This window comes from Shewanella sp. 433, from assembly GCF_059338565.1.
Map to the genome: position 1 here is coordinate 2,825,900 of NZ_CM181703.1, position 922,746 is coordinate 3,748,645.

Consider the following 922,746-nt stretch of genomic DNA (forward strand, 5'->3'; position numbering starts at 1 on the left):
ACACTATTGAGTAACGAAATTCGCTGAAAACAAGCCACCACTAACACCCCAACTAAGGTGGAAGCACAGGTCGCTAATAATATGGGTAAAAAGATATCTGCAGGAGCCGCAGCCCCTTGCTGGGCACGATACAGAAAGACCGTCACTGGCACCAAGGTGACCGAGGAGGTATTAAGCACTAAAAACAGGATCTGAGCATTAGTCGCTACCGCTTTATCAGGATTAAGTGTTTGCAGATCTTGCATCGCTTTGAGACCCAGAGGGGTTGCTGCGTTATCCAGCCCAAGTACATTAGCAGTCAGGTTCATGGTTACGCTACCGAAAGCCGGATGCCCCTTAGGCACCTCAGGCATTAAGCGCCGTAATAATGGCTCGAATAATGAGGAGAGCGCAGCCACAACCCCCGCCTTTTCTCCAACACGCATCAAGCCCATCCAGAGTGATAATACCCCAATTAACCCTAATGCGATTTCCGCCGCCAATTTTGCACTGGCAAACAGTGCATCAACTGCGTTTGATAATAGATGCCAGTCCCCTTGAAATAAGCCGATGACGATCGCCAGTAATGAGGTAGCAAAGAAAACAAACCAGATGCGATTAAGCACAAAAACTCCTTTTTGGCCTAGGTTTAACTAAGGCCTAACTAGCGATGTGATATACTGCCTGACAACAATATCTGCTTTTTCTTTCTTATGGTTCAACTAAATCAAAATTTTATCAATAGCATAGCTAAAGATATGCCCGAACATCTATCGATGGATGATTTTATCGCTTACAGCGATAAGCCATTAAGACCATCGATACGGGTTAATACCTTAAAAATATCCGCGAGTCACTTTGTCGCCTTAATGCAGCCTAAAGGCTGGCAGTTTGAACCTATCCCTTGGTGTGATGCCGGCTTTTGGATCACGGTGAATGATGATGTGCAATTGGGCAATACCATCGAACATATTCAGGGACTATTTTATATTCAAGAAGCTAGTTCGATGTTGCCTCCCCACGCGTTATTTCCAATGCCCATCGATGCGCCTCAAGACTTAACCTTGCTCGATATGGCATCAGCCCCTGGTTCTAAAACCACCCAGCTTGCCACCATGATGCACAATCAAGGCTTACTGGTTGCCAATGAATACTCATCGAGCCGAGTAAAAGTCCTGCACGCCAATGTGCTACGCATGGGCGTAAAAAACACCGCCCTCACCCATTTTGATGCACGGGTATTTGGCGAATACCTCTATGACACATTCGATGCTATTTTACTCGACGCGCCATGCAGCGGTGAAGGTACGGTACGAAAAGATCCAGAGGCTTTAAAACATTGGGATTTTGCCGAGATTGAAGCCATCGCCAACACTCAGATTGATCTAATCGAATCCGCTTTTTTAGCATTAAAAACAGGTGGGTCACTTGTCTACTCAACTTGTACACTCAATCGCACCGAAAATCAGCAGGTGTGTTTACATCTGCAGCAGCGTTATCCTGACTCCGTACAGTTTGAATCACTCGCCAACCTGTTTCCTGATGCGCATAAGGCGTGTACCGAAGAGGGTTTTTTACATGTTTGGCCGCAGATTTATGACAGCGAAGGTTTCTTTATCGCTAAAATTAATAAAATTGCCGATATTGAACGCGCAGTAGAGCAGCCTAAACCACAGAAGAATTTTCCGTTTACGCAGGCTACGAATAAACCGCTTAAGGCCCTTGAAGATTACTTTCAATCGACGTTCGACATTAACCTATCCGAACATGGCGTTGTGATGCAGCGTGACGATGAATATTGGTTATTCCCGCGCAATATCATGCCACTTATTGGCAAGATCCGCTTTCAGCGCATCGGTTTAAAGTTGGCAGATGCACTAAAAAAAGGCTTTAAGGTTCGTCATGAAGCCATAGTGGCATTAGCTGATACCCGTAAGAGTATCCCCTTAGATGAAAGCCAAGCCAGCAGTTATCTTATGGGGCGAGACATTATGTTACCCACCAAAGCCACACCACAAGGTGAGCAACTCGTCAGTTATCATCAGGCCAATTTAGGTCTCGTTAAACACCTGGGCAATAAATTGAAAAACAGCTTACCGCGAGACTTGGTCAAAGATAAGATTTGCCCGTCATTAAGCGCTAAATAGACCACTTAATGCTTAATTAAGCTCACGGCAATTTCGTAACTTAGTCATGAATTTACATTTTGTTACATTTTAATTAACGCTTAATGTAGACAAACCCAGCAACACGCTCAGCCTTGACTACACTAAAAGCCTGAGAGCATTAAGAGGCCACCTCAAACAGTAGCGCACGGCTCTGCAAAGAGCCATTCCCCTAGACCCAGAACAATTGGAATAGTTTTGGGTCTTTTTTTATCTGTAATTTGAAACAGCCTGTGATGATTGTCACCGGCCCGGTGCATTACATTCCTAAAGCTAGAAGTGACGTGCCACAGATGTGCCACAATCACTGTCATACTCATCACAGCCATCACATTGAATCTAAGCATTAAAGGATATTCTGAGTATGATTGACCTTAGGATATTAAGGCCAATCATACTAACGATTGGCTAATTTAGCCGCGTCTCTAAATAAATTGAAGAAGTTGGTCGTTGTATAATCGGCTAACTCCTCAAAAGATTCGCCTCGAAGTTCAGCCACAAATTCGGCCACATCACGAACATAAGCGGGTTGATTTTCTTGCCCACGATGAGGCACCGGCGCCAAATAAGGGGCATCGGTCTCAACCAATAAACGGTCTTTGGGGACTTTGCGGATAACCGTCCGTAAATCGCCAGCATTTTTAAAGGTCACTATGCCAGATACTGAAATATAAAAGCCTAAATCGATCGCCGCTTTAGCCATTTCCCAATTTTCAGTAAAACAATGTAATACCCCACCAACCTTATCGGCTTGGCCCGCTTTAAGTAAGGCAATGGTATCTTCTCTGGCATCACGAGTATGCACAATCAGCGGTTTATCCACTTCAACTGCAAGTGCAATTTGTTGTTCAAAACATGATAACTGCAGCGCTTTCGTGTCATCGGCATAAAAATAATCTAGCCCTGTTTCACCGATCGCCACTACTTTAGGATCGTTAATATATTCATATAACTGTGCAGTATCCAGCCCCTCTTTTACATCTAAGGGATGCACCCCAGCAGACAAGAAGATTTGCTCAAAATCGGCCATTTTGGCTTGCATCTGGGTGAAGCCTTGTTGGCGAACATTGACGCACAAAAAGTAGTCAACACCACGCGCTTTAGCCTGCGCGATAATATGTTGTAAGGAAGCTTGATCGGGAGCAGCCTTGAGACGATCGAGATGACAGTGAGAATCGATGAGCACGCTTATAATCCAAGTAAACAACGAAAAGGACGCAAAGGATACCGAGCTACATGGTGCAGGTCAAATCACTCGAGGAGAGTTCTCGGGCAAGCAAGTTCTCGATATGATGCTTATGAGTGGAAGCATCTGAGATGATTTTTAGCCCAATACCCGCAGGCCTGCCGCCAGAAGCGCCTAGGGGATTGATCCACACAACAATACCTTGAAACTCCATCTTAGTCGTCGACCCAGGAAGTTGGTAGGCCACAGACAACTCTTGGCCTAAATAGTGGCTCTCTGTTGTAGCAACAAACAAACCTGCTGGCTGAATAAACGGCATGTAGGCACGATATAGCTGATGTAAGGTATCAAAATTAACCACGAGGTCGACCATAATTATTACTCTTGTGTTAGTGATTGATACTCTAAAATAAACGATTGAAAAATAGCCATAAAATTCACGTTGGGCATCATATTAAGTTCATGATATGTCGCCATCACCTGAGCCGCTAAACGGCTTACTTTAACATTAACCAGCGCGTCTGCATTTTTCTGTTTAACTAACTTTTGCCTTAAAACTAGATATAAAACCTTAAGCGCATCAGAAACTTGCTTTTGTTCTATATGAGTGAAACTAGCACACAGATGACCGGACGACAAACTTTGTATCCAGTCTTTGCGCAGTTGCAGTAACTCGGTAAACCGTTGTGATTGCAACGCCGCTAACAACTCAATTGGTCCGCCCATGACAGGCAAACACCAGATGACATCACCGCTCAGTTCATATTGCTGAGACAACCATGCTTGAACCTCTTGCGCTGTAGGCAACTTAAAATGCAAGCGTTGACAACGACTACTTATGGTCGCCATCAAGCGACTCGGCGTATCGCTTTGTAATAACAGCAAAGTTTGCTGACCAGGTTCTTCGAGGGTCTTTAGTAGTGCGTTGGCAGCGGCAACATTGAGGCGCTCGCAATGTTTAATCACGGCTACACGTTTACCGCCTTGCTGCGCAGTTGATGTCAGGCGATGACATAAGTCTCTTATCTGATCCACCTTAATCTGGTTGCCATCCGCTTCTATTTGGTAAAGGTCTGGATGATTTCCGGCGAGTGTCAGTTGGCAGGGCTTGCAATGACCGCAGGGTCCCTGTGAACTCGGTTGCTGACAAAGCGCGGTGTGCGCTAACGCTAGGGCTAACTCGACGCCCCCGTATCCTTGATGCATCCCCACTAAATACGCGTGACCTTGCAACCCCGTCGTTAATTGCTGACTAAACTGGGCTATCACAGGCATGAGCCAAGGAATGTTCACCATCATTACCAACCTTGCTGCTGCAGTACAGCCACAATATCGCTATGGACCTTTGCCATGGGTTGACTGGCATCGACAATCACAATGGCATCATCTTGCTCTGCGAGCGATAAATAGGTATATCTGGCGCGCTCAAAAAAGCTCACCGCTTGTTGTTCTATCCTATCCAACGCGCCACGGTCTGCGGCTCGTTGTAACCCCTGCACAGGATCGATATCCAGATAAATAGTCAAATCGGGTTTAAAGCCCTTTAAAGTGGCTTCACTTACCGAAGATACTAACGGCATTAATCCTCGCCCTCCTCCTTGGTATGCTAAAGAGGACAGATTATGCCTATCGCCTAATACCCACTGCCCATTAGCTAAAGCCGGCTTGATGACATTGGCAATCAGCTGAGCCCTCGCGGCGTAAATCAATAAACACTCAGCCTCATCGCATAAAGGATCACTAGGGTCCGCCACTTTAACGAGGTCGCGAATACGCTCAGCCAGCGGCGTACCGCCGGGCTCACGAGTACAGACTGGAATGGCTCCGGTATGCTGCGCAATAAAGTCTCTGACTAAAGCGATAGCACTCGACTTACCGGCTCCCTCTAATCCTTCAATAACAATAAATTTTGCATGGGTATTGTTCATCGATTTCTCTGGTATTTATCTACAGCCCGATTATGTTCGGCTAATGTTTTAGAAAAGATATGGCTGCCATCGTTTTTCGACACAAAGTAGAGGTAATCTACATCGGCTGGATGAGCTGCGGCGTAAAGCGATGCGCCACTTGGCGCCGCGATAGGCGTTGGTGTTAAGCCATTAATTCGGTATGTGTTATACGGCGTTCGTTCACGTAAGTCTTTGCGAGTAATATTGCCATTAAACCTGTCACCCATGCCGTAAATAACGGTAGGGTCGGTTTGCAAGCGCATATTTTTACGCAGTCGATTAGTAAAGACGGCCGATATTAAAGTGCGCTCACTGGCTTTACCCGTCTCTTTTTCAATAATCGACGCTAAGATCAATAACTCATAAGGCGACGTTAACGGGATCCGAGTGTCTCTTCCTTGCCATGCCTGTTGCAGCTCTTGCTGCATTTTAAGGTAGCTTTGTTCGATAATCTCCTTTATGTCATCGCCAGCGACATAGTGGTAGGTATCGGGATAAAATTTCCCCTCGGGTTGGCCCGACATATCGCCATGCTCAATCAACACCCGATTAAATATTCCGTCTTGCCATTGCACTTTGGGTAATTGCATCAAAATTGCGCGCCACTCTTTTATGGTGAGCCCTTCAACTAGAGTGACACTAAAGACCTTTTCGCGCCCTTGGGTTAATTTTTCCAGCAGGCTAATGACGTTATCCTGCGGCGTTAGCTCATATAACCCTGCGCGGATCTGGGTTAAATCAGGGCGAACCTTGGCCAATACTCTCAGCTTCCAACTGTCTTGTATGACGCCGCGCTGCTCTAAGACTTGTGCCATTTGAATAAAAGACGTGCCTCGCTTGAGCTCAAATTCTTGAGCGGATGTCAGCGTCAGCGGCGTTTGACTGTAACTCATCAACGACTGGTAACCCCAATAGAGGCCAACCGATGCTAAGGTGAGTAACGCAAAGAGTGCAATCATCACTCTACTAATGATTTTTTTCATAATGATAATGTGAGGGCTTGGTTTATTTGAAGGGGCAAGGCACTGGGGGCAAAGCGGCACTGTTCGATACGATTGACCCCAACCACACCAAACAGGCTATTGGACAGTAACACATGATCAAACTGACTTAATTCACTCGGGATAACAGGTCTAATCGCAACATTAAACCCCGCCTCAATAAACCAGTAAATCAGCTGTTCTCGCATCACACCGGCAACGCCCGCTAGGTGCATACTTGGCGTCACTACCTGTTTATCTTTGATTAGAAACAGATTCGCCATCGAAGACTCAATCACTTGCTCTTGAGTGTCGAGCACCAACCAATCATCAAAGCCCTTGTCTAACACTTGGGCTTTAATCAAGACTTGCTCTAAACGATTAAGGTGCTTCATTCCCGCTAAACGAGTTTGCCCGCCTAGGCGCATAGGGCTGAGCTGTAAGGCTATGCCATTCGTCTGCCAGTGACGATAGTGACCTGGCATCGGGTGCACCGACACCACCTCTGTGACCGACACATGTTCAGGTAGCTGATAACCTCGTCCGCCCACGCCGCGGCTGAGCAAAAGTTTAATGCAAAAATCGGTACCTAACTCTTGCTGTTGCTCTATCGCAATTGAACTTAATAAACCAATAAGTTGCGCAGACGCTTGCCAAGGCATACCAAGGCGTTGACTGGTTTGTACTGCGCGGCCTAGGTGCGCATCTAAAAACAGCACGCGTCCTTTTGAACAGCGCATCGTAGCAAAAAGGCCATCACCATAGGCGAGGCCTCTATCAACAGCAGATACGGTATCTTGGCGAACGCCATTGACCCATAATAATGCAGACATTATTGGTCCTGACTGATCCGGCTAGCGACAGTGTCTTGCTGATCTCGGTATTTAGCACTGGCCCGCTTATTATAAGGACGCGCCACTGGTGAGCTAAGCCGCTCAAAGTTTAGCGCGCCAATAGTCATCATTGGACGCAATGCCAAAGGTAGTTTTCCACTGTTGTAAAATTCAAGCACTATCTTACCTTGCCAACCAGGATCGATACGATGCGCTGTCACGTGCACCATTAACCCCAATCGCGCTAACGAAGAGCGTCCATCCAACCAACCAACAATATCAGACGGCAAGGTGACGATTTCATGAGTGATAGCTAATGCCAGTTCTCCCGGGTGAAGGAAAAATGCGCCTCCTTCTGGGATCACAATTTTATCACTCATCACACTATCGAGCGCCGCCTGCATTTCGGCACTTGGGCCACTAAGGTCAATAAAAGGAGCGGTATGATCTTGAAATACGCGAAACTGATCACCAAGCTTAACATCGACGCTCACACCACTAATGGCATCAGCATCGGGACGCGGTTCAATCACAATCGAGCCATCATCTAAGCAAGCTTCAATCTCTAAATCCGTTAAACGCATCTCAACGTCACTCCTACATTAATCTTATTATTTTACTAACAGGTGTTGGATTCTGGTTTTCAATATATCGGTGGCGATACGATTTTTACCGCCTCGAGGCACAATAATATCAGCGTATTGCTTCGACGGATCAATAAATTGCAAAAACATCGGCCTTACCGTTTGAGTGTATTGTTGCATCACAGATTCCATCGTACGCCCGCGCTCTGCAACATCACGGCTTAAACGGCGCATGAAGCAGATATCGAGCGGGGTGTCCATAAACACACTGGCATCCATTTTTTCACGCAATGTGGGATCGGTTAACAGTAATATGCCTTCAAGAATGATCACCTTTTTGGGCGTCATAGTGATGGTCTCAGCCATACGCGTGTGTTCGGTATAACTGTATTTAGGAATATCAACCGCTTGGCCATTTTTAAGCGCTTCAAGGTGTTCACACAATAAAGGGTGATCGAGCGCCTTGGGGTGATCATAATTAGTTAATACCCGCTGCTCCATCGACAGATGGCTCTGGTCTTTGTAATAAGCATCTTCGGCTATCACACCTATTTGATCTGTGCCTAAATCACGGCATAGCTCTTCATAAATGGTCTTAGCGATTAGGCTTTTACCCGACGCTGACGCACCAGCGATACCAATAATGACACATTGCGAATTCATGCTTTTAAACCTTACTCATCATCTGAAATTGAAATTGAAACAACACTCTGCGTTTGGGTTAACGCAAGTTGTGCCCCGACTTTACGGGCAATCGCTAGGTACAGCTGCGCCACTTGTCCTTCACTATCGGCCACTACGGTCGGCACACCATTATCAACATCTTCACGAATATTGAGTTTTAGCGGTAACTGGCCCAGTAATGGCACATTGTAACGCTGCGCCATTTTAGCGCCGCCATCTTGCCCAAAAGGATGCTCTTTATGGCCACATTCGCTGCACATATGGAAGCTCATGTTTTCCACAATACCCAATACTGGAATATTGACTTTTTGGAACATGCTGACGCCTTTCTTCGCATCGGCAAGCGCAATATCTTGTGGCGTTGTCACGATAACCGCACCGCTTACCGGTACTTTTTGCGACAAGGTCAATTGAATATCACCGGTGCCTGGTGGCATATCAATCACCAGATAATCAAGCTCAGGCCATAAGGTTTCATTGAGCAGCTGGGCTAATGCGCCAGCAGCCATAGGGCCACGCCACACTGCGGCTTCATCGCCGCCTAACATAAACCCTATTGATTGAGCTGCGATGCCATGGGCACTCGCCGCCGTCATCATCTTGCCATCGGGTGACACCGGATTAAAATCGGGCACACCGAGCATAATGGGGATGGATGGGCCGTAAATATCGGCATCGAGAATGCCGACTTTGGCGCCTTCGGCAGCAAGTGCCAATGCGAGGTTAACGGCCGTAGTTGATTTACCCACGCCGCCCTTACCTGAGGCAACGGCAATGACTTGCTTAACGTTTGGCAATGGCGCTACAGCACCAGATGCAATCGTTGCAGGTTGGAAATCGATTTCACATTCTACTTCATCGATGGCATCGAGTACCGCTAACTTATTGGTAATGGCCATGACCGTATCGCGATACTGACTCTGACACGGATAGGGGTAACACAAGCCCAACAATAGGCGTTTACCTTCGATGTCAAGTTTAGTCACACACCCTGCGGTCACTAAACCTTGCTGTAAATTGGGATCTTGATATGCATCTAAAATGGCCAATACTGGCGCGAGAAGATCATCGCTAAGATGATAATGATGAGAAGCTGAAGACAAAACGACTACCCCCTAAAATTAATTTGGCTAAGTGTATCAGAAAATCTGACAATATTCGGATAGATTTAGCTCAGTTAAAGCAGCTTTTGGTGAAACTTAGGTGATGATCGGTTAGTATCTATGCCATTCTTTTGGGCACTTACTGATTTTGAGACAAGATGGCAACTTCACAACGTAAAATTCTCGTGACCAGCGCACTTCCGTACGCTAACGGACCTATCCATTTAGGCCACATGCTGGAATATATTCAAACCGATATTTGGGCACGCTTCCAAAAGCTGCGTGGTCACGAATGTCACTATATTTGTGCCGATGATGCCCACGGCACTCCGATTATGTTGAAGGCGCAGCAATTAGGGTTAGCTCCTGAAGAGATGATTGCTCAGGTGCAAAAAGAGCATGAGCAAGATTTTGCCGACTTTAATATCGCATTTGATAATTTTCACAGCACACATAGCGATGAAAACCGCGCATTAGCCAGCGATATTTACCTTAAACTGCGCGATGGGGGTTACATCAAGTCGCGCACTATTTCGCAGCTTTTCGATCCTGAAAAATCGATGTTCCTACCCGACCGTTTTGTGAAAGGCACTTGCCCTAAATGTAAATCTGTCGATCAATACGGTGATAACTGCGACAGCTGTGGTGCTACTTATAGCCCGACCGATTTAATCGACCCTAAATCGGCGGTATCGGGTGCGACCCCAGTAATGAAAGACAGTGAGCACTTCTTTTTTGACCTGCCAGCATTTGAAGAGATGTTAAAAGAGTGGACTCGATCCGGTTCTCTACAACAAGAGATGGCCAACAAGCTTGGTGAATGGTTCGACCAAGGTCTGCAACAGTGGGATATCAGCCGTGATGCCCCCTACTTTGGTTTCGAGATCCCCGATGCGCCAGGTAAGTTTTTCTACGTGTGGCTAGATGCGCCTATCGGCTATATGGGTTCATTTAAAAACCTGTGTGACAAACGTGACGACCTTAACTTTGATGATTTCTGGGCTAAAGACTCTACCGCAGAGGTGTATCACTTTATCGGTAAAGATATTGTCTACTTCCACAGCCTATTTTGGCCAGCGATGTTAGAAGGTGCGGGTTACCGTAAACCTAACAGCGTCTATGCTCATGGTTATGTCACAGTCAATGGCGCCAAAATGTCTAAATCAAAGGGCACCTTTATTAAGGCGCGCACCTATTTAGACAACTTGAACCCTGAATACCTACGTTATTACTATGCCGCGAAGCTCAGCAGCCGGATTGATGATTTAGACCTTAACCTAGAAGATTTCGCCCAGCGGGTGAACTCTGATCTTGTGGGTAAATTAGTCAACTTAGCATCACGCACCGCAGGCTTCATTAGCAAACGTTTTGACGGCAAATTAGCCCAAGTGGAAGATCAATCACTCACTGAGCTCTTCTTGGCTAAGCAAGAAACCATTGCCCAGTTCTACGAAACCCGTGAATTTGGCAAAGCGATGCGCGAAATCATGGCGCTGGCAGACATCGCCAATGGCTATGTCGCCGATGCAGCCCCTTGGCAATTGATCAAGCAAGACGATAAACAGCAAGAAGCGCATCAGGTTTGTAGCAATGCATTGAACCTGTTCCGCATCCTAGTGACTTATCTAAAACCCGTGTTACCGCAACTGGCAAAGGATGTTGAAGGCTTCTTGCAGCTCACGCTGACATGGGATGACCTAGGCCGTGACCTCTCTGGGCATGAAATTGCTCCGTTTAAGGCGCTAATGCAACGTGTTGAGATGAAAGATATCGAAGCGATCATCGAAGCATCGACCGAAAATTTGCAGGTGACTGAAGCGCCTAAGAGTCAGCTAGAGCTTGACCCGATTAGCGAAGAGATAAGCTTCGACGATTTTGCTAAGCTTGATTTGCGTATTGCCCGTATCGCAAAAGCGGAACATGTTCCTGAAGCCAACAAATTACTCAAACTGCAACTTGATCTGGGCGGCGAAACCAAGCAAGTGTTCGCTGGCATTAAATCAGCTTATGCCCCCGAAGATCTTGAAGGTAAACTGACCGTAATGGTGGCTAACTTAGCACCGCGTAAGATGCGCTTTGGCATGTCTGAAGGCATGGTGCTAGCGGCAGGTCCAGGTAAAAAAGATTTATGGATCTTAGAGCCTCACGAAGGCGCACAACCTGGCATGCGAGTGAAGTAAATCCACTGTGCTAACCTAGCTACACTCATAAACACATAATAAAAAGGCCGCTTAGCGGCCTTTTTTGTGACTCAAACTCTTGCAACAAGGCTAACTTGCAACCGCGATAATTTGCAGCACGAGTAAAACTACACTGGATTGGTGATATCCACAAAATGATGAGTTAGCTCAAACTCACTGGCCAAATGCTCGCCCAAGGCTTTAATACCAAAACGTTCAGTGGCATGATGGCCCGCGGCAAAATAGTGGATCCCAAGTTCTTGCGCGCTATGATACGTACGCTCAGACACTTCGCCGCTAATAAAGGCATCCATTCCCTGCTCTGCAGCAATATCGATATAATCCTGAGCACCACCACTGCACCACGCTACATGATGAATGGGTTTATCCTTATCCCCCAGATGTAATGGCTGACGCTGTAATACACCGCCAAGCAAGGTAGAAAAGTCATTAACCGACATCGGATTATCCAAACGCCCCTGCCAGACTAAACCTTGGGCAACGCCCTCAATCGACTCTGCATCGACAATGCCCAATGCCCTGCCCAACTCGGCGTTATTCCCCAGCATCGGATGGCCATCAAGTGGTAAGTGATATCCGTATAAATTGATGTCATTTTTTATCAATGCCTTAATGCGTCGATATTTCATGCCCGTTATCACCTCGCTCTCGCCTTTCCAGAAAAAGCCGTGGTGAACCAATATGGCATCCGCATTAAGTTCTATGGCGCGATCGATCAAGGCTTGGCACGCCGTCACGCCAGTCACTATGGTATTGATCTGCGCCTTACCTTCTACCTGTAAGCCATTTGGCGCATAATCTTTATAATTGGATACCTGCAAAAACTCATTAAGGTATCGCGTCAGTTCTAAGCGCGTCATTAAAACTCCTTATCAATTGAATATATGGATAGCCAAAGTCTGGTGAACCCACTATTTGGACATTCTACTTAACAGATTTCGCCTGCCATTATTGCGCTTAGTTTAGCCATATCTGCGCCGCAGTTCATAGAAATCGGTCGAATCTTGGTGAAAATTGGACTTTTTAACCGTTTAAACGATAAAATTACCGCAAACCTTCAATTACACATTAAAAAATAGGTTAAGACTATGTCAAAGTTGACTAAAGAAGAGGTGATTAGCGCGCTGGAATCTGCGCTAAGCAAAACGCAAGGTCATGCGGTTTCTATTGAGCAAAAAGGAAGCTGGTATAAGATCGATGGCGGAAAATCTCTTCGTTTTAGCGAGCTTGAAGCAATGCTAGCAGAGCAAGGCGACAACACTCCGGTGCAAGCTGCTGTAAAAAAAGAAAAAACCAAAACCGTTGCCAAAAAGACAGCGCCAGCTAAAACAGCAAACGCAGCGTCAGACAGTTCAGCCAATGGTATGACCCCTAAAGCGTTATGGCGTGCTAAGTTAGCCGGTAAAGGCCAATTACCACGCGGGTTTTAGTTTTTCTCGCGACCACCAACTCGCGACCATAAACACAAAAAAGGAGCCTTGAGCTCCTTTTTTGTTACCAAGCTTTAACCACCCTACTGGGCAATATCGACTCTCACGCCGCCCTGTAAATAGACAACGCGCACTTCATCATCGACGTTAAACACCATACCGGGATCAAAATCTTGCAACACCATCACCTGCTCGCCATCTTCGAAGGTGATCATCAGCTCAACCAATTTGAGCTGTTGGTAATCATCGCGCTGATAACGATTACCGGCTCTGGCACCAATTAACGCTCCAAGCACAGTGGCAACATCTTGCCCCGAGCCACCACCAAACTGATGCCCAATCACCCCGCCTAATAAGGCTCCGCCAAAGGTCTTCCATCCTTGATTACGATCGCTGATTAACTGGGTTTGGGTAATGTTACGTACCGAATAGACATGGCCATAAACCACTTTCTCTACTGGCACCGCTTTATTGCGCTCATAGCCCGCATTAGCGCAAGGCGATAGCACAACAGGAGACAAGCTGAACAATGCTAAACAAACTATACGAAAGAAGCTCAACTGAGGTTTCAACATAACTGTTTTTCCGCTAACTTATAGAGAGACGCTTACTTAATTTTACTCAATTGTGAACTCACTGTCCTATTTAAATCATGAACTCGTCAAGTTCCCCTCGCCAGAGCACGCATTGACTGACCCCAATGGACTATTGGCCATTGGGGGCGACCTGCAGCCGCAGCGATTACTCAATGCCTATTATGAGGGGATTTTTCCTTGGTTTAACGAAAATGATCCTATTTTATGGTGGTCACCCGATCCTCGCGCAGTATTTGTCCCCGGCAGCATGAAAGTCAGCCGACGCTTAATTCGTGATATCAAAAAGCGTGACTGGCAGTTCAGCGTCAACCTCGCGTTTAAGCAAGTGATCCATTATTGCGCTCAAACCCGAATGGAAAACGAAGGCACCTGGATCACTGCAGACATAGAGCAGGCCTATACTCGCTTACATACTCAAGGTAAAGCTCATTCAATTGAGGTCTGGGATCAGGGCAGCTTGATCGGCGGCTTGTATGGCTTGGCTATCGGCCAAGTCTTTTGTGGCGAGTCGATGTTTCATCTGCAAAGCAATGCTTCCAAGGCGGGTATGATGATGTTACATCAACACCTTTTAGCCCACCAGTTTAAGCTCATCGACGCCCAAGTTGTCAACCCTCACTTGATGTCACTTGGTGCTAAAGCTCTCAAACGCAGTGATTTTATCAACTTATTAACACGCTTTCGGGATGCCGAAGTCGACCCACTTACTTGGCAACCGAGACAGGTGCACCTTGACCTCTAAATCCGATACGATTCAAGTGGGGCTGACCAATACATTTGCCTGCAGTTATTTACCTGAGCGGCAAGAGCAATTAATGGTGCTGCAAGAAGATCGCTTTAATATCGACCTATTTGAGCAACTGCTTGGACTGGGATTTCGCCGCAGTGGCGATACTTTGTATAAACCCCACTGCCCACATTGCTCAGCCTGCATGCCAATTCGCGTTCCAGTTAAATTGTTTTCCCTATCGAGACGGCAAAAACGCACCCTTAAAAATAACCGCGATCTCAGTTGGTCAATCGTCACCACTACCACTGACGAACACTACCAGCTATATCACGATTACATAGCGCAGCGCCACAGCGACGGCCCCATGTACCCGCCTTCGAGGGAGCAATATCATCACTTTATTCATTGCGCTTGGCATCAGCCATTATTGATTGAGCTGCGCCATGAACGCAAGCTGATCGGCGTTGCGGTCACCGATGCCCTGCCCAACAGCCTATCGGCAATTTACAGTTTTTTCTCCCCCGATGAAGATAAACGTTCAATGGGGGCCCTAATGATCTTAATTCAATGCCGCCTGGCGAAGTTAATGAATAAAGAGTTTGTCTATTTAGGTTATCAAATAGATGAATCACGTAAGATGAATTATAAAAAAGCTTACCGACCCTACGAAATATTGACCCCAAGCGGTTGGCAACAAAGTGAGACTTGCCATAAGGAACCATAAAATAGTGGCCCTTTGTTATTTACTAGGATAACGAAGCACCTCTTTACAGCAGAGCGATTTTGCGGCATGATACGCCCGTTTTTAATATTTGAAGGCTAACAGGATAACTGATTAATGGCGAAAGAAGACAACATTGAAATGCAGGGCACTATTCTTGAAACCTTGCCAAATACAATGTTTCGAGTAGAGCTAGAGAATGGTCACGTAGTAACGGCCCATATCTCAGGCAAAATGCGTAAAAACTACATTCGTATTCTTACGGGTGACAAGGTCACAGTTCAGCTGACCCCTTATGATTTGAGCAAAGGGCGCATCGTCTTCCGTTCACGCTAAAGTTAGCTAACGAGTTATTAAAAGCCGGCAAAGCCGGTTTTTTGGTTTACTAGATTTAGTTTCATATTGTAGTTTTTACACAACTAAAGTCAGTGGACTCTGCATTATCTATGCATATTTTACCGAACGATAGATAGCAAAAAGGCTGCAATTGCAGCCTTTTTTAATGGGTGATAAATCCATTTTAGTGGGTCACTTTTTCCAGTCGTTCCACCTCAATAGTCAACTTATCACCATCGACATCTACCCGAGCAGTACCGCCCTTCTCTAGCTGGCCGAATAATATTTCATCGGCAAGTGGTCGCTTGATAAGTTCTGTAACGACACGTGCCATTGGGCGTGCCCCCATCGATTTATCATAACCTTTTTCGGCGAGTAAGGTCCTGGCTTCATCGCTTACTTCCAGTGTGACGGCTTTATCATCTAACTGAGCTTGCAGTTCAACCAAGAACTTATCGACCACTTTGGCGATAACTGTCATATCTAAGTGATTAAACCAGATGATCTCATCTAAGCGGTTTCTAAACTCAGGCGAGAACACACGGTTGATTTCTGACAGTGCATCTTGGCTATGATCTTGCTGTTTAAAGCCGATGGACTTACGCACCGTCTCCTGCACACCGGCGTTGGTGGTCATCACCAAGGTCACATGCCTAAAATCGGCTTTGCGGCCATTGTTATCGGTTAGGGTGCCGTGATCCATCACCTGTAACAGCAAGTTATAGACATCGGGATGCGCTTTTTCTATCTCATCAAGCAAAACTACGCAGTGAGGGTTTTTAATCACAGCATCAGTTAACAAGCCGCCTTGATCATAGCCCACGTATCCTGGAGGCGCACCGATGAGGCGCGATACAGTATGGCTTTCCATATATTCCGACATATCAAAGCGCACTAGGTTAAGCCCTAAACATGCCGCAAGTTGACTGGTCACCTCGGTTTTACCCACCCCGGTCGGGCCAGCAAACAAGAAGCTACCAACAGGTTTACCTTCGCCACTAAGACCACTTCGAGACAGGCGGATAGCAGCACTCAGGGCTTCAATGGCCTTGTCTTGACCAAACACCACCATCTTCAGGTTGCGTTCAAGGTTCTTGAGCATATCCTTGTCTGTGGCCGATACGGACTTCTCAGGGATACGTGCAATTTTAGCGATGATCGCCTCAATCTCACTTTGACCTATGGTTTTTTTACGTTTGCTGGCAGGCAACATCGCCATTCTGGCGCCCGCTTCATCGATCACATCAATGGCTTTATCGGGTAGGTGTCTGTCGTTAATGTGCTTATCAGACAAACGCGCCGCCACACTCAGCGCCGCTAAAGTATAGCGCACCCCATGATGCTCTTCATATTTAGACTTAAGCCCTTGCAAAATCTTAGTGGTTTCTGCCACTGAAGGCTCATTAATATCCACTTTTTGGAAACGTCTAGCCAGCGCGCGATCTTTCTCAAAAATACTCTGATATTCTTGAAACGTGGTTGATCCCATACAACGTAAGTTACCGCTCGAGAGCAGAGGTTTAAGTAAGTTAGAGGCATCCATCACGCCGCCTGACGCGGCGCCGGCACCTATGATGGTATGAATTTCATCGATAAACAAAATCGCATGTTCATCTTGCGTCAGCTCTTTTAGCAATCCTTTGAATCGCTTTTCGAAATCACCACGATATTTTGTGCCCGCCAGCAGCGCGCCTAAATCGAGCGAGTACACCGTCGCATTCGCCATCACCTCTGGCACCTGCTCATTGACGATACGGTAAGCTAACCCTTCAGCAATCGCCGTTTTACCAACGCCCGCCTCGCCAACCAATAACGGGTTATTTTTACGGCGACGACATAGAATCTGAATCGAGCGCTCTATCTCTTCGGTACGCCCAATCAGGGGATCGATATTACCTTTGCGAGCTTCTTCGTTAAGATTGGTGGTAAATTGCGCTAACTTACTGCGCTCTTCTGCTTCTGCATGTTCTGCTGCCTGCTCAGGCTCTTGTGCGCTGTCCATATCATCTCTACCGACCCCATGAGAGATGTAATTAACCACATCTAAGCGGGTAACTTCGCTGTTGCGCAGCAGATAAACGGCTTGTGACTCTTGCTCACTAAAGATGGCCACCAGCACATTGGCACCAGTAACTTCATTGCGACCAGATGATTGCACATGAAACACCGCACGCTGCAGTACGCGCTGAAAACCAAGCGTAGGTTGAGTTTCTCGCTCATCAGCAGGATCGGAGATGACCGGCGTGGTTTGTTCGATGAAGCTAGACACTTCTTCTCTGAGTTTATCGAGGTTGGCGCCACAGGCCAGTAAAGCCTCTTGTGCAGCCGGATTATCGATTAAAGCCAGTAGCAGATGCTCTACGGTCATATATTCGTGACGTGCGTCTCTGGCTTGTTGAAAAGCCAGGTTCAGTGTCACCTCAAGATCTTTATTTAGCATAAGCACCCCCTAAATTAATCACACACTTCGAGATTCAGGCTTTCTCTAATGAACACAGTAACGGATGTTGGTTTTGTCTTGCAAACTGATTTACTTGTGCAACCTTAGTTTCTGCAATACCAAACGGAAAAATGCCACATATTCCCTTACCTTGGTGATGTATCGCTAACATGATATCTGTGGCTTCTTGTTCGTTCTTTTTAAAAAAGAGCTGTAATACCTCAATCACAAAATCCATTGGGGTGTAATCATCATTATTTAAAATCACTTTATACATTGAAGGCGGTGCAATCTCTGCTTCGACACGCTCTTCAATGTGTTCGATATTTCCTGCTTTACCCATCTTTAAATATTAGCCTCTAGTTTTGGCTTCTACCAAATGTTGATATTTTACTTTCAATCACCATAACAGTCATCCGACCAATAACCCAGTCGTTCGCAGTTTTTGCCAAATTGTTACTTTATTGTTAATTTAACCTTGACATCCGCTTTTACTGGTTACATTCTGTTCATTGAGCGGTGAATTCTCCCCGCATCATTAGTTTTACTATCTAACTGGTCAGTAAACAACAGAAGGAAGTGGAAGTATGGCAAACGGAACTGTTAAATGGTTCAACAACGCCAAAGGATTCGGGTTTATCTGCCCTGAAGCTGGTGGTGAAGACGTTTTCGCACACTATTCTACCATCGAAATGGAAGGCTATCGAACTCTAAAAGCAGGCCAACCAGTCCAATTCGAGGTAGAACAAGGGCCAAAAGGGATGCACGCATCGGCGATATCACCGACTAAATAAGCGGTTGATAAAAACAAAAAAGGCAGGAATATCCTGCCTTTTTTATTGGCCAATTTGGGCGACAAAAAGGGAAGCCTACAGGCTTCCCTTCGATCACCACTGTGACCGTCTTAGCTTAATAAACTATTTAAAGTCGCACTTGGGCGCATGGCGGCTTCAGCCTTGGCAGCATCTAAGCGGTAATAGCCGCCTAAATCCACTGGCGCGCCTTGAGCCGCATTTAACTCGGCAACAATTTTAGCTTCGTTGTCGCTTAATGCTTGAGCCAATGGAGTAAAGTAAGCCTTAATTTCAGCATCGTTATCTTGAGTTGCTAACGCCTTAGCCCAATACAGCGCAAGATAGAAATGGCTGCCACGGTTATCTAACTCACCAACACGGCGTGAAGGCGAGCGATTTTCATCTAAGAATTGACCGATAGCAATATCGAGTGCATCGGCTAACACTTGCGCCTTAGGGTTATTGTAGTTCTGGCTTAGGTGCTCTAATGATGCTGCTAATGCCAAAAACTCGCCTAATGAGTCCCAGCGCAGATGACCCTCTTTTTCGACCTGTTGCACATGCTTAGGCGCACTACCGCCCGCGCCCGTCTCAAACAGTCCACCGCCGCTCATAAGCGGTACGATAGATAACATCTTAGCGCTGGTGCCAAGTTCTAAAATGGGGAACAGATCGGTGAGGTAATCACGCAGTACGTTACCCGTCACCGAGATGGTATCTAGGCCAGCTTTAATACGTTTGAGTGAAAAACGGGTCGCTTCAATAGGCGACATAATGTGGATATCAAGCCCATCGGTATCATGTTCAGCAAGATATTTGTTCACCTTAGCAATAAGCTGCGCATCATGGGCACGCTCAGCGTCCAACCAAAATACCGCAGGAGTCGCTGATAAACGGGCACGGTTAACAGCCAGTTTCACCCAATCGCGAATAGGCGCATCTTTAACCTGACACATTCTCCACACATCACCGGCTTCAACTGTATGCGCCAGTAATACATGACCGTCGGTATCAATCACCTTAACCACACCATCGGCTTGGATTTCGAAAGTTTTATCGTGGCTACCATACTCTTCAGCTTTTTGAGCCATCAAGCCAACATTCGGGACACTGCCCATAGTGGTAGGATCGAATGCGCCATGTTCTTTACAAAATTGAATGGTCTCTTGATACACGCCAGCGTAACAACGATCTGGGATCAGCGCCTTGGTATCTTTAAGCTTGCCATCGGGGCCCCACATTTGACCAGATGAACGAATAGCAGCAGGCATAGATGCATCGATAATCACATCACTTGGCACATGTAAGTTAGTAATACCACGATCAGAATCAACCATAGCCAATGCTGGACGCTGGGCATAAATTGCGGCGATATCTGCCTCTATTTCAGCTTGTTTTTCAGCTGGGAGTGTCGCGATTTTGGCATACACATCACCAAAACCGTTATTCACATCAACCCCAATCTCTTCAAACAGCTCACCGTATTTAGCAAACAGCTCTTTGTAGTAAACCTTGACTGCATGACCGAATAAAATTGGATCAGACACTTTCATCATGGTGGCTTTGAGGTGCAATGATAGAAGTACGTCTTCTTCTTTTGCCGCCTCAATTTCACGTTCAAGATAAGTGACCAATGCTTTCTTGTTCATGGTTGACGCATCAACCACTTCACCAGCCTGCAAGGCTAAACCTGACTTAAGAACCTTGTGCGAGCCATCGGCACCTTCAAACACGATATCCACAGAAGTAGCAGCTTCAAGGGTCACCGACTGCTCTGTACCATAAAAATCGCCCCCCTCCATATGGGCAACGTGTGACTTAGAGTCACGGCTCCATGCGCCCATTGAATGAGGATTTTTCTTGGCATAATTTTTGACCGATGTGGGTGCGCGGCGATCTGAGTTGCCTTCACGTAGCACAGGGTTTACGGCACTGCCCTTAATTTTGTCGTAGCGGGTTTTGATGTCGACTTCGGTGTCGTTTTTAGGTTCATCAGGGTAATTAGGTAAAGCGTAGCCTTTATCTTGTAGCTCTTTGATACAGGCTTTTAACTGCGGGATCGAGGCACTGATGTTAGGCAATTTAATGATATTGGCTTCAGGCTTAGTGGCTAATTCACCCAGCTCGGCTAACGCATCGGCTATCTGTTGCTCAGGCGTCAAATAATCAGAGAAGTTAGCAATGATACGGCCAGATAATGAAATATCACGGGTTTCAACACCGACACCCGCCGCAGCGGTAAAGTTTTTAATAATAGGTAGTAGAGATAAGGTGGCTAACGCCGGGGCTTCATCGGTCTCGGTATAGATAATCGTTGGATTGTCGTTCATGTTATGTCCTACGTTTGGGTAAAATAAAGCATTAATGAATCAAGTAACTGTTCTATTACTATTTTCTATCTTTTTATCATATGACGAGCATCAAACTCATCAAGAATGCGCAGATAATCTAGGTGGAGGAGTCAATCTACTTAACCACTTAAACCCCTATGGAGCATGGGCTTTCAAGGCAAGCCAAATCAATGCAACATCACTAGAGCCTATCTCTCAAAAACCACCTACGTTTTGCTATCGATCACATTTTAATGGCCGACATCATAAATCATTCACCGCAATATTCAAATTCCACTAATGGCGAATGCACAGTACAATGTCACGAATCGAATACACTACGCCAGAAGTTTTCCTTGTGAGTTCATCAAAGCCAGTAAAAGCCAAACCTTATTCACGTCGCGGCCAATCAGCGCCATCAAAAACCAAGATGGCAGCGGATAAATCAGCGGCTATCTCTCAATTTAAAAGAGCCAAAAAGCCCAGTAAGCCGCGGGCAGAAAACCCAGTTATCGTGCTGTTTAATAAGCCTTTCGACGTATTGTGCCAGTTTACAGATGAGCAAGGCCGCCAAACCCTCAAAGATTTTATTCCCATAAAAGAGGTCTACGCCGCAGGTCGATTAGATAGAGACAGTGAAGGGCTATTGTTACTGACTAATGACGGCAAACTGCAGGCGAGCATCACCGAGCCTAAAAAGCAAACTTACAAAACCTATTGGGTGCAAGTAGAAGGTGCCCCTACCGCTGAGGCATTACAAGCACTGCGTCAAGGGGTGGAATTAAAAGATGGCTTTACCCTACCCGCTAAGGTTGAAGTTATGACTGCGCCAGATGTCTGGCCTCGGCATCCCCCCATTAGAGAGCGGCAAAACATCCCGACGACTTGGCTCAGTATTGAGATCTGCGAGGGGCGTAATCGGCAAGTCAGGCGCATGACTGCCCATGTAGGCTTCCCGACACTCAGATTAATTCGTTATAAAATAGGCCAATGGAGCCTAGATGGGATTGCTAACGGTGAATATAAAATACTGCCACAAACCTAAACCTAAGTCTGTTGATAGCCACTAAAGGACTGCAATGCATCGCTATAAACCTAATGTCACCGTTGCCTGCATCATAAAGTGCAAGGATAAGTATTTGATGGTCGAAGAGTCTATCGATGGCCAGCTGCGATACAACCAACCGGCTGGCCACCTTGAAGCTCATGAAAGCCTGCTCGAAGCTTGCCAACGAGAGGTACAAGAGGAAACCGGGCTCAATATTACCCCGCAATCTTTAATTGGGGTTTATCAATTGCAGGCAAATCCTGAACTCGCCTTCCTGCGTTTTACCTATTTCTGCCAACTCGATAGCCAACGTACGCCGCATCCACAAGATAGCGCCATCAACCGCGCCTTATGGCTGAGCCTCGCAGAGATCCAAGCCCTTAATCACCAGCTGCGCAGCCCATTAGTGCTCCAATGTATTGAAGATCAGCTACAGGGAAAACAATTTTCGACTGACGTGGTTAATTGTCAGTTTCTCTAGTTAGCTACCACGCATAATGCGTGATAGAATATGCCCCCGCATATACGGCGTTAAGCGTGCGTTGGTGGCTCCTGATCTGTTATTTATCAAGATGCAGTTGAGCGCAACGACACTCGGCAGCAGAGCTGCATTAACTGTGGCGCCGTAGCAACACAATTTTTAAACGGTTTTTAGGATCTATGGCACTAATCGAACCCAATCCAAACGCAAAAAAAGTCATCGTCGGCATGTCTGGTGGTGTTGATTCATCTGTTTCAGCTTATTTGCTGCTTAAACAGGGCTATCAAGTTGAAGGCCTGTTTATGAAAAACTGGGAAGAGGACGATACCGACGAGTATTGCGCCGCCGCCGATGACCTAAAAGATGCACAAGCTGTATGCGATAAGCTGGGTATCACCCTGCATACCGTTAACTTTGCAGCCGAATATTGGGACAATGTTTTTGAGTATTTTTTAGCCGAATATAAAGCTGGCCGTACTCCAAACCCAGATATCATGTGCAATAAAGAGATTAAATTCAAAGCGTTTTTAGAATTCGCCGATGAAATTTTAGACGCCGACTATATCGCCATGGGGCACTATGTGCGCCGCAGCGATGCCTCTGGCCAAAGCCAAATGCTACGTGGTGTCGACAGCAATAAAGATCAAAGCTACTTCCTCTACACCTTAAGCCATGAGCAAATTGCTCGCTCGCTGTTCCCAGTCGGTGAGCTGCAAAAAAGTGAAGTACGCGACATCGCTAAAGAGATGGGGCTTATCACCCATGATAAAAAAGACAGCACTGGCATCTGCTTTATTGGCGAGCGCAAATTTACCGACTTCTTGCAAACCTTCCTACCGGCACAGCCCGGTAAAATCGAGACCGCTGAAGGTGAAGTGATTGGCGAGCACCAAGGCTTGATGTACCACACCTTAGGCCAGCGTAAAGGCTTGGGCATTGGCGGCATGAAAAACAGTGGCGACGACCCTTGGTATGTGGTTGATAAAGATCTCGAGCGTAATGTGTTAATTGTCGGTCAAGGCGGTCAACACCCAAGATTGATGTCGGTTGGCTTCTATGCCGATCAGCTGCATTGGGTTGATAGAAAAGGCCCACAAGATGGTGCCAAGATCACCGTCAAAACCCGCTATCGTCAGCACGACGTCGCTTGCACCCTCACCTATGAAGGTGAAGATCGCATTAAAGTGATTTTTGATGAACCCGTTGCTGCAGTTACCCCAGGTCAGTCGGCCGTATTTTATGACGGTGAAGTCTGCCTCGGCGGCGGTATCATAGATTCGTTAATAAGAGAGTAAAACGTGAGTGAGCCTATTTTCGATCGGACCATGGCTTTTGCCGGCATTTTGCAAGCCATTTCGCTAGTTCAGCGAGTGGCTCGCCATGGTCAAGCAGACAATGACGCCATCGCGGCCAGCCTTAATAGTATTTTGGTCACCAATCCTGACAGTACTAGTGAGGTCTATGCCGATAAAGTGGCTCTCAACCAAGGCTATCAGTTGATCCTCAATCAACTGGGTGATGACAAGCAAAAAGATGTCGAGATCACCCGTTATTTAATCGGCATTTTGGCCCTTGAGCGCAAACTGGCACGCTCATCGAATGCCATGGGCATGCTGGCTGAGCGCATCAATCAGGTGCACCGCCAGCTACACCACTTTTCGATAACAGACGATCAAGTGATTGGTAACTTTGCCGGTATTTATAGCGATATTATCAGTGATTTGGGGCCAAAAATTCAGATCTCCGGCAATCCCGAGTTTCTGAAACAGCCACTGGTTCAGCAAAAAATTCGCGCCCTACTGCTCGCCGCCATTCGCAGCGCAGTATTATGGCGCCAACTGGGAGGCAAGCGCAGACACCTTGTCTTCTCACGTAAAGCAATAGTTGATACAGCAAAGAAAAGCCTCACCCTATAAATAATAAGCTAAGTTCATTAAAGGAGCTTCTAATGGAACTTTCCGCACTAACTGCTATCTCTCCGGTAGACGGTCGTTATGGTAGTAAAACCGCCTCATTACGAGGGATTTTCAGCGAGTACGGCCTGACCAAATACCGTGTTCAAGTCGAAATAAACTGGCTAAAGCTGCTTTCTAGCTGTCCAGAAATTGAAGAAGTTCCACCTTTTAGCGAAGCGGCATTAGCACTGCTCGATCAAATCAAAGATAACTTCAGTGAAGAGGACGCCCTGCGTGTCAAGGCCATTGAAGCCACCACCAACCATGACGTCAAAGCGGTTGAGTACTTTATCAAAGAGAAAATCGCCGATAACGCCGAATTAGTCGCTATCGATGAGTTTGTACACTTTGCCTGTACCTCTGAAGATATTAACAATCTGTCTCATGGTTTAATGTTAACCGATGCTCGCGAGCAGGTGCTTGTACCTTACTGTCAGCAAATCGTTGATAGCATCAAAAAGCTAGCAGCTGAATATCGCTCAGTCCCATTGATGTCACGTACCCACGGTCAACCTGCGTCACCTTCGACTCTGGGGAAAGAGATGGCTAACGTTGCCGTACGTCTTGAACGCCAACTTAAACAAATTCAAGCCGTTGAGATCATGGGTAAAATCAATGGCGCTGTGGGTAACTATAACGCCCACCTATCGGCTTACCCCGAAGTGGATTGGCACACACTGTCACAGCGCTTTGTGACCAGCCTTGGTCTTAACTGGAACCCATACACCACCCAGATTGAGCCACACGATTATATCGCTGAACTGTTCGATGCTGTTGCGCGTTTCAACACGGTACTGATTGACTTTGACCGCGACATTTGGGGTTATATTGCCTTAGGTCACTTTAAGCAAAAAACTATTGCTGGCGAAATTGGTTCATCAACCATGCCGCATAAAGTTAACCCTATCGACTTTGAAAACTCAGAGGGTAACTTAGGTATTGCTAATGCAATTATGCAGCACTTAGCAGCAAAGCTACCGGTATCAAGATGGCAACGTGATCTGACGGACTCTACGGTTCTACGTAACCTAGGTGTCGGCATGGCGCATGCGCTGATTGCTTACCAAGCAACCTTAAAAGGGATCAGCAAGCTTGAAGTTAACGAAACGCACCTGCGTGACGAGCTTAATCAAAACTGGGAAGTACTAGCAGAGCCGGTACAAACCGTGATGCGTCGCTACGGTATCGAAAAGCCATACGAAAAGCTCAAAGAGCTAACCCGTGGTAAACGTATCGATGGCGAGCAACTTGCACAATTTATCGATAATCTCGAGCTACCAGCAGACGTTAAAGTTGAGCTGAAAAAAATGACGCCAGCTAACTACATTGGCCGCGCCGAAGCCTTTGTCGACGAACTAAAGTAAGCGACTAACATTAGCGTTTATAAAGGCGGTAGGCTAATGCTTACCGCCTTTATTGTTTTAAGCCCTTTCGATGCCAAATAGTCGCTATAATGCACTGTTATTGAATAGGCTTTTTTGACTGACTCCCCCTTCTAACTAAGGTTATCACGCCATGTATACTCTCAATTTTAACCTGCAAGATTTTCTCAACCACTACTGGCAGAAACAACCATTAGTGATTAAAGCTGCCTTTAAAGATTTTAACGATCCTATTTCGGCTGATGAGCTGGCTGGACTGGCCTGTGAAGAGGAGATTGCCTCTCGCATTATTTTAACTAAACCCGATAATTGGGAAATCATCCAAGGCCCTATCGAAGATTACGCCCCCTTTGGCGAAGATAACTGGCAGTTGTTGGTACAGGCAGTTAACCACTGGTATCCAGACGCTCAGCCGTTAGTTGAGGCATTTCGATTCATTCCAGACTGGCGCTTTGATGACTTAATGGTGTCATTTGCTACCCCAGGTGGTGGCGTTGGTCCACATATTGATAATTATGATGTGTTCTTATTGCAGGGTGAAGGCAAGCGCCGCTGGAAAGTGGGCCCGCAAGGCACTTATTCCCCTAGAGGTGGCGATACTCATACGGCACTTATCGATGATTTTGAGCCCATGATTGATGTGGTTCTTGAAGCGGGAGATATGCTCTATATTCCACCTGGTTTTCCGCATCGGGGAGAAACGCTTGAAACCGCACTGAGTTACTCTATCGGTTTTCGTGCCCCGAGCCAGCAAGAGTTAATCAGTGGTATTGCCGATCACCTTATCGACACCAATAGTGGTAATAAACGCTTTACCTCGAACCAAGAGCCTAACAGCCCAGGATTATTGCCCGCAGCACAACAAACTCAAATGCTGGCACTGTTAACCGAACTCTTAACCCAGCCAGAACATTATCAGCAAGTGTTAGGACAACTGCTGAGCCAAAATCGCTTTGAGCTGGATATATGTGATCCCGATGGCCAGCATACTAATGATGAGCTGATCGAAGCCTTACAAGATGGCGCTGAGATCCAGCGCATCGGTGGGCTAAAAGTGATCCGTGTAGAAGATGATAGCCAGGCAAGGTTATTCATTAATGGTGAGATCTATCGATTCGATAACATCGAACTTAGCACCCTTGATGCCCTAGCCAACCAGTTTAGCTTTGATAGTGACACCGCATTAGCCTTATGTAAGCAAACTGCTGTAGCCGATTATTTTATCTGGTTACTGGATCAGGGTTACGCTTATCTCGCCTAGTCGGCACAAATAAGGCCCGATATGCTCGGTACAAAAAAGCCGTTTCCCTTTATTAAGGTAAACGGCTTTTTATCGCTTGGCGTTTAAAACGCTACGCACCTTGCCATAACTTTTCATCATTATGGATCTGATACAGACTCTCAGCACGGGAGATCAATAGCTGAGCAAACTTAGCTTGAGTTGGATCGTTTGTCGCACCGGAATTTTTCAAGTTTTCCGCTTTTAACTGCCATATCATTGAAAAATGCCGAATCGCATCACGCGCAGATGCCGCCACTTTCACATCCACATAATCTGACGGTAAATCGCCTGACATCACCCAAAAAGTTTGTGGCTTAGGTTGCTTAGATTCCATCTTCCACACCGCTAAATAAGGCGCTAAATAGCGACTTTCTGCGGCAATCACTTTACTGGGTATCACCCCTTTTTCGGCTAAAAAACGGTTGGCTTTTTGAAAGTGTTCCCTGATCCATTGCTGGGTAAGCGCTTCTCGCTCTTGGTCACTCAAAGGTTGAGTTTGATCGACTGCTTGTTCCGTCATACTGCTTCCTATTGTTGTTATAATTATGGCGTCATTATCCGCGCATCGACTATCTACACCTACGGGCTAAAACCTATAGCCATAAGCGATAACCAAAAATGTTGTCAGTCATTATCGTCATTTTGATGCAAAAAATAACCACCAAGCTTACGTTAACGTAAAGTGGAAAGCTAAATTGCCACCTATATCACGATAATTACACATCTTTGCTTTGTTGAGAGTATCGCTAAATGTTATCGTTCTGCAATAAATATAACAAGCCGTCGAAGTCGCCTATTTTTGCAGCTCGGCGTTTTAATTCCCAAGTGGAGAACACCTAAAGTGGCAGTATTCAATCATATCTCATTTGACGATCATGAACAGGTCGTATTTTGTCATGACAAAGAAAGTGGCTTACGCGCCATTATTGCAATTCATAACACTAATCTAGGCCCTGCTGTCGGTGGCTGTAGAATGTGGAATTATGAGTCAGACGATGAAGCCCTAACTGACGTTTTGCGTCTATCACGCGGTATGACTTATAAAAATGCATTGGCAGGATTAGCCATGGGTGGCGGTAAAGCGGTTATCATCGCCGATCCAAAAATGGAAAATCGTGAAGCCCTTTTCAGAGCCTTTGGTCGTTGTGTTCACAGCTTAGGCGGCAAATACTACTCGGCTGAAGATGTCGGTGTATCGACAGCCGATATTATGATTGCCCATCAAGAAACGCCTTTTGTGGCTGGTTTAGAAGGCCAAAGTGGCGATCCATCGCCCCACACGGCGTTAGGCACCTATTTAGGCATTAAAGCTGCGGTTAAGCATCAGCGTGGTATCGACAGTCTTAAAGGGCTTAAAATTGCGGTACAAGGCGTTGGACACGTTGGCTATTACCTATGTCGTCATCTGCATCAAGAAGGCGCTGAACTTATCGTTACCGACATTCATCAGTCATCATTGGATAAAGTGGCCACTGAGTTTGGTGCAACGGTTGTGGCTCCACAAGATATCTATCACCAAGATGTTGATGTTTATGCCCCATGCGCCCTTGGCGCAACCATTAACGACACTACTATCCCGTTGTTAAAAGCCAGCATCGTTGCCGGTTGTGCCAATAATCAACTTGCAGAAACTCGTCATGGTGAGAAGTTGAAAGAGTTAGGCATTCTCTATGCACCTGATTATGTCATTAATGCCGGTGGCATCATCAACGTATCGTTTGAGAAAAATTACGATCAGGTACAATCGACCGCTAAAGTAGAAGAGATTTACAACACCCTACTTAAGGTCTTTGAGTTATCTGATGCGCAAAATCGCACCACCGCAGACGTGGCTGACGAACTAGCACGCGCGATTATCAATGGTAATAACATTAGCTAATATATTGTTAATATTAGCAATAGCATAATAAGCATTATCATTAAGCCACCGGCGATATCGGTGGCTTTTTATCGTTTATGTCATCCCACCTTAATAACTGTAATTGAGCTTCGATAGATTTTGACATTGAGAGCCCTTTACGATCATGATCCGCTTATCCCAAATACCTTGCACAAGATTTATCTTTACCAGCAACGAGATAAGCTTTATCCACCGAATATTCACATAAGCGTACTGGAAAATGTCATAGTCCTCTGCTTGAATTAATAGCTCATTATTAGTGTCGGGAGAGCACTATGATCAGTTTCAAATACGACTTTACTCAAGATGTTGTGGAGTTACAGGCCAGCGATTGGTGTGGCCTAGAGCAGGTATTTGTGAACGGTAAGCGTGTGTCTCGCAAGCTTAATTTTGGCCCAAAAAGCGAACACCAAATAAAACTACACGATGGCAACCCCTGTAAATTTCAACTTTTTATTGACCCAAATAGCGAACAGATGATCTGCCGTATCTACAAAAAAAACCGACTCATCACCAGTATCAAGCAAGGAAAGCAGAACTTGTTGCAAAGTCGGCAACTGCTTCACAGCGTAGTCTTTTTAACTGCTCTTTGTTGTGTAGGAGGGTTACTACTTGTATGAAACACACTATTTCGATTTAATATTGATTCGGGGGTGTTGAATCATTTAGCACAATGATAATTGCTCACCATTGACGCACACATATTGACGAGTTTGGTAATCACCACTGCCAACAGTGACCATGGTCACCGACAGTTTTTGCTTCTGAATCCCATTTTCAATCAAGAGTGAATTAAGCACAATACCATCTCGAGTAAATGAAACCGAAGTAACGAAATCTCCTACTTCAAGATTGCGATACAAGGCGACATTTACGCTGCCGATAGAGCGAGGCTCTAACGCACCTTCGGCGACCACCAAGCTATAGCCATTAGCCAAAGAGAATGACTCTGCGTAGGCTGTGGGCATAGAGGTATCTGATGCCTGCGGTTGTGCATCTTGCATTGGCTGAAGTACTGACGTATTACTGTTGGTGCTAACAGAGCATCCAGACATAACAACAACCAACAGGACAATAAGCGGGAATTTGGTACGCATAACCATTATCCTCGATCACTTGATGGGTAAATAGACGTAAAAAAGAGGTGTTCGATTTTAAGTGCACTCTTATGGCAGATGGTTAATTTTATTCAATAAATAAATAAATTGCGTTGACTCTGCCTCGCTTAGACAAGCTAAAAAACGCTCATTTATCCATTCAGCTTCACGGGTCAAATCTTGCTCTAATGCTTTAGCACTGTCGGTAAGAAATATTTGGAATGCACGTCGATTGTCGGCTTCTTGATGACGGGTGATTAAACCTTGTACCTGCAGTTGATCGAGCAGTCGAGTCATAGTGTAATTAGCCACATCGCAACGTTTTGACAATTCAGTCTGAGTAATCCCCTCTTCTTGCCATAAGGCAAACAGCACTGGCCAGAGTTTAATCTCTAGATCATAGCGCTTGAGACGCTCATCAAACGCCTTTTGCAGACTGATATTAAGGTGAGATATCAAGTATCCCAAACTCTCATAATGTTTCAATCAGCACCTCCTGCCTCAATAGCCTTATATTAATATTACCATCTGGCTTTAAAGAAACTAGCTTTAGGTACAACTAAATAAGTAAGTAAAACCATTCACGTTATCAAATAACCACTTAGCTAACTTAATAATGCCGTTCCATTAGTCTAGTTCGGTATCATCAAGTAAATACTGTTCAACAAAGCGGTAATAGCAAGCCCGTCCCAGTTTTGCCGATAGTCCTTTAGGGAGTAATACGAAGATATCTTGCTCTTGGATCTCAAAACAATGGCAACTGTCGAGCATAAACTGAGTATCTATAGAGGTGGTGATCTGCAGTTGACCCGCTTCAACCTCTTGATAATCAACAATCAGTAGTGGATAAGCCTCAACCTCGACACGCACTTTTTCCACTGGCGTTATTAAAAAGTAATCACCATCAAGCCGCTGCAAGATGCTGCTAAATAAACGGCTAAACTTATCTGGTAATAAGCCTTGTTGATAAAACCATTTACCTTGGGCATTGATAAAAAACAGCGGTTTGTCATCGCACAAGCTCACCCCCTGAGTCAGCTGGTGTAATTGGCTATCCGCTGCATTAATATCACTCATGACTAAGCAAGGTTAATAAAGCCTGCAGCGGATGTTTAGGTTTAAAGCCGCCAAATCGCTTCACTTGGCTGCGACACGAATAACCAGAGACCAGCACCTGCTCTGGCAGTAACTGTTTAATGGCGCCGTCCCAAGACATATCAAATAAGGCTTTAGAGCGTGAGTAATTCTCGCTTTCATGGCCATAAGTCCCTGCCATGCCACAACAGCCTAAATTAACGGTATTGAGTGTGGCGCCAAAGTGTTTAAAAATCGCCAGCCATTCATTGGCGGTATTGGGTTTAGCTGTCGATTCGGTGCAGTGACTAAACCAGATGAACACCTTGTCGGTGGGCTCCAACTGAGGAAGCGTCTGGACAATATCCAGTAACCACTCATTGACCAGTTGCACATTGAAATCGCCGCGATTATCACCGAGTACCTCTTTATATTCATCCCGATAACAGAGCACCATCGCCGGATCGACACCAATCATCGGCATCCCCAGTGCAAAAATGTCATTTAAGAAATCTGCACTCGATTGCGCCGTTTTAGCAAACTTATCCAAAAAGCCCTTAATATGGATTGGCTTACCATTAGGTTTAAAGGGTAATAATATCGGCTTAAATCCAAGCTTTTCGATAAGTTTCACTAAGTGATAAACGGTATCGGCTTCGTAAAAGCTGTTAAAAGGGTCTTGTACCACCAGCACATAGCGGTTGCGCTCATCTTGAGGGATCTGCTGTAGCGCCTCAAGATCGTAACCTCGGCAGCTGTGATTCTCTAATTTTTGCTTCAGAGTGGGGACCGATAACGCCGGCGCATCGACATAGCCAAGGGACTTTTTAATCACCCATTGGCTAACCGGGTTTTGTGATACGGCGTTGGTGACTCTTGGCATCATGGCCATTAGCGGCAGTGAGTCTTCTATCCCAGCGACTAAATAATCCTTAGCAGGGCGCAGGTAACGCTGATAATAGATATTGAAAAATTGTGCTCGAAACTTGGGCACATCGACTTTAACCGGGCACTGCGAGGAGCAGGCTTTACAGGCTAAACAGCCTTTTAATGACTCCATCACCTCATGAGAATAATCATATTCTCTATCTATCTTTATGGTGTTTTGGGTGCGCTGCAGCCACCCTAACGGCTTGGCCTTTGCTAAGGCTTCGACATCGACGCCCTCAACTTCTAACAAACGTAGCCACTCACGCATCAGCCCTGCGCGACCTTTAGGCGATTGTACGCGATCGCCAGTCACTTTAAACGAGGGGCACATAGGTGAATAGACACTGTAATTAAAGCACAAGCCATTACCGTTACAGTTCATTACATCGGGAAAAGCTTCCCGGGTAGTCACCGGAATTTGCCTGTCGAACGTGCCACGTTTGGTACTGTCGACATTGTATCGCAGCGGCCCACTGTTTTTAGGCGCCACCAGCTTACCGGGATTGAGCTTATTAAGTGGATCGAATAAGCCCTTCACCTCCTCTAACAGATCAAACAAGGTCTCGCCAAATACCGCTGGGCCATATTCACCGCGCACCCCTTTACCATGTTCGCCCCACATCAAGCCGCCATACTTAAGGGTAAGCGCGGCAACGTCATCAGACACGGTTTTCAGTAAACGCTCGTCATTGGGATCGCACATATCGAGCGCTGGACGCACATGCAGCACTCCAGCATCTACATGACCAAACATACCATATTGTAGTTGGTGGCTATCAAGTAGCGCCCTAAACTCCATAATGTAATCGGCGAGTTTTTCTGGTGGCACCGCAGTATCTTCGGCAAAGGCAATAGGCTTGCGACTGCCTTTGGTGGCCCCAAGCAAACCCACCGCTTTCTTGCGCATGGCATAAATGGTGTTGATGGACCCTTTGTCTGCCGTCACTTGATAACCTAGCAAGCCATCTTTTTGCTGAGCTATCTGAGTGTCAAGCATCTCACATAGCAAGTTCACTTTATGCTCGACCTCATCGGTTTCGCCAGCAAATTCCACCATATTTAAACCGTCGATAATCTTACCTGGAATATCGTCAATTAATGATGAGACCGAATGCCAGATAATGTCTTGCTTAGCTAAATTAAGTACTTTTGAGTCGACCGTTTCAACCACAGTGGCATTGGCTTTGACTAAGTCGGGAGCATGACGCAACGCCGATTGAAACGAATCATATTTAATATTGACCATCATGCGGGTAGTCGGTAGCGGCGTGATATCCAATTTAGCTTCGGTTACCACAGCCAGCGTCCCTTCTGAGCCGGTCAAGATGCGCGATAAGTTGAACTCATCTAGGGCGTCATTCCAGACATTTTTTAAATCATAACCGGTTAAAAAACGATTAAGCTTGGGAAAACGCGCCTCCACTTCAGCACGATGATCGCGGGTCATCTTAGCAATATCACGTTGCAGCACTTGGCCTAAATCAGGGGATCCCTCTTGCTCAAGTGCCTGCAGTTGAGCGTAAGTCAATGGGCCCGTGTCCAACACGCTACCATCATATAGCACGCTTGAAAGCGCCAATACATGATCAGAGGTTTTACCATAAACCAGCGAGCCAGCACCTGATGCATCGGTATTGATCATACCGCCCAAAGTAGCGCGATTTGAGGTTGAAAGATCGGGGCTGAAAAAATAACCATGGGGACGCAGCGCATCATTTAGCGCATCTTTTACCACACCCGCCTCAACTCTCACCCAGCCTTGCTCGGCATTCACTTCGAGCACTCGGTTCATATATCGCGATAAGTCTAGAATTAAACCATGGGTTAATGACTGTCCATTGGTACCTGTTCCGCCGCCACGGGCACTGAACACCACCTTGGTAAAAGTAGGCTTAGTGGCCAACTTTAATGCGATACGCACGTCGGTTTGATTGCGTGGATAGAGCACCGCTTGGGGCAAAAATTGGTAGACAGAGTTATCTGTAGCCTGAGCGAGTCGCGCGCTGTAACGCTTATCAATATCGCCAGTAAAACCGCTTTCGGCTAACGCATCGAGAAAATCGCAATATACGGGCTCTAGCGTTTGTTGATGAGATAACTTAGGTAGCATGCTGGTTTCTGCTTTGTCGTTATTAAAATAGTGCTGCCATTATAAACAAAAAAAAGCCGCTAAAAAGCGGCTTTTATCGAATTAGCTTATTCTATTTTAAGAATAATTAAGCGTGAGCTTCAGCTAGGTATAACCAAGTGTCTATAACGGTATCTGGGTTGAGTGATACGGTATCGATGCCCTGCTCAACTAACCATGCAGCAAAATCTGCGTGATCTGATGGTCCTTGACCACAAATCCCCACATAAGCGCCTTTGGCTTTAGCCGACTTAATTGCCATCGCCAGTAAGGCTTTCACCGCTGGATTACGCTCATCAAACAGATGGCTGATGATGCCTGAATCTCGGTCAAGACCTAGTGTTAGCTGAGTCAAATCGTTAGAGCCAATTGAGAAGCCATCGAAGTACTCAAGGAACTGATCGGCCAACAAGGCATTAGAAGGTAGTTCACACATCATAATGACACGTAGACCATCTTTACCGCGCTCAAGGCCCTGCTCTTTAAGTAGCTCAATCACTTGCGCCGCTTCTTCAAGGGTACGTACGAATGGGATCATGATCTCAACGTTAGTCAGACCCATCTCACCCCGCACACGCTTAATGGCTTCACACTCAAGGGCGAAACAATCACGGAACGACTCAGAGATATAACGGCTTGCACCGCGGAAGCCCAGCATTGGGTTCTCTTCTTCTGGCTCGTAACGTTCACCACCGACCAAGTTTGCGTACTCGTTAGACTTAAAGTCTGACATACGTACAATCACTTTCTTCGGATGGAAAGCCGATGCGATAGTCGCAATACCTTCAACCAGACGTGCCACATAATATTCAACAGGTGATTCATAACCTGCGATCATCTCGTGGATCTCTTGTTGCAGCTCAGCAGTTTGGTCATTGAACTCAAGCAAGGCTTTCGGGTGAATGCCGATCATACGGTTAATGATGAACTCTAGACGCGCAAGACCCACACCTTCGTTAGGCAGACGAGCAAAGTCGAACGCTCTATCAGGGTTACCCACGTTCATAGTGATCTTCATTGGCAGTTCAGGCATTGAATCGACGCGTGATGACATCACTTCGAAATCTTGAATACCTTGATAAATAAAGCCGGTATCGCCTTCGGCGCAAGATACAGTGACTTCTTGACCATGCTTAATCTTGTCAGTGATGTCGCCACAGCCCACTACCGCAGGAACACCAAGTTCACGTGCGATAATCGCCGCATGACACGTACGGCCGCCGCGGTTAGTCACGATAGCACTTGCGCGCTTCATGATAGGTTCCCAATCTGGGTCTGTCATGTCGGTAACCAGTACATCACCTTCTTGGATTTGGTCCATATCTTCGATAGAAGACAGTACCTTAGCAATACCATTACCAATCTTATGGCCAATGGCACGACCTTCACCAATCACATCACCATGGGTTTTAAGGTGGTAGCGCTCGATAAGCTGCACATCTTCACGTGAGCGTACAGTTTCAGGACGCGCCTGAACGATATAAAGCTTGCCATCATTGCCATCTTTTGCCCACTCAATGTCCATTGGACGACCGTAGTGCTGCTCGATAACCATGGCTTGTTTAGCCAGTTCCATCACTTCTTCGTCATTGATAGAGAATTGACGACGCTTGTCAGCGGCCACATCTTCAATCTTAACTTGCTTACCGTGATTTAAATCATCTGAGTAAACCATCTGGATAAGCTTGCTACCAATATTACGACGAACAACCGCTTTGTGACCGGCGGTTAAACTTGGCTTGTGTACATAAAACTCATCAGGGTTCACCGCACCTTGTACGACCATTTCACCAAGGCCAAATGATGAAGTGATAAATACCACGTCGTTGTTACCTGACTCAGTATCCATGGTGAACATCACACCTGATGCTGCAGTATCAGAGCGAACCATACGCTGTACACCGGCAGAAAGTGCTACGCCTTTATGATCGTAACCTTGGTGCACACGGTATGAGATAGCTCGGTCGTTAAACAGTGAAGCAAAAACGTGCTTAATCGCTACCAATACTGATTCATATCCCTTAACGTTAAGGAACGTTTCTTGTTGGCCGGCAAATGAAGCATCTGGCATATCTTCGGCTGTCGCAGAAGAGCGAACGGCAAAAGATGCGTCTTGGGTTTCTGAGGAAAGCTTGTCGTACGATTCACGTACAACCTGCTCAAATTCGCTATGGAATGGGGTGTCGATAACCCACTGTCTGATCTGTGCACCGGCTGTAGCGAGTGCATTCACGTCATCTACATCTAGAGAATCTAGAGTGTCGTATATCTTCTGGTTAAGTCCGCTTTGTTCAAGAAATTCATTGAACGCAAAAGAGGTGGTCGCAAAGCCACCAGGCACTTGAACACCTGCATTTGCTAGATTGCTGATCATCTCTCCAAGTGAGGCGTTTTTACCGCCAACCTTGTTGACATCACCCATGCCTAATTCTTGATACCAGAGTACATATTGCTGCACAGTTCTATCTCCGCAAGTTTATTTCAGTGTGGCCCTTTCACACGAGGGCAGCGGCAGTTTACACTCCACAGCAAGCATCGTAAATCTATAATTTTATTTGTAATTTTATTACTACAAGAGGTCGAAATGTCACGTAAAGTCTTTTATATCTCAGATGGGACGGCGATCACAGCCGAAGTGTTTGGCCATGCGGTCCTCTCGCAATTTCCAGTGTCTTTTGAAGCGCTTACCATTCCATTTGTGGAGACAACCAAAAAAGCTCAGGCGGTTAAGAAGCAAATAAATGATTGTTTTATTACAACAGGTGAACGACCATTAGTTTTCCATTCTATCGTCAAGCCAGAAATTCGTGACATCATCTACAGCAGTGAATGCATCGATTATGACTTTTTGAATACCTTCGTCGCCCCGTTAGAAGAACAGCTAGGCATCAAGGCAAGCCCTGTGCTGCATCGCACTCACGGTAAAGCCAACCACAGTTATGAAGCGCGCATCGACGCCATTAATTTCGCTATGGAGAACGATGACGGTCAAACCCTGAAACATATCGACAAAGCCGACATTGTCTTGCTGGGCGTATCACGCTGCGGCAAGACACCCAGTAGCCTCTATTTATCGATGCAGTTTGGTATTAAAGCCGCTAACTATCCTTTTATCGAAGATGATATGGATAACCTCAAGCTGCCAGAGACCCTCAAAAAGAATAAGCACAAACTATTTGGTCTAACCATAGATCCTGTGCGTTTACATGAGATCCGCCAAAGCCGTATGGAAAATAGTCGTTACTCCTCGTTAAGGCAGTGCCGTATCGAAGTTAAAGAGGTAGAGATGATGTACAAACGCGAGCGCATCCCCTTTGTTAACACCACAAATCATTCGGTCGAAGAGATCGCCACCAAGATTTTAGAACTCACCGGACTGGAGCGTCATATGTTTTAAATAAGGGCTATCAGGCAAGATATGACCCAGTAAAAAGGGCAAATTTTGTCAATTGCACTGCACACTTGCCGACAATTAGCGAATATTTTCATGATTTAGGCACTGTGCAGCCTGCAACTATTAGTTATAATCCGAGACAATACGGCGAAATGCCAAGACAAACGCTCGGTATATTGAATGACCACTAAAACAGACGAACTACGCACCACATTATTATGTAAAGCCATTTCACCTGCTAAACTCGCATCTGAATATCCGCTGACTCAAGACGCTGCCGACTACCTTGTACAACAACGACGTGAAGTCGAAGCGATCCTCACCGGTGAAGATCAACGACTGCTGGTGATCATCGGTCCTTGCTCTATTCACGATACTGATGCCGCGATCGACTACGCTAAACGTCTCGCCGTGATGCATCAAGAGTTAAAAGATGATCTGTGCATCCTTATGCGCGTTTATTTTGAAAAACCGCGCACCACAGTCGGTTGGAAAGGGTTAATTTCAGACCCCGATCTCGACGGTAGCTTTAATGCCAATAAAGGGCTTCGCTTAGCACGACATCTATTACAACAGATAACGGAACTCAAGTTACCTATTGCGACCGAATTCCTTGATATGGTTAACGGCCAATACATAGCCGACCTTATCACTTGGGGCGCTGTGGGGGCTCGCACCACCGAAAGCCAAATCCATCGCGAAATGGCCTCGGCACTCTCTTGCCCTGTCGGCTTTAAAAACGGTACTGACGGTAACATCAATATCGCAATCGACGCGGTGCGAGCCGCAAAAGAGCCACATATCTTCTATTCACCTGATAAAGATGGCGCCATGGCGGTATACCGTACTAGTGGTAACCCATTTGGACACATCATTTTACGCGGTGGTAAGCAGCCAAACTACCATGCCGAAGACGTTAATGCCGCAGCTAAGCAGCTGGCGAGCGTTGGGTTATCGCACCGTATGGTTATTGACTTCAGCCACGGCAACAGTCAAAAGCAACATTTACAACAATTAGTTGTTGCCAAAGACATTATCGCGCAACTGGAGCAAGGCTCTACCGCCATTGCCGGCATTATGGCTGAAAGCTTTATTGAGGAAGGCAGCCAAAAAGTGATCCCAGGCCAGCCGCTGAGTTACGGCAAAAGCATCACAGATGCGTGCCTTAACTGGCAAGACTCCGAGCAGTTGCTACGCGACCTAGCAAAAGCGGCCCGTGCACGGATGAACAAATTAGCGGGTGCCTAATCACCCTACTTCTTAACAAGAATGCCCCAGTTTTACCCCGATAAAGGCTTCAAGCATGAAGCCTTTTTATCTTCATTGGATGAACTTAAACACCAACAACCACTCGCCACGTAACTCGATTACGTGTTGGTGGATTTTTTCTGCATAACCTCAAGGTTGCCTTATGCCCCTAACTCACACTCAATCGCCTTATTCTGAGGCGATGTTATCCCGGATTGAACAATCTGAAGCCCGCGTTATTAAAGCGATTTTCCCGTCAATTACCAACCATCACAACACTCTGTTTGGTGGTGAAGCCTTAGCGTGGATGGATGAAACTGCATTTATCGCGGCGACACGTTTTTGCCGCAAACCTCTGGTCACGGTCAGCTCTGACAGAATCGACTTTAATAAAGCGATCCCCGCTGGCACCTTAGCCGAGATCATTGCCAAGGTGATCCATGTGGGTAACACCTCATTAAAGGTGGAGGTGAATATTTTTGTCGAAGATATGTATCAAGATCTGCGTGAGCACGCGATCCGTGGCGTATTTACGTTCGTCGCGGTCGATGATGACAGAAAACCCACCCAAGTTTGGCCACTACACACTTAAACTATTGCAGCTTGTAGAGGTGTAAATAAGTAGCACCTCTATCATATATTGCCTCTATTCTGGCATTAATACAGCCACATCATACTAGACAAAAGTCTTGCAAATAGAACAATTAAACAAAAAATCAACATTATCGGCATAAAATCCATAGAATAATACGCAGGTTATCTGTTACATTGAATCCACCTTCAAATGCAACAAAGATAACCAAAAAGCAATGAAGCTAGAAAATTTGAATATTATCATCGCCGATGATCACCCCTTATTTCGTAATGCCTTGCGACAAGCATTGAGTGGCGCCTTTGCGCAAACCAATTGGTTTGAAGCCGACAGCGCTGACGCCTTACAAAAGCTATTAGAAAACAGTACTAGAGACTACGACATTGTACTGCTGGACCTACAAATGCCAGGCTCCCATGGTTACTCGACCCTTATCCACCTGCGCACTCACTTCCCAGAGCTGCCCGTGGTAGTGATTTCAGCCCATGAAGATGCCATGACGATTAGCCGCGCAGTGCATTACGGTAGCGCGGGATTTATCCCTAAATCAGCCTCGATGGAAACCCTAGCCGAGGCCCTCACTACAGTGTTGTATGGTGATATATGGCTGCCCGATAATATTGAACTGCAACAAATTAATGAAGATGCGACCGATCAAATGGCTGCCAAATTGGCTGACTTAACACCGCAGCAATATAAGGTATTGCAGATGTTTGCCGAAGGGCTGTTAAATAAGCAAATTGCCTATGATTTAGGGGTATCAGAAGCGACCATTAAAGCGCATGCCACCGCCATTTTCAGAAAACTCGGTGTCAGAAATCGCACCCAAGCGGTAATTTCGTTGCAACAGCTAGAGATGGACCGAGTCGAGATTTAGTGTAACAAAGCAGCGGTGAAACGAGCGCTAATGCTGACTCTTGGTTTACGCAGCACTGGCCTCAAATCGACTGTTCTCACTCTCTGCCTGAGCTTAATAGCCACCCTGTGAAGTAGTGGCGATTCATAGCTTTTGGCTAATAACACTATGCCAATTCAACAAATAAGCCGAACTGATGTTCGGCTTATTTGTTGAACGACTACTCACGCTTTAACACTATAAGCTTATACGGTAGTGCTAGAGTTAAAATGTAAACAGCTTAAGCCGTTAAGTGTTCAAAATGAAACTTCAAATGCGCTTCAATAAAGCTGGCAATAAAGTAATAGCTATGATCATAACCAGCTTGCATACGCAAGGTTAACGGATATTGCTTGGTGCTGGCCACATCGATGAGCGCCTGAGGCTTTAATTGCTCATCAAGGAAACTGTCACACGTCCCCTGCTCAACCAGAATCGGTAACCTTGCCGTAGCATTTTTTAGCAGTTCACACGCATCATATTGCAACCACTCATCGCGATTTTTACCCAAATAGTGCTCAAAAGCTTTTTGTCCCCACGGACAATTCATTGGATTGACTATCGGACTAAATGCCGAAATCGACTGATAACGCTGCGGATTACGCAATCCTATAGTCAAGGCGCCATGTCCGCCCATCGAGTGACCCGCAATTGCGCGTTTGTCATTAACCGGGAAATGCTGCTCGATTAACTCAGGTAACTCATTCACCACATAATCATACATCTGATAATGCGACTTCCACGGCGCCTGTGTAGCATTAAGGTAAAAACCTGCCCCTAGACCTAAGTCATAACTGCCATCCGGAGCATCGGCAACCCCTTCACCCCGAGGGCTGGTATCTGGCGCGACAATCGCCACCCCAAGCTCTGCAGCCATGCGCATTGCACCAGCCTTTTGCATGAAGTTTTCATCAGTGCAGGTCAAGCCTGATAGCCAATAAAGTACTGGCACTTTTTGTTCACTGGCCTGAGGCGGCAAGTAAATCGCAAAACGCATCGTGCAATTAAGGCTAGAGGATTGATGTTTATACTGTTTATGCCAACCCTCAAAACTCTTATTACTGCTGATATTTTCTATGGTCATCATTTATCCTCACCCTGTGTGGCGCAGGCAACAGCGCTCACCTGCGCCACACAGTAGATTGATGCTAATTGGTTTTTGCTAATCCGTTTATGCTTTGCCACTATTTATCGAAGTGCACCACAGAGCGGATGCTCTTACCTTCATGCATCAAATCAAAGGCATTGTTAATCTCTTCAAGTGGCATAGTGTGAGTAATAAAATCGCTTAACTTGAACTCTCCACGTAGGTATTTTTCAACGATTTCTGGTAATTCAGAGCGTCCTTTAACACCGCCAAACGCGCTGCCACGCCATACTCGGCCGGTCACTAATTGGAACGGACGAGTCGAGATCTCTTGCCCTGCACCAGCAACGCCAATAATGACAGATTCGCCCCACCCCTTATGGCAACACTCTAACGCTGAGCGCATCACATCGACATTACCGATACACTCAAAAGAGTAGTCGACGCCGCCATCGGTTAGCTCAACAATCACCTCTTGGATAGGCTTGCCATATTCCTTAGGATTAATGCAATCTGTCGCGCCAAGTTGACGCGCCAACTCAAACTTACTGTCATTAATATCGATAGCGATAATACGTGAAGCGCCAGCCATGGTTGCGCCGATAATCGCCGACAGACCAATGCCACCAATGCCAAATATCGCCACGCTCGCACCCGGCTCTACTTTGGCAGTGTTAAGTACTGCACCCATACCGGTTGTCACACCACAGCCCAGTAAACACACCTCTTCAAGCGGCGCTTCAGGGTTCACTTTAGCCAATGAGATCTCTGGCAATACGGTATATTCAGAGAAAGTAGAACAACCCATATAATGGAAAATAGGCTCGCCATCTTTATAAAAACGCGTGGTGCCATCTGGCATTAAGCCTTTACCTTGGGTTTCACGGATTTTTTGACACAGGTTAGTTTTGCCCGACTTACAGAACTTACATTCACCACACTCTGGGGTATAAAGCGGAATAACATGGTCGCCTACTTTAACGCTGGTGACACCTTCGCCAACCATCTCAACGATGCCGCCACCTTCATGGCCTAAAATCGCCGGAAATACCCCTTCAGGATCATCCCCCGATAGCGTAAATGCATCGGTATGACACACGCCAGTCGCCACAATCTTAACTAATACTTCGCCCGCCTTAGGTAACATTACATCCACTTCTTCAACCGACAAAGGTTGACCCGGTCCCCAAGCAATGGCCGCTTTCGACTTAATAAACTTATCTGACATAGTAATAACTCCCTTGGATGATGTGGATGCGCCACATACAATTTAGTCGCTTTCTTCGCAACAGGTATGACAATCGAACCAGTTTATTACTGGCCTCCTCATGGCAGCCATTGTATTTGTTTCTTGAGGAATGATAATCTAGCAAATCAGCAAATGATTTTTACGAGATAGTAATAATGCAACCTTGGGAAGGGGTCAGCGAATTTGTCGCCGTGGCCGAAACGGAAAGCTTTACCGCCGCAGCCAAACGGCTGGGGATCTCTACCGCCCAAGTCAGCAGGCAGATCAGCGCCATCGAGCACAGACTCGACACCAAATTGCTGTACCGCACCACCCGTAAAGTGTCTCTGACCGAAGAAGGGATGCTCTACTATCAACATTGCCGTCAAGTACTCGACGGATTAGATGAAGCCGAACGCGCACTAAGCAGCTTAAAAGGCACGCCCCAAGGTTGCCTTAAACTGACCGCTCCAGTCGCTTATGGAGAGAAATATATTCTGCCTATTGTTAATGACTTTATGCTCAACTATCCCAGTGTCGAGATGGATGTTGAGCTGACCAATCGCCAGGTTAACTTAATCGATGCCGGTATCGATTTAGCCATTCGTATCGGCAAGTTGGCCGACTCAAGTTTAATGGCCAAACGTATCAGTCAGCGAAAAAACTTTGTTTGCGCTTCTCCAGCTTACTTAAAACGCTATGGCGAACCCCATACACTTTCTGAGCTGAGTCAGCATAACTGTTTAATCGGCAACTATGATTACTGGCGCTTTATCGACCAAGGCCGGGAGAGACAGATAAAGATTAATGGCCGGTTGCGATGCAATACAGGTCACGGCCTGCGTGATGCCGCACTTAAGGGAATAGGCATAGCGCAACTCCCCAACTATTACATCAGCCAAGATCTCGAAGCTGGCACCCTAATACCCCTGTTAACCGCCTATCAAGAGCCCAACGAAGGTGTGTGGGCGCTCTACCCGCAAAACCGCCACCTTTCGCCTAAAGTGCGGTTAATGGTAGATTTTTTGGCAGAGCAACTCCCCTGACAGAGTGCCTTTTTAAACATTTTGGGGTGGTTTTTTTTCACAGCCCTATGAATAGCTCATGCGCTCAAAGCGAAGCAGATTATGTGGTATATCTTGGTTTATGCGTTGTCTACATTAACCCATAAGTCGCATGTTTGAGCTTAGTATGAATGTCTTGATTGTCACACGGATTAAAGATGACACATCACTGATACAAGTATGCCCAATAACCTGAGTGATTGGGCATAGGTATTTCTAGTTAAACTGAGAACAGACAATTGGTCCTTAGTCACTGCACTTAGGATAAGTACATAGAAGAAGTAAGAGTTAGAGATTGTACTTAGCTTTAACCTGTTCGATTAGCTCAGCCCATTGAGAATACTTTTGCAAACTTTGCTGCAGATCGCCCCATTCCACCATAGTGTCCTCCATAGATACCTTATTACCAATACGTAACTGATCCAGATAGGCAAAAGCTGAGGCACGATAATTAGCCATACAGTGGATAATGATCTCTTTATCACGGTGCTTATCCATCACCTCGAAGAAAGCTTCTACCGCCTCAACCTTGGGGTTCATCCAATCGACGGGAATGTAGACATATTCCATACCAGCATCGGTGACCAGTTTGGCTTCATTCGCGTGAGCATCCTTTTGTCCATCAGGCATCAAGTTAATCACCAACTGGACACCGGCTTTACTCAGAGTATTAAATTGTGATTCTGTCGGTAAACCCGCGGTTAAGATCTTAGAGTTGAGCTGCTGATAATCTTTGATCTCATTTAACTCGGGTAGCGGGGTAATGTCAGCATGGGTAAAGCCCGTAAACAATAATAGAGAGAGTAACGCTAATTTTTTCATTTTTTATTCCTGGATTTAATTTGCTAAATAAGGCATTCAATCAAGGGAATTAGTTCACTAAGGTTTTGAAATAGTTGAGCTAACCCCCAATAAAAAGGATATTTGCATTCAAGATCACCATTAAATCCTTACCGTTAAACTTTTATTACAACTCGCTCGCTAAAAAATATTCCTCCATCATGCGCTAATAAAACATACCACTGACCACTAGGGGGATTGATCGCATCCAAGCCAGTAACTGAAAGCCAGCTATAAGTTTGGGTTATTCACCTTTTAGCAAAATTAGTATAGCCACGTTATTGCATAAAATGACCTATCGTCACCTATCAAGCAAAAATCTAATTAATGAAACACGTTAGTAATCCCTGATATAAAAGATATATTTCCCCACTCTCCATGGAAAATTGCTGAGTATCACCTATACATAATAGTGGCTCACTTGGATGTACTTACCTTGATATGGAGATTAATATGCTCACACTACACAAAATACTCATTGCACTGGTATGCGTCATGCTGATCAGCGCCTGTGGAGACGGTGAAGATAACGCTGAACCAGTTTGCCCCAACAATGTACCGTGTGATTTGCTCGAGGGTAACAATGACAGCATAACGAATCCTCAGGCGACATATGAAGTATCCTTGACAATAGTCGATGGCGCCGGCAATCCACTTTCATCGATCACCTCAGTCTCTTCAGCAAAATTAATCGCAACAATAACTGGCAACACCGAACCTATTATCGTGTCATTTAACAGCACTATAGGCGAGCTCCCCATTAAAACAGCGGTGACCAATGATATCCATCAGGCCAGCGTTGACATATTTGCAGGTACAGATCTTGGAGCGGGTACAGTTACCGCATCGCTTGTCACTGGCGAAGAAGATACGGCAATTATCGTTATCGGCGCCACCAACCTCACCATGGGCAGCGGCGACCCACTACAAGCTGGAATTGCAGCATTAGGCACTAATACCCTTTCTGCTGGCGGGACAACCAATGTCTCAGTCATGGTGCTCAATGAAGATGGACAACTTTTTAACGAACCCGCTGAAGTATTATTCACATCAAATTGTAGCAACGCATCGACGCCATTAGCACAATTAGACTCCCCAGTGACACTGGTTAATGGACAGGCTAATAGTACCTACACTGCAGACGGCTGCTCAGGCCAAGATCAAATCAATGTGTCAGTCAATGTAGGTAGTCAGATCCTCACTGCTTCAGCAACTCTTACCATTCAACCTGCCGCAGCAGGCAGTATCCGCTTTATTGATGCGCAACCCGAGTTAATCGCAATCAAGACCACTGGTGGGCAGGAAGCCTCAATAGTGACCTTTCAGGTATTCGATATAACAGGTAAACCTGTCGCTAATAAGCTAGTGCGTTTTAGGTTAAATACTGAAATGGGTAATACTTTTTTAAGTGATAATGAGGCCCTTAGTGATGCAAACGGTTTCGTCAAAACCGTTGTTAACGCAGGCACTGTAGCTACATCGGTGAGGGTGTTTGCACAGGCCGACAGTGAAATCGATAATAGTGAACTTATCACACAATCTAGCAAGCTGGTGATTTCTACCGGGATACCGGATCAAGATAGTTTTACCCTACTCCCTGATATTTTTAACCCCGGCAGCTGTCAGAATGTCCAAATCACTGCAGCACTGGCCGATGCCTTTAATAATTTCCCCGCCGATGGTACGGCGGTAATGTTTACCACGGAAGGAGGTGCTATCGATGGAACTTGCTTTACAGTTGATGGACGCTGTAGCGTCGAGTGGCGCAACCAAAACCCTATCCCAAGCGAAGGACGCTCAACCATTACCGCCACAGCCATAGGTGAAGAGTCCTTTACCGATACCAATGGTAATGGCCGCTTTGATCTTGCTGAATTTAATGCCTATTGGACAACCGGCATCGATAATCGCATCTTCGACATGGATGAGGCTTTCACCGACTATAACGAAAATGGCAAATATGATCCCGATGCGTCAGAGAAGTTATTTGACTTTAACAATGATGGCGAACATACCAAACGTGATGGCGTTTATAACGGGGTATTATGCTCGCTGCCACCCCATATAGGCTGCGCAGATGGCGTGAATGCATCAAAGTCTATCAACATCAGAGATGAAGTCGTCATCGTAATACCGACCGATGAAGCACAATATAATAGCCTTACCATCACCGACAGCGATGGAATTGATGATGACAATCAAATATTGGATATAGTCGATGATGGTTCTGGACAAATCACAGTACACATTACAGACAGTTTAGGTAATCAAATGCCTGCAGGCACTATCGTTAAGTTTACTAGCACCATAGGAAAATTCGTTAGCCAAAATAGTTTTATTTGGCCTAATACATCTGATTTAGGCGGTCAAACCTATGGGATCATCATACAGGGCGAGAAAACGGAGGCTACAGGTTACATAACTGTGACGTTATCCAACGCTTGTGGTTTCGATGCAACATTACTCAATATCCCAGTCGTTACTACTATCAGCAACTGATGATAAAAACGAATCAAGCCATCGATTTAAAGATGGCTTGATGTCATCGCTACAACTTAATTGGTATCTATTTATTCATGACAGAGCAACGCCATTAACTAATATAAATTGAGTATAGGAATCGAATTCGCCACATCAAGTACGTGACATAGTTCACATTAAACGAACTTCAAATGGAACTTCATCATAATTGAACAAAGCTAGTATTTGAGTTTAAACATTTTCTAGGATGATAAAAAATGAATATACATAATGGATATAAAACACTGCTGCTTTCTCTCGCCTGCTTAACAGCCCAGTTAGCCCATGCTAACGACGATTACATTCAACGTGGCTATATTGGTTTAGGGTATGCCTATGTCGATACCAATGTTGATGTAGTCGGTGTCGGTTCAGACTCGTTCGACAATGGATTACTAGGCGGGATCGTGGGCTATCAATTTCATCGCAATTTTGGCGTTGAATTTAGAGGCTACGCCAATATTGATGACTATGAATTTATGGGAGTTAGCGTTGAAGTCGAAAACAGTTTAAGCCTATTAGCAAAAGGAACGTTACCGGTACATGAGCACTTTAATATATATGGACTCGTGGGCTATGGCAGTGTCAAAGGCGCTATTGCTGATGCCTCACAAACAGAAAGTGTCTTACAGTTTGGTGTAGGTATGGGCATTAATAATGGCTCGCCATTAGAACTGCAAATTGAGTGGTTAAGATTATTCGATGACAGTTTTACTTTTGACGGTGTTAATTTTGAAGGTGATAGTATTAATATTAATCTTATTTATCACATGTAATGGTTTTTAACACGACACCTTATGCAAGAAGCTTTACAAGAGTCATGGTGTATTAATGATAAAGCATGTTATGACCTATTAGGTTAATGTACACCTAAACCATAACATGCTTTAGCCACAGGACGATAAACCAACATTCTAAGGAGTGAAATTCGCACTGAGTTAGCGGAAATTCTCCATCATGCGATAGTAAAGCATACCAATTGCCATGCCTTGATTTCCCAACCATTCGCCGACGGGCAAACGGATCTGTTTCATGTTGGCAAATAGATCAAACTCTTTGTGTTGACCAATCACAGCAGCGGCCATGATCTCACCCATGATGTGCGAGGTCGCCACGCCGTGACCAGAATAACCTTGGCAGTAAAATACATTGTTAGATACTTTACCTAGCTGGGGAATACGGTTGACCACAATACCCGCCATACCGGTCCAATCAAACTCGATTTCAATCCCCTTAAGCTGCGGGAAGGTGCGCTCAAGCGCCGGACGAAGTTCTGCCGCGACATCTTTTGAATCGCGGCCAGAATAATTGGTACCACCACCAAACATTAAGCGATTATCGGCGGTCATGCGGTAATAGTCGAGTACAAAACGGCTGTCATACACGGCGACATCATGAGGATTGAGCTGCTTAGCAAGTGCGGGATCAAGCTTAATCGTGGCGCAGTTACCTAGGGAGGCAGGAAACAACAAGCCACTTAATTTTTTACGCGCCAATTTATGGTAAGCATTACCCGCCAAGACCACGCTATTGGCTGTAATTTGCCCTTGTGCGGTTTTCACCACGGGCCGATCGCCGTCAATAATATCCAGCACAGCTGAGTGCTCAAAGATCAGCGCGCCATTGGCCTCGGCCGCCCTCGCCTCACCAATACACAAATTAACTGAGTGCAGATGCATATTGCGCTTATTAAGTAAGCCCCCATGATACAGCGGCGTATCGAGGTACTCGGGAATATCGTCTTTTGATAACAGTTTAAGCTCATCCCCCATGCCCCGGCGCACACCTTCATCAAAGGTCGCCTGCATCTCGCTCATATGAGCAGGTTTATAGGCGGTATGCAGATGACCCAGTTTTAGATCGCAATGGATATTGTATTTTGCCACCCGTTTTTTGATGATCTCATGACCGCGCCAGCGCAGATTCCACACGAAATCCTCTGCTTCACTGCCGATTTGATTACGCAGTTGCTTCGTCATCGCCGCGTCGCCAGATAGACTGCCAGTGACCTGGCCGCCATTACGTCCAGTTGCGCCCCAACCGATTTTATTTGCCTCAACAATGGCGACTTTGTAGCCTTGCTCCGACAACTCAACGGCAGTGGCAACGCCAGTAAAACCGCCACCAATAATGACGACATCAACATCAAGCTCGCCTTGTAAAGGTTGATAGTCGGTTTCTTGGTTTATGGTGGCGTTATAATAGGAATTGCAGCGCGGTAATGACATGAAGGCTCCCTAAGTTGCTCGGCTAAAGCTTTGTTTTATATTTTTTACAAAGGTGTGTGTTATTTGAGTATATAGAAGTTCAAACGCGGGTCAACAACAAAGCCATGGTTAGAACGCATCGTCAAAATGAGATGCGTTATCTAAGATAAGAGTTAGAAAATCATCTAGCTAAGGCTGAAACTAAAAAGGCTATTGAGCCTGCCAACGACACTCAATACTGGTACAGCCTTCGTATTGCAGCTGTAGCGTGAACACCTCTTCAGCGTTAATCACCCCAACCCCTTTAGGCGTACCTGTCATCACAATATCGCCATCATTGAGGGTCATAAACTCGCTGATTTCTCGATAGATAATATCGGGTTTATGGATCATCAAACCAATATCACCTTGTTGACGCAGAGTCCCATCCACATGCAGGGTAAAGGCTAGTTGCTGGCTATCTTGGGCAATACTCACGAACTCGCTAAATAGCGCCGAGCCATCGAATCCCTTAGCACGCTCCCAAGGTAAGCCTTTTGCTTTTAACTCACTTTGCAATTGCCTTTTAGTGAGATCAAGCCCCAGCCCCACGGCGGAAAAACGGCCAGCTGCCACCATAAAACAGAGTTCGGCTTCATAGTGCAGCGGTTCTTGGTGATAACTCTTCAGCACTGAGGATATAGCCGAATTGGGTTTAACAAATAACACCATCTGCTCGGGAACCTCATTATTAAGTTCGGCGATATGCTCGGCATAATTACGACCCACACAAACAATCTTACTAGGGATGATGGACTTGCCATCACATATTACGTGATTCAAACGAGGCTCCTAAATATGAACTATTTATTTGACTAAACTCGAGATCAGCGCACGCAGCGCTGCGGGTTTTATCATCTTCGCCATGTAGTGATAGCCACGCAGACGCACGTCGTCAACGATCTCTTTGCGAGTATTGGCGGTGATCAAAATCCCCGGCAAGTGCTCACCATACAAGGCGCGGATCCCATCCATGGCATCGACCCCATTTTGGTCGTTATCTAGATGATAATCCGCTAAGACGATATCCGGGGCGACCCCCTTGAGACCCAGCTTAATCCGGGCATCAGCCAGATCGCTGGCGCAAATGACTTCACATTGCCAACGACTCAGTAAACTTTCTAGCCCAGCTAAAATCGCCTCTTCGTTATCGATACACAGCACTTTGACCCCAGCTAATGGCTGCATGATTAAATTAGAACGTTTAGGGGCGGCCACATGGCTCGCATCACCTAACGGCACGGTTATCGAAAACATTGAGCCTTGGCCCAAAGTCGATACTACCTTGATATCATGTTCGAGCACTCGCGCAATTCTATCGGCAATCGCAAGGCCTAAACCTAAGCCACTGACGCTGTTACTCTGTGGATTATCGAGTCGTTTAAATTCCTGAAAAATTTCGCTCAGCTCATTGTCGTCAATACCGCAGCCAGTATCGATCACTTGGATCTCGAGTCCGCCGGGTCGATGACGACAACCGAACAACACTCGATTCCCCTTGGCGTAACGGTAAGCATTGGTTAAAAAGTTTTGTAACACACGACGTAATAGGCTTAAATCTGAATGAATGATGACGCTACTGGGCACCATGGCAAACTGTATCGAATAATCTTTGGCCATGGCGTCAAACTCCACCGCCAAGCCTTCGAGTAATTCAGCCACCGAAAAGTCGCGTAACTTGACATCAACCGTGCCCGAATCCAACTTGGAGATATCCAGTAGATCGGTAAGCAACTCACCCGCAATTTTAAGCGAGCTATTCACATGTGACAGTGTGGTGCGCCCCTCATGATCTAAATTAGGATACTGAGCCAGCGAAGCGGTAAACAAGCGCGCCGCATTTAATGGCTGCATGAGATCATGACCCACCGCCGCTAAAAAGCGGCTTTTCGATGCATTGGCGTTTTCCTCTTGCGCCTTAGCCTCGAGCAACTGGCTATTCAGCAGCGCCAGTTCGTAAGTGCGCTCGTTGACCCGGGCTTCGAGCGTTTCGTTCACCTCTTGCAGCGCCTTGGCCTGCGCTCGGTATTGGGTAATATCGGTAAAGGTCATGACAAAGCCGCCGCTGGGCATAGGGTTGCCCTGAATTTTAATGACTTTGCCATCTTTGCGCTCGCGCTCAGACACATGCGCTGTCCCATTGCGCATATGTTGTACCCGTTTTGCCACTTGCGACTCAATATCGCCCTCGCCGCAAAAACCTCGCTCGGCATTAAAGCGCACCACATCGGCTATTGGCATACCTTGCTGTAAAAAGTCTTCGGGGTAGTCATACAACTCGGCATATTTGTAGTTCCATGCCACTAAATTAAGCTCTTTATCAACCACACTCATCCCTTCATAGGCATGTTCGATGGCGCCGCGTAACATATCTTGGCTTAAGATAATTTTTGACGAAGCTTCATCGACAAGATTAAACACCTCATCAAGGGCCAAGTCACGCCCTTGCAGCACCGAATCCATCACCAATGAAGCACTCGAGCCGCCCAAGACGCCCGCTAACATATGCTCGGTATGGGCAATTAACTCCGGAGAGGCGACCTTATGCCAACTGTCGCTGCGCACCGCCGTTTCAGAAAAGCGCGAAAAACTCTCATACGCACGAGTGGGACTGACAAAACGACTGGCCAAAATCAGTAAGTCTTGCTGTGAGATAGGAGACGCTTTGCGCCCCGTACTATTTTTAAGTTGACCGGGAGTCACAAATGCACTGGCCTGAATACGCTCAGCGACGCCGGCCCTAAACCAGATAGAGCCAAGCACATAACAAGCTAAGTTGGCCAGTAAGGCGGTCAGAACATCGCGGACATTAGGATTAATCGATTCGAGTAGGGTAAAGTCGCCACTAAAGACCCCATCAACCCCGCCCATACCTTGCAGCAAAATATAGCACCACAGGCCAAAGCCGACGATTAAGCCTAAGTAAACCCCGCTGCGATTACCGTGCTTCCAATACATCCCCCCAATCAGCGCAGGGCCGAGCTGAGCAAAGGCGCCAAAGGACAACATGCCAAGCGCCGATAATGAGTCACTGTCCATTAAGGCTAAAAAACTAAAATAGCCGAGCAATAAGATAAAGATGATGGCGATACGCCGTGCATTGAGTAAAAACTGGGAAAATTGACTGAAGTTTTTTTGTCGAATTTTACCCGAACGTAATAATAGCGGTACGAGCCATTCGTTACTGACCATTACGCTGATGGTCACCACTGCCACAATTAGCATGCCAGTGGCTGCCGATAAAGTGCCTAGTAGCGCAATGACTGCGACAACGGGTTGATCGAGCACCAGTGGTAAATTAATCACATAAGTGTCGGCAGAGACACTGTCGCCCAACACTAACTTTCCAGCCAACGCCAGCGGGGCTACAAACAGGCCAAATAACACTAAATATAATGGAAACAACCAACGCGCTTTGAGCAAGGTTTTTTCATCGGCGCACTCGACCATCATCACGTGAAATTGGCGCGGCATACATAAAAATGCCGCCATCCCAACCAAGAGCTGCGGCATCACCTGCTCGATACGCAGGTTGGGATGATTGATCAACTCGGCTGTTTTAGCTTGTTGCCAAATATCGGTAAAGCCATCAAAAAAACCAAAGCTAATCACAGCTCCCACTAACAAAAAGGCACCAAGTTTTACCAGCGATTCAAAGGCAATGGCCACCATGAGCCCAGGGTTATGTTCGGTAGCGTCCAGCTTACGTGTACCAAATAAAATGGCAAAGATAGCCAACAGCGCGGTGACAATTAACGACACCCCGGCGCCATCGTATGGAGCATCTTCTGGTTGAAACAGGTTTAAGCTAAACACCATTGCTTTTAACTGTAGCGCGATATAGGGCATGATACCGAACAAGGCGATCAGGGTAACGATAGCGGCAATGGTTTGCGACTTGCCATACCGGGCAGCAATAAAATCGGCCACTGAGGTAATATTTTGTGCCTTGGAGACAATCACCATCTTACGCAGTAGGCCAAAGCCTAAGGTAAACACCAAAATCGGCCCTAAAAAAATAGGCAAGAAAGACCACATATCTTGCGCTGCCTGCCCAACAGTGCCCAAAAAACTCCATGAGGAACAATAGACCCCTAGGCTGAGGCCGTAAATCCAGTTCTGCATTTTTTTGGTGATACGACCAAACCACCGCTCTGCCGCCCAAGCCAATAAAAACAGCAATGACACGTATAAAATGGCGATAACACCGACAATTAGGGTCAGATTCATCGATTTTCCAGTTCTTTTAATTATTCTGCAGCAAATACTAGCGTAAATATGGCGAGAATATAATCACAACAGATTAAAATTAAAGGATATTTTTTTACTAGACCAAGGTCTAATGGAGTGAAAGTGCCGAAGCAATCCATACTTTGCCCACGCACAATAAGATACTAAAGGAAGTCAGATGAGCAACCAGTCTCTCTACAAAGTTCCAAGCGAAATCGCTAACCACGCCAACATTAACGAAGAACAATATAAAAAAATGTATCAGGAATCAGTAGTTAATCCTGAAGGTTTTTGGAGAGAGCATGGTCAACGTATCGATTGGATAAAGCCATACACTAAAATTAAGAAAACCTCTTTTGACGATCATAACCTGTCAATTAACTGGTTTTATGACGGTACATTAAACGCATCAGCCAACTGCCTGGACCGCCATCTAGCCCAAAATGCCGATAAAGTGGCCATCATCTGGGAAGGTGATGACGCCGCCGACCAACGCCAAGTAACCTATGGCGAACTGCATAAAGAAGTGTGTAAATTTGCTAACGCACTGCGCGGCCAAGGCGTGCGTCGTGGCGATGTGGTCACGGTTTATATGCCTATGGTGCCAGAAGCGGCAGTGGTCATGCTGGCCTGTGCACGTATCGGTGCGGTGCACTCTGTGGTATTTGGCGGGTTCTCGCCCGACTCAATCGCATCTCGTGTCATTGATGGTAAATCCAAAGTGATTGTCACCGCCGATGAAGGACTTCGCGGCGGACGAGCCATTCCACTTAAAGCCAACATAGATGAAGCCCTATCTCATCCTGATGTGACCTGCGTTGAAAAAGTGATTGTCTATGAGCGCACTGGCAGTGATATTAACTGGGTTGAAGGCCGAGATATTAAATGGCAAGCCGTGATGGAAACAGCGTCTGAGCATTGTCTTCCTGAAGAGATGGGCGCTGAAGATCCGTTATTTTTACTCTATACCTCTGGCTCGACCGGTAACCCCAAAGGTGTGTTACACACCACTGGTGGGTATATGGTTTATTCCTCGATGACACACGAGTATATATTTGATTATAAAGACGGTGAAGTCTATTGGTGTACAGCCGATGTGGGTTGGATCACGGGTCATTCCTATATGGTCTATGGTCCGTTAGCTAACTGCGCCACAGTGCTTATTCATGAAGGGATCCCAAATTACCCAAGCCCTGCTCGACTCGGTGAGATGATTGACCGCCATAAGGTCAATATTCTTTACACTGCACCGACGCTCATTCGTGCCTTGATGGCCGAAGGTAAAGAGCAATTTGCCGCATTTGATGGCAGCTCATTGCGCATTATGGGATCTGTGGGTGAGCCGATTAACCCAGAGGCATGGCGCTGGTACCATGAAGTCATTGGTCATGAGCGCTGCCCTATTGTCGATACTTGGTGGCAAACCGAAACTGGCGGGATTTTAATCAGCCCGCTGCCCGGCGCGACCGACACTAAACCGGGTTCGGCAACCCGACCTTTTTTTGGCGTGCAACCGGCACTAGTGGATAACATGGGTAATATTATCGACGGTGCTGCCGAAGGCAACTTAGTGATACTCGATTCATGGCCAGGACAGATGCGTACCGTCTATGGCGACCACGATCGCTTTGCCTTGACCTATTTTAAAACGTTCCGCGGCATGTACTTTACCGGTGACGGTGCCCGCCGTGACGAAGATGGCTACTACTGGATAACGGGTCGCGTCGATGATGTGATCAACGTATCGGGTCATCGCTTAGGCACAGCGGAAGTCGAGAGTGCGCTCGTGGCACACGAGTTAGTCGCCGAAGCCGCAGTGGTGGGTTACCCGCACGACATTAAAGGCCAAGGGATTTATGCCTATGTGACGCTCACTAAAGGCTCGACGCCCAGTGAAGAATTACGTCAGGCCTTACGTCAGTGGGTTCGTAAAGAAATTGGTGCCTTAGCCACTCCAGACTTAATTCAATGGGCTGACGGCTTACCTAAGACACGTTCGGGTAAGATCATGCGCCGCTTCTTGCGCAAAATTGCGGCCAACGAAGTGACCAACTTAGGTGATTCATCTACCTTGGCCGATCCAGCGGTTATCGACACCTTGATTGAAAGCCGCTTAAATCGCAGTGAATAACCATAGCTTAGCTGTCTGCTATGGCGTATTTCATGCTAAGCCATGATTGACCTGACTAGCCCCTCTTGAGGGGCTTTTTTTATCTGATATAGAGCGTCGCGGGTCGACTCAACCTTGGCACATTGCTATCCTGTTAGCTTTGTAGCCTCAGCGATAGCGACATAAGCACAGCGTGAAATTACGAGATTATCAACAGCAAGCCGTCGACGCCGCGGTGAGCCATTTTAGGCGCAGCCAAGACACTGCAGTGTTAGTCCTCCCAACTGGTGCTGGCAAAAGTATTGTAATAGCCGAACTAGCGCGCATTGCTCGCGGGCGCATTCTTATCCTCACCCATGTTAAAGAGTTAGTGGCCCAAAATGCTGAGAAAGTTGGCCTATTAACCCAAGAGGCCAGCATCTACTCCGCCGGATTAAAACAAAAATCAACGGCCAATAAGACCGTTGTCGCCAGCATTCAATCTGCCGTGAAAAATCCGGCGCAGTTTAATGAGCCCTATTCACTGGTGATCATCGACGAATGTCACCGCGTCACTGCCGATAAAGATAGCCAATATCAACAGTTGCTAACGCACCTGAGAGCACAAAATGCTCAACTGAAACTGCTAGGCCTAACCGCGACCCCCTATCGGCTCGACTCCGGCTGGATCTATCGTCACCATTATCACGGTAAAATGGGAAATGATGATAAGCCCGCTTTTGAGCAGTGTATTTTTGAACTGCCAATGCGTCCCTTAATCAAACAAGGATTTTTAACCCCCCCTAAACTGTTTGATGGTTTATCCGCTCAATATGACTTTAGCGAACTACAAGCCAGCGATAGTGGTGAGTATCGTGAAAAAGAGGTCAATGCTTTACTCCATGTATCAGGGCGAGCGACTCAAGCAATCGTGACTCAGATAATGCAGTTATCACAACATAAGCAAGGCACCATTATTTTCGCAGCAACGATTAGGCATGCGGAGGAGATAATGACATTGTTAGCCGATGAACCCGCAGGACTCATCACGGCAACGACAACAGCACAAGATCGCGATAAAATCATCGAGCACTTCAAACTGCGGCAGTTAAAATACTTAGTTAATGTTGCGGTACTTACCACAGGCTTTGACGCCCCCCATGTTGATCTCATTGCCATTTTACGGCCTACCGCATCGGTGAGCTTATTTCAGCAAATGGTTGGGCGTGGGCTGCGAATTTGTGAGGGAAAAACAGATTGCTTGGTGATTGACTATGCTGCTAACGGTTTCGACCTCTTTTTCCCTGAGGTTGGTCAAGTCAAACCCAACAGCAAAAGCGTCCCTGTACAGGTGCACTGCCCTGTGTGTCACTTTGCCAATATCTTCTGGGGCCTAGTCGACGATGAGGGTGATTTAGTTGAGCATTTTGGTCGTCGATGCCAAGCCGTAGTCGAAACTGAACAAGGCAAGGTGCAATGTGATTTTCGTTTTCGATCAAAATCTTGTCCTAACTGCGGCGAAGAAAACGATATTGCAGCCAAAATCTGCCAACATTGCGATCACATGCTAGTGGATCCAGATAAACGCTTAAAAGAGGTGTTACAACAAAAGCATCACCACCTGTTTCGCTGCCAAGAGATGCTATTAGAGTCGCACAACAATAAGCTCAGGGTGCGTTACCTGGATATTGACGGCAATGACTTTAATTGCTATTTCAAGTTCGACACTCCCGCACAAATTAGGGCCTTTTACGCCATATTTGTGCACCAACATACTCGTACACCTGGTTGTAAACCACCTAAGTTCACTACCATTGAGCAGGTTATTGCTGCCAGAGACACCTTTAGAGCGCCAGATCTATTACTGCTCAAAAAAAGTAAAAAAGGCTGGGACTTACTGGAACGATTTTTCGACTACCAAGGACGATTTCACACCGAAAAACGCTTTGCTTGATACAGAATATGCAATCGAATCTTAGCTATGGTATAAAGTCTCGAATTATTTTTTCAGGAGTTTATATGTTTGTTGTAATTTTTGGCCGCCCAGGCTGTCCATACTGCGTTAGAGCCGTTCAGTTATCAGAGCAACTTGTTGAAGCTCGTGATGATTTTAAATTCAAGTATGTAGATATCCATGCAGAAGGGATCAGCAAAGCCGATCTTGAAAAAACCGTTGGAAAGCCAGTTGAAACAGTGCCGCAGATCTTTGTTGATCAGGTTCACGTTGGTGGTTGCACTGAATTTGAACAGTACGTACGTGATAACAAATTACTCTAATTTGTTTATTCTTAATCGATTAAGTAATAATTGAGGAGGCTTAGGCCTCCTTAGTTATTTAATTCGCCAGTTATGAATTCAACATGTAATTCAACATGTAATTCAACATGTAATTCAACCATCAAAAATACCATCTTCTTTTTCTACTTATGAATTATCACGTCTCTAACCGTGAGCTGTATGTACCATCAACATTTAAGCAATCATGCTGATTAAATATTGCGTATTGATGTAATTTGACTTAATTGGGAGTTACAGTTGATAAATGGGGGCATACTAAGCTAAGTGGTTTATTCTAAGACTTTGGCGATATTGATCCATTTCATAAATTTACAAAAATTGGATTAGAATATAGAGGAAAAGTGAATATAGAAAGATTGGTGGGTCGTGAAGGATTCGAACCTTCGACCAATTGGTTAAAAGCCAACTGCTCTACCGACTGAGCTAACGACCCATCTGGTGTCTACTTGTTTAACCACCTGCAGAGAAAGTGGTGGGTCGTGAAGGATTCGAACCTTCGACCAATTGGTTAAAAGCCAACTGCTCTACCGACTGAGCTAACGACCCATCTGGTGTCTACTTGTTTAACCACCTGCAGAGAAAGTGGTGGGTCGTGAAGGATTCGAACCTTCGACCAATTGGTTAAAAGCCAACTGCTCTACCGACTGAGCTAACGACCCATCTGAAGTCTACTTATTTAACCACCTGCAGAGAAAGTGGTGGGTCGTGAAGGATTCGAACCTTCGACCAATTGGTTAAAAGCCAACTGCTCTACCGACTGAGCTAACGACCCATCTGGTGTCTACTTATTTAACCACCTGCAGAGAAAGTGGTGGGTCGTGAAGGATTCGAACCTTCGACCAATTGGTTAAAAGCCAACTGCTCTACCGACTGAGCTAACGACCCATCTGGTATCTACTTGTTTAACCACCTGCAGAGAAAGTGGTGGGTCGTGAAGGATTCGAACCTTCGACCAATTGGTTAAAAGCCAACTGCTCTACCGACTGAGCTAACGACCCATCTGGTATCTACTTGTTTAACCACCTGCAGAAAAAGTGGTGGGTCGTGAAGGATTCGAACCTTCGACCAATTGGTTAAAAGCCAACTGCTCTACCGACTGAGCTAACGACCCATCTAAGTGATGATAATGTGAATTAACCGTCATCAATGGTTAAAAGCCAACTGCCCTGTTCTCTATCAAAAATAGCGACTGAGCTAACGACCCATCTGGCGTCTACTTGTTTAACCACCTGCAGAAAAAGTGGTGGGTCGTGAAGGATTCGAACCTTCGACCAATTGGTTAAAAGCCAACTGCTCTACCGACTGAGCTAACGACCCATTTTTACAACTAAACCTTTTTGATTTAGCGCCCTTGCGACTACGCCGCTTTGAGGGCGCCTATAATACCTTTTTCATCTTCTCATGCAAGTGCAAATTTCTCATTTCTTTTCGTTTGCATGAAAAACAAACTAAGGGTATGTTTTTTAGTTAAATAGAGATTAAAGACCCGCCAGTTGCTGTGTAGCGATTCTAGCCGCAGCACTATTAGCATATTCATTGATCACTTGCTGATAGTAACGCTTGGCAGTTGCATTGTCTGACTGCTTTTGTGCAATCATCCCCAGCTTAACCAAGCTATCACCACGCTTGTTTGAATCTTTAAACTGTTTAACTACGGTATCAAATGCTTGAGTCGCTTCTGCAAATTCACCTTTATTATATAACAATTGGCCGAGCCAGTAGTTCGCGTTAGCTGCGTACGTAGAACTCGGATACTGCTTTATAAAACTTCTAAATGCAGGGATAGCTTCATCATATTGACGCTGTTTAAGCACCAAATTAACCGCCTGCTCGTAAGAAGCGGTTTCGCCTAACGACGAGCTAGTTTCTGATGCGACTGGACTAGCCGTATTTACCACCGATTTAGCACTGCTGAGCTTTGCAATATCATCATAAAGCTGACGTTGACGCTGTAATATCTGATTTATCTGATAATTTTGCTGTTCAGTCAACCCGCGTAAATCTAATACTTCTTGTTGCAAGGTATCGAGTCGTTGCTGTGTTTCAAACTCAGCAGCCTGTTTTGCCTTGAGCATACGCTCTAGACGAGCCACCCTATCATTAGAAGCACCACCAGCAATATCTTCAACCGGCGCTGGTGCGGCAGTCGCCACACCAACACTCATCAGAATTGCCGCGGTAAGTACGGCATTTTTCATATGTATCCCTGTTAACATCCGTTATTAGTAAACTAATACTGCGCGACGGTTTTTGCCAAATCCCGCATCTGTACGAGAGAAATCAAGTGGCTTTTCTTCACCGTAACTTACAATACTCATTTGACTAGGTGAAACACCCATGCTTTGTAAGTACTTAGCAACTGCTTTAGCGCGACGCTCACCTAGGGCGATATTGTACTCAGGCGTACCACGCTCATCGGCATGGCCTTCAATCATGACGCGCACATTAGGATGTTCAACTAAGTATTCGCCGTGGGCATTAAGCACTTCAGAAAACTCTGAAGAAACCGAGCTTCTATCAAAATCGAAATAGATGATGTGCTCTTTACGCAACTCTTGATACTTAAGACGTTGCTGCTCTTCAGGGGTTAAAATAGGTGCCACACCGCCGGTTTCAACACCACCAGTCGTCATTTCGCTACCGTTATTACCACCCATTGAGCTGCTCGCATCTGTTTCTGACTCAGATGTAGTACTACACGCACTCATTGCCATAACGGGAACGGCAACCAACATCGCCTTAAAAAGCTTATTCAAATTCATTTTACATCCTTAATCTTTTTCGAGATTGATATTATAAAAAAGGTGACCAAGCTGGAGATTTCACTTCCCCTTGACCAACTGGCAGTCGAGCCTTAAATCGGCCATCCATAGAGACCGCCGCTAAAACTTGTTTTCCTTGATAAGTTGTGCCGTAAATGACCATAGTGCCATTAGGGGCAACACTGGGTGACTCATCTAAACGCGTCGAAGTCAGCACTTGCATAAAGCGTGTTTCTAAATCCATGCGCGCAATATTAAACTTACCGTTAGTACGGTTAACAAAGACCATACTGCGGCCATCAGGAGAAATAGAGCCACCTAAATTCCATTCACCTTCAAAGGTTAATCTTGAAACTTTACCCGAAGCCAGCGTCACTTGATAGAGCTGCGGACGCCCACCTCGTTCAGAGGTGAAAATTATCGACTCCCCATCAGGCGTCCATGACGCTTCAGTATCTATAGCGTAATGGTTAGTGACACGCTTAATGGCTTTTGAAGTGATATCAACTACATAAATTTCAGGCTGACCATCTTTAGACAAGGTAACTGCTAATTTTTTGCCGTCAGGCGAAAATGAAGGGGCACCATTAATCCCAGGAAAACTCGTCACCTTAGTACGTGACTGAGAATAAATGTCTTGCACAAATATTTCAGCTTTCTTGTTTTCAAAGCTGACATAAGCCAACCTGCGTCCATCAGAAGACCAGGAAGGCGACATTAAGGGCTCAGGTGAGCGCAATAACATCTGTTCGTTATAACCATCATAATCGGCAATCATCAGTTTGTAGGGCGATTTATCTTGATGATCAACTACCACGTAGGCGATACGGGTTAAAAACGCGCCACGGATCCCGGTCAGTTTCTCATAAACAATGTCGCTGATCCTGTGACCATATTGTCTAAACTGAGCGGCACTTATGACCGTTTCACGGCTATCGATCACGTAGTCAACTGCCGATGAAGGGCCGCCTGACTGCATTTGCGCCTTAACCAAATCGATGAGTTCAAAGTTCACTAAATATTGGTCTGGCCCATAAGGCTTTATTGAACCCAGCACCACAGCCTCTGCGCCAACACCCGACCAAGCCCTAGAATTAAAATCTGCTGCAGAACTGATATTACGCTGCGGTAGACCAAGTTCGTCCAAGGGTTTGAATGTGCCACTGCGGGTCAGATCCGACATCACCACATCCGATATTTGTGAAGGCATAGGCGTCGTTCCTTGCCAAACAAACGGCACGACTGCTATAGGACGCGCCGCATCAACCCCTTCGGTGATAACAATATCCAGTGCAGCCTTGACAGGCGCTGTACATATCAACAGCCCTAAAATTAGCCATTTTGTCAAAATCTTCATGAAGCCCCTTTAATTAAATTCCGGTTGAACGGTCAAATTAATCTCTTTTAACTTATTATAAACGTCAGCCTCAGGCGATACAGGTAAACGCCCCGCCTTATTAATAGCCGCTTTAGTGGCGCGGCAAACTACAGGGTCACCCGATAAAATCTCATTGGCGGTAACAAAACCATCCTTTGCTAGTCGAATAAATATGCGACAACTTTTGCCGCGCATCGACTCATCCACCACTAAGTTGCGCTGAATAGTCGCTCGGATCATCGAAGTATAACGCTGCACTTCTGTCGTCACCTGTTTATTACGAGTCTGCGATAATGCCGCTTGCTCGGCCGCTAAAGCCTCTTGCATCATGCGTTCTTGCTCTAAACGTGCTTGTTCTTCAGCTTTACGTTTACGCTCAGCTTCCTCTTTACGCTTACGTTCGTCTGCCGCTTTCTTCGCCGCGGCTTCCTCCTGTTTACGCTTAGCCTCAGCCTTCGCTGCCGCATCTTCAGCGGCTTTTCGCTCTGCTTCTTTCTGTTTACGCTGCGCTTCTGCTTGCGCCGCTTTCTCTTTTTCTTGCTGCTCTTTTAACTTGGCAGCCTTCGCCGCCGCAGCTGCATTTTGAGTTTCTATCTCTTTCTGTTTACGTTGTTGTTCAAGTTTCTTTATTTGTGCCTGCTCACGCTCTCGAGCTTGTTTAGCCTCACGAGCTCTGCGTTCAAGTTCTTCCTGACGTGCTTGCTCTTTACGCTCAGCTTCTCTCTTGTCTGCCTTAAGCTTTTCAACGTGTTGTGCCACCTTTTGTTGGTCGACCACCACAGCTTGCACTGCCGGGGCACTGACTTGAGGAACCACTTTAGGTTTCTCGTCAAAATTAACCCCCATCGCTACAACGATAAGCACGCCAATATGAATACTGGCCGAAATAACAAGAGGTAAAGTAAAATCTGATTTAGCTGCCACCCATTACTCCTCTGGTGAATCTGTCATCAGGCCAACAGATGGTACGCCAGCCTGTTGCAAGGACACCATTAGCTGAATCACTTTTTCATAGGCAATACTGCGATCGGCTTTAACCACCACCGGACGCTCTGGCTCTAGCTGAATAATGGCACCGACCCTTACCGCCAGCTCCTCCAAATCTAATACTTCCTTCGAGCTACTCGAACCCACATCAAGGTAATAATCACCATTAGCATCGATAGAGGCGACCACGGGAGGCTTACTGTCTGCAGGCAAAGTCTCAGCTTGTCCTTGTGGTAAGTCAACTTTTACCCCTTGAGTAACGATGGGCGCCGTGACCATAAAAATAATCAACAAGACCAACATCACGTCGATATAAGGCACAACGTTGATCTCAGCGACAGGCCGGCGTCGTTTACGCTGATAACCTTGTTGCATTAGACCACTTCCTTCTCGCTATAAGCTTGGCGATGTAAAATACTGGAAAACTCTTCCATAAAATTGGCATAAGACATCTCTATCTTATCCACTTGAGTCGAAAATCGGTTGTAGGCGATCACAGCAGGAATGGCAGAAAATAGACCCATTGCGGTCGCAATCAATGCCTCAGCAATCCCAGGAGCAACCATAGCAAGCGTGGCGTTTTCAACCGCACCTAGCGCGATAAAAGAGTTCATGATCCCCCACACGGTACCAAATAGGCCAATATAGGGGCTGGTTGAGCCTATGGTAGCCAATAAGGGTAAATGGGTCTCTAGCTTTTCAAGTTCGCGCGACAATGCCACGCGCATGGCACGATAGCTGCCGTCCATCACCGCACTAGGGACTTTACCATTAAGGTTATTCAGTCGAGCATACTCTTTAAAACCACTGTAAAACAGGGCTTCTAAGCCGCTATTGCTGTCTTGACGCGCTGAGAGTTCTTTATAGAGTTTATTTAAATCGACACCAGACCAAAATTTATCTTCAAACTTGAGTGCGCGTTCTCTAGCCGTGGTCAGTAAACGCCGACGCTGAATAATCACTGCCCAGGAAACAATTGATAACGCTAATAGCGTCAACATCACAAACTTGACTAACAAACTGGCTTGTAAAAACAGCCCAATAAAGGAAATATCAGCTTCCACTCTTAAACTCCTGAACAATGTTTTGCGGAATCGCTCTTGGTCTCATGCGAGACAAAGCTATGCAGGCAACCAGAATATGACCTTCGCAGTACAACTTGCCTGAAGCATCAAGCAACCGTTGACGAAATAATAACGAAGCCTTTTTCAACTCTATAACTTCGGTTTCAACCACAAGGTCCTGCTCAAATCGAGCGGCTACTTTAAAGTCCAACTCCGCCTTTTTAACCACAAAGGCAATATCATCGGCAAGTAATTGAGTCTGTTTCACGCCGATGTGTTTAAGCCACTCGGTGCGAGCGCGCTCGAAAAAGTTGAGGTAATTGGAGTGGTAAACCACTCCCCCTGCATCAGTATCTTCGTAATAAACAGAAATAGGCCATCGAAACATAAATAATGATCGCCAAACATTAGCTAAAATAGAGGCCTACTATACCTACAGCGTAGGCAATTGTGAATGGTTCAGGCACTATCAGTAAGCAGTTACTTCATAAAATTTTGTTAATAAAAAAGGGAAGTTATTCACTTCCCTTTTAAAGTTTCTATCATAGCGAGTCAGTTATCAGCCAATCTTAGCTGGAACAGTTAAACCAAAACTGTGCCAAAGGAAACTGTAGATATCGGCAAATTCATCGATCTTCATTGCTGTGGGTTTACCCGCCCCATGACCAGCTTTAGATTCGATACGCATAATAATTGGCGCATCGCCTGTTTGACGGTCTTGCAGCAGTGCACCAAATTTAAAGCTATGCAGTGGCACTACACGATCGTCATGATCGGCTGTCATCACCATTGTGGCCGGATATTCACGCTCGGTAATATTATGGTAAGGCGAATAAGCGAGTAGCGCGGGGAATTGCTCAGCGACATCGGCGCTGCCATATTCACTGGTCCACGCCCAACCGATAGTAAATTTGTGGAATCTCAGCATGTCTAAAACGCCGACTGCAGGTAACACTGCGGCAAACAGATCAGGACGTTGAGTTAACGCGGCCCCCATCAACAAACCACCGTTACTGCGACCATAAGCGCCTAATTTAGTACTATTGGTGTAATTGTTGTCAATAAGGTACTGCGCCGCAGCATAGTAATCGTCAAACACATTTTGTTTCTTATCAAACATGCCTGCTTGATGCCAACTTTCACCGTATTCGGCACCGCCACGAAGATTAGGCACAGCATAAATACCGCCCATATCCATCCAAGCGATATTCGCTGGGCTAAAACGCGGTGTTAATGAAATAGCAAATCCGCCATAGGCATACAATAAGGTGGGGTTATTACCATCGAGTGTTAATCCCTTCTTATGAGAAACCATCATAGGGACACGGGTGCCATCTTTACTGGTGTAGAACACTTGCTCTGACACATAGTCATCGGGGTTAAACGAGACCTCTGGTTTAGCGAACAGACTAGATTGACCCGTTTTAAAATCAAACTTGTAAGTGGTCTGTGGCTGCACGTAACTATTAAAGGTGTAATAGAAATAGTCTTTGCTTCGCTTGCCATAAGGGCCGGCAATTTTCCCTTTACCGGGCAAGTCTACATCCTGACGCTTGGCACCCTCCATACTGAAAATAGATAACTGACCTAATACATCATGTAAGTAGCTGACCACTAAATGATCGTTAATGATTGCTACGCTCGCAATAGGATCGCTTGATTCAGCAATCACCGTCTTCCAATTTGCTTTGGCCGGACGCTTCACATCAATGGCAATCACTTTGCCATTAGGCGCGTCTAAATCGGTCTTAAAATAGAACACAGATTTATCATTGCCCAAGAAGCTATATTCGGCTTCAAGCTCAACAATCAATTCAACCACCGGAGCATTGTGTTCGGTTAACGACTTATAGAAGAAACGATTGCGACTGTCGGTACCTTGTGAAATCGAGATCAACAGGTAATCGCCCTGCTCCGATACTTCGGCGCCAAATCCCCAATCTTTATTCTGGGGACGCTCATAGATCAACACATCTTGAGATTGATCTGTACCTAATTTGTGATAGTAGACTTTTTGGTTAAAGTTTACATCGGCAAGTAAGTTGCCGCCCGCTGGCGCATCATAACGAGAGTAATACACCCCTTGGTTATCTTTACTCCATTGCGCACTAGAAAATTTAATCCAATTGAGTTCATCAACCAGCTTTTTGCCACTGACGACATCAACAAACTGCCACTGTTGCCAGTCCGAACCTGATTTTGACACGCCATAGGCAATCGTTTTACCGTCACCACTAACAGACACACCGCTTAATGCCACGGTACCATCGGTTGAAAAACTATTGGGATCGAGAGCAACCTTTTCTTGACCATGCTTATCTTTAACATACAACACCGACTGCGCCTGCAGGCCATCGTTACGGTAATAATAAGTGTAATCGCCATGCTCAGCTGGCGCGGTCACTTTTTCATAATTCCACAGCTCAGTGATACGATCGACAATGGCCTGTTTATTTTCGAGTTGAGCAAGATAGTCATGACCAGCCTGTTGCTGCTGTTTTACCCAAGCTTGGGTCGCTTCACTGTCTTCTTCAAGGTAACGATAGGGGTCGGCTACTTCGACACCATGAAGTGTCTCGACCACGCCTTGGGTTGTCGTTGGCGTGTTATCAGTTTGAGATGCATTATACTGACAGCCGCTGAGCACTAGCCCAAACCCCGCTATCAACAGAAGGTGTTGCTTTGACAAAATCGTTTTAAGACTCATCTGTTGCCATCCTGAATATCTAGTTATTATTTATAATAAATTTGTGAGCAAAAGCTCATAACCACGTACTATACAAGTAAAATTAAACAGCGCAATAATATTAAAACAATCAACGATAGCGATACTCCAGTTAATTGTTAATAAAAAACCAACATGGATAAGTTAATTAAAACGTAAAATTATGCACATATTGTGCTTAATCAATCGCAGAAAGGCCAAATGAGTGCATCTAGTGCAATAACCATCACTACCAAGCATTAGAAATACTAATTCAAATTAGCAATTTTTCTCGCTTGCTGCTTTAGAGGGCTAATCCTATAATTCGCCTCGTTTTCAGGAAGTGTCTACCTACGTAGATTTGAAAACAAGAACTCTAAGCTTGTGTGTTGATACACGTAAGTTTTTCCCTGGTTCTTATGCTTGACTTCCTTCCTTCAATTTGTTGATTGCAATCTATTATTTGCGGCCCACTTAACTATATTAAGTGGGCTTTTTTTTTACCTGTAATAATGCCAATACAAATTTGCGGCAATAAAAAACCCAGCATTAGCTGGGTTTATCTGAATATTAGCCGCTACGCCTATAGTGGCTTACTCAACCTTATCACCACCCGGCGGTTACGCGCACGTTCTTCAATGGTGTCATTCGAGGCCACATGACGACGCTCACCATGGCCTTCGGTATGAATACGATCTTGTGGTATACCTGCCGATAAAAACAGATCTTTAAGTGAATTAGCCCGTGTTTCAGATACCTTAGCATTGATAGAACGACCGCCATAGCTATCGGTATAGGCATCGATAAGTACTAACTCTACATCTTGATCGTAAGACAGGTATTGCTGCACTTTAGCAATTTGAGCCTTAGAGTACCTTGTTAACTCATTACCACCAAACTCATAGGTGAGTACAGTAAAGGCAATATCTTCAAAGCTATAGGGTAATAAATTAGCGAGACATGCACGAAAATCGGTATAGTTACGCGCAAAATTAGCGGCGGAAAGCCCTACAGCTACTTTACTAGAACGGTTATACCAATCTGCATAGTAAAATGTAGGCTGCATGCCGCGCTCTAATTCATTCAACATCGACCAAGCCGCATGTTTAGGCACTTCACCGCTAAAGTACTTCTGATAAGTCAGATCGGTTATCGGTTTTGACTGTACACCAGGACGCCATGCGGGGGCTGTGCTCATCAATTTTGCGTGCGTTACCTCATCAGGTTTTACCCACATATTAAGCGTAAAATTCAAATCATGATGTTTACCCGCGTAACTAGTAAAGATGGCCTTACCGTATGAAGGGATCTCATGTTCCAGTCGGCAGACAATCGGCGTGTTATCACTAATTCGCCACTGTGACTGCTCTAATGATGCCACATAATGGCGTAACTCAGCCTGAACTGTCAGTGACATCCCTAAGCTCAACCATAATGTAAAAATCAACGGCACCCTACTCAACATAGACAATCGCTCTCATTCATTGTGTTACTTAGGGCTATCGGCATGTTTTACTATTCCTTTAGCCTAGATATTAACCAATCAAACATGACAAGCTCAGGCTAGATACTTCATAATAGCGCTTGGCTAATTATTTGGATAATTTGATGAGCGATATGTGCGACGCTAATAAACTCAACCACCGTTTTCGGGGCTATTTCCCTGTGGTTATCGATGTAGAGACTGCTGGGTTCAATGCCCAGACCGATGCGTTGCTTGAAATTGCAGTGACTATGCTGAAAATGGACGATCAAGGTGTGTTAATGCTAGATAAAACGTTGCATTATCATATTGAGCCGTTTGAAGGCGCTAATCTTGAACCTGAAGCACTGGCATTTAACGGTATTGACCCATCTAACCCATTACGCGGTGCAGTATCAGAAAAAGAAGCCTTCTTAGAAATATTTAAAGAAGTAAAAAAAGCACAAAAAGCGTCCGGCTGCCACCGCAGCATCATAGTGGCTCACAATGCCGCCTTTGATCATGGTTTTGTCACCAAAGCAATTGAACGCAATGGGTTGAAACGCACGCCGTTTCATCCATTTGCCACCTTTGACACAGCAGCCTTATCGGGCCTTGCACTCGGACATACCGTGCTCGCTAGAGCCTGCGCTATCGCTGGAATTGATTTTGATAATAAAGAAGCGCACTCGGCACTGTATGACACAGAACGTACCGCCGAGCTTTTTTGCCATATCGTCAATAAATGGAAAGCCCTAGGCGGCTGGCCCTTGGAGTCTGCTGAAAATTCAGCACAGCAAGACAGTAGCAAGCAAAGTGAAGGGCAAACTGGTTGATAAGCTCACAGGCAAAATAGGTGAGCTGACGATGGAGTATACCTAAGACCAAGATAGCCTAAGGTCAAAATAGCATTAAAGCTAATAAAGCCGCATCTGTGGGGGATAACATAGCCCCATCACTTGCTAAAAACGTTTACTTTAGCAAGTCGCGAGAGAATAAAATACCATCAAGGTTATTTATCACGCCTTCAATTGGCTTAAGTGACAGAACCTATTTTGAACACAAAAAAGCCGCGATAATCGCGGCTTTTTGACTTACATACTATGACCCGAAAATTATAGTGAGTCAGCGTTGTCAGTCAGGTAAGAAGCTACGCCTTCTGGGCTTGCATTCATACCTTTGTCGCCTTTTTCCCAACCAGCAGGACAAACGTCACCGTGCTCTTCGTGGAACTGAAGTGCATCAACCATACGGATCATTTCGTCTACATTACGACCTAATGGAAGATCGTTAACCACTTGGTGACGTACTTGACCTTCTTTATCGATAAGGAAAGAACCACGGAAAGCCACGCCCGCTTCTGGATGCTCAACATCATATGCTTTACAGATCTCGTGCTTAACGTCAGCAACAAGTGTGTATTGAACTTGGCCAATACCACCTTTGTCTACCGGAGTGTTACGCCACGCGTTGTGAGTGAACTGAGAATCGATAGAAACACCGATAACTTCAACGCCACGCTTCTTGAACTCATCCATACGGTGATCGAAAGCGATCAGTTCAGATGGGCAAACGAAAGTGAAATCAAGTGGGTAGAAGAATACTACAGCTGTCTTACCTTTGATCGCTTCGCTTAGGTTAAAGCTATCTACGATTTCGCCATTACCAAGAACCGCTGCAGCAGTAAAATCAGGAGCCGGACGGCCTACTAATACACTCATTTTATATCTCCATCTATGGATTGAAAAAAGCTTTAGAACTATGAACTAAAAAGCATTATAGGCAGTCACCAGCGGGACACAAGCTATTTGGGATCATTGTCACCTTTTTTGAACAATTTGATTTCAGTTGCCCAATAACTGTCCGAGTCTAACACCAATGCCCACCTAGGGTTTACACTTACGCAGTAAACCTAGATACAGTTACATTACATCTCATTTTTTTTACAGATAAAATGCCGTTCGGCTGGACAAATAGCATGCTTGCGGTCGAAAATAGTCCCCACTTAAAACACAAAAGCCAGAAAATATATGAATGCAGTAGTTATTGCAGTTTGCTTGATGCTGGGGCTCAGCCTTGCAAGAGTACACGTTGTTATCGCGCTCACCATCAGTGCGCTTGTTGCAGGCTTAGTGGGTGGTATGGATTTACAGCATACGGTCGATGCGTTTAATACCGGACTTGGCGGTGGTGCTCAAATCGCACTCAGTTATGCCTTATTAGGTGCCTTTGCCGTCGCCCTCTCGCATTCGGGTCTGACGACGCTAATTTCAACAAAAGTGATTACCCTACTGGATCAAGAGCAAAATAGTCTTAATATCAATCGTGTACGCTGGTTACTGCTGCTTGCTCTATTAGCTATGGCCGTTTCTTCGCAAAATATTTTGCCAATCCATATTGCCTTTATTCCCATTTTGATCCCGCCACTACTGCACGTGATGTCTAAATTACGTTTAGATCGCCGTTTAGTGGCATGTGTATTGACCTTTGGGTTAGTCACCACTTATATGATCTTACCTATTGGCTTTGGCGGCATTTTTCTCAATGATATTTTGCTGTCTAACCTTAATAGCAATAATCTTGATGCTGTACGTGAACAGATCCCAACGGCCATGTTGATACCTGCGCTAGGGATGATTGTCGGCCTATTAGTCGCCACATTTATTAGCTACCGTAAGCCGCGTGAATACAAGCAAGAATTAGCATTAGTTGCCGAGCCAGAAGCCAACATTAATCGCCACAATATTTTGATTGCCCTTAGCGCCATATTGGCCACACTACTGGTGCAACTCTACACTGGCTCGATGATTTTTGGCGCACTCGTTGGCTTTATCATCTTCAGTTTTTCTGGGGCGCTTAAGCATGTCGCCGATCAAGATATCTTTAACCAAGGTGTGCGCATGATGGCCAACATAGGCTTTATCATGATATCGGCTGCAGGGTTCGCCGCGGTAGTCAAAGAGACGGGTGATGTGAGTACGTTAGTTGAATCACTTTCTTATTTGATTGGCGATAATAAGGCATTGGCGGCCTTCTTAATGTTAGTGGTTGGCTTATTGATCACCATGGGCATTGGCTCATCATTTTCAACCATCCCTATTATCGCTACCATTTATGTGCCACTGGCCATGAGCTTTGGCTTTTCGGTTGCCGCAACGATTGCACTGGTAGGTACCGCTGCAGCATTAGGCGACGCGGGCTCACCAGCCTCAGACTCAACCTTAGGCCCCACTGCGGGTCTTAATGCCGATGGTCAACACGACCATATTCGCGACAGCGTCATTCCAACGTTCATTCACTATAATATCCCGTTACTGGTCTTCGGTTGGATTGCCGCCATGGTGTTGTGATCTTAATGTCATCACTCCGATACAAAAAGGCAGCCACTTGGCTAATGCCAGTCAGTTAAGCTGATTGGCATTTTTCTTTTTATGGGGATATTTGCTTGGTTTTGACTTTATAGCCCTTGGGTACACCCTATCTTCTCGTTTCGTTGGTAGCTCGAAGTTACCTAGCATTTCTATCAGTTGCTCGTAATGATTGGGTAAATTTCCTGGGCTCATCAGTGGTAATCTTGCTAGGTAACTTAGTATCGTACTCGCGCAGTTACTGAAGCTGAGGCGATTGGCCCATATTCCTTTTCTTGACGCGGCCTCAGTCATTGCTTGACGCATCAGGTTGTAGCCAAGTAGTAAGCCCCAAAGTTCCTGTTCTACCATCTCTGATTTTTTACTTCTTAGCGTATACTCGCTGTTTAGTAGGGTCTGTTTCATCTCTCGGTAGCCAAGCTCTATTTCCCATCGATGATTATATAACTCAACGATGTCAGCACTTGGAAAGCGTAATGGGTCGACCATTGAGGTTAATACCTGATGCGTCTTACCTTTTATTGATTTTGTCACCAGCCTCGCTTCTATATGCGTCGGTAGCGCTGGGTTTTGTTGTCTGGCTTGGGCGGTTATTGCCAATTTCACCTGTTTATCTAACCGGCCATTTGAGTGTAAAACCTCGTACTGAAGCCCCTTTCTCGCAGGGATTAACCAGTGCCGCTCTTCACCACCTAGTTGCCATTGATGTAGCAAGTTTAAGGAGTAAAAACCTTTATCGAACATCGTGAGACTATGGTCTGGAGTTGACTGTATGAGCGCTTCTGCTAGCTTCATTTCACTCGTTTTATAACCATCAAACGCGCTATTTATCAGTTGATGGCTAGTGAGCTCCATATGACACACCATACGAACCTGAGGAAATGAGGTGTCACCATGTTGATTTGATGGTGAGCCAAAAGCATTACGATTATCAGCGGTGTCCTGAGTGCGCCAGACTACACCATCAACGGCTAATAAATTCAGTCCACACCACGTCTCAAATTGAGTGTTGCTATAGTAATGTTTTGCCATCATTTGAAAGGCATTTTTCATACTCTGCACACCTAACCTCTGGCGCCCTTGAACAAGAGCACTGGGGGCAATGAGCTTCTTTTTACCTGGTAGCATCAACTCCATATGAGTCGCAAGCTCCCATACAGACTGTTGTCGGTAAAAACTCATACCAATGACAGACCACATAACTGCATCAAGGGGTAAGCGACGTTTTCTTACTGTGGCGACCCCAGCAGTTTCAAAGGCTTGCTGGATGATGTTTTCATCCAATAAGTGATTAAGATTGGTAAAGGCTGTGGCTTCTTGGTGGTATTCAAAAGCGGTGCAGAAAGCTTGTTCTAAAGACATAAAAAAATCCAATATCATTTCTGATATTGGATTTTGAAGCCTTTTAAAGATCGGTCAACTGATCGTTTATATGCTTAACTGATCGGCATTAGCCACTTGGCTGCCTTTTCGCTAACTAAGATACACCCATACCAATGGCGCTTAGAAAGTGTAACCCACACTGACCATATAAACCCATGGATCGATATCTGTTTCAATCGTCACAGGAGCATCACCTAGATTAAATTTAACATCTGTGCTGATTTGTGCATACCAAACAGAGGCGTTTACCAGCCAGTTTTTATTCACTTGATAATCAAGACCTACCTGAGCTGCTAAGCCCCATGAGTTACTAAGGCTTAGATCAGTCAAAGCACCATCCAAATCATTGGTAAAATCATTGTCGAAGAAGTTGGTGAAGTTAACACCTGCACCAATGTATGGACGTAACTTTGATTGAGCCGAACCGAAATAGTACTGTGCGACTAAAGTTGGTGGAAGATGCTTGGTCTCGGCAATTTTACCGACACCATCTAAAGAAACATCATGACTAAAGGGTGTTGCCGCTAACAACTCAACCCCAATATTATCGGTCAGCATGTAACCAAAATTAAGCCCCAACTGGGTATCATCGCTTACTTTAAACTCACCAAAGCCTGCCACATCCTGACTAGATTCATTTGGTGCAACCATAACCGCACCAGCACGCACAATAATATCACCAGCTTGGTGAGCAGAAACCGCAGCACTAAATCCGCCTGTAAGTAGGGTGGCGGCAACAAGACCTGAAACGAGAGACTTTTTCATCATACTACTCCATTAATACAATTGTATATTGAGATTGTTATTAGCAATTTGCTTACATTTGCAGCCATCCTGCCAGCTGCAACCTTGCTACATATTGATCTATGTCAACAAAATAAATAACACCGTCATTTCAAGTGCGCACCAGTGACACGGATCACACTCACGAAACAAACATTGATAATACCCCTTTAAAATGAGTGACCTAGATCAAACAGGCGAATTAACCTCACCTCAAAGTGAAATAAAAAATGGGCTTAACCCAACAGATTGAAAGTAACTTGGCGTTAACATTTCGTGTTGCCAATTGGTTCGTATCCGATAGTAAAAGGGCGCATGTCAAATTAACTAAAATGCACTGAGAAACGATTAAGCAACTTGTCAAAGACTTATCAACATTTTTAATAAGCGCTCATTAAGCCAACCTAATTTATTGAGCTAATTTTTAGGAATAAAAAAGGAGCCGAAGCTCCGTTTTTGATTACATATATGTTAAGACAACATGCCTAGCATGAGTTAACGGCCGCTCACTGGCTTCATAATCACTTCCGTGGTGTATTTACCATTATTGATCACCGGAAACTTATCGTATGTTTGAAAGATCACCATACCGTTATAACGGATCATAGCAACGACCCCATAATTGATGCTGCTATCAATAGTATCCGCAGCAAAGGTAAATTTAAATGGCACAGGTACCTTAGCAATATTAAATGACTTCTGCGCCACAATAACCCCTGGTGTATCAAGATCGATAACAGCAATGGTAATAGCACTGCCTTGAGGCAACGCAATGCGCTCTAGATAACCTGCAGCCCCATTAACAATCACTGGCGGCTCGGGCTCAACGGTAACGCAAGCACTAAGTAACAATAAACAAAACAGTGCAATAAACCCTTTTACTTTACCTTTCATGATGTGCATCCCATTAACTCACTATAAAAACTATCTCAAACCACGTCACTCAAAACTATATGCTCAAGTTTGCTTGCAGCAATTCATTCCATTTAAGTTCATCGCTGCGTTAAACGAATTAACCCTTCCTGAGTCGCAGATGCTACCAAGGTGCCATCTTCACTGTAAAACTCACCTCTGACAAATCCTCGACCACCCGACGCATTGGGACTATCGATGCTGTAAAGCAACCACTGACTTAAATCGACAGGACGATGAAACCACATGGCATGATCTATCGTCGCCATGCGCATACCTGGGGTTAAAAACGACACGCCATGGGGCTGCGCTGCGGTCACCAAAAAATTAAAGTCAGAGGCATAAGCCAACAGATATTCATGTACCGACAGCTCATTGGGTACATTGCCGTTGGCACGGATCCACACGTAACGTTTAGGATCTGATGCCGCTGGCGCTATCGGGCTGCTAGGGTTGACTAGGCGCATTTCTAGGGGGGAGTCGGCCATAAACTTTTCAAGCACACGGGCAGGCACTTTATCACGCAACGTCATCGCCAACTCTTGTTGGTTCATTAATCCTTCAGGTCCTGGCACATCTGGCATCTGACTCTGGTGCTCAAAACCTTGCTCATGAGATTGAAACGAGCAGGTCATATAAAAGATCGGCCGCCCTTTTTGAATCGCTTTCACTTTTCGCGCACTAAAGCTGCCACCGTCGCGAACCACTTCCACATCGTACACTATCGGTAGTTTTTCATCGCCAGCGCGCAAGAAATAGGAATGAAACGAGTGAACTTGCCTTAAAGGATCAACGGTTTGTGCCGCCGCGCTTAGGGCTTGGCCCATCACTTGGCCACCAAATACGTGACCGAAGCCCAAATCTTGGCTTTGACCTCGATAAAGGCCAACCTCTATCTGCTCAAGCGACAGCAGCGATAATAGATCATCTAATACTTGACTCATTACACCTTACCGACAATATCTACTAAATTAAACGACAAGCTTACCTTAGAAGACGTTCATATGACTAGAGTATAACGGGGGATAAGGTGTTTAATTACACCGCTAATTATTCAATCACGATATGGTGTTCGCTAGCACTTCTTTTAGCCCAAGCGGTTATTTGAGCTTCACCACTGCGATGTACTCGATAAGGGCGCGCATACTTAAGCTCATGCCAACGCGCATGTATCACATTTGGATTACACTCGGCATCAGTAATACGCATGTGTGGAGATTCAGTGAATTTGCCATGGCTCACACTACCGGCTGCGACCAACAAATGCTGACCGCTAGGAGCTAAGGAGGAGGTCAAAAATAACATCACCGCATTTACCGATGAGGTCGAGAACAGCGGCTTAACTAAGGGTGACAAATGATGTTCGGTCATTTGAGTCAATGCGTGAGGGGTAATCGAGTTGACACAAATATTGCTATCAACACCTTCGATCGCCAGACTATTCACTAAGCCAATTAAGGCCATTTTACTGGTGGAAAAACAACTTTCATGTCGATCGCCATATAAGGCACTGGCGCCACAGCTCATGAGAATGCGCCCATAACCTTGGCGCTTCATCTGAGGCCAAACGAGTTTAGTCAGTATAAAACTGCCATTGACATCGATATCGAGCTGTTGCTGCCACTGAGCATAAGAAAGCTCCTCGAACGCACAAGGATGATGAATACTGGCATTATTAATGACAATATCAATATGGCCCCAACGGCCAAGAATTGCTGTAACCGCATCATTTAAACCATCACTATCACGAACATCTAACTTAAAGCTCATGGTCTGTGCGCCCAGTTCTGACAGGGTTTGTGAGGTTTTTGCCAGACCAGAGTCTTGGTCAAGCACTGCATCGGGATCGGCAATGCCAGCATCAATGAGCACAACATGCGCGCCCCGCTCGGCAAGCGCGATAGCATAAGCTCGCCCTAAGCCGGCTCCGGCTCCAGTGATCACAGCCACCTGTTCATCAAAACGCATAAGCTATTTCCCTTATGTCATTGCCTTGTTGACGCTTCCCAACATCAAGCTACTACAATCATAAAATTCCATATTAATTAATTAGATAATGATTAACTTAGCCATCAACCGACCTTACTAAATAGTCTTATAACAGCATATATGATGGTGATATTCTTTGAGGCTATCGACAAATATGAGTCAGGATAGGTAAGGCATTGTGCGCTCGCTCAAACTTTGACAATTTATCTTCACAAAATAATAACAAAATGACATTCAAGTAGAACAGCTGAACAATTATGCGCCATTTGAGCAAAAATAGAACGAAGCAGTTCACATAACGCTAATGCAAGCACTGCAAGGCGTCACCGTTTTTTGCTATGCTATTGATTGACCGTCTTGAGCGAATACCGCTCCCACTCCTATATTGCTAACGTAAGTACAAATACAACAATGAATCCTTGGATCCTGGCGACACGCCCACGCACTCTTCCTGCAGCTATTGGCCCGTTATTAGTGGGCAATATTTTAGCGATTAACCTAGAACAATTCAGTTGGTTCATCGCTGCTATTTCCATGTTATGCGGGGTTTTACTGCAAGTGGCGGTTAACTTAGCTAACGACTACTTTGACTTTAAAAGCGGTATCGACACCCATGAACGCTTAGGCCCAATACGAGTAACGCAAAGCGGCTTACTGGCGCCAGAAAAAGTGCGTAATGCCATGGTTGGCTGTCTGGCTCTGGCTTTAGTGGTTGGGTCAATACTCATTTATCATGGCGGCTGGCCCATCGCACTATTAGCGGCCCTGTCAATTTTAGGGGCACTTGGTTACAGCGGCGGCCCCTATCCATTGGCATCTCATGCATTGGGAGAAGTGGCGGCGTTTATCTTTTTTGGTTTAGTGGCTGTCGTGGGTAGCTTCTATCTTCAGGCTGGCACGACCAACACAGCAGCTTGGTTGCTTGGCAGCGCCATAGGCCTGTTTAATGCAGCTATCATGTTAGTGAATAACACCCGTGATATCCCAACCGATGCCAAAGCGGGTAAATTAACCTTGGCGGTCAAAATCGGCGAAGGCCAAGCAAGAGTGCTCTATCAGGCATTGGTTTATCTGCCTTTCGCCCTCATTATTGGCGGCTTTTTTCTGGGGTTATTACCAGGTTTACCTGTGCTCTTAGGCGGGCTATCACTGATTTTGGCACGTAAGTTAAACAGTGAGTTTAGCCACACTTCAGGCCAAGCCTTAAACCCTTTATTGGGTAAAACGGCCAAGTTAACGATTATTTTTAGTGCCTTATTCAGTCTAGGCTTAGCTTTTAGCTTTTAGCTTTTAGCTTACATCACATATAAATAAGGCCAGTGAATTCACTGGCCTTATTTATATTATTCGGTAGATAAATTTAGCGATAACCCCAAATTATTGCGCTTTTATACCTCGTATTCAGCGCCATCTTTCGACGTAAATTGCTTGTTGCGACTTCCGGCCTGTCCGCTAACTAGGCTCGTCCAGCTGCGCTGTGATGGCGCCTGTTGACTGTTAACTATGGTCATTAATGTCGCTTCAACTTGCACATCATCAATGCCAGCTAAGTCATTACAACCATGCTCACCCCGACGATTAATAGACACTTCAACGTGAAAACCATTGTTTTTCAAAACCAATGACGTCGGCTCACATTTATGGCCTGTTAAGGCGACAAATTGTTTAGGCTCAGCCAACCCACTTTGACTACCATCAGCAAAGAATGCCAATAACTGCTTATAATAAACGACATAACTGCAGACATCCTGATGCGACCCATTACTCAACGGAAAGTGTTGATCCAGCACTTGCTTGGCATAGGCTGTCGCTTCACTGTGGTTGTGCTGCTCTAATGCGGTGTTTCCGTTTGTATGTGTCATAGGCATTACCTGCTTGATGAAGTTGTAAATACTGTGGTCGATAAGATTAGATTGCTGTGTGTGAATATTCATAGCTTCATCCTCATATATAATTTGGTACGTTTATCGCGTTTGGGGCATCTCAAAGCTGACTGACTAATGGGTATCGACTTTGCCGAAATACACTGCAACTGACTTATCTCGATTGCTTGATTTGTAGTCTAGTCTTTTTTTCTTTACAATTTCACAATAGAAATTTCACAATGTGAATTTTACAAAATGAAAAACAATACAAGCTTAATGAGAAAGTCGCATTTTTTGGGAACCAAAATACGTAACCTCAGAAAACGTAACAACCTCACCATGGAAGATTTGTCAGCCCGCTGTATCCGTGTGGATGCCGATTCGGCGCCCTCGGTCTCTTATCTATCTATGATAGAGCGAGGTAAACGTGTGCCCAGCGCCGGCATGCTAGCTGTGATAGCGGCGGTGTTTCAAAAAGAGGTCGACTGGTTTCTTGACGATGCGCCCGAGCAACAAGCCATCACTCCAGTTAAAGGTTCTCGCGGCGGCATCTGTGGCATGGCGCTAGAGCCAAGCTTTTTGTTTTCTAGTGAAATTTTACAAATTGCCATCCCTGAAATGTTGTCACAAACTGGCATCAGCGGCCGCCAATTTGCCCATCTGTTAATTCGTGCTCATCAAGAGCATCATCAAAATCATTTTCCCGATCTTGAGCGCGCCGCAGAAGAAGTGGGCTTAAAACGCATGCCGCTCAGCCTAGATGATCTGCTGGAAATTGTCGCCAAGTTAGGATTAACAGTGAAATGGTTTACCCGCGCCCCTAAACAAATCCGTCTTGAAGCAGGTGCTAGCGAGCAGCATATCATCACCTCCTATTTTGAAATGCCCAATAAGCTGTGCCTCAACAAATTACTCAACAATCACACTAATCGACTCAAATACGATTTAGCCGTCCACATAGGCCATTGTGTTTTACACAACAAAGATGGCTTAAAAAGCATTATGGTCGCGGGTCGAAGCCACGGCACTAGCCTAAGTGAAGACAGCTTTACCGCGCCGCAATCCTCCACTGTCGATGCGCAAGATATTTTGCATGCTTGGCGTGATTTTGAGTCGAGTTTTTTTGCTGGCGCCCTGCTGTGTCCCAAGGTGCCCTTTAGGCAATTGCTCGACAGACACGGTTACGAAATTGATGTGGCTAAACGTGTTGGCGTGTCGGCTTCGGTGGCGATGCGCCGCATGACGGCCGTGTCACCTTATAGCCATTGGCACTATTTTGATGCCTACTCACCAGGAAAACTCAAAGCCGTCTACCGAGGCAATGGCATTCCGCTACCTTGGGGCAATATGCGCCAAGTTGAAGATCCCTGCCAGCACTGGGCGGTATTTAGAATGATCAATGCCACTTCGACGGGGTCTTCGGCACAGATCTCGATTTTAGATGTGGCTCAAGAGCCAAAAATTTATTGCTGTGAATCGATTAGGGTTAACGATCTGGCAGGCACGCCCCATGTGCTATGCGCCGGTATTGACCTCAACCCCGCCATCGAAGCTCAGGGCGGCGATGCAAAAGCTATCGCCCATGAGCTGAAACAGGTCTGTGTCGATAACGGCGGCTCAGCTCACCTGCCCACCAGCATTAAAACGGATATTAAGCGCGTGGCGAGAATACTTAATATCAATTGGATTGAGCGCGGCATAGACAACGAAGCCAGATTGATCTGTTCGCGGGGCTCAACCTGCCCACGTAAACCTAGCTGTTACGCCAGCGGCACTTGCGGCGGATAGATAATCCTATCAGCGCCATCATAAGGTAAAAGGCCACAGGGGAACCCGTGGCCTTTTGCTTATCCCTACCTCAACGGTTAGATGTCATAACTATTGGCTATAACTTTACTAACGTACGTGGCTTGTGGCTCCAATTAAGGTGATATTTTTCCCCTGCTGGAGTATCAATTCGCTCAAAACTGTGGGCACCGAAGAAGTCACGCTGACCTTGTAATAGGTTTGCAGGCAAGGTGTCGCAGCGAGAACTGTCATAATATGCCAATGCCGAGCCGATACAGGGTACAGGCACACCGCTTAACACGGCTTGGGACACCGCCCTGCGCCAATCGAACTGCTTGGTTGACAATGCTGCACTAAAGCTCTCGGCCATCAACAAGTTGCTCAGTTCCACCCCTTGTGTCTGCGCCGCTTGATAAGCCTCACTGATCGACTGTAAAAACTTGGCACGAATAATACAGCCCGCGCGCCATATCTTCGCAATTTCAGCAAAGTCCAATAGCCAACCTCTCTCGGTAGCCATCATCGCCATCAACTGAAACCCTTGGGCATAACAAGCAATCTTGGCGCAATATAAGGCGTTTTCTAACTGTTCGATAAACGTCGAACGCTCACTGCCGGTAAGCGCCGCCTTGCTTGGCCCCGCTAGACACTGGCTTAATTGTTGACGCTGTGTTTTTTGAGTGCTCATTGCGCGGGCATAAACGGCTTCTGCAATAGTTGGCGCGGGAGTCCCCAGCTGTAAACTGCTTACCGCGGTCCACAAGCCGGTGCCCTTTTGTCCCGCTTTATCGAGGATCATCTCCACTAATGGCTTGTCTGTTAAAGGATCGACCTGAGCCAGCACCTCGGCACTTATCTCCATCAAATAGCTATTGAGACTGCCTTGGTTCCAACGCGAAAAGACCTCACTCACCTCTAAGGCACTCATGCCACAGGTATCTGACAGCAACTGATAAGCTTCACAAATCAGCTGCATATCGGCATATTCGATACCGTTATGTACCATTTTGACATAATGCCCTGCGCCAGCAGGGCCAATATAGGTGGTACAGGGCTCGCCCTCTGTCACCGGGTTACCTGGCTCTTGTCGCTCTATCGGTAAGCCCGTTGCCGCATCCACTTTAGCGGCTATCGCTTGCCAAATCGGTTTAATATGCTCCCAGGCATTGATATCACCGCTGGGCATCAATGATGGACCAAAACGTGCGCCCATTTCACCACCCGATACAGCGCAGCTAAAAAAGATAAATTGACCCCCATAATGGGCTTCACGGGCGACGGTATCGGTCCATAGGCTGTTACCGGTATCAATGACAATATCATCGGCTTCAATGCCCGCATCAATCAGGGCACCGCAGACGCCATCGACAGGCTCCCCGGCAGGTACAGATAACACCACAATACGGGGTTTAGTGAGATTGGATAACATTTCAGAAAGATTATTACAGCCTTTAATACGCTGAGGCTGGCCGGCTAAGCGCTCTTGTTGTTCTTGTGCCAGTAAGCCATTAACTTTGTCATTATCTAGATCGAACGCAGCCACACGATAGTGGTTGTCGGCAATATTAAGTGCGAGGTTTTTTCCCATCACACCTAAGCCTATCATGCCAATATCGAGCAGTTCTGAATGATTTTGCATTACATGTGTCCCACAAAAAAAGCGATGAAAGAGGCCTGCCAATGATGGTGTTCACGCGATTTAAATCACATCTCAGGCCAAAAAGAGGAAAACACTAACAAGCCGATTGCTCATATTAAGCAAGCAATAAATTGATAATGATTATACAAAAATGAGTAACTTAATGACTAGGTATTATCCAATATCACTGGCCGCTGAAGAAAACACTGTATTTCAGTAAATCGCCAGCGTGCCCGTTACTGATTGAGCTCCGCCGTCAATGTGAGGCACAGATCGCGCATTTCATCGAGCTTGGCACCTGAAATGCTCACCTTATCCAATAATTGCTGCGTTAACGCCAAGGCAGCTTGTTTCAACGCCGCGCCCGCTAATGTCACATTAATCACTTTTTTACGCTCGTCGCGACTGTCGATCGTCCGCGCCACCAATCCCTTACCTTCCAGACGCTTAACTATGGGGGTCAAGGTGCCTAAATCGAGACGTGTCGATTGTGAAAGATCGGTCAAACTGGCGCCATCGTGTAACCACAATGCTTGCATTACTAGGTATTGAGGATAAGTTAAATCACACTGTTCTAGCAGTGGGCGATAGGCCCGCACTAGGGCGTTCGCGGCAGTATATAAGGCAAAACAGACATTATCTGACAATGCAGGTTTCACTGTTGAGGTCGTTGCCATCGCAGTGTTTTCAGCAGCGCTAGGGGATAGGTTATCTGATGTGCTTGTCACTGATTTGCTCGCCACTGGGTTGCCCTTAAACTCGTTATTCACTGAAAAAGTAATTATAAAAATGGAGGATCAAAATGCGCCAGAAAAACTCAACCCATTCATGTTAGGTATTCAATACCCATAAAACGGTATAAATGCATGCCTACAATAGCAAACCTTATATAGGTTTCTGTTAACACCGACATTTAGTTTGCGCGCAAAGCATTTGCATTACTCAGGCTTTGAGAGTAGAGTTTACCACAATTAGTTAGCGCACAAAGCAAAATGAGGATTTTCATGCAAGCACAACACATTTTACTCCAATCTCGCCCAGAGGGTATGCCAACGGCAGCCAATTTCGCCTTAACTCAAGTCACCCTACCTGAGTTACAGCAAGGTCAATTTTTAGTCAAAAACCTGTGGATGTCAGTTGACCCATACATGCGCGGCCGCATGATTGACAGAGAAAGTTATATCGCACCGTTCGCCTTAGGCGAAGTGCTTGAAGGTGGTGCCATCGGCGAAGTCATAGCATCAAAGCACGCCGACTTCCCTGTTGGCAGCAAAGTGAGCAGTATGAATGGTTGGCGTACTCACTATGTCACCGACGGCAGCGACCACACGATTTTACCTACAACCCCTTTATGTGAGTCTCACTTTCTTGGCGTGTTAGGCATGCCAGGCATGACAGCATGGACAGGTTTAAACCGTATCGCCGAGCTCAAAGCAGGTGAAACCCTGTTTGTATCGGCCGCTTCTGGCGCTGTGGGTAGCGTGGCTTGTCAACTCGGTTTGTTAATGGGGGCCAAAGTGATCGCCTCGGTCGGCTCTGACGAAAAAGTCGCGAGCCTCAAAGCCATGGGCGTTGAGCAGGTGATTAATTACAAAACCACAACGGACTTAAGCGCCGCACTGCGCGCCGCTGCGCCTCAAGGTGTCGATGTGTATTTTGAAAATGTCGGTGGTGAGCACTTAGCCGCCGCGCTGGATAATATGAACGATCATGGCCGTATCGCCGTGTGCGGCATGATTGCCCAGTACAATGATACCGCGCCAACACCTGGGCCGAATAACCTTGCTTATATTATTATGAAAAAGCTAAAAATTCAGGGCTTTATCGTATTTGAGCACTGGGAACATTATCCAGAGTTTACCCAGCAGATGGGTCAATGGTTAGCTAATGGCCAAGTGAAAGCCGAGCAAACTATCTATGACGGTATCGAGCAAGCCCCTGCGGCATTTATCGGCCTGTTCGAAGGTAAAAACCGCGGTAAGATGGTGGTTAAACTCGCTTAAACGGCTGAATAAAAAGTCGTAAACTAACAAGCCGACTAGTTAAAAGTCGGCTTTTTGAGTTTTGGTTATCAGACAACAAAGCCTAAAACAGGCTTTAATCTACCAGCTGTCAGGGATTATTTTACCTTTAATAATCCGACAAAGACGCATAACCCGCCGCCCACCATACCTGCCCACGCTTCTAGTGGGGTATCGCCGCTGAACGCTCGGCTGATCTGCGAGCTTGCCGAATCATAAATGTTATAACCCCACACTGCCAACGCGACGCCAACAAGAATAAGCGCAATACCAATGACTTTATTGATCATCATGAATCTGTATCCTTTATTTTCAACCTTCGATATTGGCGACAACACATAAAAACTGACTCGCGTGTAAAGACAGTTAACTCGACGCAATGTGTTGACCCCAACGGACAAGCAGTAGACTGCCGCCAACAAATACCATGTTAAAACAAGCCCTAACCATCCAATGATAACTGGCGTATGACAATTTAAACTGCTTAGACACTATCACCATAATCCCCATCAATGTAAACCATGGGGTAAAAAAGAAAATCAACTGCCACGTGACCAACATAACGGCTACATCATGCAGTGTACCACTGACGCTAAACGTCACAACCGAAGCCAATCCTTTGGGGATAAATTGGCTTAAAGGCTTCATCACGTATCGAGATAAGTAATAGCCCCATATCGGATTCCAATAGTGCCAAAAGAGATGAAAGCCGCCTGCCCCCAATGAACGTTGCAACATATTGCGCATCAAACCTGACGCGCCAAGTGGTACCCGTGGCGCTTTTTGACATACGCAGATAAAGATATCGATTTACACACTGGGCTTGTGTCGCCAACTACTGAAGGGCTAGGGCTAAAAAGGAAAAGGGCCAGATGGCCCTTTTCATACAAGCTTAATCACCAGCCTTATACATGGGCATCGGCATAGCCCATCCGGGTTAATACATTACGAACTAGCTCTAATGTATAAGGATCTTCAATGGTCGCTGGCATATTAAAGGTCTGATTATCGGCAATTTTACGCATAGTACCGCGTAAAATCTTGCCCGAGCGTGTCTTAGGTAATTTAGGCACGGCACTGACTAACCTAAACGCGGCCACAGGGCCAATCTGCTCGCGCACAAGGGCTGTCAGCTCTTTATGCAGTTGCTCATCACTTAAGGTGCAGCCTTTTTTAAGTACCACTAACCCCAGCGGCACCTGCCCTTTAAGCTTATCGTCAACGCCGATAACCGCCGCTTCAGCCACGGCTTCGTGTTGACACAATACCTCTTCAAAACGGCCGGTCGATAAACGGTGCCCGGCAACATTAATGATGTCGTCGATACGACTCATAATGTATAAGTATCCCTCTTCATCCATATAACCCGCATCGCCAGTAAGATAGAAACCAGGGTACATGGACAAGTAACTTTCCTTATATCGCGCCTCATTTTGCCAAAGGGTCGCCAAGGTGCCTGGTGGTAGTGGCAGTTTGATCACCACATTGCCAGTTTGATTAGCAGCAACGCGCTCGCCCATCTCGTCAACCACTTGCACATCATAACCCGGTACCGCTAATGCAGGGGAGCCCGCCTTAACCGGCACAGGCGCAGTGCCCATCATGTTGGCGGCCACTGGCCAGCCCGTCTCGGTTTGCCACCAATGATCGATAACGGGTTTGTTCAGCTTCTGCTCAGCCCAATGTAAAGTATCGGGATCGCAGCGTTCACCAGCTAAAAACACCGTCTGTAGACAACTTAAATCAACATCTTTTAAGAAGTCACCATCAGGATCGTCGCGCTTAATGGCACGAATGGCGGTCGGTGCAGTAAAGAAGCTCTTCACCTGATATTTAGCAATGGTACGCCAGAAAATCCCCGGATCTGGGGTGCCCACTGGCTTGCCTTCAAATAATAGCGTTGTCGCCCCCACCAGCAATGGACCATACACTATGTAGGAGTGCCCCACCACCCAACCGACATCCGATGCCGCCCAAAACACATCACCAGCATGTATGTCATAAATATTTTTCATCGACCACGCGAGCGCCACAGCATGGCCGCCGTTGTCGCGTACTACGCCTTTAGGCTGACCTGTGGTTCCAGAGGTATAAAGCACATATAAAGGATCGGTCGCCTCCACTGGTTGACAATCGATATTGGGCGCATCCACCATGGCCGATTGCCAATCCACATCGCGGCCATCAACTAAATCAGCATGCAATTGATGGCGGTTGAGAATAAGGCATTGCTCCACATGATGGGTCGCTTGAGCCAGTGCGTCGTCAAGTAACGGCTTATACGCCACCACACCAGAGGGCTCGATACCACACGATGCCGATAAGATCATTTTCGGCTTGGCATCATTAATACGCGTCGCCAGCTCATTGGCGGCAAAACCACCAAACACCACCGAATGGATGGCACCGAGTCGTGCACAAGCCAACATGGCATAGGCGGTTTCGGGGATCATCGGCATATAGATGATCACTCTATCGCCCTTAGTCACACCTTGGTTTGCCATGTAACCTGCAAGGCGACTCACTTGAGCTTGCAGCTCATTGTACGTAACGCCATATTCGGTATCGGTGATCGGGCTGACATATTGAATCGCCACCTGCTCACCACGCCCTGCCTCTACATGGCGGTCAACGGCGTTGTAACAGGTATTGATTTCGCCACCACTGAACCAGCGATACATGGGTGCATTTACGTCATCGAGTACGGTGTCGAATGGTTTAACCCAATTGATTGCTTGGGCGGCATCGGCCCAAAACTCATTTGGGTTTTCAATAGATTGTTGATGTAATTGGTTATGTAACGCCTTCATTTGCCTCTCTCCGAATGACATGGGTAGCGCCCATATCGGTTACTGATCACTCCGTTTTGCCCCCTAAAGCGACGAGGGCCAGTAAAAGCATTATGAGACACGGCGCGCCTTTGCCCATTAGACCTTTGCATAATGGCCACTCAATTAACAAGCTAAATGATTGTTAATATTTAACTTATTAGTATAGGCATGCGTACTTCGTACATTTTACCGCCTAAAATCTTTACCTTTACGTAAACTTCATATATCGTTCTAGCAATGTTAATTGTTATGGTATTTTTTTGATGAGCGACAAACACACCACCCAGATGACTTATTCCATTAGCGATCTGTCAAAAGAGTTCGATATAACCACCCGTAGTATCCGTTTTTATGAAGATCAGGGGCTGCTAAAACCTAAGCGTCGTGGGCAAACCCGCATCTATGGTCTCAAGGACAGAGTACGCCTAAAACTGATTTTACGCGGTAAGCGACTTGGCTTTTCTCTAGCCGAAACCCGCCGTTTATTTGAGCTTTATGACGCCGACAAAAACAGCAGCACCCAGCTACACACCATGCTCGATCTTGTCGAAGAGAAAAAGACCGCTCTTCAGCAGCAGATGGACGACATCAAGGTGGTATTGATGGAGCTCAATTCTGCCGAGCAGCAATGCCGCGCGGCACTTGAACTACAACAACAGTAATCCTGGATACATAACCATACAGAATTAACACAAGCAGTTGATAAGCCATAAAGTATTACAAAAAACAACACTAACATACTAAAATAATTATAAAAAAATCAGACCTGTAGGATATAACAATGACTCAACTCTACTCCTCTCTTAATTTTGGTCTCGGTGAAGATGTCGATATGCTGCGTGATGCAGTGCAGAGTTTCGCCGCCAATGAAATTGCTCCTATCGCCGCTAAAGTCGATCAGGAAAACGCCTTCCCTAACGAGCTCTGGCCCGTGCTGGGTGACATGGGCTTGTTAGGCGTCACTGTGCCTGAAGAATACGGCGGCGCCGACATGGGTTATCTCGCCCACGTAGTGGCGATGGAAGAGATTTCGCGTGCATCGGCGTCTATTGGCCTTAGCTATGGCGCGCACTCTAACCTGTGTGTTAACCAAATTAATCGCAACGGCAACGCCGAGCAGAAGGCTAAGTATCTGCCGAAACTGGTGAGCGGCGAGCATATTGGTGCCTTGGCCATGAGTGAACCTAATGCTGGTTCTGATGTGGTTTCAATGAAACTGCACGCACGCAAAGAGGGTGACCGCTATATCCTCAACGGCAACAAGATGTGGATCACCAATGGGCCCGACGCCCACACCTATGTGATCTACGCTAAAACTGACCTAGATAAAGGCCCCCACGGGATCACCGCATTTATCGTCGAGCGCGGTTCCAAAGGCTTTAGCCAGGCACAGAAGCTGGACAAACTGGGCATGCGCGGTTCAAACACCTGTGAATTGGTCTTTGAAGATTGTGAAGTCCCAGAAGAAAACATCTTAGGCGGACTCAACAACGGCGTAAAAGTTCTGATGAGCGGCCTAGACTACGAGCGCGTGGTCTTGTCTGGTGGCCCACTTGGGATCATGACAGCCTGTATGGATATCGTGGTGCCATACATCCACGAGCGTGAGCAGTTTGGTAAATCTATCGGCCAGTTCCAGCTAGTTCAGGGCAAGTTGGCCGACATGTATACCGGCATGAACGCGGCAAAATCTTATATCTATAACGTCGCTAAATCTTGCGACCGTGGTGAGACGACTCGCAAAGACGCCGCAGGCGCGATTCTCTACTCTGCCGAACTCGCTACCAAAATGGCACTCGATGCGATTCAACTGCTCGGCGGTAACGGCTATGTCAACGAATATGCTGCGGGTCGCCTACTGCGTGATGCTAAGTTGTATGAAATTGGCGCTGGCACCTCAGAAATTCGCCGCATGCTAATTGGCCGCGAGCTATTTAACGAATCTAAATAGTTAATCGCTTATTGATGGCCGAGAGATCGCTCGGCCTTTGATGAGTGCCAACGCCTCATCAGACACCATCACAGTTTACAAAAGGAACATTGACGTGACGCAACTGAGTAGTCGAATCAATCCTCGCAGCGATGAGTTCAAAACCAAACATCAACAGATGGCCAGTGTCGTGGCCGATCTCAAGCTCAAACTCGCTGAAATTGAACAAGGTGGCGGCGCCGTCGCTATGGAACGTCATCTTGCTCGCGGCAAATTGTCGCCTCGCCAGCGCGTCGAGAAGCTACTCGACTCTGGCTCGCCGTTTTTAGAGATATCCCAATTTGCCGCCTATGAGGTGTATGACGAAGTGGTGCCCGCAGCAGGGATCATCGCCGGTATAGGCAGAGTCAGTGGCGTCGAGTGTATGGTGATCGCCAACGATGCCACGGTTAAAGGCGGCACCTACTATCCGCTGACCGTCAAAAAGCATCTGCGCGCGCAAGATATTGCTAAGCGTTGCCACCTGCCCTGTATCTACTTAGTCGATTCGGGTGGCGCTAACCTGCCACGTCAAGATGAGGTGTTCCCCGATCGCGATCATTTTGGGCGTATCTTCTATAACCAAGCACAGATGTCAGCATTAGGCATTCCTCAAATTGCGGTGGTCATGGGCTTGTGCACCGCAGGTGGCGCTTACGTGCCAGCCATGGCCGATGAGTCCATTATCGTTAAAGAGCAAGGCACTATCTTCTTGGCTGGCCCACCATTAGTTAAGGCGGCAACCGGTGAAGAGGTGTCGGCAGAAGAGCTTGGCGGCGCCGAAGTACACACCAAAATATCTGGCGTTGCCGATCACTTGGCCCAAAACGATGAGCACGCCCTCGAACTTGCCCGTAAAGCCATGACACGTCTCAATCACAACAAACAGATTGAAAGCTTATTAAGCCCAGCCAAACCACCTAAATTTGATATTAATGAGCTCTACGGCATTGTCGGCACAGATCTGAAGAAGCCATTCGATGTCAAAGAGGTGATCGCCCGTATCGTCGATGACTCAGATTTCGATGAGTTCAAGGCGAACTATGGCGCGACACTCGTGTGCGGTTTTGCCCGTATTCATGGCTATCCCGTGGGTATTGTGGCCAACAACGGCATCTTATTCTCTGAGTCGGCGCAAAAAGGGGCTCACTTTATCGAGCTTTGTTGTCAGCGCAAGATCCCGCTGCTGTTCCTGCAAAATATCACCGGCTTTATGGTGGGTAAAAAATACGAACATGAAGGCATAGCCAAACACGGCGCTAAGATGGTCACCGCGGTCTCTTGTGCCAACGTGCCTAAATTTACCGTGATTATTGGCGGCAGCTACGGCGCGGGTAACTACGGTATGTGCGGTCGAGCCTTTGAACCCACCATGATGTGGATGTGGCCAAATGCGCGCATCTCTGTGATGGGCGGTGAACAAGCCGCTGGCGTATTGGCTACCGTTCGCCGTGATGGACTCACGCGTAAAGGCCTTGAGTGGTCAAGCGAGGATGAAGCGGCGTTTCGCGCGCCAATCGTCGAGCAATATGACAAAGAGGGTCACCCTTACCATGCCAGCGCTCGCCTTTGGGATGATGGCATTATCGATCCAGCCCAAACACGCGATGTTGTCGGCTTAGCCTTGTCTGCCGCCCTAAATGCCCCAGTTCAAGAAACCAAGTTTGGTGTGTTCCGCATGTAAGCGGCCATCAACTTCGATTTCTTAACTTAGGCAGAGGATGCAAACATGACCGACAAGACAACACTAGACACTCAATTTCAATACCTCAGCTGCGCCCTAAACAATGGCGTCGGCGAGATGGTGCTTAACCGCGCCGACAAACATAACGCCTTCGATGAGGTGATGATTAGCGAGATGATCGCAGCACTGGATAGTTTTGCTAGCAATGACGATTGCCAAGTCTTAGTGCTCAAGGCCAATGGCAAAAACTTTAGCGCTGGCGCCGATCTTAACTGGATGCGCAAACAAGCCATGATGGATTTTGAGCAAAACTTGGCCGATGCCAATGAGCTCGCCACCTTGATGCATACATTGGATAAGTTCCCTAAACCGACTATTGCGCTGGTACAAGGAGCTGCCTTTGGTGGCGCACTAGGCCTTATCTGCGCAAGCGATATCGCGATCGCCAACGAGCGCGCCAGCTTTTGCCTAAGCGAAGTCAAGCTTGGATTAATTCCCGCAGTGATCAGCCCTTACGTGGTACGCGCCATGGGGCAACGCGCCTCACGCCGCTACATGCTCACCGCCGAGCGTTTTAATGCAGAAACAGCGTTAAAGCTCAATGTTATCCATGAGATAGCTGATGATCTCGACGCTGCAGCAGCACCCATTATCGCCGCCCTGTTAAGCAATAGCCCACAAGGTATGGCATGGGTAAAAACCTTGTTGTCACGCTTAGAAGATGGCGTTATCGATGACGATACATTGAGCTACACCAGTGAGCGCATCGCCCGTATTCGTGTATCTGATGAAGGTCAAGAGGGGCTAAATGCCTTTTTCGATAAACGTAGCCCAGATTGGAAAGCGATATGAACACCACAATGAATAATGACCCTATTGCCAAGCCAAGCGCGGGAGTTCGCTAACATGTTTACTAAACTACTGATTGCCAACCGCGGCGAAATTGCTTGTCGCATTATCAAGACCGCCAATGCCATGGGGGTAAAAACTGTCGCCCTCTATTCCGATGCCGATAAAGACGCGCGTCATGTGGCGATGGCCGATGAGTCTTTCTACTTAGGCGGTAGCGCACCGAGTGAGTCATACCTAAAAGGCGATCTGATCCTAGAGATCGCAAAGCGCAGCGGCGCTCAGGCCGTTCATCCGGGTTATGGCTTTCTATCTGAAAATGCCTACTTTGCACGCCAGTGTGAACAAGCTGGCATCGCCTTCATTGGCCCAGGCGCCGACGCCATCGATGCCATGGGCAGCAAAAGTGCGGCTAAGATCATCATGGAAAAAGCCAATGTGCCATTAGTACCGGGCTACCACGGTGACGACCAAAGTGATGCAACCTTACTTCAAGCCTCGAAAGAGATAGGCTTTCCGCAACTGATCAAAGCGGCCTATGGCGGCGGTGGTAAAGGGATGCGAATCGTCGAGTCTGAAAAGGAAGCGCTGGGCGCGATTAACTCAGCCCGCCGTGAAGCGGCATCTTCGTTTGGTAACGATAAATTATTGATTGAGCGCTACTTAAGACAGCCTCGTCATGTCGAAGTGCAAGTGTTTGCCGACACTCAAGGCAACTGTATCTACCTCTCCGACCGTGACTGCTCCATTCAACGTCGCCACCAAAAAGTGGTCGAGGAGGCTCCAGCACCGGGTTTAACGGACAGCCTTCGTCGTGCCATGGGTGAAGCAGCCGTTGCTGCCGCTAAAGCGATTGATTATGTCGGCGCCGGTACGGTCGAGTTTCTACTCGACACCCATGCTACCGACGAGGCAAGTAGCTTCTATTTTATGGAGATGAATACCCGCTTACAGGTTGAGCATCCCGTCACCGAGATGGTTACAGGCCAAGACTTAGTCAAATGGCAGCTAATGGTGGCCAGTGGCAGTGAGTTACCACTGAAGCAAGATGAAGTGCGTATTCACGGTCACTCGTTTGAAGCGCGTATTTACGCCGAAGATCCGCAAAATGCGTTTTTACCTGCTAGCGGTAAGCTGAACTTCTTGCGCGAGCCCGAGCAAAGCCGCTATGTGCGTATCGACTCAGGCATTCGTGAAAACGATGTGATCAGTAACTTTTACGACCCCATGATCGCGAAATTAATTGTATGGGACGAGTCTCGCCCACGGGCACTGCAACGCTTAGTGCACGCGCTTGAGTCTTATCAAATTAGCGGTCTGAAACACAACATAGAGTTCTTAGCGAATATCGCCGAACATCAAGCCTTTAGCGACGCCAACTTTAGCACCGATTTTATTGAGCGTTACGGCGACACCTTAATTGGTACTAACTTAGATGCTGAGAGCAGCAAAGAGCAAAATAGCGCCCTCGCCTTCGCCACCCTATATCACCTTTGCGCGCAAAAAGAGCTGGCGAAACTCACCGCCACCAATAGCAATGATCCCTACTCTCCTTGGGGCCAAGTGAGTGGTTTTAGGCTCAACCGCAGCGGCGTTCACCAGCTCACCTTGCTAGACGACCAACATCAAATACAGCACTTAACCCTCAGCCAAATCGGCGATAGCTATTATTTAAATCTTAACGATCAAACGCTGACACTCAGCGGTGAGTTAAAACAAGATCTGCTACACGCCGAAATTAACGGCCATAAGAGCAAGATCCCAGTGAGCCGAGAAGGTGATGATTTTACGCTGTTTTTACCCTCTGGCAGCTATCATTACCGCGCGATTCAAACTGAAATTGTTGAAGACCAAGGTAGCATCGAAGATAAACTTAAAGCCCCCATGAATGGCACTATCGTGACCCATCTTGTTGCAGTAGGCGATAAGGTTGAACAAGGCCAAGGCTTAATGGTGATGGAAGCGATGAAGATGGAATACACCATAGAAGCACCGTTTAATGGCACAGTTACCGCCTTCTTCTTTGAGCCTGGCGAGCTGGTCAGCGATGGCGCAGTGCTTGCCGATGTCAGCGCTAGTGAGGAGGCTTAATCATGTCCACTAGCCTTGGCAGATACCCAAGTAAGGTAAGCCTTTTTGAGGTTGGCGCCCGCGATGGCCTGCAAAACGAGCAAGCAGTCACTACGGCTGACAAGCTTATCCTTATCGACCAGTTAGCCGTGGCTGGGCTAAAACGCATCGAGGCGGGCAGCTTTGTGTCACCGAAATGGGTGCCGCAAATGGCCGATTCAGCGGATATTTTTAAGCGGCTCAATAAACGCAGTGGCGTAGTCTACAGCGCGCTTACACCCAATTTAAAAGGGCTGGAACTTGCGCTTGACGCTGGCGCAGACGAAGTGGCCATCTTTGGCGCCGCTTCACAGAGCTTCAGCCAGCGTAATATCAACTGTTCAATTGAAGAGTCTATCGAGCGTTTTATCCCAGTGATAGAGGCTGCTAAAGCCAAAAACATCGCCGTACGCGGCTATGTATCTTGTGTTCTAGGCTGTCCCTATGAAGGTGATATTGCCGTAAGTGAAGTCGCGAGAGTGGCAGAACTTCTTTACAAAATGGGCTGCTATGAGATCTCACTCGGCGACACTATCGGTGTTGGCACGCCAGTTAACGCCCGTAAAATGGTGGAGGCGGTAGCGCAGAAAGTCCCCATAGATAAACTGGCGCTGCATTTTCATGATACTTATGGCCAAGCACTGGCTAATATTCTCGCCTGTTTAGAAACGGGCGTAAGCGTTATCGACAGCTCGGTCGCAGGTCTGGGGGGATGCCCTTATGCCAAAGGCGCATCGGGTAACTTGGCGACAGAAGATCTGGTTTACATGCTGCACGGTTTAGGCATAGAAACAGGCGTTGATTTACCAAGCTTAATAGAGGCGGGCAATACGATTAGCCGAGCGCTGGGCAGAACCAGTGGCGCAAAAGTAGCCCTCGCGCTGACCGAATAACTTAAGGCGCGACTAGAAGAAAAGATGCTCGGCGCCTAGCCTAGCACCTCTCACAGGAGATAATAATAATGGCAGGACTCAATAAGCTGGTTAGCAGCTACGAAGCAGCATTACACGGCCTTGAAGACAACATGACCGTCATGGTCGGTGGATTTGGATTGTGTGGTATTCCTGAAGGACTCATTGCTCAAATGGTTAAAATGGGCACGACTGGACTCACTGCGATTTCAAACAACGCTGGCGTCGATGACTTTGGTTTAGGCTTGCTACTCAAGAGCCGTCAGATCAGCACCATGATCGCCTCTTATGTGGGTGAAAACGCCACTTTTGAGCAGCAGATGCTCTCTGGCGAACTCAATGTTATCTTGACGCCTCAAGGTACATTAGCGGAAAAAATCCGCGCGGGCGGCGCAGGTATCCCCGCATTCTTTACCGCCACAGGTTATGGCACCCCCGTCGCTGAAGGCAAAGAAACACGCGAAATCGATGGTCGTCACTATGTATTAGAACCAGCACTGAAAGCAGATTTTGCCTTAGTCCGCGCCTGGAAAGCCGATACCATGGGTAACTTGGTGTTCCGTAAAACCGCCGCTAACTTCAACCCTATGATGGCCACCGCGGGTAAGATTACCGTGGTAGAAGCCGAGCATATCGTTGAGCCGGGGGAACTCGACCCAGATCATATTCATACCCCAGGTATCTATGTCGATCGCGTGATCCAAGGCACGTTCGAGAAGCGCATCGAGCAACGTACCGTCAAAGCAGCCACTAAATAGGAGGAAACACCATGGCGTTATCAAGAGAACAACTAGCACAACGTGTTTCCCAAGAGCTACAAGATGGCTTTTACGTCAATTTAGGCATTGGTATTCCCACCTTAGTCGCTAACTATATTCCCGATGGGATGGCAGTGATGCTGCAATCGGAAAACGGCCTGCTTGGCATGGGCGAATTCCCAACGGAAGAGACCATAGATGCGGATCTAATTAATGCGGGTAAACAAACGGTAACGGCAGTACCGGGCGCATCTTTTTTCTCATCGGCCGAGAGTTTTGCGATGATCCGTGGCGGTCATGTGGATCTAACCGTGCTTGGCGCTTTTGAAGTCGATGTTAATGGCTCAATCGCCTCTTGGATGATCCCAGGCAAACTAATCAAAGGCATGGGCGGTGCCATGGATTTAGTAGCTGGCGCGGACAATATCATCGTCACCATGATGCATGCCGACAAATACGGTAACTCAAAGTTACTGCCTAAATGCGAGCTACCGCTCACAGGTTATGGCTGTATTAAACGGGTATTGACCGATTTGGCTTTTGTCGAGATTAAAGATGGCGCCTTCCATCTACTGGAGCGCGCACCAGGGGTGAGTGTCGAAGAGATCATTGAGAAAACGGCGGGTAAGCTAATCGTGCCAGAGCATGTACCTGAGATGGTGTTTTAGGATCTAAATGCCTACTCTAATAGTTACAGGTCTAAGAGTTACAGCTTAAAATCCCCTACAAAAAAGGTTACCTCGCGAGGTAACCTTTTTATGAGTGCTGGATCAGTGAAACTGATTAGTCCCACAAAAACTCGCGAAAGTGTTTACGGCATACAGACTCATAACTTTCGTTACCACCAATAGCCACCTGTTCACCCTCTTTCATTGGTTTACCTTCACCATCTAGGCGCACCACCATATTGGCCTTACGACCACAATGACAAATGGTTTTTAACTCGACTAACTTATCGGCCCAGGCAAGCAAATATTGGCTACCACTAAATAACTCACCTTGGAAATCGGTTTTCAGGCCATAACACAGAACGGGAATATCTAAAATATCCACCACATAGGTTAACTGCTTTACCTGCTCTTTACTGAGAAACTGTGATTCGTCGATTAAGATACAGTGTAAATGTTGTTCTTGATGGGCGCTCATTATCATCGAGGATAAATTATCGCTAGCACTGAACACTTGAGCGTCAGTTTCAATCCCGATACGTGACGCCACTTTACCAATGCCATAGCGATCGTCAATCGACGCTGTCATCACCAAAGTGTGCATACCGCGCTCGCGATAATTATAAGATGACTGAAGTAAAGAGGTCGACTTACCTGCGTTCATCGCAGAGTAGTAAAAATAGAGCTGCGCCAACTGAGTTATTCCTATGATTATTTTGAGCGCAGATTTTAACACTAATTAATCGTGTTTCGTAGCTATAAACTAACCCAATTTGCGCTCTTGTGAGCTAGAAAACATCCCAGACTCTTCCCTCGCAAAGCCAAATAATGGTATTGTTGCCCATTACATTTGAGTAAAACAACTTAGCAAACTTATCGTCATTTCAGACAATTTTAACCCAGCTTTGCTACGTTGGACGTGTATAAATAATAACAAAACAACAATTGAAGGTTTTTATAAACATGCGCAAAACATTACTTGCTGCGTCAATCGCGGCCACCATTGCCCTTACAGGCTGCTCACTCAATGAAACTCAAGCGCCTGCTGCCGCAGCGGTGCAAACTCAAAACCCATTAATGCAAGCCAGTTCGCTGCAATACCAAGCGCCCGATTTTAACATCATCAAAGATGAACATTTTCAGCCCGCACTAGATCAAGGTATCAAAGAGCATTATCAACAAGTACTCACGATTGCCAATAATAGCGCGGCGCCGACATTTGAAAACACCATAGTTGCATTAGAAACCAGTGGCGAACTGCTGAACCGTGCTTCAAAGGTGTTCTATAACTTAGCGGGTACAGATAGCAACCCAACACTGCGCAAAATCCAAGGTGAAATGGCGCCTAAAATGGCCGCTCATTCCGATAATATTCACCTTAACGCGCCATTATTTGCCCGTATCGACAGCCTCTATCAACAGCGCAATAGCTTAGGTTTGACGAATGAAGAAGTGCGTCTTATCGAGGTTTATCACCAACGCTTTGTGATGGCTGGTGCCAAATTGACCGATGAGCAAAAAGCAAAAATTCGCGTCTTAAATGAAGAACAATCGACACTGACCAATGAATTTAGCCAGCGCCTAATGCGCCTGACCAAAGAGATTGCGGTGGTTATTGATGATGTCAATCAATTAGCGGGCTTGTCTGACAGTGAAATTCGCGCTGCTAAAGCCGATGCAGCGGCTCAAGGCCATGAAGGCAAATACCTGCTTAGTATCACCAATACTACGCGCCAACCTGTATTAGCTAAACTTGAAAACCGTCAGTTACGCCAACGAGTATGGCAAGCCTCATCAACTCGAGGGATGAGTGGTGAAAACGAAACCGCTTCACTTGTTGCTCGCCTCGCACAACTTCGCGCCGAACGCGCTGAGTTGCTAGGTTACAAGAGCTGGGCTGACTATCGCCTAGCACCGCAAATGGCTAAAAATCCCGAAGCGGTTTACCAAATGTTTGGCTCTATGGTGCCAGCTGTTGTCGCTAACACTCAAAAAGAAGCCGACGATATTCAGGCGATGATCAATAAAACCGGTGGCGATTTTACTCTAGCGCCATGGGATTGGGCCTTTTACGCCGAAAAGGTACGTCAAGAAAAGTTTAATCTTGATGAAAGCTCCATCAAGCCTTATTTCGAGTTCAATCGAGTATTGACTGACGGCGTATTTTTCACGCTTGAATCGCTTTACGGCGTCACCTTTAAGCCGCGCCCCGATCTTCCTGTGTATCATGAAGATGTAAAAGCCTATGAGATGTTTGATGCAGATGGGACTTCGATGGCTATTTTCTACGGCGATTACTTTGCCCGTGAAGGTAAGCGTGGCGGTGCATGGATGAGCTCATTTGTAGCGCAATCAAAACTGCTCAACAGTAAGCCGGTTGTCGTTAACGTGATGAACATCAAAAAGGCACCAGAGGGTGAAGCCACTTTTGTGAGCTACGATGAAGTGACCACTATGTTCCACGAATTGGGCCATGGTACTCACGGCATGTTCTCTAAGGTCACCTACCCTAGCCTTTCAGGCACTGCGGTCTCGCGTGATTTTGTCGAGTTCCCATCAACCTTCGAAGAAGATTGGGCTGCCCATCCAAAAGTGTTAGCTAACTATGCTAAACACTATGAGACAGGTGAAGTGATCCCTGATGAACTGCTGCAGAAATTACTTAAATCACGCAGCTTCAATCAAGGTTTCGATACGCTGGAGTATATGGCAGCCGCATTAGTAGATTTAGAGTGGCATTCACTACCTGCAGACGCACCATTACAAGATGTAGCGAGTTTCGAAGCTAAAGCGCTGGAAAAACATGGCATCAATATCGCTGCCGTTCCACCACGTTACAAATCCACTTATTTTGCTCATGCCTTCCCAGGTGGATATTCAGCTAGCTATTATGCCTACATGTGGAGTGAGATCTTAGCGGCAGATGCTTTTGCTTATGTACAGACCCAAGGTGGTCTAAATCGCGACATTGGCATGAAGTACCGCAAGACGATACGCGAAGTGGGCAACAGCGTGCCACCGATGGAAGCCTACAAAGCATTCCGAGGGCAAGCGCCTACAACAGAAGCGCTACTTAAGCGACGCGGTTTAAACTAAAGCAACTCATGCAACGCCCATAAAAATGCCGCTATGATTAGCGGCATTTTTTATCACTGATTTCGCCTTAGCGGCTCATGATTATATCGTTGGTTTAGCAGCTTGATAGCGAAGTACAACCACACTTATCACAAACAGCACACTACTGGCACCTAAGCCTGCAGCCAGCGATTCGGTAAAGCCGAGCACCACATAGCCACCTAAGCTTATCCCTGCCACAATAAGCGCGTAAGGTAGCTGAGTTAATACATGGTCAATGTGATGACAATTAGCGCCTGTTGACGACAAAATAGTGGTATCGGAGATCGGTGAGCAATGATCGCCAAATACCGCACCCGCTAATACTGCAGCCAGCATGGGAAGCATCATATTGGTGTGCGTGCCCATGGCCATATCGGCGGCAATCGGCAACATGATGCCGAACGTGCCCCAGCTAGTCCCCGTTGAAAACGCGGTCAATCCGGCCAGAATAAATAATACCGCAGGCAGTAACGCAAAGGGGATATTACCTGTGGCTAGGCTGGCCATATATTTACCCGTTTCCATCTGACCAATCACACCGGCAATGGTCCAAGCAAACAGTAAGATATAGATAGCAGGTAACATAGAACGTGCACCTGCTATCATCCCTTTAAGGATTAATGATTTATCTAAACCTTGACTGAGAACTAACAGCAATGTGGCCACTAGGCCAATGATCGCCCCAAAAAACAGTGATGAAGCCACATCGGTTTTTTCAAAGGCGCCAATTAAGGTAAATGGCAAGTTATCCGCGGCTAACGCGTCTGCTCCGCTGCTGACCATATAATAGATAGTGGCGCCAACGAGTACTGTGATGGGTAAAAATAGCCCTGATATTTTACCCGAATCGGCCTCAGGCAGATCGCTATTGGCTCCAGGTGGTAATCCTTTAGACTCATCATAAAGATGACCTTTTTGGGCGTTAAGCTCATGCTGACGCATCGGGCCAACATCGAGCCCCATAAAGGCGACACACAATAGGAGTAACAGCGCAAAGATAGCGTAGAAGTTCATCGGGATCATCTGAATGAACACGCTTAGATGCCCTGTATCAGCAAAACCATGTGCCGTTAAAATGCCGCCAATCAGCGCAATAATATATGCCCCCCAACTCGACACGGGTGAGATAACACAGATAGGCGCTGCGGTCGAATCCAGCAGGTAGGCCAATTTACTGCGTGAAATGTAATAGCGATCGGTTAACGGCCTTGCCACGCTGCCGACAACTAAGCTATTAAAATAATCGTCAATAAATACCACGCAACCTAAAAACATGGTCAATAGCTTAGCATCACGTTTATTGCGAATATGCTGACGTGCCCAATTGGCAAACGCCTTAGCAGCGCCGCTGACAGTGATCAATGCGGTGATCATCCCCAACAAGATAAGGAACCCAAGCAGATAGACATTCCAACTATTGAGGGCGCCATCGGCCCAAAATAACCCCGTCACCTGCTTAGCGAGATATTGTCCCGTGTCACCGAAGGAATAATCGGTGATAAGCACAGCCCCAAGTAGGATCCCCACCCCAAGCGAAAGTAATACTCGACGAGTAAAAATCGCCAGCAAAATAGCCACCACAGGGGGCAGCAAGGAAAGCGCCGAATCGGCGTAACTCAAAGTCGTCATTGTTTTATATTGTCTTCGTTAAATTACGAATGGAGGGCAACTGAACTGGTGGGATATAGCAAAAGATATTACACCTGTCCTATCAGTAGCGCTCCATAGTGATACCAGTTGTCGGTATACCTTCTTTTTATCATTCCGGATAAAAAGCACTATGGCAGTGCTGCCTCTATTCGATGACAGCCCCAGCAGTGAGCTTTGATGAACTCGACCACTTCGGCATTAAATCCTTTCCTATTCGCTGTACGGCATCACCCTAACGAATACTACTAATATTTAATGCACCTCTACGTCTCAGGACGCCTGACCAATTTCACTATCGGCAGGCGTGACGCACATAGAAACACAAGCGGCTTTAAGGATGCTACCTCAAAGCCGGCCAACGTGATCTATATCACACTAAGTTTTAAATGAACACCAAGATATTCACCAAGTGTTTACAACTTACTAAAGAAGCTCTACTAACTTAGGTACTGCATCAAACAGATCCGCTTCTAAACCATAATCGGCCACTTGGAAAATAGGCGCCTCTGGATCCTTGTTGATGGCCACAATCACCTTAGAGTCTTTCATCCCTGCCAAGTGTTGAATCGCGCCCGAAATACCAACAGCAATGTACAGATCTGGGGCAACAATCTTACCGGTTTGCCCAACTTGCAGATCGTTAGGCACATAGCCCGCATCTACTGCTGCACGAGATGCCCCTAAAGCCCCCCCCAGTTTATCGGCAAGTTGCTCTAACATTGCAAAATTCTCAGCACTGCCCATTGCACGACCGCCCGACACCACAACCGATGCCGCGCCTAAATCTGGGCGCTCTGATTCGGTCAATGTTTGTGAAACAAATTCAACATTACTGGTAAAAACACCACCAAGGGTCTGCTCGGCTGCCGCGCCATCATTACTCACAGCGTCAAATGCACTCACGCGCACCGTCATCACTTTGATGGCATCTACACTCTGCACGGTAGCCATGGCACTGCCTGCATAGATTGGCCGAACAAAGGTATCTTCACTGACAACTTCAACCACTTCAGACAGTTGCGACACATCAAGTAAGGCTGCTACGCGCGGTAAAACATCTTTACCTAAACTCGATGCTGAAGCCAAAATATGTTGATAATCGTTGGCGATAGAGACCACTAGTGCCCCTAAGTTCTCGGCGATACCGTGGGCATAAGCCGCATTGTCTGCCACTAATACACTGCGCACACCGCTCAATTGCTTAGCAGCCTCGACCACTGGTGCACAGTTTTCACCTGCGACTAATAAGTCTACATCGCGACCAATTTGTTGTGCACACGAAACCACTTTAGCCGTGTCTAGTTTTAAACTCGCGTTATCATGTTCTGCTATTACTAGAATCGCCATTAGATCACCTTCGCTTCATTTTTTAGCTTTTCAACCAGCTCCTCAACAGAAGCCACCATCACGCCCGCCTTACGCTGTGCAGGTGGAGTGACTTTTAGTACGGTTTGATGTGACTTTAGCTCAACACCAAGACTCTCGACCGTTATTGTCTCTAGTGGTTTACGTTTCGCTTTCATGATATTGGGTAATTTGGCGTAACGAGGCTCATTTAAACGTAGATCTGTCGTAATGATGGCTGGCAGTGGCATTTTCAGCGATTGTAGTCCGCCGTCAATTTCACGTGTCACCAAGACAGTTTCTCCCTCAACCTTCACCTCAGAAGCAAAAGTCGCTTGTGGCATGCCTGCCAATGCTGCCAGCATCTGACCTGTCTGATTGTTATCGCCATCAATAGATTGCTTGCCCAGTAAAATAAGCTGTGCTTGCTCTTGAGTCTGAATCGCATTGAGTAACTTGGCAATCGACAGCGGTTCAAGTGCTTCGTCGGTTTCCACATGCACACCACGATCAGCGCCTAACGCCATAGCGGTGCGCAATTGCTCTTGTGCAGCCTTAGGGCCTATGGTTGCCACGACGATTTCAGTGACAATACCCGCTTCTTTTAACCGAACCGCTTCTTCTACAGCAATTTCACAAAATGGGTTAATCGCCATTTTAAGATTTGCGGTATCGACATTGCTATTGTCAGCATTCACCCTGACTTTCACATTGGCATCGACGACGCGTTTAACTGGCACCAATACTTTCATAAGGCTTCCTTCTTACCATCTTTTTATGTTGAATAAAAAAGTGCATAGCAAAACTATCACAAACTTAAGCCACTTTACGTGCTGTTGACGTTAACGTCAACAAGAACGCAACGAGAAATCTACAAACAGAAAATGACAACAAAACACCAATATAAAAGTGATTACGTTCACTTTTTCATATCAATTTTAATGCAATTTGGCTCTGCATTAATAAAATTACAATATATAGCAAAATAATTATTTAATTCGTTTGATTAAGCGGATATTAGTTTCTATTATTATCAGTGATAAGCCTATTTACAATTATATTTAAGCAGGACACCAATAATATGAGCGAATTTCTAGATATATTGACACACGGCCGTCGTTTTAAAGCTGCGGTAAAAGAGTTATCTGTAGAAGATTTAAAAGATGTCGCTAGCAAACTAGAAAAGATTATTACCGAAAAAGAGAAGCAGGCAGAAGAAGAAAGCGCTGCGATGGCTGAGCGTAATGCCAAAATTGAAGAGATCCGTCTTCAGATGGAAGCCGTCGGTTTATCGGTTGATGATTTAGGCGCTGTTGCGGTTAAAACTGCTCCTAAAAAACGCGCACCACGTCCGCCTAAATATAAAATCGAAGTCGATGGTGAAACCATCACTTGGACTGGACAAGGCCGCACGCCAACCGTATTTAAAAACGAACTAGAAAAAGGCCGCAGCTTAGAAGAGTTTCTGATCTAGTAAGTTGCGATATCGCCAGAATAGATACCTATATTGACTCTGGCAATACATAACAAAGCCAACACTTGATGTGTTGGCTTTGTTGTAATCAGGGTCAACTTTAAGTGAAAGCTAATATTAATCTCTCCTCTATGATATCTAGACTAGATAGATTAACTCTACTTAGTATCTCCTGATTGACTCGTTAACGATTTAACTGGCCCATTTAGTCTTACATCTTATCGCCCTATCTCCATATCAATACCACTGCGACAAAAATGACTTTGAGTCGCGGTAATATAGTGTTCCCCACTTAACAAGAAAAGATAAGCAATTGATAAGTAGAGGTAAAACACTTAAGCGATGACGACTAAAGCTCCGTTAAACTTATGCTGCGTTCTACACAACTGAATATGCCGAATACAAATACAGCAAGAGCAAATTACATTGCTAACGGCATTGTGCAAGTTCAATTAACTGATAACTTCCACATTTAACTTAGGTTAAGGACAGACTACATATCCTTGTTATCGATACCGTAGTAAAGACGGTTTATCTTTAATATGAATAGCCTAAATTCATTATACTTTGATGACTGAAATACTGAACATAAGTCACTCTCTGCAAGTATTTCACAGCAAATAGCTATCCACTATAATGACCCGCGATAACGATCCCCAAATGCCGATTCATCAGTCCTTAGCCCCAACAACAACTCTCCATTGATGAAGTATCATCTAATTGCGAAAGTACAAGCGTTTTAATACACGCATAAAAATGAGGGGGATATCGTTAATTATGATTTGTAGTCATTATGGTTAGTATAGTTACTTGAGTGCCAGTGCATCGCGTCTAACACTCGCGACATGTCACTCAACAACAAGGTCGTATTGTTTACCAATATTCACCCCTAAACAAAGAGCTTTAAGCAGTAAATCAAACTTATTTTTCACCCCAGAGATACAGTGACTAGGTTATTGGTGATGCTCATAGCCATTAGTTTATTTCCTGCTTTCAAAGCCAATGACTCCCTATTTCATTCAACTCAATGATGATGGTTCAAGTATTGACTAAAACTGCAGCTGTTAATCTTGTTTACCCATGACTAAGACTACAAGGTAGCATCGTTCCTCGTAGGCCAAAACCGTTTACTCCTGCCAATATTAAACTATCACCAATAACCGTTTTAACGAATATTCAACCAGAGCCAACATCAAAGAAACATGTACACTTGGGAACGAAGAGCACTATTATAATGGTATTTATAGTCAACTCATTTATCCCGTTCATAAAAGACACCTGCGATGCTCGATGCTGAAAAAACGGATTATGGTGTTTACTGTCGCTACACAGTACGCTGGTGCATCATTAGGCATAAAACCTAACCACCCTAAGCACAGATTGACTCGTTAAGGATATTTACCACACTCATTTATGCCAGTGTATTTCCCTTATCGTTAAATAGATGGCAACAATCACCAACTACAACTTTATCAAGCGTCACTAAAGCGGTAGTATTTCCCTCTTAAACAGTACAGTGTGAATGGCGAATTTACACTGTACAGCCTCAACATAAACAGGCCTTTAGCATGAAAAAGATGACCCTTACCCTATTTGCTTTGCTCCTTGCTGGTTGCGCCAGTGAATACACTTTTAATAGCAATTTAGATGGCCAAGCCATTAACGACTATTTTAAAGTGGGAGAGGTTACCCTCTATCAAGAGGGAACTGAGCCAACAGTGCCTTATGAACTTAAAGGTATGGTCGAGGGCGAGTCTTGCCAAGAACGTTCAAATGATGCGCCTGCATCATTAAGTGCAGCACGCACCGCAGCGCGCTACGCCGCCGCCGATAAAGGTGCCAATGGTCTGATCATTAAACGGTGTGTGATGTTTGACCAACCCAGCAAAACCTGCGTAACTCAAACCCTGTGCGTAGGCCAAGCAATTCTGACTCAAACCAACACAGACAAATAAAACCAAGGCATGAACCAACGTAAGCTTAAGCCTATTGCATCAGGCTTAAGCTCCCCTAACCGATGAAGCCAAGCTTCATATTATCTTACGCTTAACCGAGCGAGTAGAATGACTTTTAGCAGCAAAATTCAGGCTGTGGCCATCTGCCACACCCCTTATAAACAAAAATTTGGCATTCCAAGACAACCAGGATTGGTGAGTGCCGCTAGAGGGTTTGTCGAACTACAACCTCCATTTAATCATATCGATACCGTGCGTGGATTAGAGCAATACTCGCATATTTGGCTGCTATTTAGCTTTCATGAAAACTTAGCTCAAGGCTGGAAAACCACAGTTAGACCGCCAAGATTAGGCGGCAATGAAAAGCTAGGGGTGTTTGCCACCCGCTCCACGTTTCGCCCTAACGGCATCGGGCAATCAGTAGTGAAACTGCATGGGATCCACCAGCAAAAAGGCAAAGTGATGCTTGAGATCTCGGCGATGGATCTGCTCGATGGAACTCCTATCATAGACATTAAGCCTTACATCCCTTTTTCAGATGCGATTGATGATGCCCAAGGCGGGATCGCCCATGATGCGCCAGTGTTAGCCAAGGTGCATTTTACCGATACCGTGCAGCAGCAACTGAGCCATTACCAACAAAGCCAGTATCCTAACCTGCAAGCCATTATTGAAGGAGTACTAGCCCAAGATCCACGCCCAGCTTATAAAAAAGCCAAGGCCGATCCCAAGCAATATCAGGTGGCGCTCTACGATTTAGATATTCTATGGCGAGTGATAGATGGTTCTATTCACGTGGAGGCGATCCGCCCTTCAAATGCGCAAAAAATCCGTTTAGATGACTAACCATGACTGACGCTATCGATTATCAAGCCCAGCACAAACAGCGTCTCGCTTACATGCCTTGGCTCTATTTTTCACTTAAGCCGAAACATTTAAGCTGGGCTCAACCCTGGCAAGCAGCCATTCAACAGCACCTGATGGCGGTTGAAACCGTTAGCATAGGTGAGCACTGCTTTATTGCGCCACAGGCGCAGCTGTTTGCTGAGCCGGGACGCGATATTATTATTGGCGATCAATGCATGATAGCCGCCGATTGTTTTTTACATGGGCCGATCATTTTAGGTCGCGAGGTGGCGATCAATCACGGCTGCTCGCTCGATGGTGGACGTGGCAAAATTATTATTGGCGACCAAACCCGCATCGCCAATAACGTCACCATTTACGCCTTTAATCATGGCATGTCGCCCACCATGCCCATCTACCAGCAAAATGCCCACTCAAAGGGCATCGTTATCGGCAAAGATGTATGGATAGGTGCTCAAGCCGGCATCGTCGATGGTGTCACGATTGGCAACTGCGCCGTGGTCGGCATGGGCTGTATCGTCACTAAAGATGTGCCTGATTATGCAATTGTGGCGGGTAATCCGGCTAAGGTCATTGGCGACAGAAGAGATAAAGCCTAATCGCGCAATCATTACGGCTCAATAGCACACAATAAAATAAAAAAAATCCGATGACCAATGGCATCGGATTTTTTATTGCCAAACGGTTTACACCGTCCGCATGTTATTTAGTGCCGAAAATTTTATCACCAGCATCACCCAAACCTGGCAAGATATAACCTTGCTCGTTGAGGCAATCATCGATAGATGCAGTAAATAGCTCGATATCAGGGTGGGCTTTCTCTAGTGCTGCAACACCTTCTGGTGCAGCGACTAACACTAGGGCCTTAATTGAAGTGCAACCACGGGCTTTTAACAAGTCGATAGTGGCGATCATTGATCCGCCCGTTGCCAACATAGGGTCGACCACAAGCGCGATACGCTCATGCATGTTGCTGGCTAATTTTTCAAAGTAAGTCACAGGTTGCAAGGTTTCTTCGTCGCGGTAAAGACCCACTACTGAGATACGCGCACTCGGTACGTGCTCAAGTACACCATCCATCATGCCTAAGCCTGCACGTAAAATAGGTACTACAGTGACTTTTTTACCTTTGATTTGATCGATTTCAACTGGACCATTCCAACCGTCGATAGTCACTTTTTCAGTTTCAAAGTCTGCGGTCGCTTCATAGGTTAATAAGCTTCCTACTTCTGCTGCTAACTCGCGAAAACGCTTAGTACTAATATCCCCTTCACGCATTAATCCAATTTTATGACGGACCAAAGGGTGTTTAACTTCGACTACTTTCATCGTTTTCTCCTGATGCATATTTGTGTTTTTTGAGCAAATTGCACCGATTTTAGTAGATTTGTCCAAATTGGAAAACATAAAGTTTTATAAACACGGTAAATCGTGAGCTAAGTCCGTTTCAATATTCAAAATCATCACTTTCGAGCGCCTCCACAAACTGATAGAATGCGGCGCATAAAAATCCAATAACGATGTACCCGAGAGGATCCTCCGTGAGCACTCCTACCCAACTAAGCTATAAAGACGCAGGTGTTGATATCGACGCAGGCAACGCCCTGGTAGACAATATCAAATCTGCTGTAAAACGTACCCACCGCCCAGAAGTTATGGGCAACCTTGGTGGCTTTGGTGCCCTTTGCGAGCTACCAACTAAGTACAAACATCCAGTTCTTGTTTCTGGCACCGATGGTGTAGGTACCAAGCTTAGACTGGCCATCGATTACAAAAAACACGACAGTGTCGGCGTTGATTTAGTTGCCATGTGTGTAAACGATTTAATCGTTGCTGGCGCAGAGCCACTTTTCTTCCTCGACTACTACGCCACTGGCAAACTGGATGTTGCAACGGCAACCTCAGTCGTCAATGGTATTGCCGAAGGTTGTGCTCAATCAGGTTGTGCCTTGATCGGTGGTGAAACCGCCGAAATGCCTGGCATGTATGAAGGCGAAGATTACGATCTTGCTGGATTCTGTGTCGGTGTAGTTGAAAAAGAAGACGTGCTAGATGGCTCTAAAGTGGTCGCCGGTGATGCACTTATCGCTTTAGGTTCGAGCGGTCCGCACTCAAATGGTTACTCGCTTATTCGTAAGGTGCTTGAAGTAAGCCAAGCCGATCCTCAGCAAGACCTTGATGGTAAGCCGCTTATCGATCACCTACTCGAGCCGACCAAAATTTACGTTAAGCCGCTGCTTAAGCTGCTTGAGCAAAATGACATCCACGCTATGGCACACATTACTGGCGGCGGATTCTGGGAAAATATCCCACGCGTACTGCCTAATGATGCCAAAGCTGTGGTTAAAGGTGATTCTTGGCAGTGGCCAACCGTGTTCAACTGGTTAATGGACAATGGCAACATCGCTGAATTTGAGATGTACCGTACCTTTAACTGTGGCGTGGGCATGATTATCGCCTTGCCACAAGATCAAGTAGACAGTGCTTTACGTTTGCTAAAAGCTGAAGGTGAAAACGCTTGGCTTATCGGTGACATTGCTAGCCGCAATGGCGACGAAGAGCAAGTGGAGATCATCTAATGCCCCAGTGCTGTCGCGTATTAGTTTTAATCTCAGGTAGTGGCAGTAATTTACAAGCCGTTATCGATGGTTGTGATGACAATGTACATGCTGAAGTCGTTGGTGTTATCAGTAATAAACCTGATGCTTATGGCCTTGTGCGTGCCCATCACAGTGAGATAGATACCAGTTGTGTGATAGCGCACCAAGGTGAAACCCGCAGCGATTATGATGCACGCTTGAAGCAAGCCATCGATAAGTATCAACCCGATCTTATTGTGCTCGCAGGCTTTATGCGGATATTAAGTGACAATTTTGTGCAGCAATTTGAGGGGCGGATGATCAATATTCATCCCTCTTTACTCCCAAAATACACCGGGCTACACACTCACCAGCGGGCAATTGACGCTGGTGACAGTGAGCACGGTGCCAGCGTGCATTTTGTCACTCCGGAGCTCGATGCTGGGCCGGTTATTTTGCAAGCCAAAGTACCCGTTTACCCAGAAGATGATGCCGCAACGCTCGCCGCACGCGTTCACGAGCAAGAGCATGCTATTTATCCTCTCGTGGTTAAATGGTTTAGTCAAAACCGTTTAACCATGAAAAATGGCACCGCCTATCTCGACAGTAAACCGCTAGATGTTATGGGCTATGCCGCCGATTAAAGCGCCATAGCTAACAGCATAAATAACAAAGAGACCTCAGGGTCTCTTTTTTTACTTGCACGTAATCCCAGGCAATCTTTGCTAGACCACTTAAAGAATTGGCCTGTGAGTATTGTTTTTACAGCCTAATTAGTTTTAGATGGAAAGCAGTTAATTTCTGCTAGCCACATGGAAGCAAAGATGAAAAATATAATTTGCGATATCGATGGTGTATTACTGCATAACAACAAGCTTATCCCGGGAAGTGATACCTTTATTGAGCGGATCTTAGAGCAAGGCAATCCACTGGTTATCCTCACCAACTACCCCGTACAAACCGGCAAAGATCTGCAAAACCGTCTTGGCGCAGCAGGCATTAATATCCCTGAAGCCTGTTTTTACACCTCGGCCATGGCCACAGCCGACTTTCTTAAACATCAATCGGGTGATAAAGCCTATGTCATTGGTGAAGGCGCCTTAACTCACGAGTTATACAAAGCCGGCTTTACCATCACCGACATTAATCCTGACTTTGTGATTGTGGGTGAAACTCGCTCATACAACTGGGATATGATCCATAAAGCCGCACAGTTTGTGGCTGGCGGAGCCCGTTTTATTGCCACTAATCCAGACACCCATGGCCCAGCCTATAGCCCAGCCTGTGGTGCTTTGTGTGCGCCTATTGAGCGCATCAGTGGCCGTAAACCCTTTTGCGTTGGTAAACCCAGTTCGTGGATCATCCGTAGTGCACTCAACCATATCAATGGCCACTCTGAAAACACGGTTATCATTGGCGATAACATGCGCACCGATATCTTAGCTGGGTTCCAAGCAGGTCTCGAAACCATCTTAGTGACCAGCGGTGTCAGTCAGCTCAAAGATATCGAAAAAGAGCCTTTTAGGCCTAACCATATTTTTGACTGTGCCGGTGACATCGACGTTATCTAATCAATCCGCTTATAGTCATAAAGCGTAACATTTTAATCAGATGGCTCACTTGCTAAAGTGAACCATCTTCACCATCATGTCCCAGCGGCAATAATGTTGAGTTTCACAGACATTACCCTCGTCAGCCAACACCATAATAATAGCGCTTAACAAAACCCAGATTAGCGCCATAAATAACAATAAAAATAGGATATTAGATGCGATTACTCCTACCCGCATGCGCGTTGATAATACTCAGCGCCTGTAGTCAAAACTCAACTGCGGTTCGCACTGCTGTGAACGTGCCAGAGTTTAACGAAGCACGATTTCGTCAAGATATTCAAACCCTGTCATCAGACGCCTTCGAAGGCCGAGCGCCAACCACGCGTGGCGAGCAACTCACACTGGACTATCTCAGTAACGCCTTTGCCTCGGCTGGACTCATTGGCGCGAACGATGGCAGTTATCTGCAATCTGTACCTATGGTGAGCTATACCGCCAGCGAACAGCAGCAAGTTAACCTTGCGGGTATTACAATGCGTTATCGTCAAGATATCGTGCTGAGCAGTCGCCACGATAATCAACAGATCAATATCCATGATGCCCCACTGGTGTTTGTCGGCTATGGTATCAACGCACCAGAATACCAATGGAACGATTATCAAGGGGTCGATATGCGCGGTAAAATTGCGCTGATCTTAATCAACGACCCTGGTTTTGCCCTACCCGATTCGGGTAAATTTACTGGTAAAGCTATGACCTACTATGGTCGCTGGACCTATAAATTTGAAGAAGCTAGCCGCCAAGGTGCACTGGGCGCAATTATTGTGCACGATACCCAGCCCGCGGCTTATCCCTGGTCTGTGGTAGAAAATAGCTGGACCGGCGCTCAACAAGATTTAGTATTAGACAACGCCACTCAAGCACAGCGCGTACAAGTTGAAGGCTGGATAACCCAAACTAAAGCCAAGGCACTGTTTGACGCCGCTGGTTTATCGCTAGCCACATTAACTGACCGCGCCGCAAGCGGGCCCATCAATGTGGCACTGGACAAAACTGCCGATATCGCCTTTGCCAATCAAGCCACATACGCTAACAGCTATAACGTAGTCGCCACCCTTCCGGGCAGCCAGGCTAAGGCAGAGCAGATCCTCTTCACTGCTCACTGGGATCATATCGGCGTCGATACGAGTAAAGAGGGTGACCAAATATACAATGGCGCCTTAGATAACGCTTCAGGCATTGCTGGCATATTGGAAATTGCCCGCCAGTTTGCCAAACAAGCGAGTGAGGGCAACCCCTTGCAGCGTTCGTTAACCTTTGTCGCCACCACAGGTGAAGAGCAAGGCCTGCTTGGTTCTCGTTATTATGCCGCTAATCCGCTCTACCCTTTAACAAACACTGTGGCGGTATTTAACTTAGATAGCACCAACATTTATGGCCGCACCAGCGACTTTACCATTGTCGGTAAAGGCAAATCCGAACTTGAGCGCTACTTAAGCGATGCCGCCAGTCATCAACAACGGGTCAGCGTAAGTGAGTCGCGGCCTGAATCTGGTGGCTTTTTCCGTTCAGATCACTTCAGCTTCGCCCAATATGGTGTACCAGCCGTCTTTGCCGGTGGAGGTAATGAACCGGCCGATGAAGCGTCTAAAGCCTACCGTGCATCAATGAAAGAAAAGATGAAAGGCTGTTATCACAATGTGTGCGATGAATACCGTGCCGATTGGGATCTTTCTGGGGCGCTGCAAGATTTAGGCGTCTACTATCAGGCAGCACAAACTCTTGCTAATAGTGACGACAGGCCCGGTTACTACCCAGGCACTGAGTTTCACCATTTACGCCCAGCCAAAACCCCGGCAGCCAACACGCCGCAAAGGCCAGAGAATATAACAGCCCAAGGCATGCAGTAATGCTAGTGGCCTAGGCCACAGACAGACTCACTCGCGCTTACTGACATGTTTCAACTCACTAGATTGGCAAAGGCTTCTCATTGAAGCCTTTGCTGTATAGATAATCATCACACCATGTAAATAGCTCATTTACCCACCAACATTGGCCATAACATCATAAATTGCGAGTCAATTTAAGATTGTCAAAATCTCGGCATCAAAAACCCAACCAAAATAGTGATTAACCACAAAAATCGCCATTAAAATAAACAATCATCATTTTACAACCCGAATAACCATACAAATAGTCACTCAAAAACCTATAAAACCGCCGTTTTATCAAAAAACAGGTTTGGCAAATCGATAAAATGCTGTCAAAGTGATTGGCAATTGAGATTAAGTGAGTTTTTGGGAGTTTTTGTTATGTGTTCAATATTCGCCATTTTAGATATTCAGTCCGATGCGACTCCACTGCGTCAAGTGGCACTAGAGATGTCCAAACTACTGCGCCATCGTGGCCCTGATTGGTCAGGGATCTACAGCAGTGATAAGGCCATTTTAGCCCATGAGCGTTTAGCCATTGTCGATATCGAACATGGCGCACAGCCACTGTTATCTGATGATGAAACGCTGATTCTTGCCGTCAACGGTGAGATCTATAACCACAAAGAACTCAAAGCTGAATTAGGCGATAAGTACAGCTATCAAACCAACTCAGATTGCGAAGTGATTTTGGCGTTATATCAAGAATATGGCAGCGCATTTTTAGATAAATTAAACGGCATTTTTGCTTTCGTGCTGTATGACAAAACCCAAGATACCTATTTAATTGGTCGTGACCATATGGGGATCATTCCGCTTTATACGGGTCATGATGCAGAAGGTAACTTCTATATCGCATCTGAAATGAAAGCACTAATGCCTGTGTGTAAAACCGTGGAAGAATTTAAGCCGGGCCACTTACTGACCCCTGCAGGTTACGAGCAGTACTATCAGCGTGATTGGCAATCTTTTAGCGCAGTAGAGCACAACGACGCCAGCGTCGATGAGCTGCGTGACGCCCTCGAAGCTGCAGTAAAGCGTCAGCTGATGTCTGATGTGCCCTATGGCGTATTGCTATCGGGTGGATTAGATTCATCAATCATCTCAGCTATCACCCAAACCTTTGCTAAACGCCGCATCGAAGATGATGGTGCTAGCGATGCATGGTGGCCACAGTTGCATTCATTTGCTGTTGGGCTCGAAGGCGCGCCGGATCTCGTCGCGGCTAAAAAAGTGGCCGATGCCATTGGCACCATACATCATGAGATCACCTTTACCTTCCAAGATGGCTTAGATGCGATTAAAGATGTGATCTACCACCTTGAAACCTATGATGTCACCACCATTCGCGCAGCCACGCCAATGTACCTTATGGCACGTAAAATTAAAGCGATGGGCATAAAAATGGTATTGTCAGGTGAAGGCGCCGATGAGCTATTTGGCGGTTATCTTTATTTCCATAAAGCGCCTAATGCCCAAGCCTTCCATGAAGAGCTAGTACGAAAATTGGACAAGCTACACCTATTTGACTGCCTACGCGCCAACAAAGCCATGGCAGCCTGGGGGCTCGAGGCTCGCGTGCCGTTTCTTGATAAAGAGTTTATCGATACCGCCATGCGCATCAACCCTGAAGCAAAAATGTCAAAAGATGGCCGCATCGAGAAACATATTTTACGCCAGGCATTTGAGCACAAACTGCCTAAAGAGGTGGCATGGCGTCAAAAAGAGCAGTTCAGTGATGGTGTCGGTTACTCTTGGATCGATGGTCTTAAAGATCATGCGGCGCAGCAGGTTGACGATCTACAACTGGCTAACGCCAAATTTAGATTCCCTTACAACACGCCCGAAACGAAGGAAGCTTACTTCTATCGTTGTTTCTTCGAAGAACACTTCCCACTGCCATCAGCAGCAGAAACAGTGCCTGGCGGCAAGTCTGTGGCCTGTTCGACGCCTGAAGCGCTGGCTTGGGATGAGAGCTTACAAGGCATCATAGACCCTTCTGGCCGTGCAGTGCAGTCGGTACATGAAAGCGCGTATGCTTAAGCGATAAGTATCACATCGCAAACTAAAAAAGAGACCTTAAGGTTAATGCCGATCAGTTAAGCATATAAACGATCAGTTGACCGATCTTTAAAAGGCTTCAAAATCCAATATCAGAAATGATATTGGATTTTTTTATGTCTTTAGAACAAGCTTTCTGCACCGCTTTTGAATACCACCAAGAAGCCACAGCCTTTACCAATCTTAATCACTTATTGGATGAAAACATCATCCAGCAAGCCTTTGAAACTGCTGGGGTCGCCACAGTAAGAAAACGTCGCTTACCCCTTGATGCAGTTATGTGGTCTGTCATTGGTATGAGTTTTTACCGACAACAGTCTGTATGGGAGCTTGCGACTCATATGGAGTTGATGCTACCAGGTAAAAAGAAGCTCATTGCCCCCAGTGCTCTTGTTCAAGGGCGCCAGAGGTTAGGTGTGCAGAGTATGAATAATGCCTTTCAAATGATGGCAAAACATTACTATAGCAACACTCAATTTGAGACGTGGTGTGGACTGAATTTATTAGCCGTTGATGGTGTAGTCTGGCGCACTCAGGACACCGCTGATAATCGTAATGCTTTTGGCTCACCATCAAATCAACATGGTGACACCTCATTTCCTCAGGTTCGTATGGTGTGTCATATGGAGCTCACTAGCCATCAACTGATAAATAGCGCGTTTGATGGTTATAAAACGAGTGAAATGAAGCTAGCAGAAGCGCTCATACAGTCAACTCCAGACCATAGTCTCACGATGTTCGATAAAGGTTTTTACTCCTTAAACTTGCTACATCAATGGCAACTAGGTGGTGAAGAGCGGCACTGGTTAATCCCTGCGAGAAAGGGGCTTCAGTACGAGGTTTTACACTCAAATGGCCGGTTAGATAAACAGGTGAAATTGGCAATAACCGCCCAAGCCAGACAACAAAACCCAGCGCTACCGACGCATATAGAAGCGAGGCTGGTGACAAAATCAATAAAAGGTAAGACGCATCAGGTATTAACCTCAATGGTCGACCCATTACGCTTTCCAAGTGCTGACATCGTTGAGTTATATAATCATCGATGGGAAATAGAGCTTGGCTACCGAGAGATGAAACAGACCCTACTAAACAGCGAGTATACGCTAAGAAGTAAAAAATCAGAGATGGTAGAACAGGAACTTTGGGGCTTACTACTTGGCTACAACCTGATGCGTCAAGCAATGACTGAGGCCGCGTCAAGAAAAGGAATATGGGCCAATCGCCTCAGCTTCAGTAACTGCGCGAGTACGATACTAAGTTACCTAGCAAGATTACCACTGATGAGCCCAGGAAATTTACCCAATCATTACGAGCAACTGATAGAAATGCTAGGTAACTTCGAGCTACCAACGAAACGAGAAGATAGGGTGTACCCAAGGGCTATAAAGTCAAAACCAAGCAAATATCCCCATAAAAAGAAAAATGCCAATCAGCTTAACTGACTGGCATTAACCGTTTATGCCTGCATTAATAAAGCAGCTATAGCTGTCACCATAGTCGACAAATTGCCACCCAAAGACGTCACTAAAAAACGCTTTAGTGGGTGCCATGGCTAATACCGGAATTTCTAAATAATTAATGCTTAAGGGAGCGTCCATAATCGCCTCATATTGTCGATAGCAGCACATAAAACAGTAGCATAGATAACAAGTTCATGACTAAACAAAAAAGAGAGCCTAAGCTCTCTTTTTTGTTTATCGGCACCAACACGCTCGCTTAGGCAAGTAAGGCAGCGACCAAACCAATCAAACCACCAAACACCCCTCCCCACACAACGAGCCACCCTAAGTGTTTTTTGATCATCTCTTGAACAATCTGTTTCACCAATTGTGGAGTTAACTCTTCAAGACGCTGATGCACTATCGCGGTGATTTTAGCTTTCAATTCGGCCAATACGTCTGGCTGCTCAATCTCTTGCTTAAGTAGCGCATAAAAATCATCACTTTGAGTGATCTCTATCAGTGAGCTTTTCATCTTCTCAATAAAAGGTGCCTTTAACGGTTCAATGGCATCGGTGCCACCAAACATGGCGAGCATGCCACCCAAAGATGACTGTTCAACCGTGGTCACTAGCGCGTCAAATGCGGGGGTCATGTCCACGCGTTCAATGATAGGGGTTAAGTTAATGTGTGATGCACCGTCACCCTGCTGAGACAGAAATTTATCAATATTCTCATCGGTAAAAAACTGTTCCATCATCAAATGGGCAATGCCCGCTTTAAACTCTTCAAACCGTGTGGGTATCACCCCACTGCCGTATAAACCGGGGACCTTTTCAAACAGCATATGGATAGCAAGCCAGTTGGTTAAGGCGCCCGACAGGGCAAATAATCCGACATTGAGCATCACAGGAGAAGCCAATAAGTAGCCAGTTGCCATCACTGCGCCAGCCAATAAATTTGTAATAAAACTCTTATTCAACGTATCTTCTCTCCAACTACCAAGGTGACGACAACTTGTCGATAACCTGTTTTGATGCATAAAAAACCGCGCGTATCTTACCATAAGCCACTCCATAAGCCATTGAGTAACAAACGGCCTTTACTCCACCACAACGCATGGAGATAACATGGGGATTAGGCTTTTAAGATCAAGTCACGTTGACCTTTGTTCCGCCATTATCGGCATGCCTTAATGATTAGCGCATCAACAAGTGCTGCAAACCCAAAACAAGTGTTATTTCAAGGCCCCGATAACACAGCCAGATCAATCATCACTTTGATCCGGGTCACACTTAGGTTAAAATCACGCCCATCAAATTACATGAGGATGTTGTCAATGTTTATCGTTCGTTGGGTATTAGGTCGTATTATTCTGTTTTTTAATTTCATTTTTGCCCCAAAGAAGCGTCAGCGCCCGATAGCAGAACAAACCAAAATTGATGAGCAGACTCGCCAAATTCAGTTATATCAATATCCTGCGTGTCCATTTTGTGTCAAAGTGCGCCGTACTATTCGTCGTCAAGGCCTTAATATCGCGACTGTCGATGCCAAACAAACCGAGCATCAACAAACACTGGTAAAGCAAGGCGGCAAAGCCATGGTGCCCTGTTTACGCATAGAGGAAAACGGTCAAGTACAATGGATGTATGAATCTTCAGACATCATTAACTATCTTAACCAACGCTTCGCATAATGATTGACCAGCGCGTTAATCAGTAATGACTAACGCGCATGATTTTTACCATCAACTTATAGGGCGCCTGCCTGTGTTAATGGTATTCCCTCCACCTAAGTGCGCTAATCACCTTACCTCGCCAGAGACTTTAGCCATAGGTGCTAAGCAGCCCAATTTACGTTATCCTCGAGCCATACTTTAATACCATGCATATAAAGACAATAAAAATCATGCAAATAAAAAATACGCTTGTTTTATTCGGATTATTAATACTGTCCGCATGCACCGCTAGTCAGCGCAGCGTTGATGACTTTGATATCAAAGTGGAAGACAAATTTCAGACCCAAATTACAGGCGATGGCATTAAACTATTCACCTATAAAATAAAATACGCCACATTGCCGACCATAGAGCGACCGTATCTGCAGACAAGGCAAATAGAGCGCCAGCAAAGCAGAAAAAAGAACACACCTCCCGATCTGTCTGATTGGACACAGCAAATTGAATTAGGGCTCGACAAAACCATTGCGATGACTGGATATTGCCGCGAGGGTTATATTGAATTAAGCCGCATTATCGAACTAGGTCGAGGCGAGATCCGTGGTGAGTGTAATGAAGGCGCTACGGCTCAAGATATCGATATATTTACCCCATAAAGCCACCTGTTTTATGGCTCAATATTTTCCTCTTGAGCTTCTAGCAAACGCTCTTATTCCTAGCGTCAATACGCTCCAATAACGAAAATTAACGCCAAAACGAACCAAACCGTTCGTTTTACATGTTAAGCTCTCATCTTTATCACAACTTATCTGCAGCAGAACAACTATATTCTACTATGAACAAACTAAGTCGAAATGAAAGGCTAGCTGTTATTCTCAAGCTACTTAGCATGCATAAACAGCTATCTAACCAACAACTCTCCAGGTTACTCGCAGTGACAGCCAAAACGGTTCGCTGTGATCTCGTCCAACTGGAACAAGACGGCCTAGTAAAACGAATTCACGGCGGCGTCTGTCAGTCTGAAGGGGTGGATATCAAAAAGTACAGCTTGGATGCCATGCTGGCACAACTGATAGAACACAACTTGCTGAGCGACACCTTAGGACTCGATTCAACCCAAGGTAGATTAAAAAAAATGAAACAGAATGTATTTGTACTTGGCTCATTCAATGTCGATATCGTTGCGAACCTAGAACGCTTCCCTCAACCCGGTGAAACGCTGCATTCAAGTAGTAGCAGTATTGGCGCCGGTGGCAAAGGTGCCAATCAAGCTTATGCTGCTGCTAAAAATGGCGCTAACATTACCTTTATGACCAAAATTGGTACCGACCAATTTAGTCAATTTGCCCGCCAACACCTGAGCAGTACAGGCATAGACAACACCATTATTGTCGAGTCATCCACCAGCCCTACAGGAACCGCGCTCATTTATGTTAGCGAGCAAGCCGGCGAAAATATGATTGCGGTGAATGAAGGCGCAAATATGACCCTAACTGCCGATGAAGTGCAAACTGCCAAGCATCATATTATTAATGCTGAGCTGTTTCTTACCCAACTTGAAACCAATTTTGATGCTATCAAGTTGGCAATGAGCATCGCCAAAGAGAGTGGCGCTAAAGTGATCCTCAACCCCGCGCCATACCATGACAGAACCCCTGAGTTACTGCCTTTGGTGGATATGATAACCCCCAATGAAACCGAAGCCTCATTAATGACTGGCATTGAAGTCACAGATTTAGAGAGCGCTAAACAAGCCGCTATCGCGATACATGCTTTAGGAGTCACCTCGGTGGTGATCACCCGTGGTGCTGATGGGGTATTGCTCTATGAAAATGGCCAATTTACCCAAGTTGATGTGTTAAAAAGCGCGGTGGTAGATACCACTGGCGCTGGAGATGCCTTTAATGGCGCGTTAGTGGCCGAGCTTGCCAAGGGCAGTACGCTACATGATGCGGCTAAATACGCCAACGCCTATGCCTCCTTAGCGGTTGAGCGCCTTGGTGCGGCAAACATGCCTGACGCCTCTCTGGTCGCGGCAAGGCTTAACGCTTAGTATTCCATCAAAACGTTATGGTCTCAATCAACCTTAATGGCTCAGCCTAGCGCTAACTTAGCTATTAATTTACATTAAAAAGTAATAAAAAAAGCGCAGTAGTAACTGCGCTTTTTTAACGGTCAACCCTTTAAAATATCAAGCGACCGATAATAAATTTAACGACTTATTTTAAACTAGCAGCATAATCAATAATGCTACTACGATATAAGGCTAATAATTCACTATCATTGACCGCAACGCCCACCTTTTGTGGCGCGTGATCCATCCAATCATCGTGTAGATAAGTGCGACCATCAAACTTCTGAATGGTCATGCCTTCTGCAACGCCGTCGGTAACCACCCGAATAGGACCTTCTCTTAAGGTAAATAGCTCAGGATTAATCACGTAGGCGATCGCCGAAGGATCATGCACATGGCACGCCTCTAAACCCACTTTTTCACTGTAAAACTTTAAGTAGTAACGGCTGACGTCCCAGATAAACTGGCCAACTTCACCCGCATCGTCACGTAACTGATCAAGATAATCGCGGGTGAAAAAGCTTTGCTCTGTTACATCTAAACCAATCACGACTACTGGCCATGAAGCGGTAAATACCATATCGGCTGCATGAGGATCGTCATGTACATTGGCTTCGGCAAATGGCGTCACATTACCGCGGTGATCATTTTCACCAAAGGCGCCGCCCATAACGACCACTTCTTTGACCAAATCAACGATCGTAGGGTCAGCCTGTAGCGCTAACGCGAGGTTCGTTAACGGACCGATAGCCACTAGGGTTATTTCACCAGGCTCGGCTTTAACCGCATCGATAATGTACTGATAGGCTGGGCGTGGATCCGCTTGGCCTTCTACCTCAGCGGGTACTTTAACATCGCCAAACCCCCCTTCGCCATGAACCACCACAGTTGGGCCGACTGGAGGACGTACAATAGGCTTGCTCGCACCAGTCACTATATCGGCTTGGAGTTTATATTTTTGCTTAAGATATAAAGCGTTATGTGTCGCATTTTCGATAGTGACGTTGCCATAAACCGTAGTGATGGCTTTAAGTTCAATGTCAGGATGCGCTTGGGCAAACAGAATCGCCATTACATCATCAATACCGGGATCTGTGTCTAATATAATTTTAGTTGTCATGGGGATCACTGTCCTACTAATTAGATAAATCGATACTATTACTATAGGGTGTTATATCAATCGCATTACGTCAGTGAATCACTGGTTTAATGTGCTCGATATGGCTGAATGTTCTGCGACTGAGTTAACAAAGACTTCGAGGAAAACAACATGAAATTCGAAGTCTATTTCAGGCGGATACAGACAAATTACGACGTTTAAACGCACCGAGCACTATACAAAAATAATCATGGCTTAAGTGTGATAGGCCATCAAACTTGTACTTGAAAGTGAACATATTGGTTCACTTAAGTGCATGCTAACATATTCGCGCCTTTGCGCTGGATAAAAAATCCATCCGTTAACCTTCCTCTACAGCACCCTTAATCACTAACATTATCAACGTAAAGTTTTATCACCACCTCCCACGTTTAACACCCTAGATATTGCAGACTTATCGCCGCTGCACCAAAACAAAAGTGTCAGTATGCAAGGTGCCGCTTAAACTAAGCGGCACCTTGCATGAGCCGGCTCATGCTACTAGGCATCTTATTGTCATAGCAGTTATCCGTCATAAATTAAATGAGTTGAGCCGTCTAAGTCGTACTTTTTGTACAATAAATACTAACGTAAATCGAAACGATCTAGCTCCATCACCTTATGCCACACCGCAACAAAATCATCGATAAACTTATCTTGTGCATCGTCGCTGCCATAAACTTCTGCTAAGGCTCTGAGCACTGAATTTGAACCAAATACTAAATCCACTCGGGTGGCTGTCCACTTAAGATCACCCGTTGCACGATCAAAGCCTTCAAATAAGGTTTCATCGCTGGATGTGGGTTTCCATTCGGTGTCCATACTCAGCAAGTTGGTGAAAAAGTCATTGGTTAAAATTTCAGGCCTGTCGGTCAACATCCCATGCGGTGATCCATCCACATTGGTAGACAACACTCGCATACCACCCAGTAGTACCGTCATTTCTGGTGCCGTTAGGTCCATTAACTGCGCTTTATCAACTAATAAAGCCTCAGCGGGTACCTTGAGATTATCATCAAGATAATTCCTAAACCCATCGGCAACGGGTTCGAGTACCGCAAATGAGTCTATATCAGTCTGTTCGGCTAAGGCGTCTGTGCGTCCTGGAGTAAAGGGCACACTGATAGAACGCCCAGCATGACGCGCAGCAAGTTCAATACCGACACCACCACCTAGCACAATAAGATCGGCCAAGGAGACCTGTTTACCTATTTGTGCCTGATTAAAGTCGGCTTGAATTTGGCTATAAGTTGCCAAAACCTTCGACAACTGTTGGGGTTGATTGACAGGCCAGCCATTTTGCGGCGCTAATTGAATTCTTGCGCCATTGGCGCCACCCCGCTTATCTGAGCCTCGAAACGTAGCTGCCGATGCCCATGCCGTTGACACCATCTCAGATATCTTCAGTCCGCTGGCTGCAATGACCTGTTTTAAATCGCTGATATCTTGCCTATCGATGCTCTCATAATCGGCTTGAGGAATAGGATCTTGCCAAATCATCTCTGCTGATGGAACGTCTTCGCCCAAATAACGAGCACGTGGCCCCATATCGCGATGCGTCAACTTAAACCAAGCACGAGCAAATGCTTGGGCAAATTCATCGGGATGGGCTAAGAAACGTCGTGATATTTTCTCATAGGCCGGATCAAAGCGTAACGATAAGTCAGTGGTCAACATTGATGGCGCGTGGCGTTTACCGGCATCGTGTGCATCGGGGATCTCATCAGCCCCCGCACCACCTATAGGGCGCCATTGGTGTGCGCCAGCCGGGCTCTTGGTTAATTCCCATTCGTAACCGAATAGGTTTTCAAAAAAGTGATGGCTCCAACGAGTCGGTGATTGAGTCCAGGTCACTTCAAGTCCACTGGTTATAGCGTCGGCCCCTTTGCCGCTTCCGAAACGATTGTGCCAACCGAGTCCTTGTAACTCAATGGGGGCCTCTTCTGGCGCAGGACCAACTAAGGCCGCATCTCCGGCGCCATGAGTTTTACCGAAGGTGTGCCCACCGGCAATCAAGGCTACAGTTTCTTCATCATTCATTGCCATTCTGGCAAAGGTTTCACGAATATCATGGGCTGCAGCAAGGGGATCGGGATTGCCATCAGGCCCTTCAGGATTGACATAAATTAACCCCATTTGCACTGCAGCAAGAGGGTTGTCGAGTTCTCGATTACCAGAGTAACGTTTGTCTCCGGCCAACCAAGTGGTTTCTGCGCCCCAATTGACATGGATTTCTGGCTCCCACACATCTTCGCGACCACCGGCAAAACCTAAGGTTTCAAACCCCATTGACTCCAATGCCACATTACCCGCTAAGATCATTAAATCAGCCCATGAGATCTTACGGCCATATTTTTGTTTAACCGGCCACAATAGGCGGCGCGCCTTATCGAGGTTACCATTATCTGGCCAGCTATTTAACGGCGCAAATCGCTGCTGACCTCGGCCGCCGCCACCGCGTCCATCACTAATTCGATAGGTACCGGCACTATGCCATGCCATACGAATAAACAGCGGCCCATAGTGGCCAAAATCTGCCGGCCACCAGTCTTGAGAATCTCCCATCAGGGTGTGTAAGTCTTGCTTAACTTGTTTAAGATCTAGGCTTTTAAACTCACTGGCATAATCGAACCCCTCCTCCATGGGGTTAGACTTGGATGAGTGTTGAGTCAACATCTCAAGCCGTAATTGGTTTGGCCACCAATCCTTATTTGCTGTGCCACTTCCTGCAACATGATGCATCGGACATTTACTGTTAGACATGAGCACTATCTCCTTCCCTGCTTTACAACAGGTTAGTTATAAAGGTCTATTATTTATAGTACCTTAGCCCCACTTTTGGCCAGTAAAGTCTATCAATCGTTGCGATAGACTTTACCGATTAGATAAGTGCTGTACTCCTTACTCTTTGGAGAGCGGCAGTCCTCTTTAAACCGCAGCAAAACCACAGCGGATTATTGGCGTTTAATCACTTCAAAACCAATTAAATACAATTGATCAATATTGCCATATATTGCTCTTATCACCTGCTTTAGCTCATCTAGTGTCATGTTTTCTTGCGCTGCATGCTCAAGGTTTAGTGCATCAAACGCGACCGTCTCGACACGATTAACCTTAATGTCGCAAAACCAACGGTTATCTTCAAAGGTCGCAACATGCAGCACTTGGCCAACCTTAAAATGGGACTCTGATTCATCTCTTAAGGTAATATTTTTCGCCCCAGAGAGAATATCGGCCTCAAAGCGTTCAAAAAAAGTGATCTCACTTACAGGATTAATTGTCATAAATTGTCTCGATTAGAATGTTTGCCTATAGCCGCCTGCTTGAGATTGAGTTAAAATCCGCCCCCGGTTTACGCTCTCTCGAAGCTAAGCCCTATTTTGAGTTAATTAAGGTGGAGCCAATGAACAGAAAACAGAAGATAATCAAAAAGACCGCAAAACGTGCTAAAGCGCGTCTCAACAAGCATACGGCTCCTACGATCAAGAAGTATATATCTAAAGGCGATCGCGCCAAAGAGCTCGCTCGTGAACAAGCTGAATTAGCTGCCAAAGCCAATGCTACCAAAAATGGAACAGAAGCGAGCGACAACGAGCAGGCCAGTGACCAACCTACAGAGCCAACCAGCACTGAAAGTGAAACTCAAGCTTAATCGCCTCACCTTGCTAGGCGTCGGTCTTTTACCACCTCAGACTCGGACGCCTTGAACTTACCCCCTCCAACGTTCTATCACACTAGTCTCTAACCACTGGTTTACCCGTAATGAGCTCTGAGACCCGATTACTGGCTTCGCAATCTTGCTCTTCACTCAGCTGCGCCATTTGAGCACAAGATGATGATAATGGATTAGGACTCGATGGGCTCAGTTCGTCATCGAGAGGCCTTGACTCGGTATTTACCTCAAAACCCACTAACAGAATTTGCTGCTGTTGCACCTTATCAACGAGTCGGTATGCGGTCCACACGCCGAGGACACCAAACACAATCGCGCCCAACACTTGGCCAATTAAGACCCCTTCAACCCCACCCCACTGCGCACCATAATAAACAAATGGAATCGTCCCCAGCGTCGCTTTCCCCACGTTAAACACAGTTGAGTATTTGGCTTTACCCAAATTATTAAATGACGCATTAGCCACAAACAGCGCCCCGGAAAACACGAAGAACACCGCAATATAACTACAGAAAAAACGGATCAGTTCGGCGCTATCACCCTGCATGGCAAAAATCACAATGATCTGTTCTTTAAGTCCAAATAATAATAGCGATATCGAGATCACATAAACGCTGCAAAACAGCAGCGCCTTGGTTAAGATCTCTTTCACCCTATCGAACTCTCTCGCGCCAAAATTTTGTCCCACAATAGGGCCGACCGCGCCGGACAACGCAAATATCATCCCAAAGGCCACTGGCGTGAGTCTACCTAATACCGCCCAAGCGGCGACATAACTGTCACCAAAATCGGCAATAGCACGGGTAACGACCGCATTGCCGATAGGGGTTGCAATATTGGTCATCATTGCCGGCCCGGCAATAGCAAAAATGGGGCGAAGATCTTGCTTAAAGGCGGTTAAATCAAACTTGCCGACCAACTGGTGCTTAACCATGACGCCGCGCGCGGCAATAATGAGAACAGCCACACGCGCCAGCACCGACGCCAGCGCGGCACCTTCTATTCCCATGGCAAATAAGAAGATAAAGATAGGGTCAAAAATCAGGTTGACGCCACCACCGGCCAGTGTCGATATCATGGATAACTTAGCATCCCCCACGGCGCGCAGCGCGGCGCCAAGTGCCATCGCTAGGCAAATTAGTGGCATCGAAGGCACCAAGATATATAGGTAATCAGCAGCTAACTGCGCGGTGCGACCACTGGCACCGACTAACGCAATAAGCTCGGGAATAAAATAGGTCACCACCATAGCGACCACTATGGCCACGAGTAATGTTACCACCGCGCTATTGAGCAGCAATCGCTTAGCTTGGGCAAACTGTTTGGCGCCTATGGCTCTTGACACTAACGCGCCTAATGCGATGGACAATCCGATACCGATAGAGGTAGTAAAAAATGAGATGGTACCCGCGTACCCAACTGCTGCAGCTAGCTCTTGCTCTCCCAATAAGCTGAGAAAAAAGATGTCGATAAGGTCGACCACAAATAACGCCGAGATCCCGATAGCGGCGGTGGAACTCATCACCAAGATGTGGCGCATTATCGGGCCTTCGACAAACTTTGCGTTAGTCATGTGTATCCTTTATAGAGGGTAAAATAGACAATATTGCAGATTAAAGATCGGTCTCAAGCTCACTGCCGCACTTATCACAATATAGGGCGTTTAACTCATGGCCCGACTTTAAACAGTTACTACAGCGGCGGAGATCTTTTCTACGCACCACCTCTTGAGAGATCTCGGAGGTTAAGATCCCCGTTGGAATGGCAATAATGGAATAGCCTATCAACATAGTAAAAGCGGCAATACCTTGACCAAGCGGCGTTTGCGGGGTGATATCACCATAGCCCACCGTCGTAATGGTCACTATGGTCCAATAGATGGATTGAGGCATAGAGGAGAAACCATTTTCCGGCCCTTCAACCACATACATAACCGCACTCAACACCATCACAATCAGGCTGACCGAAAAGAAAAACAGGAATACTTTACGGCTCGATTGCATCATCGCCCGCAGTAAAACATTTCCCTCACTTAAATACCGCAGTAGCTTAAGCACTCGGAAGATACGGAACAAGCGCAGCACTCGGATCACTAAGGTGAAGTTAGCACCAGGGAAAAATAGCGCCAAGTAACTGGGTAATATGGATAACAAGTCAACAACCCCGTAAAAACTGCGAGCATATTGCCAAGGTTTCGCCGAGCAGTATAAGCGCAGTAGATACTCGAGGGTGAAAATGCCAGTAAAGCCCCATTCGGCAATACGGATCCATGTGCCGTAGCGGCTATTAACACTTTCGATAGTATCAAGGAAAACCAACGCCACACTAAGGACAATACAAACGATTAAGACCAAGTCAAAATAGCGGCCAGCCTTAGTATCGGTACCAAAAATGATATCGCGTAATTTTTCGCGGCGAGACAACTCAGGGGTGGCGTTCATCAGAAATTAACATCCTTTTATATGTATCAGCAGCGGAGAATATGTGCATAATAATGGGTTCAACAAACTGATCCAGCTTAATCTAAAATAAGGTATGATGAACACCCAAACGGCGGTTTTATTTATCAATCAATGACCATGCAAACACTTTTTAAACAGCTCTTACTGTGCGCCTTACTGCTCAATACTAGTTCAACTTGGGCCACCTCGAGCCAGCAATCTGCCAGCTTTCATGGCTCTAACCACAGTACTGACCAGATTGGTAAAGTCGATTTAGTCATTGTGAATAAATCACAAGCCAGTATGCAATTAATGCGCGATGGCAAAGTACTGCGCCGCTATACGATTGCCATGGGCGATCGCCCCACGGGACATAAGCTTCAAGAAGGCGATCAGCGCACCCCTGAAGGACGCTACCTTCTCGACTACAAAAAAGCCGACAGTGCCTACTACCGTGCGATTCATATCTCATATCCCAATGAAGAAGATAGATTACGCGCCGCCGCCTTAGGGATAGACCCTGGTGGACAAATCATGATCCACGGCCAGAACCCCAATTCGTCATTAACCCCAGATGAAGCCCAGCGACTCAACTGGACCGATGGTTGTATCGCCTTGAAAAACCATGAAATCGATGAGTTATGGCAGGCGATAGAAACAGGAACGCCCATAGAGATCTGGCCGTAACGTTAGTCACACACTAGCACTATGATGTTTATGGTGTTAATGCCATTTGACACTAGCAGGAGGATTTTAATAGCTCATCCTGCACTCACCACTATCTTTTTATGTCAGTAAAAGAGTCCAATGCGATGACAAAACCCCACATTACCCTAGACGAACTTGAACATAGCTGGCCGCATTTTAGCCATGGTATTCAAGAGTTTTTACAAGAATTACAACTCGATACCCTAGGGCTTGCTTGCGATCATGTCGCCGTACGTGTTAACTCAGAGACTGGCGCCGAGCTGCTTAAAGACTATTTTGGCCAACAAGGCCATATTATCTCTAACAACATGATTAATGGCCGGCCGATATTAATCATCGCGCTTAATACGCCACTGCAACTGGGTGATATGCTTATCGACTGCGTCGAACTGCCCTACCCAAGTAATAAGCATTATCCCTGTGAAGGGTGGGAGCACATCGAGGTGGTTTTGCCAGGCGAAGCACAAAACATTGAGCAACTCAGCCAGCAACTACTTAATGCTGTCCCCACTCTGGCGCCAGTGTTAGCAGGTACAACAGATATCAAGGTAAAATGCAGCTCCCCCCAAGGAGAGCATGAACGCTTAGCCAATCCGACCATCGCCTTTAAGCGCGCTAACCTCTGTATCAAAGTGCATGCCCATGGTATTAAAACCATTATCGCATCAGAGGCCAAAGAGTAACGCTTAATAATGTTGGACGCATGAGCTCATGGGTTATGCAAGGTAACCCTGCATCATCAGCAACAAAAACGCATCGGCAAACGTGCTATCGCCGATGCGATTATCAATGTCATTGACTAGATTTTTTCAATATAAAGAATTACTTCACCCACTTTAAAACCAAACTTACTCATGTCTGTCTTGTTAAATAGACGGTTCTCATCGAGTAGGAACATCCAATCATCTAGGGTCACTTGGTAGGTCTCGCCATCGACTACAATATCTAAATCATACTGCCAAAATAACGCCGAGCCTTGGGTCCTACCCTTGGCAATACCAATCACATCACCGGCTTGACCTTCATATTGACTCTCAGCCACTTTCTTTAGCTGCCAAATTCGAGTCGACTTTTCACCATCGTCAAACTCAAACCATTCTTTGATTTCGCCGTTAGCGCCTTGCCAATTAGCGACTAAATCGACCTCAAAGCGACGTAATAAATTGCCCGAACGATCTAACACAATGCCATAAGCCTTTAACTTGCCATCAAAAAATTGTTCTAACTTTAATTCAGGTTGAGTGCCTCTATGCTCCTCTAAACTGGCTGAACCACAGGCCGTAACCAGTAACAACAATAACAGTGACATCAAATATTTCATTGGCTTAACCCCAGAAGTTGTCGCCTAAGCTTGGGCTCAGACGTATTTTTAGACAACCATATCGCTAAAAAAGCCTCACCAAAGCGGGGATCATCTATTTTCCCTATTAATTGATCTGCCATATAAAACTGACTCTCACCACTTTGATTAACCAGCAAAGTTAATCTATCGCCTGGGGCCACATTGGGCCAAATACGCTGCAGTGGCGCGACCCATTGGGCAATATCGGCGGGGCTATAGCCTAGGTGTTGCCACTGCTCTGCCGTGGCCTCGACTAATGCCTGTTTATCTATGGTTTTGTAATATTCGATACGCAGCGCTTTGATTTTTTTGTCATCTGTACCTGCCTCTATTGAGAATGGCCGCTCACTGGCAAACAGTTCGGCGCGATATAAGGTCCAAAATAGATAGGTCATCTCTCCGGCGCCAATCTTTTCAAGCTGGCTAATGGGAGAGGCATAAACACTGCTACTGAGTAGCATCACAGCTAACCATTTAAACATAAGTCACCTCGTTATATTGGCAAGCGCTGGCGGCTGTAACAACCGATAGCCAGTGATCAGTAGCGGCATTAGCAGCGACCACACCAGCATGAGTGATCCCACCAGCATGAGTTCATTCCAACGGGCCTGTAATACACCAAACTGAATGCCAGCCCAGTAACTGCTGGCACCACCAATGGCGCCAAACAAGACAACAACCCAACTCTTCTGCCGAGTTAACCAATGTAAACTGTGATTAAAACTGATGATAAAGATGCACCAGAGTAAAGCGAGCCAGAGGGGAAAGCCCACATCGACTGTGCTAAAACCACCAAATTCAAGCTGTAGCTTATCCACCGCGATACCAATTGGCACCAACAAGAGTAACTTAGCATCGGCTTTGCGAGTGGGCGACAGTAAAAAATGCAGTGCGATAAGCAAAATCATAGCCAGCGCTGCATTGTCGCCAAGCAAGGCGGCGCTAAACCAACATAGCTGAAATAACAGTAAGTTAATAATCCAAAATCGCTTCATCGGCTTTTCCCACATAACGGGGTTTTCTGGCAACCAGATGATGCGTGCTGATCACCCGCTCTTTGAAGGCACCTTCGCAATAACAAAAGTAGAATAACCACAAACGTTTAAATTCATCGCTGTAGCCAAGTTTAACTAACTCATCCCAACGCTGCTCGAAAGCTTGGCGCCAATCATTGAGGGTTCTGGCGTAATGTAAGCCGATATCATTTATCTCACTCACCACCAAGTCGGTGCGCGACGCCATATGCGATGTCATCACGGCTACCGAAGGTAAACAGCCGCCAGGGAAGATATATTTTTGAATAAAATCAATTCCTTTACGGTATTTATCATAACGGCTATCGGCAATGGTAATGGCTTGGATCAGCATTTTGCCATCGGCTTTGAGTAACCCTGAGCAGGTTTCAAAGAAAGTGCCTAGGTACTCATGGCCCACGGCCTCAATCATTTCAATGGAGACTAGCTTGTCATATTGCCCTTCGAGTAAGCGATAATCTTGCTTGAGTAAGGTGATCTTCTCGCTTAAGCCCGCTTGCTCGATACGCTGCTTAGCAAAGGCATATTGGGCATCTGAAATCGTGGTGGTGGTCACCTTGCAGCCATAATGCTGCGCCATATAGATGGCAAGTCCCCCCCAACCTGTACCAATTTCAACAACATGATCAGTTGAGCGTAATTCAAGCCCTTGGCAGATGGTGTGCATTTTATTGAGCTGTGCGGCACTTAAGCTGGTGGCTTCACTACTATATACCGCACACGAGTAGAGCATACTCGAATCTAAAAAGCGCTCATACAGGTCGTTACCAATATCATAATGGGCCAAAATATTACGCTTAGAGCCCTGCTCGGTATTGAGGTTTTTGCGACGTAAAAAGAGGTTTTTCACCTTTGTGACCCAAGCCATCTTGCTTTCGATAGCATCAAGCTTAGCTTGGTTTCTCGCCATGACTTGAATGAGATGGGTTAAATCTGGGCTGGTCCATTTGGCATCTAAATAGGCCTCTGCTGCACCTATGCTGCCGCCTTGGATAATGTCTTTATAAAAACTACTGTCATGCACCACAATTTGCGCACTCAGTTGGGCCTCTCTATCACCCAGTATTTGATGCTTGTCGCCTTCGATAAGCTCGATGCTGGCATCCTGCAGCTGCGCTAAAAGCTTGACAATCAACGCTCTATATTTTTGGTTAGCCCCAGTATTCACTAAAGCATGACGAGGGTTAAGCGTTTGATTTTGTTTTACAAGCTGTTCCATTTCAACCTCGCTAATCGGACATTACTGTCGTATTTATGTTTTTTCATCTGATCCCGGGTGAGCAATAAACGGCACCCGTTTAATAAATAGTTTCAATGCTTGCCAATATATCCCTAGCACCATTTTGAGTGTCATCGAAGGCGCTGCAAGCAAGGTTTTAGTGAGCTCACCTTGGCTCACTGGGAATTTTGTTAAAGCCAAAGTCGCATCAAAAACTTTACTATGTTGGTGATTCTCAATATGCACTAGCGCCTTGTTTGCTGGCGGAGTAATGCGCCAATGATAAGTCATATTCATTTCCATAAATGGCGACACATGAAAGGCTTTTTTCACTTTCAGCTCTTGCCCCAGCGCCAGTAAATAATAGTGTCGCTGTTGCCATGGGGTGTTGCTCACTTCCGCTAGCATATAACGACACTCACCCGCTCCGTCATAACAAAAGTAGCAATTTATCGGACTAAAATAGATACCCATGCAGCGACATTGTGCCAACATCAGTACCCGCCAATCATCATTCCATTCACCACCTAACGCCCTGACTTTGTCACCAATACGCTGCTTAAGGCTGCCAGGTTCATTCTTAAGATAATCTTTTTCTAAAAACCGAATTGGATTAAACCAATCCCTGCCAAACAGCCTGCTGCGTTGCATAAGTTGTGGCAACTCATCTAAATCGATCCCCATCATGTACATCTTGTAGTTGAAGGCGTGAGTGATATCGCCATAGCGACGATGGCGCACCTCTCCTTTGTAAATACCACTGTGCTCTATATTAGCATCTTGGCTCATAAGGTCAGGCCAAAACGTTTAGTGACATCCAGCGCGCTGCGCACGCCATCTTCATGGAAGCCGTTATACCAATATGCGCCAACAAAATGGGTACCACGTTGGCCACATATCTGTGAGCGCTGTTGTTGAGCTCTGACGCTAGCATCATTAAGCACGGGGTGATGATAGACAAACCGACGTAATACCTTATTGGGGTCAATTTCGTCACTCTGATTGAGGGTGACACAAAAAGTACTGTCGCTATCAATGCCCTGTAAGATATTCATATTATAGGTGACACAGGAAGGTCGATTAAGATTGTCATCGAGCATGTAATTCCAGCTGGCCCAGGCCAGTGGCCTTTTGGGCAACAGTGCAATGTCGGTATGTAACACCACTTCGTTTCGGCTATAAGGAATGGCACCTAATACCGACTGTTCTTCATCGCTGGCATCGCCTAGCAGGGCTAATGCCTGATCTGAGTGACAGGCAAAAATCACCTCATCAAACACTAAAGCATCATTATTAACCAGCTTAATCACGATGCCATCAGATGTTCTGCGGACCGACTCGATGTGGGACTCAGTCAATACCGGTTTAGACAATTCAGCCAAGATGGCCTCGACATAGACCCGCGAGCCACCGGGCACCACTGACCATTGTGGCCTGTCAGAGATATTAAGTAGGCCGTGATTATAAAAAAACTGGATAAAAAACTTCAGTTCAAATTGCTTCATCTCGGCCAAACTAGTCGACCAAATGGCAGCACCCATGGGTAAAATATAATGTTGGCTAAAAAAGTCAGAAAAACCATGTTGCTGTAAAAAATCACCTAAGGTGGCGTTAGGTGCAATCGCTTGCTCACTATAGGCTTGCTTACACAATTTATTGAATTTCAAAATTTGGCTGATGAGACGCCAAAATTGAGGACGAAAGATATTTCTGCGCTGCGCAAACAATGAATTGAGACCATGACCGTTATATTCAAACCCAGTTTGACGATTATGTACGCTAAAACTCATTTCGGTAGGCTGACCAGCAATACCTAACATCTCAAGTAAACGATTAAAGTAGGGATAAGTTCTGTCGTTAAATACGATAAAACCGGTATCGATAGCATATTGCTTATCTTGATGGGTAATATCAACCGTGGCAGTGTGGCCACCAACATAATCGTTTTTCTCAAACACAGTCACGTCGTACTGCTTATCGAGCAAATAGGCACAGGTTAATCCTGAAATGCCAGAGCCAATCACGGCGATCCTTTTCATTATTTATTTATCCTTATCGCTAAGCGACGCCAAATGGAAAATGGCAGTAACTGTAAGCATCTCATTGTAAATATAAATAACCCCGGAAAACGAATATCACGCTTACCTTTAGCCACACCAGTAATAATCTTAGTGGCGGCTTGCTCTGTGGTCATCAACATAGGCATGGCAAAAGTGTTTCGCTCGGTTAATGGCGTATCGACAAAACCAGGATGGACACAGCTAACCTCAATATCATGCTGAGCCAAATCTATCGATAACACCTTAGCCAGATAAGTTAACGCCGCTTTTGATGTGCCATAAGCTTCGGCTCGGGGTAAGGCTAACATCTCAGCGCTAGAACTAACCATCACCAATCGACCACCGGGCCTTACCAAATTAAGCCAAGACTGTAAGCCGTAAGCAACTGAAATTAAATTGATGTTAATAACTCTCTCAAACCGCTTGGCATCAAAATGCAAAGCATCGTCGATGTATTCGCAATCTCCCGCATTAAAAATCAATAGATCTAACGGCCAATCGACCTTATCAATTACTGGATATTGCTGATATTGAGTTAAATCGAAACACAGTGGGGTGATGTTGGGATATTCCTTAACCAAACCATCCAGTTTTTGCTGATTGCGGCCGCAAGCTAAAATGTGATGACCGGCCTTAGCATAAGATACGGCTAAGGCCCGACCAATGCCAGAAGTAGCTCCCGTTATCATAATACGCATCTTATCCTCCTGCTTTGCTGGCATCGACATTATTTAGCCGCGCGCTGTTTGATGGCGCGAATGACACGGCCAAGTAATGGAATGTGTTCATATAACATCGCCCCCACATCTAAATAGTCGCGGTGATAAATTACCTTATTGTCCTGCGCCTTTAGATGAGAATGGCCTTGAACAGAAATAGGGCTAGCGCCACGCAGCTGTTTATGACGAAAGGTCATAGTCCAATAAATCGCAGCCTCACGCTCCCCTTCGAGCACATGCTCAATCTCAAAATCACAACTGATCAGATGCTGATATAACCCTGTAAAATAGCTAAGCAGAGCCGGTAGCCCGAACACTTGATGCATTGGGTCGACAAATTCAATATCAGGATGATAGATCTTTTCCAGCGATACTAAATTATCGGTCGAAAGCTCAGTGTAAACCGCGATAAAATTCTGTAACCATAAAGATTGCGCCATCATCCATAAGTCCTAATAAGATTTGTAGAATGCCAAGGCCCTTAAGCGTGCTTGTTTATGATCAACAATCGGTTGCCAATATTCGCTAACCACGCCATTTTTCTCGATATATTCATGGGGAAAATGAATATATTTATCGGGCACATTTTTAAGTTCTGGCAAATACTTACGAATGAACTCACCTTGGGGATCAAATTTTTGACTCTGAGTGATAGGATTAAAAATACGAAAATAGGGTTGAGCATCACAGCCCGTGCTTGCCGCCCATTGCCAACCGCCATTATTGGCACTGAAATCACCATCGATAAGGTGCTGCATAAAGAAACGCTCACCTTTGTGCCAGTCGACTAACAGATGTTTGGTTAAAAAGCTGGCAACTATCATACGCAGACGGTTATGCATCCAGCCGGTGTGAAGCAGCTGTTTCATTGCCGCATCGACAATGGGGTAACCGGTTCGACCTTGCGCCCAAGCGTTAAACGCCTCATCACTGCCCGGCCACTGCGCTAACTGATATTTAGTTTGAAAATTATCCCCTTTGACTAAATTGGGGAAGTGGAATAGCAGGTGGCGATAAAAATCACGCCAGATAAGCTCATTTAACCAAGTAAAAGCGCCATGCTGTTGATCGTAAATCACCTCAGGTTGAGCTTGAATTAACTGCAACGCCAGCCAACGCGGGCTTATGGCGCCTATAGCTAAATAGGGGGATATACCGGATGTACCTTTAATACTGGGGAAATCGCGAGTCGCGGCGTAATTTAATAACTTATATTGCCAAAATCGCGGTAGCACCTCGGCCATCACGGCATCGCTGCACGGCCAAGCACTGGAGTCGAGCTGCGGATAATCAAACGTCACTGGTGCGATAGAGACATCGCTTGGTAATACTGTTGAGGCGGCAGGCGATGGCACACATTCAATCCCCACCTGCTGCACTCTTTTTAACCACGCATTTTTAAACGGCGTAAACACCTTAAACATGTCGCCCTGTTTATTGAGCACACTGCCAGGGGACAAAATGGTATCACATTGCCATAACCTAAGGTGTAAGCCAGACTGGGCAATGTGACGATCGCGAACCACCTCATCGTCTTCCGGCTCAGTATTGGCCAGCACAGTATCACAGCCCTTAGCCTGACAAAATTGCAGCAACACTTGTTGTTGATGAGCAAAATCTGTGGCCGACAAATGGACAAACTCGATGCCATAAGCACCGAGTTGCTGAGCAAATCCATCTAGATGTCGCCGTATAAAGTCAGCTTTAATGGGGGCTAAATCATGTTGTTGCCACTGCTTTGGCGTCGAGATAAATACGGCGGTGTTAACGCCTTGAGCAATGGCTTCACTCAAGGCGGGGTTGTCATGGATTCTTAAATCACGACGGATCCATAAGATACTGCTCAATATCCGTACCTCAAACGCAACTCTTTAGGATGGGGATTTAAATACACTTGCTCTTGCAGGTACTCATTTGGGTACTCAATCAAGTAGTGTTTGATTAAAGTCAGAGGCACTAATAAAGGCTGTAATCCTTGATGGTAAGCGGCAATCTCATCGGTGAGTTCTTTGCGCTTTGCCTCATCTAAATCACGTTTAAAATATCCCTGCAAATGTTGTAGCGTATTGGTGTGGCTTCGACGTGAAGCTTTGTTCTTTAACGCTTCCATCAAGCCAGCAATATAACGCTCGGCGAGTTCGTCCAGTTCGATATCCGCGCGGCCCAACAAACGGCCCAGCTCGCGATAGCTCTCAACATGGTGACTCATCACTAAGTATTTGTGCACGCTATGGAAATTAATCAACTTATGTTTGCTTATCCCACTGGCTTTAAGATCGAGCCACTTTTGATAAGTAAATATGCGGGTAATGAAATTCTCGCGAATAACCGGATCGTTAAGGCGACCATTTTCTTCGCAGGGCAATAACGGATTAAGTCGCATAACTTGCTGAGCAAACAAGCCTACGCCCGTTGATTCAGAACCTTTGCCGTGATGATGGTACACTTTAACCCGCTCCATACCGCAACTCGGGCTTTTAGCGCAGAACACAAACCCAGCGAGATCGCCATAGTGCTGTGCCGCCCTTTGACCAAACTCGGTGAGCTGTTCAGTAACATCACCGCTGCCATCGGGACGCGATACCGTAATAATATTGTCACGAATGATCTGTCTAATGGTCGGTCTTGGTACCGGGAGACCTATCGCCATTTCAGGGCAGACAGGCTTAAAATCAGCAAAGTCACTGAGCTGCTCTACACAGAAATTGGATTTTTTATGGCCTCTATCATAGCGGACAGGCTCCCCCATCACACAAGCACTAATGCCAATTTTAAGTTTTTTGTCCATCATCTCACCCTCATACTCTACTCAATTTTAGTAGATGAATCGTCCTATTGGATTAAGCAACTGGCTCATACCTTGGGTAAAGTGAATTGCATCGCTCGATACCGTTAAACAGACACAGCCTTCTTGCGTTATCGGTTGATGGGTATGGTCACCGTCAAGCCAGATAAAGTCCCCTGCTGTGTAATGGCCCATTTCATCATCGAAACTACCCTGTAATAATAACGTTATTTCAAACCCTTTATGAGTATGGCACGGCACACTGCCACCCTTATCTATATGCAATAAGCTGGCTCTAATGTCATCATCATCAAGGCTCAGTCTTGCACGAGACAACTTGCCAAGTCCTTGCCATTCTCGCAGGCCAATTGACTTCATCGCCCGAGGCAACGAAATACGCTGACCTGCCACTTCAATTTCAGTGACGGTTTGTGCCACAGCAGATTTTACCTCTGCAGGTGATGCCGTAATCGCATCAATCATTGAGGCACTGTCCCAATCAACCTCTATCTCACTGATTGACTGCCACTGAGTCGCTCGATGCTCATCACTGAATGATGCTTGATTGATAAATTGCTCTTCAGATAACTGCTCATTGAGCCAATCATCCTCTTCATTTATATCAAATGCCTTCATGGCTGCCTGTTCTGTTAGCTGCTGTACTTGTTTGGCACATTCACGGCAAAGTTCAACATGACTGGCAATAATGACAGAAACAGAAGCAGGTAAATCACCAGCAACAAAACCGTTTAATACATTTAATGTTGGATGATGTTTAATCATTGTACTGTTCTCCCATTTGTTGCTTGAGCTTGGCTAACGCTAACCTTAATCTCGACTTAACAGTGCCGATTGGCACACCCAATTGCTGTGCCAATTGCTCTTGAGACAACTCTTGATAATAAACCCCTTTGACCACTGCTTGCTGCGCTGGCGGCAGAGTGTTGACATAATTCAACATCTGCTTCTCCATTAAGTGGTCGCCAAAGTTAGACTCTTCACTTTGTGCTTCATCTTGAGCCTGATCGATAGGCCAAATATCATCGCCAAGGTTTTGTTCGTTTTTTGCTTTGATACGCCTTAACATGTCAAATGATGCATTACGCATCACGGTGTACACCCAAGTGGTTGCAGCACCCTTGTCTACATTATACAAATGGGCCTTACGCCACACATTCGTCATGGTTTCTTGCACCAACTCATTAGCTTGTGCCTCGCTACCTAACTGTTTTATGCCAAACCGTTTAATTTTGGGCGCAAAAAACTGAAACAGTTCAGTAAATGCCTGCTTGTCGCGTTGCACAGCAACCGAGTCAAGCCAATGAGACAACTCCGTTGGAACCTGAGTCTCAATATTATTGGCGTTAATGTTGCTCTCCCTCTTTGGGTAGCTTTTGCTTACTGTTTGTTGCATCTTAACCAACCATTGCTGAAGTATTAAAGTGCATTACGCGAGCAAAAACTAAATGGATCAATTAATATTTTCGTTACCAAAAATCAGACTGTGGAGAAATACTGTCAACTGTTCAAAACTCGATGGGTGAATGAACTTCTCCTTTTCATTCAAAGATAAAGGTAATATTTCTAAAAAGCGAGCACAGACCCAGTCTAGACGATCAAAATGGGTTGTTCCATATAATTGCCCCAGAGCATCATTGTCTTCAAATAGCTGTTCAAGCAAGCGCCCTAGTGCCATTGACGAGCTGTCAATACTCAACCGATCCCAGTGCGGTTTATAACAAGTATCGGCTAACAACAAATTATCGTCTCTATACACCATGTTATTCAAACTTACTAGGTGCATGGCCTTAACATCAACTACTAATATGCCATCCTTGCCCGCATGAAAGTCAATCACTTCCACGCGAGTCCCCCAATTAGGAACATTAAATGCTAATTCGTTATCAAAACGAGCAATCACAAATCCACCTCGCTCACCAGCCTGCGCTATCATAGATAAGTAGCGAGGCTCATAAATGCGTAGGCGCTGAATGCCATTGGGTAAAATAAATAACGGCAAGGGAATGACTGCCAATTGCCTTGGGCATTTAGGCACAGTCGTCGCAAAATCATCGTTTACATGAATGTCTATCACAGTATTTCTCTTTGTGGAGCAATAACCGTGATACGTAGAGGCAAAAACATGGGATCACAACCATTGGCATAGCCTATATACTGGCTACTTTTGAGATTCAGCCAATAAAACTGCATATCCTGCCTTAATAATGAGATTTTAAACTTGTATAAATGACGGCTAATAAGGTGCAATACTGAAAAGCTACTTGGAAATATCAAGCACAATGAAGACTATCATCGATCCTTAAGCATCTAATGCTATCATCTCCCAACCCACAATTTAGATTATCAATCACCGACAATCATGGCGCTTCCCCGTCGCCAAGCAGGTTTCGCAGGTGCGAACCTTCCCCTCACCTCTATCGAGAAACTCACTGATCATCAACACCATGTCGCGCATCATCTCTTGTGTGATCGGCGTCTTCCAAGAATAACGATTCATTAAGCGGCTAATATGGCGAAAACCCGTCTCATCATCGGGAGTAAAGTAGTATTCATCCATCAGCCGACTTTCGTAAGAGGAGGTAGCCCCCGCTAAAAAGAAGTACAAAGATTGCACTAACTCCTTAACATCCATCTCTGTGGCGACTAATTCACCTTGAGCAACAGCCTCTTCAATGGGCGATCGAATACAACTCCAAAACAGGTTCACTCGATGACGTAATATCTCTATTTTTTCCGAACTCGCTAGTTGCCAAAACATACTATTTATGGATACAACTCGCAAAATATTAAAAATCGGGCTTCTTTTTACAACTTGAAAAGTAAATAAAATAGGTAGTACTGACAATTGCTGGATATTAAATTGAGGGTTCTCTGAAATAAATACCGGGATCCGACTAGAAGTGGTATTTCTTAAAAAAAGACAAACTAAAACATCTTCTTTAGACTCAAAGTATTTATATAAGGTATTAGTTGAACACTCCGCCTGCTTGGCTATCTGCGCAAACCTAAAAGAAACAACTCCTTGATTATCAATTAGTTGCTCAGCCTCATCCAGAAGTTGGTTACACCTTAATGCTTCACAGCTATCTTTGGGACACCGCATAGTCATACCAATTAACATTAAAAACTTATGCTATTTTATGGCCCCAGTACTAATTAGATACTTAAAAGAAAAGTTTTCTTAATCATCATCACATAAAACTTTCTCCCCCAATTCAAAGTGTGATTTGGCGCATAAAGAGCTTAACTCACAAACCATATTCTTACCCCAAGTTAATTGGAGGTAACAAATGCAAACAAGACGTTCATTTTTAAAACTAGGCGCTGGTGCCGCTGCTGGCGCACTAGTCCCCTTCAGCTCAGATGCTAGTCCATCGGATATCAAATGGGATGAAGAACACGAAATTGTTATTGTAGGATCAGGCTTTGCAGGCCTGGCGGCTGCGGTAGAAGCCGGTAAACTCGGCGCGAAAGATATTGTGGTATTTGAAAAGCTAGGTGTTTATGGCGGCAACAGCACACTCAACGCAGGCCAAGCCTGTTTTGCTAATACCGACTTACAAAAGAAGCTGGGTATTGAAGACAGCGCTGAGTTGATGGTGCAAGACCAACTAAAATCTGGCCGCGGCTACGCAAGCGAAGAACTCCTGCGTCATAGTGCCGAGCTTGGCCCCTATATCTACCAACTCACCAAAGATTGCGGCTGCGTTTACCGCGATCACATCATCAATACTGGCGGTACAAGCGCCACTCGCAGTCACCAAGTGATTGAGCGCAGTGGTTCTGGCTTTATTCGTCCTATGTTAAAAACCGCACGTAGCTACGGTGTAAAAACTAAAATCCGTCATAAATTCGAAGGCTTAATTACAGCCGAAGATGGCAAAGTTCTTGGCATCAAAGTGCGTCGCGGCTACCATTTTGGTCACGAAGACTCAGGCGAACTGATCAATGTAAAAGCCGATAAAGGGGTGCTTATTGCCACTGGTGGCTTTGGTGCCAACGTCAATTTCCGCCAAGCACTCGATCCAAATCTTGGTGCTGAAGTGGGTTGCACCAATGCGCGTGGCGCAACCGGCGATGGCCTTATCGCCATGCTCGCAGAGGGTGCTATGCCCGTGCACTTGAGCTTTATTCAATCTGGCCCCTGGGCATCACCAGATGAAGGCGGATTTGGCTATGGTGCTGGCTTCTCACTGTATAACTTCCCTCATTCAGTCGCCATTGACCGCTCAACTGGTCAACGTTTCATGAACGAAACCGCTGACCGAAAAACCCGTGCCGACTTAGAGGTTCAGCGCCGAGATAAAGACGGCAAACCAAACCCAGCACTGCTGATCGCACCTAAGCACGAAGCACAAAAAGATCCCTCTATGGAAAATGTGCTGCGCTACAAGGTCGCGTGGGAATTTGACTCAGTAGAAGCTATCGCCAAGCACTTTAATGTGCCCCTCAAGCCGCTTAAAAAACAGATTGACGATTGGAACACATATGTAAAAGCTGGCGAAGACCCTCAATTTGGCAAACGTATGAACATGAGTACCGGCATCTATCTCACCGCACCATTCATCGTGCAGCGTCTGTGGCCTAAAGTGCACTACTGCCAAGGTGGCATTCAAATCAATACTAAAGCAGAAGTCATTGCAGCGAAAACCGGCGCAAAAATTCCAGGTCTATACGCGGCGGGCGAAGTCTCTGGTGGCGTCCATGGCGTCAGCCGACTAGGTGGATGCTCAACCCCTGAATGCATGGCGTTTGGCGTTACCGCCGCTCGCTCAATCATGGAAGCGTAAGGATTTAACATGAATAAACTCAACCTATTACTTGTGCTGGCCTTGACTAGCTGTATTGCACTATCTGTACAAGCTCGAGATAAACGCGACTACCACGACATGGTCTATGACTCAGGTTGCAAAACCTGTCATGACCAAGGCACTAAGCGGTTTCCAACAGATGAAGCCTGCCTGCAATGTCACGACATGGGTGAACTCGCAGAGCAAACCAAACGCGAAGGCCACGACGCCAAACAGAATCCCCATGACAGCATGCATTACGGCCAAGAAGCCCCATGTATGGAGTGCCACGGAGAGCACAAACCAAAGCAAGCAATCTGTATGGATTGCCACAACTTTGCTTACCCAAAATTTAAATAATTCAATATTACTTTGAATCCATAACTAACCTAAACTGCCTAGTTTGGGTTAGTTAAATCGCTTTGTTGCAATCTTATCTAAAACTGAAATAAGAAAAATCATCATCTTAGGCTCAATTTATGCCATTGCCTCACCAGCTCACACTAGTTTTGAACTCCAATGAGATATTAGTATTCACATCTAAGCTTACGACTCCTTTCAAGCAAGGCAGAACAGATATATGCTAACCATCACATCCAAAAGCGGTTTTTGAACCACTAAATTGAACTCGACTTTGATAATCGACACTAGTTGGATCAATTGGGTCATGCAGCTTTAAATATTCAAGTAAGATATCGGCATCAACAATCCCAGTGTCAATGGCATGTTCTAATACTGGGTATCCATTACCACCAGCAGCATTATAACTAGGCAAGCTAAAGCGATAATATCGCTTAGGGTCAAACGGCTTACCATCAATGCTGTTAATGGATACTTTTTTTAGACCGCAATCAACCGTCATATCTATGCCACTAAAATGGGCGAAACCACCCGAGCCTCTTGTCTGAGTGGCGACACTTGCCAGATAGTGCTGTAGATCCACCCCTTTCATTTTCGTGACGCTAACGGTGTTGGCGAAAGGCTGTACAGTTAACACATCTCGATAACTAATAGCACCTTTATCAATAGATGAACGAATACCACCCGAATTAATGATGCCAAAATCTGCATTGAATTCACCGCTACTTTGAGCAGTGGCAAGTAATACTCCCATTGCATTTATTTGATTACGCACTATCTTGCGGTTGCCGACTAATTCAGCCTTTGTATAGCCAATCACCTCATTGAGTATGGCTTCACCTTGTTGTTGAAAGGGGGTTAATAACTCCAGCATCTTGGGGTCTGCTGAAATTCGGGCGACTTCTGTTTCGCTATCTGAATCAAAATTAACGGGTATCAGCTGATAATGAGCAAGGTGCAACTTACCATTATAATATTCGAAATCTGCTCGACCGACATACTTGCCCCACTCATGGGCCTGCATGATCCAAGTACCTTTTTGATTGTCGGGGCGACATTCATCTCCAGGCTTAAAATCAGCGTATTGATTTGATTTAGCCATACAGACTGGATTTTGCGAGTGACCGCCAATAATACCATCAAGCTGCCCTCGATTTAGGCTTCTAGCTAATAACACATCCCCAGGGGTATTACTGCCATGCTTTCCATCTTGATAATGCCCCATGTGTGTCAGAGCAAAAACCAAATCGGGTTTTGGCCCGTGCTGCAAAATGGTTAAGGTGTTTTTGAGCGCGGTTTGCGGCGAAGTAAAACGCAATGATTTTACATATTCAGGATTCCCTATTTCTGCGGTTTGTTCTGTAGTTAACCCCACGATTGCAAGTGTTAGATGGCCTAAATTAAATAATTTATATGGCTCAAAATAAGGTTTCCATTCACCTTCATATTCACGATAAATATTGGCCGATAACATAGGAAATTTAGCCCACTTTCGCTGTTCATCAAGCACACTAAGTGGGTTATCAAACTCATGATTCCCTACTGCCATTGCATCGTATTTAAGTAAATTCATTCCCATGAAGTCGGGTTTGGCATCTTGTAAATCAGACTCAGGTACGCCTGTATTGATATCTCCACCAGACAGTAGTAATACTTGCCCTCCTTGTGCATTGACCTCTGCTCTTATCTGGTCAATCAAGGTTTTTCGAGCAGCCATGCCATACTCACCTTTGGAATTTGACCAAAATCGACCATGGTGATCATTGGTGTGTAGTAAAGTAAATTTAACGCATTGTTCACCAGCTTCGCTACAACTTTGCACTTGTGTTGAGTTATCAGAGCAGCCGGTTATTAGCAATATAGTGCATAGAAATGCGGTAGTAATAGGATTAAGAAACGGTTTCATAAAAATCCCTATCGTTAAGTATTATTTACCTGCTATTGCCAACACTAATTAACCAGCTTAATTTACTTATTTGAATTTACAAACAAGATGAAAAATAGCTAATTTAATATTAAATAGCACACAAAGTATTGAGTTAGCAGATAATCAGTAAAACAAAAAAACCAGCAGTACAAAGTAAACTTCGTACTGCTGGTTTTAATGTGACTTAACTTTGATTTAAAAAATTAAGATTCACAAGATTAAGATTGACGGCGACGCCATAAAAGTGGAAGTAGTAATAGAAGTCCAGTCCCAAAACTACCTGCACCATCAGGTTTAACCCAACCCTCTTCTTGCTGGTTTTTCACATTGACGCTGACGCTGGTGCTATATTGCTCTTGGCCATCACTCACAACAAGAGTGAACACCAACGTTTGATCTACAGATACTTCAGGAGCTGTAACATTAAGCACTAAGCCATCAGCAGTAAAATCTGCCAGTGCACCGCCAACTTGTTTCCAGCTGTATTGTAAACCTGCTGGCTCATTAGCTATCGCTGCAGTAATTGTTGTGCTTTCATTTTCATTGAGCTTAGTGTTACCAGTAAAACTGATATCAAGAGAAAATGGAACATTTACAACTTTAACAGCAACCACTTGGCTAGTTTCTAGTGCGCCATCACTTACCGTTAAGGTAAATTGCAGCTGTGTATCAGCGGCAACCTCTGGTGAAGTTAGCATTAACACTGCGCTTGTAGCGTCAAAGTCTAACGCTGGACCTGCAGTTTGCTCCCATTTAAAGGTCAGTTCAGCACCGTCTTTAGAAACTGTTGCAGAAGCATCAAGCGTTAACGCTTCATCTTCATTAACCGTTTCTGGCGAAGCAATAATCACATCAACATCTAACTTTGGCGTTACTGGATCACCACATTGATCGCCATAAACTTGTTGTACCCATTCAGGGTAATCTATATATGGGTTGCGGTTACCTTGATAGGTATAAGCGGCGTTATTACGCTGCATATCGGTAGCGTCAACAGGATCTTGCTGGTGCCAAGAGTAAAGAGTACATAGCTTACCAATAAGTGGCGCATTATTAGCTACTTCATCAGCGGTTGTAATGCGATCGACAGCCACTAAATCAAGCATGTTACTATCGTTACCTTGATAACGAGTATCCATATACATGATCATACGTGCGATATCACCTTTGACGAGATCTCTAGGCTCAAAACAACGCTTGGCTGCATCTAAATAATTACCTGGTGCATCGGTTAACTCTGTACCTGTGTCACTACACTCATCAAAATCATAATTACTGCGTGTTGAGTTAACCTTCACATTAGTCGGACGTAAATGATGCGCGTCGGTATAACCTAGCTGAGACTCACTTGGGAAGCCGTGGCTTTTAGCCCAAACGTGTTCACGGTTCCAATCAGTCGTGTTGCCACCATTACTTTGCTTTGACACTGATTGACCAGTGTATAATTCAAGCACATTACTGCTATTACTTGGATCTTCATCAGTAAAGGTCAAAGCTGTCCAGACTTGTTTGTAAGTTAGCTGCTTGTGTCCAGTTGCAATGACAACCGAAAGTGCATTTTTCATCGATTCAGGTGAATCAAAATCACCATTAATCACACTTGAATAATACACATCACGATTAAAAGTATTAGGATCAGCAACTGGGGTTAGTGTTTCACAACCGGTACAGGGATCTGGGTCGATAGGTACCTGAGAGCACACAGCTTCACCGGAACAACCTAGACCATCTGCAGTATCTTTATCAAATACTGCCCATTGGTTAATATCACCAGGGAATGCAGCTGATGCATCAGTATCGCCAGTTGTAATACCATCTTTACGACGAAGGGTTTTATCTTTCGTCGAAAAATTAACATCATTGACATCTAACCATTCAGAGCCTGGGTCTTCGCCCATTTTACCAAAACGGTCGATGACGACACCGTCTTTGAAGAGCACTAATGCGTCATCGCCATTAAAATAGGTAACTGTTGAAACAGTTCCTAATTTAAATGCCTCATCGGCACTTGCATTGTGAAATACGATGCTATCACCAACGGCTAATGAGCCAGACAGGATTTCAGTATTGCCAGGCTCCGTTGTACCGTTAGTAAACAAAGATAACTTGTATTCAGCTGCGTCAAGGTCAATAGCACTACCACCTACATTCGATAATTCAACCGCTTTGTTGCTTCCACCACCCTCAATGTATTCTGTAATCAATAACACACCCGGTTGTATTGGGCATGCACCTTCACCAGGGCAACCAAGACCATCGCTAGTGTCTTTGTCAAACACAACCCACTGGTTATCGGTACCCGGAAAGTCAGCTTCAGCATTGGTCTCACCTACTGCAATGCTTTCTTTTCTTCTAAGGGTTTTGTCTTTAGTCGAAAAATTAACATTATTGGGGTCAGTCCATTCTGCACCTGGATCTTCACCACGTTTACCAAAGCGGTCAATAACAACACCATCTTTGGTTAATACCAGGGCGTCATCACCATTAAAGAAAGTAACATCAGACTCGATACCTACTTTAAACGCTTCGTCGGCGCCACCATTATGGTACACAAGACTGCGACCAGCAGCGAGCTGGCCAGTCAATGTCACCGTGTTACCCGGATCTGTGGCACCATTTGAGAGTAAAGAAAGTACATATAGAGCACTATCAAGATCGATGTTGCTATCACTCACATTTGAAATTTCGACTGCTTTATTACTTCCACCACCTTCTACATATTCGGTAATAACCAAATTTGCATGAGCAGCAGATGAAGCCGTGGCTAGTAGTAGAGCGACGGCTTTGGCGACTGAACTGATTTTATTATTCATAGTCGTATCTTTTTTTATTTGTTAATGAGAGGCGCACTACCCAGTTAGCTGGGCAGGCGCTTAGTCAGTTAATACAATTTACTTACGATTTTGGCGACGAAGTACCGATAAACCAAATAAGGAAAGTAGACCTAAAAATCCTACACTCCCACCCGTGTTATCTTTTTCTTCTTGCGTAATTTCAGCAACGAGGGCATCACGACTGGCAATCTCAAGATCAAATGACACCCCAGAACCTTGGATAACGCTACCATCACGTAGTAGTTCAACCTTAGCGGTATAATGTGCAGAAGGAGCGCCAAAGACTTCGAAGTTTATTAAGCTACTACCGTCTTTACTCAAGACAATATTAGGTTCAACTAATTGAGTTAAATCAAGCTTGGCTTCATCATCTTTAGGGGTCAGTTTGATGGTGGCGACGTCACCAGCAAGTGCACCGATATCTTCAGGTATCTGGTAAGGCACCTTAATCAATTTATTTAGCTTGGTCAGATACATTGAACGACCTGGATCTGTTTCACCTGGAAGGTAGCTCAAGGACACTAAAGCGGGATCATGATCAGATGAGCGGAAATGATCTTCAGCATAGAATTTATTAACTAGATTGTTGTAATCACCTTTGTATTCAACGTTATAGTCATATAGGCTCGACTCAGCAGCATTAATGTGCCAGTCTGCCGCATCGATCACTCGGTTTTCTAAAGATGGCGAAATTAGAATATGGTCAAGAGAACCAACTTCATCATTATATGAATAGCTCCACGCCGTTTTCCCTTTCTTTTCAAATACCTTAGAAACAATGTCCACATAACCATAACTCGTTGTGATCTCAACGGGAGAACCATCAAGATTAAATTGTGGTTTGGTACCAACAAACGTATGACTTGCCGTGATTAACGTTTTGTTGCGTGGATTTTGAGTCAATACTAATAAGGGATCTTCTTTAGCATAGGCATTAAGATCACCTAAAATGATTTTATCGCCTGGAACACTTTTTAACTCTTCTGCTAATTGCACCGCACCAGAAATACGGAACTCAGCACATGACCCTTGGAAATCAAGATCTGGCGCGTCTTTGGTCCAAACCGTTGCGTCACCAAACTCTACTCCCTGCCAATCTTCCCAACACGTCGAACCTTTAGACTTAAAATGATTAACAGCTAAGGTTAGGCGTTTACCTGTTTGATTAACAAGGAAAGTGGCAACTAACGCATCACGATGATAGTTTTGACCGCTTTCTAAGATTTCATCTCTTCCATCTTTAATGACTTCGTTATTGTCATTAACAATCGTAGGCGCTTTTTGCTGCGGCATAGTCACCACGCGCGTACGCTCAATACTTAGCTTACTCGGGCGGTAAATAATCCCCGTTGCAATTGCGTCCGAACCTAAGGCATCTAATTCATCAAGGATCTGATTACCATTATGGTCAAAACCAACAAATACATAGCGGTTTTCTGTTGAGTATGGCTTGTCATGGTTATTCGCATATTCATCGTTGTAATATACGTTCACTTCATTGACTAAATCAGCAATGGCACTTTTCAATCCAAAACCATTGTTTTCCATTTCCATTAACGCAACGACATCAGCATCTAGTGCACGAATTGCCTCTACCAATTTAGTTTTTTGTTGAATGAATTCATTATAGGTGTCAGCACCACGGCTTTGGCCGAATTGGTTTTGATCTCCACCAAATGGCGAATTAAAATAGTTAAATAAGTTTTGACTAGCAACACGTACTGCAAAATGGTTTTCTTCGGTGGTTTCGTCAAGCTCAGGACTATCTGTTCTGGGATAATTATGAACAAAGTTATGGCCTTTTAATTCATTTGTCACCGTCAGACTATAATCACCATAGCTATAGCTAATCACCCCTTCCATGCCTATGACACTATCGTTAATACGAATATAGTTTTGCTCAGGTGTGATACCGAAGTCTGGGTAATACGGGATATCACCATTGCCAGCTTTAATTGAACTTTCAACAATTAAACGGTAATCGTCATTTTGAGCCGCTGCCGCGATAGATTCAGGAGAACCCGCAATATTCTGTTGATTAGGTTGCAAATTGGGGCGCTGATAAGCCAAGGTAATATTGTTACGATAACTGTCATAATTAAAACTGAAACTGCGAGAAACCCGCATATTTTGCTCACCATGGACAAGCGGATTCATGTCTTCAGGTAAATTGACTAACATACCTTCATAGCGTTCAAGTGTACTTTCAAATGATTCACCATCTGACTCTAGCACTTCAATATTTGTTGGTATTGTCGCGGTATAGTTATTGTCAATAACGTCCCACTGTTCTGTAGAAATCTGAGTTTGCCCGAAGCTTTCCGCGACTTCTCCTCCTAAACACAGTGTATGGCCGACCATTTGAGGGTCCGCATTACCTGTTTCGACAAAAAGACCATCAGAGGTTAGTGGATCACCATCAGCAACGATATCGCGGAGGAAAAAACCTTTTGTAGGTAAGCTAACAACCGCAGTCACAACACCTTGCAGCGCAACGTCCTGGCCAACCAAAGGCGATGCACTACCATTACCTTGAATCTGACTAATTGTGGTTAAATTAGCACAAACAAAAGGCACATAAGCTTCAGCAAGATTTGGCGTACCTACTGTCGAAATATCAATAGGATTAATAACTTCCCACTGTGAAGCATCAAAAGTAGCGGATGCTGCTGGTGCATTACCTTCACTATCTTGACGACGACGTAAAGTGGTATCCTGAGCCCAAACGCTGGTATCATCTTTTGCCCCTACTCTATCAAGAATAGCGCTGCCATTCTTGATATAGAAACCATCATTACCGGTTAAATAAAAGTCCGTATAGCTAGTATCGGGGTGACCTGTTCCCACTACATAGGTGCCACCATTATCATTAATAGTTTTCTTATATTCCTCACTGGCATCTTTATTTATCACAACCAGTGATGAATTAGGGGCAATAGTCAGCCCAGTCAATAGTGGCTGGCCATCGGCATTTAACAGTTGGTTTTCGTATTTGCCATTACTCCATATAAATACAGCGGTATCATCTGTAAACGTAAAGGATTCTGTATCATGCGTATTGGTGATTTCGACTGAGCCATATTCGGCACCATAATCTTTTTGCACCATTTCAGTAATCAAGAGATCGTTAGCACCAGCGTAAGCGCCAGAACTGATAAGACTGGCTATTGCCAGTGAGAGAAAACTTTTCTTCATAGTAAACTCGATATGTAATTAACTTAGAATGGAACTAGAAGTACATGCGCATATAGGCATAACCAGCTTCAGGAGCTTCACCAACTCGACCTTCAACAGACAAGATAATGTCTTTCGCTGGACGATAGTTAAACCCTAAGCTTCCCCAACGACGATCTTTTCCGTACGCAAAAGGGAGCTCGGTATAGTCATAATTAGGGCTTTCAATATCCCAACTTTCATATTGTTCGTGGTTAGCTGAGGCAATAATTTCCCAAGATTCATTAAGATCGTATTTACTGCTTAAGGTCACGCCATAATTACGGTAAGTTTCATAGGCAAGGTAGACATCGCCACTTTTACGAGTTGCAATATCTTCATCTTCTAAGAAGGCATTTATACCAATTGCCAGTTCCGGTATCACACTGACTCTGAACCCCAGACCGACTAATTGTTGTTCACCATATTTAGATAAACCATCTGAGCCAGCGCGAGCTTCAACACCAACAACGGCTGAAACTACACCAGACATCCACCCGACATATCCATTAACAATGTCACCTTGCGGTGAACCATTCTTGTGTTTACCATCGTAAGAATAGGACAGGCCATATACTAAATGTTCAAACTTAGCTTCATATTTGACAGTATTCTCTTGGTCACCACCTTCTCCAGTTTCAACGGACTTGTTGAACGTAAAGTCGCCGAAGTGGTCGTATTCATCAAAAGCCGTATCGGTTAAGCCAGCCTCAATCCAATGATGGTCATCAAACTTATAGCCTACATACATTTTGTCTATTGCAAGTTCAAACTCACCGTCACCACCAAGCCAATTTCGGCGCTGGTAATCCAACTCTAAACGATAAATAAAGTTACTCCGCTCGCCCCTGACTCCCATGGTGGCAAAACTGTCATCTACGTAACCCTTAGTATCGTAAAACTCATCGTGGTTGTATTTTGAACTAGTTGCAAAATGACCACCGACACCCACTTCGCCGTACAGGCTGATATAATCTCCATTATCACTTTCTTGTAGTGTTAATGCGTTAGCGGCATGAGCACAAAACAAAGAAGCCAAGGCGATTGCAACGGTTTTTTTTCTAAGCATCGCATATATTTCCATTTGATAAACTTCAGCCCCATCGTAGTACGGGCCTAAATTTGATTAGATAATTATTTATGTATGATTAATTTGGGGAGGAAGAATGTTTTTCAATGTTAAGCAATTCCGACATACACGAAAAAAACACTCTTAAATGTCTAAGAAATGGCCATTGAAATTTTGAAGCGATATGTACACTCAGGTTAACAATATTAAAAGTTGAGCGTCTAACATCAACATGACAAATAACGCAAAACAAATATGCTTTAAATATGAGTGTTAAAACAACACATCAACCCCTCGCAACTAAGTTACAGCGAAATTACAACCAGACCGCTATCGAACAACATTTTTTTACAATCGACCATATAAATCAACATAACCATATTAGGTAAGCTGTAAGTCTAAGGCAAGAGAAAAAGTGTGATGTTAGTTCAAAAAAGTATATTTACTTCAGGCTATTAAGACGAAGCACAAATTTTAAAAAATTAAAATTTAGAAACTGAACCAATTATTACGCTTAAAATACAACGAAATCACTAACCGGTGAATGCTTACAAATCTGGGGCAAGGAAAGGGGCTTATTGATGGGATTGATGTTAAAACACACCAGCACAGTTTCTGGTGCTTCTGATGGGGAAAATCAAACTGTAGCACTAGGCCATGGTGCTAAATATAAGCAACATCCACCTCATTGCAAACAACAATGGTTTCCCAAGTAAGTCATTGTGGCTAGAGGAGAAGTCCATGATAACAAAGCCGCTAATTGAGCTATTACTACAAAGTGATTTTATTATCTTTGACAAAGATTACAACAGTGAAGCAATGAGAGATACTGTGCGCTAATGTGGCGCGATAGCAACTCATTATGACAAGTAGATCGTTCATTTCAAAAGCATGTTAACTTACTCGATAATTGGACTGCCAATGTGAAAAACCACCGCCACTAGAAATAATATGTTCGCACAGTAAATCATCTAGCTTCCATACTTACTTAAACTTAATAAATATAAAAATAGTTATCAAAAGATATAATTTAATATAAAACCCAAATAAACGGCAGCCACTGTTTATATCACGAAACAGTAAAAATAGAAAAAATAAACTACAAAACCCTATTTAACAGCAAAATCAAATCAAGAATGAAGATGAAAACAGACAACAACACAAGGCAAGTTCTCAAATGAGAACAATGTTGAATTGAAAAATCTGGCAATAGATATTTAGATAAAAGTATTTAATAGTACTCTTCGACGAAATAAAACCAGCGTTTTCCGTTAGCTCTACCTCCGAACCATAAAACTTACTCTGCATGTATCGATAGGAAATTGACATACCAACGTAAAAATATGATGTTATATCATCGACAGTCCATTCATTGGCAGCTTCAATAAATAAAGTTATGTGCCGCCATTTTTCATAAATGTCAGTAATGGCTTAGCGTCGAACTTGTCCATGACCCTCATAGCTTAATTTTATATGATTTTGACAGCATGAAATAACCCGGACGGGTTCAACTTGGTGCTGTATGCTTCATCGGCTAACACCAGCTAGATGATGTGACAAAATTGAGATTCGACCTAAGCTCACTTTTTTATCATTTAGATGAGTCATTGCTCGTGGCTAATGCACTGGCCATTGATGGTACCACCGTCACCGGATCGAGTCGCATCTGGAACCAGTTGATGCGCCAATCCAGATGTGGGCCCGTCACTCTGCCCGTAGCCCCCACCTCTGCAATGGCTTGTCCCTGTTTGATTATCTCGCCAGGCTTCACATACAACTTACTAAGATGAAGAAAACTTGAACTGACGCCATAGCCATGATCTAAGATAACTGTGCCGCCAGAATAAAACATATCTGGCACAGCGAGAGTGATCACCCCATCGGCAGGGGCCACTACTACGGTTCCCGTTTTCGCTGCCACATCGACACCAAAATGGGGATTACCAGGCTTACCGTTATAGACTCGTTGACTGCCATAGACTCCAGATATTCTGCCCGTTAACGGCCAAATAAAATCTTGAGCGAAGGCCTCTTGAGTTGAGAATTGACTTCTGGCCGCCTTTACCTGTTTGCTATCTTGAGCCGCTCTGGCTTGTGCTTTGGGATCGGGCTTCATGATTTTTTTCGCGATACCCGTCAGGCTATCGATCTGGTACTGTTTCTCACTAATAGTTAGCGGTTTTATTTGCGTCAGCCCATCGGGATAAACTAAGGTTAACTTTTGCGAAAGCGCTGCATCCCGTTCAAAACCAAAGACAAAGCTCCCCTTAGGAGTCACCTTTATTTCGCTGCCGTTAAGGTACACTGAGGTACCTGGCGTGGTTTGAGCACGGATTAACGCCCCTTGCTCTAACGTGCCATTGAGGGTCACTTGCGCCATTGCCAAACCACTAAAACCTAGCGATATGGCGCCGAGCAATACAGCCAAATAGTTCAAATATACCTCCTTAAACGACAACGATAACCATGGATAAAGCCGCGATTACGCCGCGCCGCCTTTGACCGAAATAGCCCCTTTACCCACACCTTCATAAGCGATCACTTTAAATTCGCTATCGGGTGCTTCAGCGGCCATAGTATTGGCGATAAACTCGGCTAGCAGTTCTACCGTTGTATCATGGGGGATGATTTCACAGCGTTTTTTCGGCATAGCCAACTGGAAGTCGCCCTGTGGGGCCACGTAATGAAAACCATAATGGGTCTCATCGTTAACCTCAGTTTGTGGTGATAAATCAAGTTCATCAACCTCTACTACATCATCGGCTGAACCTAAATAGATATCTTTCCAGCGGCGACTCCAATATTCGTCCCATTGCGGTGCAGCGATGCTATTTTCGAACACATTAATGGGGCTGCGATGACCGTGAGCGATACGCTGACAGTTACCGTCGTGTTTTTTTAACCCATGGGAATAATGATAAAACGGCGTGTCGTGTATTTCATTACGGAGCGTCAATGCGATACCATTGACATTATCCGGTAACACCTCGGCAAGGGCCTTTTGTAAGAAGGTGTTAACGCTATCAAAATCGATAATTTCGGTCGGAATAAGCGCGAAGGCTTGCGCGGGACAAGCTAGATGAATATCGCCTTGCAGACTATCAAAATCCATCCATACACGGTTACCCTGTTGCTGCCAACGCACCTCTGAGCAGGCGGTGGGGATCAATAAGCGATGATCCGCGACATCATCAATGGTGTTTTTGATAGTGCGCTTCACCTTAGCAAAGTCCAGCACCATGTTTTGCTCATCTAACCCACCATCAAGTAAAACATCAACAATCCAGCTCTCGCCTACCATGCCTCGGATTGGACACAGGTAAGAAAAGTCGATAACAGTTAAATCTCTAACAAAAAGTTGCATTTAATCTCCTGGCAGAAAAACAGTCTGCCTGTATTTATCCCATTAGCGAACTGCCAACGGATATAGTCATAAGCCATGATTTCACCTTATCAGTGACATTTTAGCAAGTCATGGTGAAAAGGTTGCGCAATAAAAACCCACCAATCCACTATCTGTCATCACAAAAAAGCGCCCATATTTAGGGCGCTTTTGCGAGCTATTTCGCGAACTTAAGCTTTTAGGTTCGCTCAAAAAACTATTGTCCGCCCTTTAGACGTCGATCTAACTGATCCTTAAGATTAGCTGGCACGCCTTTGATCAGAATAGAATCAGAAATAGGATCATAAATCACTCGCTCGCCTAAGTGTTGCCCATCAAAACTTAGGGTCACACCGCCGCCAGTGCCTGAAAACTTTTTCAGTTGACGCAGTGTCGGCTTATCACCGGGAAACTCATCTTCAAGCTCGTAGTCGCCACCTTGGGCAAAATCGTAAAACGAGTCCATGCCCGAATCGGCTAATTCATCGGCCAAATCTTTTAATTGAATATCAGCGCCGGTATCACAACGCTCGCTGCAGTAATCAAACACCTTTTCACGGCACTGCTGGCGCTCATCTTTAGTGAGTTCGCTGCTGGCGACAAAATCTTCAACTGCGTTCATCAGTTGCTTATTTTGTACCTTAGTATTAACCCCTTCGACACAGCCCATAAAGTCGAGGAAAAAATCGGCCACTTTGCGGCCCGCACGACCACGAATAAAGGAGATATATTTAACCGAGTCAGGATCGGCTTGCCATTCGGTTAAATCGATACGGGCAGCCAGCTGTACATTATTTAAATCCAGATGGGTATTTTGCGACAGTTCCATATCGTCGAGCACAGTCATTGATGACTTGGCATTAAGCAGTGACACATAAAGGTAGTCACTGGTCATATGGGTATAGCAAGACAGTAGCAAGAAACCGCCTTGACTGAAGTCATATTTAGCCAGCTCTTCTTGCAGTAACTTACCCGCCAAACTCGAAAACTCAACAAAGCCTAAATCGCCATTACGGTATGCTGTTAACGCTTCTTTAAACTTAGGATTAGCCTCTCCGTCTTCACCGTGAGTACCAAAATGACCAAAGCCTTTACCCGCCTTGGTGGTATAAGTTTGATGCAGCTCTTCGAGCATAGTTTCTACGGCTTGGCTGTTTAAAAGCGGTTGGGGACGCAATCTGCAGCTCAGTTGGCCTTCGCCATCTTGGGAAATAGCGTGAATAATTGCTTGTTCGACGTTAATACTCATAAGCCTCGATAGTGATAATGGTAGAAATCCGTTATTATATGCTGCTATTTCAAATTAAAGTGAACAATTTTTCAATTATGGCTATTCAATCTAAATATTCGAACGCACAAGTTGAGTCTATTCTTGCTGAAATGCTAGCAGTACTCGACAAACATCAAGCCCCAACCGACCTGAGTTTGATGGTGCTGGGTAACTGTGTCACCGATCTACTGATGCGCAAGGTGCCTCAAGAGGCTCGCGGCCAAGTTGCACAGCAATTTGCTAACGCCTTAACTCAATCAGTTAAAGGCTAAAGTTTGGCTTAGTTATTTTACGAGTGAAAATCTTGTTTTTATTCGTAAAAAACTAGTAAAGTCGAACAATAGATAATTAAGATAGATTTTTATTTCAACTGATTAGCGGATCCCTATGATCGAGCGAAAGAAAGAGATGAGTCGTGACCGCGTGTCACGCTTAGTGAGCTGGGGCCATTGGTTTGCCTTTTTTAATGGCTTCCTAGGGATGATTATTGGTGTCCGCTATATCGAAACCGTCGGCGCACCAGAGTCTTGGATTGGCTGGAGCTACTTAATTATCAGTACGTTAGGCCATTTTAGCTTTTTAGCCTTTATCGTTTACTTGGTGGTGCTATTTCCTATCACCCTACTATTACCCTATTCCAAAATACTCAGAGGGTTAGCCGCCGTAGCGGCAACCCTTAGTCTATGTATTTTACTCTATGACACCATTATCTATGATGATTATGGCTTACACCTCAGCCCCTTTGTATTTGATATCGCCTGGGCCGATCTGAATGCATTACTTCAAGGCACCTCTTATATTGTCACACCACTGGGCATAATAATCCTCGAACTGACCGCCGCAAATTACTTATGGAAACGCATCGAAAGCATTCGTAAATCAAATTATGGTTATAAAGTGGTGATATTTATTGGCTGTTGTTTTGTCAGCAGTCACCTAATCCACATCTGGGCCGATGCAGCCGACATTCAAGAAATCACCCGATTAGATGATGCCTACCCATTATCCTACCCGGCAACGGCGCGCTCATTTATGGAGAGTCATGGCATCGAAAAAAGCAGCATAAACGCAGCGGAGCCTCATATCCAACCGTCGCTCAACTACCCAATATCCGCACTTCAATGCCAGGCAAACCATCACACCAATATGCTGGTTATCGCCATTGACGGTTTTAGAGCAGACCTACTCGATCCAGAAACCATGCCGTTTATGTACCAATACGCACAGCAAAATCATTATTTCAGCCAACATTTAAGTGGTGGGAATATGCATCGCAGTGGCATGTTTTCACTGTTATATGGCTTACAAGGCAGTTACATGAGCGCCTATGACTTAAATTATCGCTCACCCGTGTTAACCCAACAACTCAAACAACAAAACTATGCTTTAGTCCATTTTGCGCCGCAAATGGCGTTATCCACCCCATACGCCATGTATCAGGATTTTGAAAGCCATCTCCAAGACACCGACAGGGGTATGGCGGCAGCGGATATGGGAACAATCGAAACTTTTAAACAGTGGCAACAGCAACAGAGTGCCGCTTGGTTTGCGTTAATCAATTTACAAAGTCCAGACAGCTATGACACGCCTATCGGCTTTCTTGGCATTGAAACAGTAAAACCACTATATGACTTAAAACCTGCACAAAAAGTGCTGTTTAATCAATATCGTCAATCATTAAACTTTATTGATAAACAACTGGCTAAGCTGTTAAGTGAAATACCCGATGACACCTTAGTAATCATCACTGGGGTGAGTGGTAAAGTCTTTACCAGTAATAACGATGAACCACGCTCAAATTTTTCACCAGCGAATGTCAATGTGCCACTCATCATCAACTGGTCTGGAAATCAGTACGCGAAAACTGTCGATTACCCCACCAGCCATAATGGTATCGTGCCCACATTAATGACACAGATGCTAAATTGTAACAATAAGGCCTCTGACTATAGTTCAGGTGAAAGCCTGCTACAGCCAAGCTCAGCAAGCTGGACTTACATAGGCGATGATCAAGTATTCGGTATCTATCAAGAAGATGAGATCACTGTTATCGATCGCCATGGTAAATATCGTATCTACAACAAAGACTACAGTCAGCAGTTACGTAAAAAAATCAGCGCTCCAGAATTGATAGAGGTGATGCGCGAGGGGCGAAGATTCTATCATCATTAGGGTATCTAAGCAGTTAGCGCCTATAAACTAAGCAATTAACCATTATTGGCGCGCTTAATACTTGCAGAACCCAAGTTGGCTTGATAAAGTTCTGCCTGTCTTAAACAGACCCCAATGTTTTTCTGTTTTGGATATAATCGGTATGTAGCGCAGCCCGGTAGCGCACTGTCATGGGGTGTCAGGGGTCGGAGGTTCGAATCCTCTCATACCGACCAAATTCTAAGAAGCCAGCTTAATCGCTGGCTTTTTTTATGCCAGTTTGTAACCTTGCTATCCATCACCTGGTAAGCGCGCCTTTTAGCTATCGATTTGTTTCCCCTCAAAGCACTTGCAATCGTAGTGGATAAAACTTAAGAGATGGCAAATTTAGAAAACCCTTTCTTATAAGGCGTCACTCGTCTCTCTAGCCATTTTCAATAATTTAATAAATTACTATAAAAATGAGACCTTTAGTTGGTAATCTATCATATAAATCACTTAAACTAGGCCAATACATAAAGATAACGTTTACCTGCGACGACAAAAATCAATTTCACATAGGGATTTATGCAGTTGATAAATAAGCGCCATCTGGCATTTGCATTTGTTTTAGGTTTGCTGGGCCTAATGCTTAATTTAGTGCCAATACCATTATTCGGTAATCAACAGCTTATTATCGGCAACCTGTTTTTTGTCATTGTCGCGGTATTCTTAGGCCCTTGGTATGCCTTGCTCACTGCATTGATGTGCGCAAGCGGTTTATATCTGGCCTGGGGTAGTTGGCACACTTTCATCTTATTTCCGCTCGAAGCCATATGGCTGGGTTACGCGCGGCGTAAAGAATATTATTCTCTATATGCCGATGTGGTTTTTTGGCTCATAGTTGGTATGCCGCTATTTTATATTGTAGTACGCTTTGTGCTAGAGATGCCTGAAAGCTATATGTTTTTCATTACACTGAAACAAGGGATCAACGGCATATTCTACACATCGCTAGGCACAATAATCATCATTATGTTGCCACGACAATTTCATATTTCCGGAAAGCTCAAAAATCAACGCCGTAAGAGCTTTAATCAGCAACTCACTTATACCTTTACTCAATTATTGACATTAGCCTTGCTGGTTTCGGCATTGATCTTTAATAATCTCTCAATTAACCATCAGCAGTTAGATGTTAAACGCCAACTCGAAGATACCGCGCTGCATTTAGGTAAGGCAACCGACACATTTATCGATACCCATGTAAGCGCCGTCGATACCATCGCTCGTTGGTTAAGTCTCTCTGAATATGATCCTGAACAATGGCAAATGCTATTGTTAAAACTACATAAAAACTATCCTGATTTTATATCCATGCTTATCGCTAATGAGCAGGGACATATCGTAATTTCGAGCCCCGTTATCAACATTGAAACCTCGCGAAATAATGCTCCTGCAAGTATTGTGGACCGCCATTATTTCCAACAGGCGTTTTTCAACCAACTAACCTATACCTCACCGATTTTTTTAGGAAGAGGATCCGGCACCGACCCCATTGTCGCGATCAGTGCACCACTTTATAACACCAAAAGCCCGCTGGAACCGGTAGGAATAATAGAAGGCTCGTTAGAGCTTGCAAACTTTGCACAAATTTATCAACGCCTTCCAGATGAGACGCAGCACAATATTGTGCTCACCGACGAAAATAATCTTGTGATCTATGCATCACCAGCTCTCAATAAGCAGCCCTTAAGTGAATTTATTTTCTCTCATAGTGGCTTTAGCTATAAAACCAACTTGGCCATGCTCAATATTAAACAACGAGACAATAAAAGCCCCGAGTTTGCCTATGCCAAACACATAGTAAAAAATGGTTGGACACTCTATGTCCTCACACCATTCCTCCCTTTGGTAGAGCAAATTGAAAGTCAATATTTCACTACTTTTAGTATCTTATTATTATCATTTATAGTGACCATTGCGATCATACAAGTGGTCAGTTTACGTCTAACCAAGCCGCTTGAAGCAATCGCTAAAAAATTCAATCACTGGAATAAACTGGAGCAAGATGACGCCATCTTCAATGACTCTACACCACAAGAGATCTTTACCTTATCCAGCAGCATTTTGAAGAGTAAGCAGGAGCTAATCAGCTACCAACTCGAACTAGAGGAAAAAGTAGCTCTGAGAACCAAAGAGCTACAAGCGGCTAACACAAAACTACGTTTACTCGCCGAAAAAGATGAGTTGACTCAGCTCTACAATCGACGCTACACCGAAACTCACTTCTCTCAATTAAACGATATGTGTCAACGCAGCTGCGCTGACATGGCATTTTGCATCGTTGATATTGATCATTTCAAAAGTATTAATGATACCTACGGCCATCAAGCTGGAGATAACGCCTTAATCCACTTAGCCCAGATCATGCAGCAATTTTTTAAACGAGATACAGACCTTATTTCTCGCTATGGTGGTGAAGAATTTCTGATTATTTTACCCCTATGCAATCCGCAAGAAGTAGAACAACATCTTAATGAATTTAGGCAGCAGGTATTTGATGCTCTGATCCCAATAAGTTCTGAAAATAGTATCCAACTGACCATCAGTATTGGCGCAGTAATAAGTAGTAATCATTACCAAAGCGATATAGATTGTTGGTTTAAGCAAGCCGATATTAATCTCTATCAAGCAAAAAAAGAGGGACGCAATCGCGTCATCTGCAGCCAACTTATTACTCAAACGCACGAGTAACAATTCATCACCTTATTGCAGAGTCAGTATTGGTTTTAAGCGGGGAAGTTAACGCATTAGGGTTGTTTGCCAGTTGCTGTTGCCCGCTGATATATTCATCTATGCATTCAATCATATACGGAAAGAATGGATTCCACTTCTGGCGTAATATCTCTGACGCTGGTACGCCGAGCACTCCACGCTCTCCCTTGGTCGATACGGCACCAATTTGTACTCTCGGCTGGGTAGTCGCCCTTTTTATTGGTCCATACAAATCATCAGATGCCGGAAAAGGCAATGCGACATGAGATAAAGAGTAAATTGCTCTTGGCCAACTAACCTCCAGTGGCTCATGCAAAATATCGCCATCTTGATAACGCACCACTTCAACTTGCTCGCTGGTTTGCCATTGATCAAGGCTGTCTTTATACCGTTGATTTTGAACTATATTTAACTGATATGGTAATCGACTAGAACCAATTAAAGGCTTAATGGCATCTATTGGGTCATTGACTACCAAAGCTAAATTGACATCAATACGGTTAATATCAAACAAAAACAACTGATGCTCTTTGGCCGGTAAACCTTGATATAATTTCGCTATGACATCGACCGTTGATACCGTACTGTCCGCTATTGACTGAAAGGTAAGCACACGAGTTAATTGCGTTTTTTGTAATTCAGTCATCTGATTAAGCAACACTTGATTACGCGCCGCAACCTGATACACCACATCGCCAGCATTAACCGCAAACGAGTTATATTTAAACGGATCATATTCAGCTTGTACCGCATTCCAACTGAGTTTCTCTAACCCCAACCATTGACCCAACCTTGATTGCCACTTTGCTGCGGCGGCAACAGGTGATAACCCTATGGCAGGGGAAAGAAAGATTAACCCTGAGTAACTAGAAGGTTTATCTTGATTTAAGGCTTCTAACTCATGATTGAGTGCTAATGCTGCTCCAGTAGAAAAACCAACCACATACAGCGGCTTACCATTAAGCTGTTGCTCTAGGTGACGCGTTGCCAAACTAACCGCTTGCGCCATATCTTGCCAGCGTAAATCAACAAGCCCAGAAGGTAATGTGCCATGACCAGGTAAACGTAACCCTAGAACATGTGCTTTAGCGCGAAAGTGATTAGCAAAATGCGATAATGAATAGGGGGAATCTGACATACCGTGCAGTAATAACACGCCATATTGTGCCGTCGAACTTGGCCATTCAAAGCTGCGATTCCAATCCTGTGGCCACTGTTTAGGATCGGATAGGCTATGGCGTACATAACGGTTAAGCGGTTGACGAACAAGGTGTTCGGTGCGCTGATATACTTTTGTGTCTACCTCTTTAAACAACTTATCCTCTAGGGCAAGGTACTGCTTAAAATCTGTCAGCTGCATGCTCTGGTTAAATTGAGATGACAGCTTTATCGTGTGCCATAGCGACAGATCAGCTTGAGTATTGAGTACATACACTCCTACTACTAATAGTCCAAGTATTGTTCCCAATATGCCATAAGTTAACGCTAATAAGAGGTGTTTGGTCGATGTAAGTAGTATTCTCATCTATGTATCATCCCTTACTTGTCCTGCCCACTTAACGGATCATTTGAGCTGAGCCTATTTTATAATCGCGTGACGGGCTAATTAATCCCTTTTGACACAACCCCACTTAACATAGCCGATATGACTCGGTAGACTCTATGAGATATACGTCTAACAAATAAAACAATGACCAACAACATCTTCAGTATTGGCTCTACAAGTGCAGATACCTGCTTTTACCTGCCTACAGCGCCAATCATTCCCAGTAAGTGGCACTACACTCAGCTAGACGCTATTGAACAACTGATAAGTCTCAATGGTAATCACTGGCGTAAAATACTGGTTATTATGGCGAAAATAACTGCACCCGATACTGATTGGCGTCACCATATGCCACAACTCTTAACACAAGGTAACCATATTATGTTTGGTGCTACAGCGCTTAAGCGTAATGCACAACACCATTTTGTCTGTGGTCAGCAAAGCGCAAAAAGTCTCAACCTACCAATATTAGACCAAAACCCAAAAATTAAAGTACTAAACCATGATAAGCATATGATTTATCTACTGCCCTATCTTGATTATAGGCAGTGCCCTAACCATGTTATTGCCGATTTACGCAGTAAATTGGATAAATAAATCATTAAGCGCAACAAAAAAAGCGCCCAAGGCGCTTTTTTGTCATAGTCCAAATCTCATCACGCTATTTATTAATCATAAATAGTTGGAATTGGTTTACGCTTGTGCTGCGTCGCCTTATAGATTGCAATAAGACGTGCCTCGACCTTAGCATCCACCGCTTTCCCCTCTAAAAAATCATCGATTTGATCATAGGTCAGCCCTAAGGCAACTTCATCTTCGAGCTGTGGTTTATCACACTCAAGATCTGCCGTTGGCACTTTATTCACTAAAATATCAGGGGCACCTAACACTGCAGCTAATTGCCTCACCTGGCGTTTATTCAAACCAAATAAAGGAGCTAGGTCGCAGGCTCCGTCGCCCCATTTAGTGTAAAAACCAGTAATATTTTCGGCGCTGTGGTCAGTGCCAACCACTAAACCGCCCGTTAAACCGGCTATCTCATATTGCGCAATCATACGCATTCTGGCTTTCACATTGCCTTTAACAAATTCGACATCTCCATGAGAGTGAGACATGATATCAGCTTGCTCTAGCCCCAAAAGCGTTTGATGATGGATCCCTTCGACCCCCTCGCCAATGTTGACTGTAACCAATCTACTCGGCTGAATAAACTGACAAGCTAACTGAGCTTCATCTTCATCTTTTTGCACCTTATAGGGCAGCCTCACTGCGATAAATTGATAACTCCCTTCGCACTCACCTTCACGGTTGAGTTCGTCTACAGCCATTTGACATAGACGCCCAGCAAGAGATGAATCGACACCACCACTGATCCCAAGCACTAAACTAGTCGCATTGGCTTCCTTGAGCTTAGATTTGATAAAGGCAATACGTCGTTGTACTTCGTACTCAACCTCAATAACAGGTTGTACCTTCATTTCACGAATGATCTGTCCTTTCACAATTCCGACTCCGATTAAATTAGCTGACAGCTGAAATTTGCGTGCTCATTATGAGCTAATTCAACATAAATTTCACGACTCAAACTTTCTAAGCAGATTATTTATGCTGGATTTACTGCCAACTGACGATTAACCTATGGCAGCGCAGTAATAAGGCATTACCTAACTGGTGCTCCCATTCATAATTGTGCAGCATTAATGTCTTAAGATTATTAAATTAAGGTGTCTGTTTAAATGGGATTAGAGTATCACTTGTTGTTATCATTGGCCGTTATTCATACCGTTGCGCTAGCTAGCCCAGGTCCTGATTTTGCTCTAGTGGTAAAACTTGCGACCCAACAGCAGCGACTGACAGCATTAGCCTGCTCATTGGGGTTAGCTGTAGCAATCACCTTACATACCCTTTTAAGCCTCACAGGCGTTAGCCTACTTATCAAAAGCTCAACCACTATCTATTTGGCAGTACAACTTGTTGGTGCTAGCTATTTAGCTTGGATGGGACTGGGGGCAATAAGAGCCGCGATTACTCACTGGCGCAATAAAACAGTATTGGCTACAAAAGGTAAAATCTGCAACAGCTTAACGATTAGACAAGGTTTTATTCAGGGCCTGTCTACAAACTTACTTAATCCTAAAGCCATGGTGTTTTTTATCACGCTGTTTTCAACATTAATCTCGCCCACCGTAAACATAGAAACCAAAGTTGCTGTCACACTATTGATGTTCATATTGTCATTAATCTGGTTTAGCTTAATCGCATTAGTATTATCAAAGCCCATTATTCAGCAAAAGATGCAACGCGCAACACCAGTGATCAACTTGATCACTGGGTTGCTGTTTGTCAGCGTTAGCTTAGTGATAATTAACGGCCTGTTTTAAGCTGGTTCAAAATATAATCGAGTGCGCTGGTTACCGCTACAACTTGAGCCAAAATACAATTTTCCGCATCGGCTTGTGGACTGTCTGGGTAGACCTCAGTGGTGGTGTTAAAACGTGCATCACTAAAACCTGTACATAAACCTAATGATTTAGTGGGGTAATTGATCACCCCAAATTGGCTAATAGGCGCTCCAATCAAACGACCTTGCTCGTCGGCAGGAGCAATATGCGTCACCTTAGCCACGGCTTCAATAATCGCTTTTTGCATCTCATCACAAGGGTTTTCACTATCGCCGACCAGATAAAAGCCGTCGGGAATATTCCAATTGGTGTGTTCAACAGCATCCCTTGCAGCTAAAGCGGGGCGAAACTCACTATTATCTGTGTCAGTTGTTTCATGCAAGTCAATATGGGCCATAAGCTTGACGCCTAAGCCCGCAACCAAGGCCATTAACGCCGCAGACTCGCCAGCAGGACTATTGGGATAAAATGAACGATTTGGGTCAATCGCTAAAGGATTCCAACGGTTAATGGTTTCATAGCCCCAAGGACTCACGCAGGGAGCAATCAACAGGTTAAAATATTTAGCGCATTGTTTCGCTTGAGTGGCGGCAAATCTCAACGCGCCTTGCACACCTGAGGTTTCGTAACCATGAACCCCACCAGTGACTAAGACAGTCGGTTTATCATCAGACCAAGACTGGCTTTTAAGGGCAAATAAGGGGTATAGCCCTTCGAGATAGTCTAACTCGCCATACTGCAGCACCTCAAAACCTGAAGAAAGCGCGTTAATTTTAGACACCACCTCATCATGATATGAACGTTTAATCTGTTGATTTTGACGCCATAACGCCTTTTCTGCCTCACCCCATGCCTGCCCAGGAGTGCCGATTGAATATTTTTGCGCCATCTTATTGAGCATCCTCTTTGCTTATTGTTAGTTGCAAACCCACTGCTTATAAATGATAAAACGTTAATAACTTAACATTAAACTGCCAACTATATCATACTGTTAGGAAAGTTTGAGGCTAAGGTGAATCGTTTAAAATGTTAACGACAGCAAAAATGTTATAGCTTATAAGTGATTATGTTCATCACATCTAACGCGCTTGCGTCACGTGATAACGTTGTAAGATTTCTTGGTATTGCCCCGAGGATTGGATTTTAGTTAACCCTTGCTCGTATACCTCAAGTAAGCCTTTTGCCACAGCATGCTGACTAAAGCCAACATAAAGTGTCACCGGCAACCCTTCACTGCCCGCATATTGAATATCTGCATCAAGATGATCTCGTTGCGCCACGTAATCAATAACCAAACGATTCCCCAAGACCACGTTCACTCGCCCTTTAGTCAAGCGCTTTAAATTCATCTTCAGGGGCGATGAGCCAGACGCGCGATAAACGCCAGTCAATAAAGGTAAAAAATTATCTAATACCTCGCCGTAGCTATACCCATGGATAATGGCAAGCTGTTTACCATAAAGATCTCGTGGGCGCTCGTATTGCCATTGGTCATTTATTGCAACATAAAAATCATTACTATATTGCCCAATTGGCTGATTAGAAGCCTGTAACTGGTAACGTTGAAGATGTTCATTATTGACCGCTAATACGATATCTATTTTATTTTGTTGCGCACTTTTCAATGCTCGAGAAAAGGGCTGGATCTCAAATTCGGATGGCTGCGCCATCGCCGCAAAAGCGGCCTGCACCACTTCAACCACATATCCCTTATCTTGCTGACCCGGTTTGCATATGTAAGGGCACCATTCATCAGAAGCCATCACGACGGGATTTGCCAGTGCTAACACGCTAAACATGTTTAAAAAAAACCCAATAATAAGCTTAATGCGAAGTGACTGTAACAGGTACTGCAACATAGTTTCCTTAAATGTTAACCCGAGACCATCACGCTAACAGAAGGCTAGACTGAGTGCTAGGGCAAGTGTCACTAAACAGAGCAAGAGCCCGTTACCACTACACAGCAAGGCCGTTGTTTGGTAGGATCGCGCCCGAGGAGAACCAATGAAAATTTTTAATTACCAGCCCCCAGCAATCCCGTGGCTCGATATCCGTTACCAAGACCGTGATATTGTTGTGCTCAATAAGCCCGCAGGCTTGCTCTCTAATCCTGGCCGAGCAGAAAATACCTTTGACTGTGCGATTAACCGCTTATTACAGCGATTTCCCGACGCCATTTTGGTGCACCGCCTCGATTGTGCGACGTCTGGTATCATGGTGTTCGCACTCAATAAAAAAGCGGAATCTAATATTAAGACTCAATTTCAAAACCGGATGACTGAAAAATATTATGTGGCAGAAGTTGACGGTATTATGATCCAAGATACGGGGAAAATTGAGCTGGCCATGAAGGCCGATACGACTCAGCCACCATTGCAGATGATTGCCGCAGATGGCAAAGCTGCGACCACCTATTTTGAGGTGTTAGCACGCAGAGAAAACAGTACATTAGTTAAGTTAAAACCAATCACCGGCAGAACCCATCAACTCCGGCTACATATGAAAGCCATAGGACATACGATTTTAGGTGATGACTTTTACGGTAACGCAGCGGTCATTAACGCGTCACCCCGCTTATGTTTGCATGCTGAGCATTTAAAAATTACTCACCCGTTTCATCAAGGTGACATGCAATTTTACAGTAAGCATCCGTTTTAGCGGTGCGTCTGTTACTGCGGTGAACCTAATGATATTCACCGCGTTTATAGCATAGGGGTTGACGCTAAAAATTAAGCCGCAATGCGCTTAGCAGTATAAAAACACTCTGCACTATTACAAAACTGTAAATTATTATCGCCTGATAATAAGAAATATTCACCAAACAAGTTTCCGCCGAGATCTTCGAGTTTTAAGCCTTCATCTATTTCAGTCGCTTTCATCTCATCTAAACTATGGCAACCGTCTGTGTACCAAGTTTCCAAAAACAGCTTACCATCTTGGCGATAGAGGGTAATTTTATCCCCTAATGATGGGCGCTCATCAATCCACTGCCCTATTACTTGCCGGGTATCCATATCTTGCTCCTGCCAACTTAGACGTTTACGCTTTTCAATCACAGGCATTTCTATGATCTGGAGTAACGCTGAGAGGTCATTACTACCAAACTCATCCAACATTACTCTACGTTTTTTATCCATAATCCTTTAACCTCGTTATTCATAATAACAATACCGCAAATAAATAGTTAAATTAACACTATTTTTTAATGCTTTAGTTAAAATTGTATCTTACAGTTAAAATAAAGATGCGAGCTGAATCACTATTAATACAATCTCATACCTTTGCAATACGAATAATGCGTCATTGAGATCAGTCTCCTTATCATCAACACTGCCCATTTATAGTCTCGTGCTAAGCCTGATATAAAGCCGTTTTAACTTGTTGACGACAGAAAATATGATATAGCTTTGTATTCTTGCAAAAAAAAAGAGCCTAAGGCTCTTTTTTACTGTGACGCGATTTAAGCTTACTAGGCAAGTTCGGTACGCTCTGCGGCTTCACATGCCGATGCAGTAAAGACCACATCCGTAGAACTATTTAATGCTGTTTCGGCAGAATCTTGGATCACACCGATAATAAAGCCAACCGACACCACTTGCATCGCAACATCATTAGAGATACCAAACAGGCTACAAGCGAGCGGGATCAGTAACAATGAGCCACCCGCAACACCCGATGCCCCACAGGCTGATACCGCAGCAACAACACTGAGTAATATCGCAGTCAAGATATCGACTTGAATGCCTAGGGTATGTACCGCAGCCAGAGTTAACACTGTAATGGTGATCGCCGCGCCGCCCATATTAATGGTTGCGCCTAGGGGAATAGAGACTGAATAGGTATCTTCATGCAGCTCAAGCTTTTCACATAGTGCCATATTAACAGGAATATTAGCTGCGCTTGAACGAGTGAAGAAAGCGGTAACACCACTCTCACGTAAACAGGTAAATATTAATGGATATGGATTACGTCTAATCTTGAACCATACGATAAGTGGATTGACCACTAGCGCAATAATCAACATTGAACTGAGTAATACAGCCAGTAATTGAGCATACCCTGCCAGCGCCTCGAAACCTGTCGCCGCAAACGTATTTGCTACTAAACCAAAAATACCTATAGGGGCAAGGCGAATAATGAAACGTACCATTTGCGACACGCCATGGCTGATGTCGGCAAACACGGTTTTAGTGGTTTCACTCGCATGATGTAAGGCTAATCCTAAGCCCACGCCCCAAGCTAAAATACCGATGTAATTACCTGTCATAAGTGCGTTAACAGGGTTATCCACCAGCTTGAACATTAAGGTGTACATCACCTCTGCAATGCCTTCGGGTGGATTAGCACCTTCAGCACCAGTAACCAAGACAAGTGTCGTTGGAAAAAGAAAACTTAATGTGACTGCGGTGATCGCCGCAGCAAACGTACCAAAAAGATAGAGGGTCACAATAGGACGCATATTGGTTTTAGCGTTTTTCTTTTGATTAGCAATGGATGATGCCACCAAAACAAACACTAAAATGGGTGCTATCGCTTTTAACGCACCAACAAAGAGCTCGCCAAGAAAGGCCACACTGTGCGCAGCCGATGTCGAAAACAATGCTAACGATACACCGGCAACAATTCCCAACATAATTTGCAGTACAAGACTGCCATTTGCTAACTTAGCAAACAAAGACCGATTTTGATTCATTGATTGACCTGTTATTTTAATTTGTTAGATTCGAACACTTCACGTGTCACGCCCGACTTTCTTGCGCTGTCTCACTTTCTTGTTATATTGATTATTAGCCATCTTATTTAACCAGCAGTTTATTACGACTTACACTGTGACTTAGCGGCTATAAGTACGAAAGGAAAACAACACAGAACGCCAATCGATTCAAGATTAAACTTCCTTCACCTTGAGGTTTTATAGAATCTGACTGGCGTTGTCTAGCAATCGGTTTAAATTAACTGCATATATTACTCATCCGCAGCATAAACATAACAAGACGCTAATGTTTTACCCCTCGATGGGATTCAGCCCCCCGCAACATGGCTTCTATCAGCTCATGTGCATCAAACTTGGTTAGTGCTTCATTAGCCCCTACTTGATGGGCTTGGCTAACACTGATTTCACTCGATAACGAGGTATGCAAAATGATATAAGCATTGGCTAACGCAGGTGTGTTTTTGACCTCAAAGGCCAACTCATACCCATCAAGGCCAGGCATTTCAATATCACTGACCAGTAAATCAACCGGATGACCCGCTTGATGTGCCCGCTCCATAATTGCCAGCGCCTCACGGCCATCAGAGGTCACCTGATAAGGAATATTGATGCTATCGAGGGCATCCGAAAGCTGTTTTCGCGCCACCAGAGAATCGTCGACTAACAAGATATTGAGCGGCTTTAAGATCTCACGTTGTACGTCTGTCAATATGGCGCGCTTGCTGGCTAGGCTAGGTGGAAACACTTTAGACAATAGCAATTCAACATCGAGCAACTGCACTAACTTATCGTCGACCCGAGTCACGCCTGTGAGGTAAGCGTTTTTACCTAAGTTTGCCGGAGGTGGCTCAATATCACGCCAATTACAATCTATGATTTTATCGATAGAACGCACTAAAAATCCCATCACCATTCGCTGACAATCGGTAATAATGATATAAGCATTTTCACGTTCGTCTTCACCGATAGGCGCATAGCCAACAGCGGCTGCCATATCGATTATTGGAATGGTAGTACCTCTTACCGTCGCCGCGCCAATAATAGTGTGGTGTGATTTGGGAATAGCACTCAGCTTGGTATAGGGCACTAACTCACGGATCTTAAGCGTGCCAAGGGCAAACAGTTGACTGTGTGACAGTCTAAACAACAATAAGCCTTGAGATTGGCTTGCCTTACTTTTCATAATTTACCGACATCTAAATATAAGCCATTTTATGGGCGATACACTACCACACCCACCCACTATTGACGATCTCCAATCAATAATAATTTGACCTCTACAACTGTGACTCTATCGGCAGTAGCCCAATTAAATCGGCCATAAATTTTCGCCAAAAGCTGGCATTGGGCTCGCTGTAATAAGTAGTGGATTGACTATCATCAAACCAAACTAACTCCCCCTGTTCGAGCTCAACACGGTAAGCATTTTCACGTAAACTACTGTCGATACCAGATAATATTAACGAGGCAAAAACTTCATTGTTAACAATAAGCCCCAGTTCGGTATTGATCCACGCCGAACGAGGATCAAAATTAAATGACCCCACAAACACGGCATTGTTATCGAGTACAAAGGTCTTAGCATGTAAACTTGAGCGCGAACTGCCTTTCCACGCAGTCGGTCGGTGATTAACATCCACCTTCATCTCATAAATATTAACCCCATTTTCCAGCAGTAATTCTCGGTAGCGCTGATAACCTGCATGAACAGCCAATACATCGGTTGCAGCAAGGCTATTAGTCACAACGGTGACTTTTATCCCCTTTTTCACCGCCGCGATTATGGCTTCTGAGCCTGACTTTGTGGGGACAAAATAGGGAGAAACTAACAGTACTTGCTGTTTAGCTTGGGCGAGAAAACGTCCCAAGTCGGATAATAACCATTGATCTTGTTGGGCGCCTACCGCTTTTTCTGGTGGATCATAAATTACTTCAGCATCGCCCCAAAACCAAGCTATTTGCGTTTTACGGATCTGGCGCAGCAACTGGCTAAACTCAAGACGTTGCATAAATTCATCATTTTCAAATTGCGCTTGCTGCTGCGCCATATTCGCTTGCGCCTTCGCCACCATAGCCGGCGTCGCAGGCTTAGTTAAACTACTGATATCATGCACCACAGGTGCGTTCCAATATAAGTCGAACTGATCCGAGACCTTGTCGACCGCCTCACCTATGGTCAGCAAGTCAAAATCGCCAAAATCCACCTCTTTATTTTTTGAAAAGTATTCGTTACCAATGTTACGCCCACCCACAATGGTAATGAGATTATCAACCGTCAATGACTTATTGTGCATACGATGATTAAGACGACTGAAGCCAGTTATCATGGCTAAATTACGAAATGTTCTATCGTAACTCGGGTTAAACAAGCGCACTTCTATATTGGGATGACTGGCCAAGATCATCAAGCCTTCATCAAGGGTTTTAGTAGTCAAATCATCGAGCAACAATCGAATACGAACACCTCTATCGGCGGCATCGATGAGATACCATACCAGCATACGGCCCGTCTCATCGGCGCGATAGATATAGTATTGTAAATCAATGCTGCGACTCGCTGCATGGACTATGGCTAAACGCGCAATAAACGCATCGATACCAGAAGCTAACGGAAGCACCCCAGTCTGCTCAGGATGCTGCGTTAATGTATCTTGTAGATATTGATAGAGGGATGAGTCTGTTGGGGTAGGTAATTTATAACTCGGCGTCTTAGCCACTTCAGGTAGGCTAGATGAACAAGCGGCCAATAGAAAACTACTGAGTGCTAGTAGTGCTTGAAGCAAAATCTTGTTCAATATAAGCCGCCGTAATATCAGATAATCAGTTCAATAGCCTACTGATTAACATAGGCTATGAGTATCAATCTTGTAAAGCGTATAGTACGTCATACGCGAACTGATCCCAGCCCTCTGCGCTAAAAGCAATATCACGAATAGCACGTACTTGACTCACCGCATGCAGCGGCGCAGCTCCATTGCTCATCAAATAATAGGCCATCAACAACGCTGTACGGTCTTTTCCTGAGCGACAATGGATAAGCAGGGCAATATCATCAGCTTCACACTGCTTAATAAACGCCAGCGCTTTAGGTAACTGTTCGGCACATATTTCAACATCCCCCGCTAGAGGAGGAACATTACTAGAAAAAGGAATACAGGCGTAACGAAGCCCGTGACCTTCAAGCACCTCAGGCTCACACATCTCGCCACCATTAACCGATAACACGGCGCCGATACCGCCTTGTTTTAACTCGTTAATGTCCCAGTCTTCCTTATTGGGTCCACATCGACCCGCGATTCGTCCTTCTACCAACCAAAAAAGGTGCTGCATAACCCTTCCTTTTATCTATTCATTAACAGAAAACGAAAACTTACTATGGCTTATTACTCCATAGTTGTTCATTGATCTTAGGTAACTTTTTACGCTTTTTCTTGCCCGTTCCAGCAGGTTTTGCCATTGGCTTGTCCATACGAGAGAGGCTCTCCTCTGGCACTTGCTCATCGGCTTCGAAACCTGGATATTGCTCTCTTGGTAGACGAATCTTGTTCTTTTTCTCTATGACTGAAAAGTGATGATAGTCTTCATGGCTTATCAGCGAAATCGCTTCACCGGCCTCGCCTGCTCGACCACTGCGCCCAATACGATGCATATAATCGGCTGGACTTCTCGGCAGTTCGTAGTTGATCACCACAGGTAGTTTTTCGATATCGATACCACGGGCGGCAATATCGGTCGCGATAAGTACCGTCACTTCTGCACGCTTAAAAGCCTCCAGCAGACGGGTTCGGGTCCCTTGCGCTTTATCGCTATGAAAAACCTCGGCCGTAATACCTTGTTTAGCCAACTTCTGCGCTACACGATTACAGCTATTTTTGGCACTGGCAAATACCAGCACCTGTGACCAGGCATGGCTCTTAATTAATTCAGCCAGTAACGCGGTTTTACGCTCACGATTGACAGTAAATACTCGTTGACTGATGGTTTGCGGCTCATCATCTTGCAGCTGGATCTCAACCGGTTTTTCTAATAGCGCCGAGGTAAGCTCGCGTACCTCTTCAGGAAACGTCGCCGAAAACAGCAAAGTCTGCTTACGCTTGGGTAACAGGGCTAAGATCTGCTGAAGTTCGTCGTCAAACCCAAGGTTTAACATGCGATCGGCTTCATCGAGTACTAAAGTCTGTACCTTGCTTAGCTTTATTGCGTTGCTAGACACTAAATCGAGTAGTCGCCCTGGCGTTGCAACTAATACGTCAGCGCCACCACGTAGGGCTAACATCTGGGTATTAACCGATACGCCGCCATAGACAGCCAATACTTTCGCCTTAGGCTCGAGCCCAGCGCCATAACGGATAAAGCTGTCGGCAACCTGCTGGGCCAGCTCACGCGTGGGCACTAAGACTAATGCGCTGACATAGTTCCCACCACTGACACGTTGACCGCTCAGTTTTTGTAGCAAAGGCAGCGCAAAAGCGGCCGTCTTACCCGATCCAGTATTGGCACCTGCTAAGAGATCGCCCCCCGCTAGCACTACAGGAATAGCCTGCTGCTGCACCGCTGTAGGTTGGACATAACCCAAGGTTTGCAAGCGCGCTAGCAATGTGTCATTAAGATTAAGCTGGCTAAAAGTGATAGGACTGGGGGTGCCAGTAACGGAACGGTTTTCTGAGGTCATAACTAAACAGGGTGCCAAAATATTATATAGCCCAATATTGTACTGTAAAAGCATCCAGAAAGCTTACAATTTACCAGCAACACCACCGCACTCTAAGGTCAATAGTTGCTGTTTTATCTCAAGCCCATAGGCATACCCCGTTAAGGTACCGCTTTTACCTATGATTCGATGACAGGGGATAATAATCGCAATGTGATTCGCGCCGTTAGCACGACCCACTGCCCTCACCGCGTTGGGATTATCAATAAAGTTGGCTATATCGCTATAACTACAGGATTTTCCGTAAGGCTGGGCTAACAAGGCCTGCCACACTTGATGTTGGAATACCGTGCCAACGGGAGCTAACGGCACCGTGAATTCTGTCAGTTGCCCTAAGAGGTATTGTTCTATCTCGCTCTTGGCTTGATTTAAATACACTTCGGCTAGCTGCTTGTCTGCATCTGTTGCAGCGATTAAGGCAACACTCCTTGATACCCAGTTGTCGGTCTCATTTGGCGCAAAGGTCAAATGAGAAATACCAAATCGATTGGCAGCGATAACAATCGTGCCAATGTTTGTCGCCAACACCTGCTTTACTATTGGCATAAAGCTCGCTTCACCATCGCTTCTCGACATCGCTCGATAGTGTTTGACACAAACTAGACTCATTGCAGACTCCAAAACTAACAAGTTAGATATTTCCCCAAAAAAAATACCCCATCATATGAGCTAACGAGTGATGAACCAGCCATCGCTAGAACACCCAGTGACTCCAGAAGATGCTTTTAATAAGACTGACTCATATCCGATACCGTTTTAATGCTAGGTTCTCAACAACCCAATACAAACCAGATAAAGATGCCACCAGCGTTAATATTGCAAATAGCCAGCTAAACGGATTATTAAAACTGCCTTGATTTAGGTAATCCATAAAGTGAAGTTTAAACATCAAATCTGCAATTTGAGTTTGCTGATTCTTATGCCCGACTAAATCACCATTAACAGCATTGATGTAGATCCGGGTCGACAAATCATCATCCATGCTAATTTTCCACATTGGGTTGCACTGTTTAGGCCATTCGTTGTGCGCGGCGGATACCTTTTCTATACTGGTCACTTGCCCCGGCCCCATATAACTGTTTAGTGCCAAAAGCTCCGCTATGGTGCTATTTATAATGAATTGTGTGCCTGTGTAAGCATCGACCATTATCTGTTCTTGGCACTGATATTGATAACGTTGCAACTTACCATTAAGTAAATATATGGGTTGTTCTGCAATCGTGATGAGCTTAACTCTTTGGGTTTGCGGTTGTAATTCAAGTACACTAGTGACATCTAACAACTGCTCTGGGTCAAGGTTGAGTGATTGCGCTTCACTATGATGACTGTGGTTATATATCATACCTCTTAGTTCATCATGAGGTGTAAGATTGAAATACACGCCTGTTATTAGCCATATAATAAGCTGCACACACACCAAAGTGCTAAGCCAATAATGACAAATCTTTATCCAGCGTTTAAATGGCTTCCGGCGCCGGGGCTTAATTTTTTCTGGAGTAGAATAAACCGCCATTACATATACTTCCGGCGACGTTGCCATATCAGCAGTGTTCCGGCACTTACGGCAACAATTGCCGTAAGCGAAGTGAACAGTAACAGTTTGTTATCAATAGCTTCACCATCATCGTAATCCATGATATGCCATTTCCAGAATAGATCGAATACACGCCAATAATCATGTCTATGAGCGACAACATCGCCTGTGATGGATGATAAGTAAATGGTACTGGCTGCATTATCATCAAAATCCAACCGCCAAACAGGTAAGTGACGTTTAGCAAGCTCTGTTGGCGCAAGGTCTTTAATGAGCTCTACATTGATTAACTTAGCGTAAACAGGTATTGATTGTTGATGCTGAAACTCTTGTGCTATCCCGATTGCTTGCTGCTTGGAGATCTCGGTTACTAACTCACCATGATTAGCATCAAGTAAAATCGACTCGCCATCCACTTGGACTTGATAGTAATGAGTATTGGCCATTACTTTGAGTAAAATTTCATCGGCATTTGCATAACGTTGATAAACCTCAGATATCGGATATGTCACTTTACTAGGTACAATATTACTCATGTACTGTGCACGCACATGATCACTACGAATAAAACTAAGATCCATTAACACAAAGTAACTGCCAGTGAGCGCCCAAATTGTGATTGGTAACGCTAAAATAAGCATCAGCCAACGGTGTAGAAAATGAGCACAAAACACCCTTGTGTACCTGATATTTGATAAATTCAATTTTATAACCGACCTTTAATATTAACGCTATAGAAACCATTTCAGAGCAATATAATAACGGCGCCCCATTAAGTCGTAAGTCATGGTATTCGTATTGCCGTCAGTATAACTCTGACTATAGGGCGCGGCTTTATCGAACAGGTTATCTATACCACCAGTTAATGCAATATCATCATTTAACTGATAGCGCACTTGAAGGTTATGGTAAGCCGTAGCATCAACACTATCACCTATATCGCCTTCATTAGCATATTGATCATCTGCCGCACCAATATACTGAATGTTATAGCTATAGCGCCACTTGGCATCAACAAGGTCCACATAAAGATTAGAGCGCCATTGTGTATAACTACCATCATAACCTATTGTACCAGCACGTGAATCAACAGGTGCGCCAACATAAGTCTGCAGGTCATATTGATGTAAGTAGCTGACTTCCCATGTGGTATTAGTTGAAAAACCCCAGATATCTTTTTGGTAGAATACAGCCATATCCACCCCTGATACTTCTTCATTGGCGGCATTACCTAACAGGGTTTGTAAGTAAGTTATTTCACCGGTTAATGGGTCACGAACAAAGTGTTGGTCACTGCAAAATGGATGTGACATACCAGCACTATCGTAACAAGCAGCTAGCTTACTTGAACCGTTAACAGAGTTGATAGCGTTTTCAATTTTTATTTTGAAATAATCAAGTGTGATGTTTAACTCCTCTATCTGGCCCACATTCCAGACAATACCGGCCGTAAAGGTGTTCGCCTCTTCAGGCTCTAATTCCGAATTACCGCCACGATCGGTTAAAATCGTGCCCTCTTGCTTGTGATCCGCCGGTACACCAGCAGCCATACAGTTAGCATAACGGTTTGAGCTGGTATCGAGTTGGCTCCACTCACTACAAGGATCAGTGGTATTCATATTGCCTTGATCTATACCACCAAACAACTCAGGAATATTTGGCACTCTAAATGCGGAAGATTGGGTCGCTCGCAGCGTTACTTCGTTATTAATCGCCCATTGCAAGCCAAATTTATAATTGGTATCGCCGCCAAATGTGTCGAAATATGAATAACGCAATGCAGCAGTCAGATCGACTTGCTTAGCAAAGGCAAAATCACTTAGTAAGGGAATAAATGCTTCAAAATAGAGCTCATCAGCAGTGTAACTACCATTGATGGGATCCTGTTGTGCAGTGTTTGCCTCGCCACTGATTTTCAATGGCGAGGGATCATTCCAGCCTTTCTCTTTACGGTGTTCAATACCTGCAGCAAAACTAACCGAGCCCGCAGGTAACTCTCCTAAATCACCAGTAACATTGGCGGCGATACTAAATTGTTCGTTACCCCCCTCGTCACGCATATCAAATAGAAAATAGTCCAACATATGTGGAGTAAGAGAACCCTCTCCCCACAAATCGGCACAGGGTATATTTGAGTTACGGCTACACAGGTTATAATCAGTAACTTCTGCAAGTCGGGCATTATTAATGACATTAGTGACTTCAAAAGCGCCACGATTACTGCCGTAATTAACGCTCATATCCCACTGTAAATGGTGATCAAGCTCCCCTCGCAAACCGGTGACGAGTCGCCAAGTGTCGGAACGAATATTAAACTCTCTGGGCGCTTCGGCAAGCCTGCGACTCTTAAGGAGAAAGTCACTGTCGGTCGGATTCGATTGATGCCAAGCAGGGATCTCGATACCCGATACGCTTTGAGGAGTGGCGGGAAGTTGGGAGGTTCTGTGGGTATACATGGCCTCAGTAAAAAACTGCACACTCCCTGCTACGTCATATTCACCGTAAGCAAATAAATTAATACGTTCAACCGGCTGCACTGCATTAAAGTATTGGTAGTAGTTATCTTTATCATTGCCTTTATAAGGTAATGAGCCATCAGGTAACAGTTTAACCTCTTCACCTATGAGATGACCATTTTCGTCAATAAAGTAGCCCCTACCACCAGGCATAGCCGTACTCCCGCCACAAACAAGCTCACTATCTTGCTCCTCAAGCGGGCAAGGAGCACGGCTTAACATATCGACTGCTTGGGTTTTGTCATAACTCATCGCTATGTAGGCACTACTGCTATGACCAACATGCCCTAAGGCAACATCAAATTGATACTGTTCTCCATCGCCTTGTTCAGTGATGCCTGTTCGGCCTTGTAACTCTACCCCATCAATTTGTTGCTTAGTGATAATATTAACTACGCCAGCAACGGCATCGGCTCCATAAACTGCGGATGCACCATCTTTCAACACTTCAATGCGTTGTATCACACTCACTGGAATAGTATTGAGATCCACGGACGAGTTTGCACCTGTACCACTGTTGACCATGCGACGGCCATTTAACAAGACAAGCGTCCGATTAACCCCTAATCCACGCAGATTAACTTGAGTTGAGCCATAACCCCCTTCAGTCCAATAAGCATTGGTTTGGTTACCAGCGAAACCTGCAGAGGCTGACATTCTTTGTAGTACAACATCAACTGAAGTCGCTCCGGTTTTTTCAATATCATCTGCGGTAAATACCGTGATTGGCGCCGTAGAAGCGATCTCCTCTCGGGAGATCCGACTGCCTGTAATAGAGACACGTTCCATATCAGGGGTTAGCGTAATCTGTGCATTACTCAATAATCGTTCAGCACTGGGATCGGCACTATAAACATAAAAAGCGGGCGTCAAACCCAAAGAAATAGTAAGTGAAGTCATCAAAAAACGACGGTACATAAACAGTCCTAACCAATTTATTTAACCTACTGTCGTTTATATCTTATTGAATTTTAAGTTCAATTATAGCTTGGATAACTGCGGCAAAATGTCACACCTTCTAGGGTAAACCTCACAAATACGCTTTCAAAGTAGAAATTAAGCTACCATAAATAAAAATATATTAGGCAATGCAAATTAGAGGCGCTGCTCAATGAAAACAGGTTTAGAGCGATAACAAATTAGCTCCAATCTACAGTGGCAGACGCCATCAGACTGGCGGTGCTCAGAGCAGTGCAATTACACTTCATATAAGCCCTGAAGTGATCCTAAATCTTAACCCACCTTGGCCTATTGGGTACTTTTGCATAAATTTGCTTTAGTTAACGCTTAATAGGCATTAATCATTAAGCTTCTGGTAATATGTGATATTCACAAAAATTTATCACTCATTCTCAGTCTCTAAGCCATAAGGACATTAATGTTTAAGTTATTTGAATCTTGGGTTAACGCCTTACCCGATGATGAGCCCCAACAACCGCCAAGGGGTATTTACGCTTTTTGTCGGCATTACACCAAAGGGTTTGAAATACCCCTCGTATTAATGTCAATTTTAACTGCCGCCTTAGCCATATTAGAGGTCTCACTCTTCGCCTTTATGGGGGATTTAGTGGATTTATTGGCAAACCACGATCCCGAGACCTTGTTTGAACAACAAGGTGGCAAACTACTGATGATGTCAGTACTCGTTTTGGTGGTCATTCCGCTCTTAGTGTTGCTGCATGCGTTAGTGGTATATCAAGGCTTGCTGGGTAACTACCCGATGTCAATTCGTTGGTTAGCCCATCGATATCTACTCAAACAAAGCGTATCCTTTTATCAAAATGACTTTGCCGGTCGTATCGCCACTAAAGTGATGCAAACGTCACTGGCCGTGCGTGAAACCGTCACCAAATTACTGGATGTTCTGGTGTATATCTTGGTTTATTTTTTGTCGATGTTGGTGATCATCGCCGATGCCGACTTTCGCTTGATGCTCCCCATGTTAATCTGGTTAGGCTTATATATTGGTCTGCAGATCTATTTCTTGCCAAAACTAAAAAAAGTGTCGACAGAACAAGCTGATGCACGTTCATCCATGACAGGACGTATTGTCGATAGCTATACCAATATCGCCACGGTGAAACTGTTTTCTCATACGCAGCAAGAAGCACAATATGCCAAAGAGAGCATGACAGGTTTCCTTGACACAGTTTATCGACAAATGCGCTTGGTTACAGGCATTAACGTGAGCGTGCAGGTGATAAACTACCTGCTGGCCTTTACCATTGCCGCGGTCTCTATTTGGCTATGGCGTGACAGTGCCATCACCATTGGCGCGATAGCAGTAGCGGTGAGTTTATCCTTACGTTTAAACGGCATGTCGCAGTGGATCATGTGGGAAATTAGCTCACTGTTTGAAAATATCGGTACCGTTACCGATGGCATGAACACCCTGGCCAAACCCACAGACATTGAAGACAGTGAGCAAGCCAGCGAATTAGCGGTGCGCGAAGGCAAAATCGATTTTCACAACGTCAGTTTTCATTATGGCGAAAAGAGCGGCGTTATCGATGCGCTAAACCTCAATATCAAAGCCGGTGAAAAAGTTGGACTGGTGGGCCGTTCTGGTGCGGGTAAATCAACCCTAGTTAACCTATTGATGCGTTTTCATGATGTCGAAAAAGGCACAATTGCCATTGACAATCAGGACATCAGACTGGTGACACAAGACTCGCTGCGTTCAAATATTGGTATGGTGACTCAAGACACCTCCCTGCTGCATCGCTCCATCCGTGACAACATTCGCTACGGTAAGCCAGATGCTACAGAAGAGGAGTTAGAAAATGCCATCAGACAAGCGCAGGCCTATGACTTTATTAATGAGTTAAGCGATCCTGAAGGTAATCATGGATTAGATGCTCAGGTCGGCGAGCGCGGCGTCAAACTCTCCGGCGGTCAACGCCAACGCATCGCCATTGCAAGAGTATTACTCAAAAATGCGCCTATCTTACTGCTTGACGAGGCCACATCGGCATTAGACTCTGAAATTGAAGCGGCGATTCAGGAGAGTTTATATCAGCTGATGGAAGGCAAAACCGTGATCGCCATCGCTCATCGCCTGTCAACGATTGCAGCCATGGACCGACTTATCGTCCTGGATCAAGGCAAAATTGTTGAACAAGGCACACACCAAGCATTGATCGCACAAGGCGGCATTTATGCTCAGCTTTGGGCACATCAAACTGGCGGCTTCTTAGGCATTGAGTAAGCCTGCACCTTAATCTCAATATCAGCCTCTTTGCCCACATTCCCAGCAAAGAGGCTTTTTTTATGCCTTAAGATTAAGTAGCTAACCTTACCTGCACAGTCCGCTTTCTACAGGCAGAAAACCGCTTGGCACTTGGGTTATCATCGCCACTATCTGAATCATTACGATCTGAATCCTGAATTGCCACCATCTGATTAGACGAGAGCTCTGTAGACACTATCTCAATAGGCTCATTAGCTATCAATAGGTGACGCGCACCAGAGATCAGCGCTGGTCGCTAACAAGCTGATATGGCCAATGGTTTAGCTGAAATTAGGAGAGTGTCATCACGGACATTAGCTGAAGACATAAAAATGCCAGAGAATCAGTCAAGACGTCGGAGAGCCAGAGAGTCGAGTCAGGCAAAGGCATAGTGGCCCATGAAGTCTGAATCAAAAATTTAGGCGAAAAAAAACCACCAATTAAGGTGGTTTCTTCCAACGTACAAGACGTTGATTTGGTGGAGCCTAGCGGGATCGAACCGCTGACCTCAACACTGCCAGTGTTGCGCTCTCCCAGCTGAGCTAAGGCCCCAAATTCACGTTACTATAAATGAAAACCATAGATAACACAAAAGGTTAAATAGTGGTATCCCATAGGGGATTCGAACCCCTGTTACCGCCGTGAAAGGGCGGTGTCCTAGGCCTCTAGACGAATGGGACACTGTTGGTACGTTATACTCTGTACCGAGTGAATACTCATTGAAGCCAGTAGGCTATCGCTTCAACGCTATCGAATCGTCAACTTGTCAGTCAACCACTCAAAAAGTGGTATCCCATAGGGGATTCGAACCCCTGTTACCGCCGTGAAAGGGCGGTGTCCTAGGCCTCTAGACGAATGGGACACTGTTGGTACGTTATACTCTGTACCGAGTGAATACTCATTGAAGCCAGTAGGCTATCGCTTCAACGCTATCGAATCGTCAACTTGTCAGTCAACCACTCAAAAAGTGGTATCCCATAGGGGATTCGAACCCCTGTTACCGCCGTGAAAGGGCGGTGTCCTAGGCCTCTAGACGAATGGGACACTGTTGGTACGTTATACTCTGTACCGAGTGAATACTCATTGAAGCCAGTAGGCTATCGCTTCAACGCTATCGAATCGTCAACTTGTCAGTCAACCACTCAAAAAGTGGTATCCCATAGGGGATTCGAACCCCTGTTACCGCCGTGAAAGGGCGGTGTCCTAGGCCTCTAGACGAATGGGACACTGTTGGTACGTTATACTCTGTACCGAGTGAATACTCATTGAAGCCAGTAGGCTATCGCTTCAACGCTATCGAATCGTCAACTTGTCAGTCAACCACTCAAAAAGTGGTATCCCATAGGGGATTCGAACCCCTGTTACCGCCGTGAAAGGGCGGTGTCCTAGGCCTCTAGACGAATGGGACACTGTTGGTACGTTATACTCTGTACCGAGTGAATACTCATTGAAGCCAGTAGGCTATCGCTTCAACGCTATCGAATCGTCAACTTGTCAGTCAACCACTCAAAAAGTGGTATCCCATAGGGGATTCGAACCCCTGTTACCGCCGTGAAAGGGCGGTGTCCTAGGCCTCTAGACGAATGGGACACTGTTGGTACGTTATACTCTGTACCGAGTGAATACTCATTGAAGCCAGTAGGCTATCGCTTCAACGCTATCGAATCGTCAACTTGTCAGTCAACCACTCAAAAAGTGGTATCCCATAGGGGATTCGAACCCCTGTTACCGCCGTGAAAGGGCGGTGTCCTAGGCCTCTAGACGAATGGGACACTGTTGGCACGTTATACTCTGTACCGAGTGAATACTCATTAATGCCTGTAGGCTAAACATCAATGCTAGGTGATACGTTATACTCTGTATCGAGTGAATACTCATTGATGCCTGTAGGCGCTCTTGTTAACCAAGAATATCAATGCTTAGACAAAGTAGATGGTGGAGCCTAGCGGGATCGAACCGCTGACCTCAACACTGCCAGTGTTGCGCTCTCCCAGCTGAGCTAAGGCCCCTTACCTAACTTATCACCTTTGAGTGCACTGCAAGCATTTGCTACGCTGTGTCCCAACTGCGAGGCGCATTCTATGCAGCACACCCAAAAGTGTCAACTCGTTTTTTAGGAATTTATTCTATTTGCTACAAATTCAATCGCTTTGGAGATTCTTTGCTCACAACGAGCCTTTCCAACGAGGAATAAGGTTAAATCAACAGCAGGTGACATACCCGCACCAGTTACGGCAACGCGCAGTGGCATACCGACCTTACCCATACCAACGTCTAATTCAGTCGCGGTATCTTCAATCGCTTGGTGAATTCCTTCCAATGTCCACTCTGGTAATGCGGCTAATTTTTGCTGAACCAGTTGTAATGGCTCCAGCGCTACACCACGAAGATGCTTTTTAGCGGCAGTTTCATCGAACTCAGCAAAGTCTTCATAGAAGTAACGACTAGACGCCGCCAACTCTTTAAGAGTCTTCGCACGCTCAGCCAATGCGGTAACCACTTCAGCTAGCGCTGGGCCATTACTGGTATCGATGTTTTGATCGGCCATATGCCATTCAAGATGCTTAGCCACGTATTCAGGTGCTAGCTCTTTCATATAATGCTGGTTCAACCATATAAGCTTATCGGTATTAAAAGCCGAGGCGGCTTTATTGATATCATCGAGCTTAAATAGTTGTTTCATCTCATCGATAGAAAACACTTCTTGGTCGCCATGAGACCAACCTAGACGCACGAGATAGTTCAGTAGCGCTTCAGGTAAGAAACCATCATCACGATACTGCATCACCCCTACTGCACCATGGCGCTTAGATAGCTTGGCACCATCATCGCCCAAGATCATCGCCACATGGGCGTATTCTGGAATTGGTGCACCTAGCGCTTTAAGAATGTTGATTTGACGAGGGGTGTTATTAATGTGGTCTTCACCACGCACAACACAAGTGATCCCCATATCCCAGTCATCAACCACAACACAGAAGTTATAAGTCGGTGTGCCGTCAGTACGGGCAATAATCAGATCATCGAGCAGCTCATTAGAGATTTCGATACGACCACGAACATGATCATCAAATACTACGCTGCCTTCTGTCGGGTTTTTAAAACGAATAACGAACGGCTCGTCAGTGTCTCGTGGTGCTTTATCACGACAGTAACCGTCATATTTTTGTTGCTCACCCTTGGCCGCTTGCTCTTCACGCATAGATTCGATGCGTTCACGGGTACAGTAACACTTATACGCAGTGCCCTGCTCTAGCATCTGAGCAATGATTTCGTTGTAACGATCAAAACGCTTGGTTTGGTAGTATGGACCTTCATCCCAATTGAGTCCCAACCACTGCATGCCTTCTAATATGGCTTCGCATGCTTCAGGTGTTGAACGCTCTATATCGGTATCTTCGATACGTAAAACAAATTCACCTTGGTTAGCACGGGCATATAGCCATGAATAAAGTGCAGTACGAGCACCACCTACATGTAAAAAGCCGGTAGGACTTGGAGCAAAACGCGTCTTAGTCGTCATAATGGGACATAAACCTATTGTCGAAAGTCTAGAGTAGACTGAACTATTAAATGTGGTGGCTATTCTAACAGCCAAACCCACTAAGAGAAAATACTCTGCATCATATCATCGCGATAAGCCATCATCGACAGCCACCACAAGGCTGCCACAAACTAAATGTACACTTGGTGCCTTTAATCATTAATATTGGAGCCACTCATTTAAGGTAAGCGTAAGGTAAGCGCATTTATACTTTATACAGGACATTAATCTAATGAGTATTGAAACAGACTAATAGATTCGCTTTGATACCCAAAAAGCAATTATTGAGCAGTATCGGTCAATGACCTCTCGAATCTAGCAATTAAAAACGCTAACTCGACTTACCTTAAACTGGACTATGGTAACGGCTCCCAATAAAGAACCTCAGTAGCACAAGGTTATGCTGCCTCTAAAAGCCAGGCTTTATCTTTAGCAAGTTGAATTGCTCCCAGTGATTCAATGAGATCCCCTAACACAACAGACAATATTTAATCGCTTCAAGCTGATGTAAGCCCCCTCTCTGTTTAACATTAACGCAGTCCGCACAAATTTGAACCGGACTAACGTTTTTATCGAAAAAAGCGTTGACACTCGATCAACGCTCCCTATAATACGGCCCCACACAGCGAGGTCGATTAGCTCAGCTGGGAGAGCACCTCCCTTACAAGGAGGGGGTCACTGGTTCGAGCCCAGTATCGACCACCATTCTTTTCATAAAGAATTAAAACATTATGAAATCCCAGGTCGATTAGCTCAGCTGGGAGAGCACCTCCCTTACAAGGAGGGGGTCACTGGTTCGAGCCCAGTATCGACCACCATTCTTTTCATAGAGAATTAAAACATTATGAAATCCCAGGTCGATTAGCTCAGCTGGGAGAGCACCTCCCTTACAAGGAGGGGGTCACTGGTTCGAGCCCAGTATCGACCACCATTCTTTTCATAGAGAATTAAAACATTATGAAATCCCAGGTCGATTAGCTCAGCTGGGAGAGCACCTCCCTTACAAGGAGGGGGTCACTGGTTCGAGCCCAGTATCGACCACCATTCTTTTCATAGAGAATTAAAACATTATGAAATCCCAGGTCGATTAGCTCAGCTGGGAGAGCACCTCCCTTACAAGGAGGGGGTCACTGGTTCGAGCCCAGTATCGACCACCATTCTTCTCATAAAGAATTAAAACATTATGAAATCCCAGGTCGATTAGCTCAGCTGGGAGAGCACCTCCCTTACAAGGAGGGGGTCACTGGTTCGAGCCCAGTATCGACCACCATTCTTTTCATAAAGAATTAAAACATTATGAAATCCCAGGTCGATTAGCTCAGCTGGGAGAGCACCTCCCTTACAAGGAGGGGGTCACTGGTTCGAGCCCAGTATCGACCACCATATTTCCTCTTTTGCATTACAATTCCCTATTTAGAATTAATCAGCCTATTAGCCATAAGTTTTGGTTCAAATTTGTCATTGCTAAACGACTCGCCTCGACTATTCTTCAATAATATTGAATTCAACAACCGATGAGTATTGGTGGTTATTATGGCCGAAGTCACACAATCTGCCTCACTGGCAAGTATTGCAGCCTATTTAAAGCTCACTCATGAATGTGATGAGCAGCAAGCTATGGTTGAAGCTAAAGAAGTCATGCAGAATTTAGTGGCTATGCGGCAAAAAGGCTTTATTACAGGCTGGTATTTTGATGCTCACGGCCATTTAGAATTATTACCTAGCGACGCTATTATGAAACGAATTGACCCAATAAAATAACGCTACCAACAAGAGTTACAGTAACTTAGCGAGTGAGTAGGTGCTGTTTCTCTCAAGATACTCTCTCTTGTACGCTACAGCATAAAAAACTAAGGATTTGATAAACCCTATTCCCACTCTTCTTATTCCCTCCGCCCGCTATTCTACCTAATCTGACATTACGTCACTCGATGCTTACTCCATTTATTTAGTCGTGATGTTGACCATAACACTCAGAACTCGCTCACTTTCTCGCACAACGTCAAACTCCTTACCAACATGAGTACTAACTAAATGAGTACTCAAATCCTGCTGCTGGATAAGGCTTGCGACCTAAATGGGTCATTTCCCACCCATTTAGGTTAATTTAACTGGCGAGATCTGCCCCATTAGTCAACTCGCTGAAACACAGCACTAAATGCAACCTATTGAGATCTTTGGTTTTACATAAAAATAACATTTATGGCCCACTCCTTGCCTATACTTCCCTATTAAGTTCATCAGTAAACTCAGCCTTTGTGGCCCATAAAGCCAAAAGGATTAATAACATAAGGGAAAAAATATGAGCATATCAAACACCAATTTCACTCTGCACTCACTTAAACGGCTGGCTAAGCTAACCTCGGTAGTAACCTTATTAACTGCCAGCCTGTCGGTGTTTGCCGCCCCAGTAGAAATTAAGTTCTCTCACGTGGTTGCAGAGAATACGCCAAAAGGCCAAATGGCCCTTAAATTTAAAGCCTTAGTCGAAGAGCGACTCCCTGGCGAATATCAGGTAAACGTCTTTCCTAATTCTCAGTTGTTTGGTGACAATAACGAATTGTCAGCATTACTGCTCAATGATGTGCAATTTGTAGCACCGTCGCTGTCTAAATTTGAACGTTACACCAAGAAACTACAAATTTTTGATTTACCTTTCCTATTTCAAGATATGGAAGCGGTTAATCGTTTTCAACAAAGCGAGTCAGGACAAAAATTATTAAACTCGATGAAGCGAAAAGGCCTTGTCGGGCTTGGTTATCTTCACAATGGCATGAAGCAGTTTTCCGCCAGTAGCCCACTGATCTTGCCGGAAGATGCTGGCGGCAAAAAGTTTCGCATTATGGCATCTGACGTTTTGGCTGCCCAATTTCAAGCAGTCGATGCGATACCGGTGAAAAAACCCTTCTCAGAAGTGTTCACGCTACTGCAAACACGTGCTATCGATGGTCAAGAAAATACCTGGTCAAATATCTACTCGAAGAAATTTTTCGAAGTGCAAAGCCATATTACCGAGAGTAATCACGGCGTTTTAGATTACATGGTGGTGACCTCTGATGAATTCTGGACATCACTCCCAAATGATAAGCGTAAAGTGATCAAAGCTGCCTTAGATGAAGCGGTTGCTTATGGTAACGAGATTGCGGCGGCCAAAGTCGATAAAGATAAGCAAGCCATTATCGACTCTAAGCGCTCAGAAATTACCTATTTGACTCCAGAACAACGCGCCGCTTGGGTCACTGCCATGAAGCCAGTATGGGCACAGTTTGAAGATAAAATTGGTAAAGATCTTATCGAAGCCGCCGTCGCTGCAAACAAATAACAACAATAACGATTCGCTAAGCTAATAGGGATGTATTGAGGCCGAGCTCACGGCTGGCGGCCTCTTTCCTATTTAAGGAGCAACAGAGATGATATCTCGTGTATTTTCATATTTTGAAGAAGGTGTGCTCAATGCGTTAATCACCACCATGACGGTGTTGGTGTTCGCTGAAGTGATTGCGCGCTTTTTCTTTAACACAGGTTTTCTGTGGATCCAGGAACTGACACTCACCCTGTGTGGTTGGTTTGTATTATTTGGTATGTCTTATGGTGTGAAGGTCGGCGCCCACATCGGCGTCGATGCCTTTGTCAAAAAACTACCCAAAAAAGGCCGTAAAGTCACCGCTATTATTGCCGTCATTGTCTGCTTAATTTACTGCGCTATGTTTTTACAAGGCAGCTGGGATTACCTTGCAAAAATGTACCAAGTGGGCGTACCGATGGAAGACATCGACTTACCGCACTTTTTAATTAGCCAGCTTGACCCAGACAATGCCTGGGAATATTTACGCATCGATGTTGAAGAGCCCGCCGTACCACTGTGGATGTCACAAAGTATCTTATTAATTGGCTTTGCATTACTCACATGGCGTTTTATCGAATTAGCTATCGCTATTTTACAAAATAAAACTGATGGTTTTAGTTTTGCCGATGAAGCCAAGGAAAGCATGCATCTTGCTGAAAATAACAGTGATAAGCCTGATGTTGGCACCAAGGGAGATAAGTAATGACGATTGCCATCCTGTTTATTAGTCTGTTTCTGTGCATGCTCATCGGTATGCCTATTGCCATTGCGCTAGGTTTTTCTAGCATGCTCACCATCTTATTGTTTTCTGATGACTCACTGGCCTCAATCGCCCTTAAACTGTATGAGTCGACCTCTGAGCATTATACCCTGCTGGCGATCCCCTTTTTTATTCTCTCCTCAGCCTTCTTATCAACCGGTGGTGTGGCGCGGCGGATCATCGACTTTGCCATGGACAGTGTTGGTCATATTCGTGGCGGATTAGCCATGGCCTCTGTCATGGCCTGTATGCTCTTTGCTGCGGTCTCTGGTTCATCGCCTGCAACCGTTGCCGCCATTGGCTCTATCGTCATCGTGGGTATGGTGCGCGCGGGCTATCCGGAAAAATTTGCCGCGGGCGTTATTACCACCTCAGGGACATTAGGCATATTGATCCCCCCTTCCATCGTCATGCTGGTTTACGCCGCCGCTACCGAAGTGTCTGCAGCCAGAATGTTTATGGCAGGGTTAATACCGGGATTAATGATGGGGCTTTTACTCATGCTCGCCATCTACATTGTTGCGCGTATTAAGAAACTCCCCTCTCGCCCTTTCCCAGGGGTAAAAGTACTGGCCATATCGAGCGCTAAAGCCATGGGCGGCCTAGCGCTAATTTTTATCGTACTAGGTTCCATCTATGGTGGTATTGCCAGCCCTACTGAAGCTGCTGCGGTAGCGTGTGTTTACGCTTACTTTATTGCCGTATTTGGCTATCGCGATATTGGGCCACTAAAAAATGTCAGCTGGCGAGAGCGCGGCGAGTCCCTTCTAAAGGCTTGTGCACGTAATATCGGTTTTATCTTGCTTGCCGTGCTTAAAACCCCGGTGGACAAAGAGATCCGCCACGTGGTCAGAGATGGCGCTAAAGTCAGTATTATGCTGCTGTTTATCATCGCTAATGCGATGTTATTTGCCCACGTGCTCACCACTGAGCGCATCCCGCACCTGATTGCCGAAACCATAGTTGGCATGGGGCTTCCCGTATGGGGCTTCCTCATCATAGTTAACTTACTGCTACTGGCCGCCGGTAACTTTATGGAACCCTCGGCGATTTTGCTCATCATGGCACCGATTTTATTCCCAATCGCGACGCAGTTGGGTATTGATCCTATCCATTTAGGCATCATCATGGTGGTCAATATGGAGATTGGTATGCTCACCCCGCCGGTGGGGCTCAACTTGTTTGTGACCGCGGGGATCACGGGGCGCAGCATGGGATGGGTGATTCAATCCTGTTTACCTTGGTTGGTGTTACTGCTGTTCTTCTTAGCGCTGATCACTTACGTCCCACAGATCTCGTTATTCCTGCCTGAATATATTGATAAGTTAAATGGTTATTAAACAACTTGATTTTACTTAACAATTGAGTGAGTCTGGCAAAGGTAACTTACCCTTGCCAGACTCACTATTGCTGATGTGGACATGCATTTTATGTCAATGAAAATAAAAACAAAAAAATACCTCAGCGTCACTTTGATTATCGCATTAGGCCTGGTACTGGTGCTAAATATTGCCTATTGGTTTCATCTAGATCACGGCTACCAGCAGACTCAACGTCAATCTGGCGCTCAAATGAAAGAGTTGGTCAGTTTTCTAGCGGGTGCCCTATCTCGCTATCAAAGCATCCCACACGTACTGTCGAAAAACCCATTATTAGTCAACGCACTGCAACAACAAGGTGACACAGAAACCCTCACCGCGTTAAATCAGTATTTACAAGAGATCCAGAGCATCACCGAAGCGCTCGATATCTATCTGGTCAATGCCAACGGTGATGCCATTGCCGCCAGTAATTGGCAACAAAGTTACTCATTTATCGGACAGAACTTTGCCTTTCGCCCCTATTTCCAACAAGCGATAAAGGGTCAGCTAGGACGTTATTTTGCCGTGGGTACCAGCTCCAATAAACGCGGCTATTATTTCTCTTATCCCATCTATGCTAGCGGACAACGTCAATCCGCAGAGCAAGTGCAACCAGAAATTCTTGGTGTGATAGTGGTAAAGGTCGATGTTACCGAGATAGAACAGCACGGTACCGGTATGGCCAGAGCCAGCAATTATGAATTTGCCATTAGCGATCCCGATGACATCATCTTTATCTCGAGCGCCCCACAATGGCGCCTGGCCGCTTTCAATCCGGTAACACCCGAACGGCAACAGCAGATTAAGCAGTCACGCCGCTATGCCGATAGAACGATCCACGAATTAACCATTGAGCCGCCATACACAGATCCAGCGGGTAAGCGTTACCCTATCTACCGTATTAACCACAGCAATAACAACGCCATTGACTACATGGACAGCCAAACAGTAATGGCAGATGCAGGTTGGAAACTGCACATCCTCACGCCTATGGCGCCAACATATCAGGCTATGCCACCTTTATTGCTGCTTTATGGCGCCTTGTACCTGCTTATGGCCCTAGCCTTGCTGTACGCCGTTGAGCGACGTAAAAACAGCCAACGAATGCGTCACGCACACGAACAGTTAGAGCAAAGAGTACAAGAGCGTACTCAGGCTTTAGAGAGCAGCCATCGACAACTCAAAGAGACTCAAGATGAATTAATCCAAGCCGCTAAACTCACCGTGATAGGCAGTTTATCAGCCAGCATAAATCATGAGATCAATCAACCCTTGGCGGCTATCCGCAGTTACGCCCAGAACACCCAAACCTTACTGGCCAGAGCCAAGTGGGATGATGTGGGGCGTAATATCATCACTATCATAGAGTTAACCGATAGGCTGGCCGCTATCGTGTCGCAATTTAAAAGCTTCACCCGAAAAAGTGCTGGCAATGAGAAAGCCACCAACGTAGCCCAGTGCATCAACGATGCCTTAACCATTATTCAGCCAGAAGTCGATAAACAGGGGGTTGAGCTGCAACTTAATGTCGCCGATAACCAGACCCATATTTGGTGCGATCCTATCCGGCTACAGCAGGTACTGGTGAATTTAATGAGCAATGCCATTAAAGCCATGCAACACAGTTCACCTAAACAGTTGATTATCGGCGTAATGGTGACGGATAGAGTCAACATTAGCATCGAAGATAGTGGTTCTGGGATTGAAGAGAGCCAAATGAAAAAAATCTTCGACCCCTATTACACTAATTCTCGCCATGGGCTCGGACTTGGTTTGTCTATTTCGCGGCGGATCATCGAAACCATGCAAGGGCAAATAAACGTGGCTAACCGCATCGAAGGCGGCGCCATTTTTAACATTACCTTGGCCACATATACACCAGGAACGCCATGATGCTAACCGATGAACTTACACAGTACGACATTATTATTGTCGATGATGAACCCCTGATCGGCTGCGCATTGGTCCAGTTATTTGAGCTGGAATCTTATCGAGCACTCGCCCTTACCGAGCCACAACAGCTAATGAACGCCTTGCCTCCAAACTGGCCTGGAGTGGTGATCTCCGACGTAAACATGCCACATATCGACGGCTTAACACTGATGGCGAATCTCTTAAGCCAAGATAAAGATATGCCTATTATCTTACTCACGGGGCACGGTGATATCGCCATGGCGGTGCAGGCGCTAAAACAAGGGGCGTACGACTTTATTGAAAAGCCGTTTAATAACGAACATATGCTCGACATTGCTAAACGCGCCCTTGAAAAACGCAGCCTGACACTGGAAAATCGCAGCCTCAAAAAGGAGCTCGAATCACACAGTACGCCAGGGCCACGCATACTGGGTCACAGCCCTGGCATAAAACAGATGCGCCATATTATCGAGCAAGTACTCGACATGCCTGCCGACATCTTAATCGAGGGGGAAACCGGCACTGGCAAGGAGTTAGTGGCGCGCTACTTACACGATCATAGTGTCCGCAGCGCCGCCAATTTTGTTGCCATCAATTGTGGTGCGATCCCTGAAACCATTATCGAAAGTGAACTATTTGGCGCAGAGGCCGGTGCCTTTACTGGAGCCGACAAAACCCGCATAGGTAAGTTCGAATACGCTAACGGTGGCACCCTGTTTCTAGATGAGATTGAAAGCACCCCGCTGGCGTTACAAGTAAAACTACTGCGCGTGCTTGAAGATAGAAAAGTAGAACGACTGGGGTCAAACAAGAGTATAGTCTTAGATATTCGCATCATTGCCGCGACTAAGGTGGACCTTAAATCCCTGTGCGATACTGGCGAGTTTCGCCAAGATCTCTTGTATCGCCTTAACCTCGTCACCATACCTATCCCTGCGCTGCGTGAACGCCGGGAAGATATTCCGCTGTTATTTTTACACTTTGCCCGTGTCGCATCGGCGCGTTACCACAAAGCACTTATTCCACTGTCGACAGAAAATACCGCTCAGCTGATCTCTCATGATTGGCCGGGTAATGTCAGGGAGTTAAGAAACCTTGCCGAACGCTATGTCCTGCTTGGCGGCGAAGCGGCCTTTGCCACATCGATGACCCCAAGTCATCAACTCAATGCCAATATGTCACTACAGCAACGGGTAGAGTTTTTTGAGCGCCTGCTGATTGAGGAGGCGCTCAATGTCAATAAAGGCAGTATCAAATTAACCATGCAGCAGCTCGAATTACCGCGCAAAACCCTGTATGACAAGATGCAAAAATTTGGTCTCAATCGTAAAACCTTTATTCAATAAGGCATTGGCAGTCACTGTAGATAAACCGCCGAGGTATTTCGCCTAACCGGCCACATCAATCAAAGATGCGGGGGCGCGCCGCTGGGCGCGTGCCAAATACAATACCAACACGGCCACCAGCAATAACACCACTAAACTGCCGCCCACTACACCATTCCAGCCCCAATGCTGCCAAAAGGGTAATAGATAAGGGCCACCTATCGCCGCACCAAGATAGTAACTGCACAGATACAAGGCTGTGGCTTTTGCTCTATGTTGCTGCGCGCGCTGGGCCACCCAGGCATTACAGACACTATGAAAAGTGAAAAAACCAAAACAGGACAAGATAAAGCCAACCACAATCGCCTCACTACTATCGAATAAGGTCACCATGCTTCCCAGACACATCATTAATGTCGACAACACAAATAAGGGTTGGCGACCTAATTTATTCACCCACTTAGCCGAGCGAAAAGAGGCATAAGTGCCACTCAAATAGCAGAGAAAAATCAAGGTCACCTCAAAACGCCCCCAGTTGAAGGGCGCTTGCATCAGGTGCAGCTGAATATAACTAAATTGATTGACCATCACCATAAATGCCATAGCACCCAGTAAATACAATTTAATCATGGTGCTATCGCTAAGGTGTAGCCAAAATCCTTGGGCGTCGCTGCGCTGAAAACGTAATTTAATCTCACCACGCTCGGCGCGAATTTTATCGCGATTAGGCAACAGCCCTATCACAACTAAGGTGCCAAGGGCGGTAATGCTTATCAGTAATAACATCGATTGTTGCCAATTAAGGTATTGCGTCATGACACCGCCGAGTAATCGCCCAGCAATACCGCCCAAACTGTTGGCCGCAATGTAAACCGCTCCTGCTTTCAGTAAAACCGACTTATCGAGCATATCTTTAAAATAGGCCATCGAAATGGCGGGCACCGCCGCCAATAGAGCCCCTTGGATCAACCGCAGTGCAATCAAATCACTAAACTCTGTCACGAACAGCAACATGACATCGGCAAGTACTAGCAGCCCTAAACTCCACAACAGTGGCTTTCTGCGACCAATTTTGTCCGACAAGGTGGCATAAAACAGCAATGAAAAGGCTAACGAGAAGCTGGTCACCGACAGCAGTAATGTGGCGTGCGCGGGTAACACATGAAAACTACTAGCAATGAGTGGCAGCATGCCTTGCACCAAATACAAATTGATATACACAACCACAGAGGCTAAGGACAGCCCCCATATTAACCGGGTTTGTAGTTGTTGATGACTCATGGGTGACACACTTCTCTATTAACTCAATAGACACAGGCTAGCATTAGCCCTAACATAACAAAAATAGATTATTTTGATTAAGTCCATATTATTTTATTATGGACATATTTAAACTCAATCATCTTAGTTGACATAGCCTTGAGTAACATAAACTGGGCTACGGGTGATAAATGGGTCGATGCTATAGATTAGATTCAAGAGATTAGATTCAAGCGCTTTGGCTCGGGCGGCTTAGCTCCAAAGCACTATGTTCCAAGAGCGCTTAGATCCAAGAGTGCTTAGTGGTAAACCCATAGATTCAGAAGCACTTAAATTCAAAAGTACTTTGGTATTCAAAGATTCTAGTTCCACTGACCAAGATCCAAGTGACCTTTAATAATGAGCCAAGCTATAACGAGCCTAGCGATGACAACACTAGCAGCTAACCAACTCAGTGAGCAATGATGTGGATATCAAACAACTTAAACATTTCGATGCCTTAGCCACCAAAGGCAGTTTTACCTTGGCTGCCAAACAACTCAATATTGCCCAGCCGGCACTGAGTCAAAGCATCAAACGACTGGAAACCGATTTAGGCGTCACCTTGATCAATCGTAATAAACATTACCGTGGCCAAGATGGCAGTCGTTTGACCCTCACCGCCGAGGGTAACGCCCTGCATCAGCACGCTTGTCTGATCATCAAACAACTTAAACAGGCTGAGGCTCACATCAAATCGATGGCGAACCTGACTAAGGGAGAAGTGCGCATTGCGGTGCCCGGCATGCTGGGTTCTTACTATTTACCCTCGCGCTTAATGGCCTTTCGCCATCGTTATCCCGATTTGAAACTATCATTATTTGAGGGCGGTACCCGCGACAGTTTGCGCATGTTGCAAAATGAAGAGGTCGATATTGCCATCATCACAGGCCAAGATCTGCAAGCCAACTTCGACAGTCACCTACTACTGAGAGAACAAATGGTGGTCGCCCTAGGTGAAGATCACCCACTGGCAGAGCAAAGCAGCATCAATCTTACGCAATTTTTCCAACATGAATTGGTGATGTTTAAACCCGGATACTTTCATCGAGAGTGGATGCTGTCTCAAGCCAAACAGTTAGGATTGGAGGCCAACATTGCCTTTGAAACCAACTTGATCAACTTGATTAAACAGGTGGTGGCACAAGGCTATGCCATCACGAGTGTGTTAGAGATGGTGATAGAGCAGCGCGATAATATTTTGGCGCGGCCCTTTTCACCTGCAGTCTACCTAGATTTGCATATTGCTTGGAACAAAGAGCGCCCCGTCGGGCTGGCTGACCGAGCCTTTGTCGACTTTCTGATGACCCATCGCTAATACAGACTAGACGAAGATTAAGCCATATCGACTCATTGAGGCGAGCTTACACTAACCTTACTGCGCATCGGCTTGCTGCTCTGGAGAGGCCTGAATAAACGCATCAAGTTGCAGGCAATTGTCATAAATGCGCTCAATATGCGGATAAGCACTCAATGCAACGTTAAAGCGCTTGGCGTTATATACCTGAGGGATTAAACACAGATCCGCCAAGGTAACAGTATCGCCAAAACAGTAACGCCCGGCATAGGTTGCCAATTGGGTTTCAAGCGCGCTAAAACCACTGTGGATCCAGTGGTGATACCATGCCGATTTAGCCGCTTCATCAAGTCCAGCCGGGCCACTTAAATATTGCAGCACTCTGAGATTATTAAGCGGGTGGATTTCACAGGCGATAGCCAGTGCCATGGCGCGCACTATGGCCTTATCTTTCACATCATGGGGCAAGAGTGGTGGCTCGGGATAAACCTCATCGAGGTATTCGATTATCGCCAGCGATTGTGATAACGCCAGCTCATCATCTCCCTCAATTAAGGTTGGCACTAACTCCTGAGGATTCAATGCGGCGTAATCGGCTTGATGTTGCTCACCGCCCGCTTTAACTAAATGTATCGATTGATGCTCAACATCGACACCTTTTATATTCAGTGCAATGCGCACGCGATAAGCGGCGCTCGAGCGCCAATAACCTAATAATTTCATGCTCCACTCCCTAAGCCGATAAACCCTGGCGACAAAAACGGGGCGCATTGTTGTCGCCCCGTATTACACGTGCTGGTCAACTTACCCTTGGTATTTCACTACCTGCTGATCGATAGCACCAAATATCGATTGCTCATGCTCATCAAGCATTTCAATACGCACTCTATCGCCAAAACGCATAAACTCGGTCGATGGTTTACCATCGGCAATGGTTTCTAACATACGGGTTTCCGCTAGGCAGCTCGAACCGGCGCTGCGATCGTAATTAGAGATAGTACCTGAGCCAATAATGGCACCAGCCCCTAAGGGACGCGTCTTGGTAAAGTGGGCAATCAACTGACTAAAATTGAACGTCATATCCACACCACAATTAGGTCGGCCGAAGAGTTGATTATTGAGATGGGTGATTAAGGGTAAATGCACCTTAGCATCTTGCCACTTATCACCAAGCTCATCTGGGGTGACCGCCACTGGCGAGAAACTGCTTGAGGGTTTTGATTGGAAAAAGCCAAAGCCTTTGGCCAATTCAGCCGGAATTAAGTTACGCAGTGAGACATCGTTCACCAGCATGATCAGCTTGATGTGCTTTGCGGCAGAATCCACATCTGTGCCCATAGGCACATCGTCGGTGATAATCGCCACTTCTGATTCAAAATCGATGCCCCACTCTTCACTTGCAAGCTCAATATCAGCCTTAGGCGCAATAAAGCTGTCTGAGCCACCTTGATACACTAAGGGATCGGTCCAAAAGCTTTCAGGCATCTCGGCGCCGCGGGCTTTACGCACTAATTCCACATGATTGACATAGGCACTGGCATCGGCCCATTGATAGGCGCGAGGCAGGGGTGACAGACATTTGGCTTCATCAAAATCAATAGCATTATCAAGCATGCCACTGTTGAGCGCTTCATAAAGTTCTTGCAGCTGAGGCTGCAGTAAGTCCCAAGCATCAAGCAGCTGCTGCAGGGTATGTGCGATGGCTGGCACGGCAACGGTTTTGGTTAAATCCTGACTCACCAGCATTAACTGGCCGTCACGGCGACCATTGTTGTAACTCGCTAACTTCATAGCTACTCCTCAATATTCTTATTGGCGATGGCACCGCACTGGCCGCGCATCGTTCTCTGGCGTACTTAATTATTCGGTATGGGCATACAAATACCCTATGCCCACTCAGATAGAAATAGCGTGACCTAAATCACACTAAAACAGCCCTGATTGCTTGTTGTAAACCCAGCGTTACAATCGGTGCCACACTTGCATGACAGACTCCCGTCTTAACTGCCTTTGGGTTTACTGATCTTATATTCGCGTAGCTTGTTGGCGATAGCGGTATGGGACATACCCAGCTTTTTAGCCAATTGGCGCGTACTGGGGTAAGCCGGATAAAGGCGCCTCAAGATATTGGCCTCAAACTGTTTCATGGCATCATCTAAGCAGCCTTCAAACTCGTGATCAAAATAGCCAAACCCTTCCGCATAGGAGGGCAACTTAAGCTGCTCTACCGTTAACTCGGCCGATCCGTCCCACATAGACACTGCGCGGAAAATCGCATTCTTTAGTTGACGCACATTGCCCGGCCACGCATAACTGAGCAGGTGCTCACGACACGGCGCCGAGATACGGCGAATGGGAATAGATAACTGCTGACTATAATGCTCTAAAAACATCTCGGTGAGCGGGATCACATCCACCTTACGATCGCGCAGGTTCGGCAGATGAAAGCTGAGCACATGAATTCGATAATAGAGATCTTCGCGAAATTCACCGCTCTGACACAATTCAGCAAGGTTTTTCTGAGTCGAGCAGATAATACGCACATCGGAGCGTACCTCTACATCACCGCCCACGCGTCTGAAAGTGCCATCTTGCAGTAGGCGCAGCAACTTCACCTGCGCCGCCTTGGACATTTCGGCCACTTCATCTAAAAATACCGTGCCGCCTTTGGCTTCTTCAAAAAAGCCGCGCTTGACCACTTGGCCGCCACTGACATAACCAAACAACTCCTCTTCGGCGGCACTATCAGGCATAGCAGCACAGTTAATGGCAATAAAAGGATGTTCGCGGCGCATACTGGCATCGTGACAGGCGCGCGCCATTAACTCTTTCCCCGTGCCGGTTTCGCCAGTGATCAACAAAGGTGCATCCAGCTGCGCCATCCTTCTGGCTTGCACCAACACCTCTTTCATTTTATCGCTGACCGCAAGCACGTTTTCAAAGCCCGTAGTCTGATTTTGCAGCGCGTTAAATTGCTTACCTAAACGGGCCGGAGACTTGAGTGATACCACGGCGCCCGCAAGAATACTTTTGTCCTGCTCATCGGGTAGATAAATCGGCAGCATCTCGGCGAGGTACTCACTTTGACCTATGTTGACCCGTGTCGCCTGCGCAAGCACCTGTGGTTCGCTAAGCCAACGGGAAAAATTAAACCCTTGTACCCAATGGTTAAGTGACTCGTCGACGACCTCATGCTCGCCCATGTTCAGTGTCATCAATGCTGACTCATTAACGATGCGGATGCGCCCTTTTACATCGAGAGAGAACACCGAATCGGGCAGGGTTTTAAGTAGGGTTTTAAGCGCGTAATGTTCTTGTTCTGACGGCATAAAGGAGACAGTTCGCACATCACTGACCCCTTCTATCTTGCGGATTAAAGGCAGTAATTCACTGAGCACATCAAACTTCACCTCAGCAAATTGGAGATAGAGAAACCCTTGATTGCTGGCGTCAATGGCAAACAGGTTAATCCCATAGCCCTCTAACACCACCAAAATATCTTTTGCTAGACCCACACGGTCAATACAACTTACCGCTAAGCGCATACTATTATCGTCCCTTTGTTGTTCTTATTACTGCGTTATTATTGGGAATATCCTTTGCAACCGCCCCGCATCACCCAGGTAAAATAAGGGTGGCGATGTCGGTGCCGATAAAACGCCTATACGTTAGAATGTTCTGCGATAAGTGGCAAGACTTGTTTACAGCGGAAAATAAACTCATAAAATAAAACAGCGCCATAAAAAACTTATAACGCTGATTCTCAATAACTTTTAACTTAATCGAGCAACTGGTCGGTCTTGGCTGCCATAATGAAATCGTTACGGTGCAAGCCCTTAATAGAATGTGACCACCAGGTAACGGTCACCTTGCCCCACTCGGTTAAGATCCCCGGATGATGAAACTCCGCCTCGGCAAGCTCCCCCACCTTATTGGTAAAGGCCAGTGCCAATTTAAAGTTCTTAAACTTATACACGCGCTCCAGCTGCATAATACCGTCACGCACCTGTACACCCCAATCTGGGATCATCTTGAGTAACTCTCCTAGCTCGGCCTCACTCACCTTAGGGGCATCGGCCTGACAGGCTTCACACTTCATTTGTGCTAATTCAGACATATATCATCCTTAAATCTTGATAGTAGGGTTAATCCACAGCCTAGCTGACGTTAGCTTTGGGCTCAAATAATGGCGCATGTAAACCGAGTTGGCGTGCCTGAGTGACCGCCGACATCACATCCATCTTCACAATTTCATCGAGATAGTCTATTGATTCAATGGTGTAATATATCGGCTGCATAATATCGATACGGTACGGAGTTCTCATTATATCAATGAGATCGAAAGGCCTTACCAACGGCTTATCGCTCATGGCGTACAAGGTTTCACCGGGGGAACTTAAAATCCCGCCCCCATAAATTTTTAACTGATCATCAGCCTGCCTAATTAAGCCAAACTCCACCGTAAACCAATATAAACGCGCCAGAAAAACCCGCTCCTCTTTCGAGGCCGCCAAGCCTAACTTGCCGTATTGATGGGAGAAACGAGCAAACGAGGGATTGGTTAACAGCGGGCAATGACCAAAGATCTCATGAAAGATATCGGGCTCTTGCAGGTAATCAAACTCCTCTTTAGAGCGAATAAAGGTCGCCACAGGAAACGCTTTATTAGCCAGCAACTGAAAAAACCGCTCGAAAGAGATTAATGCTGGCACCGCCGCGGTTTTCCAACCTGTCGTGCGGTGCAAGACGATATCTATCTCACTCAATTGCGGAATTCGCTCACTTGGCAAAGCCAGTTCACTTAATCCATGTAAATAAGCATCACACGCATATCGCGGCACATTGTCTTGCTGACGTTGATACAAGGCTTGCCATGTTTCATGCTCGTAAGAGGTGTAATCGATATGACCGTGACTGTCGGGATACTTGGCTTGATATGCTGTCGCTTTGCTCATGATAAATACACCCCTTAACTGCGCTTGCCTCCATAGTTGACGAAAACCGATGATTTGTTAACCGGATCACACTTTAAAATTCCCCAATACTCGCGTCATTTTTGTAACCTAAGATTTACAACACTGCGAGTCGTTGCATTAAAACCACAGATTTTCAATAAGCTAACAGATGTAACGAAATCGGCGCATTTGTGTGAGAAAATGGCAATAATTACCTTTTTACTGCAGTTTAAAATGGCTTTTCAAAGGTTTTTTATTAGAATAAGGCCAATCTCGCCCCACATCTAGGAATAGGATGAAACAGCACAAAGTCCGTAAGGCAGTGATCCCCGTGGCTGGTCTTGGCACCCGCATGCTTCCGGCCACTAAAGCTATCCCCAAAGAGATGTTGCCAGTGGTCGACAGGCCGCTGATACAATATGTCGTTAACGAAGCGATTGCCGCCGGCATTAATGAAATTGTGCTGGTCACCCATGCCAGTAAAAACTCGATTGAGAACCACTTTGACTCCAGCTTTGAGCTAGAAGCTCAGCTTGAACGCCGGGTAAAAAGACAATTATTAGCCGAGGTGCAGGCCATTTGCCCAGCGGCGGTGACAGTCATCAGTGTGCGTCAGTCTCAAGCAAAGGGGCTGGGGCATGCTATTCTCTGCGCACAAAAAGTGGTAGGGGATGAGCCTTTTGCCGTGCTGCTGCCCGATGTGATCATCGATGAGTTTAGCTGCGATTTACGCCGTGATAATCTCGCCGACATGGTTAACTTATTCGACGACACCGAAACTGGGCAAATCATGGTTGAGGGCGTACCAGCGCACTGCGTCGACCAATACGGTATCGCCGATGTCAATGGCCACGCCTTAACCCCTGGCCAATCTGAACCCATCAGCGCCTTGGTTGAGAAACCCGATGTGACAGAGGCGCCGTCAAACCTAGCCGTGGTCGGCCGCTATATTCTGCCGCGCGAGATCTGGCCGTTACTGTCGAAAACCCCCGCTGGCGCTGGCGATGAGATCCAACTCACTGATGCCATTGCCATGCTGATGGAAAAACAAACTGTTAATGCCTATTACATGAAAGGCAAAAGCCACGATTGCGGTAACAAACAGGGTTATATGCAAGCGTGTGTCGAACATGCGCTGCGCCATCGAGAAATAGGTCCAGAGTTTACCCAATACCTTAAGACGCTGGTTGCAGCATTACCACAGGACAATGATTAATGACCATTTTAGTAACGGGTGGTGCAGGCTATATTGGCAGCCACACCCTTGTTGAATTACTCAATGATAATCAAGACGTTGTCGTTATCGACAATCTGTCTAATTCCAGTGTCGAAGCCTTAGCACGTGTCGAACACATTACCCAAAAGAAGATCACCTTTTATCAAGGCGATGTACTCAATAAAGCGTTTTTACAAAAAGTGTTTACCGACCACCAAATCACGGCGGTGATCCATTTTGCTGGATTAAAAGCGGTCGGAGAATCGGTGGCGCAACCACTGCGTTACTATGAAAACAATGTCACCGGCACCTTAGTGTTATGTGAGGTGATGGCTGATTTTAATGTTAAAAAGTTAGTCTTTAGCTCATCGGCAACCGTCTATGGCGACCCCGCTTCACTGCCGATCACCGAAGACTTTCCGACAGGGGCAACCAACCCTTATGGGCAATCTAAGCTCATGGTGGAACATATCTTAAACGATCTGTATAACTCTGATCCTAATTGGAATATTGCTCGGTTGCGTTATTTCAACCCAGTAGGCGCCCATGCTAGCGGGCTAATAGGGGAAGATCCTAACGATATCCCGAACAATTTAATGCCCTTTATCGCTCAGGTTGCTGTGGGTAAGCGGGCATTTTTAAGTGTATTTGGCAATGATTACGACACCCATGACGGCACTGGGGTGCGTGATTATATTCATGTCGTCGACTTGGCCTTAGGCCATTTGAAAGCACTAGAGAAACTCAATAGCGGCTGCGGCTTAGTCACCTATAACTTGGGCACAGGCCAAGGCTATAGCGTACTGGACATGGTGAAAGCCTTTGAAACAGCCTGCGGAAACAAGATCAAGTATCAAATTGCGCCGCGTCGACCTGGTGATATAGCCGCCTGCTATGCCGATCCTAACAAGGCACAAACCGAGCTCAACTGGCAAGCGACGCACAGCATCGAAGATATGGCCAACAGCAGTTGGCACTGGCAATCGAGCAATCCAAACGGATACCATGACTAACCCTAGGTATCCTCAAAACCTACCCACATTGTTGAGCGCCTCGGCGCTCTACATCATCAGCTTTTGGACCTAACAGCATGAGCAACGCAATTAATCAGAGCCGCCGTAGGCTGTTTAACCGTCGCCAGCAGCAGGCGATACGCCCACCGTGGAGCCGAACTGATGTTGAATTTACCGATATCTGTACGCGCTGTAACCTGTGTATTGAGGCGTGCGAAACAGCCATTATATTTCGCGGTGACGGGGGCTTCCCTGAAGTGAATTTTAGTCAGGCTGAGTGCACCTTTTGCACTAAATGCGTAAGAGCCTGCAAAGAACCTCTCTTTAATGATACTACGCACGAACCTTGGCAACTAAGAGCCTCAATAGACAACAGCTGCTTAGCAAACAGTGGCATCTGGTGCCAAGCCTGCAAAGATGCCTGTGACGCCAGCGCGATTAACTTTACACCGTCGATTGGCGGCGCCCCGCAACCTTCCATCATGCTTGATAGCTGCACAGGCTGCGGCGCATGCGTCTCACCTTGCCCCAACCAGTCAATATCCATCACCACAAAAGAGGCGGTATGCTTGCCAAAAAACTGACAGGCGCGCCAAATATTAGTGGTTTTACTAGGCAGGTTTTACGGGTAGTATCTACCTAGAATCGTAACAACAGTGACTATTATGTTTAAAAGAAAAAACAATAACACAGGCCTGACTTTTATTGCACAAGGCACTAAGGTGTGCGGTGAAAGCCACTTTTCTGGAGAAGCCTTGATCGGTGGGGAGCTGCAAGGCAAGATCAGCGCGCTGAATAAAATCACTATTGAAACCGATGGTTATATTAATGGCGAGCTGCGATGTAAAGAGCTCAAAGTCTCTGGCCTGTTTAAGGGCAAGCTCAAGTGTGAAAAGCTGATTATTACCGGCACCGGAACGGTAGAAGGCGAGATAGCCTGTAACTCAATGGAGATATTTTCCGGTGGCCAGTTTATCGGCGTGCGGGTAAAAGAAGAGGTAGCTTTGCTGTCAAATGAGCAAATGCACCAAGAAACACCTGAACAACATTCACCCCATCATGCTAACGCAGAGCTGGTTAACTAACGGCAGTATGTATCAAATCTAGGCGCTGAGTGCACTCCACCGCGCCTAAACTGCTCTAAAGCCCGCACACTACTGAGCTAACTCGGCAGCTTGTTTATAGTCTCTAATTAAGGTTAAAAAGTCGCGCGGCGCTCTATCTAAACAATCCACCGGAATATAAACATGGTAGCCAAACTGGCCATTGAGCTGCTCACAACGGCGGGAAAACATCGCCTGCACGCCTTTATAGGCTTTACCCTCTAGCGTCAGAGGCGAAAATTCTGAATTAAGATAACGCTCTAGATCCGCCAACTCACCATCTAAGGTTAGCGATGACATCAATAATGGCCGCTGCTCCGTGAGCAAACCGGTCGCCAAACGCGGCGGAATATCATCGATAAGCGGCGCCAATCGCTTTAGTTTGATTCCTATATAAGGCAGCTCATGATTGTCAAAGCCCTGTATATTTCGCGGCATATCGGCACGCTGAATGTTGTCCCATTCTAAATAAATACTGCCACGATGATGATGGTAGACCAAACCTTGCGGACGTAGTTCCACACTCACCTCTGGCTGCATTAATTTCGCGGCGCCAAGCACAGTAAAAAGCGCGCCAAATACAAAACAGGCAAGCCCCAGCCCCATTAGCGAACTCGATGCAATAAACATCACTACCGCACTTACTAACGCGATAGAGCCTATCAGGGTAAAACTCCAGCCGTTGCGTTTTGATACCGCACGAATAACGATTGATTCTTGCACCTATAACTCTCACTACAACTCAGTAGGCCCTCAAGGCCACTGATAATTAAAACGATTTATGCTAAATCAGCGGCTCATCTGCCACTGCAAATTTAATCTTAAGCCACAGTGATCCCACATATTCATGAATGGCCTGCTGAGAGGTCAGCAGATTTCTGGCATCAAACTGCCACCAGTAACCTCGGCGGGCAATAAAATTTGCGGGTGCAGGCTGTGGCTGAGTTCCCGCTTGAGTAAATATCTGCATTGCACGTGGCAAATGAGTCGCCGATGTCACCAAGCGAAATGGCACATCGCCAATTTCCCACTGAAGATGCTGCGCCTCTTCGAGCGTGTCTTTAGCCAATGGCAAGCGAATAATACGCGCAGCATCGACCCCAAGTTCAATCGCGGCCTGCGCCATCACTTGAGCCTGGGGCAACTTATCACCTCCGCCCCAACCACTCACAACTAACTGACAATTGGGCCCTAATGTTAATTGACGCACCGCTTCGGTTAAGCGCGCTAAAGCGATGTCTGACAACTGCTGACTCGCGCTGGCATTAATGGCTGAGTCATGACCACTGCCAAGCACCATCACCACGCAGCCTGAGCCCATGGGTTGATTATTCACTGCATATTGCGATTCAAGCGATGAAGCCAGCCAATAGCTGCCCCATTGACTACTGCAAAATAACAGAAGTAAGCACGCGCTTACGATTAAGGACTTAACCAGTTTACGCCGCCTTAATATCATAATCGCGAGAAGCAATAAGATAATGGTTAACGGCACTGGCATCAGCAGTTGCGATATGATTTTTTTTACCCAGAACATGGCTATCCTTGCCTCTTAATATTAGCGTTGCGCAAGTTTAACGTAAGCGATATGCAATACCAAGCGAGTGCGGTTTATTCACTATCACCACAGCCACGCCGCGCCGCGTACACCTGATGAACAACCATATAAATTCGGCACCACTGCTGTGCGACACTCGCCCCCTAGTACATAGCGAGATAATAAAGCCGGTAGCCGAGGATAGATGGCAGTGACATTAGACATGCCGCCGCCTAATACGATGATATCCGGGTCAAGAACATTGATCACATGGGCCAAACTGCGGGCAAGCCTATCAATATAGCGCTCAAAACAGGCCATCGCCTGGGCATCACCTTGATTGACTAGCGCCATCACTTCGACTCCGCTAGACACCTTACCTTGCTGATGCGGCTCGAGGTTATGGTGATAGTCACGCACAAAACCGGTGCCTGAAATAAAGGTTTCGATACAATCTTTATTTCCGCAAAAACACGCGGTGGAATTAAATTCATCCGCCGTCATCCAAGGCAAAGGATTATGACCCCACTCGCCGCCGATGCCGTTTCCGCCACCATGAACCTTGCCATTGATGGCGATACCAGCACCACAACCGGTACCAATAATCACTCCAAACACCATCGCCTTACCCGCGGCCGCGCCATCGATGGCCTCTGAAATAGCAAAGCAGTTGGCATCATTAGCTATCCGCACTTCACGATCCAAACGCTCACACAGGTCAAGGTCTAACGGGTGGCCATTGAGCCAGGTCGAATTGGCATTTTTAACTAAGCCTGAAAAAGGAGAAATGACCCCAGGGATCCCAACTCCAACTGTCGCCGTTTGCCCCAATTGTGCCTCGGCCTCATTGACTAACGAGACAATGGTATTGAGTGTCGCGGCATAATTTGCAGGCGTCGCGACTCGCTTTCTAAATTGCTCCATGCCCTGCTCATCTAAGGCCACCAGCTCAATTTTAGTGCCGCCTAAATCAACCCCAATCCGCAACATGTTTACACTCCACTGGATAACGTAATGGATCAGTTTATCGGCCAATGTTTAGCCGTGGCAATAAAATAAGGATTTAATATCGTCTCTTTTTGGTTATAGGCCAAGCGTAAGCCTGTAGCATGATTGATCACCGCGCCGCCCGCGCTTTCAAGTACCGCCTGAGCCGCCGCGGTGTCCCATTCGCTAGTTAACCCTAAGCGGGGATAGATCTCTGCCGCGCCCTCGGCCAACATGCAAAATTTCAATGAACTACCGATGCTTAACAGGCTATGTGGTCCAAGCGTGGCGAGATAATCTGCCAGCCCAGGGCTCACATGTGAACGGCTTCCCACCACCCGAGGCACCTTGAGTACAGGTACAGCTAGCGAGGTTAAATCAATCAGCTCGCCGCCATCGGTTAACCAAGCACCAAGGCCTGCGGCGCCGTAATAGCACTTTGCTAATGCTGGGGCATAGACCACCCCCGCTACAGCTTGATGATGGTCGATAAAGGCGATATTAACGGTAAACTCACCATTTCGCTTAATAAACTCTTTTGTGCCATCGAGAGGATCAATCAACCAGTATTGCGACCATTGGCGGCGCGTGGCCCATGGGATATCGGCAGCCTCTTCAGACATCACCGGAATATCGGGCGTTAACTTGGCAAGCGCATCGGCAATCACATGGTGGCTCGCCATATCGGCCGCCGTCACAGGGCTGTCATCTGATTTTGCCGCGACAGCAAACGTCTCTTGCGCGTAAATCGCCATAATCGCTTCGCCTGCCTGCTCGGCAATGGCGACAATTTGGGCTAACCAAGTGGGATTAAAGGGGGCTGTCAATTTACTTTACCTCTGCGCAGGAGCGCAAAATAAGATGAGTATGCCATAAAATTGGCATCTCTAACGTGCACCAATGAGCTGTTGCGCGATTAAATAATTAATGACTTGATGAGCACATTGCTGCACATTGTGGCGCGCGGTATCGAGGCGAACATCAGGTGCACTCGGCGCTTCATAAGCCGAGTCGATACCGGTAAAGTGTTTAATCTCGCCAGCGCGCGCCTGCTTGTATAACCCTTTAGGGTCTCGCTGCTCACAGACCTCTAGCGGGGTATCAACAAATACCTCAATAAATTGCTTGTCGCTAAGTAAACTTCGCACCATGGCTCTGTCAGTAGCAAACGGCGAAATAAATGCCGTCGACACTAATAACCCCGCATCGACAAACAGCTTGGCAACTTCACCAATGCGGCGGATATTCTCCACTCTGTCGCTATCTGAAAAACCTAAATCACCATTGAGACCATGGCGAACATTATCACCGTCAAGCACATAGGTACTGACGCCTCGCTCATGCAGCATCTTATCGACTGCATTGGCCAGCGTAGATTTACCTGAGCCACTGAGGCCTGTAAACCATAATACCGCCGCCTGATGCCCTTTGGCTGCCACGCGGTCTTGATGCGACACACTGGCCTGATGCCATACTACATCGGAGGATTTATCTTCTGTTACCACGGTTTTATAAGGTGACATTTGCAGTCCTTAAAATCACACACTTGAGTATTAAATTACGCTTACAGGCTCAACACTGATCTTCACAGCTTCTGGAGCACTCGATCATCACGCATCCCACCAGCATCCTTTTAGCTAAAAGGGGAAAAACAGCGGCACTGTCGTCAGCACAATCGCGCCGTAGGTCAGGCTAACGGGCACACCGACTTTAACAAAATCACTTAAGCGATAGCGCCCCGCATTATAAACCATCAAATTAGTTTGGTAGCCATAAGGGCTGATAAAGCTGGCGCTAGCAGCAAAGGCGACCGTCATAACAAAAGGTAAAAAATCCACCCCAAAACCCAAGGCGATGCTGTAAGCAATAGGAAACATCAAGGCCGCCGCCGCATTATTGGTAATAAGCTCGGTCATCAACCAGGTCACCACGTACACTAAAACGAGCGCCAACATTAGATGCTGTTTATCGGCGATGCTGGCAACCCAAGTGGCAACCCCTTCTGCGACACCACTATTGACTAAGGCGTGGGCCAATAAAATTGCTGATGCCACAATAAGCCAAATATCGACCGGAAAACGGCGTACCACTTCGTTGACATTAAGGCATTGACTTAAGAGCAGCACCCCGAGCAGTAATAGCATGCCTTGCAGCATCTCGATAACACCGATAGCCGCTAACATGATGGTGACCATAAAGCCGCCAATGGCAATCCATGCCTTAACCCCACTAATACGAGTCTCAGGCTCGACGCCACTGATCACAATAAAGTTTTTACTTACCGTGCGCCGCGTTAAGAAGCACTTACCTACCGCCAGCACTAAAAAATCACCGGCTTTAATGGTCACCTCGCCTAACTTACCGGAGATCTCTTCACCGTCACGGCGAATGGCCACAGCAGCGGCATCGAACAAGGCCCTAAAACCAGCACGCTTCATGGTACGTCCCACCAGCACACTTTCTTGTTTGACCACCACCTCGGTGAGGTTAGAGTCGAGTAAACCATTTTTCTCGGCAAACATCTCCAGCCCAGAGAACTGCCCTAACTGCATCACCTTAGTGATATCACCACTGAAGATGAGCCTATCCCCTTGTTGCAATACTTCTGTTGGTGTCACCGGGCTGATTAAGCGGTTATTGCGCACCACTTCAACCAAAAACAGTGACTCGAGATGCCGAAGGCCATTGCCTTCTACCGAACGGCCAATGAGCTCAGAGCCCTTAATGACCTTAGCATCGATAAAATAACCCTTAGAACTGGTTTCTTGTTGAGCAATACTGGGCAGCCAGCCCGACACCAATCTCAACACAACACCACAACCCAACACCAGTAAAGTACCAATGGCGGTGAACGAGAAAAACGATAATGACTGGCCCGATACATCAATATACATACTGTTGATGATCAAGTTAGTCGAGGTGCCCACTAAGGTGAGCGTGCCGCCAAGGATCGCCGCATAAGAGAGTGGCAACAACAACTTACTGGCCATATGATGGGGGTTGTTACGAATGGGCGACAGCAATGTCGCCACCACTGCCGTGTTATTAAGTAAAGCCGAGCTCAGCGCCGTCATACTAAAGAGCCTAAGCCAAGTACTTTGGTAACCACTGACGATCACTTTGGATGCTATCACACGCAGTAAACGGGTTTTGTCTAGAGCAAAGGAGCATAAGATCAACAACACCAAGGTCACCAGACCGGGATTAGACATGCTCGCTAACAGCTGCTCTTTGGTGACCAAATTAAAGGCCACTAGCACCAGCAGGGTGACACCAAATACCTGTGCGGGTCGGTTTTGAAATCGCACCAAACCGACAATGGTCGCAACAAAAATGGCAATAGTGAGGTAGGCGTTTAGTGTCATAGTGTCCTATCTTTATGCGGCTCAAAGCGGCTGGCGATAAGCGGTAAGCTGACTTACTCGCTTACCGCTTCCACTTACGACTTAGCTTTCTCTTAAAGGCGTCTTAAGCCTTAGCGATATCTTTAACGCCCCAATGGGGAAAGTGCTTGCGCACTAAGGCATTCATCTCAAGTTCAAACTCGGAGATCGCACGCTTTTTACCCTTAGCGGCATCAATCGCCTTGCGGATCATTCCGGCGCCAACCGTCACATTGGTTAATCGGTCGATAATGATAAACGCCCCGGTATCGCGATTAACGTCATAGGCATCAAATTGCACCGGCTCTGTCAGTGAAAAATGGCAATTCCCCATCTCATTAAGTGCTAACTGCTGCGCCGGATGTTGGGTTAAATTATTAATATCAACCTTATAATTAATCGCATCTGCAAAGCCATAAACCGACTTACTGCCTAATTTGATAGCATATTCACGGTCCACACACAGTGGCTCTTCGGTCATCCACACCACATCGGCTTCAAAATGCGCGCTAGAGTTGGGTTTATCATGTGGACGCACCAACATATCGCCGCGGCTGACATCTATTTCATCGGTTAAGGTTAAGGTTACCGCCTGACCCGCCACGGCTTTCTCAAGCTCTCCCTCAAAGGTCACAATCGATTTAATGCGACTCTCTTTACCAGAGGGCAAGGCGGCAATGGTGTCACCCACACGAATGTCGCCCGACGCCAAGGTGCCGCAAAAACCTCTAAAGTTCAGATTAGGCCGATTAACATACTGCACTTGGAAACGAAATGAGTCGCTCTTATCCTGCTCAACTGACACCGTATTAAGCAATTTGAGTAAGGTAGAGCCTGGATACCAAGTCATATGGCTACTTTCATTAACCACGTTATCGCCTTTTAATGCCGAAATCGGCACAAAACGTACATCCGTAAACGCCAAGTCTTGGGTAAATTCACGGTAGGCTTTTTTAATGCTTTGATACACACCTTGGTCGTACCCCACCGCGTCCATCTTATTGATCGCGATGATCACGTGTTTAATGCCAAGCTGCGAGCAAATATAACTGTGACGCCGCGTCTGTACCTGCACCCCGTGGCGTGCATCGATAAGAATAATGGCTAAGTCCGAAGTCGAGGCCCCGGTCGCCATATTGCGGGTGTATTGTTCATGGCCTGGGGTGTCGGCAATGATGAACTTACGTTGCTCAGTAGCAAAATAACGATAAGCCACGTCAATGGTGATCCCCTGCTCACGCTCAGATTGCAAGCCATCGACCAGCAACGCCAGATCAAACGCATCATCCGTAGTATTAAAACGTTTAGAGTCTTTCTCTATGGCCGCCATCTGATCTTCAAAAATCATCTTGCTATCAAACAACAGGCGACCAATGAGGGTCGACTTACCATCATCCACACTGCCACAAGTCAAGATACGCAACATATCTTTGTTTTCATGCAGCTTAAGATAGGATTCGATATCGGTTTGCAATAACGTCTGTTCTGTTGTCATGATCTTTCTCATATTCTGTAGGTGAACGGCACACTTAAGGCATTTTTACGCTTGCGGAGCGGCGGCCTAAAAGTAGCCTTCCATCTTTTTCTTTTCCATCGAGCCGGCTGAGTCGTTATCGATCACTCGTCCTTGGCGCTCCGAGGTGGTGCACAGCAACATCTCTTGAATAATTTCAGGCAAGGTGGTCGCATTCGACTCCACTGCGCCGGTGAGTGGATAACAGCCCAAGGTCCTAAAACGCACCATCTTGTGCTCCACCGTTTCACCGGGCTCAAGTGCCATACGCTCATCATCAACCATGATCAACGTGCCATCGCGCTTCACCACAGGGCGAGGCTCGGCTAAATAAAGAGACGGGATATCAATACCTTCAAGATAGATGTATTGCCAGATATCTAACTCAGTCCAATTCGATAGGGGGAACACGCGAATACTCTCGCCTTTATCGACCTTGCCATTGTAGATATTCCATAATTCGGGGCGTTGATTCTTAGGATCCCAGCGATGCTTACTGTCACGAAACGAATAGACTCGCTCTTTAGCACGTGATTTCTCTTCATCACGACGGGCACCGCCAAAGGCGGCATCAAAGCCATGCATATCAAGTGCTTGTTTAAGCCCTTCTGTCTTCATGATATCGGTATGCTTGGCACTACCGTGGGTAAAGGGCGAGATGTCCATGGCTAATCCGCGCGGATTTTTATGCACAATCAAATCGAAACCATACTTTTCCGCCATCAGATCACGAAACGCAATCATCTCTTTAAACTTCCAATTGGTATCGATGTGCATTAAAGGAAACGGGATCTTACCGGGATAAAAGGCTTTGCGGGCCAAATGCAGCAATACTGAGGAGTCTTTACCGACAGAATATAGCATCACTGGGTTATCAAATTCTGCGGCAACTTCACGCATGATCTGAATCGATTCCGCTTCGAGTTGTTTCAAATGAGTTTGCGCTGTAGACATATAGGCTTCCGTATAATATCAATTATATCAATTGGATAATCGGCAAGCTTACCTATTAATAGACTCGTTTATGCGCAAGCAAAAACATTGATAGGCTCACCAAGTGATGGCATTGAAAGAATAATAACAGTACCAATACGATTTAGAAGTTATAAATATTAATTTATTTATACTAAAAAGAAATAAGAAGTAATGAAAGTAAAAACGGTGAATTTAAACAGTATCAAAAAGCAGCAATGAATGAATACCATCTTGGGTGATCAGGGGACATAGACAATTGTCGGCTTGTAAAAGTAACATCCCCTGAAGGCGTCAGGCTGAATAATCCCCTTGATTTATCGCACTTACATCAAGTTAGGCTAACGGGATCAAGTTTAATAGCCACCCCATTACAGTGAAAGACACTAATAAAATAAAAAATAATAGTACTAGCAAACGCCACTGCATCACTTGTTTCAACATCACAAACTCAGGAAAACTGGCAGCAACTGTGCTCATACAAAATGCTAATGTGGTTCCCAATGGCACACCTTGTAATAACAAGCTTTCTATTACAGGGATCACTCCAGTTGCGTTTGCATACAGTGGAACTCCCATCAGCACAGCAAGCGGAACAGACCACCACTGCCCATCACCTAAGTTGGCTTCAAGCCAACCCGCTGGCACAAAACCGTGCAAGGCTGCACCTAAACCAACACCAATAATGACCCACTTCCATACTCTGCCAAATATCTCAACAGTTTCAGATTTGGCAAACTGATGGCGCTGCTGCCAACTGACAGCAGATGCTGTTGTTAACGATGCTGCTTGGCCTTTTATTCCACTAGATTGCTCTTGTCCCATTGCATAAGCCTTAGCGGCTAGAGGTTGCAGCCAACGCTCGGCTTTGAGCAGATCCAGTAATGCACCGCCTAATATACCAATGCAGATGCCGATCACGGTATAGAGCAAGGTGACTTTGAATCCGAGCAGACTAAATAGTAATAGAATAGCGACTTCATTAATCAACGGTGATGTGAGCAAAAACGCCATAGTAATGCCAATGGGGATCCCTGCAGAGGTAAACCCCAAAAAAACGGGAATACTAGAGCAAGAACAAAACGGGGTTATCGCACCAAATCCAGCCCCTAATCCATAGCCAACCATTCTTGGTTGACTGGATAAATAACCGCGAACGCGTTCAATATTTAGTGAGGCTCGCAACCAACCAATGGCATAAATCATGATAATCAGCAGAGCGAAAATCTTAGTGGTGTCTTCAATAAAAAAGTGTACCGCCTGACCAAGTTGAGTTTGATTCGACAACCCGACTACATCGTAAACGAGCCAATCTGCAAATACAGTAAACCACACTAACATCTTCTACCCCATAAAAGAGACTTAGCAAACCAGCAGTAATATGGCGTCGATGAGCACCTGAGTTGCAAAACCATAAATTGCGAGCCATTCAAACTTGAGTGTTCAGCCACAATCTGCAGCATAGAAACCTTTGGCCGCTTGAAACGGCGCTAGGCCAAGCTATGTAGCAACTCGTTGTATTCACGTAAGCACTTAAACTTACAACAAAAGCCTTTGTGATTTTCATTAACGAACATGATCAGCCCTATTGGCTAGGATCTTGCGTTAACAGCTGCTCAATCTCTTGATGAGACGGTACTTTTCCTGCCGACACCACTGCACCATCAATAACGATAGCCGGTGTCGACATGACACCATAATCGAGTATGGCAGCCATATCAGTGACTTTGCTTAACTCAATGTTGATGGCTAAGTCCTTTGCAACTTGTTGAATATCTGTCGCTAAATTGGTGCACTTTTTACACCCACTCCCTAATACTTCTATTTTCATATCACGTCTCTTCTAAGTGTTTCTAGCTAAAACTAAGACTTAACCTGTGCAGCCAAATCTTGAGCGTTTTTCGCTATTACGGCTTCTACACAACCCAGCATTTTTAATAAGCATGGGGTTTCTAGACGGTAATAAATCTGTTTCCCGTCACGGCGGCTACTAATAATCCCCGCCAGCTTTAATACTGATAGGTGTTTGGATACTGTTGAGATATCTGCTTTAACACCATCAGTAAGATCGCAAACACAATATTCTTGCTGTTGCAATTGTTCCAATAACCACAAACGCGTCGGATGGGCTAATGCCTTAAGTACCGCAGCACGAGCATTGAGTTTCAATTGCTCTTGTTCTGTCATGGCTATGTCTCTTTTTACTTTCTCATTTGGCATAATCGCCAAGTGTTATTTGAAAGGCAAGAATTACTGAATGATTTTGCTAGGAAATATGATCAAGCTCATAGGTAGGCTCTTAAACAGAGCCGTAAGAAAAGCGTATTACGGTGAGGTATCAGCACGCGTTAATTAAACATTAAGCCCTTAATGTTTAAGCACTTGGTTTGAAACAACATAGTGAATAAACCCAAAGTTTATGTAACTCAACTCACGTCGAATCAAACCTAAGCGCTACGATATGTCATTCGATTAAAACAGCGTATTCATCAAGCGATGTATGCCCTCTTGCAGAGAGAAAATGCAACAAGGCTTCAGGACTACGGTTGAGTAAACGTTCCATTGGAAAACCCACCGCCTCAATAATCTCTTCCGACTTATCAAAACCTGCCAAGTCAAAAGCGACATGGGAATCAGAGCCCATCACCAGTAACCCACCGGCTTCTTTGGCTGCACTAGCAATGGCGGTGCAATTATCCACACTGCCTTTTCTTGATGTTAAAAAAGAGGAATTGTTTATTTCAAGCGCTACGTTATGTTTAGCTGCAGCCGCTGCGACACGCATAATATCAATGGGATAAGCTGGGTTGCCAGGGTGAGAAATAATATCGACATTGCCACTTTCAATCGCGTTAATGAGCGCCAGAGTGTGGGCCTCTTTAGTAGAAGGCGGAAAAACCGGCTCATGAAAACCGGCCAGTACAATATCGAGAGCTTGCAAATATTCACCAAAAAAATCAATTTCGCCGAGTTCATTTTTGATGTTGGCTTCGATACCACGCAATACACCAATACCATCAACGACCCTAGGTAGTACTCGCATATTCACAAAGTGCCAAAAGTGCGGGGCATCGGCCATATCGGGACCATGATCGGTAATAGCAAACAGCTTAACCCCCTTCTCTTTCGCCACACTAAGGTAATCATGTATGGTGCTATAAGCGTGAGTGGAAGCAATGGTATGCGCATGAACATCAACAAGAAATTTCATGATAAGTCTTATTTCCTGAATCAAAAAGTTGCGTTCTAGTCTACTATATTTGACCAGCTTTTCACCATGCCCTCTTAGAGCCAAAATTAAAACCAAAATCAACAGTTACAAAATGCTCATCACAAAATTACCATCGTGTCATATAGGCCTCTCACTCTTTTAGCAGCGTCCAAACCCAGCAACTTATAACTAGTTAGCATACTTGGGAGGTAGCATACTTTATTAACTGACAGGTACTTTTAGGCTAAAGAAGGATCAGATCGAGCATGTTATGCTAATCACCTGTACCCAGTGTCACTTTTAGACCATGTTCACACATCAACCTAGACCAGATTTAGTCGATGTTATGGCGTCACTGATATGCGCAGTCGATAGATAGTTTGAGCAAAACGAATTGCAGCTAGTACCTTGTAATGAGCATCTGTCTGTTTGTTTTCTGTAGTTGCCAATACAATAAATTGAAGATTTTGCAATGGGGGTCATCTACCGAACTGAGTACTGAAAAGAAAAATGCCTGAAAATATTCAGGCATTTTGACTACTTCGTATCATGATTAAACGCTAAATGTGCAGGTTAAAATTTATGCGACTCAGCAAGTTTTGCAGGAGTGTGACAAACTGAGCATGATTCTGTGATTGGAGCGGGGTCAAACACAGCATGACCAGCTTTTTCACCAGCATGAGTTCCAACGGGAACAACAGGCACATCGAATTCACCACCTTGAGTTTTCATGTGGGCAATCGCTGGGTCAGCGGTATGACAAGTTGAACAGTTAGCTGAGATAGCCGTGATACCGTAAACACTTGCCTCATCAAGACCATTTAACACAACAGCTGGTGCTACATCTTTAAGGTCAATCATACCAGTGTGACATGCTTGACAGTCAACAGGCATGCCTGTGTCTGTTGTAGGCATATCATTTAGCCCACGCTCAACTTTGTACGCGCCAAAGTGCATGTTATGAACCAATGGTCCCCACGCCATAGCGTAGTTTTCACCTTGCTTACCTGGTGCCCAGTTGTAGGCTGAGTGACATTGTACACAAGCGTCACCACCTAAATCAAAGCCACCACGCTTACTACCATGTCCATCTAAACCTTCAGTGTGGCAAGATAGGCACTTTAAACCATCAGAGCTAGTACGACGTACGTCTTTGACGTTTGATACAGAGATCGGTGCCTTAGTTGGGTATCCCCATCGGTGAGTATAATTTACACTACCATCTACACCACCTAGCAATACTTCACCTTCAACGAATGGCATTGCATGTTCAATGGTATAAACAACTTCACCTGCATTGTTGCCAGCCATTACACTCATAGAACGTGCAACATGACCTTCGTCACGACCAGGCAGCATGGCTTCACCGTGCTTAACTACGGTTGCCCAACCTCGTGGAGATGCATCGGTAATCGCTAAAATATCAACAGGCTTACCTTCACTATCCGTCGCAGTTGCAGTGACTTCAATTGCTGTCTTATCTTGGCTACGAACTACAGAAACCACTTCAAAATTGTAACGGTTTAATGCTTCATCACGCGACTTACCGTTCTCGTGATCATGTTGGAACGCAGTATGACAGCTAGCGCAATCAAGATCGGTGAAGTTAGTGTGTTTAACAGCTAAATCTTTATCTGCATCTTGCAAATCACCATGACAGGTAGTACAGCCATTCAGTGATGCAGTAAATACCACATCGTCAATGTGACAGGTTGAGCAGCGGTACTTATCCATGGAGTAATTTTCAGCCAATGCCGCGTGGCCTGATTTTTGTTTTACACCATCAATATATTTTAAACCATGACCAAGCATAGCCATCGTATTCTTAGCCCAACCGCCATCTACTTGTTCAGTTTGAGTGTGACAAGTTAAACATGAATCAACAATCACAATTTCTTGGTCATTGTTTAATGCGTGGTGATGTTGATGCCAGCCCCACGTTGATTTGCCAGTGCCATCTTCAAAATCACCGTGGCATGAAACACACTTAGCATCATCAGTGGAGCTAACTTGGGCATATTGGTCATTTTTGGTAAACATCACACGCTTGGTACGCGGCATGCCATTTGCGCCATTACCAGGACGGATATAACCAATACCAATAGACTCAGGTGTTGCAGCATCATGTGGTATTGATAAGTTGTAAACACCTTCGCCGGCATAAGTTAAACTGCCAGGAGCATTTTCATCACCAGCAATCCAAGTCACATCAACGGTATCTGCGAGCAAGCCAGCCTCATTTTTAATCGTTGACATTAACTGTACTTTATCTAAATCTTCTATTGGGTAGCCATCTTGGTTTTCGATATAAAACTCAACATTGACTAAACCATCGTCATATTGCCAAGTCATCACTTTAGCAACTGCAGAAGTTGTCACTACTGGTGGAACCCAAGGCTCACCTGGTTTACCCGGTTCACCCGGAAGACCATCTACACCATCTTTACCGTCGTCGCCGCTACAGGCAGCCATGCCAATTGCCGCCGCAACAAGAAATACCAACTTATATTGACTCGCTCGTTTCATTATCATTTCCCTTTAATATGAGTACCTCTTAATGGGTACCACTTAATAGTAAAGAAAAAATAGATTAATTAATGCCCACCCGATCACACTAAACTAACAACTCGCATTAAAACTCTTTACATTCAAGGTTCTAGGCATGACTACACCACCAAGCTGAAAAATAACTTAAAACATACTGCTTTTTTAATTTATCGTACACGACTGAAAAAAACCGTGATCAGAGCGAAGCGATGTCGCTGGGTAGTCACTCTCAGATATTTACCAAATTGACGTTACCTTTTGAGAAGAGAGCTAAAAAATGGTGGCCGAGAAAACGCGAAGAAGATGGCGCTATTCCGTCGTATCGTGCTGAACCTTTTACAGCAGCAGCCAGCAAACCAACTAAGATGAGAAAGGCTGGATGGAATGGCGATTTTAGGAGTGAGATTTTCTTTGATTAAAGGGTTTAATAAAGCTTAATCCCGCCCTGGTCCAATTAAAAGTGTCCAGTTTGGCTTGACCAGTACACTGCCCCCCGAGTCAGATACTCAAAAGGCATTTTTGGCATGTTCCCCCTCAGTAGCCTGAACCTAATCAATTGTAAATTTAGGAAATGTTCATTAGTACCTCATTCGCCATTGTTGATTGAACGTTCTCAAGTTCAAAAAATAAACAGATATCCTCAGCAAAACAACTAAGCTAACTGATTGATTAAAATAGGTTAAAACTTTACCCGCATTTGTAATAAAAATATTGCAAAGCGGAAAAATGTCCGTTTTTTTTGTAAAAAATTGAGGAATAATTTAAAGACAATAAAAAAATGGACTCACTACTTATGTCGACCTTAATGAGCTGTATCGGAGTTACTGTACTAATACTTATTGGTATATTATTTTCTGAAAATAGAAAAAGTATTCATTTTCGAACCATTGCAGGAGCGTTAATACTTCAAATATTACTTGGTGCTTTCGTTATGTATGTGCCAATAGGAGTATCGATTCTAGAAAGCATGAGCAATGGGGTTAATAATGTCATAGCATTTTCTAATGCCGGTTTAACCTTTGTTTTTGGTGATTTAGCGAGTTATAAAGTAGGCTTTATATTCGTTATCAATGTATTGTGTGTTGTTGTATTTATTTCAGCTTTAATATCTGTGCTTTACCATCTGAAAATAATGCAATTTATAATTAATATTTTTGGTGGAGCCCTATCAAAGTTACTCGGAACAAGTAAGGCTGAATCGTTATCTGCCACCGCTAATATTTTCGTTGGCCCAATCGAAGCACCTTCTATGGTCCGTCCATTAGTTAAAAATATGACTCGCTCAGAGTTGTTTGCAGTGATGACTGGTGGCTTAGCTAGTGTCGCTGGGGGAACTATGGTCGGCTATATTAACCTAGGGATTGACCCCAAATATATTTTAACTGCATGTTTTATGACGGCTCCTGCTGGTTTATTGTTTGCCAAATTGTTGTGTCCTCAAACAGATCCTGATTTAGTCAAAAATAAAATTGAAATAGAAGATGCCGATAAATCGAAAGGGCTACTCGATGCTATCTCAAGCGGCTCCTTAATGGGGATGAATCAGGTCATCACTGTCACAGCACTATTAATATCCTTTGTAGCATTAATTGCGTTACTTAATGGTATTGTCGGCTCTGTTGGAGACTTGTTTAGTATAGATAATCTCACATTAGAAATGATAATCGGCTATTTACTCTCACCATTAACGTTTCTAATGGGTGTGCCTTGGTCTGAAGCCATACAAGCAGGATCCATTATAGGGCAGAAGATTGTCGTCAATGAATTTGTTGCTTATATCAACTTTCTAGAAGTATCGACTTCATTATCAGAAAAGACACAGGCAATTGTGATCTTCAGTTTATGTGGATTCGCAAATATGGGCTCACTCGCCATGGTCGTAGGTGGAATAGGTGCAATGTGCCCAGATCAAAGAGAGCTTATTTCACAAATTGGTCCGAGAGTGCTTTTAGCCTCTATTCTAGCAAACTTAATGTCTGGAACCATTGCTGGCGGGTTAATCTCATTAATGTAATATTCGAGGTAAAAAAATGTCTACTCCACATATAAATGCTGAGCTCGGGGATTTTGCTAAAACAATCATTATGTCTGGTGATCCTTTACGAGCCAAGTTAATAGCAGAAACTTACTTAGACAATGTAAAGGAAGTCACCAACGTTAGAGGCATGCTCGGTTTTACTGGTATGTATCAATCGAAACAAATTTCGGTTATGGGCCATGGTATGGGAGCACCATCCGCAGCGATATATTTCAATGAGTTAATGACGACTTATCAAGTAAAAAACTTCATTAGAGTCGGCAGTTGTGGTGCCATATCAGATGATGTCAAATTGAAAGATTTAATCGTCGCAATCGGCGCATCTACCGATTCAAAAATGAATCGAACTCGGTTCTTAGATCATGATTTTGCTGCAGTCGCCAGCTTTGATTTATTGCAGGCGTGCCATGAGCAACTACAAAAAACAGCAATTGAGTATAAAGTCGGTAGTGTATTTTCATCTGATTTATTTTATCGACCGAATGCAAGCGATTACCAACTGATGGCAAAAAATGGAGTGCTTGGTGTTGAAATGGAGATAAACGCGCTTTATTCACTTGCAACCGAACATCAATGTCATGCCCTTGGCCTGTGTACTGTAACCGATCATATTACACGTCAAGAACACCTGAGTGCCGACGAACGTAGAACGGACCTACATGAAATGGTTAAAGTGGCTTTAGACACCGCAGTAACGCTCTAACCCTCCCTCTTGGTTCATTATAAAGTGGCTCATAAATAGAGCCACTTTATAAAAATTGATTTGACTAAAGCAAAAGCGTAGTATTGATGCAACACTAATGTACAGTTAGATTAAAGTAACATGAACATTGTTGATATGGTTAAGTCAATAGGTTTGACTGCAATTAACTATGAAAAAAACGTTTACTTACTCAGACAAAAAAGTCAGGTTTCAAACTTGATATTTTGTACAAATGCCAGCTTAACGATATCTTACGTCAATGTATGTGGAAATGAATTCATCCTCAAGGTTGAGGATAATTACACCGGATTTCTTGGTGAAATGGAATTCTTTCAAGAAAACAACAATTCATTATTTAGTGTTAGAGCAAATAGGCCTGGCAGCCTATATAAAATCTCAAAATCCAACTTTTTAACCATACTCGGCGATAATCCTGACGTGTTTATATACATTACATCTTTGATCACTAAAAGATATAATAGAAATATGCACGAACTCATTAAAAACATCACGCAATCAACTAGGGTGAGTATCATTAATCAAATACTCGATGCTAAAAGTCGCGCTAATGATGATTTTTTTAAACTGTCGACAACCCTTGGCGCTAAAAAGCTCGGAATAACCACAAGGACTTATAGACGAATACTTAATGACCTACTACAAGAAGGACGCATCGAAAAATCAAAACCTTACTACAAAATCATAAACCTCTGATCTCACTTCACTCACAATCCCTAGACCGAGCTTAATTGATAAAATCTGGATTAAGTTACTCTTTCTTTCGACCACCACCTATTCTAATAAATACATAAAAAAAGAGGGATTATCTCTAAAAATTTGTCCTGTGGCCGCACTTTTTAAAATGGTTCGTAACGTCTCTTTGGTATAGTCCGATACTGAATAACTTATCATATTAGTACCCGAATTAACTACAAAGTTCGACACTCTTACTTACCAATTGCTTTTACACAATTTCTTCCAGCTTCTTTAGCTAAATACAAACTTCTATCGGCTTCCTTAATTAACTCTTGGTAGAATTCCATATACGGTTGTTTACTTGCGACACCAATACTAATACTGCCATGCCAAGGGTCACCACCAGTAGCGACTCTAAGTTCAGAAACCGCTTTACAAATCAATTCGGCAATATGAACTCCACCAGAATGGCTTGTATTAGGCAGAATAATAAAAAATTCATCACCACCAAGCCGACAAACAATATCATCATTTCTTAAAGAATTACGAAGCTTATGAGCTAAGTCTATTAGCACCTTATCCCCAACATCATGCCCATAAATATCATTGACCTCTTTAAAACGATCAGCATCAATCATCATACAAACAACGGGGTATTTTTTACTAATTGAATCATTCCAAATTTTAGAAAGAAAACGCATCGCATGACGACGATTAGGTAAACCAGTAAGGCCATCCGTTAAAGCTAATTCTTGAAGATGCAGGTTCGCCACATGTAGCTCTTTAGTACGTAATAAGACTTTTTCTTCAAGCGAATTATTAAGTTGTATTAAATCTTTATTTTGTATCGCTACCTGTTCAAGTAATCCACTCAAAGCTTCTAGAAGTGGTGCTGTAGAGCTATCTCTTTTTTGTTCTAGTTTTTCATATGCATCAGCTGGTGATAACCCTGATTGTATTGCCTTTATCTGTTTGGCCATATCTTGGTCTTGCCCAAGAATGTGATAGATAAGCCAGTGTATAAGAAATTTTAATATATTATTTGTTTGTTCAATTTTCTCTGGATTGATACAGGAATACATTAATGAAACATCATTTAAAAACCCATCATGTTGATATACATGATTTTCTATATGACGCAAGTCAACTTTCATATCTTTCATTAATAGCTCTTCTTCCTGAAAATGAAGAATCGCATAATCAACTAGTTTCTTATATATCTCATCAATATAATATATGTCTATTGAGTTTTCGTATTGCAACCTACCAAATTCATTAATAATTTCTACTAAGTGATAGTGTTGACCATCGACTTTCGGTATTCCTGTAATGAAGTTTTCGCTCCAACGAAATGCTTCCATAATTAACAACCTTAACTTTTAAAAACAATGAAATCAATATTCAACACACTGTAAATTACTATCCTGATCTACATTTTCGACCATCAATAGCCTGGACTCCATATCTTTCACCGACACGGGCTTACTATAAAAATAGCCTTGATAAAACTTACATCCATACTTCTTCAAATAATTAAGCTCTTGCTCATTTTCAACGCCTTCTGCAACAACATCTAATCCCATAGTTTCTGCAATAGCTAAGATAGCAGATACGATACCTTGATTTTTCTTATCTATATGTACATCACTAATAAATGCACGATCAATCTTAAGAGTATCGATCGGAAAGTCACGTAAATAGGCCAAACTCGAATATCCTGTACCAAAATCATCAATTGAGATATTAACACCAAGATGTTTAAGTGAATTCAATGTGCGCATTGTATATTCAAAGTCTACCATGGCAACTCTTTCAGTTAATTCCAAATCAATTAAATTAGCGGCAACATCATATTCATCAAGAATATCGCCTAAAAAATCAATGAATTTTGAATCTGTAAAAATTGATAATGATAAGTTCAATGATATCGGGAAAAGAGGAAGTTTAAACTTTTTCCATTCATTAATTTGAATGATGACGGCTTCAAGAACCCAACGGTCAATTGAAATTATTTGTCCAGATTCCTCAGCCATTGAGATAAACTCCCCAGGTGCAAGCAATCCTCTTTGAGGATGTTGCCACCGAACTAAGGCTTCAAACCCTATTACCTCATTAGTGTTAACGTTAACTTTTGGTTGGTAAAATAATACAAACTGATTGTAACGAACGGCGTCTTCCAGTTCATGTTTTAATTTGACTTTTTCTATCGCACGGGTACGCATATAAGGTAAGTAAAATGAAAAGGTTGATCGTCCAATCGATTTTGATTCGTACATCGCAGCATCAGCAAAACCTATCAACTCGTTTAATGAATTGCTGTCTGTAGGTGATATTGAAATACCTATACTACAACTAATACTCACTTTTTGCCCGGAAATATGATAAGGCTTGCTCACAACATCGATTAATTCATCGGAAAAATGGCCTATTGAGTGACCAACACCTTCGTATAATAATACAAATTCATCACCTCCAAAACGAGATAATATATCTCCACTGCTGATGAAACTACGTATACGTTCTGCCACAGCAACGAGAAGTAAATCCCCGAACTGATGACCATAGGCATCGTTGATATGTTTGAACTCATCTAAGTCAATAAACAAAACGGCTAACTTATTTTTTTTCTGTACTTTACTTAATTTCCATTCAAACTGACTTTGCAGCATTTTACGATTAGATAAACCGGTTAATATATCAAAATTTGCTAAACGTAAAATTTGTTGTTCATATTGTTTTTGTTCCGTCACATCTTCCATAATGCTAATGAGGTGTTTTACTTGCCCATCATGACTCTTAACTGATGAAATGGTGCCTCTTTGAACACATAATTCACCGTCTTTTTTCTTATTCCTAAGCTCTCCAGTCCAATGACCCTTGCTGATTATCGTCTCCCACAACTCTTTATAGAATTCTCGACTTTCTCTTCCAGATTTAAGTATTCGAGCGTTTTTACCCACGATTTCTTCAGCAGAGAAGCCAGTAATAGCAGTAAAAGATGGATTAACTTTAATTACCTCTCCATCTTTATGGGTGATAACGATAGCTTCTTTAGAATATTCAAATGCCTCAGAAATAATTTGAAGTTGCATTCGGCCTGCAAGAACATCTAAAGCAAAACTAATATCTTTAGCCATATTACCAAACAACTGACGCATGTCGTCATCAAGATAATGAATATCAGAATAAAACATTGATAATACAGCAAAATTTTTCCCTTGTTTATATAAATTATAGTTTTCTACTGTTTTAAAATCATGTCCAAGCTTGAGACAGGCGCAACCACTCACATCAACATCAGAATTTTCGATATTATTTATAATACAATTTTTGTCTTTATTTGAAACAATACAGAAAGAACCTTCTACATTACAGCCTTTAATATTCTTGATACTGCAATTAGAGCAATCTACAGATCTAAAACTTCTAGAACAACTATCATTATCGACTAAAGATATGCATGCCTGAGATACATCACTTTCTCGAGTAATTATATTGCATAAATCTTTAAATAATTCAATTTCACTAGATTTCATACTAACAAGCATCTGATTAACATTGCTAATCATCTCATACATCTGGCTCATCTTTTGAGCTCGAACAAGTGCATTTTTTCTTTCTGACATTACTGCAGACACCAGTAAAAGCATACATTGGTTAGCAAATACAAATACGGATAAAGTAAAAATATCAGTCCACTTGTACTCAAAGCTATTAAAACTTACATTATAATCAAAACACCACAAGATAATTAGACCAACAGAAAGAGAGACAAAAGAATTAAAAACCAAGCTATAACGAACTGCACATAAGGCAAATATGGGGATCAATAAAAAACCATAAGTTGTTAATTCATGACCATCAGGGTTCGCTATCAAGAATGTGAAAATGGTAGCAAAACAAATCGCGGCATAAACAAAGTAAGCGCTTATACTTATATCGAGCTTATTGTCATGCTTTATAAACTCTGAGAAGAATAAAAGGAAAGGTGTAATCAACACAATTGACAATGCTCGATGGGAGGTCCAGATCAACCACTGTCCGATATAATCCCCACCATCTAGCCAATATATAAATGCAGATATATTATTAGTACACAATGTAGGAATTAAACAGCCCAACAGTAAAAACCCAAATACCCCCTTATATGTATTTGGGATTATTGAACCCTGTGAGTATTTATATAAAAGATAAGCCCCGAGCCAAGCTTGTAACAAAAAAGCTAGAGCTAACCAAATTGCCGTGGCAATTTCATATTGCTGGATATATATTTTTATTATGAAATCTATAGAGAATAACCCTAAGAATAACTTAATATCGTATAAGTAGCATTTTGGTAGAATAAGTAATGCAGCTAATACGAGTCCGCTACCAGGATAAAATAGAACATCTCTTTGGGGGGAGTATAGGAAAAATTCAAAAACTAAAGCCATAAGAGCATAAAGAAAAAGCCAAGTAGAACGTTTCTCTAGCAACTCCCTCAGGGTATAGTCTTTTTCAACTTTTAATATTTGACTATACATAATTATAGGCTCTCCGTAGTTACAGAATACACTGTTTTAATAACTATCTTAATCAGTTGTGACATCACCTTCGTACCATTCCTGTAAGCATAAAGCCCAAAAGTGACAGATAATTTCTATTTGTCAGAGCAAAAAATTAAAACATTTAGCCAAGCCACCAACAACACCAGATACAACTGAACAGCAAAGGCGCAACCTAATTAACATAAAGCAGTATTTGTAAAAACTCAAAATTATTAAAGTTATGTTGTGCTCTAGTTCACAACATACTGTACTGGCTAACACTTATCGCCACTATAAAAATAGGCACCTAATAATTAGAACTCAATCTCAGTATTAATACACACTTTGTGCTTTAAGGAAAAGTAAACATAAGGCATTGACAATCCAGTTATCTGTTTAAACCATCATTGTTAACTCTTTCATCATAAACAGCTTAGCGGCAACGAGAAGACTTCCTAAAACAAAATCGAAGCGAACAACATGTATTGCACGAACAAGATTAAACACCACATAAACAGATCATAGATATACCTGTCGTATCGAGAAGAATTCATGATTGAGTCAACATGCTTGAGCGATAATCCCACTGTACCACTGCAAAAATATAAACTGCTATTGCGTGCAGAGTCCCTCCCACAAAACAACAATAAAAATCAACCAGCACAACACACCATTAACGCTTTCATCTTTTTTTTGTGACCAAGTATCTACTTTCTCCCCTTCTCAAGTAATTCAACTTGTATACATATAAACTATTGACTTACAATGCGTCAATTTTTTGGCATGGAGGAATACCTACGATGAAGAAGTTAGCATTGTTTTTAATATTCGCGCCGTTTTGGTCATATGGAATGGCACCATTTGGTTTAGAATGGGGAGAAGATGTCACGCAATACGGTGAGCTCAGGCAAGAAGGAGAAGAGAGTCGTGTTATCACTTCTGTTTTGCCAAAATCATTATCAGTTGCCGATCATTATATTCTCTATGCTGATAGTGAGCAGCGTTTAGCCAAGGTAGAAATGCAGAGTCATCACTATAGCTTGCATAAGAATAAATTGAATGAAGACTTCAACTTTATCAAACAATCACTCATCGATGTTGGCTATAACATGAGCAGTTTTGTTGCCAGTGAAATTTACTCGTATAAATGTGTGCTGCAAGGCTCCTGTAAAGGGGAGAGCTGGTATGGTTTGGTCGATGGAGGCACATATGTGGCGTTAGAACAGATCGCAACAACTCGGGATTCAGCCTTTATTAGATTGGAGTTTAAATCGCCTCAGCTATTACACGAAGAAGCTCAAAAAAAGCTCCTTAAAACTCAGCAGCAGATCAATGTAAAGAACAAAGACAGATTAGCATTTGACTAGATGGGTTTTCACAAGCTAATCCAATGATGATGTTTCTCATTAATATGAAAGTGAGCAATCAGAGCGATTGAACAAAAACAAGAACTAAACTCGAGGCCGTTCAAAATTCTGTGTCAGGCTAAGTTTAAATCTCTAGCACGCTGTCTAAACGTCCTTCAAAATAAATCGCTAATTGAGATAAACAAAGGCTCCAATTGTGAATGGGCATTGTCCATTTATTCGATGCGTTCAATATGCCAGTATAAAGTAGCTTCAATAAGCTATTTTCATTAGGAAAAACGCCTTTGGTTTTGGTTAATTTCCTAAATTGACGATGCACTGCTTCCACCGCATTGGTGGTGTAAATCACTTTTCTGATGTGCTCAGGATACTTAAAGTAGTGCGATAAATTTTGCCACTTTCGGCGCCATGATTTGACAACTAATGGGTAAGCATCCCCCGGTAATCCCCCCGAAAAACCACGGTGTTCATAAGTAGAATTTTCTCGTAATCTGTAACTAGGAGATTCTCAATGAAAAAATCAAGATTTAGCGACAGCCAAATACTATCAATTCTTAAGCAAGCTGATGCAGGCTCACCTGTTCCTGAGCTTTGCCGTGAGCACGGTATGAGCAGCGCCTCTTTTTACAAATGGCGCTCCAAATATGGCGGTATGGACGCCTCGTTAATGGGACGACTTAAAGAGCTAGAAGATGAAAACCGTCGCCTTAAAAAGATGTATGCAGAAGAGCGACTCAAAGCCGAGCTGATCCAGGAAGCAATGGCAAAAAAGTGGTAAAGCCGTCTCTGCGGTGCGAGATGGCAAGGAACGCCGTAAGCTCTAGGGAAGTGAGTATCCGTTTGGCCTGTAGCACCTTCCACGTCAGCGAAAGTTGCTATCGCTACCAGCCTAAAAACTCAGACGAAAACGCTGTCATAGCTGACTGGCTAATTCGATTGACGAACAGCCAACGTAACTGGGGTTTTGGCCTGTGCTTTCTTCATCTACGTAACGTCAAAGGCTTTGGTTGGAACCATAAACGTGTTTATCGAATTTATCGTGAGCTTGAGTTAAACCTTCGTATTAAACCTAAGAAGCGATTGGTTCGTGAAAAACCACAGCCACTAGCCGTACCTGAAAAAGCCAACGAATGTTGGTCAATGGACTTTATGCATGATCAACTTGCAGACGGCCGTTCAGTCAGATTATTTAATGTGATCGATGACTTTAATCGCGAAGGGTTAGCTATCGAAGTGGATTTTTCTTTGCCAGCAATCCGTGTGCAAAGAACACTTGAGCAGATCATTGAGTGGCGTGGAAAACCGAAGTCTATACGGTGTGATAATGGGCCTGAGTATATCAGCAGTTTACTTGTAGCTTGGGCTGAGAAGCATCAAATAGCGCTTTGCTATATCCAACCAGGCAACCCTCAGCAAAACGCCTATATCGAGCGCTACAATAGAACTGTACGTTATGATTGGCTATGTCATTACCTGTTTGACTCTGTGACCGAGCTACAAAACTTTGCAACTGAATGGCTTTGGGTTTATAACAATGAACGACCAAACATGGCATTGGGAGGAATAACCCCCATGCAGCGTTTAGCCCAAATTAACAAGTCTACTTCTGAACTCCATTAAAAATGGGGGGATTACCCCCCCATTTAACCTCCAGCTCATCTAACGCTAACTCCGCCGCTTCCTTGCTCACAGCGCGATAAACACACTTTAAATCGGCCATGAACGCCTTCTGATTTTTCGAGGCGACATACTTCATTGAGTTGCGTATTTGATGAATAACGCACAGCTGCGTCTCTGTGTTGGGGAAGATACTGGCGATGGCTTCAGGAAACCCTGTCAGACCATCAACACAGGCGATAAGGATATCTTTTACACCGCGATTATTAAGATCGGTCAGCACAGATAACCAGTAATTAGCCCCTTCATTTTCAGATAAATGCAGGCCGAGTATTTCTTTTTTACCTTACATGTTAAGGGCTAGCAAGGTGTACACCGCCTTGCTTATATAACGCCCGTCCTCTTTGACTTTGTAATGTATCGCATCGAGCCAGACAATCGGATAATGGCTGTCTAGTGGGCGCTGTTGCCAAGCCTTAAGTTCAGGAATGAGTTTGTCTGTGATAGCGTTAATGGTCGCGTTAGAGACATTAATGCCGTACATCTCTTCGACGTGCTGATTGATGTCACGGTAGCTCATCCCCATGCTGAACATCGACAGCACTTTGCGATCGATTTCATCGGTGAGCGTGGTTTGATTCTTTTTAATCAACTGAGGCTCAAAAGAGCCATTTCTATCGCGAGGTGTGTCTAACTCAAAGCTGCCAGAGGGATGCTTAATCGTTTTAGCCATCTTACCATTCTTGCGATTAGGCTGTTCATCCTAGGCCAAATGCTGCTCAAGTTCGGCTTGCAAGGCGGCTTCGGTAAGTTGTTTAATCAATGGGCCAAGAATACTGTCTTTGCCTGTGAGGCTTTTACCGGCTTGAAGATCTTTAAGGGCTTGTTCAAAGTTAAAAGGTTGAGTCATGTGTCATTCCTGTTTTTGTACAGTTTACTGAAATGACACAGAATTATGAACACTACCCTAAACTCGCTATTTGTCAATACGGTCACATTGGCCATGCTAAAGCATTGCAAATGCTGCTCTCTACTGCCTATTCTCCCGTTTAAACACAACCTTTATTTTGCTATACCAATCAGTGCTTTACAGCAAGCAACCATTTTACCTGAGACAGCCCCCCAATATGCCTCGCTTTGAGACACTTTTGTCTGAGCTCAGTAGTTGAATAAATTGACTTTTGAGACGTCATAAATGATGCTTTACAGCCATTCATTTCGAATGGCAATGCCTCACAAACTCCCACCATTAATTATGGTGTCAACGCCAACTTATTTTGCTCCACTTATCAACATTATCGCCGAAGTAAAAATGGCTAATTGGAGCTGAACTGTCTACCCCGCTATGTCCGTTTCTGAGGTACTATTGCAGACAGGGCGGGATCATACTTTGTTAACAGTAGGGAACTTCTTCGTATCTGCATGATCTGATCGGGCATGTTATTCTACTGAGCCTAATCCATGTCCTTATTTGAACACTTGAAACTCATCGAAGACCCTCGCTCCCACATCAACCTAAACCATGATTTAGTTGATATTATTTTTCTCGTTTTAGCCGCTATCGCTTCAGGTTGTGATGGCTGGCAAGCTATCGAAGAATTCGGCCAAGAGAACCTATCTTGGCTGCGTAAACATCGAGATTTTGATAGCGGGATCCCTACTCGGCATTCCATTGCTCGCATCATTAAAGTGATCGATACCGAAATACTGGTTATGACACTTTTTAGTTGGGCAAATCGTTTAAGAGAAGCTTCATCCAAGCCATTGATCGCTATTGACGGCAAAACCTTGCGTGGGGCAGTTAATCAACATGGCGCTAACAATGCGCTTCACTTGGTTTCGGCCTTTGATACCGAACAAGGAATTGTGCTGTATCAGCAAGATACACAGACTAAAGGCAGTGAAATCGCAACGGTTCAGGCGTTGTTGCACATGTTAGACATTAAAGACGCTGTTGTAACCTTTGATGCACTTCACTGCCAGCGGGAAACGCTTCAACAAATCATCAAAGCTAAAGGCGACTATATTGTTCAGGTAAAAGGCAACCAACCGCTACTGAGGCAGGCCATAGAGGAGCAGTTTCAACCTCACTGGGATAACGACGGCGTCGACACATTGAGTATCGAAGAGGATGACAAGGGGCATGGGCGTAAGGAGCGTCGCACGACGTTTCAAATTCCAGCAAAGCTGCCGCAGGCGCTCGCGAAAAAGTGGCCGTCAGCAAAGTCGCTCATTGCCATTGAACGTCAACGAACATGCAAAGGCATTACAACCATAAGTACGGATTATTTCTTAAGTTCTTTGTCTCTAGACGTCGAACTTGCAGCCAAAGCAGTGCGTCAGCATTGGCACGTCGAGAACCAGCAACATTGGGTTCTTGACGTCACCTTTAGGGAAGACAGTTCAAGGATTGGTGACCATGAAAACGCGAAGAAGATGGCGCTATTTCGGCGTATCGTGCTGAACCTTTTAGAGCAGCATCCGCTAAAAGCCAGTAAACCAACCAAGATAAGAAAAGCAGCATGGAATGGCGATTTTAGAAGCGAGATTTTCTTTGGTTAAATGATTTAACAAAGTTTAATCCCGCCCTGCTATTGCAGATAGTTGCTCCGCCATACTGACTCATTTACCGTCATGAAACAGAATGGTTAACACAGTCTGACAATGAGCTATAAAAAGGTAAGGTGTATCTTTTAGTAACCATGCAACTAAAAAGTGAAAATTTCAGCGGTGTTAATAGCTGTTTATAGGTATTTCTTCATTACGAGCTTCGAGTGACTAATTAAAAACGTTATATTAAATTAAGCATCATAAAACACGATGCCGACGCATTAACCCACATTATTATATTTTATATACTCCACAAAACTCTATTTTTACAATCAAAATTAGAAAAACATACATTAGAATAACCTTTGGGAATAAAATCTATGTGATCTATCTTCAAAAACAATAATTTTAAAAATTAAAAAAAATAGAAATATTGTGAGTAATGTCAATACATCTAACAATATCCTCACACATCCAACTGCAATCCAAAAAAAATTTTAATGATTACCATTAAAAAAAATAACTACCACCAACCTTTAGAATCATAAAATCAAACCTCTAATGACGATTTACAGCATTTATTCACTACTTTAAGTTAGAGGTTTATATGAACAAAAATGAGATTACTAGGCGTAAATTTATACAAGCTGGGTTAGCAACTGCTGGTGCAGTTTCATTTCCAGGCATTGCAAATGCGCAGCAAGCAGATAATTCCATTCAGTGGGAAAAAACATTTGATGTAATTGTTGTAGGCTCAGGTTTAGCTGGGTTGTCAGCAGGAATTAGTGCTGCTGAAGCCGGTTCGAAGACTGTAATTCTTGATAAAATGCCTGCATACGGTGGGTCATCAGTCATTAGTGGCGGTACTTTTGCTGCTGCAAATTCACGTTTACAGAAAAAACAAAAAATTGAAGATAGCGTAGAACAATTTACTAAAGATTTATTAGTGTCTGGCAAGCGTTTAAATAATGTAAAACTGGCTGAACTACTTGCAAAAAACAGTGCAGATGCACATCAATTTTTAGTAGATCGTGGCGCAAGATATAGCGAAAAATTAAGGAAGGTTGCAGGTCATACAAATACGCGTTGTTATCAACCAGCAGAGAATATGGGGGTAGCAGTCATAGCCCCACTGTATGAACACTACTTGACATTATCTAAGGCTACATTTGAATTAAAGGTCAAAGTCATTGACTTAATCAAGGATGAAAACAATCGCATTATAGGCGTTAAAGTTAAGCAAGGTTACCTTTTTGATCAGTTTGCAAAAAATGATGACAGGGAAAATAAAACAGGAATAGTCAAATATTACAAAGCGAATAAAGCTGTAATTATGGCTACAGGGGGATTCAGTCGAGATTACGATTTTAGAGAAAAAGAGTTCCCTCAATATACAAAGGTTCCGTCGACTGTTAGGCCTTCAGCTACAGCAGGAAGCTTAAAGATGATGCAAAAATGCGGAATTAGAGCCATACAATTATCACTCGTTAGATTTGGTATCTCTATTGGGTATGAAGACATAGAAAAAGGTTTATTACTTGACCAAATAAAAGGAGAGCGATTCATTTCTGAAGCCGAATCTAGAATGAGTCTTTCCTATAAAATTATTGACCAGGTCAACAGTACTGGAGGTGGCTTCCCGGTTCTTATTTATGACGCTATTGGTTTTGAAAATATTTACGATAGAGAAAAACTTCATATTATTTTAAACAATGGCGAAATGCAAAAATTTGATGATATCGAGTCATTAGCTAAATACTTTGATACACCTAAAGAAAAAGCACTTCAATCTATTGAAAGGTACAATGAATTAATTAAAAACAACCTTGATGAAGACTTTGAAAAAGACTTTATTAAAACAATGTCATCTTCAATCAGTAAAGCACCATTTTATGCTTGTTCAGTGTACCCTAAATTTAATTACACAATGGGTGGCATGGCAATAAATGAAAACAGCCAAGCTTATTATACTGAAACAGATGAAGTTGTTGATGGACTCTATGTTTGTGGTGAAGCGTCATGTGGTATTCATGGTGCAGTTAGAATGACTGGATGTTCAACAGTAGACTGTACTGTATTTGGAATTATTGCTGGAAATCATGCACATCAATTAACACCTGTTAAATAAGGATAATATTATGAAGCTTAAGAAGATCACATTGATTTTGTTTTTGTCTGTAGCCACTTTAAGTTTTGGCAATGCAAAAACTGGTGACTTAAAACCTCACCACATAAATAATGAATGTTCGGACTGCCATGTGTCAAAAGATAGAGAATATAACATATCAAATGTAAGTTGTGATAATTGCCATGATAAAGACGAGGTTGCCGTAAGGTTAGAGGGGAAATATAAGAAATACTACAACCCTCATGATTCAATTCATTTTAAAAGAAACGCAAGTTGTATAGCCTGTCATAGAGAACACTCAAAAAGTCGATTAAGTTGTAATTCATCTCAATGTCACTCAGAGTTTAAATATGAAGTTAAATAACTAAATATTTTTTGTATTTTAATTTGGAAGCATCATGAAAAAATATTGTGCCAACCTTCTAGCAATATCATTATTTACTTGCGGAGCTAATGCAGGTGAACTATATGGTAGATTAGATTTATCTCTAACCTATTCTGATATAGGAATAGGTAATCAAACATATGAAGATGGTTTTTTACTTGAAAACTTTTTTTCAAGAATAGGATATAAGGATAATATAATTATCGATAATGATAATAAATTTATCTATCAAGTTGAAATAGGAATAAATGGTGAAGATAACGAAAAAGGGAGCTCTCCTTTTAGTTCGCGAGTCACTTACATTGGCTTTAATAACAGAGACTTTGGACAAGTAACTTTTGGAAGAATGGAACCTTCACTAAAAGCTATCAAAGCTGGAGTTGATCCATTTGATCCGTATAACTTTAAGTTCGGCCGCATTATGAAAGGTGATGCAAGAATGGGCGATCTAATTAAATATAGGTATTCAAATTTTGATGATATCAATATTGAACTAAGTTATCAGTTAAAAGACGATTTAAATAATCAAAAATCAGAATCTAATATAGATCAACGATACCAAATCAGTTTTAACTATGGCGATGCAAAATTTAGAAATAAAAACTACTATATTGGTTTAGCTTATGGTGATGGTATTGACGACATTATCGCTTCACGAGTAGTTGGTAAGTTAAAAATAAATAACTTTATATTTGGCACCTTACTGCAGCATACTGAAATGATTAATGAGAAAACTGTTGCCTATGATAGACGTAATGGTTTTGGCTTTATTGCAAATGCTAGCTGGAACGTTGAAGACATGAAGTACAAGATCCAGTATGGAAGTGATAAATCTGGTTCTGGTTTGATTGCAGAACGTATTTATAATGACAAAGCCGCGCTTGATAACATGCCTATCCCCAAATTAAAAATGTTAGCAATTGGAGCTGAAAAAAAGTTAAACCCAAAATTAAAGCTACATGCAGAAATGGGTAGATACATGATTAACGGCTACAGTAATTATAATGATACATTATTTAGTTTTGGAGTAAGATACGATCTTTAGGTGAATGAAGCAGCCATTTTATATGATACAAGGTGGCTGCTTCATTATAAACAAACAATTTTTACAACAAGAAGATATTAAAAATACAATCTAAATCAAGAAACTACAATTTTAAATATTAGTCTTTTAAACGTATAAACAATAAGTTCAACTGAGGGATAACATTACTGATAAAATTGTTGCAACTCGATTAATGTATAGATTATCTTTGTCTCTAACAAATAAGTTTGTGAATATTTTTGGAGGTGGTGCTGAATGTTGCAACTCCTCAATAATCGATAAACTCCCATGCTTCTTTAGTTCTTCAAGGGAAGTAATTGCTAACCCAAACCCTGATGCTGCCGCATTTGCAATTTGAGAATCATTAAACTCACTAGAACTAATATAATAATTTATAGATAAATTTCTGATATTTTCTTCTAGATGCTGACGAGTTATACCATGTTCTTTATATGTAACAACACCAAAAGGCTCATTGGACTTTAAAATATCTTTATCTCTTGCCACCCAAAAATATTGTGACTCTTTTGATGAAAATGAACCTTTAGGTTTCAACTGTTTTACAATAGCTATATCTAACTTATCTTGAGAAAAAGATTTATATATATCTTTACTTAAGCCCTTTTCGATCAAAAACTTTATGGACAATGTATTACCAAGAGATTGAATAACTTCTTTTACTACTGAATCAAACTCATAAGATATACCAATAACTAAATACTCACTACTCATCTCTCGATTAAACGTTTGAATTTCACTTTCAATATTTTTTATAATTCGAGTTCCTATGACTAAAAACTCTTCTCCTTTTTCAGTCAGTACTAATTTCTTACTTTTACTCTTTCGATCAATTAATGGTGTCGAAAGAATTTTTTCCAACTTTATAATTTGTTGACTAAGGGCTGACTGCGTGATCCCTAAATCTAATGATGAAAGGGTAAAACTTCGACTTTCACACAATGAAACATATGATGCAATCAATTTAAATTCTGGGATCTTCCTAGGCAAATCTCAATACCCTTACGTTTATTTAACATATAAAAATATAAACATATAAACATATAAACATATAAACATATTATGGTGAGACAAGTAAATTTATGATAATTTAATTTGTGACTTAAAACAGCTTTATTTTTTAAAGTTAACTATGAAAAATATACCTTATCTTGTTGCAATAGCGAATTAAATCAATACTGATTTCCTAGCTACTGTAAGGCCCAGGGCGGGCCAGGGCGGGATCATACTTTGTTAATAGTAGGGAACTTCTTCGTATCTGCATGATCTGATCGGGCATGTTATTCTACTGAGCCTAATCCATGTCCTTACTTTGAACACTTGAAACTCATCGAAGACCCTCGCTCTCACATCAACCTAAACCATGATTTAGTTGATATTATTTTTCTCGTTTTAGCCGCTATCGCTTCAGGTTGTGATGGCTGGCAAGCTATCGAAGAATTCGGCCAAGAGAACCTATCTTGGCTGCGTAAACATCGAGATTTTGATAACGGAATCCCTACTCGACATTCCATTGCTCGGATCATTAAAGTGATCGATACCGAAATACTGGTTATGACACTCTTTAGTTGGGCAAATCGCTTAAGAGAAGCCTCAACCAAGCCATTGATCGCTATTGACGGCAAAACCTTGCGTGGAACTGTTAATCAACATGGCGCTAACAATGCGCTTCACTTAGTTTCGGCCTTTGATACTGAACAAGGAATTGTGCTGTATCAGCAAGATACACAGACTAAAGGCAATGAAATCGCAACGGTTCAGACGTTATTGCACATGTTAGACATTAAAGACGCTGTTGTAACCTTTGATGCACTTCACTGCCAGCGGGAAACGCTTCAACAAATTATCAAAGCTAAAGGCGACTATGTTGTTCAGGTAAAAGGCAATCAACCGCTACTGAGGCAGGCCATAGAGATGGAGTTTCAACCTCACTGGGATAACGACGGCGTCGACATCTTGAGTATCGAAGAGGATGATAAGGGGCATGGCCGTAAAGAGCGTCGCACGACATTTCAAATTTCAGCAAAGCTGCCGCAGGCGCTCGCGAAAAAGTGGCCGTCAGCAAAGTCGCTCATTGCCGTTGAACGTCAACGAACATGCAAAGGCATTACCACCATAAGTACGGATTATTACTTAAGTTCTTTGCCTCTAGACATCGAACTTGCAGCCAAAGCGGTGCGTCAGCATTGGCACATCGAGAACCAGCAACACTGGGTGCTTGACGTCACCTTTAGGGAAGACTGTTCAAGGATTGGTGACCATGAAAACGCGAAGAAGATGGCGCTATTTCGGCGTATCGTGCTGAACCTTTTAGAGCAGCATCCGCTAAAAGCCAGTAAACCAACCAAGATAAGAAAAGCAGCATGGAATGGCGATTTTAGAAGCGAGATTTTCTTTGGTTAAATGATTTAACAAAGTTTAATCCCGCCCTGGCCACTAGATGGATCGGTTTAATATATAAAATGTAACACATCAACAAATACCTAAATTAGTTAATCAACAACTTACAACTATAATCTCGACAAAGCGCCCTTTCACCAATTAAAAACTGTCAATGATCAATTTTTTGACTTTCATCCTGCGCTATCTATTAACCTTCCACAATTAAGTTGTTATAATCCGTTAAAGCAAACCCAAATAAAACAAAATATTAACAATATGAAATCGATATTTTATGGAAGAAATAGGTCTTTTCTGCTCAAGACTGCACTATTGCTCGTGGCAGGGAGTCTTAGTGGCTGCCAAACCAACCCAACATACACTGTCACCCCCTCTGAATTGAGTCACTATTGGGTAATAAAAGACAAAGCTATCAATTGGGATTTGATTACTCATCAATCCAACAGCTTACAAAAATTTGATATTCAGTTTGATATTGATCGGCAAGGTAATATGACTAACCTTGAAATTAATGGTCAGGATAAAGAGCAAAATCCTGTCATTGCAGAATTTGAATCACATCAATTTACTGCAACTGCAGAAAACACCACGGCAAAACCAGTGCGTGTCCACGCAACACTATAGCCACAACTCAGGTTAAAGTAACACAGAGTCAACCTCCTCATACTTAACAAGGAGCTAGCTACTGATCTTGCTATTGTTTTTAATAAGGCGTATTTACGCCTTATTTTATCTCACTTTGTAGTCTGCCAAGACAACCACTGATAGCAGCCTAACTTCTACTTTTAACTGCGGTTAAAAATGGGAGGATTACCGGTGGGGATTGATTTCAGTTATGAGACTTTTTTGGCCCCTGCATAAACTTTTTATTAAAATAGTGACAAAACCCACAAAATAGAAAGTATTTATGAAACTACAATAACTTTGCCCGTAAGTATTACATAGTATCTACACCTATAAAAACCATACAAAACCATACAAAACCATACAAAACCATACAAAACCATACAAAACCAATTTTCACGATAACCCCATATAAATAAAAACCTACTCATTAACCCAACCAATATCCAACTGAATTTATTGTCATACGTATATTCGCTGTTTTTAACCAGAAATTCATTACGCCTTTTGGTGTGTAGTGGCTAAACTAAATTTAGCCACCTAATTAGAAGTAATATCATCACCTCTGTATTTAAGTAAGCAGTTAATTAACCGTTTACAATTAAAAGCAACATGACATAAGCAACAACGAGAGTCCTGACCGCATATTTGCCATTAACGATGGCCTATAAAGTTGATTAGATGACAGCCCGACTCGAACGCTCACGCGGCGGGTACAGGTAAACAAGCTCTTTCTGCATAGCTCGCTCAGGAAGAGGGGCGTGATCGCTTGACGCAAGAATCGTTGGTAGAAATAGACCAGTAAAGCGCTATCTGATTTGGTGCGCTCGTATGAATGTCTGGCGCTGACTACGTGGAAGCTAGGACAGTTCAGGCGTTAATACAGCCCCTGTTAGGTACATTAACTATATTCTATATCTATTTTTATAATACAAAACACGGTAAAACTCATCACGCCGGTCGTGATATAGGTTTCAACTCAATGATACAGCCATTGAAAGGGCACTGATGCTTAAAGGGATCTTTAAATCGTCACTGCGAGCAACTGAAGGCTTGATTAATTCGCTGTTTCAACTGATGGGTATGCCATTAACTTCACCGGATCACACCTGTATAAGCAAACGGGCAAAGATCGTTGAGATTAAGTATCGAAATCGCAGCATAGGTCCCGTTTCTCACCTTGTCGTTGATTCAATTAGATTGAAGGTTTACGGTGAAGGCGAATGGAAACCCGCAAGCACGCTATGAAACGGTGTCGCACGTGTCGTAAGTTACAACACATCACTGCCCATGTTGTCATTAACTGATACGCTTCATGGACGTTAACCGAGCTAGTATAGAGGACTGCCGACCGACAAGCTTGTTGATCACTGCTGAGCGATGGAAGTATAAGAATAATGGCATTAACCAAAGCAAGGTAACCATTGAAAACATGAGATAGAAGTCATTATTTTATTGGTTACGTGTAAATAAGTTATTGACGTTATAGTCGTTTGTTAGCTGTGTATTACGTGTAGTAGCTCAAATTTAAGCTGACGGATACCTTCGAAACGGGTAACTGTCAGATCAAGTCAGAGCTACTACAGTTGACATAGCTGGTAATTACATCGACACGCATAACTCCAGTGACTCAAATGATTAACCATCAATCTCAGGGTTAATACACATTTTTTGCCTTAATTTGGGATCAGCAAAGAACTGCAGCATTAGGGCATCGATAACGCGGTTATCTGTTTTAAATCGATAGTGAAATAAGCCATTGTTAACCCTTTCGTCATAAACGGCTTGGCTGCAGCGAGGATCTTTTTTTGAGACAAAATCGAAGCGATCAACATGTGCTGTGCGGTCGGGATTATAACCAACACACAAACGCACCATCACATCATCAACATATCTGTCGTATCTATGAGTATTCATGATGGAGTTAATATGCTTTTGACCAACAAATACCCCTGCACCACTGCAAATATAAACGTTATTTCGTAGACCCGTACTGCTCACAATATTTTTAAGCGTCTGATTAGCATAAAAATACTCAGAAATAAGATTGGCTTTACTCGTTAAGCCTAGATAAGCAGTTTCAGGCTCTCGTATGTTATCCAGTACCGATAAAAAGACAGGCACATCAATAAAGGAAGAGAGATTCGTTCGGTAGAGGATTTGAGTTTCGCCCAGTTCTTGATGGACAAACTGCAGCGCAAGACGTAATTTTTCGGCGCAGTGAGGTAAGGTATCGGGACACGGAAGCTTAATAGTATCCTTATCTAAATGTGCACTATCTGCCCCGCCCTCGTAGAAAAAGCAAGGTACACCCGCCTCCTTCAGATCTTGCATCCATGTGTTTCGAATTGCGACTTTGAATTCATTAAAAACAGAGTGAGTAGTAGATAAGATTAATACAACAACTTTTTTATTCATTAAAAGACCAAAAAACAATTAAAACAAAAGGATAGATAACTTAAAGTTAAGCCATAAGACTTGTCATTTGAATGTAGAAAATGGCTGAAACTCGAAAGTTAACTTCATAACATAACGCAAAAAACATAACTAATGACACCCACCTACAACTCACCTTTAAACGATTAGCTATGATGGCTGTCATTCAAATAAGCTGCTCTAGCTCATATTGCTTACCCGATTAACAATGCGCTTTGATGTATGCTTGCAGGCTCATTGCCGTTGAATCTTTATTCGAGAGTATGGGTGATTCAGCACTCATAGGCCACGCTATGCCAATGTCAGCATCATTCCAGGCGATCGAAATTTCACTCTCAGGATGATAGAAGTTAGTGCATTTATAGACAAACTCCGCCTCGTCACTGGTGACATAAAAGCCGTGGGCGAATCCTTCTGGCACCCATAGTTGGCGTTTATTGTCAGCCGATAGATATTCCCCTACCCATTGGCCAAACGTTGGTGAGCCTTTACGAATATCAACCGCGACATCGAACACCTCACCTGATACGACACGTACTAACTTTCCTTGAGTATTTTCAGTTTGGTAATGCAGACCACGCAAAATCCCTTTTTTAGATTTAGAATGGTTATCTTGCACAAAAGCGGTAGGTTGACCTGTGACTAGCTGCTCAAATTTCTGTTGATGCCAAGTTTCCATAAAGAAACCACGTTCATCACCAAATACCGTCGGCTCAATAATTTTTACATCTGGGATCGCTGTATCAATAACCTTCATAACGTAACTATCAACCTTTATATGCGTGTATATTGGTATTAAGCGCCTGTTTCCAGTCGCTCGCCTCGATACCGAAGTGCTGGGTAATTTTAGCCGTATCTAACATTGAATTAGCTGGGCGCTTGGCTGGTGTGGGGTATTCTTGAGTGGGGATCGAAGTTAAGTTGGGCTTGTTAGAGATAGCCGACTCATTAACCGCAATATCAAATATAGCGTCGGCAAACTCATACCAACTCACATGCGGTAAACCTGAATAATGATAAACACCATATTCAACCTGCTCTTGCGTAGCAATCGCATCGGCGATGGTGATCAGCGCACTTGCGATATCGCCGGCATACGTTGGGCCGCCAAACTGATCGCCCACTATGCTCAAACTGTCGCGCATGTCGGCTAGGCGAAGCATGGTTTTGACAAAGTTATTACCATGCTCACTAAACACCCAAGCGGTTCTCATAATGATATGTTTATCACACGACTGCATGACGGCACGCTCACCAGCAAGTTTACTCTTGCCATAAACACTTTGCGGGGCTGGGCTGTCACTTTCTTGATAAAGCCCCTGTTTATCACCAGCAAAGACATAATCGGTGGAAATATGCAATAACGCCGCACCTATCTGTTGTGCAGCTAACGCTAAAAACTTAGGGCCATCACTATTGATGGCAAACGCTAACTCAACCTCACCTTCCGCTTTATCGACCGCGGTGTACGCCGCGGCATTAATAATAATATCGGGGACATTAGCCAATACAAACGCCTCTACCGCGCTGTTATCGGTAATATCTAAGGTATCTCTATCGGCAGCAATCACCACCACATCGTCACGTTGAGCAAGCAACCTTGTTAAACTGCGACCGACTTGGCCATTACAGCCAGTAACCAGTATTTTCATCTATAAAATTACCTGTTTTTCTCTGTAACGAGCCGAGTAAGATATTGGCCATATTCATTTTTCATCATAGGCTTAGCAATGTTTAACACCTGCTCACTCGTCAGCCAGCCATTACGCCAAGCTATCTCTTCTAAACACGCCACTTTAAGCCCCTGCACATTTTCAATGGTTTGAACAAAAGAAGAGGCTTCATGCAGGCTTTCGTGAGTCCCGGTATCAAGCCAAGCAAATCCACGACCGAGTAACTCAACATTGAGTGAGCCGTCGTTAAGGTACATCTCATTGATAGCGGTAATTTCAAGTTCTCCGCGCTCAGAGGGCATAACCTGTTTTGCCATGTCTACCACGCGATTATCAAAGAAATACAGACCTGTTACCGCATAGTTAGATTTGGGATTGAGAGGCTTTTCTTCAATCGACACCGCTTTCATCTCATCATCAAACTCAACCACACCAAAGCGCTCAGGATCTTTCACTTGATAGCCAAATACTGTGGCTCCAACGTCACGTTTTGCCGCACTCTGCAACGTTTTAGAAAAGGACTGTCCATAGAAAACATTGTCACCTAACACTAAACACACCGAGTCATCGCCAATAAAGTCTTCACCTATGATAAACGCTTGCGCCAGTCCATCAGGGCTAGGTTGTACGGCATACTCAAACTGGACACCAAAGTCAGCCCCATCACCCAATAAACGCTTAAAGCTATCACAATCTTCTGGTGTCGAGATGATTAATATCTCGCGAATACCGGCCAACATGAGGATTGAAATAGGATAAAACACCATGGGTTTATCATAAATGGGCAGTAATTGTTTAGAGACGCCGCGCGTCAGTGGATATAAACGCGTCCCTGAACCACCAGCTAATACTATGCCTTTCATTTATCGACTCCAGCTAACGTACCCAAACGCTCACCCGCGTATGAGCCGTCTAGCACTCGCGACCACCATTGTTTATTAGCTAAATACCACTCAACGGTTTTACGCATGCCCGACTCAAACGTCTCTTGCGGTGTCCAGCCAAGCTCGCGTTCGATCTTCGACGCGTCTATAGCATAGCGAACATCATGGCCTGGGCGATCTGCGACCTTAGTAATTAAATCAGCATACAAAGCTACACCTTGAGGTTTATGGGGGACTAACTCTTCAAGTAAACTGCAAATGGTATTAACCACCTCAATATTAGCCTTCTCATTGTGACCGCCAATATTATAGGTTTCACCCACAACGCCCTCTGTGACCACTTTATAGAGTGCACGAGCATGGTCTTCGACATAGAGCCAATCTCGAATTTGCATACCATCACCATAAACCGGTAACGACTTGCCCTCTAAGGCATTGAGGATCATCAATGGGATGAGTTTTTCAGGAAAATGATAAGGACCATAATTATTAGAACAATTAGTCACAATCGCCGGGAAACCATAGGTTCTTGTCCAAGCACGAACAAGATGATCGCTAGAGGCTTTAGACGCTGAATAAGGGCTTGAAGGTTGATAAGGCGTGGTTTCGATAAATAAGTCATCGGTGCCCTCTAGATCGCCATATACTTCGTCGGTCGAGATATGATGAAAACGGAAAACTTGCTTGGCCGTATCTGGTAACTGTTGCCAATATGCTCGTGCTACTTCGAGCAAAGTAAAGGTTCCGAAAATATTGGTCTGAATAAAAGCAGCAGGCCCTGTGATTGAGCGATCAACATGAGATTCAGCCGCGAGGTGCATAACTGCATCCGGCTTATGTTCGGTAAAAACTCGTTCAAGCTCGGCGCGATCACAAATATTAACGAGTTCAAATGCATAGCGCTCGTCTTGATCAATATCAATTAGGGATTCTAAGTTACCAGCATAAGTTAAACAGTCGACATTAACTACTGAGTTATCAGTATTTTTTAAAATATGCCGAATAACTGCAGAGCCAATAAAACCCGCCCCCCCAGTAATTAAAAATTTCATTTACGTACTTCCTTACAGCCCATTAAGGTAAAGTTTTACTTAAATCAATATCAATGCTCTAACGAGATTTACATCAGAAAGAGCATTATGAATCGAAACATTTGAGTAGTGCTGACTATTCTCGCATCGCTAGACAGTTTTGTGTATTGCTCGATAGTAAACGTCCAGCGAAGTGCGCCTTCAGTTAACTGAGCCCGCACTTTATGCACTCGCTGTTGAATATGCAAGGCCAGTTAACCCGTAACTTAATACCGCAGCTTCAATAATCTTGCAAAATAACAATGGAGCATGGGCTTTCCCAGCTACTTTACCCACCAGCTATGTAGTTGAAGTCATACAATGGCTTCAGTCATGTTTGGTAGACTCAATTAATAGTTAAAGCTGAGTAGTTTCACTGAAGATAGCCGACTTCATCTCAACAACCCTGCAAAACGTGCCGTAAAACCGTTTGTGATAGGGCGAAAAAATTGATTGTTCGATCACAATCATCATGGGACTGAAGCGAGTGCAGTTTTATGCAGCATGATAGAAACCGCAAAAGTCAACGGGCTAAATCAGTTCGATTACATCGAACACTGCTTGGTGGAGCAATTACTGTGAGCTCAATAAGCTCACACCTTACCAGTCAATTGCTAAAATGTGAAAAGAGCATCACATCAAACAGATGTAATGCCCTTAAGATCATGCGAGCGCTCCCATGTGTATTCCAACTAGGGGCGACGAATTGACCATATTATTGAAATAAAGGTTTAAACATCGGTGTCAGAAATTTATTACCGTATTCACTCAAGTGGTTAGTATCATAATAAAGCGATCGCCCCCTCTTACTTCCCATACACTCCCCATTGACACAAAGATAAGGCAATGGATTAAGTACCTTAGCACCACAAGCTTCCGCTGCTTTATCTTGCGCTTGCCAAATAAGTGCATGACGCTGCATATACGCTTGCTCGGTAATAACAATATCTCGGTGAGACTTAGCAAACATTAAATTTCGGGCGAGAGCCTTAGGTACATCAACATCCATTTCTGGAAAAGGGCGCACCAGATACACTGGACGAAATTGGCTTAATTGACACACTGTTTCGGTCTGTTTAATCACGAAATCTCGGTAAACCTCTTCGCGAGTTTGTTCTGGATTATCACCAAAGTAGATCACTGGCGTGTTACGAAACTCTTGCGTTTCGTTATAGCCATAAATACTCCCCGTTACTCGAGAGATTAATATCACGGGGATCTTGTAACCCTCCCTTATATCGATCATATTTTGAGAGAGTTTTCCTCAATTAATCGCTCATATAATTTAGGCGGTAAATCATTCAGTGATTCATGTGGCCGATCATAATTATATTCTTCAATCCAACTATCTGTGATTTCCCTTACTTCAGTCAAGCTATTGAACAAGTAACAGTCTAATACTTCATTTCGATAAGTGCGGTTGAATCGCTCAATATACGCATTTTGCGTTGGTTTTCCTGGCTTAATAAAATCTAACTTGATGCCATGTTCTTCAGCCCATATCTCAAGTGCATGTGAGATAAATTCTGGCCCATTATCTTGCCTTAATCGCTTTGGGTAACCACGGTAGGCTGCGATTCTATCCAGCACGCGTATAACCCTCTGTGCAGGTAAGCTCGAGTCCACTTCGATGGCTAACGCTTCACGATGATAATCATCAATGACATTAAATGTTCTGAAAGACTTGCCTGAAAATAAGTTATCACTCATAAAATCCATAGACCAGCATTCATTAGCCTTTGCTGGAACGGCCAGTGGCTCAGGCTCTCGAGAAGGTAAGCGCTTTTTACCTTTACGCCGTAAGTTAAGCTTCAAACCACAATAAATACGGTACACACGTTTATGGTTCCATTTATGGCCTAGGAGCCGTAGCCGCTTAAATATCTTCCGAAACCCATAGGCCTTATGTTTTTCAGCAATGTCTGATACTGCCTCAATAATATCATTATCATCTATACGTTTAAGTTGATAATAATATGTGCAACGACTGATGTTTAACGCATCACAAGCCAGCACAACACCTAGGCCAAATTCATTAATGGCATAGTGGGCTAATACCTTTCGTTCTGCTGGCCTTATAGCTTTTTTTCAACAATATCTTTGAGTGCCATATTTTGTAAGCTGACATCAGCAAACATCTTTTTAAGTTTGGCGTTCTCGGCTTCTAATTCCCGCATACGGGTTAAGTCAGAGGCTTGCATCCCACCGTACTTAGATTTCCATTTGTAATAGGTACTTTGACCTACATTATGTTTGCGACATAACTCAGGCACAGTCTGTGCACCAGACTCGCCTTCTTTGAGGATGTTGATAATTTGGCTTTCAGTAAAACGTGTCTTTTTCATGTGATTCTCCATTTGGTTTAGTGTAAATGGAAAACTCTATTTAAAACATTCTGATTTTAAGGGAGGGTTACAGCAGCAAGCCAAATCAGACAAGGCAGAAATAAAATCCCTGCAACGAGAATTACGTTATAAGGAGAAGGCACTCGCTGAAGCTGCAGCTTTACTGGTGCTTAGAAAAAAGCTCAATGCGCTTTGGGAGGACGACAGCGAGGAGAGTTAACGCCTTTGCCTAAGCGCATAACACTGGTGGATTTAATACAAGAAGCTTATGCCCACGGTGCGCGTCTTTACAAAGCTTGCGCTGAAGCAGAGTTAAGTAAACGGACGTATCGCCGCTGGTATCGAGCAGGAAAAGTGCAGGCTGATTTAAGGCCTACGGCAGTAAGACGGGCGCCTGCTAACAAGCTTAATGATGATGAGCAAGAGCAGATATTGGCAACCTCTAATGAGGTAAGGTTTGCAAGCCTACCTCCCTCACAAATCGTGCCGACACTGCTTGATGAGGGGGTCTATATCGCTTCAGAGTCGAGTTTTTATCGAGTGTTAAAAGCCAATGAACAATTAAATCGGCGTGGGCGAAGCCAAGGCGTAACAAAAAGAAGCAAACCAGATGCTTACGTTGCAGATGGGCCAAACAAAGTATGGTCTTGGGATATTACTTATTTAGCCTCGGTCATCAAAGGGCGCTTTTATTATCTGTATATGTTTGAGGATATTTATAGCCGTAAGATAGTGGGTTATGAAGTCCATGACCGAGAATGTGGTGAGCTAGCGGCCGAGTTAATGCAGCGCAATATGCTACGTGAGCAATGCTTCAAAAAACCGTTAGTACTGCACTCTGATAACGGTGCTCCGATGAAGTCATTGACGATGAAAGCCAAGCTTGAAGAGTTAGGTGTTACCGCTTCGTTAAGTAGACCAAGCGTAAGCAATGACAATCCTTACTCCGAAGCATTATTCAGAACCTTAAAGTATCGGCCGGAATGGCCTAGCTCTGGCTTTAAAAACATCACCGAGGCACGGGAATGGGTAGAAGAGTTTGTGACTTGGTACAATACCAAACATAAGCACAGTAAGCTCAATTTTGTATCACCGAGTGAGCGACATGCGATGCAAGATAAAGCGATTTTATCTAAGCGTAAGGAGGTACTAGAAGAAGCAAGTTCAAGAAATCCTAAACGCTGGCCAAACGGTATAAGGAACTGTGACGTTATCGGTGAGGTAGTGTTGAACCCAGAAAAAGAGTCTGAAACTGAAACAAGAAATGTAGCTTAAAATTTAAGTAAAGAGTGCCAACTACCTTGAAAAACACCGAGGTGATTTCATGATGCCAGCCATCACCGAAGTCGTATACGTAATCTATGGTGTTTCCCAAAGCGGTAAAGTATTTTTTGATGGAAAACTCCCAACCGGCAACAGTGCTCTCATCATACTCTGACTCAGGAAGTCCAATTCTCATTCCCTTTGTTGGACCAGACTTACGTGGAGAGAATTCATGTAAATGATAGTCAAGCCACCCCATCGCATCTTGAATGGCAATGTGCAGCTCCCAAAAATTGTAATGATCTGGAACGTCAATCTCGCGCCAAATTTCCGGCTCACTCCCCGTCAATGAAACTCTAAACCGAAAAATCTTTTGATACATAGTTGTCACTGCTGCTCCTGAATTACAAACTCAACTTAATTATGCGAAAACGGCAAAAACGTTCGGGTCACTGTGATTTTGCAAAAATTCGGAGGCCGTTCAAAATTCGGTGTCAGGCTAAGTTTAAATCTCTAGCACGCTGTCTAAACGTCCTTCAAAATAAATCGCTAATTGAGATAAACAAAGGCTCCAATTGTGAATGGGCATTGTCCATTTATTCGATGCGTTCAATATGCCAGTATAAAGTAGCTTCAACAAGCTATTTTCATTAGGAAAAGCGCCTTTGGTTTTGGTTAATTTCCTAAATTGACGATGCACTGCTTCCACCGCATTGGTGGTGTAAATCACTTTTCTGATGTGCTCAGGATACTTAAAGTAGTGCGATAAATTTTGCCACTTTCGGCGCCATGAGTTGATAACTAATGGGTAAGCATCCCCCCATTTAACCTCCAGCTCATCTAATGCTAACTCCGCAGCTTCGGTAATCCCCCCGAAAAAAACCTACTCATAATGAGTTGTTTTTTTTGATTAAGAAGAGCTATCTAGAGTAATTCACTCACAAGCGCTTTAAATTCGGTGCCGAGTTTTTTATCACGTAGTCCATACGACACAAATGCCTTCATATAACCCAATTTATCACCACAATCATGTGATTCACCGGTCATATGGAATGCTTCAACGGTATCTTGCTCAATGAGCATATCAATAGCATCTGTTAGCTGTATTTCATCGCCAGCACCCGCAGGGGTTCTAGCGAGTAGTTCCCAAATTTTTTCTGACAGTACATAACGACCTACAACAGCAAGATTAGACGGAGCCTCATCAACTGCAGGCTTTTCTACCATAGCCTTAATCGTAGCGGACTCACCCGCAGCGATAGCCGAACCGTTGCAATCGGCGATGCCATACTTATTCACTTCGTTTTCAGGCACTGGCGCAACCATAATTTGGCTGGCTAATGTGGCTTTATAACGCGCTATCATCGCAGCCAGGTTTTCAGTTTTTTGGTCAGCACTATACTCATCCAAAATCACATCAGGGAGAACCACTGCAAACGGGTTGTTACCAATACAAGGTTTAGCACATAACACCGCATGACCAAGGCCTTTAGCCTCACCTTGACGCACATGCATAATGGTCACATCTTTAGGGCAAATAGATTGTACTTCATCAAGTAATTGACGTTTAACACGCTTCTCTAGCGTTGATTCTAGTTCGTAAGAAGTATCAAAATGGTTTTCGATAGCATTTTTACTGGCATGAGTAACCAGCACAACCTCTTTAACACCTGCTGCCACACATTCATTGACGATATATTGAATAAGCGGCTTATCAACAAGCGGCAACATCTCTTTAGGAATGGCTTTAGTGGCGGGTAACATGCGTGTGCCAAGACCAGCAACGGGGATAACAACCTTCATATAGAATAAATCTCATAAAAGAAAACTCCCCCTCGTTATGGGGGAGTTTATTAAAAAAGAATAAAAATAATTATGAAACGAAAGGAATCACTTTATTGTCAACGAGAGCATTAACTTGAGTATGGTTATTACGCTGCTGCCAAACTAAGTCGCAGATACCATCGGTAGGATTAAAACCAGTAGGAGTACTGAGCAAAATATCTCGAATCACTTCATGCTGAAACTCATGGCATGCGTTATCCAATCGATTGAGAATAATTTCGAGTTCACTCCATGATAAATAAGATTCATTAGCCGTCATGATGCGTTCGTGCTCAGTGCCTGTTACATCATCACCGATAAGCAACTCTTCGTATAACTTCTCACCAGGGCGTAACCCACTAAATTCGATAGCGATATCGCCATCAGGATGTTGTTCATCCTTAATTTCATAACCGCTCAAGCGAATCATTTTAGACGCTAAATCAACGATTTTAACCGACTTGCCCATATCGAGCACAAACACATCACCGCCTTTACCCATCGCGCCCGCTTGAATCACAAGTTGTGATGCCTCGGGAATGGTCATAAAGAAACGGGTTATTTCAGGGTGTGTTACGGTTACAGGGCCACCATTCGCAATCTGCTTACGAAATAGTGGCACAACAGATCCAGATGAACCTAGTACATTGCCAAAGCGCACCATACAAAAGCGAGTTTGCTCAGTCTCTTTAGATAATGCCTGAAGTGCTAACTCTGCCATCCGCTTAGTCGTACCCATCACATTGGTTGGACGGACCGCCTTATCGGTTGAAATGAGAACAAAGGTTTCAACCTTAGCGGCAACAGCAGCTCGGGCGGTATAAAGCGTACCAAATACATTGTTGCGCACACCTTCTACGACATTGTGCTCTACCAGTGGAACATGCTTGTAGGCTGCTGCATGATAAACAGTCTGCACGCCGAAAGCTTCCATCACGGCTTGCACGCGATTTTCGCGTTGAACAGAGCCCATGATAGGGTATATCTCAACATCTAAACCAAGCTCTTTTGCGGTAAGACTCAGTTCACGCTCTATTGAATATAAACCAAACTCAGACAATTCAAATAAAACCAGCTTTTTAGGTGATTGCTTTAATATTTGACGACAAAGCTCTGAGCCTATAGAGCCGCCAGCACCTGTCACCATAACTACTTTACCCAGAATGTTAGCCGCTAACAGATCATCTCGAGGTGTTACTGAATCTCGCCCCAGTAAATCATCAATTTCAACTTCTTTTATATCGCTATATAGCTTGTTACCACTGACTAAGTCTGCCATTGCAGGCACAGTCAGCACTTGCATCGCCAGAGGTTCTAATTGGGTTAAAATAGTCTGACGACGAGAACGAGGTGCACTTGGCATCGCAAGTAATATTTTAGTTGCGGACTTTTGTTTAACTAACTTACGTATGATTGAAGGGGAATGAACATGAACCCCTTGGATCACGCTACCATGCAAATGCTCATCATCATCAACAAACGCAAAAGGATAATATTCGTGACTTTGAACAAGAGAAGACAGCAACTGCCGACCACTCACTCCGGCGCCGTAAATAATAACAGGCTCACCGACACGCTTCATACCGACACCAACCATCGAGCGTACCAAAGCACGAGCACCACCGATAAACACTAATGCAAATGAGGCATATATGATAGGTACGGTTCGAGGTAATTGAGCGTGAGTAAAATAGGCTGCAATGACTAACCATAAAGTAGAAATAAGCACCCCACCTAATATGGCGGTCATTGCCTGCAGCCCCATATAGCGAAGCACTGCTCTATATAGTCCTAAGCGCATAAAGACAAAAATACTAACGGGCACCACTAATGCGATTAATAACCAATAAGTACTATCACCAAAAACAGCTAACTCATCCACTCTAACAAATAAAGCAGCCCAGAAAGCGACAACTAAAAATAAAGAATCAATAACGAGACTAACAGCACGTTTTTGCGCGCGTTTTAAACCAAACAAGCTTTGCAAAAAATCCATTTTTCGCTCCAAATCAATAAATTTCATAATGTATACATCTTAAATACAGGCATTCATGACGAATAAAGCTGGCCAACATACTAGCATAATCACTCACGATGCACATGCTATTAAAGATCAGAACGGGAGGAAAATCTAGCTTCGAGATTGCGGATTGCGGATTGCGGATTGCGGATTGCGGATCATGTAAAATAACCCACAATTTACATAAAGAATTACAGTCCCCAAAAACACCATGAGACAGATTTTTTCGCCATTTTTAAATTTTGAGACAGGAATGAAAAACGCTAAGGCTTGTAAAACAATACCCTAGCGTCACATGTCGAATAGATAGGAGTCAATGTTCTACTTTTGAGCTAACAATTTTTTGGGACTGACAATGAATACTAATCAGAGCCAAATAAATCTCGTGTATAAACTTTATCTGCGACATCACGGATTTCATCCACCATCCGGTTTGACACAATCACATCGCAACCCGCTTTAAAGTCTTCTAGTGATTTAATCACTTTAGAGTGGAAGAATTCATCTTCGTGCAAAACAGGTTCATACACAACCACTTCAATGCCTTTCGCTTTCAAGCGCTTCATGATGCCCTGAATACTTGATGCCCTAAAGTTATCCGAACCCGACTTCATAATGAGTCGATAAATACCAACACGATTAGGGTTGCGCTTTAAAATTGATTCAGCAATAAAGTCTTTACGAGTGGTATTAGATTCAACAATCGCGCTTATGATGTTGTTAGGGACATCTGCATAATTAGCGCGTAACTGCTTAGTGTCTTTAGGCAAACAATAACCACCATAACCAAATGAGGGATTATTATAGTGATTGCCAATTCGTGGGTCTAACCCCACACCTTCAATAATTTGACGTGAGTCTAAACCATGCGATTCAGCATAAGAATCTAGCTCATTAAAATAAGCAACACGAAGTGCAAGATAAGTATTAGAAAATAACTTAACTGCTTCAGCTTCTGTAGAATCAGTAAAAAGTACTTCTATGTTCTCTTTTACAGCTCCTTCGACTAATAAATTAGCAAACACTTGAGCCCGTTCAGAGCGCTCACCAACAATAATACGAGACGGATGCAAGTTATCGTATAAAGCACGACCTTCCCGTAAAAATTCTGGTGAAAAGATTAAATTTTCACATCCCAACTCTGCTTTAATGCGAGCGGTATAACCCACTGGCACAGTTGATTTAATAACCATAACAGCATTAGGATTTATGGTCATCACATCTTTAATCACTGCTTCTACTGATGATGTATTGAAATAATTTGTTTCAACATCATAATCTGTAGGTGTCGCGATAATGACATATTCGGCATTTTTATATGCAACTTCTTTATCGAGTGTAGCTTTAAAGTTTAATGATTTATTAGCTAAGAAGTGTTCAATTTCAACATCGACAATTGGAGATTTTTTTTCATTGAGCATCTCTACTTTTTCTGGAATGATATCGACAGCTACAACTTCATGGTTTTGTGCCAAAAGCATAGCATTTGATAACCCTACATAACCTGTACCTGCTACAGCAATTTTCATTATAATTTATCTTCCAATTAGAACTATTTAGGCTTTACAGCATCACCAGAACCACTGCCTGCCACAGTCATCATAATGTACTTAAAGTAATCTTTAACATTTAGACTATCTATCATCTGCTTGTCAGTTTCTGCCAACAATTTCGGTGTAGACATATCAATATTTTGTACTTGGGCTAAGCCAGTTATACCAGGCAGAACATCATATACACCTTGCGCATCACGCTCTTGTATTAACTCATGTTGATTAAACAAGTTAGGGCGCGGTCCAACTAAACTCATTTCACCTTTCAACACATTGATCAATTGTGGCAGTTCATCAATTTTAGTCTTGCGCAGAAATGCTCCCATCTTAGTAATTGAGGCATTACTTGCGAGATGACTCGCTACTGACTTTGTCTTAACCGACATAGTGCGAAACTTAATCAATTTAAAAGGCTTTTTATTACGTCCCACACGTTCTTGCACAAAAATTGGTGAGCCAGTATCAAACAGACCTATAATGGTAACGAACAATAAAATCGGCCATAGTAAAAGCAAGCCCAAAAAGGCAGCTACGAAATCTAAAAGACGAATCATATATTATTTAGCTCCAGTATCACGCAATGTTCCCATTGCTTGCTTCATTGTTAGTGGGGGGGTCCAGCCTAATACGTCTTTGAGGTTAGAGGAGTCTACTTCCAAGTTGCCGTATAGTTGTTCAATCATATCCGATTTGCCAAACAACTTTCCGGCTAAATGCATTAAAGTGATCGGGATTGGGAGCTGGAAAACCTTCTTACCAAGCCCTTTAGCAATTGCATTAGTAAATTCTTTAATCGATACAGTTTCGCGGTCGCTTGCTAAAAAAATACGACCAGCCGCGGCAGGGTGCTTAGCACAGGTAACCAATAAATCTGCTAAATTTTGAACAGCAATGAAATCCCTTCGATTATTGGCTAAGCCAAAAGGCAAAAGCGGGAGCTTATTGACAAGCGAAGTTAACATTCCAAAGTTACCTGGAGCACAAGGGCCATATACCAAAGTTGGTCTAACTATTACTATTTCCAGCCCAGTTTCTTGTGAAATTTTTTTTAGACCTAATTCGGCTTCATACTTTGAGCAGGCATAATCAGTTTTAGGTTCAGAAAATGAAGTAGTTGAGAATGGTTTTAAAAAAGTTGACGTACCACTTACATTAATACTACTTACAAACACAAATCGCTTAACTCTAGCTTTTGCAGCCGCCATCGCGAGTTTTAGAGTCCCTTCAACATTGACCTCTTGATACTCCTCTGCAGTGTAAGAACTAGAGTGAGCTAAACCAGCAAGGTGTATGATTGAATTGATATCATATAGTTGTTCTTGATACTCAGTATCTTTTAAAATACTCGATATAAAAACACCTTTTGACTCACCACCTTCAACATCTAAGGAAGAAAATCTCACTGTTTTAACTAATTCTGGATAATAAATGTGTAAATGACGCCCAATAAAACCTGTTGAACCGGTAACTAATATTTTCATTTTAAATATTTAACCACACCATAAAAAGCGTACAAAATAAAATTATACATAGAACTCAAAATATTAAGATTAATTACCTCTCTATAAAAATCCCACTGGTACTTTAAAACTGTAAATTTGTTTTTAGTCATTCCAGTATCTAGCCTATACTTCGCTAATACGTGTGGCACGCATTTAGCTACATACCCTTTACGCAAAATAAAAAGCCAAAGTCCTAAATCCTGCCTCTTTCTGATTGTTGGCATGTAGCACTTCCCAATAACACTTGCATCATAAACAGCAGTTAAACAACCTATTACGTTATTATAGAGTAATGAGTTGTAACTAGCGGTGTCAGGGGCATAAACAGTGCCTTTGTTTCCATCACTGGTAAACTTTTCGTAATATGTAAAACTAAATGGAACTTTATTCAATAACATGAAGTTTATTTGAACCTCTAATTTATCCTCTATCCATAAATCATCAGAGTCTAAGAAAGCAATAAATCGACCATTTGAGTGTTTTATTGAATTATTTCTAGCCACTCCCGCACCACAATTGTTTTCTAAAACATGTAATTTAATCCTGGAGTCAGTTTTTACAAACTCTTTGACTATTGTAATAGTGTTATCGTTGGATTTATCATCCGTAACAATTAACTCCCAGTTAACATATGATTGTGACAGTACACTTTCGATACTTTCGGCAATAGTAGATTCCGAGTTAAAAGACGGCATTATGATTGATACTAAAGGATTTTCCATCTTCAATATTTCCTATTTTTCTATCCAAAAAAAATTAACATTGACTAATATGATCAAAGTAAATATACAAGATTCTTATACAATGACCAAATTCCAAAGACCTAGACAGAAAGTAATTTAAGTTCGTCTACGTAGCAAAAATGAACTAAGAATAGCAAAAAGAACGACAACAACTAACCGATAAAAGTTTGACTGTGCAATCCCTGACATAATCAGAATGTAAAATGAATAATAAAAACACCAAGAGACACTTAGTAGCTTTTGACTCTCTGAAGCAGTCAGTGCTATTACCTTAAACAGCAATACAACAAGGCTTATTGTAAATAAACCTAAATAACCAAAGCGTACATATGACTCAACCGAAAAATACAACGGCATTGAACCTGGTGAATAACCATATATCTTATAAAAGAGAATATACTTAAGTTCATCTGAATTTAGCAAGCTAAAGTCAAAAGCGTCTAGGTACATCTGTAAAACATTAGGTGTTGCCATGCCTTGAGTTAAAAAAACTCTTCTGAACGCTGACTCTAAAATGTAACCTGAAAATGTTTCGTAATCAAAAGCCACCCCCTTCATTAAGGCATAAAAAAAGGCAAGCAGAAGAAAAATACATGCTAACTGTAAAAAAGGTATTGAATCTCTAGCAACAAAAATAAAAAAAATAATGAAGTAAAGGTAAATCCCTTTATTGCCACCAACTATTAGAAAAAAGGAAACGAAAACAAAAATTAAAAATAAAGTTAAATTATTATGCACTTTTCTCTGATAGAAATAGAAAAAAATCGATGGTAAAACAACCTGAAATATCACACTCATAAAAAAGAAGCCTTTAAAACCTCCTTTTACAATATCAGGCCTTTCCCATTCTGCACCAGATAATACTTTTAGCAACGGCCAATCATCGAAATAGTATAAAAAATAAAGTAAACACAAAACAACCAAACCGAACGACAAAAATTCAAATTTGATGGAACGGTCAATACCATCATAACATATTCCAACACTCCGCCCCGAACTCAACAATACTTGAAAAAGCAAAAGAAAGAATATAAAAAACATTGATATCAATGAAATTATAAAAAAATCAACTTCAATTTCAGGAGTAAAAGATCTATAAGTTTGTCCACCTAGCATTGTATAGTTAAATGGAACCACAAAAATTATTAAAGCACCCCACAAAAAGAATAATGAGATACTTCTCCTACTTATAAATCTGATAGCAAACAGAGTCATAAATAAAAATAAGAAATTAATTAAAATCAACATAAACATTTTTTAACTTCGATATCATTGAGGGCTGATAGATATCTATATACTTCCTTGATATTCTCCTTATTGTTTAGAAGATAGCGTTCGGGGATTATATATGAAGTTAACTTTACCCCTTCAAAACTTAGTGCAGTATTAACCAGAGCTGTTGAATAAAAGCCCAGAACATTATAATGTTTTATTAAACCATTTTTTAAGGCATCTTCAAAAGAACAATCCAATCTGATAACACCAACAAAACCTAAATCCAACAAATCTGATTCTGAAAACAAAAACTCGGACCTATGATAACAATAGGTTAATTCGCATTCATTATCTCTTATAACTTCAAGTAACAACTTAATATAAGTACTTTTGTCTACAATTTCTTTTTCAACTAAAGGAGAACCTATGAGTATACCTATCTGCTTATCTTGAATGAGATGCAATTTTATAGAATGGTTATTAGTTTTAATAACTTTTAAGTTACTAAAACCTTTCAAGTCAAAGCAAGTATAAAACACCAGGTTCATATTAACACTAACAAGAGTTGATATTTTTTCATAGACAGCCAAAGTTGCCAATCCATCGTCAACAAAAACAAACTTGGATTTTTTAGAGAACAAAAAAAACAAATACTTATTCCAAATACTTCTATAATCACCAATTATGACGGTTTTGGGCTTAATAAATAAACATATAAATAATGCATAGAAAAAAAGAAAAAATATTTTAATGCTTCCAGGGCGAACTATAAATTTCTTATACGAAACTTTAACATCATAAGTTTTTGATATTTCATTTAAACGATTTTCAAGTAAGTTGTCATTTTTAGCATTTCCGTTAAGCCTTACGATAACTGATGCATTTTTACATTTAGAATATTTAAGATAACTTAAAAAATTATCCAGTTGTAACGGAGACTCTATCAATCCTAATAAACCGACCATGTTTTATATGACCTTAATAAAATGAATAAGAAAACAACTTGAAAAAACCAACCAACAGACAGTGCAATCACGGCGCCATCAAAACCATAAACAGGGATCAAAATAAAAGAACATATACTATGAATTAAAGTAGTTAATACAGATGCCTTTGATAGCTCTTTTGTCTTATCAAAATAGAACAAATAATTTGAATTTAGAAGGTAAATCCCATGAAAACAGTATCCAACTAGAACCATACCAATTAAATAGCTATGTTTCAAATCAAAATCAGGAAAGATAAACGCCAAACTATAAATGCTGGGGAAGTATAACAATATACTAATAGAAATAATTAACAGCGATATTATAATGACACTCCTTCTAATTGTGAATTCCCCCCCCCCCAAACTTAACTTTTTAAATAAAAATGGTGTCCATGCTCTGTTCAAAGATTGACTAATAACACTCAAAACTAGTCCGTACTGTAAGGCTATAGAGTAAATACCAACATCAGTTGAAGATAAGAATAATGCTAAAAATATCCTATCTACACCTAACCTTACCCAATTTGACAACAAATGTGGTAATTGATGCAAGCAAAAGCTCGAAACTAACTTATTGCAGTTCTTTTTGAATGAAGTGTTTTTTGGACCATAGCCTATAAATATTAAGTGAGTCAAATATAACAAGCTATTTATAGTCCATAGATAATAAATAGAATCCAAAATATAAATAGATATCAATACTGATATCATTAACATAGACGTTAATGACAAGTTTACAAGCCCAAACTCAAACACTCTATTTTTAGACTGTAGTTCGGATAATTTTACTTGAACAAAACAAAAAACAAACGACGATATAGAAATACCTAAACATTCATAGATTGGCAAGCCATCGAAAATAAAGGACAAGAGTATTATTAATGGTAGTAATATAATGAAATTCCTAACTATTATAGAAGAGCAGTCAGTAAAAATTTGAAATTCATTCTTGTTTTTTGAATACTCGACTAATGCATAAGAATTAACTCCCCAGCCAAACATAACTATACAAAGATTATAAACAACTAATTTTGTTGAGTACTCTCCAAAAGCTGAAATACCTAAGACCGCAGATATCAGAGGAGCAACAATAAAGGGTATTAGCTTATTAACACCATCAAAAAATAGATAATAAAATGCATTCTTAAACATTCAAAAACACCAGTGCAAATAGTATAAACATCACAACCTCTAATAATCAAAAAAATCATTCAGCATGCAACTGCACCACTTAAAATCCAACTTATTACAAGCATCGACTAAGTTTCTATTATAGATAACTTGCAAAGCCATTTGTTCGTATTTTATTTTTTGTTTAGAAACAAACCCATCAAATTTACAAATGACCTTATTAAATCATAATATTCTTCAAACTATTGAGTTACTGTGGATTTTTCAAAGGGGATTGCATGATTATTTTATTTTCCTTCTAGTTGCTAAGTCATGACTTTATTAAAGCTTCAAGTATTACTAAATCCATCATGCATCGTTTCTATTTTCTACAACTTAAGAATTGGTACACCTCAGATTAAGCGAAACACACCATTCGCAGTAGCAAATACGTTAATCATATATATGACTGATTGTCCACGAGATTTATTGTTTGAACCTCTAAGCGTCTTACCATTAATGACTATCAATTCACTTCTAGTTAACTGATAAGAATTATTCATCCAATCTGCATTTCATTGGGATTAATCATGTCCATTACTCTGGCGATGGTGTCAGGGTGAGAGCATGAATGCTTAAATATCATCCAACGTCTTTAAACCTGCTGTTAGTACCTTCTCCAGATAATCAGGCTGCCATGTGCACGCTTCTGTTTGCGTGGGATACTGATTTTTCGAGTTGTTTCCGCTCGAAGCATATTCAACGCTATCTTCCTTGCTCCGGACAATACCTCCGCCGCACTGCCTCTATATTTGACATTAGTCTTCCTTCATCGACGCGTCCAATAACCAACGCAGGCTATTTTCAACCACCCAGTGGCTGCGTACTGTATTGGCAAAACGAGCCTTACTCAGTTTGGCTGAACTGATGTAACAACGGTACTCAAGGGGTTCATTGCCGCTTTTTGTTCGACGATAGCTTAACGCAACACCAATACTTTTAAGCCCTTTCCATTCAAGGAAAGCGTCGGCTAAGCTGCCTGCGTCCATAACACAATAGGCTCTGGCTTCGTTACGTCCGTGCTGCTTCTCTAAGCAAAGCACTTCTTCGTCAATCTCGCTACCAAGCGCCTTACGAACGACATTATGCAGTGTTTTTTGATTACCTTTTACGGCAAGTAAATAATCTCCACCCCCGCTCAATAATTTGTTCGGCGATATCTGTCTGACATCCCGTGGCATCTATTGATATCAGACAACCTTTTATATCCAACAACGCCAGTAATGCGGGAATGGCCGTAATTTCATTCGATTGACTTTCGGTTTTAACTTGCCCAAGCATGACGTTATTTTCTGTTGCGAAGGCATTTACCATGTGGATGGCTGACAGTCTATTCTCGCAATTATATGAACCACATCGCCGTTTACCATCTATCGCAATAAGCTGACCGTCGGATAACTCAACAACAGACTTCATCCAGTCGATAAAGCAATACTGAAACTACTCGCTATCTATTCTCGATATGACTCGAGCAATAGTATCATGAACAAGTAATCCATTCTTAAACAGGCCTTTTTTGGCAAACCAGTTAAAGTGGAGATCGCCAAAACCTTCGATATCTTCCCAACCTTGTGCCCAGCTATTGAGGCACAAACCACGAGGAAAAAATTATCAGTAAATAGATGATCGACTTTGGCTGACTGACGAGGATCTTCTAAGGAACTAAAGAACTGTTGAAATGCACCGGAGTTCATAGGGCTCTCCACAAAAGAGAGCATAAGATCACAGCTATCGCCCGTCCAGCTATTTGAGCGAACACAACCCTAATAGCTCAAATTATGTTCACACTCTCGCCTTGGCGATGGTGTTAGGTGAAGGGGAACCATAAGTAATTTTAAGAAATCTGAAAGGCTATTACCGAAGTCGCTGATACCTACCAAAGAATCTTAGCAAAATGAAAAAACACAAATAGTCAGAAAGTAATTCTAGGTAATTTATGGTTAACTTTGCCTTATAGCGAAAGTCTTAGATAATCGAAATTGCACAAATGGGCTTGTCAGCTTTGAAATTATCACTCCGAAAAATCTTGGGTATTAAATAACACTCAAAAAATCTACAAGTCGATCCCATTTTTATTTTTTAATTATTTTACTGAACCAACTCCAGATCACATTCTTCCTTACAAGGAGAAACCATCATCTACAATAATATTTTGACCTGTAACATAACGTGACTGCTCTGAAAGCAAAAACAAAACCGAGCCAACCACTTCTTCGACATCCAACATGCCAGCGCCATGAGTTTTCTCTTTATAGGCCTGCAAAAACGCTTTGGGTTGATGGTCAAAAATGCCGCCTGGGCTGACACTGTTGATGCGGAAACGGCTGTCATTCAAGTAAGACACCACATATTTGTTGAGATGCTGGATAGCAGACTTGATCGCTGCGTATTCAACTGGCATCGTCATCGGCGTGTTGTTATAAATCTCGAATTTTGGTGCAACAACACCATAAATCGAGGAGATGTTAACCAGCGAAAAAGGCTGTTGCTGCAACTTAAAATAAGCAGCACATTGCTGGGTAAAAAGAAAAGCACTTCCTAAATGCAGAGACAAATTTTCGTTAAAACTGTCTAAACTTACGTCAAAAAAATGCTTGCCGTAGGTCTTATTGCGAGGATAAGTTGTGTTGACGGCGCCATCAATGTGTTGAGCTTGCTGGCTAAAAAAAGCTTTTACACTCTCTTCTTTAGTCACATCCAACTCACAACAGCTTAGCTTCTCATTTTGTAAATCAACACCAAGTGAAGAAAGACGCTCACACATCGCTTCTACGTGAATATCCGCCGCAATGACCTTAGCACCTTGCTTGATTAAAGCGGGAACTAAGCGAGTCCCCAAAAGACCACCAGCACCAGCGACTACGATCGTTTTGCTTTCGAGTAATTGTTCCATCAGTGCGCTCCCTCAATAATCACTTCTGCTAATTTGAAATCATAAATATCGTCGATATCCACTGCTCGCTCTTTAGGTACCTCAATGCTCGTAACTTTGCCGGAAAATATTCCGTATTGATTTAGCACAAAGTGAGGCGTCGTCGCATACACAACCGTGGTAATATCAAACACCGCAGGTGCATCTTGACGACGAGCCACTTCAGCTTGTGGCTTATTGACGAGCTCAACCATCCCAGTTTCGGTCTGCTTCACCATATTAAAAAAAGGACTGCGACTCGCTGGTGTCACTGAGATACAGATATCTGCTTTGCTGGTAAATAGTTTGTTGATAGCACTTTCTACATCATCAATACTTCTCAACGGACTGGTGGCAGGTAAACTAATAAATCCATCAAACTCTCCATAGCGTGCTTGCACCCATTCGATAGCATGACGCCAAGACAGCCATTCAGGACTTGTATCACTGGCGAGTTCCGCAGGACGCTCAATCACTATCGCCCCCGATGCACGTGCGACATCTGCAATTTCAGTATCATCAGTTGAAACAAACACGTGCTCAATAGAAGGTACGGCCAAAGCAGTATCAATGGAATACTGCAATAACGGTTTACCTACTAATAATTTTATGTTTTTTCTTGGCAGTCCCTTAGAGCCACCTCGGGCAAAAATAAAAGCACAGTTTTTCATTGGATTATTCACCTTCTAACTCACCCGACACCGATTTGATTGGAAAACGCTGTTTAATTTCTTCTATAAGTTCAACACTTTGAGCTGCCTCAGCAAGAGAGATGCATTGATTTGGTTGTTGATGGATTTGCGCAACAAAGTCGGCAAGCATCGCCGTGTACATTTGGTTTTTATCCCATTTGGGTTCACTGTAAAGTACTTGGGTTCCTTGCGGTGTAACAAATCGGATTTCATTGCCAATTAAGTCCCACTCCAGCGCCCCTTTGCTGCCCACAAAACGACATTGCCGATGCGCCTTGCGCTGCAAAAAATCAAGGTGCATGTGCACGATCGCTTGCTTTGAGGTACTTAACAACATATCTGCACTGTCTTCAACTTCAAGACCGAGCTCTTTGGTTTGGCGTAAAATAGCGTGTTCGAGCGTTAGATCACCCAGTAGCCATTGAGTGTAATCAAACTCATGGCTAAGCTCTAACAAAGCACCTCCGCCTAAACTGGCTTTCGCGGAAACACTGTCACGGTAATCTTTGCTGGGTCGCCAATCAGGTAAATATTGACCAATTTCAACATACGCATGATACAAATGGCCAATTTTATTGGACGCAAGTAAGCTTTTCATTTCTAAAGCAGAAGATAAGTAGCGCAGACAATACCCAACCGCCATGGGAGTTTGATATCGAATTGACGCATCCTGCAATTTTTGCGCACTTTCAAGACTTACCGCAACAGGTTTCTCTATTAAAACAGGGATTCCAGCCTGAATAAGCGGTAATGCATGTGATACATGAAATGGAGCAGGTGAAGCTATGATCACAAACTGAACCTTGTTAGCAATCACAGCGTCAATTGAGCCGATTATGTGATCTGCATCACTCACAGACTCTTGTGGAATACGGCCACTAGCTGACATCGCAAATAATTGTATATTTGGAAATAACAATTTCAGATTTCGGCGATGGCGAATGGCTATATTACCTAAACCAATAACGGCAACCCTTTCCATTAAAGTAGACCTAGCGTATGAATATCGGTCTGTGCACGATTAAAATCATCCATACGGCCAATATCTAGCCAATACTCGTGAATCGGGAACATAAGCACTTTCTGACGCTCATTCATGTGTTGTTCGAGTAAAGTTGGCATGTCGACTTTCTGATTCTTTGCTACTGATTTGATTACGCGTGGGGACAATATGTAAATACCTGCATTAACAAAAAAGCGGTGAACTGGCTTTTCGACCATGCTTGTAATTTTGTTTCCTTCCCCATTAATCACACCATATGGTATTTGATAGTCGTACTCGCGTACGCACATGGTAGCGTCAGCATCATTTTCCATGTGGAAACTCAAAACACGTTGGAAATCTACTTTGGTCAATACGTCTCCATTGATCATAATCAGCGGCAAATCTCTAGACATATTTTCAGGTAATAAGCCAATAGCACCACCAGTACCAAGCGCTGTATCTTCATGAACATATGAAATACTGACACCTAAATCACTACCATCACCAAAATGATCGTGAATCTGTTCAGGCATATAATGAGTTGAAATATAAAAATTGCTAAAACCAGCCTTGATGAAACTTTTAATCACCGTTTCTAGGATAGGTTTATCGCCAACTTTCAGCATCGGTTTGGGGCAGTTGTCTGTCAGCGGCCGCAAACGAGTACCAAATCCCCCCGCCATTATGAATACTGGATTTTGATATTTTTCTTTGCTGAGTGTGCTATGAAGGGTTTCTAAACCTACAACTCTTCCATCCTGGTCCAGTAATGGAATCGATAAAATTTGTTTTTGTTCCATTACTTCAAGCAACAACTCTTTAGATGTACCTTGATAGGCAGTAATAGAATTAGCATTCATCACCTTGGTAACCTTATCGGTTAGCGTCAGATCATTTAGCAAACCGCGTCGAATATCGCCATCAGTGATCATTCCTAGCAACTTCTGGTTGTTATCAACGACAACTGCAACTCGCAGTGCCTCACTATTAATTATTTCTAATGCTTGCTTGATAGTGCTTGATTCAGATATCAGCGTTTTTGACCAACAATGGCTCATGTTCTACCTTCTGTATTCTGTTAGGTTGTCTTGATTGTTACTCGAGCAGGATATGCAATCGTGTTAACTTCTAAAGACTGATTTATGCTAGCGCCAGCTCCCACTATGGAGCCTCGGCCAATAGATATCCCTTGGATAACTGTCGAACCAGCTCCTATATAGACATTATCTTCTGTTTTTACTTGACCACAGAGTGTTGCTTTTGGTGCAATATGGTTATACGCACCGATACAACAGTCATGTTCAACTAAGGCTCCAGTGTTGACTACAGTGTGACGACCAACTGTAGCTCCAGTCTGAACAATCGCCATTGGAAGAATTTGAGCACCAGGTTCAATTATTGATTTAGAAGAAACAAATGCGCTATCTGCTATGACTGTCTCAAACTGATAACCGAGAGAAAGGAAATGCTCATTAATTTTTCGCTTAACATCGGATTTGGGCATCATTCCGATACCGTTGACGAGTAGAACCTCGTTCTTGTGAAACGCAAAAACATCATCGTCATTTCTAAGCTGTGTCATTCCCTTAAATACTGAACGCTGCCTGATATCGTCAGGGCTTACAACGGCAAGAATCTCTCTTCCTTGGGAAACTAAGATGTCGGCAAGAACAGAAGCATGCCCTCCCCCGCCAATCATTACGATAGGAAGCCTAGTATCATCACTCAACGATTAGCTCTCCAGCTTTATAAGCTTTTGTCGCTTTACTGCCAATAAAATCCCAATAGCGGTATGGGGACAAACCTAAACCAGGACGCTTAATAGTAAGGTTAAACTCCGTCAGGCTTTCACCTTCTTTTATGTCCGTGGCCGCCACTAAACTTTTTCTAGCCACCACTTTGTTCTTTACTTCAGAGACTGTTGGCGTTTTTACACTAGAGCCTAGAGCAACTTCAATTTGGCGAATCGCTTTGACCATTGCAGCAAGCTCATCTGGCTCAAGCGAAGCTTTATGATCTGGACCTTCCATATTTTTATCTAGTGTAAAATGCTTTTCGATCAATACGGCACCACGAGCTACAGCAGCAATTGGGATCGTTATTCCTTCACTATGATCTGAATAGCCTGCCGCCAAATCAAATGCTCGTCCTAGCGAATCCATTGCTCTCAGATTAATTTCTTCCATTGGAGCTGGATATTCCGTCGTACAATGAAGAATGGTTACTTTTTCTTTTAGTGCCTTTTGACCAGGGTCTGATGCATAAGCTTCTTGGAAACCTAGCATGGAAGGTTCTGCTTTTTCATCTGCAGTGTACCCAAAGGCAATGACCCCTAAGGCTGTTTCAATTTCAGACAGTGTTGCCATACCTGTTGATACAATAAGATCACATCCAGTTCGAGCATGCGCTAATACAAGCGGGGCATTTGTCAGTTCGCCAGAAGGTAGCTTTAATCGAGTTAATCCCAGATCATTAATTAAGAAGTCCAAACTTTCTCGATCAAAAGCCGTCGACAAGAATTCGATACCTAGAGAGTTACAATATTTTACTAGCTCATGATGCGCATCATACGAAAGCTCCAAGCGACTTAGCATAGCCAGCTGTGACTCTTGCTTCTGGGTATTAGTAACTTGATAGTCAGCTTGTTTTGCTTCTTCGGTAACTAGGTTTTTTGCTTTAAACGTTTGGAACTTTACAATATCAGCCCCAGCTTTGTGGGCGGCATCAACCAAAGCAAACGCTAATTCTTCTTGACCGTTATGGTTCACACCGGCTTCAGCAATAATCAAAGTCATTGTTGTCTCACTCTACTTTCTTATTTAAATCAGGTTCAAGGTTTACGTCAAAGAATGATTTACAAGGTTCAAAACGTAACGTCTTAATCATCTCGATGACTTGCTTGCTACTGTCGCCCTGACCATAAGGATTCACAACGATCTCGCCTTCAGCTTTGTATTTTCGACTTATTGCAAGGTTGATCGCGTTACTGATTGACTCTTTTGTAGCGTTTGCGTTTAGGACACTTTTGGCTGCTAAACGTCCTTTTTGCCTTGAACCAATATTCACAGTAGGAACATTAAAAGCAGGAACTTCAATAATCCCACTCGACGAGTTACCAATGACTGCCGTCGCATGTTTGACTGAACTCAAGTAACGTACCTGCCCCAGAGACGGTATAGCTAACACTCTTTTAGGGTAGTTTGCTGCATAAGCTTCTAGCATTGGAATAATTCGCCGCCCACCATCATCCGCATTAGGGTAAGTCAATATGACTTGGTACTCGGGGTATTCATCCAACGCATCCAACAAAGCTTGAAAACTCTCCTCTGGAGATTCATCACCTAATGTTACTGGATGGTAAGTTACAACAAAATAAGGAGCAGTTAACTCAAAATTTAGTGATTCACCTAATTCAGAAACCTCCATAAAAGACGCTCGGTTCAAGTGTTCTAAACCAATCGCACCTATGTTTCTTACACGCTCTGGCGATTCACCCAGTTGAATGACTCGATTTCGATACTCATCTGTCGATGTGCCATGCAAGTAACTTAATTTGGTAATAGCATGACGAATTGCATCATCGTAGGCGCCTTCTGTTATCTCTCCGCCATGCAGATGAATAATTGGAATACGAAGTATCATGGCAGTTTGTGCTGCAGCAAGCGCTTCAAAGCGATCCCCTAAAATGACAAGAACCTCTGGCGCTAATCGCGATAATGCATCTGCAAAACCCAAAACGCCCAGCCCCATACTTTTTGCTGTACCTACAGCCGAATCAGAAGACAACAAAATCTCTATTTTTTCATCGATATTGAAGCCGTCTTTTTCAATTTGCTTATATGTATCACCAAACTCTGGCGATAGGTGCATACCAGAAACAAGCAATTGAAGCGTTAGATCTGGATCCCTTTGAATGTCCTTTAAAAGCCAAAACAGCAGACCATACTCTGCTCTTGTGCCAGTAAAAACCGCGACCTTTTTCTGTGTCTGCGTCATGTATAAATGAACCTACTTAGCGTTGGATGTCCACTGGGGTACTTGGAAGGTTAATCAAGTGGGTCTCGATAAATTCAGAATGTGCAAGATCGCCACGCATTGCATTCTCAAACATTGGTAATCTATGCATGAGTTGCCAAATTGGACGAGTCATAACACCTGAACTATTTGTGGCAGCGAGAACCTCTTCTCTGCTTTCCTTGTCTGGACAGATGATTGCATTCAACCAGTAGTTTGACTGTGCGTAATCTGGCTCAGTGACAAATTTAAAGTCAGTTCCTTTGAAAAACTCACCGTAAGACTCTGCAAGTTCTCTCTTTTGTTTCAAATACTGTTCGATGACTTCCATCTGCGCACAACCCAGAGCCGCATTTAAGTTCGGCATACGGTAGTTGAAGCCTGGCTCATCATGGAAGAACTCATAAGGATGGGGCACTTTTGCTGTTGTGGTGACATGTTTAGTGCGTTTACCCGCCTCTTCAGTCCCGCAAAGCACCATCCCCCCACCACCCGTGGTAATGATTTTATTGCCGTTAAAACTCACCGCACCAAAATCACCAATCGTCCCCGTGTGCTTACCCTTGTAAAACGAACCCAGGCTTTCCGCAGCATCCTCGACTAACGAGATATTCCATTTCAAACAAACGGCAACCAGTTCATCCAGTTCTACCGGATGACCGAAAGTGTGCATCGGTACCACGGCTTTGATTCTTCTGCCCGTTTGCTTATGGATGCAACCTGCCTCAGTGACTTGTGCATTCTCTTCTAAGAAAGCATCCATCGCTTTAGGGCAAAGCCCCAAGCTTACGGGAGAAACATCCACAAAAATCGGCTCGGCACCCATGTGATAAAGCGCATTACAAGTAGCAACAAACGTCAGCGCCTGCGTGATCACGAAGTCACCACGTTCAACCCCTGCCATGTAGAGGGCGGCGTGCAAGGCTGCTGTACCGTTGACCGTCGCCACTGCCTTTGGAGTGCCTGTAAATGCTTCCATTTTACGTTCAAACTCATCGACAAACTTACCGACGCTGGAGACAAATGTGCTTTCAATGGTTTCCATTACATACGATTTCTCGTTGCCCGCAAATGTAGGGGCATGCAACGGAATAAAATCTTGGGTTTGGTATTGGTCGCGTACAAATTCAACCAGTAACTGTGCGTTCATTCTTCTTTACCCTTACATCTTGCTATCGAGGTATTTGCCCGTTTCTTTATGACCGAAGTCGGGGATCATCGTAAAAAAGAGCGCCACAATCTGCTCTTTGCTCCAAGCTCGTTGATCTTTCATTTGGGCAATTTGTTCTTCAAAAAGACTCAACAACTCCGGTTGATACAGAGGTTCATTTTTGATGATGCCCAAATTTTCAAAACGTGCCATATCAAGCACTTCTTTATCAGTGAAAAACTCTTCGAAATCCTTTTCACCCGTCGTATCACTTTCGGTGAAAAGACAAGGCCATTTGCCTTGTGCTGGTAGCGTTTTCGCCAATTCACGAGCTTCATCTTCATTCGCGCATAAATGCGGCTCGTAGCCTCTTTGCTTTAGGTATTTCACCGCAATGTCTGCAAATGTAATCAGATGTAATGCTTCACTGAGTTTCGGAAAGAAAATGTCGCGATTTTCACCAAAAATACACGACATCAAACACAGTTCTCCCGACTCTTGAGGAGTGACAAAATAACGTTTGATGTCGTTTGGTGCGACAATCGGCTGATTTTTTTGGATACGTTGGTTAAAACCGTGTAGCAAAGAGCCATCAGAAAAGGCAACGTTAGCAAAACGCGCTGTCGAGATGGAAATCTGCTCACTCTTACGCATCAAAAACATTTCCATAATGCGTTTCGATGCCCCCATCATATTAACTGGGTTCGCGGCTTTATCCGTAGACACGCAGAAATACTTTTTAACGTCCGCATCGATCGACTGCTGGATAGTTTTGTCAGTGTTGAAAACGTTGACATCAATCATACGCATCAAGGTAAACGGATCTTTCTCACTACGAACGTGCTTAAGCGCTGAAAGATTTAATACGTAGTCATACTGTCCATCCGCTTTGATAAAGGCATCATACTCAATCGAACCAATATCTAAGGCGAAAGTTTGGAAATCACCATCGATATAACCAAATGAACTACGAATGTCACGCACCAATTCCACCATGTTGTTTTCACTAATATCGACAACATGAAGTTTCTGAGGGTTACGTTTGAAGATTTCTTTGGTGACCGCTTGGCCAATCGACCCTGCACCACCGAGAACAAGAAAACGAGACTCTGATACAATACGTTTCAACTCTTCATTATGAGCAGTAATATCAGTTGAAAATAATTCCTTTTCACGTCCAATTAAAGGCAATATATTGCTCATACTTTATCAATTCCTAATCACAATTTTTGTTCTATACCATCTCAGCCTTTTAAACATAGCTGAGACACATTTTATCCATTTTGAGACAGTCTATTTCTCGCTATCCCTTATAGAGCCTAGATTTTCTGTTTCTTTTTAAAACAGTCCCAATAGGCTCTTTTTTTTTCTTTTTCTTTATTAAACTTTTTATTAAAACCTAGTACTTCGAAGTGCTTCAATTATCTTTTCTAACAAAATGCCTAATCAAAACGAACATAACACCCATCATTCCGCCCAACATTGTTCCTAAAACACAAATTAATGCACGCTTGGGCTTAGCTTTCTCTTCCGGGATGATGGCGGGGTCAATTGTTTTAAATACGTATTCATCACGTACTTCGGCGAACATGATGGTTTTAGCTTGTTCTTCAACCAGCTTATAAAGAATTGCACGAATATCTGCGACATTAGTTTGTGATATCTGCTGATTTAAGAAATCACTACTGCGAATAGCTTCAGCAACATCGCGCTCCTTCATGACCTTATTAATATCTTCCACAAGCCAAGTAACCCATTGTTGTGCAACCGCTGGAGAAACATGTTCTACAGATACAGTAACCATACCTGTATCTTTAGCTGCATTAACACTAACTATCTTACTGAACTCTTTAAACGCTTCCTGCATTGACGGTTCAGATTTGAATGGTGCTTTGACTTCACGCACCCATTTTTTCGCTGAAGCATCATAGATATCACGATTGTAACTGACAGTGTTGTCACCCATATTCCACTTTTCAGCGGCCATCAAGTCTGGTAGAAGATTATGTTTTTGAATAAACTCACTAGCAAATTGACGTGATTTCACAACTTCAATAGCCATTTGGGTTTTATCAATTCCGCTACCACCACCTAAGTTAATACCCGCCATACTGGCTAAACCACCAAATTGCGATGCTAGGGCACTTAACCCGCCACCTTGTTCTTCGCTGGCTGGAGCCAATAAGGCCTCTGATTTATAAATATTGGGTTGCAAGACGGCAAAAATGACTGAGGCAATAGCAAAAACTGATGTTATTGTAATAATCAACCATTTACCTTTCCAGATAACAGCAAACAATTCTCGTAAATCAATTTCATCATCGGCAACGCCTTGAGGAAATGAAACATCAGCCTGATACTGATTAATATGTTGGGACATGTAACATTTGTCTCTTAGGTTTGAGTTTCGAAGACCTATCCTGTTATTACTCTTGTTCATAACAGGATAGGTAATAATCAAAAGGCAGATATTAAACTTAGATACCTGATATTGCGGAAATGGCGACTGCAGTATTGTAAATAATTCCCGTGATCTGGCTCCACAGTGTTAAGTTATCTTTGTATTCGGTATCTAACGGCACGATAATTGTATCACCAGCTGTGAGTTCGTTCTTATCACTAAACCACATAGATCGATTCGGCATTGCAACCGAACCATTAGCTTTAATGATATAAGTTCTATCATCATCGGCTCGCTCACGTGCTCCGCCAGACATCGCTATGTATTGCTCTGGTGTTAAACCTTTCTTAAATCTATGTGTGGCAGCATGCTGCACCTCACCCATAACAGCAATAGTTTGCTTTGTTGATGGCACATACAAAATATCTTGATCTTCTAATTGGATGTCTGCTTCTTTAATTCCAACTGAAATCGCCGACAAATCAACAACTAAACGTCCAACTGCTCTAATGTTCTCAAGATCATCCAGCATCATCTTTGCGTCACTATAATTGACCACGTTGCCATCTTTAGAGACACCACGTGTTGCAATATCACGACGTAATTGATCTGCCAACTTTTTAATTTCTAACTGCTCTTGCTGACGCACAGATTCTCTTACGAACACGGATGATGGTAGGTAAGCGTATTCGGTAAAACCACCAGCACGTGTAACAACATCAGCAAGAGTTTCACCACGGCGAATGTTATAAATACCAGGGAATTTTACTTCTCCACGAATTTCAACCGCTTTATTCTCTTGCCAATCAGGAGTTGTCAATACGGTAAGTATATCTCGAGACATTAACGCCTTATTGGCGTCACTTTCACCAGCAATAGCCGCATCTAAGTTTATGTTTGTATGACGTACAGAAGACGTTTGCTGTGAGAAAATGGTGCTAGTAAGTTCTGCTCGTGTAGTATAAGCACCTTCAAGTAAACCACCTGCTGCAATAATTAAGTCACTAACTTTAGCACCATGGGCTAACGGATAAACACCTGGATGACGCACCTTACCGCTTATGGCAACTACCTGAGCGCCATTATCTGAGCGGCCTTGAACGGCTAACTTCGAGACGATTGGATACAGAAGTTCACTTCGATTCATCGAATCGCTAAGTTTAATAAGCTCTTTATCATCAAAAAGATTTGCCAACATCTTGTTGACTTCACCTTTGACCAATTGCTCTTTATCGTCTGGAGCCTCTTTTGCAACAACAACTCCACCTATCTGACTGCGCTGAGTCAATTGCATTTTATCGAGTTGAGAAAAACCCGCCTTAAAGAGATCATTGCCGATTAATGAGTCACCAGAAAGAGATGTAACTTGCTTAATTCTTTGTTTAACCAGTTTGTTAAGCTCATAACGATTATGTGTATCATCGCTGTAATTGAACAAAATGACTTTATCGCGAGGTTGTAACGGTAAATCTTGATTTGACAATTTATCGCTAATAGCTCTACTGGGGGAGAATTGGAATACTTTAATATCACCATAACGATTAACTTCACGAACCAATATTGCATAACTTAAATCAGCGGATATAGATAAATCCCCCCAAAGAGACGGCAGTAAATCACTAATCTTCTGTCCTTTGAACCACTGATACTTGCCTGGACGGACAACTGCACCGACAACCGTTATTGCATCTTCAAACTGGTTAGAAGCACTTTTAACACGGATGAAATCACCCGGCTTAACTTTTGTTGATTTACCTAAAGAAGTAGTCAAATCTACATCAATGATGGAGCGTAAACCATTGCTGTTATAACGCTCCATACGGCTACTTTTAGGATATGCCCCTGGCTTTAACCCTGCAGCCATAGCGACAATATCACTAACGGTCTCATTTTTCTTAAGCTCATAGATCGCTGGGCGATGAACTTCACCAGTAATACTCACTAGGCCTCCGACAGAAGGAATGAATACAACATCTCCAGAACGTAAACCTAAATCTCCAGAGGCATCACCTCGCAGCAGTAGATCATACAAATCCATGCTTCCAACTAATTTACCGTTACGTTTGACTTGAATATTCCGCAATGAACCGATTTTGTTGACACCACCAGCAACAAACAACGCTTGGGTTATAGTTGATAAACTTGAAACAGTGTACGAACCAGGTTTATAAGCATCCCCGGCAATGAAAATACGAATAGAGCGCAACTCACCCATTGTTATGTTAGATTCTATGCCAATCATTTGCTTCTGAATTCTATGATTTAGCGATTCTCGAAGTTCACTAAAACTGAGACCTGCAACCGATATAGGCCCCAACTCGGGAAATTGTATGTTACCCTCACGGTTGATGACTAAATCATATTCCTTATTTTCCTTTCCAAATAATTGCACTTTTATACGATCACCGGGGCCAACAAGATATTCGCTCGGTACAGGCACATCTGTCGTTGGTGCAAAAGTACTAGGTTCACCCTCGAATAATTCATATCCAAAGCGATTTAACTCACCTTTTTGTTTATCTTGGGCAAAGTTAAGCGTATTGGCTCTCTCACTAGAATGATTAAGGACATCATTAGTCGTCTCTCTTGATTGCACAACCTGTGGGTTGTCAATAGATACCTGAGCTTTACTTGCCCCAACTAGCATTGACGGGTCTATACCATACTGGCGAGCAAGTCTTTGTTGTTCAGACGATGGAAGGCTTTTAAATTGCTCTATCATCTCAGGAGATGGTGTGATCGCATGAACTTGAGTGGTCATCAATATTAGGGCTGCAACTGCCGTTATTATGACTTTTTTGGTTTGTTGTAACACCGATGATCTCCATTGATAAACAAAGCATCGAGAGGTAGTTCTCGAGCAGTGGAAAAGAAGTTAAATGATAAATTGAGGTCAAACGTTAAAACGACTGTGCAGCCTGTGTATTCACAATGACGTTAAGCCGTTAAACCCGTTTTGTAAAAATTTAGAGTAACACTTGCCATAATGGCACTAGTTTAAAGTACAACTAAGATATAACTTCATCATTGAGCTTTAAATCAAAATTAGATGACGCTATTAAAATTGTTCAATAGTAGACACGCGCAACGAAGATAAATTGTTGATATATAACAATTAACTATTCAAGAAAAAATCTATAGACACGCTACCGCCCATAGGTTGCGGCTCCCAAATTGCCCATCGCATTGCGAATTTTTCAAGTTTTGCATTAACCCACTTTAATGTGGGATGACAAGGTTGTTGGCCTTACCTACTAAAACGGCCTATATCTATTTTGCTCTACACAACTCATGGCTACTTTCTAAAAACTTTCATAAAAAGCACATTATTAACTAGCTCTTTGTAGGCTTAGATTTTAATCGGAACCAGATTATAACAGCGCGGTATTGTACTAGAATCTGCCGCCAAGCACTGCTTATTAATGCACCACCTGTAAAATTAGATAGCTAAAAATGGCAATTCGATATCAAAAAACACCATTATTGAGTGAGATATCATTGGTCTGCCCCCTAGTTCGATAAAAAATTAACCATTAAATTTTTATGCCGCAACGTCAGTAATGCTAATAAAAATCTTTAAAAACAAGAAGATGAATCATTTTAATACCAAAATTGAAATCGTGCATATTTATCATCAGTCTTAGATTTACTTACCAACTCAAAGTGGCAGCAATGGCAGATCTCTCACATTAAACCGAGCCTTTTACGTAATTTTAGGGGATGATTTAGCTTGCAAAATTAAGTGTATCCATCCTTTTGAGCCATAAATTCACGTTTTATTAATCGGTTTTATACTGCTTTTAGGCACAGTGACTCGTTTCTGCTGGCCCATGATCTCAAACAGTATATGGCAGCGTTTATCACCGCTCTGTTCAGTAAAAATGCCTTCAAGATCGATAAATGGACCTTCTATAAATTTTACTTTATCGCCTTCAGCTAATTCTTGTTGCTCAACGTTATCAAAATTGGGCAAATTGATAAGTTTGTGCTCTCGCATCTTTATCCCATGGATAATGCTATCGTCAATCGGTGTCATCAATTCTTTACAACCGACGATACGAGAGACACCTCGAGTGGAATGAATACGACTAACACTGGTAACCGCAGGATCAAAATGGATAAACAGATAACAGGGAAATAACGGAACGCGCTTTACGGTCGTTTTCCCAGCTTTGGTTATTTGCTGTGGCAGTGTAGGAAGGTAGGTCTCAATCTGCTGTAGTTTTAAATTATCTTGCGCCCTAGCTTCGCCGCGGGGTTTGCAATACAACAGATACCAAGCTTTCATAGTTTTTTCTCAAGTGCCTAACTTTAAAATAAAAAAATAGGGACCACTTAATTAGCCCATCTACTACTCAAACGTAATAAGGCAGTCATTGGCGCTGAGATTAACTCGTAGTAAAGACAACGGGATAATGTGGATAACATCCTATTCACGCGGCAAAGCATAACAAATAGTTTCATCATTTGAAAACGTGATTTTATAACTCAAAAGTCAATAATTCGGTAAGCCAAACATGGCAACAGATAACCAACAAATGTCGCAATAGTAAGTGGTGTAGTAAATGTTCAATAACTATACGTTTAAGTTGATCAAATTGACTTTTAGGCAACTAAAAGGGTATATAAGGTGGGTTTAAAACAATTTAATACGTTAAATATTAAAAAATAACAAAAGTCTGCAACAGATAGACAACTAAAAACTTGAATAATTTCTTTAGCTTAAAACAGATTATCCCAAGTAAGCTCCTGTTGTTAAGACATTGATAATATTGCAACAATAAATTTTTCTACATAGATATTGTATATGTAGGCAATCACAAGCGAAGGTGGAAGACTTACATGAGCGCAGCAAAACCACAAGGTACGATGCTCGGGCATCCTAAAGGGCTGTTTCTGTTATTTACAACAGAATTATGGGAACGGTTTAGTTATTACGCAATGCGTGCGATTTTGGTGTTATATCTTGTCGACGCAGTTCAATCTCAAGGTGGACACGGATTGGGTTGGACCCAAGCCGATGCCCTCTCACTATATGGCACCTTCACAGGTCTAGTATACTTAACACCACTGCTCGGTGGTTGGTTAGCCGATAATATTCTAGGTCAGCGTAAAGCTATCTATATAGGCGGTGCATTAATGGCGATAGGCCAATTTGTACTTGCCGCGCCACATAGCTGGATCCCAGGGCTAGAGACCACGGTTTTTTATATTGGTCTTGGTACGCTGATTTTAGGTAATGGTCTGTTTAAGCCGAATATTTCTACCATGGTTGGTGATCTATACGAAGAAGGCGATCACCGTCGTGATGGTGCATTTACTATCTTCTATATGGGGATTAACTTAGGTGCAGCACTTTCTGGATTTATTGTTGCTTGGGCATATACCACCTTTGGCTACACTCAAGTCGTTGATGGACAAGAAGTGTTTATCAACAACTGGCAGGCTGGCTTCTTCTGCGCTGGTATCGGTATGGTGATATCACTCATTATCCAATTCTTGTTTGCACAAAAGCTATTAGGCGACATTGGAACAATACCCGCTGCTAAGTTAGAGAAACAAAATGCAGAAGCCAGAGGTGAACTACGTAAAGAACCCTTAACCAAAGTTGAACGCGATCGTATTAAAGTGATCATGGTTATGGGCTTATTTACCATCATATTCTGGGCTGGTTTCGAGCAGGCCGGTGGCCTAATGAACTTGTTCACCAATGACTTTACCAACCGTATGATAGGCTCATTTGAAGTGCCTACAACGTGGTTCCAATCGCTTAACGCTATCTTTATTGTGGTCTTCGCTCCGGTAGTGGCTTCTATCTGGATCCATCTAGGCAAAAAAGAACCCAACTCACCGGTAAAATTTGCCCTTGGTTTAACCTTATTGGCTATCGGCTTCCTATTTATGATCGGTGCCGTACTTGAGATGGGCGGCGATGCTAACGCTAAATCAAGCATGTGGTGGTTAGTGGGCGCTTATTTCTTCCATACTATGGGTGAACTGTGTTTATCACCGATTGGCTTATCTATGGTGACTAAGCTGGCTCCACTCCGTATTGCATCACTCATGATGGGCGCCTGGTTCCTATTTATTGCCGCTGCAAATAAGATCGGTGGTTTAGTGGGGTCGTTAATTGGTCCTGGTGGTTCGGTAGAAGATCAACTGGCTAATGCTATGTCTATCTTTGCTGGTATTGCTATTACGGCAGCCATTTCAGCGGTTATCCTATACTTCATGGCAGATAAACTTGTCGACTGGATGCATGGCGCTGAAGATGGCCCGCAAACTGAAGAAGAAGCACTAGAAGCGGAAATTGCTGTTACTGCAGAACACGAAGCGATTACAATTAAAAGATAAGCTTTAACGAAATAAAAACGCCTTACAAAACATTGTAAGGCGTTTTTTTATGCGCAATGCAAAGGCAATCAGGGTCGCAGATAAGCCGGGATCTCAGGTAATTAAAAGCTCATCTGTACATAACCACCTGGTGCTAGCGTGGTTTCATAAGTTAAGCCGACAAAGTGATTGGCCAACAACATGCTTTTATGTTGATTAACACTCGAGACTATACACAAACGTTCTGCTGGCATTAAATCCCTAAACTGAGTGCTAGGTTGCCCCCACTCAAAAATCCCTAGCTGAAGTGCATCAGGCATCGCCAGAGGTAATAACCCCTCGTGATTACGTATATAGCATCTCAACCCTTTACCTGCTTGAGCAATAGAGGCGCGGTAATGCGTTAACTCCACGACCACATAGATAAGATCGATATAAATATCCAAGCCAGACTTACTGATCCTGTCATTGAGGTAGCTCAGCATATTAAAAGGCTCGATCACCGTTTGGCTGTTGCCATTACGAAATAGTTTCAGCTTTTGATTCACAAAGCTTTTAAGCAGAACACTCGCAAACGCAGCGCGGTTATCTTGCGGATGAAAATGAGCCATATACATAATTTGATATTGCTCACCGACATTAGCGCTATCGATAAAGTAGGCGCTAACATCGTCATTTTTAAATAGGCTATAATCGATAGTCGCTTTAGGGTAATCAATCTCTGAGGGAGGAAAGAGCTGCTGCTGCACACTTTTGGCCGCTTCAGCATTTTGCTCTAACAAGTTAAGGTGTTCTTCTAACTCTTGATAGGACAGTTCTTCTAAGTCATCAAGCTTTACATCTTGTTGATGTGGGTTGATACATTGATGAATGGCATTTTCAATCAAATACAGATCGTTGACTGGCTTCACTAAGTAATCGCTAGCACCGATCCGCAGGGCTTCGACAACATCGGCCATCACCTGATTACCCGAGATAACGATAGATAAAGTGTTTGGCTTTCGTTTCACCATCTGTTTTAGCATCTCTAAACCGCCTAAAATCGGCATACTTAAATCCGCTAATACAATATCAAAATCAGTCTGGCTAAAGCGCTCTAACCCCTGTCGACCATCATCGGCCTCAACCACAGTGGCTCCTCGGTTCGAGAGAAAGGCGGCGACCACACTGCGAAATACCGGATCGTCTTCAACCAACAAAATCACGAGATCTTCTAACGCCATTCAGCTCCCCATACTTTGCACAGCGGCAAAGCTAACTAACCTAGTACATCTTAGTACGTGATAACAAGTAAAACTACTAACCTATTAATAAATAATAAGTAAAAGGTGAGTTGGTTTAATCTAATTCTTGCATGTATTCATCGAGCAACTCATCATCGTCGGTCGAGACAGGTACATCACCGTCATATACTTTATAGTCTACATGTTGGAAATAAGCTTCTTTCACAAAAGCATAAGGATCTAATGCATTATCGACTAGACGCTCTTGATCGATAGCTGAAGCGCGTCGATGCAGGTTTTTTAATCCCCACTTGGCCAATGACTGCCACATGGTCAGTTCTGACAAAGGAAAATAGAGTCCATCGACCCAATCAGACGCTAATTCACGCGTTACATAAGGGCCTAAAAAAGGCGCCATAAAATAGGGACCGTTTGGCACGCCGTAATAGCCTAACACCTCACTAAACTCATCTTGCTTACGTGGTAAGCCCATCATATCAGCCACATCAACAATACCCAGTAAGCCTAAGGTGGTGTTAATCGTAAAGCGACCACCCGCATTTGCCGCCCAGCCCCACTTACCTTGTAAGGCATTATTCACTAGAGAGCTTGGCTCTTCGAAATTCTGTACAAAGTTATTCACCCCAGTTTTAACTGGGCGAGGCAAGTAATCATTATAACCGTGGGCAACCGGTCGATATAAATATTTGTCTAAATAAAGGTAGTTAAAATCCCACATGGTGCGGTTAAAGCCCTCGAAAGGATCTCTGTCATCATTATAAATAATAGCGACATCTATGGTGCTTTCCTTAGCATTATTCTCATCTTCTTGTGTCGTTTGGGCTGCCAAAGGCGCCCCAAACAATAGCAAGCTTAACGCACTCCATTTATACTTCATATAACTCGGATTCCTATACAGCATTAACCATATCTAAAGTCATCTGTCCTTGTGACGATATAGATAATACTAGACTACACAGTTTGATTTGCCTTTCAGACCGCCTAGGATACTCAGCAAAATCACTAGGTCAAATTGAAATTTGTAAAATGTCTTTAATCACTTAACCGTTTGGGGCTGCCTCTTGAATCAAAACAGTATTATAAGGCCTGTAAACACGGACGTTGTGGCGACCTCAACCACACTCAGTACCAGTAAAGCTGAGGTCCTTATCCCGGTCGAGTTCAAGCGCACTGCAGAAGGTGACGCTATAAGCCTCAATAAGCACAACTACCGTATAGAATACTCTCGTCGTATCGATCGCCAAGTAATGAGTACGGCAGACCAACAAAAAGTCGTGGTCACACAACTTTATAGCGCCAATCCAGCATCAAGCAATCTTAGTGCTAAATTGCAATTATTGGGTAATATCTATAACGAACAAATTCCAGCGCCATTGCAGGCTTATATTAAGGGTAACCAAGTCAACCTCATACAACTGGCTCAGTTGGCATCAAGGGCACAAGGCTATCCCCTTGGCGAGGCAAAGATCGTGGCGGGTATGGTCAGTCTGGCTGGCGCATTAGCTTTCACCACGAGCAATAATACCTTACCCTCGGGTACCTATGGCGCAGCTATCATAGTGGAAAATGGCCAACTACACTTAAGCCTCACCGCGAAGCTCGGTCAAATTGCAGTCACCTTATCCCCAATGACATTAATGCAAGCACCTAAACAGGAGTCAGCAAGCCAGCAACTGGCCACCCTCCCCTCGCTAACTAGCACTTACAGTCAATTGAGTCAGCACTTAGCCAAACAAGCCGTGCCTCAGTCACAACTAGCGACCTTACAAAACGCCACCGCGGTACAGCTCTCCAGCAATGCATTTTTTGCAGCCAATCCACTACCACTTCTAGGGGAAAAGATCCCGTTTTTTGGCCCCATGACGGCCCGAGACGATGCCATAATTAAGGCGACTAACCTCTATCAATTACTGGCTAACATTAAGATACCCTTCATCGAGGGCAACCGCGGAACTACGGCACAGGGCACTGTTCATCCATTGATGCTTAACTCACAGTGGCTTACCTCAACAATGGGCAGTACCAGCCAACCCACAGGCCAGACTTTAGGCCCGCCTTCTTCCCCCATACACAGGGGATTAAGCCAAGCACTACAGCAATTAGTCAGCAGTGAAGCAACACACTCAAGCAGATCCCAGGTATCGAGTGAGCAATCACTACTGAGCTTAGTCAAGCAGCGACTGGCTCTGGCCTTTCCTCGTCCTTTAGCCGATCTCGCCGTGCCAAACATTTTGCAACGAGAATTGATAGATACCTTAGCAGGAATAGCCTCTCCGCTAACCGCCCATACATCAGCTGCTAGTCATAGTGGCACTATCGCGGTGCTGTTTCAGTTATTATTAGGTCGTAATTTACAACAAAACAGCCAAGTCGATGCCAGTAAATACCTTATGCAACTACAGCGACAAGTTGGAGCAAGTTCTTCCCTGCTGAGATTATTAGATAAAGCGGGAGTGGGTGAGTCTATGGGTAAGTTGTTATCTGGCTTGTCTTTATATCAGCAAGCCAGTAGTGATAACAATCAAGGCATCAACTGGTATTTTGCCTTGCCTTATACCCTAGACAATAAGCAAGAGGAGCTAGAAGGTCATTTTGAACAAACAACTCAAGATGCTGATAACAAGAATAAATGGCGGTTACAGCTTAAGTTTAACTTAACTAGTGGTAGCCTATTGATCAATGCTGATATCAAACAACAGCAACTTAACCTTAGCTTTACCTCAGATAGTAAGCCACTGCTCACAAGCATCGATTTACGCCTTGAGGGGCTACAACAAAAACTAACCAATATCGGTATGCGAAATATCAATATAATTACTCAGCAAAACCAGGTACCTGCTAGCTTACTGCCTGGTGAGCACTACTTAGTTAAAATAAAAGCATAAGGCCAACCCATTATGTCTACAGACAAGAACACAACTTCGGGTGCTACTCAAGCGGTCGCGTTAAGCTATGATGGAGTATCGAGTCCGAAGATCACAGCCAAAGGCAGCGATTTAGTGGCAGCGGAGATCATCGCCCTAGCCAAAGAATCGGGCATTTATATTCATCAAAACCCGGATCTAAGTCATTTTTTACAAAAACTTGAGATTGGCGAAGAAATACCAAAAGAACTCTACCTACTTATTGCCGAGTTGATCGCTTTTGCTTATATGCTAGATGGTAAATTTCCCGACCGTTGGGATAATATGCACCAAAAAATCGTTGAAGCAGTTTAACTTCTCATGTTATGACTCCACATTAGTCCTTGCCATGTAACCTGAGAAGCAATTCGGCTTCAGCTTTGGGTAATTCACACTCGGCGACCAATTCATCGACTCCAGCGCCCAATGACACCATCTTCATTGCCCTAGAATAGAGGCGCGATTGCGGATCTTGTTGGCTAGTTTCATCAATTCTGGCATCTTGCTTTGCCAATCGTTTTTCTAATTCGAGCATCCGCCGGCCAACCCCAATGGTCCCGGTGCGTAACTCTTGCAATTCGCGTTTAACCGCTTCTCGCTGGCGATCACTCTCTTTAACCAGTAATGTCAACGCATCCACCTTAGAGCGTAACTTAGCTGTTTGTTTTTGTTGATATAATACTAATGCTAAGCAAGCAATTACATAGAGTAATGCCGCGATTAAAATTTCATCGGCAATCATATTCCGCTCCAATCCATTCTATTTATTGTGATACGTCACGAAGGTTAGACCACCGTTATACTGTGGGCTTTAGATTATACTAAAAAGCCATCGCGATAAGCGATGGCTTTTATCCTAGCTGAATAATACGCTAACAGCTTAACTTATTATAATTGAGTCAATTCCATCCACTCTTCATCAGATAAAAGCTTATCTAGATCAACCAAGATCAACAGCTCATTATCTCGATTACTGACACCTTGAATAAACTTAGCACTTTCTTCTGTGCCCACATTAGGGGCATTGTCGATATCTGAAGCACGTAGATAAACTACCTCGGCAACGCTATCAACCAAAATACCAATCACTTGCTTTTCAGCTTCAATGATCACGATACGGGTTGAGTCATCGACATCAGATGAAGCCAAGCCAAAGCGTGAGCGGGTATCGATAACAGTAACCACATTACCGCGCAAGTTGATGATACCCAACACATAATGCGGTGCACCAGGAACAGGAGCTATTTCGGTATAACGCAGCACCTCTTGAACCTGCATCACATTAATGCCATAGGTTTCATTGTCTAAACGGAAAGTAACCCACTGCAACACTTCATCATCTTTACTTGCAGCCACTGCCGCGACGTTTCTTACATCTGCCATATAAACCTCAGTCAATAGAGTCCTGACTACTCAATCCTAAATTCAACAATTCAATCAATGCTTGCACATGTAATATGCCGCACATCTGCTCTTTCACAACGCCAGCTAACCAAGGGCGTTTACCCGCTTTGGTACGCCAGTTAACTTCCGATTTTAAAATTTTAACTGAATTGATTAGCGATTCGCACGCCAATCCCCAGTTGCTGTTTTCTAGCTGCACAATATATTGGTAATTCACCGATTGTGCTAGTTTGTCATCGTATTTTTCGGGCATCACCCAGGCGCACGTATCGACCACGTTGAGCTGTGAGCCGCGATGCGCTTGAACACCATGGTACCAGTTCGGTCTTCCCATGATATGGTTAACCCGCTCAATCTTAACAATGCCACCTAGACTGACTAAAGGGACGGCAAGCGTTAAACCTGCAACGTTAAAAAATAATACTTGAAATTGCTCATCCAAAGTGTCGATTAATGCCTCGGTTATCCCGGGTGGACTTGAGCCCGTTTGGGTTTGAGGAGCAATAGATTGCTCTGTCTCAACAACCTCTTGACGACCCAAATTAAGAGTAGCTGAAGTTGCAATCTTTTCTTTGACTTGCGACGTAGGCTTCGCTATCTCCGCCACTGTCTTATCAGTAATCTTAACCTGCAGTTGTGTATTTAATCCCGTCTTTAATTCCGTTTTCAATTGAGGTGTTAACTTGGTCTCAATTCGAGTTTCAAGATTGGCAATTAACTTAGCGCCAATATCAGTTGGAGACGCTTCAGCCACTGGTGCTAACAGTTGCGCTAATGATTTTTTATTAACCTTTGGTGTCGCATAATTAGCCTGCTGATTTACCTTGGCGGTTTGTAACACCGGTTTAACCTCAGGGACAATGACACGGATAGCTTCATTAACCTGTTTATCATCTTGCCTGCCTTGCTGTTTATTCGGCGTTATATCCGTCTCAGGCTGCGCATTATCCTCAGTGATATCTTCTGCTAGCAACAGTGAAAAATAATCTAACACCGCATCATCAGTTGAGTTCGACATGAGCAAATTCCTTGCTGAGCAGATAATCTAATAAGCGCTCATAAGCTTTTACACCACGCGAATTCGCCGCATAATGAGAGGCTGGAAGATGCGCTAAGCTAGCGTCTCTAAACTTGGTATCTATCGGAATAACATCTGGCCACAACGCCGCGCCAAAATCACTTTCTAAGTGTTGTAGTGCTGATGAAGACGCCTTAGTGCGCCTGTCATACATGGTTGGGATCACCGTATAACTATATGTGATTTTTTTCGAACGCCCCATTAGAATCATGGTTTTCACCATTCTGTCCAGGCCCTTTATCGCTAAAAACTCGGTTTGTACCGGCACCAATATATGCTCACTGGCTGCCAATGCGTTTACCATTAAGACACCAAGGATCGGGGGGCAATCGATAAGTACGGTGTCGTAATCCTGCTCGACCAAAGACAATAGTTTTTTTAAAATCAACCCCATGCCTTCTTGATGGCCTAAGGAGCGATCTAGAGTCGCTAACGCCATCGTCGCCGGCAATAAGCTTATCCCCTCGACTTTGGTCAGCACAATATGCTCGGACACCTGCTGTTTAGTCAGTGTCTTATGGTTCAAAAACAGATCATACAAGGACCCAGAAATCGATTCAGAATCGATCCCCAAATAATAGCCCAGCGATGCATGGGGATCGGTATCGACCATCAATACCCGTTGACCGCGCTTCGCTAACGCACCTGCAAGGCTGACTACCGATGTTGTTTTACCCACACCGCCTTTTTGGTTTGCTATGGTCCAGATCTTCAACAAAAACCCCTTTATATCCTGCAGCGTTTCGCTAGCTTATTGACTTAATTATCATCACGCGTGGTCACCCTAATTCCCCCATGAGGTAAGGCTATCACCTTAACACCATCTTCACTTTCAGACAGTTCATTGGTTTGCGAATGGACAGTTCTATCACTCTTTATAGGCAAATGATCTGCTGCATCGCTCGCTTGTGGCGTCATGATCGGTGAACGGCTGCCCCTCGCATCCCCAAGTAATCCCATTTCAATCCGCACCTGTGAGCCGGGTTGAGCCTGTCCAATAATTGACTGCGTCACTTTTGGGTTAGCCGCCATCCATTGGGCAAATGTTTGCGCCTGCTCTTCTGGCACCATTAATAGTACTTGGCTATTTTCCAGTTCAGCAATTTTTGCTTCTAACAGACTATTTTTATGCCGCATATCGAAATACAGCGCCCCGGTCACGATACTGCTAATGATAAGTAAGAATAGCCACAACATAGTGGTAGTACTTATCTGCTGTTTAGCCACGACCAGTCTCAGTTAAAATCGCTTCTGCCATCTCATCCAAGGCGAATGACTTGCTTGATATCCCCGCAGCCGTTACCGCTTGTGGCATACCATACACAACACAACTGGCTTCATCTTGGGCCCAAATGGTGGCGCCCACATTTTTTAGCATTCGCGAGCCTTCACGACCATCAGCCCCCATTCCGGTCAGGATCACCGCAAGCGCATCTCCCCCAACCAACTTTGACGCCGAGGCGAAGGTAATATCGACACAGGGTTTATAGTTCATATCGGCACTGCCAGCGATAATTTTAATCCGCCCATAAGCGCCGCTGCGCTCCAGCATCATTTGCATGCCTCCGGGGGCTAAATAAGCGCAACCTGCACGCAGTTGATCGCCATTTTCTGCCTCTTTAACATTAATCGCGCACAAGCTATTTAAACGCGTAGCAAAGGCTGGCGTAAACGCCGCTGGCATATGCTGTACCAATAAAATAGGGTGTGGATAATTAGCGGGAAGCTTGGTTAAAATCCGCTGCAGGGCTACCGGGCCACCCGTTGATGTACCGATAAGTAATATTTTGTACTTTTTACCACTCGCCCGGTGTGACATTTGGCTGCGGGAAGTGGGTCTATCGGGGGCCACCACCTCTCGACTATCCGTGCTCACAGTTACGCCAGTTCTGGTTAAAGTACTCACTGACGCTGGACGTGGCGTAATAGGTCGATAAATTCGACGTCGTCCTAATGCCTTTATGCGCTGCTGCAGTAATACGATGGCGTCATCTTTATTAGTGGCAATATCTTCAAAACGCTTAGGCAGAAAATCGAGTGCGCCCGCTTCTAACGCATCTAACGTGGCTTGGGCACCATCATGAGTCAAAGAGGAAAACATTAAAATAGGCGTCGGACACTTAGCCATGATCTGACGCACAGCGGTAATGCCGTCCATCACTGGCATCTCGATATCCATGGTGATCACTTGAGGCTTGAGTTGTTCGGCCAGTTTAACCGCTTCAGCGCCATTGACGGCAGTACCTATGACTTCTAAATCTGGGTCCTTAGATACGATCTCACTGACTCTTCGACGAAAAAAACTCGAATCATCGACAACTAATACTTTAATGGCCATTCAATTTCCTATCGACAGCAAACCTCTGTAAGCAATCAAACGTGACCCTGTTACGGGGTCACGCTTAATAGGTTATCAGACAGTCTTACTTAACGTTTACTGCTTGTTTTTAGCGTAATGCTTCAATAATCCAGGTACGTCTAAGATCAATGCAATCCCCCCATCAGAGGTGATCGTTGCACCCGCCATACCTGGGGTGCCATGAAGCAAGGTCCCTAACGGCTTAATTACCACTTCTTCTTGACCAATCAAGGAGTCAACCACAAAACCTATCTGAATTGTGCCTAACTGAACGATCACCACATGGCCTTGCTTTTTATCGCCATGCTTGAAGCCGCTCTCTTTCCTGTTAAGCCAATTCTCTAGATAGAACAGCGGCACCGCCTTATCACGAACAATAACGGTTAGCTGACCATCTACAATATTGGTTTTTGTCAAATCAAGATGGAAAATTTCATTCACACTGGTTAACGGCAAAGCAAACACTTGCTCGGCCACTTCCACCATCAGTGTTGGCATAATCGCCAATGTCAAGGGGACTTTAATCTCTAAACAAGTGCCTTTGCCTTTGAGCGAATCAATATGCACCGTGCCATTAAGCTGGGTGATACGCGTCTTGACAACGTCCATCCCCACGCCACGGCCGGAAATATCGGAGATCTCTACCTTAGTTGAAAAACCTGGGGCGAAAATCAGATTATATGCTTCTGAATCCGTCATACGCGCAGCGGCATCTTCATCGAGCACACCACGGCTGATAGCGATTTGCTTAAGCTTATCGGGATCCATGCCTGCGCCGTCATCCTCAATCTTGAGCAGGATATGATCCCCCTCTTGACTGGCTGACAAGGTAATGGTGCCGGTACGCGTTTTACCGTTAGCTTCACGCTCATCAGGCATCTCTATACCGTGATCGACAGAATTACGCACCAAGTGAACTAGTGGGTCGGCCAGTGCTTCAACTAAGTTTTTATCCAGATCGGTGTCTTCGCCTATCATGCGAAGATCAATCTCTTTGTTAAGCGTTCTAGCTAAATCACGTACCACGCGAGGGAAACGACCAAATACCTTTTTAATCGGTTGCATGCGGGTTTTCATCACCGCACCTTGCAGATCGGCAGTCACCAAATCTAAATTAGCTAAAGCTTTAGACATATCTTCGTCATCACGAGAAATGCCAAGACTCAGCAGACGATTACGTACCAATACTAACTCTCCGACCATATTCATGATCTCATCGAGTCGAGCAGTATCAACCCGCACTGTGGTTTCGGCCTGTGGCATATTAGCAGCAGGTGTTTTAGTAACGGCGGCTTGTGGTTTAACTTCAGTCTTAGCCGGACTCGGTGTCACTTCAGCCGCTGCAGGCGTGGGCGCTGCAACCACTTTCGCCGCCGGAGTCGCAATAGAGGAAGCGCCAGGGCCTGCACCAGAGCCGTGCAATTCATCGAGTAACTTTTCAAATTCATCGTCACTAATTTCGTCGGCATCAACTGCTGGAGCTGGCGCCTCAGGCTCTTTCGCAATGGCGGCTACAGGTGGTTTAAAACTGCCTGCGCCGTGCAGCTCATCTAGCAGCGATTCAAACTCATCATCGGTAATATCATCACTGGACAAGCTAACATCATTAGAAGCTGATTCAGTCACTGTTGGGCCTTTACCCGATCCGTGCAGCGCATCGAGTAAGGCTTCAAATTCTGACTCGTTGATTTCATCAATACTGCCGTCGCTGCCACCACCAATAGCACTCACTACTGTGTTATCGCTGGTATCAAGCGGTTCAAACAAGGTGGCACCTTCATCGCTAGGAACATCGGCTACCTCATCGACAATCGTTGCCTCTGCCTTACCGGCAGACAATGCCACCTCTGATGCGAGCATACCGCCAGAACTTAACAGTTTAAGATTTGCCAGTAAGGTTGCATCGGCAGGGCTTTGAACTTGTCCGGCTTTCGTCTCGGCAAACATCGAATTAATCGCATCGACAGCCTGTAAAATAATATCCATAAGCTCAGCAGAGACACTTCGTTTGCCAGTACGCAGCAAATCAAAGGTATTTTCTGCTTCATGGCAAACATCGACCATGGGAGTCAGACTTAAAAAGCCCGCTCCGCCTTTAACGGTATGAAATCCACGAAAAATGGCATTGAGCAGTTCGGTATCATCTGGATTATTTTCCAACATGACCAGCTGTTCAGATAACAGTTCGAGTATTTCTCCCGCCTCTATCAGAAAGTCCTGCAGTATCTCTTCATCAACATCAAACGACATTAATATGACTCCTACTTAGAAACCTAGACTCGACAGTAAGTCATCCACTTCATCTTGCCCTGTTACCACATCATCACGCAGTTCTGCGTTCATAATCGGGCCTTCGGCTTCGACACTCTTGGTTGACTTAAGCGCCTTACTCGATGTGGGGTGCTCACCAAAGACGGTCAACATCGACACTAAATTGTTTTCGACTTCACGCACCAACTCAATCACTCGGCGGATCATCTGCCCAGTAAGATCTTGGAAATCTTGCGCCAACAAGATATGGTTGAGCAGCTCTTTCAAGCGTGTTGAATCAGACTCGCTGCGGTCAATAAACTGCTGCACATCGTGACATAATGCTTTAAACTCATGCAGTTGGATGTCTCGCTTCATCAAGCGATCCCACGTTGGCTTAACCGCTTTAATATTGGTGGTTAGTGCATCGGCAAGGGGCAATGACTCTTCAACTGCATCCATGGTTTTATTGGCCGCTTGTTCTGTCATCTCAATGACATAACTTAAGCGCTCTTTAGCATCTGGAATTTCACTGTTGGTCAATTCAACCAAACGGTCATCAACCTGAAAATCGACAATGGCACTATGAAGTTGACGGGTTAACCTGCCAACTTCATCAAATAACTCTTTTTGAATCGGACTCGCAATATCTCTTACGATATTGTCAGCTTTATCCTGTTCATTAGCCTCAAGCAATTCAACAAGTTGTCTTGCTTGTGCTAACGTGATCAGCCCTAAAGTATTTGCCTGCATAGCTCAACCTTAATTAACTGAGTCGTTCAAAAATTTTGTCTAACTTCTCTTTTAATGTTGCCGCGGTAAAAGGCTTAACAACATAACCGTTTACACCAGCTTGTGCTGCTGCAATGATCTGTTCCCTTTTAGCTTCCGCTGTCACCATTAACACCGGTAGGTGCTTAAGATTGTCATCTGCGCGAATGGCCTTTAGTAGGTCAATTCCTTGCATACCAGGCATGTTCCAGTCGGTTACGACAAAATCAAAATCACCTTTCTGTAGCATGGGCAATGCCGTTGAACCGTCATCTGCTTCCTGAGTATTGTTAAAACCCAAGTCTCTTAACAAGTTCTTGATGATACGCCTCATTGTTGAAAAGTCGTCAACGACGAGAATCTTCATATTCTTGTCCAAGGTTTCCTCCGCGGAGCTGTTTTTATATTGCTCATGTAATCGTTATGTATGGGTCCAATGCTTTAATTTAGCTTTTAATCTCAACATGGCCTGACTCAATATCTGGCTCACTCTCGACTCGCTAACGTCCAGTACGGCTCCAATCTCTTTTAAATTTAATGCTTCGTCATAATACAATGACAAAACTAAACCATCTCTTTCTGGCAGTAATTTTATCGCGTCAACCAAGGCTTCATGAAACTGAGTTTCGGCTAATGCATCGAAGGCATCGTCTTGGTGATCGTCTTCCTGCCTTACTATATCGACCGAAACGCCGAGATCTTCAATACCAATTACCTTGCCGACTGATACATCGTTTAAAATGTGATGATATTCATCTAGTGTCATGTCTAATCGGTCGGCAATTTCGGTATCTTTAGCGTCGCGGCCCAGTTCCTGTTCGAGCTCGTCAATCACTTGCGCAACACGGCGTTGATTACGGTGCACCGAACGCGGAACCCAATCGCCGCGCCTTATTTCATCAAGCATTGAGCCCCGAATTCGAATCCCCGCAAAGGTTTCAAATTTGGCACCTTTACTACCATCAAAATTTGATGAGGCTTCAAGCAGGCCCATCATACCGGCTTGTAATAGATCATCTAATTGAACCGATGCTGGCAAACGGGCTAATAAGTGGTGGGCAATCCTTTTTACCAGCGGCGCATACTGTTCAACGATAGACACTTTATTATCTAAACAGGTATACGCGGCCGCTTTACTCACTCGTGCCTTCCTCTTGCTGATTGTTACGCTGTACTAAGCGTTCAACGAAAAACTCTAAATGACCACCCGGTTGCTGTGGGATCGGCCAACTGATTATTTTATTTGCTAGCCCATGATAGGCGATTGATGCAGGTGATTTTGGAAAGGCTTCGACGATAAGCTTTTGCTTACGAACTGACTTTCTGAGGTTTTCATCGAATGGAATCGTCGCGACAAGTTCAAGCGCTACATCAAGAAAACGGTCGGTCACTTTACTTAATTTAGCAAACAACTCCATCCCTTCACGTAGGCTGCGAGCCATGTTGGCAACAATTTTAAAACGGAACACACCATGCTCACGGCTTAATATCTTAATCAGGGCGTAGGCATCGGTGATCGACGTTGGCTCATCACATACCACAATTAATACATCTTGCGATGCCCGTGAAAAGCTCAGCACCATGTCAGAAATACCCGCTGCGGTATCGACAATTAAAATATCAAATTGAGTACGCATTTCGCTGAAGGCGCGAATAAGCCCGGCGTGCTGAGCAGGAGATAGCTCGACCATCGACTGTGAGCCCGACGTAGCAGGGATAATACCAATCCCTTTGGGGCCTCTAACAATCACATCATCCAGATCGGCATCGCCTGATAGCACATGGGATAAATTACGCTCAGCCCTTAAGCCTAACATCACATCGACGTTCGCTAAGCCCAAATCGGCATCGAGCACTAAAACACGCTTACCCTTTTCGGCGAGTGCAACCGCGGTATTGATAGAGACACTGGTTTTACCCACGCCACCTTTACCGCCAGACACCGCAATTACTTTTACTTTTTCGTTATTTGGTTGATTCATCATTCGTAAACCGCTTGCTTGATCCCGACTCATTGTTTTACTCAAATGCATAGGCCTGTTGATGTGACCTTTCAGTTTGTTGTACAGGTTGCTCTTTCTTATCTAATACTGAAAGCGCCTTGTGTGCTAACGCGAGTGTATCTGCAACCTGCATATCTTCTGGAACTCGTTGGCCATCAGTGACATAACTTAATGGTAAACCACTTTGGATCAATACGCTCAAGGCTGGTGCTAAGGCGACCGACTCGTCCAGTTTGGTTAATACTACACCCGATAATGGGATTCTAGCGAACTGCTTCACCGCATCTTCTAGTACTCTTCTTTGACTCGTTGACGACAGTACCAGATAACTGCGTATAGGTAATCTGCTATTTGCCGTTAAATTATCGAGTTGCTGGAATAAGCGTATATCTCGCTGCCCCATGCCAGCGGTATCGATCAATACTAACTTGCGATTGCGCAGCTGATACAAAATTTGTTCCAACTCATTAAGATCATGCGCCTGCTTTACTGGACATCCCATTATTTTGCCATAGGTTGCCAGCTGCTCATAGGCTCCGATGCGATAATGATCGGTTGTTATCAATGCTACTTGATCTGAACCATGATGTGCTGCAAATCGAGCGGCAATTTTGGCAACACTGGTGGTTTTGCCGACACCTGTTGGCCCAACAAAAGCGACCACACCACCTTGGCGCACAATATCATCGCCCTGATTGTCGAGCATATTCGCCAGGCTTCTCGGTAAGATTTTGACTAATTCTGCTGGCGGATAATGTTCACTCAGCCCTGACAACTTGGTCGCCACTTCGGCAGAAAACTCTGCCGCTAATAGGCGGCTCTCAAGCATGGCGCCGACAGGATCCAGTCGGCTCTTTTGCTCGCTAAGCAGCGAAGTTACTTGGTGAGTCAATAGGTTACGTAGTGATGCGAGCTCTTCTCGCATTGAGTCAAATTCAACACTCGCCGCGCTCGGTTTATCACGCTTTTGACCAAAATGGTTTTGTTGGTTGGATTCGGCGCGTGCTGGCTTAGGCTCGCTACTAGGCGCTTGTAGCCCTTTAGCCCATTCAGGCATCTCTAATTCTTCATTAGTACGACCAATCTGCTGGTTAACGCGGCTTTGTTGACGCTCAAGCAGGGCTTGTAACGAATCGGCAGCGGGTGCAGGTTGTTTTTTTGACTCGGTCTTGATGGGTTGGCGACCAATGGAGACTTTTTCATCGGCGAGATCAAGTAAGCTCGACGGCGTCATATTCGCGACCGCTGGACTTAGCGATTTTTTGGGCTCGTCATAATCGACAGCCGCGACAATCTCGATGCCACCGGTGACTTTTTTGTTAGACATGATCACCGCATCAGAGCCTAAGGTCTCTTTCACTTGGGCCAAAGCTGAGCGCATATCTTTTGCTAAAAAACGTTTAATTTTCATCTAAATACTCTCTACTGACCGACCGCTGATACGATGCGAATTTGTTTTTCATCGGGCACTTCTTGATAGGAGATCACCCGTAAATTTGGAATCGTATGTTTAACGAATCGTGACAGCGTCGAACGTAACATTCCTGAGGTCAACAAGATGGCGGGCTCTCCTACCATCTCTTGCCGTTGCGATGCATCGATAAGCGATTTCTGCATCCGCTCAGCCAGACTCGGTTCGATATTCGGCCCATCGCCGCCTGTTGCTTGCATAGACTGATGCAACATCTGTTCCAATTCTGGCGCCAAAGTAATGACAGGAATTTCCACCTCTGGGCCACTGATCTCTTGGATGATCATGCGCTTTAAGGCAATACGCACTGCGGCGGTCAACACCTCAGTATCATTGCTCTTGGGCCCGTATTCTAACAGGGTTTGTACTATGGTTTTCAAATCTCGGATAGACACGCCCTCGTTAAGCAAGTTTTGCATCACTTTAACCACAGTGCCCAGTGGCATCACATCGGGAATAAAGCCATTAACTAACTTGGGCGAATGCTTAGCCAGCATATCCATTAACTGCTGCACCTCTTCATAACCTAATAATTTAGAGGCATTATTGGTGAGCAATTGGCTAAGATGCGTGGCAACCACTGTAGCTGCGTCAACGACGGTATAACCTAAGGTTTGTGCGTGCTCTCTAAGCTCTGGCGCTATCCAAACGGCTTCAAGCCCAAAGGCGGGATCGGTGGTTTCGACGCCATCAAGCTTGCCATACACTTGGCCTGGGTTAATCGCGAGCTCGCAATCATGGCGAATTTCAGCCTCACCCGACGCCACGCCCATCAAGGAGATGCGATAAGTGTTGGGCGACAGATCTAAATTGTCACGGATATGCACCGCCGGCACCAAGAAACCTAATTCTTGTGACAGCTTCTTACGCACTCCTTTGATACGGTTGAGTAATTCACCACCTTGGCCCTTATCGACCAAGGGGATTAATCGATAGCCCACCTCTAACCCTATGGTATCGACATGTTGCACATCATCCCAACTCAACTCTTTAGGCTTATTGTCACCAGCGGGACTCGGAGAGGTTTTAGCAAGCTCTAGCGCTCTTTGACGATCGAGATCTTTTTTACGATGAATATAATAGGCACCACCGGCAGTCAGCAAACCAAAGCTGAGAAAAGCAAAATGCGGCATGCCAGGCACAATCCCCATGATCAACAATACCGCGGCGGCAATGCCTAAGGATTTAGGGCTGTCAAACATCTGCCCCATCACCATTTGCCCCATGTCGCCTGACTCATTTTGACGCGTCACCATTAACGCGGCCGCAATCGACAACAACAGGCCTGGGATCTGCGCCACCAAACCATCACCAATGGTCAGCAAGGTATAAATTTCTACAGCTGAGGAGAAATCTAGCCCGTGCTGCACCATACCAATGACAAAGCCGCCGAGAATGTTGATCACTAAAATCATGATGCCGGCAATTGCATCGCCTTTGACAAATTTTGACGCACCATCCATCGCACCATAAAAGTCGGCTTCTTTAGTGACTTCTGCACGGCGTAAGCGCGCCTGATCTTGGTTTAACACCCCGGCGTTTAAGTCGGCATCGATAGCCATCTGTTTACCTGGCATCGCATCGAGGGTAAAACGGGCGCTCACTTCAGAAATACGTCCAGCACCTTTAGTGACTACGGCAAAGTTGATAATGATCAAGATAAGAAACACGACCAAACCCACGGCATAGTTACCGCCAATTACCACAGAACCGAACGCTTCAATCACCTTACCGGCGGCATCGCCACCATTATGGCCTTCGAGCAAGACGATACGCGTCGAGGCCACGTTCAGCGCCAGTCGCAGCAAAGTAGCGACTAGCAATACCGTTGGGAAGGCCGCAAAGTCGAGGGGGCGATCTGAATAGATGGCCACTAAAAGCACCACCAAGGCTAAGGCAATATTGAACGAAAATAGGATATCGAGTAAGAATGCTGGCATCGGCAAGATGATCATCGCCAAGGCTGCAAGCACGAGTACAGGCGTACCAATGCCTTTAAAGTTTGCCGGTTTAACCTGTTTTAGTTGACCTAATGTTGCTTTCAAATCCATCAATTTAGCGCCTGAACTTTGACATCTGAACGGTTAACAGCAAAAAGCGCGCCAACCTACTTGCAGTCACCTAACGACAGCAAACACGACGCTAATATTTCAGCTCATCGGGAATAGGCTGATTTAACGGCACGGGTGTGGGTCGCTTACCGCCTTTTTGTTGATATTGCTTCAACTGAAAGACATAGGCCAATACCTGAGCAACAGCGGTGAAGAGCCCCTCGGGGATCTCTTGCTCTATCTTAGTCGTATGATAAATGGCCCGTGCCAGCGGTGGAGCTGATACGATTGCCACCTCATGCTCTCTGGCAATTTCACGTATCTTAAAGGCAACCTCGTCGACCCCTTTCGCCAATACATAAGGCACTGCGGCCTTGGTGACATCATATTTAATCGCAACCGCATAGTGTTCTGGGTTGACCACTATCACATCGGCATTGGGTACCTCGGTCATCATGCGACGCTGCGCCATTTCGCGCTGCATCTGCCGCACCCGTCCCTTAACTTCGGGCTGGCCTTCGGTATCCTTGTATTCGTCTTTGATCTCCTGCTTGGTCATGCGCAGCTGTTTACTGTGGTTCCAAATTTGAAACGGTACATCAATAGCAACAATGATCACTGTCGATGAACATAAAATAATGAACATCCATATCAGCAGATCCAGCGCATTATACACATTACCCGGGAGGTGTCCTTGTGACAGGGTCAAGATATCAACGAAATAGTAATACAGTAAAAAGTACGCCATCATAGCGACCACAGAAAACTTTGCAATTCCCTTGGTTAATTCCACCAACGCTTGCACACCAAACATACGTTTAAAGCCACTCATCGGGTTCATTTTGCTCGCTTTGGGCATAAAGGCCTTCACCGAAAAGGTGATCCCCCCGATAACGATGTTGCCTAAAAAAGCCACCACAGCCAAAAACACGATAAAAATTGCCATGGGCATGGCCAGCTCACGCAGTACCAGCTCCCACACGTTGTACATACTATTGGTATCAAAAATCGCGGCACGATCCATGGTAAACAGCTTTTTCATCACATTGATAAGTGCCACACCTAAATCAGGGCCCACCATGACAAAACCAAATGCCGCCGACATCAGTACCGCAGAGGTGCCTAACTCTTTTGAGCGGGCAACCTGGCCTTTATCACGCGCCTGTTGACGCTTTCTGGAGGTGGCTTCCTCGGTTTTTTCTTGGCTAGAATCATTTTCAGCCATTAGAAACTCCCATCAGCGCGGCACTGTAACTGCACAACATCACACAGCAATAGCTGCGCTGAGCGCCAGACTTCATCGAAGTGCGCCATAATGGGCGTTAAGGTGAGCCACAAAATCACCAGCCCACTCACCATGGTGACAGGGAAGCCAACAGCAAAAATATTGAGTTGCGGTGAGGCGCGGGTCATTACCCCAAAAGATAAGTTAATCAATAACAGCGCCACAATCGCTGAAATAGACATGGTCAACGCAGCGCCAAACATGTAACTGCCCCATTCGGCTAATTGGCGATAACTGCTAATAGAAATACCTTGGTTAGAGACGGGGATGGTGTCAAAACTGGCAACCAGCATACGGATCATCAGGAGGTGGCCATCGACAGCAAGAAAGATCATCGTGGTCAACAACAGAAAAAAGTTACCAATCACCGGGGTTTGCTGGCCAGAGCCAGGGTCGACCATAGAGGCGAAACCTAAGCTGGTTTGCATACCAATAATTTGGCCTGTTAACACAAAGGTTTGCATGATAAGCAGGGTGACAAACCCCATCGCTACCCCAATGACGATCTGCTGCGCGGTGACAAATACCGCCGCCAATGAAAACAGCTCAACATCAGTATTTACAGGGAGCATAGGCGCAATGGCAAAGGTTATCGCCACCGATAACAACAGACGGATCCGCACAGAAGTGGTGTTAGCGCCAAAAACAGCCATCACCATCAACATGCTCGACACCCGATAAAGTGGCCACATGTAGGCGGAAATGGTCTCCATTATGGTGGACATCAATATTTCCATATTCGCCTCAACACTTAGCCGACCAGCGCACGTAACATGAGCGTATTGAATCGATTTGCGTGAGCTAGCCTGGCGCAGTAAACCGTCATACTTAGCCAACGACCATGGGGATCATATCAACCATTTCAAAAAAGAATTCCATCATGGTTTGGACTAACAGATGTCCTAGAAACATCAGCGCTAACAAGGTCGTTAGCAGTCTAGGCAAAAAGCTTAAAGTCTGCTCGTTTATCGATGTCGCCGCTTGGAATACCGCCACCACTAACCCGACCACCAAGCCTGGCACAATGATCATCGACACTATGGTAACGATAACGGCCAAGGCTTCGCGAAAGATATCAATCAGGGCTTCGGGTGACATAGCGGCTCCTAAATCCCAAAACTATTGGCTAGGGTACCCATCACTAAGCTCCAACCATCAACCAATACAAACAGCATGATTTTAAAAGGCAGCGATACAATCATCGGCGACAACATCATCATACCCATAGCCATCAAGATACTGGCCACCACTAAGTCGAGTACCAAGAATGGCACAAATAACATAAAGCCAATCTGAAAGGCGGTTTTTAACTCACTGGTTATAAACGCAGGGATCAGCACGCTCATAGGAGCATCTTCTGGGGTGTCAATGTTTTGATAACCCGAGATCTCGACAAAGGTTTGCAGATCGGTCAGGCGAGTTTGTGACAGCATAAAGGTTTTCAGTGGCGCTTTACCCGTCTCAAACGCCTGCTCTATGGTCAGGGTTTCATCCATGTAGGGCTGCACGGCATTGGCATAAATCTTGTCAAATACTGGCGCCATAATGAAGAAGGTCATAAACAGACTCATCCCAATAAGCACTTGATTTGATGGGGTTTGCTGTAAACCAATCGCTTGGCGCAATATCGATAACACCACGATAATGCGCGTAAAAGAGGTCAGCATTATCACCATTGCGGGCAAAAAGCTCAGCGCTGTCATCAACAACAATATCTGCATGGTGACAGAATATTGCGTGGCACCGTCGGCTCCTGTCGTGACCGTTACTGCTGGTAAAATACCGTCTTGCGCCCACGCTAACTGGGGCAGCAATAAGGCGCTCATTAAGCTGACTAAGAGAATAATCCGTTTCATGATTGCGATGATTTAGCTTGACGTAAACGGCTGGCAAACGAGTCTTGTGATACTGTCACAGGGGTCTCGAGTTTATCGATCAAGGTCACCTGATGGCTGGTCACACCAAGTAAATATTGCTGCCCTTCGACTTCCACCAAGACCATTTTCTCTTTTTGCCCTAGCGGCGTGACCGCCACGGTCTTAAGCACGCCATGGCTAGTAGGCACTAACTTGAGTCGCTTCACCACATAGGCCAATAAAAAAATCAGTGCGATAACGACAATAAGTCCACCGAGCATATTCGCCATGGTGGTTAACGCTGGCTCTCGCTCTGCTGTGACCTCTGCCGCAGACGTGGTTATTGCACTAGCCATCATTGGCATCGATAATGACATTCCCATTAACCTTGCCTCACTTAAGCTTTTTAATGCGTTCGGTTTGGCTAATGACGTCGGTCAATCGAATACCAAACTTGTCATTAACGACAACCACTTCGCCGTGGGCCACAAGAGTACCATTAACCATAACATCTAACGGCTCGCCGGCGACACGATCTAACTCCACTACCGAGCCTTGGTTCAGCTGCAGTAAATTACGAATATTAATAAAACTGCGACCCACTTCCATAGAGATGGTCACCGGAATATCCATAATAGTATCGAGTTTGGCCGCTTCCTCTTCGGTTAACGGTTGAGAACTATCAGCTAATTCGTCTAATTCAACCGCTTGAGCCTCTTCAATCGCTTGCTCGGCCATTGCTGCAGCCCAATCATCACCTGTATCTTGTGTGCTCATCACTTTTTACCTTTAAAACTCAAATAATGGTTAACTAACCTAAACTCGGATTACCTAAATATTGCCAATTTCTCTTGCCTTGCCTTTTTTGGTGACCAGCTGTAATTCGCTTTTCGCCGTCTCGGGCCGTGGGATTTTTTCCCGGATATGTAAGGCTAAATTCTCTCTTGAACGTCCGAGTTTACAGCGATAAGTGGGTAAGTCTTCGACCCGCATCACTATGTGTTCAGGCATTTCAACCGGGATAATATCGCCAGCCTTTAAGCTCAGAACGCTCTTCAATGACATCTCTTTTTCGACTATGGTGGCATCGATACCCACTTTGACGTCCATGATTTCATCTTTTAACGCCTGCGACCAGCGCATATCTGTGTCTTGGGTATCACTTTGCACACCCGCATCGAGCAGTTCACGAATCGGCTCGATCATCGAGTAAGGCATGGTAATGTGAAAATCGCCACCGCCACCGTCGACTTCGATATGAAACGAACTCACTACCACCACTTCGGTAGGACTAACAATATTGGCCATCGCGGGATTGACTTCAGAGTCCAGATAATCAAACTCAACATCCATCACCGGGGCCCAAGCTTCTTTATAATCTTCGAAGATGATTTTAAGCAGCAGTTGCACGATGCGCCGCTCGGTGGGGGTAAATTCTCGCCCCTCAATCTTGGCATGAAATCGGCCGTCACCGCCAAAAAAGTTGTCGACCAGAATAAACACCAAACGGGCTTCCATGGTGATCAATGCAGTACCTTTTAACGGGCTAAAACGCACCATATTAAGGCTAGTTGGCACAAATAAGGTATGCACGTATTCGCCAAACTTAAGCATCTGCACGCCATTAATCGACACTTCTGCCGCGCGGCGCATCATGTTGAACATGCTGATGCGTAAATGGCGGGCAAAACGTTCGTTAACGATCTCAAGGGTCGGCATCCGGCCACGGACGATACGATCTTGAGAAGAAAAGTCATAGGAGCGCGCATCTAGCTCATTATCACTTGCCTCATCTTCATCAACGTCATCGACACCGTGTAATAACGCATCAATTTCGTCTTGGCTTAATAGATCACTCACAATATCGCCCTACCTGGTTAATCAAGGTTGCCGCTAGCATCACTGCATTACAAACCCAGTAAAGAGTACCCGTTCGACCACTTTGCGCCCGGTCACGGGTCGTAATGTGTTTTGCACATTCAGCAGCGCCATCTGTCGTAACTCATCTTTACCGGCTAACGAACTTAACTTTTGTACATTAGCACTACTGAACGTCGTTAATAGCGCATCTTCGATTAATGGAATGTGTTTCTTCAGTAACACATCATCATCAGCGCCTCGTACCATCAGCTGTACTTTTATTTCGACAATACGCGCACGCTTTTGCCCTGGCAGGTTAAACAGAAATGGCCTTGGCATACCCACATAAAACGCTTCACCACTATTAACCGATGCCGCTTGCTCTACAGGCGCCTCTTCTGATACTTCGCTATCGGATGCGTCACTCGAGCCCAATAACAACCATAGCGCCACAGCCCCCCCAAGGAGGACAACAAGCCCTACTGAAGCAAAAATAATCAGCTTTTTTTTGCTTTTGAGTGGCGGGTTTTCTTCCAGTTGTAACGATTCTTCTTCAGCCATGTTTATTTCCTATCACACGCTACTTTTTAAGTGCCTAAACCCGGTGGAGCAATCTATAACCCTATAGGTTACCTGCTTATGCGTAATAATCTATACCTGAGCGGTAACTTGTTGCGTTATTCGCGGCCAATAAGCTTTCATCTGTTGATATTTCATCCATATCCGCTGATAAGGTGCCATTTTGCTGGCCAGAGCCATCCGCTTGCCCCTGCTCTCGACCGCCACCGCCTTGGGACACATTACTGTCTGTCAGTTGCATTCCTTGTTCGGCCAACATCTCACGTAAACGCGGCAGTGCCTGCTCGACCAGATCTTTGGTTTGATGTTGCATCACCTGAAACTGCACTTGAGTCTGATCGCCCTGTACTTGAATGCGCACCATCATCTGTCCAAGCTCAGGCGGGTCGAGACGGATCTCGGCATGTTGCACCCCTTGGCTGACCATGGCGATCAATTGTTGACGCATGACGGGGGAGAATTTTTGAATCATCTCTTGCATCTGCTGGGCAGGTTCACCTTGCGGGCGAATAGAGACTTGATACTGTGCTGGTGTCTCGGCTCGCGCAAAAGGAGTCGATGTCATGGTCGATGATGTGGGTTTTAACTCGTTTGCGCCATTGTCGGCGATATCACCCTCTGCCGCCATGGAGACCATTAACTTGGCATTTTTAAGCTCATTGGCCGCACTCGTGCTGGCATCCGCTTGAGCCTGCACTTTAGCGGTTATTTGCCCGGCAGCGTCTGGTTTAAGCTCTGAGGTTACGTCAGATTGAGCTCCACCCAACATCGATTTAGCATCGTCGCCGCCCATCTTAGCCCCAAGACTGTTAGCCCCAAGGCTGTTAGCCCTACCCGCACCTTGCGCGGCTAAAACCGTGTTGGCTTGCTCGATTAAGGCGTTGAAAGCCGAACTCTTACCCTGCTGCGATCCATCAATTAATGCCGCCATCATATGCGGCGGTAATTGCGCTAGCTGTGCCTCATCTAGGCCTGTTTGACTCTCAAGCCCTTCAAGCTGGGATTGCGTTAGGCTGGCTAACAACTCGTCGGTACTCGTCTCGCCTGTCAGATTCAGATCTGAGCCTAATTCACCATCGAGTGGCAATTGTGCGCCGCCCTCGGCAAGTTCCTGGTTTTCCGCTAACTGTGTCGCCCAGTTAATTTGCGCCAACACATTGGCAACGTCATTATCCTCGTCTTGCTGCTCATCCGCTGCCACGACCTGTTGATTGTCATGCGTTATCTTATCGGCTTCAGGAGAGCCTTGGGTTTTATGACTTGGGCCATTATCGGCTGACGCTTGCGCTAACGCCGTAGAAAAGTCATTACTTTTCGGGCTGTTAGCACTAGATTTGTTAGGTTGCAAACCCAACTTATCGCCCGAGCTATCCGCTTTAGATAACAGCACGCTATTCATTTGTGGCATAAATCCTCCAACACTTTTACGCGTAACACGCGGCGCTTATGTCACGCTTCTAGTGTCAATTATTCGGTCGTACTGCCGATAAGAAATTAGTATTTTGATAAAGAATGCAAATAAAGCGCCAACTGTTAAGTTGTTGCCTTGTTTGATGATTATTTTTAATGAAGAGCAATATCGTGGCGACTGAGGCGCTTAACGCTGCGGTTTTCGAAAAAATTGCTGAGAGGCAAACTCATCAATCATCTTTTGTTCTTGTTTTAATTCGGCAAGTTGCCGCTTATGCGCCTTGCGCTCAAGCAGCAGCTCCACCGCTTTACGCTTTTGCTGTTTGACTTGCCACACTTGCTGGCCAATTTGACGCTGCTTATCAGACTCGTTCACCGCAAAATGCTGTTTGGTGATCGCCTCATCTATTTGACGGATAAACTGATGAAACTGATGATAATTACTTGCACTTATCACCTGCCCCTGTTGCTGCTCCATCTGTTTCATGTAATCAAGACGGTATTGCTGTAATGCGCTTAGTTGCTGCTGGCATTTTTGCAGCACCATCTGCGCAGAGCGCAGTTGAAGTGACGCTTGCTCTTCGGCGTCGAGCGCCAATTTAAGCACGGTATCGAGTGGATCAGGTTTCGCCATCACATCCTCTAAATCATCAAACTCAAGGGCATCTATTTATTTCACAATAGCCGCTACCCCTGACATTGGGCACTCAATTGACCTAACATCAAGGCACAACTGTCAAAACTAAGCGACTCTTTCATCGTTTGACGTAAAAAGGCGTTCATTGCCGGTTGCAGGCGAATGGCGTTATCGATACGGGGATCGCTGCCTTGGGTATAAGCACCAATCGAGATCAAGTCGCGATTTTGCTGATACAAGGAATACATCTGTTTTACTCGGCGAGTGGCTTCTAAGTGGGCTTCACTGATCACCATAGGCGCAACACGGCTAATGGATGCCTCGACATCGATAGCAGGGTAATGGCCCGAATCGGCCAAGGCACGTGACAGCACAATATGCCCATCGAGGATCGCTCGCGCCGAGTCGGCGATAGGATCTTGTAAATCATCACCTTCGGTTAATACTGTATAAAACGCAGTGATCGAACCTTGTCCCACGCCACCATTGCCGGCGCGTTCCACTAACTTAGGTAACTTGGCAAACACCGAGGGCGGATAGCCCTTGGTGGCAGGCGGCTCACCGACGGCCAGTGCAATTTCACGTTGCGCCTGCGCGTAACGAGTCAGACTGTCCATTAACAGTAAGACGTTATAGCCCAAATCACGAAAATACTCGGCGATCCGGGTCGATGTTTCACAGGCGCGCAGCCGCATTAACGGCGAGGTATCGGCCGGAGCGGCCACCACCACAGAGCGGGCTCGCCCCTCTTCACCTAAGATCTCTTCGATAAACTCTTTCACCTCACGGCCACGCTCGCCAACCAAGCCCACGACGATGATATCGGCGGTAGTGCCACGGGTCATCATCCCCAGCAGCACACTTTTACCGACGCCAGAGCCGGCAAACAGCCCCATACGTTGACCCTTGCCGACCGTCAGCATCGCATTGATGGCGCGTACGCCAACATCGAGCGGCTCGGTGATCGCCCGCCGTGCCAATGGATTAATGGGCGCGGCATGACGCGGTGCTTTTTGGTCAGTATGCAGATGGCCTAAGCCATCGAGTGGCACGCCGTTGCCATCGAGCACTCGCCCCAGTAAGGACAGGCCGACATTGAGCCCAGCCTGCGCCCCCAGTGGCGTCACTTTAGCGCCAGGCATCACGCCTCTGAGCTCTTCGACTGGCATTAAATACAGTAGTTTGTCGTCAAACCCCACCACTTCGGCAATAAGATCGCCGGCCATGGTGGCAATACTGCACAAACTGCCTACCGATGCACGGCAGCCGGTGGCTTCCAGCGTTAAGCCTACCACTCGAACCAGTTGACCACTGGCGTCGGGCATAAACGGATTGACGTTATGATTATGCTGTTTAAATTTATTCAGCAGTTGATGTTGTCGCGTCTGCATCTTGTTGGCCTTGGCTAGCATGCTTTTCATCATGGAGCGTGGCAGCATCCACGACTGGAGTGGGTTGAACCTCGGATGCCGACACCTCGCTCACCGCCTCACTCGCCTGCTTAGCTAACGTCTGTTGCTGTTGCAACTTCTGTTGCTCTAAGTGGCTTTCGCTGTGGACTAAGTTTTCAAATACCGCCTTAATGCGGTTTTCAAGCCCCATATCGACGCGGCTTCTATCATTACTGATGATGCACTCGCCGCGGCGCAGTGACGGATCGGACTCTATCTCCCAGCGATTTTTTTGCAGTTGGGCACTGCCATACAACTGCTCAACCAAGGTGACATCTTCTGGGTGCAAACGCACATTGACGCCTTGCTCTTTTAACGGAAGGGCGTCAATGCCTTGGCGAAGGGCCGCCAAGACATGTTCTGGATGCACCTGCAGCTCATGGCCTATCACAGCCTTGGCTAAGGTCATGCTGAGGTTAACCAGCGATTGCTCAATTTCGGTATCGAGTAGCGATAAAGGTGCCACTAATTGCTGCATTAAGGCTTCAAATTGTTGAACTTGTTGCTGCGCTTGCGTCAAGCCGTGCTGGTAACCTTGCTCTTCGCCTTGGCTAAAGCCTTCTTGATGACCTTGCTCTAACCCACTGAGGCGGCCTTTTTCTAAGCCCTCTTGATAGCCTTGCTGCTGGCCTTGTTCAAAACCTTCAGTTTCGGCTTCGGCGCGGATAGTTTCGATTTCAACAAGCGTTGGCGGCAGCACCTGCTGCTCTACCTCTACCGCTTCTTTTACCGCGGCACTGCGACCAAAGAGGTTTTCTTTTACCGTGGTATCGACCACTGTCACATCAGGCAATTGCCAGTGACTAAAGTCAGCCTTATCTTTAGGCGTTGAGCGATCGTTGGCGTTACTCATTATAAGAACTGCTCTCCACTGCCACCGCCGAGAATAATTTCGCCGGCATCACTTAAGCGGCGGGCAATAGACAGTATTTCTTTTTGCGCCATCTCCACTTCACTGATGCGAATAGGCCCCATGGCTTCCAAATCATCGTTAAGAATTTCAGCGGCACGTTTGGACATATTGCGTAATATTTTCTCTTTAAGTTGATCGTCAGCGCCTTTAAGCGCTTTCATCAACACATCTTGCTGCACTTCGCGCAGCAGAGTCTGCATACCAACATCGTCAACATCGGAGAGGTTTTCAAACACAAACATCAAGTCTTGGATCTGCTGGGCTAACTCTTCATCGGATTCACGCAGAGTTTCCATTAACTGACTTTCAACCCCGGTATCGAGGTAGTTCATGATGCTGGCCGCCGCTTTGAGTCCGCCCATCTTGGCCGCTTGCGCGCCGCCTTGGCCTGCAAACTGTTTCTCCATGATGTCATTAAGCTCTTGCAGCGCTGCAGGTTGAACCTCTTCGAGATTCGCAATACGCATCATCAAATCTAAGCGAGTATTTTCAGGTGCTTGGGCAAAAATTTCCGCCGCTTGATCAGGCTCTAAATACGATAAGACAATGGTTTGGATCTGCGGGTGTTCATTTTGAATAATGGTGGCCACCTGTCTGGCATCCATCCATTTTAATGACTCAAGCCCTCGCGCACCGCCGCCCATAATGATCTGCTCAATCAGGTTACCGGCTTTGTCTTCACCCAGGGCGGCAGTCAAGGCTTTACGCACAAACTCTTCACTGTTAAAACCAATAGATGAGTATTTCTGCACCTCTTCTAAAAACAGCTTATGCACCCCAATCACTTTACTTTGACCGAAGTCTTTCATGGCTGCCATCGACATGCCGACTTTTTGCACCTGCTTAGGCTCTAAGTGTTTTAAAATCGAGGCGGCATCGGCTTCACTCAAACTGAGTAATAAAATCGCCGTTTTTTCGATCCCCGTAAGTCCATCAACGTTGAACTCGGCAGCACCACCTTTAATTGCAATATCTTTATCATTACTCATTTTCTTGTAACCAACCTTTGACTACTTGGGTGGACAGTTCCGGTTCGTTCGCCACTAGGGCGCGGATGGCCTTAATCATATCATCGTCTTTATGCAGATCCGGTATCAAAATAGAGCCATCATCGGCATAGCTGTATTCGGCATCGGGACGATTTAACATGCCCAAGGTATCGGCGGCATACTGATCTTCAATTTCTGCAAGCTCGCCCCCTAACAGAGGATCGTCTGGCATCTTATTGGCATCGGGGTAAATAAGCCGTTTTAACATAGGCCGCACCACAAAGAGGATCAACGCCAGAATAATAAGCCCCCCCATCACTAGCTTAACCGCGCGCCAAAACCAGGGTTGCTCCCACATTTCTAGCGCAGGTGCATCTTCAATCAACTGATCCATAAAGGGAACCGTAACCAGTTCAATCATGTCCCCTCGCTGGGTATTAAAGCCCACAGCGCCTTCGAGTAGCCGACGAATATTGGCCAACTCCTGCTCGGTGCGCGCCACACGCTGCACTTGACCATCGGCGCCAGCTGGACCGGTTTTAAAGTCGATGGCAACCGATACACTGACGCGTCTGACCACGCCAATTTGCTGGCGGGTATGGCTAATGGTGGTGTCGAGTTCATAGTTGCGGGTGGCTTCTTTATGGCTAGAGCCAGGAGCCGTGCGCTCTTGTTGGTTATCCATCGCGTTTTGAGGAATGTTCGACTCCATCGGCGGTTGGTTCGACAGCGCGCCAGGAATGCCGCCTGTGGTCGAGCCCACCGATTGATTTTCAACGGTCATTTCACTGCGCATGGCAGGTAAATCAGGATTAAAGCGTTTCGCGGTCTGCTCCACGGCAGTAAAGTCCATATTCACATCGACCTGAGCGGTAAAGTTTTCTGGGCCGAGAATAGGCATCAATATCGACTCAATCTTATTGCGATATTCTGACTCTTTTTGCTGTACTAACTCTTGCTCTCGCCTGGCCCTTGCAGAAACTGCATCTTGGCTGCCCGAGTTAAGTAAACGGCCATTAGAATCAGTAACCGTGACGCGCGTAGGCTCAAGACCGTGTACCGCAGAGGCGACGATGTCGACAATCGAGTCTATCTCTTCTTGGCCTAATCCGCCTCGGCGAGTACTGATAACTACGGTGGCGGTTGGAGTTGAACGATTTCGAGCAAAGACATTTTCTTTAGGGATGGCCAAAATCACTTTAGCGCGATTGACACTCTTAAGCTCTTCGATGGTACGGGCAAGGTTTTGCTCTTGGCTATGTTTTAAGCGCGCTTGCTCCATGCGCTGACTGACACCGAAGCCGCTGTCTTGGGACAGATAATCATTTTTAGCAGCCGAGTTGTCGATGCCTTCTCGGCTGAGCATCATTTTGACTTCTTGATATCGATCCTCAGGCACCTTCAACACATCAACATCAATTTGGTAGTCAACTTTATTTTTATCTAGCACATCGAGGACTTGCACCATCTCGGCAGTGTCCATTTTACCCAACGGGCGATATTCAGGCTCTTGCGCCCATAACATGACAAACACAGCCAAGGCTAAACAGATCGCCAGCGCTAAGATCATGGTCACTTGACGTAGCATGTCGACGCCGCCAAAAGCACCACCACTGGGTTTGTGCTCTTCTTGGACTCCACCGGCTAACATGTCGTCTGCAGTAGAGTTTGTTCCCACTACCATATCTGTGCTCACTATAGATACCTGCTGTGTTTTTTATTAAGAAATGCGTGATCGAAAAAGCTGCCCACTATACCGGCATGCTCATGATCTCTTTGTACGCTTCGACAAGTTTGTTACGCACTTGCACTGTGGCTTCAAATGCGACGCTGGCTTTTTCGCGTGCGATAACAGTGTCAGATAATGTCACTCGGGTATCGCCCATATCGAGACGCGTTTGCATCGACGATGAGTGCCCCTGTAATGAGTTCACTGTGCCGACCGCTTGTGAGAGGAGTTGACCGAAGTCACTGCCACTGGTGTTGGAGACTTGCTGAGTTATGTTAGGAGTGATCCCGCTAGGCTTAATTTCACCACTGAGCGATTGCATCTCCTGCAATAAAGAATTGGCACCAATCTGCATACTAACCTCTTAGTCGCCGTATTATTGACGAAAAATTTCTGTTAGCAAGTGCAATGCAATATTATTGCCAGAATGATCAACCGATAGCACTTTAAGCCAGCGAATTGCTTAAATAACCGCCTAGAGGCGGCCATTAAATCAAGCATTGGTCTAGAATTGACCACGCAATTAAGCGGTGAACCGCGAGCCTTAAATAGCAGAAGTAAAAGCGCAGCATAAGAAGATAACTTCTGCTGCTGCGCTTATCGGTCATAGCCCATGTTGTGCGTTCTACGAGGGGGAATTACGCCGGAAGTTGGATGCCTAAATCGCGCATCTTGGCCATTTTATAACGCAGTGTGCGGGCACTGATCCCCAGCTTTTCGGCAACCAACTTGCGACTGCCATTGCACTGAGACAATGTCTCGAGGATGATCACGTGCTCTTGTGCTTTGAGCTCATCGCCTAGGCCATCTAGCTCGGCACTTTGGGGTTCGCCAAATTGCGGCGCACTGTCGATACCGATATCTTGGTTGTCGATAATAATATCGCCCCCCGTGATGCTATCGCCCGACTGTAAAATCAGGGCTCGTTGTATCACGTTATCGAGCTCACGAACGTTACCCGGCCAGCGATGGGTTAATAATCGTCGTGATGCCGACTCATCTAATTGCGGTACATAAGCTAATCCGCCCGACTTGGCATGACGCTGCACTAAGTGCTTAGCCAAGGGTAAAATATCTGCAGGGCGCTGATACAATGCCGGCCATGTTAGCGGAAAAACGTTAATCCGATAATAGAGATCTTCACGGAACTCGCCTCTAGCGGCGATAGCTTTTAAATCACGGTTGGATGTCGCCAATACCCGCACATCTAGCTTAATGGTTTTGCGGCCACCTAAGCGCTCGACTTCTCGCTCTTGCAGTACCCGTAATAGCTTGGCCTGTAGGCCTAAATCCATTTCAGAGATCTCATCAAGCAACAAGGTGCCGCCCTGTGCCTGTTCAAATTTCCCCGGACAGGCCTGATAAGCGCCAGTAAATGCCCCCTTTTCATAACCAAACAGGGTCGCCTCAAGCATATTTTCAGGGATCGCCGCACAGTTAATTGCCACAAAAGGGCCTTCGGTGCGGGTACTGTGCTGATGAATGTAGCGGGCTAATACTTCTTTGCCCGAACCACTTGGCCCCATGATCATCACCGAGGCGTCTGAATGAGCCACCTTTTGCGCCAACGCCAATAATGCTAGGCTTTTGTCATCGGCCACAATCGGCTGATTTTCGATCAATTTAGGTTTTAAATAGCGCGACACCTGATTTAATAGCACCTCGGGCGCGAAGGGTTTAGCTAAATAATCAACCGCACCCAATTTAATGGCGCTCACCGCATTATCTATGGTGGCAAAAGCGGTCATTAATAGCAGCGGCAACTGACTGTAGTGCTGCTGTAAATAATTAAGTAAGCCTAAGCCGCCGATGCCGTCCATCTGCACGTCACTGATCACCATGTCAAACCGATGTTCTTTTAACGCCACTATCGCCTCTTCGGCAGAGCCAATATCGACACATTCATACTGGGCTAACAGTAAGGTATCGACCAAAGCCTCACGCAGAGAAACGTCATCTTCAACCAATAAGATATGAGCTTCAGCCATGGGCCACCTCCACGTTCTGTTCGGCCATTGCCGGTAAGGCGAATGAGGCCCGGCACCCTTGACCGCGTATACAATTGAGCTGCAGTTGGCCATGATGGTTTGCTACCACGGTTTGCACCACGGCCAGACCTAAGCCAGTACCTTGAGATTTGGTGGTGAAAAATGGTTCTAATACCTGTTGCTGCATGGATTTATCCATCCCTTTGCCGTTATCAACCACTTCAAACAGGATCTGCTGCGCATTATCTTGCGCCTTAATCCAAATGTGTGTGGCTCCGGCCTCTACACTGTTGATCACTAAATTATTAATGGCAGAACTCAATGCGGCGCGATTGGCCATAAAGGTCTGTGTTGAGGTCATATCCACATGCAAGCGACACTCTTTGCGCGCCGCGATCGGCTCACAATTGGCCAGCACAATATCGACCACTTCGGTCATGGTACACTCATCGGTCAACTCTTGTTGACGCCCTTTAGCCATCAACAACATATCATCGACCTGCTGCGATAATTCATTGAGCCTGTCGATAAGCTTTGATTGAAAACGCTGGCGTGAATCCGGGGTTAGTTTCGGGCTACCCAGATTCGAGGCATACAATAAGGCAGCCGATAATGGGGTTCTCACTTGATGCGCTAAGCTTGCCACCATTTTACCTAAGGCAGATAAACGTTGCAGGTGAGATAAGTTCTTTTGCAGCAAACGGGTCTCGGTCAGATCGGTCAGCACAATCAACTGCCCTGGCTCTGGCGTTAAGGGGGTTATCGCCAACTTAACTCGGCGACCATTTTTCAGTGAGACTTCGTGGCCATCATCATGTTGCGGCGCAAAGGCGCGGTTAATGATCTGCAGCCAGCGCATGCCCGCCAGTGGCTGGCCAAGTAACTGTACCGCCACTGGATTAGCCTCAGTCACAATACCATCGCCATTAATGATCACTACACCCGATGGCATCGCTTGGAGAATATGCTCCATGGTGCTAGACATCGCATCGTTAGCGACGCTGCTGGCCATCATCAATGGCGCTGAGTCAAACTCAGTAAAATCTAATTTGGGCGTAGCGGACATAATCACTCCGTCAATAAAATGCTGCTAACGGAGTTAATGCAGATATTATGCCAATAAAAAAGGGCACTATGATGAGTGCCCTTAGATCAGTGTTTTTGTAGCTGTAAGCAGGAGTGGTTAGTCTTTACTCATGCCATATTTACGCATTTTTTCAACCAAGGTGGTGCGACGTATTCCCAGCATTTCTGCGGCTCTGGCGACCACATTATCTTGTTGTTCTAGCGCTTGGCGGATCATATCAATCTCAAGTTCAGCCAAGAGATCTTTAAGGTTGACCCCTTCAGGTGGTAATTCACTGGGGAAGCGGCTCTCAGGCATATCCACCACCACTTCATCGCTAAAGATAGCCGCCAAGGCATCACGCTCTAACTCTTCTTCGCTAATTTCAACTTGATACTCTGGCACATCAATATGACGATACTTCAATGGCAAGTCATTCACATCGACTAGGCCACCAGGATAGAGAATAGTTAAACGTTCGACTAGGTTAGACAGTTCTCTGACATTACCTGACCAGCTATGCTCTTTAAGTGATTCGATCGCGCGCTGGGTAAAACGTACCTTACCACGGCCCTCGTTATAGACTCGACTCACAAGCTCTTGCAGTAACAGGGGGATATCGTCTTTACGCTCACGTAGTGCTGGCATCTCAACTGGAAACACGTTTAAGCGGTAGTAGAGATCCTCTCGAAACTCCCCATCGGCAATCATGGTTTCTAGGTCACGATGAGTCGCGGCAATCACCCTAACATCGGTCTTAAGCGCCTTGCTGCCACCGACACGTTCAAAGACTTTTTCTTGTAATACACGCAGCAGCTTAACTTGCATCTGCAGTGGCATATCACCAATTTCATCGAGAAACAGCGTTCCCCCTTCGGCTAATTCAAACCGACCTTTACGTGCACTGATAGCACCAGTAAAGGAGCCTTTCTCATGGCCAAAGAGTTCACTTTCTAATAATTCAGCAGGAATAGCACCACAGTTAACTGGAATAAAAGGGCCATCACGGCGCTCAGAAAGATAATGAATATTTCGCGCCACGACCTCTTTTCCCGTACCTGATTGACCCAATATCAATACTGTGGCATCAGAGCCTGCCACTTGGTTAATCAGATGACGAACCTGAGCAATGCCTTCACTGCGCCCCACTAAGCTACGAAATAACTTGGTTTGGTTGCCGCAGGTGGGCACTTCTGGACGTTTAGCCTGGACAAAAACCTGGCAAAAATGTAACAACTCAGTGAGTTGCGGGTAGCTGAGAGGTTCTTCGATACACCCAAGTGTATTAGATGTGCTATGGGCGTCGGTCTGCCCCAATACCAGTATCGGTTGCCACGGAATTGCGCTGGCAATGGCTTTTAAAAGCTCTTTAGACTGAGTATCTTGAGCAAGCACCAGCGCCCGAAAACGGGTATTGGAAACTCGAGCTTCAAGTTCATCAACGCCAAGCCGTTCAACTTGTTCACCAAGAAACTCAAAAACACAAGATAAGCGATTAGTTCGCTCTGACTCATTACCGACAAGTAGAATTCGTTGATCTGTTTGCATCATTTAAGAAGGCCGTAAAAGCGCTCAGTGTTGTTCGCATTAGTTATTAGTGTTAGCAGCTTAGAAAACAAGAGAATACCGTTATTACTGATTTTAAATAAACTAACTACCATTATTAAGGAATAGTGTATTATCAGCACAGTATTAGCAAGTGTCTGATTCACTTTATGACAAACTCATCTGATTCTAGGACAATTTATCTACGATTCAAGCTCAAGGTGTCAAAGGCTTGACACCTGACAGGATTGCGCTGCACAAAAAAGCCTTTATAAGCTAAGCAATTATGCATCATTGTGCGAGACTAAATGGTGATCTTTTTGCGGAATAGCATCCCAGCCCTCTTTAATCGTTCTGAGTATTTCACTTACATCATCAATGGCTTGCACATCATTATTGATATTAGCTTCCGATATTTTACGCAACATAAAATCATAAAGATCGCTAAGATTATTGGCGATATCACCGCCCGCGTCCATATTCAAACTGTTATTTAAGCCGGTAATAATTCCAATGGCTTTACCAATATAGATCCCTTTATTGGCAATATCTTTATGTTCAATTGCATAACGACTTTGCGCTAAACGTTGCAGCGCGCCCTCAAACATTAACTGAATTATACGATGGGGAGAAGCGACCGAAATTTCGCTCTCAACTGATACCTTACGGTATGATTTCAGTGACGTTCTCATAAATACCTACTATGAACCTATAGATTTATACACATTAAGCTGCTTCTGACTCTTACGTCCTAAATGCAGCAGCTGTTGACGATGTTGTAACAAGGATACCGCACGTGCTGTGAATTGATTGGTTAGCGTTAATTGTGTCTGCAGTACGTGTCTATCTTCCTCTTTAGGAGACTCAAGCAACTCATTAAGCAATAATTGACGCTGACTCACCATATCAAGCAAATTTGATACCAACTCATCTGCTTTTTCATCTTCAGCGGCAATAACCTCTAATTGATCTAATAGAGCAGCCAGCTGTGCGTTTAATGTATTAAGTGATTGCAAATCCAAATGACCTTACCATTAACCCTATGCCTTAATGACACCTGGGAGCGAATTTAATGCATTGATCACGCCATTACCTTGTGAAGTTAAATTACCGACGACTAAGTCCATGGCATTGAACTGCTTAAATAATCGCGCCTGCAATTGTTCCATCTTCATGGTAAAGGCTTCGCGCTGATCTTCTAAACGTTGCTTATCTGCTGTCAACGTATTGTTACGTGAGTCTAGCAGACCAGTGGTTTTAACATAACCTTCTACCATGGTATCTAAGCGGGTTGCCAGACCTGTGTCTTTGGTGGCAAACAGGGATTCAATGCTGCCCATATCTTCATTGATCACTTTATCTAGCTTAGTGCTATTAACAGATAACTTACCATAGCGATCGGCTTCGATACCGATATCATAGAGGGCAATACTCTCGCCACCAGTATCGACCCGGGTCGAGATCATATTGCGCATTTGCGACTCGATAGAGCGGATCATTGAATCGCCTTGCATCGCCGCCGCTTTTTTCTCTTCGGCGTCATAAGATGATAGGCTTTCTATCTTATCGATCAGGCTGTTATAAGCATCAACGAAGCCCTGTACATTCTCTTTCACGGCCTCTTCATCAAGCTCAATTTTGAGTACAGAGGTCTTATTCAGATCGGCATCGGTTAGGTTTAAGGTCACGCCTGAAATCGCATTGCTAATATCATTGGTTTGCGACTGTAACTTTTGCCCGTCGATATACACAATGGCTTCTTTGGCCGCTTGAACTTCGGTCAAATTACCTGCGCCAAACATATCATTAAGCCCAGTCCCACTAATGTCGTTTGCCGCGACGCTGACATTACTGTCAGAACCTTCGGTGTCTGAGCTTATCACTAAACGGCTACCGCCATCAGTGGTCACTATGGTCGCGGTGACGCCGACGTTATCGTCGGCATTATTAATACTGGCGGCTATCGCATCGAGCGAGTCATCCGCTGCGACATCAACACTAAAGGTATTACCATTTACCGTAAAATCTAAGCTACCTTCACCAACTGCGGCTTTAGGATCGGCAGTAAAGCCCCCGGCAACCTTATGGCGCTGGGCAAGTTGCTCAACCACTATATTATAACTACCCGACTGGGCATTTTTATCGGCGCTAGCCGTAAAATAATTGCTCTCACCCGTGCTGACTAGACGCTGATTTAAGCTGTCACCATCTTTTAGTTTTTCTAAGGCGTCTTGAAACTTAGACAGGGCGCTTTTTAAGCTGCCAATAGCAGAAACCTGCGCTTCAAGCGCATCTTCTTTTTTATTAAAGATCGCTTCTTTAGGCACTTTTTCGGCATCAACGAGTACGCCGACAATCGTGTTGATATCGAGTCCAGAGCCAATTCCCGTTGCTGTTAATGCCATAAATACCTCAACTTAATTATGATGTTCTAAAACCTTAAACTTCAGTTTTCATTAGTAAACCTGTCACTTCCGACAATTTTTGCGCCAATTTCAGCGCTTCTTCATTCGGAATTTGACGAATAATATCGCCAGACTCTATATCCATAACACTAACAACATTCGTGCCAGAGTCTTCATCGATTTTAAATGCCAACCCTTTTCGCATCAGCGACATCATGTCAGACAGCTCATCGACAACGCCTTGTAGTTGCTCTGGCTCAGCTGGTGCTGCGGGCACCTCTTCTGCTGCTTCCACTGCGTTAATGGCAGAGCGAGTATCTAATTCAACATCCTGCTGACTAGGTTTCGTCGCCGCATGATCTACATCCACTTTTGTCGGAGCAAGAGTAGTTGAGTTAACCATATTGATGTCCATAACGATAACCCTCTATTTCACCGCGTTGCTTAAAATCACGAAAGGGAGGCTCGTTGCCGAACCTCCCTTACCGTATCAATGCTTAACCTAGGCTCGTTATAGTAACGATAGTGCAACCTGTGGCAACTGGTTAGCTTGCGCTAGCATGGCTGAACCCGTTTGCTGTAGTACCTGGTTTTTAGTCATTGCGGAGGTTTCTTTGGCGAAATCCACATCCACAATACGACTCTTAGCATCTGAAACGTTAGCCTGCGTGTTAGCGCTGTTACTGATGTTGTACGACAGACGGTTTTGCACCGCACCTAAGTTGGCGCGCTGGCCATCGATGGTTTTAATCGCAGCATCAATTTTATCAAGTGAATCTTTACGTTCAGTTGATGTTGTGTTTTTTAACGCGCTAATTGTCAAGGTTGTCCTATCCGTTTTTGCCACAGAAAGGACGATATCTTCACCATCTTGGTGCCCCACTTGGAACGATTTACCACCAGCGAAACCACCACTCATTAACTTAGTATTACCAAAGGCGGTATTTTTACCAATCTCATCAATCTCAGTAACTAGGGCATCTATTTCTGATTGTAACGCATCTAAATCGTCATCACTGTTGGCACCGTTTTCTGCTTGTATGGTCAAGTCACGCATACGTTGCAGCATGTTGGTCTGTTCTTGCATTGCGCCTTCGGCAATCTGGGCAATAGAGATCGCATCGTTAGCGTTACGCATACCCACTTCAAGACCACGAACCTGAGAATCTAGACGGTTAGAGATGGCCAGACCGGCGGCATCGTCTTTTGCACTGTTAATACGCAAACCACTTGATAGACGCTCCATAGAGGTCGCTAGGTTACCACTAGACTGATTCAAGTTCTTTTGAGCTTTCATCGATGTAACGTTTGTATTTACTGTAATAGCCATTATCGTTTCCTCTACTATGCCTGACTTAATCACTTGCCTGTCTGACTTGAGCCAGGCGGAGCTAATTGGTTACAGTAAATGTAACGGCACGAGGATTTTAATCTTTAGCTTTTTTTTTAAAAAAAATACTAAATTCAATTAATGTATTGAATTTAGTATTTAAAATTATAGGTTCACACAGATAACAACATTGAAATTAAGCCGCTTTCGCGGCTCGATTTAACCTAAATTTATCCTATTGAGAGCTATTAGCCTAATAGTGATAAGGCAACCTGAGGCAACTGGTTGGCTTGGGCTAACATGGCTGAACCCGTTTGTTGTAGTACCTGGTTCTTGGTCATAGTGGCGGTCTCTTTGGCGAAATCCACATCCACAATACGACTCTTAGCATCGGCGACATTCGCTTGAGTATTGGCACTGTTACTGATGTTATGTGCTAGACGGTTTTGCACCGCACCTAATTTAGCGCGCTGGGTATCGATAGTGTTAATGGCTGCATCAATCTTTTCTAACGACGTCTTACGATCACCTGGTGAAGCATTAGCTAAGGCACCTACTGATAGACTGTCTTTATCGGTTCTGCCTACCGAAATCGTGATATCTTCGCCATCTTGATGACCCACTTGGAAGGTTTTACCCGCAGCAAAGCCACCGCTTAGCAGCTTAGTATTACCAAAGGCTGTATTTTGACCTATCTCATTAATTTCATCGGCCAGCTGAACCATTTCCGCCTTTAGCGCCAGCAAATCATCGGGGCTGTTAGCACCGTTTTCAGACTGGATGGTCAAATCACGCATCCGCTGTAGCATGTTAGTTTGCTCTTGCATCGCGCCTTCGGCAATTTGTGCGATAGAGATGGCATCATTGGCGTTACGCATACCCACTTCTAAACCACGTACCTGCGAATTTAATCGGTTCGAGATGGCTAGACCTGCCGCATCATCTTTAGCGCTGTTGATCCGCAAACCACTAGACAAACGTTCCATTGACGTTGCCAACCCCTGAGATGAGGTGTTGAGGTTTTTCTGCGCCTTCATTGATGTAACGTTAGTATTTACTGTAATAGCCATTGTGTTTTCCTCTTCTTGGTTGCACTGCCAAGACGCTGAGCTTGGCTAAAAATCCTGAGTTAACATCTACCGAGATAAGCCTCGTTAGATATAGTCAAATAGTGTCGTCGACCCGACTTTGCTAAACACACTCGACACCGCATTTAACGCTAATTGCTGTTTTTCGAGCTCTGTAATAGCAGAGGCGTAATCTAAATCTTCGAGCATCGATAACGCCGAACTGTTGACTAATTGCTCTTCAACATGGGCCGAACTGTGACTCTCTAGACTTTTCAAATGAGTGCCCGATTGACCTCGAGCAATACTGATTTGATTTACACCACTATCAATATCATTCAATACCTGTGCCAACTCTGATCTTCCTTGCGGCGTATTTATTTTATTCGGATCTTCTATCAAGGAAATCGCTTGATTAATGGTGTCGAAAATACTGACTTCACGTTGAGGATTTATGGTAAAACTGTCGCCGTTTTCAGGCATGTCAGAGAGAGAAACCTCAATACCATTAACACTTACAGGGGTGGAAGGGTCAAACGGCGATACCGTGGTCACCAACGCAGCGCTTGAGTCTCTGACCTCTAGATCGCCGCCCACCATGGTAAAGGTGTAACTATCTTCAACATAAGCTGCAGGATCGGTAATACTGGCGCTGTTAACACTAAAATCACCAACTTGTGTTGCCAAATAATTGACACTGAAATCGCCTAATCCTGATGGCGCATTCATAAATGCCTGATCGCCCGGAATATTAGTGCCTAAGGTGACGCCCGATGCGACGACCGCATCACGTACGCCACTATCGCCGTTATAAACCACATTGCCTGCGGCATCGAAACTAAACGGCTGCTTACCCGTTTCGAAGCCACCAAATAGATAATTGCCCGATTCATCTTGGGTATTGGCAATAGCAACCAACTCTTCCAAGGTTGTGCGCAGTTCAACGGCAATCATTTGCCGCTCGGAATCTTCTAAACCGCCATTTGCTGCACGCAACACTTGTTCTCTAACCGATCCCGTCAATGTCTCGGCGCTGCCAAGCTTGCTTTCGGTCAATGACAAACGATTGTTGGCATAGTCGATATTTTTCATAAACTGATCGACTAAGGCATTTTGTTGGTTAAGGTTATCAATACCAATAGCGGCAACCGGATCGTCACCTGCGGTATTGACTCGCTTACCGCTTGACAGTTGCTCTAAGATTTTACTGGTCGATGATTGCCTGTCTAACACACTGGTAATACTTTGATTAAACATCTGTGCCGTTGAGATGCGCATCTGATTTACTCCTATCTCACCGAACTAAATAAAGTGTCAAAAATTTCAGCAGCTGTGGTCATGATCCGAGCGGATGCCTGATAAGACTGTTGAAAACGCATTAAATTGGCGGCCTCTTCATCAAGGTTCACACCAGACTCGCTTTGCACTCGACTATAGGCCTGTGCGTAAATCGCCTCGGCTGAACCTAATGCCACTTCGGCCGACTTAGCTTTGCCGCCCACGGATAACTTAGTCGACTCATATACATCACTTAAGGTGGCACTGCCACCCTGCATCAATTTGGCTTCATTTAACTTGGCCATCGCAAGCGCATTATTGTTATTACCTTCGGCAAAATTCAGATCAAAGGTAAAACGCTGACCAGCACTGGCCGTACTGCTTTGCACATCAAAATTCATCCCAAAGGCGTCAATATTAGGTGGCGTAAACGTCCCCGCACCTAAAACGGCACCTGTTGCATCAAAGGCTTGATAACTATTGGTGATGGTGTCTATTTCAAAGGTGATTTCACCGCCAACGCCAGGGAAATTGGCTTGGCTAGGATCCATACTGTTTAATGTGAGGCTCGTGCTACCCGTATTGGCCGCATCGGCATTGATACTCGGACCCGCAGCGGCAATGCCTTTAGGGTCGCTCATCACCACATCAATCCCCGCTGCGGCGCCCGCTGTGGGCCTGATCTCAAACTGATCGCCCGATGCCAAGGTGCCAGCGGCTATTTGAATACTAAAGCCGTCACCACCAGTGAGCTCGTTACCGTTAAGCACCAATGGTGTAACAACGCCACTGTCGTTATCTTTGAGCTCATAGGTTGCAGGCGCAGTAAAACTTAACTGATAGTTACCACCAGAGAGCGCCCCAACATCATCGATATTGACCTTCAGGGTGGCATCGCCCGTGTTATTGCCGTAGGCGCCTACGCGGCCCATCGACATCTTAGGATCGTTGATATCTAAAAAGAGGTTTCCGCCCACATTGCCATTTAAGTCAAATCCTTGGCCCTGAGCTTGGTTAAAGCTATCGGCGATGCCTACCGCCAGCTGTCCCATCTCCATTTGGGCAGGGATCAAGGTGTCATCCCTAAATTGAAATAAGGCGCCTAAGCTTCCGCCCATTTTTGCGGGGTCGAGCACCAGGCTTTGATCGCCAACCGATGCGGTGATCCGCAGCTCTCCACCAAATGGATCGCCGGTTGTCGACCCCACTTGCATCGACACCTCACCAGACACCAACATGGCGGCGCCGCCAAGCATGATGCTTTTGGCGCCTGATTCCAGTGGGATCACATTGACTGCCGCGTACTCGCTCAGCTCTTGGATTAAGGCATCTTGTTGATCAAGCAGCTGCATGTCGGCCCCTTGAGACTTCATCAACTCTTGGTTGATATGCCCAAGCTCCTTGCCGATAGCATTAATTCTGTCGGTGATCGCCACGATTTGATCGTTAGTCTGCTGCATTTGACCATTAAGGTGCGAGTTCATCTGGTTTAATGCATTAGCCAGCTGTTCGGCATTCCCAAGTACGCCACCTCGAATGCCTAAATCATCGGGAAGATCGCTCAAGCTGTTTAGCCCAGCAAACAGGTCATTTAAACCTTGCGGCACCGATTTGCCGATCTGCGAAAACAGTTGGTCAAGCTCGCCCATTTTGATCTGCGTGGTCTGCGCCTGACTCACCGCTGTTTGCCCAATACGCAGTTCGCGTGCAGCGTAATCGTTATAAATACGCTTAACATCGCTCACATAGGTACCCGCACCAAAAAAACTGTTGCCTAAGCGCTGCGACTCGAGGCTCGACTGCTCGGCCACTTGACGGTGGTAGCCTTGAGTGTTGGCATTAGCGATGTTATTACTGGTTATCGCCAATTGTGACTGCGATGCCAGCACGCCCGTACGAGCAATATTAAGTAAGTCCAATGACATTAAAAAATCCCTCCTACAGGGCGGGCGATGGTAATTTGACTCATGGTGTTACTCCCGATATGGCTGAACCCAGCCCTTTGGTTACCGATTGCATCACCTTGATCACTTTGTCGGCGTAATGTGGATCGGTTGCATAACCGGCATCTTGCAGGGCTTGTACAAACGCAGCAGGATCGGCCGCCTTCTCCATGGCCGCTTGATAACGTGGCCCTTCAGAGATAAATGACACAAAGTCATCGAAACTCTGCTTTATGCCGTCATATACGCGAAAATCGGCTCGTTGCTTCACCGCCACACCTTGTTCAAACTCCAAGGTGCTCACGCCCGCTTTGTCGCCTTGCCAGCGCTTGTCGGCCTTAATATTAAATAGGTTATGACTGGGCTCACCCTGTGTGGTGCGCACCATTTTTTGTCCCCAACCGGTTTCGAGCGCCGACTGGGCAATGAGCACCTCTGGCGTGGTGCCAAGGGATTGTGCTGCGGCCTTAGCATGGGGATATAACGCGCTAACAAACTCTTCACGGCTACTGAAACCATTTATGGGCGCGGCCGATGGCAACACTTTGCCGCTGACGACCTCGTCGATCGCCTCAGGTAAAGAGGGAGTTTGAGTCGCTGAAACCTTAGATTGGCTTAAATGCTGCGCCGTCATATTGACGCTAGATGAGGTAGGCTGCTGCATGCCGCCACGTAACACTGACGCTGGGGTAAAGGCTGTGGCCGTAGGATCGAGCTGCTGCACCATCAAGTCGGCTAGGCCTAACATGCCTTTGTCGGAGAGATTAACCGACATCTGCTGATCGTGCATCTGCTCGTAAAACTTAGTGTATTGGCTGTTCATCGGGCTGTCGGACTCAAACACAGCATTGGCGTCGCGCATGCTCTGCATCAGCATTTGCACGAAGATCCCCTCAAATTGCTGCGCCACTTCCTTAAGAGCTGACTTATCATCTTTTTGTGCTTTGGCACGCAGGGAGTCTAGCCCCCCGATGTCCATAAAGTGCGATGAATGTGACAGCTTTTCCATAGTCAACCCGACAAAAATTAGATGATGATAAGCTCTCCATGCAAAGCGCCTGCCACTTTTAACGCTTCGAGAATTGCCAGAACATCCGATGGCGCCGCGCCAACCAAATTAACCGCCCTAACGAGTTCATCGAGGGTGGTACCTGGATTAAACAAAAACATACGGTTATCTTCTTCAGACACATCGATAGTGCTGTTACTGGTTACCACAGTATCGCCACCCGCTAAGGGGTTGGGCTGTGACACTTGGGTCGCCTCAGCAATAGTGACCGTCAAACCACCGTGGGTGACTGCCGCTGGCAGCAAACGCACGTCAGCTCCCACAACTATGGTGCCAGTACGAGAATTAACGATAACCTTGGCCGACTCAGATGCGGGCTCAACGTCGATATTTTCCAGCGTGGCTAAAAATGACACCCTTTGCGATACATCACGCGGTGCACTCACTTGCACAGAAGCGGCATCAAGCGCTCGGGCCATACCTGGGCCAAGCAAACCATTAATAGCATCGGCTAAGCGTTTAGCCGTTGAGAAATCAGCGCGGCGTAAGTTAAACGTCAGGTGATCGCCAGTTGAAAATGGCGTCGCTACCGTGCGCTCAACAATCGCGCCGTTGGGAATACGACCCACGGTAGGAGTATTTTGGATGACTTTTGAACCATCGAGCCCTTCGGCACTAAAGCCACTGACCACCATACTGCCTTGAGCGATGGCGTAAACATTACCATCGACCCCTTTTAGAAAGGTTTGTATTAAGGTGCCGCCGCGCAGGCTTTTGGCTTCACCTAAGCTCGATACCGTAACATCTAAGGTTTGCCCCGGTTTAATAAAAGGCGGCATATTGGCGTGCACGGCAACCACCGCGACGTTTTTAATCTTGGGTCGAAAGTTATCCGGTAGATTGATACCGAAATTTTTCAGCATGGTTTTAAATGTCTGCTCGGTATAACGGGTCTTTTCACCGGTACCGGGCAAACCCACCACGAGACCATAACCAATGAGTTGGTTATTTCTCACCCCTTGCACATTGGCAATGTCTTTAATGCGCTGGGCAAAGCTTATTGAAGAAAACAGGGTCAGAGCACAAAGTAAAATAATTTTAACTTTCATGATATTACTTCCTAAAAAGGCCACCAATCACTCATGAAAAATTTCCCTAACCAACCCACTTTTTGTGCATCGGCAAAGGTGCCTGTCCCACTGTATTGAATGCGCGCATTAGCAACGCGTTGCGAGTCAATGGTGTTGTCGGGACGAATATCTTGCGAACGTACAATGCCGGTCACCCGCACAAATTCATCGCCGTTATTGATGGTGATCCATTTCTCACCGCGGATCACTAGGTTGCCATTATTGAGCACCTGCATCACATTGGCCGAGATACTGCCTGACAGGCTATTGCTCTGATCGGCGTCTGACTCTCGCTTGGTGTTAAAGCTGTCTTTATAACGTAAATCGATAGGTACGCCTTTGATGGTGACATTGCCGCCACCCGCATAAATGGGGTCAAGACTAAGATCTGAGCCTTTTTTAATCTCATTATTAGCGCTCTTGGACGCTTGGGTCGACTCTTGCAAAATCACCGTGATGATGTCGCCCACTTTTAACGCCTTGATATCGGAATACAATCCCGATGCCTGACTGTCTTGATACATAGATCCCGTTGCCACCACCTTGGTTGGCGGGGCTTCTGGGTAAACGGGCGCATAATAAGGGTCATCAGCAATCGGCTTATTATTGCTAGTCGAGCTACACCCCGCTAAGGCGATGGCTGCCACCAGCATGAGATACTTAGTCATATTAAGCCTCTACAAATTCTGGTTAACGTAAGACAACATCTGATCGACGGCTGAGATCACTTTGGAGTTCATCTCGTAAATTCGCTGACTCTCAATCAAGTTAACCAGCTCTTCGGTTACATTGACGTTAGAGGTCTCCAATGCACCTTGACGAATCGCGCCCATGCCATCTAAAGAGGCCGTTCCTTGAATCGGTGCACCGCTCGCGCCAGTTTCGGTGTAGAGGTTTTGCCCCATAGGATCTAACCCACTTGGGTTAATAAAGTCGGACATGGCTAACTGGCCCACCACTTGGTTTTCGGCCGCCCCCGGAGTTTTTACCGAGACCTCCCCTTCTGCCGACACTGTGATACTGGTGGCGTCATCAGGAATGGTAATCGCTGGCTGCAACACATAACCTGAGCCAGGGGTAACGATTTGACCAGTATCATCTAGGGTGAACTGGCCATTACGTGTATAGGCCGCGGTGCCATCTGGCATCTGCACTTCAAAAAAGCCGGGGCCTTCAATCATTAAATCGAGTGAGTTATCCGTGGTTAACATGTTGCCTTGGGTGAACATCTTTTGCGTCGCCACCACTTTGGTACCCGCACCGATATTCAGGCCATTGGGCAATTTGGTGTTAGAGGCACTGATGCCACCAGCTTGGTTAACCGTTTGATAAAGCAAGTCTTCAAATACGGCGCGGCTTTTCTTGTAGCCAATGGTGCTCGCATTAGCCACGTTGTTAGAGATAACCGAAATATCGGTTTGCTGAGCATCTAAGCCTGTTTTACTGATCCATAACGCGGGATGCATAATCTATCTCCTAACTAATGCGCATTAATGTCGAAGAGGCTTGATCCATCTCTTCGGCCGTTTTCATCATCTTGACCTGCATCTCAAACTGACGCTGCAAATCGATTAACGACACCATTTCATCGACAGCATTCACATTGCTGCCCTCAACGGCGCCACTCTCTACAAACACCTGCGCATTGGCAGGTGCGATTTCGCCAGAGATTTGACGGAACAGGCCATCTTCTCCGCGCATTAAATTTTGGTTACCTGGGTTAACGAGCTTGATCCGGCCAACCTCTTCAATCACTTCCGCTGTCGCCCCTAAAGGGCGCACCGAAATAATGCCATCTTGGGCAATTTCTATTTTTTCGATAGGCAGAGGTAATACGATGGGACCGGCATCCCCCATAATGGGATTACCACGGTCGTTTCGCAGCAAGCCGGTGTTATCTATGCTTAAGCTGCCTGAGCGGGTATAGGCTTCGCCACCGTCGGCACTCTGCACGGCAATCCAACCATCGCCTTTAACGGCAATATCCAGATCGCGGCCTGTGGTTTTTAGCGGTCCGCTGGCAAAGTTAGCCGATGGGCTTTCTGTCATCGAAAACACCCGTGTCGGCAAACCTTCACCAAAGGCTTGCATAGAGCGAGATTGTTCTAAGTCTGACTTAAAACCATCGGTATTGGCATTAGCAAGGTTGTTCGCACGTACCGCCAGCGAATTCATATTCTGCTTGGCGCCACTCATGGCGACATAAAGTAATTTATCCACTTGCTGCTCCGTCAATGTTTCAACTAAAACTGTCGTATCACAGTACAAAGCAAGCATCGTGCCAATAGCAAAAATCAATGAGAATGGAAGATCAATGGGATGCGAAGATAAATAATACGAAAAGAGGAGGAGTTCAACGAAAAGCGGCAGTGTGTTGCCGTTGCGGCAACACACTTAAGTCAAGCATTAACGGATCTGGAGTACCGTTTGTTGCAACGTATTATTGACCTCTAAAGTACGCGAGTTAGCCTGGAAGTTACGCTGCGCAGAGATCAAATCAACCAGCTCGGTGGTCAAATCAACGTTGGATTGCTCTAATGCTGATGAGCGAAGTCCACCAAAGGTACCGCTATTAGCCTCACCGGCTAACGCTGGGCCTGAATCTAAACTAGCCTTCCACGACGTATTACCCACCTGCGTTAAGCCTTGCTCATTAGAAAAACGGGCCAACGCCACGCGGGCTAAGGCTACCGTAGAGCCGTTACTGTAACTGGCATTAATCAAGCCATCGACACCCACTTCTACATTGGTTAAGCGGCCAACAGTGGTGCCATCTTGGCTGAGCTCAGTCACCTCAAAAGCTGATGAATATTGCGTCGGATTATTAAAGTTAAGCGTTAGGGTTTGCGCGCCGTCAGTACCCGGGCCTAAGACATTAGCCCCGCCCACACCAAGCGCTTCGGTCTGTACTACGGCAGGGTCGCTACCGGTATAGGTGCCAGTATCGTTAAAAGACAATACAGAGCCTTTCCAACCACTGGCATTTTCGGCATTACCTGTCGCATCGGCAGTACCATCACCAGTGGTATCTCGCCCATAAGTCCCTACTGGGCCTGCAATATCGACCTGCTTACCATCGACGGCATAAAACGCCACCCAATTACTCTCACCATTGTGCGCCGCTTCTGGCGGGCGAACAAAGTAAGTGGTTAAAATCTGTGGCTCACCTAAGGAGTCATATATGGTCACAGATGTCGAATTATTAAAGGTCTCGGGCTTAGTGGGATCGAAATTCGCTGGATCGAGCGTATCTTCAGCGGCATTCAGGTTCATCTGAATGCCCACATCATTAGTCTTTTGTGGTTGACCTGCCGTATCGGGAATTTGCACTGGCTTAGTCGTGGTTAAACTCACTGATGTTGAATTGCCATCTTTATCGACTGGAAATGTCTGCAAGAAGTTACCTGACGAATTAACCAAATAGTTATTACCATCGACTTTAAACGCTCCCGCGCGGGTATAAGACATATCTTGCGAGCCCAATTCAGATGAGGTCACAAAAAAACCACCACCATTAATCGCCATATCGAGCGCGTTATTGGTAAACTGCATACTGCCTTGGTGGAACTGCTGCGCCACTTGTGATGTGGTCACACCGCCACCGACTGTGGTTTTACTGTTAGCAAAAATCGAGTTGGCATACACATCGGCAAATTCGGCGCGAGACTCTTTAAAACCAACCGTATTGACGTTGGCAATATTGTTAGCCGTGGTATTAAGATCTTTTTGGGCTGCTGAGATACCGCTCAATGCAATGTTAAATGACATAAATCACCTCATTAAAAATTTTATTCGTTGTCGTGGACGTTATGCCCTAACGTAAGCTTTATCTAGGTTTCAGAGACGGCGAGTACATCACCAATCTTGATACCCCCTATGCCCCTAAGGTTTAAAATTGCGCCGGTACTGGCTGTACCTAATGAGACGCTGGTTACATGTGCGTAGGTTGATACGGCGAGGTCTTCACTTTGACCATCCACTTTGCCAGATGCCTTAATCGAATAATTGCCACTTGCCACCGGCTCGCCATTTTTATCTAGCCCATCCCAGCTGACATCAATATTGCCGCCTGCGCTGCCATCGACGGTAAACGTCTTGATGAGCTGACCTTTTTCATCTTCGATGCGCACGGTAATGTCATCGATAGCCTCTGGCGTACTGATGATCCCTTTTAAGTGCGGATCTTCAGCAGAAATATGGCCGGTATCAGAGGGGATAAGCACTTTCTGCCCAACGAGCCCTGAGGCTTGTAGTGCCTGACTCGAGGTCATCACAGCATTAAGGTTAACAATCTCCTCATTAAGCTTGCTGATCCCATCGACGGTCGAAAATGAGGCCATCTGCGCGATCATTTGGTCATTATCCACCGGCTTAAATGGATCTTGCATCGACAACTGTTGACTCAATAAAGAGAAAAAATCGTCTTGTGTCAGCTCCTGATTATTTGCCTCAGGAATCGATGACTCCTCAGGTAAGCGAATACCATCTAGAAACGGATTTCCCGTAGACTCGGTGATGGCACTGGTTCTGCTGTTTGCTTGCGGTGTGATCTGCCCACTTTGCTGTTCACTGCTCAGGGGAGACTGACTGCTTAACGGATTAATGAGGCTCACTCATTACCTCCTAAGATTTGCCGATTCGCAAAGTCTGTTGCAGCATAGACTTGGCCGCTTCAGCAACTTGTACGTTCATTTGGTACGAACGCGATGCAGAGATCATGTTCGCCATCTCCTCCATCACATTCACATTGGGTTTATAAATAAAGCCGTCGGCATCGGCCAACGGGTGATCAGGAGAATATTCTTTCTGCAGCGGCTTATCACTTTCAACAATGTCCGCCACTTTGACCGACTGTGAGGTTTGTTGCTGATGACTCGCTTTGGCCATTTCCGCTTCAAATACAGGATGCCGAGCACGGTAAGTCTGGTCGATGCTACTGGAAACCGAATCGGCATTGGCAATGTTACTTGCCGTGGTATTAAGGCGGATAGATTGCGCCGACATACCCGATCCTGAAACATCAAAGATATTAAATAAGCTCATCATTAATTTCCTTTAAGTGCTTTTTTCAGCCCAGCAAATTTACTGTCAAGAAAGCCTAACGACATCTGATACTCTAAGGCGTTTTGCATAAATTCAGATTGCTCTTGCTGAATATCGACGGTATTACCATCACCCGTATCCGGCTGATTGGGCACGCGATAACTCACATGTTGCTGACTTAAAGCCGCTAAATCGAAATGACGTTCGTCACTGCGGCTCATGGCTAAACCGCCTTGTCGAGTACGCGCCGCTTGCAGCGCCTTATCAAAATCGAGATCTTTAGCTTTATAATGAGGGGTATCGGCATTGGCAATATTAGATGAGATCACCTGCGCACGCGTTGAACGCACACCCAAAGTGAATTGATGTACACCTAATGCTTTATCAAAACTGATCGCCATAAAATTGCCTCCTCATACAGATACCAACAAGAAAGCAATTGTTATGCCAAGCAAGATGTAAACGAGCAGAGAGTGATGAATAAAAAACCAGAACGATAAAAAATGCCAGCTTATTGCTGGCATTTTAGCTAACTGAGGTGATTAAGGTTAACCACGCTTTTGATAATAGATGCCAGGATTACAGCGCACCATCTCAAATTCTTCGGTTAATCCGGCAATCGACTCTGAAGCGCCAAGGAATAAGATCCCTTTGGGGTTCAAAGCGGCAGCAAATTGCCGCAATATTTTGGCCTTTGCCTCAGGTGCAAAGTAGATCAGTACGTTGCGGCAAAATATAATGTCAAATTTACCCAGTAAGGTATAACTTTCAAGCAAATTATGGGCTCTGAAATTAACCAGACGTTTTACATTATCGTTAAGCACCATAGAGCCAGGGGTTGTGGGTGCAAAAAATTGTCGTTTACGCTCATCAGATAAACCGCGCGCCAGCGCTAAATTATCATATTGCGCCGCCTTACACTTATCGAGCATGGATGGCGAGAGGTCGGTGGCCAGTATCGATGCACTCCCCGGTAAAGCCCCCGGCTTACGCTGCTGATATTCTAAAATGGTCATGGCTAACGAATAGGGCTCTTGCCCAGACGAACACGCTGCCGACCATATTTTGAGTGGCCGGCCTAAGCGGGTATATTCTGGCAATAAGTTATTTGCCAGTAACTCGAACGGATAACGATCCCTGAACCATAAGGTTTCGTTAGTGGTCATCGCATCGATAACCTCTGCTCTTAACTGCCGCTCCGTCGGCTTCATCGAATGTTTAACCACCTCAGATAACGAGGGAAGATTATATTTCCCCATTAACGGTGCCAAGCGACTACGAACTAAATATTGCTTATTTTCACCCAGCACGATCCCGCTGTGTTGTTCCAGAAATAACCTAAATTGGTTGTACTCAGCTTCAGCAAGTGATTTATTTGGCACCTAGATATCCCAATCTCAAAAAAATAAAACAGGCTACAACATACACTACTATAGCAAGCATTAAACAGCTCAGGGTTATACATTAGCTAACACACTGAGACAAGCATAAACTACGTAAAGTTAGGGGCTTGTATAACGACGCTTAAATTACAAACTAAGGTGCTTATTCACTGCTGCGGCTAACTCATCAGGATTAAATTTGGCAATAAAATCATTGGCGCCCACTTTTTCCACCATCGCTTGATTAAACACGCCACTGAGTGAGGTATGTAGCACCACCTTAATATCTTTAAGCTTAGGGTTGTCTCTAATCTCTGCCGTTAAGGTATAACCGTCCATTTCGGGCATTTCGATATCAGAAATCACCAAGGGGAGCTCACGAGCGACATTGTCCATATTGGCCGCCATCGCCTCTAATTGGTTGAGGGCATCACGGCCATCTTTAGCGGTATCGATTTGCAGATTTAATGACTCTAACGCCCTAATAATTTGCTTACGAGCCACTGTTGAATCATCAATCACCATAATATGATAGTGGCGGTCTCTATCTATGGTTAACTTATCATCCATTTCTTGGCTTATCTGCGTCTTAACAGGGGATATCTCATCGAGGATTTTTTCGACATCAAGGATCTCAACCAACTCCCCTTCGACTTCAGTAACGGCCGTTAAGTAGGAATAGCGTCCAGCCCCCTGCGGCGGTGGCATAATGGCTTCCCAGTTCATATTAATGATTCGCTCAACAGACTGGACTAAGAACCCTTGCACGCTGCGGTTATACTCAGAAATGATAATAAAACATTCGTCAATATTTTCAATTGGACGCCCCCCCGTAGCAGCACTTAAATCAATCACAGATATCGTCTTGCCGCGAATATGCGCCACTCCCCGAACCACAGGATTTAGCTTAGGTAATGCCGTCAATGGCGGGCACTGCAGTACCTCTTTGACTTTAAATACGTTAATACCAAATCGTTGCTTACTGTTTAATTTAAACAGCAGCAATTCTAGACGGTTTTGTCCCACGAGTTGGGTACGTTTATTTACTGAATCAAGAATACTCGACATAATGCCTTTGCCTTGTGAATGCTTCCCCAACCATAGTAACTATAAGTATAGGCATGCTAATTGCTTTAAAAAATGTGTATGATAACCAGGCCCTAAACTCGTCAAATTTATGACACTAATTTCTATGAAAAATGTCTATAAAGTACGGGCCACAACGAAGTATAGGTGCTCTCTAGCTATCTAAGCTAGTCTATTCAATATGAAAGTAAATACAGTATACTTTTTCATCGCTTTACTCTGCTCATGCCCAAGTTTTGCGGCTGATGAGCTTAGCGTACCCTCTTTATCGACGATATCACGATTAGCTATAGCGGCAATTGAAAATAAAATTGAAGCCCCAAGTGATGCTAAGGTCAATATATCGCCGCAAAGTTTAGACACCCGAGTGACGCCACCCGCTTGTAGTTCAGCATTAAGCGTTGAGGTCGCCAGCGATCGCGCTATTGGCCGTAACAATACCGTTAAAATCAGTTGTGAAACTCCAGAGCTAGCCTATCCTTGGCAAATCTACATATCGGTCAGAGTCGATATTCTTTACCCTGTGGTTGTGGCGACACAAACCTTAGGCCCGGGTGATCTGATTAACGCTGAGCAGGTGACACTCGCTTATGTAGAGCAGAGTAATTTACGTGGCCAACAATTTGATGATCCGGCGCAGGTCACTGGCACCCGGGTCAAACGCAGAATTGCCGCCAACCAAACCCTGTTTAGCAGTAACCTTTGCTTTGTCTGCAAAGGCGACATGGTGTCTATTTATGCCCGTACTGCCAATTTTGAGATAAAAACTATCGGTGAGGCCTTACGTGATGGTAACTTAGGCGATAGAATTCAAGTTAGGAATAGTCACTCACAAAAAATGGTAGATGCAAACGTTATCGGGGTCGGTGCGGTTGAGGTTAGAATGTAGTACGACATGACTCACTTTGATGAGCATTTTTTGTTGCTCACCACAAAATTCTACTAAAGCTTTAAAAGTGAGCGCCGATATACAGTTATGTTGATCTCACTAAGTAACGTTGGAACCTATTATGGCTATAGACATAAAGCATGTAAATACAAGCACGAACAATCGAGTCACGTCGCCATCAACCGATAAGTCATCGGCTAAAACTGGCCTGGTATCGCCCGAAACCACTACGGCTAAAACCGTAAAAAGTGACTCGGTATCGATAACTCCTCAGGCGCAGCAACTGCAAAGTGCTCAGGCAAAATTAAACAACTTACCTGAAATCGATACTAAAAAAGTCGAACAGATAAAAGCGGCTATTGCTGAAGGTCGCTATAAGATTGATGCCGACAAACTGGCCAGTAATATTGCGCAGTTTGAAAATGAACTAAAGGATCTTGGCTAAGCTGATATGAACTCAATAATCGACATCATCGCCAATCAACATACGTTATTAAACGACTTAAAACGCCTTATCGAAGCAGAGAAAGCGGCACTCATAGCACAAAGTGCCGATGAGTTGCTAACGCTGGCCGCAGATAAAGCTAAGTTGTTAGATGAGATCAAAGCGGTCGATGTACGATTATCAGAGCACCCCGACAGCGGTAAACTCAGTAGCGATCTTAAGCTGCAAAAATTAGTCGATATAACCAAACAAGTGTTAGCCCAATGTAAGACGCTTAACGCGCAAAATGCTACATTAATCGAACACAGCATGGCCAGTATCAATCGCTTCTCTCAAGCCTTGCAAGCCAGTCGAAACGCATCCAGTCTTACCTACGATGGTAAAGGCAAAACCTCAACGATTTCGACCTTAGGCAATAACCTTAAAGCTTAGGCACTTAATCACAGCGTAGTGTTATCTTGATTCAGCATCGCGCCTAGCTCATGCACCTCGCTTTCGCTACGCAATGACCCAATCTAAAAAACACAACCAAGAGACACAAAAAAGCCTCTAAAATAGAGGCTTTAATATTGCGCAATACATTAAGTCGCTCAATTAAAATGGAGCTCCGTTAAAAGGAAACTCTCTTAGAAGTAAGTCACTTGCTTCACTTTTTGTGGACGATTTTGCTGTTGGTACAAGGCCCACACTTGAGAAAAATCAAGTTCCAGCTCAGTCACATAATGCTCACCCGCCGGGTAACTCTTAACCACTCTGGCGCCGCGTATCACCCCGGTCACCGAAGCTTGAATATTATCATCAGACAACATCCAATCCCTGACTTGGCTCGACGCAGATAACTGCTGGCCGTATACCTGCTCAGCTAACTCACGATAAGCCGCGATTTTGGATGCTTGCATCGCCATTAATACCCGTTGCGACTGCTCTTTGGCCGGTTGTGTCGCTAAGGGGGCGTAGCCGATAGCGGTTAACTTAGGAAACTGCTCAGGCGCTTCTGTTTCCCACTGAATATATCTATCTTGGGAAGCGCAGCCACTTAGCGTCAGCAGTATTGCCATTAACCAGATTCTCATTGCAGCTCTCCTACCATTTGCATGTTACCCTGCCCCTGCATGCTGTGACGGATCAACAAGCCTTGCTTAGACTCCACCCGCTCAGACGCCCTAAGATAACCAGGCAATTCAGCCAAGGTGACACTCGCCGAAGCAACTGATACCACACGATTATTGGTTACATTCACAATACGACTATTGACCACCAGCTCATCAAGCGACAGATTCATGGTCGACACCAAAACATGCTCCACTGGCAAATCGTCCGCAAGTTTACGCCAATCACGACTCAATATAAAATCACCACTGTCGGTCACGCGCACACTTTGTGCCACATTGAGATCGACCAAATTAAATTGATGATCATGCATAGCAGCAATTAAACCTTGCTGTAATTGTAACCCCAAGGGATTAGTGCCACTTAAATTGCCTAACAACACTGGCGTTGTCACCAATAACGGATGCTTAGGTGTGAGTTGATCGTTTTGCCTGATCAGTTCATTAGCCAATTGTTGGCTTAGGTGTAGCACTGCCGATTGAGCAGGCAAAGTATTGCCGCTTGCCAAAGCTTGCGAAACTCGGTCGTCGATAGTCGAGCACGCTGCTAACATCAATATAACCGAAGGTAAAAGTACTTTCTGCATAATAATTCCTAAAAATACAAATAGTAACGTCATTTTCGTGGGCTATTCCACTAAAAAAGATTCGAGAGGAATAGCAATCTTAACGTCAAAATCAGGTTCGACGTTAAACACAATGCAATTTTCAAGCCGCTATTTATAAAGATAACCTACAGTTGATGCTATGCCATCGACAAAAACAACGAAATACTTTAATGGCATGCAGCCGGCATAATATTTGCATTCAAAATGCATCGTCCATTCACATGTGTCATCAAAATGTCGATTCTCCTATTTTGATGACACCTCAATAAATGTAGGAAAACTTTATGCAAAACAGAATAACCCCCTATAACAACAGAGATGAAATTTTCTTTTGGCGCAGCGCCGTTGCATCTGTCAAACTTGGTCAGCAAACATTCGATAAACTACATGGAATAAACTTACCAATTGAAAACCCTAAAATTTCATCTGCTGGCTCTTGCTTTGCACAGCATGTGGGCCGATGGCTTAATAAAGAAGGTTATTTATTTAATCAAAGTAAAATTGAAACTAATCAAGTTTCAAGTTTTGCTTTTGGCAACATATATACGCCAAGGTGCTTTCTTCAGTGGTTTGATATTATTGATGAAAATCAAGATTTGGATGTTGAATGTACGGTACATATTGAAAATAACCGCTACTACGATCTGTTAAGGCCGAGTATTTACCCCAGTGGTTTTAATACCAAAGAAGATTTAGTTGAGGCCAGAATATTAGCTGCAAAAGAGATGTATCAGACTCTTAAAGACACAGATCTGTTCATTTTTACACTGGGTTTAACAGAGTCTTGGAAAGATAAGAACAATATTTTCTATCCTAGTTGTCCAGGCGTTATATCAGGACAATTTAACGCAGAAGATCATCAATTTCATAACTTCACATATGAGGAAATTTGCGCAGATTTAAAACAACTGGAATCTCGTCTTACATCAATAAACTCAAACATAAAAGTAATACTAACCGTATCCCCAGTGCCCCTGACGGCAACAATGACAAACAAGCATATATTAATAGCTAATCAACACTCAAAGTCACTACTGCGCACAGCAGCTAGTTTTATGTGTGATAACTATGAAAATTTCGAATATTTCCCCTCCTTTGAGCTCATTACAGCATCAGCTGATGGCGATTTTAGATTTGAAACTAATCGACGGACAGTTACTCCCACTGGCGTAGCCTATGTTATGGGGCATTTCAAAACAGTGCTCCAGAATACTAACAATATGCATTCAAATTCCGAACAGAAGATTGAATTCCCAGATGTTAAGCGTAAACCCGCAGATAATGACGAGGTCGAATGCGATGAAGAGCTTATCGAATCCGCAGCAAAACTGACCATAAAGTCGCTAGACAAGCCAAGGGTTGGTCTGACTCTATTTGGCGATAGCCACATGGGTAAACTATCAACAGCACTTGATAAGATGAATATTGAACACTGCGGCGGCATGGTAATGAATGGATCAGGTTTTTCTCAAAAGAAATTTGCCTTATGCGACACCGAATACTTAGTCCCACTGGAAAATGCCATATCGAGAAAATTATGGTCTGTGATATTCAACAATTTGAATCGTCATGAACAAAAAACACCGTCCCTAACTTCAACCATTATTACAAACTTAGGGCTACAAACTCATCAAAATGTAGCTAGATTTACAACATGGCTCCAGAACTCTTATCCACAAGGAATCACAGAGATCACACTGAAAGAGTTTGTTGATTACTTTCACGACGACCTCAATGAGCAACTTTCCATCTTACTTAAACTTCACGAAAATGGTCACAGAGTCATAGTGGTCTCTGACCCACCATTTAGTCAGTATTTTGAAGAGTCTAAAGGCATGACCAATATCATTTACGCCTATTTTGACGCGATGGAATATATATGGACAGAATTTGGCGTTACCTTCTTCAATGCAGCACGCGCATTCGATGAAGAAGTTACAGATCCAGAAAATTATTTATCGACTGTAGAATACGCAGACAAGCAGCACGATTGGATTCACGGTAATGACAAATATTATGCTTGGCTAGCAGAAAAACTGTTAATGCTCATAAAGCCGTCGAACAAAGTATAAACACTGAAAAGTAAGAGCGTAACGTCAAAATATCAATCGTTACGCGAGCTTACTTCACTAGGCACACTTATTGCCAGTTAGTTACAATACACTGTAGTTTAAGCTCAATTATCGGCGCAGCTGCCATCATTTTGGCACTATCTGTAACACTAATGATAAGAGTATCAACCAGAGAACGAGCAATGAAAAAAATTAATTTATTGATTCTCCTTGTTTCTTTAGTCCATTTAAATACGTTCGCACAATGGGTAGAAACATCTGGAGAAGCAAAAATTATCGATGGCAATGTTACTCAAGCTAGAGCAGATGCCATTCAGCAGGCGCTAAGTTATGTGATATTAAGCTCGGGAGGCAACTTTAGCAGTGAGCAGCAGATCCAAAATGGCCTACTCACTAAAGATAACTTTACAATGACGCAGCTAACACAGGCGTCACAGATAGAGCTATTGAACGAACATATAAATAATCAGATACTTACAGTCAATCTTCGTGTCGACGTGTTAAGTGCTAATGAACAGCAATGCCAAACTGAAAATCTAAAAGCGGCAATCTTAGTTACTCAAGCACAAATTAACGACAGAGCTCAATTAAGATACGGCAACATTGGTAACTTTCAAAAAACGCTTTCTCAACGATTAGGTAATATCATCCGTCAGCGTGGTAAAGCCAGCTTCCCAAATATCCACGCGGATGAGCGCTTAGACATAACCCAGTCATTAGTTGATATACGCGGTTATCGTCTGCCGAGCTGGTTAAGTGAAATCACCGACAGTCAATATATCCTACTACCAGCAATCGTCGATATCTCCACCGATCCCGTTGAAGGCGGATTACTAGGTCTTTGGAATAACTATCCGCAACGGCAATTTTATCTAAAGCTATCGCTGTATCATGGCATCAGTGGTGAGCAAGTTTGGAGCGAGCTATATCATTCATCTGCCCCATGGGAGTTTGAGCGACAAGCCACAGTGCCGGCAAATAGCGCCCGCTTTTGGCACTCCAGCTATGGCCAAAATATTGATGCCGTATTAGCACAAGCCAGTGCAGATATCGATAAAGTGCTTAACTGCAGGCCACTACTCGGACAAATTGTGTCTAAACAAGACAGACGGGTGATCATCAATCTGGGGCGTAATAACGGTATAAAAGTGGGCGACCGTTTTCAAATTGTATTGCAACAAAACTTACCCGATAGGCTCGACAACATGCGCCCAATTGCCGGGGAAACTCGCGCAACGGTCACCATAGATCAAGTCACGCAGCAAAGTGCAACAGCCTTGCTCGAGCCAAAAAATGGGACGCTAAATATACAAGTAAATGACATTGCGATTAAAATTTAGCGGACAAGCGACCACTAATTAAGCAACTAAATCTAAAGCCTTTTCATCGAGATGAAAAACAGTATAATCAACAGCGTCTCCCTATAGCTCAACAGGATAGAGCAGTCGCCTCCTAAGCGATCGATCGGGGTTCGAGTCCCTGTGGGGAGACCATAAGATAGCCACTAAAATGGTTATCTTATGCATAGGTAAAATAACCATCACTAACCGCCAACATCCTAATACATCCCTCTAGGTTAACAATGGTTTAGTGCCCCTGCGTAGCTAGGTGAATAGGTTAACACTCACGGCTTAGCCTTCGATTTAATCGATATAATCTTATTTAATTAGTGCAATACCAATTCTTGCGTCCATGATCATTTTTAAGCCCAGTGTCTAAGTTTAAATCCTCACACTTGTGGTTAGGGTGCCAAGCGCGCTGATATGATTTTTGACTGGCTTGCTATCCGCTTTATCATGGATTTTGAGGCGTTTTTAAGGTACTTTAGCCCCATGAAAATAACTGCGTATTACGGCGTGAAAGTAGCGTAATAGTCGCATGATAAATAATGCTGGTAGCCAAAGTCAGCTTTGTCGTGAACGCTGCGCAATAAACATCAACTTATCTCCATTATTCCTATTTACCTCAACCCTATAAAGGATAGCGTCAATGACTGAGCTGTTTACTGCTAACCTCGAGATCATTAATAAGCGTTGGCCTCTGCTCGCTTCAGCCTTACATGCGGCAAACATTGAACACTTCGATGCTTGTCTCGTTAATGGCAATGAACAAACCATCAGTGTCAATGGTATTCAATTGAGCAGTCGGCATAACCGTATCGCCGAAGCGCAGCTGTTGATTAAACAACTGCCAGCAAACTGCAATGACCTCACGGTTTATGGTGTCGGCATGGGAGATGTCCCCGCCGTCCTAGTGCAGCACCCCAATATAAAAAGCATTCGTATTGGCCTGCTCAATGTCAGCCTGTTTGCCTTATTACTGACTTATACCGATCAGCGCGAATGGTTGAGCGATCCGCGCCTAAAGCTTATGCACCAGCTTCAACAACACCGACTATCGCCCCACTACATTACCGTCACGCCCGAACTCTTATTGAGCAGCGATGACAATGCCAGATTGCGTGACTTATTGGTATTTAACAATAACCTTGATTTTGCCAACAGAAGCCATGGCAATGATGACGCAGAGCTTCAGCTGCGCATGCGGGATAATCTTGCTACCATGCAACAAGATAGCGATGCTGCAACGTTACGCTTGCAATATCAGCCAACTCAGACCTTAGTCATCGCCACTGGCCCCACGCTCGAGCAGCATTACGCTTACCTTAGGGCGCAACGAGCATTACCAGAAGCGACGCGGCCATTGATGATTAGCGTCGACACCGCATTAAAAGCCTTACTCAATGAACAGATTGTTCCCGATATCGTCGTGAGCATAGATCAAAATGTCACGCGTGAATTTTTACCCGATAACGTGCCTGATAGCGTGAAACTGGTCTACTTCCCCAAGTCACAGCAAGCAGTGTTACAGTGGTGGCCAGGGCAACGTTTTGCCGCCTACTCGCACAGTAAAATCTATGATGAGTTCCACCAGCAATGCCCTAAACTGCGCCTATTTGCCAATGGTAGCGTCATCCATCCGGCCATCGATTTGGCCGTACATTTAAACAGCCAATCGATAACCTTATTTGGTTGCGATTTTAGTTATCCGCATAATAAGACCCACGCTTTCTGGCAAGACGGTAAATTAGGCCCTTCTATCGCCAATGCCAAGCAACATTGGGTGATGAATGGACATGGCGAAAAAGTAGCAACCGACCTGAATTTCCGCGGCTATTTGCTTGCCCTTGAACACTATATTCTCACTAAATCTGAGGTGACTTTTTATAATGCGAGTTTAGATGGTGCCGCCATTGATGGCGCTCAATATCAGGAGTGTAAGTGATGAAAAGTACTGCAACTGACGCCCTTATCCAAATACTGACTTCGGCTGCGCATAAGTTTCGCTTAGGCCATGAAGCCGATGGCTCACATGACTTTGCTCAGTGCATCGACCTGCTTAAACCCCTGTTGCCTGAGTTACAAAATGCCACGACGGTCGTCGAGTTATTTCGTGAGATGCTGGCGGCACAGGAACGCCACGACTGGCTTGCTTTGGCTGACAGCCTCGAATATGACTTGCCCTTACTGCTGCAATCCGCGCAGTAACACATGATGGCGATGAATCAGGCGTACACAAGCTTAAACGGCTTTTTAAAACTTGTTACGCCCCTCAAATTGAGGGGGCGTAACAAGTTTTAAAAGCCATATTACCCAATAGTATTATTGGCGTTTAAGCGGTTTGCATTGAGTCACTTGAGTAAGCTATTACTCAGCGTCTGCAATATGCTCCCACGACAGCGGCGTGCCTTTAGCGTGTGAACCGCGAAACCTTTTACCTAATAATTGTTCAAGATACTTGGGGTGTAAGCCAAATCCGGGACGAATACTCTTAACATTCTCGGGTGTAATACACTCTCCAGTCCTTACCGACTTAACTGGCAGCTTTTGTGATCAACTTTGCACATCAAACACATCGATAACAACTCATAAGCGAGTTGCTAGCGATAACTGTGCACGCCAATACGATAGTTAACAATAAAGCAAAGCAGGCCACCAGCAATGCCAAATAGTAAAGGAGCGAATCATTATCGCCAGCAAATTTCGCCAGTAAAGATAGGAAACCCATTTGAATCCGCAGCATTAGCAGGTAGGCTATGCTCATCACTGGTCAAGCACAATTCGAACCGACGAATGAGGACATCATGTTAGATAATCCACCAGAAATCTCCAGAAGCTTTGCTGTCAGCCGCTTTGGCGAATATTACCTGCCCAGCATCAATCGCAATACATTTGAAAAAATTGACTCCACTTCATTGTATAACGAGCGCTTCAAACAGGCCTTATCTAAACCCGATACCTTACATATCATCATCGGCCTCGATTCTGGGCTGCTGGCCAATTATGTCATGGAGCATCCACTTGCCGATGGGGCTAAGTTTATTTTTGTTGAGCTGCCAGAAGTGCTCTCCATGTTGTCTATCGACATCCCTGAGCACCTCGCTGATGAGATAAGCGTGATCTCATTTGATGAGCTTAAAGAGACCATTGCCGATATCCGCAATAATGTGTTTTTAGTCAAAGGTAAGTACGCCATTCATCGCTCAATTGCCGTCGATGGTAATTATTTAGAGCCCTACAGTGAGCTCAATGCTGAAATCGAGAAAATGATTGAGCATGAATCCTTTAGCTTAGGCACGGCCTTTAATCATAAGCTGTTTATCCAGACTCAGCTAACCAATGTAGCCGAAAACCTGCAACCCGCCTCAGTACTGCGTGGCCAATTTAATGATAAAACCTGCATCGTATTAGGCGGTGGGCCCTCCCTCGATAACAATATTGACTGGATAAAAGCCAACGCCGACCGACTGGTGATCATTGCCGCCTCACGCATTGTGGGCAAATTAGCCAAACTGGAGATAAAACCTGACATCATTGTCTCGGTCGACCCACAATCGATAAGTTTTGATGTCAATAAAGAGTTGATGTCACTGGAGCACGATACGTTGCTCGTCTACTCCTACCATGTGACCCCGCAAATTATCGGTCAATGGCGCGGCGCCGCGCTCTATACCGGCTCTCGTTTACCTTGGAACAGTGACCACGATAACAACAATATCGAGTCCGTCGGCCCCACAGTCACCAATAGCGCTATCGAAATTGCACGGGAGATGGGTTTTAGCCGAATTTTGTTGTGCGGCGTCGATTTTTGCCATTCGCAATCGGGTATCACCCACACCGCAGGCACCTATGGCGCAAGCCTTGGACCGGACATGGGGATTATGTACGAGTGGGTTGAAACCAATTGTGGTGAAATGGCGGAAACTCCGATACAGCTAATGTACGCCATACAATCACTGGCAGCAGCAATCGAGGCCTACCCTGGGGCGCGCTATATCAATCTGTCACCTGATGCCGCCAAGGTTAACGGGGTTGAACAGGTCAATGCCCATAACATCACCTTAGCTGAGATCAGCGCTAAACAACGCGCGCTACTGGCCCCAGCCCAGCATCTATTGAGTATCGACAAGAGATGTCAGTTACTTCGCAGCACGCTCGACGCCTTAACAGCCACTAGCGAACAACTGACGCAGTTAAATGACTACAATCAAGACGCTCTGCAATTGGTCGACCAAATAGAAGCGGCACATCAGTATCCTGAGCGTATAGGCGCATTAGCTAGCAAGCTAGATAACATCGAAAGCAACATCAACGCTAACTACTCTGGCCTAGCAAAGCTGGTTAAATTTTATGGTTATTATGAATTTAGCCACTTTTTATCCACCAAAAAAGTCGATGACTGGTCACAGCAAGATGTGACTGATAATACCCGTCTTTACTATCAAGCTTTTAGCGACATCACGAGCACATTAAGTCGATTAGTTGATGAGGCCATCGTGCGGGTAAGTTCACGCCTTGCAGAGCATCAAGATGAAGTGGTGGATATTCACGCCTTATGTGAGCGCTGGGATATCGATGCACAGTGGGGACGCGCCCTTATTTGGCAACAGCAACATCCGCAGCTATATGCGAAATTACCTCCTGCTCAGCAAAGTAAACTGGCAAAAACCCGACAGCAATACCATCACCAATTTGTGGTCAAGGCGTTTATCGATCCCAGCGGTGAGCCTGCTGTGCCACAACTCAACAATGCCTTTAAAAAACTGCATGCTCTGCTGCATTACAAACACCTGCTGGGCATCACAAAAATGGTGCAGTACACCGCCCCTTATGTCGACAGTGATCTTGATATTGCCCGTCTGCATAACTTAGCCAAAAGTTATCAATATCGGCTCGAAAACCAGCTAGAGCTGGCGCTCGATGCCGTGCTGGCAACCCCCATCGAACAGCGACAAGAGGCGGAGTTAAAGCAGATAATCCTACTGGCTTTAAAGCTTAACCGCCTGCCGCTGGCGCTGGCACAATATGCCAAAATTATTACCTATAGCGACGAATATCTGCCGCAATATGCTCAGGCCTTATACTTAAACGATAATGCCCAAGACGCGTTAGCCACTTATCTGGATTACCTTGATAAATATCCGCAAGATATTCCGGTCATGTTAAAACTAGGGATTTTTCTCGCTAATGTCGGCCAAATTGATGGCGCACGCGCCTGTTTTGAAAACGTCTTAAGCCTAGATGAAGAAAACCAAGCCGCGATAAGCTATATCCAGCAACTCGGTGATTAAGTGATAGGGCCTGTTGATCTTTCAAGGTTATTTTTGCAGCGAATTGTTGGGTATTTATACAAGACAGAAGCTTTGTGGTGTAGTTATTCTTCATAAAAAGCTGAGAACGCAGTAGAAATGACCAGCAAAGAGCATCAGGCCCTAGGGCGTCAGCGCAAAGATTTATCCGCTGGCGCCCTTTCCCTTGCTCGCATTCAAACCGTATAATACGCCTTTGCATATCTCACCCAATTTCGATAGCGAGGCTCTGTGGCACATACTTATATTCCACTCGATCAATACCAACGTAAATGGATCTTCAATCACAAAGATCTTCCTGTCAGTGATGATGACAAGGCATTCATTAAGCCCCTTGATCAAAAATCATCAATGGAGGTGTGGAATAAATGGATAAGTAACAAGAGCAGTCGCGCCGAGCAATTTACCAAGGGTGACTGGGCAGCAAAAGCCGATGCTTGGCTTGAAACCGACCATTGGCAAAGCGCATGGGACAGCGAAGCGGCCGAACTGCCGGAAATATTACACCATCATTTTGACTGGGAACATGACACGCCAATCTACTTTTGCTATGAAAAATATCAAGTTATTGAAACTCGGTGGGATGTTTTTGTACGCAACTGGAAGTGTTTCCTGTTTTTTGATGACGGCCCACTACTGATCTCTCCGAAGAAAAAACAAGCGGCGATATTTCATCAAAGTGGCCAATACCAAGTGGGTCAGCGAGGTTAGCCCTCGCCCCATCATCGCCATCATCGCCATCATCGCCATCACGGCAACCATGACTCAAACCAATAACTAAAAAAAATGAGACCAACGATGAAACCCATTACCACCTTAGCCTTATTGCTGCCTTTACTGATGACCAGTCTGGCAAATGCCAAAACGATCGCCGATGTTGAAGTGGCTGAAACGATTCAATTAGCTGACAACACCTTGCAACTCAATGGTGCTGGCGTGCGCAGTAAATTCTTTATGGACTTGTATGTAGGCAGTCTTTACCTTCAGCAGCCAAGCAGTGACGTTGAGGCCATTATCAACGCCCCCAAGGCGGTGATCCGGCTTAATATTACCTCAGGGATGATCACCTCAGACAAAATGAGCGATGCCATTATCACCGGGTTTGACGATGCCACCCAAGGCCATGTAGCACCCATTAAGCAACATATCGATACCTTTATAGCCTTATTTAATGAGCCTATTGTGGATGGCGATCAGTTTACCTTTGAGACCACTCAGGGCGTTGGCGTTAGTGCCTATAAAAACAACCAATTACAGGCAAATATTCAAGGCGAAGACTTTAGACAAGCTCTGCTCAATATTTGGCTTGGAGACTCACCAGCACAAAGCAGCTTAAAGGCGGCAATGCTAGGACAATAAGGTAGCGACAATAGATGGCAGGACTGACATAAACGCATTACGCTGCCCCATAATCAACAAGCCCAACGCTATTGGCTGGGCTCATTGATTATGGACGCAATTTTTACGACTAACTTGCTGTCACTGTAAGCGCCTATTAAAACTTATATTGCGCTGCAAATGCCATGGCCAGTTGATCATCTAGGCTATCGGTATTATTAGGTTCACTTAGCTCCATTTCACCATTAAAGTAATAACCTAAGTAACCATTGAGCGATAATGACTCATTCACCGCCCAACCTGCACGCATAAAGCTTGCCCACTCGTCGATTTCGACGGCCACGTTATCATCTTTAACTAAAAATCGTTGAGTACGCTTCGATGCGCCAACACCCACATCGATAGCATCAGACAGCTTATAACTCAGCTCCAAACCTGCTGGGCCACTAAAACCAGCCGAAAATGGATTGCCCAACTTGAGCCTGTCACTAATTTGCCAGTTAACCGCCAGATAAGGCACGGTTCTGACCTCTGAAATATCGTTTAAATAGGCGACGCCAAGCCCTAACATATTGCCATTATTGAATCGGTACATACCTGAGGCGACCACACCATAACTTTGTGCATTTGAGCGCGAGGCATCCTCTGTGTAAGCGTATTGGATCTTAGGTGCAAACAGGAACATCCAACGCTGATTAGGCCGAAAGCTCAGCCCCACCCCAGCACTGTAACGGTCGACAGATGACCAAGGAGATAGTTGCCCCCCCATTAATCCAGCGCCTCTGCCTGACCAATCAAAATCTAACTTGTCATAATTAGCATTGATACTGAGTGACCACTGCTTATTCAGTGGTATATCGCTCTTAACACCAAATAACCAGGTATCTCGCTGTACCTCATAGCCCGAGTTATTCACGTCGGCATCTGAGGTCGCAATACGAGACACACTCAAAGTCAACGGCGAGTAAGGTTTGGCCACAGCAGACGCGCTAGTCCCTAGGGTGGCAACCGCCCCAAATAGTAAGGAGGTCGATAGGCGAGAAAAACGGCTGTTGTTATCAAAAATCATGCTAACTCCATCGCAGCAATATAAAAATAATGGATGATCGTTATCGATCACGGCAATGTTCACCGCAACAAAAACGAAATGCAATAGCTTAGAGAGCTACACAGTGGCTATTGCGGTTATTGAGCGCACTACTGCTTATTATCACGCCATATTATTGAGATTATTACTTTTTTAAAGCATCTATAACACAAATGGTGACACCCACAACTCAGCGTCATTAAGCAACTTCTGGGACTCTCTACGGTGTAATAAATTGGCCTGCAAGCAAACCGTTAGCATTACGCTCCTGCACAGTAAACCGATCAGCTGCGCCAAGATTATAGTTCAACTTAAGTCATCTATTTTCCCGCGATATGTCTGTTTTATGGTTTATCAACACTCAGGTTTCACTACGATAAGCTCGCAAAAACATCTCAACCGTCTCTTTAATATACCGCGTGCGATGGGGCGCGATATCCTCTACCGCCAACCCTAACTCTAACTTTAGGCGCATCTCACCAAATAACATAAGGCATAAACGCACTGCAGCGCCACGAACATCACCAAACTGATAACGGCCAACTTGTTGCAATTCAATAAAAAAGTGAGCGGTTTAAATCATCACACCTTACACAACGCTCCCCCTGCACCAAGGCCAACCCCACATTGGTGCACGCTCAATACTGTACCATTAAAAAATCACCTCTCATGTTAACAATATGGTAACTAGTTAATTTTATAATATTTTAGTTGAATTAGACCTATGTCAAAACATTGCCGATAACATTTCTATATATTTAGCAAACAATAATAAACAAGCATGGATAGACGGATGAATTACAAACATTGGCCGGTCGCAAAACAGATAGGTGTGCTCGCCTTTATACTCACCATAATCGTATTTAGTATTATTAGCAGTGTCTCTTATATCACTTCTAATAATGTGCTCGAACAAAAAGGGATCAGCGCCATGAAGGCGCAAATGAACAGCACCGCCGACCTTATCGAGCTGCAGTACCATAATTTATTATCATTAGCTCGTCGCAACGCCGATATATTGCGCACCATGTACCCAGGGCAATTTTATAAACCCGACAAAACCGTCAAGGTGTTAGGCACCCCTACGCCAGCATTAGCCCACGAGCGCGAGCAAATTAACGCTTCAAAGAGTAAAGTGGACCGATTTTCTAGCCTAACGGGTGGCACTGCAACGGTATTTGTGCGTGACGGCGATGACTTTATCCGTATTTCGACCTCACTGAAAAAAGCCGACGGTCAACGTGCATTAGGCACCTATTTGGGCACCAAGCACCCAGGCTACGCTGCGCTGCTCAAGGGCCAAGAATATGAGGGTTACGCTAAGCTGTTTGGTAAGGATTACATGACGGTTTATCGCCCGATAACGGGGCCAGCAGGGGATGTCATCGGTATCCTTTATATCGGCTTCGATATCTCGGACTCGATTTCTGAACTGCAACAGTCGATGAACCAACTCAAGCTGGAGGAGTCAGGCTACTTCACCCTACTGCGTAATAGAGACAACATCATTATCGCCCAGCCACATCAAACGACGGGCACCCCACTTACAGAGACGATTTTAGACGGTATAAGCCTTGAGCAAGCCAAGCAAGATGAAGGTGAGCGGGAGTATCTCAATAGCCAGGGTGAAGCCATGTATGCATACTCACTCAACATTCCTGGCTGGCAATGGACCCTACTGGGCCAAACCAAAGTGCGCGAGCTAAATGAAGAAAGCCTAACACTGCTCGCCATCAATGTGGCTGTCGCACTGTTCGGCATTGTGGTTATTACCCTGCTGCTCTCTTTAGTGCTATTTAAAACCCTCAAGCCTTTAGGCGTACTGCAATATCAACTCACTCAATTAGGTGAAGGTGACTTGTCACAGCAGTTTGCGACGGTATCCAATGACAGTGATAACGAGGTGGATAAAATTACCATTAGCGCGCATCAAATGGCGACCAGCCTCAGAACCTTAATTGATGCACTACAAGCCTCGGTCAATACCCTAGAAACTCAGGCCGAGACGGCTCAAGAAACCGCACGCCTCAACGGTGAAGAGTCACAAGCATTGATGGCGCAGACCGATCAAATTGCCACCGCCATTGAAGAGATGTCGACCTCCATTCGTGATGTCGCTAGCCACGCAGGTGAAGGGGCCAATCGCAGTCAGCAAGTTGACAGTGCATCACGCGATGGCCATCAGCAGTTAAATTTAGTCGTGCAAGGGCTCACCACCCTAAGCGAGCAGCTTAATAGCAGCCACATCAGTGTCGAAAACGTCAGCAAAGAGAGTGAAGCGATTAACCAAGTCACGGAAGTGATCAACAGCATCGCCGAACAGACTAACCTGCTGGCGCTTAATGCCGCCATTGAAGCCGCCCGCGCGGGGGAACAAGGCCGTGGGTTTGCCGTGGTCGCCGATGAAGTCCGCACCTTAGCCCAGCGTACCCAGTCTTCAATCTCAGAAATTAGCCAGACCATTGCTCAACTGCAATCACAGGTCAAGCTTACCGCCCAGCAGATGGGGCAAAGCCAGCAGCTGGGCACAGAGTCTGCTAATCAGGGGCAAGAGGTCGCGTTGCAGCTTAATCAAATCACTACCAGTATTGGTGAGCTAGCCATCACCTCAAGTAGTATTGCCAGTGCAACGGAGCAACAAAGCGCCGTGGCCGATGAGATAACCCGTAACTTGCATCAAATCACAGAGCTGGCTCGCGAGGGGGAACTGCGCGCCAATGAAACCCTTGATGCCGCTCAAGGTCTATCCCATTTAGCCCATGAGATAAAACAGAAGATCAGCATCTTTAAATAAGCCCTAAATACACCAGGCCATCTGCAGCTTAATGGCCTGGTGTTCCTGCACTCAAAAGCCCTACCTCAGTAACCTAATTCAGCAAGCTAAATCAGTGGCCACCACCGTAATCAATTACCTAAAAATCTAGCTCACTAGCGGTAATGCTTCACCAACATTCGGCCACCCCTTGCCCACTTTAACTAATGCTTCATCACCTCAACACATGGACCGCTTAATCACTTGGCCAATGCTGCTAGCCACATTAAATTGCTCGCAAGTCAAGTTGAGTGCAACAGTCAAACACTGCTCATCGTGATGAATGTAATCTACTCACCAGCGTAAGCGTGCCGCACTGAGTTGCGAGGTATCTATTGGGAACAGCAAAGGCAATCCCTCAGCCTGTAGCAAAGGTCTGTTACGGCGGTCTTTAGCATTGTGATGATTTCTTCCTCTCAACAAACAATAAAAAACCCCGCATCTACCAAAGTAAAGTACGGGGTTTAGAGATAACGCGACTAGCCATATTTAGGCAGCGACGCTTATCTTAGCGACGAGATTAATCTTGTTGATCTGCGTCTCTGTCCATGTTTTCAGTATTTTCTAACCACAAGGCGTTGATAATACCGAAAGAACACGCCAGCAAAATGCCTAAAATCCAAGCAAAGTACCACATAGTGTCGGCTCCTTAGTAAAGTGACGTCTTGTTATCTTCGATGTAGCTGCGGCTTAAGCGGCCAAACATCTTCAAGTAAGTCCAAATGGTGTAGCTGAGGACTATCGGTACAAAGATAGCGGCTGCCCATGTCATCACGGTTAACGTCATATGACTGGCTGTCGCATCCCACATAGTTAAGCTCACATTGGGCTCAAGTGATGATGGCATCACAAATGGGAACATAGCTGCGCCACAGGTCAAAATAATCATCGCCACTGCAACAGAGCTGAACAAGAACGCAAAACCTGAGCGGTTAAAACGACTCGCTAGCAAGGCCAGTAGTGGCATTGCAATGCCCAAAATCGGGAACAGCATAGTCACAGGGTACTTGTCATAGTTTGCTAACCAGGCACCGGCTTCAACGGCAACCGTTTTTAAGGTTGGGTTTGACACGCCGTGAGTATCAAGCGCAGATGTGATCACATAACCGTCAATCCCATTGGCTAACCAAACACCAGCGAGGGTAAACAGCACAGCCAATAACAGAGCAAACACTTGAGTGGCTTTCGCAGCACGAACGCGCAGCTCACCTTCTGTCTTCATCTGTAACCAAGCAGCACCTTGCATCATGATCATCGCCACGCTCACCAGACCAGCTAATAAACCAAATGGATTCAGCAGCCCAAACAAGCCACCATGATAAGTTGCACGTAGGAACTCATCAAAGTTAAACGGCACACCTTGTAACAAGTTACCAAATGCCACACCAATGATCAGCGGCGGAACAAAACCACCGGCAAACAATGCCCAGTCCCAGCTCTTACGCCATCTTGGATCTTCAATTTTCGAGCGATAATCGAAACCCACTGGGCGCATAAACAGGGCAAACAGCACCAACATCATCGCCACATAAAAGCCTGAGAAAGATACCGCGTACACCATAGGCCAAGCAGCAAATAGCGCACCACCTGCGGTGATTAACCATACTTGGTTACCATCCCAGTGAGGGGCAATCGAGTTAATCATGATACGGCGCTCGGTATCATCTTTACCGATGATAGGCAGCAATGCCCCCACTCCCATATCGAAACCGTCGGTGACGGCAAATCCGATGAATAGCACACCAATCAGTGCCCACCAGATAAATCTTAATATCTCATAATCAAACATAATCAGATCTCCGGCTTAAGCATCTAGCTGTTCAAAGTGATAACGACCTGTTTTCAGGCTGCTAGGGCCTTTACGAGCAAACTTAATCATTAAGAACAGCTCGATAACCAACAACACTGAATAGAACAAGGTAATTGAAATGATACTGAACCACAGATCACTTACGTTCAGGCTCGATGCCGACATGAAAGTAGGCAAAACCTCTGAAATGGTCCAAGGTTGGCGACCGTACTCGGCGACAAACCAACCACACTCAATCGCGATCCAAGGCAATGGTAAGCTGTATAGCGCAGCTTTAAGTACCCATGGTTTCTCTTCGATTTGGTGACGTGTGCTTTGCCAGAAAGCGGCAGCGAACACAAACAACATGATCACACCAAGACCGACCATCACGCGGAAGCTCCAAAACATCGGCGCGACCGATGGGATAGAATCTTTCGCCGCAGCTTGAATTTGCTCTTCGGTAGCATCAACCACATTGTCCGTGTAACGCTTAAGCAGTAAGCCATAGCCTAAGTCCACTTTAGCCTCTTCAAAAGCGGCTCGCAGCTCAGGAGTTTCGTTACCCGCACGCAACTCTGTTAGCATCGCGTAGGCTTTCATACCGTTACGAATACGCACTTCGTGTTCGGCAATCAAGTCACGAATACCAGTCACCTCTTCATCCAGAGAGCGAGTTGCAATAATGCCCATCGCATAGGGGATTTTAATGGCATAATCGGTGTGCATGGTTTCTTGATTTGGGAAACCCACAGCGGTAAATGCCGCAGGAGCTGGCTCAGTGTGCCATTCTGCTTCAATCGCGGCTAATTTAACTCGCTGTACTTCGCCGACCTTATAACCCGATTCGTCGCCTAATACGATAACCGACAAGATAGAGGCCATACCAAAACTGGCTGCAATCGCGAATGAACGACGAGCAAAAGGCAGGTCACGCTTTTTCAAGATGTAGTAAGCACTGATAGCTAAAACAAACATCGCGCCCGCTACATAACCTGACGCCACAGTATGCACAAACTTCACCTGCGCAACGGGGTTAAATACCACCTCAGCAAAGCTGGTCATCTCCATACGCATGGTTTCGTAGTTAAATACGCTACCGACGGGGTTTTGCATCCAACCATTAGCCACTAGGATCCACAAGGCTGACATGTTTGAGCCCAGCGCCACTAACCAGGTAACGGCTAAGTGTTGGCGTTTACTGAAACGATCCCAACCAAAGAAGAACATCCCGACTAAAGTCGATTCGAGGAAGAACGCCATCAACCCTTCAATCGCCAGCGGTGCGCCAAAAATATCACCCACATAATGTGAGTAATACGACCAGTTAGTTCCAAATTGGAACTCCATCGCCAACCCGGTGGTCACACCGAGAGCAAAGTTAATACCAAATAGCTTACCCCAGAACTTGGTCATATCTTTATAGATCTGCTTATCGGTCATCACATACAGTGATTCCATAATGGCTAGCAAGAACGCTAACCCCAAGGTCAAAGGAACAAACAGGAAGTGATACATAGCTGTCAGCGCGAACTGCAAGCGCGAGAGCTCAACAACCTCTTCAACAATCATCAGTGACTCCTTAGGTGGTGCGAACATTATTACGATGAGATCCCCATCCACCGTAAAATGCATTTTTTAAGAACTTTATTGTTCAAAGTGATCCGTATATGTCGCCATATACTAAACCGCCAAATATTTACTTTTCAGTCAAATTGAGTAAAACAGTGCTTCAAAAGGCGTCCCCCACATAAAAACGAGACACACCCCACGAAACGGTAAGCTTTGTGATCTCTAACCCCTAAAAATCAACAGCGAAATAATTAAAAGTAATTTTTTCAGAAACTTACAACAGGGCTCGGCAAGTATACCGTGGGTATTTTATACCACTGAGAATTGATTCAAATCAATCAATCATGCCAGCAATAATGGGTTTTGCGGCAGACGACACACTTCACCCGCCAAGGTGGTTGCTAAAACAAACAAAACATGCTAGGTGGTTACGGCAATTAATAAAAGACAATACTTATAACCCCTAAGCATGTATATCTCCACAAAAAGGACATTTAACAAAACTTAACAAATAAACCATTATTATCACTAACCATAAAAAACAAACAAACCAAAATAAATACAAGTAAAAACAAAAGTATAAAATCATTGACAGCTCAATAAGTAATCACTAGTGAATTTAAATCATTATATTTACTAATGATAAATCTTAATTTTAATCGTTTGTCCAAAATAAGACGTCTGGTTACCATACCGCCCAGTAGAGGAGCCTATAAGGCCATCCGCTGAAGTCGCCCAGTGGTGTTCGGCTCCACTCATACCATCAACCACTATGTAGAGATATCAAAATGAAAAGCTTATTTGACCGTTTAGTAAACAGCTATAAGCGTATTTTTGTTGAATTATATCAAGCTAATGCTCGTTAATACGCTGTTTAGCAAGAGTTTTAGTTAGAGTTTTGTTAGCGCAAAACCGCCATCATCTCGGTAACGGGGTGGTGGCGTTTTCATATCTAGAGCCTAATTTGCCATAGTCACATTACAGTTTAGCACTTGCTGATATACCTGCTAAAAGTTAATCGCTACGGTTTAAAAAATGCCGCATAACCCTAAGTTTAAGTATATAAAGATAAAAATGGCGTATAGATAAGCCTTTATCGCTATTTAGCACAAGGTAATATAAATACTAAACTGTAACACTTTGTATTAAATACCATTTATATTTCACAGTAATGACCAATAAAAAAGGCCTCAAAATTTCGAGGCCTTTTTTGTCGCTAAACAAGTATTAACAGTTCATGTTAACCTAATTTAGCTCTGGCATTTCTAAACATTCTCATCCAAGGGCTATCTTCGCCCCATTCATCAGGATGCCATGAGTTGGCCACGGTTCTAAACACACGCTCAGGGTGTGGCATCATGATAGTTACGCGGCCATCAGTGCTACAGATCCCTGTTAAGGCGTTCGGTGAACCATTAGGGTTTTCTGGATACTGAGTGGCAATCTGCCCATGGCCATCAACAAAACGCAGGGCGATGGTGCCCGAAGCTTCTGCAGCAGCTAGGGCTGCTGGCGACGCAAACTCGGCGCGACCTTCTCCATGGGATACCGCGATCGGCATACGCGATCCTTGCATCCCCTCAAAGAACAACGACGGGCTCTGCTGCACTTCAACCAAGCTAAAGCGAGCTTCAAAGCGCTCAGAGCGGTTACGCACAAAGTGTGGCCAGTGCTCAGTGCCCGGGATAATATCTTTTAAGTTAGATAACATCTGGCAACCGTTACAGACGCCGAGGGCGAAGCTGTCTTGACGCTCAAAGAAGCGGCTAAACTGCTCACGCGCGCGGGCATTAAACAATATCGATTTAGCCCAACCTTCACCCGCGCCCAATACGTCGCCGTATGAGAAGCCACCACAAGCCGCTAGGCCTTGGAACTCTTCAAGGCTAATTCGGCCAGACAAGATATCCGACATATGCACATCACGGCTTTCGAAACCGGCTCTATCAAACGCGGCCGCCATCTCTAGATGTGAGTTAACGCCCTGCTCACGCAAAATCGCCATCTTAGGCGCAGCGCCTTTAAGGATATAAGGTGCTGCAATATCTTCGCTTGGATTAAAGGTCAGATCCACGGTCAAACCCGGAGCATCGGCCACTTGCTTAAGCTGAAACTCTTCTAGGGCGCATTCTGGGTTGTCACGTAAAGCTTGCATGCGATAGGTGGTTTCAGCCCAGATGGTTCTCAGCTCGGTGCGCGACTCACGTAATACTTCACTCGCGCCGTCAAAAATAACAATATCATCACCAGCCACTGGTTTAGCAACGCTGACACACGCCACGCCAGCGGCCTGATACTGCGCCTTAATGGCACTGGCATCAGATGCACTCACTTGGATAACGGCGCCCAGCTCTTCGTTAAACAAGCGCTCAACATGGGTTCCGCTCAAGGCTTCAAGGTTCACCTCAAGCCCAGTATTACCCGCAAACGCCATCTCGACTAAGCTCGTTAATAAACCACCGTCACTGCGGTCGTGATAGGCAATAATCGCTTTTTTCGCAACCAGTTTTTGGGTCACGTCGAAGAAACCACGCAGCAGCGCAGCATCATTAAGATCTGGCGCCACATCACCAAGCTGGCTATAGACTTGCGCTAAACAAGAGCCCCCCAAACGGTGATGGCCTGCACTCAGATCCACCAGCAGTAACTCGGTCTCACCTTTGTCGCTGCGCAGCTCAGGCGTTACCGTATTACGAATATCTTGTACGACACCAAAGGCGGTGATCACCAGTGACATCGGCGAGGTTACCGCTTTATCGACGCCATCATCTTGCCAAGCGGTCTTCATCGACATAGAGTCTTTGCCGACCGGAATGGTTAAATCAAGCTCTGGACACAGCTGCTCCCCCACGGCCTTAACCGCTTCGTAAAGGCCAGCATCTTCACCAGGATGACCAGCAGCCGACATCCAGTTAGCCGACAGTTTGATGCGCTTGAACGAGCCAATATCGGTACCGGCAATGTTCATAATAGACTCGGCAACAGCCATGCGAGCCGAAGCGCCAAAGTCTAATAAGGCCAGCGGCGTGCGCTCACCAATCGACATGGCTTCACCGGCGTAAGTGTCGAAACTCGACGCGGTCACCGCACAATCGGCCACGGGCACCTGCCAAGGGCCCACCATCTGATCGCGATTCACCAAACCAGTAACAGTGCGGTCGCCAATGGTAATAAGGAAGGTTTTTTCCGCCACTGTGGGTAAACGTAGTACACGTTGCACCGCCTCTTTCAACTCGATAGCCCCCTGATCTAACGCTGGAGACTGCGCTTTTTGTGATACCACATCGCGGCTCATTTTAGGCGCTTTACCTAGCAAGACATCTAAAGGTAAGTCGATAGGCATATTGTCAAAGTGGCTGTCAGACAGCGATAAATGCCGCTCCTGCGTTGCCTCACCGACCACGGCAAATGGCGCGCGTTCACGCTCACAAATCGCGGTAAATACAGCTAGATTTTCGGGCGCGACTGACATCACATAACGCTCTTGCGACTCGTTGCACCAGATCTCTAATGGGCTCATGCCGGGTTCATCAGATGGCACATTACGCAGTTCAAATTTACCGCCGCGCTCACCATCGTTAACTAGCTCAGGGAAAGCGTTAGATAAACCACCAGCGCCGACATCGTGAATAAACTGAATCGGATTGTCATCACCCATCTGCCAGCAGCGATCGATCACCTCTTGGCAACGACGCTCCATCTCTGGGTTTTCACGCTGCACAGAAGCAAAGTCTAAGTCTTCGCTAGACTGACCTGAGGCCATAGATGATGCCGCGCCGCCGCCCAAACCGATATTCATCGCTGGGCCACCTAACACAATCAGCTTGGCGCCAACGGTGATTTCACCTTTTTGTACATGTTCTTCGCGGATATTACCCAAACCACCCGCCAGCATAATGGGCTTATGGTAACCACGCACCTCAACACCATTATGGCTAGAGACTTGCTGCTCGTACGTACGGAAGTAACCCACTAATGCTGGGCGACCGAATTCGTTATTGAAGGCCGCGCCACCTAATGGGCCTTCGGTCATGATATCGAGCGCAGTGACGATGCGATCCGGCTTACCATAATCACCTTCCCAAGGTTGCACGAAACCTGGGATCTTAAGGTTAGAGACACTAAAGCCAGTTAATCCTGCTTTAGGCTTAGAGCCTCGGCCAGTGGCACCTTCGTCACGAATTTCACCGCCCGAACCGGTTGCCGCACCGGGATATGGACTAATCGCCGTGGGGTGATTGTGGGTTTCCACCTTCATCAACACATGCATAGGTTCTGTATGGTAGGCGTACACCCCATTTTGCTCAGGGAAGAAACGCCCAGCCACCGAACCTTCCATCACTGCGGCGTTATCTTTATACGCGGACAACACATGATCAGGCGTCTTTTCGAAGGTGTTTTTAATCATTTTGAACAGCGATTTAGGCTGAACTTCGCCGTCGATTGTCCAATCGGCATTAAAGATTTTATGTCGGCAGTGCTCAGAGTTTGCCTGTGCAAACATCATCAGCTCAACGTCATTTGGATTACGGTTAAGACGGACAAAGTTATCGACTAAGTAATCTATCTCATCTGCCGCTAACGCAAGCCCTAGCTCGATATTGGCTTGCTCGAGCGCGCGTTTGCCTTCACCGAGAATATTCACACTGGTGACTTTGGCTGGCGCAGTGCGAGCAAACAAGCTAGCAGCTTGCTCAAAATCAGTCAGCATCACTTCGACCATGCGGTCATGTAATAGTTGGTTTAACTGCTTTTGCTGCTCATCATTAAGACTATCGCCTTGGACGTAATACGCGACACCACGCTCTAAACGCTTCACTTTGTGTAAACCACAATTGTGTGCGATGTCTGTCGCTTTAGATGACCAGGGAGAGATGGTGCCGGGACGGGGAGTAACAAAGTAGAGGGTGCCTTGTGGAGCATGTGCTTCGATAGCGGGTCCATAGGTCAGTAACTTGGCTAGTTGCTGGGTTTCGCTAGCATCTAGCGTAGCGGTTAAATCGGCTAAATGTACAAACTCAGCGTAGATATTGTTAATGGGCAGAGCTGCGTTATCACAGGATGCCATTAATTTTTGAACTCTAAACGCTGATAATGCAGGGGCTCCGCGGATGATCTCCATCACGTCTTTTCACCTTATTAATTATAATTGCAGGGTCAGATCTGGCGCTATTATAGGGAAATACGGTGCACAAATCATCAGGCTTGTGGCGCCAAAACGGCGTTTCATTCAGTTTATTAGCCTCGTAATGCGAAAACTGCATTACGTGATAAAAAAACTGACTTGAAAATACAAAATATTCCCATAATTAACGGGACATGACTGCACGAAATGCCAGCAAAAATATAATGAGCAACTACTGAAAAATCGATTAAAATTAATTTATTACTCAGTAACATACTGCTGGAAGCTGTCTATTATTGAGTTTTATCTCATTATGATACAATAAGCGTCCTACTCGCTTTCAAACATGTTTTTACCGCGTATTGCCGCGCTGTCATAGATGCGATACCACAATAAACAAGGGCAGTTAAGGGCTCTTACCAACACGGTATATGACTCTATTATGCGCAGTGGATTTATACACAAAACACTAGCGCTGAGTATCACAGCGCAACGCTTCACCAGATTCGTCTGGGTACTCAACCCATTGCAAATTGATGACATGCCATCTCAAACCATAAACAGGTTCTAGCGGTGGCCTTATGACAGACAACTAGATTCACGGGGGACATTAATGCGACATCTTTTGTTGATTCTTAGCTGCTTATTATTACTGACTGCCTGTCAGCCAAGCGCTGTGGACGCAACAAAAGTGCCAACGCCAGTGGAAGTGAAAACCCAACTCAATGTTGGCACCCTTTATGGCGCGCAGGTCTATGTGACCACGGGCCAAGGCACCGCAGGCTTTGACTACGAGATGGCTGAGCGCTTTGCCGAGCATGTAGGCTTAACCCTTAATATGCGACCTTACGCAACCATTGCCGAACTTTATAATGCATTGCAACAAGGCGAAGTTGACCTGATAGCGGCCGGTTTGACCGATACTCAGCAGCGCCGCGAGCTGTTTAGGGTCGGACCGCCCCTTTATTACGTCAATCAAGTCTTGGTGTTTAAACAAGGGGAAAGGTACCCGGCGGATATCAGTCAGCTTGATGACAATATCAATGTGATTGCCGATTCATCGTTTATTGAAACCTTAGCCAACTTACAAAAACTCTACCCCGAGTTGGTGTGGGATCAACATAACGATAAAGACAGCGAAGAGCTGTTGGCGATGATAGCTCGCGATGAAATTCGCTACACAATTGCTGACTCGACAACGTTCGAGATCAATCGCCGCTATATGCCAGAACTCAGGGCAGGCCCAGTGCTGCGGGAAGAGCAAGCCATTGTCTGGCTACTGCCAGCCAATAACAGCGATATGTTAATGAGCCAACTGCTGAGCTTTTGGCATGAGCAGCAGCGCCTTGGCACCCTAGATCATTTAAATGAAAAGTATTTTGCCCACGTCAAGCGATTCGATTATGTCGATACTCGCGCGTTTTTACGCGCCATCGACACTAAGCTGCCTAAATACCAGAAACAATTTCAACAATACGCAGGCAATATCGATTGGCGTAAGCTCGCGGCAACGGCTTACCAAGAGTCGCACTGGAATCCCAATGCTCGTTCTCCCACTGGCGTGCGCGGGTTAATGATGCTCACCTTGCCGACCGCTAAACAGGTAGGGATCAGCAACCGCTTAGACCCAGAGCAAAGCATTAAAGGCGGCGCTAAATACCTTAACGATATTCTGGAGCGACTCCCTGAGTCTATACCGGAAAATCAACGTATGTGGTTTGCCCTCGCCTCGTACAATATTGGCTATGGGCATGTGGAAGATGCGCGTAAATTAGCCGAGTCAATGGGGCTTAATCCCAGTGCTTGGCGCGATGTGAAACAAGTGCTTCCCTTGTTGCAAAAACGCAAATATTATAAGCAGACACGCTATGGTTATGCTCGTGGTAGCGAGGCTGTCCATTATGTTGATAATATCCGTCGTTACTATGATACGTTGGTGTGGATAGACAATCAGAACCAGCAACTCCAAGATAGCTTTGCGGATAATGCTCAGCAGACAGCCGATAAGACCCAGATAGAAACCGAGCCCGAGACAACCCCAAGCTTAGGTGCCGCTCCAGCGCAATAAGTAAGGGGCATTATGCTGTCACAATAGCGCGTCATCATCGGCAGCAAAGGCTGCATTCAGCATCAAAAGGAGCTTAACGATGAAAAGAAAATCTTTAAACAACTTAACGTCTCGACGTCGAGCACAGATAAAAGTTAAACATCAGAAAACGCTCAACCGTCAAAAGAAGTTTTTCACTTTTATCAGACAAAACAGCGAAAGTTGTATCGATTAACACCAACAAGGGCTTACTCAGTAAGCCCTTGTTGTTTTGCAGCCAGCTTTAACGCCTTTTTCTCTTGCCTGCGACGACGAAAAAAAGCACTCAGCTGGGTCGCGCATTCATCGGCTAGCACCCCAGAGGTAACCTCTAGCTGATGATTAAACGCATTAAAACGCAATAAGTCTAACACGCTACCTGCCGCGCCAGTTTTAGGATCGGCCGCGCCAAATACCACTCGCGACACCCTGGCATGCACCATCGCCGCGGCGCACATGGCACAAGGCTCTAACGTCACATACAAAGTAGTATCGAGCAGACGATAATTTTCAACGACCTGACCCGCTGCTCGAATGCACAACATCTCCGCATGGGCGCTGGCATCATGCTGACCGATATTAAGATTAAAACCTTCGGCAAGGATTTTACCCTCTTTAACCAACACCGCCCCCACAGGCACCTCGCCCGCAGCTTCAGCCTTTGCGGCTAACGCCAGTGCATGGCGCATAAACTGGATATCTTGCTCTTGTTGAGCGTTTTTCGCTATCTGAGACAAGTCACTTTCTCCCCCAATTACAACCCTATACCAATAGTTTATCCCAAAGCCACTCATGATGGTTGCAGCTTATTCACGGCTCACCAATTAACCCAGATTAAAAGGCATCACATTGACATAAGTTCCTAATCGATACGCTAGATAATCAACTAGGTGATCGCTGGCGATGGCTAGCCACACCAATATTGATTGGCCAGTCGGCGCCCATAAAAAAGGGGCATATTGCTATGCCCCTCTGTTTAGTTGAGTGCTAGGAAACTATTCCCACTCAATCGTCGCAGGTGGCTTACCAGAAATATCGTAAACCACACGAGAAATACCGTCGATCTCGTTGATAATGCGATTTGATACGCGACCTAAGAAATCATAAGGTAGGTGCGCCCAATGAGCGGTCATAAAGTCGATAGTTTCAACCGCACGTAGTGATACCACCCAATCATATTTACGGCCATCACCCATAACGCCTACAGAGCGTACCGGTAAGAATACGGTAAAGGCTTGGCTGACTTTGTTGTATAGGTCGGCTTTATGCAACTCTTCGATGAAAATCGCATCGGCGCGGCGCAACAGGTCACAGTACTCTTTTTTCACTTCGCCCAGTACACGTACACCAAGACCTGGGCCTGGGAACGGATGACGATACAACATGTTGTAAGGTAGGCCTAATTCGAGACCAATCTTACGTACTTCATCTTTAAACAGCTCACGTAGCGGTTCGACTAAGCCCATCTCCATATCATCTGGCAAACCGCCAACGTTATGGTGCGACTTAATCACATGCGCCTTACCCGTTGCACTACCGGCTGATTCAATCACATCAGGATAGATGGTGCCTTGTGCTAACCACTTAGCATTAGCGCATTTTTTCGACTCTTCATCGAAAATATCCACAAACACTTTACCGATAATTTTACGCTTAGCTTCTGGCTCAGCTTCGCTGGCAAGGGCGTCAAGGAACCGGTTTTCAGCATCGACATGCACTATGTTGAGTCCGAAGTGGTCGCCAAACATCTCGAGTACTTGTTCAGCTTCATTCAAACGCAGCAGGCCGTTATCCACAAATACACAGGTCAACTTTTTGCCAATAGCGCGGTGCAGCAACATAGCAACGACTGACGAGTCAACACCACCAGACAAGCCTAAGATCACTTCGTCATCGCCAATTTGCTGCTTTAAGCGAGCAATGGCGTCTTCGATAATCGAGGCAGGTTTCCAGTTGGCTTCACACTGACAAATCTCCAGCGCGAAATGCTCTAGCATGCGCTTACCTTGACGAGTGTGCGTCACTTCAGGGTGAAACTGCACCCCGTAAAATTGCTTGTCCTCGTTCGCCATGGCAGCAAATGGACAGGTATCGGTTTTAGCAACAGTAACAAAACCCTCAGGGATTGCAGACACTTTGTCACCGTGGCTCATCCAAACGTCCAGCAGAGCCTTACCTGTATCGCTCACCGCATCTTCGATGCTCTTAAAGAGCTTAGATGGGTTTTGCACCTCTATTTGGGCATAACCAAATTCACCTTCACCTATGCCTTTAATCACTTTACCGCCCAGCTGCTCAGACATGGTTTGCATGCCATAGCAAATGCCTAATACTGGCACGCCAGCATTAAACACATATTCAGGTGCTCGTGGTGAGTTAGCTTCGGTGACACTTTCAGGGCCACCCGCCAGGATAATACCGTTAGGGGCAAACTCTTTGATTTGTGCCTCAGACACATCCCAAGCCCAAAGCTCACAGTAAACACCGATTTCACGAATTCGGCGGGCAATCAATTGAGTGTACTGAGATCCAAAATCTAAAATGAGGATCTTATGATCATGAATGTTGCTCATGGTTTACCTTAATATCTTTTAAATTTATCGCGTGGCCGAAAAACATCTCGGCAGATCAAATGAATCAACGGCAAGGCATAGTGATGCCCTGCCTGAATGCCACTTTTTATGAACCGCTACGGTAGTTAGGCGCTTCTTTACTGATGGTCACATCGTGTACATGGGACTCGCCCATACCTGCCGAGGTCACTTTAACGAATTCGGCTTTTTCGCTGAGGTCTTTAATGGTTGGACAACCGGTTAAGCCCATGCATGAACGTAGGCCACCCATGTGCTGATGGATGATCTCTTTAAGCTTACCTTTGTAAGGTACGCGACCTTCGATCCCCTCAGGTACCAGCTTGTCAGCGGCATTGTCACTTTGGAAATAACGGTCTGATGAGCCTTGTGTCATGGCGCCTAGAGAGCCCATTCCACGGTATGATTTATAGGCACGGCCATTGTAAAGTTCGGTTTCACCCGGCGCTTCTTCAGTACCGGCAAACATAGAGCCTGCCATGATGCATGATGCGCCAGCGGCTAAGGCTTTGGCTAAATCGCCAGAGAAACGAATACCACCATCGGCAATCACAGGAATATCTAGGTGCTTAACGGCTGCAGCGGCGTCAGATACGGCGGTAATTTGCGGCACACCAACACCCGTTACGATGCGTGTGGTGCAGATAGAACCAGGGCCAATACCCACTTTAACGGCGTTAACGCCAGCATCAACCAAGGCCAAAGCGCCTTCGGCTGTGGCCACATTGCCACCAACAATTTGCAGCTCTGGATATTTGGCACGGGTATCACGAATACGTTGTAAAACCCCTTCTGAATGACCATGAGATGAGTCAATCAAGAGCACATCAATACCGGCCTTAACCAAGGCATCAACACGCTCTTCATTACCAGGGCCGGCACCAACTGCGGCGCCCACACGTAAACGACCAAACTCATCCTTACAGGCATTGGGTTTACGCTCAGCTTTTTGGAAGTCTTTAACTGTGATAAGGCCTTTCAGTCTAAATTCGCTGTCGACCACTAACACTTTCTCAACGCGGTGAGCATGCATCAGTTTTTGCACTTCATCGAGCTTAGTGCCTTCAGGAACAGTCACTAAGCGTTCTTTAGGGGTCATCACCTTATCAACGGTGCGGCTCCAGTCTGTGATAAAGCGAACGTCACGACCAGTGATAATACCCACTAATTCGTGTGCATCATTCACCACAGGGTAACCCGCAAAACCATTCTTTTCCGTTAATACTTTAAGCTGCTCAAGTGTCGTAGTTGGCGTAACCGTCACAGGTTGCTGAACGATACCGGCCTCATAAATCTTAACCTGACGAACTTGCTCGGCTTGCTGCTCGATACTCATATTTTTATGAATAAAGCCCAAACCGCCCTCTTGCGCCATCGCAATAGCAAGACGCGCTTCAGTCACGGTATCCATGGCTGCAGAGACAATAGGCACATTGAGTTCAATTTTTTGAGTTAAGCGAGTTTTTAGAATGGCTGTATTAGGGAGTACAGTAGAGTGCGCTGGCACCAGTAAAACATCATCAAAGGTTAGCGCTTCTTTTTTTAAACGTAGCATGGCAACATCTCCCCACGAGGGTTAAATAAGAGGTAAAATATTGCGGCGAGATTATACCTTGCATCTTGACCTTGGTAAATGGAAAATAGCAAAAAAGTCGCCTTAGAATGAAAATGTCTATGAAAATGCCAAAAAATAATGTTTACACCGTTACACGCCTTAACGGTGAAGTGCGGCAGCTTCTCGAAAGTGAGTTAGGCAGAGTATGGCTCGAAGCCGAAATATCAAACTTTTCAGCCCCCAGCTCAGGCCATTGGTATTTAACCTTAAAAGACAATCAGGCCCAGATCCGCTCGGCGATGTTTAAAGGTAAAAACCGTAGCGTCACCTTTCGGCCAGCCAATGGCCAACAAGTACTAGTCAAAGGCTCGATTAGCGTTTATGAACCTAGAGGGGACTACCAACTCATTATCGACTCTATGCTACCGGCCGGCGATGGCTTGTTAGCCCAGCAGTATGAAGCGTTAAAAATGAAACTGGCTGGCGAGGGGCTATTTGCCGTGGACACCAAACGCCCCCTCCCCAGCCACATTCAGCGCATTGGGATTATTACCTCACCGACAGGCGCCGCCATAAGGGATGTGCTGCATGTGTTAAAGCGCCGCGATCCGTCCATTGAGGTGATCATCTATCCCAGTGCCGTGCAAGGTGAACACGCCGACAAGTCGCTGTGCCATGCCATTATGCAGGCCAACGATCGCAACGAAGTCGATGTCCTACTGTTGACTCGTGGTGGCGGATCATTAGAAGATCTCTGGTGTTTTAACAGCGAAGCGTTAGCCCATACCATCTACAATAGCGCCTTGCCCATCGTCTCAGCCGTAGGTCATGAAGTCGACACCACCATTAGCGACTATGTTGCCGACCTGCGCGCACCGACCCCGTCAGCGGCCGCAGAGTTACTGTCGAATGATGCCATAAGTAAACGCGACAAACTCAACGTCGCCATGAATCGCCTGCGTCAAGGATGGCAGCATTACCGCTTGACCCAGCAACAACGCTTTAGCCAGTTAGAACACAAATTACATCGCCAAGATCCTAAGCGGCGCTTACAGCAATATGAACAACGTTTCGATGAGATACAGCTAAGGCTCGAGTCTGCTATCAATGCTAGGCTTTCAAGCTTAACAATGCACAGCCAAGGGTTGGCCCACCGTTTAGCCCAGCAATCCCCCCGCAATCGCTTACAGCTTGAGCAGAGTCGCTTGAATTACCTCAACCAAAAGCTCAATAAAGCGCTGCAAACTCAGCTTAGTGATGCCAATAAAGCACTCGTCTACGCCGCTCATCAACTTGAGACAGTCAGCCCTCTGGCCACCTTAAGCCGCGGCTACAGTATTACCCTTGATGCAAAAGGAGGCGTGGTACACAAGGTGGACGATGTGAGCGTTGGCGATAGGTTAACCACTAAGCTTGTCGATGGCGAAGTGCAATCGACCGTGTTATGACTGCCGGCTAGATTAGCCTAAATAAACTCAGCTGAATTTGCCCCCAGTAGGTAGGCCTTCAAATGCTGGTGTTGGTATTGTTATATTTTAACATTTGGTGGTGTTGGATCTTACATCGTCAAAAAGGGTATTAGCGTTAAAACCACAGCAAAAGCCAATAACACTTTATGCCAAGTAGGCAATTTACCAACCGCCTTTTATCCAAAATATCTATGGATACACTCATCACTTTAAATACTCAATAACTAGATTATTAGCACATACGGCCTTGGCAAGTCATTCGTCATCCAGGTCTATCAAACTAAACAGTAAAAATAAAAATCATCTAAATTCAGGCACTTAATGCAGAAACTTAACCCGCAATCAACAAAAAAGGCCAGCGATAGTCGCTGGCCTTTAGTGACATTAATCTAAGTGATTAGATTACTTTTTACTGTCTTTAATATGCGTCATCATACGCTTACGGCGACGCTCTTGGCTAACAGTGAGCTTCTTACTGTTCATGCCTTCAAACGGGTTACCGCCCTCTTGGAAGCGCACCTGAATTGGCGTGCCCATTACTTTGAGTGAACGACGGAAGTAGTTCATCATAAAGCGTTTGTATGAGTCTGGTAGCTTCTTCACCTGATTACCGTGAATAACCACAATCGGTGGGTTGTAACCCCCAGCATGCGCATATTTAAGCTTAACGCGGCGACCGTTAACCAAAGGTGGCTGATGATCATCTTGCGCCATCTGCATGATACGAGTCAGCATAGAGGTACTAACGCGGCGCGTTGCACTCTCGTAAGCTTCTTGTACCGATTCAAATAGATGGCCTACACCTGTGCCATGCAGCGCCGAGATAAAGTGAATACGAGCAAAATCGATAAAGCCAAGGCGACGGTCAAGCTCGCTTTTAACCCTATCTTTTACTTCCTGGTCGATACCATCCCACTTATTTACCGCAATAACCAGCGCTCGTCCTGCGTTTAACGCAAAACCTAATAGCCCTAAGTCTTGCTCGGCAATGCCTTCACGGGCGTCCACAATCAGCAATACCACGTTGGCATCTTCAACCGCTTTCAAGGTTTTGATAACCGAGAACTTCTCGACAGTTTCATGCACCTTGCTGCGACGACGCACACCTGCGGTGTCAATGATCACATATTCTTGGCCGTCGCGCTCCAGCGGTATGTAGATACTGTCGCGCGTGGTGCCTGGCTCGTCATAAACCACAACGCGCTCTTCACCCAAAATACGGTTGGTTAACGTTGACTTACCGACGTTAGGTTTACCGATAATCGCCAGTTTAATGGGTAAATCCTGCAGGCGTTTTTGCTCGGCTTCCGCTTCTTCTTCGGTGTATTCACGCTCATCCTCAGGCGCTTCTTCATCAGTATCACGAGTAAGACCCATAGCTTCTGCATAGGGAGCGAGTGCGTACTCAATCATGTTGGTGACGCCGCGTCCCTGTGAAGCCGCCATTTGGTACACTTCGCCTAAGCCTAGCGCCCAAAACTCAGCACAAGCTGAGTCAGCATCGATACCATCGACTTTATTGGCCACAACAAAGGTGGTTTTTTGGCGGCGACGTAAATGCTCTGCAATCACCTGATCGGCGGCGGTTAAACCAGCGCGCGCATCGGTTAAAAACAGGACCACATCGGCTTCTTCAATCGCTGCTAACGACTGCTCTGCCATGCGGGTTTCAATACCCTCTTCGGTGCCGTCGATACCACCAGTGTCAACCACGATAAACTCGTAGCCAGACAGGTGAGCACGGCCGTACTTACGATCCCGAGTCAGTCCAGGGTAGTCTGCTACCAAGGCATCTCTGGTGCGCGTAAGACGATTGAACAGGGTCGACTTACCTACGTTTGGTCGGCCAACAAGGGCCACAACTGGAATCATTTTCTTGCCTCTAATCTACACATTTTTGAACATCTAAAATAAAAAGCCCCCAGAACTAACGTCCAGGGGCTTCATAAACTGTAAAGCTCGCCTTATGGAAGCGTTATTCTAGCAACCTTGCCGCCACGCGTCTGTAGATAGATTTTATCATCTATTACTAGCGGCTGGCTAAATAAACCTGAACTATCCACTTCAACACGGCCGACTATTTTACCACTGGTGCGATCGATAAAGTGTAAGTAACCTTCATAATCACCCACGACGATATAATCTTGGTATACTGCTGGCGAGGTCAAATCACGATTGGTCAGCTCACTGTTACTCCAGTTTTCCAAACCATTGCGTTTATCGACGGCGTAAATACGGCTATGATCATCGACCAAATAGAGATTTAACCCTGCTGAGTCTAGCTCATTAAAGCTGGAGTATTTACGGCTCCATACGATACGACCACTGCGTAGTTCCATCGAGACTAAATTACCGTTATAGCTGACTGCATAGAGGTTTTCACCACTGATCAGTGGCTTCATGTCCACGTCAGCCATACGGGTAAATTCATTACCGCCTTTTGGGGTATAAATAGCTTGTTCCCATGCAGCTTGACCATTGTCTTTAATCACCACGGCAATCTTGCCATCGGCAGTTCCCACAAAGAAGCCGCCAGCTTCATAGGTGGCCGAACCAGTACCACGCAGGGTTAATGTAGGCAACTTGCTTTTGTACACCCACAGCAGTTCGCCATCATCGACATTGTACGCTTCGAGGGTGCCAGAACTGGTGTTAACCACCACCGCATCATCGCCAACGGTAGGCGCTGATAATAACTCTCCACCAGCGACCACATCCCAAACCATCTCACCGGTTTCGGCGTCTAGGGCGGCAAAGAAACCGCTTTCACCGCCAACAAAAACTTTGTTTCTGGCAGCAGTAACGCCAGCACCTAAACGGGCACCGTGGTTTTTCGCTAATGGGCGATCTCGAAATGAGGCGCTGATATCGACAGTCCATACTGTTTCACCAGTAGCTTCATCAAAGGCTGAAATTTGCCCATAACGATCAACCGCATACAACTTACCGTAACGAACCGCTGGACGCAGATCGGAATAGAAATCACCCACGCCACTACCGATATTGGTACTCCAGCTTACTTCTGGAAATACGCTAGCCTCAATTTCTGGCAGTGGACTAACGGGTTCCTCTTCGACATCATTTGAAGAGCAAGCGGTGAGCATGCTAATGCTCAGACCACAAGCGAGTAACGTTTTGCACCAAGACTTCATGGGCAGCATCCTTATGCCTTGTTCAGGTTATCAAGCTTCATCTGAAGCGCTGGGCTAGTGGTCGTGCCGCCATTATCGATAGCTGACTGATAGGCACTCTTAGCCTTATCGGCTTCGCCCTGACGCACTAAGAAATCACCTTTTAGCTCGTCACGTTGTACCGCAAACGCAGGCGCTGACACTTGCTCTAGTGTCGCGATAGCCGTGGCAAATTGACCTTGTTCGGCCTGCACACGGGCAAGACGCAAAGTGGCAATGGCTACTAAGCCTTCATCAGCCTGAGTCGCAACCACTTGCTTTAACGATTGCTCGGCTTTATCTAAGTCGCCCGCTTCAACCGCGGCCTTAGCCACAATGAGTTCTAACAAGGCTTGATAGCCAGTTTGTCCTTCATGCTCTTTAGCAAAACTTTCTGCAGCAGCGAGCATGCTGGTATCTGAGGTAACCGAGGCGGTAACGGTTTGGAACGCTTCAGAGGCAGCCTGTGACTGCGCCACTTGATAATCTGAATAGTAGTTCCAACCATATAGACCGCCTAGGCCGACAACGGCGCCGATAACGATCGAGCTGCCATAATCTTTCCAAAACTGTTTGATAGCATCGACTTGTTGTTCTTCTGTGCTATAAATTTCCACGTTCAACTCCCCTTAAATGAGTTCTGCAATGTAAGTTGCTAACGCATCACGTGCAACTAATTGTTGTTCTTTATCTTCACGCAGATATTTGACGGCCACTTGGCCATTAGCCAGTTCATTCTCGCCAATCAAGATAGCCACTGTTGCTCCGCTTTTATCGGCGCGCTTCATCTGTTTCTTAAAGTTACCGCCACCACAATGGCTCATCACTTTAAGCCCTGGGATATCGCGTAGTTGTTGAGCAATCTTAATGGCTTCAACGCGGCAGTTGTCACCCATCGCCGTGACATACACATCCACAGGACCACGGACATCATCGGTTAGCTCAAGGGTTTCTAGCATCAATACGATACGCTCAAGCCCCATAGCAAACCCGACAGCAGGCGTATCTTTGCCGCCTAACTGACCAACGAGGCCATCATAACGGCCACCGGCAAGAACAGTACCCTGAGCGCCTAGACTGTCTGTAACCCACTCAAATACCGTGCGATTATAATAATCTAAACCACGGACTAAGCGAGGGTTAATCGTGTATTGGATACCAACGGCGTCAAGTAGTTCACATAAATGTGAAAAATGCGCTTTAGTCTCTTCACCTAGGTAATCCATCAATTCTGGCGCGTTAACCAGTAAGGCTTGTACCTCAGGGTTTTTAGTGTCCAATACCCGCAGTGGATTACTGTACATACGGCGCTGGCTATCTTCGTCCAGTTGCTCTTTGTATTGCTCAAGAAAGGCAATAAGCGCATCGCGATACACCGCGCGCTCTGCAGGATCGCCAAGGGTATTAAGCTCAAGCTTGACATGCTGGCTAATACCCAACTTTTGCCATAGACGCGCCGACATCATTAACACTTCGGCGTCTACATCGGCAGAGCCTATGCCATACACTTCGACACCAAACTGATTGAACTGGCGATAACGTCCTTTTTGCGGACGTTCATGACGAAACATAGGGCCCATATACCATAAACGTTGCTCTTGGTTATACAGTAAACCATGCTCGTTACCGGCACGTACGGTAGATGCCGTGCCTTCAGGGCGCAGCGTAAGATAATCACCGTTGCGATCGGCAAAGGTGTACATCTCTTTTTCAACAATATCCGTTACTTCGCCGATAGAACGTTTGAAAAGATCGGTACTTTCAACAATTGGCGTTCGAATTTCGCTATATCCATAGGCAGCCACGGTATCGCGTAACACTGCTTCTAGTTTTTGCCATAAAGGGCTTTGGGTTGGCAGAATGTCATTCATTCCGCGTATCGCTTGGATCTGTTTGGCCACTGTTCAACTCGTCCGAAATTAGCTGTAAAAATAAAAAAGCGCCTCGCATTATAGGCGCATCATACATAAACGCAAAACTGGCGACCAGCGCCAGTGAGCTAGGCCACAGTGACGAACATTGCCGTGACTATGACACCATAAAAATTAGGATTATTTGCTGATATCACTCGCTGGAATACGTGCATTAACCGCCGCCACTTTAGCGCGAATTTTTGCTTCAAGCTGATCGACAATATGTTCATTATCGAAACGCTCTTTTTGACGCACACCATCGGCATAATAGCCACTCTTACGATGACCGCCTGTCAGACCGATATCAGACACCAGCGCCTCACCGGGTCCATTGACCACACACCCAATGATAGATACATCCATTGGGGTAACCACATCTTCGAGGCGTTGCTCGAGTGCATTAACCGTGGCAATCACATCGAACTCTTGGCGAGAACAGGATGGGCAGGCGATAAAGTTAATCCCGCGAGAACGAATACGCAGTGACTTTAAAATATCAAAGCCAACTTTAATCTCTTCAACAGGATCTGCTGCTAGTGAAATACGCAGGGTATCACCTATGCCTTCAGCCAGTAACATGCCTAAACCAACGGCAGACTTTACCGAGCCCGCGCGGGCACCACCGGCTTCGGTAATGCCAAGGTGCAGTGGTTGTTTAATCTGCTTAGCCAGTAAACGGTAAGACTCGACGGCTAGAAACACATCGGACGCCTTAACGCTGACCTTAAACTGATCAAAATTCAGACGATCGAGAATATCCACATGCCGCATGGCTGACTCAAGCAGCGCCTCTGGTGTGGGCTCTTTGTACTTGTCCATTAAATCTTTCTCTAATGAACCGCCATTCACACCGATGCGAATAGGAATATTCTTGTCTCTAGCACATTCAACCACGCTACGAATACGCTCTTCATTACCAATGTTACCTGGGTTAATACGCAAGCAGTCAACGCCGTATTCGGCCACTTTAAGAGCGATACGATAATCAAAATGAATGTCGGCGATAAGCGGGATATTGGTCTGCTGTTTAATCAGCTTGAAGGCTTCGGCTGCATCCATAGTCGGCACAGAAACACGTACCAGATCGGCGCCGACTTTTTCTAGGGCACGAATTTGAGCCACTGTTGCATCAACATCGGTAGTGCGAGTATTGGTCATCGACTGCACAGCAATAGGTGCGCCATCACCGATAGGAACATCGCCCACATAAATACGTGTCGATGGGCGTCTAATGATTGGGGACTCGTTGTACATCTTAATTTACTCTTCTACTTCAAAGATTGGCTGAGCTGGTTAATGTCAATCTGGCCACACGCCCCTTGGGGTACTGAGCTAAATCGACATTTTCGCCATTGAGACTTAATGTCAGCGATTGCGGTGCCCCTAATATAACCTTAAAAGGCTCCTGCCCAAAGACATTCAGTTGGCTGCCCGCCTTCTTTAAGCCATTGACTAAGATTTGGCCTTTGGCGTCAGTGACCTTAATCCAGCAATCATCGCTTAAGCTCATCGCTACAGCCGAAGTCGATTGGCTCACTTGGCGATTAGAGCTGCTCTCTTGTTGGCTCTCGCCATGAGTGGCTGTGCCACTAGTAGTTTGGCTGGGTGCTTCAGCATCAACCATAGTCTCTGTATCTGCTTCACTCACTACACGTCCATCATCTGGGGTGATTGCAGTGTCTGCAGGCGCATTAGCGCTTGGCACTAATGGCTCAAGCGGCGTGCTAGCAGAGGGGGCAGATGTATCGAGCGAAATATCAGCCACTTCTTCTGCCGTCAGCGGCGACAAATCCACAGCCGTCATATCTGACTTTTGAACCCACCAGACCACCAGTAACGCCAATAAGGCAAAGATAATAAAGTAAGTGACCATCATCAGACGACCGTCTCGGGCCTGACGGGTGGTTTTGCGTGAAAAGCTCTGCATCGTTGGAGCATTAATCACAGGGAAATAATGCGCTAAGCCAGCGTCAAGCGCTGGCTTATCTAGGCCAACGATACGGGCATAGTTTTTTATGTAACCCTTGGCATAAGTTACTGAAGCGATATTATCAAAATTGTCGGCTTCAATATCACTGACAATCGTGGGCCGCAGGTGCAGTAAATCGGCTACGTGTGCCACACTTAAACCCTGCTTCTCTCGCGCCTGTTTTAATAGTTCGCCAAGCTTTGGGGCTGGATGGAGGGTTTTATCGTCATCGCCGTTAAGCATATCGATTTTATCATCAGTCATTAGTACATACTTTCTCGATACTGCTTAGCCTCATCGGAGGTAGGAAATTTAGCCAATAATAAAATACCAAATTTCTTCACCGCTTCCGTATTGTTGAGGCCTTGCTCTATTTTAATTCCCAACGCTAAACTTTGAGCAGACTCTGACACAACTCGATGATAACGAGCTAAGCCCTCTTTAGCCTCTTGATAGCGACCGAGCTCAAGATCTATCTCGCTCAGTTCTAATAATGAAGTTGCACGGCGAGGATCGTAATTAAGCGCCATGCCAAAGTAGCGTTGTGCTTTTTGTAAGTCACCCGACTCACGGCTACAGATACCTAAATTTTCATAGCTGGCCGCTGAGCGAGTGTATTTGGGCATTTTGACCGCTTTAAGGAACATTTGTTCAGCTTGGTCATATTTTTTCTGCTGACATAAGAATACCCCGAAGTTATTCATCGAGTCGCCCGTTGCATCACTCGCATTAATCGCTTTGCGATAGGCTTTTTCAGTCAGCTCAATTTCACCAACCGACTGATAATAGTAGGCTAGCGCTACGTGGACATCTTCGAGATTTGGAGCGAATTCTAATGCTTTATCAAGATTATACTTGGCTTGTTCGCTGTTGCCCTTTTGTAGATAGGTCAATCCCAGCTGAACTCGCTGGCGCGCAGCTGAAACATTATCAAAGGTGCGCTCAGTAACGGGCACGTCGGTGCCGCTGTAGGTTCGTTCGGTCACACAACCTGACATCATTAAGGATGTCAGGCTAATCAATAACACCATTTTTGGCTTTTTGAGCATGATTCGCAAGCCTATACTATTAGCAGATACAATAAGTTAGTTTATTGTGACTGAAATCTGACTATCTTGCATGCGTTTTTTCGCTAAACGTTTAGTTCTGTCTCGAATATCACCGGCTAACTGCCCACAAGCTGCGTCAATATCATCGCCGCGAGTCTTACGCACAATAACAGTCAAGCCATATTCCATCAACACCTTAGAGAATCGATCGATACGTGAGTTTGACGAGCGGCCATAAGGCGAACCGGGATACGGATTAAATGGGATCAAATTGATTTTACACGGAGTGTCCTTCATCAATTTGGCCAATTCATGGGCTTGCTCAGTGCTGTCATTAATGTGATCAAGCATCACATACTCAACCGTCACTCGGCCACGGTTGGCGTTTGATTTAGCTAAATAACGACGAATGGCCGCTAAAAAGTCTTCCAAAGGATACTTTTTATTGACAGGAACCAGCACATCACGCAGCTCATCGTTAGGCGCATGAATACTGACCGCAAGTGCCACATCTAAATTGTCGCCAAGAATATCTAATGCAGGCACCACACCAGAGGTAGATACCGTAACGCGGCGCTTCGATAAACTAAAGCCAAAATCATCAAGCATAATATCGATAGCTGGCATGACGTTTTTCAGGTTAAGCAACGGCTCGCCCATTCCCATCATCACTACGTTAGAGATAGGTCGATCGCCCGTTTCTTTTTGAAAACCAAGAAAATGCGATACACGCCACACTTGACCAACAATTTCTGACACCGTTAGGTTACGGTTAAACCCTTGCTGCGCGGTTGAGCAGAAGGTACATTCAAGCGCACAACCCACTTGTGATGATACACATAAGGTTGCACGGTCTTCTTCAGGAATATAAACCGTTTCAACTTCTTGGCCGTTACCTACGTTGATGGCAAACTTAATCGTGCCGTCAGCAGATTTTTGGTAGCTAGAGATCTCAGGTGCAACAATGACACAGCGCTCGGCAAGCTTGCCACGCAACACCTTATTGATGTTGGTCATCTCTTCGAAATCACTTACGCCAAAATGATAAATCCACTTCATCAATTGATCGGCACGAAACGGCTTTTCGCCCATCTCGGAAAACAGTGCTCTTAACCCTTTACGGTCAAGATCCAATAAATTGATCTTTTTCTCACTCATTTTGACTAACCTCAACACCAAATACCTGCCACAGGGCGGCGAATTATACAGACACCAACAAATTTTAGCCAGCAACGAAATAGACTATGATATTATTGCCGCTGAGCTAATATTGGCTTGTTACTCGGAGTTTTTTTACCCCTACTATGATAACCCTTATTGTGATTATCTTGGTCGCTATTGGAGTCTCGTTTCTCTGTAGCGTATTTGAAGCAGTACTTTTATCTGTTACCCCTAGCTACATTGCTAATTTAAAAGAAACTAACCCTGCTGCGGCTGAGCGTTTACGCCAGCAAAAGGCCAACGTGGAATCGCCACTGGTGTCGATCCTCACGCTTAACACCATAGCACACACTGTGGGTGCGGCAGTGGCGGGCGCGCAAGCGGCAAAAGTTTTTGGCGATGAGATGTTAGGTATATTTTCTGGTGTACTGACTTTCTTAATTCTGTTCTTTTCAGAAATTATTCCGAAAACATTAGGTGCAAACTATTGGCGCCGATTGGCACCAACGGTATCGCTATCACTCGTCTGGATGGAGCGCCTCACCAAGCCATTAATCTGGATGTCACAACAGGTCACTCAGTTATTGGGGAAAGGTGATGACGGTGCTTACATCCGCCAAGAGCTCAGTGCCATGGCCAAAATCGGTCATGAGTCAGGCGAACTTGACGAGCAAGAGTCCAAAATTTTAACCCAGATGTTATCGGTTAAAGAGATGCCTGTTACTGCGATCATGACGCCCAGAACGGTGATGTTCAGCTTAGATGGCCATATGACCCAACAAGACTTTGCAAAAAGGCATCAAAAAAGTCCGTTCACTCGCATCCCAATATACGAAGATGATCGTGATAACATCATAGGTTACATCAACCGTAACGCGATATTGCTGTCGGAACGTAACACGCCCGACGCCCCTATTTCGGCGCTTAAGCGTAACTTGCTGATCGTCCCTGAAACAGCAAAAATATTGCCATTATTTGAATTGATGATTAAGCGAAGCACTAAAATTGCTATGGTTGTCGACGAATACGGCAGTAACCAAGGTTTGGTGACTTTAGAAGACATTATCGAGTCGCTACTGGGGCTTGAAATCGTTGACAGCAATGACCCTGTCACTGATATGCAGCAACTGGCTCGTAAGTTATGGAAACGTCGAATGACCCATAAAGGCATCCGTATATCAGATGAAGGAGCCTTCGATGATGATGCCAGTAACGACCATATTGGCGACGATAAACAACAAGATATTGTCATCAAATAAGCGTAACCGACATCAATAGGTATAATGCCAAGTCGTTACGTCACACGGTATTATTAAAGGGAAGCTTCGGCTTCCCTTTTTCATTTTAGCCTGGTGCGTTATAATCCGCCTCTGAAACAAGAGGCCTACATGACAATAAGATATACCCTAAAGCTTGCGCACATTAACGACACTCATTCACATTTCGATCCTTCGCGGGTGCAATTTTTACTTACTGAGCAACAAAAGCAGTATGAAGTGTATAGCCACAGTGGCGGCTATGCGCGCATTGGCTATCACATAGATAGTGCACGCAAGCAGGCACACGCCTCACAGCAATCCTTCTTATTTCTCCATGGCGGCGACAGTTTTCAGGGCACCCTTTATTTTAATCAATTTAAAGGTGTGGCCAATGCGGACCTATTAAGGCGACTGAGCCCAGATGCTATGGTGCTGGGCAACCATGAAATTGATGCGGGCAATGGTCCTGTAAAAGATTTTCTCGACGCTATCGACTTCCCACTATTGGCTGGCAACATGGATTTAAGCCAAGAAGAGGCCAATAAAGAGGCACCGCTGAGAAATCATCCACGCCTATTTGACTATATCCATCAAGAGAAGATTGCCAAAACCTTACTTAAACCCCTTGGCGACACTCAAATGGCGATCATGGGCATCACTCTAGATCAAATGAAGGTAATCGCACGTCCCGACGATGACACCTTGTTTGCTAACGCTATCGACACCACGCGTAACACGGTTAATGCATTACATCGCCAAGGAATAAATCACATCATTGTGCTGAGCCATTTAGGCTGGGACATGGATAAACAACTGGCGGCGGCAGTTGATGGCATTAGCCTTATCGTCGGTGGTCACTCGCATACCCTGCAAGGTGACTTTGCCAAGCTAGGCATTAACGCCCTGCCCTATGGTGAGCGCGTCAATAACACGCCTATTTTACATGCCGGCAAATACGCCGAAACGCTGGGGCTGTGTGATATCGAATTTAATGCCCAAGGTGAAGTTATCGCCCTTAGTGGCAGTAACTATTTTATGCTCGATAAACACCTACTGATCGAATCAGAAGAGCAAGTCAGTCCCGAGGTTTATCAGCAGCTGTGGCAGCAACTCGATACCCATCCTCATGTATTGTGGGATGAGCAAAACGATGAGATCCACAAGGTGATTGTGCAACAATATCGCCCAGCGATCACCGCGCTCGAACATCAAGTGCTGGGTTTTATTCCTCGCAACTTAGTTCACACCCGCTTACCCAGTAAAGCGCTGCCCCACGGCAGTGAGATCGCCCCTTGGGTATGTAAAAGTATTTATCATGAAACCAAGCGTCTGCATACTGAACTCGACTTTGCGCTGCACAACGCGGGCGGCGTACGCCAGTCACTAAATAAAGGGCCGGTGACGATGGCCGATGTATTAGGCCGCTTGTTGCCCTTCGCTCTACCGCTGGTGCAGTACCGCATTCAAGGGCGGTTTTTGTTCCAAACGATTGAGTCAGCAATTAACTCGGCAACCAATAACAGTATTTCTGGCACCGGGGCCGGTAGTTTTCCGTACACTTACGGTTTGCGCTATTGCTATGATGGCCGCCGTGCCATTGGACAGCGGATCCTCAAACTCGAAGTGTTAAGGATCCAGCATGAGCAGAAGCTATGGTATCCAGTGAACATTGATGACTATTATTATGGCGTATCATCCACTTATACGGCCTCGGGCAAAGAGGGCTACCATCCTCTGCTTGAGGCGCAGTGGCAACAGCCTTTAGATGAATTAACCCTGCCTAATGCGTTTATTCGCTTTATGGAGCGTGAGCAAGGGTTGAACGGACTATTAACACCGCAAATCGAATATACCAGCCACTTGTGGCCTTAGCTTAATACAGGATCACGACAGCGTTTTTGACAGATAGAAGGCTTGGAACACTTGGCCACACTTCTCTTGATAACGCTTGTGGTGCAAGTTAAAGCCTTGGGACATAAATAGGCCGTGTGACACTCTTGAGGCATCGACACTCAAACGGTTAACGCCCGTTTGCAGCGCCCACTGTTCAACGGCTTGGTACAATGCCCTTGCGATTCCCCTACCTTGATATTCTGGCAGCACATATAAGCTGTCGATATAACCGCGGCTATAATAATGGGTTTCGACATTAATAAACCCAACACAAAGCCATTGCTCACCAACACATTGCTCAGTATCAACCATTAACCAGGCTGCCGATCGCGTTAAGCGTTTATGCCAATGGTAGGTCGATCTCGGCGCCGCGGACCAAGCTTGTTTTTGCGCCGCGCTGTAATGACACTCCGCAATCTGTTGCACCGCATTATGGTAAAGTCGACTGACTTGTAAGGCATACCCCGCCTGATAAGGGATCACACTGTACATGGATGATTAAGGTAGGCTTAAAGTGAGGCTAGTTTGCATTAAATTGAGGCAAAAAAATAGCACCGATAGTTCGCATATCGGCGCTATTTAAGAGGAGAAGTCGCGCGATGGGATTACTTTTTGTCGATACGACCAACAAACAGTAATTCATCAAAGGTGCGATTCAGTGTTTTGCTGGTGAAATCATTCATCCACATCTGCTCTTGCACCACAACCACATCACCTTTGGTTAATTCGACCTGAGGGCCTGCTGCCCAAAAAGTTTTATCGGCTTGCTTAATCTGTACATAGGTGTAACCACCGGCATTCATGGTGTCGACGACTTTACCTTCATGTACGATACCTGCAGCCCATGCGCTAGAGATACCCAGAGCCAAAGTTGCCACGGCAACTAAGCGTACTAATTTAGCTATCATCATATTTCCTTATCTAATTTAAGATCACCTCAGCATTAAAGCATGGCTTAAGTGATAAATCTTTAGGCAATACAGTGAAATTGCCTAACAATACTAAAGTTTTAGAGCAAGCTCTCATTCCCCAATATTAGCTTTACTGTTTGGGAACTAATAACGGAGCTAACATTCCCTCTAACCCATTGAGTTTGATCTCATACATCAATGCCAACTGCTGGCCTAACTTACCTTCAGGAAAGCCTTTGCTGTGAAACCACACTAGATAGGGTTCGGGCAATTCAAGTAGTTTACGTCCAGCATACTTACCAAACGGCATGGTTTGATTGATTGCCTCAAGCAATAGCTTGTCATCCATTAATTGATACTCTCTGGTCTAATCGTGCATAACAACCATTGGAACATAAAGCGCATTATCTGCCTAGCGACAGATAATGCGTCATCCCCCGCTCATATTTTACCCACAATAGATATATTAAATTGGAATTAAAAATTCAAAAACAAAACAATATTGCATAACAATCAAGGCAATTGCACATCTAGCTGACATGCTTAGTTTGGCTTACTAACACTATTTCAACACCATAACAATGTAACGCACTGTTAATAAACACTTTATTTTAAAACGACTCTATAACATCATCGGTGCCAACTTTTTGCCACTTGCTCATTAAGGTCAATATTATGACAGATGTCATTAGGTAAAAAAGCGTCAAAATTCATACAGTTGACGAATATAGTATAAGTCCCTAAATTGTTTAACAGCATCAGTTTTACGAGTTGAACACCTCAGGTAAACCACCATAGTGTGAGCAATTCGCAAGCGGGATAAATGAATAGTATCGGCAGTCAGTGCGGTCGAGAGGAATAAGATGATCATTTTAATTGGCGGTGAAAAAGGTGGCAGCGGCAAGAGCTGTCTAGCCCAAAATATAGCAGTATTTCTTACAGTGGAATGTGGCGCCTCAGTTATTATGGTTGACTGCGATCCCCAGCGCACCACTTCAGACTGGATCCAAGCGCGAAATAATAACAGTGGTTTAGCCGGCATTAATTGCGTGCAACTGTACGGCAAAATTCGCAACGACCTACTCAGCCTCGAACAACACTATGATTATGTTCTCGTCGATTGTGGCGGGCAAGATAACTTAGCGCTGCGCGCTAGCATGTCAGTGGCCTCGCATGTATTGATGCCTCTCAGACCGAAACGCCGCGACCTTAAAACAGTAAGCCATATGGATGATATCGTCGCCACCTGTATGATGATTAACCCCAATATGCGCGCTTCATTTGTGATCACTCAATGCCCGAGCTTGCCTAATCAGGCTAACCGCATTATCGAAGCCAAAGAGGTTTGCAAAACTTACGACATTAACGTACTCGATGCGATCACTTACAGCCGTAATATTTATGATGACAGTGAGGAATCAGGGCTTTCTGTAATGGAAACCCAGCCTAAGGGCAAAGCCGCTGACGAGATCCGCAGTATTGCTTGTGAAATGTTGCAAGCTGCTAGCGCAACCGAAATACGTAATCGTCTCGCCGAAAAACAGATGGATAAGCTAAGAGGTAACTATGGGACTGGCCGATCTCAAGAAAAACTCTACGCCGTGTGAACAAGGCGATCGTCAACGACGTGCCAAACAGGTTTCGTTAGATGCATTGATTAATGACTTTATTAATGATGCTAATCATTACGCCAGCGGACGCCCCGAGCAAGCCCGCACCATGGCGCAGGTGATTGAACTCGAAACAGGCTTTAACGGCTTGCCGGTGCAAGCCATAAAGCCCGCAAGTGCTAACCAGCCGGAACGTATTAGAGGGGCGGCGCCCTATCGAAAAGCGACCTTTACCTTGAGTGAGTCCGCTATCGCCCATTTGGCAGAATTAGCCAATGGTTGTGATATGGCTAAATCTAAATTAATTCGCTTTTTGATTGAGCATCATTACTCACTCAGTGCCATTGAGCGTCGACAAAAAGAGCTATCGATTAACGTCGATTGACCTAAACTGTCAGGCTAATACTGATTACAGTCGCTGCCATTTAACACTTAAAATCCAGTATTGAGTGCTTATTGTTCTGGGCATGCCAATATCGTCACTGGCAATATTGGCATAACGCTCCATGCTTCTACAAGATCATCAACAATCAACCATTCGATTTCTTCCAACCTTTTCTGGCAGTGAACTTTCCCAAATAGTTAATCCACACTGCCAGCTTTTTTTGTCTATGCATTGCCCCATGTTGCTTGCCATTAACACGCCATTAATGCCTATTAAGCAAGAGCTGCCCAAAGCACAATTTACACCATGACGGGGTGGTGGCGACAAGTACGCGTCACGTATTAATACAATTCACATCTCCCCTTGAAAATCGCCATTACGCCCAAATATTAGTTATATTGAATTAAGGAGATTGAAATGCTGGCGATTTTCCTCATCGTGCTGCTAAGCGGTATGGCCATTGGCTACATTTCATTCAAGCCAGCGTATGTCAGATTTAAACGACACCAAATTAACACCCAAGCCTTTCCTAGCCATTGGCGTGCAATTCTCAAACGGCGTATGCCCTACTTTCGGGCTTTGCCGAGTGACTTACAGTTACAACTTAAACAACACATCAAGATTTTTATTGCAGAAAAACAATTTGTTGGCTGCCAAGGTATCGTTATTGACGACGAGATCAAGGTCACCATTGCAGCGCAAGCCTGCTTGTTATTGCTCAATCGACCAACTGATTATTTTCCCAAACTAAAACAAATATTGGTCTATCCAGATCTCTTTGTCGTTAACAACTCACAGCGTAATAGCGACGGCGTTGTATGGGATAGGCAAAATATATTATCAGGAGAATCTTGGGAGTTTGGTAAGGTGATTCTGTCATGGGATACCACAAAAGACGATGCCGCTTCACCAGATAATGGCCATAACGTGGTGATCCATGAATTCGCCCACCAGCTAGACCAAGAGGATGGTCACGCCAACGGTGCACCTATTTTAGCCTCCCCCCAAGATTACACCTCTTGGTCTGAGGTAATGCGGACAGAATATGAAACCTTGCAGTATCAAGCAGAACATCGACTGCCCTCGCTGTTTCACTATTACGGCGCGACTAACCCCGCCGAGTTTTTTGCGGTGGCAACCGAAACTTTTTTTGAGCAGCCACAACAATTTCATCAACAACACCCAGCGCTATATCAGCAGATGAGTCACTTTTTTAATCTCGACCCCGTCAACTGGCATTAGTTGGGGCTCAGTCTTAATAACGTTAACGACCTAATGACATCGACAAACACACGTTAGTGAGTTGGGTAAAGTGGGTAAAACGCTCAAAGTCATCTTGAATAATTGGCCTATCCGAGCTGTGCCGATCCGCATACAAAATACCAATCACTTTATTGTCGATGATCACTGGAGCCAACATAAACCCCGTAGCCGAGGTATGCTCAATTAACTCGCTCGTGGTAGGTAAACGCCACTTATCCGCATAAGGATTATCGATAAACAGCGGCAATTTACTATCAATACAGTCAGAAAAGACACTTTTACGCGGCTGCAGCTCAATAAGTAAGTCATGCTTCATCGACTCGGCGTTATCCCCCAACACGATACGCGGTTGCAAACGCTTACGATTAGGCGATAGCAACATGACGCTACACCGGTCAAGCCCGATCCCCATTAGCATCCCCTCTAAAGTAATGCCAATGACCTCATTAAAGTGAGCGCGACTGATGGCGCAATCGGTTAATTGCCGTAGTTTACTCATTTGGATTGAGATATTGGGCTGTCGCACCTCATGCGCTGCACTTCCTTGCGCCATCGGTAGCGCTAATACTTTGGCGCTAGGTAAATAATCCACTAACACTTTGGCGCCATAACTGTCGGCTAGTTTTTGGGTGGCATCACTACATCTGCGCATCTGGCCTTTAAATTCATCGACATCAATAGCCAACATATCGGCAGCCTGCTTAATGCGTTTATTCAGCAGCGCAATATCGATAGGATTAGCCTGCATCTGTTCACTGATCTTATTGGCTAAAAAAATCGCCCTAATCTCTGGCATGCGATCATCGGGTTGAGATAAAGACTTAACTAATACATCACCTAAACCCCAACTTCTTGCTATGCCTATCGACAATTGATTAAATGAAGTACCTAGATGCTCGCGCACCCGCGCGCCTTGCAATGCTGGCGCAACGCCTAATAAATCGGCGTCGAGTCGCTCGGTGATCTCCCCTCCCATACTCCAAAAGGCGCTTTCACCTAAGTGATAGAGCAACGCGGCAACAAACACCTCCTCCTGTAACTCTTCATCGTGTTCACTCAACATCATTTTAGCCAGCATCGCAGCTTGAAAGGCACGCGCCATTAAACGCAACAGACGTTGGTATACCGGTTCAGATAATCCCTTGTTATCTAATAGGCTACTGAGTAATTTCGCGGTGATACAGATATTACGAATAGTATCGAAACCTAACACCACAGCTGCGCGGCTAATCGTGGTGACATGGGAGATCCCCTTATTATATATCGCACTGTTCGCCACCCGTAATATGCGCGAAGTTAACGCATTATCGTGCATCACACTGCGACCTAAAATGGCTAAGGAGGAGGTATCATCTTTGGCTAATGTCTCTAACGATTTAACCATGGATGACAGCGCTGGCATCTCTTGCTCACTGATCCGCTTGATCCAATAATCGGTGCCTTTACCAGGATTAACTGCCTTCAATGGTTACTCGACTCTAATGGGGGAAAGAATGTCATCGCGTCATAAGCCGACGAAAAGTCGTAAGTAAGTATAGACACAAAAAATCGCAACATAACAGCTACATATCCACGCGGGGGTGAATACTTTTGCATCACATCACAATTTCGCCTTTCGCTTTATCCCGCGGGCTGTGGATAATAGCAAGCATGATAAACCTTATAGCGTAGCCATACCCCCTAGTATAAGGTTAACAAGCCAACATCATTGGTGAGAATTAAGGACATAAAAAAGGCGACTCAAGGTAGGCCGCCAAAACACGCTAAACTAACTATCCAAATTGGATGGTAATAAAAACCCCCGCACTGCACGTAGGACACAGTGCGAGGAACAACCGCTGTAAACTACAGCAAGTCGAAAAGGTTACTCTTAAAACTGATCTTCTTCGGTAGAGCCCGTTAGAGCCGTGACTGAAGATTGACCGCCTTGAATAACATTGGTCACTTTATCGAAATAACCAGTACCCACTTCTTGCTGGTGCGCCACGAAGGTATAACCTTTCTTCGCCGCGGCAAATTCCACTTCTTGTACTTTTTCAACATAGTGCTTCATGCCTTCGCCACGAGCGTAGTCATAAGCAAGATCAAACATGTTGTACCACATGTTATGAATACCGGCTAAGGTGATGAACTGGTACTTATAGCCCATGTCAGACAAGGCTTGTTGAAAACGTGCGATAGTGGCGTCATCCAAGTTTTTCTTCCAGTTAAATGACGGTGAGCAGTTATAAGCAAGCAACTGATCTGGGTATTGCGCATGGATTGCTTCAGCAAAACGACGTGCTTCTTCTAGATCGGGCTTAGCGGTTTCACACCAGATAAGATCGGCATAAGGTGCATAAGCCAGACCACGCGAAATCGCTTGCTCGATACCCGCATTCACGCGGTAGAAACCTTCAGATGTACGCTCACCAGTAACGAAATCAGCATCGTATGGGTCGCAATCAGAGGTCAGCAGATCTGCCGCATTAGCGTCGGTACGTGCAATAACCAGCGTTTCAACGCCGCTTACATCGGCCGCAAGACGTGCAGAAACCAGTTTCTGTACCGCTTCTTGAGTTGGTACTAGTACTTTACCGCCCATGTGGCCACATTTCTTCACTGACGCTAGCTGGTCTTCAAAGTGAACGCCGGCCGCACCCGCATCAATCATATTTTTCATCAGCTCGTAAGCATTCAACACACCACCGAAGCCGGCTTCAGCATCGGCAACGATCGGTAGGAAGTAGTCAGTATAACCTTCATCTTCAGGGTTAATTTCGTTGCTCCACTGAATTTGGTCAGCACGACGGAACGAGTTATTGATACGTTGTACTACTGCTGGTACTGAGTTAGCGGGGTATAACGACTGATCAGGGTACATGGTGCCCGCAAGGTTGGCATCGGCCGCAACCTGCCAACCTGAAAGGTAAATGGCTTCGATACCGGCTTTAGCTTGTTGTACAGCCTGACCACCAGTTAAAGCACCTAACGAGTTAACATAGCCTTTTTTCGCGCCGCCATTAACCAATTCCCATAGCTTGGCAGCACCGCGAGTTGCAAGGGTATTTTCTGGCACAATCGATCCGCGTAAGGCGACTACTTCTTCCGCTGTGTAAGGACGACGAACGCCTGCCCAGCGAGGATTTTCAGCCCAGTCCTTTTTTATCGCATCAATTTGCTCTTGACGTGAAATCTGTGTAGTTGCCTTAGTCATAATCATCTCCATTTGTATGTTAGGATTCAGTGCCAATCAATACTGCTTAATTCCAAAGGCGCTAAATATTGCGATTTGGGGTAAACCATTTACCCCATTTATTCAAATTAAATTAGTAAGTTAAATCATTAAAGCTCGTCAGCCTGGGTTAAAATTTCATAGCCTGGTAGTGTTAAGAAGTCGACCAACTCATCTGAAGTGGTGATATCCTCTAACAGTACAGCTGCTTGAGTGTAGCTGCCGCGAGTAAACCTATCGGGCCCGACTTCAAGCTTAACGTTGGCTAATTCCTCTACGAGCATCTCTTTGAATAACTCCTTCGTCACTAGTTTGCCGTTGGACAACTTCTGCTTATGTTGGATCCACTGCCAAATAGAGGTTCGAGAGATCTCAGCAGTGGCCGCATCTTCCATCAAGCCGTAAATCGGCACACAACCGTTACCGTTGATCCAAGCTTCGATATATTGCAGGGCAATGCGGATATTGAGGCGCATACCGGCTTCGGTTCGCTCACCGTCACAGGGTAATAGCAGATCTCGGGCTAAAATCGGGGCATCCACATCACGAGTAATATGCAACTGGTTGACATGATCTTCACCAATATATTCGTTAAAAATACCCATCGCCGTATCGGCAAGGCCAGGATGCGCAACCCAAGTACCGTCGTGACCGTTACGCGCTTCAAGCTCTTTATCACCACGCACTTTGGTCAATACCGCTTCATTTTGCGCCGGATCTTTAGCGGGAATAAATGCCGCCATTCCGCCCATGGCTAAGGCACCACGCTTATGACATGTTTTAATTAAGAGTCGAGAATAAGCACTCAAAAATGGCTTATCCATGGTGACGGCTTGTCTGTCAGGCAATACACGATCAGGATGGTTTTTAAGGGTTTTAATGTAGCTAAAGATATAATCCCAACGACCACAGTTAAGCGCGACGATGTTTGAGCGCAGCTCATAAAGGATCTCTTCCATTTCGAACACTGCAGGCAGAGTTTCAATCAAACAAGTACATTTGATGGTGCCCGGTGTTAAACAAAAACGTTCTTCGACAAAGGCAAATACCTTAGCCCACCAACGCGCTTCAACATGGCTTTCAAGCTTAGGAATGTAAAAATAGGGGCCACTGCCCTTTGCCAATAGTTGATGGTAGTTATGATAAAAATAGAGACAAAAATCGAAAAGCGAACCAGGAATAGGCTTACCGTTAAACTCGACATGCTTTTCAATAAGGTGAAGACCTCGTACGCGGCACACCAGCACTGCAGGATCGTCTTTTAAGGCATAACGCTTACCCGTTTCTGGAGCGGTAAATTCAATCTCTCCGCGCACCGCATCACGTAAATTGATTTGTCCGTCAATCACCTTAGACCAACTGGGTGCTAGCGAATCTTCAAAATCGGCCATAAACACTTTAACGTTAGCATTCAGGGCATTGATAATCATTTTGCGATCAACCGGGCCGGTTATCTCAACGCGGCGGTCGGTTAAATCGTCAGGAATACCACGGATTTGCCAGTCGCCGTCTCTAATAGCGCGAGTTTCAGGCAAAAAGTCAGGTAAACTGCCACCATCAATCACCGCTTGCTTAGCTTTACGTGCAGCCAACAAGCTAGGCACCTCATCGGCAAATTGACGACATAACACTTCGAGTAAACTTAACGCACCTTCATTAAGTATCGTATCTTGTCCTTCGACACTTTCACCCGTAATGCGAATGGATGTGTCCGTGTGGTCTTTATTTAATACTGGTTCAGTCATCCTAATATCTCCCGAGTGCATAGCATCTTATGTAAGCTCTAGTTTCATTTGGTTATATCTGTTGTCAGTCATATTGGCAGCTTTTGTTAAACTAAGGTGCACAACAATGGTGCACAACAATTAACATCGTTCGTCCACTAACATGGCAATCTTGTAAATGTGTGCGAGTGTTACAAATGGACTACACATGTACCTTTTGAACAAAACCTACTAACAAAAGGTTGTATTTGCAACAGTCACCTTGAGCAGAAAATGAATCACAAAGCACCTTTCATTGGCCAGAAAATTGGTATGACCAAGCCAAAAACCACAGGCAAGATATTAATTTAAAACGTAATAATTAAATACCTCAGCTATATTGGATAGCAAAAACTTAAGTTGTCTGACAATTTGACCACCCCCCCCAAGCTGTAATTAACAACGTTAATTAATTACACCGCGTAACACTAAGATTACACATGATGTGCACGCCGCCACCTTAACTTTCTGTTAACCCTGTTTTGATTAACGTTAAAGGTAATTAGCAAAAACCGATACAGATCAGATGGATGACTGTAAAATTAATCAACAACAAATAAAACACCCGTTTCATTATTACGTTTACGTAAAGGTTATCGCATCACGAAATAGCGCGAGTTAACATTACTGCAACGTTTGTCGATCAACATCACAAAAAACATTGGTTAATCGGTATTTATTTTTAAATTTATCTATATTCCATGCTCTGTTAAGCACTTATCATTTCGAGTTATTTGAAGCAGACTTACCTAGCAGGCTAATGGAATAACATAGGATGACGTGTCGATAAGCAAGACATCTTCATGACGAAAGCTCTAATGCGGTTAAATTTATGCTACTAACCTTCCCCCTTAGTCACCAATACAGAAGTTAACTTGCAGTTGTATGAATATCTATTACTAGCCTCTACAGCGACAAAGCTTTTAAGATTCAATACCTAAAACTGTAAACTCCTTTTAAGCTTAGTGCTGCTGACTTGCTGCACAACACACCATAAATAAAAAAGTAGAGTACGGCTCTCCACATCGAGTCGAGAGAGCGATAACGAATAAACAGTAAGGTCGACAATAGACTGAAAGCGGAATCGATATGATTACACCACGAGGGTCTGCGAGAGATTAATAAGCTCAATGGGACTGAGAAAGGAGATCTGTGAATTAATACAACTATGTAGGAATAAAGCTTATGAGGCCGCTTGAGTAATATCAGCCACCATGGACATGGTATCTTGATACTCAACCACTGCATTACGGCCTTGTGACTTAGCTTGATACATAGCGATATCAGCGCGCTTCATCATAGGATCAAGACTTAAATCAGTCTCTATATTGGTCGTCACACCAAAACTGGCAGTGATCACTAACTCTCGGGAATGAGGCTTGGTATTGATAGACTCAATTGCCGCACGGCACTGCTCTGCAAAGTGGATTGCGACCTCTGCATTATAGTCGGGCAAAAATAGCGCGAACTCCTCCCCGCCCATACGTACAAACAGATCGCGGTTTTTCAGTAGCGGGCGAACAACTTCAACAACATTTTTTAATGCCCAATCGCCAGTACTATGACCAAGGGTGTCATTAATCGCTTTAAAATTGTCGAGATCAAACATCACCACACTAAACATTCCTTGACGGGCGATAACATCAATAAACAGATCTTCAGCCAAATCTTGCCCGGTACCGCGGTTAAATATCCCCGTTAACGGATCAAGTTCAGAGACACGTTTGTATTTACGTTTTTGCACAAACATGGTTGTGCCAAAAATAATAAAAAACACCGAACATCCTAGTGCAACTAACAGCGCCATGCTTTCTTTATATCGTTGCAACTCAATCACTTTTTGCTGCGCGGTATACAAGGCCCTATCTTGATTGAGCATCTTAATTTCACGTGTTTTTTCAACGTTATCAAACCTAGCTAATTGGTAGGCGTAAGCCTTAGCTTTAGTTTCGTTATGTAATGTTTCGCTGATATCTTGATAGCGATTCAAATAACCATACGCTAACTCAAACTCACCTCTTTGTTGCGATAAGGCGGCCAACACTTTGTAAGCGTCTTTTTGATATTGAAGGTTAATGCCATCGTTAGGCGCCGCAATCACAAGATCAGCATAATATTGAGCTTGCTGCGACAGGCCTAAATCATGATAGGCGACCGCCAATAATGAATGAATATGGTTAATCTCAACTTGATACTGAAAGGGTTTATAGGCTTGTAGCGCCTGATCTAAAAAGCGAATGCTGGACTCGATATTTCCCCGCTTAAGTTCAACATCGCCTAAGCCCTTGATAGACATTGCTTCAATCATAATAAAATTATTATCACGACAATAATTCATGCTGTCATTGAACTGCGCATAAGCACTATCAAGCTGCTCTTTTTTCAACTTAGCCACCGCTATATATAACAAGCCGTAACAGTGGTTTTTGGGATCTTGACGGTTATTAAGACGTAACGCCTGATTCGCGTAGGTTTCTATCTCTTCCCACGCCTCCATTTCAAGGAACAATGCTGCAAGGCGCAAATAAGAACTGACTTTTAACTGTACATCATTTAATGACTCAATCCGGCTAAGGTTGGTCTCCATAACATCAAGCGCTTGTGAAAAAGCATTTAAACCAATAAATGCGGTGGCCTTGTACAGATAAATCGACGTCAGCATGGTGTCGGAGGGAAATAACGCTTCCGCTTGATTTAGCATCGAAAGCGCGCGGTGATAATCGGATTGATAAATATGGTAAACACTATTCAATACCCAAAAACGGGCTTGTTGCTGTGATGAAAGCTCAGCGAATTGGGGCTCAATCTGCTGCTGTATCTTTTCAAAATCGGCGGGCCTTGACGCAACGGCAGTTTCAAGTGCATCAAGTGAGGTATCAATATTTTGTAGATCGTCGGCGACCACGGCCTGCGACAAGACCATGGTTAGCACAACAAGAAATACGCTATAACGTTTCAATTTATTTTTTATCTTTAGGTGCATACACTATTTGATATACCACGCTTTGCTTACTAGGCCCAATGAGGCGATCGATTCTTGCTTTGTCGCCTGACATAATGGCGTCTATCGCTTCATCATCTAATCCATTGGCTCTCATCACTCCTTTGGGATCACGCTGATAAGCCTCTAGCAACGCAGCGTCAGATCATAACCTTTCAAAAAAATCATTGATTGTTGCCATCTATTACTCTCCATTTTTATTATTTAATTCAACATATTCCGTTAGTTTTTCCCATATCAGCCTAAGTCTGCGGCAGTAATACCCAATTTAGCCAATACCGCATGATTCACCCTTAACGCTTGCGCGGGGGGGATAAGCAAGGTCGTTATAGGGCTTAATGCTGCGCTGGGTAAATCTTGTAATCTTAAATACTCCTTACGGGCGACTTGTATCGGTAAATTAGGGGCTTCGTATAACACCACTTCATGGTCAAGCGGATACCACTGGTTTAGCTGCTCTACCAATATTTGCAGTCTCTCGGCACTGGTATGAAATTGAGTCATTGTATGCTCACCAGCAATACCTATTTGCCAAAGCAGCAAATACGCCGCCGGATCGGGAGTATGGCAATAAAACATAAATTGACTCGCCTCAAAGCTCTGGTGGCCTGAGTCACCAGGGTCAATCCCCATATCAGCCCATAAACATGCCTCTGCCGAAATACCCGGCTCCATCTTTGCGCTAAACCCTAGTTGTTGAACACTAGCAATAGCCATATGTGATACAGACGCAAACACACCAGGATGGCCATAAAGCGCGCACACTACCTTTTTATTGGCACACACTTCATCAATAATGGCATCAACCATTTGTTGGTAACTATCACGACGATTTTTAACTTCATCGCCTTGAGCATAAAAACATTGTAAGGAACGCACATCATCATTAAGCGACTCAAGCCAATATTGTGCAAAATGATCTGGCACTAGCGAAAAAACCACATCGGCCTGCTCAATATAACTCTTACTTATCAAGCTGATCTGCCCAGCCAAATTTAGCCCTGTACCCACACACACTAAACTACCGACACCACAATTAGGCTTCATAGCTATTTCAATTCCATCATGACATTAATCATCGGCCTTTCAGTTCAGACAAATAACGAACTCTACTCGCTCGAGTTATATGCAGCATACGCCTACTAGACGCAACCACAAAAGCTACACACTTAATTTACCACATTCCTTAACAATGCAAACATAAGATAACAAATCGATTAAATCAAAACGTCAACATGATGCCTGTTTTAGATAGAGACTCCTTCGTAATGATGAAACTTATCCGCTTTATGCCTGTCAGACCCAACATTCAACTCTGGCTATTACGATAGAGCATTTTCTAACAACAGCTTGTTTTATCTGCATGCGTCTTATCTGATTAATAACGATAGCGCTTGTCAGCAAGGTAATAGCTTGGGTATTATGACTGGCAGATTTTTAGGGAAGTAGCGCATTCAATGACAATAAAAAAACATAGCATTACTCTAATCGGTGTCGCCGCATTGTCACTTTCACTCAGTGCATGTAGTGTCTTCGATTGGTTGGTTTATAAACCTGATGTGCCTCAAGGCAACTATATGGAAACCCAGCAGGTCGAAAAACTCCGTATCGAAATGACCAAAGAGCAAGTTGAGTATATTTTGGGTCGCCCCGTACTGCGCGATAGTTTCGCAGACGACACTTGGTACTATGTCTACCATTACAAAAGTGGCCGTGACGCCAGCATCATTCATAAAGAATTAGTGCTGCATTTTGAACAAGATAAACTGACTAAAGTGGTTGGAGACTATGAATTATCGTCAGAGTTTACGACGCCACTAGAGCAAAGCTCTCTACCAGAAATAAGATCTTTAGTCAGCGAACAAGGTGACTTGGTACCACTCAACCCTGAGCAACGACCAGACACTAAACCATTAGTTGAAGAGCAAAAAACACAAGAACTGAATAAACAGCAAGAATTTGAATAACACAGTTATGCTCGTTTAACTAAGTTCATTTAGCAATGAGTGACGCTTACTTTAATAAAAAAGGTTCTTATCGCATCAGCGTAAGAACCTTTTTTATTGCCTTCCACCAAACGAATTTGGCTATCTTACCCGACCACCAGTAATTTTATTGGCGCGGCCCTCATCTTTAGCTTTTTCAGCACGCTTACGGCGCACATCTTTAGGGTCGGCAATTAACGGACGATAAATCTCCACCCGCTGCCCAGGCTCTAGCACCTCATCATGCTTAACAGCACGACTAAAAATCCCCAGCTTTACATTTTCAAGATCTATCTCAGGAAAAAAACGGCACATATCACTTTGTTTAACCGCTTCAATACACGTAGTGCCAGGAGCGACCGTTACCGTAATACGCTTCTGTTGTGTCGGCAGTGCATAGATCACTTCAACCGCAAAATTCTCTTGTTCTATCATCGCGACTCAACTTCCTTCAGTAAACTAAGATTGATAAACGACTTTTGCTCGGCTAGTAAAAGCCGTGACCATAGATGACATGAGTTCTTTAAACACCTTGCCAAATGCCATATCAACCATGGGATTAGAAAACTCAAAATTGAGCTCAAAATCGACTTTACAGGCATCTTCAGTTAATGCCGTAAACACCCAGCAGCCGTTTAAATGTTTAAATGGACCGTTTTCTAACGCTAACTCAATGCGTTCACCGGGGATGACCTGATTTCGAGTAGTAAAGGTTTTACTGATCCCCGCCTTAGAAACATCGACCGAGGCAACCATGGTCTGACCGTCAAATTCAAGGACTTTGCCACCAACGCAGCCAGGTAGAAACTCTTTGTAAGACTCAACATCATTTACTAGCTCATACATCTGCATCGCACTAAAGCGCACTAATACACTGCGGGAAATCTTGGCCATATACTTGCTTTACCTAACACCATTGGGCTGACAAATAAAAATCTGACGGCGATTTTAACACGACCAGCCATAAGGGTCACCTATACGACACCACCCAAGGGCGAACAAAAAAACATCACCAAATGAACTAAACCCAACAAAAAACAGAAATAATGTGTTCAGCCAATTCCAAATTAAATTGCCGTGCGTATAATAGCGGTCTATGGCTAAGAAAAACGCAAAAAACTCAAAAAACCCATCAGCGACGATTGCACGCAATAAGCGCGCGACTTTCGATTACAAATTTGAAGAAAAATTTGAAGCTGGTTTGTCCTTAATGGGCTGGGAAGTAAAGTCGATTCGAGTCGGTAAAGTAAACCTATCCGAGAGCTACGTGTTCTTGCGTAATGGTGAAGCTTATCTGTTCGGATGCACTATTTCTCCACTTAATACAGCATCAACCCATGTTGTATGCGACCCTATGCGCGACAGAAAGCTGCTGCTTAATCGCAAAGAGTTGGACAAACTACAGGGATTAGTCGACCGTCAAGGTTATTCCATTGTGCCTATCTCTATGTACTGGCGCAAAGGCGCCTGGGTAAAAATTGAGATTGGCCTAGGTAAAGGTAAGAGAGAACACGATAAGCGCGATGATACTAAAGAGCGCGAGTGGAAGATTGAAAAATCTCGTACGATGAAAAAAGCCGTTCAACAGTAATCCAAGATAATCTACTGTTTAAATAGGTAAAAACGTACAGATAAACAACAATCGATTGTAAGCGCTGGATTAATCCTTGGTAATAGAGGCATTCACGGTTACAATCAAATTGTACTGGGGGCGATTCTGGATTCGACAAGATTCACGAAACCCTAGGAGCATGCCGAGGGGCGGTTGGCCTCGTAAAAAGCCGCACAGTTATAGTTGCAAACGACGATAACTACGCTCTAGCAGCTTAGGCTAGCTAGCCATCTTGCTCACGTTTCTCAAATGGGCAGAGTAATAAGATGGTCACCTTTACATTTGATAGCGAGGGAACCACGTTCAGGGGTGAACCGCGAAACAGTACTGAACTCGCCAATTGCAATCCTGTCTTTCGGAGTGTACTTGGTTAACCAAAAGAGAGACTAAGCATGTAGCGCCGAGGATGTAGGCTTTTTGGACGCGGGTTCGAGCCCCGCCGCCTCCACCAACACAAGGAATAAAGACGTCTCAGGACGTCTTTTTTTCTGCCTGCAAAACAATAAAATCAATGACTTAGCGTCCATTTACGTCTATTGCCATTTCATAGCAGCTTGAGTTTTGGTTAACACCTAATGTAACATCGGAGCCAATTCACGATTTGGGTGTTACAAATAATGGCCAATACTACCAAGCCTCTTACTGCTACTGCTGTTGCAAACGCAAAACCTAAGGAAAAAGAGTACAACCTCTCAGATGGCAGAGGACTATCACTTAGGATCAAAAGCAGTGGTTCAAAATTTTGGCTGCTTAATTACTCACGCCCTGTCACCAAAAAAAGAGCAAACCTAGGTTTAGGCACTTACCCAGATGTGCCACTAGCAGAAGCAAGGAAGCGCAGAGAAGCTGCCCGAGAGTTACTTGCTCAAGGTATCGATCCACAACACCACCAGCAGCAACAAAAAGCTGCTGTAAAAACCGATGCAGAAAACACCCTAAGATCGGTAACTGACGCTTGGTTTGAAATTAAAAAGCAAAAGGTCTCTGAAAATCACGGCCAAAAGCTGTATCGTCGCCTTGAGCTTTACCTCTTCCCAGCCCTAGGTGAAACACCGGTCAGTGCCTTAACCGCCCCACAAGTCATTCAAGTGCTCAAGCCTGCTGAAGCTAAAGGCAATGTAGAAACCTGCAAGCGCGTGATCAGCTGGTTAAATGAAGTGATGACCTTCGCAGTAAATACTGGCCTTATCCACTCGAACCCGCTTATTGGCATTGCAGCAGCTTTTGGCATCCCAAAGAAACGGCAAATGCCCACAATTAAACCTGCTGAACTTCCTGAGTTTATGGAATCGCTGTCCTACGCGAGTATCAAACTAACCACTCGCTGCTTGATAGAGCTTCAATTACATACCATGACCCGTCCAGCGGAAGCTGCTATGGCTAAGTGGGCTGAAATCGATTTTGAAAAGCAAGTATGGGTTATTCCTGCAGAGCGCATGAAGATGAAGCGCGAACATATCATCCCACTCACACCACAGGTCATATCGCTACTAAATCGCATGCATGAAATCAGTGGTGACTTGGAATACATATTCCCTGCAGATAGAAACAAAAATAACCACACCAACACCGAAACGGCCAATATGGCTATTAAGCGTATGGGCTACAAAGGCCGTCTGGTGGCACATGGCCTGCGTGCATTAGCCAGCACTACACTAAACGAACAAGGCTTTGATGCTGAGCTTATTGAGGTATCACTGGCTCACGTGGATAAGAACACTGTAAGAGCGGCCTATAACCGCGCCGACTACATTGAGCGGCGCAGAGAGCTAATGTGCTGGTGGAGTGTGCATATCTGCCAGTAAGGATAAGTGGTAAGTCCCATAATCCTCATAATATGTCATAACAACTGACTAAACCTTAATATCGCTACATAGTCATCTAATCAGGAATTTCTTTTATACTTAGATAACGGCATGGGTGTCATGGGTTATATGGGAACTTACCGCTTACATCATGCTGCACACAAAACTTAACATCTTGATACCAAAGGGTTAAATTTCAACTAAATTTTAAATACCCTTCTTTATACCCTCAACTATTAACTGAGCCTTAGGTTACACCACGAGCAATGTAGTTAGCTTTTCTATAGCCTTGATGATAGGCACTGTATTACTTTCCTGTGCCTTACAAGGCCATCTAACCCCTACCGTGTCGGTATTAATAATCTCAAACGGTACAACCCATAACCTATGCCTGTCACCCAATTCAAATGGACTCGATAACGGTTCACTAAAGTTATCTTGTCTTGGATAGATCAATACAACATCCTTTCCAGCATTGGTGTCTGCCAGATATTTTTTCGCATAGGCAAATAGCTGATAGATATCTGATTGTGAGATATTCGAATTACTTAACTTGGTATCAAGAAGCTTCCATTTAGTATCAAGCACAATTTGATTGCTCTTCCCTTGTTTAACTACCAAATCAGGGCGCAGGCTAAACTTATCTCGGCCATCATAACTAGCCAGATACTCACCAGTAACTTGCGAACTAATGGTAAGTTCAGGGTGAGTCACCGCTAGCTGATCTTTTAATACCTTAGCAACGTAGTCTTCAAACACCTTCTCCATAGGAAATAACAAAGAAACAGCGTGAGATTTACCTTTCATGCTTTGTGGAGAGAAGCCCTCTAATATCAACTTGCACCACGCCAATGGCACCTGATAGTAGTTCATGCCTCTATCGAGTTTCACATTAGTAAAATCCAACTTGTAGTCACTGCTTTGAGGCACCTCATTAAAGACAAACTCTAGTTCTTGGAGTAGCTTTTGATTCGCAGCACTACGACTGATGGTTTTCACTTTCAACAGGGCTGAATGAAGTAAGCGATTAGCTGGGCGATCAAGCAAAAACTCATCATACTCACAGTAGAACTTATGTTTGTTGATGTAATTACGCTTAACCTGCTTACCTACATTGAGCTTCCCCTTCAAGAAGGCTAGGTTATCTTCCCTGCGAACATAATCACTCCTCAACCCCCGCTTCACTAATACATTAACCGATTTTAAAAACTGGCTAATAAACACTTCCAGCAGCGGCATTTTCTGGCTTGCAATATTCGCACTTGAGGTTTGAATATGAGAAAAGCCCTTTAAAGATCTCAGCATAACTAATAATGATTTTCGTGCCTTGTCATAAGCACTTTCACTATTGCCTGCCCCTTCCCCTTTAAAACCCTTACCAACTTTAGGTAGCACTTCAATTTGTGTTCTGTCCTGTGTAAATATCACCCCTGCGTAGTTTTGGACTTGCAGGACTTCCATATTACGGCGACGACGTAGCTGTAACAGCTTACTTTCACTCTCATCACTTAAACAAAGGGATTTTAGGTACTCATAAGCTGCATTTGAGACCACCTGAATGTGCGAATAACCAGATGACTCATAACCTGCTTTGGCTGCACTGTCATCACTGACTAAGCAATCAAATTCAAACAGGGTGATTTCTTTCTTAGCCCTCAACTACTTTGCCCTTCACGCTTTTAGGTGAATAAATACCAATATAGGCTTCGGCTTTATCCCATATAGAATCTTTACAATCAAAAGGTTTCATTTGATAAGTAGTTTTACTGTCCTCATAAAGCTCTAAGCCGTGATCACCACCAAACAGCTCTGTATATGACTTATTCTGAACCTCAAGAAGTCGTAGGCTCTCGCTATCACCTTCTTTTAAACTATCACCAAGAACCAAGCGTATCTTGTTCCAGTCTTCGTAGAAGTACTCTTCAAGTAGAGGGATAATCTTATTTTTAAATGCCTCTTTTAGCTTTGTGAAGGCAAGCTCTTGTTTACCTGCCTTTGCTGCGTTGTAAGCTGGAAATAGGAACGCATGACCAAGCGTGTGTTCACGGTCATATAACACTTCAATACGTTTATTGAGGGCTTCAAGTAAGGTTTGTAAATTGATTTGCTGTTCTTGCCATTCAATACTATGGTCGCTAAACAAATCAGCTCTGGGCAACATCTCAACGAAATCAAAACGGCGACGCAGTGCTGTATCCATCATCGCTAGTGAACGGTCAGCTGTATTCATTGTACCAATGATGTGAAGATTGTCGGGAACAGAAAACTTGCCGTCAGAACTAGATAGTGGAAGCTGTAATTCCAGTTCTTCATCAGCACCTTTTCGTTTTGTGGGCTCAATCAGTGTAATCAGTTCCCCAAAGATTTTAGAGATGTTGCCACGATTAATTTCATCAATAACTAATACATAGTTTTGACGCTTTACCGCTGGTTGCTGCTTGATTGGTACCAGCCCCTTTAAGTAACGAACTAGCGGGTTATAGTAAACTCCAAGACCAGAGGTGTAATCTCGTGTGCCTTCAAAGATATCTTTCAATGTATTGATACTAAGAGTATGGTCTTTTTTGCCATTACTTTTCTCAAAGAAAATACGTTTAGCATTAAAATCCATCACACGAAAAGTCGTTTGAGACATCGTAATTTCAAGGCTGTCCTTTTCAGCTAATAGTTCAGAAAAAGCTTGCCAACATAGCTCAAAACTATGAGATTTTGATGCAGCCTTTTCAGTCGTGTGCTTAGCTGCTTCATCACATATTTGTCGGAAGATCCCCTTCTCAACATCATAAGAGATCTCACCATCTTCCGAGTTTGCTTTTAATCCCTCTACAAACTCTTCATAGCCATAACTTTGATGAAAGGTCACAAATCGAATTCGACCTGCATCACTCAATGTTCCGTACATTTCAGTAAGTAATAGACGCTGCTCTTCATTCGCGCCTAACTTTGGTTCAATACCAAGGCCAGCATACTCATCAGGCTCAGCGGCTTTTACCGCGGCTTCAATGGTATGGTAAGTTTTACCTGTTCCTGGTGGGCCGTAGAGAATTTGATTCAGTGGTGATTTCATAATTTTTTTACCGTATTCAGATGCTGGTTCTCGGACTTCCAAATTATCGACAGGATTGGCTTTATTCAAAGATTCATAGATGTACCAAAGCGTCACATTAATAGCATCGGTATCCATTATATCTTTTAACAGTGGCTGAATCGTTTCAAGCAGCTCTTGATTAAGCCCATACCAATTTAAAGAACTTGGATTCTTTAGTCTTAGGTGAAACCTAGCATCGAGATACTGATAGACTTTTCTTAACGCATCTTCCGCGACAGTTGTGGATAATTCAGTCGGGTGCAATGAGGCAAAAACACGGTTCGTTGTTGCCCAATATCGGCGGGAAATTTTGCCCTCGTTAAGAAGACGGTTTAGCAACTCAATAGATTGCTGGTAAAGCTCCGGTGAAGAGCCCTCAATAAGCATACGAGTGAATTTAATTAAGTCAGGCTCTGATTTACGGTAATCATCGCCACTCATAATTCCGTTTTTAATAGAAGCAACCCATGTTGAGCCTTTAGTCCATAGCTCTTTAATAGCCTGCTCATCTGAAGCTTTCTCTTTGGCTGACAACTGGTTGTAGCTACGGTATTCACCTACCCATTTTCCATCATTACCACCTCGGCTTTCAAAGACATCAAGGAAGTACTCTTGAAGGGACACTGATGTTCCTGAATCGCTTCCTTTAACACTGTCTAACCACTTGCCCAATAATTTTTCGAGTACGTTGTCGATGTCAGGTCGGCTCATTTTCACCCAAAAGTATTTAGGTGTTGGCTTTTCATTTTCATCATAAAAGACATCTAGTTGTTGCGCCAATAGTGCCAATTCATCAGTTGCAAGCTGCCAATTTGAGAAAGAACTCAGAGCAGAATTTATTTTCTCTGGATTTAAGCGAGTACCAGCAAGTTCGAATTCTTGCTTATTACCATTAAACCCACCTATAACTGTATTTCGTACCGCACTTCCCGATACTTCAAGTTTAAAAAGCAAGCACTCTCTGTTGCCAGAATAAGGTGTTAAATGAAATCTTGCTGCAAACTCTACAAACTTCCGAATACTTGGTTGATGCTGCCAGTTCTCGATGAGAGCTATTAATTTGGGGTCATTAAACTTAACATCAGTCCTAGCTATGAACTCTTCCGTATAACCACAATCGATTAGAAACTTCTTTATTACATTCATACGTTAGTTATTCTTCTTATAATTCTCAGCCTGCTCTAGCACGCCTTTGTATACGTCATCATTGACTACTGGTGGAAAGCCGTATTTGTGTAGTAGTAAGATTAAGTCCACCTTCAACTTGGCTTTAATGTCATCACGCCCAGCCCAGTCTGGGTATTGGGCTACATTATCTACCGTGATTTTCATATCTTTGGCGAGTTCAAGCATCTTGTCATCATCGTAGGTGAAGTCGTACTTTTTACGCATATGCGTCAAAATATCAAAGAACGCCTTCTCTTCTAGGTCGATCCCTAAGTCTTCAAACGATCCCATCTCTTTTGCGATATCAAAGATAATGTCTGTCATTTCTTGAGAGAAGGTATCGAACTCTTCGCCATTTAGTACGTCATCTTCACGGCGCTCGTTATATTGCTCCACCAGCGATTGGAAACGCTTTGAAAAGTTAATACCTTGCAGTTGGTTTACTTTTTTAAAGTCGCTTATCGCCTTCTCTAGTAGCTTTTGGAGTAGCTGAATCTTAGTGTTCGGCAGCTTAATCTTATTTATTCGTGCTAAGTAATCTTCATCGAATATATCGATAGCTTCCGCCTGCTCATCACCAATAGTAAAGATCTCTTCTACGCCATCAGCTCGTAGGGCTTCAGCCACCAGCTCACGAACACGCTTATTCATTTGCGCCGTATCAGGGGCATCACCCTTGGTTAATTTAAAGATTATAGAACGCACGGCAATGTAGAAATGGATTTGGTCCCGCTCTTGCTGTGATAACAGTTCACTACCACAACAGACGTCATAAGCCGCTTTAAGGCGCTTAACTAAGCCCATAAAGCGGGTTTCGCCTTTCTTCGTTTGAAGTATGTATTCAGCCGACTGATTAAGGCATTCCAGCTGTTTACAGGGTTCTCCTGATAAGTAACCAGAGGTATCGAATTTATGAAACATCTGCCCTAGTAAATCCAGATGGTTCTTTACCTCGACAGTTGAAAAACGCACATCTTCAAAATTGCTTTCATCCGCCTTGGAATATTTAGCTAGCGCTTGATTCATGCGTGATTTAATACCGATGTAATCGACAACTAAGCCTTTGGCTTTATCTTCAAACTTACGGTTAACGCGAGAGATGGTTTGGATCAGATTATGCTTTTGCAGTGGCTTATAAATATAGATGGTATCAAGCTCTGGCACGTCAAAACCTGTTAACCACATATCCACTACTATGGTGACTTTAAAGTTCGACTTAGGATTCTTAAACTGCTTATCAAGCTCTTTACGATTATCTTTAGTGCCTAGTAAATTGTACTGCTCTGCATCATCGTCTTTACCGCGAGTCATCACCATCTGCACCATCGCAAGCGGCTTTAACTCTTCTTTCTCTTTTTCGGTAAGCTTAACGCCATCAATGGCGAGCTTTTCCTCAAACCACTCAGGCTTTAACTTTTTAAGCTCTTTATAAAATTCAAACGCTATTTCACGGCTGGCACAGACAAACATCGCCTTACCTTTAATGGTTGAGCCTTCTCGTACACGTCCTCCATAGTGCTCAGCAAAGTCTTTCGCAAGTGTTTTGATGATGTCTGGATCGCCCAGAATAACATTCATATTGGCAGAAGCTTTCTTGCTCTCTTCTATTTGATGCTCATTGGTGCCAGCGTCTTCACACGCTTGATAGTATTTTTCAACCTCTTCAAGCTTACTATTATCAAGAATAACCTTAGCGGCGCGCCCTTCATAAACAATGCGTACCGTAATTTCATCATTGACCGATTCGGTCATGGTGTAGCTGTCTACAGCATCACCAAACACTTTAAGGGTCGCATCAATAGGCGTTCCAGTGAAGCCAACATAAGTCGCACTTGGTAGAGAGTCATGTAGGTACTTAGCAAAGCCGTAAGTCTCTTTTACATCAACCGCTACACCATCTTGATATTTGATGACGACTTTCTTATCGAGGTTCACCTGCGAGCGGTGTGCTTCGTCTGAAATACAGATGATGTTAGTACGCTCAGAGAGCAGTTCGATATCTTCGGTAAACTTATGAATGGTCGTGAGGAATACACCACCACTTTTAATACCTTGTAGCTTGTTTCTTAAATCTTGGCGGCTCGTCACTGGCACTACCATCTCATCGCCAATGTAATCAGAGGCATTACAGAACTGTTTAGAAAGCTGGTCATCGAGATCGTTGCGGTCGGTAATAAGTACAATGGTTGGGCTTTCGAAATCGATGCTTTTCATCAGTAGGCGAGATAGAAATTGCATGGTGAAGCTCTTACCACACCCTGTTGCGCCAAAGTAGGTACCGCCTTTACCACTACCGTATGGCTTACGCTCTTTGTCGATGTTGTAGTAAAGCTTACGTGCTGCGTAGTACTGCGGGTAACGGCAACAGATTTTTATCTCTTTCTTTGAGGTATCAGGGAAGAAGACAAAGTTCTTCACCACGTCAATTAATCGGATTTGGTTAAACAGCCCGGCAATCATGGTGTAGAGGGAATTAATACCATCCTTTTCGGTAGACTCATTACCCGTCACCTTGCGCCAAGCGTAGAAGAACTCATACGGGGCAAACAGGTTACCCATTTTGTTGTTCACACCATCACTGATAATGCACATAGCGTTGTAGACGAACAGTTTCGGAATGTCGCGGCGATAGCGAGTGCAGATTTGCTTCCATGCATCAAAAATGGTCGCGTCCTTCTCTCGCACGGCGCTTTTGAATTCAAACACCACCAGCGGTAAGCCGTTCACATAAAGGATGCCATCAGGGATTCTTACTTGCTCTCCGTTTTCAGGAGTGACGCCCTCAATCTCTAACTGATTGACGATTTTATAGAGATTCGTGTCAGTCGGGTCTAAGTGATGTGTTTCTAAGTACGTCACCTTACCTTCTGCCACTTTTTTCTCAGGAGATTTACTTTTGACTTCTAGCAGAGGAACAAACATCAAACGTAAGGCTTGTGCCAAATGTTTGGTATCTATCAATTCAATATGAAGGTCTTTCTTTGAGCGGTCTTCACGTTTAAACAGGAAGCCATTGCTTAACCATTGGCAGAAGGTTTTATTGCTATGGTACAAATCACTGGCAGGCAACGTTGAGAGCATACGAACAATGGTGTCGATTTCGCTCTCAGTGATACCGTCGCCTTGATACTGTTTGGCAAGGTAGTTTCGCAAGTCCTCTACAATGAGCACCTGTTCTTTATCACTACGGTCAATGTCACTACCAATAAAGTGTGGGTAACCCTGATCACCGAGCAGTTCAATAATGGCTTGTTCTAATTTGGCTTCTGTAAAAGTTAAGCTCATAGTTTGGTATCCGTTCCTAGCACAACAGAAAGAGGTTGCCCCCTGTTTTTATCAGAGCCACAGGGGAGAGGCTTTTGTTCAGCGGGTAATTTTAAGTTAATCCACCAGCGCTTTAGCATGTTCTACTTGCAGGTTTTCCAAGTCGATTTCGCCGGAGGGTGAGTTAGAATCACCTTTTACTTCCATTTCATCTAAAAGCCAATTTCTAAGCGGTACCCCATTACGACAACTTGATGAATAGTAAATGAAGTCATGCCGATTTTTGTATACAACCCCCTTTATGTGGGGGTTGTCTACAAAGTAATTACAGCTGATTGGTGAACCAGACTTCGTAAGTAGGTTCATTTTTCTCTTGAGCACAGAGCCATCACTAAATATCTCTACTACTGGTGACTCGTCAAATAGAACAGATTCGACACGTTGCCCTATCAATGGAAGGTAACTTGTATCAATTTCATCTGTAGAAATCACAATTACACAATCATCACACGGCTTAACAAAATCAGACTTAAGATACCTCTGATATTGCTCTGACTTTTTCGAGAGTGCAGCAGTGAGCCGACGTTCAAAGTCTTCATCTCTTAAAGATGCTGAAATCATCGTAACACCGCTATCAGCATTTACTTGGCGAACACCTGAATTAGGTGCATCATCGCCACTTTGTGGGCATATAGCTTCTAACCAGATAACTCCCTTGGCTTTAGCCTGCGTTCTAACACAAAAATCGGGACCATCATCTTTTGAGCTTATATCCAAATTCAAAGCGATAAGATACTCAGCAAGCTCTAGCTCTAAAATAGATTGCCAAGGCATGCTTTTAGATTGAGAGTCGAACTTAGAATCTAAAATGCCACCTTGTTCAGATTTATACTTGCTTACAGATTCAACTAACTCTATCAGGCGGGCTTCTAACTTTAGATAGTCTTGATGCTCGTTCATTACAAGTTTACCTCAACGGCTGCTAAGTCGATTTCGCCGGAAAGCAATTTAGGAAGCAAGGTGTCACGGAGCCCGGCTAACTGGTTACTCTGAAGTCGTAAGTTAAGACTTTGATTGATTAGCGGAAGTAAAACTTCATCCATCTTATCTCTTAGTGCTTTTGGAGGGATAACACACAATGATTCACTTAAATGACCACGTTTTATGTGTCCCATCGTTACCGCTTTATCTTTAGCAATTTGCTGGAATTTCGCTAGATGGTGCTTTGTCCAGTATAGGTATAACGGTAGGTTGTATTCCTCACTCGTAACCTTAAAAAGGTGTTGATTTAACGCAGCATTACCACCAGTCCATAGATCAATCATCAAAGTGCCTGACCATGAGAAAATCATATCCCCATCGTACACTCTGCAAGATTCCTTAATGTCTGTACGAACCTTCTCTTTGCCATCACAGTAGCCTTGGCGTAACTGAGCAATTTTAAGAACCGGTAGGAAATCATCATCCTCAGATTCTGGTCTAAACTTTTGCAATGCCAATCCGTTTTGGAAGTGAGCAACCTTGTCTAAAGGCTTTACCTCCCATCCCTCAGGAATCAAACCTAACTCAGACTCAACGAGCTTTTCTGGGAAAAGCGAGGCAGTGGCGGCATCCATCCCTTTTGGCTGCTCGCCATTCATTTTGGCTTGCTCTTTATTGAGCATGTTCTGACGAACGGGGTCGAAATCGACGAACCAAGACTTAAATAGCGTTTGCGCCATTTGTTCTAGGGTTTGGTTGATTTGGCGGTTGAGGGTAATTTTTTCTTCAAATTCAGAAAGTAACATACCTATTGCCCGCTGTTCTTCCTTATCTTCAGTCGCATATACCTCGAATGGGTAAACCGCATTCCGGTTTAGAGACTTTTGAGCACTACCAGAATTAAACTGGTCAAAGTCAACTTGTTGCAAGAGATAATATATATACCTAACATCATTACCTTTAAAGTCGGTGACATACAAACAAGTATTTAAAGGCCAAAAGTCACTATGGCTATAACTGACCACCCCCATAGAATTGCCACTTCTGCCAACAACCACCCCCGGACCAGTCATCTTAACTTTGTTATGCCACCCTGTGAGTCCAGATGACCCCATGATAGGTACACTACCTTCAGTTCGGTCTTGTGATGGCAGGTCATGTCCTCTTTGAAGAGTAATTAGATTTCCTAGAGGAATATTCTTCCACTTACTCCCCATAACCCAACGCCTCTAAGTTATGACGAATTGCCTTGTCTAGCTCTTGAGATTGATTCAATTGGGTATAAAGGGTTTGTGAAAGCTCACTCATCTTAGTTTCAAACGGAATGCCATCATCTTCCACTTCGGCTGCACCGACATAGCGGCCCGGTGTCAACACAAAATCATTAGCTTTAATGTCTTCAATGGTCGCTGATTTGCTAAAGCCTGCTTTGTCTTCGTACTTTTCTATTTGGCCGATAAGAGCTCCTGCATTATCGGCATTTCCGCCATCCTTGGCGGTCACCATGTCCACGCGACGATTTTGCCACTCTTCATCTGTACAGCGCCAAGCATGGTAAGTATCGGCAATCAGTGCGATGTCGTCTTTAGTCAGCTCTTTGTTGGTGCGGCTAATCATGGTGCCCATTTCACGAGCATCAATAAACAACGTCTCTTTTTGGCGGTTACGGTAGCCTTTGGTGGTGTTCTCGGTTTTATCTTTAGTGATAAACCAAATACACACTGGAATTTGCGTTGTAAAGAACAACTGCCCCGGCAGAGCAATCATACATTCAACACGGTCGTTCTCGATTAGCTGCTGGCGGATCTCGCCTTCACCTGACGTATTTGAACTCATAGAGCCATTCGCCAATACAAAACCAGCCGTGCCTGTTTCACTTAGCTTAGAGAGCATGTGCAAAATCCAACCGTAGTTGGCGTTGCCTGTTGGCGGTGTACGGTAGCCAACAAAGCGCGCATCATCAGTTAGCTCGGCTTCATTACGCCAGCCTTTAAGGTTAAACGGTGGGTTCGCCATGATGTAATCGGCTTTTAGGTCTTTGTGCTGATCAGCAAAGAAGGTATCGGCTGCACGTTCACCTAAGTTGCCCGATAAACCGCGAATAGCTAAGTTCATCTTCGCCAGTTTATAAGTGGTCGAGGTCAGCTCTTGACCATAAATAGCGATATCTTTGGTGCGCCCTTCGTGCTCTTTAATGAACTTTAAAGACTGAACAAACATACCACCCGAGCCACAAGCTGGGTCATAGATTTTGCCTTGGAAGGGTTCTAGCATTTCCGCTAGTAGTGTTACGACCGACTTAGGTGTATAGAACTCACCACCACCTTTACCTTCGGTTGCTGCAAACTTACCTAGGAAGTATTCGTAAACACGACCGACTAAGTCTTCTTCGCTCATGTCGCATTCGTTCGCTAGCGTGTCGATGTTTTCAATGCTGTCGATAAGGGACGCCAGCTTTTTCACTTCCAAACCTTGACGCGAGAAGTAGTTGTCTGGCAAAGCGTCTTTCAGACTTGGGTTGCTCTTTTCGATGGTTGATAGAGCGGTATCGATAATGATGGCGATATCATCTTGCTTGGCACGCGCTTTAACAAATGACCAACGCGCATCTTCTGGTAAAAAGAAGATGTTGTCTTGCTGGTAGAACTCTTTCATCTCAACAAAGGCTTCTTGCCCGTCGTCTATCATCTTCTGACGGCGCGTTTCAAACTTGTCGCTGATGAACTTTAAGAACACAAGGCTGAGTACTACGTGCTTATATTCTGAAGATTCAACACTGCCACGCAGTTGGTTAGCGGTATCCCAAAGGGTCTCTTCAAAGCCTTTTGTCTTTGTTTGTTTCTTTTTAGCGGGTGCTTTTGCCATGTTCTTAATTACTCTAATAATTTAGGGCTACTGCGATTGTAGGCAGTTCATGGCAAAAGATTATATATGAAATTAAGTGAGTTAAGTTGATAAAGCTCCTATTTTAGGAGCCTTTCTAGGAAGTCTTAGGAAAAGATGTTAACAGTAATAAATCGTCACAATATGAAGCAATCAAAGCTTTTTGCCCTGACGCAGGCAAGCTAGACAATAGAAGCAGTTTTGTTCCAATGCCTTTTAACGGTGGCGATTCCCAAGCCTAATACTTCTGCCGCTTTAGATTGAGATAAGCCCTCGGCTTTTTTTGCTTGAACTGACTGAGTGGTGCCATGGGCTTCAGGTCTCCCAAGCTTCTTGCCCTGAGCTTTAGCTCGTTCAAGTCCTTCTTTTGTTCGCTCTCTGATCCGGTTTCGCTCGAACTCAGCAAAGGCTGAAAACATCTGCAACATCAGCTTCCCCTCAGCACTTGAAAGATCCGCGACGGGAAGATCAAGGCAAACAACCTTGATGCCTTTTTCGGTCAGCAGGTTAATGGTGTTTTGAACGTCGATGTTGTCACGGCCTAAACGGTCTAGCTTTAAGACCACCAGCATGTCGCCACGCTCCATCTGGTGATTGATGAGCATCTTGAACTTTTCACGCTTCATCGCTTCAACAGATCCTGAGACCGTTTCACTGATAGTGCGATCATCATTCACTTCATACCCTCTTTGCCTGATAGCAATAATTTGATTCTCGGTAGTTTGCTCTGTTGTAGAAACACGGCAGTAGGAAAAGATACGCATGGGGCACTCGCTTTGATTAAAGGTATCAAGTATTGGGGTATCATATAATTAAAGTGCCATTAAAGATACACCCTAACTTTATGATACCGATATTAAATAGACAAAGCTGGTATCAATATACGAATGTTTTTTGATACCAGCCATAAGGTCAATTTAATGAATTATTTAGCCATCATTTTCTGAAACTCCATGAATTGCTTAAATTGGTCTTCCATATCTGGCGAGGTCTTTTCTGCAGGCTTTGATAACTTACGCAACAATTCGGCTTGCTTGTAGTCTGGCACATCACCATAACTATAAAAGGTGGTCATCACACTTTCATGCCCAAAATTTTGGCTCCATGCTTTAAACTCTTCTGGTGTCTGACAAAGATTCTCACCTAGCCTTGTCAAAGTATCACGGAAGCTGTGAGGCTTAAAATAAGGCAAACCAGCAGCTTCAAAAGCTTGTTTAAAAATCTTGCGAATTGGACTTGCATTACTCCAATGTTCTTTAAGTAAACCAACAGCTTCAAATTGCTGATTTTTGTTGTGTGCCAACTTAGTCTTTGGAAACAAAGGATCATTTTGCTTATACCCAAGATCCCTAATCAAATACTCAATCCATTCCGTCAGAATCTTTGATGGCAACTCACCCACAGGCAAAAAGTAAGTAGTAAAGGTTTTACTAAATTTTGTTTTTACCTCTCTTGCATCCTGATAAAAGCTTTGTTCGGCAATATCAATATGTTTAATCTTGGCAGAAGCAACAGCTCCGTCTCTTGCGCCAGTTAGGATAACAAAGGCAAATACAGCTCTATCACGCATTTCAATCGCAGTTGAATCAGGCATAGCCTTTAAGGTTTCGATGACCTCCTCAATCTTCGCCACAGTTTTTTTACGCTTGGCATTGGCAATGCGAGTATCTTTTTCTGACAAATTGAAATATTCAATATCGCTATAGTTAATTTTTGCTCGATAGCCTTTTTGCGTTACTAGAAATTGGAAAAAGCCTTTCAAATGTCGAATGGTAGTCAGCACCGTTGCCTTGCTCAATTTATCGCCTGTAACCACTGATTTTCTAGAAAGAAGGAGCTTCTTAAAAGCGATTGCATGCTTAGCTCTAAACTTCTTAAAGTCGAGGTAATTTGTCGCCTCTTCAAACCGATTAATTGATTTCATTACACCGTCAATCGTTGAGTCATCCAGCTGTTTTGCTTCCTTCAAATACTTTACGTACTCGTACAGAATTCGGGCGTTTTTCGTACTATTTTTTTTCATCATTAAATACCTTACCTAAAGGATAATTTAAGGGCTTTTGACCTCTCAGAATTAAGTGCTTTTCAGCTATCGGTAATTTCCCCCCTAGCGCCGTCCAAATTTGATTAACATCACGCCAAGAAACATACTTATTTGCGCGATAACCACACTCACCACAACGGCCTGTCATATGCGCCATGCCTGCTGGCTGTGCGATGAATTCGACTGAATTGATGCTTGGCACTTTAGGGCCCTTGCATTTGAAACAGTACATCTCATTAAGCTCACATCGATGCAGGTAGGTTTTGCGCTTCTGTTTTAAATACAGCTTCAGGTCAGCACCTTGAATGAGTAAAGGGCGGGTTTCATCAATAACTGGCAAGCCAGCACGAATCCAGTTCCGTACAGTTTTCGGATGAACACCCAAAGTTTCGCTAACTTCAATAACGGTATAACTGCGATGGATTTTGATACGATTAGGATTATTACGGCTACTCATGGTTAGCCGCCTTAGATGCTGCAATGCGCTCATCAAGCCATTGCTCAATATCTGACTCCAGCCAACCAACGGCACGATCACCTAATGAGATACTTGCGGGAAAACTCCCATTAGACATAGCTAAATAGATGCCGCTACGTGAAAGACCTGTTTTATATTTAACACCTGGTAGTCGTATAACTCTTTTGGACATAAAAAAACCTCTGAATCGTTTATGGGAACGATTGAGAGGTTATCGAATTGATGTATTACTAAATCCTATTTAGGAAAACCAAATTCATAAATAGGATTTCCTACTTTTCCCTTTTCTCTAATTCTAATTCAACTTCTGCTAATATTCCTACAGTCGTATCATCAGATAAAATCACATCATCCAGTTCGAGATAGGCCTTTACAGCTGAAATAATGTCTCGGGATGAAAAATCGAATTTTGCATTTATTAACATTCCGCCTATAAAAGCTAAGTGCGAACTGCGCTCTTTCGGAGAGTACGGCTTATCACATTTTTTGGGGGACTCATGCGCCTCTTGTAATCTTTTTGTTATTACTTTGTATATAGTATCATGAGATAAAATCACGCCAGCCTGCTCGAGATATCCCCTCACAGATGAAGCTATACCGCGAACTGAAGGGTCGAATTTTGCCTTTGCTAACATTCTACCGATGATAACTAAGTGTGTATTGCGATCTGTCGAAAAATACTGCCTATTACATTGTGTGGTTGCCTCATACTCGTCTTGTGATGACAGAATAAAACGGTCAAGTTCCTCCATTGTCATGACAAGTTGGTAACGAGTCTCCTCAAGAGGAAGGTAAACATCACTTTCTTTATGCCCACCAACCTCACAATGTATTAACATTGAGTTAAGATCCATGAACTCTTCAAGCTCAACATCATTAAGGCTGTTTAGTACAAGGCTGTTACATGGCTTTATATCATCGATAGTTAACCCTTGAGTTCTCAAAAGGCTTTTAATTCTCGCCCATACAGCATTTAGACTGTCTTCACTATCATTAAGAAGAAGGCTTCTTTGAAGTTCGTAGATCAACTCTCCTCGCCTCAAGAAAAAGCCATCCAGCCCTGTAAAGTAAGGTTCAGGGCACCCAACTTCTTTTTGATACAATTCTTCGATTTTTTGAGACTCTATACCAATCATGGCGAGGTCCCAGATATCATTGGTAGCATCGATAGCATCGTTCACCTTATCAAAAACAAGATCGTTATGTTCATCATCTGGGTTACATTTATATTGTCCACTCTTGACATATGTTTGGTTGATAAACCGAGCTGACATCACCAAGCGCTTGTCTAGTACAAACCTATAGAGATCGGCTAACGAAATGTGCTCATCTAATGAAGAAGACAAATGTTTAGCAGCGTCTTCATTAGTTAAATATTTTTTTGTTTTTAATACTTTACTCATTTACAGCCAATTAACCCCTTTATTCCATTAACAACGGAATGCAATCATTCCTACTAATTTCGTGAATAAAAAACAACGACTAAGAAAATCAGTTTTCGATAATAGCCCCGCAACCGGATTATGGTGGCATAAAAATAGCACTGTGAGTGTGAATGGGCTATTAGTTTAGAAAGAGTTAGATCACTGAAAGAGAACAAACAAGAGGAAAGCTATAAGGGAGTTTATAGTTCGCTAATTAAGGCATTATTAGTGTGAATAACACACATAACGGCTCACGAAGCGCGATTCGAGATATTCTTCTCTACCATTCGATTTAAATACTATTGCAGCTTGTGGAGATCAATTTTCGGCCCTAGACCTCTAATTGATAAAAGTGGGCAGATCTTTAGGCTTGGACTGCAGTTCATCATACAGCGCTTGACCATGCGACTTAGGTAAGACCGTCTCACCTCGATGAGAAAAATAGAAGTGATAACAGTTCGTCTCAGTCTTGTACTCACCATATAGCAAGTGGTCAATGTAGCTATAATCACCTGTATTGACTAGCACCAAGTAATCGCCTCGATCCAGACAAACTTTTAGCTGAAGCTCTCTTGCTAGGATAAGCCTGCAGTCATCAAACAAAAATAGCAGTTCGCTGTCTGTTGGAGCGTCCATTCTGCCCTGACTTGCTATACAGATGGTAGTGCCATCTCTTCTGTTGAATTCATAGTCGATGTAGCTATTGTCTGGCTTTTTCCTAAGTGATGAGATTACTTGCTTAAACCACTGCTTCAACATCTTTTATGTACCTCTATGTATGCGATCTATGTCGTGGCCAAATTTAGTGTGTCATTAAATTGGTCTTTAAAAATAGAGGCTAACCACAGTCAGCAGAAATGGGGACATCATTAACCAATGACAACTTCACTATAATGATTATTATCGTTAAGTTGGCAAGCCATTGGTAAACCTTATATTTTTCGACTTAAACGGGCTCAACTTCACGGTAACCGTAACTTACAACCACTTCACGATAGGCTCTAATTTGGCTCAACCTAGTGAACCTGGAGAGATTAGGCTATTGCCACTATATTGTGGTCAAGTACAAACATAATGATTATCATGAAGTCTCACGATGACAGTCTCTTAGCTTGCTGATTAGCTCTCTTGATATCGCATATCCAAATCACTGAGCACAGGCTCTACCTCACAGCAGCTCAATGCATATCATTCACAAACTATCGATTCTCCATTTTCTACTATGTGTACATTATCAAAATAGCTTGAAAACTTGTCACTGTTAAGAGTATGAATTGGTACTAAAACCTTGGGTGATATATTACGTGCAAAGCTCTGTAAGTGCTCTAGGTAAGCATGACCACTCGTATGAATGTATTGCCATGACTCCTGATACTTATTGGCTATCTCTGCAAACTTAGGCTGCTTACTTTGATAGCCTAGCCACATAGAGTAGATCAGATTAGGTTGTATCCCATTTTCTTTAAATGAATCAAGGTATGGTGTCATCGCATAGGGAGATACTCGAAATACATAATTAGTACCTTTAAGCTTACTAAGGTTCACATGGCGCTTGCTATATCGCAGGAAGTCATCACCGAACTCAGCTTTAATGATAGCTAATTGGGATTGAGGAAATATCACTTTTAGATGATCATTTTTATGTGGTGGTAAGCCTGGGGAATACTTCTTTAGCGCCTCAAGCAGGTAAAGTTGGTACAGATCGATGACCAATTCTTTTCCTGTGCGTTTAGTTGCGTTATAGAGACTTACAATACGATCAATATTGCCACCTGAGGCTGAAACAAAAGCAGGCCTATCACTCTCATTTAGGCACACAACCATTGCCTCTTCAACCGAAACTTCGGTAGGGAATTGTTGTGAGTGTCCACCATCAAGAGTTGTCCCTTCAAGCAACATCAGATCAGGCTGCTTCACATTGGCATAGATATAATCGCTAACCTGTGACTTTCGTCCATGCCCACGAAAATCCCCAGTGTAATAAACCTGCTTACCATCAACCTCTATTAGCAGACTACATGCCCCAAAAGCTGAATGATCCATTAAGAAAGCCGTCACTGTAAATGGACCAATCTGAAATGGTTTTCCTGGAGAAAACTGTCGACACTGCTCCAGTGGACTAAATCGCAATGCTTCAGGGTAAAACAAGTTACCAATAGTCATCATAGAGTAGCTACTATCTGACAGGTATATGTTTGAACTTTCAGGTAAAGACCTCAGCAGGCCATAATGATCTGGATGTGCGTGGGATAATAGATAAGCCAAAGGAGGCCTAGTATCTTGCTGTTGAATATCAAGCAAAATACCATTTTCTACCGATGGACTTGCAACCAAGTCAGAATCAATCGATGCTCCAGTGCTATCCATGAGAGGAGCACCGTAATCTAACACAATGCTATCTTCGCCATGGTTTATTTTTACGCAGCTACCACCAATGGTATCAGATCCACGCAATATAGTTACTGAGGTCTGTGACATTTGAAGCTACTCCTTACTCTGTAATTCGTAACTACTACTTTCAGTCATTACCTTCATTGTTACTTTGTTTTCAATTAGCTTATTTTCATAAGGCGACCAACTATTCTGCTTATCTTTTTTCTTATTATAATAAATCAGTAACCTTGGCTCACTATCGATAACTAGCCGTGGTATGTCCCCATTTTCATCTTCTTTCATATTAGCGACGTCTTCAATAATCGACGCCACTGATTTATTTGCTAGCTTGGTTATCTTGGTCAGTACTTGGCAAGCGTTAACAAATGCTACTTTTAACTGCTTTTGACGGTTGTCACCATTTAGAAAGACTCTATAACGCCCCAACTGTTCAAGTACTTTAGAAATGTCACTATCTGCCCCCCAACGTGAGTCAGTCGTGAGTTTAGCCTCCCAAAAGACAAGACGAACTGAACCATCGTGCTGCTCTAGCGATACCAAATCAATTCGGTCAGCCCTACCAGGTAGCCCCATCTCCATATCGATAATATTGTCATTTATAGCGGTAACTTCTTCGACAAAGTTTTTTTCAATACCGTCATACTTCTTTGCACTATCCACCCACTTTTCTAACGTCTTGCTGCCTTGGTAACGTACACTGTCTTTTTCATTCTCAGGGTTAATTATTTCTGGATCATTTCCAGTCAATTTGACATTTTTCTGCGACTTAGCATCTGGAAATACATATTTAATATGTAGCTTTGAGTACAACTCTTTTTTCCTGTTAAATCGAATATAGGCAATAGCTTGTCCTCGATGATAAAAATTGAGGTAGTTTTCACGTACAGCTAAGCGAAGACCAAACTTACCTAGTGGTTTTCCTGCTGGCTCTAGTCGGTTCAGAATGTCCTGCCACCATTGTGGCTTTTCTGCAGGTAACTGGTCAGACTTGAATTTTCGAACAAAGGGTTTTGTCATAACTATTTCTCACTGTCCGTTAGAGTTATTGAGTTAAAGTTCGGCTTGTCAGCGCTTGGGTTACTTCCTGGATTAGAGATAATTCTATTTTTAAATTTACTAAATCGAGCGTGGGGCTGATGCACATGGCCACATAAAACATACTTTGCCTGTAACTCACCAAACTTGATGGCGGATCGGATATCTAGGCAACCCCAATCCTTTTCTCTTTCTTTAGCAACTTTGAGCTTAGATGGGGGAACGTGGTGTAGTAATACGTCACAATCTCTAAATTTATGAAAGTTAGGGTTTTCGTATGGTATACAGCCAAACCGAAAACCGCCTACTTCAACAATGTTGCCATCAAGGTAGAGATGATCTTTTTTCAATCTGCTAAGCCACCGTGCTGATGGCAGTTCATCATTTTCAACCTCTATCTGATCATGATTCCCAGAACAGATAAATGTAGGAATACTGAGTGTTAGTGTCCATTGTTTAATCCACTCAATTTGCTCCTCACTGCTTAGTACCTGACTCAAAGAGTCATCAAGCAGATCACCACTAATACACAAAACATCATAACTGCACGACTGCTCCGTTACCCATTCAAATTGAGCTTGGTTGAAATGCAGATCAGAAACGTGCAGTACCTTCACCGAACGGCCAAGAGCTGACTTAATATCATGAGTCATTTAAAGCTCCTCCGTATAAATTAATAGTCGTAGGAAAACAGGATCAGGCAGATTTATACAAAGCCGCAGCAGCTTGAACCCGTACAATCTCATTTTCACTATCCAGTGCCTGAATTAGCGTATTACGCACTTTATTTTGTAACTCGAACTCTGTTGTAACGGGCTCTTCGGATATATGTTCAGCAACTTTAAGGAACTCCTCCATTGCTGCCGCATGCTTGGAAAAATTACATACCGTTTTGCGTGCGCCTTTCAATGACCTCAAAACACCCGGTGGAAGGAGTGATTTTTTTACGGTCATGACATGCTCAACGGCTACACCGTGGGGATTCCCTTCTTTTGAGTTATCTCGATTCATATCATATTGTACGGATTCGACGGTACGAAACAGATGCATACTTTCAACATTACTTTCTGATGGGCTCAACACTATTGAGCCAACCTCGATATGTAGAAACTGTTCCACTTGAGAAAGGTTATGAGCATTGAGATCTGGCATTGCTTGCTGTAATTCCTCCCTACTCAAGCCTCTTAGATCCTGACCACACGGCCACCCAATTGATACCCTTCCCTTGAGAAAGTCAGACTCTCTATAAATTCCATGTGGTTTCGGTCTTATGTGATATACGGTCATACTGGCACCCTAAAGTCAAAATGGTCAAGACAACTACTGATGACATTCAAAATAGGACAGCTAAAACATGTTGTCAACAGTTAACATCATTTTTATGACTCTTACGACTCTAAAAACTTGAATTATGAGGAAGGGTTGGAGTATGCAGGGCAAACTCCGAAAATATCTGACACCAATATTTTCAGAATCAAAAATTGAACCGAGGAACCAGGCCAATAGCACTTATCCATACTAGAGACCTAGGGTGTTAAGGGCTACTAAACCTAAGGTTAATTACTGTTACCATTAAGTTGGCTTTAACTAGCATACAGCTACTACAGTCACAGATTAGGCATCAAAACTCACAACACGTTTTTGGACAAAAGTGAGTTTGTAACGCCCAATTAAGGTGTGAGCAACGCTACCACGAAACGAAACCATTGCACCTTAAACACAAAACCCAACGATGGAATGAAAAATGCCATGCGTTGGGAATCACTCTTAAATTGTTTGTTAGGCAAATTATCCTCGCTCGAAGTCTTTGCCTGCAACAAACTGCTTAACTGACTTTTTATCGACAGAGATGAAATCAGATTTATTACTTAAGCCACCTAAATTCTGGTCTCTCCCACCTTTAAACTTGCCGTGAGGAGTATTGAAAGTAATAGCTTCTCCTAAAGAGTATGTGTAGCTATCCAGCTTTGAATCATATAATCCATCAGCACCTTTGGGATATTGAGTGAACTGAATCGAATTGTAATTCGGTTTTAGCAAATTAACGAAAGCTTTTTCCGCGTCTGCGACGATCCGCTTGTGGTCATAGTCAAAAGACAAATCAAAGCTGCCTTCGTTTGCACCAAACTGAGTTATAAATAATGGCTCTAGTCTGAATAAGAAAAGGAAGGTTTCGTCACTAACTCGTGCACCAGGAAAACGCTGAGGTTCATTCGCCAAAATTTCCATTCGCTTTTGGTGACCGCTTTTGATAAGCCTTTCATAACTGTCGCCTTTCTTAGCTATTCCTACGTACAGCAAATCGTAAACGAATAGTTCTTCAAAATTATCTAAGCCATAAACTCCTGATGCCTCTCGTGAACGATGCCACAAAATTGTCTCTGGTGAAAAGTATTCTAGTAGGTATTGCTCACCGTCCTGTTCATAGAACACATTAATCCCCCAATCTCCACAACCAACACCTATTTTTTGGTGTTGCGAGCTATTAACCGCACTCAATTCATTTATAACAAGTGAACACTCTGAACGTTTTTCGCCATTGATAAACAAATCAAATGACAAAATCATATCAGTTTCATTAAAGCTATATGCCTCAAAATGAGATTTAGCTTTAGCTCCTATCATGTAAAAGTCACTTTGTTTCATGTATTCCGAAGCTGGTTCATCCTTAAGCCAAACAGCCTCTTGATTTGAAATTGGTGGAAATGCTAATTCGAGAACAGTGATCTTTGATCTGTTTGTATCACGCCTAGAAGATACAGGTTTATCGGACATTTCTTTTTGACTTCGCTGAGTTTGCTCTTCTTGTGACACGCACACTACTCTTTTGAATTTGCGCTGATTTCTTTTTCTACTATTTTTATTAGCCATTTTCTTACGAAGCTTTCTTTTTAAGATTATTAATTCTTCTTTCTTCATACTGACCTCTATTTGCCTAACGCTAAGTAGGAAATTCCATTCAATGAGCACGCTTCCTATCACAGAAAGTGTGACCTAGCGCAAGGTCGCCAATCTGTTCATACTCTCTATTTAACTTGTTGTCTACTTTGAGGTTTTCTTAAAATTTTATCAATAGTCAGTGTCAAACTTTGTAGACCGTTTTGACAAAAGCAGCTTGAGAAATATTTGAGCTGTATATAATTACAGTGAAAAAGTGCGCATGCCCTAGACGTTCAGTTTTCCTCATGTATGTATCGCAGAAGCGCTTAGTGAAACGATTAGTTTTGCTAAGGGTGAAGGCGGGTGTTATTGGACTATCTGCCTAACAAACAATGGGGGCAGAAAGGAAATGTGACAACACCATGATAATTGCCGTTACCATTAAGTCACTGTCACTGCTATACTTTCAGCATCATTAACAAGGATCGTTAAGGGATAGCATGGAGCACATAGATCTCGGACTGATTTTGGCCATTATCGGTTTATTATGTATCGCGAGTTCAATTCTGTATTACATCTTATCAGGTGACTGAACTTCGACTGTGGTTATCGAGTTAGCTACTTCTGCCCCACCCTAACTCAACTAAAACGATCCAAACACACCTAACAGCTAACTGAGCATCCTCTTCTGATGGTTCTCTAAAGCCGTGCCTAAATTGCTCATTAGGTTTCCCCCTAGGGTGTAGGCGATTCACAATGTTAGCCCCCCAAGAGATCAAATTATCGCGCTGTTTATCCTGTAAGTTTACATATGCAGATATTGCTTTGCCTAAGTCTTTCTCGCGGTTACTACACAGTTCACCAAACACTACTGACAAGACATCTCTGCAACGATCAACGACATCGGTCGGACCCAGACGATTGATACTATTTTCTAGTTTTTCAATGGCTGTTTTCAAGGCGGTCAATAGGTAATCCCCCCATTTTTAATGGAGTTCAGAAGTAGACTTGTTAATTTGGGCTAAACGCTGCATGGGGGTTATTCCTCCCAATGCCATGTTTGGTCGTTCATTGTTATAAACCCAAAGCCATTCAGTTGCAAAGTTTTGTAGCTCGGTCACAGAGTCAAACAGGTAATGACATAGCCAATCATAACGTACAGTTCTATTGTAGCGCTCGATATAGGCGTTTTGCTGAGGGTTGCCTGGTTGGATATAGCAAAGCGCTATTTGATGCTTCTCAGCCCAAGCTACAAGTAAACTGCTGATATACTCAGGCCCATTATCACACCGTATAGACTTCGGTTTTCCACGCCACTCAATGATCTGCTCAAGTGTTCTTTGCACACGGATTGCTGGCAAAGAAAAATCCACTTCGATAGCTAACCCTTCGCGATTAAAGTCATCGATCACATTAAATAATCTGACTGAACGGCCGTCTGCAAGTTGATCATGCATAAAGTCCATTGACCAACATTCGTTGGCTTTTTCAGGTACGGCTAGTGGCTGTGGTTTTTCACGAACCAATCGCTTCTTAGGTTTAATACGAAGGTTTAACTCAAGCTCACGATAAATTCGATAAACACGTTTATGGTTCCAACCAAAGCCTTTGACGTTACGTAGATGAAGAAAGCACAGGCCAAAACCCCAGTTACGTTGGCTGTTCGTCAATCGAATTAGCCAGTCAGCTATGACAGCGTTTTCGTCTGAGTTTTTAGGCTGGTAGCGATAGCAACTTTCGCTGACGTGGAAGGTGCTACAGGCCAAACGGATACTCACTTCCCTAGAGCTTACGGCGTTCCTTGCCATCTCGCACCGCAGAGACGGCTTTACCACTTTTTTGCCATTGCTTCCTGGATCAGCTCGGCTTTGAGTCGCTCTTCTGCATACATCTTTTTAAGGCGACGGTTTTCATCTTCTAGCTCTTTAAGTCGTCCCATTAACGAGGCGTCCATACCGCCATATTTGGAGCGCCATTTGTAAAAAGAGGCGCTGCTCATACCGTGCTCACGGCAAAGCTCAGGAACAGGTGAGCCTGCATCAGCTTGCTTAAGAATTGATAGTATTTGGCTGTCGCTAAATCTTGATTTTTTCATTGAGAATCTCCTAGTTACAGATTACGAGAAAATTCTACTTATGAACACCGTGGTTTTTCGGGGGGATTACCAATACACTATGAGAAACTTGGTCAGCGATAAGTTCTGGAGTTTCGCCAAATGAACGATGTGACTTTAATGTAACAATCGGAGTTCCAGTTATCGACGTTTCAATACTTATGATTTTCCATATCGAAATAAATGGTTCTCGCCCCAAAATGACATCTGGGTAGGTAGCTGATTTTCTTAACTCAACAAGTGGACTTCTTTGATAAGTTATCAATCGATCTCTTTGGGCGTACCCACTTCGGCACTCGACTCTCTCTAAGTCACTTCTCTTATTATCTTGTAGATACCAGTCAACCTCCCCTTCAATATGATAAAATCTGCCACGCTTTATTCGGGTGATAGGGTCAAAGAAATCCTCCCTAAAGATACGACTCCCAGTTCGGTACAAGTCATCTCTAACATCACTTTCACTAAAGCCCTTACCGACAAACTGGTATGGCAAAAGAAATGGGAGATCAACTCTTACACCATGACTACGACTCCCCTCATAAACATCACCAGTGTGTTGGGAAATTCCAAGGTAATTCATCAAATAGTTCCTTTAAATGATACAGATATGCAGAGTACGCCAGGTCGAGAGAGGAAAAATACTCTCCCTAACACCATGTTAATAACGATTATCACTAAATGTCTGTAAAGCTGTAGCTAGCCACATGGCGAATTTGAGGGGAGCGCAATAGACGTTTTTTCAATTTTCGAACTTTATCAAGCTTAGAAGAAGTACTACCTGCATAATTAGAAAGGGTTAAAAGTTCTTATAGCAGCTTTTGTCGATATAGATTACACCCAGAAATCATATTCGAAGCAGCCAGTTAAACAGGCTGGTGAAATTTATGGCTATCATCAAAGTGTGTTCACTTGCTCGAATTATACGAAGAAGGCCGCCGAGGAGTTTTTTTGTAAAATATTAAAAGGTTTTTAAATATTTCAAAATGACTTGCTTTCATTGTAACACCAATAGGAACACCCAAAGAATCCACCCAAACAAATTGCATTCGCAAACAACAGATTACAACCACAAGCAGAGCCCCGCCGCCTCCACCAACAAAACCAAGGTTAGCAATAACCTTCAAAAGGCCGCTAAACCCCTACCAGACGGGTTTAGCGGCTTTTTTGTATCAGTCATTTACCGGCGCAAGTGTTACTGAAGAAGTGAGTATCAAGACTGGTTTTATTAATCCGCAGCCGAGCTTTAATAGATAAGTTAGCGCCTTGATAGCGGTTTACGATGATAGAGTCGCTGGCGTCGGTCGTTAAAACTGAATATTTATAAATATTGCAGTCTATGCAATGACATTAACGCTAACAGCGTCGCTAAATTAATGACAACTCTCAGCTTGAACCGCCACTAGCATGCCACCTAGTCGCAACCCCAGAAACAACCAGACTAAGCCATTAGCACAAAGAAACAGCACTGTGCGTTGCCAAAAAGGCAGTGACCATTGCCGTGCCCAGCGCCAAGCCAATAGGCTTGTCCAAGCGATGCCTGCCCACAAAATGAACCCAAGCAAACTTAATGCTGGTGCACCTCGAGCAATATTCCAACTCCACTCGGGTAACATCAAGCCCGTCAACTGACCAAAACCACGCCATAATTGCGGCGCTCCACGCACCATAAATGACAGCAATCCATGGGAAAGCAGTAAACATAAAATCATCGGGGTATTCACCGCCACCATAGCCGGCATAAATTGAATCGGAGCCTGACGATTAACCCTACTGGCAAAGGCGGCCATTGCCGCCATCCAGCACAGGGTGAGCGCGATAGCGAACAACATAATGACTAAAGAGGCGCTTTGAAACCAAGTGGGTAACGTCAATAACTGGTTAAACCACTCAGCAAAGCGATTCCAGGGCAAATCAGCATGCAAGACACTGTTATCCCAGCGATGTTTCAGCTGACTTTGCACCACAACTAACGCCGCTAATATGAGGTAAGCCAGCACATAAAATCCCCCTCTGCCGCGCTTATTCTGTGGTTGTAAACTCGGTTGTGGCTTTGCTTTGTGCCTAGGTAACCATGCCAATGTGAGCTGCTGGCACTGACCATAACACTGCAAACATAGGTGGCAGTCGCTAATGGGCTCAATATAGGCCTTATGCACCGTTAACTGTTTAGGGCATGCTCGGCTACATTGCACCGTACTACATCCTTGGCATGCCTGTGCATTCGCCGTTAAGCCTAAGCGACTTAAATGGCTAAAACACTGATTTATTATGGTAAAAGGGCAGACGCTGCGGCAAAAGGGCGCATGACGATAATAGAGAGACAGACCAATACACATAAGGAGCAGGCTACTAAACGCGAGTAAGGTGGCGATAAGCGGCAAGCGAGTAAACCCCACAGTTGCCGCATCCACCAGCCAGTAACCACCGACCAACACGGTTAAGCTAATGGCACCATGTTGCAACCAACGCGGTAGTCGCCGCTGGCCATAGCGCTTACTCAGAGTGCGCCCGAGCGTACCTAGCGGACAAATACTGCAAAACATTGAGCCGAACAACAGCAGGCTCGACACCGTTAGGAGTGGCCAGAAAAATCCCCAAAATAGACTTTTAATCCACAGTTCACTGCGTTCGGGCAGCAACCAACCCGACATTAACGTGACTAAAAACAACACCACAACCAACCACTGCACTAGGGTTAAGCCGAAACGGTTTGCACATCTGTTCATCTTAACGCCTTAAAAACGATAGTTAACGGTGGCGTTAATGTGGCGACCCGGTTGGCTGTAACGATCAATATTGAGTTGCGCATCGGCTTTAAGCCCTGCAACGTTTCCAAATAACCAATATTGTTCATCCGTCAGATTATTGAGCCCCAACTGCAGCCGACATTGTGTTGAGACTTGCCAATATCCCTGTAAATCGAGGGTCAAATACGCTGGTGCTGTTAAATTGTCTGGCGAACTCCAATCGTCAGCAGCTTTATGGTCGGCATATTTAGCAAAGAGCAATGCGCCCCACTCGCTCGAATCACTGTCGAACCCTAAGGTCATGCTGGCATTAAAGGGAGCCACACTGTCAAGCGGCCGTTGGGTACTGAGGTTTTCGCCATCGGCCCAGGCCAGCCCCATGCTCAGATAGCTGCCCGGTAAAAGTGGCTCTAAGGCTAACTCGGCTTTCAGTTCAATGCCTTGTATTTTAGCGCGGCCAACATTTTGATATTGCTGATGGGAAGGGTACGCACTGTCATCGACAACTGTATCGATAAAGTCACGAAAATCATTGTTAAATAAGGCTAACTCGGCACTGAGCCTTGACGAGAAGTAACGCAATCCGAGTTCATAATTCACACTGTATTCCGCATCTAAATTGGGATTGGCGTCTAAAATAACGTGAGGAAGTTCGAGCTGATAATAGAGATCGTATAAAGATGGGGCTCGATAACCACTATTTACTGTGGCATAGGTCGACAAAGCATAATTAACCCGATATACCACACCAGTATTGAAGGTCACGGCATTACTATGATGGGACGCTAAATCGCCATCGGGCTCAGCTTGGTGATCATCAAACCGTACGCCGAAATCCCAGTGCAAAGGCAGGCTGTCGATATTCAGGCGCTGTTTAAAAAAGAGGCCTGTACGTAAAGATGTCGCATTGGGCATTAGCGTGGTGCTGTCACTGTGTAACCCACTTTGCAGCTCAATATCTTCATAGAAGGTATTAAACTCACTGCGCACAACCGATAATCCATAGCTCAATTGCTGAGTCATTGTCGAATAGCTCAAGAACTTATCAAACTGACTGTGCAATTGCAGATTATTGTCTTTTCGGTTACGCACCAGTACGCACCCTTGCAAGCAATCGGTATTTTTAGTGCGGTAGTTATCGTTATCCGTGTGCGCTTGCTGCCAGCTAAGCTGCAACTGACTGCTATCAAACCAAGCCATATCGGCTTGCCACTCATGACTGGCGGTTAACCGTAATCGTTGTTGCTGGCTGTCTAGGCTATTTTGACTGAATACGGTATCTGGCGCACCGCGGCGACCTTCGACTCGATAACCTTCCATCGACAGTAGTTCGCTCTCGCCATCAAGCTTGAACATTTCAACGGTTAAACTTAGTTGCTGCTCATCTAGCTGTGCAATGCCTTTTAACAATAGATTGTGGCTTAAGTAATCGGCAGGATCGGCCCGCCCTCTTGTTACACCCACGACATCGATCCCATCCTTATGGGTGAGGGTTTCTTGGCTATCACGTAGCGTATAAATTGCCATCCCTTGCCAGCCGCTTGCATCGTAAGCAGACTCCCATGTGGTTTTTATGCCGTGGTTTTCGCCACTGTATCCGCCGCTGATAATGAGCGCCCGCTCATTTCCCTGTAGCAGATCATCAGGGTTTTTAGTGCGTAGCATCACCGCCCCACCAATAGCGTCACTGCCGTATAAACTGGATGCGGCATTTTTATTGATCTCGATGGCAGTTAAGGTATCGAGTTCAATATTATTGGCATACTGATTAATCACACTGGTGTGCGGCGAACCACTACCCGCTTTAAAAAAAAGCGGCTGCTCGACTCCGTCTATCATGATTTTAACGCGATCATCTTGCATGCCTCGGATATTAAAACTACCCAGGCCAAATTTACCTATCCCAGCCATATAAACGCCGGGTTCGGCCTGTATCACATCTTGTAGATTGTTCGCCATATGCTTCTTCATCGTCTGTTCATCGATACGTGTCACGCTACCACCTATCTCTGAAATCGCCGCAGCGCTACGACTGCCTACAATGACAATAGTTTCATCGACGTTAGCCGCCATGACAACAGAAGTAGAACAAAGGAAAAGAGCGAATGGCGCCCCAAATAAAACCGAATTCGTCACGTTGATATCTCAGTAGGTTATCGATGACGTGAGTATAAACAGCAGCTTTTCGCCAGAGAATGCGACACATTGCCGCAGCACAATTAACCTTTTGTTTTAAAAGTATTTATTGATAAAAAGGAAATCTACAAATGAGAGGTGACACACAAAACAATCAATAGAAAAGTAAATAAATCTTTGAATATTAATAAAAACTACTTCACTTTAAGCTAAATACTATCTAGGTTTTACATTCAATAATGCTGTACAGATGATGAAAGGGCAATGAGATGAAAAGTGACCGACAATGGCAGCTTAGCCAATAAGCCTAATTAAGGTGTTACTTTTACAGTAAAGCCAACAAAATAAGCAATATATAAAACAAGGGGCGACACGATTAACCTTATTCTGGCTTCATCATGTCAACCCCAGTGCTATGGCAGATACGCTACGCTTGGGCGATATTGTCGCGCACCCTATTAGCAAGCTTAAGTGTTTACTCTTTGTGAGTCGGCAGTTTGATGTGAAACACCCGCTAACACCAACAAGCCAGCCAAGATGCCCAGGTTTTTAACGAAGTTTTGCATCTCATGTGCGCCCTCTACCCCGCTGAAATTCCAAAAGTCATGCAAGCTAAAGTTAATCACGACAACCAAACCAGCCAATAGCAGTGAAACCAATCCGGTGTAACGATTTAAGATTAACGCTATTGCCGCTGTAATTTGAAATACACCCGCGGCGGCTAGTAGCACTGGTATCATCACCATGTTGTGCTTTTGCATCAGCGCCACATGCATATCCCAGTTGATGAATTTCATCACCCCAGGTAACAAGAAATAGAGTGCAAGTAGCACCCTACCGATAGTGACAAATATAGGGGCCATATTATTCAACATGATTCTCCATCAATAATAGAAATTGCCAAGGCATTACAACTGCTGACCATTAACTTGCAAACTCACATCGATATTGTTACGTACCGCATTCGAGTATGGGCATACTTGGTGAGCCGTGGCGACTAATTTAACCGCTTGTTCTTGTGGTAAATCCAGCATCACGCTCAACGCCACGCTTAAGGCAAATCCGCCTTCGGCACGCGCACCAATCCCAACATTAGCCGTCACTGGCGCTTGCGTTAAATCGATTTTAGCTTCGCGGGCAACGTGTAAAATCGCATTGGAGAAACAGGCACTATAACCTGCGGCAAACAGTTGCTCTGGGTTTGTGGCTTCGCCACTGCCGCCCATCTCTTTTGGATAACTCAGCATGAGTGCTAGTTTGCCATCATCTGTGGCAACATGGCCGTTGCGTCCGGCACTCGCTGTGGCGCTGGTTTGATATAAGGTTTGCATCATTTTCTCCTTCAATAGAATCGTCGCATTAGGGCATCATCAATGGGTAAGGTATTGGCTCAACGGTAAATAATTGCCTCGTTCACCTCAGTCACAACTAAGTTGTGCGCAATTAAGAGAGCTATTTATAACAACAAAACAAGAAGCGCACAAACAAATTGTACACAATTAGATCTATTGTATTGAGATTGAGTTTATCGAAAAAACCGTTTAATGCTCATCAGCACCAACCGAGTCGCCACACGGTTTTGTCTTTTAGTTCACGCCAATTGATGGGGTATTGCTTGTGACTTATCACCGCCTCGATAATACACAAGGTGATATTGCGTTGTTCATCAAACTCGACTTCCACAATGGTAAAGTGCTTTTCTTTATTCATCGGCACTGTCTTGGTCCATTTACTGTGAAGCAGTTTTTTAGGGCTAAATAGGTTCATGCTCTGTTTTACGTGTTAAACACTGATTCAGTTCAGTAACTGGATAAAAAACCTGTGCGATAGAGCAAATGTAGTGAAAAACAAATAATGTAATCGGAACTAGGGAAGCTTGAGCCATTCAGTGACTCATGGACGACAAAAAGAGCTTGTTAGATGCTCACTGCTTGATAACTGCAATAGGTTGCTTGATAGGGTTGTCACTTTTACTAAAACGTGCCTCCGAGCAGCGCATTAGTACTCGGCGTATTATCATCTACGTCCACAAACAAAAAACCACCCGTGAAGGTGGTTTTTTGTTATCAATAAAGCTTATACCAGTTTCATCTCTTGAATGATTTCATGAGCGATTTCTGGCGTAGTGCTGACGGGTTTTTCGTGCAGATCGGCCTTGAGTTGCCCTTTTCTATGCTTGAGCGCTGCATCAAGTTTCTTGGCTGCAGTCGCTATAGCCGGATACATCACTTCACCACAACCTGAAGCTGAGATTCGGCTACCTTCGTAATTTGTTCTAAGTTCGGCTTGATACTCGCCATGTTCTTTGGAAATAATGACATCGAGTGAGATTAGCGTCGGAAAATGTGTCGCGATTTTGGAAAACTTTTGATTCACATGTTCTTTGATCGAATCGGTAATATCAACGTGGTGACCTGAAAGATTTATTTTCATAGGTTTTCCTTTTAAAAATGACTTCAATAATGAACTTGGGGCGGCTAGCTGAAAAACAAGTCGCTGATGCGATTTTTTCAATCTGACCTCAATTAATCATGGGTCAAAAACCAGTAGATATCCATTCATTGCCCTACTTCATATGTAACGCCGTTACCACTTAAAAGCAAGCCTGTTTGTTTAGATATTGATGATAAAGCCGCTATATCACTCATAAACGGATAAAACTAAACAAAATTTAATCATGTCCCTCTTGAGATAACAGCATAAAAGCGTTTGTCACAGCATTAACCACCCGGCGTTTTCAATCACTAGCTTGGTTATTAATTACTCACAAGTTGTTAAACTAGCGTCAAACACCAAGACAATGCTGGGTAATAGCATTGATAGCCGTATCGCTATCACTCATATTACGATGACGCCACAGGTCTCATTTAAGCTAGGAAACACCGTAAGTGAAGCGCGTTTGGCTAAGATGCATCACATTGCGCACAATAACTGTTTTATCGCTAATTCGTTATCTGCTGAGGTGCAAATCGATATCCATAACTCATCTCCGGCAATCATGACCGATAACAGCCATACTTAACCGAATGTCGAACATGAGTGATGTTCATAATCTACTATATGTTTACAACCTACTATTAGAAACGATACGTTATTGCCAGCTGAGGTCCTTGAAAACCATAATAAAGATCAAGGTCGGATGCTGTGCCATCAACTTGCACGTCTATTTTGTAATACTTATACATTAGGTCGGCGTAAAAGTGGTCGTTAAACTTGTAACCCACCCCGGCACTAAGATCGACCAACTCACCCTGAGTATCCTCAATCTTGACATAAAAGTATTGAGCTAAAGCCGATAAACGCCAGTTGTCACTGAGCTTATAGCTCGCCAGTATTCCAATATCAGGTAAAGGTGCCGTCACGTCAGTCGCGGCTACATTATTGGGGTCGAGCTCTACAACCTCGCAGTTATCGTCGATACAGGCGCCTACCTCGCCACTAAATGATAACTCCATCCACATGACATGCAGACCCAATGTCACCGTTAACTCCCAATCGTTACTGCTATAAAAATCATAGGCGTAACCTAGCCTAGCAATATCGACATTAAATGTCGTCGTTATATCAGCGCCAGCTTTAATTTGGTAGATCTGCCCAGTATCAACATCTTCATATTCATAGGGAACAGTAACCACTTTGTCGTTAGCATTGCGATGCAGTCGCCTATAATCAACATAGACGCCATGACGGTCATTAAACCAATATTCCAGCGCAATATACGGTAGCCACTCTTTTTCAACCAACTGCAGATCAGACTCGAAATCTAAAGTGTATTTATCCCCCGAGTCAGGGTTAGTCACATCCATTCCCGAATCTGAAGTGGAATAAAAACTGCCCACACGAAATGACAACCCTTTCTCATGAGCCAAGCTTGTAGATGGGAATCCATTTAAGAGCACTGCGACTACAACTATTCCAAATCCGTGCGGTATGACAGCAAGTTTTTTCATCTCTGTACTCCTGCAATAGTATTGCATCAAAAGTCTCTGGTTTAATCAGTATATGTTTGTTATGTGCAACAACTACTAACTATAGATAATAGGTGCAGTTTTAACGAATATCTGCTGGTATAAAGGTGTGATCGCTACGCGAAAGTGTCATGGTGTTTTGGTAAGAGAATGTATTGCTCAAGATATTAACATCCAAGATCAGGGCGCTGCACATTGGCCTGACACTCGACCTCATTCACTTTGAACAGCCAACACACTCGCGAAAAGTCGCTCACCGTTGACACCTGATAGAGGACATGTGGGTTCAAGGGTAAGCAGAAATAAAAACGGAGGCTATCGACCTGGGAACCGCTTAGTCGATAGCCTCCTAAAAAGAGATATTACAGAGAAAAAGGTAACACGTTATTTAATATCTTGTGCCATCCCAGAGGCGGGCATGGGCGCTGCCTGTAATGGATTTATTGGCTGGTCAATTAACTCTTGTTGCAAGTAGCTAATGGCTTTTTCAAGCTGAGCATCATGGCCATTAAATGTCGCGAGCGGTAAGTTATCGACCTCAATATCTGGACTAATCCCTCGGCCTTCGACAATCCAGCGACCATCCATTGCATATTGCGGATACTCAGCAACACGTGCCATGCCCTTATCTGTCAACGAATTACGACCCGATAACCACACCCCAGCACCAGCGGTTTGCTTGCCGATCAATGGCGCAATGCCCAACGCCTTGATCCCCGCAGAGAAGGTTTCACCGTCTGAATAGGTCAGTTGATCAGTCAATACCACAATGTGACCACGGAAGGCTTGTTGCATATTGCTATTGGGAGTGCCTTGAGTGGGCTGCCAGAACATCCAAGCGCGGCGCAGCAGTTTCTCGATGATCCAACTGTCGATGTTACCGCCACGATTACGACGCACATCGATAATTAATCCCTGTTTGTCGATGTTGGCATAAAATTCGCGCGCAAAACTGGCGATATCCCCAGCGCCCATGGCATAAAGGTGCAGGTAGCCGATATCACCTTGACTGTTATCACTCACCTTTTGGCTATTATGATTCACCCAATCTAAATAGCGTAATTTGGCATTAGTACGATTATCAATGGGTTCAACCACGGTTTTAATGCTGTTTTTATTACGCTTTAGCGTGAGTAAAACCTGCTTATTGACCTGATTGCGTAAAGCCTTGGCGACATCGGCCACCGTGTTGACGGGTTTACCATTAATGGCGCTGATGATATCACCAACTGCGGCGTCAACCTCTATACGGCCTAAAGGCGAAGCATGGCTAGGTAACTCGGCATCATTTTGATAAATATGACTAATACGAACTCCATGCTCAGTTTGCTCCAAACGTGCGCCCAAATTGGCCGCCTTGGGCTGCTTAGCGTCAACGGGCAGATCGCCACCATAAACTTGCGAATGTAACGAGTCTAGTTCGCCCATCATCTGCTTAAAGAGATCGTTAAGTTCATGGCGGTCGGTGAGTCTTGACAACAAGGGTTGATATTTGGCTTTCGTTGCTTGCCAATCGAGACCGCGCATGTTTTTGTCAAAAAAGGAATCGCGGTGCATTAACCATGCATCTTCAAACATCTGCTGCCATTCTAGCGGCGGTGAAATCGCCAGTTGCCATTGATCGGTACGCACTTTAGCGCGGCTAATATCTGTTGGTAGCTTCTCGGCGGTATCGAGGATCAGCATCTCTTGCCCAGCGTTACTGTGCCGACGGATAAACAGCTTACTGTCATCGGCTGATAAGCTATAGCTGGCGACATCATCGCCAAAGGTGTCGACTTTAGGCTTAATGGGGTCAAATTTAATCCACTTAAGCGAAGGGGCTGAGTCGGGCGTCGCCGAGTGAGACAGCACATATAAGCCCTTTTCGGTCACCTGCAGCTGACTATAATTGCCAGACTCAACCGGAACTTGCCATAAACGTTGCGCCAGCCCTTGCCAATCGACACGCGTTTTTATGTCATCGTCTTGCTCATCATCAGGCTGAGGTGTCAGCTCAGTAGGTTTACTAAAGGGGAACTGTGCATCTGCGCTTAGCGCCACGGCAAACAACTGGCTGCGATTATCGAACATAGGGCCCATGTTACGATCGCCCCACGGCGAGGTAGGAGTCGCTTTAAATGCACGATTAGAGATGAAATATAACCACTGTCCGTCGTCACTAAAGGCGGGGGAGAAGGATTCATATTTATCGCTAGTCAGAGCCTGTGCTTTCTTTTTTTTCAATGAATACAGCACGATTTGCGGCCGTAATTGACCTTGTTCCTCTTTGGTGATGGCCATAAAACGACTGTCATTTGACCACACCACATCACGATACGGCCCCAACCCCTGACCTTGAGTGATAATTTTTTGATTGCTGCCCTTTTCTATGTCGAGTAGCCACAAATTGCCATCGTAGTCATCATGGGCGATATAGCGACCATCAGGTGATAAATGCAGCCCCATACGCAAAGTGTGGCCGTTAGTGGTCAATTGCTTCGCTTGACGACTGCCATTGGCGGCAAAGCACCAAATTTCCTGTTCTCCAGAGGCATCGCTAATACCGTAAACCCATTGGCCATCAGGGCTCATGATCCCGTGACGCACGCGATGATCACCCGGTAACGCTAGCTCAACTAAGCGCGAACCATCTGTGCCCGCTATCGCCACATGGCTTCGCGCCGTGACCACCACTTTGTCGCCAGCAGGCGATAACTGGGTATCGGTGGCAAACTTCATCGGCTGCGTAACCCAATGTTCACGTCGCTGTGGAAAATCAGATGTCAGCCGTATATCGAGGGTTTGCACCTGGTTAGCGGCAATATCATACAACTGAATGTCCGCCCCTTGTTGGAACACAATACGGCCATTATCCATACGGGCACCGCGCACTTGCCAGTCGCTAAACTGTGTGTGCTGACGTACGTCATCGCCATTTAGGGCCATCGACCAGATATTATCGTTACCACTGGCGTCACTGACAAAATACAGCCGTGCTTGCCACAACATAGGTTGACGCACCGAGCCTTTATGAGTCTCCGTTAGCTTTACTGCTTCAACCTGACTGCCTAAGGTATAACGCCACAGCTCACCTTTGGCGCCGCCACGATACACCTTGGCATTATCGCCTGTGGCTTGCAGACCAAAACGGGTGAAATACAAGGTCGTTCCCGCATCATCAATAACTCCCTCAATCGCATCGGCTAACGGCAGCTCTGTAGTGGTTAAGCTGACAGGATCGACACTTTTAAGGACCCAGTAGTTAGCCGGACCAAACGCATTGTCGGTGGCGTAAAGCACTTGACCATCGGCGGTCCAGCCTTGCACTCGCACTCGGCTATTCTCAAAACTCACCCGCTTGGCCACGCCGCCCTGAATAGGAATAATGTACACCTCACTGGCGCCATCATAGTTGGCAACATAAGCAACCCATTGACCATCTTTAGAGATAGCCGCGCCCAGCTCCTGCGCTGGCAAGCTGGTGAGACGGCGAGCTTGAGGATCGTTTAAGTGCTGAGTCCACAAATCGCCTTCGGCGGTAAATACCAAGGTATTATCATTTAAGGCTGGGGCGCGATAGTAGCCCTGATTAACCGAGGTCGATGCTGTATCGAAGGCGGCGATAAGTGGGGTCGTGTGTAAGGTGCCTAATGCAAGCACGCAAGAGGCAAAGAGATGACTCAATTTCATATTCGGCTCATTTATTTGTTTTATCTCGTTTTTATGAGGCTAACAAGGTAACAAACTTTATCGAGCCAGGCAGTAATTTATCATCGAAGAATTATTAGCAAATGTGTCCAATTCAGTTAATCACAGCCCCTGCGGGCTGTGGACATTATGCCAGTCGATACCCACCAGCTTTCAGCCTAAGGTTGGCTGTGAGCGTTGATTTGTTGGGTTAAGTCACGCCACCTTTGATGTAAGGGATGCGTCTTATCGGCTAATTGTGGGCGTTGCTGGTTAATGCGCTGCAACAATATCACCGCTTCAGACCATTGCTCAGTACTCACAAGCTGTTGTAAGTGATTAAGCGCTTGTTTATCGGATATTACGGCTTTGGCTTGCCCTTTAGGTGCTGGCTGTGGCTTCGCTTCGCGGACGGTTTCGGCACTCTCCTCTAGAGCCATAGGCTCGCCACCCTCTGCGTTGCTAGCATCAGCCTTGCTATCGATAATCGCTAAGGAGGAAGCATCACCTGCTTTACTGCTCTCCTCACTAACGCCTGTCATTTGACTGGCCTCTGCTATTTTGGCGCTAGCGTCACTCGCTATAGACTCGCCAACATTTGAATCACCAGCAGTAGAGCCTGTAATATCAGGCTCATCATTTTCAGGTGCAGCCATTGGCGCGCTCATCATCCGAGGTGCGTGCACTGCTTGGCTGTCTAGCGCTTGTGGCGCAATAGTAAATGGCTCCATTATCAATGGATCTTGGCTGGTCGGATTGAGCAGCAATATACTCGCGACTAATAACACAGACGCCGCCGAGGAGAGGGACCAGCGATATTGGCGCCAGAAACTCACCTGCTTAGGCGCATGGATTTGGGATGCTTGCGCCATGGCTAAAATGTGGCTGTCTAACGCCTCGCTAGGTTGCTCGGTGGCCTGTGAGCGATACAGCTGTTGCAATGCCTGATCGACGCTGTCATCTTGGCTATTTTGTGTCATGGTGTTGTTCCTGCCATTTACCTTCGACGCACTGTTTTAATGACTGAGTCGCATAGCGCAGCCGACTTTTTATCGCCTCTAGCCCTGCGCCCGCAACCTCGGCAATCACCGCGGCGGTGAACCCCATCTCCATGCTGAGCAAAAACGCCTCTTTTTGAACATGAGGCAATAGCGCAATACACTCTTTTAAGAGCGTGGCCTTTTGCCCTTGCACTGTCAGTTGCTCGGGAGCGTACTGCATACAAGGCAGCACATTGTCTATCGGTTCCCCTTCTACAGCCGCATCACTAAAAAGCTCAACGGGCTTTAGCGCCCGCACATGATCAATCAACAAATTATGGGCGATACGGTACAACCAAGTGGTAAATTTGGCGCGGCGCTCATAACCCGCAGCCGCTTTAATCACCCGCGCCCATGTTTCTTGATACAGATCTTCAGTCAGCTGCCTGTCACCAATTTGCCTTATAAAATAACGATATAATCCGCCTTTATATTTTTGATAGAGGAGTTCAAACGCACGCGGATCCCCATTAGCAAACTCTTGCATCAATCTGTGATCCGTTTCTGCGGCCTTGGCAGCTTCAGACACCTTGTCCAATATCTGCTCCCTAATCGTTTATCTGGTTAAATATTGTTTTAAAGTCTGCACTGAGTGCACCTTTTTGTCTAGATTAAGAGAATCAGATACAAGCGCCTATTGATACTCACGTTACTGGACACCAAAAAGGGTTAATGGATCATTAAACTGTGTGAGCAGCATAAAAAATGCCGCCAAGGTTAACCTTGACGGCATTAATTAATCGATAAGTTAGTCACTCTTATTCGCCATCAAGGTAATAGGCAAACGGCACCTTGATAGCGGCAAGCGTGATTATAGATTCGCTAATTTTTCTTGTAGTTTGGCATCTTTGGCTTGCACGGCTTCTGCCGACTTAGCACGCTCTTGTTTTACCGCCAACGCCAACTCATCATCACCCACGGCCAACATTTGCGCCGCTAAATAGCCGGCGTTTTTCGCGCCAGCACTGCCAATCGCAACCGTTGCAACAGGCACGCCACCGGGCATCATCACGGTTGATAATAGGGCGTCATGGCCTTGAAGCGGGCCGCAGTCAACGGGTACGCCAATCACTGGGCGAGTGGTGATCCCAGCTACAGCGCCAGCAAGGTGGGCAGCTAGGCCAGCGGCGCAGATAAAGACTTTACAACCACGCGCTTCGGCGTCGGTCACATAAGCGTGAGTCGCAGCAGGCGTGCGATGCGCCGAGGTTACTTTAGCTTCAAAGCGAATACCGAAAGTCTTGAGGACATCTAAGGTGGCTTGCATGGTGGGCAAATCTGAATCAGACCCCATTAATACAGCAACAAATGGCTTAGTCATGTTTTATCCTTTTTGTAGGGTAGAGCTATTATTTTGGGCGCATTATAGTCATTTTTACCCTCTGATAACAGGGGCTGCATAACGATAAGTTAGCCAAATATTGTTTAACTAGATGCAAGATTAACAAAGGGATGAATTGCACCATCTTCAACATGACTTTGGTTGCAAGCCAATGATAAGCGGCTTCTATATTGAAACATCGCCGCTGTACTCGCTTTTTGATAGATAAGAAAAAGCCCCGATATTCTCGAGGCTGGTAGCGGGTTTAACTGTATCAAGGCTAACCAAAGAACAGGCGCCACAGCCAAGAGGAGTCAAGATCTTCTTGGCAACTACGGTATTGGGCTGCATAACGTTTAGCCCTGGCATCAACCTTATCGGCCACCTTGACTAACCAAGCTTTATGCCGATAGGTTTTACGTTTATAACCGCCCCACCCCTCATGGTAATTGAGGTATTGATTACGCGCATCCCATTTAGACACGCCATTAATTTTATGGGTTTTGTAGATAAACCACCCCATAAAATCCATCGCATCATCAAAATCACTACGACTAGACCAACTATTGCCTGTTTCTCTGACATAGTCGTCCCAAGTCATGGTTTTAGCTTGTGCATAACCGTAAGCATCACTGGCTCGGCCGATAGGAATAAAGCCTAAAAAGTACTCCATTGGCGGCGCGGCATTGTGTCTAAACGAACTCTCTTGGTACATCATTGCCAGCGGCACATGCACGGGGACGCCCCACTTTTCACGGGTGTTAACTGCCGCTTTATACCAATCTCGATGCTCTTGATAAATCGCACACAAATTTTCGGGATCTCTTGGCGGAGAGGTCGCACATCCACTGAGCAATAATACCAGTAGGCCGCTGAGTACAGGGGCAAGAAACTTCATCATTGGGAGTACCAAAACTATCATTTAATCAGCGCTATAGTTTCACATTGTTGTTAAATTGAATCAATGTAAATAAGCTGAACTTGGAATAAGGTAGAGTGAATTAATCCAACTTACTTGGTTGATAAAAATGCACATTGATGGGCATCTTCTGACCATACTATCGGCTGCCAATAGTCGCTGTCTAAGCCGCGATAGACTTTGTCTTGATTAAAGCGCGCAGCTAAATGATAACGACGATTCGGTTTAACATCTATGGTCAATGTCTTAGTTCCTCTCGCAGCCAACTTCACTTTTAACTGCGGCGAATCGATAAGCTCCGCCACAGTGAACTCATTAACGCCCGGTGCTAGCTGATAATTGGGTTTTGAAATGACAGCCTTGCCGTTAAGGTGAGTCACCACAACCCGATAGAGTTCATCTTCTCTATCGGGCACTAGGTAACCGGAAACCGTGCCGCACTGCGCACTATTATCTGGCCCAGAGGCACAGGCTGATAATAGCAGTACTAGGGGAAATAATAGTGCGCTTATTCTCATTAGACAGTCTCTACCTTGGGCTCAGCAAAATAGTCACTTAAATACTGCTCGAAACTCACAGTAGATTGCGCCTCTAATTGCGCTTGAGCCTGCAGTGAATCGCTCGCCGCTTGTCGGTAAGCTTGCTCAACATCGGCAGCCAATGGGTAGTCCATTAACTCTTGATAATAGGTTTGCGCCAAATCTTTCACCCAATAACTGTGATCTCGCTGCGTCGATACCAACTCAGTTAAAATTTGGCCAGACAAGGTTTTTGATGGATCATCAACAGCCGCAAGCCAATGGGCTAATGTGGTTTGATAATCGCCTTGCTCTCCCCCATCAAGCAATTTGGCTACACTGCTTAACTCATCAAACAGTTGGTGTAACCAGCCTTGCATCGCAATCGGCTGACCATGACGGCTTAACATTAAGCCTGGTTTACGCCCTTCAAGGATCACTGCATTCAGATTTTGGCTAATCTCCGCCTCTTCTGCTGGCGTCGATTTCGGCGAAGGACTGAGTAAACAATGCAATAGGAACAGATCTAAGAAACGGATCTGCTGTGCATCAATCCCCACAGATGAGAACGGGTTAACATCAAGAGCTCTGACTTCAATATACTCGACGCCAGCGCGCGCTAAGGCTTCTGACGGTTTCTCACCCTCTTGAGTCACTCGTTTAGCCCGTATGGGTGAGTAAAACTCATTTTCAATTTGCAGCACATTGGCATTAAGCTGGCGATATTCACCATCAACCTTAACGCCTATTGCCTCAAACTTCGCCGAGGGCATCTTAATCGCCGCTTGTATGCCGGTTAAATATTCAGCCAGTGAGTTATAGCTAATATTTAAACGCTCTTGTTCTTTATTGGTGTAGCCCAAATCACTCATGCGCAATGATGTCGCATAAGGTAAATACAAGGTGCCCTTACCCAGCTTTTCAAACGGGTGAGCCGTTGGCTGATCTTTAATAAAAGAGCTACATAAGGCGGGGGATGCGCCAAACAGATAAGGTAACACCCACACTTGACGGCGGTAATTACGGATCAGGCCAAAATAGGACTCTGAGATAAACTCATCGCGGCTAAGCTGTTTATCTGACGCCTCATAAAGGCGGTCCCACAAGGCTTGCGACACCGAAAAGTTAAAGTGCACCCCAGAAATAATTTGCATTAGGGCGCCATATCGATAGGTTAACCCTTTACGATACAAACGCTTGAGTTGACCCACATTTGAACTGCCGTAATCGGCAATGGGAATATCGGCAACATCACCCACATAACAAGGCATGCTCACAGGCCACAGCTGTTGCTGACCAATATTGCGTACAGTAAAGGCATGCGTCTGCGTTAAGTCGGTCAGTAGGTCGTCGATATTTTGATGCACTGGAGTAATAAATTCTAACAATGACTCACTGTAATCAGTGGTGATACGAGAGTTTGTTAGCGCGGCACCTAAACTATCTGGATGCTTGTCCGTTGCTAGATGTCCCGAAGGCTCGATGCGCAGTGCTTCTCGCTCAATGCCACGTACCATACCTGTTAGCGCATCTCGTCCCTGCTCATCGTTAAGCAGGCCAATAACTTCAGTGAAAGAGTTCAATATCTGTGTCTCTTATTGCTTCAACATGATCATTTGCAGGCTAGACCTACAAAACGCGTGATAAATTTCACTCGCCAAAAAAAACAGTACTCGAACGAGCTTAGTGGCAAGTAAAAAAAATAAAGCGGTGAGCTAAATCAAGCATCACCGCATCGTTAATATTGGGGTAAAAATATCAAATTACAACGCTAAAGCACGCACTGGATAACCCAAGGCTTTAATGTCGGCTTCAATATTGGCTTTATCACCCACAATCAATACTATCATTTCAGCCAGCTGAAGTTTAGCGCTCGCCAAGTTATTTAGCTCCTCTTTAGGAATATTTCTAATAATATCAGCCTGAGTCTGAGTAAAATTAGGGTCGAGGTTAAAGCGCTGGATCCGGCGCATAAAGCCCGCTTTCTGGTAAGGCGTCTCATAATCGAGCGCCTGACTTTGCGAGACTGAGTTACGCATAAAGGCTAACTCTTGATCTGTCATGCCACTGGCTTGATAGCGGTTAATCTCCTTGGCAAACTCAACTAGAGCCTGAGCGGTTACATCGCTACGAACGCTGGCCGTAGCTTGGAATAGCCCTTGCTCACTGCCGCCAGAAAAGTAACTTCTCGCACCATAGGTGTAGCCTTTATCTTCGCGTAAGTTAAGGTTTATACGACTGTTAAAGGCGCCGCCTAAGGGGTAGTTCATCAAGTAAGATTTGAAATACTCGCCTGTGGCGTCAAACGGCATCGCCCGCTGCCCTATCTTAATCACCGACTGCGCCGCTCCCGGTTTGTCGACAATATAGACAGTCCCCGCCTCAAGTGTCGGCATTGCCGCTAAGGCAGGTAATCTACTCGACTCACCTTGCCAGCTCGATAACCCTTGTAATTTGCTGAGCAGTTGTGGCTGCTTTAAATTGCTCACGGCCACGATTTGCGCGTTACCGGCACGGTACTGCTGCTGGTAAAATCCTTTTACATCATCAAGGGTGAGCGCTGAGACACTGGCAATGGTGCCTTCGGTGCTGATCCCAAGGGGGGTGTTATCGCCAAAGAGCAAAGCATCAAAACCACTGTTAGCGATATAGTTAGGATCCGACTGCATATGTTGCAGACTTTGCAAATGTTGCTGCTTAACACGCTCGAAATCGGCACTGTTAAAGCCCGGTTTAAAGAGTTTTTCTTGAACTATGGCCAAGGTTTCGTCGATATGTGATGTCAGCGCCGATACCTTAACGTAGCTTTGATAGGTGCTAGCACCAAAACTAACCGTGCTGCCTAGCATTTCTAACGCCTGCGCCAGCTCTTCTGTGCTGCGCAATTGGCTCGACTCATTAAGCACTGATGCGGTTAAGCTGGCTAATCCGGCTTGCTTAACATCCACCAAACGGTGCCCGCCATTTAAGTAGATCATCAATTCAACGGTGGGGGTTTCGGTACTGGTGGTGGCCATCACGTCAATGCCGTTACTGAGTGTATCGGTCCATAACACAGGCACAGTGATCATCGGCGCGGCCTGAGGCGTTGGCATGATGCTGCGATCAAACGATGGCGCAACGGCTTCAACAATCTCAAGACCGGTTACCGCTTCCTCGGCAACCTGCGGCGCTGGCGCAACATAGTTATCTTCATGGGCAATTAGCTGGGTTTGCCCTTCAGGCACGACACTCATCACTACCATAGGCTTGTTTTTAATGTAGGTGTTAAACACCCGCATCACATCCTCTTTAGTGACGTTGGCGTAGCGGGTTAAATCGTACGCTATCATATCGGGATTACCGAAAAAGGTTTGATTTAACGCCAGAGTCGATACTTTGCCTTTAACACTCTGTAAACCAAAGATGGTGTTAGCTTCAAATTGCACTTTGGCTTTTTGTAGATCGTCATCGGTCACGCCACGTTGCTCAAATTCGGCAATAGACTCAAGTACCCGCGCTTCAATATCGCTCAGTTCGCCACCACGAGCAGGGTTGGCTAAGGCGTAAATAGAAAACTGACATGCCAGTTCCTGACAAGGATGACTGACACCAGCTTGTACCGCATAGCCGTCTTTAACGAGGTTTTTATAGACTAACGAGGTTGGGCCACCACCAATAATATTAGACAGCAGATCGAGCGCTGCCTCGTCTTGATGGCTGGCGTAAACCGTTGGAAACGCAATTCTTAATAGGGGTAAATGCACCCTATCTTCCATCGAGATATAACGCGTCTTATCGAGTGTCACCAACGGCTTAGGTGCAGCGGTCACTTCTGGGCCACGCGGGATCTCGCCAAAATATTTATTCACCCACGCCAATGTTTGCGCTTCGTCGAAATCACCACCTATGGTCAAGGTGGCATTATTGGGGCCGTACCAGCGCTGGAAGAAATGTTTAACATCGGTCACATCGGCGCGGTTTAAATCTTCGGGCCAACCGATAACGGGCCATGAATAAGGGTGCCCTGCAGGATACAGCGCTTGGTTAAAACGCTCGCCCATACGGCCATAAGGTTGGTTATCAATACGTTGAGCGCGCTCATTTTTGACCGTCTCGCGTTGTACTTCAAATTTCTCTTCGGTTAAGGCGGGCAAAAAGTATCCCATGCGATCGGACTCAAGCCACAACATTTTTTCTAATTGGTTGCTGGGCACAGTCTCAAAATAGTTAGTACGATCGGTATTGGTAGTGCCATTTAACGTACCGCCCGCTTCGGTAACCGCTTTAAAATGTTGCTCGTCGGCAACGTTCTCTGAGCCTTGAAACATCATATGTTCAAATAGATGGGCAAAACCTGAGCGTCCAGGAAGCTCGCGAGATGAGCCTACATGGTACGTCACATCGACATGCACCAAAGGATCTGATTTATCTTGATGTAATATGACGGTCAAGCCATTGGCCAGCTGATATTTTTTGTAGGGAATACCCACACCTGACTCTGTGGTGGTGACCGTTTCAACTAACGAAACCCCTTGCGGCAAACTGGTCGATACATTCGACGCAGAGCAAGCGGTCAACGCTGCCGAAATCGCGGCAGCTAATATCCATTTCTTCATTAATTTTTACTCCTGTGTTAGCTCGTAGGCCTGCGCCTTACAACCAATGTAGCGTTAACGCTGCAACCAGCAGATAACGTATCCCTTTTCCAATAAAAATCATGATACTCGACTTCACTACTGGCAGCTTCAACCAGCCTGCCAATAGGCATAGTAGATCGCCAATGAGTGGCATCCACGCCAGTAATAGACTCCAATAGCCATAACGCTTAAGTAAGCCGATACTGTGTCGGTATCGTCCTTGCGCCATCGCTTCGGGCGTCGTGGCAAAGCGACCCAATGTGCCCAAGTAATAACTCGTGATGGAGCCTAATCCATTACCTAATGTCGCCACGCCGACCAAAGGTAACCACTTCTCAGGCGTGTTATCGATTAGCGCCACCAATAAAACTTCTGATCCCCCTGGTAACAAGGTTGCAGCAATAAATGCCGCACTAAACATCAACCATAACTCGGTCATATTGGCTTACCTAATGAAAAAAAGTAATTTTTTATGTACAACACTCTAGATTGAGTGATGTTACTCTAAGGTTAAAAATTAAAGATATTAAAACATTCTTTTTAATGACAATAAGTTATAACAAAATCAATTTTGTAAGCAAGGCCAAGGGCCTATAGAATGTCGCCTAATAAAATAGTATGTTGAACAGCCTCGATGACGCGTATTAGAACAAGCGCTCTTCCCGACTCAACGGCTCCATCGCTCAACACAACATTAAATTGGACATTATCCCATGTGGCAAACGATTAAACAGATCCCTTTTTGGCAAAAGGTGCTGGCTGGTTTTATTTTAGGGATCACCTTTGGCTTAGTATTAGGTGAGCAAGCGACGCAATTAAAACCTTTAGGTGACTTATTCATTGCAGCGATTAAGATGTTGGTCGCCCCACTGGTGTTCTGCGCCATTGTGGTCAGTATCACGTCACTAGGCAGTGGTGTTAGCCTCAAACGCCTGAGCTTTAAAACCCTACTGATGTTTATGTTTACTGGCACCATCGCCTCGCTTATCGGTTTAACCGTAGGCAGTTTGATTGATATGGGTGGCACGCTCGAACTAGCGACAACTGAGGTGCGTGAACGTAATGTGCCAGGTTTTGCTCAAGTACTGCTTGATATGGTACCGGTTAATCCGTTCGCATCCCTTGCCGAAGGTAAGGTGCTACAAATTATCGTGTTTGCCGCCCTGATTGGCATCGCTATTAATAAGGTGGGCGAAAAAGCAGAGCCATTAAAGCGCACCATTGAAGCAGGCGCCGAGGTCATGTTTCAACTCACCCGTATGGTACTGCAACTGACACCAATCGGTGTATTTGGCCTAATGGCTTGGGTTGTGGGCGAGTATGGATTATCGATGCTACTGCCGTTAGGTAAGTTTATTGCCGCTATCTACATTGCTGCCGCCATCCACATTCTGTTTATTTACGGTGGATTAATTAAATTTGCCGCTAAGTTAAGCCCTGTGCAATTTTTCCGTAAAGCGATGCCAGCCCAGCTAGTGGCCTTTACTACAGCATCAAGCTTTGGCACCTTACCCGCCAGTACCCGTGCGACAGAGTCCATGGGCGTATCTAAAAAATATGGCGCCTTTGTACTACCACTTGGCGCGACCATGAATATGGATGGCTGTGGTGGTATCTACCCTGCTATTGCGGCCATATTTATCGCGCAGATCTACGGTATTCCGCTGGATATGACCGATTATATGTTAATTGCCGTGACAGCCACAGTGGCCTCTGTTGGCACCGCAGGTGTACCAGGTAGTGCCATGGTAATGCTGTCGGTCACTTTAGGGGTTGTGGGGCTGCCACTTGAAGGTATCGCCTTTATTGCCGCCATTGACCGCGTTATCGATATGATCCGCACTGCAACCAATGTCACTGGTGACATGATGACCGCCGTCGTGGTGGGTAAATCTGAAGGTCAGCTCGACGAAACGCAGTTTTACAACGACGAAGAGCCCACAGTGAGCACGGCGAGTTAACATCAATTATCGAGTCAGCCTTAAAGGCAAGTTAGCCGAAATAGCACCATTCATAAAAAAAACCGCAAATGCGGTTTTTTTTATGAGTAGCCATTAGTGATCCTTCACTAAGTCTATGCTTCTATCCTGCTTAGATTAGCCACTTAGATGAAGGCCCACTCGTCATATTACAGAGGGTTTATGCGCAATAGAGCACTCACAAGTGATTGCTAGCCCCTAATAATGTCACTGCTTGAAACGATATTTTTACCGCGTCTTCGGCATTGGTAAAATCTCAAGCCCTTGAACATACTGATGGAAAATATTCACATAATGATGTGGATAGCGCGCAAAGCGTATTATACTTGGGCAATATTTGCGCTTACTTTTAGGATATTTATGGCTCGTCTGTTTTTACTTCCTATTGTGTTATGCCTATTTTGGACCCTGTTTCTGCATTTAACTGGCGTACCGTTAAAACAGGGCAAAAAAGGCTTTATCTATATCATCGCGATCAGTATGACGGTGATCTTATCTTTGGGCTTTATACTCTGGTTAACCGCCGATCAAAATCTGAGATATTAATTTGCCTAAGGCGCTAGTGCTCATCGCAAGTTCTGGTAAGATAGCGGCCCTTTTGACGCCGTGAAGGCAATACTCTGGAAATGCTATGTCTGATAAGTTTTTCTTTAAAGGCCGTAAAACGCCTAAGCCAAAACATGAAAGTTATGGTTATAACACTAAGCGAGTCGCGAAACCTGGCAGTGAAGCGTTTCCGCTAGCACTTATCGTCAATAGCGAAGCAAGGTATGCAGAAGTGAAGGCGTTAGCTGATGAGCATCAGTTGGTCGCCAACATCGAAATCAAGCCTGAAGTGGCTGAAGATATTAACGCCTTGATGGGGATATTAAATAAACCCAAAACCGCCACTGTGGAGAAAAAACCACAGCGCAACGATCCCTGTATTTGCGGCAGCGGACAAAAATACAAAAAATGTTGTGGTAAGCAATAAGTGGTTTAGCAGTGATAACCTTTTGCTATCACTGCAACAACATCAAATTTGTTCAGAAATAATACTAAGGTGAGCCTCTAGTTCTGCTTCGGTTGTCGGTAACGAATCAAGCTCAAACGTTAAGGGGCAGCCACCATTTAACATGAAAACTGAACGCTCGCCATGATCATAGTGAAACCATTTACCGTTCACACACAGATCCGTATAGCAGTTAACTTGTAATTCCATTATCGTCATCCTCATTCAGGTCAAATAATCACAATACTTGTGATGCGCATCACCGTTATCAGACTACAGAACAGATAGGGACTTGTTGATCTGCATCAACTGATTAAGCATTAGCTTGACTAAGCAATCGCTAACATTGGCTATATCAATGACAAAACAATCATTTGGCAGATATAAAAAAACGGCCTACTGAACTAAGTAGGCCGCATTATCTTTATCACTGCCTGTAGTGGCCTGCAAAAATTAGCCAGCATGATAGAAGTTATATGAATAGCATAGATTGGTGCCTCTACAAGTATCGACATTTGGTTGAGAATACTTTTGCGAGGATTAAGCTCTTCCGTTCAATATTAACAAGATATGATAAGTTAGCAAGAAATTACGCCAGTATGGTATCACTGGCGTTTACTATAATGTGTCAGCCGATGTATTGCTGAACAAAATGTGTACAGCGAAGATCGACACGCCCTAGCACTTACAAGGCTTGGCTAACGTTTGACTAAAATCAGTCTTGTTGTGGCTTACTTGATTTAAGTTGTTCTTCGAGTTCAGCCGTCACTTTTGTGGTACGAAATTCTTTATACAGTAACGCCTCTGCCTTGGGATCCAGCTTAACGCCAGCTTCTTTAATCAATTTATCAAATATGGGCTGAGTGTTATCCATAGTCACTAAGGCGCATAGCTGCTTTTGATTGTCGATACGTGCAAAGGCAATCTCTTTTGGAATAGCACCAACTAAACTCTGCTCAGCAATTTGCTTGCTCACTTGAGTGAAGCTTGAATGATTACTCACCCCTGTGCCGCTTTGCTTTTGTGATTCTAAGGTTTTATCCATCACCTTAGCGCGGGTCTCAATTTGCAATGCCATATCGGCCTTAGCGTTCGCAATCGCCTGCGCCCTGGCCGCTGACATATTATTGCCCCAAGCAACACAGCTTGATGAAGCAAGCCCCGTTTCGATGGTTGGTAGGAATACCCAGCTCGGGATTGCATCATTATCCGCCAGTGGTGTTGATTGCGATTTTGGCGTACTACCACAGGCGGCAAGCAGTAACATTGATGACGTAATAACAAGTAATTTTTTCATGGTTATATCCTTATTCTGTTAAATCCATTAATTGATATTTGTTCGATACTGTTGCTCTAATTGAGTCACTTTCAATAAATATTTACGGGTTTCACTGTAAGGCAGGTTAACCTTTAATTGGTTATAAACCTGTTCCGATGTGAGTGTATTAATGTGCTTGTACGCCGCTTTAATTGATCTATTATTACCGCCGTTAAATGCCCGAGCGACATTGCCAGCGCCGGTATTGTAAGCCGCTATAACGCAATACTTACGGCTTAAGGGATCGTCAATCCCTTTAAGGTAACGATTATTTAAAATCCATAAATAGCCTGAACCGAATTCAATGTTGGTTTTAGGATCAAATAGCTCGTCTGCGGAGGGGGCCTTCTTGCGTTTCAGTAATTTTTTAGCAACGTCTTTCCCCGCGGAGCTAGGTACAATTTGCATTAAGCCGAAAGCTGGAATATGGGATTGAGCCTGGGGATCAAAAGCAGATTCTGCATGGGATATTGCCAGCAATAACGACAAATCCATGGACACCAGGCTCGCTTGAGTCTGGTAATCTTGCATAAAAGGTTTCACCCGATTTGACAGATAATTATTGGGCAGCGATATCTGGTTAATGCGAATATTCTTGTATTTAGGATCCGTCTTAGCTATTTGCGCTATTTTCTCATCGACCTGTTTAATGCGCTGCTCTGTCTCTAATGTCAGCTTAGCCTTTGCAGCAAGAATATCAGCCTCACCCACGGCTTCATCACGGCTTAGCGATGACAAAGTCTGCTGTTGTTGAGTTAGCATAGCATCGACAATATCAGCCCTATGTTTGGCTAGCGTTGTTTGCGTTACCACCTCAGATTGCCCCGTTTCCATTTGCTCAACTAATAATGCTTCTGCGTTATCAATACTGGATAATTCCTTGCTGGTATTGGGATCATCAAGCAAGTGTTTAACTGTGGTTTTAGGCGTTAGCTGTTTATCTAATTGCTCAATTTTCAAGGTCTTTTTAACGTCATCGATGCGAATTCTTGCCTGACGGTCCACGGTATAAACGATACGCTCATCCATAGATGTCTGCTTTGGGTCGGCCCAGTCAGTCATTAATGATTGGGTATACTTATCAAACTCAGCCAAGTACTCACGCCTAAAAGCTTCATATTCATTCACATAACTTGCTGAAAAATCTTCAAACTCGCTTGTCTGCGCCGCTTTAAATGCGGTAAAGTCATCAGCAGCTCCTAGCTGAGCACTTATCAATAACGCCGTTGTTGCAATTAAGATGCGCATTTTATTTTCCCTTAAAATAAGCATTAAACTCATATTTAGTCAGCAGTGCATCAGCGACGATCACAGGAGATACTTCAGAGATCGCAAAAAAACTGCTTTGCTGCTGACTTAAGTCAGTGGTTAGTTTAGCAATGTCTTGTTGCTCTTCTAACATGCTCGCTTCTTCAAGCTCATCTAACTTGTCTTTCATCGTCACCTTAGGCTCTTGGTACTCAGTCGCGCCTACAATCAAATAATGCCCCATCCCTTTGGCGCTCATTTGCTTCGATTTCATAAAATAAGCTAAATTGTGATTATCAAAAAAGAACTCATTACTGCTGCCTATGGCCTCAGCTATGCAACTGCTAATAAGCCTATGCTCAGTAAAAGGAATGCTGGGATTAAAGCGATCAAGAAATGTATCCTCCGTGGGCAAGGTATGCAACATCATGGCGGCGATACGTTGCTCTTGAGCTATCAAGACCAACAAATATTTATTCTTCTTGTAGTAACGATATTCAAGGCCATTTTTACGCTCGGAAACCTTGATAACTTGGGGTATTCCCAATGATTTTTCTATATAGTTAAGGTAATTGCCAATATGAATATTAGCGATGGTTTTATCTTCTATTCTATGGGTAAAGTTAGTAATAAAACCTTGATAGGCTTCAGTTAATAACTGTTTGCTATCGGACCAATTCCCCAGCCCCATAAGTAAAAAAGCACAGAATACAATGAAACGTATAACCCCAGAAAACCACCCCGATGATTGCGCATCTGACTCATCTTTGTGCAAATTATTGCCGGTAGCCACCTGCAATATAAAGTCCATTAAGCCTTTCATTAATCATCAACCTTGATGTTTTTTAATTCTGCTAAATCAGATTGAAACTGATCTAAACTGTCCCATAACGCTGCTTTAACCAGTTCCGAACGACTGGTTCGATTAAAGCTTAAGGATTTCCCTGGGTAGGTTTTTTGCCAAAGTAAGTCGCTGCCATGACCCACAACAACTTGAGTTTGGCTCTTAACAAAGTCATTACCCGTATCCACAATATCTGTGGTTATTCGGTATTGTATCTGACATTTTTTTGCTGAATTAATGATAAACCCTTGCTGAGTAAGCAGCGCTGTTAAGCTTTTTGACGATAAATTAGCATTAGAGCCCTTAGCAAGCACGCAGGCGTTTTTCGCTAATAGCTTGCCCTGCTTTTCAGATTCTTCAGCCGCTTTAGCCGCTTCAATATCGGTAAAAGACACTTTCATCGCCGAATACACAATGCAGTTTTCAGCATCTACCCAACGATCAAAAACCGTGGCATTTTTTAGCAGTTGTTTGCTTTGCAATAAAGATAATGACTGGAAACCAGACAATGACGTTTGATTGCGAACGGTTAATTTTGTTGTTTCAGTGGTTTGAACCTGGGTGCCAAGTATTTTTGATAAAGCGCCTCGGCCATCAGTATCGGCCCTGCGCTCATCAATATGCTTCATCCCGGTACACATAGAAGCGCCAGATGCATGTATAGCATGCGCATTTGCCGCTTGTGCATAAACCCAAGAAGGAGCTGGGCGCTCATCATAATAGCTAGCACAACTGCAAGCTGAGGCGTTAAGCGAAACCATGCTGCATAAAAACAGCATGGTCAATGCAAAGCCTGCTTTGTTTGAGTGAGAAACTAGCAATTAAAAGTGTCCGCGGTCGCTTAAAGAACTTAACTTTTGCATGTCTTGTACGCGTGATGAAATACGCTCTTGACCTTCGATAATCAATTTAAGTTTATCTATTTCATCGGTCATCATCATGGCTTTACCGTATAAGGCTTCTGCCATTTCGACATCTGCAGAAAACTCAGCACAAACGGCATTGTTATAGGTAATGGTCAAGGAGTCAGAGTATTTGCTTTGGGCTTTAGAGAACATAGTACAGCCATTTTTATAGAGCTTTTCATTAACAAAATCTATGCCCATCTCAAACATTTTTTCTACATCATCAGGCACCTTAGAACTAAGGCCTTCCATAAGATCGACATCTGTATGAAGTAAATAAGGGGCTACATCATACTTAAGTTCAGTGGCTATTTGGCTAAAAGCACGACCTTCCAATTCTGTATTTGAAGGATGGGTGCTTTCTGAATCGCTACAAACGCTGCTTTTAGCTTTTTGGCTATAATTTTTTGAGAAAATAATCTGCCCAGATTCAATAGACACAGCTTTTGGCGTTAAAGAAGCAATAGCCACTTTTGTTGTACACCTTACCGTGACTGTTCGACTCTTTTTACATTTAAAAAAGCTACTGCCTTTCTCGACACATTCTGTGCGTTCTTCTGAGTAACTACTGGAATCAACCTTCGAAGACATGGTCGCGCTAATTAAGGTATCGGCGCCCGTTAATTTGCCTAACTTAACCCGCGTCGCCGAGTCAGTTAACAAGCCATCAGTCATTTTTTGCTCTTTCAAAATAGCATCAATAGCAGAACGTTCTACTAAGGTGAAATAAGCAGCATTATTATACTTAGCCCCTGAAAGATTAGATTCAAGGAAGCGCCCTGAACCGCTTCTGTCATGAATTACAGCAATTCGATTCATTTTTTCTGTGCTAGATACACGCGCAGGCTTTAACTGGGAAACTTCTATGGTAGGTGTACTAAAAGCATTGCTCAACACCTTTAATCCACTATTAAGCTTGTCGGTAACAACGCAACCTGAAAGTAAAAATGCAGTGCAAATTAGGCCAGAGGAAATAATTCCTTTTCTCATTATTATGTCCTTTTCTATTAACAATTTATAGATTCCTTCCCAGTAATATATTAAGGATTACCGTGACACTTGAGTCTGATGGAGGAAATGCTTTAAAGTGATTAAATATAATTAAGCAATAAAAACCACATTATCATAGTGTTACACAACACAAATGTCGACACCAGCTTTTAACATACCAAAAAGAGATCTGGTTCCCAAAAAACTTTTTATTAAGCCAAGAACCAACCTATATACTAAAACGCAATCTGATAGTTTTATCAAAGTCAAAATGAAAGCAGGCGTCAAACTCTAATGTAGATTCAACTGAAACCCTTTGCCCCATCTTAGTACTTGCGTACCTGTGTATATTTTTTCCACGGGACTTAGTTAAATTTCTGACGGGTTCAGAAAAAGCACTTTCAAGGGCTTCTTTTACAACTTCTGGAGAGGGTAAAAACGCTTCCATTAAATATTGCCTCTTTCACCAAATGTAGTAAAACCACTCAAGCGTGGTCAAAAAAGAGGCAATATTAAGTTATGGTTGGATAAAATATCAATTTATGGTCGTAAATATCATTTTATGGTTGTATCGACACTTACACTATCAGCCAAGCACGGCCAGTAACACACCTGCCGCCACGGCCGAGCCAAGCACACCCGCCACATTAGGCCCCATAGCATGCATCAATAAGAAGTTTTGCTGGTTCGCTTCGAGGCCAACTTTATTGACCACTCGCGCCGCCATCGGCACCGCTGAGACACCAGCTGCGCCAATCAGAGGGTTAATCTTCCCGCCGGATAACTTACTCATTAACTTTGCCATCAAGACACCTGTCGCGGTACCAATGGCAAATGCGACGGCGCCGAGCACCAATATGCCTAAGGTTTCTAGCTGCAAAAATTTATCGGCAGAAAGCTTAGAGCCAACGGCTAACCCTAAAAAGATGGTGACAATATTGATGAGCTCATTTTGAGCGGTACTCGATAACCTATCAACCACACCGGACTCGCGCATCAAGTTACCTAAACAAAACATGCCCACGAGCGGCGTTGCCGCAGGTAAAAACAAGATAGTTAACCCCAGCACCATCAGCGGAAAGAAGATCTTTTCTTTCTTACTGACTTCACGCAGTTGCTCCATCTTGATCTGGCGTTCAGACTCGGTTGTGAGTAACTTCATGATCGGTGGCTGAATAATGGGCACCAACGCCATATAAGAGTAAGCCGCAACGGCAATGGCCCCGAGCAGATCTGGCGCTAACTTAGAGGCTAAGAAGATTGCCGTAGGACCATCGGCTCCGCCAATAATGGCAATCGCCGCCGCATCTTGCATGCTAAACTCAAAACCGGGCACTAAGTTAAGGCCGATGGCCCCAATTAAGGTGGCAAAAATGCCAAACTGCGCCGCCGCGCCAAGCAGTAGCATCTTAGGATTAGCAATCAAGGCACCAAAATCGGTCAGCGCCCCGACCCCCATAAAGATCAGTAAGGGAAATACCCCAGTTTCAATACCCACATGGTAGGCAAAATAAAGTAAGCCGCCCTCGTCGGTAAAGCCACCATTAGGAATATTAGCCAATACGGCACCAAAACCAATAGGTAATAACAACAACGGCTCAAACCCGCGAGCAATGGCTAAATACAGCAATAACCCACCCACGGCCATCATCAGTAATTGCCCGGCAGTAAAATTGGCGATACCTGATTCGGCCCAAAAGGCCAGTAATCCTTCCATGCTAACTCCTAAGCTATGGCAAGCAATTGATTGCCAACGGCAACAGAGTCACCTTCTTTTACCCAAACCTGACAGATCACGCCGTCGGATTCTGCGCGGATCTCCGTTTCCATCTTCATGGCTTCGAGAATGATCACCACATCGCCCGCCTTGACGGCATCCCCTAAGGCCACATTAACCTTAAAGATATTCCCCGATAGCGGCGCACTCATCTCCGCTTTCGCTACATCGGCATCAACGCTTGGGCTGGTTGTTGGTGCCGTAAAGGGCACCACATTCTCATTAGGCACTATTTGGCTAATATCACCACCTGGGGCCACTTCAACTACAAAACTTTGACCTTGAACATTTACCGTATAGGTCTCTGGTCCACGCTTATCACTGACCACAGGCGATGTAATAGCCGCTTCACTTGCCACTTGCACCTTAGGTGCTTGAGGCGTTGGCTCAAATGCGTCAGGGTTATTGCGATTATTAAGGAACTTAAGGCCAATTTGTGGAAACAAGGCGTAAGTGAGTACATCATCGTCGAGCTCTGCAGCTAATAATGTCCCTTCAGCCTCAGCCTTAGTCGATAACTCGCTGCGCAACTTGTCTAGCTCTGGCGCCAGTAAGTCGGCAGGGCGACACGTGATAGCCTCTGCGCCAGCAAGTACACGTTGTTGGAGCTCTTGGTTAACAGGTGCGGGAGTAGCTCCGTATTCGCCTTTAAGCACCCCCTCGGTTTCTTTAGTAAGCGACTTATAGCGCTGCCCCGTCAATACATTGATCACCGCTTGGCTCCCCACAATTTGTGATGTGGGCGTGACCAAAGGTAAATAACCGAGATCTTGGCGAACCTTTGGGATCTCCTCAAGCACTAAGTCTAATTTGTCGGCGGCGCCTTGTTCGCGCAACTGGTTTTCCATATTGGTTAACATGCCACCTGGCACCTGGGCACGTAGAATGCGTGAATCAATCCCCTTGAGTTCACCTTCAAATGCGGCGTATTTTTTTCTTACCTCACGAAAATAGGCGGCAATCTCTTCGAGCAACGCCATATCATAGCCCGTAGCCCTATCGGTGCCTTCAACCATAGCGACCAAGGTTTCTGTCGCGCTGTGGCCATAGGTTTGGCTCATCGATGAGATAGCGGTATCAAGCACGTCAATGCCTGCTTCAATCGCCTTTTGGTAGGTGGCGGTGCTAAGACCTGTGGTGGCGTGGCAATGCAGTGACACTATTAAGTTAGTTTGGGCTTTAAGCTGACTGATGAGATCATAAGCTTCATACGGCTTAAGTAGACCGGCCATATCTTTAATGCACAGTGAGTGACAGCCCATATCTTCAAGGCGTTTGGCCATATCGACCCAGGTCGACAAGGTATGTACTGGGCTTGTGGTGTAAGAGATAGTGCCTTGGGCATGGCCACCGACTTCAACGACTGACTTGATTGCCGTTTCCAGATTACGCACATCGTTCATGGCATCAAATACCCGAAATACATCGACGCCATTGTCATGGGCTCGTTCGACGAAACGCTGTACAAGGTCATCCGCATAATGACGGTAGCCCAACAAATTTTGTCCGCGCAGCAACATCTGCTGCGGTGTATTCGGCATCGCCTTTTTTAAGGCTCTAATACGCTCCCAAGGATCTTCGCCTAAGTAACGGATACAGGCATCAAATGTGGCACCGCCCCAAGACTCCAGCGACCAAAAGCCAATTTTATCTAACAGTGGCGCAATAGGAAGCATATCTTCGAGTCGAAGACGAGTGGCAAGAATAGATTGATGTGCATCGCGTAACGCAACATCGGTTAATGCAAGTGGCTTGCTCATAAAAACTCCCTACTTTTAATTATGCGTTGGCGCGATATTGATGAATCGCCGCGGTGATTGCCGCAACAAATTTAGGTTCGATAGCCGGCGAAAGTTCAGGCATGCTGCTACCGCCATCATTACTGATCATAGGTGGCTTTTGGGGACCAAATTTCCATGCCACTAGGCTTATGCCTAAGATGAGCATTGACAAAAAAACGAACACCAGCGCCATTCCCAACGCCATTATCATCAATGCGTCACTCAGTTGTTGAGCAATAGAATCCATATTATCCTCTTCGAATAACCTTAATCTCTGTAGATGCAGACAAGACACAAGCGACATACTACTTATTCAGTTTTTAAGCAAAAAAAATCACCTCAAAGCGTGAGGTGGTTATTTAGCACCAGCCAAAATGTTTCAAATACAGAATAACCATAACCAATCTATAACAAAAATGCGAGCAACATGTAAATTGGTCATACCAAATTTATTGAAACTATTTGACTCAAGCTGATAATTCGACAATTAAAAGTCGATAAATATGAATATATGATAAAAAAGCTAGCTGAAACCACTATGAATTAAAAAAGCCGCGTCATTTCGATAAAAATAGACGTCATTAACACAAGTCAAGTAACCGATTATGCAAAAATATTCAATGAATAGCTGCAATAGCAAGGATCAGAGGCTCATGTCTATACAGTATGTTCGAGAGCATTAGTTCAAGGTGACAAGCAACATCGGCAGATGGCATTGGCTAACGCCGTTTAACTATCGTTACGACTAAGCTATGGATTCGACTAAATTATCGATTAGGCTATCGAGTTAAACCGACTATGCAGGAATCACTGAGATAAAACGATTGATACCAATCTAAGTAAAAATATGATCTAATTGTATTTATCATATTCTCTTCATTTGTTGTTATGGATAACTTTAAGAATACCGACTTTAATTCACTAGCTCGTAAGCAAACATCTATTCAAATGAAGATGCGGCTACTTGCACTTGCTCATTTTCAAGATGGAAAGTCCCGAACACAAATTGCACGTTTTTTGAAAGTGAGTAGAACGAGTGTTAATAAGTGGGTACATGTCTTTTTAGAGGAAGGCTTAGCTGGGTTGCAAGAGAAGCCACGTACAGGTAGGCCACCATTTCTTAGCAAGAAACAACAAGCCCAACTCGCTGACTATATAGAAAAAAGAGCAAATAGCGATCAAGGTGGTAGATTGACGGGGGCACATATTCATAGCTACATTTTATCTGAGTTTGGTAAAAGCTATCATCCTGACTCAATCTATTATTTGTTGAATCATATGGGGTTTTCGTGGATAACCTCACGCTCTAAGCACCCAAAACAATCAATTGAAGCCCAGGAGGAGTTTAAAAAAATTCCAAATTAAAACGATCCTTAAGATCCCCGGGCACCTTTCTTTAGATCGCATTGATATTTGGTTTCAAGATGAAGCAAGATTTGGCCAACAAAATACGACAACGAAGATTTGGGCCAGAACGGGTACCAGACCACGGGTTGTACGGCAGCAGCAATTCGAATATGCATACCTATTTGGTTCTGTATGTCCTAATAGGGGCATAGGTCAGGCAATAGTCGTTCCATGGACGAGCAAGGAAGCGATGCACCTCCACTTAAAACAGATCTCGGACGTCACTGATATAGATCGACATGCTGTCGTGATAATGGATGGAGCCGGTTGGCATACCGAAGGTATCGCAGATGAATTCAAAAATGTCAGCATCATCAAATTACCGCCTTATTCACCAGAGCTAAATTCAATCGAACAAGTATGGAGCTGGATGCGCCAGCATTGTCTCGCCAATAGAGTTTTTAGAAATTATGAAGACATTGTCGATAGCGTTTGTGATGCCTGGAATACCTTTACCGATAGTTCAGAACGAGTGACACAAATGTGTTCTAGGGACTGGGCAAATATGACCAGTTAGTTTTCCAGTTTGGTATGAGTGGTGACGATTGTGCAGTCGTCATGCAGTGTAAGGAGGTGTAATGCTATAAAGGCGGCGCTATCAGGCCTGAGGACTACTTGAGTAAATAACTTAGGTAAATAACGTGGGTAAGAAAAGTATACGGTGAAAAACAGGCATAAAAAAACCCGTAACGTGTACGGGTTTTAATAATGGCGGAGAAGGAGGGATTCGAACCCTCGATGGGATTTAAAGCCCATACTCCCTTAGCAGGGGAGCGCCTTCGGCCACTCGGCCACCTCTCCGCATAAAATGGTGCGCGTGGGAGGATTCGAACCTCCGACCGCCTGGTTCGTAGCCAGGTACTCTATCCAGCTGAGCTACACGCGCAAAACTTTACGTAAAACATAAAAAAGACGGAATTGACCGTCAAATTTATTTTGAATATGGTGCGCGTGGGAGGATTCGAACCTCCGACCGCCTGGTTCGTAGCCAGGTACTCTATCCAGCTGAGCTACACGCGCAAAATAACACTTAAATTCCCGATAAATTATAGATGGTGCGCGTGGGAGGATTCGAACCTCCGACCGCCTGGTTCGTAGCCAGGTACTCTATCCAGCTGAGCTACACGCGCATCTTATCTCTATAACTTATTTACTGTAAATGGTGCGCGTGGGAGGATTCGAACCTCCGACCGCCTGGTTCGTAGCCAGGTACTCTATCCAGCTGAGCTACACGCGCATCGTTTTTTACAGTTAAGAAATGGCGGAGAAGGAGGGATTCGAACCCTCGATGGGATTTAAAGCCCATACTCCCTTAGCAGGGGAGCGCCTTCGGCCACTCGGCCACCTCTCCGTTTTCTTGGCGCACATATTACTGTTTGCCGAAAATAAGTCAAACCATTTCTAAGAAACTAAATTCGTTTGGACTGTTTTTAAGCAGTTCATCGCTATAATGGGTAATCACTGCTTGCTATATAGCCATTGCGGTCAAAAAGCTAGCGGCATAAAAACAAAAAAGTCAGCAATATGCTGACTCTTATCGTTATCGACTTTATTAAGCGTTAGCTTAAAAGTTACCGCCGTCAGAAGAGTTACCTGATTTTTCAGACTGAATACGCTGATAGATCTCTTCACGGTGAACAGACACTTCTTTTGGCGCATTAACACCAATACGAACTTGATTACCCTTTACGCCCAAAACGGTGACAGTAACTTCATCACCAATCATCAGTGTTTCACCAACACGACGAGTTAATATCAGCATGTTTTTGCTCCTTTGGTTCTAATTCTGCTTGCACGGCACTAATCCGTTATAACCTTTATTATACGGTCAGCTTAGTACAAATTAATAGTGTTCTGTTAAAAAACCCCTGCTAATAGCACCTTTATCGGTTTAAATTTTCCTGTCTAGGGTATTTGTCCGCTTTTCCTAGCGCAAAATTGTTTTGTTTACTACCGTTTTGTAGCAAAGCATCCAATAGCAAGCACAATAGCATTCAAGGGGCATAACCAATATCTGCTGCAGTTATCCCTCTTTAACCTGTACAGCCATCACGCTGAGCTTAACCGCGCCATAGCGGGCCAATGGCTGGGCATAATTAGAGGTGACTATGTAGAGGTGGCCATTAATACCAAACTCGCCACGCTCCCACAGTCCGCAATATCCGGTCAAGTGTTCAATTTTTCAACCCTACACATAATCACCAATGACAAAACTAACTAAGTACACCTCATTAGCCACTCATTGGAGGTAAGCCACCTTTATATCGATATAGGCGCCGAAGAGATAAAAAAAGCGCTCAATGAGCGCTTTTTTATTCAATAGGGGTTATTCAATAATGAAACTTACCCTAGACGTTCAGTTAACCAAGGCAGTACAGACGCCAAGGCGCTGTCGAGCTTAGCAGGTTCGCTGCCACCGGCTTGAGCCATATCAGGGCGACCACCGCCCTTACCGCCAACCTGAGGAGCTATCATACCGACCAGTTCGCCAGCCTTCACTTTGGCGGTTAAGTCTTTAGTCACGCCCACGATCAGATTAACTTTCTCGTCACCAGCAATACCAAGCACCACGATGCCTGATTGTAATTTCTGCTTAAGTTCATCTTGCAAGCCACGTAGTGCGCCAGCATCAACACCTTCAAGCTTTTTAACCAATACCTTGATACCGCCAAGGTCGATGGCTTCTCCAGCGAGATCGGCACTGGTTGCTGCCGCTAACTTGTCTTTAAGTTGTGACAACTCTTTTTCAAGCTGCTTGGTTTTATCAAGTTGCGCCTTAAGCTTGGCCACCACGGAAGCACTGTCGCTTTTAAGCAAGCTGGCAGCCAGTTCAAGCTGAGACTGTTGCTCACGCACATATGCCATTGCAGCTGCACCCGTTACCGCCTCAATACGGCGAATACCAGCTGCAATACCACCTTCAGAGGTGATCTTAAACAGGCCAATATCGCCCGTACGTCCAACGTGAGTACCACCACAAAGTTCGATAGAAAAATCGCCCATGGTTACAACACGTACCTGAGAGTCATATTTTTCACCAAACAAGGCCATCGCACCTTGTGCTTTAGCTTGTTCAATATCCATCACCTCAGCCTTAAGCTCGTGGTTACGACGGATTTGGGTATTCACTAAATCTTCTACCGCTTGCAGTTCTGCCGGCTTTACCGCTTCGAAATGAGAAAAGTCAAAACGCAGGCGCTCAGGATCAACCAACGATCCCTTTTGGCTCACATGACTGCCTAGCACTTGGCGCAGCGCAGCATGTAACAGATGCGTGACAGAGTGGTTTAGCTCGGTGCGATGTCTTAATTTTTTATCGACCTCAGCCAACAACACTTGGCCAACACGGATAGTACCGGTTTGCAGTTTACCGACATGCCCAACCGCTTGGCCATACTTTTGCGTGTCGCTCACAACAAACTCAGCGCCATCGCCACTCAGTAAGCCTTTGTCACCGCATTGTCCACCAGATTCCCCATAAAACGGAGTACTTTCCAGCACAATCACCGCATCCTCACCTACTGACAGTTCAGTCACGGCTTGACCATCACGATACAGGGCAACCACTTTGGCTTCGCCATTAAGATCACTATAACCACAGAAGTGGGTATGTTGATCAATTTTAAGCCCTTCGTTGTAATTGGCATCGAACTGCCCTGCCGCTTGGGCGCGGCGACGCTGCTCAGCCATCGCGGCCTCGAAACCGGCTTCATCTACGGTAATATCACGTTCGCGGCACACATCAGCCGTCAAATCGACAGGGAAGCCATAAGTATCATAGAGTTTAAATGCCGTTTCGCCGTCAAGTACCTTGCCGTCGAGCCCATTAAGGGCATTATCTAAAATGCCTAAACCACGCTCAAGGGTACGCGCAAACTGCTCTTCTTCCGCTTGAAGCGACTTTTCTACAATGGCTTGTGTCTCTTTAAGGCCTTTCGCTGCATCGCCCATCACATCAATCAGCGTCGGTACTAGCTTGTAGAAAAATGATTCGGTAGCACCTAGCTTATTGCCGTGGCGCACGGCACGGCGAATAATGCGGCGCAATACATAACCACGACCTTCGTTCGATGGCATCACACCATCGGCAATCAGGAAGGCACAAGAGCGAATATGATCGGCGATAACCTTTAGCGAGTTATTGTTAAGGTCGCTAACATTCAGAATCTCAGCGGCCTTTTTAATCAGGGTTTGGAAAATATCGATTTCATAGTTGGAATGTACGCCTTGCATAATGGCGGCAATACGCTCAATGCCCATACCAGTATCAACCGAAGGCTTAGGCAGTGGCTCCATGGCACCGTCAGCTTGACGGTTGTACTGCATAAATACGATGTTCCAAATTTCAATGAAGCGGTCACCGTCTTCTTCTGGCGTGCCAGGACGGCCACCCCAGATATGCTCGCCATGATCATAGAAAATTTCAGAACAAGGACCACAAGGACCGGTATCGCCCATTTGCCAGAAGTTATCTGAAGCGTAAGCAGCGCCTTTGTTATCACCGATACGAATAATGTTTTCAGCCGCAACACCAATCTTTTTGTTCCAAATCTCGAAGGCTTCATCATCGGTTTCATAAATCGTGACGCACAGACGTTCTTTGGGCAGCTTTAACTCTTCCGTTAGAAAGGTCCAAGCGAAGGTGATTGCTTCTTGCTTAAAATAATCGCCGAAGCTGAAGTTACCAAGCATTTCAAAAAAGGTATGGTGACGCGCGGTATAACCTACGTTATCCAAATCGTTGTGCTTGCCACCAGCGCGTACACAGCGTTGCGAGGTTGTCGCCCTAGTGTAATCGCGCTTATCTTCACCAAGAAAGACATCTTTAAACTGGTTCATACCTGCGTTGGTGAACAACAAGGTCGGATCATTGCCAGGTACCAGTGAACTGCTGTCCACTACCTGGTGACTATTTCTGCGGAAGAACTCCAAGAAAGCACTTCTCAGCGCTGCAGTGGTTTGATACATGAAATCATCCTGAATTAGGTTACATTCGCGGTGACAATTGAAACTTCACCGACACTCATAGTTAGCCCAACATTATAAGCAGTCTATTGTTGAACAACCAGAGGTTTAACCTAGGAAGTGAGATAAACGAACAAAAAGGCAAGTACAGAAGGGAAATAACCAGCAGACATGATTATTGAAGCAAGCAAACATGAATCATCATATATCGGAGTCAACCTCTAGCGCGTAGGCGATTTGATCGAAGCTATAACCTTGGCCCATTAAATAACGTACACGTTTAGCACGATCTTTTTGATCGCTAATAGGCCCATTATTAGCAAATTTTTTATTGGCTTTTGATTTTGCTAGCTCAAACCAGTCACAATCACTATTGTTTAATGCCCTTTCAATCGCCTCTTTCGATAATCCTTTTTGCGCCATCGATTGACGGATGCGGTTTTGACCATGGCCCTTGCTAATATGAGAACGCAGTAATAAGGCGGCAAAGCGAGCGTCATCTAAAAAACCATTATCGACACAACGGTCGAGTACAGGCTCAATTTCGCTTAACTCAAAGCCTTTTTGAAGCAGTTTAGTTTTGATTTGATGGCGTGAATAGTCGCGGCGGGCAAGGAGCCCAACCGCGATATGCATAGCAGAAGCTGTCATAACAAGTTAGTACTTAAAACACTTCACCTGTTTCTAAGTCGATATTCTCGTCGCTAACGGCAGGTTCAGCAGCCACTTTTTGGCCACCAAGCAGCATGGCACGCAGTGCGGTATCGATCTCTTTGGCAATTTCTGGGTTTTCTGTTAGGTATTTACCGGCGTTTGCGCGGCCTTGGCCAATCTTGTCACCTTTATAGCTGTACCAAGCACCGGCTTTCTCAATCAGTTTATGCGCTACACCTAGGTCGACTAACTCACCTGTACGGTTGATGCCTTCGCCATAAAGGATTTGGAATTCAGCTTGCTTAAACGGCGCAGCAATTTTGTTTTTAACCACTTTAACGCGAGTTTCGTTACCTATAACTTCATCACGATCTTTAATCGCGCCAGTGCGGCGAATATCAAGACGAACCGAGGCATAAAACTTCAGTGCGTTACCACCTGTTGTGGTTTCTGGGTTACCAAACATCACACCAATTTTCATACGAATTTGGTTAATGAAGATAAGTAGCGTGTTAGATTGCTTAAGGTTACCGGCAAGCTTACGCATTGCTTGGCTCATCATACGCGCCGCTAAGCCCATGTGTGAGTCACCGATCTCACCTTCAATTTCAGCCTTAGGGGTTAACGCAGCCACCGAGTCGACAATGATCACATCAACCGCGCCGCTGCGAGTCAAGGCGTCACAAATCTCTAACGCTTGCTCACCCGTATCTGGTTGAGAGCATAATAGGTTATCAATATCAACACCTAGCTTTTGCGCATAAATCGGGTCAAGCGCATGCTCGGCATCGATAAAGGCACACACTTTGCCATCACGCTGCGCTGCCGCAATCACCTCAAGGGTCAAGGTGGTTTTACCTGATGACTCAGGGCCATAAATTTCAACGATACGGCCTAGGGGTAAACCACCTGCACCGAGTGCAACATCTAATGATAGAGAGCCTGTAGAGATAGTCTCAACATCCATAGAGCGGTTTTCACCTAACTTCATGATGGATCCTTTACCAAATTGTTTCTCAATTTGACCTAGAACCGCGTTAAGGGCTTTCTCTTTATTTGCATCTATCTTCATGGTGCTTTCCTCTCTATCACAGGCGTTGCGCTGTGGTAAATCCGTTAGGATAAAGCATAGCGCTTACAACGAGCTGTGCTTTATGTGTCTCAATATGCTGACTAGTATACTGTACAATCATACAGTATCAAGTACTGTTGATGATTATTTTTTACTAACTTTAAAACAGCCACTTAGCCTAGGGTTGAGCTCAGTTGAGTTTAAATAATACAATTTTGGCTGGATAAATACGCCCGTTAAAGTGAAATTATTGCTAATATTGGCGCCAATCATACGCTAGCAACCTAAGGGTTGTTATGCTGAGCTTTTTTTGCAGGATACCTTGGTTACTTCATGAACGCAGTTGATATTCAAAACCTCGAGAAACACACCCCAATGATGCGTCAATATCTGACGCTAAAAGCCGAAGCACCTGATATGTTACTGTTTTATCGTATGGGTGACTTCTATGAGTTGTTCTATGATGATGCCAAGTTAGCCTCTGAGCTGCTGGGGATCTCATTAACCGCTCGCGGCAAGAGTGGCGGCGACCCTATCCCTATGGCGGGTATTCCTTATCATGCGGTCGAAGGCTACCTCGCAAAATTGGTGCAATTACGTGTGTCAGTGGCCATTTGTGAACAAGTGGGCGATCCGGCTACGTCCAAAGGCCCAGTTGAACGCAAAGTGGTACGTATCGTCACGCCTGGCACCTTAACCGATGAAGCCTTATTACAAGAGCGGCAAGATAATTTATTGGCAGCGGTATATCATGGCAAAGTCGGCTTCGGTTATGCCACGCTAGATGTCTCCTCAGGACGTTTTGTTGTCACTGAACTTCCCAGCAGAGAAGCGTTAGAAGCTGAATTACAGCGCACTAATCCTGCCGAACTGTTACACAGTGAAGATTTTAGTGAGATGGGCCTTATTGCCAGCTTTAATGGTAAACGTCGGCGCCCAGAGTGGGAATTTGACTACGACACTAGCTATCAATTATTACTGGCACAATTTGGCACCAAAGATCTTTATGGCTTTGGGTTAGGTGACGTTAGGCTCTCGCTTCAGGCCGCGGGTTGTCTGATGCAGTATGTTAAAGACACTCAACGTACCGCCTTACCCCATATCAACTCGATTGTTCGCTTTAATCAGTGCGACAGTATTATTCTCGATGCGGCGACACGCCGTAATCTCGAACTGACTAAAAACCTGCAAGGTGGCTTTGATAACACCTTAGCCGCCATCCTCGACAATACAGCAACCCCCATGGGAAGCCGTATGTTGCAGCGCTGGATCCATGAGCCACTGCGCAATCATCACACCATCCGCGCCCGCCATGATTCGGTCGAAGAACTGCTCAGCTCTGGCGACTTTGAAACCCTGCACGATCAATTAAAAACCTTGGGAGACGTTGAGCGTATCACCGCCCGTTTAGCCCTGCGCAGTGCTCGTCCTCGCGATTTTGCTCGCTTACGTCAATCGTTATCTTTGTTGCCTGCAATCAAACAACTATTAGCTAATTGCCACAGTCAACATTTGAGCAACCTTGCGATAATGCTGGGAGAATTTCCCGAAGAGCACGCATTACTGAGCCGTGCCATTGTCGATAATCCCCCCATGCTGATCCGTGACGGTGGTGTATTAAAACCTGGCTACCATCAAGAGCTCGATGAGTGGCGTGCACTTAGCCAAGGTGCCACCGATTATTTAGCAGATCTGGAAGCCAGAGAGAAACAAGCAACCGGGGCATCGACCCTCAAGGTGGGCTATAACCGCGTACATGGTTATTACATTGAGATTAGCCGCAGAGAATCTGACTTAGTGCCGCTAAGCTATCAACGCCGCCAAACATTAAAAAATACCGAGCGCTACATTATCGCCGAACTCAAAGAGCATGAGGAGAAAGTGCTCTCGAGCCAAGGCAAGGCGTTGGCACTTGAAAAACAACTCTGGGACGAGTTGTTCGATTTGCTCATGCCTAAACTGCATGAGCTACAACTATTTGCTAGGGCTGCTGCCGAGTTAGATGTGATCAGCAATTTTGCTGAGCGCGCCGATCTGTTCAATTACCATCGCCCCGAACTGACCGCACATAACGGTATTGATATTGATGCTGGGCGCCATCCGGTTGTCGAACAGGTTAGCCAAACGCCCTTTATTGCCAATCCGGTTAACTTAAGCCCACAGCGGCGCATGTTAATCGTAACAGGTCCCAATATGGGCGGTAAGTCTACCTACATGCGTCAAGTCGCGTTGATCACCCTAATGGCTCATATCGGGAGTTTTGTGCCTGCACAGCGCGCTGCCATTGGGCCGGTAGATCGTATTTTCACCCGCATTGGCGCCGCCGACGATCTGGCTTCGGGTCGCTCTACCTTTATGGTCGAGATGACAGAAACCGCCAATATTTTGCATAATGCAACGCCAGAAAGTTTAGTCTTAATGGATGAAATTGGCCGCGGCACCTCGACTTATGATGGTCTATCTTTGGCATGGTCTGCCGCTGAACACCTGGCCAATAACCTCAAAGCAATGACGCTATTTGCGACCCATTACTTTGAATTAACTCAGTTGCCAGAATTACTGGAAAATGTGGTTAATGTCCACCTTGATGCCATTGAACATGGAGACACCATTGCCTTTATGCATGCTGTGCAAGAAGGGGCGGCGAGTAAGAGTTATGGGCTACAGGTCGCGGCATTAGCGGGGGTACCAAGTAAAGTGGTTCAAGCGGCTAAACACAAATTACATCATTTAGAGAGCCGCGATAGAGATAATGGATTGCCAAGTGATACACAACAGGTCATGAGCTTTAGTGCGCCAGAAGAATCGGCAGCACTTAAACACTTAGACAGTATCGACCCCGATCAACTCTCACCTAAACAAGCATTGGATTTGCTATATCAACTGAAGCAATTACGTTAACGGCCATGTGAAAATTAAGGCTCAGTAAGGCTATTGAGCCTGACACTCAATGCTAAAAGCAAAAAAGCGTACCATTTTTGGTGCGCTTTTTTATATTCTACAATATCCATAATAACGGCAATCAGGCTTAGCTATTTTACTTTTTCACCAAACTTATGTGCTGATACTAAATACTCGATAGTATTGCGACCTTATGGGCGAAAAATAGCTTCTACCGACAATCCCTGTGCACCAAGTAAGTCTTTAAGGCGCTTCAATGCTTCTACTTGGATCTGGCGAACTCGCTCTCGAGTCAAGCCTATCTCTTTACCCACATTTTCTAGGGTTGAAGGTTCATATCCTAATAAACCAAAACGGCGCGCTAATACTTCACGCTGCTTACTGTTCAGCTCATCTAACCAGCGAACCACAGATTTAGACATATCCTCATCTTGTACTTTATAGTCAGGCCCGACACTGTCGTCATCGGCCAATACATCGAGCAGCGCTTTATCACTGTCACCGCCTAACGGGGTATCTACCGAGGTAATGCGCTCATTTAACTTCAACATACGACTCACATCGGCACTGGGAAGATCTAGCTTCTCAGCAATCTCTTCGGCGGTTGGCTCATGGTCCAACTTATGCGCCAGTTCTCGGGCGGTGCGTAAATAAACATTAAGTTCTTTGACCACATGTATGGGTAAACGAATCGTGCGAGTTTGATTCATAATGGCACGTTCTATCGTTTGCCTTATCCACCATGTGGCATAAGTTGAGAAGCGAAAACCACGTTCTGGGTCAAACTTCTCAACCGCGCGGATCAAGCCTAAATTACCCTCTTCGATAAGGTCGAGTAACGCTAAACCACGGTTGTTGTAACGACGAGCGATTTTTACGACGAGTCTGAGATTACTCTCAATCATACGGTTACGAGATTTAGCACAGCCCTTAAGGGACTTACGTGAAAAATAAACCTCTTCCTCCGCACTCAACAGGGGGGAAAATCCAATCTCACTTAGATACAGCTGTGTGGCATCTAAATTCTTTTGCAAATCATCTTGTACTTGCTGTTCCAGTTCGGCTTCTTTTACGCTCTCTTTGCTATTTAACAGTGAAACATCAGACTCATTCTTAGACAAGTCAACTAAGGTCTCCGCTATTGCGGTAGTTGTTTTACGACCCATAATAGTTCTCCCAAATTTTACTCACTGAATTACTGCACGTTTTTATCCTCCAATTGCCAAAATGGCGCCTAAAAAAATTATGTTTTAGGCAAAAATTTAAGTGGGTCGACTGATTTACCATGGTATCGGATTTCAAAATGTAACATGACCCGATTGGTACCCGTTTTCCCCATACTCGCAACCGCTTGTCCTACTGTTACGAATTGCTTTTCCTTGACTAAGATTTTATCTGCATGAGCATAAGCACTTAAATAATCATCACTATGCTTAATAATCACTAGATTACCGTAACCTCGAAGCGCATTTCCTGCATAAACGACACGTCCATCTGCCGCTGCTTGAATGCGTTCACCTCGCGTTCCAGCTATCTTAATCCCTTTATTTCCTTGCTCTTTGGCAGAGAATTTTCCAATCAACTTTCCTTTTACAGGCCAATGCCAACGATGTACTTTCTGTGGCAAGGTCGACTTTGGCTTGTGGATAACATTGTTAACAGGTTGTTGACCACTTGATACAGGGTACGCAGAATTTGAGGTCTGATCAAGTGATTTTTTTGCAACAGTTGCTTTCGTAGTATTATTCGAAGCACGACTTTCAACATGTTGTTTATTAAGTGTTTTACTTGGAAGAGTTGCAACTTTAGGCGTATTTCCATTCCGATTTTGAGCCTTAACTCTAGTTGCAACGGGCTTGGTCATTTTGAGATTTAACACCTGACCAGGAAAGATGGTATAGGGCTTTTTAAGCCCATTGTGCCTAGCGATATCAACAAAATCTTTATTAGCGGCCCACGAGATTGAGTACAAGGTGTCACCCTTTTTGACTCGGTAACGCTCAGAGGTCAGACCACCTTTTTGATACTGTTTTTTAACAGGGGAATTAATACTCACCACAGGTGCAGGTCTATCCGCTTGAAAGCTACAAGCCGTGAGCAGCAGCAATAGCATAAGCAATAACAGGTATCGTATCGCTCCAGCGCTCACAGAAAGTCTGCCGCCACACATGCAGGTGCAGCCGACTGTACCAGACACGATATGCCTAAGGCTAAGCATATGATATCTGTACTGACATTAGGCCAGTTCACCATTAACCAGCGGCACAAATTTGACCATTTCGATCGTCTCAGACCGATAGTCATCGCCATAACGGGTCACGCGTAGCAGCTGTTGTGTTTCTTGACCAACAGGAATAATCAACACGCCTTGTGGACTTAGCTGGGCCAACAAGTCTTGCGGGATACTGGCCGCTGCCGCTGTGACCATAATGGCATCGAATGGACCTTTATTCGCCCAACCTTTCCAACCATCACCGTACTTAAACGACACATTGTGTAAATCGAGACGTTTTAAGCGTTGCCGCGCCTGAATTTGCAGACTTTTAATCCGCTCAACGGTACATAATTCATCTACCAATTGAGCCAGTATCGCCGCCTGATAACCAGAGCCCGTACCGATTTCTAACACCTTTTTGGGCTTGGATTCAAGCAACAGCTCGGTCATCTTGGCAACAATATAGGGTTGTGAAATAGTTTGACCTTGCCCAATAGGCAAGGCTGTATTTTCATACGCTTTATGGCCCAAAGCTGCATCAAGAAACAGCTCTCTAGGGGTTTTTGCCACAACAGACAACACGGCTTGATTACCGATGCCTGCGCCTCGTAAAGCGTTTGCCAAATTCAATGCCGATGCGGTGGCTACACCATTCATAGTTGCTCAATCCATTGTTTCAGTTTTGGAATTTGTTCATAGGCGGTCAGATCCACAGTCAAAGGTGTGACAGATACGTAACCTTTAGCGACGGCATCAAAGTCGGTACCTTCACTGGCATCTTGCTCTTGACCTGGAGGGCCTAGCCAGAATATCTCTCGTCCGGCAGGATCTAAGGTTCTCACCATTCCCTCAGCTCTGTGTCTGGCGCCAAGACGGGTCACTTTAATCCCCTTGATGTGTTCAAGCGGTAAGTCAGGCACATTCACATTTAAAATTTGATCTTGGGCGATCGGCGCCTTAATCAAGCCAGCCACGATTTTACACGCCACCGCTGCAGCCGTGTCATAGTGATTGAGCTCGCGCCCCACCAAAGAGATGGCAATAGCTGGTAATCCCAAAAAACGCCCTTCCATCGCAGCGGCTACGGTGCCTGAATAGAGAGTGTCGTCGCCCATGTTTGCACCAGCGTTGATCCCTGAGACCACAATATCAGGCTCTTGTTCGTACAACTCGCGAATCGCCAGATGTACACAATCGGTGGGCGTACCGCTAACTGAGATATACCCATTATCTAACTTATTAATTCGCAATGGATTAGTCAAGGTTAGGGAGTTACTCGCACCGGAACAATTACGATCAGGGCCAACGGTCATCACATCATATTGTGCAGATAACGCCTGAGATAAGGCGGCGATGCCTGGCGCGGTAACACCATCATCATTACTCACCAATATCTTAATCATCTTGAGCTACACCTTCTGCACGAGCAACTCGTCTGGCATTAAACTCTCGCTCATTAACGTCTTGGTAATCGACCAACTCTCTGAGCAGTGATGTGGCAAAGCAGCCTGCGGGCAAAATAAACTTAATGACTAGTGCATCTTCGTCGGTTTCATAACTCAAATGTTGTGGCTCAAGCAGCAAGGTGCGGCGCTCTTGATTAAGTCCCGCTTGTTCGAGTCCATTACAATCTTCAGCAAACTGCTCTGAAATGGAGGTTTCAAATGCTAATGCTTCAGCTTGTGACAACGGTTGACCACGACCCCATAATGGTGCCGATAATTGAATGTCTTTTTGGGCTAAACGTGCAAGCAACGCCTCGTCCCATGGGTTGGCTACAAAATAACTTTTACTGCCCGCCAACATCACACAGTCGCCCTCAAGCACTTGGGTACCGTACTTAGCCAAACGGGCAGAAACCACTTCGTTATAGAGATTAGATCGCACAGCCGATAAATACATGCTGCGTTTGTTTCGATCTTTCACATTACGCCCAGCCAACATCTGTCGGCCAAAAATGAGATTCTTACCGTCATGACCAAACCGTTGTTCGCCAAAATAGTTAGGGACGCCAGTTTGCTTAACTAATTCAATCCGTTTAATGACATCAGCCATATCCGATACTGCACGTAACGTTAAGGTGAAACGATTCCCCACCAGCGCACCAGTGCGTAGCTTTTTACTGTGACGACTGCTACTTAATATGGTCAATTGCTCACTATTGAGTTGATCCCACTTTGGCGTTTCTTTACCCGGAATACGGACCCCAAACCATTGCTCGGTGATCGCATGTTTATCTTTTTGTCCGGCAAAGGTGACTTCTTTCGGATGGACCTTCGCAAAACTAGATAACATTTTGGCCACATCGGCGGTATTTAACCCCTCTTTACGCACATGCAGCATGTGATGTTCGCCTTCTCCGGTAGGCAGAAAGGGTAAAATCTCCTCAACAATGAAATCACGATTGTGGGTGCGAAGATCGGCGCTCGCTTGCGGTTGGCCATGTAAATAATGCAATGAACTCATAAAATTCTCTTGTTAACTATTGCTTGTCATCAGCACTACGGCTTCCACCGCGATACCTTCTTTTCGACCAGTAAATCCCAGTTTTTCTGTGGTAGTGGCTTTGACATTTATCGCGTCAATATCACAGGTTAAATCGGCGGCTAAACAGGCGCGGATCGCTTCAATATGCGGCAGCATCTTAGGGGCCTGTGCGATCACTGTGACATCAAGATTACCAAGGCGATAGCCTTTATCGATGGCGAGTTGGTAACAGTGGCGCAGTAATACTCGGCTGTCGGCACCTTTGAACTCGGCATCGGTATCAGGAAAGTGCTTACCAATATCGCCTAATGCCATCGCGCCCAAAATGGCATCGCTAATCGCGTGTAACACCACATCGCCATCGGAATGCGCCACTAAGCCCGTATCGTAGGGAACTTCAACGCCACCTAAAATCAGCGGCAGTTCACCGCCAAATTTATGGACATCGAAACCATGACCAATGCGAATATTCATCATACTTACCTGTCATCCCCGCGTTGCAGCTCATCTCACTGCTGTTAACGCTTATTGTTTGTGATTGAAAGCCGTCAATGAATCACGACTATTGAGAAACAGTGCCGCTAAGCGTAAATCATCAGGGTGAGTCACCTTGATATTGTCAGCGCGGCCAACCACTAATTGCGGCGCCGCACCTGCCCACTCCATCGCTGATGCCTCATCAGTGATATTCACCCCTTGCGCTAGCGCGTTACTGAGGTTGGCCTTAAGCGAGGTGGCAGGAAACAGTTGCGGGGTGAGCGCATGCCACAAGTTGTTGCGGCAGATAGTGCTATCAATATTGCCATCTTTATTGCTGCGTTTCATGGTGTCACGCACTGGCATGGCCAAAATAGCCCCTTGAGGCGCACTATCTGCTTGCAGCTCGACAGCGCTGATTAACTTATCAATATCACTTGGGTGTAAACAAGGCCGCGCCGCATCATGCACTAACGCCCAGCTGTGTTGCCCTACATGCGATAAGCCCGACAGTACCGAATCTGCTCGCTCCTTGCCCCCTTGTACCACTTTTAGTTTTGGGTGATGCGCCTGAGGCAAGGATTCAAAAAAAGCATCATCTGGGCTCAGCGCCACGATCACTTGGGCGATCCTAGGATGTTGCAACAGTACATCTAAGGTATGAGCAATAATCGGTTGATGTTCTAACATCAAGTATTGCTTAGGGATATCGGCACCCATGCGGCTGCCAATGCCAGCAGCGGGAACAATTGCAACTAGGTGTTCAATAATTGGTGTCATTAATCAAAGCTCATGTCACAGGTATGCGATTTCACCTAGCCCTTAAAGGTACTTTGTAAAATACGGTTAGCGATGAATATCTGCATTACGTTGGGGCTCGGCCACAACACGGAAGAAAGTTTCGCCTTTTTTAACCATGCCAAGTTCGTTTCGCGCACGCTCTTCGAGCGCTTCGGTTCCACGGCGAAGATCGTTAATCTCCTCTTTGAGAACTTGGTTACGCTCGATCAATTTGGCATTACTTTGTCGCTGCAGCGCGATCTGCTCTTGCAGCTGAAATGATTCTGGCAGGCTATTTTGTCCAAACCAGAGTCGATACTGAAGTAGACCAAATAAAACGGTCATGGCAATGAGAAGACGCTTCATCCTTAATGGCTATATCACTGTTAGAAATTCTGCACTGATATTACAACAAAAAAGGCCACCAAGTGGTGACCTTTTAATAATTTATTGGTTAAAGTGGCGTTTATGCTTGCCCTTTAATCTCTAGGCGACCTTTATAAGGTGCTTTTTCACCCAGCTGCTCTTCGATGCGTAGCAATTGGTTGTACTTAGCAACACGGTCACTACGACACAGTGAACCCGTCTTGATTTGGCCCGCTGCAGTCGCCACAGCCAGATCGGCAATGGTTGCATCTTCCGTTTCACCACTACGATGAGAGATAACAACAGTGTAGCCAGCCGCTTTCGCCATGCGGATAGCCGCAAGGGTCTCAGTTAGCGAGCCAATCTGGTTAAACTTAATCAAGATTGAGTTAGCGATATTGTTGTCGATGCCGCGTTGTAAAATCTTGGTATTAGTCACAAACAGATCGTCACCCACAAGTTGGATCTTGTCGCCAAGGATTTGTGTTTGGTACGCCCAACCATCCCAATCTGACTCATCAAGGCCATCTTCGATAGACACAATCGGATATTGCTCGGTCAATGATTTTAAGAAATCAGAGAAACCGTTTGAGTCAAACTTTTTACCTTCACCCGCCAGATCATATTGACCATCTTTGTAAAACTCAGAGGCCGCGCAGTCAAGTGCTAGGGTAACGTCTTCACCTAAGGTATAACCGGCTTTTTCAACTGCAACCTTAATAACCGCTAACGCTTCGGCGTTAGATGCTAGGTTAGGTGCAAACCCACCTTCATCACCAACGGCGGTGCTTAGCCCTTTATCTTGCAGCACTTTCTTCAAATTATGGAAGATCTCCGCGCCCATGCGCAGTGCTTCACGGAAGCTTTTAGCACCAACAGGTTGAACCATAAATTCTTGGATATCAACGTTGTTATCGGCGTGCTCGCCACCATTAAGAATGTTCATCATAGGCACAGGCATAGAGTACTGGCCTGGAGTACCGTTTAGCTCGGCAATATGCGCGTAAAGTGGGATGCCTTTAAAAGCAGCGGCAGCTTTAGCCGCAGCAAGAGAAACTGCCAGAATAGCGTTGGCGCCAAGCTTGTCTTTGTTTTCTGTACCATCAAGATCGATCATCACCTGATCAAGCTCGGCTTGAGCTGCAGCATCTTTACCCAGCAATGCATCGCGAATTGGACCATTGATGTTCGCGACTGCCGTTAACACACCTTTACCCATGTAACGACTCTTGTCGCCATCACGTAGCTCTAGTGCTTCACGGCTACCGGTAGAGGCTCCAGACGGCGCAGCCGCCATACCAACAAACCCGCCATCTAAATGCACTTCAGCTTCAACCGTTGGGTTGCCGCGTGAATCCATGATCTCACGACCAATGACATTGATAATTTTAGCCATAATTTCCTCGACTTAAGTTTAAGATTAAAATGAAAAGTTAATACAAAACTAAAAAATACTTGTCGTTAAATTTACATCATCTGGAACAAAAAAGCCGCTTCCGATAACCGGAAGCGGCTGTTCACTATAGCTTAGCCTAAATCGCGTTTTTGGTAGGCGATGGCTGCACCAATGAAGCCTTCAAACAATGGCTGACCATCGCGAGGCGTTGATGTAAATTCAGGGTGGAACTGACCCGCCACAAACCAAGGGTGATTTGGCAGTTCAATCATCTCAACCAACTGACGATCAGATGATAGTCCACTGAATACTAAACCGGCTTTTTCTAAACGCTCTCTGTAAGTGTTGTTCACTTCATAGCGATGACGATGACGCTCTACACAGGTCAAGCCTTTGTAAGCTTCGGCCGCTTTCGTGCCTTCAATTAAGTGACATAGCTGAGCGCCAAGGCGCATGGTGCCGCCTAAATCAGACTCTTCATGGCGTTGCTCAACGTTGCCTTCTTCGTCAATCCACTCAGTAATAAGTCCAACTACTGGGTGAGGAGTCTCTTTGTTAAACTCGGTAGAATGTGCGCCTTCAAGTCCCGCAACATGGCGAGCAAATTCGATTAATGCCACTTGCATACCTAGACAGATACCGAAATAAGGCAGGTTGTTTTCACGGGCATATTGCGCCGCTAAAATCTTACCTTCAACACCACGCTCACCAAAACCACCTGGAACCAAAATACCATCAAGGCCTTCGAGAACTTCAACACCTTTAGCTTCTACCGTTTGAGAGTCAATATACTTGATGTTGACCGACACACGCTTGAATAAGCCTGCATGCTTAAGTGCTTCGTTAACAGATTTATAGGCATCGGGCAGTTCGATATATTTACCTACCATACCAATGGTGACTTCACCGGTTGGATTGGCTTCTTGATAAATCACCTTTTCCCACTCGCTTAAGTCCGCTTCTTTGCAGTCGATACCAAAGCGCTTGGTGACCAAGTCGTCAAGGCCTTGTGCCTTCAATAACGCTGGGATTTTATAGATGCTATCCACATCTTTCAGTGAGATAACCGCGCGCTCTTCTACATTACAAAATAGCGAGATTTTAGCTTTTTCGTTAGCAGGTATCGCACGGTCGCCACGGCACACCAATACATCTGGTGCGATACCGATAGAACGTAATTCTTTTACCGAATGCTGCGTCGGTTTGGTTTTCACTTCACCCGCCGCGCCTAAGAAAGGCACTAAGGTCAAATGCATAAATAGGGTTCGATCGCGTCCTAGCTCAACACCTAACTGGCGAATAGACTCAAGGAAAGGTAATGATTCGATATCACCTACCGTGCCGCCAATCTCAACGATTGCCACATCATGACCTTCACCACCTTCAAGCACCTTCTCTTTAATCGCATTAGTAATATGCGGAATAACCTGAATGGTTGCACCAAGGTAGTCACCACGGCGCTCTTTACGCAATACTTCTTCGTAAATTCGGCCAGTGGTAAAGTTGTTACGACGGTTCATTTTAGTGCGGATGAAACGCTCGTAGTGACCTAAGTCGAGGTCAGTTTCAGCGCCATCTTCAGTCACGAAAACCTCACCGTGCTGAGTCGGGCTCATGGTACCGGGATCCAAGTTGATATAAGGATCCAGCTTCATAATGGTTACATTAAGGCCCCGAGCCTCTAAAATTGCTGCCAATGATGCTGCTGCAATGCCTTTACCTAGTGATGAAACCACGCCACCAGTAACGAAGATATACCTTGTAGTCATGCTGAACCTGAGAAAATGAGTTGGAAATATGTGCTTGTATGAAAGCACTAGGACGGGGCAATATTATACCAAAGCCCAGCTGATTCGACAAACAACAAAGCGATATATTTTACTCTTTTGCCGTTTCGGCCCGCTTTACTTGATCCCAATAAGCGTCTAATTCTGCTAAGGAGTGCGCCTTCATCGGCTTTTCGGCGGCGTTAGCTAATGCTTCAACCCCCCGAAAGCGCCGCTCAAATTTGCCATTGGCAAGGCGCAGTGCTTGCTCGGGCTCCACACCTAAATGGCGAGACAAATTAACCACCGCAAATAGCAGATCGCCCATCTCTTCACTAATCCTTTGCGGTTGCTGCTCTGGTGCGTTAACTTCCTCGAGCACCTCTGCTATCTCTTCGTGAATTTTCGCCACCACAGGGGCCAATTCATCCCAGTCGAACCCCACACTGGCCACCCGTTTTTGCACTTTTGCCGCGCGGCTTAATGCAGGTAGATTTAATGGAATATCATCCAGCACCGAATGCAATGACCGCCCAGCACGCTCGCTGGCCTTTATGCTTTCCCAGCTTTGTTTGACTGCCTCGGTAGATGTTAAGGACAACTCACCAAACACATGAGGATGGCGCTCGGTTAATTTGCGGCAGATTTTGTCTACCACCACACCAAAGTCAAATAACCCCTGCTCTTTTGCTAACTGACAATAAAAGATCACTTGAAACAGCAGGTCGCCAAGCTCCCCTGGCAATTCATCGAACGCTGTCCGTTCAATGGTATCGGCCACTTCATAGGCCTCCTCGAGAGTAAATGGCACTATGGTGTGATAGGTTTGTGCTTTATCCCATGGGCAACCGGTTTGTGGGTCGCGCAATTGACTCATGATCTCGAGTAAACGGTTAATATCGTTATTGACCTTCATCGAACAACCTCATCATAAAAGGCGACTCTCGCCGCCTTTATCTCTTGTCTGTTTGTGGGCGACACGATTAGGTGCGCCGCGCTTCCATCACCCCATCGACTTGCGATAGCTTAGCCATCACCCGAGAGAGTCCCTCTAAATTATATAACTCGAGCTCGAGCTCAATGATGACAGTTTGATTTTTAACATCCAAAGATGAGCTCATCGCCAGTACCGTCGATTTTTCGGCGGCCAGCACTGAGGTCAGATCTCGCAGCAAGCCATTTCTATCGTTAGCAAACACTTTTAAACGCAGCTTATAGCCACCGGAGTAATTTTTACCCCACACCACATCCACGCTGCGCTCGGGATGTACCCGCATCAGCTCTTTCACTTGCTCGCAATCGGCGCGGTGTACCGAGATCCCGCGGCCTTTAGTAATAAAGCCAAAAATGTCATCACCGGGTACAGGCTGACAGCATTTAGCGATATGGCTCATCAAGTTACCGACGCCATTTACCTCGACCTGACCTCTACTTTTATGGGCTGTACGGGAATGATTTTTCTTGAGTAAGTCCTCAACGGCTTCCTCTTCTGACAGCTCATTGATGCGCATCCGGCTCTGCACATGGTTGACCACCTGATTAAGACGCACATCGCCGCCACCAATGCCCGCCAGCAGATCGTCCATGCTGACCATGTTAAAACGCTCGACCGCCGTTTTGGCATCTTTAAGAGTGAGGTTGCTGCGCGCTAGCTCCGCTTCGAGCATCTCCCGCCCAGCGACAATGTTTTTATCTCTATCTTGCTGCTTAAACCAATGCTGAATTTTCGACCGCGCTCGCGAGGTGCGAATATAACCTAAATTAGGGTTAAGCCAGTCACGCTTAGGGTTGGGGGTTTTCGAGGTGATGATCTCAATACGCTCACCGGTTTCAACTTGATAAGTAAACGGCACGATACGGCCATCGACCTTGGCTCCAATACACTTATGGCCGACGTGGGAATGAATATAATAGGCAAAATCCAGTACGGTAGAGCCCATGGGTAAGTCAATCACTTCGCCATTAGGGGTAAACACATACACTCTGTCTTCGAAGACTTGACTGCGCACTTCATCGACCAAGTTGCCACTTTCGGCCACATCTTCTTGCCATTGCAAAATCTTGCGCAGCCAGTTGATTTTCTCTTCGTAACCGCTTTGCTTACCTGTGGTGCCCTCTTTGTATTTCCAATGTGCGGCCACCCCAAGCTCAGCATCTTCGTGCATCTGCTCGGTACGGATTTGGATCTCGACCGTCTTTCCCTCGGGGCCAACCACTATGGTATGGATTGACTGATATCCATTCGATTTAGGGTTGGCGACATAATCGTCAAACTCTTTAGGAATATGATGCCAAAGGGTATGCACCACCCCTAGGGCGCCGTAGCAGTCTTGCAGGCGTTCGGTAACGATACGTACCGCGCGCACGTCAAATAACTCATCGAATGTCAGATCTTTACCGCGCATCTTCTTCCAGATGCTGTAAATATGTTTAGGCCTGCCATACACCTTGGCGCGAATTTGGTCTTCATCGAGGCGCTGCTGTAACTGTTTGACAAAATTATCGATGTAGCTCTCACGATCGAGCCGCTTACCATCGAGCTGTTTAGCAATTTCTTTATAGGTTTCGGGGTGCAGGTAACGAAATGAGATATCTTCGAGCTCCCACTTTAATTGGCCAATCCCTAAGCGGTTAGCCAGCGGTGCATAGATATCGGCAATCTCTCGCGCCAATAAGACCCGCGTCTCCTCGTCAGCACTTTTCACTTCTCGCAGTAGGCAGATCCGCTCAGCCAACTTGATCACCACCGCGCGCACATCTTCCACCATAGCCAGTAACATTCGGCGGATGTTATCGATTTGCGGCTCGGCATTGCGGCTCTGCTCGTTCACCTTGAGTGCACCAATGGCATTCATGGTCACGACACTTTTTACCAGTACCGCTAATTTCTCACCAAACAGCTCAGGCAACTGCTCGGCGCTTATCAGGCCGGCGTCATACACCACAAAAATCACTGCGGCTTGCAGGGTTTCGATATCCATATTGAGCGGGGCTAGGATCTCAATCATCTCGCGGCCGCGCTGATTAAGTAAATGGCTTTGAGCCCCTTCTTTAACGACCAGTCCTTCAATTTTTTTCATCAACTCGAGCAGAATAGCGGCTTCTTGCTCGTTATCGATGTAGCGATTAACCCACTCAGTTAATTGAAAATCTTTGTCATTAAAATGTGCTTCTCTAATAGATACCATCTAATGATTGTCCTTAATTGCTGATATTGGCGGCGCGCGCTCACCACAAGAACTCCTGCGGTGAAATATCATTCTATTACCTAAAAACCAAAGCCACTATCTTGAGGATTCCGCCCACATTGTCAATCGACTCAGGTCGTTATTTACACTAAAGATCTATTTAACCCATTAATCTCGCTCAAAAAGTGCCATTGCTTCGATATGATGCGTTTGCGGGAACATATCGATTAACCCCAATTTTTGCAGTCGATAACCTTGTTTCAGCAGTTGTTGACTGTCTCTAGCCAAGCTAACTGGATTACAAGAGACATACAGCACAGACTTAGGTTTCATCTGCTTTAGCCATTGCAAACTCTCGAACGCGCCAGCGCGGGCTGGATCGAGCAGCAGTTTATCAATCTGCCCCAGCCAAGGTTGCTCAGACAGATCGGCGCTCAAATCGGCGTGGTAAAACTCAACGCCACTAACGCCGCTGGCAACCGCATTGTCTTTGGCCGTTGCCACCATCGCAGGCACACCTTCAACCCCCACCACCTGCGCGCCCGCTTTGGCCAGCGCAATGGTGAAGTTACCCACCCCACAAAAAAGATCCAGCACACGCTCGCCAGGCTTAACAGCAAGCCACTCAATGGCCTGTTTCACCATATTACGATTCACATCGGCATTAATCTGAATAAAGTTACCCGGTGAAAAACCTAATTGGCTGCCGTCATCCAAACAGTAAAAAGGCAGGCTGGTATCACCGTCGAGGCTGTCGATGTGACCATGTTCATCGAGCAGCACCATACGCACGCTGTGCTCGGCGCCAAAAGCACGCAGGCGAGCGATATCAGCATCGCTTAGCGCTTGAGTAATGCGTAGCACCACCATATTGGTCGACTCCACCGCCACTAACTCGACATGGCCTAAACTGCGCTTGGCCGCGAGCGTATTTAAACACAAGGTTAATGGGGCGATAAGTTGCGATAATGCTGGGGCCAACACCGGGCACTCGTCGATGCTAACCACCTGTTCACTCGCCAAAGCGCGAAAACCTAAGTTCAGTGTTTTGCTGTCGCGTTGATACTGAGTGGCAAGTCTTGCCTTGCGCCGATAACCCCACGCCTCCCCCACCAGCGGCTCAGCCAACTGCAGCGCCTGTGCTTGGCCCATTTTGTCGAGCAAATTAACTAAGGCTTGCTGCTTATACTCGCGCTGCATTGGCACTGCTAGATGTTGCAGATCGCAGCCACCACACTGGCCATAGAATGCACAGCCACTGGCCACTCGATGGCTTGATGCCACATCGATGCGTAGCAGCTTAGCTTTAGCAAAACGTTTCTTTTGCTCAATTAATTGTGCAGTGACCGTTTCTTCTGGCAAGGCGCCGGGCACAAACACCACTTTGCCTTGCTGCTCAGAGACACCCGCGCCGAGATGATCAAGCTGAGTGATGTGAAATTGCTGCTTTGCCGATATTTGCTTAGCTTTATTGGGTTTAGCTTTGAAAAATTGCGCCATTTCGGCCTCTAAAACGATAAAAATAAGAGTAAACACTGCCCAAACTTAGGCAGTTTAATGTAACCTATACGCTACAACAGTATAAATTAGCCAACACCATGAATAGTGCCGACAATATGACTAAATACAGCTTAAGAGCCTGGGTTCTTGTGCTGGCGTTAGCCCCCACTATTTTGGTTGGTATTTTACTTGGCAGTTATTTTACCATAAATCGTTTCTATGAGCTGGAACAAAGCTTAATTGAACGCGGCACCAGCATTATCGAACCGCTGGCCATCGCCGCCGAAATAGGGCTAGAAACTAAAAACTTTGAAACCACCAAACGCCTCATCACCTCGGTACAGCTCAATAAGTCTAACTTAGTGCAATTTATCGCTATTTTCGACACCGAAAACCGGGTGATAGTGACTTCGCATCACTACAAAAGTCATGAGTTTATGCGTTACAACCAACCCATAGACGCATTAAATGGCATCGAAATTGAGCAGTTTGGCGATAGCCTTATTTTACGTAGTCCTATTCTTTCCAGCCAACGCGAGCTGATTGTCAGCTCGTTTGACAATAACGCTACTGCCGATCAATTAAACTCGGCCAAACTAGGTTACATCGCGGTATTGATCAACAAAGAAAACGCCCTGCTGGAGCAGCACCGCGCTGCGGTGGCGGCCTTTATCATGGTGTTAATTGGGGTTCAGCTAAACCTATTATTTACCTTTAGGTTGGTTAAAAACGTGACTCAGCCCATTACCGATATGGTGCGTGTGGTCGCCAAAATACGCGAAGGTAAGCTCGATACGCGTGTCGATGGCAATCTCATTGGTGAACTCGATCTACTCAAACGCGGCATTAATGCCATGGCCAGTTCGTTGTCGGATTACCATGAGGAGATGCAGCAAAACATCGACCAAGCCACCTCAGATCTGCGCGAAACCTTAGAGCAAATTGAAATTCAAAACGTCGAACTCGACTTAGCCAAAAAACGCGCTTTAGAGGCAAGCCGAATTAAATCAGAATTCTTAGCCAATATGTCACATGAGCTGCGCACCCCGCTCAATGGCGTTATCGGCTTTGCTAAGCAACTGCTAAAAACGCCGCTGCACACCAGCCAGCAAGACTATATAAAAACCATTGAAAAAAGCGCCAGTAACCTGCTTAGCATCATTAACGATATTCTCGACTTTTCTAAATTAGAAGCCGGCAAAATGGTATTAGAAAACATGCCGTTTGCCTTGCGTGAAGTGGTCGACGATACCGTCTCTATGTTAGCCAACAGCGCCAAAGAGAAGGAGTTAGAGCTGGTGGTCGATATCGAGCCTGCCATCAACGATAACGTCTCGGGTGATGCCTTAAGGGTCGGGCAAGTGCTCACCAACCTAGTGGGGAATGCCATTAAGTTTACCGATGAAGGCAGCATACACCTGAAGATGCGCCTTACTGGCACTGAGCCCGATAAGATCATTATTCGTTGCGAAGTCACCGACACAGGCATTGGTATCGATAAGCATCATCAAAGCCAACTATTTCAAGCCTTTGGTCAGGCAGACTCATCCATATCACGCCGCTTTGGCGGCACGGGCTTAGGACTCATCATCACCAAACGGGTGATTAATCAGATGGGTGGCCAAATCGGCTGTAACTCCACCCCTGACAAAGGCTCAACATTTTGGTTTACCTTGCCACTCAAACTGAGCCAATATCCGATTAGTCAGCCTTTAGATACCCATAAGCTCAAAGATAAATCAATTTTACTATTTGAGCCCAGAAAACTGTCGCGCCAGGTGCATGAACATCTACTGCAGCACTGGCAAATGCAGGTAACTGCTATCACCACCTTGCAACAACTTGATGCGTTGATGAGTAACACAAGCCAGCGTTTCGATTACGCCATTATCAGCTGTAATGAGCTGGCCAAAAGCCCCTTACTGCTCGATACCTTGACTCGAATTAGGCACATTAGCGATTACTCACTCTATGTGTGTAACAGTAACAATACCACCACGAGTTTCGATGTGATCCAGTCGGCTGTCGACAAAATTGTGCACGCCCCAATCGGCGAACGTGAATTGGCAAACACCCTCATCCACCCTTACCGCGCACCGCTAGCATCACAACCTAAGCCGTTACGTATTGTGCCGGTGTTAAACCGAGAGCCACTTAGCGTACTGGCGGTCGATGATAATCCGGCCAACCTTAAATTAATCGACACCTTACTGCGTGAAATCGTCACCCACGTGGCAGTCGCCGACAACGGCAAGGCCGCTGTCGAACTCGCCAAATCACGCCACTTCGATTTAATCTTTATGGATATTCAGATGCCCGGAATCGATGGTTTTAGCGCCACTAAACAGATCCGTGAGCATTCGTTAAATCGCAACACCCCTATTATTGCCGTCACCGCCCATGCCATCGCCGAAGAGCGTGAACGCATTAACCAAAGTGGCATGAACGGCTACCTGCCCAAGCCCATCGACGAGGCAGCACTCAAAGAGGTCATTAACAGTTGGAAGGTGCGCCCCAAGTTTACCCACTTTGAACAGCAGACACTCAATTGGGAACTGTGTTTAACTCAGGCGAATCAAAAAGCCGACTTGGCACTAGAGATGTTACAGATGTTGTTAGACTCGCTGCCAGAAACCCGTAATCAACTTACCTTGGCGCTTGATACCCTCGATGCCAAAGCGATGCTAGCCCATGTGCATAAACTCCATGGCGCCAGCTGCTACTGCGGCGTACCCACTACCCAACGCTTATGTAAAGAAATTGAATCATCACTTAAAAATGGCGCTAGCGTCGAAGAGGTAGAACCTGAAATACTAGAGTTACTTGATGAGCTTTCTAAGGTAGAATCTGCCACTAACCAAGTAATATCCCAGTTATCTATGGATGTGATCGATGAGTAATAAACCAGGGTTCTTCAAACGATTAAAAGCATTAGAGCTTGAGCAAAAAAAATTGTTTGCTATCGCGCTGTGCCAGCGCATGTATCCCAACTACCAGCTATTTAGTGAAGTGTGTGAATTTGGCGATCCACAGGTATTAGACACAGTGCTAAACCTGTTATGGCAGTCAATGTATGATAAAAAGCTGAAACTCAACATCGACATCTATCTTGAGCGACTCGATCTCAATACCCCAGAGCCAAGTGACTTTGACGCCTACGGTGTCTATCCCGCTATGGACGCCGCAGTGGCATTAACCTCACTATTGAGCGCACTGCAAAGTAAGGTGGAAGACGATATCATCAACATCAGCAAACTCTCTTCGAGCACGGTCGCCAATTATATTGAAGCCACTATCGAAGATGAGATGGATGAAGCCACTTTAGATGACTTTATTTTCAACCACCCCGTAATGGTTGAAGAAAAAGAGCTGCAGGCATCATTACTCGATCTCATCGAGCAAAACCCTAAAATCAGCGCCGACTTTGTCAAAGGCCTCCGTAAAGAAATTATCGAAGCAGGCGTATCTAACATCGGCATTTCAGTCGCTTAACTGCAGATGAAGAAGCTCATCTACCAAGGTTATCTATTAACCAACCGCGATGGCTTAACCGACTCTTGGATACTCACCATAGGGGAGCAACGCCGCAGTGGCTCCTTATTTGAATTACGGCGTCAGATACACTTCTATCAAGAACTGGGCGTGCTGCCAGCGGTCAACGCCCACGCGGCAAAGACAGAAGCAAGCCCACTATCTCGCTCAACTAAAAGCCCTTCTCAGTCACCTGATATCCGCCGCTCCAATAAACGCAATTAGCCCAGTTAGTTAAGTTAATATTGCCCATTAACGGCACCATATGCAGTCAAGTGGCTTTACGTTAATTCGCATTAGACCTTAGCTCAATAGCGGGCACCGACGTAAACATGCTAGGGTCGGCTTATCTTTGGGGTATATTTGGGTTTAATCATTATTGTAACCCTCCCTTAAAATCAGAATGTTTTAAATAGAGTTTTCCATTTACACTAAACCAAATGGAGAATCACATGAAAAAGACACGTTTTACTGAAAGCCAAATTATCAACATCCTCAAAGAAGGCGAGTCTGGTGCACAGACTGTGCCTGAGTTATGTCGCAAACATAATGTAGGTCAAAGTACCTATTACAAATGGAAATCTAAGTACGGTGGGATGCAAGCCTCTGACTTAACCCGTATGCGGGAATTAGAAGCCGAGAACGCCAAACTTAAAAAGATGTTTGCTGATGTCAGCTTACAAAATATGGCACTCAAAGATATTGTTGAAAAAAAGCTATAAGGCCAGCAGAACGAAAGGTATTAGCCCACTATGCCATTAATGAATTTGGCCTAGGTGTTGTGCTGGCTTGTGATGCGTTAAACATCAGTCGTTGCACATATTATTATCAACTTAAACGTATAGATGATAATGATATTATTGAGGCAGTATCAGACATTGCTGAAAAACATAAGGCCTATGGGTTTCGGAAGATATTTAAGCGGCTACGGCTCCTAGGCCATAAATGGAACCATAAACGTGTGTACCGTATTTATTGTGGTTTGAAGCTTAACTTACGGCGTAAAGGTAAAAAGCGCTTACCTTCTCGAGAGCCTGAGCCACTGGCCGTTCCAGCAAAGGCTAATGAATGCTGGTCTATGGATTTTATGAGTGATAACTTATTTTCAGGCAAGTCTTTCAGAACATTTAATGTCATTGATGATTATCATCGTGAAGCGTTAGCCATCGAAGTGGACTCGAGCTTACCTGCACAGAGGGTTATACGCGTGCTGGATAGAATCGCAGCCTACCGTGGTTACCCAAAGCGATTAAGGCAAGATAATGGGCCAGAATTTATCTCACATGCACTTGAGATATGGGCTGAAGAACATGGCATCAAGTTAGATTTTATTAAGCCAGGAAAACCAACGCAAAATGCGTATATTGAGCGATTCAACCGCACTTATCGAAATGAAGTATTAGACTGTTACTTGTTCAATAGCTTGACTGAAGTAAGGGAAATCACAGATAGTTGGATTGAAGAATATAATTATGATCGGCCACATGAATCACTGAATGATTTACCGCCTAAATTATATGAGCGATTAATTGAGGAAAACTCTCTCAAAATATGATCGATATAAGGGAGGGTTACATTACAACCTCTGCTTGCCTACCTACTGTGTAAAGCCTTTGGCGTTAACGGCCCACTGCTTAAGATGGCGGTACTCCTCGCGGCGCTGCCCACCGCAGCTAGCGTCTACCTGTTGGCGCACCGCTTTCAAACTAATGCCACCGTCAGCGCGCAAAATATCAGCCTAGGGATAGTACTGAGCTTTGCGGTACTGCCACTACTTGACCATTTGCTGTAGCGCTGCCATAACCTTAAATTCAACAAAATTCGCGAACAAAAAGCACACAGGTATTTACTGTATAAAAAATCAGTATATACTGTGCATTAATACAGTACTTTGTGAAAGGATGTCATTATGCTTTGCCAGCTCAGCATCAATAACTTTGCCATTGTTCGTTTTTTAGAGCTCGACTTCAAAGCCGGTATGACCAGTATCACAGGTGAAACCGGTGCCGGAAAATCTATCGCTATCGACGCCCTAGGCCTGTGTCTGGGTAATCGCGCCGAAGCCAGTACCGTTAGACCCGGCGCAGATAAAGCCGAGGTCAGCGCCCGCTTTTCTCTGCTCGATATTCCCTTGGCAAAGCGCTGGCTCGAAGATAACGACCTTGATCTTGATGATGAATGCATACTCAGGCGCACCATCAACAGTGACGGCCGCTCACGCGCCTACATTAATGGCAATCCAGTACCGCTTAGTCAACTTCGCGCACTTGGACAATTACTGATCGGCATCCACGGACAACACGCCCATCACGCCATGTTAAAGAGCGAGCATCAACTGACACTGCTCGACAGCTATGCTAACCACCGCATGCTGCTCGACAGCGTCAGTGCGAGCTATCAACGCTACAAACTGATTGAAAAAGAGCTTAAACAGCTACAACAGTCGCAACATGAGCGCATCGCCCGTAAGCAACTGCTGCAATACCAAGTTGAGGAGCTTAATGACTTTGATTTAGGCGAGCACGAATTTGACGAGATAGAAGCCGAGCATAAAAAACTCGCTAACGGCACCGCCTTAGTGCAAGCCTGCCAACACACCCTCTTCCTATTGCAAGACAACGAGCAAGGTGCGGTAGAATCGGTGCTCAACTTAGCCATAGATCAAGCTCAAGAGCTTGAGGGCTATGACACCGCCCTTAACAGCATTGGCAATATGCTCAATGACGCCTTAATCCAAGTGCAAGAGAGCAGCAGCGAGCTGCAACGCTACCTCGATGGATTAGAGCTCGACCCAGATCACTTTGCTTACCTTGAACAGCGCCTCTCTAAAATCATGCAGTTGGCGCGCAAGCATCACGTAAGTGCCAAAGATCTTTATCAGCACCATCAAGCCTTAAATCAAGAGCTAAGCAGCTTAGACTCAGACGAAGAGAAGCTTGACGAAATCGCTGAGCAGCTGCAAAGCTGCAAGCTAGGCTTCATTGCTCATGCTAAAAAGCTCAGCCAAAGCCGGAGCCGTTATGCCAAAGAACTTGACAAGCAGGTGACCCAATCGATTCATGAACTCAGCATGCCTAAGGGTAAATTTGTTATCGATATCCGCTTTAACGAAGCGATCATGTCGCCCAACGGTTGTGACACCATCGAGTTTCAAGTCACCACTAACCCAGGGCAGCCACTGCAACCTATCTCGAAAGTCGCATCAGGCGGGGAACTGTCACGTATCGGCCTTGGCATTCAGGTGATCACGGCGAAAAAGGTCGCCACACCAACGCTTATTTTCGATGAGGTGGATGTGGGCATCTCGGGGCCAACTGCTGCTGTGGTGGGAAAAATGCTACGCTCACTGGGTGAATCGACTCAAGTGCTATGTGTAACCCACCTGCCCCAAGTCGCCGGAAATGGTCATCAACACATGTTTGTGAATAAGCAAAGTAAAGCCGGACAAACCGAGACCTCTATGGTACCGCTGGATAAAACCCAACGCATCGAGGAGCTCGCCCGCTTACTTGGCGGCGATACCATTACCAGTAACACCCTAGCCAACGCCAAAGAACTACTCAGAGGTTAAAGACTGGCAACACCTAAAGCGAAGGAAATACCTTCGCTTTTTGATATCGGTGTTTCACTATTTAAACTCACTCATCCCATTGTACTTAATGAGCGAATTGCGCTCTCCATAACTCCTAGCAAGAAAAAACAAAACCATATAAGTCACGACTCGGCCGAAGTCTTAAGCAGCATTTAATTGATTCACTGCGACACCAAGCTTTCAAAATAACGAGTTCATACAAACTCTTGCGATCGCAAAAAATGGGCGTATAATCCCTCGGAATTTTTCAAAACAGAGAGCAACAATGAACCAGACAGTTAAGCACAACTTGACTCATTATCGTCGAGAAGCGGCGTTGGTTTTATGTTTCTGTTTTTCGATTTCAAAAAAAAGCCTCCTTGCTTAAGGGGGCTTTTTTTTGTCTGCTTTTTGCGTAGAGCCGGCAAGTTTAAACGACTATCTGCCCGAGGCTATTCGATGCTCATCTCGAATGTCAGTGGCAGAAAAAGTTTAAAACCATTTGTATCCGTTATCTATTTATAGGGAAGAGAAGCCATGGCGAACTCGTTGTTTCAAAAACATATCATCTCCATTCCGGAATTAAACCGAAATGAACTTGAACTCATCGTTGAAACTGCTGGAAGATTAAAAGCAGAGCCAAATCCAGAACTATTAAAAAATAAAGTCGTGGCGTGCTGTTTTTTTGAACCCTCAACACGTACTCGCCTCTCTTTTGAAACCGCAGTACAACGCCTAGGCGGCACTGTGATTGGCTTTGATAACGGTGGCAACACCTCGCTGGCCAAAAAAGGCGAGACACTAGCAGACTCAGTGCAGGTGATCTCATCTTATGTCGATGCATTTGTAATGCGTCACCCACAAGAGGGCGCAGCCCGTCTGGCCTCAGAGTTCTCTAACGGCGTACCGATTGTGAACGGTGGTGACGGTGCCAACCAACACCCAACACAAACTTTATTGGATCTCTTCTCTATTTTTGAAACTCAAGGGCGATTAGATAACTTAAATATCGCCTTCGTTGGCGATCTAAAATATGGTCGCACCGTCCACTCCCTGACCCAAGCACTGTCTAAGTTTAATAACATTAACTTCTTCTTTGTGGCTCCCGAAATTTTAGCCATGCCAGATTACATTTGTGAAGAGTTAGACCAAGCAGGGATCAGTTACAGCCTGCATGCCACTATGGAAGAGGTGATCCCTGAGCTTGATGTACTGTACATGACCCGAGTTCAAAAAGAGCGTTTCGATGAATCAGAGTACGCGCACATGAAAGCCGCTTATATTCTAAATTCAGCCATGCTAGCGGACGCACGCGACAACCTAAAGGTATTGCATCCATTGCCACGTGTTGACGAAATCACTGTCGATGTCGATAAAACCAAGCACGCTTATTACTTCCAGCAAGCGCAAAACGGGGTTTACGCCCGTGAAGCACTGCTGGCATTAGTACTGAACGAACAACTTTAAGCAGGAGATAATCACCATGACCAAGGAAACGCAACAAGTTGAAGCCATAAAGAATGGCTCTGTTATCGACCATATTCCTGCCAATGTGGGGATTAAAGTGCTTAAGCTGTTTCAGATGCATAAAACCAATCAACGTGTCACGATTGGTCTTAATCTGCCTTCCTCTGCTTTGGGCGCTAAAGATCTGATTAAAATTGAAAATGTTTTTATCAGCCCAGATCAGGCGAATCAATTAGCCCTGTATGCCCCTAACGCTACGGTTAATCAGATTGAAAATTATGAAGTGGTAAAAAAACTGACCCTGTCGTTACCAGAGCGGATCAACGCCATTTTTAAGTGCCCAAATACCAACTGTATCACCCATAATGAGCCGGTAGACAGCAGCTTTAGTGTCAGCGCTAAAAAGCAAGATGTACAACTCAAATGTAAATACTGCGAGAAGGTGTTCTCACGTGAAATAGTGACCGAGCGTCACTAAGCCGCCACTTTTTCAGCCACTCACAACTAACAAGCCTGTTCAACATTGAGCAGGCTTTCCCCTTGTACTGGTAATCAGTCATGTGCGCACTAATAAAACTCTTCTCAATCAATAGCGCACATCACCTGGGCATAACGTTTCGGATTAAAGTTGATGCAAATGACCATGGTAATTAACACCATCACCAGATGCATCATCCAGCCATAGCCAAAATCACCACTCCACTGCAATAACTGCGCAAACATCAGCGGAAAGGCGGCGGCAATCAAAAAGCCGCCACCTTGCATTAATGCGGCGAGCGCCCCAGCACTGTTAACCGCCGGTAGATGATCAAGCGCTGTGACTATGGTTAATGAAAAGGCCCCGCCCAGTCCCGCGCCGCACAAGATTGACCATAACTGCGGCGCGCTATCGGCATGAAAAGCAAACCCCCAAAAACCAATGGCCTGCATCACTAACACCCACAGCAACCAAGGGCGCCTGTCGGTGTAACTTCTGGCCAAGGCTGGTAAGCCAATGGCGAACAAGGCTTGAGTCACCGCCATCACCACAATTAAATGGCTGCTACTGGCATTATCCCAGCCACGCTGCTGATAAAAGGCCGCCAGCCAAGTGACTAATGAAGCATACCCGCCGTTGACTATGCCAAAGGCGGCCATTAGAGTCCACGTTCGCGGGCGAGCCAGTAACCCCTTTAGCGGTCGAGATGATAAGCTTAGCTGCGATAGTTCAGGTAAAGCGTTGCATTGGGTAGGAGGCATCTGCCGACGCTGGCTAAGCACCCTCCAAGCCACGACCAAGGCCGCAAAACAGGGCAATGCCAACAAGGCCAATGCATGTTGCCAACCATAGCCCCATTGCAACAACATCGGCATTAGCTGTGCGCCCAACGCGCCGCCAATCATCAATGACGCCGAATAAAGCCCGGTGACCACCGCCGAGTGCTGGGCAAAAAACTGTTTAATCATGCCCGGTAAAATAGATTGTATAAATGCCACGCCCACACCACACAGCAGCGCGGTGATAATAAGCGTGCTGCCATCGCTGACGAAATAGCGCAGCGCTGAGCCTAGCGTCATCAATGCCAATGCCAGTAACAAGCCGACATGGCTGCCAATAAGTGCAGGCCGAGCCGCCACCACAAAGGCCCCAATCCCCATCAACATCATAGGCAGCAAGGTTAGCATCGACGCTTGGGGATAACTGAGGCCGGTGTCATTAACGATACTGCCCAGCAGCGGCCCAGGTGCCACTAAAAATGGCCGCAGATTGAGACCGATTAAGACAATTAATAACAGCAAGGATAATGACTGAGCGCGCACGCTTAATTGACGGCCCATTAGTCAACCTGCTGTTTAGACGCGTTATGCTCTGCCCACTTAGCATAGAGCGCGCCGTCATTGGCATCACTTGGCGAGCACTGCTCGACCGACAACCAGCTTTGCAGCTCAAGCGGCGGCGCAAGCTCCATGGCGATATGCGCCGTCGATAACCCATAAGGCTGTGCTTGTTGATTCGAATAAGCAAACACCAAATGGTTAATTCCTGCCATGCGCATAGCAGCCAAGCACATAGGGCAAGGCTGGCCACTGGCATACACGCTGCAGCCTTCAAGGCTGGTGGCATTTAAAGCTTTACCTGCGGCCCTTAGGGCCAGCAACTCGGCGTGAGCGGTTGGGTCGCACTCTTGAAGAATACGATTGACCCCAGTGGCTACCACCTCACCTTGTTTCACTACGATGGCAGCAAAAGGACGGCCACCGGCGGCCACATTTTGCTCAGCAAGGGCTAACGCTTGCTTAATAAAGGGATCTGATGTGCGCATTTTTTCACCTTTAGCAGCTGCAATTGCTGCAATTGCTGCATGACTTGCTTTAACTTGACACTATAAAGGTGAGCATGACGGGTAAAAAATGATTTTTTTAAATAGAAACCATTCATAACGTAAATACTATTTCCCTTACTAAGTTAAAGGTCTTACTATTTATCGGCTGAATGTCAGCCCCCTCGAAAGACAGGATTAATGCTATGGATGATGTGTCATGATGTTTGAACCTCGTCTACTGCGCGCTTTTGTGGTGCTTGCCGATACTGGCAGCTTTACCTTAGCGGCAGCACATTTACACCTAACACAATCGACAATAAGCCAACAGATAAACCGCCTCGAAGCCGCCGTCGGCAAGGCATTATTTGATCGGACTCAACGCCCTATTCAGTTAACCAACTCAGGTGAGAAACTCCTCGGCTATGCGCGCAAAATTTTAGCGCTGCAATGTGAGGCCCAAGCATTGGTGGCGAACTCAGCTGGCAGCGCGCTGATTAAAATTGGCATCCCTGATGATATCGCCACCGAGCAGATGATCGGTGTGTTTGCCAATTTTGCTAAACAGCATCAGGAAATTAGGCTCGATGTCACCACAGGTCTCAGCCTCGAATTAACCCACAGATACCGCAACGGTGACTTTGATATCTTAGTAGTCAAAGAAACCCACGCCGCCGATGATCACAGATTGACCATCAGCGAGCCCATGGCCTGGTATCAATCACTCGATACCCAGCCGCACTGGAGTGAGCCGTTACCCTTAATCGCATTTCCTCCCGGCGGGCTCTACCGCGACACCATGTTTGAACGCATCACCCATGAGGGCAAACTCTGGTATGTGGCGTTTTCCAGCAGCAGCTTAAATAACCTGCTTAGCGCCGTCGAAGCGGGCTTAGGTTATAGTCTGCTTCCCGTAAGAGCCACCGCTGGGCGGCGAGTCACCCCTTGCCCGCATTTAGGTAACGAGCAGCCCATGACGCTGTCGCTATACACAAATGATGGTAATGCCATTATTAGCGAACTGGCCGACAACATAGGCCACATACTGGTTAACCGAGAAGCCGTCTTTGAACAACTCGTGACGCAGCAAAAGCAGCACCTTACCCGTAAGTCGCACGCAAATACTAAGGGAGCGGTTAACCCTTAAGTAAACACTAAAGCTCAATATTAAACGCACACATGACAAGGCTTTGCCTGGTTTGTACAAGCAACAGCCAGTACCCATTCAAAATGGCGCAGCTCATTTTACGAAAAAGATAATAACAAGCTAAACGTAGGTGACCCATCATGAAATTTATTCCACCGCAGTTATTTTTAACCTATATCGCCGTATGTGAAACGGGCAGTTTTACCCGCGCAGCAGAAAGAATTCATAACTCTCAGTCGACCATTAGCCAACAGATAAACCGTCTCGAGTCTATGCTCGGCAGCACGCTACTAATGCGCACGCCGCAAAAGGTGACATTAACGGAGCAAGGGGAGTTTGTTCTGCGGTATGCCCATAAAATTATCGACTTGAACACCTCAATGGTCGATAACTTTCATGAGAAATCAGAGCAAAACATCATCAAGATAGGCGTGCCTGACGACCTGTCGGTTGACGTGACTAAGGCCATTGTTCAGTTTCAGCATAACTACAATATCTTGTTTGAATTTACCTCAGGCCTGAGCAACAGCCTGTATCAAGCCTATCAAGCGGGCCAATACGATCTCATTTTGGTCAAGCAGCCCATACTCGGTAATGCCTACGCCTATCGCAGAGAGCCGCTATTATGGCTCGACAGCGCGGCGCATCCCACCTTTAATAGCAAGATGATCCCGCTAGTGCTATTTCCCACGGGAGCCTTGTATCGCGAGCATATACTCAACTCTATGGATCAATTAGGTTACTGCAGCAAAATTAACTACTGCAGCAGTAACTTATCGGCCATTATTACCGCTTCATCTATCGGTTTTGGGATCACCCTGTTGCCCGAAACCTGCAAAACCGCCGAACATAGCGTCATCGATGAGCTGCAAACCTATGCCCCACCCAACGACTTTTATTTAGCCTTATATGTTAATAATACGCATGACATGATTGTGACTAAGATAGCCGATGAGATAATCAATACCTTTAACTTAAAGCACCATAAAACCTATTAATTGAGCTAGATGATGACCCAGATAACCCTTGCTCAACCGATTTATGAGCTGTTAATACACCACGGTTCAATAACCACAAGGGTGCATTCGGTGTTTAACGCCGCCTGCAATCTGCAAAGCCCTTATGGTTTGATATCCCTGCTGACGCAACCCAAAAAGATGAACCCCTGTGCCATCTTATTGCCGCAAGCAATCAATTTTAAATCGCTCAGTGTCGATACTAAGGTGGAGCTAAGCTGCAGCCATAACACCTGCATAGACCCTGCTTTATCAGCGTTGAGGGGCAATATCGATGATCTGTTCTTACATATCAACTTAGGCACAGGCACAAACATTGTCAGTGAACAGATTGAACGCTTTATTCCCAGCTTGCCCGCGACGTTACCCAGAACGCTTGGCCTTCAATCAAACATTCAATCCCATATTGCTGATTTTTTACAGCGCAATCAAAAGCCGTTGGGGATCTATCCCCTACTTTGTCAGCAGCCTCAGCTCAATATCGTCACTCATCTAGTGTATCAACCTAAGATGATGGCTGAGTATATAACCCCGCATCTGCAAGGGTTTATCGCCAATCTAAGTCAGCACAACCCAACGATTGCGCTTAAATCCATTATCGGCTTTGGTGCCGGACTTACCCCTTCGATGGACGATCTACTGGTGGGTTTACTCTCCTGGCTCGACTTTAGCCAACACCCTTACTTTTATCCGCTGGCCCACGCGGTACAAGCTAATGCGGCGCAAACCACGGATGTCAGTCAGGCCATGTTAATGCACGCCACGCTCAAGCAATATAACCAAGAGATAGTCGAGCTGTATGCCTGTTTAAATCAGTCTCATAAGTCAGATGATATGCTCGATAACGCGTTCAACGAGGTTCTCAATGAGGTTATCGCCTATGGCCACTCTTCGGGCCACGATACCCTGTGTGGTATCTACTTGGGCTTAACTCTCTTTGGTGATGTGCCAATAGACTGATTGCACAAGGCTGCTTGCTAAGATGAAGGACTGATGTGCAGTGCTAAAGTGGCCTACTCATAGCATGTAAGGCAAAGCTAATGGGTGACAACTATCCTGACTCCGGCAGGTAAACTTAAAGCACAGCTTTTAAACTGAAAATAAAAAAGCCTCATTATTGAGGCTTTTACGGTTTAGATGAAAAGAGTGCAGAGGATCAATAATACTCGACCGTTTCACCCAAGGTGATGCGCGTACCTGAGCGCCCAGCAATAACTGCGGGTAACTCATCTAAGGCGCCAATGGCGGCGTCGCCCAAGCCCTTCGAGACAAATTTACACACGGCGTCAATTTTAGGTCCCATAGAGCCAGCCGGGAAATGGTATTTATCGAGCTCTTCAGGGGTGATATTTTTAATCGCCTGCTGATTGGCTTTGCCATAATTCAGGTAAACCGCGCCATCGGTTAAAATAATAAACAGATCCGCCTGAATCTGCTCGGCAAGTAACTCGGCCGTTAAGTCTTTATCGATAACACATTCAACGCCAACCAGATTACCATTGTCAGCCTTAAATACTGGAATACCGCCCCCACCACAGGCGATCACTGTGTTACCATTTTCAAGCAGGCTACTGATCTGCTTAGATTCGACAATATCTTGCGGCATAGGCGATGACACGACGCGGCGATAGTAATCACCATCTTTCTTATAAATCGCCGACGGATTGCCAATATTAACTCGCTCGATCTCATCTTCGTTATAGACAGGCCCAACAAATTTAGTCGGATCATTAAAGGCTGGATCGTCAATATCGACGCAAGTTTGGGTCAAAATAGTAGTGATATCTAATTTGTTGTCGCTGTTAAACAACTCCTGCTGCAACATGTAGCCGACCATGCCGCAGGTTTCTGCGCCCAATACATCCATTGGGTAAGCGGTGACCGCACTATTAATTTTTTGATATTCACAATTTTGCTCGATCAGCAGCCCCACTTGTGGACCATTACCATGAACAATCACCACATCATGCTCTCTAGCAATAGCCGCAATCGATGCCGCTGCCTTTTTAATATTATGACGAAGATTGGTCGCGGTGAGCGGTTGACCACGCTCTAGCAGCGCATTACCGCCAAGGGCTAATACAATTCTCATGGGGAACCTCAATATTTATTTCATATACAATGACGAATAAATAATCACATCATTGCGACATGGGTAAGAAGGAAAAAATTAAAAACAGTAACAATAAAAAGGTCGACCCATTTATTTATCTTTAAAACGCATTTAAATAGAGTCGACCTTTATGTTCACACCATCATTAATCGTAATTATGAAATATTATTAGCAAAGGTGATAATCGCTTTTTCAAAGCATTCAACAGGCGGGTTAGTAATACCACAACCTATCATACCAATGCCGGGCTCTTTATGAGCAATCGCAGTATTAATAATAGGTAAAATACCCGTTTCCATCACTTTACGAATATCGATACCCGATGAGATACCTTTAAAGTTTAATAATGGAATGGTGACATTCGGATTTTTAGCGGTAGTGATCTCATCCATCTGGATAGAATAATCGATCGCCTCATTTACCGTGCCGCCTACCAGCGCCACAATCGCAGGGGCGGTCGCCATGGCAAACCCACCAATACCATAGGTTTCGGTGATCGCACTGTCACCTATATCTAAGCCCGAGTCTTCAGGCTTAAAGCCCGCAAACAATGGACCGATAACCTTTTGAGCAGGCCCAGTAAACCAGGTAAAGCCACCCATACCGCTGACACGAATACCAAACTCGACGCCGTTACGTGCCATGGTCGTAACCAAGGTACTATTTTCGACCCCATGACCAGCATCGAGGGCACACTTACACATCGCCATCCATGTTGGGCCAGAGAAGTAATCGCTTGATGCAATAAAATCAAACACTTCACGCTTTTCTTTGATGGTGAAATCGGTTTCTAAAATCAACGGTGTCAATGCCTGTGATAACAAGGCAGTACCAGCGTTATTACGGTTATGACATTCATCCCCCATATGCAGGGCTTGGGCGAGCATTAAGCGCAAGTCGATAGGCTCCGCTTTGTCCATGGCCGCTTTTAACATTGGGCCTAATACGTCGCGCATCCAGATTAAGCGCTCGACCACGCTTTCATCGTTAGCGCCCATACGTAAAATTTTCGCCATCTGCTCACTGAGGTTGGTATAGGCGATATTGCCGTAGGTCATGTTTTTGACCACGTGCATATACATAGACGCCGACGTCACACCGGCCATAGAGCCGACGCAATCGTGCTCGTGACATGGCGAGAAGGTGATCTCACCCGATGCTGCTAATTTAAACGCTTCATCAAGGTTAGCCGCCAAGCCTTCAAACACCAGTGCGCCAGTCACTGCGCCGCGCATTGGGCCATTCATATCATCCCAACATACTGGTGGGCCGGCATGTAAAATGGTGGTCTTGGTCATGCCTGGAACCACATCAATCGCTCTTTCATAACCCATTAACACAGGGTGTGATTTAATAATACGATTAACCGCCTCTTCGTTGGCCGCCTCAATTTTTTCTGCTATCTCTGGCTGCGCCAATTTATCGAGCGCCGCAATCACCTTGGTATTACCACCAGCAATGGGTTGCCAATTGACCTGAGTTACTGGCGCTTGCTGCTTGCTGATATCGTCTTTAAAGAACTCAAGGCCCACATTAATCACGTTTAAGTTTGAAAATAGTTCTGTCATCTTACTCATGGTTATTCTCCCTTGCTCACAAACCCGCTTGCCAATAGCCCGGTGTTTTGACTGCTACTTGAAATGGTGACCCCCGCCGAGGCGAGTTTATCGACTTGCTCACTCAGTTTTGGCGTGTCTAAATCGGTACCTAGCACGTAACCTAAGATCTCTAAGTGCTGACCACGCGCCGCCGCTTTTTGCTTGGCTTCAATAATGGCTGGTAAAGTGACGCCAACAGGATCTTGATGTGAGCCATAGCCGATCACGAAATCGAGAATGATCACCCCTACTTCTGGGTCATCTGCTTCTTTAAGCAGACGTTCGATACGCGATGATGGATCGATCATCGGATGTGGACGCCCATTGGTAAAATCATCGTCACCAAAGTCGATAAAGGTGTGCTGCTGGCTAACATTAATGTCCGCCAAGCGCTGCTCTGGTTTCTTGGCGATATTGCTATACGCCTGACGGTGAGTCTCACGTACCAGCATCATGGTTTCTTCACATAAGGTGCCACCGCAGAATAAGCCACGAATGTACTTTTGCTCAGGTGCTAACTTGGCTTTAATCTCTTCAATTAGCGGTAAGTTTAAGGCACGCTTATTGATGCTGCTCTCATCGACTCCGGCTAACACAACTGCTTGTAACGCGGCTTCTTTAGTGGTTTTAGCAAAGTGAGCACCTGCCGCAACCACTGGCCCTTCTTCTCCACCTAATAGGCAAACTACCACAGGTTTACTGAAGCTCTGCACCAGTTCAAGCACCTTAGCTTCAACGCTTTTCGCCGCAGGTTTAGAAACAATTAAGATCACCTCGGTAGCAGGGTCGGCTTCTAGTGCACGCAATCCATCGAGCATCATGATGCCACCCACTTCGGCGCTTAAGTCACGCCCGCCGGTGCCTAACAGCTGTGAAATGCCGCCGCCAAAGTCATGAATGCGCGCCGCCACTTCTTGGCTACCTGTGCCAGATGCGCCAACGATACCAATATTGCCAGGGCGAACCTTGTTGGCGAAACACAGGCCAACATGATTGATAATGGCGGTGCCGCAATCTGGGCCCATCATTAATAAGCCTTTTTCGTGTGCAAGGGTCTTAAGCTCGACCTCATCGGCCACTGACACGTTGTCGCTAAACATCAATACGTGTAAGTCGTTATTCAGCGCCGCAAGCGCTTCGCGCTTAGCAAACTCACCGGGAACAGAGATCACCGCTAGGTTGGCATCAGGGGCGTGCTTTAACGCACTTTTTAAAGTGACATGTTTTTTCTCACTGGCACCTAAACCCGTCGCCGCTTTGTCATCGCCTTTTAGGAGTACTTCGACTTCGGCAAGCGCCGCTTCGCACACTTCGTCGGTGGCAGCTTTCACCACGATAAATAGATCACCGCTGTTGGCAGATTGAACTTCGGGTAATAATAGACCGACGTTGGCTAATACCCCTTTATTCATATCGGTTGCCATGGCAACAAATGCCTGTTCAACATCGTTAATTTCATTAACTTTGGTCGTTAATGCCATTAATGAAACCGAATCGAAATAGGTATTCTTTTTTACAATTAATTTTACGACCATATTAGCCTCTACTATATTTCAACAAAAAAGGTGTAATAGCCTATGTAATAGTTGATTTGACATCACAACCACTATTACACCTATGGTGAATGTATCTTTATTTAAAAGAGTTAGTAACTACAAAAACTTTATCTAATGGTTGAATTAAACTCAGCCGCTCGCTTAATTAAACATTCCTAAAAAGGACATCTAGTTAAGTATTATTTATTGAGCAAATCATGTTTAATCTCAATTAGTTCATTGCTGTCATCACAAACTTCAATCGCTTGATTAATTACCGTAACGGCTTGTTCAATCTGCCCCATTATTTCTAATGATTTAGCTTTATGCTGATAATAAAGCCCATTACGATTATCGTGTTTAATGGCATTATCTATGGCAACAATGGCCTCATTATGTAGACCCAATGAACGCAGGCTATTAGCCTGATGGAATGAATAATCATAACGATGGGGCTGTTGCGACAGTAATTGAGTCATCGCAGCGACCGCTTCTTTATGCATGCCTAGTTCACGTAAATAGTTCGACTTGTGGTACAGCACAAACGGTGACGCTGGTTGTGCTGCAATGCCGTTATCAAATTCAGCCAGTGCAAGCTGAGGTTGTTTCGCCAGTCGATAGCTATTAGCGATATACAGATAGAACTGCGCTTTATTGTCACTCAGTGCCAAGCCTTGACGGTAGGCGATTATCGCCTCCTCAAAGCGCGCTAATTCAGTGAGCACATAACCACAGTAGTAGAAATAATCTGCTGGGTTGGCAAAGTCATGGCGATTACCAGTTAATATAGCCAGCGCCGTTTGGTACTCAAACTGACGAATATGCTGTTTAACCAAACGCAGTGACGCACTATAAGCTTGCTTAACCTGCTCGTTTTGAGTCATCAAAGCGACCACATTGCTCTGGCCCTGGGCTTTAGCGTGATCAAGCGCGCTCAATCCATCGCGGTCTTGAAGGTGAATGTCGGCGCCAGCGTCGAGTAACACCTCAATCACATCGGCATATAAATACCCACCGTCACCTAAAATTACCGCTTCTAACAAGGCCGACCAGCCTAGCTTATTAGCGTGATTGACCGGGATCCCCGCATCCAAACTCACCTGTACCGTACGTAGAAAACCTTTTTCGCTCGAGGGCAACAGTGGTGTGCCGCCAAAACGGTTAACACTAGTGACATCGGCGCCATGGGCTAAGGTCAGCGATAAGAGTGCGTGAAAACCATTAGCACCAGCACACAAATAGGGCGTCAGCTGATTCACATCGCGAGCATTCACATCGGCGCCATGCTCAATAAGCACTTTAGCTAGCGCCAAGTTGTTTTGCTGTACCGCAATCATCAAGGCAGTGCAGCCGTTTTCATCTCGGGTATCCACATCAACCTGCTGGGTTAAATAAGCTACCACATCATCGATTCGATTATGGCTTACTAGCTGATGCAGCGACATAGGGGCATTTGTACTCATGTTCACTCCTTAAGCGGCTTCAGTTGCTTCAGTTACTGGGGTCGCAGGCACAGGCTTGCTTAAAGGTTCTTTAGCACTCTCTTTAAGGTTGTAAAAATGTTTAACCCCAAACAGACCGGCCATCATTAAGTAGGAGTAGACATACATCATCGACTCAGGCTGAGCAAAGCCAACCCCATTGGCATGGATAAATCCAACCAACGCTAGACCTGCGGCAACTAAGGCGGCAACTACGGCGCGCAGCGGAGTATTATTGATAGCAAAGACCACCATACAACCCCATAGTAAGCTCGCAAGTGGTGCACCATTACCTAAGCCAACCATGCCTTGGTAATAGATACCTTTTGCCGCTAATGCCTCAATACCTACGTCATAAGCATTGGTACCGGCTGTCGCCAAGGTGTTTTTGAACAGGGTTAATGCCCAGTAGCCAATCCAAGGGAACAAACAAACAAAGATGGCAGGCACTTCCAATTTAGGCGTTTCACGCACTACTTGGTTAGCTGTGACAATACCGATGTAGACTAAGATTGGCGCAATGGCGGCTCCTGGAATCAAGCTCAGTAGCAGCGCACCTAAACCAAACAGACACACTAAGAACATGATCACGCCATTAAATAGGGTGTAACCTATGCTCGCGCCCATCTCTTTATACGCCGCATGGCCCACATACACAGTCACAGGGAAAGGGTTACCCATGAAGGCACCGAGCATAGATGCACAGCCGTTAACCATCATAATTTTGCGTGTCGGGTAAGAGTCACCAGCAGCATCGGCACTTTCGATATTCTCAAGGTCGAATACATAGTTAGCTAAACCCAGCGGTACAGCTGATGCCAAGTAAGGTAAGGCATGAGGTACGCCTTCCATAAAGCTGTCAATGTGCAGCTGTGGAGGGTTAAAGCCCGCATCCGATAGCGAAGCAATAATTGCATCGGGTGACTGCAAACCAAACATCCAAGCCAGCACAGTACCGACAATGATCAGTAATAGCCCAGTTGGGATCTTAGGAAACAGCGGCTTTTTACCAAACCAGTTGATAAAAATAAGCCCCAGCACGACGAACGACACTACAGGCGTTGAAAACGCTTGCAGCATAGGGTTGAGCGCCAACAGTGTGAGGCCTAATCCCGCCAAACAAGACAGCAGTACGGTGCGAGGCACGATACGACGGATAGTGTCACCAAAGAATGAGCCGACGAGTAAGATCATCGCCTCGACAAAACACCAAACTAATGCGATTTGAATAGCAAATGCCGCATCTTTGGTTGTGTGATAAACCGGCATAATCACCAGAAAAGTCACGGTGAAAATAGACGGTGCACTCGGACCAGATGGCAGTGCGGTCACATCATCACGACCGGTTTCTTTTTTTAACTTATACGCAAACCAAGCATAAAATATACTGGCACACATCACTGCCAGACCAAACGCCGGGGCGACCTGCCCCATAACAAATTCTTTAGGTAAACCGACGACAAAAAGCAACAAGCCCATCATAGTCAGTAAATTGGTTAAATTATTGGTAAATAAGCCAAAGAAGGCGGCCCAATCACCTTTGCGCCATACATCACTTATGTCCATATCGCTGTCCTATTGTGATTTAATTATTTAACTTGAGTTAATAACGAACACCCCAAAGTTAACAAAATTATGACGACACAATAAATTAGGAAACTAAATGGCCTAGATTAGCTTTAGCGATACCCACAGAAAAACCAACAAACCGAGATCATTTATTTAACAAGATAAGATCAACTAGATAACACAAGATAAGGTTAGGGTTAAATAATGTGACCCGCTTCACCCTTAAACTGGCGCCTCCCCCTTGCTGGTAATAAAACAAAGCATGACCTATATCACATTGCTATTTTTTGATTGTTGCGCAGCATAACCTTGATACCCATTCAAATAACAAGCTTATGTAAATACAACGATGATATTGATACGAGCAACCACAACCGAAAATCTATAGCGGAGACTTTTATAAGAGAACCACTAGCTGAGCACACCACCCTAGGCAACAAGATAACTAGCTGTAATTAAAGGCAATAACCTGATACTGGTAAGATCGATGGTAGATGGTAGATGGTAGATGGTAGATGGTAGATGGTAGTGACGATAAGTTTGATCTGGATAAAAAATGTTTATTCACTTTTTACTGCAATCTACATTGATTGCAATCTAGTACTACAGGCTGATATTGCTCACTCGAATGTTCACCGTTTAAATAGTATTTAGCCTATTTTGCCTTTGGCGAGCAAAATAGACTAAATAGTAAAGTCAGCTCACCGCTGCGCTAGCCGACGAAGTACACCACCCCTTGCAAACCCAAAAACGCAAAGGCGCCCGCTAAGACATCATCAATCATGATGCCAAAACCGCCATGCACCTTGGCATCCAGCCATTTGATCGGCCATGGCTTAAGGATGTCGAAAAAGCGAAACAGCACAAATCCCAGCAGCAACCATTCCCAGCCTGCGGGCGCAGCAGCCAGGGTGATTAACATACCGACAATTTCATCCCACACGATGGCGCCGTGATCATGCACCCGCATATCTTTAGAGGCTTTATCACAAATATAAAACCCCACCAGCATCAATAGCAGCGTCACACCAAGATACCAAGGTAACGAGAGGTAGCTCATCAGCAAGTAGAGCGGAATGGCCATCAAACTACCATAGGTTCCCGGCGCTTTTGCTAGCAGACCCGAGCCAAAGCCCAACGCCAAAAAGTGGATAGGATTAGTCAGAGAGAGTCTGCGCAGCAGTGGATCGGTCGAGCGTAACTTCATGATGTAAAATGCTCAAAACTAAAATTGGTTGGCTTAAATGTGGCGCCCTCTTTCATCAAACGCAGTTTGTTGCCTGTGGAGATCTGGCCAATTTTAGCAAAAGAGACCCCGGCATGAGCCAGTGACGTTTCTAGGGCGCCGCGCTGTGATTCTGGCACGGTAAAGAGTAATTCATAATCTTCCCCGCCCGTCAGGGCATAGCTAAGCGCTTGCTCATACTCAACCGACTCCCTCATGGCTGCCGACAGCGGTAGCTGATCGACATCGACAATCGCACCCACGTTAGAGTGTTTGAGGATGTGACCAATATCGGACACCAAACCATCGGATAGATCGATGGCGCTCGAGGCGAGATTCCGCAGCGATTGCCCCGCCAAAACTCTTGGCGTTGGATAATAATGACGTTGAATTAAATACTGCGCGGCATCGCCACTCAGCGCTTGCTCGCCCCGTAAAATGGCTAAGCCTAACGCAGAGTCACCTAAGGTGCCGGTCACATAGATCCAATCGCCATTTTTAGCACCACTGCGGGTTAACGCTTTGCCTTTAGGGACTTGGCCATTAATGGTGATGGTGATGGATTTCGGGCCACGCGTGGTGTCGCCCCCCACTAACGCCACGCCATAATACTGGGCAGCATCGCTTAAGCCTTGGCTAAAATCATCGAGCCAAGCTTCATCTATGCTGGGTAAAGTAATAGCCAAGGTCATCCATGCTGGCTCGGCGCCCATGGCGGCTAAGTCAGATAGATTAACGGCAACCGATTTATACCCTAGGGCCTTGGCAGGCATGTCAGCTAAGAAATGGACATTTTCAACGAGAGTATCGCATGAGATAGCGATAGATTTATGTTCGGCTGGATTAACTAAGGCACAGTCATCGCCGACACTTAATACTACGTCGCGGCGAGCTTGACCGCGCTCAGCAAAAAAACGCTCAATTACGTTAAACTCTTTCACAGTTTGACAACCATTATAAATTTAATGTGTTGGCCCACATCCATCAGGGCAACACCTAAGACATTGATTTTTTAATACTTAGTAGTTGTTCGGGCTCAATACGTTAGTGCATGGCTATGGTATGAGGCTTAAAGGCTAAGCCAAACACTCATCACAGCGCTATTGCAGTTTTACAATCGCTATGGCATCGTAACTTAGCAGGTATTAGGCTCTTGTAGGCTATGAGCTGTGGATGACTCAAGGTCATCGGCACACCTTGCCAACCCCCCCCGATAATCGGCGGCTGAAACAAGCATAAAAAATCAACAATTCCTAGCGATGATAACAAAAAAAACGGCATCCTAGGATACCGTTTCGACTATCACTTTCTACCGACTATCTTATCGAGAATGCCATTAACAAACTTATGACCATCTTCGGCACCAAAGGCCTTAGCTAGCTCAATCGCTTCGTTAATCGCAACCTTAAAAGGCACGTCTTTGCGGAAAGTCAGCTCATACGTCGCCAGACGTAATACCGCTTTTTCGATAGGTGAAACCTCATTGAACGGACGCTCAATATGAGGGGTAATTAACTCATCTAACTGGGCGCACTTGATGGTGGTTCCCGATAGCAATTCACGAAAATAGCTAACATCGACACCATCGATTTTTTGCTCAGTGAGGAATTCATGCTCCACATCGGCAACATTATTTCCGCTTAGCTGCCATGAGTAGATAGCTTGTAACGCTAGACGGCGGGCTTTACGGCGCTCTGAAGGTTTCATTCTTGTTCCTAATCTTACAACTGCTGTTCTAGTTCTTGCAGAACATTGACCATTTCAAGCAAACTAAGAGCCGCTTCGCCGCCCTTATTACCTGCTTTAGTACCTGAGCGCTCAATGGCTTGCTCAATGGTATCTGTGGTCAACACACCAAATGAAACAGGAAGATTAAACTCAAGCGCTACCTGAGCCAAACCTTTGTTACATTCGCCTGCAACAAAATCAAAATGGGGAGTACCACCACGGATCACAGCGCCTAGCGCAATGATACCGTCAAATTTACCGCTTGCCGCCACACGACGAGCCGCAAGAGGCAACTCTACAGCGCCAGGCACACGTACAATCGTGATATTGTCATCTGCAACTTGACCAAAGCGCTTTAGCGTATCTAACGCGCCATTAAGCAAACTCTCAACAACAAAGCTGTTGAAGCGTGAGATCACGATGGCAACTTTGGCATTTTTCGATTCGATATTACCTTGAACTACGTTCATTTATCTTACCTAAATTAGCTTTAACAAACCCGGCACGGGAAAAAAGAGGCCGTATAATACCACAGCACACGACGTTGATCCCCATGCAATTTAAACCAAATGAGTGAATTTACTCACATGAGTATTAATCAGCAATATATTCAGTGACTTCTAACCCAAAGCCCGACAGCGAATGGTAACGCTTTGGCGAACTCAGCAGGCGCATTGTGGTGACGCCCACATCGGCCAATATTTGCGAGCCAATGCCCACTTGGCGTGAGGTGCCTTGCCATTGTGCAGGGGCTGCGGCTTCGCCTTTGTCTTGGGCCTCAAATGCTTTGACCTTGGCCAAAATTTCACTGCTGTGCTCTTGATGACCCAGTAAGACTAATACGCCACCTTCATCGGCAATACGCGCCATGGCTTTTTCGAGTGGCCAGCTGCGCTTTTCGTCGCGCTCAGAGTGCAGTAAATCATTAAAGGTATTTTGCAGGTGTACCCGCACTAAGCTGTTTGGCTTAACGTCACCTTTAATAAGGGCATAGTTAAGTTGGTTGTCTATGGTGTCACGGTAGGTGATCATCTCAAACTCACCAAAACGGGTTGGCAACTTGCACTTAGCCTCGCGTACCACTGTGGTCTCTTTGGTATTGCGGTATTCGATTAAATCAGCAATGGTTCCTATTTTTAGACCATGCTTTTCGGCAAAAATCTCAAGATCGGGACGACGCGCCATGGTGCCATCGTCATTCAGGATTTCAACGATAACAGCTGAAGGCTCTAAACCTGCAAGACGGGCAATATCACAGCCCGCTTCGGTGTGACCTGCGCGCACTAAAACGCCCCCTTCTTGGGCCATCAGCGGGAAAATATGCCCTGGCTGCACAATATCGGTTGGCTTAGCATCTTTCGCCACAGCCGCTTTCACGGTCACGGCTCTATCTTGGGCAGAAATACCGGTTGTCACCCCTTCAGCAGCTTCAATCGACACGGTAAAGTTAGTCGAAAATTGCGCGTTATTGTTGGTAACCATCAAGGGTAAATTCAGCTGTTGACAGCGGGCTTTCGTCATGGTTTGGCAAATTAAGCCGCGTCCGAAAGTGGCCATAAAGTTGATCGCCTCAGGGGTGACAAGATCTGCCGCCATGATAAGATCGCCTTCGTTTTCTCTATCTTCGTCATCCATCAGGATAACCATTTTGCCTAAACGAATATCTTCGATAATCGCTTCTATGCTATGTAGTGCCATTGTTAGACCTTGAAATGTTCTTCTAGTAATAAATATTTAATCTGCTATTAGCGGGCATTACCAGCCTCTATCTTAAAAAGCCTGAGCGAGCTAACAGATCCATCGTCACTTCTGGGGCTTTGCTAACATTTTCATCTGCATTGTGCCCCGAATACGTCATTAAACGCTCTAAATGACGAGCAATCAGATCCACCTCGATATTGACGCTATCGCCGGTTTTTAAGTTGATAAGGGTGGTTTCACCCGCGGTATGCGGCACTATGGTTAATCGAAAGCGTTCGCCTTGTACCTCATTCACCGTCAGGCTAACGCCGTCGATAGTAATGGAGCCTTTATGGGCGATGTAGCGCGCCAAACCTTGAGGCGGCGTTAACCAAAATTCGATAGCCTTACCACGGTATTGCCTATCGTCGACGTAAGCGACGCCATCGACATGACCGCTCACCATATGACCCCCTAAGCGTGTGGTCGGTGTGACAGCTTTTTCTAAATTAACCGCTTGCCCCACTTGATAATGGGCAAAGCCTGTCAGTGATACTGTCTCGGCTGAGATATCGGCAACATAACCGTCGCTTAAGCATTCGACCACGGTGAGACACACGCCATTGGTGGCAATGCTATCACCAAGTTTGACATCACTTAAGTCCAGCTTTCCACTGGCCACGGTGAGACGAATATCGTCGCCACGGCGCTCAATTTTCCTTAGATTTCCTACTGACTCAATGATCCCAGTAAACATCTTTACCTACTTAGTTGCTCTGCACTTTAACAGGAGTGTGCACTTAAATTAAATGTAAAACGCCTATCGTCACCGACTTTGCGCTCATCAGTTAACACTAACTTAGGCAGTTGCGTCATCTGAGTATAGTCGGGTAACTGGAGTAAATTACGCCCGTGGCTGCCAAGCAATTTAGGCGCTTGGTATAAGACCAATTCATCGGCCAGTTGCTGTGCCATAAAAGCCCCCGCCAAGGTAGCGCCAGCTTCGACCATCACGCTATTGCACGTTTGCCCTAAATGCCACAGCAATGCTGCGAGCGGCACGCGCCCCTCTTGGGCGTCAAGCTGTAAATGGCTCACATGTTGTGGCCAGGAGGCCTGTACAGACGGGCTATAAGGCGTGCAAGACACCAATAGGATAGGTGATGGGATGGCCAATAATTTTGCTTGGCTACCTAAGCGCGCCTGACTATCAAGCACTACCCGCAATGGCTGCTTTAACAACTCAGCAGGCAGTGAATCGGCTAGGCTTCCAAGCTCTTGATGGCGCACATTCATGCTGGGATCATCTTGCAATACGCTATCGATGCCGGTTATCACCGCACAATGACGCGCGCGCATTCGCTGCACATCGCGGCGGGCATTAGCGCCCGTTATCCACTTCGATGTGCCATTGGACAGCGCCGTTTTACCGTCTAAACTGGCGGCCAACTTAATGCTCACCCAAGGCAATCCTGTCGCCATACGCTTCATAAAGCCTTGATTCAGCGCGGCCGCCTCATCACGCAGCAGATCGATATCGACCTCAATGCCTGCTTGCTGCAGCATCTTAATACCACGACCAGACACCTGCGGATTAGGGTCGGTTACCGCTACCACCACCCGCGCCACTTGCGCATCGATCAACGCCTGTGCACACGGCGGGGTGCGGCCATAGTGGCTACACGGCTCTAGAGTGACATAGGCGGTTGCCCCTTGGGCTTGCTCGCCAGCCATGCGCAGTGCATGCACTTCGGCATGGGGGCCGCCCGCGGCAATATGATAACCTTCGCCGACCACCTTGTCCGCCAAGGTGATAACACAGCCCACGCTCGGGTTGGGTCGAGTGGTATAGCGCCCTTTACGCGCTAACTTGATGGCTTTTGCCATCATTTCAATGTCAAATTTTGACCACGCCATGTGCCATATCCATGCAATCTAATGATTAAAAATCGGTTTATTTGGTCGACTTAGGACTCTGCAGTTTCGCAATGGCGTCACCAAACTCGGACACATCTTCAAAGGCGCGATACACAGAAGCGAAACGGATATAGGCGACTTTATCGAGGTGGACCAAGTGGTCCATCATCAAATTACCTATCATCTCAGAGGTGACTTCGCGCTCACCGGTGGCGCGCAGCGTCGACTTTATCTTACTTAATGCCTGCTCAATTTCATCCATAGATACCGGACGTTTCTCGACTGCGCGTAACATGCCGCCCCGCAGCTTTTCTTCATCGAACGGCTGGCGACTACCGTCTTGCTTAACCACTCGCGGCATCACTAACTCGGCGCCTTCAAAAGTGGTGAATCTTTCATGGCACTCTAGGCATTCACGGCGACGGCGAACCTGATGGCCATCGGCAACCAAGCGAGAATCGATCACCTTAGTATCGGTTGCGCTGCAAAACGGACAATACATTGAGCCTCCAGCATAAAAGCACTTAAATAGATCGGTTGGCATGCATAAAAAAGCCAACTGAGAGATACAAAAATGGCCGCTATCATAGCGGCCATCGAAGTTTACCTGATTTAACCCTTAAGGTTAACCGTAAACAGGGAACTTAGCGCACAAATCAAGGACCTGGTTTTTCACCCGCTCGATAGTGGCTTCGTTGTTGATGTCATCAAGCACATCACACATCCAGTTAGTTAACTCAATCGCTTGCGCTTCTTTGAAACCACGACGAGTGATCGCTGGCGAGCCGATACGCAGACCCGAGGTCACAAAAGGTGAGCGAGGATCGTTAGGCACTGAGTTTTTGTTCACTGTGATGTTGGCACGCCCAAGTGCAGCATCAGCGTCTTTACCTGTGATATCTTTAGCAATCAAATCAAGCAGGAATAGGTGGTTGTCGGTACCGCCAGACACTACATCATAACCGCGCTGGATAAAGGTGTTTGCCATCGCTTTGGCGTTAACAACCACTTGCTCTTGGTACGTTTTAAACTCAGGCTCTAATGCTTCTTTGAACGCCACCGCTTTAGCCGCGATAACGTGCATCAATGGGCCACCTTGGCCACCTGGGAATACCGCTGAGTTTAGCTTCTTGTAAATATCTTCATCATCACAGGCCGACAAGATCAAGCCGCCACGTGGGCCAGCCAGAGTCTTATGGGTTGTGGTGGTCACCACGTGTGCATGTGGCAGTGGATTAGGGTAGATACCCGCAGCCACTAGACCTGCAACGTGCGCCATATCGACAAACAGGTAAGCACCGACTTTGTCTGCGATTTCGCGGAACTTGCCCCAATCGATAATACCAGAGTAGGCACTGAAACCGGCGATAATCATCTTAGGTTGATGCTCAACGGCAAGGCGCTCAACTTCAGCGTAATCAATCTTACCAGTGGTTTCGTCGATACCGTACTGCACGGCATTGTACAATTTACCCGAGAAGCTCACGTGAGAGCCATGGGTCAAGTGACCACCGTGGGCAAGGCTCATACCCAAAACGGTATCGCCGCCTTGAAGTAGCGCCATAAATACCGCTGAGTTAGCTTGTGAACCAGAGTGAGGCTGAACGTTGGCGTAAGTGGCACCAAATAGCTCTTTGGCGCGAGAGATAGCGAGCTCTTCAGCGATATCCACATACTCACAACCACCATAGTAACGCTTACCCGGGTAACCTTCGGCATACTTGTTAGTCAGCTGAGAACCTTGCGCTTCTAATACACGAGGACTGGTGTAGTTTTCAGAGGCGATAAGCTCGATGTGCTCTTCTTGGCGACGAGTTTCATCTTGGATCGCTTGAAACAGTTGTGGATCGAAGTCCGCAATATTCATCTCTTTTTTCAGCATTGGTCACTCCAGCTGTTAAAGTCTTATTAAGTAGGGTTGCGCGGTATTCTACAGTGCAATTGATCACAATCCCAGCATTAGCAACATGAAATTAGCCGTAATTCAGGCTTAGAAATATTCATCTAAGCGCCCCACTGCAGCCAACGCCATAAGCGAGTCATTGTTTGGCAAGCGGATTCTGTTACAAGCCATAAAAGTGACTGTTTACAGCACTTTGATAAAAAACACTGTTTTCGTTTTAGGATAAACCTTGGGTGGCATAAACCGAAAAGTCAGCCCAAAAGCAATTGATGCACACGCCGCCGGCGCCCATCTTCTAAAATACGATTTAAGTTCATACACGATTGCAGTAGAATTGGCGCCATTGTTTTGTCGGAGAGTAAATTTGTTATGGCACAATTTGTTTATAGCATGCTACGAGTGGGCAAAATTGTCCCACCTAAAAAGCAGATCCTAAAAGATATTTCCTTAAGTTTTTTTCCTGGCGCCAAGATTGGTGTATTGGGTCTCAACGGCTCAGGTAAATCGACCCTACTGCGCATTATGGCCGGCCTCGATACCGACATTGAGGGTGAAGCCCGCCCTATGCAGGACCTTAAAATCGGTTACCTGCCCCAAGAGCCTAAGCTGGATGAACAGCAAACCGTACGTGAAGCGATTGAAGAAGCGGTCAGCGAGGCGAAAAATGCCCTTGCTCGCTTAGATGAAGTCTATGCGCTGTACGCCGAGCCCGATGCCGACTTTGATGCGTTGGCCAAAGAACAAGGCCGCCTCGAAGCCATTATTCAAGCGCAAGATGCCCACAACCTCGACAACATCTTAGAGCGCGCCGCAGATGCGCTGCGCCTACCAGATTGGGACACTAAAATTGAAGTCTTATCTGGGGGTGAACGTCGCCGTGTGGCCTTGTGTCGATTACTGCTCGAAAAACCCGATATGTTGCTGCTCGATGAGCCGACCAACCATTTGGATGCCGAGTCAGTTGCTTGGCTAGAGCGCTTCTTACAAGATTACACTGGCACCGTTGTGGCTATTACCCACGATAGGTACTTCCTCGACAACGCCGCTGGTTGGATCTTAGAGCTTGACCGTGGTGAAGGGATCCCTTGGGAAGGCAACTACTCTTCTTGGCTTGAGCAAAAAGATGCCCGCCTTAAACAAGAGTCGGCCACCGAAAACGCCCGCCAAAAAACCATTGCCAAAGAACTTGAATGGGTTCGCCAGGGGGCTAAAGGCCGTCAATCTAAGGGCAAGGCCCGTATGGCGCGTTTTGAAGAGCTTAATACTAACGATTACCAAAAGCGTAATGAGACTAACGAACTCTTTATTCCACCTGGACCCCGTTTGGGTGACAAGGTCATTGAAGTTAACAACCTGACCAAGTCTTATGGCGATCGCGTCCTTATCGACAATTTAAGCTTCTCAGTGCCTAAAGGCGCTATCGTGGGTATTATCGGTGCCAACGGCGCGGGTAAATCGACCCTGTTTAAGATGCTTACCGGCGCCGAGCAGCCTGATAGTGGCAGCATAGAAATTGGTGAGTCGGTGAAGATTGCCTCGGTCGATCAGTTCCGTGATTCGATGAATGATAAAAATACCGTTTGGCAAGAGATCTCTGGCGGCCAAGATATCATGCGGATCAACAACACCGAAATCCCAAGTCGCGCCTATGTGGGTCGCTTTAACTTCCGTGGTGGCGATCAGCAAAAAATTATCGGCAGCCTCTCGGGTGGTGAGCGTAACCGAGTTCATTTAGCCAAACTGTTGCAAGCGGGCGGCAACGTACTGTTACTCGATGAACCCACCAACGATTTAGACGTCGAAACCTTACGCGCCTTGGAAGAAGCCCTGCTTGAATTCCCAGGTTGCGCCATGGTTATCTCCCATGACCGTTGGTTCCTCGACAGAATCGCTACCCATATTTTAGATTATCGCGACGAAGGCCAAGTGAACTTCTACGAAGGTAACTACACCGAGTACACCACGTGGTTAAAAGAGACCTTAGGCACTGAGGCCATCGAGCCTCATCGCCTAAAATACAAGCGTATCAGCTGATCTCATTGACGTTCAAAATCGCCAGGCTTGATGCTGGCGAGCTCAGGTAAATTGATAACGGCTAAAGCGACCAAACGGAGACCCTAGGGTCTCCGTTTTCTATTAAAGGAGCTTATTTTAAATGACGTGTGTTTGAGGCTGAAGTTTAGAACAGGCTTAAACGAGTTGAGTTTCATCAGGTCTCAGGCAACTCCCCTGATCCTCATCGCCCCAGCGTCGCCTACAAAAACACACAGCAATGCAAAATAGTGCTAACATCTCTGGCAACAACTCACAGCCACAAACCGAGAATTCGCGCGCTCAATACGTCCAAAACCCCGCGAGCGCCGACAGAATAAAAGAGAGAGACCTTTGAAGCCCCTGCAATCTATCCATTTGTTTTGGCTGTTATTACTCAGTAACAGTTCGCTTGCTACTCCACAGGCGCAAGATAATACGCCTATCCATGATGGCCCCTATGTGTTTATCGAACCAGGGGCTGCCCAGCCGCAAACGGCGCACTGGATCTGCCACAATCAATTAGCTCAAACCCCAATTAAGCAAGCCAAGCTGCGCCGCCCCAGTGATTGCGCCCAATTGCCTGAGCCCACACTGAATCCCCATGCGACAGCGCTGTTACCCGATACTTATGAAGGGGTAAACAAAGTTATTGCCCTGAGCGATGTTCACGGTCAATACGATGTACTGATTAACTTGCTGCGTCGTCATAAGGTTATCGATAATCAGCAGCGCTGGGCCGCAGGAGATGCGCACTTGGTGATGACAGGCGATATGTTTGACCGTGGCCATCAGGTTAATGAAGTATTGTGGTTTATGTATCAACTTGACCAGCAAGCCCAAGCGGCCGGTGGCCAACTGCATCTGTTAATGGGCAATCACGAACAGATGGTGATGCGCGGTGACCTCCGCTATGTGCATCCGCGCTATCACACCGCCAGCGAACAACTGGGGCGCAGTTATGATGCACTCTATGCTAATGACACAGTACTAGGCCAATGGCTTAGAAGTAAGCACACCATAGTCAAAATTAATGACACGCTATTTTTACACGGTGGCATAAGCCAAGAGTGGATCGATCGTAAATTAACCTTAAGCCGTGCCAATGCCTTATATCGACAACATATCGATACGTCTAAGCCCGAACTGAAGCAAGATGATTTGCTTAACTTTTTATTTTTCGGCAATGGTCCCACTTGGTACCGTGGCTACTTTAAAGCTAACTTTAATCAGCAGGAGCTAGACAACATCTTGGCTTACTTTCAAGTAAAGCGGATTGTGGTGGGCCATACCTCGCAATCACAAGTGTTAGGCCTGTTTGATAACCAAGTGATCGCGGTCGATAGTAGCATCAAGCTAGGTGAGTCGGGTGAACTGCTGATTATCGAGGATAATCAATTAATCCGTGGCCACTATGATGGCGCGCGTTCAATATTGTAACTGTACCTTACCTCTAGCAAGCCACTGTGAGTAAAACGGTTAATGGGTATGATAAAAGAGTGGTTTATCTGCCGTTAGGCATTACAGATTAATACGCCATACCGCTGTCAATGACAGCGGTATGGCTGGTCAAGCTAGACTGAAAAACCTTCCCCTAGCCTAAAGCTTTAGTCCCTTGTTGCTGAGCCTCGATAGCCTGCTGTAACTGCGCCTCGACAAAACCTGGTGAAGTCGTGTGCCCCGAGATTAAGCGGTACATCGCAGGGATCACCAGCAGGGTGATAAAGGTGGCGAAAGCCATACCGAAAAACACCACAGTCCCCACCGCAATGCGGCTCTCGGCCCCAGCACCAGTAGACATAATTAAAGGAACAGCACCAATTAAGGTGGTAAATGCGGTCATTAAGATTGGCCGTAAGCGCCGGGCTGATGCATCGATAATCGCTTGCTCAATATCGCTACCACGATCCCGAAGTTGGTTGGCGAACTCCACGATCAAGATACCGTTTTTGGTCACCATACCGATCAACATGATCATGCCAATTTGGCTATAAATATTCAGCCCTTGGCCCGTAAGGTATAACCCGAGGAAGCCACCAAATACCCCCATAGGCACAGTAAACATCACAACCAGTGGATTAATAAAGCTCTCAAATTGCGCCGCCAATACCAGATAGGCCACCAGCAAGGCTAATGCGAACACTATCATCACACTGCTTTGATTCTCTTTAAAATCTTTCGACTCGCCAGTATAACTCACCGAAATGTCACTGGGTAAATGTTCAATCGCCTTGGCATCAAGAAAGTCCAGCGCTTCGCCTAAGGTGTAACCTTCACCTAAACTGGCTTTAAGGGTGATCGACTTCTGCTTATTGTTATGGCTCAGTTTGTGAGCCGAAGCCACCTCGTCAATATGAGTAATAGCATCGAGCGAGATAAGTTCGCCTTTAGCAGAACGCATATAGATTTGACTCAGATCGGCCATGCTATTAAAGCTATCTTCATTGCCTCGAAGATAAACATCATACTCCTCACCGCGATCGATAAAGGTGGTTTCGCTGCGCCCACCCAGCATCACCTCTAGTGTTTGCGACACTTGAGCGACGCTAACGCCCAATTGCGCGGCGCGAACTCTGTCAACGGTGACCAACAACTCAGGCGTCGTTTGCGCATAGTCTAAGTCAACGCCCTCGAGCATTGGCGACAATTGAGCCTCCTGCTGCATAATACTGGCCCACTTAAACAACTCATCATAATCGGCGCCGCCAAGCACAAATTGTACCGGCTCACTGGATTTACCACGAAACCCGGGCAAGAGCGGATACACCATCACATCGGGGATCCCTTTTAATGCTTTAGCGACCACAGCCAATGCTTGCTGCGCATTAACGCTGCGATCTTGCCAATCTTCCAACTGTATGATCACAAAGCCAGTTTTATCACCCGCTCGGCCGCCAAAGGCGGGGGCTTGGATGCTAAATGACTTAATAATACCCTCACCTAACAGCGGCATTAACCGTTGCTCAACAATATCAACATTGGCAGTCATGCGATTATAACTGGTGCCCTCAGCGCCTTTAATAAAAGCAAAAATAACGCCGCGATCTTCTTGTGGCGCCAATTGTGCCGGTACCTGTTGCAACAATAGACCGCTACCAATAATGCACGCTAAGATAACCAGCGGAGCGCCAGCACGCCACTTAACAGCTTGAGCAACCCAGTGGCGATAGTGCTGCTCTAATCGGCTAAAGAGCCTGTCCATGAAACGATTAAAGCCGTTAGGTTTGACGTTGGCTTTAAGCATTTTACTGCCCAGCACTGGCGTCAATGTGAGCGCCACGATGGACGAGAAGATCACCGACATCGCAAGCATCACCGAAAATTCGGTAAATAAGCGCCCGACCATGCCATCCATAAAAGAGATAGGCAAAAACACCATGACTAATACCGCCGTCGTCGCCACCACAGCAAACCCCACCTCTTGAGCCCCTTTATAAGCCGCAAGCAGTGGCGGTTCGCCTTTTTCGATGTGATGGAAAATGTTTTCCACCACCACGATGGCATCATCAACCACTAAGCCGATTGAGAGGATCAGCGCCATCAAGGTCAGTAAGTTAATCGAAAAGCCAAAGTAGTGCGCCGCGATGAAAGAAGAGATCAGCGATACTGGCACTGTCACAGCGGGAATAAGCGTGGCTCGCGCCTGGCCAATAAAGATATACAGCACCAGTACCACCAGCGCGCCGGTAATGTACAAGGTGGTATATACCTCACTGATGGAGCGATCGATAAAGATGGTGGAGTCATAATCGACCACCAATTGCGTCCCTTGAGGTAAAAACTGTTGCAGCTTATCAACTTCAAGATGCACTTTTTTAGCAACATCGAGTGGGTTGGCATCTGACTGCGCCACTATGCCTAAGCTAAGGTTAGGAACGCCGTCACTCTTAAAGGTGGAGTTTTCATTTTCGGCGCCAATAAACACCGAAGCCACATCTTTAAGGTAAATAGGAGTGCCGTCGCTTGCCGTACGCACTAACAGGTAGTCAAAATCTTCTGGCTGATGATACAGGCGAGCGGTACGAACCGTCATGACGGTGACATCATTGCGCACCTCTCCCCCTGGACTTTCAATATTTTCATTACGCAGCGCACTAATAATATCGCTGGTGGTGACATTACGCCCAGCCATCAACTCAGGATCAAGCTGCACATACATCACCTTATATAATCCACCCGAAAGATTGATGGAACTGACACCTGTGATCAGGCTAAATCTGTCTTCGAGCACCCGCTGCGCGTAATCGGTCAGCTGAGTACGGTCCATGGTCGATGAGCTTAAATTAATGTAAACCGAAGGCTCACCCGAGCCATTGTCTTTAGATACAATAGGGTCGTTTGCTTCTTCAGGCAGGCGGCGCTGAGCACGGGCCACCGCATCACGTACATCACTGACCCCTTCGGTCAGATCCCAATCAAGATCGAACGTCACGGTAATACGTGACATGCCATTACGCGTGGTGGAGGTGATCTCATCGATACCACTGATCCCAGTAAGCTCATCTTCGAGCACTGTGGTTATCTGGCTTTCCATAATGGTCGCTGAGGCACCTTCATAGGTGGTCATCACAGTTACCACAGGGCTTTCAACGTCGGGCATCTCCCGCACTGCCAACTTAGCAAAAGAGACCATACCGAACACGCATAATAGCAAGCTCAGAACGATAGCAACCACCGGGCGTTTAACCGAGACATCAGACAATAACATTAGCCACGCCCTCCTTGAGCTGCAGGCGTGGCACTCATATCATCACTGCTGGCCAAGGCCTCCTGAGGGCTTAAATTGGCTGGGGCAACTTCTTCAATTTTCAGGCCATCACGCATATTGACTAGCCCCTGCACCACTATCTTATCGCCGCGATTAACGCCGTCACTTATCAACACTTTATCGTCAATACGTGCACCTAAGGTAACTTGTGTTCGCCGCGCAACATTGTCACTGTCGATAACATAAACAAAACGCTTAGTGCCTGAATATTCCAATGCTTGCACTGGCACGACTGGTTGTTTAACGGGTGAGAAACCAATATTGGCTGACATCAACATACCCGGTTTTAACTTCTGCTGTGGGTTGTCGAAATTGACCCGCACCTTAAGGTTTAGGGTCTCTGGGTTGATGCGCGCATCGATTGCCACTACGTGGCCCACAAAGCGCTCATCTGGCCAAGCTCGACTCGTTGCGGTGACCGACATGCCGAGTTGTAAACGTGACAAATAGAGTTCGGGGACTTGAATATCCAGTCGCATTGAAGCCAGATCATCTAAGCTGAGCAGCTCGCTGCCCACACTGACCATCTTACCAACACTAAAATCCACCAGCCCGGCCGTCCCCGAAAAAGGTGCGCTGATCAGGTGAAAATCCAGCTCGGCTTGCGCCACTTGCAAGCGTGCCAAGGCGATATCGACACTGGCTTTTTGGGCATCGATTTCGGTTTGAGTGATAGCGTTATTACCAATAAGCTTTTGGAACTCTGTTAGCTTGCGTTGTTCATCTTGAAAATAGGCTTGCGCCTGAGCCACATTGGCTTTAGCTCGGGTGTGTTCGAGCACCACTAAGGTCTGACCCGCGACTATTGCTTGGTTAGCATCCACATTAATACGAGTGATTTTTCCCGCTACTTCGGCGGCTATCTGCACCGAGCGATTAGCTTCAAGTTTGCCAACCAGTGACAGATGCTGGCTCAACTTCTGCTCGGTAACGACTGATGTCACCACAGGAATGACTCGCGATTTTTTAACCCCTTTATCGCGGCTTCCACCAGCTTGAGCAGCTTGGTTTGAATGAGATATAAATTGAAAAATTAGAGCGGCAGATAAACTTAAAATAATAATCGTACTGGTAGTTAAACGCGGTTTTTTCATTATTGATTATTCGTCGATTAAAAAGGCCATTGGAGAGTGGCCGTCATTTTAAAGGCAAATCATCGCTTATAGGGTAAATCAGTGTAAATACACGCAAATTAGCGCCGAAAAGCAACACGAAAACAACATAAAAGCACAACTGACAACTTAAACGGTACTCAATCAAAACAAGCGAACAAATATCACACAAAAATCACTTAATCCCGCTCACGCTATCGTCATGGTTAATATCTCTGGCGATGGCAACCGTAAATGACAAATAACAGATAAAGACTTGGCTATTTCGAGCGCCAACGCATTCTGCTAGGCTTAGTGAACTTTATACAAGAATAAGACTTTCATAGGATAAGCCGTGACGCTTTATTGGCTCGCCCCTTCGATGCGCCAACAGGCGTTTATTTTTTACAAGCGTCATATGCCTCATGCTCGACTGCGAAAAAAAGAGCACCTTGCGGTGAAATACCTCAATGATAATCCTCAAGAGCCATTGATTGCCGCGGTAAGGTTAAGGCCCATAGGGCCATATCAGTTATTAACCGGCATGTTGGTGCATCCAAACCATCGCAACCAAGGCGTAGCTCACAACCTAATGCGAGCACTGTCGCCAGAGCTCAATACTTGCGCCAGCTTTTTATTTGCACTCCCCGAGCTAGTGCCGTTTTATCGGCAACATCAATTTAGCAGCGAAGGTGTGTTCCCCGTTGAAATAGCGCAATTACATCAACGTTACCTTAATCAAGGAAAATCACTCACGCCCATGTACTTTAACACTAAGTCCCGATGTTAACTTGCCACCTAATTACCAGAAAATGACACAAAGGAGTCATAATTCACCACAGTGCTGCAGCTGCATGGTACAACAAAAGTACGAGTGATTAGGCGCGATGCTTATGGCTAGTGCGAGGTGAAGACTGTGGCTACGCAGCCCTTGTGCTATAGTGGCGCAATCATGCTCAACTTCGGAACACTCCTTGAAAAAACTCGCCGTATTTGTCGATGTGCAAAATATCTATTACACCTGTAAAGAAGCTTATGGCCGCCAATTTAACTACCGTAAGTTGTGGCAACACCTAAGCTATGAAGGCGATATTGTCATCGCTAATGCCTATGCCATTCATAGGGGGGACGATGGCCAGCTGAAGTTTCAAGATGCGCTCAAACACATAGGCTTCGATGTGAAACTTAAGCCGTTTATTCAGCGCAGTGATGGCAGTGCTAAAGGCGACTGGGACGTGGGCATCACCATTGATATCATGGAATCAGCTAATGAAGTCGACAGCATTATTTTGCTCTCTGGTGATGGTGATTTTGCATTATTACTGCAACACATCAACCAAAAATATGCATTAAAAACCCAAGTATATGGCGTACCCAAATTGACGGCCAAAGCACTAATCGATGCGACGGATCAGTTTCATGAGATAGATGCTGCGCTGCTGCTTTGATTATTGACCTACTCAGCTCGAACATATTAAAGCTAAATAGGGGGCATGGACGACACCCTCTACACGCCATTAGCCGTAGGGGACAAAAGCGTGCTCGCTTTAGGCTTACGATTGCATCGTTTCGACACAAACATCCCATAAACTGGCTTGCGCCACCATATTTTGATAACAAAAAAATCCTTAAAAGACAAGTGGGTAAGTTATCATTAGTTAATTTACATTGTTTGTCGTATTTATCGTCATCTCCTCCCCCCGATTCGTCTACCCCCGGCAAATACCCGATCTAGATCACGCTTTTACTTAGGTGAGGTTGTTAGGTTAGGGACAGCCAAAGCAGAACGTTTACATGCCTAAATGAGATACCTAGCTCAGATAACTAGGTAACGTTTAGGTACCAACCAATGATAAGGAGATTTTAATGGCTGCTAAATTTTTTATCCCATCAGTTAACGTGTTAGGACAAGGTGCAGTTGACGATGCTATCGGTGATATCAAAACATTAGGCTTTCAACGAGCATTGATCGTAACCGACAAGCCTCTTGTGGATATTGGCCTTGTTGGACAAATGGCAGAAAAACTGGGAAACGCCGGTATTACTTCAACCGTATTTGACGGCGTGCAACCTAATCCAACATTAACTAATGTCGAAGCGGGCCTGACACTGCTCACCGCCAATAAATGTGACTTTGTCATCTCGTTAGGTGGAGGGTCATCCCATGATTGCGCTAAAGGGATCGCCTTAGTCGCGACTAATGGCGGCAGTATTAAAGATTACGAAGGCTTAGACATGTCAACTAAGCCACAATTACCCTTAGTTGCCATTAACACCACTGCCGGTACTGCCAGTGAAATGACCCGTTTCTGTATTATTACCGATGAAGCGCGCCACATTAAGATGGCCATTGTTGATAAACACACCACCCCAATCTTATCGGTAAACGATCCTGAGTTAATGCTACTTAAGCCTGCTGGCCTAACGGCTGCTACAGGAATGGATGCTTTGACTCACGCTGTAGAAGCTTACGTCTCAACGGCAGCTAACCCCATTACCGACGCCTGCGCAATAAAAGCTATCGAGCTCATTCAGGAAAATCTTATAGAAGCCGTTGAAAATGGTAAAAGCATTAATGCCCGTGAACAGATGGCTTACGCTCAATTTTTAGCTGGCATGGCATTTAACAATGCAAGCCTAGGTTATGTGCACGCAATGGCGCATCAGCTCGGTGGCTTTTACGATCTGCCCCATGGTGTATGTAATGCGCTGCTACTGCCTCATGTGCAAGCTTATAACGCACAAGTTGCAGCGACTCGTCTAAAAGATGTGGCCAAAGCGATGGGAGTTAATGTGAGTACAATGAGTGATGAACAAGGTGCTCAGGCGGCAATTGATGCAATTAAGACACTCTCGGTTGCGGTGAAGATCCCTGAGAATCTGAGTAAACTCGGTGTTAAAGCAGAAGACATTCCAACACTTGCCGATAATGCACTTAAGGATGCTTGTGGCTTTACTAATCCAAAACAAGCAACCCACGCCGAGATTTGTCAGATTTTTGAGCGGGCTCTTTAATAATACTGTAGATCTTAGCTAGCACGGAATAAAGCACGCTGGCGGACAACACACAACTAGTCCTTTAGTTGTATTTACGCTAAAATAGCCTTAGCTTGCTTTTTCCCTGCAAAGATTCTGCTTGCTGTAAGCGCGCCTCAGTCAACTACTGAGCGCGCTTTTCTATTAAAATAACGTAGAAATAGCAGTCCAAACACACAGCACCAGCAGCTAAATCCTCACCGATTAGCAATTAGCGCAATTTAGACAAAAACCAAATAACGCCTTAAGACTATGATTACTATGGCATTAAGCCCAGCGCCAGCAAAAACACCTGCACATAAGCAAAAATAAAGCGTGCAAAACCATCAAAGCCTGTTACTATGCACTCGCTCTGTTGTTCAAGAGTTATTAAGAAAGTAAAAGTAAAAGTAAAACCCTAAGCCAAATCCTCACCCTTTTTGTACTCAGCGTTTCCCTTAGCTTCTCGTAATAATTAATAATTCAGCTACTCAGCACATCGCACTATCGCGATACTTTTTAATGAATTTAAATAAGGGACACACAATGTCTAATACAACTACTGGTACTGTAAAATGGTTTAACGAAGATAAAGGTTTTGGCTTTATCTCTCAAGAAAATGGCGGCGCTGACGTGTTCGTTCATTTCCGTGCTATCGCTTCTGACGGTTTCAAGACCCTAGAAGAAGGCCAAAAAGTTTCTTTCGAAGTTGAGCAAGGTCAAAAAGGCCTGCAAGCGGCTAACGTAGTTCCTGCATAAGCAGCTACATTAGCCCCGCTTAACTGCGAACAAAAGGCGACCTTAGGTCGCCTTTTTTGTGCCTACAATATGACCACGACTCAACGCTAAGCTCCATATCCATCTCCATATAGCTAAGCACTATGTTACTAAACACTAACTACCATATGACGAAACACCACGCCACTAAACACTCGCTAGTTAAGCCCATTGCTTCTAAGCGCTGCGTCGACAATATCACCGCTTTAGCTATAACCCTTATATTAGCCATAGTGTATCGCCATCCCAGTAATGCCCCCCCTAACAGCCCCTCTCCTATGGCGCTAACCTATGCCGCTAACAACATTAAAACCGCCTAAAAAGACAGATTCCGCATTAAGCTCGACAATAAAGCAAGTTAACCATGGTCACGCTCGGCTTTAGCACAAAATAAAATGACTAAAAATAAAACATCAACATATTGATTAGCAACAAATTAGCTTGCTAAAGTCGAGAAAGCTCTAGCGTTAGGCCAAAATAAAGCGTGCAAAGTCGATAAAGCGTGTTATCATGCACTCGCTCTGTTGTTCAAGAGTTATTAAAAAAGTAAAAGTAAAAGTAAAACCCTAAGCCAAATCCTCACCCTTTTTGTACTCAGCGTTTCCCTTAGCTTCTCGTAATAATTAATAATTCAGCTACTCAGCACATCGCACTATCGCGATACTTTTTAATGAATTTAAATAAGGGACACACAATGTCTAATACAACTACTGGTACTGTAAAATGGTTTAACGAAGATAAAGGTTTTGGCTTTATCTCTCAAGAAAATGGCGGCGCTGACGTGTTCGTTCATTTCCGTGCTATCGCTTCTGACGGTTTCAAGACCCTAGAAGAAGGCCAAAAAGTTTCTTTCGAAGTTGAGCAAGGTCAAAAAGGCCTACAAGCGGCTAACGTAGTTCCTGCATAAGCAGCTACATTACCCCCGCTTAACTCCGAACAAAAGGCGACCTTAGGTCGCCTTTTTTGTACCTATATTTCGTACTGAACTTTAATACCTACCGATAAACCTGATAATTTTTTGAACAGCCAACTTTGTATTTATCTGTTTGCATTACCTCTTACCATTCCCGCCAAGGTCTTTAATTGACCCACCTGCAATCTAGACCATAGCTCAATTCAATACGACTCGATTAGCTGCTGCTTTATTAATCAGTGGTAATATAAAATATGTAAGACTATGAGAAATGAGACATTGCACAGGTTATGCTTGCTATAGTCGTGTTACAAAAGGTCGACAGCGATTTATAACTCTACGTACTCAATCAGTTTTCTCTATGTTTTGAGTCGAATAAACATTGACCGAAAAGAAACGCGATGCCTATGATGGCATTGATATCCATAATTCAGGTAGGTAATTTATGACAGCAATCTCTCATGTTTACAACTACACAGTTCGATGCCCACACATTAAAGATCCTGCTCATCCCACCACATGGCAAAACCATGTCGAATTTAACGAATCATGCGAAATAGGCCTTAACCGTATCACCAAATGGCACGATCGCTCCGGCCATCGTATCTTTGAACAAGAGGGATTTGTTGTTAGAGAAGCCGATGCTGAAAGCTCTTATTTCTCGATGAACTATTCTCGTCTCAAGTGCAACGGTCATGTCTTGGTCACCTTTAAGATCTATATGGATGACTTCACTAAAGACACTTCGGTACAAGAAATCATGGTGCACCTTATCAAAGACTATCAGCAGAGATTATCTAAACTCGACTCACTTCAAGGATAGCCACCAGTATTCCGATACTACCTCCGTCATTGGAGGTAGTTTATTAATCATCCCCTTAACTGATCTCCTCCGTCCGTCACTTTCATCTGTCGATAAGTTAATGACACTCATTGCTATAGCCTTGCAAGGTTACACTTAAGCACGCAAGCCTTTACTGGCTCAGAGAAAGGGTTAGAATACCCTCACCACCTATCGAAATAAGCCCATATGAAAGTCATTGTTATTCCTCTTATCGCACTGCTCAGCATAGGTGGTTGCGCCGAACTTAAACAAACCGGACGTACCATTGGCGATACTACACGCGATGTTACTACTGAAATTGGCCATACCACTCGCGATGTCACTCGCGCCATTGGTCACGCTTCTCGTGACGCGGTCATTGCAGTTAAAGACGATCTGAGTAAACAAGAAAACGGCAAAGAAGAGTGACGTAACAGCACGCTTACTCTAGATGTTATTCGTCAGATAACAAGCGGCTTAAGCTAGCAAGAACCGGTTACTATAATTAATGGGCGCCAGCAACAAGCCTCCCTGAGGATGGCTTGTTGTTGGTAGCTAACCACCTTAGTTTACAGTAGAGCTTTAAGTGTCTTAATAAAGGTATCGATATCATTGCGGCTAATATCGGCATGGGTCACCAGACGCACAACCGAACCAGGGCTTAATAATATCCCCTGTGCTTTTAATCCCTTAGCAATGGCAGTGATATCAAGTTTATCGCTGACTTTAGCAAACACCATATTCGTCTGCACCTCGGCGACATTCACCTCAAACTCTGCCACGCCCTGAAACTGCTCGGCAAGATAATGGGCATTGTCATGATCTATCGCTAAACGCTCGACTTGCTCGTTAAGTGCCAACTCTGCGGCAGCGGCCAGTATGCCAGCTTGGCGCATGCCACCACCGAGCATTTTGCGCCAACGCCGCGCCTTGTTAATTAAACGCTCATCACCCAACAACAGCGAGCCCACTGGCGCACATAAGCCTTTTGACAAGCAGATAGACACAGAATCAAAATATTGGGTAAGGTCACTTATCGCCAGCCCCTGGGCCACAGCCGCATTGGCGACCCGGGCACCATCAAGATGGATTTTAAGACGATGATTAAACGCTAGCGCTTGAGCATCTGCCAAATATTGTGCCGATAACACCTTGCCACCAATGGTGTTTTCTAAGCTAAGCAGTCGGGTTTTAGCAAAATGAATATCATCGGGTTTAATGGCCGCTTCAATATCGCTCAGCAATATAGAGCCATCGGCCTGATTGGCTAATGGCTGCGGTTGCACACTGCCAAGTACTGCGGCGCCGCCCCCTTCAAATTTATAGTTGTGCGCCTGTTGCCCACAAATGTATTCATCGCCCCGTTCACAATGCGACATCAGCGCCAGCAAATTGGCTTGAGTGCCCGACGAGGTAAACAGGGCGCCATCGAAACCAAAGCGTTCTGCCGCCATCACCTCTAATCGGTTAACCGTGGGATCGTCTCCATAGACATCATCGCCAACCTCGGCGCTGGCCATTGCTTTACGCATCGCCACTGTTGGCTGAGTTACCGTATCACTGCGAAAATCTATCATTATTCCCCTATCCTATCGCTACACAATACACAGTGCAGGCATCTTACTCCTCGGCTGAAATCCTCGCCAGCATAGGAGAGGATTTTTTATTGAACAGCGCCTTATTGAAAAAGCGTCATAAAACCTTTGCTTGATTAAAAACCAGAGCCTTTAAAACCAAAGCCTTTAAAGATCCAGTAAAGTGAGTGGTTACACAAAGTGCTTTAATCTGTCAGCCCTAAAATGGCACCAAGATCTAGCTCAACACCTAATCGCGATGAGGAGCTATGGCTATGCATAAAAATCCCTAAGTAAAAAACAAAATCAAATCGAGTAAGATATCGCGCCACATCAGTAAAAACCTTCAATAGTGCACCCACGCAGCATTAATAAAACTAATTAAAAACTATAAAAAATATCGTTGTCAATTTGCCTTGTCATCAGGCAAAATCCCGCTCCATTTGATCAACGAGAGCAAAAGATGCAACAAGCTGAATTTATCACCTTACTTTGGTTTATTGGCATCATCGCCGAAGCCATGACCGGCGCACTCTGTGCTGGACGCAAACAAATGGATCTGTTTGGCGTGGTGATCATCGGCTGTGCTACCGCCATTGGCGGCGGGACACTCAGAGATATGTTGCTGGGTAACTACCCTTTGATCTGGGTGGAGAATGTGCATTACTTAGTGGCGATAGCTTTTGCCTCATTACTCACAGTGATCATTGCACCGGTGATGCGCTATTTATCCAAATTATTTTTAACCATAGATGCACTCGGCTTAGCCGTATTTTCAATCATTGGCGCGCAGAAAACCTTAATGCTGGGTTTTAGCCCTGTAATGGCGATTGTGATGGGCGTGGTCACGGGGGTATTTGGCAGCGTGATCAGAGACGTTTTGTGTAACCAAGTACCATTGGTGTTCCAAAAAGAGCTCTATGCCTTAGTCGCGTTGCTCACGGCGAGCCTGTATATCGCTCTGGATCATTTTGCAGTAACCAGTTGGCTTAATTTAGCCCTGTCACTGACCTTTGGTTTTGGCTTTAGAATGCTAGCCATTCGTTATCACTGGAGCATGCCAAAATTTAACTATCAATATCATCAAGATAGTGAGGCAAGTTAAGTACAGTAAAGCCTCTATACCCGCAGGTCTCGAGGCTTTAGCTTATCGCTATTTAGCTAACCTATGCTTATTACCTATGTTAGTTTACTTATATAAAGTAAGCAGCTAAGCCATGATGAACCTACCTAAGCTTTAAGCTTACTGGCGAATACCTTCAACCACTAAATCTAAGTTAACATGGCTAGAGGCTGGCCCTAAGTCCATCTTAATATTGTAATCTTTTAGTGCCAGTTCAGCTTGGCCAACGAAGCCAACACGATAACCGCCCCAAGGGTCTTTCCCCTCACCCACCAAGTGTGCATCGATAGTGACCTCTTTGGTCACACCGTTAAGACTCAACTGACCCTTAAGTACAAATTCGCCATCACCTTGTGGTTCTACAGATGTCGACGTAAAGGTAGCTTTAGGGAATTTGGCCACATTCAAAAAATCACTACTACGCAGATGCTTATCGCGCTCAGCATGATTAGAGTCGATGCTGGCAGTATTGATAGTGACATTGACCTTAGAGGCGCCGATATCGCTGCTATCAAAACTAAAGTCACCAGCAAAGTCGTTAAAACGCCCTACCACAAAGCTGTAACCAAGATGACTGACACTAAACTGCACCGAGGCATGCGCGCCTTGAGTGTCGATAACATAATCGGCGGCATTCACTTGCGCCGACATTAAAAGTGCACCAGCAATAACGCTGCTTAATATACCCTGCTTCATTTTATCTCCTTAAATGTAGTCATTCTGATTAATGTAGAATCTTTATCTATTAGATGATGCTTAATCGCCCCTAGGGCATGTACGATCACCAAGCCGATAATGCTATAGGCCAAATATTGATGCACTAGGCCAGCAATATCGGCTTGACCAGCAAATAACTCCCCCATACTGGGCAGCTCAAACAACTCAAATACCGGTATGCTGCGCCCATCGGCGGTAGAGATCAGGTAGCCACTGACAAAAATGGCCATTAACAATAGATACAGCAGAGCATGCACCCAAGAGCTGAGCCGCTTTTCCCAACGCTTATGCTGTGGTAACGGCAAAGGTTTAGGATTGCCCCAGCGCCACATCAAGCGAACAACGGTGGCAAGCAGCAGTAGAATCCCCATACTCTTGTGTAATGCTGGCGCCGTTTGGTACCAACTACTGTAATACGTTAATTCCACCATCCAGAAACCCAGCCCAAATAAGCCGATCACCACCAGTGCCGATGCCCAATGTAATACCATACTGACCGCACCATAACGGTTCTGCGTATTGTTAATCACGGTTTTACCCCACAAGTTAATTCTGTTGCCGATATTACTTTCGACTTTAATAGGGTAATAGCGCGTAATTTAGCCAATAACGTTCTATTTTTTAGAAAAACCTAAAAATCATCAGCTCAATCGGCTCACTGGAAGCCAAAATGTGTCGAATCATTGGCGATTAAGCTCTCTCTCGATCCCCGTCCCCCCGCTCATCTCGTATCAAAAAGCAGCGTTTTTGATAAAAAAAAACCACTTCGCACACTAACTGACCATGCAGTTAAATTTATCTAAAAAAGCACTTGCAGGAAAAATATCATCGCTATATTATACGCGCACTCCAAACGAGACGGGTTACAAACACCTGGTTTGAAGTAGTTAACTAACGCTTAGTTTAGTTTGCCCGAATAGCTCAGTCGGTAGAGCAGAGGATTGAAAATCCTCGTGTCCCTGGTTCGATTCCGGGTTCGGGCACCACTATTTAGATGTAACAGTTAAGCCGGCATAGCTCAGTTGGTAGAGCAACTGACTTGTAATCAGTAGGTCCCGAGTTCGACTCTTGGTGCCGGCACCATAAAAATAAAAAAACCACTCTTTGAGTGGTTTTTTTATGTCTAAAATTTACCTCATCATCCTATCCCTAAAATAGACGTTATCGATTAGGCTGAGCTTATCAGGCTAATCAATCTCTCTTATGTAGATCATTGGCGCCCCCTGCTAAGCTAAAGCGACATAATGCCAACGTCCCCTATCCCCCTCTCTCCTTTAATCATTGTAGATAAACAAAAGATAGTGGCTTGTTATCAATAAAAATAGCCCATAAAAAAAGGAGCCTGCGCTCCTTTTGATAATCCTGTTATTCGATCACTGGCTCACTTCCAGCTTTTTATCTTATGGCCTTTCAAGGCATAAAACAGGATAAACAGATAACAAGGTAACATCACCATATAACCGCCTTGTAATCCCAAAGAGGTGGCTGAGCTGGTTAGCCCCCAAAATAGGGGACCAAACGCACCACCGGCAATCCCCATAACCAACAATGCCGAGCCGGTGCTGGTCAACTTACCCATCCCCGACAGCGCCAAAGGCCACACCGCAGGCCACACGATGGCGTTAGCTAAACCTAAAAAGGCGATCATCAGCAAGGTATCGGGCAGCATGACCCCACCTAACGGCACCAATAGGGTGTTGGCTATCACATAGGACTCATTATTCCCCAATAAAATCCCCATCGTCAGCAAGATACCCAATAGAGCCGAGATGGTTAATGCCGTGGGTTGGGAGATAAAGCGCGGAATAGTTAATATACCTAAGATATAACCTAACACCATGCAGATCATGGTATATGAGGTCATGACGCCATATTTTTCGACCCCTAAACTTAACGCAAAAATACCTATGGTATCGCCAGCAATGACCTCTACCGCGACATAGAAAAATAGCGCAACCACACCTAAAGCAAGATTAGGGTGCGATAACGCTTCGCGAGTGTGCCCTTTACCGCTTAAGGTTTCATCATCTTCCTTAGCCAGCTCAGGTAATGGCGACTTCTTCACTAAAATGGCTAAAAAGCCGATAAATAACGCCATTCCCATATAGGGATACACTAGGCTATTTGCCATTTCATCAATTTGCACTTGGGTAAGCTCTATGCCGACGCGATCACTAAAGCTGTCTAAAATGAGTGCGGTAAACACCATAGGGGCAATCACACCCGCACCTTTATTTAAAATCCCCATTACGCTAACGCGCGCTGCTGCCGATTCTTCTGGACCAATTCTTACCACATAGGGGTTTACCGCTGTTTGCAGTAAAGTTTGCCCAGTCCCCATCACTAACTGAGCCAATAAAAACAGCGCAAATATTTGTGTTTTAGCCGCGGGAATAAAGAGTAAGCCCGCCAACATCATGATCCCCATACCTAAAGCCATACCACTCTTGTAGCCTACTTTGCGGATCACCCATGCCGAGGGTAAGGCAGTAAATGTCACCGCAATATAAAAAGAGAAGAGGATTAACGATGCTTGTAGAGGGGTGAGTTGCAGGATCTGTTTGAGGTAAGGCATTAACGACCCATTTAACCACGTCGCAAAACCTAATATAAAGAACAGTCCTGCGACAATCGCCATCGGGATCACGCTGCTGCGCTTATTTTCGCTATTTAATGTCATTTCCATAAGCCAAGTTTCTTATAGTAATTAATATATTGGTATGGGGTTAACCGATACCGGCTCAGTATTGATAATGGTACTTATGACAATGGCGACGCTTATTCAACCAGACTCTTTGCCACCTTGTTTCATCGATGTTAAAACATAAACCTCAAAAAGACAACGCTGTCATTTTGGGTTTTTATAAAATCAAGTACTAACAGCAAGATTTAACGGGCTAAAAGACAATAAAACCACTCAGCAGTAAAAATTACACCTTAATAAATATGTCACGCTTATACATCCAAAAAAGTAACAACCACTGCACCAGCAATAAGGCTAGCGTGGCGGCCAACATCTGCGCATTGGCGGGTAATGTATCGATGAGCCCACCAAAGAGACTGCGTGCCATATAATCCCATTTCACCAAACTAGAGGCTAAATAGATGATGATGGCGTTACAGCCGATGACCACGAAAACATAAACCAATTTATGCCATTTCAGCACATCCACCAGCGCATAAAATACGCCAAGTAACAACAAGCTCCAGCCGGTAGTGACCAACACAAACGAGCTGGTCCACAGATCTTTATTGACTGGCAACAAGCCATCACACCACCAGCCTAAAGTTAATACGCTAACGCCAATCAGCAGCAACAGCGCCACTTTAGTCCACTCCCCTTTGGGGTGCGTTTTAACAATAAAGCGCCCGGTAAACACCCCAGCAAGGGCGTTAATCACCGCGGGTAAAGTGGATAGTATCCCTTCGGGATCCATCGCTCGTCCTTGGTAGGTGATCCCGGGGAGAAAATGACTATCGACATACGCATTAATCGAACCCTCCATCGATAAATCACCTGCCACCCCACCCGGTACTGGCAGCAGCAATTGCATCGCACCGTAGCCAATCAGCAACCCCAGCGCCACGATAATTTGAGTACGCAAACTGGTATGCCACACTAAGATGGCGGCAAAAAACCAGGCAAAGGCAATGCGCCCAAGTACACTGGCATAACGGACATCATCTAAGGATGCAGGCACCCCGCCCCCCCAACCATGGTTATAAAGCACACCCAAAAATAGCAGTAATAACAAACGCTTTACTGCGTGACGATACACAGGCCAGCGCGCAGACCAAGACAAAGCATCAAGCCGCTTGGGCGATAAGCCAAGGGCGACGCCCGAAAGGAAAATAAATAGCGGAAAAATCAAATCATAAAAGGTAAACCCGTGCCATTGGCTGTGCTGCATCTGAGCATCGGCAATGCGCCAACCTTGCCAGCTGGTCAAAGCGAAGAGGCCGGCAAATAGGGCTTCACCGCCTAAGATCCAAAACATATCGAAGCCCCGTAAAGCATCGAGTGACATTAATCTCGGCTTAGCCATCTTGGCCTGTTCGGCTTGCATTGGCATACTTCCTATGATGTTTATAAAGATGTAGTTTATCTATCACTAGATAGCGCAAGGCCCTAAAAGCATGACTTTTAGGGCCTGTTATTGATTCAAATGCGTTAGCCTTGATACACCAAGTGCCCAGCAATATAGGTTTGCTGTACCTTATGCTGGTCTAACAGTACCAAATCGGCCTTGGCGCCCACACTCAGCTGTCCCCGCTGCGCCTGATGTCCGATAAACTGCGCCGGATAGAGAGCTGCCATGCGCAGTGCTTCATCGAGTGATAATCCGAGTAAGTTGACGCTATTATTCACCGCTCCCATCATATCAAGTACACAGCCCGCCAGTTCACCTGTCACCGCGTTTAAACGCGAGCCTTGGCGAACCACCTGCGTGCCAAATAGTTCGAAACTGGCATCTTGCGCCATACCGACAGGCGGCATGGCGTCGGTCACTAGCATCACCTTACCTTTAGGTTTAGCGTAAATCGCGACTTTAGCGGCAGCGGTATGTACATGGTGACCATCGACAATCAACCCGCACCAGGCGTCACGACTCTCGATGGCGGCGCCGACCATGCCAGGCTCCCGCGACCCCATTGGTGACATGGCATTAAATAGGTGCGTAAAGCAGGTGGCCCCCGCAGCCAAGGCTGCGACTACCGTGTCATAATCGGCGTTAGAATGGCCTAAGCAGACCCTAACCCCTTGCGCGACTAATGCCTCAATCACTTCAGTGGAGACATTTTCTGGTGCTAAGGTAACGACTTTGGTGCCTAAGTCGTTGCGGCTAAAGATGGCTAATTCCGCATCAGAAATACGCCTAATATGCGACTGGGGATGCACCCCTTTTTTGGGCACCGACAAGTGCGGGCCCTCAAAATGCACCCCAAGCACACCATGACAACCTTGAGCTATCGCTTGGGCAACAGCATCGGCAGCACGCTGCATCACCTCTACCTTATCGGTGATCAGGGTGGGTAAAAATCCTGTGGTGCCAAACTGCGCGTGAGCCCGGCCTATGGTGTTAATACACTCAACACTGGGGTCGGCATTAAACAGTGCTCCACCGCCGCCGTTCACCTGTATATCGATAAACCCAGGCACTAAGGTGCCAGTCAGTTTAATGGGCTCAACGCCCGATACCGTATCAAATACGCGAATATGACCATCTTCTAGCGTGATGGGCAGCTGATGATGAAACTGCTCACCATCAAACAGCCGTTCAGCAATGAAAGTTTGTTGCATAACTAATGTCCCCTGAAGCCGTTAACGCTGGCGGCGTGCAATAGTTAACGTGTGGTGGATTGTGCGGCCACCTGCTGGCGGGCATAGTAAGCGGCACCAAATTCTGGCGGCGCGATCACCGGCGCGATGTTGGCCACAACATCGCTATCTAACCAAGGTGCTAACGGTTCGGCTAAGCCCCCAATCATTGAAAAACGTGGTGGATTAAGCTCAAACAGTTTATGGGCCAGCTGACTTAAATAAGCGGCGCCTTCGGTCACAATCGCTTTGGCGACCTCATCATTATCATTGGCACAGGTTAACACCGTCCGTGCCAGCGTGGCATAGCTGCTGGAGGATTGTCCGGCTAAATGCGCCACGATACCCATGGCATCGTACACCTTAAAATATGCCAGTAAACGCTCAGTTAGCGCCGTTGGCGGCGCAAAGCCATCGAGGTGTAACAGCACTTGTTCGGCCGCTTTTAGCCCTAACCAAGCGCCGCTGCCCTTATCGCCTAACATAAAGCCATGGCCACCCAGGCACAGAGATTGCTCACCGACATGGGCATAACCACACGACCCCGTACCCGTTATGATAACCGCACCATCGCCTCCATTATGGGCGCCAATGCAGGCGGCGTGTAGATCGGTTGTGACATACATCTGCGCAAAGGGATGCTGCCAGTTTGCTACCTGCTGGTATAGGTGCGGCACATTAACCCCTGCTAGCCCTAATCCGGCAATGAGCTGGCGGCTATCGCTTAAGGCTAATCCTGCATCGGTTAACGCCAGCGCGGTCGACTGTTTAATCGACTCAAAGGTTTGCGACAAACCATGAAGTGGATTAGCGCGCCCAGCAACGCCACTGCCTAAAATACGATTGTCTGCAGCATAGATGGTCGCACGGCATTTACTTCCCCCACCATCTATACCTATGTATAAGGGCGTATCCTTCGTCTGATTCAATCCCATTACGGACCTCTTTTACCGTGTTAATATCCAAAATTACCGTTAATCGAAACCATAACTTTGGGTCGCTACTGCAAGTTAATACAATGTTACAATAACAATGACAGCGTTGTCATTTATTTTATTGCTATCGATAGACAACTAACATGCCATCTAGCATCGAATTGATTATTGCTCTTGATATTGCAAACTTCGCATCGAAAACGTAAGTAAAACCACATCAAAAAGGCTCCGTCATGCCGCGGCTTGTTGATGGTGGAGCAGGAAAAGAGTGACCTTGATAGTAGGTTGTCACTCTCAAATTCAAGCAGACTAATTGACGCTGAGTATGCGCCCTTTGCGCTGCCCATCCGCCGCCACGCCTCTGACCTCGACTTTGCCCTCAACCTCGACTTGTTGAGTATAGGGTTGCCACTGCCCCCCATTCAGTCGGTATTGGGCCTGCAAACCAGGATAGAAGTGGTTAATCTGCAACATGCTATTTTTAATACGCGCCCCTAGGGTCGGCACTCGATAGGCAATATTGGCCATATCAAGTTTTAGCAACTCTTTATGACCAAGCGTGTTGGCAAATACCTGCCATTGAGCCAGCTGCTTGGCGCGCATATCATCAGTAAAGAAGCCGCTATCTTGATGATAGATAGCCCCTTGGTACTGATATGGCACTTCCCAGTCGGCTTGATGCCAAGCACGCTCGGCCAGTACTAATAGGCGCGGAAAAATCATATATTCGGCAACATCGTCACTGCGAATGGTCTCACTCCATATTTGCCCTTGAAGGCCACGAAATGTCACCCTTTGGGCTAAGGGACCACTGAGACGTTGTCCTTGCTCATTGAGTTTAATGGTGTCGTCAGCGATAAAAGGTTGGCCTTCGATATTGGTCCACTGCTCGGCGTTAGCGGGGAGGTTATCGGGCATAAAGCTAAAAATCTTGCGCTCGTTGGTATTACGACTTGCCCAGTAATAGCCATGCTCTTTCGGATCGGCCTCATAAGGAAAATCGAAATAGAGCACCTCAGGATTACTCAGCACTGTATGCCACTGTAAATTAGCTTGTTTATGTGCACGCTTAAAACCGTCATGGGAGATCACATCCCAAATATTACTCTGGGTAGTGGCTGGCATCCGCTCTGGGCGAGTGTGGCTCATGCCATCGCTCCACCCTGCTGCCTCTATGCCTTTTTCAGCCAGCATATTGGCAACACGCTCAATAAAGTAGGCGCCATAATCTTGCTCACTGGCCACGCCTTTATCGTTATTGCGTAAAAACGCTTGGCATACTGGCGACTCAATCCAAGCGCCTGCCGTTTCATCGGCGCCAATATGGTAGACGGTCAAGGGCTGGCCTGCTTGCTGGTGTAGCAGGGCTATCTCATCGACCACTTTGCCGACAAAATCAAATGACGACTCCAGACACACGTTAAGCGTATTATCGTCATAATATTGGATTGAGGCGTATTGTGTGGTGTCCTGAGGATCGATTAAACGATATTGATTCGCCGCCGCAATATCACCTTTTGCCAACAACTTACGATAGCGCGCCTCCATCGACTTAATGGCTGCGCGCGAATGTCCTGGCATATCCATCGAGGGGATCACTTGGATTTGGCGCGCGTTAGCATATTTAAGGATGTCGATATAATCGGCTTTAGTGTAATAACCATTAACAGCGCTCGCGGCGTCGGGACCACTGCCAAGCTGCGGAAGCAGACAACGATTTTCCTGCAAGTCATGGCAGCGTTTACTGCCAATGTCGGTTAATTCGGGCAGGCCATCAATCTCTAATCGCCAGCCTTCGTCATCGGCCATGTGCAGGTGCAGCTTGTTAAGCTTATAGGCTGCCATCTGATCGAGCAGATCTAAGATAAACTGCTTGCTGTGAAAGTTACGCGCCACATCGACATGCATGCCTCTAAATTCATATCTTGGCTCATCTTCAATCTGCATGGTATTTACGCTAAGCGCATTCACATCGATAAGGCTAGTGAGCGAAGCGATACCATAGGCGTATCCCGCATCATCGCCAGCGCGGATCGTAATGTTATTAGGCGCGATGGAGAGCTGATATCCCCCGGCCATAAGTGGTTTCGTTAAGGGGCGTAACGTCAACGAGATCCCCTGCTTTTGCTCGGTAACACCAAGGCGCTCAAGGCGTGCCAATGCTGCATCAATTGCGCTACGCTTGACCTCTGTAGCTGATAACTTATAGCCAGAGCTGAGTGACACTGCTAGTGCATCACTGTCGATAATTTGCGATTTAGGTGTAGGAATTATGGTGTTAATAGCAAGTGTTGGCTCCGGCTGCACCTGGGCATTGGCCTCAAATAACACCTCAGCCCTGGCCCATTTAAGCGTATCGGTATCGCTGCGCTTATATTGAGTTTGCTCACTGACAAATGCCACGGCGTAGGGGCGCGTCTCCATGCCGGTGTCAGGATCGATACCCAAGCGAGTACTGGCAATCACCTCAGGCTCAAGCCCTGACGCCACAATATAGTAATTAGGCATCGCATCCGTTTCAGATAATTGCCATAACTCCCCGAGAAAATCCACAGTATATGTTTGCCCGGCCTCAAAACTGGCAAACTGCTCGGTGGGGGTAATTTTATGTAGATCACCTTTGACATGGGTAATAGCAAACTGTGGTGATGACACAGACAATTGCTGCGGTGGTAACACCGCCTTAACGGGCCGCAGTTGGCTGTAATAAATCGCCCAGTCGCGTGCTTTAAAATCAATTGCCGATGTAAAAGTGATTTGCGCGGCAAAACAGCGTCCATCGACACCGCTACTGGTGCATTGCTGCGGATAATTAGTCAGCGTTGCATAGGTAACGGCCAAGGTGTTGGCAAAATCATGCAACTGCTGTTGCGATATCGCGCCGTTTTGAGACGCTGCCGTACTGATAGCTGCAGCTTTGGTCGTAGTGGCGGGCTGAGGATCAGATAGAAGACTTTGTGGAGATGAAGACTCGAGTGATTTTGGGCTACACGCCGCACTTGATAAGGTGAGCATCACCGCGAGAGCGGCAAGATTATTATTCATGGACTTCCTCTATTATCTTATCCACAACGCGCGATACCGAGTTTGTGGTTTTTTATCCATACTCATTGGAGCGATACGATTTATGATTAACCCAGTGCCTTTGCATGCTAATGAGGGTGAATAATGGTTTCACGACAGCAACTTTAAATACCGTTAGCCACTATGATGCTTCGCTATCAATCACTAAAAATCGCCATAAAAAAATGCTAGGTGCAGTAACTGTTATTCACAGAATAAAGCACCTAGCTATCTCTAGCATCCGGGGAGAGACTATAGGAAACATCAAACACAATCATGCCGGATAAACCAAGCGATAACTGCCAAACACATGCATGTAAGAGACCTCTTCCTACATCATGTTAACCTTACAAACAGAGATGTCACACAAGCAAATGACAACGCTGTCATCCGTAAACTTACACAACAAAAAACAGAATATCTACATTTTTTTGACAAAAAATGTTTTTTTTAGCCTAACCACTGTTATTCCTATCCAGATTGGCACAGTCTAGAGATATAAAAATCAAAAACAATTTCACGACAATATTGATAACTATTGATAACATAATCATGTTGCTCTCATATGTAACCTTCGCTAAGTTAGCTGTACTGTAATTGTCATGCTCAATTGATGAGGCGATATGTCTAAGCATGGCACGATATCTACAATTAAAAACCTTAATAAACAGATGAGTACATGAAGAAACTTATTTTAAACACTAAGTGATGCGATGCTAAATGACTGGGTATCATTGCCCCAATAAAACCAACTCTAACTATTGGGGGGTAAAAGAGATAAATTGACTAGACTCACAAAATAACAACCAAAGTAAATACCCAATAAAAACAAGCCTTTAAGTTAATGAAACTAATTAGCGTTAGGAATAATTTAAAGGCGGCTATGTGACTTTAGCCAACTTAAACTAACGCCAACGAATTGCATAAAGGTAACCAACCATGACACAAATAGCCCCCCTTTCTTCACAAAAACACTTGCACTTCAAGTTAGCGCAATCAACAGACTACAGCCGATTTTCTGCTGAACACTTAATCCCTGTTGTTGCGCGAGAGATCCCCAATTTAGCCGCTGAGTTCCCCATTGTATTTGTGAAAAATAGCGAGACAGGTCGATTTACTCCTGTGGCAATGATGGGCATTAAACCTAAAATAAATCTTTATTGTCAGTCAACTAAATGGCATGCGCCGGTAACCCCATTAGGGTTTAGTAATGCTCCTCTCTCCCTCGCCAAAACATCTGCACAAAGCGATGAACTCATGATCTGTATCGATGAGCAGAGCCCCTTACTCTCACAACATGAAGGGATCAGGCTCTTTAACGATAATGGTGAGCAGACGGACTACCTTACTGCCAGAACCAATGCCTTAATGGATATTGCAGCACTACATCAACAAACACAGGCTATATGCCAATATCTGGCTGATAAAAATCTGCTTAGCCCGCAACAACTCACTATTAAGGGAGGCGAAAACGTACAACATATCAACATTAATGGCGTATATGTGATCGATGATGAAAATCTTAACGCTATCAGCGATGAGGACTTTTTAGCACTTAAAAACAAAGGATTACTGCCCATTATTTACGCTCACAGAGCTTCGTTAAACCAGTTATCAAGACTGATTGTTGAACAGAATAAATACGACAACCAACAATAATTCATCACGCGATAATCTAGTGGGGATAAGTAATCATTTACACTTGGCGATATAACAAAAAGTCATATCGCCAAGTGCTCAATATAAATAGATGAGCTAGGCTCTCAAATGAGTAATATGGCGCAGCTTTATATCAAGCGTTTAGTGCTCACCTCACTTTTAGCGTTAATGGAAATAAGCACCACTGAAATCAGTTTTTTTGTAATCCATAGCGAATAATTTTTTGTAATAAATCCCTATGATCTGGCAGCGTGTCGACTAATTGAGCCGTCATTTGTTGCCCTTTTTGTCGACGAGATTGCCACGATGCTTGATGATCTTGATTCTCGCCAGCATGCGGCCGAGTATTAAATTGCATCCCGTAAAGCACATAGAGGTAATTTTCTAGGTCAAATACCTCAAACTTACTAAAAAAGTCTTGCCGACTCGGAATATGGTTTTGCCACAACTGAAGCCTATCGGCTAATGCGGGAGGAATGGAATTGCTGTCGCGGTTATCGACCCAAAAAGGCGCATCTGTTCGATCGGATATGCAATAGTGTAATTTAATGAACTCAACCACTCTCTCCCAGGCGTAGCTCATCACCTTATTTAGTTGCTCGGCAATCAAGCTTAATTCTGCCTTATGTTTTGGCAATCGATTGGCAAAAAAACCTGCGGCAAAGTCTGTTAATAAGATAGAAGTGGCTTCCAATGGCTCTAAAAAACCTTGAGCCAAACCGAGTGACAAACAGTTTTGGTGCATAAACCGCTCACGGTAACCTAGCCTCATCGGTAAAATACGGTATTGAAACTTCGCTAAATCGTCACCAATGTATGTCGCCAATTTTTTAAGCGCCGTAGCCTCGCTCATATATTTTGATGCGTAAACAAAACCAATTCCACGACGCTGAGTCAAGGCTATGTCCCAAATCCACCCAGCCTGGTGAGCAGTAGCTAGTGTAAATGGCGCAATCGGTGCATCATCAGCAATGGGCACCTGCACCGCAATCGCCTTGTCGACAAAAAGTTGCTTAGACTTGTCGACAAATGGCACCTTTAGCGTCTTATCAATCAGCAGTGCCTCAAAGCCACTACAATCAATATAAAAATCAGCGGATATCGTACCGTGACTATCGGTTTCAAGAGACGCTATATCACCACTATCATTAAGATTTACCGCAACCACATTTGCTCTAATATGCTCGACCTTGAAGCGAGATGTGGCATTGGCTGCCAACAACTGCGCAAACTTCGCCGCATTAAGATGATAAGCGTAACCAAGTGAGCCTTTATATTCGGCATGGGTGATCTGTTTTGGCCCTTTATAAGCTTCACACACTGCATGTTGAGGTGAGACCACATCACCATAGTAGCCCTGTTTATTTTGCAACCAAACAGGGGTTAAAGCCTCCTCCACAAGCAATGGGGAATCAAATAAGTGATGATAAAAATTATGTTCGCCGTGACGCTCCTTATCTAGCCAGTTAACAAATTTTATCGATTGCTTAAACGTTGCATCGCAACTTCGAATAAGCTCAGCTTCACTGATACCGAATCGCTTTAAACTACTACGAATAGCTGGCACCGTTCCCTCACCAACACCAATTGTTGGGATATCGGGCGATTCAATAAGCGTCACAGTCACCGCTGTATTATCTGCTAATGCCTGACCAATATGATTTGCCGCCAACCAACCAGCCGTGCCTCCGCCAACAATAACGATTGTTTTAATGTCCATGTATTACCTTTTCAATCTGACCTATAGAGCCTGATAGCAACAGCTTTAATCTTGTTATGCTGTCAATAAAAAGCCCAGCAGATGCTGGGCTTAATTACAATCAACTATCTCAATAGTGATTAGAATCTAAGTGCAACACCCACCTTGTATCGAGCTTCACCTTCGAAACTCCACACCGGGTAATCGGCTTTAAATTCAGGGATAACTTCGGCATCTAGCGGAGCAATACCTGTTTGTATGCTATCTTCTTCGGTTAAGTTAACCGCTTCGAAGGTAATGTCCATCCAATCGGTAATACTGTAGTTCATGCTTAAGTCGAGTGAACCATAGTCTTCATGTTGCCGGTTGCCATAAAATCCTGGCAGTTCACGCATCATGTACTCACTACGCCAGTTGTAAGCTAAGCGAGCATTGAAGCTCTCCATCTCATAGTAACCGACTAAGTTAACTGTATGCTTAGAGGAGTCAGAGAAGACACCGACTTGATCAGGGTAGTTCTCCGCTGGTGAACCCGCATCGGCAAAGGTGTAGTTAGCCGAGTAGCCAAAACCATTGTCATATGAGTCTTGAAGTTGTAATTCAATCCCTTCGATACGACCACCATCGGCATTGTACTTTTCACTGACGGTCCAGCAATCGTAAATTCCAACGCCGCATGCACTATCACCTTGGGCGATAAGGTCGTTATCATCAATACCAATCTGCTGGTTTAACTTTTGACGAGTGGTGATAAATGAGCTGACATCTTTAATAAAGTAAGTGATAGATGCTAAGCCTTCGCCGCCAAAATACCACTCTAAGCTAAGATCTGCCTGCGTGGCTTTAAACGGGTCTAATGAAACTGAGCCACGGTTTAACTTTTCATTACCCGGCGTTCCATCGTTCAGGCCTGGAAGTGTTGATGTAGCAAAAAGCTCAGAATAGTTAGGACGCGATATCACTTGCGCCGCAGAGGTACGTAAAATCAGATCTGGAGCTAAATCAAATGCGATATTCACACTTGGCAACACATCGTTATAGCTAGACTTATCAGTACTCATCTCATCGGCAAATTGGCCTGAATCACTCAATGCATAGTAATCTGATTCGACATCGGTAGAGATAAAGCGCAAACCAAAGTTACCGCGAATACCATCGGCCTCAAAATTCGCCATCGCGTACGCCGCAAGGTTTTTTTCGTTCAAGGTGCCATAACCCGACTTATCGCGAGTAAAGCCATCAACTGCAGCGTATGCATCATTGATCATCGCATCAAAATTGGGCTTAGGTAACGTAAAACCAGCACCAGAAGATATGGTACCTGAATAATAATCAGAGGCGTCTTTCTCGGCGATATCACCCACAATTGCCGCATCAGTTTCTTGAGTCACATCATGGTCGGCGTAACGCACACCGGTTTTAATTGAAGTAATAGCCCCAAAGTCAACCGGGAAGGTTAAATCGACTTGCGCATAAGTCTCTTCATCTGTATTGGGTTGTTTTTTCAATGCCCAGCCAGCGGTTGCCAGTTTTCCATTAAAATCACTGGCATCAAAATCTTTATTTGCAATATCGATAGCAATCTTTTCACCGGTAGCATCATAGTGGCCAGCAAAGTCACCGGGTTGGCCAATTGAATTACCATAATTAGACGTTAGGCTTGTACCACCGTCTGAACTGGTATTGCCAACACGGCCTTCTAGAGTGAAATTATCCGCTTCATACTTAAAGTCAAAGTCATAGGTGTCTGACGACATCTCAGCTTGACGAGCCCAAGTTTGTGCCCATGCAAACCCGCCTTCACCTGTATGAGTAATATCAGTACAAACACCGGCTGCATTGGTTTGATTACAGGTACTTACACCTTGTTGAGTTGGAAACAAGAAAATAGAAGTATTAGCGTTATCCGCCTTTAAATCCATACTGGTTACCGTGAGGCCAAACTCTAATTTATCTGTAGGACGATACTGCGCTGCAACGTTATATGCCGTGCGCTCTCTGTCTTGTTGGAATGTCGTGGGGACAATTTCACCCCAGCCCAATAAAGTCTCGATACCATTGCGTTGATATTCAGTTTGAGAGCCTGCTGCCGACACTAGAATACCGAAGTTTTCGTTGTCATTTTTCCAACTGTATAGTCCTGAAAGCGCCGGATCGGTCTCTTCAGAGATCGTTCCGTAATCCCCTTTAGCACTGAGGAACACAGTGTTAGCATCTAAATCTAACGGCTTACGGGTCTTAACGATGACAGTGCCGCCAATACCACCTTCGGTGATATCAGCCTGTGAAGACTTATACACCTCAATACCGCTCACCATCTCTGGCGGCAATAGTGAATAGTTAAAACTACGGTCAATAGCCTGTTGATCGAACCAGCCAGTTGAGGCAACTGAATGACCATTGAGCAGCGTGCGGGTAAGTTGTGATGAAGCGCCACGAATAGACACCTGCTGCCCCTGACCAAATTGACGATTAACAGTCACACCAGGAATACGCGCTAAAGACTCACCCACATCGCCATCGGGAAATTTACCAATATCTTCAGCGGTCACTGCGTCGACAACGGCATCAGAGAAGCGTTTAGCGTTGATGGACGCCTTCATTGATGCACGTAAGCCGCGCACTTCGATTTTTTCAATATTATCGGTATTAACAGTTTGTGCCTCAGCTTCCGCTGCGATGGCTGAAACCGACATTGCGCCGCTCATGAGTAGTGCAATATTTGTAGCTAGTATACTTTTCTTAAAAGTAGATGGTCGCATCTCGTATCCCTTCCATAACTTTATTATCGTTTTAGTTTCATGCCCATTCCCTCAACAGGAATGACAACGCTGTCATGTGGGTACAAAGATTACACAACAATTAACAGTTGCGCCACAACAAAATAACCAAAAAAACTTAAATATCGTCTAACACATCACAAAGCCAACAATAATTTGTTTAGGAACAAAAATATAAGGCATTGATAATATTAATTAAAAGTAATCTTGAATTTACTATTCGTTAAGAAGAATCGTTCGCATAAAATGCTAAAATCGATTTGATGATTGCTTAATTCGTTAAAAATTAGCAATATTGTCGGTAGGGGAAGTGAGATCTGCTGTGTCGTCATACAGTACATCGTTTGAATAAAGTTAAATTCTGTAGACTGCAATTAGCAGCTATCACAATGAGTGACCACTAGATGAAAGTAACCATAAATGATGTTGCCAAGTACGCTGGCGTCTCGATAAAGACGGTATCCAGAGTCACCAATAAGGAGCCGTCGGTCAGGCAAGCGACCATTGATAAAGTCAATCAAGCCATTACAGCGCTTAACTACCAACCAAACCTCGCTGCACGTAACCTAGCCGGAACAAAATCCTATGTCATCGCTTTTGTGTATGACAACCCTAATGCTTACTATGTCATTGATATGCAAAATGGTATTTTATCAGCATGCAAACAAAGGGGGTACGAACTACTGATCCACCCTTGTGACGCAACGTCAGAAAATATCTGCCAAGAACTAACAGATATGGTACGCCACGCACGCCTATCGGGCTTAGTGCTAACCCCCCCTCTGTCAGAGGATCCCAAAGTGCTCGCGGCATTGGATAACATTAACGCTAATTATGTGCGTATTATTGCCGGTGAAGCGGCGGATCAATATGGTGGCTTAACGGTATTAGTTAACGACAGGCAGGGCGCGGTATCGATTACTCAGCATTTAATCGATCTTGGCCATCAACATATCGCCTTTCTTAGTGGTGATCAGCAGCATGAATCAACAAAAGAGCGCTTAGCTGGCTTTAAGCAAGCGATGCAAAGCAACCTGTTAGCCGTTAATGAAAATTATATCATTAATGGTCAATACTCTTTTGAATTTGGGGTTGAAGGTGCCAAAATATTGCTTAGCAAGCCAGATAGACCAACTGCTATTGTCGCCTGTAACGATGAAATTGCGGCAGGCGCCTTATTTGCCGCGCGTTTAGAGGGCGTTTCAATTCCTGCTGAACTGTCCATTGTCGGCTTTGAAGACAGCCCCTTTTCGCGGCAAACTTGGCCTAAACTCACCACAGTGCATCAGCCAAACGATAAGATAGCCCAAACTGCTACCGAGCTGTTGATTGCGCAGCAAAACAAACTAGAAGATACCCCCACCGAGCATATGTTTATGCCAGAACCAGTGATCAGAGATTCTTCTGCGAGCCCGCTGTCATCCTAAGTGTTAACTTGACTCAAGACGCGCCATGCAAGTACTAAAAAGCCGTTGTTCATTACAACGGCTTTTTAGTAACTTGAGGATCCGCAACAGCAAATAACGAACTGTCCCAGTAGCGAAAGGCCTGTCACGTGATAGAAGTTACAATAATTACACTGCTTCTTCGTTTTCTTCACCGGTACGAATACGGATAACTCGCTCGACTTCAGTCACAAATATCTTACCGTCGCCAATTTTACCCGTTCTAGCGGTATCGACTATCACTTCGATAGCCTGCTCTAGTTGTTCATCTTGGATAACAAGTTCAATTTTCACCTTAGGTAAAAAATCGACCATATATTCGGCGCCACGATATAATTCGGTGTGACCTTTCTGGCGCCCAAAACCTTTGACTTCAGAAACTGTCATGCCGGTAATGCCGATTTCAGCCAGAGATTCTCGTACGTCATCTAACTTAAATGGCTTAATTATGGCTTCAACTTTCTTCATCAAACGCTCCCTTTAACTTTATTTGGCAATAACAACATGTTGTTATTAGCTTACCACGCTATATGATTACGCAGAAGTTGAATATCTACGATACCAAGCAGAAGTAATATCCGCAGCTAAGAACAATATAAAACAATGCCAGATAACAAATCGGCACTAAGCCACGCCAACAACTATACTTTACATTCTGTGACCAATTATAGCCTAGTCAATTTAACCACCCCTACAACGCTTTTACTCAATTGAATCATCGCAGGATGCGATGATCATGTATGCACAAGGATGATGTATGGATAAGCATTATGGATTTAACCTCATCGAATTAATGGTGACTTTAATTGTCGCCACTATCTTAATCGGCATCGCCGCACCAAGCTTAAGTAACCTTTACGATGCACAGCGGGCAAACAGCGCGATTCGAGAGATTCAACAAACATTACAATTTGGCCGAAATGCAGCAATAAGCTATGGATTAAGAGTCACTATTTGCCCACTAAAAGATAACCAATGCGATGAAAATTGGCAAAATGGCTTATCCGTATTTACCGATTCTGGCGTAACCAATCAACTTGATGCTAATGACAAGTTACTATTAAGCACGAGGCCCTTTCACCCACGTGATACTGTTGACTACAACCGTGCCGCGGTGCGCTTTCAACCGGATGGTCTTGCATCAGGAACCAACGGCACACTCACTTATTGTCCGACATCGGCTAATAACCCCAACTCCAAAGCCGTTATCGTCAATCAGGCTGGGCGAGTACGATTTTCAAATAAACAACAGATTAGCTGCATTAAGTGATGCCAGTTCCCAACCATAAAATACGCTGTCACTTACTTGTCTGTAACGTATTTAATGCCAATTTATTAGCATTAAAAAGAATAAGTTATATATACTGAAATTGAAAAAGTTCTCGCTTATACTAAACCCGTTAACCACGAGGACAATATCAATGCGATATCTGCAGCAAGGGTTCACCCTAGTCGAGCTCATGGTCACGATAGTGATCGCTGGCATATTACTCACTATAGGCGTTCCCTCTTTAATATCCGTTTATGAAGACGTACGTGCCAGTAATAATATTGAAAAAATTCATAATGTCATGGCTTTTGCACGCAACCAGGCAATTAGCTACGGCACTACCGTCAATGTCTGCCCATTTGCAAGTGCAACGTCGTGCGGAACGACAACAGATTGGAGCGGTGGTGTAAGGGTGTTTATTAATGCAAATGGCGCCGATACTGAATTGAGGGCGATCGACAGTTTTAATAGTCAGGATGCTATAACAGGGCCTAACGGTAACATCACCTTTTCATCAGAAGGCTTATCATCTGGAGGAACGATTATCTACTGCCCCAACGGTAACGCCGCCTCGTCACAGAGTATCGATATTAGCAGCAGCGGGTTAGTATCTTATGGTTCGACTGGTATTAGTTGCTCATAAACAAGACTAAAAATAATAAAAAAGCCCTGTACATATTACGACTCAAAAGTCTTAATATGTACAGGGCTTTATATTAATAGCGAGTGAAGATTATCTTAATGTTCGCTCATCTAATGCTTTAGAATTATCGCTGCTAAACATTTCAGTTAACGGTACACACTCAACAACATCTTTAATGAAATATTTCTTACCCTTAGTATCCACTAATTGTTTACCGGGAAGCGATGCGATTTTAAGTGCCACTCCTTGTAGTTTCCAGCGATAAAAAACCACCTTATCTGCTTTAGCGGTAATAATATGGCATTTATAATCTTGCTTGGTATTCCCCGCCGCAGCTAGAACGAAAAGGGGCGTTGCACATAGTATTGCGATAATCAATTTCATCATTTCCAACACTCCTTAGATGGCCCTTTAACACCCGCTGATGTCATGGTGATAGTTTTACAGGTCGAATCTCTGCTAGCTTGACTCCCCTGCGCCGTCGCTGTGATGGTAAAAGAACTGGTACCTGCCGAGGTGACAGAGTAATGACCCGCTTCGGTCACAAACGGGCTTGCAGCAAGACCAAGCTTAGTCATGTCTGTCGCATAGGCACGGTTATCTAAATAGTACTGTTCTTGTAAGTTAGCTATTCTCATCACAGCAGCAACCCCCTCAGCACGACCACTTTTAGTAATATAGTCAATATATGAGGGGTAAGCGATTGACGCCAAAATACCAATAATAGCTACCGTTATCATCAGCTCTATTAGGGTGAAACCTTTTAAATCATATTTAGTCATCGTTCCTATTACTCATCTATGTGGTAATAAATTTTATTAACGGTAAGTCCTGAACCGAGTTCAATTGTACCTTTACACTCGCCACCTTCACACTCCCCCTTACCAATACCAATAATATAAGCTTTCGAGTCATTACCTTCATTTTCAGGTGCTGGAACGACGATTTGAGGAGTGTCAGGTACACGTTCACCTAGGTCATAATAAACTTCACTATAGGTCCGAGTTCCTTTATGTAAATCAAAAACATAAAGTCGTCCTTTTCCTGAAATTCCACAAATACCTAGCTCAAGATTTTCTACCGAGGTTGATGGCGGTATAAATGACGTAAAATACACTTTTCCATCAAATATTAATGATGCAGATAAGGATTTTTCTCCAACTCCTGAGAATTGATAAATCCAGCCTTTTTTTGAACCAAAAATTAAATTTTGGGTCTCATCATCTGGTGCGGGGGCAGACGTTGTAACATCATATAAATCATTTAGCCCTATCGTTCCAGGCGGTGTTACAGCATTAAAATCGGTGGGATTTACTGTACGGTCTTGCAGTACAAAAAATGAGTCTTGGGTTATTTTATCCAAGGGATGAGGACGATTACCAGAACCTATTGTAACAGCGTCATATGGAATATTTTGAGAAACCACAGTAGTGTTACCATCTACACTGGTTTTACTGATATTGGGAAACTGTGTTTGTGCAACAACAGGTTCATTAAAGAATTTACGATTAGAACCATTATCTAAGCTAGCAAATTTGAAAACGCTTGGTGACTTTGATGGAAATAGATCAATCCGCCAAATATTTGCACTGACATCGGATGCATAAATTCTGTCGGTAATCCCATCGTTGTTGCTGTCTAACACAGCGACTTTATTAGGAATACTATCCATTCCAGAATCTGAAATCTTAGCAATCAGCGATCCATCTTGCGCTTTTACAATATAAACAGCATTTCCTAGACTGGACGTCGAATCATAACCACCACCAAATATCAGCACCGGTTCAGACTGGCCCGTTGAGACTGGTATCGTGGTGACAACGGGCTCTGACCACGTCTGGCCTAATTCGGAAAATGCCCCCTCAGCCTTAATTTGCCACAAAAATTTTGGATTATCGGGACTACTTACATCTAAGGCGTAATAGGAAGTACCGCCGCGGCGCATCCCCATAAACACCCATGCAGTTTCAAGCTTTCCTGTGGAATCGAGTTTGGTATAAGCAACTGGCGATGAATCCATGCCATAGACACTGTGGGATCCCGTTTCTATATTTGCCTTTAAAGTTGGAATATTAGTCATTAATTCTGGCGGAATATATGCCCAACTTTCTTCTACCTTACCACTGCCAAAATCATCACTGCCTTCATCATAGTCTTTAAACATATGCACTAGACCTTGGTTAGTCCCTAAAATAATCCTTACATCGGGTGTCCCTTTTGTACCAAAATTCAGCGCTAAAGGCTTAGAATGAAGCGGATCGCCCATGATATCATCACGCCCTTCGCTGAAATTGTTATCAGCATCATCATCATCGACGTCAAAACCATAAAGCCAATTTATGTGATTTGTGATGTTTAATGAGTCGCTAGAATCAAGATTAAGTAAGGTTGCAGCAGCTGTACTCGATAAATATTTCAGTTCAGTAAGCGTCGCTGAAGCCCCTGTATATATGGTTCGGTTATCTAATCCATTTCCTTCACCATCTGTACCTTGCAACGATTCAATAACTCCACCTTGCTTGACCTTATTACCATCTGGGCCACTTGCGCATTGACTCCAAAACGTACAGGTATTAGAGCTAATATTGCCTGTATCATCAACAACAGGTGACACCTTACCAGGTTTAACTAACACACCATCAGCTGTAACTTTAAGCTTTTTTAAATTCCCCGCCCAACGAGGGCCTTTTGAAGGAAGAAACATGGCGTAATAAGCTGAATTAAATGTTTGAGTCTTATCGAAATTATTACTAGCAATACTGGGAGAGGTATAACTGGAATCAATAGATAAAATTGTTTTAAGAATATCGTCAAAAACTCCTTCTAAAGTTAACGAACTATCTGCAGTATAATATCCTCCACCTTCAACATTACCACCACGCTTTGCAGCCTCTTTAAGCAATTCAGTTGCTTTAACTGCACCATCAGAAAACCCAATTGTAAATAACCTTGCACTTTGCTGATTATCATTACCCGTTTTGTCAACATTGCCTTTAACAAGATCGTTGTTATACATGTAACTAGCTAATGCAGGCAAGTAACTAGTAGCAGGTTTACCAAACTCATCTTCATACTCAAATACGGAATAATCTGCAGATTGATTTTCTGCCGCATCAGTTAATGACTTAATTCTACCATCAGCAATACTATCTACAGTTGGGGCACCATCTGTCATGTAAATAACGTAGGCCATTTCGGGGCAAGTTTTAAATGGCGTGATATAAGTTCCACCAGCAGATTCGATACTCGTATCCCTTGGTGGCATAGAAATATAATTAGGGGGTATCGCTTTATTACCCGTATTTGAATCTTTATTACCAAATACAACACTACCACCAGAAAGGTACTGATGTGCTTCAAACAATGTTTCACACAATGGAGTGTTTGTTTCAGCTGGCATACCGTCAATCAAGGTAAATAGTGCACCTTGATTTGTTGCAGTCATCTCTTTTATCCCTGAAACTACACGTCCGCCATCTCGCATTCCTTCATCGATAAAATCGGCATCATTATTCGGGTCGTTCTCAGATAATGCATGAGAATTTAAATTGAATACGGCAAGACCAACTTCAATATCCGCCCCCAAAGTCTCTAATGCACTTTTCAATGCGCTTTTAGCAACATTTAGCCGTGAATCCACATTTACTGGTGGAGGTGTGCCGTTATCTACCTGCCCAGTAACCCATTGGTACCATACAAGATAATCTGATGTATATAAGGTTATCGGTTGACCTTCTCCAAATCCAGTTCCATTTGAATCAGCTACATTAACTGAATACATTGAAGCCTTGTCAACAGGAAAGCCGTCTTTTACACCATCTGCATTTTGATTATCTTCACCTTGAATATCTGCTAGACAATCAAATTTGTTGTCATTAAGGCCATTGTTGTCGGCAACCTCTTCCCAACTCTTCTTCCTGAACTCTCTAATATAACCCGTATAACGGCCCTTTTCCGCTAAAATTTCCCAGCTAGTTGCACAACCATTACTGTTGACATTAAAGCGACGCGCTTGATTGGGTCTTAATGGCGCCGATGCTGTGTTGGTGTTATCTATTCCGCCTCGATTCCAGTAAATGGCTTTCTCATTAATAAAACCACTATAATCAAAACCTTCTGGAGCCCAATCAGGCGAGTAAGCACCCTCTGAGTCCTCTTCAATTGTGCTCATACTATTTGAGTTATCAAAGATAATAAGGACTTTTGGTATACGATCACTTCTTGCGCTGGTATCTACCAAATAAAGTTCGGTATCGTCTGCATGAGACATCGCAGAAGCACCTAGGAGCACAAATAAGCCTGAACACAATAAACGTTTAATAATCATGATTACCCCCCGGTAAGAACTTCTTGTTCGATACCTGCAACTACTTGTAACTGTCCTAAGTCATCTCGACCAAAAGCCACTGCACTTTGAATCTCTAAGCGTCGACAACTAATTAAATTTGCCCCACTAGCCTTGCTGGTACGCTGACAACTTACATCCTGGATGGTGCCATCTTTAGGCATTGGAATTATAGTTTGCCTACCACCAAGCAATTCATTTGTAGTATCTGTTTCGGCCATATTCGCAAAGACTGCACCTTTATTGTTATTAATTAGCAAATCAAGGGCACCATTGGCAATGGCATTAGCCTCGACGCGCTCAGCCCCCGCACCAGCCATTCTAAGCGATTGGGTTGAATTCACCGCAAGCGCCACACCAATAACAGTCATAATTATCAACACGATTAAAGAGAAAAAAAGAACAATGCCTTTTTGTTTTGTCATTGAAGCCTCTACAATATTTAACTTCGTATTAAAACAGGGTTTTCTAAAATTACTGTCGTCGACATTACTTTACGCCTAAAGTTATCCCGTGGCGCTGCAATGGTCTTATCACCTAGAGTGTATTCTGTTTCATTAGTGTAACTTCTATCTTGCTCAATCGAGCGCACTAATAGATGAACTTTTATCGCTATCAATCTCTGAAAAGATTCATTATCCCACATTGATGATGTCACCTCTGACTCTGCAATGTAACGATCTGGCGTCCCATCGCCATCATTATCAAAGCCATATAGAAAACGCATATTCTCAATACCTTCGACTAGTTGCTCATTGTTATCCATCCCAGTGTCTGTCAAGGTTTTACGCCGTAACACGGGGATTCCATTAGCATCGTCACCAATAAAATAAACATGATGTTGAAACTCCCATACACGAGAGTTTGTTAAATTAGTGGAGGGGTTGATGCCATTAAAAAATACTACTTGGCTAGATGTTGCAGATACAAAGTAATGATCGCCATCTCCAACCGAAGGCACACTGCCATCACCAGGTCCTGCACTTGGTCCGATAAAACGTTTTATTTGCAAAACATCCGTTGCATTATTTACTCCTGATGAGGCTAAACACGTTAATGAACCGCCACTTACGCCAGCCTCATACCCCCACAAACGGCGAAAATGAGCAGGTTTATCATTGGGTAAACTGGCATTGTTTAAACCCGACTTTACCCCGGTACCGACACAATCCTTGCCTGAAATCGCATTGTCTACAATAGTATTTGTACCGACGATAAAATCAGTCCCCGTCATATCTCCCATAAACCCAAGTTGTGAAAGGTCGCGTTCCATAATCGCCAAGGCAATACGGCCATTTTCTTGCAGTTGGTTAAATTGACTAGTAGTGGTGACATTAGAGGAAGACATGCTAAACATGGTGAATATGCCAGCAGTTAAAAATAAGCTAATCACCAAAGCGACCATCAACTCGACAAGTGATAGCCCTGACTGGAAATAATAACGACCTGACGTGTTTTTCATCTATATAATCACTGTTTGAATAGAATAGATACGGCGGTTTTCAGTGCTAGCAGCGCACTTTGGTGATGTGTCGATAATAGGTGAGTCGGCATCAATTTTAGTTTCTCTTATACCTCGCCATGCCATCACAACTGTCACCGTATTAACAGCAACGCTAATGCACCCCGTCGGCGTATCTAATCCGCCGACATTTTTGCCACCCACGGTTTCTGCAGTCCCTACAAAAGAAGCACGCCACTCATATAAATCCCATGCAACGAGTTCAGCAGGATCACATAGCGCAGCCCCCTTACACTCTTTTCCCGCAGCAGAAGGTACTCCTGAATAGACTCCAGCATAATTAGCTATCTCGCCTCGATTTAACTTCATACGGTTAATAATATCGTTTGCGTAATAGGAAGCTTGGGTTTGCTGGAAGGATTCAAAGCTGCCTCGCTTGGCAATCACATGAAGATTAAAAATACCGACTAAGCCAATAACTAAAATGACCAGCGATACCATCACTTCGATGAGGGAAAACCCTTTCCCACTGTTTTTCATGGTGTCAACTCTCCGATATACGCCATAATCTTGACAGCCATTTCAGCCATATACTCTATACAAATCTGAAAGTTAGCTTGACCATAAACTATACTCGTTAATAGTAGATTAGTCGAATGTTACCTGCTAGTAATCCATTAATCCAGCTTGAAGTAAGCTCGTTCAATTGCGTGAATTTTAAACACAAAAAAGGAGGCTAAGCCTCCTTTTTAAACCAAAACAATCGGTTAATTACCTCAGTTCCGCTGGCACGGCAAAAACAGTATCTTCTTTACGCCCTTCCACTTCAGTTATCACGCTTGGTGCTAACTGCGCGATGGCATCGATTACTTGCTTAACCAAAACTTCAGGCGCAGAGGCTCCGGCGGTCACAGCGACCTTTTCGACACCATCAAACCATTCGGCGACAATATCATCGGCATTGTCGACCAAATATGATTGAGTGCCTTTCTTTATGGCCAGTTCTTTTAACCGGTTAGAGTTTGAACTGTTCTTAGAACCGACCACGATAAACAAGTCGACATCATCGGCCACATTGCGCACCGCATCTTGACGGTTTTGGGTGGCATAACAGATATCATCTTTACGTGGCCCCTGGATCGACGGGAAACGCTGCTGTAAAGCCGCGATAACATCGGCAGTGTCATCCATTGAAAGCGTAGTTTGAGTGACAAAACATAGGTTTTCAGGATCTTTTACCACTAATGCTTCAACATCGGCTGGAGACTCCACCAGTAAAACCCCACCGTCAGGGTTGTCATATTGCCCCATGGTGCCTTCAACTTCAGGATGCCCAGCATGGCCGATAAGGATGCATTCAATCCCTTTACGGCTCGCTCTAGTCACTTGCAAATGCACCTTAGTCACCAATGGGCAAGTTGCATCGAAAACGCGTAAACCGCGTTGTTTCGCTTCAGTGCGAACAGCCTGCGACACTCCGTGTGCACTAAAGATCACTATGCTGTCATCGGGCACTTGATTTAGCTCATCGACAAACACGGCGCCTCTATCTTTTAGGTTTTGCACCACGTAACGGTTATGCACCACCTCATGACGCACATAAATTGGCGGCGAAAACAGTTCAAGGGCACGCTCAACAATGCTGATGGCGCGATCGACGCCGGCACAAAAACCACGAGGGTTGGCCAGTTTGATTTGCAAACTTTGCGGAGGGTTGGTCATCGCCATAATTAAAGTACCTGAACCACTTCTAATTCAAAAGTAACGGCGCGACCTGCCAATGGATGATTGAGATCAACCGTCACCGAGTCGCCTAACACGTCACGTACAATCCCCGGAATTTCGCTGCCACCGGGGCCAGCAAAACTGACAATCACGCCAGCCTCTAAGTTCATATCGGCGGGGAATTTTGTTCTGTCCATATGGTGAATTGCATCTGGATTGGACTCACCAAAGGCATCGGCCGCCTGCAATGTAAAGCTGTGCTTATCGCCTTGAGTTAAATTGATAAGCTCAGCCTCAAAAGCTGGGCTTAACGTCTCATCACCAATGTTCAATTTAGCCGGCTTGCCCGATGCTTTGGTACTGTCAGCGGTCGAACCATCTTCAAGTACTATATTCATGTGGCACAATAACGAACGAGATACAGACACTGAATTACCCCTTTGCGGCACTTTCGCCGTTTGGTTTACGCTCGGTAATAAACGAATCAACAATGATAAGCCCCGCACCGACACAGATAGCTGAGTCGGCAATATTAAAGGCGGGGAAATGACTCGTATTCCAATAAAAATCAAGGAAATCGACAACAAACCCATGTTGTAAACGGTCGATTAAATTACCTAATGCACCGCCAATAACCAAGGTATAGGCTAAGTTTAATCGCCACAGACCGCGGTGCTGCTTGCGCAGCCACACAGTCAATAGAGTACTAAAGCCGACGGCTACCACAGTAAATAACCAACGCTGCCAACCACCTGCATCACTCAAAAAGCTAAAGGCTGCACCATAATTTCGCACATAGGTGAAATTAAAAAATGGTAACAACTTGATTGACTCATACAGGTCAAAACTGGCTAACACCCATTGTTTGGAAAGTTGATCGGCGATAAACACCAACACAACTATCCAGTACCAACGTAAGCCACTCTCTTTCCAGCTTGATGGCATAACGATTCCCTTACGCGAACTGACGAACTTCGCCGTCACCTTCGATGTTAGTCACGCAGCGCGTACACAAGGTTGGATGCTCAGCCACTTGGCCAACATCTTCTCTGTGGTGCCAGCAACGCTCACACTTGTGAGCAGTCGACTTATGCAAACCTAGCTTCAGGCCAGCTAATTCAGTCGCAATGGCATCGGCAGGTGCCTGTGCTAAATCAACCACTGTAGTCTTGGAGGTGAGTAACACAAAGCGCAGCTCGTCACCCAAAGTGTTTAATGCACTAGCAAGAGTCTCGTCGGCATAAAGAGTTATTTCAGCCTCTAACGAGCCACCTATTTGCTTTTCACGACGTGCATTTTCAATCACTTTATTGACTTCATCACGCACGCTCAACAGCTGCTGCCAATAAGCATCACTCAAGTCAGACTCAAGCGTCACCGATTGCAAACCTTCAAACCAGGTTTCGGTAAAGACAAATTCACCACGCTCGCCCGGTAGTAAGTGCCAAATCTCATCTGCGGTAAAGCTTAAGATTGGTGCAATCCAACGCACCATGGCTTCAGAGATCAGATACAAGGCAGACTGACAGCTACGACGTGCATGGCTGCTATCTTTAGCCGTGTATTGTCTGTCTTTGATAATATCAAGATAGAAACTACCCAACTCAACCGAGCAGAACTGCATCAGTTTTTGCGTCACTAAGTGGAAGTTATATTGATCGTACGCTTCAAGCAGTTCTTGTTGCAGCGCTGCAGCGCGGCGTACAACCCAGCGATCTAACGCCACCATGTCTTCGACGGCAACCATATCGGTTGCCGGCTCGAAACCAGTAAGGTTAGCTAGCAAGAAACGAGCGGTATTACGAATACGACGATAGGCATCGGCGCTACGCTTTAAGATCTCATCAGAAACGGTCATTTCACCGCTGTAATCGGTGGCTGCGACCCACAGGCGAAGAATGTCAGCACCCAATTTATTGGTGACATGCTGCGGGGCAATCACGTTACCCACAGACTTAGACATCTTGCGGCCTTGACCATCAACGGTAAAACCGTGAGTCAATACTTGCTTGTATGGGGCTTTACCGTTCATGGCGGTTGAGATCATCAATGATGACATAAACCAACCACGGTGCTGATCGCTTCCCTCTAAATACAGGTCAATGGGATGACCATTAAATTCAGGACGCGCAGCAACAACCGATGAGAAAGTCGAGCCTGAGTCATACCACACATCTAAGGTGTCAGTGACTTTACGGTATTGTTCCGCTTCATCACCAAGCAGTTCTGCGGCATCGAGATCCCACCAAGCTTGAATACCTTGTTGCTCAATGCGGTGCGCTACGCGCTCCATCAATGCCACGCTGTCTGGGTGTAATTCTTCAGTTTCACGGTGTACAAACAAGGTAATCGGCACGCCCCAAGTACGCTGGCGTGAAATACACCAGTCAGGACGGTTTTCGACCATTTTTTCGATGCGGCTTTGGCCCCAATCTGGGATCCACTGCGTCTGTTTAATTTCGCTCAATGCTTGCGTACGTAGCCCTTTTTGATCCATTGAGATGAACCACTGTGGCGTAGCGCGGAAGATAATTGGCGTTTTATGGCGCCAGCAATGCGGGTAGCTGTGATTAATCGCCACATGATTCATTAAGGCGCCCTTCTCTTCGAGCAGCGCAATCACACTCTTGTTGGCTTTAAATACGTGTTGACCAGCAAAGATCTCAGTATCGGCTTTATAAACCCCGTTATCACCAACAGGATTAGCCACTTCCAAACCGTACTTTTGGCCAACGACGAAATCGTCCTGACCATGACCAGGCGCGGTATGCACCACACCAGTACCAGAATCAACAGTGACGTGATCGCCTAGAATAACCGGCACATCAAAGTCGTAGAAGGGATGGTTAAAACGTAATAGCTCTAGCTCAGCACCAGCTACTTTTGCTAGCACAGTGTGGCTTTGTGCGCCATAGCGCTCCACACACGACTCAACCAATTCATCGGCTAACACTAAGGCTTGAGTATGGCCATCTTTAGTGATTTCAACCAAGGTATATTCAATGTTAGCCGCAACCGATAAGGCGCGGTTAGCTGGCAGTGTCCATGGCGTCGTTGTCCAGATAACCGCTGAAATAGTATGCTTGTAGTCACTTAAACCGAATTTAGCTAACAGTGCAGGTTTATCAACCACAGAGAATGCCACATCGATAGCTGGCGACATCTTGTCTTCATATTCCACTTCCGCTTCTGCTAAAGCAGAACCACAATCGGTACACCAATGCACTGGCTTAACGCCTTTGTGTAAATGGCCGCTTTCAATCACTTTAGACAATGAACGAACGATGTTGGCTTCGGTGCTAAAATCCATGGTTAAGTATGGATTTTGCCAATCGGCAAACACACCTAAACGGATAAAGTCTTCACGCTGACCATCGACTTGCTTGGCCGCGTATTCACGACATTGTTGGCGAAACTCTGCTGCTGAAACCTTATGACCAGGTTTGCCGACTTTCTGCTCAACCTTAAGTTCAATCGGTAGGCCATGACAATCCCAACCAGGAATATAAGGGGCATCGAAACCCGACATGGTCTTAGACTTGATAATAATGTCTTTGAGGATTTTGTTAACAGAGTGACCAATATGAATGTCACCGTTTGCATATGGAGGACCATCATGCAAAATGAAAGGCTTAGCCCCTGTGCGACTTTCACGAATCTTTTGGTATAAACCTTTTTCGGTCCAAGATTTCAACATCTCTGGCTCACGATTAGCCAAGTTACCACGCATCGGAAATTCTGTTTCCGGTAAATTCAGAGTAGATTTATAGTCGCTCATTTGATCCTATACCGTTTATTTAGCTAAAAGAGCTCAGCCTGCATCAAAGCCAAGCAGAGCCAGTGCTCTGTCAGCATCATTTTTAATTTGTCGCTTCAGCGCATCTAACGATTTAAATGGCTGTTCATCGCGAATTTTTGCCACTAATTCAACTTCAACGGTTTTTCCGTAAAGATCACCATCAAAATCAAATAAATGGACTTCTAACTGACAATGCTGTCCATTGACTGTCGGCCTAAAACCAACGTTGGCGACACCTTCATAGATATCACTTCCGGCCCAAAACAACTTAACAGCAAATACCCCCCGCACCGGAGAGACTTTACGTTTCAAGGCGATATTGGCTGTCGGAAAACCGATAGTACGCCCAATTTTTTCACCATGGGCAACACGGCCACACAGGGTAAAAGGGTGCCCGAGTAAACGCCTAGCTTGCTCTAAATTGCCTTGTGCCAATTGCTTTCTAATTTCGGTGGAGCTGACGCGCTTGTCTCCAAGGACAAAACTTGCGGTGCTGACCACGGCGAAACCAAACTTTTCACCCGCACGCTTAAGCATGTCGAAATTACCGCTACGATGTTGGCCAAAACAAAAGTCATCACCAACAACTAAGTATCTAACCCCAAGCTGTTTGACCAACAATTGTTCGATAAATGCTTCAGCAGGCATCGCGGCAAACTTACGGTTAAAGTTAACACACAGTAAGCGGTCAATCCCTAACTCTTCAAGCAACACAATTTTATCCCGCAGCAGACTCAAGCGTGCAGGCGCGCTATCACCTTGAAACAGCTCTTGAGGCTGAGGTTCAAAGGTCATAAGCGTTGCTGGAACACCATGCTGCTGCGCTTTTTTAACTAGCGCAGTAATGACTTCGGCATGGCCTCGATGCACACCATCGAAATTACCAATGGTTAGCACACAGCCATGGTGTCTAGGTAAAATATTGTGTATACCGCGGATCAGTTCCATTACATTCAATAACTAGCTAGCATAAGTTGGCGGATTATATACCAGCTAAGCACGATAATCAGCACTCAAAAGCCAGCTTTCATTCTCCAAGGACGAATTCCTAACAATACCATAGCCAATAAGTAGACCACAGCACCGAGTCCTATAAGGCCTGATAACGCCATAACCCGAGCAGTGAAAGACATGGCAAGCCATTGTTCTAAAATAGGTAAATTCAATAATAACACAATTACCATTAAGCTAGCTGCTACCAAGGTTTTGATGAAAAATATTAATGTTTGCTTACTAATCTGATAAACCCCAGCGCGATGTAAACCACGATATAACAAGCCAGCATTCAGCAACGCCGACATGGATGTGGCAATGGCTAAACCAACATAACCAAAGGGAATGGCAAAAATAAGGTTAAACGCCATATTACTGACCATAGCGATGATGCCATAGCGCACGGGTGTTTTAGTATCTTGGCGAGAGTAATAACCAGGGGCCAGTACCTTAATCAACATGAAACTGAGTAAGCCTGCACCGTAAGCCATTAAACTGTATGACGCCATATTGACATCCTCAAGGCTAAAGGCGCCGCGCATAAACAGCACCATTAACATAGGTTTAGCCAGCACGATTAAGCCGCACATAGCCGGTAGCCCAAGCAATAAAATGGCCTTCACTCCCCAGTCCATGGTCAGCGAAAACCCTTGGCCTTGCGCATTTACATGCCGCTTAGATAATGCCGGTAAAATTACCGTCGCAATGGCAATGCCAAACAAGCCTAAGGGGAACTCTAATAAGCGATCGGAATAATAGAGCCAACTGATCGAACCTGTCACCAAGAAGCTGGCAATAAAGGTATCGAGCAGCAGATTAATTTGCGACACTGACACACCAAATAACGCCGGGATCATCAAGGTTCTAATTTTCACCACCCCAGGATGATGCCAACCCCATGATGGCTTAACTAATACCTTTTCGCGTAACAAAAAGGGAATTTGAAACAAGAACTGGATCACCCCACCGAAAAAGACACCCCAGGCGAGGCCTATTTCAGGTTTTTGCAATGTCGGCGCGAGATAGATGGCCGCTGCGATGATGGCTACGTTTAAAAACACTGGCGTGAAAGCCGATACCGCAAAGCGTCCTCGAGTGTTAAGAATTGAGCCGGCCAATGCAGTAAAGGTAATAAACCACAAGTAGGGAAAGGTAATTTTAAGCATTAATGAGGCTAGTTCAAACTTTTCACCATTAGGTTCATCATTTAACCAAGCTAAAAACCAGCCACCACCAAACAAGGCGGTTAATACCGGAGAAGCTATCACCCCGACAAGGGTGACTATCGTCACTAAAATCCCCAGTGTACCTGCCACCTTCGACAGCAGCTCACGTACCTCTTGTGCATTGTGTTTTTCTTGATATTCCGTTAATACCGGCACAAAAGCTTGTGCAAAGGCTCCCTCAGCAAAAAGACGCCTTAAAAAATTAGGAATTTTATTGGCAAAAAAGAACACGTCGGCACTGCTACCGGCGCCCATTAAATTAGCGATAACCACATCGCGCACAAGCCCTAAAATACGAGAAATCAACGTCATGGCACTAACGATCATGCCAGACTTAAATAGTTTTTTGCTCAAAATGCCCCCTGTTCTGAGCACAGACAGCGACAAAATAAACGGAAAAGTCTATTTAAGCTCTGTCCCAATGCAGCTTTTGCTGCTAGAATTGCGCACCATATTACACGAGTTAGGTTGAAGAACGCCAAGTATGCTCTGATTAATTTATCTTTAAGATAAAGATCCGATCATTGTCATTGACAAAGTGACTAAAAAAAGGCATATTCCTCGACCTTTAAAAATATCTAACCCTTTTAGGAGTTGCACCTTGGCTAATAGCAAGTCTGCAAAGAAGCGCGCGCTTCAATCTGAAAAACGTCGTCAGCATAATGCTAGCCGTCGTTCAATGTTACGTTCATACGTTAAGAAAGTTATCGCTGCTATCAACGCTGGCGATCACAAAGCGGCGACTGAAGCATTTAATGTTGCACAACCAATCGTTGACCGTATGGCGACTAAAGGCCTTATTCACAAGAATAAAGCTGCTCGTCAAAAGTCTCGCTTGAATACCAGAATCAAAGCTCTAGCTGCTTAATTCTGTTAGCGACATAAAAAAACCGGCTCAAGCCGGTTTTTTTGTATCTGCAATTTACCAAGACCGTGTCTTTCATCATAAAAAGGCAATAAAAAAACTGACAAAGCTTTCGCTATGTCAGTTTTGCCCTCGCTGCACTAACCGTTTCAGATCAATGGCAGTAGATAGTATTGAGCAGCTTAATGATCTCAGACACTTCTTGACTCTTTAGCGAGTAAAAGACGGTTTGAGCTTCTTTACGCGTTTCAACTAAATTATCCTTACGGAGCCACGCTAAATGTTGTGACAACGCAGATTGGCTTAGGCCTAACTTCTTATTCATCTCACCCACACACATCTCACCTTCACTCAGAAGGTAACATAAGATAAATAACCTACGTTCGTTGGCCAACGCCTTGAGCAATACAACAGCATTGTCAGCTCGTTGCTGCATCAATTCTATATTCATTACGAGCAATCTCTCCTAAAACAAACCCCGGCACTAATATAGCGTTGACTTAAAGATATAGTCGGGACATAAAGCACACTTTTTGGTAGATTGTTTTCAAAAATGGGACATACGTAATAAAAACAAAGGAAACTCATGAAACGCTCTGCCCTTACTCTACTCTCCGGCGCTCTTTTTGCTGGAATAATTGGCTGCCAACAAACACCCGCACAAGATAATCATCAAGAGGTGAGCCTGCAACTGCAACAACAAGCATTAAACTCAACATTGGCGTTTGATATTGTCGAATCATTAACCGTTGAAGTGGGCCCACGCTTACCAAGCAGTAAACAAGATTTACTCGCCGTAAAATGGGCCGAAGACAAACTCAATTCATTAGGGTTTGATAAGGTCTATAAAGAGCCGGTAAAAATCCCCGTATGGCAACGTGGTGAAGCCAGTGCTCGGGTGGTCTCTCCTTTCCCCCAACCGATAGTCATCACCGCCCTTGGCGGCAGTGTGGCAACCTCAACTACAGGCATAAGCGCCCCTATTGTTCAATTTGCCAACCTCGCGGCACTCGAACAAGCCGACAGGCAGCAAGTCGAAGGCAAAATTGTCTTTATCGATCATCGCACCCCCCGCTTTAAAACGGGCAAAGGCTATGGCCAAACCGTTGGTGGCCGCTCTAAAGGTGCTGTGGCTGCCGCTAAAAAAGGCGCTCTAGCCATAGTCATTCGCTCTATTGGTACCGATCATGATCGTATGGCGCATACCGGTATGATGCGTTATCAAGAGGGTGTGACAAAAATCCCGGCGGCCGCCATGTCAGCGCCAGATGCAGATTTATTAGGATTGATGTTAAAACGCGATCCCAATGTCGTGCTGCAATTGCACATGTCACCGACAAATTTAGGTTATGCCACCTCCTACAATGTGATTGCTGAAGTCACTGGCAGCAGCAAAAGCGATGAAATTGTACTGATTGGTGCCCATTTAGATTCATGGGATGAGGGCACAGGTGCTATCGATGATGGCGCAGGCGTGGCCATTGTCACCACTGCCGGCCATTTAATCTCACAACTAGCGACGAAGCCTGCCCGTACAGTCAGAGTCGTGCTGTATGCGGCAGAAGAGATAGGCTTAATCGGTGGTAAAACCTATGCCAAAGCACATCAGCAAGAGCTAGCTAAACACTACATTGCTGCTGAGTCCGACTTTGGTGCTGGACGCATCTATCAAATTGATTTTAATGTGGACCCCGATGCGTTTAACCCATTACAACAACTGACCCAATCTATGCAAGCCAATGATGTCGCTGCCGGCAATAATAACGCCTCTGGGGGACCAGATGTTTCTATGCTACCTAGCTATGGCGTGCCAGTTGCTTCATTACGCCAAGATGGCAGCGACTATTTTGATTATCATCACACCCCTAACGATACTCTAGATAAAATCGATCCTAAGGCATTAGCGCAAAATGCGGCAGCCTATGCTCAATTTGCCTATTTGATGGCGCAATCAGACATCCCCTTAAGACCTGTAGATACGTCAAAATAAGTCAAGGGCAACACCACAGACAAAAAATCCAATATCATCGCTGATATTGGATTTTTTTTACTGTTAAAAAGAACTTAACCGCTCACTTAACTTTTAACCGCTCAACATTGGCCTGTTGGCTGCTTTTTTATAGGCTTAACTACTGCGCTTCACGCAAAAAAACCGGCTCATGCTGTGTCGATTCGGCTTCGCTATAGTAATAGCCTGCACAATCGAATTTAATCACCCCTTGATAATCTTTGACATCATTATCTAACAGATAACGCGCCATCATACCGCGGGCTTTTTTGGCATAAAAACTAATGACTTTATACTGACCATTTTTATGATCTTTAAAAATAGGGGTGATCAGCTGCCCATTTAACAGCTTAGGTTTTACCGATTTAAAGTACTCATTAGACGCTAAATTGACAATCAGCTCATCACCCTGCTCTGCGAGCGCCTTATTGACCTGCTCGGTAATAATGTCGCCCCAAAATTGATACAAATTACTGCCACGAGAATTGGCTAAGCGGGTGCCCATTTCGAGACGATAAGGCTGCATTAAATCTAATGGACGCAGTAAGCCATATAAACCCGACAGTATTCTTAAACGTGCCTGAGCTCGTTGCAAACTCGACTCCGATAAGCTATCGGCATCTAAGCCGGTATAGACATCACCGCGAAATGCAAACAGTGCTTGTTTGGCATTATCAAGATTGAAATCGGCAGTCCAAGATGCAAAGCGCGCTGCATTGAGTCCCGCTATTTTATCGCTAACCTTCATTAAGGAGGCAATATCAGCAGGGGTTAATTGTCGACAAGTATCAATCAACAGCTCACTGTGTTGCAGCAAGGCTGGCAGGGTATGTTCCTGGGTTATAGCAGGATTGTCATAATCCAATGTTTTGGCTGGCGACACTAAAATCAGCATTAGATGTCCTTTAAAGGTGAGGATTCAATAGGACTATGATACTGATGCAACCATAAAAAAACCACGCTTAAACGGCGTGGTTTTTTAGATAGTGCTGATTCAATTATTAAATCAAATCCAGTAGACGTAACTAGGCTTCAGGTACGGCGCTCGATCTCTTTTCTTCATTGCTGAGTACGGTAGCACTCGGCTTACCTTTCCAGATACCTTCGTCTAAGCCATTGATCTCAGGAAAGTCAGATGCATGAAATGTGGGGGTTTGGCCGGCCTTGATCTGACGCTCGTAGTCTTTGATCACCGCAAACGCCACCTTAGATAACATCACAATTGCCGCAATGTTCACTAACGCCATCATTCCCATAGAAAGATCGGCAAAATTCCATACTAGTTGTAATGAAGCAACCGAGCCTGCCATCACCATGACAAGTACTAATGCGCGAAACGCATAGAGCACTTTTTTACTCTTAGTTAAAAACATCACATTGCTTTCAGCGTAACTGTAGTTGGCAATAATCGATGAGAAGCAAAATAAAATGATGGCAAACGCGACAAAATACGCCGCCCAGCTACCAACTTCATTCGTTAACGCCAGCTGCAACAAGCCAATGCCTTTTTGATCCCCTGGGTTATCCAGCACACCAGATAACAAGATAATCGCCGCTGAAGCGCTACAGATAATGATAGTGTCAACAAATACACCAATCATCTGTACAAAACCTTGAGAGGCTGGATGATTAGGGTTAGGACTTGCAGAGGCTGCGATATTAGCCGCACTGCCCATACCGGCTTCATTCGAAAACAGGCCACGAGCAATACCCGCCATCATGGCGCCCATTGCACCACCAGCGGCTTCTTCCCATCCAAAGGCACTTTTAACGATGAACGCTAGTGCCGCTGGCACTTGCTCGATATTTATCACTAACACCACTAGCGCAATGGCCAAATAAGCTACCGCCATCACAGGCACAATAAGCTCAGAGGCCTTAGCAACCTTCTTGAGCCCACCTGTAATAATATAGGCCGCAGCAAACATAATGACCAGACCTACAAGGGTTTTGTCGTACCCAAAGGCATTATTTAACGCATCAGTCATGGTGTTGGCTTGCGCTGCATTAAATGCAAAGCCAAAGGCGATGATCAGTAACACAGAGAATACGGTCCCCATCCACCGCTTACCCAAGCCTCGCTCCATATAATAAGCAGGCCCACCACGGTATTGACCATCGCTGTCTTTAACCTTATAGACTTGCGCTAAGGTCGACTCTATAAATGCGGTGGCCATTCCTAATAATGCAATAAGCCACATCCAAAAAATGGCTCCAGCACCACCAACCGTAATGGCAACGGCTACCCCCGCCATATTACCAGTGCCGACTCGCGCCGCCATCGAAGTGCAAAACACCTGGAATGACGAAATGCCATTTATTTTCTCACGACCTTGTATTACCAGCTTAGCGCCATGGCCAAACATGCGAAGTTGAATAAAACCTAAACGCAAAGTAAACAATACGCCAGCAGCCACCAGCACGTATATCAATACACTGCCCCATAGCACACCGTTTATCGCATTGATCGTCGTTTCAACTAAATTTAATAAAGATTCAAACATAGTACTTGATAATCCCCAGAACGAATTCAAACGGCCAACAGGCTCGCTCTCAGCGTCAGTGTGTTTAATTTCCTTCCCAATTTGATCGAACAATCTCGGTAGAATTTTCTTTTCGAATTGTCCTTTCATGATGCCTAAACATCATGCCTACCGGATTCAACGCGCCAAAATAGCATACCCTTAAAAAATCACCATGTGATCTAGATCACAATTACCCATCCACACGACAAGCTAGTCACGCAATATTACAGAAATAAATCACACTAATAACCTAAGTAACAATGCGATCACAGAAAGGTTGTTAACAAACCCATCAAATTATGACTTTTAAAAAATAAGATATCGAACACGTTTTTGTAATAAAATTACAAATATAGTGACCCACATAAGATTTAATTAACTTTTATGCTTACCATCAATGGGGTTCTTTATGTCACAACAAGAGATCAGTGCACTTAAGAAATTTGTGAGAGCGACCAACTTCCTCGCCACCTCGCAAATTTACTTAAAACAAAACGTACTACACAAACGTCCTTTAGAGCACAGCGATATCAAACCTAGACTATTAGGGCACTGGGGCACATGCCCTGGGATTAACTTCGTTTATGCTAACGTTAACCGCCTCATCGCCAAACATAACCGTTCTTTCGTCTATTTAGTCGGTCCAGGCCATGGATTTCCTGCGGTACAAGCTAACCTGTTTATGGAAGGATCGCTAAGCCACTACTACCCAGAGACCATTCCATACAATGAGACGGGTATTGAGGATATCTGTAAGAAATTTTCAGCAGCGTATGGCTACCCATCACACGCAAACCCTGAAGCGCCAGGACAAATTCTAGAAGGTGGTGAATTAGGCTACTCTCTCTCTGTTGCGTGGGGCGCCGTACTCGATAATCCAGATCTGATCGCTGCTTGTCTGATTGGTGATGGTGAATCTGAAACGGGTCCATTGGCAGCATCTTGGTATGCCAACCGCTTAGTTTCGCCAAAAAATAACGGTGCGGTACTACCGATCGTGCATATCAATGGTTACAAAATCTCTGGTCCTACCCGTATGGGACGTATGAGCCATGAAGAGCTAGATCTTGAGTTTAGAGGCTTAGGCTACCACCCCATTATTGTTGATGATCAGCTTGAAGAAGACGTATATGTTCAAATGACTGCCGCAATGGATACGTCATATGCAATGATCAACGACATTCAAACGCGTGCCCGCTCAGGCGAAGATGTGGTTAAGCCTCGCTGGCCTGTGATTCTTATGCGTACCGCTAAAGGTTGGACAGGTACCGCGGAATTTGGCGGTAAGAAATTGGAAGGTAACTGTGAATCACACCAAGTTATCGTTAACAAGTGTGCCACAGACAAAGGTCACCTAGATGCATTAGAAGCTTGGTTAGCCAGCTATAAATTTGATGAACTCTACAGCATCAATGACAAGGGAGAGCTCATTTTTGATGAAGAGATCCAGTCTTTACTACCGCCAAAAGAGCTGACTTGCGGACGTCAAAAGTTAAGTTATGGTGGCGAAGTCGTTCGTGCATTAGCGCAGCCCGATCTAGAAAAACTCGCTTACGGTGCAGAAACGCCTCGTGGTCAACGTGGTTTATCCATGTACAAAATGGGCGAATGGATGCGTGATGCGATGAAACTCAACCGAGATCAACGCAACCTACGTATTTTCTGCCCTGACGAAACTTATTCAAATCAGCTTCAAGCCGTATTTGAAGAAACCGATCGCGCTTGGCAGTGGCCGATAGAGAGTTGGGACCAAGATATGTCTCGCGACGGTCGCGTCATTGAACTGTTATCTGAAAACCTCCTGTTTGGTATGCTTCACGGCTACACAGTAACGGGGCGTCACGCCATGTTCCCCACTTATGAGGCATTCTCACAAGTGGTATCGTCTATGGCTGACCAATACTGTAAATATGTATACGCTAGCCAAGGTGTTCATTTCCGTAAGCCAGTGCCTGCATGTAACGTGGTATTGTCTTCGCTGCTTGAACGTCAAGACCATAACGGTTACTCACATCAAAACCCCTCATTCTTGGGTGCGATGTTAGAGAAGCATCCAAAAATCATCTCTGCGTATCTTCCTGCTGATGGTAACAGCACGCTAGTGTATACCGAGCGCGCATATCAAGATCGTGACAAGCTCAACATCTTAGTGGCAGGTAAGAAAGAGTTACCACAATGGTTAACGCTTGCCGAAGCGCGCCAGCAAGCCAAAGATGGGGTGATGGTGTGGGACTTTGCCTCTGATGAAAATCCAGATGTGGTCCTCGTTGGTTGTGGTGACTACGTCACTCAAGAAGCAATGGCTTCGCTCGTACTCATTAGAGAACTGCTACCAAAAGTACGTATCCGTTTCGTCAGCGTAACCGAGTTAACCAGTAGCGGTCTAGGTAGCCTAGAGTTCCAAAGCAAGCCTTGGTTGATGGATGAGGTGTTCACTGCTGATAAAGGCGTGGTATTTAATTATCACGGCTATCCAAATACCATTAAAAAGTTGGTCTTTGATTACAAAGGCAGCCGCAGATTCCGCATCAAAGGCTACGAAGAGGAAGGTTCGACTACGACTCCATTCGATATGGGAGTACGTAACGGTACTTCTCGCTACCACCTTGTTATCGATATGGCATACAAGCTATTCCAACAAGGCGTTATCGACGAAACTCAGCACGTAGGTATCACAACCGATATGCTACAACGCTTAGTCGACCACCGGAATTACATCAAGGCGAATGGCGTTGACCCAAGCAATATCGAAAACTGGGTCTGGACTCGTTAAGCCAATATTCACCGTCTAAAAGACCAAAGGTGCTCATATGAGCACCTTTTTTTATTACACTAAAACAACTAAAAACCAAAAAACCTGCTACAAAAATAGCAAAATCTGAATTATCGACAGATAATATTAGGGCTAGCGATAAAAGCAAAGGATCCCCCATTAAGTGCTAGCGTGTCTTTCGTGCAATATAGACACTCTCGGGGCTAGATAAATAATCAAAGGATATTGAAATGATGAATAATACATTAAAAGCAATTCTGCTGACCTCAATGCTTCCATTTGCAGCCCATGCAGCACAAGAACTTACCCCATGGTATGTCGGTGGTGGATTAGGTGTAAATAACTACGAACCTAACTGCGATCAAAAAACCATGAAAACCTGTGGCGAAGATGACCCTTATGCTTGGGACGTTTTTGGTGGTTATCTATTCAACGACTATTTTGGTGTTGAACTAGGTTACCGCGATCTTGGCCGCGCCGAGTGGGTTGATTATGCAAACAAGCTCAATGATGCTGGCGCTAAAGGCATGACCTTAGGTTTAGTTGGTTTTTGGCCATTCGCGGATCGTTGGAGCCTTTCTGCTGAAGCTGGTGCAATGAACTACGTGCTCTCAAACAACAAACAGTGGGGTAGCGAATACTACAGCGACAACGGTATTGCCCCCTATGTTGGTGCAGGTATCGGCTATAACTTTACTGAAAACTTCAAACTGCAAGCTAAATACCGTCGCTATGAAAATCTCGATGAAGATAAATGGAACACCCTAGAGATGGAAAGCAACTACTGGGGTCTTGAACTAAGTTATCGCTTCGGCCATACCGTGCCCGATCCAGTTGTAGTTGCAGCTCCAGTTGACTCTGATAATGATGGTGTCACCGACGATATGGATCAATGCCCCAATACTCCTACAACCCATAAAGTCGACGCCAATGGTTGTACTATCTACAAAGAAGTAACGGAGCAACGTGATCTTGGCTCTATTCTATTCGCCAACAACTCTGCAGCAGTTAAGCAAGAATCATATGAGCGTATAGAGAAACTTGCGACATACATGAAGGAGAACCCCTCTTCAACCGTACTTATCTCTGGTCACGCCTCGAATGTAGGTGATCCCGATTACAACATGGATCTTTCAAAGCGCCGTGCAATGGCGGTTGCTGATATTCTGGTAAACACATATGGTGTCAGTCGAGATCGCGTATCTGCAAAAGGTTATGGTATTACCCAACCAATCATTGAAGGTCGCTCAGCTGAAGCGAATAAAGCCAACCGCCGTATAGAGGCTCATTTGACAGGTATTCGAACCGAACCGGTAATGCGGTAATTAGTTGCTAGTCACATCCATTAAGGATAAAAATCGCTGCTTAGGCAGCGATTTTATTTATTGCCACACTTAACAACGTATACTAATTAGCAATAAGATAAACTAAATAGCTAGACAATATGCCGCCGCTAGGGCACCTGCACGATATTTAGCAACTTTTCTGTAATTTTTTTTCAATCATGGTTGGAAATATCGGCAAAATCGCGTCTAATAGCGGTTAGTAAACAACAAAACTTAAGCTGCTTCTTAAGAAGGATGTAATTTTCATGGCTAATACACTAGAGCAATTCAAATCGATCACCACTATCGTTGCCGACACTGGCGATATCGAGGCGATCAAGCGTTATCAACCACAAGATGCCACGACTAACCCGTCACTTATCCTCAAAGCAGCACAAATCCCTGAATATCAACACCTAATAGATGATGCGATTGTCTGGGCTAAGGCTCAGAGCGACGATCTTGAACAACAAATAGCCGACGCGGGCGACAAACTGGCTGTCAATATTGGTGTAGAAGTCCTAAAAATTGTTCCTGGTCGCATCTCGACCGAAGTTGACGCTAGATTATCGTTTGATAAAGCGGGTTCTATCGATAAAGCACACAAGCTGATCAAGCTTTATGAAGCTGCTGGAATTGATAAATCACGTATTTTGATAAAGCTCGCCTCGACTTGGGAAGGCATTTGCGCAGCAAAAGAGCTTGAACAACAAGGGATCAACTGTAACCTAACGTTACTGTTTTGCTTTGCACAAGCACGGGCCTGTGCCGAAGCTGGTGTTTATCTTATTTCGCCATTTGTAGGGCGTATTCTCGATTGGTACAAAAAAGACACAGGTAAAGACTACGCGGCGAGCGAGGATCCTGGCGTCGTATCAGTAACCAAGATCTACAACTACTATAAGCGTCATGGGTTTAAAACCGTGGTGATGGGCGCCAGCTTCCGTAACACCGGCGAAATAATGGAGTTAGCTGGTTGCGATCGCTTAACCATTGGTCCAGCCCTCCTTGAAGAGATGGCTAATAGTCATACCCCTGTAGTACAAAAGTTAACCCCAACAACGGATATCGTTGCACCGGGCACTCCGATGTCAGAAGCCGAATTTCGCTGGGAGTTTAACCAAGATCCTATGGCTGTAGAAAAGCTGGCCGAAGGCATACGTAACTTTGCCGTAGATCAAGGCAAACTTGAACAGATGTTAAAAACGCAACTGCAAGCATAAAAGGCGGAGCATCTCATGACAGAGTTAACTCAACGCGACACTTGGGCTGCCATCGCAGCCCATACGGCACTGCTGCCTCATATGCGTACGCTGTTTGATAGCGATCCTCTGCGATTTGATAAAATGTCATTATCTTGCTGTGGCTTACTGCTTGATTACTCTAAAAATAGAGCCAATGAGAAAACGCTTTCACTATTATTCTCACTGGCTAATGAGAGCAATTTAACGGCCAAAATCAAAGCCATGTTCAGCGGAGAGATCATCAATAATACCGAGCAACGCGCTGTATTGCATACAGCGCTGCGCGCCCATGCAGATCAACAAGTATTGGTCGATGGCCGTAATATTATTGATGAGGTAAAACAAACACAGGCTAAAATGGCCCAATTTGTCGATGCTGTAACCTCGGGAAAATGGCGCGGTTATACCGGTAAAACAATTACCGATATCGTTGCCATCGGTATTGGAGGCTCATTTTTAGGCCCAAAAATAGTGACTCAGGCACTTCGTCCTTATTGGAATAAGTCACTTAATTGCCACTTTGTCGCCAACGTAGATGCCACCTCTTTATGTGAAAAATTACGCTTGGTTGATCCAGAAACAACACTATTTGTGATGTCATCAAAGTCATTTGGCACGCAAGAGACGCTCACCAATACCTTAAGTGCTAAACAGTGGTTTCTCGACCATGGCGCCACTCAGGCCGATGTTGCAAAACATTTTGTTGCAGTTACCTCTAACGTAACTAAAGCCACAGAATTTGGCATGGACGCTGATAATATTTTCCCTATGTGGGATTGGGTTGGCGGACGTTACTCTCTATGGTCAGCGATTGGTTTGCCTATTGCGCTATTGATCGGCATGGATAACTTTTACGCCCTACTTGAGGGTGCTAAAGAGATGGATGAACATTTCTTAACCGCACCATTAGAGCAAAACATGCCAGTTATCATGGGGTTGTTGTCACTGCTGTATAATAACTTCCATAATGCTCAGTCTCATGTGGTGCTCACTTATGACCATTACTTACGCGGACTACCAGCCTATTTTCAACAACTAGACATGGAAAGTAACGGTAAATCTGTGACATTAGGTGGCACTGAAGTTGACTACAATACAGGCCCGGTTATCTGGGGAGGAGAAGGAACCAATGGCCAACACGCCTATCACCAACTCATTCACCAAGGAACGGCACTGATCCCGGCAGATTTTATTTTGCCGCTACAAAGTCATAATCCATTGGGTGAGCATCATGTACAGCTTGCATCAAACTGTTTTGGTCAAACTCAAGCCATGATGCAAGGTAGAACCTATGATGAAGCCTTAGCCGAATTAAGTGCTAGCGGATTAAGCCATGATGAAAAAATATTGATCGCTAAACATAAAGTGATGCAAGGCAATAAGCCAAGTAACACCATTTTAATGAATAAACTCACGCCAACCACTCTAGGTGCCTTAATCGCACTATATGAGCACAGAACCTTTGTGCAAGGCGCGCTATGGGACATTAACTCCTTCGACCAATGGGGTGTTGAACTGGGTAAAACCCTTGGTAATGATATTTTGAGTCGACTACAAGCAGAGCATGATACGAATGAGCTCGACAGTTCAAGTAATGCATTAATCAATCTATTTCGTTCAAAACACCAATGAACAAGATATAAAAGCTAAGAACAACAATGTTAAAGCCAGTTTCGACTGGCTTTTGTATTTTCTAGCTTAACGCAACTTGTCTAATGCCCCCTCCTGTACCGCCTAAAAATCATAAAATATCCATTTGATATTAACAAAAATGAAACATTTAGCTTGCACCATAAAATGGAAATGTGATATTTAATTGATGAGAAAAAATACAACAACAGGAGGTTGCCATGAATCGTTTAGATTATGGTAGTGCGCTAGATGATACCGTCATTGAAAGACCCAGCAGTCGTTCGCGGAGCTCCAATAAAAAGCGAAAATGGCGTGAAATTGAGGCTATCAAAGAGAAACATCGTTTGCTTAAAGAACTCCAAGATATTGACAGTAGTTTCGATTACGATTTTGATAACCTTCTGATGTAAAGCCTGTTCAATACAGTAAATAAAAATAGCGCCCAGAGCGCTATTTTTATTTACTGTATTGCGGCATGGAAAGTCAATCATCAACCTTAGCAAGATAGTCACGTAACTCTTCAAACAAAACATTATCGTCATCATTAAACAGTGGATCAGAAATCAATCGCTCTTTGCACTGAGCCGCAACACTAACCCAGTCTTCATCGGTCATTCTTGCTTGCCATTGCGGAAATAAATGCTGCTCTTCATAAATCATATGTTCAGTCTGAAGTTCGACATACTCTTTCAATGCTTCACTCATCAGCTCTAATTGAACCGGAATATCACTTAAAATAAGGTTTAATGTTGCCATCAATGTCGACGAACTCTCTACCAGTCTCTCATGTTCATCAGCTAAACGTTTTTCATTTACTTCAGTAGCATATTTTTTCGTATAAAAGTCATCAATGAGATCCTCCAAAGGGTGGTGACTATGCTCGGTATAACTTTGCATATATTCAACGATATCCCGGATCAAATTAAAGTTAACCGTCTTGGCATTTTCTAGCCTATGCTGCTTTTTCTGCAATAATGTTAACAGTATCGCAATATGCTTATGGTCGTTATGAAGCCTTGCTAACATCGTCACCTCCATACTTATGAAACGCCTCTATTCACTATAGTAAATAGTTTGCTTTTAACTCACACTAATATGTAACTCAACGCTATGATGTGACTCAGATCAACTAAAACCAATTTAAAATAATCACTTACGGTATATTGCTAATAATTTGGTTGATATTAGGCCTAATGCAAACAGCACATTGAATCCCCCACGAGCTTCACCAAGCACGTCAATATTGATTAAAGTGACGCCACCACCGTAGCAGATATACGCTCAATTCAATACCGAGCTCAACGCCACAACAGCCCCCAGCCACTAGCTCTAGTTCGTCATATTTAAGGCTAAGTCACCCAATCGACCAACGAATCAATAAAGCGGCCATTAAGTAGAACATTGTGATTGAGACACGGCTATAAACACGATAGAGTCGGTGCTAATAGTGCTAACAGATTCTCACAAACTAGATGGCTACGAGATGACGATTACGTTATGTACAGCCGAGTAATACGGCTTACATATAAAGAGTGGTTTATCAAAAATTTTCAACAGGGTAGGAAATAAATGCAAGATGAACATTGGGTTGGTGCCCACGTTAGTGCAGCGGGCGGCATCGCCAATGCGCCACTCAATGCCAAGAAGATTGGCGCCAATGCATTTGCGTTATTCACTAAAAATCAGCGGCGTTGGCAATCAGCACCTTTATGCCCTAAGCAAATAGCAGCCTTTAAGCAACACTGTTACGATGCCCAAATCAATGTCGATGCTATCTTACCTCACGACAGCTACTTGATAAATCTCGGTCATCCGGATCAGGTTCAGCTCGAACGTTCACGCGACGCCTTTGTCGATGAATTACAACGTTGCCAGCAGATGGGACTCACCTTGTTAAATTTTCACCCTGGTAGTCATCTAAAGCAGATCAGTATTGATCAATGTCTCACCCGCATTAGCGAGTCGATAAACTTAGCTTTAGACTGCACCCAAGGTGTCACTGCTGTAATAGAAAATACCGCAGGCCAAGGTTCAAATTTAGGTCACAGCTTCGAGCAATTAGCGCAAATTATTGACAAAGTTGAAGATAAATCAAGGGTTGGTATCTGTATCGACACTTGCCACATGTTTGCCGCAGGATACGACTTGACCAGCAGAGAAGCCTGCGAGACAAGCTTCACCGCGTTCGACAAGATTGTCGGTTATCAATACCTCAAGGCCATGCATCTTAATGACAGTAAAACCCCTCTAAATAGCCGCGTTGATCGCCATCATTCTCTTGGCGCGGGGCACATAGGCCATGAGGCATTTAGCTTTATTATGCAACTGCCGGCCACAAAGCGTATTCCGTTAATTTTAGAAACCATAGAGCCAGCCAATTGGCCTGATGAGATTAACTGGCTGCGCCGTCAAGCCAAGCTTAGCGCTTAAATTAAGCCGTAAAGATGACAACTTTCCCAGCATAAAATAACAAAAGGACGAATGCAGTAGCAATCGTCCTTTTTATTGGGTAAAGCTTCCCCGTATTTACCCACCAGCTCATAACAAATGAGCTAAAGCCTTAACGTGCTCAACGTGACAGCGTTGCAAAAAGGTGGGCTTTGAGGGCGGTGAAATCCGCAGGCAGATTGACCGACAATATCGGCTTATCTTTTACTGTCTCTAATGCTGGCGGCAAACCGACCTCAATAGACAAGCACGCCTCGACTACCTCTTTAAATTTGGCCGGATGCGCAGTGCCAAGGAAAACCCCCTGCTCACTAGGCTTCATGGTCATCGATAGGGCCTGCGCCGCAATCGCGGCATGGGGCTCAGAAAGATAACCACCTTGATACAATTGCGACAATGCTGCCTCAGTATCGGCCTCTGATAATGCCACGCCGCTAATATCACTTAAACTCCAGCCCATCGCCTCAACAATCGCCTCAACCCTAGGCCAATTACTTGGCTCAGACACATCCATGGCATTAGACATGGTGGCGACGGTGGCTTGAGGTGCCCAATCACCTAAGGTCAAATAACGCGGGACGGTATCATTGCTATTGGTGGCGGCCACAAAGCGTTTCACAGGTAATCCCATCGCTTTGGCAAATAGCCCTGCAGTGAGATTACCAAAATTACCGCTCGGCACGGCAATCACAGGATCGCTGTTATGAATGCGTTTAAACTGGGCAACGGCTTCGAAGTAATAACAAATTTGCGCCAGTAAGCGGCTAATATTAATCGAGTTGGCCGAATTAAGATGTAAGCCGTCGCGAATATCACTGTCTTCAAATGCAGCTTTGACTAAATCCTGACAAGCATCAAAATCTGACGCTACAGCAACGGTGTGAATGTTATCACCTAGGGTGGTAAACATTTTCTCTTGCAGCAGACTTATCTTACCTTTGGGGTACAGCACCACCACTTCGATGTTATCCAAACCATAAAAGGCGTCAGCAACGGCTGCGCCTGTATCACCGGACGTAGCCGTTAATATGGTGATCCTATCGTCGGTAGCTAAGCTATTGAGACACTGGGCCATAAAGCGTGCACCAAAATCTTTAAACGCTAATGTGGGACCATGAAATAGCTCTAAACAGTAGCGGTTGTCATCGGCTTTCACTAAAGGAAGCTCAAAATTAAACGCATTATCGACCAGTTTATCGACCATCTCCTGACCGAGTTCTTGTGCTAGCCAAGCTCCTAAGATCTGTTTAGAACGCTCGACAAACGGCATGGCTAGCAGCTCATCCATATTGTCTAATACCGGGATTAATGTCGGAAAGAACAGTCCTCGATCACGGCCTAGACCCAGCTTAACCGCCTGAGTAAAAGTAACTTTCTGCGACGGGTGTTTTAAATTATATAGTTCCATCTGTAGTGCGCCTTAATCTGATAATAATGTTCAATCGACCCGACGAGTACCTTGGGTATCAATCTGACAGATATGAGAAAATCCCACACCTTGTTTTACATAGTGGCTATCAAGCCATGCTTGCGCCGCCTGCGCGGTAGCAAGGTCGTCAGTAACCGAAAATAGAGTTGGACCGCTGCCAGAAATGCCTGTGGTTAACATGCCTAGTTCAGCAAGTGCCGCTCGGGCTTGTTCATAACCAGGAATTTCACTGGCACGATAAGGCTCGGCTAACACATCTTTTAATACCGCAATGGCAAGGGTTGCATCTTGCTTATAACTGGCGTGGACAAACGCACTAAGATAACGACCAAAATCGATAGCCACAGATTTGTCATACACCTCTGGCAATAACGCCCGCATTTTAGCGGTCGATAGGGAGATCCCAGGATATGCCACCACCCAATACCACTGTTTAAATACGGGTAATCCTTCACATACCGAATGCGGCACATCGAGCATCAATTGCATGCCACCGAGGTAACATGGTGCGACATTATCATAATGTACCGAGCCGCTAATTTTGCCCTCAAACTCCCCCATTAAACGCAGCAAGGCTTGCTCATCAAAAGGGCGATCGAAATATTCATTTAAGGCATAAAGAGCCGCTACCACTGATGATGCACTGGAGCCGAGGCCACTGCCCACAGGAAGATTCTTCTCCAACGTCATAGCGATACCCGCCTGACTATCTAATTGCGCTAAAAAAAACTCAGCGCATTGATAGACAATATTGTCAGCCGCATCTGCAGGCAACTTGTCGGCCCAGTGACCCGCCAACGATAGAGATATTCCCGTTAAGGCTGGTTCAATAGTGACGCAATCGCCAAGCAATGTGCCATCGATGGGCGCTAACGCCGCACCGAGTAAATCAAAGCCCACCCCAACATTGCCCATCGACGCAGGTGCATAAACCGTTAAACTCATGCGCCCATCTCCCGTGTCCAGTTAAGGGTCCGTAGAAGATCGGCAAAAGCCCCAGCAGCAGTCACATCGGTGCCAGCACCATAGCCTCTGAGCACAAACGGGATTGGCTGATAGTAACGACTGTAAAAGGCCAGCGCATTCTCGCCCCCTTTAACGCTATAGAGTGGATCGTTAGCATCGACTTCTGCGACCTTGACTCGGCAACCTTGCTCATCAATTTGCCCAACATAGCGCAGTACTTTACCTTGTGCCTTAGCCTCATCTACACGCTCTGCTATTTCACTGTCGAGTGACGCTAAGTTGTGCATAAAGGCCGAAACATCGCCTGATGCGTCAAAATGCGTAGGCAATACTGACTCAACCACGATATCACTTAACTCAATTTCCATTCCCACTTCACGGGCTAAGATCAACACCTTGCGCGCTACGTCCATGCCACTCAAGTCATCTCTGGGATCGGGCTCGGTAAAGCACTTGTCACGAGCAATTTTGGTGGCCTCAGAGAGGGTCATTCCCTCATCAAGCATACCAAAGATAAAGGATAACGAGCCCGATAATATGCCATTAAATTTTTGCAATTTATCGCCAGCAAATAACAATTTTTTAAGGTTATCAATCACAGGTAAGCCAGCACCTACCGTCGTTTCATACAAAAATTGACGACGCTGTTTTAACGCAGTTTGCCTTAACGCGCGGTAGTAATCTAAGTCTCGAGTATTGGCTTTTTTGTTAGGCGTAACCACATGTAAGCCGGCATTCATGACATCGAGGTAACGATCGGCAACCAACTCACTAGAGGTGCAATCAACCAATACCGGATTAAGTAATTGCTGCTCAGTCGCCCATGCTAGCATCTGATTTAAATCATAATCTTGTTGGCTGTCACTTAAGCGCCCTTGCCAATGATTAAGATCAACGCCTTGAGCATCGAGCAACATCTGGCGAGAATTAGCAATACCACAGACTCTGACGGTAATATGCTGCGCTTTAAGCATCTCTGATTGTTGTTTTATCTGCTCGAGTAAGCCTGCGCCCACATTGCCACAACCGACTAAAAATACATCCAGATAATGCTGCACATCAAAGAAGCGCTGATGGCAGGCGGCGATAGCATGTTTAGTCTTACGCAGCTCAATCACCGCCGAAATAGAGCGCTCAGATGAGCCTTGAGCAATGGCAACAATATTGACGTTCGCCTGTGCTAACGCTTGGAAAAACTTACCCGCAACGCCCTTATGAGTGCGCATACCATCACCAATTAACGACACTATCGCCAAGTGATGACGCATCTCTATCTCTTCAAGAATGTCACTTTTAAGTTCAAGCTCAAATTCTTGCTCTAACGCCATACGCACTTTGTCCGCATCTTGTGTCGCGACACAGAAGCTAATGCTGTATTCAGATGAGCTTTGGGTGATCAATGAGACCGAAACGCCCGAACGAGAGATAGCCCCCAAGGTGCGACTAGCCATGCCAACCATGCCCTTCATGCCTGGGCCTGCGATATCAAACATGGTCTGTTCATCGAGGTTAGAGATCGCCTTAACATTAAGGCCTGTCTTATCGACTTGGTTAGACACCAATGTCCCTGGTGCATCTGGATTAAAGCTATTACGGATATAACAAGGGATATGATATTGGGCAATAGGAGAGATGGTTTTAGGGTGCAGTACTTTGGCACCAAAGTAAGACAGCTCCATTGCTTCTTGATAGCTTAATTGAGTTAATAGTTTAGCGTCGGCCACCACGCGAGGATCTGTGTTGTACACCCCGTCTACGTCAGTCCATATTTCACAGCAACTAGCATCGATACAGGCAGATAATACCGCCGCCGAATAGTCTGAACCATTGCGCCCAAGGGTAACGATACGTCCATGCTTATCACCAGCGGTAAAGCCAGGCATGACCCACACGCGATGAGCATCAAGCGAAAGCGCGGCAAGTCGTTGTTTACTGGCATTAATATCGACTAATGATTCAAGCACTTCACCTGTCGCTAAAAATAAGTGTTGTGGCACAAGTTGACTAGCCGATATTTCTCGGGCCAACATTAACTGTTCCATTAAGGCCGCAGATAACTTTTCGCCACCCACGATGATTTCAGCGCGAACATAATCTGGACATTCGCCAAGTAGCATGATCCCTTGCAGTTTGTCATGCCAAAGCGACAATTGCTTGTCCAATACTCGCTGAAGATCACTAGACTGCTGTGAGGACAGTTTCTCTTGGCTCGCCTGCTGATATAGCTGTTCAAAAACCAACTTAACCTTATTCAGTACCAGTAGAAAATCACCGCCGCTAACCGCCAAGTCGACCATTTCAAGCAGCCCATTGGTCACGGTTGCTGGGGCTGAAAGCACAACGGCAATACCTTCTTGCTCTGCACTGCTAGCGACAATGTCTGCCACGCCATTAAAACGCTGCCAATTAGCCAGCGAGGTACCACCAAATTTCATCACTTTCATATCATCTCCTTGTACCGCGCTACCCCAGAAACAAAAAAGCCCGCTCCTTGGAGGGAGCGGGCTTATTCAATACTTATATTTTACGTATGTTCAGCCGGCCCCCACGATGGTTGTCGTGGTGGTTGTAATAATGGTGGTTACTACGAAATATAGGCTAAACATTATAATTATCTGTTCACAATTAATTGTGTATTAAGTGGTAACTAGAATTGCTTTTTTTGTATGCAGCTGTCAACCCCCTACAGGCAACTTTCTCAAAAATAGCTAATTCACATCACTTTGATGATGAACATATAAAGTAGATCAATTCAAACATCAACAATTGCGAACATTCGCCATTTAGGACGATACAAATCTAAGCTATACAAACAGATATTCTAGATTAATTCCTTTATTAACAGGTAATAACAGTAGAAATAGTATTCCAGAAAAAGTTAACAATGCAAAATAGACCTTTGTGTAATATTTAAGACTAAAGTCGACATAACATCATAACTCCCCCCTCATTTACTGCAATTAAGGTGAGTGCATAATTTATTGGAAATAGTGAGAAAAAATTCAACAAAAACCGACCGCATCATCACAACTTCCAACGGTACAATGACCCGAGCTAACAACCCGACTCACAATTTATAAATTTTTCATTCAAGAAGCGGTACTAGATCATCGCCAAGTATTAAAAAGCAAGTTAAAATGCCGCCACATTCTGAATTGGAGGCGATATGATAATCACCCAACACAAAGCTGTTAGCATCCATTACCGCTTAACAAACCAACAAGGTGAGTTAATTGAAAGTTCATTTGAAGGTGAACCAATGCTTTACCTTCATGGCGCCGAGAATATGATCCCAGGCTTAGAAGCGGCATTAGAAGGCAAAACGGTTGGTGATAAGCTCGATGTTACCGTTGAAGCTGAACAAGCTTATGGCCCTTATCATGATGGCCTACGCCAAGACGTACCGCTGTCAGCCTTTGGTGACATTGAAGATATCGTACCGGGTATGCGCTTCATTGCCGAAACTGAAATGGGTCAACGTCCAGTACAAGTGACAGAAGTAAAAGATGATGTTGTCGTTGTTGATGGCAACCACCCATTAGCCGGTCAATCACTTAACTTTACCGTTGAGGTGCTTGCTGTTCGCGACGCGACCGAGGAAGAGATTGCCCATGGCCACATTCATGCTGGCGGCAGTTGTGGTGGTCATGAACATAGCCACGAAGGCGGTTGTTGTGGCGGTGAAAGCCACAGCCATGAGGGTGGATGCTGCAATGATGACAGCGAAAAAGAAGCCAAAGAAGGCTGTGATGGCAATGGTGGATGTGGTTGTCGCCACTAAACACTTATCATCAGATGATGATTTAATACTCAAGTTGTAATTGATCCGACGATATAAGACTCGAGTTGTAATATTGAAAGCTGGCAGCCTTTTTTAGGATTTTGCCAGCTTTTTTATTTTAGACTTTCACTTACTTTAACTGCTTAATCAACCTCTTCACATCGATAGTCACCAATAGTTAAGCTAATCGCCATTACTTTAGGCTATTACATCGCTTATATTTTATATCCAGCAGTCGCATTATCGAAAGCGTCTCAGTCCAGATAATCCTGACTCAAGGCTTCTCAAGCACCACTTATATACTGCCTAATAATAGCAACCTTATCTTTACAATAAGGCTGCACTAACTTATTAGCAATTTATAAATAATGAGCATAGTGGCAGAACATCATAGAAGTTTTTATGACAATATTAAGGCTCGAACCGTATCGCGTTGCGCCTCGCTCATATGTTTAAGATAATTAGAGCAACGAGTAATGGTCGCAATACTTATCTCAAACTCAGCTGCCATCCGCCGTTGACTCATTTCCCCCAGTAACAGGGCTTGAAACACTTTTAAACGGCCGGCAACGGCACTTCGTTCCTCTTCAGTGAGTAATAATTCAAATAATGCGTTCAATTCACCAGGCTTTTGATGAGTCATTACTTTATCTAACACTAGATCCCAATTGGCGCGCACAGCAACCTCTGTTGTAATCGTTGACCATTACGAAAGTGTAGCAATAAAGCTACGCTAAAGGCTATAACCGTCAGTCTAAAATATGATAATTCATCGAAAATAGTAGCTTTCGTAACTGAAACACACTTAGCAACAAACATTGAAGTAACTTTAATAAAAAATGATTGGTATCTGACAGTTAATTGCGCTTAGAATAATTGCACCAAGTCACATAAACATCAAAAATCGTGAGAGCCATCCAATGAAAAAACAGATTAAGTTAGGCCTATTCGCACTTGCTGGCAGCGCCATGCTAGCTTCAGTAGCACACGCTAACAACTTTACAGAAGTCGAGGATGCAATCGAATATCGCCAATCAGCATTTGGTCTAATCGCATACAACTTTGGTGATATGGGCGCTATGTTGAAGGGTGAAAAACCGTTTGACGCTGAAGTATTCGCTATGCGCGCACAAAATGTTGCCGCCTTAAGTCAACTACCAGCAGAAGGTTTTGTGGCAGGTTCTGATAAAGGCAATACAGAAGCATTGGCTAAAATATGGAGCGACAAGACTGATTTTGACAGCAAAATGAGTGAGTTTCAGGATAATGCAGCTAAGCTTGCCGTTGCTGCACAAGGTGATGATAAAAACGCATTTAAAGCAGCATTTATGGCTACTGGTAAGAGCTGTAAAGGTTGCCACGACGTCTACAAAAAAGACTAATCGCCAGTAACAGAGCTTGCCTAACTACTATGCCAACCAGCCAAGATGTAAGTTAATGCACTGATATTTAATAATAAAAATTAAATGATCACTTATTCACTTACATGGATACTGTTATTAAAACGAATACTAAAAAGGTTAGCGGTATCTGCCGCTAACCTTTTTTATATGGCTATTTTATCTAACAACTACAACATTACAGTTAACGGCAAAATCAAGTAATTGACCGCCAAGCCCATCAATAGACCTACCAAGATTAATGCAATAATATTAGAGCGAAATCTCAACTCAGCAACCATATCTTGAGTGACATATTTATAACCTGTGATCATTGCGCCCACCAACTTATCACCTTTAAAACTATGCACAATAACCGCTAACACATGCATAGCCGCCAGTGCTAATAGCAGATTAAAGTTCATCTTATGTAACCAGGTTAACGTGCTGCCAAGTTCACTAGTAACGTAACGATAAAGCGGCCCTTCGGTAAACACTTCATCGGTAGCAAACAGACCACTGCTTAACTGCACTAGCAGTATCACCATCATAGTTACTACCATATAGCCACCTAATGGATTATGCCCAAGCGTAGCTTTAGTCGGTTGCTTTAAATAACGGATAACTTGATGAGGTGGCTTCACGAAATGGCTAAAGCGCGCGGTATCACTACCGATGAAGCCCCATAGTAGGCGAAATATAATTAATACCATTAATGAGTAAGCAAATACCTGATGCCATTGCATTTCTCCCGCATCGGCGCTCCACCACAATGCACCGAGTAGCCCAATCATGCCCCAATGAAAGACTCGCGTGGGTAGATCCCACACCTTTAATTTGATTTTATTATCGACACTCGACAATTTGGAAGACATCTCATTTCCTTTACAACAGAAGATGCGTGAGATGATATTTGAAGCGACTCATAGAGGCAATAGAAATGAATTTCTGAAGTTATCTAATCAAATATGACGTCTTAAAATAAGAAATACAAGCTATTCCTAATGTTTATTTAGCCAATTTGTCGATGACATCAAATAAAGCGTTGAACATAAAAATACCGCCACCAAACACGATCTAGATCACATTATTAGTGCGCCAAATTGGTAATCTGAACTCAAGGAAGCAAAGACAAGGTTGGATATATGATAAAGATTACTAGCAAAGATTTCGACGTAACTGCCCCTATCCGTGAACGTATCGAAAGTCGATTGGAGAAACTCAGCAGACACGATATCCAATTAATTAATCCGCATGTCATCATAGAACAAGAGAAGCAAGGATTTAAGATAGAAGCATCGGTCGGTATTCCCAGTAATCAATTATTTGGCCAAGCAACAGATAAAGATCTTTATGCCGCAATCAATGCCATGGGACAAAAGCTTGAAAAGCAACTCAACCGTTTAAACCACAAACCCGAAGGAGCACGTCGCGCAGTACCTGTCATCGATAATGATGTTGTTGGTGATGACTTAGAAGATGAATATGAAGAGACATTTGATAAGGAGTATATCGCGTAGAGGAGTTATTGTTGAGACTGTAGGCAATAATTTTAGGCTCAATAAACACCGAGGAATATCACTAGCAAACTAGCCACATTGTCTACAGTTGCTATATTGTATTTTCGATAAATGCTTAATAATTAAAATGAACATGCCTTTCGTGTTATATCGATTGGGTCTTGGCAGCTAATAACCGCCTCAACGAGTTATCAACTTACTGGAGGAATCTAGCTAACAAACTAGCGATGTTGCCACCCCTTGTTATACTTGAAGGTAGAGCGGTATTGAGAAACAGTAATACAAGGTAAACCTGAAATAGATATAGGAGAACGCCGACACTTGAATTCGATTTTGCAACACAATAAAAAACGACGACTATCCTAGCCTTATGGTACCCAAATGTACCAACAAGGATCAGCTAACGAGCTAAACAGTAATGGTCGTCTCTCTTTGGTAAGGTCGCCAGTTTCACAACGAAAGTGAATGTTAATGGCGCAGTAACAGCATTAAGGAGAGATCACAGTTTGAGTGAAAGGCAAATGAGTTTTTAACGGCGACAGAAAAAGCCACGCAACATTGATTTAATCAACGCCTGGAACATCGCTAATGTAATAGCATCGTCGCCGAGTTGTCAGCAGGATCTAGACCAATTCACTACCAAGTTGAATTAGGGTAAGCAACAGATCCTTAGTAAGTTAGAGGAGGGCCTACCGATTTTGAGAATGCAATCTAAGCTCCAACTAAGCGCACCTGATGGTGCGCTTTTTCATACTACGCCTAAAATGATAAATTGACATACTGCATAACTTTTCATTGACACTCACAACGTAGCGATCTAATTTGATGGCTATGAAAATAACTAGCGTCACTTTTTTTACTTTCTTTTTTATTCCATCCTTTTAGGGAGGCGGAGTTTCGGTGTAAAAACGAAAGTGAAAATTCCAAAGCCTCCCTCAGGGAGGCTTTTTTGTTTTAAAACGTAACCAGATACTCGTTCATATACAGAGGACAGCATGACCAAACCACATTCCTTAAATCACACGCGGGAACAGATCAGTGCACTCGACAATGAACTACTGGCACTGCTCGCCAGGCGCCGCGACTTAAGTTTAGATGTTGCCCGCAGTAAAGAGGTTGATATTCGCCCCATTCGTGACACGCAAAGAGAAAAGGAATTATTAACCCGGCTGGTTAAACAGGGGCGTGAACAGGGATTAGATGCACACTATGTGTTGTCGCTATACCAAAGTATTATCGAAGACTCAGTACTCAATCAGCAAGCTTACTTGCAAGGACGAGCGAATCCTACATTACAAAAACAGCAATACACTATTGCTTATTTAGGGGCCCGCGGCTCCTATTCATACTTAGCCGCCACTCGCTATTGCGACCGCCGCCAAGTCAATATGCAAGACTTGGGCTGTAAAAGCTTCGATGAAATAGTACAAGCGGTAGAGTCTGGTCACGCCGATTATGGTTTTTTACCGATAGAAAACACTTCATCGGGATCGATAAATGAAGTCTATGACGTACTGCAACATACAAGCTTGTCCATTGTTGGTGAAACCACTATCGAGGTCGGTCACTGTTTACTCGCTCACCCAGGTACTCAGTTGGCTCAAATTAAGACCGTCTACGCCCACCCACAACCCATAAGCCAATGTAGTCGTTTTTTAAGCCATCATCCTGAACTCAAGTTAGAATATTGCTCAAGTAGCGCCGAAGCGATGGAACAAGTCTTAGCAAGTAAAGATATGACTGTTGCCGCCATTGGCAGCGCCGAAGGTGGCGCACTGTATCAGCTAGAAGCGATAGAGAAAGAACTCGCCAATCAAAAAATTAATCAAAGCCGTTTCATCGTAGTTGCACGTAAAGCTGTGGCAGTACCAGAACAACTCCCGGCCAAATGCACCCTGATCATGGCCACAGGACAAAAACCCGGAGCCTTAGTAGAAGCCTTATTAGTGCTTAAAGCACACAACCTCAACATGAGCAAACTGGAATCTCGCCCAATCCCGGGAACGCCCTGGGAGGAGATGTTCTACCTAGACCTAGATGCCAATTTATCGAGTGAGTCGATGCAAAAAGCCCTTAACGAGCTGGAGCATATCACTCGCTTTATCAAGGTATTAGGTTGCTACCCCTGTGAAACAGTTAACCCAACACAGCTGAACAATAGCCAGCTTATGATAGAGCCTACTACCAGCAGAACGGCTGAATTTGACGATAGCAACAACAATAATGATAGCCGTATACAAACGTCTCATCGACGCTGGAGCCTGACTCAAAAGCCTCAACTTACCCAGATCACTCATGGACAATTGGCCATAGGTGCTGGACAATTTGCCGCTATCGCACAGCTTAGATTAACCACGGATAATCAAGACTTTGGTCAACAAGCAAAACAACTAAAAGAAGCGGGTTTCCAAGCCGTACTGCTCACCGGAATACATCATATTCAACAAGTCAGTCCGCTATTGGATCAAGTAAAACGTGCCTTACACCAATTCGATTTAAGCTGCATGCTCGAAATCGAATACGAAACCGAATTAAAGCACGCTGTTGAACATGCGGATATCTTACTTATCGGCGGTAAACAGATGCACAACAAAGCATTACTGCAACAAATTGGTGCACTGCACATACCAGTTATTCTAGAGCGCAATACCATGGCCAGTATCGAGGAATTTCTCGATGGCGCTGAAACCATCCTATCTTGCGGTAATCAACAGGTTATCTTGTGTGAATCGGGCATAAGAACCTTTAATGACGCTGTTAAACCCGCTTTGGATTTAGCCGCTCTGGTGCAAATAAAAGCCATGAGTCACCTGCCAATAATCATAAATACCAGTTATGCCTGTGAAGTGCTTAACCAGACCGATATAGCCATAGCAGCAAAACAGTTACATGCTGACGGATTAATCCTGCTGGTGATGCCAGATATAGGCAGTTTCGATGAGCAAATACACCGCCACTGTCGCAGCTTAAGTGAGTTATACCGTAGTTAAGGCATACATGGAGCATTGAACGGCATATAAAAAGAGGGCTAAACACCCTCTTTTTATATTAATAACAAATTATGAAGATAAAATATTAAATCGCTTGGCCATCAACTAGCGCCATCCAGCCCTTTATGGTGCGATGACAAAACCAACATAAAGAGACAATACTTAATGTCACCGCTAGCCAAGCCTGCGGCATGATATAAGCCAATATTAACATCGACAACAGCGTCAACATAGACCAACGTTGCCAACGGATATGTGAATAAAGTAGCTGACTCATCTTACTACTTTTCTGCGCACAATTAATGGCTAAGCCAAGCAATGGCGGCAGCAAAAACAGCGGAAATGCCAACATTAGTCCATATAACAGATGACCGAGGCTATGATCATCAATACCAGCATGTTGAGATGTCGTGGTTATCATAAGCCGGTCACTCCAAGGCTGCCAAAAAATGGTATGAGCAGACTCAATACGAGAGTCTCTATTAATTAACCATACTGTGTCACCTGCATTTACGCAAATCTGTCGAATGTAATGATGCCGCTTTTAACTCTATTTTGCTTACGTTAAAACCACCTCTATACCAATAAATCCATCAAGTATTACTCATTCAAACTCAACTTTACATTAGATTGAAGCCGAGTCGAACATGCCAAAATATAGCCCTGTTCAATTTCAGCTGAAGATAAGGTTAAAGAACTACTTGAGATGGTTTTCCCCTCGATCACCTTACATTTACACGCTCCGCATACGCCAGAGCGACATGCAGCGATAATGGGTAAGCCTTCCGCTTCAATGCCTTCAAGCACCGTTTGCTCCGCTGACAGCGGCGTCTTAACATCGCCAATATGCAACATAAACGGGGCTGACGCTGTGGTAGACTTTGACAGTAAAGGCGCTGCGAGCGCATCACCAAAGCTCTCTTGATGATAACGGCTCATGTCAAAACCAGCTTGCTCAAGCATAGTTCGAACCGCCTGCATATAAGGTGCGGGGCCGCAGACAAATATGGTTCGCTCTTTGTAATCAGGTACTGCTGACGCTAAGGAGACTAACGAGAGACGTCCCTGATAACAATCAATCTCAGCATTCTCCCCCTCTTCTAAGCTATAATCTAACGAGAAGTGTTCATGGCGTTGCTCTAGCTGTTGTAAAGCCTGATGGAAAATCAGATCTTGTGGTGATTTGGCACTATGGAAAAAAGCAATGTTGCTGCCGATTTGAGTATCGGTCAACCAGCGAGACATAGAATACATAGGGGTAATGCCGCTACCTGCACTTAAAAACAGGTACTTATCAGCATCGATATCAACCAAGTTAAACACCCCATCTGGTCCGCGAGCCGTAACGCTATGCTCAGGCAGCAGATGATCCACTAAGTAATTTGATGCTACTCCGCCCTCGATCCGCTTAACCGTTACCACGATAGAGTAAGGACGAGAAGGCGATGAAGATATGGTATAGCTACGTGCAACGGCGTTACCATTAATATTAAGCAACAAGGTGATAAATTGCCCTGGCTTAAAATGAAACTTGACACTCTGTTCGCCCTGAAAACGGAAACTAGTGACATCGTGAGTTTCTTGCCAGCGCTCGACGCACCTTAGACGTACCTCGCCATGCTGCCAAGTCGCAGAGTGATATTGTTGGCTGTTCATAGAGTGAGTTACCCTGGAAAATAGAACACCTATGACCTTAGCCATAGGTGTTAGACGAATTAAGCGACGCTTAAGATATCCTTGAGATCGGCTTCGACAGTTGTAGTCGTACGCAAACCAAACTTATCTTCTAGAATCTTAACGAGATTTTCAGTCAAGAATGCCGGAGCCGTTGGGCCTGTGCGGATGTTCTTCACGCCCAGTGATAACAAGGTCAACAGGATCACGATCGCCTTTTGCTCAAACCATGACAATACTAAGCTCAGTGGCAGCTCGCTTATCTCACACTCAAACACTTCTGACAGTGCAATCGCTAGCTGGATCGCTGAATAAGCATCGTTACATTGACCAATATCCAATAAACGCGGAATACCGTTAATATCGCCAAATGCAAGCTTATTAAACTTATACTTACCACAGCCTAAGGTCATGATAATTGAGTCTTTTGGTGCCGCTGTTGCGATATCGGTAAAGTAGCTACGCTCAGACTTATCACCGTCACACCCTCCCACAAGGAAGAAGTGTTTAATCGAGCCATTCTTCACATTTTCAATCACGGCAGGCGCAGCAGCCATTAACGCATTTCGAGCAAAACCTATGGTGATAAGATGGGGGATCTCATCATAGATAAAGCCTTCTAGCGATAGTGCTTTATCGATCACTGTAGAAAAATCATCACCCATAATATGGGTTACACCAGGCCAACCTACAATGCTGCGGGTGAAAATACGGTCAGAGTAATCGCCTACATTTGGATCGATAATGCAGTTAGAGGTCATCACTACTGCACCAGGGAAGTTAGCAAACTCTTTCTGCTGATTCTGCCACGCACTGCCGTAGTTACCGACAAGATGTGGGTACTTTTTAAAGGCGGGGTAAGCCAGCGCTGGCAACATCTCACCATGGGTAAAGACATTAATGCCCTTGCCTTGTGTCTGCTCTAAAATTAGCTCTAAGTCTTTCATATCATGGCCAGAGACCAAAATAGCTTTGCCTTTCACAGCAACCGTGTTGACTTGCGTCGGCTCAGGGTGACCAAACGACTCAGTTTCGCCCGTATCTAGCATCGCCATCACGCGATAGTTTAGCTGACCAATCTCCATTGCCGTGGCAAACAGTTTGTCGGCATCTTCTGAATCTGAGCCAAGAAACGCCATAATTTCATGGAAGTTAGCCGCTACGTCGCTATCTGTTTGATCAAGAACGCGAGCATGCTCCATGTAGGCCGCAGCACCTTTTAGGCCATAAAGACAAAGTAAACGCAGGCCCATAATATCTTCATGAACACTCTCTTTACCGCGATTAGGCACTGCTTGAGCGGCTTGAGCAAGCATTTCAGGCTTAGATGTTGCCAATATTAATGATGCTGCAGGAATAAGCGTATCGACAGCTTTGCCAGCTTCAGCGCATGCCGTTTCATAGGCCGCCTTTAGGCGGTTACGATAAAGTTCCGCCTGATTGACGTAATCGATTAATCGCTCATCATCAAAGTTGACGTTTGTTAGTGTGGCGAAAAAGGCTTTAGGAACAAAGGTATCAATTTCACTATCAATAATATCAAACTCTCTTGCCTTAACCGCATAGGCTGAAACGCCCTGAAGCAAGTAGATCAACAGATCTTGCAGATCTGAGGTATCAGACAACTTACCGCACATACCTTGAGAATAACTACAGCCATTACCCGCTGGGGTTCTAATCGTTTGCTCACACTGAATACAAAACATTACAACTACTCCTATTTTTAATCATGCCTTTATTTTGCATGTTTTAATAAAGTCTACTGCGACTTGGTCATCAGCTAAAGCGATTTATTGGATCAATGCGATAAACTATGAGGCAGATCAAATTAGAATAAGTGCAACTAATATGGGATTTTTTGAGCTTAAGAACAACGAACATATGAGATTGATGGACGATAACCTGTTTTCAATCCACAAAAAAACCTGAGCCAGATAGCGTTAATCTCGGCTCAGGTTAAGTATAGAGTTGAGTTCAAAAATGGCGCTGCCAACGCAGATAACTAGCCCACTTTCATATCGTTGACCGATTGTAACATCACACGACTCTCTCGCTGGAATTGCGGCGCAAAATCACCAAACCAGTTAGCCACCTCTTCAAACTGAGCTATAAATCCTTGCCTATTCCCCGACTTCAACAACTCAAGGGCCTGGGCATAATTATCTAAATAATCACCTATCGCCGTCAGGCTTTCGCGCTGCGCATAGATAATATCGGCGTACAGTTCCGGACTCTGAGCAAAAAGGCGCCCTACCATAGCCAGTTCTAACCGATAAATGGGCGAACTAAACTGTAATAGGGTATCGATATCAGCCGCTTCACGATAAAGATTTAGCCCATAAACAAACGAGGAGAAGTGACGCATCGCTTGCACGAGTTGCATCGCCTTATCATGCTTTTGCGCATCTGCTTCAACCAAACGTGCGCCCCAAATCTGTATCTGCTCCATCAGCCATCGATACTTTTCTGGATCGCGACCATGGCACACCACGACTACCTGTTTAGCCAAACTGCCCACATCTGGGCCAAACATAGGATGTAGGCCCACTACGGGTCCTTGGTGGGCCGTTAGCATTGCATCAAGTGGCTTGGCTTTTATCGATGTTAAATCAGCTAAAATACACGACTCGGGTAACTGGCCCAATTTACTGGCAATCAACTCACAAGTGATCCTGATGGGTACGGTAACGATAACCAGCCCAGCTCCGGCAAAAATAGCATCAGCATCTTGCCAATCATCTTTATCGAGTGATTTCACTTGATAGCCTGACAAACGTAACATTTGGCTAAACAGCCCACCAAGCTTACCTTTACCACCAACGATAACCACATGACCCAGATCGGTTTTTACCTGTTTAAAACCGACATCCTTCTCATTAAGGTACGATTCACGCATTAATCGGCGTAAAATATCTTCGATAAGCTGCGGAGAAACGTTCATTTTACTGGCTTCTTCACGGCGTTTAGCCAGCATTGACGCTTCACGTTCGGGTGCATAAATTGGCACCCCTGCAGCGTGTTTTACCGCCCCCACCTGCCCAACAAGATCCAAGCGTTTACGCAGTAGGTGCAATAATTGTTGATCGACATTATCAATATGGCCGCGTAACTTTTCGAGCTCTTCAGTGGTCTTTTCATTCATTTTTTAATTATCCATCAGGCAGTTGCAGCCTTAAGCATATCAAATCTTGTCGGTAAAACCGACGCTAATTGCGCCGCACCATGACGTAATAACTCTTCAGTATCTTGCCAATTTATACACGCATCCGTCACCGAGACACCATAATCCAGTTCACTTAAAGGTTTATCGCAAGCTTGATTACCTGCATTAAGATGACTCTCTAGCATCACCCCTATAATCGAACGATTACCCTGCTCAATTTGATCAAATACATCTTGGCAAACCACGGGTTGTTTATTGTGATCTTTTGAAGAATTACCATGACTGCAATCCACTACCAACCGTGCATTAAGCTTAGCGGCATGCAGTTGACGTTCGCACTCGGCAACGCTGTGGGCATCGTAATTTGGTACTTTGCCCCCACGCAAAATCACATGCCCATCGGGGTTGCCCGCCGTTTGTAATAAGGCCACTTGCCCCTGTTGATTTATTCCCATAAATCGATGGCTACTGGCTGCAGACTCAAGTGCATTAATGGCGACCCCTAACTTGCCATCGGTACCGTTTTTAAACCCGACAGGCATAGATAATCCAGATGCCATCTCACGATGAGTTTGCGACTCAGTCGTGCGCGCACCAATCGCCGACCAAGTGACGAGTTCAGAAATATATTGCGGGCTAATCGGGTCAAGGGCTTCAGTGGCAACCGGTAAGCCTAATTCGGCTAACCAGATCATCAATTCTCGAGCCATACGCAGCCCTTTTTCAACATCAAATGACTCATCCATATCTGGGTCATTTATCATGCCTTTCCAGCCCACGGTAGTCCGCGGTTTTTCAAAGTACACACGCATCAAAATATAAAACTCATCTTGCAATTCGTCATGTAGGGTTTTGAGTCTAAGTGCGTATTCTTTAGCAGACTTGATATCATGGATAGAACACGGTCCACTGACCACTAGCACACGATTATCACGTTTGTGCACAATATCGGATACGGTTTTACGAGCATTCAATACATATTGGTAGGCAGCAGTGGATAAAGGAAGTTGTTGCTTTAACTCTTCTGGGGTTACTAATACTTTTTCAGAACTAATATGGACATTATTAATTGTGTCTTGCTGCATACCCGTCACCAACCTCTATCTATAATTATATTGTCACAAAAATTAGGCTTATTAGAATAACGCCCACCGAACTATTACTGACTTACTCATCACCCGTAAGCGCAATGCCGTAGCAGTTCACCATTACACCATTGATTTAACTATGCCTGTGGTTTTATTTAGAATCAAGCAAAAAAATGCCTATCGATAACAATTCAATGCACTTTTGCAGTTATTCATTTTTTACTTAGGGACTAACTAGTGGTTATCGATTGAAGGTTAACCCACCTTCAATAGGTGAGCTTATAACAAGTATAAAGACAATGTTAAGGCAATGTTTTACTGCATACTAACAAGCAAGCCTCTTTTTGCGAACTTTTCCAGTGCCCTAAAACACAAAAACCCGCCATAAGGCGGGTATTTGTGCGAACACTGCATCTTGTTTACTTGAAGCGTTTGCTTACTTAGCAAGCTTCTCACGGATACGTGCAGATTTACCTGAACGATCACGTAGGTAGTAAAGCTTAGCACGACGAACACGGCCGCGACGCTTAACTTCGATGCTAGAGATGATTGGGCTGTGAGTCTGGAACGCACGCTCAACACCTTCACCATTAGAGATCTTGCGAACTGTGAATGCAGAATGCAGACCACGGTTACGCTTAGCGATAACGATGCCTTCAAACGCCTGTAGACGCTCTTTACCGCCTTCTACAACACGTACTTTAACAACAACAGTATCACCTGCACCAAATTGTGGTACGTCTTGCTTCATTTGCTCTTCGTTGAGCATTTTAATGATGTTATTCATGAATAAACTCCATCCTAGTAATAACTGACCATTTGTTACTCACCCTTTTGGGTAGCATCGACAAATTGGGCTAATAGCTTAGTTTGTTCGTCAGTCAGAGCTAGATTTTCAAATAATTCTGGTCGTCGTAACAAAGTTCTTCCGAGACTTTGTTGCAAACGCCAGCGTCTAATATGTTCGTGGTTACCACTTAGCAATACGGCTGGTACATCGATACCGTCTAAGCTTTCAGGTCGAGTATAGTGGGGACAATCCAGTAACCCATCAGAGAAGGAGTCCTGCTCTGCCGAAGCTTGTTTTCCAAGAACCCCTGGAACCAAGCGCGATACTGAATCTATCAGAGTCATCGCTGGTAGTTCGCCGCCCGAAAGCACGTAATCACCAATCGACCACTCTTCATCCACTTCCGTTTGAATAATGCGCTCATCGATACCTTCGTAGCGACCACACACTAAAATCAAACGCTCTGATTTCGCTAACTCTTCGACGCCTTGCTGAGTCAGCTTGCGTCCTTGAGGAGAAAGATAAATCACCTTTGCTTTATCACCTGCAGCGGCTTTCGCTGCGTGAATGGCATCGCGTAAAGGTTGCACCATCATCAACATACCGGGTCCGCCGCCATAAGGCCGGTCGTCCACTGTACGATGTTTATCATGGGTGAAATCACGAGGATTCCACGTTTGCAACTCCAACAAGCCGTTGCTAACGGCCCGACCCGTTACACCAAAGTCTGTTACGGCACGAAACATCTCTGGAAACAGGGTTACTACCCCTAACCACATCTGTTGCCCCTCGACTTAGAAGTCCGGATCCCAATCCACTAAAATTTGTTTCTCTGCTAAATTCACCTCAAGGATGAACTGCTCGGTCACAAAAGGAATCATACGTTCCGTTTTGCCGAAGCCATCTTTAGCGTTAGCTTTTACAAGGAGTACGTCGTTTGATCCTGTTTCCACGATCTGGTCGACCTTACCCATGTTATAGCCTTTGGTATTCACTACATTACAGCCAATTAAATCACGCCAATAGAACTCGTCTTCTGGCAAGGCTTTCATCAACTCTGCAGGAATGGCAATCTCACAGTTGGTGAGCATTTGCGCTCGGTCTCTCGAATTAACCCCTTCAAGCTCAGCGATTAACGCCTTACCTTGAAAACGCCACTGTTCGACCTTAACCTCGCGCCATTCACCTTGTTCTTTAATCAGCCAAGGTGAATAGTTAAAAATGTCTTCGACAGAATCGGTATAGCTAGTGATCTTCAACCAACCTTTAATGCCGTGACATGAGCCTAATTTGCCCAGTACGACAGGTTCTTGGTGACTACTCATTAATCTATACCTTAACGCTATTAAGCAGCTGCTTTGCTAGCGTCTTTAATCAGTTTTGCTACACGATCAGTAGTAGCAGCACCGTTAGAAACCCAGTGCTTAACACGCTCAAGGTCTAAACGTAGCGTTTCTTCTTGGCCACGAGCCAATGGGTTGAAGAAACCAACACGTTCGATGAAACGACCGTCACGAGCGTTGCGGCTATCGGCAACTACGATGTTATAAAATGGACGCTTTTTTGCGCCGCCACGAGCTAAACGAATGGTAACCATGCGTCTTTTATCCTCTAATGGTTTGCTTGTTTATAAAGCAAAAATAAAAACTGGAACCCCGTGTTCGCGAAGAGTCCCAGATAGAAAGCCGCCCGATTCTACCTGAATCGGCGACGAATGCAACTTTTTTGACCACGAAAATACTTAGCAGTAATAGGCTTACTCGCAATTGCAGAGATACAACTCAAATAGCCAAAAATAAGCTTAAGCAGTTAATTAATGATAAGTGTAAATCAAAATTTTGATAGTAACTAGCGGCTATTGAACGTTCTCTACGCTGCCAGAATTATCCGTGAAGGTTTGCTTCAGCTCGTTTGCGTTAAACACACCTCCACCGAGTGAACGATATAGCTTAATCATCGCCAGCTGTTTATCTCGTCTCACCTCACTTAAGCTAAGTTCGGCATTAAACAAGTTTCGTTGTGCATCCATTAGATCTAACGAACTCGATACGCCATTGCGATATCTTAACATCGCCAAGTGGGCATATCCGCGCGAGGCTTCAACCAGTTCTGCTTGTGCTTCTATTGCAGATTCAGAGCGCCGAAAGCTGTTCATGGCATCATTAACTTCAAAGTATGCTGCCAATACAGTACTTCGATAAGCAAGTAGAGCCTGCTTAAATGACTCTTGGGCTATATCGTATTGAGCCGCTATACTGCCAGCATTGAAAATGGGGGCTGTGATCCCCCCAAGTAGTGACCAAGTGACTCCCTGACTATCAAAGATCTTATCTAAATCATCAGATTCTGTGCCATAGCTACCGGTAATGTTAAATTTTGGGAAAAAGGCCGTTTTGGCCACGCCCACATTGGCGTTGGCCGCAATTAATGCCTGCTCTGCAGCTTTGACATCAGGCCGCTGTGACAACATTTTTGACGGGATGCCTACACTAAAGGAACCTGAAAATGGCATTTCAGCAATGAGGGATGCTATGTCTCCATCGACTTTAAGCGGATAATCATATTCGCCGAGCAAGCCCCTTAACTGATTGGCTTTTTCTTGGCGCTCAAAATCGAGTGTGGGCAAGGTGACTTTAGCGCTCTGGTATTCCACTTCGGCTTGCTTGACCTGCAAGCCTGAAATCACCCCATTTTGTTTTCTTAGCCTTGCCAAATCACGCTCTTTTTTACGCAACTTAACCGTATTGACAGAAATTTGATAACGCTGCTCAATATCGAGCCATTCATAATAACGACTGGCAACATCGCTTATCAGGCAGATAACCGCCAAATTAAGCGCTTCTTGTGCCGACAGAAAATGAGCATATTCAGCCTCACTGCGACGCCGATTAGCTCCCCAGATATCCAGCTCCCAAGACACTGTACCTGCAATGTCGAATTCATTGCTGTGAGTGGGATTAGTGCTGGTTATGCCACTGTCGACTGAACGCTCTGCTTTAGCACCTAAACCAAGTTCCGGATAAAGCGTCGCGTCAGTCACAGTCACTTTCGAGCGAGCGGCGATGAGGCGAGAACGTACCGCCTCAAGATCTAAGTTTTGCGCCAGCGCATAAGAGATAAGTTTACGTACATTGGGGTCAAGGTAAAAAGACTGCCATGGCACCAGACCATCATTGTCGATGGTATTTTGTACCAACTCATGATGATATTGCGCCGGCAGCTCAACGTCTGGACGCTGGTAATCTGGTCCCATTGCACAACCAACTAAACTCAGTACCGTCGCCGTAATACCTATGACCTTAGCCTTAGCCTTAGCAACCAAAGCTAGCTTTAGCGCGAATGCTGCTTGATGTCCGAGCCATTGATTAGCCATGAGCATTGCCCTCCTGCGCAGGATGTTCATTCGCTGCAGTAGGCTTTATTTTAGACTTTAACCAGCCTGCGGTCGTGACGAAAAAGAGGGGAACCATAATAATCCCTATGGTGGTCGCAAACACCATTCCGCACAGAATAGGGATAGAGATGCTCTGGCGACTCACAGCGCCTGGCCCCACAGATAACACCAGCGGCAACACGCCTAAAATGAATGCCATTGAGGTCATTAGAATCGGACGAAAACGCATGTTAGCGGCCTCTAACGCGGCCTCAAGGTAATCTTTTCCTTCCTTATGCAATTGATTGGCAAATTCGACAATCAAAATAGAGTTCTTCGCCGCCATCCCAATGAGAGCAATAAAGGCGACTTGGAAGAATAAATTACTCTCCATGCCACTGACCCAAGTTCCTAAGGCCGCCCCCAACATAGCAATCGGTGCGATTAGCAATACCGCAATGGGGATAGTCCAACTCTCATACAGTGCTGCAAGGAATAAGAATACAAACAACATGGCTAACGCGACAGCAATACTGGTTTGATTGGCAGACTGTACTTCCTGATAGGTAATACCCGTCCATTCGTAACTAAACTCATTGGGTAACATGGGTTTAGCCACTCGCTCTATGGCTCTAATCACATCGCCAGACGCATAACCAGCTGCCGGCGTTGCATTAATCGAGGCGCTACTAAATAAATTGTAATGAGTTACCGCAGCTGGGCCAACAGAATACTCATACTTCGCCAGCACACCGATAGGCACCATAGCGCCGCTGGATGAGCGCACGTAGTAATTTTTTATCTGCTCAGGAAACTGACGATAACTCTCCTCGGCTTGCACTTTCACTCGATAAACACGGCCAAATAAATTGAAATCATTAACTGTAGCAGAATCAGTAAAGGTTTTTATCGTACTGTAGATATCAGCCACATTAACGCCAATAGCCATCGCTTTGGCTTCATCAACCGTTAAGTGCAGCTGTGGTATCGCACTTTGAAGTGACAGTCCTGCCGTCGCAACTTCTGGTTGTAATTTAAGTCGTTCAACCAGCTCATCAGCCGTTTCCATCAAGCCTTTAAAGTTTGTCCCAGAGGTGTCCTGTAGCTCCATTTCAACCCCAGAACCATTACCTAATCCTGGCACTGCCGATGGCAAATACACGTTGAACTCAGCTTCCAATATATCGAGTAACGCATGGTCTATCTCTTTCATCACTTTTTTAACCGTTGCATCATTCTGTGTTCGCTCAGACCAAGGCTTAAGAATAATTTCGAATTGACCGTTTGCTTGGTTAGAGCCTGAACGGCGATTCTCTCCGGCCAAGGTAAACGAATACGCAACAGCGGGATGGGCCAGCACTTTGGCCTCGGCTTTCTTTAGCACAGCTTGTGAACGATTCACGGTTGCACCATCGGGTAAGGTCATATCGATGAAAAAGCGACCTTGATCTTCATCAGGCATAAAACTCGAAGGTAGGTTTGACATGATCATATAAACGCCACCGACCATAATGGCAAACACCAAATAGCTACGTGTAGCCTGCCGAGCGGTTAATGCGACAATCGCGACATATTGACTGGTACAAATATCCAGCTTGTCGTTCATCCATTTGAAAAAACCCGAGGTGGCCTTATCTCCAGGCCGGAGTAATAAGGCACACAAGGCCGGCGACAATGTCAGCGCAACAACCGTGGAGATCAACACCGCCACGGTAATCGCAATGGCAAACTCACGGTACATTATCCCGGTTATCCCCGATAAAAAAGACACAGGTACAAATACCGCCGCCAAGACTAAGCTTGTTGCCACCAACGCCCCAGAAAGCTCTTTCATGGCAACACGGGTCGCCTCAACGGAGTTTAAGCCCTTTTCGTGCATTAAGCGCTCAACATTTTCAACGACCACAATGGCATCATCAACCACAATACCGATCGCCAGCACTAAGGCCAGTAAACTAACAGTGTTAATGGTAAACCCAAACGCCAGCATGGCCGCCAGCGTGCCAATCAATGATACAGGCACTGCAATCGCTGGGATCAAGGTCGCCCGAAAGTTCTGCAGGAACAGATAGACCACCAATATCACTAGTATCAACGCTTCAATTAACGTTTTGACCACTTCATCAATCGAGTTTTCAATAAAAATCGAGGCATCAAAAAAGACCTCCCAGTTCATACCTTGCGGGAACTTCTCAGCCAGTGTCGCCATCTCGTTTTTAACGTTTTTGGTCACCTCTAGGGCATTGGCACCTGGTAACAGGTAAACCTGCAAAATGGTCGCATTGATTCCATTAAGTTGTGACTGTAGGGTGTACGATGACGAGCCTAACTCCACCCGCGCAATATCACGCAACCTGATAAGAGAGCCATCGCTATTGGCGCGCACAATAATCTCTTTAAATTGCGGCACACTGCTCATACGCCCCTCAGCGGTGATAGGCAGTGTCATACTTAGGGACTCGGCATTGGGCTGCGAACCAATTGCCCCCGCGGGCGACTCCTTGTTCTGTGCTTTCACCGCCGCGATCACATCGCTAGTCGTAAGACCATAACCCGCCATAATATCGGGCTTTAACCAGACTCGCATTGAATAACTACGTGACCCGGTATTTCGCACTCGCCCGACGCCAGGGATACGTTTAAGGGCTGCTTGAATATTGATGGTAGCGTAGTTACTTAAATAAATTTCGTCATAGCGATCATCGGTCGATGTTAACGCCAATTTGAGTAGCTCAACCGAGGCTTCTTTCGAAACAGACACACCTTCGGTTTGCACATCAATGGGTAAGCTTCCAGCGGCTTGTTGAGTTGAGTTTTGCACATCAACCGCAGCCAAATCTGGGTTAGTGCCAACATCAAAGGTAATGGTGACATTAGCGCTGCCAGAGTTAGTGCTCTTAGAGCTCATATAAATCATGTTCGGTAAACCGTTTAGTTCTTGCTCTAACGGCGTAGCAACCGACTCTGCTGCAGTTGTTGATGCGGCACCAGGATAGAAAGCCGACACTTTAACTTGTGGCGGCGTAATATAAGGATATTGATCTATGGGCAGTTTGAACATGGCAATTAAACCAAGCAGCACTATCACAATGGAGATAACACAAGCATAAACCGGTCGAGTCACAAAAAATTGTGCCATGGTTACTGCTCCTGTTCTTGCTCTAAAGCTTGCTGCTTAAGCGCCTGTTCTTTTTGCGCTCTATCTTCACGTTGTTGATATTCTTGTTGAGTTAACGGTTCTGCCAGCTGACCATGACGAACGCGGTGCATCCCCTCAACAATCACCAATTCACCGGCGCGTAAACCGCTCTTAACCACTACCCCCATCTTGCCTTGATGATCTATCACAATAAAACGCCGCTCGACCTTATTATCAGGCAGCACCACCATGACATATACCCCGCCCTGTTCAACTTGGGTAGCCTTTTGTGGGATCACTACGGCGTCATTTATCTCGTCAAGCTTGATTCGTACATTGGTGTATTGGCCAGGCAGCAGCTCTTTATTAGGATTGGGTAACTCTGCCCTTACTTGGAAGGTACCTGTTTCAGGATTAACAGACGGATCGGTAAAGCGCACATCCCCCAGATATGGGTAGGCACTGTTGTCGGGTAAGGTGATGGCCACAAAACCCTCAACGGCTTTACCTTCGGTCTCGGCTTCTTTCTTGTCAGAGTAACTCGTCATGCGCCGACGAGCGTTAAGATAATCTAAGGCCGACATGTTGAAAGTGACATAAATCGGGTCAACTTGCTTCACCCGAGTAAGCAAAGATTGACCATTACTGCCAACGAGAGCGCCAATATCAACCTCTGAGCGGCTAACTAAACCCGATATTGGCGATTTAATCTCTGTATAACTCAGCTCTAACTGAGCTTCTTCCAACTCTGCCATACTCGCCGCTAAACTTGATTTGGCTTGGGATAACACAGATAACGCATTATCAAAATCGAGTTGACTCGCGGCATCTTGCTCATACAAAGGCCTTAAACGATCCACATCACGCTTGGCTTTATCCAAGGCAGATTGATGGGCCTCAACATTGGCTTTTAAACGGTTTACTACCGCCAAATAAGGTCGATTATCAATGCGATATAACACCGAACCTTCTTTGACTGCACTACCCTCGATAAAGCTTTTATCTTCAACAAAACCATTAATACGAGCCCTAACCTCTACATCGAGTGACGCTTGTGTCACGCCAATGTAGTTGCCGTAAAGTGGCACCGTTGCCGAACTGACTTTCTCAACAACGACTAATTTAGGAGTGATTTTCAGCTCTGTCTTCTCACAGCCAAATAAAGAAATGAATGCCGCAATGACAACGACGAAGTGTTTTGCCGAAAAAACGTTTATAATCATGAATATGCCCTAAATTAATCAATCGTACCGCGCAGCACAAGGCAACCCATTTAAAATACAACGAATCAATGAGCAAAGTTAATACAGCATGGTACTAACAAAGAAGCGCAAACGACAACACCCAACAACATTAAGACAACAGCTAGGCAACGGCAAGACAAAAAAACGTAAAATCAGTCACTAGCCCAACATGTCTATCTAACCATAGTTGCAGCTTTAATCGACATCACGAGGTGGAACAATAAAAAAAGCTCAAGCAGGTTGCTTGAGCTTATGATTGGCGTATTTTAAAAGACGTATTTAACGGCCTGGCATTTTCATTCCAGGCGGTAGCATTCCGCTCATGCCACGCATCATTTTTTTCATGCCACCTTTACCCGACATTTTTTTCATCATTTTTTGCATCTGGGTAAACTGCTTCAATAAGCGGTTAACATCCTGAATTTGCGTCCCAGAGCCAAGGGCGATACGGCGTTTACGCGAGCCTTTGATAATATCAGGGCGCTTACGCTCACCTGGCGTCATAGAATTGATAATCGCTTCCATTTGCCCTGTCATCTTGCCATCTTGTACTTGCGCGAGCGCTTCAGGCGGAAGCTGACCCACACCGGGCAGCTTCTCAATCATGTTCATCATGCCACCCATGTTTTTCATCTGCTGTAGCTGTTCACGGAAATCTTCTAAATCGAAACTTCCGCCCTGCTTCACTTTGGAAGCCAGCTTCATCGCTTTTTCTTTATCGACGCCGCGCTCAACTTCTTCAATCAGCGACAGGACATCACCCATTCCTAAAATACGTGACGCCACGCGATCAGGATGGAATGGCTCTAGGGCGTCGGTCTTCTCACCAACACCCAAAAACTTAATCGGTTTACCCGTGATATGGCGAATCGATAAGGCCGCACCACCGCGTGCATCACCATCGACTTTGGTGAGGATCACACCACTTAATGGTAATGCCTCATTAAATGCTTTAGCCGTATTGGCCGCATCTTGACCTGTCATGGCATCGACCACAAACAGAGTTTCAATCGGGTTAACGGCCGCATGTAACGCCTTTATCTCGTCCATCATGCTTTCATCAACATGCAGACGACCCGCAGTATCGACAATCACCACATCGATAAACTTGAGCTTAGCGTGTGCCAGTGCTGCGTTTACGATATCAATCGGTTTTTGACTGACATCCGACGGGAAAAACTCAACCTCAACTTCTGTCGCTAAGGTTTCAAGCTGTTTGATTGCCGCAGGACGATATACGTCAGCGCTGACCACAAGTACTGATTTCTTTTCGCGCTCACGCAAAAACTTAGACAGTTTGGCAACACTGGTGGTTTTACCCGCCCCTTGAAGACCAGCCATCATGATCACTGCAGGCGGCTGAGCCGATAGGTTTAGCGCTTCGTTGGCTTCGCCCATGGCGTTTTCCAACTCGCTTTGTACTATCTTAATAAAGGCTTGGCCTGGGCTTAAGCTTTTAGAAACCTCTTGGCCTACCGCTCGTTCTTTTACGCTATTAACAAAGGCACGCACTACAGGCAAAGCAACATCGGCTTCAAGTAGCGCCATGCGCACTTCGCGTAACGTTTCTTTTATATTGTCTTCAGTTAAGCGACCACGACCACTGATGTTCTTCAGGGTACGTGATAATCTGTCCGTTAAGTTCTCAAACATTATCGCGTTCTTTACCGTTTAGAATGTACATGATTGGCCAGTATTATAACCATGCATAGAGATTATGCTACCGCACTGATGCAAGTAATCGATGTCGCTCTTTTGTCTTACCACACAATAAAATCACAAAACTTAGGAGTAACGCTCAGAAAGAACTAATTTTTGTGTGTAAAGCCTCTGCCCATTTATGCGCCGATCGTGTTATTCTAATGATATTACTTGGTAACATACAATCCAGCCTAAATGGGTTGATATTGCACAGAAAGCTAACATAACGATAGGTTAATTTTCGATGGTCATTTTTTCGGCTTCAGCCATATTTTTCTATAGTATCGCCCTTATCTTGGTCGTTGGTCGTCTGTTTCATGCCCAAGGGCCTAATCGTCGAGCCGTTGCAGGGTTTGCAGCTATCGCCGTAGTACTACATGCCGCCGCACTTTACCAAGCCATCTTTACTGGCGATGGACAAAATTTTAGCCTAACCAATGTGATCTCTATGGTGAATTGGATTATTGCATTCACCTTTACTATTTTAATGTTTAGACTCAAGGTGATTGTTGTCGTACCGGTTGTCTACGCCTGCTCGGTCATTTCGGTCGCTTTACTCTGGTTACTGCCACCAGAATTTATTATCCATTTCGAACTCTATCCTGAAGTATTGGCCCACGTGGTGCTGTCGCTCATGGCCTACAGCGCATTGATGATTGCTGCGCTATATGCAATACAGCTCGCCATGATCCAAAACAAGCTTAAGAAAAAGCAATTGATGTTAAGCCCAGCTATCCCCCCTTTGATGACAGTTGAAAAACAGTTATATCATCTAGTCATTATTGGCGTCATGCTGCTAAGTTTGTCATTAGCCACTGGCTTTATTTTCCTTGATGATATGTTTGCCGAAGGTAAGGGGCACAAGGCTATTTTGTCGATTATGGCTTGGTTTACCTACATCGCTATGCTAGCGCAGCAATATTGGGTTGGTTGTAAAATCCGTACTGCCGTTGCCTATACGCTAAGTGGCGCGATACTGCTGTCACTGGCTTATTTTGGGGCCAGAATCGTCAAAGAACTGATTTTACAATAACCGCAGTAATCGCGTTTACCTGAGGCTACGCATAACCATGCGTAGCCTGGGTTAGCTTGACTCTTCAGGCAAATCGCTGTATTTACTACTCCTCAACGCTTTTTTCTTAATTATCGCCATAGTGGGGCCACTGATTGGACGCAATATCCACCAGCGTACTTTTTATTATTCTATTCGTACTCATCATTATCTCAGCCTATTTTTCAGGGTCTGAGACTGCCATGATGTCACTTAATCGCTACCGACTCCGTCATTTAGCCAACAATGGTCATAAGGGTGCGCTGCGAGCAATTAAACTACTCGATAGACCCGACCGACTTATCGGTCTTATTCTGATTGGTAACAACTTAGTCAATATTCTCGCTTCAGCGATTGCCACCATTGTGGGTATTCGTCTATTTGGTGATGTGGGCGTAGCTATCGCGACCGGAGTGTTAACCTTAGTGGTACTGGTCTTTGCCGAGGTCACTCCCAAAACGGTTGCAGCGCTGCACCCAGAGCGCATTGCCTTCCCATCTAGCGTATTACTTAAAATGCTATTAGTGGTGTTATGGCCACTGGTTAAAGTGGTCAACTTAATCACCTCAACCTTTTTGCATATTTTAGGTATTCGCTCGGTTAAGGAAGATGATGCCCTAAGCCAAGAAGAACTCCGTACTGTGGTACATGAGGCGGGCGCCTTGATCCCTAGACGACATCAAGAAATGCTGTTATCGATTATGGATCTTGAGAAAGTCACCGTGGAAGACATTATGATCCCACGCTCTGAGTTATACGCCATCAATATCAATGATGACTTTAAAAGCATTAACCGCCAAGTGATCCAGAGCCCGCATACTCGCGTGTTGCTGTATCGCGATACTATCGATGATGCCGTTGGTTTTGTGCATTTGCGTGATGCCTTACGATTGCAATCAAAGGGGCAATTTAGTAAATCATCGCTATTACGTGCGGTTAAAGAACTCTACTTTGTCCCAGAGGGGACACCGCTCAACGTACAACTAGCTAACTTTCAGCGCAATAAAGAACGTATAGGCCTTGTCGTTGATGAATACGGCGATATCCAAGGTTTAGTCACCTTAGAAGACATCCTCGAAGAGATTGTGGGTGACTTTACCACTTCGATGGTGACCACTCCGAGTGAAGATATCAATAAGCAACCCGATGGGAGTTACCTTATTGACGCCACCATTAACATACGTGATTTGAATAAAGAGATGGCTTGGCACTTTCCTATCGATGGGCCAAAAACTCTTAATGGCCTGATTATCGAATATCTTGAAGATATTCCTGAGCCCAATACCTCGATGCGTATATTTGGATACCCCATAGAAATCGTTGAAGTCGGCGAAAATATGATTAAGACCGTTCGCGTGATGCCCCAGCATTATAATCTGCCCAAAGCGAATAAACGCTAAGCTTAATCACCTCAAAAATAAAGGCGCTCAATGAGCGCCTTTATTTTAATGAGGCTAGGCTTGATATTTATCTGGACCGAGACCCTGTTTCTAACATACGACGCTTAGCAATCGCTAACGGGGTGATCTCTTTATTCAAATCTTGCTCTAATCCCAGCATAAAATAGAGCTCTGCCATCAAAAAAAATGGCCCAATCAACAGCTGATTTAAATCATCAATAAAGGCTGGCTTTGCCTTTTCATACTTGTGGCCAATCAACTGAAACACCCAACCAATGACAAACACACCCAAAGCGATAACCCAAGCCGTTTCCATTTTTGCCATGTAGTATGAACTAAATAGCACAGGTAAAATAAATAAGCTTAATCCAACGGCCAAACTCGCGTGTAACCTGAAATAATAGATAAGCACACCAATGGCACACAAACCGGCCACATTTAACACCAAAGTGGGATTATCCAATTTCAAAAACGTTATGGGTATGGTATTTAACATCACAAATGCCGACCAGATAATCAACGGAACACCGACAAAGTGAGTCTTTATATTAACCGGATTAAGATGGACACTTTTATAAGTGGATAGTTGTTCTACCGCTGATTTCATCAAAACACTCCATGTATCGTCTTAACTTTTAAGATAGGCCTAATTGTTAATCTTAAACAGCCACTGTATTAATGTAAGTTCACTTTGGAGACTCATAGTGTAACCATGAGATGAGACTACCAGTAAATTAAAAGTAACCTAGCGTATTTTAAGCAAGGTTACTAGCTTAACTGGTTAAGCGCCTTTATAAATAACAGCAATAAGCTCCCAACCATGCATAATCCCTATGATAGGCTATCTATGCTATCAAGCTAAATCAGATCATTAGCGACTTTCACTGCTCCCCTTAAGCCTTGCCGACACTAATTTACTCTTAAAGCCGCTAAAATCAGTCAAATATGCCAAAACAATCTCGTTGTATGCTCTCGTGAAAAAACTAAGCTATTAGCGTGCTATAATCGTTTTATTTCAAACGCTTGTAAAATTCATGCGATTGAAAAAACTTGTAATGATTGGGAAGCAGCAGAATTAAACGAGATAGGCTGTCTACCCAAGTTATGTTGAGGATAAGAAGCACTGCAACAACAAGTTGAACAGTATAAGTAATAGTGTGCCTTAACACTTAATTCAGCGCTTACCCGTTAATATTGGTACAACTAGTAAGCATCATGAAGTCGGTATTATATCAACAGACATCCTCTTGGGGAGATATGGAAAATTTATGCTAAACACGCTAAATGACAAGTCTGAAATAACCCACTCAGACCTACTGGCCATGTTGAAAATGGGGGTCGAGCAATCTTTTAACGCCGTCATTATTACCGATGCCGATTTAAGTCAATCTGGCAACAAAATCCTTTATGCTAATCCAGCATTTTGTAAGATGACTGGTTACCTAAGCACTGAATTAATAGGCCGTACGCCACGTATTTTACAAGGCCCATTAACCTGTCAAAATGTTATCAATCGACTACGTTACTGTTTGGCAAACAGTCAATTTTTTCACGGTTCAACCATAAACTATAAAAAAGATGGATCTATTTATTATGTAGAGTGGAACATCTCCCCAGTGTTCGATGATACGGGTAAGGTACGTCATTATATTTCGATTCAGCAAGATATTAGTCACAAGGTGGCCTCAAATAATACTGAGCAACTCCTAATGGAAGCCCTTAATACCACACCAGACTCTGTAATGATAACCGACACTAATGGCATTATAAATTATGTTAATCAATGGTTTGTATCGCAAACAGGTTATACTTACAGTGATATTCTTGGCCAACATCCCTCAATATTAAAATCAGGAGAACACCCAAAGGCATTCTATCAAGAACTTTGGAGTACCTTGTTACAGGGCAATACCTTCAGGGCGACATTTTTAAATAGGCGTAAAAATGCCAGCCAATACTATTCGGACCAAAGCATCACTCCGATCAAAGACAATATGGGTAACATCACACATTATGTTAGCGTAAGTAAAGATCTCTCTGAGCGCGTTAAAGATGAACAAGCCTTTAGAGAAACATCTAAACTTGATGGACTAACAGGCATGCTCAACCGCAATGCAGGCGAGATCGAAATTGAAAAGTACTTTATGAAGTCACGCCACGGTACCCCTTTTTCATTATCCATGATCGATATCGACCATTTTAAGCAAATTAACGATCAATGGGGGCATCCAACTGGCGACAAAGTACTGCAAATGGTCGCAAAAACGATTAAATCCTGCCTTAGGACAACTGACCATGTCATTCGGTGGGGAGGTGAAGAATTTTTGGTGCTGTTTGATAATTGTAACCTCAATGCCGCCGACAACCTGATTGAGCGGTGCCGCATTGCAGTATCGAATATTGACTACCCCAAAATGGCAAAGGTAACCATATCGGCTGGGGTTGCTCAGTTACAAGCTAAAGAAGATGTAGCATCGCTCATTGCGCGTGCTGATCAAGCGCTTTATCAATCCAAAACGGAGGGGCGTAACAAAGTTTCGTTATATCGCTAAAGCTGTTCTGTTATACCAAGCCTGCTAGAAAGGCTAGCCTATAAGGGCTGTGATACCTAAGACTCAATAATCACTGTCGCCGTGGCGTAGTGCTTTTCATCGGCGATAGAGAGATGAGCTCGCGCCCCCCCAAGTGCCGCTAACCTATCGGCAGCGCCGCCGCTAAAACTGATCAATGGGGCACCATTGTCATTGTTACTTATTTCGATATGCTGAAATGAAACACCGCGGCCAATCCCGGTACCAAGTGCTTTCGCTGCCGCCTCTTTAGCGGCAAAACGCTTTGCCAAATAGCGACCAGGCTGAGTAGAGTCGACGAAGATACCTAACTCAACATGGGTTAACACTCGTTTGGCCAGGCGACACTTGGCTAGCGCATCAATATCGCCGCCAGCAGGAATACTTTGTTCGATACGCTCAATTTCAACAATATCAGTGCCTAAACCGACGATCATAACCACTCCAACAAATCTGGCATATCATCCAGTTAACCAATACACTGGGACTTTCCCGTCACCAGTGCAGCATCATACTCGTTACCTAAAAGCCCTTAGTTACTGACCGTTACGTCCTTCAACCATTAGCTGTTTCATATCACGCACCGCCTTGTCTAAGCCGTCAATGGCCGCACGGGCGATAATCGCATGACCAATATTAAGTTCATACAACTCAGGGATCGCCGCTATCGGCTTAACATTATGATAATGCAGGCCATGACCCGCATTGACCACTAAACCTTGACCATGAGCATAAGCCGCCATCTCAGTAATACGAGCCAGCTCTTTTGCTTGCTCAGCATCCGTTTCGGCATCGGCATAACAGCCAGTATGCAGCTCAATAACCGGTGCGCCAACGGCAACGGTGGCATCAATTTGGGTTTTATCGGCATCGATAAACAGCGACACCTTGATGCCTTCTGCAGTTAAACGCGCAACTGCCGCGCGGACTTTATCCAACTGCCCCGCCACATCAAGGCCACCTTCAGTGGTTAACTCTTCGCGCTTTTCAGGCACTAAACAAACATAGGTGGGTTTAACTTCACAGGCGATGTCGAGCATTTCATCGGTCACTGCCATTTCGAAATTCATACGGGTTTTAATGGTTTTAGCCAACAGATAAATATCACGGTCGCAGATATGACGACGATCTTCACGCAGGTGTACGGTGATCCCCTCAGCGCCTGCATGCTCGGCAACGGCGGCGGCGTGTACAGGATCTGGGTAGCTAGTACCACGAGCCTGACGTAGAGTAGCAATGTGATCGATATTAACGCCCAAATGAATACGGCCCATGAAGTGTCCTTAACCTTTACAGATAGAGAGTGTTCTATGATTGATTGGCGCTTATTGTACTAAGCCACAAGGGAAAAACCAGTTGAAACTCATATGATGCGCAGTAAATTACTTGCTATAAGAAGATTTTTTAACGCCTTTATTAAATAAAGCGCGTGACTTAAGCGGCTTATCGCCCAGCACAGCCGATAATAATTGGCGCATTAACAACTTCGCCTGTTTAAAGTCATCCTGATGTAATTGCCCCGTCTCTAGGGCCAATAACATCTCACCACGATAATGATTCGATTTCGGCCCCAAGGCGCTACTAAAGCCCTCTTCTGACATCAGGCGATAATAAAAATCGGCTTCGATAGGCGCATGATCCACATCCAAATTTAACGAAGGCATCACCCCCAATTCTTTGAGTAACTCCACCTCAAAGTAGCGTAGCTGTGCCTGACTAAATCCCGCCGCCATGGCCATGAGGGTTTTATGGTAAACAAAGAAGAGTTGCTCCGCACCATGCTCTATCCCTAAGCAACGCACCAAGAGCTCATTGAGATAGAACCCTGCAAACATCACATCGCCACTTAATGGCACAGCAGGGCTGGCAGCTTCGACTTGATAAAGATTCTTTAGGCTACTGCGGCCTGCTAACTCAAACAGCAAAGGTTGAAACGGTTGTAAAATGCTTTTTATCGAGGTGCGGCCACTACCAAGACGAGCGACGCAGTCGATACGGCCTTGGCCATCGACTAATAAATTAACCAGTACACTCGACTCTTTATAGGCACGAGTATGAAGTACATATCCCCGCTGCATCAGCCCCTGCTCTATTATTGCTATTTAATGACAATAAAGGCCGAGATACTCAACTGCAAGCTTAAGTTGCCATCGACTATCTCGGCCTTTGATTCAGCTTAAGAACGGTGACTTAATCGTCGCCATAACCTAATGAACGCAGCGCCCGTTCATCATCGGCCCAACCTGACTTCACTTTCACCCATACCTCAAGGAAGACCTTGTTATCAAATAACACTTCCATGTCTAGGCGGGCTTGAGTGGCGATAGTACGGATACGCTCACCCTTATTACCTATCACCATGCGCTTTTGGGTTTCACGTTCGACTAAGATTAGGGCGTTAATTTGGTAGACGCCATTCTCCATCATCTTAAACTGCTCAATCTCCACCGTGGCATCGTATGGCAACTCGTCGCCTAAGAAACGCATCAGTTTTTCGCGGACAATTTCTGAAGCCATAAACTTTTGCGATCTGTCGGTGACATAATCTTCAGGGAAAAAATGTGGCGACTCAGGTACAGACTCAATTGCCATATCCATAATACGCTGCACATTGGTGCCTTGAGTCGCTGAGATAGGTAAAATCTCATCAAATTCAAATTTAGCAGCCAGCATTTGCAAATGCGGAAATAGTGCTTCTTTATCTTTGATATTATCGACTTTATTGATAGCCAACACGGTTTTACGGCCATCATCACGGCTTTGTAATTTCTTGAGCACCATCTCATCGTCGGCGGTCCAGTTCAAACCGTCGACCACAAATACCACTAAACAAACGTCAGCCAATGAGCTCGATGCCGCACGATTCATTAAACGGTTAATGGCACGCTTCTCTTCGATATGCAAACCTGGGGTGTCAATAAACACCACTTGACGCGGGCCTTCAGTATGAATACCCATAATACGATGGCGCGTAGTTTGCGGCTTCTTAGAGGTGATCGAAATCTTCTGCCCTAACAGCTTATTCAATAAGGTCGATTTACCCACATTTGGCCGACCGACAATGGCGACCATGCCGCAGTAAGTGACATCGTATTGACTGCCACTGGCGCCACTGCTCATACGAGACAGTAACTCGTCTAAACTGGGTTCATTATTGCCTTGTGGCTTTTCGGTATTACTCATCGCTTGATACGCTCCAAAACTTCTGCTGCGGCAATTTGTTCCGCTTTTCTACGGGAGTTGGCCACGCCAACGACCGCTTCATCTAATTGCTCCACCTTACATTCAACTGTAAAGGTTTGCGCATGGGCCTCTCCGCTAATATTGACAACCTTGTATAACGGTAGAGGTTTTTTAAAGCCCTGCAGGTGTTCCTGCAGCAGGGTTTTGGGATCTTTTTGATTAATGGGTTCAATCACCGCTAAGCGACTCTTATACCAGTTTAGTACGAGTGCGCGGCAGGTCTCGAGATCGGCATCGAGATAGATTGCACCGATAATGGCTTCGACCACATCGGCTAAAATCGATTCACGGCGAAAACCGCCACTTTTTAGCTCACCAGGACCTAATTTTAGGTAATCACCTAACTTAAACTCTTTAGCCACTTCGGCCAGCATCTTGCCGCACACCAATGTGGCGCGCATCCGGCTTAAATCGCCTTCGGTCGCCTTAGGAAACTGATGATACAAAGCGTCTGAGATAACGATAGACAATATGGAGTCGCCCAAAAATTCCAGACGCTCATTATGCTTGCTCGCGGCACTTCTGTGAGTCAGCGCCTGCTCTAACAAAGCGATATTATTAAACTCATAACCCAATGTTCTGCACAAACGTGGCAAATTTTTAATCGGTTCCATGTTAAACGATCCCACCTACACGGTTAAAACGCACCCCTGTTGGGATCCATGTGGGTAAGAAGTCCGCTGGGGTACGCTCAAATTCAAAACTGATCCAAATGGCCACCGCTTTGCCGACTAAATTCGCCTCAGGTACAAAGCCCCAAAAACGTGAATCGGTACTATTATCACGGTTATCGCCCATCACAAAATATTGCCCTTCTGGCACCACAAATTCACCCACAGCCAAGTTATTTTCACGGTAGTAGAAAGAGGTAGGCTCACCACGGCCTGGGTTGATCAAGATGTCATGGGTAACATCACCAAGCTGCTCTTTATAGCGTAATAATGGGATATTATCTTGATTAAATTCCCCTTGATTCACCCCAACACGCGCCACTTTTTCCAACTTAGGACAATCGGTTTGCCCTTCAGAGCAGCTTTTTTGAATATAAAGCTCTTTATTACGATACACCACGCGATCACCTGGCAAACCGATGACGCGCTTAATGTAATCGATTTGGGGGTTTTCAGGATACTTAAACACGGTCACATCGCCACGCGCTGGTTTTCCGGTTTCAACCAATTGGCTACGCCATACCGGATCTTTTAAGCCATAGCTGAATTTTTCAACCAGAATAAAGTCCCCTACCAATAAGGTTGGCATCATAGATCCAGACGGGATTTGGAATGGCTCATAAATAAATGAGCGTAAAATCAATACAAAAGCGATAACTGGAAAAATGGAACGCGAGGTCTCGACAATCGCCGATTCACGGACAATTTTTTCAGCGCTTTCTTCACTGATATCGGCTTGGGTCGCTTGCGCCATCGCCAACTTCTGCTGACGCTTAGGTGCTAACACTAAGGCATCAAACAGCCAGATTAAACCGCTGCTGAGTGTGACCAAAACTAAAATAAGGGAAAAATAAGCCGCCATAGCTAACTAAACTCCTGCCAAATGAGAATCTGCGCATCTGACAAGTTTGCCATACGCTCTGCATTGCTCATTTATACTGTAACAACGAAAGCGCCGCAAACCGCGGCGCCCAATATCTATCACTATTAACATTTATTAACGTAAGCAGTGATTACTCATTTAGCTTGAGTACCGCGAGGAAGGCTTCTTGTGGCACTTCGACGTTACCCACTTGCTTCATGCGTTTCTTACCCTCTTTCTGCTTATTGAGCAGCTTCTTCTTACGAGATACGTCGCCGCCATAACACTTAGCGGTAACGTCTTTACGCAGCGCCTTAACCGAAGAACGGGCAATAATTTGACTACCAATGGCCGCTTGAATCGCAATATCAAACATCTGTCTTGGAATAAGCTCTTTCATCTTATTCACTAATGCCAACCCTTGATAACGTACGTTGGACTTATGCAAAATCATCGCTAAGGCATCAACGCGGTCGCCATTAATCAAGACATCAAGACGCACCATATCAGCAGCTTCGAAACGCTTAAAATTATACTCAAGCGAGGCATAGCCACGGCTGGTTGACTTAAGTCGGTCAAAGAAATCCATAACCACTTCAGCCATCGGCATATCATAAGTGATCGCCACTTGGTTACCGTGATAAACCATATTGGTTTGCATGCCGCGTTTTTCAACACACAAGGTGATCACGTTACCTAAGTATTCTTTAGGCACTAAAATATTGGTTTCAACAATCGGCTCACGTATCTCTTCGATGTTGTTCATCGGCGGAAGATCCGATGGATTATCGACGTAGACAGTTTCGCCTTTGGTAGTGACCACTTCATACACTACAGTGGGTGCCGTGGTGATCAAATCCAGATTGTATTCGCGCTCAAGACGCTCCTGAACAATCTCCATGTGCAGCAGACCTAGGTAACCAATACGGAAACCAAAGCCCAACGCCGATGATGTTTCAGGTTCGAAGAATAACGAGGCATCGTTGAGGCTTAACTTATTAAGCGCATCACGGAAGCTCTCATAATCGTCGGTAGAAATAGGGAATACACCCGCATAAACCTGAGGCTTAACTTTCTTAAAGCCCGGTAATGGTGCTAATGCGCCATTTTTAGCCAGTGTCAAAGTATCACCGACTGGCGCGCCATGGATCTCTTTAATACCGGCAATCACATAGCCCACTTCACCCGTATTAAGCTCACCAGTGTCAGTTTGCTTAGGTGTAAAAATCCCCACTCTGTCGGCGGTATGGGTTTGTCCTGTGGACATTACCTTAAACTTGTCGCCTTTTTTGAGCTTGCCATGCTTAATACGTACCAGCGAGACGACACCTAAATAACTGTCAAACCATGAGTCGATGATCAAGGCTTGTAGCGGTGCATCAGGATCGCCTACTGGCGGGGGAATTTTGGCAACAATGGTTTCCAGTACATCACTAATACCAATGCCGGTTTTGGCTGAGCAGCGAACCGCGTCAGTGGCTTCGATACCGACAATATCTTCAATCTCTTCGGCAACACGCTCAGGATCGGCTTGTGGAAGATCAATCTTGTTTAATACTGGAACAACATCTAAATCCATCTCTAACGCGGTATAGCAGTTAGCTAGGGTTTGTGCTTCAACCCCTTGGCCCGCATCGACAACCAGCAACGCACCTTCACAAGCCGCCAGCGAACGTGAGACTTCATAGGAGAAATCCACGTGACCAGGAGTATCAATAAAATTAAGCTGATAGGTCTCGCCATCTTTCGCCTTATAGTCGAGCGTTACGCTCTGGGCTTTAATGGTAATACCACGCTCACGTTCAAGATCCATCGAATCTAAAACTTGCGCCGCCATCTCGCGGTCAGACAGGCCACCGCATTCTTGAATAAGACGGTCAGAAAGGGTTGATTTGCCGTGGTCAATATGGGCAATAATCGAAAAGTTTCTAATATGCTTCATTATGCGAAATGACTAAACTCAAAGTTGAAAATTATCTAAAAGTGCCGAATTGTACCCGATCGCTGCCTTAATACCAATTGTAATCATACAGTGAAAGCAAATATCAACGTTGGCAGCGAGCTAATTTACTCACACGATGCGTTGTCCTAACCGTGCGATAATCACAGGTTGGCTAACCTGCTCTAACTTCTTGGCCCAACGACGCCCCACCATCCAAGCTATCACGCCACCAAACACACCAAAACCTATCACAACGACTTCGGTAGCAGCAATATCCAGCATGGGCATAAAAAAACGGCCAAAGCTTGCCCCCATAAACAAGCCTAATAACGGCAGTAAATAGACAATCGCAGCGGCTTTTAACAGTACGCTTTCGGGTAAACCCAACTTTATCAATTCGCCTGGTTGGTAGGGCTCCGTAGCTGACACAGAAAAGCGCTGTACCTTAGGCGAAAAGGCTTTCGATACCGCTGAAGTCCCACACGATTCACTGCTGTCACAGTGATTGCAGGCGTTTTTAACCTTAACTTCTACCGTAATCCAACCGTCATGATTATCACGAATGACGGTGGCAATCTCTTCCATCATAATGCCATCACTCGATTCTAATACTCTTGGCGATACGCGACAGGGTTTCAACCGGTGCTTTACCGACTGCCACCACTTCTGCATTCCCCACCCTCTCACTCGCCAGCGACAGACCGTTTCGAGTCATTAACTCTTCTGGTAACACGGTTTCAGGCGCTCTAGCCACATAAACAGAAATATGAGTTAAGCCATCACTGAGCGCGATATACTCTACCGCTTCGTGACTGCCAATTAGCCGGTGACTGTCTTTAAGCACGATAGTAAAGCCTGAGGGCAACCAGCTAAATTGCCAGTTATTGCCTTGCTCTCTTGGTGGCTGCGGCATCACAGGTGGCCACTGTTGCTTATAGGCCTCATGTAAAATCGCGGGAGCCTCTTCTAATACGATCAGCTCAACCACCAGTATCTGTTCGAGTAATTGCTTCTCAAGATTGAGCATGTCATATCGCAGCGGCAGGTAAGTATCCATATCCAACCAAACTTGATAACTGTAACGATTATCATCATTGGCTATGATACGCACCAACTGACTGGGGCGCCCTGCCAAACGGCTTCTTCCGCCGAGTACAAACTGGTACCCCTGCTCTAGCGAACTGATATTACTCGCAAATGCGGGAGGTAATACGCCTTGGATACGATCGGCTTCAATGCTATATGCCGGTTGATCATGCTCGATAAACGTCACCGTATTACCCACTCGTACGGCATTTTTAGGCGGACCGTTTAAATGCTCAAGAAAAGCCACTTCTTGATCTTCAACTTGACCATGAATATAAACCAGAGGACGAATATGATCCGACTGTAAATGGATCAGCGACATTTTAAATTCTTGAGTCCGCAGGGCTTGGCTCATGCTTTCTAACCAAGCTTTAGCGGACATATCATCCCGTGCGGTCACGGGAAGAGAGAGGACTAACAGGGCCAACCAGATAAGACGCAAGCTAACTCCTTAACATCATACTTATCATCAATCACAATATAGCGGTAGCGATAAGTAGCAATAGCTTTTAGTGATTAACCGGGATCGGTGAAGTATCACTATTGTCGTCTATATTCACACTATTATTCAATCTTTGTTGCAACATATGATCTTGAATATAGGTATTAATACGGTGACGTTGCTCCATCACTTGCTCGTTGGTATAACTTTGGTTCTTTTGCACTGGCCCAGTCTGTAGACTCACTGGTGATGCACTGCCAATCAAGGGGCGAGTATTGAGCACTGGTAATGGCGATGCGTCTAACTCGGATGTTTGGTTATAATTTTGCACCCCTACCACAGCGACTAATGCAACGCTGGCGGCAATGGCATATTGACCAAACTGCTTAAACAAAGGAATGATACCTGCCGATTTCTTGACTGGAGCAGCTTGTGTTGGTTCAACACGTTTTGGTGCAATGAGCGTAGGCTCCGCATCGATAGCAGCAGCGATGTTGGCACTGAGATCGAGATCGAACATCTTCGGCAATTCGCCACGCATCGCATCACCAATCATATGATAATCACGCCACTGACCATGTGAATCCTTATCGGCCGTTAATTCAGCCAATACCTGCTCTTCGACTTCTCCGTCGACGGCAGCGGATACCCATTCCTGACCTAATTTATCCATTTAACACCCATTTAAATTTAGTTTATTGAGATAACAATTTAGCGTTCCAGCAGTGGCTGTAACTGTTTGTCGATGGCCTCTCGCGCTCGGAAGATACGCGATCTTACCGTACCAACGGGACACTCCATCACATTGGCTATCTCCTCATAACTCATACCATCGAGTTCACGCAAAGAGATAGCTATCTTCAATTCTTGTGGCAACGTATCCAAGGTATCAAACACGACTTTCTGAATCTCTTCAGATAACATTAACCGCTCTGGCGAGGCGAATTCTTTGAGCGCATCACTGCCATCGTAATATTCAGCATCTTCGGCATCGACATCATTAGCCGGTGCTCGTCGCCCTTGGGCCACTAAATGATTTTTCGCAGTATTGACTGCAATACGGTATAACCAAGTATAAAATGCACTTTCGCCCCGAAAGTTTGGCAACGCTCGATAGGCTTTAATAAACGCCTCTTGAGCCACATCTGCCACATCGGCCTGATTTCGAACATAGCGAGCAATCAGGTTGATGACCTTACTCTGGTATTTCTGTACCAGCAGGTTAAAAGCGTTTTTATCTCCTTGCTGTACCCGTTCAACTAATTGTTGATCACTTATTTGTCCACTCATCCGAGCCGACTACTCCTAAATCTAAAATGCTGATTTCTCAGTCGCTCGAATCATATTCACCTATGTAGACTAGCGCTTACTGAAAAAGTTCTAAAAAAGTTTGCCAAATATGAATTTATTTTCTACGGCTAACCCATATCCATAATTTCTATCTTGGTTTAACATAGCAATACTCACATGACTTACCATGATACCCGATGAAACAAGTAGTTGAACACCAATCTGACGTTTTGGTTATCGGTAGCGGTGCTGCAGGGTTAACTTTAGCACTGCATCTGGCTGAAAAAACGAAAGTTATCTTACTCTCCAAGGGCCCCCTTAGCGAAGGCTCGACCTATTATGCTCAAGGTGGTATCGCCTCGGTGTTCGATGAAGAGGATACCATTGAATCCCATGTCGCCGATACACTGGTGGCAGGGGCGGGATTATGCGACGAGCAAGTGGTCACCTTCACCGCTAAAAATGCGAAAAGCGCAATGGAATGGTTAATTCAATGCGGGGTCGCCTTTGATAAAGAGGAGCGTGCCGATGGGAGTGATAACAGTGATGCCCCTTATCACCTAACTCGCGAGGGCGGGCACAGTCATCGCCGCATCCTGCATGCCGCCGATGCCACAGGTAAAGAAGTCCAGGTTACGCTGCAACAAAGCGTGATTAATCACCCAAATATCCAAGTGTTAGAGCGCTATAACGCTATTGACTTAATCACTAGTCGCAAGCTTAAACGCCCTGGTAACCGGGTGCTCGGCGCCTATGTATGGAACCGAGATCAAGAACATGTCGAAACGGTCAAGGCCCGCTTTGTCGCATTAGCCACTGGTGGCTCATCTAAAGTCTACCAATACACATCGAACCCCGATATCGCCTCGGGTGACGGTATTGCTATGGCTTGGCGCTCTGGCTGCCGTATAGCCAATATGGAGTTTAACCAATTCCATCCCACGTGTTTGTACCATGCCGATGCACGTAACTTTTTACTGACCGAAGCATTACGAGGCGAAGGCGCTTATCTTCGTCGCCCCGATGGTTCACGCTTTATGCCCGATTTCGATGAACGTGCAGAGTTGGCCCCAAGGGATATCGTGGCACGCGCCATCGATTACGAGATGAAACGCTTGGGCGCAGATTGCGTTTATCTGGATATCACTCATAAGCCAACCGATTTTGTCATAAAACACTTCCCCACCATCTATAAGCGCTGTTTAGAATGGGGCATCGACATAACCAAAGATCCCATTCCTGTGGTCCCTGCAGCGCATTACACCTGTGGTGGCGTGATGACAGATTTACACGGCCAGACCGACCTTAACGGCTTATATGCCGTAGGCGAAGTGGCCTACACGGGATTGCACGGCGCCAATCGTCTCGCCAGTAATTCGCTATTAGAATGTTTGGTCTTTGCCCGAGCGGCGGCTGAAGATATTAGCAGTCAGCTTAATAAAATTCCGATGCCGCAGAACCTTCCGCACTGGGATGAAAGCCAAGTTTCTAACTCTGATGAAGAGGTGGTTATTGCTCATAACTGGCATGAGCTAAGACTATTTATGTGGGATTACGTGGGGATTGTTCGCTCAGATAAACGCCTCGAACGCGCACTAAGGCGCTGCACCATGCTGCAGCAAGAGATACAGGAGTATTACAGTAACTTTAGAGTAAGTAACAATCTTCTTGAGCTGCGCAATTTAGTGCAAGTAGCTGAACTCATTATTCGCTGCGCGATGGAACGTAAGGAGAGCCGCGGCTTACACTATAATATCGACCACCCTGAAAAGTGTGATGATCCACAGCCCACGATTTTACTGCCCAATAAAATCGCTTAGCTAACTCATGATATTAACCAAAACGTAACAACAGACGGCACAAGTAACGATAACTTGTGTCGTCCAACATATCTCGCCACACCATCACTAGGTGTTTATCGCCATCCTTGTGCAACTCAAATAGTACTACCAGTGGCGTTATCCAGCGCCGCTTTAATGTATAGATAGCGGCGTTGTTACCCATGCCAGCATTACCTGACTCATCAAGCCAAAAGGCAAAAGACCAACGCTGAAGCCGAATCAATAACCTAATAAAGACGGCCACCACCAAAGCGATAACCCCCCATTTAATGGCAGTAAACCAGATAACATCGACAGGCGGCCAGGCCAAGAGTGAAGTGAGGCATACGGACGCCAAAACGACCAACGCGAGTCGTTGGTCGAAAGAGGGATATAAATAAAAATTATGGCGCAGGCCGGCCACGAACTTGAATGATCATTTGAGCAAGCTCGGGATCAGGACATACTTCATGCCCCATAAACCAAGCAAATAGCTCAGGATCTTCACATTCTAACAAACGCACAAAGCTGGCTTTATCTTGATTTGATAGAATGGCATATTGGGTTTCCACAAAGGGTTGGAACAACACATCTAGCTCTAACATGCCTCGTCGGCATGCCCATCTGACTCTGGCTATGTTCATTGGTTCTGACACGCAACTACTCCCTTAATTATTATTGATGTTAGTGTATCAGCTCACCGTAATACTGGCACTCTTTAAAGCAGTTCAACTTGGCTGTCTTTGCCAGCAAACAGGTCGCTAAAATCGGTCGCCAGCAAGCGTTTCACTGCTGGGTGCTGGATCATACGCTCAGCAAACATCACGTGGTACACCTCTTTAATATCAGTGGTTTCACCCAAAAAACTTATCCCGTGAGCTAAAATATCTTGTTTATAAATCGAGGGAGCGACAAAAATCCCTTGTTTAAAATAGCCAAACGCTTTCATCATGGCAGCGTCATCAAACTCGCCCAAGATGGTGACATTGAGATTGTTCTCATCAAACCAATGGTGTAACTGTTGCCCAAGTGAAGTTCGTTTACCAGGGATCAATAGCTTAGCTTGCTCTAAACAAGCAGGAAAAGGCTTACTGTAGCGTTCTGATGAAAAGAACCCTACACCACATTCACCCAATTTTTTCGACAAGATCTCAGGATACTTTAACGACTCTCCAGCACAGTCGGACAAGATCATGTCTAACTTATGCTCGCGTAATCGCTCCATTAAGCTTTCATGCGTCGATTCAAAACAGGCCAAGCGCATTGAGCCATCGGAGGGCACCACAGACAGCAACACTCGGCTCGCTAAGGCTTTTGATAAGGCATCGGCTATGCCAACTTCAAATAGAATATTGTCTTCTTTTTGATAGTTAAGCCGATCCAGCATTTCGTAACTTAGACTGAACATCTTATCGGCATAACGAAATACTAATTCACCTAGTTCAGTCGGCTCAAGCGAGCGCCCGACACGTTTAAATAAACTGCCATTTAAACGCTCCTCCAATACCCGGATCTGCCCAGTAACCGTTTGCGGTGTTAAACAAAGAGCCTGCGCTGCTTTCGCAACCGAGCCCTTTTTATGTACCATCCAAAAATAATAGAGATGATTGTAATTAAGGTGTGACATCAGCACGTAATTAACCCCTATCGCGGCCCTCAACGCTAAGTAAATTAGCGTATGATGAATGCGAGGCACTATTCAAAGTGATAGCAACATTGGTTTATATCATACCGTACACCTCGCAGGATGCCGAACAAAAATGGCAACCATACGAGAGCGTGACGATAATCATTTATTCAGGTATTGGCAGGCTAAATACAGGGCTAAATTATTGAAGGCGTTGACAATCCATCAGATTGAACATCACACTAGTCAGCTCTTCTGCTGTATTAATGTTTCCGGCAGCGAAGGCTTCTTCTAGGCCATTCACCAAGACTTCACGATCGGGAATACGACTCTCACAGTAAGTTCTATTTGCTTGCTGAAAACGTTTACCACTGCGATATTTAAGTGCTCGTGACTCATAATCATTGGATTCGAGGCGTTGCCCCATAGTATTGGGTTTATACATTAATGCCCCATCAACAACGCCTTCAAGATAGTGCTGACAAGCAGGGCTATCGATCTCCTGATTACAAGCCTGAATCTGTGATGCTGAAGCGCCAGTCACCATAGCCAATGACAGCCCTAATATAGTTAGTTGCTTTTTCATGCGTTCTCTCCTTTCTCAGGTAGTACTTTTGATAACCAAAAGTAACCAATTAAAGCTGACAAAATCGATCCCGTTAATATGCCAAGACGTGCCAGATCACCGTACACTTCACCATCCCCAACAAACGCTAAAGAGGAGATAAACATCGACATGGTAAAACCAATACCACACATCACAGCCACTGGAGCAATATGGCGCCAGCCCATTCCTTCTGGCAATACAGCCAACTTAAACTTTACTGCCACATAACTAAAAAACAGCACCCCTAGAGGCTTACCCAATAACAAACCTAATCCTATGCCAACCGGAACAGGCGACAACAGATCAGTTATGCTCATGCCTGACAGATCGACACCGGCATTAGCAAAGGCAAAAATAGGTAAAATAACAAAGGTACTCCAAGGGTGGAGATTATGTTCCAATCTCTCCGATGGAGAACTGCCATCTTTGGCTCGTAGCGGAATACAGAAGGCGATAATCACCCCGGCAAGCGTGGCGTGCACACCCGACTTAAGCACTGCGATCCACAACACGAGTCCCACAAAGCCGTACGGTAGTATCTTAGTGACCCCTTTTCGATTGAGTGCGACCAAACCGACGATGGCGAGTGCTGCTATCAACAAACTGAAGGTCGACAAATCAGAGCTATAGAACATGGCAATAATCACCACCACGCCCAAGTCATCGATAATGGCTAACGCTAACAAAAATACCTTTAACGCTACTGGCACTCGACTACCAAGCAACGCCATGATCCCAAGTGCAAATGCAATGTCGGTGGCCGCAGGAATCGCCCAACCTGATTGAGTTATAGGATCACTAAAGTTAAATACTAAATAGATGGCCGCGGGAAATAACATGCCACCAATCGCAGCAAATGTCGGTAATGCTGCCTGTTCTTTACTGGATAGCGCCCCTTCTAATAACTCTCGTTTCACCTCAAGGCCAATAAGCATAAAAAATAACGCCATCAAGCCGTCATTAATCCAGTGAATAAGGGTCTTATCGATATCTAGGCTACCCACGCGCACTTGCATTTCTGTATGCAAAAAACCTTGATACATGTCTGCTAACGGTGAATTTGCCATTAGCATTGCCAGCAAGACGGCTCCCATCAACAAGATGCCACCAGCTGATTCTTGGCTTAGAAAGTTTCTAATAGCCTTTTCCATATATAAACTCCATTAACACTCAATGCTTTGAGTCTAGCTGAATAAGCGAATAGTGAATAATCGTTTGCATCTGCATCAAACATCGAAAATACCGATCATTTAGACTATATCATGAACAACTAGCTACAACCTCTTATACAATTTCATTCTAATTAGCTTATCAAAAAAGGCCAATAGTTAACAAAAAAAACCAAATACCGCTATTTAGTCTTGTTTTTAAGCGTTCCGGATAAAAAAAACGCAAGACATGATTAAACATGTCTTGCGCTTTACCTCAGTATTTCCGCTGTTACTTAGGAAATATTATACTGAAAATGGATACTTTATCGCGTCATGATGTTGGTAACCATGCACTTCAAAGTCATCCATAGTCACCCAAGTTTCTAAGTCATGAAGCGATTTAATATCTGGATTGATAATAAGTTGTGGTGATGGTAATGGCTCACGCTTAAGTTGTACCGTTTGCATTAGCTCCAGCTGATCTTCATAAATGTGAGCATTAACAATTTTATGGTAAGCAGTCCCCGCTTTGTTACCTGTGATCTGCGCCACTAAGGCTAATAGGGTAAACACCTGCACCTGATTAAAATTAAGCCCCAGAGGGACATCACAAGAACGTTGAAAGCTATTTAAGTAGAGGGTGTCACCCAACAAAGAAAAATTATGTGTATGCATACATGGACGTAAGCAGCCCATGTGAAACTCGCCTGGGTTATAAAAACTCAAAATTTCACCGCGGTCATCTACGCCACGACTTAAATTATCAATAATTTTTTTCAGCTGATCGACACTACCACCATCGGGTTTACGCCAAGCTCGCCCCTGCACGCCATAGACGCGTCCCATATCGTCGACACCTTTACGATGGGGATTATCGAGCCAAGCACTATTCTCATTAGCGTTGGCATCCCAAGTTTTAGCGCCTAACTTTCTAAAGTCAGCTGCATTATCGTAACCACGGATATAACCGATAAGCTCAGCGATGGCGCCTTTCCAAAAACTTTTACGCGTGGTAATTAACGGAAACTCATTTGCATCGACCCGATACGTCAAATCGGCATTTATCACGGTTAAACAACGTTTTCCGGTGCGCTCATTTTCAACCCAAACACCTTCATCAATGATACGGTTACATAGCTGTAGATACTGTTTCATGGTTCCCTACTTTAATAAGATAACAGTTAGTTATCGCTAACCAACAAACTTAAATAATAACTAATTTTTAGGTCGTGACTATCGTGACTACAGGACTAAAGTACTAACTTCAACCCGATAAATACCAATAGTACGGCAAAGATTTTCTTTAACCTTGACGTTGGCCAAATACTGGCAGCTTTAGCACCAAAGGGAGCTGCCAACATAGAAGTAGAAACGATACCAATTAAAGCCGGTAGATAAATGAAGCCTAAGGTATAATCGGTTAACCCTGGCTCTCCCCACCCTGCGATGACATAGCTGACACTACCAAACAGCGCAATGGTTAATCCGGTTACCGACGAAAACCCAATCGCCTGACGGATCTGTAACCCGCACCAACATAAAAATGGCACCAGTAGTACGCCGCCACCAATCCCCATTAAGGCGGCAATGATCGCCACTAGAAATGACACACTAAATAATACGGCTCGATGGGGTAAGGGCCGAGTCGTCGTTGGTACTTTATAAGGAAACATCATCTGGATCGCCATCACAATAACAAAGATGGCAAACGCCTGCTTGAGTGTGTCGGCCGCAAATAAAGTCGCAATAAAGCCTGCCAATAACGCCCCAAGCACAAAGCCTGGCAACATCACTTTTAATAATGACCAAGGTACATTACCTAGGCGATGATGGGCACGTGCTGATGATAAAGAAGTTAAGATAATTGCCGCCAGAGAGGTTGCAATCGCCACGTGGGTTAAATGCTCAGGCATAATGCCTGTTTGGGGCAGTAAATAGAGTAAAACGGGAACGGCAATGATGCCACCACCAATCCCTAACAGTCCTGCCATAAAACCAATAAATGCACCGAGGGCCACACAACTTAAAAATATGGTTAACATCTTATCTCTACAGCTCAGCCCATCTATATCTATTAGCTTAAATCAAAAAAGCCTAGATTGAAATCTACTGCTTAGCAGCTAAGATGATTCAATTAACCTTTAGATAAACTCGGCTAACTGTCGATGAGAAAGAAACTCTGTCACTAATTGCCTCACTTCGGCGCCATTAGACTGTGATAACGCCTGTACTAATAGTTCACTTAAATCCGTGTAAGAAACTCGTCTAATAAGATAATTTATCTTGGCTAAACTACCTTGGTTCATACTTAACTGATTGAATCCCATCGCGACCAACAAAATAACGCCAATGGGCTCACCTGCGAGTTCACCGCAAACACTCACTGGTAACTGGTATTGGTCACACTCCAATCGCGCCCGCTTTAACGCCCTAAGAATACCTGGATGGTAACAATCATAAAGCGAACTCACTCTAGGATTATTACGATCAACAGCTAACAAATATTGGGTTAAATCATTAGACCCAACCGAAATAAAATCGACTCGCTTCGCCACCTCTTCAAGCTGAAATAACAGCGCCGGCACCTCAAGCATTATGCCAATTTTGGGCCTAACTAATGCGGGATGAACATCTTGCTTTACCTCACTATATGCCTGTTCCAAATAACCAATGGCCTGATCTATCTCGTCAAGACAACAGACCATTGGCAGCAAAATATGCAATTGCTCACCCGAGCCAGCCGCATTGAGCATCGCCCGTAACTGCACTAAAAACAACTCTGGATGATCTAATGTTAACCGTATGCCACGCCAACCTAAAAAGGGATTATCTTCAATAATGGGAAAGTAAGACAACGGCTTATCGCCACCGACATCCAAAGTACGCATCACCACCGGCTTATCGACTGCAGCCTGAAGCACTTGTCGATAAACCTCTGTTTGTTCCATTTCACTGGGAAAACGGCTCTGTAACATAAACGGAATTTCGGTGCGATACAGACCGATGCCATCTGCACCTTCGGCAATCTCCGAGGCCAAACTGCTAAGCAAACCGGCATTGAGGTACAAATGTACTCGCGTATCATCTAAGGTAATGGCAGGTAAAGCTAACTCTTGAGCATAGCGGTCTTGCAAGGCCTTTTCAGCGGCAATATGGCTACGATACTCTTTGATTAAAGTGGGGGTAGGTGACACTAACACTTGCCCCCTACTTCCATTAAGAATCATAAGCTTACCGTCGATACCTGCATTTAAAATACCTTCAACGCCAATCACGGCTGGCACCCCAAATGCGCGAGCCAATATCGCCGCATGGGAGTTCACCCCGCCTAATTCGGTCACAATCCCAACCAGTTTATGCTCAGGAAATTCAGCCAACATAGTGACAGTGGCCTCTTTGGTCACCAAAACCACTGGCACATCAAGTTCGATATGCATTTTCTGCGGTTCAATCAACTCCCTTAATACTCGCTGACCTAGGTCACGAATATCACTGGCTCGCTCTTGTAAGTAGGGATCTTGCATCTGTAAAAATTGCTCGATATAACGTAAAGAGACTCGACTTACCGCAGATATGGCGCTCCAACCAGCTTGGATCTCACGCACATATTCACCGCCCAAACTACTATCATCAAGCAGTAACAATAAGGCAGTAAAGATTGACTGTACCTCTTTCTCGTTCTCACCATCAAAACGCTGAGATTGCACGCTCAAGGCGTTACGGCAGGTGATAAGAGCGTTGTCGAGTAAGGCGAGTTCAGCGGCAATATCACTGCTCAGCTCATCGCGCTGTTCTAAAGCAATATCGCCACCAATCACCATGGCATTCGCAATCACAACCCCATCGGCCGCAGGCACCCCTGTATACACACACTTATTAGGTGTCAACTTGACTTCGGCTTTCTTACGCTGCTCCCTAACGGCCATAGCTAACTGTGCAGCAAGGGTCATTAAAAATGCTTCCTCCGCCTCGCTAAATTGCCGCGCATCGGCCTGCTGCACGACCAGCACACCTAAGATCAATTTTTGATAAATAATGGGAACAGCAAGAAAGGCACGAAAATCTTCTTCATCGACTTCGCAAAATAACTTAAAACGGGGATGTAACTGTGCATCCGCAAGGTTGACAGGCTCTTCGCGTTCGGCGACAAGCCCCACCAACCCTTCGGTCAGGCGCATTTTAACCTGTCCGACGGCGCGCGGATCTAGGCCGTCGGTAGCAGAGAGAACTAATTGATTGTCTTCAAGAATGTAAATAGAGCAGCACTGGGTTGCCATGGCAGATTTAGTTTGGCTCACCAATAGGGATAAAGCAGATTGGAGATCGTCGGCAGCTGCGACAGCCTGAGTTATGTCTCTAAGCGTTTTTAACACGGACTTGATCTCCTTATGCTATTTTCTACCTGCGGCGACCTCGTCTTCTGCCACTGTGGGAAGGCTCTTGCGTCTGAAACGGCAAGGCCGTTGGGGCAAACTCTTTCATTACTTTTCGATAAACATCTCGCTTAAACGACACAACCTGTCTCACAGGGTACCAGTAACTCACCCAACGCCAATCATCAAATTCTGGGTGACCGCTGGCGCCCAAGTCAATAGCTGACTCTTGGCTTTTTAATTGTAGCAAAAACCATTTTTGCTTCTGGCCGATACACAAAGGTTTACTGTCTTGCCTAATTAACCGTTTCGGTAATCTATAACGCAACCAGGAACGAGTTGAAGTTAAAATTTGCACATGCTCAGCTTTTAACCCAACCTCTTCATACAACTCCCGATACATGGCTTGCTCGGCACTTTCGCCTTCATCAACGCCACCTTGTGGAAATTGCCAGGAATGCTGACCAAATCTTCTAGCCCACATAACCTGCCCAAAGCGATTACAGATAATGATGCCTACATTTGCACGAAAGCCGTCACTATCAATCACATGGACTCCAAATATCAAATTTTAATGGATCGATTGTTTCACAAAGTGAGATCCTAGGCAATTGCCTAATAACAGATATTATTTGGATAAAAAACCCAAATATTTATTTTTATCAACAGAGGCGGTAAAAAACACGCGATGATATCCACAAAATCTGTGGATATCTCTGTTTGAAACTCAGTTAAAAATGTTATTACAATCAGCTAAGACTGAAATTGCAGCCTTATTCGCACCAAAGCAGCAAACCATAAGCAACTGATTAAAAACAACATAAAACACATTAACCATTTTTAATCAGAGTGACACATAAAAACAGAACACATTTTAACCAAAATAATAATTTACCATACAGGAGCGCTACCATGATTAAGGTTATACACAGGCAAAAGTATAAGGTTATCAAATTTGGCGATAGAGTACGGTCTACTAGGCTTGACAGGGACAAATACTTAGCAATTAAAAATTTAAAACCAGAGTTATCCAATATTTCTGTGGATAACCATGTTGGAAACGCTGGGAAAGAACTTGGTAGGCGAATTACGCGCCGCTTTAACAGAAAATAAAAAAACAGCAAAACAATTAAAATCAACAACTTAAGCTGAAAGCCATTTAAATCCACTTCACAAAGATGTCAGCGAGCAGTTTTTAACCGCGTTGGCTAAATGATATAAGTACAGTAAAATCGAGCCATGACCAACACACCACGCCCGCCACAAACACTAAATGAACTGATGCAACGTGCCCAAGACATGGCAGGGTTAACCCTAGGCCAACTGGCAGAGTTACATCATATTTGCGTGCCGACTGATCTCAAGCGAGATAAAGGTTGGATTGGCCAACTTATCGAACATGAACTGGGCGCAATGGCAGGCTCTAAGCCTGAACAAGACTTTCTGCACCTAGGCGTCGAGCTTAAAACCATTCCGGTAGATGAAATGGGTAAGCCGATGGAGACCACTTACGTTACCGTGGCGCCACTGGTTAATATTCAGGGACTCAGTTGGCAACAAAGCCTGGTGTTTCACAAACTGCAACGAGTGTTGTGGATCCCAGTTGAAGGAATACGAACCAAACCTGTTGGCGATAGGCAAATCGGTATGCCTATTCTATGGACCCCTTCTGTACAAGAGTTCGCTCAGATCCGTCAGGACTGGGAAGAGATAATGGAATTAATTGCGTTAGGTAAAGTCGAACAGATAACCGCACGTCACGGCGAAGTGTTACAACTGCGCCCGAAAGGTGCCAACAGTCGTTCCATGACCCAAAGCATTGCAGCCGATGGCAAGATTAAGCTAACGAATCCAAGAGGGTTTTATTTAAAAATCCCCTTCACCCAACAGATACTCAATAACTATTTATCCGGATTATCCGAAAAGTAAGTTATGGACAAGTAAAGTGCCGAATTACTGGCACAAAGAGTAAGGCTGACAAAACATAACCACAATCAACACTGCTCAGCCGAAGGTGTAGAGCCAACAAGCTCTGCAGCAACTTATACTAATTTAGTAAACCACAAATAAGCACATAAAACAGTCAATAATAGATGCCACCTATCTAATACTGCATTTGGACACAGGCTTTTTTAGTACAACTCAACTTCATTTGACTTAGATCACAAATATCACTGGAAATTGTAGGTCGGTTTTCTATACACTAGCGCATTCTGAGATATAAGTAGTATTAGGGTTTATTCTTTACCGTGAGAGCGCGCAGACAAGCAAAGAAGCTCATTTTTGCCATATTCGCTTGGACAATCGCTATGGCGGCCTTTGTCTTTTTTCGCTATGCCCAAACCCCAGAGTTACCGCAATGGGCTGTGGGTAGTGCCGATCTTGCAACATTAGCGATTTATATGGGCATTATTTTTGGCAGCTTGCATTGGATGTCAAACATCATTGCTGAATTTAGCGCCATCAACCGCTTGCCCTATCTGTTTTCTGTTATCTTTAAAGGATTGTTTTTATTGCTCGGTGCAACGACACTGGCCTATATAACACAATACCTAAATATGTGGGCCATAGAAAATCATATGGCCACTCTGCGGCAAATGCTCACGGCCCATGTTCTCTATAGTCCATCCTTTCAAGCCTTAATCATCTACCTTGTCGCCGTACGTGTTGGCTTAGCCTTTATCGAACAGATGGCGCTCTTGGTTGGCCCTAAGGTACTGCTCAATATCGGTTTAGGTAAATACCATCGCCCTCGATATGAACAACGGCTGTTTTTATACTTAGATATGGTCGCCTCCACGACCCATGCCGAGTCGCTGGGCGATTATCGTTTTAGCCGCCTTATTCAAGATTGCTTTAGCCTGTTATCGGACACAGTTATCAACAATGATGCCGAAATTTATCGCTATATGGGTGATGCGGTGCTCATCTACTGGCCATTAGAGGAAGGTATCGTTCACGATCGCAGTTTCAATATCTATTATGAGTTCAGCCAGCAGCTCAATTGGCAACGCCAATATTTTGAAGACCAGTATGGTTTTGTGCCTAAATTTAAGGCTGCCGCTCATTGCGGTCAAGTTGTAGCGGCTGTGGTGGGGGTGCAAAAACAGGAGATCAGCTTCTTCAGTGATGTACTCAATACTCTTGCCAGACTCCAAGACCAATGTAACCCACTTGGACAACGTATGTTGATATCAGGTGCACTGCATTCTCAATTAGACATTGGCGAAAGTAGCTATGAATTTAATCACTTAGGCCCAATAAAACTGAAGGGGAAACAACACTCTATAGAAGTGTTTGGTGTTTCCCCTCGAGGCTCAAAGAGCTAGTTTACGGCTGCGGTGGTGCCAGTAAGTTTTCAATTGCCTTGCCTAAGGTTCTAAAAGTCATAATACGGCTCGAAGTTTGTCGCCATACCAAACCAATATCACGATAGGGCGCTTCACCAGGTGGCGTCATGGCGAGTAAATCGGTATCTTTTAAAATACCCGCATCGATTGCCATTTGAGGCAAAAATGTCGTGCCTAATTTACTGTTCACCATCTGCACTAGCGTATGTAAACTGGTCGCCGCAAACGGGTTTATCTTATCACTATCTCCCAAGCGGCACGCACTAATCGCATGTCCAGTAATACAGTGCTCCGATTGCAACAAGAAAATACTCTCATCGGGTAGTGTTTTATAATCTATCGGCTGGGTAATATCAGATGATAACTCGCGGTGCATCACCAGCTTAAAGGGATCGATTCCCACCTTCATACTGTGATAACCACTGGTGTCGGCAGGTAAAGCCAACAGCAATAAATCTAACTCTCCCTTCCCCAAAGCATCGAGCAAACGCTCAGTGGTATCTTCCTTTAAAAATAGGGTTAAATTAGGATAACTAGCCTGACAATGTTTGACGACTCGACTGAGTAGAAACGGCGCGATGGTCGGAATACATCCTAGACGAATTTCCCCCGTCATTGGCTCACCTTGATGCTTAACCAGCTCGACCAAATCATCTACATCGGTCAGTAATTTACGCGAGCGTAATACCACCTCTTCACCTATCGCGGTAAAGATAAACGACTTATGATCTCGCTCAATCAGTTGATGCCCTAGCTGCTCTTCTAAATTTTGGATCCCGCTAGAGAGCGTCGACTGACTGACATGACACAATTTAGCCGCACGATTAAAGTTCTGTTCTTGGTGCAGATTCACCAGATAGTAGAGATTTTTAAGACTCGGTAAATGTTTCATAAAATCGATTACCAACCTGTGTTTATATTCAAATACTCAATTTAAGTCTAATCTAACATAACCGCTCGCAAGATGGCTGCTGTATTTCCCCCAAATTGTGAACATCGCCGCTATCGACAATTTTTTAGCATAAAAAAAGCCCTCGATGATGACTCATCGAGGGCTTTTTCATCGGCTAAGGTTAGCCTTTAGCTTGTAAATACTGTTTTAGCTGGGCTAAATCATCACTGGCATTATCGACAATCACTTGTAGCCAAGCATCATGACCAGCGGCCCACTCAGGAGACTCACCATGTTGCAGCAACTGAGCAAACTCTTGAATGCGCTTTAAACCGACAGAGCCGGCCGCGCCTTTAAATTTATGAGCTTCAGAGCATAAGGTATCTTTATCTTGCGCAGCGTTGGCATTGACTAGGTTGCCGACATACTCAGGCATGAGCTGCTCAAATAAGACGACACTTTTAAGCAAGGTGCTAGCACCAATTGCGCTGCAGTATTGCTCTAGTGTGTTTAGATCTAAAATTGATTCTAACTCAACTGTCGCCATATTTAGACACCTCTTAAATTTAATGCTTATTTTCTAATACTGTTCATTCACTTCATAATACCGCCAATTATGGCCTGCGCAACCAACTTGAAGCAGATGACGTGAAAAAAACACCACAATTAACACTTGCGCAACAAGCCGTTAAAGCTATTGCATAAACATTGCCGTTAACGCGCAAATTATGCAAACAGGCCTTAGCTAATAACCTAACTAGATACACATAGCTGGCCCAATATTGAGCGACTGACTCACGTTATTGGGCAGCGGCATGAAGACTAAAGTGAATATAAACACTTTTATGCTTGCGACAAATAATGCCCTTGGCCACCATTCTTGGCTAAGTCATCGACGATAGCGACTAGCCCATCCCAGCGAAAACCACACCAGTCCGGTGCCAATAACATAGGTTTTTTAGCGTAAGCGGTCACCCGATGAAACACGATATCCTGTGGGGTGAAACGGATCAGCTCCGCCGCACTATGAGCATATTCTGCCTGAGACAGCAGCGGTAAACGCCCCGCTCTCCATGCTTTGGCCATAGTACTGCCCTCGACAATATGCAGTGGGTGTAACTTTAATCCATCAACACCAGCGGCAAGCACGGCCTTATGGGTAGTGACATAATCCTCATGGGTTTCACCGGGCAAGCCTAAAATCAGATGAGTGCACACCTTAAGCCCCGCTCGTCTTGCACGTTGCACGGTATCCTGATATTCATCGAAACCATGGCCACGGTTAATCCGTTTTAAGGTTGCTGGATTGGCGCTCTGTAACCCCAATTCTAACCAAACCTCAAGCCCTTGGCCTTGATATTGCGCCAACAGTTCAATCACCTCATCGGGTACACAATCTGGTCGCGTCCCAACACACAGACCGACAATATCACGCTCTTTTATCGCTTCATCATACTTTTGCTTAAGCACCTTATATTCATCATACGTACTGGTATAGGCTTGAAAATAAGCGATAAACTTTGATGACTTCCCCTGAGCACGCGTACGCCCCTGGGCTAACTGCTCGGCGATAGTCTCTACGGTTCCATGTTCGTGGCTAAACGAAGCCACATTACAGAAGGTGCAACCACCACGCCCAAGTGACCCATCACGATTGGGGCAGGTAAACTTAGCGTCTATGGTTAATTTTTTTAATCGCTGGCCATACTTTTGTCGGCACTGCACCCCAAAGGTATTTACGAAGCTATCTAGTCCCACAAGGTTGTCTCTATCAATAAATGGGGCGGTATTTTAGCGAATCCCAATACAATAAACCTTGGCCTACCTCAAACAAGCCTCATTGCATTATTTCCCACAATCACAAACGAGCGACATGTCACATACTAAAACGGTCAAAGTGTTAACCACAGCCAAGATCTGTTAAATAATTCATCACACCTGCAATAAAAATCACTTTCCCAAAAATAAAACCCACCCGCTCGATTGTTAAATTTTGGTAAACCAAAAATAAACCCAAAACCAAAATTGTTTTTATTCATAATGTTATAGCAATCAATGAACAGCTTACGTTAACGTAAGGTTGCATAATTACGCAGGCAAACCACCACCACCCAACCCACTTTTATGCATAAATTTGAATTGACCTTTTATCAGGCTAAAGTTAATTTGGTTGATTCGGGTGTATAGCAATCGTAACTTCCCCGACGTGTTTTAGTTAGTAGTATTAGGGAGTTTTTATATGAGCTTGTATCACCCCAGTTTTGAACGGGATAACTGTGGCTTTGGCTTAATCGCCCAGATGGATGGCGAAGCCAGCCATAGAATAGTACGAACTGCGATCCACGGTCTCGACCGTATGAAACATCGCGGTGGTATTGCTGCAGACGGCCGTACAGGTGATGGCTGTGGTTTGCTTATGCAACTTCCGATTAAATTTTTCGAAGCCATTGCCGCTGAAAATGACTGGCACCTTAGCCGTAAATTCGCAGTAGGTATGCTGTTTTTAAGCCAAGATGAACAACTAGCAACACAAACCAAACACTTACTCGAACGTGAATTAGAAAAAGAAACCTTAAGTGTTGCCGGCTGGCGTGAAGTCCCGGTTGATGCCGACGTACTAGGCCCGATTGGCCAAGCGAGCCAGCCACAGATCTGGCAAGTGTTAATTAATGCCCCTATCGGCTGGCGTGAAAAAGATTTAGAACGACGCCTCTATATGGCGCGTCGCCGGCTTGAACAGCAGATGAGCGACTGCAAAGATTTTTATGTTGCCAGCCTTTCAGGCCAAGTCATCGTCTATAAAGGGTTAATGATGCCAGCAGATCTGCCGGCCTTCTACCCAGATCTGGCCGACATCCGCCTGCAAAGCTCTATCTGCCTATTCCATCAACGCTTTTCAACCAATACCTCACCCAAGTGGCCATTGGCACAACCGTTTCGTTATTTAGCCCACAACGGCGAAATCAATACCATTACGGGTAACAGGCAATGGGCACGAGCGCGCGCTTATAAATTTAATGCGCCTTTGCTGCCCGATCTGCAGCAAGCGGCGCCCTTTGTCAACGAGACAGGCTCAGACTCCTCCTCACTGGATAATATGCTCGAAATGCTATTAGCTGGCGGCATGGATCTGTACCGCGCCATGCGCTTACTTATCCCACCTGCTTGGCAGAGTAATCCAGAGATGGATGATGAGCTCAAGGCGTTTTACGACTTTAACTCCATGCATATGGAGCCTTGGGATGGCCCGGCTGGCATCGTCATGACCAATGGGCGTCACGCGGCTTGCGCCGTCGACCGTAATGGTCTGCGCCCCTCGCGCTATGTGATCACCAAAGATCGTATTTTAACCCTCGCCTCTGAGATAGGTATTTGGGATTACGCCCCCGACGAAGTGGTCGAAAAAGGCCGCGTAGGCCCTGGTGAGCTATTGGTGCTCGATACCCTTAACGGTCAGCTCTACTCCTCATTTGAGATCGATAACGATCTCAAGCGTCGTCATCCCTATAAAGAGTGGATGGCCAAAAACAGCCAAACCTTGATCCCCGCCGAGCAGATGCCCGCCGAAGCCCAAGGGGTTTGCGAGTTTTCAGCCGACACCTTAGTGCAATACCAAAAGCAATTTGGTTATTCCCGCGAAGAGCTCGAGCAGGTGATTTGGGTGCTCGCCGATAAAGGCGAAGAGGCCACTGGCTCCATGGGGGATGACACCCCAATGGCGGTGTTATCGAAGCAATCACGCACCCTGTATGACTATTTCAGGCAAAAGTTTGCTCAGGTCACCAATCCACCCATCGATCCCCTGCGCGAAAAGCATGTGATGTCGCTTGCCACCTGTATTGGCCGCGAACAAAACCTGTTTAACGAAACCACAGGCCATGCCTATCGAGTGATGTTTAACTCGCCTATTTTACTCTTTAGTGATTTTAATCAGCTATTAGCCTTAGACTCAAGTAACTATCGCGCCAAGACCGTTGACCTTAATTATGATCTGTCAGAGGGGCTAGAAGCCGCCATCATTCGCATCTGCGATGAAGCCGAGCGCTTAGCCCGCACCGGCACCACGCTGCTGATTTTATCAGACCGAGCCACCGACAAGCGCAAGCAAGTGATCCCGGCCGCCATGGCGGTAGGCGCAGTACAAAAGGTATTAGTCGACAACAGCTTACGCTGCGACACTAACATCATTGTTGAAACCGCATCGGCGCGCGATCCACATCATTTTGCGGTATTGCTTGGCTTTGGGGCCACTGCCATCTACCCCTATTTGGCCTACGAGAGTATCTCAGCACTGGCCGCGACCCGTGGGATCAGCGAAACCCAGCGCTTAATGCTCAACTTCCGCCAAGGCATAGACAAAGGCCTGCGTAAGATCATGTCTAAGATGGGCATCAGCACAGTAGGCTCTTACCGCTGCAGTCAGCAGTTTGAAGCGGTAGGCTTATCATCAAGCGTGGTCGACTTGTGCTTCAATGGCGTCATTAGCCGTATCGAAGGCGCTGACTTTGACCTGTTAGAACAAGATCAACAGAAGCTGCAAAAACGGGCGTTTCAACCTCATCAACCGCTGCCTCAAGGCGGCCTGCTTAAGTATGTTGAAGGCGGCGAATACCACTGCTTCAACCCTGATGTGGTCAACACCCTGCAAGCCTGCTTACGCGATAAGGATTACCAAGGATATAAACGCTTTACCCAACTGGTGGATGACAGACCCGTGGCGACCCTGCGTGACCTGTTGAAAGTGAACGCCAGCCAAAACCCGGTCAATATCGATACCGTCGAAGCGGCACAAACCCTCTACCCACGCTTTGACAGCGCCGCCATGAGTATCGGCGCGCTCAGCCCAGAAGCCCATGAGGCGCTAGCCGTCGCCATGAATCGTCTTGGTGGTCGCTCAAATTCTGGCGAAGGCGGCGAAGATCCACGCCGCTTTAACTCGGAGCGCAACTCAGCCATTAAACAAATTGCCTCAGGGCGTTTTGGCGTGACCGCGCACTACTTAGTTAACGCCGAAGTGCTACAAATTAAGGTCGCCCAAGGCGCTAAGCCCGGTGAAGGTGGACAGCTACCGGGTGATAAGGTCAGTGTCGAAATTGCCGCGCTGCGTAATGCCCGCCCAGGTGTCACACTGATTTCACCGCCGCCGCATCATGATATCTACTCGATTGAAGATTTGGCGCAGCTGATATTCGACCTAAAACAGATCAACCCTAAGGCGATGATCTCGGTCAAACTGGTATCAGAACCCGGCGTGGGCACCATTGCCACCGGGGTTGCTAAAGCCTACGCCGATATGATCACCATCTCTGGCTACGATGGCGGTACCGGTGCCAGCCCGATCACTTCGGTGAAATATGCTGGTAGTCCATGGGAACTAGGGCTCGCCGAAGTGCATCAGTCGCTGGTGGCTAATGGCTTACGCCATAAAATTCGTCTCCAAGTCGATGGCGGGCTCAAAACCGGCACCGATGTGATTAAAGCGGCACTGCTCGGGGCTGAAACCTTTGGTTTTGGTACCGTGCCCATGATAGCGCTAGGGTGTAAATACCTGCGTATCTGCCACCTAAACAACTGCGCGACCGGTGTTGCCACCCAAAATAAACAGCTGCGAGATAACCACTATCACGGCTTGCCAGAGCGGGTGATGACCTACTTTGAGTTTATGGCCCAAGAAATTCGTGAATGGATGGCCGCCTTAGGCGTCACCGAATTTGAACAACTTGTCGGCCGTAGCGACTGGCTCAGTGCCCTTGAAGGCACAACACCTAAGCAACAACAGTTAGATCTGTCGGCCATTTTACATAAACCCGTCGTGCCCGCAGGTTGCGCACTCACGTGGCAGGAGATCAACCCAACCGCGGATAAAGGCGAACTCAACCAAGCGATTGTGACAGCCGCTAAAACGGCGGTTGAGCAAGGCGAATCTTTTGAAGGCCGCTTTGAGATCAACAACACCGACCGCTCTGTAGGCGCCGCACTTTCAGGCCATATTGCCACGACCGTTGGCCTTAAAGGGGCTAAAGCCCCCATCAAGCTCAACTTTAGCGGCAGTGCAGGCCAAAGCTTTGGGGTATGGAACGCCCCTGGGCTGTCGCTCAATCTGTGTGGCGATGCTAACGATTACGTTGGTAAAGGTATGTCTGGTGGCAAGATCACCATCTATCCGGCTATTGGTAGCATGTTCCAAAGCGAAAAGAGCGTCATTATCGGTAACACCTGCCTCTACGGTGCTAGCGGCGGTAAGCTGTTTGCCGCAGGCCAAGCGGGTGAACGTTTTGGCGTACGTAACTCTGGCGCCATTGCCGTCGTCGAGGGCGTTGGCGATAACGGTTGTGAGTACATGACCGGCGGCATAGTCTTGGTGCTGGGTAAGACTGGAGTTAACTTTGGCGCGGGGATGACCGGCGGATTTGCCTACGTGTTTGATCGCTTCGGCCACTTCAACCGCCGCGTGAATACCGACATGGTCGACACCCATAAGGTCGACTCACCCATTCAACAGCAACATCTTAAAGGCCTGATCGAAGAACATTTGGCTGAAACCGGCAGTGAACACGCTAAGATGTTATTAAATGATTTTGAAAACTGGATCGACTGCTTCGTATTGGTTAAGCCGAAAAATATCGCGCTTAATGATCTGTTACGACTCGAGCAATCGGATACAGCACTTTCAGTAGTAGCGGGGTAACTTCAAATGAGCAATGACTTTCAATTTATTGAAGTAGGCCGTAAAGATCCGACAAAACACCAAGCGGCAAAGCGCGCGACCCAGTTTATCGAGATCTATCAGCCGTTCGCGCAGCCACAAGTCGTCGAGCAAGCCGACCGCTGTCTCGACTGTGGTAATCCCTACTGCGAGTGGAAGTGCCCACTGCACAACTATATTCCTAACTGGTTAAAACTGGCGCAGCAGGGACGCATTTTAGAAGCGGCAGAATTAGTCCATGAAACCAATACCCTGCCCGAGATCTGTGGTCGAGTCTGCCCACAAGACAGGCTGTGCGAAGGCGCCTGCACCCTCAACGATGAGTTTGGCGCTGTCACCATAGGTAACGTTGAAAAATACATCACCGATACCGCCATCGCCCAAGGCTGGCGCCCAGACATGAGTAAGGTGACCGCCCGCCCTGAGCGCGTAGCGATCATTGGCGCAGGGCCTGCTGGGCTTGGGTGTGCAGATATTCTTGCCCGTAATGGCGTACAAGCTGTGGTGTATGACAAGAACCCGCAAATTGGTGGCCTGCTCACCTATGGTATTCCCGCCTTTAAACTGGACAAAGCGGTCATGGCGACTCGCCGCTCGGTGCTTGAAGGGATGGGGATCGAGTTTAAACTTGGTATCACGGTCGGTGAAGATATCAGCTTCGATAGCCTGCTCGACCAGTACGACGCCGTATTCCTTGGCATGGGGACATATACAGCGATGCAAGCAGGGCTGGAGAATGAAGATGCCCAAGGCGTCTATCAAGCCCTGCCCTATCTTATCGGTAACACTCACCACATCATGGGGACAGAGTCGAGCGAATCGCCATATTTGAGCCTTGCTGGGCAAAAAGTGGTAGTGCTCGGTGGCGGCGATACCGCCATGGATTGCGTGCGCACCGCCATACGTCAAGGCGCCAGTGAGGTCACTTGTGTCTATCGCCGTGATGAACAAAACATGCCAGGTTCTCGCCGCGAAGTGCAAAACGCCCGCGAAGAGGGCATTAACTTCCTGTTCAACCGTCAACCGACCGCCATTAAGACCGAAAACGGGGTGGTGTGCGCCATCGAGTGCGTCGAGACGCAACTTGGTGAGCCCGACGATTCAGGTCGTCGCCGTCCACAGCCTATCGAAGGCAGCGAAAAACTGATTGAGGCCGATGCCATTATCATCGCCTTTGGTTTTCAGCCTAGCCCAGCAAGCTGGCTGGCTGATCACGGTGTAGAACTGGATCAGTGGGGATTGGTGGTCGCGCCCAAGGTGGCCGATAACCCCTTTCAAACCAGTAATCCAAAAGTGTTTGCTGGTGGCGATATGGTACGCGGCTCTGATCTGGTCGTCACCGCGATTGCCGAAGGCCGCGATGCCGCCATGGGGATCTTAAACAGCTTTGAAGCCTAACCGTTAGGCATACTGCAAAGGTTTGCTTGTGATTGGCACTTTAACTTTGAGTGAAGTTAAAGTGCTTTTTTTTGCCTCGGGAAAACGAGGTTGATTTTGAAGGTCGCACCTTCATGGCTACCTACCACCTGCGGTGAGAGTTCATTAAGCGTTAACCCGCTTTAGCTAATTGCCTACCGCAGGTGCTGTGCATGGCAGCACCAATGTCGTGATCACAGGGATGTGAAGGAACGACCTCATGTGCAAACACTTCTGCGACACACCGCAAGCACATCCTTGTGGGCTCTACGCCAGCATCCCTGCTGGCAAAGGCCGCAGTCGCGTTTACACTTGGGTTCTAACGTTTCTTCGATTAAGCTGCATTTGGTGTGAGTGGCGAGTAGAAAGCTAACTCAGTTTTGCCCCAAAGTTTGCTGGCCTTGAAATGAAGGCTTGGCATTTTTTTAAGTTTACTTGAGCAGCGTTATGCTGAATTTTCATTTATTGATGTGCTATGAAAACGCACCTTAATGGCAATTAATAGCCTGCGGCTCGCTAATGTGCAGATACTGCTTAGGGGCGCTTTGCGCCGTCCATGGCCGCTTAACGAAAACGTCCCTGTTTTCGATACCCTCAGCCGTATCTACACTGGGTTATTCTGTCTCTTCGATTTAGCTTCACTTGATACGAGTAATGAGTAAAAGCTAATGTGCTTTTGCCCCAGAATGTGTTTGCTGCAGAGATATGTTCTATAAGAACGGAACTTCTATTTACCTGTGGTATGTCCTATGTTCTTAGTCAACACGCCATGTCTTAACAGCTTGCTCGGCCATCCATTTTTGTTGTTCGTTAACGGTGTCTAAATTCCACTCATCGTATTCAGTGACTTTCTGAGCCAAATGGTATTGAGCTTTGCCGTATGCACCTTTCTTTTCTTCAAAAGTTGCCCGTTTTAACTCATCTTTATCAAGTAGAAGCATATTACCCAGACGATCTTTAACATCATTTATGCCTTCACCAAAGCTATCAACCCATTGCTTTTCAGGGTTATAAGGACAAATATGCTCCAACGTTGTTTTATTGAAGTCACAATGGAATCCAAGATGATTCTCAATCTCTGCAAGCAGGAATCTAATTTTCTTCGCTGTTTGCCTGCTTGGCATTCGGTGAAACTCAAAAGCATTAAAGAATGTATCATCATTTGGGTATAACCTCTTGAACTCTTCACTATTCTTTATATGGCCTGCTCTTTTATACTCTTTTCCTGATACCTTTATTGCTATTTGGTTGTAAAGTGATTCTTGTTCACTTGGCGACAAATGACAAATTACGTTATATCGAATAGACAGAACGTATAAATATTGAACTGTTTTTTACAAACTCTTTTGGTGTGAAGTGCTTGAATGCAGGGAGTAGAACCGCTAATGGTTGTTTAATATTGAACAACCTAATACCAACTAAGAACTTGAGCGAATCTTTATATTCTTGGGCTTGTTCAACCCACCATGAATCACTAGGGTTTATGAGTGACGCATAAATCGGGGCATACTCGATTAGCTCTTTAAGATAAGCGTAAGCCTCTGGAGGTGTTGTGACTACTTTACGCATAGATGAAAAAAGCTCTTTTTTAGTGACCATTTTCCTATGCGAGTTGTAATGGTATCGGACAAAGTCTGACACATTACTTTCACCTAGCTGAGCAATTAGCTCTGACCAATTCTCATCCAAGTCATCTAACTCTTCATCTTCAATGTCGTTGTTTTTGGTAACAATTGAAAACAAATAGTTTTTTAATAGATCTGGGGTTGAGAGCTGAACACCACGTGCATTAAGGGTTTCAAAAACTTTATACGCATTTAAATCGTCTTGGACAATAATTTTTGTAAAGATCATTGCAGAAGAGAATTTCATTATGAACTGCGCAATGTCTGCACCAGTAATTCCAAACTCTTTTGCGCTAAAGAAGTCAAAACATTTTCTAATTAGCTTATTAGTAGATGTGATCCCTCGATGATTTGGCGCTTCTAGTGTCGAACATATCTTCTGGAAATATCTGTTGTTATTTCGATTTAGTTCTAGCTTACTAACAACTTTTAACGAGATTAGATTTTTATTACCAACAAACTTCTTGGTAAGTTCATCAAGCCTCTCCTTGTTATCGGCCTCATCTTCACCTCTTTCAATCATACCCGAAAGAGCTTTCATTGCTGCGAGAACAATTATTGAAAGTGTCACTAACCTCTGTTGGCCGTCAATCACTTCAAACTGATACTGCTCAGTTTGCTGTAAAACTATGTAGCCCATATAATGGAAGCCTTCTTCATCTAGGGCATTTATGTCATTCCAAAGGTCTTCCCATTGTTCAATATCCCAAGCGTAATCACGCTGAAATCTAGGAACTAGGTATTTACTTGAGCCACCAATCAACTCGTTAAAATTCTCATTTTTTGGTTCCATTAACATAAACTGCTTTGCCATACGAGGTTCCTACATAAGCTATTGATGTAAAGATATTATCCTATATATGAATCACCATCATGTTTTATCTTTAATCTGTAGTGCAGAACTACATTTCGTAACTCAGTTTTGTCCAAAAATAATTTAGCTTTTAACGGTTCTGTAGATACCAATTACGGCTAAATCGAAGAAATAGATAAGCCGGTGTAGGTATGTCGGTGGGGGTTGGTGGCATGGATGCCACCGTCGAGCGTATAGGGATATACTTGCAGCGCCCCACCGAAATACCTGCACGGAAGGCATGCTGCAGGCAATGGGTTGCCATGAAGGTTAACGCTACCATCAATACATAAAAACTAACTCGACTAAATGTTCTCGACTAAATGTTACAAGCCCAAAAAAGCCAACACCTTCATTCGAAGGCAAGCACACTTTTGTCCAAAAACAATTTAGCTTTTAACGGTTCTGTGGATACCAATTACGGCTAAATCGAAGAGAGTGATAAGCCGGTGTAGGTATGTCGGTGGAGGTTGGTGGCATGGATGCCACCGTCGAGCGTATAGGGATATACTTGCAGCGCCCCACCGAAATACCTGCACGGAAGGCATGCTGCAGGCAATGGGTTGCCATGAAGGTTAACGCGACCATCAATACATAAAAACTAACTCGACTAAATGCTACAAGCCCAAAAAATCCAACACCTTCATTCGAAGGCCAACACACTTTTGTCCAAAACGATTTTGCTGTTTACGATTCTGTGGATACCAATTACGGCTAAATCGAAGAGAGTGATAACTCGGTGTAGGTATGGCAGTGGGGGTTGGTGGCATGGATGCCACCGTCGAGCGTATAGGGATATACTTGCAGCGCCCCACCGAAATACCTGCACGGAAGGCATGCTGCAGGCAATGGGTTGCCATGAAGGTTAACGCGACCATCAATACATAAAAACTAACTCGACTAAATGCTACAAGCCCAAAAAATCCAACACCTTCATTCGAAGGCCAACACACTTTTGTCCAAAACGATTTTGCTGTTTACGATTCTGTGGATACCAATTACGGCTAAATCGAAGAGAGTGATAAGTCGGTGTAGGTATGGCAGTGGGGGTTGGTGGCATGGATGCCACCGTCGAGCGTATAGGGATATACTTGCAGCGCCCCACCGAAATACCTGCACGAAAGGCATGCGGCAAGCAATCATTCTTGCAATAGATGAGCTTAGCCGTCATTACGGCAAGCGATCTCGCCACAGAACCACTTGTTTGCTATATTAGCGCCCATTAAGCGCGGCGCAGATAAAACATGACAGCGCCTCATGAACATCAATACATCACTAAAGGTCATTCAATGAAAATTGGTATTATCGGCGCCATGGAGCCAGAAGTTGCTCACCTTATTTCCTCTATGACGAACCCTGAGTCACACACCATCGCAGGTATCGAATTTGTTGCCGGGCAACTGGCTGGCAAAGAGGTGGTGGTGACTCGCTCTGGCATAGGTAAAGTGACCGCCAGCGTGGCGACCACCTTGCTGATTGAAAAGTATGCGCCCGATTATGTGATTAACACAGGCTCGGCTGGCGGCTTTGTCGATAGCCTTGCCATTGGCGATATCGTTATCTCATCAGAGGTGCGCCACCATGACGTGGATGTCACCGCATTTGGGTATGAGATTGGCCAAATGGCGCAGCAACCAGCCGCCTTTATTCCCGACGCGACCTTGGTCAACGCCGCTAAAAAAGCCGTTGCTAGCTTAGGCGAAGTGAAAGCGATTGAAGGATTAATTTGTACGGGCGATAGCTTTATCTGCGATCCGCTTCGCACCAAAACGATGCTAGCTAACTTCCCAACGATGGCGGCCTGTGAAATGGAAGGGGCGGCAATTGCTCAGGTATGTCATCAATTTGGCGTGCCGTTTGTGGTGATCCGCTCATTGTCAGATAATGCCAATAATGACTCGCCAGTGGATTTTGACAGCTATATCGTCAAAGCGGGCCACCACTCAGCATTAATGGTCATAGCCTTGCTGCAACAGCTGTAAGCATGAACGCCTGCGCCTGACTTGATGAGGGCGCAGGGTTGATATTGACCGGCGCTGTAGCCGAGATAAAGTAGCGCTTAGCATCAAACTGGATTTCGCCATGCTGCCAGACTTTTCACAACAGTTTATGCAAGACAGTCCCTTCTACCAAGGGGCGGCACTCTTATTGGTGTCGATATTACTGGCAAAGTTAGCGCCGCTGCCCAGAGCCATGCAGCCCCTTTATCTCTATAGTCAACTGGCGCTGCGGCTGTCTGATAAGGTTAATCACCCCGAGCGTTCCTCTTCCCAGCAAGTGACGGCAGGCTTACTGTCGATAATTTTACTGTTAGTTCCCTTTTGGCTTATCATCAGTTTCTTACTACAACTGGCTGCCTTCCCTTGGTTTTTCGATTTTCTCGTCTTGTACTTATGTTTATCTGATGAGCAGTTTTATAGGGTAGCAGAGGAGGCATCACAAACCTTACAACACGCCGATAAACCCCGAACCCGCGCCTTAATTAAAGGTTGGCTTAGACGCGACACCCAAGGCTTATCTGAGGTGGGGTTAAGCAAAGCCATTACCGAAAAACTGCTCACCACACCGGTATATGGCATCGTCGCCGCTATTGTATTTTTTATTGTTGGCGGCGCCCCCTTAGTGCTGGGCGCGCGCATGCTGAAACAATTACAACTGTGTTGGCCGGCGGTTAACCCGCGTTACCGCCACTTTGGCAAGCCCGCTTATTATCTTTGTTACACACTCTATTTCGTGCCCAGCATGTTATGGAACTTTACCTTAGCAATCCAAGGTGGCCCCAGAGCCCTCAAGGCGCTGCTTAGTCCCCGCAGAAGCCATTACGCCATTAATCATCACCTGTCGACGTGTAACATCGCCGCACATGTCTTAAATGTGGAGCTTGGCGGGCCGGTGAAATTTAACGGTGTCAAAGTACCGCTGGACAAAGTCGGCCCACCACACAAACCCGATGTTAGCGTATTGCCACGCGCGCTGCGTTTAGTGAGCAGCACCAATACGCTGTGGATAGTGTCTTTAATGTTAGTACCGCTGCTCTGGACCGCGCTACGCTATCTGTAACTGGCTTGGCCGCCGTACTTTAATTGCCCACTTATTGGAGGCTTAATAAGCCAAACTGTCGTTATAAACCATTAGTTTAAGTCGTCACTAATGTTGGACTCGACACACGCCAATAGATTAGAATTACGCCATTGTGGCACGCTTACCAACTGTTGGGCATCATCACCTTGTTTAATCACCTACACGTCTCTTTGACCACGCCTGCATTACTGTTTCCGGCCATCTCGCTATTGTTGCTGGCCTACACTAATCGTTTCTTTTCACTGGCAGCCCTTATTCGCAGCCTCAGCAGTCAAGGCAAACCGGTGCACAGTGGCCAACTAAAAAACTTACGCCAACGCATCGTGATCATTCGCCGCATGCAAGAGGCGGGGGTATTGAGTTTCGCACTGTGCGTATTGTGTATGATTTTTATCTATATCGGATTCAATAAAACCGGCTCGGTGATTTTTGGCACTAGCCTGTTGCTGCTGTTGTATTCGCTGGTGTTGTCGGTTATCGAGATCCGCATTTCCGTCGATGCGCTCAACTTCCACCTTAAAGAGTTGGATCAATGAAAGAGTGGGTCTATTTTTTTGATCTTTTCGGCACCGCAGTATTCGCCCTGTCTGGCGCGTTAGCCGCCGGCCGTCATCGCATGGATCCCTTTGGGGTGATTGTACTGGCATCGGTGACCGCCATTGGCGGAGGCAGTATCCGCGATGCTTTGCTGGGCACCACGCCGGTATTTTGGATCCGCGACCCGAATTACATCATAGTGATCCTCGCCACCATATTGTTAACCTTAATTTTTATCCGAAAACCTCAAAAAGTCCCTCAATACACCCTGCCTGTCGCCGATGCCTTTGGTTTAGCGCTATTTACCGTAATTGGCGCTGAGAAAGCGCTTAATTTGGGCTTAAGTGGCATGATTGCGGTCGTTATGGGCTTGATAACTGGCGTAGGAGGCGGCATTATTCGGGACGTGCTCTGTCGCCAAGTGCCGATGATTTTACGCACCGAGATTTATGCTACCGCCTCTATTTGTGGCGGGATAGGCTACACGGTAGCGCTGCAGTTAGGGGCCGATAATAAAGCAGCCTTTGGTTTAGCCTTGATAAGCGCGCTGTTCATTCGCTTAGCCGCGATAAAATGGCACTTAAAACTTCCCGCTTTTGATTTAAAGAATACCAAACAATGATCAAATATTTTTTAACTAGCATCTTAGTGTTAATACCACTCATCACTCAGGCCAAGCCGGGCGATATGCCAATCGAGCAGCAGATGGCGGTTAAATATATTCAGGCGCTGACTGACCATGATTACCGTACGCTGAGCACCTTTTATAATCGTGACAGCGTGTTTTTCGATCGCACTGCCAGTAAAAAATACCAAGGCAGACGCGATATCTTAGAGTTTTTCGAACGCGCTCACCGTGGTGTATTAGAGTATGACTTTAATATTGAGCACATGTATAACGCAGGCTCCTTGGTGGTGATGATTGGCAACTACCATTATCGAGGTCCCGGCAGTTTATTTGGTAAACCGGGTAAGGTGATTGAGCTGGCCATTCCAGGAGTGACCACAGTAAAGCTGGATGTAACCAATCATAGGGTGACCGCCCACGAAGATTTGATGGACTATCAGACGATGCAAGATCAACTCGCCACCCAGTGACGTTGGGGAGTTTGGCGTAATACCCATTAGATTGAGTCAGTAATCAGATTGTCCCCCGTTTATACAGTTAAGAGACTACGCCTTAGGTGCAGATATAACCTAGGGTATCGAAAACATGGACGTTTTCGTTAAGCAGGCGAAGATGCCCTCGTGGCGGCCCGAAGTGGTATCTGCACATGAGGTCATCAATATCAGCCCGCAATTTAGAGCCGTCTGTTAATACCATTTGACCATTGGCATCAATGCTCCAGACACAAATACCAAAAATATCCCTCCCTGGCTTTTGGCATCAATGTTCCAGACACAAAAAAGCCTGCAGCTGCAGGCTTTTTTAGCATAGCAAGTGAGTCAATAACCCTCATCAGCGTTATAACTTACCTTAGACTAGCGTTATCTTGGCAAACTTACGCTTACCCACTTGGAACACACCCGAGGTGCCAGCGCTCAGCTGCAGACGGGTATCTTCAATCTTAACACCATCAATCTTGGCTGCGCCCTGTTTGATCATTCGCATGGCATCAGATGTCGAGCCAACCAAGCCTGCTTCTTTGAGCACATTCGCAATGGCAATGCCCTCGCCCGCGACAAGTTCAATCTCTTCGATATCCTCAGGTAGCGCACCTTTTTGGAAACGGTTGATAAACTCTTGATGAGCCGCTTCTGCTGCAGCTTCATCATGGAAACGGGCGATGATCTCTTTAGCCAAGGCAATTTTTACATCTCTTGGGTTAGTGCCTTGGGCAACATCGGCTTTAAGCTGCTCAATCTCGCCTAGCGGACGGAAAGAGAGCAGTTCGAAGTAGCGCCACATCAAGTCATCTGAAATCGACATGATTTTACCGAACATCTCACCAGCTGGCTCGCTAACACCAATGTAGTTATGCGCCGATTTAGACATCTTCTTCACGCCATCGAGGCCTTCAAGCAGTGGCATCATGATCACAGTTTGCGGCTTCTGCCCTGCCGCTTTTTGTAACTCACGCCCCATAAGCAGATTAAACTTCTGGTCGGTACCACCTAGCTCTACGTCAGCTTTAAGTTCAACTGAATCATAACCTTGTAGCAGAGGATACATAAATTCGTGGATGGCAATAGACTGACCCGAGGCATAGCGCTTTTTAAAGTCATCACGTTCCATCATGCGGGCGACGGTCTGCTGTGATGCCAGACGGATCATGCCTGCTGCGCCCAGATCTTCCAGCCAGCTTGAGTTAAATTCAATGCGGGTCTTAGCGGGATCGAGGATCTTAAACACTTGCTGCTTATAGGTCTCGGCATTAGCCAATACCTGCTCGCGCGTCAACGGAGGACGAGTGCTATTTTTACCACTTGGATCGCCAACCATGCCGGTGAAATCACCGATTAAGAAGATAACTTCATGACCTAAGTCTTGGAAAGTTCTCATCTTATTTAAGATAACGGTATGGCCAAGATGGATGTCAGGCGCGGTAGGGTCGGCACCCAGCTTAATGCGCAGCGGACGCCCCTCTTTCAGCTTTTCCAGTAAATCCGCTTCGAGAAGGATCTCATCGGTACCACGTTGTATTTCTGCTAATGCTTGGTCTAAATCAGCCATTTTGGCAGCTACTCCTAAGAGCCTATAGATAAATTACGGGGGACTCATGTTACTTGTTAGCCAGCACAAATGAAAGAGTGTACACTTACAGGAATCGCTTAAGTCTTGAAAATTGGTATCGGAGTCAATGGGAAAGGTCATTACACTCTTAAAATTACTACCCAAACTACATCAAATATTGTTGGGCATTCTCTTGGTCGTCACCCTAGCGGTATTACTATTACCTACCGACGATGCACAAGCTTCGCGCGCCACCAATAGCACGCTCTCTGGCACCATCAACTTGGTCGATGAAGCGCCGTTACAACACGATATCAACTCCAATGATAATGCCAAAGCTTATCCTGTGCCGCTGGCCTTTAGAACTCCAGATGCCCCCAGCGTAGACGACATCGTCAGCGAACTCAGTCAGCCAAAACAACCACCTAATAATCTTGTTGCAGCATCAGATGCAACCGAAAGCCCAGCTATGGAGCTGCACACTGAGCAATTTACCGTGCGCAGTGGTGATACCTTAGCCAAACTGTTTAAACGTGCCGACCTCACGCCCCGTGATGTATATGAAATAACCCAACTGCCTAAAGCCAAAAAAAATCTGCTTAAAATATTACCCGGCGAAGAGATAGCCATAGTCAAAAACGGCAGCGGCGAACTCAGCCAGTTACGTTATCATCTTGATCCCATCTCTACCTTAGTCATTAGCAAGCAGGCAAGCGGCTACAGCGAAGAGGTGCTCACTAAACAGGTAGAACAGCGCACTAAATTTGCCAGCGCCACCATTAGCAGTAACTTTTGGAATGCTGGCGTGACCGCAGGATTAACCCCGAATCAAATTATGCAGCTGGCGACCATTTTCGGCTGGGACGTCGACTTTGCGCTCGATCTGCGTCAAGGCGATAAATTTGCCATCTTATTTGAGGAGGAGTTTGCCGATGGCCAGTTCCTGCAAAATGGCAATATTTTAGCTGCCGAGTTTATCAACCAAGGCGATACCTATACCGCGGTGCGCTATAAAGATGGCAACTACTATTCAGCAGAAGGGCGCAGCATGCGTAAAGCCTTCTTACGCTCGCCGGTGGACTTTAAATATGTCAGCTCAAGCTTTAATCCACGTCGCTTACACCCTGTCACTGGCCAAGTAAAAGCTCATCGCGGCGTAGACTATGTTGCCGCAGTTGGTACACCGATCAAAGCCGCGGGTAAGGGGCGCGTGATAAAGTCGGGCTATAACCAATACAATGGCAACTATGTGTTTATTAAGCACAATGAAACCTACACCACGAAATACCTGCACCTTAAAAAGCGTAAAGTAAAGCAAGGTCAAACGGTAAAACAGGGGCAAATCATCGGCACGCTCGGCTCTACCGGTCGAGTCACTGGCGCCCATTTGCATTATGAGTTTATCGTCAATGGCGTGCACCGTAATCCGCGCACGGTTAAGCTGCCACAGTCAGTGCCCATCGACAAAAAAGAGAAACAACAATTCTTGGCGATTAGTCAGCAGATGATGGCAAAACTTAAGCAAAACAATGATATTCAGCTTGCCGCACAATAAGGTAAACAGATGAGCAGTCAGTACTATATTGGCCTAATGTCAGGCACCAGCATGGACGGTGTCGATGCGGTATTAGTGAAATTTGAGGCTGATAAGTTCACGCTTATCGACACCCATACCGAGCCGCTGCCAAGCCATCTGTTAAGCGGGTTACAGCGACTATGTCAATCTGGCAGCCATGATGAAATCAATTATTTAGGCACACTCGACAGAAGCGTGGGACAACTGTTTGCCAAGGCGGTTAATGGGCTGGTAAACAAAGTGGGTATCGATAAGGCGCGCATCAAGGCCATTGGCAGCCACGGTCAAACCGTGCGTCATATGCCAAACCTTGAGATGGGTTTTACCTTGCAGATTGGCGATCCTAACACCATCGCCGCCCTCACTGGCATCGACGTTATCGCCGACTTTAGACGCAAAGATATCGCCTTAGGTGGCCAAGGGGCACCACTGGTCCCCGCATTTCATCAACAATGCTTTGCTCAAGCGGGCAGCAAACGCATCATATTAAATATCGGTGGTATCTCTAACATCACTTATCTACCCGGTGATGCCAGCGCGGTGATTGGCTTTGATAACGGCCCAGGTAATACCTTGATTGATACTTGGATAAAGCAGGTCAAAGATGAGGCTTATGATAACGACGGCCAATGGGCTGCCAGCGGTAAGACAGATGCCGCCTTACTGCAGCAGATGTTATCGCACGCTTATTTTTCTTTAAATGCGCCCAAAAGCACTGGGCGTGAGCTCTTTAACCAAGCCTGGTTAGAGCAGCAAACCGCCGACTTTGGCCATTTAAATGAGGTCGACATTCAGTCGACCTTACTCGACTTAACCTGCCACAGCATTGCCAATGACTGCCTAAAACTGACCGACAAAGCCGAGCTGTTTGTCTGCGGTGGCGGTGCGTTTAACCAAGAGTTGCTGCGCCGCTTGGCCAAGTTGCTGCCCCATTATCACATCGATACCACAGTTGCACTGGGCATAGACCCACAATGGGTTGAGGGGATCGCCTTTGCTTGGCTGGCTAAGCGTTATCATGATGGCTTAGCGGGTAACCTCCCCGCCGTCACTGGCGCGTCACGCCCTGCGGTATTGGGCGGCTTATTCCCTGCCGCATAGCGAGCTAGCCGATAAGCGTCCCTCCGCGTGCGACTCAGCCCTTGTAACTCAATTTACACGGTCATCAATCATCGGATGGCCATTACAGTCACTCCCTAACGTTATAGCAATAATCTATGCTGCAACTTGATCACATCACGTTTCGAATTTTGCGACTGGGTCAGCAGTAAGCTATGGGAGTCGGGGATATAAGCCATCGAGCCTGCACGTGGAATAACGCTGGGGGGAAGCTTGATAATGGGCGTGACTAAATTGGTATTAAATCGCCAAAAGTTAACTAACTGATGGTCGCTATGGTTAGCACGGTAATAGACCCCTTTATCTGTCGCGACCCAGTTGTAGCCTTCAGTAAACTTGTCGCCACCAAGCAGCAGCTCAACCTTACTCGCCGCCGTATTGTGCTGCAGAGCATGAGAACCATCGCCATCAAGGGCTAAGGCCCACAACCCTGGTTTATCCAGGCGAGTAAAGACTAACTTATCAGCGGCAATCGACTGTCCAAGGCGCATATTCAGCGGGCTTAACACCTTAGGCGGACGGTTATCGAGGTAAAACTCGGTAATGCCATCGAGCGTACTAGCAAATACGCTTTCATTGTCCCAGCCCCAGCTTGGGCGGTTATGATCTAAATAGGGCGTCGCCAAGATAGCCATAGTGCCCGAGTCGAGATTGAGCACATGGATTTTATTGCCCTCATTTTTATCATCGGGTGCTAAAAATGCCAGTTTATTGCCATCGTGAGACCAACTGGGGTAAGCCACGCGCCGTTTCAAGTGTGTATGTTGACGAACATCGCCGCCTTGTGTATTGACGCTCCACACCTCGTTAAAACCGGTTTGATTGGACACATAAGCAATACGTTGACGGCTGGCGGAATAACTTGGATTACGGTAGCTGTATTCCACATTCAATAATGAAAACGGCGTGGTGGGGATCGATTGCTCTAACGCTAGCAGCGAGATCTGATTATCGCGAATATAGTTGGCGTACACTAACTCACTGCGGCCAGAGATAAAGCGTGGGTAGCTCATCCCCTCGACGTCTAAAGGCTGGATCTGTTTATCGTCAATATCGATAATATAACCGTTGCGCACACCAGAGTTTTCGGTGCTAAAGACTAAGCGCTCACTATCATGGTGCCAGCTTAAGCCGCGGATATCTTCCAGCCCAGTGGTTAAGCGCAACTCCCGCTGTGAGCCTAAATCGCGTAAAAAAATATCTTCAGAAATATTGCCAAAACGACGCGCTATTGCCAACCAACGTCCATCAGGGCTATACGCAAGATCTCTATCGCGATGACCACAATCTTGCTGGCACGACACCCGTTGAGGCTGTGAGGCTGAGGAGCCCAGTGCCAAGCTATAAATACCTGAGGACTCATCGCCCTCAGCCAGCCAAATAAAGGCTAATTGATTGCCATTAGGGGAGAGATCCAATGCAGTATTAAACGAGTTACAAGGCGCCAGTGGCGTCACCTCGCCGCTCTCTATGGTTAACTGCATAATATGGCACTGGCGAGTAGCAATGCGCTGTGACGGATAATAGAGCGTATTACCATCTGGGCTCCATACTGCGCGGATCTCAGCCGAATTAACCGAGGTCAGTCGTTTAGGGGTATCACTTAAGGCGTTAAGATCCTTCAGATACAGGCTATAGCTTTGTCCATTACCCCGGCTGCCATACACCAACCAACGTCCATCGGCCGACACGTTAGGAAACAGTTCCGCATCCGTGGTCGTGGTTAATTGTGTTTTGGTGGTGGGGATAAAATGCGCCTCATCATGATACAGGTGCCAAGTCGTAAAACCTGCCAGCAGAAGTACCAATACCGCTGCGGCCATCAAGCCTTGTCGATACCCTCGCTTGAGCCTCGTCATTTGTTCCTGTGCCTGTTGCAAAATATCGGGTTGTTCAGCTATATCTTCGGGATTAAATTCTGGGGCAATAAGCAGTCGATAACCTGACTTTCTCACCGTTTCAATCACCTCTTGATCGCCTGCGACCGGGCTAAGTTGCTTACGCAGGTGCCATATCGCATTAGTCAGCGCTTTTGCCCCCACATAACGATTACCATCCCAAATGGCATCGATTAACGCTTCACGAGTCACCACGTTAGGATAATGCTGGGCAAGGTAACACAGCACATCGATAAACTTAGGTTGCAAAGACACCTGCACAGCATCTTGCCCCGGCGCTTGAGGGGAAAACACTAAACGATGCCCCAGCGGAGTGACCTCACACCGACCTAATTTAAATCCCAATTCTTTTAACACAGCCACCTTAATCCCCGTTTTTTGCTAGCGCTTAATCAAAATATGAAACGTTAAAGCTATCCCTAGGCAAAGCGAGTGTAACACCAAACCCAAGATTAACGACAAAATAACACAATTAAGGATAGATAATAATAGATACTTAAACCTTTGTTTAAAAACACAATAGATTTTAAATAGAGATATAAACAACCTATAAACGACACGCTAGGCATTGTGGGGAGGTAACAAGTTAATTACAACTAGGCGCAGTAAACAGCAAGCTATCTTGATGGTTAAACGACACCGTCATTTGCGCTCTCCGCACATCACACGGAGCAGCCAGTAAAGCTCTTTAGGTTTGCAGATAAAAAAGGTAGTTAACGATAATAATAAGGATCATATTAGATGAAACCCCAACTTAAGCACTCGGCCATTACCATAGCGCTGGCGCTGGCCTTTACGCCAACCACTCTAATAGCAGCGCAGGCCGACACCGATAACAATGAAGCAAAAATAGAAAAAATCGAAGTCACAGGTTCACGTATTAAACGTGCTGACTTTGAAGGTGTGGCGCCAGTTACCGTGATCTCTGCCGACGATATCGCTAACAGTGGCTTAACGTCTATTGCAGAAGTACTGCAATCATCGGTCGCCAATACCGGCGGTTCACTTAATGGCGAAAGCGACGGTTTTACCGACAGCGCAAGCTCTGTCAACCTACGTGGCATGGGCGCTAATAGAACGCTAGTGTTGATCAATGGTCGTCGTCAGGCGTCATTCCCCAGTGCTGCTGGCGGTTCAAGTAACTTCGTCGATACCTCAGATATCCCTACCGCAGCGGTAGAACGTATCGAAATTCTCACCGGGGGTGCATCGGCCATTTACGGCTCAGATGCCGTCGGCGGTGTGGTTAATATTATCTTAAAGAAAGAATATGACGGCGCTAAAGCGGCGGTTAAGTACAACTCACCGACCCAAGGCGGTGGCGAGCAACTTGATCTGTCATACCTACAAGGCATTAATACCGAAAACAGCCAAACCTTGGTCATGTTCGAATATAAGAAAGTTGAGGCGATTAAAACATCCCAGCGCGACAGTTTATTCAGCCCAGCTTATTATGAAGATGAAGATGGCAATGTACGTTGGGGCGCAGGCCCCTATGGTGATGCAACAGCCTCTAGCTGGGCCTCGTGGATCCGCGACTACGACAAGGCCTATACCAGTGACAAATACAGCCCACTGGATCAGGCGCAATGTACCGACCTGTTCGGTGATAAAGGCATTTATACCCCAGTGGGGACTTACGATTGCTACTATGACAAATATGCCGACCGTGGCCTGCAATCGGCTTATGACAGAATCAACCTAGTGGTTAACAGTACCTACGATCTTAATGATGCGTGGCAGCTGTATGGCATGATCAACGCCTCATATAAAGAGGCGCAAAAGTACAAAGATGAGAAAGGCTTTGGCACTTACATCTATGAAGATCAAGCCACTGGCGCGCTGAGTTATGACTCTGGTGAATTTGCTAACGACAACAAGTTCCAGCTGCGTCGTCGCATGGAAGAGTTCCCAGGCGATCGTATTTATGACACCCAAAATACCAAGCTAGCGTTTTCTTTGGGTGCCAGCGGCGTAATAGGCGACTATGAACTGGACCTCTCTTGGTCGAGTGGCTTTAACCGTTACGAGAAACAAAACAACCATATGGTTCGCGCCGATGGACTGCTCGATATCATCACCTTCGATCCTAACAACACCGATCCGACCAAATGGTATCCAAACAATAAGCTTACCGATACCCAAATTGAAGCCTTAATCGGCGCCTCAACCAAAGACTCCACCTCAAGCATGCATCAGTTCCAAGCGGTGTTTACTGGCGACCTTATGGAACTACCCGCAGGCACAGTTGGCTTTGCCACCACAGCCGAATGGGCGCGTGAAAGCTATGAAGATACCTTAGATGAAGTCACCAAGAGCGGCGGCTTTATCGGCATGGGCGGCACGGGTGGTGAAGGTGATCGCGATCGCGTTGCCATCGCAGGTGAAGTACAGATCCCACTATTGGCTAACATGACTGGGGTTAAATCATTAGATTTGTCTGCGGCGCTGCGTTATGACCGTTACTTAGACGATTCAAACGTGGGCGGCGCTACCACACCACAGATGGGCATTATGTATCGCCCTATCGATGAAGTGATGGTGCGTGCCAACATAGGTAAAAGCTTCCGTGCCCCCGATATGCATCGCTTGTATGCCGGCCTAACACGTAGTTTTGGCAGCACAGATTACCCACATCCCACCATCCCTAATGAGATTTATGAAGATAGCTACGACGGTTTTAGTTCTGGCAACCTCAATTTAACTGAAGAAAAGGGTGATTTCTGGAACATAGGCCTTGTTGCCAACCTAAGCGAAAACGCCGATGTGTCATTAGACTGGTGGAACATTGAGCTCGAGGGCGCGGTAAAAACCATCTCTACTCGTGAAATGCTCGATGACCCAAGCTATGACCAAACCGGCAACTACACCAGCTGCGATCAGATGGATGTGGTCGGCTATCTTACAGAGCTCGATGATGAGGGGATCAGCAACTTAGCGTGTATGCGTAAGGGGCCGATTAACAGTGCCTATGAAGCTTCACAAGGTATCGATGCCAGCTTTAACTATCGTTTTGCTGAAACCGCAGTCGGTGACTTTAAGCTGAAATTGGCCGCCTCTTATCTGCTAAGCAAAGAGTATCAAGAGAACCTCGACAGTGAGATTGAAGAAGAAACCGACACTAACTTTGTGCCTAAATGGAAAGGTAATGCCAGCCTAACTTGGAACTATCAAGATGTCAGCGCAACCTTGGCCTACTACTACACAGGGGAAGCCACGGGTACCGATACCTTTGACCTTATTGACGCCAATGGTGATAGCTATGAGCAAGATGATTATCCCGATACGCTCGATGCTTATCAGGTGATCAACTTAACTCTGGGCTACAACGCGCCATGGAATGGTAAGTTTACTGCTGGGGTGAAAAACCTCACCGATGAGATGCCCCCTCTATATGACGTCCGCAGTGACAATCATAACGATTGGCCCTTCTTCGAAGAAGGCAACAGCAGCTACTCTATCGTAGGTCGCACCTTATTCTTAGGTTATTCACAAAAGTTTTAAGCTTTTGAATAAGTCATAAAAAGCGCCCAAATGGGCGCTTTTTCATCACTCATGCATTTAAGTCAGGATAACTAATGCACATTTTAAAATATCTAATGGCTGCCCTGATCTTGTTGTCCAGCCTACACGCAACCGCTGGCGACTATCAGCAGCCCTCGGCGCCACTGCAACAGGTGCTCGAGCAAACCAAAATGGTCGATACACGACTGGCAGGCGATGCACGCCATATAGCGTTATTGCATCCTCAAGCGCACCCCACTATTCATGAGTTGGCCCAGAGCGAAAAAAAGTTGGCCGGCCTGCGAATTTCGCCAGATAATTTAGCCCAAAGCAGACCGAAAAAACGCTACCAGTTCATTACGTTAATTAATCTTGATAACAATCAACGCCTCACCATACAGCAGCAAGACGCTAACATTGCTAACGTACAGTTTTCGCCCGACAGTCAATACCTAAGCTACATTGCCATTACGCCTCGCGCCGTTGATCTGTACCTGTATCAACTGGCCAGCGGCCAAACCCGGCGTCTCAATGCCAGCCCACTTAATGCGGTATTTGGAGCCAAATACCAATGGCAACATGACAGCAAGGCCATTGTCACCACCTTCGCGGTGCCGCAAGATAAGCTGGCCTCCCTTGCCAACATAGGCCCTAACATTAGCCACGCCTTGGGCGAAAAAGCACCAAGGCGTACTTATCAAGATTTAATTCAAAATCAGCAAGATGAGCAGGCATTTAAGCAGTTAACCACCAGCCAATTGGCGATCATCACCCTCGATGGTCAACGCATCGATGTGGGCCAGCCGCAGATCAACAGTCACTTTGCCTTATCACCCAACGATCAGTTCCTGATCGCAAAACAGATACACGCGCCCTATTCCTATATCGTTAAATACTATGACTTTGCCCAGCAGGTTGAGCTATTTGGCCGCGATGGCCAACATATCAAAACCTTAGGTCATATCGACAGCGGCGAGTTTCGCGCAGCTGGCGCCGACTCGGTCAGTGCTGGCCCGCGCCTTATCCACTGGCGACCCGATCAACCCGACACCTTAGTGTTTGTTCAACCTCTGGATAACGGCGATGGCGAGCAGCCTGCCGCGCTGCGCGATGAAGTGCTCAACTGGCCAGCACCATTTACCCAAATCCCACACGCTTTGCTGCAAATGCCATGGCGTATTAACGATCTTGATTGGGCAGAACAAGGCCGACTGTTTGTCAGTGAAAAAAATGCCAACAAGAAGCAGGTGCGCGTCAGCATTTTGGATGTAAGCTTACTGGGTACAGACGAAGCCAAGCACGCCAAACTCTGGTATCAAAAAGCCCAGCGTGACACCTATAAAGCCCCCGGTAGGCTCTATCGCGATAGACAACAAGGGGTTGCTCTTGTAGATATAACCCAAGGTAAATTCAGCCATTATGGTATTGGTGCATCGGCTAAGGGCTATCGCCCTTTCCTCAAGCAAACCCAGCTCGATAACAACTATAGCGAGACTATCTGGCAAAGCGCGAGCGATAAACTTGAGCAGGTTAAATATGTCATCAGTTTGTCGCCTCTTAAATTAATCATTAAGCGTGAAGACTCTATAACCCCGCCACATTTAGTGTTAGTGGAGCCACATACAGGCAGCGAGCAACTACTTTATCAAGCCGATAATGAGCTGGCCGCCTATCAAGGCATGACTCGCCAACTGGTTAACTATCAGCGCGCCGATGGCTTGCCCCTCTCAGGCATGCTCTACTTACCTGCCGGTTATGATAAATCACAAGGGCCGCTGCCCCTGCTCATGTGGGCCTATCCACGCGAATACAAAGACGCGAAAGTTGCCGCCCAAGTGAACTATTCAGTGCATCAATACCAAGGGATCAGCGCCAAAGGGCCACTGCCCTTTGTCGCCCAAGGCTTTGCCGTATTCGATAAAGTGGCTATGCCCATTGTCGGTCAAGGCGATATTCAGCCCAATGACAGTTTTCGCACCCAACTGGTGGCGAATGCTAAAGCGGCCATCGACACCTTAAGTGACATGGGTATCGCCGATCCAGGCAGAGTCGCTATCGGCGGCCACTCTTATGGCGCATTTATGGTCGCCAATCTCTTGGCTCACTCGGATCTGTTTAAAGCCGGTATCGCGAGAAGCGGCGCTTATAATCGCTCCCTGACCCCTTTTGGTTTCCAATATGAAAAACGTAATTACTGGGAAGCGCCCGCTCTCTACCAGCAGATGTCGCCCTTTACCCATGCCGATAAAATTGATGAGCCGCTACTGCTGATCCATGGCGAGATGGATGCCAACTCAGGCACCTACCCGATGCAATCGTCACGACTGTTTAACGCCATCCGTGGCCTAGGTGGTACGGCAAAGTTGGTGATGCTGCCCTATGAAAGCCACAGCTATGCAGCCAAAGAGTCGTTACAACACATGCTTTGGGAGCAGCAGCAATGGTTAGAGCAATACGTTAAGCCCATTAACGCTGACATCGGTAAGGTCCAGAGCGCTGAACATCATCAATTGATCAAGTCGTTGGAGTAACATAATGACCCAGTCCACATTGCAATCTACATCAAAACTTACATCAAAACTTACATTAGAGTCATGCTTTGCCACTATGGTGCGTCTGGCTGCGGCCATCAGCCGCTCGGCTCGCTCATGTAAGCTTAACGCGATGCTCGCCACCTTAATCACAACCCTGCCTTGCGCAGTGGCGGCAGCGCCGACCAATATCATCTACATCATAGGCGACGGCATGGGGCCCGCCTATACCAGCGCCTATCGTTATTTTAATGATGATCTCACCACCAAGGCCGTTGAACCGACCATTTTTGATAAGTTGTTAGTGGGCATGGCAAGTACCTATCCCGATGATGACACCTATGTCACCGACTCAGCGGCGGCGGCAACCGCTTTAGCCACCAGCCATAAGAGTTATAACGGCGCCATTGCCGTTAACAGCGACAAACAAGTCTTGCCGACCTTGCTCGAATACGCCAAAGCCAAGCAGCGCACTACCGCCGTGGTGGTAACCTCACAGATTAACCACGCCACCCCAGCCAGCTTTTTGGCCCACAATGAACATCGCAGAAACTACAATGAGATAGCCGATGATTTTCTCAGCAATCTCATCAACAACAAGCCGGTGGCCGATCTTATGCTAGGTGGCGGCCAACAGTATTTTATTCGTGAAGATAGAGATTTAGTCGCCGAACTGCGCGCCTTAGGTTATCAATATCAAGACGATCTCAGCGCGCTGAGCCAACTCGAGCGCCTACCCGCCTTGGGACTATTTGCCCCCAAAGGATTAGCGCCAGCCTTGGGCAGCCCAGCCCCACTGCGTTTAAGCCAAATGACCGAGCATGCGCTCACACTGTTGCCACCTAACCCTAAAGGCTTTGTGATGATGATAGAAGCCAGCCAAATCGATTGGTGTGGCCACAGCAATGATATTGCCTGCGCCATGGCTGAAATGACCGATTTAGCCGCCACCACCCAAGTGGTCGTCGACTATATCGACCAGCATCCCAACACCTTATTGGTGATGACAGCCGATCACTCGACCGGCGGCCTGAGCCTCGGCGCAGATGGGATCTATCAATGGCGTGGTCAGCTGCTGCATAGCGTCAAGCAGATGCCCAGTACCTTAGCCAAGTGGCTGTCTGAATCACCGACACACTTGGCAAGTGAACAAGCCTTTAGTGATTTTTGGCAAACACACTTAGGCTTACCTATCGATGCCGAGCAGCGCAATGAGTATCGCCAGCAGCTGCAAACGGCATTAGCACAAGATAATGGGGTAAAAGAAGCCACTACGCGATTAAAGCAACAAATTGACACCCTGACCTCTACTGGCTGGACAACCGGCGGGCACGACGCCGTCGACGTACAAGTCTTTGCTTATGGTCAAGGTGCGGCGCAATTTAATGGTCATCAAGACAATACCCAAATCGCCAAAAAATTGATCGACTTAATCCACTAAACCTGCTCCTTGGGTAAACATGCTGGCCGCCAATGTATTGCGGCCGGCTAACTCCCGCCTCACCGCGCAACAAAATCCTCTATACTGCGGCGTAACAAATGTTATGATTGCCGCCAATCGGTTTAGCCCCATTAAGATGAAAGAGAACACCATGAGCAAAAGTGCAAAAGATGCCAGCAAGATGACGCCAGAAGCGCGTTACGACTACCTTGTCGAACAAGCCAAGGTCCACAAAACCCTATGGACATTGCAAGACGCTGATGGCTGCGTCATGCTCACCACAGATGATGAAGATTGCATCCCAATGTGGCCTTGCGAAGAGTCTGCTGCCATGTGGGCCGTAGATGATTGGGCTGATTGTACCCCTTTAGCCATTGCCCTTGATGAATGGCTAGAACGTTGGGTTCCAGGCATGCAAGATGATGATCTGTTTGTTGCCGTATTCCCAGTGCAAGAAGATCTTGGCGTGGTGATCCCGCCTTATGAGCTAGAGCAGCGCTTAACGCCTAAGCAGAGCCACTAAGCTCGACAATCACTGGCTCGCCACAGCGCGATCAGCCAGTCGCTAAACAGCGCTTTAGCCAGACTAAAGCGCTTATCTTGTTATTCGATGACGGAGCCTCACTCGTGCAACCATCCTCACCGTTACATGATGCCACTCAACCGCAGGAAACCAGCTCTACGCCAGTCAAAGCGCGGCTACCAAAACGTTTAATTGGCTTGTTACTCTTCCTAAGCATCGCATCGATTAGTGGCCTTGTAGCCAAACAAGGGGTGTTATTTTGTCTGTTGACGCTACTAATGGTGATTGCTGTGCTAGGCCGCCAACGGGCGGGATTGTATCTACTGCGCGGTTACACTGTGGTGCAACTTGGACTGGTCAGCATTTTACCTGTGTTGCTATACGACCCAGATAATTTGCTCACAGGCCCATCGACCTTTCAATTAGGCGAATGGCAAGGCAAAATCCCCGACTACTTGGTGTTTGGCGTGCTGATTTTATTAGCGATATTACAAGTGTGGATAGCGTTTACCGCCCAAGTGTCGGCCTACTGTCATGTTAAAAATAACATGAACATCATGCGTTAACCTTTATCGCTACATAGAGTCAGGCGCTATCACGCAGTGCTTTGTGCTTTGGTCTTTGTGACGTTAAGACATTCAGGCTGGGTTACCGCAGACACAAGGCCAATTTTTTACCGTCCTTGGTAAATTGACATAAGTGCTTTAGACACAACACCAATTTTTTACCGTCCCTGGTAAATTGGCATAAGTGCTTTAGACACAACGCCAATTTTTTACCGTCCCTGGTAAATTGGCATAAGTGCTTTAGACGCAACGCCAATTTTTTACCGTCCCTGGTAAATTGGCATAAGTGTTCCAGACACAAAAAAGCCAGCAATGCTGGCTTTTTTATGCGTCAGACTCACCATAGGTGGTCAAGCGGCTAGGTTATACCGAGAAGCTAGCACCGCAGCCACAGGTGGTGGTGGCATTAGGGTTTTTCACAAAAAAGCGCGAGCCTTCAAGTCCCGAAGTATAGTCCACTTCGCCACCCACAAGATATTGTAGGCTCATTGGGTCAACCACTAACTGAACCCCTTGCTTCTCAACGGTAAAGTCGCCTTCATTGACCTTTTCATCGAACGTGAAACCGTACTGGAAACCAGAGCAACCGCCACCGGTCACGTACACACGCAACTTAAGTGCATCATTTTGCTCTTCGTCCAACAAGGTTTTTACCTTTGAAGCTGCCGCGTCGGTAAAACGGATTGGCATTGTATCTTCAACTTGTTCAGTCATTACTACCTCTATACATCGGTTTGCTGAGCGAATTATCCAATACCTGACCAATTTGTTCAAGTAATAGTCTTGGCTCAGATAAAATCAATTTATTTTTGTATTATCACCCACAGCTTATTGGGCTAGTGGATCAATGGCCTCATTGCGATTTTGGGTGTCGTCCTCATGCTGCTCAGTCTCTTCAGGTACGTCATCTTCTATAGTGACCTCCTCATCGACACCATCAACCGTCGGCTCCACTTGCAACAGATCTGCAGCGGCAAACACCAACTCGGCACTGTCGCCTTTACTCCAACGACTGGCTGGCACTGTGACTTTTGCGTCGACCTGAGAAAGCACAAAGCCTTCAGGGAATTGCACCACGGTTTCTAAAATCTGAAAATAGCGAAAGCTAAAGTTAAGCTTATCATCAGTGAGTGACGATAACGGCAGGCTCACCACTTTGTCATCCTGCAAACCGATAAACGTGAGCTCGGCCTTACCTTTCAAGGCTTGCTTGCGCTTTTGCAGTTGGGTTAATACCAATTTAACCCTGAACTGGTTGGGCAATAGGCCAGGGTTTAAGCCTAAATCATGAATTGCCACACCGTCGGCTTGGTTTTCTGGCGCCATAATGCTGCGATAAAACGCCAGTTCTCGTTCAAGCTCTTTCTGTTTTTGATGTTGAGTTAAAAACATCTTTTGCATATTGTCATTGGCTTCTTGGGCTAACGCCAATTCCAAATTGCGCGAAGCTAACATCTCGGCCTGCTTTGTTAAGGCTTGGCTTAGCTCGGTGCTATTTTTCGATTGAGCGGGCTGAATTGGATGTTGCGATGACCAGAGATCCCAGGTCAATACGCCAGCAAAAAATGCCACTAAGATCAAAAAGAAAAGATAAACGCTCGAAGGTCGAATTTTTCGCTCTATCACTTGCAAGCGATCGATCCAACGATGATAATTTGACATTAAATACTAGCCCCTTATAAAAAAATCGACACTCACGCTTTTAGTACGGTAAAGGTTTACCACCATGGTTTCTGTGCAGCAACTCGTTAATCGCCTTACTTCTCAATGCCAGCATTACCTTAATACAGCACTCAAAGATAAATTGTCACAAGCCAAAATCAGTGTGCAATTGTGCGGCTTGGCGCTCGCATTTGCCTTGGTGGCTTCTGGGGTCATTATATTATTTAGGCTATTACTGCAGTGGCTTAATAGCTTAACCCAAACCCAAGTATGGGATTTTACTGACAACTTTAGCGACTGGCGAGTGCTATTACCCCTTTTTGGTGGATTGTTGATCTGGCTCGTGGCGCAATTGGGCTCTAAACGCTACAAACGCATGGGTATCGCCTATGTGATGCACCGCATGAAACTGCACTACGGCAAAATTCCCTTACAATCGGCGCCGGGGCAATTCTTCCAAGCCTTATTTGCCCTTGCTAGCAACTTTTCAGTGGGCCGCGAAGGCCCAGCCATCCACTTAGGGGCTGTCAGCGCCAGTGTTATGGCTGAAAAATTCCAGCTACCGGACAACAGCGTACGCATTATGTGCGCCAGTGGCATCGCTGCGGGTATTGCTGCGACCTTTAATGCGCCATTGGCTGCGGTGATCTTTGTCTTTGAGGTGATACTCAGGGAATATAAGGTGCATTACTTTTTCCCCATTATGCTCTCAGCCATTTGCGGGGCACTCAGCAGCCAGCTGGTATTTGGCAACATTCATGAATATGAACAGATAGGCATCGACCATATCCCCTTGTCGCAATATCCGATCTTAGCCCTGTGTGGCCTAACACTCGGCTGCATCGCCGCCCTGTTTAATCACAGCCTGCTAACGGTGACCGCTAAAGGCCAGCAATGGCCGCTGTTTGCTAGGCTCATGTTGGCAGGCTTGGTCACCTGCGCAGTCGGGCTGCTGTTACCCCAAGCTTTGGGCAGTGGTGAGCAGGCGATAAGTTACGCTATTAGTGAGCATCCAAGCCTGTGGTTATTAGTGGGCTTGCTGATAGGCAAGATTATCGCCACCATTGCCGCCATAGGCCTTGGGATCCCAGGCGGGATTATCGGCCCCTTATTTGGGATCGGTGCCTTAATTGGCGCCATTTTAGCCATTATCAGCGCGCAGTTCTTCCCCGGCATTAGCCCCTATATAGGCCTGTACACCATCATAGGCATGACCGCCATGATGGGCGTGTGCCTCAGTGCACCGCTGGCCGCCTTGGTGGCATTGCTAGAACTCACCAATAACGCCGCCATCATCTTGCCCTCAATGTTTGTCACCATACCCGCCTTCTTAATTGCCCACCAAGCCTTTAATACTCAGTCGCTATTTTATAAACAGATGGAGCTGATGGGGCTGGACTACAAAATTGCGCCGGTCAAACTGGGGCTACAAAAAACCGGTGTGCGCGCCATCATGGATAAGCGCTTTGTTATCGTTAAAGACAATGATGAATTGCTGCTTGAAGTGCTAAAACGCGCTGAAGGACGCTCGGTGTTAATGCGGAACCACCAAGGCGAAATGGAGATGTTGCAGTTAGAGCTGCAACATGACGACAGCAAAAGCACCTTAAGCCGCCACCCGATACAAGGCGTTGCCGATAGCAGCACATTAAAAGAGGTCTACGAAATTTTAGCCATCGAGCGCCGCGGCGAGGTGTTTGTCTATCAAGGCGAGCGCGATAATGTCGTTGGCGTGATCGGCTGGTCGGCGTTACAAAAACAGATTAATTCAGGCCAAATTTAACGCTAACGAGTTCGGCAGCATTCGGCTTACGTCAACGCTGCCACCCGCCTAGCGCTCAGTTTTTCAGCACATCTTGGTTGATGTGATCCCCCCCCGCCCCTTAGCTCACCCTGACTACAAATCAGCAACCAATTGATTATCATGGTCTTTTATAACTTTTCATAACTTTTTACATGCTATCACTCTCATTTAGCCTTAGTTTTGTGACCCTAGTAACACTTACGCGCATTAGCGTGAATTTAGTGATGTTTTTTTTATGCGCAATTCGATAGGCACTCAATTGATGCAAATAACTCACTGACCGTTACGGCTAAACATAACTACGAGTATTAAATAACATGCAGCGACAACGTAACAGCCGCTGGCTTATTGCTTCCGTCACATTGGCAAGTATAAGCCTGTGCACCAACAGCTTTGCAGCATCGGATGAGAAACTGCTCAACATGTGTAAAGCATGTCATGGACAGTCGGGCAATAATCCATTTCCCAGCATTCCCAATCTTGCTCAGCAAAACAGTCAATATATGGTTGCGCAATTAACCGCATTTAAAAACGGCCAACGCCAAGATAAAACCATGAGTAAAGTCGCCAAATTGTTAACAACTGAGCAGATGCAGCAGATGGCGCACTATTTTTCTAAAGGTAAGGACTAACACACCATGGCAATCGATAGACGTAATTTTCTTAAAGGGGCGGTAGCCACTTCAGTAGCGGCCATGTTGCCAGTCAATTGGGTATTTGCGCAAAACCGACCAGAAGGCATGGCAGCCATGGATGTGTCAGCGGTAAAGTGGAGTAAAGTCGATCACCTGCCTGAACACTTTAAGGTACTCAACAGCAGCCCACTGAATGCCTTCCCACCAGAACATCTGCTTGATCCTGCGACCACGCCATCGGATGTAGCCTTTATTCGCTGGAATGGCCAGATGCCCGACTTCGAGAACATCAATCCTGACACTTGGGAGTTTACCGTCGATGGCGAGTCAATCGAAACGCCTAAAACCTACACCATCGCCGAGCTAAAAAAGAAGTTTAAGACCCATACCCAAAAACTGGTACTCGAATGTGGCGGCAATAGCCGAGTCAACTTCTACCCTAACGCCAAAGGTAACCAGTGGAGTAACTCGGCTGTCTTTTGCGCAGAGTGGACTGGTGTTTTAGTCAAAGACGTATTAGCCGACTGTGGCGTAAAGAGCGATGCGGTGTATACCGCGCACTATGGCGCCGACAAGCACATTAGTGGTAAAGGCGCGGCCATTTCTCGTGGCGTGCCGATTGAAGCGGCCATGAATGAAAACGCCCTTATCGCGTGGGCAATGAACGGCGAAGATATTCCTTACATGCACGGTTACCCACTGCGTATCGTCTTTGGCGGTCGTCCTGGCTCAGTATCACAAAAATGTGCCACCGGCATTGGCGTACGCGATCGCGTGCACGATGGTAAAAAGATGGCGGCTCCCGCTTATCAAGTACCAAAGCATCCTGTCGCCCCAGGTGAAAAGGTCGACAACAAAGACTTTAAGATCATCGAAGAGATGATTGTTAAGTCGTTAATTACCTCACCACAAACCGGCGGTGAGCTAGCCCTAGGCGAGAACATTGAAGTGCGCGGCCATGCTTGGGCTGGTGTGCGTGAAGTGACTAAAGTGGAAGTCAGCTATGACTATGGCACCACGTGGCAAAGCGCGTCACTCACCAAACCCGCCAATCCAACGGCATGGCAACAATGGGCCATTAGCCTCAAGCTACCACAAACTGGCTACTACGAAATTTGGGCCCGTGCCACCGACAGCCAAGGTGACACCCAACCAATGGTACAACCTCAGTGGAACCCCAAAGGGTACCTATTTAACGGTTGCCACCGCATTGCATTAAGGGTGGTGTAATGAAAAAACACCTATTTGCGGCAGCGTTAATGCTAGCAAGTATGCCAGGGGTAGCCGCAGGCTCGTCTGAGGTGGCCACCTATCCGGTGGATGCTGAAACGGGTTTGATTATGGCGCCGGGCTGGGAGATGGTAAAAGATCAGTGTAACGCCTGTCACACCAGTCATATTATCCCGCAAAACCCCGGAAATAGAGCCGTATGGCGCGAGACCATTGAGTGGATGATTGACACCCAAGGTTTATGGGATTTATCTGACACTTGGGATCCTGTGCTCGATTACCTGTCGACTTACTATAACGAGACTGGTATCGACATGCAGATCTTTAGGCGTAAACCGTTAGATCCTGAGCTGATGCCCCCCATGCCAACGGCTAAAGGAGACCACTGATGAAACGTTTATTTGTGAGCCTTGGCCTCATCGCTGCACTGCTATTTGCCGCTATTGTCAGCGGCAATGAGCGCCGAGAGTTCAACCAAACGATCGAAAATATGGGGCTAAAGATAAGCCCTAGTACCTTGGCATATTCGGCCGATGTTGAGCAGGGAAAGCAGCTGGCTTCGACTCGCTGTATCGCTTGCCATGGCGCAACTATGCTTAAGGTGATGCCAAGCTACCCCATGCTCGAAGGGCAAAAAGCCGCTTACCTGTTTAAGCAGCTAATGGCGTTTAAGCACGGCGAGCGCAGCAACCCCATTATGCAAGGGCAAGCCGCGCAGCTATCTGAGCAACAGATGAAAGATGTCTCGCTGTACTATTCGCAGCAGGCAACACTTACGCTGCACTAAGTGCATGTAAGCTCACTCAAGGTTCGAATGACTCGGCGCGGCAGCTATGCTAATGCGGTGCCATAAGATAACTTCGATACCTAACATCATGGGCGGTGCCATCAGGTCCGCCCATTATTTTTAGCCCTCTCCCCATAAAACAGACCGCTTCGCGTCAGTACTAGCAATCCGCCACTCTGTGATCGATGACATTGAAAATGCTGCGTATACGGTCACAATAATAGATCAACTTGAAGACAATTTAGTATGGGCTGATATACTCTAGCGGCTTATATTCAGGCGCAAGGTTTTGTCTCACGGTAAAACGCTAACAAGGCGCTGTTAAGTTGCACTTAACCCACAAAATTGATACACAGCATTGCAAAGATGGTGCTTATGCCCCGCTGCCACGAACGCAAGAAAAACAGGCAGGTAACGGTGGGCTATGCATGTCCATGGCAAGATTTGCAGTGATATAAAGGGTTGCGGCACAAGTTGAGCAACCCTAATGAGCCGTTAATTGATATTCACAAAAGCCGATTTTTAATCTGGCAACTGACTTTAAAGGATCTAGCATGACCCGCTCTGAAACCCTATTTGAACAGGCTAAAAAAACTATTCCTGGTGGCGTTAACTCGCCAGTACGTGCCTTTAACGGTGTTGGTGGTTCGCCACTGTTTATCGAAAAAGCGGATGGTGCTTATATTTATGATGCCGATGGCAAAGCCTATATCGATTATGTTGGCTCTTGGGGACCGATGATTCTAGGTCACAACCATCCAAAGATTCGTGCAGCGGTATTGGCCGCCGTGGAAAATGGCCTGTCATTTGGTGCCCCCACTGAACTTGAAGTGCGCATGGCTGAAAAAGTGATCGAGATGGTGCCATCGATGGAACAAGTCCGTATGGTGAGCTCAGGTACTGAAGCGACCATGAGCGCCATTCGTCTGGCTCGTGGTTTCACTGGTCGCGATAAAATCCTTAAGTTTGAAGGCTGCTACCACGGCCACGCGGACTGCTTACTCGTAAAAGCAGGTTCTGGCGCGCTGACTCTGGGTCAGCCAAGCTCTCCTGGTATTCCTGAAGATTTTGCTAAGCACACCCTAACCGCCGTTTATAATGAACTTGAATCGGTTAAAACGCTGTTTGAACAGTATCCAGAAGAGATCTCGTGCATCATTCTTGAGCCTGTAGCTGGCAACATGAACTGCATTCCGCCAATCCCTGGTTTCCTTGAAGGCCTGCGTGCCCTGTGTGATCAATACGGCGCACTGCTTATTATCGACGAAGTGATGACTGGTTTCCGCGTATCGAAAAGCGGGGCTCAGGGCCACTACGGGATCACGCCCGATCTCACCACATTAGGAAAAGTGATCGGCGGCGGCATGCCAGTAGGCGCTTTCGGTGGCCGTAAAGATGTGATGCAGTTTATCGCGCCAACGGGCCCAGTTTATCAAGCGGGTACCCTGTCTGGTAATCCGATTGCGATGTCAGCCGGTCTTGCGCAGATGGAAGCACTCAGCGAGCCAGGTCTTTACGAAGCGCTTGCTGATAAAACAAAACGTGTTGCCGAAGGCTTTAAGGCGGCGGCCAACAAACATGGTATTCCACTGAGCATCAACTATGTTGGCGGTATGTTTGGCTTGTTCTTCACTGACGAAGAGAAAGTCACACGTTTCGACCAAGTCACTCAATGTAATGCCGAGGCCTTCCCAGAGTTTTACCATGGCATGTTAGATGAAGGTGTTTATCTAGCGCCAAGCGCCTATGAAGCAGGCTTCTTGTCTATGGCTCATGGCGACAAAGAGATTGAAGCAACGCTTGCCGCTGCCGATCGCGTGTTTGCAAAAATGGCTAAATAACACCAGCGTTAAGCAGTACCGATAACGCGTATGCCTAACAAAACAAAGAGGACCTAGTGTCCTCTTTTTGTTTATCTGCCCCATGCCCATAAGGAGCCCGCCACGCTAAACCGATAAAATCACATAAAATGAGCAATCATATAATAAAGTAGAAGCTAATGTTAACGGACGATTCACAGCCAGCAAACAGTTAAATCATCTACCAAAGCCTGCAATTGCAGCACATTAAACATGAACAGCCCCCTCAAAAGCCTATCCGCATCACAGTTTTACTGCAAAGTTAGACTAAGGTAACGCTTGCCTATTGCACTTTCCTATGGTCTGATCGCCAGCTATCACAACAACCTTAATATAACCTTGATTTTAAATCTTCATTCTCATCGCCATGAGGTGCGGACTTAAGTCGGCCGTAGGAACCAATGTATGCTCGACATTTTCCTGATCACCCTTGCTGTGCTAGCGCTATTAAGCATCATTTTTGAAGAGGTGACTCACCTTAACAAAGCTAAAACTACCTTGTTTTTTGGCTGTATAGCCTGGATAACCCTGTTTGTTGCCGCAAACGATGCCGATCACCAGCGGCTAATGGCCCAGGAACTTGATCACAACCTATTAGAAATCGCCACCTTGTGGCTGTTCCTTATGTCGACCATGACCTTTGTGGCTTATCTCAATGCCAAAGGGATGATCCAAGTCTTAGTGCAAAAGTTATTTCCACAGCAAGTATCGGTACGCATGCTGATGATCCAAGTGGCCTTGTTCTCGCTGGTGCTGTCGGCCATTTGTGATAACGTCACCGCCACCTTGGTTTCACTCGGGTTATTAACCACCTTTCAACTTGAAAGCCAGATGAAACGCCGTATGTCGGTATTAATCATCTTTGCGGTCAACTCTGGCGGTGTCGCGCTGATCACGGGTGATGTGACCACCTTGATGATCTTCCTTGGCGGCCATGTGCATATCTCGCAGTTACTGATACTGTTTATCCCCGCCGCGATAAGCGTCATGTTACTGGCAGTGTTGTTCTCGCTCAAAGCCGAAGGACGAGTGAGCACCACGCCGATAAAGCCTCAGTACAGCCGTATAGATGTGCTCATCGCCATTATTTTTCTGATCACCATCATATTAACCATGGTGCTCAATATCTTGTTTGGTATTCCACCCGTGCTGACTTTCCTCTCTGGGTTGTCGGTGATGTTTTTAGTGGGCACCACCTCTCGCAGTAATAAAGAGGAGTTACAGATCCTCGAATATATTCGTCAGGTTGAATTCGACACCCTACTGTTCTTCCTCGGCATATTATTATTGGTGGGCATGCTTAAAGAGATTGGTACCTTGCATCTGCTCACCGAGGTGTATGCCAAGTTTGATCCCAATATCTCTAACTTTGTCACAGGTATAGGCTCGGCATTGCTCGATAACGTGCCATTAACAGCCGCATTACTGAAAGCCGAACCGGTGCTGACCACCCCAGAATGGTTAGGCCTCACCTATTCTGTTGGGGTTGGCGGCTCATTGCTGGTCATTGGTAGCGCGGCGGGCATCATCGCCATGAGTAAGGTCAAAGAGCTGACCTTTGTGGCCTATTTAAAATATGTCCCAGCACTTCTGTTGTGCTACACCTGCGGCTATGGCTTAACCTTACTGCTGGCCTACGAGTTTTTTGGCTAAAGCGCGCAACCACCCCTTAGCACTTAACAATGCGATGACCCTGCTCATCGCATTGTTATTAGCTCAGCCTATTGTTTGCCATACCTTCTATTACCAGCCAGCTTTATTACATGCCTGCTTGATTACCAGCCCACTTGATTAAAAGTCACCTGCTATTAAAGCCCCTTTATTGCAAGCCAGCACAATTATAAGATGAGCAGCACCAAGCTAGTTGATGGTTATCACAGCATGAGACCCAAACTGCCCCCTCTATCCATCGTCCCCAGCATAGAGTCGACTGAAGGGATTTGCTTAGTGCGACCAAAAGCATATACTGCCAAAAATTTACCAAAGCGAATCTCACTATGCCTTTGTCTAAGGAAGCCTTTAAAACCATCCATTTGATCGCTAAATCGGGGAGTTTTGCGGTTGCAGCCGAACGACTCAATCGCGTACCGTCCGCCGTGAGTTACACGGTAAAAAAAATGGAAGAAGAGCTTGGATTTGCTCTATTTGACCGCAAGGGACGACAGATCAAACTCACCCCGGCTGGGCAATATTTTATTGATCATAGTCAGTGGATGCTCGATACCTATGACGAGCTAGTGCGTAACAGCGCCATGATCTGCACCGGTGTTGATGCCACCTTTAATATTGCCATTAACAACATAATTAATCGTGATGGATTAATCGATCTAATTGCGCAACTTAATCAGCAATTTCCATCCACAAAAATTTCAGTCACCACAGAGGTGTACAATGGCTGCTGGGATGCACTCTATGATAGACGAGCCGATCTGGTAATTGGCGCGCCGCACTCCGCCCCCAAGATGGAAGGGGTGGTTTCGCAATCAATTGGTAAAATTGAGTGGGATTTCATCGTGGCGCAATCTTCCCCGTTAGCCAGCCAAATCAACGTATTAACGGCCGAGCAGCTAAGACAATATCCCGTTATTGTGGTTAAAGACACCGCCAAACATATCCTGCCACAAGATGCCTGGTCCCTCACCGGACAAAAAATCATTTACGCGCCAGAGCTATCAACGGCAATAGCCTTAATTGAGCGTGGCGTAGGGATAGGCTATATCCCGCATCACCGCATTAAAACCTCGCTTGATTTAGGTCAGGTGATTAAAAAGGCCATTGTCGAACACAAACAACCTACTCAGCTGTTTTATGCCTGGCATGCTAACCGTGAAAGCCCGGTATTAAATTGGTGTATTGAGTACTTAATGCAACCCGAACACGCCAATCAGTGGTGCGACTAAACTGCTATAACGCGCCTAACCGCGTCCTGCATCATTTTCTGAGGGATTAGCGTGTGAGCCAATTCACAGTTTCACCCCCCTCATTAAACAATTAAAGCGAAGTGATGCGTCAAAATATTTGACGCATCCTAGCCCAATACCAATTAAGACGAGACCTGCGCCCTATAGGCATCATCATATTGAGAGAGCCGTCGCTTTAACAGGTTAAAGCATCAAATTATTTGATTTCTCAAGCCTGATTTTATCACTTTTTTAATCAATATTAGCCCGATACTATCAAACGGTGTTAACCACTTTGAGTTAACCCGGCCCAATTATTATAAAGGTTATTAAATTATGACTAGATTATTTCAAGCCGAACCATTTGCATTAAACTTCGATCCAGCAACGACTGCGCTAGTCGTCATTGATATGCAGCGAGACTTTGTTGAGCCTGGTGGGTTTGGCGAAGCGCTAGGTAACGATGTCTCTTTAGTGCGCAGCGCAATTGAACCTTGTGGCAAATTATTAAACACCGCCCGCGAAACGGGGATCATGGTTATCCATACCCGCGAAGGTCACCGCGCCGATTTAACCGACTGCCCACCAGCAAAACTAACCCGTGGTGGCAAAACCTTTATCGGCGAGAAAGGGCCAAAAGGCCGTATACTTATCCGCGGCGAAGCAGGTCACGATATCATTCCTGAACTCTACCCTATTGCTGGCGAGCCGATTATCGACAAGCCAGGTAAAGGGGCGTTTTACCAAACCGATCTGCACCTAATCCTGCAAAACAACAATATCAAAACCTTGATTGTGTGTGGCGTCACCACCGAAGTGTGCGTTGGTACTACAGTACGAGAAGCCAATGACCGCGGCTATGAGTGCATTGTGCCTGAAGATTGTGTTGGGTCTTACTTCCCAGAATTCCATCAATCGACCCTTGATATGATCAAGGCGCAGGGCGCGATATTCGGTTGGGTATCAAATAGCGAAAATATCATCGAAGGACTTAAGTAAGTCGATGAGATGATACTCTCGCTCACTAAGGGATACCTTTGCCCAGCAACATCATTTAACGGCAAGGTACACAGCGTTTTTCGGCGGTCGATGAATATCAAAACCGATCTGATTGACACGCCTTGGGTATCCCTTCTTGATACACGTTTACCAGCGACTCCCACTGCATATCAGTGTGACTTCGAGTCGATAGGGCCATTAACCAACAAGATAAAGGTGGGCGAGACGCTATTTATGCGAGGTGGCATGATACGGCTAAAGTCCACTGTAAACTTAGCAATTAATACCCTTACAGCCAGAAAGTGGCAACAAGCTCCAGCGTTATTAACGATTAATCATTACCGTATTAAAAATAATGTCGGTATGACGGAAGCCTTACTTGGAAAGTATATTTCCAGTAAGGAAAAGTTAACCATTAACTCTGCTGCTGAATATATTCAACACTTAGGATTAACACTCCCAAACTGTATTTATATTCACTCAGAAAAATTAGCTAAAAATATAGGTCATGGTAAGGGACTCACACCATCAGGTGATGACTTTTTAATAGGCGTGCTGGCGGTACTATCCAGTTTAACCACAGTGCATCCGCAGGCCGAAACGCTTTTTAATCAAATTAAAACAGCAATACTGTTAGATATTAATAAGACCAATGAGATTAGCGCACATTATTTAACATTGGCTCTTTATCACCATTTTTCGCACCCAGTGCAATGGCTAATACATGATTTATTTACCGCAACGGACGCCTCGATACTTAACCACAGAGTGATGGCTAACCTCAACATTGGCGCCAGCTCAGGTGCCGACACCCTTGCGGGAATGCTGTATTGCCTCAATAACGTATTACTGAATTAAAACTTATTTTAACAGGTACTTATATGACCATTAAATATAAAACATTTGAAAATCTCTATCAGGATTCCGTTTCCTTGATGCAGATTTCAGCCCGCCTCAATAAAATGAGTGGCATAGAAGAGGCCTCTGTCGCCATGGGCACAGAAGCGAACTTAGCACGCATGACCGATGCCGGTTTTGGCAGCGATATTATTGCCAAGCCCAATGATCTGGTTGTCGCGGTAAAAGGCGACGAGGCAGCATGCCAAGAAGCGATTGAAATCGCATTTGAGGCGCTCACGGCAAAACCCGATGCAGGCAATGACAGCCAACAGTTCTCTCAGCCACTGACCAGCTTTGCGCTTGGGTTAACCCAACATCCTGATGCTAACCTGGCGATGATCTCTGTCCCTGGTGAATATGCCGCCGCAGAGGCGATAAAAGCCTTAAATCTTGGGCTGAACGTCATGATGTTTAGCGACAATGTATCGGTAGCCGATGAGCGCGCCATCAAACAACTGGCCCAGCAAAAAGAACTGATGGTCATGGGACCCGATTGCGGCACCGCCATTATCAACGGTATTCCCCTAGGTTTTGCAAACGTCGTACGCCGCGGCGCGATTGGCGTCGTTGCGGCATCTGGTACTGGGCTACAAGAAGCCACTTGCCGCATTCATCAACTGGGTGAAGGCGTATCGCAAGCGTTAGGCACGGGCGGTCATGATCTGCACCAAGATGTGGGCGGTATCTCTATGCTGCATGGCCTACAGGCACTTGCCGATGATGAGGCCACTAAGGTGATCGTGCTGATCTCTAAGCCACCCGCAAAGGCGATTGCAGAGCAAATTTTAGCGACCGCAGCCCAAGTTGATAAACCGGTTGTGGTGCATTTTCTTGGCGCGGCAGATTCCTCAATGGCACTCGATGGGGTTTATGCTGCCCACTCGTTGGCGCACTCTGCCGAAGTGGCAGTGGCAGTGTTAAACCAGCAAGCGATTCCAGACGTACAAACTCAGCCAAAAGATGATTCAGTGTTAACTACGCTAAGCAGCAAGTTATTGCCTAGCCAGCGTTATATTAGAGGGGTCTTTGCCGGCGGAACCTTCTGCTTCGAAGCGCAAATTATTGCCAGCCAATATGGCATAAATGCGTATTCAAACACGCCAACCCAAGGTAACAGCCAGCTTGATGATGTATGGACAAGCCAGCAGCACACCATAGTGGATCTCGGTGATGATGCCTTCACCCAAGGTCGTCCGCATCCGATGATCGACCCGACATTACGTAACCAGCGCATTTTACAAGATGCTCAAGACCCAGCCACCGCCGTGATCCTGTTTGATGTGGTGTTAGGTTATGGCGCGTCAGAAGCCCCACTGACTGAGCTACTTGATGTGATTGACACGGTTCGTAGCAAAACCGCCACTGCACCACTGTTTATTGCCCATGTGTGCGGCACAGAGTTAGATCCCCAGTCTCGTGATTTAACCCGTGATGCCTTGAGCGAGGCCGGGGTATTAATTGCAGATAGCAATGCCGATGCTGCGCACCTTGCTGCGAAATTCATTTCTCAACTTTGCTAAATAGGTAATTCAAATGAAAGCACTTTTCACTCAGAAACTGACAGTCCTCAATGCAGGCCTAGCAAGTTTCGCCACTAACATTGAACGTGCCGGCGGTGAAGCGATAGCCATGAACTGGCAACCTCCAGCAGGTGGCGATCGTCAAGGCGGCTTAGCCCTAGCAGAATTACTCAACCAACCAGAGATTGAGCTTGCCAACCAAACGGCCATGGAGCGCTACTTAGCCGCCCAACCTATGCTGGTCGATGTGATGCTTGCTGGCGAGGCGATACCCACCCTAGCAGAGAAAAAACTGATCCTACATGCAGGCCCACCGATTGCGTGGCAGGAGATGTGCGGCCCAGTACAAGGGGCGATTTTAGGTGCCATCTTATTTGAAAAATGGGCTGATGACCTTGAGCAAGCAGAGGCGTTGATCCACGCAGGTGAAGTGACCTTCGAGCCTTGTCATCACTTTGATGCCGTAGGCCCAATGGCCGGGATCATTAGCCGTTCAATGCCGTTGTGGGTGGTCGAAAACCCAAATAATGGTAATGAGCGCGTCTACAGCAACTTTAACGAAGGCTTAGGTAAAGTGCTGCGTTTTGGTGCCAATAGCCCAGCCGTGATTGAACGCTTAGAGTGGATGGGTACTGAGCTGGCTCAAGCGATGAAAGCCATGTTGGTTCAATCTGGCCCTATCGAGCTAAAGCCCATTATGGCCCAAGCTCTGCACATGGGTGATGAAGTACACAACCGTAATGCGGCAGCAACCGGCTTACTGTTAAAACAACTGGTACCAGCACTGCTTAATACCGCAGAGCCTAAAGAGCAGATCCAACGAGTGATTAGTTTTATCACCGCCAACGATCATTTCTTCTTAAACCTGTCGATGGCAGCGTGTAAGAGCATGCTTAAAGCGGCCGAGAATATCCCTAACAGCACCATGGTAACTGTGATGGCGCGTAACGGGGTTAACTTTGGTATCCGCCTGTCTGGCACGGGTAACACTTGGTTCCAAGCACCTGCAAACCCGGTCGATGGGCTGTTTTTCCCAGGTTATGGCGTCGAAGATGCTGCGGCAGATTTAGGCGACAGCGCCATTACTGAAACCGCGGGGGTCGGTGGTTTTGCCATGGCTTCATCGCCAGCGATTGTGAAGTTTGTCGGCGGCACCCCGATTGATGCGACTAATAATAGCCGCGCAATGCAGGCCATCACCTTAGGCGGTAACCCTGCCTTTACCTTGCCAGCACTTAACTTTGCCCCAACAGCGGCGGGTATCGATGCGCGCAAGGTTGCCGATCACTCTGTATTACCCATCATCAACACAGGTATCGCCCATAAACAAGCGGGTGTAGGCCAAATTGGCGCCGGGATCACCACAGCACCAATGCAGTGCTTTGTTGATGCTTTACAAACCTTTGCCACTCAACGTGAACACTAGGAATAACCATGACTAAAAAACCTTTAGCAGTCGTCGCCTTTGGCGGCAATGCGTTGATAGACAATGATGACCACTGCTCCATCAATGATCAGTACCAAACGGTGGTGAATAACGTAGGTTACTTGGTGGATTTAATTGAACGTGGATGGGATCTGGTATTAACCCACGGCAATGGCCCTCAAGTTGGCTTTATTCTGCGCCGCTCTGAGTTGGCCGCCCACGAAGTCGACCCTGTTCCGGTTGATTACGCGGTTGGCGATACCCAAGGTGCCATTGGCTATATGTTCCAAAAGGCATTGAGTAATGAGTTAAGCCGCCGCGGTATTGCCCGCCCTGTGGTCACACTCGTAACTCAAACCCGGGTGGATCCCAATGATCCAGCGTTCCAAGCGCCGAATAAGCCCATTGGTTCATTTATGGATAAAGCCACAGCCGAGCAATATGCCGCCGAATTAGGTTGGCACATTATGGAAGACTCAGGACGCGGTTGGCGCCGCTGCGTGGCGAGCCCTAGCCCACAAGAGATCATCGAGACCGACAGCATTAAAACCCTGCTTGGCAGTGGCGCACTCGTCATCGCCGCTGGCGGTGGTGGCATTCCGGTGGAACGCAACGCACAAGGGGACTTGGTGGGCGTTGAGGCGGTCATCGATAAAGATGTAGCTTCAGCCATGCTCGCCAAAGAGTTGCACGCCGACATGCTGATCATTCCAACTGGCGTTGAAAAGGTGGCCATCAACTTTGGCACCCCAGAGCAAGAGTGGCTAAGTGAACTGGATCCAGCACAGGCGCAAAAACTGGGCGAGCAAGGCCAATTTGGCGAAGGGTCAATGAAGCCTAAAGTCGACGCCTTATTGCAATTCTTAGCCGGTAATCCAGATGGCGCAGGGCTTATCACTAAAGCCAGCACCGTTATCGAAGCCATTGATGGTGCAACGGGCACCTGGATCCGCAACCACTAATCATTTTTTTGAGGTCCGGCATGGCCGGACCCTTTTTTTTTACGGAGTAAATCTTATGTCTAAAACAACTCTTTTAGCAGTAAACGGCACCCTAATGCGCGGCCTTGAACTCAACCCAAACCTAATCAATGTGGGCGGTAAATTCATTCGTGAAGATAAAACCGACCAGCATTACCGCCTATGGTCAATCAATGATGTTCACCCTGCAATGATCCGCACCACTGCGCCAAGCAACAGCGTTGACCTTGAAGTGTGGGAACTGCCTATGGAAGCCTTCGCTTCGGTATTGAGCAATGAGCCTGCAGGCCTTGCTATCGGTAAAGTTAAGCTTGCCGATGGTAGTGAAGTACTGGGGGTGTTAGGTGAGCCATGGCTGGTCGAAGGACAGCGTGAAATCACCGAGACCGGTGGATGGCGCAATTATATCAAGACAACCAAGGCATAAACCGTTAACGCATAAATCGAGATACACAAATAACAATAACATCGACAAGTCACCACCGATTGTCTTTGGGATCTCTTCAATCACATTCAGTTGTGAATTTAAGGCGTACTAATTATGAGTAGCAGAAATAATACCGAACAATCCAACACGGCCTCCGGTGCTCAAATCGCAATGATCCTGCTAGGGATCCTTGTAACCCCAGTGCTATTAGCCTCATCGAGTCTCGGTAGCCAGTTAACATTAGGCTCTGCAGCAGCGGTGATTGCTGTGGGCAGCTTAATCTTAACCGTGCTTGCGGTGATCAACATTGCCATTGGTGAGCAGGCTCGCTTGCCCACATACGGCATTGTGAAATACTCCTTTGGCAGCAAAGGTGCTATCGCCATCAATGTCATCATGGCCATCAGCTTGTTTGGTTGGATAGCAGTGACGGCGAACATGTTTGGCCACAGCGTGCATGATCTGCTGGCCACACAATTTGGGCTTGAGCTACCCGTAGCGCTTATCGTGGCCCTAGGTTGTGTTATTTTTGTTGCTTCTACCGCCTTTGGCTTTGAAGCGCTGGGCAAGGTATCAAAATTTGCCGTGCCCATCATAGTGTTGTTGATGTTTGTGATCCTTTATATGGCATTAACCGCCTCGGTGCCAGTGGTTGAGAAAGTCAGTAGCTTAAGTTTCGGTGCAGCGGTGTCATCGGTAGTGGGTACCATCATCGTCTTAGTGGCCACCTCACCCGATTTTGGCAGCTTTGTTCACAATCGTAAGCATGCGGTATTAGCGGGTGTATTAACCTTTGGTTTAGCCTATCCTGTGCTCTTTTTGGTGGGCGCGATACCTGGGTCTATCACCTCTGAAGGCTCGCTATTGTCTGCCATGGCGATTATTGGTAGCACGCTGCCTGCAGCTATTTTGCTGGTGTTTGCTTGCATCACAGGTAACGCGGGTAACATGTTCCAGGGCACCTTAGTGGTATCAACGCTGTTTACTAAGTTCCCTAAATGGCAGCTCACTGTGGTACTCGGTATTCTGGCGGCAATCGTCGGTAGCATGGATATTATGGCGTGGTTTATTCCATTCTTATTGTTCTTGGGTATCGCAACCCCTCCCATTGCAGGGATCTACATTGCCGACTTCTTTATCAATCGTCGTAACGGCTATGATGAAGCCTGCTTACAACAAGATCCTGCCATTAAGCCAATGACTTTTGTGGCTTGGGGTGTGGGTTCATTAGTGGGCTTTTGCACGGTAAATGGTTGGTTCACCCTATCGGGGATCCCATCGATTGACTCTTTGATGATAGCTTCAGTAGGTTACTTCCTATTAACGCGTATCGGTCAATCCAAGAGTAACGCACTGACTAATAACGGTTAACGCTTAACGACTCATGTCAAACCCTAAGGTATAAGTCAGTACTACAAGGCCATCTCTTCTGTATCAGAAGGCATGGCCTTTTTATTATGCTTAACAAATATTAAATGGCCGGCACTTTAAACTCGGTGCCAGCCACTTCAAGTACCACATCACGCGGTCTTATCTCGATAATGCGTAATGCGTCGCCAATCATGTCACCTTGCTGTAACTCGGCGCCATCGACATTAAGCCAGCGCTTATCGGGGTTACTGGCATAGACATGAGCCAATATCGTAAATTCAGGCACCTGTAGCTGCACACTAGCGGGTAACTGCCCATATTTAGGCAGCGTATCGGCGCTAGGCTCAGGAATAGGATCAAGCTTAGGTTCGGTCACAGGCGTTGCCACCGCCTTATCTATCTCCACCGCTTTTAATGCCGCTTCAAAGGCGGCGAGCAGGTTATCACTTGGCGGCTCACTTTGGCTCACAGGTGCATTGTGCCCCCGCGCGTGGGTTGAGTTGCTAAAGCCCACATCTTTAGCGGCTTCATCGACTTGCGCCTGCAGCGAATTAAGTAAGTCTTGGCCACGTTGATTACTATTCGCGCCTAAAATAATGGGCTCTTGGGCGGCGTTATCTGTCACTTGGGTTGCCATGGCGATGGTGCGCGACCCCTGCGCCAAATTGGCTTGCTCACTAACCTGCACTGCCTGCGCTTGATAGCCCATAGGCCGTGCTATGGGTACAGGCAATGCAACTTTTCCCGCCAGCTGCACATTTGGGCTCGCCGGCTGCGTGGTGTCGGCCACATTAGCTTGTGGGCTAGAATTAGCTTGCTGGCTGTGACTGACCTTAGACGGCGACATTAACGCTAGCGCATCAGGCTGTCGTGTCACTGTGGGCTCAGATAACGGCGCCTTCAAAGCGTTTGGGCGTAACGGGCTGACACTACTGAGTAGCCATGCCGCCAATACCGCGAGCACCAGCAGAGTGACAAACAGCGCCAACTTTAATCCAAGGTGACGAGTACGGTTCATCGCCTGATATTGGGCACGCGGAGTAATAATTGCATCTAGAGGCTGCTCTTGCTGTTTAGCTCGCATCACGGCATCGAGTAAAATAGACATCAGTAGCGCCCCCCACTTTCTTGCAGCCGCGGCCCTTGATCACTCAAGTAAAGATTAAGCTGCACTAAGGTTTGGCTGCCGGCAATGGCATCGGCCCGCAAACCGTGCTGACGTTGAAACGCTCGCAGCGCCTGCTCTAACTCATCGTCAAATTGGTTCACCAAACGTGGAGATTTTTGCTGGATATGTGCCAGCGCATTTTCAAGCCATTGCACCTGCGCAATTGGCGCACCGCGACCTATCTCTTTAGGCTGGTAACTGGGCGCCTGCCATAAAATTTCGAAGGTGCCACTGAAATGGCGAGTAAACCAAGCTCTGTCGACCCACAATTGCTGCTCGCCCAGTTGCAACAACAGCTGCTCACCTTGGCGCGACACCACAGTGCCATAAAATGGCTGTTGATCTTCATCTTGCAGATACACCACCGCTGGGTAGTTTAACCGTAGTAGCGAAAACCAGTTACCTTGCTGCTGAAAACAATCGAGCCCTTGCTGCTGCGCCGACTGACAAGCCGTTAAGCCGATATAGGGTGACTTGCCCCACAAGCCTAAAATACTGGCGTAAGCGCTATCTATGCTGCGGCTCTGCTCAATGGCTTGACGTAAAATCTGTTGACTGGCGCTTAGTTGCGCCGACTTAGGCGCACTCATGCTATCAAGGTCATCTGACAGTTGAGGAGTCGCCCCCCAATCGCCTGAGCGCTCGCGCTGCGCCAATTGATTAGGCATCTGGCTCGATGAAGCGCCCGCACCTGAACTTAGTACTGCACTGGAATTAGTACTCGGCTCTGCGACCAGATTAAGCACGCCACGCTCATCAGTGTGGTTAAACAGATAAAATGCCCCCGCAAAGGTGAATACCACGGCGGCCGCCGCTGCCGTAGGCCAAAAAAGCGATCGCGACTTAACCTCTTCGCCGAGCACTTCCGTTGCCGCAGTGCGCACCATGTTGGCATCAATCGGCACCTTAGATTGCGCGTAACCGGCCATCAAGGCGCGCTCACACAACAGATTAATCAACCGCGGAATACCGCCACTGTATTGATGCAAGGCTTTGATCGCACTGCGATGAAACAAAGGCTCATGCCGCCCCGCTACCTGCAATCTGTGCTGCACGTACAGAGCAATTTCTTGCTGAGTCAAAGGCAATAAGTGATAACGGGCGGTGATGCGCTGGGCCAATTGACGTAACTCTTGGCGTTTAAGCAATTGTTGTAGCTCTGGCTGACCAATCAAAATCACTTGTAATAGTTTTTTAGTGTCGGTTTCGAGATTGGTTAACAGACGCAGCTGCTCAAGGACTTCGGCGCGCAGATGCTGCGCTTCATCAATGATCATCACGGTATTACGTCCGCGTTCATGGTTCGCCAATAAAAACTGGCTTATTTTATCGGTAAGCTGCTTCAGGCTCGGCGCGGGGCCATATTCGATATTCAATGCATCGCACAAGGTGGCTAACAACTCTAACTCGGTTAGCGAAGGGTTCAGAATAAAGGCGGTGTCGGTATTGTCCGGTAACTGATTGAGCAAGGTACGCGACACCGTGGTTTTTCCTGTGCCAACTTCGCCCGTTAGCAGTACAAAGCCCCCCGTCTCACCTAGGCCATAGGTCAAATGTGCCAACGCCTCACGATGACGGTCACTTAGAAACAGATAATGCGGGTTGGGTGCAATAGAAAATGGGTTATCGTTAAGTCCATAAAACGCTTTGTACATGCAGGCTGTAGTCCCAAAAAATAATTGACGCTCCAAACTAAGCTTTAGCCAATCCATTGTCAAAAATTAGCCTAAAATATTTGCGCGCCGCCGCGTTGCAAACAGTACGATCACGCCCCCTTAGCATGATAAGCTAGAGGCAAAGTAAGCAAAGAGACTTAAACTGGTGAAAATCTATCTCGTTGGCGGCGCGGTCCGCGACCAATTATTGCAACTGCCCATCAAAGATCGTGACTACATGGTAGTTGGCGCAACACCTGAACAGATGCTCGCTCAAGGCTACAATCAAGTGGGTAAAGATTTCCCGGTGTTTCTGCACCCTAAAACTCAGCAAGAATATGCCTTAGCGCGCACCGAACGCAAAACGGCTGCAGGTTACGGTGGCTTTAGTTGTTACGCCGCCCCCGATGTCACCCTTGAAGAGGATCTGCTGCGCCGCGACTTAACCATTAATGCGATCGCTCAAGATGAGCAAGGTACACTGGTTGACCCCTATGGCGGCCAACGCGATATTGAGCTGCGTTTACTGCGCCACGTATCGGCGGCCTTTGTCGAAGATCCACTGCGGGTATTGCGGGTGGCTCGTTTCGCCGCACGTTTCCACCACTTAGGTTTTAGTGTTGCGCCAGAAACCATGGCATTAATGCAACAGATAAGCCGCAGCGGCGAACTCGATGCCTTAACCCCAGAACGGGTATTTTTAGAATTAGATAAGGCACTGGCAACCGAGGCGCCGCAAGTGTTTTTTGAGGTATTACGCCAGTGCGCTGCACTGCCAGTGTTGTTCCCCGAGATTGACGCGTTATTTGGCATCCCCCAGCCAATAGAGTGGCACCCAGAGGTTGATACTGGTGTGCACACCATGATGGTACTCGAACAAGCCGCAAAGTTATCACCAGAGCGTGCAATCCGCTTCGCAGCCCTAGTGCATGACTTAGGTAAAGCCCTTACACCGCCTGAGCTACTGCCTAAACATCACGGCCATGGACAAAAAGGGCTGGCGCCAATCAGAGCGCTGTGTACTCGCATTAGGGTACCTAATGAATATCGCGATCTGGCTTTACTGGTATGCGATCAGCATCAAAATGTACATCAGGCTTTTGAGTTAAAGCCGCAGACCATCATCAAAATATTCGACAAAGCCGATCTCTGGCGTAAGCCCCAGCGGCTATCTCAGCTGTTGTTGGCCTGTGAAGCCGACATGAAAGGCCGCAGCGGATTTGAACAGCACGACTACCCGCAGTCGCAATACTTACAAGACTGCTTTGAGGCGGCACAAAACATTGCCATAAAACCCATTATCGATGCTGGCTTTACTGGGGCCGAGATCAAAAGCGAACTACAACGTCAGCGCATTGAAATTATTGCAAAATACAAAGCTAATAGGCTGCAAACTGATACAAAGCACTAGCATAAGGTTAACGGTATGGTGATCAATGACCTAAATTGACACAAATTACCTACAGGGTCTTGCTTTTGGGTGCTCATGAGATATTGTATTGCAAGGTAAACACGAAAATTCATAGCAAAATAATATAGCTATGACATAATTAACTAGTTGCAGTTGTGTTTCAACTGCTCCACTTAATCCAACACACTCTAAAGGGATTTCCCAATGAACAAAAAAGTACTTATGCTTGCTGGCGTAGCAATGACGGCCCTTCTTGGTGGTTGTGCAAACACTACTGCTCTAGAAGAAAGCGTTGCGAACCTAGGCAACAAGGTTGATCAACTATCAGCTGAAGTTAGCTCTCTTAAGTCTGAGCAAGGCGCTCTTTCTGCAGACGTTAAAGATGCAAAAGCAGCAGCTATGGACGCACAAGCTGAAGCTAAGCGTGCTAACAGCCGTATCGACAACATCGCTTCTTCTTACAAGAAGTAATTTGTCTCAAAGTTAAGCTTATTTTTATAAGTGAACTTACAAGGCTTGGTTAAAGGTGAGTAAAAGTGCCACTGTTAGTGACACACACCATACCAAGCCTTAATTTTTTGGCGTTATCCTGACTCGCATTGCCAAAGCGAATCAAAGTCTTTAGTCATAAAAATCATTACTCGCCCAGCTCCTCTAATCTTACGGCACATACAACAAAACTTCCGACAGATTCGAATACAAAGTTAGCATCTAGCATCACTTCCAGATCCTCACCTCGACCATAAATGTCATATGTTATGTAAGCCAAACTTAACTTACCGCTATTGAAGAGAGGCTCAACGGCAATAACATCCACGCTATGCTTGTGGCGGTGTCCCTTCTGCATTAGCAACAACCGCGTCAATTTGCACTAAGGCATCCATAGGGATAGCACTAACCCCGACAGTTGTTCTTGCTGGCAGAGCACCGTCAAAGAAGCGGGTATAAACTTGGTTTACCGCCTCAATATCGGCAATGTTTTTCAGCTGAATATTGATTTTAACGACATCGTCCATCACATGGTCGATACTTTCAACAATGGCTTTGATATTGCGTAAGCATTGTTCGGCCTGCCCTGTTATGCCCCCATCAACCAGTTGATTTGTTTGTGGTTCTAAAGGTAACTGAGCTGCTATATGATTATAATGTGAGAAAGCTACAGTTTGTGAATATAGCGCATTTAGGGGGGCGTTTGGCGTATTACTTGCCCTTATGACAATGCCATGTCTGTCTTCTACCGCTTGTGGCGGAGTGCCATCTCCGTGTGATACCACCGCATCAATTTGCACTAAAGCATCCATAGGCAAAGCTGCAGCAACTAAGATAGAGCGTGCGGGTACATAAGCTGCGGTTCGAGCAATTGCAGAGTCTGGGAAAAAAGTGGTATACACTTCGTTGACAGCTTCAATATCGGCGGCATTTTTAATGAATATCGTTGTTTTGACAATATCGTCAAAAGGTACATCAATACTGGTTAAAATGGCCTTGAGGTTTGTTAAGCACTGCGCAGCCTGCTCCTGTACACCACCTTCGACCATTGCCCCAGTCTTAGGATCGATAGGTAATTGAGCTGAAATATTGTTGTAATGCGAAAACGCCACTGTTTGCGTCGATACCGAACTAATGGGTGCCTGCTGCGTATTGCTGGCGACCTTGACCAGTGCACAAGGTGCTTGTGGAGCAGTACCCTCCCCATTGGAAATAACCGCATCAATTTGAACTAAAGCCCCCTGGATAGGTAAAGCAGCAACAGCAACTGTCGTCCGTGTTGGAAGATAGCTTTGGAAGAATGCGCTATAAACGTCATTTACAGCATCAAGATCGGCGATGTTTTTAAGGAAAATATTAATTTTTACAACGTCGTCCATTACATGATCGATACTCTCGACAATGGCTTTAATATTGTTTAAGCACTGCTTTGTCTGCTCTTTTACACCACCAGTCACTATTTGCCCCGTTTTAGGGTCTACGGGTAATTGAGCCGAAATATTATTGTAATGAGAAAATGCCACCGTTTGTGTATATACAGAGCTTTCGGGTGCGTTGCCGGTATTTCTTGAAACCTTAATAATTTTACCACTCATATAGTTACATCCTATTTTATATCATTTATGTAGAGTTATTTTATTTACGTTTAAATGCATGCTAATTTTTAAACACACAAAGGCTTTAAAGCATAAATTAATGCTTTAACACAATTTCGATTAAGAGGGATTAGATTATCGACTCTAATTATATTAACTAAGATAGCTAATTTAGCTATTGGAATATTAATACCACCAAATAACAGAAACACACAAGAGATTAATAACTACGCCTTGCATTAACTGTGATACGAGTCATTAATGATATAGCGCTATTAATATCCACAATAAATACTATTCATTAAATAAATATAGCAATCTCACTTGATGATATAAACAAACCATTTTTTTAAGCTTTAATTATTCGTGATTCAAATTATTAGTGTTTAATCTATAACTAACGACACCATAGATGCCCATTGTGGTGATTAAGCATTATCCGCTGCTCAGCAGCTTTCACGTTTAATATCACACTCATAGGCAGAAAAGCGTTTCTTATCATCCCATCATGCACAGCCTATTACGCGGACAGCGCAAATTGGCGTCGGGTCCAGCCAAATCAAGATTAATACCAAGATGCTCGCACACTAAGACTCAGAAATCCTCAAGCTCACAGAAACTACATGGTTAGGCTTTATTGGGAGCCATCGCCTTGGTGTAGCCAGTTGGAGAGAACCTCGATGTGATAATAAGCATCACGACAAGCGCGACGATCAACATCAGCCAAGAGGCCTGATAATTCCCTGTCGATTGACGGAGTATTCCTGCAATATAGGGGATAATGGCGGTGATGATAAAACCCATGCCCTGCATAAATGCGGTTAGCGCCCCCGCTAGCCTCGGTGTCGATAGATGTTCGAGTGCCACCGTCAGCGTCAGCGCAAAACCGATGCCAAGGCCGGTGCCAATCATTGCGACCCAAACCACCAACATTGGCTGAGGTACCAGCATTAGTCCACTGAATCCGATTAACTGAATGCCAATGCCAAAAAACAACCATGGGCGTCGATCTCGCTCAACTGACAACACTGGCCCCGTCAGTGCGGCCAACACCTGAAACAGCGTCATGATGCCGATAAGTTCGCCGCTACTCTGCGCGCTCAAGCCTAAACTACGGGCATAACTGGGTAGCCAAGCGATCATACAAGCGTAACCGCCATTAGCCAGCCCGAAGTAGATGGCCAGCAACCAAGCACGCCGATGTGTGAAAAAGTTGATTGAGACGCCATCATCCTTAGCTGCTAATACTTCGCGAGGCCTTGACCACCATAGCAGCATAGCGATGATGGCGGGGATGAACCACAGACCTAACCCTGCGCCCCAATTGCCATAATGGTGCGCCACCATAGGGCTGAATATGGCGGCGAAGCCACCTCCAGCCATCAAAGACGCTGAGTAAATACCCATGGCCAAAGGCACACGCTGTGGATACCACCGTTTAACGACACCGGGCGCTATTGCCTGCACTATGGCTATGCCTGTTCCGGTCAGTAACGCACTACTAATAAGCGCGGCGCCGTCACTCAGCCATAAACGCCATAGACAGCCAAAGGCGATGGCAAGTAGCCCAAGCGTTATCCACACACTTTCACTCAGTCGTCGTCCTAGCCAGGGTTGCAGCAAGGGAAATAGCCCCATGCATAGCATGGGCAATACGGTTAACAGTGAAGCCGTTGATAATCCTATTGCGGTACTGCTACGGATCTCTTCGAGCAAGGGACCGATGGCGGTGAGCGCCGGACGTAGATTGATTGCCAATGCGGCAATGACGAGCATAGGCCAAAAGGAAGCCAAGCTAAATTGACCCGTAAAAGACTTGGACGCCTTGTTATTATCAGTGTTCATAGGTAAATACTGGCCTGTCTGAAGAAAAAAGTCGGCGCAATGCACCGACTATCGTTATAAGGCCAATGGTTAGAAAGGCTTATAAGGCAGGAATTTACCATCAAGGGTGATCACCGCGCGCGATCCACCTTCAGCATCTTCTACTTTCTTCATGTCCATCTTGAAGTTGATGGCGCTGATGATGCCATCACCAAACTGTTCATGTACTAGGGCTTTTAGTGTGGTGCCATAAACCTGCATCATCTCATAAAAGCGATAGATTGTTGGATCGGTTGGCATGTTGTTTTCAACGCTGCCACGCAAAGGGATCGTTTGTAGTAATGCAATCGCGCTATCATCAAGACCAAGGGTTTGACCCACCTTTTGGGCGGCTTCGGCTGGTAATGGCTGCTGACCTAACAGGGCGGCAGTAACAAATACATCACTAAGGCCTGTACCCTCGGCAATTTGCTCGAACGACAAGTTTTTTTCTGCTTTGGCTGCAATAATCACTTCAGTTAACGCCTGACGAGCTGTATTGCTGATTTGAGACTGGATCATAATTAATACCTCTTTTGAGTTAAGTAAGGGTTATACAGCTACTGGTAGCTGTGTTGGATAGGCGCGGACATCGGTATGATCCGCAAGTGAAACAAAGGTGTTAGTGGCACCATTTAACGCATCAATACGGCCTGACTCGATATCGTAAACCCAGCCATGTAATGCCAAACGACCTTCTCCTAGGGCCAGGCGCACTGATGGATGGGTTTTAATATTTTCAAGTTGAGCTATCACGTTTTCTCGCACCATAGCTTCAATACGGTCTCGTTCACTGACATGAGGACGAGCTTCGTTAACGATACGAGCCGAATCGGCATAGCGCAGCCAACTGCCAACTGCTGGCATATGGTCCATGCACTTGCATGTGGCTATCGCGGTCATCGCACCACAATCTGAGTGGCCACAAATGACGACATCGGTGACGCGCAATGCCGTAACTGCGTATTCCACTGAAGCTGATACACCACCAGGCTCAGGACCGTAAGATGGCACTATGTTGCCAGCGTTACGAATAACAAACAGTCCACCGGGTTCATGCTGGGTAACCAGTTCAGGCACTAAGCGGCTGTCCGAGCAGGAGATAAACAGCGTACGTGGATTTTGCTTAGTGGCCAGATTTTTGAACAGCTCGGCGCGCTCGGGGAATGCGTCACTCTGGAACTTTAAAAAACCTTCAATGATCTCTTTCATAGTGGTGTCTCTCTCTAATCGATGCAGTGGATGTTACGCCCACCTTGTAATAAGGTAAAAGACCGATGTATTATCAGCCCCATAAGTAAAACTTATGGGTGAACCATGCTATTACGACATATCAACTATTTTCTCGCCGTTGCTGAGCACCGCAGTTTTACGCGGGCTGCAAACGCTCTATATGTGTCGCAACCGGCACTGTCACAACAAATCAAGCAACTAGAGGAAAACCTTGGAACGATCCTGTTCGATCGCACCGGTCGCACCATACAACTAACCGATGCTGGAGAGGTTTATGCACGCTATGCCCGTCGCGCCCAGCAAGACTTAGAAGAGGGGCGACGAGCGATTCATGATGTGCAAAACCTGAGTCGCGGCGCGCTGCGCATTGCCATTACGCCCACCTTCACCACCTATCTCATCGGGCCGTTAATACAGGCATTTCATGCGCGCTATCCTAATGTCACACTGAGTGTGCAGGAGATGTCGCAAGAGCGGATGGAAGAGCACTTACTTGAGGACAAGTTTGATTTAGGTATCGCCTTTGATGATGTACAGTCTGCCGATCTTGTCTCGCAAACACTATTAGAGGAAACGCTGGCATTAGTCGTGGGACGAGATCACCCGCTGGCTAAGGTGGCCGCGATTGACCTACCTATACTGAGTAAACAATCACTGGTCCTGCTCAGCAGTGAATTTGCTACACGAGAACAGATCGATCGTTATTGCCGTCAACATCAGGTGCAACCGCGGGTGCTCATGGAGGTCAACTCTCTCAGTGCGGTGATTGAGATCGTGCGCCACACGGCGCTGACCACTCTGCTACCGTCCAACATTGCCAGTAATCGCGACGAACTGGTTTCAATCGCCCTTGCGCCCTCTTTGTTACAACGAACTGCGGTGTTAATACAACGCAAAGGCGCCTACCAAAGCGCAGCGGCAGCGGCATTTATTGATTTAACACATCAGATAGTGGCAGAAAAATTAACCTAACATAGGCAGCTAGCTATCCTGTTGAAACCATTCTGACAAAAGTCGGGCATAAAAAAAGCGCCCATTGGGCGCTTGATGCAAACAAGGTGAATATTAATTCCCAGATGAGCTAAACTCAGGCGAACTTATCTCATCACGAGAGATACTCACAGGAATGCCATTTTGAGTCAGTATGGCATCGTTAGCTTTAGCCCTATCGACCTTATCTTGACTGATGAACTTAACCACTTGACTGTTTAAGGTGATCACCTTATTGCTGGGCTCATCTTCCGACTCAGACAACGGCGAATGCACCTCAATAATATGCCTGCCATCTGGCTCAGCCGATATTTTCACCGCTTGATTTATCACTCGTACGTTATCGCCATATTTTGACTGATTAAATAACCACTCAATATCGTCAGGGTTAAGCCTTATACAGCCGGCACTGACGCGCATACCGATACCAAAATCTTTATTGGTACCGTGGATCAGATAACTACCATCGCCATAAGAGAGTTGCATCGCATATTGGCCTAAGGGGTTATCGGGCCCCGCTGGCACCACGCGCGGTAACACTTCGCCACGCTCGCGTAAGTGGTCGGCGCGAATACTGGCCGGCGGTGTCCAACTTGGATTAGGAATACGCGACTTAATTTTAGTCACCATCTCTGGTGTTTCACGCCCAACACGGCCAATACCGACAGGAAATACATGGACTTCACGGCCATTATCAGGAAAATAATAGAGACGCAGCTCAGGCAGATTAATCACAATACCTTGACGCGGCACATCTGGTAACAACATCTGTGTCGGTATGGTCAATGCCGTGCCTGGCGTTGGCAAAAAAGGATCGACGCCAGGGTTGGTTTCCATCAACTCTAAAATACCGACATTATAATGATCGGCAATAGTCTTAAAATATTCCCCCTGCTGAACCACATGCGTCTGTAACTCACCAATCAGGCGTCCACCATTGGTTGGTAAAGAATAGACATTGGCAAGTGTATAGCACGGCAATAACCACAAGATGACCAACAGCATTTTACGCATCATCAATATTACTTCCTAATCTGGGTGTTAATGGCCTAGCTTTAATAAGTTAAAGGGTACCTTGAGCCAAGCCTATTTTCTAGTGCTCAATGTTAGCCAAGGCTAATTAACCTTTTCAATCACTTGTTTACGACTTAGGGTAAGGTAAAAATCAACTTCAAGCAGGCTAAAGTCCCCAGTTAACATCTGCCGCTTGACCTTATCGGCCGCTCGCCAAGCATAAGGCGTCATCTCTAATAGGGTCACCGCCTCATCAGGGGTAACATTAAGTGTAAAACTCACTCGCTGCTGATGGATAAGCTCAAGCCCTTTCGCTAAGGTAAGATCGGCAGGTTTTTCGGTTAAGTCTTTATAGAGATACTGCTTAATTTGCCACAGATGACGCGGGCCGGGTGACACCTGTACAAACAAACCGTTAGGCTTAAGCACACGTAACAACTCTTTGCCTTTAAGTGGCTTATCGATAAGCGTGACGAGATCAAAGCATTCATCCACAAAGGGAAGCTGCTTTAACTGACTGACGATGTAGGTTGCCTCAGGGTGACTTTTAACCGCCGCAAATAAGGCGTTTTCCGCCTCACCTATCCCTGTTTGATTGCAGTTTGTTGCCACGCCTTGCAGGGTATCGGTCAGGGCTCGCAAGTAAAAGCCATCACCGCAATCAAAATCTAAATGGTTAACCGCAGCATCTTGATCTGTCACATAGTCTGTTAATGCGAGGGTCAGTTGCTGTTTTAACGCATCTAGCAGTGGGGTAAACACGCCAGACTCAAGCAAGAAACGCTTGGCGCGCATCACCTGACGAGAGTCCATGTGCGGCTTTTTAGCTTGGCTAAAAACCCAATACCCTTGCTCATTTTTATCTAAATGATGCTTGTTAGGGCAATGTAGCCCTTGTGAAGCCTCATGAATCGACATCTGAGCTTGGCAAACGGGACATAAATAATGGCTGATCATGTGATCTCTTTAATAATTCATGGTAAATAAAAACGTTAAGCGAAAATCACCACACACAACACTGCACCTAACGCTAGGCGATAAATAACAAAGGGTGTCATACCCATGCGGCTAATAATTTTAAGAAAATAATGAATACAAAGGTATGCCGCCACAAAAGAGAGCACGGTACCTAAGCCCAAGGCTTGATAGTCTAGCGCCTCACCACTTTCAATGAGATCTTTAACCACTAAAATAGCGGCCCCTAAACTCACTGGCACCGACATTAAAAATGAAAAGCGCGCTGCCGCTTCGCGGCTCAGCCCGAGCATCAAGGCGGCGGTGATGGTGGCCCCAGAACGTGACGTCCCCGGGATCAACGCCATCGCTTGGGCGATACCTATCACTAGGGCTTTCTTCCACCCAACCTGAAACTCACTAAACCCTTCTCGCGTCATGCGGTCGGCCCACCAAAGTAGCAGGCCAAATACTATGGTGGTAAAGGCAATGACTTCAATATTGCGCAGATGCGTGGCGATAAACCCTTTGGCAGTAAAACCGACAATAACCGCTGGAATGGTGGCTAAAATGATCCACCATGCGAGTTTACTTTGCTCATCTTGCTGACCGCTGACAATGCTGCCCGTCCAAGCGGTAAACATCGACCATAGCTCACGGCGAAAATAGATAACCACTGCCAATAATGATCCAGTATTCACGGCGACATCGAAGGTTAACCCTTGATCTTGCCAGTCTAAAAGCTGGGCGGGCAGAATTAAATGCGCCGAGCTAGAAATAGGTAAAAACTCCGTAAGGCCCTGAATCAGTGCCAATACAATTACCTGAAACGTATCCATATTTATCCTTTAGCGATGGATTGTTAGTAACACCAATGAAATTCAATCGGCCACAGCTTTTGCTGCGACTTATCAAAGTTATCCCACAAGATTTGGTAGGTTTGCTGCTCGACGGGATGCCGTAAGATCGGCGCGATCTCGGCTAATGGCCACAGTACAAAAGCATTGGTGGTGATCTCTGCGCGAGGCAGTTCTACCGGGGTTTGACCCACCCAGTCGTCATACAATAACAGGTCAAGATCTAAGGTGCGTGGGCTGTACTTTTTGGCCCCTAAACTGCGGCCGTTATCTTGCTCTATGCGCTTAAACAACGCAACCACTTGCGCTATGGTTAATGGCGTGTCGGCAGCCACCACCATATTGAGAAAATTACTGCCCTTAAATCCCACCGCTTCGCTTTCAAATACCGACGATAGGCACAGGTTTGAAAAGTGTTCGGTTAACGCCTTAAGGGCCACATTAAAATAATGCTCGGCGTCAATATTACTGCCAATACTAATAAAAATACGCGCCATAGTGTTATAGATGACCTCGTTGTATCTCGACGCCCACAGCGGATGCTAAAGGGACAGCACCGGGCTTCATCACTTTCACTTTCACCCAAGGCACATCAAACTCAGTCATCACGCACTTAGCGCACATTTCGGCAACCGTTTCAATGAGTTCAATAGGCTTTTCGGTAATAAGCTCAACTAAACGATTAGAAACCGTTTCATAGCACAACGCATATTGGTAATCGTCGCTGTCAGCGGCAGGGCCATTATCCCAGGCCATTTCCAGATCGATTAACAGTTGCTGATGGATCTGCTTTTCCCACTCGTAAATTCCAATCACTGTTTCCACTTTCAATTGTGAAATAAGCACCTTGTCCATAATGCCTCCCGCTAGGCAAGTTAAGTGTTGGTAAAAAGAGGTCTAATAAGCTAATGAGTCCAATCTTGATATAATGACAAAATTGTACAGATAACTGTGTTTACCCCTTTCTTACAGCTAAAAACCCAAGTAGGATAAGCTGCTGTAATGGCATCGAAACAGGGTTCATGAGAACGGATGACATCGCCCCGCTGCTCATTACAACCGCTCTATCAACCAGTGCGTAAAATATAAGGTTAATGAGAGGCCTCAATGCTAGGTCGCGATAATACCTTAAGAAGGATAAGGAAACCAATTTGAGCTTAACGCTGTTCACTCTAGCGATGATTTTGATCGCCTACTTGGCCGGTTCAATCTCCAGTGCAGTGCTAGTGTGTCGTCTTCGAGGCTTACCCGACCCCCGTAACGAAGGTTCTGGTAACCCTGGCGCGACCAATGTCTTGCGTATCGGTGGCGCGAGCGCCGCAGCCACGGTGTTGCTCTTCGACATGCTTAAAGGCGCCATCCCTACCTACATCGCTTTTCGCCTCGGTGTCGATGCCGTTCCCTTAGGTATTATCGCTATTAGCGCCTGCCTAGGGCATATCTTTCCTATCTTTTTTAAATTTAAAGGTGGTAAAGGCGTTGCGACCGCCTTTGGCGCTATGGCTCCCATAGGTGCAGACCTATCACTCTCGTTGATGCTGACATGGATAATCTTAGTCATTATCTGCCGTTATTCATCTTTAGCGGCCATCATGACCGCTTTACTCGCACCAGTTTATACGTGGTATTTCGACGATCGCTTCACCATCCCCGTAGCCATGTTGTCCATGTTAATAGTGATCCGCCATCGAGAAAATATCGCTCGCCTGTTAAAGGGAGAAGAGTCGAAAGTGTCGCGTAAAAAGAAAGAAAAAGCCCAGTAAAAAGGGCTACTTTGTACTGGGCTATTCACAGGCTAACGGCACGACTATACTGGCGGTAATGAATCTAACGGCCAGCGTGGCATACCTTTAACGGCTAAATCTTCTATCTGGCCGGCTTTTAAACGCTGCATGCCCGCATAGGCGATCATCGCGCCATTATCGGTACAGAACTCACCACGTGGATAATAAACCTGCCCGCCGAGATCTTGCATCATTTGCGCTAATGACGCTCTTAAACGGCTATTGGCACTCACGCCTCCGGCTATCACTAAGCGGTTATACCCAGTTTGCTTAAGCGCGCGCTTACATTTGATGGCTAAGGTATCAACCACCGCCTCTTCAAATGCGCGGGCAATATTCGCGCGAGTCTGCTCATCATCGGGCTCGGCGGCAATCGTATTGGCGGCAAAGGTTTTAAGGCCAGAAAAACTAAAATCAAGCCCTGGGCGATCTGTCATAGGGCGTGGAAAACGATAACAATTAGGTTGCCCTTGAGCGGCCAATTTTGCCAGTCTTGGGCCTCCGGGGTAATCTAAGCCCATCAGCTTGGCGGTTTTATCAAACGCCTCACCGGCAGCATCATCAACCGACTCGCCAAGCACCTGATAACGACCGATGCCTTCAACCGCGACCATCATCGAATGCCCCCCTGACACCAACAAGGCCAAGAAAGGGAATTCAGGTACATTATCTTCGAGCATAGGCGCGAGTAAATGCCCTTCCATATGGTGTACGCCCACGGCGGGTTTTCCCCAAGCAAAGGCCAAAGCGCGGCCAACACAGGCACCAACAAGCAATGCCCCCACTAAACCAGGACCTTTAGTATAAGCAATGCCATCGATATCATCTTGGGTGCAGTTAGCATCGGCTAACGCTTGTTTTATCAGTGGCACTATTTTACGGACATGATCGCGCGAGGCCAGCTCAGGGACCACCCCACCATAATCGGCGTGTAACTTAACCTGACTGTAAAGTGTATGAGATAAAAGCCCTTTCTCGTCGTCATAAACGGCAATACCGGTTTCATCACAAGATGTCTCTATACCTATAACTCGCATCGTTTCCTGTCTACCTAAATGAAGTGGCGACCAATTTTACCTGCTCTGTGGCAATTATACCAATCGATAAATGACCTCCCTCTTCCCCCCTTGCCGCGACGGCGTTATAATGGTTGATTATCACGCTATATCAGGGCTGAGGACTCACCAAGTCCAACGCCAAATGCTAAACTTTATCTAAACACCGAGTAAAGATCGCAAATAGGATCGCTACAAAGGGGTTTACAAACTATTGGTAGTCGGTATAGAATTCCGCACCATTTTTAAATTAACTTGAGTTAATTAATTAACTCAATACAACCTACACCTAAGGGGTGATGGCGTATGCCAATTATTAAAGTACGTGAAAATGAACCATTTGACGTAGCTTTACGTCGTTTCAAGCGCTCTTGTGAAAAAGCTGGTATCTTAGCCGACGTTCGTGCTCGTGAATTTTACGAGAAGCCAACTACTGCACGTAAGCGTGCTAAAGCCGCTGCAGTTAAGCGTCTTGCTAAGAAGCTTTCTCGTGAAAATGCGCGTCGCGTACGTTTATACTAATCTCTTATGAGCCTAATTGATCAGCTAAAAGACCAAATGAAAGATGCCATGCGCGCCAAAGATAAGGTGCGCTTGGGAACTATTCGTATGGCACTGGCTGCCATCAAACAGATTGAAGTGGATACCCGCGAATCTCTGAATGATGATCAAGCCATAGCTGTCTTAACCAAAATGGTTAAACAGCGTCGTGATTCTATTGCGCAATACAGTGCAGCGGGTCGTGACGAACTAGCCGATGCTGAAGCAAGTGAGATTCAAGTACTTGAAACTTTCCTGCCGAAACCTCTTTCAAAAGAAGAGGTAGCTCAGCTAGTAGATGCAACGGTCCAAGAGGTCGGTGCATCATCCATGGCGGATATGGGCAAAGTAATGGGAGCGTTGAAACCTAAGGTACAAGGACGAGCTGACATGGCGGCGATTGGCGCCATGATTAAGGCTAAGCTTCAGTAACTTAGTGTTCAATGTATGAATGAGCCGTGCTAAAGCACGGCTTGTTTGTTTGTACTATTTCAATTTTTTCGCGAAAAGGCGGCATTTATATACCAATGGCGATACCTCGTGATTTTATCAATGAGCTTGTAGCTCGCACCGATATAGTCGATCTTATCGATGCTAAAGTCCCCCTGAAAAAGGCGGGGAAAAATCATTCTGCCTGTTGCCCGTTTCATAGCGAAAAATCACCGTCCTTTACTGTCAGCAGAGACAAGCAGTTTTACCACTGTTTTGGCTGCGGCGCTCATGGCAATGCTATCGACTTTGTCATGGAATATGACAGATTAGACTTTGTCGATGCGATAGAAGAACTTGCAGGCCAATTAGGCTTAGAAGTCCCCAGAGAGCAAGGCACCGGAAAACGCCGTGATGAAGGGCTAAGTCGCGACCTCTACCAATTAATGGATGAGGCCAGCCTATTTTTTCAAAGCCAGCTGAGACAGCATCCAGATAAACAAAAAGTGCTCGATTATTTAAGCCATCGTGGATTGTCCGATGAAGTAATTAAACACTTCAATATTGGCTTTGCACCCGATGGCTGGGATGGATTACTCAGTCGTTATCGGCACAACCAAGATTCACAAGATAAACTGCTCACCGCCGGAATGGTGATCGAAAACGATAATGGCAAACGTTACGACAGGTTCCGTGACAGGCTGATGTTTCCGATCCGCGATAGACGTGGCAGAGTGATCGGCTTTGGTGGGCGCGTCCTCGGTGACGGCACGCCAAAATACTTGAATTCGCCTGAAACGCCCATATTTCATAAAGGGTATGAGCTATACGGCTTATATGAGCTAAAGCAGCGTCACAGAGACCCGCAGCAGATATTAATCGTTGAAGGTTACATGGACGTGGTGGCATTGGCTCAATTTGATGTCGATTACGCCGTCGCCTCGCTCGGTACATCAACAACGGCAGAACAATTTCAGTTACTGTTACGAAGTGCTAAAGAGGTCGTTTGTTGTTATGACGGCGATAAAGCGGGTATCGAAGCCGCCTGGCGCGCTTTAGAGACGGCGCTGCCGCTGTTAAAACCTGGCGATCAGGTCAAATTTATGTTTTTGCCTCAAGGCGAAGATCCTGACTCTATGGTCAGACAAATTGGCAAGCCAGCATTTGAACAGTTAATAACAGAGGCTAAGCTGTTACCCGAATTTTTATTCGATACCTTAGCCAGCCGCTATGGTACAGATAAAGGCACCTTGGCTAAACAAGCCATGGTGCTGATAGAAAAAGTACAAGATACTGTTCTGCAAAGTTTATTACTAGAAAATCTAGCCTATAAACTGGGCATGAACAGTGCGGAAGAGTTGCAACGTAAACTCGGTTTTAAAGCAAGCAAACAGAGTCAAACGCTGCACAATAAAGCGCTCAAGGGACGTGGGACACCGTTGCGACTAGCCATCGCACTGTTAGTACAAGATCCCAGCTTAGGTAACGGATTACCAGAGCAACCAGCGCTAAAACATATCAAGATGGCCGGCATCGATTTGCTGACCCTCTTATTAGACCGAACTCGAGCCAACAAGATAAACAGCGCACAACTACTTGAACAGTTCAGAGGTGATGACCAATTAGGCACCCTGAAAAAATTGACCCAATGGGAACATCAAGTGGCGGATGAAAATTTGCAGCAAGAGTTCAAAAAAGCCCTGATATGGTTAAACAATCAATACATTGAGCAACGATATCAGGAATTGAGCTTAAAACAGCACCATACTAAAGAAGAGCGGATGCAATTGAAAAAGCTCATTGCTGTGATACAGGGTCAAACTTAAGAGCAAAATTTGTCTTAAAGTAATGACTTGGGCTAGCACAGCGCTACACACAAGGCTATAATTGACGATTTGCGCGGCACTCGTTTGTCCGTCGTTGTAACAGTTACCCAACTTGGATGATATCTATGGAGCATACTCCGCAGTCGCAACTTAAATTGTTGCTTGCCAAAGGTAAAGAGCAAGGTTATTTAACCTATGCAGAAGTGAACGATCACTTACCTGCAGATATGGTCGATTCTGACCAGATCGAAGATATTATCCAGATGATTAATGACATGGGTATTCGCGTCTACGAGCAGGCGCCGGATGCCGATGAGATCATGATGTCTGAAGACAGCACCGATGAGGATGCTGCCGAAGAAGCTGCCGCAGCACTGGCTACGGTAGAGGCTGAACTCGGACGTACGACAGACCCTGTGCGCATGTACATGCGTGAAATGGGCACGGTAGAACTTCTGACCCGTGAAGGCGAGATTGTTATCGCTAAGCGTATTGAAGAAGGCATCAATACCGTTCAGGCTTCTGTAGCTGAGTATCCTAAAGCGATCGCCATGATCCTTGAGCAATACGACCGCTACGAAGCTGAAGAAGTCAGACTATCAGACATAATCTCTGGATTTGTGGACCCCAATGCTGAAGATGTTGCTCCAACAGCAACACACATTGGCTCGGAACTCTCAGACGACGAACTCGATGACGAAGATGACGACGATGATGAGGATAGTGAAGATGAAGAGGATGATACCCCGAAAGGGCCAGATCCTGAAGAAGCGCGCGAGCGTTTCACTCAACTTCGCGAAGCCCATGAACGCGCATTAAAAATCATTGCCGAAAAAGGCCGTGAGCATCCGGAATCGACCAAGGCGTTATTTGAAATTGGCGAAATCTTTAAAGAGTTCCGCCTAGTTCCAAAACAGTTCGATCGCCTTGTTAAAAGCATGCGTGAAATGATGGACAAAGTGCGTGTGCAAGAACGCCTCATCATGAAACTGTGTGTTGAACAAGCCAAGATGCCAAAGAAAAACTTCGTTAAAGTGTATACTTCTAACGAAAGTAGCATCGACTGGTTTAACGACGAAATCGCCGCTAAAAAGCCTTATTCAGAAGGTTTAGCTATGGTTGCCGACGACGTACGTCGTTGCCGCGCTAAGCTCGATGCGATTGAAAACGAAACCGGTCTGGCGATTGCCGCGATTAAAGATATCAACCGTCGTATGTCAATCGGTGAAGCTAAGGCTCGCCGGGCGAAAAAAGAGATGGTCGAAGCCAACTTACGTCTGGTTATCTCTATCGCGAAAAAGTACACCAACCGTGGTTTACAATTCTTGGATCTAATTCAAGAAGGTAACATTGGTTTGATGAAAGCCGTTGATAAGTTTGAATATCGTCGCGGCTATAAGTTCTCAACTTATGCAACATGGTGGATCCGTCAGGCGATCACTCGCTCTATTGCTGACCAAGCAAGAACGATCCGTATCCCAGTGCATATGATTGAAACTATTAACAAGCTCAACCGTATCTCTCGTCAAATGCTACAAGAGATGGGGCGCGAACCTTCACCAGAAGAGTTGGCCGAGCGCATGTTAATGCCTGAAGATAAGATCCGTAAGGTACTAAAGATTGCTAAAGAGCCAATCTCAATGGAAACTCCTATTGGTGATGATGAAGATTCGCACTTAGGTGATTTTATCGAGGATACTACCCTCGAGCTGCCATTGGATTCGGCGACAGGCGAAAGCTTGAGAAACGCCACTCACGAAGTGTTAGCCGGCCTTACCGCCCGCGAAGCCAAAGTACTGCGGATGCGTTTCGGTATCGACATGAATACCGACCACACGCTTGAAGAAGTGGGCAAACAATTTGACGTAACACGTGAACGTATTCGTCAGATTGAAGCAAAAGCGTTGCGTAAGCTACGTCACCCTTCTCGCTCAGAGATCTTAAAGTCGTTCCTCGACGAGTAGTCATACGCGTTTTAACGACCAAAAAAAGCCCAGCATCTTGCTGGGCTTTTTGTTTTCAATGGAGATTTGCGCCAGATTGATTAACAGATAACCAATTGAATTCAAACTTGGGATTTGAGCCATATTCTGGGGTGACAAGCGCAATTAAACCTCGTATACTTCTCTGCGCTTTCGATGGTGACGACCATCTTAAGTCGGCCCCTTAGCTCAGTTGGTTAGAGCATACGACTCATAATCGTCAGGTCCACAGTTCAAGTCTGTGAGGGGCCACCAATTTAAACAGAAAAGCCTGCACCTAGTGCGGGCTTTTTTGTGCCTGTAATTTTTCATGCCAATAAGCTTACTGACTACACTAAAAGTGGCCACCTCACCATAGTCATCAGTTCAAGTACCAAGCAGTTCAAGTCTGTAATGGGCACCCATTTAAACAAAAAAGCCCGAGAGACTCGGGCTTTTTAATACTTCATAATAAGTCGTTAGCGTATTGCGGCTACACCTTTATTTATACGCCAAGCTTATCACGCATGGTGTAATACCAAGCGCCGATGGCTGAAAATGGCACCTGCAACAGATGGCCGCCAGGGAACGGATAATGAGGTAAGCTGGCAAAGGCATCAAAACGTTTAGCTTGCCCATTAATCGTCTCAGCCAAAATTTGCCCAGCCAAATGAGTGTAAGTCACACCATGGCCGCTACAGCCTTGCGAATAATAAATATTACTGCCAATGCGCCCCACTTGCGGCAGACGAGACAGGGTAAGTAAAAAATTCCCCGTCCAGGCAAATTCTATCTTAACGTCTTTAAGCTGCGGAAAGGTCTCGAGCATCTTGGGTCGAATAATTGCTTCAATATCGGCGGGATCCCGCGCGCCATACACCACCCCGCCGCCGTAAATAAGACGTTTATCACCCGATAAACGGTAGTAATCAAGCAGGTAGTTACAATCTTCGACGCAGTAATCTTGTGGTAATAACGATTGCGCCAACTCAGCCCCTAAGGGTTCAGTGGTGATCACCTGAGTGCCACAAGGCATAGATTTAGCTTGTAGCTCAGGTATTAAACCATTGAGGTAGGCGTTACCCGCCACGATCACAAACTTACATTTGACCGAACCTTCTTTCGTGTGCACAACAGGGCTATCCCCCTCATCGACTTTAATGACAGCCGAATCTTCAAAAATTTGCCCACCAAGGGATTCCACCGCATCGGCTTCGCCTAACGCTAAGTTAAGCGGATGAATATGGCCGCCACTCTTGTCGAGCAGGCCGCCCATGTAACGCTCAGAATCGACCACCCCACGAATTCCCGACTCATCGAGTAATTCAAGGTGCCCAAGGTGACCATGGCGCTCCCATAAGGCTTTTTGTGATTCTAAATGCCCCATCTGCTTTTTATTGAGTGCAGCAAATACCCCACCATCTTTTAAATCACATTGAATATTATATTTCGCGACTAAATTTTTAATAATGCGTCCACCTTCGAACGCCATCTCACCAAATAATTTAGCTCTGTCCACGCCAACCGTTTTTTCAATCATATCGATATCACGGCTAAAACTATTGACGATTTGCCCACCATTACGACCAGAAGCACCAAAGCCCACACGGGCGGCCTCTAGCACAGTGACTTTAAAACCCGCTTCTAATAGATGGATCGCCGAAGATAAACCAGTATATCCTGCGCCAATAATACAGACATCAGTCTCAATATTATCGGCCAGTTTTTCGCGTAACTGCTTGTTATTTGCAGACGCGGCATAATAGGAATTTGCATGAGGTGTACAGTTCATATCAACCACCCTGAATTGTTATCGTTATAATAATTATGCTGTTGTATTAACAAGCTACAGCAGCCTTACTGCTGTAGCTTGCCATTATTTTGCGATGCTATCGGTGTTATTCGCTGGCCATCCGGCTGCGCTTATCGGCGCGGCGCGCCATATACCATGAGATAAAGGCGATCAGTGACACCAGTAAAATAATCAAGGTTGCCAGCGCATTGATTTTAGGTGATACCCCCATCCTTACCGACGAGAACACTACCATAGGCAGCGTGGTCGCACCTGGACCAGAGGCAAAACTGGCGATCACGAGATCATCGAGCGATAAGCTAAATGACAACAACCAACCGGCAATTAAGGCAGGTGAGATCATCGGCACCGTGATATAGAAAAAGGTCTTGAGCGGGGTCGCGCCTAAATCTTGCGCCGCCTCCTCTATCGACATATCTAACTCACGTAAGCGCGACGAGACCACCACAGCAACATAGGCGGCACAGAAGGTGGAATGGGCAATCCATACCGTCAACATACCGCGCTCAGCAGGCCAACCAAACAGATCTGCCATATGAACAAACAATAGCAATAGTGACAAACCCGTGATCACCTCTGGCATCACCAGAGGCGCCGTGATCATGTTCGACAAGGTTAACCTGCCCCATGAGCGAGCAAAGCGTGTCATAACAAATGCCGCCATGGTGCCTAAGATCACCGCCATGGTAGAGGCGAAGAAAGCCACTTTTAAACTGGTCGCAACCGCATCTAAAATTTGATCATCGCGAAACAACTCGCCATACCACTTGGCCGAAAATCCGCCCCATACCGTCACCAACTTGGATTCATTAAATGAGTAGAACACCAAGATGAACATAGGCGCGTAGAGAAATATCATCCCAGCCCATAGCATAACGGTAGAAAAGCTGAGTTTTTTTAGTCTGTTACTCATATCTTTTTCTCCATGCTTTTTGACTGATAACGGTGAAACAGCGTGATAGGAATAATCAATAGCGCCAACATCACAATCGCAAGCGATGAGGCTACAGGCCAATCACGGTTATTAAAGAACTCCTGCCACAACACCTTACCTATCATCAGAGAATCTGGGCCACCCAATAGCTCAGGAATAACAAACTCACCCACCACAGGAATAAAGACCAACATAGAGCCAGCAATCCCCCCCCCCTTAGAGAGCGGCAAAGTGACCTTCCAGAAGGTATTTAAGCTGCGCGAGCCTAAATCGGCTGCCGCTTCGAGTAAACTGCCATCTAGCTGAGATAAATTGGCATACAAAGGTAAAATCATAAACGGCAGATAGGTATAAATAATACCGATATAAACCGCAAAGTTGGTGTTAAGCATTTGAATAGGATCGGAAATAACCCCCAGCCACATCAACACATTATTGATCACACCGTTATTACTTAATATGCCCATCCAGGCATAAACGCGGATCAAAAATGAGGTCCATGAAGGCAACATCACTAGCAAAATCAGCACGGTTTGATGCTGCTTCGGCGCTCTAGCAATGGCGTATGCCATTGGATATCCCACCAGCAGACACCCAATCGTGGTGATACAGGCCATTTTCAATGACCCCAAATAGGCATTCACATACAGGGAGTCTTCAAACACCAAGATGTAGTTACCCAGATTAAGTAAGATCTGCAGCGACTCATCGGCATATTGAAACAGTGCGTCGTAAGGCGGAATGGCGATCGCTGGCGACGATAGGCTGATCTTCAATACAATCGCAAATGGCAAGGCAAAGAACATCAACAACCACAGGTATGGCACACCTATGGTTAAATGCTGCCCTTTGAATAATCGTTGTCTTAGCGATTTTTTTCGCTTTTGCACGACCCCACTCATGATCTTAATACCACTCCACTGGTGGCCTCCCATCCGATAAACACCTTCTCCTCCCAGGTGGGGGAATCTGAGCGGCGATCGCTGTTGGTCATCACCGACTGGACCAGTTGGCCACTGCTTAAGCGAATGTAGTAGACCGAAATACCACCAAGGTAAGCGATATCCTCCACGACCCCTGCACACCAGTTGTATTCGCCTTGGGGTTGCTCTCGGCTGATCTGGGTTTTTTCCGGTCTAACCGCTAACCATACCTGCGTGGTATCCACGCTAGTCGATACCCCGTAGCCAACGTAGAATCGCTGGTCAATATTGGGCGATTGAATAATCACATGGTCGACCTCATCCTCGACAATATCGCCTTCAAATAAGTTAACCGAGCCAATAAACTCAGCCACCATACGGCTAGCTGGGCTCTCATAGATATCGATAGGTGAGCCTGTCTGTACTATCCAGCCATCGCTCATAATGGCGATACGTTCGGCCATGGTCATGGCTTCTTCTTGATCATGGGTCACCATGACACAGGTGACCCCGACCGCTTCGAGAATATCGACCACTTCAAGCTGCATCTGAGTACGCAACTTTTTATCCAGTGCGCCCATGGGCTCATCGAGCAGTAATAATTTAGGCCGCTTAGCAAGCGAACGAGCGAGTGCGACACGTTGACGCTGACCACCAGAGAGCTGATTTGGCTTACGTTTGGCATAAGCTTCCATGTGCACCAGTTTCAACATCTCTTGCACACGAGTGTCGATTTCGGCTTTGGACATTTTGTCTTGTTTTAAACCAAAGGCGATATTCTGCGCCACTGTCATATGCGGGAATAACGCATAAGACTGAAACATCATATTGATAGGACGCTCGTAGGGCGGCATATCGGTAATATCTTCGCCGTCGAGGTAGATGCGACCTTCAGAGGGTTTTTCAAAACCGGCTAATATGCGCAGCAAGGTTGACTTGCCGGAGCCCGATCCCCCTAATAAGGCAAAAATTTCCCCACGATTAATATTCAATGACACGTCGTCTACCGCGCGAACATCGTCAAATAATTTGCTGACTCTATCGATCTTCAGCAATACCTCTCCTTGCGTCTTTGTTGTCGGTTTATTGGTGACGCCCGAATTGTTGGTCATAGTACTTCTCCACGACAGTGCCTCATTGGCACTTACTGCAACACTAAAAATTAAAAAGTGAATAAAAAGGGCAAACCCATGGGTTCGCCCTTACTAAGGGATCACATACCCGATTTGACCTTAGTCCACACGCGAGTCATCGCGCGCTGTGCTTTCATTGGGCGCACATCGGCAACGTATAAACGCTCAAGTACTTCAGCCGTTGGATAGATGGCCGGATCGTTTAAAATCTCTTCGTCGACAAACTCTTGCGCTGGCACATTAGGATTAGCGTAAGCGACGTAGTTAGTGATTGGCGCGATAACTTCAGGACGAAGCAGGTAGTTAATAAAGGTATGCGCATTTTTGGCGTTCTTCGCATCTGCTGGAATGGCTAACATATCAAACCATAAGTTAGCACCTTCTTTAGGGATGGAATAACCAATCTCTTGGCCATTTTCAGCTTCCTCGGCACGCGCGGCAGCTTGAAACACATCGCCAGAATAACCAAAGGCAACACAGATATCGCCGTTAGCCAAATCGGTTATGTAGCGTGAAGAATGGAAATAGGTCACATAAGGGCGCACCTTAGACAATACCTCACCCGCTTTGGCATAATCATCGCTACTGGTGCTGTTTGGATCTAGACCGAGATATACCAACGCCATCGGCAGCATCTCATCGGCAGAGTCGAGGAAAGACATACCACATTTAGACACTTTCTGTGCGTACTTAGGGTTAAATAACAGTTCGAGTGAATCAACAGGTGCATCTTCACCTAGGACTTCCTTCACCTTTGCCACATTATAACCAATGCCTGTGGTGCCCCATAAATAGGGCACTGAATACTCATTGCGCGGATCGGCGGCTTCAAGTTGCTTCATCAACTCAGGCTTGAGGTTGTTATAGTTACTCAGCTGGCTCTTATCGAGCTTTTGAAACGCCCCAGCATTAATTTGCTTAGCAAGAAAGTTGTTTGATGGCACGACTAAATCATACCCTGAACGACCCGATAGCAGTTTAGCTTCAACCACTTCGTTGCTGTCAAACACATCGTAAACGACTCGGATACCCGTCTCTTTTTCAAAGTTTGCTAGGGTGTCTTCGGCGATATAATCAGACCAGTTATACACATGTACCACTTCTTCAGCATTGGCCATCGAACTGGCAAATACACCAGCCGTGACGACGGCGACCGTGGACATTTTCTTTAAAAGATTCATGCTATCTCCTTATTTAGCTTGCCAGTAATATCGTTAAGACTTACTGCCGTTGCATGGCCGATAATGACGGCTTTCGTTGTTATAGTTATCCAATGCTACAGCCAGTTAAACGCATCGGTAGATTGCTTAATACTTTACAAGATCTAATGGATTAATAGATATACTTATCAACTCATTAGATGGATTAAAGACCAGATTTCGCTTTCGTCCAGGCTCTAGTCATTGCCCGCTGAACACGCAGAGGACGAACCTCTCGAATGTACAAGTTTTTCAGCACCGCTTCGCTCGGATAGATCCCCGGGTTATTACGGATCGCCTCATCGACCAAGGCTTGCGCCGGATCATTAGGGTTAGCGTAAGCCACATAATTAGAGATCTCGGCTATCACATCAGGGCGCAGCAGATAGTTGATAAACAGGTGTGCATTATGTTTGTTCTCTGCATCTTCAGGGATCGCCAACATATCAAACCACAAATAGGCGCCCTCTTTGGCTATGGCATATTCGATCTTTTGACCATTGCCAGCCTCTTCGGCGCGCGCTGCCGCTTGAAAAACATCACCAGAGAAACCAAATGCCACACAGGTATCACCATTGGCTAAATCGGTGATATAGCGCGATGAATGAAAGTAGGTCACGTAAGGACGTACCTGCTCAATGACTTCACCGGCAGCCTGATAATCATCAGGATCGGTACTGTTAGGATCGCGCCCCAGATAAGATAAGGCTTGCGACATCATTTCGTCAGCAGAGTCCATCATAGACAAACCACAACTCGTGAGCTTTTGTGCATATTTGGGGTCGAAGATCAGCGCTAAAGAATCCACAGGTGCATCGTCGCCTAATAGCGCTTTCACTTTGTCGACGTTATAGCCAATGCCTGTGGTTCCCCAAAGATATGGCACCGAATAAAGGTTCTGCGGATCGGCTTTTTCAAGCTGCTTCATCAGGTCGGCGTTGAGATTACCTAAATTAGTCAGCTTACTTTTATCCAGTGGGGTAAATGCCCCTACTTTTATCTGTTTGGCAAGAAAGTCATTGGATGGCACGACAATATCGTAGCCAGAATGGCCCGACAACAGCTTGGCTTCCACCATTTCGTTGCTATCAAACACATCGTAAATCACCCGCACCCCAGTCTCTTTGTAGAAGTTATCTAGGGTATCTTTGGCGATATAATCGTTCCAGTTATACACTTTCAATACTTCTTCGCTGTAGGCCGCACTGCTGGCTAATGCCGATAGCGCCACCAAACAAGATGCGGTTATTCGCTTTAATAATGTCATCGTTTTCTCCCTTGCCACGCCGCTTTCACGGGTAAGACTGTGTCATAGTGATAGCCAATTGGCTTGTATCCCTTTTGGACCAACAATTGCCGACTTAGGCAACCCTGATCTGGTTATTACCTACAATGCTACAGCTTACATCCGCATCGAACTGGTTAAGCCTCCTTCATTTTCTCTATGTAGATAAGGTTATGGGCGCTATGGTGCAGCACAACACTGCGCCCAATATACTGACTATTTCTACGTCTCAGTTAGCAGGCAACTGGGCTAAGACATTCATAACAGTAATGGTTATACGGTTAGTAATAAGAACTCACGTTCCCAAGAACTGATCACGCGGCGGTAGTTTTCCAAATCTGCTTGCTTGACCGCAATATAGCCATTGGTGAATGTCTCACCCAAATATTCACGCACTGCTAAGCTTTCAGACATCACAGCTAAGGCTTCTTCTAGCGTTAACGGTAAGCTGTTACCGAGTCGATTCTCGTTTGCGCGCCCTTGTACTGGTGTCGATGGTTTCACATCTTCAACCATGCCCATAAAACCACACAGTAGTGTCGCTGCAATGGCCAAATAGCTATTAGCATCAGCGCCGGCTATGCGGTTTTCGATACGGCGGTTTTGCGGCGAAGACTCTGGAATACGTAGACCACAAGTGCGGTTTTCATCACCCCATTCCAAGTTAACGGGCGCCGAAGTACCAGGTAAGAAACGTCTAAATGAGTTCACATTAGGCGCCATCAAAGGGAGCAGTTCAGGAATGTATTTTTGTAAGCCGCCGATATAACTTAAAAATTTTGCGCTCTTAGTGCCATCTTCATTAGTGAAAATGTTTTTACCCGTCTTAGCATCAACCACGCTTTGATGAATATGCATCGCACTGCCGGGCTCATCGGTAACGGGCTTCGCCATAAAGGTGGCGCACACGTTATGCTTCAGTGCTGCCTCACGCAACGTACGTTTAAACACAAACACTTGGTCTGCCAGTGATAACGCATCACCATGACTGAAGTTAATTTCCATTTGGGCAGTGCCCTCTTCATGGATCAGGGTATCGATATCTAGCCCCTGTGCTTCACACCAGTCATACATATCTTCAAACAGTGGATCGTATTCATTCGCGGCATCGATTGAAAATGACTGACGACCAGACTCACGGCGACCACTTCGACCAATAGGTGGACTCAGTGGAATATCAGGATCTTCATTTGGCTTAGTAAGATAAAACTCCATCTCTGGCGCGACGACGGGCTTCCAGCCTTTATCTTCATAAAGTTTTAAGACTTTTTTTAGCAAGTTACGCGGTGACAACTCAATCGGGTTACCCATTTTGTCATAGGTATCGTGGATCACTTGCGCGGTGGCTTCAATACACCAAGGCAACATAAAGATGGCTTTATCATCGGGGACACAGACAAAATCAATATCGGCTTTATCGAGCAATGAGTCATACACCTCATCATCAACATAATCACCCGTCACCGTTTGCAATAAAACGCTCTCAGGCATACGCATGCCTTTTTCATCAATAAACTTAGCAACAGGGGCAATCTTACCGCGGGCGATACCTGTCATATCACTGATAACACATTCAACTTCTGTAATTTTATTTTCTTTTAAATAGCTGATTAACTTTTTCATTTTTATTATCTCGTTCGTTGCGCTGCTCTTTGTTGGCAGGCTTTGTTAAAGGCGGTGAAAATTGCGCGATAAAAAGGATGGTCTAAGACCTTCCATTCCGGATGAAACTGCACCCCTAACGCAAAGTTTTTCGCATCTTTGACCGAAAACGCCTCGACTAATCCATCGGGTGCGTAAGCTTCTGGCCGCAATCCAATGCCCAAGCGGTCGACACCTTGGGTATGTACAGAGTTAACCTCTGCCAAATTGCGGCCCCATGCCTCGTGGAGCAGGCCTCCAGGTTCAATTTGGATTGGATGCGATATCCCATATTGAACCTCTACTGGTGCGGTTTTATCTTCGCGGTGTTCAATAAAACCACCCACTTGATGTAATTTTTGATGTAAAGAACCGCCATACACCACATTCATCTCTTGAAACCCGCGGCAGATAGCCAGCACAGGGATTCCCGCGGCAATAGCAGCCTTTAATAGGGGGAGTGTGGTTGAATCACGCTTAGGATCGTGTAACGTTTCTGCGTCACTCACCTCACCATCATAATGATGAGGCTCGATATTAGAGGGAGACCCAGTGAATAGAATGCCATCGAGTCGTGGCAGGATCGCCGCCGCAGGGCAATGACCCAATGACGGGATAACGAGTGGCCAAGCGTTAGTGGCGTCAGCAATGCTTAATAGATATTTCTCACCGACGATATTAAATGGGTGTAGGCCTAATTGTTGATTACAAGCTGTCACGCCAATAACAGCCAGTCCTTCCTCGGACATAGATCACCTGTAGAGTTGTTGCTTTTCTTATAGTTGTTAATAATGAGCAAAGGCTAACCGAATGTTCATTTTTTCACACACTACACTGAAAAATAACACTAGGCAATAGGTCTTCAAAACAAAAAATAAACACTTGCGCAACAAAAGCGGCAAAACTGAATTAAAACAGTAAAGCGATCACCAAACAGATTGATAGCACCAGCTACAACGACGAATATTTTGAACAAAAGTCTGCGATAATACGGGGAGTACAGTGAGTGGAGGAGGTAAAAACAAGCCGATTGAGTGGATAAAATTATTTACACCTCAAACGAAATAATGCTCCGTTAGAGATCAAATATCAAACACAGCGCAGCAAGGATAACCCCATAGCGCTGCTTATCAATCAAGCACCGCCAAAGGAGTTACTGATTAGAAGTTAGCGGGAGTCGTGGCACTCACAATACGGCAAGCTTGTTCAAACGGGTTGCGAAAGCGATGCGGTAATTCACTGTTAAAGTAGTAACTGTCACCTGCGCAGAGAATAAACACTTCATCGCCAACGGTGATCTCAATTTGCCCCTCAATCACCATAGCAGCCTCTTCGCCTTCATGCTGCAACATCTCTTCCCCCGTATCGGCGCCGGGGGGGTACACTTCATTCATCACCGACATGGCACGGTTAGGATAATCACGACCGATCAGTTTGTAATCAAGGTTGCCATCACCGATATCGAGCAGTTCACCAGCGCGATAAACCACCTTTTGCTCACTGGGCAGGCTCTCTTCAATAGAAAAAAAGTCCACCAATGACATAGGCAGTCCTGACAAGACTTTTTTCAAAGAACTGACTGAAGGACTCACACTGTTCTTTTCTATCATCGAGATAGTGCTATTGGTTACGCCCGCACGCTTAGCTAACTCTCGTTGCGATAACCCCTTCATTTTTCGAACAGCTTTGAGATTTGCACCGATATCCAAAAAACCTCTCCTATCCAACCGATTTATGGCAAAACAATTTGTCATACTAGTTTGTATCAAACAAAAAAGCATGTTAAATATAATCAACAAGTGTGAATTATAACCAACCCGAAAGCTAAAAGTACACTCTTCCTCGGGTCGATTAAGTCGAATAACAACAATAAAAAGCGATTCAGGAGCCACAATGTCTAGCAAACCGCCGATCCACAGTGACAATTACCCCCAGTCTTACTACTTCGCCACGGCTAATGCATTAGAGCCACTGCCTAAACTGACCGAACATATCAAGGTTGATGTCTGCGTCGTTGGCGGCGGCTTTAGCGGTATCAATACTGCCATTGAACTGGCTCAAAAAGGCTTTAGTGTGGCTTTACTGGAAGCCAAACGCATTGGGTGGGGTGCATCGGGTCGAAATGGCGGTGAATTGATCCGCGGCATAGGCCACAACGTTGACCAATTTAGAAACGAAATCGGTACCGAAGGGGTACAGGCTATCCATGAGATGGGCTTTGAAGCCGTCGATATCGTCAAAAACCGCGTCAAACAGCATAATATCGACTGTAACCTACAGATGGGTTATTGCGATCTCGCCACAAAGCCTCGTCACATGACAGAGCTTGAAGCGGATTATCAAGAGATGGTGGATCAAGGTCGCGGTGAAGGATTCTCGCTGCTACAGCAGCACCAAATCAAAGAGGTGATTGGCTCGGACTGTTACATTGGCGCGCTGGTCGACATGAACAGTGGTCATCTACATCCTCTTAATCTGGCGTTGGGCGAGGCGCGGGTGGCTCGTGCTTTGGGCGTGCAGATGTTTGAATACAGCGCCGCCACAAACATTATCAAGGGCGAACGCCCGACAGTCATCACCGAACAGGGGCAAGTGGATTGTCAATATGTGGTGCTGGCAGGCAATGCCTATATTGGCCATAAACTGGAAAGTTATGTCGGCGGTAAAGTGTTGCCCGCTGGCAGTTATTTACTGGCGACCGAACCTCTAACTCAGGCACAGTGTGACGAGATCATCCCCAAAAATATGGCCTTTGCCGATCTGCGTATCGATTTAGATTACTTTCATTTATCACAAGATAATCGCTTACTATTCGGCGGCCTGTGCACCTATTCGGGTAAAGATCCTAAAGACATTAATGCCGCACTGCGCCCCAACTTAGAAAAGGTCTTTCCACAGTTAAAAGGGGTCAAAATTGACTACGAATGGGGGGGGATGATAGGCATTGGCGCTAATCGTTTACCGCAAATAGGACGCCTCCCCGACTGCCCCAATATTCTCTACGCGCAGGCCTATGCTGGCCATGGGGTTAACGCCACCCATATGGCAGCTAAACTGATCAGTGAAGCACTAACGGCCCAGGCTGAACGGTTTGATATTTTTGATAAAGTGCAGCATATGACTTTTCCTGGTGGGCCGACCTTTAGGTCGCCCATGCTGGCTGCCGGTATGCTGTACCACAGATTTAAGGATCTATTTTAAGCGTCGGGGACGATAACAGGTGCACAGGGGCTAATGGGCAAGTGATGATGACTGCCCCACTCGGTCCAAGAGCCATCATAGAGCACGGTTTTAGGGCAACCCGATGCCACAGCGGCCAATATCAATATGCAGGCGGTGATGCCAGAGCCACAGCTAAAAATTCGCTCGATGTTATCGCCACTCTCTTGCTGAGCAAATAACGTCTGTAACACTGGCGTTGCTTGTAATTTATGCCCATCAAGCACCTGACTAAATGGCAGATTAATCGAACCTGGGATATGACCACTACGTACATTGGCACGAGGCTCTGCCATTTCACCATTGAAACGTTCGGCGGCGCGGGCATCAAACACTTGTGCATTGTCGGCATCAAATCGCGCTAACACATATGCCATATCGCATACTAAGCCCGCTTGATATTGGCCTTTGAAATTACCTTGATGTGGGTGTTGGTGATACTGCTCAACCGTGGTGCGCCCCTCAAGCAGCCACTGCGGTAAGCCACCATCGAGCACAAACACACGCTCAAACCCCATCACTTTAAACATCCACCAGGCCCGTGGTGATGAATAAATACCTTGATTATCATAGATAACCACAGTGCTATCACTGTCGATACCTAAATTGGCAATACCTTGATTAAACTGCTCGACGCTAGGCATGGCATGCACTTGTGCTGAGGTGGTGTCGCAAAACACCGTTTCTAAATCGATTTTCTGCGCTCTCGGTATAGCGATAAATTTATCGTAAACAATAGGCGTCTTACCTATGACGTTATCCATACTGGCGTCGAGAATAATGACACCTGCTTCAAATAGATTAGCTTCAAGCCAGGCAGTGCTAACTAAAGGGTATTGCATTGTGACTCCAAACAGGCTTTGGCCAATTAAACTGGTGACTGTTTGGCAACATATACGAATAACCTAGGTAGCTACAAGCAAAAAATGCCAATAACAATCTCGGTATCAACTGTTAGGCATACAATCTGCCACTGTCCCTAGTGGGATGTAAATGCTCACCATAAAAAACCGCACACTATGCATGATGCTAGCGTGCGGTTACGGGGTTAGCACCAGAAAGTGCTGAGCGAGTGGCTGAGCAACTGACGATGTTAAGTAAGGCTTTTTACTTAAAGCGCAATCCAGGTAGCCTTGATTTCAGTATATTTATCAAATGCATGCAGCGACTTGTCACGACCATTGCCCGACTGTTTATAGCCACCAAATGGCGCCGTCATATCGCCACCATCGTAATGGTTAATCCAAACCATGCCACTGCGCAGTGCCTTGGCGGTTTTATGTGCCTTGCTGATATCGCTAGTCCATACGCCTGCGGCCAGCCCATAGATGGTGTCATTGGCAATACGAATGGCTTCATCCATGCCCTCAAAACTTATCACAGACAACACAGGACCAAAGATCTCCTCTTTGGCGATGGTCATCTGATTGTTTACATCGGCAAAGATGGTTGGCGCCACATACACGCCACCCGACTCAGCCATCACCTGCTCGCCGCCTTGCACTAAGCTTGCTCCTTCGGCAACACCAGAGCGGATATAGGCCAATACGTTATCGAGCTGCTGCTGGTCAACAACCGCGCCACAAGTGGTGTCAGGATCGAGAGGATGACCCGGTTGCCATGCTTGCATCTCGGCAGCAATCAAGGCTATCAACTCATCCTTAACCCCAGCTTCCACCAGCAAACGAGAGCCAGCGGTGCACACTTCGCCCTGATTAAATGCAATGGCCGACGCTGCGGCAATGGCCGCTTCTTGCAAATTAGGCGCATCGTTAAAGACGATATTAGGACTCTTGCCCCCCGCCTCTAACCAGACTCGCTTCATATTAGACTCGCCAGCATAAATCATTAATTGCTTGGCTATTTTAGTTGAGCCAGTAAACACTAAGGTATCAACATCCATATGCAAGGCTAACGCCTTACCCACAGTGTGCCCGAACCCTGGTAACACATTGAGCACCCCCTTAGGGATCCCGGCCTCGATGGCTAGCTGTGCCACACGAATAGCGGTTAACGGTGATTTTTCTGATGGTTTTAATACCACACTGTTACCGGTTGCCAGCGCAGGGCCGAGTTTCCAGCAGGCCATTAACAACGGAAAATTCCACGGCACAATGGCCGCGACAACGCCCACGGCTTCGCGGGTGATCATGCCTATTTCGTTATGAGCCGTTGGCGCAATTTCATCGTAAATTTTATCAACCGCCTCTCCCGACCATCGCAGCGCTCTAGCGGCGCCAGCAACATCCACGCAAGTAGAATAGCGAATAGGCTTACCCATATCTAAGGTTTCTAATAAGGCTAATTCATCTTGATGTTGCTCAAGCAGTGAAGCAAAACGAATCATTACCTGCTTACGTTTAACGGGCGCCATCTGTGACCAATCACCGCGTTCAAACACGGCTCTACCACTGGCCACGGCAATATCGGCATCGGCAAGATCGCAACTGGCTACTTGCGCCAACACCTTGCCATCAATCGGGCTAATACAATCAAACGTCTCACCAGACACCGCAGCGCAATATTCGCCATTGATAAATGCCTGACCATTAATTGATAGCGAATCTGCCATCTGCTGCCACTGTTCTCGACTTTGGGGAGTACTCATTCTGACCTCTTAGCGGGTGATAAATCATCATTACGATAGTTACAATCAATTTGCAGCGCACCCTTTGCACATTAGTGCGCGTCTTGGCTGCCTAGATTACGCCTTTCGTTAATAAAATTTCAATATTTTTTACAAAAAGATATTTTTCGCTACAAATAATGCACAAATCACTTTCATGTTCATTATTTCTGACATAGCATAGCAAATATCGACCACTCAAAAAAACAACAAATAAACCGAACCAAGGTAAATGATATGGAACACGATAATAAGACAGGGCAAACACTCGACCACTATTGGATGCCATTTACCGCCAATAGGCAGTTTAAACAAAGCCCGCGATTACTTGCTCAAGCAGAAGGTATGTATTACACCGATGTGCACGGCCGTGCCGTGCTCGACGGAACTGCTGGCCTGTGGTGTTGCAACGCAGGACATGGCCGCAAGGCGATTTCTGAGGCGGTGAGCAAACAGATCCACGAAATGGATTACGCCCCCTCGTTTCAGATGGGCCATCCTCTGGCATTCCAGCTAGCCGAGCGCCTTGCCGATATCGCGCCCGCTGGCATCAATAAAGTGTTCTTTACCAACTCAGGCTCTGAGTCAGTAGATACGGCATTGAAGATTGCCCTCAATTATCACCGTGCCCGAGGTGAAGCCACTCGCACCCGCTTTATCGGACGAGAGTTGGGCTACCATGGCGTCGGCTTTGGTGGGATTTCCGTCGGCGGCATCGGCGGTAACCGCCGTACCTTTAGCCAGCAATTACTGCAAGGGGTCGATCACCTGCCCCACACCCTAGACATCAACACCAATGCCTTTTGTAAAGGGCTGCCCGAAACCGGAGCAGAAAAAGCCGATGTCTTAGAGCAATTGGTTACCTTGCATGGTGCTGAAAATATCGCGGCTGTGATTGTCGAGCCAATGTCAGGCTCTGCAGGGGTGATTTTACCGCCACAGGGTTACCTTAAACGGCTACGTGAAATCACTAAAAAGCATGGCATCTTATTAATTTTTGATGAAGTGATCACCGGTTTTGGCCGCGTAGGCGATGCCTTTGCCAGCCAGCGCTGGGATGTCAAACCCGACATGATCACCACGGCAAAAGCACTCAATAATGGCACCATTCCCATGGGCGCGGTGCTGATTGATGATGCGATTTATGATGCCAGCATGGATGCACCTGAAGGTGCCATTGAGCTGTTCCATGGCTACACCTACTCAGGCCACCCAGTAGCTGCGGCTGCGGCATTAGCCACGCTCGATATTTATCAAGAGGAGCAACTCTTTGCTCGCTCGCGCTCACTTGAAGATTATTTTGAACAGGCGGTGCATAGCTTAAAAGGGCTGCCCAATCTTATCGACATTCGCAATACCGGCCTTGTCGCTGGTCTGCAATTTAGTCCAAGCGAAAAAGGCATAGGCAAACGTGGCTTTGGCATTTTTGAAACCTGCTTCAATAACGGCACCTTAGTCAGAGCGACTGGCGATATTATCGCCCTGTCACCGCCACTGATTGTCGATAAACAGCAGATAGACCACATGGTCAATACGCTCAGTGATGCCATTACTGCGGTGGGCTAATAGGCCAGCGTCCATCGAATCCATTTTATCCCATTTTTTAGGAATACCAGTGTTATGCAACAGATAAACCATTACATCAACGGACAGCACAGTAACCAGAGTGAGCGCTCAAGCGCCGTATTTGAACCCGCCACTGGCGAACAAAAAGCCAGTGTCTCGTTAGCCAGCGCTGCAGAAGTGGCCGGCGCCATTGAGCTGGCGAAGAAAGCCCATGGCCCTTGGTCACAGATGACGCCGCTGAATCGCTCACGCATCTTATTTAAGTTTAAAGCCTTAGTCGAAGCCAATATGGATGAACTCGCGGCGATGATCACCCGCGAACACGGCAAAGTACTCGATGACGCCAAGGGCGAAATCATCCGTGGTTTGGAAGTGGTCGAATTTGCCTGTGGTATCCCCCACCTGTTAAAAGGCGAGCATACCGAGCAAGTCGGTGGTGGCGTCGATGCATGGACACTCAATCAATCCTTAGGTGTGGTGGCCGGCATTGCCCCCTTTAACTTCCCTGTCATGGTGCCCATGTGGATGTTCCCAATCGCCATCGCCGCAGGCAACACCTTTATCATGAAGCCGTCAGAAAAAGATCCCAGCTCAGTGATGCGCATGGCCGAACTGCTTAGCGAAGCGGGTTTACCTGATGGCGTATTTAATGTCGTCAATGGCGATAAAGAGGCGGTCGATACCCTGTTAACCCATCAAGATGTTCAGGCGGTCAGCTTTGTGGGTTCAACCCCTATTGCGCAATATATCTATGAAACTGCCTCGAAACATGGCAAGCGCGTCCAAGCCTTGGGCGGCGCTAAAAATCACATGTTATTGATGCCAGATGCCGATCTTGACCAAGCGGTAAGCGCATTGATGGGCGCGGCCTACGGCTCAGCAGGAGAGCGCTGCATGGCCATTTCGGTGGTACTCGCTGTAGGTGATGCCGGGGATGCATTAGTCGACAAACTGCTGCCGCAAATTAAGGCGTTACGAGTGGGTAATGGTCTAGAAGCCGATATGGATATGGGGCCGCTCGTGTCGGCGCAGCATCTTGATAAGGTTCGCAGCTATGTCGATATCGGTGTGGCCGAAGGCGCGACACTGCTTGCCGATGGCCGTCAATTGAGCGTTGCCGATCACCAGCAGGGTTATTTCCTCGGGGGCTGCCTGTTTGACCACGTCACACCGGAGATGACCATTTATAAAGAGGAGATCTTTGGCCCAGTACTGGCCATTGTGCGCGTTAAAGATTATGCCCAAGCCCTACAGCTGATCAACGATCATGAGTTTGGTAACGGCACCGCCATCTTTACCCAAAGCGGCGAAGCGGCGCGCCATTTCTGTCACCACGTTCAGGTGGGCATGGTCGGTGTCAATGTGCCGATCCCTGTGCCAATGGCATTCCATAGTTTTGGCGGCTGGAAACGCTCTTTATTTGGACCACTGCACATGCATGGCCCCGATGGCGTACGTTTTTATACCAAGCGTAAAGCGATCACCGCTCGCTGGCCTAAACCGAAAGAAGCGCAGGCTGAATTTGTTATGCCAACAATGAAATAAACCTATAAAACAATTAAAAAAAGGGTGCAGTTCTCGCTGCACCTGTATATGTTTAACCATTGGAGATGTAATGACAAAACAAGTCGATGCCATCATAAATCTTGCTCTACATAGCACTCAGGTTGAGCACTATGATGTAGCCAAAGAAAAAGTGCTCTCTGGCGACCCAAAACAACAGCTTGAAAATCATTATTCCAGCCCATGCGATCAGTTTCACACGGGTGTATGGCAAGGTGAAAAAGGCAGTTGGAAGGTCAATTACACTGAGCACGAATATTGCGAAATTTTAGCGGGTAGCAGCGAGATCACCGACAGCCTAGGCAATAGCATAACCGTGACCAAAGGCGATCGTTTTGTGATCCCAGCAGGCTTCTCTGGCGTGTGGAAAGTGATTGAACAATGTAGAAAAATTTACGTCATTTTTGAACCGAAGTAACTGAGTTCGATTGTGAGTAATCGCCATGATGTCTCAGCAATAGCAGCTGTTGTTTGGCTAAATTTGGTATTTTTACTCGTTTAAAAATACCCATGTCAACAAAGTGAAATGGAGAAATTACCGTGCATAAAAAATTTAATAAGAAACGGATTGCCCAAGCGGCGGCTTTGACCTTAACAGCAGCGCTACTCTCACCAATAGCGCACGCTGAAGTGTCTGGCGAAGTGAGTGTTACAAACGACTACCGCTTTCGTGGCGTGTCACAATCGGCTGGCGATTTTGCCATACAAGCTGGTATCGATTACAGCATGGACAGCGGCTTCTTTGTAGGCGCTTGGGGCAGTAATGTTGATTTTGATGATCCAGAAGATGGTAATGGCGCCGACATAGAGGTCGATCTCTATGCGGGCTACGCTGGAGCCATTGGTGAAGAAGTCGAGTATGACGTGACTTTACTCTACTACACCTACCCAGGTGATGATGTCTCACAAGATTACCTTGAAGGCTCAGTCGGTTTCTATTTTGCCGACTTTCATGCAGCCTATTGGTACACCAATGACTACGGCGGAAGTGACTTAGACTACCACTACACTGAACTCAACTACGGCTGGGAATTCGCCGACAACTGGAGCCTAGACTTGCATGTAGGCTACAACTTTGGTGATGCGCCAGATGATGATATGGGTAAATATGTTGACTACTCAATTGGTGTCTCAACAGAGCTTGCTGGCATCGGCTTATCTGCCGCTTGGTTAGATAACGATATCGATAGCGAGTACCAATTTGATGAAGGCAGCTTCCGTAATGACAGTACTTTCTTAGTCTCGGCAAGTTACGCTTTTTAAGCGCTTAACCTGATATGAAGTGCAGCACTGCACTCATTGCCCATCAAAAAACCGCCATTTGGCGGTTTTTTATCTTTCACTCAGTACATTCACCAGTAACGCTAGTCGGTTAATTTAGGGCTTTCACCATTACGGATCTTATCGGCCAGTAAACGCCACTCGCCCCCAAGTTGTTCATGATGCTGTTTTCGCTCTGGAAAAGTCGTAGATAGACGCTCTACCAATTCGGCTTGTTGTTCACATAACTGCGCCCAGCGGCGTGCATTAGAAAGTTGCATCATGTCATCCTTAAGTGATGTAAATCGCTCCCTGTAAACCACCAATCCACACTCGCCACTGGTGTTACTCATAACCCTACCTATTGGCAAAGTACGCCGCAAAAGCGGCAACCTAAGCAGGAAAAAATAAGTATAGCCATCTTTTAAAAAGTTGATCTGCAGCGCTATGAAAAAACCGCCAGCGGGAGTATCTTGATTAAAAAGTGCAATAAGGAGTTAGCATGACAGCGACAGTACTCAAAGTTATCTTTATTCTTGTCGGTTTAATGTTGGTATATAAACTTATTTTTAGCGGTAAGAAGGGACTCACCCTATTTGAGATGCATTTTAAACAGGGCCGCCTGACTGAACACAAAGGCAAGATCCCCGAAAAGTTCCTGCGTGAATGCAGGGCGATCGCCAAGGCTGAAAAACTTACCTGTGTGGTGCGCGCTGAAAAAGCGGGCGATGTTCGCTTACATGTTTCGGCCAATGTGGGGGATAGCATTACCCAGCGTATTCGTAATGTATTTCCGTTCGAATACTATGATAAAAAAACCACCGACAACTCACGCCAAGCGGGTTAACTCAATCCTATTAAACGAAGTCGGCCTAGCGCTCAAGCTAACCTTGAGCGCTATTGTTAAAGTGTTGCGTAATGACACGCCTCATCCTTGCTCCACTGATAAACTGTTACCATTGAGCCAACAATGGCTAACGGCTTATGTTTTAACTCAACGTTTCCTTCCCGCAAAGTATTCCAGCGCCCACACCAAAGCGATACCGGTACACATGGCCACAAGCGCCCAGATAAACTGTGATGGCTGGCCAGTCACGGCTTCAAACTGCATGGGTGATAAGTTTTGCTCTAGCAGTGGCACTTGTTCTCCATGGGAGTTAGTGCGCCACGTCAGCACTTGTTTCCATGGCCAAATTTTACCTAAGGTGCCCAGCATCAAACCGGTCAAAAAAATCAATGTGGCGTCATGATACTTACGCAGTAATGCCGATAAGAGATGACTAAATGACAGCAAACCAACAATACAGCCCGCCGCAAAGGTCGCCAACACAGCGATATCGATATTCTTGGCCGCGCTCAGCACCGAGGTATACAGGCCCAGTAGCAGCAAAATAAAGCTGCCGGAGATCCCCGGTAACAGCATGGCGCAAATCGCAATACAGCCGCCAATAAAGACATTTAAGTAGGTCATCTCCATTGCGATAGGGTTAAGCATGGTGATGCCCCACGCAAATACAGCGCCCATTACAAACAAGGCCAAACGCACCAGACTAAAACCCTGTACCTGCTTTAACATATGCACCACAGAGATAATGATCAGGCCGAAGAAAAACGACCACACAGGGATTGGGTGAGCCACCAGCAGATAGGTGATCAATTTAGCCAAGGTAAAGATACTGGTTAAAATACCGCCGAATACCGCGAGTAAAAATGGGCCATTGATATGTTCAAACGCGGCCTTAATGCCCTGCTGACGAACGAGCTTAATCAGATTAGGGTTAATGCGGCGGATACTCTCCAGTAGGGTGTCTAAAATTCCGGTAATAAACGCGATAGTACCGCCAGATACGCCCGGCACCACGTCGGCGGCGCCCATCGCCATGCCCTTTAAATAAGTCAGCAGGTATTTCACTCAAAATCCTTATGTTAATGATTAATGCTTAGGCTCTGGAGCCTCTGTGGGGGATTATACCCATGCTCACGAAGCAAGTGGAAATGAACTTTGTTTTATTCAGTTTTAATCATCTCTGCGGCCGCTCTACTGCGCCCCAATTGTTAACTAGCCCCTATTGTTAACTAATTGTGATTAGGCTAACCTAGGCACTCATCAGACCAGATAAATATAATCATAGACACTCATAATGAAACAGAAACCCACCAAAGTTATGCGCCTCTACCACAGGCTGAGCAAACTCCCCCTTGGCAATAAGCTGTTCTCAATCATGGTGGCACGCATGGCCCCCTATTTTGGCACCATACGCCCGTTGATCACCGAGTTACGCCCCAATTACTGCCAATGCCTGATCAAAAAACGTAAGGCGGTGCACAATCATATTCAGACCGTGCATGTTATCGCCATCTGTAATGGCTTAGAAATGGCCATGGGGGTGATGGCTGAGGCCTCTATTCCGGCGCACCTAAGGTGGATCCCCAAAGGGATGAGTGTCGACTATACCGCAAAGGCGGGCAGTGACATCCGCTGCGAAGCTGTGGTACAACCTGAGCAATGGGTTGAGGGCGATCTATTGGTGCCCGTGACCGCTTATGATCAAGATGATGTTGTCGTTGTAAAAGGACATATCAAACTGTGGATCTCGGCCAAACCCACCCCAAAAGCGGCGGCTTAGGCGCTAGCTTCCTCATTACCCCATACAGGATGTAGGTACCCCATTGAGACCACTAACAGGCACACTCGTTAATTGGAATAACGACAAGGGTTATGGCTTTATTCAACCCGATAATGGCAACGAACGACTGTTTCTCCATATCAGTAGCTTAGGGGCGCAGGCTACAGCGCCCAAAGTCGGTGTTAAATTGCATTACCAAACAGCAAAAGACAAGCAGGGGCGCAGCTGCGCCCTCATCGTCGATGATAAGGGCGCGCCCGTGTATCAGCGCAGAGGCAAGATTAACACCAAAGCTAAACGGCATAAACACAAGGCCCCCTCTCGCTTTGGTGGACAACTCGGGTTTAGGTTACTGCTGATTGGCGCCTTGTTTAGCGGTCTGTTCTTTGCCAGCCTAATGCAACGCCTACCTATTGGCTTAATACTCTATTATCTCCTTGTTAGCCTAATCACGTACCTTGCTTACGCCCAAGATAAACAGGCGGCGCAAACCGGGCAGTGGCGCATCAAAGAAAATAGTTTACAACTCTTAGCACTCATTGGTGGCTGGCCTGGTGCCCTGCTCGGCCAACATTCATTGAGGCACAAATCTAAAAAAGTGACCTTTCGTCTTGGCTTATGGCTAATGGTGCTATTAAACAGCAGCTTGCTTATCTGGCTGGTGACAGATAATGGCCAAGCCATGCTTAAGCAATGGTTAAGGTAACCCATTTTCAATAGTTTATACCGATGAGATAGCTATATTTAGCCTAAGAGATTGGTTATCATGGCGCCAGGGTTAACCAGAAGAATTGACTATGAGAATGTTATTAGCGGTTGTCGTTATTGCTGGAGTGTTGTTCTACTTCTACAGCAGCATGAACAACCAAAAAGCGGCCAAAAAAAATATCGAAATTGGCCAGAAATTTTTAGCCGACAATAAAAACCAACCGGGCGTGGTCGAGACCTTATCAGGCCTGCAATATCAAGTACTGGCTAAAGGAGAAGGTAACGTCCATCCCAAAGCCAGCGATACCGTGACGGTGCATTATCACGGCACCTTAATCGACGGCACAGTCTTTGACAGCTCAGTTGAGCGCGGTGAGCCCATCGCTTTCCCGCTTAATCGGGTGATTAAAGGGTGGACCGAAGGAGTACAATTGATGAGTGTTGGCGACAAGTATCGTTTCTTTATCCCAAGCACGCTCGCCTATGGCAACCGTGCAACGGGTAAAATTGAGGGCGGCTCGGTACTGATTTTTGATGTTGAACTCATCAGTATCGACAACTAGTCGCAAGAGCGACGCTCGCTCAACAAAAAACGCGCCCCCCAAGGCGCGTTTTTTTATGCATTAATCATTAGGGCCTGTTGATCTTTGCTGGTTGAATTTTGTTCGAGACAAAAACGTTTTAATTGAGGCGAGTGGATTGCAGCCTAGTCATCTAAGCAAAATTCACTTAACAAAGAGTAAAACGTTTTTAGCCGACCCCTTCGGGCAGCGTTTGTTGGTCATTTCTACTGCGTTCTCAGCTTTTTATGTAGAACAACTACACCACAAAGCTTCTGCCTTGTATAAATGCCCAGCAATTCGCTGCAAAAACAACCTTGAAAGATCAACAGACCCTAGTACCCAAATGGGTTATCGATTGAGTGAGCAGGCTCGGTAAACCATACTGGGCCCTGCTCTGTCATGTAAAAGTGATCTTCATGCCGCACACCAAACTCACCCGGCACACACAGCATAGGCTCATTACTAAAGCACATTCCCGCTGCCAGTGGTGTGTGATCGTTTAATACCAAATAGGGCCACTCATGGATATCGAGTCCAACACCGTGACCGGTACGATGTGGCAACCCTGGCACGTCATATCCAGGGCCAAAACCTGCGGCCTCCAGCACATCACGCGCGGCGCGATCGACACTAGCACAGGTCGCGCCAATTTGAGCCGCATCAAATGCCGCAAGCTGAGCCTCTTGCTCTAACTGCCATAACTGTCGCTGGCGCGCACTAGGCGTGCCAAACACATAGGTGCGAGTAATATCTGAATTATACCCATGTAACTGGCAACCAGTATCGATAAGCACAGTGTCATTTAATGCTAACGCCTTAGGCGATTTCACTCCATGGGGGTAAGCGGTGTCTTCACCAAAGAGTACAATACAAAAATAAGAGCCAGCAGCAATGCCGACCGCCTTATGCGCGTCGTTGATAAAGGCTTCTACCTCGGCTACCGTGATCCCTTCATATAAGATACGCGCCGCCGCTTGGTGCACCGCTAAGGTCATCTCTTTCGCCCGTTGCAGCAGGGCTAACTCCTGAGCCGATTTTATCATGCGGCAGCCCGCAGTAATGGTTTTAGCATTGACATACTCAAGATGCGGCGCCACTTGACGCACACCGTCAAAGATAAAAAAGGCGGCAGATTCATCGATACCGACCTTACCTTGCGCTACGCCCATCTGCGCTAATACCTTAGCGCACAAGGCATAAGGGCTCTCATCTTCATGCCAAGTATTCACCTCGCCTTCAATCACCATAAAGCCGAGTAGGGTCGATAATTCAAATGCCGGCGCGATATATTGCAACGCACCGTTAGCCGGTAAGATAGCCCCCACCATGCGCTCGCTAGCATACCAGCGCGTGCCGGTAAAATAATACAGATTAGTCCCCGCATTAAGGTAGATGGCATCTATCCCCTGCGCTTGCATTAATGCCTGCGCCTTGGCAATTCTTGCCTGATATTCAGCGTAGCCTATCGCCTCAACCCCTTGAGTCATATCAACAAGCTTGGCCAATTCCTGTGCCGGCGTTGAACCACCTATACCGTTTGTCGTCGTTATTGTCATTACACTACCTTTGATGCGTCGGCGCTAACCTGTTAGCGCCACTCATCTGATTAAATGAAGGGATGATTATTTGGCATAAAGTATACAAAAATTTAGCCGTGATTAAATAGCAAATCGTGCGCCGCGATTGGCCCACTCAGGGTTAATAAATAGAAGTTCAATAAGCCCGTTAAGGCTCAGGCTATAACTCAAGTTTCTGCTCTTTGCTTACCGTTATTCGCCCCCACGCCATCAACAACAAATGCATGGCGATCAACGGAATGCAGGTCACGAGCATCACTTCCCAGCCCATATTATGTAACACCCAGCCGGCGCTGAGTGATGCCACCGCTTGGGCGCTAAAAACAAAAGCATCGTTAAAGGACTGCACCTTAAAACGCTCATCACTATGATAAAATTGCGGTAACAGTACCGTCCCACCCACAAAGAGAAAATTCCAACCGATCCCGAGTAACACCAGTGCCAGCCAGTAATTAAGCAGATCATGCCCCAGCAAAGCCACCACAATGGTGATCCCATAGGCGGCAAGCCCCACCAGCATCATAGGTTTGGGGCCAAATTTTGACATCAAATAACCACTGAATAATGAGGGGAAATACATCGCAATAATGTGACTTTGGATAACCCATTTAGTATCGGCTAATGAATGGTGCTCAACATGGTGCATATGCAGTGGTGTCGCGGTCATAATAAAACTCATCATGCCATAACCTATGGTGGCCGCGCCGATGGCGGTCCAAATCTGAGGTTGCAACAAGATCTGCTTTAAGTCTCGACCGTCGCGGCGCTTAACCACCTGACGCCCCATCGGCGCATCGACGTTTTCATAAAAGCTTAATATCACCGCAGCGGTTAGGCACACTAAGGTTAAAAAGATAAAAGCGCCCACATAAGGCTGGCTTATCAGCTCAGATCCTAAGACTGCCAATTCGGGGCCAAAGAACGCCGCCACCAGCCCGCCGACTAACACCCGTGATGCGGCTTTAGCCCCATCAATGGCTGCCACCGACTCCATCGCCGCAAATCGATACTGCTGCACCACCGCCCCGGCTGCGCCCAGCATAAAACCGCTCACACAGAATAAGCCAAACCAATGCAACTGCGTGGCAATCGCCGCAACCACACCGGCGCAGGCGCCTAACAATGCCCCCGAAATAAACACTGTTTTACGCCCAAAACGGCGCATTAAGCGGCTCACTGGAATTACCGATAACGCTACGCCTATCACCATCATGGCGATGGGTAGCGTCGCTAATGCGGCGCTTGGGGCCAGCTCGACACCAATTAAGCCCCCTAGCAACATCATCATCGGCGTGGCGCTCATGGCGAACGCCTGCGCTAGGGTTAATACCCATACATTTCTTGGCATTAGCTTACTTCCTGGTCAGTTATCTTATTGTCATTATTATCGATACAAGATAAACCAGTATGGCCGTTGCAATCTAGTACAAATCCTTAACGGCACTTCCAACCCACGCCAGCAACTGCGATAATCCTTGCACTTAAAGCCCGACGCCACAAGATTGTGGTAATAACAGGAGCCATAATGACCCAACCGATTGCAGAACGCCTTAGCGCCGTGCGCGCCGAGATGACGACCGCTAATATCGATGCTTTTATCGTCCCTCGAGCCGATGAATACCTCGGCGAATATGTGCCAGAACGCAACGAGCGTTTACACTGGTTAACCCATTTCACCGGCTCTGCCGGTATGGCTATCGTGTTAAAAGAGCACGCAGCCATCTTTGTCGATGGCCGTTACACAGTGCAAGTGAAACAACAAGTCGATGAGACGCTGTTTCAATATCAAAGCCTCACCGACACGCCGCAGATCCCCTGGTTAATAACACAGCTGCCGAGCGGGGCTAAGGTCGGCGTCGATGCACGCTTACATTCACTGAGTTGGTATCAAGATGCCAAGACCCAGCTCGAACGCGCAGGCATTGAGCTGGTCTGTGTCAGCGACAACCCTATCGACAGGCATTGGCATAATCGCCCTGCAGCATCGACCCATGAGATCATTTTATTTGATCAACAAAGCGCCGGGGCCAGCAGCCACGACAAGCGCATCCACATTGGCCAATTGATTAAACAAGCCGGCGCCAATGCGGCGCTTATCGCCGCACTGGACTCATTTTGCTGGTTGCTGAATATTCGTGGCCGCGATGTGCCTCGCTTACCTGTGGTACTGGGCACCGCTTTGCTGCATGCCAATGGCGATATGGTGTTATTTACCGACATCAATAAACTGCCCGCAGGCATCAGCGAACACGTAGGCGCAGGCGTCAGCTTTAACGCTGAAAGCGAACTCGAAACTGCGCTAAGCCAACTCAATGGCGTTAAGCTATTGGCTGACCCCAACAACGCCAACGCTTGGATGCAACTGGTTGCCGAGCAACATGGCGCTAAGCTCATCACAGGTGACGATCCGGTCGCCTTACCCAAGGCGCAGAAAAACCCAGCAGAATTAGCCGGCATGACCGCCAGTCATATCCGTGATGGTGTGGCCGTCAGCCAATTTTTAGCGTGGTTAGACAACGAAGTGGCCGCCAAACGTCTCTATGATGAAGGCCAACTGGCCGATAAATTGGAAAGCTTTCGCCTAACCGACCCGCGCTATCGCGAGCCGAGTTTCGATACCATTTCGGCCGCTGGCGCGAATGCGGCGATGTGCCATTACAATCATAACAATGGCACGCCCGCTATGATGAGCATGAACAGTCTCTATCTGGTCGACTCTGGCGCGCAATACCTCGATGGCACCACAGATGTGACTCGCACTATCGCCATTGGTGATGTCACCGATGAGCAGCGTAAGATGTTCACCTTAGTGCTTAAAGGCCATATCGCACTTGACCAAGCACGCTTCCCTAAAGGCACCACAGGGCAACAGCTCGATGGCTTTGCGCGCCAATACCTGTGGCAGCACGGCTTCGATTATGATCATGGCACCGGCCATGGCGTCGGCCACTTCTTAAGTGTGCACGAGGGACCACAGCGGATCGGTAAAAACAGCAACAATGTGGCTTTATTGCCCGGCATGGTACTGTCCAATGAGCCAGGATATTACCGCGCCGATGCGTTTGGTATTCGCATCGAAAACTTAGTCGCCATTCGTCCATGCCAAGCATTGGCTGGGGCTGAACGAGAGATGTATGAGTTTGATGCGCTCACCTTAATCCCCATTGATACGCGCCTAGTTGAGCGCCAGTTGCTGACAACGCAGGAGCTCACTTGGCTTAATGATTATCATCAACGAGTGCGTGACACCTTATCACCATTAATGCAAGGTGACGCGCTAGCTTGGCTATTACAAGCAACCGCAGCGATTTAAGTTACGTTCAAGTGATGACAACTTTTCTGTAAAAAATATCGATAAACAGCACCGAATCTAGGTGCTGTTTTTATTTCTACTGATAAAAACTCACTCAGGGCTTACCTAGCATTACATCCAAAGCTCGAACTTTATTAAGCGCACTTACCCCAATACAATAAAAGTGCAGGTTTTAACCAAAAATTTTGCTATACTCCGCGGCCGCCATTTGGCGTCGGTCATTAATCTAGCGATGCGTTCTCTACTGATTAAATAGACCAAACTAAATTGTTATATTGTCGATATGTTGAATAGGTAAAAACAGGATACCCCAATGAGATTTGAATCTTTTAGTTTTGCTCCAGAGATTGTGCGTGCTATCTCCGATTGTGGCTATCAAAAAATGACGCCTATTCAGCAGCAAGCGATTCCAGCGATTCGCCGTGGTCAAGATGTACTGGCTAGTGCACAAACCGGTACTGGTAAAACAGCAGCCTTCGCGTTGCCGATACTGCAAAAGATGGTTGATAAGCCAAGCGAAACCCAACGCTCAAACACCCGCGCCTTAATTTTAGCGCCCACCCGAGAGCTCGCGGCTCAAGTGGCTGACAATATCAAAGAGTACAGCCGCTATCTGCCTATCTCTGTGCTGACCATTTATGGCGGCGTCAAGATGGATACCCAAGCGCAAAAGCTGAAAAAAGGGGCCGACATTATTGTCGCCACGCCCGGGCGCTTACTCGAGCATATCCAAGCCTGTAACTTGAGCCTGTCGAATGTGGAATTTTTGGTACTCGATGAAGCCGACCGTATGTTGGATATGGGCTTTATCAGCGACATTCAAAAAATCTTACAAGCAGTAAACAGCAAGCGTCAAAACCTGTTGTTCTCGGCGACCTTCTCTAATGCCGTTAAGCAACTGGCTAACGAAATGTTGGTTAAACCAAAGCTTATCAGCGTGGACAAACAAAACACCACAGCGGTAACCGTCAGCCAAGTGGTTTATCCGGTAGAGCAACGCCGCAAGCGTGAGTTACTGTCTGAGCTTATCGGTAAGAAAAACTGGCAACAGGTGTTGGTGTTTACCGCCACCCGTGAAGCGGCCGACACCTTAGTGAAAGAACTTAACCTTGACGGCATTCCTGCGGCCGTGGTCCACAGTGAAAAAGCCCAAGGCAATCGCCGCCGTGCGCTGCGCGAATTTAAAGAGGGCAAGGTACGCGCATTGGTTGCGACCGAAGTGGCCGCTCGTGGCTTAGACATCCCAGCGCTGGAATATGTGGTTAACTATGATCTGCCCTTCCTCGCCGAAGACTATGTGCATCGTATTGGCCGTACAGGCCGTGCCGGTCGCAGCGGCGTCGCCATCTCTTTGGTGAGCCGTGAAGAGGAGCGCACCTTAGCCGATATCGAAAAATTGATCGGCACTAAGATCCGCCGCATCACTATTCCGGGCTACGAAGTGGGCAGTCGTGAGCTGCTGATTAAACAGCTGCAAAAACGTCGCAGCTTTGCTAAAAAGCAACAGCGTAGCGACAATGTGGGCGCGCAAGTGATCGCTGAGAAGAACATGGGCGCTCGCCGCGTCAAAGTGAAGAACTCGGCAAACGCTAAAATTAAGAAGCAAAAATAATCGACGTACGGTCACAAAATTATTTACTAAACAATTAAGGCACTTAACGGTGCCTTTTTTGTGCACCGCGCTTAATTATGCATCGTAAGCCGCGTGCCACTAATAGCCTCAGCATCGTTCGCTATCGCGAACAAGCACAGGGTGATCACCGCACTCTAGGGCGTTAGCGACAACATAAGGTATACTCGGCGGGCAAATTGCCCCCTTTTTTTGTGCTCGGAGAAACCATGACAGAGCAAACCTATAATCAAGCCCTCGTTGAATTAGCGCAAGCAGGACTGGCCGCTTTAGCTGCACGCGCCGACAGCCCCAACGCCCTTAAAACCGCCGCGGCCGAGAGTCACTTTATCTGCAGTTGGATGGCGCAATCGTTAAAGGAGCGCCGTTTTTCAAAACTGGTGGCTGACGATCTGAATCACTGGATCCGCGACGGACGTAGCATGGGCGCCGCAGCTAATCTGCCGGGGTTACTGGCTCGTATCGACCAGCAATACCGCGCAGCGATGGACAACCACACCATTGGGGCATCGCTGCAAACTATGCTCGACTCTCTCAACGAGGATGACTGGTTGGTGATTGTGGATTGCGAAGTCAGTGGCAAACTCAAGCTCGACAGCGATGGCCGCAACAGCTTAATCATCTCAGTGGAGCAATATGAGCAAGATATTGCCGAGGGTAAATTACTAAAACCTATTACCCTTTATGTGCGCAGCGATGAACAAGCGCTCGCTAAGTTAGCCGCCGAGCATCAATTGTTGCTCAGCGCGGGGAATAAAAAAGCCAGCTTAATTAAGCATCATAAGGCCTATAAGCTCTATCCTAATAATCGACAGCCGGCGCTTGCCCTGCTCGTCAAATAACTAAAATAACCCCGATAGCCAGCCAACGAGACAGCCCATGACATCAAGATCACACTACAATGCCCTGTGCCAGCAGTTTAAAACCATCTATCATTTTGAGCACTTACAAGCCCTTGGTGACTGGGATCAAGCCACCATGATGCCAGCGGGCGGCAGTCAGGCGCGGGGTGAAGCGATGGCGCAATTAGCCTTGCACATTCATGCATTAAAAACCGCCCCCAGCCTAGCGGAACACTTGGCCCGCGCGGCCGACGAGCCCTTATCTGCCGCGCAACAGGCTAACCTGCGTGAAATGCGCTATCAGCAGCTACAAGCGACCGCGCTGCCGGGCAAGTTGGTGCAGGCGAAAACGCAATTAACCTATACTTGTGAACATGCCTGGCGCGCCCAGCGACAACAAAACGACTGGCAAGGATTTAAACCAAATTTAGAAGCCGTTATCGCCTTGGTGCGAGAAGAGGCGCAGATCTTAGGTGAGGCACAGCAGCTTGCGCCCTACGATGCGCTGCTGAATAAATTTGAGCCCGGTACCACTATGGCGCAAATTGATCGCGTGTTTGGCGACCTCAAAACCTGGTTACCCTCGCTCATCCAGCAGGTACAAGCCAAGCAGCAAGAGTGGCCGACCAAGACGCTGCCTCACGCGACAATCGCCCAGCAAAAAGCGCTCAATCTAGATGTGATGACCTTGCTGGGGTTTGACTTTAAGCAGGGCCGACTCGATACCAGCAGCCACCCCTTTTCAGGCGGAGTTCCGGGCGATGTGCGCATCACAACCCGCTATGATGAGCATGACTTTTTAACAGCACTCTTTAGCACTATCCATGAAACTGGCCACGCCAGATACGAGCAAGGCTTACCCCTTGAGTGGCGCGGCCAGCCCGCAGGTAATGCACGATCCATGGCGATACATGAAAGCCAAAGTCTATTTTTTGAGATGCAGATGGCGCGCGGCACGGGCATATTGCCGCTATTACTGCAACGCATTAATCACCATTTAGGCTGCCAGCTCAGTGAACTTGAGCTACAACATTGGCTCACTCGAGTGTCACCGGGGCGCATTCGCGTCGATGCCGATGAGGTCACTTATCCCTGCCATATCATGTTGCGCTATGAGGTGGAAAAAGACCTGATTGAGGGTCGTTTAACGGTAGCCGATCTGCCCGAATTTTGGGACACCTCGATGCAATCACTCTTAGGCCTATCCACCCTGGGGGATTACCGCAACGGCTGTATGCAAGATATTCACTGGCCAGTGGGTGAACTGGGTTACTTCCCAAGCTATAGTTTAGGCGCCATGTATGCAGCCCAATTTAGCGCCAGCATGCAAAACCAAATTGGCAGTATCGATGCCTTAATTGCCGCGGGCGAACTGACATTAGTGACCCAATGGTTACAGGACCATATTTGGTCGAAAGGCGCATTACTGACAACTGATGAGTTAGTCATCGCCGCCACTGGAGAGACACTAAACCCGGCGCACTTTAAGCAGCATTTAATGACTCGCTACCTCTAATTTTCCTGGGGTAATGGCATCTAGATAGTCGCACCGTGATCACCCTGTACTTGCCATCACGGGGCGGCTTATAACGCCCAAATTGATTAGCCTAGCCAGCTGTGAGACCATCAACATTAATCACCACTGACAAGAAAGCGACTCATAGAGTACAACCGCCATGATTATCCGCCCTATTCACGCCGCTGACTGGCCCGCGATACTGCAGATCCAAGATGAGTGCTACCCCAATATCGAACCCGAATCGCTACAGGCACTGCAAAGTAAGGTACAACTGTCACCAGACTCTTGCTACGCCATCGAACGTAACGAGCAACTGATTGGCTATTGCCTCGCCCATCCATGGCAATTGGATCAGCCGCCAACATTAGAGCAGGTAGTAACTCAGCCTAGCCGCTGCAATACCCTGTATCTGCACGACATCGCCTTATCATCCAAGGCCAGAGGTTTAGGCGCGGGTGAACAGATCTTTAAGCGCTTAATCGATAACGCCAAACAGCACAATGTGGCCAGTATCTCTTTAGTGGCCGTGGGCGGTGCTCACACATATTGGCAACGATTAGGCTTTAAATCGCGTATAATCAGCAAATCTCTCGACGACTACCCCGCTGACGCCTGCTATATGGTGTATCCGTTAGCTTGAGCTGGGTCTGTAAGTCGATGAAAAATTAGTTAATTACATATTTAAGAGAGCAATATGGCCCGTAGAGTCGGTTACACCTTTAACAAGCAGTACAAAGAGATCAACTTCGTTTACGACAAGTATAACGACATGTATGAAGCGGTTGCAGCCGCCGAAGGGGTCGATTTGACCCGTTATCATGCGATGGAAGCCCAAGTGGCGATGACCTCTAAAGGCTCACAAGCGGTAAAAGATTATCGCTTAAAAGAGTTTGAGCGCTTTGGCTTTACCAAAATTCACTTTATTCGCGATGAAGTCGAATAATCAGATCTTAATGGCAGCCATAACAGCCCTAGCTAACCTGTAGATGTAGGAACTCAAATGTCCAATAGTGAACACGCTAACTTTCCTCGGGCGGGATTTATTCGCCGCCTCGGGGCCATCGTTTATGACTTATTACTGGCCGTGGCGGTATATATGATCGCTGGCGCCATCGGCTTTGGTGTCTTTATCGCACTCACCGCCAGCGGCATGTTATCGATGCAAGGTGTTGATCATGTCTCCGATCTGCTCAACGGCACCCCGCTTTATCAAGGTCTGTATCAGCTGTGGATCGCCTTGTGTGTAGGGCTGTTTTACGTCCTGTTTTGGAGTTACGGCGGCCAAACCCTCGGCATGCGCGCTTGGCGTCTGAAGCTCCAACACCCTAACGGCCAAAGCCTGAGTGTGATCACCGCCACCGCACGTTTAGTCTGGTCACTGCTTGGCATAGGTAATTTGTGGATCTTAATCAATGGCGACAAGCTCGCGCTGCAAGATATGATGACCCGCTCTGAAGTGGTGGTATTGTCTAAAGAAGCCAACCAACTGCGTAATTGGCACGGGGTATAACCCTCAACACCAGCATCAAAAAAGGACCATTCAATGGTCCTTTTTTGTGCTAGGTGCTAGGTTTTCGCGCAACGAGTTTAAACCTTTCAGCCTTATTTACGAATGTAGTAAATCGCCAAGCTACTGAAGATCAAAGGCGGCATTATCGCCCCAAGAATAGGCGGTAAGCCATACACTAAGGTCATGGGGCCAAATATCTCATTACAGATATAAAAACTGAAACCGGCCATCACCCCCAATAACACTCTGGCGCCCATGGTCACGGTGCGCAGCGGCCCAAATACAAACGACAGCGCCACCAACATCATTACCGCCACGGTCACTGGCTGCATCACCTTACGCCATAGTGCCAGTTCATAACGACCGGAATCTTGATTGTTAATCTTTAAATAGTCCAGATAATCCACCAAGCCTTCGATAGACAAGCCCTCGGGTTTCACCGACACCACGCTAAGCTTATCTGGCGTAAGCGTCGATTCCCAGCGGTAAAGGGTTAAATTGCTCGAGCTCACCCTATCTTGTTCCAGCAAGGTTTGACGCACATCCAAGAGGCGCCAATGATCGCCCGAATAGACTCCGCGCTTTGCCGCAATCGTGCGCACCAGGTTGAGTTCGGCGTCAAACTCATACAGTACAATATTACGTAGGTTATCAATACTTTGGATTTCACCTATATTAACAAATAGATCGCCATCTTTAGCCCAGATCCCACGGCTGGATTTAAACAGACTACCGCCAGACACTTTCACCGCTTGCAACTCTTTCGCGTGACGCTCGGCAACGGGTGCGCCCCATTCCCCCAAGGCCATCACAATTAGCATCAGTGGCACCGCGGTTTTCATCGCCGATAAGGTAATTTGAAAGCGTGACAAACCAGATGACTGCATCACCACTAACTCAGAGTTAGAGGCCAGCATGCCCATGCCGATCAACGCGCCGAGTAGCACCGCCATCGGGAAAAACATCTCAATATCACGGGGGATCAAAAACAGCACGTAAATGCCTGCATCCACCATGGAATAACTGCCGCGCCCCACGACACGCAGTTGATCGACCCACTTAATAATGCCCGACAAACCGGTAAGCACCAGCAAGCACAATGCCGAGGTGGTGATCAGGGTGCGGGCGATATAGAAATCTAAAATTCTCATGCGGCCACCTTCTTACGTCTTAGAAGGCCAGCAAGTTTGGCGCCAAAAGGTCGTTCCTTACCCAGTAGCAATATGCCTAACAACAGCGCCGACGCATGGATCCACCACATGCCTAAATAGGCCGGGATCACCTCATCTTCGAGTGCTTTACGCCCGGCAATCATCAAACCAAAATAACCTAGGTAAAGTAAAATCGCCGGAAACATCTTGGCAAACTTACCTTGACGCACATTAACCCGCGCCATGGGCACGGCAATTAAGGTCATAAAGGGGATCGCCAACGGAATGGCCAAACGCCAATGGAACTCGGCGACGGCGCCCGCCCCTTCGGTGGCCATCAATTGGTCGATAGGCAAAGCCGACAACTTACGCCTTCGCTGATCCACCTCTTGCTCTTTAATCTGCATCTCATACCCGCTAAATTCAACCAACTGATAGTCGAGTTGATTAGGAGTATTTTGGTACTGAGTGCCCTCGTTTAGCTTGAGCCTTTGCGCGCCCGATTCATCTTCCACCACACTGCCCCCATGAGCGACAACGATGTTGGATTGCCCCGAATCATCCTCAGGATCAGGTAACTGGGCCACAAATACTTTATCTAGTTGATTGTCACGGCCAATACGTTCAACAAACAATACCGCTCGACCATTGGGGCTGGTTTGAAAACGCCCTTGAGTGATTGCCGCGAGTCCCGCTTCAGACTGGGCATGTTCTAACACGCGATTTTGCGCCTCTTCGGCCCAAGGCGTCACATAAATCGATAATATGCCGGTAAACAGCATATTGGCTAGCGCCAGCAGTAGAGTGACGCGGGTGATATACCATTCGCTTACCCCGACCCCATGTAACACCACCATTTCACTTTCGGCATACATGCGCCCATGGGCCACCAAAATGCCCAAAAACAGGCTTAAGGGCACTACAAGTACGGCAAGGTAAGGCAGGTTAAGGCCAAGCAGGGTCATGACTAAGGAGGCCGGAAACTCTCCTTCGGATGCATCAGCAAGTACGCGGACAAAATGTTGGCTAATAAAAATAGCTAACAGCACTAAAAGTACCGCCATTTGCGCTTTTAAAACTTCTCGAATCAAGTATCTAAATACAATCACAGGCAGGATCCAGTCCCTAAACTTATATTTATGCTGGTGTCAGCCTACTTTTCATGTAGACTGTCTACTTTTGGTAGTTTTGTGACCAAACCTTAACTAAACTTGGCAGAAGAACACCCATAAAATTAACAGCGGTGTACCATTTTTTAGGGACGATTTGGACATAAGCAGACATTATCTAATAAATAATAAAATTTGTCTTTAAGAATCTAGGAGAGCTCATGGAGTTTAGCGTTAAGAGCGGCAGCCCAGAAAAACAACGGTCAGCCTGTATTGTCGTTGGTGTCTATGAACCTAGACGCCTATCTGGTATTGCAGAGCAACTCGACAAAATCAGTGAAGGCTATATTAGTAACCTTTTACGCCGTGGCGATTTAGAAGGTAAACCTGGACAGATGCTACTGTTGCATCATGTACCTAACGTGCTAAGTGAGCGCGTACTATTGGTTGGCTGTGGCAAAGAGCGCGAGCTCGATGAGCGCCAATACAAGCAGATCATCACCAAAACCATTAACACCCTCAATGAAACGGGTTCGATGGAAGCGGTGTGCTTTTTAACCGAGCTGCATGTTAAAGGGCGCGATACCTACTGGAAAGTCCGCGAAGCGGTCGAAACCACCCAAAACAGCTTGTACTGCTTCGATGCACTCAAGACTCGCAAAGGCGAAACCCGTCGTCCGCTGCGCAAATTAGTGTTTAATGTGCCTACCCGCCGCGAACTGACCTTAGGCGAACGGGCTATCGAACACGGCATGGCCGTCTCTTCAGGGATGCACCTGTGCCGCGACGTGGCCAATATGCCACCTAACATCTGTAACCCTGCTTACCTTGCCTCACAAGCGCGTCAAATTGCCGAGCACCACGACACCTTAAAAGTGAGCACCCTAGGTGAAGAGCAAATGGCCAAACTGGGCATGAACTCCTACCTTGCCGTCGGTCGTGGCAGCGACAACGAATCTGTCATGACGGTCATGGAATATAAGGGGTCGGTCGACAGCACAGAAAAACCTATCGTATTGATAGGTAAAGGTCTTACCTTCGACTCAGGCGGTATTTCTCTCAAACCTGGCGAAGCCATGGATGAGATGAAGTACGACATGGGCGGCGCAGCCGGTGTGATTGGCGCAATGAAAGCCTTATGTGAGCTTAAGCTACCTATCAATGTAGTGGGCATCTTAGCCGGCTGTGAAAACATGCCGTCGAGCAATGCTTACCGCCCGGGCGATATCTTAACCACCATGTCGGGGCAAACCGTTGAGGTACTCAATACCGATGCGGAAGGCCGCTTAGTGTTATGCGATGTACTGACTTACGTTGAGCGTTTCGACCCAGAGTTGGTGATCGATACCGCGACCCTAACGGGCGCCTGCGTGATCGCACTGGGTAAGCATGCTTCAGGGCTGTTTTCGTCACATAACCCATTAGCACACGAGCTACTTAATGCGGGTGAGCAAAGTGGTGACCGCGCATGGCGCATGCCACTGTGGGATGAGTATCAAGAGCACCTTGAAAGCCCCTTTGCCGACATGACCAACTTAGGTGGCCGCCCAGCTGGCGCTATCACCGCGGCGTGTTTCCTGTCACGCTTTACCAAAAAGTACAATTGGGCCCACATCGACGTTGCAGGCACAGCATGGAACAGTGGCGCAAACAAGGGGGCAACTGGCCGTCCAGTGCCTTTGTTAACCCAATTTCTGATCAATCGCGCCGGTGTTGAACAAGGCGAGTAATTGATACAGTAAAAAGGTTTTTGGCCGATAAAAGTGAAGCGCTCAGCTTCACTTTTTTTATCTGGCTAACAACCGAGCGGATCGCCAAGTGCTGTAATCACTTTCAACCACTTGTTGATGCACAGTAAACCGACTAACCTAACCATAAATTAGACCTGACAAGGGATGTCTGGTGGAAGAAACCATTTTGAATTCAGACTTTAATCTCGACAAATTTTCTTGTAGCAACTGCGCCAACAACACCCAGTTATGCTTTGATTTTACCATGGCCTTTCAGCCCATCATTAATATTAAGCAACAGCAGATATTTGGCTATGAAGCCTTAGTGCGCGGCTTAAATAATGAATCGGCCTTTTCTATTATCTCCCAAGTCACCGAAAAAAATCGTTACGCCTTCGATCAGGCGTGTCGGGTAAAGGCCATTGCCTTGGCCTCTAAGCTTGAGCTCGACTCTATGCTGAGCATCAATTTTTTACCTAATGCCATTTATCAACCCGAGCGCTGCATTCGCACCACCCTCGCTGCTGCCAAAGAGTATGGCTTTCCCACCAATAAAATCATGTTTGAATTTACCGAGGTGGAAAAAATTGAAGACAGCAACCATGTTCAACGTGTAGTCGAATACTATCGCTCACTGGGGTTTATCACCGCAATCGATGATTTTGGTGCAGGGTATGCCGGACTGGGCTTATTAGCCAATTTCCAGACCAATATCATTAAGCTCGACATGGATCTTATCCGTAATATCGACCAAGACATTGCGCGCCAAGCCATTGTAAAACACACCCTCAATATGTTTAATGAGCTCAACATCACCTGCCTAGCCGAAGGCATAGAAACTGTCGAAGAGATGGTTTGGCTGCGTGATATTGGTATTGAGCTAATGCAGGGCTACCTGTTTGCCAAACCTGGATTTGAGCACCTGCCACAAGTCGATTTTTCTCAGTTTTAACGCCTCAATCGCCACCAAAGAGTTAAGGCGCCAATCAAACGCGCTCACCACACCATTTAGGGACATGAGTTATTGACCAAGAGCGCGGCCTAACGCTGCGCCTTTTAACCCTGACAACCGCCTGTCACTAATACAGCAAGCTAATTCTTCAAGCCAGCCCTTGAAACCAGTCTTTCAAACCCGTCTTTCAAATCTATTCTTCCACCGACGACATTAACTCACCTCAGCAATAGACACACTCATATATCCTCATGGCCATTCACGCCGCAGTTTTGTCATCGTGGGCCATTTTTACAATTGAATAACCTTGATATTCAGCATCAGCATATCTGCTTTAGGTTTTATAACATCTAAATCGGCAAAATATGTCTCTACCCTGCACAGCAAAAAGCAGTGATAAACACCATATTTTTGCCGATACACACTATAAAACCAGTACTGGATTACCCACTGATTAATTGAGAATTTTTGATTTATCATCGGCGAATGCAGTGTGATTAAGCTCAATATATCCCCAAATGCCTAAGCTCATAATAGCCCAACTCATCTACAGCCCAACTCACCTTTCATCGCCGAAAACGCGCTGGGTCTGCGAGATGAAACACAGTGTGAAATCTGTAAGGAATACTGCCAACGTCGCTCTGTTAGCGCCAATTGCAGTCGTAATAATGCGCAAGCTTAGCCCGGTTAGCCATCACCGGCACGACATAAAAGGAAACACTATCCAATGAAATCGTACTTAAATATTGCCTTAATCTGCGTTGCATTCGGCCTCAGTGCCCAAGCACAAGCCTTTGATGCCAAGTTAGCCCAAAGCTATCAGCAGCAGTTTAACAGCGCCAAAGGCGCGACCGTGGGTAAGGCCATTGGCCTAATGAGTCCCGATGCCTTTATAACGCTGGCTCAATCAAACCAACCCATGCTTGCCATCGATATTCGCACCCCCGAAGAGCGTGGCATCTTTGGTTTAGGGATAAACCAGCAAATCGATATTAGTCTTAATGAGCTATTTACCCCAGAAAACCTCGCCAAGATCCCAACCGATAAACCTGTGGTGATAGTGTGTAAATCAGGCCTTCGCGCCATGGCCGCTGGCACGGCGCTGCGTCATCTGGGTTATGACAATGTCAAAGTGCTCAAAGGCGGCTTTGCCAGCCTGACAAAACAAGTTAGCCCCAAACTGGCAAAATAGTGTCGGCGCAAATGAAGATGGCCAACGGCCTGCTTACCAAGCAATTTAACAACGCGAACATCATGAGTTCGCCCGAAAAAAGGAGGTGATGACCCCAATACGCTGCAATACATAGTTAATTATCATCTGTTTATCATCTCTGCATTTAGGCAGCCTGTAAGGGCTGCCCTTTTTTTATCAATTAAAACGGCCACTCCGGCCTTAATCGTTATCTTTATGGTCAAGGAGTTGGCATCTAGGAGTGGAAATTGTTAGGGTGTGATCCGCTCAAACCTGTTTGATACGACATCTTTATATTTGCTCAAAGGAATCCGCTATGTCACGCCTGTTGTTACCTCTATTAACCCTTATTTTCATGCAGTTTTCGATACAGGTTAACGCCGCGACTAATAATGAAGATGCAGAAACTCCCCCAGTAACCCCATTGGCACATTCACAAACGGATATTCTCGATAGACCTCTGATTGAGCGCTATATTCTCGATGAACTGAAACTGTTAAGAAGCGAGCAACAAGATCTTGAGCGCCGCATGATCGTCAGCATTACCGACCGCGAGCTGTCGGTCGCCGACAAGTCACTTAACTATGCCAACGTGACCGTGACCTACTTCTTTTATATTATCGCTGGCGTCGCCTCGCTTATCGCCTTTATCGGCTGGCAATCACTGCGTGAGATAAAAATGAATACCGCCAAACTCGCCGCCGATCAGCTCGATAACATTACCGAACAATATGAATCTAAGTTTAAGGAGTTGGAAAATGACCTTAAACGGAAAAGCCGCATCATCACCAAAAACAACCGTGATATTGAAATTATTAATGAAATCCATACCCTATGGTTACACGCTCAAGGCGCACAAACCCCAGAGCAAAAAATCGCGGTGTACAATGAGATCTTAAACATTCGCCCGGGCGATCTTGAAGCCATGACCTCGAAAGCCGATGCTGCCATGGAGATGCGCGAGTTTAACTGGGCGCTCAGCCTGTGTAATCGCGTGCTCGAAGTCGACTCTAATAACGCCCATGCGCTCTATCAACGTGCCTGCGCCTTCGCCTGCCTAGGGCAGGAAGATCGCGCCTTGTCGGATCTGCAGCAAGCCATTGAAAACAGCGTGTCCTTTAGAGAGGTAGCCGCCAATGAAGCCGACTTTGCGAACCTAAGAGACAACCCAAGGTTCGATATTCTTATCTCATCGACCGAGAGTTAATACAACGCCTGTTCGGCAGGGGCGTGTGCAGATACTTCTGCTACACGGTGAGTAATGTGTTAGCTGACATTTAGCTGAGTTCGTATTTATTGGATGTGTTTGAAGGTCGTACCTTCATTGCTACTTAACGCCTGTCCGGCGAGGAATGTGCAAACACTCTTTTGGCTCGCCGAGATTCCATCCATGGAGGCTCCACGGCGACATCCTGTCGCCAAGGGCCAAAACCGCGTTTACACTGGGTCATTTCGTCTCTTCGATTTGGCTTCATTGGGTAAGGTGAGTGACGTGTTAGCTAACATTTAGCTGAGTTCTTGTTTATTGGATGTGTTTGAAGGTTGTACCTTCATGGCAATCTATCACCTGCGGTGAGGGTTGATTAAGCGTTAACCTTCGCTGCTATCAATCACCTGCCGTGGGCATATGTGCAGATACTTCTGCTACACGGTGAGTGAAGCGTAGCTTCGAGCCCACGAACGAGAGGCAGGGATGCCGAACTGGCTTTTAGATAGGGATATCGTTGTGAGCCATCCGTGGAGGCTCGACGATGGCATCCCTGCCATCAACGTCCGCAGCCGCATCTGCACTGGATTATTAACTTTCTTCGATTTGACTTCATTTGATACAGTCAATGAAGTGCTAGCGAACATTTAGCTGAGTGCTTATTTATTGAATCTGTTTGAAGGTCGTACCTTCATGGCCACTTAACGCCTGCCCGGCGGGGGATGTGCAAACACTATTTTGGCTCGCCGCAAGCACATCCCTGTGGGCTCTGCGAAATCATCCATGATTTCGAAGGCCAAAATCGTGTTTACACTGGGTCATTTCGTCTCTTCGATTTGGCTCTATTGTGGGCGATTGGGAAGGAACCTTTGGCCTAATTTGTATTTACAGGAGATTTGAAGGTCGTACCTTCATTGCTACTTAACGCCTGTCCGGCGAGGAATGTGCAAACACTTCTGCGGCACGGTGAGTGAAGCGTAGCTTCGCGCTAACGAACGAGAGGCATGGACGCCGAACTGGCTTTTAGACATGGACGTTGTTCAAGCACAATCCCTGTGGGCTCTACGCCAGCATCTGATGTGAATGGATTCACAAATGCCGCGATGACACGGATGTCAAAGAGCGGCCATGCTGGCAAAGGCCGCAGCCGCGTTTACACCTATGTCTAACGTCTCTTCGATTTAACTCTATTGTGGGCGATTGAGAAGGAATCTTTGGCCTAATTTGTATTTACAGGTGATTTGAAAGTCGAACCTTCGTGGCAATTTATCGCCTGCCCGGCGGAGGATGTGCAGATACTGCTTCGGGACGCTGTACGCCATCCATGGCCGCTTAACGAAAACATCCATGTTTTCGATACCCTCTGCCGCATCTGCACTGGATTATTAACTTTCTTCGATTTGACTTCATTTGATACTGTCAATGAAGTGCTAGCTGACATTTTGCTGAGTGCTCATTTATTGAATCTGTTTGAAGGTCGTACCTTCATTGCTACTTAACGCCTGTCCGGCGAGGAATGTGCAAACACTATTTTGGCTCGCCGCAAGCACATCCATGTGGGCTCTGCGAAATCATCCATGATTTCGAAGGCCAAAATCGTGTTTACACTGGGTTATTAACTCTCTTCGATTTAGCTTCATTGAGTGGCATCGATACAAGCTATTATTTTTACGGAGAAAATAGCAATAAAATGTGACACAGCTTGTTGAATACTCGCTATAAAATAGATTAAAGTATCACCAATCAAGGACAGAGCTAGGCCAACTCGACTCAAGCATCGACCACGCCATTCAGGGAATGAAAAGCCAACCACCCCCTTAAAAAGTTGACTCTGACTGCACTTATTGCTGATCTCTAATTCTATATAAGGGGTTTTATGTCTAAAGACGTATTAGAAAAAATTTCAAAGCAAGCCCAGGATTATTACAAAAATTCACCAGTAATAATATTGGGTAGCGGTGCTTCTGCTGCTTTTAAAATGTCTGGTATGTGGCAATTAGCAAAACACCTAATAGAACATGTTGATGCTTCTGACTTAAGTGGCGACGAACAAACTTCATGGGTAAATTTTTGCGCAGAGTTAAATAACGACGTAGATCTAGAGACTGCATTGCATAAAATTCCGTTGTCGCAAAATCTTACATCAAGAGTTGTGAATGCAACATGGAATTTACTTGCTCCTGAAGATATTAGCGTATTTAAAGAATCGTTGAATAATGCTTACCTGTTTCCATTAGGAAAATTGCTAAAGCATATGTTTAGAAGCACAGCCAAAGAGCTGAACATTATAACTCCTAATTATGATCGTCTTGCCGAATATGCCTGTGAACAAGAAAATATACATCATTATAGTGGTTTCTCTCATGGGTTCAGAGGGAATGCCGTGAAGAAAGACTATTTAACATGCACGAGGCAAGTAAACATTTGGAAAGTACATGGATCTTTAGGTTGGTTTGTCAATACAAGCGGAGTAATTATTTCTCTAGGTAATGTCAGCGTTCTTCCTGATAACTTAACGCCGTTAATAGTTACACCTGGCATAGAGAAGTACCGTAGTACACATAAAGAGCCCTATAAAACAATTATCCATGAATCTGATGACGTAATGGATCAAGCTAATGCATACCTATGCGTCGGATTTGGCTTCAATGATGAACATATCCAAACCAAATTGGTAAATAGATGTGCAAACAATGGAGCCGCAGTAATTATTATTACTTATGAGTTAACTGGTGCTACAAAAGAATTCATTTCAAATGATAATACAAATAAGTATTTAGCCATTGAAGCACTAGGCGAAGGTAAATCAAAAGTATATAGCTCTCTGTATGATACGCCTGTCGAGGTTGACGGTGATTTTTGGTCGCTGAATGGTTTCATGAACTTAATAATGTAAGGAAGCATATGACTATATTTAATTTTAATGATGATGAAGCTTTAGGGAAAGTTGCTTCAGTCGATACTGCAACGGTTGTTGTGGAAGTGGCAGATTCAGAACAATTAAAAAGACTACAGGTAAATAGATTAGCTGTTTTACAGAGCAGCAAACTAGGCCAGCATTTAATTGGAATTATTAGTCAGGTGACAAGAAAAAAATTGGCATTATTATCAACGGATGAAAATAATGAAGATCAAGACAATGAGCAAAACTTGTGTAAGGTTTCTTTAATTGGCTCACTAATAGATGCTGATGGTATTAAACGTAATATTTTTAGAAGAACTCTAGAAAGCGTTCCTGAAATCGATGCAAACTGCTTTGCGCTGGAAGGAGATAATTTAACTTCGTTTATGAGAGTAATTTCACATGCTGAAGCCGATGGTAACTCCCTGACTCTTGGTAAATACACATTAGACGAAAATGCAGTTGCTTATTTAAACGGAAATAAATTTTTCCAACGACATGCTTTTATAGGTGGAAGTACAGGTGCGGGTAAGTCTTGGACAACTGCACGAATAATAGAGCAAGTAGCAGAACTTAAAAACTCCAATGCTATTATATTTGATTTACATGGTGAGTATTCACCTCTGCAAGGTAATGGTATCAGTCATTATAAAGTTGCAGGACCTAGTGATATTGAGGCTAAACGAACTTTAGCGGATGGTTCTATTTATTTACCATATTGGTTATTGTCATACGAAGCCTTAGTGTCACTTTTTGTGGATAGAAGTGACCAAAATGCACCTAATCAATCGATGTTAATGGCTAGAGAAGTAAATACAGCTAAAACTAATTATTTAACAGAAGGTGACCATCAAGACATTCTTGATAACTTTACAGTAGATAGTCCTGTTCCTTTTAATTTAGCAGAGCTACTTCAATCATTAAATGATATTAATATTGAACAAGTTCCTGGAGCTAGAGCTAATACGACTAAAGCAGGTGAGTTCAATGGAAAACTCAGCAGGATGATTTCGCGCTTAGAAAATAAAATATCTGATCGTCGATTAGGTTTTTTATTCCAAGGTGGCGATGACGTTCTTAAATTTGACTGGTTAAATAGGTTGGCTGATGCCCTGCTAGGTTGTAATGATGAGAAAGGTAATGGTGGTGTTAAAATAATCAACTTTTCAGAGGTTCCTTCTGATGTTTTACCATTAATAGTTTCTCTTGTAGCTCGATTAGCATTTTCGGTTCAACAATGGACACCCTCTAGTATTCGTCATCCAGTCGCAATTTTTTGTGACGAAGCACATTTATACATTCCTCATAAAAATACGGCAGGTGCTAGCGATGATATCTCAATTCAAATTTTTGAAAGAATAGCTAAAGAAGGAAGAAAGTACGGGGTGAGTTTAGTTGTTGTAAGCCAAAGACCATCAGAAGTTAATAAAACAATACTCAGTCAATGCAGCAACTTTGTTGCTATGAGGCTCACAAATTCTGATGACCAAGCTGTAATCAAGAAACTTCTACCAGATAGCTTAGGTGGGTTCAGCGATATTTTACCGACATTAGATACTGGAGAGGCTTTAGTCGTTGGTGACGCAAGTTTACTGCCAAGTAGAATACGTATTAATGAGCCGATTAATAAACCAGATAGTGGAACTATTGAGTTTTGGAAAGAGTGGCAAGGCGTTGTTACTAATGGGCGTTTAGGAACAGCAGTAGAAAACTGGCGAAAACAAAGCATTCAATAAAGTACGCATAACACCTATAAATCAGTTTGGTCAACTTAAAAGTTAGGCAGATACCAATTTACCTTACTAATTTTACGGTAAAAACCTCCCACAAGGTCAAATCGAAGAGAGCAATAACCCAGTGTAGATGCGGCAGAGGGTATCGAAAACATGGATGTTTTCGTTAAGCGGCCATGGATGGCGCATAGCGTCCCGAAGCAGTATCTGCACATAAGCGAGCCGCAGGCTATTCATAGCAATGAAAGTTCGACCTTCAAACACATTCCCCGCCGGACAGGCGATTGATACCAGTGAAGGTACGACCTTCAAACACACCAAATCAATGACGATGCGGCCAAACGCTACCACCAAAAATATTACCCAATTTGTTATTCGACAAATCCCCTCCCCCTATGGTTTAACACCCCACTTTTAGTGTAAAATCTCCCCTTTCGTCAATCATCAAGTCAGACTCAGCCAACATAGAGCCAGATAATGCCAAACGCCCTGTTTTACCTGATGCCGCAAACACTTCCTAAAGCTGGGCAACCTGCTGCCGCAGCAGCTACGGTGACATCGGCGCTCGATGATGTTTACCGTTTGGCGTGTCAACTTGCACAGCAAGCGTTTGCTCGCCAGCAGTTAGTGTATGTTCACTGTAATGACCAACAGCAAGCCTATGCCATTGACGAAATATTATGGCTATTTGAGCCCACAGCATTCGTGCCCCACAACCTAAAAGGTGAAGGGCCAACAGGCGGCGCGCCAGTGGAAATTGGCTTTGATAAGCTCGGCCCCAATAAAAATCGTCATCTTCTGATAAATCTTGCAGACCAAGCGCCGCAATTTGCGGTAAACTTTGGCCAGATTATCGACTTCGTTGCTAACGATGCTGCCATGAAAGCGACCGCCCGCGATCGTTATCGTCAGTATCGCCAGTTAGGGATCCCCCTGACGACCCAACAACCAATTAATTAGTTTGAGAAGCACACGCTCCTATGGAAAAGACATACAACCCGCAGTCAATCGAACAAAGCCTCTACCAAAACTGGGAAGAGAAAGGTTACTTTAAGCCGCACGGCGATGAGTCAAAAGGCAACTATTGCATCATGATCCCGCCACCAAACGTGACGGGCAGTCTGCATATGGGCCATGCCTTCCAAGATACCATCATGGATACTTTGACCCGTTACCAGCGCATGAAGGGCAAAAACACCCTTTGGCAGGTGGGTACCGACCATGCGGGTATTGCCACCCAGATGCTGGTTGAGCGCAAAGTAGAAGCCGAAGAGGGTAAGAGCCGTCACGATCTCGGTCGCGATGCCTTTATCGAACGTATTTGGGATTGGAAAAACCAATCGGGCGGCACCATCACTAAACAGCTACGTCGTCTTGGCGCATCGGTTGATTGGGATCGTGAGCGTTTCACCATGGACGAAGGGATGTCTGAAGCGGTACAAGAGGTGTTTGTTCGTCTGTATGAAGATGAGCTCATCTACCGTGGTAAGCGCCTCGTTAACTGGGATCCTAAGCTGCACACCGCGATCTCAGATCTCGAAGTTGAGAACAAAGAGAAGCAAGGTAGCATGTGGCATTTTCGCTACCCGCTGGCCGATGGCGCACTGACCGCTGACGGAAAAGACTACCTTGAAGTGGCCACTACGCGCCCTGAAACCATGTTAGGTGACAGTGCCGTTGCTGTGCACCCTGATGATGAGCGTTATCAATCACTGATTGGCAAATTTATCCTGCTGCCTATCGTTAACCGCCGCATTCCGATCATTGCCGACGATTACGTCGACATGGAATTTGGTACCGGTTGTGTCAAAATCACCCCAGCCCATGACTTTAACGACTACGAAGTCGGTAAACGTCACAACCTACCCATGTTTAACATCTTAACCATGGACGCGGCGATCCGCTCAACGGCCGAAGTGGTTAACAGCGACGGCACCGCCAACAACGAGTTAGACAACGCTCTGCCTGAGCGTTATGCCGGCCTTGACCGTTTTAAAGCCCGTAGTGCCATTGTTGAAGAGTTTGAAACCTTAGGCTTGCTGGGCAAAATTGATCCCCACGGATTAAAAGTGCCTTATGGCGATCGCTCTGGTGTGGTGATTGAGCCACTTCTTACCGACCAATGGTATGTTGCCGTAGCGCCAATGGCGAAAACCGCCATGGAAGCGGTTGAAAACGGTGATATCAAGTTTGTACCACAGCAGTATGAGAACATGTACAACTCTTGGATGCGTGACATTCAAGATTGGTGTATCTCGCGCCAGCTATGGTGGGGACACCGTATTCCTGCTTGGTATGACGAAGCGGGTAAAGTGTACGTTGGCCGCGATGAAAGCGAAGTACGTGCTAAGCACGGCTTAGCCGACACCGTAGTGCTACGCCAAGACCCTGATGTACTGGACACTTGGTTTAGTTCAGCGTTATGGACCTTCTCAACTTTGGGCTGGCCAGAAGATACTAAGGCGCTTAAAACCTTCCACCCAACGGACGTGTTGGTGACAGGTTTTGACATCATCTTCTTCTGGGTGGCGCGCATGATCATGATGACCATGCACTTCATTAAAGATGAAAATGGCAAACCACAAGTGCCGTTTAAGACGGTCTATGTGACAGGCCTTATCCGCGATGAAGCGGGTAACAAGATGTCTAAGTCTAAGGGTAACGTGCTCGATCCTCTGGATATGATTGACGGTATCGATCTTGAAACCTTAGTTGAGAAGCGCACCGGCAACATGATGCAGCCTCAACTAGCCGCAAAGATTGAAAAGAGCACCCGTAAAGAGTTTAGCGACGGCATCGAAGCCCACGGTACCGACGCACTGCGTTTCACCTTGGCATCAATGGCCTCCACTGGCCGTGATATCAACTGGGACATGAAGCGTCTCGACGGTTACCGCAGCTTCTGTAACAAGATCTGGAACGCATCGCGCTACGTGTTAATGAACACCGAAGTGCAAGCGGATGATGCTGCAGATGATGCTGTAGGCGAGCCATTAGATTGTGGTCAACATGGCGGCGAAATGGAGCTGTCATTGGCCGATCGCTGGATTATCGGTCTGTTTAATCAAACCGTGAAAACCTATGATGAGCACATGGAAAACTACCGCTTCGACTTGGCGGCCAACACCATTTATGAGTTCACTTGGAACCAGTTCTGTGACTGGTACCTAGAGCTCACTAAGCCTGTGATGCAAAGCGGCACTGACGCCCAACTGCGTGGTACTCGCCACACCTTGGTGACCATCCTTGAAGCGATGCAGCGCCTGATGCACCCCATGATGCCTTACCTCACTGAGACTATCTGGCAGCGCGTTAAACCGCTAGCTGGCGTTGAAGGCGACACCTTGATGCTCGCGCCGTTCCCTGAGTATCAGGCAGATAAAGTCGATGCCACCGCGATGGAAGATCTTGAGTGGGTTAAGCAAGTGATCACCGCGGTACGTAATATTCGCGCCGAGCTTAACATCGCCCCAAGCAAGCCGCTTAATGCACTGCTGCGTGGCGTAAGCGAGCGCGACAAGGCCCGTATCGAGACCAACCAAGCCTTCTTTAAAACCTTGGCTAAACTTGAAAGCATGACCATTCTTGGCGACGACGACACCGCACCTATGTCGACCACGCAGTTGATTGGTGACATGGAGCTGTTGATCCCGATGGCAGGCCTTATCGATGTGGCGGCAGAGATGGCGCGTATCGACAAGCAGCTTGAGAAGCTAGCGGGTGAGTTTAAGCGCATCGAAGGTAAGCTGTCTAACCCAGGTTTCGTGGCGAAAGCCCCTGCTGCCGTGATTGAAAAAGAGCGTGCTAAGCAAGCGGAATACCAACGTGATATGGACAAGCTCACCGAGCAAAAAGCAGAACTTGCCAAGCTGGAAGCTTAACCGCGTTTGCGAGCTGTAAGGTTTTAGGGCTGAAAGGTTTAAAAGCTGAAAACCTAGAGACTTAACCGCTTAACAAAAAAGGCAGTCATAAGACTGCCTTTTTTATTGCCTAACACCTTTATTGCTAACGCTTTCATGGCTTAAGTCTATATTGCCTAAACCATTATTATAAAAGCTATGGCGCTATAGGCTTAACTAAAAGGGCTCACACCTTGTAATAAGCAATCTCTTGCGCCATCGACTCGGCCAGTTTTGCCAACTCTTGAGTGGCGGCATTGCTTTGCTCGGCGCCAGCAGCGGTTTGATCGGCAATATCACTGATACTGGTGATATTGATATTAATCTCTTCGGTTACCGCACTCTGCTGTTCTGATGCGGTAGCAATTTGCGCATTTAAGCCATTGATCTCAGAGATACTTTGCATGATCTGCTGCAGCGCATCACCCACCAACTGCGACTTATCGACACTTAATTTAACCTGCTCGGTGCCACGTTCCATCATCACCATAGAGTCTTTAGCTCCTTGCTGCAGACGCTGGATCATCTTTTGGATCTCTTCAGTCGAATCCTGTGTACGCTTAGCAAGCGAGCGCACCTCATCGGCCACCACGGCAAAACCGCGTCCTTGCTCACCCGCTCGCGCAGCCTCAATCGCCGCATTCAGTGCCAGTAAGTTAGTTTGTTCTGAAATGGCTTGGATCACTTCGATAACGCTGCCTATCTCATTTGAATGCTGTGATAGCAAAGTCATCGCCTTGCTGGCATCTGCAAGCTCTGTCGCTAAGGTTTGAATCACCGTCATGCTCTCATCAACCACAGTTTGACCACTTTCCGCCGCCTCATTGGCAGCTTCCGATGCTTGGGCAGCTGAGGCAGCATTGCTAGCCACTTCGCGTACGGTAGCTGTAAATTCATGTATCGCGGCGGCAACCTGCTGGGTTTGTTGCTGCTGCTCAACCACACTGCGCTGGGCTTGAATAGCCACCACAGAGTTTTCTTCGGCGGCACTGGCCAGTTGCGCCGTAGAACCATGGGTATTTTGCACTACCTGCTGGAATCTAGCCGCTATCCGATTAACGTAATTAGCAATATGGGCAAACTCATCATCACCACCTAACTGGATTCGCTGGGTTAAATCACCACCGGCAATATCATCGGCGGCCTGTTCAAGCTGTACAACAGACTGGTTAACTCGGCGAATAATGAGTGTGGCACTGAATATAATCACTAACATACTGATACTGGAAAATAGCACCACTAATAAAATATACAGTGCCATGTTGTCTTGAAACGTTTCGTAACTGAGCTTGCCCTCATTGATCTGCAGATCTAAAAAGGCCTGCGCTTGGCTAGCGATCTCGTTAAACATGGGATTAATTTGGGTGAGTAATAATTGATTTGATTGCTTATAGTCACCCTGACTGAGCGCGGCGATGGCGGGGTCAAAGCCTACTTTAATCACTTTATCCAGCAAGGTGGCCAACTGCTGCACCAACTCTTGCTCATTTACGGCCAGATCTGAGCTTAAAATTTCATTATCGACTACATCATGCAGTAGTGTCAGCATCGCTTGACTATCTTCGACATGTTTATTCACTGGGTGGTTATGCATGGTGGCAAACTCACCGGATGGATCGTGCTGAAAACCCAGTAACAAGGCGCTACGTGCCCCTTCTAAGGCATTTAAAATTTTACCGGCGCGAATACTGTGCTGCATGCCTTGGCTGTAAAGGTCGCTGATCGAGTCGCCTGCATCTTGCATACCGGTTATCCCCTTATAACCCAACAGGAAAAAAGAGAGGATGACTAAAAAAACATTAAGCTTTAACTGAAAGCGCACCGATTTGAAGCGTTTAAAAAAACGCTGGCCTTTGTTGGATGCAGCCTGTGTATTGGCTTGAAGCAATTCGTTTTCTAACCGAGACATACCGATTTTCCTTGATTCACCCTAGTCGACAGGATAAAAGATGATTGTTTGAAACGACACCATATTTATTGTCGGACAGTCTGACAAGCGCTACATATCAATACTTAGGGGGAGATCAACATATAAGAAACAATTCTAACAAACCCCAGAAGTATAAACTTTAAAAACAACAATTTAATCAAAAATAACCGCGAAAAAAGTGAATAAATATCACTCATCCTTAGCGTCAATATTTTTACTAACGTCAATAAACCAGATTAACCATTGTTTTTATTGATTAATTTCTTTAAACAATTGCTTTGTCATGTCAATACAATCAAAATAGCGCCAAAATGATCATGGAATGTTAATAATGAAACAATGGTTACTCCTGCCCCTCATACTGGGGTTGATGGCTTGTAGTGGTGGTGGCGTAGAGGATAACTCCCCTAGCATCCCAGATAGTGGTACAGGTGAAGGCAACATTATCCCGCCAACCACGCCGCCTCCGACTACACCCGATCCGGATCAAGAGCCTAATCCCGATCCAACCCCAGATCCGGAGCCAGAGCCTAACCCAGATCCTAATCCTAATCCTGATCCGGAGCCAACCCCGGAGCCGGAGCCTGTGCAGCCACCCGATGTTGAACTGGGCCCAGACTTGCAGGGGTGGAACCATCAGCTGCAGACCCTCATCGCCGAGGTGGCCGTCTATAACCAGGGCACCGTGAGCTACCGCTGGCAACAACTGAGCGGCCCAAGCGTGAACTTATCGGGCGCAGATACCGCCGTGTTAACCATTGATGCCACTACATTAGAGCAAGATGCCGACATCAGCTTATCGCTAGAGGTTACCGATGGCGCAGGTCAACGCAGTCAAGATCAGCTGACATTGACCCTTAAAGATCAGATCAGCGCCGCCATTCGCACTGGGGATGCTGGCCAAATGAGTGGCTTTGAGACTCAGGTGATCGACCGCGCCGTCAACCTTATCGCTCAGTATCGCCAAGAGCATCTGGCGATGCTGCGCGAGATTTATCAAAATGATGTGGTGCGTTATGACTCGGGTCAACAATCGCAAATGATCCAGATCATCTCCGCCGCCAATGCCTACCCCAACAACAAACGTTTCGAACTGGTGCGCGGCAATAATGGCCGTATTTTCGCGGCGACCAGTGAAACGGCAGGCCAGCGTAACGCCGCGTTTGGCTCAGATATCATCTCTGGTATGCAAGAGGGCAATAATCTCGATTTTGAACCCAGTATGCTGCGACTCTTAGGTTGGTTGTTAGCCCAAGATGCCACCACCTTGCCTCAATCAAAGCAGGTCAAATTGCTAATGATGGGCGATTGGAGCAATAACCGTATTACAGCATGGTTAGGTAAACAGTTCCCCGATTGGCAAGTGACGCGCTGCAATGTGGCCGCCGAGCTCAGCGACTGCTTAGCCGATGCTCAGCTGGTGATCATGGGCTCAAGCGGCGATTTTAGCGACGCACTGGTCAGCGACAACCTAACGCGCCTGCAACAGGCTGGTACACCACTGCTTTATCTACATATGCACAGTTGGAACAGCGTGCCGCTCACTCAAACTGTGCTCAACACCATGGGATTTGCCATGCAGGGTCCGGGTGGACCTGGTAACTATTATGGTGCCGATAAAGCCGACTGGGCTAACTATAGCGCCATGTTTAACGCTAAGCCCTCGTTAACCCAAGAGAGTCTATGGTTAAGCCTACTAAGGGATGAAACAGCGCCGTTTAATTTAGCGGCCTGCGCCACTGGCTGCGATGCTCGCTTTAATGACGATTATCGCCCCGCACTCAATCATATTCGTAGCCAGATAGTTGGGTTTGATAGCCAAAAACTCGATATTTTCAGCCTAGATGATCACCAGCTGTACAAATACCTGATCATGCTGGGCGATGTCTATCGCCATGACATTAGCTACCCTATGAATGTGGCAACCACTGCCACCATGGACTATTTAAAGGCTTTTTTTGCCGATCATACGGTTTATTACACGCGTGATATCAATGCGGTGCCGCTCGATTTAGGTAACTTCAGCCGCACCGACTTTAGCCATATCACCCCAATGAGTCAGCAGGTCAAGTTGGTCAGCAAGCAAGGGTTTCGATCGGCGGGTGTCTATGCACTGCCCGGACAAACCGTTAAGGTCACCCGCACCGATGACAGCCCACTGCGCGCTTGGGTATTTATTAATACCCAGCGCTCAGGCTCAACCCATGAGTTTGCCAATAATGGCTATAACCGCGCTAAGTTTTTACAATCACCCCATATTGAAATTAAGCCGGGTGAAACTATTAAGCTGACCTCCCCCTACGGCGGTCCATTGCAGGTCAGTTTTAATGCCAACGATCTCCCGGTGACACTGTCGTTTACGACTGTAGGGCAACACCCCTATTGGCGTGAAGGGATGGACGGCACCGCCTTTTTACAAGCACTCGACAAAGGTGACTACGATTGGGCTGAGCTGGCCACACCGCACTTTGAGGTGCATTCTCGCCTCGATAAGATGCGCAGCACCATGAGCCATGAGCCGCTATGGGACACCCCAGAGAAAATGGGGCAGGCTATCATGACCCATGTGCATAACTACCCTCACCTACTGGCGGGTTTTCAAGGCCCATTTATTGAAAGGGTCGATGAAATTCATGACTTTGCCGCCAGCAAAGGACTGACCATCAATCAGCTCGACATCGTTAAACACATGAATGCGGATCAACCCACCTGCGGTGCAGGCTGCTCGGGTAACCCCTACGATGCGGGCTGGTCATTTAGTCCTACCGGACATGGCGACATTCATGAGTTAGGCCATGGCTTAGAAAGCTGGCGCCTACGTTTCAATGGCCATGAGGGGCACGCCTCAACCAACCCTTACTCCTATTACAGCAAGTCTCGCGCCTACCTTGAAAGCGGCAAGTTACCACAATGCCAAGGGCTAGAGATAAGCGATGAATTTGCCACCTTGCAAGCGAGCCAAAATGAAGTCGATCCCTTTGCTTATATGCAGGCGGCTAAGCTCACTGGCTGGTCTAATGGTATGGCGATTATGCTGCAATCTATGGTCGTGGCGCAGCAACAAGGACCCCTGCAAAACGGTTGGCACCTGCTTGCACGACTGCACATTGTACTGCGTGCATTTGAGCGGGCGCAGGCCGATGAAGCAAGTTGGCTGGCGGATCGCGCAGGGATAGGATTTGACCAATTCAGTTTGGATGATGCTAAAAACATGAGCCAAAACGATTTCTTGATGATCGCCATGAGCTACTCAACTGGCTTAGATTATCGTGACTTCTATCAAATGTGGGGACTGGAGACCACTGATGCCGCTAAGGCTCAGGTGGCCAGCTTTGTTTATCCCTTAGTGAACAAATCTGTCTATGTGTACCAACCGGGTGACTATTGCTTTGGCTTAGACTTACTCGAGGTACCAGTTGATGGCACTCAAGCTTGGCCACTCTAATCGGCCTGAGCTAATTGCTTAACCACGGTTAAATCATCTCGCGAGCATCTTAGGTGCTCGCTTTTTTCATCTTGTTATCCACCTTTATAGCCCTCTCATCTATCACCTAACTGATGCCATTTGCTTTGCAGCGGCAAGACTAAGCGCTGTAACACCAAGCACATTGACAACAATCACTTTGGTTTTTAGGGCGAAATTTAGGTAAAGTGTGCCACTAGATCACACACTATTAGCGCAATATCAACATTATTGCCTATAAAACAACAATAAAGAGTACCCATCACATTTAATAAGCGATGACTTATCGATCAACAAATGGACGAATGCAAAGGTAAACTCAATAGCTGGTCATATTAAATTTACCCCGTAGTAACAGCCCATTTTAAGCATCAGTCAGCAGCACATCATTAATGGGATTGGGATAATAATAAGAAGGAAGGGTATGAGCGATTCCAACAATACTTACGCAGATAACGACCTGCGTGAAGTGAAACAGCTGGGTATGTGGGCCTCCATTGCCAGCTTAAGTTATATTTTTTGGATTGTCGGCGGCATGGAGCTAGTAGAGCGTATCGCTTACTACGGCGTCAAAGCCAGTGCTGGCCTGTATGCCAAAGCGCCGGTGTCTGAAGGCGGTTTGGGCATTAGTTTGCACGACTATGGCGTTATCATCTCTATTTGGGCCTTGATGCAAACCTTTATTCCTGTGTTTACTGGGGGCATTTCCGATCGCGTCGGTTACAAGGAAACAATTTTCGCCTCCACCTTAATCAAAATTGGCGGCTATTTAGTAATGGCCTTATTCCCCAGTTTCTGGGGGTTCCTGTTTGGTGCCATGTTATTAGCAGGCGGTACCGGCATCTTTAAACCCGGTATTCAAGGCACCTTAGTGCTATCGACGGGGAGACAAAACACCTCGATGGCGTGGGGTATTTTTTATCAGGTCGTCAACATTGGGGGCTTCTTAGGGCCGCTCGTTGCCGTGCATATGCGCCAGCTCTCTTGGGACAATGTGTTTTATGCCTGCGCGGCAATTATTTCGCTCAACTTTCTCTTTTTACTGGCCTATAAAGAGCCGGGGAAAGATGAGCGTTTAGCGCGTAACCTACAGATAAAAAATGGCGAAGTGACCCAGCAAGCCCTATGGAAAGATGCTTGGCATGAACTGAAAAAACCAGTCGTGATCTACTATATGTTGGTGTTTGCTGGTTTCTGGTTTCTGTTTAACTCGTTATTTGATGTGCTACCTATCCACATTGCCGAATGGGTCGATACCAGCGTAATTGTCACCAGTTTGTTTGGCCCTGAGGGCACCTCAAACGGTATATTGCAGTTCTGGCTCGGGCTCGATAACAGCGGCACTAAGGTGATGCCAGAAGGCATGCTTAACCTTAACGCTGGCATGATCATGACCAGTTGCTTCTTAGTCGCGGCGCTCACTGCTAAATACCGTATCACCACCGCCATGTTAGGTGGCTGCTTATTGAGTATCTTAGCCTTTGTGTTCATTGGCGCGACCAATGCAGCTTGGATGATTGTACTGGCCATCGCCATGTTCTCTTTCGGTGAGATGATGATTAGCCCGAAAAAGAACGAATTTATGGGCAACATTGCCCCCGAAGGTAAAAAAGCCATGTACTTGGGCTTTGTGATGCTCCCCCAAGGGATAGGCTGGGGATTGGAAGGCTATTTTGGCCCTAAGCTATATGAGATTTATGCCTCAAAAGAGATCTTCTCCCGTGAGCTATTAGCTGAGCGCGGCATGAGTGTGAACGATGTGGCGGCGATCCCACAGGGTGAAGCCTTCACCACCTTGGTAAGCTATACCGGCGAGTCGGCGCAATCGCTCACCACCTTGCTGTATAACACCCACAATATCGGTATGGCGTGGTATATCATCGCGGCAATCGGCACTATTTCGGCTGTGGGGATTTTCCTTTACGGTAAATGGTTGCTTAAATTACAACAAAGTCAGTAAGTGGCTTGTTTAAGGGCTGGTGATTGACACACAAAGAGGGCAAATTATTTGCCCTCTTTTATCTCACTCACATATCGACTTAGCCCTAATGACATCTGAGCGCGATTTGACCTTATCCCCATGGATGACAACCTAAGCTGTGAATACGCGCGATTCATGGGAGTGACATTCATATGCAATCAGAACACTCATTCAAAATACTCAATCTAAGTTACTCAATGTAAGTATGCGGTCTGAATACTCGGCCATAAAAAAGGGGACCGAATCGGTCCCCAAAATCTTGCTTTATCTCAGTGAACTACTAGCAGGGATGAGCTCACCTAACGAGATTTATTATTATGGCTATCTTGGGTACACATACGTGTTAATGAGCGCCTCCCATATGAACCTTATCAACACCGTAAGTCTTACCTTCAGCGTGACAGGTTGCACAAGACTCAACTGGCAAGTTCGAAATTGAACCTGGATCGTCCTGAACATAGGCCCCATTACTCTTGAAGTGAGCCAGCGCAGACGCTTCAACGTGACAGCTACGACAAGATTCAGCCACTGGAGAGATAAAGCCTGCATCGGTTTCAATTGAACGCTTACCAGAAGTTAGTCCACCATCGGCTGCAAAGAAAGTAGCACCATCTTTATGACAAGCTTGACAATCAGTTTCAACTGCAGAGAAACCATTCAGGTTACCATCTTCATCACGATAAACTCCTGCTTCGCCATCCCAGTGACCACTATGGAAACGGTGAGCGACAGTAACAAGATCGCGGTTAGCAAAAGTTAAGCCTTCTACAGCTTCCCAAATATCATTACCATCAGCATCTTTTTTACCAGTGTTGAAAGTAACGGTAGGGTGGAAGCTTGGAACGGCACCTAAATTCTCACTATGACAAGCTACACATTGCGTAAACTCAGTCGTTCCGTGGGTTCCTTTAGGGTAAGTAAGGTTACCATGACAAGCATTACATTTTGCTTCGCTAACAGTTGTACGGTCAGCATCAGCAATGCGCATTTCAACTGCTGCGGCACCATCTGTAAGATTAAAATATTTGGTTTCCGCTTGATTTGCCACGCCAATTTCATGACCAGTGCACTTAACGATCTTGCCTGCTTCACCACATACTTGAACTTCTGCAGTCGCATATATTGGCCCAACCAACTCGTCAGTATCGAACTCGGCTTGATTGACCAATACACCACCAGCACCCATAACGCCGCCAGTGAAGTTCATTTTGAAGCTTCCAGCAGAAGCATAACCATGTGCAATATCACCAGTATCAGCATCTAAGCGACCGATTAAGAAGCCACGAGTAGCACTGGTCATATAGTCAGTAATCTCGGCATATGTTGCTGCATCAAGTGCTACACCATTCATAGTCACTTTTGAAGTAACAACCAATGTGCTCTTACCTGCCGTAGCCGATGCAAGGATTTCTGTCGACTGGATGTCGATAATAAACTTGTCAGCTAGCTCATCTCTGCCACCCACTTTATGCGCAACTGCAGGGCTGAGTCCACCAATATGACAGGTCATACAGGCTGAATCATCTGCTTGTGGCAAAGTATACTCAGAGTGGCCTTCACCGGTTTCAAAGTTAACGGTGACGTGACACCCCACACACGCTTCGCGGTAGACATTAACGTTCCACTGCTCACCGTTATCGTGACAAGTGGTACATTCGTTAAGCTCAGCAGGGAAGTGGATCTCACCAAACTCGTCTAATGCCTCTCCTTTTAACACGCCCCACTCTGCAAGATGACCACCGGCGTGAATGGTGTGGATCATTGCGTTGAAGTTAAGGTTATAACCTCTTTCAGGATCGTTTTGATCGGTGGCATAAGCGGGGTTATGACACGCCACACAATTTTCCACTTTTTGATAGTTGTGGTGGGCGCCAATATTGGCGATGCGCATATCACCATCACCATAGCCTTTCAGCTCACTGTGACACTGAATACACGCAGCATTGGATACCGCATCTTTAGCCGATACGGCTAATTCACCCGTGGCAGGAATGAAATCTAGCGGAGTAGAAAGTAACTTATCCGAGATCCCTTCACCACTTGCATCGGTTACATCATAACTACGGATCATCACCCTAAATAAACTATTAGGATCACCCGCGGCAGAGACAACAGGCGCATTACCATCATGTTCCCATGTGCCCATATAGGTACCTGGATTTTCAGGATCTTCCACCAGAGTACAGGCATCGACTACATTACCCCTGCGATCCGTTGTATCACCCGTTGGCGTACAGTACATGCTCGAGCCAAACTCATTGACCAATGCATTGTTAGACCACAACATGGGCGCGCCAACATCAGTAGTGTTGACCACTTCATTGGTGACATATAAGGCTATCTTATCTAAACCCGTAAACGGAACCTCTTCTCCTTTAGCATTCTTGCCGGTCACATCGAACTTGAGGCTAAAAGCATCAGTGCCCACAACGACGATATCGGCAGGTTGTAAGGTTAGCATGAAGTCTGCTGCTGAATTGACCGTATTGACTGTAGAACCAGCTGGAGTCCCTGGACTACCTGGCTCACCTGGGATCCCAGGGGCGCCGGGTGCACCGTCTTGGCCATCATCACCATCACTACATGCGCTCACGCCAATGGCACACATGAGTGCCATGGCTAATAACGTTGTTTTATTTTTTTTCATCGCCATATCCCTTTCTAGGTATTTGCTGCTATTGCAGTAACCCAAATATAAGGCAGGCAATACAAATTGTTAGTGAATTGTGTTCGAGTTGTGACTGTAATTGATAGATTCATGAATGGAAATTTCGAAATCTGCAACGGTAAATTTCAATATTTAAAACAGAGGGTCAGCTTTGGCCAGTGGCCAGCAATTGTTTAAGTAATTGAACCATTAGCGCGCGCTGCTCGGTTGAATAACGTCGATATTCTGGTGCATTTTCAATAAGTAAATATTGTGGAGACATGCTATCACCATGCAAACGTTGCACCTGTTCACTAGGCAATGCCATCACTTTGATACCGGGTAAAGCGGTGCAAATCAGCGCCTCTGAGCAAGGTAAAAATGACAAGGAGCCCATGGTGAGTAGGTGGCTATACCATTCATCTCGTGAGCAGACTCTATCGATCCCCTCAAGAGTAAGCCCCGCTTGGCGAGCAAACACTTCTAAGGGATCGATCTTATCATTAAAGCCTTTGCCATTTAGGCACAAAAACGGAAATTGGCAGATGGCCTCTAAGGTCAGTTCTGAAGCATCCGTCCAAATCGCATGGCTTTGATGGGCCGCAACACAAAGCTGTGACAAATCACCGACAGGTTCAATACTCAACGTATGCTCACTGTCGGCGGCGAAAGCGATGCCCATATCCAGTTCACCATTGTGAATACTGTCGGCTGATTCATTGTCCCAAGTCACAAACTGCAGTTGGCCCATTAACTGACGATGCTCACTTTGGGCAAAGGCTAACGATAAGCTGGCCAAAATGCTGGGGATCACCGCCACTTTGAAACAGCCTCGGCTGGGCTCACAGGTTTGATCCACCAGCGATTGCTCTATTTTTAACACCGCATCACAAAACTGACAGACAGGCTCATATAAAAACTCCGCCATGGGGGTGGGTTTTAACCCCAGTTGACGGCGATAAAACAACTCATCATCAAAGGTGGCGCGTAACATATTTAAACAACGGCTAATTTTTGGCGCAGAGACATTAAGTTGTTTGGCGGCGACGTTGGCGTGTCCTGTTTGAAAGATCACCTTAAATACCATTAAGCAAAACACGTCGAGCTCACTGATCTTTTTTAAGGTTTGACTCATCATCGGCACTATTGTCTATGAGGGTTATCATCTGTTTATAGCATAGCCAATAATCGCCACACTAGCGGCTTGATCACACATTTGAAAACAAACCGTTAACAATTGTAATCATCATGGTCTTGCGTTTAGCTGGGGCTAGCAAATACACCAAGCGGCGCGATTGATCACGGCGAACTATATTGTCGCCACCTCATGAGGTGTCAACTCGCGGCTTTGGCCTGGTTGCAGGTGCTCATCCAACGCTAAGGTGCCAACCGATAAACGGTGCAGCGCCACGACAGGATTGCGAAAACGGCCAAACATACGCTTAATTTGGTGATATCGCCCCTCATACAAGGTCACTAATGCTTGATGCCCCAGTGCAGCGTTCACTATGGTTAACTGAGCTGGCAAGGTGGTGATATCTTCAAATGCAAAATAAAACCCTTGAGCAAAGGCCTCAATATACTCCTGACTCAAGGGTTTTTTAAGGGTCACTAAATAGGTTTTAGCCACTTTATGGTCTGGCGTCATAATGCGTTTAGACCACTGGCCATCATTGGTCAGGAGCACTAGACCAGAGGTATTGAGATCGAGCCTGCCTACAATATGCAGATCGCGATTATCAGTGCCATCGAGCAAGTCGATGACCGTTTTGTGCTGCTCATCTTTGGTGGCGCATACCACTCCCACAGGCTTGTGTAACATGATGTAACGTGCGCGGCGCTGCTGCAGCACCTGGCCGTCAAAAACGATATGACTAAATTGGTCGACCGCTAAATCAATATCACGGGCTAGTTGGCCGTCAACCGTCACCCGCCCTTGGGCCAGAATTAGCCGTATCTGCTTTTTGGGGATCTGCGTATGGCTGCTAATAAACCTGTCTAACCTCGCCCGTTTAGACTGCATTATGACTCACCTACAAGGCCAGTTGTAGGCGTCACTTTATAGGCACAGCGGCGAGCGCCCTCAATAATGTGCTCCTCTCTGCTGACAGTTGCGACCCCCTCAAATAACCATTGAAAAAGCTGTAACTCTGAGCGGCAAAAATTGACACAACTGCTGGCTGCGGCGCAAATAGGACAATGATTTTCCAGCAGCCAAAAGTGATTATCCTCTTGCTCAACGGTGGCGACATAGCCTTCGTCGGTTCTTAGTCTGGCAAGGGCATGCAGTTTATCGAGCACACTGGCATGATGCGCCAATGCACTTTGATAAAGCACTTTACTGGCTTCTTCTCTGTGGCTGATCAATTGTGCTAATCCACTATCGCCAAACACAACCTTAACCGACTCAATCAGTTGGTGAGTTAAATCATCATGTTTATCAGGGAACAAGGCGTCACTTTTCTTGGTGAGAGACCAATAGCGTGTCGGCCGACCACGACTCGCCTTGCGATCGTCAAAGGCCAGCATCCCGGCCTCTTCTAACCCTTGCAGATGCTGGCGCACCCCCATGGTGGTTAATGAAAACTGTTCAGCTAAGGTCTTGGCGGTACACGGCCCAGTCACTTTAATATAATCGACTATTTTTTCACTGGTTTTCTTGGTCACTCTCGGCTCCCGGCTCAGACTGCTATCTGACTATTATCTGACTATTATCTGCGATCAATCATGTCGAGCCAACCAATAAGTAAACTTTTTTATTTACTTTATTGTTTACAAACTTAAGTAAAGCATCTACTTTATAAATTATTAAATAAACAAAAAGGTTTACAATATGAATCTCCTCATCGTCAGTGCCAGCCAAAGAACCCCATCTCAAAGCGCCAATGTCGCGCGATATATTGCAGAGCATAGCCCTCAATTTCAGTCCATTAACCATGTTGAACTGTGTCAGTATCAGCTACCTTTTTGGGATGGTGACAGGGCGAGTCCTGCATTACTCGATAGCGACTGGCACAGTATTGACCAGCAGGTGAAACAGGCCGATGCCTTAGTGCTTATCACGCCAGAATGGGGCGGCATGGCATCGCCCTTATTAAAGAATTTTCTGCTGCTGTGTGATGGTCAAGACACCGCCCACAAACCGGCGCTATTAGTGGCGGTATCGAGCGGCATAAGCGGCGCCTACCCAATTGCCGAGCTCAAAATGAATGCACTAAAGAACAACAAACTGGTGCCCATTCCCGATCACCTGATCATTAGAAACAGTGAAAATGTGCTGCAACAAGGTCCGCAAGATGCGCGCGAACAACACCTCAGAGCGCGCATTGATTACAGCCTACACATGCTGCATCAATACGCCCTCGCCTTAGCCACCATTCGCCATAACCACCAGCATCAAGCTTACCCAAAACAGCAGGAATACAGCTACGGCATGTAGCTTTAAGCCATGTACATAAGGAGTAAATCATGATCCATTTAGAGCATGTGAATTTAGTCGTTAAAGATATCAACACCAGCCTAGCCTTCTATCAGGCGGCATTGCCTCACTGGGCGATCCGCGGGGGTGGCGAAGGGACTTGGTATGGCAAGCCACGCCATTGGGTACACTTTGGTGATGACTATCAATATTTGGCCTTGAATGATGATGGTGAAGCGAACAATCGAGAATTGACAGGTCATCAAGTCGGGCTGGCCCATTTTGCGTTTGTCACCCATGATCTTGACGGCGTCATCAAACGGTTAACTCAAGCGGGATTTGCAGTCGACAAAGAAGGCGTGAGCGCTCCACACCGCCGCAATGCCTATTTTATTGATCCTGACGGATTTGAAGTGGAGTTTGTCCAATATGTAAGCGACAACCCAAGTGAGCGCAATCATTACGAAAACGCCGGTTAGTAGTAACTGACTCACCGATGCTTGGACCCATTATCCCTGATAAGCATCGCATCTTAGTTAAGCAGTTAACACAGGCGATTTAGCTGCTTACCTTAACCAGATCGGCTGAGTAAACATAACGCTTGCGAGTAACACAGCCCTTTATCCTAGCCCTTTGACACTTAGGATAACCGACAGTCTTATATTAAAGTTTGTTGATAAATAGACTCTAAAGCGAGTACATCGTTGCACAAATTTCTATTGCCATTACACTAAGGCAAAATCGTTTTAAGTGACTTTAAATTCCCTATGAGTGACCCATTTCACTACACCACCCAATTTACCCTCGATAAAGCCTATTATGCAGAATGCTTTGACCAATCGGTGACGCAGGACACATCGATAAAAGCCTATTACAAAGCCATCGGCTTTATTGTTATTGGCACGGCGCTTCTGCTCACTGGCAGTAATAGCTATGCTTCATGGTTTATTATCGGCCTTGGGGTACTGGAAGCACTTAGTGTTAAATTTAAACGATCATGGTGGCTGATAAGGCAGATGTGGAGCAAAGCCGCAGGTAATGAAACCACCCTGACCGTAGATGAGCGCGGCATTAGCACTCAGTCTTATTGCGTCAACACCCTCATTGCTTGGGATGAGATGTATCGCATTAAAGAAACCGATAAAGGTTTCCTCATCACCTTAGCCAAAGGCACCAGTTACGTATCAAAAAGTCATCTGAATCCTCAGGCCTGCGATTTTATTAGGGCTAAGATATAAGCAGTTTGGGCCTACTGAGCCGATAAAACTCACCGACAAAAATCAATATTAACTGGCCCACGGTATGTGAGTATAGTTAAACGCAAAAGGAGCAAAGTGTCAGCTTGAATTAACTGACTCTCGCTTAGGTAAACTAAGATCATTGTTAATAAAAAATATTCATCAATCTCGGCAAACAGAGCGTTGTCGATCAATTTTGGAGTCACCATGAACCATAAAAAACATGCGTTAACCGCGCTTGTTGCTGGCTCGGCGCTACTATTGTCAGCCTGCCAAACCACCAATCCATACACTAATGAATCGCAAAATGCCAAAGCCACCAATGGGGCGATTATTGGCGCGATTGCTGGCGCCGCTATTGGCGTGGCCTCTTCAAGCAAGAGCGATCGCGGTAAAGGTGCCTTGATCGGCGCCGCATCTGGGGCGGCTGTTGGTGGCGGGGTTGGTTATTATATGGATGTACAAGAAGCCGAGCTGCGTAAACAACTACAATCGACGGGGGTAAGTGTTACCCGTAGTGGCGATAATATTATTTTGAATATGCCCAACGAAGTGACCTTTGGTGTTGACCAGAGTCAACTGAGTGCACGTGCACAGCAAGTGCTCAACAGCGTCGCGTTAGTGGCTAAAGAATATGATGAAACCAGACTGAATATTATTGGCTATACCGATAGCACGGGAAGTGAGTCATATAATTTACGACTATCACAAGTTCGTGCCAGTGAAGTGGCCAACTACTTGATGTCACAAAATGTTGCACCTGTACGTATCGCCTCACAAGGCATGGGCGAGTCACGTCCTATTGCGAGTAACAGTACTGAACAAGGTCGAGCACAAAATCGCCGCGTTGAAATAGTGTTAAGCCCCATTAATTAAGGCCAATTGCCGCCTTAATACCAGCGTGACAGCTCAGGCTGCCATTTTGCACCTCTCGATTGCAAACCTCGGCAGCCTGAACATCACTATTAGGTTAGGCTTTTTTGATTTCACCTACAGGCAAAATGGTGCGCCCATATTCGGCGTTGATCACCTGAGCCATGGCAAAATAGATGGCACTGGCGCCACAGATAATGCCTTCAAACCCCGCAATCGTGCCAATTAACTCACTGCCAGTAAAATCACGCGCCGCCAGTAAAAAGAACAGTAGCGTCAAAGACCCAAACACAAACTGTTTTGCCCTTGGGTAGCGCAGCGAGGCCACAAACATAAAGGCAGTAAAGGTGCCCCACAATGCCAAATACCAGCCCATAAAGTGTGCTGGGCTCGCAGCAATCCCGCCATTAGGCAAGATGATAAGCCCTACCAAGGTCAGCCAGAATAAACCGTATGAGGTAAAGGCTGTGGTACCAAAGGTGTCGCCTCTGACAAAACACATAATCCCTACAATCACTTGCCCTAGTCCGCCATAAAACATCCCCATTGCGAGGATCATAGCGTCAATGGGAAAATATCCAGCGTTGTGAATATTGAGTAAAATAGTGGTCATGCCAAATCCCATTAAGCCTAAAGGCGCAGGATTTGCGAAAGTGGTAGACATTAAATTCCCCTAATCAATTGCAATGCAGAAATACGCGATCTCCTATAGGTCGCGCAGCAAGCGGCGGATTCTAGAGCAGCTGCAGTACGACAGCAATCCACAGCCACATTCGAGCAAAATTAAATGAAATAGTATTTAAATACAGATGGTTGCGCTTAGATCGTGGCGGGACACCATATTTGAGGGGGTATATAATCCAATATAATCATAAAGATAGATAAATCCGCCACAAAAACGAGACCGACATCACAAATAGACAGTTAGCATGACGCGCATCACAACGAGTGGGTACCACTGAGCTTATCGCCTTCTCAAGGCGAGGCAATAGCGCCGCTTATTGTGATCAAGCAGGCACAATCAATCATAGTGAGATATAGGCCACAAAATTAAGCAGCGTATCCTAAAAAACCAGCATGGCTGATCTAGATCAGGTTAAAGTCGCGCGAAACATCGCACCATGCGCCCAGCCTACGACCAGCCCGACACTGCAGGGGGTTGCTCTGTGAGGCTGTTTATCCTTAGGTGATATCAAATGCCTTACCCGTGGCTCCATTAACAACGACGATAAGCTTATTACCCCATCCTTGTCATCACCGTCTCAACCTTGGAGTGAACACTCGTCGGTGGTTAAGTCAATGACTTTACCTAAGAGGTTATGATGTAGAAAAATAGACACGCTGGGTTACCTTAAAAGGCGGTATTACGTCATTTAGTGGGAGCATTGTGAGCAGGTGTTCCTATCCCCTACAGCCCAAGCATGCTAGTGAATCGACAACTGTATCACTTTGTATCAACCTTATTGAAACAACAGCTTAAAAACGGCTTCAGTGTTAATCTGTAGTGTAGGAATTTAATTACTTAATCACCCATGATCCCATAGCCATAATGAAAAAATTTATCACTGCACTACTAACGACAGCTTTATTATCATTTGCAACCTATGCCAATGAGACTGTCGACTGCAACAATAATAGCGAGTGCATCACCATTGGCATTTGGGATATCGGTATTGCTGTTGGCTATGGCGTAAAATCCAATCCCATCACCCAGTTCGATGACATTCCCATCTATATCACGCCAACCTTTGCTTACTACGGTGAAAAGTGGTTTTTAGATAACGGTAACCTTGGCTATAGCCTGCTTGAAAGCGAAAACATGACCGTTAATCTTGTCACCAGTTTTAGTGATGATAGTGCCTATTTTTCTCGCTGGGATCCCTCTAATATCTTTGTTGCTGGTGGCAGCCGAGTCTCAACAGGCAGCGCTAATTCAACATCATTTTGGGATTTAGACGATCTTTATGCATTACAATTTAATGAATTGGAGGAGCGAGATTTTACCGTTCTAGGTGGCATTGAAGCCTTTTTATATACACCTGTTGGCATCTTCAATATGGCATGGGCTCACGATCTACTCGATGTTCATTCAGGTATGGAAGCTCAACTAAAATGGATGTACCGCTTTGCCATCGATCAATGGAAATTTGAACTAGCAAGCAGTGCCAATTGGAAAAGCCAAGAAGTGGTCAATTATTACTATGGCGTCAGAAGCAGCGAAAATTATTACTGGCACCAAGCTTACAATCCTGGTTCTGCGACCAACGTAAGCCTAACATTGACGACTCAATATATAATTAACTCACATTGGGCATTGTTATTTCTAGCCCGCTACACCGACCTGGCCGATGAGATAGTTGCCAGTCCCTTAGTCAATAAGCACAGCAGCAACACCTTCTTTGTTGGCGCTGCGTATAGGTTTTAAGACTAGTGTACTCGTTGATTATCCCATTTTTACATGCCACATTGCTGTGGTTCTTCTTAGCCAATAGCACTATGGCGACAGAAAGCGAACATACGGCCTCACTGTCGGTATCGCCACAATTTTGTATTACCGCCACTGAAGAACAAAGCTGTGAGATAGAATTGCACTTAAACTGGCATACCGCTATTCCGCAAGTGGTATGTGTTTTATCTAATTATCAAACCATACCTAAATGGTGCGCCGATACCGCAGACATTCATGCTCTGTCGCTGAAGGTTTCAAGTAAAGAAGATATTCAATTTATATTGATCAACAAACTGACGCACCAAACCTTAGCCAGTGCGCAATTAAACATTACCCCAACCTCGGAGCCCAAAACTCGGCGCCGCTATCGTAACCCCTGGAGTCTATTTTAATGTCAGAAGCTCAAGCGACCCATAGAGTCCTGCTTGTCGAAGACGATATCCGTCTAGCCAACCTCATCGTGGATTATTTAAAATCCCACGGAATGCATGTTGAAGTTGAGCGTCGTGGCGATACCGTACTCACTCGACTGCTCAATTATAAACCCGATATTATCTTGCTCGACATCATGCTACCTGGCATGGATGGGCTCACCTTGTGTGAAAAGCTACCCGACTATTTTGCTGGCCCTATCTTACTGATGAGCGCCATGGGCTCAAATGAAGACCAAATTAAAGGCCTAGAACTCGGCGCTGATGATTATGTCGTCAAGCCCGTCGAACCGGCCTTATTGATTGCTAGAATCAATAATCTGCTACGCCGCAAAGCGAAACCTATGCAGGCCGAATCACATTGTTTGACTTACGGACGTCTCAGTATCGATCCACACACGCAAACTATCCGTCTAGGAGATAAACAAGTCGACCTCACCAGCCATGAGTTTGAACTATTATGGTTGCTGGCCTCACAAGGTGGGCAGGTACTCAGCCGCCAATATATCTATCAATACCTTCTCAATATCGACTTCGATGGTAAAGATAGAAAGATAGATGTTCGCATCTCACGTTTACGCAAAAAGCTGGGGGACAATATTGATACGCCTTTTAGAATCAAAACCGTGTGGGGCCAAGGCTACCTATTTGCCCCCGAGGCATGGAACAATTAAGCGAAATGACTTTTGAAACGACTGTTTGTTAGCCTCTATCTTATACTCAGCATCGGCGTACTGGGGATCGGCTGGACGCTGGACAGTATTTGGCAAAATAACATCGAAGACAGCGATGCTGCTAACGCACCGCTGATAGCGATGGCCAAACTGCTGGCCGCCCACCCACGAGCTGAGCGAGCGAAACTGCTCGCCCAGATAGGCAGCAACAGGCTCTATCCGCTGCAACTATTAGATGCCAAACAAATTGCCTTAATCGATAGCGACCAACTCAGCACAGATAAGGTGTTAGTGACGGCTCATAATGATCAGCATGAGCTGCATTTTATCAAGTTAGATGAGCAACAGATATTAATGGCTGGCCCAATAGAGCTGACTCCAAATGGACAGCTTAGAAGGCTGTTTACACTATTGTTTTATCTGTCATTAGCCTTAGTGGTGTTGCTGTGGGTGTGGCCGCTATCGCGAGATCTACAAACATTAAGGCTGGCGACCAAAGCCTTTGGTCAGGCCAAGTGGGACACCCAAATCCAACTGCCCCCTCACTCAAAAGTGTTGCCACTAGCCCAAACTTTTAATGAAATGGCTCAACATATTAGTGCGCTAATAGAAAATCAGCGCCACTTGTCCAATGCGGTATCCCATGAAATTAGAACACCGCTGGCCCGATTTAAATTCGCGCTAGCCTTAATGCCACAGTATTGTCACCCCGATATCGATATCGAGCGGCGACAGGCTTTTTTAGCCGAGATGCAGCAAGATGTCGAAGAGATGGAAAACCTACTACAAGAGTTGCTAACCTACGCCAGTTTGGAAACTCGGCGGCATACGCAACCTCAGATCCAGTGCGATCTAACATCTGTTGTGCGGCAAACGATTGAACGTTTACAACACCTCAGCCCTATCTCCATCGATTTTACTATCGCAGGAGATCAGCGCCCAGTAAGCGCCGATCCAGCGCTTATCGACCGCGCCCTGCAAAATCTGCTCGTCAATGCACAGCGGTTCGCCAAGCAGCAGATCCAGATCGAACTCAGCTTTCTTAATAAAGGGGTCAGTATCAGTGTCACTGATGATGGTGATGGGATCGCACCGCAAGAGCAGAATAAAATATTTGAGCCCTTTTATCGTAGCCAAGCCACAACACAAGATAGCCAAGGGCACGGTTTGGGACTGGCCATCATCAAACGCATCATGCAGTGGCATCATGGTGACGTGACACTTACCAGCAAACCTAGTGAGACGAGGTTTACCCTCAGTTGGTGAGCGATTAGGCTTGCTCATCGAAATCTAAACGAGCAGTTTGCGCTAATCTTGCTTGTAATATTTCACTCTTCTTGGCTTTTTGTAACGCCAGTGATCGCCGGCGCTTACGCTGTTTACACAAACGGATCACATTATATTTTTGTGCATCTGAAAAGTTGAGCCAATTGAAGCGCTCATCTCGGTTACGTAAACACCCTTTACAGTAGCCTCTCGCATCCGTCTGGCACACCCCAATACAAGGGCTAGGTATTGCAAAAAACTCTAATTGTTCCACTTGCCCTCCTTAATGATTGAGTACAGCCAGTCATCCCAAAGTCTATTTCACAGCGTATCGACAACGTTAAATGTTAATAAAACATAACCTATCTGGTGCAAACTGGCTAATATTAAGCCATGAGATACATACTCAAAAAATGCAGATAAACGATCAGCCACCACGACTAACCATGTGAATCACTGCATTTTTTCGCTGTAGTGCTTAGAGTCAGTAACGGCAATAACCGTAGAGGATTAATGATGATATCGACACGATTGGCAAGCATACTCTTTTGTAGCCTACTGCTGTTGGCCTGCAGCAGCAACCCAAATCAAGATTACGATACCGCTTATGACTTTAGTCAGCTGCACACTTTCTCTAGCATCACCACAGCCAGCAATAGCGATCCTCTAAGCGCACAACGGATAACCGATGCCATACAATCATCTCTGCTCGCCCAAGGGTTTAACCAAGCCGATGACGCGGCACAATTTAAGGTCAATTACACCTTCAGTATTACCAATAAGCCTAAAACGTCCGGGCTATCCATAGGGCTGGGAACAGGCAGTTGGGGCAGCTCTGGTGGAGTGGGCATAGGCACCAGCGTGGGCGTGCCTATCGGCAGTGACTCGGCAAAATTACAAACGATTCAAATTGATATGATTGATACTAGGACACAGCAGCTAATTTGGCGTGGCAGCGACAGCTTTAGTTTTGATTCAGGCGGCGCAGATAAAGCTCAGCTAACACAGCAAACCGTGGCAAAAATATTAGCTCAATTTCCGCCGCAAGAGTCATCAAAATAATCCTGCGGCGTAAGCATACGAGTATTGACTAGTCGCTCACCAATCCATTAACCGTATCGGCGACGTTTTGCGCCCCTTTGCGAATGTCGTCAATTAAAGACTGGGTTAATTGCAGTTGTTGATTACACTGAGATACCTTGGCTTGGATGGCTAACATCCCCGCTTCTGATACCTTGGTTAATTCACTATTACGTTTGACGATCTCTTCGATATCATGAGTCGCTCTGGAGGTATTTGCCGCTAAGGTTCTCACCTCATCGGCCACAACAGCAAAGCCGCGGCCATATTCACCAGCTCGAGCCGCTTCAATAGCAGCGTTGAGCGCCAGTAGGTTAGTTTGATCGGCAACCTTAGCTATGGTACTCACAATATTGGTAATTTGTTGTGATTGTAGCGCCAGTTGCTCCATTAAAGCCGCCGCCTCTGTTACCGATGTATCAATATCATTAGCCACTTCGGAGGCTGAATCGAGCATGTTGGCACCATTTTGAGCAATATCAACCGTCTCAACTGCGCTTTGACGAGCCAATACTGACGCGTTTTGTACCGCTTGCTGGTGCTCTATACGCGGGGTGACATCACTGGCAAACTTAACCACTCTCACCACGTTGCCCTTCTCGTCAACGATAGGGTTATAGGTGGCTTCTAGCCACACAGTATTACCCTGCTTGGTGATACGTTCAAATAAGCCAGATTGAAATCGGCCTTTAGCCAACAACGCCCAAAAGTCAGGCTGCTCACGTAAAAAGCTTTCGGTACAAAAAAGTCGATGATGCAGGCCCTTAATCTCGTGATGCGAGTAGCCTATGGTGTTACAAAAATTACTATTGGCGTCGATGACTTCACCATCTGGGGTAAATTCGATAAATGCCAGCGACTTATTTAACGCATTAAAAATCGCTTCTTGACGATCGAGCTGTTGCCGGTCTTCGGTCACATCGCTGGCGATTTTGATAACTTTACTCACCCGGCCTTGTGCATCTTTAACTGGCACATAGGTGGCTTCAATCCAGATGGTAGCCCCATCTTTGCAAATGCGCTGAAAGGTACCTTGATTGAGTTTTCCTTGCCCTAGATCGTACCAAAACTGTTTATAACTGCGATCAGAGACATATTCGCTTTGACACAAGACACTATGATGCCGTCCTTGGATCTCTTTAAGCGAGTAACCGATAACGGCCAAAAACTGTTCATTGGCTGTCAATATGTGACCATCGACAGAAAACTCAATGTAAGGCACGCTATTACGGATAGCACTTAAAATGTGGTTATCAGTACGCAAGGCTTCATTCATTAGCGCTTGTTGCTGTTGCAACGCTGACTTACCACCACCAAAACCAAACATACAGTTACACCTTAACTTCTGGAGACTGGGCCCCCTAAACAGAACAAAAAATGCATGCTTCAGCATAGACTTAATCTAACCGATCACATGCACTCTACTTTAAATAAGCAAAATCACTTTCAACACAGTTCATATATACACCAGCACCTTATTAAATTGGCGTAGCCGATACGGCATAGCTGGCGGAGCGGATCAGCAGGCATGTCACTATTTTACCCGTTTCGCGCACTGCGTCACATATAAAAGTGGCCTCACAGGTCCAATGAGCAGGCCTGAAACATCACCTCCCCCCAAGCGCTACATAATTAACAATTTAAACCAACTAGATGAGCCTAAAATCCCCATACACGAAGGCGTTATGCCGGAGCCTGTTGGTGAGCTGATATTAAATACGATTATAGCCAGATAGGTTTTTATACTGAGCAGAGGAGTTTCCTGCGCCGATAATCATCTATTGTTATCGGCGCAGGAAATAAAACATTAAGCATTAATCTTCTATACGCAGTGTAATAAGATTAATGGAACAGATAATTTAACCAACCTTGCATTCTCACCAACACCTTACGCATAACCGCAACATGGGAAAAATGCTCAGTATAGATGGCGATTTCCCCCGATACACCTGCGGGGAAAGATTGGCTAATCTGGTTATTGTCGACTTTGATCAACACCACCACTCGCCCAGGCAAAGTCAACATACGCGCGGGCATCAAACTCCCCGTTGATTGCAACTCACCTTCGGCCATCGCTGGCAATATTTTAGCCACAGTACCGCTAAATACTTGTCCGGGCGCGGCATCTAATATCACTTCAGCTTCATCCCCCTCTTTGAGGCGTAACAGAGAGTTTTGCCAAAATGCACCCGCCATATAACGCTCTTCATTGGGAATAAAGCTGATCACTGAACGCAACGGCATAGGGACAGCGACAATACCTGGACGCAAGGCCATTTGAGTAACCATTCCGTCAGATGGCGCATAAACCACAGTTTGATCAAGCTCATACAACGCCTTATCTAATTCGGCGCGGATCCCCGCCACTTTAGTGTTAACGCCATCAACATTAGACTCATAAGCCAAACGAACCCGCAATGCTTCCGATTTTGCTGCGGTATATTGTGCTTCGGCTGCAAAGTATCGTTGACGGCGATTATCAAGTTCCAGCTCACTAAAAGGGGAGTTGGCACCAGCTTGTCTTTGACCTTTATCGTAACGGTCAAAGGCCGACTTAGTACGGTCTCGATCGGCTAATGCTAACTCAACACTGGCTTTAGCTGTCTGCCAAGCCGCTTCTAACTGTGGCACTTCTAGCTCGGCAGCAGCTAACGCTGCTCGCTTCTGCATCACCACTGCCTCAAAGGGAGTCGGATCTAGTTTAAACAGCACATCGCCCTTTTTCAGAGGAACATTAGGCGCAACATTCACCTCGGTAACCACCCCTCTAACAGCAGGGTTAATAGGCACAGACACAAACATCTCTTTAGCATAAGGTGTATAGGGATGGTTGTAATTCATCAGCAGCACCAGTCCACCGACAATAAAAATACCACCCAACACCGCGGTAGGCACAGTCCACTTATTTAACGGAATATGGAAAACCTTAAATATGGCGATGCAGCAAGCTGCGTAAGTCAATACGATTAACAGATCCATCTTATGATTCCTTTTCAGCCATCTGGGGGGGGATAACACTGGCAGGCGTTGGCAAAACCGCCTTAGACTCTTCGATCGCCTGTATTCGATGCTCTAACTGCACCACAGTCTGATTGAGTTGCTTAACTTCATCTTCCAACTGTAATTCTCGCTCAACCACTTGGTTAAAGCCCCACCCTCTATCTTCTCGATATAACGTGGCCCATATCCATAAAAAAGGCCAAATGGCATGTAAGGTAAATAAACTCACCCAACCTGCTACATGCAATGCATCTTGTTGCGGATGATTACGCTTTTTAGCTATTTCATAAGGAATATCATGGATAACAATAACGCCATAAAACAAAAACACGCCGACAAAAATAATCACCCCCAACGCAAAGTAATCCAAAAACATAGCGCTCTCCTTATTCTTTTATACGCTGACAATAGCGTACTCTGAGCGGTGAAACCCCACCACAATTAACATCCTTATAACACTTAAATAAAACAATAACCAACAGTGACATCACATTTTTTGTATCGGCAGAGTTTGATGCAGTTATCGCTTGTACACTCGGTGACTCGAAAACCGTTTAACTTTGCTGTAAAAAGGTAAGATATTAAAAAACACTAATAAAAAATTGGCATATCCCCTTAGCCAATAATGAATAAAAGGTACCCACACCATGATAGGCACACCCCACACTAAAGGCGCGCTGCGCGCCATGTTGCTCGGCTGCGGCGAGCTTGGAAAAGAGGTCGCAATCGAACTGCAACGTTTAGGCGTTGAAGTGATTGGCGTCGACAGATACCCCAATGCACCTGCCATGCAAGTCGCCCACCGCTCACATGTGATAAACATGCTCGATGGCGAGGCTCTGCGCCAAGTGATCACACTAGAGCAACCGCACTTGGTTATTCCAGAAATTGAAGCCATTGCCACCCAAACCTTGGTCGATATGGAAGCCGAAGGGCTCAATGTCATCCCGACCGCCAAAGCCACCCAACTGACCATGGATCGGGAAGGCATACGTCGCCTTGCCGCAGAAACCCTAGCCATTCCCACCTCGCCTTACTTTTTTTGCGACACTCAAACTGAATTTGAACAGGCAGTACAAACGATTGGCCTGCCCTGCGTGGTCAAACCTGTGATGAGTTCATCAGGTAAAGGCCAGAGCGTGATCCGCGAAGACGCCCAAGTCTTGCCAGCATGGCAATACGCCCAAGAGGGTGGCCGTGCGGGCGGCGGTCGCGTCATCGTTGAGGGCTTCGTGCCATTTGATTATGAGATAACCTTACTGACCATTAGCGCCATTAATGGTATCCATTTCTGCGAGCCTATTGGCCACAGACAAGAAGATGGCGATTACCGCGAGTCATGGCAACCACAAGCCATGTCGGCCAGCGTATTGGCTAAATCGCAACAGATTGGCCGTAAAGTAGTAGAGGCCCTAGGCGGTTACGGTCTGTTTGGTGTGGAGCTGTTTATTAAAGGCGATGAGGTTTATTTTTCTGAAGTCTCCCCTCGCCCTCACGATACCGGACTTGTCACCTTGATCAGCCAAGACCTGTCTGAATTTGCGCTGCATGTGCGCGCCATCTTAGGCTTACCTATCGCTAATATTGCGCAGCATGGCCCGTCAGCATCAGCGGTGATCTTGGCTCAGGGCCAGTCGAGTGACTTACGTTATCGCAATATGGCTGCGGCCTTAACCGAGCCGAATACGCAACTGCGTCTGTTTGCCAAACCTGAAATTGACGGACGCCGTCGACTTGGAGTCGGCCTTGCCCGTGGAGAGTCCATTGAACATGCGATAGAAAAAGCCTTAACGGTTGCGGCTAAGGTCGAGGTTATCTTCGAGTAATCATGCCCAAGTTAGCCCATTGCCAGCAACTCAAGGCCGTGGTGTGAAACATTAAAAAAGGCGCCTAAAGCGTAATGCCAGTCAGTTAAGCTGATTGGCATTTTTCTTTTTATGGGGATATTTGCTTGGTTTTGACTTTATAGCCCTTGGGTACACCCTATCTTCTCGTTTCGTTGGTAGCTCGAAGTTACCTAGCATTTCTATCAGTTGCTCGTAATGTTTGGGTAAATTTCCTGGGCTCATCAGTGGTAATCTTGCTAGGTAACTTAGTATCGTACTCGCACAATTACTGAAGCTGAGGCGATTGGCCCATATTCCTTTTCTTGATGCGGCCTCAGTCATTGCTTGACGCATCAGGTTGTAGCCAAGTAGTAAGCCCCAAAGTTCCTGTTCTACCATCTCTGATTTTTTACTTCTTAGCGTATACTCGCTGTTTAGTAGGGTTTGTTTCATCTCTCTGTAGCCAAGCTCTATTTCCCATCGATGATTATATAACTCAACGATGTCAGCACTTGGAAAGCGTAATGGGTCGACCATTGAGGTTAATACCTGATGCGTCTTACCTTTTATTGATTTTGTCACCAGCCTCGCTTCTATATGCGTCGGTAGCGCTGGGTTTTGTTGTCTGGCTTGGGCGGTTATTGCCAATTTCACCTGTTTATCTAACCGGCCATTTGAGTGTAAAACCTCGTACTGAAGCCCCTTTCTCGCAGGGATTAACCAGTGCCGCTCTTCACCACCTAGTTGCCATTGATGTAGCAAGTTTAAGGAGTAAAAACCTTTATCGAACATCGTGAGACTATGGTCTGGAGTTGACTGTATGAGCGCTTCTGCTAGCTTCATTTCACTCGTTTTATAACCATCAAACGCGCTATTTATCAGTTGATGGCTAGTGAGCTCCATATGACACACCATACGAACCTGAGGAAATGAGGTGTCACCATGTTGATTTGATGGTGAGCCAAAAGCATTACGATTATCAGCGGTGTCCTGAGTGCGCCAGACTACACCATCAACGGCTAATAAATTCAGTCCACACCATGTCTCAAATTGAGTGTTGCTATAGTAATGTTTTGCCATCATTTGAAAGGCATTTTTCATACTCTGCACACCTAACCTCTGGCGCCCTTGAACAAGAGCACTGGGGGCAATGAGCTTCTTTTTACCTGGTAGCATCAACTCCATATGAGTCGCAAGCTCCCATACAGACTGTTGTCGGTAAAAACTCATACCAATGACAGACCACATAACTGCATCAAGGGGTAAGCGACGTTTTCTTACTGTGGCGACCCCCGCAGTTTCAAAGGCTTGCTGGATGATGTTTTCATCCAATAAGTGATTAAGATTGGTAAAAGCTGTGGCTTCTTGGTGGTATTCAAAAGCGGTGCAGAAAGCTTGTTCTAAAGACATAAAAAAATCCAATATCATTTCTGATATTGGATTTTGAAGCCTTTTAAAGATCGGTCAACTGATCGTTTATATGCTTAACTGATCAGCATTAGCCTAAAGCGCCTTTTTTAATTCTCATCTCACACTAACAGACACGGTTAATGGATTGCCCCGACAGGTAGCCGGTTAGATTACTCAGTGCAATATCCATCAAATTTTGCCGCGCTTCACGGGTCGCCCACGAATTATGTGGACTAATGCTGATATTGCTCGCCGTGAGCAAGGGGTTATCGACCGCTGGCGGCTCACTGGACAACACATCGACACCGGCGCGAATAGCTCCTCCATTCAGCGCATTAGCTAACGCGACTTCGTCGACTAAGGCGCCGCGAGCGGTATTGATCAGCAGCGCATTGGGTTTCATCTTTGCAAGGCTAGCGGCATTGATCACCTTATCTGTCTCAGGCGTGAGTGGACAATGCAAAGAGATAATATCAGCTTCTTGATATAACGCGCTGCGCTCACACCAGCGAACACCTGTGGGTAAGTCAGTTTTTGGCTGCGGCGTACTGACCATGACCTGCATCTGAAATGCACACGCAATTGCGGCCACCTGACGGCCGATATCGCCATAACCGATTAAGCCTAAGGTTTTACCTTTAAGCGATTGCAGCGGCGATAAGGTAAAACAAAAATCCGAGCTCTGACTCCATCGACCAGCAGTAACCGCCTGATGATGTTCAGCGAGCTTTTGGGTGTGATGCAATATATGGGCAAAAACCATCTGCGCTACGGCATCGGGGCCATACCCTGGCACATTCGTGACCACTATCCCCCGCGCTGCGGCGGCGTTAACGTCAACCACATTCGTGCCCGTCGCCAATACACCTATGTAACGCACGCAAGGCAGCATGGCAAGGGTATCGGCATTAAGCTCGGTTTTGTTGGTTAATATAATATCGGCATCTTGAGCACGTTCTAACACTAATGGCGCTGCGGTGCGCTCAAAACAGTGAAAGTCACCGAGCGACTCAAACCCATGCCAGCTCAGATCGCCCGGATTTAAGGTATAGCCATCGAGTACTACAATTTTCATCGTTATTGCTCTCATCATCCGTTGGGTGAGTTTATCGTCTCAATGCCAGTTAAAAACGTAACTTTAGCCCAGCATTGACCTGTCCTTGCCACATAATGTCGGCACTGATCTGCCAGATACACTGGCTAGCATCACAAAAGAGCAAATTGTCACTGTTAACAAAGGTGGCAAATGCCCGCGCATCGGTAAACAGCGAAAGGCGCTGACTCACTTGATACTCAATCCCGGCACCAAAGCCCATCGAAAAACGCGTTTCATTACCATAACCGTTATCGGGGCGCATTTGAGTCAGCCCTAAACTGGTGGTGATGTAGGGGCGCAAGGCACCATGAGGGAAATAGAGCGAGCCGCCGATGTGCAAGTAATCAACATCCAATGTCGTCAGCAGCTTAGGATTAACATTGCCGCGGCGATTAAGTTCAGTGGCCTGATGGCTATAAAGCAAATAGACATCACCAGGATCGCGGGTATTTATACCAGCCATCACGCCATAATGGCCAGACTCGCTAATATTAAGCCCACTTTGAGTTTGGCTGTTAACCTCAATGGCATCGAATTCACTGGCGGCAAAACTGTAACCACCAAATGGCGCCACAAACATTCCGGGTTCAGTCTGAACAGAGGCCCCCTGCACTGGGGTTGACGGGACAGTTAGGCAGAGCAGCAAAGGTAATAGACAGCCGACTTGATATCGACTCGTTGTCGTTATCGCTTTCATGTTTATCTCCCTGAGCACCAAGATGGCGCTAATCCATTGGCGATCTAAGCCACCCAATGATGGAGGCTTAATACCGAGTTTCAACCTGCTATTTGAAATCGCTACCTCATACCGCGATCTTGTTTGACTCTATCATAAGCCGCTTGAATATCTTGAGCTTTTTTCTTAGCCAGCTCCATCATCTCAGCAGGTAAGCCTTTAGCGACTAACTTATCTGGGTGATGTTCATTCATCAGCTTACGATAGGCACGTTTGACCTGTTGATCAGAGTCGGCTTCGGTTAACCCCAGCACGCTGTAGGCGTCGGCAATCGAGGTCTGTTGCTGGCCACCACTGCGATGAAAATTAAACTCCGCCTGCCAGCGTTTAAGTAACTCATCGAGCTGCTGACGGCTGTAACCCAGCTCCTTAGCGACCAACAGTAAGATAGCATGCTCTTTGGCATCGAGCTCACCGTCAGATAAGGCGGTCTGGATCTGGATTTCCAAAAACATCTGCACCAGATCTTTACGCCCCATGGACAATAACCGAAAGGTTTTGAGGCAAGCGTTAAGATCAAAATCACTGGCTTTACCTTGGTTAAAAGCCATCTGGGCATCGCGCCGAGCCTGACCGCTTAAGCGCAGTTGATCCATGAGCGCGCTAGCGATACGAATATCCGTTTCGGTGACATGGCCGGAGGCCTTTGCAACATGCCCCATCACCGCAAAGGTGGTATTAAAAAACAGCGTTTGGCGATTACTGCCCTTGCCAATAATGCCACTGAGTTCGGCGCGCTTTTTGTCGTATAAATGGCCTAGCCATAATCCTAACATTGCGCCAAAAATACGACCAAACATAAAGCCGATCGCAAAACCAAATACCTTACCCCAAATTTTCATCTATTAACCTAATGTTATTTTTTATCTAGTGTTGTCATGCGCGTATTTAGTGCCGCTAATCGCTCGACCGTACCGACATCGCACCAAAAGCCGTTAAAATGTTCACCGGCAACTAATCCATGCGCCATTTTATCTTTTAGAAGGGGCGCCAGTGCAAACCGCTTACTGGTGGTGCCATTAAACAGCGCTGGCTGGTAAATTCCCATACCTGAAAAGGTCAGCTTGGCTGGGCCAGCAGCGCTCAGCCGCCCCTCAAGTAAGGCAAAATCCCCCTCTGGATGCTGCAACGGATTATCGACTAACCACAAATAAGCCTGAGCCTCGCCCATTGCAGCCTTGATAGCCGCTAACGAGAGAGGTTGGCCTGCGATGGTTGGCATCGCATCAATAAACACATCGCCGTTGATCACTAAAAACGGATCAGATCCGAGTAACCCTAAGGCGTTTTTAATCCCACCACCGGTTTCTAATGCCTCTGTTTCGCCGCTGTAATGCAAGTTAACTTGCCAACGCTCGCCATCACCCAAGGCCTGGATAAGCTTATCACCCAGCCAAGCATGATTAATCACTATATCGGTGAAACCAAGGGCGGCTAAACGCTCTATATGGTAGACAATCAATGACTTACCTGCCACTTCAACCAGCGGTTTGGGTAGCTTATCCGTCAGCGGTCGTAAACGCTCGCCACGACCTGCAGCTAAAATCATCGCCTTCACAGGGTCTGCTCCATCTTGGGGATCACTTGATTATCTAACCAGTGGATAAAGGGGTGTAATACTGAGTAGTGCTTGCCGATATCGCTAACATATTGCAATGTGAGCGCAATATCTTGCATGTAACCGGGCTTAGCGTCACGGTAATTTAACCGACAAAAGATACCTGCGGCCTTAAGATGACGCTGTATGCCCATTAAATCGAACCAACGCTGATATTGCGCCAAAGTGACATCCTGACTCAGCACATTGTCAGAGAGTAATTGCTGGTAATGCTGCTGCATCAAGGTATCAACCACCTCGCCAGGCCAGCGCACATAACAGTCTCTAAGCAGTGACACCGCATCATAGGTGACAGGCCCTATCACTGCATCTTGAAAATCAATCACCGCCAACTGTTTATCACACAACATCAAATTACGGCTATGAAAGTCGCGGTGCATCCCCGCGCGGGGTTGCGCTAGTGCACTATCAGCCAGTATCCGATAGGTATCGGCTAGCATCTGCTGAGTATCAGCACTGCACTTAAGTTGTAAATGGCGACCGATTAACCAATCAGAAAAAATATCTAACTCTCGATAAACAAAGGCGGCGTCATAACGTGGTAATGGTACGCCATCGACAGTGGTGACTGCGCGAATAGGAATGAGCAAACCTAATGCCTGCTGGTAATAATCGCTGACATTGGCGGGTGTTAATACGCTCAGTAGCTGAGTATCACCCAAATCACTGAGCAGCAAAAAACCTTGTTCAACATTTTTTTCAATGACTTGAGGAACATTAACCCCCTGTTTTTGGTATTCGTTTGCTAATGTGATGAACGGGCCCACGGCAATTAGATCCGGAGGTGAGTCCATGGCGATGTAGCTTTTAGGCCCCAGAGTTACCCTAAAATATCGACGAAAACTGGCATCACCAGAAATGAGTTCTATGGCGGCATTGGCGCTCAGTACGCGTTCAATCCACGCTTTTAAGGCGATAAATCTTAGATCTGACAAGGGCACCTCATGGCTCTTAAGCAAAAATTGCTTTATTATAAAGCAAAATGGAAACAGCAATTAAGATGATTCTATCTCTTTTGCTCGGTTGCTTGTGTAAATAGCTGCAACTATTCTCTTCGATAATTTGTCTAGACTAAGAAATCACAAAAACGATAAAGATGCATATCCGTTACTTATTGGCTTTAATACTGCTTCCACACCTAGTCCTAGCAGACGAATTAGATCGCGCCGTCGATACCGACACACAATGTCTTGTGGAACCTCCCGTGCCTATTCCAGATGCCAATAGCGCTGATGTGCCACTCGATTTACAGCAAATAAAAATCATTTCAAACACCACTGAGGCTAAGTTAGGCGATAAGGCAACCTTTAGCGGCGATGTCTCTTTCAGCCAAGGCGGGCGGCACATTGCAGCCGATAACGCAACGCTAGATCAAGCCAACGAACGCTTAGATGCCAACGGTAACTTGGTGTTTCAAGACAGTATGTTTACCGTTACCGCCGACTCATTGAGCGCGCAAATGCGCACTAATAGCGCCGAATTAAGCGGTGCCCAATATTGGCTGCATGGGCAGCAGATTCATGGCGATGCTGAAAAACTGCAAATCACTCAAGATAATAACCTGCATCTGAGCAATACCAATTTCACCACCTGTCCTCCGGGCGATACTTCTTGGTTGCTTGAAGCTGAAACCATTAAAATTGACAGCACCGAAGAGTGGGGCGAACTGTGGGATGCCAAGTTAAGAATTGCTGGCGTACCGGTTTTTTATCTACCTTACATGACGATACCCGTCTCGGATAAACGCAAGTCAGGCTTCCTGTTTCCGTTATTTAGTACCAGCACCACCAATGGGGTTGAACTTGCGACCCCTTATTATTGGAATATCGCTCCCGAATACGATTTCACCTTCACGCCGCATTACATGTCCGCGCGCGGTCTGTTCTTAAAAACGGAGTTCCGTTATCTGGCTGGTGAAGCCCAGCAAGGCGGCTTAAATGTTGAATATTTAGCCAACGACAACCTACTGACTAATCGCTCTGACCGTTACTTATATCACTGGCAACATAAAGGCGCCGTGGATGAGAATTGGCGCGTATTAGCCAATTTTACCGATGTCTCTGATAATAATTACTTTAACGATCTGAAATCGGACGTATTGCGCGCCACCGATAACCAACTGTCACGCATTGGTGAGATAGCCTACTTTGAGAACAACTGGGATATCACTGCCAGAGTACAAGATATTAAGGTATTAGGCGAAGATGAATCGCCATATCAGGTGATGCCGCAAGTGGGGCTCAATTACCGCAGTCCAGAGCTGTGGAGTGGCTTAGATGTTAATCTACTGGCCGAAGCGAGCAACTTTCGCCATAAAGACAATCAGTATAATAGTGCTAATCGCCTGCACCTAGAGCCCAGTATATCCTTGCCAATTCATGGTCCCGCGGGCTCATTAACCAGCGAAATTAAACTGCTGCAAACCAACTACTGGCAAGATACCGATAATAATCCTGATTCTGAGCTAGCCAGTAGCGTGAGCCGCACCTTACCTCAGGTGCGCCTGCATGGGCAGATCAATTTTGAGCGTTATACCGACTATTTTAATGTCAACTACCGTCAAACATTAGAGCCTCAATTTCAATACCTGTATGTCGGCTATGAAGATCAATCGCAAATTGGTATCTACGATACCGCCTTGCTGCAAGATGACTACTATGGTCTGTTTCGGGATCGCCGTTTTTCAGGCCTCGACCGTATTGCCGATGCGAATCAAATGACACTCGGGTTAACCACACGCCTGTTTGATGAGCATAACCGTGAGACCTTTCAGTTCAGTATTGGCCAAATTTATTACTTTGAAGACAGTAAAGTCGGCCTCACCGAGGTGTCGCAACCTAACCAGAGCTTTCAACAAGAAAATACCTCTAACTCGGTATTAGCGGCAGAGCTGAATACGCAACTCTATAATGATTGGTTTATGAGCGGCGCTATTCAATACGACACCGAAAATAGTGAAAATAAAAAGAGTGAAGTCACATTAGATTTTCGACCCGAGACCAATAAACTACTGCAGTTAAGTTACCGCTATGTACCCGATTTAATTAACAGCAACACCAATGAATCGGTTAATGTGTCACAAACAGGTGTGCGCGGCGCATGGCCAATCAGTGACAACTTGTATATTGTTGGCAACTGGTATTATGACCTCAATGAAAGCCGAAGTGTTGAAACCTATACCGGGTTTCAATATGAATCTTGTTGCTGGGCGCTACGCTTAAGTTATCATTATCGCATTAAGACCAACTACGATGATAATTTAGAACCCACCATTGATGATCGAGAACTGTTTGAGCATGGCTTCTACCTGAATTTTGTTATCAAAGGTTTAGGTGGTTCAGGCCCATTAGGTGTGGCTGATATGCTCGATGATGGTTTGTTTAATTATCGTAAGCCGCTCTACTTGAAAAACTAGGGTTCAATAAATTAGTTACTCTTTTGCTGAACCTAGATACGGACTTGTAGTCCAATCAAAATAATCGAATTAAGTGGTCGGTCAACAATGACAAACGACCTCAATATGCCAAGGATTTTTGTGGATGAGACCCTGTAAACAACTGATTATTGCGTTACTCACATTGGCGATGAGCCACAGCGTTATGGCCGCACAGCCATTAGACCGCGTGACAGTACAAATTAACGAAGGGATTGTGCTGGAAAGCGAAATCACCAACATGCTAAACACAGTCAAAGCGAACGCAGAAGCTGCAGGCCAAGCGTTACCCTCTGACGAAGCCCTTCGTACCCAGGTGATTGAGCGGCTGATCATGACCCGCTTACAGTTGCAAATGGCAGACCGTATCGGCCTTCACATTGGTGACTTACAGCTAGATCAAACCATTGAGAATATTGCTAGAGAACAAAATATCACCGTAGCCGACATGCAAGCCAAAATTGCAGCCGACGGCTTGAGCTGGGCACAATATCGCGAACAATTACGTGAAGAGATCACCTTAGGTGAAATCCAACGCATTCAGGTTCAGCGCCGTATTCAAGTATCGCCACAAGAGATCAGTAGCCTAGTTAAATTGATTGAAGAACAAGGCATGCAGCAGGTGGAGTTTCAAATTGGTCACATCTTAATTGAAGTACCAAGCAACCCCAATAGCGAACAGTTAGACAGTGCCAGTAAACGGGCCAATATCGTATTGAAACGTCTGCAAGATGGCGCCGACTTCAAGCAAACCGCCATTGCGTCATCGGCGGGTCCTAAAGCACTTGAAGGCGGTATTTGGGACTACATGAACATCAATGAAATGCCAACGCTGTTTGCTGAACTACTGGCGGGTGCCAAAACCAATGACATTATTGGCCCTGTTCGCAGCGGTGCGGGTTTCCACATTATCAAGGTCATGGATGCGCGCGGCCTACAAACCCAAGAGGTTGATGAGGTTCGCTCTCGCCATATTCTAATTAAACCATCGCCAATCCTGTCGGAAGAGCGCGCTAAGGCCATGCTCGACAACTTTGTGCAGCAACTGCGTGCCGGAGATGTCGATTTTGCCGATTTAGCGCGTCAATACAGTGAAGACCCAGGTTCTGCCGCCAAAGGTGGCGAGCTAGGTTGGGCTGATCCTGCGGTTTATGTGCCTGCATTTGCACAAACCTTGAACTCTCTACAAATTAATGAAATCAGTGAGCCATTTCGCTCCAGTCATGGCTGGCACATAGTACAGCTTGAAGAAAAACGTAAGACTGACGCGACAGACAAGTTCAATACTAATCGTGCTCATCAACTGATTTTCCGTCGCAAGTTTAATGAAGAACTGCAAAACTGGCTGGATGAGATGCGAGCGGAAGCTTACATCGAAGTATTTGATGCCGACTTTAACCGAGGTTAATCATATTGACGACTAAACGTATCGCAATCACGCCGGGCGAACCGGCTGGCGTGGGACCAGAATTAGTCATCCAACTTGCTCAGCGTGCTTGGCCCGCTGAGCTTGTTGTTTGTGCCGATCCGGCTTTATTGAAGGCCAGAGCCAAAAAAATTGGCTTACCGATCCAGCTGCGTCCTTATCAGCCAAATCAAGCCCCTAAACCTCAAGAAGCAGGCACCTTGACCATTGTACCTTTTCCCTTGGTCACCGAATCTGTATGCGGCAAGCTTGACGAACAAAACAGCAGCTATGTGATTGACACATTAAGTTACGCTGGCGACAAGAATATGAGCGGCGAATTTGATGCCGTCGTAACGGGCCCTGTGCACAAAGGGATTATCAATCAAGCGGGTATTCCATTTAGTGGCCACACCGAATTTTTCGCCCATCAGGCAAACTGCCAAGATGTGGTGATGTTATTGGCCGCCCCCGGATTACAGGTCGCCTTAGTGACCACTCATATTCCGCTGGCGTATGTGTCTAAAGCGATCACTCGCGATCGCCTGCATCAAATTATCAACATTTTACACCATGATTTGGTGAATAAATTTGGCTTACAAAACCCCAAAATATATGTCTGTGGACTCAATCCGCATGCAGGAGAAGATGGCCACTTAGGCCGAGAAGAGATAGATGTTATCAGTCCAGCATTAGAAGAGCTGCGTGAGCAAGGCATGAGTCTGGTGGGCCCCTTGCCTGCCGATACCCTATTTCAACCTAAATATTTAGAAGATGCCGACGTTGTCTTGGCCATGTATCACGACCAAGGCCTGCCAGTACTCAAGTCACGAGGATTTGGCAGTGCGGTTAATATCACCTTAGGCTTGCCCTATATTCGCACCTCCGTCGACCATGGCACGGCATTAGCCCTTGCTGGTACAGGTGAAGCCGAAATAGGTAGCTTTGTCTGCGCGTTAAACAAGGCTATTGAATTAGCCACTACGAACGAGTCACAAAAAGAGAAGTAATGAGTAATAAAGTACATTTAGGCCACACCGCAAGAAAACGCTTCGGACAAAACTTTTTGACCGACAGCAATGTGATCAATCGAATTGTTGGCGCGATTGCCCCCGACAATGACCATGTCATGGTTGAAATTGGTCCAGGCCTAGCGGCATTGACAGAACCTGTTGCCGAAAGCATCGACAAGCTGACCGTGGTTGAACTCGATAAAGACTTGGTTGAGCGGCTTAAAACCCATCCATTTCTTAAAGATAAACTCGAGATCCACCAAGGTGATGCGCTTAAGTTTGACTTTAACCAGCTCGTGGAAGAAGGCAAGCAGATGAAGGTGTTTGGCAACTTGCCTTACAACATCTCGACACCATTAATGTTCCACCTATTTGAGTTTGCAGAGCATATTGAAAATATGCATTTCATGCTGCAAAAAGAAGTGGTGCTGCGTCTATCGGCCTCGCCCGGCACTAAGGCCTATGGTCGCCTAACGGTGATGGCGCAATATTTTTGCCAAGTGATGCCTGTGTTAGAGGTGCCACCGGGATGTTTTACCCCACCGCCAAAAGTTGACTCGGCCGTAGTACGCTTAGTGCCTTATAAGAATAAGCCTTGGCCATGTAAAGATGTCGACTTATTAAGACACCTGTGTACGACCGCATTTAATATGCGCCGCAAGACGCTGCGTAATAATCTCAAACAGATGCTATCTGATGAAGACTTTGCTTCGCTCAATATTGATGCGACCAAACGCCCAGAGCAGATAACGGTTGAGCAGTACGTTGCCATGGCTAACTTAGTCATCGACAAGAAAAACGGCTAAGTCTCTTCGCGGGGAATAGCTCCCCGCACTCTCTGTTACATTTAGGACATTCAATGAAACCACTTGAATCCTCAATTAAAATTGAGGTTAAAACTGAATATATCGAAGAGCAGTCATCCCCCGCAGAAGACCGTTACCTCTTTAGCTATACCATCACTATTATCAATTTAGGTGAGCAAGACGTCACCCTAATCAGCCGTATGTGGTGTATTACCGATGCCAATGGTCATTATAGCGAAGTGCAAGGTGCAGGCGTGGTCGGCGAAACGCCAACCATTGCACCGAACACCGCCTACCAATATACCAGTGGTACCGTGTGTGAGACCCCTTTCGCCGTGATGGAAGGTCATTATGTGATGGTCACAAAAGATGGCCGTGAATTTAAAGCCCCCATCGCGCCCTTTCGCTTAGCTGCGCCCGGGCTCATACACTAGCGTACTTAACTTCTTATATCCTCCAACTAAATGAGTAATTGATGGCCACCTATTTTATCGGCGATATACAAGGCTGTTTTGATGAACTACAAGCCATATTGAGTCAGGTCGATTTTAACCCATCAAAAGATGAGCTTTGGGTGGTTGGCGATATGGTTGCCAGAGGTGATAAGTCACTAGAAACATTAAGGTATATCAAATCATTAGATGGCGCTGCTCAACCTGTGCTGGGTAACCATGACCTGCATTTGCTAGCCTTACATGGCAAACTTAAGCGCCCTAAACCCAGTGACAAACTTGACGCTTTGCTCGCGGCCAGCGACATTAACCATCTGATCGACTGGCTGAGAATACAGCCACTGGTGCGACAACATAGTGAACACAAATTACTGATGACCCATGCGGGTGTGCCACCGCAATGGAACGCACAAACCGCCATACAAGAAGCCCGTAGCGTACATGAAGCCCTACAACGCCCCGATTATTTAACCGAGCTTATCGCCAAGATGTACACCAATGATGTCGATACTTGGTCATTATCTATGCCGGCGCTTGAGCGAAAAATCTATTGTATTAACGCTCTCACCCGTATGCGTTATTTACACCATGACGGTCGTTTAGACTTCGACTGTAAACAGCCCCCCGACAGTGACAGTCACCCAGGCTTAGTGCCATGGTTTGCACTTCCCAATTTAGCGGCGCAAACCCATACTTTAGTGTTTGGCCACTGGGCCTCATTAATGGGGAAAGTGGCTCATCCAGCGCTTAAAGCATTAGACACTGGCTGTTGCTGGGGTCAACATTTAACCCTCTGGCACTTAGAATCAAACCAAAAAATCACCCAAAACAAGTTAAAAAAAGGTTAAGATAAAGTACTAACTGGCCGATAGAGCTAGAGTAACAGCCCTGCCAACCCTATTAAAATATTGGTAATTCGGGATATAACAACAAAAAAAATCGGAGTCCCCTATGAAATTAAATGTCGCCGCAAGAGTGATTGGCGGATTTAGCATTGTCACTTTATTGTTAATCACATTAGGCGTTGCCTCGTTAATCACCAATAATAATATCAAGAGCAGCACCTTGGTGCTGCAAGAGCTGAGCCTTCCGGCGCTAGAGAGCAGTAACCACCTGACACAAAGTCTCGCCCTACAAGAAAAACAACTATTAGAGGCTTACCACAGTACGCATTCGGCCCAACTACCACAGATCCAGACAAGGTTCGACGAAGATGCTAAAGGGTTTATTAGCGAGCTAAATAACTTACAAACCATTATTCAAGGGCTGCAACAAGGGCAAGAGCTCGATACACAAATTGCCGCCCTTAAAACCAGTTATCAAGCTTTTGAAGATGATAGCCAAAAAATGATCTCGGCGCGTTTACAGTCGCTACAAACGCAAGAAGCTTTGCTTGCTACGCTCGACGACTTGGAAGTGGCAGCCGATGACACCGCTTCATTGCTGCTGGATCTTATCGATCTGGAGATCAGCGAAGATCCTACCGAACGTGAAATTGCAGCCACCGCCAGTAATATCGATAACAGCTTTAGTAACCTCATCACTAGCAGTTATGATCTGGTTAATACTAACGATAAAGCTAAATATGACACCATCACCAAAGAAATAGGTTACATTTTAAGCGATGCTAGTAACAAGCTAGCCTATGTGAGTCGGCACTGGGAGGGCGTTATCGACCAGCAGGTGCTCGACAATATTAACCAAGAAGCAACTAAAGTCCTCGTGATACTTGATGGCCCCAATGCCATCCAGCTACAAAAGGGGAAACAACTGGATTTTGACATAGCCGCGACCGATCTATTGAGCAAAGTTGAAACCGACGTCGATACTGTTAATCAAGGCATGAGTAACCTGAATCAGTCGATTGAAAACATCTCTCAAAGCATCAGTAACAAGGCCATAGATGATATCGACAGTGCCAGCTATAGCACCATGGCACTGGTTGTGATCGCCATAATCGTCGCTATCATGGTGAGCATTGCGGTGATCCGCCCACTGACCCGCTCATTGGGCGAGGTCAATAATGCACTCGATATTCTCGCATCAGGTAACCTCACCCATAAATTGGATGATTCGGGCCATGATGAATTTTCCGAGTTATCGCGCAACTGTAATCGCTTAGTCGATAGTTTACGCACGCTTATTCAAGGCATTTTGGATAGATCTAATCAGCTGGCCGCCGCAGCTGAGCAGACATCAGCCATCACAGCGCAGACTACTGCGGGTATTCAAGAGCAAAAAAATCAGGTCGATCAGGTCGCCGCTGCGACGACGCAGTTAAGTTCAAGTGCAATGCAAGTCACCAGCAGTGCCGATGATGCATTGAGCCAGATAAAAAGTGCCGATGAAGAAGCTCAGCATATGCGCACCATAGCCGATGACAATAAGCGTACGATTTTAGCCTTAGCCGAGGAAGTGACCAAAGCCGGTCAAGTGATCAATAAACTGCATTCTGACAGCGCCGCGATTGGCTCAATATTGGATGTGATCCGCGGTATCGCAGAACAAACCAATTTACTGGCATTAAACGCCGCCATCGAAGCCGCGCGGGCCGGCGAACAGGGCCGCGGGTTTGCCGTGGTCGCCGATGAGGTCCGCAGCTTAGCCTCGCGCACACAAGACTCGACTCAAGAGATCCAGCAGATGATTGAAGTCTTGCAACAAGGGGCACAGCAAGCGGTATCAGTGATGGAACTAGGACGAGAGCAAGCCAGTCATTGCGTAGAGAAAACAGAGCAAGCTAACCTCGCGCTCGAAAGCATTAACCATGCAGTGCATCGCGCCCATGATTCAGGCACCCATATTGCTAATGCGGCGCAAGAACAAAACATTGTCAGCCAACAGGTGTCTGAGAAGCTTGAACATATCGCCGCCATCTCAGAAGAGACCGCGATTGGTGCAGATCAAACTGCGCAGTCGAGCCATCAGGTGGCACGATTAGCAGAGGAGCTACAAGCCTCTGTAGGCGAGTTTAAAGTCTAGTGCTTATGACGCTACTCGCGCTCGCTAAAGCCTGATTAACGGCGCTTATAGGCGCTTATAGACGCTTATAGGCGCTAAAAAAGCACTGCTTTCATTGCACTTATCCAATGAAATAATAGTGTGATGGGAGCGATGACTCGATAAACATTAACCCCAAAAAAACCGGACTGTTAGTCCGGTTTTTTATGGCTTGATACTTATAACTCTAGATTAGGTATAAGGTTAGCTTCCAGCAATCCGTTCTTTAATTGCAGAGGTCATCGCCAACGCACTATGATCGTTAGCCTCAGCCCATTCAAGAATACTTTGACCATCAGCTTCTTTACTGGCCAAATCCTCGGCAGAGAGACGCTTCGCGACAAAGGCTCCCACGTCATTAGCGCCACTTTTCATCGCAAAGCGTAACAAGCTATCACCATCGCAGGAGATATCTTGGTAGACGTTACGCAGTTTTACACGAGTCTCTTTCAGCTTTTTACGTAAGCGATTTTTATCATCCGCTTGAACGTAATTACAAATATTGGCAGCTAGTTGATCGTTGGCTTTTACTGGCACCGCATAAGATGAGGCCACTAATATCACTGCAATCGTCGTAGGTAACAGACGCATGGGGTACTCCTATAATATTTATTATTTTTTTCAATAGCATAAACGGTAACATTTACGCTAAGACTACTTAGGATAGCACCCACACGTTAACATTTTTTTACCAAGTTGATAAAGCGATACTCTAAACCTTTCTCATTCATATGTGTTTCAGTGGTCACTCGCTCCCACGATCCATCATCCCAATCAGGAAAAAACGTATCCCCTTCAACATCAAGATTAATCTCGGTCAAATAGAGTTTATCGGCTCTGGGCAATAACGCCTGATACAACTGACCACCACCAATGATAATGAGCTCATCGCCATCACCAGCCACTTGCAGCGCAGCATCAAATGAATCGACGCAGGTCACGCCCTCAATAGTAAGTCCGACCTGACGACTAATCACAATGTTGTGGCGCCCAGGTAACGGACGACCGATGGATTCATAGGTCTTACGCCCCATCACTACCGGTTTACCTAAGGTCATGGCCTTAAAATGGCGCAGATCTTCAGGCAGATGCCATGGCATCTGATTATCTTTGCCTATCACACGGTTATTGGCCATCGCGGCAATCATAGCAATTTTCATATTAGCTCCAACGGTCTCGGCCGCTTAATTAAAACGGATTATATCAACAGGATTAAATGACTGGACGGGTGCGAAAATAGAGCAGACTGGGCATCGCTAAGCCGACAGACAATGCACCGAGTATAAATACCGTTTTTAAACCATTACTGATCACTTCAGCAGTCAACTCTGGACTCACCTGCGACTGGGCAGACAGCTGCACTAACGCAATAACAGTATTGTAAGCATAAGTACCTGGGATCATAGGTATGATAGCCGCTACTGCGTACATTAAAGGTGGCGCAAGATGACGTTTGGCAAAGCTAATCGTCAATACGCCGACCAATGCAGCCGCCACAAACGTGGCCCATTCAATAGGTAAGTTAATATGTAATAACAAGGTTCTGACGCTGTGGCCCGTTGCGCCGGCTAACGCACAATAAGGTAAAAAGCGTTTCGGCACGTTAAATACCATGGCAAAACCTACCGCCGGAATCGATGAAAACAGCGCATCGTTTGCCAATTTTAGTAAGAGTTCTATCAAAGGAATAACCCACCTAATTGCATCGCGATAGTTATGCCGATCACCGAGGAAACAGTCAATAAAGTGGCATGCCCCCAACGCGAGATCCCCACGTTAAGGTGTCCCTTAACCATATCTGAAATCGCATTAATCATCGGAAAGCCCGGCACCAACATTAACACACTCGCCGCCATAGGTAACTTTGGTGTACTGGTAAGATCAAAGTGATAGCCCATTTGCGCCACTAAGGTTGTCACAAAGGCAGTGACGGCAAAGTTCACCAATAAATTGAAATGACGCTTAGCAATGGCTAAGCGCACAAACATGCCTAGCGAGGCGGCAAAGATGGTGATTATTATCGCTACCATATCGCCACCAAATAGGTGACAAAAACTGCCACAGGATAAGCCAATCATGGGGATTAAATAGCGCTTAGGGTAGCTTTTAGCTTGTATACGAGATACGCGCTTACGCACTTCATTTAAGCCGTATATGCCCTTCTCAGTTAATAAACAGATGCGCTGTAGTTCGCAGATAATGGTCATATTTATGCCATGTTCGCGAATTCGACGCGTGGTGGTAATACACCGCCCATGCACTAAGCTGGTTAGCACGAGGGAGTTAGAGGAGATGGATATTTCAACACTAGCCAACCCTAATGCCAAACCGAGGCGCTGGCTGATCTCTTCAATGAGTTCAGATTCAGCGCCATAGGCTAGCAAAAGTTGGGCAACCCGGACAACTTGCCGAGTAATATCATTTTGAGTATCTGCGTACACGTGGTTCTCAGAATGAAAGCGATAATAAGCTAAGCTTACCTTTGATAGATGATCTCAACATCATAATCATCATCGTCAAAGTCATCATCATCCAAGTCATCGCCATTATAATCTTCGTTGACAACATCTTGAGTCTGTTGATGATAATTATCCCACTTGAATTCAACTTCAGCATCAGGATCCGCTTCTACCTCTTCAGGTAGCGCAGCAATAAAGTCCATCAACTTCAAGCTAAGTTCTTGGGTGCCTTCGCGATTATACGCAGAGATAGTAAAGACTTCGCCTTTCCAGTCTAACTCTTTAACAATACGCTCTACTCGCTCTTGGATCTCTTCTTCAAGGAGCAGATCTGTCTTGTTAAACACTAACCAACGCGGCTTACTCGCCAGCAATGGAGAATGCTTTTCAAGCTCGGCAACAATTGCACGGGCTGAATCAACAGGGTCGCTGCCATCGATAGGATCAATATCCAAAATATGCAGCAGCACTCGGCAACGCTCGAGGTGTTTCAAGAAGCGAATACCCAAACCGGCACCTTCTGCGGCGCCCTCGATTAAGCCGGGAATATCCGCAATCACAAAGCTCTGCCCATGACGCGGCGTCACCACACCAAGGTTAGGAACCAATGTGGTAAACGGATAGTCAGCCACTTTAGGCTTTGCACGAGACACGGCGCGAATAAAGGTTGATTTGCCCGCATTGGGCATACCCAATAAGCCCACATCGGCAAGTAACATCAGCTCTAAGCGCAAGCTACGTACTTCACCTGGCGTACCAAGGGTTTTCTGTCTTGGCGCACGGTTGGTACTGCTCTTAAAGCGCGTATTACCTAGGCCGTGGAAGCCCCCTTTTGCCACTAGCAGTTTTTGACCATGGGTCTTGAGATCGCCTAATGCCTCTTGAGTCTCTTCATCAATGGCGCGGGTCCCGACTGGCACCTTAAGGATAAGATCTTGACCACTGTGGCCAGTACAATCACGGCCACGGCCATTTTTACCACGCTCGGCAAAATGAAAACGCTCAAAGCGATAGTCGATTAGGGTATTAAGGTTTTCATCTGCTTGCAGATAAACACTACCACCATCACCACCATCACCACCGTCTGGGCCACCATCAGGCACATATTTTTCACGTCTAAAACTAACGCAACCACTACCACCATCACCAGCTTCTACTCTGATCACAGCTTCATCGACAAACTTCATACCAACTCCAGGCACCACACAATAGACCGATTATACTGCCAATCTAATCGTACCGCCAAAAAACAATTTCTGTATTGAACTTCAAACGAGATACACAGGTTTGAGGGTTCAATGTTTTACTGGTGCTGGAGCAGCGTAACCGGCTCATTTCACCAGATTTATAAACAATAAAGCCCTACCAGAGGCAGGGCTTTATAAACTATCTTAGGTGAACTAAGAGTTAAGCTTCGATACTAATGAACTTGCGGTTATTAGGACCTTTAACTTCAAACTTAACTTTACCGTCAGTTAGTGCAAATAGAGTATGGTCACGACCAATACCTACGTTAACACCTGCGTGGAATTTAGTACCACGTTGGCGAACAATGATGTTACCAGCAAGAACTGATTCACCACCGAAACGCTTAACACCAAGACGTTTACTTTCTGAATCGCGGCCGTTACGAGTAGAACCGCCAGCTTTTTTATGTGCCATGAGTTAGACTCCTATTAAGCGTTGATAGCAGTAATTTTAACTTCGGTGAACCACTGACGGTGGCCCATCTTCTTATCGTGGTGCTTACGACGACGGAACTTAACGATAGTTACCTTTTCGCCACGGCCATGGCTGACAACTTCAGCAACAACCTTACCACCTTCAACTAAAGGTGCACCAACGTGTACAGTCTCACCATCAGCAACCAAAAGAACTTGGTCAAATTCGATAGTTTCGCCTGTAGCGACTTCTAATTTCTCTAAACGAACTGTATGGCCTTCAGCAACACGGTGCTGCTTACCACCACTTTGAAAAACAGCGTACATAGCTATTTTACTCCGATATTTCAAGCACGCAGACCTTTTAATGTTAGGCTGGGCGCTATAAAAGCTTTAATGACAATGGTCGCGGAGTTTACGCTAAGTTCATTAGGCTGACAAGCCCTAATTCACTTTGATCAAAAAAAGATCGGAATTACTCTCACATTAGTCTTCTAATAATGCCTTACTCGACATTTTTAGGTAGAATCTCAATACTATAACATTTTTGCCTTAATTTGGGCTGCCTGAATTACAAAATACCACTAGAAGTAGAGCCTAATATGGATTTGAACGCCATTCGTCAGCTGGCTGATGCTGATATGAAAGCCGTCGATCAACTGATCTATAAACAGTTGGAGTCAGATGTAGCCCTAATTAACCAACTTGGATTCTATATTATCAATGGCGGGGGCAAGAGAATGCGCCCACTGCTATCCATTCTGGCGGCTCGTGCGATTGCCTATGACGGTGAAGCTCATATCAAGCTGGCTGCAATCGTTGAATTTATTCATACCGCTTCATTACTGCATGATGACGTGGTAGATGAGTCAATGCTAAGACGTGGTCGCGAGACAGCTAATGCACTTTTTGGTAATAGCGCAAGCGTGTTAGTCGGTGATTTTTTATATACTCGCTCGTTTCAGATGATGACCGAGCTGGGCAGCTTGCAAGTGTTAGAAGTCCTAGCCGATGCTACTAACGTATTAGCAGAAGGCGAAGTATTACAGCTAATGAACTGTAACGATCCTGACACCACTGAAGAAAGCTATATGCGTGTCATCTATTGCAAAACAGCAAAGCTGTTTGAAGCTGCGACCCGTTTAGCAGGCGTTTTGGCTGATAGCGGTATTGAGGTGCAAACCGCCTTAGCTGACTATGGTAAATATTTAGGCACAGCATTCCAGCTCACCGATGATTTATTAGACTACACAGCAGAAACCGAAGAGTTAGGAAAGAACATTGGTGATGATTTAGCCGAAGGTAAGCCTACGTTACCGCTAATCTATGCCATTGCCAATGGTACCGATGAAGAGCAAGCCTTGATTCGTCAAGCGATTGAGCAAGGTGACGGTTCTGGTCACATTGAGACAATTCTCAATGCGCTCAAGCAATGTGGTGCACTCAAATATACTGAACAAAGAGCGCTAGAAGAGGCTGATAAGGCCATTAGTGCCTTAGCAATACTGCCAGAGAGTGACTACAAGCAAGCGCTAATATCACTCGCTAGAATCGCCGTAGCGCGTAATCACTAATGATTGACTAATGGCGCAAAGATTTAAATAACAAAAAAGGAGCCAATCGGCTCCTTTTTTATTGATTCGTTTAGCTTACTTAACGAATTCGACTCCAAGCTTAATATCAGCCTTTAGCGTATCTAACATCGCATCACGCGCATTAGCTTCAAACTCACTCACTTCACCGTAAGCCAGTACTTGTTCAACACCGTTCTTACCTAGAAGGATTGGTTGAGCGAAAAATGCTGCATGCTCACTACCACCGTCAACATAGGCACATTCCACAACATTCGCTTCACCTTGAAGGCCGCGAACCAATGACAGACCAAAACGACACGCAGCCTGACCCATTGAAAGTGTTGCACTACCACCACCGGCTTTAGCTTCAACCACTTCAGTACCCGCATTCTGAATACGAGTAGTCAAAGCAGCGACTTCGTCATCACTAAAAGTAACGCCTTCAACTTGAGAAAGCAGAGGAAGAATGGTTACACCGCTGTGGCCACCAATGACATTGACTTTAACATCAGCCACATCTAACCCTTTGGCTTCGGCCACGAAGGTTTCAGAGCGAATAACATCAAGGGTAGTGACACCAAATAAACGGTTTTTATCATAAACGCCTGCAGCCTTTAGTACCTCAGCAGCGATAGCGACGGTGGTGTTAACAGGATTGGTAATAATACCGATAAGCGCTTTAGGACAAGTTGCTGCACACTTTTCAACAAGGTTTCTAACGATCCCTGCATTGATGTTAAATAGATCTGAGCGATCCATACCAGGCTTACGCGCAACACCTGCAGAAATAAGTACCACATCAGCGCCTTCTAGTGCTGGTGTTGGGTCTTCACCCGCAAATCCTTTGACTTCAACCGCTGTAGGGATGTGGCTCAAGTCAACCGCAACACCAGGGGTCACTGGCGCGATATCGTAAAGGGATAATTTAGAGCCGGCAGGCAATTGAGTTTTAAGCAGTAGAGCAAGAGCCTGGCCAATACCACCAGCGGCACCAAGTACAGCAACTTTCATAGTTATCTCCGTTAATTCTTGGTTATTATGTGACATAGATCTAAATTCACAGATGGCGCAACATTACTGCAATCACATCAATAATTCAATTATCCCTTAGTCGTGTAGCAAGATATTTTATAAATAACCTCGAAAAGTGCATGTATTAGCGGTTAATTGATAACCGTTTGACTTAACACACATAGATGCAGCCGCCACCTTTATCATCATTAATAATGCTAAATGAAAAGGATACCTATCGCTGCGGCCTCGATACTTACATGATCACCAGCAATAATGAGTGAATGTTTATTCATCTACAACGAGTAAGGCTTGACTTGCTTTGCATAGCTATTCACAATGAGCCAATTTTACGAATAAAAGAATGCCAAATTTATGCAAGCCAATAAAAACCAAGAAGAACTCGTAAAGACCTTTAAGGCTATTTTAAAAGAGGAACGCTTTGGCTCTCAGAGCGAAATCGTCAATGCACTTCAAGCCGAAGGTTATAACAATATTAACCAATCGAAAGTCTCGCGCATGCTAAGTAAGTTTGGCGCGGTGCGTACACGTAATGCTAAACAAGAGATGGTTTACTGCCTCCCTGCAGAACTAGGTGTGCCTACGGCTGGCAGCCCATTGAAAAACCTCGTACTTGATGTCGACCATAATCAATCTATGATTGTGGTGAGAACCAGCCCTGGAGCAGCGCAGTTAATCGCTAGACTGCTGGATTCTATAGGTAAACCAGAGGGAATATTGGGCACCATTGCTGGTGATGACACGATTTTTATCTGCCCGTCTAATATTCAAGAAGTTGGTAAAACGTTCAACACAATAAAGTCATTATTTAACTATACCGATTAATTCGTTATATGCGTTTTATAGCACGCTAGCTCAAGGAATCAATAGCCTCTATTTTGGCAGTTAAATGACAGCTCCTGGATCAAGACTAATTACGATTTACTGAAAAATAGACGCCAATGGCGTCTTTTTTATGCCAAAACAATGGCTCCAATTTAGCCGTTAATGATCAATCAAAGCCAGTGTCACTTAAAATCATATAAAAATGCCGACAAGTTTCTCTTGTCGGCATTTAATCAGCATGCAAGATTTTATCGCTTTTGATGCTTAACCAGCCTGCTAAAAAGACTTGCTAAAGCCGATTAAGGCGAATTTTATTGCAGCCTGCTTTTGATGGCTACTCATTTTGCGCACCAGTTTGAACCACTGCGCGATAAAAAAGAGTCAACAGACTTGGAGGACTGTAGTTAATCAATGGCGCAACGAACAATAGGTTGCCGCTATTCACTCGTCACTTTCGGTGGCTGCATTTTGCATAAAATCTAGCGAAGGAGCAAAAAAAGCCGATCCCGTCAGTGCTTGAGTAAAGTGCATTAAGTGATCATGGTTACCAGCACCATCACCGTGGATCATGCTGTGGAGCATTTTTTCAAAATGCTCAGAATTACGACACAGGGCGATAAACATCAACCCCTGCTCTTTCATTGAGCCATAAGGCATACTCTGCCTTAAGATCTCCATCGAACGCCCTTGGCTATCTTTCAGATTAACCCGCTTAGTATGGCTGGTTAGAGGCTTATCCCGCGAGGCATATTCGATATTATCGATTTTAGTTCTACCTATGATATCTTCTTGCTTTTTCTGAGGAAGTCGATTCCATTTACTCAGGTTGTGCGCGTATTTTTGCACATGCACATAACTACCAGAACGGAAGGTTGCATCTTCATCCCCAACTAAGGCGACCTCTTGGCGGTGACGCCCTTTGGGGTTTTCAGTACCATCGACAAAGCCGGTAAGATCCCGCGTATCCATAAACTGAAAACCACGTTCCTCATCGACCAGCTCAACTAAACCTTCAAACATCTGGCACACTTCATTAGCCACCAAGTGCAAGATATCATAACGGTCACACCGCAGATGAATAAAGAGATCATACTCATGTGCAGGGGCATCTCGATTATCGGCATTCATAGCCGGAAACGGTTTCAATTGAGCTGGACGAGACTGGGGGTATAAGCTGTCCCAGTAATTAGCACCAATCGCGACAAAACCATTAAAGGCGCTATCGGCATATTGATCCGATAACTCATAAATGTACTGCGCAACATTGGCTACACAAGGACGTAATTGTGATTCCACACCGTCCTCGGCATTAAACATCAAATATACGCTATGCAAATTTCCTTCGGCACACACACCTAACTGTTCACGTGGCATAACCTGACTATCCATATAGACCCTACCCTCTGTCAGTTTCAATTTTCGGCAATATTGTCCAAAACTTTAATGATGAATAGTATTACACAATCTACAACGCGTTAAAAAGAAACCGTATTTACGGTTAGATTAACGTTTATTAACCAGAACAACCACCATGAGTGACAAATATGTTACTCAGGACGCGACAATAACACCAAGGAATGAGGGATCACCTCTAATTGAACCCGTTGGCCAAGCGCTAAATCGTTTTTGGGGCTGCGAACATCATAGCGTTGTGTACCGACCAATACTCGATAATGACAATTACAGCCTAAAAAACGTCGCTCGACGATCATCCCCTCCCCTTGCTCATTGGCATGAATATCGATTTGCTCTGGACGCAATAACAGTTCACCACTATGCCCTACATCAAACAACATAGGTGCAGTGCTGACAATCACCCCCAGTGGCGTAGAGAGTGTAAAACCGTCCACCACCTCAGCAGCAAGATAATTGCCCTCTCCTAAAAATTCAGCAACATATTTATCGGCTGGCGCACTGTAAAGCGCTTCGGCACAACCATATTGCACTATGGCTCCTTGATTAAATAGCGCTAATTTATCAGCAAATACAAAGGCTTCATCTTTACTGTGCGTCACAAATACTGCACTGACATTACGTTGTTTTAAAATGCTGCGGATCTCCAGCATCATTTCATTACGCACTTTGGCATCTATATTAGAAAAAGGCTCATCGAGCAGTAATAGCTCAGGTTCATAGGCCAGTGCTCGAGCAATCGATACCCTCTGTTGCTGACCGCCAGATAACTCGTGTGGATAGCGGGTTGCTAAACCATCGAGTTTCACCAGAGCTAGCATTTCAGTTAATCTCGCTTGTCGCTCAGCACTAGTTAATCCTTTGACCCCAAACAAAATATTGTCGGCAACCGTTAAATGGGGAAACAGTGCATAATCTTGGAAGATCATCCCCACTTCTCTTTGCTCACTCGGCACAAAGTGATCATCGCCCGACAACAACCGCTTATTGATACTAATTCTGCCAGCAGAGATAGGTTGCAGCCCAGCAATCGCCCTGAGCAGGGTAGTCTTACCGCAGCCACTGGGGCCTAGCAGCGCAGCAATCTCTCCCCGTTGAATATTAAGGCTGAGTCCTTTTAAAATCACCAGACCTTGGTAATCACTATGAACATCTTCGATATTGAGGGTAGACATTTAAGTATTATGCTCCAAAGAACGGTTTAAATAGATCAGCGGAATGAGACCAACAAGAACAATAACAATAGCCGCCAGAGCGCCATGCTCAAGCTGTTCATCTGACACGAACTGATATACGTAGGTGGCAAGATTTTCAAACCCGACCGGCCTTAGTAATAAGGCCGCAGGCAGCTCTTTCATGCACTCGATAAACACCAACAACACGCCAGCAAAAATGCCTTTTCGTAACAGAGGAAGGTGCACCTTACGCAGCAAGGCGTTGGGTCTTAGCCCCATGGTGATCGAAGCCATATCCAGCGTTGGACTTATACGCTTGTAACTGCTCTCCACACTGCCAATAGCAATAGCCACAAAGCGAATTGAAAAGGCAAAAATTAACGCAAATACGCTGCCGCTTAACAGTAAACCAGGCCCTTGTGCATCGAAGTAGGCGTAAATATCATTAATGGCAAAATCCATATAAGTGAGTGGCACCAAGATCCCAATCGCCAGCACGGTACCAGGCAGCGCATAGCCGGTAGACGCTAAACGTGACGGTAATAGGTCGCTGCGCCGTGGGCTACATCGCCTAACAAACATCAGAACCACTGCAATAACCGCAGTGCTCAAGGCCACTAATAACGCAATGTAAAGACTGTTAAAGCTATATTGTAAAAACTGGTTGTGCCAACTGACCTCAAAATATTGCCAAGCATAACTGACAAGTACAGTAAAAGGCAGTAGAAAAGCCAACACCAATAAACCAGCGCAGTAAAAAGTTGCCAGCCATGCTTTAGGTGCCGATAACAGATAACGGTCACGATCATTGAGCTCGGCCTGCTTCTGAAATAACTTTTGCTTACGGCGCGCAAAACGCTCACTGCCAATCATGCAAAAAATCACCAACAACATAATTGCCGATAACTTGGCGGCAGCAGATAAACTGCCATAGCCTAGCCAAGTGTCATATACCGCTGTGGTTAATGTCGGCACAGAAAAATAACTTACTGTAGCAAAGTCAGCTGCGGTTTCCATTGCGACCAGAGAAGCGCCAACGGCTAATGCGGGCCTTGCCATGGGTAAACTTAAGCGCCAAAAACCTTGCCATGGGGAGCACCCCATCACGCGAGCTGCATGTTGTAAGCTTGAGGATTGCTCCATAAATGCGGTGCGAGCCAACAGATAAACATAGGGAAACAACACTAAAGCTAACATCACTGCTGCACCCATCAAGGTGCGTACATCGGGGAAAAAATAGTCTTGGGGCGATTGCCAACCAAACAAAGTACGCAAACTTCGTTGAATCGGGCCAGCATAATCGAGCAGATCGGTATACACATAAGCCACCACATAGGCTGGCATAGCTAAAGGTAATAACAATGCCCACTGGAAGAGTTGGCGCCCCGGAAACTCACAACGGGCAATGCACCAAGCTGCGGGCAGTGCAAATACCACGGCACCAATACAGACACACAGCATCAACGCCAACGTATTAAAGATATATGTGGGTAATACGGTATCGAGTAGATGAGCAAATATAGCCTCACCGGGCACAGCCGCCTGCACAATAATGGCTAACAATGGCAGTGTTAAGATCACTGCTATCAAGTAACTGAGCACTGACCAACGTCGAGCAAAACCTAAAATCATTCGTTATCTCATCTGGCTTAGTCAGATAATTATCAAGGACCAACCTAAATCGAAGCTTAAATAAAAACGATTATAACTTACAAAAATGTGCGCTCTGTAGCTAAAAAGCAAAATAGCCTTCTAAATAAGAAGGCTATACCGATATCAAAAGCAAGCATTGACTATATGTTATAAATCGAACTTCACTTCATCTAATAATTTTACGGCTGCCTGATGATACTCAGCCAATTTATAGATCGGTAACGCATCGGCTTTAAACTCCCCCCAAGAGGCCACTAGCTCAGATGGCGCGACATCGACTTTGACCGGATATTCCATATTGATCTGCGCATAAGATTGCTGTGCGGCATCACCTGACAAATATTCCATTAATTTGACTGCGTTGTCTTTATGGGGGGCATACTTAGCCAACGCCATTCCTGAAATATTAATGTGCGCACCCCGATTACTTTGATTAGGGAAGTTAATATTGACCGCCTCAGCCCAAGCAACTTGATTAGGATCTTGCAACATTTTACCTAAGTAATAGCTATTACCTATGGCAATATCACACAAACCTTCTTTAACAGCTTGCACCTGAGCACGATCATTACCTTGTGGCTTACGTGCCAAATTGGCCTTAAAACCATTTAACCACTCTTTGGTTTCAGCTTCACCATGATGGGCGATCATCGAGGCAACCAAAGCAATGTTATAGGGGTGTTTACCGCTGCGAGTACAAATTTTGCCTTTATATTTGGGGTCAGCAAGATCTTCATAATCAATATCTAATGGCCCTAAACGCTCTTTAGATGAATAAATATTTCTCACCCGCTGAGTTAATGCGAACCACTCTCCACTGGGCGAGCGCATCGTTTCTGGGATATTGCTCTGCAACACATCACTCTTCACCGGACTAACCAAACCTTTCTCGGTCAATTCCATTAAGCGAGAAAAGTCAGATGTCAGCACTAAGTCAACGGGAGATAAGCGCCCTTCTCTGGCAATACGTTCGGCAATGCCATTTTTAGAAAAGACCACATTCACCTCAATACCCGTCTGTTTGGTAAAGTCAGTTAAAATGGGATCTATCAAAAATGCCTGCCGATATGAGTAAATCGTTAACGTCTCAGCGGCACTTGTCATTGATGTTATACAAGCCAAACCTAACGCAATAATGCCTTTAGTAAAGTTCATTTCAACTCTCCAGTCACAAACCGATAATGATAATGGTTATCAATTGCGAATAGGGTAATCAAAACCTCACATGACGGCAAGTCGAATTATCAAAAAATCATCATATATCGGCAGTTTTGTGCTTAGTTAACAATAGTGTCTACACTAACAGGGCAAACGCAACAACCTGACAAGCGATACATCACAGAGAATAACTATGCTTATTAAAATTACCGCACTGATCTTGGCGCTGATGTTACTGCTATATCTGTTTAAGCACAGATTAGGTATAAGGCGAAAAAAATCTGCAAATACAGCACGTAGCAAAACTATAGCCAAACCGATTAGTGAATACCCACCTGTTGCGGAGCTACAAAATCTGTCAATCAAAGTCGAATTTTCATAGCGTAGAAATTGTCAATGATGCTATGGATTGTACCAGAGCCAACTCACTGCAAGGTCAACGTTACCTTTCTGCGCAAGCCCCTACGCTCCCCCTCAAAGGGTGCAACTCTTCGCCGTGCCGTTGTCGCTATGTTCACCATGCCGATAGACGAAAATTCGATGAGGAGCGGCGAATACAATTTGGCGTTAGCCATGAACTTTACGGAACCTTTGGCGAACAAAACCGCAGAAACAGCAAACGCAGCGGCCGCCGCCAATACGACCAAAGATAACACGGACCATGCTGTTAACCAGTCTATGGCGAGTAAAGTCATACGCCGAGTAGCAAGTACAGCAAACGCCAATACATGGCAAAACACCGCAGCAGTAAAAAAGGCGGCCGTTATCAAAGGAGTAAGGCATTAAAGAAGGCTTTATGACACTAAAGCAGTATTTAGTGGCTAGAAGCTAGGGGGTTGAGACAGTAGGCTAAAGGTGGGCGATAGCATTAAAGCCCCCACCTTTCAGTTAATTGGTTTAAGCTACCTCATCTTTGCAAAGAAGATAAGCGTTACTGCGACACAAGAGATGGGGCTTAGAGCCTGTTGTCACCAATATTTTTCAACCGTGATTTGGCCGGGCGCTCGGCGTAAATTAGTGGCTAAACCACGCTCTTTAAGCTGTTGAGTCAGACTTTTAATCATCTCAGGGTGACCACAAATCATCACTTGAGCATCTTCGGGGGTTAATTGAAGCCCAACTTGCGCCTCAATAACGCCTGCAGCCATCGCATCGGGTATACGGCTAGCTATGGTACCAACGCCTTTTTCACGAGTCACAGAGGTGACGAGTTCAAACTGCTGCGGATAGGTTAACTTAAACTGCTGCAACTCTTGGTAATAAGCTAAGTCATTTGCCTGCCTAACCCCATAAACCAAAATCACCTTGTCAAAACGCAGCCATGGTTGCTCGGTTCGCATCATAGAGATAAAAGGCCCTACAGCGGTTCCGGTTGCAAATAGCCATAAATGTTGGCCTTGAGCTGGCAACTCATCTAGGGTCATAAAACCTGTCGCCTGAGTGGAAATATCGATACTGTCGCCAACATTTAGCATCTGTAATTGCGGAGAGAGCTTCCCCTCTTCTACACTTACCGCCAGAATCTCAAGATACTGACTCGAAGGCGCATTTACTAATGAGTAAGCTCGCGCTACTCTTTTATCATCAATAACTTGTGAGAGCTTAATAAACTGCCCCGCAATAAAATCACCAATATCAGCAGACAGCTTTAACGTAAATAACCGTTCGTTCCAATCTATGCGCTCTACCACGTTTGCCTGTTGCCACATTGGCGTCCCCTTTGAGAGTTTTATCAAGGTCGATAAACACCATCATTGAAGTTATTGAGAGTAGAGTCAAGGCAACCTATACCATAGAGCTTATTTGACCAATTAATGAGTCGGTACAAGATTAAATCATCACTTGCTTATAGAGATCCAACATCTGGGTTAAAGCTGTCACGAAATTCCTGTAACCCTTGCTGCACCAAAGAGTAAGTTTGCTCTACACCATCGGCAACATCCCCTTCGAGAACTTTCAATCCAGATAGAATATCTTTAGCTTCATCAAACCCCTGCTCAATCGCGCCGCCAATAATCGCCAAAAATGAGTTAAGCTGCTCGTCAAAGGCCATATTACTGTTTTGCTCTTGATGCACAGTAAAAAACTGCGTAGCAAAGCTAACAATACGTTCGGCTGTCGCTTCAGCAGAAGTATCGACACCTTGTTCAACCGCGGTTTCAATCGCCTGCTCACCCATAGAGGGAGCGAGATGCTCATTAATTGAAGCTATCGCAGCCTTATAGAGTAGCCGCATAGGTTCGTTAGCTGAGCTGAGGTTCACCTCATGCTGTGCTGACAAAATGGCCTTATTCATTAGCTGCTTACTCGTTGCCTGAGCTGTGTTAGTTTTAGCCACTGCCGACACCTGCTGGCCGTGATCCATATTGGCTTCTGATTTAGTTCGAGCCGTTTCTGACACGGCGGTGCCATGATTGTTAATCTGCATAACTGCCTCTCTAAGCGATAATGGCCCTTTAGCCTAGCTTCTATTATCGACCATTTTTTAAACCGCTTTAACTTTTATCTCTGCCTTATGCACCTTTACGCTATAACACCTTAAAATGTATCAAGATGGTGTATTTTAAGTAAAAAGTGCTAACTAGATCGAATTTACCCCCCAAATGGGTTACCATGTGGTGATAATAATGTGACATAGAGCTAACAAGGCAATAGGCCTACCGTGAGCAGTGCAATATTTAAATCATATTGATGTGTTTCAATACAGTGCCACAGCGGTCAAGTGGAAACCGCTGGCATAAGCCTATATCTCGAAAACCACACATAGATCATCGAGATTAACCGTCTAGCATGCGTTTGCTCGACCCAAGCTTTCACTGCCAGTAATCGAGTAATGCCGGCGCTATGAGCCTTGACTAAAATGATTAAGGTTTAGGGCTAACTAAATAGATGATTTAGAGTTATTAATCTAATGCGACTTGGATAGCGCTAGCTTTATACGTTACACTTGACTACATTAGCAACATATGGAATAGCGGTACAGCTAGTATAAAATTCAATACCAAGGAGAACATCTGGTGAGTGATTCGTTTTTTGGAGCGGGTGGAAAAAGTAAACCCCTCTCGGTCAGCTGTCAAAACTGTGATCGGTTAACCGTCATCGAAGGCGAAACCATCTGTTTTAAGCGCGGGGAGATCATACGACTCACGCCTTACGACACTGGCAATAATAAACTAAGCCTACTTTGCGATGGTTGGAGACCCATTAACACCTCAAAAACAGCGTAATGGCTGTCTGTTAGGCGCTCATCATGAAATATAGAGCATCACGATTATATACAGTCACCACCACTAAGTTCCATTAATAACATTTCCCCCAAGAGCCATCACCTATCTTTGATTAGCTTCATGGGTTAGTCAAACCAAGGTGGCAACGGGGGCGATCGGGTCGCATGTCAATCTGCAGCAAAAACGAATTCCAGCCTGCCGCAAGCAAATAAAACAGCGTGTATGATTACAACCTAAGCCGATTAATGTTGATGCTGCACCGTCCATAATTTATGGTACAAGCCTTTGGCTTTTAACAAGCTGTGATGATCACCGCGCTCCACTATCTTGCCTTGGCTAAGCACTATAATTTGGTCAGCATCGACCACCGTCGATAAGCGATGGGCGATGACCAAACTGCTGTGGCCTTTTTCCATCTCTTTTAATGCCGTCAAAATAGCTTGCTCTGAATGGCTATCGAGCGATGATGTGGCTTCATCAAACACCAACAAAGGCGATCCCTTTAAAACGGCTCGAGCAATAGCGACTCGCTGCTTTTCACCACCCGAGAGCTTTAAACCGCGCTCACCCACTTTAGTGTGCCAGCCGTCCTTAAGTTGCTCAATAAATCCGGCTAAATGAGCCATCCTAATCGCGCCTTGCACCTGTTCATCAGTTGCATTTGGTGAGCCATAGCGGATATTTTCCAATAGTGAATCATTAAATAACACAGTATCTTGCGGCACTATAGCAATGGCTTGTCGCAGAGCATGTTGACTCAATTGTGTAATATCTTCACCATCAATAAAAATGTGCCCAGACTGTGCTTCATAAAAACGAAATAGCAGTTTAACTATGGTGGATTTGCCCGCACCACTGTCACCCACAATCGCCACTTTTTTACCTGCGGGTAATTCAAAACTCACATCATCAAGGATCTTACGGCCATCATAACTAAAGCTAACATGTTCAAAACGTAGGCTACCTTGGGTCAGTGTCGGACTGGCGGCATCTGGCTTGTCTTCAATGGTAGGTGTCCGATCTAATAAAGAGAACATGCGCTCAATATTGGCTAGGGCGCCTCGGATCTCACGATAGACAAAGCCTAAAAAATTCAGTGGCATAAAAAGCTGCATCATAAAGGCGTTAATCAACACAAAATCACCGATGGTCATTGCCGCAGCGCTAACCCGCTGCGCGGCTAACGCTAGCATCAAGGTCATGGCTAACGAAATAATTAATGCTTGACCAGCATTTAGGGCAAACAATGATAAGCGATTACTGCGCTTTGCCCGCTCCCAACGTTGTAATGCTTGATCGTACTTTTGCGCCTCATATTCTTCATTATTGAAATACTTCACGGTTTCATAATTCAATAAACTGTCGATAGCGCGGGTATTAGATTGTGAGTCAGCTAATGCCGCTTCGCGAACAAAACCGGTACGCCATTCGGTGGCTATCACTGAAAATAAGATGTAAGCCACCACTGCACCTAAAGTGATCAACGCAAACTGCCAACCGTAGTTATAAAACAAAATCCCCACCACTAAGGCAATTTCTAACAGGGTGGGCACAATATTAAACACCATAAAACGCATCAAGAAGCTGACACCGCTGGTACCACGCTCAATATCACGAGACAGACCACCAGTGCGGCGCTCCAGATGAAAGGCTAAATCTAATCGATGTAGATGTTGGAATACCGACAAGCCAAGGCGACGAATCGCTCGCTCTGTCACTCGACCAAATAAGGTGTCACGCACCTCAGAAATGACCGTGTTTAACAACCGCATTGCGCCATAAGCAACGACTAAGGCTATAGGTACGCTAATAATTTGCTCTGTCGATGCTTTATCTAAAGTATCGACAATCTCTTTGAGTACAAAGGGTAAACCAACACTGGCGAGTTTAGCGATAACCAAACACAGCAAAGCCAGTATCACCCGCCCCTTAAACTCCAGTAAGTAGGGCCAAAGTAGCTTTAATACATGCCAATTTAATTTATCTATCGGTCCATCAAAATAAAGTGTCGGGCGCATAGGGGCTCCGTATCATCAATAAACACCACAAATATCGAGAAGTAACCAGCAAGAAAACATTCCCCATCTAGCCTCAATCAGCTGATAGACTTTAGTGTTATTTTTGTGGTAAAAAACGGTTACAAAGTATTACCGTTAGGTTGACACCTTGACCGAACAAGGGACCGTTAATCGTCAATATACTCATAACCTCAAGGGGTTATCATATATGGCGATTTTTGATAACCTCGGTATTATATAAAGTCGCTCAACCAATATTGTATAGAGCATCGGGAATAACCCGCTAAATGTTAAGGAAGCCGATATGCCACAATCATCTGACGCGCAATACCCACCACTACCGTTAATACAAACTTGGGTATGGATGATGACCGAATCGAATAACCCCGAAATTCAACAAAAAGGTCAGAGTAATTTAATCTCCTCTTTTGGCAGTTTAGCCAAGGCTAACGAATACCTCATTACTCAGCAAAGTCGTTAATCGCACTTTAATAATAAAGAGGAAGCCATCGGCTTCCTCTTTATATTTATATTTTTTTAACCTGTTTCGCGACGACGTATAATACTCTGGTTAAGCATACCGAGTAATGTTTCAGTATCTTGCCAGCCCAAACACGCATCGGTAATACTTTGGCCATAACGTAAAGCCTGTCCCTCTACGTGATCTTGGCGCCCCTCCACTAGGTGACTTTCAATCATCACGCCAAAAATGGCTCGCTCACCAGCACTTATCTGCCCTGCAACATCTTCAGCCACCAGCAACTGACGTGTAAACTGCTTACAGCTATTAGCATGACTAAAATCCACCATAATATTGGTAGGCAACTTAGCCTTAAGCAGTTGTTCGTTAATCGCTTTAACATGTTCAGCACTATAGTTGGGCTCTTTGCCCCCCCGCAGAATAATATGGCAATCAGGGTTACCTTTAGTCGATACAATGGCAGAATGGCCGTATTTGGTCACCGACAAGAAATGATGTGGGGCACTGGCCGCGCCAATAGCATCGATCGCCACTTTAATAGTGCCATCGGTTCCATTTTTGAATCCCACAGGACAAGATAAACCCGACGCCAATTCACGATGAACCTGAGACTCTGTTGTGCGAGCACCGATAGCTCCCCAGCACATCAGATCGGCAACATATTGCGGTGTGATCATATCTAAAAACTCACCGGCAGTCGGCACGCCCATATCGTTTAAATCCAGTAATAGCTTACGTGCTGTGCGCAGCCCATCATTTAATTTAAAGCTATTGTCCATATCAGGATCGTTGATTAACCCTTTCCAGCCCACAGTGGTGCGCGGCTTTTCAAAGTAAACTCGCATGACGATCTCAAGTTGATCTTTATATTGCTCTCGTACCTTCACTAAGCCTTGCGCATATTCCAACGCCGCCACAGGATCGTGGATTGAACACGGGCCCACCACCACCAACAGGCGATCATCTTGCTGCTTTAATATTTGATGAATACTATTACGCGCATTAAAAACAGTGGCAGATGCATTTTCAGTAGCCGGAAATCGCTCAAGAATCGCGACTGGAGGTAATAACTCTTTAATTTTATTGATACGAACATCATCGTTTTGATAATACATGATATATATTTACACTCCGGCTAACGATTAAAAACAAGTCTCTCTTTTGCGCTACTTGTTTAAATCTATCCAGTATTATCGAGTATTGCAACTAAACAGTGGCCTAATACAATTAAAGATGAAAAATAAGATTTTTATCAGTAATTTGTAAAAGGTGATTTATCAATTTCACCACTCGTAATAAGCCGTTAATGCCGCCTAAAGCTGTCGCTAAATTTAACATAACAGCGAAGTTCAGTTTAAAGCAGCCACAACCTTCATCTAACCTAAGGTTACCATCAAGCCAATAGGCTATAACAGAAAATAACGTTGAGCTTATTGCTGTTCCTCAATTAGTAGAGGTCAGCAGTTACTCGTCTGATAAGTCTACACCAACGGCCATGTATATTAATTTACGATGAAGATGCTAACCTTGTCACGGACGGACAGTTAACCCAATATTTAGTTACGAATTAAGTCAATAAGGTGCGCTGCAGCGCATATACAGTGCACCAGCATAAAGCCTATAAATCCATGGGCACAACTCTGATGATAACTGCGCCAATTTAACGCTTCACTGCTGCCTTGAGTCACAAACCACATCACACCGGTAAACGACACTAACAACAGCAATATCAGGCCAACCCCCTCTATCACACTAAAGAGGCCTCGCCCCCCAGCTGCAGGGATCTTACCGCGCTTTAAACCGCAAACATCACTACTTAGTTGGGTAAAATCCCCCATAAGCCAAGGAAAAAATTGACGCCACTTCCCCTTAACAACATTCGCCAGTAACATCGGTAGCGACAAACCGGCAACCACCATACCTAAATAAACATGTAAATAATCCCAGACTGAAGCATTCACTCTGATGCTGCGCCCCATTACAATCCAACTGCTGGTGAGGATCAAAAATAGCGATAACAAGATCAACAGCAGATGTTGGTACTCTATGGTTTTATTAATCAATTTACGGAGCATATCAGTCATCTCCTAGCCGTAAGCCACACTTACAGTTGATGCAATTGACTCGCATATTCGCCCACTTTATCCCAATCGGTGTACTCCACCCGAGTATCTGGCGCTGTCGGCCCTTTGGTGAGCCACATGATGAAGCGAATAATATTTCTATCGAGGGCGTTGTAGCCTTGATAATCTAAATTGCCACCAAATACTGCCAGTAACTTAGGTTTCCAAGACGTTTTGGCTAAAAATGCCTGCATATAGGGGTTGGTTTCTGGGGTGTTTTTAGCCGGTTTTCTGGCCACTAGACTGACCGAAAAAAAACTACTCACCTTATCATTTAAGGCCTGCATATTTTGACTAATAAAGTCATAGACCGCGGGATGATGTTTACCGTGACGAATACTGGCCCCCAGCACCACCTTATCAAAGGCTTCAAGTGGTGGCACATCGTCAATACTGGCGCAAGTAACCTGATTGCCAAAAGATTCGAGACGCTGCTTGAGGTGATCAGTGACCTTACGCGTCTGTCCATGTACGCTAGAATAGATAATTAATATTTTACTCACTGATACCTCTAACTTTATTAATATCAACCAATAAAATCATCATAAGCGATTTGTAGCAATATTTAATTGAAACAGATCACGAGGGGTTGCAGCAAAAGCCCTGGTAAGTTTACCTGCATCACAAATACAGCGATAATTCGTTAAGATTAATGCCCCTCGCCCAGCTCGCCATGCTCAGTGCGCGCTCACTGTTAACGATAGCCCCCCCTTGCATCATGCTGCTCAACTCCTAAAGAAAAAACCAAGGTAAATTCATAGATATCAGTAATAAATAAGATGAAATTAAGCAAGGCAAGGTCAATAATAGTGCGATAGACTGCTTGTTACTTCATCACATAATTACATTTGAAACCATGACTGAAAAGGGTTCTAGCGCTTCACAGCACAATCAGCTTGATGTCTCTGCACGTAAAAAAGCCTTGTCACTTGGGCGTTATATAGGCTTGAGTGGTGAGGAAGGGTATCGACCTTCGATGGCATCAATAACTGCGCGTGCCCAGCAACGGCAAAACCTGTTAGTCAACCAATACCAGAGTAATCTAGAAACTATCTATACTATTGCGCTAGCACAAACACCTTCTGATGTGATTGGCGCTGATTTAGACCCCGACTGGATCCATCAATTCTTTCAATTAGCGGAGCAGATCCATAACCGTAACATGCAAACCTTATGGGGGCGTATATTAGCCAATGAACTCACCAGTCCCGGTCGCTTTAGCTTACGCAGCCTATCGACACTCAAACAGCTAACTCACAAAGAAGCACAGATGTTTGAAAAAGCCTTAGGCATGAGCGTAACCGTTAATAACGAATCCAAACTGAAATTACTCATGGGCTATCGCCATTCTGGTGGCATTGGACAACTGTTTCGCAAGTCAGACAATACCCACATCGCCCTGTCACAATTTGGCTTACCTTACTCCGCCATCCTAACTATGGTGGATGCGGGATTACTGCATAAAAGCGAGTTTGAAACCGGGGTGCTTAACGCTAAAACCGCCATCAGCCTGACATTATCGGGCAAATCTATGACGCTCACCCCTAAACATGGAAACCTGCAATTTAACTACTATCGCTTAACTCCTTCGGGCGATGAACTCGCCCAATTGGTGCGTTCTAAACCGGATGAAGAGTATGTTAAAGCGCTAACAGCCATTTTTAGTAAAGACTTTAAAATTGATTATTGACTCGTTTGCGCCACGCCGCAATTTACAGGCTGAGGATTAAACCAGTTAAGGCTTTGAGCTAAATCAACCACTTCGCCAATAATCATGAGTGCTGGCATCTGTAGTTGTGGCGATGCCGCCAACTGTTCCAGTTCTTCTAAGGTGCCGATAAAGCTTCGCTGTTCATCGGTCGTCGCTTTAGAAACGATCGCAACCGGTGTCGTCGACGCACGACCCGCCCCAATGAGCCCTTGCTTAATGGTGTTAGCATTTAAAATCCCCATGTAAATCACTAGGGTGTTTTGACTGTTGGCGTAGCTTTGCCAGTCGATCGGACGACTCGCCAGTTTGCAATGACCGGTAATAAAGGTCACGCCTTGCGCATGATCTCTATGGGTCAATGGAATGCCAGCATAGGCTGATGTCCCGCTCGCCGCCGTTATGCCAGGGACTACTTCAAAGGCGACGCCGGCTTCGACCAGGGTTTCTAGCTCTTCACCGCCGCGACCAAAGATAAACGGATCACCGCCTTTAAGGCGCACCACATGTTTGCGGGTGTAAGCCTTAGTAACAAGCAGTTGATTGATCTCATCTTGGGCCGCGCTATGTTTACCAGCGCGTTTACCCACGGCAATTTTCTCGGCAGCTACTGGCACTAAGGCCATGATGTCCTCACTCACCAAAGCATCATAAAGCACTACATCGGCTTGTTTTAAGATGCGAAAAGCTTTAAGCGTGAGTAGCTCAACGTCTCCTGGGCCTGCGCCAACCAGCCAAACTTTGCCGCGCTCCTGCTGCCTAGGTAAAGTAATTAGTTCCATGTCCGCATCTCTGCCAATAATAATTAGCTTAATATAGCGTCATTTTTATTACTTAAAAAATATATAATAATTAGATTCTATTCCATTTAGTTATTAAGAATGTATCGAAAAGAACCTATGACGGTAGCAAAAACCGTCGCGGCGCAGATAAAAGATGCAGTGTGGCGAGTCAAATGTTAAAACAGATCTAGCTTTTACTGTTATAGCCACATGATCTCATATGCTCAAAGCGCATATGCTAAAAGGAACACATGGATGAAAATATCTCAGTGTCGTTATTGGACGCCTCTACTTGGATTACTTACGCTCGCTACGCCAGCCTTTAGCGCAGACAAACCAGAGATCGCCTCTCCCTCAAAAAGCGACTCATTGGTTGATGAGAGGATAAAGGTGGAATTGGCAACCGCCGACTTACCCTTTGTGATCACCCCGCACAAGGTCAATTACATCTTACCTTTCACCTATAACACCAGTCCCAATATCGAGCCCTTTAAAGAAGAGATAGAAAATTCCGACGCCGATATAGATAAAATGGAAGCTAAATTTCAAATTAGCTTCAAGTTTCCGCTGATGTACAACGTATTTGGCGATAATGGCCACTTGTTTTTTGCCTATACCAATCAATCTTATTGGCAGGTCTATAATAAAGAGATTTCATCACCGTTTCGGGAAACAAATCATGAACCCGAAGTATTTATGCTGTTCAATAATGATTGGAAAATTGGCCCGCTAACTAACTCGCTGTGGGGGATCGGCGCGGTGCATCAATCCAATGGCCAAACAGGTGATCTCTCCCGTAGCTGGAATCGTATCTACGGTACTATGGTTTTTGACAGCGGCCCCTTTGCATTGAGCGCCAAGGTGTGGTGGCGTATTCCTGAAGACGCCAAAGAGACGCCCACATCGGCAAGAGGCGACGACAACCCCGATATCACTGATTATATGGGTAATGTTGAATTACACGCGGTGTACGGGTTAGATAAACATAGATTTAGTATGCTACTGCGTAACAACTTAGATAATCCTAACTATGGCGCAGTGGAAGTCACTTGGAGTTACCCCATCGTCGGCAACCTAAGACTGTATACGCAGTACTTTAACGGCTATGGCGAGAGCCTATTAGACTATAACTCACACACCAATAGAATTGGGATTGGCTTTTCCATAAACGACATTTTATAACGGCCTGAGTGTGGGTTCAGCACGAGAGGATAAACCATCAGCATGATGAAATTCGGTCATCAATCCATCATCAATGGCTTTGGATTAATCATGCTTATTAGCTGCCTGCAACTGACGTTTATCGCACTGCGAAACGAGCCACCTAAGGCGCTGTTAACAGGTAAAGAGATCCGTGACGATTTACAATTTTTGCAGCAACAATTAGCCGAACACTCCTCATTTGCCGCTATTGCACCGCAGCGATTAACACTTATTAGCGAGCGGGCTCAAAGGCTGGCCGAGCAGAGCACATTGCCCGTCAAGCGCAGTGAGTTTGCCATGCAGCTACATAATGTATTAGCACCTCTCGATGATATTGCTAGTCGCATATCTGATGTAAATAATGCAGCTAAGCTGCCCATTCATCTTCAACACAGTAACGATGGCTGGCGAGTACTCAATAACGACAATAGGCTAATCGATAGCGAACACCCTTTAGTGACTCATATTGATGGCCTGCCCATTGCCCGCTGGGTCGATGCTTGGCAACGGTTTTTAGCACCATCACAGCAATCACAGCCTGATCAGCAAGCCAAACTGCTACACCATATTTCGCTACTGAGACAAGAGATAGGCATAGAGCATAGCGACCATGTACGCATCACCTTGAGTGATCTGCAACAGCATATCCGCCAGCTTAATCTGCCATTACCATCTTCGACTCAAATCTTGCCTGCAACAGCACTAAAAACAGAGGGCTACTATGATGCAGTCCGCGGTCAATTTAGCCTACATGACTTAAGTAAATTCACTCCCAATAGTCCATTGCAAAAAGCGCTCAGCCAGTCGTTATCAACGCCGCTAACCATCATAGATTTACGTAATGCTTATGGCCATGGGGATCAACTGTTAACTGGGTTGGCGCAACACTATCGCAAGCACAACTTACAAGCCAATGTAGACACGGCTTCAGCACTTTACGCCATTGCCCGTTATCGACGAGCGCCAAACTTGCGCAGCGATTATTTGTCGCAATTGAAATTTGTTGCCTATGATAACCTCCCCACCGATGAACAACAGCAGGTAAACCAAGCCAGCCAACAGATCCGTAGCCAGTTTGATACTCGCTTTAGTCAATGGCATGCACGTAAATGGCCCAGTAGTGCGCCAACATCAGCGACCAGCCGAGCGAGATTGCCAAGCGGCACATTTGCCCAACAAAGGCTCACTCAGCCTAAATTGTCCCCCTATCCACCAGACGCACATCAGATGCCTCAATATGAGCCCGCTTGGCTAACACCATTAACATCCCCCATGGCTCAAGCGGGACAGCTAGTATTATTGATTGGCCCCGACTGTCGTCAGCAATGCCAGTGGGTAGCCTATTTTGCCCAGCAATGGGCAAATACCCTATTAATCGGTGAGCCGACTCGCGGTAGCTTTGATAGATATCACCTCATTACGTTACCCAACAGCAATATTAAGGTGAGCATTAGCAGTAGCCTCATTTATGATATGCTCGGCCAACAGTTATCAGGGCTAGCAACTTATCCTGATATTTTAACCAATACAGACGCCATGTTATGGCGCAATTCGATCATCTCGCTCATCGATTTATACGCCAGCAAAGACTCTCTAGAATGACCAGAAAGCCCTCTAGCAATCGCCTAATGTCCACAAAAAAAGGAGCAATAACATGAAGACACTAATCAACACCCTATCGAGCCGATGGCCCCATATTAGGATGCTCACAAGCGTCCTGTTCCTCGGCCTAGCCAGCATCAATTTGGCCCATGCAACCGATTTAAAAGTAGGCGATAAAGCACCAGACTTTAGGCTGCAAGCAACCGACGGTCATTTCTACCAACTACAAGATTATTTAGGCAAACAAACGCTGGTGCTGGCTTGGTATCCCATGGCTAATACTCACGGCTGTACATTAGAGTGCAAATCACTGGTGCAAAAAGGCCACCTTATTCGGGAATATAACGCCGTTTATATGATGGCCAGTGTCGATGATCTTGAAGATAACCAAAAGTTTGCCGAAGAACAAAAAGCCGATTTCCCCATGTTAAGCGACCCGACAAAAGCCACGGCTAAAGCCTTTGATGTGCTTAATTTAGTGCGAGTCGCCAGCCGAGTGACTTTTTATATTGGAAAGGACGGTACTATCTTAAAAATTGATGACGATATCAACCCTGCCAGCGCAGCCGAAGATATCGCCGCCACCTTAGCTGAGCTAGGCGTAGAGAAACGCAGTTAAGCCTTAACTTAACCCTTCGAAGGCAAGGTCGTAGGCCTTGCCTAAATCAACCGTTTTAGGCTTATCAGCCTTCAACTCAGCAGTTCGCTTATCGGTTGCTTTAAGTGTCGCCGGATGCACCAAGCTCAATGGCACATTAGCGATAGTCAATAACACTCCCTCAAGGATAAAAGTGCCTGCGCCACCAGCACCTTGTCCAGTTGTTGCGCGGCGATTAAGCACTAATTGCGCCACATTATGTTGCTGACAATACGCCCCAAAGGCGGCGCAAAACAGCGAAATATCCTCTGCGGTAGGAGCCTTAGGAATAGCCAGTTTATTGATTTTACTTACTAACACCCTATGGTCTGCACGCGTCCCCTCAACACTCACTAAACGAGCTTCATTCCCCTTTAAAAACACACCTGTTATCACCACAATATTCACCTGCTGTAAAAACTAAAAAGCCCTCCCCCTGGTGACTCACCACTGGGGGAGGGCTCAAATCGATTAATGGCTTACTTGTCGTTTGCCGTCTGCATCAATGAATTAATCACTATGCCTCTAGCATTAACATCTAAATCCACCTTTACCTTCATACGGTAATCGTTAAGGCTAGCTAACTCTTCAGGGATAGGCTCACCACTGATCTCCATTAACGTCATCATCGGCGTAAACAGCTTGGCGTAATCGGCCGATAGGCGCAATAACCCGTTGCTCGCTAACGCCTCCTCGACTAATCCATCTGCAATTTGTTGGCTTTTATCACCACTGTAGAGAGCTAAATGATTACCTTTAAGGGCCATCTTCACGGTAAAGCCATAATAAGGCGGGAATTGCAGCGCGCTGTTTAAATCAACGGGGCTACCATCTTTAGGGAGTTGAATATTGGCTAATTCTGGTGCAAATGGCTTCACCATATTAAACAAGATGGCGGGGTCATCTGCCGACAGCGTCACAATAGCATCCAAGGTTTTAATCTCAAAATCCGCCGCCGCTTCATTTAACTCATAGTTAATAAGCGACATCGACAACCCTTTAACCCCATTGGCCATCCCTGTAAACATACCTAACATGGCTGGACTTTGACCTTCCATCTCAGCTTGTATTTGGCGTAGAGGTTCACACTGATAGGATGGCGTAAGCAGGTCGTCCCACACTTTTGTCATCGCAGGCACAAACTGAGCGACATCTATGCCTAAACCGATAGAAAATACACTACTTGAAATATCTTGAGTATAAGTAGGTAAAAAACCACGAACTTGTTGCAACGCGCCCATAATCACCTGGTTGTGACTTTCGATAACCGTACTAATGCCCATAGTGGTCTGCTGCTTGGTTAACTCAAATTCTGTGTACCCCATTACGGTTTTAGGCCAGTTGTTGGCGATACCATTAAACTCATCGCGGCACACTTGTGAGCGCAATTCGATAAAGGGATCTTCATCAGCCATGGCAAAGAGACGAGTTAACTGTTTAGCCAATTGGTTGCCGTCACGAGTGGTAATGCCCTTCACCAACTCCTGATGATTGATATAACTTAATCCATCCTTTAAAAAACCGTGTTTAGCAATAGCGTCATCGATAATATTGGTATCACTAATAGGATTGGTCACCGCCTTTATCCCTAAGGCCGTTTCCAACAACATCGGCTCACTAAAGTTGGTGGATAAGGTTAGGGTCAGCATGTCATTATTGATAGCGACCACCAGATCGACTTGCTCAGTATCCCCTTTATCCATCAATGGATAGGCGCGGTAATTAACATCACCCAAGGAGCGCATGTCATGCATTAAGCCACTTTCGGCTTCGAGGCTGTCTAACAGCGCCCAAATCGCCTCAGGCTTTGCAACGTCAAGTTTAAGAACAGGAAGTGCGCCTAAGGTATAAAAATAGCTGGTGATATTTTGCGGTAAACCAAAGGTATCGATAAAGGTCTGTCCATCTTTAATACTCCCCATGTAGCGATTCAATAATCCGAGAACAAACTTCGCGCGCGGATCATCTTCTTCAAGCATCAACTCGCGTAATTCTTCAGGATATTGCTTTTGCGCCTCAGGAATAGCGTCGATGTAATCTTTGATAGGAAACGGACTAAACTGTGCAGAAAACAAAGGAGTATCGGCAGGAATATAGGCCAACGTCGCATTATGTGACTGCGGCTCTTCTTGTTGCGAAACCCAGTAAGCACCGGCTCCAATAGCGATCACGGCCGCGGCCACTAATGCCTTCTTCATTAAAAACTCCCTTTAAATATCGATGATCCGCCAAGACATTGTCACCGCCTTTGGCTGGTACAAAAAAATAGTGTACAGATAGTACTATATGGATGAATAAAAAGGGAAATGACTATTGGACTAGTTAGGCGTATCAAGCAATTGAACAGGTGAAAATACCACAAGAAAGAAGATAAACAGGCGATGCCACATAAGTGAATAACAGTCCCAGACACCTGGATAGCCACACCGGACTATCCAGGGCCTAAGCGATAATTAGCAAGCGCTAGCAAACCAATCAAGTTTCGCAGTGACGTGTTGGTATCGAATTGCTGCCCTGTCTGCTGGTAACCTTTTTATAAGGAAGATAAAAGTTACGCTACCCCAGCGGAATAAAATCCAGACAAACTATCAAAACCATCTACGGGAACTTACAACTATAGAACAAATCACCAGCCTGTGTATAACCATGTTTAAAAAAAGTGCATAAAGCATGAAAAAGTATTAAGACTAACGTCTTATTAGCTTAACTATCATGATGATAGCTACAATCTAAGCGCCTAAAAAAACACCAGCAGTTATACACCAATCCCATAACACCTAAATCTCATAATGCAGGCCACATTCCCGCTTCAAGCCATTAAAACGTGTCTCTTCTTCTGTCATTCCCAGTGTTAAGGGTTGGGTAGAATGGGTATCACCTACTGAGACATAACCTTGCTCCCACAGCGGATGATAGGGTAATTGATGTGCGATCAAATATTGATGCACATCTTTATTACTCCAATCGACTATGGGCAGTAATTTATAACGTTCGCCATGAATGGCTAAAATAGGCAAAGCTTCACGAGTGCTGGCTTGGGTGCGTCTTAACCCCGCAAACCAAGTGCCAATATTAAGCTCTTGTAGTGCATTTTGCATCGGGATCACTTTATTGATGCGATTATACTGCTCTAGACCATCGAGCCCCTGCTCCCACAATTTGCCAAATTTGGCCTCTTGCCAAGCGGCGCTCATTGGCGCTCGGTACACCTTAAGGTTAAGTTGCAAGCGCTCGGTCAATTGATCTATAAACTGATAAGTCTCAGGAAACAGGTAACCTGTATCGGTTAAGATCACCGCAATATCACTCTGAGCCTGACTGACCAGATGCAACATGACTGCCGCCTGAATGCCAAAACTGGATGACAAACCATGCTCACCGGGTAAATAGGCTAATCCCCACAGGACGCGCTCGGCCGCTGTAAGAGTCACAAGGTATTCATTTATCTTTGCTAATTCAGCTTGTTGCTCTACTTTAGGTGCGCCAATCAGCGCCTGTAACTGGTTTGGCGATATCATTAATTTATCCATGAAAATCCCTGGCGGCATCTAATACCGCTTTCACTACGCCGACACGCACAGTGAAGTTACCAAAGGTTTCTCCCGTTTCTCGCTCACTGACATAGCGAGCAAACAGGGCATCGAGTTCGGCTAAAATCTCCGTCTCTTGAATATTCTCTCGATAAAGCTTATTCAATCGCGTACCTTCAAAACTGGCACCAAGATAGAGGTTATAACGCCCGGGAGCCTTACCAACCAAGCCAATTTCAGCCGCAAAAGGACGAGCACAACCATTAGGGCACCCCGTCATACGAATAACAATACCTTGGTCGAGAAAACCATGCTTTTCCTGCAGCGCTTCAACTTTGGTCAAGAAATCAGGAAAGTAACGCTCCGCTTCTGCCATCGCTAATGCACAAGTCGGCAATGCTACGCAGGCAATGGAATGACCACGGGTTTCGCTGATCAACTTGCCCATCAAACCGTGACGGCGCGCAATCGCTTCAATCTGTGCTTTATCTGCCTCGGCAACACCCGCGATGATGATGTTCTGATTAGAGGTCATACGAAAATCCCCTTTGTGTACCAAGGCAATTTCACGCAGTCCAGTTTGCAACGGCTGATCCGGTAGATCTTTAATCCGACCGCCTTCGATAAATAGGGTCAAATGCCATTGGTCATCAACGCCTTTTATCCAACCATAACGATCGCCGCGATCGCCGATCACTACATCACGTTTAGGCTCAAACTTAATGCCAGCACGCTTTTCAACTTCAGCTTTAAAGGCATCAAATCCATGTTTTACAATGGTGTATTTAAGGCGTGACTGTTTACGATCGGAGCGATTGCCCCAGTCACGCTGCACTTTAAGTACCGCTTCGGCAAACTTAAGGCAATCTTCCGCTTTAATAAAGCCAAAATCATCACCCAGACGCGGGAAGGTGGCAACCTCGCCATGGGTTGATCCCATACCGCCGCCTGCCACCATATTAAAACCAATTAACTCACCCGCTTCAGCTACGGCGATAAAGCCAAGGTCGTTGGTGTAGACATCGACATCATTATCGGGCGGTACCGCCACCGCCATCTTAAATTTACGCGGCAGATACGTTTTGCCATACACAGGCTCTACTTCATCACCCTCACTGACGGCCACCTTGTCATCACCTAACCATATCTCGGCGTAAGCTTTAGTACGCGGCAAGTAGTTATCCGACAACTGCTTGGCCCAGTAAAAAGCTTGCTGATGCAGCTTAGACTCTACCGGGTTGGGATTACACATCACGTTGCGGTTGACGTCACCACAAGCTGCGATTGAATCTAGCGCTTCTTTGTCCAAATCTTGAATTAGCGTTTTAAGATTACGCTTAGGAATACCGTGATACTGAAACGTCTGACGCGTCGTAAGACGAATGCTATTTGAGCTGGTGAGGTTTGAGGCAATTTTATCGACCCCCAACCATTGCTTCGGCGTACACACCCCACCCGCCACTCGAGCACGCAACATAAAACTGTAAAGAGGTTCTAGCTTTTGCGCTTTACGTTCATTGCGTTGATCGCGGTCATCTTGCTGATAAAAACCATGAAACTTGATCAGTTGCTGGTCACCTTCGCTGAACGAGCCAGTCAATGAGGTATCTAGCCCCTCTTCGATAGTGCCGCGCAAATAGTTACTGTCGGTCTTTAGGTGTTCATTTACTGATAATTTTTGTTCGCTCATGGCTACTGTCTTTCCCTATAAGTGCCCGGGCGCTGCCGATGCACGTTTCGCTACTTTAAGTGGTTTTTTAGCTAAAATGCGTAATACGTCGATTAATAAACATCTTTTTGATAACGTTTATCACGGCGAAGTTGCTCTAAATATGCTGCGGCCGCCTCTTCATCTTTACTGCCATATTGCTTCACCACATCAAGCAGAGCTTGATGCACATCTTTAGCCATTCGCTCGGCATCGCCACACACGTAGAGGTGAGCCCCCTTTTCTAACCACTGCCACAAGGCCTCGCCGCGCTCAGCAATGCGATGCTGCACATAAACCTTGTGCGCCTGATCTCGCGAAAAAGCCGAATCAAAGCGGGTTAGCGTGCCCTCTTTAAGATATTGCTGCCACTCGGTTTGATACAGGAAGTCTTGCTCAAAGTGCGGATTACCAAAGAATAACCAACTTTCTCCAGCCGCCCCTTGTACGGCACGCTCCTGCATAAAGGCCCTAAAAGGGGCCACACCGGTGCCAGGACCTATCATAATCACAGGCGTTTCTGGATTATCAGGCAAACGAAAGTGGTTGTTCGGCTCAACATAGACCTTAACTGCTGCACCCTCTGCTGCGGTCGCTAAAAAGTGTGACGCGCCGCCAAAACGGGCAACACCTTCTCGCTCATCCGCAACCAATGCCACAGTCAGATGTACTTCGCCGTCCACCTCGGCTTGGCTCGATGCTATCGAATAGAGGCGCGGCGTGATTGGGCGCAATAACTCGACCAACTGGAAAGCGGTAATATCAACCGGATACAGAGCAACCAGATCGGCAAGTTGATGATTGAGCACAAACTGACGCGTCTGTTCTCGGTCTTCGCTAATTACCAGTAATGCTTCATCACCGCTTAGTTGTGCCCAGCTTTGCACCAGTCCAGGGTAAAGCTGGGTTAATTCGCGCTTATCTTTAAGCGCCTCAAAAAACGACAGGCTTTGCTCAGCAAGCGTCACCTGCACTGCGCCATCGAGGGACAAGGCACTCAAAATCTCATTAACCAAGGCATCTGAATTACTAAACCATACCCCGAGTGCATCACCCACTTGATAACTGAGCCCTGAGTCAGCGAGATCAATCTCAACATGGCGCACATCTCTGTCTGAATCACGCCCGGTCAATTTTTGGCTCACTAGCACCTCGGCGCTATAGGGTTTTTGCTTAGTGTAAGTTGCTGCAGTGGCGCTACTGACACCGCCTATTGAGACCACGTTCGCGCTAGAGGCCGAGATTAACGGCTTAACGGCAGTCAACACCTGCTGCTGCCATTGGCTCGCAGCCACATCATAATCGACATCACACTCAGTTAGCGGCACAATCGATTTAGCACCTAACGCGGCAAGGCGCTGCTCAAAGTCTTTACCGGTTTGGCAGAAAAACTCGTAACTCGAGTCACCGAGCGCTAATACAGCATAATTAAGCTGCTCTAAACGCGGCGCACGTTTCGATGCTAAAAACTGGTGTAGCTCAATGGCATCATCAGGGGCTTCGCCTTCACCATGGGTACTGACCACGGCAAGTAGTAAGGTCTCTTGTTTCAGCTGGCGCACCTTGTAGTCGGCCATAGAAACGAGATTAACGGCATAGCCTTGTGCCTGGGCTTTTTCAGCCAAGTCGGTCGCAACACCTCGGCCATTGCCTGTTTGACTACCATAGAGAATAGTGATGGTTTGCTCTGGCGCACTGGCAGTATTGATGGCATGACTCGCCACTTCGGCAGTCGCCGACAGATAGCCGCCCACCCACGCCAGTTGCACCGCAGTAAGTTCACTCGTGAGTTGTTTTAGCTTATCGACCTGCCCTTGAGACAGTGGAGAAGCCAGTGATGAAAGCTCTTTTAACAGCATGAAGGACGGCCCTATATCAGTGTAATAGACCTAGCTTAGAGCCTTACTTGAAAAGCAAAAAAGAATAAAATATGATTTTTAATATCTTTTTGGAATATGCAAAGCGCATTAATTGAGCTACAAAAGTGAGGGTGGCGAATCAAAATCGTAAAAAATGACTAGTTAAGCACAGAATTTAAAATAAGAAATTGTGGCCTAGCGCAAATTTTTTGCCCTGACCAGTGTTAAAAAGCCAAATATAAAAAATTCGTGCTTGTTTATGCTTTTAGACACGCCACAATAATGAGTCAACTTTAATAACGACGTCTGTCCCTAACTAAGAGGTTTCTCAGTGAAACTAGGTCTACTAAAAGAGAGCCAAGCCGATGAAAAACGCGTTGCGTTGATTCCGGCAAACGTGACTCGGTTAATCAAAAAAAACCTCCAAATCCTTGTCGAAAGCGGCGCTGGCGAAAGCGCAGGTTTTAGCGATCAGCAATATCAAGAAGCTGGAGCTATTATCACTCCCCGCGAGCAAGTGTTTGACCAGGCTGACATCATCACAGTGGTTAATTGTAAAGGTAGCCAGTTTGATGAAATCAAAACACAGGCCAAAGCTAACCAGCTGTTTATCGGCATGATGGATCCCCTCGCTCACCCAGACAATGCCACGGCGCTTGCCACAACGGGGACCACAGCGATTGCCCTTGAGCTCGTACCACGTATCACGCGCGCCCAGAGCATGGATATTCTATCGTCAATGGCGACTATCGCTGGCTATAAAGCAGTACTTCTGGCTGCCCATAAAGCCCCGCGCATGTTCCCCATGATGATGACGGCTGCAGGCACCTTAAAACCGGCCCGCGCCTTTATCATGGGTGTTGGTGTGGCTGGCCTACAGGCATGCGCAACGGCAAAACGCCTTGGCGCCGTGGTGGAAGCTTATGATATTCGCCCCGCCGCGCGCGAACAAATTCTGTCTGTCGGTGCCAAGCCTGTCGAGCTGGATCTGGAAACGGAAAACACCGAGACCAAAGGCGGTTATGCCGCCGAGCAAAGTGATGACTTTATTAAACGCCAACAGCAAGCCATGACCAATGTGCTAGCACAACAAGATATTGTTATCACCACCGCTGCCATTCCTGGCCGCAAGGCGCCAGTGCTTATCACTAAAGCCATGGTCGAGGGCATGAAGCCTGGCACCATCATTGTCGATTTGGCTGCCGAAACCGGCGGCAACTGTGAGCTGACCCGTCTCGATGAAACTGTTGTGCATAATGGTGTCACGATCTTGGGTCCTTCGAATGTACCAGGTACAGCCGCAACCCACGCCAGTCAAATGTATGGCACCAACATCGAAAACCTACTGAAATTGCTCGTCGATAATGACGGCCAACTGCATTTAGATTTTGACGATGAAATTGTGCGCGATACTGTTGTCGTGCATCAAGGAGAAGTGGTTAACGCCCGGATCCGTTCGCTATTGGGCATGCCCGACATTGCTGCGCCAGAGGAGGCTCAATAATGGAAATTTTATTACTACTCACCCTATTTGTGGTGGCCGTTTTCCTTGGGGTGGAACTGATCACTAAAGTCCCACCAACCCTGCATACCCCATTAATGTCTGGCTCTAATGCCATTTCAGGCATCTCACTGGTAGGCGCCCTGCTGTCGGCCGGGTCTGGCGCGGGTGTTTGGGTTAACGTATTAGGATTTATCGCTGTGGTACTTGCCACGATTAATGTGGTCGGTGGCTATATGGTTACCAATCGCATGCTTGCCATGTTTAAAAGGAAATAAGCCAACATGAGTATGACGATTATTTATCTCGCCTACCTCGTGGCCGCGAGTCTGTTTATTTTAGGCATTAAAGGGTTAACTAAACCACGCACCGCTGTACGTGGTAATCAGTTATCGGCCTTAGGTATGTTTATAGCCGTGGTCGTGACCTTGTTCGATCAAAGCATTTTAAGCTACGAGTGGATCATTGCCGGTATTCTATTAGGCGGAACCATTGGGGCCTTGATGGCCACTAAAATCCAAGTCACCGCCATGCCTCAAATGGTCGCTATGCTTAACGGTTTTGGTGGCGGTGCATCGCTGTTTATCGCCTTAGCCAGCTTCCTTGACCCTGACTCGGCCACCCATATCGTGGCGCTGATCTCAATTGCCTTAACGGTACTCATAGGTTCGGTTACCTTGTCAGGCTCGTTCGTTGCTTTTGCTAAGTTACAAGAGTTGATCTCAGGCAATCCAATTAAAGTACCAGGCAATAAAGTGATTAATGCCGCTTTATTAATCGCTGCAATCTGTTTGTCAGTCGCCATAGTGCTAGACCCAAGCAACACGGTGCTAATCTATGCGCTCGTCGCGGTGTCCGTATTATTGGGCTTGTTCTTAGTAGTGCCTATCGGCGGCGCCGATATGCCAGTGGTAATTGCCTTGCTGAACTCCTACTCGGGTATTGCGGCGGCGACAACCGGCTTTATCACGGGTAATACGGTATTGATTGTGTCGGGCTCACTGGTTGGGGCCTCTGGCATCATCTTGACCCAGATCATGTGTAAGGCGATGAACCGTTCACTATTTAACGTCCTATTTGGCGTCATGGCCGAGGGCGGCGAAACTATCGATGCCGACGAAGTTTATGCTGGCAAGGTAACCTCCTCTTCACCAGAAGAAGTGGCGATGCTGCTAGAAACCGCCGAGCGCGTGGTGATTGTACCGGGTTATGGCTTAGCAATGGCGCAGGCGCAACACGCGGTGCGCGAACTCGCCTCAGTGCTAGAAGCTCGCGGCGCTCAAGTGCTCTACGCGATTCACCCTGTTGCTGGCCGTATGCCAGGGCACATGAACGTACTCTTAGCTGAAGCCGAAGTGCCGTACGAGCAGTTAATCGAAATGGATGAGATCAACCCTCAGTTTGAGCAGACCGATGTGGCGATTGTAATTGGCGCAAACGATGTGACCAACCCCATGGCACGCGAGGATAAAGGCAGCCCAATTTACGGCATGCCTATCTTAAACGTCGATAAGGCGCGCACTGTGGTCGTGGTGAAACGCTCTCTCAGCCCAGGGTTTGCCGGCTTACCTAATCCGCTGTTTGCTAAAGATAACACCTTGATGTTATTTGGCGATGGTAAAAAGGCCATTGTCGATTTAACCCAAAGTTTGAAAGAAGCTGATTAATATTGGTATAGGTTAACCCCATAGGGATTAGCCACATTATCTAAGACAGCCGTTAAAAAGACCGCATAAGCGGTCTTTTTTATTGGCTAAAAATACGACCAGCTTTTAGCCCGAAATAGGCGTAGGTTATACCGTGTGTCAGCAACGTTGTCGGCCACGCTTTCGATACCCCGCACCATATCGGCACCTAAGTCTTAGCCTCTGCAATTAATATACACCATCTGCCATTAACACAGAGCAAATGTAACAAACTGAGCTTTAACTTGCTAAAGCCAAAATCTTCTGATTATATGCGTCACGTACTGCATGACATTTATCACATGACATCGATACTCATTCTCTATTGCCTAAGGGGAAGATTATGTTGCAAGAGATCGCACTTAAACATCCACTGTTATCGACTGAAGATAGACGCCTTTCTCAAGCTAAATCAGATGAACATTGGGATAGGCTCACTAATGCGCAGCGGTTTGCGTTCTACACTTTAGCCAAACTCGGCTACCAGTTACTGTTTGTTAGACGCACCCCAAACACCTCCACAGCAATAGCCAAACAGGAAGATCAGTTGGTGACCATCAATGATGAAGGTGATATCGACTTTAACCCCAATGTGATATTGCGTGAGCGTCGCCCGCCACGGCAACAGTTATAGTGTATCAGTGGTGCAACTTGCCCTTGAGACATCGGCGCGTTTTGCTCTAGCGAGCTCCAAGTGTCAATGAGGCTTAATCACCACTCATGGTCTGCGTATCTAACCACGCTAGCGCCTTTGGCTTACCCATAAGGTGTTCCAGTGTCGGTCGAATCACATCCGCCATTTGTGCCCGGCGCCAAAACATATAATGTGGCAGTCTATAGCGAATACTGCTGCCAAAAAGATGCTGTGACAAACTTGCAAACTCATTTAATTCATCGGCCTGATATTGGTGTAACGTCGGATAAATCTCATCGATTAAGCGATCAAAATCCTTAAACTGACCTAACTCCTGCCAGCTATAACTATGCAGCAACTGAGCCAGCATAGGCGCTGACCAGTGAGAGAGAGCCAGCACATTATCAAACATCGCGAGATTACGTTTATGGTATTGCTGCCAAGCCAGATGCTGGTCTTGCCCTTGCCTTGCCAGCACCCACACGAGGTAAATATCGGCCAGCCACTCATGTTGATAACCCGACAAGGGATGCTGAGTTAACCATGCTGACGCAGAAGAGGTCACAGCCAAATGCCCCAGCTCATGCCAGAGCGTCATTGGCACGGCATTATCAAGGGCTAAGCTATACAACTCGCCGCTCCAACGTGCCGACGATAATCGAGGAATATTCTCAGGGTTAAGCAATACCACCCCAGTGATCTCAGGGTGGTCGATAGGTTTCGCCATGGCGCCACGGTTACCCAGCTCTTTAAGCAGCTCTCGCTTGGGTGGCAGTTGCTGACGCGCATCGCTGGGTAACAGGGCTAAACATTGAACAAGCTCAGGCGTATGACAAACCAATGCTTGCCCATGGGACATAGGGACCCACAACCAAGCACTGGCTAGCAGTAACGCCTCTGAGATCACTGTTTCGCCATGATATTTTGTATTATCGCTGTAGTAGATACACCATCTTCAAAGCCAAGCACTTCAACGCTGCCACCGGCGGCAATCACCTCTTTACCCCCTGCGATATCCTCAACCTGATAGTCGCCACCTTTAACCAACATATTGGGCAGCAGGCGGGCAATAATGCGTTGCGGCGTATCTTCACTAAATGACACCACCCAGTCGACCGACGCAAGTCCAGCAAGCACCGCCATGCGGCGATCCAGTTGATTGACCGGACGACCATCGCCTTTGAGACGCTTTACCGACTCATCATCATTAACCGCCACAATTAAGCGATCGCCCAAGGCTTTGGCTTGCTGCAAATAGCTAACATGGCCCGCATGTAAAATATCAAAACAGCCATTGGTCATCACCACGCGCTCACCGCGCAGCTTCGCCTCTTCTAGCGCATAAACTAACTGATCTTCGCTTATCACCCCAAAGCCGCTCTCGCCATGGCTTAAGTTTAAGGCGGCGATCAATTCGATACGGCTCACCGTTGAGGTGCCTCGCTTACCGACAACAATCCCTGCGGCAGTGTTAGCAATCGCACATGCTTGTGGCAGATCGCTTCCCGCGGCTAAGGCGGTAGCAAGCGCCGAAATAACTGTATCACCAGCACCTGTCACATCGTACACTTCACGGGCCACGGTCGGAATATGTAACTCAGGCGCGTTAGCGGTGATAAGGGTCATGCCTTTTTCTGAACGCGTCACCAACATGGCTTCTAAATCATGCTCTTTAAGCAACGCCTGTGCCTTCTCTACCAGATCCGCTTCATCGCGCACAGTCCCCACAACTTGCTCAAACTCAAGCATGTTGGGCGTTAATAGCGTTGCGCCGCGATAACGAGAAAAGTCACTGCCTTTAGGATCGACCAAGACTTTAATGCCCTTCGCTTTCGCTCTGGCAATAAACTCTTGCGGCTTATCTAATGCGCCCTTAGCGTAATCAGACAGCACCACAACAGATACATCGGTAAATTCGCTCTCGGCACTATTTAACAGCGCTTGACTGTGCGCGGGCAGATAAGGCTCTTCAAAATCTAAACGCAGCAATTGCTGATTACGTGACAAAATTCTGAGCTTAGTGATTGTCGGCTTCTCAGCTACTCTGAACCATTTAGGCTCAACACCTAAGGCTTGCACGCCTTGGGTAAGGGCTGTGGCAGTTTCATCTTCGCCAACAATACCCGCTAGGCGAACGTTGCCGCCCAAGGCTGCAATATTCAGCGCCACGTTAGCTGCGCCGCCCGGTCTATCTTCAACCTGATTGACTCGCACCACAGGTACCGGAGCCTCAGGAGAGATGCGCCCAGTCGGTCCGGTCCAGTAACGGTCTAACATCACATCGCCGACCACGAGAACTTTAGCTTTTTCAAATGCTGGCAGAGAAATCTTCATATTGGGCTTATCTTTTAAAAATTAATCCATGATTATACCTAATTTTACCTAATATTTGAGTTAGAATGTGCAGTAATTTTGATTAATAGATTTGAGTGGCTCGTGGTCGAAAAAGCAGAATTCTCGGTAACATTTTGTCATCCTAAATATTGGCTAGTCTGGTTGGGCGTCGGCTTGATGCGCCTCACTCAGTTGTTACCCCTACCGATGCAGATGTGGCTGGGGAAAATGCTTGGGCGCTTCGCTAAAAGAGTGGCTGGCAGCCGAGTGCATACCGCCAAACGTAATATAGAGCTGTGCTTTCCTGATATGCCAGCGCAAGAGCAAGCGCAATTGCTGAATCGGAATTTTGAAGAGACTGGCAAAGCCATCTTTGATATCGCCAACGCATGGTGGTGGTCAGATGCCAAAGTACAGCGCCATATGACGATTAAAGGCCAAGAACATGTCGAGCAAACCTTGGCTAGCGGCCAAGGGGTTATCTTGTTTGCGGTGCATTGTCTACCCCTAGAGATGGGCGCGCGCATCTTTGGTCAGTTTCAACCCGGTATCGGCGTGTATCGGCCACATAACAACCCATTGATGGAATATCTGCAGGTTAATGGCCGATTACGCTCCAACAAAGGCTTGGTACCTAAGCGAGATTTACGTCAAATGGTGCGCAGCCTCAGAGCCCCCGATGTTATCTGGTATACGGCCGATCAAGACTTTGGCCGTTCAAGCGCTGTCTTTATTCCCTTCTTTAATGTGCCCGATGCCGCCACCATCACAGGCGCAACCACCTTGGCTAAGCTAGGCAAAGCTAAAGTCTTGCCTTTTGTGGTCGAACGCAACGGCGACGATAAGGGCTACACCATTGAAGTCCAAGCGCCACTGGATAATTTTCCCGGCGACAATGAAATCGAAGATGCCATTCGCGGTAACCAAATTATCGAGTCTATCATCAATCGTAATCGCGCCCAATATATGTGGCTGCATCGCCGCTTTAAAACTCGCCCTAATCAAGACGATCCGTCGCTGTATCAATAAGCTCATCATAACGCCAGCGCAGTGCTGGCGTTATGATTGCTACCCGCTGCGAGTCACTTCCCATAATCACTTTTCATAGCAACGTCCCATCGCAAAGAGCTGCAGACTCAGCGCCTCCCTGCGGCCCTTTTACTCGGGTCGATACCCATGTTGTGGTCACTCAGAACAGCGAGCCACCTAAGACAATTTACCTCACTTACGGGCAAGCATGCTAAACGGGCCCCATTCGATTATTGTCATAATATGCTGATATACTGATGCGATTGGTCAATAACCCACAGTGTTCATGTCACTCTCTCCACGCCAACGATTCGCCCAATTACAAAGTGAAGCCCATTTTGTTGACGACCCCCACCAGCGAGCCGCCATCGAACAGTTAGAGCACCTGTATCAACAACTCCACAGCCAAACGCCGCACATTAACGGCCTCTATCTATGGGGAAGTGTCGGTCGCGGTAAGACCATGCTGATGGATCTATTTTGCCAGAGCCTGCCCGCCAATATGCCACTTAGGCTGCACTTTCACCGTTTTATGGCGCGAATGCATCAAGAGATGCGACTCGAACAGGGCCAGCAAAACCCGTTAGAGCGGATTGCCCAGCGCCTCGCTAAGCAGTGCAAGGTTATCTGTTTCGATGAGTTTTTTGTTGCCGATATTGGCGATGCGATGATTTTAGGCAAGCTGTTTGAGGCCTTATTTCGCCGCGGTATCGTGCTGGTTGCGACCTCTAATACCCCCATCGATAAGCTGTATGAAAACGGCTTAGCTCGCGAGCGTTTTTTACCTACCATCGACCTGCTCAATAAGCATACTCAAGCGTTCCATCTTGACGGCCCGCTCGATCATCGTCTGCGGCAATTAACTTATCAACAAACCTACTTTTACAACCATGCTGCTCGGTTTGACGCACTGTTTGAACAACTGCGTGATGACACTGAGGTACAAACCCAGCCGATCCAGATCTTAGGTCGACAGATCCCGGTAATAAAACGCACCCGCAGCACACTTTGGCTAAGCTTCGATGCCCTCTGTGATGGGCCGCGATCTCAACTGGATTATATTGAGCTAGCCAGTTGTTATCGCACTATTTTACTCAGCGACATTCCGCCGCTGGGCGGAGCGCCGCGCTCATGGATACGCGCCCGGGGCACCGAAGATGGCGCACAGGCCACCCAGACTGGCGAGCGGCAGTTACACTACGCTGCCAATGACGATCCGGCGCGGCGCTTTATCGCCTTGGTCGATGAGCTTTACGATCAACAAGTACAGCTGTATTTACATGCCGCCCTGCCACTGGAGCACCTTTATACCCCAGGGGCATTGGCCTTTGAGTTTAAGCGTACCCAGAGCCGGCTGATTGAAATGCAATCACGCCAATATTTAACCGCTACACTTAGCGCTGTCGATAAGAGCGATCACTAGAGACGCGATATGCAAGCAACCATTGATATTAGTTGGGTAGATTTAACGCTGTTTATGCTGCTACTCAGCATCCCAGCAACCATTAATCACTGGCTACAATTGGGGATCGGCCGTGATATTGGCATTGCGGTGCTGCGTATGACGCTGCAACTCCTGCTGGTGGGGATCTACTTACAGTTTTTGTTCGATCTCAACAGTGTCTGGCTCAACTTGACGTGGTTAGCAGCCATGATGTTAATTGGTGCGAGTGCCATTTTAGGCGGCGCAAAATTGCCTAAGCGGGTGCTATTTTTGCCCATGCTAGCCAGCGTCAGCCTGTCGTTATTGCCGGTATTGGCCATTTTACTACTGGGATTACTGCAACCCACGCCCACCTATAGCGCCCAGTATTTGATCCCGCTGGCTGGTATGTTATTAGGCAATAGCCTCAGCGGCAATATCGTTGCCCTGCAGCGCCTATTTAACGCTTTAGAGGAGAATCGCAGTGAATATGAAGGCCGCCTAGCCCTGGGGGCGCGGCCAAAACAGGCCGCTAAGCCTTTTGTTCAACAGGCATTACGCCAAGCGTTAGCGCCCATATTGGCCTCGATGAGCACCACAGGATTAGTCACCTTACCCGGCATGATGACAGGGCAAATATTGGGCGGTAGCGATCCTATGCTGGCGATCAAATATCAGCTGATCATCTTACTGGCCATATTTATCATGCTCAGCTTATGTGTCACCCTCGCCCTCAGCTTGTCGGTTAACTATAGCCTCAATGCCAGCGGTAAACTGTTACTGCGGCGTATTCCATCTGACTAGCGACCGAGTATCAATCTGGTTATTGCGACTCATCACTTCCGAGGACTTGCTCATAGATAGACAGTACCCGCTGGGTATGAGACGCCACCCGCTCCAGCGGCAGCTGGCCGGGTGCTTGCTGTAATGTCAGTCGGTGACTTTCATCACGCAAAAAGCAATAGGCTTGAGTCAAATGTTGGGCACTGAGATGCGCTAATAACTCTAACTCTGAAAGCGTTTCAAAAATGCGCACATTATCAGACCAGGTTGCTAACTCAGGGTGGGTATAGGTATGCGCTAAGACTAGGTATTGGGCAATGAACTCGATATCGGCAATGCCACCGGGACTTTGTTTTAAATCGAAATAACCCGACTCAACTTTCAACAGGTGAGCACGCATTTTCTGGCGCATCTCTCGCACCTCTTTCGCCAGCTGGTTATTATCGCGTGCCATCGCCAGCACATCGCGGCGCAGCTCACTAAAGCGCACCGCCAAGGCATTATCACCAAATAGGAAGCGTGCACGTACTAAGGCTTGATGCTCCCAGGTCCAAGCTTCCTCTTGTTGATAGCGCCCAAAATATTCAATTTCACTCACCAGTAAACCCGATGCGCCCGAGGGACGCAGGCGCATATCGACTTCGTACAGTTCACCCGAGGTGGTACGAGTTGAAAACAGATGTAACACTCGCTGGGCCAGCTTTAAGTAAAAATGACCAATATCAACAGGGCGATCGCCATCGGTTTGGCTACTCTGTGGATATTTTTCGCGGCTATAGTCATGCAAAAACACTAAATCAAGATCTGAGCCATACCCCAGCTCTATGCCACCGGCTTTACCATAACCTATCACGGCAAAGCCCATCTGCTCGCCTTGCAAGTGGGGCGGCACCCCATGGCGCGCCACGACCTGTTGCCATGCCTGCTGAATCACCTGCTCGATGATCGCCTCAGCCAAAAATGTGAGATGATCGCTCACCTGCATCACAGGCAATACGCCGGTGACGTCGGCGGCGGCAATTTTTAACTGCTGCGACAATTTAAACTGCCGTAAGGCTTCCATTTGCTGCTCCATATCCTCTTCGGGAACCCGCAGTAAATATTGGCGTAACTCACTGGGGTAATCGTCGAGCGATGTGGTGTCATACAGCTGCGATGGGTCGATAAGCTCATCAAGCAACATGGGAAATTTGGCTAACTGCTGCGCGATCCACGGACTGGCCACACACAGACTCACCAATTGCTGGCGCGCACCGGGGTTTTCAAACAACAGCTCTAAATAGGTAGTGCGAGTTAAAATTTGATCCAGCACCTTAGAGACCGGCGTAAAGGCCTTAGACGGTGCCGCCAGATGAGTGAATTCCTGCAACAGCAAAGGCATTAATTTATCTAAGGTGTCTCGTCCACGTGGACCTATTGTGCGTTTAGCAACTGTCTCGCGCCAACTTTTTAACGCTGGCCATAAGGCGAGATCGGCAATGCTTTGTTCTTCCATCAGGCTATGTGCATCGTCATCGTCTTGCACATTCCATAACTGTTGCGTCCACAGATCGCAGATCTCTTCGGTATCTTGGCCACCGACGGTGTCGTTAAAATAACGGTGAATTTTACTCATCGCCGCATCGATATGGCTGCGAAGTTCAGCCTCATCCGTCATGTCCATGGCAAAACAGAGACGCTGCCAATCGAGTTCGCTGCTAGGTAAGGTCTGAGTTTGATGATCGCCAATGGCTTGTAATAAGTTTTCGACACGCCTTAGCAGTTGATAGCTGTTTTTCAGCTCATCGACCGCCAAATATTCAAGTTGGCCTAAGTGGTACAGCGTATCGATGGCAGCAAACAGACTCTGCTGGCGCAACGCGGGCTCACGGCCGCCGCGAATTAATTGAAAGCTTTGCACCACAAACTCCACTTCACGGATCCCACCAGCGCCCAGCTTGATATTGTCGGTCAACTTACGCCGGCGCACCTCTTGGCTGATCAGCTGTTTCATCTTACGCAGTGACTCGATGGCCGAGAAATCTAAATAACGCCGATAAACAAACGGGCGTAACATGTCATGTAGCTCATCAGAAAACGCGTTCCACGGCCCCAGCGCGCGGGCTTTCACCATGGCGTAGCGCTCCCAGTCTCGGCCCTGCTCTTGGTAATAATCTTCAAGGCCGCTAAAACTGACCACCAAGGGGCCGCTCTCGCCATAGGGACGCAGACGCATATCGACTCGATACACAAAGCCATCGACCGTCACTTGGTGAAGTAAATTCACTAAGCGCTGACCCATACGAATAAAAAATTGTTGATTGTCTAAGGCGCGCCGACCACCACGGGTCTCGCCATGTTCGGGAAAGGTAAAGATCAGATCGATATCGGAGGAGAAATTAAGCTCACGTCCCCCCAGCTTGCCCATGCCCAAAATCATCAAGGGCTGCGCAACCCCTTCGCTATCGCATGGCGTACCATGTTGCGTGCACATTTGCTGATAAAGCCAATCGCGCGCCGCAATAATGAGCGCTTCGGCTAGCGCCGATAAATCGAGTAGGGCTTCATTGAGTGAGGCATAGCCTTGAAAATCACGCCAGGCCAAACGCACCATTTGCCGATTGCGATAGCGGCGCAATATGGCTTTGACCTGCTCTTCATCGCTAGCACCCGCCAACAAGGAGTTTAACTCGTTGCTGAAATCGGCACGGTCTAGGCTTGCTAATTGCCCTTCAAATAACGACATGATCCAGTTTGGGTGGCGGCAAAGCTGCTCGGCGACAAAGTCACTTAAACCGAGCATCTGGCGTAATTGTGCCTCTTGCTCTGTTGTTAACTGCTCAGACATATCAGGCCAAACGTCAGTCAGGCGTTGCCATTGCAATTCTGCGGCTTGCTTAACCACTGCGGGTAACGGGTGATGCGTGATATTTTCCATAGCCTAAACAATCCCTAACATTTAAACATTCGACATAATATGTCTCGAATGATATAGATATGCGTTAATTCGCGCGATATGGCTTATCGAGCCCTGTGCCGCAATAAAAAGGGCCGCAGGAGACGAAATTGATCGCGTTTAAGGGTTACTATAACCCAACTAGTCGCTATATTATGCAAAGAAGTGCTCAACGGTTCATCCTTTATCCGTTGTAATCTAACCTTATGTTTATGGAGAAAACATGGCAGTAATGCTAATGCGCATTCTCACCCTGACCTTACTGCTGACCTTAACGGGCTGCGGTGATGACAGGCCAGAAAAAATCGCAAAATTTCAACAGCTCGCCCAAGAGCGCATCAATAATCTGGGTCAGATGCTCGACAATGGTGAGATCCGTAATGCCAACCTACTCAGGCAGTATGTTGAGGTGCTCGAAGGACAAAAAACCGATCTCGCCCCACTGCTGCGCGAGTTAGCCAAAGATGCAACGTCAGCCGGGCCTATGTATACCTCGCTGCAACGACGCCTTAACGAGCTCAGTGATGGCAATAACTTTGTCGATCTGGATCAACAGCTCAGCGAAGCAGAAAACCTCTATCAAGCCGCCGATCCTAGCCTGTTTAACGATATGCTGTCGGATCCGGTTAATGTGGTCGCCGATATGTCAGATGGCGCCTTGGCACGGGTCAATGCCATCAGCCGTGAGGCGGCAGTACTGGCCAATGGCGCCGAAGATTTTGGTGCAGGCAGTCAACTGGTTGGTAACCCCGCCTACGGTAATTGGCAAACAGGCTCCGACGGCATGTCGTTTTGGGCCTGGTATGGCATGTATGCCATGTTCTCTAATCTGGTGCGCGGCCCAGTGTATTACGACCGTTGGTCGAGCCGCCGTAACTACAGTTATTACAATGATGTCGGTCGCTACCGTTACACATCACCGAAACAAGCTCAGGCGCAGAATCAAACCTTTGAGCGTACCAAAAAGCAGTTTAATGCCCAGGGGAAAAAGTTCGACAGCCCCTATGCCAAGCCGCGTGCAGGTTCTACTAGCTTGTCACGCCAAAGTGCCAGCGTGCCTAAAGCCAGCACGGCTGGCCGCAGCAGTGGCAGTAAATTTCGCTCTAACTACTCCAAAAACAGCAACTTTAGAAATTCAGGCAGTCGCACGACACGCGGTGTCCGTCGGGGCAAATAAAGGAAATTAAGATGACAATATTGCAACACTTCGGTATCACCACCGAACTGGCCATCATTTTGGGGATCGATCTTGCTATCGCCATTATCCTCCTTACGGCGATACGCTACCTGCAGGGCTGGACCGTTAAGGTGAACAGCACCCATGAACTGTCTGAGCGCGATAATTTTGCCTTTGGTATCAGCACCGCTGGCGCAGTGGCAGGCTTAGGCATAGTGCTAACGGGCGCCATCACTGGTGAGGCGGCCGAGTCATACTGGGTTGAAGCTATCGGCATGAGTGCCTACGGCATCTTCGGCTTAATGCTGATCAAACTGGGGCGCTTTTTACACGATAAGATCGCCCTTAACGAGATTGATAAAAACGCCCTCATCATTAAGGGTAATATTTCGGTGGCAATTGTCGATGCCACCGCAGCCATCGCCACTGCCATTATTATTCGCGCCGTACTGATTTGGGCTGAAGATCTGACTCTAGATACCTTTATCGCTATCTTTAGTGCATTTGCTATTTCACAACTCATGTTGGTGTTACTCACCCGCATCCGTGAAAAAGGCTACGCTAAACGCCACCAAGATACCTCGATGCAACAAGCCTTAGCTCAAGGTCAAACCGCATTAGCCATTCGCCACAGCGGCTATATGTTAGCGATGGCGCTGAGCTTTAATGCCGCCAGTCACTTTATTATTTTTATCCCCGATGCCTATATCAACAATATTATTGGCTGGTTAGTGTTTTCGGTGATCATGCTGCTGGCGCTCTCTTTGCTGCAAGCCTTAGTGAAAAAGTTAGTCTTAGCTAACATCAATTTGGCCGAAGAGGTGGAGCTGCAACACAATGTGGGGATCGCCACCGTTGAATTGGCCATTAGCGTGGCTATCGCCCTTATTTTAACCAGTTTGATGGTGTAATCTAACCACACCAGCAAGGATGTAATGCACTCTTCTCCCACGACTGCGCCAACCTCGGTTGGCGCCAAAAAACTCACCTGGTTTGACGATCTACTGTTGCTGGGCATCATGGCCGTACTGGCTGGCTGCGGTCTGATTTACGAATACTTATTGTCTCACTATGCCGGGCGAGTGCTCGGCGCATTAGAAGCCGCCATCTACACCATGATTGGCCTAATGATCGTCTCCATGGGTATTGGCGCCTTTGCGGCGCGAAAAATTCGCTGCGCTTATACTGGCTTTGCGATTTTAGAACTCAGTGTCGCCCTGTGCGGCGCCTTGGCGATTTTAATCACCGCCGCCGTCATCGGCTTTGGTCAGCAGCTGCCGATGCTGATCGCTAACACTATCGGCCTGCCACCCGATCAGCTGCCTCAAGGCGGCTTTATCGGCAGCTTGCAAAAACTAAGTGAGTATCTGCCCTATTTTTGGGGAGTATTGCTGGGCTTGATGATCGGCATGGAGATCCCGCTGATCGCCAGAGTCAGACAATCCCTGTGTGAAGCCCATTTGCTGCACAATGCTGGCACCATTTATGGCGCCGACTATATTGGCGCAGGGGTAGGCGCGGCGATTTGGGTGACATTGATGTTAGCCATCGATATTCAACTGGCGGCGGCCTTAACCGCCAGCTTTAACCTGCTCGCAGGCTTCATCTTTATTTGGCGCTTTTGGGATAATATCACTCACGCCAAATTACTGCTCGCTGGCCATATTATCGCTAGCGGCTTGTTAGTCCTGCTCGCCAGCCATGGGCCGCAGTGGGAGCAACAATTTAATAACTTGCTCTACAAAGATAAAGTGATCTACGCCAAGGCGACTCGCTTCCAACAGCTAACCTTTACCGAACGCTTACGCGGAAATGATCTGCCCCCGGTGTATTCGCTTTACATTAATGGCCGGCTGCAGTTTTCTAGCCAGGATGAGCATATCTACCATGCGTTTTTAGTTCATCCGACACTCGAAGCCAGTGCGCGCCATGACAAGGTGCTGATAATTGGCGGCGGCGATGGCTTAGGCTTACGCCAAGTCCTCAAGTGGCAACCCCAGCAGGTGACACTTATGGATCTGGATGCGGACTTAGTGGCGTTATTTAAAAACCCCAATGACGCCATGCCGACGCGACTGCGTCACGCCTTGCTTAAGCTCAATAATGATGCGCTCAACGACAAGCGGGTCGAGCTGGTCTTCGATGATGCCTTTAATGGCGCCGATAAACTGATCCGCCGCGGCGATAAATTTGATGCCATTATTGTCGACCTACCCGACCCGAGCCATCCGGATCTCAATAAACTCTACTCCGACATGTTTTACCTTAAACTCAAAGAGCTACTGAGCGCAGACGGCGCAATTACGATCCAATCGACCTCGCCCTATCATGCCCCTAAGGCGTTTATTTCTGTGGGTAAGACCCTCGCCAGCGCAGGGTTTAATATGCAGCAATATCACCATAATGTGCCCAGTTTTGGCGAGTGGGGCTGGAGTATCGCCACCCTTGCAGGCAAAGCGCCACGTGAGCGTCTGCAAGCGCTGGCCCAGTTATCGATAGAGGAAGCTTGGTTAACGCCGGGGCTTATCAAAGGGGCATTTGAGTTTCCTGGCAACTATTATCAACACGCCGATGAGGTAAAAGTGAATGAGATTGGCTCAATGCAGCTGTATCAGTATCATCAACAAGCTTGGTCTGAAAATGAAAATCTAACCCTATTTTGAATCGTAAAATAGCGCTTGACATATTATGTCTCAGTGCTATCTTTAACCGCAGACATAATATGTCAAAGAGGACAACTATGAACATTCACCAAATTGCCAACCACCTCAATGATCTTGGCGACAATAGCCACACTGGCTTTCAGTTTGATTGCTATCCCATTGACGGTGATGTTGAGGTGTTACAAGTCAATATTGTTGGACGTGAAGAGATACCGTTATTTGTGTCGGTCACAGAGAATCAGGTGCTGTGCATCAGTTATCTGTGGGGCGAAGATGAAGTAAAACCCGAGCGTCGCAGCCAGATGTTCGAAACCATGCTAGAGCTTAATATTCCCATGCCGCTGTCCTCTTTTGCCAAAATTGACGACAAATACGTGGTGTACGGAGCGCTGTCGGTCAACTCGAGCATGAAAGAAATTGAACAAGAGTTATCGGTACTGTCGGATAACTGCTTAGAAGTGATCGATGAACTCAGCGAGTTCTTAAACTAGATTCAGACCAAATTAACTTGTGGTAACTGTGAGCGAGACATTCGGTTTTTAGCACACGATTACACTGTAGAGGAGTCTCATAATGGGCATTCTAAATAAGATTTTAACCGCGTTTCGCGGCGGCGCGACCGAAGTGGGCCAAAGCATTGTTGATGCCAACTCCACGCGTATTTTTGAGCAAGAGATCCGCGATGCAGAAAAGCACCTCACTAAGGCTAAGCGTGAGCTAACCGATGTGATGGCTAAAGAGATGCATGCTAGCCGCGAAATCGACCGTCTAAAACGCGCTGTCGCCGAGCATGAAGGCTATGCCACTCAGGCGCTAGAAAAAGGCAATGAAACCCTGGCGCTAGAAGTGGCCGAGAAGATAGCCCAACTAGACCAAGAGCTTGCCGAACAGCAGACGGCTAACGATAGCTTTAGTGCTCATGCGACCCGACTCAAAGAGTTAGTGCGTAAAACCGAGCGCCAGCTGGCAGATTATCAGCGCCAACTCAGCATGGTTAAAACCACTGAGAGTGTACAAAAAGCCACGGCAACCATTACCGACTCATTTGCCAGCAGCAACTCAAAACTACTGAACGCTAAAGATTCACTCGAGCGCATTAAAGCACGTCAACAACAGTTTGACGATCGCTTAAAGGCCTCTGAAACCTTAGCCGAAGAGAACAGTGATAAATCGCTACAGGCCAAATTAGCCGAAGCGGGCATTGGCGAACAGAAATCCAATGCCAATGCGGTACTCGAACGCCTTAAAGCGCGCAAGTAATCGCTGTTAAGTTTGCTACAAAGCACTTTGGGGCTTGCCTTAAGGTGCTTTTAGCCATTTTCGTTAGTGTTAGGAGTATCTCATGGGATTCTTAAAAGGGCTCTTTAGTAAAAAAGCCCCAGCGCCACGTCAACTAAGCCACCCCAATCATCTCCAGCTTGGCGATATGATCACCCTCGATGACAGCTTTGCCCTGCCCGAACAACTGCGCGGCCAACAACTGCGTGTCGAAGCGGTCAACACCTATGAATTTGAACGTCGACAATCGACCGAATGGGTGTTAAAAGGTCATGGCAGTGAAACCCTGTTTTTATCACTCGACGAAGATGATGAAACTCATCTGTGTTTTGCCCTAAAAATCACCCGCAGCCAAGTTGAACAAATTGTCGACCTTGACCAATTTAGTGATATTTTTGAAGAAGATGTTCAGGCAAGCCTCAATATACTGCCCACAGCACCTGAATCACTGAACGCTTGGTTAGGCAGCCAATATCATCAGATTAACTTTGCCCAATTTGGCTATTTTCACCGTCAAGATTATCGTGGCATGACACCTCCCCAAGACGAAGATACTAATAGTGGTGAGCCATTTGAGCTGTATCAACTACTCGACGATGAAGAACGTTATGGCATTGAAGTCGAGGTCTATGAAGGCGGTGAGACCGATGTCATGTTGACCCTGTATCGCCCATTGAGTGATATTCGTGAATACTGGCCAGGCAAGTAATAAGCGCAGCAGCGCTAAATCCGCAGCCCCCTTAGCGACTTGCCGCCCAGCAGAGGTAACGATAGATGAGTAAAATTAAACAACCGCTCCCGGAGCAGTGGTTACAAAACCAAAAGGCCGCCAAGGCCACGCAAGTGGCATTCGATCTAGATGAAAAGTTTCAATACTCCATCCGAAAAGCGGCACTGGATGCTGGGGTTAGCCCCTCGGATCAAATCCGCACTATCTTAGGATTATCGGTCACTAAACGCCCCAAACGTCCAAGACTCACGGTATCGCTCAGCCTAGATGATTACCAACTACTGGCGCAAAAATACAACCTGCCCCCTAACGAACAGCTGGAAATAAAACGCCGGGTGTTGGATGACTTGGTTCATTTTGTTGGAGAAAACGAATAAGATTGTGTCTCATATACAACACAAAAGGGCGCGAGATTAACCTGCGTCCCGTTTAGGGAACCATTTTATGGCAGAGAAAAAACGTTGGTTACCGCCAATGGAGCAGGCCCCATCACCGTTTCAGCTAGCCATGATGGCGCTATCATTAATCTCTGTGGTCGTGGTATTGATGCTCACTTTTGCCAAGCTCGACACTGAAACTCGCCGACTGCTATTATTTGTCGATGCCAGTATTTGCACCATTTTCATCAGTTATTTTTTCATCAATCTGTTTCGCGCCGACGATAAGCGTCACTATATCAAACACAATTGGATCGATCTTGTTGCCAGTATCCCGGCGATTGAACCGCTGCGCATGGCAAGGTTATTTCAGATCTTACGGGTGATTCGCCTACTCAGAATGACCCGCTCAATCATTGTGCCCATGATGAAACAGCGACGTCAGGCGACGCTTGCTAGCCTACTAGTGGCCTTGGTCACCTTACTCACCTTCGCCTCAGTATTGATATTAATTGTAGAAAGTGGCGAGCCTGGGTCGAATATCCATACCGCTGAAGAGGCCATCTGGTGGGCGCTGGTAACTATTTCCACCGTAGGTTATGGCGACCATTATCCGGTCACCACCATAGGCCACTTTATCGGCGGTCTAGTCATAGTGTGTGGTGTGAGCTTTTTCGGGGTGATATCGGGCTATATGGCCTCGATTTTTATCGCTCCCGATGAGTCAGAAAAGTTAGATACTCAGAGCGAAGAAATTCGTAGTGATCTTCATCATGCCCTGCAACGAATGGAGCAAAACCAAGCCATACTGCTACAAGAGGTGGCTGAACTTAAACAACAGCTCCAGCAAGACAAGTCGCTCAAACAAGATAGTCCCCCCCCAGATAGCCAACATGGTTAATGCTAAGGGGTTGGCCAGCCATATCAGCATTAAACCACAAAGCTCAACACCGCCAATGCCAACATAAGCCCAATTAAGGCTTGGGAGCCCAAGCGCTGACACCAAGCCTTAGCCGGAATTAACGCCAGTAAGGCGTTACCTTAAGGGCTGAGCGGCGCGAATGTTCCATCGCCACCAATAAGCTCTGTTGTTGCTCATCGAGCCAAGGCTGAATCGCCACATTGTGCGCCTTAGCCAGCTTTGCTAAACATTGGTAGGCAATTAAGCTGCTGATCCCTTGGGCTAAATCATGCCAAGGAGCGTTAAATAGCGCTCTTGATTTGACGCGATACAAGTCGCCATAAGCGATGCCCACTAAGTGACTTTGCTCTAACGCCTTACCCAGCGAGAGCAAGTCATCACGGTTTAATGCCGTCTCAGACGACATCATAGTACTCACTTGCCGCCATGAATCTTCTAGCTGGATATTGGCAAATTGCACCAGCTCAGACGAGAGATTAAGCGGCAGTAAGCCTTCGCGATAGGCAAATAATAAGTTAACCAACTTGAGCTGCAGATGGCCATAATTGGTATCTGCCAACATAGTTTGCATCATGCCGGGTAAATCCAGTGCAACTAAAGCCTCGGTGATTAATGGCTCAACCCCCTCCATCTGCGGCAGCGTCGCTAACAGAGTGTCGCTTTGAGTTAATAAGGTGCTGTAGCCTAAAGCTGTATCCACTGGGGCCAGATGTTGCTCTATGCGCGCAAAAGCCTGTGATAAGGGCTCATCTAACAGACCAAATGACATCAAAGTAGAGCGCAGCAGCCTGATACAGGCGCGCAGCCGATATACCAGTTCTGGTTGCTCAACACACTCGGTGGACGCTAACACCATGGCTTCAAGCAATTGCCAACGCTCCAGCCCAATACTAAGCACAGTTAATAATGCCTGTTTTGGCGTTGCCTTATCGCTTAAGGCGATAACATCAAGCGCCTCTAACTGCTGTGGGCTTGCCATCGCGGCCAAGCGATACCCTCGCTGCGCCTTACTGGCTCGCCCCAAACGCGCAGAGACCTGCTCGGTGACTTGCTCGCCCAATGTCAATAACGCCTGCGTCTGGCCAGCAAGCAGCTCAAACTCGATTTCACATATAGGTTCACTGACACCATTGGCAGTGATAGTGCCAATATCTAAGGCCACCTCAACCAAGCTATCTTGCAGATAAATATGCCAAATCATCCGGCTAAAATCGGTATCAAATAGCGAGTTTAATTGGCGCTGCACTTTATCGATGTCAGCACCTGCTGGCCAAATTTTAGGCGGGAAGCGTGATAAATCGACCTTAGGTTGATCGATATCAATATTGTATTCGGGGCGAGAATGCACTCCGCCCACAACACTGCCCGCAGTCTTGATAGTCTGCTCATAATGGCCATCGTAACCGCGAATACGCAGCCCCATGTCCCATTGCCGCAGCTGTAAGTCTGGGGTATCAAAATAACTATTACTGAGATGTTTTACGCCTTTTGACTCACTATGAGGTAAACTGTTTAGCAGTGACACCAAGGCTTGTCGTTCTTTTTGTGGGAAAAATAGTTTAAGTTCTATTTCGGCTACCATTCGCCAATTGCTCACTTTTTGATTAATAAATTCGCTTCTGTAATGCAGCTTTCATTATTATTTAATGAAAACGTCATAATGTAATATTGCTGTCACAAAAGCACTTTAGGATTACGCTTTGCAGTTTCTATATAACTCGTTAGAATAAAAACTGTCAGTTTTTATATAAAAACACAGTTTCAATACGTGGACGCTTGGGTTAACATGCGCCCGCATTTTCCAACAGTGGAATAACCTAAATAGGTACACGGCAATGCCAGTAAACTCTATTTTGGGCGTGTTTGCAAAATCGCCAATCAAACCGTTACAAGAGCATATCGATAAAGTGCACTATTGTGCGTCGATACTTGTACCATTTTTTGAAGCAACTGTCGCAGGTGACTGGGACAAAGCCGTTCAACTTCGTAAGCAAATTAGCCAAGCGGAACGTGAAGCGGATGATCTTAAAAGAGAGATCCGTCTGACTCTTCCTGGTGGCCTGTTTATGCCAGTTGAACGAACTGACTTACTGGAGCTACTTACCCAGCAAGATAAGATCGCTAATAAGGCGAAAGACATTTCAGGCCGCGTCATTGGCCGTCAACTACTTGTCCCCGCAGCTATACAAGAACCCTTCACCGCCTATTTACAACGCTGTATTGATGCTGTTGTGCAGGCTAAGGAAGCCATTAACGAACTCGACGACCTACTAGAAACAGGTTTTCGTGGGCGTGAAGTCGATCTTGTAGCTAAGATGATCAGTGAACTCGACCAAATCGAAGAGGACACAGATGATCTACAAATCAAAATCCGTCGCCAGTTATTTAGCATTGAAAATGAGCTAAATCCTATCGATGTGATGTTCCTTTATAAGATAATTGAGTGGGTTGGTGACTTAGCAGATCTTGCTGAGCGCGTCGGTTCTCGCTTAGAGCTAATGTTAGCTCGCGTCTAAAAAACAAGTTATCAAGGTATCAACATGGTTGATGTATTAGTCACCAACGGCCCATGGCTTATTGCTATTGCGGCCGCATTTGGATTTTTAATGGCGTGGGGTATCGGCGCAAACGATGTCGCCAATGCAATGGGAACCTCTGTAGGTTCAAACGCGATCACCATTAAACAAGCGATCATTATTGCAATGATCTTCGAATTCGCTGGCGCCTATCTTGCCGGCGGTGAAGTTACCAGCACGATTCGAAAAGGGATCATCGATTCAGCGTATTTTGTCGACTCACCCGAGTTATTGGTTTACGGCATGATTGCGGCGCTATTAGCTGCAGGTATCTGGTTAGTGGTTGCCTCGGCATTAGGATGGCCAGTATCGACGACTCACTCAATTGTGGGCGCGATAGTGGGGTTTGCCTCGGTCGGAGTGGGTGCTGACTCAGTGGCTTGGGGTAAGGTGTTTGGCATTGTGGGCTCTTGGGTGGTCACGCCAGCCATCTCCGGTTTTATCGCCTTTATGATATTCCAAAGCGTACAAAAGTTGATTTTCAATACCGAAAATCCGCTTGAAAATGCTAAACGTTATGTGCCGTTCTACATGGGTTTAGCTGGCTTTGTCATGTCACTTGTGACCATCAAGAAAGGGCTAAAGCACGTTGGTTTGCATTTCAGTGATGTTGAGTCTTATGCATTAGCCATAGGCATTGCCATCCTTGTTGGTCTTGGCGGTATGGTGGCGATTAAACGTCTGAAGATGAGCGACAAAGCCGATCGTCAAACCCAGTTTGGTAACGTTGAGAAAGTGTTCGCCATCTTGATGGTGGTTACCGCTTGTTGTATGGCATTTGCGCACGGCTCTAATGACGTTGCTAACGCCATTGGCCCACTGGCCGCGGTTGTTTCTGTGGTCAACAGTGGCGGTGAGATCAGCAGCAAAGCCCCATTGGTATGGTGGATCCTACCTTTAGGTGCCGTGGGTATTGTGATGGGTCTGGCTATCTTTGGTAAGCGCGTTATGCAAACCATAGGTAAAAATATTACCCACCTTACTCCTAGCCGTGGTTTTGCCGCCGAGCTAGCAGCCGCATCTACCGTGGTTATCGCCTCGGGCACCGGTTTACCTATCTCTACCACGCAAACCTTAGTGGGTGCAGTATTAGGTGTGGGGATGGCACGTGGTATTGCCGCTATCAATATCGGTGTGGTACGTAACATCGTGGTATCTTGGGTGGTCACTTTACCTGCTGGTGCGGGTCTATCGATCATCTTCTTCTTTACCATCAAGGGTATTTTCGGCTAATCGCTTGATAGTATTGATAGCACCACTAAAAGGAAGCCTTAAGGCTTCCTTTTTTATGGCCGCCACATGGGCCTACTACATAGCCACAGAGCCTACAACCACACACCATGATTGATCTCTGTCGTCATTTGACAAAATATCAGCCTCGCCACCCCTTGCAAAAAGACCGTGAAATCCCTAGCATGTGGCAATATTTCGTTGAAGAGAACTCAAAGTGTTAAGACTCCTATCTATCGTTGCATTGATGTTGCTGTCAGCGACGCTTTCGGCAGCAGAACAAACCCGTTATATTTCAGATAACGTCTACATCTTCCTTCATGGCGGCCCCGGCACTCAGTTCCGTATTTTAGGCAGTATAGAAGCAGGGCAAGCCATCACTTACTTAGGTGAGACTGAAGGCGACTACGTTAAAATTATCGACCACAAAGGCCGTGAGGGTTGGGTAGATGGTAATCTAGTCATGACTAGCAAGAGCTTTCGAGTGCAATTACCCGAAGTCGAAGCCAAACTGGCTCAGGTACAAACTGAACTCGATACCTTGACCAATGAAAGCAGCAACAGCACTCAACTTATCCGTCAACTTCGCTCTCAGCTTGCCAACAGTGAGCAAGCGCTTGCCGTAGCCAGTAGCGAACGCGACAGCGCCACACGCGAGCTAGCAAAAATCCAAAACAACGAGCGTTTCGAACAGCTCAAGCAAGGCGGTATGATTGCCGGTATCGGCTTAATTCTTGGGGTGATCATCGCTTACCTGCCAAGACCACGTCGTCGCCAGAAGAATCGTTGGTAATAACTATTAGCGCTTTAAAAAAGCCAGCAGCTAGGCTGCTGGCTTTTTTGTGCATTACACTTTTTGATAGCCAAATGTCAGGGAGTTACCACATCTGAGCAGCACAAAGCCACCTTGTCAGCCGCTGCGATAACGCCAGCCCGCGATGACAACAAATGGATTGCAGCAGACACCATAGCGATTAAGGTCAACACGACAAAACAGACCGTATTTAACACTCCATTTACAGTTGATTTCAAACGCAGTGCAATTACCACTCACTAACTAAACCCATACAAGCTGGGCATAGCACACCATCTATTTACATCATTTCAAACAAGGATCACATTAGTTTTCACAATGGTGTTCCTCGTCACATTTTGAATGTATAATCGGCGCGCGAAGGCGCCAGATTGGATACAAAAATAAGACCAAACGCCTTTTAAACAGACCTTTTGTTCAAGCCAAAACTGTCCCTAATGTAGGTCCAGGTGGAAGTTACTACTATGTTCAAAGCAAGTGAAGTTCTGACTGGTCGTTATGACTCAGCTACCCTAGATGAGCTTTTTGAAGCGATCACCCACAACTATATTGTCGATGAAGAGCAATACCTCTCAGAACTGATCCAACTGGTGCCTTCCAGTGAAGCAGAGATCCAGCGCGTCACCCAGCGTGCTCACGACCTAGTCAGCAAGGTACGTCAATACGATAAAAAAGGCCTGATGGTCGGTATCGATGCCTTTTTGCAGCAATATAGCTTAGAGACTCAAGAAGGCATTATTTTGATGTGCCTCGCCGAAGCCTTGCTGCGCATCCCCGATGCCGAGACCGCCGACGCACTGATTGAAGACAAGCTCTCAGGGGCGAAATGGGACGAACACCTCAATAAGAGTGGCTCCACCTTAGTCAATGCCTCGACTTGGGGATTGATGCTAACGGGTAAAATCGTCAACCTAGATAAAGAGATTGATGGTAAGCCTAGTAGCCTACTCAACCGCTTAGTTAACCGTTTAGGCGAACCTGTGATCCGCCAAGCCATGCTGGCAGCGATGAAGATCATGGGCAAGCAATTTGTATTAGGTCGCACCGTTAAAGAAGCCCTAAAAAACAGTGTCGATAAACGTAAGCTAGGTTATACCCACAGCTACGACATGCTCGGCGAAGCGGCGCTCACCATGAAAGATGCGCAAAAATACTTCGACGATTATTCTAGTGCTATCGCCGCCTTGGGCGAGCAAGAGTACGATGAAAGCCAAGCGCCGCGTCCAACCATCTCTATTAAACTGTCAGCGCTGCATCCACGCTATGAAGTCGCTAACGAAGATCGCACACTCACCGAGCTGTACGACACCGTTATCAAATTAATCAAGCAAGCACGCGCCCTCAATATTGGCGTCTCTATCGATGCCGAAGAAGCCGACCGCTTAGAGCTGTCGCTCAAGCTGTTCCAAAAGCTGTATAACTCAGACGCCGCCAAAGGCTGGGGCCTGTTAGGCATAGTCGTGCAAGCCTATTCTAAACGCGCCCTGCCGGTACTGTGCTGGCTAACGCGCCTATCGAAAGATCAAGGCGATGAGATCCCACTGCGCTTAGTGAAAGGTGCTTACTGGGACAGCGAGCTAAAATGGGCACAAATGGCAGGTGAAGGCGGTTACCCACTCTACACCCGTAAGGCAGGCACCGATGTCTCTTACCTTGCCTGCGCCCGCTATTTGTTGTCAGATGCCACACGCGGCGCCATCTATCCGCAGTTTGCCAGCCACAATGCGCAAACTGTCGCGGCCATTGCCGATATGGCGGGCGATCGCCTCTATGAATTTCAACGTCTGCACGGCATGGGCGAAGAGTTGTATGACACCTTGCTGGCCGAAGCTGGCGTGAGCACAGTGCGTATCTATGCGCCCGTTGGTGCCCACAAAGATCTGCTACCTTACTTGGTGCGTCGCCTGCTAGAAAATGGCGCCAACACCTCGTTTGTGCATAAACTGGTGGACCCTAAAACCCCCATCGACTCTTTGGTTGTCCATCCTTTGACGACCCTACAAAACTACAACACCCTAGCCAATAATAAAATTGTTCAGCCAGCCGATATTTTTGGCGCCGAACGTAAAAACTCTAAGGGACTCAATATGAATATCATCTCGGAATCTGAGCCATTTTTCGCGGCGCTAGACACCTTTAAAGACAAGCGCTGGAGCGCGGGCCCGCTGGTCAATGGCGAAACCCTAACGGGTGACACCATAGAAGTGCTCAGCCCCTATGACACCACTCAGGTGGTCGGCACCGTCGCCTTTGCCGACAGCCACGCCATAGAACATGCGCTCGCCAGTGCCCACGGCGCCTTTAGTTCATGGTGTGCAACGCCCGTTGAAGTGCGCGCCAACGCGTTACAAAAGCTAGCGGATCTATTAGAAGAACACCGCGAAGAGTTGATTGTTTTATGTACCCGTGAAGCGGGTAAGAGCATTCAAGACGGTATCGATGAAGTGCGCGAAGCGGTCGATTTCTGTCGCTACTACGCGGTGCAAGCCAAGAAGATGATGGCCAAGCCTGAACTGCTGCCTGGCCCAACGGGTGAACTCAATGAGCTGTTCTTGCAAGGTCGCGGCGTCTTTGTGTGTATCAGCCCTTGGAACTTCCCGCTAGCCATCTTCTTAGGTCAAGTTGCCGCCGCGCTTGCTGCGGGTAACACTGTGGTGGCTAAGCCTGCCGAACAAACCTCAATTATCGGCTACCGCGCGGTGCAGCTGGCGCATCAAGCGGGGATCCCCAAAGAGGTGTTACAGTTCCTGCCTGGCACGGGTGCTAGCGTTGGCGCGACCATCACCGCCGATGAGCGCATAGGGGGCGTCTGCTTCACAGGCTCAACCGTCACGGCCAAGCGCATCAACCTAACCTTAGCCCAGCGCGAAGGGGCCATCATTCCGCTAATCGCCGAAACTGGTGGCCAAAATGCCATGGTAGTGGACTCAACCTCGCAGCCAGAGCAAGTGGTTAATGATGTGGTGTCATCTTCCTTTACCAGTGCAGGACAACGCTGCTCGGCGCTGCGAGTGCTGTTTTTACAAGAAGATATCGCCGATCGTGTTATTGATGTGCTCAAAGGGGCGATGAATGAGTTAACCATTGGCGATCCCAACTCGGTGAAGACAGATGTCGGGCCGGTGATCGATGCGACCGCCAAGGCCAACCTTAATGCCCATATCGATCACATTAAGCAAGTAGGCCGTTTGATTAACCAGCTTGAGTTACCATCTGGCACCGAAAATGGCCACTTTGTGGCGCCGATTGCGGTAGAAATTGACTCGATTAAAGTGTTAGAAAAAGAGCACTTTGGGCCTATCCTACATGTTATCCGCTATAAGGCTGCCGATTTACCTAAGGTTATTGATGAGATCAATTCAACCGGATTTGGTCTCACCCTGGGGATCCATAGCCGTAACGAAAGCCATGCCCTCGCCTTAGCCGACAAGGTTAATGTGGGTAATGTCTATATCAATCGCAACCAAATTGGCGCTGTCGTTGGCGTGCAGCCTTTTGGCGGACAAGGCCTGTCGGGCACAGGCCCTAAAGCCGGTGGCCCACACTACTTAACCCGTTTTGTGACCGAAAAGACCCGCACCAATAACATCACCGCCATCGGTGGCAATGCGACCCTCTTATCACTGGGCGATAGTGATGACTAATACCATTAGCGTATCCCATAGCGTAAGTAGGCAAATGAACAAGTTAGCCGATATCGTAAGGTGTCGGCGACGATAAATAAAAAGTAGATAAATAAAAAGCCAGTTGCAATGCAACTGGCTTTTTACTGTCAGCTTAACGGCTCATCGCCGGCTTAAGCAAGCCTTGTTTACACTAAGCGCCGTTGTAAACTGGCATAGTATTCATCCTGTTGCAGCAGCATTTGATGGCTACCACTTTGGCGGATCGCCCCATTTTCCATCAGATGAATACAGTCCATCTGCGCCATCGCAGTTAGGCGGTGGCTTATCATCAACAAGGTTTTATCTTGAGCAAATTCAAATAACAGCGCCAAGATCTCACGTTCGGTGCGTTGATCTAACCCTTCGGTAGGCTCATCAAGCAGCAATAACGGCGCGTCACGCAATAGCGCTCTGGCAACCCCAATACGGCGCTGCTCCCCTCCAGACAACTGCCGCCCGCCTTCACCAATCCAAGTATCCAGTGGCTTATCACCTTGAGTTAAGGTACTTAAGCCCACTTTATTGAGCACCTCAACGAGCAGCTTATCATTGGCCGCCTGCGCCTCACGCCTGGCTGCACGGCTTAAGCCTTGTGTCTGGATCTCCGTTTGCGTATCGAGCTGGGCTAAGGTTAAGTTATCGCGCAGGGTTCCGGCAAACAGGTAGATACGCTGGCTCACCACAGTCATGCCTTGGCGCAGTTGTTTTTCGCTGTAGGCTGAAATAGGCACCCCATCGAGCATGATACAGCCCGCTTGCGGCTGCCACTGACGAGTGATTAATGACAACAAACTCGACTTGCCACAACCAGTTTGCCCCAGCAGCGCCACCTTGTCGCCAGCCTGCAGGGTTAGATCAACTCCTTTGAGTACTGGTTTATCTGCCGTATAGGCAAAATCGACCTGCTGCAAGCTTAACGCGCCGTGGGTGACTCTATGCTCTGCCTGCTCATCGAAGATGATGCTAGGCGATTGCAGCGCCACCTCATTGACTCGCTCGGCGGCCATCACACACGCAGACAGGTGCTGAAACGCTGCCGCTAGCGGCATCAACATCTCGATACAAGCCAGTGTCATAAAGACTACTAGCGCCAGCATGGGCCCAGGTGGCAGATGTTCACCCACCCCATCGGCCGCCATATATAGCAGCAGTACCACGGCAAGCCCATGACACAAGACCAACGCCGCTTGGCTCAGTGCAGTGACATTGGCCATCGCCGCTTGGCTGGCAAACAACTTTGTCTGCGCCCTATCAAGCTCAGCGCGAAACCGAGGTAGCGCACCAAATAGGGTTAACTCGGCCTGACCTTGCACATATTCGAGCATTAATACTCTAAAGTCGCGTTTTGCCTCAAGCTGGGCGATGCCCGGGCGATGGCCTAAGGCATAAAAGATCAACGGCAATAAACACCATAAGGCCAATAACACGCCGCACAGGGTGAGCGCTAAGGTGGCATCAAACCAGCCCAAAAACAGGTATAAGGCGCCAATCATCAACAGCGAGGCGGCCATGGGAGTGATTAAGCGTAAATAGAGATGATCGAGCGTATCAATGTCTGACACTAAACGATTCAGCAGATCGCCACCGCGCACCGCCTGAAGATCGCTCGCGCTCAGCGGCATCAACTTGCGCCATGCCCAGCACCTAAGCTCGGTCAGTAATTTAAAGGTGGCCTCATGGGTGGCAAGGCGCTCACCATAGCGACTGGCGGTGCGGGCGATGGATAAAAATCGCACGCCACCTGCGGGGGTAAAATAGTTAAACGCCTGTGCGGTCGCCACCGAGAGTCCTGCAACCGCCGTGGCCGAGAGAAACCAGCCCGACAGCGATAACAAGCCAATGCCAGCCATCAAGGTGGTGATACTTAACAACAGGCCAACGCCCATCATCAGCCATTGGCGTTTAAACAGCCTTAAAAACGGCAACAGTTGGCTTATCCCTTTACGTTTCATGACAATGCCTCGCTTAAAGCCTGCTCATGGCACAGCTCCCGAAATAGCCCCTGCTGGCTTACCAAGGTCTGATAATCGCCCTGCTGCACAATGCGCCCCTTGTCTAACACCACTATCTTGTCCATCTGCTGCAGAGAATCTAGACGATGAGTCACCATCAAGGCGCTCGCGCCTGCCATCGCCTCATCCAGTGCCACTAATACCGCTTGCTCACTGTGACTGTCTAAACTGGCGGTAGGCTCATCAAGCAACAAAAGCTGCGCCTCTTGCCCCATCGCACGAGCAAGGCACAAGCGTTGAGCTTGCCCCACCGATACCCCGGCACTCTGCTCCCCTATGGGATGGGCTAACCCGAGCGGCTGCGCGTCGACAAACTCTCTCACCTGCGCCTTGTCCAAAAGCGCCAGTACGCAGGCGTCGCTCATCTCGATATTACTCATCGCCACGTTATCGCGCACCGTGCCATGAAACAGCTGCGGCTCTTGCCCCAGCCAGGCCAAATGGCGGCGATAACTGACTCTGTCGAGTGTATTCAGCTCGATGCCATTGACCAACACCGACCCTTCATAGGGTAAAAAGCCGAGCAACATATTGAGTAAACTGCTTTTGCCTGCCCCGCTAGGCCCCACCAACGCCATACGTTGCCCAGCCGCTAACGTCACACTCAGCGGCCCGGCCAACACTTGGCCATCGAGGCTACGCACGGTCACATCTTGCAGCACAATACTCAGCGGCTGATGAGAGGCAAACGGCACCCCCTGATTGCCGCCACTATGGTTATCGCCGTTATCGCCACTATTGTTATCGCCACAGCCACTCTCGGGATGATTAAGCAAGGCCATTAACGCTTCTGCCGCGCCGATGGCCTGCGCCTTAGCGTGATAATGCGTGCCCATGTCCCGCAGCGGTTGATAAAACTCGGGGGCCAAGATCAGCACAAATAAACCGGTAAACAGGGTAAGGCCAGCGCCATAATGACCAAAATCGAGATGGTCAAGAAAGCTAAAACCAAAATACACCGCCAATACCGCAATCGACACTGCAGCGAAAAACTCCAGCACGGCTGAGCTTAAAAAGGCCATACGCAGCACCGCCATAGTGCGGCTGCGAAACTCTTCGGAGGCGGTTTCAATCGCTTTGATCTCACGCTCGCCACGATAAAACAGCTTAATGGTGCTCATGCCTTTAAGGCGGTCCATAAAGTGGCCACTTAAACGCGACAAGGCGGTGAAGTTTTTACGGTTGGCATCGGCAGCGCCCATGCCCACTAAGATCATAAATAGCGGAATTAACGGGGCCGTTGCCAGCAAGATGATGCCCGCGGCCCAGTTTATCGGCAACACCACCGCCAAAATGGTCAGCGGGATAAAGCCCGCCAGCAGCATCTGTGGCAGGTATTTGGCGTAAAAGTCATGCAGATCTTCAACCTGCTCTAATACAATGCTGGCCCAGCTACCCGCCGGCTTACCTTTTATAAACACAGGCCCCAGTTGGGTTAACTTATCCAGCACCGCTTTACGGATCTGCCCGCGCAGCAAACAGCCCGCTTTAAAGCTTACGCGCTCGCGGCCATAGGCCAATAATGCCCTAAGCGCTATGATGCCGATGAGGAGATAAAAATGGTTGATGAAATCGGTTTTGGGCTGCGACTCGATAATCATGCCATGCAACATGGTGGCCAGCAGATAGGCTTGTACCACTAAGGCTAGGCCCGTCAATACGCCAAACAACACAGTGAGGTTAAGGTAGATGCCACAGGCTGATTTTTGCTGTTTCAACCAACGGGAAAGCACTTTTTCTAAGCTTTTGTCCATGGGGCTCCGACGACATTGAGGCGAGGGTAACGGCGTATATTGCCAATCCATGAAGTATCGCAGGCAATGGGAGCTTAATAAACAGGGGCGAGCGTAAATGTTAGGCGCTTCACAAAAATTGAGCTAGATCAAAAAAGCCAGCACTTATGGCTGGCTTTTAGGGCGATATATCAATAACAAGCTTTAATCTTGCTTGATATAGATCTCGTCGTCATCTTCATCTGCATCGGCATCTGGATGCGCGTCACGCCACTCTTGCGCTGCCGCTTCTTTTGCCGCTAACGCTTCGGTACGCTCTTCACGCTGCTTAGCGCGGCGCTGATTGCGTACCATTAGGTTTTCAACGATCTGTTGCAGTGCGGCATTGCCCCACTCTGTCGCTTCCGCTTCGGTTGCAAAGCCAGCTTTTGACTTAGAAACCACGGTTTTACGCGCAGTCATACGACGAGTGACTTGTGCACTCCAGCCTTTTTCGGTTTCAACAACACGAAGGGCATACTTTTTATCTTTTAACATGATTCAGTCCTAACATAAGTAAAGGCATAGATCTTCGAGTGTCTAAATATCTACCACCGGTTGGGCGAGGCCCGCGATGGGTTTTGCCCGAAAGGCGGCTATTGTAGTCTCCTTTGCACAAAACTCAATCATGAGCGAGTGAATAATACTAATCAATTTAACTAAGGGGTCAATTTTAATAACCCAAAAAGTACTAACACAAGGCAAGTATAAGCCTAAGTTATTATTAAAGTTATGTTTAATGACATACTGCCCCTCATTTTTAGCGACGCTAAGCCCAGCTAAATATATCGCCTAACGGCCTAGTCATCTACAGCCGACGCTCGATATTACAGGTGCCTTAACGACCCCTTAACCACACAAGGTGTCTTACGTACCACTTAAACGCTATACTTCCACCCAGCCATTGATAGCCCATGGCTCCCATGCCTGCACATTTATTCGCCATGTTTTAGCGAATAATTAGCGATTTTTCAGTAAATCCTGTAAGATGCACGCCCGCCAGCGTACCTGGCACCTGAATTTTGCTGCCCATGCAGCCCCAAGAGACCCATCTATGAGTTTTACCTCCCTAGGTTTATCCGCCCCTATCTTAAAAGCTGTAGCCAACAAAGGTTATGAAACACCCTCTCCAATTCAAGCGCAGGCGATTCCAGCCGTGTTAGAAGGTAAGGATGTAATGGCGGCGGCACAAACCGGCACGGGCAAAACCGCAGGCTTTACCCTGCCACTACTCGAATTGCTAAGCAAAGGAGAACGTGCTCGCGCCAAACAAGTGCGTGCACTGGTGTTAACCCCAACTCGAGAGCTGGCTGCACAGATAGCAGAAAGCGTCACTACTTACGGCAAATATTTACCCCTGCGTAGCGCCGTAGTATTTGGCGGCGTCGGCATTGGCCCGCAAATCAGCCAAATTAATCGTGGCGTCGATATTTTAGTGGCCACCCCAGGGCGTTTACTCGACCTTTATAACCAACGCGCCGTTAGCTTTAACCAGCTAGAAGTGTTAGTGCTCGATGAAGCCGACCGCATGCTGGATATGGGCTTTATCCACGACATCAAAAAAATCTTGGCCGTATTACCCGCCAAGCGTCAAAACCTGATGTTTTCGGCCACCTTTTCCGATGAGATCCGCACCCTAGCCAAAGGCTTGGTTAACAATCCGGTCGAGATCTCAGTAACGCCGCGTAACACCACCGCCAATACGGTAGAGCAGTTAATTTGCCCAGTAGACAAGACGCAAAAGTCGGCTGCACTGGTGCAATTAATTAAGCAACATGATTGGCAACAAGTATTGGTCTTTAGCCGCACCAAGCATGGCGCAAACCGCCTCGCTAAGAGCTTAGATGCCAAAGGCATCACAGCTGCGGCCATTCATGGTAATAAGAGCCAAGGCGCGCGCACCAAGGCGCTGGCTAACTTTAAAAGTGGCGAAGTCCGCGTATTGGTTGCGACCGATATTGCCGCTCGTGGCCTCGATATCGATCAACTACCACAAGTGGTCAACTTTGACTTGCCGAACGTGCCAGAGGATTACGTACATCGTATCGGTCGTACTGGTCGCGCCGGCGCCGCGGGTAAAGCGATTTCACTGGTGAGCAGCGAAGAGAGCAAATTGCTGGCCGATATCGAGCGCTTGATCGGTAAAACCCTGCCGCGCACCGAAGTGGCAGGCTTTGAGTCGACTCATAAGCTGCCAGAAACAGACTTAACACCTAAGCGTCATGGACAAAACCGTGGCCCACGTAATGCTAAGCCCAGCGGCAATCGCCCAGCGCGTAATAGCGGCGGTCACAACCGCAATGACGATAAGCCGCAAGGCAACCGCGAAGGCCAAGGACAAAGCAAAAGTCCTTACCAAGGCAAGAGCGAACACCGAGACGGTAACGCCCCGAGTCGTCGCCGTACGCGTCGCCCAAGTGCCGCGCAAACCGCTAAGTAACGCTTATCGGTAAGTCGTAACCACACTATGGTCAGTAGCAATACTGGCCATTTTTTTATCTCGCAATTTCCTACCCTAGGAATTATTCGCCCTAGGTGTTACCCGGTCTAGGGATTAGGGATTAGGGATGAAGCCTACGAATATAGCGATTGGCTGGCCAACGGGGAATGTGTCGATACCTCTGAGGCACGGTGAGTGTGGCCTTACGTTTACCCGACTTAGGTATTTAAAGGGGTTGTTTTAACCATAACCTCATGGTTTATCAATTGCTTGCAGCAGGCCTTTCGTGCAGGTACTTCTGTGACACGCCGCAAGTACAATCCCTGTAGGCTCTGCCGTGACATCCATGTCACGGAAGGTCACAGCCGCATCTACACCCGAGTTCTTAATCTCTTCGATTTAGCCGTAATTGGTATCCACAGAACCGTAAAAAGCAAAATTATGTTTGGACAAAAGGTTGTGGGACTTCGAATGAAGGTGTTGGCATTTTTGGATTTTGCATTTGGCTGAGTTGGTTTTTATTGATTGATGGTAGCGTTAACCTTCATCATTTTGAATTGCTTGCCGCAGGCCTTTTGTGCAGGTGCTTCTGTGACACGCCGCAAGTACAATCCCTGTCGGCTCTGCCGTGACATCCATGTCACGGAAGGTCACAGCCGCACCTACACCCGAGTTCTTAATCTCTTCGATTTGATCTTACTAGTGTCACTCGGACAATCAAAAGCTAACTCGGTTTTGGACATTTCCGTGTTAGAACTTTAGCTCTATATATGTGAGTTTCAGATTAATATTTCTATGGGCTAACGCCTCACTCTAGGGAATCCCCAGATAATTTCTTTTACAATCAATTAGTAGACACGCATGGTGCTGTTTGATCTAATCAATTTCGCCAAAAACAAACTAGAACAACACCATGCGTGACATTACAATACTACATGACTCTCTTAGCAATCAATGCTCTTCCATCCACAAAAAACGTCTTAATTCTCTTATGGTTGCCACTAAATCATTACTAGATGGTGATCAACTCTCTTTGACCCAGCTAGGCCGTAATATCTCTGGTAATGTGGCGCCTAAGCACAGTATCAAACGCATTGACCGCTTGCTCGGTAATCGCCACATCAATAACGACCGATTGACGATATATCGCTGGCATGCAATGCATCTTTGCGGTGCTAACCCAATGCCTATCGTGCTTGTCGATTGGGCCGATGTAAGAGAACAACTCCGCTTGATGACATTGCGCGCCTCCATCAGTGTTCAAGGGCGCAGCGTGACCCTTTATGAGCGTACTTTTGAATTCAAAGATTACAACGCACCTCGCAGCCACAATGTTTTTCTGACTGAGTTGGCAAAGGTGCTTCCGAATGGCTGCTGTCCGCTAATCGTCACCGATGCTGGCTATCGCAATACTTGGTTCGCTCAAGTAGCAAGTCACGGCTGGTTTTGGTTAGGGCGTGTTCGTGGTGACGTCAGTTATCAGCATGTTGGAACACATCAATGGCACTCCAATAAGTCGCTTTACCCAACAGCAACGAACAAAGCCAAATACATCGGCCGTGTTAACCTTGCCCGAAAAAGCCCATTGCCCTGTCATTTACACCTGTACAAAGCGAAAGAAAAAGGTCGTAAAGACCGCCGTTCCTCAAATGCAGGAAGAAACCATACCGCCCAAGCAAGCTACGGAAGAAGCAGCAAAGAGCCGTGGCTATTGGCAACCAACTTACCACCTAATCACTTTAACTCGGTCCAAGTGACAAAGCTCTACGCTAAGCGAATGCAGATTGAAGAGACCTTTCGAGACTTGAAGAGTCCACAATACGGCATGGGGCTGAGGCACTGCAAAAGTCGTTGTCCGAAGCGGCTAGATGTGTTGCTGCTCATCGCTATGCTGGCAGAAATTGCCTTATGGCTAATTGGTATCGTTGCCTTACATCTAGGCTGGCAAAAACACTTTCAGGCCAACACCATTCGGCACCGGCCTGTGCTGTCGATTGTCAGATTGGGGAAAGAGGTTCGGCGGAGGGAAAACTATCAAATAACAGCGCAGCATTTACGCTGGGCAATGCATGAATACATAAAGTTGGTTCACACTGCTGGGAGACCTGAATTATGAGGGGATCCCCCAGCGCCTCACTAAGAGGCAAATAATAGTTGGTTAAAATAAGCGACGAAGGAGCAAAACCAACTGTTATTTGTCCTTTTGAGTGACTTGTTAGCTTTCGCTTTCTAATGCCTTATTTTCTTGCTCTTCTTTTAATTCAGAATCTTTCTCGAAATCAGGCACGTAATCATTGCCGTAGATCTCTTTATATGACTCTTTAAACTCATCTGTTTCCCGAAAGAATTTGAACACAGGCCATGCACGAAAACCTTCTTGTCCAATGCTAGATTTAATTTCGTCACTTTTCATCAATTTTGCAGCATCAGAATACTCTTCTCTCAATACATGAATAGACAGAGCGTATTTGGGATGAAAAACTTTCCATGGATCTTGTGATAAACCTTTTTCAAAATCTTTACATTGAAATTTTTGAGATACAGCCCTGTTTATTTTTGCAAAGTATAAATATTCAGAGTCTGTTGAACGCAGTTTTTCGGGAATTGCAAGATCGAATTCAGTTATAACTTCGGATAATGAATATTCACCTAAATTCATAAATTTTACTGCGAGGTTATTTAGTGCTTGATCTGCTTTCTCTATCTCGTCCTCAAATACTCTTCTATAAGACGCTTGCCCAATACGCAGTCCAATCTCAAAATACACAAGAAAAGCACTATTAAAGTAGTCTATATCTGAACCTAGGTTATCTCCGAGTGAACTTGATATTTTACAGCCAAAACCTTTACATTTATCTATATACTGGCTTGAAACCGTCCCACCTGTATGAACAAATAAATTGCGTCTTTCAGCGACCTCTAAGAATTCTTTGAGTTTTGTGAAGTTTTTCTCGATACCAATTTTTAATTTTTCATCAATGTATTGGATCTGTTTTTCATGAGAATCACGTAGTAGATCTTCTACTTCTTTATAAATAATGCCTTGAATGGCTTTATCTACTGATTTCAAAGCAATTAAATCTTTATAGCTGATAGTCTTGTCTGCTGAAATAACCCACTCAGGGTTTTGTTCAAGTATTAGCTTTAGAATTTTACCAAGGAACTCATCAAATCTTGATACCAGAGTTACTACTAATTGTTTTTCAAAAAGTTTTTCTGCCTTTTCAACTTTATTTATGTTGGCAGTTATATATTCAACATCTGTTCGTTTGAACTTTAAAGTAACTTTCTTTTTATCTTCATCATTTTGCTCAGAATTTGCAGTAGTTTCTTCTTCCTTTTTTTCCGAATCTGAAGCTGCGCCTGTTGTTTCTTCCTGTGGCTCACTAAGCTCTTCACTTGAAGGCTTAACCTTCTCTTCGCCTTTTTCTTTGGCTACTCTAAAGATTTCCGATAATGCGTCTTTCCTTTCTTTATCTTGGGCTTGTAAAACAGGTACAACACTCGCGTGCATTTCCCTTAAACATTCAAGATCTACTAGGTATTCATCAATGATTGAAAGCAATTGCTTATGTTTTGGTTTTTCTGGTTGTTTATTTTTTTCAGATGATACATTTGACATTTATGACACTCATTCCTAGAGAAAGCTAACAGCTTTTTAGCGCTACCTTGCAAGGTACGCTACCTTGTAAGGTAGGAGGCCAAGCATGTATAGACACACTAGTAAGACTCAAAAAAATTATCGTAAATCATACAGTAAAGTAAATTCTACTTCAGCACAATACGAACAAGGTGATGTATCTGTGCAATGTATTCCTGAGCTTCGAAGAGTGATTGAAATTACAGATTACGACAATGGAGTGCCAACTACGCACACGTTAGAGTTATATAAAACCAATCGTATTGACTGCTACAGAGTAATAGTCGATGGCAAGCTTTGGAAAGAACGTATTGGGTGGAGCAACATTCTTGAAGGCATTAGAAAAGCGCTACCAAGATTATCTAGAGAATGGTAAGCCTCTAGAACAGTAGACACTGTTCTAGAATTACTAAAATTAGGTCAACAGTCCAATACAAAGCAGAGCCAGTTCAGCCATGCGAAACAAGGAATGGGGCAAAAGCTTCTTAGCCTTTAACTCACTAGTCGTATCAAATGAAGTCCAATCGAAGAAGCGTTAGAGATAGGTGTAAGCGCGGTTTTGGCCCTTGGCGGCATGGATGCCGCCGTGGAGCGTATAGGGATATATTCACAGCGAGCCAAAAGAGCGCTTGCACATAAAGCCTGCGGCAGGCTATTAATTGCCATGAAGGTGCGTCTTCATAGCACATCAATAAATGAAAATACAGCCAGCCGCTACTCAAGCAAATGTCATTGTTCTTCATTTCAAGACCACCAAACTTTGGGGCAAAACCTGGTTAGCTTTTGAACCAGCAACTCACATCAAATACGGCTAAATCGAAGAGGCGTTAGATATAAGTGTAAGCGCGGTTTTGGCCTTCGAAATCATGGCCAAAAATATTCCCAACATTTTTCGGCATCCATACCTCTTTCGTTCGTAAGCACGAAGCTACGCTTCACTCACCGAGCCAAAAGAGCGCTTGCACATTAGCTCACCGCAGGTGATAGGTTGCCATGAAGGTACGCCTTCAACCCTCTTAACCAATAGCAATTCGGCCAAACACTAAATAAGAAACACAACAAACAAAAAAGGAGCTGACGTTAGTCAGCTCCTTTTCACATTAGCGCGATAAGTTAGCGCAGTTCCCAAGCGCGATAGCTCTTACCTTTAAGCTTGCCCTTGGTTATCTTGTTAAGGGCTTTATTGAGCACTTTGCGATCGACAGCAACATATGAGCGAAACTCGGTGATCTTAATCTTGCCCACTTCGGTGCCTTCGATGCCGTTGTCACCTGTGAGGCAACCTAAGATGTCGCCTGGACGAATTTTGTTTTTCTTACCGCCATCAATTTGAATAGTGACCATGCGTGGTTGGGGTGGGTAAGTGTCGAGCAGGCTTTCGCTTGGCAAGGCTTCGCCCAGAATGTCACGGCCAATTTCATCTTCAAGCAGTGCAATTTTGTAACCGTCTTCATGGTTAAAGAAGGTGTGCGCCGCCCCTTTGCTGCCCGCGCGGCCAGTACGGCCAATACGGTGAATGTGCACTTCGGTGTCGTAAGCAACATGGTAGTTAACCACCATATCGAGCGCATCGATATCGAGCCCGCGTGCGGCCACATCGGTAGCCACCATCACGCTGGCACTCTTGTTGGCAAATCGCAGTAACATCTGGTCGCGATCGCGCTGCTCTAAGTCGCCGTGCAGCGCCACAACGCTAAAGCCATCGTTAGCCAATTTCGCGGCCACATCTTTGGTTTCGCGTTTGGTATTACAAAACACCACGGCACTTTCTGGCTTGTGATGCAGTAGCAGCAGGCGCAGGGCTTTCATGCGATCGTTATTGTTACCGCACTCATAAAAATGCTGGTCAATGGTGTCACCGTCGTGCTTGCCTTCAACCTTGATCATCACAGGGTTGACCAAAAACTGCTCGCTGATGGTTTGAATTTGCTCTGGGAAAGTGGCGCTAAACAGCAAGGTTTGACGCTCACGCGGCACGGCGAGCATGATGGCGTCGAGCTCTTTTTGAAACCCCATCTCTAACATGCGATCGGCTTCATCAAGCACTAACATGTTGACGTTTTCAAGATCTAAACGACCGCGATCGAGATGATCGATAATACGACCCGGCGTCCCCACAATAATATGGGCACCATGTTCAAGCGAGCCAATTTGTGGCCCCATAGGCACGCCGCCACACAAGGTTAAAATTTTAATATTGTGGATGCCACGGGCCAGCGTTCGCAGATCGGCCGCCACTTGGTCGGCCAGCTCGCGGGTGGGGCACATCACCAAAGCTTGAATGCGAAAACGTTTCACATCCAATTTATTGAGTAATCCTAAGCCAAAGGCGGCGGTTTTCCCTGAGCCAGTTTTGCCTTGGCCAATCACATCTTCGCCGTTTAAGATGGCTGGCAAGCTTTTGGCTTGAATGGGGGTCATAGACTCAAAACCTATGGTGGTTAGGGTCTCAAGCAGTTCAGGTTTTAATGCCAGGCTGTTAAAAGCAGTTGCGGTGTTGTTGTCGGCTTGACTCACGGTATTTTCCTAGTCGGACAGCTGGGCTTGGCCGAGTATTAATCGCGCGTGCACAGCTAATCGAATTTAAAGCATGTCGATAGGCAAACCCAACACCCTCATATTACCGAATGCGTTAAGCCCTGCCCTGTATTGGCGGCGATTATAGCAATGTTTTAATCAAAGTGCGTTAGGCAAGTGTGGTTAAAAGGGTTTATCACTAAAAAGCCCCGACGCCGCGTGAATATTTACCTACGCGGCGCAGGGGCTTGAGATAACAGCTGTTAAGATAGCGGTTAAAAGAGTCGCGAGTTAAGCGGTGGCCAGCTCGGCCTCAGCTGTCACTTTTGCGTCCATGCGTTTAATCGCAGCGCCATAAATAATTAACGAGATTGCCGACACGCTGGCAATACCGGCAAACACGTACCAGATGTAATGGGCATGGGATGAGGCTTCAACCCAGGCAGCATGGTCACTAAAGGTGCGCGGATCGGGGCAGTAAGCCTCGAGTAAATATCCTGACAAACCAAAACCCAACAATGAGCTAATAAACGAATGCAGATGCGAGAAGCCTAAGTACAAGCCCTCTTCGCCCTTAGGTGCTTGCAGTGAAAAGTACTCCAAGAAACGCGGCGAAATAAAGCACTCCGCTAAGCCTTGAAACACAATGCCGATGATCATCATCGCCGCAATAGGATGCATGCCTAAAATGGTGTCAGTACCGGCAAACATATTGCCCGAGGCCATGAGTAGCGCCGATACAGGCATGATAAACATGCCTATGGTCATCGAAGAAAGTGCGCTGCGTTTTGCCATTAGCGTGGTCACTAGGCTCACACACAGAAACACCACCAGCGGATTAACGTTCGCATACCAAGAAGGGGAAGATCCTTCGCCCGCCATGCGCAGCACATATTTTGGCATGGTGGCATACAGCTGATGTTGCACCATCCAAAAACCAGAGATAATCACGGTAAGCGAAATCAAACGGCCATTAGACAGCACTTTCGTTAATGCTTGCCAAATTTGTCCCAGGCTCTTACCCGAGCGATTGTTATCTGTGCTCTTAAAGAACAGCAAAATGCTGATAAACGCCAGTAGCGTCATGCTAGCGGCAAAATAGTTGAGGTTAATTAATCCCAGATCGCCCATCGACTCGCGCAGCGGTTTAACCACAGTTTTACCGGAAAAAGCGCCGATATTAACCATCATATAAAAGATAGAAAAGCCCTTAGCGCGGGTCGCTGTGGTGGTCGATAGCGCAACCGTGCCGGTGATCACCGCCTTGATGAAGGAGCCACCAATCATGATGACGATTAAGATAGGGATGATCGCCCAGCGAATATCGGCTTCTCTCAAGCCATGGTAGACAGTGTCTTTACCGTATTCCACCAGCCCTTGGTTTTCTATTAGCATGGGGAAAATCGCTAATGAGGCATAACCTATGGTCAATAGACCAAACGCCAGCAACAAGGCGCCCCTAAAGCCTATCTTATCGGCTAAGGCACCGCTGAAGGTGGGTAAAAAGTAGAGACCCGCCGAGAAGGAGCCTGCCAACCACGCCGCTTCTACGTCGCTAAAGCCCAAGATACGAGACAAATACAAGGTGATGACGATAAACACGCCATAATAGGCGGCGCGTTCGAGCAGTTCGACGCCATTGGCGACCCAAAACATACGCGGAAAAGCCGTCTTAGTGTGAGTCGACGCAGCCGACTCGGTGGCTTTGGATGTAACTTTATTATTCATTTGATGTGATCCAAAAATAAAAAAAACACAACAAACTACCCCGCCGCGTACAACAAGGCAACACTTGCAACCTAAATGCCCCCCCATTTTATCAAGGTTGCGATACACACCACAGGCTCACCCCTCGCTTATGGGTTAAACCACTTGGCTCAGTGTCTGCGAGTGAGTCACTGTGGTTAATGAGCAATAGCTAAAAAGCAGTGGCGGAGCGAAGTAGCATTGGCGAAATAACATTGGCTAAATGGCAATGGCTAATATGACTATGACGAAACAACTAGGGATAAAAGATAGGGCATGCGCTAGCGATAACAGTCACATCACCAAGACGCGCAGCTTGAGGCGAAGTCAATTAAGGTTAAGTTAATTGTGGCTAAGTTAATTAAGCCTAAGTTATCGGCAAGCTTCCATTTAGCATCGCATCGCCGGTTATAAATCGGTATCCTAGGCGGCAAGATTTATCAGCCAGTAATTAACAACCCAATGACACAAGCCAATATCAGCAAAAGCCAACTTATCGAACAACTTGAACAATGGAAAAATCAGCAGATTTCAACTGAGCAGCTGCAAGACTGGATGGTGACTCACTATGATCCCGACGAAGTCACCATCGGCCTAGGTGAGTGCGAATGGACGGTCGAGGCGATGAACATAGTGATGAACGAATATGAAATCGCCAAGCTCGATAAGTGTCGCCAAGAGCAGGCGCAACTGGCTATCGATTTTATCAACAGCGATGAAGCACGCTTTAACCAGACGCGTCATCTGTTTTTATATGAAGGCTTTAAGGATTAAGCGTCAGATACAGTGCTAGGTGCCAGCGCCTAGCAGCACCTAGCTTAAGCTGTTTAAGGGCTTAAGTTATTTAAGGCTTAAACACCCCAATAACACCACCTGTCGCCTTAGCGGCAACCTCGGCTTCGGCTTGTTGCTCACGGTAATCACACTCGATGCACTCTACCGTTTCAACTCCTTGCTCTTTAAACAGTACGATACTGTCTACCGCTTTACACTTGGGGCACTTCGCGCCGGCGACAAAACGTTTCTTTACTCTGACTTTACTCACGTTGCGATTAACCTGTAGTCTGTAAATTAGCAATTCAATGGCGGCATTTTGCCATAAGCCAATCAAAAAGACTTCCATTAGTTAGAAATTGTTATTGCGAAACGGTGGCTAAAATAGGCGATTTTACGCTATTATCCTCAGCCAATTATCTCCATGCAGTATCAAGTCGACCTTAATGATCACCATTACTCAAGCACAACTTATTCGTGGTTCAAAAACCCTATTAGACGAAGCGTCACTGACCATCTATCCCGGCCATAAAGTCGGCTTAGTGGGCGCTAATGGCACGGGTAAGTCATCCTTGTTAGCGCTGATCCTCGGTCATTTAAGCTTAGATAAAGGCGAGTTTAGCCTTCCTAGTGGCTGGCAAATTGCCTCGGTGGCGCAGGAGACACCCGCGTTAGGTGTCAGCGCATTAGAATATGTGATTGACGGTGATAAAGAATATCGACAATTAGAGCAGGCACTGCATCAAGCCCAGCAAGATAACGACGGTAATGCCATTGCCTTGCTGCACGGCAAACTCGATGCCATCGGCGGCTATACCATTCAATCGCGCGCCGCCAGCTTATTGGCTGGCCTTGGCTTTGCCGAAGCCGATCAGCAAAATCCGGTTAAAAGTTTCTCGGGTGGTTGGCGCATGCGACTCAACTTGGCCCAAGCGCTACTGTGTCGCTCGGATCTGTTGCTGCTCGATGAACCCACCAACCACTTAGACTTAGACACCATGTATTGGCTTGAGGGGTGGATTAAGTCCTACCAAGGCACCTTGATTCTGATCAGTCACGACAGGGACTTTATCGACGCCATTGTGGATGAAATTGTCCATGTCGAACACCACAAACTCAACTATTACAAAGGCAATTACAGCGCCTTTGAACGCATTCGCGCCGAGCGGATGGCGCAGCAACAGGTGGCGTATGAGCGCCAACAAAAAGAGCGCTCGCACATGCAGTCGTTTGTTGACCGTTTTCGCTATAAGGCCAGTAAGGCTAAGCAGGCCCAGAGCCGCTTAAAGGCGCTCGAACGCATGGCTGAACTGCTGCCATCTAAAGCCGACAGCCCATTTTATATGGAGTTTAAAGCCCCCGACGCCCTGCCCAATCCTTTGGTGAAAATGGAGCAAGTCTCTGTAGGTTATGGCGATAAGGTGATTTTAAACCATGTTCACCTTAACTTGGTGCCCGGTGCGCGTATCGGCCTGCTCGGACGTAACGGCGCGGGTAAATCCACCCTGATAAAGTTATTGTCGGGCCAACTGCAACCGCTAAGCGGCATCTATGAAACCAACCCAGGACTTAACATAGGTTACTTTGCCCAGCATCAACTGGAGTTTTTACGCTTAGATGACTCACCGCTGCAACATTTAATGCGCCTTGCCCCCAACCATCGCGAGCAAGAGCTGCGTGATTTTCTGGGCGGATACGGCTTTAACGGTGACATGGCATTATCGCCAGTGCGGCCTTTTTCGGGTGGTGAAAAAGCCCGCTTGGTGTTAGCGCTCTTGGTATGGCAACGCCCTAACCTGCTGCTACTCGATGAGCCCACCAACCACTTAGATCTTGAGATGCGTCATGCGCTCACCATGGCACTGCAATCTTTCGAAGGGGCGATGATTATCGTCTCTCACGATAGGCACTTATTGCGCCTCAGTTGCAGCGACTACTACTTGGTGGATCAAGGTGAAGTGCGTAGCTTCGATGGCGATCTCGATGATTATCACCAATGGTTGCTCGATGCGGCCAAGAGCGATAATCACAACGAAGGCGTGAGCGAAGCTTCGCCTGCACAAGATAAAAAACTGCAAAAGCGCCTCGAAGCTGAGTTAAGACAAAAACTGTCGCCGCTGAAGAAAGTACAAACCAAACTGGAAAAACAGCAGCAAGAGTGCAGCGAACGCCTAAGCGAATTAGAAAACATGCTGGCCGACACCAGCCTGTATGATGCCGATAACAAGGCCAAGCTGACGGCGGTATTGAGCGAGCGAACCGAGCTGACCCAAGCATTGGAAGAGAGCGAAATGGAGTGGCTGGAACTGCAAGAACAGATTGAAGCGATGGAACAAAGCGTAACCGCACAAATCACCTAACTACAATCACTTAGCCATAACCACTTAACTATAACAGTCATCCAACTCCCTTGAGGCGGTTTATTCGCCTCAAGGCAGATTGCATCTAAGGCTAATGTTGGCGCTGAAGGCTTTCGCCAGCCACCAGCACGCACAAGTACTCAGCCAAAACTGGGGTAGTTCACGCTCGCTTATAACACCTGTTCATCGTAATCAAGTAGCACAAGGATCTGTCACCATGACGTGTTTAACCCAACTTCCCCCATCGCTTTGGCAAGACTGCGACTTACTCTATGCCCAGCAGCAGGCTGAGTACCTCAAGCTACAGGATGAACACGGGGTAAATGTTAACCTAGCGCTGTTGGCAACGTGGCTCGACAGCCATGACTACCTTATGCCTACTCAAAGCTGGCAACACCTCACCACACAGATAGCAAGCGTTGAGCTCAACTTGCTCCAGCCCTATCGTCACCTGCGAAAACTCAGTAAAGGCCATCTCGCCCCCGATGAGTATCAGCAGATGTTGACGGCGGAACTGATGTTAGAGCGCAAGGTGCAAAAATTGATTTTGCACACCCCAAGCTTACTGCAATCCTCACCCCATGCCGATAACCTAGCCCGCTATTTGAGCCTGTTCGATATGGATATTGGCGAGCACTTGGCGCGCATATCCAACAGGTAACTTATCTCTGCGGCATTGACGCTCAGCCATCGGGCGTTGATATGCCAGAGGTTAACCGCTGCGCTAACGCGGTGGCATTTTTAGCCGTAATCGCATAAATCGACAGTTGAGGATTGGCCCCTAAACTGGTGGGAAAGATTGAACCATCCATCACCGACAAGTTATCGAAATAGTGCGATTGCCCCTGACTATTGACCATCGCCATTGCCGGGTCCTCACCCATTGGACAACCGCCCATGACATGCGCCGACGCGACGATGGTTTTCAGTGGTGCTAAGGGCATCTCGGCAATCGCTTGTTTCGCCTCGGCCCAGCTCGACAACAGCCCCATACCCTCACTCATGGGCAGCACTTGCTTTGCGCCCGCCGCAAATTGCAGCTCTGCCATGCTGGCAAAGGCACGCCGCGCTGCCCCCCAAAACGCCTCGTTAAGCGGATAATCGAGATTAAAGCCATTATCGGTTAGCTGCACTTGGCCCCCCTGACTGTCATGATGATAACCATCGCGCACCAGCGCTATGGTCACCTGCAGTTGATTAAACTCGGCCATTAACTGCGCATGACTCTGGCCATATCCTAAGGTTTTAGAAGCAATTAACACCGGGTGGATCGGCGGTACCTCAAGCTTATAACCTAGCTCGCCTGAAGCGCCATTTTGCCACACAAATTGGTCAGAATAGATAGATTGCGGCGCGCCGCTGTGGCCATTAATCGCATCGTTAAACAGTGCACCACTGAGTAAGGTGGGATGTAAAAAGGTGCGTTTGCCGATGAGTTGATAAGGATCGGGCAGTTTTGAGCGCAGCATCAAGGTTGGGGTATGTATGGCACCGGCGCTTAAAATATAATGCTTGGCCTTAAACAGTACTTCGACCCCCGTCGGCGTGAGGGTGTCATTCAGCGCCTGCGCTTTTAAGGCAAATACTTGCTGCTTGTGGTGCTCAATTTTAGTCACTTTCACTCGACTGACTAACGTCGCCCCTTGGGATAGCGCCGCCGGAATGGTGGTCACTAACATCGACTGCTTGGCATTGACTGGGCAGCCCATGCCGCAATAACCTGTGTTCCAGCAGCCCGCCACGTTACGCTTGATCACTGTGTGCTGCCAGCCTAGGGCTTCACAGCCGCGCTTGAGCGCCAGGTTATTGTTATTAGGCTCAATAGCCCACTCACTGATATTGAGTCGCTGCTCCATCTGCTCAAACCAAGGCGCTAAAGTCTCGCTTGTCAGGCCGCTCACCGATTTTTCAGCAGCCCAAAAGCGCAGGGCCTCGTCAGGGGTACGAATCGATGTGGTCCAGTTGATGGTGGTTGAGCCACCTACGGCGCGCCCCTGAAAAATGCCTATCGCCTTATCTTTGGTTTTCATCGAGGCCGCTTGTTGGTACAAGTTAGGATAGGCACGGCGCTCTTCCATATTGAAACTCTCTGAGGACTTGAGCGGCCCCGCCTCGATGATGATCACCGATAAACCGGCTTGGGTAAGGATCTCCGCCGATACACCGCCACCAGCGCCGCTGCCCACAATCACGACATCGGCTTCTAACGTGGTGGGCGCGTCAAGATGGCTGCCATCGATGTGATGCCATCCGCTTGCTAAGCCTTCTACTATGGGGTCTGGTATCGCCAATGTCTGGCCTCCGTACTAATGCTGCTGTAACCCTTGTTTAAGGGTGGATTATGGTATCAATACGCAGCGAACGGTTATCGTTAGCCACATGAGTGAGCCCGGAGGTTTAGCCAAACAAGGCAGGTTTTTGGTAATTCAGCCGCGACCAATGCTCTGGGCAAGCGTAATAACTGGCCATTATCAACTCCCTTAAACCTTGATATGCGGTGATCATCATATCTAAATAACTGTTTCGCCAACTTTCTAACATGGCAATCAGTTGCGCTGGGCTACGCAGTAACAGTGGCGTCATGCTCCCGGTGAGCAACAACATGCCAAGTCGCGATTCCAGCAGATTCAGTAACTGCTCTAGCTCGGCTTGCGCATCAATAGGCAGCAGTGCCATAGTGTCGCTAATAGCATCTAGAGTGCGATTTTGCGCGGCAATTCGCAGCGAATCAGTTTGCGGCAGTGCGCCATCTAATACCACTGGCAGCAGCAAACTGAACAACAGGCGGTGGTGACGGTCGAGTGCTTTATTGACTTGCACATAAGGCGGGCGATAAAGAGTGACACCTAAAGCCAACGCCCCAGTGCCTACGAGCGCCGTAGCCAAAAAGGTTCGTCTGTTCATGTTCTCTCTCCTGCATTGCCCTAATCGACCTGTAGAGGCTTAAATTCGGCACCACTTTCTGTGGTACACTTATCGACACTTACAATAATTAAACACATGTTTTAATATTCAGCAACAGCCAATGATGACGCAACCACAATTTTCTCCCCCTTGGTGGGCTAAAAACCCACATATTCAGACGATATTACCGGTGCTGACAAAAGTGGATGGCCCTGCGCTAACACGCCAACGCCTCGAACTCGATGATGGTGACTTTATCGATGTTGATTTTTTAGGTGAGCCCAAGGCTAATCAAGCCATTGTGGTCTTGGTGCATGGCTTAGAAGGCAGCGCCGATTCCCACTATATCAGGCGCCTACTTAACCGCTTAGCCAGTATGCAGGTATGCGCCGTGGTGCATCATCATCGCAGCTGCTCTGGGGTGAGTAATCGCTTGGCCCGCAGTTATCACAGCGGCGATACCCAAGATTTACAGGCCACCCTTAGCATGCTTAAGCAGCATTATCCCACCAGCCCCTTATTGGCCGTCGGCTATAGCTTAGGGGGCAATGTGCTGGCAAAATATTTGGGGGAACGTGCCGATAACAGCTTAATTGAACGGGGGATTATCGTCTCGGCGCCACTGCAATTGGGCGCTTGCGCCACTAGGCTGAAAAGCGGTTTTTCAAAAGTGTATCAAACTTACCTTATTAAACAGTTACAGCAAAAAGTGCGTGAAAAACTCGATATGCCCTCCTTGCAGGGCCAGATGCCAGTGTCCCATGCCGATATTGCACTTTTAACGACCTTCCATCTGTTTGACGATCGGGTTACCGCCCCCTTACACGGCTTTAGCGGCGTAGCCGATTATTATCAACGCGCCAGCGGCCTGGCCTATCTGAGTAAAATTACCAAGCCGACACTGGTGATCCACGCTAAAGACGATCCCTTTATGAATGATGAGGTGATCCCCAATGCCTGTGAGCTGGCGAGCGCGGTGCAGTATGAGCTGCATCATAATGGCGGCCATGTGGGCTTTATCGACGGCGGTACGCCACTAAAACCGCAATATTATTTAGAAAAACGTATCACCCATTTTCTGTTCGACATAGGACAATAAACCATGTTGGTGCCTTACTCTGCGTTACAACAACTGCCCAGTGATACATTGGATAACTTAATCAAAGAATTTTTATTCACTCAGATGGAAGATGGCAGTTTTGCTGCCCTCGATGACGCGGCAATGTCTACGGCGATACGTCAATGCCAGCAGGCACTAGCGCGCAATGAACTGGTCGTCGAGTACAGTGAAGAGGATGAATCGATTGCGATTCGTCACAAAGACAATACCTTAGCCAAATCAACAGAAGATTGACCTGCACAGGGTCTGTACCGTATAACTATTGCTTCACTGCTGCTTAGCAGACCGTGACTACTTCAGCGTTTTTAGGTAAATAAATGTCAGCCAAACACCCGATAATTGCCGTGACGGGCTCCTCTGGAGCCGGCACCACCACGACCACGACTGCGTTCAGCCATATATTCCGCCAACTGGGGATCAACGCGGCGGTGATCGAGGGAGACAGCTTTCATCACTATACCCGTCCCGAGATGGAACTGAAGATCCGCCAATCGCAACACGACAGCAAAAATATCAGCTATTTTGGCCCAGAAGCCAATGACTTTAAGAAACTAGAGCAGTGTTTTCGAGATTATGGCGCAACGGGCCAAGGCGAGACCCGCTCCTACCTACACACTTTTGATGAGGCAGTGCCTTTTAATCAGATGCCCGGCACCTTTACCCAGTGGCGACCGCTACCCGACAACACCGACATGCTCTATTACGAAGGGTTACACGGTGGGGTGGTCACCGATGAGTGCAATGTGGCGCAACATGTGGATCTGCTAATCGGCATGGTCCCCATTGTTAATTTAGAGTGGATCCAGAAGATCATTCGCGATACCTCTGAACGTGGCCATAGCCGCGAGAAAGTGATGGGCTCAATTGTGCGCAGCATGGACGATTATATTAACCATATGACGCCCCAGTTCTCACGCACCCATATTAACTTTCAGCGCGTGCCCACCGTCGATACCTCTAATCCTTTTAGCGCCAAAACCATCCCCAGCTTAGATGAAAGTTTTGTGGTGATCCGCTTTCGCGGTATCAACAACGTCGACTTTCCCTATTACCTTAAGATGATCGATGGTTCATTTATGTCTCGTATCAATACCTTGGTAGTGCCTGGCGGTAAAATGTCACTGGCGATGGAGCTGATTTTGAATCCGCTTATCCGCGATCTACAAGAAAAAAGACAACAGCTACTCGATTTAGATAATGAATAATGGCGTAGCTTAAGCTTCGTTTAAGTCAGTCCACGTAGAATCTCACTCATCGGGATTTCAGGCGAAAGACTGATAGTTAGTATACTCTTGGGAGTGAATTCCCCCATCTTGATCTGTTTGCTTCCTTGAGTATGCTAGCGCACCATCCCCCACTGTAAGTTATTGCTCACGATACCTTAGTACACCATTCTTCAGTAAGTACGGCTTGTCATTTATGCTGTAACCCAACCCATTTGTATCCACACCAGCCTATTTATATCCACATAAGTGCTCACTACATCGGCTCGTGAATACCTGCCTATTATTGAATTCGGTTTTTAATACCCTGGGGATTGCTGCCGTCATTTAGACTCAAAAGTAACAATTCGGCTTGAGCTCAAGCAATACGCCGCTTCGCCTTGTTTAATATGCGCTGCAGCGGATGCACTTGCGCATATTTGCAAGCGGCAGCCAAGCTCACTGCAGACTATAAGGGTAAAGCTTCGCGGTAAGGTTTTTGCTGCTGATAATGCTGCAAGCGCAACTGAAACTCATCAAAACGATGTTGGTCTGCCATCTGTTTAAGCGCATGTATAGCTTGTTGCTGGATATTAACCGCAGCATTAAAGTCACCCATTTCGGCGTACGCCGCCGCAAGGTTATCTAAATGAGTCGGATCTTGGTTATTGGCAGCAACTAGACCCTTAGCGATAGCCATCGCCTTATCACCGTTACGATGTTCAGATTCGGGACATGTGGATAATATCCACGCCGCATTGCCCAGCGCCACGTTATCACCCACGGCAAGAAAGTAATCGACCGCCTTACCGCAATTACGTACTACGCCATGACCACCTGATGCATAAATAAAGCCTAAACGAAATTTAGCCCGTGTATCGCCTTGAGCCGCTAATTGTTGATACCAGCGTTCGGCTTGGGCTAAATCTTTATCGATAAGCTTACCATCGAAGGAGAGATCGGCAATGGTTTGTGCCGCTTTGAGGTGGCCTTGCTCTGCGGCGCGAATGATCCATTGTTGCCCTAGAGAGGCATCTTGTGAGACAAAACGTCCCGATACATACATCAAACCCAACAAGTATTGGGCTTCGGAGTCGCCTTGAACCGCTTTGAGTTGGATATGAGCCAACTTACTCGCCGCTTGCGCTTGCGCCGTGGCTGGAATCGAAAATGCGAACGCCCCATGGCTTACCGCGCTGCCAAACAATAAACTGGCGGTTATCATCCACGTATTGATCTTCATGGTTCACTTCTCCCAAATCAAACAACTCAATTGGCCAACCAAACCGACCGTTAAAGCAATAAACGTTCACTGATAAGACAAATACAGCAACCCATAAAACCTAGTGGCGTAACCAGCCATCGGCACTGGGTGCCATACCGAAATCGCTAGGGACGTTAACTAGAGGCATTAAAAAGCCTACTAACACCAACAGCGACATAGACCGATAACGTTAACAATAATCGCCACGCTAAGTCGAGATAAATCGTCGCATAGGCAACGCTCTTTAAACAAAATTGACAATAGCGCCTAACCAACGCTATCTAAGCGTAAATAACGGCATAGAGAATCGGCTCAAGCAGTTGGTGTGATGCATACAGCATTGTTAGGCAAATAGCGTCGACTTAACACGGTAATAGTTGACATATATTACTAATGTATCATTATAAAGTCCGATATTTACAATACGGTAAAATCTGCTTATTGGGTTGCAAATTTGTCGCAAAGTTTGATCTCTCACGAGGTTTTTTCTGCTCAATTGACGTAATCTACTTATTTAGCATATTCTTGTATTTACATTAATTCAGTCGAGGAACACAGGCATGGCTCTGATTGGTAAGCCTAAACCGGATCCAACTTTGGAATGGTTTTTATCACACTGTCACATTCATAAATATCCAGCCAAAAGCACACTGATCCATGCTGGTGAAGACTCAGATACGCTGTACTACATCGTTAAAGGCTCTGTTGCAGTATTAATCAAAGATGAAGAAGGTAAAGAGATGATCCTCTCTTACCTTAACCAAGGCGACTTTATTGGTGAATTAGGCTTGTTTGAAGAACAAGCTGAACGTACCGCTTGGGTTCGCGCTAAGCAGGCGTGTGAGATCGCCGAGATCTCGTACAAGAAGTTTAAGCAATTGATCCAGGTTAATCCTGAGATCTTGATGAAACTCTCTTCGCAAATGGCTTACCGCCTGCACAGTACCAGCCAGAAAGTGGGCGATTTAGCTTTCCTTGATGTTGCTGGTCGCATTGCGCAAACCTTACTGCACCTAGCTAAACAGCCTGATGCGATGACCCATCCTGACGGTATGCAGATTAAGATCACTCGTCAAGAGATTGGCCAGATTGTGGGCTGTTCACGTGAAACTGTGGGCCGAATCCTAAAAATGCTTGAAGAGCAAAATCTTATCCAGGCGCACGGTAAAACTATCGTAGTTTATGGTACTCGCTAAGCTAGCGTTAAGTTAGATTTAATAGATCTTCGCTAAAGTGGCCTGACATTATGTCAGGCCACTTTTTTTAGGACAGCATTAGTGAAACCCATCTACATTGCTAGTGCATTCATCCTCTATCTCTTTTCGCTCGCCTCGCTATCAGCCACGCCACTTACCGAACTTGAGCACAATCAAGCCCAAAAACTGGTCAGCGATGGTAAAATACTCCCCCTCGATGTAGTACTAGCCAAAGTCGAAAGCTATTGCAGCGTTAAACTGCTCGACGCCCATTTGTATCAAGCTCAAGGACAATGGCATTACCATCTGCAACTTAGAAGTCTGCAAGGAGAATTAATCTCGCTGAAGATGGATGCCACCACTGGCGAACCAAGAAACACTGCGGAACTGCCCACTCATTGCCAATACGACAAAAAATAACACAGCGCTACATGGCCTCTTGGAAAAGGTGTATGATTTATGCCAATCGCATTAATTATCGGGTCATGCTTGATGGTTAAGATGCGCTGCTACAAGGTATAAGTTTACAAGCAAAGTAAATCGTTATTTCAACTCGCACCTTGTATAGCTCGTTTTTTTATCAACAAATAGATCACTTATTCAATTTTATTGGTATTAATAACTAGGCTAGATAATGCTTAGAAACAATCATTTTTTGAGCAACTCCAACCAGAAATGATCACCCAAACAGGTAAATCCATATATGAAATTGCTGCTCGTTGAAGACAACACCCTCTTAGTTGCCGAGCTGGAAAAACAGCTGAAACAAGCGGGTTACGTTACCGATATCACCGATAAAGCCGCAGAAGCCGACTACCTTATCAAAGAGACCAATTATGATTGCGTGATCCTCGACATTGGTTTGCCTGATGGTAATGGCTTATTGTTACTACAAAATTGGCGTAATCAAGGGGTTAACACACCAGTCATTATGCTGACGGCTCGCAGTCAATGGCACGAAAAAGTAGAAGGCTTTAATGCTGGCGCCGATGATTACTTAGGTAAACCGTTTCATACTCAGGAGCTGTTGGCCCGCATCAATGCGCTGATCAACCGTGCCCACGGCAAGGCCAGTACTCCCACTAAAGAACTCAGCTTCGAGGGGGTGACTTTAGATGAAGGCCAGCAAAGCGTCAGCGTTGGCGAGCAACATTTTGAATTGACCGCCATGGAGTTTCGCTTACTGAAGATTTTTTTGATGTCGCCGAAAAAGCTGCTATCAAAAGCGCAGCTGACCGACAAACTGTATCAATTTGATGACGAGAAAGAGAGTAATGTGGTTGAGGTTTACGTGACCCATCTGCGTAAAAAACTGGGCAAAACCGCCATCGAAACGCGCCGCGGACAAGGGTATATTTTTCACGGCTTAAAACAATGATCTCCATTCGCACCAAGCTGAGCCTGTGGTTATCAGGCTTGGTGATCATCTCAACCTTTGTTGCCATCGTCATTTTTGAGTCGATGCTCAGGCAAGCGTTTCATGACTCGATTATTGACCGTCTCGAAGAGGATTTACAGCAGGTATTACTGGCGATTCAATTCGATAACGGCAACATCAGCATAGATCAAAGCCAACTATCGAGCTTCTACAAACCTGTCTATTCGGGCCGCTATTATCAACTTAATATGGATCATATCGAGCTCAGATCCCGCTCCTTATGGGATCAACGCCTCGATATTCGCCCCTTAACCAAAGGGGAAACCCGAGTCTGGCAGACCAAAGGGCCGCAAAATCACGACATCCAACTGCTCTCTTTAGGCCTAAGCAGTGAGACCGCCTTAGTACAGGCCACCATTACAGTCGCCCAAGACTTGAGTATTGGCCGCCAAGTCTTCACTCAAGTTTATGGCACCAAACTGGGGGTCAACTTAGCCATGCTGCTGGCCATGATCGCGGGGATTTTTATCGTATTAAGGCAATCTTTTAAACCGATAAATGATATGCAACAAGCCTTGATTAAACTGCGCGGCGGAGAAATAACCTCTTTAGATGTCAACAAGATCCCTCCAGAGCTTGCCCCACTAGCCACCACCTATAACGAGCTTTTGCAATACTCAAGCAAGCAGATGGAACGCAGTCGTAATAATTTGGGTAATCTTAGTCATGGCTTAAAAACCCCGCTGGCGGTGATGCAGCAGCAAGTTGAAGCTTTGGGGCTAAAAGACCCTGACTCGGCCATGGCATTGCAAAAGCAACTCGATCTTATTCATAAAATGATAGAGCGCAAACTGGCGGCGGCGCGGATCACTGGCGACATGCTACCGGCGGCGCAGATGCAGCTGCCCAAAGATCTACATGATCTGTGTCAGACCTTAAATAAGGTTCACCATGGCAAACAGATACAGAGTCAATTTGCCATTGATGACAGTATCAACCGCTTGCCGATACACCGGGAAGATGGCATGGAGCTGATTGGCAACCTGCTCGATAATGCCTTTAAATGGGCTAAATCGACAGTGTCTGTTTGCGTGAAGAGGGCAACAGCACAAAATGACGATAAGCAGCTTATATTAACCATCGAAGACGATGGCTGTGGTGTCGATAGTGATCAGCTGTCATTGCTTACTCACAGAGGGACTCGTTTAGATGAGAGCATCATAGGTCATGGCCTAGGGCTCTCGATAGTGAAAGACATTGCCGAGCAGTATGAGATTGACCTTAGTTTTGAGCACAGTGACACCCTTGACGGCTTAAAAATTCAGTTACGCTTTACGCCGCAATAACCCTGCCGTTTGTTCCATTATAATGAGTAGCATTAAGCCAATAAAAAAGCCGATGTTTCAACATCGGCTTTTTAGTGCGTTGAGGCAAGCTGATACTCGCTCGCTACACCACAGGGCAGTTAACTATTGGTGCTTTCAAAAATCTTGTCCGCAGAGGCCGCCACAAAGCCGGTGTAAAGCTCACCGTCGGCTTTAGGGTAACGCAAGGCAAACTCATAAAAACAGCTAGGGATCGTCTTCTGCCCGTCGCTAAAGCTCACCTCTATTTTATCGGCCATGGTCGATGATTGCTCAAGTAACACCTCTGGCGAGCCTTTAATCTCACCGCCCACACAGTTAAGCACAAAACCGTTATCTTTTAGGATCTCATTAACCTCAGCTAGGGTTTCGACCCCCGCTAAATGGTTAATCGATACCGTAAAATGATTAGCTCGGTAACCGATGGCGGCAACCCAAGCGGCATATTCACTTTCAGCGAGTAAGGCTTCATAGGTGGCAATATCCAGCGTCCAGTGACACCCAGAATAGAGGAAGTTATCCGCCGTGGTGGCAGCAACATCGACTTGGTCGACCAAGTCTTTCACTATGGCTTGCAACTGCGGGCTAAACTCTTCCACCAATAGCTCAGAGATAAACACCTTAGGCTGAGTCGCATCAGGGTGCTCAAAGTGTTTTGCTTTAAGTTTCTTGGCTTCGAAATGGTAGTCGCCACACGCTACATACCCCAAAGACTCAAAATGGTTGGCCAACACACTTAAATTAACCTTGTCGAGATTAAAGGTACGCAGGGCAATGTGATCGTTAATGATCGGCTCACCCTTACCCAAGAGTTGGTGTACTTTTGCGGCAGAAGGGGTCATTTCAACATAATCATCCCACAGGGACGCAAAAAGCTGGTTTACATCTGTGTGCATCAATTTCATCCTTAAACGGCATCTATTGTCCGTTAATTATGTCGCCAATAAACTTGCAGCTAGTCTATAAACATGGGGGAATAAGGTCCCCCATCTATTGAGCGCTATACCGTTAAACCTGGGCTGAGTGTCACAGGTAAGCTCACCACATCGGCTTCTACCGAGGCAACTGGATAGGCACAGTAATCGGCCGCATAAAATGCGCTGGCTCTGTGGTTGCCCGATGCGCCGACACCACCAAATGGCGCCGCGCCCGACGCCCCTGTGATCTGTTTATTCCAATTAACGATGCCAGCTCGAATACGCGCTAAGAAATACTCATAATCGTCACGGCTGTCGGCAAGTAGCCCTGCAGACAAACCATAACGGGTAGCGTTCGCTAACGTAATCGCTTGATCAAAATCGCTATAACGCACCACTTGCAGTAGCGGGCCGAAATATTCTTCATCTGGTAATTCAATCACCTGAGTGACATCAATAAGCCCAGGAGAAACCAGCCCGGTACCTGCCTCTAGATGCGTTAACGCCACCAGCGAGGTAGCACCTAAGTTAAGTAGATTACGCTGCGCCGCCACCATGCCTTTGGCGGCAGTCTCTGAGATCATTGAGCCCATAAAGGGTTGAGGCTGAGCATTCCATGCACCGACCTTGATCTGTTTGACCGCTTGCACGAGTTGATTGAGTAACTCATCACCGGCATCGCCTTGCTCTATGTAGAGTCGACGAGCACAGGTACAACGCTGCCCAGAAGAGATGTAAGCCGACTGGATAATATCGTGCACCGCGGCCTTAGTGTCTTTGACATCTTTGATGATAAGTGGATTATTGCCGCCCATCTCTAATGCCAAAATCTTACCCGGATGCCCTGCATATTGCTGATGCAAAAGATGACCCGTGCGCGAACTACCAGTAAAGAATAAGCCATCAATTTGCGGATGTGATGCCAAGGCTTTACCTGTGTCGACCTCGCCTTGCACTAGGTTAATCACTCCGGCTGGTAAACCCGCTTGTTGCCACAGTTTTAGCATCAGCTCAGCGGTTTTAGGCGTTAACTCCGACGGCTTAAATACCACAGTGTTACCCGCCAATAGTGCAGGCACTATATGCCCATTAGGCAGGTGTCCAGGGAAATTATAGGGGCCAAACACCGCCACTACCCCATGGGGCTTGTGACGCAATACAGCGCGTCCAGCTGGAGTTTCACTCTCGCTGCTGCCTGTGCGTTTATGGTAAGCGGTAACGGATAATCCGATTTTGCCTATCATGGCCCCCGCTTCGGTAGCGGTTTCCCACTGAGGTTTACCGGTTTCTTGGGCGATGGTTTCGGCGATGTCATCTTTGTGCGCCTCAAGTTCGGCGCGGTAAGCTTCAATAATCGCCAAACGTGCATCAAAGCCAAGCATAAACCAGTCAAACTGTGCCGCGCGCGCCGCTGCAACGGCTTGATTAACCTGCTCTGCTGTCGCCGTTTTGCTGCGCCAGATAATGTCATTATTTGCTGGGTTAGTTGAGGTCACATCGTGACCAAGACCGGCAACCCACTGGCCGTTAATAAATTGAGTCATTGGTTATTCCTACATTGCTAAGACACGGATGGGATCGCCTGTGGCAACCATTAATGCGGCCGCGAGCTCAGGAGAGAGAATCACTTCATCGGTCTCATCGCTGACAACCAGCTTGGCTGATGTGGCGCGATAATCGGCTAACAAAGTATTTGAGAGGATAAAACTACTGTCAGAGGGCGGCATATCTCCGACCTTGACCGTCAATAAACGGCTTTCTCTGACCGAACGAATATCATTAATATTGCATTCGACCGTGGGGCCGCCATCAAAAATATCCACATACCCGCGGCAACGAAAGCCTTCAGCTTGCAGCAGATTTAGCGCCGGACGCGTATTAGTATGCACTTCGCCAATCACCTTTTGCGCGGCTTCTGGCAACATACACACATACACAGTGTTTTTAGGCATCATCTCTGCCATAAAGGCTTTTTGCCCTAGGCCTGACAGATAATCGGCCTGCACAAAGTCGATACCTAAAAAGTGTTGCTGCAACCAAGTGTAAAAAGGGGAATTCCCCTCGGCGTCACTCTCGCCACGCATCTCGGCGATCACCGTCTCACCAAAGCGATCGCTATGTTGGGCTAAAAATAGAAAACGGCTGCGTGACAGCATGCGGCCATTATTATTTTTACGGTATTTGTCGCCTAAAAACAGAGTACAAAGCTCGGCTGATCCAGTGTAATCGTGGCATAAGGTTAAGGTCTCAACCTCATTGCGCACGTCAATTTGCTCCGAGTGGTACACTTCGGTGCCTAAACGATAATGATAAAACGCATCGACCATGCCCACAGCGGCTTCTAAACCGCAGGTACCCACCACCTCTTGGGTGTCGGTGTCTTCGAGCACCATCAGATAACCTTCATCAAATGGCTTGTCGATAGTTTTTACAAATGAGGCTTCTGAGCGGGCAATCTTATTGCGCAGCAACTCCTCATTGACGGGTAAAGACGTAAATCCATGGCCAGATTCTTCTGCTATGTGGTACAGCGCAGCAAAATCGCTCGAGCGGATGGGGCGGATAATTAACATCTTTGAGTCTCCTCACTTATCAAGGCGCTCAAGTACAGGCAGCACGGCAGGTATGTGCCGAAAATGCACTTGAGAGCCAAGAATTTATGCTAACAAAAAAGCGCGATAATGGAGCCTCGCGCTTTTTCGCCTCTTAGTCTGCAGCCACTTGAGCTACCGCGCGCTCGAAACGCACCAGACCTTCGGCAATATCAGCCTCAGGGATCACAAGAGAAGGAGTAAAGCGGATCACATTGGCACCGGCAATCAGGCTCATAAGCCCTTGTGAGATACCTGCAACTAAGAAGTCTTTAGCACGACCTTGATATTGCTCATTCAATACCGCGCCCATCAACAAACCCTTGCCACGAATTTCAGCGAAGACTTGATACTTGTCATTGATCTTGTTTAGGCCATCACGCAGCAATTGTTCACGGCGTTTAACCCCATCAAGCACTTCAGGTGTATTAACCACATCCAATACCGCATTACCTATGGCACACGCCAACGGATTACCACCGTAAGTTGAGCCGTGAGTGCCGATTTTAAGGTGCTCGGCAATCTCAGTGGTAGTCAGCATTGCTGCAATCGGAAAGCCGCCGCCCAAGGCTTTGGCCGTGGTGAGGATATCTGGCACCACGTCGGTCAACATGTAAGCATACAGCGCACCTAAGCGCCCTACACCGGTTTGCACTTCATCGAAAATAACCAAGGCGTTATGCTTATCGGCTAATGCACGTACCGCAGCCAAAAACTCAGGTGAGGCATCAATAATCCCACCTTCACCTTGCAAAGGCTCAAGCATAATCGCACAGGTTTTATCTGATACTTCAGCTTCAAGCGCGGCAATATCATTAAACGGTAAATGCGTCACGCCCTGAGGTTTAGGACCAAATCCATCAGAATATGCCGCTTGGCCGCCAACCGTCACAGTAAAGAAAGTTCGGCCATGGAAGGCTTTATCGAACGCAATAATTTGCTCTTTACCTGCGCCAAATTTATCTAGCGCATAACGGCGAGCCAATTTAAGCGCCGCTTCGTTTGCTTCGGCGCCAGAGTTAGCAAAATAGACTTTTTCAGCAAAAGTGGCATCGACCAATTTAGTCGCCAACGCCAAGGCAGGTTCGTTAGTCATCACATTCGAAAGATGCCAAAGCTTTTCGCCTTGCTCTTTTAACGCTGCAACCAATGTTGGATGACAGTGACCTAAACAATTTACCGCGATGCCACCGGCAAAGTCGATAAACTCATTGCCATCCTGATCCCATACTCTGCTTCCCTCACCACGCACTGGGATCACGGCAGAAGGTGCATAATTAGGCACCATAACTTCATCAAACTGGGCTCGGGTTAGCTTGTTGTTAACGCTCATTCCTCTATCCTTTCTTTGTTGTCGATGGCTTTAAAAACCATTCGTACCCGCCTTTAGTCGTGACAATGACCTGCAACGACGACGGTTATTGAGTTATCTTAGATGACATTAATAACGAAAATGTGAACAAAATACTAGTTTCTAACACTATACACCTTGAACAGGTGCACGATTAATGCATAAAGATTTGGCTTTATGACTTATACAAGCGTTTAAAGGCGGGGTTTACAGCATATTTAGTCACAAAAAAACTTAGTTGACTGCAAAACCATTAACAATGCAGTAATAATGAATATATACACATTTATTAACGATGGCGTAACGAGGAAATTGATTACATCTGCATTCATTTACAACCACCAAGACTATCGACGACAGCCTTGGCTGATCAAAGAGGGTTGAGTGAGCTTATAAGAGATCTAACTTACGGTAATTTTGCCCCTTGAGCCTGAGCAGTTCTTGCTCTGATAATTCATAATAATCAAACATTAAGCACTTTTCTTTTGGGGTGATTAAGCGCATCTCTTCTAACATCATCACCTTAGCAAAGCAGCTCGCGCGCGCGACTAAGGCGGCATAGGTCGATAACTCGCTGTAAGCTAAATGGGTATCGAGTTCAATTTGTACCTGAGTCAAGGGGCTCGCGGTAAAATCAAGCAAGCTCGGTAGTTGCCAGTTAAGTTTATGGGCGTGCTGCAATGCCTGCTGATAAATGTTATTGGCTGGAAATTCAGTTGCTAATACAGCATCATACAGCTCTTTATCTCGACTAGCACTGGCCTCTCTGAGCCAATTACCCCAGACAGTTTCAAACACTTTTGCACCATTTTTAAGCACCACTGAAGTGCCTAACTGGTATAACAAGCTGCAACTATAAGCAAAGGCCACGTCTTGCTCATTAAGCTTAGCCAAAGCTTTAGCCGCGATGCCGGTGAGCATCGAATAGCGCCATAATTTACGCGTGGTCCACAGCAAGTTGGCATTGGCGGCGGGCAGCCAATTTCGTAGACAAAAATAGGGGATCACTTGGCGCAGATTTTCAATACCAATAAAATTAAGCACTAATTTCAAGTCGGTCACTTTCACATCGGAGCGCTGCTGCCTTTTTTGCCTAAAAGAAGGACTGTTAACGATATTGCTTAGGTCACGGCACAGCCAAGGCAGATCGTTCATGATCAGCCTTAAACGATTGATATCCAGATTTTGTTGATGTAGCACCTCCAGCATCAACATCTGACTCTCATTGAGCCCCGATTGTGGCAGCAATTGCTCGGGTGAGGCTAATTGGTTATCTAAAGTGGAATTAACCGTGCTAATGAGCTGTGCCGATACAGTCTCAAACACTTGTCTGGCTTGAATTTGCTTAGATAAACGCTCAAATATCGCATCACGTTCGATAGCCAGCTTATTGGCATCGCCCTCGAGCTCACGATCGAGTTCATCAAACATCGATGTTGTCGCTGTTTGTTTTCCCACAATCAGTTGCTTTAACAGCCGATGTTCAATATCGACAATGATGCCCGGACGCACACCACCTGAAACAGATTTTCCCACCTAAACCCCTTTATGACAGGCCAAGATTAACGCTTAATTGCGCTATATTACACTAAATCCCCAGCCAGACAGCTTGCTGTAACACCATAAAACAGACATTTTCGTGACTAAGAACCTGAATGGGAATGGCAAAACAGTATCCCCTTAAGCTAACTTATTTATTTTGCGATATAAAAAAGGCTTCCGATAGGAAGCCTTGTGTTATTACTTTATTTAAGCTCTTGTTCGAACAGCTTAAAGATTCGACGATACTCATCTAACCAACTCGATGGTTGACGAAAACCATGGGGCTCTACCGGATAGATAGCCGTTTCAAACATTGGCTTCTCCAGTTCAATGAGACGTTGTACTAAACGTACACTATCTTGGAAGAAGACGTTATCATCGAGTACGCCGCTCATGATCAATAATGGCTTGTTAAGCCCTTGGGCGTGCTCTATCGGTGAGCTGCGATCATAGGCGATAGCATCCACATCTGGTGTATTAAGAATATTAGAGGTATAAGGCGCATTGTAATGTGCCCAGTCGCTCACAGGGCGCAGAGCTGCTCCTGCTTGAAATAGTTCAGGCTCGGTAAATAACGCCATAAAGGTGAGGAACCCACCATAAGATCCCCCGTAGGTGCCGACGCGCTCAGCGTCAACATTGACGTTACTTGTCATCCAGCTAACGCCATCTTTTAAATCTTCAACCTCCGGGTGCCCCATATTTCGATAAACCGCGGTGCGCCAATCACGACCGTAACCTTTGGACCCACGATAATCCATGTCCATCACAACATAACCATTTTGAGTCAGTAAGTTATGAAACATAAACTCTCGAAAATAACCCGAGAAGCCATAATGGGCATTTTGCAGATAACCTGCGCCATGATTGAAGATCACCGCCGGATACTTATCCGCCTTGGCGCTATCATACCCTTGAGGTAAATACACTCGCGCATAAACATCATCGGCGCCATGGGTTGACGGCACAGCAACCACTTCGGGCGCTTGCCACGGATATTGCTTAAAGGCATCACTGGTATAATGGGTTAGCTGAGTTAACTCACCATCAATGGCCTGTACAAACAGCTCTGCTGGCTGAGTACGACGAGATGCATTAAGCAGCAATTTAGTGCCGTCAGGACTAAGTTGGTAATCGAGCTGACCATTCCACTGGGTTAACTGCTGCTCTTTCCCCGAGGCTATCTCAACCCGATAAACATTATCGATCCCAGGGTGCTGTTTATTGGCCTTGTAGTAGATAAACTCCGCTTTAGGGCCAAGGATGATATCGCTAACAACATATTTCCCCTGAGTCAGTGGCGTAGCCTCCTTCCCCTTTGCTTTTACATAGAGATGAGAGTAACCAGTCTCTTCAGACAGATAATAAAGGCTATCGCTATTGGGTAACCAACCAAACTGATTAAAGTTGTAGTTTACCCAAGCATCATCGTGCAATCTGTGCTGGGTAACTAAACGCCCTTGGTTGATATCGAGTGTGGCAAGCCAGCGATCTTTATTATCAATCGCTTCCAGCATTACTGCGACCTTATCCTGCGTAGCTTGCCATTGAATGGCGCTTTGAGACCAACCCCAATCTTGCATTAATTGCACCTTACGCGGGGAGGTTTGGCTCTGGTAACGCTCGCCCTTAGCTTGCGCATTTTCAGCTTTAACCTTGGCTAAGACATCGTCATCAAAACCAGTTAATCCCTCGATAGTGATCTCTTTTTTATCTCGGGTTTGCAGATCTAATAACACTAAACGCTCGCCTGGATGCTTGTCTTCTGCAACCCGTGCTCGCGCAGGAACAGCATCAACATAGCCATCCTTACCTAGGTAATTAGGCATGATGTCATGCTCGGCACGCCAGCTATAATCCTTGTCACGCAGCGACAATAAAACATAGCGTCCCGTTGGCGACAGGCTTAACTGGGTCACTACCTCTTTATCACCTAAATACCAGGTTTTGGCCGATAAGGTTGGATCGCTCTTGGCCAGCTGAGTTTGATAGGTTTGCTTTGCGATAGCATTTTCTTGCTGCAAGGCCACATACTCAATCAATCTGTGTTGTTGCTTGGCAATGTAGCTTGATGGCTCCTCTACCCCTTTGGGCTCTATAGCCATCTTGATATTAGCCATCTGCTCCAGCAAACCAGAGTCTTGATGGATCTTAAAGATATCATCGCCTTGCCAATAAGCGATATCGCCACTGTTTAGGAACCGCACCCCATCGATAGCGATATTTTGACGCGTCAACTGAGTCACTTGGCCTGACAACAGGTTTTTAACAAACAAATTGCCTTGGTAAAGGTAGGCTTTACGTGTTTTAGCGTTGTCCAAAACCCCGTGTTGCTGTGACGCGGCATGTAATTGTTCTAATGCTAACTCATTAGCACTGGGCTCAGTTAGACGCTGCTGATAATAGGTCTTAATCGGTGCGCCATGGGCCTGTCTGGCAAAATAAATCGATTGACTGTCATCACTCCAATATTCGCCCTTGGCAAAAATCCCCATCCAATCAGGATTGGCCATTATTTGCTTGAGTGTGAGTGGGTGGCCAATACTTGGCGGTGCAGCCAAGTTGACTGGCGCAGAGGTTGTCGTCTCTGCTGAATTTTCTTGCAATGAGGTAGCACAGCCACCCAACATGGCGAGCGTTAATAGGCTGAGGCTAAAACCACGAAAAGCACCCATCATCATCCTTCCTTCTTATTATTTTGCATAAACAGCTGTCGCTGCATGGCAGTTATTTTGCTGCCTTTTATATCACAAAATGGACTAAAAACGCGGAAGGACAAGTAAAAATGTTGTAACAGTTTGAAAAAGAAAATGCAGGTAAGCTGTAAAATATGCACCTATACCTAAGTTAAGCCGCCATATCGATAAAGCGCTTTAGTAACTCCAACCCTTGCTCTGTCAAAATCGACTCTGGATGAAACTGAACGCCATAGATAGGTAGAGAGCAATGGCTCATCGCCATGATCTCGCGTCCGTGAAGCGGATCGTCAAACCAAGCATCGAGTACAAAATCTTTCGGTACACTGTCGACTAACAGTGAGTGATACCGAGTCACAGTTAACGGTTGATTTAGCCCTGCAAACAACCTTTTATCACTATGGGTAATACGACTGGTTTTGCCGTGCATCACGCGTTTGGCGCGCACCACACTCGCCCCAAACACCTGAGCAATGGCTTGGTGACCTAAGCAGACACCCAATATCGGCAATTTACCAGCAAAATGGCTAATAGCAGCCAATGAAATCCCCGCCTCATTAGGTGAGCAAGGCCCCGGCGAGATAACCAGTAAGCGAGGCGATAACTGTTCAATTTGTGCTAGGGTGATCTCATCATTGCGTTTAACTATGATTTCCTGCCCGAGCTGCTGAAAATACTGCACTAAGTTATACGTAAATGAATCGTAATTGTCGATCATTAAGAGCATATACTGCTACTAGCCTAAGGTCGTGAGGTTGTTCTTGTGGCGCAGATGCTAACACAGAGAAGTTAACTATTCATCCACTAGCAAACCCCATGAGCTCAATGCCCAACTCGACAAAGAGTAGGCAATAAAAAACCAGCCATTTGGCTGGTTTTTTGTAATATGCAGTTAAACGTATTGCTACTTAACGACCGTTAGATGACCACGGCGCTTAGGCTTAGCTTCATCACCCTCAGGTGTTGAAGACGTCGCTGGCGCAGGTTTCTGCTCGACTACCGATAGGCCTGTCTCTTCTGGCTCAAGTTCAATCTGATAGGCTTCTTCTTGGTCGAATACCGTCCCCGCACCATTCTCTCGTGCATAAATAGCCACGATGGATGCCATAGGTAAAACAACTTGCTGAGGCACACCACCAAAACGAGCGCTAAATTCGATAGCATCGTGACCGATCTGTAAATTACCCACCGCACTGGCGGTAATATTCAGCACAATCTGTCCATCTTTAACATATTGCTGAGGCACTTGAGTGCCTGGAACATAAGCATCAACCACTACATGTGGCGTTAGCTCATTGTCCATCAACCAATCATAATATGCTTGCAGCAAGTACGGACGATTAGGTGTCATCGGTTTCATTTTTAGATACCCATGCGCATTTCGCGCTCAGACTCTGTTAATGATGCTTTGAATGACTCACGATCGAATAGACGCGTCATATAGGCTTTAACTTCTTTGGCTGTGCGGCTATCTAACTCGATACCCAGTACAGGCAGGCGCCATAATAGCGGACCTAAATAACAATCAGCCAGACCAAACTCTTCCGCCATAAAATAAGGCATTTCATTAAAGATTGGCGAAATTGAGGTTAAGCTCTCTTGCAACTGTTTACGCGCCTCGTCGGCACGATCCCCCTTACGAATACGATCTACTAAGGTGTACCAATCGTTTTCTATACGGTGCATCATCAAACGAGTCTGACCACGAGATACAGGATAAACAGGCATTAGTGGCGGATGAGGAAAACGCTCGTCCAAATATTCCATAATAATACGCGAGTTATAAAGTACTAGCTCACGATCAACTAATGTCGGAACTGTATTGTATGGATTTAGCTCAATAAGATCTTCAGGCATCTCATTAGGGTCAACCTGTAGAACATCAACGGTAACGCCCTTTTCCGCCAATACGATACGTACTTGGTGGCTATAGAGATCGTCAGCGCCTGAAAACAGGGTCATGATTGAGCGTTTATTGGCAGCAACAGCCATTGATACCCTCCAAAATTAAGTCGAAAGCTAAAAAAGCAAAAACAAACGAGGGGCAAAGCCCCCCGTTTGGAATATGCGGATAATACATTCTAACCTTTATTAGGGGTTAGTGTACATCTTTCCAGTATTCTTTCTTTAACAGATAAGCCACGATAAAGAAAATGAACAGGAAGCCCATCACCCACCAACCTAAGCTTTCACGCTCAAGTTTGACCGGATCGCCTGAATAAACAAGGAATCCCGTGATGTCACGCACTACTTGGTCGTACTCTTCTGCAGTAAGCTTACCGCCAGTTGTCACAAAGCTACCATCTTCTTGCTTAACCGATAGGCCTTGCAGTTCTTGCATCACATGAGGCATGGCCACTGATGGGAAGACGGTATTGTTCACGCCAAATGGGCGACTCTCATCATGATAGAAGCTCTTAAGGTAAGTGTAGATCCAATCTTCACCACGCACGCGAGCTACCAGAGTCAAATCAGGCGGCGCTGCACCAAACCATTTTGCCGCGTCAACTTCAGGAATCGAGTTTTCCATCAAATCGCCAACTTTAGCTCCTTCAACGACCATATACTTATTACGCATATCGTCTAATGAGATATCTAAATCTTCGGCAACACGGTTATAACGCTGATACTGAGTGCTATGACAACCAGCACAATAGTGCTGAAATTTATCTAAACCACGTTGCAGTGACTCAGTATCCTTTAGGTCGATGTTGGCACTTTCTAAATGTACATTTGAACCACCTGCAGCGAAGGCAAGTGATGGCACCAATGTAATTAATGCAATCAATAATTTTTTCATTAGTGAGTCAACCTCTCTGGTACAGGCTTGGTCTTCTCATTCTTGCTGTAAATCCAAAGCGCTAAGAAGAAACCGAAGTAAGTCAGAGTAAAGATACGAGCCGCAATGGTTAGCGCTGGCGTGGCTGGAACCGCACCCAAGTATCCTAAGACAACAAACGATACAGCGAACTGACCAATGTTAAGCTTGTGGATCATGCTACGGTAGCGCACCGACTTAACTTTACAACGATCTAGCCAAGGTAAAACAAACAACACAGCAATCGCTAAGCCCATACCCACAACCCCTAACAGCTTGTCAGGAATCGCACGCAAAATCGCGTAGAAAGGCGTGAAGTACCAAACTGGCGCAATATGCTCAGGTGTCTTCATCGGGTTAGCTGCTTCGAAGTTTGGCTTCTCTAGGAAGTATCCACCGCCTTCAGGCATAAAGAACAATACATAACAGAAGACAATTAGGAAGCCTGCGACGCCCATAATATCTTTTACTGTGTAGTAAGGGTGGAATGGAATGCCATCTTTTGGCCAACCATTTTCATCTTTATTCTTCTTAATTTCGATACCGTCAGGGTTGTTTGAACCCACTTCGTGTAGCGCAATTAAGTGCAAGAATACCAATACGACTAGCACCAATGGGAGTGCAATCACATGCAGTGCGAAGAAACGGTTTAGTGTTGCACCTGAAACAACAAAGTCACCACGGATCCAAAGCGTTAGGTCATCACCAATCACAGGGATCGCGCCAAATAGCGAGATAATTACCTGAGCTCCCCAGTAAGACATCTGTCCCCAAGGTAGTAGGTAACCCATAAAGGCTTCGGCCATCAACACAAGGAAAATTAGCATACCAAACAACCAGAGAAGCTCTCTAGGCTTTTGATATGAGCCGTAGATAAGACCACGGAACATGTGCAGATAGATAACGACAAAGAATGCAGAGGCACCAGTGGAGTGCATATAACGCAGTAACCAACCATATTCAACATCACGCATGATGTATTCAATAGAGGCGAACGCACCCTCAGCGGTAGGTACATAGTTCATGGTTAGCCAAATACCAGTCAGTAACTGGTTGACTAACACTAGCATGGCTAGCGAGCCAAAGAAGTACCAAAAGTTAAAGTTTGTTGGTGTTGCATATTGTCCAACATGACGGTTATAGGTGGCCGTCATGGGGATTCTTGCATCAATCCAATCAATAATATTCTTTACCATTACGCAGCTCCCTGATCGACACCGATAATTACGTTGCCGTCATCAATGTATTGATGAGGTGGAACAACAAGGTTTAAGGGTGCTGGAACGCCTTGGAATACACGGCCTGCCATATCAAACTTTGAACCATGACATGGACAGAAGAAACCAGAGGCCACACCTTCGACTTGCTCACCAAAAGTATCCGGTAGATACGTAGGCGAACAACCTAAGTGAGTACAAAGACCTACAGCGATAAAGTACTCAGGCTTAATTGAACGAACCGCATTTTGCGCATAGGCAGGTTGCTGTTCTTCACTCGAACCAGGATCACGTAATTTCTCATCGTGAGTAGCAAGACCTTGTAAGATCTCTTCGGTGCGACGGACAACCCATACAGGTTTTCCACGCCATTCAACACGGATCAACTGACCCGGCTCTAACTTACTAATGTTTACTTCAACCGGTGCACCTGCAGCTTTCGCTTTGGCACTCGGATTCCATGACTTTATAAAAGGAACCGCTACAGCGACGGCACCAGCACCACCTACTACGGCGGTTGCTGCGGTCAGGAATCTGCGACGTCCGGTATCGACTGGCGCATTGCTCATCCACTTATCTCCAGAGAGTGTTGGAATTTTTGTTTTAAAAAATTTGATATTGGGGTTTTACCCCAAAGCACAAAAATCAAATTTGAGGCGGGGCTCATTATAGCCAAAAATTAGAAGCAGATCATAGTAAAACAGCGAACAAAGTTAACTCTGTTTGCAAAACAATCAATCTATAGGGGCAATAGCAAGGGAAATAGCACATATTATGCGAAAATGAAGCAGCAAATTGATTAACGATAGATTAACAACTTAAGCTAAATTAGTTGTTTGAATTTAATAAGTACAAAAAAGCCCGAACTCGTCGGGCTTTTTTATTTTTATGGCTTATTTGCCGTCAGAACGCTTCATGTATTTGAAGAAGTCACTGTCTGGCTCTAATACCATCACGTTTGAACCGTTTGAGAAACTGGCTTTATATGCTTCCAAACTACGTAAGAAAGAATAAAACTCAGGATCTTTGTTATAAGCATCTGCATAGATTTTTGCTGCAATAGCGTCACCCTCACCTCGTACGGATAAGGCTTTACGCTCAGCTTCAGCAATTTGAATCTCTACACTCGCATCGGTCTTAGCTCGAATGATCTCAGATTGCTCCTTACCTTGTGCGCGATGCTCTTTCGCTACCGCGGTACGTTCTGCACGCATACGCTGATAAATACTCGAACTCACATTAGCGGGTAAGTTAATCTGCTTGACACGCACATCAACCACTTCGATACCCAAGTCTTCAGCACTTTCAGATGCATTTCTCAATGCATCTTGTTGTAACTCATCACGGCTACCTGAGACGATGTCTTTGATAGTACGACGACCAAACTCGGTACGAAGATCGTTATTAATCTTGCGTTGCAACAAAGATTCTGCCTGAACCTTGTTACCACCGTTTGTAGCAAGATAGTATTTCTCATGATCGAAAATACGCCACTTGACATACGAATCGACCATTAAGTCTTTTTTCTCTGAAGTCACAAAGCGGTCTGCTGCGCCGTCCATAGTCTGGATGCGTGAGTCTAAAAACTTAATCTTATCAATCAATGGCAGCTTAACGTGTAAACCCGGCGTATAAATCCTTGTCACACCATCATCTTTAAGAATTTTACCAAATCGCGATACAATTGCCCGCTCACCTTCATTAACAACCAGCAGTGAAGATAAACCGGTCGCAATCAAGATTGCGATAATAATGACAGATAATCTACCCATGATTAGTTTCTCCCCTGGCGAGTACGGTCGCTACGAGAAGGACGCCCGTCAAGTGGCATACTTAAATTATCCACCACGCTGTTAGCAGACTGATTCGATGAACCTTGCGCTGCCGCTTGAGGTTGCTTAGATGCTTTGTTTTGGTCCATCAATTTATCCAAAGGCAAATACATCATATTGCCGCTGCTTTTCGCATCGACCAATACTTTGTTAGCACCCGAATAAACCTTTGACATCGCATCGATATAAAGACGATTACGAGTCACTTCTGGAGAAGCTTGATACTCTGGAAGTAATTTCTCAAAGCGAGCGACTTTACCGCGAGCCTCTAGAATTTCACGTTCCTTATATGCGTTAGCTTGTTGTTCCATACGTTGTACGGTACCACGAGCTTTAGGCTCAATCTCACGCGAATACGCCTCAGCTTCACGGATAAAGCGTTGCTCATCCTCTTGCGCTGCAATAGCATCATCAAAGGCATCTTTCACCTCTTCAGGTGGGCGTGCAGGCAAAAAGTTAACGTCGCGAATTTCGATACCTAAATTATACGGTTCGATAATACGGTTCACTTCATCCCAAGTATCGCGGCGAATCTGATCACGTCCGGTGGTCAAAATGTCATCCATACGGTTGTGACCGACCACATAGCGCAAAGCACTATCAGTAGCTTCACGTAAACTTGAATTCGCATCGACAGCGCTGAACAAATAGCGATAAGCATCGACTACAATGTATTGCACATCTAGCTCAACCAACACCACATTTTCATCAGCTGTCAGCATGCTTCCCGATGCAGGGATCGAGCGAACATTACTCACGTTTACCGGAAACACTTCATCGATGAAGGTCGCTTTCCACTGTAAGCCAGGTTCCACTTGACCGATATATTGGCCAAAGCGTAACGCAACCCCTTTTTCAGCTTCTTTAACGGTATAGAAACCCGAGAGTCCCCACACCACCACGGCGATACCTAAAACAATAACGAATCCTAATGTACTGAATCCACCGCCAGAGCCATTACCTTTGCCGCCAAAGCGTTTAGAAATATTCTTAAACACTTCGTCTAGATCTGGTGGCCCTTTGTCATTGCTATTTTTATTTCCCCAAGGATCTTGACCCTTGTTACCGGGCTCGTTCCAAGCCATTTAGCACTCCATAGGTATGAAATAAACGAGATTACTAAAAACTACTCTACTGCTGCTGTTTCAACAATAAAGGTTTCCAATTCCCCTTGGCTCTGCTTTGTTAATCGATGCCAATCGGCTTCTAATAAACGTACAGACAAGATACAGTTCCCCAGATCGTCATACTCTTTCTGCTGTATCACATCCAGTCGATAAAACTGACCAAGATAATGCCCAGCCGTCGCTGGTATTTGCAAGGTAAGCTCTAAAACGGCACGACCTACAATTTTGTTGATCGCCTCCTCGAGCAATTCCAAGCCTTTGCGTTGTTGAGCCGAAACCCACACCCGCGTAGGAACCCCTTCACTATCGTAATCGATCTTGGGACCCACATCTTCCAACAGGTCTATCTTGTTACAGACAACCAATTGTGGAATATCATCAGCACCTATCTCTTTGAGCACCAACTGCACTTGCTCAAAGTTATCACCCATATTGTCATCAGAACAATCGACTATGTGTAATAACAGATCGGCTTCACGCGTTTCTTGTAATGTCGCTTTGAAAGCAGCGACAAGATCATGCGGAAGATGCCGAATAAAACCAACGGTATCGGCTAAAATAACCGGACCGTCTTGTAACTCTAGCTTTCTTAAGGTCGGATCGAGCGTAGCAAACAATTGGTCTGCCGCATAAACATCTGACACGGTAAGTGCATTAAATAATGTTGATTTGCCAGCGTTAGTGTAACCAACTAAGGATACGGTAGCTAATTCACTGCGCTGACGAGCTCGTCGACTCTGCTCTCGCTGCTTGTCGACTTTTTCCAAACGCTTGTTGATTGTTTTAATACGTCCACGCAACAAACGTCTGTCGGTTTCAAGCTGTGTTTCACCAGGGCCACGTAAGCCAATCCCGCCTTTTTGTCTCTCAAGGTGGGTCCAACCACGTATGAGGCGCGTTGACATGTGGCGCAATTGCGCTAGCTCCACCTGTAACTTACCTTCGTACGTACGCGCACGCTGCGCAAAAATATCGAGGATGAGTGTTGTACGGTCTAATACACGGCACTGACACACCTGCTCAAGATTTCGCTCTTGGGCTGGGCTCAATGGATGATTAAAAATAACCACACTCGCGTCAGTGGCAGCAACTAACGCTGCTAATTCTTCCGCTTTCCCTGAACCAACAAAAAACTTACGATCTGGAGAGCGACGACTTCCCGTTATAACACCTACGGTTTTGGCTCCTGCGGACTCAACTAACAAACGAAGTTCAGTAATATCTTCTCTACTGCTTTCATCGGCAAAGTCGATGTGAACAAGAACGGCTGCGTCTCCCGCTTCATAGCGATCAAACAAAAAGTAAACTCCTCAGGAAATTACTCAGCACTGTCTTCTGTAGGTGCGTTGTAACTGCCCGTCTGATTAGGGGTGTTGTGATGGTTGCTCACATTAAATGGGCGCGCTGGCACAACTGTTGAAATAGCGTGCTTATATACCATCTGGCTGACAGTGTTCTTCAATAAAATAACAAACTGATCAAATGATTCAACTTGTCCTTGAAGCTTGATACCGTTAACTAGGTAGATAGATACCGGAACGCGTTCACGACGTAATGCGTTCAAAAATGGGTCTTGTAAAGATTGCCCCTTTGCCATTATATAATTTCCTTTTTTATTAAAATTAAATAAAACCTAATGCTGCATCAACTTCGGGTTTGGTTTTAGTATTATATAGAGTGAATGAATTAGCTAGCGACAATATTGTATTAGTCGACCTATATTTGCATCATCACCGCTCTCTAGCCAATTTAAATCGGCCCAGCCGCGTAACCATGTTAATTGACGCTTAGCCAATTGCCTAGTCGCAACTACGGATTTTTCAACCATAGTATCATAGTCGTAATCACCATCGAGGTATTGCCATACTTGACGGTACCCCACACAGCGCATCGAAGGCAGTTCTAAATGCAAATCACCACGCGCTTTGAGCGCTTGCACTTCTTCGATGAACCCTTGCTTTAACATGGTATCAAAGCGTGTAGCAATGGCTGAATGTAACACTTTCCGATCGCTTGGGGATATACCAAATTGCACAACTGAGTATGGCAATGCGGCGGATTTCACCTCTGTTAATTCGGTTAAGCTTTTACCACTGATACGAAACACCTCTAATGCCCGCGATAAACGCTGTGGGTCGTTAGGATGAATACGCTGCGCTGACACGGGATCAATCTGCTGCAATTGCTGATGCAGTGCTTGCCAGCCTAGTGTTTCAGCCTCTTTGGCGATATCGGCTCTAATTTCATTGTTCGCCGCTGGCAATGGTGATAATCCCTCAAGCAAGGCTTTGAAATAGAGCATGGTGCCACCCACTAATAACGGTGTTTTCCCCGCGGCTAAGATATGTTCAATTTCGTTAAGCGCATCATGGCGAAAATCGGCGGCTGAGTAACTTTCGCTAGGATCACGAATATCAATCAATCGGTGTGGCGCACGAAGTTGCTCTTCAGCACTGGGCTTAGCGGTACCAATATCCATATCACGATAGATGAGAGCTGAATCAACCGAGATTATTTCACACTGGTGACGCTCCACGAGCTCAATAGCTAACGCAGTTTTGCCGGACGCCGTCGGTCCCATTAGGGTTAAAATTGTCGGCTTATTATTGCTAGTCACTCGTTTGCTCACTTAACCACTCTTGCCAAGGTAACGCCTTGGCTTTCGATATTATTTGTTGCTGTTGCGGCTCAGGTAACTGACAAAAATCAGTCCAAAGTGCTGACGCCGAAGTAAAGTGATCTCGGCCATGGCCAACTAACCAATTCACGATGGCCTCATCTTCTGGCTCTTCAAAGCGAATCCACTGTAAAAAATCAGCGATAACATCCGCTAACTTGCTTTGCCTTAGATATGGGGGCACTTTTTTGATAATCAACTGCCCCAATCGAATAGTTAATTCGAGGCCCAGTTTCCTGATAAGTTGCTCTCGTTGCTCAAGAGTATCGAGCCAGTCATTGTCAGCTTTTATTGACACCGGCATCAATAATGGTTGCCCCACGAGCCCTGATGCAAGCTTGTGCTCTATCTGTTGACGCAGCACTGCATCGGCGACGTTCGAAAACGCCAATAACTTCAGAGCATCACCTTGCGCAATTACCCAGTATTGCCCAGCTAAAACCAAAGGCATAGGCGATGGTGGTGCAGTTGTGGACCTGTTTACATCGGGTGTCGCAAGCAACTGCGCATAATTATCAATGGCTACCTGCGAAGGTAAATCTGGTGCTTGATAGCGATCTGAATGGCTTGATCGATACCCAGAAGCAGTAGACTGACTATAGCCTGATTCCCGTTGACCATACGCCGAAGTAGCTCGTTCATGCACATGACGTTCTTCAATCGGGGAAGAAACAGGAGCAGACACGCCATACTGCCCAGCAAACGGCGACGATGGACGGTTTGCCGCTGGCGATGATTGTGCTGATGGTTCTTCGGTGTGCTCCGCTAGAGCCTCATTCCCCCCAGGCTGATAAGCATTCAACGGCAACAGCTCAGCCTGTGACAGAGCCGATTGTAAGGCTTGTAAAATAAAGTCATGTACATAGCGACTTTCATGGAAACGCACTTCATGCTTTGCTGGATGCACGTTAACATCCACTTGATGTGGGTCAATCTCAAGCATCAACACATAACCAACCTGAACGCTCTGCAATTGCTCAGCAAACGCTTGTCTCACCGCATGATTAACCAGCCTATCACGCACCAATCGACCATTAACATAAAAATACTGAGTATCACTTGAGCTCACCTCGAAATGCGGCGACTGGATATAGCCACTGAGCTTTAACCCATTATGCTCGCAATCTACCGCCAACGCATGCTCGGCAAATTGTTTACCGCTCACCTGAGCTAGACGCTGTAGATACTGATTTTGGGTATTCGCCGGACGATAATTACGCACCATTTTACCATTATGCTTTAGGGTAAAATGGATATCACGTCGCACTAAAGCAATCCGCTTAAGCCACTCATCAATATGAGTAAATTCTGTTTTGTCGCTTTTTAGAAAACGACGACGAGCAGGGGTATTAAAAAACAGATCGACCGCTTCTACCGTAGAGCCTACAGGGTGTGCGGCGGGGATCACTTTTACCGCCATTTCAGAGCCTTCAGCAAAAGCCTGCCACGCCTCAGTTTGGCTAGCAGTGCGCGAAGTGAAGGTTAAACGCGATACCGAACTAATACTGGCAAGTGCTTCGCCACGAAAACCAAAGCTTAAAATAGCATCGAGATCATCCAAAGAAGCCAATTTAGAGGTCGCATGACGCGACAGCGCCAAGCCGAGTTGATCTTTTTCGATCCCTGATCCGTTATCTTGGATCTTAATCAGCTTACTGCCGCCTTTATCGATTTCGATATCGATTTTGCTGGCGCCAGCATCTAGGCTGTTTTCAACCAACTCTTTGATAACCGATGCGGGACGCTCAACAACCTCGCCAGCGGCAATCTGGTTAGCCAGCTGAGGAGGCAAAATTTTAATGGTCATTTTGACTCCTATTAAGCGCGGGGAATGACCAGCTTCTGGCCAATACGAACTGTGTTTGATTTAAGGTTATTGGCCTTTTTAATACTGCTTACCGACACTTGATAACGATGAGCAATAACCGATAACGACTCACCTCTTTCGACCTTATGGCTCAAAGTACTACGATTAGCCAGAAGGGTATTGGCGGGCGGGTTGGTTTCAAAGTAGCGTAATACGCCCTTATGTACCGCATTAGCAATATTGTTTTGATGCTCGCGCTGTGTCAGTAAACGCTCCTCTTTATGGTTAGAGATAAAGCCTGTCTCAACCAAAATAGAGGGAATGTCGGGAGACTTTAATACCGCAAAACTGGCCGCTTCTGGCTGGTGCTTATGTAATTTAGTGACTTTGCCTAAATTGAGTAATACATCACCGGCAATATTATGGCTAATGGCCATAGAACGGTCCATCGACATGTCGAGTAAAGTCATGGCTAGATACTGTTCATTATCGGCATTTTGAATGATCTCACCCGCACCGCCGAGCAGTTCTGAATGCTTCTCTTTTTGTTCCAGCCAACGACCGATCTCACTGTTAGCCCGTCGCATTGATAGCACCCAAACCGAGGCACCGTGTGGCTGAGGCGAAGTAAATGCATCAGCATGGATTGACACTAACAGATCGGCTTTACTGGTACGTGCAATTTCTGAGCGCTTATTGAGGTTAACAAAATAGTCACCAGAACGGGTCATGACGGCCTTCATGCCTGGGGTGGCATTGATTTTCGCTTCCACCTTTTTAGCAATCTGCAACACCACTTTTTTCTCATAGGTCCCTTTAGGGCCGATTGACCCGGGATCATCACCACCATGACCTGCATCAATCGCGACGATCACATCCCTTAATTCAGACACGGGCTTGGCTTTAACGATTTGCTGTTCTGCCCCACCGTCTTCAAGATCGACAACTAAACGATTGCCGTACGGCGCTGTTGGGGGTAAAGCAAATAAATTAGCTTTAACAGGCTTAACTAAATCGATGACGAGTCTAAGCGTGCCTTTTTTTGGAGGCTTACTAATGCGCACCTTTTTGACTAGCTTACTATTATTCTCGATCTTGCGAAGATCCATCGCGGTCGAGGTACCACTGAGATCGACCACCAGTCGATAAGGACTCGTCAAAGTAAAGTGGCTATATTGCGGCGGCTGACGTAGGTCAAAAACTACCCGCGTCGATTTCGGCGCGGCCCAAATTCGCACACCATCTAACCTATTCGCGCTGTGAGCCATTGCTGGAACACACAACAGCAACAGCAGCAATACACGCTTTATTATCGAATCAGTTGTTATCATTATGAGGTAAACTGTCTAGCAGTAATTGCCCAGCAGGCTTATTTGCACTTAAGGTAACCTCTCGGCCTTGATCAAGGTATTTTATATCGATAAATAGATCGGCTTCGGGCAATATACCAGCCCCTTTATCGGGCCACTCTACAATGCATAAACTATTATCGGCAAAATAATCCCTAATCCCCATAAACTCCAACTCCTCAGGGTCACTGAGACGATATAAATCAAAATGATAAACTTCAATACCATTCAGTTCATAGGGTTCAACTAACGTATAAGTTGGGCTCTTAACCGCCCCTTGATGACCTAAACTTTGGATCAAACCACGACTAAAGGTCGTTTTTCCAGCGCCTAATTCACCACTCAAATAGATGGTTAACGGAGGCGTGATCGCTTGAGCTAACTGCTGCCCTAAGCTCACTGTGTCAAACTCGTTTTCAAGATAAACTGTCACTGGCGTCATGTTATATTTGTCGTAACCTAAATTGGAGCAAACTGATTATAACCAGATACTTTAACCCAAACTGAATTCTATCTAAACAAACATTAGCTGTTTTTAATCTGATGGTTTTAAATCTTGTCCACTAGCGCACGGATATGCGGAAACAGATCGCAAGCCAACATACCACGCTCACCCTCTTTAGCCGCCATATCTGCAGCGACGCCATGCACCACAACACCCGCGCTGGCCGCATCCATATTGGACATTCCTTGCGCCATTAGCGCCGCAATTATGCCCCCTAATACATCACCACTGCCACCACTGGCTAATCCAGGGTTACCCACTGGGGCAACATGGCAACGAGTGCCATCGTAAATAAGTGTGCCCGCGCCTTTCAATACCACAACGCCACCATACTTGGCTTGCAAGGCGTAAGCTGCAGCAAAGCGGTCTTGTTCAACCTCTTCAATACTGAGCCCCAGTAGCCTTGCCGCTTCGCCACTGTGAGGCGTTAACACCCAATGGCGCTGCTTATTGGGCTCAAGTGCCAATAGATTAAGCGCATCGGCATCCATAACGCATGGCTTATCGCTTAATCCAGTGGCTTTGAGTAAATTGTATCCCCAGTCATGCTTGCCAAGGCCTGGCCCTATTAATAATACATCGGCCCACCCCAATCGTTGATACACCTCCATATCAACCAACTCACACCCCCAAAACATCAACTCTGGTCGCCCAGCATTGATAATAGGGAGATGCTGCGGCCTGGAAACCACGGCAACAAGACCTGCACCGGCGCGTAAACAGCTTTCGCCAGCCAGCCTTGGCGCACCGGCCATACCGATATCCCCCCCGATCACAGTGACCTTACCACAAGAGCCTTTATGACTATTTTTCGCCCGAGTGGGCATGCCTAAGTCGGTGACTCGGTGCGCAATATTAATGACATTAGACGGAGGAAGGTGTGGGGTTAATCCAATATCGGCAAACCATAAATAACCGACGCAATCTCGAGCCTTGCCGGTAACAAGCCCTTGCTTTACGGCTCCCATGGTCAATGTCACATCCGCTTTAACCGCCAGCTGCCCAGCCCCCGTGTCGGCATTAATTCCCGAAGGCACATCGATGGATAACACCCAAGAAGGCTGCTGATTGACAGTGGTAATAATGGCCGTAAACGTCTCATTGAGCTCGCCGTGAAAGCCGGTACCGAGTAAACCATCAATCACCACATCAGCCGCTAATAACCCTTGCTGCCAATCTTGCTCTAGGTGACCGCCTGCCGCCAGAAACGCCGCTTTGGCATAACTCACGCCTTCGCCAACAGGTTCTTTTTCAAGGGCATACAATTTTACTTGGCAGCCAGCTTCAAGCAGAAGCGTGGCACAGATATAAGCATCAGCCCCATTGTTGCCATATCCCGCTAATACCAAAATCTGGCTAGTTAACTTATTTTGCTGCTGCAATAATGCAAAGGCCGCCTGCCCTGCGCGATCAATTAACCCTAATAACGATATTTCACCTGAATTGATAAAATGGGCCTCAGCCTCTCTCACCATTTGTGCCGAATATAATGTTTGCGGAAGTTGTGCATCACAAAACAACATGGAAAGACTCCTAAAAGTTAATAAAACATCATATGCGGTAGATAAGGCTTAGCATATTCGATGTTAGATAGCTTGTTTGTCATTAGATTCACGACTTACCGTAATTATTGAGATAAGTTTGATCTTGCACAAAAAAATGAGCCAGATAGTACGACTTAAGCCTGAGCTTTAGGTAAAGGTTGGCATTCTGCGGGGCGGGGGGTAAAACAATGTGGTGACCTTGGGCAATAAAGAAGGGAAAACGCGCAAGATAGAAACGGTTAGCGCGGTTCAAGCTGGTAGCAATAGATGCTGGGCGTAGCTCCCAGCAACAGATAACTCAGTAACTTAAGCCTGTTAAGCGACTAAGTTATCGACATACTTTAGATATCATCCATACGAATGCAGCTATGCACTAAACGCTGCTGTTGAATTTTCTTTACTCGTACCAGCTCGCTCATCGCATTTTTGACATCACCAGGCACAGATGAGTCGGCCGTTTTCTGCAGCAGTCCAATCAGACGGTTATCCAAATCTAAATGCAGCTCTAATAAATCTTCTTCATTCATATTGGCTTTAGGAACCACCTCTTGGCAGCGTTTGATGAAGTCTTCAAACACAATATCGTTGTACCAAAGTTCTAATAATTTAGAGGGGGCCTCTTCGATATAATCATCTATCTTCAGTGACATCTCTTTTTCATGCTGCTGTAAGTACTCAAGCATCAACTTGACGCGAGATGAATCAACTGCACTGTGTAAACGACCATATAGTCGAGCCATTTCTAAGCGACACTTAGAGATATACTCCAATTGTTCATTAAGCTGCTGAAATCTCATCTTACCCTCTCCCATCCAAGCCAAGCCATTTGACTAGGCGTCAATATCGATTCGATTTCATTATGAAGTATTTTGCGAATTTTTTTTTGAACAAGGTCATAGTTTGCACAGTTCAACCATATTTACATTAGGTTTCGTTAAAGAAATTAAGCGGCAATCGCCCAAGACCAAATTAACTGATACAAGACATTTAGCATGAACCAAGAACAAACTTGTAGCATACGATTGCAGCGATTTCTGGCGCTAACAAGTTTAAGGAGGAGAGAAATAATAAAAGCGAAAGAAAAATTGGAGCGACATATCGGCTTCGAAACAAGCAACCGATGACATAGACCTTAGGTAAAGTATAGCACTGTTTCTCTGATAAATTAGAGTCAACTGTTCTAAAATTGCAAGCAAGTTTAGCGGGAGGGATACAAAACGAAAAGGAGATTGGAGCGACATATCGGGTTCGAACCGATGACCTATACCTTGGCAAGGTATCGCTCTACCAACTGAGCTAATGTCGCATAAATCTTTTTATCTATAGCATTTGGTGACGCTATAAATTGTAATTTGGAGCGACATATCGGGTTCGAACCGATGACCTATACCTTGGCAAGGTATCGCTCTACCAACTGAGCTAATGTCGCAATCAAATTTGGAGCGACATATCGGGTTCGAACCGATGACCTATACCTTGGCAAGGTATCGCTCTACCAACTGAGCTAATGTCGCATAAATCTTTTTATCTATAGCATTTGGTGACGCTATAAATTGTAATTTGGAGCGACATATCGGGTTCGAACCGATGACCTATACCTTGGCAAGGTATCGCTCTACCAACTGAGCTAATGTCGCGTTTCAATCCTGCTAACGTGAGCCGCTAGCTGAAAGTTGAGGCCGCATTATAGGAGAATTTCGCCCCGCTGCAACCCCTTGCTTTAAAAATTTATACTGATTGATTAAATTTTAAATACTTTATCACGATAAAACTGTAATTCAGCAATAGATTCTTGAATATCGACCAAGGCTTGATGGGTGCCACGCTTAGTAAAGCCATCCATTACTTCAGGCTTCCAGCGACGAACCAACTCTTTTACTGTACTCACATCAATATTACGATAATGAAAGTAAGCCTCAAGTGTTGGCATATAACGGTTCAAAAAGCGTCTATCTTGACCAATACTATTGCCGCACATGGGTGACACGCCTTTGGGTACATGTAACGCTAAAAATGCAATCGTTTGTTCAATTGCTTGCGCTTCATTGATGCGGCTTGCTTTAACCCGTTCAATTAAGCCAGATTCACCATGATGTTTCTGATTCCAATCATCCATGCCTGCCAACACTTCATCTGACTGATGGATCGCAATCACAGGGCCCTCTGCCAGAATATTTAGCTCCTTATCAGTCACAATAGTCGCTATCTCAATGATTCTATCGACACTAGGCTCTAACCCCGTCATCTCTAGATCAACCCAAATCAGATTACTTTCATCTGCAGCCATGTCTCTGCCTTATTATTACGTTTGCCTAAATTCAGGCTTTTTTGTTTAAGACCGTGTATCATACTGCTTTCTTTAGACAACACAAAATAACCTTAATTTTGACGATGATTACACTGTGAGTAAAAAGAAACCTTTAAGTCAAGGCCAGCGCCGCCGTATGCGTGCTAACCACGAAAAACGTTTGCAGCGCAAAGAGGCTGGTGACGCCGCACCAGAACTACAAGATAGTTCACTTGGGCCCGAGTTGCTCGGCACCGTCATCTCTCGTTTTGGTCAACATGCTGACATTGAAACCGAAGATGGCCAATTGGTCCGCTGTAACATACGCAGAAATATTCAAAGCTTAGTCACTGGCGATAAAGTGATTGTCCGCCTTACTGTTGAAACCACAGCGACCATTGCCGGCGTTGTCGAAGCGGTGCACCCAAGGCACTCATCATTGTCTCGACCTGACATGTACGATGGCATCAAAATTATTGCCGCCAATATTGACCAAATATTGATTGTCTCATCGGTAGTACCAAGTTTTACCACCCAAATTATCGACCGTTACCTCGTGGCCGCTGAAGACACAGGCATAGCGCCTGTCATTATCCTCAATAAAATTGACCTACTTAGTGCAGAGGAAGCCCCCCAAGTTGAAGCGGCTTTACGTCGCTACCAAGAAATTGGTTACCCTGTGTATAAAGTCAGCAGCATCGAAGGCGAAGGGGTCGACACCATAAAAGCGCTGCTTAAAGATAAAGTGAGTGTGTTTGTCGGCCAATCAGGCGTTGGAAAATCATCATTAATCAATGCGCTATTACCCGACGCCGAATTACTCACTGGCGATGTGTCTGAAAACTCAGGCCTAGGTCAACACACCACCACCACGGCTAAATTACTGCACTTCCCCAGCGGCGGTGACCTAGTGGACTCACCTGGCGTGCGCGAATTCGCTTTGTGGCATCTGCCTCCAGAACGTGTCGGCTGGTGTTTTATCGAATTTAGAGACTATATTGGCACCTGTAAGTTTAGGGATTGTAAACATAAAAACGATCCAGGTTGTGCCATTACCGCTGCGTTTAACGAAGGCAAAATATTCGAAGATAGGTACAACAACTATCATCGCATCATAGACAGCCTCGATGAGCAGCGCCATGCTCGTCATTTTAGAAATGACAGCGACTAACCAACTGCCAGCAACATAGCCATATTGGATTTTAAGGATAACTAACGTGGACAAACTGAAAATTGCCTTGCAATACATGATGCCAAAACACCTTCTCTCACGCCTGGTTGGTAAGTTAGCGGCAGCAGAGCTAGGTATGGTCACCACTAGCGTAATTAAGTGGTTCATCAAGCAGTACAAAATTGATATGAGCGAAGCCGCCCAAAGTGAACCAGAGGCTTATGCCAGCTTTAACGCATTTTTTACCCGCGCATTAAAACCGGGAATTCGTCCTTTATGTGATGATGACGATTATATCGTCCATCCTGTCGACGGCGCCGTCAGTCAATGTGGCCCTATCAAATCGGGACGCATCTTTCAGGCTAAAGGCCATGACTACTCTGCTTTAGCCTTATTAGGCAATCAAGTCGATGATGCAAAGCGCTTTGAAGGAGGCGATTTTGCCACCATTTATCTAGCGCCTAAAGATTACCACCGCATTCATATGCCAATAAAAGGCACCTTATCTAAGATGACCTATGTCCCTGGTGAACTGTTTTCGGTCAATCCATTAACGGCTGAAAACGTACCTGGGCTATTTGCTCGAAACGAGCGCGTCGTGGCGATGTTTGAAACCGAAATAGGCCCTATTGCTATGGTGCTTGTTGGCGCAACCATTGTCGCCAGCATCGAAACTGTCTGGGCTGGCACAGTCACCCCGCCAACGGGTAAAAAAGTCTTCACCTGGGACTACCCAACTGAAGGGCCGGAAGCCTTAACCTTAGACAAAGGTGAGGAAATGGGTCGCTTTAAGCTAGGCAGTACTGTGGTGATGTTGTTTGCTAAAGATGCCATTGAAGAGTTTGCCGACGGTGTTAAACCCAAAGCGGTCACGCGCATGGGTCAAGCTTTTGCCGAAATAGACTAACTGCGACATTGAAGCCGAACGCTAGCAGCCATCACGGATTAATCGAGCTGCATATTGCCGTCTTACTCTTTGGTGGGACGGCACTGTTTTCTAAATTAATCCCACTGAGTGCACTCGATATTACCTTGCTGCGCTGCGCTGTTGCCGCCCTCATTTTAGCGCTTATTGTTAAAAGCAGTGGTTGCCGCCTTCGTCTCAACGCTCACAAAGATTACCTGATAGCAATTGGGCTTGGGGTTATCGTGAGCCTGCATTGGGTCACCTATTTCGCCTCTATGCAGCTCTCATCTGTGGCCATAGGGATGATTGCCTTTTTTACCTATCCAGTGATGACGGTATTAATTGAGCCACTGTTTAACGCAAGCCGCCTCAAACGCACCGACTTACTAAGCGGTATTAGTGTGCTCTGTGGCGTCAGTTTATTGATCCCCGAAGCCACACTCGGTAACGATGTCACCTTGGGGATCATTTTGGGCATACTCTCAGCCATGCTGTTTACTGCTCGTAATTTACTCCACAAGCGTTACTTTGCTGAATATAGCGGCGCACAAGCCATGCTGTATCAAACCGCCGTGGCCGTTGTGTTTTTAATGCCTTGGCATCAAGTCAATATCAGCACCATCAACCACTCAGTTTGGGGCTTGATTATCCTACTCGGCGTGGTATTTACCGCCGCGCCGCATGCGTTATTTACATCGGCACTACGTCAACTTAGCGCCAAAACCGTCAGCTTAGTTTCCTGCTTGCAACCCTTATATGGTGCGCTATTAGCACTGTGGCTATTAGGGGAAGAGTTAGCTCTGAATACGGTGATTGGCGGCGCGCTGGTGGTGGTAACCGCCATCTATGAAACGCAACAGAGCCATAAAAGTCAGCGGGCCCAAAAACGATCAGAGACCGCCTCGACATAGTCAAGGTGATTGGCAATAACCACAGATCAAGCAGCCCTGTCGCGATTCAGTTCAAATTAACCGATCCATCAATATCATTTTCTATCTATATTGGTACTATATAGCGGTCTATCCATGTATTAATGCCAATAAAAAGCAGATTATGTCTCGTATTTTACTCATTTTTCTATGTGTTCTTTCTTTTGCAGCCACTGCTAACTCACCGCTATCTCTTAACAAACACTTAGGGATAGGCCAAAGCACAAATACCATAACGAAAACCCCCGAAGAGCAACTGGCTTTACTGGAACAACAGATCAATGAGCAGCGCGAACTACAAAGTAATTTCGAGGCGCTGCAGCATCAATATCAAAACAAAAAAAATGATATCAGCAAACAAATAGAGCAGGCATCTAAGCCGTTAAGTTGGCAACCACAACAAGATTTAAGCCAACAAGCCTCCATGGCTTACCTTCGCCTATCTGAACTAAAAGAGATTGAAGCCAGCCTAGGGCAACAAATTAACGAACTGATCAAACGACAGCATCAACTGCCCACCATTATTACGCAGGCCAATAGCACGCTAGCGCAGCACACTCGCACCAGTAGTAGTAACGAAACCGACATAACCGAAGCCCAAGGGCGGCTCTACCGCCAGACATTGTCGACACTGGAATCAGAGCTTGCCAGCAGCCAAAAACAGATCGCCCTCACTCAACAACAGTTAACCTTAGTGCGCCGCCAATTGATCCAGCAAGAACAGCTGATCGAAAAGCTAAATGCGGCGATTTCAGTGCAACGCCATAAAACCACTGCCGCCACCATAGCGGCCAGCCAAATTGAAACCTCGGCAACCGATGATGCACTTGCGCTAGCACTTAATGAACAAAACCAAGCCTACGGCGAACAGCTACAACAACTCACTTACCAAATGAGCGAAGTGGCCACCAAACAAGAAGAAGCCGAAACCCAATATCAAATGCAAGCCAAGCAGTTGAGTAATATTCAGCAGCAGATAGGCTTAGTCAAACTGAATTCGGCGTTTGGTGAGCGTTTTTTGCGCATTTTATCGTCACTGCCTAAACCACCTAATCAAGACAAGATCAGCAATGATATCGCCAACGCACGTCTTGAACGCTATCAAATAGAGCAAGATCTCACCTTGCATGCCAATCTCAACAACGGGGCGAGCGATCACACACCATTGCAAACTAAATTGTTGCAATCACAGTATAAATTGCAACAACAACTACTGGAAAACTACGATTTGTATATCGGCGAGTTAGCCGAACTGCGGGTGCTCTATGAGCAACTCAATCAACAATACAAAAATCTTAAAACAACCCTCAACGAACATCTGTTCTGGGTTGCTAACGCCAATAGTATTGACCGATTCTGGTTTAGTGATCTGCTGCAAAGTAGCCAATGGCTGCTAACCCAAGCTCCCTGGTACCAAATTACCGACTCCTTTAAGGAACAAAGTACGCTGTGGTCTTGGTGGATAATCTTATTTGTCTTATGCCTAGTGCTTCAGGACCTAGTCACCCCAAGCTTTAATAAAGCCATGGCCCACAATGCCGCATTTGTCGGTAACGTAACCCAAGATAAGTTTGCCTACACCATAGCCGCGCTTTTTACTTCGCTATGTTATAGCGCCATCAAACCCTTACCATTATTGACCGGCGGCCTGATTTTATATTACTCACAGCATAACTTGGTATCATCGGTTGGTATGGGGATCTTAGCTATCACCGCCTTGTACCTGCTATATCGTTTTACCGATCTGCTTGCGTTAGAAAAAGGGGTATTAATTGGCCACTTTAAAGGTGATGCCAATACCATTCATGCGGGGCAGCAACGGCTGCGCACCTTCACTCTGATGACCATGCCAATCATTGGTGTGCTGGGTTTTACCGAGGTGCTAGAAACCTCAATGATCCGTAACAGCTTAGGCCGTGGTGCCTTTATCTTATTTGCCATCATGCTGTTTTGGTTTTATAAAGATATTTTACAGCTATCTAAGCAGAAGCGACGTTATCATCAAGATGATAAAAACAAGCGCCTCCTGCAAAAAACACTCTGGGCCGTACTGTTATTGCTGCCGCCCGCATGCGCTATATTAGCCTTTAGGGGCTACTATTTTACCGCCTTCCAGATGTTGTTACAGCTACAGCTGTCCTTGATCTTGTCATTGAGCTTTATGTTGCTCTATCAACTGATCAAACGCTGGATGCTGATTGAGCGCCGGCGGATCGCCTTCCACCGCGCAAAAGCCAAACGCGCCGAAATATTGGCCCAACGAGAAAAAGATGACGACAGCGCCAATAATGAACAAGGCGACACCTACGAAGAGCCAGTGGTCGATCTAGAAACCATCTCGAGTCAATCATTAGGCTTGGTGCGTTCGTTATTGACCCTGGCTTTCTTAATCAGCTTAATTGGACTGTGGACACAAACCCACAGTGCCATCTTCTCATTTTTGGATGGCATCACCCTCTGGACCAGCTCGACCGTGATCGATGGTATCTCTCAGCAGCTGCCTATCACGCTTAAATCGTTACTGCTGGGACTGATTATTGTGGGCTTTTCATTAATGATTGCCACTAATTTACCCGGCCTACTGGAACTGATGATCCTCCAGCGGCTAGATCTAACACCGGGTACGGGTTTCGCCCTTACCACGGTAAGCCGCTATTTGGTGGTGTTTTTTGGTATGTTGAGTGGCTTTTCCACCTTAGGGATGGAATGGTCCAAGCTGCAGTGGTTAGTGGCTGCCCTCTCGGTGGGTTTGGGTTTTGGCTTACAAGAAATTTTCGCCAACTTTATCTCGGGTCTTATCATCTTATTCGAAAAGCCAGTACGGATTGGAGATACGGTCACCATTCGCGACTTAACCGGCACTGTCAGTAAAATTCAGATCCGCGCCACCACCATTGTCGATTGGGATCGCAAAGAGATCATTGTGCCCAATAAAGCATTTATTACCGAGCAGCTGATCAACTGGTCATTATCCGATCCTATCACTCGAGTGATTGTGTACGTCTCGGTAGCGCGAGACTCAGACCCGGCCCGGGTTGAAGCGGCACTGTATCAAGCTGTTAAAGAGTGCGATGAAGCGCTGGCGATCCCTGAGCCCGAAGTGTGGTTTGCAGGCTTTGGTAAACACACCCAAGATTACGAAATTCGCGCCTATGCAAAAGACATGAATACCCGTTGGCCGCTGCGTCACAAGCTGCATAAACAGGTGAATAAGAAACTCAAAGAAAACGATTTAGAACTCGCTTACCCACAGCTTGAAGTGCATATTAACAGTGGCCAAGGCAAAGAAACTCAAGGGTTGATTAGAAACTAATGCAGGTATTCGCTCACCGAGGGGCTAGCGGTTATGCGCCAGAAAACACCCTAGCCGCGATAAAAAAAGCAGTGCAACTTGGGAGCACGGCTATAGAAATTGACGTGCACAATGTCGAAGGCCAACTGTATGTATTTCATGATAGGCGCCTCGATGGTAAAAGCACTGGCACAGGACTGATAGAAGAAGTCAGCCAAGCCTATTTAGCCACGGTACGCGTCGGCGCAGAGCCTATCCCCACCCTGTGGGAGTTGCTGGTTTATCTGCAACACGTCGACTGTATCGTCAATATTGAGCTTAAGGGGATGAACTCACTGGCGCCATTTTTAAGCTTGTACCCTAATATCTTATCCCAGCTAAATTTTAGCGCCGATAAGCTGTTGATCTCCTCCTTTAACCACCACTTTGTTGCCAGCGTCAAACAGCAGTTTCCTCAAGTCTTAGTGGCGCCGCTTATTGAGGGCATTCCTTTTGATAATGCCGCCTTAGTGAGCCACTTACAGGCTTATTCGCTGCACCTCAGCTTGAGCTTTATTACCCCAGAGATAGTGATAGATGCCCACCAGCGCGGGGCTAAGGTTTATGTTTATACCGTCGATGATGCGGCAGATATCGCCTATTTAGTTAAGCTCGGCGTTGATGGGATTTTTAGTAACTATCCTGATATTAGTCAGCAAGTTATCGAGCAGCTTAGCTGAAAAGCGAATACACTAATCTAAGCGCTAATCTAAGCCACTCGGTTAAGCTACCAAGTTAACGTGTTAGGCTAGAGTTGCTCACCATATGGCCACAATAAGCGCGATAACGCCAATGATAATAGGGACTTGCTATGCAACATAAACTGCTGCTGCTCACCAGTGATAACCAGAAATACCGCCAACTGCTCGACTCCTGTCACCTCCCACAAATGACGCTACTAGACGATGATCCTAGCAGTATTTTCAGCGCAAACATTTGGTTAGCAGAGCCCCCATTAGCGGCGCCGCTCGTGGGCCATGCGCAGCAATTGACTTGGATGCAATCGACCTATGCGGGTGTCGACCCCTTAGTCAAACCTCGCCTACGCCGCGATTACCAACTCACTAACATTAAAGGGATATTTGGCCCTTTAATGAGTGAATATCTATTTGGCTACTTGCTGGCTCATCAACGTCAACATAAACAGTATCAGTCACAACAGGCGGATAAAATATGGCGCCCTAGCAGCTTTAAAACCTTGCAAGGGCAAACATTATTACTCTTAGGCACAGGCAATATTGCCAAACATATTGCACAAACGGCTAAACACTTCGGCATGCGGGTGACCGGAATTAACCGCGGTGCCAAACCAACGACTGGATTCGATAAGGTCGATACCCTCGCCAATCTGCCCAGCCATATTGCCCAGGCCGATGCCATTGCCGCGATCCTGCCTAGTACGCCAGATACCCGAGGCATTTTAGACAGCCAAATGCTCAGCATGATTAAAGATGAAGCCATTTTATTTAATCTCGGTCGAGGTGATGTACTCGATCTCGATGCGCTATATCAACAACTACTACAGCGACCCAAGCAACAAGCGATTTTAGATGTGTTCAATCAAGAGCCGTTACCCGACAACCATCCCATCTGGTCATTAAGCAATGCCACCATCACCCCGCATATTGCAGCACCGAGTCAGCCTGAGCAAGTGGTGGAAATCTTTGCCGCTAACTATCACCACTTTATCAAGGGGCAAGCGCTCAGCCATTTAGTCAACTTTGAACGCGGCTATTGAAAACTTACCTTTAAGCATTATATTGGCGCTAGTCACCTATCAAGGGAGCTGTCAAAACGGACTAAAATAGCGTCTGGTTTTTAATAGCTGAAGCTTGCCGCATAAATACTACCTATAACTTAAAGTTATTAGAACTGAGAATCGTTTTCATTTACACTCTCAAGCATCACTATAGAGAGAGCCTTAGTATGTACGTTTGTTTATGCCATGCCATTACCGATACTCAGATTAAACAAGCTGTCGATCAGGGAGATACCTCTTTAGCCGATCTTAAAAAACGTTTGGGCGTTGGCAGCCAATGCGGTAAATGTACCCGCATGGCCAGTGAGATTATTCAAGCAAGATTAGATGTCGCGCCTAACTTCTACGAAGTGGCTTAATCGATGCGTTAGTCATACTAAGACAGACTTACGCCACAAAGCTAAAACCATAGCGTTATGTATTGAGGACTCCTTAGTAACCTGATGCAGTAAAGCCTTAGACATAAAAAATGACCAATAAAAAAGCTGCTTAAAAGCAGCTTTTTGTTATCTCAAGATTTGTTATCTCACTCAGATATTAAAGCTCTGAGGGGTTAAAGCACTGGCTCATCGGCGCCGAGCTCAACTTTATCCACACGCTGTAAACCGCGCGGTAATTTAGCGCCGCGGCGGCCACGCTCACCACGATAATGCTCAAGATCGCTAGATTTCAAGGTCAACTTACGCTTCCCCGCCCACAAGGTGACGGCGGTGTCTTCGGGCACCACCTGTAAATGCATCAGCAGCTCTTCACGATTTTTAGCGCGCTCGCTCGGAATACCGATGATTTTATTACCTTTACCTTTAGACAGTTGTGGCAGTGCATCTACTGAAAACAGTAGCATTCGACCTTCATTAGTGATCGCTAAAATCGACTCACGACGAGACTTATCGACCCGTTTAGGCTGCAGTACTTTGGCATTAGCAGGCAAACTTAATAGGGCTTTACCCGCCTTATTACGCGACACCATATCTTTGTAGTCAGCAATAAAGCCGTAACCTGCATCACTCGCCAGTAGGAAGCATTGCCCATCTTCTCCCATCAAGGCATGCTCAATGGTTTCACCTGGCGACAATTGGAAGCGCGTGGTTAATGGTTCACCCTGGCTACGCGCCGACGGTAAGGTATGGGTATCGGTGGCAAATGCCCTGCCGGTACTACCAATAAACACGCTGGCATTATTGCTGCGCCCTGAGGCGGCGCAGAGGAAACTGTCTCCCGCCTTATAAGATAATGCTGTAGGGTCGATATCATGGCCCTTGGCACAACGTACCCAGCCTTTTTCCGATAACACCACAGTCACCGCTTCGGCTGGGACTAACTCTTGCTCGCTTAAAGCTTTAGATTCTTGGCGTTCGACCAGCGGCGAACGGCGAGCGTCACCATAGGTTTCAGCGTCTTGCTTAAGCTCTTTTTTGATTAAGGTTTTCATACGACGTTCTGAGCCAAGCAGTAGCTCGAGCTTTTCACGTTCGGCTTCGAGCTCGCTTTGCTCCGCCTTAATCTTCACTTCTTCTAGCTTAGCTAAATGGCGCAGTTTTAAATCAAGGATGGCATTAGCTTGGTCTTCGCTCAGGCTAAAGCGCGACATCAGCTCGGTTTTCGCATCGTCGTGATAACGGATGATCTCAATCACTTCATCAATATTGAGGAACGCTATCATCAAGGCATCAAGAATATGTAATCTGGCCTGCACCTTATCGAGCCGATGTTCTAGGCGGCGTCTGACGGTGCTCATCCTAAACTCTAACCATTCGCTTAGGAGCTGCTTAAGCCCTTTAACTTGCGGACGGCCGTTGAGCCCCAACACGTTTAAGTTGACCCTAAAGTTCTTTTCCAGATCGGTCGTGGCAAATAGATGCGCCATGAGTTGATCGCAATCAACGCGATTCGAGCGAGGCACAACCACCATGCGCACCGGACTTTCATGATCAGACTCATCACGTAGGTCGGCGACCATCGGCAGCTTCTTGGCCTGCATCTGCGCGGCTATCTGCTCTAAAATCTTACCGCTACTGGCTTGATGCGGCAGTGCAGTGATCACTATCTCACCAGCTTCGATAGTGTACACGGCGCGCGCTTTAATCGAGCCACGACCAGTACTGTAAATTTTAGCGATATCGGCTCTAGGCGTGATGATTTCCGCTTCTGTCGGATAATCCGGCCCCGGAACCAGCTCCATAATGCGTTCAAGTTCGGTCTTAGGGTTATCCAATAATTCGATACAAGCATCGACTAATTCACGTGCGTTATGGGGTGGCACATCGGTTGCCATCCCCACCGCAATACCGGTAATCCCATTAAGTAAAATATGCGGTAAACGGGCCGGTAACACCAGCGGCTCTTTCATGGTGCCGTCGAAGTTAACGCCCCAATCGACAGTGCCGTGACCCAGCTCTGTGAGTAGCACTTCTGAGAATTTCGATAAACGCGCCTCGGTATAACGCATGGCGGCAAACGATTTAGGATCATCGGGTGCCCCCCAGTTACCTTGTCCGTCAACCAGCGGATAACGATAAGAGAATGGCTGAGCCATCAACACCATGGCTTCATAACAGGCACTATCACCATGAGGATGGTATTTACCCAATACGTCACCGACGGTACGAGCCGATTTTTTATGCTTAGACTGCGCCGATAAACCTAGCTCACTCATGGCGTAGATAATACGCCGCTGCACTGGCTTCAAGCCGTCACCGATATGCGGTAATGCACGGTCCATGATGACGTACATGGAGTAATTGAGATAAGCTTCTTCTGTAAAACGCCTCAGTGGCATCTGCTCGACACCATCGAGGCTCAAATCTATCGCATCACTCATTAATTTGGATCCTGTTGTTCACTCGGTTCACTCTCATTGACGCCGTCATCTTTATAAAACAGTCGATAAACATTGCCTTTAAAATCATCAGAAATATAGATAGTGCCATCGGGAGCCGACAGCAGCCCGTAAGGTCTAGCGACCGGGAATTCACCATCTAGAAAACTCACCACGGTTTGCCGCTCAACTATCTTATCGCCCGCGAGCGTCAGCATAGTGACCTGGTAACCGATTTTACTCGACCGATTCCACGAGCCATTTTCAGCAACAAACATCTGCTCATGGTATTTGGCCGGAAACTGCTGACCACGATAAAATTGCAACCCCATGGGCGCAACGTGGGCGGGTAACTCAAACACCGGAGCGATCACTTTTAACCCCTTAGGTTTTTCATAAGCGGGTTCCTCGACGTCGGTAGCATGAATATAGGGAAACCCGTAATGACTACCAACGGTATCAACGCGATTGATCTCATCCGGGGGTAATCGATCCCCCATCCAGTCTCGACCTATGTCGGCAAACCATAATTTATTATCATCTGGTGCCCAATCAAAACCGGTCACATTACGTAAACCTGTGGCCACCTGTTGGCTGCTGCCGCTGTTGACATCGATGGCGATGATACTGCCAAACGGCGCAGGAGCCTCGCACACATTACAGGGGGCCCCAATAGCAACATATAAGCGGCCATCAGGACCAAAGCGCATCGCGCGGCGACTCTTGTTGGTTTTGCCTGGTAAGCGGTTATACACCTCTTTACCACGATTAGGACGACGCATGCGATTTTCGATATCCGCATAACGGATAATCCGCGAGCCTTCGGCCACGTAAAGATCGCCATCATGAAAAGCGAGTGCTTCTGGATGATGTAGATCCTTGGCGACGATATAGCGTTTATCGACTCGACCATCGGCATTACTGTCCACCAATGCATGGATTGCCCCCGCCTTATAGGAGCCGACAAATAGGGTACCATTGTCGCCCATGGCCATCTGCTTAGCATCGCCCAGATCGGAAGCATACAAAGAGAGCCCAAATCCTTTGGCGACCGTGATCATAATCGATTGCCGCTCGGCATTGACCGCTGTTGCCATAGCCATGGTGACCATGGCTATAAACAACTTAAAAGATAAAGTTTTTATTGATTTATTTTTCATTATCTTAAGTTCATCTACTTATTCATCCTTGAATCATATAGGTTATAGCTGAGCCATATCCCCTTTGGTCTCCAGCCAGGCTTTACGATCGCCTGAGCGTTTCTTCGCTAACAACATATCCATCAGAGCCATCGTATCATCGGCTTCATCAATAGTTAACTGCACTAAACGGCGCGTATTGGGATCCATTGTAGTTTCGCGCAGTTGCAGCGGATTCATCTCGCCCAAACCTTTAAAGCGAGTCACCTGTACTTTGCCTTTCTTTTTCTCAGCGGCGATGCGATCTAAAATGCCCTGCTTTTCCGCCTCATCAAGGGCATAAAACACCTCTTTACCCACATCGATACGAAACAGCGGCGGCATCGCCACATAGATATGGCCTTTCTCTACCAATACTTTGTAATGCTTCATAAACAGTGCACATAGTAAGGTCGCAATATGCAGTCCGTCGGAGTCAGCATCGGCCAGAATACAAATTTTGCCGTAACGCAGCTCAGCAATATCATTACTGTCAGGATCGCAGCCTATCGCCACTGAAATATCGTGCACCTCTTGCGAGGCCAATACCTGCGATGCGTCCACTTCCCAGGTATTTAAAATCTTACCGCGCAAGGGCATGATGGCTTGAAACTCACGGTCTCTTGCCTGTTTAGCACTGCCGCCTGCCGAGTCACCCTCGACTAAAAATAGCTCGCCACGCATAGGATCTTGGCCGCTACAATCGGTTAGCTTCCCGGGTAGGGCTGGGCCCGAGGTCACTTTTTTACGCGCCACTTTCTTGGCTGCTTTTAAGCGTTTCTGCGCATTATTAATGCACATATCGGCCAAGGCTTCGGCCTGCTCTGTATTGGTATTAAGCCATAAACTAAAGGCATCACGCACAATACCAGAGACAAATGCAGCGCTCTGGCGGCTGGAGAGTTTCTCTTTAGTCTGTCCTGCAAATTGCGGATCCTGCATCTTAATCGACAAGATATAACTACTGCGGTCCCAAATATCTTCGGGCGAGAGCTTGATACCGCGCGGGATCAGATTTCGGAACTCACAAAACTCGCGCATAGAGTCAAGCAAGCCTTGCCTAAATCCATTGACATGGGTGCCACCTAGCGGGGTCGGAATAAGGTTAACATAGCTTTCGTTAAGGTAATCACCGCCTTCTGGCAACCAAGTTATCGCCCAATCAACCGCTTCGGTATTGCCTGTCATAGTGCCGATAAACGGCTCTTTGGGTAAGGTCTCTGCTCCGTTAATCGAGGCTTGCAGATAATCGGTTAGGCCGCTTTCATAAAACCACTCTTCGCTTTCACCAGTTTGTTTATTGGTGAATTTAATTCGCAGTCCAGGGCACAATACCGCTTTGGCGCGCAGCAAATAAACCAGTTTAGGAATAGAGAAATTAACTGAATCAAAATAGCTGGCGGTAGGCCAAAAATGCACCCGGGTGCCCGTATTGCGTCTACCGCAGGTGCCTGTGACCTTAAGATCTTCAACCTTATCACCATTCTGGAACGCCATTTCATAGACTTCACCGCCACGTCTCACGCTGATTTCCACGCGATCAGACAAGGCGTTAACCACCGAGATACCCACCCCGTGCAAGCCGCCTGAAAACTGGTAGTTATCGTTAGAAAACTTACCGCCGGCATGCAGTTTAGTTAAGATCAATTCGACCCCAGAAATCCCCTCTTCTGGATGAATATCAACGGGCATACCACGACCATCGTCAATCACTTCCAGCGAGTTATCTTTATGAAGGATCACGTCAATTTTAGTTGCGTGTCCTGCCAGCGCCTCATCCACACTGTTATCGATCACCTCTTGTCCTAAATGGTTCGGACGGGTGGTGTCGGTATACATGCCGGGTCTACGCTTAACAGGGTCGAGTCCATTAAGTACTTCAATTGCATCTGAGGTGTATTGATTTGTCATGGCACACACATATGGTTATTCAGGCCTTATTGCGGCCCTACATGTCTATTTATTAAGAAACAGGAACTGGCAGATCCTATCCAACTGTTGTTCATAGCCGATAAAACTATGGTCACCACCCGCCTCTATTAGCAGCTGACAACAATGGTATTTATTCACTGCTTGTTGGTAATCGAGCACTTCGTCACCAGATTGTAATAATACAAAAAAACGCTCAGGGTAGAGAATAACCTGGGTATCATACAGTGCAACCTCTTGTTTATGCTCGGGTAATATTTGATACGTTTCATCAGTATAGGGATTGTACTGTTGGCCGATAAAATCATCAAATAAGGCATAAGGCGTGACAGCAGGATTAATAAGTACCGCCCTGCCACCGTAAGTTTCGGCGAGGTAACTAGCAAAGTAGCCCCCCAATGAGGAACCAATAAAATGCAGCGACTCCCCTTTAGCCAATGCTTGTTCGACAATCTCTATCAGTAATGTCATCGCGGCTGCGGGAGTGGCGGGTAACTGCGGTTGAAAAAAAGAGAGTTGTGGAAAATGCTTGGCAATATATCGAGCGGTCGCCAGTCCTTTATCTGACTGAGGGGAGCTATTAAAGCCATGGAGATAGAGCAGCATATTTCCTCGATAACGATTGCTATTATTTAACTCGTGATACCGACACTGACAACACCGAATAAATCAAAAGGTAGCGACAGATAGAGTAAGTGCCACGATGCTAACATTGGCAGCGCAATTCACCAAATAAAGCTTTAGCTCCAATCAAGCATCACCATGACGCTGAGCTAGCATGAGGATTCGTTAGTAGCCACTTGACTCATGATCGGGAGAAAACTTATTGCCTGGAACCCGGTAAACATTGGTCAATATAGCACCATCACTTTTAAGCTCCAGTAATCGATAGCCTGGTTGCTGCGCATCTAAAGCGAAATAAGGCGACTTAGGTTTAAACTGGATGCAGGTGGAAGGTGTTGCCATTAAACGCATGCTGCCATGCTCTGTCGGGTGGGTTTGATCTAAGCTTTGATGCACATGCCCCCACAATAATCCCTTAACCTGAGGTAGCTTAGCAACCTTGGCAATAAAGTCAGAACCATTGTCCATACAGTGTTGATCCAGCCACTGACACCCCACCAAAATTGGATTGTGGTGCATCACCAATAATGTATGTTTATCTGGTTGTGCGGCAATCGCGGACTCTATCAAAGCTAGTTGAGTGTCCGCCATATGGCCTCCGGGCTTTCCCCTAACAGTGGAGTCCAACATGATAATTTGCCAGTTACCTGCCAAGATGCGTTGTTCGCCATACACTCGAGGCCCTTGCATATGCAGGTACATCACTCGGGGATCGTCATGATTACCGGGTAAGTAATGGCAAGGTAAATTCAGCGGTTCAATCGCACGCACAAAATTATGATAAGACTCGTGCGAGTAATCCTGACTTATATCCCCTGTCGCCAACATAAGGTGCGCGGGATAATCAACCGCCTTAATGGTGCTAAGCACCGCTTCTAAGCTATTTGCGGTATTAACGCCTAAAAGTTGAGCTTCGCGATCGGCAAACAGGTGCGGATCGGTCACTTGGACCAGTCTAACGCTTTCACCTTCACCGATAGAATAAGAGATTGCCTCTTTTAGCACATTAAAACCCTAAAATGTCGACTGACAAATAATCCTGACATGGTTGTCAATCTGTAGTAACTCTTCAAGAAAAGCATTTACCTGGTACTTTTCATCTCTATGATACATACGTATATTTGGGTAATCATATACTGGTCTTAAGCGATAAATCTGTCGACTAGTTAACACTTCTGCTAATTTAGCATCGTGATAAACACGAACGACAACCTTCGGGGTATCAATTAATTGCACGGAGTCGATGGCTCTAGAGATTTCAATCAATTGGGTATATTGGGTATTTTCGAGCAATTTTACGTCTAAACTGCCAAAATCACCATTGACTTGCCAACAGGCCCCTTGCTCGCAAGAGGCGGGTAGCCAACGCAATATATTAAAGTAATTTCGACTACATAAAGCCAAAAAGCGACTGACGTCCACTTGATAGCTATTGTGCCGCTTGTTTAACGAAACTGTCACAGCCCTTCTCTTAATTTTTGGTAGTTCAATTGCAGCCATTGCAGACCAATCATGGTAGAGGCGTTATTTATCACACCATCACATAATAGTTGGTAAGCCGCTTCACGTGACATCACATGTACCTTGATATCTTCATGCTCATCACTAAGCCCATGAATACCATTTGCTACACTCGCATCTACTTGGGCCCAATAAAAGTCAAAACGTTCACTACTGCCACCAGGGCTAGCAAAGTAGTCACCTACTCGCACCATTTTGCTTGCCACCAATCCCGCTTCCTCTTGCAGCTCACGGTGGGCCACTTGCTCTGCCGATTCACCAGGTTCAATCATACCAGCCACTAACTCAAACAACCATGGTGTCGAGGTATCCGCCACAACAGGTATCCGAATTTGCTCAATCAACACCACTTTATCGCTAACTGGATCATAGGGCAGCACCACCACAGCGTGGCCACGCTCAAATACCTCACGGGTCACTACCTCACTCCATCCGCCGGCAAATAACCTGTGTTTAAAACGATATTCATCAACACGAAAAAATCCCTGATAGAGGGGTTCTTTGCTGAGCATCTCGATATCATCACGGCTAAACTTCTGTTTCATCAGCTTTCCTTTGAGTTATCTTCATCGTCGCTAGGGTATATGCAGGGTCGCTAAATATAGCATGTAAGCTCCTAAAAATTGCAGACATAAAATCAAAAACTGTTACACTTCATAGTTGACTTAAAATTGGTTAATTTCTTAATATCTTAACCTTATAAGTTTAGATGTATCGGGAAGCGTCGGGAAGCGCAAACCGCTTTACTCAATGATTTGCTGTAAAGCATCACTTAACTTTATTAAGTAAATTGCTCCACCCTAAGGAGTATTTATGTCTAAAAAAGGACAGGTAATGAAATTTAAGATTCGCACCTTGTGTGCAGCCTTGACTCTAACGGCGACAACTTCAGCCGTGCACGCCGACGATCTATTGCAAATTTATCAACAAGCCCTCACCAGCGACCCTATTGCTCTGCAAGCGCAATCTCAGCGCGACAGACTCTACGAGCAGATTGAAGAAAATCGCGCTCCACTGCTGCCAACCATTAGCGCTAGCATTGGTTATGGCAAGAGTTGGTCAGATGTATCTGACAGTATCTATAACAGCGGCTTAAATGCTGGCGTGTCATTGAAGCAAGTAGTATACGACCACAGTGCGTGGGTGGGTCTGGATTTGGCTGAACTTGCCGCCACGCAGGCCGATGCTGCTTATGCATCCGTGCTGCAAAACCTAATTATTCGCGTCACGAGTGCTTATTTTGAGGTATTGTCGGCAAAAGATAACTACGAGTTTAAAGGCGCAGAAAAACGCGCGATTGAACGTCAACTAGAACAAACTAAACAACGTTTTGCGGTAGGCTTGACTGCCATTACCGATGTACATGAAGCTCAAGCACAGTACGATTTAGCCCGCGCCTCTGAAATCTTAGCGGAAAACCAGCTAATCAACAGCTACGAAGCCTTACGCGAGATCACCGGCATCGACCATAAATCAATCGATATCTTAGATACTAATCGCTTCACCGCCGTTTCACCGATGCCAGCTAAACCGGGTGAGTGGTTAAAAATGGCCGAAAGTAACAGTGTTGATCTTATGGCGACCCGCATCGGTAAAGATATTGCACAGCAGACCATAACGCTTTACAAATCAGGTCATATGCCGTCGCTGAATTTAAATGCAGGTTACACCACTAATCTTGAGCAAAAGAACCAAATAGGTAATCAGCCGGATGTGGATAATGCCAATGTCGGCCTAACCTTAAGCGTACCGATTTTCGAAGGTTTCAAAGTCAGTTCACGAGTTAATCAAGCACAGTATCAGTATGTTGAAGCCAGTGAAAAGATGGAACAAACGTACCGTAAAGTCGTTAAAGATGTGCGCAACAACTTCAACAACGTCGGCGCCTCTATCAGCTCAATTCGTGCTTATGAGCAATCAGTTATCTCTTCAGAGAGTGCACTAAAAGCCACCCAAGCCGGTTTTGAAGTGGGGACTCGTACGATTGTTGACGTACTAAACCGTACCCGTGATTTGTACGATTCAAAACGTCAATTATCGAATGCCCGTTACGGTTACATCAACTCCATTTTAGCGCTAAAACAAGCGGCTGGTACCCTGAATGAAGATGATGTGATTGCGATTAACAGTGGGTTAATTACACCTGTTGTCAGCCAGTAAAACGGATTGTTAATTATAAAAAAACCGCCTTACGGCTAATGCCAGTCAGTTAAGCTGATTGGCATTTTTCTTTTTATGGGGATATTTGCTTGGTTTTGACTTTATAGCCCTTGGGTACACCCTATCTTCTCGTTTCGTTGGTAGCTCGAAGTTACCTAGCATTTCTATCAGTTGCTCGTAATGTTTGGGTAAATTTCCTGGGCTCATCAGTGGTAATCTTGCTAGGTAACTTAGTATCGTACTCGCGCAGTTACTGAAGCTGAGGCGATTGGCCCATATTCCTTTTCTTGACGCGGCCTCAGTCATTGCTTGACGCATCAGGTTGTAGCCAAGTAGTAAGCCCCAAAGTTCCTGTTCTACCATCTCTGATTTTTTACTTCTTAGCGTATACTCGCTGTTTAGTAGGGTTTGTTTCATCTCTCTGTAGCCAAGCTCTATTTCCCATCGATGATTATATAACTCAACGATGTCAGCACTTGGAAAGCGTAATGGGTCGACCATTGAGGTTAATACCTGATGCGTCTTACCTTTTATTGATTTTGTCACCAGCCTCGCTTCTATATGCGTCGGTAGCGCTGGATTTTGTTGTCTGGCTTGGGCGGTTATTGCCAATTTCACCTGTTTATCTAACCGGCCATTTGAGTGTAAAACCTCGTACTGAAGCCCCTTTCTCGCAGGGATTAACCAGTGCCGCTCTTCACCACCTAGTTGCCATTGATGTAGCAAGTTTAAGGAGTAAAAACCTTTATCGAACATCGTGAGACTATGGTCTGGAGTTGACTGTATGAGCGCTTCTGCTAGCTTCATTTCACTCGTTTTATAACCATCAAACGCGCTATTTATCAGTTGATGGCTAGTGAGCTCCATATGACACACCATACGAACCTGAGGAAATGAGGTGTCACCATGTTGATTTGATGGTGAGCCAAAAGCATTACGATTATCAGCGGTGTCCTGAGTGCGCCAGACTACACCATCAACGGCTAATAAATTCAGTCCACACCACGTCTCAAATTGAGTGTTGCTATAGTAATGTTTTGCCATCATTTGAAAGGCATTTTTCATACTCTGCACACCTAACCTCTGGCGCCCTTGAACAAGAGCACTGGGGGCAATGAGCTTCTTTTTACCTGGTAGCATCAACTCCATATGAGTCGCAAGCTCCCATACAGACTGTTGTCGGTAAAAACTCATACCAATGACAGACCACATAACTGCATCAAGGGGTAAGCGACGTTTTCTTACTGTGGCGACCCCAGCAGTTTCAAAGGCTTGCTGGATGATGTTTTCATCCAATAAGTGATTAAGATTGGTAAAGGCTGTGGCTTCTTGGTGGTATTCAAAAGCGGTGCAGAAAGCTTGTTCTAAAGACATAAAAAAATCCAATATCATTTCTGATATTGGATTTTGAAGCCTTTTAAAGATCGGTCAACTGATCGTTTATATGCTTAACTGATCGGCATTAGCCTTACGGCGGTTTTTTTATATCGATTCATTCAACACATACAGATAATCACGCTAGGTTGAATGTACCTTAAATAAGGGCTTTAAAACACCAGTTCTACACCAGCAAAAGCGCCCTTGAACTGTGAATTCGCAGTGATACCGTCAAAGCCATTAACATCGAAGGTAAAATCACGGTAGCCGACACGGATTTTAGTGTCTAGCGCGACCCCATCAAACTGCCAACCTAAACCAACAGAATAATCATATACGCTAGTTTCATCGATGCCGAGCATCACATCAGCAAAACCGTATAAACCTAAGCCGGGTAAACCGACTTCGGCATTAGCGTACGCCATCACCACACCACTGCTGAGATCTTTTTGCTCAGGATGGCCAGCATCAGCAACTCGATATGAACCGTGCATACGTTTGTAAGCCGCACCTAAATCGAGCGCGACCAAGTCGTTATCGAGCAGTTCGTAATACAGCACAAAATCGGTATTGCTTAAGTTAGTCGCGGTCGTAATATCACCAGGATTAAAGGTATGCTCTCCAAAAGTCCAAGGAGCAACCAATGTGCCTTGACCATCGGCGTCTAAACGATTTTCACGAATTTTAACATTAGGTACTAATGGGATCGGGTGCTCAACGGCAACCCAAAGGCTACCTTGTGATGATGAGCCGTAATCAAAATCTTGTTGAGTTTGACCACCTTGTGCAAAAGTACCATTGGTATCTGCTTGCCAAATATCGCCACCCACTTTAAAACCAACCAGTGTCGCGGCCTGTGCAGAAGTCGCTGCCAATGAACTCAGCAGAGCACATGCAAGTAGTGTTTTTTTCATCATTTAACCTTGAGTCAATAAGTTAGTGAGATCAATTACCGCAGCGTTTGCGCGGGAAATATAATTGGCCATCACTAAAGAGTGATTAGCCACTATGCCAAACCCAGAACCATTCAGGATCATCGGGCTCCACACAGGTTGCTGAGTTTCTTCCAGCTCACGAATGATCTGCTGTAAGCTGACTTCAGCGTTTTTCTTCTTTAATACATCGGCAAAATCGACCTCGATAGCCTTCATAAAATTCAGCAAGGCCCATGTGGCACCGCGAGTTTCATAAAAGACATCATCAATTTGCCACCAACCTGTTTTTATCTGCTTATGTGCTAGATTAGGGGTCGACTGACTGGCTTCGGTATCACCGGCCAAATCGGTATTGAGACGATCCTGTCCTACGCTAGCAGATAGCCGCTGTGACATACTACCTAGGCGCTTTTGCACCTCTTTTAGCCATTCATTTAAGTTATCGGCACGGGCATAAAACTGAGCGTCTGGATTATTAGTGTCCGCGATACGGGCACGATACAGTTTGAGTAATTTTATCGCATCACGGTATTCACCTTCGGCACTGGGAACCAACCAACTGGTGTGTTCAATATTCAGCTTAGAATGGGCGGCTAACAGGTCTTTATCGGCAGTCGATTGCGATTGCGAACGACTAAACTCTTTGCGCATGATCAAGGCGAGATCGCGCGCCTGCTCGATAGCACCAAATTCAAACGCTGGCATGTTATCCATAAATAACGAGGGCGGCATAATGTCATTAGATAACCAACCACCGCTCTTATCGAGCAGGGTCTCGACCGTTAAAATCAGTGACGTGGTCGTCGCATAGCCTACCACTTTGTGGCCAGTGGCACTGTTAAGCTGGTGTGGCTCTATCCTATCGGGCTCGACGCTCCACCAGACACTGACGAAATAGCCAATTAGAAACACTATCGCGGCTACAAGGCCGCCTTTTTTCCATGTTATCTGCATACGATGACTCCATTAATGGTGGTGATGATGATCCATTTCACCATCTTGCTTAGCCGCATCTTGTTTGGTGACCTTCAGGGTAATGACCTGCTCGGTACCATTATCAAATTTAAGCGTTAAATCAACTTTCTGGTCAATTT

792 protein-coding genes, 39 tRNA genes, 1 other RNA gene, 13 pseudogenes, 1 riboswitch and 1 other annotated feature (2 of these 847 only partly in view) are annotated in these 922,746 nt (G+C 45.8%); of the genes and pseudogenes, 309 read left to right on the forward strand and 536 right to left on the reverse strand.

All coding sequences use genetic code 11. From position 1 onward, the window contains the following. Window positions 1-605: the 5' end (the start) of a nucleoside recognition domain-containing protein gene (locus tag AC5YB1_RS12405; RefSeq protein ID WP_494519438.1), read on the reverse strand. It extends 622 nt beyond the left edge of the window; the window shows 605 of its 1,227 coding nt (coding positions 1-605); its start codon is at window positions 603-605; its stop codon lies beyond the left edge, outside the window. 87 nt (window positions 606-692) lie between these two features. Here AC5YB1_RS12405 and rsmF point away from each other — a divergent pair, with 87 nt between their 5' ends. After that, entirely contained in the window at window positions 693-2,126 is a 1,434-nt protein-coding gene (rsmF, locus tag AC5YB1_RS12410) for a 16S rRNA (cytosine(1407)-C(5))-methyltransferase RsmF (protein WP_494519439.1), read from the forward strand. Window positions 2,127-2,541: 415 nt separating this feature from the next. On the opposite strand, the gene AC5YB1_RS12415 is transcribed toward rsmF, so the two are convergent. From AC5YB1_RS12415 to apbC, 9 genes are read right to left on the reverse strand one after another with little or no spacing between them, the layout of a single operon-like run. Then, a complete protein-coding gene (locus AC5YB1_RS12415; RefSeq protein WP_494519440.1) occupies window positions 2,542-3,330 on the reverse strand; it encodes a TatD family hydrolase in 789 nt (262 codons plus the stop codon). A 46-nt stretch (window positions 3,331-3,376) separates the two neighbouring features. Beyond that, window positions 3,377-3,703: a PilZ domain-containing protein gene (locus AC5YB1_RS12420; protein ID WP_494519441.1), complete on the reverse strand. Its 327-nt coding sequence runs from the start codon at window positions 3,701-3,703 to the stop codon at window positions 3,377-3,379. 5 nt (window positions 3,704-3,708) lie between these two features. Next, complete coding sequence (holB, locus tag AC5YB1_RS12425) at window positions 3,709-4,626, reverse strand: DNA polymerase III subunit delta' (RefSeq protein WP_494521636.1); 918 nt, start codon at window positions 4,624-4,626, stop codon at window positions 3,709-3,711. A 2-nt stretch (window positions 4,627-4,628) separates the two neighbouring features. After that, complete coding sequence (gene tmk / locus AC5YB1_RS12430; protein ID WP_494519442.1) at window positions 4,629-5,258, reverse strand: dTMP kinase; 630 nt, start codon at window positions 5,256-5,258, stop codon at window positions 4,629-4,631. Next, window positions 5,255-6,262 carry an endolytic transglycosylase MltG gene (gene mltG, locus AC5YB1_RS12435; RefSeq protein ID WP_494519443.1) on the reverse strand — a complete coding sequence of 336 codons (1,008 nt, stop codon included), beginning with the start codon at window positions 6,260-6,262 and terminating at the stop codon, window positions 5,255-5,257. Before mltG ends, tmk begins: the two co-directional genes overlap by 4 nt. Further along, window positions 6,259-7,092, reverse strand: a complete 834-nt coding sequence (pabC, locus tag AC5YB1_RS12440) for an aminodeoxychorismate lyase (RefSeq protein ID WP_494519444.1) — start codon at window positions 7,090-7,092, stop codon at window positions 6,259-6,261. The genes mltG and pabC overlap by 4 nt, the downstream gene beginning before the upstream one ends. Then, entirely contained in the window at window positions 7,092-7,676 is a 585-nt protein-coding gene (dcd, locus tag AC5YB1_RS12445) for a dCTP deaminase (RefSeq protein ID WP_475516507.1), read from the reverse strand. Before dcd ends, pabC begins: the two co-directional genes overlap by 1 nt. 27 nt (window positions 7,677-7,703) lie before the next feature. Beyond that, window positions 7,704-8,339 (reverse strand): uridine kinase, encoded by a 636-nt coding sequence (gene udk, locus AC5YB1_RS12450; RefSeq protein WP_494519445.1) that lies wholly within the window; start codon window positions 8,337-8,339, stop codon window positions 7,704-7,706. An 11-nt stretch (window positions 8,340-8,350) separates the two neighbouring features. Next, window positions 8,351-9,463, reverse strand: a complete 1,113-nt coding sequence (gene apbC / locus AC5YB1_RS12455; protein WP_494519446.1) for an iron-sulfur cluster carrier protein ApbC — start codon at window positions 9,461-9,463, stop codon at window positions 8,351-8,353. A 158-nt stretch (window positions 9,464-9,621) separates the two neighbouring features. Between apbC and metG the strand changes: the two genes are divergently transcribed. Beyond that, the gene (gene metG, locus AC5YB1_RS12460; RefSeq protein WP_494519447.1) at window positions 9,622-11,643 is read left to right on the forward strand and encodes a methionine--tRNA ligase; all 2,022 of its coding nucleotides are present in this window, start codon (window positions 9,622-9,624) and stop codon (window positions 11,641-11,643) included. A gap of 128 nt (window positions 11,644-11,771) precedes the next feature. On the opposite strand, the gene AC5YB1_RS12465 is transcribed toward metG, so the two are convergent. Next, window positions 11,772-12,524, reverse strand: coding sequence for a Nif3-like dinuclear metal center hexameric protein (locus AC5YB1_RS12465; RefSeq protein WP_475516504.1), 753 nt, complete (start codon window positions 12,522-12,524; stop codon window positions 11,772-11,774). A 228-nt stretch (window positions 12,525-12,752) separates the two neighbouring features. On the opposite strand from AC5YB1_RS12465, the gene AC5YB1_RS12470 reads away from it, so the two are divergent. After that, window positions 12,753-13,094, forward strand: a complete 342-nt coding sequence (locus AC5YB1_RS12470; protein ID WP_494519448.1) for a hypothetical protein — start codon at window positions 12,753-12,755, stop codon at window positions 13,092-13,094. A gap of 83 nt (window positions 13,095-13,177) precedes the next feature. Here AC5YB1_RS12470 and AC5YB1_RS12475 read toward each other — a convergent pair whose 3' ends face one another. Continuing rightward, window positions 13,178-13,669, reverse strand: coding sequence for an outer membrane lipoprotein (locus AC5YB1_RS12475; protein ID WP_494519449.1), 492 nt, complete (start codon window positions 13,667-13,669; stop codon window positions 13,178-13,180). A 52-nt stretch (window positions 13,670-13,721) separates the two neighbouring features. Between AC5YB1_RS12475 and aat the strand changes: the two genes are divergently transcribed. From aat to infA, 3 genes are all read left to right on the forward strand, one after another. Continuing rightward, window positions 13,722-14,432, forward strand: a complete 711-nt coding sequence (aat, locus tag AC5YB1_RS12480; RefSeq protein WP_494519450.1) for a leucyl/phenylalanyl-tRNA--protein transferase — start codon at window positions 13,722-13,724, stop codon at window positions 14,430-14,432. Next, window positions 14,422-15,144, forward strand: coding sequence for an arginyltransferase (locus tag AC5YB1_RS12485; protein ID WP_494519451.1), 723 nt, complete (start codon window positions 14,422-14,424; stop codon window positions 15,142-15,144). Before aat ends, AC5YB1_RS12485 begins: the two co-directional genes overlap by 11 nt. A 114-nt stretch (window positions 15,145-15,258) precedes the next feature. Continuing rightward, a complete protein-coding gene (gene infA / locus AC5YB1_RS12490; RefSeq protein ID WP_005500725.1) occupies window positions 15,259-15,477 on the forward strand; it encodes a translation initiation factor IF-1 in 219 nt (72 codons plus the stop codon). A 184-nt stretch (window positions 15,478-15,661) separates the two neighbouring features. Here infA and clpA read toward each other — a convergent pair whose 3' ends face one another. Together clpA and clpS are read right to left on the reverse strand one after the other, a co-directional pair. After that, window positions 15,662-17,917 (reverse strand): ATP-dependent Clp protease ATP-binding subunit ClpA, encoded by a 2,256-nt coding sequence (gene clpA, locus AC5YB1_RS12495; RefSeq protein WP_494519452.1) that lies wholly within the window; start codon window positions 17,915-17,917, stop codon window positions 15,662-15,664. 34 nt (window positions 17,918-17,951) lie between these two features. Then, window positions 17,952-18,260, reverse strand: a complete 309-nt coding sequence (gene clpS / locus AC5YB1_RS12500) for an ATP-dependent Clp protease adapter ClpS (protein WP_494519453.1) — start codon at window positions 18,258-18,260, stop codon at window positions 17,952-17,954. A 244-nt stretch (window positions 18,261-18,504) separates the two neighbouring features. On the opposite strand from clpS, the gene cspD reads away from it, so the two are divergent. Continuing rightward, a complete protein-coding gene (gene cspD / locus AC5YB1_RS12505) occupies window positions 18,505-18,711 on the forward strand; it encodes a cold shock domain-containing protein CspD (protein ID WP_028764803.1) in 207 nt (68 codons plus the stop codon). A gap of 110 nt (window positions 18,712-18,821) precedes the next feature. Here cspD and AC5YB1_RS12510 read toward each other — a convergent pair whose 3' ends face one another. Next, window positions 18,822-21,041 (reverse strand): NADP-dependent isocitrate dehydrogenase, encoded by a 2,220-nt coding sequence (locus AC5YB1_RS12510; RefSeq protein ID WP_494519454.1) that lies wholly within the window; start codon window positions 21,039-21,041, stop codon window positions 18,822-18,824. A 430-nt stretch (window positions 21,042-21,471) separates the two neighbouring features. Between AC5YB1_RS12510 and AC5YB1_RS12515 the strand changes: the two genes are divergently transcribed. From AC5YB1_RS12515 to AC5YB1_RS12540, 6 genes are all read left to right on the forward strand, one after another. Continuing rightward, window positions 21,472-22,086 (forward strand): rRNA large subunit pseudouridine synthase E, encoded by a 615-nt coding sequence (locus tag AC5YB1_RS12515; RefSeq protein ID WP_494521637.1) that lies wholly within the window; start codon window positions 21,472-21,474, stop codon window positions 22,084-22,086. A gap of 34 nt (window positions 22,087-22,120) precedes the next feature. Beyond that, window positions 22,121-22,570: an NUDIX hydrolase gene (locus AC5YB1_RS12520; RefSeq protein WP_494519455.1), complete on the forward strand. Its 450-nt coding sequence runs from the start codon at window positions 22,121-22,123 to the stop codon at window positions 22,568-22,570. Between the two features lie 179 nt (window positions 22,571-22,749). Continuing rightward, on the forward strand, window positions 22,750-23,865 hold the full coding sequence (mnmA, locus tag AC5YB1_RS12525; RefSeq protein ID WP_494519456.1) for a tRNA 2-thiouridine(34) synthase MnmA: 1,116 nt from the start codon (window positions 22,750-22,752) through the stop codon (window positions 23,863-23,865). Between the two features lie 3 nt (window positions 23,866-23,868). Beyond that, on the forward strand, window positions 23,869-24,486 hold the full coding sequence (hflD, locus tag AC5YB1_RS12530; protein WP_119978965.1) for a high frequency lysogenization protein HflD: 618 nt from the start codon (window positions 23,869-23,871) through the stop codon (window positions 24,484-24,486). Window positions 24,487-24,518: 32 nt separating this feature from the next. Then, entirely contained in the window at window positions 24,519-25,889 is a 1,371-nt protein-coding gene (gene purB / locus AC5YB1_RS12535; RefSeq protein WP_494519457.1) for an adenylosuccinate lyase, read from the forward strand. A gap of 151 nt (window positions 25,890-26,040) precedes the next feature. Further along, window positions 26,041-27,168, forward strand: a complete 1,128-nt coding sequence (locus AC5YB1_RS12540; RefSeq protein ID WP_494519458.1) for a ribosomal protein uL16 3-hydroxylase — start codon at window positions 26,041-26,043, stop codon at window positions 27,166-27,168. A 91-nt stretch (window positions 27,169-27,259) separates the two neighbouring features. Here the strand turns inward: AC5YB1_RS12540 and AC5YB1_RS12545 are convergent, their stop codons facing one another. Then, a complete protein-coding gene (locus AC5YB1_RS12545) occupies window positions 27,260-27,709 on the reverse strand; it encodes a DUF4826 family protein (protein ID WP_494519459.1) in 450 nt (149 codons plus the stop codon). A 321-nt stretch (window positions 27,710-28,030) separates the two neighbouring features. Here AC5YB1_RS12545 and AC5YB1_RS12550 point away from each other — a divergent pair, with 321 nt between their 5' ends. After that, a complete protein-coding gene (locus AC5YB1_RS12550; protein ID WP_494519460.1) occupies window positions 28,031-29,068 on the forward strand; it encodes a Glu/Leu/Phe/Val dehydrogenase dimerization domain-containing protein in 1,038 nt (345 codons plus the stop codon). Window positions 29,069-29,364: 296 nt separating this feature from the next. Then, the gene (locus tag AC5YB1_RS12555; protein WP_494519461.1) at window positions 29,365-29,709 is read left to right on the forward strand and encodes a hypothetical protein; all 345 of its coding nucleotides are present in this window, start codon (window positions 29,365-29,367) and stop codon (window positions 29,707-29,709) included. A gap of 45 nt (window positions 29,710-29,754) precedes the next feature. On the opposite strand, the gene AC5YB1_RS12560 is transcribed toward AC5YB1_RS12555, so the two are convergent. The 5 genes from AC5YB1_RS12560 to ppsA form a co-directional block, all read right to left on the reverse strand. After that, the gene (locus AC5YB1_RS12560; protein WP_494519462.1) at window positions 29,755-30,186 is read right to left on the reverse strand and encodes a PliI family lysozyme inhibitor of I-type lysozyme; all 432 of its coding nucleotides are present in this window, start codon (window positions 30,184-30,186) and stop codon (window positions 29,755-29,757) included. A 69-nt stretch (window positions 30,187-30,255) separates the two neighbouring features. Beyond that, window positions 30,256-30,672, reverse strand: coding sequence for a MarR family winged helix-turn-helix transcriptional regulator (locus AC5YB1_RS12565; protein ID WP_494519463.1), 417 nt, complete (start codon window positions 30,670-30,672; stop codon window positions 30,256-30,258). A gap of 141 nt (window positions 30,673-30,813) precedes the next feature. Continuing rightward, window positions 30,814-31,263: a DUF1285 domain-containing protein gene (locus tag AC5YB1_RS12570; RefSeq protein WP_494519464.1), complete on the reverse strand. Its 450-nt coding sequence runs from the start codon at window positions 31,261-31,263 to the stop codon at window positions 30,814-30,816. Next, window positions 31,256-34,300, reverse strand: a complete 3,045-nt coding sequence (ydiJ, locus tag AC5YB1_RS12575) for a D-2-hydroxyglutarate dehydrogenase YdiJ (RefSeq protein WP_494519465.1) — start codon at window positions 34,298-34,300, stop codon at window positions 31,256-31,258. The genes AC5YB1_RS12570 and ydiJ overlap by 8 nt, the downstream gene beginning before the upstream one ends. A 106-nt stretch (window positions 34,301-34,406) precedes the next feature. Next, window positions 34,407-36,776 (reverse strand): phosphoenolpyruvate synthase, encoded by a 2,370-nt coding sequence (gene ppsA, locus AC5YB1_RS12580; RefSeq protein ID WP_494519466.1) that lies wholly within the window; start codon window positions 36,774-36,776, stop codon window positions 34,407-34,409. Between the two features lie 126 nt (window positions 36,777-36,902). Between ppsA and ppsR the strand changes: the two genes are divergently transcribed. The 4 genes from ppsR (at window position 36,903) to AC5YB1_RS12600 (ending at window position 40,429) form a co-directional block, all read left to right on the forward strand. Further along, window positions 36,903-37,715, forward strand: a complete 813-nt coding sequence (ppsR, locus tag AC5YB1_RS12585) for a posphoenolpyruvate synthetase regulatory kinase/phosphorylase PpsR (RefSeq protein WP_494519467.1) — start codon at window positions 36,903-36,905, stop codon at window positions 37,713-37,715. Between the two features lie 177 nt (window positions 37,716-37,892). Then, window positions 37,893-38,960, forward strand: coding sequence for a 3-deoxy-7-phosphoheptulonate synthase (locus AC5YB1_RS12590; RefSeq protein ID WP_475516482.1), 1,068 nt, complete (start codon window positions 37,893-37,895; stop codon window positions 38,958-38,960). A gap of 163 nt (window positions 38,961-39,123) precedes the next feature. Continuing rightward, window positions 39,124-39,552, forward strand: a complete 429-nt coding sequence (locus tag AC5YB1_RS12595; protein ID WP_494519468.1) for an acyl-CoA thioesterase — start codon at window positions 39,124-39,126, stop codon at window positions 39,550-39,552. 217 nt (window positions 39,553-39,769) lie between these two features. Beyond that, entirely contained in the window at window positions 39,770-40,429 is a 660-nt protein-coding gene (locus AC5YB1_RS12600; protein WP_494519469.1) for a response regulator transcription factor, read from the forward strand. Window positions 40,430-40,688: 259 nt separating this feature from the next. On the opposite strand, the gene fghA is transcribed toward AC5YB1_RS12600, so the two are convergent. After that, window positions 40,689-41,531, reverse strand: coding sequence for an S-formylglutathione hydrolase (gene fghA, locus AC5YB1_RS12605; protein ID WP_494521638.1), 843 nt, complete (start codon window positions 41,529-41,531; stop codon window positions 40,689-40,691). 100 nt (window positions 41,532-41,631) lie between these two features. Beyond that, window positions 41,632-42,762 (reverse strand): S-(hydroxymethyl)glutathione dehydrogenase/class III alcohol dehydrogenase, encoded by a 1,131-nt coding sequence (locus AC5YB1_RS12610; protein ID WP_494519470.1) that lies wholly within the window; start codon window positions 42,760-42,762, stop codon window positions 41,632-41,634. Between the two features lie 176 nt (window positions 42,763-42,938). Between AC5YB1_RS12610 and AC5YB1_RS12615 the strand changes: the two genes are divergently transcribed. Then, a complete protein-coding gene (locus tag AC5YB1_RS12615) occupies window positions 42,939-43,808 on the forward strand; it encodes a LysR family transcriptional regulator (protein ID WP_494519471.1) in 870 nt (289 codons plus the stop codon). A gap of 306 nt (window positions 43,809-44,114) precedes the next feature. On the opposite strand, the gene AC5YB1_RS12620 is transcribed toward AC5YB1_RS12615, so the two are convergent. Continuing rightward, complete coding sequence (locus AC5YB1_RS12620; RefSeq protein ID WP_494519472.1) at window positions 44,115-44,648, reverse strand: protein tyrosine phosphatase family protein; 534 nt, start codon at window positions 44,646-44,648, stop codon at window positions 44,115-44,117. Window positions 44,649-45,119: 471 nt separating this feature from the next. On the opposite strand from AC5YB1_RS12620, the gene AC5YB1_RS12625 reads away from it, so the two are divergent. Together AC5YB1_RS12625 and AC5YB1_RS12630 are read left to right on the forward strand one after the other, a co-directional pair. Continuing rightward, a complete protein-coding gene (locus tag AC5YB1_RS12625; protein ID WP_494519473.1) occupies window positions 45,120-47,165 on the forward strand; it encodes an Ig-like domain-containing protein in 2,046 nt (681 codons plus the stop codon). Window positions 47,166-47,404: 239 nt separating this feature from the next. After that, on the forward strand, window positions 47,405-47,962 hold the full coding sequence (locus AC5YB1_RS12630) for an outer membrane beta-barrel protein (RefSeq protein WP_494519474.1): 558 nt from the start codon (window positions 47,405-47,407) through the stop codon (window positions 47,960-47,962). Between the two features lie 162 nt (window positions 47,963-48,124). Here AC5YB1_RS12630 and AC5YB1_RS12635 read toward each other — a convergent pair whose 3' ends face one another. The 3 genes from AC5YB1_RS12635 to AC5YB1_RS12645 form a co-directional block, all read right to left on the reverse strand. After that, window positions 48,125-49,414: an NAD(P)/FAD-dependent oxidoreductase gene (locus tag AC5YB1_RS12635; RefSeq protein ID WP_494519475.1), complete on the reverse strand. Its 1,290-nt coding sequence runs from the start codon at window positions 49,412-49,414 to the stop codon at window positions 48,125-48,127. A 189-nt stretch (window positions 49,415-49,603) separates the two neighbouring features. Further along, complete coding sequence (locus AC5YB1_RS12640; protein ID WP_494519476.1) at window positions 49,604-50,215, reverse strand: fumarylacetoacetate hydrolase family protein; 612 nt, start codon at window positions 50,213-50,215, stop codon at window positions 49,604-49,606. A gap of 24 nt (window positions 50,216-50,239) precedes the next feature. Then, the gene (locus tag AC5YB1_RS12645) at window positions 50,240-53,662 is read right to left on the reverse strand and encodes a hybrid sensor histidine kinase/response regulator (RefSeq protein WP_494519477.1); all 3,423 of its coding nucleotides are present in this window, start codon (window positions 53,660-53,662) and stop codon (window positions 50,240-50,242) included. Window positions 53,663-53,840: 178 nt separating this feature from the next. On the opposite strand from AC5YB1_RS12645, the gene acs reads away from it, so the two are divergent. The 3 genes from acs (at window position 53,841) to AC5YB1_RS12660 (ending at window position 58,028) form a co-directional block, all read left to right on the forward strand. Further along, a complete protein-coding gene (acs, locus tag AC5YB1_RS12650; RefSeq protein ID WP_494519478.1) occupies window positions 53,841-55,793 on the forward strand; it encodes an acetate--CoA ligase in 1,953 nt (650 codons plus the stop codon). A gap of 172 nt (window positions 55,794-55,965) precedes the next feature. Next, complete coding sequence (gene radD, locus AC5YB1_RS12655; RefSeq protein ID WP_494519479.1) at window positions 55,966-57,705, forward strand: DNA repair helicase RadD; 1,740 nt, start codon at window positions 55,966-55,968, stop codon at window positions 57,703-57,705. Between the two features lie 65 nt (window positions 57,706-57,770). Continuing rightward, a complete protein-coding gene (locus tag AC5YB1_RS12660; RefSeq protein ID WP_494519480.1) occupies window positions 57,771-58,028 on the forward strand; it encodes a GrxA family glutaredoxin in 258 nt (85 codons plus the stop codon). Window positions 58,029-58,406: 378 nt separating this feature from the next. Here AC5YB1_RS12660 and AC5YB1_RS12665 read toward each other — a convergent pair. The 17 genes from AC5YB1_RS12665 to AC5YB1_RS12745 form a co-directional block, all read right to left on the reverse strand. After that, a tRNA-Lys gene (locus AC5YB1_RS12665) sits at window positions 58,407-58,482 on the reverse strand. A 37-nt stretch (window positions 58,483-58,519) separates the two neighbouring features. Next, window positions 58,520-58,595 (reverse strand) — tRNA-Lys (locus AC5YB1_RS12670). Between the two features lie 37 nt (window positions 58,596-58,632). Further along, a tRNA-Lys gene (locus AC5YB1_RS12675) sits at window positions 58,633-58,708 on the reverse strand. A gap of 37 nt (window positions 58,709-58,745) precedes the next feature. Next, window positions 58,746-58,821 (reverse strand) — tRNA-Lys (locus AC5YB1_RS12680). 37 nt (window positions 58,822-58,858) lie between these two features. Next, window positions 58,859-58,934, reverse strand: a tRNA-Lys gene (locus tag AC5YB1_RS12685). Between the two features lie 37 nt (window positions 58,935-58,971). After that, window positions 58,972-59,047, reverse strand: a tRNA-Lys gene (locus tag AC5YB1_RS12690). 37 nt (window positions 59,048-59,084) lie between these two features. Then, window positions 59,085-59,160: transfer RNA gene (locus AC5YB1_RS12695), tRNA-Lys, on the reverse strand. Window positions 59,161-59,290: 130 nt separating this feature from the next. After that, window positions 59,291-59,366 (reverse strand) — tRNA-Lys (locus tag AC5YB1_RS12700). A 161-nt stretch (window positions 59,367-59,527) separates the two neighbouring features. Next, window positions 59,528-60,247 (reverse strand): tol-pal system protein YbgF, encoded by a 720-nt coding sequence (gene ybgF, locus AC5YB1_RS12705; RefSeq protein ID WP_494519481.1) that lies wholly within the window; start codon window positions 60,245-60,247, stop codon window positions 59,528-59,530. Window positions 60,248-60,271: 24 nt separating this feature from the next. Further along, window positions 60,272-60,811 (reverse strand): peptidoglycan-associated lipoprotein Pal, encoded by a 540-nt coding sequence (pal, locus tag AC5YB1_RS12710; protein WP_494519482.1) that lies wholly within the window; start codon window positions 60,809-60,811, stop codon window positions 60,272-60,274. A 31-nt stretch (window positions 60,812-60,842) separates the two neighbouring features. Further along, window positions 60,843-62,168: a Tol-Pal system beta propeller repeat protein TolB gene (gene tolB / locus AC5YB1_RS12715; RefSeq protein ID WP_494519483.1), complete on the reverse strand. Its 1,326-nt coding sequence runs from the start codon at window positions 62,166-62,168 to the stop codon at window positions 60,843-60,845. Between the two features lie 9 nt (window positions 62,169-62,177). Beyond that, the gene (gene tolA, locus AC5YB1_RS12720; RefSeq protein ID WP_494519484.1) at window positions 62,178-63,113 is read right to left on the reverse strand and encodes a cell envelope integrity protein TolA; all 936 of its coding nucleotides are present in this window, start codon (window positions 63,111-63,113) and stop codon (window positions 62,178-62,180) included. A 3-nt stretch (window positions 63,114-63,116) separates the two neighbouring features. Beyond that, window positions 63,117-63,551 carry a protein TolR gene (gene tolR, locus AC5YB1_RS12725; RefSeq protein WP_494519485.1) on the reverse strand — a complete coding sequence of 145 codons (435 nt, stop codon included), beginning with the start codon at window positions 63,549-63,551 and terminating at the stop codon, window positions 63,117-63,119. Next, a complete protein-coding gene (tolQ, locus tag AC5YB1_RS12730) occupies window positions 63,551-64,240 on the reverse strand; it encodes a protein TolQ (RefSeq protein WP_494519486.1) in 690 nt (229 codons plus the stop codon). Before tolQ ends, tolR begins: the two co-directional genes overlap by 1 nt. Continuing rightward, the gene (gene ybgC / locus AC5YB1_RS12735) at window positions 64,230-64,628 is read right to left on the reverse strand and encodes a tol-pal system-associated acyl-CoA thioesterase (protein WP_494519487.1); all 399 of its coding nucleotides are present in this window, start codon (window positions 64,626-64,628) and stop codon (window positions 64,230-64,232) included. Before ybgC ends, tolQ begins: the two co-directional genes overlap by 11 nt. Before the next feature lie 171 nt (window positions 64,629-64,799). Continuing rightward, entirely contained in the window at window positions 64,800-66,947 is a 2,148-nt protein-coding gene (locus AC5YB1_RS12740) for a prolyl oligopeptidase family serine peptidase (RefSeq protein WP_494519488.1), read from the reverse strand. Between the two features lie 580 nt (window positions 66,948-67,527). Next, window positions 67,528-68,361 (reverse strand): flagellar protein MotY, encoded by an 834-nt coding sequence (locus tag AC5YB1_RS12745; protein ID WP_494519489.1) that lies wholly within the window; start codon window positions 68,359-68,361, stop codon window positions 67,528-67,530. Window positions 68,362-68,552: 191 nt separating this feature from the next. Between AC5YB1_RS12745 and rnt the strand changes: the two genes are divergently transcribed. Then, window positions 68,553-69,242 carry a ribonuclease T gene (gene rnt / locus AC5YB1_RS12750; protein WP_494519490.1) on the forward strand — a complete coding sequence of 230 codons (690 nt, stop codon included), beginning with the start codon at window positions 68,553-68,555 and terminating at the stop codon, window positions 69,240-69,242. 279 nt (window positions 69,243-69,521) lie between these two features. Here rnt and AC5YB1_RS12755 read toward each other — a convergent pair whose 3' ends face one another. After that, window positions 69,522-70,127 (reverse strand): peroxiredoxin, encoded by a 606-nt coding sequence (locus AC5YB1_RS12755; RefSeq protein WP_494519491.1) that lies wholly within the window; start codon window positions 70,125-70,127, stop codon window positions 69,522-69,524. A gap of 309 nt (window positions 70,128-70,436) precedes the next feature. Here AC5YB1_RS12755 and AC5YB1_RS12760 point away from each other — a divergent pair, with 309 nt between their 5' ends. Beyond that, entirely contained in the window at window positions 70,437-71,756 is a 1,320-nt protein-coding gene (locus tag AC5YB1_RS12760) for a Na+/H+ antiporter family protein (protein ID WP_494519492.1), read from the forward strand. Window positions 71,757-71,807: 51 nt separating this feature from the next. Here AC5YB1_RS12760 and AC5YB1_RS12765 read toward each other — a convergent pair whose 3' ends face one another. The 5 genes from AC5YB1_RS12765 to AC5YB1_RS12785 form a co-directional block, all read right to left on the reverse strand. Next, window positions 71,808-73,136 (reverse strand): IS4 family transposase, encoded by a 1,329-nt coding sequence (locus AC5YB1_RS12765; RefSeq protein WP_494519369.1) that lies wholly within the window; start codon window positions 73,134-73,136, stop codon window positions 71,808-71,810. A gap of 141 nt (window positions 73,137-73,277) precedes the next feature. Continuing rightward, window positions 73,278-73,925 (reverse strand): outer membrane protein OmpW, encoded by a 648-nt coding sequence (gene ompW, locus AC5YB1_RS12770; RefSeq protein WP_494519493.1) that lies wholly within the window; start codon window positions 73,923-73,925, stop codon window positions 73,278-73,280. A gap of 510 nt (window positions 73,926-74,435) precedes the next feature. Further along, the gene (locus AC5YB1_RS12775; RefSeq protein WP_494519494.1) at window positions 74,436-74,834 is read right to left on the reverse strand and encodes a YbaY family lipoprotein; all 399 of its coding nucleotides are present in this window, start codon (window positions 74,832-74,834) and stop codon (window positions 74,436-74,438) included. A gap of 98 nt (window positions 74,835-74,932) precedes the next feature. After that, a complete protein-coding gene (gene tesB, locus AC5YB1_RS12780) occupies window positions 74,933-75,796 on the reverse strand; it encodes an acyl-CoA thioesterase II (RefSeq protein ID WP_494519495.1) in 864 nt (287 codons plus the stop codon). A 106-nt stretch (window positions 75,797-75,902) separates the two neighbouring features. Further along, complete coding sequence (locus AC5YB1_RS12785; RefSeq protein WP_494519496.1) at window positions 75,903-76,820, reverse strand: SDR family NAD(P)-dependent oxidoreductase; 918 nt, start codon at window positions 76,818-76,820, stop codon at window positions 75,903-75,905. 432 nt (window positions 76,821-77,252) lie between these two features. On the opposite strand from AC5YB1_RS12785, the gene AC5YB1_RS12790 reads away from it, so the two are divergent. Beyond that, window positions 77,253-78,128, forward strand: a complete 876-nt coding sequence (locus tag AC5YB1_RS12790) for a 1,4-dihydroxy-2-naphthoate polyprenyltransferase (RefSeq protein WP_494519497.1) — start codon at window positions 77,253-77,255, stop codon at window positions 78,126-78,128. A 101-nt stretch (window positions 78,129-78,229) separates the two neighbouring features. Here the strand turns inward: AC5YB1_RS12790 and AC5YB1_RS12795 are convergent, their stop codons facing one another. Beyond that, window positions 78,230-78,775 carry an aldolase/citrate lyase/malate synthase family protein gene (locus AC5YB1_RS12795; RefSeq protein ID WP_494519498.1) on the reverse strand — a complete coding sequence of 182 codons (546 nt, stop codon included), beginning with the start codon at window positions 78,773-78,775 and terminating at the stop codon, window positions 78,230-78,232. 186 nt (window positions 78,776-78,961) lie between these two features. Between AC5YB1_RS12795 and AC5YB1_RS12800 the strand changes: the two genes are divergently transcribed. Continuing rightward, the gene (locus tag AC5YB1_RS12800; protein WP_494519499.1) at window positions 78,962-80,494 is read left to right on the forward strand and encodes a DUF3612 domain-containing protein; all 1,533 of its coding nucleotides are present in this window, start codon (window positions 78,962-78,964) and stop codon (window positions 80,492-80,494) included. Window positions 80,495-80,591: 97 nt separating this feature from the next. On the opposite strand, the gene gnd is transcribed toward AC5YB1_RS12800, so the two are convergent. Beyond that, entirely contained in the window at window positions 80,592-82,133 is a 1,542-nt protein-coding gene (gene gnd / locus AC5YB1_RS12805) for an NADP-dependent phosphogluconate dehydrogenase (RefSeq protein WP_494519500.1), read from the reverse strand. A gap of 236 nt (window positions 82,134-82,369) precedes the next feature. Continuing rightward, window positions 82,370-82,810: a MarR family winged helix-turn-helix transcriptional regulator gene (locus AC5YB1_RS12810; RefSeq protein ID WP_475516453.1), complete on the reverse strand. Its 441-nt coding sequence runs from the start codon at window positions 82,808-82,810 to the stop codon at window positions 82,370-82,372. A gap of 327 nt (window positions 82,811-83,137) precedes the next feature. Between AC5YB1_RS12810 and AC5YB1_RS12815 the strand changes: the two genes are divergently transcribed. Continuing rightward, a complete protein-coding gene (locus AC5YB1_RS12815) occupies window positions 83,138-84,136 on the forward strand; it encodes an NADP-dependent oxidoreductase (RefSeq protein ID WP_494519501.1) in 999 nt (332 codons plus the stop codon). Between the two features lie 116 nt (window positions 84,137-84,252). On the opposite strand, the gene AC5YB1_RS12820 is transcribed toward AC5YB1_RS12815, so the two are convergent. The 3 genes from AC5YB1_RS12820 to AC5YB1_RS12830 all read right to left on the reverse strand — a co-directional run bounded on the left by AC5YB1_RS12820 (window position 84,253) and on the right by AC5YB1_RS12830 (window position 86,964). Beyond that, entirely contained in the window at window positions 84,253-84,444 is a 192-nt protein-coding gene (locus tag AC5YB1_RS12820; protein WP_475516953.1) for a DUF3185 family protein, read from the reverse strand. A gap of 76 nt (window positions 84,445-84,520) precedes the next feature. Further along, window positions 84,521-84,901, reverse strand: a complete 381-nt coding sequence (locus AC5YB1_RS12825; RefSeq protein ID WP_494519502.1) for an acyltransferase — start codon at window positions 84,899-84,901, stop codon at window positions 84,521-84,523. A gap of 158 nt (window positions 84,902-85,059) precedes the next feature. Next, window positions 85,060-86,964: a propionyl-CoA synthetase gene (locus AC5YB1_RS12830; RefSeq protein WP_494519503.1), complete on the reverse strand. Its 1,905-nt coding sequence runs from the start codon at window positions 86,962-86,964 to the stop codon at window positions 85,060-85,062. Window positions 86,965-87,248: 284 nt separating this feature from the next. On the opposite strand from AC5YB1_RS12830, the gene AC5YB1_RS12835 reads away from it, so the two are divergent. The 8 genes from AC5YB1_RS12835 to AC5YB1_RS12870 all read left to right on the forward strand — a co-directional run bounded on the left by AC5YB1_RS12835 (window position 87,249) and on the right by AC5YB1_RS12870 (window position 95,933). Next, window positions 87,249-87,647 (forward strand): MerR family transcriptional regulator, encoded by a 399-nt coding sequence (locus AC5YB1_RS12835; RefSeq protein WP_494519504.1) that lies wholly within the window; start codon window positions 87,249-87,251, stop codon window positions 87,645-87,647. 119 nt (window positions 87,648-87,766) lie between these two features. Further along, a complete protein-coding gene (locus AC5YB1_RS12840) occupies window positions 87,767-88,936 on the forward strand; it encodes an isovaleryl-CoA dehydrogenase (RefSeq protein ID WP_494519505.1) in 1,170 nt (389 codons plus the stop codon). Window positions 88,937-89,030: 94 nt separating this feature from the next. Continuing rightward, window positions 89,031-90,638 carry a carboxyl transferase domain-containing protein gene (locus AC5YB1_RS12845; RefSeq protein WP_494519506.1) on the forward strand — a complete coding sequence of 536 codons (1,608 nt, stop codon included), beginning with the start codon at window positions 89,031-89,033 and terminating at the stop codon, window positions 90,636-90,638. Window positions 90,639-90,683: 45 nt separating this feature from the next. After that, complete coding sequence (locus AC5YB1_RS12850) at window positions 90,684-91,490, forward strand: enoyl-CoA hydratase-related protein (RefSeq protein ID WP_494519507.1); 807 nt, start codon at window positions 90,684-90,686, stop codon at window positions 91,488-91,490. A gap of 54 nt (window positions 91,491-91,544) precedes the next feature. Continuing rightward, window positions 91,545-93,578 (forward strand): acetyl/propionyl/methylcrotonyl-CoA carboxylase subunit alpha, encoded by a 2,034-nt coding sequence (locus tag AC5YB1_RS12855; RefSeq protein WP_494519508.1) that lies wholly within the window; start codon window positions 91,545-91,547, stop codon window positions 93,576-93,578. Window positions 93,579-93,580: 2 nt separating this feature from the next. Next, the gene (locus tag AC5YB1_RS12860) at window positions 93,581-94,489 is read left to right on the forward strand and encodes a hydroxymethylglutaryl-CoA lyase (RefSeq protein ID WP_494519509.1); all 909 of its coding nucleotides are present in this window, start codon (window positions 93,581-93,583) and stop codon (window positions 94,487-94,489) included. 68 nt (window positions 94,490-94,557) lie between these two features. Beyond that, window positions 94,558-95,265 carry a CoA transferase subunit A gene (locus tag AC5YB1_RS12865; protein WP_494519510.1) on the forward strand — a complete coding sequence of 236 codons (708 nt, stop codon included), beginning with the start codon at window positions 94,558-94,560 and terminating at the stop codon, window positions 95,263-95,265. An 11-nt stretch (window positions 95,266-95,276) separates the two neighbouring features. After that, the gene (locus tag AC5YB1_RS12870; protein ID WP_494519511.1) at window positions 95,277-95,933 is read left to right on the forward strand and encodes a 3-oxoacid CoA-transferase subunit B; all 657 of its coding nucleotides are present in this window, start codon (window positions 95,277-95,279) and stop codon (window positions 95,931-95,933) included. 115 nt (window positions 95,934-96,048) lie between these two features. Here AC5YB1_RS12870 and AC5YB1_RS12875 read toward each other — a convergent pair whose 3' ends face one another. Next, entirely contained in the window at window positions 96,049-96,627 is a 579-nt protein-coding gene (locus tag AC5YB1_RS12875) for a thymidine kinase (protein WP_494519512.1), read from the reverse strand. 269 nt (window positions 96,628-96,896) lie between these two features. Between AC5YB1_RS12875 and AC5YB1_RS12880 the strand changes: the two genes are divergently transcribed. Then, window positions 96,897-99,029: a M3 family metallopeptidase gene (locus AC5YB1_RS12880; protein ID WP_494519513.1), complete on the forward strand. Its 2,133-nt coding sequence runs from the start codon at window positions 96,897-96,899 to the stop codon at window positions 99,027-99,029. Between the two features lie 81 nt (window positions 99,030-99,110). Here AC5YB1_RS12880 and AC5YB1_RS12885 read toward each other — a convergent pair whose 3' ends face one another. The 3 genes from AC5YB1_RS12885 to AC5YB1_RS12895 all read right to left on the reverse strand — a co-directional run bounded on the left by AC5YB1_RS12885 (window position 99,111) and on the right by AC5YB1_RS12895 (window position 102,796). Continuing rightward, entirely contained in the window at window positions 99,111-100,679 is a 1,569-nt protein-coding gene (locus AC5YB1_RS12885; protein ID WP_494519514.1) for a Na+/H+ antiporter NhaC family protein, read from the reverse strand. Window positions 100,680-100,757: 78 nt separating this feature from the next. Further along, window positions 100,758-100,974: riboswitch (Lysine riboswitch) on the reverse strand. A gap of 149 nt (window positions 100,975-101,123) precedes the next feature. After that, entirely contained in the window at window positions 101,124-102,047 is a 924-nt protein-coding gene (locus tag AC5YB1_RS12890; protein ID WP_494519515.1) for an electron transfer flavoprotein subunit alpha/FixB family protein, read from the reverse strand. Further along, window positions 102,047-102,796, reverse strand: a complete 750-nt coding sequence (locus AC5YB1_RS12895) for an electron transfer flavoprotein subunit beta/FixA family protein (RefSeq protein WP_494519516.1) — start codon at window positions 102,794-102,796, stop codon at window positions 102,047-102,049. The genes AC5YB1_RS12890 and AC5YB1_RS12895 overlap by 1 nt, the downstream gene beginning before the upstream one ends. Window positions 102,797-103,125: 329 nt before the next feature. Between AC5YB1_RS12895 and AC5YB1_RS12900 the strand changes: the two genes are divergently transcribed. The 4 genes from AC5YB1_RS12900 (at window position 103,126) to AC5YB1_RS12915 (ending at window position 106,939) form a co-directional block, all read left to right on the forward strand. After that, on the forward strand, window positions 103,126-103,518 hold the full coding sequence (locus AC5YB1_RS12900) for an H-NS histone family protein (RefSeq protein ID WP_494519517.1): 393 nt from the start codon (window positions 103,126-103,128) through the stop codon (window positions 103,516-103,518). A 1,568-nt stretch (window positions 103,519-105,086) separates the two neighbouring features. After that, on the forward strand, window positions 105,087-105,473 hold the full coding sequence (gene rcsF / locus AC5YB1_RS12905; RefSeq protein ID WP_494519518.1) for an Rcs stress response system protein RcsF: 387 nt from the start codon (window positions 105,087-105,089) through the stop codon (window positions 105,471-105,473). A gap of 108 nt (window positions 105,474-105,581) precedes the next feature. After that, a complete protein-coding gene (gene tsaA / locus AC5YB1_RS12910) occupies window positions 105,582-106,319 on the forward strand; it encodes a tRNA (N6-threonylcarbamoyladenosine(37)-N6)-methyltransferase TrmO (protein ID WP_494519519.1) in 738 nt (245 codons plus the stop codon). Window positions 106,320-106,321: 2 nt separating this feature from the next. Beyond that, window positions 106,322-106,939: an acyltransferase gene (locus AC5YB1_RS12915; protein ID WP_494519520.1), complete on the forward strand. Its 618-nt coding sequence runs from the start codon at window positions 106,322-106,324 to the stop codon at window positions 106,937-106,939. 103 nt (window positions 106,940-107,042) lie between these two features. Here AC5YB1_RS12915 and upp read toward each other — a convergent pair whose 3' ends face one another. Beyond that, on the reverse strand, window positions 107,043-107,669 hold the full coding sequence (gene upp / locus AC5YB1_RS12920) for a uracil phosphoribosyltransferase (RefSeq protein WP_110456250.1): 627 nt from the start codon (window positions 107,667-107,669) through the stop codon (window positions 107,043-107,045). A gap of 212 nt (window positions 107,670-107,881) precedes the next feature. On the opposite strand from upp, the gene purM reads away from it, so the two are divergent. The 6 genes from purM to AC5YB1_RS12950 all read left to right on the forward strand — a co-directional run bounded on the left by purM (window position 107,882) and on the right by AC5YB1_RS12950 (window position 115,909). Beyond that, window positions 107,882-108,919, forward strand: coding sequence for a phosphoribosylformylglycinamidine cyclo-ligase (gene purM / locus AC5YB1_RS12925; RefSeq protein WP_494519521.1), 1,038 nt, complete (start codon window positions 107,882-107,884; stop codon window positions 108,917-108,919). After that, complete coding sequence (gene purN, locus AC5YB1_RS12930) at window positions 108,919-109,563, forward strand: phosphoribosylglycinamide formyltransferase (RefSeq protein WP_494519522.1); 645 nt, start codon at window positions 108,919-108,921, stop codon at window positions 109,561-109,563. The genes purM and purN overlap by 1 nt, the downstream gene beginning before the upstream one ends. A gap of 180 nt (window positions 109,564-109,743) precedes the next feature. Beyond that, window positions 109,744-110,490: an HAD-IIA family hydrolase gene (locus tag AC5YB1_RS12935; RefSeq protein ID WP_494519523.1), complete on the forward strand. Its 747-nt coding sequence runs from the start codon at window positions 109,744-109,746 to the stop codon at window positions 110,488-110,490. A 197-nt stretch (window positions 110,491-110,687) separates the two neighbouring features. Beyond that, a complete protein-coding gene (locus tag AC5YB1_RS12940) occupies window positions 110,688-112,382 on the forward strand; it encodes a M28 family metallopeptidase (protein WP_494519524.1) in 1,695 nt (564 codons plus the stop codon). Between the two features lie 402 nt (window positions 112,383-112,784). Further along, window positions 112,785-114,446, forward strand: coding sequence for an asparagine synthase B (asnB, locus tag AC5YB1_RS12945; protein WP_475516425.1), 1,662 nt, complete (start codon window positions 112,785-112,787; stop codon window positions 114,444-114,446). Window positions 114,447-114,580: 134 nt separating this feature from the next. Beyond that, complete coding sequence (locus AC5YB1_RS12950) at window positions 114,581-115,909, forward strand: IS4 family transposase (protein WP_494519525.1); 1,329 nt, start codon at window positions 114,581-114,583, stop codon at window positions 115,907-115,909. A gap of 9 nt (window positions 115,910-115,918) precedes the next feature. Here the strand turns inward: AC5YB1_RS12950 and AC5YB1_RS12955 are convergent. Both AC5YB1_RS12955 and AC5YB1_RS12960 read right to left on the reverse strand, forming a co-directional pair. Next, window positions 115,919-116,065, reverse strand: a pseudogene (locus AC5YB1_RS12955) (VOC family protein); the annotation flags it as partial. Window positions 116,066-116,183: 118 nt separating this feature from the next. Next, a complete protein-coding gene (locus AC5YB1_RS12960) occupies window positions 116,184-116,888 on the reverse strand; it encodes a DUF445 domain-containing protein (RefSeq protein ID WP_494519526.1) in 705 nt (234 codons plus the stop codon). A 357-nt stretch (window positions 116,889-117,245) separates the two neighbouring features. Between AC5YB1_RS12960 and AC5YB1_RS12965 the strand changes: the two genes are divergently transcribed. The 3 genes from AC5YB1_RS12965 (at window position 117,246) to rbsK (ending at window position 119,637) form a co-directional block, all read left to right on the forward strand. After that, window positions 117,246-117,602 carry a glutathione S-transferase N-terminal domain-containing protein gene (locus AC5YB1_RS12965; protein WP_475516421.1) on the forward strand — a complete coding sequence of 119 codons (357 nt, stop codon included), beginning with the start codon at window positions 117,246-117,248 and terminating at the stop codon, window positions 117,600-117,602. 212 nt (window positions 117,603-117,814) lie between these two features. Further along, window positions 117,815-118,240: a hypothetical protein gene (locus AC5YB1_RS12970; RefSeq protein WP_475516420.1), complete on the forward strand. Its 426-nt coding sequence runs from the start codon at window positions 117,815-117,817 to the stop codon at window positions 118,238-118,240. A 233-nt stretch (window positions 118,241-118,473) separates the two neighbouring features. After that, entirely contained in the window at window positions 118,474-119,637 is a 1,164-nt protein-coding gene (rbsK, locus tag AC5YB1_RS12975) for a ribokinase (protein ID WP_494519527.1), read from the forward strand. A 166-nt stretch (window positions 119,638-119,803) separates the two neighbouring features. Here the strand turns inward: rbsK and AC5YB1_RS12980 are convergent, their stop codons facing one another. The 3 genes from AC5YB1_RS12980 to yqfB all read right to left on the reverse strand — a co-directional run bounded on the left by AC5YB1_RS12980 (window position 119,804) and on the right by yqfB (window position 124,080). Continuing rightward, a complete protein-coding gene (locus AC5YB1_RS12980) occupies window positions 119,804-120,778 on the reverse strand; it encodes a nucleoside hydrolase (RefSeq protein WP_475516418.1) in 975 nt (324 codons plus the stop codon). A gap of 603 nt (window positions 120,779-121,381) precedes the next feature. After that, the gene (gene katG / locus AC5YB1_RS12985) at window positions 121,382-123,559 is read right to left on the reverse strand and encodes a catalase/peroxidase HPI (RefSeq protein WP_494519528.1); all 2,178 of its coding nucleotides are present in this window, start codon (window positions 123,557-123,559) and stop codon (window positions 121,382-121,384) included. Between the two features lie 191 nt (window positions 123,560-123,750). Next, complete coding sequence (gene yqfB, locus AC5YB1_RS12990; protein WP_475516416.1) at window positions 123,751-124,080, reverse strand: N(4)-acetylcytidine aminohydrolase; 330 nt, start codon at window positions 124,078-124,080, stop codon at window positions 123,751-123,753. Window positions 124,081-124,199: 119 nt separating this feature from the next. Here yqfB and AC5YB1_RS12995 point away from each other — a divergent pair, with 119 nt between their 5' ends. Next, entirely contained in the window at window positions 124,200-124,448 is a 249-nt protein-coding gene (locus AC5YB1_RS12995) for a DUF2986 domain-containing protein (RefSeq protein WP_475516415.1), read from the forward strand. An 82-nt stretch (window positions 124,449-124,530) separates the two neighbouring features. Here AC5YB1_RS12995 and AC5YB1_RS13000 read toward each other — a convergent pair whose 3' ends face one another. After that, window positions 124,531-126,042, reverse strand: a complete 1,512-nt coding sequence (locus tag AC5YB1_RS13000; protein WP_475516414.1) for an MATE family efflux transporter — start codon at window positions 126,040-126,042, stop codon at window positions 124,531-124,533. A 40-nt stretch (window positions 126,043-126,082) separates the two neighbouring features. Next, window positions 126,083-126,910 carry an ion transporter gene (locus tag AC5YB1_RS13005; protein WP_494519529.1) on the reverse strand — a complete coding sequence of 276 codons (828 nt, stop codon included), beginning with the start codon at window positions 126,908-126,910 and terminating at the stop codon, window positions 126,083-126,085. A 138-nt stretch (window positions 126,911-127,048) separates the two neighbouring features. On the opposite strand from AC5YB1_RS13005, the gene AC5YB1_RS13010 reads away from it, so the two are divergent. Both AC5YB1_RS13010 and AC5YB1_RS13015 read left to right on the forward strand, forming a co-directional pair. Next, complete coding sequence (locus AC5YB1_RS13010; protein WP_475516412.1) at window positions 127,049-127,597, forward strand: L,D-transpeptidase family protein; 549 nt, start codon at window positions 127,049-127,051, stop codon at window positions 127,595-127,597. A 125-nt stretch (window positions 127,598-127,722) separates the two neighbouring features. After that, on the forward strand, window positions 127,723-128,301 hold the full coding sequence (locus AC5YB1_RS13015; protein WP_494519530.1) for a VOC family protein: 579 nt from the start codon (window positions 127,723-127,725) through the stop codon (window positions 128,299-128,301). Window positions 128,302-128,417: 116 nt separating this feature from the next. On the opposite strand, the gene AC5YB1_RS13020 is transcribed toward AC5YB1_RS13015, so the two are convergent. The 15 genes and pseudogenes from AC5YB1_RS13020 to AC5YB1_RS13090 form a co-directional block, all read right to left on the reverse strand. Further along, window positions 128,418-128,939 carry a DUF3833 domain-containing protein gene (locus AC5YB1_RS13020; RefSeq protein WP_494519531.1) on the reverse strand — a complete coding sequence of 174 codons (522 nt, stop codon included), beginning with the start codon at window positions 128,937-128,939 and terminating at the stop codon, window positions 128,418-128,420. After that, window positions 128,936-129,442 carry a chalcone isomerase family protein gene (locus AC5YB1_RS13025; RefSeq protein ID WP_494519532.1) on the reverse strand — a complete coding sequence of 169 codons (507 nt, stop codon included), beginning with the start codon at window positions 129,440-129,442 and terminating at the stop codon, window positions 128,936-128,938. Before AC5YB1_RS13025 ends, AC5YB1_RS13020 begins: the two co-directional genes overlap by 4 nt. 3 nt (window positions 129,443-129,445) lie before the next feature. Next, on the reverse strand, window positions 129,446-129,955 hold the full coding sequence (locus AC5YB1_RS13030; protein WP_494519533.1) for a DUF2878 domain-containing protein: 510 nt from the start codon (window positions 129,953-129,955) through the stop codon (window positions 129,446-129,448). Continuing rightward, window positions 129,933-131,213 (reverse strand): class I SAM-dependent methyltransferase, encoded by a 1,281-nt coding sequence (locus tag AC5YB1_RS13035; protein ID WP_494519534.1) that lies wholly within the window; start codon window positions 131,211-131,213, stop codon window positions 129,933-129,935. Before AC5YB1_RS13035 ends, AC5YB1_RS13030 begins: the two co-directional genes overlap by 23 nt. A 33-nt stretch (window positions 131,214-131,246) precedes the next feature. Further along, complete coding sequence (locus AC5YB1_RS13040) at window positions 131,247-132,002, reverse strand: DUF1365 domain-containing protein (RefSeq protein ID WP_494519535.1); 756 nt, start codon at window positions 132,000-132,002, stop codon at window positions 131,247-131,249. After that, a complete protein-coding gene (locus AC5YB1_RS13045) occupies window positions 131,999-133,252 on the reverse strand; it encodes an NAD(P)/FAD-dependent oxidoreductase (protein WP_494519536.1) in 1,254 nt (417 codons plus the stop codon). The genes AC5YB1_RS13040 and AC5YB1_RS13045 overlap by 4 nt, the downstream gene beginning before the upstream one ends. Next, on the reverse strand, window positions 133,252-133,971 hold the full coding sequence (locus AC5YB1_RS13050) for an SDR family NAD(P)-dependent oxidoreductase (protein WP_494519537.1): 720 nt from the start codon (window positions 133,969-133,971) through the stop codon (window positions 133,252-133,254). The genes AC5YB1_RS13045 and AC5YB1_RS13050 overlap by 1 nt, the downstream gene beginning before the upstream one ends. Window positions 133,972-134,000: 29 nt before the next feature. Next, window positions 134,001-134,435 carry a nuclear transport factor 2 family protein gene (locus AC5YB1_RS13055; RefSeq protein WP_494519538.1) on the reverse strand — a complete coding sequence of 145 codons (435 nt, stop codon included), beginning with the start codon at window positions 134,433-134,435 and terminating at the stop codon, window positions 134,001-134,003. Window positions 134,436-134,444: 9 nt separating this feature from the next. Next, window positions 134,445-135,839 (reverse strand): deoxyribodipyrimidine photo-lyase, encoded by a 1,395-nt coding sequence (gene phrB, locus AC5YB1_RS13060; RefSeq protein ID WP_494519539.1) that lies wholly within the window; start codon window positions 135,837-135,839, stop codon window positions 134,445-134,447. Next, window positions 135,836-136,783 carry a YbgA family protein gene (locus tag AC5YB1_RS13065; RefSeq protein WP_494519540.1) on the reverse strand — a complete coding sequence of 316 codons (948 nt, stop codon included), beginning with the start codon at window positions 136,781-136,783 and terminating at the stop codon, window positions 135,836-135,838. The genes phrB and AC5YB1_RS13065 overlap by 4 nt, the downstream gene beginning before the upstream one ends. A gap of 24 nt (window positions 136,784-136,807) precedes the next feature. Beyond that, window positions 136,808-137,560: a ChrR family anti-sigma-E factor gene (locus AC5YB1_RS13070; protein ID WP_494519541.1), complete on the reverse strand. Its 753-nt coding sequence runs from the start codon at window positions 137,558-137,560 to the stop codon at window positions 136,808-136,810. After that, window positions 137,553-138,200: a sigma-70 family RNA polymerase sigma factor gene (locus tag AC5YB1_RS13075; protein WP_494519542.1), complete on the reverse strand. Its 648-nt coding sequence runs from the start codon at window positions 138,198-138,200 to the stop codon at window positions 137,553-137,555. The genes AC5YB1_RS13070 and AC5YB1_RS13075 overlap by 8 nt, the downstream gene beginning before the upstream one ends. A gap of 48 nt (window positions 138,201-138,248) precedes the next feature. Next, complete coding sequence (locus tag AC5YB1_RS13080; protein ID WP_494519543.1) at window positions 138,249-138,872, reverse strand: LON peptidase substrate-binding domain-containing protein; 624 nt, start codon at window positions 138,870-138,872, stop codon at window positions 138,249-138,251. A 273-nt stretch (window positions 138,873-139,145) separates the two neighbouring features. Continuing rightward, on the reverse strand, window positions 139,146-139,556 hold the full coding sequence (locus AC5YB1_RS13085) for a hypothetical protein (protein ID WP_494521678.1): 411 nt from the start codon (window positions 139,554-139,556) through the stop codon (window positions 139,146-139,148). A gap of 180 nt (window positions 139,557-139,736) precedes the next feature. Further along, window positions 139,737-139,919, reverse strand: a pseudogene (locus tag AC5YB1_RS13090) (TetR/AcrR family transcriptional regulator); the annotation flags it as partial. Between the two features lie 169 nt (window positions 139,920-140,088). Here AC5YB1_RS13090 and AC5YB1_RS13095 point away from each other — a divergent pair. Both AC5YB1_RS13095 and AC5YB1_RS13100 read left to right on the forward strand, forming a co-directional pair. Continuing rightward, window positions 140,089-141,588: a flavocytochrome c gene (locus AC5YB1_RS13095; protein ID WP_494519544.1), complete on the forward strand. Its 1,500-nt coding sequence runs from the start codon at window positions 140,089-140,091 to the stop codon at window positions 141,586-141,588. A gap of 9 nt (window positions 141,589-141,597) precedes the next feature. Then, complete coding sequence (locus AC5YB1_RS13100; protein ID WP_494519545.1) at window positions 141,598-141,948, forward strand: cytochrome c3 family protein; 351 nt, start codon at window positions 141,598-141,600, stop codon at window positions 141,946-141,948. 223 nt (window positions 141,949-142,171) lie between these two features. Here the strand turns inward: AC5YB1_RS13100 and ushA are convergent, their stop codons facing one another. The 7 genes from ushA to yejK all read right to left on the reverse strand — a co-directional run bounded on the left by ushA (window position 142,172) and on the right by yejK (window position 155,622). Then, window positions 142,172-143,854: a bifunctional UDP-sugar hydrolase/5'-nucleotidase UshA gene (gene ushA, locus AC5YB1_RS13105; protein WP_494519546.1), complete on the reverse strand. Its 1,683-nt coding sequence runs from the start codon at window positions 143,852-143,854 to the stop codon at window positions 142,172-142,174. A 239-nt stretch (window positions 143,855-144,093) separates the two neighbouring features. Continuing rightward, window positions 144,094-146,688, reverse strand: a complete 2,595-nt coding sequence (locus AC5YB1_RS13110) for an endonuclease (protein ID WP_494519547.1) — start codon at window positions 146,686-146,688, stop codon at window positions 144,094-144,096. A 78-nt stretch (window positions 146,689-146,766) separates the two neighbouring features. Beyond that, a complete protein-coding gene (locus tag AC5YB1_RS13115) occupies window positions 146,767-149,904 on the reverse strand; it encodes an ExeM/NucH family extracellular endonuclease (RefSeq protein ID WP_494519548.1) in 3,138 nt (1,045 codons plus the stop codon). A 34-nt stretch (window positions 149,905-149,938) separates the two neighbouring features. After that, entirely contained in the window at window positions 149,939-151,006 is a 1,068-nt protein-coding gene (locus AC5YB1_RS13120; protein WP_494519549.1) for a porin, read from the reverse strand. A 1,576-nt stretch (window positions 151,007-152,582) separates the two neighbouring features. Continuing rightward, complete coding sequence (locus AC5YB1_RS13125) at window positions 152,583-153,371, reverse strand: M23 family metallopeptidase (RefSeq protein WP_494521639.1); 789 nt, start codon at window positions 153,369-153,371, stop codon at window positions 152,583-152,585. Window positions 153,372-153,473: 102 nt separating this feature from the next. Further along, window positions 153,474-154,355, reverse strand: coding sequence for a 6-carboxytetrahydropterin synthase (locus AC5YB1_RS13130; RefSeq protein WP_494519550.1), 882 nt, complete (start codon window positions 154,353-154,355; stop codon window positions 153,474-153,476). A 235-nt stretch (window positions 154,356-154,590) separates the two neighbouring features. Next, window positions 154,591-155,622 (reverse strand): nucleoid-associated protein YejK, encoded by a 1,032-nt coding sequence (gene yejK, locus AC5YB1_RS13135; RefSeq protein ID WP_110456279.1) that lies wholly within the window; start codon window positions 155,620-155,622, stop codon window positions 154,591-154,593. 77 nt (window positions 155,623-155,699) lie between these two features. Between yejK and AC5YB1_RS13140 the strand changes: the two genes are divergently transcribed. From AC5YB1_RS13140 to AC5YB1_RS13155, 4 genes are all read left to right on the forward strand, one after another. Beyond that, a complete protein-coding gene (locus AC5YB1_RS13140; RefSeq protein ID WP_494521640.1) occupies window positions 155,700-155,915 on the forward strand; it encodes a YejL family protein in 216 nt (71 codons plus the stop codon). A 115-nt stretch (window positions 155,916-156,030) separates the two neighbouring features. Continuing rightward, the gene (locus AC5YB1_RS13145; protein ID WP_494519551.1) at window positions 156,031-157,815 is read left to right on the forward strand and encodes a DUF3413 domain-containing protein; all 1,785 of its coding nucleotides are present in this window, start codon (window positions 156,031-156,033) and stop codon (window positions 157,813-157,815) included. Window positions 157,816-157,953: 138 nt separating this feature from the next. Then, window positions 157,954-158,030: transfer RNA gene (locus AC5YB1_RS13150), tRNA-Pro, on the forward strand. A 331-nt stretch (window positions 158,031-158,361) separates the two neighbouring features. Beyond that, entirely contained in the window at window positions 158,362-160,530 is a 2,169-nt protein-coding gene (locus AC5YB1_RS13155) for a diguanylate cyclase (RefSeq protein ID WP_494519552.1), read from the forward strand. A 7-nt stretch (window positions 160,531-160,537) separates the two neighbouring features. Here the strand turns inward: AC5YB1_RS13155 and AC5YB1_RS13160 are convergent, their stop codons facing one another. Then, window positions 160,538-162,076, reverse strand: coding sequence for an alpha/beta hydrolase (locus tag AC5YB1_RS13160; RefSeq protein WP_494519553.1), 1,539 nt, complete (start codon window positions 162,074-162,076; stop codon window positions 160,538-160,540). Between the two features lie 165 nt (window positions 162,077-162,241). On the opposite strand from AC5YB1_RS13160, the gene AC5YB1_RS13165 reads away from it, so the two are divergent. After that, window positions 162,242-162,694, forward strand: coding sequence for a DUF6942 family protein (locus AC5YB1_RS13165; RefSeq protein ID WP_475516386.1), 453 nt, complete (start codon window positions 162,242-162,244; stop codon window positions 162,692-162,694). 71 nt (window positions 162,695-162,765) lie between these two features. On the opposite strand, the gene nadE is transcribed toward AC5YB1_RS13165, so the two are convergent. Then, on the reverse strand, window positions 162,766-163,599 hold the full coding sequence (gene nadE / locus AC5YB1_RS13170) for an NAD(+) synthase (RefSeq protein WP_475516385.1): 834 nt from the start codon (window positions 163,597-163,599) through the stop codon (window positions 162,766-162,768). A 234-nt stretch (window positions 163,600-163,833) separates the two neighbouring features. On the opposite strand from nadE, the gene AC5YB1_RS13175 reads away from it, so the two are divergent. Then, the gene (locus AC5YB1_RS13175) at window positions 163,834-164,478 is read left to right on the forward strand and encodes a LysE family translocator (protein ID WP_475516384.1); all 645 of its coding nucleotides are present in this window, start codon (window positions 163,834-163,836) and stop codon (window positions 164,476-164,478) included. On the opposite strand, the gene AC5YB1_RS13180 is transcribed toward AC5YB1_RS13175, so the two are convergent. Next, window positions 164,462-165,388, reverse strand: a complete 927-nt coding sequence (locus AC5YB1_RS13180) for a M14 family metallopeptidase (protein WP_475516383.1) — start codon at window positions 165,386-165,388, stop codon at window positions 164,462-164,464. The genes AC5YB1_RS13175 and AC5YB1_RS13180 overlap by 17 nt on opposite strands. Window positions 165,389-165,578: 190 nt before the next feature. Then, on the reverse strand, window positions 165,579-166,298 hold the full coding sequence (locus AC5YB1_RS13185; protein WP_494519554.1) for a substrate-binding periplasmic protein: 720 nt from the start codon (window positions 166,296-166,298) through the stop codon (window positions 165,579-165,581). A gap of 205 nt (window positions 166,299-166,503) precedes the next feature. Between AC5YB1_RS13185 and AC5YB1_RS13190 the strand changes: the two genes are divergently transcribed. Next, window positions 166,504-167,157 carry an RluA family pseudouridine synthase gene (locus tag AC5YB1_RS13190; RefSeq protein ID WP_494519555.1) on the forward strand — a complete coding sequence of 218 codons (654 nt, stop codon included), beginning with the start codon at window positions 166,504-166,506 and terminating at the stop codon, window positions 167,155-167,157. Between the two features lie 71 nt (window positions 167,158-167,228). Here AC5YB1_RS13190 and AC5YB1_RS13195 read toward each other — a convergent pair whose 3' ends face one another. The 10 genes from AC5YB1_RS13195 to AC5YB1_RS13240 form a co-directional block, all read right to left on the reverse strand. Further along, window positions 167,229-167,636: a hypothetical protein gene (locus AC5YB1_RS13195; protein WP_494519556.1), complete on the reverse strand. Its 408-nt coding sequence runs from the start codon at window positions 167,634-167,636 to the stop codon at window positions 167,229-167,231. A gap of 332 nt (window positions 167,637-167,968) precedes the next feature. Continuing rightward, window positions 167,969-169,192: a serine/threonine transporter SstT gene (gene sstT / locus AC5YB1_RS13200; protein ID WP_494519557.1), complete on the reverse strand. Its 1,224-nt coding sequence runs from the start codon at window positions 169,190-169,192 to the stop codon at window positions 167,969-167,971. Window positions 169,193-169,496: 304 nt separating this feature from the next. Continuing rightward, the gene (locus AC5YB1_RS13205) at window positions 169,497-170,396 is read right to left on the reverse strand and encodes a chemotaxis protein CheV (protein WP_494519558.1); all 900 of its coding nucleotides are present in this window, start codon (window positions 170,394-170,396) and stop codon (window positions 169,497-169,499) included. A gap of 94 nt (window positions 170,397-170,490) precedes the next feature. Next, window positions 170,491-172,008 (reverse strand): phospholipase D family protein, encoded by a 1,518-nt coding sequence (locus AC5YB1_RS13210; protein ID WP_494519559.1) that lies wholly within the window; start codon window positions 172,006-172,008, stop codon window positions 170,491-170,493. Window positions 172,009-172,072: 64 nt separating this feature from the next. Next, complete coding sequence (locus AC5YB1_RS13215) at window positions 172,073-172,543, reverse strand: phosphatase domain-containing protein (protein WP_494519560.1); 471 nt, start codon at window positions 172,541-172,543, stop codon at window positions 172,073-172,075. A gap of 43 nt (window positions 172,544-172,586) precedes the next feature. After that, on the reverse strand, window positions 172,587-173,885 hold the full coding sequence (locus AC5YB1_RS13220; protein WP_494519561.1) for a DEAD/DEAH box helicase: 1,299 nt from the start codon (window positions 173,883-173,885) through the stop codon (window positions 172,587-172,589). Between the two features lie 63 nt (window positions 173,886-173,948). Beyond that, entirely contained in the window at window positions 173,949-174,533 is a 585-nt protein-coding gene (locus tag AC5YB1_RS13225) for a methylated-DNA--[protein]-cysteine S-methyltransferase (RefSeq protein WP_494519562.1), read from the reverse strand. A 130-nt stretch (window positions 174,534-174,663) separates the two neighbouring features. Continuing rightward, window positions 174,664-175,464 (reverse strand): PepSY domain-containing protein, encoded by an 801-nt coding sequence (locus AC5YB1_RS13230; RefSeq protein ID WP_494519563.1) that lies wholly within the window; start codon window positions 175,462-175,464, stop codon window positions 174,664-174,666. Beyond that, a complete protein-coding gene (locus AC5YB1_RS13235; protein ID WP_494519564.1) occupies window positions 175,437-176,162 on the reverse strand; it encodes a peptidase in 726 nt (241 codons plus the stop codon). Before AC5YB1_RS13235 ends, AC5YB1_RS13230 begins: the two co-directional genes overlap by 28 nt. 27 nt (window positions 176,163-176,189) lie before the next feature. Beyond that, window positions 176,190-178,892, reverse strand: coding sequence for a TonB-dependent receptor (locus AC5YB1_RS13240; protein ID WP_494519565.1), 2,703 nt, complete (start codon window positions 178,890-178,892; stop codon window positions 176,190-176,192). 460 nt (window positions 178,893-179,352) lie between these two features. Between AC5YB1_RS13240 and AC5YB1_RS13245 the strand changes: the two genes are divergently transcribed. Continuing rightward, window positions 179,353-181,182, forward strand: a complete 1,830-nt coding sequence (locus tag AC5YB1_RS13245) for an ABC transporter ATP-binding protein (RefSeq protein WP_494519566.1) — start codon at window positions 179,353-179,355, stop codon at window positions 181,180-181,182. A 497-nt stretch (window positions 181,183-181,679) separates the two neighbouring features. Here the strand turns inward: AC5YB1_RS13245 and AC5YB1_RS13250 are convergent. The 10 genes from AC5YB1_RS13250 to gltX form a co-directional block, all read right to left on the reverse strand. Further along, window positions 181,680-181,755, reverse strand: a tRNA-Ala gene (locus AC5YB1_RS13250). Window positions 181,756-181,807: 52 nt separating this feature from the next. Next, window positions 181,808-181,883 (reverse strand) — tRNA-Glu (locus tag AC5YB1_RS13255). Window positions 181,884-181,989: 106 nt separating this feature from the next. Continuing rightward, window positions 181,990-182,065: transfer RNA gene (locus AC5YB1_RS13260), tRNA-Glu, on the reverse strand. A 106-nt stretch (window positions 182,066-182,171) separates the two neighbouring features. Continuing rightward, window positions 182,172-182,247: transfer RNA gene (locus tag AC5YB1_RS13265), tRNA-Glu, on the reverse strand. A gap of 106 nt (window positions 182,248-182,353) precedes the next feature. After that, window positions 182,354-182,429, reverse strand: a tRNA-Glu gene (locus AC5YB1_RS13270). Window positions 182,430-182,535: 106 nt separating this feature from the next. Then, window positions 182,536-182,611: transfer RNA gene (locus AC5YB1_RS13275), tRNA-Glu, on the reverse strand. Between the two features lie 106 nt (window positions 182,612-182,717). Beyond that, a tRNA-Glu gene (locus tag AC5YB1_RS13280) sits at window positions 182,718-182,793 on the reverse strand. Between the two features lie 106 nt (window positions 182,794-182,899). Then, window positions 182,900-182,975, reverse strand: a tRNA-Glu gene (locus AC5YB1_RS13285). A gap of 161 nt (window positions 182,976-183,136) precedes the next feature. Further along, a tRNA-Ala gene (locus AC5YB1_RS13290) sits at window positions 183,137-183,212 on the reverse strand. A gap of 104 nt (window positions 183,213-183,316) precedes the next feature. After that, window positions 183,317-184,726: a glutamate--tRNA ligase gene (gene gltX, locus AC5YB1_RS13295; protein WP_494519567.1), complete on the reverse strand. Its 1,410-nt coding sequence runs from the start codon at window positions 184,724-184,726 to the stop codon at window positions 183,317-183,319. Between the two features lie 650 nt (window positions 184,727-185,376). Between gltX and AC5YB1_RS13300 the strand changes: the two genes are divergently transcribed. From AC5YB1_RS13300 to AC5YB1_RS13360, 13 genes are all read left to right on the forward strand, one after another. Continuing rightward, window positions 185,377-185,452: transfer RNA gene (locus AC5YB1_RS13300), tRNA-Val, on the forward strand. A 37-nt stretch (window positions 185,453-185,489) separates the two neighbouring features. Continuing rightward, window positions 185,490-185,565: transfer RNA gene (locus AC5YB1_RS13305), tRNA-Val, on the forward strand. Window positions 185,566-185,602: 37 nt separating this feature from the next. Further along, window positions 185,603-185,678 (forward strand) — tRNA-Val (locus AC5YB1_RS13310). Between the two features lie 37 nt (window positions 185,679-185,715). After that, a tRNA-Val gene (locus AC5YB1_RS13315) sits at window positions 185,716-185,791 on the forward strand. Window positions 185,792-185,828: 37 nt separating this feature from the next. Next, window positions 185,829-185,904, forward strand: a tRNA-Val gene (locus tag AC5YB1_RS13320). A gap of 37 nt (window positions 185,905-185,941) precedes the next feature. Further along, window positions 185,942-186,017 (forward strand) — tRNA-Val (locus AC5YB1_RS13325). Window positions 186,018-186,054: 37 nt separating this feature from the next. Further along, window positions 186,055-186,130, forward strand: a tRNA-Val gene (locus tag AC5YB1_RS13330). Window positions 186,131-186,280: 150 nt separating this feature from the next. After that, window positions 186,281-186,508, forward strand: a complete 228-nt coding sequence (locus AC5YB1_RS13335) for a hypothetical protein (protein WP_494519568.1) — start codon at window positions 186,281-186,283, stop codon at window positions 186,506-186,508. Between the two features lie 541 nt (window positions 186,509-187,049). Further along, a complete protein-coding gene (locus AC5YB1_RS13340; RefSeq protein WP_494519569.1) occupies window positions 187,050-188,069 on the forward strand; it encodes a TRAP transporter substrate-binding protein in 1,020 nt (339 codons plus the stop codon). Between the two features lie 88 nt (window positions 188,070-188,157). Then, window positions 188,158-188,796 carry a TRAP transporter small permease gene (locus AC5YB1_RS13345; RefSeq protein WP_475516366.1) on the forward strand — a complete coding sequence of 213 codons (639 nt, stop codon included), beginning with the start codon at window positions 188,158-188,160 and terminating at the stop codon, window positions 188,794-188,796. After that, on the forward strand, window positions 188,796-190,193 hold the full coding sequence (locus AC5YB1_RS13350) for a TRAP transporter large permease (RefSeq protein ID WP_494519570.1): 1,398 nt from the start codon (window positions 188,796-188,798) through the stop codon (window positions 190,191-190,193). Before AC5YB1_RS13345 ends, AC5YB1_RS13350 begins: the two co-directional genes overlap by 1 nt. Before the next feature lie 90 nt (window positions 190,194-190,283). After that, a complete protein-coding gene (locus AC5YB1_RS13355; protein WP_494519571.1) occupies window positions 190,284-192,107 on the forward strand; it encodes a sensor histidine kinase in 1,824 nt (607 codons plus the stop codon). Then, window positions 192,104-193,474 (forward strand): sigma-54-dependent transcriptional regulator, encoded by a 1,371-nt coding sequence (locus AC5YB1_RS13360; RefSeq protein WP_494519572.1) that lies wholly within the window; start codon window positions 192,104-192,106, stop codon window positions 193,472-193,474. The genes AC5YB1_RS13355 and AC5YB1_RS13360 overlap by 4 nt, the downstream gene beginning before the upstream one ends. Window positions 193,475-193,516: 42 nt before the next feature. Here AC5YB1_RS13360 and AC5YB1_RS13365 read toward each other — a convergent pair whose 3' ends face one another. Then, window positions 193,517-194,734, reverse strand: coding sequence for an MFS transporter (locus AC5YB1_RS13365; protein WP_494519573.1), 1,218 nt, complete (start codon window positions 194,732-194,734; stop codon window positions 193,517-193,519). Window positions 194,735-195,179: 445 nt separating this feature from the next. Between AC5YB1_RS13365 and AC5YB1_RS13370 the strand changes: the two genes are divergently transcribed. After that, entirely contained in the window at window positions 195,180-196,070 is an 891-nt protein-coding gene (locus AC5YB1_RS13370) for a LysR family transcriptional regulator (protein WP_494519574.1), read from the forward strand. A gap of 57 nt (window positions 196,071-196,127) precedes the next feature. On the opposite strand, the gene maiA is transcribed toward AC5YB1_RS13370, so the two are convergent. The 5 genes from maiA to phhA form a co-directional block, all read right to left on the reverse strand. Beyond that, a complete protein-coding gene (gene maiA / locus AC5YB1_RS13375; RefSeq protein ID WP_494519575.1) occupies window positions 196,128-196,772 on the reverse strand; it encodes a maleylacetoacetate isomerase in 645 nt (214 codons plus the stop codon). A gap of 81 nt (window positions 196,773-196,853) precedes the next feature. After that, window positions 196,854-197,840, reverse strand: a complete 987-nt coding sequence (locus tag AC5YB1_RS13380) for a fumarylacetoacetate hydrolase family protein (RefSeq protein WP_494519576.1) — start codon at window positions 197,838-197,840, stop codon at window positions 196,854-196,856. 209 nt (window positions 197,841-198,049) lie between these two features. Then, entirely contained in the window at window positions 198,050-199,594 is a 1,545-nt protein-coding gene (tyrR, locus tag AC5YB1_RS13385) for a transcriptional regulator TyrR (protein WP_494519577.1), read from the reverse strand. A 233-nt stretch (window positions 199,595-199,827) separates the two neighbouring features. Continuing rightward, entirely contained in the window at window positions 199,828-200,166 is a 339-nt protein-coding gene (locus tag AC5YB1_RS13390) for a 4a-hydroxytetrahydrobiopterin dehydratase (protein ID WP_494519578.1), read from the reverse strand. 40 nt (window positions 200,167-200,206) lie between these two features. Continuing rightward, on the reverse strand, window positions 200,207-201,004 hold the full coding sequence (gene phhA, locus AC5YB1_RS13395; RefSeq protein ID WP_494519579.1) for a phenylalanine 4-monooxygenase: 798 nt from the start codon (window positions 201,002-201,004) through the stop codon (window positions 200,207-200,209). A 295-nt stretch (window positions 201,005-201,299) separates the two neighbouring features. Between phhA and galU (AC5YB1_RS13400) the strand changes: the two genes are divergently transcribed. The 4 genes from galU (AC5YB1_RS13400) to AC5YB1_RS13415 all read left to right on the forward strand — a co-directional run bounded on the left by galU (AC5YB1_RS13400) (window position 201,300) and on the right by AC5YB1_RS13415 (window position 204,318). Beyond that, the gene (gene galU, locus AC5YB1_RS13400) at window positions 201,300-202,220 is read left to right on the forward strand and encodes a UTP--glucose-1-phosphate uridylyltransferase GalU (RefSeq protein WP_494519580.1); all 921 of its coding nucleotides are present in this window, start codon (window positions 201,300-201,302) and stop codon (window positions 202,218-202,220) included. Continuing rightward, window positions 202,220-203,233: a UDP-glucose 4-epimerase GalE gene (gene galE / locus AC5YB1_RS13405; protein WP_494519581.1), complete on the forward strand. Its 1,014-nt coding sequence runs from the start codon at window positions 202,220-202,222 to the stop codon at window positions 203,231-203,233. Before galU (AC5YB1_RS13400) ends, galE begins: the two co-directional genes overlap by 1 nt. A gap of 77 nt (window positions 203,234-203,310) precedes the next feature. Next, on the forward strand, window positions 203,311-203,817 hold the full coding sequence (napF, locus tag AC5YB1_RS13410; RefSeq protein ID WP_494519582.1) for a ferredoxin-type protein NapF: 507 nt from the start codon (window positions 203,311-203,313) through the stop codon (window positions 203,815-203,817). 81 nt (window positions 203,818-203,898) lie between these two features. After that, window positions 203,899-204,318 carry a bactofilin family protein gene (locus AC5YB1_RS13415; protein ID WP_494519583.1) on the forward strand — a complete coding sequence of 140 codons (420 nt, stop codon included), beginning with the start codon at window positions 203,899-203,901 and terminating at the stop codon, window positions 204,316-204,318. Window positions 204,319-204,387: 69 nt separating this feature from the next. Here the strand turns inward: AC5YB1_RS13415 and AC5YB1_RS13420 are convergent, their stop codons facing one another. From AC5YB1_RS13420 to AC5YB1_RS13480, 13 genes are all read right to left on the reverse strand, one after another. Then, on the reverse strand, window positions 204,388-205,059 hold the full coding sequence (locus AC5YB1_RS13420) for a DUF2982 domain-containing protein (RefSeq protein WP_475516351.1): 672 nt from the start codon (window positions 205,057-205,059) through the stop codon (window positions 204,388-204,390). 61 nt (window positions 205,060-205,120) lie between these two features. After that, entirely contained in the window at window positions 205,121-205,873 is a 753-nt protein-coding gene (locus tag AC5YB1_RS13425) for a YdcF family protein (RefSeq protein ID WP_494519584.1), read from the reverse strand. 84 nt (window positions 205,874-205,957) lie between these two features. After that, window positions 205,958-206,863 carry a fructokinase gene (mak, locus tag AC5YB1_RS13430; protein WP_494519585.1) on the reverse strand — a complete coding sequence of 302 codons (906 nt, stop codon included), beginning with the start codon at window positions 206,861-206,863 and terminating at the stop codon, window positions 205,958-205,960. Window positions 206,864-206,892: 29 nt separating this feature from the next. Beyond that, the gene (gene cysQ / locus AC5YB1_RS13435; protein WP_494519586.1) at window positions 206,893-207,687 is read right to left on the reverse strand and encodes a 3'(2'),5'-bisphosphate nucleotidase CysQ; all 795 of its coding nucleotides are present in this window, start codon (window positions 207,685-207,687) and stop codon (window positions 206,893-206,895) included. Window positions 207,688-207,747: 60 nt separating this feature from the next. Further along, entirely contained in the window at window positions 207,748-208,383 is a 636-nt protein-coding gene (cysC, locus tag AC5YB1_RS13440; protein WP_494519587.1) for an adenylyl-sulfate kinase, read from the reverse strand. 114 nt (window positions 208,384-208,497) lie between these two features. Next, window positions 208,498-210,225, reverse strand: a complete 1,728-nt coding sequence (locus tag AC5YB1_RS13445) for an SLC13 family permease (protein ID WP_494519588.1) — start codon at window positions 210,223-210,225, stop codon at window positions 208,498-208,500. A gap of 103 nt (window positions 210,226-210,328) precedes the next feature. After that, a complete protein-coding gene (cysN, locus tag AC5YB1_RS13450; RefSeq protein ID WP_494519589.1) occupies window positions 210,329-211,738 on the reverse strand; it encodes a sulfate adenylyltransferase subunit CysN in 1,410 nt (469 codons plus the stop codon). A 66-nt stretch (window positions 211,739-211,804) separates the two neighbouring features. Beyond that, window positions 211,805-212,710, reverse strand: a complete 906-nt coding sequence (gene cysD, locus AC5YB1_RS13455; RefSeq protein WP_494519590.1) for a sulfate adenylyltransferase subunit CysD — start codon at window positions 212,708-212,710, stop codon at window positions 211,805-211,807. Between the two features lie 354 nt (window positions 212,711-213,064). Then, window positions 213,065-214,069 (reverse strand): permease, encoded by a 1,005-nt coding sequence (locus tag AC5YB1_RS13460; protein ID WP_494519591.1) that lies wholly within the window; start codon window positions 214,067-214,069, stop codon window positions 213,065-213,067. Between the two features lie 244 nt (window positions 214,070-214,313). After that, the gene (locus AC5YB1_RS13465; RefSeq protein ID WP_494519592.1) at window positions 214,314-214,559 is read right to left on the reverse strand and encodes a thioredoxin family protein; all 246 of its coding nucleotides are present in this window, start codon (window positions 214,557-214,559) and stop codon (window positions 214,314-214,316) included. A 32-nt stretch (window positions 214,560-214,591) separates the two neighbouring features. Then, window positions 214,592-214,915, reverse strand: coding sequence for an ArsR/SmtB family transcription factor (locus AC5YB1_RS13470; RefSeq protein ID WP_494519593.1), 324 nt, complete (start codon window positions 214,913-214,915; stop codon window positions 214,592-214,594). A gap of 277 nt (window positions 214,916-215,192) precedes the next feature. Continuing rightward, a complete protein-coding gene (locus AC5YB1_RS13475; protein ID WP_494519594.1) occupies window positions 215,193-215,939 on the reverse strand; it encodes a phosphatase in 747 nt (248 codons plus the stop codon). A 573-nt stretch (window positions 215,940-216,512) separates the two neighbouring features. After that, a complete protein-coding gene (locus tag AC5YB1_RS13480) occupies window positions 216,513-218,465 on the reverse strand; it encodes a multiheme c-type cytochrome (RefSeq protein WP_494519595.1) in 1,953 nt (650 codons plus the stop codon). A 300-nt stretch (window positions 218,466-218,765) separates the two neighbouring features. Between AC5YB1_RS13480 and AC5YB1_RS13485 the strand changes: the two are divergent. The 4 genes and pseudogenes from AC5YB1_RS13485 to AC5YB1_RS13500 all read left to right on the forward strand — a co-directional run. Continuing rightward, window positions 218,766-218,905 (forward strand): annotated as a pseudogene (locus tag AC5YB1_RS13485) (ISAs1-like element ISSba1 family transposase); the annotation flags it as partial. Between the two features lie 374 nt (window positions 218,906-219,279). Beyond that, the gene (locus tag AC5YB1_RS13490) at window positions 219,280-220,500 is read left to right on the forward strand and encodes a NupC/NupG family nucleoside CNT transporter (protein WP_494519596.1); all 1,221 of its coding nucleotides are present in this window, start codon (window positions 219,280-219,282) and stop codon (window positions 220,498-220,500) included. A 16-nt stretch (window positions 220,501-220,516) separates the two neighbouring features. Continuing rightward, entirely contained in the window at window positions 220,517-221,227 is a 711-nt protein-coding gene (gene deoD / locus AC5YB1_RS13495; protein WP_494519597.1) for a purine-nucleoside phosphorylase, read from the forward strand. A gap of 120 nt (window positions 221,228-221,347) precedes the next feature. Next, entirely contained in the window at window positions 221,348-221,941 is a 594-nt protein-coding gene (locus AC5YB1_RS13500) for a Crp/Fnr family transcriptional regulator (RefSeq protein WP_494519598.1), read from the forward strand. A 233-nt stretch (window positions 221,942-222,174) separates the two neighbouring features. Here the strand turns inward: AC5YB1_RS13500 and AC5YB1_RS13505 are convergent, their stop codons facing one another. Beyond that, complete coding sequence (locus AC5YB1_RS13505; RefSeq protein WP_494519599.1) at window positions 222,175-223,284, reverse strand: GGDEF domain-containing protein; 1,110 nt, start codon at window positions 223,282-223,284, stop codon at window positions 222,175-222,177. Between the two features lie 33 nt (window positions 223,285-223,317). Then, window positions 223,318-226,446: a bifunctional diguanylate cyclase/phosphodiesterase gene (locus AC5YB1_RS13510; RefSeq protein ID WP_494519600.1), complete on the reverse strand. Its 3,129-nt coding sequence runs from the start codon at window positions 226,444-226,446 to the stop codon at window positions 223,318-223,320. A gap of 803 nt (window positions 226,447-227,249) precedes the next feature. Between AC5YB1_RS13510 and AC5YB1_RS13515 the strand changes: the two genes are divergently transcribed. Further along, window positions 227,250-227,816 (forward strand): hypothetical protein, encoded by a 567-nt coding sequence (locus AC5YB1_RS13515; protein ID WP_494519601.1) that lies wholly within the window; start codon window positions 227,250-227,252, stop codon window positions 227,814-227,816. Between the two features lie 124 nt (window positions 227,817-227,940). On the opposite strand, the pseudogene AC5YB1_RS13520 reads toward AC5YB1_RS13515, so the two are convergent. After that, window positions 227,941-228,255: pseudogene (locus AC5YB1_RS13520) on the reverse strand (transposase); the annotation flags it as partial. A 72-nt stretch (window positions 228,256-228,327) separates the two neighbouring features. Between AC5YB1_RS13520 and AC5YB1_RS13525 the strand changes: the two are divergent. Continuing rightward, window positions 228,328-229,436, forward strand: a protein-coding gene (locus tag AC5YB1_RS13525) for an IS3 family transposase (RefSeq protein ID WP_494519602.1) whose coding sequence is annotated in 2 segments (ribosomal slippage) — window positions 228,328-228,580 and window positions 228,580-229,436 — 1,110 coding nt in all. Because the reading frame shifts where the segments join, the coding sequence is not laid out codon by codon here. Between the two features lies 1 nt (window position 229,437). Here AC5YB1_RS13525 and AC5YB1_RS13530 read toward each other — a convergent pair. Then, window positions 229,438-230,343: pseudogene (locus AC5YB1_RS13530) on the reverse strand (IS256 family transposase); the annotation flags it as partial. Window positions 230,344-230,894: 551 nt separating this feature from the next. Here AC5YB1_RS13530 and AC5YB1_RS13535 point away from each other — a divergent pair. From AC5YB1_RS13535 to AC5YB1_RS13550, 4 genes are all read left to right on the forward strand, one after another. Further along, on the forward strand, window positions 230,895-231,995 hold the full coding sequence (locus AC5YB1_RS13535) for an ISAs1 family transposase (RefSeq protein WP_494519076.1): 1,101 nt from the start codon (window positions 230,895-230,897) through the stop codon (window positions 231,993-231,995). 595 nt (window positions 231,996-232,590) lie between these two features. After that, window positions 232,591-234,111: an FAD-dependent oxidoreductase gene (locus tag AC5YB1_RS13540; protein ID WP_494519603.1), complete on the forward strand. Its 1,521-nt coding sequence runs from the start codon at window positions 232,591-232,593 to the stop codon at window positions 234,109-234,111. A gap of 10 nt (window positions 234,112-234,121) precedes the next feature. After that, window positions 234,122-234,475: a cytochrome c3 family protein gene (locus tag AC5YB1_RS13545; RefSeq protein WP_494519604.1), complete on the forward strand. Its 354-nt coding sequence runs from the start codon at window positions 234,122-234,124 to the stop codon at window positions 234,473-234,475. A 34-nt stretch (window positions 234,476-234,509) separates the two neighbouring features. Then, entirely contained in the window at window positions 234,510-235,541 is a 1,032-nt protein-coding gene (locus AC5YB1_RS13550) for a porin (protein WP_494519605.1), read from the forward strand. A 147-nt stretch (window positions 235,542-235,688) separates the two neighbouring features. On the opposite strand, the gene AC5YB1_RS13555 is transcribed toward AC5YB1_RS13550, so the two are convergent. Then, window positions 235,689-236,549, reverse strand: a complete 861-nt coding sequence (locus AC5YB1_RS13555) for a LysR family transcriptional regulator (RefSeq protein WP_494519606.1) — start codon at window positions 236,547-236,549, stop codon at window positions 235,689-235,691. A gap of 330 nt (window positions 236,550-236,879) precedes the next feature. Here AC5YB1_RS13555 and AC5YB1_RS13560 point away from each other — a divergent pair, with 330 nt between their 5' ends. From AC5YB1_RS13560 to AC5YB1_RS13570, 3 genes and pseudogenes are all read left to right on the forward strand, one after another. Continuing rightward, entirely contained in the window at window positions 236,880-237,962 is a 1,083-nt protein-coding gene (locus AC5YB1_RS13560) for an ISAs1 family transposase (RefSeq protein ID WP_494519607.1), read from the forward strand. A 255-nt stretch (window positions 237,963-238,217) separates the two neighbouring features. Next, window positions 238,218-238,583: a hypothetical protein gene (locus AC5YB1_RS13565; RefSeq protein ID WP_494519608.1), complete on the forward strand. Its 366-nt coding sequence runs from the start codon at window positions 238,218-238,220 to the stop codon at window positions 238,581-238,583. A gap of 949 nt (window positions 238,584-239,532) precedes the next feature. Continuing rightward, window positions 239,533-239,857, forward strand: a pseudogene (locus AC5YB1_RS13570) (transposase); the annotation flags it as partial. Window positions 239,858-240,221: 364 nt separating this feature from the next. On the opposite strand, the gene AC5YB1_RS13575 reads toward AC5YB1_RS13570, so the two are convergent. The 5 genes from AC5YB1_RS13575 to rfbB all read right to left on the reverse strand — a co-directional run bounded on the left by AC5YB1_RS13575 (window position 240,222) and on the right by rfbB (window position 244,628). Continuing rightward, a complete protein-coding gene (locus tag AC5YB1_RS13575) occupies window positions 240,222-241,001 on the reverse strand; it encodes a hypothetical protein (protein ID WP_494519609.1) in 780 nt (259 codons plus the stop codon). Window positions 241,002-241,221: 220 nt separating this feature from the next. Further along, window positions 241,222-241,776, reverse strand: a complete 555-nt coding sequence (gene rfbC, locus AC5YB1_RS13580) for a dTDP-4-dehydrorhamnose 3,5-epimerase (RefSeq protein ID WP_494519610.1) — start codon at window positions 241,774-241,776, stop codon at window positions 241,222-241,224. Window positions 241,777-241,786: 10 nt separating this feature from the next. Continuing rightward, on the reverse strand, window positions 241,787-242,671 hold the full coding sequence (rfbD, locus tag AC5YB1_RS13585; RefSeq protein ID WP_494519611.1) for a dTDP-4-dehydrorhamnose reductase: 885 nt from the start codon (window positions 242,669-242,671) through the stop codon (window positions 241,787-241,789). An 8-nt stretch (window positions 242,672-242,679) separates the two neighbouring features. Beyond that, on the reverse strand, window positions 242,680-243,555 hold the full coding sequence (gene rfbA / locus AC5YB1_RS13590; protein WP_494519612.1) for a glucose-1-phosphate thymidylyltransferase RfbA: 876 nt from the start codon (window positions 243,553-243,555) through the stop codon (window positions 242,680-242,682). Beyond that, a complete protein-coding gene (gene rfbB, locus AC5YB1_RS13595) occupies window positions 243,552-244,628 on the reverse strand; it encodes a dTDP-glucose 4,6-dehydratase (protein WP_494519613.1) in 1,077 nt (358 codons plus the stop codon). Before rfbB ends, rfbA begins: the two co-directional genes overlap by 4 nt. A 378-nt stretch (window positions 244,629-245,006) precedes the next feature. Here rfbB and AC5YB1_RS13600 point away from each other — a divergent pair. Beyond that, window positions 245,007-245,228: pseudogene (locus AC5YB1_RS13600) on the forward strand (IS66 family transposase); the annotation flags it as partial. Between the two features lie 133 nt (window positions 245,229-245,361). On the opposite strand, the gene AC5YB1_RS13605 reads toward AC5YB1_RS13600, so the two are convergent. Continuing rightward, on the reverse strand, window positions 245,362-245,859 hold the full coding sequence (locus tag AC5YB1_RS13605) for an SGNH hydrolase domain-containing protein (RefSeq protein ID WP_494519614.1): 498 nt from the start codon (window positions 245,857-245,859) through the stop codon (window positions 245,362-245,364). 29 nt (window positions 245,860-245,888) lie between these two features. After that, window positions 245,889-246,991, reverse strand: a protein-coding gene (locus tag AC5YB1_RS13610; protein ID WP_494519615.1) for an IS3 family transposase whose coding sequence is annotated in 2 segments (ribosomal slippage) — window positions 245,889-246,727 and window positions 246,727-246,991 — 1,104 coding nt in all. Because the reading frame shifts where the segments join, the coding sequence is not laid out codon by codon here. Between the two features lie 67 nt (window positions 246,992-247,058). Here AC5YB1_RS13610 and AC5YB1_RS13615 point away from each other — a divergent pair. After that, window positions 247,059-248,266 (forward strand): annotated as a pseudogene (locus tag AC5YB1_RS13615) (IS3 family transposase); the annotation flags it as partial. On the opposite strand, the gene AC5YB1_RS13620 reads toward AC5YB1_RS13615, so the two are convergent. The 24 genes and pseudogenes from AC5YB1_RS13620 to rfaH form a co-directional block, all read right to left on the reverse strand. Further along, a complete protein-coding gene (locus AC5YB1_RS13620; RefSeq protein ID WP_494521641.1) occupies window positions 248,202-248,636 on the reverse strand; it encodes a plasmid pRiA4b ORF-3 family protein in 435 nt (144 codons plus the stop codon). The pseudogene AC5YB1_RS13615 and the gene AC5YB1_RS13620 overlap by 65 nt on opposite strands. A gap of 123 nt (window positions 248,637-248,759) precedes the next feature. After that, window positions 248,760-249,116, reverse strand: a pseudogene (locus AC5YB1_RS13625) (transposase); the annotation flags it as partial. Window positions 249,117-249,178: 62 nt separating this feature from the next. Continuing rightward, on the reverse strand, window positions 249,179-250,057 hold the full coding sequence (gene galU, locus AC5YB1_RS13630; RefSeq protein ID WP_494519616.1) for a UTP--glucose-1-phosphate uridylyltransferase GalU: 879 nt from the start codon (window positions 250,055-250,057) through the stop codon (window positions 249,179-249,181). A gap of 70 nt (window positions 250,058-250,127) precedes the next feature. Beyond that, on the reverse strand, window positions 250,128-252,074 hold the full coding sequence (locus tag AC5YB1_RS13635; RefSeq protein ID WP_494519617.1) for a polysaccharide biosynthesis protein: 1,947 nt from the start codon (window positions 252,072-252,074) through the stop codon (window positions 250,128-250,130). 386 nt (window positions 252,075-252,460) lie between these two features. Further along, complete coding sequence (locus AC5YB1_RS13640) at window positions 252,461-253,627, reverse strand: nucleotide sugar dehydrogenase (RefSeq protein WP_494519618.1); 1,167 nt, start codon at window positions 253,625-253,627, stop codon at window positions 252,461-252,463. 23 nt (window positions 253,628-253,650) lie between these two features. Beyond that, window positions 253,651-254,205, reverse strand: coding sequence for a sugar transferase (locus tag AC5YB1_RS13645; protein WP_494519619.1), 555 nt, complete (start codon window positions 254,203-254,205; stop codon window positions 253,651-253,653). Between the two features lie 3 nt (window positions 254,206-254,208). Continuing rightward, window positions 254,209-255,132, reverse strand: a complete 924-nt coding sequence (locus AC5YB1_RS13650; protein WP_494519620.1) for an NAD-dependent epimerase/dehydratase family protein — start codon at window positions 255,130-255,132, stop codon at window positions 254,209-254,211. Next, window positions 255,129-255,875, reverse strand: a complete 747-nt coding sequence (locus AC5YB1_RS13655; protein ID WP_494519621.1) for a glycosyltransferase family 2 protein — start codon at window positions 255,873-255,875, stop codon at window positions 255,129-255,131. The genes AC5YB1_RS13650 and AC5YB1_RS13655 overlap by 4 nt, the downstream gene beginning before the upstream one ends. Window positions 255,876-255,992: 117 nt before the next feature. Then, on the reverse strand, window positions 255,993-257,144 hold the full coding sequence (locus tag AC5YB1_RS13660; RefSeq protein ID WP_494519622.1) for a hypothetical protein: 1,152 nt from the start codon (window positions 257,142-257,144) through the stop codon (window positions 255,993-255,995). Continuing rightward, window positions 257,138-258,076 carry a hypothetical protein gene (locus AC5YB1_RS13665; RefSeq protein WP_494519623.1) on the reverse strand — a complete coding sequence of 313 codons (939 nt, stop codon included), beginning with the start codon at window positions 258,074-258,076 and terminating at the stop codon, window positions 257,138-257,140. The genes AC5YB1_RS13660 and AC5YB1_RS13665 overlap by 7 nt, the downstream gene beginning before the upstream one ends. Next, window positions 258,061-259,251 (reverse strand): lipopolysaccharide biosynthesis protein, encoded by a 1,191-nt coding sequence (locus AC5YB1_RS13670; protein WP_494519624.1) that lies wholly within the window; start codon window positions 259,249-259,251, stop codon window positions 258,061-258,063. Before AC5YB1_RS13670 ends, AC5YB1_RS13665 begins: the two co-directional genes overlap by 16 nt. 593 nt (window positions 259,252-259,844) lie before the next feature. Further along, window positions 259,845-260,963 (reverse strand): annotated as a pseudogene (locus tag AC5YB1_RS13675) (ISAs1 family transposase). Window positions 260,964-261,388: 425 nt separating this feature from the next. Beyond that, window positions 261,389-262,162 carry an oxidoreductase gene (locus tag AC5YB1_RS13680; RefSeq protein ID WP_494519625.1) on the reverse strand — a complete coding sequence of 258 codons (774 nt, stop codon included), beginning with the start codon at window positions 262,160-262,162 and terminating at the stop codon, window positions 261,389-261,391. Further along, on the reverse strand, window positions 262,162-262,851 hold the full coding sequence (locus AC5YB1_RS13685; RefSeq protein ID WP_494519626.1) for an acylneuraminate cytidylyltransferase family protein: 690 nt from the start codon (window positions 262,849-262,851) through the stop codon (window positions 262,162-262,164). The genes AC5YB1_RS13680 and AC5YB1_RS13685 overlap by 1 nt, the downstream gene beginning before the upstream one ends. Window positions 262,852-262,855: 4 nt before the next feature. Beyond that, entirely contained in the window at window positions 262,856-263,854 is a 999-nt protein-coding gene (locus tag AC5YB1_RS13690) for a Gfo/Idh/MocA family protein (protein ID WP_494519627.1), read from the reverse strand. After that, window positions 263,854-264,915 carry a nucleotidyltransferase family protein gene (locus AC5YB1_RS13695; RefSeq protein ID WP_494519628.1) on the reverse strand — a complete coding sequence of 354 codons (1,062 nt, stop codon included), beginning with the start codon at window positions 264,913-264,915 and terminating at the stop codon, window positions 263,854-263,856. The genes AC5YB1_RS13690 and AC5YB1_RS13695 overlap by 1 nt, the downstream gene beginning before the upstream one ends. 20 nt (window positions 264,916-264,935) lie before the next feature. After that, complete coding sequence (locus AC5YB1_RS13700; protein ID WP_494519629.1) at window positions 264,936-265,586, reverse strand: acetyltransferase; 651 nt, start codon at window positions 265,584-265,586, stop codon at window positions 264,936-264,938. Continuing rightward, the gene (gene neuB / locus AC5YB1_RS13705; RefSeq protein WP_494519630.1) at window positions 265,579-266,652 is read right to left on the reverse strand and encodes an N-acetylneuraminate synthase; all 1,074 of its coding nucleotides are present in this window, start codon (window positions 266,650-266,652) and stop codon (window positions 265,579-265,581) included. Before neuB ends, AC5YB1_RS13700 begins: the two co-directional genes overlap by 8 nt. Window positions 266,653-266,659: 7 nt before the next feature. Beyond that, window positions 266,660-267,853, reverse strand: coding sequence for a UDP-N-acetylglucosamine 2-epimerase (neuC, locus tag AC5YB1_RS13710; RefSeq protein WP_494519631.1), 1,194 nt, complete (start codon window positions 267,851-267,853; stop codon window positions 266,660-266,662). Between the two features lie 16 nt (window positions 267,854-267,869). Continuing rightward, window positions 267,870-269,021: a LegC family aminotransferase gene (locus AC5YB1_RS13715; protein WP_494519632.1), complete on the reverse strand. Its 1,152-nt coding sequence runs from the start codon at window positions 269,019-269,021 to the stop codon at window positions 267,870-267,872. A gap of 12 nt (window positions 269,022-269,033) precedes the next feature. Beyond that, complete coding sequence (locus AC5YB1_RS13720) at window positions 269,034-270,224, reverse strand: UDP-N-acetylglucosamine 4,6-dehydratase (RefSeq protein WP_494519633.1); 1,191 nt, start codon at window positions 270,222-270,224, stop codon at window positions 269,034-269,036. Between the two features lie 214 nt (window positions 270,225-270,438). Further along, the gene (locus AC5YB1_RS13725) at window positions 270,439-271,401 is read right to left on the reverse strand and encodes a Wzz/FepE/Etk N-terminal domain-containing protein (RefSeq protein ID WP_494519634.1); all 963 of its coding nucleotides are present in this window, start codon (window positions 271,399-271,401) and stop codon (window positions 270,439-270,441) included. Between the two features lie 97 nt (window positions 271,402-271,498). Beyond that, window positions 271,499-274,237 carry an SLBB domain-containing protein gene (locus tag AC5YB1_RS13730; protein ID WP_494519635.1) on the reverse strand — a complete coding sequence of 913 codons (2,739 nt, stop codon included), beginning with the start codon at window positions 274,235-274,237 and terminating at the stop codon, window positions 271,499-271,501. A 954-nt stretch (window positions 274,238-275,191) separates the two neighbouring features. Next, complete coding sequence (gene rfaH / locus AC5YB1_RS13735; protein ID WP_494519636.1) at window positions 275,192-275,710, reverse strand: transcription/translation regulatory transformer protein RfaH; 519 nt, start codon at window positions 275,708-275,710, stop codon at window positions 275,192-275,194. A gap of 554 nt (window positions 275,711-276,264) precedes the next feature. Here rfaH and AC5YB1_RS13740 point away from each other — a divergent pair. Continuing rightward, a complete protein-coding gene (locus AC5YB1_RS13740) occupies window positions 276,265-277,776 on the forward strand; it encodes a peptide MFS transporter (protein ID WP_494519637.1) in 1,512 nt (503 codons plus the stop codon). A 101-nt stretch (window positions 277,777-277,877) separates the two neighbouring features. Here AC5YB1_RS13740 and AC5YB1_RS13745 read toward each other — a convergent pair whose 3' ends face one another. Together AC5YB1_RS13745 and AC5YB1_RS13750 are read right to left on the reverse strand one after the other, a co-directional pair. Beyond that, entirely contained in the window at window positions 277,878-278,978 is a 1,101-nt protein-coding gene (locus AC5YB1_RS13745; RefSeq protein WP_494519638.1) for a response regulator, read from the reverse strand. A 115-nt stretch (window positions 278,979-279,093) separates the two neighbouring features. Then, window positions 279,094-279,876: an MlaA family lipoprotein gene (locus AC5YB1_RS13750; RefSeq protein ID WP_494519639.1), complete on the reverse strand. Its 783-nt coding sequence runs from the start codon at window positions 279,874-279,876 to the stop codon at window positions 279,094-279,096. A gap of 226 nt (window positions 279,877-280,102) precedes the next feature. Between AC5YB1_RS13750 and AC5YB1_RS13755 the strand changes: the two genes are divergently transcribed. Together AC5YB1_RS13755 and AC5YB1_RS13760 are read left to right on the forward strand one after the other, a co-directional pair. Continuing rightward, a complete protein-coding gene (locus AC5YB1_RS13755) occupies window positions 280,103-281,884 on the forward strand; it encodes a hypothetical protein (RefSeq protein WP_494519640.1) in 1,782 nt (593 codons plus the stop codon). Window positions 281,885-281,896: 12 nt separating this feature from the next. Next, entirely contained in the window at window positions 281,897-282,217 is a 321-nt protein-coding gene (locus AC5YB1_RS13760; RefSeq protein WP_494519641.1) for an EscU/YscU/HrcU family type III secretion system export apparatus switch protein, read from the forward strand. Window positions 282,218-282,239: 22 nt separating this feature from the next. Here the strand turns inward: AC5YB1_RS13760 and AC5YB1_RS13765 are convergent, their stop codons facing one another. From AC5YB1_RS13765 to AC5YB1_RS14010, 50 genes are all read right to left on the reverse strand, one after another. After that, window positions 282,240-282,641 carry a DUF2802 domain-containing protein gene (locus tag AC5YB1_RS13765; protein WP_494521642.1) on the reverse strand — a complete coding sequence of 134 codons (402 nt, stop codon included), beginning with the start codon at window positions 282,639-282,641 and terminating at the stop codon, window positions 282,240-282,242. Between the two features lie 149 nt (window positions 282,642-282,790). Then, window positions 282,791-283,285: a chemotaxis protein CheW gene (locus AC5YB1_RS13770; RefSeq protein ID WP_110456347.1), complete on the reverse strand. Its 495-nt coding sequence runs from the start codon at window positions 283,283-283,285 to the stop codon at window positions 282,791-282,793. Window positions 283,286-283,292: 7 nt separating this feature from the next. Next, the gene (locus tag AC5YB1_RS13775) at window positions 283,293-284,324 is read right to left on the reverse strand and encodes a chemotaxis protein CheW (RefSeq protein WP_494519642.1); all 1,032 of its coding nucleotides are present in this window, start codon (window positions 284,322-284,324) and stop codon (window positions 283,293-283,295) included. Continuing rightward, entirely contained in the window at window positions 284,308-285,099 is a 792-nt protein-coding gene (locus AC5YB1_RS13780) for a ParA family protein (protein WP_494519643.1), read from the reverse strand. Before AC5YB1_RS13780 ends, AC5YB1_RS13775 begins: the two co-directional genes overlap by 17 nt. A gap of 44 nt (window positions 285,100-285,143) precedes the next feature. Further along, on the reverse strand, window positions 285,144-285,611 hold the full coding sequence (locus AC5YB1_RS13785) for a membrane anchored protein in chemotaxis locus (protein WP_494519644.1): 468 nt from the start codon (window positions 285,609-285,611) through the stop codon (window positions 285,144-285,146). Next, window positions 285,604-286,722 (reverse strand): protein-glutamate methylesterase/protein-glutamine glutaminase, encoded by a 1,119-nt coding sequence (locus AC5YB1_RS13790; RefSeq protein WP_494519645.1) that lies wholly within the window; start codon window positions 286,720-286,722, stop codon window positions 285,604-285,606. The genes AC5YB1_RS13785 and AC5YB1_RS13790 overlap by 8 nt, the downstream gene beginning before the upstream one ends. Before the next feature lie 96 nt (window positions 286,723-286,818). Beyond that, window positions 286,819-288,993: a chemotaxis protein CheA gene (locus tag AC5YB1_RS13795; RefSeq protein WP_494519646.1), complete on the reverse strand. Its 2,175-nt coding sequence runs from the start codon at window positions 288,991-288,993 to the stop codon at window positions 286,819-286,821. A gap of 15 nt (window positions 288,994-289,008) precedes the next feature. Continuing rightward, window positions 289,009-289,746 (reverse strand): protein phosphatase CheZ, encoded by a 738-nt coding sequence (locus tag AC5YB1_RS13800; RefSeq protein WP_494519647.1) that lies wholly within the window; start codon window positions 289,744-289,746, stop codon window positions 289,009-289,011. Between the two features lie 13 nt (window positions 289,747-289,759). Further along, complete coding sequence (gene cheY / locus AC5YB1_RS13805) at window positions 289,760-290,143, reverse strand: chemotaxis response regulator CheY (RefSeq protein WP_119977497.1); 384 nt, start codon at window positions 290,141-290,143, stop codon at window positions 289,760-289,762. Window positions 290,144-290,185: 42 nt separating this feature from the next. Continuing rightward, window positions 290,186-290,905: an RNA polymerase sigma factor FliA gene (locus AC5YB1_RS13810; protein ID WP_494519648.1), complete on the reverse strand. Its 720-nt coding sequence runs from the start codon at window positions 290,903-290,905 to the stop codon at window positions 290,186-290,188. Beyond that, window positions 290,898-291,779, reverse strand: coding sequence for a MinD/ParA family protein (locus AC5YB1_RS13815; protein ID WP_494519649.1), 882 nt, complete (start codon window positions 291,777-291,779; stop codon window positions 290,898-290,900). The genes AC5YB1_RS13810 and AC5YB1_RS13815 overlap by 8 nt, the downstream gene beginning before the upstream one ends. Before the next feature lie 4 nt (window positions 291,780-291,783). Then, window positions 291,784-293,178 (reverse strand): flagellar biosynthesis GTPase FlhF, encoded by a 1,395-nt coding sequence (gene flhF, locus AC5YB1_RS13820; RefSeq protein WP_494519650.1) that lies wholly within the window; start codon window positions 293,176-293,178, stop codon window positions 291,784-291,786. An 11-nt stretch (window positions 293,179-293,189) separates the two neighbouring features. Further along, window positions 293,190-295,289 (reverse strand): flagellar biosynthesis protein FlhA, encoded by a 2,100-nt coding sequence (flhA, locus tag AC5YB1_RS13825; protein ID WP_494519651.1) that lies wholly within the window; start codon window positions 295,287-295,289, stop codon window positions 293,190-293,192. A 91-nt stretch (window positions 295,290-295,380) separates the two neighbouring features. Beyond that, on the reverse strand, window positions 295,381-296,514 hold the full coding sequence (flhB, locus tag AC5YB1_RS13830) for a flagellar biosynthesis protein FlhB (RefSeq protein ID WP_494519652.1): 1,134 nt from the start codon (window positions 296,512-296,514) through the stop codon (window positions 295,381-295,383). Further along, a complete protein-coding gene (gene fliR / locus AC5YB1_RS13835; protein WP_494519653.1) occupies window positions 296,514-297,311 on the reverse strand; it encodes a flagellar biosynthetic protein FliR in 798 nt (265 codons plus the stop codon). The genes flhB and fliR overlap by 1 nt, the downstream gene beginning before the upstream one ends. Before the next feature lie 91 nt (window positions 297,312-297,402). Next, window positions 297,403-297,672 carry a flagellar biosynthesis protein FliQ gene (gene fliQ / locus AC5YB1_RS13840; RefSeq protein WP_110456360.1) on the reverse strand — a complete coding sequence of 90 codons (270 nt, stop codon included), beginning with the start codon at window positions 297,670-297,672 and terminating at the stop codon, window positions 297,403-297,405. Window positions 297,673-297,680: 8 nt separating this feature from the next. Further along, window positions 297,681-298,400, reverse strand: coding sequence for a flagellar type III secretion system pore protein FliP (gene fliP, locus AC5YB1_RS13845; RefSeq protein ID WP_475516948.1), 720 nt, complete (start codon window positions 298,398-298,400; stop codon window positions 297,681-297,683). 26 nt (window positions 298,401-298,426) lie between these two features. Further along, a complete protein-coding gene (gene fliO, locus AC5YB1_RS13850) occupies window positions 298,427-298,807 on the reverse strand; it encodes a flagellar biosynthetic protein FliO (protein WP_475516947.1) in 381 nt (126 codons plus the stop codon). Window positions 298,808-298,823: 16 nt separating this feature from the next. Continuing rightward, complete coding sequence (fliN, locus tag AC5YB1_RS13855; RefSeq protein WP_475516302.1) at window positions 298,824-299,207, reverse strand: flagellar motor switch protein FliN; 384 nt, start codon at window positions 299,205-299,207, stop codon at window positions 298,824-298,826. Window positions 299,208-299,261: 54 nt separating this feature from the next. Then, window positions 299,262-300,290 (reverse strand): flagellar motor switch protein FliM, encoded by a 1,029-nt coding sequence (gene fliM / locus AC5YB1_RS13860; RefSeq protein ID WP_475516301.1) that lies wholly within the window; start codon window positions 300,288-300,290, stop codon window positions 299,262-299,264. Between the two features lie 39 nt (window positions 300,291-300,329). Beyond that, entirely contained in the window at window positions 300,330-300,851 is a 522-nt protein-coding gene (gene fliL / locus AC5YB1_RS13865) for a flagellar basal body-associated protein FliL (protein ID WP_494519654.1), read from the reverse strand. A gap of 76 nt (window positions 300,852-300,927) precedes the next feature. Further along, window positions 300,928-302,277 carry a flagellar hook-length control protein FliK gene (locus AC5YB1_RS13870; protein ID WP_494519655.1) on the reverse strand — a complete coding sequence of 450 codons (1,350 nt, stop codon included), beginning with the start codon at window positions 302,275-302,277 and terminating at the stop codon, window positions 300,928-300,930. Window positions 302,278-302,466: 189 nt separating this feature from the next. After that, entirely contained in the window at window positions 302,467-302,913 is a 447-nt protein-coding gene (fliJ, locus tag AC5YB1_RS13875; protein ID WP_494519656.1) for a flagellar export protein FliJ, read from the reverse strand. Between the two features lie 53 nt (window positions 302,914-302,966). Next, window positions 302,967-304,307, reverse strand: a complete 1,341-nt coding sequence (gene fliI, locus AC5YB1_RS13880; RefSeq protein ID WP_475516297.1) for a flagellar protein export ATPase FliI — start codon at window positions 304,305-304,307, stop codon at window positions 302,967-302,969. Then, on the reverse strand, window positions 304,276-305,220 hold the full coding sequence (gene fliH, locus AC5YB1_RS13885; protein ID WP_494519657.1) for a flagellar assembly protein FliH: 945 nt from the start codon (window positions 305,218-305,220) through the stop codon (window positions 304,276-304,278). The genes fliI and fliH overlap by 32 nt, the downstream gene beginning before the upstream one ends. Beyond that, on the reverse strand, window positions 305,220-306,269 hold the full coding sequence (fliG, locus tag AC5YB1_RS13890) for a flagellar motor switch protein FliG (protein WP_494519658.1): 1,050 nt from the start codon (window positions 306,267-306,269) through the stop codon (window positions 305,220-305,222). Before fliG ends, fliH begins: the two co-directional genes overlap by 1 nt. Beyond that, window positions 306,262-307,953, reverse strand: a complete 1,692-nt coding sequence (gene fliF / locus AC5YB1_RS13895) for a flagellar basal-body MS-ring/collar protein FliF (RefSeq protein ID WP_494521643.1) — start codon at window positions 307,951-307,953, stop codon at window positions 306,262-306,264. The genes fliG and fliF overlap by 8 nt, the downstream gene beginning before the upstream one ends. A gap of 67 nt (window positions 307,954-308,020) precedes the next feature. Further along, window positions 308,021-308,353 (reverse strand): flagellar hook-basal body complex protein FliE, encoded by a 333-nt coding sequence (gene fliE / locus AC5YB1_RS13900; protein WP_494519659.1) that lies wholly within the window; start codon window positions 308,351-308,353, stop codon window positions 308,021-308,023. Between the two features lie 283 nt (window positions 308,354-308,636). Further along, complete coding sequence (locus tag AC5YB1_RS13905) at window positions 308,637-309,986, reverse strand: sigma-54-dependent transcriptional regulator (RefSeq protein ID WP_494519660.1); 1,350 nt, start codon at window positions 309,984-309,986, stop codon at window positions 308,637-308,639. Next, window positions 309,979-311,052, reverse strand: a complete 1,074-nt coding sequence (locus AC5YB1_RS13910; protein ID WP_494519661.1) for a sensor histidine kinase — start codon at window positions 311,050-311,052, stop codon at window positions 309,979-309,981. Before AC5YB1_RS13910 ends, AC5YB1_RS13905 begins: the two co-directional genes overlap by 8 nt. Window positions 311,053-311,169: 117 nt before the next feature. Further along, window positions 311,170-312,603, reverse strand: a complete 1,434-nt coding sequence (locus AC5YB1_RS13915; protein ID WP_494519662.1) for a sigma-54 dependent transcriptional regulator — start codon at window positions 312,601-312,603, stop codon at window positions 311,170-311,172. A gap of 278 nt (window positions 312,604-312,881) precedes the next feature. Then, the gene (fliS, locus tag AC5YB1_RS13920) at window positions 312,882-313,289 is read right to left on the reverse strand and encodes a flagellar export chaperone FliS (RefSeq protein WP_494519663.1); all 408 of its coding nucleotides are present in this window, start codon (window positions 313,287-313,289) and stop codon (window positions 312,882-312,884) included. A gap of 9 nt (window positions 313,290-313,298) precedes the next feature. Continuing rightward, entirely contained in the window at window positions 313,299-313,619 is a 321-nt protein-coding gene (locus AC5YB1_RS13925; RefSeq protein ID WP_494519664.1) for a hypothetical protein, read from the reverse strand. An 18-nt stretch (window positions 313,620-313,637) separates the two neighbouring features. Further along, on the reverse strand, window positions 313,638-315,002 hold the full coding sequence (gene fliD / locus AC5YB1_RS13930) for a flagellar filament capping protein FliD (RefSeq protein ID WP_494519665.1): 1,365 nt from the start codon (window positions 315,000-315,002) through the stop codon (window positions 313,638-313,640). 34 nt (window positions 315,003-315,036) lie between these two features. Next, a complete protein-coding gene (locus AC5YB1_RS13935; protein WP_494519666.1) occupies window positions 315,037-315,417 on the reverse strand; it encodes a flagellar protein FlaG in 381 nt (126 codons plus the stop codon). Window positions 315,418-315,513: 96 nt separating this feature from the next. Continuing rightward, entirely contained in the window at window positions 315,514-316,332 is an 819-nt protein-coding gene (locus AC5YB1_RS13940; RefSeq protein WP_494519667.1) for a flagellin N-terminal helical domain-containing protein, read from the reverse strand. 248 nt (window positions 316,333-316,580) lie between these two features. Then, complete coding sequence (locus AC5YB1_RS13945) at window positions 316,581-317,402, reverse strand: flagellin N-terminal helical domain-containing protein (protein ID WP_494519668.1); 822 nt, start codon at window positions 317,400-317,402, stop codon at window positions 316,581-316,583. 84 nt (window positions 317,403-317,486) lie between these two features. Beyond that, window positions 317,487-318,677, reverse strand: coding sequence for a flagellar hook-associated protein FlgL (gene flgL, locus AC5YB1_RS13950; RefSeq protein ID WP_494519669.1), 1,191 nt, complete (start codon window positions 318,675-318,677; stop codon window positions 317,487-317,489). An 11-nt stretch (window positions 318,678-318,688) separates the two neighbouring features. Next, the gene (gene flgK / locus AC5YB1_RS13955) at window positions 318,689-320,602 is read right to left on the reverse strand and encodes a flagellar hook-associated protein FlgK (RefSeq protein ID WP_494519670.1); all 1,914 of its coding nucleotides are present in this window, start codon (window positions 320,600-320,602) and stop codon (window positions 318,689-318,691) included. Window positions 320,603-320,642: 40 nt separating this feature from the next. Then, window positions 320,643-321,629, reverse strand: coding sequence for a flagellar assembly peptidoglycan hydrolase FlgJ (gene flgJ / locus AC5YB1_RS13960; RefSeq protein ID WP_475516283.1), 987 nt, complete (start codon window positions 321,627-321,629; stop codon window positions 320,643-320,645). A 17-nt stretch (window positions 321,630-321,646) separates the two neighbouring features. Continuing rightward, the gene (locus tag AC5YB1_RS13965; RefSeq protein ID WP_475516282.1) at window positions 321,647-322,738 is read right to left on the reverse strand and encodes a flagellar basal body P-ring protein FlgI; all 1,092 of its coding nucleotides are present in this window, start codon (window positions 322,736-322,738) and stop codon (window positions 321,647-321,649) included. A gap of 11 nt (window positions 322,739-322,749) precedes the next feature. Beyond that, a complete protein-coding gene (flgH, locus tag AC5YB1_RS13970) occupies window positions 322,750-323,427 on the reverse strand; it encodes a flagellar basal body L-ring protein FlgH (RefSeq protein WP_494519671.1) in 678 nt (225 codons plus the stop codon). Window positions 323,428-323,436: 9 nt separating this feature from the next. Next, a complete protein-coding gene (flgG, locus tag AC5YB1_RS13975; RefSeq protein ID WP_110456386.1) occupies window positions 323,437-324,225 on the reverse strand; it encodes a flagellar basal-body rod protein FlgG in 789 nt (262 codons plus the stop codon). Window positions 324,226-324,235: 10 nt separating this feature from the next. Continuing rightward, window positions 324,236-324,979 (reverse strand): flagellar basal-body rod protein FlgF, encoded by a 744-nt coding sequence (gene flgF / locus AC5YB1_RS13980; RefSeq protein WP_494519672.1) that lies wholly within the window; start codon window positions 324,977-324,979, stop codon window positions 324,236-324,238. Between the two features lie 186 nt (window positions 324,980-325,165). Then, window positions 325,166-326,527 carry a flagellar hook protein FlgE gene (flgE, locus tag AC5YB1_RS13985; RefSeq protein ID WP_494519673.1) on the reverse strand — a complete coding sequence of 454 codons (1,362 nt, stop codon included), beginning with the start codon at window positions 326,525-326,527 and terminating at the stop codon, window positions 325,166-325,168. 62 nt (window positions 326,528-326,589) lie between these two features. Further along, window positions 326,590-327,372 carry a flagellar hook assembly protein FlgD gene (gene flgD, locus AC5YB1_RS13990; protein ID WP_494519674.1) on the reverse strand — a complete coding sequence of 261 codons (783 nt, stop codon included), beginning with the start codon at window positions 327,370-327,372 and terminating at the stop codon, window positions 326,590-326,592. Window positions 327,373-327,382: 10 nt separating this feature from the next. Next, window positions 327,383-327,802: a flagellar basal body rod protein FlgC gene (gene flgC / locus AC5YB1_RS13995; RefSeq protein WP_494521644.1), complete on the reverse strand. Its 420-nt coding sequence runs from the start codon at window positions 327,800-327,802 to the stop codon at window positions 327,383-327,385. A 2-nt stretch (window positions 327,803-327,804) separates the two neighbouring features. Further along, entirely contained in the window at window positions 327,805-328,203 is a 399-nt protein-coding gene (flgB, locus tag AC5YB1_RS14000) for a flagellar basal body rod protein FlgB (protein ID WP_494519675.1), read from the reverse strand. Between the two features lie 147 nt (window positions 328,204-328,350). After that, a complete protein-coding gene (locus tag AC5YB1_RS14005) occupies window positions 328,351-329,184 on the reverse strand; it encodes a CheR family methyltransferase (protein ID WP_494519676.1) in 834 nt (277 codons plus the stop codon). Between the two features lie 147 nt (window positions 329,185-329,331). Then, on the reverse strand, window positions 329,332-330,252 hold the full coding sequence (locus tag AC5YB1_RS14010; protein WP_494519677.1) for a chemotaxis protein CheV: 921 nt from the start codon (window positions 330,250-330,252) through the stop codon (window positions 329,332-329,334). A gap of 199 nt (window positions 330,253-330,451) precedes the next feature. Here AC5YB1_RS14010 and flgA point away from each other — a divergent pair, with 199 nt between their 5' ends. The 3 genes from flgA to AC5YB1_RS14025 all read left to right on the forward strand — a co-directional run bounded on the left by flgA (window position 330,452) and on the right by AC5YB1_RS14025 (window position 332,036). Further along, the gene (gene flgA / locus AC5YB1_RS14015) at window positions 330,452-331,159 is read left to right on the forward strand and encodes a flagellar basal body P-ring formation chaperone FlgA (protein WP_494519678.1); all 708 of its coding nucleotides are present in this window, start codon (window positions 330,452-330,454) and stop codon (window positions 331,157-331,159) included. Between the two features lie 121 nt (window positions 331,160-331,280). Next, entirely contained in the window at window positions 331,281-331,604 is a 324-nt protein-coding gene (flgM, locus tag AC5YB1_RS14020) for a flagellar biosynthesis anti-sigma factor FlgM (protein WP_494519679.1), read from the forward strand. 6 nt (window positions 331,605-331,610) lie between these two features. Next, the gene (locus AC5YB1_RS14025) at window positions 331,611-332,036 is read left to right on the forward strand and encodes a flagella synthesis protein FlgN (protein ID WP_494519680.1); all 426 of its coding nucleotides are present in this window, start codon (window positions 331,611-331,613) and stop codon (window positions 332,034-332,036) included. A gap of 194 nt (window positions 332,037-332,230) precedes the next feature. On the opposite strand, the gene AC5YB1_RS14030 is transcribed toward AC5YB1_RS14025, so the two are convergent. Further along, window positions 332,231-332,677 (reverse strand): LPP20 family lipoprotein, encoded by a 447-nt coding sequence (locus AC5YB1_RS14030; RefSeq protein ID WP_475516272.1) that lies wholly within the window; start codon window positions 332,675-332,677, stop codon window positions 332,231-332,233. Continuing rightward, the gene (locus AC5YB1_RS14035) at window positions 332,674-333,300 is read right to left on the reverse strand and encodes a FlgO family outer membrane protein (RefSeq protein WP_494519681.1); all 627 of its coding nucleotides are present in this window, start codon (window positions 333,298-333,300) and stop codon (window positions 332,674-332,676) included. Before AC5YB1_RS14035 ends, AC5YB1_RS14030 begins: the two co-directional genes overlap by 4 nt. Before the next feature lie 305 nt (window positions 333,301-333,605). Here AC5YB1_RS14035 and AC5YB1_RS14040 point away from each other — a divergent pair, with 305 nt between their 5' ends. The 5 genes from AC5YB1_RS14040 (at window position 333,606) to AC5YB1_RS14060 (ending at window position 338,941) form a co-directional block, all read left to right on the forward strand. Continuing rightward, on the forward strand, window positions 333,606-335,393 hold the full coding sequence (locus tag AC5YB1_RS14040; RefSeq protein WP_494519682.1) for a GSCFA domain-containing protein: 1,788 nt from the start codon (window positions 333,606-333,608) through the stop codon (window positions 335,391-335,393). A gap of 182 nt (window positions 335,394-335,575) precedes the next feature. Then, window positions 335,576-336,733, forward strand: coding sequence for a flagellar assembly protein T N-terminal domain-containing protein (locus AC5YB1_RS14045; protein ID WP_494519683.1), 1,158 nt, complete (start codon window positions 335,576-335,578; stop codon window positions 336,731-336,733). Between the two features lie 77 nt (window positions 336,734-336,810). Continuing rightward, window positions 336,811-336,886, forward strand: a tRNA-Arg gene (locus AC5YB1_RS14050). 496 nt (window positions 336,887-337,382) lie between these two features. Continuing rightward, window positions 337,383-338,678 carry a motility associated factor glycosyltransferase family protein gene (locus AC5YB1_RS14055; protein WP_494519684.1) on the forward strand — a complete coding sequence of 432 codons (1,296 nt, stop codon included), beginning with the start codon at window positions 337,383-337,385 and terminating at the stop codon, window positions 338,676-338,678. Then, entirely contained in the window at window positions 338,678-338,941 is a 264-nt protein-coding gene (locus AC5YB1_RS14060; RefSeq protein WP_494519685.1) for a hypothetical protein, read from the forward strand. Before AC5YB1_RS14055 ends, AC5YB1_RS14060 begins: the two co-directional genes overlap by 1 nt. 159 nt (window positions 338,942-339,100) lie before the next feature. Here AC5YB1_RS14060 and AC5YB1_RS14065 read toward each other — a convergent pair whose 3' ends face one another. After that, on the reverse strand, window positions 339,101-339,277 hold the full coding sequence (locus tag AC5YB1_RS14065) for an SAF domain-containing protein (protein WP_494521645.1): 177 nt from the start codon (window positions 339,275-339,277) through the stop codon (window positions 339,101-339,103). 260 nt (window positions 339,278-339,537) lie between these two features. Between AC5YB1_RS14065 and AC5YB1_RS14070 the strand changes: the two genes are divergently transcribed. The 3 genes from AC5YB1_RS14070 (at window position 339,538) to AC5YB1_RS14080 (ending at window position 343,401) form a co-directional block, all read left to right on the forward strand. Further along, window positions 339,538-342,024 carry a motility associated factor glycosyltransferase family protein gene (locus AC5YB1_RS14070; protein WP_494519686.1) on the forward strand — a complete coding sequence of 829 codons (2,487 nt, stop codon included), beginning with the start codon at window positions 339,538-339,540 and terminating at the stop codon, window positions 342,022-342,024. 249 nt (window positions 342,025-342,273) lie between these two features. After that, on the forward strand, window positions 342,274-342,753 hold the full coding sequence (locus tag AC5YB1_RS14075) for a DUF2947 domain-containing protein (protein ID WP_494519687.1): 480 nt from the start codon (window positions 342,274-342,276) through the stop codon (window positions 342,751-342,753). An 87-nt stretch (window positions 342,754-342,840) separates the two neighbouring features. Beyond that, window positions 342,841-343,401, forward strand: coding sequence for a chalcone isomerase family protein (locus tag AC5YB1_RS14080; RefSeq protein WP_494519688.1), 561 nt, complete (start codon window positions 342,841-342,843; stop codon window positions 343,399-343,401). 136 nt (window positions 343,402-343,537) lie between these two features. Here AC5YB1_RS14080 and AC5YB1_RS14085 read toward each other — a convergent pair whose 3' ends face one another. Both AC5YB1_RS14085 and AC5YB1_RS14090 read right to left on the reverse strand, forming a co-directional pair. Continuing rightward, complete coding sequence (locus tag AC5YB1_RS14085; RefSeq protein ID WP_494519689.1) at window positions 343,538-344,449, reverse strand: DUF6268 family outer membrane beta-barrel protein; 912 nt, start codon at window positions 344,447-344,449, stop codon at window positions 343,538-343,540. 379 nt (window positions 344,450-344,828) lie between these two features. Next, a complete protein-coding gene (locus AC5YB1_RS14090; protein WP_494521646.1) occupies window positions 344,829-345,026 on the reverse strand; it encodes a TetR/AcrR family transcriptional regulator C-terminal domain-containing protein in 198 nt (65 codons plus the stop codon). Window positions 345,027-345,260: 234 nt separating this feature from the next. Here AC5YB1_RS14090 and AC5YB1_RS14095 point away from each other — a divergent pair, with 234 nt between their 5' ends. After that, a complete protein-coding gene (locus AC5YB1_RS14095) occupies window positions 345,261-347,261 on the forward strand; it encodes a methyl-accepting chemotaxis protein (protein WP_494519690.1) in 2,001 nt (666 codons plus the stop codon). A gap of 538 nt (window positions 347,262-347,799) precedes the next feature. On the opposite strand, the gene cydX is transcribed toward AC5YB1_RS14095, so the two are convergent. The 4 genes from cydX to purL form a co-directional block, all read right to left on the reverse strand. Next, complete coding sequence (gene cydX / locus AC5YB1_RS14100) at window positions 347,800-347,916, reverse strand: cytochrome bd-I oxidase subunit CydX (RefSeq protein WP_494519691.1); 117 nt, start codon at window positions 347,914-347,916, stop codon at window positions 347,800-347,802. A gap of 12 nt (window positions 347,917-347,928) precedes the next feature. After that, complete coding sequence (gene cydB / locus AC5YB1_RS14105; protein WP_494519692.1) at window positions 347,929-349,068, reverse strand: cytochrome d ubiquinol oxidase subunit II; 1,140 nt, start codon at window positions 349,066-349,068, stop codon at window positions 347,929-347,931. Between the two features lie 15 nt (window positions 349,069-349,083). Then, window positions 349,084-350,640: a cytochrome ubiquinol oxidase subunit I gene (locus AC5YB1_RS14110; RefSeq protein WP_494519693.1), complete on the reverse strand. Its 1,557-nt coding sequence runs from the start codon at window positions 350,638-350,640 to the stop codon at window positions 349,084-349,086. 1,240 nt (window positions 350,641-351,880) lie between these two features. After that, window positions 351,881-355,762, reverse strand: coding sequence for a phosphoribosylformylglycinamidine synthase (purL, locus tag AC5YB1_RS14115; protein ID WP_494521647.1), 3,882 nt, complete (start codon window positions 355,760-355,762; stop codon window positions 351,881-351,883). A gap of 616 nt (window positions 355,763-356,378) precedes the next feature. On the opposite strand from purL, the gene mltF reads away from it, so the two are divergent. After that, window positions 356,379-357,833 carry a membrane-bound lytic murein transglycosylase MltF gene (gene mltF, locus AC5YB1_RS14120; protein WP_494519694.1) on the forward strand — a complete coding sequence of 485 codons (1,455 nt, stop codon included), beginning with the start codon at window positions 356,379-356,381 and terminating at the stop codon, window positions 357,831-357,833. A 227-nt stretch (window positions 357,834-358,060) separates the two neighbouring features. Here mltF and tadA read toward each other — a convergent pair whose 3' ends face one another. The 3 genes from tadA to guaB all read right to left on the reverse strand — a co-directional run bounded on the left by tadA (window position 358,061) and on the right by guaB (window position 361,997). Further along, a complete protein-coding gene (tadA, locus tag AC5YB1_RS14125; RefSeq protein ID WP_494519695.1) occupies window positions 358,061-358,588 on the reverse strand; it encodes a tRNA adenosine(34) deaminase TadA in 528 nt (175 codons plus the stop codon). Window positions 358,589-358,846: 258 nt separating this feature from the next. After that, a complete protein-coding gene (gene guaA, locus AC5YB1_RS14130) occupies window positions 358,847-360,424 on the reverse strand; it encodes a glutamine-hydrolyzing GMP synthase (RefSeq protein ID WP_494519696.1) in 1,578 nt (525 codons plus the stop codon). 106 nt (window positions 360,425-360,530) lie between these two features. Then, on the reverse strand, window positions 360,531-361,997 hold the full coding sequence (gene guaB, locus AC5YB1_RS14135; protein WP_494519697.1) for an IMP dehydrogenase: 1,467 nt from the start codon (window positions 361,995-361,997) through the stop codon (window positions 360,531-360,533). A 119-nt stretch (window positions 361,998-362,116) separates the two neighbouring features. Here guaB and xseA point away from each other — a divergent pair, with 119 nt between their 5' ends. Further along, a complete protein-coding gene (gene xseA, locus AC5YB1_RS14140) occupies window positions 362,117-363,445 on the forward strand; it encodes an exodeoxyribonuclease VII large subunit (RefSeq protein ID WP_494519698.1) in 1,329 nt (442 codons plus the stop codon). Window positions 363,446-363,868: 423 nt separating this feature from the next. Here xseA and der read toward each other — a convergent pair whose 3' ends face one another. The 8 genes from der to rlmN form a co-directional block, all read right to left on the reverse strand. After that, window positions 363,869-365,338, reverse strand: coding sequence for a ribosome biogenesis GTPase Der (der, locus tag AC5YB1_RS14145; RefSeq protein WP_110456433.1), 1,470 nt, complete (start codon window positions 365,336-365,338; stop codon window positions 363,869-363,871). Between the two features lie 92 nt (window positions 365,339-365,430). Continuing rightward, window positions 365,431-366,618: an outer membrane protein assembly factor BamB gene (gene bamB / locus AC5YB1_RS14150; RefSeq protein ID WP_494519699.1), complete on the reverse strand. Its 1,188-nt coding sequence runs from the start codon at window positions 366,616-366,618 to the stop codon at window positions 365,431-365,433. 11 nt (window positions 366,619-366,629) lie between these two features. After that, a complete protein-coding gene (locus AC5YB1_RS14155) occupies window positions 366,630-367,253 on the reverse strand; it encodes a tetratricopeptide repeat protein (protein WP_494519700.1) in 624 nt (207 codons plus the stop codon). Window positions 367,254-367,265: 12 nt separating this feature from the next. Further along, a complete protein-coding gene (gene hisS / locus AC5YB1_RS14160; RefSeq protein ID WP_494519701.1) occupies window positions 367,266-368,537 on the reverse strand; it encodes a histidine--tRNA ligase in 1,272 nt (423 codons plus the stop codon). 150 nt (window positions 368,538-368,687) lie between these two features. Then, window positions 368,688-369,803, reverse strand: a complete 1,116-nt coding sequence (ispG, locus tag AC5YB1_RS14165; RefSeq protein ID WP_119977447.1) for a flavodoxin-dependent (E)-4-hydroxy-3-methylbut-2-enyl-diphosphate synthase — start codon at window positions 369,801-369,803, stop codon at window positions 368,688-368,690. 19 nt (window positions 369,804-369,822) lie between these two features. Then, the gene (locus AC5YB1_RS14170; protein WP_494519702.1) at window positions 369,823-370,782 is read right to left on the reverse strand and encodes a RodZ domain-containing protein; all 960 of its coding nucleotides are present in this window, start codon (window positions 370,780-370,782) and stop codon (window positions 369,823-369,825) included. After that, a complete protein-coding gene (gene pilW / locus AC5YB1_RS14175) occupies window positions 370,782-371,567 on the reverse strand; it encodes a type IV pilus biogenesis/stability protein PilW (protein WP_494519703.1) in 786 nt (261 codons plus the stop codon). The genes AC5YB1_RS14170 and pilW overlap by 1 nt, the downstream gene beginning before the upstream one ends. Before the next feature lie 36 nt (window positions 371,568-371,603). Then, window positions 371,604-372,725, reverse strand: a complete 1,122-nt coding sequence (gene rlmN / locus AC5YB1_RS14180; RefSeq protein WP_494519704.1) for a dual-specificity RNA methyltransferase RlmN — start codon at window positions 372,723-372,725, stop codon at window positions 371,604-371,606. A gap of 146 nt (window positions 372,726-372,871) precedes the next feature. Between rlmN and AC5YB1_RS14185 the strand changes: the two genes are divergently transcribed. Together AC5YB1_RS14185 and AC5YB1_RS14190 are read left to right on the forward strand one after the other, a co-directional pair. Further along, a complete protein-coding gene (locus AC5YB1_RS14185; protein ID WP_494519705.1) occupies window positions 372,872-373,987 on the forward strand; it encodes a CNNM domain-containing protein in 1,116 nt (371 codons plus the stop codon). A gap of 129 nt (window positions 373,988-374,116) precedes the next feature. Further along, the gene (locus AC5YB1_RS14190) at window positions 374,117-375,859 is read left to right on the forward strand and encodes a bifunctional metallophosphatase/5'-nucleotidase (RefSeq protein ID WP_494519706.1); all 1,743 of its coding nucleotides are present in this window, start codon (window positions 374,117-374,119) and stop codon (window positions 375,857-375,859) included. 12 nt (window positions 375,860-375,871) lie between these two features. Here AC5YB1_RS14190 and AC5YB1_RS14195 read toward each other — a convergent pair whose 3' ends face one another. The 3 genes from AC5YB1_RS14195 to AC5YB1_RS14205 all read right to left on the reverse strand — a co-directional run bounded on the left by AC5YB1_RS14195 (window position 375,872) and on the right by AC5YB1_RS14205 (window position 377,140). Next, entirely contained in the window at window positions 375,872-376,372 is a 501-nt protein-coding gene (locus AC5YB1_RS14195) for a GNAT family N-acetyltransferase (RefSeq protein ID WP_494519707.1), read from the reverse strand. Window positions 376,373-376,485: 113 nt separating this feature from the next. Continuing rightward, window positions 376,486-376,788, reverse strand: a complete 303-nt coding sequence (locus tag AC5YB1_RS14200; protein WP_475516942.1) for an NrfJ — start codon at window positions 376,786-376,788, stop codon at window positions 376,486-376,488. Between the two features lie 133 nt (window positions 376,789-376,921). Then, complete coding sequence (locus AC5YB1_RS14205; protein WP_494519708.1) at window positions 376,922-377,140, reverse strand: DUF3820 family protein; 219 nt, start codon at window positions 377,138-377,140, stop codon at window positions 376,922-376,924. 514 nt (window positions 377,141-377,654) lie between these two features. Here AC5YB1_RS14205 and AC5YB1_RS14210 point away from each other — a divergent pair. From AC5YB1_RS14210 to AC5YB1_RS14220, 3 genes are all read left to right on the forward strand, one after another. Beyond that, window positions 377,655-378,398, forward strand: coding sequence for an AAA family ATPase (locus AC5YB1_RS14210; RefSeq protein WP_494519709.1), 744 nt, complete (start codon window positions 377,655-377,657; stop codon window positions 378,396-378,398). Next, window positions 378,358-378,786, forward strand: coding sequence for a CopG family transcriptional regulator (locus AC5YB1_RS14215; protein ID WP_494519710.1), 429 nt, complete (start codon window positions 378,358-378,360; stop codon window positions 378,784-378,786). The genes AC5YB1_RS14210 and AC5YB1_RS14215 overlap by 41 nt, the downstream gene beginning before the upstream one ends. A 417-nt stretch (window positions 378,787-379,203) precedes the next feature. Beyond that, window positions 379,204-380,028, forward strand: a complete 825-nt coding sequence (locus AC5YB1_RS14220) for a M90 family metallopeptidase (RefSeq protein ID WP_494519711.1) — start codon at window positions 379,204-379,206, stop codon at window positions 380,026-380,028. 22 nt (window positions 380,029-380,050) lie between these two features. On the opposite strand, the gene AC5YB1_RS14225 is transcribed toward AC5YB1_RS14220, so the two are convergent. From AC5YB1_RS14225 to AC5YB1_RS14250, 6 genes are all read right to left on the reverse strand, one after another. Then, window positions 380,051-381,451 carry an HDOD domain-containing protein gene (locus AC5YB1_RS14225; RefSeq protein ID WP_494521648.1) on the reverse strand — a complete coding sequence of 467 codons (1,401 nt, stop codon included), beginning with the start codon at window positions 381,449-381,451 and terminating at the stop codon, window positions 380,051-380,053. A 468-nt stretch (window positions 381,452-381,919) separates the two neighbouring features. Further along, window positions 381,920-383,245 carry an isocitrate lyase gene (gene aceA, locus AC5YB1_RS14230; RefSeq protein WP_494519712.1) on the reverse strand — a complete coding sequence of 442 codons (1,326 nt, stop codon included), beginning with the start codon at window positions 383,243-383,245 and terminating at the stop codon, window positions 381,920-381,922. A gap of 128 nt (window positions 383,246-383,373) precedes the next feature. Next, entirely contained in the window at window positions 383,374-385,008 is a 1,635-nt protein-coding gene (gene aceB, locus AC5YB1_RS14235; protein WP_494519713.1) for a malate synthase A, read from the reverse strand. Window positions 385,009-386,209: 1,201 nt separating this feature from the next. Beyond that, window positions 386,210-387,985: a GGDEF domain-containing protein gene (locus AC5YB1_RS14240; RefSeq protein WP_494519714.1), complete on the reverse strand. Its 1,776-nt coding sequence runs from the start codon at window positions 387,983-387,985 to the stop codon at window positions 386,210-386,212. Between the two features lies 1 nt (window position 387,986). After that, entirely contained in the window at window positions 387,987-388,124 is a 138-nt protein-coding gene (locus AC5YB1_RS14245) for a hypothetical protein (RefSeq protein ID WP_494519715.1), read from the reverse strand. Between the two features lie 140 nt (window positions 388,125-388,264). Further along, on the reverse strand, window positions 388,265-389,074 hold the full coding sequence (locus AC5YB1_RS14250) for an SAM-dependent methyltransferase (protein ID WP_494519716.1): 810 nt from the start codon (window positions 389,072-389,074) through the stop codon (window positions 388,265-388,267). Window positions 389,075-389,484: 410 nt separating this feature from the next. Here AC5YB1_RS14250 and AC5YB1_RS14255 point away from each other — a divergent pair, with 410 nt between their 5' ends. Beyond that, window positions 389,485-389,994: an outer membrane protein assembly factor BamE gene (locus AC5YB1_RS14255; RefSeq protein WP_494519717.1), complete on the forward strand. Its 510-nt coding sequence runs from the start codon at window positions 389,485-389,487 to the stop codon at window positions 389,992-389,994. Window positions 389,995-390,114: 120 nt separating this feature from the next. Here AC5YB1_RS14255 and AC5YB1_RS14260 read toward each other — a convergent pair whose 3' ends face one another. After that, window positions 390,115-390,447, reverse strand: a complete 333-nt coding sequence (locus AC5YB1_RS14260; protein WP_494519718.1) for an RnfH family protein — start codon at window positions 390,445-390,447, stop codon at window positions 390,115-390,117. A gap of 24 nt (window positions 390,448-390,471) precedes the next feature. Next, window positions 390,472-390,906, reverse strand: coding sequence for a type II toxin-antitoxin system RatA family toxin (locus AC5YB1_RS14265; RefSeq protein WP_494519719.1), 435 nt, complete (start codon window positions 390,904-390,906; stop codon window positions 390,472-390,474). A 202-nt stretch (window positions 390,907-391,108) separates the two neighbouring features. Here AC5YB1_RS14265 and smpB point away from each other — a divergent pair, with 202 nt between their 5' ends. The 3 genes from smpB to AC5YB1_RS14280 all read left to right on the forward strand — a co-directional run bounded on the left by smpB (window position 391,109) and on the right by AC5YB1_RS14280 (window position 393,429). Next, complete coding sequence (smpB, locus tag AC5YB1_RS14270; protein WP_494519720.1) at window positions 391,109-391,603, forward strand: SsrA-binding protein SmpB; 495 nt, start codon at window positions 391,109-391,111, stop codon at window positions 391,601-391,603. A 116-nt stretch (window positions 391,604-391,719) separates the two neighbouring features. Further along, window positions 391,720-392,075: a transfer-messenger RNA gene (gene ssrA, locus AC5YB1_RS14275) on the forward strand. Between the two features lie 166 nt (window positions 392,076-392,241). Continuing rightward, the gene (locus AC5YB1_RS14280; RefSeq protein ID WP_494519721.1) at window positions 392,242-393,429 is read left to right on the forward strand and encodes an integrase domain-containing protein; all 1,188 of its coding nucleotides are present in this window, start codon (window positions 392,242-392,244) and stop codon (window positions 393,427-393,429) included. 252 nt (window positions 393,430-393,681) lie between these two features. Here the strand turns inward: AC5YB1_RS14280 and AC5YB1_RS14285 are convergent, their stop codons facing one another. The 25 genes from AC5YB1_RS14285 to hpf (AC5YB1_RS14405) all read right to left on the reverse strand — a co-directional run bounded on the left by AC5YB1_RS14285 (window position 393,682) and on the right by hpf (AC5YB1_RS14405) (window position 424,496). Beyond that, window positions 393,682-395,088 (reverse strand): McrC family protein, encoded by a 1,407-nt coding sequence (locus AC5YB1_RS14285; protein WP_494519722.1) that lies wholly within the window; start codon window positions 395,086-395,088, stop codon window positions 393,682-393,684. Further along, entirely contained in the window at window positions 395,078-397,663 is a 2,586-nt protein-coding gene (locus tag AC5YB1_RS14290) for an McrB family protein (protein ID WP_494519723.1), read from the reverse strand. Before AC5YB1_RS14290 ends, AC5YB1_RS14285 begins: the two co-directional genes overlap by 11 nt. 3 nt (window positions 397,664-397,666) lie before the next feature. Beyond that, a complete protein-coding gene (locus AC5YB1_RS14295) occupies window positions 397,667-400,969 on the reverse strand; it encodes a type I restriction endonuclease subunit R (protein WP_494519724.1) in 3,303 nt (1,100 codons plus the stop codon). A 96-nt stretch (window positions 400,970-401,065) separates the two neighbouring features. Beyond that, entirely contained in the window at window positions 401,066-401,908 is an 843-nt protein-coding gene (locus AC5YB1_RS14300) for a hypothetical protein (RefSeq protein ID WP_494519725.1), read from the reverse strand. Then, complete coding sequence (locus tag AC5YB1_RS14305; protein ID WP_494519726.1) at window positions 401,908-403,146, reverse strand: restriction endonuclease subunit S; 1,239 nt, start codon at window positions 403,144-403,146, stop codon at window positions 401,908-401,910. Before AC5YB1_RS14305 ends, AC5YB1_RS14300 begins: the two co-directional genes overlap by 1 nt. After that, on the reverse strand, window positions 403,136-404,794 hold the full coding sequence (locus tag AC5YB1_RS14310; RefSeq protein ID WP_494519727.1) for a type I restriction-modification system subunit M: 1,659 nt from the start codon (window positions 404,792-404,794) through the stop codon (window positions 403,136-403,138). The genes AC5YB1_RS14305 and AC5YB1_RS14310 overlap by 11 nt, the downstream gene beginning before the upstream one ends. 200 nt (window positions 404,795-404,994) lie before the next feature. Then, window positions 404,995-405,576 carry a recombinase family protein gene (locus tag AC5YB1_RS14315; protein WP_494519728.1) on the reverse strand — a complete coding sequence of 194 codons (582 nt, stop codon included), beginning with the start codon at window positions 405,574-405,576 and terminating at the stop codon, window positions 404,995-404,997. Window positions 405,577-405,737: 161 nt separating this feature from the next. Continuing rightward, complete coding sequence (locus AC5YB1_RS14320) at window positions 405,738-406,838, reverse strand: tyrosine-type recombinase/integrase (RefSeq protein ID WP_494519729.1); 1,101 nt, start codon at window positions 406,836-406,838, stop codon at window positions 405,738-405,740. Beyond that, complete coding sequence (locus AC5YB1_RS14325; RefSeq protein WP_494519730.1) at window positions 406,822-407,313, reverse strand: helix-turn-helix domain-containing protein; 492 nt, start codon at window positions 407,311-407,313, stop codon at window positions 406,822-406,824. Before AC5YB1_RS14325 ends, AC5YB1_RS14320 begins: the two co-directional genes overlap by 17 nt. Further along, entirely contained in the window at window positions 407,306-407,506 is a 201-nt protein-coding gene (locus AC5YB1_RS14330; RefSeq protein WP_494519731.1) for a helix-turn-helix transcriptional regulator, read from the reverse strand. The genes AC5YB1_RS14325 and AC5YB1_RS14330 overlap by 8 nt, the downstream gene beginning before the upstream one ends. Before the next feature lie 100 nt (window positions 407,507-407,606). Further along, on the reverse strand, window positions 407,607-408,737 hold the full coding sequence (locus AC5YB1_RS14335) for a hypothetical protein (RefSeq protein ID WP_494519732.1): 1,131 nt from the start codon (window positions 408,735-408,737) through the stop codon (window positions 407,607-407,609). A 360-nt stretch (window positions 408,738-409,097) separates the two neighbouring features. Beyond that, window positions 409,098-409,517 (reverse strand): hypothetical protein, encoded by a 420-nt coding sequence (locus AC5YB1_RS14340; RefSeq protein ID WP_494519733.1) that lies wholly within the window; start codon window positions 409,515-409,517, stop codon window positions 409,098-409,100. Between the two features lie 429 nt (window positions 409,518-409,946). Further along, window positions 409,947-411,236: an MBL fold metallo-hydrolase gene (locus AC5YB1_RS14345; protein ID WP_494519734.1), complete on the reverse strand. Its 1,290-nt coding sequence runs from the start codon at window positions 411,234-411,236 to the stop codon at window positions 409,947-409,949. Between the two features lie 6 nt (window positions 411,237-411,242). Beyond that, complete coding sequence (locus tag AC5YB1_RS14350) at window positions 411,243-412,169, reverse strand: hypothetical protein (RefSeq protein ID WP_494519735.1); 927 nt, start codon at window positions 412,167-412,169, stop codon at window positions 411,243-411,245. Window positions 412,170-412,171: 2 nt separating this feature from the next. Then, the gene (locus tag AC5YB1_RS14355; protein WP_494519736.1) at window positions 412,172-412,840 is read right to left on the reverse strand and encodes a metallophosphoesterase family protein; all 669 of its coding nucleotides are present in this window, start codon (window positions 412,838-412,840) and stop codon (window positions 412,172-412,174) included. A gap of 43 nt (window positions 412,841-412,883) precedes the next feature. Further along, window positions 412,884-413,339 carry a hypothetical protein gene (locus AC5YB1_RS14360; RefSeq protein WP_494519737.1) on the reverse strand — a complete coding sequence of 152 codons (456 nt, stop codon included), beginning with the start codon at window positions 413,337-413,339 and terminating at the stop codon, window positions 412,884-412,886. Window positions 413,340-413,975: 636 nt separating this feature from the next. Beyond that, the gene (locus tag AC5YB1_RS14365) at window positions 413,976-415,106 is read right to left on the reverse strand and encodes a hypothetical protein (protein WP_494519738.1); all 1,131 of its coding nucleotides are present in this window, start codon (window positions 415,104-415,106) and stop codon (window positions 413,976-413,978) included. A 947-nt stretch (window positions 415,107-416,053) separates the two neighbouring features. Then, a protein-coding gene (locus AC5YB1_RS14370) for an IS3 family transposase (protein WP_494519602.1) occupies window positions 416,054-417,162 on the reverse strand; the annotation gives its coding sequence in 2 pieces (ribosomal slippage) (window positions 416,054-416,910 and window positions 416,910-417,162; 1,110 coding nt in all). A gap of 34 nt (window positions 417,163-417,196) precedes the next feature. After that, complete coding sequence (locus tag AC5YB1_RS14375) at window positions 417,197-417,760, reverse strand: hypothetical protein (RefSeq protein WP_494519739.1); 564 nt, start codon at window positions 417,758-417,760, stop codon at window positions 417,197-417,199. Window positions 417,761-418,550: 790 nt separating this feature from the next. Then, window positions 418,551-419,906, reverse strand: coding sequence for a 4Fe-4S binding protein (locus AC5YB1_RS14380; RefSeq protein ID WP_494519740.1), 1,356 nt, complete (start codon window positions 419,904-419,906; stop codon window positions 418,551-418,553). Between the two features lie 9 nt (window positions 419,907-419,915). Continuing rightward, window positions 419,916-422,063 carry a TonB-dependent hemoglobin/transferrin/lactoferrin family receptor gene (locus AC5YB1_RS14385; RefSeq protein ID WP_494519741.1) on the reverse strand — a complete coding sequence of 716 codons (2,148 nt, stop codon included), beginning with the start codon at window positions 422,061-422,063 and terminating at the stop codon, window positions 419,916-419,918. Window positions 422,064-422,530: 467 nt separating this feature from the next. Continuing rightward, the gene (locus AC5YB1_RS14390) at window positions 422,531-422,938 is read right to left on the reverse strand and encodes a DoxX family protein (protein ID WP_494519742.1); all 408 of its coding nucleotides are present in this window, start codon (window positions 422,936-422,938) and stop codon (window positions 422,531-422,533) included. 33 nt (window positions 422,939-422,971) lie between these two features. Beyond that, window positions 422,972-423,394 carry an organic hydroperoxide reductase Ohr gene (gene ohr / locus AC5YB1_RS14395; RefSeq protein WP_494521649.1) on the reverse strand — a complete coding sequence of 141 codons (423 nt, stop codon included), beginning with the start codon at window positions 423,392-423,394 and terminating at the stop codon, window positions 422,972-422,974. Between the two features lie 220 nt (window positions 423,395-423,614). Next, a complete protein-coding gene (locus AC5YB1_RS14400; RefSeq protein ID WP_494519743.1) occupies window positions 423,615-423,830 on the reverse strand; it encodes a TIGR02450 family Trp-rich protein in 216 nt (71 codons plus the stop codon). Window positions 423,831-424,139: 309 nt separating this feature from the next. Further along, complete coding sequence (hpf, locus tag AC5YB1_RS14405) at window positions 424,140-424,496, reverse strand: ribosome hibernation-promoting factor, HPF/YfiA family (RefSeq protein ID WP_494519744.1); 357 nt, start codon at window positions 424,494-424,496, stop codon at window positions 424,140-424,142. Window positions 424,497-424,863: 367 nt separating this feature from the next. Here hpf (AC5YB1_RS14405) and AC5YB1_RS14410 point away from each other — a divergent pair, with 367 nt between their 5' ends. Then, complete coding sequence (locus AC5YB1_RS14410) at window positions 424,864-425,085, forward strand: OsmC family protein (RefSeq protein ID WP_494519745.1); 222 nt, start codon at window positions 424,864-424,866, stop codon at window positions 425,083-425,085. A gap of 55 nt (window positions 425,086-425,140) precedes the next feature. Here the strand turns inward: AC5YB1_RS14410 and AC5YB1_RS14415 are convergent, their stop codons facing one another. The 10 genes from AC5YB1_RS14415 to AC5YB1_RS14460 form a co-directional block, all read right to left on the reverse strand. After that, complete coding sequence (locus AC5YB1_RS14415) at window positions 425,141-426,013, reverse strand: hypothetical protein (RefSeq protein ID WP_494519746.1); 873 nt, start codon at window positions 426,011-426,013, stop codon at window positions 425,141-425,143. Between the two features lie 402 nt (window positions 426,014-426,415). Beyond that, on the reverse strand, window positions 426,416-429,703 hold the full coding sequence (locus AC5YB1_RS14420) for a S41 family peptidase (protein WP_494519747.1): 3,288 nt from the start codon (window positions 429,701-429,703) through the stop codon (window positions 426,416-426,418). 176 nt (window positions 429,704-429,879) lie between these two features. Continuing rightward, window positions 429,880-430,680, reverse strand: coding sequence for a hypothetical protein (locus AC5YB1_RS14425; RefSeq protein ID WP_494519748.1), 801 nt, complete (start codon window positions 430,678-430,680; stop codon window positions 429,880-429,882). Continuing rightward, the gene (locus tag AC5YB1_RS14430) at window positions 430,667-431,227 is read right to left on the reverse strand and encodes a sigma-70 family RNA polymerase sigma factor (protein WP_494521650.1); all 561 of its coding nucleotides are present in this window, start codon (window positions 431,225-431,227) and stop codon (window positions 430,667-430,669) included. Before AC5YB1_RS14430 ends, AC5YB1_RS14425 begins: the two co-directional genes overlap by 14 nt. Before the next feature lie 324 nt (window positions 431,228-431,551). After that, the gene (purE, locus tag AC5YB1_RS14435) at window positions 431,552-432,061 is read right to left on the reverse strand and encodes a 5-(carboxyamino)imidazole ribonucleotide mutase (protein WP_475516196.1); all 510 of its coding nucleotides are present in this window, start codon (window positions 432,059-432,061) and stop codon (window positions 431,552-431,554) included. Window positions 432,062-432,341: 280 nt separating this feature from the next. Continuing rightward, window positions 432,342-432,959, reverse strand: a complete 618-nt coding sequence (locus AC5YB1_RS14440; protein WP_475516938.1) for a transglycosylase SLT domain-containing protein — start codon at window positions 432,957-432,959, stop codon at window positions 432,342-432,344. 113 nt (window positions 432,960-433,072) lie between these two features. After that, window positions 433,073-433,498, reverse strand: a complete 426-nt coding sequence (locus AC5YB1_RS14445) for a hypothetical protein (RefSeq protein WP_494519749.1) — start codon at window positions 433,496-433,498, stop codon at window positions 433,073-433,075. Continuing rightward, window positions 433,498-435,081, reverse strand: a complete 1,584-nt coding sequence (gshA, locus tag AC5YB1_RS14450) for a glutamate--cysteine ligase (RefSeq protein WP_475516194.1) — start codon at window positions 435,079-435,081, stop codon at window positions 433,498-433,500. Before gshA ends, AC5YB1_RS14445 begins: the two co-directional genes overlap by 1 nt. A gap of 180 nt (window positions 435,082-435,261) precedes the next feature. Beyond that, window positions 435,262-438,096 (reverse strand): M16 family metallopeptidase, encoded by a 2,835-nt coding sequence (locus AC5YB1_RS14455; RefSeq protein WP_475516193.1) that lies wholly within the window; start codon window positions 438,094-438,096, stop codon window positions 435,262-435,264. Between the two features lie 37 nt (window positions 438,097-438,133). Beyond that, on the reverse strand, window positions 438,134-438,556 hold the full coding sequence (locus AC5YB1_RS14460) for a YqaA family protein (protein WP_475516192.1): 423 nt from the start codon (window positions 438,554-438,556) through the stop codon (window positions 438,134-438,136). A gap of 274 nt (window positions 438,557-438,830) precedes the next feature. On the opposite strand from AC5YB1_RS14460, the gene AC5YB1_RS14465 reads away from it, so the two are divergent. The 3 genes from AC5YB1_RS14465 to AC5YB1_RS14475 all read left to right on the forward strand — a co-directional run bounded on the left by AC5YB1_RS14465 (window position 438,831) and on the right by AC5YB1_RS14475 (window position 441,069). Next, window positions 438,831-440,078 carry a dicarboxylate/amino acid:cation symporter gene (locus AC5YB1_RS14465; protein ID WP_494519750.1) on the forward strand — a complete coding sequence of 416 codons (1,248 nt, stop codon included), beginning with the start codon at window positions 438,831-438,833 and terminating at the stop codon, window positions 440,076-440,078. 378 nt (window positions 440,079-440,456) lie between these two features. Continuing rightward, a complete protein-coding gene (locus AC5YB1_RS14470) occupies window positions 440,457-440,642 on the forward strand; it encodes a hypothetical protein (RefSeq protein WP_110456469.1) in 186 nt (61 codons plus the stop codon). A gap of 85 nt (window positions 440,643-440,727) precedes the next feature. Beyond that, window positions 440,728-441,069, forward strand: coding sequence for a PBPRA1643 family SWIM/SEC-C metal-binding motif protein (locus AC5YB1_RS14475; RefSeq protein ID WP_494519751.1), 342 nt, complete (start codon window positions 440,728-440,730; stop codon window positions 441,067-441,069). Window positions 441,070-441,111: 42 nt separating this feature from the next. On the opposite strand, the gene AC5YB1_RS14480 is transcribed toward AC5YB1_RS14475, so the two are convergent. Continuing rightward, entirely contained in the window at window positions 441,112-441,297 is a 186-nt protein-coding gene (locus tag AC5YB1_RS14480) for a hypothetical protein (RefSeq protein WP_494519752.1), read from the reverse strand. A gap of 275 nt (window positions 441,298-441,572) precedes the next feature. Between AC5YB1_RS14480 and AC5YB1_RS14485 the strand changes: the two are divergent. Next, a pseudogene (locus AC5YB1_RS14485) lies at window positions 441,573-441,734 on the forward strand (IS5/IS1182 family transposase); the annotation flags it as partial. Window positions 441,735-441,802: 68 nt separating this feature from the next. On the opposite strand, the gene AC5YB1_RS14490 reads toward AC5YB1_RS14485, so the two are convergent. The 9 genes from AC5YB1_RS14490 to AC5YB1_RS14530 all read right to left on the reverse strand — a co-directional run bounded on the left by AC5YB1_RS14490 (window position 441,803) and on the right by AC5YB1_RS14530 (window position 450,197). Then, window positions 441,803-442,384: a hypothetical protein gene (locus AC5YB1_RS14490; RefSeq protein WP_494519753.1), complete on the reverse strand. Its 582-nt coding sequence runs from the start codon at window positions 442,382-442,384 to the stop codon at window positions 441,803-441,805. Between the two features lie 27 nt (window positions 442,385-442,411). Beyond that, entirely contained in the window at window positions 442,412-443,653 is a 1,242-nt protein-coding gene (locus tag AC5YB1_RS14495; RefSeq protein WP_494519754.1) for a transglycosylase SLT domain-containing protein, read from the reverse strand. A 1-nt stretch (window position 443,654) separates the two neighbouring features. Next, window positions 443,655-444,476: an ETEC_3214 domain-containing protein gene (locus tag AC5YB1_RS14500; protein ID WP_494519755.1), complete on the reverse strand. Its 822-nt coding sequence runs from the start codon at window positions 444,474-444,476 to the stop codon at window positions 443,655-443,657. After that, on the reverse strand, window positions 444,476-445,276 hold the full coding sequence (locus AC5YB1_RS14505) for a hypothetical protein (RefSeq protein WP_494519756.1): 801 nt from the start codon (window positions 445,274-445,276) through the stop codon (window positions 444,476-444,478). The genes AC5YB1_RS14500 and AC5YB1_RS14505 overlap by 1 nt, the downstream gene beginning before the upstream one ends. A gap of 42 nt (window positions 445,277-445,318) precedes the next feature. After that, window positions 445,319-446,392 (reverse strand): CsgG/HfaB family protein, encoded by a 1,074-nt coding sequence (locus tag AC5YB1_RS14510; protein ID WP_494519757.1) that lies wholly within the window; start codon window positions 446,390-446,392, stop codon window positions 445,319-445,321. 229 nt (window positions 446,393-446,621) lie between these two features. Then, a complete protein-coding gene (locus tag AC5YB1_RS14515; RefSeq protein WP_494519758.1) occupies window positions 446,622-446,840 on the reverse strand; it encodes a hypothetical protein in 219 nt (72 codons plus the stop codon). Window positions 446,841-446,978: 138 nt separating this feature from the next. Beyond that, complete coding sequence (locus AC5YB1_RS14520) at window positions 446,979-448,109, reverse strand: sodium ion-translocating decarboxylase subunit beta (RefSeq protein ID WP_494519759.1); 1,131 nt, start codon at window positions 448,107-448,109, stop codon at window positions 446,979-446,981. A gap of 8 nt (window positions 448,110-448,117) precedes the next feature. Next, window positions 448,118-449,929 (reverse strand): sodium-extruding oxaloacetate decarboxylase subunit alpha, encoded by a 1,812-nt coding sequence (oadA, locus tag AC5YB1_RS14525; protein WP_494519760.1) that lies wholly within the window; start codon window positions 449,927-449,929, stop codon window positions 448,118-448,120. Window positions 449,930-449,948: 19 nt separating this feature from the next. Further along, entirely contained in the window at window positions 449,949-450,197 is a 249-nt protein-coding gene (locus AC5YB1_RS14530; RefSeq protein ID WP_494519761.1) for an OadG family protein, read from the reverse strand. A 641-nt stretch (window positions 450,198-450,838) separates the two neighbouring features. Here AC5YB1_RS14530 and AC5YB1_RS14535 point away from each other — a divergent pair. Further along, a protein-coding gene (locus AC5YB1_RS14535) for an IS630 family transposase (protein ID WP_494518896.1) occupies window positions 450,839-451,874 on the forward strand; the annotation gives its coding sequence in 2 pieces (ribosomal slippage) (window positions 450,839-451,297 and window positions 451,299-451,874; 1,035 coding nt in all). A gap of 192 nt (window positions 451,875-452,066) precedes the next feature. Here the strand turns inward: AC5YB1_RS14535 and AC5YB1_RS14540 are convergent. From AC5YB1_RS14540 to recA, 11 genes are all read right to left on the reverse strand, one after another. Then, window positions 452,067-452,158, reverse strand: a tRNA-Ser gene (locus AC5YB1_RS14540). A gap of 8 nt (window positions 452,159-452,166) precedes the next feature. Then, a tRNA-Arg gene (locus AC5YB1_RS14545) sits at window positions 452,167-452,243 on the reverse strand. Window positions 452,244-452,300: 57 nt separating this feature from the next. After that, window positions 452,301-452,377, reverse strand: a tRNA-Arg gene (locus AC5YB1_RS14550). A 33-nt stretch (window positions 452,378-452,410) separates the two neighbouring features. Continuing rightward, window positions 452,411-452,487, reverse strand: a tRNA-Arg gene (locus tag AC5YB1_RS14555). A gap of 30 nt (window positions 452,488-452,517) precedes the next feature. Then, window positions 452,518-452,594: transfer RNA gene (locus tag AC5YB1_RS14560), tRNA-Arg, on the reverse strand. Between the two features lie 22 nt (window positions 452,595-452,616). Continuing rightward, window positions 452,617-452,708 (reverse strand) — tRNA-Ser (locus AC5YB1_RS14565). Between the two features lie 213 nt (window positions 452,709-452,921). Then, on the reverse strand, window positions 452,922-453,119 hold the full coding sequence (gene csrA, locus AC5YB1_RS14570) for a carbon storage regulator CsrA (RefSeq protein ID WP_110456474.1): 198 nt from the start codon (window positions 453,117-453,119) through the stop codon (window positions 452,922-452,924). Window positions 453,120-453,380: 261 nt separating this feature from the next. After that, window positions 453,381-453,527, reverse strand: coding sequence for a hypothetical protein (locus tag AC5YB1_RS14575; protein WP_494519762.1), 147 nt, complete (start codon window positions 453,525-453,527; stop codon window positions 453,381-453,383). A gap of 173 nt (window positions 453,528-453,700) precedes the next feature. After that, the gene (gene alaS / locus AC5YB1_RS14580; protein WP_494519763.1) at window positions 453,701-456,325 is read right to left on the reverse strand and encodes an alanine--tRNA ligase; all 2,625 of its coding nucleotides are present in this window, start codon (window positions 456,323-456,325) and stop codon (window positions 453,701-453,703) included. Window positions 456,326-456,523: 198 nt separating this feature from the next. Continuing rightward, window positions 456,524-456,973 (reverse strand): recombination regulator RecX, encoded by a 450-nt coding sequence (gene recX / locus AC5YB1_RS14585; RefSeq protein WP_494519764.1) that lies wholly within the window; start codon window positions 456,971-456,973, stop codon window positions 456,524-456,526. Between the two features lie 13 nt (window positions 456,974-456,986). Beyond that, window positions 456,987-458,048: a recombinase RecA gene (gene recA, locus AC5YB1_RS14590; RefSeq protein ID WP_494519765.1), complete on the reverse strand. Its 1,062-nt coding sequence runs from the start codon at window positions 458,046-458,048 to the stop codon at window positions 456,987-456,989. A gap of 333 nt (window positions 458,049-458,381) precedes the next feature. On the opposite strand from recA, the gene mutS reads away from it, so the two are divergent. Continuing rightward, window positions 458,382-460,949 (forward strand): DNA mismatch repair protein MutS, encoded by a 2,568-nt coding sequence (gene mutS / locus AC5YB1_RS14595; RefSeq protein ID WP_494519766.1) that lies wholly within the window; start codon window positions 458,382-458,384, stop codon window positions 460,947-460,949. 191 nt (window positions 460,950-461,140) lie between these two features. Here the strand turns inward: mutS and rpoS are convergent, their stop codons facing one another. From rpoS to rlmD, 13 genes are all read right to left on the reverse strand, one after another. Beyond that, the gene (gene rpoS / locus AC5YB1_RS14600; protein ID WP_494519767.1) at window positions 461,141-462,115 is read right to left on the reverse strand and encodes an RNA polymerase sigma factor RpoS; all 975 of its coding nucleotides are present in this window, start codon (window positions 462,113-462,115) and stop codon (window positions 461,141-461,143) included. Window positions 462,116-462,192: 77 nt separating this feature from the next. Then, window positions 462,193-463,062 (reverse strand): peptidoglycan DD-metalloendopeptidase family protein, encoded by an 870-nt coding sequence (locus AC5YB1_RS14605; protein ID WP_494521651.1) that lies wholly within the window; start codon window positions 463,060-463,062, stop codon window positions 462,193-462,195. A 123-nt stretch (window positions 463,063-463,185) separates the two neighbouring features. Next, entirely contained in the window at window positions 463,186-463,821 is a 636-nt protein-coding gene (locus AC5YB1_RS14610) for a protein-L-isoaspartate(D-aspartate) O-methyltransferase (protein WP_494519768.1), read from the reverse strand. Beyond that, on the reverse strand, window positions 463,818-464,567 hold the full coding sequence (gene surE, locus AC5YB1_RS14615; RefSeq protein ID WP_494519769.1) for a 5'/3'-nucleotidase SurE: 750 nt from the start codon (window positions 464,565-464,567) through the stop codon (window positions 463,818-463,820). The genes AC5YB1_RS14610 and surE overlap by 4 nt, the downstream gene beginning before the upstream one ends. Next, window positions 464,560-465,630, reverse strand: coding sequence for a tRNA pseudouridine(13) synthase TruD (truD, locus tag AC5YB1_RS14620; RefSeq protein ID WP_494519770.1), 1,071 nt, complete (start codon window positions 465,628-465,630; stop codon window positions 464,560-464,562). The genes surE and truD overlap by 8 nt, the downstream gene beginning before the upstream one ends. A gap of 12 nt (window positions 465,631-465,642) precedes the next feature. Next, on the reverse strand, window positions 465,643-466,125 hold the full coding sequence (ispF, locus tag AC5YB1_RS14625; RefSeq protein ID WP_494521652.1) for a 2-C-methyl-D-erythritol 2,4-cyclodiphosphate synthase: 483 nt from the start codon (window positions 466,123-466,125) through the stop codon (window positions 465,643-465,645). A 51-nt stretch (window positions 466,126-466,176) separates the two neighbouring features. Next, complete coding sequence (gene ispD / locus AC5YB1_RS14630; protein ID WP_494519771.1) at window positions 466,177-466,908, reverse strand: 2-C-methyl-D-erythritol 4-phosphate cytidylyltransferase; 732 nt, start codon at window positions 466,906-466,908, stop codon at window positions 466,177-466,179. A gap of 66 nt (window positions 466,909-466,974) precedes the next feature. Beyond that, window positions 466,975-467,274, reverse strand: a complete 300-nt coding sequence (ftsB, locus tag AC5YB1_RS14635; protein WP_494519772.1) for a cell division protein FtsB — start codon at window positions 467,272-467,274, stop codon at window positions 466,975-466,977. A 100-nt stretch (window positions 467,275-467,374) separates the two neighbouring features. Then, on the reverse strand, window positions 467,375-468,670 hold the full coding sequence (eno, locus tag AC5YB1_RS14640; RefSeq protein WP_494519773.1) for a phosphopyruvate hydratase: 1,296 nt from the start codon (window positions 468,668-468,670) through the stop codon (window positions 467,375-467,377). 131 nt (window positions 468,671-468,801) lie between these two features. Then, window positions 468,802-470,439 (reverse strand): CTP synthase, encoded by a 1,638-nt coding sequence (gene pyrG / locus AC5YB1_RS14645; protein WP_475516174.1) that lies wholly within the window; start codon window positions 470,437-470,439, stop codon window positions 468,802-468,804. 109 nt (window positions 470,440-470,548) lie between these two features. After that, entirely contained in the window at window positions 470,549-471,352 is an 804-nt protein-coding gene (mazG, locus tag AC5YB1_RS14650) for a nucleoside triphosphate pyrophosphohydrolase (RefSeq protein WP_494519774.1), read from the reverse strand. Between the two features lie 67 nt (window positions 471,353-471,419). Further along, the gene (gene relA / locus AC5YB1_RS14655; protein ID WP_494519775.1) at window positions 471,420-473,624 is read right to left on the reverse strand and encodes a GTP diphosphokinase; all 2,205 of its coding nucleotides are present in this window, start codon (window positions 473,622-473,624) and stop codon (window positions 471,420-471,422) included. 168 nt (window positions 473,625-473,792) lie between these two features. Further along, window positions 473,793-475,124: a 23S rRNA (uracil(1939)-C(5))-methyltransferase RlmD gene (gene rlmD, locus AC5YB1_RS14660; RefSeq protein WP_494519776.1), complete on the reverse strand. Its 1,332-nt coding sequence runs from the start codon at window positions 475,122-475,124 to the stop codon at window positions 473,793-473,795. Between the two features lie 116 nt (window positions 475,125-475,240). Here rlmD and barA point away from each other — a divergent pair, with 116 nt between their 5' ends. The 8 genes and pseudogenes from barA to pyrI all read left to right on the forward strand — a co-directional run bounded on the left by barA (window position 475,241) and on the right by pyrI (window position 484,171). After that, a complete protein-coding gene (gene barA, locus AC5YB1_RS14665; protein ID WP_494519777.1) occupies window positions 475,241-478,024 on the forward strand; it encodes a two-component sensor histidine kinase BarA in 2,784 nt (927 codons plus the stop codon). Further along, window positions 478,017-478,616, forward strand: coding sequence for a YjaG family protein (locus AC5YB1_RS14670; protein WP_494519778.1), 600 nt, complete (start codon window positions 478,017-478,019; stop codon window positions 478,614-478,616). Before barA ends, AC5YB1_RS14670 begins: the two co-directional genes overlap by 8 nt. 6 nt (window positions 478,617-478,622) lie before the next feature. After that, the gene (locus tag AC5YB1_RS14675; RefSeq protein WP_494519779.1) at window positions 478,623-478,880 is read left to right on the forward strand and encodes a DUF3319 domain-containing protein; all 258 of its coding nucleotides are present in this window, start codon (window positions 478,623-478,625) and stop codon (window positions 478,878-478,880) included. 227 nt (window positions 478,881-479,107) lie between these two features. Beyond that, a protein-coding gene (locus AC5YB1_RS14680) for an IS3 family transposase (protein WP_494519615.1) occupies window positions 479,108-480,210 on the forward strand; the annotation gives its coding sequence in 2 pieces (ribosomal slippage) (window positions 479,108-479,372 and window positions 479,372-480,210; 1,104 coding nt in all). A 21-nt stretch (window positions 480,211-480,231) separates the two neighbouring features. Further along, window positions 480,232-480,447: pseudogene (locus tag AC5YB1_RS14685) on the forward strand (AEC family transporter); the annotation flags it as partial. Between the two features lie 117 nt (window positions 480,448-480,564). Then, window positions 480,565-482,226 (forward strand): DNA repair protein RecN, encoded by a 1,662-nt coding sequence (gene recN, locus AC5YB1_RS14690; protein WP_494519780.1) that lies wholly within the window; start codon window positions 480,565-480,567, stop codon window positions 482,224-482,226. 537 nt (window positions 482,227-482,763) lie between these two features. Continuing rightward, window positions 482,764-483,693, forward strand: a complete 930-nt coding sequence (gene pyrB / locus AC5YB1_RS14695) for an aspartate carbamoyltransferase (protein ID WP_494519781.1) — start codon at window positions 482,764-482,766, stop codon at window positions 483,691-483,693. Between the two features lie 16 nt (window positions 483,694-483,709). Continuing rightward, the gene (pyrI, locus tag AC5YB1_RS14700) at window positions 483,710-484,171 is read left to right on the forward strand and encodes an aspartate carbamoyltransferase regulatory subunit (protein ID WP_475516164.1); all 462 of its coding nucleotides are present in this window, start codon (window positions 483,710-483,712) and stop codon (window positions 484,169-484,171) included. 104 nt (window positions 484,172-484,275) lie between these two features. Here the strand turns inward: pyrI and AC5YB1_RS14705 are convergent, their stop codons facing one another. Together AC5YB1_RS14705 and AC5YB1_RS14710 are read right to left on the reverse strand one after the other, a co-directional pair. After that, on the reverse strand, window positions 484,276-485,511 hold the full coding sequence (locus AC5YB1_RS14705; protein ID WP_494519782.1) for an MFS transporter: 1,236 nt from the start codon (window positions 485,509-485,511) through the stop codon (window positions 484,276-484,278). After that, window positions 485,511-485,996, reverse strand: a complete 486-nt coding sequence (locus tag AC5YB1_RS14710) for a nucleoside deaminase (RefSeq protein WP_494519783.1) — start codon at window positions 485,994-485,996, stop codon at window positions 485,511-485,513. The genes AC5YB1_RS14705 and AC5YB1_RS14710 overlap by 1 nt, the downstream gene beginning before the upstream one ends. 217 nt (window positions 485,997-486,213) lie before the next feature. Between AC5YB1_RS14710 and AC5YB1_RS14715 the strand changes: the two genes are divergently transcribed. The 3 genes from AC5YB1_RS14715 (at window position 486,214) to AC5YB1_RS14725 (ending at window position 489,116) form a co-directional block, all read left to right on the forward strand. Further along, window positions 486,214-487,140: a LysR family transcriptional regulator gene (locus AC5YB1_RS14715; RefSeq protein WP_494519784.1), complete on the forward strand. Its 927-nt coding sequence runs from the start codon at window positions 486,214-486,216 to the stop codon at window positions 487,138-487,140. 140 nt (window positions 487,141-487,280) lie between these two features. Next, the gene (locus tag AC5YB1_RS14720; protein WP_494519785.1) at window positions 487,281-488,138 is read left to right on the forward strand and encodes a LysR family transcriptional regulator; all 858 of its coding nucleotides are present in this window, start codon (window positions 487,281-487,283) and stop codon (window positions 488,136-488,138) included. A gap of 9 nt (window positions 488,139-488,147) precedes the next feature. After that, window positions 488,148-489,116 (forward strand): oxamate carbamoyltransferase subunit AllH family protein, encoded by a 969-nt coding sequence (locus tag AC5YB1_RS14725; protein ID WP_494519786.1) that lies wholly within the window; start codon window positions 488,148-488,150, stop codon window positions 489,114-489,116. Window positions 489,117-489,312: 196 nt separating this feature from the next. Here the strand turns inward: AC5YB1_RS14725 and AC5YB1_RS14730 are convergent, their stop codons facing one another. The 14 genes from AC5YB1_RS14730 to glyA form a co-directional block, all read right to left on the reverse strand. Then, on the reverse strand, window positions 489,313-490,248 hold the full coding sequence (locus AC5YB1_RS14730; protein ID WP_494519787.1) for a carbamate kinase: 936 nt from the start codon (window positions 490,246-490,248) through the stop codon (window positions 489,313-489,315). A gap of 176 nt (window positions 490,249-490,424) precedes the next feature. Continuing rightward, on the reverse strand, window positions 490,425-491,846 hold the full coding sequence (locus AC5YB1_RS14735) for a YlbE family protein (protein ID WP_494519788.1): 1,422 nt from the start codon (window positions 491,844-491,846) through the stop codon (window positions 490,425-490,427). Window positions 491,847-491,848: 2 nt separating this feature from the next. Next, the gene (gene fdrA, locus AC5YB1_RS14740; RefSeq protein ID WP_494519789.1) at window positions 491,849-493,402 is read right to left on the reverse strand and encodes an acyl-CoA synthetase FdrA; all 1,554 of its coding nucleotides are present in this window, start codon (window positions 493,400-493,402) and stop codon (window positions 491,849-491,851) included. Between the two features lie 200 nt (window positions 493,403-493,602). Beyond that, entirely contained in the window at window positions 493,603-494,865 is a 1,263-nt protein-coding gene (locus tag AC5YB1_RS14745; protein ID WP_494519790.1) for an ankyrin repeat domain-containing protein, read from the reverse strand. Window positions 494,866-494,874: 9 nt separating this feature from the next. Next, a complete protein-coding gene (locus tag AC5YB1_RS14750; RefSeq protein WP_494519791.1) occupies window positions 494,875-496,449 on the reverse strand; it encodes a hypothetical protein in 1,575 nt (524 codons plus the stop codon). Between the two features lie 715 nt (window positions 496,450-497,164). Further along, window positions 497,165-497,659: a phosphatidylglycerophosphatase A family protein gene (locus tag AC5YB1_RS14755; RefSeq protein ID WP_494519792.1), complete on the reverse strand. Its 495-nt coding sequence runs from the start codon at window positions 497,657-497,659 to the stop codon at window positions 497,165-497,167. Continuing rightward, the gene (gene thiL / locus AC5YB1_RS14760) at window positions 497,656-498,618 is read right to left on the reverse strand and encodes a thiamine-phosphate kinase (RefSeq protein WP_494519793.1); all 963 of its coding nucleotides are present in this window, start codon (window positions 498,616-498,618) and stop codon (window positions 497,656-497,658) included. The genes AC5YB1_RS14755 and thiL overlap by 4 nt, the downstream gene beginning before the upstream one ends. Window positions 498,619-498,979: 361 nt before the next feature. After that, window positions 498,980-499,384: a transcription antitermination factor NusB gene (gene nusB, locus AC5YB1_RS14765; RefSeq protein WP_475516151.1), complete on the reverse strand. Its 405-nt coding sequence runs from the start codon at window positions 499,382-499,384 to the stop codon at window positions 498,980-498,982. A gap of 14 nt (window positions 499,385-499,398) precedes the next feature. Further along, a complete protein-coding gene (ribH, locus tag AC5YB1_RS14770) occupies window positions 499,399-499,875 on the reverse strand; it encodes a 6,7-dimethyl-8-ribityllumazine synthase (protein WP_475516150.1) in 477 nt (158 codons plus the stop codon). A gap of 124 nt (window positions 499,876-499,999) precedes the next feature. Next, on the reverse strand, window positions 500,000-501,103 hold the full coding sequence (gene ribBA / locus AC5YB1_RS14775) for a bifunctional 3,4-dihydroxy-2-butanone-4-phosphate synthase/GTP cyclohydrolase II (RefSeq protein ID WP_475516149.1): 1,104 nt from the start codon (window positions 501,101-501,103) through the stop codon (window positions 500,000-500,002). A 67-nt stretch (window positions 501,104-501,170) separates the two neighbouring features. Further along, window positions 501,171-501,842, reverse strand: coding sequence for a riboflavin synthase (locus tag AC5YB1_RS14780; protein ID WP_475516148.1), 672 nt, complete (start codon window positions 501,840-501,842; stop codon window positions 501,171-501,173). A gap of 26 nt (window positions 501,843-501,868) precedes the next feature. Beyond that, a complete protein-coding gene (gene ribD, locus AC5YB1_RS14785) occupies window positions 501,869-503,002 on the reverse strand; it encodes a bifunctional diaminohydroxyphosphoribosylaminopyrimidine deaminase/5-amino-6-(5-phosphoribosylamino)uracil reductase RibD (RefSeq protein ID WP_494519794.1) in 1,134 nt (377 codons plus the stop codon). A gap of 37 nt (window positions 503,003-503,039) precedes the next feature. Beyond that, on the reverse strand, window positions 503,040-503,504 hold the full coding sequence (nrdR, locus tag AC5YB1_RS14790) for a transcriptional regulator NrdR (protein ID WP_494519795.1): 465 nt from the start codon (window positions 503,502-503,504) through the stop codon (window positions 503,040-503,042). Window positions 503,505-503,627: 123 nt separating this feature from the next. Further along, window positions 503,628-504,884, reverse strand: coding sequence for a serine hydroxymethyltransferase (glyA, locus tag AC5YB1_RS14795; protein WP_475516146.1), 1,257 nt, complete (start codon window positions 504,882-504,884; stop codon window positions 503,628-503,630). A 390-nt stretch (window positions 504,885-505,274) separates the two neighbouring features. Here glyA and ettA point away from each other — a divergent pair, with 390 nt between their 5' ends. Both ettA and AC5YB1_RS14805 read left to right on the forward strand, forming a co-directional pair. Then, window positions 505,275-506,939 carry an energy-dependent translational throttle protein EttA gene (gene ettA, locus AC5YB1_RS14800; protein WP_494519796.1) on the forward strand — a complete coding sequence of 555 codons (1,665 nt, stop codon included), beginning with the start codon at window positions 505,275-505,277 and terminating at the stop codon, window positions 506,937-506,939. A gap of 351 nt (window positions 506,940-507,290) precedes the next feature. After that, window positions 507,291-508,376 carry a metallophosphoesterase gene (locus AC5YB1_RS14805; RefSeq protein WP_494519797.1) on the forward strand — a complete coding sequence of 362 codons (1,086 nt, stop codon included), beginning with the start codon at window positions 507,291-507,293 and terminating at the stop codon, window positions 508,374-508,376. 154 nt (window positions 508,377-508,530) lie between these two features. Here the strand turns inward: AC5YB1_RS14805 and AC5YB1_RS14810 are convergent, their stop codons facing one another. Beyond that, window positions 508,531-511,644, reverse strand: a complete 3,114-nt coding sequence (locus tag AC5YB1_RS14810; RefSeq protein WP_494519798.1) for a multidrug efflux RND transporter permease subunit — start codon at window positions 511,642-511,644, stop codon at window positions 508,531-508,533. Beyond that, window positions 511,644-512,798, reverse strand: coding sequence for an efflux RND transporter periplasmic adaptor subunit (locus AC5YB1_RS14815; protein ID WP_494519799.1), 1,155 nt, complete (start codon window positions 512,796-512,798; stop codon window positions 511,644-511,646). Before AC5YB1_RS14815 ends, AC5YB1_RS14810 begins: the two co-directional genes overlap by 1 nt. 352 nt (window positions 512,799-513,150) lie before the next feature. Here AC5YB1_RS14815 and AC5YB1_RS14820 point away from each other — a divergent pair, with 352 nt between their 5' ends. The 8 genes from AC5YB1_RS14820 (at window position 513,151) to AC5YB1_RS14855 (ending at window position 518,752) form a co-directional block, all read left to right on the forward strand. Next, window positions 513,151-513,585, forward strand: coding sequence for a GNAT family N-acetyltransferase (locus AC5YB1_RS14820; protein WP_494519800.1), 435 nt, complete (start codon window positions 513,151-513,153; stop codon window positions 513,583-513,585). A gap of 184 nt (window positions 513,586-513,769) precedes the next feature. Continuing rightward, window positions 513,770-514,243 carry a LabA-like NYN domain-containing protein gene (locus AC5YB1_RS14825; protein WP_475516141.1) on the forward strand — a complete coding sequence of 158 codons (474 nt, stop codon included), beginning with the start codon at window positions 513,770-513,772 and terminating at the stop codon, window positions 514,241-514,243. Between the two features lie 418 nt (window positions 514,244-514,661). Then, window positions 514,662-515,810 carry an L-threonine dehydrogenase gene (gene yiaY, locus AC5YB1_RS14830; protein ID WP_475516140.1) on the forward strand — a complete coding sequence of 383 codons (1,149 nt, stop codon included), beginning with the start codon at window positions 514,662-514,664 and terminating at the stop codon, window positions 515,808-515,810. A gap of 546 nt (window positions 515,811-516,356) precedes the next feature. Continuing rightward, window positions 516,357-516,569, forward strand: coding sequence for a transcription antiterminator/RNA stability regulator CspE (gene cspE, locus AC5YB1_RS14835; protein WP_110456523.1), 213 nt, complete (start codon window positions 516,357-516,359; stop codon window positions 516,567-516,569). A 122-nt stretch (window positions 516,570-516,691) separates the two neighbouring features. Then, window positions 516,692-516,907, forward strand: a complete 216-nt coding sequence (locus AC5YB1_RS14840; protein ID WP_494519801.1) for a hypothetical protein — start codon at window positions 516,692-516,694, stop codon at window positions 516,905-516,907. A 374-nt stretch (window positions 516,908-517,281) separates the two neighbouring features. Next, window positions 517,282-517,494, forward strand: a complete 213-nt coding sequence (gene cspE / locus AC5YB1_RS14845) for a transcription antiterminator/RNA stability regulator CspE (RefSeq protein ID WP_110456523.1) — start codon at window positions 517,282-517,284, stop codon at window positions 517,492-517,494. Between the two features lie 451 nt (window positions 517,495-517,945). Continuing rightward, window positions 517,946-518,323, forward strand: coding sequence for a cytoplasmic protein (locus AC5YB1_RS14850; RefSeq protein ID WP_494519802.1), 378 nt, complete (start codon window positions 517,946-517,948; stop codon window positions 518,321-518,323). A 207-nt stretch (window positions 518,324-518,530) separates the two neighbouring features. Then, window positions 518,531-518,752, forward strand: a complete 222-nt coding sequence (locus AC5YB1_RS14855; RefSeq protein WP_494519803.1) for a hypothetical protein — start codon at window positions 518,531-518,533, stop codon at window positions 518,750-518,752. Window positions 518,753-518,892: 140 nt separating this feature from the next. On the opposite strand, the gene ltaE is transcribed toward AC5YB1_RS14855, so the two are convergent. Beyond that, entirely contained in the window at window positions 518,893-519,900 is a 1,008-nt protein-coding gene (gene ltaE, locus AC5YB1_RS14860; RefSeq protein WP_494519804.1) for a low-specificity L-threonine aldolase, read from the reverse strand. Window positions 519,901-520,360: 460 nt separating this feature from the next. Here ltaE and AC5YB1_RS14865 point away from each other — a divergent pair, with 460 nt between their 5' ends. Further along, complete coding sequence (locus tag AC5YB1_RS14865) at window positions 520,361-521,002, forward strand: trimeric intracellular cation channel family protein (protein WP_494519805.1); 642 nt, start codon at window positions 520,361-520,363, stop codon at window positions 521,000-521,002. A gap of 138 nt (window positions 521,003-521,140) precedes the next feature. Here the strand turns inward: AC5YB1_RS14865 and AC5YB1_RS14870 are convergent, their stop codons facing one another. Continuing rightward, the gene (locus tag AC5YB1_RS14870; protein WP_494519806.1) at window positions 521,141-521,716 is read right to left on the reverse strand and encodes a YceI family protein; all 576 of its coding nucleotides are present in this window, start codon (window positions 521,714-521,716) and stop codon (window positions 521,141-521,143) included. Then, complete coding sequence (locus AC5YB1_RS14875) at window positions 521,713-522,267, reverse strand: cytochrome b (protein ID WP_494519807.1); 555 nt, start codon at window positions 522,265-522,267, stop codon at window positions 521,713-521,715. The genes AC5YB1_RS14870 and AC5YB1_RS14875 overlap by 4 nt, the downstream gene beginning before the upstream one ends. A gap of 380 nt (window positions 522,268-522,647) precedes the next feature. Between AC5YB1_RS14875 and AC5YB1_RS14880 the strand changes: the two genes are divergently transcribed. Together AC5YB1_RS14880 and AC5YB1_RS14885 are read left to right on the forward strand one after the other, a co-directional pair. Beyond that, window positions 522,648-522,723: transfer RNA gene (locus tag AC5YB1_RS14880), tRNA-Phe, on the forward strand. Between the two features lie 21 nt (window positions 522,724-522,744). Beyond that, a tRNA-Thr gene (locus AC5YB1_RS14885) sits at window positions 522,745-522,820 on the forward strand. Between the two features lie 298 nt (window positions 522,821-523,118). On the opposite strand, the gene nagP is transcribed toward AC5YB1_RS14885, so the two are convergent. The 5 genes from nagP to AC5YB1_RS14910 all read right to left on the reverse strand — a co-directional run bounded on the left by nagP (window position 523,119) and on the right by AC5YB1_RS14910 (window position 531,037). Beyond that, the gene (gene nagP, locus AC5YB1_RS14890) at window positions 523,119-524,423 is read right to left on the reverse strand and encodes an N-acetylglucosamine MFS transporter NagP (protein ID WP_494519808.1); all 1,305 of its coding nucleotides are present in this window, start codon (window positions 524,421-524,423) and stop codon (window positions 523,119-523,121) included. Window positions 524,424-524,667: 244 nt separating this feature from the next. Then, the gene (gene nagX / locus AC5YB1_RS14895) at window positions 524,668-525,804 is read right to left on the reverse strand and encodes a transmembrane glucosamine N-acetyltransferase NagX (RefSeq protein ID WP_494519809.1); all 1,137 of its coding nucleotides are present in this window, start codon (window positions 525,802-525,804) and stop codon (window positions 524,668-524,670) included. Between the two features lie 104 nt (window positions 525,805-525,908). Further along, window positions 525,909-527,039: an N-acetylglucosamine-6-phosphate deacetylase gene (gene nagA / locus AC5YB1_RS14900; protein WP_494519810.1), complete on the reverse strand. Its 1,131-nt coding sequence runs from the start codon at window positions 527,037-527,039 to the stop codon at window positions 525,909-525,911. Window positions 527,040-527,083: 44 nt separating this feature from the next. Then, window positions 527,084-527,992: an N-acetylglucosamine kinase gene (gene nagK / locus AC5YB1_RS14905; protein ID WP_494519811.1), complete on the reverse strand. Its 909-nt coding sequence runs from the start codon at window positions 527,990-527,992 to the stop codon at window positions 527,084-527,086. A 309-nt stretch (window positions 527,993-528,301) separates the two neighbouring features. Beyond that, window positions 528,302-531,037 carry a beta-N-acetylhexosaminidase gene (locus AC5YB1_RS14910; protein ID WP_494519812.1) on the reverse strand — a complete coding sequence of 912 codons (2,736 nt, stop codon included), beginning with the start codon at window positions 531,035-531,037 and terminating at the stop codon, window positions 528,302-528,304. Window positions 531,038-531,994: 957 nt separating this feature from the next. Between AC5YB1_RS14910 and AC5YB1_RS14915 the strand changes: the two genes are divergently transcribed. Further along, window positions 531,995-532,714 (forward strand): SapC family protein, encoded by a 720-nt coding sequence (locus AC5YB1_RS14915; RefSeq protein ID WP_494519813.1) that lies wholly within the window; start codon window positions 531,995-531,997, stop codon window positions 532,712-532,714. 190 nt (window positions 532,715-532,904) lie between these two features. Here the strand turns inward: AC5YB1_RS14915 and AC5YB1_RS14920 are convergent, their stop codons facing one another. Both AC5YB1_RS14920 and AC5YB1_RS14925 read right to left on the reverse strand, forming a co-directional pair. Continuing rightward, complete coding sequence (locus AC5YB1_RS14920; RefSeq protein WP_494519814.1) at window positions 532,905-534,434, reverse strand: tryptophan halogenase family protein; 1,530 nt, start codon at window positions 534,432-534,434, stop codon at window positions 532,905-532,907. A gap of 119 nt (window positions 534,435-534,553) precedes the next feature. Next, a complete protein-coding gene (locus AC5YB1_RS14925; protein WP_494519815.1) occupies window positions 534,554-537,175 on the reverse strand; it encodes a TonB-dependent receptor in 2,622 nt (873 codons plus the stop codon). A 422-nt stretch (window positions 537,176-537,597) separates the two neighbouring features. On the opposite strand from AC5YB1_RS14925, the gene AC5YB1_RS14930 reads away from it, so the two are divergent. Beyond that, entirely contained in the window at window positions 537,598-538,620 is a 1,023-nt protein-coding gene (locus AC5YB1_RS14930) for a LacI family DNA-binding transcriptional regulator (protein ID WP_494519816.1), read from the forward strand. Between the two features lie 147 nt (window positions 538,621-538,767). On the opposite strand, the gene AC5YB1_RS14935 is transcribed toward AC5YB1_RS14930, so the two are convergent. Beyond that, window positions 538,768-539,106 carry a P-II family nitrogen regulator gene (locus AC5YB1_RS14935; RefSeq protein WP_110456541.1) on the reverse strand — a complete coding sequence of 113 codons (339 nt, stop codon included), beginning with the start codon at window positions 539,104-539,106 and terminating at the stop codon, window positions 538,768-538,770. A 289-nt stretch (window positions 539,107-539,395) separates the two neighbouring features. Here AC5YB1_RS14935 and AC5YB1_RS14940 point away from each other — a divergent pair, with 289 nt between their 5' ends. Both AC5YB1_RS14940 and AC5YB1_RS14945 read left to right on the forward strand, forming a co-directional pair. Beyond that, entirely contained in the window at window positions 539,396-539,908 is a 513-nt protein-coding gene (locus AC5YB1_RS14940; protein WP_494519817.1) for a GspH/FimT family pseudopilin, read from the forward strand. Window positions 539,909-540,059: 151 nt separating this feature from the next. Further along, window positions 540,060-540,551: a GspH/FimT family pseudopilin gene (locus AC5YB1_RS14945; RefSeq protein WP_494519818.1), complete on the forward strand. Its 492-nt coding sequence runs from the start codon at window positions 540,060-540,062 to the stop codon at window positions 540,549-540,551. Window positions 540,552-540,641: 90 nt separating this feature from the next. On the opposite strand, the gene AC5YB1_RS14950 is transcribed toward AC5YB1_RS14945, so the two are convergent. The 12 genes from AC5YB1_RS14950 to murJ form a co-directional block, all read right to left on the reverse strand. Beyond that, window positions 540,642-540,938 (reverse strand): TapY2 family type IVa secretion system protein, encoded by a 297-nt coding sequence (locus AC5YB1_RS14950; RefSeq protein WP_494519819.1) that lies wholly within the window; start codon window positions 540,936-540,938, stop codon window positions 540,642-540,644. Beyond that, a complete protein-coding gene (locus tag AC5YB1_RS14955; RefSeq protein WP_494519820.1) occupies window positions 540,935-541,333 on the reverse strand; it encodes a type IV pilin protein in 399 nt (132 codons plus the stop codon). The genes AC5YB1_RS14950 and AC5YB1_RS14955 overlap by 4 nt, the downstream gene beginning before the upstream one ends. Window positions 541,334-541,341: 8 nt before the next feature. After that, the gene (locus AC5YB1_RS14960) at window positions 541,342-544,878 is read right to left on the reverse strand and encodes a pilus assembly protein (RefSeq protein WP_494519821.1); all 3,537 of its coding nucleotides are present in this window, start codon (window positions 544,876-544,878) and stop codon (window positions 541,342-541,344) included. A 2-nt stretch (window positions 544,879-544,880) separates the two neighbouring features. Continuing rightward, window positions 544,881-545,321, reverse strand: coding sequence for a pilus assembly PilX family protein (locus AC5YB1_RS14965; protein WP_494519822.1), 441 nt, complete (start codon window positions 545,319-545,321; stop codon window positions 544,881-544,883). A gap of 17 nt (window positions 545,322-545,338) precedes the next feature. Beyond that, the gene (locus tag AC5YB1_RS14970; RefSeq protein WP_494519823.1) at window positions 545,339-546,358 is read right to left on the reverse strand and encodes a PilW family protein; all 1,020 of its coding nucleotides are present in this window, start codon (window positions 546,356-546,358) and stop codon (window positions 545,339-545,341) included. After that, window positions 546,359-546,898: a type IV pilus modification protein PilV gene (gene pilV, locus AC5YB1_RS14975; RefSeq protein ID WP_494519824.1), complete on the reverse strand. Its 540-nt coding sequence runs from the start codon at window positions 546,896-546,898 to the stop codon at window positions 546,359-546,361. It lies immediately after the preceding gene. 231 nt (window positions 546,899-547,129) lie between these two features. Next, window positions 547,130-548,059 carry a 4-hydroxy-3-methylbut-2-enyl diphosphate reductase gene (ispH, locus tag AC5YB1_RS14980; RefSeq protein ID WP_494521653.1) on the reverse strand — a complete coding sequence of 310 codons (930 nt, stop codon included), beginning with the start codon at window positions 548,057-548,059 and terminating at the stop codon, window positions 547,130-547,132. A 29-nt stretch (window positions 548,060-548,088) separates the two neighbouring features. Next, window positions 548,089-548,511 carry an FKBP-type peptidyl-prolyl cis-trans isomerase gene (gene fkpB, locus AC5YB1_RS14985; RefSeq protein WP_494519825.1) on the reverse strand — a complete coding sequence of 141 codons (423 nt, stop codon included), beginning with the start codon at window positions 548,509-548,511 and terminating at the stop codon, window positions 548,089-548,091. 4 nt (window positions 548,512-548,515) lie between these two features. After that, the gene (lspA, locus tag AC5YB1_RS14990; RefSeq protein ID WP_494519826.1) at window positions 548,516-549,028 is read right to left on the reverse strand and encodes a signal peptidase II; all 513 of its coding nucleotides are present in this window, start codon (window positions 549,026-549,028) and stop codon (window positions 548,516-548,518) included. A gap of 10 nt (window positions 549,029-549,038) precedes the next feature. After that, window positions 549,039-551,861, reverse strand: a complete 2,823-nt coding sequence (gene ileS / locus AC5YB1_RS14995) for an isoleucine--tRNA ligase (protein ID WP_494519827.1) — start codon at window positions 551,859-551,861, stop codon at window positions 549,039-549,041. Window positions 551,862-551,894: 33 nt separating this feature from the next. After that, window positions 551,895-552,830: a bifunctional riboflavin kinase/FAD synthetase gene (gene ribF / locus AC5YB1_RS15000; RefSeq protein ID WP_494519828.1), complete on the reverse strand. Its 936-nt coding sequence runs from the start codon at window positions 552,828-552,830 to the stop codon at window positions 551,895-551,897. 65 nt (window positions 552,831-552,895) lie between these two features. Then, window positions 552,896-554,455: a murein biosynthesis integral membrane protein MurJ gene (murJ, locus tag AC5YB1_RS15005; protein ID WP_494519829.1), complete on the reverse strand. Its 1,560-nt coding sequence runs from the start codon at window positions 554,453-554,455 to the stop codon at window positions 552,896-552,898. A 247-nt stretch (window positions 554,456-554,702) separates the two neighbouring features. On the opposite strand from murJ, the gene rpsT reads away from it, so the two are divergent. Then, window positions 554,703-554,969, forward strand: a complete 267-nt coding sequence (gene rpsT / locus AC5YB1_RS15010) for a 30S ribosomal protein S20 (RefSeq protein ID WP_110456555.1) — start codon at window positions 554,703-554,705, stop codon at window positions 554,967-554,969. 151 nt (window positions 554,970-555,120) lie between these two features. Here the strand turns inward: rpsT and AC5YB1_RS15015 are convergent, their stop codons facing one another. After that, a complete protein-coding gene (locus AC5YB1_RS15015) occupies window positions 555,121-555,417 on the reverse strand; it encodes an ArsR/SmtB family transcription factor (protein ID WP_110456556.1) in 297 nt (98 codons plus the stop codon). Window positions 555,418-555,552: 135 nt separating this feature from the next. Here AC5YB1_RS15015 and AC5YB1_RS15020 point away from each other — a divergent pair, with 135 nt between their 5' ends. Continuing rightward, window positions 555,553-556,956, forward strand: a complete 1,404-nt coding sequence (locus AC5YB1_RS15020) for a M28 family peptidase (RefSeq protein ID WP_494519830.1) — start codon at window positions 555,553-555,555, stop codon at window positions 556,954-556,956. Window positions 556,957-557,095: 139 nt separating this feature from the next. Here AC5YB1_RS15020 and yaaA read toward each other — a convergent pair whose 3' ends face one another. After that, the gene (yaaA, locus tag AC5YB1_RS15025) at window positions 557,096-557,869 is read right to left on the reverse strand and encodes a peroxide stress protein YaaA (protein WP_494519831.1); all 774 of its coding nucleotides are present in this window, start codon (window positions 557,867-557,869) and stop codon (window positions 557,096-557,098) included. Between the two features lie 130 nt (window positions 557,870-557,999). Beyond that, window positions 558,000-559,478 (reverse strand): alanine/glycine:cation symporter family protein, encoded by a 1,479-nt coding sequence (locus AC5YB1_RS15030; RefSeq protein WP_494519832.1) that lies wholly within the window; start codon window positions 559,476-559,478, stop codon window positions 558,000-558,002. Between the two features lie 430 nt (window positions 559,479-559,908). Between AC5YB1_RS15030 and AC5YB1_RS15035 the strand changes: the two genes are divergently transcribed. The 5 genes from AC5YB1_RS15035 (at window position 559,909) to AC5YB1_RS15055 (ending at window position 566,883) form a co-directional block, all read left to right on the forward strand. Continuing rightward, on the forward strand, window positions 559,909-562,272 hold the full coding sequence (locus AC5YB1_RS15035) for a phosphoketolase family protein (RefSeq protein WP_494519833.1): 2,364 nt from the start codon (window positions 559,909-559,911) through the stop codon (window positions 562,270-562,272). Between the two features lie 230 nt (window positions 562,273-562,502). Then, the gene (locus AC5YB1_RS15040; protein ID WP_494519834.1) at window positions 562,503-563,597 is read left to right on the forward strand and encodes an OmpA family protein; all 1,095 of its coding nucleotides are present in this window, start codon (window positions 562,503-562,505) and stop codon (window positions 563,595-563,597) included. 266 nt (window positions 563,598-563,863) lie between these two features. Continuing rightward, window positions 563,864-564,820 carry a transaldolase gene (gene tal / locus AC5YB1_RS15045; protein WP_475516100.1) on the forward strand — a complete coding sequence of 319 codons (957 nt, stop codon included), beginning with the start codon at window positions 563,864-563,866 and terminating at the stop codon, window positions 564,818-564,820. Between the two features lie 15 nt (window positions 564,821-564,835). After that, window positions 564,836-566,473 carry a glucose-6-phosphate isomerase gene (gene pgi, locus AC5YB1_RS15050; RefSeq protein ID WP_494519835.1) on the forward strand — a complete coding sequence of 546 codons (1,638 nt, stop codon included), beginning with the start codon at window positions 564,836-564,838 and terminating at the stop codon, window positions 566,471-566,473. A gap of 218 nt (window positions 566,474-566,691) precedes the next feature. Next, a complete protein-coding gene (locus tag AC5YB1_RS15055; RefSeq protein WP_475516098.1) occupies window positions 566,692-566,883 on the forward strand; it encodes a DUF3545 family protein in 192 nt (63 codons plus the stop codon). Window positions 566,884-566,956: 73 nt separating this feature from the next. Here AC5YB1_RS15055 and AC5YB1_RS15060 read toward each other — a convergent pair whose 3' ends face one another. Continuing rightward, the gene (locus tag AC5YB1_RS15060; protein ID WP_494519836.1) at window positions 566,957-567,499 is read right to left on the reverse strand and encodes a hemerythrin domain-containing protein; all 543 of its coding nucleotides are present in this window, start codon (window positions 567,497-567,499) and stop codon (window positions 566,957-566,959) included. A gap of 543 nt (window positions 567,500-568,042) precedes the next feature. Here AC5YB1_RS15060 and nfo point away from each other — a divergent pair. Further along, the gene (nfo, locus tag AC5YB1_RS15065) at window positions 568,043-568,903 is read left to right on the forward strand and encodes a deoxyribonuclease IV (protein WP_494519837.1); all 861 of its coding nucleotides are present in this window, start codon (window positions 568,043-568,045) and stop codon (window positions 568,901-568,903) included. Between the two features lie 139 nt (window positions 568,904-569,042). Here the strand turns inward: nfo and thrC are convergent, their stop codons facing one another. From thrC to thrA, 3 genes are read right to left on the reverse strand one after another with little or no spacing between them, the layout of a single operon-like run. Beyond that, a complete protein-coding gene (gene thrC, locus AC5YB1_RS15070; RefSeq protein WP_494519838.1) occupies window positions 569,043-570,329 on the reverse strand; it encodes a threonine synthase in 1,287 nt (428 codons plus the stop codon). A 30-nt stretch (window positions 570,330-570,359) separates the two neighbouring features. Next, on the reverse strand, window positions 570,360-571,295 hold the full coding sequence (gene thrB / locus AC5YB1_RS15075) for a homoserine kinase (RefSeq protein WP_494519839.1): 936 nt from the start codon (window positions 571,293-571,295) through the stop codon (window positions 570,360-570,362). Next, window positions 571,292-573,760, reverse strand: a complete 2,469-nt coding sequence (gene thrA, locus AC5YB1_RS15080; protein ID WP_494519840.1) for a bifunctional aspartate kinase/homoserine dehydrogenase I — start codon at window positions 573,758-573,760, stop codon at window positions 571,292-571,294. The genes thrB and thrA overlap by 4 nt, the downstream gene beginning before the upstream one ends. Before the next feature lie 722 nt (window positions 573,761-574,482). On the opposite strand from thrA, the gene slyD reads away from it, so the two are divergent. Further along, on the forward strand, window positions 574,483-575,097 hold the full coding sequence (gene slyD, locus AC5YB1_RS15085; protein WP_494519841.1) for a peptidylprolyl isomerase: 615 nt from the start codon (window positions 574,483-574,485) through the stop codon (window positions 575,095-575,097). 400 nt (window positions 575,098-575,497) lie between these two features. Here the strand turns inward: slyD and trpR are convergent, their stop codons facing one another. Next, window positions 575,498-575,776, reverse strand: coding sequence for a trp operon repressor (trpR, locus tag AC5YB1_RS15090; RefSeq protein WP_494519842.1), 279 nt, complete (start codon window positions 575,774-575,776; stop codon window positions 575,498-575,500). 241 nt (window positions 575,777-576,017) lie between these two features. On the opposite strand from trpR, the gene AC5YB1_RS15095 reads away from it, so the two are divergent. Continuing rightward, window positions 576,018-576,479 carry a c-type cytochrome gene (locus tag AC5YB1_RS15095; protein ID WP_494519843.1) on the forward strand — a complete coding sequence of 154 codons (462 nt, stop codon included), beginning with the start codon at window positions 576,018-576,020 and terminating at the stop codon, window positions 576,477-576,479. A 188-nt stretch (window positions 576,480-576,667) separates the two neighbouring features. Here the strand turns inward: AC5YB1_RS15095 and AC5YB1_RS15100 are convergent, their stop codons facing one another. Further along, on the reverse strand, window positions 576,668-577,351 hold the full coding sequence (locus AC5YB1_RS15100; RefSeq protein ID WP_494519844.1) for a cytochrome b/b6 domain-containing protein: 684 nt from the start codon (window positions 577,349-577,351) through the stop codon (window positions 576,668-576,670). A gap of 270 nt (window positions 577,352-577,621) precedes the next feature. Here AC5YB1_RS15100 and hpf (AC5YB1_RS15105) point away from each other — a divergent pair, with 270 nt between their 5' ends. Beyond that, a complete protein-coding gene (gene hpf / locus AC5YB1_RS15105; protein WP_494519845.1) occupies window positions 577,622-577,996 on the forward strand; it encodes a ribosome hibernation-promoting factor, HPF/YfiA family in 375 nt (124 codons plus the stop codon). 833 nt (window positions 577,997-578,829) lie between these two features. Beyond that, window positions 578,830-578,950: a sequence feature (Phe leader region), on the forward strand. Between the two features lie 41 nt (window positions 578,951-578,991). After that, the gene (gene pheA / locus AC5YB1_RS15110) at window positions 578,992-580,986 is read left to right on the forward strand and encodes a prephenate dehydratase (RefSeq protein WP_494519846.1); all 1,995 of its coding nucleotides are present in this window, start codon (window positions 578,992-578,994) and stop codon (window positions 580,984-580,986) included. 85 nt (window positions 580,987-581,071) lie between these two features. Here pheA and AC5YB1_RS15115 read toward each other — a convergent pair whose 3' ends face one another. From AC5YB1_RS15115 to ffh, 13 genes are all read right to left on the reverse strand, one after another. Next, window positions 581,072-581,407 (reverse strand): hypothetical protein, encoded by a 336-nt coding sequence (locus AC5YB1_RS15115; RefSeq protein ID WP_475516086.1) that lies wholly within the window; start codon window positions 581,405-581,407, stop codon window positions 581,072-581,074. A gap of 179 nt (window positions 581,408-581,586) precedes the next feature. After that, on the reverse strand, window positions 581,587-582,642 hold the full coding sequence (locus AC5YB1_RS15120) for an FAD-binding oxidoreductase (protein WP_494519847.1): 1,056 nt from the start codon (window positions 582,640-582,642) through the stop codon (window positions 581,587-581,589). 59 nt (window positions 582,643-582,701) lie between these two features. Further along, complete coding sequence (hcp, locus tag AC5YB1_RS15125) at window positions 582,702-584,366, reverse strand: hydroxylamine reductase (protein ID WP_475516084.1); 1,665 nt, start codon at window positions 584,364-584,366, stop codon at window positions 582,702-582,704. Window positions 584,367-584,662: 296 nt separating this feature from the next. After that, window positions 584,663-585,802: a bifunctional chorismate mutase/prephenate dehydrogenase gene (gene tyrA, locus AC5YB1_RS15130; protein ID WP_494519848.1), complete on the reverse strand. Its 1,140-nt coding sequence runs from the start codon at window positions 585,800-585,802 to the stop codon at window positions 584,663-584,665. A 14-nt stretch (window positions 585,803-585,816) separates the two neighbouring features. Next, window positions 585,817-586,908, reverse strand: a complete 1,092-nt coding sequence (locus tag AC5YB1_RS15135; RefSeq protein ID WP_494519849.1) for a 3-deoxy-7-phosphoheptulonate synthase — start codon at window positions 586,906-586,908, stop codon at window positions 585,817-585,819. Between the two features lie 439 nt (window positions 586,909-587,347). Continuing rightward, window positions 587,348-587,698, reverse strand: coding sequence for a 50S ribosomal protein L19 (gene rplS / locus AC5YB1_RS15140; protein WP_475516081.1), 351 nt, complete (start codon window positions 587,696-587,698; stop codon window positions 587,348-587,350). 35 nt (window positions 587,699-587,733) lie between these two features. Beyond that, on the reverse strand, window positions 587,734-588,480 hold the full coding sequence (gene trmD, locus AC5YB1_RS15145; protein ID WP_110456581.1) for a tRNA (guanosine(37)-N1)-methyltransferase TrmD: 747 nt from the start codon (window positions 588,478-588,480) through the stop codon (window positions 587,734-587,736). A 15-nt stretch (window positions 588,481-588,495) separates the two neighbouring features. Then, complete coding sequence (gene rimM / locus AC5YB1_RS15150; RefSeq protein ID WP_110456582.1) at window positions 588,496-589,026, reverse strand: ribosome maturation factor RimM; 531 nt, start codon at window positions 589,024-589,026, stop codon at window positions 588,496-588,498. A 20-nt stretch (window positions 589,027-589,046) separates the two neighbouring features. Next, entirely contained in the window at window positions 589,047-589,298 is a 252-nt protein-coding gene (rpsP, locus tag AC5YB1_RS15155; protein WP_110456583.1) for a 30S ribosomal protein S16, read from the reverse strand. A gap of 258 nt (window positions 589,299-589,556) precedes the next feature. Next, window positions 589,557-591,074: an efflux transporter outer membrane subunit gene (locus AC5YB1_RS15160; RefSeq protein ID WP_494519850.1), complete on the reverse strand. Its 1,518-nt coding sequence runs from the start codon at window positions 591,072-591,074 to the stop codon at window positions 589,557-589,559. Then, window positions 591,067-594,213 carry an efflux RND transporter permease subunit gene (locus tag AC5YB1_RS15165; RefSeq protein ID WP_494519851.1) on the reverse strand — a complete coding sequence of 1,049 codons (3,147 nt, stop codon included), beginning with the start codon at window positions 594,211-594,213 and terminating at the stop codon, window positions 591,067-591,069. The genes AC5YB1_RS15160 and AC5YB1_RS15165 overlap by 8 nt, the downstream gene beginning before the upstream one ends. Window positions 594,214-594,215: 2 nt before the next feature. Beyond that, window positions 594,216-595,436 carry an efflux RND transporter periplasmic adaptor subunit gene (locus AC5YB1_RS15170; protein ID WP_494519852.1) on the reverse strand — a complete coding sequence of 407 codons (1,221 nt, stop codon included), beginning with the start codon at window positions 595,434-595,436 and terminating at the stop codon, window positions 594,216-594,218. Window positions 595,437-595,736: 300 nt separating this feature from the next. Next, window positions 595,737-597,110: a signal recognition particle protein gene (ffh, locus tag AC5YB1_RS15175; RefSeq protein ID WP_494519853.1), complete on the reverse strand. Its 1,374-nt coding sequence runs from the start codon at window positions 597,108-597,110 to the stop codon at window positions 595,737-595,739. A gap of 292 nt (window positions 597,111-597,402) precedes the next feature. Here ffh and AC5YB1_RS15180 point away from each other — a divergent pair, with 292 nt between their 5' ends. Together AC5YB1_RS15180 and AC5YB1_RS15185 are read left to right on the forward strand one after the other, a co-directional pair. Continuing rightward, on the forward strand, window positions 597,403-598,191 hold the full coding sequence (locus tag AC5YB1_RS15180; RefSeq protein ID WP_494519854.1) for a cytochrome C assembly family protein: 789 nt from the start codon (window positions 597,403-597,405) through the stop codon (window positions 598,189-598,191). Between the two features lie 134 nt (window positions 598,192-598,325). Then, entirely contained in the window at window positions 598,326-599,609 is a 1,284-nt protein-coding gene (locus tag AC5YB1_RS15185; protein ID WP_494519855.1) for an HlyC/CorC family transporter, read from the forward strand. Between the two features lie 67 nt (window positions 599,610-599,676). Here AC5YB1_RS15185 and AC5YB1_RS15190 read toward each other — a convergent pair whose 3' ends face one another. Continuing rightward, window positions 599,677-600,216: an Mpo1 family 2-hydroxy fatty acid dioxygenase gene (locus AC5YB1_RS15190; protein WP_494519856.1), complete on the reverse strand. Its 540-nt coding sequence runs from the start codon at window positions 600,214-600,216 to the stop codon at window positions 599,677-599,679. Between the two features lie 661 nt (window positions 600,217-600,877). Here AC5YB1_RS15190 and AC5YB1_RS15195 point away from each other — a divergent pair. Further along, entirely contained in the window at window positions 600,878-602,161 is a 1,284-nt protein-coding gene (locus AC5YB1_RS15195; protein WP_494519857.1) for a sensor domain-containing diguanylate cyclase, read from the forward strand. Window positions 602,162-602,217: 56 nt separating this feature from the next. Here the strand turns inward: AC5YB1_RS15195 and acpS are convergent, their stop codons facing one another. The 11 genes from acpS to rpoE all read right to left on the reverse strand — a co-directional run bounded on the left by acpS (window position 602,218) and on the right by rpoE (window position 611,715). Then, entirely contained in the window at window positions 602,218-602,616 is a 399-nt protein-coding gene (gene acpS / locus AC5YB1_RS15200; RefSeq protein ID WP_494519858.1) for a holo-ACP synthase, read from the reverse strand. A gap of 99 nt (window positions 602,617-602,715) precedes the next feature. Beyond that, window positions 602,716-603,453 (reverse strand): pyridoxine 5'-phosphate synthase, encoded by a 738-nt coding sequence (gene pdxJ, locus AC5YB1_RS15205; RefSeq protein ID WP_494519859.1) that lies wholly within the window; start codon window positions 603,451-603,453, stop codon window positions 602,716-602,718. A 108-nt stretch (window positions 603,454-603,561) separates the two neighbouring features. Then, window positions 603,562-604,257 carry a DNA repair protein RecO gene (gene recO / locus AC5YB1_RS15210; protein ID WP_494519860.1) on the reverse strand — a complete coding sequence of 232 codons (696 nt, stop codon included), beginning with the start codon at window positions 604,255-604,257 and terminating at the stop codon, window positions 603,562-603,564. Window positions 604,258-604,369: 112 nt separating this feature from the next. Next, window positions 604,370-605,362 carry a GTPase Era gene (era, locus tag AC5YB1_RS15215; RefSeq protein WP_494519861.1) on the reverse strand — a complete coding sequence of 331 codons (993 nt, stop codon included), beginning with the start codon at window positions 605,360-605,362 and terminating at the stop codon, window positions 604,370-604,372. Then, a complete protein-coding gene (gene rnc / locus AC5YB1_RS15220; RefSeq protein ID WP_110456593.1) occupies window positions 605,359-606,036 on the reverse strand; it encodes a ribonuclease III in 678 nt (225 codons plus the stop codon). Before rnc ends, era begins: the two co-directional genes overlap by 4 nt. Window position 606,037: 1 nt before the next feature. Further along, the gene (gene lepB, locus AC5YB1_RS15225) at window positions 606,038-606,955 is read right to left on the reverse strand and encodes a signal peptidase I (protein WP_494519862.1); all 918 of its coding nucleotides are present in this window, start codon (window positions 606,953-606,955) and stop codon (window positions 606,038-606,040) included. Window positions 606,956-607,106: 151 nt separating this feature from the next. Next, window positions 607,107-608,897 (reverse strand): translation elongation factor 4, encoded by a 1,791-nt coding sequence (lepA, locus tag AC5YB1_RS15230; RefSeq protein WP_494519863.1) that lies wholly within the window; start codon window positions 608,895-608,897, stop codon window positions 607,107-607,109. 129 nt (window positions 608,898-609,026) lie between these two features. Continuing rightward, complete coding sequence (locus AC5YB1_RS15235) at window positions 609,027-609,485, reverse strand: SoxR reducing system RseC family protein (RefSeq protein WP_494519864.1); 459 nt, start codon at window positions 609,483-609,485, stop codon at window positions 609,027-609,029. 7 nt (window positions 609,486-609,492) lie between these two features. Beyond that, window positions 609,493-610,425, reverse strand: a complete 933-nt coding sequence (locus tag AC5YB1_RS15240) for a MucB/RseB C-terminal domain-containing protein (protein ID WP_494519865.1) — start codon at window positions 610,423-610,425, stop codon at window positions 609,493-609,495. Between the two features lie 67 nt (window positions 610,426-610,492). Next, window positions 610,493-611,098, reverse strand: coding sequence for a sigma-E factor negative regulatory protein (locus AC5YB1_RS15245; RefSeq protein ID WP_494519866.1), 606 nt, complete (start codon window positions 611,096-611,098; stop codon window positions 610,493-610,495). A gap of 38 nt (window positions 611,099-611,136) precedes the next feature. Next, window positions 611,137-611,715 carry an RNA polymerase sigma factor RpoE gene (gene rpoE / locus AC5YB1_RS15250; protein ID WP_110456599.1) on the reverse strand — a complete coding sequence of 193 codons (579 nt, stop codon included), beginning with the start codon at window positions 611,713-611,715 and terminating at the stop codon, window positions 611,137-611,139. A 197-nt stretch (window positions 611,716-611,912) separates the two neighbouring features. Between rpoE and nadB the strand changes: the two genes are divergently transcribed. Then, entirely contained in the window at window positions 611,913-613,535 is a 1,623-nt protein-coding gene (gene nadB, locus AC5YB1_RS15255) for an L-aspartate oxidase (protein ID WP_494519867.1), read from the forward strand. A gap of 13 nt (window positions 613,536-613,548) precedes the next feature. Here the strand turns inward: nadB and AC5YB1_RS15260 are convergent, their stop codons facing one another. The 9 genes from AC5YB1_RS15260 to rppH all read right to left on the reverse strand — a co-directional run bounded on the left by AC5YB1_RS15260 (window position 613,549) and on the right by rppH (window position 621,843). Further along, complete coding sequence (locus AC5YB1_RS15260) at window positions 613,549-613,959, reverse strand: protein YgfX (protein ID WP_494519868.1); 411 nt, start codon at window positions 613,957-613,959, stop codon at window positions 613,549-613,551. Continuing rightward, window positions 613,940-614,179, reverse strand: a complete 240-nt coding sequence (locus AC5YB1_RS15265) for an FAD assembly factor SdhE (protein ID WP_494521654.1) — start codon at window positions 614,177-614,179, stop codon at window positions 613,940-613,942. The genes AC5YB1_RS15260 and AC5YB1_RS15265 overlap by 20 nt, the downstream gene beginning before the upstream one ends. 74 nt (window positions 614,180-614,253) lie before the next feature. Beyond that, a complete protein-coding gene (gene nhaR, locus AC5YB1_RS15270) occupies window positions 614,254-615,162 on the reverse strand; it encodes a transcriptional activator NhaR (protein WP_494521655.1) in 909 nt (302 codons plus the stop codon). A 202-nt stretch (window positions 615,163-615,364) separates the two neighbouring features. Beyond that, window positions 615,365-615,748, reverse strand: a complete 384-nt coding sequence (locus tag AC5YB1_RS15275) for a hypothetical protein (protein WP_494519869.1) — start codon at window positions 615,746-615,748, stop codon at window positions 615,365-615,367. Then, window positions 615,745-616,920, reverse strand: a complete 1,176-nt coding sequence (gene nhaA, locus AC5YB1_RS15280; protein ID WP_494519870.1) for a Na+/H+ antiporter NhaA — start codon at window positions 616,918-616,920, stop codon at window positions 615,745-615,747. Before nhaA ends, AC5YB1_RS15275 begins: the two co-directional genes overlap by 4 nt. 303 nt (window positions 616,921-617,223) lie before the next feature. Further along, on the reverse strand, window positions 617,224-618,075 hold the full coding sequence (locus tag AC5YB1_RS15285) for a thymidylate synthase (protein WP_494519871.1): 852 nt from the start codon (window positions 618,073-618,075) through the stop codon (window positions 617,224-617,226). A gap of 95 nt (window positions 618,076-618,170) precedes the next feature. Further along, complete coding sequence (locus AC5YB1_RS15290) at window positions 618,171-618,962, reverse strand: sulfite exporter TauE/SafE family protein (RefSeq protein ID WP_494519872.1); 792 nt, start codon at window positions 618,960-618,962, stop codon at window positions 618,171-618,173. A gap of 99 nt (window positions 618,963-619,061) precedes the next feature. Next, window positions 619,062-621,293, reverse strand: a complete 2,232-nt coding sequence (gene ptsP / locus AC5YB1_RS15295) for a phosphoenolpyruvate--protein phosphotransferase (RefSeq protein ID WP_494519873.1) — start codon at window positions 621,291-621,293, stop codon at window positions 619,062-619,064. A gap of 25 nt (window positions 621,294-621,318) precedes the next feature. Then, window positions 621,319-621,843 carry an RNA pyrophosphohydrolase gene (gene rppH, locus AC5YB1_RS15300; RefSeq protein WP_494519874.1) on the reverse strand — a complete coding sequence of 175 codons (525 nt, stop codon included), beginning with the start codon at window positions 621,841-621,843 and terminating at the stop codon, window positions 621,319-621,321. Between the two features lie 689 nt (window positions 621,844-622,532). Here rppH and mutH point away from each other — a divergent pair. Beyond that, window positions 622,533-623,222 (forward strand): DNA mismatch repair endonuclease MutH, encoded by a 690-nt coding sequence (gene mutH / locus AC5YB1_RS15305; protein WP_494519875.1) that lies wholly within the window; start codon window positions 622,533-622,535, stop codon window positions 623,220-623,222. A gap of 320 nt (window positions 623,223-623,542) precedes the next feature. Continuing rightward, window positions 623,543-624,622: an adenylate/guanylate cyclase domain-containing protein gene (locus AC5YB1_RS15310; RefSeq protein ID WP_494519876.1), complete on the forward strand. Its 1,080-nt coding sequence runs from the start codon at window positions 623,543-623,545 to the stop codon at window positions 624,620-624,622. A gap of 1 nt (window position 624,623) precedes the next feature. Here AC5YB1_RS15310 and oxyR read toward each other — a convergent pair whose 3' ends face one another. From oxyR to mnmL, 3 genes are all read right to left on the reverse strand, one after another. Continuing rightward, complete coding sequence (gene oxyR / locus AC5YB1_RS15315; protein ID WP_494519877.1) at window positions 624,624-625,535, reverse strand: hydrogen peroxide-inducible genes transcriptional activator OxyR; 912 nt, start codon at window positions 625,533-625,535, stop codon at window positions 624,624-624,626. 181 nt (window positions 625,536-625,716) lie between these two features. Next, a complete protein-coding gene (locus tag AC5YB1_RS15320; RefSeq protein ID WP_494519878.1) occupies window positions 625,717-626,082 on the reverse strand; it encodes an Hpt domain-containing protein in 366 nt (121 codons plus the stop codon). Window positions 626,083-626,378: 296 nt separating this feature from the next. Further along, window positions 626,379-627,293, reverse strand: coding sequence for a tRNA modification radical SAM protein MnmL/YtqA (gene mnmL / locus AC5YB1_RS15325; protein WP_494519879.1), 915 nt, complete (start codon window positions 627,291-627,293; stop codon window positions 626,379-626,381). Between the two features lie 481 nt (window positions 627,294-627,774). On the opposite strand from mnmL, the gene gltB reads away from it, so the two are divergent. The 3 genes from gltB to AC5YB1_RS15340 all read left to right on the forward strand — a co-directional run bounded on the left by gltB (window position 627,775) and on the right by AC5YB1_RS15340 (window position 634,319). Continuing rightward, complete coding sequence (gene gltB, locus AC5YB1_RS15330) at window positions 627,775-632,223, forward strand: glutamate synthase large subunit (RefSeq protein WP_494519880.1); 4,449 nt, start codon at window positions 627,775-627,777, stop codon at window positions 632,221-632,223. Window positions 632,224-632,229: 6 nt separating this feature from the next. After that, on the forward strand, window positions 632,230-633,639 hold the full coding sequence (locus AC5YB1_RS15335; RefSeq protein ID WP_494519881.1) for an FAD-dependent oxidoreductase: 1,410 nt from the start codon (window positions 632,230-632,232) through the stop codon (window positions 633,637-633,639). Window positions 633,640-634,148: 509 nt separating this feature from the next. Then, window positions 634,149-634,319: a hypothetical protein gene (locus AC5YB1_RS15340; protein ID WP_494519882.1), complete on the forward strand. Its 171-nt coding sequence runs from the start codon at window positions 634,149-634,151 to the stop codon at window positions 634,317-634,319. Between the two features lie 93 nt (window positions 634,320-634,412). Here the strand turns inward: AC5YB1_RS15340 and AC5YB1_RS15345 are convergent, their stop codons facing one another. Together AC5YB1_RS15345 and AC5YB1_RS15350 are read right to left on the reverse strand one after the other, a co-directional pair. Next, window positions 634,413-634,937, reverse strand: a complete 525-nt coding sequence (locus AC5YB1_RS15345; protein WP_494519883.1) for an HNH endonuclease family protein — start codon at window positions 634,935-634,937, stop codon at window positions 634,413-634,415. A gap of 13 nt (window positions 634,938-634,950) precedes the next feature. Beyond that, a complete protein-coding gene (locus AC5YB1_RS15350) occupies window positions 634,951-636,096 on the reverse strand; it encodes a DUF262 domain-containing protein (protein ID WP_494519884.1) in 1,146 nt (381 codons plus the stop codon). A 1,328-nt stretch (window positions 636,097-637,424) separates the two neighbouring features. Between AC5YB1_RS15350 and AC5YB1_RS15355 the strand changes: the two genes are divergently transcribed. The 5 genes from AC5YB1_RS15355 to AC5YB1_RS15375 all read left to right on the forward strand — a co-directional run bounded on the left by AC5YB1_RS15355 (window position 637,425) and on the right by AC5YB1_RS15375 (window position 640,851). After that, a complete protein-coding gene (locus tag AC5YB1_RS15355) occupies window positions 637,425-638,117 on the forward strand; it encodes a 5'-methylthioadenosine/adenosylhomocysteine nucleosidase (RefSeq protein WP_494521656.1) in 693 nt (230 codons plus the stop codon). A 100-nt stretch (window positions 638,118-638,217) separates the two neighbouring features. After that, window positions 638,218-639,195 carry a cobalamin biosynthesis protein CobD/CbiB gene (locus AC5YB1_RS15360; RefSeq protein ID WP_494519885.1) on the forward strand — a complete coding sequence of 326 codons (978 nt, stop codon included), beginning with the start codon at window positions 638,218-638,220 and terminating at the stop codon, window positions 639,193-639,195. A 167-nt stretch (window positions 639,196-639,362) separates the two neighbouring features. Beyond that, window positions 639,363-639,752, forward strand: a complete 390-nt coding sequence (locus tag AC5YB1_RS15365; protein WP_494521657.1) for a DUF2721 domain-containing protein — start codon at window positions 639,363-639,365, stop codon at window positions 639,750-639,752. Next, window positions 639,749-640,375 (forward strand): trimeric intracellular cation channel family protein, encoded by a 627-nt coding sequence (locus tag AC5YB1_RS15370; RefSeq protein ID WP_494519886.1) that lies wholly within the window; start codon window positions 639,749-639,751, stop codon window positions 640,373-640,375. Before AC5YB1_RS15365 ends, AC5YB1_RS15370 begins: the two co-directional genes overlap by 4 nt. After that, window positions 640,372-640,851 (forward strand): nuclear transport factor 2 family protein, encoded by a 480-nt coding sequence (locus tag AC5YB1_RS15375; RefSeq protein ID WP_494519887.1) that lies wholly within the window; start codon window positions 640,372-640,374, stop codon window positions 640,849-640,851. The genes AC5YB1_RS15370 and AC5YB1_RS15375 overlap by 4 nt, the downstream gene beginning before the upstream one ends. Window positions 640,852-641,230: 379 nt before the next feature. Here the strand turns inward: AC5YB1_RS15375 and tyrS are convergent, their stop codons facing one another. Continuing rightward, the gene (gene tyrS, locus AC5YB1_RS15380) at window positions 641,231-642,427 is read right to left on the reverse strand and encodes a tyrosine--tRNA ligase (protein ID WP_494519888.1); all 1,197 of its coding nucleotides are present in this window, start codon (window positions 642,425-642,427) and stop codon (window positions 641,231-641,233) included. 127 nt (window positions 642,428-642,554) lie between these two features. Here tyrS and AC5YB1_RS15385 point away from each other — a divergent pair, with 127 nt between their 5' ends. Together AC5YB1_RS15385 and AC5YB1_RS15390 are read left to right on the forward strand one after the other, a co-directional pair. After that, entirely contained in the window at window positions 642,555-643,982 is a 1,428-nt protein-coding gene (locus AC5YB1_RS15385; RefSeq protein WP_494519889.1) for a peptidoglycan DD-metalloendopeptidase family protein, read from the forward strand. Window positions 643,983-643,991: 9 nt separating this feature from the next. Continuing rightward, the gene (locus tag AC5YB1_RS15390) at window positions 643,992-645,104 is read left to right on the forward strand and encodes an anhydro-N-acetylmuramic acid kinase (protein ID WP_494519890.1); all 1,113 of its coding nucleotides are present in this window, start codon (window positions 643,992-643,994) and stop codon (window positions 645,102-645,104) included. A gap of 101 nt (window positions 645,105-645,205) precedes the next feature. On the opposite strand, the gene AC5YB1_RS15395 is transcribed toward AC5YB1_RS15390, so the two are convergent. Continuing rightward, the gene (locus AC5YB1_RS15395) at window positions 645,206-647,383 is read right to left on the reverse strand and encodes a winged helix-turn-helix domain-containing protein (protein WP_494519891.1); all 2,178 of its coding nucleotides are present in this window, start codon (window positions 647,381-647,383) and stop codon (window positions 645,206-645,208) included. Window positions 647,384-647,761: 378 nt separating this feature from the next. On the opposite strand from AC5YB1_RS15395, the gene AC5YB1_RS15400 reads away from it, so the two are divergent. From AC5YB1_RS15400 to AC5YB1_RS15420, 5 genes are all read left to right on the forward strand, one after another. Further along, the gene (locus AC5YB1_RS15400; RefSeq protein WP_494519892.1) at window positions 647,762-650,524 is read left to right on the forward strand and encodes a TonB-dependent receptor plug domain-containing protein; all 2,763 of its coding nucleotides are present in this window, start codon (window positions 647,762-647,764) and stop codon (window positions 650,522-650,524) included. A 74-nt stretch (window positions 650,525-650,598) separates the two neighbouring features. Next, on the forward strand, window positions 650,599-653,055 hold the full coding sequence (locus tag AC5YB1_RS15405) for a S9 family peptidase (protein WP_494519893.1): 2,457 nt from the start codon (window positions 650,599-650,601) through the stop codon (window positions 653,053-653,055). A gap of 133 nt (window positions 653,056-653,188) precedes the next feature. Next, window positions 653,189-654,496: an alkaline phosphatase gene (locus AC5YB1_RS15410; protein ID WP_494521658.1), complete on the forward strand. Its 1,308-nt coding sequence runs from the start codon at window positions 653,189-653,191 to the stop codon at window positions 654,494-654,496. A gap of 151 nt (window positions 654,497-654,647) precedes the next feature. Continuing rightward, entirely contained in the window at window positions 654,648-655,019 is a 372-nt protein-coding gene (locus tag AC5YB1_RS15415) for a DUF2750 domain-containing protein (protein WP_494519894.1), read from the forward strand. Window positions 655,020-655,123: 104 nt separating this feature from the next. Continuing rightward, entirely contained in the window at window positions 655,124-655,585 is a 462-nt protein-coding gene (locus AC5YB1_RS15420) for a hypothetical protein (RefSeq protein ID WP_494519895.1), read from the forward strand. Between the two features lie 363 nt (window positions 655,586-655,948). On the opposite strand, the gene erpA is transcribed toward AC5YB1_RS15420, so the two are convergent. After that, window positions 655,949-656,299, reverse strand: a complete 351-nt coding sequence (gene erpA / locus AC5YB1_RS15425) for an iron-sulfur cluster insertion protein ErpA (RefSeq protein WP_220061717.1) — start codon at window positions 656,297-656,299, stop codon at window positions 655,949-655,951. A gap of 114 nt (window positions 656,300-656,413) precedes the next feature. Continuing rightward, window positions 656,414-657,247 (reverse strand): DUF6776 family protein, encoded by an 834-nt coding sequence (locus AC5YB1_RS15430; protein ID WP_475516038.1) that lies wholly within the window; start codon window positions 657,245-657,247, stop codon window positions 656,414-656,416. Window positions 657,248-657,311: 64 nt separating this feature from the next. On the opposite strand from AC5YB1_RS15430, the gene AC5YB1_RS15435 reads away from it, so the two are divergent. The 15 genes from AC5YB1_RS15435 (at window position 657,312) to AC5YB1_RS15505 (ending at window position 674,085) form a co-directional block, all read left to right on the forward strand. Beyond that, on the forward strand, window positions 657,312-659,030 hold the full coding sequence (locus tag AC5YB1_RS15435; protein WP_494519896.1) for a chloride channel protein: 1,719 nt from the start codon (window positions 657,312-657,314) through the stop codon (window positions 659,028-659,030). A gap of 338 nt (window positions 659,031-659,368) precedes the next feature. Further along, window positions 659,369-659,683 (forward strand): c-type cytochrome, encoded by a 315-nt coding sequence (locus AC5YB1_RS15440; RefSeq protein ID WP_494519897.1) that lies wholly within the window; start codon window positions 659,369-659,371, stop codon window positions 659,681-659,683. Window positions 659,684-659,689: 6 nt separating this feature from the next. Further along, the gene (locus AC5YB1_RS15445; protein WP_475516035.1) at window positions 659,690-660,916 is read left to right on the forward strand and encodes a molybdopterin-dependent oxidoreductase; all 1,227 of its coding nucleotides are present in this window, start codon (window positions 659,690-659,692) and stop codon (window positions 660,914-660,916) included. Then, the gene (locus AC5YB1_RS15450) at window positions 660,916-661,305 is read left to right on the forward strand and encodes a cytochrome C (protein WP_475516034.1); all 390 of its coding nucleotides are present in this window, start codon (window positions 660,916-660,918) and stop codon (window positions 661,303-661,305) included. The genes AC5YB1_RS15445 and AC5YB1_RS15450 overlap by 1 nt, the downstream gene beginning before the upstream one ends. Beyond that, window positions 661,305-661,703, forward strand: coding sequence for a c-type cytochrome (locus AC5YB1_RS15455; protein WP_475516033.1), 399 nt, complete (start codon window positions 661,305-661,307; stop codon window positions 661,701-661,703). The genes AC5YB1_RS15450 and AC5YB1_RS15455 overlap by 1 nt, the downstream gene beginning before the upstream one ends. A 554-nt stretch (window positions 661,704-662,257) precedes the next feature. Continuing rightward, a complete protein-coding gene (hemL, locus tag AC5YB1_RS15460) occupies window positions 662,258-663,544 on the forward strand; it encodes a glutamate-1-semialdehyde 2,1-aminomutase (protein WP_475516032.1) in 1,287 nt (428 codons plus the stop codon). Between the two features lie 423 nt (window positions 663,545-663,967). Next, window positions 663,968-665,215, forward strand: coding sequence for a sodium:proton antiporter NhaD (gene nhaD / locus AC5YB1_RS15465; protein ID WP_494519898.1), 1,248 nt, complete (start codon window positions 663,968-663,970; stop codon window positions 665,213-665,215). 344 nt (window positions 665,216-665,559) lie between these two features. After that, window positions 665,560-666,462: a LysR substrate-binding domain-containing protein gene (locus tag AC5YB1_RS15470; protein ID WP_494519899.1), complete on the forward strand. Its 903-nt coding sequence runs from the start codon at window positions 665,560-665,562 to the stop codon at window positions 666,460-666,462. Window positions 666,463-666,798: 336 nt separating this feature from the next. Further along, window positions 666,799-667,461, forward strand: a complete 663-nt coding sequence (locus AC5YB1_RS15475; protein WP_475516029.1) for a cysteine hydrolase family protein — start codon at window positions 666,799-666,801, stop codon at window positions 667,459-667,461. A 9-nt stretch (window positions 667,462-667,470) separates the two neighbouring features. Beyond that, entirely contained in the window at window positions 667,471-668,319 is an 849-nt protein-coding gene (locus tag AC5YB1_RS15480; RefSeq protein ID WP_494519900.1) for an oxamate carbamoyltransferase subunit AllH family protein, read from the forward strand. A 23-nt stretch (window positions 668,320-668,342) separates the two neighbouring features. After that, complete coding sequence (gene fdrA / locus AC5YB1_RS15485) at window positions 668,343-669,881, forward strand: acyl-CoA synthetase FdrA (protein ID WP_494519901.1); 1,539 nt, start codon at window positions 668,343-668,345, stop codon at window positions 669,879-669,881. 13 nt (window positions 669,882-669,894) lie between these two features. Beyond that, window positions 669,895-671,307 carry a YlbE family protein gene (locus AC5YB1_RS15490; RefSeq protein ID WP_494519902.1) on the forward strand — a complete coding sequence of 471 codons (1,413 nt, stop codon included), beginning with the start codon at window positions 669,895-669,897 and terminating at the stop codon, window positions 671,305-671,307. 8 nt (window positions 671,308-671,315) lie between these two features. After that, the gene (gene arcC, locus AC5YB1_RS15495) at window positions 671,316-672,269 is read left to right on the forward strand and encodes a carbamate kinase (RefSeq protein WP_494519903.1); all 954 of its coding nucleotides are present in this window, start codon (window positions 671,316-671,318) and stop codon (window positions 672,267-672,269) included. 55 nt (window positions 672,270-672,324) lie between these two features. Next, window positions 672,325-672,714, forward strand: coding sequence for an allophanate hydrolase-related protein (locus tag AC5YB1_RS15500; RefSeq protein WP_494519904.1), 390 nt, complete (start codon window positions 672,325-672,327; stop codon window positions 672,712-672,714). Window positions 672,715-672,828: 114 nt separating this feature from the next. Next, window positions 672,829-674,085, forward strand: coding sequence for a cytosine permease (locus AC5YB1_RS15505; RefSeq protein WP_494519905.1), 1,257 nt, complete (start codon window positions 672,829-672,831; stop codon window positions 674,083-674,085). 100 nt (window positions 674,086-674,185) lie between these two features. Here the strand turns inward: AC5YB1_RS15505 and AC5YB1_RS15510 are convergent, their stop codons facing one another. Together AC5YB1_RS15510 and AC5YB1_RS15515 are read right to left on the reverse strand one after the other, a co-directional pair. Next, complete coding sequence (locus tag AC5YB1_RS15510; protein WP_494519906.1) at window positions 674,186-675,193, reverse strand: general secretion pathway protein GspB; 1,008 nt, start codon at window positions 675,191-675,193, stop codon at window positions 674,186-674,188. Beyond that, window positions 675,193-676,908 carry an ExeA family protein gene (locus AC5YB1_RS15515; RefSeq protein ID WP_494519907.1) on the reverse strand — a complete coding sequence of 572 codons (1,716 nt, stop codon included), beginning with the start codon at window positions 676,906-676,908 and terminating at the stop codon, window positions 675,193-675,195. Before AC5YB1_RS15515 ends, AC5YB1_RS15510 begins: the two co-directional genes overlap by 1 nt. Window positions 676,909-677,074: 166 nt before the next feature. Between AC5YB1_RS15515 and AC5YB1_RS15520 the strand changes: the two genes are divergently transcribed. Together AC5YB1_RS15520 and AC5YB1_RS15525 are read left to right on the forward strand one after the other, a co-directional pair. Beyond that, window positions 677,075-678,319, forward strand: a complete 1,245-nt coding sequence (locus tag AC5YB1_RS15520) for a multifunctional CCA addition/repair protein (RefSeq protein ID WP_494519908.1) — start codon at window positions 677,075-677,077, stop codon at window positions 678,317-678,319. 204 nt (window positions 678,320-678,523) lie between these two features. Further along, window positions 678,524-678,790 (forward strand): Lpp/OprI family alanine-zipper lipoprotein, encoded by a 267-nt coding sequence (locus AC5YB1_RS15525; protein WP_110456066.1) that lies wholly within the window; start codon window positions 678,524-678,526, stop codon window positions 678,788-678,790. 347 nt (window positions 678,791-679,137) lie between these two features. On the opposite strand, the gene AC5YB1_RS15530 is transcribed toward AC5YB1_RS15525, so the two are convergent. From AC5YB1_RS15530 to AC5YB1_RS15545, 4 genes are all read right to left on the reverse strand, one after another. Next, entirely contained in the window at window positions 679,138-680,403 is a 1,266-nt protein-coding gene (locus AC5YB1_RS15530; RefSeq protein ID WP_494519909.1) for a RidA family protein, read from the reverse strand. A gap of 627 nt (window positions 680,404-681,030) precedes the next feature. Then, window positions 681,031-682,248 (reverse strand): CynX/NimT family MFS transporter, encoded by a 1,218-nt coding sequence (locus AC5YB1_RS15535; RefSeq protein ID WP_494519910.1) that lies wholly within the window; start codon window positions 682,246-682,248, stop codon window positions 681,031-681,033. A 69-nt stretch (window positions 682,249-682,317) separates the two neighbouring features. Beyond that, entirely contained in the window at window positions 682,318-682,788 is a 471-nt protein-coding gene (gene cynS, locus AC5YB1_RS15540; RefSeq protein ID WP_494519911.1) for a cyanase, read from the reverse strand. 30 nt (window positions 682,789-682,818) lie between these two features. Then, window positions 682,819-683,478 carry a carbonic anhydrase gene (locus AC5YB1_RS15545; RefSeq protein WP_494519912.1) on the reverse strand — a complete coding sequence of 220 codons (660 nt, stop codon included), beginning with the start codon at window positions 683,476-683,478 and terminating at the stop codon, window positions 682,819-682,821. Between the two features lie 105 nt (window positions 683,479-683,583). Here AC5YB1_RS15545 and cynR point away from each other — a divergent pair, with 105 nt between their 5' ends. Beyond that, window positions 683,584-684,471, forward strand: a complete 888-nt coding sequence (gene cynR / locus AC5YB1_RS15550) for a transcriptional regulator CynR (protein WP_494519913.1) — start codon at window positions 683,584-683,586, stop codon at window positions 684,469-684,471. A gap of 93 nt (window positions 684,472-684,564) precedes the next feature. Here the strand turns inward: cynR and AC5YB1_RS15555 are convergent, their stop codons facing one another. From AC5YB1_RS15555 to folB, 5 genes are all read right to left on the reverse strand, one after another. Continuing rightward, complete coding sequence (locus AC5YB1_RS15555) at window positions 684,565-685,506, reverse strand: L,D-transpeptidase family protein (RefSeq protein WP_494519914.1); 942 nt, start codon at window positions 685,504-685,506, stop codon at window positions 684,565-684,567. A gap of 99 nt (window positions 685,507-685,605) precedes the next feature. After that, entirely contained in the window at window positions 685,606-686,460 is an 855-nt protein-coding gene (locus AC5YB1_RS15560) for a methyltransferase domain-containing protein (RefSeq protein WP_494519915.1), read from the reverse strand. 35 nt (window positions 686,461-686,495) lie between these two features. Beyond that, entirely contained in the window at window positions 686,496-687,296 is an 801-nt protein-coding gene (locus AC5YB1_RS15565) for an undecaprenyl-diphosphate phosphatase (RefSeq protein ID WP_494519916.1), read from the reverse strand. 23 nt (window positions 687,297-687,319) lie between these two features. Beyond that, on the reverse strand, window positions 687,320-687,811 hold the full coding sequence (folK, locus tag AC5YB1_RS15570; protein ID WP_494519917.1) for a 2-amino-4-hydroxy-6-hydroxymethyldihydropteridine diphosphokinase: 492 nt from the start codon (window positions 687,809-687,811) through the stop codon (window positions 687,320-687,322). A 4-nt stretch (window positions 687,812-687,815) separates the two neighbouring features. Further along, a complete protein-coding gene (gene folB, locus AC5YB1_RS15575) occupies window positions 687,816-688,169 on the reverse strand; it encodes a dihydroneopterin aldolase (RefSeq protein WP_494519918.1) in 354 nt (117 codons plus the stop codon). A gap of 296 nt (window positions 688,170-688,465) precedes the next feature. Here folB and plsY point away from each other — a divergent pair, with 296 nt between their 5' ends. After that, a complete protein-coding gene (plsY, locus tag AC5YB1_RS15580; protein ID WP_475516011.1) occupies window positions 688,466-689,077 on the forward strand; it encodes a glycerol-3-phosphate 1-O-acyltransferase PlsY in 612 nt (203 codons plus the stop codon). Window positions 689,078-689,121: 44 nt separating this feature from the next. Here plsY and tsaD read toward each other — a convergent pair whose 3' ends face one another. Further along, window positions 689,122-690,135, reverse strand: coding sequence for a tRNA (adenosine(37)-N6)-threonylcarbamoyltransferase complex transferase subunit TsaD (gene tsaD / locus AC5YB1_RS15585; RefSeq protein WP_475516010.1), 1,014 nt, complete (start codon window positions 690,133-690,135; stop codon window positions 689,122-689,124). Between the two features lie 324 nt (window positions 690,136-690,459). On the opposite strand from tsaD, the gene rpsU reads away from it, so the two are divergent. The 5 genes from rpsU to AC5YB1_RS15610 all read left to right on the forward strand — a co-directional run bounded on the left by rpsU (window position 690,460) and on the right by AC5YB1_RS15610 (window position 695,185). Then, the gene (gene rpsU, locus AC5YB1_RS15590; protein WP_006080725.1) at window positions 690,460-690,675 is read left to right on the forward strand and encodes a 30S ribosomal protein S21; all 216 of its coding nucleotides are present in this window, start codon (window positions 690,460-690,462) and stop codon (window positions 690,673-690,675) included. Between the two features lie 6 nt (window positions 690,676-690,681). Further along, window positions 690,682-691,125 (forward strand): GatB/YqeY domain-containing protein, encoded by a 444-nt coding sequence (locus tag AC5YB1_RS15595; protein WP_494519919.1) that lies wholly within the window; start codon window positions 690,682-690,684, stop codon window positions 691,123-691,125. Between the two features lie 95 nt (window positions 691,126-691,220). Then, window positions 691,221-692,948 carry a DNA primase gene (gene dnaG / locus AC5YB1_RS15600; RefSeq protein ID WP_494519920.1) on the forward strand — a complete coding sequence of 576 codons (1,728 nt, stop codon included), beginning with the start codon at window positions 691,221-691,223 and terminating at the stop codon, window positions 692,946-692,948. 125 nt (window positions 692,949-693,073) lie between these two features. Continuing rightward, window positions 693,074-694,912 (forward strand): RNA polymerase sigma factor RpoD, encoded by a 1,839-nt coding sequence (rpoD, locus tag AC5YB1_RS15605; RefSeq protein ID WP_494519921.1) that lies wholly within the window; start codon window positions 693,074-693,076, stop codon window positions 694,910-694,912. A 196-nt stretch (window positions 694,913-695,108) separates the two neighbouring features. Then, window positions 695,109-695,185: transfer RNA gene (locus tag AC5YB1_RS15610), tRNA-Ile, on the forward strand. 229 nt (window positions 695,186-695,414) lie between these two features. On the opposite strand, the gene AC5YB1_RS15615 is transcribed toward AC5YB1_RS15610, so the two are convergent. The 9 genes from AC5YB1_RS15615 to AC5YB1_RS15655 form a co-directional block, all read right to left on the reverse strand. Further along, window positions 695,415-696,701: an NAD(P)/FAD-dependent oxidoreductase gene (locus AC5YB1_RS15615; RefSeq protein ID WP_494519922.1), complete on the reverse strand. Its 1,287-nt coding sequence runs from the start codon at window positions 696,699-696,701 to the stop codon at window positions 695,415-695,417. A gap of 106 nt (window positions 696,702-696,807) precedes the next feature. Beyond that, entirely contained in the window at window positions 696,808-697,635 is an 828-nt protein-coding gene (locus AC5YB1_RS15620; protein WP_494519923.1) for an ABC transporter permease subunit, read from the reverse strand. Then, window positions 697,632-698,558 carry an ABC transporter permease subunit gene (locus tag AC5YB1_RS15625; protein WP_494519924.1) on the reverse strand — a complete coding sequence of 309 codons (927 nt, stop codon included), beginning with the start codon at window positions 698,556-698,558 and terminating at the stop codon, window positions 697,632-697,634. The genes AC5YB1_RS15620 and AC5YB1_RS15625 overlap by 4 nt, the downstream gene beginning before the upstream one ends. After that, window positions 698,555-699,691, reverse strand: coding sequence for a polyamine ABC transporter ATP-binding protein (gene potA / locus AC5YB1_RS15630; RefSeq protein ID WP_475516003.1), 1,137 nt, complete (start codon window positions 699,689-699,691; stop codon window positions 698,555-698,557). The genes AC5YB1_RS15625 and potA overlap by 4 nt, the downstream gene beginning before the upstream one ends. Window positions 699,692-699,792: 101 nt before the next feature. Then, on the reverse strand, window positions 699,793-700,893 hold the full coding sequence (locus AC5YB1_RS15635) for a polyamine ABC transporter substrate-binding protein (protein ID WP_494519925.1): 1,101 nt from the start codon (window positions 700,891-700,893) through the stop codon (window positions 699,793-699,795). Window positions 700,894-701,077: 184 nt separating this feature from the next. Beyond that, a complete protein-coding gene (locus AC5YB1_RS15640) occupies window positions 701,078-702,178 on the reverse strand; it encodes a polyamine ABC transporter substrate-binding protein (protein ID WP_475516001.1) in 1,101 nt (366 codons plus the stop codon). Between the two features lie 291 nt (window positions 702,179-702,469). Beyond that, the gene (locus AC5YB1_RS15645) at window positions 702,470-703,819 is read right to left on the reverse strand and encodes a glutamine synthetase family protein (RefSeq protein WP_475516000.1); all 1,350 of its coding nucleotides are present in this window, start codon (window positions 703,817-703,819) and stop codon (window positions 702,470-702,472) included. Window positions 703,820-703,824: 5 nt separating this feature from the next. Continuing rightward, complete coding sequence (locus AC5YB1_RS15650; RefSeq protein ID WP_494519926.1) at window positions 703,825-704,586, reverse strand: gamma-glutamyl-gamma-aminobutyrate hydrolase family protein; 762 nt, start codon at window positions 704,584-704,586, stop codon at window positions 703,825-703,827. Between the two features lie 411 nt (window positions 704,587-704,997). After that, complete coding sequence (locus AC5YB1_RS15655; RefSeq protein ID WP_494519927.1) at window positions 704,998-705,546, reverse strand: cupin domain-containing protein; 549 nt, start codon at window positions 705,544-705,546, stop codon at window positions 704,998-705,000. Between the two features lie 184 nt (window positions 705,547-705,730). Here AC5YB1_RS15655 and AC5YB1_RS15660 point away from each other — a divergent pair, with 184 nt between their 5' ends. Continuing rightward, window positions 705,731-707,038 (forward strand): NAD(P)/FAD-dependent oxidoreductase, encoded by a 1,308-nt coding sequence (locus tag AC5YB1_RS15660; RefSeq protein ID WP_494519928.1) that lies wholly within the window; start codon window positions 705,731-705,733, stop codon window positions 707,036-707,038. Here AC5YB1_RS15660 and AC5YB1_RS15665 read toward each other — a convergent pair. Both AC5YB1_RS15665 and AC5YB1_RS15670 read right to left on the reverse strand, forming a co-directional pair. Next, the gene (locus AC5YB1_RS15665; RefSeq protein ID WP_494519929.1) at window positions 707,035-707,898 is read right to left on the reverse strand and encodes a sulfurtransferase; all 864 of its coding nucleotides are present in this window, start codon (window positions 707,896-707,898) and stop codon (window positions 707,035-707,037) included. The two genes, AC5YB1_RS15660 and AC5YB1_RS15665, sit on opposite strands and share 4 nt — an antisense overlap. Before the next feature lie 269 nt (window positions 707,899-708,167). After that, complete coding sequence (locus AC5YB1_RS15670) at window positions 708,168-709,664, reverse strand: aldehyde dehydrogenase (RefSeq protein ID WP_494519930.1); 1,497 nt, start codon at window positions 709,662-709,664, stop codon at window positions 708,168-708,170. A gap of 255 nt (window positions 709,665-709,919) precedes the next feature. Here AC5YB1_RS15670 and aptA point away from each other — a divergent pair, with 255 nt between their 5' ends. From aptA to AC5YB1_RS15690, 4 genes are all read left to right on the forward strand, one after another. Further along, on the forward strand, window positions 709,920-711,248 hold the full coding sequence (gene aptA, locus AC5YB1_RS15675) for an omega-aminotransferase AptA (RefSeq protein WP_475515994.1): 1,329 nt from the start codon (window positions 709,920-709,922) through the stop codon (window positions 711,246-711,248). Between the two features lie 54 nt (window positions 711,249-711,302). Next, entirely contained in the window at window positions 711,303-712,793 is a 1,491-nt protein-coding gene (locus AC5YB1_RS15680; protein WP_475515993.1) for a CoA-acylating methylmalonate-semialdehyde dehydrogenase, read from the forward strand. 70 nt (window positions 712,794-712,863) lie between these two features. After that, window positions 712,864-713,229, forward strand: a complete 366-nt coding sequence (locus AC5YB1_RS15685) for a cupin domain-containing protein (protein ID WP_475515992.1) — start codon at window positions 712,864-712,866, stop codon at window positions 713,227-713,229. 122 nt (window positions 713,230-713,351) lie between these two features. Next, on the forward strand, window positions 713,352-714,074 hold the full coding sequence (locus tag AC5YB1_RS15690; RefSeq protein ID WP_475515991.1) for a TorF family putative porin: 723 nt from the start codon (window positions 713,352-713,354) through the stop codon (window positions 714,072-714,074). A 101-nt stretch (window positions 714,075-714,175) separates the two neighbouring features. On the opposite strand, the gene AC5YB1_RS15695 is transcribed toward AC5YB1_RS15690, so the two are convergent. Continuing rightward, window positions 714,176-714,355, reverse strand: a complete 180-nt coding sequence (locus AC5YB1_RS15695; RefSeq protein WP_494519931.1) for a hypothetical protein — start codon at window positions 714,353-714,355, stop codon at window positions 714,176-714,178. Window positions 714,356-714,573: 218 nt separating this feature from the next. Here AC5YB1_RS15695 and AC5YB1_RS15700 point away from each other — a divergent pair, with 218 nt between their 5' ends. Continuing rightward, the gene (locus AC5YB1_RS15700) at window positions 714,574-714,918 is read left to right on the forward strand and encodes a DUF3634 family protein (protein WP_475515989.1); all 345 of its coding nucleotides are present in this window, start codon (window positions 714,574-714,576) and stop codon (window positions 714,916-714,918) included. 147 nt (window positions 714,919-715,065) lie between these two features. Here the strand turns inward: AC5YB1_RS15700 and AC5YB1_RS15705 are convergent, their stop codons facing one another. Next, window positions 715,066-715,983 carry a polyprenyl-phosphate transporter gene (locus AC5YB1_RS15705; protein ID WP_494519932.1) on the reverse strand — a complete coding sequence of 306 codons (918 nt, stop codon included), beginning with the start codon at window positions 715,981-715,983 and terminating at the stop codon, window positions 715,066-715,068. A gap of 229 nt (window positions 715,984-716,212) precedes the next feature. Here AC5YB1_RS15705 and AC5YB1_RS15710 point away from each other — a divergent pair, with 229 nt between their 5' ends. From AC5YB1_RS15710 to bamJ, 3 genes are all read left to right on the forward strand, one after another. After that, complete coding sequence (locus AC5YB1_RS15710; protein WP_494519933.1) at window positions 716,213-716,698, forward strand: hotdog fold domain-containing protein; 486 nt, start codon at window positions 716,213-716,215, stop codon at window positions 716,696-716,698. Window positions 716,699-716,741: 43 nt separating this feature from the next. Then, entirely contained in the window at window positions 716,742-717,404 is a 663-nt protein-coding gene (locus AC5YB1_RS15715; protein ID WP_494519934.1) for a DUF1294 domain-containing protein, read from the forward strand. 91 nt (window positions 717,405-717,495) lie between these two features. Continuing rightward, window positions 717,496-717,969: a BamJ family beta-barrel-assembly machinery protein gene (gene bamJ / locus AC5YB1_RS15720; protein WP_494519935.1), complete on the forward strand. Its 474-nt coding sequence runs from the start codon at window positions 717,496-717,498 to the stop codon at window positions 717,967-717,969. Window positions 717,970-718,301: 332 nt separating this feature from the next. Here bamJ and AC5YB1_RS15725 read toward each other — a convergent pair whose 3' ends face one another. Together AC5YB1_RS15725 and AC5YB1_RS15730 are read right to left on the reverse strand one after the other, a co-directional pair. Further along, window positions 718,302-719,525 carry a M24 family metallopeptidase gene (locus AC5YB1_RS15725; protein ID WP_494519936.1) on the reverse strand — a complete coding sequence of 408 codons (1,224 nt, stop codon included), beginning with the start codon at window positions 719,523-719,525 and terminating at the stop codon, window positions 718,302-718,304. Between the two features lie 181 nt (window positions 719,526-719,706). Beyond that, window positions 719,707-720,894: an MFS transporter gene (locus AC5YB1_RS15730; RefSeq protein ID WP_494519937.1), complete on the reverse strand. Its 1,188-nt coding sequence runs from the start codon at window positions 720,892-720,894 to the stop codon at window positions 719,707-719,709. Window positions 720,895-721,071: 177 nt separating this feature from the next. On the opposite strand from AC5YB1_RS15730, the gene AC5YB1_RS15735 reads away from it, so the two are divergent. From AC5YB1_RS15735 to AC5YB1_RS15765, 7 genes are all read left to right on the forward strand, one after another. Continuing rightward, window positions 721,072-722,859, forward strand: coding sequence for an aminopeptidase P family protein (locus tag AC5YB1_RS15735; protein WP_494519938.1), 1,788 nt, complete (start codon window positions 721,072-721,074; stop codon window positions 722,857-722,859). Between the two features lie 313 nt (window positions 722,860-723,172). Further along, entirely contained in the window at window positions 723,173-724,471 is a 1,299-nt protein-coding gene (locus tag AC5YB1_RS15740; protein ID WP_475515982.1) for a DEAD/DEAH box helicase, read from the forward strand. Window positions 724,472-724,698: 227 nt separating this feature from the next. Next, a complete protein-coding gene (locus AC5YB1_RS15745) occupies window positions 724,699-725,331 on the forward strand; it encodes a DUF2913 family protein (protein WP_475515981.1) in 633 nt (210 codons plus the stop codon). A 37-nt stretch (window positions 725,332-725,368) separates the two neighbouring features. After that, entirely contained in the window at window positions 725,369-726,847 is a 1,479-nt protein-coding gene (locus AC5YB1_RS15750; protein WP_494519939.1) for a carboxypeptidase M32, read from the forward strand. A gap of 160 nt (window positions 726,848-727,007) precedes the next feature. Continuing rightward, window positions 727,008-727,490: a GNAT family N-acetyltransferase gene (locus AC5YB1_RS15755; protein WP_475515979.1), complete on the forward strand. Its 483-nt coding sequence runs from the start codon at window positions 727,008-727,010 to the stop codon at window positions 727,488-727,490. Window positions 727,491-727,544: 54 nt separating this feature from the next. Further along, the gene (locus AC5YB1_RS15760; RefSeq protein ID WP_110456014.1) at window positions 727,545-727,793 is read left to right on the forward strand and encodes a DUF2960 domain-containing protein; all 249 of its coding nucleotides are present in this window, start codon (window positions 727,545-727,547) and stop codon (window positions 727,791-727,793) included. A gap of 57 nt (window positions 727,794-727,850) precedes the next feature. Then, complete coding sequence (locus AC5YB1_RS15765) at window positions 727,851-728,360, forward strand: RDD family protein (RefSeq protein ID WP_494519940.1); 510 nt, start codon at window positions 727,851-727,853, stop codon at window positions 728,358-728,360. Between the two features lie 92 nt (window positions 728,361-728,452). Here the strand turns inward: AC5YB1_RS15765 and lptG are convergent, their stop codons facing one another. Together lptG and lptF are read right to left on the reverse strand one after the other, a co-directional pair. Then, a complete protein-coding gene (gene lptG, locus AC5YB1_RS15770) occupies window positions 728,453-729,511 on the reverse strand; it encodes an LPS export ABC transporter permease LptG (protein WP_475515977.1) in 1,059 nt (352 codons plus the stop codon). Then, window positions 729,508-730,620, reverse strand: coding sequence for an LPS export ABC transporter permease LptF (gene lptF, locus AC5YB1_RS15775; protein ID WP_494519941.1), 1,113 nt, complete (start codon window positions 730,618-730,620; stop codon window positions 729,508-729,510). The genes lptG and lptF overlap by 4 nt, the downstream gene beginning before the upstream one ends. A gap of 221 nt (window positions 730,621-730,841) precedes the next feature. On the opposite strand from lptF, the gene pepA reads away from it, so the two are divergent. The 10 genes from pepA (at window position 730,842) to AC5YB1_RS15825 (ending at window position 744,217) form a co-directional block, all read left to right on the forward strand. Further along, window positions 730,842-732,350 (forward strand): leucyl aminopeptidase, encoded by a 1,509-nt coding sequence (gene pepA / locus AC5YB1_RS15780; RefSeq protein WP_494519942.1) that lies wholly within the window; start codon window positions 730,842-730,844, stop codon window positions 732,348-732,350. A 172-nt stretch (window positions 732,351-732,522) separates the two neighbouring features. Beyond that, on the forward strand, window positions 732,523-733,302 hold the full coding sequence (locus AC5YB1_RS15785) for an EAL domain-containing protein (RefSeq protein ID WP_475515974.1): 780 nt from the start codon (window positions 732,523-732,525) through the stop codon (window positions 733,300-733,302). A gap of 727 nt (window positions 733,303-734,029) precedes the next feature. Then, window positions 734,030-734,494 (forward strand): rhodanese-like domain-containing protein, encoded by a 465-nt coding sequence (locus AC5YB1_RS15790; protein ID WP_494519943.1) that lies wholly within the window; start codon window positions 734,030-734,032, stop codon window positions 734,492-734,494. A gap of 316 nt (window positions 734,495-734,810) precedes the next feature. Beyond that, a complete protein-coding gene (locus AC5YB1_RS15795) occupies window positions 734,811-735,701 on the forward strand; it encodes a TPR end-of-group domain-containing protein (protein ID WP_475515972.1) in 891 nt (296 codons plus the stop codon). 519 nt (window positions 735,702-736,220) lie between these two features. Next, window positions 736,221-736,352 (forward strand): hypothetical protein, encoded by a 132-nt coding sequence (locus AC5YB1_RS15800; protein WP_494519944.1) that lies wholly within the window; start codon window positions 736,221-736,223, stop codon window positions 736,350-736,352. A gap of 590 nt (window positions 736,353-736,942) precedes the next feature. Further along, window positions 736,943-737,200, forward strand: a complete 258-nt coding sequence (locus tag AC5YB1_RS15805; protein WP_494519945.1) for a hypothetical protein — start codon at window positions 736,943-736,945, stop codon at window positions 737,198-737,200. 377 nt (window positions 737,201-737,577) lie between these two features. Beyond that, window positions 737,578-738,597, forward strand: coding sequence for an SIR2 family protein (locus AC5YB1_RS15810; RefSeq protein WP_494519946.1), 1,020 nt, complete (start codon window positions 737,578-737,580; stop codon window positions 738,595-738,597). A gap of 8 nt (window positions 738,598-738,605) precedes the next feature. Next, the gene (locus AC5YB1_RS15815; RefSeq protein WP_494519947.1) at window positions 738,606-740,339 is read left to right on the forward strand and encodes an ATP-binding protein; all 1,734 of its coding nucleotides are present in this window, start codon (window positions 738,606-738,608) and stop codon (window positions 740,337-740,339) included. A 474-nt stretch (window positions 740,340-740,813) separates the two neighbouring features. Beyond that, the gene (locus AC5YB1_RS15820; RefSeq protein WP_494519948.1) at window positions 740,814-741,296 is read left to right on the forward strand and encodes a DNA polymerase III subunit chi; all 483 of its coding nucleotides are present in this window, start codon (window positions 740,814-740,816) and stop codon (window positions 741,294-741,296) included. A gap of 20 nt (window positions 741,297-741,316) precedes the next feature. Further along, a complete protein-coding gene (locus AC5YB1_RS15825; protein ID WP_494519949.1) occupies window positions 741,317-744,217 on the forward strand; it encodes a valine--tRNA ligase in 2,901 nt (966 codons plus the stop codon). A gap of 205 nt (window positions 744,218-744,422) precedes the next feature. Here AC5YB1_RS15825 and AC5YB1_RS15830 read toward each other — a convergent pair whose 3' ends face one another. Beyond that, the gene (locus AC5YB1_RS15830) at window positions 744,423-746,144 is read right to left on the reverse strand and encodes a methyl-accepting chemotaxis protein (protein WP_494519950.1); all 1,722 of its coding nucleotides are present in this window, start codon (window positions 746,142-746,144) and stop codon (window positions 744,423-744,425) included. 352 nt (window positions 746,145-746,496) lie between these two features. On the opposite strand from AC5YB1_RS15830, the gene AC5YB1_RS15835 reads away from it, so the two are divergent. Continuing rightward, window positions 746,497-749,610 (forward strand): ImpA family metalloprotease, encoded by a 3,114-nt coding sequence (locus tag AC5YB1_RS15835; protein ID WP_494519951.1) that lies wholly within the window; start codon window positions 746,497-746,499, stop codon window positions 749,608-749,610. Window positions 749,611-750,052: 442 nt separating this feature from the next. Further along, window positions 750,053-751,588, forward strand: a complete 1,536-nt coding sequence (locus AC5YB1_RS15840; protein WP_494519952.1) for an MFS transporter — start codon at window positions 750,053-750,055, stop codon at window positions 751,586-751,588. 364 nt (window positions 751,589-751,952) lie between these two features. On the opposite strand, the gene AC5YB1_RS15845 is transcribed toward AC5YB1_RS15840, so the two are convergent. From AC5YB1_RS15845 to AC5YB1_RS15860, 4 genes are all read right to left on the reverse strand, one after another. Then, window positions 751,953-754,256, reverse strand: coding sequence for an OmcA/MtrC family decaheme c-type cytochrome (locus AC5YB1_RS15845; protein WP_494519953.1), 2,304 nt, complete (start codon window positions 754,254-754,256; stop codon window positions 751,953-751,955). Window positions 754,257-754,422: 166 nt separating this feature from the next. After that, entirely contained in the window at window positions 754,423-755,391 is a 969-nt protein-coding gene (locus AC5YB1_RS15850; protein ID WP_494519954.1) for a LysR family transcriptional regulator, read from the reverse strand. Between the two features lie 174 nt (window positions 755,392-755,565). Further along, window positions 755,566-756,279, reverse strand: coding sequence for a pseudouridine synthase (locus AC5YB1_RS15855; protein WP_494519955.1), 714 nt, complete (start codon window positions 756,277-756,279; stop codon window positions 755,566-755,568). Continuing rightward, window positions 756,279-756,923 carry a helix-turn-helix transcriptional regulator gene (locus AC5YB1_RS15860; protein ID WP_494519956.1) on the reverse strand — a complete coding sequence of 215 codons (645 nt, stop codon included), beginning with the start codon at window positions 756,921-756,923 and terminating at the stop codon, window positions 756,279-756,281. The genes AC5YB1_RS15855 and AC5YB1_RS15860 overlap by 1 nt, the downstream gene beginning before the upstream one ends. 166 nt (window positions 756,924-757,089) lie before the next feature. On the opposite strand from AC5YB1_RS15860, the gene AC5YB1_RS15865 reads away from it, so the two are divergent. From AC5YB1_RS15865 to AC5YB1_RS15880, 4 genes are all read left to right on the forward strand, one after another. After that, window positions 757,090-757,695: an NAD(P)H-dependent oxidoreductase gene (locus tag AC5YB1_RS15865; protein WP_494519957.1), complete on the forward strand. Its 606-nt coding sequence runs from the start codon at window positions 757,090-757,092 to the stop codon at window positions 757,693-757,695. A gap of 29 nt (window positions 757,696-757,724) precedes the next feature. Continuing rightward, window positions 757,725-758,153: a VOC family protein gene (locus AC5YB1_RS15870; protein WP_494519958.1), complete on the forward strand. Its 429-nt coding sequence runs from the start codon at window positions 757,725-757,727 to the stop codon at window positions 758,151-758,153. 288 nt (window positions 758,154-758,441) lie between these two features. Beyond that, window positions 758,442-758,912, forward strand: coding sequence for a YcxB family protein (locus AC5YB1_RS15875; RefSeq protein ID WP_494519959.1), 471 nt, complete (start codon window positions 758,442-758,444; stop codon window positions 758,910-758,912). 207 nt (window positions 758,913-759,119) lie between these two features. Next, complete coding sequence (locus AC5YB1_RS15880; RefSeq protein ID WP_494519960.1) at window positions 759,120-759,788, forward strand: YiaD family glycine zipper/OmpA-like lipoprotein; 669 nt, start codon at window positions 759,120-759,122, stop codon at window positions 759,786-759,788. Window positions 759,789-759,882: 94 nt separating this feature from the next. Here AC5YB1_RS15880 and AC5YB1_RS15885 read toward each other — a convergent pair whose 3' ends face one another. Further along, window positions 759,883-760,449, reverse strand: a complete 567-nt coding sequence (locus tag AC5YB1_RS15885) for an acetate uptake transporter (RefSeq protein ID WP_475515956.1) — start codon at window positions 760,447-760,449, stop codon at window positions 759,883-759,885. 885 nt (window positions 760,450-761,334) lie between these two features. On the opposite strand from AC5YB1_RS15885, the gene AC5YB1_RS15890 reads away from it, so the two are divergent. The 4 genes from AC5YB1_RS15890 to AC5YB1_RS15905 are packed head-to-tail and all read left to right on the forward strand — an operon-like array spanning window position 761,335 to window position 764,605. Beyond that, a complete protein-coding gene (locus AC5YB1_RS15890) occupies window positions 761,335-762,210 on the forward strand; it encodes a MipA/OmpV family protein (protein WP_494519961.1) in 876 nt (291 codons plus the stop codon). Between the two features lie 5 nt (window positions 762,211-762,215). Continuing rightward, window positions 762,216-762,626, forward strand: coding sequence for a DUF3019 domain-containing protein (locus AC5YB1_RS15895; protein WP_494519962.1), 411 nt, complete (start codon window positions 762,216-762,218; stop codon window positions 762,624-762,626). After that, entirely contained in the window at window positions 762,626-763,339 is a 714-nt protein-coding gene (locus tag AC5YB1_RS15900) for a response regulator (RefSeq protein WP_494519963.1), read from the forward strand. Before AC5YB1_RS15895 ends, AC5YB1_RS15900 begins: the two co-directional genes overlap by 1 nt. A 12-nt stretch (window positions 763,340-763,351) precedes the next feature. Next, entirely contained in the window at window positions 763,352-764,605 is a 1,254-nt protein-coding gene (locus AC5YB1_RS15905) for an ATP-binding protein (protein WP_494519964.1), read from the forward strand. Between the two features lie 4 nt (window positions 764,606-764,609). Here AC5YB1_RS15905 and AC5YB1_RS15910 read toward each other — a convergent pair whose 3' ends face one another. After that, the gene (locus AC5YB1_RS15910; RefSeq protein WP_494519965.1) at window positions 764,610-764,879 is read right to left on the reverse strand and encodes a DUF1289 domain-containing protein; all 270 of its coding nucleotides are present in this window, start codon (window positions 764,877-764,879) and stop codon (window positions 764,610-764,612) included. A 239-nt stretch (window positions 764,880-765,118) separates the two neighbouring features. On the opposite strand from AC5YB1_RS15910, the gene AC5YB1_RS15915 reads away from it, so the two are divergent. Beyond that, window positions 765,119-765,667, forward strand: a complete 549-nt coding sequence (locus tag AC5YB1_RS15915; protein WP_494519966.1) for a DUF4136 domain-containing protein — start codon at window positions 765,119-765,121, stop codon at window positions 765,665-765,667. 28 nt (window positions 765,668-765,695) lie between these two features. Here the strand turns inward: AC5YB1_RS15915 and AC5YB1_RS15920 are convergent, their stop codons facing one another. The 4 genes and pseudogenes from AC5YB1_RS15920 to AC5YB1_RS15935 all read right to left on the reverse strand — a co-directional run bounded on the left by AC5YB1_RS15920 (window position 765,696) and on the right by AC5YB1_RS15935 (window position 769,061). Continuing rightward, window positions 765,696-766,142: a methyl-accepting chemotaxis protein gene (locus tag AC5YB1_RS15920; RefSeq protein ID WP_494521659.1), complete on the reverse strand. Its 447-nt coding sequence runs from the start codon at window positions 766,140-766,142 to the stop codon at window positions 765,696-765,698. A gap of 84 nt (window positions 766,143-766,226) precedes the next feature. Beyond that, window positions 766,227-767,078, reverse strand: a pseudogene (locus AC5YB1_RS15925) (PAS domain-containing protein); the annotation flags it as partial. A 449-nt stretch (window positions 767,079-767,527) separates the two neighbouring features. After that, window positions 767,528-768,664 carry an HlyD family secretion protein gene (locus tag AC5YB1_RS15930; protein ID WP_494519967.1) on the reverse strand — a complete coding sequence of 379 codons (1,137 nt, stop codon included), beginning with the start codon at window positions 768,662-768,664 and terminating at the stop codon, window positions 767,528-767,530. Between the two features lies 1 nt (window position 768,665). Beyond that, window positions 768,666-769,061 (reverse strand): DUF3302 domain-containing protein, encoded by a 396-nt coding sequence (locus AC5YB1_RS15935; RefSeq protein WP_494519968.1) that lies wholly within the window; start codon window positions 769,059-769,061, stop codon window positions 768,666-768,668. A gap of 271 nt (window positions 769,062-769,332) precedes the next feature. Here AC5YB1_RS15935 and purT point away from each other — a divergent pair, with 271 nt between their 5' ends. Further along, a complete protein-coding gene (gene purT / locus AC5YB1_RS15940; RefSeq protein WP_494519969.1) occupies window positions 769,333-770,511 on the forward strand; it encodes a formate-dependent phosphoribosylglycinamide formyltransferase in 1,179 nt (392 codons plus the stop codon). An 81-nt stretch (window positions 770,512-770,592) separates the two neighbouring features. Here purT and AC5YB1_RS15945 read toward each other — a convergent pair whose 3' ends face one another. From AC5YB1_RS15945 to AC5YB1_RS15970, 6 genes are all read right to left on the reverse strand, one after another. Beyond that, window positions 770,593-771,921 carry an IS4 family transposase gene (locus tag AC5YB1_RS15945; protein WP_494518922.1) on the reverse strand — a complete coding sequence of 443 codons (1,329 nt, stop codon included), beginning with the start codon at window positions 771,919-771,921 and terminating at the stop codon, window positions 770,593-770,595. Between the two features lie 124 nt (window positions 771,922-772,045). Continuing rightward, window positions 772,046-772,996: a D-2-hydroxyacid dehydrogenase gene (locus AC5YB1_RS15950; RefSeq protein WP_494519970.1), complete on the reverse strand. Its 951-nt coding sequence runs from the start codon at window positions 772,994-772,996 to the stop codon at window positions 772,046-772,048. A 49-nt stretch (window positions 772,997-773,045) separates the two neighbouring features. Continuing rightward, entirely contained in the window at window positions 773,046-773,714 is a 669-nt protein-coding gene (locus AC5YB1_RS15955) for an outer membrane beta-barrel protein (RefSeq protein ID WP_494519971.1), read from the reverse strand. A gap of 101 nt (window positions 773,715-773,815) precedes the next feature. After that, window positions 773,816-774,595 (reverse strand): co-chaperone DjlA, encoded by a 780-nt coding sequence (gene djlA, locus AC5YB1_RS15960; protein ID WP_494519972.1) that lies wholly within the window; start codon window positions 774,593-774,595, stop codon window positions 773,816-773,818. 14 nt (window positions 774,596-774,609) lie between these two features. Beyond that, entirely contained in the window at window positions 774,610-775,311 is a 702-nt protein-coding gene (murU, locus tag AC5YB1_RS15965; protein WP_494519973.1) for an N-acetylmuramate alpha-1-phosphate uridylyltransferase MurU, read from the reverse strand. Further along, entirely contained in the window at window positions 775,308-776,312 is a 1,005-nt protein-coding gene (locus tag AC5YB1_RS15970) for an aminoglycoside phosphotransferase family protein (RefSeq protein ID WP_494519974.1), read from the reverse strand. Before AC5YB1_RS15970 ends, murU begins: the two co-directional genes overlap by 4 nt. Before the next feature lie 155 nt (window positions 776,313-776,467). Here AC5YB1_RS15970 and lptD point away from each other — a divergent pair, with 155 nt between their 5' ends. The 7 genes from lptD to AC5YB1_RS16005 all read left to right on the forward strand — a co-directional run bounded on the left by lptD (window position 776,468) and on the right by AC5YB1_RS16005 (window position 785,462). Beyond that, window positions 776,468-778,786, forward strand: coding sequence for an LPS assembly protein LptD (gene lptD / locus AC5YB1_RS15975; protein WP_494519975.1), 2,319 nt, complete (start codon window positions 776,468-776,470; stop codon window positions 778,784-778,786). Window positions 778,787-778,910: 124 nt separating this feature from the next. Continuing rightward, window positions 778,911-780,212: a peptidylprolyl isomerase SurA gene (gene surA, locus AC5YB1_RS15980; protein WP_494519976.1), complete on the forward strand. Its 1,302-nt coding sequence runs from the start codon at window positions 778,911-778,913 to the stop codon at window positions 780,210-780,212. 5 nt (window positions 780,213-780,217) lie between these two features. After that, window positions 780,218-781,219, forward strand: coding sequence for a 4-hydroxythreonine-4-phosphate dehydrogenase PdxA (gene pdxA / locus AC5YB1_RS15985; protein ID WP_494519977.1), 1,002 nt, complete (start codon window positions 780,218-780,220; stop codon window positions 781,217-781,219). Continuing rightward, window positions 781,219-782,028, forward strand: coding sequence for a 16S rRNA (adenine(1518)-N(6)/adenine(1519)-N(6))-dimethyltransferase RsmA (gene rsmA, locus AC5YB1_RS15990; RefSeq protein WP_475515939.1), 810 nt, complete (start codon window positions 781,219-781,221; stop codon window positions 782,026-782,028). The genes pdxA and rsmA overlap by 1 nt, the downstream gene beginning before the upstream one ends. Before the next feature lie 53 nt (window positions 782,029-782,081). Next, entirely contained in the window at window positions 782,082-782,462 is a 381-nt protein-coding gene (gene apaG / locus AC5YB1_RS15995; protein ID WP_475515938.1) for a Co2+/Mg2+ efflux facilitator ApaG/CorD, read from the forward strand. Window positions 782,463-782,503: 41 nt separating this feature from the next. Continuing rightward, the gene (locus AC5YB1_RS16000; RefSeq protein WP_494519978.1) at window positions 782,504-783,328 is read left to right on the forward strand and encodes a symmetrical bis(5'-nucleosyl)-tetraphosphatase; all 825 of its coding nucleotides are present in this window, start codon (window positions 782,504-782,506) and stop codon (window positions 783,326-783,328) included. 103 nt (window positions 783,329-783,431) lie between these two features. Next, complete coding sequence (locus AC5YB1_RS16005) at window positions 783,432-785,462, forward strand: methyl-accepting chemotaxis protein (protein ID WP_494519979.1); 2,031 nt, start codon at window positions 783,432-783,434, stop codon at window positions 785,460-785,462. Window positions 785,463-785,684: 222 nt separating this feature from the next. On the opposite strand, the gene AC5YB1_RS16010 is transcribed toward AC5YB1_RS16005, so the two are convergent. From AC5YB1_RS16010 to rplU, 7 genes are all read right to left on the reverse strand, one after another. Next, a complete protein-coding gene (locus AC5YB1_RS16010; RefSeq protein ID WP_494519980.1) occupies window positions 785,685-786,071 on the reverse strand; it encodes a DUF3718 domain-containing protein in 387 nt (128 codons plus the stop codon). 86 nt (window positions 786,072-786,157) lie between these two features. Further along, window positions 786,158-786,640 carry a type 3 dihydrofolate reductase gene (gene folA, locus AC5YB1_RS16015; protein WP_494519981.1) on the reverse strand — a complete coding sequence of 161 codons (483 nt, stop codon included), beginning with the start codon at window positions 786,638-786,640 and terminating at the stop codon, window positions 786,158-786,160. 52 nt (window positions 786,641-786,692) lie between these two features. Next, window positions 786,693-787,163 (reverse strand): threonine/serine exporter family protein, encoded by a 471-nt coding sequence (locus AC5YB1_RS16020; protein ID WP_110455963.1) that lies wholly within the window; start codon window positions 787,161-787,163, stop codon window positions 786,693-786,695. Next, window positions 787,160-787,921, reverse strand: a complete 762-nt coding sequence (locus tag AC5YB1_RS16025) for a threonine/serine exporter family protein (protein WP_494519982.1) — start codon at window positions 787,919-787,921, stop codon at window positions 787,160-787,162. The genes AC5YB1_RS16020 and AC5YB1_RS16025 overlap by 4 nt, the downstream gene beginning before the upstream one ends. A gap of 35 nt (window positions 787,922-787,956) precedes the next feature. Continuing rightward, the gene (gene cgtA / locus AC5YB1_RS16030) at window positions 787,957-789,126 is read right to left on the reverse strand and encodes an Obg family GTPase CgtA (protein ID WP_494519983.1); all 1,170 of its coding nucleotides are present in this window, start codon (window positions 789,124-789,126) and stop codon (window positions 787,957-787,959) included. A gap of 220 nt (window positions 789,127-789,346) precedes the next feature. Next, complete coding sequence (gene rpmA / locus AC5YB1_RS16035; RefSeq protein ID WP_007650346.1) at window positions 789,347-789,601, reverse strand: 50S ribosomal protein L27; 255 nt, start codon at window positions 789,599-789,601, stop codon at window positions 789,347-789,349. A gap of 14 nt (window positions 789,602-789,615) precedes the next feature. Continuing rightward, entirely contained in the window at window positions 789,616-789,927 is a 312-nt protein-coding gene (rplU, locus tag AC5YB1_RS16040) for a 50S ribosomal protein L21 (protein WP_033537952.1), read from the reverse strand. A 275-nt stretch (window positions 789,928-790,202) separates the two neighbouring features. On the opposite strand from rplU, the gene ispB reads away from it, so the two are divergent. Then, entirely contained in the window at window positions 790,203-791,174 is a 972-nt protein-coding gene (gene ispB / locus AC5YB1_RS16045; RefSeq protein WP_494519984.1) for an octaprenyl diphosphate synthase, read from the forward strand. A 75-nt stretch (window positions 791,175-791,249) separates the two neighbouring features. Here the strand turns inward: ispB and mdh are convergent, their stop codons facing one another. Further along, window positions 791,250-792,185 (reverse strand): malate dehydrogenase, encoded by a 936-nt coding sequence (gene mdh / locus AC5YB1_RS16050; protein ID WP_494519985.1) that lies wholly within the window; start codon window positions 792,183-792,185, stop codon window positions 791,250-791,252. A gap of 375 nt (window positions 792,186-792,560) precedes the next feature. Here mdh and argR point away from each other — a divergent pair, with 375 nt between their 5' ends. Beyond that, window positions 792,561-793,031: a transcriptional regulator ArgR gene (argR, locus tag AC5YB1_RS16055; protein WP_110455958.1), complete on the forward strand. Its 471-nt coding sequence runs from the start codon at window positions 792,561-792,563 to the stop codon at window positions 793,029-793,031. A 441-nt stretch (window positions 793,032-793,472) separates the two neighbouring features. Here argR and AC5YB1_RS16060 read toward each other — a convergent pair whose 3' ends face one another. The 4 genes from AC5YB1_RS16060 to AC5YB1_RS16075 all read right to left on the reverse strand — a co-directional run bounded on the left by AC5YB1_RS16060 (window position 793,473) and on the right by AC5YB1_RS16075 (window position 798,427). Beyond that, complete coding sequence (locus AC5YB1_RS16060; protein ID WP_494519986.1) at window positions 793,473-794,420, reverse strand: Dyp-type peroxidase; 948 nt, start codon at window positions 794,418-794,420, stop codon at window positions 793,473-793,475. Between the two features lie 158 nt (window positions 794,421-794,578). Then, on the reverse strand, window positions 794,579-795,619 hold the full coding sequence (locus AC5YB1_RS16065) for an ABC transporter ATP-binding protein (RefSeq protein ID WP_494519987.1): 1,041 nt from the start codon (window positions 795,617-795,619) through the stop codon (window positions 794,579-794,581). Further along, window positions 795,620-797,251, reverse strand: coding sequence for an ABC transporter permease (locus AC5YB1_RS16070; protein ID WP_494519988.1), 1,632 nt, complete (start codon window positions 797,249-797,251; stop codon window positions 795,620-795,622). Between the two features lie 168 nt (window positions 797,252-797,419). Next, window positions 797,420-798,427 carry a Fe(3+) ABC transporter substrate-binding protein gene (locus AC5YB1_RS16075; RefSeq protein ID WP_494519989.1) on the reverse strand — a complete coding sequence of 336 codons (1,008 nt, stop codon included), beginning with the start codon at window positions 798,425-798,427 and terminating at the stop codon, window positions 797,420-797,422. 576 nt (window positions 798,428-799,003) lie between these two features. Between AC5YB1_RS16075 and AC5YB1_RS16080 the strand changes: the two genes are divergently transcribed. After that, window positions 799,004-799,216 carry a hypothetical protein gene (locus AC5YB1_RS16080; protein WP_494519990.1) on the forward strand — a complete coding sequence of 71 codons (213 nt, stop codon included), beginning with the start codon at window positions 799,004-799,006 and terminating at the stop codon, window positions 799,214-799,216. 182 nt (window positions 799,217-799,398) lie between these two features. Here AC5YB1_RS16080 and AC5YB1_RS16085 read toward each other — a convergent pair whose 3' ends face one another. The 3 genes from AC5YB1_RS16085 to AC5YB1_RS16095 form a co-directional block, all read right to left on the reverse strand. Beyond that, complete coding sequence (locus AC5YB1_RS16085) at window positions 799,399-800,139, reverse strand: ferredoxin--NADP reductase (protein WP_494519991.1); 741 nt, start codon at window positions 800,137-800,139, stop codon at window positions 799,399-799,401. 137 nt (window positions 800,140-800,276) lie between these two features. Continuing rightward, window positions 800,277-800,858, reverse strand: a complete 582-nt coding sequence (locus tag AC5YB1_RS16090; RefSeq protein ID WP_494519992.1) for a DUF5610 domain-containing protein — start codon at window positions 800,856-800,858, stop codon at window positions 800,277-800,279. Window positions 800,859-801,899: 1,041 nt separating this feature from the next. Further along, complete coding sequence (locus AC5YB1_RS16095) at window positions 801,900-803,675, reverse strand: ABCB family ABC transporter ATP-binding protein/permease (protein ID WP_494519993.1); 1,776 nt, start codon at window positions 803,673-803,675, stop codon at window positions 801,900-801,902. Between the two features lie 304 nt (window positions 803,676-803,979). Here AC5YB1_RS16095 and AC5YB1_RS16100 point away from each other — a divergent pair, with 304 nt between their 5' ends. Further along, window positions 803,980-804,156: a hypothetical protein gene (locus AC5YB1_RS16100; protein WP_475515922.1), complete on the forward strand. Its 177-nt coding sequence runs from the start codon at window positions 803,980-803,982 to the stop codon at window positions 804,154-804,156. Window positions 804,157-804,212: 56 nt separating this feature from the next. Here AC5YB1_RS16100 and aroG read toward each other — a convergent pair whose 3' ends face one another. From aroG to hemG, 3 genes are all read right to left on the reverse strand, one after another. Then, window positions 804,213-805,271, reverse strand: a complete 1,059-nt coding sequence (gene aroG, locus AC5YB1_RS16105; RefSeq protein ID WP_494519994.1) for a 3-deoxy-7-phosphoheptulonate synthase AroG — start codon at window positions 805,269-805,271, stop codon at window positions 804,213-804,215. A gap of 441 nt (window positions 805,272-805,712) precedes the next feature. After that, complete coding sequence (locus AC5YB1_RS16110) at window positions 805,713-806,240, reverse strand: cytochrome b/b6 domain-containing protein (RefSeq protein ID WP_494519995.1); 528 nt, start codon at window positions 806,238-806,240, stop codon at window positions 805,713-805,715. 20 nt (window positions 806,241-806,260) lie between these two features. Continuing rightward, entirely contained in the window at window positions 806,261-806,782 is a 522-nt protein-coding gene (gene hemG, locus AC5YB1_RS16115) for a menaquinone-dependent protoporphyrinogen IX dehydrogenase (protein ID WP_494519996.1), read from the reverse strand. Window positions 806,783-807,135: 353 nt separating this feature from the next. Between hemG and AC5YB1_RS16120 the strand changes: the two genes are divergently transcribed. Next, the gene (locus AC5YB1_RS16120; RefSeq protein WP_494519997.1) at window positions 807,136-807,969 is read left to right on the forward strand and encodes a TIGR03899 family protein; all 834 of its coding nucleotides are present in this window, start codon (window positions 807,136-807,138) and stop codon (window positions 807,967-807,969) included. Here AC5YB1_RS16120 and cobA read toward each other — a convergent pair. Further along, on the reverse strand, window positions 807,963-808,769 hold the full coding sequence (cobA, locus tag AC5YB1_RS16125) for a uroporphyrinogen-III C-methyltransferase (protein WP_494519998.1): 807 nt from the start codon (window positions 808,767-808,769) through the stop codon (window positions 807,963-807,965). The two genes, AC5YB1_RS16120 and cobA, sit on opposite strands and share 7 nt — an antisense overlap. A gap of 255 nt (window positions 808,770-809,024) precedes the next feature. Between cobA and AC5YB1_RS16130 the strand changes: the two genes are divergently transcribed. From AC5YB1_RS16130 to AC5YB1_RS16140, 3 genes are all read left to right on the forward strand, one after another. Then, a complete protein-coding gene (locus tag AC5YB1_RS16130) occupies window positions 809,025-809,951 on the forward strand; it encodes a phospholipase A (protein ID WP_494519999.1) in 927 nt (308 codons plus the stop codon). A gap of 42 nt (window positions 809,952-809,993) precedes the next feature. After that, window positions 809,994-811,574 (forward strand): hypothetical protein, encoded by a 1,581-nt coding sequence (locus AC5YB1_RS16135; protein WP_494520000.1) that lies wholly within the window; start codon window positions 809,994-809,996, stop codon window positions 811,572-811,574. Between the two features lie 100 nt (window positions 811,575-811,674). Continuing rightward, on the forward strand, window positions 811,675-812,193 hold the full coding sequence (locus tag AC5YB1_RS16140) for a peroxiredoxin family protein (RefSeq protein ID WP_494521660.1): 519 nt from the start codon (window positions 811,675-811,677) through the stop codon (window positions 812,191-812,193). A gap of 3 nt (window positions 812,194-812,196) precedes the next feature. Here AC5YB1_RS16140 and AC5YB1_RS16145 read toward each other — a convergent pair whose 3' ends face one another. The 5 genes from AC5YB1_RS16145 to AC5YB1_RS16165 all read right to left on the reverse strand — a co-directional run bounded on the left by AC5YB1_RS16145 (window position 812,197) and on the right by AC5YB1_RS16165 (window position 819,308). Then, a complete protein-coding gene (locus AC5YB1_RS16145) occupies window positions 812,197-812,610 on the reverse strand; it encodes a DUF3010 family protein (protein WP_494520001.1) in 414 nt (137 codons plus the stop codon). Window positions 812,611-812,690: 80 nt separating this feature from the next. Continuing rightward, window positions 812,691-814,409 (reverse strand): hypothetical protein, encoded by a 1,719-nt coding sequence (locus tag AC5YB1_RS16150; RefSeq protein ID WP_494520002.1) that lies wholly within the window; start codon window positions 814,407-814,409, stop codon window positions 812,691-812,693. Window positions 814,410-814,988: 579 nt separating this feature from the next. After that, entirely contained in the window at window positions 814,989-815,741 is a 753-nt protein-coding gene (locus AC5YB1_RS16155) for a phosphoadenylyl-sulfate reductase (RefSeq protein ID WP_494520003.1), read from the reverse strand. Beyond that, the gene (cysI, locus tag AC5YB1_RS16160; protein ID WP_494520004.1) at window positions 815,734-817,431 is read right to left on the reverse strand and encodes an assimilatory sulfite reductase (NADPH) hemoprotein subunit; all 1,698 of its coding nucleotides are present in this window, start codon (window positions 817,429-817,431) and stop codon (window positions 815,734-815,736) included. Before cysI ends, AC5YB1_RS16155 begins: the two co-directional genes overlap by 8 nt. Window positions 817,432-817,523: 92 nt before the next feature. Then, a complete protein-coding gene (locus AC5YB1_RS16165; protein ID WP_494520005.1) occupies window positions 817,524-819,308 on the reverse strand; it encodes an assimilatory sulfite reductase (NADPH) flavoprotein subunit in 1,785 nt (594 codons plus the stop codon). Between the two features lie 331 nt (window positions 819,309-819,639). On the opposite strand from AC5YB1_RS16165, the gene AC5YB1_RS16170 reads away from it, so the two are divergent. From AC5YB1_RS16170 to AC5YB1_RS16185, 4 genes are all read left to right on the forward strand, one after another. Continuing rightward, on the forward strand, window positions 819,640-820,812 hold the full coding sequence (locus AC5YB1_RS16170; RefSeq protein WP_494520006.1) for a Re/Si-specific NAD(P)(+) transhydrogenase subunit alpha: 1,173 nt from the start codon (window positions 819,640-819,642) through the stop codon (window positions 820,810-820,812). Next, entirely contained in the window at window positions 820,812-821,087 is a 276-nt protein-coding gene (locus AC5YB1_RS16175; RefSeq protein WP_248977486.1) for an NAD(P) transhydrogenase subunit alpha part 2, read from the forward strand. The genes AC5YB1_RS16170 and AC5YB1_RS16175 overlap by 1 nt, the downstream gene beginning before the upstream one ends. A gap of 6 nt (window positions 821,088-821,093) precedes the next feature. After that, on the forward strand, window positions 821,094-822,476 hold the full coding sequence (locus AC5YB1_RS16180) for an NAD(P)(+) transhydrogenase (Re/Si-specific) subunit beta (protein WP_494520007.1): 1,383 nt from the start codon (window positions 821,094-821,096) through the stop codon (window positions 822,474-822,476). A gap of 361 nt (window positions 822,477-822,837) precedes the next feature. Next, entirely contained in the window at window positions 822,838-823,128 is a 291-nt protein-coding gene (locus tag AC5YB1_RS16185; protein ID WP_494520008.1) for a hypothetical protein, read from the forward strand. Between the two features lie 73 nt (window positions 823,129-823,201). Here the strand turns inward: AC5YB1_RS16185 and AC5YB1_RS16190 are convergent, their stop codons facing one another. Next, a complete protein-coding gene (locus tag AC5YB1_RS16190) occupies window positions 823,202-824,035 on the reverse strand; it encodes a hypothetical protein (protein WP_494520009.1) in 834 nt (277 codons plus the stop codon). After that, window positions 824,032-825,462 (reverse strand): bifunctional D-glycero-beta-D-manno-heptose-7-phosphate kinase/D-glycero-beta-D-manno-heptose 1-phosphate adenylyltransferase HldE, encoded by a 1,431-nt coding sequence (hldE, locus tag AC5YB1_RS16195; protein ID WP_494520010.1) that lies wholly within the window; start codon window positions 825,460-825,462, stop codon window positions 824,032-824,034. Before hldE ends, AC5YB1_RS16190 begins: the two co-directional genes overlap by 4 nt. A 102-nt stretch (window positions 825,463-825,564) precedes the next feature. Between hldE and AC5YB1_RS16200 the strand changes: the two genes are divergently transcribed. The 3 genes from AC5YB1_RS16200 (at window position 825,565) to AC5YB1_RS16210 (ending at window position 828,718) form a co-directional block, all read left to right on the forward strand. Further along, window positions 825,565-826,491: an LpxL/LpxP family Kdo(2)-lipid IV(A) lauroyl/palmitoleoyl acyltransferase gene (locus tag AC5YB1_RS16200; protein WP_494521661.1), complete on the forward strand. Its 927-nt coding sequence runs from the start codon at window positions 825,565-825,567 to the stop codon at window positions 826,489-826,491. 286 nt (window positions 826,492-826,777) lie between these two features. Then, the gene (zapE, locus tag AC5YB1_RS16205) at window positions 826,778-827,914 is read left to right on the forward strand and encodes a cell division protein ZapE (protein ID WP_494520011.1); all 1,137 of its coding nucleotides are present in this window, start codon (window positions 826,778-826,780) and stop codon (window positions 827,912-827,914) included. 9 nt (window positions 827,915-827,923) lie between these two features. Continuing rightward, window positions 827,924-828,718, forward strand: a complete 795-nt coding sequence (locus tag AC5YB1_RS16210) for an ABC transporter permease (RefSeq protein ID WP_494520012.1) — start codon at window positions 827,924-827,926, stop codon at window positions 828,716-828,718. Between the two features lie 19 nt (window positions 828,719-828,737). Here the strand turns inward: AC5YB1_RS16210 and glnE are convergent, their stop codons facing one another. Next, window positions 828,738-831,614, reverse strand: coding sequence for a bifunctional [glutamate--ammonia ligase]-adenylyl-L-tyrosine phosphorylase/[glutamate--ammonia-ligase] adenylyltransferase (glnE, locus tag AC5YB1_RS16215; RefSeq protein WP_494520013.1), 2,877 nt, complete (start codon window positions 831,612-831,614; stop codon window positions 828,738-828,740). 241 nt (window positions 831,615-831,855) lie between these two features. Here glnE and AC5YB1_RS16220 point away from each other — a divergent pair, with 241 nt between their 5' ends. The 8 genes from AC5YB1_RS16220 (at window position 831,856) to AC5YB1_RS16255 (ending at window position 838,758) form a co-directional block, all read left to right on the forward strand. Continuing rightward, on the forward strand, window positions 831,856-832,809 hold the full coding sequence (locus tag AC5YB1_RS16220) for a hypothetical protein (RefSeq protein WP_494520014.1): 954 nt from the start codon (window positions 831,856-831,858) through the stop codon (window positions 832,807-832,809). Between the two features lie 11 nt (window positions 832,810-832,820). Continuing rightward, a complete protein-coding gene (locus AC5YB1_RS16225; protein WP_494520015.1) occupies window positions 832,821-833,720 on the forward strand; it encodes a DUF350 domain-containing protein in 900 nt (299 codons plus the stop codon). Window positions 833,721-833,744: 24 nt separating this feature from the next. Next, a complete protein-coding gene (locus tag AC5YB1_RS16230; protein ID WP_494520016.1) occupies window positions 833,745-835,472 on the forward strand; it encodes a polyamine aminopropyltransferase in 1,728 nt (575 codons plus the stop codon). Between the two features lie 77 nt (window positions 835,473-835,549). Further along, window positions 835,550-835,963, forward strand: coding sequence for a YjfI family protein (locus AC5YB1_RS16235; RefSeq protein ID WP_110455921.1), 414 nt, complete (start codon window positions 835,550-835,552; stop codon window positions 835,961-835,963). An 82-nt stretch (window positions 835,964-836,045) separates the two neighbouring features. Next, window positions 836,046-836,732: a PspA/IM30 family protein gene (locus AC5YB1_RS16240; protein WP_494520017.1), complete on the forward strand. Its 687-nt coding sequence runs from the start codon at window positions 836,046-836,048 to the stop codon at window positions 836,730-836,732. An 82-nt stretch (window positions 836,733-836,814) separates the two neighbouring features. After that, on the forward strand, window positions 836,815-837,459 hold the full coding sequence (locus AC5YB1_RS16245) for a hypothetical protein (protein ID WP_494520018.1): 645 nt from the start codon (window positions 836,815-836,817) through the stop codon (window positions 837,457-837,459). Between the two features lie 65 nt (window positions 837,460-837,524). After that, window positions 837,525-837,857, forward strand: a complete 333-nt coding sequence (locus AC5YB1_RS16250) for a hypothetical protein (RefSeq protein ID WP_494520019.1) — start codon at window positions 837,525-837,527, stop codon at window positions 837,855-837,857. Window positions 837,858-837,924: 67 nt separating this feature from the next. Further along, a complete protein-coding gene (locus AC5YB1_RS16255; protein WP_494520020.1) occupies window positions 837,925-838,758 on the forward strand; it encodes an ion transporter in 834 nt (277 codons plus the stop codon). A gap of 118 nt (window positions 838,759-838,876) precedes the next feature. Here the strand turns inward: AC5YB1_RS16255 and AC5YB1_RS16260 are convergent, their stop codons facing one another. Then, window positions 838,877-840,361 (reverse strand): CYTH domain-containing protein, encoded by a 1,485-nt coding sequence (locus AC5YB1_RS16260; RefSeq protein ID WP_494520021.1) that lies wholly within the window; start codon window positions 840,359-840,361, stop codon window positions 838,877-838,879. Window positions 840,362-840,614: 253 nt separating this feature from the next. Between AC5YB1_RS16260 and AC5YB1_RS16265 the strand changes: the two genes are divergently transcribed. From AC5YB1_RS16265 to putA, 4 genes are all read left to right on the forward strand, one after another. Continuing rightward, window positions 840,615-841,295, forward strand: a complete 681-nt coding sequence (locus tag AC5YB1_RS16265) for a TIGR00153 family protein (RefSeq protein WP_110455915.1) — start codon at window positions 840,615-840,617, stop codon at window positions 841,293-841,295. A 24-nt stretch (window positions 841,296-841,319) separates the two neighbouring features. Further along, window positions 841,320-842,588 (forward strand): inorganic phosphate transporter, encoded by a 1,269-nt coding sequence (locus tag AC5YB1_RS16270; RefSeq protein WP_494520022.1) that lies wholly within the window; start codon window positions 841,320-841,322, stop codon window positions 842,586-842,588. A gap of 214 nt (window positions 842,589-842,802) precedes the next feature. Then, complete coding sequence (locus tag AC5YB1_RS16275; RefSeq protein ID WP_494520023.1) at window positions 842,803-843,378, forward strand: TIGR04211 family SH3 domain-containing protein; 576 nt, start codon at window positions 842,803-842,805, stop codon at window positions 843,376-843,378. Between the two features lie 485 nt (window positions 843,379-843,863). Continuing rightward, window positions 843,864-847,043 (forward strand): bifunctional proline dehydrogenase/L-glutamate gamma-semialdehyde dehydrogenase PutA, encoded by a 3,180-nt coding sequence (gene putA / locus AC5YB1_RS16280; RefSeq protein ID WP_494520024.1) that lies wholly within the window; start codon window positions 843,864-843,866, stop codon window positions 847,041-847,043. A gap of 167 nt (window positions 847,044-847,210) precedes the next feature. On the opposite strand, the gene cydC is transcribed toward putA, so the two are convergent. The 3 genes from cydC to AC5YB1_RS16295 all read right to left on the reverse strand — a co-directional run bounded on the left by cydC (window position 847,211) and on the right by AC5YB1_RS16295 (window position 851,346). After that, entirely contained in the window at window positions 847,211-849,001 is a 1,791-nt protein-coding gene (gene cydC / locus AC5YB1_RS16285) for a heme ABC transporter ATP-binding protein/permease CydC (RefSeq protein ID WP_494521662.1), read from the reverse strand. A gap of 11 nt (window positions 849,002-849,012) precedes the next feature. Continuing rightward, window positions 849,013-850,830, reverse strand: a complete 1,818-nt coding sequence (gene cydD, locus AC5YB1_RS16290) for a heme ABC transporter permease/ATP-binding protein CydD (RefSeq protein WP_494520025.1) — start codon at window positions 850,828-850,830, stop codon at window positions 849,013-849,015. A 183-nt stretch (window positions 850,831-851,013) separates the two neighbouring features. After that, on the reverse strand, window positions 851,014-851,346 hold the full coding sequence (locus AC5YB1_RS16295) for a DUF3622 domain-containing protein (protein WP_475515888.1): 333 nt from the start codon (window positions 851,344-851,346) through the stop codon (window positions 851,014-851,016). A 556-nt stretch (window positions 851,347-851,902) separates the two neighbouring features. On the opposite strand from AC5YB1_RS16295, the gene AC5YB1_RS16300 reads away from it, so the two are divergent. Next, window positions 851,903-853,288: a DEAD/DEAH box helicase gene (locus AC5YB1_RS16300; RefSeq protein WP_494520026.1), complete on the forward strand. Its 1,386-nt coding sequence runs from the start codon at window positions 851,903-851,905 to the stop codon at window positions 853,286-853,288. Window positions 853,289-854,201: 913 nt separating this feature from the next. Further along, window positions 854,202-855,404 (forward strand): IS4 family transposase, encoded by a 1,203-nt coding sequence (locus AC5YB1_RS16305; RefSeq protein WP_494520027.1) that lies wholly within the window; start codon window positions 854,202-854,204, stop codon window positions 855,402-855,404. A 99-nt stretch (window positions 855,405-855,503) separates the two neighbouring features. Here the strand turns inward: AC5YB1_RS16305 and AC5YB1_RS16310 are convergent, their stop codons facing one another. Then, window positions 855,504-856,910, reverse strand: coding sequence for a hypothetical protein (locus AC5YB1_RS16310; RefSeq protein ID WP_494520028.1), 1,407 nt, complete (start codon window positions 856,908-856,910; stop codon window positions 855,504-855,506). Between the two features lie 85 nt (window positions 856,911-856,995). Between AC5YB1_RS16310 and AC5YB1_RS16315 the strand changes: the two genes are divergently transcribed. Then, window positions 856,996-857,304 carry a hypothetical protein gene (locus tag AC5YB1_RS16315; protein WP_115407322.1) on the forward strand — a complete coding sequence of 103 codons (309 nt, stop codon included), beginning with the start codon at window positions 856,996-856,998 and terminating at the stop codon, window positions 857,302-857,304. 737 nt (window positions 857,305-858,041) lie between these two features. Here AC5YB1_RS16315 and dbpA read toward each other — a convergent pair. Both dbpA and AC5YB1_RS16325 read right to left on the reverse strand, forming a co-directional pair. Then, window positions 858,042-859,445 (reverse strand): ATP-dependent RNA helicase DbpA, encoded by a 1,404-nt coding sequence (gene dbpA, locus AC5YB1_RS16320; protein WP_494520029.1) that lies wholly within the window; start codon window positions 859,443-859,445, stop codon window positions 858,042-858,044. A gap of 291 nt (window positions 859,446-859,736) precedes the next feature. Further along, complete coding sequence (locus AC5YB1_RS16325; protein ID WP_494520030.1) at window positions 859,737-861,173, reverse strand: MFS transporter; 1,437 nt, start codon at window positions 861,171-861,173, stop codon at window positions 859,737-859,739. 480 nt (window positions 861,174-861,653) lie between these two features. Between AC5YB1_RS16325 and AC5YB1_RS16330 the strand changes: the two genes are divergently transcribed. Then, on the forward strand, window positions 861,654-861,965 hold the full coding sequence (locus tag AC5YB1_RS16330; RefSeq protein ID WP_119977604.1) for a hypothetical protein: 312 nt from the start codon (window positions 861,654-861,656) through the stop codon (window positions 861,963-861,965). Window positions 861,966-862,035: 70 nt separating this feature from the next. Here AC5YB1_RS16330 and AC5YB1_RS16335 read toward each other — a convergent pair whose 3' ends face one another. Beyond that, window positions 862,036-862,236 carry a YheV family putative zinc ribbon protein gene (locus AC5YB1_RS16335; protein ID WP_494521663.1) on the reverse strand — a complete coding sequence of 67 codons (201 nt, stop codon included), beginning with the start codon at window positions 862,234-862,236 and terminating at the stop codon, window positions 862,036-862,038. 175 nt (window positions 862,237-862,411) lie between these two features. Between AC5YB1_RS16335 and AC5YB1_RS16340 the strand changes: the two genes are divergently transcribed. Both AC5YB1_RS16340 and AC5YB1_RS16345 read left to right on the forward strand, forming a co-directional pair. Next, a complete protein-coding gene (locus AC5YB1_RS16340; protein WP_494520031.1) occupies window positions 862,412-864,325 on the forward strand; it encodes an ABC transporter ATP-binding protein in 1,914 nt (637 codons plus the stop codon). A 217-nt stretch (window positions 864,326-864,542) separates the two neighbouring features. Continuing rightward, entirely contained in the window at window positions 864,543-864,986 is a 444-nt protein-coding gene (locus AC5YB1_RS16345) for a TIGR02444 family protein (RefSeq protein WP_494520032.1), read from the forward strand. Between the two features lie 22 nt (window positions 864,987-865,008). Here AC5YB1_RS16345 and AC5YB1_RS16350 read toward each other — a convergent pair whose 3' ends face one another. Together AC5YB1_RS16350 and AC5YB1_RS16355 are read right to left on the reverse strand one after the other, a co-directional pair. Continuing rightward, window positions 865,009-866,616: a GMC family oxidoreductase gene (locus tag AC5YB1_RS16350; protein WP_494520033.1), complete on the reverse strand. Its 1,608-nt coding sequence runs from the start codon at window positions 866,614-866,616 to the stop codon at window positions 865,009-865,011. 106 nt (window positions 866,617-866,722) lie between these two features. Next, window positions 866,723-867,229, reverse strand: a complete 507-nt coding sequence (locus AC5YB1_RS16355; protein WP_494520034.1) for a twin-arginine translocation signal domain-containing protein — start codon at window positions 867,227-867,229, stop codon at window positions 866,723-866,725. Window positions 867,230-867,353: 124 nt separating this feature from the next. Here AC5YB1_RS16355 and AC5YB1_RS16360 point away from each other — a divergent pair, with 124 nt between their 5' ends. The 3 genes from AC5YB1_RS16360 (at window position 867,354) to AC5YB1_RS16370 (ending at window position 869,554) form a co-directional block, all read left to right on the forward strand. Further along, window positions 867,354-868,328: a hydrolase gene (locus tag AC5YB1_RS16360; RefSeq protein ID WP_494521664.1), complete on the forward strand. Its 975-nt coding sequence runs from the start codon at window positions 867,354-867,356 to the stop codon at window positions 868,326-868,328. Window positions 868,329-868,331: 3 nt separating this feature from the next. Continuing rightward, window positions 868,332-868,583: a YheU family protein gene (locus AC5YB1_RS16365; RefSeq protein WP_494520035.1), complete on the forward strand. Its 252-nt coding sequence runs from the start codon at window positions 868,332-868,334 to the stop codon at window positions 868,581-868,583. A gap of 83 nt (window positions 868,584-868,666) precedes the next feature. Then, window positions 868,667-869,554, forward strand: coding sequence for a phosphoribulokinase (locus AC5YB1_RS16370; protein WP_494520036.1), 888 nt, complete (start codon window positions 868,667-868,669; stop codon window positions 869,552-869,554). Between the two features lie 466 nt (window positions 869,555-870,020). Here the strand turns inward: AC5YB1_RS16370 and AC5YB1_RS16375 are convergent, their stop codons facing one another. After that, a complete protein-coding gene (locus AC5YB1_RS16375; protein WP_494520037.1) occupies window positions 870,021-870,794 on the reverse strand; it encodes an SEL1-like repeat protein in 774 nt (257 codons plus the stop codon). Window positions 870,795-871,375: 581 nt separating this feature from the next. Here AC5YB1_RS16375 and crp point away from each other — a divergent pair. The 4 genes from crp to AC5YB1_RS16395 all read left to right on the forward strand — a co-directional run bounded on the left by crp (window position 871,376) and on the right by AC5YB1_RS16395 (window position 874,735). Beyond that, the gene (gene crp, locus AC5YB1_RS16380; protein WP_012156707.1) at window positions 871,376-872,011 is read left to right on the forward strand and encodes a cAMP-activated global transcriptional regulator CRP; all 636 of its coding nucleotides are present in this window, start codon (window positions 871,376-871,378) and stop codon (window positions 872,009-872,011) included. Between the two features lie 81 nt (window positions 872,012-872,092). Continuing rightward, the gene (locus AC5YB1_RS16385) at window positions 872,093-872,431 is read left to right on the forward strand and encodes a PepSY domain-containing protein (protein WP_494520038.1); all 339 of its coding nucleotides are present in this window, start codon (window positions 872,093-872,095) and stop codon (window positions 872,429-872,431) included. Between the two features lie 283 nt (window positions 872,432-872,714). Beyond that, window positions 872,715-873,389 carry a response regulator gene (locus tag AC5YB1_RS16390; RefSeq protein WP_494520039.1) on the forward strand — a complete coding sequence of 225 codons (675 nt, stop codon included), beginning with the start codon at window positions 872,715-872,717 and terminating at the stop codon, window positions 873,387-873,389. Continuing rightward, window positions 873,386-874,735, forward strand: a complete 1,350-nt coding sequence (locus AC5YB1_RS16395) for an ATP-binding protein (protein WP_494520040.1) — start codon at window positions 873,386-873,388, stop codon at window positions 874,733-874,735. Before AC5YB1_RS16390 ends, AC5YB1_RS16395 begins: the two co-directional genes overlap by 4 nt. 119 nt (window positions 874,736-874,854) lie before the next feature. Here the strand turns inward: AC5YB1_RS16395 and AC5YB1_RS16400 are convergent, their stop codons facing one another. The 27 genes from AC5YB1_RS16400 to orn form a co-directional block, all read right to left on the reverse strand. Beyond that, window positions 874,855-875,649: a DUF1338 domain-containing protein gene (locus AC5YB1_RS16400; protein WP_494520041.1), complete on the reverse strand. Its 795-nt coding sequence runs from the start codon at window positions 875,647-875,649 to the stop codon at window positions 874,855-874,857. 104 nt (window positions 875,650-875,753) lie between these two features. Further along, complete coding sequence (gene astD, locus AC5YB1_RS16405) at window positions 875,754-877,214, reverse strand: succinylglutamate-semialdehyde dehydrogenase (protein ID WP_494520042.1); 1,461 nt, start codon at window positions 877,212-877,214, stop codon at window positions 875,754-875,756. Between the two features lie 9 nt (window positions 877,215-877,223). Further along, a complete protein-coding gene (gene astA / locus AC5YB1_RS16410; protein WP_475515867.1) occupies window positions 877,224-878,243 on the reverse strand; it encodes an arginine N-succinyltransferase in 1,020 nt (339 codons plus the stop codon). A gap of 133 nt (window positions 878,244-878,376) precedes the next feature. Then, window positions 878,377-879,594 carry an aspartate aminotransferase family protein gene (locus AC5YB1_RS16415; RefSeq protein WP_475515866.1) on the reverse strand — a complete coding sequence of 406 codons (1,218 nt, stop codon included), beginning with the start codon at window positions 879,592-879,594 and terminating at the stop codon, window positions 878,377-878,379. A gap of 408 nt (window positions 879,595-880,002) precedes the next feature. Then, window positions 880,003-881,148 (reverse strand): HDOD domain-containing protein, encoded by a 1,146-nt coding sequence (locus tag AC5YB1_RS16420; protein WP_494520043.1) that lies wholly within the window; start codon window positions 881,146-881,148, stop codon window positions 880,003-880,005. 209 nt (window positions 881,149-881,357) lie between these two features. After that, complete coding sequence (locus tag AC5YB1_RS16425; RefSeq protein WP_494521665.1) at window positions 881,358-883,832, reverse strand: S9 family peptidase; 2,475 nt, start codon at window positions 883,830-883,832, stop codon at window positions 881,358-881,360. A 169-nt stretch (window positions 883,833-884,001) separates the two neighbouring features. Beyond that, entirely contained in the window at window positions 884,002-884,577 is a 576-nt protein-coding gene (locus AC5YB1_RS16430) for an anthranilate synthase component II (RefSeq protein WP_475515864.1), read from the reverse strand. Window positions 884,578-884,754: 177 nt separating this feature from the next. After that, entirely contained in the window at window positions 884,755-885,210 is a 456-nt protein-coding gene (locus AC5YB1_RS16435; protein WP_475515863.1) for a ClpXP protease specificity-enhancing factor, read from the reverse strand. A gap of 2 nt (window positions 885,211-885,212) precedes the next feature. Beyond that, window positions 885,213-885,842: a stringent starvation protein SspA gene (gene sspA / locus AC5YB1_RS16440; protein WP_475515862.1), complete on the reverse strand. Its 630-nt coding sequence runs from the start codon at window positions 885,840-885,842 to the stop codon at window positions 885,213-885,215. Window positions 885,843-885,948: 106 nt separating this feature from the next. Beyond that, the gene (locus AC5YB1_RS16445; protein WP_475515861.1) at window positions 885,949-886,650 is read right to left on the reverse strand and encodes a cytochrome c1; all 702 of its coding nucleotides are present in this window, start codon (window positions 886,648-886,650) and stop codon (window positions 885,949-885,951) included. After that, complete coding sequence (locus tag AC5YB1_RS16450) at window positions 886,650-887,864, reverse strand: cytochrome b (protein WP_475515860.1); 1,215 nt, start codon at window positions 887,862-887,864, stop codon at window positions 886,650-886,652. Before AC5YB1_RS16450 ends, AC5YB1_RS16445 begins: the two co-directional genes overlap by 1 nt. Next, window positions 887,864-888,454 carry a ubiquinol-cytochrome c reductase iron-sulfur subunit gene (gene petA / locus AC5YB1_RS16455; protein ID WP_475515859.1) on the reverse strand — a complete coding sequence of 197 codons (591 nt, stop codon included), beginning with the start codon at window positions 888,452-888,454 and terminating at the stop codon, window positions 887,864-887,866. Before petA ends, AC5YB1_RS16450 begins: the two co-directional genes overlap by 1 nt. A 324-nt stretch (window positions 888,455-888,778) precedes the next feature. Continuing rightward, complete coding sequence (gene hflC / locus AC5YB1_RS16460; RefSeq protein ID WP_494520044.1) at window positions 888,779-889,657, reverse strand: protease modulator HflC; 879 nt, start codon at window positions 889,655-889,657, stop codon at window positions 888,779-888,781. A 2-nt stretch (window positions 889,658-889,659) separates the two neighbouring features. After that, window positions 889,660-890,802, reverse strand: coding sequence for an FtsH protease activity modulator HflK (hflK, locus tag AC5YB1_RS16465; RefSeq protein WP_494520045.1), 1,143 nt, complete (start codon window positions 890,800-890,802; stop codon window positions 889,660-889,662). Between the two features lie 41 nt (window positions 890,803-890,843). Beyond that, a complete protein-coding gene (gene hflX, locus AC5YB1_RS16470) occupies window positions 890,844-892,142 on the reverse strand; it encodes a ribosome rescue GTPase HflX (protein ID WP_494520046.1) in 1,299 nt (432 codons plus the stop codon). Between the two features lie 20 nt (window positions 892,143-892,162). Beyond that, window positions 892,163-892,441, reverse strand: a complete 279-nt coding sequence (gene hfq, locus AC5YB1_RS16475; protein WP_494520047.1) for an RNA chaperone Hfq — start codon at window positions 892,439-892,441, stop codon at window positions 892,163-892,165. Between the two features lie 93 nt (window positions 892,442-892,534). After that, window positions 892,535-893,425 (reverse strand): tRNA (adenosine(37)-N6)-dimethylallyltransferase MiaA, encoded by an 891-nt coding sequence (miaA, locus tag AC5YB1_RS16480; RefSeq protein ID WP_494521666.1) that lies wholly within the window; start codon window positions 893,423-893,425, stop codon window positions 892,535-892,537. 28 nt (window positions 893,426-893,453) lie between these two features. Beyond that, window positions 893,454-895,328 carry a DNA mismatch repair endonuclease MutL gene (gene mutL, locus AC5YB1_RS16485; RefSeq protein WP_494520048.1) on the reverse strand — a complete coding sequence of 625 codons (1,875 nt, stop codon included), beginning with the start codon at window positions 895,326-895,328 and terminating at the stop codon, window positions 893,454-893,456. An 11-nt stretch (window positions 895,329-895,339) separates the two neighbouring features. Further along, the gene (locus tag AC5YB1_RS16490) at window positions 895,340-896,659 is read right to left on the reverse strand and encodes an N-acetylmuramoyl-L-alanine amidase (protein WP_494520049.1); all 1,320 of its coding nucleotides are present in this window, start codon (window positions 896,657-896,659) and stop codon (window positions 895,340-895,342) included. Continuing rightward, window positions 896,646-897,119: a tRNA (adenosine(37)-N6)-threonylcarbamoyltransferase complex ATPase subunit type 1 TsaE gene (tsaE, locus tag AC5YB1_RS16495; protein WP_494520050.1), complete on the reverse strand. Its 474-nt coding sequence runs from the start codon at window positions 897,117-897,119 to the stop codon at window positions 896,646-896,648. The genes AC5YB1_RS16490 and tsaE overlap by 14 nt, the downstream gene beginning before the upstream one ends. Window positions 897,120-897,226: 107 nt before the next feature. Beyond that, window positions 897,227-898,705, reverse strand: a complete 1,479-nt coding sequence (locus AC5YB1_RS16500) for an NAD(P)H-hydrate dehydratase (protein ID WP_494520051.1) — start codon at window positions 898,703-898,705, stop codon at window positions 897,227-897,229. Window positions 898,706-899,067: 362 nt separating this feature from the next. Further along, the gene (locus tag AC5YB1_RS16505) at window positions 899,068-899,523 is read right to left on the reverse strand and encodes a hypothetical protein (protein ID WP_494520052.1); all 456 of its coding nucleotides are present in this window, start codon (window positions 899,521-899,523) and stop codon (window positions 899,068-899,070) included. A 433-nt stretch (window positions 899,524-899,956) separates the two neighbouring features. Then, window positions 899,957-900,032, reverse strand: a tRNA-Gly gene (locus tag AC5YB1_RS16510). Between the two features lie 47 nt (window positions 900,033-900,079). After that, a tRNA-Gly gene (locus tag AC5YB1_RS16515) sits at window positions 900,080-900,155 on the reverse strand. Between the two features lie 9 nt (window positions 900,156-900,164). Further along, a tRNA-Gly gene (locus AC5YB1_RS16520) sits at window positions 900,165-900,240 on the reverse strand. Window positions 900,241-900,287: 47 nt separating this feature from the next. Next, a tRNA-Gly gene (locus AC5YB1_RS16525) sits at window positions 900,288-900,363 on the reverse strand. A gap of 104 nt (window positions 900,364-900,467) precedes the next feature. Continuing rightward, on the reverse strand, window positions 900,468-901,013 hold the full coding sequence (gene orn, locus AC5YB1_RS16530; RefSeq protein WP_494520053.1) for an oligoribonuclease: 546 nt from the start codon (window positions 901,011-901,013) through the stop codon (window positions 900,468-900,470). 115 nt (window positions 901,014-901,128) lie between these two features. Between orn and rsgA the strand changes: the two genes are divergently transcribed. The 7 genes from rsgA (at window position 901,129) to AC5YB1_RS16565 (ending at window position 909,469) form a co-directional block, all read left to right on the forward strand. Then, window positions 901,129-902,184, forward strand: a complete 1,056-nt coding sequence (rsgA, locus tag AC5YB1_RS16535; protein WP_494520054.1) for a small ribosomal subunit biogenesis GTPase RsgA — start codon at window positions 901,129-901,131, stop codon at window positions 902,182-902,184. A 46-nt stretch (window positions 902,185-902,230) separates the two neighbouring features. Further along, a complete protein-coding gene (asd, locus tag AC5YB1_RS16540) occupies window positions 902,231-903,091 on the forward strand; it encodes an archaetidylserine decarboxylase (protein ID WP_494520055.1) in 861 nt (286 codons plus the stop codon). Window positions 903,092-903,099: 8 nt separating this feature from the next. Next, entirely contained in the window at window positions 903,100-904,002 is a 903-nt protein-coding gene (locus tag AC5YB1_RS16545; RefSeq protein ID WP_494520056.1) for a DMT family transporter, read from the forward strand. 142 nt (window positions 904,003-904,144) lie between these two features. Next, the gene (locus tag AC5YB1_RS16550; protein WP_494520057.1) at window positions 904,145-907,333 is read left to right on the forward strand and encodes a mechanosensitive ion channel domain-containing protein; all 3,189 of its coding nucleotides are present in this window, start codon (window positions 904,145-904,147) and stop codon (window positions 907,331-907,333) included. Beyond that, window positions 907,333-908,031, forward strand: coding sequence for a glycerophosphodiester phosphodiesterase (locus AC5YB1_RS16555; RefSeq protein ID WP_494520058.1), 699 nt, complete (start codon window positions 907,333-907,335; stop codon window positions 908,029-908,031). The genes AC5YB1_RS16550 and AC5YB1_RS16555 overlap by 1 nt, the downstream gene beginning before the upstream one ends. A 131-nt stretch (window positions 908,032-908,162) precedes the next feature. Further along, window positions 908,163-909,089 carry a D-2-hydroxyacid dehydrogenase gene (locus AC5YB1_RS16560; protein ID WP_494520059.1) on the forward strand — a complete coding sequence of 309 codons (927 nt, stop codon included), beginning with the start codon at window positions 908,163-908,165 and terminating at the stop codon, window positions 909,087-909,089. A gap of 188 nt (window positions 909,090-909,277) precedes the next feature. Continuing rightward, window positions 909,278-909,469 (forward strand): bacterioferritin-associated ferredoxin, encoded by a 192-nt coding sequence (locus AC5YB1_RS16565; protein ID WP_494520060.1) that lies wholly within the window; start codon window positions 909,278-909,280, stop codon window positions 909,467-909,469. Window positions 909,470-909,663: 194 nt separating this feature from the next. Here AC5YB1_RS16565 and parC read toward each other — a convergent pair whose 3' ends face one another. The 7 genes from parC to nudF form a co-directional block, all read right to left on the reverse strand. Then, on the reverse strand, window positions 909,664-911,931 hold the full coding sequence (gene parC / locus AC5YB1_RS16570) for a DNA topoisomerase IV subunit A (protein WP_494520061.1): 2,268 nt from the start codon (window positions 911,929-911,931) through the stop codon (window positions 909,664-909,666). Then, window positions 911,931-913,040 (reverse strand): PQQ-dependent sugar dehydrogenase, encoded by a 1,110-nt coding sequence (locus AC5YB1_RS16575; RefSeq protein WP_494521667.1) that lies wholly within the window; start codon window positions 913,038-913,040, stop codon window positions 911,931-911,933. Before AC5YB1_RS16575 ends, parC begins: the two co-directional genes overlap by 1 nt. A gap of 90 nt (window positions 913,041-913,130) precedes the next feature. Continuing rightward, window positions 913,131-915,017: a DNA topoisomerase IV subunit B gene (parE, locus tag AC5YB1_RS16580; protein ID WP_494520062.1), complete on the reverse strand. Its 1,887-nt coding sequence runs from the start codon at window positions 915,015-915,017 to the stop codon at window positions 913,131-913,133. Window positions 915,018-915,062: 45 nt separating this feature from the next. After that, window positions 915,063-915,641: a YqiA/YcfP family alpha/beta fold hydrolase gene (locus AC5YB1_RS16585; RefSeq protein WP_494520063.1), complete on the reverse strand. Its 579-nt coding sequence runs from the start codon at window positions 915,639-915,641 to the stop codon at window positions 915,063-915,065. A 183-nt stretch (window positions 915,642-915,824) separates the two neighbouring features. Continuing rightward, window positions 915,825-916,664, reverse strand: coding sequence for a 3',5'-cyclic-AMP phosphodiesterase (gene cpdA, locus AC5YB1_RS16590; protein WP_494520064.1), 840 nt, complete (start codon window positions 916,662-916,664; stop codon window positions 915,825-915,827). Window positions 916,665-916,673: 9 nt separating this feature from the next. Further along, complete coding sequence (locus tag AC5YB1_RS16595; RefSeq protein ID WP_494520065.1) at window positions 916,674-917,159, reverse strand: DUF1249 domain-containing protein; 486 nt, start codon at window positions 917,157-917,159, stop codon at window positions 916,674-916,676. Further along, a complete protein-coding gene (gene nudF / locus AC5YB1_RS16600) occupies window positions 917,117-917,725 on the reverse strand; it encodes an ADP-ribose diphosphatase (RefSeq protein ID WP_494520066.1) in 609 nt (202 codons plus the stop codon). Before nudF ends, AC5YB1_RS16595 begins: the two co-directional genes overlap by 43 nt. Window positions 917,726-918,014: 289 nt before the next feature. On the opposite strand from nudF, the gene tolC reads away from it, so the two are divergent. Further along, on the forward strand, window positions 918,015-919,340 hold the full coding sequence (gene tolC / locus AC5YB1_RS16605) for an outer membrane channel protein TolC (protein WP_494520067.1): 1,326 nt from the start codon (window positions 918,015-918,017) through the stop codon (window positions 919,338-919,340). A 45-nt stretch (window positions 919,341-919,385) separates the two neighbouring features. Here tolC and AC5YB1_RS16610 read toward each other — a convergent pair whose 3' ends face one another. From AC5YB1_RS16610 to AC5YB1_RS16625, 4 genes are all read right to left on the reverse strand, one after another. Beyond that, window positions 919,386-920,714 carry an IS4 family transposase gene (locus tag AC5YB1_RS16610; protein ID WP_494518922.1) on the reverse strand — a complete coding sequence of 443 codons (1,329 nt, stop codon included), beginning with the start codon at window positions 920,712-920,714 and terminating at the stop codon, window positions 919,386-919,388. Between the two features lie 173 nt (window positions 920,715-920,887). Further along, window positions 920,888-921,631 carry a TIGR04219 family outer membrane beta-barrel protein gene (locus tag AC5YB1_RS16615; protein WP_494520068.1) on the reverse strand — a complete coding sequence of 248 codons (744 nt, stop codon included), beginning with the start codon at window positions 921,629-921,631 and terminating at the stop codon, window positions 920,888-920,890. Between the two features lie 3 nt (window positions 921,632-921,634). Further along, window positions 921,635-922,606, reverse strand: coding sequence for a DUF2333 family protein (locus AC5YB1_RS16620; protein WP_494520069.1), 972 nt, complete (start codon window positions 922,604-922,606; stop codon window positions 921,635-921,637). Window positions 922,607-922,618: 12 nt separating this feature from the next. Further along, window positions 922,619-922,746: the 3' portion of a copper chaperone PCu(A)C gene (locus AC5YB1_RS16625; RefSeq protein WP_494520070.1), read on the reverse strand. Its footprint extends 343 nt past the window's final position; the window shows 128 of its 471 coding nt (coding positions 344-471); its start codon lies beyond the right edge, outside the window; it ends in the stop codon at window positions 922,619-922,621.

Excerpts from the sequence above, each read along its gene's own strand:
- AC5YB1_RS14210 (WP_494519709.1), top strand. The coding sequence starts at position 377,655 with ATGATCATTTTAATTGGCGGTGAAAAAGGTGGCAGCGGCAAGAGCTGT.
- surA (WP_494519976.1), top strand. The coding sequence starts at position 778,911 with ATGAGACCCTGTAAACAACTGATTATTGCGTTACTCACATTGGCGATG.
- AC5YB1_RS15430 (WP_475516038.1), bottom strand. The coding sequence starts at position 657,247 with ATGTCAAATTATCATCGTTGGATCGATCGCTTGCAAGTGATAGAGCGA.
- nusB (WP_475516151.1), bottom strand. The coding sequence starts at position 499,384 with ATGAAACCTTCAGAGCGCCGTAAAGCCCGCCGTCTAGCGTTACAAGCT.
- guaB (WP_494519697.1), bottom strand. The coding sequence starts at position 361,997 with ATGCTACGTTTAAAAAAAGAAGCGCTAACCTTTGATGATGTTTTACTG.
- holB (WP_494521636.1), bottom strand. The coding sequence starts at position 4,626 with ATGGTGAACATTCCTTGGCTCATGCCTGTGATAGCCCAGTTTAGTCAG.
- nagK (WP_494519811.1), bottom strand. The coding sequence starts at position 527,992 with ATGGGATTGAATCAGACGAAGGATACGCCCTTATACATAGGTATAGAT.
- AC5YB1_RS13795 (WP_494519646.1), bottom strand. The coding sequence starts at position 288,993 with ATGTCGTTTGATGTTGATGAAGAGATACTGCAGGACTTTCTGATAGAG.
- rcsF (WP_494519518.1), top strand. The coding sequence starts at position 105,087 with ATGAAAAAGATGACCCTTACCCTATTTGCTTTGCTCCTTGCTGGTTGC.
- katG (WP_494519528.1), bottom strand. The coding sequence starts at position 123,559 with ATGTCTAACAGTAAATGTCCGATGCATCATGTTGCAGGAAGTGGCACA.
- fliO (WP_475516947.1), bottom strand. The coding sequence starts at position 298,807 with ATGTCATTATCGATGCCAATGATGGCTAGTGCAATAACCACGTCTGCG.
- AC5YB1_RS13800 (WP_494519647.1), bottom strand. The coding sequence starts at position 289,746 with ATGCAGGCAAATACTTTAGGGCTGATCACGTTAGCACAAGCAAGACAA.
- AC5YB1_RS15060 (WP_494519836.1), bottom strand. The coding sequence starts at position 567,499 with ATGTTAGCAAGGCTTCATAACGACCATAAGCATATTGCGATACTGTTA.
- AC5YB1_RS12880 (WP_494519513.1), top strand. The coding sequence starts at position 96,897 with ATGCGCAAAACATTACTTGCTGCGTCAATCGCGGCCACCATTGCCCTT.
- AC5YB1_RS13015 (WP_494519530.1), top strand. The coding sequence starts at position 127,723 with ATGACAAAACCCCACATTACCCTAGACGAACTTGAACATAGCTGGCCG.
- AC5YB1_RS15135 (WP_494519849.1), bottom strand. The coding sequence starts at position 586,908 with ATGCAGCAAGACACAATTAATAATGTCCATATTAGTTCTGAAAAAGTA.
- asnB (WP_475516425.1), top strand. The coding sequence starts at position 112,785 with ATGTGTTCAATATTCGCCATTTTAGATATTCAGTCCGATGCGACTCCA.
- hldE (WP_494520010.1), bottom strand. The coding sequence starts at position 825,462 with ATGAAGATTTCTCTGCCAGCATTTGAAAAAGCTAAAGTTCTCGTGGTC.
- AC5YB1_RS15920 (WP_494521659.1), bottom strand. The coding sequence starts at position 766,142 with ATGCTCGATTCAGCCTCCGAAGTGGCTAATGATATTGATACATCGGTA.
- rfbA (WP_494519612.1), bottom strand. The coding sequence starts at position 243,555 with ATGAAAGGCATAGTATTAGCTGGTGGTTCAGGGACGCGTTTATATCCA.
- AC5YB1_RS12765 (WP_494519369.1), bottom strand. The coding sequence starts at position 73,136 with ATGTCTTTAGAACAAGCTTTCTGCACCGCTTTTGAATACCACCAAGAA.
- AC5YB1_RS13635 (WP_494519617.1), bottom strand. The coding sequence starts at position 252,074 with ATGGATTTTTTGCAAAGCTTGTTTGGTTTAAAACGCGCGCAAAAACGT.
- dcd (WP_475516507.1), bottom strand. The coding sequence starts at position 7,676 with ATGCGTTTAACGGATTTAGAGATTGAAGCTTGCTTAGATGATGGCTCG.
- AC5YB1_RS14200 (WP_475516942.1), bottom strand. The coding sequence starts at position 376,788 with ATGATAGCTAAATTAGTACGCTTAGTTGCCGTGGCAACTTTGGCTCTG.
- yiaY (WP_475516140.1), top strand. The coding sequence starts at position 514,662 with ATGGCTGCTAAATTTTTTATCCCATCAGTTAACGTGTTAGGACAAGGT.
- AC5YB1_RS14520 (WP_494519759.1), bottom strand. The coding sequence starts at position 448,109 with ATGGAAGGATTACTGGCCTTTTGGGCCGAATCAGGTATCGCCAATTTT.
- yqfB (WP_475516416.1), bottom strand. The coding sequence starts at position 124,080 with ATGACAATTAATCCTGTAAGTGAGATCACTTTTTTTGAACGCTTTGAG.
- AC5YB1_RS14280 (WP_494519721.1), top strand. The coding sequence starts at position 392,242 with ATGGCCAATACTACCAAGCCTCTTACTGCTACTGCTGTTGCAAACGCA.
- AC5YB1_RS13415 (WP_494519583.1), top strand. The coding sequence starts at position 203,899 with ATGTTTAAAAGAAAAAACAATAACACAGGCCTGACTTTTATTGCACAA.
- AC5YB1_RS16230 (WP_494520016.1), top strand. The coding sequence starts at position 833,745 with ATGCACTCTTCTCCCACGACTGCGCCAACCTCGGTTGGCGCCAAAAAA.
- mnmA (WP_494519456.1), top strand. The coding sequence starts at position 22,750 with ATGGCACTAATCGAACCCAATCCAAACGCAAAAAAAGTCATCGTCGGC.
- flgH (WP_494519671.1), bottom strand. The coding sequence starts at position 323,427 with ATGACTAAGTATCTCATGCTGGTGGCAGCCATCGCCTTAGCGGGGTGT.
- AC5YB1_RS16415 (WP_475515866.1), bottom strand. The coding sequence starts at position 879,594 with ATGAGCGTTAACAACAAGCTAACCCGAGCCCAGTTTGATGAAGTTATG.
- AC5YB1_RS16445 (WP_475515861.1), bottom strand. The coding sequence starts at position 886,650 with ATGAAAAAATTATTGATTGCATTAATTACATTGGTGCCATCACTTGCC.
- tyrA (WP_494519848.1), bottom strand. The coding sequence starts at position 585,802 with ATGAATGAAAAGACCACTGAAGAGCTCGAAAAGTTACGCGGCCATATT.
- AC5YB1_RS12790 (WP_494519497.1), top strand. The coding sequence starts at position 77,253 with ATGAATCCTTGGATCCTGGCGACACGCCCACGCACTCTTCCTGCAGCT.
- ispB (WP_494519984.1), top strand. The coding sequence starts at position 790,203 with ATGGATTTGAACGCCATTCGTCAGCTGGCTGATGCTGATATGAAAGCC.
- AC5YB1_RS15410 (WP_494521658.1), top strand. The coding sequence starts at position 653,189 with ATGCTCGCCACCTTAATCACAACCCTGCCTTGCGCAGTGGCGGCAGCG.
- nagX (WP_494519809.1), bottom strand. The coding sequence starts at position 525,804 with ATGCAAGCCGAACAGGCCAAGATGGCTAAGCCGAGATTAATGTCACTC.
- pilV (WP_494519824.1), bottom strand. The coding sequence starts at position 546,898 with ATGAAAAACAGTGGGAAAGGGTTTTCCCTCATCGAAGTGATGGTATCG.
- AC5YB1_RS14670 (WP_494519778.1), top strand. The coding sequence starts at position 478,017 with ATGAGTAATAAACCAGGGTTCTTCAAACGATTAAAAGCATTAGAGCTT.
- AC5YB1_RS16375 (WP_494520037.1), bottom strand. The coding sequence starts at position 870,794 with ATGAAGATCAATACGTGGATGATAACCGCCAGTTTATTGTTTGGCAGC.
- AC5YB1_RS14025 (WP_494519680.1), top strand. The coding sequence starts at position 331,611 with ATGAACTCAATAATCGACATCATCGCCAATCAACATACGTTATTAAAC.
- AC5YB1_RS12900 (WP_494519517.1), top strand. The coding sequence starts at position 103,126 with ATGAGCGAATTTCTAGATATATTGACACACGGCCGTCGTTTTAAAGCT.
- AC5YB1_RS16370 (WP_494520036.1), top strand. The coding sequence starts at position 868,667 with ATGTCAGCCAAACACCCGATAATTGCCGTGACGGGCTCCTCTGGAGCC.
- trmD (WP_110456581.1), bottom strand. The coding sequence starts at position 588,480 with ATGTGGTTAGGGGTAGTAACCCTGTTTCCAGAGATGTTTCGTGCCGTA.
- AC5YB1_RS14960 (WP_494519821.1), bottom strand. The coding sequence starts at position 544,878 with ATGATTATTAAACGTTTATTGTGTTCAGGCTTATTTGTGCTCCTAGGT.
- AC5YB1_RS13055 (WP_494519538.1), bottom strand. The coding sequence starts at position 134,435 with ATGATGGCGCAATCTTTATGGTTACAGAATTTTATCGCGGTTTACACT.
- AC5YB1_RS15415 (WP_494519894.1), top strand. The coding sequence starts at position 654,648 with ATGAGCAAAAGTGCAAAAGATGCCAGCAAGATGACGCCAGAAGCGCGT.
- AC5YB1_RS13085 (WP_494521678.1), bottom strand. The coding sequence starts at position 139,556 with ATGTTTTGGCAACTAGCGAGTTCGGAAAAAATAGAGATATTACGTCAT.
- flgL (WP_494519669.1), bottom strand. The coding sequence starts at position 318,677 with ATGCGCATCTCAACGGCACAGATGTTTAATCAAAGTATTACCAGTGTG.
- AC5YB1_RS13760 (WP_494519641.1), top strand. The coding sequence starts at position 281,897 with ATGTCTACAGACAAGAACACAACTTCGGGTGCTACTCAAGCGGTCGCG.
- AC5YB1_RS12615 (WP_494519471.1), top strand. The coding sequence starts at position 42,939 with ATGCAACCTTGGGAAGGGGTCAGCGAATTTGTCGCCGTGGCCGAAACG.
- AC5YB1_RS14320 (WP_494519729.1), bottom strand. The coding sequence starts at position 406,838 with ATGATGAAAAAAAATAGTACGAAAAACGCCCGAATTCTGTACGAGTAC.
- AC5YB1_RS14245 (WP_494519715.1), bottom strand. The coding sequence starts at position 388,124 with ATGAGAGCCAATGGATTAGATGATGAAGCGATAGACGCCATTATGTCA.
- AC5YB1_RS15935 (WP_494519968.1), bottom strand. The coding sequence starts at position 769,061 with ATGTTTTTGGATTACTTTGCGTTGGGGGTGATTATTTTTGTCGGCGTG.
- AC5YB1_RS14910 (WP_494519812.1), bottom strand. The coding sequence starts at position 531,037 with ATGAATAATAATCTTGCCGCTCTCGCGGTGATGCTCACCTTATCAAGT.
- AC5YB1_RS16300 (WP_494520026.1), top strand. The coding sequence starts at position 851,903 with ATGAGTTTTACCTCCCTAGGTTTATCCGCCCCTATCTTAAAAGCTGTA.
- AC5YB1_RS14955 (WP_494519820.1), bottom strand. The coding sequence starts at position 541,333 with ATGACTAAATATGATTTAAAAGGTTTCACCCTAATAGAGCTGATGATA.
- AC5YB1_RS12740 (WP_494519488.1), bottom strand. The coding sequence starts at position 66,947 with ATGAGTCTTAAAACGATTTTGTCAAAGCAACACCTTCTGTTGATAGCG.
- pdxJ (WP_494519859.1), bottom strand. The coding sequence starts at position 603,453 with ATGGGCCGTATTCATTTGGGCGTTAATATCGATCACATTGCTACTCTA.
- ispD (WP_494519771.1), bottom strand. The coding sequence starts at position 466,908 with ATGACACCAATTATTGAACACCTAGTTGCAATTGTTCCCGCTGCTGGC.
- gnd (WP_494519500.1), bottom strand. The coding sequence starts at position 82,133 with ATGCAAAATCATTCAGAACTGCTCGATATTGGCATGATAGGCTTAGGT.
- AC5YB1_RS14855 (WP_494519803.1), top strand. The coding sequence starts at position 518,531 with ATGAAAGTCATTGTTATTCCTCTTATCGCACTGCTCAGCATAGGTGGT.
- purE (WP_475516196.1), bottom strand. The coding sequence starts at position 432,061 with ATGACTAAGCCATTTGTTGCTGTATTAATGGGGTCTGATTCAGATTTG.
- AC5YB1_RS13550 (WP_494519605.1), top strand. The coding sequence starts at position 234,510 with ATGAAAAAATATTGTGCCAACCTTCTAGCAATATCATTATTTACTTGC.
- lspA (WP_494519826.1), bottom strand. The coding sequence starts at position 549,028 with ATGCCATCAAGCTGGAAAGAGAGTGGCTTACGTTGGTACTGGATAGTT.
- AC5YB1_RS15335 (WP_494519881.1), top strand. The coding sequence starts at position 632,230 with ATGAGCAATGACTTTCAATTTATTGAAGTAGGCCGTAAAGATCCGACA.
- guaA (WP_494519696.1), bottom strand. The coding sequence starts at position 360,424 with ATGAGCAACATTCATGATCATAAGATCCTCATTTTAGATTTTGGATCT.
- AC5YB1_RS12745 (WP_494519489.1), bottom strand. The coding sequence starts at position 68,361 with ATGTCACTGACAGTTCAGGCTGAGTTACGCCATTATGTGGCATCATTA.
- AC5YB1_RS12890 (WP_494519515.1), bottom strand. The coding sequence starts at position 102,047 with ATGGCGATTCTAGTAATAGCAGAACATGATAACGCGAGTTTAAAACTA.
- lptG (WP_475515977.1), bottom strand. The coding sequence starts at position 729,511 with ATGAGAATTTTAGATTTCTATATCGCCCGCACCCTGATCACCACCTCG.
- rbsK (WP_494519527.1), top strand. The coding sequence starts at position 118,474 with ATGCATAAACAGCTATCTAACCAACAACTCTCCAGGTTACTCGCAGTG.
- AC5YB1_RS12645 (WP_494519477.1), bottom strand. The coding sequence starts at position 53,662 with ATGAATCTGACCCTAATTGTCGGTGTTATCGCCATTTTATACGTGTCA.
- AC5YB1_RS13065 (WP_494519540.1), bottom strand. The coding sequence starts at position 136,783 with ATGATGGACAAAAAACTTAAAATTGGCATTAGTGCTTGTGTGATGGGG.
- AC5YB1_RS13540 (WP_494519603.1), top strand. The coding sequence starts at position 232,591 with ATGAACAAAAATGAGATTACTAGGCGTAAATTTATACAAGCTGGGTTA.
- folK (WP_494519917.1), bottom strand. The coding sequence starts at position 687,811 with ATGGCGCGTATTTTTATTAGTATTGGCAGTAATATTGACGCCGAGCAT.
- AC5YB1_RS15640 (WP_475516001.1), bottom strand. The coding sequence starts at position 702,178 with ATGACATTATTAAAGCGAATAACCGCATCTTGTTTGGTGGCGCTATCG.
- AC5YB1_RS15530 (WP_494519909.1), bottom strand. The coding sequence starts at position 680,403 with ATGAGTGGTAAAATTATTAAGGTTTCAAGAAATACCGGCAACGCACCC.
- AC5YB1_RS15170 (WP_494519852.1), bottom strand. The coding sequence starts at position 595,436 with ATGATTATAAACGTTTTTTCGGCAAAACACTTCGTCGTTGTCATTGCG.
- AC5YB1_RS14080 (WP_494519688.1), top strand. The coding sequence starts at position 342,841 with ATGAAACCCATTACCACCTTAGCCTTATTGCTGCCTTTACTGATGACC.
- AC5YB1_RS16340 (WP_494520031.1), top strand. The coding sequence starts at position 862,412 with ATGATCACCATTACTCAAGCACAACTTATTCGTGGTTCAAAAACCCTA.
- AC5YB1_RS12560 (WP_494519462.1), bottom strand. The coding sequence starts at position 30,186 with ATGCGTACCAAATTCCCGCTTATTGTCCTGTTGGTTGTTGTTATGTCT.
- AC5YB1_RS16565 (WP_494520060.1), top strand. The coding sequence starts at position 909,278 with ATGTACGTTTGTTTATGCCATGCCATTACCGATACTCAGATTAAACAA.
- AC5YB1_RS14190 (WP_494519706.1), top strand. The coding sequence starts at position 374,117 with ATGACAATAAGATATACCCTAAAGCTTGCGCACATTAACGACACTCAT.
- AC5YB1_RS15450 (WP_475516034.1), top strand. The coding sequence starts at position 660,916 with ATGAAAAAACACCTATTTGCGGCAGCGTTAATGCTAGCAAGTATGCCA.
- AC5YB1_RS14220 (WP_494519711.1), top strand. The coding sequence starts at position 379,204 with ATGCTGGCGATTTTCCTCATCGTGCTGCTAAGCGGTATGGCCATTGGC.
- AC5YB1_RS14495 (WP_494519754.1), bottom strand. The coding sequence starts at position 443,653 with ATGCGCATCTTAATTGCAACAACGGCGTTATTGATAAGTGCTCAGCTA.
- AC5YB1_RS16360 (WP_494521664.1), top strand. The coding sequence starts at position 867,354 with ATGACGCAACCACAATTTTCTCCCCCTTGGTGGGCTAAAAACCCACAT.
- AC5YB1_RS14460 (WP_475516192.1), bottom strand. The coding sequence starts at position 438,556 with ATGACCGAGTTATGGTTGATGTTTAGTGCGGCATTTATTGCTGCAACC.
- AC5YB1_RS14060 (WP_494519685.1), top strand. The coding sequence starts at position 338,678 with ATGAAAAGTACTGCAACTGACGCCCTTATCCAAATACTGACTTCGGCT.
- rimM (WP_110456582.1), bottom strand. The coding sequence starts at position 589,026 with ATGAGTAGTCACCAAGAACCTGTCGTACTGGGCAAATTAGGCTCATGT.
- AC5YB1_RS16550 (WP_494520057.1), top strand. The coding sequence starts at position 904,145 with ATGTCTCGTATTTTACTCATTTTTCTATGTGTTCTTTCTTTTGCAGCC.
- cysI (WP_494520004.1), bottom strand. The coding sequence starts at position 817,431 with ATGAGCGAACAAAAATTATCAGTAAATGAACACCTAAAGACCGACAGT.
- AC5YB1_RS14515 (WP_494519758.1), bottom strand. The coding sequence starts at position 446,840 with ATGGAAGCGTTTTTACCCTCTCCAGAAGTTGTAAAAGAAGCCCTTGAA.
- cgtA (WP_494519983.1), bottom strand. The coding sequence starts at position 789,126 with ATGAAGTTTGTCGATGAAGCTGTGATCAGAGTAGAAGCTGGTGATGGT.
- AC5YB1_RS16425 (WP_494521665.1), bottom strand. The coding sequence starts at position 883,832 with ATGATGGGTGCTTTTCGTGGTTTTAGCCTCAGCCTATTAACGCTCGCC.
- AC5YB1_RS12635 (WP_494519475.1), bottom strand. The coding sequence starts at position 49,414 with ATGTCATTACCGCGCTGCAATTCCTATTATAACGCCACCATAAACCAA.
- AC5YB1_RS15490 (WP_494519902.1), top strand. The coding sequence starts at position 669,895 with ATGAAAGCACTTTTCACTCAGAAACTGACAGTCCTCAATGCAGGCCTA.
- AC5YB1_RS14425 (WP_494519748.1), bottom strand. The coding sequence starts at position 430,680 with ATGACACAAAATAGCCAAGATGACAGCGTCGATCAGGCATTGCAACAG.
- AC5YB1_RS14950 (WP_494519819.1), bottom strand. The coding sequence starts at position 540,938 with ATGATGAAATTGATTATCGCAATACTATGTGCAACGCCCCTTTTCGTT.
- AC5YB1_RS16150 (WP_494520002.1), bottom strand. The coding sequence starts at position 814,409 with ATGAAGAAGGCATTAGTGGCCGCGGCCGTGATCGCTATTGGAGCCGGT.
- tsaA (WP_494519519.1), top strand. The coding sequence starts at position 105,582 with ATGACTTTTAGCAGCAAAATTCAGGCTGTGGCCATCTGCCACACCCCT.
- AC5YB1_RS12885 (WP_494519514.1), bottom strand. The coding sequence starts at position 100,679 with ATGACGACTTTGAGTTACGCCGATTCGGCGCTTTCCTTGCTGCCCCCT.
- fliH (WP_494519657.1), bottom strand. The coding sequence starts at position 305,220 with ATGAGTAACGCCAACGATCGCTCAACGCCTAAAGATAAGGCTGACTTT.
- AC5YB1_RS16075 (WP_494519989.1), bottom strand. The coding sequence starts at position 798,427 with ATGAACTTTACTAAAGGCATTATTGCGTTAGGTTTGGCTTGTATAACA.
- AC5YB1_RS12915 (WP_494519520.1), top strand. The coding sequence starts at position 106,322 with ATGACTGACGCTATCGATTATCAAGCCCAGCACAAACAGCGTCTCGCT.
- aroG (WP_494519994.1), bottom strand. The coding sequence starts at position 805,271 with ATGTATTATCAAAACGATGATGTTCGTATCAATAAAATTAAAGAGTTA.
- AC5YB1_RS12660 (WP_494519480.1), top strand. The coding sequence starts at position 57,771 with ATGTTTGTTGTAATTTTTGGCCGCCCAGGCTGTCCATACTGCGTTAGA.
- AC5YB1_RS15915 (WP_494519966.1), top strand. The coding sequence starts at position 765,119 with ATGATGATATCGACACGATTGGCAAGCATACTCTTTTGTAGCCTACTG.
- ribBA (WP_475516149.1), bottom strand. The coding sequence starts at position 501,103 with ATGGCACTACATAGCATAGAAGCGATTATCGAAGATATTCGTTTAGGC.
- mutH (WP_494519875.1), top strand. The coding sequence starts at position 622,533 with ATGACCAACACACCACGCCCGCCACAAACACTAAATGAACTGATGCAA.
- AC5YB1_RS15350 (WP_494519884.1), bottom strand. The coding sequence starts at position 636,096 with ATGGCAAAGCAGTTTATGTTAATGGAACCAAAAAATGAGAATTTTAAC.
- AC5YB1_RS15700 (WP_475515989.1), top strand. The coding sequence starts at position 714,574 with ATGACAGCGACAGTACTCAAAGTTATCTTTATTCTTGTCGGTTTAATG.
- truD (WP_494519770.1), bottom strand. The coding sequence starts at position 465,630 with ATGAGTTCATTGCATTATTTACATGGCCAACCGCAAGCGAGCGCCGAT.
- fliG (WP_494519658.1), bottom strand. The coding sequence starts at position 306,269 with ATGAGTAATGATAAAGATATTGCAATTAAAGGTGGTGCTGCCGAGTTC.
- AC5YB1_RS13510 (WP_494519600.1), bottom strand. The coding sequence starts at position 226,446 with ATGTATAGTCAAATATTAAAAGTTGAAAAAGACTATACCCTGAGGGAG.
- rplS (WP_475516081.1), bottom strand. The coding sequence starts at position 587,698 with ATGAATAACATCATTAAAATGCTCAACGAAGAGCAAATGAAGCAAGAC.
- smpB (WP_494519720.1), top strand. The coding sequence starts at position 391,109 with ATGGCTAAGAAAAACGCAAAAAACTCAAAAAACCCATCAGCGACGATT.
- AC5YB1_RS15440 (WP_494519897.1), top strand. The coding sequence starts at position 659,369 with ATGCAGCGACAACGTAACAGCCGCTGGCTTATTGCTTCCGTCACATTG.
- AC5YB1_RS16210 (WP_494520012.1), top strand. The coding sequence starts at position 827,924 with ATGCAAGCAACCATTGATATTAGTTGGGTAGATTTAACGCTGTTTATG.
- AC5YB1_RS14865 (WP_494519805.1), top strand. The coding sequence starts at position 520,361 with ATGCAACAAGCTGAATTTATCACCTTACTTTGGTTTATTGGCATCATC.
- surE (WP_494519769.1), bottom strand. The coding sequence starts at position 464,567 with ATGATTAAGATATTGGTGAGTAATGATGATGGTGTTACCGCGCCAGGC.
- AC5YB1_RS16000 (WP_494519978.1), top strand. The coding sequence starts at position 782,504 with ATGGCCACCTATTTTATCGGCGATATACAAGGCTGTTTTGATGAACTA.
- flgJ (WP_475516283.1), bottom strand. The coding sequence starts at position 321,629 with ATGGAAAAGCTGTCACATTCATCGCACTTTATGGACATCGGGGGGCTA.
- AC5YB1_RS12850 (WP_494519507.1), top strand. The coding sequence starts at position 90,684 with ATGACCGACAAGACAACACTAGACACTCAATTTCAATACCTCAGCTGC.
- AC5YB1_RS14295 (WP_494519724.1), bottom strand. The coding sequence starts at position 400,969 with ATGAGCTTAACTTTTACAGAAGCCAAATTAGAACAAGCCATTATTGAA.
- AC5YB1_RS14420 (WP_494519747.1), bottom strand. The coding sequence starts at position 429,703 with ATGAAATTGAGTCATCTCTTTGCCTCTTGCGTGCTTGCATTAGGCACC.
- AC5YB1_RS13110 (WP_494519547.1), bottom strand. The coding sequence starts at position 146,688 with ATGAATAATAAAATCAGTTCAGTCGCCAAAGCCGTCGCTCTACTACTA.
- AC5YB1_RS16330 (WP_119977604.1), top strand. The coding sequence starts at position 861,654 with ATGACACAAGCCAATATCAGCAAAAGCCAACTTATCGAACAACTTGAA.
- AC5YB1_RS14810 (WP_494519798.1), bottom strand. The coding sequence starts at position 511,644 with ATGTTATTGTCTGATGTCTCGGTTAAACGCCCGGTGGTTGCTATCGTT.
- AC5YB1_RS14715 (WP_494519784.1), top strand. The coding sequence starts at position 486,214 with ATGATGTTTGAACCTCGTCTACTGCGCGCTTTTGTGGTGCTTGCCGAT.
- mltG (WP_494519443.1), bottom strand. The coding sequence starts at position 6,262 with ATGAAAAAAATCATTAGTAGAGTGATGATTGCACTCTTTGCGTTACTC.
- AC5YB1_RS13480 (WP_494519595.1), bottom strand. The coding sequence starts at position 218,465 with ATGAAACGAGCGAGTCAATATAAGTTGGTATTTCTTGTTGCGGCGGCA.
- AC5YB1_RS14380 (WP_494519740.1), bottom strand. The coding sequence starts at position 419,906 with ATGAACAGATGTGCAAACCGTTTCGGCTTAACCCTAGTGCAGTGGTTG.
- AC5YB1_RS15730 (WP_494519937.1), bottom strand. The coding sequence starts at position 720,894 with ATGCCAAGAAATGTATGGGTATTAACCCTAGCGCAGGCGTTCGCCATG.
- AC5YB1_RS16435 (WP_475515863.1), bottom strand. The coding sequence starts at position 885,210 with ATGAAACCGATGACACCTAATCGTCCGTACTTGCTGCAAGCATATTAT.
- AC5YB1_RS15790 (WP_494519943.1), top strand. The coding sequence starts at position 734,030 with ATGAAATCGTACTTAAATATTGCCTTAATCTGCGTTGCATTCGGCCTC.
- petA (WP_475515859.1), bottom strand. The coding sequence starts at position 888,454 with ATGAGCAATGCGCCAGTCGATACCGGACGTCGCAGATTCCTGACCGCA.
- hflC (WP_494520044.1), bottom strand. The coding sequence starts at position 889,657 with ATGGGTAGATTATCTGTCATTATTATCGCAATCTTGATTGCGACCGGT.
- nrdR (WP_494519795.1), bottom strand. The coding sequence starts at position 503,504 with ATGTATTGTCCGTTTTGCAGCGCAACCGATACTAAGGTGATCGATTCT.
- pyrB (WP_494519781.1), top strand. The coding sequence starts at position 482,764 with ATGGCGAACTCGTTGTTTCAAAAACATATCATCTCCATTCCGGAATTA.
- hemL (WP_475516032.1), top strand. The coding sequence starts at position 662,258 with ATGACCCGCTCTGAAACCCTATTTGAACAGGCTAAAAAAACTATTCCT.
- nagA (WP_494519810.1), bottom strand. The coding sequence starts at position 527,039 with ATGCAACAAACTTTCATTGCTGAACGGCTGTTTGATGGTGAGCAGTTT.
- ltaE (WP_494519804.1), bottom strand. The coding sequence starts at position 519,900 with ATGATAGATTTTCGCAGTGATACGGTAACTCAGCCAACAGTGGCGATG.
- AC5YB1_RS15235 (WP_494519864.1), bottom strand. The coding sequence starts at position 609,485 with ATGATGGAAGAGATTGCCACCGTCATTCGTGATAATCATGACGGTTGG.
- tyrR (WP_494519577.1), bottom strand. The coding sequence starts at position 199,594 with ATGCGCTTAGCGGTAAGTTGTATTGACCGTGTGGGTCTAGCAAAAGAT.
- AC5YB1_RS12970 (WP_475516420.1), top strand. The coding sequence starts at position 117,815 with ATGCAAATAAAAAATACGCTTGTTTTATTCGGATTATTAATACTGTCC.
- thrA (WP_494519840.1), bottom strand. The coding sequence starts at position 573,760 with ATGAAAGTGATGAAATTTGGTGGTACCTCGCTGGCTAATTGGCAGCGT.
- AC5YB1_RS15595 (WP_494519919.1), top strand. The coding sequence starts at position 690,682 with ATGAGCCTAATTGATCAGCTAAAAGACCAAATGAAAGATGCCATGCGC.
- gltX (WP_494519567.1), bottom strand. The coding sequence starts at position 184,726 with ATGACGACTAAGACGCGTTTTGCTCCAAGTCCTACCGGCTTTTTACAT.
- astA (WP_475515867.1), bottom strand. The coding sequence starts at position 878,243 with ATGTTAATTATCCGCCCCATCCGCTCGAGCGATTTTGCTGCGCTGTAC.
- AC5YB1_RS13535 (WP_494519076.1), top strand. The coding sequence starts at position 230,895 with ATGTCCTTATTTGAACACTTGAAACTCATCGAAGACCCTCGCTCCCAC.
- AC5YB1_RS16060 (WP_494519986.1), bottom strand. The coding sequence starts at position 794,420 with ATGGATAGTCAGGTTATGCCACGTGAACAGTTAGGTGTGTGTGCCGAA.
- AC5YB1_RS14305 (WP_494519726.1), bottom strand. The coding sequence starts at position 403,146 with ATGGGGAGTAAGTGGAAGAATATTCCTCTAGGAAATCTAATTACTCTT.
- tmk (WP_494519442.1), bottom strand. The coding sequence starts at position 5,258 with ATGAACAATACCCATGCAAAATTTATTGTTATTGAAGGATTAGAGGGA.
- AC5YB1_RS13350 (WP_494519570.1), top strand. The coding sequence starts at position 188,796 with ATGACGATTGCCATCCTGTTTATTAGTCTGTTTCTGTGCATGCTCATC.
- AC5YB1_RS14750 (WP_494519791.1), bottom strand. The coding sequence starts at position 496,449 with ATGGACATAAGTGATGTATGGCGCAAAGGTGATTGGGCCGCCTTCTTT.
- AC5YB1_RS15870 (WP_494519958.1), top strand. The coding sequence starts at position 757,725 with ATGATCCATTTAGAGCATGTGAATTTAGTCGTTAAAGATATCAACACC.
- yejK (WP_110456279.1), bottom strand. The coding sequence starts at position 155,622 with ATGAGTATTAACGTCGAACAAGCAATTATTCACGCTATTTCCCAAGAT.
- AC5YB1_RS15695 (WP_494519931.1), bottom strand. The coding sequence starts at position 714,355 with ATGATGCAACTTTCTAATGCACGCCGCTGGGCGCAGTTATGTGAACAA.
- ydiJ (WP_494519465.1), bottom strand. The coding sequence starts at position 34,300 with ATGCTACCTAAGTTATCTCATCAACAAACGCTAGAGCCCGTATATTGC.
- AC5YB1_RS15165 (WP_494519851.1), bottom strand. The coding sequence starts at position 594,213 with ATGGCACAATTTTTTGTGACTCGACCGGTTTATGCTTGTGTTATCTCC.
- AC5YB1_RS16255 (WP_494520020.1), top strand. The coding sequence starts at position 837,925 with ATGGCAGAGAAAAAACGTTGGTTACCGCCAATGGAGCAGGCCCCATCA.
- slyD (WP_494519841.1), top strand. The coding sequence starts at position 574,483 with ATGATAATCACCCAACACAAAGCTGTTAGCATCCATTACCGCTTAACA.
- AC5YB1_RS14010 (WP_494519677.1), bottom strand. The coding sequence starts at position 330,252 with ATGTCGAGTATTCTTGATTCAGTAAATAAACGTACCCAACTCGTGGGA.
- mdh (WP_494519985.1), bottom strand. The coding sequence starts at position 792,185 with ATGAAAGTTGCTGTACTTGGTGCCGCTGGTGGTATTGGCCAGGCTCTT.
- AC5YB1_RS16120 (WP_494519997.1), top strand. The coding sequence starts at position 807,136 with ATGACTGAAAAGGGTTCTAGCGCTTCACAGCACAATCAGCTTGATGTC.
- AC5YB1_RS14780 (WP_475516148.1), bottom strand. The coding sequence starts at position 501,842 with ATGTTTACTGGGATCATTGAGTCAGTAGGAAATCTAAGGAAAATTGAG.
- flhA (WP_494519651.1), bottom strand. The coding sequence starts at position 295,289 with ATGGATTTGAAAGCAACATTAGGTCAACTAAAACAGGTTAAACCGGCA.
- AC5YB1_RS16235 (WP_110455921.1), top strand. The coding sequence starts at position 835,550 with ATGAACATTCACCAAATTGCCAACCACCTCAATGATCTTGGCGACAAT.
- AC5YB1_RS13490 (WP_494519596.1), top strand. The coding sequence starts at position 219,280 with ATGTCGACCTTAATGAGCTGTATCGGAGTTACTGTACTAATACTTATT.
- AC5YB1_RS14705 (WP_494519782.1), bottom strand. The coding sequence starts at position 485,511 with ATGGGCCGTCAATTAAGCGTGCGCGCTCAGTCATTATCCTTGCTGTTA.
- AC5YB1_RS14940 (WP_494519817.1), top strand. The coding sequence starts at position 539,396 with ATGGATAAGCATTATGGATTTAACCTCATCGAATTAATGGTGACTTTA.
- purB (WP_494519457.1), top strand. The coding sequence starts at position 24,519 with ATGGAACTTTCCGCACTAACTGCTATCTCTCCGGTAGACGGTCGTTAT.
- AC5YB1_RS15360 (WP_494519885.1), top strand. The coding sequence starts at position 638,218 with ATGCTGCCAGACTTTTCACAACAGTTTATGCAAGACAGTCCCTTCTAC.
- AC5YB1_RS14745 (WP_494519790.1), bottom strand. The coding sequence starts at position 494,865 with ATGAGTACAAATGCCCCTATGTCGCTGCATCAGCTAGTAAGCCATAAT.
- AC5YB1_RS15880 (WP_494519960.1), top strand. The coding sequence starts at position 759,120 with ATGAACCATAAAAAACATGCGTTAACCGCGCTTGTTGCTGGCTCGGCG.
- AC5YB1_RS16305 (WP_494520027.1), top strand. The coding sequence starts at position 854,202 with ATGCGTGACATTACAATACTACATGACTCTCTTAGCAATCAATGCTCT.
- zapE (WP_494520011.1), top strand. The coding sequence starts at position 826,778 with ATGTCACTCTCTCCACGCCAACGATTCGCCCAATTACAAAGTGAAGCC.
- AC5YB1_RS13050 (WP_494519537.1), bottom strand. The coding sequence starts at position 133,971 with ATGCGTATTATGATAACGGGAGCTACTTCTGGCATTGGTCGGGCCTTA.
- AC5YB1_RS15355 (WP_494521656.1), top strand. The coding sequence starts at position 637,425 with ATGAAAATTGGTATTATCGGCGCCATGGAGCCAGAAGTTGCTCACCTT.
- mltF (WP_494519694.1), top strand. The coding sequence starts at position 356,379 with ATGCGACATCTTTTGTTGATTCTTAGCTGCTTATTATTACTGACTGCC.
- AC5YB1_RS12570 (WP_494519464.1), bottom strand. The coding sequence starts at position 31,263 with ATGAGTGATATTAATGCAGCGGATAGCCAATTACACCAGCTGACTCAG.
- AC5YB1_RS13205 (WP_494519558.1), bottom strand. The coding sequence starts at position 170,396 with ATGAAAAGTAAGGCAAGCCAATCTCAAGGCTTATTGTTGTTTAGACTG.
- AC5YB1_RS13145 (WP_494519551.1), top strand. The coding sequence starts at position 156,031 with ATGATCGAGCGAAAGAAAGAGATGAGTCGTGACCGCGTGTCACGCTTA.
- AC5YB1_RS12980 (WP_475516418.1), bottom strand. The coding sequence starts at position 120,778 with ATGACAACTAAAATTATATTAGACACAGATCCCGGTATTGATGATGTA.
- AC5YB1_RS14870 (WP_494519806.1), bottom strand. The coding sequence starts at position 521,716 with ATGAAGCAGGGTATATTAAGCAGCGTTATTGCTGGTGCACTTTTAATG.
- AC5YB1_RS15095 (WP_494519843.1), top strand. The coding sequence starts at position 576,018 with ATGAAAAAACAGATTAAGTTAGGCCTATTCGCACTTGCTGGCAGCGCC.
- AC5YB1_RS13965 (WP_475516282.1), bottom strand. The coding sequence starts at position 322,738 with ATGAAAGTTAAAATTATTTTACTTTGTGCTCTGACCCTGTTTTCTTCA.
- AC5YB1_RS15320 (WP_494519878.1), bottom strand. The coding sequence starts at position 626,082 with ATGGCGACAGTTGAGTTAGAATCAATTTTAGATCTAAACACACTAGAG.
- AC5YB1_RS12815 (WP_494519501.1), top strand. The coding sequence starts at position 83,138 with ATGCAAGCACAACACATTTTACTCCAATCTCGCCCAGAGGGTATGCCA.
- AC5YB1_RS12940 (WP_494519524.1), top strand. The coding sequence starts at position 110,688 with ATGCGATTACTCCTACCCGCATGCGCGTTGATAATACTCAGCGCCTGT.
- AC5YB1_RS14310 (WP_494519727.1), bottom strand. The coding sequence starts at position 404,794 with ATGGCAAAAGCACCCGCTAAAAAGAAACAAACAAAGACAAAAGGCTTT.
- AC5YB1_RS15650 (WP_494519926.1), bottom strand. The coding sequence starts at position 704,586 with ATGTCCGAGGAAGGACTGGCTGTTATTGGCGTGACAGCTTGTAATCAA.
- AC5YB1_RS13745 (WP_494519638.1), bottom strand. The coding sequence starts at position 278,978 with ATGGCGTTAGAAGATCTCGTGATTTTGTTGGTTGAAGACGATCCGGTA.
- AC5YB1_RS15020 (WP_494519830.1), top strand. The coding sequence starts at position 555,553 with ATGAAACGCTCTGCCCTTACTCTACTCTCCGGCGCTCTTTTTGCTGGA.
- deoD (WP_494519597.1), top strand. The coding sequence starts at position 220,517 with ATGTCTACTCCACATATAAATGCTGAGCTCGGGGATTTTGCTAAAACA.
- arcC (WP_494519903.1), top strand. The coding sequence starts at position 671,316 with ATGACTAAAAAACCTTTAGCAGTCGTCGCCTTTGGCGGCAATGCGTTG.
- AC5YB1_RS12625 (WP_494519473.1), top strand. The coding sequence starts at position 45,120 with ATGCTCACACTACACAAAATACTCATTGCACTGGTATGCGTCATGCTG.
- AC5YB1_RS16070 (WP_494519988.1), bottom strand. The coding sequence starts at position 797,251 with ATGATTTTAGGTTTTGCTCGACGTTGGTCAGTGCTCAGTTACTTGATA.
- AC5YB1_RS14970 (WP_494519823.1), bottom strand. The coding sequence starts at position 546,358 with ATGAAAAACACGTCAGGTCGTTATTATTTCCAGTCAGGGCTATCACTT.
- rpsU (WP_006080725.1), top strand. The coding sequence starts at position 690,460 with ATGCCAATTATTAAAGTACGTGAAAATGAACCATTTGACGTAGCTTTA.
- AC5YB1_RS14415 (WP_494519746.1), bottom strand. The coding sequence starts at position 426,013 with ATGAAAAAACTTGCTGTCATACCGCACGGATTTGGAATAGTTGTAGTC.
- AC5YB1_RS14300 (WP_494519725.1), bottom strand. The coding sequence starts at position 401,908 with ATGAACGAGCATCAAGACTATCTAAAGTTAGAAGCCCGCCTGATAGAG.
- ompW (WP_494519493.1), bottom strand. The coding sequence starts at position 73,925 with ATGATGAAAAAGTCTCTCGTTTCAGGTCTTGTTGCCGCCACCCTACTT.
- AC5YB1_RS16260 (WP_494520021.1), bottom strand. The coding sequence starts at position 840,361 with ATGGTAGCCGAAATAGAACTTAAACTATTTTTCCCACAAAAAGAACGA.
- fliJ (WP_494519656.1), bottom strand. The coding sequence starts at position 302,913 with ATGGCGAAACCTGATCCACTCGATACCGTGCTTAAATTGGCGCTCGAC.
- AC5YB1_RS14340 (WP_494519733.1), bottom strand. The coding sequence starts at position 409,517 with ATGTTGAAGCAGTGGTTTAAGCAAGTAATCTCATCACTTAGGAAAAAG.
- pgi (WP_494519835.1), top strand. The coding sequence starts at position 564,836 with ATGACAGAGTTAACTCAACGCGACACTTGGGCTGCCATCGCAGCCCAT.
- AC5YB1_RS14490 (WP_494519753.1), bottom strand. The coding sequence starts at position 442,384 with ATGAAAAAATTACTTGTTATTACGTCATCAATGTTACTGCTTGCCGCC.
- fliP (WP_475516948.1), bottom strand. The coding sequence starts at position 298,400 with ATGAGCGCCTTATTGCTGCCCCAGTTAGCGTGGGCGCAAGACGGTATT.
- AC5YB1_RS14255 (WP_494519717.1), top strand. The coding sequence starts at position 389,485 with ATGACAATAAAAAAACATAGCATTACTCTAATCGGTGTCGCCGCATTG.
- AC5YB1_RS13790 (WP_494519645.1), bottom strand. The coding sequence starts at position 286,722 with ATGGCCATTAAAGTATTAGTTGTCGATGATTCGAGTTTTTTTCGTCGA.
- AC5YB1_RS13945 (WP_494519668.1), bottom strand. The coding sequence starts at position 317,402 with ATGGCTATTACAGTAAATACTAACGTTACATCAATGAAGGCGCAGAAA.
- AC5YB1_RS15055 (WP_475516098.1), top strand. The coding sequence starts at position 566,692 with ATGAATCGTTTAGATTATGGTAGTGCGCTAGATGATACCGTCATTGAA.
- AC5YB1_RS12965 (WP_475516421.1), top strand. The coding sequence starts at position 117,246 with ATGTTTATCGTTCGTTGGGTATTAGGTCGTATTATTCTGTTTTTTAAT.
- AC5YB1_RS16155 (WP_494520003.1), bottom strand. The coding sequence starts at position 815,741 with ATGGATAAATTAATGATATCGCCAAACCAGTTACAGGCGCTGATTGGC.
- ispG (WP_119977447.1), bottom strand. The coding sequence starts at position 369,803 with ATGTACAACGAGTCCCCAATCATTAGACGCCCATCGACACGTATTTAT.
- potA (WP_475516003.1), bottom strand. The coding sequence starts at position 699,691 with ATGACCAACAATTCGGGCGTCACCAATAAACCGACAACAAAGACGCAA.
- AC5YB1_RS16620 (WP_494520069.1), bottom strand. The coding sequence starts at position 922,606 with ATGCAGATAACATGGAAAAAAGGCGGCCTTGTAGCCGCGATAGTGTTT.
- tyrS (WP_494519888.1), bottom strand. The coding sequence starts at position 642,427 with ATGGCTGATTTAGACCAAGCATTAGCAGAAATACAACGTGGTACCGAT.
- AC5YB1_RS15745 (WP_475515981.1), top strand. The coding sequence starts at position 724,699 with ATGACAGAGCAAACCTATAATCAAGCCCTCGTTGAATTAGCGCAAGCA.
- AC5YB1_RS14675 (WP_494519779.1), top strand. The coding sequence starts at position 478,623 with ATGAAGAAGCTCATCTACCAAGGTTATCTATTAACCAACCGCGATGGC.
- hpf (WP_494519744.1), bottom strand. The coding sequence starts at position 424,496 with ATGAAAATAAATCTTTCAGGTCACCACGTTGATATTACCGATTCGATC.
- AC5YB1_RS15670 (WP_494519930.1), bottom strand. The coding sequence starts at position 709,664 with ATGAGTACTCCCCAAAGTCGAGAACAGTGGCAGCAGATGGCAGATTCG.
- AC5YB1_RS13915 (WP_494519662.1), bottom strand. The coding sequence starts at position 312,603 with ATGATGCAAACAGATCAACGAATTCTACTTGTCGGTAATGAGTCAGAG.
- AC5YB1_RS16490 (WP_494520049.1), bottom strand. The coding sequence starts at position 896,659 with ATGATAACAACTGATTCGATAATAAAGCGTGTATTGCTGCTGTTGCTG.
- AC5YB1_RS13335 (WP_494519568.1), top strand. The coding sequence starts at position 186,281 with ATGGCCGAAGTCACACAATCTGCCTCACTGGCAAGTATTGCAGCCTAT.
- sstT (WP_494519557.1), bottom strand. The coding sequence starts at position 169,192 with ATGAATCAAAATCGGTCTTTGTTTGCTAAGTTAGCAAATGGCAGTCTT.
- AC5YB1_RS15625 (WP_494519924.1), bottom strand. The coding sequence starts at position 698,558 with ATGAGTGGGGTCGTGCAAAAGCGAAAAAAATCGCTAAGACAACGATTA.
- AC5YB1_RS12620 (WP_494519472.1), bottom strand. The coding sequence starts at position 44,648 with ATGAAAAAATTAGCGTTACTCTCTCTATTATTGTTTACGGGCTTTACC.
- gltB (WP_494519880.1), top strand. The coding sequence starts at position 627,775 with ATGAGCTTGTATCACCCCAGTTTTGAACGGGATAACTGTGGCTTTGGC.
- flgG (WP_110456386.1), bottom strand. The coding sequence starts at position 324,225 with ATGCATCCCGCGTTATGGATCAGTAAAACAGGCTTAGATGCTCAGCAA.
- AC5YB1_RS12520 (WP_494519455.1), top strand. The coding sequence starts at position 22,121 with ATGCATCGCTATAAACCTAATGTCACCGTTGCCTGCATCATAAAGTGC.
- fliN (WP_475516302.1), bottom strand. The coding sequence starts at position 299,207 with ATGAGCACACAAGATACAGGTGATGATTGGGCTGCAGCAATGGCCGAG.
- AC5YB1_RS16100 (WP_475515922.1), top strand. The coding sequence starts at position 803,980 with ATGCCACAATCATCTGACGCGCAATACCCACCACTACCGTTAATACAA.
- AC5YB1_RS13660 (WP_494519622.1), bottom strand. The coding sequence starts at position 257,144 with ATGTTGATTTTAATTAATTTCTTATTTTTATTTATGACTCTGTTTGCT.
- cspE (WP_110456523.1), top strand. The coding sequence starts at position 516,357 with ATGTCTAATACAACTACTGGTACTGTAAAATGGTTTAACGAAGATAAA.
- AC5YB1_RS12795 (WP_494519498.1), bottom strand. The coding sequence starts at position 78,775 with ATGAATATTCACACACAGCAATCTAATCTTATCGACCACAGTATTTAC.
- AC5YB1_RS12515 (WP_494521637.1), top strand. The coding sequence starts at position 21,472 with ATGGCAGCGGATAAATCAGCGGCTATCTCTCAATTTAAAAGAGCCAAA.
- fliQ (WP_110456360.1), bottom strand. The coding sequence starts at position 297,672 with ATGTCACCCGAAGCCCTGATTGATATCTTTCGCGAAGCCTTGGCCGTT.
- AC5YB1_RS15190 (WP_494519856.1), bottom strand. The coding sequence starts at position 600,216 with ATGAAATCAGCGGTAGAACAACTATCCACTTATAAAAGTGTCCATCTT.
- infA (WP_005500725.1), top strand. The coding sequence starts at position 15,259 with ATGGCGAAAGAAGACAACATTGAAATGCAGGGCACTATTCTTGAAACC.
- AC5YB1_RS15615 (WP_494519922.1), bottom strand. The coding sequence starts at position 696,701 with ATGAACTGTACACCTCATGCAAATTCCTATTATGCCGCGTCTGCAAAT.
- AC5YB1_RS14225 (WP_494521648.1), bottom strand. The coding sequence starts at position 381,451 with ATGCCAGCGCTGTCATCCATGGTTAAATCGTTAGAGACATTAGCCAAA.
- nhaD (WP_494519898.1), top strand. The coding sequence starts at position 663,968 with ATGCTCGACATTTTCCTGATCACCCTTGCTGTGCTAGCGCTATTAAGC.
- AC5YB1_RS13190 (WP_494519555.1), top strand. The coding sequence starts at position 166,504 with ATGAAAATTTTTAATTACCAGCCCCCAGCAATCCCGTGGCTCGATATC.
- AC5YB1_RS13910 (WP_494519661.1), bottom strand. The coding sequence starts at position 311,052 with ATGTCCGCTACGCCCAAATTAGATTTTACTGAGTTTGACTCAGCGCCA.
- AC5YB1_RS16400 (WP_494520041.1), bottom strand. The coding sequence starts at position 875,649 with ATGCACACAGATGTAAACCAGCTTTTTGCGTCCCTGTGGGATGATTAT.
- fliD (WP_494519665.1), bottom strand. The coding sequence starts at position 315,002 with ATGGCATTAACAGCAACGGGAATTGGCTCTGGACTCGATATCAACACG.
- AC5YB1_RS12860 (WP_494519509.1), top strand. The coding sequence starts at position 93,581 with ATGTCCACTAGCCTTGGCAGATACCCAAGTAAGGTAAGCCTTTTTGAG.
- ribF (WP_494519828.1), bottom strand. The coding sequence starts at position 552,830 with ATGGAACTGATCCGCGGTATACACAATATTTTACCTAGACACCATGGC.
- alaS (WP_494519763.1), bottom strand. The coding sequence starts at position 456,325 with ATGTATCAAACCACTGCAGCGCTGAGAAGTGCTTTCTTGGAGTTCTTC.
- AC5YB1_RS16175 (WP_248977486.1), top strand. The coding sequence starts at position 820,812 with ATGGAAATTTTATTACTACTCACCCTATTTGTGGTGGCCGTTTTCCTT.
- AC5YB1_RS14840 (WP_494519801.1), top strand. The coding sequence starts at position 516,692 with ATGTTACTAAACACTAACTACCATATGACGAAACACCACGCCACTAAA.
- aptA (WP_475515994.1), top strand. The coding sequence starts at position 709,920 with ATGGAACACGATAATAAGACAGGGCAAACACTCGACCACTATTGGATG.
- rpsP (WP_110456583.1), bottom strand. The coding sequence starts at position 589,298 with ATGGTTACCATTCGTTTAGCTCGTGGCGGCGCAAAAAAGCGTCCATTT.
- AC5YB1_RS16180 (WP_494520007.1), top strand. The coding sequence starts at position 821,094 with ATGAGTATGACGATTATTTATCTCGCCTACCTCGTGGCCGCGAGTCTG.
- AC5YB1_RS14055 (WP_494519684.1), top strand. The coding sequence starts at position 337,383 with ATGACTGAGCTGTTTACTGCTAACCTCGAGATCATTAATAAGCGTTGG.
- flhF (WP_494519650.1), bottom strand. The coding sequence starts at position 293,178 with ATGAAAATTAAACGTTTTTTAGCAAAAGATATGCGCTCAGCTTTGGCC.
- tolB (WP_494519483.1), bottom strand. The coding sequence starts at position 62,168 with ATGAAGATTTTGACAAAATGGCTAATTTTAGGGCTGTTGATATGTACA.
- AC5YB1_RS13120 (WP_494519549.1), bottom strand. The coding sequence starts at position 151,006 with ATGGAAATATATGCGATGCTTAGAAAAAAAACCGTTGCAATCGCCTTG.
- flgB (WP_494519675.1), bottom strand. The coding sequence starts at position 328,203 with ATGGCGATCAGTTTTGATAAAGCATTAGGTGTACATCAATTCACTTTG.
- AC5YB1_RS12840 (WP_494519505.1), top strand. The coding sequence starts at position 87,767 with ATGACTCAACTCTACTCCTCTCTTAATTTTGGTCTCGGTGAAGATGTC.
- folB (WP_494519918.1), bottom strand. The coding sequence starts at position 688,169 with ATGGACAAGGTGCTTATTTCACAATTGAAAGTGGAAACAGTGATTGGA.
- AC5YB1_RS14265 (WP_494519719.1), bottom strand. The coding sequence starts at position 390,906 with ATGGCCAAGATTTCCCGCAGTGTATTAGTGCGCTTTAGTGCGATGCAG.
- purL (WP_494521647.1), bottom strand. The coding sequence starts at position 355,762 with ATGGAGATCATCCGCGGAGCCCCTGCATTATCAGCGTTTAGAGTTCAA.
- era (WP_494519861.1), bottom strand. The coding sequence starts at position 605,362 with ATGAGTAATACCGAAAAGCCACAAGGCAATAATGAACCCAGTTTAGAC.
- mazG (WP_494519774.1), bottom strand. The coding sequence starts at position 471,352 with ATGAAGGTCAATAACGATATTAACCGTTTACTCGAGATCATGAGTCAA.
- AC5YB1_RS14965 (WP_494519822.1), bottom strand. The coding sequence starts at position 545,321 with ATGACAAAACAAAAAGGCATTGTTCTTTTTTTCTCTTTAATCGTGTTG.
- AC5YB1_RS14475 (WP_494519751.1), top strand. The coding sequence starts at position 440,728 with ATGTCTGATAAGTTTTTCTTTAAAGGCCGTAAAACGCCTAAGCCAAAA.
- AC5YB1_RS16345 (WP_494520032.1), top strand. The coding sequence starts at position 864,543 with ATGACGTGTTTAACCCAACTTCCCCCATCGCTTTGGCAAGACTGCGAC.
- rnc (WP_110456593.1), bottom strand. The coding sequence starts at position 606,036 with ATGGAACCGATTAAAAATTTGCCACGTTTGTGCAGAACATTGGGTTAT.
- AC5YB1_RS12470 (WP_494519448.1), top strand. The coding sequence starts at position 12,753 with ATGTCAAAGTTGACTAAAGAAGAGGTGATTAGCGCGCTGGAATCTGCG.
- AC5YB1_RS13020 (WP_494519531.1), bottom strand. The coding sequence starts at position 128,939 with ATGAAATATTTGATGTCACTGTTATTGTTGTTACTGGTTACGGCCTGT.
- tsaE (WP_494520050.1), bottom strand. The coding sequence starts at position 897,119 with ATGACGCCAGTGACAGTTTATCTTGAAAACGAGTTTGACACAGTGAGC.
- AC5YB1_RS13030 (WP_494519533.1), bottom strand. The coding sequence starts at position 129,955 with ATGAAGCGATTTTGGATTATTAACTTACTGTTATTTCAGCTATGTTGG.
- AC5YB1_RS12545 (WP_494519459.1), bottom strand. The coding sequence starts at position 27,709 with ATGACGGAACAAGCAGTCGATCAAACTCAACCTTTGAGTGACCAAGAG.
- AC5YB1_RS15290 (WP_494519872.1), bottom strand. The coding sequence starts at position 618,962 with ATGTTAACCATATTTTTAAGTTGTGTGGCCCTCGGTGCATTTATTGGT.
- AC5YB1_RS15845 (WP_494519953.1), bottom strand. The coding sequence starts at position 754,256 with ATGAAAAAAAATAAAACAACGTTATTAGCCATGGCACTCATGTGTGCC.
- nagP (WP_494519808.1), bottom strand. The coding sequence starts at position 524,423 with ATGGAAATGACATTAAATAGCGAAAATAAGCGCAGCAGCGTGATCCCG.
- AC5YB1_RS16430 (WP_475515864.1), bottom strand. The coding sequence starts at position 884,577 with ATGCTCTTAATGATCGACAATTACGATTCATTTACGTATAACTTAGTG.
- AC5YB1_RS13155 (WP_494519552.1), top strand. The coding sequence starts at position 158,362 with ATGCAGTTGATAAATAAGCGCCATCTGGCATTTGCATTTGTTTTAGGT.
- AC5YB1_RS13475 (WP_494519594.1), bottom strand. The coding sequence starts at position 215,939 with ATGAAATTTCTTGTTGATGTTCATGCGCATACCATTGCTTCCACTCAC.
- AC5YB1_RS13665 (WP_494519623.1), bottom strand. The coding sequence starts at position 258,076 with ATGGTCGGTTTATTAGGATTGATAGAGTCTCCGTTACAACTGGATAAT.
- AC5YB1_RS12870 (WP_494519511.1), top strand. The coding sequence starts at position 95,277 with ATGGCGTTATCAAGAGAACAACTAGCACAACGTGTTTCCCAAGAGCTA.
- phhA (WP_494519579.1), bottom strand. The coding sequence starts at position 201,004 with ATGAGCAAAGCGACAGCATATCAAGCCAAGTATCCCGACAGTCACGGT.
- AC5YB1_RS12540 (WP_494519458.1), top strand. The coding sequence starts at position 26,041 with ATGTATACTCTCAATTTTAACCTGCAAGATTTTCTCAACCACTACTGG.
- AC5YB1_RS16265 (WP_110455915.1), top strand. The coding sequence starts at position 840,615 with ATGCCAGTAAACTCTATTTTGGGCGTGTTTGCAAAATCGCCAATCAAA.
- AC5YB1_RS15930 (WP_494519967.1), bottom strand. The coding sequence starts at position 768,664 with ATGGATCTGTTAATCGTATTGACTTACGCAGCTTGCTGCATCGCCATA.
- cydB (WP_494519692.1), bottom strand. The coding sequence starts at position 349,068 with ATGTTTGATTATGAGATATTAAGATTTATCTGGTGGGCACTGATTGGT.
- AC5YB1_RS13940 (WP_494519667.1), bottom strand. The coding sequence starts at position 316,332 with ATGGCTATTACAGTAAATACAAACGTTACATCGATGAAAGCTCAAAAG.
- AC5YB1_RS13185 (WP_494519554.1), bottom strand. The coding sequence starts at position 166,298 with ATGTTTAGCGTGTTAGCACTGGCAAATCCCGTCGTGATGGCTTCTGAT.
- clpS (WP_494519453.1), bottom strand. The coding sequence starts at position 18,260 with ATGGGTAAAGCAGGAAATATCGAACACATTGAAGAGCGTGTCGAAGCA.
- AC5YB1_RS13870 (WP_494519655.1), bottom strand. The coding sequence starts at position 302,277 with ATGCCACAAATGAATAGCGTGCTGTTATCTAAAGCGGATAGCTCGGGC.
- parE (WP_494520062.1), bottom strand. The coding sequence starts at position 915,017 with ATGACAAATCAATACACCTCAGATGCAATTGAAGTACTTAATGGACTC.
- neuB (WP_494519630.1), bottom strand. The coding sequence starts at position 266,652 with ATGACTTTGATTATTGCTGAAGCCGGTGTGAACCATAACGGTCAAGAA.
- AC5YB1_RS13655 (WP_494519621.1), bottom strand. The coding sequence starts at position 255,875 with ATGGAAAATCCTTTAGTATCAATCATAATGCCGTCTTTTAACTCGGAA.
- AC5YB1_RS16395 (WP_494520040.1), top strand. The coding sequence starts at position 873,386 with ATGATCTCCATTCGCACCAAGCTGAGCCTGTGGTTATCAGGCTTGGTG.
- galU (WP_494519616.1), bottom strand. The coding sequence starts at position 250,057 with ATGAAGGTTGTTATCCCCGTTGCTGGTCTTGGCACACGCATGTTACCC.
- AC5YB1_RS15400 (WP_494519892.1), top strand. The coding sequence starts at position 647,762 with ATGAAACCCCAACTTAAGCACTCGGCCATTACCATAGCGCTGGCGCTG.
- AC5YB1_RS15560 (WP_494519915.1), bottom strand. The coding sequence starts at position 686,460 with ATGATCAGCCATTATTTATGTCCCGTTTGCCAAGCTCAGATGTCGATT.
- nfo (WP_494519837.1), top strand. The coding sequence starts at position 568,043 with ATGCAAGATGAACATTGGGTTGGTGCCCACGTTAGTGCAGCGGGCGGC.
- AC5YB1_RS15470 (WP_494519899.1), top strand. The coding sequence starts at position 665,560 with ATGCCTTTGTCTAAGGAAGCCTTTAAAACCATCCATTTGATCGCTAAA.
- der (WP_110456433.1), bottom strand. The coding sequence starts at position 365,338 with ATGATTCCAGTTGTGGCCCTTGTTGGCCGACCAAACGTAGGTAAGTCG.
- AC5YB1_RS15955 (WP_494519971.1), bottom strand. The coding sequence starts at position 773,714 with ATGAAAGCGATAACGACAACGAGTCGATATCAAGTCGGCTGTCTATTA.
- AC5YB1_RS13005 (WP_494519529.1), bottom strand. The coding sequence starts at position 126,910 with ATGAACGCCACCCCTGAGTTGTCTCGCCGCGAAAAATTACGCGATATC.
- AC5YB1_RS12785 (WP_494519496.1), bottom strand. The coding sequence starts at position 76,820 with ATGCGTTTTGATGAACAGGTGGCTGTGATCACTGGAGCCGGAGCCGGC.
- AC5YB1_RS13670 (WP_494519624.1), bottom strand. The coding sequence starts at position 259,251 with ATGTTTAAGAATGCATTTTATTATCTATTTTTTGATGGTGTTAATAAG.
- upp (WP_110456250.1), bottom strand. The coding sequence starts at position 107,669 with ATGAAAGTAGTCGAAGTTAAACACCCTTTGGTCCGTCATAAAATTGGA.
- AC5YB1_RS13100 (WP_494519545.1), top strand. The coding sequence starts at position 141,598 with ATGAATAAACTCAACCTATTACTTGTGCTGGCCTTGACTAGCTGTATT.
- acpS (WP_494519858.1), bottom strand. The coding sequence starts at position 602,616 with ATGATCGTCGGTTTAGGCACTGATATTGTTGAAATTGAGCGTATCGAA.
- AC5YB1_RS13140 (WP_494521640.1), top strand. The coding sequence starts at position 155,700 with ATGGCTATTCAATCTAAATATTCGAACGCACAAGTTGAGTCTATTCTT.
- AC5YB1_RS14930 (WP_494519816.1), top strand. The coding sequence starts at position 537,598 with ATGAAAGTAACCATAAATGATGTTGCCAAGTACGCTGGCGTCTCGATA.
- AC5YB1_RS16010 (WP_494519980.1), bottom strand. The coding sequence starts at position 786,071 with ATGCGTCTGTTACCTACGACGATTGCAGTGATATTAGTGGCCTCATCT.
- AC5YB1_RS14260 (WP_494519718.1), bottom strand. The coding sequence starts at position 390,447 with ATGATAGAACAAGAGAATTTTGCGGTTGAAGTGATCTATGCACTGCCG.
- AC5YB1_RS13220 (WP_494519561.1), bottom strand. The coding sequence starts at position 173,885 with ATGACCTCAGAAAACCGTTCCGTTACTGGCACCCCCAGTCCTATCACT.
- AC5YB1_RS15480 (WP_494519900.1), top strand. The coding sequence starts at position 667,471 with ATGATACTCTCGCTCACTAAGGGATACCTTTGCCCAGCAACATCATTT.
- fliI (WP_475516297.1), bottom strand. The coding sequence starts at position 304,307 with ATGCAGACGCGACAACATCAACTGCTGAATAAATTTAAACAGCATAAT.
- napF (WP_494519582.1), top strand. The coding sequence starts at position 203,311 with ATGAGCAACGCAATTAATCAGAGCCGCCGTAGGCTGTTTAACCGTCGC.
- ileS (WP_494519827.1), bottom strand. The coding sequence starts at position 551,861 with ATGAGCGACTATAAATCTACTCTGAATTTACCGGAAACAGAATTTCCG.
- AC5YB1_RS12820 (WP_475516953.1), bottom strand. The coding sequence starts at position 84,444 with ATGATCAATAAAGTCATTGGTATTGCGCTTATTCTTGTTGGCGTCGCG.
- AC5YB1_RS15820 (WP_494519948.1), top strand. The coding sequence starts at position 740,814 with ATGCCAAACGCCCTGTTTTACCTGATGCCGCAAACACTTCCTAAAGCT.
- AC5YB1_RS14470 (WP_110456469.1), top strand. The coding sequence starts at position 440,457 with ATGGCTCGTCTGTTTTTACTTCCTATTGTGTTATGCCTATTTTGGACC.
- AC5YB1_RS15545 (WP_494519912.1), bottom strand. The coding sequence starts at position 683,478 with ATGAAAGAGATCATTGAAGGTTTTTTAAAGTTCCAGAGTGACGCATTC.
- AC5YB1_RS15445 (WP_475516035.1), top strand. The coding sequence starts at position 659,690 with ATGGCAATCGATAGACGTAATTTTCTTAAAGGGGCGGTAGCCACTTCA.
- AC5YB1_RS13040 (WP_494519535.1), bottom strand. The coding sequence starts at position 132,002 with ATGAGCCAAGATGCTAATATAGAGCACAGTGGTATTTACAAAGGAGAG.
- AC5YB1_RS13645 (WP_494519619.1), bottom strand. The coding sequence starts at position 254,205 with ATGATTCGTCTTTTAGATTTCGTAGCTGCCTTTTTGGGCTTGCTTTTA.
- ftsB (WP_494519772.1), bottom strand. The coding sequence starts at position 467,274 with ATGAAGCGTCTTCTCATTGCCATGACCGTTTTATTTGGTCTACTTCAG.
- AC5YB1_RS15405 (WP_494519893.1), top strand. The coding sequence starts at position 650,599 with ATGCACATTTTAAAATATCTAATGGCTGCCCTGATCTTGTTGTCCAGC.
- AC5YB1_RS13045 (WP_494519536.1), bottom strand. The coding sequence starts at position 133,252 with ATGAAAAGGATCGCCGTGATTGGCTCTGGCATTTCAGGATTAACCTGT.
- csrA (WP_110456474.1), bottom strand. The coding sequence starts at position 453,119 with ATGCTGATATTAACTCGTCGTGTTGGTGAAACACTGATGATTGGTGAT.
- yaaA (WP_494519831.1), bottom strand. The coding sequence starts at position 557,869 with ATGCTGATTTTAGTGTCGCCAGCCAAAACATTGGATTATGACAATCCT.
- erpA (WP_220061717.1), bottom strand. The coding sequence starts at position 656,299 with ATGACTGAACAAGTTGAAGATACAATGCCAATCCGTTTTACCGACGCG.
- AC5YB1_RS13935 (WP_494519666.1), bottom strand. The coding sequence starts at position 315,417 with ATGGACATCAATATGGTTAACTCAACTACTCTTGCTCCGACAAAAGTG.
- ffh (WP_494519853.1), bottom strand. The coding sequence starts at position 597,110 with ATGTTTGAGAACTTAACGGACAGATTATCACGTACCCTGAAGAACATC.
- AC5YB1_RS13025 (WP_494519532.1), bottom strand. The coding sequence starts at position 129,442 with ATGTTTAAATGGTTAGCTGTGATGCTACTCAGTAGCAGTGTTTATGCC.
- folA (WP_494519981.1), bottom strand. The coding sequence starts at position 786,640 with ATGAAAATTGCTATGATTGCCGCGATGGCCAATAACCGTGTGATAGGC.
- AC5YB1_RS13000 (WP_475516414.1), bottom strand. The coding sequence starts at position 126,042 with ATGACTAACGCAAAGTTTGTCGAAGGCCCGATAATGCGCCACATCTTG.
- glnE (WP_494520013.1), bottom strand. The coding sequence starts at position 831,614 with ATGGAAAATATCACGCATCACCCGTTACCCGCAGTGGTTAAGCAAGCC.
- mutL (WP_494520048.1), bottom strand. The coding sequence starts at position 895,328 with ATGACCATTAAAATTTTGCCTCCTCAGCTGGCTAACCAGATTGCCGCT.
- AC5YB1_RS15035 (WP_494519833.1), top strand. The coding sequence starts at position 559,909 with ATGTCACAACAAGAGATCAGTGCACTTAAGAAATTTGTGAGAGCGACC.
- AC5YB1_RS13815 (WP_494519649.1), bottom strand. The coding sequence starts at position 291,779 with ATGAGTCGGGATCAAGCAAGCGGTTTACGAATGATGAATCAACCAAAT.
- AC5YB1_RS13390 (WP_494519578.1), bottom strand. The coding sequence starts at position 200,166 with ATGTCTGAATTAGCACAAATGAAGTGTGAAGCCTGTCAGGCCGATGCC.
- pal (WP_494519482.1), bottom strand. The coding sequence starts at position 60,811 with ATGAATTTGAATAAGCTTTTTAAGGCGATGTTGGTTGCCGTTCCCGTT.
- AC5YB1_RS14290 (WP_494519723.1), bottom strand. The coding sequence starts at position 397,663 with ATGAATGTAATAAAGAAGTTTCTAATCGATTGTGGTTATACGGAAGAG.
- bamB (WP_494519699.1), bottom strand. The coding sequence starts at position 366,618 with ATGAAGTCTTGGTGCAAAACGTTACTCGCTTGTGGTCTGAGCATTAGC.
- AC5YB1_RS15195 (WP_494519857.1), top strand. The coding sequence starts at position 600,878 with ATGCTAAACACGCTAAATGACAAGTCTGAAATAACCCACTCAGACCTA.
- AC5YB1_RS15815 (WP_494519947.1), top strand. The coding sequence starts at position 738,606 with ATGACTATATTTAATTTTAATGATGATGAAGCTTTAGGGAAAGTTGCT.
- udk (WP_494519445.1), bottom strand. The coding sequence starts at position 8,339 with ATGAATTCGCAATGTGTCATTATTGGTATCGCTGGTGCGTCAGCGTCG.
- AC5YB1_RS14110 (WP_494519693.1), bottom strand. The coding sequence starts at position 350,640 with ATGATTGTTGAAGAGGTTGTTGAGCTCTCGCGCTTGCAGTTCGCGCTG.
- cysN (WP_494519589.1), bottom strand. The coding sequence starts at position 211,738 with ATGACAACAGAACAGACGTTATTGCAAACCGATATCGAATCCTATCTT.
- AC5YB1_RS14350 (WP_494519735.1), bottom strand. The coding sequence starts at position 412,169 with ATGACAAAACCCTTTGTTCGAAAATTCAAGTCTGACCAGTTACCTGCA.
- AC5YB1_RS15180 (WP_494519854.1), top strand. The coding sequence starts at position 597,403 with ATGGTCATTTTTTCGGCTTCAGCCATATTTTTCTATAGTATCGCCCTT.
- AC5YB1_RS13715 (WP_494519632.1), bottom strand. The coding sequence starts at position 269,021 with ATGAACGCACAGTTACTGGTTGAATTTGTACGCGACCAATACCAAACC.
- AC5YB1_RS15660 (WP_494519928.1), top strand. The coding sequence starts at position 705,731 with ATGTCTAGCAAACCGCCGATCCACAGTGACAATTACCCCCAGTCTTAC.
- AC5YB1_RS12760 (WP_494519492.1), top strand. The coding sequence starts at position 70,437 with ATGAATGCAGTAGTTATTGCAGTTTGCTTGATGCTGGGGCTCAGCCTT.
- AC5YB1_RS13650 (WP_494519620.1), bottom strand. The coding sequence starts at position 255,132 with ATGAAAATATTAGTTACCGGTTCAACAGGTTTTATTGGGCGTCATTTA.
- fliS (WP_494519663.1), bottom strand. The coding sequence starts at position 313,289 with ATGAGAACGTCACTGAAATCATACCGTAAGGTATCAGTTGAGAGCGAA.
- fliL (WP_494519654.1), bottom strand. The coding sequence starts at position 300,851 with ATGGCTGAAGAAGAATCGTTACAACTGGAAGAAAACCCGCCACTCAAA.
- AC5YB1_RS13245 (WP_494519566.1), top strand. The coding sequence starts at position 179,353 with ATGTTTAAGTTATTTGAATCTTGGGTTAACGCCTTACCCGATGATGAG.
- AC5YB1_RS13160 (WP_494519553.1), bottom strand. The coding sequence starts at position 162,076 with ATGAGAATACTACTTACATCGACCAAACACCTCTTATTAGCGTTAACT.
- AC5YB1_RS14915 (WP_494519813.1), top strand. The coding sequence starts at position 531,995 with ATGACACAAATAGCCCCCCTTTCTTCACAAAAACACTTGCACTTCAAG.
- cynS (WP_494519911.1), bottom strand. The coding sequence starts at position 682,788 with ATGATCCAGTCTCAAATCAGCAATACAGCTCGTCAGGCGTTAACTGAA.
- AC5YB1_RS12935 (WP_494519523.1), top strand. The coding sequence starts at position 109,744 with ATGAAAAATATAATTTGCGATATCGATGGTGTATTACTGCATAACAAC.
- AC5YB1_RS16250 (WP_494520019.1), top strand. The coding sequence starts at position 837,525 with ATGAGTAAAATTAAACAACCGCTCCCGGAGCAGTGGTTACAAAACCAA.
- AC5YB1_RS13770 (WP_110456347.1), bottom strand. The coding sequence starts at position 283,285 with ATGGCAGATGTAAGAAACGTCGCGGCAGTGGCTGCAAGTAAAGATGAT.
- AC5YB1_RS15160 (WP_494519850.1), bottom strand. The coding sequence starts at position 591,074 with ATGGCTAATCAATGGCTCGGACATCAAGCAGCATTCGCGCTAAAGCTA.
- AC5YB1_RS14335 (WP_494519732.1), bottom strand. The coding sequence starts at position 408,737 with ATGAGTAAAGTATTAAAAACAAAAAAATATTTAACTAATGAAGACGCT.
- AC5YB1_RS14365 (WP_494519738.1), bottom strand. The coding sequence starts at position 415,106 with ATGAAGAAAGAAGAATTAATAATCTTAAAAAGAAAGCTTCGTAAGAAA.
- AC5YB1_RS16085 (WP_494519991.1), bottom strand. The coding sequence starts at position 800,139 with ATGTGGCAACAGGCAAACGTGGTAGAGCGCATAGATTGGAACGAACGG.
- AC5YB1_RS14345 (WP_494519734.1), bottom strand. The coding sequence starts at position 411,236 with ATGTCACAGACCTCAGTAACTATATTGCGTGGATCTGATACCATTGGT.
- AC5YB1_RS15725 (WP_494519936.1), bottom strand. The coding sequence starts at position 719,525 with ATGACAATAACGACGACAAACGGTATAGGTGGTTCAACGCCGGCACAG.
- fghA (WP_494521638.1), bottom strand. The coding sequence starts at position 41,531 with ATGACCATAGAAAATATCAGCAGTAATAAGAGTTTTGAGGGTTGGCAT.
- AC5YB1_RS14500 (WP_494519755.1), bottom strand. The coding sequence starts at position 444,476 with ATGAAAGGCTTAATGGACTTTATATTGCAGGTGGCTACCGGCAATAAT.
- AC5YB1_RS15740 (WP_475515982.1), top strand. The coding sequence starts at position 723,173 with ATGAGATTTGAATCTTTTAGTTTTGCTCCAGAGATTGTGCGTGCTATC.
- glyA (WP_475516146.1), bottom strand. The coding sequence starts at position 504,884 with ATGCTGAAAAAAGAGATGAATATTGCGGACTTCGATCCACAACTGTTT.
- AC5YB1_RS15535 (WP_494519910.1), bottom strand. The coding sequence starts at position 682,248 with ATGAACACTGATAATAACAAGGCGTCCAAGTCTTTTACGGGTCAATTT.
- AC5YB1_RS16080 (WP_494519990.1), top strand. The coding sequence starts at position 799,004 with ATGAACTTTACGGAACCTTTGGCGAACAAAACCGCAGAAACAGCAAAC.
- AC5YB1_RS14445 (WP_494519749.1), bottom strand. The coding sequence starts at position 433,498 with ATGAGAATAAGCGCACTATTATTTCCCCTAGTACTGCTATTATCAGCC.
- AC5YB1_RS15565 (WP_494519916.1), bottom strand. The coding sequence starts at position 687,296 with ATGGATACGTTTCAGGTAATTGTATTGGCACTGATTCAGGGCCTTACG.
- AC5YB1_RS15680 (WP_475515993.1), top strand. The coding sequence starts at position 711,303 with ATGCAACAGATAAACCATTACATCAACGGACAGCACAGTAACCAGAGT.
- AC5YB1_RS15810 (WP_494519946.1), top strand. The coding sequence starts at position 737,578 with ATGTCTAAAGACGTATTAGAAAAAATTTCAAAGCAAGCCCAGGATTAT.
- AC5YB1_RS13225 (WP_494519562.1), bottom strand. The coding sequence starts at position 174,533 with ATGAGTCTAGTTTGTGTCAAACACTATCGAGCGATGTCGAGAAGCGAT.
- flgA (WP_494519678.1), top strand. The coding sequence starts at position 330,452 with ATGAAAGTAAATACAGTATACTTTTTCATCGCTTTACTCTGCTCATGC.
- AC5YB1_RS15875 (WP_494519959.1), top strand. The coding sequence starts at position 758,442 with ATGAGTGACCCATTTCACTACACCACCCAATTTACCCTCGATAAAGCC.
- AC5YB1_RS16220 (WP_494520014.1), top strand. The coding sequence starts at position 831,856 with ATGGCAGTAATGCTAATGCGCATTCTCACCCTGACCTTACTGCTGACC.
- galU (WP_494519580.1), top strand. The coding sequence starts at position 201,300 with ATGAAACAGCACAAAGTCCGTAAGGCAGTGATCCCCGTGGCTGGTCTT.
- AC5YB1_RS13465 (WP_494519592.1), bottom strand. The coding sequence starts at position 214,559 with ATGAAAATAGAAGTATTAGGGAGTGGGTGTAAAAAGTGCACCAATTTA.
- AC5YB1_RS16500 (WP_494520051.1), bottom strand. The coding sequence starts at position 898,705 with ATGTTGTTTTGTGATGCACAACTTCCGCAAACATTATATTCGGCACAA.
- AC5YB1_RS12600 (WP_494519469.1), top strand. The coding sequence starts at position 39,770 with ATGAAGCTAGAAAATTTGAATATTATCATCGCCGATGATCACCCCTTA.
- AC5YB1_RS12855 (WP_494519508.1), top strand. The coding sequence starts at position 91,545 with ATGTTTACTAAACTACTGATTGCCAACCGCGGCGAAATTGCTTGTCGC.
- ispF (WP_494521652.1), bottom strand. The coding sequence starts at position 466,125 with ATGAATATTCGCATTGGTCATGGTTTCGATGTCCATAAATTTGGCGGT.
- rpoS (WP_494519767.1), bottom strand. The coding sequence starts at position 462,115 with ATGGGTCGTAAAACAACTACCGCAATAGCGGAGACCTTAGTTGACTTG.
- AC5YB1_RS13130 (WP_494519550.1), bottom strand. The coding sequence starts at position 154,355 with ATGCAACTTTTTGTTAGAGATTTAACTGTTATCGACTTTTCTTACCTG.
- AC5YB1_RS15275 (WP_494519869.1), bottom strand. The coding sequence starts at position 615,748 with ATGAAAAAGCAACTAACTATATTAGGGCTGTCATTGGCTATGGTGACT.
- bamJ (WP_494519935.1), top strand. The coding sequence starts at position 717,496 with ATGAGAATGTTATTAGCGGTTGTCGTTATTGCTGGAGTGTTGTTCTAC.
- rpoE (WP_110456599.1), bottom strand. The coding sequence starts at position 611,715 with ATGAGTGGACAAATAAGTGATCAACAATTAGTTGAACGGGTACAGCAA.
- AC5YB1_RS14430 (WP_494521650.1), bottom strand. The coding sequence starts at position 431,227 with ATGCAAGAGTTTGCTAATGGGGATCCGCGTGCGTTTGAACTCCTCTAT.
- rfbB (WP_494519613.1), bottom strand. The coding sequence starts at position 244,628 with ATGAAATTTTTAATTACTGGGGGGGCGGGTTTTATTGGCTCTGCAGTT.
- ohr (WP_494521649.1), bottom strand. The coding sequence starts at position 423,394 with ATGCAAACCTTATATCAAACCAGCGCCACAGCGAGTGCCGGACGCAAC.
- maiA (WP_494519575.1), bottom strand. The coding sequence starts at position 196,772 with ATGAAATTATTAGGTTATTGGCGCTCGAGCGCCGCTTATCGCGTGCGC.
- AC5YB1_RS15760 (WP_110456014.1), top strand. The coding sequence starts at position 727,545 with ATGGCCCGTAGAGTCGGTTACACCTTTAACAAGCAGTACAAAGAGATC.
- AC5YB1_RS13505 (WP_494519599.1), bottom strand. The coding sequence starts at position 223,284 with ATGGAAGCATTTCGTTGGAGCGAAAACTTCATTACAGGAATACCGAAA.
- AC5YB1_RS15555 (WP_494519914.1), bottom strand. The coding sequence starts at position 685,506 with ATGATGCGTAAAATGCTGTTGGTCATCTTGTGGTTATTGCCGTGCTAT.
- AC5YB1_RS14030 (WP_475516272.1), bottom strand. The coding sequence starts at position 332,677 with ATGAGAATCTGGTTAATGGCAATACTGCTGACGCTAAGTGGCTGCGCT.
- rlmD (WP_494519776.1), bottom strand. The coding sequence starts at position 475,124 with ATGGCGCAATTTTTCAAAGCTAAACCCAATAAAGCTAAGCAAATATCG.
- AC5YB1_RS16065 (WP_494519987.1), bottom strand. The coding sequence starts at position 795,619 with ATGTCTACCCTCAATATCGAAGATGTTCATAGTGATTACCAAGGTCTG.
- ribD (WP_494519794.1), bottom strand. The coding sequence starts at position 503,002 with ATGGCGTGGTCAAAATTTGACATTGAAATGATGGCAAAAGCCATCAAG.
- AC5YB1_RS15635 (WP_494519925.1), bottom strand. The coding sequence starts at position 700,893 with ATGAATCTTTTAAAGAAAATGTCCACGGTCGCCGTCGTCACGGCTGGT.
- AC5YB1_RS13180 (WP_475516383.1), bottom strand. The coding sequence starts at position 165,388 with ATGGCGCAAAAATATTCAATCGGCACTCCTGGGCAGGCATGGGGTGAG.
- AC5YB1_RS14315 (WP_494519728.1), bottom strand. The coding sequence starts at position 405,576 with ATGCGTATCTTTTCCTACTGCCGTGTTTCTACAACAGAGCAAACTACC.
- AC5YB1_RS13445 (WP_494519588.1), bottom strand. The coding sequence starts at position 210,225 with ATGACACTAAACGCCTACCTCACTATTGCCATTTTTGTTGCGACCATT.
- AC5YB1_RS15885 (WP_475515956.1), bottom strand. The coding sequence starts at position 760,449 with ATGTCTACCACTTTCGCAAATCCTGCGCCTTTAGGCTTAATGGGATTT.
- rfaH (WP_494519636.1), bottom strand. The coding sequence starts at position 275,710 with ATGAAAGCTTGGTATCTGTTGTATTGCAAACCCCGCGGCGAAGCTAGG.
- AC5YB1_RS16240 (WP_494520017.1), top strand. The coding sequence starts at position 836,046 with ATGGGCATTCTAAATAAGATTTTAACCGCGTTTCGCGGCGGCGCGACC.
- AC5YB1_RS13345 (WP_475516366.1), top strand. The coding sequence starts at position 188,158 with ATGATATCTCGTGTATTTTCATATTTTGAAGAAGGTGTGCTCAATGCG.
- AC5YB1_RS13460 (WP_494519591.1), bottom strand. The coding sequence starts at position 214,069 with ATGTTAGTGTGGTTTACTGTATTTGCAGATTGGCTCGTTTACGATGTA.
- ybgF (WP_494519481.1), bottom strand. The coding sequence starts at position 60,247 with ATGAAAAATGCCGTACTTACCGCGGCAATTCTGATGAGTGTTGGTGTG.
- tolC (WP_494520067.1), top strand. The coding sequence starts at position 918,015 with ATGAAATTTAAGATTCGCACCTTGTGTGCAGCCTTGACTCTAACGGCG.
- AC5YB1_RS15835 (WP_494519951.1), top strand. The coding sequence starts at position 746,497 with ATGAAACAATGGTTACTCCTGCCCCTCATACTGGGGTTGATGGCTTGT.
- AC5YB1_RS14035 (WP_494519681.1), bottom strand. The coding sequence starts at position 333,300 with ATGCAGAAAGTACTTTTACCTTCGGTTATATTGATGTTAGCAGCGTGC.
- AC5YB1_RS13010 (WP_475516412.1), top strand. The coding sequence starts at position 127,049 with ATGCAAACACTTTTTAAACAGCTCTTACTGTGCGCCTTACTGCTCAAT.
- galE (WP_494519581.1), top strand. The coding sequence starts at position 202,220 with ATGACCATTTTAGTAACGGGTGGTGCAGGCTATATTGGCAGCCACACC.
- tolR (WP_494519485.1), bottom strand. The coding sequence starts at position 63,551 with ATGCAACAAGGTTATCAGCGTAAACGACGCCGGCCTGTCGCTGAGATC.
- AC5YB1_RS16595 (WP_494520065.1), bottom strand. The coding sequence starts at position 917,159 with ATGGCTGCAATTGAACTACCAAAAATTAAGAGAAGGGCTGTGACAGTT.
- AC5YB1_RS13240 (WP_494519565.1), bottom strand. The coding sequence starts at position 178,892 with ATGTACCGTCGTTTTTTGATGACTTCACTTACTATTTCTTTGGGTTTG.
- rpoD (WP_494519921.1), top strand. The coding sequence starts at position 693,074 with ATGGAGCATACTCCGCAGTCGCAACTTAAATTGTTGCTTGCCAAAGGT.
- lptD (WP_494519975.1), top strand. The coding sequence starts at position 776,468 with ATGCATATCCGTTACTTATTGGCTTTAATACTGCTTCCACACCTAGTC.
- AC5YB1_RS14610 (WP_494519768.1), bottom strand. The coding sequence starts at position 463,821 with ATGAATGGTGTAGCCACCGCATCGGCATTGAATTTGGCAAACGCTTTA.
- AC5YB1_RS13720 (WP_494519633.1), bottom strand. The coding sequence starts at position 270,224 with ATGAGCAATATATTGCCTTTAATTGGACGTGAAAAGGAATTATTTTCA.
- AC5YB1_RS14440 (WP_475516938.1), bottom strand. The coding sequence starts at position 432,959 with ATGAAGTTTCTTGCCCCTGTACTCAGCGGCCTACTGGTATTATTGCTC.
- AC5YB1_RS15340 (WP_494519882.1), top strand. The coding sequence starts at position 634,149 with ATGGCAATTAATAGCCTGCGGCTCGCTAATGTGCAGATACTGCTTAGG.
- nadB (WP_494519867.1), top strand. The coding sequence starts at position 611,913 with ATGAAACAAGTAGTTGAACACCAATCTGACGTTTTGGTTATCGGTAGC.
- AC5YB1_RS15850 (WP_494519954.1), bottom strand. The coding sequence starts at position 755,391 with ATGAGTCAAACCTTAAAAAAGATCAGTGAGCTCGACGTGTTTTGCTTA.
- AC5YB1_RS13620 (WP_494521641.1), bottom strand. The coding sequence starts at position 248,636 with ATGTATCAAAAGATTTTTCGGTTTAGAGTTTCATTGACGGGGAGTGAG.
- AC5YB1_RS12595 (WP_494519468.1), top strand. The coding sequence starts at position 39,124 with ATGCCCCTAACTCACACTCAATCGCCTTATTCTGAGGCGATGTTATCC.
- AC5YB1_RS15755 (WP_475515979.1), top strand. The coding sequence starts at position 727,008 with ATGATTATCCGCCCTATTCACGCCGCTGACTGGCCCGCGATACTGCAG.
- AC5YB1_RS16615 (WP_494520068.1), bottom strand. The coding sequence starts at position 921,631 with ATGAAAAAAACACTACTTGCATGTGCTCTGCTGAGTTCATTGGCAGCG.
- parC (WP_494520061.1), bottom strand. The coding sequence starts at position 911,931 with ATGAGTGATGCGATAGATTTGAGCCTCGATGGTGTCGAGCAGATGCCA.
- AC5YB1_RS12995 (WP_475516415.1), top strand. The coding sequence starts at position 124,200 with ATGAACAGAAAACAGAAGATAATCAAAAAGACCGCAAAACGTGCTAAA.
- fliE (WP_494519659.1), bottom strand. The coding sequence starts at position 308,353 with ATGCAGATTGGTGCCAATTCTTTATTGCAGGAGATGCAATCGCTCAGT.
- AC5YB1_RS12835 (WP_494519504.1), top strand. The coding sequence starts at position 87,249 with ATGAGCGACAAACACACCACCCAGATGACTTATTCCATTAGCGATCTG.
- AC5YB1_RS14720 (WP_494519785.1), top strand. The coding sequence starts at position 487,281 with ATGAAATTTATTCCACCGCAGTTATTTTTAACCTATATCGCCGTATGT.
- AC5YB1_RS14945 (WP_494519818.1), top strand. The coding sequence starts at position 540,060 with ATGCGATATCTGCAGCAAGGGTTCACCCTAGTCGAGCTCATGGTCACG.
- AC5YB1_RS13230 (WP_494519563.1), bottom strand. The coding sequence starts at position 175,464 with ATGGCAACGTCGCCGGAAGTATATGTAATGGCGGTTTATTCTACTCCA.
- AC5YB1_RS16110 (WP_494519995.1), bottom strand. The coding sequence starts at position 806,240 with ATGACTGATATGCTCCGTAAATTGATTAATAAAACCATAGAGTACCAA.
- rnt (WP_494519490.1), top strand. The coding sequence starts at position 68,553 with ATGAGCGATATGTGCGACGCTAATAAACTCAACCACCGTTTTCGGGGC.
- apaG (WP_475515938.1), top strand. The coding sequence starts at position 782,082 with ATGAAACCACTTGAATCCTCAATTAAAATTGAGGTTAAAACTGAATAT.
- AC5YB1_RS13470 (WP_494519593.1), bottom strand. The coding sequence starts at position 214,915 with ATGACAGAACAAGAGCAATTGAAACTCAATGCTCGTGCTGCGGTACTT.
- mak (WP_494519585.1), bottom strand. The coding sequence starts at position 206,863 with ATGTTGCGGATTGGGGTTGATTTAGGCGGCACTAAAATTGAGCTGGTG.
- AC5YB1_RS12420 (WP_494519441.1), bottom strand. The coding sequence starts at position 3,703 with ATGGTCGACCTCGTGGTTAATTTTGATACCTTACATCAGCTATATCGT.
- AC5YB1_RS15515 (WP_494519907.1), bottom strand. The coding sequence starts at position 676,908 with ATGTACAAAGCGTTTTATGGACTTAACGATAACCCATTTTCTATTGCA.
- AC5YB1_RS13725 (WP_494519634.1), bottom strand. The coding sequence starts at position 271,401 with ATGTCCCAACATATTAATCAGTATCAGGCTGATGTTTCATTTCCTCAA.
- AC5YB1_RS14040 (WP_494519682.1), top strand. The coding sequence starts at position 333,606 with ATGCAAAACAGAATAACCCCCTATAACAACAGAGATGAAATTTTCTTT.
- flgE (WP_494519673.1), bottom strand. The coding sequence starts at position 326,527 with ATGTCATTTAACATTGCATTGAGCGGTATCTCAGCAGCCCAAAAAGAT.
- AC5YB1_RS16450 (WP_475515860.1), bottom strand. The coding sequence starts at position 887,864 with ATGGTAAAGAATATTATTGATTGGATTGATGCAAGAATCCCCATGACG.
- AC5YB1_RS15505 (WP_494519905.1), top strand. The coding sequence starts at position 672,829 with ATGAGTAGCAGAAATAATACCGAACAATCCAACACGGCCTCCGGTGCT.
- AC5YB1_RS16095 (WP_494519993.1), bottom strand. The coding sequence starts at position 803,675 with ATGCGCCCGACACTTTATTTTGATGGACCGATAGATAAATTAAATTGG.
- AC5YB1_RS14480 (WP_494519752.1), bottom strand. The coding sequence starts at position 441,297 with ATGGAATTACAAGTTAACTGCTATACGGATCTGTGTGTGAACGGTAAA.
- AC5YB1_RS13775 (WP_494519642.1), bottom strand. The coding sequence starts at position 284,324 with ATGTCGAACTCAACTGATGATGCGGTGTTAGATTATTTTTCACTGTTG.
- purT (WP_494519969.1), top strand. The coding sequence starts at position 769,333 with ATGATAGGCACACCCCACACTAAAGGCGCGCTGCGCGCCATGTTGCTC.
- miaA (WP_494521666.1), bottom strand. The coding sequence starts at position 893,425 with ATGGGACCGACGGCGTCCGGCAAAACTGCGTTAGCTATTGAGCTCGTG.
- putA (WP_494520024.1), top strand. The coding sequence starts at position 843,864 with ATGTTCAAAGCAAGTGAAGTTCTGACTGGTCGTTATGACTCAGCTACC.
- barA (WP_494519777.1), top strand. The coding sequence starts at position 475,241 with ATGACTAAATACAGCTTAAGAGCCTGGGTTCTTGTGCTGGCGTTAGCC.
- dnaG (WP_494519920.1), top strand. The coding sequence starts at position 691,221 with ATGGCGATACCTCGTGATTTTATCAATGAGCTTGTAGCTCGCACCGAT.
- cydD (WP_494520025.1), bottom strand. The coding sequence starts at position 850,830 with ATGGACAAAAGCTTAGAAAAAGTGCTTTCCCGTTGGTTGAAACAGCAA.
- tsaD (WP_475516010.1), bottom strand. The coding sequence starts at position 690,135 with ATGCGAGTTATAGGTATAGAGACATCTTGTGATGAAACCGGTATTGCC.
- AC5YB1_RS15120 (WP_494519847.1), bottom strand. The coding sequence starts at position 582,642 with ATGAACAGCCAACAATATCACTCTGCGACTTGGCAGCATGGCGAGGTA.
- AC5YB1_RS16135 (WP_494520000.1), top strand. The coding sequence starts at position 809,994 with ATGATGAAATTCGGTCATCAATCCATCATCAATGGCTTTGGATTAATC.
- AC5YB1_RS12800 (WP_494519499.1), top strand. The coding sequence starts at position 78,962 with ATGAAAAACAATACAAGCTTAATGAGAAAGTCGCATTTTTTGGGAACC.
- pyrI (WP_475516164.1), top strand. The coding sequence starts at position 483,710 with ATGACCAAGGAAACGCAACAAGTTGAAGCCATAAAGAATGGCTCTGTT.
- AC5YB1_RS15040 (WP_494519834.1), top strand. The coding sequence starts at position 562,503 with ATGATGAATAATACATTAAAAGCAATTCTGCTGACCTCAATGCTTCCA.
- rlmN (WP_494519704.1), bottom strand. The coding sequence starts at position 372,725 with ATGAGTGAGAAAAAGATCAATTTATTGGATCTTGACCGTAAAGGGTTA.
- AC5YB1_RS13125 (WP_494521639.1), bottom strand. The coding sequence starts at position 153,371 with ATGGCGCAAGTGACCCTCAATGGCACGTTAGAGCAAGGGGCGTTAATC.
- flhB (WP_494519652.1), bottom strand. The coding sequence starts at position 296,514 with ATGGCTGAAAATGATTCTAGCCAAGAAAAAACCGAGGAAGCCACCTCC.
- AC5YB1_RS12475 (WP_494519449.1), bottom strand. The coding sequence starts at position 13,669 with ATGTTGAAACCTCAGTTGAGCTTCTTTCGTATAGTTTGTTTAGCATTG.
- astD (WP_494520042.1), bottom strand. The coding sequence starts at position 877,214 with ATGACTCAATTTATTAACGGCCAGTGGGTTGCCGGTCTTGGTCACGAT.
- AC5YB1_RS15890 (WP_494519961.1), top strand. The coding sequence starts at position 761,335 with ATGAAAAAATTTATCACTGCACTACTAACGACAGCTTTATTATCATTT.
- AC5YB1_RS16130 (WP_494519999.1), top strand. The coding sequence starts at position 809,025 with ATGAAAATATCTCAGTGTCGTTATTGGACGCCTCTACTTGGATTACTT.
- AC5YB1_RS14045 (WP_494519683.1), top strand. The coding sequence starts at position 335,576 with ATGAAAAAAATTAATTTATTGATTCTCCTTGTTTCTTTAGTCCATTTA.
- acs (WP_494519478.1), top strand. The coding sequence starts at position 53,841 with ATGAGCAACCAGTCTCTCTACAAAGTTCCAAGCGAAATCGCTAACCAC.
- cysC (WP_494519587.1), bottom strand. The coding sequence starts at position 208,383 with ATGTCACCTTATAAAACCGTGGTAACAGAAGATAAATCCTCCGATGTA.
- AC5YB1_RS15500 (WP_494519904.1), top strand. The coding sequence starts at position 672,325 with ATGTCTAAAACAACTCTTTTAGCAGTAAACGGCACCCTAATGCGCGGC.
- AC5YB1_RS16555 (WP_494520058.1), top strand. The coding sequence starts at position 907,333 with ATGCAGGTATTCGCTCACCGAGGGGCTAGCGGTTATGCGCCAGAAAAC.
- cysD (WP_494519590.1), bottom strand. The coding sequence starts at position 212,710 with ATGTCTACAGCGCAAACTCATTTGAAACAACTCGAAGCGGAATCGATT.
- AC5YB1_RS13195 (WP_494519556.1), bottom strand. The coding sequence starts at position 167,636 with ATGGATAAAAAACGTAGAGTAATGTTGGATGAGTTTGGTAGTAATGAC.
- AC5YB1_RS15855 (WP_494519955.1), bottom strand. The coding sequence starts at position 756,279 with ATGCAGTCTAAACGGGCGAGGTTAGACAGGTTTATTAGCAGCCATACG.
- ybgC (WP_494519487.1), bottom strand. The coding sequence starts at position 64,628 with ATGTTTCGATGGCCTATTTCTGTTTATTACGAAGATACTGATGCAGGG.
- AC5YB1_RS13340 (WP_494519569.1), top strand. The coding sequence starts at position 187,050 with ATGAGCATATCAAACACCAATTTCACTCTGCACTCACTTAAACGGCTG.
- AC5YB1_RS13565 (WP_494519608.1), top strand. The coding sequence starts at position 238,218 with ATGAAATCGATATTTTATGGAAGAAATAGGTCTTTTCTGCTCAAGACT.
- AC5YB1_RS14215 (WP_494519710.1), top strand. The coding sequence starts at position 378,358 with ATGGGACTGGCCGATCTCAAGAAAAACTCTACGCCGTGTGAACAAGGC.
- AC5YB1_RS13905 (WP_494519660.1), bottom strand. The coding sequence starts at position 309,986 with ATGGCTGAAGCTCATATCTTATTGGTTGAAGATGACGTTTCTCTGCGT.
- rsmF (WP_494519439.1), top strand. The coding sequence starts at position 693 with ATGGTTCAACTAAATCAAAATTTTATCAATAGCATAGCTAAAGATATG.
- AC5YB1_RS14530 (WP_494519761.1), bottom strand. The coding sequence starts at position 450,197 with ATGGATTCTATTGCTCAACAACTGAGTGACGCATTGATGATAATGGCG.
- cspD (WP_028764803.1), top strand. The coding sequence starts at position 18,505 with ATGGCAAACGGAACTGTTAAATGGTTCAACAACGCCAAAGGATTCGGG.
- fdrA (WP_494519789.1), bottom strand. The coding sequence starts at position 493,402 with ATGGTCGTAAAATTAATTGTAAAAAAGAATACCTATTTCGATTCGGTT.
- ushA (WP_494519546.1), bottom strand. The coding sequence starts at position 143,854 with ATGAAACCGTTTCTTAATCCTATTACTACCGCATTTCTATGCACTATA.
- AC5YB1_RS14355 (WP_494519736.1), bottom strand. The coding sequence starts at position 412,840 with ATGACTCATGATATTAAGTCAGCTCTTGGCCGTTCGGTGAAGGTACTG.
- fdrA (WP_494519901.1), top strand. The coding sequence starts at position 668,343 with ATGACCATTAAATATAAAACATTTGAAAATCTCTATCAGGATTCCGTT.
- AC5YB1_RS14250 (WP_494519716.1), bottom strand. The coding sequence starts at position 389,074 with ATGAAGCCTAATTGTGGTGTCGGTAGTTTAGTGTGTGTGGGTACAGGG.
- aceB (WP_494519713.1), bottom strand. The coding sequence starts at position 385,008 with ATGACTGAACCAGTATTAAATAAAGACCACACGGACACATCCATTCGC.
- AC5YB1_RS15945 (WP_494518922.1), bottom strand. The coding sequence starts at position 771,921 with ATGTCTTTAGAACAAGCTTTCTGCACCGCTTTTGAATACCACCAAGAA.
- AC5YB1_RS14510 (WP_494519757.1), bottom strand. The coding sequence starts at position 446,392 with ATGAGAAAAGGAATTATTTCCTCTGGCCTAATTTGCACTGCATTTTTA.
- metG (WP_494519447.1), top strand. The coding sequence starts at position 9,622 with ATGGCAACTTCACAACGTAAAATTCTCGTGACCAGCGCACTTCCGTAC.
- AC5YB1_RS16295 (WP_475515888.1), bottom strand. The coding sequence starts at position 851,346 with ATGTTAAAAGATAAAAAGTATGCCCTTCGTGTTGTTGAAACCGAAAAA.
- AC5YB1_RS12630 (WP_494519474.1), top strand. The coding sequence starts at position 47,405 with ATGAATATACATAATGGATATAAAACACTGCTGCTTTCTCTCGCCTGC.
- nhaR (WP_494521655.1), bottom strand. The coding sequence starts at position 615,162 with ATGTCACACCTTAATTACAATCATCTCTATTATTTTTGGATGGTACAT.
- nudF (WP_494520066.1), bottom strand. The coding sequence starts at position 917,725 with ATGAAACAGAAGTTTAGCCGTGATGATATCGAGATGCTCAGCAAAGAA.
- AC5YB1_RS12590 (WP_475516482.1), top strand. The coding sequence starts at position 37,893 with ATGACCACTAAAACAGACGAACTACGCACCACATTATTATGTAAAGCC.
- AC5YB1_RS14390 (WP_494519742.1), bottom strand. The coding sequence starts at position 422,938 with ATGTTGAATAATATGGCCCCTATATTTGTCACTATCGGTAGGGTGCTA.
- AC5YB1_RS13695 (WP_494519628.1), bottom strand. The coding sequence starts at position 264,915 with ATGAGCCATTGTTGGTCAAAAACGCTGATATCTGAATCAAGCACTATC.
- hfq (WP_494520047.1), bottom strand. The coding sequence starts at position 892,441 with ATGGCAAAGGGGCAATCTTTACAAGACCCATTTTTGAACGCATTACGT.
- AC5YB1_RS15390 (WP_494519890.1), top strand. The coding sequence starts at position 643,992 with ATGAGCAGTCAGTACTATATTGGCCTAATGTCAGGCACCAGCATGGAC.
- AC5YB1_RS13500 (WP_494519598.1), top strand. The coding sequence starts at position 221,348 with ATGAACATTGTTGATATGGTTAAGTCAATAGGTTTGACTGCAATTAAC.
- AC5YB1_RS15620 (WP_494519923.1), bottom strand. The coding sequence starts at position 697,635 with ATGAGTAACAGACTAAAAAAACTCAGCTTTTCTACCGTTATGCTATGG.
- AC5YB1_RS13575 (WP_494519609.1), bottom strand. The coding sequence starts at position 241,001 with ATGAATAAAAAAGTTGTTGTATTAATCTTATCTACTACTCACTCTGTT.
- ppsR (WP_494519467.1), top strand. The coding sequence starts at position 36,903 with ATGTCACGTAAAGTCTTTTATATCTCAGATGGGACGGCGATCACAGCC.
- AC5YB1_RS15385 (WP_494519889.1), top strand. The coding sequence starts at position 642,555 with ATGGGAAAGGTCATTACACTCTTAAAATTACTACCCAAACTACATCAA.
- AC5YB1_RS15825 (WP_494519949.1), top strand. The coding sequence starts at position 741,317 with ATGGAAAAGACATACAACCCGCAGTCAATCGAACAAAGCCTCTACCAA.
- thrB (WP_494519839.1), bottom strand. The coding sequence starts at position 571,295 with ATGAGTTTAACGGTTTATGCACCTGCGTCGATGGGCAATGTTGGGGTG.
- AC5YB1_RS12830 (WP_494519503.1), bottom strand. The coding sequence starts at position 86,964 with ATGAAGGCGTTACATAACCAATTACATCAACAATCTATTGAAAACCCA.
- AC5YB1_RS12755 (WP_494519491.1), bottom strand. The coding sequence starts at position 70,127 with ATGAGTGTATTAGTAGGCCGTCCGGCTCCTGATTTTACTGCTGCAGCG.
- flgK (WP_494519670.1), bottom strand. The coding sequence starts at position 320,602 with ATGTCATTGGACTTACTTAATATTGCTCGTACGGGCGTGCTGGCATCG.
- AC5YB1_RS16325 (WP_494520030.1), bottom strand. The coding sequence starts at position 861,173 with ATGAATAATAAAGTTACATCCAAAGCCACCGAGTCGGCTGCGTCGACT.
- AC5YB1_RS15865 (WP_494519957.1), top strand. The coding sequence starts at position 757,090 with ATGAATCTCCTCATCGTCAGTGCCAGCCAAAGAACCCCATCTCAAAGC.
- lepA (WP_494519863.1), bottom strand. The coding sequence starts at position 608,897 with ATGAAGCATATTAGAAACTTTTCGATTATTGCCCATATTGACCACGGC.
- AC5YB1_RS16575 (WP_494521667.1), bottom strand. The coding sequence starts at position 913,040 with ATGGTCACCATGGCTATGGCAACAGCGGTCAATGCCGAGCGGCAATCG.
- AC5YB1_RS15840 (WP_494519952.1), top strand. The coding sequence starts at position 750,053 with ATGAGCGATTCCAACAATACTTACGCAGATAACGACCTGCGTGAAGTG.
- recN (WP_494519780.1), top strand. The coding sequence starts at position 480,565 with ATGCTTTGCCAGCTCAGCATCAATAACTTTGCCATTGTTCGTTTTTTA.
- AC5YB1_RS14605 (WP_494521651.1), bottom strand. The coding sequence starts at position 463,062 with ATGCTATTGCTGCTGCTCACGGCTTGTAGCTTTCAAGCGGATAGACCT.
- AC5YB1_RS15830 (WP_494519950.1), bottom strand. The coding sequence starts at position 746,144 with ATGTCTCGGTTAGAAAACGAATTGCTTCAAGCCAATACACAGGCTGCA.
- AC5YB1_RS16140 (WP_494521660.1), top strand. The coding sequence starts at position 811,675 with ATGCTCACAAGCGTCCTGTTCCTCGGCCTAGCCAGCATCAATTTGGCC.
- argR (WP_110455958.1), top strand. The coding sequence starts at position 792,561 with ATGCAAGCCAATAAAAACCAAGAAGAACTCGTAAAGACCTTTAAGGCT.
- AC5YB1_RS15710 (WP_494519933.1), top strand. The coding sequence starts at position 716,213 with ATGAAACAGAAACCCACCAAAGTTATGCGCCTCTACCACAGGCTGAGC.
- AC5YB1_RS14725 (WP_494519786.1), top strand. The coding sequence starts at position 488,148 with ATGATGACCCAGATAACCCTTGCTCAACCGATTTATGAGCTGTTAATA.
- AC5YB1_RS13070 (WP_494519541.1), bottom strand. The coding sequence starts at position 137,560 with ATGATTAAACATCATCCAACATTAAATGTATTAAACGGTTTTGTTGCT.
- hpf (WP_494519845.1), top strand. The coding sequence starts at position 577,622 with ATGATAAAGATTACTAGCAAAGATTTCGACGTAACTGCCCCTATCCGT.
- AC5YB1_RS14710 (WP_494519783.1), bottom strand. The coding sequence starts at position 485,996 with ATGCGCACATCAGATCCCTTTATTAAGCAAGCGTTAGCCCTTGCTGAG.
- AC5YB1_RS15900 (WP_494519963.1), top strand. The coding sequence starts at position 762,626 with ATGTCAGAAGCTCAAGCGACCCATAGAGTCCTGCTTGTCGAAGACGAT.
- flgC (WP_494521644.1), bottom strand. The coding sequence starts at position 327,802 with ATGAGCTTATTTAATATCTTTGATGTTTCAGGATCGGGTATGTCGGCG.
- AC5YB1_RS13095 (WP_494519544.1), top strand. The coding sequence starts at position 140,089 with ATGCAAACAAGACGTTCATTTTTAAAACTAGGCGCTGGTGCCGCTGCT.
- AC5YB1_RS16610 (WP_494518922.1), bottom strand. The coding sequence starts at position 920,714 with ATGTCTTTAGAACAAGCTTTCTGCACCGCTTTTGAATACCACCAAGAA.
- recO (WP_494519860.1), bottom strand. The coding sequence starts at position 604,257 with ATGCAGCGGGGATATGTACTTCATACTCGTGCCTATAAAGAGTCGAGT.
- rfbC (WP_494519610.1), bottom strand. The coding sequence starts at position 241,776 with ATGAAGGTTATTGATACAGCGATCCCAGATGTAAAAATTATTGAGCCG.
- AC5YB1_RS14455 (WP_475516193.1), bottom strand. The coding sequence starts at position 438,096 with ATGAAGAAATGGATATTAGCTGCCGCGATTTCGGCAGCGTTGACCGCT.
- AC5YB1_RS14375 (WP_494519739.1), bottom strand. The coding sequence starts at position 417,760 with ATGAATTACCTTGGAATTTCCCAACACACTGGTGATGTTTATGAGGGG.
- fliF (WP_494521643.1), bottom strand. The coding sequence starts at position 307,953 with ATGGTAGTGGGAACAAACTCTACTGCAGACGACATGTTAGCCGGTGGA.
- djlA (WP_494519972.1), bottom strand. The coding sequence starts at position 774,595 with ATGAAAATTTGGGGTAAGGTATTTGGTTTTGCGATCGGCTTTATGTTT.
- AC5YB1_RS12555 (WP_494519461.1), top strand. The coding sequence starts at position 29,365 with ATGATCAGTTTCAAATACGACTTTACTCAAGATGTTGTGGAGTTACAG.
- AC5YB1_RS12865 (WP_494519510.1), top strand. The coding sequence starts at position 94,558 with ATGGCAGGACTCAATAAGCTGGTTAGCAGCTACGAAGCAGCATTACAC.
- cydX (WP_494519691.1), bottom strand. The coding sequence starts at position 347,916 with ATGTGGTACTTTGCTTGGATTTTAGGCATTTTGCTGGCGTGTTCTTTC.
- AC5YB1_RS16165 (WP_494520005.1), bottom strand. The coding sequence starts at position 819,308 with ATGCTGTTAAAAGAGCTTTCATCACTGGCTTCTCCACTGTCTCAAGGG.
- AC5YB1_RS16225 (WP_494520015.1), top strand. The coding sequence starts at position 832,821 with ATGACAATATTGCAACACTTCGGTATCACCACCGAACTGGCCATCATT.
- rpmA (WP_007650346.1), bottom strand. The coding sequence starts at position 789,601 with ATGGCACATAAAAAAGCTGGCGGTTCTACTCGTAACGGCCGCGATTCA.
- flgM (WP_494519679.1), top strand. The coding sequence starts at position 331,281 with ATGGCTATAGACATAAAGCATGTAAATACAAGCACGAACAATCGAGTC.
- pheA (WP_494519846.1), top strand. The coding sequence starts at position 578,992 with ATGACCAAACCACATTCCTTAAATCACACGCGGGAACAGATCAGTGCA.
- AC5YB1_RS16005 (WP_494519979.1), top strand. The coding sequence starts at position 783,432 with ATGAAATTAAATGTCGCCGCAAGAGTGATTGGCGGATTTAGCATTGTC.
- AC5YB1_RS16270 (WP_494520022.1), top strand. The coding sequence starts at position 841,320 with ATGGTTGATGTATTAGTCACCAACGGCCCATGGCTTATTGCTATTGCG.
- AC5YB1_RS14410 (WP_494519745.1), top strand. The coding sequence starts at position 424,864 with ATGCTGGGTAATAGCATTGATAGCCGTATCGCTATCACTCATATTACG.
- AC5YB1_RS13640 (WP_494519618.1), bottom strand. The coding sequence starts at position 253,627 with ATGAAAATTGCTGTAGCAGGTACAGGTTATGTAGGGTTATCAAATGCT.
- AC5YB1_RS15510 (WP_494519906.1), bottom strand. The coding sequence starts at position 675,193 with ATGTCTATTTTACTCGATGCCGTGATGCGAGCTAAACAGCAAGAGCAG.
- AC5YB1_RS15735 (WP_494519938.1), top strand. The coding sequence starts at position 721,072 with ATGACCCAACCGATTGCAGAACGCCTTAGCGCCGTGCGCGCCGAGATG.
- AC5YB1_RS15525 (WP_110456066.1), top strand. The coding sequence starts at position 678,524 with ATGAACAAAAAAGTACTTATGCTTGCTGGCGTAGCAATGACGGCCCTT.
- AC5YB1_RS15435 (WP_494519896.1), top strand. The coding sequence starts at position 657,312 with ATGGTTTCTGTGCAGCAACTCGTTAATCGCCTTACTTCTCAATGCCAG.
- AC5YB1_RS16390 (WP_494520039.1), top strand. The coding sequence starts at position 872,715 with ATGAAATTGCTGCTCGTTGAAGACAACACCCTCTTAGTTGCCGAGCTG.
- rsmA (WP_475515939.1), top strand. The coding sequence starts at position 781,219 with ATGAGTAATAAAGTACATTTAGGCCACACCGCAAGAAAACGCTTCGGA.
- orn (WP_494520053.1), bottom strand. The coding sequence starts at position 901,013 with ATGGCTGCAGATGAAAGTAATCTGATTTGGGTTGATCTAGAGATGACG.
- AC5YB1_RS15100 (WP_494519844.1), bottom strand. The coding sequence starts at position 577,351 with ATGTCTTCCAAATTGTCGAGTGTCGATAATAAAATCAAATTAAAGGTG.
- AC5YB1_RS13175 (WP_475516384.1), top strand. The coding sequence starts at position 163,834 with ATGGGATTAGAGTATCACTTGTTGTTATCATTGGCCGTTATTCATACC.
- AC5YB1_RS15795 (WP_475515972.1), top strand. The coding sequence starts at position 734,811 with ATGTCACGCCTGTTGTTACCTCTATTAACCCTTATTTTCATGCAGTTT.
- AC5YB1_RS15950 (WP_494519970.1), bottom strand. The coding sequence starts at position 772,996 with ATGAAAATTGTAGTACTCGATGGCTATACCTTAAATCCGGGCGATCTG.
- AC5YB1_RS15765 (WP_494519940.1), top strand. The coding sequence starts at position 727,851 with ATGTCCAATAGTGAACACGCTAACTTTCCTCGGGCGGGATTTATTCGC.
- AC5YB1_RS15750 (WP_494519939.1), top strand. The coding sequence starts at position 725,369 with ATGACATCAAGATCACACTACAATGCCCTGTGCCAGCAGTTTAAAACC.
- hcp (WP_475516084.1), bottom strand. The coding sequence starts at position 584,366 with ATGTTTTGTATTCAGTGTGAGCAAACGATTAGAACCCCAGCGGGTAAT.
- AC5YB1_RS15375 (WP_494519887.1), top strand. The coding sequence starts at position 640,372 with ATGATCAAATATTTTTTAACTAGCATCTTAGTGTTAATACCACTCATC.
- rplU (WP_033537952.1), bottom strand. The coding sequence starts at position 789,927 with ATGTACGCTGTTTTTCAAAGTGGTGGTAAGCAGCACCGTGTTGCTGAA.
- sspA (WP_475515862.1), bottom strand. The coding sequence starts at position 885,842 with ATGGCTGTTGCTGCCAATAAACGCTCAATCATGACCCTGTTTTCAGGC.
- AC5YB1_RS14755 (WP_494519792.1), bottom strand. The coding sequence starts at position 497,659 with ATGAAGTTACGCTCGACCGATCCACTGCTGCGCAGACTCTCTCTGACT.
- AC5YB1_RS12825 (WP_494519502.1), bottom strand. The coding sequence starts at position 84,901 with ATGCGCAATATGTTGCAACGTTCATTGGGGGCAGGCGGCTTTCATCTC.
- AC5YB1_RS13545 (WP_494519604.1), top strand. The coding sequence starts at position 234,122 with ATGAAGCTTAAGAAGATCACATTGATTTTGTTTTTGTCTGTAGCCACT.
- AC5YB1_RS12810 (WP_475516453.1), bottom strand. The coding sequence starts at position 82,810 with ATGGCAACGACCTCAACAGTGAAACCTGCATTGTCAGATAATGTCTGT.
- AC5YB1_RS14850 (WP_494519802.1), top strand. The coding sequence starts at position 517,946 with ATGACAGCAATCTCTCATGTTTACAACTACACAGTTCGATGCCCACAC.
- oxyR (WP_494519877.1), bottom strand. The coding sequence starts at position 625,535 with ATGAAACATTTACCGAGTCTTAAAAATCTCTACTATCTGGTGAATCTG.
- cobA (WP_494519998.1), bottom strand. The coding sequence starts at position 808,769 with ATGGAACTAATTACTTTACCTAGGCAGCAGGAGCGCGGCAAAGTTTGG.
- AC5YB1_RS14735 (WP_494519788.1), bottom strand. The coding sequence starts at position 491,846 with ATGAGTAAGATGACAGAACTATTTTCAAACTTAAACGTGATTAATGTG.
- AC5YB1_RS13685 (WP_494519626.1), bottom strand. The coding sequence starts at position 262,851 with ATGAAAAACTGTGCTTTTATTTTTGCCCGAGGTGGCTCTAAGGGACTG.
- recX (WP_494519764.1), bottom strand. The coding sequence starts at position 456,973 with ATGACAGCTTCTGCTATGCATATCGCGGTTGGGCTCCTTGCCCGCCGC.
- AC5YB1_RS16185 (WP_494520008.1), top strand. The coding sequence starts at position 822,838 with ATGTTGCAAGAGATCGCACTTAAACATCCACTGTTATCGACTGAAGAT.
- AC5YB1_RS14815 (WP_494519799.1), bottom strand. The coding sequence starts at position 512,798 with ATGAAAAAACCGCGTTTAACTACCAGTACGATTATTATTTTAAGTTTA.
- AC5YB1_RS14730 (WP_494519787.1), bottom strand. The coding sequence starts at position 490,248 with ATGAGAATTGTATTAGCCCTTGGCGGTAATGCGCTGCTAGAGCGTGGT.
- AC5YB1_RS15475 (WP_475516029.1), top strand. The coding sequence starts at position 666,799 with ATGACTAGATTATTTCAAGCCGAACCATTTGCATTAAACTTCGATCCA.
- rfbD (WP_494519611.1), bottom strand. The coding sequence starts at position 242,671 with ATGAAAATACTGGTTACTGGCTGTAATGGCCAAGTCGGTCGCAGTTTA.
- AC5YB1_RS15645 (WP_475516000.1), bottom strand. The coding sequence starts at position 703,819 with ATGAAAAAGTTAATCAGCTATTTAAAAGAAAATAAAATTACAGAAGTT.
- AC5YB1_RS14185 (WP_494519705.1), top strand. The coding sequence starts at position 372,872 with ATGATAACCCTTATTGTGATTATCTTGGTCGCTATTGGAGTCTCGTTT.
- AC5YB1_RS14360 (WP_494519737.1), bottom strand. The coding sequence starts at position 413,339 with ATGCCAGATCTCAATGCTCATAACCTTTCTCAAGTGGAACAGTTTCTA.
- AC5YB1_RS12465 (WP_475516504.1), bottom strand. The coding sequence starts at position 12,524 with ATGACGCGCTTAGAACTGACGCGATACCTTAATGAGTTTTTGCAGGTA.
- AC5YB1_RS14935 (WP_110456541.1), bottom strand. The coding sequence starts at position 539,106 with ATGAAGAAAGTTGAAGCCATAATTAAGCCATTTAAGTTAGATGACGTA.
- AC5YB1_RS14920 (WP_494519814.1), bottom strand. The coding sequence starts at position 534,434 with ATGGACATTAAAACAATCGTTATTGTTGGCGGAGGCACGGCTGGTTGG.
- AC5YB1_RS13165 (WP_475516386.1), top strand. The coding sequence starts at position 162,242 with ATGACCAACAACATCTTCAGTATTGGCTCTACAAGTGCAGATACCTGC.
- AC5YB1_RS12950 (WP_494519525.1), top strand. The coding sequence starts at position 114,581 with ATGTCTTTAGAACAAGCTTTCTGCACCGCTTTTGAATACCACCAAGAA.
- AC5YB1_RS14465 (WP_494519750.1), top strand. The coding sequence starts at position 438,831 with ATGTGGCAAACGATTAAACAGATCCCTTTTTGGCAAAAGGTGCTGGCT.
- AC5YB1_RS16315 (WP_115407322.1), top strand. The coding sequence starts at position 856,996 with ATGTATAGACACACTAGTAAGACTCAAAAAAATTATCGTAAATCATAC.
- AC5YB1_RS15245 (WP_494519866.1), bottom strand. The coding sequence starts at position 611,098 with ATGGATAAATTAGGTCAGGAATGGGTATCCGCTGCCGTCGACGGAGAA.
- AC5YB1_RS13115 (WP_494519548.1), bottom strand. The coding sequence starts at position 149,904 with ATGAAGAAAAGTTTTCTCTCACTGGCAATAGCCAGTCTTATCAGTTCT.
- AC5YB1_RS15455 (WP_475516033.1), top strand. The coding sequence starts at position 661,305 with ATGAAACGTTTATTTGTGAGCCTTGGCCTCATCGCTGCACTGCTATTT.
- thrC (WP_494519838.1), bottom strand. The coding sequence starts at position 570,329 with ATGGAACTATATAATTTAAAACACCCGTCGCAGAAAGTTACTTTTACT.
- purN (WP_494519522.1), top strand. The coding sequence starts at position 108,919 with ATGCCCCAGTGCTGTCGCGTATTAGTTTTAATCTCAGGTAGTGGCAGT.
- AC5YB1_RS12510 (WP_494519454.1), bottom strand. The coding sequence starts at position 21,041 with ATGAACGACAATCCAACGATTATCTATACCGAGACCGATGAAGCCCCG.
- AC5YB1_RS15665 (WP_494519929.1), bottom strand. The coding sequence starts at position 707,898 with ATGCAATACCCTTTAGTTAGCACTGCCTGGCTTGAAGCTAATCTATTT.
- cynR (WP_494519913.1), top strand. The coding sequence starts at position 683,584 with ATGCTATTACGACATATCAACTATTTTCTCGCCGTTGCTGAGCACCGC.
- aceA (WP_494519712.1), bottom strand. The coding sequence starts at position 383,245 with ATGACTAAGGCAACTACACAGATTTCACGTCAAGAGCAAATTGATGCG.
- AC5YB1_RS13750 (WP_494519639.1), bottom strand. The coding sequence starts at position 279,876 with ATGAAGTATAAATGGAGTGCGTTAAGCTTGCTATTGTTTGGGGCGCCT.
- AC5YB1_RS14070 (WP_494519686.1), top strand. The coding sequence starts at position 339,538 with ATGTTAGATAATCCACCAGAAATCTCCAGAAGCTTTGCTGTCAGCCGC.
- oadA (WP_494519760.1), bottom strand. The coding sequence starts at position 449,929 with ATGAGCAAGCCACTTGCATTAACCGATGTTGCGTTACGCGATGCACAT.
- AC5YB1_RS14205 (WP_494519708.1), bottom strand. The coding sequence starts at position 377,140 with ATGGATGACAAGCTATTGCTTGAGGCAATCAATCAAACCATGCCGTTT.
- AC5YB1_RS16505 (WP_494520052.1), bottom strand. The coding sequence starts at position 899,523 with ATGAGATTTCAGCAGCTTAATGAACAATTGGAGTATATCTCTAAGTGT.
- AC5YB1_RS15370 (WP_494519886.1), top strand. The coding sequence starts at position 639,749 with ATGAAAGAGTGGGTCTATTTTTTTGATCTTTTCGGCACCGCAGTATTC.
- AC5YB1_RS13380 (WP_494519576.1), bottom strand. The coding sequence starts at position 197,840 with ATGAAGTTAGCGAGTTACAACAATGGTCGCCGTGACGGCCAGTTAATG.
- AC5YB1_RS13365 (WP_494519573.1), bottom strand. The coding sequence starts at position 194,734 with ATGAGTCATCAACAACTACAAACCCGGTTAATATGGGGGCTGTCCTTA.
- AC5YB1_RS13680 (WP_494519625.1), bottom strand. The coding sequence starts at position 262,162 with ATGGAACAATTACTCGAAAGCAAAACGATCGTAGTCGCTGGTGCTGGT.
- pabC (WP_494519444.1), bottom strand. The coding sequence starts at position 7,092 with ATGTCTGCATTATTATGGGTCAATGGCGTTCGCCAAGATACCGTATCT.
- AC5YB1_RS16245 (WP_494520018.1), top strand. The coding sequence starts at position 836,815 with ATGGGATTCTTAAAAGGGCTCTTTAGTAAAAAAGCCCCAGCGCCACGT.
- neuC (WP_494519631.1), bottom strand. The coding sequence starts at position 267,853 with ATGACGCAGACACAGAAAAAGGTCGCGGTTTTTACTGGCACAAGAGCA.
- AC5YB1_RS14505 (WP_494519756.1), bottom strand. The coding sequence starts at position 445,276 with ATGCTGTTTTTATGCAGCATGGTTTCGCTTAACGCCTCAGCTTGCAGT.
- ribH (WP_475516150.1), bottom strand. The coding sequence starts at position 499,875 with ATGAACGTAGTTCAAGGTAATATCGAATCGAAAAATGCCAAAGTTGCC.
- clpA (WP_494519452.1), bottom strand. The coding sequence starts at position 17,917 with ATGCTAAATAAAGATCTTGAGGTGACACTGAACCTGGCTTTTCAACAA.
- AC5YB1_RS13215 (WP_494519560.1), bottom strand. The coding sequence starts at position 172,543 with ATGCAGCACCTTTTTTGGTTGGTAGAAGGACGAATCGCGGGTCGATGT.
- tesB (WP_494519495.1), bottom strand. The coding sequence starts at position 75,796 with ATGAGTCAAGTATTAGATGATCTATTATCGCTGCTGTCGCTTGAGCAG.
- AC5YB1_RS15265 (WP_494521654.1), bottom strand. The coding sequence starts at position 614,179 with ATGAACATAGCCAGAGTCAGATGGGCATGCCGACGAGGCATGTTAGAG.
- recA (WP_494519765.1), bottom strand. The coding sequence starts at position 458,048 with ATGAAGATAGATGCAAATAAAGAGAAAGCCCTTAACGCGGTTCTAGGT.
- eno (WP_494519773.1), bottom strand. The coding sequence starts at position 468,670 with ATGGCTAAAATTATCAATGTCATTGGTCGTGAGATCATGGATTCACGC.
- AC5YB1_RS15015 (WP_110456556.1), bottom strand. The coding sequence starts at position 555,417 with ATGAATATAGAATTGATGCAGCAACGAGCTGACAATGCTGTTGTATTG.
- AC5YB1_RS12895 (WP_494519516.1), bottom strand. The coding sequence starts at position 102,796 with ATGAAAGTATTGGTGCCAGTTAAACGCGTCGTCGATGCCAATGTGAAA.
- AC5YB1_RS15030 (WP_494519832.1), bottom strand. The coding sequence starts at position 559,478 with ATGTTTGAATCTTTATTAAATTTAGTTGAAACGACGATCAATGCGATA.
- mutS (WP_494519766.1), top strand. The coding sequence starts at position 458,382 with ATGAACGCAGTTGATATTCAAAACCTCGAGAAACACACCCCAATGATG.
- AC5YB1_RS16585 (WP_494520063.1), bottom strand. The coding sequence starts at position 915,641 with ATGCTGCTCTATCTCCATGGCTTTAATAGCTCCCCTCAGTCAGATAAA.
- pilW (WP_494519703.1), bottom strand. The coding sequence starts at position 371,567 with ATGCTCAAAAAGCCAAAAATGGTGTTATTGATTAGCCTGACATCCTTA.
- AC5YB1_RS14195 (WP_494519707.1), bottom strand. The coding sequence starts at position 376,372 with ATGTACAGTGTGATCCCTTATCAGGCGGGGTATGCCTTACAAGTCAGT.
- AC5YB1_RS14925 (WP_494519815.1), bottom strand. The coding sequence starts at position 537,175 with ATGCGACCATCTACTTTTAAGAAAAGTATACTAGCTACAAATATTGCA.
- AC5YB1_RS16560 (WP_494520059.1), top strand. The coding sequence starts at position 908,163 with ATGCAACATAAACTGCTGCTGCTCACCAGTGATAACCAGAAATACCGC.
- hflK (WP_494520045.1), bottom strand. The coding sequence starts at position 890,802 with ATGGCTTGGAACGAGCCCGGTAACAAGGGTCAAGATCCTTGGGGAAAT.
- AC5YB1_RS13425 (WP_494519584.1), bottom strand. The coding sequence starts at position 205,873 with ATGTTCTGGGTAAAAAAAATCATATCGCAACTGCTGATGCCAGTGCCG.
- AC5YB1_RS12775 (WP_494519494.1), bottom strand. The coding sequence starts at position 74,834 with ATGAAAGGTAAAGTAAAAGGGTTTATTGCACTGTTTTGTTTATTGTTA.
- AC5YB1_RS14095 (WP_494519690.1), top strand. The coding sequence starts at position 345,261 with ATGAATTACAAACATTGGCCGGTCGCAAAACAGATAGGTGTGCTCGCC.
- AC5YB1_RS16365 (WP_494520035.1), top strand. The coding sequence starts at position 868,332 with ATGTTGGTGCCTTACTCTGCGTTACAACAACTGCCCAGTGATACATTG.
- AC5YB1_RS14170 (WP_494519702.1), bottom strand. The coding sequence starts at position 370,782 with ATGACTGATGATAAAATCGATATGCTTAACGGCGATGACGATAAAACC.
- AC5YB1_RS14085 (WP_494519689.1), bottom strand. The coding sequence starts at position 344,449 with ATGATTTTTGATAACAACAGCCGTTTTTCTCGCCTATCGACCTCCTTA.
- tal (WP_475516100.1), top strand. The coding sequence starts at position 563,864 with ATGGCTAATACACTAGAGCAATTCAAATCGATCACCACTATCGTTGCC.
- nhaA (WP_494519870.1), bottom strand. The coding sequence starts at position 616,920 with ATGGAAAAGGCTATTAGAAACTTTCTAAGCCAAGAATCAGCTGGTGGC.
- AC5YB1_RS16090 (WP_494519992.1), bottom strand. The coding sequence starts at position 800,858 with ATGCAGATTAACAATCATGGCACCGCCGTGTCAGAAACGGCTCGAACT.
- AC5YB1_RS15685 (WP_475515992.1), top strand. The coding sequence starts at position 712,864 with ATGACAAAACAAGTCGATGCCATCATAAATCTTGCTCTACATAGCACT.
- ettA (WP_494519796.1), top strand. The coding sequence starts at position 505,275 with ATGGCACAATTTGTTTATAGCATGCTACGAGTGGGCAAAATTGTCCCA.
- AC5YB1_RS16355 (WP_494520034.1), bottom strand. The coding sequence starts at position 867,229 with ATGAACAGACGAACCTTTTTGGCTACGGCGCTCGTAGGCACTGGGGCG.
- AC5YB1_RS12610 (WP_494519470.1), bottom strand. The coding sequence starts at position 42,762 with ATGTCAGATAAGTTTATTAAGTCGAAAGCGGCCATTGCTTGGGGACCG.
- AC5YB1_RS15115 (WP_475516086.1), bottom strand. The coding sequence starts at position 581,407 with ATGATAACCACGACATCTCAACATGCTGGTATTGATGATCATAGCCTC.
- AC5YB1_RS13360 (WP_494519572.1), top strand. The coding sequence starts at position 192,104 with ATGATGCTAACCGATGAACTTACACAGTACGACATTATTATTGTCGAT.
- AC5YB1_RS14400 (WP_494519743.1), bottom strand. The coding sequence starts at position 423,830 with ATGAACCTATTTAGCCCTAAAAAACTGCTTCACAGTAAATGGACCAAG.
- lepB (WP_494519862.1), bottom strand. The coding sequence starts at position 606,955 with ATGGCGGCTTATTTTTCCCTTATTTTAGTTTTGGTCACACTCAGCAGC.
- AC5YB1_RS13515 (WP_494519601.1), top strand. The coding sequence starts at position 227,250 with ATGAAGAAGTTAGCATTGTTTTTAATATTCGCGCCGTTTTGGTCATAT.
- relA (WP_494519775.1), bottom strand. The coding sequence starts at position 473,624 with ATGGTATCTATTAGAGAAGCACATTTTAATGACAAAGATTTTCAATTA.
- AC5YB1_RS14325 (WP_494519730.1), bottom strand. The coding sequence starts at position 407,313 with ATGAGTAGCCGTAATAATCCTAATCGTATCAAAATCCATCGCAGTTAT.
- cspE (WP_110456523.1), top strand. The coding sequence starts at position 517,282 with ATGTCTAATACAACTACTGGTACTGTAAAATGGTTTAACGAAGATAAA.
- AC5YB1_RS13740 (WP_494519637.1), top strand. The coding sequence starts at position 276,265 with ATGAGCGCAGCAAAACCACAAGGTACGATGCTCGGGCATCCTAAAGGG.
- AC5YB1_RS13690 (WP_494519627.1), bottom strand. The coding sequence starts at position 263,854 with ATGGAAAGGGTTGCCGTTATTGGTTTAGGTAATATAGCCATTCGCCAT.
- AC5YB1_RS13355 (WP_494519571.1), top strand. The coding sequence starts at position 190,284 with ATGTCAATGAAAATAAAAACAAAAAAATACCTCAGCGTCACTTTGATT.
- fliR (WP_494519653.1), bottom strand. The coding sequence starts at position 297,311 with ATGGAAATATTGATGTCCACCATAATGGAGACCATTTCCGCCTACATG.
- crp (WP_012156707.1), top strand. The coding sequence starts at position 871,376 with ATGGCTCTGATTGGTAAGCCTAAACCGGATCCAACTTTGGAATGGTTT.
- pyrG (WP_475516174.1), bottom strand. The coding sequence starts at position 470,439 with ATGACTACAAGGTATATCTTCGTTACTGGTGGCGTGGTTTCATCACTA.
- AC5YB1_RS13035 (WP_494519534.1), bottom strand. The coding sequence starts at position 131,213 with ATGGAACAGCTTGTAAAACAAAATCAAACGCTTAACCCTCGTCATGCT.
- AC5YB1_RS15285 (WP_494519871.1), bottom strand. The coding sequence starts at position 618,075 with ATGAAACAGTATCTACAGCTATGTAACCGTATCATTGATGAAGGTGTT.
- xseA (WP_494519698.1), top strand. The coding sequence starts at position 362,117 with ATGAAAATGCCAAAAAATAATGTTTACACCGTTACACGCCTTAACGGT.
- pepA (WP_494519942.1), top strand. The coding sequence starts at position 730,842 with ATGGAGTTTAGCGTTAAGAGCGGCAGCCCAGAAAAACAACGGTCAGCC.
- AC5YB1_RS14330 (WP_494519731.1), bottom strand. The coding sequence starts at position 407,506 with ATGTCCAAAAGAGTTATACGACTACCAGGTGTTAAATATAAAACAGGT.
- AC5YB1_RS16310 (WP_494520028.1), bottom strand. The coding sequence starts at position 856,910 with ATGTCAAATGTATCATCTGAAAAAAATAAACAACCAGAAAAACCAAAA.